Source organism: Ralstonia condita (genome assembly GCF_958405655.1).
Classification (GTDB): Bacteria; Pseudomonadota; Gammaproteobacteria; order Burkholderiales; family Burkholderiaceae; genus Ralstonia; species Ralstonia condita.
In genome coordinates, this window is the sequence record NZ_CATYWO010000002.1 from 454,160 (window position 1) to 1,155,213 (window position 701,054).

General features: G+C 65.3%; 610 protein-coding genes, 1 tRNA gene, 5 pseudogenes and 2 riboswitches (1 of these 618 cut by a window edge). Of the genes and pseudogenes, 340 read left to right on the forward strand and 276 right to left on the reverse strand.

Translation table 11 applies throughout. From position 1 onward, the window contains the following. Nucleotides 1-50: the start of a serine hydrolase domain-containing protein gene (locus R2N03_RS08655; protein WP_316657246.1), read on the reverse strand. It extends 1,213 nt beyond the left edge of the window; 50 of the gene's 1,263 nt are visible here — the first part of the coding sequence; it begins with the start codon at nt 48-50; the stop codon falls past the left edge of the window. 338 nt (nt 51-388) lie between these two features. On the opposite strand from R2N03_RS08655, the gene R2N03_RS08660 reads away from it, so the two are divergent. Then, a complete protein-coding gene (locus tag R2N03_RS08660; protein WP_012430780.1) occupies nt 389-1,306 on the forward strand; it encodes a LysR family transcriptional regulator in 918 nt (305 codons plus the stop codon). Nucleotides 1,307-1,539: 233 nt separating this feature from the next. Here R2N03_RS08660 and R2N03_RS08665 read toward each other — a convergent pair whose 3' ends face one another. Beyond that, complete coding sequence (locus tag R2N03_RS08665) at nt 1,540-2,610, reverse strand: NAD(P)H-dependent flavin oxidoreductase (protein ID WP_316657247.1); 1,071 nt, start codon at nt 2,608-2,610, stop codon at nt 1,540-1,542. Between the two features lie 149 nt (nt 2,611-2,759). On the opposite strand from R2N03_RS08665, the gene R2N03_RS08670 reads away from it, so the two are divergent. Together R2N03_RS08670 and R2N03_RS08675 are read left to right on the forward strand one after the other, a co-directional pair. Then, nucleotides 2,760-3,338 (forward strand): CGNR zinc finger domain-containing protein, encoded by a 579-nt coding sequence (locus R2N03_RS08670; RefSeq protein ID WP_316657248.1) that lies wholly within the window; start codon nt 2,760-2,762, stop codon nt 3,336-3,338. A 108-nt stretch (nt 3,339-3,446) separates the two neighbouring features. Next, on the forward strand, nt 3,447-4,211 hold the full coding sequence (locus R2N03_RS08675; RefSeq protein ID WP_316657249.1) for an SDR family NAD(P)-dependent oxidoreductase: 765 nt from the start codon (nt 3,447-3,449) through the stop codon (nt 4,209-4,211). Nucleotides 4,212-4,435: 224 nt separating this feature from the next. Here R2N03_RS08675 and R2N03_RS08680 read toward each other — a convergent pair whose 3' ends face one another. Then, nucleotides 4,436-5,695, reverse strand: coding sequence for an MFS transporter (locus R2N03_RS08680; RefSeq protein ID WP_316657250.1), 1,260 nt, complete (start codon nt 5,693-5,695; stop codon nt 4,436-4,438). Nucleotides 5,696-5,784: 89 nt separating this feature from the next. Here R2N03_RS08680 and R2N03_RS08685 point away from each other — a divergent pair, with 89 nt between their 5' ends. The 3 genes from R2N03_RS08685 to R2N03_RS08695 all read left to right on the forward strand — a co-directional run bounded on the left by R2N03_RS08685 (nt 5,785) and on the right by R2N03_RS08695 (nt 8,380). After that, entirely contained in the window at nt 5,785-6,747 is a 963-nt protein-coding gene (locus R2N03_RS08685; protein WP_316657251.1) for a GlxA family transcriptional regulator, read from the forward strand. 86 nt (nt 6,748-6,833) lie between these two features. After that, entirely contained in the window at nt 6,834-7,499 is a 666-nt protein-coding gene (locus tag R2N03_RS08690) for a glutathione S-transferase (protein ID WP_316657252.1), read from the forward strand. Nucleotides 7,500-7,519: 20 nt separating this feature from the next. Next, a complete protein-coding gene (locus tag R2N03_RS08695; protein WP_316657253.1) occupies nt 7,520-8,380 on the forward strand; it encodes a class I SAM-dependent methyltransferase in 861 nt (286 codons plus the stop codon). A gap of 13 nt (nt 8,381-8,393) precedes the next feature. Here R2N03_RS08695 and R2N03_RS08700 read toward each other — a convergent pair whose 3' ends face one another. From R2N03_RS08700 to R2N03_RS08725, 6 genes are all read right to left on the reverse strand, one after another. Further along, nucleotides 8,394-8,726: a hypothetical protein gene (locus R2N03_RS08700; protein ID WP_012430788.1), complete on the reverse strand. Its 333-nt coding sequence runs from the start codon at nt 8,724-8,726 to the stop codon at nt 8,394-8,396. A 155-nt stretch (nt 8,727-8,881) separates the two neighbouring features. After that, on the reverse strand, nt 8,882-9,271 hold the full coding sequence (locus tag R2N03_RS08705) for a DUF2784 domain-containing protein (RefSeq protein ID WP_012430789.1): 390 nt from the start codon (nt 9,269-9,271) through the stop codon (nt 8,882-8,884). A gap of 89 nt (nt 9,272-9,360) precedes the next feature. Next, nucleotides 9,361-9,726, reverse strand: a complete 366-nt coding sequence (locus tag R2N03_RS08710; RefSeq protein WP_012430790.1) for a response regulator — start codon at nt 9,724-9,726, stop codon at nt 9,361-9,363. 20 nt (nt 9,727-9,746) lie between these two features. After that, nucleotides 9,747-10,280, reverse strand: coding sequence for a hypothetical protein (locus R2N03_RS08715; protein WP_316657254.1), 534 nt, complete (start codon nt 10,278-10,280; stop codon nt 9,747-9,749). Further along, nucleotides 10,277-11,011 carry a methyl-accepting chemotaxis protein gene (locus R2N03_RS08720; RefSeq protein WP_012430792.1) on the reverse strand — a complete coding sequence of 245 codons (735 nt, stop codon included), beginning with the start codon at nt 11,009-11,011 and terminating at the stop codon, nt 10,277-10,279. Before R2N03_RS08720 ends, R2N03_RS08715 begins: the two co-directional genes overlap by 4 nt. Beyond that, the gene (locus tag R2N03_RS08725; RefSeq protein ID WP_316657255.1) at nt 11,011-13,395 is read right to left on the reverse strand and encodes a HAMP domain-containing protein; all 2,385 of its coding nucleotides are present in this window, start codon (nt 13,393-13,395) and stop codon (nt 11,011-11,013) included. Before R2N03_RS08725 ends, R2N03_RS08720 begins: the two co-directional genes overlap by 1 nt. 468 nt (nt 13,396-13,863) lie before the next feature. Here R2N03_RS08725 and R2N03_RS08730 point away from each other — a divergent pair, with 468 nt between their 5' ends. Further along, nucleotides 13,864-14,259 (forward strand): DUF1801 domain-containing protein, encoded by a 396-nt coding sequence (locus tag R2N03_RS08730; RefSeq protein ID WP_012430794.1) that lies wholly within the window; start codon nt 13,864-13,866, stop codon nt 14,257-14,259. An 86-nt stretch (nt 14,260-14,345) separates the two neighbouring features. Beyond that, nucleotides 14,346-14,678 (forward strand): DUF2322 family protein, encoded by a 333-nt coding sequence (locus R2N03_RS08735; RefSeq protein ID WP_012430795.1) that lies wholly within the window; start codon nt 14,346-14,348, stop codon nt 14,676-14,678. 45 nt (nt 14,679-14,723) lie between these two features. Here the strand turns inward: R2N03_RS08735 and R2N03_RS08740 are convergent, their stop codons facing one another. After that, complete coding sequence (locus tag R2N03_RS08740) at nt 14,724-15,272, reverse strand: GNAT family N-acetyltransferase (protein WP_012430796.1); 549 nt, start codon at nt 15,270-15,272, stop codon at nt 14,724-14,726. A 185-nt stretch (nt 15,273-15,457) separates the two neighbouring features. Here R2N03_RS08740 and R2N03_RS08745 point away from each other — a divergent pair, with 185 nt between their 5' ends. Continuing rightward, entirely contained in the window at nt 15,458-20,374 is a 4,917-nt protein-coding gene (locus tag R2N03_RS08745; RefSeq protein ID WP_316657256.1) for an NAD-glutamate dehydrogenase, read from the forward strand. Nucleotides 20,375-20,449: 75 nt separating this feature from the next. On the opposite strand, the gene R2N03_RS08750 is transcribed toward R2N03_RS08745, so the two are convergent. The 9 genes from R2N03_RS08750 to kbl form a co-directional block, all read right to left on the reverse strand. Next, nucleotides 20,450-20,701, reverse strand: coding sequence for a hypothetical protein (locus tag R2N03_RS08750; protein WP_012430798.1), 252 nt, complete (start codon nt 20,699-20,701; stop codon nt 20,450-20,452). Between the two features lie 394 nt (nt 20,702-21,095). Next, on the reverse strand, nt 21,096-22,076 hold the full coding sequence (locus tag R2N03_RS08755) for a PgaD family protein (protein WP_316657257.1): 981 nt from the start codon (nt 22,074-22,076) through the stop codon (nt 21,096-21,098). Further along, on the reverse strand, nt 22,073-23,350 hold the full coding sequence (gene pgaC, locus R2N03_RS08760; RefSeq protein ID WP_316657258.1) for a poly-beta-1,6-N-acetyl-D-glucosamine synthase: 1,278 nt from the start codon (nt 23,348-23,350) through the stop codon (nt 22,073-22,075). The genes R2N03_RS08755 and pgaC overlap by 4 nt, the downstream gene beginning before the upstream one ends. Nucleotide 23,351: 1 nt before the next feature. Next, nucleotides 23,352-25,490, reverse strand: a complete 2,139-nt coding sequence (pgaB, locus tag R2N03_RS08765) for a poly-beta-1,6-N-acetyl-D-glucosamine N-deacetylase PgaB (RefSeq protein ID WP_012430801.1) — start codon at nt 25,488-25,490, stop codon at nt 23,352-23,354. Between the two features lie 50 nt (nt 25,491-25,540). Continuing rightward, a complete protein-coding gene (gene pgaA, locus R2N03_RS08770) occupies nt 25,541-28,000 on the reverse strand; it encodes a poly-beta-1,6 N-acetyl-D-glucosamine export porin PgaA (protein WP_316657259.1) in 2,460 nt (819 codons plus the stop codon). Between the two features lie 75 nt (nt 28,001-28,075). After that, nucleotides 28,076-28,987 (reverse strand): LuxR C-terminal-related transcriptional regulator, encoded by a 912-nt coding sequence (locus R2N03_RS08775; protein WP_316657260.1) that lies wholly within the window; start codon nt 28,985-28,987, stop codon nt 28,076-28,078. 574 nt (nt 28,988-29,561) lie between these two features. Further along, nucleotides 29,562-29,855 carry a hypothetical protein gene (locus tag R2N03_RS08780; RefSeq protein WP_316657261.1) on the reverse strand — a complete coding sequence of 98 codons (294 nt, stop codon included), beginning with the start codon at nt 29,853-29,855 and terminating at the stop codon, nt 29,562-29,564. Between the two features lie 90 nt (nt 29,856-29,945). Then, nucleotides 29,946-30,941: an NAD-dependent epimerase/dehydratase family protein gene (locus R2N03_RS08785; protein WP_316657262.1), complete on the reverse strand. Its 996-nt coding sequence runs from the start codon at nt 30,939-30,941 to the stop codon at nt 29,946-29,948. Further along, nucleotides 30,941-32,170, reverse strand: coding sequence for a glycine C-acetyltransferase (gene kbl / locus R2N03_RS08790; RefSeq protein WP_316657263.1), 1,230 nt, complete (start codon nt 32,168-32,170; stop codon nt 30,941-30,943). The genes R2N03_RS08785 and kbl overlap by 1 nt, the downstream gene beginning before the upstream one ends. Before the next feature lie 87 nt (nt 32,171-32,257). Here kbl and R2N03_RS08795 point away from each other — a divergent pair, with 87 nt between their 5' ends. Then, nucleotides 32,258-32,854, forward strand: a complete 597-nt coding sequence (locus R2N03_RS08795; RefSeq protein WP_316657264.1) for a helix-turn-helix domain-containing protein — start codon at nt 32,258-32,260, stop codon at nt 32,852-32,854. 5 nt (nt 32,855-32,859) lie between these two features. Here the strand turns inward: R2N03_RS08795 and R2N03_RS08800 are convergent, their stop codons facing one another. Beyond that, a complete protein-coding gene (locus tag R2N03_RS08800; protein ID WP_316657265.1) occupies nt 32,860-34,212 on the reverse strand; it encodes an MATE family efflux transporter in 1,353 nt (450 codons plus the stop codon). A gap of 360 nt (nt 34,213-34,572) precedes the next feature. Here R2N03_RS08800 and R2N03_RS08805 point away from each other — a divergent pair, with 360 nt between their 5' ends. After that, a complete protein-coding gene (locus tag R2N03_RS08805) occupies nt 34,573-36,207 on the forward strand; it encodes an APC family permease (protein WP_015855684.1) in 1,635 nt (544 codons plus the stop codon). Nucleotides 36,208-36,470: 263 nt separating this feature from the next. Here R2N03_RS08805 and R2N03_RS08810 read toward each other — a convergent pair whose 3' ends face one another. Continuing rightward, entirely contained in the window at nt 36,471-37,373 is a 903-nt protein-coding gene (locus R2N03_RS08810) for a LysR family transcriptional regulator (RefSeq protein WP_012430810.1), read from the reverse strand. A 102-nt stretch (nt 37,374-37,475) separates the two neighbouring features. Here R2N03_RS08810 and R2N03_RS08815 point away from each other — a divergent pair, with 102 nt between their 5' ends. Continuing rightward, nucleotides 37,476-38,360 (forward strand): aldo/keto reductase family oxidoreductase, encoded by an 885-nt coding sequence (locus tag R2N03_RS08815; RefSeq protein WP_316657266.1) that lies wholly within the window; start codon nt 37,476-37,478, stop codon nt 38,358-38,360. A gap of 75 nt (nt 38,361-38,435) precedes the next feature. Here the strand turns inward: R2N03_RS08815 and R2N03_RS08820 are convergent, their stop codons facing one another. Beyond that, entirely contained in the window at nt 38,436-38,720 is a 285-nt protein-coding gene (locus tag R2N03_RS08820; protein ID WP_316657267.1) for a MerR family transcriptional regulator, read from the reverse strand. A 294-nt stretch (nt 38,721-39,014) separates the two neighbouring features. On the opposite strand from R2N03_RS08820, the gene R2N03_RS08825 reads away from it, so the two are divergent. The 4 genes from R2N03_RS08825 to R2N03_RS08840 all read left to right on the forward strand — a co-directional run bounded on the left by R2N03_RS08825 (nt 39,015) and on the right by R2N03_RS08840 (nt 45,634). Next, nucleotides 39,015-40,799, forward strand: a complete 1,785-nt coding sequence (locus tag R2N03_RS08825) for a phosphodiesterase (RefSeq protein WP_012430813.1) — start codon at nt 39,015-39,017, stop codon at nt 40,797-40,799. A 540-nt stretch (nt 40,800-41,339) separates the two neighbouring features. Continuing rightward, on the forward strand, nt 41,340-42,758 hold the full coding sequence (locus tag R2N03_RS08830) for a discoidin domain-containing protein (RefSeq protein ID WP_316657268.1): 1,419 nt from the start codon (nt 41,340-41,342) through the stop codon (nt 42,756-42,758). A gap of 172 nt (nt 42,759-42,930) precedes the next feature. Beyond that, nucleotides 42,931-44,598 carry an alkaline phosphatase D family protein gene (locus tag R2N03_RS08835; RefSeq protein WP_316657269.1) on the forward strand — a complete coding sequence of 556 codons (1,668 nt, stop codon included), beginning with the start codon at nt 42,931-42,933 and terminating at the stop codon, nt 44,596-44,598. A 22-nt stretch (nt 44,599-44,620) separates the two neighbouring features. Continuing rightward, on the forward strand, nt 44,621-45,634 hold the full coding sequence (locus R2N03_RS08840; RefSeq protein ID WP_316657270.1) for a 2-dehydropantoate 2-reductase: 1,014 nt from the start codon (nt 44,621-44,623) through the stop codon (nt 45,632-45,634). Here the strand turns inward: R2N03_RS08840 and R2N03_RS08845 are convergent. Both R2N03_RS08845 and R2N03_RS08850 read right to left on the reverse strand, forming a co-directional pair. Continuing rightward, nucleotides 45,631-46,323 carry a Crp/Fnr family transcriptional regulator gene (locus R2N03_RS08845; RefSeq protein WP_012430817.1) on the reverse strand — a complete coding sequence of 231 codons (693 nt, stop codon included), beginning with the start codon at nt 46,321-46,323 and terminating at the stop codon, nt 45,631-45,633. The genes R2N03_RS08840 and R2N03_RS08845 overlap by 4 nt on opposite strands. Nucleotides 46,324-46,488: 165 nt before the next feature. Then, nucleotides 46,489-46,839: a hypothetical protein gene (locus tag R2N03_RS08850; RefSeq protein WP_041668689.1), complete on the reverse strand. Its 351-nt coding sequence runs from the start codon at nt 46,837-46,839 to the stop codon at nt 46,489-46,491. Nucleotides 46,840-47,029: 190 nt separating this feature from the next. Here R2N03_RS08850 and R2N03_RS08855 point away from each other — a divergent pair, with 190 nt between their 5' ends. Continuing rightward, nucleotides 47,030-47,629: a chorismate mutase gene (locus R2N03_RS08855; RefSeq protein WP_012430819.1), complete on the forward strand. Its 600-nt coding sequence runs from the start codon at nt 47,030-47,032 to the stop codon at nt 47,627-47,629. 84 nt (nt 47,630-47,713) lie between these two features. Here the strand turns inward: R2N03_RS08855 and R2N03_RS08860 are convergent, their stop codons facing one another. The 3 genes from R2N03_RS08860 to R2N03_RS08870 form a co-directional block, all read right to left on the reverse strand. Then, nucleotides 47,714-49,192 carry a DegQ family serine endoprotease gene (locus R2N03_RS08860; RefSeq protein ID WP_012430820.1) on the reverse strand — a complete coding sequence of 493 codons (1,479 nt, stop codon included), beginning with the start codon at nt 49,190-49,192 and terminating at the stop codon, nt 47,714-47,716. 146 nt (nt 49,193-49,338) lie between these two features. Further along, nucleotides 49,339-50,655, reverse strand: coding sequence for a sensor histidine kinase (locus R2N03_RS08865; protein WP_012430821.1), 1,317 nt, complete (start codon nt 50,653-50,655; stop codon nt 49,339-49,341). A 3-nt stretch (nt 50,656-50,658) separates the two neighbouring features. Further along, nucleotides 50,659-51,393: a response regulator transcription factor gene (locus R2N03_RS08870; RefSeq protein WP_012430822.1), complete on the reverse strand. Its 735-nt coding sequence runs from the start codon at nt 51,391-51,393 to the stop codon at nt 50,659-50,661. A 122-nt stretch (nt 51,394-51,515) separates the two neighbouring features. On the opposite strand from R2N03_RS08870, the gene R2N03_RS08875 reads away from it, so the two are divergent. Further along, a complete protein-coding gene (locus R2N03_RS08875) occupies nt 51,516-52,358 on the forward strand; it encodes a MurR/RpiR family transcriptional regulator (RefSeq protein ID WP_012430823.1) in 843 nt (280 codons plus the stop codon). A gap of 22 nt (nt 52,359-52,380) precedes the next feature. On the opposite strand, the gene R2N03_RS08880 is transcribed toward R2N03_RS08875, so the two are convergent. Genes R2N03_RS08880 through zwf form a run of 3 tightly spaced genes read right to left on the reverse strand, consistent with a single transcriptional unit; the run spans nt 52,381 to nt 55,590 of the window. Then, the gene (locus tag R2N03_RS08880) at nt 52,381-53,436 is read right to left on the reverse strand and encodes a glucokinase (protein ID WP_012430824.1); all 1,056 of its coding nucleotides are present in this window, start codon (nt 53,434-53,436) and stop codon (nt 52,381-52,383) included. Continuing rightward, nucleotides 53,417-54,121, reverse strand: a complete 705-nt coding sequence (gene pgl / locus R2N03_RS08885; RefSeq protein ID WP_316657271.1) for a 6-phosphogluconolactonase — start codon at nt 54,119-54,121, stop codon at nt 53,417-53,419. The genes R2N03_RS08880 and pgl overlap by 20 nt, the downstream gene beginning before the upstream one ends. Continuing rightward, nucleotides 54,121-55,590 carry a glucose-6-phosphate dehydrogenase gene (zwf, locus tag R2N03_RS08890; RefSeq protein WP_012430826.1) on the reverse strand — a complete coding sequence of 490 codons (1,470 nt, stop codon included), beginning with the start codon at nt 55,588-55,590 and terminating at the stop codon, nt 54,121-54,123. The genes pgl and zwf overlap by 1 nt, the downstream gene beginning before the upstream one ends. Nucleotides 55,591-55,897: 307 nt before the next feature. Here zwf and edd point away from each other — a divergent pair, with 307 nt between their 5' ends. Further along, complete coding sequence (edd, locus tag R2N03_RS08895) at nt 55,898-57,736, forward strand: phosphogluconate dehydratase (RefSeq protein WP_316657272.1); 1,839 nt, start codon at nt 55,898-55,900, stop codon at nt 57,734-57,736. A 16-nt stretch (nt 57,737-57,752) separates the two neighbouring features. Here edd and R2N03_RS08900 read toward each other — a convergent pair whose 3' ends face one another. Then, nucleotides 57,753-58,208: a universal stress protein gene (locus tag R2N03_RS08900; protein ID WP_012430828.1), complete on the reverse strand. Its 456-nt coding sequence runs from the start codon at nt 58,206-58,208 to the stop codon at nt 57,753-57,755. Between the two features lie 133 nt (nt 58,209-58,341). Between R2N03_RS08900 and R2N03_RS08905 the strand changes: the two genes are divergently transcribed. The 7 genes from R2N03_RS08905 (at nt 58,342) to R2N03_RS08935 (ending at nt 64,220) form a co-directional block, all read left to right on the forward strand. Further along, nucleotides 58,342-58,809 (forward strand): DUF3293 domain-containing protein, encoded by a 468-nt coding sequence (locus R2N03_RS08905; RefSeq protein ID WP_012430829.1) that lies wholly within the window; start codon nt 58,342-58,344, stop codon nt 58,807-58,809. Nucleotides 58,810-58,908: 99 nt separating this feature from the next. Further along, nucleotides 58,909-59,421 carry a hypothetical protein gene (locus R2N03_RS08910; protein WP_012430830.1) on the forward strand — a complete coding sequence of 171 codons (513 nt, stop codon included), beginning with the start codon at nt 58,909-58,911 and terminating at the stop codon, nt 59,419-59,421. A gap of 228 nt (nt 59,422-59,649) precedes the next feature. After that, nucleotides 59,650-60,798: a c-type cytochrome gene (locus R2N03_RS08915; RefSeq protein WP_012430831.1), complete on the forward strand. Its 1,149-nt coding sequence runs from the start codon at nt 59,650-59,652 to the stop codon at nt 60,796-60,798. A 12-nt stretch (nt 60,799-60,810) separates the two neighbouring features. Next, on the forward strand, nt 60,811-62,571 hold the full coding sequence (gene ctaD / locus R2N03_RS08920) for a cytochrome c oxidase subunit I (protein ID WP_316657273.1): 1,761 nt from the start codon (nt 60,811-60,813) through the stop codon (nt 62,569-62,571). Beyond that, entirely contained in the window at nt 62,568-63,176 is a 609-nt protein-coding gene (locus R2N03_RS08925) for a cytochrome c oxidase subunit 3 (protein ID WP_316657274.1), read from the forward strand. Before ctaD ends, R2N03_RS08925 begins: the two co-directional genes overlap by 4 nt. Beyond that, the gene (locus R2N03_RS08930) at nt 63,173-63,865 is read left to right on the forward strand and encodes a heme-copper oxidase subunit III family protein (RefSeq protein WP_316657275.1); all 693 of its coding nucleotides are present in this window, start codon (nt 63,173-63,175) and stop codon (nt 63,863-63,865) included. The genes R2N03_RS08925 and R2N03_RS08930 overlap by 4 nt, the downstream gene beginning before the upstream one ends. Nucleotides 63,866-63,872: 7 nt before the next feature. Beyond that, entirely contained in the window at nt 63,873-64,220 is a 348-nt protein-coding gene (locus R2N03_RS08935; protein ID WP_012430835.1) for a cytochrome C oxidase subunit IV family protein, read from the forward strand. Nucleotides 64,221-64,241: 21 nt separating this feature from the next. Here the strand turns inward: R2N03_RS08935 and R2N03_RS08940 are convergent, their stop codons facing one another. The 4 genes from R2N03_RS08940 to R2N03_RS08960 form a co-directional block, all read right to left on the reverse strand. Then, entirely contained in the window at nt 64,242-65,477 is a 1,236-nt protein-coding gene (locus tag R2N03_RS08940) for a cystathionine gamma-synthase family protein (RefSeq protein ID WP_316657276.1), read from the reverse strand. Between the two features lie 379 nt (nt 65,478-65,856). Then, a complete protein-coding gene (locus R2N03_RS08950) occupies nt 65,857-67,128 on the reverse strand; it encodes an Nramp family divalent metal transporter (RefSeq protein WP_316657278.1) in 1,272 nt (423 codons plus the stop codon). A gap of 7 nt (nt 67,129-67,135) precedes the next feature. Beyond that, nucleotides 67,136-67,402: a hypothetical protein gene (locus R2N03_RS08955; RefSeq protein WP_316657279.1), complete on the reverse strand. Its 267-nt coding sequence runs from the start codon at nt 67,400-67,402 to the stop codon at nt 67,136-67,138. A gap of 35 nt (nt 67,403-67,437) precedes the next feature. After that, nucleotides 67,438-67,929, reverse strand: coding sequence for a YetF domain-containing protein (locus R2N03_RS08960; protein WP_012430853.1), 492 nt, complete (start codon nt 67,927-67,929; stop codon nt 67,438-67,440). 154 nt (nt 67,930-68,083) lie between these two features. On the opposite strand from R2N03_RS08960, the gene R2N03_RS08965 reads away from it, so the two are divergent. The 4 genes from R2N03_RS08965 to R2N03_RS08980 all read left to right on the forward strand — a co-directional run bounded on the left by R2N03_RS08965 (nt 68,084) and on the right by R2N03_RS08980 (nt 75,229). Further along, complete coding sequence (locus tag R2N03_RS08965; RefSeq protein ID WP_316657280.1) at nt 68,084-68,944, forward strand: SDR family oxidoreductase; 861 nt, start codon at nt 68,084-68,086, stop codon at nt 68,942-68,944. A 321-nt stretch (nt 68,945-69,265) separates the two neighbouring features. Then, nucleotides 69,266-72,472: an efflux RND transporter permease subunit gene (locus R2N03_RS08970; protein ID WP_316657281.1), complete on the forward strand. Its 3,207-nt coding sequence runs from the start codon at nt 69,266-69,268 to the stop codon at nt 72,470-72,472. Continuing rightward, a complete protein-coding gene (locus R2N03_RS08975; RefSeq protein ID WP_316657282.1) occupies nt 72,465-73,778 on the forward strand; it encodes an efflux RND transporter periplasmic adaptor subunit in 1,314 nt (437 codons plus the stop codon). The genes R2N03_RS08970 and R2N03_RS08975 overlap by 8 nt, the downstream gene beginning before the upstream one ends. Next, complete coding sequence (locus tag R2N03_RS08980) at nt 73,775-75,229, forward strand: efflux transporter outer membrane subunit (RefSeq protein WP_316657283.1); 1,455 nt, start codon at nt 73,775-73,777, stop codon at nt 75,227-75,229. Before R2N03_RS08975 ends, R2N03_RS08980 begins: the two co-directional genes overlap by 4 nt. A 3-nt stretch (nt 75,230-75,232) precedes the next feature. Here R2N03_RS08980 and R2N03_RS08985 read toward each other — a convergent pair whose 3' ends face one another. After that, nucleotides 75,233-76,162 carry a hypothetical protein gene (locus tag R2N03_RS08985; RefSeq protein ID WP_316657284.1) on the reverse strand — a complete coding sequence of 310 codons (930 nt, stop codon included), beginning with the start codon at nt 76,160-76,162 and terminating at the stop codon, nt 75,233-75,235. A 451-nt stretch (nt 76,163-76,613) separates the two neighbouring features. On the opposite strand from R2N03_RS08985, the gene R2N03_RS08990 reads away from it, so the two are divergent. Beyond that, nucleotides 76,614-76,970 carry a RidA family protein gene (locus tag R2N03_RS08990; protein ID WP_316657285.1) on the forward strand — a complete coding sequence of 119 codons (357 nt, stop codon included), beginning with the start codon at nt 76,614-76,616 and terminating at the stop codon, nt 76,968-76,970. 13 nt (nt 76,971-76,983) lie between these two features. Beyond that, on the forward strand, nt 76,984-78,234 hold the full coding sequence (locus tag R2N03_RS08995) for an NAD(P)/FAD-dependent oxidoreductase (protein ID WP_316657286.1): 1,251 nt from the start codon (nt 76,984-76,986) through the stop codon (nt 78,232-78,234). 1 nt (nt 78,235) lies between these two features. On the opposite strand, the gene R2N03_RS09000 is transcribed toward R2N03_RS08995, so the two are convergent. The 8 genes from R2N03_RS09000 to R2N03_RS09035 form a co-directional block, all read right to left on the reverse strand. Further along, nucleotides 78,236-79,714, reverse strand: a complete 1,479-nt coding sequence (locus R2N03_RS09000; RefSeq protein WP_012430861.1) for a M81 family metallopeptidase — start codon at nt 79,712-79,714, stop codon at nt 78,236-78,238. Between the two features lie 20 nt (nt 79,715-79,734). Further along, entirely contained in the window at nt 79,735-80,997 is a 1,263-nt protein-coding gene (locus R2N03_RS09005) for a Zn-dependent hydrolase (protein ID WP_012430862.1), read from the reverse strand. Next, the gene (locus R2N03_RS09010; RefSeq protein WP_012430863.1) at nt 80,994-81,707 is read right to left on the reverse strand and encodes an ABC transporter ATP-binding protein; all 714 of its coding nucleotides are present in this window, start codon (nt 81,705-81,707) and stop codon (nt 80,994-80,996) included. Before R2N03_RS09010 ends, R2N03_RS09005 begins: the two co-directional genes overlap by 4 nt. After that, entirely contained in the window at nt 81,704-82,474 is a 771-nt protein-coding gene (locus tag R2N03_RS09015) for an ABC transporter ATP-binding protein (protein WP_316657287.1), read from the reverse strand. The genes R2N03_RS09010 and R2N03_RS09015 overlap by 4 nt, the downstream gene beginning before the upstream one ends. Continuing rightward, nucleotides 82,471-83,439: a branched-chain amino acid ABC transporter permease gene (locus R2N03_RS09020; protein WP_012430865.1), complete on the reverse strand. Its 969-nt coding sequence runs from the start codon at nt 83,437-83,439 to the stop codon at nt 82,471-82,473. The genes R2N03_RS09015 and R2N03_RS09020 overlap by 4 nt, the downstream gene beginning before the upstream one ends. Further along, entirely contained in the window at nt 83,439-84,296 is an 858-nt protein-coding gene (locus R2N03_RS09025; RefSeq protein ID WP_316657288.1) for a branched-chain amino acid ABC transporter permease, read from the reverse strand. Before R2N03_RS09025 ends, R2N03_RS09020 begins: the two co-directional genes overlap by 1 nt. Before the next feature lie 80 nt (nt 84,297-84,376). After that, nucleotides 84,377-85,576, reverse strand: coding sequence for an ABC transporter substrate-binding protein (locus R2N03_RS09030; RefSeq protein WP_316657289.1), 1,200 nt, complete (start codon nt 85,574-85,576; stop codon nt 84,377-84,379). Then, nucleotides 85,573-85,740, reverse strand: a complete 168-nt coding sequence (locus R2N03_RS09035; RefSeq protein ID WP_316657290.1) for a hypothetical protein — start codon at nt 85,738-85,740, stop codon at nt 85,573-85,575. Before R2N03_RS09035 ends, R2N03_RS09030 begins: the two co-directional genes overlap by 4 nt. Before the next feature lie 191 nt (nt 85,741-85,931). On the opposite strand from R2N03_RS09035, the gene R2N03_RS09040 reads away from it, so the two are divergent. Beyond that, nucleotides 85,932-86,771 (forward strand): FadR/GntR family transcriptional regulator, encoded by an 840-nt coding sequence (locus R2N03_RS09040; RefSeq protein WP_316657291.1) that lies wholly within the window; start codon nt 85,932-85,934, stop codon nt 86,769-86,771. A 4-nt stretch (nt 86,772-86,775) separates the two neighbouring features. Here R2N03_RS09040 and cynS read toward each other — a convergent pair whose 3' ends face one another. Then, a complete protein-coding gene (cynS, locus tag R2N03_RS09045; protein WP_316657292.1) occupies nt 86,776-87,219 on the reverse strand; it encodes a cyanase in 444 nt (147 codons plus the stop codon). Nucleotides 87,220-87,519: 300 nt separating this feature from the next. Between cynS and R2N03_RS09050 the strand changes: the two genes are divergently transcribed. From R2N03_RS09050 to R2N03_RS09070, 5 genes are all read left to right on the forward strand, one after another. Further along, on the forward strand, nt 87,520-88,890 hold the full coding sequence (locus tag R2N03_RS09050) for a carbohydrate porin (RefSeq protein ID WP_012430871.1): 1,371 nt from the start codon (nt 87,520-87,522) through the stop codon (nt 88,888-88,890). A 31-nt stretch (nt 88,891-88,921) separates the two neighbouring features. Beyond that, nucleotides 88,922-89,929, forward strand: coding sequence for a D-xylose ABC transporter substrate-binding protein (xylF, locus tag R2N03_RS09055; protein WP_012430872.1), 1,008 nt, complete (start codon nt 88,922-88,924; stop codon nt 89,927-89,929). 30 nt (nt 89,930-89,959) lie between these two features. Then, nucleotides 89,960-91,507: a xylose ABC transporter ATP-binding protein gene (locus tag R2N03_RS09060; RefSeq protein WP_316657293.1), complete on the forward strand. Its 1,548-nt coding sequence runs from the start codon at nt 89,960-89,962 to the stop codon at nt 91,505-91,507. 6 nt (nt 91,508-91,513) lie between these two features. Further along, nucleotides 91,514-92,722: an ABC transporter permease subunit gene (locus R2N03_RS09065; RefSeq protein WP_012430874.1), complete on the forward strand. Its 1,209-nt coding sequence runs from the start codon at nt 91,514-91,516 to the stop codon at nt 92,720-92,722. Nucleotides 92,723-92,857: 135 nt separating this feature from the next. Next, nucleotides 92,858-93,775, forward strand: a complete 918-nt coding sequence (locus tag R2N03_RS09070; protein ID WP_316657294.1) for an NAD-dependent epimerase/dehydratase family protein — start codon at nt 92,858-92,860, stop codon at nt 93,773-93,775. Between the two features lie 57 nt (nt 93,776-93,832). Here R2N03_RS09070 and R2N03_RS09075 read toward each other — a convergent pair whose 3' ends face one another. The 3 genes from R2N03_RS09075 to R2N03_RS09085 form a co-directional block, all read right to left on the reverse strand. After that, nucleotides 93,833-95,050, reverse strand: coding sequence for a hypothetical protein (locus tag R2N03_RS09075; protein WP_012430876.1), 1,218 nt, complete (start codon nt 95,048-95,050; stop codon nt 93,833-93,835). A 456-nt stretch (nt 95,051-95,506) separates the two neighbouring features. Continuing rightward, the gene (locus R2N03_RS09080; protein ID WP_316657295.1) at nt 95,507-96,547 is read right to left on the reverse strand and encodes a LacI family DNA-binding transcriptional regulator; all 1,041 of its coding nucleotides are present in this window, start codon (nt 96,545-96,547) and stop codon (nt 95,507-95,509) included. 102 nt (nt 96,548-96,649) lie between these two features. Then, the gene (locus tag R2N03_RS09085) at nt 96,650-97,543 is read right to left on the reverse strand and encodes a DMT family transporter (RefSeq protein ID WP_012430878.1); all 894 of its coding nucleotides are present in this window, start codon (nt 97,541-97,543) and stop codon (nt 96,650-96,652) included. A 107-nt stretch (nt 97,544-97,650) separates the two neighbouring features. On the opposite strand from R2N03_RS09085, the gene R2N03_RS09090 reads away from it, so the two are divergent. The 6 genes from R2N03_RS09090 to R2N03_RS09115 all read left to right on the forward strand — a co-directional run bounded on the left by R2N03_RS09090 (nt 97,651) and on the right by R2N03_RS09115 (nt 100,922). Beyond that, a complete protein-coding gene (locus R2N03_RS09090; RefSeq protein WP_316657296.1) occupies nt 97,651-98,448 on the forward strand; it encodes an AraC family transcriptional regulator in 798 nt (265 codons plus the stop codon). Nucleotides 98,449-98,790: 342 nt separating this feature from the next. Continuing rightward, entirely contained in the window at nt 98,791-99,285 is a 495-nt protein-coding gene (locus R2N03_RS09095; protein WP_316657297.1) for a hypothetical protein, read from the forward strand. Further along, on the forward strand, nt 99,267-99,770 hold the full coding sequence (locus tag R2N03_RS09100; protein WP_316657298.1) for a hypothetical protein: 504 nt from the start codon (nt 99,267-99,269) through the stop codon (nt 99,768-99,770). The genes R2N03_RS09095 and R2N03_RS09100 overlap by 19 nt, the downstream gene beginning before the upstream one ends. Nucleotides 99,771-99,882: 112 nt before the next feature. After that, on the forward strand, nt 99,883-100,299 hold the full coding sequence (locus R2N03_RS09105; RefSeq protein ID WP_012430882.1) for a MarR family winged helix-turn-helix transcriptional regulator: 417 nt from the start codon (nt 99,883-99,885) through the stop codon (nt 100,297-100,299). A gap of 51 nt (nt 100,300-100,350) precedes the next feature. Then, complete coding sequence (locus tag R2N03_RS09110) at nt 100,351-100,743, forward strand: tautomerase family protein (RefSeq protein ID WP_012430883.1); 393 nt, start codon at nt 100,351-100,353, stop codon at nt 100,741-100,743. A 44-nt stretch (nt 100,744-100,787) separates the two neighbouring features. Further along, nucleotides 100,788-100,922 carry a hypothetical protein gene (locus R2N03_RS09115; protein WP_041668694.1) on the forward strand — a complete coding sequence of 45 codons (135 nt, stop codon included), beginning with the start codon at nt 100,788-100,790 and terminating at the stop codon, nt 100,920-100,922. A gap of 16 nt (nt 100,923-100,938) precedes the next feature. On the opposite strand, the gene R2N03_RS09120 is transcribed toward R2N03_RS09115, so the two are convergent. Further along, entirely contained in the window at nt 100,939-101,958 is a 1,020-nt protein-coding gene (locus R2N03_RS09120) for a GlxA family transcriptional regulator (RefSeq protein ID WP_316657299.1), read from the reverse strand. An 85-nt stretch (nt 101,959-102,043) separates the two neighbouring features. Here R2N03_RS09120 and R2N03_RS09125 point away from each other — a divergent pair, with 85 nt between their 5' ends. The 4 genes from R2N03_RS09125 (at nt 102,044) to R2N03_RS09140 (ending at nt 109,547) form a co-directional block, all read left to right on the forward strand. Next, nucleotides 102,044-103,186 carry an acyl-CoA dehydrogenase family protein gene (locus tag R2N03_RS09125; protein ID WP_012430886.1) on the forward strand — a complete coding sequence of 381 codons (1,143 nt, stop codon included), beginning with the start codon at nt 102,044-102,046 and terminating at the stop codon, nt 103,184-103,186. Between the two features lie 27 nt (nt 103,187-103,213). After that, the gene (locus R2N03_RS09130) at nt 103,214-104,419 is read left to right on the forward strand and encodes an acetyl-CoA C-acetyltransferase (protein WP_316657300.1); all 1,206 of its coding nucleotides are present in this window, start codon (nt 103,214-103,216) and stop codon (nt 104,417-104,419) included. A gap of 13 nt (nt 104,420-104,432) precedes the next feature. Continuing rightward, nucleotides 104,433-106,559 carry a 3-hydroxyacyl-CoA dehydrogenase NAD-binding domain-containing protein gene (locus tag R2N03_RS09135; protein WP_316657301.1) on the forward strand — a complete coding sequence of 709 codons (2,127 nt, stop codon included), beginning with the start codon at nt 104,433-104,435 and terminating at the stop codon, nt 106,557-106,559. A 336-nt stretch (nt 106,560-106,895) separates the two neighbouring features. Continuing rightward, on the forward strand, nt 106,896-109,547 hold the full coding sequence (locus tag R2N03_RS09140) for an EAL domain-containing protein (RefSeq protein WP_041668724.1): 2,652 nt from the start codon (nt 106,896-106,898) through the stop codon (nt 109,545-109,547). Nucleotides 109,548-109,553: 6 nt separating this feature from the next. Here the strand turns inward: R2N03_RS09140 and R2N03_RS09145 are convergent. Continuing rightward, nucleotides 109,554-109,787, reverse strand: a pseudogene (locus R2N03_RS09145) (anti-sigma factor); the annotation flags it as partial. Here R2N03_RS09145 and R2N03_RS09150 point away from each other — a divergent pair. From R2N03_RS09150 to R2N03_RS09190, 9 genes are all read left to right on the forward strand, one after another. Beyond that, entirely contained in the window at nt 109,736-110,095 is a 360-nt protein-coding gene (locus tag R2N03_RS09150) for a cupredoxin domain-containing protein (protein ID WP_316657780.1), read from the forward strand. The pseudogene R2N03_RS09145 and the gene R2N03_RS09150 sit on opposite strands and share 52 nt — an antisense overlap. A gap of 187 nt (nt 110,096-110,282) precedes the next feature. Continuing rightward, entirely contained in the window at nt 110,283-110,759 is a 477-nt protein-coding gene (locus R2N03_RS09155; RefSeq protein ID WP_316657302.1) for a DUF305 domain-containing protein, read from the forward strand. Continuing rightward, nucleotides 110,759-112,234 carry a YncE family protein gene (locus R2N03_RS09160; RefSeq protein WP_012430891.1) on the forward strand — a complete coding sequence of 492 codons (1,476 nt, stop codon included), beginning with the start codon at nt 110,759-110,761 and terminating at the stop codon, nt 112,232-112,234. Before R2N03_RS09155 ends, R2N03_RS09160 begins: the two co-directional genes overlap by 1 nt. A gap of 125 nt (nt 112,235-112,359) precedes the next feature. After that, nucleotides 112,360-112,941, forward strand: a complete 582-nt coding sequence (locus R2N03_RS09165) for a J domain-containing protein (protein ID WP_316657303.1) — start codon at nt 112,360-112,362, stop codon at nt 112,939-112,941. Between the two features lie 171 nt (nt 112,942-113,112). Beyond that, nucleotides 113,113-113,991, forward strand: a complete 879-nt coding sequence (locus R2N03_RS09170; protein ID WP_316657304.1) for a PhzF family phenazine biosynthesis protein — start codon at nt 113,113-113,115, stop codon at nt 113,989-113,991. Nucleotides 113,992-114,782: 791 nt separating this feature from the next. After that, nucleotides 114,783-117,026 (forward strand): type VI secretion system tip protein TssI/VgrG, encoded by a 2,244-nt coding sequence (gene tssI, locus R2N03_RS09175; protein WP_316657305.1) that lies wholly within the window; start codon nt 114,783-114,785, stop codon nt 117,024-117,026. Beyond that, on the forward strand, nt 117,023-118,141 hold the full coding sequence (locus R2N03_RS09180) for a DUF6708 domain-containing protein (RefSeq protein ID WP_316657306.1): 1,119 nt from the start codon (nt 117,023-117,025) through the stop codon (nt 118,139-118,141). Before tssI ends, R2N03_RS09180 begins: the two co-directional genes overlap by 4 nt. A 45-nt stretch (nt 118,142-118,186) precedes the next feature. Then, entirely contained in the window at nt 118,187-119,440 is a 1,254-nt protein-coding gene (locus R2N03_RS09185; RefSeq protein ID WP_316657307.1) for a hypothetical protein, read from the forward strand. 25 nt (nt 119,441-119,465) lie between these two features. Next, the gene (locus R2N03_RS09190) at nt 119,466-119,711 is read left to right on the forward strand and encodes a PAAR domain-containing protein (RefSeq protein WP_232038842.1); all 246 of its coding nucleotides are present in this window, start codon (nt 119,466-119,468) and stop codon (nt 119,709-119,711) included. A 136-nt stretch (nt 119,712-119,847) separates the two neighbouring features. On the opposite strand, the gene R2N03_RS09195 is transcribed toward R2N03_RS09190, so the two are convergent. Beyond that, nucleotides 119,848-120,753 carry a LysR substrate-binding domain-containing protein gene (locus R2N03_RS09195; protein WP_316657308.1) on the reverse strand — a complete coding sequence of 302 codons (906 nt, stop codon included), beginning with the start codon at nt 120,751-120,753 and terminating at the stop codon, nt 119,848-119,850. A 165-nt stretch (nt 120,754-120,918) separates the two neighbouring features. Between R2N03_RS09195 and mdcA the strand changes: the two genes are divergently transcribed. From mdcA to R2N03_RS09240, 9 genes are all read left to right on the forward strand, one after another. Further along, nucleotides 120,919-122,607, forward strand: coding sequence for a malonate decarboxylase subunit alpha (gene mdcA / locus R2N03_RS09200; RefSeq protein ID WP_316657309.1), 1,689 nt, complete (start codon nt 120,919-120,921; stop codon nt 122,605-122,607). After that, entirely contained in the window at nt 122,607-123,536 is a 930-nt protein-coding gene (locus R2N03_RS09205; protein ID WP_316657310.1) for a triphosphoribosyl-dephospho-CoA synthase, read from the forward strand. Before mdcA ends, R2N03_RS09205 begins: the two co-directional genes overlap by 1 nt. Then, nucleotides 123,523-123,828, forward strand: a complete 306-nt coding sequence (locus tag R2N03_RS09210; RefSeq protein ID WP_316657311.1) for a malonate decarboxylase subunit delta — start codon at nt 123,523-123,525, stop codon at nt 123,826-123,828. Before R2N03_RS09205 ends, R2N03_RS09210 begins: the two co-directional genes overlap by 14 nt. A gap of 9 nt (nt 123,829-123,837) precedes the next feature. Next, nucleotides 123,838-124,683 carry a biotin-independent malonate decarboxylase subunit beta gene (locus tag R2N03_RS09215; RefSeq protein WP_316657312.1) on the forward strand — a complete coding sequence of 282 codons (846 nt, stop codon included), beginning with the start codon at nt 123,838-123,840 and terminating at the stop codon, nt 124,681-124,683. After that, entirely contained in the window at nt 124,680-125,510 is an 831-nt protein-coding gene (mdcE, locus tag R2N03_RS09220; protein ID WP_316657313.1) for a biotin-independent malonate decarboxylase subunit gamma, read from the forward strand. The genes R2N03_RS09215 and mdcE overlap by 4 nt, the downstream gene beginning before the upstream one ends. A 367-nt stretch (nt 125,511-125,877) precedes the next feature. Continuing rightward, the gene (madL, locus tag R2N03_RS09225; protein WP_316657314.1) at nt 125,878-126,285 is read left to right on the forward strand and encodes a malonate transporter subunit MadL; all 408 of its coding nucleotides are present in this window, start codon (nt 125,878-125,880) and stop codon (nt 126,283-126,285) included. Between the two features lie 11 nt (nt 126,286-126,296). Continuing rightward, entirely contained in the window at nt 126,297-127,061 is a 765-nt protein-coding gene (madM, locus tag R2N03_RS09230; protein WP_316657315.1) for a malonate transporter subunit MadM, read from the forward strand. Then, nucleotides 127,058-127,693: a malonate decarboxylase holo-ACP synthase gene (locus R2N03_RS09235; protein WP_012430903.1), complete on the forward strand. Its 636-nt coding sequence runs from the start codon at nt 127,058-127,060 to the stop codon at nt 127,691-127,693. The genes madM and R2N03_RS09235 overlap by 4 nt, the downstream gene beginning before the upstream one ends. Then, nucleotides 127,690-128,625: a malonate decarboxylase subunit epsilon gene (locus R2N03_RS09240; RefSeq protein WP_316657316.1), complete on the forward strand. Its 936-nt coding sequence runs from the start codon at nt 127,690-127,692 to the stop codon at nt 128,623-128,625. Before R2N03_RS09235 ends, R2N03_RS09240 begins: the two co-directional genes overlap by 4 nt. 51 nt (nt 128,626-128,676) lie before the next feature. On the opposite strand, the gene R2N03_RS09245 is transcribed toward R2N03_RS09240, so the two are convergent. Next, entirely contained in the window at nt 128,677-130,272 is a 1,596-nt protein-coding gene (locus R2N03_RS09245; RefSeq protein WP_232038832.1) for a peptide chain release factor 3, read from the reverse strand. A gap of 361 nt (nt 130,273-130,633) precedes the next feature. Here R2N03_RS09245 and R2N03_RS09250 point away from each other — a divergent pair, with 361 nt between their 5' ends. Together R2N03_RS09250 and R2N03_RS09255 are read left to right on the forward strand one after the other, a co-directional pair. Continuing rightward, on the forward strand, nt 130,634-130,861 hold the full coding sequence (locus tag R2N03_RS09250) for a hypothetical protein (protein ID WP_041668726.1): 228 nt from the start codon (nt 130,634-130,636) through the stop codon (nt 130,859-130,861). A gap of 122 nt (nt 130,862-130,983) precedes the next feature. Then, nucleotides 130,984-131,286 carry a hypothetical protein gene (locus R2N03_RS09255; RefSeq protein WP_316657317.1) on the forward strand — a complete coding sequence of 101 codons (303 nt, stop codon included), beginning with the start codon at nt 130,984-130,986 and terminating at the stop codon, nt 131,284-131,286. 14 nt (nt 131,287-131,300) lie between these two features. Here the strand turns inward: R2N03_RS09255 and R2N03_RS09260 are convergent, their stop codons facing one another. The 4 genes from R2N03_RS09260 to R2N03_RS09275 all read right to left on the reverse strand — a co-directional run bounded on the left by R2N03_RS09260 (nt 131,301) and on the right by R2N03_RS09275 (nt 134,427). Next, complete coding sequence (locus R2N03_RS09260) at nt 131,301-132,290, reverse strand: YihY/virulence factor BrkB family protein (protein WP_012429926.1); 990 nt, start codon at nt 132,288-132,290, stop codon at nt 131,301-131,303. A gap of 84 nt (nt 132,291-132,374) precedes the next feature. After that, a complete protein-coding gene (locus R2N03_RS09265; RefSeq protein ID WP_012429927.1) occupies nt 132,375-132,680 on the reverse strand; it encodes a hypothetical protein in 306 nt (101 codons plus the stop codon). A 53-nt stretch (nt 132,681-132,733) separates the two neighbouring features. Next, nucleotides 132,734-132,901, reverse strand: a complete 168-nt coding sequence (locus tag R2N03_RS09270) for a DUF1328 domain-containing protein (RefSeq protein WP_012429928.1) — start codon at nt 132,899-132,901, stop codon at nt 132,734-132,736. A gap of 119 nt (nt 132,902-133,020) precedes the next feature. Then, nucleotides 133,021-134,427: a sigma-54-dependent transcriptional regulator gene (locus R2N03_RS09275; protein ID WP_012429929.1), complete on the reverse strand. Its 1,407-nt coding sequence runs from the start codon at nt 134,425-134,427 to the stop codon at nt 133,021-133,023. Between the two features lie 536 nt (nt 134,428-134,963). On the opposite strand from R2N03_RS09275, the gene R2N03_RS09280 reads away from it, so the two are divergent. Further along, the gene (locus R2N03_RS09280) at nt 134,964-136,061 is read left to right on the forward strand and encodes a sigma-54 interaction domain-containing protein (RefSeq protein WP_316657318.1); all 1,098 of its coding nucleotides are present in this window, start codon (nt 134,964-134,966) and stop codon (nt 136,059-136,061) included. A gap of 222 nt (nt 136,062-136,283) precedes the next feature. Here the strand turns inward: R2N03_RS09280 and R2N03_RS09285 are convergent, their stop codons facing one another. After that, a complete protein-coding gene (locus tag R2N03_RS09285) occupies nt 136,284-136,604 on the reverse strand; it encodes a hypothetical protein (protein ID WP_316657319.1) in 321 nt (106 codons plus the stop codon). Nucleotides 136,605-136,916: 312 nt separating this feature from the next. Here R2N03_RS09285 and R2N03_RS09290 point away from each other — a divergent pair, with 312 nt between their 5' ends. Genes R2N03_RS09290 through R2N03_RS09300 form a run of 3 tightly spaced genes read left to right on the forward strand, consistent with a single transcriptional unit; the run spans nt 136,917 to nt 140,458 of the window. Further along, a complete protein-coding gene (locus tag R2N03_RS09290; RefSeq protein WP_316657320.1) occupies nt 136,917-138,419 on the forward strand; it encodes an RNA polymerase factor sigma-54 in 1,503 nt (500 codons plus the stop codon). A gap of 26 nt (nt 138,420-138,445) precedes the next feature. Continuing rightward, nucleotides 138,446-139,645: a glycosyltransferase gene (locus tag R2N03_RS09295; RefSeq protein ID WP_015855693.1), complete on the forward strand. Its 1,200-nt coding sequence runs from the start codon at nt 138,446-138,448 to the stop codon at nt 139,643-139,645. Nucleotides 139,646-139,663: 18 nt separating this feature from the next. Continuing rightward, the gene (locus R2N03_RS09300; RefSeq protein ID WP_316657321.1) at nt 139,664-140,458 is read left to right on the forward strand and encodes a DUF2334 domain-containing protein; all 795 of its coding nucleotides are present in this window, start codon (nt 139,664-139,666) and stop codon (nt 140,456-140,458) included. Between the two features lie 6 nt (nt 140,459-140,464). Here the strand turns inward: R2N03_RS09300 and R2N03_RS09305 are convergent, their stop codons facing one another. From R2N03_RS09305 to R2N03_RS09330, 6 genes are all read right to left on the reverse strand, one after another. Further along, nucleotides 140,465-141,001 (reverse strand): phosphatase PAP2 family protein, encoded by a 537-nt coding sequence (locus R2N03_RS09305; RefSeq protein ID WP_012429935.1) that lies wholly within the window; start codon nt 140,999-141,001, stop codon nt 140,465-140,467. Continuing rightward, nucleotides 140,979-142,151 carry a glycosyltransferase family 4 protein gene (locus R2N03_RS09310; RefSeq protein WP_012429936.1) on the reverse strand — a complete coding sequence of 391 codons (1,173 nt, stop codon included), beginning with the start codon at nt 142,149-142,151 and terminating at the stop codon, nt 140,979-140,981. Before R2N03_RS09310 ends, R2N03_RS09305 begins: the two co-directional genes overlap by 23 nt. An 8-nt stretch (nt 142,152-142,159) precedes the next feature. Then, a complete protein-coding gene (locus R2N03_RS09315) occupies nt 142,160-142,591 on the reverse strand; it encodes a hypothetical protein (RefSeq protein WP_012429937.1) in 432 nt (143 codons plus the stop codon). A 201-nt stretch (nt 142,592-142,792) separates the two neighbouring features. Continuing rightward, nucleotides 142,793-144,070 carry an AI-2E family transporter gene (locus tag R2N03_RS09320; protein WP_316657322.1) on the reverse strand — a complete coding sequence of 426 codons (1,278 nt, stop codon included), beginning with the start codon at nt 144,068-144,070 and terminating at the stop codon, nt 142,793-142,795. Between the two features lie 43 nt (nt 144,071-144,113). Further along, a complete protein-coding gene (locus R2N03_RS09325) occupies nt 144,114-146,498 on the reverse strand; it encodes a hybrid sensor histidine kinase/response regulator (protein WP_012429939.1) in 2,385 nt (794 codons plus the stop codon). Between the two features lie 85 nt (nt 146,499-146,583). Beyond that, on the reverse strand, nt 146,584-147,366 hold the full coding sequence (locus R2N03_RS09330; protein ID WP_012429940.1) for a DUF4397 domain-containing protein: 783 nt from the start codon (nt 147,364-147,366) through the stop codon (nt 146,584-146,586). Between the two features lie 292 nt (nt 147,367-147,658). Here R2N03_RS09330 and R2N03_RS09335 point away from each other — a divergent pair, with 292 nt between their 5' ends. Continuing rightward, nucleotides 147,659-148,942, forward strand: a complete 1,284-nt coding sequence (locus R2N03_RS09335) for a hypothetical protein (protein ID WP_012429941.1) — start codon at nt 147,659-147,661, stop codon at nt 148,940-148,942. Between the two features lie 273 nt (nt 148,943-149,215). On the opposite strand, the gene R2N03_RS09340 is transcribed toward R2N03_RS09335, so the two are convergent. Next, nucleotides 149,216-150,520 (reverse strand): NCS2 family permease, encoded by a 1,305-nt coding sequence (locus R2N03_RS09340; RefSeq protein ID WP_316657323.1) that lies wholly within the window; start codon nt 150,518-150,520, stop codon nt 149,216-149,218. A 1,405-nt stretch (nt 150,521-151,925) separates the two neighbouring features. Between R2N03_RS09340 and R2N03_RS09345 the strand changes: the two genes are divergently transcribed. Next, complete coding sequence (locus R2N03_RS09345; RefSeq protein WP_316657324.1) at nt 151,926-152,999, forward strand: replication protein RepA; 1,074 nt, start codon at nt 151,926-151,928, stop codon at nt 152,997-152,999. Between the two features lie 76 nt (nt 153,000-153,075). Here R2N03_RS09345 and R2N03_RS09350 read toward each other — a convergent pair whose 3' ends face one another. Then, nucleotides 153,076-153,279 (reverse strand): cold-shock protein, encoded by a 204-nt coding sequence (locus R2N03_RS09350; RefSeq protein WP_012429944.1) that lies wholly within the window; start codon nt 153,277-153,279, stop codon nt 153,076-153,078. A gap of 405 nt (nt 153,280-153,684) precedes the next feature. Here R2N03_RS09350 and R2N03_RS09355 point away from each other — a divergent pair, with 405 nt between their 5' ends. From R2N03_RS09355 to R2N03_RS09385, 7 genes are all read left to right on the forward strand, one after another. Beyond that, nucleotides 153,685-154,353 (forward strand): AAA family ATPase, encoded by a 669-nt coding sequence (locus tag R2N03_RS09355; protein ID WP_316657325.1) that lies wholly within the window; start codon nt 153,685-153,687, stop codon nt 154,351-154,353. Continuing rightward, a complete protein-coding gene (locus tag R2N03_RS09360) occupies nt 154,350-155,357 on the forward strand; it encodes a ParB/RepB/Spo0J family partition protein (RefSeq protein ID WP_012429946.1) in 1,008 nt (335 codons plus the stop codon). The genes R2N03_RS09355 and R2N03_RS09360 overlap by 4 nt, the downstream gene beginning before the upstream one ends. Before the next feature lie 298 nt (nt 155,358-155,655). Further along, on the forward strand, nt 155,656-156,492 hold the full coding sequence (locus R2N03_RS09365) for a DNA-binding protein (protein ID WP_316657326.1): 837 nt from the start codon (nt 155,656-155,658) through the stop codon (nt 156,490-156,492). Between the two features lie 250 nt (nt 156,493-156,742). Next, a complete protein-coding gene (galU, locus tag R2N03_RS09370) occupies nt 156,743-157,696 on the forward strand; it encodes a UTP--glucose-1-phosphate uridylyltransferase GalU (protein WP_012429948.1) in 954 nt (317 codons plus the stop codon). Between the two features lie 258 nt (nt 157,697-157,954). After that, nucleotides 157,955-159,301: an MFS transporter gene (locus R2N03_RS09375; RefSeq protein WP_316657327.1), complete on the forward strand. Its 1,347-nt coding sequence runs from the start codon at nt 157,955-157,957 to the stop codon at nt 159,299-159,301. Nucleotides 159,302-159,305: 4 nt separating this feature from the next. After that, nucleotides 159,306-161,213 carry a sensor histidine kinase gene (locus tag R2N03_RS09380; RefSeq protein WP_012429950.1) on the forward strand — a complete coding sequence of 636 codons (1,908 nt, stop codon included), beginning with the start codon at nt 159,306-159,308 and terminating at the stop codon, nt 161,211-161,213. Further along, entirely contained in the window at nt 161,210-162,568 is a 1,359-nt protein-coding gene (locus R2N03_RS09385) for a sigma-54-dependent transcriptional regulator (RefSeq protein ID WP_012429951.1), read from the forward strand. Before R2N03_RS09380 ends, R2N03_RS09385 begins: the two co-directional genes overlap by 4 nt. Here the strand turns inward: R2N03_RS09385 and R2N03_RS09390 are convergent. Further along, entirely contained in the window at nt 162,565-163,365 is an 801-nt protein-coding gene (locus tag R2N03_RS09390; protein WP_316657328.1) for a YhfC family intramembrane metalloprotease, read from the reverse strand. The genes R2N03_RS09385 and R2N03_RS09390 overlap by 4 nt on opposite strands. Before the next feature lie 112 nt (nt 163,366-163,477). Between R2N03_RS09390 and R2N03_RS09395 the strand changes: the two genes are divergently transcribed. The 7 genes from R2N03_RS09395 (at nt 163,478) to R2N03_RS09425 (ending at nt 171,734) form a co-directional block, all read left to right on the forward strand. Next, entirely contained in the window at nt 163,478-163,918 is a 441-nt protein-coding gene (locus R2N03_RS09395; RefSeq protein WP_316657329.1) for a surface-adhesin E family protein, read from the forward strand. Nucleotides 163,919-164,030: 112 nt separating this feature from the next. Further along, nucleotides 164,031-166,712, forward strand: a complete 2,682-nt coding sequence (locus R2N03_RS09400) for a sensor domain-containing diguanylate cyclase (RefSeq protein WP_316657330.1) — start codon at nt 164,031-164,033, stop codon at nt 166,710-166,712. Nucleotides 166,713-167,146: 434 nt separating this feature from the next. Further along, a complete protein-coding gene (locus R2N03_RS09405; RefSeq protein WP_012429955.1) occupies nt 167,147-168,307 on the forward strand; it encodes an ABC transporter substrate-binding protein in 1,161 nt (386 codons plus the stop codon). A gap of 96 nt (nt 168,308-168,403) precedes the next feature. Next, nucleotides 168,404-169,285 carry a branched-chain amino acid ABC transporter permease gene (locus tag R2N03_RS09410; protein WP_316657331.1) on the forward strand — a complete coding sequence of 294 codons (882 nt, stop codon included), beginning with the start codon at nt 168,404-168,406 and terminating at the stop codon, nt 169,283-169,285. Between the two features lie 13 nt (nt 169,286-169,298). Then, a complete protein-coding gene (locus R2N03_RS09415) occupies nt 169,299-170,207 on the forward strand; it encodes a branched-chain amino acid ABC transporter permease (protein ID WP_012429957.1) in 909 nt (302 codons plus the stop codon). Nucleotides 170,208-170,214: 7 nt separating this feature from the next. Further along, entirely contained in the window at nt 170,215-171,012 is a 798-nt protein-coding gene (locus R2N03_RS09420; RefSeq protein WP_012429958.1) for an ABC transporter ATP-binding protein, read from the forward strand. Beyond that, nucleotides 171,009-171,734, forward strand: coding sequence for an ABC transporter ATP-binding protein (locus R2N03_RS09425; RefSeq protein WP_012429959.1), 726 nt, complete (start codon nt 171,009-171,011; stop codon nt 171,732-171,734). The genes R2N03_RS09420 and R2N03_RS09425 overlap by 4 nt, the downstream gene beginning before the upstream one ends. 73 nt (nt 171,735-171,807) lie before the next feature. Here the strand turns inward: R2N03_RS09425 and R2N03_RS09430 are convergent, their stop codons facing one another. Next, entirely contained in the window at nt 171,808-172,680 is an 873-nt protein-coding gene (locus tag R2N03_RS09430; protein ID WP_316657781.1) for a LysR family transcriptional regulator, read from the reverse strand. A 199-nt stretch (nt 172,681-172,879) separates the two neighbouring features. Here R2N03_RS09430 and R2N03_RS09435 point away from each other — a divergent pair, with 199 nt between their 5' ends. From R2N03_RS09435 to R2N03_RS09455, 5 genes are all read left to right on the forward strand, one after another. After that, nucleotides 172,880-173,878 carry a quinone oxidoreductase family protein gene (locus tag R2N03_RS09435; RefSeq protein ID WP_428984376.1) on the forward strand — a complete coding sequence of 333 codons (999 nt, stop codon included), beginning with the start codon at nt 172,880-172,882 and terminating at the stop codon, nt 173,876-173,878. A gap of 95 nt (nt 173,879-173,973) precedes the next feature. Continuing rightward, entirely contained in the window at nt 173,974-174,291 is a 318-nt protein-coding gene (locus R2N03_RS09440; protein ID WP_316657333.1) for a YciI family protein, read from the forward strand. A 52-nt stretch (nt 174,292-174,343) separates the two neighbouring features. Then, nucleotides 174,344-175,738: a ClcB-like voltage-gated chloride channel protein gene (locus tag R2N03_RS09445; protein WP_012429963.1), complete on the forward strand. Its 1,395-nt coding sequence runs from the start codon at nt 174,344-174,346 to the stop codon at nt 175,736-175,738. A gap of 269 nt (nt 175,739-176,007) precedes the next feature. After that, nucleotides 176,008-178,236 (forward strand): TonB-dependent receptor, encoded by a 2,229-nt coding sequence (locus R2N03_RS09450; RefSeq protein WP_316657334.1) that lies wholly within the window; start codon nt 176,008-176,010, stop codon nt 178,234-178,236. Between the two features lie 48 nt (nt 178,237-178,284). Beyond that, nucleotides 178,285-178,971, forward strand: a complete 687-nt coding sequence (locus R2N03_RS09455) for a Fe2+-dependent dioxygenase (protein ID WP_316657335.1) — start codon at nt 178,285-178,287, stop codon at nt 178,969-178,971. A gap of 60 nt (nt 178,972-179,031) precedes the next feature. Here the strand turns inward: R2N03_RS09455 and R2N03_RS09460 are convergent, their stop codons facing one another. The 3 genes from R2N03_RS09460 to R2N03_RS09470 form a co-directional block, all read right to left on the reverse strand. Further along, the gene (locus R2N03_RS09460; protein ID WP_232038798.1) at nt 179,032-179,178 is read right to left on the reverse strand and encodes a hypothetical protein; all 147 of its coding nucleotides are present in this window, start codon (nt 179,176-179,178) and stop codon (nt 179,032-179,034) included. A 124-nt stretch (nt 179,179-179,302) separates the two neighbouring features. Continuing rightward, nucleotides 179,303-181,831 (reverse strand): PEP/pyruvate-binding domain-containing protein, encoded by a 2,529-nt coding sequence (locus R2N03_RS09465; protein ID WP_316657336.1) that lies wholly within the window; start codon nt 181,829-181,831, stop codon nt 179,303-179,305. Beyond that, complete coding sequence (locus tag R2N03_RS09470) at nt 181,831-182,460, reverse strand: TetR/AcrR family transcriptional regulator (RefSeq protein ID WP_316657337.1); 630 nt, start codon at nt 182,458-182,460, stop codon at nt 181,831-181,833. The genes R2N03_RS09465 and R2N03_RS09470 overlap by 1 nt, the downstream gene beginning before the upstream one ends. Before the next feature lie 119 nt (nt 182,461-182,579). Here R2N03_RS09470 and pip point away from each other — a divergent pair, with 119 nt between their 5' ends. The 7 genes from pip (at nt 182,580) to R2N03_RS09505 (ending at nt 192,916) form a co-directional block, all read left to right on the forward strand. Continuing rightward, nucleotides 182,580-183,533 (forward strand): prolyl aminopeptidase, encoded by a 954-nt coding sequence (gene pip / locus R2N03_RS09475; RefSeq protein ID WP_012429969.1) that lies wholly within the window; start codon nt 182,580-182,582, stop codon nt 183,531-183,533. A gap of 54 nt (nt 183,534-183,587) precedes the next feature. Further along, the gene (locus R2N03_RS09480) at nt 183,588-186,014 is read left to right on the forward strand and encodes an ATP-binding protein (RefSeq protein WP_316657338.1); all 2,427 of its coding nucleotides are present in this window, start codon (nt 183,588-183,590) and stop codon (nt 186,012-186,014) included. Between the two features lie 441 nt (nt 186,015-186,455). Continuing rightward, nucleotides 186,456-187,043 carry a fimbrial protein gene (locus R2N03_RS09485; RefSeq protein ID WP_316657339.1) on the forward strand — a complete coding sequence of 196 codons (588 nt, stop codon included), beginning with the start codon at nt 186,456-186,458 and terminating at the stop codon, nt 187,041-187,043. Between the two features lie 84 nt (nt 187,044-187,127). Continuing rightward, entirely contained in the window at nt 187,128-187,871 is a 744-nt protein-coding gene (locus tag R2N03_RS09490) for a fimbrial biogenesis chaperone (RefSeq protein ID WP_012429972.1), read from the forward strand. Between the two features lie 125 nt (nt 187,872-187,996). After that, a complete protein-coding gene (locus tag R2N03_RS09495; RefSeq protein WP_041668698.1) occupies nt 187,997-190,582 on the forward strand; it encodes a fimbria/pilus outer membrane usher protein in 2,586 nt (861 codons plus the stop codon). A 476-nt stretch (nt 190,583-191,058) separates the two neighbouring features. After that, nucleotides 191,059-191,619, forward strand: coding sequence for a type 1 fimbrial protein (locus R2N03_RS09500; RefSeq protein ID WP_316657340.1), 561 nt, complete (start codon nt 191,059-191,061; stop codon nt 191,617-191,619). 526 nt (nt 191,620-192,145) lie between these two features. Then, nucleotides 192,146-192,916: a fimbrial protein gene (locus R2N03_RS09505; protein WP_316657341.1), complete on the forward strand. Its 771-nt coding sequence runs from the start codon at nt 192,146-192,148 to the stop codon at nt 192,914-192,916. A 225-nt stretch (nt 192,917-193,141) separates the two neighbouring features. Here R2N03_RS09505 and R2N03_RS09510 read toward each other — a convergent pair. Beyond that, nucleotides 193,142-193,226, reverse strand: a tRNA-Leu gene (locus R2N03_RS09510). Nucleotides 193,227-193,404: 178 nt separating this feature from the next. Between R2N03_RS09510 and blaOXA the strand changes: the two genes are divergently transcribed. Continuing rightward, on the forward strand, nt 193,405-194,232 hold the full coding sequence (gene blaOXA / locus R2N03_RS09515) for an OXA-22 family class D beta-lactamase (RefSeq protein WP_012429975.1): 828 nt from the start codon (nt 193,405-193,407) through the stop codon (nt 194,230-194,232). A 9-nt stretch (nt 194,233-194,241) separates the two neighbouring features. On the opposite strand, the gene R2N03_RS09520 is transcribed toward blaOXA, so the two are convergent. Continuing rightward, the gene (locus R2N03_RS09520; RefSeq protein ID WP_012429976.1) at nt 194,242-194,967 is read right to left on the reverse strand and encodes an ArsR/SmtB family transcription factor; all 726 of its coding nucleotides are present in this window, start codon (nt 194,965-194,967) and stop codon (nt 194,242-194,244) included. Nucleotides 194,968-195,088: 121 nt separating this feature from the next. On the opposite strand from R2N03_RS09520, the gene R2N03_RS09525 reads away from it, so the two are divergent. The 5 genes from R2N03_RS09525 (at nt 195,089) to R2N03_RS09545 (ending at nt 200,054) form a co-directional block, all read left to right on the forward strand. Then, nucleotides 195,089-196,465: an MFS transporter gene (locus R2N03_RS09525; RefSeq protein WP_428984377.1), complete on the forward strand. Its 1,377-nt coding sequence runs from the start codon at nt 195,089-195,091 to the stop codon at nt 196,463-196,465. An 816-nt stretch (nt 196,466-197,281) separates the two neighbouring features. Then, on the forward strand, nt 197,282-197,461 hold the full coding sequence (locus R2N03_RS09530) for a DUF3311 domain-containing protein (RefSeq protein WP_012429978.1): 180 nt from the start codon (nt 197,282-197,284) through the stop codon (nt 197,459-197,461). Continuing rightward, a complete protein-coding gene (gene mctP / locus R2N03_RS09535; protein WP_012429979.1) occupies nt 197,461-198,969 on the forward strand; it encodes a monocarboxylate uptake permease MctP in 1,509 nt (502 codons plus the stop codon). The genes R2N03_RS09530 and mctP overlap by 1 nt, the downstream gene beginning before the upstream one ends. Before the next feature lie 308 nt (nt 198,970-199,277). Then, nucleotides 199,278-199,652, forward strand: a complete 375-nt coding sequence (locus R2N03_RS09540) for a hypothetical protein (RefSeq protein ID WP_041668700.1) — start codon at nt 199,278-199,280, stop codon at nt 199,650-199,652. A gap of 117 nt (nt 199,653-199,769) precedes the next feature. Continuing rightward, nucleotides 199,770-200,054, forward strand: coding sequence for a hypothetical protein (locus R2N03_RS09545; protein WP_012429981.1), 285 nt, complete (start codon nt 199,770-199,772; stop codon nt 200,052-200,054). A gap of 151 nt (nt 200,055-200,205) precedes the next feature. Here R2N03_RS09545 and R2N03_RS09550 read toward each other — a convergent pair whose 3' ends face one another. The 5 genes from R2N03_RS09550 to R2N03_RS09570 all read right to left on the reverse strand — a co-directional run bounded on the left by R2N03_RS09550 (nt 200,206) and on the right by R2N03_RS09570 (nt 203,155). After that, nucleotides 200,206-200,553 carry a GNAT family N-acetyltransferase gene (locus R2N03_RS09550; protein WP_316657343.1) on the reverse strand — a complete coding sequence of 116 codons (348 nt, stop codon included), beginning with the start codon at nt 200,551-200,553 and terminating at the stop codon, nt 200,206-200,208. 126 nt (nt 200,554-200,679) lie between these two features. Continuing rightward, nucleotides 200,680-201,750, reverse strand: coding sequence for an ACR3 family arsenite efflux transporter (gene arsB / locus R2N03_RS09555; RefSeq protein WP_012429983.1), 1,071 nt, complete (start codon nt 201,748-201,750; stop codon nt 200,680-200,682). A gap of 73 nt (nt 201,751-201,823) precedes the next feature. Next, nucleotides 201,824-202,327 (reverse strand): arsenate reductase ArsC, encoded by a 504-nt coding sequence (locus R2N03_RS09560; RefSeq protein ID WP_012429984.1) that lies wholly within the window; start codon nt 202,325-202,327, stop codon nt 201,824-201,826. A 10-nt stretch (nt 202,328-202,337) separates the two neighbouring features. Further along, the gene (locus tag R2N03_RS09565) at nt 202,338-202,820 is read right to left on the reverse strand and encodes an ArsI/CadI family heavy metal resistance metalloenzyme (protein WP_012429985.1); all 483 of its coding nucleotides are present in this window, start codon (nt 202,818-202,820) and stop codon (nt 202,338-202,340) included. A gap of 11 nt (nt 202,821-202,831) precedes the next feature. Then, entirely contained in the window at nt 202,832-203,155 is a 324-nt protein-coding gene (locus R2N03_RS09570; protein ID WP_015855698.1) for an ArsR/SmtB family transcription factor, read from the reverse strand. A gap of 279 nt (nt 203,156-203,434) precedes the next feature. On the opposite strand from R2N03_RS09570, the gene R2N03_RS09575 reads away from it, so the two are divergent. After that, on the forward strand, nt 203,435-204,355 hold the full coding sequence (locus R2N03_RS09575) for a recombination-associated protein RdgC (RefSeq protein ID WP_012429987.1): 921 nt from the start codon (nt 203,435-203,437) through the stop codon (nt 204,353-204,355). 57 nt (nt 204,356-204,412) lie between these two features. Here the strand turns inward: R2N03_RS09575 and R2N03_RS09580 are convergent, their stop codons facing one another. Further along, nucleotides 204,413-205,090 carry a DUF2076 domain-containing protein gene (locus R2N03_RS09580; protein WP_012429988.1) on the reverse strand — a complete coding sequence of 226 codons (678 nt, stop codon included), beginning with the start codon at nt 205,088-205,090 and terminating at the stop codon, nt 204,413-204,415. A gap of 266 nt (nt 205,091-205,356) precedes the next feature. Between R2N03_RS09580 and R2N03_RS09585 the strand changes: the two genes are divergently transcribed. The 8 genes from R2N03_RS09585 to R2N03_RS09620 are packed head-to-tail and all read left to right on the forward strand — an operon-like array spanning nt 205,357 to nt 213,618. Then, the gene (locus R2N03_RS09585) at nt 205,357-207,720 is read left to right on the forward strand and encodes a bifunctional salicylyl-CoA 5-hydroxylase/oxidoreductase (RefSeq protein WP_316657344.1); all 2,364 of its coding nucleotides are present in this window, start codon (nt 205,357-205,359) and stop codon (nt 207,718-207,720) included. Between the two features lies 1 nt (nt 207,721). Beyond that, a complete protein-coding gene (locus R2N03_RS09590; protein WP_316657345.1) occupies nt 207,722-208,504 on the forward strand; it encodes an SDR family NAD(P)-dependent oxidoreductase in 783 nt (260 codons plus the stop codon). Beyond that, complete coding sequence (locus R2N03_RS09595) at nt 208,501-209,076, forward strand: MarR family winged helix-turn-helix transcriptional regulator (RefSeq protein ID WP_316657346.1); 576 nt, start codon at nt 208,501-208,503, stop codon at nt 209,074-209,076. Before R2N03_RS09590 ends, R2N03_RS09595 begins: the two co-directional genes overlap by 4 nt. Nucleotides 209,077-209,093: 17 nt before the next feature. Next, complete coding sequence (locus R2N03_RS09600; protein WP_012429992.1) at nt 209,094-209,954, forward strand: enoyl-CoA hydratase family protein; 861 nt, start codon at nt 209,094-209,096, stop codon at nt 209,952-209,954. Between the two features lies 1 nt (nt 209,955). Then, a complete protein-coding gene (locus R2N03_RS09605; protein WP_316657347.1) occupies nt 209,956-211,131 on the forward strand; it encodes an acyl-CoA dehydrogenase family protein in 1,176 nt (391 codons plus the stop codon). A gap of 36 nt (nt 211,132-211,167) precedes the next feature. After that, nucleotides 211,168-212,784: an AMP-binding protein gene (locus tag R2N03_RS09610; RefSeq protein ID WP_012429994.1), complete on the forward strand. Its 1,617-nt coding sequence runs from the start codon at nt 211,168-211,170 to the stop codon at nt 212,782-212,784. Beyond that, a complete protein-coding gene (locus R2N03_RS09615) occupies nt 212,781-213,212 on the forward strand; it encodes an acyl-CoA thioesterase (RefSeq protein WP_012429995.1) in 432 nt (143 codons plus the stop codon). Before R2N03_RS09610 ends, R2N03_RS09615 begins: the two co-directional genes overlap by 4 nt. Before the next feature lie 13 nt (nt 213,213-213,225). Then, complete coding sequence (locus tag R2N03_RS09620; RefSeq protein WP_012429996.1) at nt 213,226-213,618, forward strand: RidA family protein; 393 nt, start codon at nt 213,226-213,228, stop codon at nt 213,616-213,618. 310 nt (nt 213,619-213,928) lie between these two features. On the opposite strand, the gene R2N03_RS09625 is transcribed toward R2N03_RS09620, so the two are convergent. Further along, nucleotides 213,929-215,287 carry an AraC family transcriptional regulator ligand-binding domain-containing protein gene (locus tag R2N03_RS09625; protein WP_316657348.1) on the reverse strand — a complete coding sequence of 453 codons (1,359 nt, stop codon included), beginning with the start codon at nt 215,285-215,287 and terminating at the stop codon, nt 213,929-213,931. Between R2N03_RS09625 and R2N03_RS09630 the strand changes: the two genes are divergently transcribed. The 4 genes from R2N03_RS09630 to R2N03_RS09645 all read left to right on the forward strand — a co-directional run bounded on the left by R2N03_RS09630 (nt 215,196) and on the right by R2N03_RS09645 (nt 218,963). After that, the gene (locus tag R2N03_RS09630) at nt 215,196-215,540 is read left to right on the forward strand and encodes a carboxymuconolactone decarboxylase family protein (RefSeq protein ID WP_316657349.1); all 345 of its coding nucleotides are present in this window, start codon (nt 215,196-215,198) and stop codon (nt 215,538-215,540) included. The genes R2N03_RS09625 and R2N03_RS09630 overlap by 92 nt on opposite strands. A gap of 35 nt (nt 215,541-215,575) precedes the next feature. Then, nucleotides 215,576-216,625 (forward strand): beta-keto acid cleavage family enzyme, encoded by a 1,050-nt coding sequence (locus R2N03_RS09635; protein ID WP_012429999.1) that lies wholly within the window; start codon nt 215,576-215,578, stop codon nt 216,623-216,625. A 115-nt stretch (nt 216,626-216,740) separates the two neighbouring features. Next, nucleotides 216,741-217,562: an SDR family NAD(P)-dependent oxidoreductase gene (locus tag R2N03_RS09640; RefSeq protein WP_316657350.1), complete on the forward strand. Its 822-nt coding sequence runs from the start codon at nt 216,741-216,743 to the stop codon at nt 217,560-217,562. A 117-nt stretch (nt 217,563-217,679) separates the two neighbouring features. Continuing rightward, on the forward strand, nt 217,680-218,963 hold the full coding sequence (locus R2N03_RS09645) for an MFS transporter (protein ID WP_316657351.1): 1,284 nt from the start codon (nt 217,680-217,682) through the stop codon (nt 218,961-218,963). Nucleotides 218,964-219,520: 557 nt separating this feature from the next. Here the strand turns inward: R2N03_RS09645 and R2N03_RS09650 are convergent. The 4 genes from R2N03_RS09650 to R2N03_RS09665 all read right to left on the reverse strand — a co-directional run bounded on the left by R2N03_RS09650 (nt 219,521) and on the right by R2N03_RS09665 (nt 223,881). Beyond that, nucleotides 219,521-220,825, reverse strand: coding sequence for an MFS family transporter (locus tag R2N03_RS09650; protein WP_012430002.1), 1,305 nt, complete (start codon nt 220,823-220,825; stop codon nt 219,521-219,523). Nucleotides 220,826-221,008: 183 nt separating this feature from the next. After that, entirely contained in the window at nt 221,009-222,229 is a 1,221-nt protein-coding gene (locus R2N03_RS09655) for an MFS transporter (RefSeq protein ID WP_012430003.1), read from the reverse strand. Nucleotides 222,230-222,328: 99 nt separating this feature from the next. Next, on the reverse strand, nt 222,329-223,165 hold the full coding sequence (locus tag R2N03_RS09660; RefSeq protein ID WP_012430004.1) for a GntR family transcriptional regulator: 837 nt from the start codon (nt 223,163-223,165) through the stop codon (nt 222,329-222,331). A gap of 164 nt (nt 223,166-223,329) precedes the next feature. Further along, nucleotides 223,330-223,881, reverse strand: coding sequence for a winged helix-turn-helix transcriptional regulator (locus R2N03_RS09665; RefSeq protein ID WP_012430005.1), 552 nt, complete (start codon nt 223,879-223,881; stop codon nt 223,330-223,332). A 133-nt stretch (nt 223,882-224,014) separates the two neighbouring features. Here R2N03_RS09665 and R2N03_RS09670 point away from each other — a divergent pair, with 133 nt between their 5' ends. From R2N03_RS09670 to modA, 4 genes are all read left to right on the forward strand, one after another. Continuing rightward, entirely contained in the window at nt 224,015-224,593 is a 579-nt protein-coding gene (locus R2N03_RS09670; RefSeq protein WP_012430006.1) for a GNAT family N-acetyltransferase, read from the forward strand. A gap of 238 nt (nt 224,594-224,831) precedes the next feature. Then, nucleotides 224,832-225,266 carry a VOC family protein gene (locus R2N03_RS09675; protein ID WP_012430007.1) on the forward strand — a complete coding sequence of 145 codons (435 nt, stop codon included), beginning with the start codon at nt 224,832-224,834 and terminating at the stop codon, nt 225,264-225,266. 50 nt (nt 225,267-225,316) lie between these two features. Further along, nucleotides 225,317-226,189: a LysR family transcriptional regulator gene (locus R2N03_RS09680; RefSeq protein ID WP_012430008.1), complete on the forward strand. Its 873-nt coding sequence runs from the start codon at nt 225,317-225,319 to the stop codon at nt 226,187-226,189. A 100-nt stretch (nt 226,190-226,289) separates the two neighbouring features. Then, complete coding sequence (gene modA, locus R2N03_RS09685; RefSeq protein ID WP_316657352.1) at nt 226,290-227,075, forward strand: molybdate ABC transporter substrate-binding protein; 786 nt, start codon at nt 226,290-226,292, stop codon at nt 227,073-227,075. Nucleotides 227,076-227,079: 4 nt separating this feature from the next. Here modA and R2N03_RS09690 read toward each other — a convergent pair whose 3' ends face one another. Beyond that, entirely contained in the window at nt 227,080-228,378 is a 1,299-nt protein-coding gene (locus R2N03_RS09690; protein WP_012430010.1) for an MFS transporter, read from the reverse strand. A gap of 161 nt (nt 228,379-228,539) precedes the next feature. On the opposite strand from R2N03_RS09690, the gene R2N03_RS09695 reads away from it, so the two are divergent. The 5 genes from R2N03_RS09695 to R2N03_RS09715 all read left to right on the forward strand — a co-directional run bounded on the left by R2N03_RS09695 (nt 228,540) and on the right by R2N03_RS09715 (nt 234,974). Next, nucleotides 228,540-229,181, forward strand: coding sequence for a TetR/AcrR family transcriptional regulator (locus R2N03_RS09695; protein ID WP_012430011.1), 642 nt, complete (start codon nt 228,540-228,542; stop codon nt 229,179-229,181). Between the two features lie 131 nt (nt 229,182-229,312). Then, nucleotides 229,313-230,284 carry an AAA family ATPase gene (locus R2N03_RS09700; RefSeq protein ID WP_316657353.1) on the forward strand — a complete coding sequence of 324 codons (972 nt, stop codon included), beginning with the start codon at nt 229,313-229,315 and terminating at the stop codon, nt 230,282-230,284. Between the two features lie 12 nt (nt 230,285-230,296). After that, nucleotides 230,297-231,370, forward strand: a complete 1,074-nt coding sequence (locus tag R2N03_RS09705; RefSeq protein ID WP_316657354.1) for a DUF58 domain-containing protein — start codon at nt 230,297-230,299, stop codon at nt 231,368-231,370. Then, entirely contained in the window at nt 231,367-233,391 is a 2,025-nt protein-coding gene (locus R2N03_RS09710) for a transglutaminase TgpA family protein (RefSeq protein WP_316657355.1), read from the forward strand. Before R2N03_RS09705 ends, R2N03_RS09710 begins: the two co-directional genes overlap by 4 nt. Before the next feature lie 512 nt (nt 233,392-233,903). Continuing rightward, nucleotides 233,904-234,974, forward strand: a complete 1,071-nt coding sequence (locus R2N03_RS09715; protein WP_316657356.1) for a collagen-like triple helix repeat-containing protein — start codon at nt 233,904-233,906, stop codon at nt 234,972-234,974. A gap of 94 nt (nt 234,975-235,068) precedes the next feature. On the opposite strand, the gene prpF is transcribed toward R2N03_RS09715, so the two are convergent. The 4 genes from prpF to prpB form a co-directional block, all read right to left on the reverse strand. Next, the gene (gene prpF / locus R2N03_RS09720) at nt 235,069-236,256 is read right to left on the reverse strand and encodes a 2-methylaconitate cis-trans isomerase PrpF (RefSeq protein ID WP_316657357.1); all 1,188 of its coding nucleotides are present in this window, start codon (nt 236,254-236,256) and stop codon (nt 235,069-235,071) included. Next, entirely contained in the window at nt 236,253-238,850 is a 2,598-nt protein-coding gene (gene acnD / locus R2N03_RS09725) for a Fe/S-dependent 2-methylisocitrate dehydratase AcnD (protein ID WP_316657358.1), read from the reverse strand. Before acnD ends, prpF begins: the two co-directional genes overlap by 4 nt. A gap of 315 nt (nt 238,851-239,165) precedes the next feature. Continuing rightward, nucleotides 239,166-240,335, reverse strand: a complete 1,170-nt coding sequence (prpC, locus tag R2N03_RS09730; RefSeq protein WP_012430018.1) for a bifunctional 2-methylcitrate synthase/citrate synthase — start codon at nt 240,333-240,335, stop codon at nt 239,166-239,168. A gap of 36 nt (nt 240,336-240,371) precedes the next feature. Then, nucleotides 240,372-241,268 carry a methylisocitrate lyase gene (prpB, locus tag R2N03_RS09735; RefSeq protein WP_316657359.1) on the reverse strand — a complete coding sequence of 299 codons (897 nt, stop codon included), beginning with the start codon at nt 241,266-241,268 and terminating at the stop codon, nt 240,372-240,374. Between the two features lie 167 nt (nt 241,269-241,435). Between prpB and prpR the strand changes: the two genes are divergently transcribed. After that, nucleotides 241,436-243,400 (forward strand): propionate catabolism operon regulatory protein PrpR, encoded by a 1,965-nt coding sequence (gene prpR / locus R2N03_RS09740; RefSeq protein WP_316657360.1) that lies wholly within the window; start codon nt 241,436-241,438, stop codon nt 243,398-243,400. 185 nt (nt 243,401-243,585) lie between these two features. On the opposite strand, the gene R2N03_RS09745 is transcribed toward prpR, so the two are convergent. Beyond that, nucleotides 243,586-244,497, reverse strand: a complete 912-nt coding sequence (locus tag R2N03_RS09745) for a DUF2242 domain-containing protein (RefSeq protein WP_316657361.1) — start codon at nt 244,495-244,497, stop codon at nt 243,586-243,588. Between the two features lie 573 nt (nt 244,498-245,070). Here R2N03_RS09745 and R2N03_RS09750 point away from each other — a divergent pair. The 3 genes from R2N03_RS09750 (at nt 245,071) to R2N03_RS09760 (ending at nt 248,807) form a co-directional block, all read left to right on the forward strand. After that, on the forward strand, nt 245,071-246,051 hold the full coding sequence (locus R2N03_RS09750; protein ID WP_316657362.1) for a restriction endonuclease: 981 nt from the start codon (nt 245,071-245,073) through the stop codon (nt 246,049-246,051). A gap of 40 nt (nt 246,052-246,091) precedes the next feature. Continuing rightward, the gene (locus R2N03_RS09755) at nt 246,092-248,146 is read left to right on the forward strand and encodes an AAA family ATPase (RefSeq protein WP_316657363.1); all 2,055 of its coding nucleotides are present in this window, start codon (nt 246,092-246,094) and stop codon (nt 248,144-248,146) included. 379 nt (nt 248,147-248,525) lie between these two features. Next, a complete protein-coding gene (locus R2N03_RS09760; protein WP_316657364.1) occupies nt 248,526-248,807 on the forward strand; it encodes a hypothetical protein in 282 nt (93 codons plus the stop codon). 113 nt (nt 248,808-248,920) lie between these two features. On the opposite strand, the gene R2N03_RS09765 is transcribed toward R2N03_RS09760, so the two are convergent. After that, complete coding sequence (locus R2N03_RS09765; RefSeq protein ID WP_316657365.1) at nt 248,921-249,094, reverse strand: hypothetical protein; 174 nt, start codon at nt 249,092-249,094, stop codon at nt 248,921-248,923. A 128-nt stretch (nt 249,095-249,222) separates the two neighbouring features. Further along, nucleotides 249,223-249,981 (reverse strand): COG4705 family protein, encoded by a 759-nt coding sequence (locus R2N03_RS09770; protein ID WP_316657366.1) that lies wholly within the window; start codon nt 249,979-249,981, stop codon nt 249,223-249,225. Between the two features lie 317 nt (nt 249,982-250,298). Here R2N03_RS09770 and R2N03_RS09775 point away from each other — a divergent pair, with 317 nt between their 5' ends. From R2N03_RS09775 to R2N03_RS09800, 6 genes are all read left to right on the forward strand, one after another. After that, nucleotides 250,299-250,808: a hypothetical protein gene (locus R2N03_RS09775; RefSeq protein ID WP_316657367.1), complete on the forward strand. Its 510-nt coding sequence runs from the start codon at nt 250,299-250,301 to the stop codon at nt 250,806-250,808. Nucleotides 250,809-250,897: 89 nt separating this feature from the next. Further along, nucleotides 250,898-251,413, forward strand: coding sequence for a hypothetical protein (locus R2N03_RS09780; protein WP_316657368.1), 516 nt, complete (start codon nt 250,898-250,900; stop codon nt 251,411-251,413). A gap of 24 nt (nt 251,414-251,437) precedes the next feature. Beyond that, nucleotides 251,438-252,217, forward strand: a complete 780-nt coding sequence (locus tag R2N03_RS09785) for a cell surface protein (RefSeq protein ID WP_316657369.1) — start codon at nt 251,438-251,440, stop codon at nt 252,215-252,217. 67 nt (nt 252,218-252,284) lie between these two features. Beyond that, nucleotides 252,285-252,989: a C39 family peptidase gene (locus R2N03_RS09790; RefSeq protein ID WP_316657370.1), complete on the forward strand. Its 705-nt coding sequence runs from the start codon at nt 252,285-252,287 to the stop codon at nt 252,987-252,989. Beyond that, nucleotides 252,989-253,795 (forward strand): hypothetical protein, encoded by an 807-nt coding sequence (locus tag R2N03_RS09795; protein WP_316657371.1) that lies wholly within the window; start codon nt 252,989-252,991, stop codon nt 253,793-253,795. The genes R2N03_RS09790 and R2N03_RS09795 overlap by 1 nt, the downstream gene beginning before the upstream one ends. 125 nt (nt 253,796-253,920) lie before the next feature. Further along, nucleotides 253,921-255,249, forward strand: a complete 1,329-nt coding sequence (locus R2N03_RS09800) for a transporter (protein WP_316657372.1) — start codon at nt 253,921-253,923, stop codon at nt 255,247-255,249. A gap of 210 nt (nt 255,250-255,459) precedes the next feature. Here the strand turns inward: R2N03_RS09800 and R2N03_RS09805 are convergent, their stop codons facing one another. Then, nucleotides 255,460-256,563, reverse strand: coding sequence for an ABC transporter substrate-binding protein (locus tag R2N03_RS09805; RefSeq protein ID WP_316657373.1), 1,104 nt, complete (start codon nt 256,561-256,563; stop codon nt 255,460-255,462). 397 nt (nt 256,564-256,960) lie between these two features. On the opposite strand from R2N03_RS09805, the gene R2N03_RS09810 reads away from it, so the two are divergent. After that, entirely contained in the window at nt 256,961-257,794 is an 834-nt protein-coding gene (locus R2N03_RS09810; RefSeq protein WP_316657374.1) for an aldo/keto reductase, read from the forward strand. 53 nt (nt 257,795-257,847) lie between these two features. Here R2N03_RS09810 and R2N03_RS09815 read toward each other — a convergent pair whose 3' ends face one another. Continuing rightward, the gene (locus R2N03_RS09815; RefSeq protein ID WP_316657375.1) at nt 257,848-258,315 is read right to left on the reverse strand and encodes a hypothetical protein; all 468 of its coding nucleotides are present in this window, start codon (nt 258,313-258,315) and stop codon (nt 257,848-257,850) included. A 506-nt stretch (nt 258,316-258,821) separates the two neighbouring features. Between R2N03_RS09815 and R2N03_RS09820 the strand changes: the two genes are divergently transcribed. Beyond that, complete coding sequence (locus R2N03_RS09820; RefSeq protein ID WP_316657376.1) at nt 258,822-259,517, forward strand: HD-GYP domain-containing protein; 696 nt, start codon at nt 258,822-258,824, stop codon at nt 259,515-259,517. Here R2N03_RS09820 and R2N03_RS09825 read toward each other — a convergent pair. After that, nucleotides 259,514-259,966: a hypothetical protein gene (locus R2N03_RS09825; RefSeq protein ID WP_316657377.1), complete on the reverse strand. Its 453-nt coding sequence runs from the start codon at nt 259,964-259,966 to the stop codon at nt 259,514-259,516. The genes R2N03_RS09820 and R2N03_RS09825 overlap by 4 nt on opposite strands. 260 nt (nt 259,967-260,226) lie before the next feature. On the opposite strand from R2N03_RS09825, the gene R2N03_RS09830 reads away from it, so the two are divergent. Genes R2N03_RS09830 through R2N03_RS09865 form a run of 8 tightly spaced genes read left to right on the forward strand, consistent with a single transcriptional unit; the run spans nt 260,227 to nt 271,654 of the window. After that, nucleotides 260,227-261,975, forward strand: a complete 1,749-nt coding sequence (locus tag R2N03_RS09830) for a PHA/PHB synthase family protein (RefSeq protein WP_316657378.1) — start codon at nt 260,227-260,229, stop codon at nt 261,973-261,975. Next, on the forward strand, nt 261,976-263,487 hold the full coding sequence (locus R2N03_RS09835) for an efflux transporter outer membrane subunit (RefSeq protein ID WP_316657379.1): 1,512 nt from the start codon (nt 261,976-261,978) through the stop codon (nt 263,485-263,487). Then, complete coding sequence (locus R2N03_RS09840; RefSeq protein ID WP_316657380.1) at nt 263,484-264,557, forward strand: HlyD family secretion protein; 1,074 nt, start codon at nt 263,484-263,486, stop codon at nt 264,555-264,557. Before R2N03_RS09835 ends, R2N03_RS09840 begins: the two co-directional genes overlap by 4 nt. Nucleotides 264,558-264,562: 5 nt before the next feature. After that, complete coding sequence (gene rbbA / locus R2N03_RS09845) at nt 264,563-267,352, forward strand: ribosome-associated ATPase/putative transporter RbbA (RefSeq protein ID WP_316657381.1); 2,790 nt, start codon at nt 264,563-264,565, stop codon at nt 267,350-267,352. 10 nt (nt 267,353-267,362) lie between these two features. Continuing rightward, on the forward strand, nt 267,363-268,502 hold the full coding sequence (locus tag R2N03_RS09850; RefSeq protein WP_316657382.1) for an ABC transporter permease: 1,140 nt from the start codon (nt 267,363-267,365) through the stop codon (nt 268,500-268,502). 9 nt (nt 268,503-268,511) lie between these two features. After that, complete coding sequence (locus tag R2N03_RS09855; RefSeq protein WP_316657383.1) at nt 268,512-269,018, forward strand: hypothetical protein; 507 nt, start codon at nt 268,512-268,514, stop codon at nt 269,016-269,018. A 9-nt stretch (nt 269,019-269,027) separates the two neighbouring features. After that, on the forward strand, nt 269,028-270,473 hold the full coding sequence (locus R2N03_RS09860; protein ID WP_316657384.1) for a bifunctional enoyl-CoA hydratase/phosphate acetyltransferase: 1,446 nt from the start codon (nt 269,028-269,030) through the stop codon (nt 270,471-270,473). After that, complete coding sequence (locus R2N03_RS09865; protein WP_316657385.1) at nt 270,470-271,654, forward strand: acetate/propionate family kinase; 1,185 nt, start codon at nt 270,470-270,472, stop codon at nt 271,652-271,654. Before R2N03_RS09860 ends, R2N03_RS09865 begins: the two co-directional genes overlap by 4 nt. Here the strand turns inward: R2N03_RS09865 and R2N03_RS09870 are convergent. Further along, the gene (locus R2N03_RS09870) at nt 271,651-272,586 is read right to left on the reverse strand and encodes a GlxA family transcriptional regulator (protein WP_316657386.1); all 936 of its coding nucleotides are present in this window, start codon (nt 272,584-272,586) and stop codon (nt 271,651-271,653) included. The genes R2N03_RS09865 and R2N03_RS09870 overlap by 4 nt on opposite strands. 89 nt (nt 272,587-272,675) lie before the next feature. Here R2N03_RS09870 and R2N03_RS09875 point away from each other — a divergent pair, with 89 nt between their 5' ends. From R2N03_RS09875 to R2N03_RS09885, 3 genes are all read left to right on the forward strand, one after another. Next, nucleotides 272,676-273,362 (forward strand): DJ-1/PfpI family protein, encoded by a 687-nt coding sequence (locus tag R2N03_RS09875; RefSeq protein WP_316657387.1) that lies wholly within the window; start codon nt 272,676-272,678, stop codon nt 273,360-273,362. A 68-nt stretch (nt 273,363-273,430) separates the two neighbouring features. Then, nucleotides 273,431-274,216: a 5'-methylthioadenosine/adenosylhomocysteine nucleosidase gene (locus R2N03_RS09880; RefSeq protein WP_316657388.1), complete on the forward strand. Its 786-nt coding sequence runs from the start codon at nt 273,431-273,433 to the stop codon at nt 274,214-274,216. 192 nt (nt 274,217-274,408) lie between these two features. Continuing rightward, on the forward strand, nt 274,409-275,251 hold the full coding sequence (locus R2N03_RS09885) for a c-type cytochrome (RefSeq protein WP_316657389.1): 843 nt from the start codon (nt 274,409-274,411) through the stop codon (nt 275,249-275,251). Between the two features lie 23 nt (nt 275,252-275,274). On the opposite strand, the gene R2N03_RS09890 is transcribed toward R2N03_RS09885, so the two are convergent. Continuing rightward, nucleotides 275,275-275,784, reverse strand: a complete 510-nt coding sequence (locus R2N03_RS09890; RefSeq protein ID WP_316657390.1) for a DUF1697 domain-containing protein — start codon at nt 275,782-275,784, stop codon at nt 275,275-275,277. A gap of 220 nt (nt 275,785-276,004) precedes the next feature. Here R2N03_RS09890 and R2N03_RS09895 point away from each other — a divergent pair, with 220 nt between their 5' ends. Beyond that, nucleotides 276,005-276,439 (forward strand): hypothetical protein, encoded by a 435-nt coding sequence (locus tag R2N03_RS09895; RefSeq protein WP_316657391.1) that lies wholly within the window; start codon nt 276,005-276,007, stop codon nt 276,437-276,439. 204 nt (nt 276,440-276,643) lie between these two features. Continuing rightward, nucleotides 276,644-278,032 (forward strand): FAD-containing oxidoreductase, encoded by a 1,389-nt coding sequence (locus R2N03_RS09900; protein WP_316657392.1) that lies wholly within the window; start codon nt 276,644-276,646, stop codon nt 278,030-278,032. Nucleotides 278,033-278,075: 43 nt separating this feature from the next. Here the strand turns inward: R2N03_RS09900 and R2N03_RS09905 are convergent, their stop codons facing one another. Both R2N03_RS09905 and R2N03_RS09910 read right to left on the reverse strand, forming a co-directional pair. After that, nucleotides 278,076-279,158 carry a calcium:cation antiporter gene (locus R2N03_RS09905; protein WP_316657393.1) on the reverse strand — a complete coding sequence of 361 codons (1,083 nt, stop codon included), beginning with the start codon at nt 279,156-279,158 and terminating at the stop codon, nt 278,076-278,078. A 121-nt stretch (nt 279,159-279,279) separates the two neighbouring features. Next, on the reverse strand, nt 279,280-280,134 hold the full coding sequence (locus tag R2N03_RS09910) for a spherulation-specific family 4 protein (RefSeq protein ID WP_316657394.1): 855 nt from the start codon (nt 280,132-280,134) through the stop codon (nt 279,280-279,282). Nucleotides 280,135-280,197: 63 nt separating this feature from the next. Further along, nucleotides 280,198-280,275: riboswitch (cyclic di-GMP riboswitch) on the reverse strand. 442 nt (nt 280,276-280,717) lie between these two features. Here R2N03_RS09910 and R2N03_RS09915 point away from each other — a divergent pair. Both R2N03_RS09915 and R2N03_RS09920 read left to right on the forward strand, forming a co-directional pair. Then, nucleotides 280,718-281,512 (forward strand): sulfite exporter TauE/SafE family protein, encoded by a 795-nt coding sequence (locus tag R2N03_RS09915; RefSeq protein ID WP_316657395.1) that lies wholly within the window; start codon nt 280,718-280,720, stop codon nt 281,510-281,512. A gap of 36 nt (nt 281,513-281,548) precedes the next feature. Continuing rightward, a complete protein-coding gene (locus R2N03_RS09920; protein ID WP_316657396.1) occupies nt 281,549-281,944 on the forward strand; it encodes a carboxymuconolactone decarboxylase family protein in 396 nt (131 codons plus the stop codon). 423 nt (nt 281,945-282,367) lie between these two features. Here the strand turns inward: R2N03_RS09920 and R2N03_RS09925 are convergent, their stop codons facing one another. Next, a complete protein-coding gene (locus R2N03_RS09925; protein WP_316657397.1) occupies nt 282,368-282,871 on the reverse strand; it encodes an acyl-CoA thioesterase in 504 nt (167 codons plus the stop codon). Nucleotides 282,872-283,021: 150 nt separating this feature from the next. Here R2N03_RS09925 and R2N03_RS09930 point away from each other — a divergent pair, with 150 nt between their 5' ends. The 9 genes from R2N03_RS09930 (at nt 283,022) to R2N03_RS09970 (ending at nt 288,767) form a co-directional block, all read left to right on the forward strand. Then, the gene (locus tag R2N03_RS09930; RefSeq protein WP_316657398.1) at nt 283,022-283,192 is read left to right on the forward strand and encodes a hypothetical protein; all 171 of its coding nucleotides are present in this window, start codon (nt 283,022-283,024) and stop codon (nt 283,190-283,192) included. After that, entirely contained in the window at nt 283,189-283,458 is a 270-nt protein-coding gene (locus R2N03_RS09935; RefSeq protein ID WP_316657399.1) for a hypothetical protein, read from the forward strand. Before R2N03_RS09930 ends, R2N03_RS09935 begins: the two co-directional genes overlap by 4 nt. Before the next feature lie 97 nt (nt 283,459-283,555). Beyond that, nucleotides 283,556-283,900 (forward strand): hypothetical protein, encoded by a 345-nt coding sequence (locus tag R2N03_RS09940; protein WP_316657400.1) that lies wholly within the window; start codon nt 283,556-283,558, stop codon nt 283,898-283,900. A 10-nt stretch (nt 283,901-283,910) separates the two neighbouring features. Then, nucleotides 283,911-285,320 (forward strand): TolC family protein, encoded by a 1,410-nt coding sequence (locus R2N03_RS09945; RefSeq protein WP_316657401.1) that lies wholly within the window; start codon nt 283,911-283,913, stop codon nt 285,318-285,320. A 2-nt stretch (nt 285,321-285,322) separates the two neighbouring features. Then, a complete protein-coding gene (locus R2N03_RS09950) occupies nt 285,323-286,621 on the forward strand; it encodes a multicopper oxidase family protein (RefSeq protein WP_316657402.1) in 1,299 nt (432 codons plus the stop codon). A 31-nt stretch (nt 286,622-286,652) separates the two neighbouring features. After that, a complete protein-coding gene (locus R2N03_RS09955) occupies nt 286,653-287,150 on the forward strand; it encodes a cupredoxin domain-containing protein (protein WP_316657403.1) in 498 nt (165 codons plus the stop codon). Between the two features lie 37 nt (nt 287,151-287,187). Continuing rightward, a complete protein-coding gene (locus tag R2N03_RS09960; protein WP_316657404.1) occupies nt 287,188-287,517 on the forward strand; it encodes a copper-binding protein in 330 nt (109 codons plus the stop codon). 105 nt (nt 287,518-287,622) lie between these two features. Then, entirely contained in the window at nt 287,623-288,426 is an 804-nt protein-coding gene (locus R2N03_RS09965) for a phytanoyl-CoA dioxygenase family protein (RefSeq protein WP_316657405.1), read from the forward strand. A gap of 119 nt (nt 288,427-288,545) precedes the next feature. After that, on the forward strand, nt 288,546-288,767 hold the full coding sequence (locus tag R2N03_RS09970) for a hypothetical protein (RefSeq protein ID WP_316657406.1): 222 nt from the start codon (nt 288,546-288,548) through the stop codon (nt 288,765-288,767). A 145-nt stretch (nt 288,768-288,912) separates the two neighbouring features. Here the strand turns inward: R2N03_RS09970 and R2N03_RS09975 are convergent, their stop codons facing one another. Continuing rightward, a complete protein-coding gene (locus R2N03_RS09975) occupies nt 288,913-290,394 on the reverse strand; it encodes an AMP nucleosidase (RefSeq protein ID WP_316657407.1) in 1,482 nt (493 codons plus the stop codon). A 247-nt stretch (nt 290,395-290,641) separates the two neighbouring features. On the opposite strand from R2N03_RS09975, the gene R2N03_RS09980 reads away from it, so the two are divergent. After that, nucleotides 290,642-292,360, forward strand: coding sequence for a GGDEF domain-containing protein (locus R2N03_RS09980; RefSeq protein ID WP_316657408.1), 1,719 nt, complete (start codon nt 290,642-290,644; stop codon nt 292,358-292,360). A 13-nt stretch (nt 292,361-292,373) separates the two neighbouring features. On the opposite strand, the gene R2N03_RS09985 is transcribed toward R2N03_RS09980, so the two are convergent. The 13 genes from R2N03_RS09985 to glgA form a co-directional block, all read right to left on the reverse strand. After that, a complete protein-coding gene (locus R2N03_RS09985) occupies nt 292,374-293,759 on the reverse strand; it encodes a sensor histidine kinase (RefSeq protein WP_316657409.1) in 1,386 nt (461 codons plus the stop codon). Between the two features lie 177 nt (nt 293,760-293,936). Beyond that, nucleotides 293,937-294,689 carry a class I SAM-dependent methyltransferase gene (locus tag R2N03_RS09990; protein ID WP_316657410.1) on the reverse strand — a complete coding sequence of 251 codons (753 nt, stop codon included), beginning with the start codon at nt 294,687-294,689 and terminating at the stop codon, nt 293,937-293,939. A gap of 123 nt (nt 294,690-294,812) precedes the next feature. Beyond that, nucleotides 294,813-295,721, reverse strand: a complete 909-nt coding sequence (locus R2N03_RS09995) for an amidohydrolase family protein (protein WP_316657411.1) — start codon at nt 295,719-295,721, stop codon at nt 294,813-294,815. 50 nt (nt 295,722-295,771) lie between these two features. Continuing rightward, nucleotides 295,772-297,019, reverse strand: coding sequence for an MFS transporter (locus R2N03_RS10000; protein WP_316657412.1), 1,248 nt, complete (start codon nt 297,017-297,019; stop codon nt 295,772-295,774). A 160-nt stretch (nt 297,020-297,179) separates the two neighbouring features. After that, nucleotides 297,180-299,993, reverse strand: a complete 2,814-nt coding sequence (gene treY, locus R2N03_RS10005; protein ID WP_316657413.1) for a malto-oligosyltrehalose synthase — start codon at nt 299,991-299,993, stop codon at nt 297,180-297,182. Further along, nucleotides 299,990-302,272, reverse strand: coding sequence for a 4-alpha-glucanotransferase (gene malQ, locus R2N03_RS10010; protein ID WP_316657414.1), 2,283 nt, complete (start codon nt 302,270-302,272; stop codon nt 299,990-299,992). Before malQ ends, treY begins: the two co-directional genes overlap by 4 nt. 5 nt (nt 302,273-302,277) lie before the next feature. After that, nucleotides 302,278-304,119 (reverse strand): malto-oligosyltrehalose trehalohydrolase, encoded by a 1,842-nt coding sequence (gene treZ, locus R2N03_RS10015; RefSeq protein ID WP_316657415.1) that lies wholly within the window; start codon nt 304,117-304,119, stop codon nt 302,278-302,280. Beyond that, entirely contained in the window at nt 304,116-306,383 is a 2,268-nt protein-coding gene (gene glgX / locus R2N03_RS10020; protein ID WP_316657416.1) for a glycogen debranching protein GlgX, read from the reverse strand. The genes treZ and glgX overlap by 4 nt, the downstream gene beginning before the upstream one ends. Nucleotides 306,384-306,755: 372 nt before the next feature. Next, nucleotides 306,756-306,908, reverse strand: coding sequence for a hypothetical protein (locus R2N03_RS10025; protein WP_316657417.1), 153 nt, complete (start codon nt 306,906-306,908; stop codon nt 306,756-306,758). Nucleotides 306,909-307,267: 359 nt separating this feature from the next. Continuing rightward, nucleotides 307,268-309,574 (reverse strand): 1,4-alpha-glucan branching protein GlgB, encoded by a 2,307-nt coding sequence (gene glgB, locus R2N03_RS10030; protein WP_316657418.1) that lies wholly within the window; start codon nt 309,572-309,574, stop codon nt 307,268-307,270. Then, nucleotides 309,571-313,056 carry a maltose alpha-D-glucosyltransferase gene (gene treS / locus R2N03_RS10035; RefSeq protein WP_316657419.1) on the reverse strand — a complete coding sequence of 1,162 codons (3,486 nt, stop codon included), beginning with the start codon at nt 313,054-313,056 and terminating at the stop codon, nt 309,571-309,573. Before treS ends, glgB begins: the two co-directional genes overlap by 4 nt. Next, nucleotides 313,053-316,625, reverse strand: a complete 3,573-nt coding sequence (locus tag R2N03_RS10040) for a maltotransferase domain-containing protein (RefSeq protein WP_316657420.1) — start codon at nt 316,623-316,625, stop codon at nt 313,053-313,055. Before R2N03_RS10040 ends, treS begins: the two co-directional genes overlap by 4 nt. A 20-nt stretch (nt 316,626-316,645) precedes the next feature. After that, entirely contained in the window at nt 316,646-318,289 is a 1,644-nt protein-coding gene (gene glgA, locus R2N03_RS10045) for a glycogen synthase GlgA (RefSeq protein ID WP_316657421.1), read from the reverse strand. A 380-nt stretch (nt 318,290-318,669) separates the two neighbouring features. On the opposite strand from glgA, the gene ahpC reads away from it, so the two are divergent. The 4 genes from ahpC (at nt 318,670) to R2N03_RS10065 (ending at nt 322,287) form a co-directional block, all read left to right on the forward strand. Further along, a complete protein-coding gene (ahpC, locus tag R2N03_RS10050; RefSeq protein ID WP_316657422.1) occupies nt 318,670-319,233 on the forward strand; it encodes an alkyl hydroperoxide reductase subunit C in 564 nt (187 codons plus the stop codon). 124 nt (nt 319,234-319,357) lie between these two features. Continuing rightward, nucleotides 319,358-320,932, forward strand: a complete 1,575-nt coding sequence (gene ahpF, locus R2N03_RS10055; protein WP_316657423.1) for an alkyl hydroperoxide reductase subunit F — start codon at nt 319,358-319,360, stop codon at nt 320,930-320,932. Between the two features lie 573 nt (nt 320,933-321,505). Further along, complete coding sequence (gene fur / locus R2N03_RS10060; RefSeq protein WP_316657424.1) at nt 321,506-321,943, forward strand: ferric iron uptake transcriptional regulator; 438 nt, start codon at nt 321,506-321,508, stop codon at nt 321,941-321,943. A gap of 98 nt (nt 321,944-322,041) precedes the next feature. Beyond that, on the forward strand, nt 322,042-322,287 hold the full coding sequence (locus R2N03_RS10065; protein WP_316657425.1) for a hypothetical protein: 246 nt from the start codon (nt 322,042-322,044) through the stop codon (nt 322,285-322,287). 5 nt (nt 322,288-322,292) lie between these two features. Here the strand turns inward: R2N03_RS10065 and R2N03_RS10070 are convergent, their stop codons facing one another. The 5 genes from R2N03_RS10070 to R2N03_RS10090 form a co-directional block, all read right to left on the reverse strand. Beyond that, the gene (locus R2N03_RS10070) at nt 322,293-322,598 is read right to left on the reverse strand and encodes a hypothetical protein (protein WP_316657426.1); all 306 of its coding nucleotides are present in this window, start codon (nt 322,596-322,598) and stop codon (nt 322,293-322,295) included. A gap of 108 nt (nt 322,599-322,706) precedes the next feature. Continuing rightward, entirely contained in the window at nt 322,707-323,027 is a 321-nt protein-coding gene (locus R2N03_RS10075) for a DUF6587 family protein (protein WP_316657427.1), read from the reverse strand. After that, nucleotides 323,024-324,889, reverse strand: coding sequence for a ferrous iron transport protein B (feoB, locus tag R2N03_RS10080; RefSeq protein WP_316657428.1), 1,866 nt, complete (start codon nt 324,887-324,889; stop codon nt 323,024-323,026). Before feoB ends, R2N03_RS10075 begins: the two co-directional genes overlap by 4 nt. A gap of 45 nt (nt 324,890-324,934) precedes the next feature. After that, on the reverse strand, nt 324,935-325,246 hold the full coding sequence (locus R2N03_RS10085) for a FeoA family protein (protein ID WP_316657429.1): 312 nt from the start codon (nt 325,244-325,246) through the stop codon (nt 324,935-324,937). Nucleotides 325,247-325,634: 388 nt separating this feature from the next. Continuing rightward, nucleotides 325,635-328,085 (reverse strand): sensor domain-containing diguanylate cyclase, encoded by a 2,451-nt coding sequence (locus tag R2N03_RS10090; protein WP_316657430.1) that lies wholly within the window; start codon nt 328,083-328,085, stop codon nt 325,635-325,637. A gap of 248 nt (nt 328,086-328,333) precedes the next feature. Here R2N03_RS10090 and R2N03_RS10095 point away from each other — a divergent pair, with 248 nt between their 5' ends. Beyond that, the gene (locus tag R2N03_RS10095; RefSeq protein WP_316657431.1) at nt 328,334-331,873 is read left to right on the forward strand and encodes an EAL domain-containing protein; all 3,540 of its coding nucleotides are present in this window, start codon (nt 328,334-328,336) and stop codon (nt 331,871-331,873) included. A gap of 51 nt (nt 331,874-331,924) precedes the next feature. On the opposite strand, the gene R2N03_RS10100 is transcribed toward R2N03_RS10095, so the two are convergent. Then, nucleotides 331,925-333,514: a methyl-accepting chemotaxis protein gene (locus R2N03_RS10100; RefSeq protein ID WP_316657432.1), complete on the reverse strand. Its 1,590-nt coding sequence runs from the start codon at nt 333,512-333,514 to the stop codon at nt 331,925-331,927. A 201-nt stretch (nt 333,515-333,715) separates the two neighbouring features. On the opposite strand from R2N03_RS10100, the gene R2N03_RS10105 reads away from it, so the two are divergent. After that, nucleotides 333,716-333,970 carry a hypothetical protein gene (locus R2N03_RS10105; protein ID WP_316657433.1) on the forward strand — a complete coding sequence of 85 codons (255 nt, stop codon included), beginning with the start codon at nt 333,716-333,718 and terminating at the stop codon, nt 333,968-333,970. Between the two features lie 16 nt (nt 333,971-333,986). Here R2N03_RS10105 and R2N03_RS10110 read toward each other — a convergent pair whose 3' ends face one another. From R2N03_RS10110 to R2N03_RS10120, 3 genes are all read right to left on the reverse strand, one after another. After that, complete coding sequence (locus R2N03_RS10110; protein ID WP_316657434.1) at nt 333,987-334,808, reverse strand: siderophore-interacting protein; 822 nt, start codon at nt 334,806-334,808, stop codon at nt 333,987-333,989. A gap of 29 nt (nt 334,809-334,837) precedes the next feature. Continuing rightward, a complete protein-coding gene (locus R2N03_RS10115; protein WP_316657435.1) occupies nt 334,838-335,506 on the reverse strand; it encodes a PadR family transcriptional regulator in 669 nt (222 codons plus the stop codon). A 103-nt stretch (nt 335,507-335,609) separates the two neighbouring features. Continuing rightward, complete coding sequence (locus R2N03_RS10120) at nt 335,610-336,128, reverse strand: MarR family winged helix-turn-helix transcriptional regulator (protein WP_316657436.1); 519 nt, start codon at nt 336,126-336,128, stop codon at nt 335,610-335,612. Between the two features lie 77 nt (nt 336,129-336,205). Between R2N03_RS10120 and R2N03_RS10125 the strand changes: the two genes are divergently transcribed. Genes R2N03_RS10125 through R2N03_RS10135 form a run of 3 tightly spaced genes read left to right on the forward strand, consistent with a single transcriptional unit; the run spans nt 336,206 to nt 337,772 of the window. Further along, nucleotides 336,206-336,703 carry a carboxymuconolactone decarboxylase family protein gene (locus R2N03_RS10125; protein WP_232040047.1) on the forward strand — a complete coding sequence of 166 codons (498 nt, stop codon included), beginning with the start codon at nt 336,206-336,208 and terminating at the stop codon, nt 336,701-336,703. Further along, entirely contained in the window at nt 336,700-337,149 is a 450-nt protein-coding gene (locus tag R2N03_RS10130; RefSeq protein WP_316657437.1) for a GNAT family N-acetyltransferase, read from the forward strand. Before R2N03_RS10125 ends, R2N03_RS10130 begins: the two co-directional genes overlap by 4 nt. After that, on the forward strand, nt 337,146-337,772 hold the full coding sequence (locus R2N03_RS10135) for an FMN-dependent NADH-azoreductase (RefSeq protein WP_316657438.1): 627 nt from the start codon (nt 337,146-337,148) through the stop codon (nt 337,770-337,772). Before R2N03_RS10130 ends, R2N03_RS10135 begins: the two co-directional genes overlap by 4 nt. 118 nt (nt 337,773-337,890) lie before the next feature. Here R2N03_RS10135 and R2N03_RS10140 read toward each other — a convergent pair whose 3' ends face one another. Further along, nucleotides 337,891-339,489 (reverse strand): hypothetical protein, encoded by a 1,599-nt coding sequence (locus tag R2N03_RS10140; RefSeq protein ID WP_316657439.1) that lies wholly within the window; start codon nt 339,487-339,489, stop codon nt 337,891-337,893. A gap of 209 nt (nt 339,490-339,698) precedes the next feature. Here R2N03_RS10140 and R2N03_RS10145 point away from each other — a divergent pair. After that, nucleotides 339,699-339,950, forward strand: a pseudogene (locus tag R2N03_RS10145) (penicillin-binding transpeptidase domain-containing protein); the annotation flags it as partial. A 200-nt stretch (nt 339,951-340,150) separates the two neighbouring features. Continuing rightward, entirely contained in the window at nt 340,151-340,561 is a 411-nt protein-coding gene (locus tag R2N03_RS10150) for a hypothetical protein (protein ID WP_316657440.1), read from the forward strand. Between the two features lie 51 nt (nt 340,562-340,612). Here R2N03_RS10150 and R2N03_RS10155 read toward each other — a convergent pair whose 3' ends face one another. After that, nucleotides 340,613-342,226, reverse strand: a complete 1,614-nt coding sequence (locus R2N03_RS10155; protein ID WP_316657441.1) for an OpgD/OpgG family glucan biosynthesis protein — start codon at nt 342,224-342,226, stop codon at nt 340,613-340,615. A gap of 196 nt (nt 342,227-342,422) precedes the next feature. Between R2N03_RS10155 and R2N03_RS10160 the strand changes: the two genes are divergently transcribed. Continuing rightward, nucleotides 342,423-343,580, forward strand: coding sequence for a serine hydrolase domain-containing protein (locus tag R2N03_RS10160; protein WP_316657442.1), 1,158 nt, complete (start codon nt 342,423-342,425; stop codon nt 343,578-343,580). 12 nt (nt 343,581-343,592) lie between these two features. On the opposite strand, the gene R2N03_RS10165 is transcribed toward R2N03_RS10160, so the two are convergent. Together R2N03_RS10165 and R2N03_RS10170 are read right to left on the reverse strand one after the other, a co-directional pair. Continuing rightward, nucleotides 343,593-344,063, reverse strand: a complete 471-nt coding sequence (locus R2N03_RS10165) for a cyanophycin metabolism-associated DUF1854 family protein (RefSeq protein WP_316657443.1) — start codon at nt 344,061-344,063, stop codon at nt 343,593-343,595. Nucleotides 344,064-344,098: 35 nt separating this feature from the next. Beyond that, on the reverse strand, nt 344,099-346,405 hold the full coding sequence (locus R2N03_RS10170) for a cyanophycin metabolism-associated ABC transporter (RefSeq protein ID WP_316657444.1): 2,307 nt from the start codon (nt 346,403-346,405) through the stop codon (nt 344,099-344,101). A 265-nt stretch (nt 346,406-346,670) separates the two neighbouring features. Between R2N03_RS10170 and cphA (R2N03_RS10175) the strand changes: the two genes are divergently transcribed. The 4 genes from cphA (R2N03_RS10175) (at nt 346,671) to R2N03_RS10190 (ending at nt 353,649) form a co-directional block, all read left to right on the forward strand. Then, nucleotides 346,671-349,331, forward strand: a complete 2,661-nt coding sequence (gene cphA, locus R2N03_RS10175) for a cyanophycin synthetase (protein WP_316657445.1) — start codon at nt 346,671-346,673, stop codon at nt 349,329-349,331. 29 nt (nt 349,332-349,360) lie between these two features. Beyond that, nucleotides 349,361-351,928, forward strand: a complete 2,568-nt coding sequence (cphA, locus tag R2N03_RS10180) for a cyanophycin synthetase (protein WP_316657446.1) — start codon at nt 349,361-349,363, stop codon at nt 351,926-351,928. Between the two features lie 597 nt (nt 351,929-352,525). Next, nucleotides 352,526-353,140, forward strand: a complete 615-nt coding sequence (locus R2N03_RS10185) for a flavin reductase family protein (RefSeq protein ID WP_316657447.1) — start codon at nt 352,526-352,528, stop codon at nt 353,138-353,140. Continuing rightward, nucleotides 353,137-353,649: a GNAT family N-acetyltransferase gene (locus R2N03_RS10190; RefSeq protein WP_316657448.1), complete on the forward strand. Its 513-nt coding sequence runs from the start codon at nt 353,137-353,139 to the stop codon at nt 353,647-353,649. Before R2N03_RS10185 ends, R2N03_RS10190 begins: the two co-directional genes overlap by 4 nt. On the opposite strand, the gene R2N03_RS10195 is transcribed toward R2N03_RS10190, so the two are convergent. Then, nucleotides 353,646-354,656, reverse strand: coding sequence for an AraC family transcriptional regulator (locus tag R2N03_RS10195; RefSeq protein WP_316657449.1), 1,011 nt, complete (start codon nt 354,654-354,656; stop codon nt 353,646-353,648). The genes R2N03_RS10190 and R2N03_RS10195 overlap by 4 nt on opposite strands. Nucleotides 354,657-354,827: 171 nt before the next feature. On the opposite strand from R2N03_RS10195, the gene R2N03_RS10200 reads away from it, so the two are divergent. The 6 genes from R2N03_RS10200 to R2N03_RS10225 all read left to right on the forward strand — a co-directional run bounded on the left by R2N03_RS10200 (nt 354,828) and on the right by R2N03_RS10225 (nt 362,195). Beyond that, on the forward strand, nt 354,828-355,961 hold the full coding sequence (locus R2N03_RS10200; RefSeq protein ID WP_316657450.1) for an acyl-CoA dehydrogenase: 1,134 nt from the start codon (nt 354,828-354,830) through the stop codon (nt 355,959-355,961). Between the two features lie 61 nt (nt 355,962-356,022). After that, a complete protein-coding gene (locus R2N03_RS10205; protein WP_316657451.1) occupies nt 356,023-357,717 on the forward strand; it encodes an AMP-binding protein in 1,695 nt (564 codons plus the stop codon). Between the two features lie 66 nt (nt 357,718-357,783). Next, nucleotides 357,784-359,331: a CoA-acylating methylmalonate-semialdehyde dehydrogenase gene (locus R2N03_RS10210; RefSeq protein WP_316657452.1), complete on the forward strand. Its 1,548-nt coding sequence runs from the start codon at nt 357,784-357,786 to the stop codon at nt 359,329-359,331. Between the two features lie 19 nt (nt 359,332-359,350). Continuing rightward, nucleotides 359,351-360,244 (forward strand): 3-hydroxyisobutyrate dehydrogenase, encoded by an 894-nt coding sequence (gene mmsB, locus R2N03_RS10215; protein ID WP_316657453.1) that lies wholly within the window; start codon nt 359,351-359,353, stop codon nt 360,242-360,244. Beyond that, nucleotides 360,244-361,041: an enoyl-CoA hydratase gene (locus R2N03_RS10220; protein WP_316657454.1), complete on the forward strand. Its 798-nt coding sequence runs from the start codon at nt 360,244-360,246 to the stop codon at nt 361,039-361,041. Before mmsB ends, R2N03_RS10220 begins: the two co-directional genes overlap by 1 nt. Continuing rightward, a complete protein-coding gene (locus R2N03_RS10225; protein WP_316657455.1) occupies nt 361,038-362,195 on the forward strand; it encodes an enoyl-CoA hydratase/isomerase family protein in 1,158 nt (385 codons plus the stop codon). Before R2N03_RS10220 ends, R2N03_RS10225 begins: the two co-directional genes overlap by 4 nt. Nucleotides 362,196-362,268: 73 nt before the next feature. Here R2N03_RS10225 and R2N03_RS10230 read toward each other — a convergent pair whose 3' ends face one another. After that, nucleotides 362,269-363,762, reverse strand: coding sequence for an acyl-CoA synthetase (locus tag R2N03_RS10230; protein WP_316657456.1), 1,494 nt, complete (start codon nt 363,760-363,762; stop codon nt 362,269-362,271). A 639-nt stretch (nt 363,763-364,401) separates the two neighbouring features. Between R2N03_RS10230 and R2N03_RS10235 the strand changes: the two genes are divergently transcribed. The 3 genes from R2N03_RS10235 (at nt 364,402) to R2N03_RS10245 (ending at nt 368,007) form a co-directional block, all read left to right on the forward strand. Continuing rightward, entirely contained in the window at nt 364,402-365,763 is a 1,362-nt protein-coding gene (locus R2N03_RS10235; protein ID WP_316657457.1) for a hypothetical protein, read from the forward strand. 38 nt (nt 365,764-365,801) lie between these two features. After that, nucleotides 365,802-366,536 (forward strand): DsbA family protein, encoded by a 735-nt coding sequence (locus R2N03_RS10240; RefSeq protein WP_316657458.1) that lies wholly within the window; start codon nt 365,802-365,804, stop codon nt 366,534-366,536. Nucleotides 366,537-366,608: 72 nt separating this feature from the next. After that, a riboswitch (Fluoride riboswitch) is annotated at nt 366,609-366,674 on the forward strand. Nucleotides 366,675-366,750: 76 nt separating this feature from the next. Continuing rightward, complete coding sequence (locus tag R2N03_RS10245) at nt 366,751-368,007, forward strand: voltage-gated chloride channel family protein (RefSeq protein ID WP_316657459.1); 1,257 nt, start codon at nt 366,751-366,753, stop codon at nt 368,005-368,007. Between the two features lie 196 nt (nt 368,008-368,203). Here the strand turns inward: R2N03_RS10245 and R2N03_RS10250 are convergent, their stop codons facing one another. The 3 genes from R2N03_RS10250 to R2N03_RS10260 form a co-directional block, all read right to left on the reverse strand. Then, nucleotides 368,204-368,692 carry a hypothetical protein gene (locus tag R2N03_RS10250; RefSeq protein ID WP_316657460.1) on the reverse strand — a complete coding sequence of 163 codons (489 nt, stop codon included), beginning with the start codon at nt 368,690-368,692 and terminating at the stop codon, nt 368,204-368,206. A gap of 21 nt (nt 368,693-368,713) precedes the next feature. Next, on the reverse strand, nt 368,714-370,639 hold the full coding sequence (locus R2N03_RS10255; RefSeq protein ID WP_316657461.1) for a S8 family serine peptidase: 1,926 nt from the start codon (nt 370,637-370,639) through the stop codon (nt 368,714-368,716). 291 nt (nt 370,640-370,930) lie between these two features. Beyond that, nucleotides 370,931-371,947 carry a helix-turn-helix domain-containing protein gene (locus tag R2N03_RS10260; RefSeq protein WP_316657462.1) on the reverse strand — a complete coding sequence of 339 codons (1,017 nt, stop codon included), beginning with the start codon at nt 371,945-371,947 and terminating at the stop codon, nt 370,931-370,933. 497 nt (nt 371,948-372,444) lie between these two features. On the opposite strand from R2N03_RS10260, the gene R2N03_RS10265 reads away from it, so the two are divergent. From R2N03_RS10265 to R2N03_RS10275, 3 genes are all read left to right on the forward strand, one after another. Next, nucleotides 372,445-372,633 carry a hypothetical protein gene (locus R2N03_RS10265; protein WP_316657463.1) on the forward strand — a complete coding sequence of 63 codons (189 nt, stop codon included), beginning with the start codon at nt 372,445-372,447 and terminating at the stop codon, nt 372,631-372,633. A 300-nt stretch (nt 372,634-372,933) separates the two neighbouring features. Next, a complete protein-coding gene (mprF, locus tag R2N03_RS10270) occupies nt 372,934-375,564 on the forward strand; it encodes a bifunctional lysylphosphatidylglycerol flippase/synthetase MprF (RefSeq protein WP_316657464.1) in 2,631 nt (876 codons plus the stop codon). After that, the gene (locus tag R2N03_RS10275; protein WP_316657465.1) at nt 375,561-377,336 is read left to right on the forward strand and encodes a virulence factor family protein; all 1,776 of its coding nucleotides are present in this window, start codon (nt 375,561-375,563) and stop codon (nt 377,334-377,336) included. Before mprF ends, R2N03_RS10275 begins: the two co-directional genes overlap by 4 nt. A 27-nt stretch (nt 377,337-377,363) precedes the next feature. Here the strand turns inward: R2N03_RS10275 and R2N03_RS10280 are convergent, their stop codons facing one another. From R2N03_RS10280 to R2N03_RS10290, 3 genes and pseudogenes are all read right to left on the reverse strand, one after another. Further along, complete coding sequence (locus R2N03_RS10280) at nt 377,364-379,079, reverse strand: SulP family inorganic anion transporter (protein WP_316657466.1); 1,716 nt, start codon at nt 379,077-379,079, stop codon at nt 377,364-377,366. 81 nt (nt 379,080-379,160) lie between these two features. After that, on the reverse strand, nt 379,161-379,688 hold the full coding sequence (locus R2N03_RS10285) for a DUF3761 domain-containing protein (RefSeq protein ID WP_316657467.1): 528 nt from the start codon (nt 379,686-379,688) through the stop codon (nt 379,161-379,163). Between the two features lie 210 nt (nt 379,689-379,898). Further along, nucleotides 379,899-380,081: pseudogene (locus R2N03_RS10290) on the reverse strand (LysR family transcriptional regulator); the annotation flags it as partial. A 227-nt stretch (nt 380,082-380,308) separates the two neighbouring features. Between R2N03_RS10290 and R2N03_RS10295 the strand changes: the two are divergent. The 4 genes from R2N03_RS10295 (at nt 380,309) to R2N03_RS10310 (ending at nt 383,430) form a co-directional block, all read left to right on the forward strand. Continuing rightward, nucleotides 380,309-380,950 (forward strand): helix-turn-helix transcriptional regulator, encoded by a 642-nt coding sequence (locus tag R2N03_RS10295; RefSeq protein WP_316657468.1) that lies wholly within the window; start codon nt 380,309-380,311, stop codon nt 380,948-380,950. Continuing rightward, nucleotides 380,947-381,915: a threo-3-hydroxy-L-aspartate ammonia-lyase gene (locus R2N03_RS10300; RefSeq protein WP_316657469.1), complete on the forward strand. Its 969-nt coding sequence runs from the start codon at nt 380,947-380,949 to the stop codon at nt 381,913-381,915. Before R2N03_RS10295 ends, R2N03_RS10300 begins: the two co-directional genes overlap by 4 nt. A 106-nt stretch (nt 381,916-382,021) precedes the next feature. Continuing rightward, nucleotides 382,022-382,411 (forward strand): RidA family protein, encoded by a 390-nt coding sequence (locus R2N03_RS10305; protein WP_316657470.1) that lies wholly within the window; start codon nt 382,022-382,024, stop codon nt 382,409-382,411. Between the two features lie 146 nt (nt 382,412-382,557). After that, nucleotides 382,558-383,430, forward strand: a complete 873-nt coding sequence (locus R2N03_RS10310; protein ID WP_316657471.1) for a flagellar brake domain-containing protein — start codon at nt 382,558-382,560, stop codon at nt 383,428-383,430. A gap of 12 nt (nt 383,431-383,442) precedes the next feature. Here the strand turns inward: R2N03_RS10310 and R2N03_RS10315 are convergent, their stop codons facing one another. Then, nucleotides 383,443-384,333 (reverse strand): LysR family transcriptional regulator, encoded by an 891-nt coding sequence (locus tag R2N03_RS10315; RefSeq protein ID WP_316657472.1) that lies wholly within the window; start codon nt 384,331-384,333, stop codon nt 383,443-383,445. 115 nt (nt 384,334-384,448) lie between these two features. Here R2N03_RS10315 and R2N03_RS10320 point away from each other — a divergent pair, with 115 nt between their 5' ends. Beyond that, the gene (locus R2N03_RS10320) at nt 384,449-384,886 is read left to right on the forward strand and encodes a multidrug/biocide efflux PACE transporter (RefSeq protein ID WP_316657473.1); all 438 of its coding nucleotides are present in this window, start codon (nt 384,449-384,451) and stop codon (nt 384,884-384,886) included. Nucleotides 384,887-384,937: 51 nt separating this feature from the next. Here R2N03_RS10320 and R2N03_RS10325 read toward each other — a convergent pair whose 3' ends face one another. The 7 genes from R2N03_RS10325 to R2N03_RS10355 form a co-directional block, all read right to left on the reverse strand. After that, nucleotides 384,938-385,336 carry a DUF488 domain-containing protein gene (locus tag R2N03_RS10325; RefSeq protein ID WP_316657474.1) on the reverse strand — a complete coding sequence of 133 codons (399 nt, stop codon included), beginning with the start codon at nt 385,334-385,336 and terminating at the stop codon, nt 384,938-384,940. Nucleotides 385,337-385,383: 47 nt separating this feature from the next. Further along, a complete protein-coding gene (locus R2N03_RS10330; RefSeq protein WP_316657475.1) occupies nt 385,384-386,412 on the reverse strand; it encodes an ABC transporter substrate-binding protein in 1,029 nt (342 codons plus the stop codon). 316 nt (nt 386,413-386,728) lie between these two features. Further along, a complete protein-coding gene (locus R2N03_RS10335) occupies nt 386,729-387,625 on the reverse strand; it encodes an ABC transporter permease (protein ID WP_316657476.1) in 897 nt (298 codons plus the stop codon). Further along, a complete protein-coding gene (locus R2N03_RS10340; RefSeq protein ID WP_232039974.1) occupies nt 387,615-388,409 on the reverse strand; it encodes an ABC transporter ATP-binding protein in 795 nt (264 codons plus the stop codon). The genes R2N03_RS10335 and R2N03_RS10340 overlap by 11 nt, the downstream gene beginning before the upstream one ends. A gap of 54 nt (nt 388,410-388,463) precedes the next feature. Further along, nucleotides 388,464-389,186, reverse strand: coding sequence for a GntR family transcriptional regulator (locus tag R2N03_RS10345; protein WP_024978366.1), 723 nt, complete (start codon nt 389,184-389,186; stop codon nt 388,464-388,466). 146 nt (nt 389,187-389,332) lie between these two features. Next, nucleotides 389,333-391,609, reverse strand: a complete 2,277-nt coding sequence (locus R2N03_RS10350) for a nitric-oxide reductase large subunit (protein ID WP_316657477.1) — start codon at nt 391,607-391,609, stop codon at nt 389,333-389,335. A 39-nt stretch (nt 391,610-391,648) separates the two neighbouring features. Continuing rightward, complete coding sequence (locus tag R2N03_RS10355; RefSeq protein ID WP_316657478.1) at nt 391,649-391,936, reverse strand: DUF2249 domain-containing protein; 288 nt, start codon at nt 391,934-391,936, stop codon at nt 391,649-391,651. 233 nt (nt 391,937-392,169) lie between these two features. Between R2N03_RS10355 and nirK the strand changes: the two genes are divergently transcribed. The 3 genes from nirK to R2N03_RS10370 are packed head-to-tail and all read left to right on the forward strand — an operon-like array spanning nt 392,170 to nt 395,057. Further along, on the forward strand, nt 392,170-393,666 hold the full coding sequence (gene nirK / locus R2N03_RS10360; protein ID WP_316657479.1) for a copper-containing nitrite reductase: 1,497 nt from the start codon (nt 392,170-392,172) through the stop codon (nt 393,664-393,666). 18 nt (nt 393,667-393,684) lie between these two features. Then, a complete protein-coding gene (locus R2N03_RS10365) occupies nt 393,685-394,476 on the forward strand; it encodes a formylglycine-generating enzyme family protein (protein ID WP_316657782.1) in 792 nt (263 codons plus the stop codon). Next, the gene (locus R2N03_RS10370) at nt 394,473-395,057 is read left to right on the forward strand and encodes an SCO family protein (RefSeq protein ID WP_316657480.1); all 585 of its coding nucleotides are present in this window, start codon (nt 394,473-394,475) and stop codon (nt 395,055-395,057) included. Before R2N03_RS10365 ends, R2N03_RS10370 begins: the two co-directional genes overlap by 4 nt. Before the next feature lie 17 nt (nt 395,058-395,074). On the opposite strand, the gene R2N03_RS10375 is transcribed toward R2N03_RS10370, so the two are convergent. Both R2N03_RS10375 and R2N03_RS10380 read right to left on the reverse strand, forming a co-directional pair. Beyond that, entirely contained in the window at nt 395,075-395,917 is an 843-nt protein-coding gene (locus tag R2N03_RS10375) for a fumarylacetoacetate hydrolase family protein (protein ID WP_316657481.1), read from the reverse strand. Then, nucleotides 395,914-396,693 carry a GntR family transcriptional regulator gene (locus R2N03_RS10380; protein WP_316657482.1) on the reverse strand — a complete coding sequence of 260 codons (780 nt, stop codon included), beginning with the start codon at nt 396,691-396,693 and terminating at the stop codon, nt 395,914-395,916. The genes R2N03_RS10375 and R2N03_RS10380 overlap by 4 nt, the downstream gene beginning before the upstream one ends. A 218-nt stretch (nt 396,694-396,911) precedes the next feature. On the opposite strand from R2N03_RS10380, the gene R2N03_RS10385 reads away from it, so the two are divergent. From R2N03_RS10385 to R2N03_RS10410, 6 genes are all read left to right on the forward strand, one after another. Then, on the forward strand, nt 396,912-398,219 hold the full coding sequence (locus R2N03_RS10385) for an MFS transporter (protein WP_316657483.1): 1,308 nt from the start codon (nt 396,912-396,914) through the stop codon (nt 398,217-398,219). A 96-nt stretch (nt 398,220-398,315) separates the two neighbouring features. Beyond that, nucleotides 398,316-399,044, forward strand: a complete 729-nt coding sequence (locus R2N03_RS10390; protein WP_316657484.1) for a maleate cis-trans isomerase family protein — start codon at nt 398,316-398,318, stop codon at nt 399,042-399,044. A 19-nt stretch (nt 399,045-399,063) separates the two neighbouring features. Further along, nucleotides 399,064-400,479, forward strand: a complete 1,416-nt coding sequence (gene hydA / locus R2N03_RS10395) for a dihydropyrimidinase (RefSeq protein ID WP_316657485.1) — start codon at nt 399,064-399,066, stop codon at nt 400,477-400,479. Between the two features lie 16 nt (nt 400,480-400,495). Next, a complete protein-coding gene (locus R2N03_RS10400) occupies nt 400,496-401,233 on the forward strand; it encodes an aspartate/glutamate racemase family protein (RefSeq protein ID WP_316657486.1) in 738 nt (245 codons plus the stop codon). Between the two features lie 91 nt (nt 401,234-401,324). Then, nucleotides 401,325-402,209, forward strand: coding sequence for a LysR family transcriptional regulator (locus tag R2N03_RS10405; protein WP_316657487.1), 885 nt, complete (start codon nt 401,325-401,327; stop codon nt 402,207-402,209). Nucleotides 402,210-402,340: 131 nt separating this feature from the next. Further along, nucleotides 402,341-403,279: an AEC family transporter gene (locus tag R2N03_RS10410; RefSeq protein ID WP_316657488.1), complete on the forward strand. Its 939-nt coding sequence runs from the start codon at nt 402,341-402,343 to the stop codon at nt 403,277-403,279. Between the two features lie 212 nt (nt 403,280-403,491). Here R2N03_RS10410 and R2N03_RS10415 read toward each other — a convergent pair whose 3' ends face one another. Genes R2N03_RS10415 through R2N03_RS10430 form a run of 4 tightly spaced genes read right to left on the reverse strand, consistent with a single transcriptional unit; the run spans nt 403,492 to nt 406,305 of the window. Then, nucleotides 403,492-404,196: a Crp/Fnr family transcriptional regulator gene (locus R2N03_RS10415; protein WP_316657489.1), complete on the reverse strand. Its 705-nt coding sequence runs from the start codon at nt 404,194-404,196 to the stop codon at nt 403,492-403,494. Next, nucleotides 404,189-404,824, reverse strand: coding sequence for a 2-hydroxychromene-2-carboxylate isomerase (locus R2N03_RS10420; RefSeq protein ID WP_316657490.1), 636 nt, complete (start codon nt 404,822-404,824; stop codon nt 404,189-404,191). Before R2N03_RS10420 ends, R2N03_RS10415 begins: the two co-directional genes overlap by 8 nt. 9 nt (nt 404,825-404,833) lie before the next feature. Beyond that, nucleotides 404,834-405,508, reverse strand: a complete 675-nt coding sequence (locus R2N03_RS10425; protein ID WP_316657491.1) for a 3-oxoacid CoA-transferase subunit B — start codon at nt 405,506-405,508, stop codon at nt 404,834-404,836. 32 nt (nt 405,509-405,540) lie between these two features. Continuing rightward, entirely contained in the window at nt 405,541-406,305 is a 765-nt protein-coding gene (locus R2N03_RS10430) for a CoA transferase subunit A (protein ID WP_316657492.1), read from the reverse strand. Nucleotides 406,306-406,540: 235 nt separating this feature from the next. Here R2N03_RS10430 and R2N03_RS10435 point away from each other — a divergent pair, with 235 nt between their 5' ends. Further along, a complete protein-coding gene (locus R2N03_RS10435; RefSeq protein ID WP_316657493.1) occupies nt 406,541-407,758 on the forward strand; it encodes a cation:proton antiporter domain-containing protein in 1,218 nt (405 codons plus the stop codon). A 50-nt stretch (nt 407,759-407,808) separates the two neighbouring features. Next, nucleotides 407,809-408,363, forward strand: coding sequence for an NADPH-dependent FMN reductase (locus R2N03_RS10440; protein ID WP_316657494.1), 555 nt, complete (start codon nt 407,809-407,811; stop codon nt 408,361-408,363). A gap of 424 nt (nt 408,364-408,787) precedes the next feature. Here the strand turns inward: R2N03_RS10440 and R2N03_RS10445 are convergent, their stop codons facing one another. Further along, complete coding sequence (locus tag R2N03_RS10445; RefSeq protein ID WP_316657495.1) at nt 408,788-409,459, reverse strand: hypothetical protein; 672 nt, start codon at nt 409,457-409,459, stop codon at nt 408,788-408,790. A 303-nt stretch (nt 409,460-409,762) separates the two neighbouring features. Between R2N03_RS10445 and R2N03_RS10450 the strand changes: the two genes are divergently transcribed. Then, complete coding sequence (locus R2N03_RS10450) at nt 409,763-410,476, forward strand: GNAT family N-acetyltransferase (protein ID WP_316657496.1); 714 nt, start codon at nt 409,763-409,765, stop codon at nt 410,474-410,476. 127 nt (nt 410,477-410,603) lie between these two features. On the opposite strand, the gene R2N03_RS10455 is transcribed toward R2N03_RS10450, so the two are convergent. Then, entirely contained in the window at nt 410,604-412,217 is a 1,614-nt protein-coding gene (locus R2N03_RS10455; RefSeq protein WP_316657497.1) for a COG3904 family protein, read from the reverse strand. Between the two features lie 156 nt (nt 412,218-412,373). Next, a complete protein-coding gene (locus R2N03_RS10460) occupies nt 412,374-412,838 on the reverse strand; it encodes a FlxA-like family protein (protein WP_316657498.1) in 465 nt (154 codons plus the stop codon). Between the two features lie 906 nt (nt 412,839-413,744). On the opposite strand from R2N03_RS10460, the gene flhD reads away from it, so the two are divergent. The 14 genes from flhD (at nt 413,745) to cheZ (ending at nt 428,448) form a co-directional block, all read left to right on the forward strand. Continuing rightward, nucleotides 413,745-414,062 carry a flagellar transcriptional regulator FlhD gene (gene flhD / locus R2N03_RS10465; RefSeq protein ID WP_003263508.1) on the forward strand — a complete coding sequence of 106 codons (318 nt, stop codon included), beginning with the start codon at nt 413,745-413,747 and terminating at the stop codon, nt 414,060-414,062. A 76-nt stretch (nt 414,063-414,138) separates the two neighbouring features. Then, entirely contained in the window at nt 414,139-414,699 is a 561-nt protein-coding gene (flhC, locus tag R2N03_RS10470) for a flagellar transcriptional regulator FlhC (protein WP_316657505.1), read from the forward strand. A 428-nt stretch (nt 414,700-415,127) separates the two neighbouring features. Then, nucleotides 415,128-415,988 carry a flagellar motor stator protein MotA gene (motA, locus tag R2N03_RS10475; protein WP_316657506.1) on the forward strand — a complete coding sequence of 287 codons (861 nt, stop codon included), beginning with the start codon at nt 415,128-415,130 and terminating at the stop codon, nt 415,986-415,988. A gap of 76 nt (nt 415,989-416,064) precedes the next feature. Further along, entirely contained in the window at nt 416,065-417,024 is a 960-nt protein-coding gene (gene motB / locus R2N03_RS10480; protein ID WP_316657508.1) for a flagellar motor protein MotB, read from the forward strand. A 22-nt stretch (nt 417,025-417,046) separates the two neighbouring features. Beyond that, complete coding sequence (locus tag R2N03_RS10485; RefSeq protein ID WP_316657510.1) at nt 417,047-417,460, forward strand: response regulator; 414 nt, start codon at nt 417,047-417,049, stop codon at nt 417,458-417,460. Nucleotides 417,461-417,477: 17 nt separating this feature from the next. Continuing rightward, nucleotides 417,478-419,646, forward strand: coding sequence for a chemotaxis protein CheA (gene cheA / locus R2N03_RS10490; RefSeq protein WP_316657511.1), 2,169 nt, complete (start codon nt 417,478-417,480; stop codon nt 419,644-419,646). Between the two features lie 138 nt (nt 419,647-419,784). Then, nucleotides 419,785-420,276, forward strand: coding sequence for a chemotaxis protein CheW (locus R2N03_RS10495; RefSeq protein WP_316657512.1), 492 nt, complete (start codon nt 419,785-419,787; stop codon nt 420,274-420,276). Between the two features lie 123 nt (nt 420,277-420,399). Then, a complete protein-coding gene (locus R2N03_RS10500) occupies nt 420,400-422,214 on the forward strand; it encodes a methyl-accepting chemotaxis protein (RefSeq protein WP_316657513.1) in 1,815 nt (604 codons plus the stop codon). 226 nt (nt 422,215-422,440) lie between these two features. Continuing rightward, nucleotides 422,441-424,375, forward strand: coding sequence for a methyl-accepting chemotaxis protein (locus R2N03_RS10505; protein ID WP_316657514.1), 1,935 nt, complete (start codon nt 422,441-422,443; stop codon nt 424,373-424,375). Nucleotides 424,376-424,482: 107 nt separating this feature from the next. Beyond that, entirely contained in the window at nt 424,483-425,364 is an 882-nt protein-coding gene (locus tag R2N03_RS10510; RefSeq protein ID WP_316657783.1) for a CheR family methyltransferase, read from the forward strand. After that, entirely contained in the window at nt 425,361-426,062 is a 702-nt protein-coding gene (gene cheD / locus R2N03_RS10515) for a chemoreceptor glutamine deamidase CheD (protein ID WP_316657515.1), read from the forward strand. Before R2N03_RS10510 ends, cheD begins: the two co-directional genes overlap by 4 nt. Before the next feature lie 24 nt (nt 426,063-426,086). After that, on the forward strand, nt 426,087-427,235 hold the full coding sequence (locus R2N03_RS10520) for a protein-glutamate methylesterase/protein-glutamine glutaminase (protein ID WP_316657516.1): 1,149 nt from the start codon (nt 426,087-426,089) through the stop codon (nt 427,233-427,235). A gap of 149 nt (nt 427,236-427,384) precedes the next feature. Further along, nucleotides 427,385-427,789 (forward strand): chemotaxis response regulator CheY, encoded by a 405-nt coding sequence (cheY, locus tag R2N03_RS10525; protein WP_316657517.1) that lies wholly within the window; start codon nt 427,385-427,387, stop codon nt 427,787-427,789. Then, a complete protein-coding gene (gene cheZ / locus R2N03_RS10530; protein ID WP_316657518.1) occupies nt 427,789-428,448 on the forward strand; it encodes a protein phosphatase CheZ in 660 nt (219 codons plus the stop codon). Before cheY ends, cheZ begins: the two co-directional genes overlap by 1 nt. Nucleotides 428,449-428,539: 91 nt before the next feature. Here the strand turns inward: cheZ and yihG are convergent, their stop codons facing one another. Next, on the reverse strand, nt 428,540-429,448 hold the full coding sequence (yihG, locus tag R2N03_RS10535; protein WP_428984393.1) for a 1-acylglycerol-3-phosphate O-acyltransferase, YihG family: 909 nt from the start codon (nt 429,446-429,448) through the stop codon (nt 428,540-428,542). A gap of 37 nt (nt 429,449-429,485) precedes the next feature. Between yihG and R2N03_RS10540 the strand changes: the two genes are divergently transcribed. Next, on the forward strand, nt 429,486-429,713 hold the full coding sequence (locus R2N03_RS10540; protein WP_316657798.1) for a hypothetical protein: 228 nt from the start codon (nt 429,486-429,488) through the stop codon (nt 429,711-429,713). 173 nt (nt 429,714-429,886) lie between these two features. Then, a complete protein-coding gene (locus tag R2N03_RS10545; protein WP_428984394.1) occupies nt 429,887-430,330 on the forward strand; it encodes a c-type cytochrome in 444 nt (147 codons plus the stop codon). 51 nt (nt 430,331-430,381) lie between these two features. Here R2N03_RS10545 and R2N03_RS10550 read toward each other — a convergent pair whose 3' ends face one another. The 9 genes from R2N03_RS10550 to R2N03_RS10590 all read right to left on the reverse strand — a co-directional run bounded on the left by R2N03_RS10550 (nt 430,382) and on the right by R2N03_RS10590 (nt 440,443). After that, complete coding sequence (locus R2N03_RS10550) at nt 430,382-430,732, reverse strand: toxin-antitoxin system TumE family protein (protein WP_316657519.1); 351 nt, start codon at nt 430,730-430,732, stop codon at nt 430,382-430,384. Nucleotides 430,733-430,734: 2 nt separating this feature from the next. Then, entirely contained in the window at nt 430,735-431,004 is a 270-nt protein-coding gene (locus tag R2N03_RS10555; RefSeq protein WP_316657520.1) for a hypothetical protein, read from the reverse strand. 19 nt (nt 431,005-431,023) lie between these two features. Continuing rightward, nucleotides 431,024-431,563, reverse strand: a complete 540-nt coding sequence (locus R2N03_RS10560; RefSeq protein ID WP_316657521.1) for a nitrous oxide reductase accessory protein NosL — start codon at nt 431,561-431,563, stop codon at nt 431,024-431,026. After that, nucleotides 431,560-432,387, reverse strand: coding sequence for an ABC transporter permease (locus R2N03_RS10565; protein ID WP_316657522.1), 828 nt, complete (start codon nt 432,385-432,387; stop codon nt 431,560-431,562). Before R2N03_RS10565 ends, R2N03_RS10560 begins: the two co-directional genes overlap by 4 nt. 8 nt (nt 432,388-432,395) lie before the next feature. Continuing rightward, a complete protein-coding gene (locus R2N03_RS10570) occupies nt 432,396-433,304 on the reverse strand; it encodes an ABC transporter ATP-binding protein (RefSeq protein ID WP_316657523.1) in 909 nt (302 codons plus the stop codon). Continuing rightward, entirely contained in the window at nt 433,297-434,559 is a 1,263-nt protein-coding gene (locus R2N03_RS10575) for a nitrous oxide reductase family maturation protein NosD (protein WP_316657524.1), read from the reverse strand. The genes R2N03_RS10570 and R2N03_RS10575 overlap by 8 nt, the downstream gene beginning before the upstream one ends. Next, nucleotides 434,547-437,165, reverse strand: coding sequence for a 4Fe-4S binding protein (locus R2N03_RS10580; protein WP_428984384.1), 2,619 nt, complete (start codon nt 437,163-437,165; stop codon nt 434,547-434,549). The genes R2N03_RS10575 and R2N03_RS10580 overlap by 13 nt, the downstream gene beginning before the upstream one ends. A gap of 16 nt (nt 437,166-437,181) precedes the next feature. Next, nucleotides 437,182-439,137 (reverse strand): TAT-dependent nitrous-oxide reductase, encoded by a 1,956-nt coding sequence (gene nosZ / locus R2N03_RS10585; protein WP_316657525.1) that lies wholly within the window; start codon nt 439,135-439,137, stop codon nt 437,182-437,184. Nucleotides 439,138-439,357: 220 nt separating this feature from the next. After that, the gene (locus tag R2N03_RS10590; protein WP_316657526.1) at nt 439,358-440,443 is read right to left on the reverse strand and encodes an FAD:protein FMN transferase; all 1,086 of its coding nucleotides are present in this window, start codon (nt 440,441-440,443) and stop codon (nt 439,358-439,360) included. A gap of 98 nt (nt 440,444-440,541) precedes the next feature. On the opposite strand from R2N03_RS10590, the gene R2N03_RS10595 reads away from it, so the two are divergent. From R2N03_RS10595 to R2N03_RS10630, 8 genes are all read left to right on the forward strand, one after another. Continuing rightward, complete coding sequence (locus R2N03_RS10595) at nt 440,542-441,531, forward strand: nitrous oxide reductase accessory protein NosL (RefSeq protein WP_316657527.1); 990 nt, start codon at nt 440,542-440,544, stop codon at nt 441,529-441,531. A 278-nt stretch (nt 441,532-441,809) separates the two neighbouring features. After that, nucleotides 441,810-442,973, forward strand: a complete 1,164-nt coding sequence (gene flhB / locus R2N03_RS10600) for a flagellar biosynthesis protein FlhB (protein WP_316657528.1) — start codon at nt 441,810-441,812, stop codon at nt 442,971-442,973. Between the two features lie 417 nt (nt 442,974-443,390). Further along, nucleotides 443,391-445,481, forward strand: a complete 2,091-nt coding sequence (flhA, locus tag R2N03_RS10605) for a flagellar biosynthesis protein FlhA (RefSeq protein ID WP_316657529.1) — start codon at nt 443,391-443,393, stop codon at nt 445,479-445,481. Then, a complete protein-coding gene (gene flhF, locus R2N03_RS10610) occupies nt 445,478-447,277 on the forward strand; it encodes a flagellar biosynthesis GTPase FlhF (RefSeq protein ID WP_316657530.1) in 1,800 nt (599 codons plus the stop codon). Before flhA ends, flhF begins: the two co-directional genes overlap by 4 nt. A 13-nt stretch (nt 447,278-447,290) precedes the next feature. After that, nucleotides 447,291-448,031 carry a MinD/ParA family ATP-binding protein gene (locus tag R2N03_RS10615; protein WP_316657531.1) on the forward strand — a complete coding sequence of 247 codons (741 nt, stop codon included), beginning with the start codon at nt 447,291-447,293 and terminating at the stop codon, nt 448,029-448,031. 8 nt (nt 448,032-448,039) lie between these two features. Next, nucleotides 448,040-448,801 (forward strand): RNA polymerase sigma factor FliA, encoded by a 762-nt coding sequence (locus tag R2N03_RS10620; protein WP_316657532.1) that lies wholly within the window; start codon nt 448,040-448,042, stop codon nt 448,799-448,801. Nucleotides 448,802-449,224: 423 nt separating this feature from the next. Continuing rightward, nucleotides 449,225-450,640: a nucleobase:cation symporter-2 family protein gene (locus tag R2N03_RS10625; RefSeq protein ID WP_316657533.1), complete on the forward strand. Its 1,416-nt coding sequence runs from the start codon at nt 449,225-449,227 to the stop codon at nt 450,638-450,640. Between the two features lie 176 nt (nt 450,641-450,816). Then, nucleotides 450,817-451,338, forward strand: coding sequence for a hypothetical protein (locus R2N03_RS10630; RefSeq protein WP_316657534.1), 522 nt, complete (start codon nt 450,817-450,819; stop codon nt 451,336-451,338). 41 nt (nt 451,339-451,379) lie between these two features. Here R2N03_RS10630 and R2N03_RS10635 read toward each other — a convergent pair whose 3' ends face one another. Together R2N03_RS10635 and R2N03_RS10640 are read right to left on the reverse strand one after the other, a co-directional pair. After that, nucleotides 451,380-451,538, reverse strand: coding sequence for a hypothetical protein (locus R2N03_RS10635; RefSeq protein ID WP_316657535.1), 159 nt, complete (start codon nt 451,536-451,538; stop codon nt 451,380-451,382). A gap of 472 nt (nt 451,539-452,010) precedes the next feature. Continuing rightward, a complete protein-coding gene (locus R2N03_RS10640) occupies nt 452,011-452,640 on the reverse strand; it encodes a GntR family transcriptional regulator (protein ID WP_316657536.1) in 630 nt (209 codons plus the stop codon). 75 nt (nt 452,641-452,715) lie between these two features. Here R2N03_RS10640 and R2N03_RS10645 point away from each other — a divergent pair, with 75 nt between their 5' ends. Next, nucleotides 452,716-453,186: an OsmC family protein gene (locus R2N03_RS10645; RefSeq protein WP_316657537.1), complete on the forward strand. Its 471-nt coding sequence runs from the start codon at nt 452,716-452,718 to the stop codon at nt 453,184-453,186. Between the two features lie 98 nt (nt 453,187-453,284). Next, entirely contained in the window at nt 453,285-454,079 is a 795-nt protein-coding gene (locus tag R2N03_RS10650) for a methyltransferase domain-containing protein (protein ID WP_316657539.1), read from the forward strand. A gap of 107 nt (nt 454,080-454,186) precedes the next feature. Here the strand turns inward: R2N03_RS10650 and R2N03_RS10655 are convergent, their stop codons facing one another. Continuing rightward, nucleotides 454,187-454,846: a cysteine hydrolase family protein gene (locus R2N03_RS10655; protein WP_316657540.1), complete on the reverse strand. Its 660-nt coding sequence runs from the start codon at nt 454,844-454,846 to the stop codon at nt 454,187-454,189. Nucleotides 454,847-454,981: 135 nt separating this feature from the next. Here R2N03_RS10655 and R2N03_RS10660 point away from each other — a divergent pair, with 135 nt between their 5' ends. Next, the gene (locus R2N03_RS10660) at nt 454,982-455,950 is read left to right on the forward strand and encodes a GlxA family transcriptional regulator (RefSeq protein WP_316657542.1); all 969 of its coding nucleotides are present in this window, start codon (nt 454,982-454,984) and stop codon (nt 455,948-455,950) included. Nucleotides 455,951-455,974: 24 nt separating this feature from the next. Here R2N03_RS10660 and R2N03_RS10665 read toward each other — a convergent pair whose 3' ends face one another. Then, nucleotides 455,975-456,157, reverse strand: a complete 183-nt coding sequence (locus tag R2N03_RS10665; protein WP_316657543.1) for a glycine zipper 2TM domain-containing protein — start codon at nt 456,155-456,157, stop codon at nt 455,975-455,977. Between the two features lie 69 nt (nt 456,158-456,226). Then, on the reverse strand, nt 456,227-456,784 hold the full coding sequence (locus tag R2N03_RS10670; protein WP_316657544.1) for a YggT family protein: 558 nt from the start codon (nt 456,782-456,784) through the stop codon (nt 456,227-456,229). Nucleotides 456,785-457,258: 474 nt separating this feature from the next. Between R2N03_RS10670 and R2N03_RS10675 the strand changes: the two genes are divergently transcribed. Then, nucleotides 457,259-458,071, forward strand: coding sequence for an arylamine N-acetyltransferase family protein (locus tag R2N03_RS10675; protein ID WP_316657545.1), 813 nt, complete (start codon nt 457,259-457,261; stop codon nt 458,069-458,071). A 27-nt stretch (nt 458,072-458,098) separates the two neighbouring features. Here the strand turns inward: R2N03_RS10675 and R2N03_RS10680 are convergent, their stop codons facing one another. After that, nucleotides 458,099-459,115 carry a 1-aminocyclopropane-1-carboxylate deaminase gene (locus R2N03_RS10680; protein ID WP_316657546.1) on the reverse strand — a complete coding sequence of 339 codons (1,017 nt, stop codon included), beginning with the start codon at nt 459,113-459,115 and terminating at the stop codon, nt 458,099-458,101. 139 nt (nt 459,116-459,254) lie between these two features. Between R2N03_RS10680 and R2N03_RS10685 the strand changes: the two genes are divergently transcribed. The 3 genes from R2N03_RS10685 (at nt 459,255) to R2N03_RS10695 (ending at nt 462,116) form a co-directional block, all read left to right on the forward strand. Further along, nucleotides 459,255-459,782, forward strand: coding sequence for an Lrp/AsnC family transcriptional regulator (locus R2N03_RS10685; RefSeq protein WP_316657547.1), 528 nt, complete (start codon nt 459,255-459,257; stop codon nt 459,780-459,782). 193 nt (nt 459,783-459,975) lie between these two features. Next, nucleotides 459,976-461,271 carry an MFS transporter gene (tcuC, locus tag R2N03_RS10690; protein ID WP_316657548.1) on the forward strand — a complete coding sequence of 432 codons (1,296 nt, stop codon included), beginning with the start codon at nt 459,976-459,978 and terminating at the stop codon, nt 461,269-461,271. Between the two features lie 62 nt (nt 461,272-461,333). Further along, on the forward strand, nt 461,334-462,116 hold the full coding sequence (locus R2N03_RS10695; RefSeq protein WP_316657549.1) for a substrate-binding domain-containing protein: 783 nt from the start codon (nt 461,334-461,336) through the stop codon (nt 462,114-462,116). Between the two features lie 36 nt (nt 462,117-462,152). On the opposite strand, the gene R2N03_RS10700 is transcribed toward R2N03_RS10695, so the two are convergent. Beyond that, a complete protein-coding gene (locus tag R2N03_RS10700; RefSeq protein ID WP_316657550.1) occupies nt 462,153-463,070 on the reverse strand; it encodes a LysR family transcriptional regulator in 918 nt (305 codons plus the stop codon). Between the two features lie 203 nt (nt 463,071-463,273). Here R2N03_RS10700 and R2N03_RS10705 point away from each other — a divergent pair, with 203 nt between their 5' ends. After that, the gene (locus R2N03_RS10705; RefSeq protein WP_316657551.1) at nt 463,274-463,600 is read left to right on the forward strand and encodes a cupin domain-containing protein; all 327 of its coding nucleotides are present in this window, start codon (nt 463,274-463,276) and stop codon (nt 463,598-463,600) included. 126 nt (nt 463,601-463,726) lie between these two features. Here the strand turns inward: R2N03_RS10705 and R2N03_RS10710 are convergent, their stop codons facing one another. Continuing rightward, nucleotides 463,727-464,680, reverse strand: a complete 954-nt coding sequence (locus tag R2N03_RS10710; protein ID WP_316657552.1) for a LysR family transcriptional regulator — start codon at nt 464,678-464,680, stop codon at nt 463,727-463,729. A 130-nt stretch (nt 464,681-464,810) separates the two neighbouring features. Between R2N03_RS10710 and R2N03_RS10715 the strand changes: the two genes are divergently transcribed. After that, complete coding sequence (locus R2N03_RS10715) at nt 464,811-465,530, forward strand: SDR family oxidoreductase (RefSeq protein ID WP_316657553.1); 720 nt, start codon at nt 464,811-464,813, stop codon at nt 465,528-465,530. A gap of 161 nt (nt 465,531-465,691) precedes the next feature. Here the strand turns inward: R2N03_RS10715 and R2N03_RS10720 are convergent, their stop codons facing one another. Continuing rightward, nucleotides 465,692-466,606: a LysR family transcriptional regulator gene (locus tag R2N03_RS10720; RefSeq protein ID WP_316657554.1), complete on the reverse strand. Its 915-nt coding sequence runs from the start codon at nt 466,604-466,606 to the stop codon at nt 465,692-465,694. 180 nt (nt 466,607-466,786) lie between these two features. Between R2N03_RS10720 and R2N03_RS10725 the strand changes: the two genes are divergently transcribed. Next, entirely contained in the window at nt 466,787-468,220 is a 1,434-nt protein-coding gene (locus R2N03_RS10725) for a YfcC family protein (protein ID WP_316657555.1), read from the forward strand. Nucleotides 468,221-468,261: 41 nt separating this feature from the next. Then, the gene (locus tag R2N03_RS10730; RefSeq protein ID WP_316657556.1) at nt 468,262-469,452 is read left to right on the forward strand and encodes a M20 aminoacylase family protein; all 1,191 of its coding nucleotides are present in this window, start codon (nt 468,262-468,264) and stop codon (nt 469,450-469,452) included. Between the two features lie 16 nt (nt 469,453-469,468). Here R2N03_RS10730 and R2N03_RS10735 read toward each other — a convergent pair whose 3' ends face one another. Beyond that, nucleotides 469,469-470,263, reverse strand: a complete 795-nt coding sequence (locus R2N03_RS10735) for an enoyl-CoA hydratase (RefSeq protein WP_316657557.1) — start codon at nt 470,261-470,263, stop codon at nt 469,469-469,471. Between the two features lie 383 nt (nt 470,264-470,646). On the opposite strand from R2N03_RS10735, the gene R2N03_RS10740 reads away from it, so the two are divergent. The 3 genes from R2N03_RS10740 (at nt 470,647) to R2N03_RS10750 (ending at nt 473,985) form a co-directional block, all read left to right on the forward strand. Beyond that, nucleotides 470,647-471,747: a branched-chain amino acid aminotransferase gene (locus tag R2N03_RS10740; protein ID WP_316657558.1), complete on the forward strand. Its 1,101-nt coding sequence runs from the start codon at nt 470,647-470,649 to the stop codon at nt 471,745-471,747. A 7-nt stretch (nt 471,748-471,754) separates the two neighbouring features. After that, nucleotides 471,755-472,558: an alpha/beta fold hydrolase gene (locus R2N03_RS10745; RefSeq protein ID WP_316657559.1), complete on the forward strand. Its 804-nt coding sequence runs from the start codon at nt 471,755-471,757 to the stop codon at nt 472,556-472,558. 263 nt (nt 472,559-472,821) lie between these two features. Beyond that, nucleotides 472,822-473,985, forward strand: a complete 1,164-nt coding sequence (locus R2N03_RS10750) for an alkane 1-monooxygenase (RefSeq protein WP_316657560.1) — start codon at nt 472,822-472,824, stop codon at nt 473,983-473,985. 8 nt (nt 473,986-473,993) lie between these two features. On the opposite strand, the gene R2N03_RS10755 is transcribed toward R2N03_RS10750, so the two are convergent. Continuing rightward, nucleotides 473,994-474,257, reverse strand: a complete 264-nt coding sequence (locus R2N03_RS10755; RefSeq protein WP_316657561.1) for a cupin domain-containing protein — start codon at nt 474,255-474,257, stop codon at nt 473,994-473,996. Nucleotides 474,258-474,483: 226 nt separating this feature from the next. Between R2N03_RS10755 and R2N03_RS10760 the strand changes: the two genes are divergently transcribed. The 3 genes from R2N03_RS10760 to R2N03_RS10770 all read left to right on the forward strand — a co-directional run bounded on the left by R2N03_RS10760 (nt 474,484) and on the right by R2N03_RS10770 (nt 476,993). Continuing rightward, nucleotides 474,484-475,371 (forward strand): helix-turn-helix transcriptional regulator, encoded by an 888-nt coding sequence (locus R2N03_RS10760; protein ID WP_428984387.1) that lies wholly within the window; start codon nt 474,484-474,486, stop codon nt 475,369-475,371. A gap of 106 nt (nt 475,372-475,477) precedes the next feature. Next, nucleotides 475,478-476,368 (forward strand): NmrA family NAD(P)-binding protein, encoded by an 891-nt coding sequence (locus R2N03_RS10765; protein ID WP_316657563.1) that lies wholly within the window; start codon nt 475,478-475,480, stop codon nt 476,366-476,368. A gap of 103 nt (nt 476,369-476,471) precedes the next feature. Further along, nucleotides 476,472-476,993, forward strand: coding sequence for a BON domain-containing protein (locus tag R2N03_RS10770; protein WP_316657787.1), 522 nt, complete (start codon nt 476,472-476,474; stop codon nt 476,991-476,993). A gap of 18 nt (nt 476,994-477,011) precedes the next feature. On the opposite strand, the gene R2N03_RS10775 is transcribed toward R2N03_RS10770, so the two are convergent. Together R2N03_RS10775 and R2N03_RS10780 are read right to left on the reverse strand one after the other, a co-directional pair. Beyond that, complete coding sequence (locus R2N03_RS10775; protein WP_316657564.1) at nt 477,012-477,491, reverse strand: YbhB/YbcL family Raf kinase inhibitor-like protein; 480 nt, start codon at nt 477,489-477,491, stop codon at nt 477,012-477,014. Between the two features lie 242 nt (nt 477,492-477,733). After that, nucleotides 477,734-478,096: a DUF1304 domain-containing protein gene (locus tag R2N03_RS10780; RefSeq protein WP_316657788.1), complete on the reverse strand. Its 363-nt coding sequence runs from the start codon at nt 478,094-478,096 to the stop codon at nt 477,734-477,736. Nucleotides 478,097-478,242: 146 nt separating this feature from the next. On the opposite strand from R2N03_RS10780, the gene R2N03_RS10785 reads away from it, so the two are divergent. Then, a complete protein-coding gene (locus tag R2N03_RS10785; RefSeq protein WP_316657565.1) occupies nt 478,243-478,959 on the forward strand; it encodes a dienelactone hydrolase family protein in 717 nt (238 codons plus the stop codon). A gap of 282 nt (nt 478,960-479,241) precedes the next feature. Here R2N03_RS10785 and R2N03_RS10790 read toward each other — a convergent pair whose 3' ends face one another. Next, nucleotides 479,242-480,288 (reverse strand): GGDEF domain-containing protein, encoded by a 1,047-nt coding sequence (locus R2N03_RS10790; protein WP_316657566.1) that lies wholly within the window; start codon nt 480,286-480,288, stop codon nt 479,242-479,244. A gap of 87 nt (nt 480,289-480,375) precedes the next feature. Beyond that, on the reverse strand, nt 480,376-481,761 hold the full coding sequence (gene fumC, locus R2N03_RS10795; RefSeq protein WP_316657567.1) for a class II fumarate hydratase: 1,386 nt from the start codon (nt 481,759-481,761) through the stop codon (nt 480,376-480,378). A 180-nt stretch (nt 481,762-481,941) separates the two neighbouring features. Here fumC and mdtD point away from each other — a divergent pair, with 180 nt between their 5' ends. Beyond that, nucleotides 481,942-483,366 (forward strand): multidrug transporter subunit MdtD, encoded by a 1,425-nt coding sequence (mdtD, locus tag R2N03_RS10800; protein ID WP_316657568.1) that lies wholly within the window; start codon nt 481,942-481,944, stop codon nt 483,364-483,366. A gap of 7 nt (nt 483,367-483,373) precedes the next feature. On the opposite strand, the gene R2N03_RS10805 is transcribed toward mdtD, so the two are convergent. From R2N03_RS10805 to R2N03_RS10825, 5 genes are all read right to left on the reverse strand, one after another. Then, entirely contained in the window at nt 483,374-485,524 is a 2,151-nt protein-coding gene (locus R2N03_RS10805; protein ID WP_316657569.1) for an ATP-dependent helicase, read from the reverse strand. A gap of 79 nt (nt 485,525-485,603) precedes the next feature. Then, nucleotides 485,604-486,029 carry a hypothetical protein gene (locus R2N03_RS10810; RefSeq protein WP_316657570.1) on the reverse strand — a complete coding sequence of 142 codons (426 nt, stop codon included), beginning with the start codon at nt 486,027-486,029 and terminating at the stop codon, nt 485,604-485,606. A 27-nt stretch (nt 486,030-486,056) separates the two neighbouring features. Beyond that, entirely contained in the window at nt 486,057-486,389 is a 333-nt protein-coding gene (locus R2N03_RS10815; RefSeq protein ID WP_316657571.1) for a YnfA family protein, read from the reverse strand. Between the two features lie 19 nt (nt 486,390-486,408). Then, nucleotides 486,409-487,422 carry a TraB/GumN family protein gene (locus tag R2N03_RS10820; protein ID WP_316657572.1) on the reverse strand — a complete coding sequence of 338 codons (1,014 nt, stop codon included), beginning with the start codon at nt 487,420-487,422 and terminating at the stop codon, nt 486,409-486,411. Nucleotides 487,423-487,561: 139 nt separating this feature from the next. Then, entirely contained in the window at nt 487,562-488,743 is a 1,182-nt protein-coding gene (locus tag R2N03_RS10825) for an ATP-binding protein (RefSeq protein ID WP_316657573.1), read from the reverse strand. Nucleotides 488,744-488,914: 171 nt separating this feature from the next. Between R2N03_RS10825 and R2N03_RS10830 the strand changes: the two genes are divergently transcribed. The 4 genes from R2N03_RS10830 to R2N03_RS10845 all read left to right on the forward strand — a co-directional run bounded on the left by R2N03_RS10830 (nt 488,915) and on the right by R2N03_RS10845 (nt 493,487). After that, a complete protein-coding gene (locus R2N03_RS10830) occupies nt 488,915-489,316 on the forward strand; it encodes a DUF2946 domain-containing protein (protein WP_316657574.1) in 402 nt (133 codons plus the stop codon). Between the two features lie 84 nt (nt 489,317-489,400). Continuing rightward, complete coding sequence (locus R2N03_RS10835; protein WP_316657575.1) at nt 489,401-491,731, forward strand: TonB-dependent receptor; 2,331 nt, start codon at nt 489,401-489,403, stop codon at nt 491,729-491,731. Further along, nucleotides 491,731-492,984, forward strand: coding sequence for a sialidase family protein (locus R2N03_RS10840; RefSeq protein WP_316657576.1), 1,254 nt, complete (start codon nt 491,731-491,733; stop codon nt 492,982-492,984). The genes R2N03_RS10835 and R2N03_RS10840 overlap by 1 nt, the downstream gene beginning before the upstream one ends. Next, nucleotides 492,981-493,487: a TlpA family protein disulfide reductase gene (locus R2N03_RS10845; RefSeq protein WP_316657577.1), complete on the forward strand. Its 507-nt coding sequence runs from the start codon at nt 492,981-492,983 to the stop codon at nt 493,485-493,487. Before R2N03_RS10840 ends, R2N03_RS10845 begins: the two co-directional genes overlap by 4 nt. Nucleotides 493,488-493,832: 345 nt before the next feature. Here the strand turns inward: R2N03_RS10845 and R2N03_RS10850 are convergent, their stop codons facing one another. Next, nucleotides 493,833-494,126 carry a hypothetical protein gene (locus tag R2N03_RS10850; protein ID WP_316657578.1) on the reverse strand — a complete coding sequence of 98 codons (294 nt, stop codon included), beginning with the start codon at nt 494,124-494,126 and terminating at the stop codon, nt 493,833-493,835. A 12-nt stretch (nt 494,127-494,138) separates the two neighbouring features. Continuing rightward, complete coding sequence (locus tag R2N03_RS10855) at nt 494,139-494,897, reverse strand: sulfite exporter TauE/SafE family protein (RefSeq protein WP_316657579.1); 759 nt, start codon at nt 494,895-494,897, stop codon at nt 494,139-494,141. A 128-nt stretch (nt 494,898-495,025) separates the two neighbouring features. On the opposite strand from R2N03_RS10855, the gene R2N03_RS10860 reads away from it, so the two are divergent. The 3 genes from R2N03_RS10860 (at nt 495,026) to R2N03_RS10870 (ending at nt 498,383) form a co-directional block, all read left to right on the forward strand. Then, a complete protein-coding gene (locus tag R2N03_RS10860; protein WP_316657789.1) occupies nt 495,026-495,910 on the forward strand; it encodes a LysR family transcriptional regulator in 885 nt (294 codons plus the stop codon). Nucleotides 495,911-496,047: 137 nt separating this feature from the next. Next, nucleotides 496,048-496,557 (forward strand): hypothetical protein, encoded by a 510-nt coding sequence (locus R2N03_RS10865; protein ID WP_316657580.1) that lies wholly within the window; start codon nt 496,048-496,050, stop codon nt 496,555-496,557. A 128-nt stretch (nt 496,558-496,685) separates the two neighbouring features. Next, the gene (locus R2N03_RS10870; protein WP_316657581.1) at nt 496,686-498,383 is read left to right on the forward strand and encodes an AMP-binding protein; all 1,698 of its coding nucleotides are present in this window, start codon (nt 496,686-496,688) and stop codon (nt 498,381-498,383) included. Nucleotides 498,384-498,444: 61 nt separating this feature from the next. Here R2N03_RS10870 and R2N03_RS10875 read toward each other — a convergent pair whose 3' ends face one another. Next, nucleotides 498,445-498,786: a DUF1488 family protein gene (locus R2N03_RS10875; protein ID WP_316657582.1), complete on the reverse strand. Its 342-nt coding sequence runs from the start codon at nt 498,784-498,786 to the stop codon at nt 498,445-498,447. 888 nt (nt 498,787-499,674) lie between these two features. On the opposite strand from R2N03_RS10875, the gene R2N03_RS10880 reads away from it, so the two are divergent. Then, nucleotides 499,675-500,727, forward strand: a complete 1,053-nt coding sequence (locus R2N03_RS10880) for a serine hydrolase family protein (protein ID WP_316657583.1) — start codon at nt 499,675-499,677, stop codon at nt 500,725-500,727. Between the two features lie 45 nt (nt 500,728-500,772). Here the strand turns inward: R2N03_RS10880 and R2N03_RS10885 are convergent, their stop codons facing one another. Continuing rightward, nucleotides 500,773-500,904, reverse strand: coding sequence for a hypothetical protein (locus R2N03_RS10885; RefSeq protein ID WP_316657584.1), 132 nt, complete (start codon nt 500,902-500,904; stop codon nt 500,773-500,775). A 433-nt stretch (nt 500,905-501,337) separates the two neighbouring features. On the opposite strand from R2N03_RS10885, the gene R2N03_RS10890 reads away from it, so the two are divergent. Continuing rightward, entirely contained in the window at nt 501,338-501,484 is a 147-nt protein-coding gene (locus R2N03_RS10890; protein ID WP_316657585.1) for a hypothetical protein, read from the forward strand. 112 nt (nt 501,485-501,596) lie between these two features. On the opposite strand, the gene R2N03_RS10895 is transcribed toward R2N03_RS10890, so the two are convergent. Then, nucleotides 501,597-502,223 (reverse strand): FMN-dependent NADH-azoreductase, encoded by a 627-nt coding sequence (locus R2N03_RS10895; RefSeq protein WP_316657586.1) that lies wholly within the window; start codon nt 502,221-502,223, stop codon nt 501,597-501,599. A 127-nt stretch (nt 502,224-502,350) separates the two neighbouring features. Between R2N03_RS10895 and R2N03_RS10900 the strand changes: the two genes are divergently transcribed. Beyond that, complete coding sequence (locus R2N03_RS10900; protein WP_316657587.1) at nt 502,351-503,298, forward strand: LysR substrate-binding domain-containing protein; 948 nt, start codon at nt 502,351-502,353, stop codon at nt 503,296-503,298. A gap of 89 nt (nt 503,299-503,387) precedes the next feature. Then, nucleotides 503,388-504,959, forward strand: a complete 1,572-nt coding sequence (locus R2N03_RS10905) for an MDR family MFS transporter (protein ID WP_316657588.1) — start codon at nt 503,388-503,390, stop codon at nt 504,957-504,959. Between the two features lies 1 nt (nt 504,960). On the opposite strand, the gene R2N03_RS10910 is transcribed toward R2N03_RS10905, so the two are convergent. After that, nucleotides 504,961-505,857 (reverse strand): oxygenase MpaB family protein, encoded by an 897-nt coding sequence (locus R2N03_RS10910; RefSeq protein ID WP_316657589.1) that lies wholly within the window; start codon nt 505,855-505,857, stop codon nt 504,961-504,963. A gap of 152 nt (nt 505,858-506,009) precedes the next feature. Between R2N03_RS10910 and R2N03_RS10915 the strand changes: the two genes are divergently transcribed. Next, on the forward strand, nt 506,010-506,924 hold the full coding sequence (locus R2N03_RS10915; protein ID WP_428984388.1) for a hypothetical protein: 915 nt from the start codon (nt 506,010-506,012) through the stop codon (nt 506,922-506,924). A 15-nt stretch (nt 506,925-506,939) separates the two neighbouring features. Here the strand turns inward: R2N03_RS10915 and R2N03_RS10920 are convergent, their stop codons facing one another. The 4 genes from R2N03_RS10920 to R2N03_RS10935 all read right to left on the reverse strand — a co-directional run bounded on the left by R2N03_RS10920 (nt 506,940) and on the right by R2N03_RS10935 (nt 510,553). After that, on the reverse strand, nt 506,940-507,371 hold the full coding sequence (locus tag R2N03_RS10920; protein WP_316657590.1) for a PGDYG domain-containing protein: 432 nt from the start codon (nt 507,369-507,371) through the stop codon (nt 506,940-506,942). A 180-nt stretch (nt 507,372-507,551) separates the two neighbouring features. After that, nucleotides 507,552-508,583, reverse strand: a complete 1,032-nt coding sequence (locus tag R2N03_RS10925; RefSeq protein WP_316657591.1) for a cytochrome d ubiquinol oxidase subunit II — start codon at nt 508,581-508,583, stop codon at nt 507,552-507,554. Continuing rightward, a complete protein-coding gene (locus R2N03_RS10930) occupies nt 508,580-509,968 on the reverse strand; it encodes a cytochrome ubiquinol oxidase subunit I (RefSeq protein WP_316657592.1) in 1,389 nt (462 codons plus the stop codon). The genes R2N03_RS10925 and R2N03_RS10930 overlap by 4 nt, the downstream gene beginning before the upstream one ends. 18 nt (nt 509,969-509,986) lie before the next feature. Then, complete coding sequence (locus R2N03_RS10935; protein WP_316657593.1) at nt 509,987-510,553, reverse strand: GbsR/MarR family transcriptional regulator; 567 nt, start codon at nt 510,551-510,553, stop codon at nt 509,987-509,989. 473 nt (nt 510,554-511,026) lie between these two features. On the opposite strand from R2N03_RS10935, the gene R2N03_RS10940 reads away from it, so the two are divergent. From R2N03_RS10940 to R2N03_RS10985, 10 genes are all read left to right on the forward strand, one after another. Beyond that, nucleotides 511,027-512,571: a methyl-accepting chemotaxis protein gene (locus R2N03_RS10940; protein ID WP_316657594.1), complete on the forward strand. Its 1,545-nt coding sequence runs from the start codon at nt 511,027-511,029 to the stop codon at nt 512,569-512,571. 152 nt (nt 512,572-512,723) lie between these two features. After that, nucleotides 512,724-512,978 carry a GlsB/YeaQ/YmgE family stress response membrane protein gene (locus R2N03_RS10945; protein ID WP_316657595.1) on the forward strand — a complete coding sequence of 85 codons (255 nt, stop codon included), beginning with the start codon at nt 512,724-512,726 and terminating at the stop codon, nt 512,976-512,978. A 154-nt stretch (nt 512,979-513,132) separates the two neighbouring features. Further along, complete coding sequence (locus R2N03_RS10950; RefSeq protein ID WP_316657597.1) at nt 513,133-513,420, forward strand: hypothetical protein; 288 nt, start codon at nt 513,133-513,135, stop codon at nt 513,418-513,420. 368 nt (nt 513,421-513,788) lie between these two features. Then, nucleotides 513,789-515,111 carry an MFS transporter gene (locus tag R2N03_RS10955; RefSeq protein ID WP_316657598.1) on the forward strand — a complete coding sequence of 441 codons (1,323 nt, stop codon included), beginning with the start codon at nt 513,789-513,791 and terminating at the stop codon, nt 515,109-515,111. Between the two features lie 14 nt (nt 515,112-515,125). Continuing rightward, a complete protein-coding gene (nirB, locus tag R2N03_RS10960; protein ID WP_316657599.1) occupies nt 515,126-517,681 on the forward strand; it encodes a nitrite reductase large subunit NirB in 2,556 nt (851 codons plus the stop codon). A gap of 26 nt (nt 517,682-517,707) precedes the next feature. Further along, nucleotides 517,708-518,046, forward strand: a complete 339-nt coding sequence (gene nirD, locus R2N03_RS10965) for a nitrite reductase small subunit NirD (RefSeq protein ID WP_316657600.1) — start codon at nt 517,708-517,710, stop codon at nt 518,044-518,046. 86 nt (nt 518,047-518,132) lie between these two features. Then, nucleotides 518,133-519,365, forward strand: a complete 1,233-nt coding sequence (locus R2N03_RS10970; protein WP_316657601.1) for an NAD(P)/FAD-dependent oxidoreductase — start codon at nt 518,133-518,135, stop codon at nt 519,363-519,365. Between the two features lie 293 nt (nt 519,366-519,658). Further along, nucleotides 519,659-522,430: a molybdopterin-dependent oxidoreductase gene (locus R2N03_RS10975; RefSeq protein ID WP_316657602.1), complete on the forward strand. Its 2,772-nt coding sequence runs from the start codon at nt 519,659-519,661 to the stop codon at nt 522,428-522,430. Between the two features lie 107 nt (nt 522,431-522,537). Beyond that, nucleotides 522,538-523,170, forward strand: coding sequence for a DUF2239 family protein (locus R2N03_RS10980; protein ID WP_316657603.1), 633 nt, complete (start codon nt 522,538-522,540; stop codon nt 523,168-523,170). A 23-nt stretch (nt 523,171-523,193) separates the two neighbouring features. After that, entirely contained in the window at nt 523,194-524,561 is a 1,368-nt protein-coding gene (locus tag R2N03_RS10985) for an MATE family efflux transporter (protein ID WP_316657791.1), read from the forward strand. Between the two features lie 91 nt (nt 524,562-524,652). Here R2N03_RS10985 and R2N03_RS10990 read toward each other — a convergent pair whose 3' ends face one another. Beyond that, the gene (locus R2N03_RS10990; protein WP_316657604.1) at nt 524,653-525,906 is read right to left on the reverse strand and encodes an MFS transporter; all 1,254 of its coding nucleotides are present in this window, start codon (nt 525,904-525,906) and stop codon (nt 524,653-524,655) included. 93 nt (nt 525,907-525,999) lie between these two features. Next, nucleotides 526,000-527,433: a cardiolipin synthase gene (gene cls, locus R2N03_RS10995; protein ID WP_316657605.1), complete on the reverse strand. Its 1,434-nt coding sequence runs from the start codon at nt 527,431-527,433 to the stop codon at nt 526,000-526,002. Nucleotides 527,434-527,606: 173 nt separating this feature from the next. On the opposite strand from cls, the gene R2N03_RS11000 reads away from it, so the two are divergent. Beyond that, nucleotides 527,607-529,340 carry a phospholipase D family protein gene (locus tag R2N03_RS11000; RefSeq protein WP_316657606.1) on the forward strand — a complete coding sequence of 578 codons (1,734 nt, stop codon included), beginning with the start codon at nt 527,607-527,609 and terminating at the stop codon, nt 529,338-529,340. A gap of 78 nt (nt 529,341-529,418) precedes the next feature. On the opposite strand, the gene R2N03_RS11005 is transcribed toward R2N03_RS11000, so the two are convergent. Next, nucleotides 529,419-529,559 (reverse strand): entericidin A/B family lipoprotein, encoded by a 141-nt coding sequence (locus tag R2N03_RS11005; RefSeq protein WP_316657607.1) that lies wholly within the window; start codon nt 529,557-529,559, stop codon nt 529,419-529,421. A 287-nt stretch (nt 529,560-529,846) separates the two neighbouring features. Here R2N03_RS11005 and R2N03_RS11010 point away from each other — a divergent pair, with 287 nt between their 5' ends. Then, the gene (locus R2N03_RS11010) at nt 529,847-531,415 is read left to right on the forward strand and encodes a methyl-accepting chemotaxis protein (RefSeq protein ID WP_316657608.1); all 1,569 of its coding nucleotides are present in this window, start codon (nt 529,847-529,849) and stop codon (nt 531,413-531,415) included. A gap of 43 nt (nt 531,416-531,458) precedes the next feature. On the opposite strand, the gene R2N03_RS11015 is transcribed toward R2N03_RS11010, so the two are convergent. Both R2N03_RS11015 and R2N03_RS11020 read right to left on the reverse strand, forming a co-directional pair. Next, the gene (locus tag R2N03_RS11015; protein WP_316657609.1) at nt 531,459-532,877 is read right to left on the reverse strand and encodes an EAL domain-containing protein; all 1,419 of its coding nucleotides are present in this window, start codon (nt 532,875-532,877) and stop codon (nt 531,459-531,461) included. A gap of 233 nt (nt 532,878-533,110) precedes the next feature. Further along, entirely contained in the window at nt 533,111-534,016 is a 906-nt protein-coding gene (locus tag R2N03_RS11020) for a flagellar brake protein (RefSeq protein WP_316657611.1), read from the reverse strand. A 112-nt stretch (nt 534,017-534,128) separates the two neighbouring features. On the opposite strand from R2N03_RS11020, the gene R2N03_RS11025 reads away from it, so the two are divergent. After that, nucleotides 534,129-534,632, forward strand: coding sequence for a GtrA family protein (locus R2N03_RS11025; RefSeq protein WP_316657612.1), 504 nt, complete (start codon nt 534,129-534,131; stop codon nt 534,630-534,632). 8 nt (nt 534,633-534,640) lie between these two features. On the opposite strand, the gene R2N03_RS11030 is transcribed toward R2N03_RS11025, so the two are convergent. Further along, nucleotides 534,641-535,111 carry a hypothetical protein gene (locus R2N03_RS11030; protein WP_316657613.1) on the reverse strand — a complete coding sequence of 157 codons (471 nt, stop codon included), beginning with the start codon at nt 535,109-535,111 and terminating at the stop codon, nt 534,641-534,643. A 638-nt stretch (nt 535,112-535,749) separates the two neighbouring features. On the opposite strand from R2N03_RS11030, the gene R2N03_RS11035 reads away from it, so the two are divergent. Beyond that, complete coding sequence (locus tag R2N03_RS11035) at nt 535,750-537,096, forward strand: diguanylate cyclase domain-containing protein (protein ID WP_316657614.1); 1,347 nt, start codon at nt 535,750-535,752, stop codon at nt 537,094-537,096. A gap of 80 nt (nt 537,097-537,176) precedes the next feature. Here the strand turns inward: R2N03_RS11035 and R2N03_RS11040 are convergent, their stop codons facing one another. The 5 genes from R2N03_RS11040 to R2N03_RS11060 form a co-directional block, all read right to left on the reverse strand. Next, a complete protein-coding gene (locus R2N03_RS11040) occupies nt 537,177-537,740 on the reverse strand; it encodes an acyloxyacyl hydrolase (RefSeq protein WP_316657615.1) in 564 nt (187 codons plus the stop codon). A 306-nt stretch (nt 537,741-538,046) separates the two neighbouring features. Continuing rightward, complete coding sequence (locus R2N03_RS11045) at nt 538,047-539,603, reverse strand: AdeC/AdeK/OprM family multidrug efflux complex outer membrane factor (RefSeq protein WP_316657616.1); 1,557 nt, start codon at nt 539,601-539,603, stop codon at nt 538,047-538,049. Between the two features lies 1 nt (nt 539,604). Then, entirely contained in the window at nt 539,605-542,706 is a 3,102-nt protein-coding gene (locus tag R2N03_RS11050) for a multidrug efflux RND transporter permease subunit (protein ID WP_316657617.1), read from the reverse strand. After that, entirely contained in the window at nt 542,703-545,846 is a 3,144-nt protein-coding gene (locus R2N03_RS11055) for an MdtB/MuxB family multidrug efflux RND transporter permease subunit (RefSeq protein WP_316657618.1), read from the reverse strand. Before R2N03_RS11055 ends, R2N03_RS11050 begins: the two co-directional genes overlap by 4 nt. Nucleotides 545,847-545,903: 57 nt before the next feature. Continuing rightward, nucleotides 545,904-547,274: an MdtA/MuxA family multidrug efflux RND transporter periplasmic adaptor subunit gene (locus tag R2N03_RS11060; RefSeq protein ID WP_316657619.1), complete on the reverse strand. Its 1,371-nt coding sequence runs from the start codon at nt 547,272-547,274 to the stop codon at nt 545,904-545,906. Between the two features lie 253 nt (nt 547,275-547,527). Between R2N03_RS11060 and R2N03_RS11065 the strand changes: the two genes are divergently transcribed. From R2N03_RS11065 to R2N03_RS11075, 3 genes are all read left to right on the forward strand, one after another. Then, nucleotides 547,528-548,268 (forward strand): response regulator, encoded by a 741-nt coding sequence (locus R2N03_RS11065; protein ID WP_316657620.1) that lies wholly within the window; start codon nt 547,528-547,530, stop codon nt 548,266-548,268. Further along, a complete protein-coding gene (locus R2N03_RS11070) occupies nt 548,252-549,538 on the forward strand; it encodes an ATP-binding protein (protein ID WP_316657621.1) in 1,287 nt (428 codons plus the stop codon). Before R2N03_RS11065 ends, R2N03_RS11070 begins: the two co-directional genes overlap by 17 nt. A gap of 90 nt (nt 549,539-549,628) precedes the next feature. Next, nucleotides 549,629-550,042: a putative hemolysin gene (locus tag R2N03_RS11075; RefSeq protein ID WP_316657622.1), complete on the forward strand. Its 414-nt coding sequence runs from the start codon at nt 549,629-549,631 to the stop codon at nt 550,040-550,042. A gap of 70 nt (nt 550,043-550,112) precedes the next feature. Here R2N03_RS11075 and R2N03_RS11080 read toward each other — a convergent pair whose 3' ends face one another. The 6 genes from R2N03_RS11080 to R2N03_RS11105 form a co-directional block, all read right to left on the reverse strand. Continuing rightward, nucleotides 550,113-551,768 carry a glycosyltransferase family 39 protein gene (locus tag R2N03_RS11080; protein WP_316657623.1) on the reverse strand — a complete coding sequence of 552 codons (1,656 nt, stop codon included), beginning with the start codon at nt 551,766-551,768 and terminating at the stop codon, nt 550,113-550,115. A gap of 463 nt (nt 551,769-552,231) precedes the next feature. After that, nucleotides 552,232-552,858 (reverse strand): bifunctional 4-hydroxy-2-oxoglutarate aldolase/2-dehydro-3-deoxy-phosphogluconate aldolase, encoded by a 627-nt coding sequence (locus R2N03_RS11085; RefSeq protein WP_316657624.1) that lies wholly within the window; start codon nt 552,856-552,858, stop codon nt 552,232-552,234. A gap of 37 nt (nt 552,859-552,895) precedes the next feature. Then, nucleotides 552,896-554,248, reverse strand: coding sequence for a GntP family permease (locus R2N03_RS11090; RefSeq protein ID WP_316657625.1), 1,353 nt, complete (start codon nt 554,246-554,248; stop codon nt 552,896-552,898). Nucleotides 554,249-554,330: 82 nt separating this feature from the next. Beyond that, nucleotides 554,331-554,717 carry a RidA family protein gene (locus R2N03_RS11095; RefSeq protein WP_009240594.1) on the reverse strand — a complete coding sequence of 129 codons (387 nt, stop codon included), beginning with the start codon at nt 554,715-554,717 and terminating at the stop codon, nt 554,331-554,333. A 33-nt stretch (nt 554,718-554,750) separates the two neighbouring features. Further along, the gene (locus R2N03_RS11100) at nt 554,751-556,235 is read right to left on the reverse strand and encodes a D-aminoacylase (protein ID WP_316657629.1); all 1,485 of its coding nucleotides are present in this window, start codon (nt 556,233-556,235) and stop codon (nt 554,751-554,753) included. Between the two features lies 1 nt (nt 556,236). Then, nucleotides 556,237-557,106, reverse strand: a complete 870-nt coding sequence (locus R2N03_RS11105; RefSeq protein WP_316657630.1) for a MurR/RpiR family transcriptional regulator — start codon at nt 557,104-557,106, stop codon at nt 556,237-556,239. A 138-nt stretch (nt 557,107-557,244) separates the two neighbouring features. Here R2N03_RS11105 and R2N03_RS11110 point away from each other — a divergent pair, with 138 nt between their 5' ends. Both R2N03_RS11110 and R2N03_RS11115 read left to right on the forward strand, forming a co-directional pair. Next, nucleotides 557,245-558,522 carry an amino acid deaminase gene (locus R2N03_RS11110; protein WP_316657631.1) on the forward strand — a complete coding sequence of 426 codons (1,278 nt, stop codon included), beginning with the start codon at nt 557,245-557,247 and terminating at the stop codon, nt 558,520-558,522. An 11-nt stretch (nt 558,523-558,533) separates the two neighbouring features. Further along, a complete protein-coding gene (locus R2N03_RS11115) occupies nt 558,534-559,454 on the forward strand; it encodes a sugar kinase (protein WP_316657633.1) in 921 nt (306 codons plus the stop codon). Between the two features lie 224 nt (nt 559,455-559,678). Here the strand turns inward: R2N03_RS11115 and R2N03_RS11120 are convergent, their stop codons facing one another. From R2N03_RS11120 to R2N03_RS11155, 8 genes and pseudogenes are all read right to left on the reverse strand, one after another. Beyond that, complete coding sequence (locus R2N03_RS11120) at nt 559,679-559,945, reverse strand: PAAR domain-containing protein (protein WP_316657635.1); 267 nt, start codon at nt 559,943-559,945, stop codon at nt 559,679-559,681. A 397-nt stretch (nt 559,946-560,342) separates the two neighbouring features. Continuing rightward, complete coding sequence (locus R2N03_RS11125) at nt 560,343-561,566, reverse strand: T6SS immunity protein Tli4 family protein (protein ID WP_316657637.1); 1,224 nt, start codon at nt 561,564-561,566, stop codon at nt 560,343-560,345. Between the two features lie 17 nt (nt 561,567-561,583). Next, on the reverse strand, nt 561,584-562,792 hold the full coding sequence (locus tag R2N03_RS11130) for a T6SS immunity protein Tli4 family protein (RefSeq protein WP_316657639.1): 1,209 nt from the start codon (nt 562,790-562,792) through the stop codon (nt 561,584-561,586). Continuing rightward, nucleotides 562,789-564,630, reverse strand: coding sequence for an esterase/lipase family protein (locus R2N03_RS11135; RefSeq protein WP_316657641.1), 1,842 nt, complete (start codon nt 564,628-564,630; stop codon nt 562,789-562,791). The genes R2N03_RS11130 and R2N03_RS11135 overlap by 4 nt, the downstream gene beginning before the upstream one ends. Next, nucleotides 564,620-567,229, reverse strand: a complete 2,610-nt coding sequence (locus tag R2N03_RS11140) for a type VI secretion system Vgr family protein (RefSeq protein WP_316657642.1) — start codon at nt 567,227-567,229, stop codon at nt 564,620-564,622. The genes R2N03_RS11135 and R2N03_RS11140 overlap by 11 nt, the downstream gene beginning before the upstream one ends. A 107-nt stretch (nt 567,230-567,336) precedes the next feature. Further along, a pseudogene (locus R2N03_RS11145) lies at nt 567,337-567,633 on the reverse strand (penicillin acylase family protein); the annotation flags it as partial. Nucleotides 567,634-567,866: 233 nt separating this feature from the next. After that, nucleotides 567,867-569,897: a hybrid sensor histidine kinase/response regulator gene (locus tag R2N03_RS11150; protein ID WP_428984389.1), complete on the reverse strand. Its 2,031-nt coding sequence runs from the start codon at nt 569,895-569,897 to the stop codon at nt 567,867-567,869. A 151-nt stretch (nt 569,898-570,048) separates the two neighbouring features. Then, entirely contained in the window at nt 570,049-571,332 is a 1,284-nt protein-coding gene (locus R2N03_RS11155; RefSeq protein ID WP_316657645.1) for an MFS transporter, read from the reverse strand. A 143-nt stretch (nt 571,333-571,475) separates the two neighbouring features. Between R2N03_RS11155 and R2N03_RS11160 the strand changes: the two genes are divergently transcribed. After that, the gene (locus tag R2N03_RS11160; protein ID WP_316657646.1) at nt 571,476-571,826 is read left to right on the forward strand and encodes a DUF3175 domain-containing protein; all 351 of its coding nucleotides are present in this window, start codon (nt 571,476-571,478) and stop codon (nt 571,824-571,826) included. Between the two features lie 20 nt (nt 571,827-571,846). On the opposite strand, the gene R2N03_RS11165 is transcribed toward R2N03_RS11160, so the two are convergent. Further along, entirely contained in the window at nt 571,847-572,122 is a 276-nt protein-coding gene (locus tag R2N03_RS11165; protein ID WP_316657647.1) for a hypothetical protein, read from the reverse strand. A 316-nt stretch (nt 572,123-572,438) separates the two neighbouring features. On the opposite strand from R2N03_RS11165, the gene R2N03_RS11170 reads away from it, so the two are divergent. Then, on the forward strand, nt 572,439-572,687 hold the full coding sequence (locus R2N03_RS11170; RefSeq protein WP_316657648.1) for a dodecin: 249 nt from the start codon (nt 572,439-572,441) through the stop codon (nt 572,685-572,687). 65 nt (nt 572,688-572,752) lie between these two features. Here R2N03_RS11170 and acpA read toward each other — a convergent pair whose 3' ends face one another. After that, a complete protein-coding gene (gene acpA / locus R2N03_RS11175) occupies nt 572,753-574,903 on the reverse strand; it encodes an acid phosphatase (protein ID WP_316657649.1) in 2,151 nt (716 codons plus the stop codon). 274 nt (nt 574,904-575,177) lie between these two features. Here acpA and R2N03_RS11180 point away from each other — a divergent pair, with 274 nt between their 5' ends. Next, nucleotides 575,178-576,521 (forward strand): cytochrome-c peroxidase, encoded by a 1,344-nt coding sequence (locus R2N03_RS11180; protein WP_316657651.1) that lies wholly within the window; start codon nt 575,178-575,180, stop codon nt 576,519-576,521. A 108-nt stretch (nt 576,522-576,629) separates the two neighbouring features. Then, on the forward strand, nt 576,630-578,210 hold the full coding sequence (locus R2N03_RS11185; protein ID WP_316657652.1) for a TerC family protein: 1,581 nt from the start codon (nt 576,630-576,632) through the stop codon (nt 578,208-578,210). Here the strand turns inward: R2N03_RS11185 and R2N03_RS11190 are convergent. Continuing rightward, nucleotides 578,207-579,124: a DMT family transporter gene (locus tag R2N03_RS11190; protein WP_316657653.1), complete on the reverse strand. Its 918-nt coding sequence runs from the start codon at nt 579,122-579,124 to the stop codon at nt 578,207-578,209. The two genes, R2N03_RS11185 and R2N03_RS11190, sit on opposite strands and share 4 nt — an antisense overlap. Before the next feature lie 82 nt (nt 579,125-579,206). Further along, on the reverse strand, nt 579,207-579,980 hold the full coding sequence (locus R2N03_RS11195) for an AraC family transcriptional regulator (RefSeq protein WP_316657793.1): 774 nt from the start codon (nt 579,978-579,980) through the stop codon (nt 579,207-579,209). A 310-nt stretch (nt 579,981-580,290) separates the two neighbouring features. Here R2N03_RS11195 and R2N03_RS11200 point away from each other — a divergent pair, with 310 nt between their 5' ends. The 3 genes from R2N03_RS11200 (at nt 580,291) to R2N03_RS11210 (ending at nt 583,151) form a co-directional block, all read left to right on the forward strand. Then, complete coding sequence (locus R2N03_RS11200) at nt 580,291-581,820, forward strand: ATP-binding protein (protein ID WP_316657654.1); 1,530 nt, start codon at nt 580,291-580,293, stop codon at nt 581,818-581,820. Beyond that, nucleotides 581,804-582,463 carry a response regulator gene (locus tag R2N03_RS11205; protein ID WP_316657655.1) on the forward strand — a complete coding sequence of 220 codons (660 nt, stop codon included), beginning with the start codon at nt 581,804-581,806 and terminating at the stop codon, nt 582,461-582,463. The genes R2N03_RS11200 and R2N03_RS11205 overlap by 17 nt, the downstream gene beginning before the upstream one ends. Before the next feature lie 142 nt (nt 582,464-582,605). Further along, nucleotides 582,606-583,151 carry a Spy/CpxP family protein refolding chaperone gene (locus R2N03_RS11210; protein WP_316657656.1) on the forward strand — a complete coding sequence of 182 codons (546 nt, stop codon included), beginning with the start codon at nt 582,606-582,608 and terminating at the stop codon, nt 583,149-583,151. Nucleotides 583,152-583,165: 14 nt separating this feature from the next. Here the strand turns inward: R2N03_RS11210 and R2N03_RS11215 are convergent, their stop codons facing one another. From R2N03_RS11215 to R2N03_RS11230, 4 genes are all read right to left on the reverse strand, one after another. Next, a complete protein-coding gene (locus tag R2N03_RS11215; protein WP_316657657.1) occupies nt 583,166-583,606 on the reverse strand; it encodes a universal stress protein in 441 nt (146 codons plus the stop codon). Nucleotides 583,607-583,749: 143 nt separating this feature from the next. Continuing rightward, nucleotides 583,750-584,658, reverse strand: coding sequence for a helix-turn-helix domain-containing protein (locus R2N03_RS11220; RefSeq protein ID WP_316657658.1), 909 nt, complete (start codon nt 584,656-584,658; stop codon nt 583,750-583,752). A 50-nt stretch (nt 584,659-584,708) separates the two neighbouring features. Further along, nucleotides 584,709-585,125 (reverse strand): hypothetical protein, encoded by a 417-nt coding sequence (locus R2N03_RS11225; protein WP_428984390.1) that lies wholly within the window; start codon nt 585,123-585,125, stop codon nt 584,709-584,711. Further along, on the reverse strand, nt 585,122-585,517 hold the full coding sequence (locus tag R2N03_RS11230) for a glycoprotein (protein ID WP_316657661.1): 396 nt from the start codon (nt 585,515-585,517) through the stop codon (nt 585,122-585,124). Before R2N03_RS11230 ends, R2N03_RS11225 begins: the two co-directional genes overlap by 4 nt. A 680-nt stretch (nt 585,518-586,197) precedes the next feature. Between R2N03_RS11230 and R2N03_RS11235 the strand changes: the two genes are divergently transcribed. The 4 genes from R2N03_RS11235 (at nt 586,198) to R2N03_RS11250 (ending at nt 590,948) form a co-directional block, all read left to right on the forward strand. Continuing rightward, nucleotides 586,198-588,948 (forward strand): sensor domain-containing protein, encoded by a 2,751-nt coding sequence (locus R2N03_RS11235; protein ID WP_316657663.1) that lies wholly within the window; start codon nt 586,198-586,200, stop codon nt 588,946-588,948. A gap of 99 nt (nt 588,949-589,047) precedes the next feature. After that, nucleotides 589,048-589,551, forward strand: coding sequence for a DUF6622 family protein (locus tag R2N03_RS11240; protein ID WP_316657664.1), 504 nt, complete (start codon nt 589,048-589,050; stop codon nt 589,549-589,551). 78 nt (nt 589,552-589,629) lie between these two features. Continuing rightward, nucleotides 589,630-590,442: a TOBE domain-containing protein gene (locus tag R2N03_RS11245; RefSeq protein WP_316657665.1), complete on the forward strand. Its 813-nt coding sequence runs from the start codon at nt 589,630-589,632 to the stop codon at nt 590,440-590,442. Nucleotides 590,443-590,447: 5 nt separating this feature from the next. Continuing rightward, nucleotides 590,448-590,948 (forward strand): flavodoxin family protein, encoded by a 501-nt coding sequence (locus tag R2N03_RS11250; RefSeq protein ID WP_316657666.1) that lies wholly within the window; start codon nt 590,448-590,450, stop codon nt 590,946-590,948. On the opposite strand, the gene R2N03_RS11255 is transcribed toward R2N03_RS11250, so the two are convergent. The 7 genes from R2N03_RS11255 to R2N03_RS11285 form a co-directional block, all read right to left on the reverse strand. Continuing rightward, nucleotides 590,945-591,694, reverse strand: a complete 750-nt coding sequence (locus R2N03_RS11255; protein ID WP_316657667.1) for a sulfate/molybdate ABC transporter ATP-binding protein — start codon at nt 591,692-591,694, stop codon at nt 590,945-590,947. The genes R2N03_RS11250 and R2N03_RS11255 overlap by 4 nt on opposite strands. Then, a complete protein-coding gene (gene modB, locus R2N03_RS11260) occupies nt 591,691-592,377 on the reverse strand; it encodes a molybdate ABC transporter permease subunit (protein ID WP_316657668.1) in 687 nt (228 codons plus the stop codon). The genes R2N03_RS11255 and modB overlap by 4 nt, the downstream gene beginning before the upstream one ends. Nucleotides 592,378-592,601: 224 nt before the next feature. Next, nucleotides 592,602-593,528: a glutaminase gene (locus R2N03_RS11265; protein ID WP_316657669.1), complete on the reverse strand. Its 927-nt coding sequence runs from the start codon at nt 593,526-593,528 to the stop codon at nt 592,602-592,604. A 407-nt stretch (nt 593,529-593,935) separates the two neighbouring features. Beyond that, nucleotides 593,936-595,486 (reverse strand): efflux transporter outer membrane subunit, encoded by a 1,551-nt coding sequence (locus R2N03_RS11270; protein ID WP_316657670.1) that lies wholly within the window; start codon nt 595,484-595,486, stop codon nt 593,936-593,938. A 25-nt stretch (nt 595,487-595,511) separates the two neighbouring features. Further along, entirely contained in the window at nt 595,512-598,718 is a 3,207-nt protein-coding gene (locus R2N03_RS11275) for an efflux RND transporter permease subunit (protein WP_316657671.1), read from the reverse strand. 29 nt (nt 598,719-598,747) lie between these two features. Continuing rightward, nucleotides 598,748-600,058, reverse strand: a complete 1,311-nt coding sequence (locus R2N03_RS11280) for an efflux RND transporter periplasmic adaptor subunit (protein WP_316657672.1) — start codon at nt 600,056-600,058, stop codon at nt 598,748-598,750. Between the two features lie 123 nt (nt 600,059-600,181). Next, on the reverse strand, nt 600,182-601,270 hold the full coding sequence (locus R2N03_RS11285) for an alpha/beta hydrolase (RefSeq protein WP_316657673.1): 1,089 nt from the start codon (nt 601,268-601,270) through the stop codon (nt 600,182-600,184). Between the two features lie 310 nt (nt 601,271-601,580). On the opposite strand from R2N03_RS11285, the gene R2N03_RS11290 reads away from it, so the two are divergent. The 3 genes from R2N03_RS11290 (at nt 601,581) to R2N03_RS11300 (ending at nt 603,845) form a co-directional block, all read left to right on the forward strand. Beyond that, entirely contained in the window at nt 601,581-602,525 is a 945-nt protein-coding gene (locus R2N03_RS11290) for a LysR family transcriptional regulator (RefSeq protein WP_316657674.1), read from the forward strand. A 97-nt stretch (nt 602,526-602,622) separates the two neighbouring features. Beyond that, the gene (locus tag R2N03_RS11295) at nt 602,623-602,913 is read left to right on the forward strand and encodes a hypothetical protein (RefSeq protein ID WP_316657675.1); all 291 of its coding nucleotides are present in this window, start codon (nt 602,623-602,625) and stop codon (nt 602,911-602,913) included. Between the two features lie 164 nt (nt 602,914-603,077). After that, the gene (locus tag R2N03_RS11300) at nt 603,078-603,845 is read left to right on the forward strand and encodes a Mut7-C RNAse domain-containing protein (RefSeq protein WP_316657676.1); all 768 of its coding nucleotides are present in this window, start codon (nt 603,078-603,080) and stop codon (nt 603,843-603,845) included. An 8-nt stretch (nt 603,846-603,853) separates the two neighbouring features. On the opposite strand, the gene otsA is transcribed toward R2N03_RS11300, so the two are convergent. The 4 genes from otsA to R2N03_RS11320 form a co-directional block, all read right to left on the reverse strand. Further along, nucleotides 603,854-605,257, reverse strand: a complete 1,404-nt coding sequence (gene otsA / locus R2N03_RS11305) for an alpha,alpha-trehalose-phosphate synthase (UDP-forming) (protein WP_316657677.1) — start codon at nt 605,255-605,257, stop codon at nt 603,854-603,856. Next, on the reverse strand, nt 605,254-606,060 hold the full coding sequence (gene otsB, locus R2N03_RS11310; protein ID WP_316657678.1) for a trehalose-phosphatase: 807 nt from the start codon (nt 606,058-606,060) through the stop codon (nt 605,254-605,256). The genes otsA and otsB overlap by 4 nt, the downstream gene beginning before the upstream one ends. Before the next feature lie 160 nt (nt 606,061-606,220). Continuing rightward, nucleotides 606,221-608,272, reverse strand: a complete 2,052-nt coding sequence (locus tag R2N03_RS11315; protein ID WP_316657679.1) for an oxidoreductase — start codon at nt 608,270-608,272, stop codon at nt 606,221-606,223. A 107-nt stretch (nt 608,273-608,379) separates the two neighbouring features. Beyond that, a complete protein-coding gene (locus tag R2N03_RS11320; RefSeq protein ID WP_316657680.1) occupies nt 608,380-608,562 on the reverse strand; it encodes a hypothetical protein in 183 nt (60 codons plus the stop codon). A gap of 74 nt (nt 608,563-608,636) precedes the next feature. Here R2N03_RS11320 and R2N03_RS11325 point away from each other — a divergent pair, with 74 nt between their 5' ends. From R2N03_RS11325 to R2N03_RS11340, 4 genes are all read left to right on the forward strand, one after another. Next, nucleotides 608,637-609,644, forward strand: coding sequence for a tyrosine-type recombinase/integrase (locus tag R2N03_RS11325; RefSeq protein ID WP_316657681.1), 1,008 nt, complete (start codon nt 608,637-608,639; stop codon nt 609,642-609,644). Between the two features lie 154 nt (nt 609,645-609,798). Next, entirely contained in the window at nt 609,799-610,824 is a 1,026-nt protein-coding gene (gene galE, locus R2N03_RS11330; protein WP_316657682.1) for a UDP-glucose 4-epimerase GalE, read from the forward strand. A 46-nt stretch (nt 610,825-610,870) separates the two neighbouring features. Beyond that, the gene (locus tag R2N03_RS11335) at nt 610,871-612,256 is read left to right on the forward strand and encodes a PAS domain-containing protein (protein WP_316657684.1); all 1,386 of its coding nucleotides are present in this window, start codon (nt 610,871-610,873) and stop codon (nt 612,254-612,256) included. 157 nt (nt 612,257-612,413) lie between these two features. Beyond that, the gene (locus R2N03_RS11340; RefSeq protein ID WP_316657685.1) at nt 612,414-613,955 is read left to right on the forward strand and encodes a methyl-accepting chemotaxis protein; all 1,542 of its coding nucleotides are present in this window, start codon (nt 612,414-612,416) and stop codon (nt 613,953-613,955) included. Between the two features lie 107 nt (nt 613,956-614,062). On the opposite strand, the gene R2N03_RS11345 is transcribed toward R2N03_RS11340, so the two are convergent. The 5 genes from R2N03_RS11345 to R2N03_RS11365 form a co-directional block, all read right to left on the reverse strand. Further along, the gene (locus R2N03_RS11345; RefSeq protein ID WP_316657686.1) at nt 614,063-614,371 is read right to left on the reverse strand and encodes an H-NS histone family protein; all 309 of its coding nucleotides are present in this window, start codon (nt 614,369-614,371) and stop codon (nt 614,063-614,065) included. Between the two features lie 406 nt (nt 614,372-614,777). Beyond that, nucleotides 614,778-616,865: a putative bifunctional diguanylate cyclase/phosphodiesterase gene (locus tag R2N03_RS11350; protein ID WP_316657687.1), complete on the reverse strand. Its 2,088-nt coding sequence runs from the start codon at nt 616,863-616,865 to the stop codon at nt 614,778-614,780. 298 nt (nt 616,866-617,163) lie between these two features. Continuing rightward, complete coding sequence (locus tag R2N03_RS11355; RefSeq protein ID WP_316657689.1) at nt 617,164-618,414, reverse strand: helix-turn-helix transcriptional regulator; 1,251 nt, start codon at nt 618,412-618,414, stop codon at nt 617,164-617,166. A 124-nt stretch (nt 618,415-618,538) separates the two neighbouring features. Beyond that, complete coding sequence (locus R2N03_RS11360; protein ID WP_316657690.1) at nt 618,539-620,212, reverse strand: ShlB/FhaC/HecB family hemolysin secretion/activation protein; 1,674 nt, start codon at nt 620,210-620,212, stop codon at nt 618,539-618,541. 265 nt (nt 620,213-620,477) lie between these two features. Beyond that, nucleotides 620,478-621,869, reverse strand: coding sequence for a collagen-like triple helix repeat-containing protein (locus R2N03_RS11365; protein ID WP_316657691.1), 1,392 nt, complete (start codon nt 621,867-621,869; stop codon nt 620,478-620,480). A gap of 493 nt (nt 621,870-622,362) precedes the next feature. On the opposite strand from R2N03_RS11365, the gene R2N03_RS11370 reads away from it, so the two are divergent. The 18 genes from R2N03_RS11370 (at nt 622,363) to R2N03_RS11455 (ending at nt 641,438) form a co-directional block, all read left to right on the forward strand. Then, nucleotides 622,363-623,505 (forward strand): collagen-like triple helix repeat-containing protein, encoded by a 1,143-nt coding sequence (locus R2N03_RS11370; RefSeq protein WP_316657692.1) that lies wholly within the window; start codon nt 622,363-622,365, stop codon nt 623,503-623,505. A gap of 355 nt (nt 623,506-623,860) precedes the next feature. Further along, nucleotides 623,861-624,031: a Flp family type IVb pilin gene (locus R2N03_RS11375; protein WP_316657693.1), complete on the forward strand. Its 171-nt coding sequence runs from the start codon at nt 623,861-623,863 to the stop codon at nt 624,029-624,031. Nucleotides 624,032-624,098: 67 nt separating this feature from the next. Continuing rightward, nucleotides 624,099-624,266 carry a Flp family type IVb pilin gene (locus R2N03_RS11380; protein ID WP_316657695.1) on the forward strand — a complete coding sequence of 56 codons (168 nt, stop codon included), beginning with the start codon at nt 624,099-624,101 and terminating at the stop codon, nt 624,264-624,266. Between the two features lie 99 nt (nt 624,267-624,365). Further along, nucleotides 624,366-624,806 (forward strand): A24 family peptidase, encoded by a 441-nt coding sequence (locus R2N03_RS11385; RefSeq protein ID WP_428984395.1) that lies wholly within the window; start codon nt 624,366-624,368, stop codon nt 624,804-624,806. Between the two features lie 96 nt (nt 624,807-624,902). Beyond that, nucleotides 624,903-625,397: a TadE/TadG family type IV pilus assembly protein gene (locus R2N03_RS11390; RefSeq protein ID WP_316657697.1), complete on the forward strand. Its 495-nt coding sequence runs from the start codon at nt 624,903-624,905 to the stop codon at nt 625,395-625,397. 50 nt (nt 625,398-625,447) lie between these two features. Continuing rightward, nucleotides 625,448-626,371 carry a Flp pilus assembly protein CpaB gene (gene cpaB / locus R2N03_RS11395; RefSeq protein WP_316657698.1) on the forward strand — a complete coding sequence of 308 codons (924 nt, stop codon included), beginning with the start codon at nt 625,448-625,450 and terminating at the stop codon, nt 626,369-626,371. Further along, complete coding sequence (locus R2N03_RS11400; RefSeq protein WP_316657699.1) at nt 626,364-627,728, forward strand: type II and III secretion system protein family protein; 1,365 nt, start codon at nt 626,364-626,366, stop codon at nt 627,726-627,728. Before cpaB ends, R2N03_RS11400 begins: the two co-directional genes overlap by 8 nt. Nucleotides 627,729-627,737: 9 nt before the next feature. Then, entirely contained in the window at nt 627,738-629,063 is a 1,326-nt protein-coding gene (locus R2N03_RS11405; RefSeq protein ID WP_316657700.1) for a CpaE/TadZ family protein, read from the forward strand. Beyond that, nucleotides 629,060-630,424: a TadA family conjugal transfer-associated ATPase gene (locus R2N03_RS11410; RefSeq protein WP_316657701.1), complete on the forward strand. Its 1,365-nt coding sequence runs from the start codon at nt 629,060-629,062 to the stop codon at nt 630,422-630,424. The genes R2N03_RS11405 and R2N03_RS11410 overlap by 4 nt, the downstream gene beginning before the upstream one ends. After that, nucleotides 630,417-631,343, forward strand: a complete 927-nt coding sequence (locus R2N03_RS11415; RefSeq protein ID WP_316657702.1) for a type II secretion system F family protein — start codon at nt 630,417-630,419, stop codon at nt 631,341-631,343. Before R2N03_RS11410 ends, R2N03_RS11415 begins: the two co-directional genes overlap by 8 nt. Nucleotides 631,344-631,352: 9 nt before the next feature. Then, nucleotides 631,353-632,345 (forward strand): type II secretion system F family protein, encoded by a 993-nt coding sequence (locus R2N03_RS11420; protein ID WP_316657703.1) that lies wholly within the window; start codon nt 631,353-631,355, stop codon nt 632,343-632,345. A 7-nt stretch (nt 632,346-632,352) separates the two neighbouring features. Further along, nucleotides 632,353-633,279: a tetratricopeptide repeat protein gene (locus tag R2N03_RS11425; protein WP_316657794.1), complete on the forward strand. Its 927-nt coding sequence runs from the start codon at nt 632,353-632,355 to the stop codon at nt 633,277-633,279. Further along, nucleotides 633,276-633,608, forward strand: coding sequence for a DUF3613 domain-containing protein (locus tag R2N03_RS11430; RefSeq protein ID WP_316657705.1), 333 nt, complete (start codon nt 633,276-633,278; stop codon nt 633,606-633,608). The genes R2N03_RS11425 and R2N03_RS11430 overlap by 4 nt, the downstream gene beginning before the upstream one ends. Nucleotides 633,609-633,617: 9 nt before the next feature. Then, nucleotides 633,618-635,297 (forward strand): TadG family pilus assembly protein, encoded by a 1,680-nt coding sequence (locus R2N03_RS11435; protein WP_316657706.1) that lies wholly within the window; start codon nt 633,618-633,620, stop codon nt 635,295-635,297. 15 nt (nt 635,298-635,312) lie between these two features. Next, nucleotides 635,313-636,722 carry a sigma-54-dependent transcriptional regulator gene (locus R2N03_RS11440; RefSeq protein WP_316657707.1) on the forward strand — a complete coding sequence of 470 codons (1,410 nt, stop codon included), beginning with the start codon at nt 635,313-635,315 and terminating at the stop codon, nt 636,720-636,722. Nucleotides 636,723-636,830: 108 nt separating this feature from the next. Further along, nucleotides 636,831-637,613: a DUF2968 domain-containing protein gene (locus R2N03_RS11445; RefSeq protein ID WP_316657708.1), complete on the forward strand. Its 783-nt coding sequence runs from the start codon at nt 636,831-636,833 to the stop codon at nt 637,611-637,613. A 150-nt stretch (nt 637,614-637,763) separates the two neighbouring features. Next, nucleotides 637,764-641,003, forward strand: coding sequence for a bifunctional cytochrome P450/NADPH--P450 reductase (locus tag R2N03_RS11450; RefSeq protein WP_316657709.1), 3,240 nt, complete (start codon nt 637,764-637,766; stop codon nt 641,001-641,003). 147 nt (nt 641,004-641,150) lie between these two features. Beyond that, complete coding sequence (locus tag R2N03_RS11455; protein WP_316657710.1) at nt 641,151-641,438, forward strand: hypothetical protein; 288 nt, start codon at nt 641,151-641,153, stop codon at nt 641,436-641,438. 46 nt (nt 641,439-641,484) lie between these two features. On the opposite strand, the gene R2N03_RS11460 is transcribed toward R2N03_RS11455, so the two are convergent. From R2N03_RS11460 to R2N03_RS11470, 3 genes are all read right to left on the reverse strand, one after another. Beyond that, a complete protein-coding gene (locus R2N03_RS11460; RefSeq protein ID WP_316657711.1) occupies nt 641,485-642,639 on the reverse strand; it encodes a Gfo/Idh/MocA family protein in 1,155 nt (384 codons plus the stop codon). Nucleotides 642,640-642,788: 149 nt separating this feature from the next. Further along, the gene (locus R2N03_RS11465) at nt 642,789-643,133 is read right to left on the reverse strand and encodes an antibiotic biosynthesis monooxygenase family protein (protein ID WP_316657712.1); all 345 of its coding nucleotides are present in this window, start codon (nt 643,131-643,133) and stop codon (nt 642,789-642,791) included. 20 nt (nt 643,134-643,153) lie between these two features. Then, complete coding sequence (locus R2N03_RS11470; RefSeq protein WP_316657713.1) at nt 643,154-644,299, reverse strand: cytochrome P450; 1,146 nt, start codon at nt 644,297-644,299, stop codon at nt 643,154-643,156. A gap of 94 nt (nt 644,300-644,393) precedes the next feature. Between R2N03_RS11470 and R2N03_RS11475 the strand changes: the two genes are divergently transcribed. Continuing rightward, nucleotides 644,394-645,110: an ArsR/SmtB family transcription factor gene (locus R2N03_RS11475; protein ID WP_316657714.1), complete on the forward strand. Its 717-nt coding sequence runs from the start codon at nt 644,394-644,396 to the stop codon at nt 645,108-645,110. 26 nt (nt 645,111-645,136) lie between these two features. On the opposite strand, the gene speG is transcribed toward R2N03_RS11475, so the two are convergent. After that, entirely contained in the window at nt 645,137-645,682 is a 546-nt protein-coding gene (gene speG, locus R2N03_RS11480) for a spermidine N1-acetyltransferase (RefSeq protein ID WP_316657715.1), read from the reverse strand. Between the two features lie 50 nt (nt 645,683-645,732). Further along, a complete protein-coding gene (locus tag R2N03_RS11485; RefSeq protein WP_316657716.1) occupies nt 645,733-647,868 on the reverse strand; it encodes a TonB-dependent receptor in 2,136 nt (711 codons plus the stop codon). A gap of 258 nt (nt 647,869-648,126) precedes the next feature. Between R2N03_RS11485 and R2N03_RS11490 the strand changes: the two genes are divergently transcribed. Together R2N03_RS11490 and R2N03_RS11495 are read left to right on the forward strand one after the other, a co-directional pair. Further along, a complete protein-coding gene (locus R2N03_RS11490) occupies nt 648,127-649,227 on the forward strand; it encodes an oxidoreductase (protein ID WP_316657717.1) in 1,101 nt (366 codons plus the stop codon). Beyond that, entirely contained in the window at nt 649,224-651,347 is a 2,124-nt protein-coding gene (locus R2N03_RS11495; RefSeq protein WP_316657718.1) for a cation:proton antiporter, read from the forward strand. The genes R2N03_RS11490 and R2N03_RS11495 overlap by 4 nt, the downstream gene beginning before the upstream one ends. A gap of 9 nt (nt 651,348-651,356) precedes the next feature. On the opposite strand, the gene R2N03_RS11500 is transcribed toward R2N03_RS11495, so the two are convergent. Next, on the reverse strand, nt 651,357-652,619 hold the full coding sequence (locus R2N03_RS11500) for a DUF3734 domain-containing protein (RefSeq protein ID WP_316657719.1): 1,263 nt from the start codon (nt 652,617-652,619) through the stop codon (nt 651,357-651,359). 255 nt (nt 652,620-652,874) lie between these two features. After that, nucleotides 652,875-654,278 carry an aminotransferase-like domain-containing protein gene (locus tag R2N03_RS11505; RefSeq protein ID WP_316657720.1) on the reverse strand — a complete coding sequence of 468 codons (1,404 nt, stop codon included), beginning with the start codon at nt 654,276-654,278 and terminating at the stop codon, nt 652,875-652,877. Between the two features lie 143 nt (nt 654,279-654,421). On the opposite strand from R2N03_RS11505, the gene aptA reads away from it, so the two are divergent. Further along, nucleotides 654,422-655,759, forward strand: a complete 1,338-nt coding sequence (aptA, locus tag R2N03_RS11510; RefSeq protein WP_316657722.1) for an omega-aminotransferase AptA — start codon at nt 654,422-654,424, stop codon at nt 655,757-655,759. Between the two features lies 1 nt (nt 655,760). Continuing rightward, nucleotides 655,761-657,284: a CoA-acylating methylmalonate-semialdehyde dehydrogenase gene (locus R2N03_RS11515; RefSeq protein ID WP_316657723.1), complete on the forward strand. Its 1,524-nt coding sequence runs from the start codon at nt 655,761-655,763 to the stop codon at nt 657,282-657,284. Between the two features lie 75 nt (nt 657,285-657,359). Here R2N03_RS11515 and R2N03_RS11520 read toward each other — a convergent pair whose 3' ends face one another. Both R2N03_RS11520 and R2N03_RS11525 read right to left on the reverse strand, forming a co-directional pair. Next, nucleotides 657,360-657,566, reverse strand: a complete 207-nt coding sequence (locus R2N03_RS11520) for a cold-shock protein (protein ID WP_316657724.1) — start codon at nt 657,564-657,566, stop codon at nt 657,360-657,362. A gap of 205 nt (nt 657,567-657,771) precedes the next feature. Continuing rightward, nucleotides 657,772-657,975: a cold-shock protein gene (locus R2N03_RS11525; RefSeq protein ID WP_316657795.1), complete on the reverse strand. Its 204-nt coding sequence runs from the start codon at nt 657,973-657,975 to the stop codon at nt 657,772-657,774. 351 nt (nt 657,976-658,326) lie between these two features. Here R2N03_RS11525 and R2N03_RS11530 point away from each other — a divergent pair, with 351 nt between their 5' ends. Beyond that, on the forward strand, nt 658,327-660,222 hold the full coding sequence (locus R2N03_RS11530; RefSeq protein WP_316657725.1) for a potassium transporter Kup: 1,896 nt from the start codon (nt 658,327-658,329) through the stop codon (nt 660,220-660,222). Between the two features lie 9 nt (nt 660,223-660,231). Here the strand turns inward: R2N03_RS11530 and fdhD are convergent, their stop codons facing one another. The 16 genes from fdhD to R2N03_RS11610 all read right to left on the reverse strand — a co-directional run bounded on the left by fdhD (nt 660,232) and on the right by R2N03_RS11610 (nt 677,035). After that, nucleotides 660,232-661,047 (reverse strand): formate dehydrogenase accessory sulfurtransferase FdhD, encoded by an 816-nt coding sequence (gene fdhD, locus R2N03_RS11535; protein ID WP_316657726.1) that lies wholly within the window; start codon nt 661,045-661,047, stop codon nt 660,232-660,234. Next, entirely contained in the window at nt 661,044-661,289 is a 246-nt protein-coding gene (locus R2N03_RS11540) for a MarR family transcriptional regulator (RefSeq protein ID WP_316657727.1), read from the reverse strand. The genes fdhD and R2N03_RS11540 overlap by 4 nt, the downstream gene beginning before the upstream one ends. Further along, on the reverse strand, nt 661,289-663,628 hold the full coding sequence (locus R2N03_RS11545) for an FdhF/YdeP family oxidoreductase (RefSeq protein WP_316657728.1): 2,340 nt from the start codon (nt 663,626-663,628) through the stop codon (nt 661,289-661,291). Before R2N03_RS11545 ends, R2N03_RS11540 begins: the two co-directional genes overlap by 1 nt. Before the next feature lie 28 nt (nt 663,629-663,656). After that, the gene (locus R2N03_RS11550; protein ID WP_316657729.1) at nt 663,657-665,312 is read right to left on the reverse strand and encodes an OFA family MFS transporter; all 1,656 of its coding nucleotides are present in this window, start codon (nt 665,310-665,312) and stop codon (nt 663,657-663,659) included. Between the two features lie 240 nt (nt 665,313-665,552). Continuing rightward, nucleotides 665,553-665,966 carry an Hpt domain-containing protein gene (locus tag R2N03_RS11555; RefSeq protein ID WP_316657730.1) on the reverse strand — a complete coding sequence of 138 codons (414 nt, stop codon included), beginning with the start codon at nt 665,964-665,966 and terminating at the stop codon, nt 665,553-665,555. A 155-nt stretch (nt 665,967-666,121) separates the two neighbouring features. Next, nucleotides 666,122-669,217, reverse strand: a complete 3,096-nt coding sequence (locus R2N03_RS11560; protein ID WP_316657731.1) for an efflux RND transporter permease subunit — start codon at nt 669,215-669,217, stop codon at nt 666,122-666,124. Between the two features lie 2 nt (nt 669,218-669,219). After that, complete coding sequence (locus tag R2N03_RS11565; RefSeq protein WP_316657732.1) at nt 669,220-670,365, reverse strand: efflux RND transporter periplasmic adaptor subunit; 1,146 nt, start codon at nt 670,363-670,365, stop codon at nt 669,220-669,222. 4 nt (nt 670,366-670,369) lie between these two features. After that, the gene (locus tag R2N03_RS11570) at nt 670,370-671,623 is read right to left on the reverse strand and encodes a TolC family protein (RefSeq protein WP_316657733.1); all 1,254 of its coding nucleotides are present in this window, start codon (nt 671,621-671,623) and stop codon (nt 670,370-670,372) included. Nucleotides 671,624-671,975: 352 nt separating this feature from the next. Next, nucleotides 671,976-672,272: a BON domain-containing protein gene (locus tag R2N03_RS11575; protein ID WP_428984391.1), complete on the reverse strand. Its 297-nt coding sequence runs from the start codon at nt 672,270-672,272 to the stop codon at nt 671,976-671,978. A gap of 202 nt (nt 672,273-672,474) precedes the next feature. Further along, nucleotides 672,475-672,966, reverse strand: a complete 492-nt coding sequence (locus R2N03_RS11580; RefSeq protein WP_316657735.1) for a DoxX family protein — start codon at nt 672,964-672,966, stop codon at nt 672,475-672,477. Beyond that, the gene (locus tag R2N03_RS11585) at nt 672,963-673,730 is read right to left on the reverse strand and encodes an HvfC/BufC family peptide modification chaperone (protein WP_316657736.1); all 768 of its coding nucleotides are present in this window, start codon (nt 673,728-673,730) and stop codon (nt 672,963-672,965) included. Before R2N03_RS11585 ends, R2N03_RS11580 begins: the two co-directional genes overlap by 4 nt. Beyond that, nucleotides 673,717-674,586 carry an MNIO family bufferin maturase gene (gene bufB, locus R2N03_RS11590; protein WP_316657737.1) on the reverse strand — a complete coding sequence of 290 codons (870 nt, stop codon included), beginning with the start codon at nt 674,584-674,586 and terminating at the stop codon, nt 673,717-673,719. Before bufB ends, R2N03_RS11585 begins: the two co-directional genes overlap by 14 nt. Nucleotides 674,587-674,613: 27 nt before the next feature. Continuing rightward, nucleotides 674,614-674,880, reverse strand: a complete 267-nt coding sequence (locus R2N03_RS11595) for a BufA1 family periplasmic bufferin-type metallophore (protein WP_316657739.1) — start codon at nt 674,878-674,880, stop codon at nt 674,614-674,616. Nucleotides 674,881-675,095: 215 nt separating this feature from the next. Then, on the reverse strand, nt 675,096-675,617 hold the full coding sequence (locus R2N03_RS11600) for a DNA-binding protein (RefSeq protein ID WP_316657740.1): 522 nt from the start codon (nt 675,615-675,617) through the stop codon (nt 675,096-675,098). A 117-nt stretch (nt 675,618-675,734) separates the two neighbouring features. Then, nucleotides 675,735-675,986, reverse strand: coding sequence for an H-NS family nucleoid-associated regulatory protein (locus tag R2N03_RS11605; protein ID WP_316657742.1), 252 nt, complete (start codon nt 675,984-675,986; stop codon nt 675,735-675,737). A 146-nt stretch (nt 675,987-676,132) separates the two neighbouring features. After that, nucleotides 676,133-677,035 carry a DMT family transporter gene (locus tag R2N03_RS11610; protein WP_316657744.1) on the reverse strand — a complete coding sequence of 301 codons (903 nt, stop codon included), beginning with the start codon at nt 677,033-677,035 and terminating at the stop codon, nt 676,133-676,135. Nucleotides 677,036-677,159: 124 nt separating this feature from the next. Between R2N03_RS11610 and R2N03_RS11615 the strand changes: the two genes are divergently transcribed. Together R2N03_RS11615 and ggt are read left to right on the forward strand one after the other, a co-directional pair. Continuing rightward, nucleotides 677,160-677,609 (forward strand): Lrp/AsnC family transcriptional regulator, encoded by a 450-nt coding sequence (locus R2N03_RS11615; protein WP_316657745.1) that lies wholly within the window; start codon nt 677,160-677,162, stop codon nt 677,607-677,609. Between the two features lie 89 nt (nt 677,610-677,698). Next, complete coding sequence (gene ggt / locus R2N03_RS11620) at nt 677,699-679,435, forward strand: gamma-glutamyltransferase (RefSeq protein WP_316657746.1); 1,737 nt, start codon at nt 677,699-677,701, stop codon at nt 679,433-679,435. Between the two features lie 107 nt (nt 679,436-679,542). Here the strand turns inward: ggt and R2N03_RS11625 are convergent, their stop codons facing one another. The 6 genes from R2N03_RS11625 to R2N03_RS11650 form a co-directional block, all read right to left on the reverse strand. Beyond that, a complete protein-coding gene (locus R2N03_RS11625) occupies nt 679,543-680,196 on the reverse strand; it encodes a GntR family transcriptional regulator (RefSeq protein WP_316657748.1) in 654 nt (217 codons plus the stop codon). Between the two features lie 226 nt (nt 680,197-680,422). Further along, nucleotides 680,423-681,631: a porin gene (locus tag R2N03_RS11630; RefSeq protein WP_316657749.1), complete on the reverse strand. Its 1,209-nt coding sequence runs from the start codon at nt 681,629-681,631 to the stop codon at nt 680,423-680,425. Between the two features lie 61 nt (nt 681,632-681,692). Further along, nucleotides 681,693-683,045, reverse strand: a complete 1,353-nt coding sequence (locus tag R2N03_RS11635; protein WP_316657750.1) for a TRAP transporter large permease — start codon at nt 683,043-683,045, stop codon at nt 681,693-681,695. 6 nt (nt 683,046-683,051) lie between these two features. Next, nucleotides 683,052-683,540 (reverse strand): TRAP transporter small permease, encoded by a 489-nt coding sequence (locus tag R2N03_RS11640; protein ID WP_316657752.1) that lies wholly within the window; start codon nt 683,538-683,540, stop codon nt 683,052-683,054. A 127-nt stretch (nt 683,541-683,667) separates the two neighbouring features. Then, nucleotides 683,668-684,660, reverse strand: coding sequence for a TRAP transporter substrate-binding protein (locus tag R2N03_RS11645; RefSeq protein WP_316657753.1), 993 nt, complete (start codon nt 684,658-684,660; stop codon nt 683,668-683,670). Nucleotides 684,661-684,739: 79 nt separating this feature from the next. Continuing rightward, nucleotides 684,740-686,749, reverse strand: coding sequence for a glycoside hydrolase family 28 protein (locus R2N03_RS11650; protein ID WP_316657754.1), 2,010 nt, complete (start codon nt 686,747-686,749; stop codon nt 684,740-684,742). Between the two features lie 330 nt (nt 686,750-687,079). Between R2N03_RS11650 and R2N03_RS11655 the strand changes: the two genes are divergently transcribed. From R2N03_RS11655 to R2N03_RS11685, 7 genes are all read left to right on the forward strand, one after another. Continuing rightward, nucleotides 687,080-688,060, forward strand: coding sequence for a MerR family transcriptional regulator (locus R2N03_RS11655; protein WP_316657796.1), 981 nt, complete (start codon nt 687,080-687,082; stop codon nt 688,058-688,060). 77 nt (nt 688,061-688,137) lie between these two features. Continuing rightward, entirely contained in the window at nt 688,138-688,866 is a 729-nt protein-coding gene (gene folE / locus R2N03_RS11660; RefSeq protein ID WP_316657756.1) for a GTP cyclohydrolase I, read from the forward strand. Nucleotides 688,867-688,894: 28 nt separating this feature from the next. Beyond that, nucleotides 688,895-690,190: an NAD(P)/FAD-dependent oxidoreductase gene (locus R2N03_RS11665; protein WP_316657758.1), complete on the forward strand. Its 1,296-nt coding sequence runs from the start codon at nt 688,895-688,897 to the stop codon at nt 690,188-690,190. Next, nucleotides 690,187-690,954, forward strand: coding sequence for a DUF1365 domain-containing protein (locus R2N03_RS11670; protein WP_316657759.1), 768 nt, complete (start codon nt 690,187-690,189; stop codon nt 690,952-690,954). The genes R2N03_RS11665 and R2N03_RS11670 overlap by 4 nt, the downstream gene beginning before the upstream one ends. Beyond that, nucleotides 690,951-692,150: a class I SAM-dependent methyltransferase gene (locus tag R2N03_RS11675; RefSeq protein ID WP_316657760.1), complete on the forward strand. Its 1,200-nt coding sequence runs from the start codon at nt 690,951-690,953 to the stop codon at nt 692,148-692,150. The genes R2N03_RS11670 and R2N03_RS11675 overlap by 4 nt, the downstream gene beginning before the upstream one ends. A gap of 2 nt (nt 692,151-692,152) precedes the next feature. Next, on the forward strand, nt 692,153-692,929 hold the full coding sequence (locus tag R2N03_RS11680; protein ID WP_316657761.1) for a DUF1295 domain-containing protein: 777 nt from the start codon (nt 692,153-692,155) through the stop codon (nt 692,927-692,929). Nucleotides 692,930-692,953: 24 nt separating this feature from the next. Then, on the forward strand, nt 692,954-694,054 hold the full coding sequence (locus tag R2N03_RS11685) for an SAM-dependent methyltransferase (protein WP_316657762.1): 1,101 nt from the start codon (nt 692,954-692,956) through the stop codon (nt 694,052-694,054). Between the two features lies 1 nt (nt 694,055). On the opposite strand, the gene R2N03_RS11690 is transcribed toward R2N03_RS11685, so the two are convergent. Continuing rightward, the gene (locus tag R2N03_RS11690) at nt 694,056-694,595 is read right to left on the reverse strand and encodes a DUF2878 domain-containing protein (protein WP_316657763.1); all 540 of its coding nucleotides are present in this window, start codon (nt 694,593-694,595) and stop codon (nt 694,056-694,058) included. A 117-nt stretch (nt 694,596-694,712) separates the two neighbouring features. On the opposite strand from R2N03_RS11690, the gene R2N03_RS11695 reads away from it, so the two are divergent. Continuing rightward, nucleotides 694,713-695,213, forward strand: coding sequence for a lipocalin family protein (locus tag R2N03_RS11695; RefSeq protein WP_316657797.1), 501 nt, complete (start codon nt 694,713-694,715; stop codon nt 695,211-695,213). An 11-nt stretch (nt 695,214-695,224) separates the two neighbouring features. Here R2N03_RS11695 and R2N03_RS11700 read toward each other — a convergent pair whose 3' ends face one another. Continuing rightward, nucleotides 695,225-695,761 (reverse strand): chalcone isomerase family protein, encoded by a 537-nt coding sequence (locus R2N03_RS11700; RefSeq protein ID WP_316657764.1) that lies wholly within the window; start codon nt 695,759-695,761, stop codon nt 695,225-695,227. A gap of 399 nt (nt 695,762-696,160) precedes the next feature. Here R2N03_RS11700 and R2N03_RS11705 point away from each other — a divergent pair, with 399 nt between their 5' ends. From R2N03_RS11705 to R2N03_RS11715, 3 genes are all read left to right on the forward strand, one after another. Then, nucleotides 696,161-696,745: a fasciclin domain-containing protein gene (locus R2N03_RS11705; protein WP_232039594.1), complete on the forward strand. Its 585-nt coding sequence runs from the start codon at nt 696,161-696,163 to the stop codon at nt 696,743-696,745. 65 nt (nt 696,746-696,810) lie between these two features. Further along, nucleotides 696,811-697,521, forward strand: coding sequence for a sigma-70 family RNA polymerase sigma factor (locus R2N03_RS11710; RefSeq protein ID WP_428984392.1), 711 nt, complete (start codon nt 696,811-696,813; stop codon nt 697,519-697,521). Continuing rightward, nucleotides 697,518-698,246, forward strand: a complete 729-nt coding sequence (locus tag R2N03_RS11715; RefSeq protein WP_316657766.1) for an anti-sigma factor — start codon at nt 697,518-697,520, stop codon at nt 698,244-698,246. Before R2N03_RS11710 ends, R2N03_RS11715 begins: the two co-directional genes overlap by 4 nt. A 205-nt stretch (nt 698,247-698,451) precedes the next feature. Here the strand turns inward: R2N03_RS11715 and R2N03_RS11720 are convergent, their stop codons facing one another. Next, complete coding sequence (locus R2N03_RS11720) at nt 698,452-699,138, reverse strand: hypothetical protein (protein WP_316657767.1); 687 nt, start codon at nt 699,136-699,138, stop codon at nt 698,452-698,454. Next, entirely contained in the window at nt 699,135-699,707 is a 573-nt protein-coding gene (locus tag R2N03_RS11725) for a globin family protein (RefSeq protein WP_316657768.1), read from the reverse strand. Before R2N03_RS11725 ends, R2N03_RS11720 begins: the two co-directional genes overlap by 4 nt. 339 nt (nt 699,708-700,046) lie before the next feature. On the opposite strand from R2N03_RS11725, the gene R2N03_RS11730 reads away from it, so the two are divergent. Then, nucleotides 700,047-700,907: an alpha/beta hydrolase gene (locus R2N03_RS11730; RefSeq protein WP_428984396.1), complete on the forward strand. Its 861-nt coding sequence runs from the start codon at nt 700,047-700,049 to the stop codon at nt 700,905-700,907. 58 nt (nt 700,908-700,965) lie between these two features. On the opposite strand, the pseudogene sdhB reads toward R2N03_RS11730, so the two are convergent. Beyond that, a pseudogene (sdhB, locus tag R2N03_RS11735) lies at nt 700,966-701,054 on the reverse strand (succinate dehydrogenase iron-sulfur subunit); the annotation flags it as partial.

Below are 701,054 nucleotides of genomic sequence, written 5' to 3' on the forward strand. Positions count from 1 at the left end.
TCGAGCCGATCGCGGGACATGCCCTGCGCCTGCCCACGTTTCATATCCATGCCTTCTCCTTGCTTGCATGCCCACACCGAGGGCGGGGTGTACGACTTCGATCCGGCCCGCGTGCTTCTGCATCGCGCCTGCCGGCCCAGGACAATGTGGATGGGAGGGGCGCTTGGGGCCACACCCGCCCTTGCTCCCTCCTTTTTTACCCGCCGCATGATGGTACTCACAGCGGCAAGGTTGCGCCTGCGGTGCGCGGGCGGCAATCCTGATTTTCCTGTGTTGGCAGGGTGAGGCGGGTGCCCCATCGCATGGGCCCTTTCGAGCCGCACGCGGGGTCCACCGCGATACCGCGCAGCTATGCTTCAATCGCGGATCATCTGCAACCCCATCCGCCATGAAGCGCTTTGACGACCTGTACCTTTTTACGCGCGTGGTAGAGGCCGGCGGCTTTTCCGCTGCCGAGCGCGCCACCGGCATCCCCAAGTCGCGCCTGAGCCGCCGCGTTGCCGAGCTCGAGACGCAACTCGGTACGCGGCTGCTGCACCGCTCGAGCCATCGCGTGTCGGTTACGCCGGTGGGGGAAGCGGTCTATCGGCATGCGCGCGAGATGGCCGATGCCTCCGCTGCCATCGAAGCGCTGGCGGGCGCCGCACGCAGCGAGCCGGCCGGTGTGCTGCGGGTCGGCACATCGCCATTGCTGGCCGAAACGCTGCTCGCCCGCTGGCTGGCCGAGTTTGCCGACTCCCATCCGAAGCTGCGCATCGAGCTGGATCTGTCCAACACCTATGTCGACCTGATCGAGCAGCGCATCGATGTGGCCATCCGCGCGGCAACGGGGCCGCTGCCCTCGCGCGAGGTGGTGGCGCGCCACCTGGCGGTCTCGCCGCGCGTATTGGTGGCAAGCCCCGCCCTGGTCGCACGGGTGGGTGAGCCGGCTACGCCTGCCGACCTGGAAAACACCCCGTGCCTCGGCCAGGGCGCGCTCACGCGTTGCCGCGACTGGGTGCTGCTCGACGCGCGCGGTCACCGCATGGTGTTGCCGATTCGGCCCCGCTTTGCCGCCGACAACCTCCTCGCGCTGCGCGAGGCTGCCATTGCGGGGCTCGGGCTTGCCATCCTGCCGCAACACTGCTGCCACGCGGCGCTTGGCGAGGGCCGCCTGCGCACAGTCCTGCCGGGATGGACGCCCGAGCCGGCCGACCTGCACGCGTTGTATCCATCGCGCACGGGCGTCCCCCCTTCCGTAAAGGCGCTCGTCGCATTCCTGCGCGAGCGCTTCGCGGCTGAAGCCACCATGCGGCCGATCGCCTGAGACGCCTTCTTGTTTCGACGTGCGGCCCCGTAAATCGAGCATGCGCGCACCGCCCTACGTGATGCGTCTCCAGATCAGGCTTTGGGAATAGCTCCCGCGTCACAAGTAACCTGGTAAATATATTTTCCAAGTTACATGATATTTTCATATTGTTCGCATTCCGTTCTGTGATGCAAAACGGAACGGGCACGCCGCCTGGCGTGCCCGCGCGGGAAACGACGCCCCCGGACAACTCAGGTAAGCCGTTCCAGCGCCTGCGTGGCGATGCGCCGCGTGATGGCCTCGGCGGAGTCTTCGGTGGCGAATCGGCCTGCCTGCCCGGACCACAGATTGATGAAATCGCCCGAGCCCGCGGGTTCGGTCTTGGCACGCAAGGGCGCCAGCGCCCCACCCGCGGTAGGGAAAGCCGGCGCAAGCGGGCTCATCGGCCCGATCTCGCGCATCAGCCGGTTCACGATGCCGCGCGCCGGCCGCCCGCTAAAGAGATTGGTGAGGGCTGTATCCGCATCGGTCGCCCGCTTCAGTGCAGCACGGTGAATGGCCGACGTCTTTGCCTCGGGCGACAGCAGGTAAGCCGTGCCGATCTGCGCAGCCGATGCGCCCAGCGCGAACGCGGCCACCACGCCGCGCGCGTCGCCAATACCGCCGGCGGCAATGATCGGCACCTTCACGGCGTCGGCGACCTGCGGCACGAGCGCAAAGGTGCCCACCTGCGATTCGATCGTCTTGGCGAGGAACATGCCGCGGTGCCCGCCGGCTTCGTTGCCCATGGCGATGATGGCGTCCACTCCACGCGCTTCCAGCCAACGGGCTTCCTCCACGGTCGTAGCGGCTGAGAGGATCTTTGCGCCGGTCGCCTTCACCCGCGCCTGCAATTCGGGAGTCGGCAGGCCGAAGTGGAAACTCACGACTTCGGGCTTCAGTTCTTCCACCAGCGCACAGGTGGTCTCGTCGAACGGCGCGCGGTTGGCAGTCGGCGCCTGTGTGGCCGGGTCGATCCCGAACTCGGCGTAATACGGTGCGAGGTGGGCGCGCCATTTGGCCTCGCGCTCTGCATCGGGCTGCGGCGGCGTATGGCAGAAGAAGTTCAGGTTGACGGGGGCGCGCACGGCTGCCCGAAACTGCTCGACCTGCTGGCGAATCTGCTCCGCGTTCAGCATGGCGCACGGCAACGAACCGAGCCCACCGGCCCGCGCCACGGCAATGGCCAGTTCGACACCGGCCGCGCCGGCCATCGGTCCCAGCACGATGGGCACTTCGATGTTGAACAACTTCAGCACGCGGGCATCGGGCCATGCGCTCATGATCGTCTCCAGCAGGGAACCTTGAATGCCACATGGTAATTCGAGGGCCCGTCCGACGGGTTTTCGGCGCGCGTGTCACCACCACCATCTAACTGTTATAACGACCTTGACGGGTTACAGTCGCGTATCCAGATTCTTTGCGACACGCCATGCCCGCCACCGCATCCCGGGAGATTCCCCCGCTGATCGCCGATCATCCGGTGCTCGACATGCTCAACACCGTGGCCAACGCCAATGGCCAGCCGCACGATTGCTGGCAGACCGATGCCGATGTCTCTGACTGGCTGATACGCGCTGGCTGGCTTGCCGAGCCGCTGGCGGGGCGTTATCCACCGGGCGTGCTGCTGGCTGTGGCGCGCCATCTGCGCGAGGTGACCCGCATGCTGGTTGAGGCGCGCAAGGCCGGCCGCGCCGCCAACGCGGACGCGATCAACGTGCTCCTGCGCCAGGCGCCAAGCCATCCGGTGCTGGTGTGGAACGACAAGACGCCACGCGTGGAGCGCCTGCGCCCGGCCGATTCGGTCGAGCAGTGCCTCGCCCCGCTGGCCGAGGCGGCAGCCCACCTGCTGGCCGAGGGGGATTTCGGGCTCGTGCGCATGTGCGAACACCCGGAATGCACGCGGTGGTTCTACGACCGCACGAAGTCGCACAAGCGCCGCTGGTGCAGCATGGCCGTCTGCGGCAATCGACATAAAGTGGCGGAATACCGCAGGCGCCAGCAAGGCTGACAGGTCGTTCCACCACTGGAACGCCGCGTCGCTGCGGCCACCGCTGCGCACGGTCCGCGCGATTCGTAACCTGTTCTCCCGAAACCTTCACTCATTCAGGAGAACACCATGTCGCCAACCCCATCTGCCATCGCACTGCGCCTGTCGGGCCGCACCGCCATCGTCACCGGAGGCTCGCGCGGTATCGGCGCTGCGGTCGCGCGTCGTCTCGCGGCAGATGGCGCACGCGTGGCGGTGGTCTATCGCAGCAAGCAGGAAGAGGCGGACGCGGTGGTCCAGTCCATTCGCGCAACGGGTGCGCACGCCATTGCCGTGCAGGCCGATGTGAGCGACGCCGCGTCGGTCGACGCGATGACGGGCACCGTGCGCGAGGCCTTCGGCGCCATCGACATCCTCGTCAACAACGCCGGCATCCTGGAAAACCAACCGGTGGGCAGCATCGATCTGGCCTCGTTCGACGTGCAGTTCCGGACCAACGCGTTCTCCACCATTCTTGTCACGCAGGCGGTCCTGCCGCACGTGCCGGCGCCCGGCGGGCGCATCGTCAACGTGTCGTCCAGCCTCGTGTATCGGCCGCGTGCCGGGCTGGCGGTCTATGCGGCCAGCAAGGCCGCCGTGGGCGCGCTGACGCATGCCTTTGCCGTGGAACTCGGACCTCGCAACATCACCGTCAACGCCGTGGCACCGGCACTGACGCGCACCGACATGACGGCGCCGATTCCCGATGAAGTGAAGGCCCGCATGCGCGACTCGACGCCGCTCGGCCGCCTCGCGGAGCCCGGGGACATTGCCGGCGCGGTGGCCTTCCTCGCCTCGGACGATGCCCGCTGGATCACCGGCCGCACGCTGATGACCGACGGTGGCTTCATCTGAGCAGTACGACGAGGACGCATGGCGCACCGTCATCACGCAGCCCCCCCTGGAAGGCGGCCAAGCACTTGACGGCCAGGTCTTCGGACCCGCCAGCCGTCTGGGTGGATTTCGTTGCCGGAAGATCGCCATGATGGCCGGCCCGGTCAGGGTCTACAGCGGCCACGCAACGGGCAGCCTGCGCAACAGTGCAGGCAGAAACGAAGGGGGCCGGCGGGACCCCCAGCCTATCGATCGGCGGCAGGCAGCACCCGCCATGCGATCAGGGCGCAGCCCGCCGCCAAGAGCCACACGACCGGCCAGGACGACCATGCCAGCACATGCGGCAAAAACAGCGACGTGAGCCCCAGCGCTGCAAAGGCCCCCGTATTGCCCAGGCCCAGCGCCGTGCCGGCGCGCTGCGCGCCCGCCAGCGTGGCCATCTCGGTGTAGCCGACACCGTGCCACGCCGACACGCAAATGCCGCCCGCCACGATGGCGGCCACCAGCACACCACGCATGACTGCCAGGTCGGCGTGCAGCGTGCCGGTGAGCCATGCCACGCCAGCCAGCACGACGAACAGGGCGGCGCTCAAGCGTGCGCAGGCCAGCAGATAGGCACGTCGGTTGCCGTGGCGATCCGTCCACCGGCCGCTCCACACGCGCATCACCGCCGCACCGCCCTGCACCGCCGCCATGGTCAAGCTCAGGGTGAGCACATCGGCATGTGCGAAGTCGCGCAGGAAGACGGTGGCAAATGCCACCACCGCGCCCTGTGGCACGCACAGCAGCCCGATCGCCAGCGCCATCCGCCAGAGCATCACGTCGCGCAACGGGCCGGGCCCCTCGGAAACCACGCGAGCAACGCCAGCGTCTGCTGCCGGCGCGGCTTCGTGCACCCACAGCCACGTCAGCACTGCTGTGAGCGCGCAGGCGGCTGCGAGCACGCCATACACCGCGGCAAATCCCGCGTGCGCCGCCAGGCTCGGCAGCACGAGCGCGCCAATGCCACCGCCCAGCGGCACGGCGGTCTGGCGGATGCTCATGGCCAGCCCACGCTCGCCTTCGCGAAACCAGCCCATCACGGCGCGGCCACTGGAGCCATTCACGCTGCCGCCCAGCAAGCCGACGCTCAGCATGCCCGCAGCCAGCCACGTCAGCGGCGGCACGTTGCCATGCGCAGGCGCCGCAAAGCCGGCCATCAGCAGCAGCGCCAGCGCCGTCAGGCCGAGGCCCGCCAGGAGCACGGTGCGATCGCCCCAACGGTCGGTCAGCAGGCCCCACGGCAACTCGCTGATGGCAATCCCGAGCCCGAGCAGCCCGAGGGCGATGCCAAGCTCCACATTGCCCAGGTGATAGGCGGAGCGGATGAACACCGCCGTCGTGGGAATACCCGAGAATGCCGCTGAAAAACTGGCGTTGGCCGCAACGCCCACGCCGAGGACCTTCCAACGGTGATGGCGCGAGAACTGCCCAGCGGCCGATGAGGAAAGTACCGCAGTCGTCATGATCGTCCCTCCGGAAATGCGTTTGACAGCGGCAGTCTGGCGGAGCAACATCTGGCGCAAATGACGTTATTCCCTCATTTCAAGACATCATGCGCAGAATCGGCTTTTTGGTGTTTCCGGGTTGCAGCCTGCTGGATTTCACGGGGCCACTGACCGCCTTCGACGTGGCGAACCGGCTGGCCGCCCATCCTGCATATCGCATCGAAGTGTTGTCCGAGGCCGGCGCGCAGGTGCAAAGCGCGCCCGGCCTCGTCATGCAGACACAGGTCCTGGATGACCCCGCCTTCGATACGCTCGTCATCTCCGGTGGCAATGGTCCACGTGACGATGCGTTCTCACCCGGGCTGATTGCCTTTGTGCGGGAAGCCGCGCAGCATTCACGGCGCATGACCAGCGTCTGTTCCGGCGCATTCGCGCTGGCTGCGGCAGGCCTGCTCGACGGCCGCCGCGCCACGACACACTGGCGTATGGCGGCGCAGTTGCAGCGGCGCTATCCGCGCGTCCATGTGCAGGCGGACCGCATCTTCATCCAGGATGGTCCGGTGTGGACGTCCGCCGGCATCTCGTCCGGCATTGACCTCGCGCTGGCGTTGATCGAAGCCGACCTGGGCATCGACGTGTCCCGTGCCGTGGCGCGCGAACTGGTGGTGTATCACCGGCGGCCCGGCGGCCAGTCACAGTTTTCGGCCCTGCTGGAGCTGGATCCGGCGTCCACCCGCATCGCCCGCGCGCTCAGCTATGCACGCGACCACCTGCACGAAGCGCTGGATGTCGATCGCCTGGCCGAAGTCGCACATCTGAGCCGGCGCCAGTTCGATCGCGCCTTCGTGGCCGAGACCGGCCAGACGCCCGCCAAGGCCATCGAGAAGCTCCGCGCAGAAGCCGCTCGCCCCCGCGTCGAGGCGGGCAATGAATCGCTCGAGCACATCGCCCGTGCCGTGGGCTTTGCCGACCCGGAGCGCATGCGGCGGGCGTTCATCCGGGTGTTCGGGCACCCCCCGCAGTCCGTGCGGCGTTCTGGCCGATCGGCGCGGGCGCAGTTGGCGGCGTGAAACTGGCTGGCAGCGCAGACCCCGACCCCAGAACCCAGAACCCGTTAACCTGTCGCACCCGGACAATCACGCCCGTTGCTTCACCCATGTCGATCGACACTGCCCTGCCGTTGCTCTACAGCTATCGCCGATGCCCCTATGCCATGCGTGCCCGCCTGGCGATGCTGCAGGCCCGGCGGCCTTTTCAGACATTCGAAATCGTCATGCGCGACAAACCCGCAGAACTGCTGGCCCTGTCGCCCAAGGGTACGGTGCCGGTCTTGCGCCTGACCGACGGCAGCGTCCTGGAAGAAAGCTGGGACATCTTGCGGTGGGCGCTCGAATCACCCGACGCCGACGGCTGGTGGAGCCGCGCCCAGTCCGAAGACAACCTGCTCTTGCTCAACACGAACGACGGCGCATTCAAACGACACCTGGATCGCTACAAGTATCCGGACCGCTATCCGCACGAAGAGACGACGCGCGAAACGGCACGCGCAAACGCGGTAGCGACATTGCTGACGCCGCTCGAGGCACGATTGCAGCGCCAGCGCTATCTGGGCGGGCGGGCGCCATGCGCCACGGATCTGGCGATCTTCCCGTTCGTGCGCCAGTTTGCGGCGGTCGAGCCTGACTGGTTTCACGATCAGCCGTTGCCGGCGCTGCACGCGTGGCTTGCGCAATGGCTCGGCAGCGATCTCTTCGCGGTGTGCATGACTAAGCGGCCGGTGCAGATCGCTGCGGTGTTTCCTACATTTCAACCCATCCATTGACGGACCCGACGGAGGCAGGCATGAGCGATGCACAGCTGTTGGTACCAGACAGCACGGCAGCACGGGTGGCCTTGTGGCGCGCGCTGCATCTGGAGATCGATGCACCCCCGCACGTGCTGGAAGACCGGATCGGCCTGACACTGCTGGCGCCGGACCCTGGCTGGCAGCAACGCGGCGACATGGACCCGCAGTTCACGCGTCCATTCCGCGCGTCCATCGTGGCGCGCGCACGGTTCATTGAAGACCTGGTGATCGAGCAGGCAGGCCTGGGCCTGCGCCAGTACGTCATCCTCGGCGCGGGGCTCGACAGCTTTGCCCAGCGCCGGCCGGATGTGGCGTCACGCATGACCGTGTTTGAAGTCGACCAGCCGACCCCGCAGGCGTGGAAGCGCCAGCGCCTGACGGCCCTCGGATTTGGCCTGCCCGACTGGCTGCGCTTCGTGCCGGTCGACTTCGAAGCGCGCGAGTCATGGCGGGACGCGCTCGTGGCTGCCGGCTTCGACACCAGCCAGCCGGCCATCGTGGTTTCGACCGGCGTGAGCATGTATCTCACCAAGGAGGCAAATGCTGCCACGCTGCGTCAGGTGGCCGGCCTCGCGCCGGGGTCGATGCTGGCGATGACCTTCCTGCTGCCGCTGGAGATGGCGGCTGCGGAAGTCCGCCCCGGCCTCGAGATGGCGGAGAAAGGCGCACGCGCCAGCGGAACCCCCTTCCTCAGCTTCTTCACGCCACCCGAGATGCTGGCGCTGGCACGTGAGAATGGCTTTGGCGACGCGCGACACATCTCGGCAACGGAGCTGACACAGCGCTATTTTTCTGACCGGGCGGATGGCCTGCGGCCTCCGAGCAATGCCGAAGAACTGCTCGTCGCGACGGTCTGAATCTGATCACGCGTCACCGCTCACGCACCGGCCCGGGCAGCGCCTTCAGACCGATCCACAGCACACCTGTCACCACGTTGATGGGCACGCTCAGCGCGCTCGGCACGTAGAACAGTACCGACAGGCATGGCGTCTTGAGTGCCAGCTCGACAATCCCGCCCAGGACGTAGCAGACCACACCGCACCAGAGCCATCGCCGCATGTAGGCCAGGAGCCAATGTGCGTGTGCCTGGTTGAAGCGCCAGGCAGCAGAACGCTCGAAGAGATTGCCGCGGCTGGCGTCCTTGAAGAGCCATCCGAAAAAGAAATAGCGATAGACCAGCGTACGAAAGGCGAGCTCTTGCATGATGACTCCTTCAGCCGCGCGGGCCGGGGGTCGCATGCATGCCGGTGCACCGCAGCGGTGCGCGCAGTGCCGCAAGCATCACCATGACGCTGCAGGCGCAGCGTGCGAGGCCGGCTCGATGCCATTCAGCGTATCAAGGATTCGCCTAGGCGGAATCAAAAAAGCACGCCCCGCCTGGCGCGTGGCGGAATGCACCGCCAGGTCTGCGCCACGATGAGCAGGAACACCGCGTAGCTGGCGGCAAACACCCAGGGCGGCAGATCGTAGAAGAGCCACACACTGACCCAGCGTTGGACGAAGCCGCTGGAACCCGCCGCGCCCGTGCGCAGCCAGTCCTCCAGCGCCGTGAGCGGGCATGGCACGTTCGCGATGGCCAGCCCGGCGACAACGCTGATCGCCGCCAGATGCAGCAGGCGGAAACCACGGTTGCGCACACAGGCGCACTTGAGCGCGGCGCCTGCCCAGACGAACAACAACCCGCCGACGATGAACGCGACGAGCAGCGCGTGCAGCACGAGCACCGCATCCGCCAATCCGATCGTCATGGCAGGGCCTCCTGCGGATCAATCGGCCGAGTTTGAACCCGAAGCGCGCGAAGCGCCATCACCCGCCCGCTCCGGCATTCACCGCCCGTTCAGCCCGCCAACTTCCTGAACGTCTCGAGCACCGCGTCGCCCTTGAACGGCTTGACGATCCAGCCCTTCACGCCAGCCGCCTTGCCGCGGTCTTTCATGGCCGGGCTGCTTTCGGTGGTGAGCATGATGACGTTCACGGTCTTGTTGCCGAGTTCACCCCGCACCTTCTCGACCATCGTCAACCCGTCCATGTTGGGCATGTTGACGTCGCTGATGACGAGCCTGAGACCCGGATTGGCCTTGATCTTGGCCAGGCCGTCCTTGCCGTCCACGGCGGTATCCACCGCCAGGCCGTTCTTCTTCAGGAAGCCGGCGACCTCGTCGCGCACGGTGCTCGAATCGTCCACCACCAGAATCTTGCTCATGGGTCTTTCCTCTTTCTCATTCAAAACAATTCCAGCTCGCCGCCGGACGCGACTTCATCGCTCACGTTGGCGACAAAGTCCAACCGCGCATGCGCACATACGCACACGGTGGCAGCCACCCGCACCGCGTCATTGATCGTGATCGAATAGGAAGCCACATAACCGGGCTTGAGCGCATCGAGATACGCGAGGCAGCGCGCGCTGACGGCATACGGCGTCGACATGCCAAGATCCGGGAACACCTGGAGCAGCTCCTGATTGACCGCCCCGCAGCAGAGGTTGCCAATTTCCAGCCGCGCTTCCTCAAAGCTCCGGCCCGTGGCCTCGCCGGTGTAATACGCCCGCGTGCTTGCGTCGTCATCGAAGCGCAACACCAGCAGCAGACGAAACGCAACCGACGAGATCGTCAGGATGAGGGCTTCCTCACCGTGGATGGCATCGCCCTGATCGGCCGCGGCAATGTGGAGCGTGTCGTCGGCATGCAGCGCGAGGCGCATGCTTGCAGCCTTGCGGAAAATGCGGTCGAAACTGTCTTGCGCATGACTGCTGATCACGTCGTGCCTGCCTGCTCGTGGAGTTGTGCCTGAAACCGGCTGGCCAGCGCCTCAACGCTTGCCAGCGAGGCTGCGATCATCTTCCCGCCTGCCTGGATGTCCTGAAACGTAGCGGTCGTGGTCAGATCGTTCAGGTGCAGGCTGTTGCGGTAGCTCTTCGACAGATCTTCCGAGCGCGCCGCGAGCGAGCGCACTTCGCTCGCGACCACGGCAAACCCGCGCCCCGCCTGCCCTGCGCGTGCCGCTTCGATCGATGCGTTGAGCGAGACGATCACGACGTGCCGTACGATCGACTGCAACTCCTCGTTCTTCGCATGCATATCGTGGTTCTGCTCCATGAGCGAGATCATCTGCTCATGCCAGCGCTCGAACGTGAGTGCGAGCCCCCGCAGGCGGGCCGCTTCCTCTGCGATCCGGTTGGCGCAAGCCGCCCATTGCGCCTTGGCCGCGCCGGCCGACTGCAGCTCGGTACGCAACTGCTCAATCACTTCCAAATGGTCGGACGTGGCCTCCCGCATCTGCGCGAGCGTGGTCTGCAGTGCCGCCATCGCGCGCGCGTCAGCCTCTGCGCGCGCCGCCTCCCGTGCCACCTCAGCGGTCAACTCCGCCGCACGACGATGAGCGTCCTGCACCGTGCGCGCCATCGTGTTCATGCGGCGCTGCTGCACGCTCCAGGCCAGCACGCCGCAGACCAGGCCCGCCGCGAGCGTGGCCAGAACCGTCGATTCCATCACAGGGCTTCCTCATCCAGATCCATGCTGACCAGCGGCTCGCTGCCGAGGGTCGTTCTCACGCTGTCGACCGCAAACCGTTCCGGCAGGCAGACCACCGTCTGGAACTGGCGGAAAGCGGCGCCCTTCCGGTCATCGGTAAAGCGCAAGGCGATGCGGCCCTGCTCGCGCTTGAGAAACTCGACGACGGCATCCATGCCGACACCGCGCCCGGACACCTCCGTCACCTTGTCTGCGGTCGAGAAACCCGGGCGGAAGATGCACTGTGCGATCTCTTCATCGCCGGGGCGCTCGGCGGCGCCAATCCAGCCACGTTCAACGGCGATGCTACGGATGCGGTCGAGCGCAAGGCCCCGGCCGTCATCGCACAGCGTGATCTGAAGCATGCCCTGATCGACCCCGACTTCCATGTCGATGACCCCGGCTGCAGGCTTGCCATGCGCGATGCGCACATCGGCAGTCTCGATGCCGTGGTCGATGGCATTGCGCAGCAGATGCGTGAAGACGTTCTGCAGCACGTCACGCACTTCCGTGCGGATGCGATAGCCGTTATCGCCGATGCAGAGGGTCACCGGTGCCTTACCCAGCTCCTGCGCCAGCGAGGGCAGCGACTGCAGGACTCCCGAGAGCATGTCTTCCACGCGCTCGCTGCCCAGCAGGCGAAGCCGCTGATAGACGGCATCCCGCATCGAAACGAGTTCATGCACGCTTGCCGGGTTGGCCGATTCCAGCAGGCGCAGGCATTGCTGAATGCGCACCAGCGCGTCGGACGTGGGCTGCTCGGCGGCACCCGCCATTGGCGTGCTCTTGCGGCCCAGCTTGACTTCATTGATGCGCGCGTAACTTTCGATGGCTTCGCGCACGCGGGTGAGTTCCTGCATCAGCCAGTCCTGGTCCCACGTGTGCTCGCTACCGGGCTCGCGCAGGGCGTGGTAGGTCTGCTCCGTCTCGTGCACGACGTTGGTCAGATACTGCAGGTTGTACGTGCGCGCATTGCCCTTGATGGTGTGCATGTTGCGGAACAGCGCAGCGATGGCAGCGTTGTCCGCCTCCGAGTACTGGCGAATGATCCGTTCGTTCTCGTGCACGAACGTGGTGGAGCTGTCGATGAAGTGCTGGAACTTCTCCTGGCTCACCGCAAGGATCTCGCCGATGATCTCAAGGTTGCGGCGCTGTTCGCTGGCTTCAGCCGCCAGCTTGCGCAGTTCGGTGACGTCGCGCACGCACAGCATCAGCCGCAGGATCGTGTCACTCTCGTCAGTGATGGCCGACCACGACAGATCGAGCGTCTTCACCCGGCCATCAGGCATGCGCTTCTCGACTTCACTCACCAGCAGATGCTGATTGAAGGCGAAGTTGATGACGTCCTGCCCCAGGCACGCGTCGACCGCCGCCTCCACCTGTGACAACGCATCGGCACCGAGTGCGGTATCGGCAAACACCAGCTCCATCAGGCCACGCCCGGCGATGTCCTGCGTCTCGAAGATCGATTCGAGGTAAATCGAATACTCCTCGTGCACGCGGCTGCCATCCACCACGGTCAGAATGCCTTGCTGCATGTTCTGCAGCATCGCCTGGATGTCGGCCGTCTTCTGCTTGAGCAGCGCGGAGTTTTCCTGGATCTTCTCGATCATCTGGTTGAATGCCACCACCGAGCGCCCAATCTCATCCATGCGCCCCACCGGCACGCGGCGCGTGAAATCCTGGCTGGTGGCAATTTCGCTCATCTCGGCCTGCATGCGCGTGAGCGGCCGCGTGATCTGGCGGTACAGCAGCATGCCAATGGCCGTGAGCACGACGATGGCCACGCCGCTCACCACGCCGATCGCGGTGGTGGTGGTGGCAAGCTTGCCGTTCAGCGCGGTGATGGCCCCGTCCTTCTCGCGATTTTTCTCGATGCGCAGCGTCTCGACGATCTTTTCGAGCACGTCGCGATAGCTGGCCACATTGGCGAACAGGAACGCCTGGGCGAGTTCGTTCTTGCCCGCCAGCTTCATGTCGGTGGTTTGCTCGATGGCCTCGACATAGCTGTCGACCGACTCCTTCGCTTGTGTGACCAGCCCTTCCTGCGCATGGCCGTTGGCGCCCTTGGCCTGCACGTCCAGCGCCGCGCGCAACGCGGCTTCCTTGGCCTTCAGGTCCTGCTTGGCCTGCGTCACGATGTTGTCATCGGGCGCATAGACCAGAACCATCGTCGCGAGCTGCACGTCCTTGACCAGAGAGACGAGGTCGGCCGATGCCAACGCGCTCGGTACCACCCCCTCGGTCACCTGCCTGACTTCCATGGCGCTGCCCCGCGTCTGGTGTACGGCATAGCCGCCAATGGCGGCCAGCGCCACGAACATCAGCACCACCAGCAACGTAATCCGATGACGAATAGTCATTTGAAAGTCTCTCGATCCAATCACGCTTCCCCTGCAAAAGCGGAGGCGCGCGAATGAAATTGCGTGAATAGCGAAGGCGCAATTATTGGAGCCGAAAGATGACCAATCGATGACTGTCACATCCTGCATCGGGGGGATGCGTTGATTACAAACCCATGCAGCGGGCCGTGGGCCGCACCGGCACACCGGCCCTTGGTCTACCGTGCCATCGTTTTACACCCCACTCACGTGGGGAGCATAAAGAAACTGCTAAAGTTTTCTTCAATTCAGCCGATTGATTATCGAGTCGGATTTTTGTTTTTATTCATATCGCCATGATTCAAGCTGTATTCCGAATACAGCAAAATGGCGTTTCACGCCTTGCATCGGCACTGTGACATGGCGTCTGGGGCAGCCCGATGACGTGATGGCGACCGGCCCGGGTTCCTGCCAGAATCCTCTGCAGAACCCGACCCGGAGGCACAGCCCATGAAGAAGCGCACGCCCGACGATGGTGTACTCGCATCCGAGCGGATCGACGCACGCATCGCAGAACTCGGCGACTGGCGCGGAGCAATGCTTGCCCGCCTGCGCGCCGTGATCAAAGCGGCCGACCCCGAAGTCGTCGAGGAATGGAAGTGGAGCGTGCCCGTCTGGTCGCACGATGGCCTGATCTGCACCGGCGAAGCCTATCAGCGGACAGTCAAGATGACGTTTGCCAAGGGCGCCTCCGTGCCCGACCCCGCAGGGCTGTTCAACGCGAGCCTGGAAGGCAATACCCGTCGCGCCATCGATTTTCGCGAGGGCGACACAGTCAACGAACCAGCACTGACGGCCCTCATACAGGCCGCCGTTGCGGTCAACCAGCAGAAGGCAACGCGCTAGCACTCGCGTCGGGCTGGCCAGTACGGCTAAGATACGGCCCCGCCTGTTCCGGCCCACCCTGACCAACCAACGGAGCCATTGCCGTCATGATTCAGCCCACCCCCGTATTCAAGGACAACCTTGCCCGGTTGCCCGCCATTGACGGTATCGAGCGCATCGACCTGGTCGACAGCCAGGGCGCCGTGGTGGCCGATATCGAGAACAAGCCCGGCAAGCAAGGTTCGCTCGCGGTGTACCACTATCTCCAGCAGGCATTCGGTCAGCTCGATGCCGCGGCCGCCCAGCACGGCCTCGCGGTATTTGCCGAGCATACGGCGGATGCCCGCCATCGCCCGGGCGCGCATCCGAACGTCGACCGGTTGCTTGCCATCGCGGCGGGCGCCGACGCGCTGCGCATCAACGTCATCGCCAAGGGCTGACGCACTGGCCGCGTGACGGCCACGCGGCGTGCGAGCACACCACACTCAGCCGTCCACAGGGTGTTCGGGTGTCGCGAGGTTGAGCTGGTAGAACGCGGCATCCAGCCAGCGCCCGAACTTGAACCCAGCCTCCTTGATCGTCCCAGCGTGCACAAACCCCAGCCGGGTGTGCAACGCGACGCTCCCTGCATTGGCCGCGTCGATGCAGCCGACCAGCACATGGACCTGCGCCGCCTGCGCGCGCCGGATCAACTCTTGCAGCAGACGTTCGCCCAGTCCGCGCCCGCGGCTGCTGTGGTGCACGTACACGCTGTGCTCCACCGTGTACTTGTAGGCCGGGAACGCGCGGAACGTGCCCCAGCTGGCGAAGCCAAGCAGGCGGCCCGAGGCGTCGACTGCGCCGACGACCGGAAACCCGCCCGCGCGCTTGGCGGCAAACCACACCTGCATGGCCTGCGGCGGCCGTGGGACGTAGTCATACAGCGCGGTGGAATTGACGATCGCCTCGTTGAGGATATCCAGGATGGCCGATGCGTGTTCGGCCTCGTTGCAGTCGATCAGGCGGATGTCGTCGTTCGGTCGCGGGGAAGGCATGCGGTGCTCCGATGTGCAGAAGGGTGTGGCAGTCGCTGTCAATTCCAGCATGTTGGAGGCATTTTCCAGAAGACTGGATGCCGCCGTCAACGAGATTCGCCCCGGTGCGGGCGGCCCTCCTCTCCCGATTGCCAGTCATGGGCACGCGGCGTAGCATGAACTGGCCCATTTTCGGGAGGCAAGCCATGTCTGCCCAACAAGAAGACAAGGTCCGTCAGCACATGGCGGATGCGGTGGCCCTCGCACATGAACGTGCACCCGATATCGCTGCGCTGTTCGAGCCTTACCTGCAGCATTACTACGGCCTGGCCGACCCCGAAGACGTCATCTCGCGCAGCGTGGCCGACCTGTACGGTGCGGCGATGGCGCACTGGCAGCTCGGCCAGAAGTTCGTCTCGGGGCAACCGCGCGTGCGCATCTACAACCCGAGCCTGGAACAGCATGGCTGGTACTGCGGCCACACCGTGGTCGAGATCGTCAATGACGACATGCCCTTCCTGTTTGATTCCGTCACCATGGAAATCAACCGGCAGGGCCTGGCGCTGCATTCAGGCTTCCACCCGGTCTACCGCATGCAGCGCGATGCGTCCGGCATGCGCGTGGCAGTGGCGGCAGGCGGCGGCGTGCTGCGCCCGGCCGCCCTCGCCGGCGACATGCCTGATACGCCCGCCGATGCGGACCACGTGAACGGCGGCGCGGCGCGGTTCGAGTCGTACATCCACATCGAGGTCGATCGCTTCTCCGAACCCGCGCGCATGCAGGCGCTGCACGATGGGCTGGTCCGCGTGCTGCGCGACGTGCGCGCGGCGGTGGAAGACTGGAAACCGATGCAGGCCGCCGCACAAGCGGCCATCGATACCCTTGCGGCGCGTGCCGCTCAGGCCTCGACCAGCGAAGTGGAGCGCGCGGAGATTGCCGAAACACAAGCCTTCCTCGCCTGGATGCTGGAGCGGCATTTCACGTTCCTCGGCTATCGCGACTACGCACTCGTGATCCAGAACGACGGCCATTACCTGCGCGGCATGCCAGGCACGGGGCTGGGCGTGCTGCGCGAGACGCTACGCGATCCCGCGACGCCGGACACGACGCGGCTCGCCCCAGGGGCCGCCAGGTTCATCGATGCGCCCGAACCGATCTTCCTGACCAAGGCCAATACACGCGCGACGGTGCACCGTCCAGGCTACCTCGATTACGTCGGCATCAAGCTGTTCGACGCCGAAGGCCGCGTCTGCGGGCAGCGGCGGTTCCTCGGGCTGTACACGTCGAACGTCTACATGGTGCCGGCCGAGGAGATTCCCCTGGTGCGGCGCAAGGTCGCCAGCGTCATCCGCCGTACCGGCTTCCTGCCCAACGGGCACCTGGCCAAGACGCTGGTCACGATCCTGGAACAGTACCCGCGGGACGAACTATTCCAGATCGACAGTGAGGCGCTGTACGACATCGCGCTCGGTATCCTGCGGCTGCAGGAGCGGCAGCGCACGCGGCTGTTCGTGCGCCGCGATCCGTTCGACCGCTTTGTGTCGTGCCTGGTGTTCGTGCCGCGCGAAAAGTTCAACACCGACCTGCGTGTGCGCATCCAGAAACTGCTGCAGGATGCGTATCACGGCACCGCTGTCGAATTCACTCCGCTACTGTCGGAATCGATGCTCGCACGCATCCACATCACCGTGCGTACGCAGCCGGGCAATGTGCCCGACGTGGACGTCGCCGAACTCGAAGACCGCGTCGTGCAAGCGGCGCGGCGCTGGCAGGATGATCTCGCCGATGCGCTGCTCGAACGCGGCGGCGAGGAGCGCCGCAACCGCCTGCTGCGCCGATACACCGACGCCTTTCCGGCAGGCTTCCGCGAGGACTATCCGGCACGCCTGGCGGTGCGCGACATCGAATTGATGGAACCTCTGCTGGCCGACCCCGCCAGCGGCAATCAGCTGGCGATGCAGTTGTATCGCCCGCTCGAAGCGCCGGCCGGCGCAGTGCGCTTCAAGATCTACCGCGCCGGCCAGCCGACCTCGCTGTCGCAAAGCCTGCCGATGCTTGAACACCTGGGCGTGCGCGTCAACGAAGAGCGGCCCTACTGCATCGAACCCGCCGACGCTCCGCCCATCTGGATGCACGATTTCGGCATGGAGACCATGGACGGCAGCGAGGTCGATCTCGACGAAGCCCGTACCCGTTTCGAAGATGCCTTCGCGCGCATCTGGAGCGGCGAACTGGAGAACGACGATCTCAACCGGCTCGTGCTGCTGGCCGGGCTGACGTGGCGCGAAGTGCGCATCCTGCGGGCGTATGCGCGCTACATCCGTCAGATCGGGTCGGCGTTCAGCAACGCCTACATGGAGAGCGCGCTCAACGGCAATCCGTCGATCTCGCGGGCGCTGGTCCACCTGTTCCTGGTGCGCTTCGACCCGGCGCTCGAAGCAGCCGAACGCACGCGCCGCGGCGACACCTTGCGCCGGCAGATCGACGAAGCGCTCGAAGAGGTGCCGAACCTCGATGAAGACCGCATCCTGCGGCAGTTCCTTGGCGTGCTGGAGGCCACGCTGCGGACGAACTACTTCCAGGATACGGCGCCGGACGGGCAGCCCAAGCCGTACCTGTCGTTCAAGTTCGACCCTGCGCGCGTGCCCGGCCTGCCCGAGCCCAAGCCGATGTTCGAGATCTGGGTGTACTCGCCACGCGTGGAGGGCGTGCACCTGCGCGGCGGCAAGGTGGCGCGCGGCGGCTTGCGGTGGTCCGATCGGCGCGAGGATTTCCGCACCGAGGTGCTGGGACTGGTCAAGGCGCAGATGGTCAAGAACACCGTCATCGTGCCGGTCGGCTCCAAGGGCGGCTTCGTCGTCAAGCAACCACCGCCGGCCAGCGATCGTGATGCATACCTGGCCGAAGGCGTTGCGTGCTACCAGACCTTTCTGCGCGGTCTGCTCGACCTGACCGACAACTACGCCGACGGCCGCCTCGTGCCGCCACGCGACGTCGTGCGCTATGACGAAGACGATCCCTACCTGGTGGTGGCCGCAGACAAGGGCACGGCCACCTTCTCCGATTACGCCAACGCCATCTCGGCCGAATATGGCTTCTGGCTGGGCGATGCCTTTGCCTCGGGTGGCTCGGTCGGCTACGACCACAAGAAGATGGCCATCACGGCGCGCGGTGCGTGGGAATCGGTCAAACGGCACTTCAGCGAGCTGGGCGTCGACACGCAAACGCAGGACTTCACGGTCGTCGGCGTGGGCGACATGTCGGGCGACGTATTCGGCAACGGCATGCTGCTCTCACGGCATATCCGGCTGCTGGCGGCGTTCGACCACCGGCACATCTTTCTCGACCCGTCGCCCGATGCGACCGCCAGCTTTGCCGAGCGCGCGCGTCTGTTCAGCCTGCCGCGCTCGAGCTGGGCCGACTACGACCGGGCGCTGATCAGCCCCGGCGGGGGAGTGTTCCCGCGCACGGCCAAGGCGATTGCGCTGTCGCCGCAGGTGCGTGCCATGCTTGACGTGTCCGCCACGGAGATGGCTCCGAACGACCTGCTGCACGCCATCCTGAAGGCGCCAGTGGACCTGCTCTACAACGGCGGCATCGGCACCTACATCAAGGCCAGCACGGAGACGCACGCACAGGTCGGCGACCGCGCCAACGACGGCCTGCGCGTCAACGGCGCGGCGTTGCGCTGCAAGGTCGTGGCCGAAGGCGGCAACCTGGGCTGCACGCAACTCGGCCGCATCGAATACGCACAGCACGGCGGACGCATCAATACGGATGCGATCGACAACTCGGCCGGCGTCGATTGCTCCGACCACGAAGTCAACATCAAGATCCTGCTGGGGCTGGTCGTCGCCGATGGGGAGATGACGCTCAAGCAGCGCAACACGCTGCTCGCCGAGATGACGGACGAGGTGGGCGAACTCGTCCTGCGTGACAACTACTTCCAGACCCAGGCGCTGTCGCTCGCGCGCACACGCACCGCGCTGTGGCTCGACTCCGAAGCACGGCTGATGCGCCATCTGGAACGCAACGGCCGCCTCAACCGGGCGATCGAATTCCTGCCCGCCGACGAAGAGATCGACATCCGACGCGCGGCCGGCGGCGGCCTCACCACACCGGAACGCGCGGTGCTCATGGCCTACAGCAAGATGTGGCTGGTCGATGTCCTGCTTGGCAGCGACCTGCCCGACCAGCCTTTCATCGCCCAAGGGCTACCGTCGTACTTTCCGCAGCCGCTGCATGTGCGATGCCATGCGGCGATTCCTCGGCATCCCCTGCGGCGCGAGATTCTGGCGACCATGCATGCCAATGCACTGGTCAACCGTGCGGGCATCACGTTTGTGCACCGCCTGGCCGAAGAAACCGGCGCGGAGCCGCTGGCGGTCGTATGGGCAAGCCTGGTGGCGCGTGCCGTCTACCGTCTGGACACGCTCTGGCACGAAGTCGACGGACTGGACGCGAAGGTGTCGCATGACACGCAGGCGGCCCTGTTCGCCGCACTTGCACAGTTGCATGAGCGCGCCACGCTCTGGTTCCTGCGGCGACGCCTGTCTGACGTGCCCGCCACGGTTGAGCACTTCCGTGCGGCTGTCGATGCCCTCGGACCGGACGTGGACACGCTGCAGACCGAAGCGTCGATGCAGGCCACCGAGCCGCAGCGGCAGGCGCTCATCGAAGCGGGCGTCCCCGAAGGCCTGGCGCGCATGGCGACCGGCGTGACGGCACGGGTATCGCTGCTCGACATCGCCGAGGTGGCCGCCGCAAGCGCGTGCGATACCAGGCTGGCCGCTCGCGTGTACTTCGTGCTCGATCAACCATTGGGGTACGGCTGGCTGCAGGCCGGCATTCTCGGCCTGCCCGCGCAAACCCATTGGCAGATGCTGGCACGGGCCACCCTGCTGGAAGAACTCGGACAACTGCGCCGCAGACTGACCGGCTCGGTGTTGCGCGACGCTCCTGCCGGCGCCGGTGCCGAGGCCCTCGTGCAGACGTGGCAGACGGCGCGACAGGACGCGCTGGTGCGCTACAACCGCGTGATGGCCGACCAGATGACGGGCGGCCCGGCCGACCTCGCGATGCTGTCCGTGGGGCTCAGGGCGCTGGCTGAAGTGGAGGCTTGATGCGACCGCCGCCCCGGTCAGCAGCAGATTTGCGCACGTGTGGCGCTGGATGCGGGTCCGGTCGGGCAAGGCACGCTAATGCGGCACGGCGGCCACGCGGCGCCCGCTCGCACGGACATGCCCGGAGGCCTTGAGAAAGACGTATCCCTGAAGGGTCACGCGGGCGTAGCACTGGTCCGGGCTGCGCCGCTCCAGCGTGACGAGCTGTCGCTCGATGAGCGCCTCGACATCGGCGCGGTCCAGATCATCGGATTCAGCACCGTCGTTGACGAGAAGCAGGACGGCAAATTCATGGGGACTCAGCACAGTTGGCTCCAGCGTGTTCATTGGTCGGGCGCGGTACGCGCGACGGTGGGCTTGGTTCACTGACACCATGAGCACTGCAAGCGTGAAGAGAGCGAGGGAGAGAGGACGGAACGGCTTGCAGGAAGACCAAGCATAGGCATCCGCGCACCCCCGATCAAGAGCACCATGCGCCGGGTGGCACCGCAGCAAAGCCGCCTCACCCGCCGGCGGCTTCGCAACATACGTTTGCTGTGTAGCGTCGCGCACTGGTTGCAACGATTGCGCGGCGTATCGATGCGTTCCCTTAGTTCCTACGCGTTAGCGCGTTTGCATGCGCAACTGCGTGCAATGTCCGCCGCCGTGTCGCAGCGAAAAAAAAAACGCCCCGGCGAGGCGCACGCCGGGGCGTTGGGCGCGCTGCCCGCGCCTGTTCGACTCAGCTTTCGCTGGCGACAATATTGGCGCGACGTCCAAAGCCGTGCAGCGGATCGATGCGCTCCGCGCGTTCAAGTGCGGCATAGGGATCTTCGAGCTGGGCATGCGCGCCAAAGGCATGCAGGCTGCGGCGGCGCTCCGTTTCGCGGTCTGCGGCGTGCACTGCAGCGCGGCCATGCACCACCGCGCTGACGCCGCCGTAGTAGCGCGCCATGCCGGGCCGGAGTGCATGCGACTGCGTGGCCGGTTGCGGATCCACCCAGTCGTTGCGGCCGAGCCGGCCGCGATAGCCGAAGCGATGGAAGCCCCCGGCCTCGGCGGTGATTGCATCCGAGGCCACGGCAACATCGCCCGGCTGAGACACGGGAGCGGATGCCACGGACAGCGAGGGTTCGGCGCGCCCGGCATGCTCTACGGCGACGACCGCGCTGGCGCCCAGCACCGGTTCATCCGGGTCGTATTCGGGGCTGCGCACGAATGCGGCCGGCGGCGTGGCGGCGCCCGCCGGCGCGGGGCGGCCCGTCCATTCCTGCCAGGAGCGCACATGGGTGATGTCACCATCATCGTCATGGTCGACGACCAGCAGGCGCGTGTTGCGTGGGCGCTGCCAGGCGGGCTGTCGCGGATGCAGTGCGGCGCGCGAAGCTGCCGCAGCCGGCGTCAGCACCGGCGCTTTCACGCGCGCCACCTTGCGGCGGATGGCCCGGTCCAACCGCGACAGGATCATCCACACCATCAGCACCCCGCCCATGCCCGCAATGATGTTGCCGTACAGGCGCAGTTGCTCGAACGGCAAGCCGCTCGGGCCGACGCTGCTGATCGAGTAACCCACGTACAGGCCGAGCAGCCCCCAGATCGAGATGACAAGCACCGGCCGGAAGATGCGGAACCACAGCACGTGGTGCAGCGTCCCGACGATCCCCTTGTCGGAGAAAGACTGCCGGATCGAATTGCGTGAAACGTCAATGACAAGTGCGGTCATGGCGAATTCCCCTGTTGTTGTATGCCCCGGTCAGGGCTGGTCCAGCGGGCACGGGCACGCTGGCGCTGAAAGGCAACGGCCGGAAAGCCGATCACGGTGGTCACGAGGTTCAGGATCCAGAACGCGACCGGGTACCAGACGGTATCGATGAAGTAGCGCAGGATGCCGTCGTCATAGCGGCGGTCGATGAAGCAGCCGATGAGCAGCTGCAGCACGCAGGTGATGAACAGCAGCGTGCCGTGCCAGCGCGGAAAGGCCTCCATGCGCCATTCGGGCGGCATATCGACAAAGAGGCCCAGCACCGACCACGTGATGACGAGCAGCATGTTGTACGCCCACACGACCGACAGCGCGTATTCGAAGAAGATCGGCCACATCATCGACTGCCGAAGGCTCAGCATGGCAGGCGCGTACTTGATGAGCGCCTGGATGCCGCCCTTGGCCCACCGCAGGCGCTGCTTATACAGGCCGCGGAACGTCTCGGGCATCAGGATCCACGACAGCGCGCGCGGCTCGTAGCGGATGGTCCAGCCGCCCACCTGCAGCTTCCAGCTGATGTCGATGTCTTCGGTCAGCATGTCGTTGCTCCAGTAGCCCACCTCTTCGATGGCGCGCTTGCGGAACATCACGACCACGCCCGACACCGTGAGCAGGCGCCCGTAGACCTGCTGGGTGCGCTTGATCAGCCCCACGATCGACGAGAACTCGCCCACCTGCATGCGGCCAAGCAGCGTCGATCGCGTGCGGATGCGCGGGTTACCCGTGACGGCACCTACGGCGGGGTTCTCCATCAGGTGGCGGATCATCCAGGCAATGGCGTCCACATCCAGGATCGAATCGCCGTCGATGCACATCAGGTACTCGGCGTCGGTCACCTGCGCGGCAGTCGTCAGCCCGATCGCCTTGCCCTGGTTGGACGACTGGTGAATCACCACGAGCTGCGGATACTGCGCTGCAAGCTCGTTCAGGCGTTCGCCGGTGCGGTCGGAGCTGCCGTCGTTGACGGCGATGATGTCGTAGTTCGGATACCGCATGCGCGCAAGGTGGCTGATCACCTCGCGCACGTTGGCCTCCTCGTTGTAGCAAGGCACGATGATCGACACCTTCGGGTAGGTCTTCACACCCAGCAGTGCCAGCGGATGCTGGATGCGCCGCGTGCCCCGTTCGAGCAGGAAGTAGTGCAGCAGCCCCCCGAGCATCCAGAAGTAGGACATGAAGAACGGGTAGTAGAAGACGAAGCCGGATATCCAGCGTTTGGCCAGCAGCGGGTCCATGTCAGCCTCCGGCCTGGTGGTTGGAAGACGCTGCCGCTTCGGCCGTGACCGGCGGCTTCTTTTCCGCCGCGGCTGCAGGTGCCTGGGGTTGCGATGTGCCGCTGTTGAGCTTTTCTGCGCTGGGCTGCGCCTTGCGCGTCTCGATGTACGTCTTGAGCGACATCACGTCACGCAGCACTTCGGTGTCAGGCCGGCCGGCGATGAAGTCGTCCGGGTAGTAGCCGTAGTTGAGCGCACCGGCCGAGCGCAGGCGACGCATCTGGTCACGCAGCTCCACGGTCGGGATCGGCTTGTCCTTGTTGCGCCAGTCCACGGCCTGCAGCTCGAAGATGGTCTTCTTCAGCCCGCCCTTGTGCTTGGCCACGGCAGCAGTCAGCTTGGCCATCCACTCCTTCGGATCCTTGGCGTCTTCCATGTACGGCATGGCTTCGAGCGCCACATAGTCGTACGCCTTCAGGAAGTCATCAAAGTTCTGGGCGGTCCAGGCCTCCGCCTTCGGATCGAGCACCGGACTCGCGAAGATGTTGCGCGCGGTCAGCATGTCACGCCCGTTCTGGTAGCCCTGCACCACCGAGATCAGCTCGTGCGAAAACGAGATCAGCGCGGCGGTCTTGCCGCGTGTCCACTTCTGCATCAGCTCGGGCGACTGGCGGATCTTGTTGATATCGCCGGGCAGGCCCATGGCCTCGTAGGCCTTGAGCGCGGCAGGGCTGGCGTCCTCGTAGTCGTCGAGCACGCCGTCGTCGTGGAAGAGAACCCCGTCGATGATGGCGTACTTGGCCAGGTCCTCATAAATGTCGCGGATCATCTTGCGCGCCTCCGGATCGAACGGCGACAGGCGCGGAGGCTTGACCGTGCCCGGCTTCTGCGGCGCGCCCGGCAAGGTCTGCACGAGGTGCGTGGCCGCCGGGTTGTTGGCGGGCAGCTTGAACGACAGCATCGGCAGCCACGCATAGACCTCCACCTTGGCCCGCGTCTTCAGCTGCCACGCAACCCGCGAGAACAGGTCGGCGCGCATCGGCATGTGGCGGTTCGGGAAGTACACGGCGTCCACCGCGCCATCGCCTTTCGGATCGGCAAAGGCCTGCAGGTAGACCACGCGCGGCGCGAGGTCCTTGATGCGGTCGATCAGCTTGCCGAGGTTGGCTTCCTGCTGCTTGGGGTCCGGGTCGTAGATGTAGTCCATGTCGACCTGCACCACGCGCTGGACCGGGTTGATTTCCCCGTGGTGCGTGACGGGCTCGCGCAGCGAGCGCTCCAGATCGCCCGTGTCGGTGTCGTAGCCCATGAGGCTGCGCCGGATGGCCGTGAGCGGCACGTCGGGCGTGTTGGGGCCCGGCTCCAGCGTCAGCATGTACTTGAGGCCCACATTGGCGGCTTCCTGGTCCAGCATCTGGTTGTGCGCGCCGTACGGCCACACGACCGTCTGCACCTTGGCGCCGATATTCTTCTCGATCAGGTCGATGCTGCGCTTCAAGTCGTCATGCACGCGCTTGCGGTATTCGTCGTCGGTTTCGTAGCGACCGAGCTTGGCCAGGTATTCGTGCGTACCGGCGGCCGGCAGCTCATTGCCCTGCGGGTTACCCAGCACGCCGTGGTGCATGTCGTGCGTGTGCGTTGCGAATTCCGCCAGGCCCGAAGCCTGCATCTCGCGGATCTGATTCCAGTTCATGAAGAAATCGCGATCGACGATCTGCTTGGGGGACAGCTTGATCTTTGCCCCCGGGGGCGCATTGGTCCACTCCGTCACCAGCCCGAACACCGCCGGAAAGCGGAATTGCTTGAGCAGCGGGAACACCTTCGTGTAGTGGCTTTCGTAGCCGTCGTCGAACGTCAGCAGGATGGGCCGCTTGGGCAGCGGCTTGCCGCCGTGGCGCGCCGCGTCGATCTGCGCCAGCGTGACCGGGTGGTAGCCATTGGCCTGCAGCCAGCTGAACATGTTGGTCAGCATCTTGGTATCGGCGGCAAACCCGTCGGGCAGCTTCTCGAAGCTGGCGCGCAGGTTGTCTCGGATGTCGTGGAAACACAGCACGCGGAAGGTCTTGCCGTCGTCCGGGTCGGGCTTGGGCAGGAAATCCACCTGGAGGGCGGCGGCCGGGCGCACGGCACCCAGCAGCACCAGCGCCACGGTCAGGGCCATCCAGGCGAGGAATCGTCGCAACGACGGTTGTCGGGAGGGTTGCATGGGCATCACAGCGGAATGTTGAGGTTCAGGTAGAGGAACTTGCGGTTCTCTGGCTGGCCGTCGTAGCGGTGGCGGCCGAAGCCGATGCCGTAAGAGACCTGCGTCTTGCGATTGATCTGCCACACGTGCTCCAGCCGTGCTTCCAACATCGGGCTGGTGCCGAACGATTGCTGGTTGTACATGCCGCCGGTCAGATACACGCGCTGGGTGAACGACTTGTCGGCATAGCGCCATGGCGTCCACGACCAGATGGCGGTGGCCTGCCCGCTGTAGTCGCGCGAGGGGCTGAAGTAGTTCAGGCCCGTCTTGGTGCTGCTGCTGGTATCCGCACCAAGCAGCAGCCCCACCGTGTGGCGCGGCGAGACAAACAGCTGCTGGTAGAAGTTGGCACCCCAGCGCTGGCGCAGGTTGTCGTCGGTATAGCGCGACACGCCGTACGTGAGCGACGCGTAGCGCGTTTCGTCCCACGTGTAGCGCACGTTGCCCGACAGCGTCTTGCCGGTGACGCCCACCTGGTACGCCTTGTAAGGCACCTCGAGATCATCGGTGGTGGCCATGCCCGAGACCTTCCAGTGGTCGCTCGGCATCCAGGCCGCATCGATGGTGCCGCCCGTCTTGCCGGCCGAGCCGACCGACTGGTGCACCTCGCCATTGACTTCAACCCCGGTATCGAACCATTGCACGCCTGCGCCGTTGCGCACGCGGCTCTCCGATGTGCCATCAAATTCCGCGCGGCCCGAGAAATTGTGGAAGAACAGGCGGTAGTGATCTGCAATGGGGCCGCTGTAGGCCTTCGTGTCCACGCCAAACTCGTTGTTGGCGAACACGGAGTTGCCCTTGTCGGCGGTGGACTGGATGACGAGCTGCGGGCTCTGGTAGACATCCAGATCGCGGCGCAGCGCGCGCACCGAGCCGTTTTCCGGAAAGCGCGCGTCCAGCCCGTTCGCGACGTCCTTTGCGGTTTTCAGGTCGTCCACCGCCAGCGATGCGCGGCCGTAGCCGGCCACCACGCTCAGGTCGTCCGGGTGCTCGGCCAGTGCCGTCTTGTACATCTCGCGTGAGCGATAAGGCTCGGCCTGCACCATCGCACCGTCGGCGCGCGCACTCACCAGCGAGGCCGCAAACGGGGCCTCATGCCGCCACTTGTCCATCTCGGCAATGCCCTGGTGCGTACGCCCGGTCAGGACGAGGTACTGCGCCTCCAGCCGCTTGACGCGCGAGTAGTCCGGGTTGGGCGTGCCTGCCTCGGGCGCAAGACGCACGTACTCCGGGTTGTCGGCCTTCATCTTGTCGAGCAGCGCGCGGGCCTCTTCAAAGCGGCCGGTGTCGAGCATCGCGTAGAACAGGGCTTCCTGCACGTCGCCGGTTTCGATCTCTCCGGGGCCGGCGTCCTTCAGGGCCCGTGCGTATGCGGCGGCGGCCTTGTCAGGCGTATCGAGATACGCGTAGGCATCGCCTGCCGCCACGCGGGTGTAGGCAGGTACCTTGCCCGTCTGCGACATGGCCTCGTAGCGCTTGACGGCGTCCTTCATGCGCCCGCGCGAGGCCAGCGCGACGACCTCATCGGCCACGATCGCCTGGCGGAACTCAGCGTTCTCGGGCGTATCCGGCACCTTCTTGAGCAGCGCTTCGATCTCGGCCACGGCCTGGTCGATGATGACAAAGCGCTCCGGCCCGTTGATGACCTTCAGTTGCTGGCGCCCCCAGCGGATGCGCTGCGCGGCGGCGGCATGGTCGATGTGCCACGACTCGCTTTCCTTGAACCAGTCCGGATGCTCGCGCAGATGCTCCTGCGCAAGGGTGGCAGCGCCCTCGCGGGCTTCGCGCATGACTTCGTCGTGGAAGGCTTGGCGATCGGTCGGCATCGGGCCGGCAGGGGCATTCTCCGGCGGATTGCCGGCGGCATGGGTGGAGGCGGCGTTCGCGGCTTCGGGAGACACCGGCAGGGGCTCCAGCGTGCCGGGGCCCTGGGCGCTCGGGCCGGATGGGTTCGGCGCGGGCGACACCACCGGCGCTTGCGCTGCAGCGTCGGGCGATGGCGCTCCAGGGGGCAGAATCACCGTGGGCGACGGCGCAGCCAACGGAGCCGCCGCGCCAGCGGGCATGCTGTCGGATGCGGGGGCGGGGGCGGATACGGATGCGGGGGCATCCGCCGGAGGCACCGGCTGCTGCGCGATCAGCAACGTGCCGGCCGGCGACGCTGGCAGGTCGTCGCCAGCAGCAGTCACGGTCGTCGATGCATGGAGCGTCTGGCCTGCGGATGCAGCGTCGCTCAGTTCCGCCTCGATCAGACGGCGCGTGGCTGCGTTGGATGCGTCATCGCGGGCGGCATGCGCCAGCATGGGTGTGGTGCCGACCACCACCACGGTGGCAGCAGCGATGGCGCAGCGGCGCGGATACCAGGCGCTGGACGCACCGGTGCGCTCCGCCGGCAAGGTCCGGAGAGTGGGCTCGTGGGCTGTCATTGTTATCGTGTCCAGTGAGCGGCGCGTGCATCGCGCACCTGCCGCAGTACATGCAGAGAAGGACCGGGGGCGGCGTCAGCCCAACCGGGCCGTGCCATTGGCCGTGCGCACCGCCACGCGCATGGGCTGCGCGGGCGTCAGCCCGCCAAACGCGCGCGTCATGGCGGCCCAGCGGGATTCCGCGCCATGGTCCAGGGGGGCCGGCCTGGCGTGCGCCATCACGGCATCCAGCGCCGTCGCGCGCGCCTGTGCAGCGTCCTGTTCCGTCGCGACAAACACGGCCGCTTCGTCGGGTGCGGCGGTCGCTGGCGCACTCGTGGCGGCAACACCCTGCAACTCCAGCGGAATGCCCAGACGCATGGCCGCGTAGACGGCTTCACTCTTGTTGCGCACATTCAGGCGGCGATACAGCGTGCAGGCATGTGTCTTGACGGTGGCTTCCGAAATGCCCAGCAGACGCCCGACGCCCTTGACGGAGTGCCCCCGCGAGAGCAACACCAGCACCTCGTACTGGCGCAGCGAAACATTCAGCCGCTGCGCGGCTTCCGCAGCATTGAGCGCGAGCATTGGCGCGGCCGCGTTTGCCGTACGCGGCATCAGCGCGGGATACGACTGGCCGCCGGCCAGCACCAGCCGCAGCGTTGCCAGCAACACCTCGGGGGATTGCGATTTGGCGACGTAGGCGTCCACACCGCACGTCATGGCGACGTGCGCTTCCTCCGCCGAGACGGATGCGGCCAACAGCACCACATGGCGCGCGCGGCTGCTCGCAATGGCGCGGCGCAGGCTGGTGGCGTCAACCGGCACATCGATTTCGTCCAGGCCGACAACGAGCAGATCGGCATGCGCATCCACCGGCTGCAGTTCGCCAGGCTCGCCGGCTGGGAGGCCGGGTGCAATGACCTCCAGGTCAAGGGTCGGGTGCGCGAGCAATTGCGCAAGTCCGGCTCGCAACAACGGGTGATTCTCCAGCAGGACGGCTTTCATGGTTTCCTCGTTTTCTTGTGAAGCGATTCCGGCCATGCGCGCGCACAGTCCACCGCAGCGAACATGCATGCACGCAAATGACCGTCGAGACCCCGGGACCGTCCGAGAAAGCACCCTGCCACCCGCGTAGCGCGCCGGGCGTGGAGGAGCGAAGTGCGAATGCCGTGGAACCGCTCCGGATTCGCTTATGGGAATAACGTTGTTTGCGCGTGGCGGAAATGCGTTGCACGCGCAGACTGACCGCAGGACGTTGAGCAAGCATCGGGCCAGGACCGTGCAATGCAACATCTGCTTACACTTGCAGCACAATTGCACGCGCGCCCGTGGCGGCGCAAAGCCGCTGTGACAAAGCATCCCGGGGCAGCAAGCGCGATTGGTGCAGTGCCGCGTGCGCACCCCGTTTCTGTAACGGACGGTGACGAAGGCACGCGCGTGTGACGGTGGCACGGTCGTGCTACCGGCCGTCGTCTGAACGTTTTTACAACCTGTTTTAAAACTTACCGGGTGAGCACTGCGTGACTGCGGCGCGGGACGCGCCACGCCTCAAGGAGGCCCCGGAGCACGCGGCACGCCCTCAGCGATCGCGACGCATGGCCAGGAGGAAAAGGCTATCGACCGCGCCCACCACGAAGAGCAGGCCGGCCGCCACATGCAACATCCAGGCGCCGTCCGCAAATGGCAGGGGGATCGGGGTGTGCGGGATGGCCGCCACCACGCCGGCAATCACCGTCATGCGTACGACCGGCACCCACGAGGCACGCCGGGCAGGCGGAGGATCGTCGCGATGGCGCGGCGCCGGGTCGGGCGAAGCAGAACGTTCGTCATGCGTCGGGCAAGGCATGCGGCGGGTGGGGAAAGTGGCGGTCATGTTGCATTGTTGGACACAACCGGTCCGACCGAAACCGGAAGCAACCCGGCGCTTACCCCGTATTTCCGGCGAACGCCCGCCTGCCGACGTTCAGCGGGTGGCGCTGGGCGGGCCGGGCGGCGCCAGATGCGCGAGGTTCATGAGCATATCGGCGGTCATCTCGGCGAGGCCATATTGGGGCTGCCAGCCCCAGTCGCGCCGCGCGACGGAATCGTCGATGGAGTTGGGCCAGCTCGCCGCGATCGCCTGCCGGAAGTCAGGCTCGTACGCCACGTCAAACGTCGGCCGGTGCCGGCGGATTTCGTCGGCGAGTTGTGCCGGGGTGAAGCTCACCCCCGCCAGGTTATAGCTGCCCCGCTCGGTGATGCGATCGGCCGGCGCCTCCATCAGTTCGATGGTGGCGCGTACGGCGTCGGGCATGTACATCATCGGCAGCGCCTCGTCGTGTTCCAGAAAACACGTGTAGCGCTCGCTCTTGACCACCGAATGGAAGATGTCGATGGCGTAGTCCGTCGTGCCGCCGCCGGGCGCCGTCTTGTACGAGATCAGCCCCGGATAGCGCAGGCTGCGCACGTCCACGCCGTGATGCTCGAAATACCAGCGGCACCAGCCCTCGCCGGCCAGCTTCGAGATGCCGTAGACGGTCTTGGGCTCCATGATCGTGCTTTGCGGCGTGGCATCGCGCGGCGTGGTCGGCCCGAAGGCGGCAATCGAGCTGGGCCAGAAGATGCGCTCAAGACCATGCTGGCGCGCCGCCTCCAGCACGTTGAGCAAGCCGTTCATGTTGAGCTGCCAGGCCCATGTGGGCGACTGCTCCGCCGCAGCCGACAGCGCCGCCGCCAGGTGATAGATCTGCGTGATGCCGTGACGCTCGATGATCTCGCGCAGTTGCCCCCGGTCGGTCACGTCCAGCGTTTCGTGACGGATCTGCGCGTGGCGGCCACGGGGCACCATGTCGCTGGTCACCACATTGGCGTGGCCATAGCGCTCGGCCAGCGCAACGGCCAGCTCCGTACCGAGTTGCCCGTTGGCGCCGATGATGAGGATGCGGGGCGCCGCGCCGCCCGTGCCTGCTGTGCTGCCCATCAGAGGATCCCCAGTTCCTTGCCGGCGGTCTCGAACGCCTGGAGCGCGGCATCGAGCTGTGCGCGCTCATGCACGGCGCTGATCTGCACGCGAATGCGCGCCTGCCCCTTGGGTACCACCGGATAGAAGAAGCCGATCACGTACACGCCCAACTCGAGCAGGCGTTTTGACAGGGCCTGCGCCTTCGGCGCGTCATACACCATGATCGGCACGATCGGATGCTCGCCCGGCTTGATGTCGAAGCCAAGTTCCACGATCCTGTGACGGAAGTACAGCGCGCTGTCTTCCAGCTTGTCGCGCAGGGCGGTGTCGGCTTCAAGCAGATCCAGCACCTTGATGGTCGCCCCGACAATGCACGGCGCGACGGTGTTGGAGAACAGATACGGACGCGAGCGCTGACGCAGCAGTGCCACCACCTCCCTGCGCGCGCTGGTGAAGCCGCCCGAGGCCCCGCCCAGTCCCTTGCCGAGCGTGCCCGTGATGATGTCGATCTTGCCGAACACACCGCGATGCTCATGCGAGCCGCGCCCGCACTTGCCCAGAAACCCCGTGGCATGGCACTCGTCGATTCCGAGCAGCGCGCCGAATTCGTCGCAGATGGCGCGGATCTCATCGAGCCGTGCGATCGTGCCGTCCATCGAAAACACGCCATCGGTAAAGACAAGCTTGAAGCGCGCCCCGGCGGCATCGGCAGCTACGAGCTGCGCGCGCAGATCTTCCAGATCGTTGTGCTGGTAGCGATAGCGCTGCGCCTTGCACAGCCGGATGCCATCGATGATGGAAGCGTGATTCAGTTCGTCGCTGATCACCGCGTCTTCCGGCCCGAGCAAGGTTTCGAACAGACCGCCGTTGGCGTCGAAGGCCGAGCCGTACAGGATGGTGTCTTCGGTGCCGAGAAACCTGGCCAGCCTGGCTTCCAGCGTCTTGTGCAGATCCTGCGTGCCGCAGATGAAGCGCACCGAGCTGAGCCCGAAGCCGTGCGAATCCAGCGCCGCATGCGCCGCCTTGAGCACCTCCGGGTGTGAAGACAAGCCCAGGTAGTTGTTGGCGCACAGGTTGATGACGTCCTTGCCGTCAGCCGTGTGGATCACACTGCCCTGCGGCGAGGTGATGATGCGCTCGGTCTTGTACAGGCCGGCCTCTTCGATCGCCTCCAGCTCGCGGCGGATGGCCGCATAGAAAGCGTCGGTCGAGGGGTGGGCCGAAGCGGTGGCTGCCGTTGTCCCCATGGTGCTCCTCCTGTAGACTGCGTTGATCGATAAATCGAACGAGTTCGATATATCGAATGATTTGTTCAATTTACAAGATACCTCCCGATGGCACAAGCCCCCGCCACCGATGCGCTCGCCGACGGCCCGCCCGCCGTGGGTGCCAAGCTGCAGGCACTGCGCCAGGCGCGCAAGCTGTCGCTCGATGAACTGTCGCGCCATGCGGGCGTGTCGAAGTCGATGCTTTCGCAGGTCGAGCGCAATCTCGCCAATCCGACCGTCGCCGTGCTATGGCGGCTGGCAACCGCGTTGGGCGTCAGCCTGGCCGACTTCCTGTCGCCCGAGAGCGCGGCGGATGCGGCCCCTGCGGTGACGGTCATCCCCGCTCACTCCATCCCAGTCATCAAAAGCCCGGATGGCAAGTGCGAATTGAAGATTCTTGGCCCCGTGGACCTGGCGGCGCGCTTCGAGTGGTATGAACTGGCGATCCAGCCAGGCGGGATGCTGGCCTCGGAGCCGCATGAACTGGGCGCGAAGGAGCATCTGTCGGTCCTGAACGGCACGGTGACGGTGCAGTCGGGCCCAAGCGAGAAGAAGGTGCGTCACGGCGAGACCGCGCGCTACCCGGTGGATGTGCAGCACGCCATTTCCAACGCCGGCAAGACCGTCGCGACGGCGCTGCTGGTGGTGGAATATGCGCAGTGATTGCCTCAGGCAGCCTGCGGAACCATGCCCCACACCCGCGACAGCAGCCCGCCCAGCATGAGCCCGCGCAGCGCCATGAAGCCCAGCATGGCGACCCACAGCCCGTGGTTGCCGCACAGTGGTTGCAGCCCCAACGACAAGCCCCAGAAGGCGACGGCGGCCAAGGCCATCGTGACCAGCAGTTCACGCGTGCGCGTGGCGCCAATGAACACGCCGTCAAACTGGAAGCCCCACACGGATACGATGGGCAGCAGCGCCGCCCAGACGAGGTACTGGCGCGCCGCCTCGCGCACGGCCGCCTGATCGGTCAGCAAGCCGATGATGCCCGGGCCCGCGACCGCGTAGACCGCGGCAAACACCCCCGCCCCGAGCACCGACCAGAACGTCGAGACACGAATCGCCATGCGCAGGGCGTGGCGGTCCCGCCCGCCAAGCGCGGCGCCGACCAGCGCTTCGGCCGCGTGCGCGAAACCGTCGAGCCCGTAGGCCATGAACGTCAGGAAGTTGAGCAGCAAGGCATTGGCGGCCAGCACCACGTCGCCTTGCCGGGCGCCGGCGTGGGCAAACCAGCCGAAGACGGCCAGCAGGCAGAGCGTGCGCAGGAAGATGTCGATATTCAGGCCCATCAGCCGGCGCCACGCGTCACCTGCAAGCAACGCTGACCAGGTGAGCGTCGGCAGGCCGACGGGCCGTTGCAGCCAGAGCAGCAAGGCACCCAGCGCAAAGCCGGCCACATCGGCCAGTGCCGTGGCCGCGCCAATGCCGCCCACGCCGCGGCCGGCCCCCAGAACGAGGCCCAGCACGGCCACCATGTTGACCGTATTGATGAACACCTGGAGCAGCAGCGCGCGCCGCACCTGCTGGCGCCCCAGCAAGGTGCCCAGCACGACGTAGTTGGCCAGCGCGAACGGCGCCGACCAGATCCGCGCGTGGCAATACACCTCCGCCATGCGCGTGACCGACTCGCTCGCGCCCAGCAGGGAGAGCGTGATACGGATGGCCGGCACCTGCAGCGCCACCAGCGCGGCGCCAATGGCAAACGCGAGCAGCATCGCGCGTACCACGCTCGCCCGCAGCGCACGTGCATCGCCCGCGCCATGCGCCTGCGACACCAGCCCCGTGGTGCCCATGCGCAGGAAGCCGAAGCCCCAGAACACGAAGTTGAAGAACACCCCGCCCAGCGCCACACCGCCGATGAATTGGGGCCCGGGCAAATGTCCCGCCACGGCCGTATCGACGGCGGACAGGATCGGCTGCGTCAGGTTGGCCAGGACGATGGGAAACGCAAGCGTCAGCACGCGCCGGTGCCACCACGCAGGTGACGTCGGTGCAACCGAAGTGACGGAAGAGGACTCCATGCGATAGAAAACTGCGAGGGACGATGAAAAAGGCGGTGCAACCGCGACCGATTTCGCTATCATTGCGCCCCATTGCGAGTTCCGGCATCGGGCGGCAAGTGCGGCACCCCGCACAACGTCGCTGGTGACTATACGCGAATCCCCCCGGAGGACAGGCACCGTGTCCTGACTTTCATCGCGGCCGGACAGGTTCGGCTGATGCTACGCATCAACCGGCACACGCATGTTCTGCGCAGTGACACCCACGACGCAGGACGGTGGGCGATGCCAAAACGGCGTCGCCTCGGTAGAACTAAGCGGACTGGTCAACACACCGCGATGCCCTGTCGAGCCTCCGACTCGCCGGGGTGGAGACTGCTCTTGGAAAAACACGTACAACGCAACCTCGGCGCCTGGCCCCTGATGCTCACCGGCCTGGGCTCCATCATCGGTTCGGGCTGGCTGTTTGGCGCCGGTCATGCCGCACAGGTCGCAGGTCCTGCGGCCATCTTCACCTGGGTCATCGGTGCCATCGTGATCCTGGCCATCGCCCTCACGTATGCCGAACTGGGCGCCATGTTTCCGGAATCGGGCGGCATGGTGCGCTATGCACGCTACTCGCATGGCTCGCTGGTGGGCTTCGTGGCCGCCTGGGCCAACTGGATCGCCATCGTCACCGTCATCCCCATCGAGGCCGAGGCGTCGATCCAGTACATGAGCAGCTGGCCCTGGGCATGGGCACAGGCCCTGTTCCAACACGGCGAACTGACGCCGCTGGGGCTGGTGCTCTCCGCGCTGCTCGTGATCGTGTACTTCCTGCTGAACTACTGGGGCGTGAAGGTGTTTGCCAAGGCCAACAACGCCATCACCATCTTCAAGTTCATCATTCCGGTGGCGACGGCTGTCGCGCTGATGGCCGCGGGCTTCCACCCCGGCAACTTCGGCATGACCGAGGGCGGGCAGCGCTTCGCCCCATACGGCTGGTCGGCGGTGCTGACCGCCATCGCCACCAGCGGCATCGTGTTCGCCTTCAATGGCTTCCAGAGCCCGATCAACCTGGCGGGCGAGGCACGCAACCCCGGGCGTAACGTGCCGATCGCGGTGATCGGCTCGATCCTGCTGGCGGCCGTGATCTACGTCGCCCTGCAGATCGCCTTCCTGGGCGCCGTGCCGCCGGCATCGCTCGTCAACGGCTGGCACGGCATCGATTTCCACTCGCCGTTTGCCCAGCTGGCGATTGCGCTCAACCTGAACTGGCTGGCGATCGTCCTGTACATCGACGCCTTCGTGAGCCCCTCGGGCACCGGCAGCACGTACATGGCCACCACCACGCGCATGATCTACGCGATGGAGCGCAACAACACGCTGCCGGCCATCTTCGGCCGCGTGCACCCGGTGTTTGGCGTGTCGCGTCCGGCCATGTGGTTCAACCTGGGCGTGTCGTTCATCTTCCTGTTCTTCTTCCGCGGCTGGGGTGCGCTGGCTGCCGTCATTTCGGTGGCTACCGTCATTTCGTACCTGACGGGGCCGATCAGCGTGATGTCGCTGCGCCGCACGTCGCCGCAACTGCATCGTCCGCTGCGCCTGGCGGGCCTGTCGCTGGTGGCGCCGTTCGCCTTCGTGTGCGCCTCGCTGATCCTCTACTGGGCGAAGTGGCCGCTGACCGGCGAGATCATCGTGCTGATGCTGGTGGCGCTGCCCGTGTACTTCTACTACCAGGCGAAGGCCGGCTGGCCCGACTTCAAGCGCGAGGTGAAGGGTGCCGGCTGGATGATCGCGTACCTGCCCACCATCGCTGCCCTGTCGTATTGCGGGAGCAAGGAATTCGGCGGCCTCGGGTGGATTCCATACGGCTGGGACATGGGCATCGTCGCGGCCGTCTCGCTGGGCTTCTATCACTGGGGCGTGAACAGCGGCTGGCATACGCGCTACCTGGATGAGGTGGAGCACGTGCATGACGACGTGCAAGTGCGCGACACCCGGCGTGCGCCGCGCGCCGTCCCGCAACGCGCCTGAAACATCGGCACCCTCGCGTGACGACAAACGCCCGACCGGCTTGCCGGCGGGCGTTTTTTCTTGCGGGTCGACGGGCGCACGCGCGCTCGGTCTGCCCGTGATCGCACTCGCCCCCTCAATGTCCGCACCGGAAGCCTGCGTCCGGGGCCAGCGGGACCAGCGCAGCCGCAAGGCCCACCGGACCCCGTGCGCAAGGCGGCCGGGCGACGCGCGCCGCTTCAGAAGAGGGGCGGCCCAAGCCCGAAGGCAAACGAGACGGCGTGCTAGGCGGTACCGACCTTGATGAAATCGATGAACGCCCGGAGCGGGGCCGGTACGAGCCGCCGCCCCGGATAGTAGAGATACGGCCCAGGAAATGGCCGCCACCACGCCTCGAGCACAGGTTCGAGCGCACCGCTCGCCAGATGCGGGCGCAGCCAGTCTTCGTACAGATGCACGACACCGATGCCCGCCACGGCGGCGTCCACGACAAGATCGGTCGCGCCGCCGATGCGGACGAGCAGCGGCCCAGACGGGTCCACATAGACCACTTCGCCGTCGCGCTCGAATTCCCAGGGCGGCATCGCGCCGCTTGCAAAGCGCCCGCGCAGACAGGCGTGGTCGAGCAGGTCCCGCGGATGCGCGGGGCGGCCACGTCGATCGAGATAGCCGGGCGCCGCCGCGGTTGCAAACCGCTGCGTTCGTGGCCCGATCGGGACGGCGATCATGTCCTGTTCGAGCCGCTCGTCATAGCGGATGCCTGCGTCGAAGCCAGCGGCAAGGATGTCGACAAAACTCTCTTCGGCCACGACCTCCAGCTGTATCTCGGGATAAGCGGCGAGAAAGCCCGGAATGATGGCCGGCAGCACGAGCCGCGCGGCACTCATCGGCACATTGAGCTTCAGGGTGCCGGCCGGTCTTTCGCGGAAGCTGTTGACCACATCGAGCGCAGCTTCCACTTCGCCCAGCGCCGGTCGCAGGCGGGTCAGCAGACGCTGCCCCGCTTCGGTGGGTGAAACGCTGCGCGTGGTGCGGTTCAGCAGTCGCACACCGAGTTGCGTCTCCAGCCGCCGCACCGCCTCACTCAGCCCCGATGCGCTCGCGCCCATCAGCCGCGCGCCTTCGCGAAAGCCCTTGGCTTGCGCCACCGCCACGAAGGCATTCAGATCACCCAGATCGACTTTCATTGTTCGATTTTTCGTACAACCCGTGCGGATTATGTCCCCTTATCGCGCACGGCGCTTACGCCTAATCTGCCGTCACCTCGTCTTTGACACAGGAGTGTGACCATGTCCCCCATCGTTCAGTCCGGCACGTTTTCCATCGGCGGCCACCGCGTGCAACGCCTCGGCTATGGCGCCATGCAGCTCGCGGGGCCCGGCGTCTTTGGCCCGCCCAAGGATCGCGACGCGGCACATGCCGTATTGCGTGAAGCCGTTGCCTCGGGCATCAACCATATCGACACGAGCGACTTCTACGGCCCGCACATCACGAATCAATTGATCCGCGAAGCCTTGCATCCCTATCGCGACGATCTGCTCATCGTCACCAAGATTGGCGCCGTGCGCGACGACAACGGCGCCTGGCTGCCGGCATTCTCCACGCAGGCGCTGACCGACGCCGTGCACGACAACCTGCGCAACCTCGGCCTGGATGTCCTGGACGTGGTGAACTTGCGGATCATGTTCGACACGCACGGCCCGGCCGAAGGGTCGATCGAGGCACCGATGACAGCCTTGGCCGAACTGCAGCGGCAGGGGCTCGTGCGACACATCGGGCTGAGCAACGTCACGGCCAACCAGATCGCGGAAGGACGGCGGATCTGCGACATCGTCTGCGTGCAGAACCACTACAACCTTGCCCACAGAAACGACGACGGGCTGATCGACGCATTGGCCCGCGACGGCATTGCGTACGTCCCGTTCTTTCCGCTGGGCGGGTTCAACCCGCTGCAATCGTCCACGCTCAACGCTGTGGCAGCGCGGCTCGGCGCAACACCGATGCAGACCGCACTCGCTTGGCTGCTGCACCGGTCGCCCAACATTCTGGTGATCCCGGGCACCTCGTCGGTTGCCCACCTGCGCGAGAACCTGGGTGCGGCGACCATGACGTTGCCGGGCGATGCGATGCGCGAACTCGACGCAGTCGGGCTTTCCACGGACGAGGCCGCCTGATTTTGTGTGAGCGACTGGCGGGCCCACCGAATCATCATCGAAACCCGATGAAACCCGCCGTCTGCGGCGCCGCCGCTATGCGGCCTTCATCAACCCCTCCATCGCCTCCCGCGCATAGGCAATCAGGTCCGGCCCCATCCACGGGCGGGCCGACCGTTCCGGCTCCCGCTCCTTCGCCAGGCGCATCTTGGCTTGCGTTTGCGGATCGCCACCGGCGGCCGAGCGGAACAGGCTGATCCACTGCCGCGCAAGCCTCTGCATCGCCGGCGCATGCGGTGGCGTGCCCTTGGCCAGATGCTGGCGCACCTCTGCAATCAGGGTCGGCCATGCATTGGCGCGCTTGCCGAAGTTCTCGCGCATGCATTGCAGCGCATGCGCCGACAGATCCTGTCGAGATCGCCCACTTTCAACAGGACCGGCTCCTGTCTTCTGGCTGGGTTGCAGGCTACGACCTCGCACGGTGGGAGGGTCAAGCACGATAGGAATGGATGACGCACCGCGAAGATGCAGACGCGCGCTGCATTCTGACGCACGCCCCTCCGTGGTGGGGAGCGCAGGCCGCCAACCCGCGCCGCGCCGTGCGTCACAAAAAGTTCATTCAACTCTGTGTTCAGCGGTCCGTTTAGCGGAATATCCGAGCTTGCGTCCAACGTCATGACCTCATCGCCGCTTCCCTTGCCGCCGGGTATCGCCCCCGAGATGCTGCGCACGGTGTTCCAGCCGATCTTCCGACTGTCCACCGCCGAAGTCTTCGGCTACGAGGCCCTGCTGCGCGGGCCGGCGGGCTCGACCTTGGAGTCACCCGCCGCGCTGTTCGCGGCAGCCACCGACACGGCAGGGGCGATCGCGCTGGAGACGACCGCAGCGCGGCTGGCGATCGAACGGTTCTCGGCCATGCGGCTGCCGGGCAAGCTGTTCCTCAACTTCAGTGCCTTCGGGGTGCACGAGTTGCTGCAAGACCATGCCCGCCTGCTGCACGCCATCGCCGACCACGACCTGCAGCCCTCGCGCATTGTCATCGAGCTGACCGAACAGACACCCATCGACGACCTCGCGAGCTTTGCCAACGCGCTCTCGGTCGCCCGTGACTTTGGCATGCAATGCGCCCTCGACGATTTCGGCACAGGCAACGCCAACCTGAACCTGCTGATCGAGTTGACGCCCGACTTCGTCAAACTGGACAAGTATTTTCTGCGCGACATAGCGAAGCATCCGGCAAAGCTGGAGATGACCCGCTCGCTGCAACAGACGCTCAAGGGCAGCGCGACGAGCATCATTGCCGAAGGGCTCGAGACCGAGGATGAGCTGGGTGTGGTGCGCGACCTCGGCATCCGCTTCGGGCAGGGTTTCTTCCTGGCAAGGCCACTCGACAAGCCGGCCGAGGATATGTCGAGCCACGCGGCACGCGTGCTGCAGTCATCGCAGATTGCCGTCTTTCCGCAGGCGGTGCGGGTGGGATGGCGCGCCATCACGGCAGGCAAGCTGCTGCGTGTCGCGCCCACCCTGCCCCTGCGCTGCAGCAATGACGACGTGCTCCACCTGTTCAACCGCCACCCCGACCTGCACGCCGTGGCGTTGCTCGACGAAGACGAGCGGCCGCTGGCCCTGATCGCGCGCCGCGCCTTCATCGACCGCTATGCGATGCCCTATCACCGCGAGCTGTACGGAAAGAAGCCGGCGCTGGCGTTTGCCAACCGGCAGCCGGTACTGGTGGAAAAATCCGCTTCGCTCGAAGATATGTCCGCACTGCTGATGAGCGAAGACCAGCGCTACCTGACCGACGGCTTCATCATCACCGAGCACGGCCGGTATCTGGGCCTGGGTACCGGCGAAGAGCTGGTACGCACCGTCACCGAGATCCGCATCGAAGCCGCGCGCTACGCCAACCCGCTCACGTTCCTGCCCGGCAACATTCCGCTGAACCTGCACATTGAGCGCCTGCTGGAGGCACGTACGGCGTTCTACGCCTGTTATGTGGATCTGAATCACTTCAAACCCTTCAACGACCAGTACGGCTACTGGCAGGGCGACGAAATGCTGAAGATGGCCGCCGCCGCGCTGGCTGACGCATGCGAGCCCACACGCGACTTTCTCGGCCACGTCGGCGGCGACGACTTCCTGATCCTGTTCCAGAGCGCCGACTGGCGCACCCGCATCGAACAGGCCATCACAATCTTCAACACGAACGCGCTGGCCATGTACACCCCGGCCGATCGCGCCGCCGGCGGCATCCATGCCGAAGACCGCAAGGGGTTGCCGGCGTTCTTCCGCTTCGTGACGATGGCGGTGGGCGCACTGCATGTCCTTCCGGGGGCCGCGCGCAACAGCGACGACATCGGCACGGCGGCCGCGCTGGCCAAGCGTCGCGCCAAGCAAAGCGACAACGGCTTCCATATCGAAGCACTGCGGCCGACGCTGCCCGTGCCAGCCACGGCCTAGCGCGAGCGGTCGGCTGCCACCACATCCCATGCGGTGCACCTGGCGACGGCGTGTTTTCACCTGCGCTGATCGTCGCGTGCGCAACCCGCATCCTGGCCGCCGAGGGGGGCGCAACGCTCAGCAAAGCGCGCGCCGCGACGGCGCGTCAAATCGACGCGGTAAAAATGACAATTCAGTCGGTTCGCGTGCCGTGTCGGCAACGTTGTGCAGCATCGGCGTGTCAGCTTTACACGCGCATGTGGCGCACGGCGCCCACCATCGGAAATTAGGGCAAGAACGGCTTTCTTATTGGGGTTTCGGACTGTCAGCGAAACCCTTACAGTCTGGTCCGCGACTCGCCCTCTCGATGTAGTCGAGACCCCGACAAGAAGCACGACGGTACGAAGCAACAGGGTCTTTTGCGGCGCGTCTTCATCGCCTCGTCACCCCAAGTTTGTGGCGCTTTTTCAACTCGGGCCCGCCCCGGGATGGCGGAGCTTTGCCTGCAGGCCATGAAGGGACGAAAGCACCACTGACACTTGCTTAGGAAGTACCCGTTTCATGCGCAACCCTCTGCTTTCTCTGGGCATCATCGCCAGCGCGGCGTTTGCCCTTTTCTCGGCCACGGCTCAAGCCAACTGCGTCGTCAATCCCACCACGCAATCGAACAGCACCTTTCCGGCCAGCCTGACCGGCAAGCTCGCGTATCACAGCTACGTGAGTTACGGCGATGGGACCAGCCAGATCTTCATTTACGACTTTGCCGCACGCACGCTCACGCAGGTGTCGAACACCACCTGGGGCATCCAGGACCCGATGAACGCCGTGTTCAGCCCCGACGGCAAGTGGCTCGCGTTCATGGGCATCAAGAACAACGCGTGGAACGTCTTCTTCTGGCAGGTGGGAACGAGCAACCTGCCGATCAACCTGACCAACAGCACCGGCCAGACGCGCAATGAAGACCCGAAGTTCAGCGCCGACGGCAAATCGCTGCTCTTCAAGCAGAACGGCGACGTGATGCAGGCCGCGCTGTCGTACACCAGCTCGGGCCCGGTGTTTACGTCGGTCGTGAACCTGACGCGCACGGCGCCCGGCGTGGAAAACTCGATGCCGTTCGCGACGCCGGATGGCACCGCGGTCTACTACGCAACCGGCACGGGTTCAGGCATGGGCCTGTACAAGCAGACGATCGGCAGCACAACCAACGTCGCGTTCGACGCGCCGGCAGGCCTGGCCACGTACTACCCCATCGTGCGCGCTGACGGCATGGTGTTCTACGCCCGCTGGCTGGATGCCACCAGCCAGGCCGACCAGATCTACACCAAGGTCAACCCGAGCGACGTGCCGAACCAGCTTCCGCTCAACGACTGCAACAGCAACAACTCCGACCCGTCGCCCGTCAACGGCACCAACTACGTGTTCTTCTCGTCGACCACCGCCGGCGGCTACCAGCTCTACCTGGGCGATGCGACCACGGGCCAGCGCTGGAGCCTGTCGCAGTTCGGCGTGAACTCGGACACCACCAAGGCCAAGCTCGGCTCGAACTACTACGCCGGCACCACGGTCGCCGCGCAGGCCGTCACGCTGCTCTCGCAGGGCAAGCCCGCCAGTGCATCGTCCAGCTACAGCCCAAGCCTCGGCCCGGCCTATGCGTTTGACGGCAACACCACCAGCACGCGGTGGGATTCGATCGAGGGCAGCGCCGCCGGTACGCAATGGCTGAAGGTGGACCTCGGCTCGATCCGCACGATCACGGGCGTCGATCTGTACTGGGACGCCGGTGCCAAGGTGTACTCCATCCAGACTTCGAATGACGGCGTGAACTGGACGAGCATCTATTCGACATCCAAGGGAGCGGCATGGGGCCATGTCTCGCTCGCCAACCTGAAGGGCAGCGGCCGCTATGTCCGCATGTACGGCACGCAGCGCGCTACGCAGTGGGGCTACTCGCTGGATGAAATGCAGGTGTGGGGCTACTGAGCGAGCCTCCTGAACAGGCAGACATGACAACGCCCCGGTGGCTTCGGCCAGCGGGGCGTTTGTCATGAAAGCCTGCGGTGAGGACTAACCCTAGATTGTCAAAATCTGAACATTCAACCCGGCAGCCACCTCGGCACGATGGCGCTTCCCGCACCCCGCCAGAGGATGGACGATGCCTTCACGTACCCCACCGCACTGCAACGCCCCGCACGGCATGAGCCGGCGCGACTTCCTGACACTCGGCACGGCCGCCGCCGGCCTCGGCGCGCTGGGCGTGAGCCTGCCCGACAGCGCACAGGCCGGCGCGCATGCGCCCGATGCGAACTGGCACGCTGGCCAGCTTGCACACCTGATTCCCGCTGCCAGCCACGACCGCTTTCTCATCAAGGCGTCGTTCCAGGCATCGCTTGCGCGTGCGCCGTGGCTGATGGTCAACGGCAGGCGCGTCGCCGGCGAGCAGACTGATGCCGCCGGCCGCTTCTGGCGCTTCGACGTACGCGGCCTGCAGCCCGCCACGCAGTACACGCTGCGCATTGTCGATGCGAGCGGCAAGCCGCTGGCCGACGCGTGGCCGCTGCGCACCTTTCCCGCGCCCGATGCCACCCCCGCGCGCCTGCGCATCCTGGCGTACACCTGCGCCGGCGGCTACGACGGCCCGCCGGTGGCCGGCAAGACCGCGTGGCTGGACATGGCCGCGCGCCGCCGCCTGCTCGCGCGCGGCATGTCGTTCGCGCCCGACACCGTCATCGCCAACGGCGACCACATCTACTGGGATCTGCAGACCTCGCAGAACAAGCCGTTTGCCCACCAGGTGCGCGAACTGATGTGGGCGAAGTTTGGCGGCGCGCTCGACATGTCGGTGCCAATGTGGCACCCGAAGAACGAAGCCATCTTCACGCGCGTGTGCGACTACCAGATCAGCGGGCTATACGGCACCACGCTGCGCTCCACGCCCGCGTATTTCCTGACCGACGACCACGACACGTTCGAGAACGACGAGTTTGACGACAAGGTCGCCACCCTCCCGCCGGAGCCTTACGGCCTCGTGGGTGCAGAGTTGACGCAACATCGCTACTACCCCGAATTTCTGCCCGACGCGAACCGCCCCGTGTGGCTGCCCGGCGGTGACAAGGCCGGCATGCCCGCCGACACCAACAGCGCCTTCGGCACGCTGCGGTACGGTGCGCTGCTCGAAGCCGTGCTGTACGACTGCCGGCGCTTTCTCGACAACAAGGGCATTCACGCACGCGTGGTACCGCAGTGGGTGGAAGACTGGCTCGTGGCACGTACGCGCGCCGAAGACACCGCGCACTTCTTCCACGTGCCGTCGCTGCCGTTTGCGTATTCCTCGGGCAAGCTGGGCGACTGGTATCCGGACCTGCTCGACCGGAAGACCGGCCGCCTCGTCGCCAACCAGCCCAAGCCCGGCTGGCAGAGCGGCTGGCATGCACAGCACCAGCGCCTGGTGGCTGCGCTTGCCGAGCAGAAGCAGCGCGCGGCCGTGATCGTGCAGGGCGACTTCCATGCCTCGGCGGCCGGGTCGATGTCGCGCTCGGGCGATCTGGCCTTCGCGCAGCCTGTGCACACGGTCATGACCGGCACGCTCGGCACCGGCGACCTCGCCTTCCCTTCGGCCTTCCGCAGCATCGAAACCACGCCGGCGCTGTCCGTCGCCATGCAGGAGGCGCTGCGCCCGACTGAGAAGAATGGCTTTACCATCATCGACGTGACACCCGAGAAGATGACCTTCTCGCTGTTCATGTGGCGGCCACCCGAGCCGGTGGAAGCCATCGACACACTCCAGCCGGCCCTGGTGTACGAGGTGCCGCGCCTGGCTTGACCGATCCCGATCAAGGAGTTGCATGGCAAAGATCTGCATTGTGGGGGCCGGCTCGATCGGCTGCTATCTCGGCGGCCGTCTGCTGGCGGCGGGCGCCGACGTCACGCTGGTCGGCCGCGCACGCATCGGCAGCGAACTGGGCGCGCACGGCCTGACGCTCACGGACTATCGCGGCGGCCGCTGGCGGGTGCCTGCCTCGGGCATGCCGTATGTGACCGACGCCAGCGCGGCGGCCAGCGCAGAACTCGTTCTCGTGACCGTCAAATCCGCCGCGACGCCGTCCGTTGCAGACGAGCTCAAGCCGCTGTTGCGCCCTGGCACCACCGTGGTCAGTTTCCAGAACGGCCTGGGCAATGCCGACGTGCTGCGGGCCGCGCTGCCGCAACACACCGTGCTGGCCGGCATGGTGCCGTTCAATGTCATGCAGCCAGCACCGGGCGCTTTTCATCAGGGGACGGGCGGTGAACTGGAAGTGGCTGCATCGCATGCGCTGCGGCCATTCGTCGACGACTTCCGGCGTGCGGGATTGCCGCTGATGGAGCGCACCGACATGATGGCGGTGCAATGGGCCAAGCTGCTGCTCAACCTGAACAACGCCGTCAATGCGCTGGCCAACCGCCCGTTGAAAGAACAACTGTCGCAGCGTGCCTATCGCCGCTGCCTGGCGCTGGCGCAAAGCGAGGCGCTGAGGCTGCTCACGCGTGCGGGTATCCGGCCGGCCAGATTGACACCGGTGCCGCCCGCATGGATTCCGCGCCTGCTTGCCACGCCCGATGCGCTCTTTGCGCGGCTGGGCGGAAAGATGCTTGCCATCGATCCGCTGGCGCGTTCGTCCATGTCGGACGATCTGGCGGCGGGGCGTGCCACCGAGGTCGACTGGATCAACGGCGAGGTCGTTCGGCTGGCGGAACGCCTGGGGCAGCAGGCACCGGTGAATGCGCGGCTTTGCGCGCTCGTGCATGCCGCGGAAGCGGCCGTGCCCCGACCGAGCTGGTCGGGCCCCGATCTGCTGGCGGCCTTGCGCTCCGGAGCTTAATCGACGCAGGTGTCGGTGGCGTTGAGCAACGCGGCCATGTCCTCGATTTCGATGTGGCCATAGCGCAGGCGAATGGCCCCCAACCGGACCAGCGCCTGCAGCTCCTTGCTCAGCGTCTGACGGCTGATTCCCAGCATCATGGCCAGCGCGTCCTGCGAGGTGGAGATGGTCGTGCGCCCCTCTGAAGATTGCGATACATCGCCGTGTGCCAGCATGGCAATGCGGCGCGCCACACGCGCGCGCGTCGCATGCAACGCCGCACTCGCGAGGGAGCCATAGGCCAGCCGAAGCCGCGTCGCCACCAGCCGCGCGATCGCGCCGGCAAACGCTGCGTCGCGCATCAACGCTTCAAACTGCTCCACGCTCACGCCGAGCACCTCGGCGTCTTCCAGCGCGATCGCGCAATGGCCGCGCGGTTGCTGATCAAGGGTCGACACGCCGCCAAACCAGTTGCCGGGCTCCACCAGGGCGAGGATGGCCTCGTCGCCTTCGGCATTGAAGATCGACAGCTTGAGCACCCCGCTGGCAACACCAAAGAACGCATGCGAACCGCCGTCCATCGAATCGCCCTGATGGAAGAGAAAAGCGCCTGCCGCGACAGGCACGGGCACGGCGCATTCGAGCAGGGCCTGCGCCGCCTGGAGCGGCAGGCTCTGGAACCACGCGTTGGAAGCAAATGCACTTGTCACGACCCAGCCCTCTCTCAGGCCGCCCCGGTACGGCGGCGGTGTCCGTCAGGTGGAACCAGCGGCGCATCAGCCTGGCCGTCACCGATGCCCGCGGGCAGGCGCGCCCTGACATGGCGCCGGCTGCTTCGACGGATCGACCGTGCCAGCCAACGCGCCCGCGCGCGCTCAGAAAAGCGCCATCTGCCGCATCCCGAACCCGATCGCTTCTTCCACGCGCATGCGGGCGTGCGACAGCGACCCTTCCACACCCGAGAGCGTGCCGGCCAGCCAGCGATAGACGAGCGGTACCTGGCCGCGCGGGCTCAGGTGGATTTCCCCGAGCTTCTTGCCGCGCTTGTCGCGGTAATAGTGGGAGCGGTATCCGCGCTCCCAGTGCGTGATGGGCCCGCGCCATCGGCGCAGGCGGGGAACTTTGGCGGGAGAACCTTCGGCAGGCGTTGCCGACGCCAGATCCTCCCAGCCGAATGCGGGTTTGGCGAACAGCGGCAAACCTTCCAGATCGGGGTCGAAATCCATTGTCGTACGCTCAGCTAGCCGCGCCGCCGCAGGCTTTGCGGACACATATGGCACGTAGCCCGCATGATACCTGGGTTTATGACGAACAGCACGTGCAAACGCAATGGTGGCGGGCACCAGCGCGACGCTGTCGACCGCGAGGACGTTGCGCTTCGGTATCATGGCGGCTCCTCCCAACAGGACACGCAGCATGACGAACCTTCTCAAGCGTCCCGCCGCCCGCAAGGGCGCTGCTCTAGCCTGTGCCTGCTGGCTCGTGGCGGGTTGTGCAACCCAGGCCGGCGCGCAGGAAGGCGCGTTCGCACCGGTGCTGCGCCATCTCGCCGATCGCCTCCTCACCGCAGATCAGGTCGCCCTGAGCAAATGGGACTCCGGCCAGCCGGTCTACGACCCAGCGCGCGAAGCCCAGGTCATTGCGAACGTCTCGGCCATGGCGCCTGCCTACGGCGTGCAGGCAGCGGACGCGGCAGAGGTCTTCACCGACCAGATCGAAGCCAACAAGACAGTGCAATACGCCCTGCTCAACGATTGGCGCAGGGCAGGCAGTGCGCCCACGGCGCCGCGGCAGAGCCTGCCGAACACCATCCGACCGCAACTCGATACGCTGCAGAAAGCCATCCTGCAGGGGCTGCACGAGGCCGGGCCTGCCCGCGCCCGGGCAGACTGCGCGACACAGGTCGCACTCGACGCCGAACGCGTCGCCCGCGAGAAATCGCTCGATACGCTGCATCGCGTCGCCCTGGACCGCGCCACGGCAAGACTGTGCCGGCAGCGTTCGGCACGTTCCTGAAAAAGAAAAGCGGCGCGGCCCCCTTCGGGACGCGCGCCGCAACATGCAGGCACCGAACAAACAACAGAACCCGGTGAGCCGGCGTCAGCCCAGATCCACCGGCACGAAAATCTTCGTATCGTCACGCTGCACCAGCAGGGCGACATGCTTGCCGGCGCGCTCGACCAACGTTCGCAGCTCCTGCACCGACGACACCGGCGTGCCATTGAGCGAGAGGATCACGTCGCCGGGCTGGATACCGACCTTGGCTGACGGACCGCTCGCCTCCATCACCACCAGGCCGCCCGGCAGGCCGCTCTGACGCTTCTCGTCGGGTTGCAGCGGACGCACCGCCAGACCCAGGCGTCCCTGGTTGGGGGCCGCCTTGTCATTGGATGCCACCTTGGCGTCCTTGGCTGCGCCCACAGTCACCGACAGCGTGGTCGGCTTGCCCTGACGCATGATCTGCAGCGGCACCGTCGTACCCGGCTTGATGTCGGCCACCTGTTCCGGCAGATCGCCCGAGCGGTCGATGCGTGCCCCGTTGATCTGGAGGATCACGTCGCCAGGCTGCAGGCCGGCCTTTGCGGCAGGACCATCAGACTCGACAGAGTTGACCAGCGCGCCCTCCGGCTTGGGCAGATTGAAGGAATCCGCCAGGGACTGGTCGACCTCCTGCACGGCGATGCCAAGGCGCCCGCGCGTGACCTTGCCGGTGGCCACGAGCTGCTGTTCGACCTTCATCGCAACGTCGATCGGGATGGCGAACGACAGCCCCTGATAGCCGCCGGTCTGGCTGTAGATCTGGGAGTTGATCCCGATGACCTCGCCGTGCTGATTGAACAGCGGCCCGCCCGAGTTGCCGGGGTTGACGGCCACGTCGGTCTGGATGAACGGCACATAGGTATCGTCGGGCAAGGAGCGCGACTTGGCGCTGACGATGCCCGCCGTCACGGTGTTCTCGAACCCGTAAGGCGACCCGATGGCCACCACCGGCTCACCCACCTTGGTATTGGCCGGGCTGCCGATCTGGACCACCGGGAGGTTCTTGGCCGAGATGCGCAGCACCGCCACGTCGGATTGCTTGTCCACGCCGAGCACCTTGGCCTTGAACTCGCGGCGGTCGGTCAGCTTGACGTTGACCTCCTGCGCGCCGTCCACCACGTGGGCATTGGTCAGGATGAGGCCATCGGACGACACGATGAAGCCCGAGCCCAGCCCGCGAACGATCTGGTCGCCGCGCTGCTGCGGCATCTGCGGCATGAAGTGCTTGAAGAAATCGGCAAACGGGTCATCGGGGCTCATGCCCGGCGGCAGACCTTGCATGCTCGTGCGCTGCGCATGCGCGGTCACGCTGATGTTGACCACGGCCGGGCCGTAGCGCTCGACGATGCCGGAGAAGTCCATCGGCGCAGCCACCGCCACCGCAGGCGTTGCCATTGAGGTTTGCGGCGTGGTGACGGGTGCGATGGGCGCGGCCACCGCCCGGGTAATCACATCCTTCTGCAGATAGGCATAGCCGCCCGCGACGGCGATCACGGCGGCCAAGCCAGCCGCGCTGCGTGCCAGGGTCTGACGCGTCATTGTCGTGTCCTCTCTTGCTGTGCGAGGGCCACGGCTTGCGGGAGTCGCCCGCCGTGCCCATCGGTTGAAGGCATCGTAGGCGGGCAGACTTAAACAAGACTTAAACGACCAGGCGGGGCACAACCGTCACTTGAAACAAAGTGTTTCTACGTCTCGGCCTTGAACGGAAAGCGCAACACCACGCGCAAGCCGCCGCCCTCGCGGGTTTCCAGCGCCAGCGCCGCGTCATGCGCCTGGGCAATTTCCCGGACGATGGCCAGGCCGAGGCCGCTGCCGCCGGTCGGCGCGTGCGTGGGTCGGTAGAAGCGGTCGAGCACGCGTTCGCGCTCTTCTGCGGGAATGCCGGGGCCGTCGTCTTCCACGACGAGCTGCACACCGCCATCGGGCGTGTGGCTGGTCGACACGTCGACGCGCGAGCCGCGGGGGCAGTAGCACAGCGCGTTGTCGACAAGATTGACCAGCAGCACGCGCAACGCATCGGCACTGCCCAGGACGGACGCCGGCTGGGACGCCACATCGATACCCAGATCGATGCCCTTGTGAATGGCCGCCGGGGACAGCTCGGCGACCACATCGGCCGCCACGGCGTCGAGTGCCACCGGCGCGCGCTGCGGGTCGGCGGCGCCGGGCTCCTGCCGCGCCAGGGTCAGCAACTGGCCGACCAGGCGGATCATGCGCTCCACGCCGCGATGCAGGTCGGCATGCGCGGCCCGGCGTTCTTCCTCGCTCTGCGCGCGGTCGGCCACCTGCAGCTGCAGCTTGAGGGCGGCCAGCGGCGTGCGCAGCGCATGCGCGGCATCGGCGACGAACGCACGCTGGTGCGCCAGCGCAGTCCCGAGACGGGCGAGCAGATCGTTCAACGCACTGGTGAGCGGACGGATCTCATCCGGCAGGCCTTGCGTGGGAAGCGGCGACAGCGCCGCCGCATCGCGTGCCTGGACCTGCGTGGCGACCAAGCCCAGCGGCGCCAGCCCACGCCCGACGGCCAGCCACACGATCCACCCCAGCAGCGGCAGCAGGATCAGCAGCGGCGCCACCGTGCGCAGGGCCATGCGCGCCGCCACCTCGTGACGCGCGCTGTAGGGCTGCGCGATCTGCACCACGGCAGGTCCGAAGGCAACGCTGTAGACGCGCCAGGGGCCCTCGGCCGTGCGCACATCGGAGAAACCCAGCTCGGCGCGCTCGGGCAGGTCCGGACGCGCGTGCGAGAGATACAGGCTGCGGCCGGAGTCGTCCCAGATGCGGATCACGACATCGTCGTCGCGCGCAATGGCGGCCAGCGCCGGGGGAGGCGGGTCGATCCACTGGCTGGGCAGGGCGGCGGCCATCTGCTGCATCTGGTAGTCGAACAGCGCGTTGGCCTCCTGTCGGGCCTGCGCGTAGATCAGGCCGGTGGCAATGACGATGCCCGCCAGCAGACCGCCGGCCAGCCACCACAGCAGGGTTTTGCGGATGGATTGCATGACTTATTGGTGGTCCTCGCCGCTGGCAGGTTCCGCAGGCGACGCCGACGTCTCGCGCGGAATCACATAGCCCACGCCACGAATGTTCTGGATGAGGTGGCTGCCGAGCTTCTTGCGCAGCGCGTGGATATAGACCTCCACCGTGTTGCTGCCGACCTCCTCATCCCAACCGTAGAGGTTGTCCTGCAACTGCGCAATCGACCACACCTTGCCCGGACGGGCCAGCAGCGCGTGCAGCACCGCAAACTCGCGCCCCGAGAGCTTGACCGGCACCCCGTCGCGCAAGACTTCGCGCGTGACGGGGTTGAGCACCACATCGCCGTGGCGCAGGAGCGGATCGGCGCGGCCGCCCTGGCGGCGCAGCAGCGCATGCATGCGCGCGGCCAGCTCCTGCAGGTCGAACGGCTTGACGAGATAGTCGTCCGCACCCGCATTGAGGCCTGCCACACGGTCGGCCACGGCATCACGCGCGGTCAGAATGAGGATGGGGATGACGATGCCGCGCTGTCGCAACTCGCGCACGACCTCCAACCCATCGCGCTTGGGCAGGCCCAGGTCGAGCAGCATCAGGTCGAACAGGGTGCCGCCCGCTTCCGCGCCGCCCGCGCCCGGGGCCGTGACGGCGTGCAGCGCCGCCTCGCCGTCGCGCACCCAATCGATGGTGAAGCCGTCGTGGCGCAAACCCTTGCGCACGCTGTCGCCGATCATGTCGTCGTCTTCTACGAGCAGTACGCGCATCACAGAAAAAAAAGAGAGCAGGAGAGGCGCATTGTAGAACTGCAGAGCGCACGTCAGGCGGTTGCGCGAGGGCTCGCTTGCCTTTATCGTGACGCGATCCACCACCCGAGCCCCCCGCGCAGATGAGCGCCCCGCAAGACACCTCCTCGCTGGCCCCGCCCTCCACCGACCTGCGCGAGCGCATCCGTGCGGCACGTCCGTCACTGTCGCCGGCGGAGCGGCAGGTGGCGGACTGGGTATTACGCCAGCCCGGGACGGTGCTCAGCCTGCCGGTGGCCGCCATCGCGCGCGAGGCCGGGGTCAGCCAGCCCACCGTGATCCGTTTCTGCCGTTCGATGGGCTGCCATGGCCTGTCGGATTTCAAGCTGCGGCTCGCGCAAGGCAACGCCGCGCATGACAAACCGCGTGGGGCTGCCGCGCCCAGCAACGTACCGCGCTCGGGCACGCGCGTGCTGCAAGACACCATTGACGCGCTCGCTGCCATGCGCGACCGGTTCGACCCGCTGGCACTGGATGCAGCGGTCGCCCTCGTCGATACCGCGCACCGCATCGACCTGTACGGTTTCGGCAGCTCCGGCGTGGTGGCGCGCGACGCGCAGACGAAGTTCTTCCGCTACGGCATTCCCGCCAATGCGTACAGCGATCCGTATCTCGTCTCGATGTCGTTGAACGTGCTGCAGGCCGGTGACGTGGTGATCGCGATTTCCAAGTCGGGGGCCCTGCCCGAGCTGCAGACGGCCGTGGAGCGCGTGCGCGAACTGGGCGTCCATGTCATCGCAGTCACGGCACCCGGCAGCCCGCTGGCCGCGCTGGCCGACGTGGTGCTGCCGGCCGATGTCGACATCGCCGCAACGGACCGCTCCATGGTGGCGCGGCTGCTGCATCTGGCACTGCTCGACGCGTTGGTGCTGGAAGTGGCGCTGCGCAAAGGCAGCGCACCGCAGCGGGCGGATCTGCCCGAGTAGAACGGCAGGCGCTCAGGGGCGCTCAATGCCCCTGTGCCACCGCGTGGTCCATCGCCGCGCACAGGCCGATCAGCCCCGGGTATGGCGAGTGGATGACATACACCGGCATCGCCGCTACATAGGACGAGAAGCGGCCCTTGTCTTCAAAGCGCCGCCGGAACGGCGAGTTGGCGAACGCCGGGCCAAGCCTTGGGACGATCCCCCCGCCGATGTACACGCCACCGCGCGCACCCAGCGTCACGGCCAGGTTGGCTGCGATGGTGCCGAGAAAAGCGCAGAACGTATCGACGGCGTAGCGGCAGCGCGCATGATCGCCTGCCGCATCTTCCATCTCGCCGAGCGCAATGGCGGTGATGTCGGCGGCGCGCCGTACGGCCGGGCCTTGCTGCCACAAGTCGAAGCACGCACCCAGCGCCTCGTAGATCAATTCCAGCCCCATGCCCGAGATGAGCCGCTCCGCAGAGACGTGGCCAAAGCGCTCGCGCGCAAAGCGCCAGATGGCCACTTCCTCGTCATTCATGGGCGGGAAGGCCACGTGGCCGCCCTCGCCCGCGACGGCGATGTAGCGGCCGTCGGGCGTCGGCAGCAGCGAGGCCACGCCCAGGCCCGTGCCCGCGCCGAGCAGGGCGCGCGGCGCATCGGCAAGGCTGGCGTCGCCACCCACCTGTTCCAGCTCATCGGCCGGCAGGTACGGCAGTGCATGGGCCAGTGCGGCAAAGTCGTTGATCACGACGAAGGTGTCGAAACCCAGCGACTGCCGCATCGCTTCAATCGAGAAGGCCCAGTCGCGGTTGGTCATGCGGATCTGGTCGCCCAGCACCGGATTGGCGATACCGATGGCCGCATGGCGCACGCCGGCCGACGCAATCTCGGGCGGCAGCGACGCCAGATACGCACGCATGGCGGATTCGAGCGATGGATAATCGTCGCCGGCCAGCACACCGATGTGCGCAAGGCGCATCGGCGCCATCTCGAGCGCGAAGCGCACGTTGGTGCCGCCCACGTCGGCCACCAGGCGCGGGTAGGCCGTGACATCTGCGTCAGTGCCCGCGTTCACTTCATGCAGTCCAATAGACATCGAGCGGTACCTCCCGCTGATGGATGACATAACTGACCGGCAGCGCAGGCTGCGTGCCGCCTTGCGTCGCGGTGTCGAACACCGTGCGCTTGACCGGCCCCGAAATCGACAGGAACAACCGCCGCGCAGCGCACAGCGCCGACAGGTTCAGGCTGATGCGCCGGTGCGGCGCCGCTGGCGGGCGCACCGGCAGATAGGCTGGCGCGCGCGCGCGATCCAAGCCGTCGGCCAGCTCGGGCGCGTCCGGAAACAGCGAGGCCGTATGCCCATCGTCGCCCATGCCGAGAACGACCACGTCTGGCTGCTGGAACGGATCGTTGGCCGTGGCCACACAAGCATCCACGTCCACCGATCCTCCATGCACATGCGTTGGCAAGACCAGCGGGAAGAACCGCGCCGCGGCGGCGGCGTCCTTCAGCAGATGCTCGTGCACCAGCCGCGCATTGCTGTCCGCATGCTCGGGCGGCACGGCGCGCTCGTCGACGAGCGTGACCGCGACGTCGGCCCAGCGCAGCGGCTGCACGCGCAGCGCGGCAAACAGCGCAATGGGGGAGCGGCCGCCCGACACGGCCAGGCACGCCCGGCCCTGCTCATTGATCACGTGCGTGAGGGTGCTGGCGATGGCCTCGGCCAGCGCCTTCGCCTGCGCTGCCGGGTCCGCCAGGGCATGCCAGCGCGTCGTCATTACATCTCCTCGTGCCAGGCTGCGCCATCGCGCGAGAGCAAGGCGCTCGACGCGGCAGGGCCCCAGCTACCGGCGGTATAGCCCTTGGGCGGCATACGCGCTTCGTTCCACGCTTCGATGATCGGCTCGACCCAGCGCCAGGCTTCCGCCTGCTCGTCGCGGCGCACGAACAGGCCCAGCTTGCCGTTGACGGCATCCATCAGCAGGCGTTCATAGGCGCCCGCGTGGCGCACGCCGCCGTGGTCGGTGAAATCCAGGTCCAGCGTGGAGGGCTGCAAGCCCAGCGCCGCGCCCGGAGCCTTGGTCAGGAACTGCAGGCGGATACTCTCTTCCGGCTGCAGGCGGATGACGAGCCGGTTCTCTGGAAACTGGATGAGCGGCTTGGGAAACAGCGCATGTGGCACGTCATGAAAGCGCACCACGATTTCCGCCAGCCGCTGCGGCATGCGCTTGCCGGTACGCAGATAGAACGGCACGCCGGCCCAGCGCCAGTTGGCGATCTCGGCCTTGATCGCGACGAAGGTTTCGGTGCGACTGTCGGGCGGAATCCCCTGTTCGTGCAGATAACCCTGCACCGGCTGGCCGGCAATGGCGCCCTCCAGATACTGACCGCGCACGGTCTTCTCGGGCACCTCCTGCAGCGGGATCGGCGCAAGCGCCTTGAGGATCTTCAGCTTCTCGTCGCGGATGGCGTCTTGGGACAGACTCGACGGCGGCTCCATCGCGACGATGCACAGCAGTTGCAGCAGGTGGTTCTGCACCATGTCGCGCAACGCGCCGACGCCGTCGTAAAAGTCCCCGCGCTTTTCCACGCCAAGCTGCTCGGCGATGGTGATCTGCACATCCTTGATCCACTCGCGGCGCCACAGCGGCTCGAACAGCGCATTGCCGAAGCGGATGGCCATCAGGTTCTGGACCGACTCCTTCCCCAGGTAGTGGTCGATGCGGTAGATCTGGTCTTCGGCAAAGAACTCCGCCACGGCGGAGTTGATACGCTCATTCGATGCGAGATCGGTGCCGAGCGGCTTTTCCAGCACCAGGCGCACGTTCGGCGTATTCAGCCCGACGCGCGCAAGCTGCGCGCAGATGTCGACGAAAATGCCCGGCGCCGTTGCCAGATAGCATACGGTCACGGGCGCGCGGTCCTCACCCAGCGCGGCGGCCAGCGCGTCGAACTGCTCGGGTTTGCGGGCATCGACCTGCTGATAGACGACACGGTCGGCAAACGAGGCCCAGGCATCGTCGGACACGGGGGCCCCCGAGTACAGCCGCATGGTCGGCCGCGTCTCGCGTTCGAGCAGGGCCAGGTAGCCCGCTGTTTCCAGCGGTTGCGTGCCGATGGCAAAGATGCGCCCGCGCGGGTGCAGTTCGCCGCCCTGGTGCGCATCGAACAAGGCCGGGATCAGCTTGCGGCGGGCAAGATCGCCCGTACCGCCGAACAACACCATGTCGAATGCGGGCACCGACATCGTCATCTCCTGTGTGTGAGCCATCGATTAGGCTAGCCTAGCTGACTAGCGGGACAACACGCTTTTTAGGCGCATTTTGTAGTATTACTACAAGACAGGCAAGCGGCTCGCACAGCGGTCCAACCGAGTCCTGCGAGGGGCCTTCCAGCGCAGAATTGGCGCCATGTGGCAACTTCTGGCACGCAATTCGCGTGCGCAAGCGTTGGAAAGAAGCGCATACCTCTGGAAAACCCTGCCCCATATTCCGCCAATTTGTAGGAAAATTACAGCATTCCGTCCCACCCCGGACCCCATCAGGAGAACCCGCATGGCCCCGCAACGCCTGCACGACGTCGTGGCCGACGTCACCCAGCGCATCATCGACCGCAGCCGCGGCCCTCGCCAAGCCTATCTGGATGTCACGCGCAAGAACGCCGGCCGCAAGGTCGAGCGCACGCTGCTGTCCTGCACGAACCTCGCCCACGGTTTTGCCGCCATGCCGGGCGAGGCGAAGATCCGCCTGAAGGCGCTGGAGCGGCCGAACATCGGCATCGTGTCGGCATATAACGACATGCTGTCCGCCCACCAGCCGCTGGACGTCTTCCCGGCGTGGATCAAGGAAACCGCCCTGGAAGCCGGCGGCACCGCGCAATTTGCGGGCGGCGTGCCAGCCATGTGCGATGGCGTGACGCAGGGCCAGGACGGCATGGAGCTGTCGCTCTTCTCGCGTGACACGATCGCACTGTCGACCGCCGTGGCGCTGTCGCACCAGATGTTCGATGCGGCGCTGTACCTGGGCGTCTGCGACAAGATCGTGCCGGGCCTGGTGATCGGCGCCCTGTCGTTCGGCCACCTGCCGGCCGTGTTCGTGCCCGCCGGCCCGATGACCACCGGCATCAGCAACGACGAAAAAGCCCGCACGCGCCAGCTCTATGCCGAGGGCAAGCTCTCGCGCGCCGACCTGCTGGAAGCGGAATCCAAGTCGTACCACGGCCCCGGCACCTGCACGTTCTACGGCACAGCCAACTCCAACCAGATGCTGATGGAGATCATGGGCCTGCACCTGCCGGGCACCGCCTTCATCAACCCGAACACGCCGCTGCGTGAAGCGCTCACGCGGGAATCCGCGCGTCAGGCGCTCAGGCTGGTGTACAGCGGCACGCAATACACGCCGATCGCTGACGTGCTGGACGAGCGCGCCTTCGTCAATGGGATCGTCGGCCTGCTCGCCACGGGCGGCTCGACCAACCACACGCTGCACCTCATCGCCATGGCACGCGCCGCGGGCATCCTGCTCACATGGGATGACTTCCATGACCTGTCGGGCGTGATTCCGCTGCTCGCACGCGTGTACCCGAACGGCAAGGCCGATGTGAACGAGTTCCAGGCCGCGGGCGGCCTGTCGATCGTGATTCGCGAGCTGCTCGATGCGGGCCTGCTGCACGAAGACGTCACGACGATCATGGGCAAGGGCCTGCGCCGCCACGCGCAGGAGCCCTTCCTGGACAACGGCAAGGTGGTGTGGCGCGACGGCGCTGCGGCCTCGCTCGACACGAACATCGTGCGCGGCGTGGCCGAACCCTTCTCGCCGGATGGCGGCCTGCGCGTGCTGCACGGCAACCTCGGCCGCTCGGTCATCAAGGTATCGGCCGTCAAGCCGGAGCATCGCTTTGTCGAGGCGCCGGCGCGGGTCTTCCACGCCCAGGACGACCTCATCCACGCCTTCAAGGCGGGCGAGCTGGAACGCGATTTCGTGGCCGTGCTGCCGTATCAGGGCCCGGCCGCCAACGGCATGCCGGAGTTGCACAAGCTGACGCCGACGCTGTCGGTGCTGCAGGAGCGGGGCTTCAAGGTGGCGCTGGTGACGGATGGCCGCATGTCCGGCGCCTCGGGCAAGGTGCCGGCGGCCATTCACATCACGCCGGAAGCGCTCAACGGCGGGCCGCTGGCACGCGTGCGCGATGGCGATATCGTCGTGCTGGATGCCGAGGCGGGCACGCTGTCGGTGCGTGTGCCGGAGGCGGAATGGAACGCCCGGCAGGTCAGCGTGCCGGACCTGGCGCACTACCACGCGGGCGTTGGGCGGGACCTGTTCTCGGGCTTCCGCCGCAATGTGTCCGCGGCGGAAGAAGGCGCCTGCACGTTGTTCGTATCCGCAGGCGCCTGATGCAGCGTCGGCGCGGTCAGTCCTTTGCGGGACCGCGCACCAGCAGCACGGGCATGGTGGCCTGGCGGATGAACTTTTCCGCCACGCTGCCCAGCATGGCGTGCGCCAGGCCGCGACGGCCATGCGTGCCGATCACCACCACGTCTGCCCCCCACTTGGCGGCATCGCGCTGCAGGGCGGCAGCCACGTCTTCACCGATGCCTTCGGTTTCCACCAGGGCGCTTTCCTGCGTGACGCCGTCTTTTTTCAGCGTTTCCTCTGTTTCCGCCAGCAACTGCGTGCCGGCCTGGATGAACGACTTGCGCAGTTCGGTCGGGTCGTAATAGCCCACGTCGAACAGCATGGCTGGGCTGTCGACGATATATACGGCGCGCACCGAGCTCTGGAATGCCTTGGCCAGACGCACGGCTTCAGCCAGGGCCAGCTTGCTGGTTTCGCTGCCGTCCACGGCGACCAGGATCTTCTTGTACATGGTTCAAGCCTCGCAGGGAGTTGGGTTGTTTGCGTGCAGCGGCTGCAGGTTGCCGGCACACACGCTATTCTGTGGCATCCACGGCCCTTTTGCGTTGCGCCAGATCAGATGGCCGTGCCCACGCGCCGCAACAATGCACCGTCATCCGCCCGCGCCCACCGCCGAGTTGATCGCCGCCTACCGTAGCGCACGGTACCGCGTGGAAACGCCGCAGGGCGATGTGCTGCTGCACCTCGATGCCGTCAACCCGTGCGTGGCGGCGCTGCTCGCGCAGGCCGATGCGCGGTGGGCCGTGTTCGTGACGGCGTACCAGCCGTTCTCACGGCCGGTCTCTGCAGAAGAGAACGCCACGCGGCAGGCGGAACTGCTGGCCTGGGCCATCGCGCGAGGCATGCCATGGCTGTACGGCGAGGGCGGCGCGCCTGAAGCCGCCTCTGCCAGCATGGCCGAGGCGTGGGCGCCAGAGCCCAGCGTCCTGCTGTTCACCGATGACCCTGCCACCGCCGACACCCTCATGCTGACCTTCGATCAGAACGCTGTCGTGCTGTGCGACGCGCAGGGTTTTTGCACCTTGCGTTGGCATCCGTATCTGCCAGACTGAATTGGCGGAGAACACTCCACCGCCAGGCGCGCATGCAGCAGAAGTGGCGCACACGGTTCCTGAGTGCCGACGCAGATACATCCGCAGCAGGAGGTTCGTATGGAACTGCATATGCAATCGCACCATTGGGAGCGCCGCATGCCCGACTGGCTGGCAGCCAGCGCGGCCGGCCTCGTGGGTGGCGCCCTGGTGATCGTGCTGGAGTTCTTCTGGTCGACCATGGTGCTCAATGAAAGTCCGTGGCGCCCGACGCACAAGATCGCGGCCATGGTGATGGGTCAAGGCGCGCTGGAGGAGCTGTCGCTGTTCAGCTTCAGCATCGTGGGAACGGCGCTGGTGCTGCACTTCGTCCTGGGCGCCATCATGGGGATGATCCTCGGAGCCATCATCGCTCCGTTCCACTTTGACTCGAGCGTGGGCATGCTCGCCGCCATCGGGCTGGCCTTTGGGATCGTGGCGTACGTATTCAATTTCTACGGCATGACGGCCGTGTTCCCGTGGTTTGCGTCGGAGCGCGGCACCGGGCCGCTGCTGGCAAACCTGCTGTTCGGCGTGACGACGGCCATCGTCTACGGCATGGTCGAGCGGCGCGGCCAGGAAACGATGCACTGACGCGCCGGTCTTTTCCCGCGGCGCCACAAGCGGGTGAGCGCCATCAGGAAACGGCTGCCCCCGGCAATCCGTGCCGGCGGCAGCCGTTTTGTATTGCGGCGCAGCACGCCTTGCGCCGGGGCGCGACGTGGAAAGAGCCCGCCTCGTCCTTACGTGGCCTTGCACGCTCCAAATGCGCGACCTAGCCTAGCTTTAGCGTGTTGAGGGAATCCCTCTGCGGAGGTGCCCATGGCCCTTGCGATTGCGCTCTTGCTGATCGTCGTGCTGGCGGTGGGGTTTCACGTTGCCAGCCCGTGGTGGATCACGCCAATCGCCTCCAACTGGAGTCGCATGGACGACACGCTGGCGATCACCCTCGTCATTACCGGTGTGTTGTTCATCGCCATCAATCTCTTCGTCGTGGCTGCGCTCTGGCGCTACCGCCACCGCGAAGGCCACCGCGCCGCCTACGAACCCCACAACAAGCGCCTGGAATGGTGGCTCGTCGGCATCACCACGGCGGGTGTCGCGGCGTTACTGGCCCCCGGCCTGTTCGTCTATGCCGACTACGTGCGCCCGCCGCCCAATGCGCTGCGGATGGAAGTGCTCGGCCAGCAGTGGCAATGGCGGTTCCGCTTTCCCGGCCCTGGCGGAAAGCTGGGCACGACCGACGTGCGCTACATCACCGACGACAATCCGTTCGGCATGAACCCCGCAGACCCCAACGGGCGCGACAACTACCTCATTGACACGCCCGAACTGCATCTCCCGCTCAACCGCCCGATCCAGGTGCTGGCGCGCTCGCGCGACGTGCTGCACGACTTCTATGTGCCGCCCTTCCGTGCCCGCATGAACATGGTGCCCGGCATGGTCACGACGTTCTGGTTCACACCCACCAAGGCGGGGCGCTATGACATTCTCTGCGCGCAGCTTTGCGGCATCGGTCACTCGAACATGCGCGGCGTGGTGGTGGTGGAGGATGAAGCTGCATTCACCCGTTGGCTGGCGCGGCAAACGACGTTCGAGCAGAGCCTGCAGGCAAAGGTGCAAGCCACGCCGGCTGCGGCAGGCGGCAGCGCGCAGGCGTTGGCGGACCAGGGCAAGGCGCTCGCGCAGGCGAAGGGCTGCGTCGCTTGTCATAGCGTGAACGGCAACCCCGGTGTCGGCCCCACGTGGAAAGACCTGTACGGCTCCACGCAGACCATGGCCGATGGCACAACCGCCGTGGCTGACGAGGCCTATCTGCGCGCCTTCATTCGCGACCCCAAGGCGCGCGTGGTCAAGGGCTTCGCACCGATCATGCCGAACTTCAACCTGAGCGAGCAGGAGTTGTCTGCGCTCATCGCTTACATCAAGGCACAGGGTGGCCCCGCGCCCGCCAGCGCGGCCAAACCGTAGCGAGGAGGCGTCATGCCCTACGCGCACAACGAGCACGACCGTGGCCCACAGCGTTTCTGGACACGCTACGTCTGGAGCCAGGACCACAAGGTCATCGCGGTGCAGTACGCACTCACGGCCATTGCCATCGGGCTGGTCGGGCTTGTGCTTTCGAACCTGATGCGGTTGCAGTTGGGCTTTCCGGGCCGGTTCCCCTTCATCGACGCCAGCCACTACTACCAGTTCGTCACCATGCACGGGATGATCATGGTGATCTACCTGCTCACGGCGCTGTTCCTGGGCGGTTTCGGCAACTACCTGATCCCGCTCATGCTGGGCGCGCGCGACATGGTGTTCCCGTTTCTGAACATGCTCAGTTACTGGGTGTACCTGCTGGCCGTGCTGGTGCTGGTGGCCAGCTTTTTCGTGCCGGGCGGGCCGACCGGCGCCGGTTGGACGCTCTATCCGCCGCAGGCCATCCTGCCGGGCACGCCGGGCACCGAGTGGGGCATCGTGCTGATGCTGGTGTCGCTCGCCATCTTCATCATTGCGGCCACGATGGGCGGGCTCAACTACGTGACGACGACGCTGCAGGCACGCACGCGCGGCATGACGCTGATGCGCATGCCGCTGACGGTGTGGGGCATCTTCGTGGCGACCGTCCTGGCGCTGCTGGCGTTTCCGGCACTCTTCGTGTCCGCCATCATGATGCTGCTCGACAAGACGCTGGGCACGAGCTTCTTCGTGCCGGCGGTGGTGTCGATGGGGCAGCCGTTGAAGCACGCCGGCGGCAGCCCGCTGCTGTTCCAGCACCTGTTCTGGTTCTTCGGCCACCCGGAGGTCTACATCGTCGCCCTGCCGGCCTTCGGCATCGTGTCGGATCTCATCAGCACGCACGCGCGCAAGAACATCTTCGGCTACCGGATGATGGTGTGGGCCATCGTCATCATCGGGGCACTGAGCTTTGTCGTGTGGGCACACCACATGTTCATCGCCGGCATGAACCCCTACTTCGGGTTCTTCTTCGCCACCACCACGCTCATCATTGCCATCCCGACGGCGCTCAAGGTCTATAACTGGGTGCTGACGCTGTGGCGCGGCGACATCCACCTCACCGTGCCGATGCTGTTTGCCATCGCGTTCATCAGCACCTTCCTGATTGGCGGGCTGACGGGGCTGTTCCTCGGCAACGTGAGCGTGGATATTCCGCTGTCCAACACGTACTTCGTGGTCGCGCACTTCCATATGGTGATGGGCGTGTCACCGATCCTGGTGGTGTTTGGCGGCATCTATCACTGGTACCCCAAGGTGACGGGCCGCATGCTCAACGACACGCTGGGCCGTGCGCATTTCTGGATCACCTTCATCGGCACGTACCTGATCTATTTCCCGATGCACTACCTGGGCATTCTCGGCATGCCGCGCCGCTACTACGCTTACGAGGGCTACAGCTTCATCCCCGCGTCTGCGCAGTCATTGAATGCGTTCATCACCGTCGTCGCCTTGGTTGTGGGCGTCGCGCAGTTGCTGTTCCTGTTCAACCTCGCCTGGAGCCTGAAGCGCGGGAAACCGGCGAACGCCAACCCGTGGCACGCCACCACCCTCGAGTGGCAGACGCCGCAAACCCCGCCCGTTCATGGCAACTGGGGGCCGAACCTGCCGCAGGTCTACCGCTGGGCGTATGAATACAGCCCGCCAGACCGGACGGAAGATTTCGTGCCGCAGAACGAGCCGCCGTCCGGCATGCCAGCAACTGAATCCGCCCCCGTCCACGCACGCGAGGTGCGCGCATGACGACCCTGCCCCGCCCGTTCATGGCAGATCTGCCACCTGCCATGCCCAGCGCCGGCCGCATCGGCTTGCGCGTCTTCATGGCCGTGGTGACGGCGTTGTTCTCGCTCTTGATCCTTGCCTACGCGATGCGCATGCGCGAGGCCGACTGGCTGCCCGTTCCTCGGCCAGTGCTGCTTTGGTGGAACACCGGCGTGCTGGCACTGGCCTGCGCGGCAATGGAGATCGCGCGGCGGGCGCGCACCGGCCGCACGCCATGGCTGCTGTCCGGCGGAGGACTTGCCACGTGGTTCGTCATCGGGCAGTGGATGGTGTGGCAGCAGCTCTCCGCCCACGGGCAAGGCGTGGCGGTCAACCCGTCCGATAGCTTCCTGTATGTATTCACCGGCCTGCATGCGGCACACGTGATGGGTGGCATCGTTGTCCTGGCCGCGACGATGGTGCGCCAGCACAGCCACCCGGATCACACCCTGCCTGCCGTCGCGCTGTGCGCGGCCTACTGGCACTTCCTGCTGATCGTATGGCTCGCGCTGCTGGCCGCCATGTGGTGGATCACGCCTGCATTCGTCGCCGCGATCTGCGGGCCGTCTTATGGAGCCACACCATGAGCACGCCCACGCTCCCTACCGGATCAGCCGAGCCGCTCCCCGGCGGCTGGCCCGGCATCGTCACCGACTGGTCAGCCGACGGCGAGGCCTTCAAGGTGCCGTGGGGCAAGGCCATGATGTGGATCTTCCTGCTGTCGGACACCTTCGTCTTCAGCAGCTTCCTGATCGGCTACATGACGGTACGCATGTCGACCACCGTGCCGTGGCCCGACACCGCCGAGGTCTTCGGCATGCGGATCGGCGGCGTTGAGGTGCCGCTCCTGCTGATCGCCATCATGACCTTCGTGCTCATCAGCAGCAGCGGCACCATGGCGATGGCCGTCAACTTCGGCTACCGGCGCAATGCCCGGCGCGCCGCGGCGCTCATGCTCGCGACCGCGCTTCTCGGCGCAACCTTCGTCTCCCTGCAGGCGTTCGAGTGGACCCGGCTGATCGTCAACGAGGGCGTGCGCCCGTGGGGCAACCCGCTGGGCGCCGCACAGTTTGGCGCGTGCTTCTTCATGATCACCGGGTTCCACGGTTTTCACGTGACGTGCGGCGTGATCTATCTGTTGCTGATCGCGCGCAAGATCCTGCAACCGGGCTTTGTTGAACGCGGCAACTTCCAGATTGTGGAGATCGCGGGCCTTTACTGGCACTTCGTCGATCTTGTCTGGGTGTTCATCTTTGCGTTGTTCTACCTGTGGTGAGGCGGCCATGGACCACACCGACCCTTCCTCCAAGCCGGCTGCGCCCGACGCACACGGACAGCAGCACAGCATCAGCGTCTACCTGAAGATCTGGGGCCTGCTGTTCGTGCTCAGCACGCTGTCGTACCTGGTGGATTACTTTCGCGTGGAAGGGCTGACGCGCTGGGTGCTGATCGTCGCGCTGATGATCGCCAAGGCGGGGCTGATCGTCTCGGTGTTCATGCACCTGATGTGGGAGCGGCTGGCGCTGGTGTATGCCATTCTCATGCCGCCCCTGGCACTGCTGGTGCTGATGGTGCTGATGGCCGCGGAAGCGCATCACACGTTTGCAATGCGCACCCTCTTCTTCCACTGACCCCGGCGCCCTGATGAGCGGTCAGGCGACGGGCGTGGCGTCCAGTGCCTGGATGAAGTCGCCCAGCAAGTCGGCTTCATCCTCGATCCCGACCGATACGCGAACCAGCGAATCGGCAATGCCCATGGACGCGCGGCGCTCGGCGCCCATCTCCCAGTAGATGGTCGGCGCAACCGGAATCACCAGCGTGCGGGTGTCGCCCAGGTGCGTGGCGCGCACCGCATAGCGCAGGTGGTTGAGCATGTCGACGTAGTCAGCGCCGTCCACCAGTTCGAAGCTCAGCAGGCCCCCGTAGTGGCGGAACAACTCCGTTGCCCGGGCGTGCTGCGGGTGCTCCGCCAGGCCCGGGTAGTACACACGCGCCACCTTCGGATGGGCCGCGAGCGCACGCGCGAGTGCCAGCGCGTTGCTGCAGGTACGGTCCACGCGCAGGGCCATGGTTTCGGCGCCCACGGCAATGCGGTGGGCGGCATCGGCAATGAGCGTAGCGCCCTGGTCACGCAGCCCCTTCTTGCGGATCTGCTGGATGCCCTGCATTTCCGGCTTGACCTTGCGATACGCCGGGAAGATGTTCGGATACGCAGTCCAGTCGAACAGGCCCGTATCCACCACCGCGCCGCCCAGCGCGTTGCCATGCCCGCCGATGTACTTCGACAGCGAATGCACCATCAGGCTGGCCTGCGCATCGCGCCCGCGGAACAGCCAGGGCGAGGTCATCGTGCTGTCGATCACATAGATCAGGCCGCGTTCCTTGCACAGCGCGCCGATGCCCTTGAGGTCGGCCACCTGCGTGCGCGGGTTGGCAATGGTCTCCACGAAGACCAGGCGCGTGTTGGGCTGAATCGCGTCGGCCACGGCCTGGGTGGACGTGGCGTCCACGAACGTCACGTCCACGCCCAGGTTGCGCAGTGTCTCGAACACGCTGTTGGTGTTGCCGAACAGGAATGCGCTCGACACCACGTGGTCGCCGGCGCGCAGCATGGTCGAGAACACCGCCATGATGGCGGCCATGCCGGTTGCAAAGCAGGCGGTGGCCAGGCCGCCTTCCATCATGGTGATCTTGGCCTCCAGCGCGGCCGTGGTCGGGTTGCCCTGGCGGGCATAGGTATAGCCGGGCTTGCCCTGGAACACCTCGATCAGCTCGCGCGTATCGGCGTAGCCGTAGGTGGTGGACGTGTGCAGCGGCTTGTGGACGGCGTAGTGCTCGACGCCGGCTTCACGGTCGGCGTGCAGGAGGGCGGTGGTCAGTCCAGTCATGGCGGGGCAGCAGGAGAACAGGAGAATGGCGGGAAAGTCTTGCATTATCGCGCGATTCCGGGACCACCTGAGCAGCGGAACCCGTGCAGAGGTGGAACGTGGCTTGCGTCGCACCTCGCGTTGCAAGACAGACCGGACTCACGCTTGGCAACGAGCCATCTCCTGCACCGCGCCAGTTCGGGACGCGCCTTCATGCAAGCCAGCAGACGGGCGGGCTGATCCGCGAGGTGGAGCGCGGCACCACAGGCACGTCGTCCAGACGAATGTCGCCGATGCCGTGAAATACGACAGCTTTCATGATTGACCCCTGGTTGGTGAACAGCACGCCGCACCGGTTGCGCGGTTTCACCCTACACACGCGACCCCGATTCCTGCCGTTTTAAGAGCCACGCGCAGCCAGAACGAAGAACAGCAGGGTGCTCGCGCACATGCTCAGCGTCGCCAGCCACGCCGTGCCATGCAGCAGGCAGGAACTGCGGAACGGCCCCATCACGGACTTGCGGCGCGACATCAACTGCAGCATCACCATGACGGGCGTAGCCGCCACGCCATTGAGCACCGCAGCCCAATACAGCAGCTTGAACGGCTCGATGGGCAGGAACACCATCACCGTGGCCACCGCCATCACTAGCGCCAGGAACAGGTAGAACTTGGGCGCACGGTGCACCTTGGCCTCCAGGCTGCTGTGCCACTGGAAGGCCTCGGCGGCGGCATAGGCGGCGGAGCCCGCCAGCACCGGCACAGCCAGCAGCCCCGTGCCGATCACGCCCAGGGCAAACAATGCCTGCGCAAAGCGGCCGGCCACGGGCTTGAGCGCTTCAGCGGCCTGGACGCAGGTCTCGATTTGCGTCATGCCGTGCGTGTGCAGCGCGTAGGCGGCCGTCAACATGATGCAGAAGGCGATCAGCGCCGACACCACCATCCCGACCGTCGTGTCGATGCGGATGCGTGCGAGCTGGTCCTTTGCCTGCCACGGCGCTTTCTTGAGCGGGGCTTCGTCTTCGGCCCGCCGCGTCTCTTCCACTTCGCCTGCGGCCTGCCACACAAAAAGATAGGGGCTGATGGTGGTGCCGAACACGGCGACGAGCGTCATTGCATAGTCTTTCGACCAATGCAGCCGGGGGACCACGGTGTCGTGCAACGCGTGCGCCCAGTCCACATTCACGACAAACGCCGTGGCCACGTACGCCAGCAGCGACAGCGCAGTCCATTGCAGATAGCGCGCATAGCGGCGGTACGGCATCCAGACTTGCAGCACGAGCGTAAAGACGGCAAACAGGCACGCATACCACGCTGTCGAGCCACCCAGTAGCAGGCGCACGCTGTCGCCCATGGCCGCGATGTCGGCGCCCACATTGATGATGTTGGCAAGCGTCACCAGCGCGACAAACGCATACGCAAGCCACGGCGACTGATGCCGCCGGATGTTTGCGACCACGCCCCGGCCCGACACACGCCCCAAGCGCGCGCTGACGAGCTGGATGGAAATCATCAGGGGCAGCGTCAGCAACAGCGTCCACAGCATGCCGGTACCCATTTGCGCGCCGGCTTGCGCATAGGTGGCGATCCCGCTCGGGTCGTCATCCGCGGCGCCCGTGATAAGGCCGGGCCCCAACCGGCGGTACCACGGGGCGTCGTCTGCGGCGGGCACGTTGCGCTCAGCTGCGGTTATCTGTGGGCGAAGCGCCGGGCGTCTGGTCTCCGGGGTCGTGCAGCTTGTCGCGCGTGATGCCCGGCGGCACCTCGCCCTGGCGCATGCGGCGCAGCGTGTCGTGCGGGCTCTGCGGCTTGGGTGCCGTGCTGCCGGTGCGGCCCACCTCTGCATTGGCCGGCCGGTCGCCCGGCTTGCGGTGCGATTCAGCCTGTTCCCAATCGGCCTTGCGTTGTTCGGCGTCTCGGTTTTCCTTCTGTTGCTTGTCTCGCATGGTTGGCTCCGGTGTGCGGGTGCGGATGTGCAGAATCAACTGCGCTTGCGGATCAGGCTGACCTGTCCGTTGCGCTCGAGGATGGCGGCTTCCACGTCGTCGAGCGTGCGTGCGCCGAGCGTCTGCCGCACGCTTTCTTCAACGTCGCCAATGGTCAGAAGCGCCGCGTCCAACTGATGCTGGTCAAAACGGCCGTGCCGATAGACCTCGCGCTTGCGGCCGGCGATGAGGCGGTCGAGCCTGGGCAAGCGCGCGCAAGCCCAACCCAGCAGCCGATGCACCGCCACCAGCGCCAGCGACGCCGACACCGTGGCCACGAACGGCGATGCCCCGACAATCGCACGGCTGAGCGTGGCGCCCAGCAGCACGGCGACCACGAAATCAAACGGCGCACGCTGCCCGAAGGAGCGGCGTCCGGACAGACGCACCAGCGCCAGCCCGATGGCAAACACCACCACGGCCCGCATGGCCGTCTGCAGCGGGTTGAGATCCTTGCCTTCGCCAAACAGGAACAGCAGCGTGTCCATGGCGCCTCCTCCCGTCGATGTGGGCCGCTGGTGAACGTCCACTTCACCGTTCAGCAAACGGCGTGCCGCGCGGCCTGTGTGGCACGCCTTGCCAGCCGGCCGTGGCATGGCGCGTGCTGCGACGTGGTATCCGTTCCTCCGCAGGAGCCTTCCCATGCCCGACACGCCAGCACAGCAACCGCCCCAACACCAGGACCGCCAGCCCGGCACCCAGGAAGACATGACGCCGCGCCCGCGCGCAGACATGGAGGACTACGTGGGCAGCGGCAAACTCAAGGACAAGGTCGCCATCGTCACCGGCGGCGACAGCGGTATCGGCCGTGCGGTTGCCATCGGCTTCGCCAAGGAAGGCGCCGACGTGCTGATCGCCTACCTGGACGAACACGACGACGCCAACCAGACCTGCCGCCTTGTACGCGCCACCGGCCGCCGCTGCGAAGCCATTGCCGGCGACCTGGGCGACGAAGCGCATGCCCGCGCGGTGGTCACGCAGGCGGTGGCCATGTTCGGCAAGATCGACCTAGTGGTCAGCAATGCCGCAGAACAGCACCCGCAGCAAAGCCTGGCCGACATCGATGCCGACCAGCTGGAGCGCACGTTCCGCACCAACGTTTTCGCGATGTTCCATCTGCTGCGTGCCGCGCTGCCCCATCTGCACGAAGGCGCACGCATCATCACCACCACGTCGGTCACCGCATTTCGCGGCAGCGGCCACCTGGTGGATTACGCAGCCACGAAGGGAGCGATCCTGGCCTTCACGCGTTCGCTCGCCCAGCAACTGGCCGAAAAGAACATCCTGGTGAATGCCGTGGCGCAAGGCCCGATCTGGACGCCGTTGATTCCGTCGACCTTCGATGCCGAGCATGTCGTCCAATTCGGCAGCAAGGAGCCACTGGCCCGGGCTGGCCAGCCGGATGAAGTGGCCCCTTGCTACATCTTTCTCGCGTCTGCCGATGCGAGTTACATGACGGGGCAGACGCTGCATCCGAATGGGGGGGAGATCGTCAATGGGTAAATCACACAGTCGTCCTGCATGACATCAAATTGACCCGCCGCGCGGGCAGGCCCGCCGCCGTATTGGCGCCGTCCTCAGCATTGGGATACCCCCAGGTCTGGAGGGGCATCCATCCGGGTGGTTTCCGCCATGCCGTGCCCGTCACGCCCGATTCACGCGGCCCTTCAGTTGCCAGGGCAACCGCCGTTATGCAATGTAATAAAGACGGATCAAAGGAACATGCTGGCCGGCGGCACCCGGCGATAAAATGGCGGGTCGCCGCCGTTCGAGCGGCCCGTGCCCCAACCAACGCATCGCGCCTCGCGGTTCTGAAACGCCTCCATGTGGATTGTCCAACTCGCGCTGCGAAGGCCGCTGACGTTCATCGTCCTCGCCCTGCTGATCCTGCTGGCGACGCCGTTTACGCTGATGCGTACGCCCACGGACATCTTTCCGGAAATCGACATTCCGGTCGTCAGCATCATCTGGAATTACAACGGCCTGCCCGCCAAGGAGATGGCCGACCGCATCGTGTCTGTCACGGAGCGCAGCCTGACGACCACCGTCAACGACATCGAGCACATCGAGTCGCAATCGTTGAACGGCATCTCGATCGTCAAGGTGTTCTTCCAGCCGACGGCCAATATCCAGACCGCGCTGGCGCAGATCGTTTCGGTGTCGCAGGCCCAGGTGCGGCAGTTGCCACCGGGGACGACGCCGCCGCTGATCATCAAGTATTCGGCGTCGAGCATTCCGATCCTGCAGTTGGGCCTGTCGAGCAACACGCTGTCGGAGCAGGAACTCAATGATGCGGCGCTGAACTTCCTGCGCCCGCGCCTGATCACGGTGCCCGGCATCGCCGTGCCGTTCCCGTATGGCGGCAAGAGCCGGCAGATCACGGTCGATCTCGACACGCAGAAGCTGCTGGCGCAGGGCCTGACCCCCGTCGACATCGTCAACGCGGTGGGCGCACAGAACCTGATCCTGCCGGCCGGTACGCAAAAGATCGACGCTACCGAATACGGCGTCACGCTCAATGGCACGCCGGGCAGCATCGCCGCACTCAACGCCATTCCGGTCAAGACCAGCAACGGCGCCACGCTGTACCTGGGCGACGTGGCCCATGTGCGCGACGGTTTCTCGCCGCAGACCAACGTGGTGCGCCAGGACGGCCAGCGCGGCGTGCTGCTGTCGATCCTGAAGAACGGCGGTGCGTCGACGCTGGATATCGTCAGCAACATCTACAAGCTGCTGCCCACCGCGGCTGCGGCGCTTCCGCAAGACATCAAGATCACGCCGCTGTTCGATCAGTCGCTGTTCGTGAAGGCAGCGATTGAAGGCGTGATTCGCGAGGCGCTGATCGCCGCGTGCCTGACGGCCGCCATGATCCTGCTGTTCCTCGGCAACTGGCGCAGCACGGCCATCATTGCCGTGTCGATTCCGCTGTCGATCCTGTCGTCGATCATCGTGCTGCATCTGCTGGGCGAAACCATCAACCTGATGACGCTCGGCGGCCTGGCGCTCGCGGTGGGGATCCTGGTGGACGATGCCACCGTCACCATCGAGAACATCGAGCGCCATCTGCACGAGGGCAAGGAGCCCATCACCGCCATCCTGGACGGCGCGGCCGAGATTGCCGTGCCGGCCTTCGTGTCGACCCTGTGTATCTGCATCGTGTTCGTGCCGATGTTCTTCCTCACGGGCGTGGCGCGTTACCTGTTCGTGCCGATGGCCGAAGCGGTGATCTTCGCCATGCTGGCGTCGTATGTGCTGTCGCGCACGCTCGTGCCGACGCTGGTGATGATGCTCATGACCGGCCACACGCAAGACGCCACGAAAGCCGACGCAAAACCAGGCACGTTCGGCCGCATCTACCGGGCGTTCAACACGCAGTTCGAGCACATGCGCGGCAACTACGCCGCCGTCCTCGGCGGGTTGCTGGACCGTCGCCGCGTGTTCGCACTGTCGTTCCTGGGCTTCTGCGTGGCGTCGTGTGCGCTGTTCCTGGTGCTCGGCCGCGATTTCTTCCCCGATGTGGATGCGGGCCAGATCCGACTGCATATGCGGGCACCGTCGGGCATGCGCATCGAAGAAACCGCACGCCTGGCCGACGAGGTCGAAACCGCCATCCGCGAAATCATTCCGAAAAAGGAACTGTCGACGATTCTCGACAACCTGGGCGTGCCGAACTCCGGGATCAACCTGTCGTACAGCAACGCCGGCACCATCGGCACGCTCGACGGCGAAATCCTGATCGCGCTACAGGAAGGCGAGCGCAAGCCCAGCGCTCAGTACGTCCGCCGCCTGCGAGAAGAACTGCCCAAGCGCTTCCCGGGCGTGGAGTTCGCCTTCCAGCCTGCGGACATCGTCAGCCAGATCCTGAACTTCGGCCTGCCATCGGCCATCGACGTGCAGTTCTCGGGCGCCGACGTGGCCACCAACAAGCAGCTCGCGGGCATGCTGGCCAACCGCATCAAGCAGATTCCGGGGGCAGTCGATACACACGTGCACCAGCGCTTCGACCAGCCCACGCTGGCCCTGAACATGGACCGCACCCGCATCCAGCAGGTGGGCCTCGAAGGGCGCGACGTGGCGCAGAACCTGCTGGTCTCGCTCAGCTCGAGCTTCCAGACCTCGCCCACGTTCTGGCTCAACCCGATCAACGGCGTGGTGTACCAGGTGGCCGTCACCAGCCCGCAGTACCGCATCGACTCGCTCGACGCACTGCTGCGAACGCCGGTGGCCAGCTCGCGCGGTGGCGCCGCACAGGCAGGCGGCCCGCAACTGCTGGGTAACCTCGTGCAGGTGAGCCCTGCCGTGCAGCCGCAGGTCGTCTCGCATTTCAACATCACCCCCGTGGTGGACGTGTACGCCGCCGTGCAGGGCCGCGACCTGGGCGCCGTCGCCAAGGAAGTGCAGAAGGCCGTCGATGACATCCGCCCCAAGCTGCCGCGCGGCGCGCAGGTCACGGTGCGCGGTCAGGTGAAGACGATGGAATCGTCCTTCATCGGCCTGGGTGTGGGGCTGGTGATGGCGATCGTGCTGGTGTACCTGCTGATCGTCGTGAACTTCCAGTCGTGGATCGACCCGCTCATCATCGTGACCGCCCTGCCGGCCGCGCTGGCGGGCATCGCCTGGATGCTGTTCGTGACGGGGACCACGCTGTCGGTGCCATCGCTCACAGGCGCGATCATGACGATGGGCGTGGCGACGGCCAACTCGATTCTGTTGATCTCGTTTGCGCGTGAGCGATTGGCCGAAGGCATTGCGCCTGTGCAGGCCGCGCTGGAAGCGGGTGCCACCCGCCTGCGCCCGGTGCTGATGACGGCCCTGGCGATGATCATCGGCATGGTGCCCATGGCGTTGGGCCTGGGCGAAGGCGCAGAACAGAACGCGCCGCTGGGGCGCGCGGTGATCGGCGGTCTGCTGTTTGCGACCGTGTCGACCCTCTTCTTTGTTCCGGTGGTGTTTGCCAGCTTACACAACAGATTGCAGCGGCGCGCCGCCCGGCGTAGTCACGATTTGCGGGGAAGCGAAGGACATGTCTGAGCAAACATCCGGTGCCCATTCCGGGGCGCACTCTGGACACTTGGCGGACGGCCCGCCCCACCACGTTGTCACGGTGGACCCGATCGAACAGGTGGACCGCGGCCCTGCCATGCGCCGCGCACGCTGGGTCGTGATGGTCGTGGGGGTGCTCCTTGCGCTGGGCGCTGCGCGCACGCTGGTCGGCCGCTACGACAACGCGCACGCACTGGAGCGCCAGGTGAACGCGCAGACCAGCCGCTACGTCACCACCATCGCCCCCAAACCGGCTCACACCACTCGCGAACTGACGCTGCCCGGCACGCTGCAGGGCTATGTTGAATCGCCCATCTATGCGCGCACCAGCGGTTACGTGCTGCGCTGGTTCAAGGACATCGGCGCCCACGTCGACAAGGGCGAAGTGCTGGCGCTGCTCGACACGCCGGAAGTCGACCAGGAACTAAATCAGGCACAGGCCGCACGCAACCAGGCCGCCGCACGCAAGGCGCTGGCACAGACGTCGCTCACGCGCTGGCAGAACCTGCGCCAGAAAGACGCCGTCTCGCAACAGGAGCTGGACGAGCGCACCAGCGCCGCCAACCAGGCCCAGGCCGACCTGGCCGCTGCGGAAGCCAACGTGCGCCGCCTGCAGGAGCTGCAAGGCTTTCGCCGGGTGGTGGCGCCGTTTGCGGGCGTGGTGACCAAGCGCAATGTCGATGTCGGCGCGTTGGTCAATGCCGGCAATGCGGGCGCCAACCGCGAGCTGTTCACGCTGGCGCAGACCGATCCGCTGCGCATCTACCTGTATGTGCCGCAGGCCTATTCGCAGCAGGTGAAGGTCGGGCAGGATGTGGCCGTGACGCTGGCCGAACTGCCGGGCCAGACCTTCCACGGCACCATCGCGCGGGCCTCCGGCGCCATCGACGCCACCACGCGCACCCTGCAGGTGGAAGTGCAGTTGCCCAACAAGGACGGGCGCCTGCTGCCCGGCGCCTATGTGCAGGTCGCCATCCAGGGCACAGCCGGCGGCGACGCAGCCGGCGCCAGCGCAAAGGCAGATGCACCGGTCGCATTCACGGTGCCGACCAACACGCTGCTCTTCCGCAAGGAAGGCCCGCGCATCGCCGTGGCAGAAAACGGCCACGTCGACCTGCGCCCCGTCACCATCGGACGCGACTACGGCCGCACGGTGGAAGTCATCTCCGGCCTGAAGGCGACGGATGCGCTGATCCTCAACCCGGCCGATTCCATCGAGCAGGGCGAAGCGGTCACCATCGTCACGCCGGCCCCGGCATCGGCGCCAGCGGCCTCCGCGCCACACGCATCATGATCCGCCGACCGCGGCTGCACACCACCGCGCTGGCGGCCTCGTTGATCGTCTCGCTGGCCGGCTGCTCGCTCGCGCCGACCTACGAGCGCCCCGCCATGGACGTGCCGGCGCACTGGCAAACCGAAGCACCGTGGCGTGCCGCGCAACCCGCCGACGCCGCGCCCAAAGGCCCGTGGTGGCAGCGCTTCAACGATCCGCAGCTCGACAAGCTGATCACGCAGGCGCTGGCGCATAACCAATCGCTCAAGGTCGCGCTGTCGAACCTGGAGCAGGCGCAGGCGCAGACGCGCGTGGCGCGTGCCAGCCTGCTGCCGACCATCACGGCCAACAACAACGACTCGCGTACGCGCACGTCGTCGGAACGGCCGCTCTCGTCGTACACCAGTCCGACCATGTCGACCATCCAGAGCGATTTCGTGCTGCGCGCCGACGCGAGTTACGAAGCCGACCTGTTCGGCCGCGTGCGCAACACCGTCGCCAACGCGGCGGCGAGCGAAGAACAGGCCGGCGCCAATTTCGAGAACTTCCGCCTGCTGCTGGCCGCGCAGGTCGCCACCACCTGGTACAACCTGCGCGAGACCGATGCGGAAATCGCCGTGGTGCAGGAAGGGCTGGCGTTGCAGCGCAAGGCGCTGGACTTCGTCACCTCACGGCATCAGGATGGCGTGGCTTCGGGCCTCGACCTCGCGCAGCAACAGGCGCTCGTCGACAGCACCGCCACGCAGGCCGAACTGCTGACCAGGCAACGCGCGCAGTATGAACACGCGCTGGCGACGCTGGTCGGCACACCCGCTCCCGCCTTCCACATCGAGCCGACGCCGCTCAAGGGCACGGCACCGCAGATCCCTGTGGCGCTGCCGTCTGACGTGATCGAACGCCGCCCCGACGTGGCCGCCGCAGAGCGCGGTGCCGCTGCCGCGAACGCACAAGTTGGCGTGGCACGCGCGGCGTTCTTCCCCAGCGTGATGCTCAACGGCGGTGCCGGTTGGGAAAGCCGCGATCTTGCGCTGCTGTTTTCTGCGCCCACGCTGCTGTGGTCGTTCGGCACGCAGATCGCCCAGACGGTGTTCGACGCCGGCCGCACGGGGGCGCGCGTGGACATTGCCAATGCGGCCTATCAGGGTGCGATCGCCAACTACCGTCAGACGGTGCTGGGGGCGCTGCAGGAAGTGGAAGATGGACTGGCCGGCCTGCAATCGCTGGACCGTGCGGCAAACCAGGCGCGCCATGCCGTGGAAAGCGCCCGCAAGGTCTACGACATTGCCAGCGTGCGCTACGAGGGCGGGCTCGCCACCTCGTTGGACGTGATCACCGCGCAGCAATCGCTGCTGAACAACCAGCGCACGGCGGTGCAGATTCTCGGCCAGCAGATGACGACGAGCGTGTTCCTCGTCAAGGCGGTGGGTGGCGACTGGAACCAGGCCGCAGCCGCGCCGACGGCCGCGCGGTAGACGTCAGGCAACGCGGCGCAGAAAACCCGCGCCAACAAAGAGGCCCCCGAGCCAGCTGAGCGTGAGCGCCACGGCAACGAGCAGTTCAAGCAGATCGGTGCCGTTGCCAGGCACGCGCAGCGCCAACGCAATCACCGCGGCCATCAGCACGCCGGCGGCCAGCAGGCTTACCAGCAGCGCGCCCAGCCCGGTCGACAACGTGCGCACGACCGGCGGATGCACATGCGCCGGCGGACACAGTTCTGACATGCGCGCACGCACATAGGCCGCCGTTCGGGTGCCGTCGGTGGCATCGGCGTGATGCCGCATGACGTGCATCCAGGTTTGCGTATCCAGCACGCCGGAAGTCAGCTCCTGCGCTACCCGGCGCAAGGCCGCGCGCTCGCGTGCGTGATCGGTGGCGTCGGTCGGCGTTTCATTCGGGGCGGACTTGTCGAACACCGCGGGCGCGGCAGAGGGGTCGGTGGTACGCACTTCGTGCCGGTAGGTCACGCGCGCGCGGCGCGAATGCCAAACGTATGCTGCCGTGCCGATAAGCAGCAGCGCCTGCGCCGTCAGTATCAGCGTGGTCGGCACCTGCCCCGCCGCGCCGCCGGACGCCAGAGTCGTCCATCCCTCGATCGTGCTGCGCATGGCCAGCGTCGCGAACAGCTGACACAGGCAATAGCCCAACCAGACCAGCGGAAACCAGCGCACGCGCAAGAACGCGAGCGCGATCAGGCCCAGCGGAAAAGCCAGCCAGGCGAGCACGAGCATCGGTTTGACCCGGCCCGCGTCAGCACCGCCCACCATTACCGTCATGGCCATCGCCAGTGTGACCACCAGCGCAGGCAGGGTATTCAGCCACAGCAGCGTAACGAGCCAGCCGCGTACGCCGTAGAGCCGGTGAGCCCGTGCACGCGCCAATGAGATCGCAGTCCAACGTTCTTGCATGAAGCTCCCCGTCCGGGTCCGCCATGCATTGCGCGGGGCGCGGCATGGCTCCTGAATTTTGGCGATTGTGTCATCGGGGCAAAGGGCGTGGCCCCCTCTGGAGTGGGGACTCCAGCACTTTGTCACTCATGTCTCGACGAATCTAATGCTGGCAAGGGGTTGCGAGTCATTAGTTGTTCTTAATTCAGATATTGAAATGATTGACTGTTGTTTCGATGCCGCCAGCCAGCGGTGCAGTTGCTCTTTTCCGCCACGCCGGAATACAACGGACAATCGCTCGACGCGCCCGGCAAGACGAGCCCGGGTGGCGCGCGTTGCCGGGCAGGCCATCCGCGCCTCCCACCACAAAGTCCTGCCTCATGATGAACAGCCCGCGATGCAGGACGCGCGCTACGCAAGTCGCGCGGCAGGGCTACCATCCCTGTTCTTCTCACTTTGCTGGCAATACGACATGACCGACATCCAACGCTTCCACACCAACGCCCGCATGAGTCAGATCGTGATCGCCAACGGCATCGTGCACCTGGCCGGGCAAGTGCCCCAGATCGACTTCAAGTCGGTCACCGAGCAGACCAACAACATCCTCGAGCGCATCGACGCCCTGCTGGCCGAAGCCGGTGTGGACAAGACGCGATTGATTTCCGCCAACATCTGGCTGACCGACGCCAAGCACTTTGCGGAGCTGAACGCCGCGTGGGAAGCCTGGGTGCCGGCCGGCCACGCGCCCACGCGCGCCTGCGTGCAGTCGGGCCTGATGCGCCCGGGCATCGATGTGGAAATCGCCGTCACGGCGCTGGCCAAGGGTTAAGGAGCCGGCCGCCATGCGCTTTGACACCCTTGTGCTGGGCGCCGGCATTGTCGGCGTATCGGTGGCGGTGCATCTGCAAAAACGGGGACGCGCCGTCGCCCTGGTGGACCGCCGTGCGCCGGGCTTTGAGACGTCGTTTGGCAATGCCGGGCTGATCCAGCGCGAGGGTGTGTATCCGTATGCGTTCCCGCGCGACCTGTCGACGTTGTTGCGTTATGCGAGCAACACGTCGGCGGACGTGCACTACCACCCGGGCGATCTGCCCCGGCTGCTGCCGTTTCTGTGGCAATACTGGCGCAACTCGCACCCCGCGCGCCACGCGGCGATTGCGCGTGCGTATGCGCCGCTCATTGCGCACAGCGTGAGCGAGCACCGCGCGCTGGCCGAAGCCGCCGGCGCCACGCGTCTGATCCGCCCAAGCGGCTGGATCAAGGTGTTCCGCAATGCCGCCACGCAGGACAAGGAAACCCGCAACGTCGAGCGTTGGCAGCGCGAATACGGTGTCGCGTTCGAAGTGCTCGACCCGGCGCGCCTGCGCGCGGCGGAGCCTCATCTGGACACATCGCTGCTGGGCGGCCTGCGCTATACGGAAGCGGATTCCGTGAGCGACCCCAACGCGCTGGTCACGGCCTACGCGAAGTACTTCGAGCAACTCGGCGGCCGTTTCTTTGAGGCCGATGCCAACACGCTGACGCCCAACGCGCCGTGGCTGCTGCAAACCAAGGAAGGCGAGCTGCGCGCGGACAATGTCGTCATCGCCATGGGCCCGTGGGCGGACGTCATCACCTCGCGCCTGGGCTACAGCCTGCCGCTGGCCGTCAAGCGCGGATACCACATGCACTACGCGCCCGCGCCAGGTGCGCAGTTGAACCATCCTGTGCTCGATGCGGACGGCGGTTATGTGCTGGCACCGATGGCACGCGGCATCCGCCTGACCACCGGCGCAGAACTCGCGCACCGCGATGCGCCAAAGACGCCCGTGCAGCTCAACGCGGTGGAGCCCGTCGCCCGCAAGCTGTTTCCCCTGGCCGAGCGGGTGGATGCAGAACCGTGGATGGGCGCGCGCCCCTGCACGCCCGACATGTTGCCGATCATCGGGCCGGCGCCGCATCATCCAAGCCTGTGGTTCGCGTTCGGCCATGCACACCACGGCCTGACGTTGGGGCCAATTACCGGGCGCTTGATTGCGGAAATGATGACGGGCGAGACATCCACCGTGGATGTTCGCCCGTTCCGTGCGCAACGCTTCTGGGAAGACCGCTAGCTCAGCCCAGCGCCGCTTCCGCATCCAGCGGAAAGACTGGCCGCCGCACCTTGGCAAATGGAAAGCGCGCGTAGTCCGAGCTGGTGACGCCGCCGCCGTCGCACTCCACCACGGCTTTTGCGATCGGCACGAATACCGGCCGGCAGTACATGCGCGACTTCAGCAGCACGAAGCGCGCGGCACGTGGGTCCACACCGATGTGCGTGAAGATGCCGAGGTCCCAATGCTCCTGCGGCGTCTCGGTGACGACAATCTGCGCCGCGCCGATGTCGAGCAGCGCCGTGCGGCCCATGCGGATACGTTGCCCGGTATAGGTGGGACCCGTGATCGTGTATTCGCCGTCGCTGATGGCGACGACCTTGCCCGTCAGCGCGCGCGGCACCGGGTAGATGCCCAGTTGGGTGAGCGGCACCTTGTCGCCTATGGGCAGCGTGACCGTGGCACCCTCGCCCGCCTCGATCATCGCCGCGACGGCTTCCGGATCGCACACCGGCCCGACGGCGATGCCGCTCAAGCCTTGCTTCAACGCTTCGTGCAGGACGTGCATGTCGTCGCACGTGCCGCCGGACATGCAGTTGTCGCCGTGATCGAGCAGCAGCACGGGGCCGCTGCCCGGCGCGTCCGCCACCCTGGCTGCGCGCGCAATCGATTCGGTCAGCGGTTCGGAGCGGTAGACGAACCCTTCGCGATCAGCCCAGATGGCATCGGCAATGCGTTGCGCCGCAGCGTCGGCAGCGTGCTTGTCGCCGTTGCCGACCACCACGATGGAAAGGCACGGCGCGGCTATGTCCGCCAGCCCGAACCCGGCCAGGATCGACACGGCCAGCATGCCGTCCTGCTCGGCCTGCCTGGCCAGCGCCACGGCACGGTGCATCGCGCCTTCATCGGTGCGGCTGCGCAGCGTGTGCGTGACCAGCGGCAAGCGGCGCCATGCCAGCACAGGGTTCGCACGCCCGGCCAGCTTGTCGAACAGCAGGCGGCCGGCGTGCTCGCCGGTTTCGTACATGTCGACGTGCGGATACGTCTTGAAACTGACGGCGATGTCGGCCAAGTCGATGAACTTCTGCGTGAGGTTGCCGTGCAGGTCCAGCGCGACGGCAATCGGCACATCGGGCACGACCGCGCGCAGGCGTTCGAGCAGGTCACCTTCACCGTCGTCGCTGTTCTCCGCGACCATCGCGCCGTGCAGGTCGAGCAATAGCGCATCGCACCCGGGCGCAACCGCGACAATCGCGTCGCACAACGTGGTGTACGCGTCGGCTGCCACGCGCCCGCTGGGGTTCGCACCGGCAACGACGGGCACGACGATTTCCGCACCGGCCGCCTCGGCCAGATCGATGAACGCACCGGCCGCCGTGCGCGTGCCCTTGGCGGCGCGATAAGCGTCATCGCCGTAATGCGGATGGAACGATGCCAACGGCGTCGGCACCGGCGAGAACGTGTTGGTCTCGTGGTTGAAGCGGGCGATCAGGATACGCATGGGGCGGTCGGGTGGTGGTGTCAAACGCGGCCGGCGGCCTGCAGCATCGCGTGCAGCAGCACGTTGGCCCCGGCTTCCAGATGTTCGGGGCGGGCGTCTTCGATCTCGTTGTGGCTGATGCCGTCCTTGCACGGCACGAAGATCATCGCGGTGGGGGCCACGCGGGCAAGGTAGACCGCGTCGTGGCCTGCGCCGCTGATCACATCCATCTCTGACAAGCCCAGCTTGCGGGCTCCGCTGCGCACTGCGTTCACAAGCGTGGCGTCAAACGGCTGCGGCGGGAAGTAGACGACCTGGCGCAAGGCGATATCGATGCCGCTGCGTGCGCGCAGTTCGGCCACTGCCTCATGCAGTGCCGCGTCCATGTCGAACAACATCGCATCGTCGGCGGCACGAAAATCGATCGTCATCGATACTTGGCCCGGAATCACGTTGCGCGAATCCGGATGCACGCTCAGGCAACCCACCGTGGCGCGCGCATGCGGCGGGCGCTCCAGCGCGATGCGGTTGGCAATGCCGACCAGTTCTGCCGCGGGCAGCAACGCATCGCGGCGCAGCTCCATCGGCGTGGGGCCGGCGTGCGCCTCCATGCCGGTCAAGACCACGTCGTACCAGCGCTGGCCGAGCGCGCCCGTCACCACGCCGATCGTCGTGGCGTGGGCCTCTAGCACCGGCCCTTGCTCGATATGCGCCTCGAAGTAGGCCCCGACGGTTCGGCCGCCCACCGGCTCGCTCCCCGCGTAGCCGATGCTGCGCAGCGCCTCGCCCACGGCCACGCCGTCGCGGTCTTGTGCGGCCAGCACGGCGTCCAGCGCAAACTCGCCGATGAACGCGCCGGAGCCCATCATCACCGGCACGAAGCGCGAACCTTCTTCGTTGGTCCACACGGCCACTTCGATGGGCGCTTCCGTTTCGATGCCCGCGTCGTTGAGCGTGCGCACGACCTCGATGCCGGCAAACACGCCGTAGTTGCCATCGAACTTGCCGCCGGTCGGTTGCGTATCGATGTGGCTGCCCGTCATGACCGGCGGCAGCGCATTGTTGCGCCCGGGGCGGCGTGCGAACAGATTGCCGATGGCATCGACGCGCACGGTGCACCCGGCAGCCTTTGCCTGCGCGACAAAGAAGTCACGCCCCTGGCGGTCGAGATCCGTCAGCGCCAGGCGCCGCACGCCACCCTTGGGCGTGGCGCCGATGCGCGCCTGCTGCATCAGGGTGTCCCACAGGCGCGCGCCGTTGATACGGAGTTGAGTCTCTGTCGTCATCATTTCTCGCGAGTTCATGCAGCCAGGCCGACGCCAAGGTAGCGGTCCTTGATGGCGTCGTCGGCGCGGAAGGCTTCGTTGCTGCCGGTGTAGACCACACGGCCCTGTTCAATGATCACGTGGCGGTCAGCGAGCTGCGTGCAGACCTCGAGGTTCTGTTCCACGAGCAGGATGGATACGCCCGCCTGCTTGATGACCTTCAGCTGCGCGACGATCTCTTCCACGATGACGGGCGCCAGACCTTCGACCGGCTCGTCGAGCATCAGCAGACGCGGATGGTTCATCAGCGCGCGGCCGATGGCCAGCATCTGCTGCTCGCCACCGGATAGGTTGGCGCCGCCGTTGCGCCGCCGCTCATGCAGGCGCGGGAAGATGCGATAGATGTCGGCCAGCTGCCACGGAGAATCCCGCCGCGCGCCGAGCTTGAGGTTCTCTTCCACCGTCAGCAGCTTGAAGATGCCGCGATGCTCGGGCACGAGGCACAAACCCTGCGCGGCAATGCGATGCGCCGGCTGTCCGGCAATGTCCTTGCCCCGAAAGCGCACCTGCCCACGCGGCGTCACCACACCGGCGATCGTCTTGAGCGTGGTCGACTTGCCCGCGCCATTGCGGCCGAGCAGCGTCACGAGTTCACCCTCGCCCACCGATAGCGCCACGCCCTGCAGCACGTGGCTCTTGCCGTAATAGCCATGGAGGTCTGCAACGTCGAGAATCGCCGTCGTCGTCATTTCTTGCCTCCCGTGATCATGTTGCCGAGATACGCGGCGCGCACGCGTGGGTCCGCTCGTACGGCGTCGGGCGTGCCCTCCATGAGCACCTTGCCCTGCTGCATGACGGTGATGGTGTCGGAGATGTCCATCACGATGTCCATGTTGTGTTCGATCAGCACGACGGTGTGGTCCTGCGCCAGGCCGCGAATGAGCGTCTTCATGGCGGGCAGGTCGTCCACGCCCATGCCGGAAGTCGGTTCGTCGAGGAAGATCGCGCGCGGATTGGCGGCCAGCGCCATGCCGACTTCCAGCCGACGCTGCTGACCATGCGAGAGCGCGGCGGCCGGCGTGTCGGCCAGGCGCGGCAATTCAAGGCGATCGAGCACGCGGTCGACCGTATCGCTGCAGGCAAGATCGCCCTGCGGCAGGCGCCAGCCGTGCATGGCACGGCGCGGCGTGGTGCCGAGGGCAGCGAGGCGCAGGTTCTCGCGCACGGACAGGCTCGGGAACAGGCTCGTCACCTGGAACGAACGCGCGATGCCGCGCTGCACGCGCTGGTAGTCAGCTTCACGCGTCACGTCGTGGCCATCGAAGACGATGGTGCCGCTGGTGATCATGCGCGTGCCCGTGAGCATGTGGAACAGCGTGGTCTTGCCCGCGCCGTTGGGGCCGATGACGGAGTGGACCGTGCCGGGCATCACACGCAAATCGACGCCGCCCAGTGCAGTGAACTTGCCGTACTGCTTGACGATGCCGGTGGCTTGGAGGATGGGCGTGGTGGTCATGCGCGCTCCTCCTGCACCGCCGGTGCGTGACGCGGTGCACGCACGCGTTGCCACAGCCTCTGGCCGAGCCCGAACAGCCCGCGCTGCATGAACAGGCTCACCGCAATCAACAGGAAGCCGAGCAGCATCAGCCAGCGCGGCCACAGGCTGGAAAGCCAGTCCGACAGCAGCACATAGAACGCCGCCCCCAGCACCGAGGCAAACACGTTGCCCGTGCCGCCGATGACGGTCATCACCAAGATCATTTCGCTGACGTGGTAGTCGATATTGGCGAGCGGCGCGATGCCCGTGAGCATGGCGTGCAGCGCGCCGGCCAACCCAGTAACGGCACCGGAGATGACAAACGCGAGCAGTTTGAAGGCGCGCACGTTGTAGCCGACGGCGAGCGCACGTTCTTCGTTGTCGCGGATCGCCAGCAGCGTGCGGCCGAATACCGATTCCGTCACGCGCTGCACGAGGAAAAACACGACAAGGAACAGCACCGCGACGAACGCGTAGAACGCCCACGGCGACGCCGCAAACGCCGGGCGCGGAATGTCGAGCAGGCCGTTATCGCCACCCGTGAGCGATGGCGTGGTGTAGGCCAGGAAATAGAACATCTGCGAGAAGGCCAGCGTGAGCATGACGAAGTACGTGCCGCGCTGGCGGATGGCGAACCACCCAACCACCGCCGCCACGATTGCGCCGACAACCACGGCCAGAACAAGCGCCACCGGCATCGGCAGCGCCAGTTGCGTGAGACCGATGCCCACGGCATAGCTGCCGAGCCCGAAGAAGATGCCCTGCCCGAACGACAGCAACCCCGTGTAGCCGAGCAGCAGGTTGCAGGCCATCACGGCCATCGCATAGACGAGCACTTCGGTGGCCAACGTGCCGGACGTCAGCACCAGCGGCAGCAACAGCGTCACGCCCAGCGCCAGCCACCAGAAGCGGTGACGCGACAATCCCTGGAATGCGGCTTGCATCATCCCCTCCCCAGCAGGCCGTGCGGGCGCAGCAGCAGCACGGCCGCCATCGCCACGTAGATCATCAGCCGCGCGCCCTCGGGCCACAGCGTGCTCATCAGGCTCTGCACGATGCCGACCAGCAGGCCGCCGACCAGCGCTCCCGCAAAACTGCCCATGCCGCCCACCACCACCACCACGAAGGCGACGCCGAGTGCCTCCACCCCCATGAAGGGCTCCGCGCCGCGAATGGGCGCAGCCAGCACACCGGCCACCGCCGCCGTGGCCGCACCCAGCGCAAACATCAGGCTGAACAGGCGAAACACGTTGATGCCGAGCAGCGACACCATCTCGGTCGATTCACTGCCCGCGCGCACCGCGCTGCCCAGGCGCGTGCCCTCCAGCAGCCACCACAGCCCGAGCGCCAGCACGGCGGTAAAACCGATCACGAAGAGGCGATATTTCGGATAGACGAAATCGCCCCACATCACCACGCCCTGCAGCGCGTCGGGCGTCGGCACATCCACGCCCAACGGCCCCCACGCGACGATGATGAGTTCCTGCACCACCAGCGCCAGCCCCACGGTGACGACGATGTGGAACTCGTGCGCCTGCGCATACACGTGGCGCAGCAGCACCTTCTCCGTCACCCAGGCAAGCGCGCCGATGACGATGGGCGCGAGCACAAGCGCCAACCAGAAATTCATGCCTAGTTGCAGGGCCTGAAAGCAGAGATACGCACCGAGCGCATAGAACGCGCCGTGGGCGAAATTGACGAAGCGCAACAGCCCGAAGATGATCGACAGCCCCACCGCCAGCAGGAAGTAGAGCATGCCGATCCCCACGCCGTTGACGACCTGGAGCAGGTAGACGTTCATTGCGTTGACCGAAATGGCACTCAGGAAGACAAGCGCCCGCGCTTCAGTGGCCGAAGGCGGGCGAGCGGCAGATCAGCCCCTCAGGCCAGCTTGCATTGCGTCTGTTCGACCGGCAGGAAGGCCTTGCCCACCGACACCACTTCGGCAAAGTCGTCCTTGTCCTTCATGCGGTTCTTGGGCTTGCCCTTGAGCAGGTAGTAGTTCTTGAGCACCTGGTGGTCAGCCGCGCGAATCTCTTCGGGGCCCGTCAGGCCGTCGTACTTCATGCCCTGCAGCGCGGCAATCACGGCCTTCGGGTCGACGCTGCCGGCCTTGATCATCGCGTCGAGCAGGATCTTGGTGCAGGTGTACGAGCCCGCGAGGCTGTAGTTCGGGTTGGACTTGAACGCAGCCTGCGTGCGTTTCACCAGATCGTGGTTGGCGGGCGTATCCACGTCGTGCCAGTACTGCGCGCCAAAGTACACGCCATCGCACAGGTCGGCGCCGAGCGATTCGAACTGCTCCAGGCCAGACGCCCACGCCACCAGGATCGTCGTGTTCTTCTTCATGCCGAAGCTCACCGCCTGGCGCAGCGTGTCGGACGATTGCGAACCGAAGTTCAGGATCAGCAGCACATCGGGCTTGGCGGCCATCGCGTTGGTCAGGTAGCCGCTGAATTCCTTTTCGGAGAGCGCGTGGTAGCTGTTGCCCACATGCTCGATGCCCTTTTCCTTGAAGATGTTCTTGGCCGCCGAGAGCAACCCGTCGCCAAACACGTATTGCGGCGTGATGGTGTACCAGCGCTTGGCCTTGGGCATCGATTCGATCAGCGGGCGCACGGTGCGCTCGATGGCGCCGTACGTGGGCACCGACCAGCGGAAGGTCGCGCGGTTGCAGTCCTTACCGGTAATTTCATCGGCCCCTGCGGTGGTGATGAACACGCCGCCAAACTTCTCCGCTTCCTTGCCCATCGCCAGCGATTCGGACGACAGGATGCCGCCCGCGAAGTAGCGCGCGTTCTTCTGCTGCGCCAGTTCCTGCACCTTGCGCACGGCCGTGGCCGGCTTGCCCTCGGTGTCGAGCACGGTGTACGCCAGCGGCCGGCCGAGCACCTTGCCGTATTGCTCCACGGCGAGCTTCATGCCGAGGTCGGCAAACTTGCCGTTGGCGGCAAACGGACCGGACATCGGCACCGGGCAGCCCAGTTCGATGGCATCGGCCGCCCACGCAAGGCGGGCTTGCAGCACCGACGCGGGCACGGCGGACAGCGCCGCCAGTTTGAGCAAGTCTCGACGATTCAAAGCGCACTCCTTGGGTTCATGTGGATGACAGAACAGCGCTCGGAGCCACCACCGGCGGCAGCTTCCTCCTGGCCTTGACCGGCGAGGTTTTCGCCGACCATCACGTCGAGCAAGAACCAGACCAGTTTCTTATATTTGTTATGATAAATAGGCGAAATCATCATAGAAGCCGCATCGGCGATGCGTCAACGTTCAAGAGGTTGGTGTTTACGCCAACGTGCAGGACAGCGTCCCGCTACGCGACGATGTGTGAAACCGGTGCACGTGCACGATCGAAGAGCATGCATGCACCACGCCGGACAGGCGGGTGGCACAACCCTGAAGTTAGAATGCGCGCAACAAGGAACGGACATCCATGGCCACACTCGGAGCAGGCAAGACGGCGTCGATCGGCATCCGCAAGCAGAAGCGCGCCGACCTCGTTGCCGAAGAACTGAAGCGGCTCATCACGCAGCGCAACCTCAAGCCCGGCGACAAGCTCCCGCAGGAGGTCAAGCTGCAGGAGACCTTCGGCGTGAGCAAGGGCACCATCCGGGAGGCGCTCAAATCACTGGAGGTGCAGGGCCTGGTGAGTGTGAGCACGGGCCCTGCGGGCGGCGGCACCATCGTCGAGGTGCCGCTGGACCGCACGTTCCAGCTCATGCAGAACTACCTGTTTTTCAAAGACATCGGGATTGCAGACGTCTACACCGTGCGCCGGCTGCTTGAGCCAGAGCTGGCCGCCGGGGCGGTGCCGCATCTGACGGACGACGACTTCCGCGCGCTTGAGCACACCATCGACCTGTGCGACCCGGCTTCTGCCAAGGCCGCCGCGCCGCTCGACCAGCGTCAGGAAGACCTCAGCTTTCACGACATCCTGGCCGCAGCCAATCCCAACCCGATGCTGCGGTTCTGCTGCGAGCTGATCAACGAAATGATTCGGCAGCTTGTGGTGTTCGGCAACGAAACGTCACCGAAGGACCACGCCAAGTTCGGCGCGTCCAACGTCAAGTTCCACCGGCAGATTCTGGATGCGGCACGCGCGCGCGACGCCGAGACCGTGCGCGAACTCATGAGCACGCACATGGAAGACTGCACGCACCATGTCACGCGAATGAAGGGCCGGGTGCACGGCCGCCTCGTGCTCGACTCCGAGATGCCGCGCCGCCATCGTCCCGTGCTCGACGAACACGACGACGGCGGCCACGAAGACTGATCGCTCAGTAGGTTTTGTACGGCAGGAACTTGCCGCTCATGACGATGCGCACGCGATCGCCCTTGGGGTCGGGCTCGCGGGTGAGGTCCATGTTGAAGTCGATCGCGCTCATGATGCCGTCGCCAAACTCCTCGTGGATCAGCGCCTTGAACGTTGTGCCGTACACGCTGACGAGTTCGTAGAAGCGGTAGATCAGCGGATCGGTCGGCACCGCCGTCGGCAGTGAGCCCTTGTAGGGCGGCACCTGCAGCAGCGCGATGGCCTCTTGCGGCAACTCCAGCGCCGTGCCAACGGCTTCGGCCTGCGCTCGCGTCAGCGTCATCTGGCCGAGCAATGCAGCGGTGCTCCACTCCTTGCTCTGGCCGATCACTTCGGCCAGTTGCGCCCAGCTCAACTGCTTCCTGATCTTTTGCAGGACGATCAACTCAGTCACTTCTTCGCGTTGCATGACAGCTCCTTTGCGTTGGACGAGAAAACGGCGCGCAACATGAGCAAGGTCGATGCCATGCACGCAATGCCCCATCCCGGGCGGTGCTTGCGCTGGCTGTCACGATTTCTGCATTGCAGCATCCGGCAGATTCGCCCTCCACCACGGTTGAGTGTCTTGACAGACTAGGGCAAACCCCGAGATTGACAGCGCTGTCAATTGTGGCCATTCTTGCGTCCGTCGGCTCGCCACGCTATTCAGAGAAGAACGCCGACACCGCTGTCATGCATGGCAGACGGGTCCAATATCAGGAGACAGTTCATGGAGCTTGAACCCCGCTTCGATACCGTGTCGAAGCCCGCGCGCCAACCGGCCGCACGTCGTCAATCCCGCGGCAAGCGCTTTGGTGCTTCCGCCATCGCTGCGGCAGTGCTCGCCCTTGGTGCGGCCAGTGCACATGCGTATGACGTCACCACCAGCCCGTACCTGCTTGGCGACTGGGGCGGCCTGCGCACCCGACTGGCGGAGCAGGGCGTGACGTTCAACCTCGGCTATGGCAGCGAAGTGGCACACAACTTCAGCGGCGGCACCGAGCACCTCACGCGCTATACCGATCAGTGGGTAATGGGCGCGGCGCTGGACCTGCAGAAGCTCTGGGGCTGGAAGGGTGGCACGTTCCAGGCAACCGTTACCGACCGCAACGGCCGCAACCTCGGCTCCGATGCGAACATCGGCAACAACATGCTGATCCAGGAAGTCTATGGCCGCGGCCAGACGTGGCACCTGACGCAGTTCTGGCTGAACCAGAAGCTGCTCGACGACCGCCTGGAAATCAAGGCCGGCCGCGTGACGGTGGGCGAAGACTTCTTCTCGTTCTCGTGCGACTTCCAGAACCTGACCTTCTGCGGCTCGCAGCCGGGCAACCTGGTGGGCAACTACTGGGTGAACTGGCCGACGAGCCAATGGGGCGCCCGCGCCAAGTTGCACACGTCGGCGGAAACCTACGCGCAGGTCGGCGTGTATCAGGTCAACCCGAACTACGTGGATGACGAGTGGGCCCGCCACAACGGCTGGAAGCTGAACAACCCGGGCGGCACCACCGGCGCGCTGATCCCGCTGGAATTCGGCTGGATGCCCAACATTGAAGGGCGTCCGGGCACGTATCGCGTGGGGGTCTGGTACAACACCTCCAACGGCAAGGACCTGTACGAAGACGTCAACGGCAACCCACGCGGCATCACCGGCCTGGACGCGCGTCAGCACAGCGGCCAGTACGGCGTCTACCTGAACCTGCAGCAGCAGGTCACCGGCACGGCCGGCGGGCGTGGCGCAACGGTGTTCCTGAACTTCTCGCAGGCCGATCGTGACACCGCGCAGACCGATCATCAATTGTCGGTGGGCGTGCAGTACAAGGGACCGTTCGATCGCCTGTCCGACACCATCGGCTTTGCCGTGGGTGCGACGCACAATAACGGCCGCTTTGCCGATTTCGTGCGCCAGACCAACGCCCGAACCGGCGCAAACACCGTGGTGGGTGACGGTTACGAATATGTGAGCGAGCTCTACTACAGCTACTCTCCCGTGCCGTCTGTGTACTTCCGTCCTAATCTGCAGTACATCCTGCATCCGGGTGGCACCACGCAGAACAAGAATGCCTTCGTGATCGGCCTCAAAACGGGCATCACGTTCTAAGAACTCACTTACGCACCACAGGAGACCTCTGATGATTTCCCGCGTACTGAACACCCTGGCCGCCGCGGCGGTCCTGACCTTCGCCGCCACGTCGGCCCATGCCAGCAAGCAGGCACCGGTCATCGGCTTCTCGATCGACGACCTGCGTGTCGAGCGCTGGACGCACGACCGCGATTACTTTGTTGAATCGGCGAAGAAGCTGGGCGCGACCGTCAACGTGCAGTCGGCCAACGCCAACGAAGCCAAGCAGATCGCCCAGATCGAAAACCTGATCGCGCAGAACGTCGACGTGCTCGTGATCGTGCCGTTCAATTCGAAGGTGCTGGGTAACGCCATTGCCAGCGCCAAGAAGAAGGGCATCAAGGTGGTGTCGTACGACCGCCTGATCCTGAACGCCGACATCGACGGTTATGTCTCGTTCGACAACGAGAAGGTCGGTGAAATGCAAGCCCAGGGCGTGGTCAAGCTGGCGCCCAAGGGCAATTATTTCCTGCTGGGTGGCGCGTCGACCGACAACAATGCCCGCATCCTGCGCGACGGCCAGATGAAGGTGCTCAAGCCGCTGGTCGACAAGGGCGACATCAAGATCGTCGGGCAGCAATGGACGCCGGAGTGGGATCCGTCCAAGGCGCAGAGCATTGTTGAAAACGCGCTGACCGCGAACAACAACAACATCCAGGGCATCGTCGCCTCCAACGACGGCACGGCGGGCGGCGCGATCCAGGCGCTTGCGGGCCAGAAGCTGGCGGGCAAGGTGCCGGTCTCGGGTCAGGACGCCGACCTGGCCGGTGTGCGCCGCGTGGCGGAAGGCACGCAGGCCATGACGGTATACAAGCCGATCAAGGTGATCGCCTCGACCGCAGCCGAAATGGCCGTGGATCTGGTCAAGGGCACGCAGCCGAAGTTCAACACCAAGATCAACAATGGCAAGAAGGATGTCGACACCATCCTGCTGACGCCGACGCTGCTGACGAAGGACAACCTGGATACCGTCATCAAGGACGGCTTCTACACGCATCAGCAGATTTTCGGCAAGTAAGGCGGTTCGGTTCAGTCGTAGGAGGCAGCCATGAGCAGTAACGGCACCCTGTTCGAGATGCGCAACATCGTGAAGTCGTTCTCCGGTGTGCGCGCGCTCGACGGCGTCAGCCTGGCAGTCAAGCCAGGCGAATGCGTCGGTCTGTGCGGGGAGAACGGCGCCGGGAAATCGACCCTCATGAAGGTGCTGTCGGGGGTCTATCCCTACGGCACCTTCGAAGGCGACATCCTGTGGGAAGGTGAACCGCTGCGCGCGCACTCGGTGCGCGACAGCGAGCGCGCCGGCATCGTCATCATTCACCAGGAACTGATGCTGGTGCAGCAGCTCTCCGTCACGGAAAACATCTTCCTCGGCAACGAGATCACCAAGCCGGGGGGCCGCATGGACTATGACGCCATGCACGCCAAGGCCGAAGAACTGCTCGCCCGCCTGCGCCTGACCGACGTGAACGTGGCTGCGCCCGTGATGAACTACGGCAGCGGCCACCAGCAGTTGTTCGAGATCGCCAAGGCGCTCGCCAAGAACGCGCGCCTGCTGATCCTCGACGAGCCGACCTCGTCGTTGAGCGCCAAGGAAATCGAGGTGTTGCTGTCCATCATCGAAGACCTCAAGCGCAGCGGCGTGGCCTGCGTCTATATCTCGCACAAGCTCGATGAAGTGAAGCGCGTGTGCGACACGATCACGGTCATCCGCGACGGCAAGCACATCGGCACGCATCCCGCCGCCGACATGACCATCGACAACATCATCACCATGATGGTCGGCCGCGAGATGACATCGCTCTTTCCCAAGGTGGAGCACACCGTGGGCGAAGTCGTGATGGAAGCGCGCAACGTCACCTGCTGGGACGTCACCAACCCCAACCGGAAACGCGCCGACGACGTGAGTTTCGCCGTACGCCGCGGCGAGATTCTCGGCATTGCCGGGCTGGTCGGCGCCGGGCGCACGGAGATGGTGTCCGCGCTGTTCGGCGCGTATCCCGGCCGCTCGACGGCCGAGATCAAGGTCGAAGGCAAGCCCGTCAAGGTGAGCTCCCCCGCGCAAGCGATCGCCAACGGCATCTGCCTGGTGCCCGAAGACCGCAAGCGCCACGGCATCGTGCCGCTGATGGGCGTGGGCGAGAACATCACGCTCGCCACGCTGGCGCAGTACGCGCGCGGCATGCGCGTCGACAAGGGCGCCGAACTCACCACCGTCGACCGCGAGATCAAGCGCCTGCGCATCAAGACCGCCAGCCCGGCGCTGTCGATCGCCAGCCTCTCGGGCGGCAACCAGCAGAAGGCCGTCGTCACGAAGATGGTGCTGGCGATGCCGAAGGTGCTGATCCTCGACGAACCCACGCGTGGCGTGGACGTGGGCTCGAAGTACGACATCTACAAGATGATTGCCGATCTGGCCGCCAGCGGTGTGGCAATCATCATGGTCTCTTCCGAGATGCCGGAAATCCTGGGCATGAGCGATCGTGTCCTGGTCATGGGCGAGGGCCAGTTACGTGGCGACTTCGTCAACCAAGGCCTGACCCAGGAGCGCATCCTGGCTGCAGCAATCAATGCCGATCCGCAGCTCCGCGCTGCCTGAATTGCCATGTCGAATATCCTGCAATCCCAACTCGTCCGCCAGAGCGGCAACAACGGTAGCGGCGGGCCGCGTCTGGACAGCCGCGCCATCCAGCAACTCTTTGTACGCTACAAGGTGCTGGCCCTGCTGATGGCCGTGGCGCTCATCTGGATCTTCTTCTATTTCCAGACCCACGGCACGTTCCTCAAGCCCAACAGCATCTCCAACCTGTTCCTGCAGATGTCGGTGACGGGCATGCTGGCCTGCGGCATGGTGTTCGTCATCATCGCAGGTGAAATCGACCTCTCGGTGGGGTCATTGCTGGGCCTGCTCGGCGGCCTGGTTGCCATCCTCACGGTCAATCTCGGATGGAACACATGGCTGGCGGTCGGCACGGTGCTCGTGGCTGGCGCGGCCATCGGCGTGGTCAACGGCTACATCACGACCAAGCTGCGCGTACCGTCGTTCATCGTGGGCCTGGGCGGCATGCTGGCCTTCCGCGGGCTGCTGCAGTGGAGCACCGACAGCGTGACCATCGCTCCGGTGCCCGACGATCTCGTCAACATCGCCCAGAGCTTCGTCCCCGCGTGGCTGGCGTGGTCGCTGGCCGCGTTCATCGTGGCCATGTCCGTTGTGCTGACCGTAAGCCGCCGTCGCGAACGGGCGCGCCTGCAACTGGCGCTCACGCCAATCTGGGCTGACGGACTCAAGCTGCTTGCGATCGCGGCGGCGTCGTTGGGCTTCGTCGCGGTGCTCAATGACGCCAACGGCGTGCCGCTGCCGGTGCTGATCCTGCTGGTGCTGCTGGCTGTGTTCTCGTACATCGCCACACAGACCGTGTTCGGCCGCCACGTCTACGCAGTGGGCGGCAACATGGAAGCGACGCGCCTCTCGGGCGTGAACGTTGGCCGCGTCAAGCTGCTCGTGTTCGTGTTGATGGGCCTGATGTGCGCATTCGCGGGGATCATCACCACGGCGCGATCTGCGGCAGGTTCGCCTTCGGCCGGCGTGGGCGGCGAGCTTGACGCCATCTCCGCCTGCTTTATCGGCGGCACGTCGATGCGCGGCGGCTCGGGCACCGTGTACGGCGCACTGATCGGTGCGCTTGTGATGGCCAGCCTCGACAACGGCATGCAGCAAATGAACGTCGACGCCTCGTGGCAGATGATCGTCAAGGGCGTGGTGCTCGTGCTGGCGGTCTGGATCGACGTGCTGTCCGGCTCCAATCGCGGCTGACCGCGTCTGCCTCCCCAGGCAAACCGTTCTCGGGGCGCAAGCCTCCCTCCCCTCACAGAAAGCGATACGGCGGCGCGCGCTGCGCCGGCCGCCGGTCGCCCCCTTTTTCCCTCATCCCGAACGGAATCCGACATCGTGGCTGATTACCAAACCCCTGCTCGCGTGCTTGTGACCGGCGTGGCCGGCAACCTGGGCCGCAAGGTCGTCGAGGCGCTGGCCTCGACCTCGTGGTGCGCGTCCATCATTGGCGTGGACTGGGTCCCGCAGAACGTCGCGTTCTCCCCGCAGGCTGAAGCGCGCTTTCAGTGGGTCGTCGCCGACCTCACGCAGGCGAACGGCGCATGGACCGAACTGCTGGACAGCGTGGACGCCGTCATCCACCTCGCCGCGATCCATTCCACGCCGGACGCGACGTGGGAACAGGCGCTGGCCTCGTACGGCATGACGCTCAACGTCTTGGAGGCTGCTGCTACGCGTGGCGTGCGGCGCTTAGTGTTCGCCTCGTCCAACCACGCGATGGGCGCATACAAGGATCAACCGCTGGCAGGCACCATCGGCCCCGGCAAGCTGGTCGCAGAACTGGACCCGGCGCCGGGTACGCGCTGGCACAACGGCATCGAAGAGGTCCACTCGCTCGCCTATGGCACGTCCAAGGCGATGGGGGAACGGCTGTGCCAGGCGGTGGCGCAAGTGTCGAACGGCAGGCTGTCGATCGTCTCGCTGCGCATCGGCTGGGCCTTGCCCGACGAGAATGACCCGAACGACATCAACCACTCGGGTACGGCCGACACACCGGTGCCCGGCGAGCTGCCCGATGAAGCCAGCCACATCGCGCTGCGCTGGTTCCGCAACATGTGGCTGTCGAACGAGGATCTGCGTCGGTTGTTCCTGAGCGCCATCACGGCCGATCCGGCGAGCTGGCCCGCACCCGCCATCGTCGTGAACGGCGTGTCGAACAACACCGGGATGGATTGGGGGCTGGAGACGGGCCGCCGCTTGATTGGGTACGACCCGCAGGATGACTTGTATGCGCTGCTCAAGAGCCGGGGCTAGGACTCCAGGCAGGAAGGCCCGGCCACATCACGCCGGGCTTTTTTACTCGCCGAGAAATCAGGCGGCACGAACCGGCCTGACGTTGTCTTCGGCCCCGAGTTCTTCCTTGAACGTGTTGCCCTTGGTCGAAGCTCGCACGTCGACTACCTTATCGAGCAGCAGTGCCAGCACGCATGCCAGCGAAACGCCGAGGATCAACGACAGCACCGACAAGACCAGCCCGCTCGGTCCAGAACGATACTCGGGCAAGGTCGGACCGGAAACGAACCGAGCTTCCGTGACATGCTTGGTTCGCATCTGCTCGCCGACCAGCATGATCTGGTTGTAAACCTCACGCGTCTGATCGTCCTGCAGGTTCTTACCCTTGAACACGTCCTCGCCGATCTTCGTGAACTCGGTCAGCAACGCGCCCCCCGTCATGACTTGGCGGCTTCGTTGCTCGATCCGCTCGTAGAAGTCATTGCGCAGCGCGTTCTGTGCAGCATCCCGCTCGAGCAGAGTGAGTTGCGATTTCAGGTCCGCGATCTCGGTCTCTGTCCCAACCAGTTGAACAACAGGGGAGAGATAGCGCGACGAATCCTTGTCGTTGCCAGTCGAAAGCAATTGGCGCGCCTCCATCTTGGACGCCTCCGGGTATTTGCCCGCGATGGATCTTGCCGCTTCCAACCTGGCGGCAGCCTGCGTCAACGCCAGCCGCTTCTGGATAATCTGATTATCGATCTGCTGCTTCTTTGCCTTGGTCTCACTCTCCTTGGTGTAAATCGTATCCATGAGATCCTCGCTGAGCATGGTGTCCTTGATGTAATCACCCATCATCTGGACCCGGGCCTGAGCGTCGTCTGCGGACTGACTCTTGAAAGTGATCGAGAACCCCAAGATGCCGACGGATTCCAACACACCTTTAGCATCTGTGATGTATCGCAGGTCATCCTTTGACAGCGGCAGCACAGCTTGCAGGTGTTTCTGTATGAACCGCTCGCTCAGCGCCCCGAGCAAATAGCGGCCATTCGGATCATCAAGCTTCTTATTCTGGTCGAGGTAACGGCGCAACGTCTCGCGATCCCAGAATGCCGCCTTCTGTGCGTTATATTCTGCAAATTTACGCGGCGCGCGCATGAACCCTTCACTGGAGTACTGGCGACCAGCCCAGAAAAATAGCGCAAAACAGGCCACACTGAAAAAAACGGCGAATACAGCGACCTTGCGCCGAAGTTCCCAGCAACGCAGCAATAGTCCCTTCAAATCGAAATCCGACAGGATTTCTTCTTCATGCATTACTGGACTATCGTTCCTCATCACTTCCTTCCGTTCTCAGACATCGTTATGTTTGTTTAAATGCAATGGGAGTCACATGGGGCGCGTTATCCCACTTCCCACCTCGGCGGAGCCACGTCGCAGGCTGCGAATGTCCCTTTCGGGCGTCACATCATCGACAGAAAAAACGGCAATTTCATGGCAGAGCCGCCGACAGGACAGCTGCGGTAGCAGTGGCATAATTTTCTGATATTTCCGCAACACTCCAGAAGCCTGCCTAGCCAACAATAGGCGATTTTGAAGGCCTTTGTGCGAAAGCACAAGAATCAATGCCCATCTGCTATGCGATACGTGCCACGCGATAAGTTGATTGCTATCCATTCGACCCACTACCCCACCGCAGTCGGGTTGACGTTTTCCCCGCTCATTATCGACGGACACCTTTTACGCTGGCGGCGGCCTAACCGCTATCCGTGTTCAACGTGCCGGCGGGCAAGTCGAATCCCGGATCACGAGTTCATATTGCAGATTCTCGTGCACCGAGTGGGGCTTCAGTCCCGGCAGATGCGGACGATGAATCGCCACCAGCTGCTCGACCGCTGCATGCGCCATGGCCTGGATCGGCTGGCGCACCGTGGTCAGCGCAGGCCAGAGCTGGCGCGAAAGTGGTGTGTCGTCGTAGCCGCAGATCGAGAGTTCTTCCGGCACCTTGATGCCACGCGCCTGCGCTACGCGCAGTACGCCAGCGGCCATGTCGTCGTTGCCGGCAAAGATGGCGGTCGGGCGCGGTTCGCGGGAGAGCAATCGTTCGGCGCACGCCACGCCTGACTCGAAGGAGTGCTCGCCCTGCTCCACCAGGTGTTCATCGACGTCGATACCGGCCTGCGCCATGGCATCGCGATAGCCGAACACGCGCTGGTACGCCGCGCCGTGGTCGGGGTCGCAGACCACAAAGCCGATGCGGCGGTGGCCCAGACCGATCAGATGCAACGTCATGTCGCGCGCGGCAGCGCGGTCTTCTGTGTTGACCGACAAGCCCTTGTGCTCCCGATCCGCGGGCGCAAGACGCACGTAGTCGATGCCGGCCTCATCCAACGCGTGAATCAATGACGGCACGTCCGACACAGGCGGCGTAAGGATGATGCCGGCCAAGGCACGCTGGCGCGCGCTCTGGATGATCTGCTCAGCAAGGTGCGGATCGCGGTAATGGCAAGGCGTGAGCAGCAGGCTGTAGTCGAGCGCCTGGCACGCTTCCAGTGCGCCGTGCTGAATATTGACGATGTAGTTGTCAGAGGGGTTGTCGTAGACCAGCGCGATGATGTCGGCGCGCTTGCTCGCCAGGCGGCGGGCGGCGGGGTTGGGCCGGTAGTCGAGCGCCTGCATCGCCTCGACCACCTTGGCGCGCGTCTTTTCGCTGATGTTCGGCTCGTGATTCAACACGCGCGAGACGGTCTTGATGGACACGCCCGCCTGCGCGGCAACATCATCGACGGTTACGGCTGCGGCGCCCCGTTTCATGGTCTGGCGAAGTTGGTTCTGGAACACGGGACGGGCGCATCGCGCGCGCCCGCCGAGCGTTCGATTTTAACGCCAACCACCACGCTGCGCGGCCGAAAAAAACTAACGGGCGCGTAATCCCGAACGGCCGATCGGCACCCGCACGATACCTTGCGCCAGGCTCACGCCAAGCAGCACAAGCCCGCCGCCAACCCAGTGATAGCCATGCACGGTCTCTCCGAGCATGAGCGCTGCCAGGCCTGCAGTGAAGACAGGCATCAGATTCATCAATACCGCCGTGCGCTCGCTGCCGATGCGCTTGAGGCCCTGCATCCACAGGTACGACGCCACGATCGACGAGGCAATGCCCGCAAACACCACCAGACCGACGCCCTTGGCTGGAATGGAAAGACTGTGGGCGGTCAAGGCCAGCGGCACAAGCATGACAACGGCGACCAGCACCTGCACATACAGGTTGAGCCATTGCCCGAACGGCAACGCCCAGCGTCGATACAGGATGTTGTACAGCGCATAGGCCGTCGCGCCGATCAGCACGAGCACGTCGCCATGGTTGACGCCGCCTTCGAAGAGATTGGCCGGGTGTCCGCGCCCGAGCAGATACAGCACGCCGAGCAGCGACACGACCACGCCTGCCACCGCCTGCACCCCGACCGGCTGGCGAAAGACGACCCCATTCAGGATCAGTCCGAGCATCGGGATCAACGCACCGATCACGCCCATGTTGGTGGCGCTGGTGCTGTGCGCTGCGTAATACGCCAGGCATTGGTACAGCACCATGCCCAGCAGCGCCAGCACCCCGAAGCGACGCCACTGCGCCAGCACGGCAAGGCGCTCCCGCCAAAGCGGCCGCGCACAGAACGGCGTGAGCACGATCGCCGCCAACACCCAGCGATACAGCGAAATGGCTGCCGGATCCACCACGCCAGCCGCAGCCTTCGAGACGATGGTGTTGGCGGCCCAGATCACCACCGCCAGCAAGGGATACAGCACAGGCACGCCCGCCTCCTTCAAACGCGACACGCAACGAAAACGTGCAGTGTAGTAATGTCCGGTTCAAAACAGATAACGCAATCCAGACAACCTGACACATCAAAGGCGACAACGTGCACACCGCCTATCGCGAGGCCGATCTGCGCGTGCCCAAGGGCGCACCGTTCTACTTTCGCTACGATCACTTCCAGCCCGAGACCGACATCGAGCCGCACACCCACCCGTGGGGACAGCTCAACCGCATCGCGCTCGGGCTGATGGAGGTGGTGGTCGAGACGCGCCGGCTGACGGCGCCGGCCGAATACCTGATCTGGGTCCCGGCCAACCAGCCGCATTCTGCATCGATCCGGCAGGCGACGGACTTCCTCTCGGTCTATGTCGCGGAGCCGCTTGCGCGCCGGCTGCCGCCAATGGCCTGCCTGATCCAGCAGACACCGCTGGTCCGCGCCCTGTTAGAGGACTTCCAGGCACGCCGCATCAGCGTCATGACCGACGATTGGGATCTGCGCCAGTTCGAGCTGCTGGTCGAGATGCTGGGCCGCGCCGGCCATACCGACAGCTACCTGCCCGACAGCAAGGACCGTCAACTAGAACCCATCCTGCAGGCGATCCGCCTGTTCCCCGCCGACAATACTCCGCTCAAAACCTGGGCGGAGCGCGTCCACAGCACCGAACGCACGCTCGCACGGCGGTTCCAGCACGAGCTTGGCATGAGCTTCGTACAGTGGCGCAATCGCGTTCGCCTGCTGCGCGCACTGGTGTGGCTGAAAGAGGATTGCTCGATCCAGGACATCGCACTGGCACTCGGCTACGGCACGCCATCGGCGTTCATCGCCATGTTCCGCAAGCAGATCGGCTTCTCGCCGCAGCGGTATCGCCGACAGATGTGCGGCGAGGTGGCGCGCGCCTAATGCCCATGGTTCGCGCCGTCGCGCCTGGAAAAGACGCGCACGGAACATCGCTGCGCCCCCACCCTGCACCGAGCCCCGACATCGACCGCGACTGGAGGCGCTGGGAAGCCGAGCCCAGCGAGGTCAACGCCCTGCGTGTCGCGCCGCCGGCCATCACAACTGGCGGCCGGATACAGGCCACGGACTGCCGCTCGGCGCTCCGGCGGCGACCGCGCCGAATGAAAACAATGGTGGGAAACCGGCACCCTGTCTGCATTTGCCGGCCGCGGCATCCCGTAGAATCAGACGCGTTGCAGATTCGGAAGTCCGCCCATGTGCCTACCTCGATTTGCACCTTTGCCGATGCTGGGATGGGTCCTTGTCCTGAGCGTGCCGGTATTCAGCGGCTGTAGTTCGCTGATGTCCGAGGGCACCACGGCGGCGGCGGGTGTCGGCGGTGCGGCGCTGGCCGCCAAGGTGACGGACAACGCAGCCGTTGCCACCGGCATCGGCCTGGGCGTGCAGGCTGGCGCCCGCGCGGCGCTGCAGCGCAGCCAACGCGTCGTCCATACCGAAACACAGGACCAGATCGCCGAGGTGGCCGGTACGTTGCACGACAACGTCGTGGGCACCTGGCAGATCAAGCACGGCATGCCCCTAGAGCCGGATGAACGCGGGCGGGTCGTGGTCACACGCTCGATCAACGGGCCGCTCGTCAACTGCAAGGAGATCCTCTTCACCGTGGACGGCGACGCGGCCCGGGTGGACTTCTTCATCGCCACGATCTGCCATGACGGCACGCGCTGGAAATGGGCGACCGCGGAGCCCGCCACGGCACGATGGGGCTCGCTGCAATGAGCGGCACGTGGCGTCTGCTTGCCTTCTGTGCCAGCCTCTGTGCCGGGTGCTCGTCAGTCGGGCCGCTGACCGGTGCGGCTGCGGGCGTGGCCACCGGCACGGTCACAGCCAACCCGGCCGTCGCCTATGGCGTGGCCGTTTCCGTCAATGCCGCGACCGACGCCTCCATCAAGTACGTGACCCGACAGTGGGCGGCAAGCGAACAGGATGCCCTGGCCACCGCCATAGGCCGGCTCAACGACAGCACGCCATCACTCCGTTGGTCGTTGGAGCGCCTGATGGGCATCACCAAGGCACACGGCACGATAGTGCTGGTGCGTACGTTGACAACACCGCTGGCCACTTGCCGCGAGGCCATTCTCACCGTCCAGGAGACCACCTCCAAGGCCGCTCCCGGCTACACCATCTACGCATGTCTGAACGGCGGCGCCTGGCAATGGGCCAACGCAGAGCCTGCCGTACCCCGCTGGGGCAATCTGCAGTAACGCAGCATCGGGACCTGCAGTCTTTGCTTCGCCTCCCGCCACACCGGCTTGCTCCATCCACGGCAAAAAACAAGTTGCATGTCTAATCATAGTGACCTACCATCACGTCATCATGTTCGACCACTGCCTCTACTTCAACACCACCGCGCTGGCCCGCAAGCTCGACCGGGTCTGGGCCGAGGCCTTCGCGCCTTTCGACCTGACACCTCCGCAAGGCTTCATGCTGAGGGCGATTGTCGAGCGCCCAGGCATGCTGCAGAGCGAATTGTCGGAAGCGATGTCCGTTACACGTCCCACGGCCACGCGCGCGCTCGACGGCCTCGAAGCCAAAGGCTTGATCGAACGCCGCAAGACTGAAGCCGATGGTCGCGAGACCGCCATTTTTCCAACGCCGGCGGCCGAGAAGATCGGCGCCGCGTTGAACCAGGCCAGCGGCGCCGTCACCGCTAGGTTGAAGCGGGTGCTGGGCAGTACCGAGTTCGCCGATACGGTCACAAAAATCCGAGGTGTGCGCTCCACCCTGACATGAGCGTTTTTTTCGTCCATTTAGTTGCATTGCTAACTACAAAAGGAAGCTATCATGCCGATCCTCAACGTCAAAGTCAGTGCCCAGCGTTCTGCGCAGATGACGCAGAAGATTGCCGCTACGCTGCTGGAACTCACGTCCCGCATTCTTGGCAAAGACCCGAAGGTGACGGCCATCGCCATCGACTACGTCGACCCGGCGGACTGGATCGTCGGCGGGCAGACGCTGGCAGCGCAGGGCAAGAACAGCGTCTATTTCGACATCAAGGTGACGGACGAAACCAACACCAAGGCGGAGAAGGCGCAGTACATCGCCGAGGCGTTCGAGGCCTTTGCAGAATTGCTCGGCAACCTGCATGAAGAGAGCTACATCTACGTGCAGGACGTTCGCGCTGCAGCCTATGGCTATGGCGGCAAGACGCAGGAGTACCGCTACCAGCACGCTTGATGTGCAGGCTGCGTCGCCCCGCCCCAAGACAGACAGGTGTGATCATGAACCGCATGAGTGCGTTTTTTGCGGCCAGTTGGCTGGCCGCGGCATTGCTGTACTTCGGCCAACATTCGCTTCCGGTCACGGCGGTGGCAGGCGTCGTCCTGCTAGCGGGCTTCGACCTGTTTCGACCTTGATGCGTCCAGGCGATGTTCAGCGGGTGCGGTGCTGTGCCCGGTAGCGCAGCGGGCTGGCGCCATGGCCCGTGGCAAATGCCCGGCTCAGTGCGCTGACGCTGCCGAAGCCGCACTCGTCGGCAATGTGATCGAGCGGCTGCATGCCGGTGCGCAACAAGAACGCCGCCAGTTCTAGCCGCAAGGCCGCCACATAACGCCTCAGGTTGCTGCCCGTGGCGGCGGCAAAACGGCGCGTGAGCGTCCGCTCGCTCATCGCCGCCCGGACAGCCAGTTCTGCCAACGCGGGCGGCGCGGCCAGCTCCCGTTCCACGATCTCCTGGATAGCCAGTACCGCCGCATCGCCGTGACGCTTGAACTGCGCGGTCCACACGGCCATGTGCTCATACGACGGCAGCGATTGCGTAAGTGCCGTGCGCAGCATCCCGCGCGACGCACCGGCACCGCGACAGTGGTCGATCACGTAGGCGCAGGCGTCCACGGCCGGATTGATGCCGCTGACCGTGATAAGGCGACCATCCACCACCAGGGGTTGGTCAGGCGTGTACTGCACGTCAGGGAAGTGCCGGGCGAACCAGGCGCGCTCGCTGGCGAGGCCCGTTGCGCGGCGACGATCGAGCAACCCCGCTTTAGCAAACAGCGGCGCGGCATTCAGGCCCACCACCAATGCGCCCGCGTCGTAGCGCGCGCGCAGCCACGCGGCCAGGCGCATCTCGTCATCGTCCAGCGCCACCTGCGGCGCAAACTGGGCCGGCACGATCACCACGTCGTAAGCGGTGTTGTCCAACGCCGCCGTGGCAGCGACCGGCCTCTCGCCAAAGCTGGCGACGTCAGCGCCATCGACCGACAGCAGATCGATATCAAACAGCCGGCTCCCCATCACGTCCACGCTGCGCGCGCGCATGGTGCCGGCAATCAGCAGCATTTCCTGCGTGAGAAACACGTAGCCGGCAAACAGGCGCGGCGGCAGCAAGATGGCGATACGGGCGCGGCAGGAAGGATCCGCACGTTTGGAGGCCGCTTTCGACTGGCGCTTCATATCAATAATGTGGCGGTTCAGATCAACCGGAATTGTCGCGGCCTTGCTCAAATACCGCAACCATTCGCTGTCACCCGGAGCCGCCATGATTGCCCGCACCCTGTTCGACGCCGAACACGACACCTTTCGAGAATCCGTCCGCCGCTTTATCGACGCCGAAGTCCTGCCCCACCACGAGCGCTGGGAAGACCAGGGCTACGTCGACCGCGCCATCTGGGAAAAGGCGGCCGCCGCCGGCTACCACTGCGCCAGCATGCCCGAAGCGTATGGCGGCGCAGGTGCCGACATCCGCTACAGCACCGTTCTGATGGAAGAGATCGCGCGGGCAGGCGCAACGGGCCTGGGCTTCGGCCTGCACTCGGAAATCGTCGCGCCGTATCTGCTGCACTACGGCAGCGAGGCGCTGAAACAGTCCTACCTGCCCAAGCTGGCGAGCGCAGAGATGATCGGCGCGATTGCCATGACCGAACCCGGCGCGGGCTCCGACCTGCAAGGCGTGCGCACCACCGCCACGCGCAGCAGCGACGGCAGCCACTACGTGCTCAACGGCTCGAAGATCTTCATCACCAACGGCTGGCACGCGGATGTGGTGATCGTCGTGGCGCGTACCACGCCGGAAGGCGGCGCCAAGGGCACGAGCCTCTTCGTGGTCGACACGAGCATGGAGGGCTTCAGCAAGGGCAAGCGCCTGAAGAAGGTCGGCATGAAAGCGCAGGACACCGCCGAGCTGTTCTTCGACAACGTGCGCGTGCCGGCCGCCAACCTGCTCGGCGAAGAGCATCGCGGCTTTGCCTACCTGATGCAGGAGCTGCCGTGGGAGCGTCTGCAGATCGCCATCGGCGCCATCGCTTCGGCCGAAGGCGCGCTTGAATGGACCCTGCGCTACGTGCGCGAACGCCAGGCCTTCGGCAAATCCATCCTCGATTTCCAGACTGCGCGGCACGCACTGGCGGAACTGAAAACCGAAGTGCAGATCGGCCGCGTGTTTGTCGACCAGTGCATCGCGCTCAAGCTGGCCGGCAAGCTCGATGCCGCCACGGCGTCCATGGCCAAGTACTGGACCACCGACCTGCAATTCAAGGTGATGGACCGCTGCGTGCAGCTGCACGGCGGCTACGGCTACATGTGGGAATACCCCATCGCCCGCGCGTGGGCCGATTCGCGCGTGCAGCAGATCTACGGCGGCACCAACGAGATCATGAAAGAGCTGATCGCCCGCACCCTTTAACGAGCACGACCTTCAGGACGCAACGCTATGGAAGCCTATATCTACGACGCCGTGCGCACCCCGCGCGGCAAGGGCAAGAAGGACGGCAGCCTGCACGGCGTGACGCCGCTGCGCCTGGCCGCAACCGCACTGCGCGCCATCCGCGATCGCAATCAGCTCGACACATCGCTCGTGGACGACGTGGTGCTCGGCTGTGTGGAACCCGTGGGCGAACAAGGCGCGTGCATCGGCCGCGTGGCAGTGCTGTCCGCAGGCTATGCCGAGACGACGGCCGGGGTGCAGATCAACCGCTTCTGCGCCTCGGGCCTCGAGGCCTGCAACATGGCCGCTGCGCAGGTGATGGCCGGGCAAAGCGACTTCGCCATCGGCGGCGGTGTGGAGAGCATGTCGCGCGTGCCGATGGGCGCCAGCGGTGGCGCATGGCCGGTCGACCCGGCCGCCGCCATCCCGCTGTACTTCGTGCCGCAAGGCGTGTCGGCCGACACCATCGCCACCAAGTGGGGCTACAGCCGCCATGACGTCGACGCCTATGCCGCAGAGAGCCACCGCCGCGCCCATGCGGCCAGCACGGCGGGCTGGTTCACGGGTTCCATCGTGCCGGTGCGCGACCAGAACGGCCTGACCATCCTCGACCGCGACGAGATGATCCGCCCGCAGACCACCGTGGACACACTCGCGCAGCTCAAACCCTCGTTTGCGGAATTGGGCGAGCAATACGGCTTTGACGCGGTGATCCGCCAGCGCTATCCGGAACTGGAACGCATCGAACACGTGCACCACGCGGGCAACAGCTCGGGCATCGTCGATGGCGCCGCGGCCGTGCTGATCGGCAGCCGCGAGGCCGGCAAGCGCGCGGGCCTCAAACCGCGTGCGCGCATCCGCAGCTTTGCGAGCATCGGTTCGGAGCCGTCGATCATGTTGACGGGGCCATCGTATGCAGCAGAGAAAGCACTCAAGCGCGCCGGCATGTCGGCATCCGACATCGACCTGTACGAGCTGAACGAAGCCTTCGCCTCGGTCGTGCTGCGTTTCATGGAGGTACTGGCCGTGCCGCATGACCGCATCAACGTCAACGGCGGCGCCATTGCGATGGGCCATCCGCTCGGTGCAACGGGCGCCATGATTCTCGGCACGCTGCTCGACGAGCTGGAACGGCGTGGCGCAAGCACGGGCCTGGCCACGCTGTGCGTCGGTGCCGGCATGGGCACCGCCACCATCATCGAACGCGTTTAAGGAGCGTGCTGACATGATCGACATCACCATCGACACCGACGGCATCGCCACGCTCACGTGGAACCAGCCGGGCCGCGCGCAGAACGTGCTCAACGGCGACACCTGCGCCGCCTTTTTTGCCGCCATCGACCGCGTATGCGCCGATGCCAGCGTCAAGGGCATTCTCGTCACCTCGGCCAAGGCGGATTTCATTGCCGGCGGCGACCTCGAATGGCTGCAGGCCAGCGACGACGCAGCCACGTTGTTTGATCGCACGTGCGAGCTGCACCGCATGCTGCGCAAGCTGGAAACCTGCGGCAAACCCGTGGCCGCCGCGCTGCCGGGCTCCACGCTGGGCGGCGGGTTGGAGATTGCGCTCGCCTGCCACTACCGCGTGGCGGCCGACAACGCCCGCGCGCGCTTTGGCCTGCCGGAAGTCACGCTGGGCCTCTTGCCGGGTGGCGGCGGCACGCAGCGTCTGCCGCGCTTGATTGGTGTGCAGAAGGCGCTGCCGATGCTGCTGGAAGGCAAGCGCATCAAGGCGGCCGACGCGCTCAAGCTCGGCATTGTCGATGCGGTCGTCAATGCGGGCGAGGAAGCCGATGCCGCGCGCACGTGGCTGCTGGGCGACGGCCAGACCCGCGCGCAGCAGCCGTGGGACATCAAGGGCTACAAGGTGCCCGGGGGCGGCATCGCCAGCCCCGCCGTGCAGCAGCTATTCACGGCGGCCAACGCCATGCTGCGGCAGAAGACCTACGGCAACTATCCGGCAGCGGCGAGCATCCTGTCGTGCGTGTACGAAGGGCTCATCACTGATCTCGATACGGGCCTCAAGACCGAGGCGCGCTACTTCGTGCAGGCGGTGCTGTCTCCGGAAGCCCGCGCGATGATCCGTACCCTTTTCTTCAGCCTGAACGCCGCCAACAAGCTGGCCGCGCGCCCGGCCGATGTGCCGGTGCGGCGCTACGCCAAGGTGGGCGTGCTCGGTGCCGGCATGATGGGTGCGGGCATTGCCTATGTCACCGCCAAGGCGGGGGTGCCCGTCGTGCTGCTCGACACCACGCAAGAAGCTGCCGAACGCGGTAAAGACTATTCACGCAAGCTCGTCGAGAAACAGGTACAGCGCGGCCGCCTGCATGCCGAGCAGGCCGAAGCGCTGCTCGCCCGCATCAAACCGACCACCTCATACGCGGACCTCGACGGCGCGGGCCTCATCGTCGAGGCCGTATTCGAGCAGCGCGAGATCAAGGCCGACGTCACGCGCATGGCCGAAGCCGTGATCTCGCCGGACGCCATCTTCGCGTCCAACACCTCCACGCTGCCGATTACCGGGCTGGCGGAGGCGAGCCAGCGGCCGGGCAACTTCATCGGGCTGCATTTCTTCTCGCCGGTCGACAAGATGCCGCTGGTGGAGGTGATCGTCGCCCGGCAGACCACGCGGGCCACGCTGGCGCAGGCGCTCGATTACGTGAAGGCCATCGGCATGACGCCCATCGTCGTCAATGACAGCCGAGGGTTCTATACGAGCCGCGTGTTCTCGACCTACGTGCTCGAAGGCCTGGCGATGCTCGCCGAAGGCGTGGCACCCGCATTGATCGAGAATGCCGGGCTGCAGGCCGGCATGCCGGTCGGGCCGCTCGCGCTGATCGACGAAGTCTCGAGCGAGCTGATCCACAAGGTCAACCAGCAAACCCGCGCCGACCTTGGCGTGGCTTACATCGAGCGACCGGGCGAAGCCGTGGCCGAGCGCATGGTGGCGCTGGGGCGCATCGGCCGCAAGGCAGGCCAGGGCTTCTACGACTACCCCGAAGGCGGCAGGAAGGCGCTCTGGCCGGGCCTGGCCGCCGAGTATCCGCCGGCCGCCACGCAACCTGACGCGCAGACCCTCGTCGACCGGCTGGTCACGGTGCAGGCCGTGGAAACCGCACGCTGTCTCGACGAAGGCGTGGTCACCGACCCGCGCGATGCCGATGTCGGTGCGCTGCTGGGTTGGGGATTCCCGGCTTTCCGCGGCGGCCCGGTCTCGCATATCCAGCGCGTGGGCGTCGACGCGTTTGTCGAGCAGTGCGATCGTCTGGCCGCCGACCATGGCCGCCGCTTTGCGCCGCCCAAGCTGCTGCGGGATATGGCGGAACAGCACGCGGTGTTCTATACGCGGTAGCGTCGGGGTGGCCCGGGGGCATCCCCCGCTTGCGTTCACGGGGGCGAAGCATCTGCCTTCGCCTGCCGTGTCCCCTCCCGACGACCGCCCCTTCTTCCGACATCCCGGTGCGCCATCCTGTCAGGCGCACAGCCTCGTTGCGCCCTGAACACCAAACCCGACCGGTTCTCTGCCCAAAAGCAAACGATCACGCACTTTGAGCCTGCACTCGATATTGGGGCAACATGGAAGCTGCGTCGATCGATATAGTCGGAGTACGCGCACGGGGCGGGCGGGCAGATGCCGCCTGCGCGCCAGACGCCGCCCGGACACGACAACATTGAAATGGGGATGGGGATGGCCTTGGAGCAACCGGATACGTCAGGTCGCACCATACGGCGACGGCTGCGCGCCTGGCTGTCGCCGCTGAACGTTGGTGTCGCGGTATGCCTCGCCGCCATCTGGTGGTTCACGTTCGACCAGCTCGCACAGGCACGGGATCGGCTCATCCACAATGCCGAGATCCGCACCCGACTCGAGGCGCAAGCGTTCGGCCAATATTCGCTTGGCAGCACCCGCCGCCTGTCGGAGTTTCTTCTGGATCTCCGCGCCAGCTGGCTGGCTGGCCGGGATGTGTTCGAGCGGGTCATTCACGAGCGCGAAGAGGCGGTGCGCGACCTGACCTCCCAGGTTGCCGTCATCGACGCGAACGGCCTGTTGCTCTACAGCTCCATCGGACCAGTCAGCCAGCCGGTCGACCTGAGCGAGCGCGAGCACTTTCGCGTGCACAAGGCGTCAGGCGGACGCGACGTGCTGTTCATCAGCGATCCGGTGCAGGGCAAGGTGTCAAAGAAATGGTCGATCCAGTTCACGCGGCCGATCCTGAAAGATGGGCAGTTCGCAGGGGTGATGGTGGTGTCCGTCAGCCCCGAGCAGTTCGCCAGCTTTGCCAACACCCTCACCGTCGGCACGAACGGCGTGGCCAGCATCATCAAGGAATCCGGGCAAGTGATCGCCCGCATGCCCGACCCGACAGCCGGCATCGACAGCCCGCCGCGCAAACGACGCTTCAACGAGCCGGGCGCCCAGGAGTCGGGCAACTATCGCACGGTGTCCGGTACGGATGGCGTCGAGCGCCTGCTGGGCTATCACCACGTGCCCGAGATCGGCTTGTACTTCCTCGTGGGGGAGTCCATCGCATCGATCCTGGCGCCTTATGAGGCGTACCGCCGCACCGCGCTGGCAGGGGCCATCGGCTCGACATTGCTCATGGCACTGCTGTACGCGACGCTGCGCCGGTCCATGTCCCAGCGCAAGCAGCACATTGACGAGATGCGCCTGGCCTCGCTCGTGTACGCGTCCAGCAGCGAAGCGATGATGGTCACGACACTCGACGGTACCGTCATCGACGTCAACCCGGCCTTCACGGTCACAACGGGCTATACAGCGCAGGAGTTCAAAGGCCAACACAGTGATGCCATCCGGTCTGAATGCAATGACAGCGCCGTGGTCGACACCATGCGCACGGCCGTCACGACCAAGGGCACGTGGAGCGGCGAATACCTGATCCGCCGCAAGGACGGCACCGAATTTCCGGCGCTGCTCACCGTCGACACGTTTGCCGGCCACAAGCTGGGCGCGCCCAGCCGTGTTGCGCTCATCCACGACATCACCGAAAAGAAGCGTGCCGAAGAGGTGATCTGGCGGCAGGCCAACTTCGATACGCTGACCGAACTGCCCAACCGGCACATGTTCTATGCGAAGCTGCGCCAGGAGATCCTGCATGCCAGGCAGGCGGCAACCGCCGTGGCGCTGCTGTTCATCGACCTGGACCGGTTCAAGGAAGTCAACGACACGCTCGGCCACGATCAGGGCGATGTGCTGCTCAAGGAGATCGCCCGGCGCATCTCCGCCATCGTGCGCGGCACCGACACCGTCGCGCGCCTGGGCGGTGACGAATTCACCATCATCCTGCCCAACCTGCCAGACGCAGGCGCCGCCGCCCCGATCATCCGCAGCCTGCTCGCGCGCATCGCCACGCCGGTACAGCTTGGCGAAGAAAGCGTCGAGGTGACGGCCAGCATCGGCCTGGCGTTGTATCCGCGCGATGCCGACAATGCGGAATCGCTGCTCGTGCGCGCCGACCAGGCGATGTTTGCCGCCAAGAGCGCGGGGCGCAACCAGTGGTCCGTCTTCACGCCCGCACTACAGCGGGCCGAACAGGAACGCCTGCGCATCACCAGCGACCTGCGCATCGCCATCGAGCAGAAGCAGCTGGCGGTGCATTACCAGCCCATCGTGGATCTGCGCAGCGGTGCGATCAACAAGGCCGAGGCGCTGATTCGCTGGACGCACCCCGTGCGCGGAGAAATCGAACCGGCCGATTTCATTCCGGTGGCCGAGGAAACCGGCCTGATCGTCCAGATCGGCAAATGGGTCTTGAACGAAGCACTGACCGAGGTCACGCGCTGGCACACGGTGCTGGGCAGGCACATGCAGGTTTCAGTGAACAAATCGCCCGTGGAGTTTCGCGCCGCCGGACAACTGGGCGACTCCTGGGCCGATGTGGTGAAGCGCCGGGCGATTCGGCCAGGCAGCCTGGTCATTGAGATCACGGAAGGCGCGCTGATGGAAGGCAGTGCCGAGGTGGTCGATCACCTGACCCGCCTGCGCCAGGCCGGCATCGAGATTGCGCTGGACGATTTCGGCACGGGGTATTCGTCGCTGTCGTACCTCAAGCGCTTCGACATCGACTACATCAAGATCGACCAGTCGTTCGTGCGCAGCCTCGCGCATGACCCGAAGGACATCGCGCTGTGCAGCGCCATCGTGAGCATGGCGCACGCCCTGCGCATCAAGGTCATTGCAGAGGGCATCGAGACCGAGGAGCAGAAGGCGATCCTGGTGGCGGCAGGCTGTGACTACGGGCAGGGGCACCTCTTCTGCCCGCCGGTGCCGCCCGCAGCCTTTGAAGCCTTTGTGGCCAAAAGCCAGCTTGCCGAAACCTGATGCCTGTCAGCCGCCGCGCACGGCCCGCGCAAAGGCCTGCGCCACGTCGGCAGAGGCATCGGTGATGGCCCAGTAGCCCATGCCGGCGGTGCGCCAGACCATGAGCTGGTAGCCGCGCTCGGTGCGCAGTACGGGCTCGGTGTCACCGCCCGCCTCGGGGCGTACGTACAAGTCGATCGGATGTTGCGCTGAGCGGTAGACGAGCACCGCCACCGGGCGCCAGTCGATGTAGTCCAGCCGGCGCAGCACTCGCCTGTGTTGCGCACGGCGAGGGCCCCACGGTCATCCGCGTACACGCGCGCAAGTTCACGTTCACGCCCGACAAGATCACGCTCAAGCGCGGCGTGCCCGTGGTGTTCGAGCTGACCGGGCAGGACATCCTGATGGGCCTTTCGATTCCGGATTTCAACGTGCGCGCCGATGTAGTGCCGGGGCAGACCGTGCGGCTGGCGCTCACGCCGGACAAGACCGGCACGTTTGATTTCCTGTGCGACATCTTCTGCGGCTCGGGCCACGACACGATGAATGGAACGTTGACCGTCACCTGAAGCAAAAGAAGAAAGAGAAAAAGCGAAGTGAAACGCCCCGACCTGTTCGGGGCGTTTTGATTGATGGGATACGGGCATGGCGGATGTGCACAACGGCATACGGTTTATTTGCAATGCGCGGGAATAAACCGTCGGCCTGCTGTGTTTACTCCGCTGATACACCCTAGACCCGCCCCTGGAGGACTCCATGTCATTACGCTCGGTGCCGCTTCCACGCACGTTGCTGCTCGCTGTGCTCGCCCTCATGTCAAGCATCGGAGCACACGCCGCGCTTGCGCAAGAAGCACCTCCACAGGCCAATCGCGAGCAGGCCTTCCTTGCCGAGAACGATGTCGCCATGAGCAAGATGATGGACGGGATGGCCCCCAGGCCCAGCGGCAACATCGACCAGGATTTCGTGGCGATGATGACGCCGCATCACCAGGGCGCCATTGATATGGCCGTGGCCTACCTGCGCTACGGCCAGAACGAACAGCTGCGCCGCATCGCGCAGGAAATTGTCGTCTCGCAACAGCAGGAGATTGCAGCGATGCGCCTGGCGATTGGCCAGCCGCTGCCCCCATCTGCACCGGCACCCACGCAGCTCGGTGCCGCCTCTACCACAACCGCACCCGCGTCCCATGCGGCGCATCACGCCCACACCACCCGCCAACAGGAAGATTGATGAAAAACCGACTGTTTGTTGCCACGACACTTGCCGCAGCGGCGATCACGTGCGCCGCGAGCGCCAGCGCCGGGCAGGCACCCGCATCCCTCGCATCACCGGACATTCCCATCAGCCATCGGGATCGCGTCTATGCGGCTGAGCAATTCTCGAACACGGTGTCCGTCACGGACCCCGCCAGCAACACGCTCCTGGGTGTGATCAAGCTGGGCGATCCTGCACCGGGCAACTTCAGCCCGCTCTACCGCGGACAGGTGCTGGTGCATGGCATGGGATTCTCGCCAGATCACCGGACGTTGGCGGTGGTCTCGATCGGTTCCAACTCGGTCACGTTCATCGACACGCAGACCAACGCGGTCAAACACACGACGTATGTGGGCCGCTCGCCTCACGAGGCGTTTTACACGCCGGATGGCAGCGAGGTCTGGGTGACCGTGCGCGGCGAGAACTACATCGCGGTGCTGGACGCCAGCACCTATGCGGAGAAGACGCGTATCACCGTACCGGCGGGCCCCGGCATGCAGATCTTTTCGCCGGACGGCAAGTACGGCTACGTGTGCTCGTCGTTCAATCCGGAAACGGTGGTGATCTCGACGGCGGATCACAAGATCGTGGGACACATCAAGCAGGAATCGCCGTTCTGTCCCAACATTGCAGCCACGCCGGATGGCAAGCAGGTGTGGCTCACATTGAAGGACATCGGCAAGGTGCAGGTGTTCAGCGCCGAGCCACCGTTCAACCCGATCACCTCGTTCGACACCGGCCCCATCACGAATCACGTCAACTTCGCGCATCACACCAAGGGGACGTTTGCCTATGTGACGATTGGCGGCACGAACCAGGTCAAGGTCTTCCGGACAGACAATTTCGAACAGGTCGCGACGATTCCCGTCGGCAAACTTCCGCACGGTCTATGGCCTTCCGGCGACGGCACACGCATCTACGTCGGCCTGGAGAATGACGACGCGCTGGCTGTCATCGACACATTGACGAACAAGGTCGTGTCTACCGTTCGGATCGGCCAGGCACCGCAGGCGCTGACGTACGTGCCGAACGCTGTGCCCAAGGGCGACGGCACGACGAACCTGCAGCCGCTCGGCATGGCAGGGCAAGTCAGCCATCTTGCGCTCGTGCCGGCAGGCGCAGACAAGGCAGACGCAATGGCCGTACCCACCAGCGTGGCGCTGTTCGATCAAGGTCTCGTTCAGGTACTCCAGGCATCGGTGACCGGGCTGCAGCCGAAGCAGCCCTACGCGCTTGCCTTGTCACAACATGCAGATGGCAGCGGACCGCTTGAGCGCCTGGCGAGCTTCATGTCCAACCCGGCCGGGGGCGCCATCGTCAACTCCATCGGACAGATTCGTCAGGTGGTCACGCCTGCCAACGCCGACGCTGACAACACGCGCCGGTATCTTGTGATTGCACCGGTGGTGTCCGGCAAGCTGGGCAGTGCGGTCCAGGTTCAAGCGCGCTAGGCGATGTGTGCCCCTGCGGCGTGCTTGCCGCGCGGGGCGCACTTCTTGCTGATGCACCGGTGTGCCCAGCTCGGCAACATGCCCATGCTAGGATGACCTTCCCCCCGGCAGCCGCCACACCGCACATGACCACCATCTACGCGACCCTCGGCGTGCAGCCGGACGCGACCCTGGACGAAATCAAGCGTGCTTACCGCCGCGCTGCGATGAAGTGGCACCCCGATCGCAACCCCGGCCGCGAAGCCGAGGCTTATGCGGCGTTCCAGGAGATTCGCGAGGCCTACGCCATCCTCTGCGATGCTGAACAGCGGCGCGTCTATGACGAGGTCTTCGCGCAGGAAATGCAGCGCTGGCAAGCCGAGCAGGAGGCGCAGGAAGCACAGGAGCGAGAAGCGCAACGCGAGCGCGAACGCCTCGCGCAGGCGCATTACGAAAAGATGGTCGCCATCGCAATGCGCTTTGCCGACGACGGCCACAATCGCGACGTGCTGTTCGGCGTGCTGCTTGGCAGGGGCGGCGATGCAGAACTTGCCGCGCGCATTGCCGACAGCGTGTGGGCTTTGCAGGAAGCACGGCGCGACACCGCGGCCACCACAGACACGCCCGCCAGCGAAGCGACGCCCCAACCCGATGAGGTGACTTCGCCCCAGCGGCACGCGAGCGCGTTCGAGTCGTTCTGGCAAGGGTTGTTTGGTCTGCGGCAATAGTTGCAGATGCCAGACGACGCGTAGAGAAAGCAATCGAATGCGCGGCCACCGCTCACTTGCAAATGGTGGCGGCGATCAAGCATGTCGGGCACTCGACGGCCCCGGCCATATCGTTGAGAATCCGGGCGATATTTCGGCTGCTATTGCGTGCCGTTGGCATGTGGAGAATCAATGCGAATCGATGTAGAGATCGTCAGGTCGTTGACTGACGGAGAGAGCGGGGGAAACCCCGCGGGGGTTGTGATTGACGCTGATGCGCTCGACGTTAACCAGAAACGGGAAGTTGCCAGGCAAGTCGGGTTATCAGAAACAGCCTTCGTGTCGAAGTCGGGCATAGCGACGATCAAACTCGAGTTCTTTACGCCAACGCGCCAGATTGCTCACTGCGGACACGCGACGATTGCGACCTTCTCGCTGCTGAGGAAGCTCGGTAGGGTCGCCGATGGAAGTCTGTCAAAAGAGACGATCGATGGCTGCAGGACCGTTCTCGTTGACGGTGACGTTATCTTGATGCAACAGCAGCCTCCCGTGTATCACCCAATCAAGCAGGAATCCGATCTCGCTGCGCGAATTGCAAGATCGATTGGGATGAAGCTGGAGGACATCTATGGCATGGCAGAACCGACCGTGGTCAACACGGGCAACAGCTTTCTTATCGTTGGGTTGCCCGACGAATACTCCGTCGCTGCAATTCGTCCGGATCAGCGGGCGATCGAAGCGATTAGCGAGGAACTCGACCTGATCGGCTATTACCTCTTTTCGACATCAACGCGGACTGCTGATCGTCAAGCAGGAGCGCGCATGTTCGCACCAAGATTCGGGATTCATGAAGAGTCGGCAACCGGCACAGCAGCAGGCCCTTTGGCTTGCTTTCTATACGAGAAAATGGGCGTCAAGCACCGGGTGATGACAATAGAACAAGGACAACTGATGCTGCCGCCATCTCCGAGTGCGATCAAAGTGATTCTCGATATTCAGGAAGGCACGATCGCTGGATTGATGGCCGGAGGGACCGCGACATTGGAGCAGTCTGTGAGGGTAGATGTCTGACTGACGGGGTCGGTGACGGACTGCCCGACATACGCCAATTCTGATTTATAGTTTCGCCCCTGCTCAGACGAAGCAGCCATCGGTACACTCTGCGCCATCGTTTTCCGTGCCATAGAGAAAGCGATCGAGGCTTGGAACCCTCGGACGTAACGGGCAAGCGCCGAGCATAGGTGCTTGTCCTCAACCGCTATGGCTTGGCTTCGTCTCCCTCATTGGGCGAGCCAGGCTTGTACGGCTTCGGCCGTGCCGATCGTTATGTCTCGGTGTTCCAAACCTGCCTGTGCTCGCCCACCCCTCCCCAAGGGTTGGGCGCGGTTCCGTTCATCACATGAAGAGGAATGCCGTGACCCGCTCAATCTCCCACGCCGCCAGCTCACACGCGGTGTTCAACCGCAACGCTGCCGGCAACGCATGCGCAACAAGCGCGGCCCATACGCCGGAACACCTCCAGCAACAACGCTGACTTCATGGGCGACCCAGGCACATGAGGTCTGCTGGCACCGATGTTGCAGCATCGGTGCCGGGGCTTGCCTGGGCTCGCCCACCCTTTGCCCGCTGTGAAGCACGTCACGCATCCACGACTTCGGTCGTAATGCAGACAACGTCGATACTCGCCGCGGATTGAACGTTCGACCGCAAGGAGTCCGTCGACTCGCCATCAACATGTGAATTCTTGTTGGGTTGATAGAAGTCGGAGACCGCGCAAGCTAGCCTTGCCAGTTCTCCCGCGTTGGCTGCCGGTCGGCTCATTGCCAAGCGCGGATTCCATGACTTCTGTTGGAACGCCGCCCATGGGCAACCGTCTTGCTTTGCTGAATACGCGCACAGTGTCCGTCACGGGCCACGGCCTGCCAGAAACTCTGGGCAAACCGGCGCTGGTGTTCTCCAAGCTCTCCGGCACCGAGCGGCTGTGCGAACTGTTCGAGTACGAAGTCGAACTCAAGACCCCCGACGAACGCAACGTCCTCTACGGCCCGGGCGCCAACCTCGACACCAACGCCCTGCGCGGCCAGGAACTCACTGTCACCATCGCGTTGGACGGCACCGACGCCGGCACCCGACAAATCAGCGGGCTCGTCACCGACATCGTCGGTCCCACCCCGGTCCATGGTGGCCGCCAACTCAAATATCGTCTCACGCTGCGCCCCTGGCTTTGGCTTGCCACGCTCAACCGCGACACACGCATCTTTCAGCAGCAGACCGTGGTGGAGATTCTGGATGCGCTGCTGGGTGGCTACATCTTCCCCGTCGAACGGCGGCTCGACATCGCCCGCTACCCCAGGCGCGAGTACCAGGTCCAATACAACGAAAGCGACTTCGAGTTCTTCCAGCGCCTGACGCAGGAATGGGGCATCGCCTGGCACATCGAACATTCGGGCGGCAAACATCGTTTGGTGCTCACCGACGGCAACGGCGCGTTTGGTCCATTCGCCAGCCCCGCCTACCAGACCATCCGCTGGCAGCCGTCTTCCGACCGCATCGACGAAGAACACCTGCACACCTTCGAGCTGCACGACAAAGTCGTCTCGGGCCAATGGGCGGCCACCGACTACGACTTCGTCAAGCCGAGCGCCGACCTCACCGTCCGCGCCGCCGATCCGCTCGATACCGCCCACGCCAATGCCGAAGTGCGCGAATGGCCCGGTGACCACAGCCAGCCTACTACCGGAAACGACCCTTGGAAGGAAGGCGACCAGATCGCCCGCATGCGCATGGAGGCCCTGCGCCAGCACGGCCGCCGAGCCCGGGGTGCCGGCAACGTGCGTGCGATGGTCCCAGGCTGCACCTTCACCCTCGCGCACTTCGTCCAGAGCGACGCCAACCGCGAATACCTCATCCTTGGCGCCCAGCTTCTGATTGAGGACGTAGCGGACGCAACCGACGCAGCCTACGGCGCCATGCTGGCTGTCTTCCGGTCTGGCCTGGATGCCATGGATGGTTTGCTTGATCGTGGTCTCTCACTAACCGCGGCCGTCACCAAGCTCAATCTCGTACCCCGTTTGGCCTGGGTGCTGTCCGACGAAATTATCCCGGCACTCGCCAACAAGCTGGGTTCCAAAACCGCCTCGATGTATATCCATGGCCTGAGCCTGTTTGGCGGTGTGCGCATCGTCAATGCCGACCGAAGCGTGATGCAGCTTCGGGCGTCCACGCTGGACGATCTAAAAGCGCAGAACACCAAACTATATGGGCAGCTAGGCCGATCCCAACGCCGCGAAGAAGCCGTGGCCTTCGCCCGGCAGGCCCAACGCATGGCCCGGAATGCCCGACTGGTGTGGTTTGATCCGAAGGATCTGGCCAAGACAACTGGATTGGGAGCGTTGGAGCTGAGAACTACAGCCGACGTCCCCGGTGTCAAACACGTCAAGGCCGCATTGGGTTCGCCGCACGTCAACATCGGCGCGATCGCCTGCATTCTGCAAGGCGTGGCGGTCTACCACGCCACACAGTCCTTCCGGGCTGCTGGCGAGTTTGATGAAGCGGAGAAAGGCACCAAGCTCATGGGCGGGCTGGTGACGATGGTGGGGACGCTGGCCGAGCAGGCGGGCGTGGCCGTGTCCAAGGCGCCGACGCATCCGCTTGTAGCGCGGACCATGCGGGCGACGCCGCAGGAGGCGTGGGTGACAAAAGGGGAAAAGCTGGCGCTCAAAGGTCGGTGGATTGGCTTCGCGGGGGCGACCGTTGCTGTGGGTTGGGATGGCTACCACTCCGTCGATGAGTATATGAAAGGGAATCGCCTTGTCGCACTTCTGTATGGCGCCTCATCCATTTCCGGCCTCGCAGCGGCAACCATCCCACTTGCAACGGAAAACTTCTTGCCTTTCCTGTTTGGTGCTCCCGTCTGGCCGGCGCTTGTCATTCTGTTGGGCGTGAACGTTGGCCTGGCCATGCTGGATGATCCCGCCACGCTCAAGTGGGTTCAGAAATGCCGCTTTGCCAAGCGACCCGACCCAGACAAGTATCACTCGATGGAGGCCGAGTGGAAGGAGTTTGTGCAGTTGGGAATCCAAGTGAAAGATGAGGGCATGCAATGAAGTTTCCAACCAAGGATGAACGCACTCCGTTCTACTTCCAGAAAAAGGGCAAGCCACTTCGGGAATGGGAGCGAGAACACCGGCTCCACATTGACCAACCAGCGAGCGACGAGATTTGCGAGATTGGAAACGTCTACCGCATCGACTCCACGTGCATGGAGATCACAGACGAATCGCAAACGCGTGTGCAGTTGGCCGGGATGCTGTTCTTGATCTGTGCAGTCGCGGTCGGATTTTCACTTTCCCTCGGGGCGATGTTTGCATCGACACCATTTCATGTCTCAGCCGAAGAGATGAGGGAGAATGGAAACTGGATTGCGACTGTATTTGGAACGATCCTCGGGCTTGCATCTTCTGCATTCTTCGGCCTAATGGGAGGCGAAGCAGCCCGCCGCTACCTGTTCTCCCTAAAGCACCGTCCCATCCGCCTGAACCGCAACGTGCGGCGCATCTACGCCATGCGCACCAAAGACCGCGATGGCCTCTGGGAAGTCCCCTGGAGTAACGACGAGTTCTTCTGCATCGGCAAGCGTAGGGTGGGCGGCCTGTCCACCAGCTATTCCATGTACGACATCCGCCACTACACGCTGGATGCCGATGGCAACGTCGTGCGCGGCTTCGTACTGGGTCGGCTGATGTTCACGCTGGAGCAAGCCCAACAACAATGGGAGTACTACCGTCGCTACATGCAAGACGGCCCCGCCGATTTGCCCGAGCCGCACCGCTTCTGGAACCCCCGCGAATCGTTTTGGGAAGGCTTCAAGATTTGTCGCGAAGACAAGCTCTCCAGCCTGTTCAGTTCGCTCTTCGACTACATCTTCTTCCCGTTCATGCTGCTGGACGCGACGGTACGCTGGCTTGTGCTTGCCACCTGCAGCGACCCGGTGTGGCCCGCGGAGATTGAGGCAACCTGCAAACCCGAACCCAACGACCCGTACGCCCGTCCCTACGCCGACGACTACATCGGTTTCGCGAGCGGACCGGGCGGCAGGCCCTCGCGGGCAGACCTGGAACGCGCGTGGGCACTGGAACCCCAACGCAGGCGAGACGGCGCGCTGACCCGATCCGAGGCAGAAGCCATCCTCAAGCAACAGAGATCCCAGACGGTGGTGTAACGCGATGATCGCGCCAACGCTCGATTCCCCTGTCAAAAATTCAACATGACTCACGAACAAACGATCGCCACCGCTTCCGCAACAACCAGTACGGGCCCGTTGGCCTGGCGAGCAATCGAGATTGAGCAGCACACGGACGAATGGAAGCTCAGAGCGCTGCTGATGGACGGTTTCATCACCGAAGCCGTCCATGATCAAGCGATCCAATTGCTTCAAGACACGGAGGCCGCCAGCACGAAGCGCATTCTCCTTGACGCCCCACTATTTGCAGGCCCTGGTGGTGCCATGCATTGGCTGGTCAAGCATGGTCTCGTGCCTAACGAGATGTTGGATGAGGTTGCATCCAAGGTCTTGAAGACGTCCGAAAGCGACGAAGACCTCGTGGCCGAGACCCGGCTAATTTCCTATTGTGAGCTGGATCCAGACCGTTTTCTGGAAAAAATCCGACCGATTTCGATCCGGATGAATCGGCGTAAAAGGCTGTGGCGCTTTGGCGGGTGGGCGACAGGGCTTGGCGTTGTGGCGGCGGCAGCAGCCTTCTACCTCGCCCCTCCCACCACGCCAGCCTGTAAATCGAAGGGGGCATCCGCATCCTTATTCAATATATCGATGAGTTCGTACTTGTCATCCATCGATGCAATACAGGCAGGACATCCTGATTTGTCTAACATTCGAGAAATCGGATACGAAAGAACTTCACGCTCCCGTGGATGCACGGTTGATCTCAAGATCGGTAACTTGAAGACGACCGTTGGTTTTGTCATTCGCCCAGCAGCCGAGGGGGGGTCTGGTTTTGAGGTCGCCATGGTGCCCGCGGAGTTTGTTCAGACCCAATACGGTGGCGAACGAGATAGCGAATCCCTGGGGGCGCCGATCGGAAACGAGAGGCTTCGCAAGGCATTCATGAACGGCCTGGAAGTGCTGCAAAAGAAAGACGTTTCAGCCTCACCCACAAATAATCGGCAGGACCGGTTCGGCGTCAGCCATTCAAAAACATTGAGCCAGCGCGTGATGTCCGTGAGCCCCACGGCCGATTGCACCGAGAAATCGCCCACCCAACTGTCATGCCCTTTGCGCATCGCATACGAGGATCCGCTACTTGCAAAACTCTCGGAAAATGGCGTGCTTGAAATCGATGAGAAATTTACCTTTGAAAAGAAGGGGCAACTCGGTCGATGGCATGTGTCGGAGCAATTTGAGGCTGAGTTTCTGGCTGCATTGAGCAAGGCATTGGCAGCCGCGCCTAAGAGCCTATTCCCCGAAAGTACCAGCGAAGGAAAAATCAAAGACAGAAACTAAGGACAGCGCAAGCATGGACGGAAGCATGATCACAGTCGGTTGCCGCCACTCCCATGGCGGCCATGTCACAACGGGCTCGCCAGACAGCCAGCTCGATGGCAAACCCATCGCGCGGCGCACAGACTGGGTGGACTGCCCGATTCACGGGCCCAACACGATCATCAAGGTGCGCTGCGATATGGAGGTGGACGGCGAGCCCGTTGCCACGCATGGGGACGAGACCGAGTGTGGCGCGATGCTCATCGGGAACGGCTGCGCCATTGTGGATTGACACCACAGCGCCATAGGTTCGCGCTGCCACCATCCATCGCTCGCTCGTCCCCACCGCTGGTCGGCGCGAAACGCGCGCAGCAGTACCAAGCCAGACCAGTGGGCGACTTCAGCGGCCACACGGTACGCCACATTGATCACCGTGCCCCCAACAACCGACACTCCGCCGACAACGCCAGCAGGTTCGGATCACGCTCCCGATTGCGCTGTATCACCAGCACGATGTGCTGACTGATCGCATAGCGTGCGGCCAGCGGAATCAGCTGCACCTTGGGGCTGAAATCCGCCACGCGACGGGGCAGCAACGCGTAGCCGATGCCGCCGCTCACGAGGTTCATGAGCGAGAAGATGTCGCCCACGCGCAGGGCAATCTGCGGCGCAAAGCCGGCCTTGTCGAAGGCGGCCATGAAGTCGTGGTACGTCGCAAAGTCGTCGCCGAGCGCAACGAACTTCTCGCCGCGTACAGCTTGTAAATCGATCTCCGCTGACGCCGCATACGGCGAGCCGAGCGGCGCGGCAAACAGAATCTCATCGTCGAACATCGGCACGGTCAGCAGGTCTGGATTGCGCAGCGGCTCGCCCAGCGCGATGACGATGGCGTCGAGCTGGCCGTCTTCCAGCTTGGCCAGCAGGCTGCGATTCGAGCCCAGCGTGAGTTCGATGTCGAGTGCGGAGCGGCGCGTCTTGAGCCCCGCAAAGATGCGCGGCAGCGTGCCGACTGTCATCGAATAGAGCCCGCCGATCTTCAGCGTGGTTGACGAGAACCCCGCCGCTTCGCGCGTGCGGCGCACGCCAGCTTCGCACTCGGCCAGGATGCGTTCCACGTGTTCGGCAAACACGTAGGCGGTGGAGAGCGGAATCAGCTTGCGGCCATCGCGCTTGAACAGCGGGCAGCGCAGGCCTTCTTCCAGCGAATGCAGCGCGCGATGCACGCTCACCGTGCTCTGCCCGAGCGCTTCCGACACGCGCGCCATGTTGCCCAGCGTCATGAACGACTGGAACACCTCGAGCTTCTTCAGGGTGATGTCTTCATCGATTGCCATGGCAGGGTCTCCTCCGGGCGCGTTCTGTCGGCGCGCTGCTATCAGAATCGGTCATTGTTTCATTAACTTCAGGTTAATGAAACCACGCCTAGGTTGATTGAAGTGCACCTTTTTACAGCCTACGGTACAGGGCATCAAATCCATCAAGGCTGGAGACGCCATCCAATGCAACCGATGCCCGCCCAATCGGCAAACGGGGCCAACGCACCCATCCCGCCGCAATGGCGCCGCCGACGCGACGAGAAAGAACGCCGCCTGGCCGCAGCCCGCCGCATCGCCAACGGCAAGGTCATCCCCACTGGCGACATCGTCGCCGCGCTCGAAGCGCTGCTCGCCCCGCGCGACCGCGTCGTGCTGGAAGGTAACAACCAGAAGCAGGCGGATTTCCTCTCGCGCTCGCTGGCCAAGGTGAACCCCGAGCGCCTGCACGATCTGCACATGATCATGCCCAGCGTGAGCCGCGCTGAACACCTCGACATTTTCGAAGCCGGCATCGCACACAAGCTCGACTTCTCGTTTGCCGGGCCGCAAAGCCTGCGCATCAGCCAGTTGCTGGCCGACGGGCTGCTGGAAGTCGGCGCCATCCACACCTACATCGAGCTGTATGCACGGCTGGTGGTGGACCTGATTCCCAACGTGTCGCTGGTGGCCGGTTTCAAGGCGGACCGCGACGGCAACATCTACACCGGCCCGAGCACCGAAGACACGCCCGCGCTGGTCGAGCCCACTGCGTTTTCCGACGGCATCGTCATCGTGCAGGTCAACGAGATCGTCGATGACCCGGCCGACCTGCCGCGCGTCGACATTCCCGGCTCGTGGGTCGACTTCATCGTGCAGGCCGACAAGCCGTTCTACATCGAGCCGCTGTTCACGCGCGACCCGCGCCTCATCAAACCCGTGCACGTGCTGATGGCGATGATGGCCATTCGCGGCATCTACCAGCGGCACAACGTGCAGTCGCTCAACCACGGCATCGGCTTCAACACCGCTGCCATCGAGCTGATCCTGCCGACGTACGGCGAGCGCCTGGGCCTCAAGGGCAAGATCTGCCGCAACTGGACGCTGAACCCGCATCCGACGTTGATTCCCGCCATTGAATCCGGCTGGGTGGAAAGCGTGCACTGCTTCGGCACCGAGCTGGGCATGGAGCGCTACGTAGCCGCACGCCCCGATGTGTTCTTCACCGGCCGCGACGGCTCGCTGCGCTCGAACCGCATGCTGTGCCAGCTCGCCGGCCAATATGCGGTGGACCTCTTCATTGGCGCGACGCTGCAGGTGGATGGCGACGGGCATTCGTCCACCGTCACGCGCGGTCGGCTCGCCGGCTTTGGCGGCGCGCCCAACATGGGCCACGACCCGCGCGGCCGCCGTCACGCAACGCCTGCGTGGCTCGACATGACCGAACCGGTGACGATGCTCGAGCGCGGCAAGAAGCTCGTCGTGCAGATGGTCGAAACATTCCAGGAAGGCGGCAAGCCGACCTTCGTCGACACGCTGGATGCAGTGGCCGTCGCCAAGCAAAGCGGCATGCCGCTGGCGCCCATCATGATCTACGGCGACGACGTCACCCACCTGCTGACCGAAGACGGCATCGCCTATCTTTACAAGGCCCGCTCGCTGGAAGAGCGGCGCGCCATGATTGCGGCGGTGGCGGGCGTCACATCCATCGGCCTGCGGCATGACCCCTCCAAGACCGAACAGATGCGTCGCGACGGCCTGATCGCCCTGCCGGAAGACCTTGACGTGCGCCGCAGCGATGCCAGCCGTGAATTGCTCGCCGCCAAGAGCATCGCCGACCTGGTCGAATGGTCGGGCGGCCTGTACGACCCGCCTGCACGCTTCCGGAGCTGGTAATGGAGAAGACATTGCAACGGCCCCTGCCGGCCAGCCCGAGAGCACGTGCGAAGCGATTGGCCGCGCTGGTCGTGTCTGCCCTCATCGACGAGGTGACGCTGTCGCCCAAACCCGGTCTGGTGGATGTGCGTGGCAACGGCGCACATCACGATCTGGACTGGACGCTGATGGTGCATTCCGCCCAGACCCTGCGCCCGGCGTTTGAAGCCATGGCATTGGCTGGCGCGCAGATCGAAACGCACGCTGGCGAACAACTCGCGCTACGCGAGCGCATCGGCCGCCTCGGCCGCGAAGGCGAAGCGGCCATGCTTGATGCCACCGGCGGCATCAACACACACCGTGGTGCCATCTGGGCGCTCGGCCTGCTGGTCACGGCTGCAAGCCAAGCGCCGCATGCATTGAGCGCAGCAGCAGTTGCGGGGCGCGCGGCGCAACTGGCCAACATCCCGGATCGCTTTGCGCCTGTCTCCACTGGCCACAAGGGCGAGCGCGCCTGCAATAACTACGGCGTCGGCGGTGCGAAGGGCCAGGCCTGTGCCGGCTTTCCGCACGTGATCAAGGTCGCCCTGCCGGCGTTGCACCATGCACGCGCTGCAGGCATTCGCGAAGACCATGCGCGCGTGGATGCATTGCTTGCCGTCATGGCTGCGCTGGACGACACCTGCGTGCTCGCACGCGGCGGCGCCAAGGCACTGCACGTCGTGCAAACCGGTGCGGCCACCGTGCGCGCAGAAGGCGGCTTGGCCACAGCGCAAGGCCGTCGCGCTTTCCGCACGCTTGAACAAGACATGCTGGCGCTGCACGTGTCGCCCGGCGGCGCGGCCGACCTGCTGGCTGCCGCACTCTTCCTCGACCGCCTGCCGACAGACGCGCGCGCAGCGTCCGACATCGAATCCGCTCATCAGGAAACCGAACATGGAGCAGCTTGATTTTCAGTTCACCGGCGGCGCACCCGCCGCGCGCCGTGCGTATGCAGGCGTGGTCGGCTCGGGCGACCTTGAAGTGTTGCTGACGCCGGGCAACGCCGGCCAGATCGACGTGGCCATCACCACGTCCGTCAATGGCATGAGCGCGACGTGGCAGGCGCAGCTTGCACGTGTGTTCGGCTCGCACACGTGGCCGGCGGCAAAGATCATCATCAACGACTTCGGCGCGACACCGGCCGTGGTGCGGTTGCGGCTTGAGCAGGCGCTTGAATCGCTTAACACGCTCGGGTCATAAGGAGAAGCCATGTCACGCAACCCGATTGAACGCGACAGCTTTATCGAACGCGACGCGCGCCGACGTGCGATTGCCCTGCTCGACCCCGGCACCTTCCGCGAGCTGCTCGACCCATTCGAGCAATTGACCTCGCCGTGGCTGCCGCGCCAGGGCATCGTCACGCAGGCCGATGATGGCGTGGTGGTGGCCCGCGGGACGCTGGGCGGGCAACCTGCGGTGGTGCTCGCCATTGAAGGCGCCTTCCAGGGCGGCAGCATGGGCGAGGTGTCCGGCGCCAAGATTGCCGGCGCGCTGGAGCTGGCGGCAGAAGACAACCGCAATGGCATTCCCACACGCGCCGTCATCGTCTTCGAAACCGGCGGCGTGCGGCTGCAGGAAGCCAACCTGGGCCTTGCCGCCATTGCTGAAATCCACGCTGGCATCCGTGCGCTGCGCGAATACGGACCGGTGATCGGCATCACCGCGGGCGTGGTCGGCTGCTTTGGCGGCATGAGCATCGCGGCGGGCCTGTGCAGCTACCTGCTGATGACGCGTGAGGCACGCCTCGGCCTGAACGGCCCGCAGGTGATCGAGCAGGAAGCCGGCATTGAAGAATACGACTCGCGCGACCGCCCGTTCATCTGGAGCCTGACCGGCGGAGAGCAGCGCGCCGCCACCGGCCTGGCCGATGTCTGCATCGAAGACGATTCCGTCGCCATCCGCGCACAGGTGATCGAGTGGCTGAGCGCCGGCGCGCCCAAGCACCAGCGCAGCGAGCAGATCGACCACTACCTCGCACAACTTGCCGCCGTCGACACATCACGCCAAGCCACGGCAGAAGATGTGCGCATGCACTACGCAAAGGACGTCGCATGAGCCAGAACGAACTTTCCACGCGCGGCGCAACCTGGATGCGTGCGCTTGCCGACGGCACACCGGTGCCGGGTTACGGCAGCACGCTGCAAGTCGTCGATGCGGCGCTCGCAGGTCAGCCCGCGCGCTACATCGCCGTCGTGCCCGATGCCGAGAACCGCTTTCCTCGCGCACGCAACGGCGAAGTGGGCCTCATCGAAGGCTGGCAGCTCGCGCGTGCCGTGCGCGATGCCATGACTGCCGATGCGGGGCAGGAAAAGAAGCGCGCCATCGTCGCCGTCATCGATGTGGCAAGCCAAGCCTACGGGCGCCGCGAGGAGGCCTACGGCATCCACCTCGCCCTGGCTGCAGCGGCGGATGCCTACGCTGCCGCCCGCCTGGGCGGTCACCCCGTCATCGGCCTCATCGTCGGTCGCGCCATGTCGGGCGCCTTGCTGGCGCACGGCTACCAAGCCAATCGCCTGCTCGCCCTGGACGATGCCGACGTGATGGTGCACGCGATGGGCAAGGCCGCGGCGGCGCGCGTGACGCTGCGCTCGGTCGCCGAGCTGGAACGCCTCGCGCAAGAGATTCCGCCCATGGCATACGACATCGCCAGCTTCGCGTCGCTCGGCTTGCTGTGGAAACTGCTGAAGGTCAAATCCGCCGACGCACCCGACGCCGGAGACGTCGACACCGTGCAGACCGCACTCGCCGCAGCACTGGCCAACATCGCGGCTGATCCATCGCGCGGCTTGGAAAGCCGCCTGGGCGCACCGCTGCGCAGCGCATCGTCAGAAGTCCGCAAACGCCTACGCGAGCAATGGAACACGCAGTCAGAAGGCGCATAACGAACAGGAGACACATCGCGGCGTGAACACATGCGCCCCGACGGTTTGGCCGTACCTGCCCTAGATGGCGCCTTCAATTTTTGTAAGCGGGCGGAAAAAAGGCGGGGAACTGTCTGAGCGCAGCGAGTTTTCCCCGCCTCCGCACGGTTACGAAAATTGAAGGAGTCCTTCGCCATCTCGGGCGCGCCTTTCTTTGCTTACTTTCTTTGGCAAGACAAAGAAAGTAAGTCAGCCCCGGCAGGGGATGAAACAAGGGATGCACCACCAACGCAATCAACGCAGGCAACGCAAAAAACCAGTCCTCACCCCTCGATCACCAAAACACCACAACAGGCGACCCATCGCCGTTCCTTCAGGAGACAAAGACGTGATCATTTACGGTACAACCCTGCTGGCGCTCTGTCATCTCGCCGGCCTCTTCCTGGGCGATCTGCTCGGCCAGGCCATCGGCGTGAAGGCCAATGTCGGCGGCGTGGGCATCGCCATGCTGCTGCTCATCTTCGCGCGGCTCTACCTGCACAGGCACGGGCTCATGCCCGCCGCCACCGAGGCGGGCGTCTCGTTCTGGGGCGCGATGTACATCCCGGTGGTAGTGGCCATGGCGGCCACGCAGAACGTGGTGACGGCACTGCGCGGCGGCCCCGTTGCGTTGCTCGGTGCCATCGGCGCGGTGATCGTGTGCGGTGTGTGCATCTCGGTCATCAACCGCACTGGCAACGCGGAAGACCGGCGCCCCCTGCCCCCGCTGCCTGAAACCGAACAAGCCCGCGCTTAAGGAGTCGCACCATGCTGTCAATGCTAGAGAAAGTTCTGCAGCACAACGGGCTGGTCGCGGCGTTCGCGCTGGTCGGCATCGTCATGGGCCTGTCGATGTGGGTATCCAGGAAGCTGACGTTTGGGCGCGTGCACGGCTCGGCCATCGCCATCATGATCGGGCTGGTGCTCGCCTATTGGGGCGGCATGCAGACCGGTGGCGAACGCGGCCTGGCTGATCTGAAGCTGTTCGGCGGGATCGGCCTGATGGGCGGGGCCATGCTGCGCGATTTCGCCATCGTGGCCACGGCCTTTGAAGTGCAGGTGACTGAGGCACGCAAGGCGGGCATGATCGGCGCCGTCTCGCTGTTGCTCGGCACGGTACTGCCGTTCATCGTCGGCGCGTGTGTTGCCTATGCCTTCGGTTACACCGATCCGGTGAGCGTCACCACCATCGGCGCAGGTGCCGTCACGTACATCGTCGGGCCGGTGACCGGTGCAGCGCTGGGCGCCACCTCCGATGTGATGGCGCTGTCGATTGCCACGGGGCTCGTCAAGGCGATCCTGGTGATGGTCGGCACGCCATTCGCTGCCAAGGCGCTGGGCTTGAACAACCCGCGCGCGGCCATGGTGTTCGGCGGATTGGCGGGTACGGTCAGCGGGGTGTCGGCGGGTCTGGCGGCCACGGATCGGCGCCTGGTGCCTTACGGCTCGCTGGTGGCCACGTTCCATACGGGTATCGGCTGCCTGCTCGGGCCGTCGATCCTGTTCCTGGCCACGCAGGCATTGCTGCGATGACACCCACGCCGCTGCGCGCGCACGATCTGCTGTGGGTGTCGGAGACACCCGTGGCGACGGACGACGCGCCATTGCCGGACTGGGCCATCACGGCGTGCCGGCAAGGCTCGCCAGTCGTTGTGCGCCGGGCCCCGCGCGGCAACGATGGTGCAGTGCCGGTCGGCCTGCGCGGGGGTGCGCGGCATGAACGCTGCGCAGCGACGGTGTCTGCCAGCAGCATCACGCGTGTGGTCTCGCCCGAGGCGCTGGCCGCCACAACGGCCTCCATCGCACCCGACGCGCCGTTTGCGGCACTGCGCACCTTGCGTGCGCTTGCAACAAAATTCGACGCGCTTGGCTGGGCGTGGGGCCCGACCGGCGGTGCGGGCTTCGCGCTCGCCAGTGGCTTGCCGGTGCTGCATGCGGATAGCGATCTCGATCTCGTGCTGCGCATGCCGCATGCACCGTCGGCCGCGCAGCGCAATCAGCTCGTGCACGTGCTGGCCGAAACCGAATGCCGCGTCGACCTGCAGATCGACACCGCGCGCGGTGGATTCGCGTGGCGCGATTGGCTAGCGTCGCCGCATCAAACGTTGCTCAAGACCGATCACGGCCCACACCTCGTTGCAGATCCGTGGAGCGAATGCGCATGAGCGTGCTCTTCATGTTTCCTGGCCAGGGGAGCCAACGCGTGGGCATGCTGCATACGCTGCCTGACGACCCGGCCGTGGCACAAACATTGAGCGAGGCGGGCGACGTGCTGAGCGTCGATCCGCTCACGCTCGACACCGCAGAGGCATTGCGGTCGACCGTGGCCGTGCAGCTCTGCCTGTTGATTGCCGGTGTGGCTGTGGCACGCACGTTGGTTCGGCAGGATGCGGGGCCGGACATGGTGGCGGGCCTGTCGATTGGCGCGTGGCCTGCAGCAGTCATTGCAGGCGTGCTGGAATTCAGCGATGCGCTGTGTCTGGTATGCCTGCGCGGGCAACTCATGGAAGACGCGTACCCCAGCGGCTACGGCATGGCCGTCACGGCCGGACTGACTGAACCCGAGGTTGCCGCCATCGTGGCGCAGGTCAACTCGGCCGCAACGCCAGCCTATGTCGCCAACCTGAATGCGGAACGGCAGATTGTCGTGGCGGGTAGCGATGCGGCGCTCACGCAAGTCATGACGCGCGCGCATGCGGCGGGCGCATCGACGGCAACGCGGCTGTGCATGGCAGTGCCGTCGCACTGCCCGCTGCTTGATGCACAGGCAGCTGAACTGGCGGCAGCCGCTGCAAGAGTCACGCCGCACGCACCGCAACTCACCTATGTGAGCAGCAGTCGTGCACGCGCGCTGTTCCGCGCACATCTCATTGTCGAAGACCTGGCCTGGAACATGGCGCGACCCGTGCTCTGGCACGACACGCTGCGCCACGCGCTGGAGCGCGGCGCACGGATGGCCGTGGAGATTGCGGGCAACGGTGCGCTGATGCGCCTCGCACAGCCCGTCTTTGCAAATGACGCGGTGCTGGATGCGAGCAGTGGGCTCGATGCGGTGCGGGTGCGGATACAACGCCAGCGGCGTTTGGACAGCCGATAGCGGATAAAAGAAACGGAGCTTCGCGCCCCGTTTCCTTTTGCCCCTCGCCGCTTAAACGATTTCCCGCGTTTCCATGAACTGGATGTCCGGGAAGCGCTCCTGCGTCAGCCGCAGGTTCACTTGGCTCGGCGCCAGGTACACGTAGTCGCCCGCACCGTCCAGCGCCACGTTGTGGCCGGCCTTGTCGATCAGCTTGTCGATATCTTCCTGCTTGCCGCGCAGCCAGCGGGCCGTGGAGCACTCATGCGGTTCGAAGATGGCATCGACGCCGTACTCGTGCTCCAGGCGGTGCGCAACCACATCGAACTGCAGGATACCGACGGCGCCCAACACGAGGTCGTTCGAGGCCAGCGGGCGGAACATCTGCGTGGCGCCTTCTTCGGCCAGTTGCTGCAAACCCTTCTGCAACTGTTTGAGGCGCAGCGGGTTGTTCAAGCGCGCGCGACGGAAGAACTCCGGCGCAAACGACGGGATGCCCGTGAACTTGAGCGTCTCGCCTTCCGTGAAGGCGTCGCCCAGCCGGATCGTGCCGTGGTTAGGCACGCCGATGATGTCGCCGGCGAACGCCTCTTCCGTGGTGTTGCGGTCCTGCGCCATGAACGTGATGGCGTTGTTGATGGCGACCGTCTTGCCTGTGGACACCTGCAGCAGCTTCATGCCGCGCTCGAAGCGGCCCGAGCACACACGCACAAAGGCGATGCGGTCACGGTGCTTCGGGTCCATGTTGGCCTGGATCTTGAAGACGAAGCCGGTGAACTTCTCTTCCATCGGCTTGACTTCGCGCGTCTCGGTGGGGCGCGCCAGTGGCTCGGGCGACTGGTCCACCAGCGCATCCAGCAACGACTGCACACCGAAGTTGTTCACCGCCGAGCCGAAGTACACCGGGCACTGCTTGCCGGCCAGGAACGCCTCTTTGTCGAACGTATGCGATGCGCCGCGCACGAGTTCGATGTCGATGCGCAGTTCTTCGGCCTGCGAGCCCAGCACGCGATCCAGCTCCGGGTTGTCCAGGCCTTGAATCAGGCCGGCGGTGGCGCCCTTCTCGCTGTCGGCGTTCGGATCGAACAGCTGCACCGTGTCGTTGACCAGGTGATACACGCCCTTGAACGACTTGCCCATGCCGATCGGCCACGTCATCGGCGCGCACTGGATCTGCAGCACGCTTTCGATTTCATCGAGCAATTCGATGGGCGCGCGGCCTTCGCGGTCGAGCTTGTTGATGAACGTGAGGATGGGCGTGCTGCGCAGGCGGCAGACGTTGAGCAGCTTGATGGTCTGCGCTTCCACACCGTTGACGGAGTCGATCACCATCACGGCGGAGTCGACGGCCGTGAGCGTGCGGTACGTGTCTTCCGAGAAGTCTTCGTGGCCAGGGGTGTCGAGCAGGTTGACGATGTAGTCGCCGCCCTCGTTCCGGTACGGGAACTGCATCACCGACGACGTCACCGAGATACCGCGCTGCTTTTCCATCTCCATCCAGTCGGATGTGGCGTGGCGGTTGGCCTTGCGCGCCCGCACGGCGCCGGCCATCTGGATGGCGCCGCCGAACCACAGCAGTTTCTCGGTCAGCGTGGTTTTACCCGCATCCGGGTGGGCAATGATGGCGAACGTCCGGCGGCGCCGGATCTCCTGCTGCAGCGTACTCACGGGCAAAAACCGAAAGGGAAGGAGTGAAAAATGCGGATGGTTGCGCACGTGGCACGTGCGCTGGCCGGCGGGGTCGTCCCGGCGGCCGATGGACTGCCCGAACGGAGTTGTCAATCCGGGGCAGCCGAGATTGTACGCGATCGGCGCACTCGCTTAGGATCGCCTGCATTGCCGTGCAAGGGCGGGAAACCCCCTAGGAACCGTTCGGCGGGATGGCGAGACCAATCCGTTGTCGGAATGCTCCGACAACCCTTTCGGAGGCGGTGTTATCGAAGTTGTCATGAAGCTCCCGTATTGTGGGGGCCGTCGCGAAAGTTGCTTTGCGATCCGGAAAGACGTGAAGAAGGAAGGAGTCCAAATCGTGCGTAGTCGAACCCCTGTCGATCCCGCCGTGCAACGCATTCTGGAAACCACGCGCAAGGCGTGGCAACTGGATGCCGAAAGCGTGCGTGCGGCGCGTCAACAGCGTGCCGCCAATCGCCGCAAGCGGATCAAGGCCCTGCCGCAGGACAGCCTGCAGGCGCTCGCTGCACTCGCCCTGCAGGCGGAAATCTGGGCGGTGCGCAAGACCGTGGTGACGGTCGGCTAGGTGCCGTTCCGCATCGTGTCGAGGGCCACCTGCGTGGCCCTTTTCTTTTGCGGCAGCGCTCCTGGGGGCATGGTGGTTGCTTGTGACTGGCTGACGCGGAATCTCAATTTCAGGAGGCCCACATGACCGAACCGATCCCGACACCGTCCACGACCGGCAGCCATGGCGCCACCGTCACGGCACTGCACCCGCAGATCGATCACACCGCGCAGCGCGTGAAAGATGCCACGGCGGAAGGCATCGACCGGCTGGCAGGCGTCATCTCCACTGCGCTCACGCAGTTCGACAAGCGCACGGAACAATTGAAGCACCTGCACGCGAACGTCTCCGAGCAGGCCAGCGGCTCAGTACGTCAGCACCCCGTCCTCACCATCGGCCTGGCCTTTGTGGCGGGGATGCTGCTCGAGCAATTGACGCGGGATTGACGAAGCGGGCGCGTTCAGCGCCCTTCGCGCACCCCGGGGCCGGTGCCGCTGCCGCTTGCCAGATTGGCTGCAAGCGCCGGGTTGAGCAGCGCAGCCTGCGCACCCGGCCCCGCGGTCTCGTGCTGGCGGCTGCCGAACTGCAGCGCGTACTGACGGGTGACAAGCGCACCGAAGAAAAAGATCTGCGCCGAGTAGTAGATCCACAACATCAGCGCCACGACCGAGCCCGCGGCACCATACGACGAGGCGACCGCGCTGTTGCCCAGGTACAGCCCGATGAGATGCTTGCCGAGCGTGAAGAGCAGCGCCGTGACTACCGCGCCAAGCGCCACGTCGCGCCAGGCCACGCGCGTTTCGGGCAGCATCTTGAAGATGGTGCCGAAGAGCAGCGATACGACCGCGAAGGAAAATACCGACGAAAACGCTTCCGCGATCGGCGCGAACAGCCCTGCGCTTTCCCATATCGCGCCCCAGAACCGCTCGAGCACGGCAAGCGCCGCGTTGATGATGAGCGACACCAAGAGCAAGAAGGCCAGTACCAGCACCAGGCTGAAAGACAGCAGCCGCGAACGCAGCAGACCCCACAGCCCAGGCTGCTGGCGCGGCGGCACATCCCACAGTTCGTCCAGGCTGTCCTTCAGTTCGGAAAATGCCGTGGTGGCGCCCACGACCAGAAGCGCCAGGGCCATCACCGCGGCAAACAGTCCATGGCCCGACCGCTTGGTCGCGGCCAGGATGGTCTCGACGGCGGCCGCGCCCTGTGCGCCCACCAGGCCCTGGATCTGGCCGAAAATCTCCCCGCGCGCCGCCTGCTCGCCAAAAAACAGGCCGGCGATGGAAATGACGAGCACCAGCACCGGCGCCATGGAAAACAACGTATAGAACGACAGCGCCGCGCCTTTGCTGGCCGCGCGGTGCGCAGACCACTGCTGCGCGGCACCCAGCAGGATCCTGGCAGTGCGCCTGAACACATCGCGATCAAGGAAAGAGCCGGCCAGGCGCATGAGCGATCCTCGAAGAAAGCGGCGCGGGCGGCCCCGTGCCGCTTTCGAGCGTAGTCAGCGAGGCTTGCGTGCGCAAGCCTTCGCTCAATCGTCGCGCCCGCCCAGCAGTCGGCTCAGCAAAAAGCCGGCGCCAAACGCGAGGCCGATCGTGGCGAGCGGGTGTGTACGCATGCACTCGGCCGCATCCGACATGAGCCGCTGCTGCGACGCACGCCACTGCTCGCGCTTGACGGCGGCCTCGTCGAGCGCCGTGGCGGCGGCATCAGCGGTGCGGTCGATGGCCTGGGCAGTCGTCGCCTTGACGCGCTCGGCGGCTTGCGCCACGTCATCGCGGATCAGGTTGCCGTGGCCGTCGGATTTCGGGAACGGGTTGGTCTCAGAGAGTTCCATCGGTCAGCACTCCGGTGGTTGCAATGGATGGAGGTCGGCGAGGGCGAGCGGCGTCATCCTCGCCCCGCCACCAGGCCCCAGATCAGGCTGACGACGAAGAGCACCACAAAGATCATGAACAGGATCTTGGCAATGCTTGCAGCACCGGCGGCAATACCGCCAAATCCGAGCACGGCCGCAATCACGGCAATGATGAAAAAGATGAGGGCGTAGCGCAGCATGGAAACCTCCTGTGCGGTGGGGTGGGCTTGCCGCCGTGGCGGCGGTTACCCCACCGTCAGCAAGCCGCGTACCGCACGCGCAAAGCCCGACGCGTGTCCCGGGAGCATGACGGCGCAGCCTAGGCTTCCGTGATATGCGCGCGGCCCGGGCCGGTGTCATCGCCACCGTCATCGGCGTCGCTGTTGCTGTTGTATTCCTCGAGCCGGTTGTACAGCGTTTTCAGGCTGATGCCGAGCAGCTCCGCCGCGCGCTTCTTGACGCCACCGCACTGCTCGAGGGTGGCCAGGATGATCTTCTTGTCGGCGCTGGCCAGCGACGTGCCCACCGGAATCGTCAGCGTCGAGCCGCCGGAGCCGGTTTGCGTGCTCGACACTTGCAGCGGCACGTTGGCCGTGTCGATCCCGGCGTCGTCCGACAGGATGTAGGCGCGTTGCACGTAGTTACGCAGCTCACGCACATTGCCCGGCCAGTTGTACGCGCGCAGCGTCTCCATGGCCGGCGGCAGGAACGCCTTCTTGGTGTTGCTCTGTGCATTGAGCTGATCCAGGAAATGCTGCGCGAGCAGCTCGACATCCTTGCCGCGTTCGCGCAGTGGGGGCAGTTGCAGCGGGAACACGTTCAAACGGTGGTACAGGTCGGCGCGCAGCTTGCCGTCGGCAACCGCTTCTTCGGGGTCGCGGTTGGTGGCGGCAATCACGCGCACGTCGGAGTCGATCTCGCGGTTGGTACCCACGCGCATGAACACGCCGGTCTCCAGCACGCGCAGCAGCTTGACCTGCAGCTCGATCGGCATCTCGGTGATCTCATCCAGGAACAGCGTGCCCCCGTTGGCGCGCTCGAAGTAGCCCTTGTGCTGGCGATCCGCGCCGGTAAAGCTGCCGCGCTCGTGGCCAAACATCTCCGATTCGATCAGGTTGGGCGAGATGGCGCCGCAGTTGACCGGCAGGAAAGGCTGCTTGCGGCGCAGGCTCAGGTCGTGGATGGTCTGCGCGGCCAGTTCCTTGCCGGTGCCCGATTCGCCAATGAGCAGGACGGTCGCCTCGGTGGGCGCCACGCGGCTGACCTGGTCATACAGGGTCTGCATCACCGTCGAGTTGCCCAGCATCTGGCCGAAGAGGCCCAGGCGGCGCAACTCACCCCGCAGGTTGCCGATCTCGGCCTTGAGATCGCCCGGGCGAGGAATGCGCGCGAGCACCGATTTGAGCCGCTGGAAATTGACCGGCTTGACGAGGTAATCGGCCGCGCCCATGCGCAGCGCCTCGACCGCTGTCTCGACGCTGGCGTGGCCGGTCATGACGATGATCTCCGTGCCGGAGTGGGGCGCGATGTCTTCCATCAGGTCCATGCCGTTGCCATCGGGCAGGATCAGGTCGATCAGCACCGCGTCGGGGCTGTGACGCGACATCTGAATGCGCGCATCGCGCAACGACCCGGCCAGCGCGGTGGTAAAGCCTTCTGCACCGACCAGCTCACCTAGCGCGGCGCGCGCGTTGGCATCATCTTCGACAATCAGGATATGTGGCATCTCGGTTCGGTTGGATGGGCCGGCCACTGCCGGCGGTCAATGCTTGGGGCTGGTGCGTGCACCAGGCGCGCGGCAGGTGCAAAAAGTATTCCAGCGAATACGGCCACGGCAATCACGCGTCCCGGACGGGGTGTGTGACGCGGGCGCTGGTAATTTTTACACCGCGCCGTGCAAGAAAAGGCTCGCATGCGTCACTCGGGTTGAGGAGCCCTTGCGACGGGGTTGCGTTCAGCATAGTTGAGAAGGCCGGCGGTTCGCCACCCATCGGGGCAAATGGAAAGGGAACGTCCCTTCTTGCCGCGAAATCCCCGTCCCACAAGCGTCTTGGGCGCGATTCTTGTCAGCGTTTGGCCGACAGGACGGCCGAAACGTCAGCGCCTGCCCGACATACAACGCGCGGGAACGGCCCCGATAATGACTCAACTTTTGAACACAATGTGACGGGATGACGACGCGCCAAGCAACCAGTAGCCCGTACCGCTGAGCGGATGGGCTCCGCGCAACGACGTCCCGTCGTGACCGACCACGAGGGAGCCATGTCCTTGAGCGAAGCCTTCGCAGACGAGCACGCCACGACGGCCGGGCGACTGCCCTGCCCCCCCAGCCTGACCGATATCGCGGAGTTTGACGACGTCGACCCCGCCGCCGCCCAGGCCATCGCCATTGCGGAGCCCGACTTCGGCCATCTGTACGGCCGCTCGCCCGTCATGCGCGCGCTGTACAACCAGATCGGCAAGGTCTCAGGCACGCTGGCCACCGTGCTGATCATCGGTGAATCGGGCACCGGCAAAGAACTCATCGCGCGTACGGTGCACGACATGAGCCCGCGCGCGGACCAGGCATTCATTGCCGTGAACTGCGGCGCGATCTCGCCCAACCTGATCGAGTCGGAACTCTTCGGCCACGAGAAAGGCAGCTTCACCGGCGCAACCCAGCGGCATACCGGCTATTTCGAGCATGCCTGCGGCGGGACCATCTTCCTGGACGAAATCACCGAAATGCCGGTCGAGATGCAGGTCAAGCTGCTGCGCGTGCTGGAGACCGGCGTGTTCATGCGCGTGGGTGGCACCGAGCCGATCCAGACACGCGCGCGCATCATCGCGGCGACCAACCGTAACCTGATGGAAGCGGTGGCGGACGGCGCCTTTCGCGAAGACCTGATGTACCGCCTGGCCGTCGTGCCCTTGCATGTGCCGCCGCTGCGAGACCGGGGCGACGACATCGAAGAACTTGCCCTGCATTTCCTGGCGCAGTTCAACGCAGCCCACCAGACGGACAAAGTGTTTTCGCGCACAGCACTCACGGTACTGCGCAACCACGGCTGGCCCGGCAACGTTCGGGAACTGCGCAATGCCGTACAACGCGGCTACATCCTTGGCGAAAAGACGGTCGATCTGGACAATCCGATCAGCTCGCCGCGCGGCCCTACCCGACCGACCGTCAAGGAAGGCGTGCTGAACCTGTCGGTCGGCGTCACGCTGGCCGAGGCCCAGCGCGCCATGATCCTGGCCACGCTCGAGCATTTCCACGGCGACAAGCGCCAGGCGGCCAAGACGCTCGGCGTCAGCCTGAAGACGCTGTACAACCGCCTGGATCTCTATCAAGGCGCGGCGGCCGCTGGCATGGCGGCCTGACCGTCCCCGCCTGTCGCACCGTCGGGCGTTCAACGCACGTGGCATCCGCGCGGACGTCCTAGCGCGGATGGGCGTGCGCGCGCTCGCCCGGGTGTTCGTGGCGGCGGCGCTCATGCGGTGGAGGCGCGGGCCGGCGCGGTGCCGGCTCGGTTTCCGCGCGCATGCGCGGGCCCATGCGGCGTGGTTCAGCGGATGACATCGGCATGGCCGTCCCCTCGCCCGTTACTGGTCTTGCCTGGAGGTGGCCGGCTGCGAGTTGCCCGTGGTGGTAGCCGCCTCGTTGCCGCCGGACTGCACGCCCGAGTGCGACATATCGCCGGCACTGTTGGCGCCCCCCTTGGCCTTGGATGTCTTGTGGTGTCGCGATTTCCTGTGCATCGGCTTGCCTGTCGATGCATGTGCCTCGGCAGCGCCCGCCGCCGGCATGGCGCTCTGGCCATCGGCTGCGGGAGCGGGCGGCGTGGTGGACTGCGCCACAGCCACTGTCGTCCCGAAAGTCAGGGCAGCGCTCGCGATGGCGGCGATCAGGGTTCGTGAATGCATCGGCTTCTCCTGGTAGACACGAGTGGCAAAAAGATGAGGCAAGCCCGCGGCTGCCCCGTGAGCCCTGCAGCAACGCATGTTCCCGCTCGCCCCTGTGCAACTGCGATGACCCTGGCACGCCTGACACCTGCATGCCTGTCATGCGCAGGCAACAATGCGCATATAAAAACGACATGACCATGTAGAAACGGCGTGCCAGCCACCCGCAAAGCCTTGCCGTATCTCGCTTTGCTGACATGGCACACGCTTTGCATTGCTCCGTGGAGATGCCGGCGGAACGTCGGCGCCCACTCACTCAAGGAGGCAAGGCGAATGGTCAAGGCCGCTCTGGAAATGCGTGCGAAGCAGCATCTCGCGCTGACGCCGCGGCTGCAGCAGTCCGTCAAGCTGCTGCAGTTATCCGCAACCGAATTTGCGCAGGAAATGCAAGAAGCGCTCGCAAGCAACCCGTTCCTGGAGGAGGTCGAGCAAGAAGCCGGTGCGCAGCCGGATGCGACCCGTGCGAACGACCTGCCCGGCCCGGCAGACCTGGATGGCAGCGGCACCGACCACACGCCGTCCGAAGCATTGCCGCTGGAAACCACCACGAGCGCCATCGAGACCGACCCGGCGCTTGCCACAGCAGATGAGTTTCCTGCCGATTTCGGCACGTACTACAGCCATGGCGGCGCACACCATGGCGACGGCGAAGACAGCGACATTGGCGAATGGGTGCACGCCACGCCAAGCCTGCGCGAACATCTGCACCAGGAGTTGCGCAGCTACCGCCTGTCGCAGCGTGATTGCCTGCTGGGGCAGACGGTGATCGAGGCGCTTGACGACGACGGCTACCTGCGCCAACTGCTCTCCGAACTCATTCCGCTTGCGCCGGTGGAACCTCCGCCAACCGAGAAGGAAATGCAGATCGCCCTGGCGCTCGTGCAGAGCCTCGATCCCCCGGGCGTGGCGGCGCGCGACCTGTCTGAATGCCTGCGTCTGCAGATCGAGGCGCGGCCCGCCGACACCGAGGCCGAGGAGCGCATCCAGGAGGTCGCCCACGACATCGTGCGCAGCCACCTGCCCCGCCTCGCCAAGCGCGAATTCACACAGATGCGCCGCGCGCTCGGCTGCACGGAAGATGAGCTTCGCGATGCCTGCGCGCTCATTCGCATGCTCGACCCACGCCCGGGACTGCGCTTCTCGCAAGCACACGCGGGCTACATCGTGCCCGATGTGATCGTCGCCAAGATCCGGGGCAAGTGGATCGCGGTGACCAACCCGGCGGTAGCGCCCTGCGCGCGCATCAACAAGGTCTATGCCGAACTGTTTGCCCAGACGCGCGGCTACCATCGCACACCGCTGGCGCACCAGCTGCAGGAAGCGCGCTGGCTCATCCGCAACGCGCAGCAGCGCTTCGCCACGATCCAACGCGTGGCGGAGGCGATCGTCGCGCATCAGAAGCATTTCCTGGAGTACGGCGAAGTGGCCATGAAACCGCTGGTGCTGCGCGATGTGGCCGAAGAGCTGGGCTTGCATGAGTCCACCATTTCACGCGCGACCGGCAACAAGTACATGGCCACGCCGCGCGGTATCTTCGAATTCAAGTATTTCTTCTCCCGGCAACTGGCCACCGACACGGGCGGCGCATGCTCGGCTGCCTCGGTGCGGGCGCTGCTCAAGGAGATGATCGAGGCCGAAGACGCCGACGCACCGCTCTCCGACGTGTCGCTGGCCAAGATACTGGCCGAGCAGGGTGTGATCGTCGCGCGCCGCACGGTCGCCAAGTACCGTGGGCTGATGCGCATTGCGCCGGCGGAAATGCGCCGCCAGGTCTGACCCCGCGCATCCCCCGGAGGACCGCCGTGCGCAAGCTGCCGATCGACCACGCTATGAACGACGCTGCCGAGGCGTCGCTCCACCTGGCCGACGTGACGATGTTCTGGGCGGCGGAAAGCGGAGGCGTCAAGCGCTATCTGCGCGCCAAGCACGATTTCCTCCGCTCCACGCACTGGCGGCACACGCTGGTCGTGCCAGGCATCGCGGAGGATGCGACGAACGCCATCGCGGTGGTGCCCGGAGTGCCGCTGCCGCTGTCGCATGGCTATCGTATTCCGCTGCGCGCGGGACCTGCCGAGCGGGCCTTGTGCGCGCTGTCGCCGGATCTCATCGAAGCGGGCGATCCGTATCGGTTGTCGTGGGCCGCGCTGCGCGCGGGCGCTCGCCTTGGGGTACCGGTGGCGGCCTTCTGCCACTCAGACTTGCCGGCCTTCTTCCGTCGATTGGGCGGCGCACCTGCCGAACACTTCGCGGCGGCCTATGCGCGCAGGCTGTATCCGCATTTCGACACCGTCTTCGCGCCGAGCCGCTACGTCGCGCAGAAGGTCGCTGAGCTGGGCGTACAGCAGGTTGAACTGCAACCCTTGGGCGTCGACACGCGCCTGTTTCATCCGGCGCGGCGGTCATTGCGCTGGCGGGCGCAACTCGGCCTGCCCCGCGATGCGCGCGTGCTCCTCTATGTCGGCCGCTATGCCCCGGAAAAGAACCTGCACGTGCTGTGCGACGCGGTCGACAGGCTCGACGACGGGACCCTGCTGGTCACGATCGGTTCCGGCCCGACACCGCCGCGCGGCAGGCACGTGCGCGCGCTGCCCTACGAGGGCGATGCCCAGCAACTGGCGGCGGCCATGGCCAGCGCCGATGCGTTCGTCCATGCAGGCGACCAGGAGACCTTCGGGCTGGTCGCGCTGGAAGCGATGGCCAGCGGCCTACCCGTCGTCGCCTGCGCGGCAGGCGGCCTGGGTGAACTGGTGGATGAGCACGTCGGCTATGCGGTGCCACGCTGCAGCGCCGACGATTTCGCCCAGGCGCTGCACGCCCTGCGGCGGCGCGATCCGGTCGCGCTCGCGCATGCCGCGCGCCGGCACGCCATGCATTATGACTGGCGCGCCGTGTTGCCGCAGTTGCTGCGCCGCTACCTGGCGCTGCTGGGGCGGCAGGCGAGCGCTGCCAGCGACCCACTTCATGTCACGCGCGTGCGCCCACGTACCGCGCGCATCCGATAAGCAGACCGGCAGCCCATCATGTCACGCTACCTCATTCTCGCCATGCACGATGTCACACCGGCCACGTGGCCGGCATGCAAGGTCCTGCTGAACGCGCTGGATGAGGTGTGCCGGGTACCGAAATCCCTGCTGGTCATTCCGAACTTCTATCGTGGCCCGACCGCACGCAACAGCGACCGCTTCTGCCGCTTGATGAGCGAATGCCTGGCAGAAGGCGACGAACTCGTGCTGCACGGCTATGCGCATCTGGACGATCAGCCGCCCGGCGGCATCCTCGATCAACTGATCCGCACCCGGTACACGGCCGGCGAGGGCGAGTTCGCTGCCATACCGCTCGCGGCCGCTCGCCACCGGATCGAGGCCGGAGCCGCCTGGTTTGCCGCTAACGGTTGGCCGCTGCACGGCTTCGTCGCCCCGGCGTGGTTGATGAACGCCGCCACGTGGCAGGCGCTCGACGGATTGCCGCTGCGCTATACGACGACGCTGCGGCGCTTCTTTCTGCTGCACCCGACACGCGCACTCGCTGCACCATGCCTGACCTACAGCGTCCGCACCCCTGCGCGGCGACTGGTTTCGCGCTACTACCTGCAGTGGCTGGCCCGGCAGCATGCGAATCTGCCAGTGCTCCGCCTCGGCCTGCATCCGGCCGATGCCGCCCATCCGGATGTCATCCGCCATTGGCAGGAGCTGCTCGCGTCGAGCCTGGAGACGCGCACGCCCGTCACCAAGAACGGCTTTGCGCAGGTGTTCACGCAGGCGTGGATGAGCGGCCCGGAAACCGCATCCGCCGGCCATCCGCAGACGTCGTACTAGCCCTGCCTAGAACAGCCACACCGATAACCCGCCGATCAGCACGCCGAGCCCCGCGCCGGCGAGCACATCGCTCGGATAATGCAGGCCGAGTATCACGCGCGACAGCGCCACCATGAGGGTGAATGGCGCCAGAGCCAGGGCCATGCGCGGGTAGTACGCCGCCATCACGATGCTGAACGACACGGCATGCAGCGTATGCCCCGACGGAAAGCTGAACTGATCGAGCACGCGCCCGCACAGATGGATCTCTTCACAGGACAGATACGGCCTCGGCCGGCACACGCCGCGCTTGAGCACGATGTAGATGACCAGCGACAGCAGCCCCGTGAGACCCATCTGCTTGGCGCATTCCCAGCCGGTATCGCCACCAACGACGGGCAGGGCAGCCATCAGCGCGTACCACAGCATGCCGTCGCCCAGGCGACTGACGCCACGATAGAAGCGCATGACGGACGGATCGCCGGCGACGTTGTTGAGCGCAACGGCAAGCCGCCGGTCGCGCTCGCGCCAGCGCTTCCAGTCAGGCCAGACGTGGGTCGCCATGGTAGGCCCCCCCGGCAACGGCCGCGTGGTGAACGGCCATGAGCGCCGCTTCAAAGCGCTCGAGCACGCGCGGCCAGTCAAGCGTCTGAGCGGTCTGCCGGGCAGCACCGCCGAGACGACAGCACAGGGCCGCGTCTGCCGCAAGCTCAGTGGCGGCACGCACGAAGGCGCCTGCGTCGCCGACGGGAACGAGCAGGCCGTTCTCGCCGCTGCGCACGTGCATGCCAGCAGCGGCGGTATCGAACGCCACCACGGGCAGGCCGCTGGCCATGGCTTCAACGACCACATTTCCGAAGGTTTCGGTCAGGCTCGGAAAGAGAAACAGATCCGCCGACGCGTAATGCGCGGCCAGTGCCTGTCCTTGCTGCATGCCGGCAAACACCGCTTCAGGGCAGCGCTGCTGCAACACCCGCCGCAGCGGGCCGTCGCCCACCATGACCAGGCGGGCACCGGGCACGTTGTGCCGAATCGCATCGAATGCGTCCAGCGCCACCCCGAGATTCTTCTCCACCGCCAGCCGCCCGACCGTCAGCACGACCGGCGCATCGTCCGCGGCATGCCACTGTGCACGTAGCGCCTCGCTCCGATGGTGCGGCGCGAACTGGCGCGCATCGACACCGCGCGTGCTGATGCTGAGGCGCTCGAAGGCCAACGCACGCAATTGGCGCTGCAACTCACGCGTTGGCACGAACGTGCGGTCGGTGCGATTGTGGAATGCGCGGAGGTAAGCGCGCACCAGCGCCGCCGCACCGTCCCAGGCGTAGTGGCGGCCGTACTCATCGAAGCGCGTGCGGAAGTCCGAGGTCACGGGCACGCCCAGTTGCCGGGCCGCGCGAATCGCCGACCAGCCCAGCGGTCCCTCGGTGGCCACGTGCACCAGGTCCGGCCGATACGCCCGCCATGCGCGCACAAGACCGCGGCGCGCAGGCAGGCCCATGCGCAGCGCCGGATAGCGTGGAATGGGCATCCCCCTGACGCGCAGTGTGCCGCCGGAAAGCGGCGGCTGGCCCGTATCGATGACTCGCTGACGGGGCCGCACCAGCATCACGTCGTGCTCCCGGGCGCGCAGAAACGCCACCGTCCGCGCAGCCGTGAGCGATACGCCGTTGAGTTCGGGAGGCCAGGTCTCGGTCACGTAGGCGATGCGCATGATGGCGTTCAGGGCTTGCGTTCTGCGCGACTGGGGCCGGGCCTGCCGGCCTCGTTGCGCTTGTCGGCCAGGTCGTCCGCACTGCGGTTGGCAACCCGCCGATCGGGATCTTCACGGTTGGCTGCATGGTGTTCGCGCACCACGCGCTCAACCCCGGGAGTGTTGTGCAGATCGGTGTCGAGCTGCCCGCTGTCGATGTCGCGCGCGGCCTGTTCGATATCGGCGCGCGGGCCGGAGCGCTGTGCCTCGAGCCGCTCATCGCGCGCATGCGGCGGGCGGTCTGCCGTTCTGCGCTCCGGTATGTCCTGCTCGGGCTTGCCCAATACGGCGTCAACGCATTCTTCCCGTTCTGCGGCTGGCGGGCGCGGCGGACTGGCGCCTGCGGACGTTGCGTCGCGCTGGTTGGCGCCGCAGACGACAGCATCTCGATGCGGGATCATGACGCCCTCCTGCGGACGAACTGAAGATGTCATGCAAACCGCAACTGACGTGCCAGGCATTCAGGCGCTTGCCGTCCGGCATGGCCGGCCCGCCACGCCTGACGCTCGGGGCACGGCGGCCGACCGTTGCCGATGCAGGGATCGCGCTTGTCGCGTAACGGTTACATCGCCGCTTGTAACGCTTGCTGCCCAACCACCAGCTCAACGCCGCGGCGCGCCTTGCCGGCGCCGTGTCGGCCTGCCGCGCAGACGATCGAGCAGGCGTTGCCATACCCCCGCGGGCGCGTCGGTCGTGCCAAGCAGGACGCCAAGCGGGCGCAGCCGCTCGACGTGATCGCACACCACCTTGATCATTGCCGTGACAGAGGTCCCCAGCAGCAACCCCCACACTCCCCACAGCCAGCCCCACAGCAGCAACCCGATATAGACCACGCACGGGTCCAGCTTGGACGCACGGCTCTGCAGCCAGGTCATGAGCAACGTGCCGACCAGCGTGGCAAACACGAGGGTCGTTCCCGCCACGATCAACGCATCCGCCCAGGTGCCCATCTGCAGATAGGCGCCGATGCCGCTGGCCACCACCATCACGACCGAACCGAGGTACGGCACGAAGTGCAACACGGCCGCCGCCAGGCCCCACACCGTCGCGTCGTCCATACCCAGAAGCGCAAAGGCCACGGCCGTCAGGATCCCCAGCATGATGTTGCTGGCGAAGAGCACCAGCAGCGAGTATTGGATCTGGGTGCCGATCCCGGCCATCATCCGCACCGCCCGCTTCTTCTCGCTCAGGGTGCGACCAACCGCCCGTACCCATTTGCGCTTGAGCGCCTGCCCGGAAGCGAGCAGGAAGTACACGAGGAACGAGACCACCACCAGTTGCCCGGCCAGGGCAAACAGGCTGGCCGATCCTGTCCACACGAACTCGCGCAGGGGCAATACCGGCAGCGTGTCGTGTGGCGCGGGTGGCGCGGCTGCCGCCGGACGCCGTGCAGGCTGCGACGGCGGCTTGGCCGGCACGCCTTCGGTCGCATGCTCGACGGCCGTCGTCACTTGCCGCATCTTGTCCACTGCACCGCTCAGGCGATCACGGACCCGATCGACCGATTCAGCCATGCGCTCTGCCGCCAGCGGAACGCGCTCGGCCACGGCAGACACGCCATCCTGCATGCCGAAGACCACCGCACCGCCTGCGAGCCACAAGCCAAGCACGATGACAGCCGCTGCCACGGGGCGCGGCACATACCAATGCTGCAGGCGTACCACCAGCGGATTCAGCGCAAATGCGAGCACCACACCAAACGTAAGCGGCACCAGGAACACGCGGGCCCACTGCAGGAAGACCAGCGTGCCGCCAATGGCGACCAGCACCATCGCCAGCCGCCACGCCGGCTGCTGGAGGCCGGTCAATAGCGTCGGCTGGGGCGCCGGCCCGGGGCCTGGAGGCGCCTGCGTCGAGTGGGTCGGAAGCGGGTCGGACATGGCAAGGAACGTGGTGCGCCCTGTTCCGCGCGGGCGCGGCATCTCAGGGCGCGGCCAGGTTGCGCAACGTACGCACCAGGTCATAAGGCGACACGGGCTTGACCAGGTGCTCCTGAAAACCGCTCGCCAGCGCACGCGCGCGATCGTCTGGCTGGGCAAAGGCCGTCAGGGCAATGGCTGCGATTGGGGAGGCGCCCGCTGGCACGTGCAGCCGCTCCCAGGTACGGATCTTCTGCAGGATCGCGTAACCGTCTTCATCAGGCAGGGCGATGTCGCACACCACGGCCCGCGGCCGCGCCGGCACACCCCACGTGTCGAGCTGCGTCATGGCTTCCTGGCCCGACCCCACGCTGGCCACGTCGGCACCGACTTGCGCCAGCAGCGTGGCAAGCGCATCGCGCGCGTCTTGCTGATCATCGACGAGCAGCACACGCAAGCCCGCCAGCGACGGAAGCGGGCCGCTGCGCGCAAGGTCCTCGGCGAGCGGCGGTGTCAACTCGGCTCCGGCATGCAGCGGCAGATAAACCGTGAAGACCGCGCCGCTGCGCTCGCCATCGCTATGGGCATGCACGCGTCCGCCATGCAGCTCGGTCAGGCGCTTGACCAGCGCAAGCCCCAGGCCGAGACCGCCGGTGCGGCGGGTGTGCGCACCATCGGCCTGCCGGAATGGATCGAACAGATAGGGCAGGAATGCGGGCCCGATGCCGCGCCCGTTGTCACGCACCACGATCCGGGCGACCTCGCCCACGAGGTCCGCTGACAGCCATACATCACCGCCTTCGTGCGTGAACTTGATGGCGTTGGTCAGCAGGTTCCAGACGATCTGCTCGACGCGATCTGCGTCACCATCGATTTCATGCGCTTCAAGCAGGCTGGCCACATGCAGCGTAATGCCGCGCTCCGCAGCCAGCGCGCGCACACTGTTGAGCGCACGCTCGATCGCGAGGCTCAGAACGAATGGCTCGCGCGTCAGGCGCAACTTGCCGCTCATGACGCGCGTAGCGTCAAGCAGGTCCTCGATCAGCCGTACCTGCTGCTCTACGCCGGTCTTGATGCCGGCCAGCGCGCGTTGCACGAGCGGTGAGCCGTCAGACAACTGGTTCTCCAGCACATAGGTCCAGTTCTGGATCCCGTTGAGCGGTGAGCGCAGTTCGTGCGACACCACTGCGAGAAACTGGTCGCGCGCCAGGGTGGCCGCCTCGGCGTGCGCACGCGCCGTCTGCTCGCGCAGCAACAGCGCATCGCGTTCGCGCTCCGCCTCGGTGCGCTCGGTGACGTCGTACACGATCAGCATCGCAGATTCGATGGTGCCAGTGCGGTCCTCCTCTGGAATCACGCGCACGTTGTAATGTGCGATGCCGGTGCGACGCTCCCCGGCATCCAGGTGCAGCGTGAGCGTCTGCTCGGCGCCCGTGGTGAATGCCAGCCGCGCCGCTGCGTCCAGCGGGCCGGCAACCGTCGCGGGCAAGGGTGATGCCGACAGCGTGCGGCCTGTCATGGCGGCCGGCGTCACACCAAAGGCATGGATCACCGCGCAGTTGACGTAGACGCAATGCAGGTCCCGATCAAGCCGTGCGATCACGTCCGGTGCATTCTCGACAAGCGTGACGAATTCGCGCTGGTGGCGGTAGCGCTCGCGCTCGGCCTCCTTGCGCTCGGTGATGTCCTCCTCCAGACATACGAGGGCCTGCACGCTCCCGTCGGGCCCCTGTTGCGGCGAATAGGCTGCGTGGACGAAGCGCGAGCCAATGTCCTCCGGGTACGGCAGTTCGATTTCGAAATCGACGCGCCGGCCCGCGAAGCCCTCACCCAGATGGGCGAGGATGCGCGCATACGCTGCCTCGCCCATCACCGCCCGCAGATGCGAACCAACCACCGCGTCGGGCAGCATGCCAAAGCGCTGCGCATACGCCCGGTTCGCAAAGCGCACGCGGTGCTCCGGATCGATCTGCACCAGCGGAAACGGCACGCTCTCGGTCAACCACTGCAGTTGGAATTCCGATTCGGTGAGTGCGGTCAGCGTTTGCTGGCGCTGCGTCACGTCTTCGATCACGCCGACGGCGTGGGCGGGCCCGCCGTTGGGCGACGGCATCAGGTAGCCACGCTCGCGCACGCGCTGCTCCCGGTGATCGACGCCGATCCACCGGTACTCGAGCACGAAGTCCTGCCCGCGAGCCAGGCCGTCCCATGCCGCGCGCAGGGCCGCGTGGTCGTCGGGATGCACGTGGGCCAGCCACTGCTCGCGATCGCCACACAAGGACTCAGCCCGTACGCCCCAGGTCTGCGCTGCTGCGCTGACGTGCAAGCGTGTTCCCGTCAACGGATCATCAATCCAGAACACGTCGAGAAGCTTCCCGCCAAAGAAAACGACACGCGCCTGCGGCACGCGGTGTGCCGGTGCCAGCAGGCCGGATACAGATGTGCTCACCGCGACTTTGCTTAGCAGTTTTCATTCCCGGCCCGCGCAAGAAAAAAAAGCGGTGCCTGGGCACCGCGTCGTGCTACGTGAAAGCTTACTGCGCGGGTAATTCGGAAGCCGTTTGCGATGCGCCGTTGGCCTGGGCCACGAGCACGCGGATGGCGTTGGGGGTGACCGTGCCCGCGCCGCCTGCGGGCAGCGTGGTGATCAGCCAGTCCGCATTGTTGGCCAGGCTGAATGGCTGCGAGGCGAAGATGACGCTCTTTGTGCCGGCCGTCGTCACGCGTATCTCGTACGTGCCACCGTCCACATAGATGGAATCCTGTGTGCTGGCAGGCGACGCGCTACCGTATGCGGCGCCGCCCATGGTCGGTGGCACAGCCGAAATATCTGCGTTCGGCGCCGTCACGTAGACATCGACATTGGGGGCGTTGTACGCGGCGTTGAAGGTACGCACACGCGCCTTGTCCGAGAGAATCGATTTGTCATATGGATCATCGATGATCGCCAGGCTGGTGGCCGAGGCCGTGGCGCCTACGATGGCAAGCGCCGTATAGCGATGACCGTTGGCCGGATTGAAATTGGCCGAAGCAAGCGGTGTCGCGCTGCCAGCGTTTGACACTGTGGCGGTCGTCGCAACGGCATCGATACCGAAATAGTTGCTAACGTTCTTGAAGCCGACATTGGCGATCCTGGTGGTGCCGTTGACCCCGAAGTCCACGTTACCAATGAATGGATTGACGTGCATCGTCCGGTACTGCGGTGAGCTGGTACCGATGATCTGGCCAATGTCATCACTGCCGCCGCCACACGCCGCGAGCATACCGAGCGAACCCAACAGCAGCACGGCTGCGATCTTCTTGATCTGCATCTTCATCTTGCACCTCGAGGAAAGCGTCTTGAAGCGGGCCGCATGATCTGCCGGCCCGTGTACGTTGTTGTCGACGCGTGGGAGCAAACGATAGCCGCGCACTTGACGGCACGCCTATCGATCCTGCTCCGAACGTCATGTCGGAGACACTCCGACACGCGTGCGACGCAGACCACCGAGCAGGCCGCGTGCCCGCGCCTGTTGATTCGCTGTGCTGGGACGGCGCATGCGGCTGCGCGTCAATGCGTCTCGCTATACTTGCGCGATCCGTGCTTGTCACCTCGACCGACCTTTCAGCATGTTCGATCCGCGTCCGGCAAACGCCGCGCCCCTCCCTCACCATGCGGCCTCCCAAGCGGATCCGCAGGCGTTTGCACTGGAGCGCGAACGTGTGCAGGCTTGGCTCGATGCGCGCGCTTCAGGCGCCCGTGCGGTTGGCGCGTCGACACTGTCGCAATACCGCGTGGAAGCGGATCGCGTGTGCTGGTATGCGCGCACCGTTGGCAAGCCGATCGCCGCCTGGCAGCGTGAAGACGCGCTCACCTATCTGCGCTTTTTGCAAGATCCGCCGCCGTGGGCAATCAGTGCGCGCGGCATCGATCGCAGCGATGTCAACTGGACGCCGCTGCGAGGCGCGCTTTCCGCGCGCTCCACCCGACAATGCAGCATCATTGCCGCCAACCTCTGCGGATGGCTTCAGCGTGCCGGATATCTGCGCGCGAACCCATTTCTCGACGATGACGCCATCGTCATCACCGTCCCGCCTCCGGAAGCGGGAACGGGAACCGCAACGGAGGCGTCCATTGCCGGCGCGACACCGACGCAGCCACAATCGCGCCTGAGCGCTGCCGACATGGGGCTGATCGTCGATGCGGTGCGGGCGCGCGTGGCTCTGGGCCGCGAAGCGCGGCTGCGGCAGGCACGCGACCACTTCCTGGCAGTCCTGCTCGCGCACGCCAGCCTGCGGGTAGCGGAGCTGGTCGCCGCACGCATGGGCGATGTGGCATTGCACGCGGTACCGCCCGCCGACGCGGCACCCGATGCCTCCCTGCCCGCGTCAGTCTGGCTGCTCCGCGCGGGTAGCGGACGCTCTCAGCGCTGGCTGCCGTGCGACGCGATCATGGGTGCGTTGCGCGAATACCGTACGGCGTTCGGCCTGTCGCCGCTGCCGCTGCCTAACGAAGCCACGCCGTTGCTTCTCTCGGTGCGCAGGCGGTCGCCACGACGCGCAGACGGCAGCATCATCGATTCCCCTTCGCTGCGCCGTGACTTCGGCGAACGCAAAGGCCTCGCTTCACGCTCGCAACTGCTGCTGATCGTCAAAGCCATGCTGAGCGAGGCGGTCGACTACGCACGAGCCATGGGTCAGCCCGATGCCGCAGCACGTCTGGCGCATGCCTCGCTGCGGGGTGTACGCACGGCGCATCTGCGCGAGCGGCTCGCCGCCGGAGAGGCCGCTGCCGACGTTGCCCGTGCACTGGGCCTCGCCGCATTGCCGGCGGTCGCCGTACGCGCACGTGAAGCCGACCTGGCCGCCAGCATCGCCGACGCGGCCCGCAAACTGGCCACGCCCTCGGCCTGACACGCCTCCACACACGACGCAGAAACGGGTACGCAAGCCAGACGGGCCCTTCGGGAGCACACTGCACCAAGCCCCCATGGCACGGGCATCTAGCAGACAGTTGTCGCTAACTTCGTACGCAGAAGTAGGTACGCTCCGAAGTACGGGCGCTGGCAATAGCACGCAGAAACGGGTACGCCCGGGCCCATCGTCGGTCGCAGAAACGGGTACGGCTTGGTAGCTGGCAAAAAAACGCGGACGCAACGGTCCGCGTTTTTCTGCCAGGCAAGGCACTCAGTGTCCGCCCGACAGATAGAAGAATCGGAACAGAAACACGGCCGAGATGATCCACACGATGATCGGCACCTCGCGGGCACGGCCGGTAAATAGCTTGAGGCCCGAGTAGGTGATGAAGCCAAACGCGACACCATTGGCAATCGAATAGGTGAACGGCATCATCAGCGCGGTCAGCACGGCCGGCACGGCTTCGGTGGTGTCCTCCCAGTTCAGGTCCACCAGTTCGCGCAGCATCAGGCAGGACACGTACAGCAGCGCGGGCGCGGTGGCGTACGCCGGTACCACCCCGGCCAGCGGCGAGAAGAACAGGCACAGCAGAAACAGCACCGCAACCGTCAGTGCGGTCAGGCCCGTGCGGCCTCCGGCTTGCACCCCGGACGCGCTTTCGATGTAGGCCGGGGTGGACGACGTGCCCAGCAGCGACCCGGCCATGATGGCCGTGCTGTCCGCCAGCAACGCCTTGTTCAGACGGTCCATCTTGCCCTGCTTGAGCAGACCGGCACGGTTGGCCACGCCCATCAGCGTGCCGGTCGCGTCAAACAGCTCCACCAGGAAGAACACCAGCACCACGTTGAGGATGCCAACCGAGAGCGCGCCCATGATGTCGAGCTGGAGCAGCGTCGGCGTCAGCGACGGCGGCATCGACACCACCCCGTGGAAAGTGTTGCCGGCAAAGAAGAAGCTCGCTGCCGTCACGGCCAGAATGCCGATCAGGATGGCGCCCTTCACGCGCAGATGGTCCAGTGCCACGATCAGGAAGAAGCCGATCACGGCGAGAATGACCGATGGCTGATGCACATCGCCCAGGGAAACCAGCGTCGCCGGATTGCCGACGACCAGGCCGGCACCCCGCAGCGACACGATGCCCAGGAACAGCCCGATTCCCGCCGTGATCGCCACGCGGATCGAATGCGGAATCCCGTTGACGATCATTTCGCGGATGCGGAATACGCTCACCAGCAGGAACAGGCAGCCCGAAATGAACACCGCGCCGAGCGCCGCCTGCCACGTAAAGCCCATGCCTTTGACCACCGCATACGCAAAATAGGCGTTCAGCCCCATGCCGGGCGCCATGGCGATCGGATAGTTGGCGTACATCCCCATGATGATCGTGCCGGTGGCGGCAGCGATGCAGGTGGCCACGAACACGGCGTCGTGGGGCATGCCCGCGTCGGCCAGGATGTTCGGGTTCACGAAGACGATGTACGCCATTGTGAGGAACGTCGTCAGGCCGGCGAGCACCTCGGTGCGCACGTCGGTCTGGTGTTCCTTGAGCTTGAAAAAGCGCGTAAGCCAGGTCATGCCGGTTGTCTCCTCTTGTCGTGAAGCGCCATCGCCGGCTGGCTCGGCATGGCACACGGATGCTCTGCCGCGTGTGCCCCGCGGGACAACATGACGCTTGGCAGGATTCCCGGGCGCAGGGCGTCACGGATTGAAATGCTGTTCATGCGATGGGAGGGATGGAGAGCGCGCAAGCCAAGTGCCAGAGCGCCGCGCGCGGGACGCGCATGATGCCTGAAACGCCAGCCACCTGCACAGGCCGTGGCAGTGCATCGCCGCCCGAACGCCTGCTGGGCTGTCGGCGCAACGCGTACCCGTTTCTGCGAAACGGTTCCGGCAAGCAGGTTGCAGGCGAATTTGCGTACCCATTTCTGCGCGTGATGTCGCAGAAACAGGTACGCATAAGGGCCGCCGCCATCAGGGGCATCAGCTATGGGGGCAATAAGCACGCGTACCCATTTCTGCGTAGCACCCCCGCGCCCGGAAAAGACAAGCGAACCCGTTTCTGCGAGAGGATTGTCGTGAGCAGCGTACCTGTTTCTGCGCAGGCATACGCAGAAACGGGTACGGCTACCGTTGCAGCCCGCGCTGTAAGGCGTTGGCGAATAAGGGTTTTTACCCGCAGAAACAGGTACGGCCCGCACGTCGTTGCCGATCAACAGCTGATCCGCCTCGTCCATTGGTTTCAGCGATGAAAGTTTGAGGCCTAGGCGTTGCCTGTTGAGCTCAACGCGCAAGCGCAGCGTTCCGCATGTCGATGTGGACATCGCAGAAACGGGTACGCCTGTCTGCGCAGGTGCCTAGACAGAGCGTGCGCTCGCTTTCATGGAAAGTCTTTGCCTACGGGTACCGAAATGATGCCGACCCACGGAAGACTCGCAGATTCTGGTACGCCTTCCAGTGGCGTTACAGCCAACGTGGACGCAGAAACGGGTACGCATAAGTCAAAAAGACACCGGTGCAAAGGTCAAGTCCGTCGATGAATCCGCAGAAACGGGTACGATGGGCCCAAGAGCCCACAACGGGTGGCATTTTTCGCCCGTGTTCTGTGGATAACACTGTGGACAACTCAAGGTTGTCCCCGCAGATTCCGGTACGGGGATTGCGCAGAAGCGGGTACGGTTATGCGCAGAAGCGGGTACGCTGTCTCGCAGATTCAGGTTCGCTGCGCCGCAGAATCGAGTACGCTTTTGCCCCCTAAACCCAGCGCCAGCAACGCTTTGCGGGGCGCGTATACGGTTTACCTGTAGTAAACGTAGTAGGTATATATGGCTGGTAGTTAGGAAAGGTCTTCCGTGGACAACCCTACAGGTTGCCCACCGACGCCCTTCCCCCAGCAACGAGTAAAAATCAGAAAACGTACCCGATTCTGCGTGACAAGGAGAAGGCGTTTTAGTACAAAGGCTTTGAACAATTCTTGCCCATCATGGTCACCAAACGCCTGACAGCCAACGGGAAGCCGGAAGACGCCGCACCCGGCCGCATCATCGTCCCTTCGGGAGGACAGGTGATTGCTGCGCCGGAAAAGTTTCAGCGGCTCTTCGATGAAGCCCAGGCCATGGAGCGTGAAGACGCCTGGCAAAGCGGCGAAGTGGGCTTTCTGAGTCGCGCGAGCGTGCAGGTCACGTTGCCCTACCGGGCGCCCAAGGGCTCGCCGCCGGTATGGACCCGGTCGAGCGGCAACATCTCCCTCATGATCCAGCCGGGCTACTTCACGCAGCAGCGCTCGGAACGGGCCAGCAACGGCCGGCAACGGATCGTCTCCGAGACTGTCTCGTTCGGCTATCCCTACGGCTCGTATCCCCGGCTGATGCTGGCGTGGATCGGCAAGGAAATCATGGCCAAGAAGAAGCGAGGCGAATTCCAGGGTACCGTGGAGGACCGGCGCATCTCGCTCGGCAACTCGCTTTCCGAGTTCATGTATAACCTGGGCATCCCGATGGCGACCGGGGGCAAGCGGGGGACCATGACGCTGGTACGCCAGCAGATGATCCGGTTGTTCTCGGCGACGATTGCCATCGTGCAGAACAAGTCCGCCCCCAATCAGAACCAGAATCAGGAGCCGCTATCCATCGACCGGATCGGTTATCTCCTGGCAGATCAGCTCTCGACCTGGTGGGACCCGATGCAACCCGGACAAGGGTCGATGTTCGAGAGTTTCGTGGTGCTGTCGGAGCCGTTCTTCAACGAGCTCGTCAATCGGCCCGTGCCTGTCGACATGCGTGCGCTGAAAGCGCTCAAACAATCCCCGTTCGCGCTGGACGTCTATTCTTGGCTCACCTATCGCTTCTTCACCATCCAGAAGCGTACGGAGATACCGTGGGAGGCGCTGCAAATGCAGTTCGGTACCGAGACGGAGAGCGAGCGCAAATTCCGGGCGCTGTTTCGCAAGGCGTTGAAGGACGTGCTGGTCGTCTATCCGGACGCCAAGGTCGATGCAGATTCGTCCAAAGCCCTGATCCTGCAGCCTTCACGCACCAGCGTGCGAAAGTTGGCTTGACGCAAAAGGATGAGGGCAAAAAGAAAGGGGAGCCGAAGCTCCCCTTTTTCATTTCTGGCGTGTCAGCCTGAAATGCTTATTCCGGCCTGATCCCGGAGGCTTGCAGACCCTTCGGGCCTTGCTTCACCTCGAAGGAGACCTTCTGACCGTCCTTCAGGGTCTTGAAGCCGGAACCCTGAATTTCGGAGAAGTGCGCGAACAGATCTGCGCCGCCGCCGTCCGGAGTGATGAAGCCGAAGCCTTTGGTTTCGTTAAACCATTTGACAGTACCCGTGGCCATGCAAAAATTCCTTAAAAAAAACAAAAAACACGTCGTCCAGCCGATCCGGACATCGCACGAAGAGTCCGGCTCATTCCGAATCTTGCGTAGACAAAGTCTTCAGACGACTGTCTGATCATCATAACCAGTTTGGTCCACAGTGTCGATGGGCGGCATTTTTCCAAAATGTCGCTTTTATGCACCCGCTGGTAAACACCTAGAACGCCTGAAGATGGGCTCGCAATTGTTCGAACTTATGCGCTAAAGGCCGCATTTATATCTCTATTCAGGCGAGTTGAACATGCCATGTGTACGTGTGAAGCTTCCCTGTGATTTGTTTGAATTGATTTATTTTGATCTTGTGTTTTGTTCCACCCTTCCCTAAGATGGGCGGCACTGACTTTCAGCGCTGAAAGTGGAGGACGAGTGAGCGCCAAGATCGTAACGGTATTCAATCAAAAAGGCGGCTGCGGGAAGACCACAGTCAGCATGCACATCGCCGGAACCCTCGGATTGAGGGGCAACAAGACCTTGCTGGTCGATATGGACGAGCAGGGTACAGCGACGCGGTGGGCCGCGCAGGCGCCGGACGAGAAGCCTTTCCCTGCGTCCGTCATTGGCCTGGCCCCGTCGGGCGGAGCGATGCACAGGGAGGTACGGAAGTTCGTGGCCGATTACGACTATATCGTGATCGATTGTCCACCGGCCGTGCATTCCCCTTCCTCATCGAGCGCGCTGCTGATTTCGGATATTGCATTGATTCCGGTGGTGCCCTCGCCTCCCGACTTATGGGCCGCGGTGGCCGCCAAGGCATTGGCGCAGCAGGCCCAAGTCACGAACGAAACACTGAGAATTCGCGTGCTGGCGAATATGGTCCAGCGCCGGGTATCGCTTGCCAAGCAAGCCATCGAAATTCTTGGTGATGATGGCGACATTCCCTTGATGGAATCCATGATCGGTTCGCGGTCGGCCTTTCGGGAATGCCAAGCCATTGGTGCGACGGTACATGGGGTCTCGGGCGCACGGGAAGCCGTCAGTGAGGTCGACATCATGGTCGATGAAGTGTTGCAGTTGTTGCAGGAGGAACGCGTATGAGCGGCAAGCTGAAATCGCTCAAGGCTGGGATGCTGGCCGGGATTGCGGCAGAAAAGACAAAAGCGGCGCCGGTCGATCGCTTTGCGCTCGCAGAGCAAGCCATTGTGTCGCATCCGCGCGGTTTGCTCGGCCAACCTGCCGCCCCGACTTTCAGCGCTGAAAGTGCCGAGTCGGCCAATACATCCGAGCGGCGCGTCATCAAGATTCCGCTGGACCGGCTACACGAAAATCCGCTCAACGCTCGTCGTATCTACGACCCTCAAACCGTTCAGGAGCGGGCTGCCTCCATTGCCACGCATGGCCAGCAGACCCCAGGACTTGCGGCGCCCCATCCAAGCAAGCCAGGTTGGTATGTCCTCATCGACGGTCACTATCGCAAACGTGCCTTGGCGGCTGCCGGCAAAGCGGAGATGGATTGCTTTGTCGAAGAGGGCTTATCTGACATCGATTTCTACCGACTCTCCTTCGTCCTGAATGAGCAGCGCTCGGGGCAGTCGGTGCTGGATAACGCCATCGCGTGGCGGCAGTTGCTAGATGAAGGAAAAGTCAAAAAAGAAGAAGATATTTGTGAGATTACCGGCGTGTCAGCGGGTACCGTCAACAAGACCTTGGCACTGCTGAAGTTGCCGGACTCGGTGCTTGACGTGATGAAGGAGCGTCCGGCTGGTATTGGCATTGCGACTGGCTATGAACTGACGCTGTACTGCAAGAGTGCGGGTGAGGAGCGAACGCGCGAGCTTGTGCATCGCGTGTTGGAAGAAGGCCTGTCAAGCCGTGATGTGGAGCAGATTCGGAAAATCGCCCAAGAAGGACGGACGCGCAAAGTCAAGGAAGTCAGCCGCCAGTACAAGATTCGTAACAGCGAAGGTGATCTACTAGGCACAATCAAGGAGTGGGATTCCGGCCGCGTCATGTTGGACGTGAAGCTGAGTGACCGCGCGGCCCGCGAATCCTTGGTGGAAGCGTTGAAAAGCCGCTTCGGGCTAGACGTGGCCCTCCTATAGTCCGCTGTGCAGAAGCTTCAAACGTAAGCGCCCTCCGGGGCGCTTTTCTTTTTTGGAAAGCAGGGCCAAGGCACGATCAGGTACCTGGGTAGCTCGATTCCGTACCCGTTTCTGCGGACGCAGCCCGGCTTACACGGAGCAGAAGCAGCTGCGAAGCGCTGTCGAAAGCGCAGAACATCCTCCAGTCAGGAGCTGAAACAATATATCGCTCTTATAAAAATAATGACGTGTTATATAATCACTTTGAGGTTGTTAACCCTTGATGTACACTTTAATAACATCATTCTGAGGCATCCGGATGGCTAGGCCGGCTCTCCATTTCTCCAACGAACAGCAGCAGCGGATCCTCGAAGCGATCCGCCGGCTGGACATTGCGTTCCCTCACGACAACGCCGTGTTCCTGGACGAACTGATTGACGCCGTGCACGCTGTGACGCGGCGCATCTATGGCGCCCGGCGTTACTCGCAATGGCTTGCTGAAGCCGGTGTAACGCGGCGGCCTAGCAACATGACGCTGCAGAAGGCAGTGAACCGGGCGCATGGGCGAAGCGGGAGAGGGCTTGGTGAGACGCCGGACACCGTCGAGCCTTGGCCGATCCCTTGGACCGCCGCAGAAACGGGTACGCCAGTGATGTCGAGCGCGCACGCCTCACGTGAAGAGCGCGATCGCGTAGCTTCAAGGGCGATTGGCGCACCCGGTGCGGGAGCAGAGTGGATGGAGGCGCGCATCCGCGCCGAAGTGGCGGAACGCGCGCTGGAACACGAGGCTGCGCGCAACCGACAGCTACAGGCTGCCATGGCTGATCTGGAGCGCCGCCTTGGCGAGGCGCTTGCCACGGCGCCAGCCGTCTCGCCAAAGCTGACCGATTCCACGCTCGAGCGCATTGAACAGACAATCGAAACGGTAGCCCGCCTCGAGGGGGCTGCCAGCGCGCTGGCGGGTACCGAACGATTTTTGCGCCTGCAAAACGATGCGGTCCGGCAGCAGACGCAGAACGAGGCCGAGCAATTGCGCCAGCGCATTCGCACGCTCGAAGCAGAGGTCGCTCAGCTGCGCACGCAACTCGACGCCTACCGACGTATGCCTGAACGCGCCGCGCCGGTGTCACGTGGCTGGGTGAAGCCCGCTTCCTGAAGCCGCGTTAGCGTGCACTCACTGTTCGGCGGACCGGAATCGGCGTGCCAGATCGGACGCAGAATTGGGTACGCTTTTCCAACTTTCGGCGCTGAAAGTTGACGTGGCGGACTTGCAACCGATTGTAGAAAAGGCTCCGCCAACAGGAGTTCTCTTCGTTCAACGGTCGGTATCGGTGTGTCCGTGGGTCAAGAGGCGATTGCAGGCATGGGGCTTGCTCGCGACCCTAGGTCTCATCGATGGAGTCGTCATGAACGAGAAGATCACCAAGGCCGTGTTTCCCGTGGCGGGGCTCGGTACGCGTTTCCTACCCGCCACCAAGGCCAGCCCCAAAGAGATGTTGCCGATCGTCGACAAGCCGCTCATCCAATATGCGGTGGAAGAGGCGGCCGCGGCGGGCATTACGGAGATGATCTTCATCACCGGGCGCGCCAAGCGCGCAATCGAAGACCACTTTGACAAGGCGTACGAACTCGAAACCGAACTGGCGGCCAAGAACAAGCAGGCGTTGCTGGACATGGTGCAGTCAATCAAGCCGGCCGGCGTCGAGTGTTTCTATGTGCGCCAGCCCGAGACGCTGGGGCTTGGCCACGCGGTGTTGTGCGCGCAGAAATTGGTACGCGACGAGCCCTTTGCCGTGATTCTGGCGGACGATCTGCTCGATCACGAGCCCCCCGTCATGCAGCAGATGACCGAGCTGTACGACCACTACCGCTGCTCCATTGTCGGTGTCGAGACGATCGCGCCGGAGGCGACGCGTTCATACGGCGTCGTGGCGGGGCGGGAATGGGATGACCGGCTGGTCAAGCTCGATGGCATCGTGGAGAAGCCGGCGCCAAGCGAGGCGCCGTCCAATCTGGGCGTGGTTGGGCGCTATATCCTGACGCCGCGTATCTTCGATCATCTGCGCAACCTGAGGCCGGGTGCCGGCGGCGAACTGCAATTGACCGATGCGATCCAGAGCCTTCTGGCCGAAGAACAGATCCTGGCGTATCGCTACCGCGGTCAGCGATTCGACTGCGGCAGCAAGTTTGGCTACCTGCAGGCGACGGTCGAGTTTGCGCTTCGCCATCCGGAAGTGCGCGCTGACTTCGAAACGTATCTGAACGAACGCCTTGGTCGGGCGCCCGACCAGGCGACACCCTTGGGCAAGTCGGACCGGCGGTTGCGCGAAGACACCATTGCGCTGAGTGTGGCGGCCTGACCGGCATTGAGGAGGGCTTCCGAGCGGGTGTGCGGGTTTTCGCACCGCCCGCCTGGCGGTTTCCGGGAAACCGCACACTCCGTCGCTGACCCGCCGATTTGCCGTTGACCTCAAAGCCTTGTGCCAGAGCCGTTTGCGGCCCAAGGCGCCGTGTGGGTTCCGCATGGAATGCTTCTTGAGTAATAGCGCCCACCTATAAACCGGTGGACAGGCCGCATGCCGCTGGCACTGCCGCCGCTGACGCTCCAAGGAGACACCATGACACAGCCCCAAGCTGGCACGATGCCGGGCGAATTCTCGCCCGCCCAAGCCCCCGCTAGAGACAAAGACACTCCGCAAGACGTTCGTCGTCGTCTGCGTTCCATCTTCTCGGGCTCGATCGGCAACCTCGTCGAGTGGTACGACTGGTACGTGTATTCGGCGTTTGCGCTGTATTTCGCCAAGTCGTTTTTCCCGAAGGGCGATCAGACCGCGCAGTTGCTCAACACAGCCGCGGTGTTTGCCGTCGGTTTCCTGGCGCGGCCGGTGGGCGGCTGGTTGATGGGCATTTATGCCGATCGCTATGGCCGCAAGCGCGCGCTGTTCTTCTCCGTGGTGCTGATGTGCCTGGGCTCGCTGATCATTGCCCTGACGCCCAGCTATGCGGCCATCGGCGTCGCGGCGCCGGTGCTGCTGGTGCTGGCGCGCCTGCTGCAGGGGTTGTCGGTCGGCGGGGAGTACGGCACATCGGCCACGTACCTCAGCGAGGTCGCCAACAAGGAACATCGCGGCTTCTATTCCAGCTTCCAATACGTCACGCTCATCGCCGGCCAGCTGACGGCGCTGGCGCTGCTGATCGTGCTGCAGCAGTTCGTGCTGTCACCGGCGCAGCTGGACGCATGGGGCTGGCGCATTCCATTCTTCGTTGGTGCACTGTGCGCGCTGGTGGCGATGCGCATGCGTTCGCACATGGAGGAAACGCAGTCATTCACGGCTGCGAAAGAGAATAAGAAACGCGGCACGCTGGCCGAACTCGCCAAGCATCCGCGCGCGGTGGCCATCGTCGTGGGCCTGACGCTGGGCGGGACGGTTGCGTTCTACACGTACTCGATCTACATGCAGAAGTTCCTGGCGAACACGGTGGGCCTGTCGAAGAGCCAGGCAACGCTGGTGTCAGGCGCGACGCTGCTGCTCTTCGCGCTCCTGCAGCCCATCGTGGGCGGGTTGTCCGACCGTATCGGCCGTCGCCCGATCCTGATCGCGTTCGGCGTGCTGGGTACGCTCTTGACGGTGCCTATCATGACCGGCATCAGTCACACGACGAACCCGTGGTCAGCCTTTTTCCTCATCATGGCCGCGCTGGTGATCGTTTCCGGCTACACGTCGATCAACGCGGTGGTGAAGGCCGAACTGTTCCCGGCAGAGGTGCGTGCGCTGGGCGTGGGGCTACCGTATGCGCTCACGGTGTCGATCTTCGGCGGCACGGCGGAGTACATCGCACTGTGGCTCAAGCAGGCGGGCCACGAGTCGCTGTTCTACTGGTATGTGACGGGCACCATCTTCCTGTCGCTGTTGGTCTACGTGTTCATGCGCGATACTCGCGAGCATTCCCGTATCGAACACTGACCTGATGCCTCCATCCGACGGCCATGCCGACCTTCCCCACCCCGCCCGCGGGCGCGGCTGGCGAATGGCCGTCGCGCTGGCGATGGCCGCGTGCTGCGCGGCGGCAGGGTGGGGCGCTTACGCCATCGCCCTGCAGCGCTACGTTGCCGCGCGCGCCGAAGAGGCCGGCCAGCGCACCACCTTCTACGCGCAGAGCCTGCGCAGCACACTGGCGCGCTATGAATCGTTGCCGCGGCTGGCGGCGCTGGAGCACGTGCTGCACGCCGCATTGCAGGCGAACCATCCGCCGGGCGATGCCGTTGCGCGGGGCGCCGCCAATGCCTACCTGAAAGAGGTTCAGGCGGCTACAGACCTGTCGGCCGCCTATCTGCTGGACACGACCGGGCTCACGCTGGCGGCCAGCAACTGGGATCTGCCGTCTTCCTTTGTCGGACAGAACTACGCATTCCGCCCTTACTTTGCCGAGGCCATGCGCGAAGGCCTCGGCCGCTTCTACGGCGTGGGCAACACCACGGGCGAGACGGGCTATTTCCTCGCCGCGCCCGTGCGCGACGGCAGCAGGCCGATCGGCGCGGTGGTGGTAAAGATCAACCTCGACGCGTTCGAGGCCACCCTGTCGCGCAGCGGCGATACGGTCTTGCTGGTGGACCGCTACGGCGTGATCTTCCTGTCCTCGGTGCCCGCGTTGAAGTACCGCACGCTCGGCACCCTGAGCGTCGACCAACGCGCTGCGCTCGATGCGACGCGCCAATATGCACCGCACACGCTTGTGCCGGTGGATCCCCGAGCTGGCAGCGTACCCTTTTCTGCGGACCAGCCACCTCAGGCCGTGCGCGTGGCATTGCCCGGCAAATCGGCGTCGGTGCTGCGTGTGCAATACCGCCCGGTCGGCCTGCTCGGCTGGCAGGTCGCCGTGTTGATCGACCCACGCGACGAGCAGCGCACCGCGCTGGTTGCCGGCGCCAGTGCATCCTTTGCGATGGCCCTCGCCTTCGCCGTGCTCGTTGCGCTGCGCCTGCGGACGCGCCGACGCGAAGAACAACGCCGTGCGCGCGCCGCGCTGCGCGAAGTCCAGCGCGACCTGGAAGCGCGCATCGCACAGCGCACGGCTGAACTGACCTCAGCCAACACAGCGCTCGCGAGCAAGGTGGAGGCACTCGACGCCGCGCAGCGCATCCTGCGGGAAACGCGCGACGCTGCGGTGCAGGCGGGCAAGCTCGCTGTGCTGGGCCAGATGGCCGCCGGCATCACGCACGAACTCAACCAGCCGCTCACGGCGCTCACCACGCTGTCCGACAATGCGAACCAGCTTGCCGAACGCGGCCGTATCGACGAGGTTCGCGGCAACCTCACGCACATCAGCCAGCTCGCCAACCGCATGGGCCGCATCGTCTCGCACATCAAGGCGTTTTCCCGCAAGGGCGATGCCGCGCGCGCAGCGGTGTCGGTGGACGAAGCCATTCGCCAGGCCCTGATGCTGGTGGAGACACGTCGCCGCCAGGTAGGCGTGACGGTGACCGCCCCCTCGGTGCCGGCGGATCTTGCCGTCTGGGCCAATGCCGTCCGGCTGGAACAGGTGCTGGTAAACCTGATTCGCAACGCCATCGATGCCTCGGCCGAAACGCCGCAACCTCGATCCGCCACCGTGCATGTGAGCGTCGAGCCGGTCGAGAAATGGGTACGCATCACCGTGCGCGACTTCGGCCCCGGCATTCCCGCCGATGTGCTGCCGCGCCTGTTCGAACCGTTCTTCACCACCAAGGTCGACGGGCAGGGGCTCGGTCTGGGGCTGGCGATTTCGCTGGCGATCATCGAAGATTTCGGCGGACGGCTCGAAGGCCGCAACGCCGACGATGAGGGGGGCGGCGCCGCCTTCATCATCGAGCTTGAACGTGCTGTGAATCCCGCATGACTGAACACGCCACTCCCGACATGTCTTCCATCGACCACGCCCCTGTCTTCCTGATCGAGGATGATGATGTGGTTCGCTTGGGCTGCGAGCAAGCGCTCGCGCTGGCGGATGTGCCGGTGCAGTCTTTTGCCGATGCAGAAAGCGCGCTGGCCGCCCTGGCGGCGCAGACGCCCGCCGTGGTCGTGACCGACGTGCGGCTGCCGGGCCGCGACGGTCTGGCCGTACTGCGCGAGATGCTGCAGCACGATCGCCAGTTGCCGGTCATCCTCATCACCGGCCATGGCGATGTGACGATGGCCGTGGCCGCCATGCGCGCCGGTGCCTACGATTTCATGGAGAAGCCGTTCCACTCCGAACGCCTGGTCGACGTGGTGCGACGTGCGCTGGAAAAACGCAGGCTCACGGCAGAAAACCTGCGCCTGCGCGAGGCGCTGCAGGGCCGTCAGGCCTATCCGCTGATCGGTCAGAGCGCGGCCATGCAGAACGTGCGGCGGCTGGTTGCCGCGCTCGCCCCAACGGACGCCGACATCCTCGTCACGGGCGAGACCGGCTCGGGCAAGGAAGTGCTCGCGCGTGCCATCCACGAAGGTAGCCGGCGGCGCGGGCCTTTTGTTGCGCTCAACTGTGCGGCACTGCCGGAATCCGTGTTCGAAAGCGAAATGTTCGGACACGAGGCAGGCGCCTTCACCGGTGCCAACCGCCGCCGCATCGGCAAGATGGAATATGCCAATGGCGGCACGCTGTTCCTCGACGAGATCGAATCGATGCCACTCGCCTTGCAGGCGAAACTCCTGCGCGCGTTGCAGGAGCGCAGTATCGAGCGGTTGGGAAGCAACGCCAGCGTGCCGATCGATTGCCGTGTGGTAGCGGCGGCCAAGGTGGACCTGAAGGAGGCGTCTGACCGCGGAGCCTTCCGCGCGGATCTGTACTACCGGCTGAATGTGGTATCGATCGCGCTGCCGCCGCTGCGCCAGCGCGCAGAAGATATCCCTTTGCTGATGGCTTATTTCCTGCAACAGGCGGCGGTTCGTTACGATCGTCCCGTGCCGGACTGGTCGGCGCAGGACATGATGCGCTGGCAGCACCACGATTGGCCCGGCAATGTGCGTGAGCTGAAGAACGTCGCCGAGCGTTTCTGCCTGGGGCTGGACGACGGCCTGATGGCTTCGGAGGCGAGCCAGCATTCATTGGCGGGCCGCATGATGGCAGTCGAACGCGCCACGATTGAAGAGGCGTTGCGTGCCACTGAAGGCAACGTTGCCCGCACCGCCGACCTGCTCGCCGTGCCGCGCAAGACGCTCTATGACAAGCTGAACCGGCACGGCATCGAGCCGGACCGTTTCCGCTCCAGCTAACGCAGCGACGATTCTCCTACCCTGCGCCCACCCTGCGGCGGCCAGCACGTGGCCGCCAGCAGCACGGCGATGACCGCGTAGACCGACTCGGTCACGGCCAGCGGCATCACGTGTACCTGGTAAAGGGCGGCGGGCAGATCGGCCACCGCATGCAGCAGCACCGCCAGGATGACGGGCAACAGCCGCCGCTGGCGTACCGCGTGCCAGACCAGCAGCGTGAGGGTGAACTGGATCAGCATCGCCGCAATGCGCTCGACCACCGCCCCTGCGGCAAGCCACGGCGAGAGCTGCGCGAGCAGCGCGTGGATGGCGCCGCTCATGCTTTGTGCGCCGCTGGCGGCCAGCCGCGCATCCAGTTGGCCCTGGTTGGCGGCGACGCCGAACATCACCATCTGCGCTTGCGATGCGGCACCGACCAGCCACGCTTCCGCGCCGGCATGCCCTAGCGCATAGGCCACCGGCGTGGCTGCATCGCCGGGTGTGCGCGTGAGGTGCCGCAGCCCGAGCCAGCGTCCGCATTCTTCGAACAGCCCCGCCATCAGCGCACCATAGATGATGAAGAGCGCGGGCACGCGCAGCCATTGCGCCGTCACCGGGTTGAGCTGCAGCAGATAAACATGGAGCGTGCGCTCCAGGATCAGCGCAAACAGGACGAACACCCCCGCGCCCACGCCAATGTCACGCCAGGCCAGGTCAAAGCGCCGCCGCAGCCATAACCACGCGCCGATCGGCACACCGGCGATCAGCAAGGCAGCGAGAGCGTGCGCGGCGAGCGCGAGCGGCGGGACGGAGGGCATGGCGGATGACGTAGATCAGACTGCCAGGATGCTACCCGAGTACCGCAGACGCGCATGGTGGGGGCGATTGTTACAATGCGTGTTAGCGGCAGGCGGTGCCGCAACTATTGACATGGCAGGGCAGACGGTCGTGAAACGCATGATGTGGCGGTGGATCTGGGTGTGTGGTTTCAGCATGGGCATCCTGGGTGTGATGGCGTCTGCACACGCCGCGCGCTGGCACGAATACCTCAAGACGACCTCGGTCTCGGCCTCCATCGAGCGGGGCTCGCTGCGTTCGAGCCGCGCGGGCCACAAGACCTTTCTTGCCCGTACGGTACTCAAGCGCGGCGAGCGTCGCGCCCATGGCACCCGCTATCGACCGGGCACGATGATCCTCTCGCGGCAGGAGATCGACTGCCGGCGGCAGCGTATCCGCCTCGTGGACTATGTAGTGCGCGGCCCCGACGGTGCCACGCTCGATACCGATACCGCGGCTGGTGCGCACTGGATGCGCATCCGTCCGGGCACCCTGGCTGCCCGATCGGCCGCCTACGTCTGCGCGCGTCGCTAGGACATGCCATGTGCAGTGCCGGCTCGACAAGGACCCTCCGGCATAGCACTATGAAAACTGCCCCGCTCACTCCTGGCCGGCCACGCGGGTGCCGGCACTGGCCTACCGTTCGATGAAACCCACACTGAAGTCGCAGGCGGCCATCATGGCGACCGTCATCAGCGTGACGCTGGTGAGCCTGTTCGGCTGGTCGCAACGTGAGCCGATCCGCCGCGAGATGATGGCGCAGATCCAGGCGCAGCAGACGGCGCTGGTCAGGGAGTCCGCCGACGATCTCAGGCAGCGGCTGGACATCTACCTGGGCGTGCTCGAACGTACGGCCCGGCAAATGCACACCGTTCGCTTCGACACCCCGGAGCAGGAGGCCACCTTCTTCCGGTCGATCCGGCCTGCGAGCGGCCTGTTCGATGGCGTATTCCTCGCCACCTCGGCGGGCAAGGTGACGGCCACCTCTGCCCACCGTCCGGGAGTCGTGGGCCTCGACATTACGGACCGCGATTACTTCAAGCAGATCATGGTGAGCGGCCAGCCCACCATTTCTGCGCCGTTGCGCAATCGCATCGGTGGTGAACCCATCGTCATCATGGCCGCGCCAGTGCATGACAACGACGGCCGGCTGGTCGGGCTGATCGGCGCCGCGCTCTACCTGCTCAAGCCCAACTTTCTTGGCCTGCTGCGTGACATGCGCATCGGCAAGACCGGCCACGTCTATCTGATTACGCAAGGCCAGCACCCGATCTTCGTTGTCCATCCCGATCCCGACAAGGTGCTCGCACCGCTCGATTCCGATCCTGCAGTCGCTGCCGCGCTCCGCTCGGACCCGTCCGCATCGCCTGAGCGCGGCGGCGACGTCGTCACGATGCAGGACGTGGTCGCAACAGGCTGGACGTTGGGGGCAGTGTTGCCGGGCGCCGAAGCCAATCGGCAGCTCTTTGCCATGCACCAGCGCTTTCGGCTGTCGCTGGTGTTGCTGGCCGTCCTGATCGGCGTTTCGGTGTGGGCGGCGATGCTGTGGCTGCTGCGCCCGCTGGCACGACTGCACGCTGCGATGTCGCAGCTTTCCACCACGGACCTGCGCGATGCGCCACCGCTTGAGCTGCCGGATGCTTCGGCCGAGATCGACGCCGTGTCGACCGCCTTCCGCAAGCTGATGGACGAGGTCGCGCGCCAGCGTGCCGAGCTCGAGGCCGTGAACGACGCCTCCCCGCTGGGCCTGTTCCGGGCAGATGTCGAGGGCCGCATCGTCTACGCGAATGAAGCTTATCGCCGGCTCCTCGGCCTCACGCACGAAGAGGCACTGGCTGAAGTGTGGCTCACGCGTCAGCATCCCAACGACCGCGAAGCCGCCATGACGGGCTGGCACGAAGCGATCCGCCGCGGCACCGTCTACACCGCAGAGCAGCGGGTGCTCGTGCCGGGCGAGGGCGAGCGCCTGATGGTGGTCAACACGGCACCGGTACGTGTGGATGGCGAGGTGATCGGCCACGTCGGCACCATGGAAGACATCACCGTGCGGGCACGCGCCCAGCAGGCTTCGCGCGTGCTCACCAAGATCCTCGACTCCACGACCGATTTTGTCGCGCAGACCGACGTGCACGGCAACGTCACCTACATGAACCCGGCCGGCCGCCGCTTTGTCGGCATCGCACTGGACCAGGACATTCGCGGCATGACGGTCGCGGATTTCTATCCGCCCGCGACGATGGACTGGCTGCGCGAGGTGGCAGTGCCTGCCGCTGTGCGCGACGGCGTGTGGATTGGCGAGACGACCGTGCGGGGGCAGCAGCGCGTGGCGGTGCCCGTCAATCACATGCTCATCGCGCATCGCGACCCCGCGGGGCACATGGAGTACTTCTCGTCGATCATGCGCGACATCACGCAGGACAGGGCGGCTAAGGAGGCACTGCAGCGCAGTCGTGAGACGCTGCAGACAGTGACCGATGCCATGCCCGCCCTGGTCGCCTTCATCGATGTGGACGAGCGCTTCCGTTTCCTGAACGCCGCGTACGAGAAGGCTTACGGCCAGCCCACTGCCGCCATGCTCGGCAAGACGGTCTGCGAGGTGGCGGGTGACGAGAGTTATCGCAGCGTGCGCGATGCCCTGCACCGCGCGCTGGCGGGCGAAACCATCGTCTTCGAACGAGAGCAGCGCAATCGCGAGGCGTACCGCTGCGAAGAAATCAACTATTTGCCGCAGTTCGACGCACACGGCCGTGTTGCCGGTGTGCATTCGGTCACCCTTGATATCACCGAGCGCAAGAAGCAGGAGCTGCGTCTGCGCGCGCTGACCACCACCGACCATCTGACCGGTCTGCTGAATCGCGCAGGCTTTGAAGCGCGCCTGTCGGCCGCGCTGGACCAGGCGCGCGTCAGTGACACGGCCGGGGCGCTGCTCCTCATCGACCTGGACGGTTTCAAGGCCGTCAACGATACGTACGGTCATACGATGGGCGACGCCTTGTTGCGCACGGTCGCGCAGCGGCTGGTGCGCGCGGTGCGCCCCAGCGACGGCGTGGCGCGCTTTGGCGGGGACGAGTTCGCCGTCATCCTTGAGAACCTGTCGCAGCCGGACGACGCAAAAGCCGTCGCTGCCTCGATCCTTGGCGTATGCAACCGGCCCTTCCGTCTGGGTGAACGGGCGGTGCAGGTCGGGGTCAGCATCGGCATTGCCGGTTTCGACGCCCGCACGCTGGCACAGGGCGTTGTCTTCGAGGCAGCCGACGAGGCGTTGTATGAAGCCAAGTCGCGCGGCAAGGGCCTGTTCGTGAGCGCGGACGAACTGCCGACAGGCTGATTCCGCCATGCCGCAAATGACGCAGAATTGGGTACGCTTTGACCGCAAGCCGGTGCCCCGTGCGGCCCATGTTGCGACGCAGTATCGGCCCCCCAGGCGGAGTGGCGGACAATTCCCTATCGCACGGTCGTGCGGTTTCCGGTAAAGTCCCGCGACTGACTGCGCGCGCCGGCCACCCTGGCGCGTGGCACGAGAGCGCTGTACCCATGGCGCCTTCGCTTCACTCTCCGACGCAACTGCCCGCCGCGCATGCCCGATCCGGTACCGCGCAGGCAGCAGGCTCGCTGATGTTTCGCCCGTCCGCGCGGATGGCGCGTGCTTCGGCAGGCGGGCGGCCGGACGCGATGCAGGGCGCATGGGGGAGCGACGGTGTTGGGCCAACGCACTCTTCGGAACGAATCGCAATCGCGACGGATAACAAGGAGCAGGTTCACATGCAAAAGACGATCAAACGGCTGCTGGTGACGGCGGCGGCTGCGGGGGCGGCTATCGCAACGGGCACGACGTTCGCGGCCCAGGACATCAAGATCGGCGTGGCCGAGGCGCTGTCGGGCGGTGCAGCCCAGTACGGCGTGGCCATCCGCAACGGCTTCCAGCTGGCCGCTGATGAGATCAATGCCGCGGGCGGCATCAACGGCAGCAAGATCGCGCTGGTGATCGAAGACGAGCAGGGCAAGAAGGAAGAGGCCATCAACGTTTTCAAGAAGCTGATCTTCCAGGACAAGGTCGCCATGGTGTTCGGCCCCACGCTGTCCAACTCGGCACAGGCAGCGGACCCGATTGCGCAGGGCGCCAAGACGGTCGTGTTCGGCACCTCCAACACCGCTGACGGCGTCACCAGCATCGGCGATTTCGTCTTCCGCAACTCCGTGACCGAAGCCGACGTGCTGCCGGCCACCATCCAGACTGTCGTGAAGAAGGCGGGCGTGAAGAAGGTCGCGGTGCTGTACGGCAACGACGACGTCTTCACCAAGAGCGGCTACGACAACTTCAAGAAGGCGCTCGAAGACCTGAAGATTCCGGTCACGACCACCGAGACCTTCGCCAAGGGCGACGTGGACTTCAAGGCCCAGCTCACCAAGATCAAGGCGACGAATCCGGATGCGATCGTGCTGTCGGCCCTGATTGCGGAGGGTGGCCCGATCATGGTGCAGGCGCGTCAGCTTGGCCTGAACGTGCCCATCATCGGCGGCAATGGCATGAACTCGGTCAAGGTGTTCGACCTGGCCAAGGACAAGTCCGACAACCTGTGGGTGGGCAGCCCGTGGTCGATCGAGAACCACACGGCCGAGAACAGCAAGTTCATCACCGCCTACACCGCCAAGTACAAGGCAGCGCCGGACCAGTTCGCCGCGCAGGCGTATGACGCCATGTACATCGCGAGCAAGGCGCTGAAGACGGTCAAGTTCAGCGGCAAGCTGGAAGCCGACCGCAAGGCGATCCGCGATGCGCTGCCGGGCGTCAAGCACATCGGCGCAACCGGCGCGTTCGCATTCCGCCAGGTGACGGCGCGCGGCAAGCCGGCTGGCTACGACGCTGTGCAGACGCCGATCGTGAGCGTGACCAAGAACGGCAAGTACACGATCGAGAAGTAACTTTCGGTTCTCGTAGAGACCGAACCGCGGGGCGTAGGCAAACCTACGCCCCATCGCATTTTTGCGGCACCAAGTCGCACTTCACTCTCATTCATCATGCTGGAACAGCAACTCGTCAACGCGCTGTCGCTCGGCTGCGTGTATGCGTTGTTCGCCCTGGGGTTCACGCTGGTTTTCGGCATCCTGGGCGTGATCAACCTGTCGCACGGCGCCGTCTTCATGCTCGGCGCCTATGCGGCACTGCAGGTCGTGACGCACTTTGAGCTGCCGCTGTGGGCGGCACTGGCTGTCGGCTTTGTCGTAAGCGGCGTGGCCGGGCTCATCATCGATGTGCTGCTGCTGCGCCCGCTGCGCCGGCGCAACGCGCCGCACCTGATCCCGATGATCGGGACCATCGGTGCGGGCATCGCCATCAATAACGCCATGCAGGGCGTGTTCGGGGCGGAGAACCTGCGCTTCCCGGCGGGGCTTGTGTCGGATGCGTCGCTGGATCTGGGCGGCATCCATCTCATGCCGCTGGAACTGGGCATCATCGTGCTGTCGTTTGCGCTGATGGCCGGGCTGATGCTGCTGCTCAAGCGCACGCAACTGGGCCGCGCGCTGCGCGCGATTGCAGAGTCGCCCAAGGCGGCGGCGCTGCTCGGTATCAATGTCGAAGGGCTGTTTCTGCTGACGTCGTTCGCAGCAGCGGCATTGGGCGGCCTGGCCGGCGTGCTGATCGGCCTGTATTCAAATGCCGTATTCCCGCTGATGGGCCAGCCGATGCTGCACAAGGGCATCGCGGTCATCATCCTGGGCGGCCTGGGCGATATCCGCGGCGCCATGCTGGGCGGGCTGTTCCTCGGGTTTGCCGAGGTGCTGTCGGTGGCCTACATCGGCTCGACGATGCGCGATGCCGTAGCGTTCGGCCTGTTGTTCCTGATCCTGCTGGTGCGGCCGCAAGGGCTGTTCGGCAAGGTGCTGGAACGCAAGGCATAAGGAGACCGACGACATGGAATGGTTCGACAATTTCTGGTCGGTCTACAGCAATCTGGTGCTCACGCTCGGCATCAATGCGCTGCTGGCGCTGTCCATCTACCTGACGCTGTCGTGCGGCTTGCTGGCGATGGCGAATGCGGCCTTCATGGGCATCGGCGCCTACACGGCGGCGCTGCTGACGATGAACGCCGAGATGCCGTTTTCCGTCGCGCTGTTGGGCGGCATGGTGGCGCCGGCCGTGGTGGCCGTGGTCATCGGGCGGCCCACGCTGCGTCTTTCCGGCGTGTATCTGGCCATGGCCACGCTTGGTTTTGGCGAAGTCGTGCGCGTGCTGATCCTGAACACCGAAGACTGGACCGGCGGCGCGCTGGGCCTGAACGGCATTCCGCAGCTGACCGAATGGTGGCATGTGGCGTTGGCCGTGGCGCTGACGATGTTCGTGCTCGCACGCATGCGCCGCTCCAAGGTTGGCCGCGCATTCGAAGCCATCAAGGAAGATGAGACGGCTGCGGGTCTGATGGGTATCAACGTGGCCGGCACGAAGCTGCTGGCGTTCACGCTGGGCGCCGTCATCGCCGGGCTCGCGGGCGCGCTCAACGCGCATCTGACCTTCTTCATCGGCCCGAACGAATTCGGCTTCGACCGCGGCGTGGAAATCCTCACGATGACGATCCTGGGCGGCACGAACGGCCTGACGGGCCCGGTGCTCGGCAGCCTGATCCTGTCGCTGCTGCCCGAGTTGCTGCGTGCGTTCAAGGATTTCCGCCTGGTCGTCAACGGCGTGATCCTGATGGTGATCGTGCTGTTCCTGCCCAAGGGCATCTGGGATCCGGCGCGTTTCGCGCGCTGGTTCGGCATCAAGCGCGGCGGCACCATGCCGGGCACGGGCAACACCCCGGCTGCTTCCAATGAATCGCACTGAGGCCGCCATGCTGAAACTCACCTCCATTTCCAAGCGCTTTGGCGGCCTGTCGGTGCTGCAGGACGTCAACATTGAAGTGCCGCAAGGCACCATCTTCGGCTTGATCGGCCCGAACGGCGCCGGCAAGACGACCGTCTTCAACCTGATCACCGGCCTGCTGGCACCCACGGGCGGCTCGCTGACGTTCAACGGCGAAAATCTTGTCGGCAAGAAGCCGCACCAGATCACGCAGATGGGCATCGCGCGCACGTTCCAGAACATCCGCATCTTCAAGGAGATGACGCTGCTGGAGAACGTCGTGGTGGGCATGCACCGGCATCTGGACTACGGTGCACCGGGCCTGCTGCTGTCGCTGCCAAAGTACCGCGCTGCCGAGCGCCGCGCGCGCGACCGTGCACTGGAGCTGCTCTCGTGGGTCAAGCTCGATCACAAGGCGCACGACATTGCCGACAACCTCTCGTACGGCGACCAGCGCAAGCTCGAGCTCGCGCGGGCGCTGGCCACCGAGCCCAAGCTGCTGTTGCTCGACGAGCCCGTCGCTGGCATGAACACCGGCGAGAAGGTCGACCTGATGGCCGAGATCGAGAACATCAAGGCGCGCGGCTACACGATCTTCATGATCGAGCACGACATGCGCTTTGTGATGGGCCTGTGCGAGCGCATTGCGGTGCTCAACTTCGGCCGCATCATCGCCGAAGGGCCGCCGGAGGCCATTCGCAACAACCCGCAAGTCATCGAAGCCTATCTCGGCCGGGACGACGACGAGGCGGACGGTTCTGCTGCCGCAGAGAAGGAGACGGCATGACCACGCTGCTGGAAGTCAAAGGGCTGCAGGTGTCGTACGGACACATCGCAGCCGTCAAGGGTATCGACTTTGCGCTCAAGGCCGGCGAGATCACCTCGCTGGTGGGCGCGAACGGCGCGGGCAAGTCGACCACGCTGCTGGCGCTCTCGGGGCTGATCCCGAAGTCGCAGGGCGACGTGCGTGGCCAGATCCTGTTCGAGGGGGACGACGTTTCGCAGTGGTCGGCCCACAAGCGTGTGGAGCGCGGCATCGTGCAGGTCGCGGAGGGCCGTGCCACGTTGACCACCATGACGGTGCGCGAAAACCTCGAGCTTGGCGCTTATACGCGCAAGGACCGCAGCCAGATCGCTTCCGACCTGGAGCGTGTCTTCCACCTGTTCCCGCGCCTGAAAGAGCGCATCGATGGCATGGCCGGCAACCTGTCGGGCGGCGAACAGCAGATGCTCGCCATCGGCCGCGCGTTGATGGCCCGCCCCCGTGTGCTGCTGCTTGACGAGCCGTCGATGGGCCTCGCACCGATCATCGTGCAGGAGATTTTCCGCATCCTGCGCACCATCAACGCGGAAGGACTGACGATCTTCCTGGTTGAGCAGAACGTGCGGCAGGCGTTGAAGATCGCCCAGCACGGCTATGTGTTGGAGACCGGTCAGATCGTGCTGGCCGACAGCGGGCGCAACCTGCTGGGCAATCCGCGCGTGCTCGAGGCCTACCTCGGCGGCTGAGCGTGCTGTCAAAAACCGGCGCCCTCTCTGGCGCCGGTTTTTTATCGCCAAGCGTACCTATTTCTGCGTGCGCTCAATGGCCCGCCAATACGTGCCGCTGCGTATCGAACAGTGCGATCAGCGCATCGGCTACCGCCCGAACTCGCGGCGAGCGCCGTACGTCCGGATGAATGGCAAGCCAGATTTCCCGATGTAGCGCAGGGTCATCCACCGGCACGCGCCGCAAAAGCGTACCCGTTTCTGCGGGCGCACCCAGGAGGTGAGGAAGCGCTGCGACACCCACGCCGGCCAGGGCAGCCTGATGCATGGCCGACAGGTCGCTGCAACGCAAGACGACGCGTCGCGCGCCAGCGTAGTCGTCCAGCCAGCGCTGCTGGGGTACGTGGCGAAGGCGCTCGTCGTAGCCGATGAACTGCCATTGCGCTTCGGGCTGCGCCAGTACCTCGGGCGTCGCATATAAGCCATAGCCGAGGCTGCCCAGCGGGCGTGCGGCCAGTGTCGAAGCCGTGGGCCGTGACAGACGGACGGCGAGATCCGCCTCGTGTGCCATCAGGTTGGCATTGCGCTTTTCGCCCAGCAATACGAGGTCGATGCCGGGCCACTGCTTGCGCAGCAACGTCAGGTTCGGTGCGATGACGTGGCTCGCCACCGTTGGCGGCGCTGAAATGCGCACCGTCCCCCGCAGGCTGCCCGCTCCTGCCGCTGCGCGTGCAAAGCTGGCGGCTTCCTGCTCCATGCGTTCAGCCCGTTCGGCCAAGGCGCTGCCCTCGGCTGTCAGGCGCCAGCCGCGTGGCAGACGGTCGAACAGACGCACGCCCAACGACTGTTCCAGCGCGTCGGCACGGCGCGCCACCGTGGTGTGTTCCACCCCAAGCCGCCGCGCAGCGGCCGACAGGCTGCCCTCGCGCGCCAGCACGAGAAAGTAGCGCACGTCATCCCACTGCAAGGAAGACGAGGGGTCGGCCGTCACCGCACGCGCCAACGAACGTTTAGACAAGTCTGAGCTTTTTTGCACAGAAGATGGTCAGGTTTTGCGAATTCCAGGGTGATTCTGAACGGAATACGCTTGTTGCACAACGTGATGCAAGCAGTCATTGGCATCACGAACACCCAAAAGCGTACCTATTTCTGCGAGGACTTTTGCCATGCATGCCAGGTTGATCCAACTCGGTGAACCCGGTCCAGCACTGGGGTTACAGCCAGCGGACCAGATGCTTCCGCCGCCCGGCGCGAATGTGCTGACGGTGCGGCACACCGCCGTGGGCGTGAACTTTGTCGACGTGTATCACCGCACCGGCCTCTATCCCGTGCCGGCATTTCCGGCGGTGCTCGGTGTCGAGGGCGTCGGCGTGGTGGAAGCCGTGGGCACCGACGTACGTGGCTTTGTCGTAGGCCAGCGCGTGGCGTGGGCCGGACTAATGGATGGTGCTCCCGGCGGCTACGCCAGCCATCGCAACATTCCCGCCAACCGCGCAATTGCCTTGCCCGATGCGCTGGACGACGAAACCGTTGCCGCCACGCTGCTGCGTGGCATCACCGCACACATGTTGCTGACGCGCGTTCGGCAGGTTGGCGTGGGTGACACGGTGCTGGTGCACGCAGCAGCAGGAGGCCTGGGCGTGCTCCTCGTGCAATGGGCAAAGCGCCTGGGCGCACGCGTGATCGGCACGGTCGGTAGCGAAGCCAAGGCAGCGACAGCGCTTGGCCACGGAGCAGACCACGTCGTGCTGCACCGCCAGCAGGATGTGCGCGAGGCTGTGCTGCAACTGACGGCAGGTGAGGGCGTCGATTATGTCATCGACGGGGTCGGCGGGCCGATGCTGCAGACGTCCCTTGCTGTGACGCGGCCGTTCGGCATGGTCGCAAGCATCGGTCAGGCTGGCGACGTGAGCAACGTGCAGACGAGCGCCGTCGATCTTGCCGCGCTTGGGCCGTCGCGTTCGATTGCACTGGCACGGCCGGGCGTGTTCCGCTACATGACGGAGCTGTCGCGCTACCGGGTGGGTGCGCAGGCAGCGCTGCAGCGCATGCTGGAGGGCGTGCGTGTGCCGGTGGGCGGCACCTACGCGCTGGCTGACGCGGCCGCCGCGCACGCGGCGCTCGAGGACGGGCGCACGTCGGGCGCGTTGCTGCTGCGTCCTTGAGCGTACCCGTTTCTGCGGCGTGCCAGCCACGCGGCTGGTGCCGAGCGCAACGTGTATTTCACCGCTTTGCCCACAACTCTCAGGGAGGCTGTTCCATGCTGTACTTGATTCTTTTCACCTATCGCGCACCGCTGTCCGAGATGGAGCGTGTGTTGCCCGCGCACCGCGCGCACCTCGACGCGCACTACGCGAGCGGCCATTTCCTGATGTCGGGGCCGTTCTTCCCGCGCGAGGGCGGCGGCATTCTTGCGCGAGCCGGATCACGCGATGAGATCGATGCCATCGTCATGCGCGATCCCTTTGTCCTCGAGAACCTGGTGGAGGTGCGCCTCATCGCCTGGGGCCCGAACAGGCGCAGCGCCGACGTGCCACAGGCGTGGTTGCCCGACGCCACGGTCGCCATGCCGACGTAAAACCTGCGCCGCGTGCCAGCTATCATGACGGTCTGCCGTTCACGGGACCGTCATGACCGATACGCCGCCTCCATCCCCCCCTCCATTGCCACGCCCGGCGTGGTGGCAGCGTGTGGCCGCGCGATTGCCATTCGGGCGCGTGCACCTGGTGTTCGTATTCGCGGGCCTGATCGGCTGCGCGGGGGCGTTCTCGACGATTCTCTTCCGCGAGTGCCTGCGGCAATTGCAGTGGTGGATTTCCGGCACCGACCAGGGCCTGGTGGCTACGGCGCGAGCGCTGCCCTGGTGGGCGCGGCTGCTGGTGCCGACCGTGGGTGGCATCCTCGCAGGGCTGACGCTTCAGTTCGGTCTGAAGTGGATTCCGCGCAAGGGTTCGGAAGACTACATGGAGGCCATTGCCGTGGGCGACGGCGTGCTGAGCGCTCGGCAGAGCCTGGTGCGCAGTGCGTCGTCGCTGTGCTCGGTGGCCAGCGGTGCGTCCATCGGGCGCGAGGGGCCGATGGTGCAGCTTTCGGCGATGTGCGGTTCGCTGTTGGGCCGGGCGTTACGGCGCGTGATGCCGGTTTCGGTCGAGCAGCTGCGGCTGCTGGTCGCGTGTGGGGCGGCAGCGGGTATCACCTCGGCTTACAACGCGCCCATCGCGGGCGCCGTGTTTGTCTGCGAGATCGTTTTCGGTGTCATCACCACGGCAACGCTCGGGCCGCTGCTGGTAGCAGCCGTCACCGCCGATATCGTGCTGCGCCAGTTCTTCGGCTATGGCGCGGTCTACGAGATGCCGCATTTCGATTTCGTCTCTGGCTGGGAAGTGCTGACGTATCTGGGGCTGGGGCTGGCGGCCGGGATGGCTGGCCCCTTGCTGCTGGGCTTGATCGATCGCGCGCGCGATGCGTTCTCCCGGACGAAGCTGCCGCTGACGTTGCGGCTGGCCGTAGGCGGGCTGATTGTCGGCGTGCTGTCGACACGGGTACCAGAGGTCTGGGGCAATGGATACAGCGTGGTCAACGGTTTCCTGCACGAGCCGTGGCTGTGGCAGACAGTGGCGCTCGTGCTGATCTGCAAGGTGGCGGCCACAGCGGCCAGCGCCGGCTCGGGCGCAGTCGGTGGCGTGTTCACGCCCACGCTGTTTTGCGGCGCGGCGCTGGGGCTGCTCTACGGCACCGGCATGCACGCCTTGCTGCCCGGCGCGGCGCCGGTGCCGATCAGTTACGCGGTGGTGGGCATGGGCGCGCTGCTGGCCGCCACCACGCACGCGCCGCTCATGTCGATCCTGATGATTTTCGAGATGACGCTGTCATATCAAGTGGTACTGCCGCTGATGCTCGCCTGCATTACCGGCTACGTCACGGCGCATGCGACAGGCGCACCGTCGGTGTACGCACGTGCACTGGCGCGCAATCGTGACGACGCGCAGCATCTGCCATCGGCTTCGGAAGCTACGCAGAAATAGGTACGTTCGGACGCTTTGCCGCCCGGTCCCAGTTGTACCGCCGCCCTTACTTTGCCCCGCTAAAGTGATTTTCTGATTTCTTTTGCGGGAGCACTCCATCAATTTTTAGGGGATTTAGCAACCACTTGTTGCTATTGAGAATCGTTGTCATTTATATTTGCGTCCGCAAATCGTAGTGCGCGCTCGTGCACGGCGGCACGGGGCGCAGCAGGGCGTTCCGCAGCGGCTGGCATCCCAAAAGAGGCGCGCCGCTGGAGGAACCACGTCACATGAACCGCCGCACGCCCGTCGCCAGCGCACTGCTGGCCCTGTTCGCCACGCCCCCTGTCGCGCTCGCCCAACAAGCACCTTCGAGCCCGATCGCTGCCACCACCACGTTGCCAGAAGCCGTCGTGCGGGCGACTGCCCCGCGCGACGACTACAACGCCGCCAAAAGCTCCATCTCGAAGCTGCCCGAGAACCTGCGCGATGTGCCGCAATCGGTGACGGTCGTGCCCAAGGCGCTGACCGATGCGCAAGGCGGCAGCTCGCTGGCCGATGCGCTACGCAACGTGCCGGGCATCACCATCGGTGCGGCCGAAGGCGGGCAGATCGGCAACAACATCAACCTGAACGGGTTCTCGGCGCGTACCGATATCTACCTTGATGGCTTCCGGGATCGCGGCCAGTACTACCGCGACCTGTTCGCCCTCGATTCGGTGGAAGTGCTGATGGGCCCGTCGTCGATGCTGTTTGGCCGCGGTTCAACGGGCGGCGTCATCAACCAGGTGACGAAGAAGCCGAAGCTGAAGGCGGCCACGGAAATCACCGGTTCGGTCACGACCAACGGCCTCGTGCGCGCCACTGCGGACGTCAACACGCCGACGTCCGATACCTCCGCCTTCCGCATCGCCGCGATGGCGCAGAACGGCAAGACGAGCACGCGCGACGAGATGACCGCGCAGGATTTCGGCATCGCGCCGTCGTGGCGTTTCGGCATCGGCACGCCAACCGAGGTGACGCTGTCCGCGCTGCTGCAGCACAACCGCGACATGCCCGACTACGGCGTGCCGAACCTCAACGGCCACCCGGTCAACGTCAGCCCCAAGACGTATTACGGCTACACCGATGACCGCACTACACAGGACGTGGCGTCGTTCTCGGCCAATATCGATCACAAGTTCTCGCCCAACCTGCGGCTGCGCAATCAGACGCAGTTCAATTACGTACAGACCGATGCGCGCGAGACGGCGCCCAACGCGGTGGGTACGGTCAATTCGTCGGGCGTGTTCACGGCGCTGACCAACAGCAATCTGCCGATCTCGGCGCTGTCGGTGCGTCTGCAAAGCCATGACCGCCGCATCCGTGACTATTCGCTGTTCAACCAGACCGAGCTGACAGCCAAGTTCGATACGGGTTCGGTCAAGCACACGCTGCTGGTCGGCACCGAGTTCGGCCACGACGGTTACGACAACCAAAACTATTACCGCAACGGCTCGTGCAACGGCACGCCGCTGGCGCAGTCGAGCATGACAAGCGGCTTCGTCTCGTGCGAGCCACTGGTCAGCCCGAGCTACACCACGTCGCCGGCCAGCACGCCGTCGAGCCTGGGTAACCTGCAGGGCGGCTCGGCCAACACGGTAGCGGCGTACTTCAACGATTCGATCGAATTCACCAAGCAATGGAAGGCCGTCGCCGGCCTGCGCTATGACCGCTACGTGGCGAGCATTTCGAACTCGCTGAATTCAGCGAACACGCCGGCGTCGGCCAAGATCACCGCGCTGCCGTATGCGCAGCAGAGCGTGAACTTTGTCAGCACGCGCCTGGGCGGCATCTGGCAGCCGACGGACTGGCAGTCGTACTACGTGTCGTACGGCACGTCGTTCAACCCGTCATTGGAACAACTCGTGGGCACCACGGGCCAGCAGGGGTTGGACCCGGAGAAGAACAAGTCGTATGAAGCCGGTGGCAAGTGGGATCTGCTCAACGGCGACCTGTCGGTCAGCTCGGCGCTGTTCCAGATCACCAAGGACAACGCCCGCACACAGATCGACAGCACGACCTACACGTCGGCCGGCAAGATCCGCGTGCGCGGTGCGCGCCTGGGTGCCACGGGCCATGTCACCGACAAGCTGCAGATCTTCGCGGGCTATACGTACCTGGATGCGCAGATCGTCAATGGCATCGCCGCGGGCACGCAGGGCATGACGCCGGCCAACACGCCCAAGCATTCGGCCACAGTATGGACGAGCTACGCCTTTGTGCCGAACTGGGAAGTGGGTGCGGGCGCGTTCTACATGTCCCAGCGGTATGCCAACAACACCAACACCGTGCAGACGGGCGGCTTCGTGCGTTGGGACGCAATGCTGGCCTACCATCAGCCGAAATACGACGTGCGGCTGAACCTGTTCAACGTGTTCAACAAGACGTATTACGATGCGCTGATTCCTTCCGATGGCGGTCGCGCCGTGCCGGGCACCGGCCGTGCGGCGATGCTCTCGGTGGTGTATCGGATGTAATGGCTGGGGGATGGGCCCTCGGCTGCATCCCCGTTTCCTTCCAGCGCCATGCTTGTCTGCATTCCCAACGTCTTCACCGCCGCGCAGGTCGCTGCGCTGCGCGATCTGCTCGATAGCGCGGGCGATGCCTGGGTCGATGGCCGCGTGTCGGCCGGATATTCGGGGGCGCCGGTCAAGGTCAACCAGCAGATTGATGAGGGCGCAGAAGTGGCCCTGCAGTGCCAGCAGCTCATCCTGAGCGTGCTGGAGCGGCACCCGCGCTTCATCAGCGCGGCGTTGCCGAACGTGGTGTACCCGCCGATGTTCAACCGCTACGGCGAGGGCATGACCTTCGGCGCGCATGTCGATGGCAGCGTGCGCATCCATCCGCACAACGGTACAAAGCTGCGCACCGACATCTCGGCCACGCTGTTTCTGTCAGACCCCGCCAGCTACGACGGCGGCGAACTGCAGATTGAAGACACGTACGGCATGCACAGCGTCAAGCTCAATGCCGGCGACTTGGTCATCTACCCGGCAACGAGCCTGCATCAGGTGACGCCCATCACGCGCGGGGTGCGCGTAGCGAGCTTCTTCTGGATCCAGAGCCTGATTCGCGACGACGCGCAGCGCGCCATGCTGTTCGACCTGGACAACGCCATCCAGACGCTCAACCAGACCGACGCGGATGCCACCGCGCGCCGCACGCTCATCGGCGTGTATCACAACCTGATGCGGCAGTGGAGCGAGACCTGATCTGAGCGCCCAGCGTCACACCCGTGGCGGTGCGACGCACTGTGAGCCGTGCGATTCGGCTCAGTGGCCCGAACGGCGATACAGCTCGGCCATCATGCCGCAGCTTTCCACGTGCAGCGCAACGGCGCGGCTGGCTTCACGGCGCACGATTTGCCAGAAACGGGCGAGGCGCGAGGCGGGGGCGGCTTGGAGAGCGACGGTGTTCATGGCGATTCCTTCTGAGGACTGATTTAGGGATAACCCCTATTAGGGAATACCCGAATATTAGTCTGAATATTGCAACGCAGCAAATCGCATTTGCCAGTGTCGCCTCATCACCACATGTGCGTGGCTAGGCCGCTACTCTGCTGATCGTGCCGGCATTGCCGTCCACCCGGATCGTTTCGCCGTCTTTCAACTGTGCCCGGATGCCGGGGACGTTGACCACCGCCGGGATGCCGAACTCGCGCGCAACGATTGCCCCGTGCGACAGGTACCCACCGGTTTCCATGACCAGGGCACCGGCCTTCAGAAACAGCGGCGTCCATGCCGGATCGGTGCTCGGCGCGACGAGGATATCGCCAGCTTGCAGCGCAGTGCCGGCTGCGGCGTGGTCGACAAGACGGGTGCGCCCCTGCGCGGCACCTGCACCAACAGCAGTGCCGGTCCAAACGTCTGCGCCCGTGGCGACGGGTAGAGCAGGGGCGATTGGCGCCTCGTCGTGCTCAGAGACGATGTCTGCTTCCGACTCTGTGGCCCAGCGCGACAGCAACTGCCGGCGGTCGCGTGCGCGCTGTGCGACGAAGCGCGGGGCGAGCGTGCCTTGAGCGGCGCGCAGACATTCGTCCAGCGTCAGGTTGAAGATGTCTTCCGGTTGATCCAGCGCGCCCGCCGGGCACAGTTTTTCTGCCAGCCTCAGCAGGCCGATGCGCAAGGCCTCCAGGTACGCCACCAAAGCGCTGCGTGCCGCCTCCCGCTGATTGCTGTCGCGCACCGCGCCTTTGAGCATGGCCCGCACAACCGGCCGCATCCAGAATGGCACGCGCTGCCACGCGCGGGACGCCGCCACTTGCTGGCGTTGCCGCACGGTCTGCGCATGACTGCCCACGAGCCCGGCGATAAGGTCGAGCAGATAGTCTGGCTGTTCACGCCAGCGGGCGTGGCGGAAGTAGCTTTCTTCGATGGCGCGATGACCGTAGCGCTCCAGAAAGGCCCCAAATTGCTGGCGGAATGGGCTATGCGCCGGAAGCTGCTGTGCCCATAGCGTGCCGGTGCGCGTGTCGGCCCGTAGCCACGCGAGCGCTTCAGTGTCCGCTGCTGCGGTTTGTGCCAGCGCCATCAGGTCATAACTCTGCTGGGCAGTAACACTTGGCTCGGCGCCGGCCATGAGCGCTGCGGTCAGCGCGTGGCCCTCGCCGGGGCACTGCTTGTCAATGAAGTCGACCAGGCCAGAGACCGCGCCGCCCGCCGAACCCTGCAGGAAGAAGAGACTGTCCGCGCGCCGCGCCGTCATGAACCGCGCGTGCAGGCACCCGGCCAGTTCCACGGCGTTGTCGGGCCACTCACCGTCGCGCCATTGCGCGGCCTCCTGGCGGGCGCGGTTCAGATCGCGCTGCGCCTGACGGCGTGCGGAACCGGCGCTCAGCAGATAGCGCGCGAGCCGGGCAGCGCGCGCCGCCCGCTGCGGCCACGTGATACGCGGCACAGAAATCTCCGGCTGGCTTCCGCCCAACATGCGGTTGATGGCCGCCGGAGCAATGCCGAACGCGTCAAACGCTTCCCATTGCATCAGCGAAACGTTGAGATACAGGCGGCCCCGGAAAAGTGCGGTGCGATCCAACCCCGGCATCAGCGGGTACCCCGCTAGTGCATAAGCCAACGTGAGCATGCGGTTGGCAGCGTGGCCGTAGAGCGTCCAATCAATGGGCGACAGCGGAGCGGGAAACACCTCGCGCGTGTTGCCGCGCGTCCAGAACGTCGGCTGGTCTTGCAGCGCGGCGTAGACGTGGCGGCCTCGTGTAGTGATGGGACGTGCCTGCACGATCCAGAAGCGTTGGCCGTCCCAGACCCATTCGATGTCGTATCGAGGTTGCGCGAAGTCGAGCGCGCTTGCCGTGTCGTGGGCCAAGGTGGCGAGGGCGATGAGCTGCGCGTCGTCCAGCACGGCACGGCGGACGTCTTGCGCAGCGGTGTCGCACAACGATGTGCCGCCCTCGGCCAGGGTGCGCGTCATGCGGGTCTTCTGGCCGATCCGGCGTTCGATCACGTGCAGGCTGTCGCTTTCGGCTGAGACTTCGATCCGGAACGTGTCTCCATCGGCCTGTCCGCCCACCAGCGCTTCACCCAGACCCCAGTGCGCGTTGATGACGATGTGGTCGTCGCGGCCGCTCAGCGGGTCGCTTGTAAAGGCGATGCCTGCCGCCACGGTGGGCAGCAGGGGCATGATCACCACGGCCATTTCCCGGTCGGCAGCGTCGATGCCGAAGCGCTCGCGGTATGCCAGGGCGTGGGGCGCGTGCGCCGAATCCCATACCGCCTGCACGGCTTGTGCCAGCGCGTGCGTGCCAATGACGTTCAGGCGGGTCTCGTGAATGCCTGCAAAGGAATGCTGCGAAGCATCCTCCTGTGGGGCGGAAGACCGCACCGCCAGCGGCGTGTCGTGCCAGCCACGGTCGGCAAGCGCCTGTGTGAGTACGTCGAGCACCGCGGGCGGCACGGCATCGCCATACGCACGGCCATGGCTGGCCTGGGCGGCCAGCACGAAGCCTTCGGGCACCGGCACGCCCAGCGTTGCCATGCGGCCCAGTTGCCAGCCCTTGCCGCCCGCAACGGCGGCGCCGTCAGCGGCCGCGTCGGTCCAGTCGAGCACCAGCGTGTGCATTACGCCTCCGTGCGGCCGATGCCGCGCAGGAACAGGTCAATGATCACGGAGAAGCCCTCGTGCAAGTCCGTGTCTGGGCGGGCCAGCCAGCGCATCAGTGCTCCAAGATAGAGATACTCGAAGAGCCCGGCGAGATGCTCGGCGTCGAGCTGTGTGTCGAGTTCACCTGATCGCTGCCCGGCGTCGATCAACATCGCGAAGACCGCTTCCAGTCCGCTGCGCTTGTCGGCGTCGCGGTTGCGTGAGGCCAGGTCGGCGCTGGCGAAGCGATAGCGGAAATACGCGGCCAGGTACGGGCGACGTGCCTGGCACCAGTCGGCGGAGGCGGAAAGCAGCACCGCCATGCGCGATGCGAAATCCGGCTGTGCCTCGATCTGCGCACGCAATTGCATGCCGCCCGCGGCCAGCTCGGCGTGGAACTGGTGCGCCAGCAGCGCTTCCTTGACCGGAAAGTGGTTGTACAACGTGCCCTTTGAAACATCGGCCTGCGCGGCGATCTGCTCCATCGTCACCGCGTCGTAGCCGTGCGCTTCGAACAGGGCGAAGGCCGTGGCCGCGAGGTGATCCAGCGTTTGTGAGCGCTTGCGCTCGCGGCGACCGGTTTCGATGGGCATCGGACTGGAAGGCATGACGGATCCGTTAAGATTTGACGATGTTGAATTTTATACGTCGTTCAAAAATATATGCAAGATCGATGGGCTAGGTAGAATCAGGCCAACCAACCCGCAACGTCTCGACAGGAGCGACCATGTCTGAATTGCGCACGCTGTATCCGCCCATCGAGCCGTACGAAACCGGCATGCTCGACGTTGGCGATGGCCACACGATTTATTACGAGCGCGTCGGCACCCCCGGTGCCAAGCCCGCAGTGTTCCTGCACGGTGGGCCGGGTGGCGGCATCTCGCCCGACCATCGCCGTGTGTTTGACCCCGCGCGCTACGACGTGATGCTGTTCGACCAGCGCGGCTGTGGTCGGTCCACGCCGTACGCGGGGCTCGAAGCCAACACCACGTGGCACCTCGTGGCCGACATCGAACGCCTGCGGGCGATGGTGGGTGCCGAGCGGTGGCTCGTATTCGGCGGTTCATGGGGTTCGACGCTGGCGCTCGCTTACGCACAAAAGTCTCCCGAGCGTGTGAGCGAACTGGTGCTGCGCGGTGTCTACACCGTGACGCAGGCCGAACTGCGGTGGTACTACCAATACGGCGTGTCGGAGATGTTCCCCGAGAAATGGGCACGCTTTCAGGCGCCCATTCCCGAGGCCGAACGTGGCGACATGATCGCAGCCTATCGCAAGGTCCTCACGGGCGAGGACCGCGCCAGGCAGATCGAAGCGGCACGCGCCTGGAGCGTATGGGAGGGCGAGACCATCACCCTGTTGCCCGATCCCGGCAACAGCGCCAAGCACGCCGACGACCATTTCGCCTTGGCCTTTGCGCGGCTGGAGAACCACTACTTCACCCACCAATGCTGGCTGGAAGAAGGCCAACTGCTGCGCGAGGCGCAGCGGCTGGCGGGCATCCCGGGCGTGATCGTGCACGGCCGCTACGACATGCCGTGCCCTGTGCGCTATGCCTATGCGCTGCACCAGGCGTGGCCGGACGCCGACTTTTACCTGATCGAAGGCGCCGGCCATGCGTGGACGGAGCCCGGCATCCTCGATCAGCTTGTTGCCGCAACCGACCGTTTTGCGGACAGGTAGGCGTATGCCGGAATCCGCAGTCGGCCTGGAATCCGTCCTGCCGATGGAGGGTATGTGAAGGGAATCGTTGCGGCATACGCGCTAGTCGCGAGTGTGTTGCTGTGTCTGATGCCGGGGGCCGGCCAGGCGGCGTCCGCCTCGGCATTCACGGCGGAGGAGCGCGCATGGATCGCCGCGCACCCGGTCGTGCGCACCTGCGTCGACGCACACTGGCGCCCGTTCGAATTTGTCGAAGACGGCAAGATCGTCGGTATCGTGCCGTCGTTTCTCGATGCGGTCTCGGACATCAGCGGATTGCAGTTTGAATACGTCGACGGCGCGTGCTGGCACGGATCGGTCGAGGCGCTGAAGTCCGGGAGGATCGACATGTCCCCCGACTGGAGCAGCGATGAGGACATGGCGCGCTATCGCCAAGGCTTCATTGCCAGCACCCCCTACTTTGTCGGCACCATTTCGATCGTCACCGCTGAACGCGAAAACCTGTTCGGCGGTTCTCAGCAATTGGCGGGCAAGCGGGTTGCGATCAAAGGGGGCGGGGGCCTCGAACTTGCCATGCGTCATAACGGCGTGCCGGTGACGTTGTTGACGTTCCAGGATGAATCCGACGCGCTGGAGGCCGTCGCCGCGGGCAAGGCCGACGCTGCCCTCGGCACTGACGCGTCGATCCTTCCGCAGTTGCAGCGGCAGTTCAAGGGCCGGCTTTTTCTCTCGGGAAGCATCTGGGATTCACCCTATGCGCTGACGATGGTGACGCGAAAGGACAACCCCGTGCTGGCGTCGATTCTCGATAAATCGCTGACCGCCATTTCCGCGTCGGACGCCGATGCAATCCGGCACCGCTGGCTGGAAACGACCGACTATGGCGCCCCGTCGCTGGCATCGATCCTGCATTACCGCTGGCGCCAGGTCGTTGCCATGAGTGCCGTGCTGCTGGCCTTCGCAGTGCTGGCCTACGTGCTATGGCGTGCACGCGTTGCCGCGGTGCGCAGCGAGCGGGACAAGGCGATGTTCGTCGCGTTCATCAGCCACGAGATCCGCACGCCCATGCATACGATCCTCTCGTCGCTGGAACTGCTGCAACGTTCGCAGCTGAACGGGCAGCAGGCAAGCCGCGCGGTTGCGGCGATTTCGGCATCCGAAACGCTGCTGGCGCTGCTCGACGATGTCCTTGAGTACTCGCGCCTGGAATCGCGCAGCGTAAAGCTCGCGCCCCAGCCCACGGCGATTGGGCCATGGGCACAGCAGAGCATCGACATGGTGCGCTGGCGCTCGGACGAAAAGAAGCTGGCGCTGTCGCTCGATCTCGCATGCGCGCCCGACCTCTTCATCGACATCGACTCGATGCGCGTGCGGCAGATTGTGCTGAACCTGCTTGTCAATGCGATCAAGTTCACCGCGTCCGGTTCGGTTGTGCTGCGGGTCGATTACCTGCCGGCCAAGCGTCGCGGCGGCGGCACGCTTGTGCTCGAAGTGCGCGATACCGGCATCGGCATTCCTCCGGAACGTCAGCGCAAGGTCTTCGAGCCCTACGAGCGTGTGGAGGGCCTGGGCCACCGCGGCGCAAGCGGCAGCGGGCTGGGTTTGTCCATTTGCCGTGAGCTGGTCAACCTGATGAGAGGCGTGATCACGGTCAGCAGCAACCCCGAGATCGGCACCGTCTTCACCGTCATGCTACCGGTGCGCGAACCGCAAGCCGACGCACGCCCCGAAGGCGTTGCGGCGGCACCGTGGCCGCAGGCACGTGCCCGCGCAACGAAGCAACCGTCGCCGCTGCCCATTGAAGGACCGCTCATCCTCGTGGTCGACGATCACGAAGCGGTGCAACACGCCATCCAGCATCAACTTGACGCACTGGGCTGCCGGACGGCCATCGCCGGCACGGGCGAAGCCGCGCTCGAACAGTTCCGGCCAAGCGCATTTGACATGGTGCTGCTCGACTGCGATCTGCCGGGGATCGACGGATACACGGTTGCGCAGCGCATGCGCGACATGGAGCAGCATCAAGGCCAGCGCGCGCCCATCATCGCCATCTCGGCATCGACGGACGACACGCATCGGGTGCGATGTTTCGACAGTGGCATGGATGGCGTGCTCGCCAAGCCACTGCGCCTCGCCGCCTTGCGCGAGATGATCGATCTCTGGTGCGCCCATGGCAACGCGGTGCCTAGCGCCACCCCGTCCAGTGAAGCGGTGGCCTCTGCAGCGCTGATCGCGATCTACCAGGAGAGCATGACGGCGGATCTCAAGAGCCTCGCGCACGGGGTGATGACGCGGGACATCGCACAGGCGCGCCATGCAGCCCACCGGATTGCCGGCGCCGCTGCCGTGGTCGACCGGCTGCGCACGCGTGACCTGGCTGCCGAACTCGAGCGCCGCCTGTCGGCGCCGTCTGGCGAGGTCACGCCGGATGTCCACGCACTGCTCGCCGAGCTGCAATCCGCGCACGCGGCCGATATGCTCGACCACAGCAGACAGCCCTGAGTCTCCCGCGCCTGAGCCAGGGTTGGCGTGTACCGCGGCCGCCGACCGAAATTCTGCGCTGAGGCTGCCGCGTGGCACTTCTTGTGACCGCACGATGGCGAATTCCATTCAGCGTCCGCGCACGCGGAGAACCGCTGGCCACGACGCCACGCGCACGCTGTTTTTCCTGCTGATCCAGCTTCGGCCTCGTGCCGCTTGCGCGCCACATCTCACATCCCACGTTCTGCATGGCCTTCCGGCCGGCGCTTCTCCGGCGGAAGCAGTCCGGCGCCTCGGCCCTCTGGGGCAATCAGCGTCAGCATTTTTGAGCCATTTTTCAGAGTAGTCCGATATGCCCGCTGAGTGGCGCTTGGAATACTTGCGCCTGCCTCTTTCGATAGGCATTTGTTCTCGACCAAATCCCGCACGCTTGTGCCGTGGATTCAATCTAAGGGTAAGTCAATGAAAGCAAAACTGTTCCTGGCTGGCGTCGCCATGTCTACGCTGTCGGCCGCCGCAATGGCCCAAACGACGCCTACGTCGGTGGATGGCGTCATCAATTTCCAAGGCACGATCCTGAGCGACACCTGCAAGGTCTCCTCGCTGACCGGCGACGCAGGCACGATCAACGTCGACATGGGCACCATTGCTGCCGATGACATCGGTACGCTGACCGCACCGAAGAACCTCGCCAACGGCGCTGGCTCGGCCAACATTGACGTGGTCTGCAAGACCGGCGCCAAGGTCAGCATGAAGTTCGCCGGCAAGACGGCTGAGCTGAGCGCAGACAAGAAGACGCTGCGCGTGAACAACGGCAACACCGCCGCAGGCTTCGCACAAGGCGTGAGCATTGCCGTGTACGAAGGTACGGGCGCTGGCGCTAACGCGTTCGACCTCAGCGCCGGCAACCTGCTGGCACAAACCACGGTGCCGTCGACCGGTGGCGCAGTCAACGTGCGCTTTGCCGCAGCCTATGTGGCCGCAGACCCGACCAAGATCAAGCCGGGTATCGCCAACGCCAGCCTGCCGTTCACGCTCACCTACGAGTAAGCCAGGCGCCAGCCGATTCGGCTGGTTTCAATCGGCAGCGGTACTTCCCCGCTGCCGTCTGTTTCTTCACAGGCTATTCCGGATATGAAAGCAAAACGATGCGCCGCTGGCGCGGCGTTGGCGTGCGCGTTGGCTGCGTCCGCGAGTCACGCCAGCATTTCCCTCAGCACCACCCGGTTGATCTTCGACGGCAAGAACAAGGAAACGTCCGTGGTCGTCAACAACGATGGTGCTGATGCACTGATCCAAGCGTGGCTCGACCCGCTTGACGAAGGCGCCAACAGCCAACTGCCGTTTGCCATTACCCCGCCGCTGGCCAAGGTGGCAGCAAAGCAGCAGCAACTGCTGCGTGTGTTGTACGAAGGCGTAGGCATGCCGACCGACCGCGAGTCGGCCTTCTGGCTGAATGTACAAGAGGTTCCGCAGACCGCCCATAACGACAACGTGTTGCAGCTGGCGGTCCGCCAGCGCATCAAGGTGTTCTATCGACCGGCCGGTCTGAACGCAGACCCACAGAAGGCCCCGGCGAGCCTGCAATGGCAACTGAACCAGGATGGTGGCAAGGCGATGCTGCGTCTGAGCAACCCGAGCCTCTACCACGTGACCGTGGTGGACGCAAAGGTGCACGGCGGCAGCGCAGAAGAGTCAGTCATCGATGCCAAGATGGTCGCGCCAAATTCCACGGTGACGCTGCCCGTGAAGCTGCCGACCAACGCCGCCGCACCCGAGCTGCGCTACGACGTCATCAATGACTACGGTGGCCGACAAAGCTACCGCGTCACCCTGCACGGCAGCCAGCCGAGCACGCCGGTTTCCACCGGCAATTGATCGAGCCGGCCGCGGGCCGGTTCGATTGCACCAGCCCGCCTGGGCTGGCTTAGCCCGCGCCAATCGTAGCGGAGCTTGCCTATGTGACAGCCCCCCGATTCACCAAGCTAGAAGCGAGCATTGCGATGTCTACCTGCCAGACGACCCAAGCGTTCTCCAGAAAGACCAATGGAAAAGCGGTTGCTGCGCGTCCGAGCGCAACGCCGCTGTATCTGGCCGTATGTCTGGCAATGATGAACACCGCGCGCGCTGCCGAGGGGGAGACGCTCGTCGCGCAGGTGGATCCGACGCTGCTTGCGTACAACACGAGTTTCCTGCAAGGTCAAGGGCGTCCGGCTGATCTGAGCGCTGTGCTCAGTTCTGGCAGCAGCGTGCCGCCAGGTACGTATCGGGTCGAGGTGCAGGTCAACGGTAATCTGGTCGGCCGCCGCGACATCGACTTCTATCAGGACAGCGACAAAGCCAAGCTGCGCCCGTGCCTGACGGCCAAGATGCTGCAGGACTTTGGCGTCAGCCTGAGCTCCATTACGCCGCCGCTGGACATCAACAGCCACGCCTGCCTGGATTTGCCGCACGTGCTGGACCAGGCTTCCGCCGATTTCGATGCGGGCCGGCTGCAGCTCAACCTCAGCATTCCGCAGGCGTTCCTGTCCCGTGCTGCGCGCGGGTATGTCGACCCTGCGTTGTGGGACGAGGGTGTCACCGCCGGCTACGTCAACTACCAGTTCAGCGGCAACTACGGCCACAGCGGCACCGGCAACGACAGCAGCAGCTACTTCATCGGCTTGCAGAACGGCGTGAATATTGGTCGTTGGCGGTTGCGAAACGAGTCCACGGTCAGCGGCAGCAACAGCGGCCAGACCCGCTTCAAGAGCAACCGCACGCTCGTGCAGCGCGACGTCGATGCCATCAAGGGCCAGCTGACCCTTGGCGAACAGTATTCCGACGCCACGCTGTTCGACAGCGTGCGCTTTCGCGGTGTGCAAATCGGCTCCGACGACGCGATGCTGCCCGACAGCGAGCGCGGCTACGCTCCAGTCGTGCGTGGCCAGGCGGCCACCAACGCAGTGGTTGAGGTGCGCCAGAGCGGTTATGTGCTCTATCGGGCCAACGTGCCGCCAGGTCCGTTCCAGCTGACTGACATTTTCCCCTCCGGCTCCAACGGCGATCTCGAGATCACCGTGATCGAAGCCGACGGCACCCGGCGCGTCACGCATCAGGCGTTCTCCAGCCTGCCGCTGATGCTGCGCAAGGGCCGCCTGAAGTACAACTTTGCGGCGGGCAAGTACGACGGCGACCAAGGTCCGTCGCCCAATCTGCTCAGCGGCTCGCTCGTCTACGGTCTGACCGACAACAGCACGGTAGCTGGCGGCCTGCAGGTCTCGAAGGATTTCCAGGCGGTGAACGTGGGCGTTGGTACCAACACGCCCATCGGCGCGCTCTCCGTTGACCTGACCCAATCCAGCAGCCGTGTGCGCGGCGAGCGGGATACCGGGCAGAGTGTGCGGATCCTGTACGCCAAGACGTTTACGAGCACCAACACCAACTTCACGCTTGCTGCCTATCGCTATTCGACGTCGGGTTATCGCACCTTCAACGACCACGTCAACGACCTGAGCAACAACGCAGGCAACGCGTGGTTCAACGCCACGGGCTTCCAGGCGGGTCGTAGCCGCTCACGCATTGACCTGACGACCAGCCAGGACCTCGGTGGCATAGAGCGCCAATACGGCAGTGTCTACCTGAACGTCAGCCAGCAGACTTTCTGGAACCAGCCGGGCTCGAGCCGCAGCATCAGTCTCGGCTACGGCAACAACTGGAAGCAGCTGAGTTACAACCTCAGTCTGAGCCAGACGAACGACACGCGCTTCAGCGGGAGCGGCAACAGCACGCAAGTCATGCTGACAATGTCGATTCCGCTTGGCAGCAAGCTGCACTCGCCGCGCGCCTATACCAACATCAGCAATACCAACAACGGCGGCACCACTGTCCAGAGCGGGCTGAGCGGCTTCGTCAACGACAACACGTCGTATGCCATGCAGGCCGGTTACACCGGCAGTGGACGCGGCGCTACCGGCGGGGCAAGCCTCACGCGCGATACCGATATGGGCCAGCTCAACGCCAACGTGAACGTTGCGCGCGACTATCAATCGGCCAGCGTGGGCGCCACGGGCTCGGTGGTAGTCCATCGTGGGGGCGTTAACCTGGGCCGCACCGTCGGCGATACCTTCGCCTTGATGAAGGTGGAAGGAATCAAGGGCGTGGACATGAAGACCGATGCTGGCGTCTCGGTCGGCCGCAACGGCTATGCGGTGATCACCTATGCGCAGCCCTATCGACTGAATGCGCTGAGCCCCGACACCCACAACCTTGGCGCGGACGTAGAACTGGAAGACACCGTCAAGCAGGTGGTGCCGCGCCGCGGCGCAATCGTCCAGGCGACTTTCAAGGGCTACAGCGGACAGCGCGCCCAGTTTGCGTTCCAGCAGCCCGATGGCAAGCCGGTGCCATTCGGCGCCAGCGTGGAAGAAGCGCCAACGGGCAGACACCTCGGCATTACGGATCCGAACGGCAACGCGTTCGTGCTGCTCCGGCAGGAGCAGGGCACCTTGACGGTGAAGTGGAAAGACAACCAGTGTCAGGCGCCGTATGCGTTGGGTCAGGCTGAACCCGGACGGAACTACCGGAAGCAGACGCTGCGCTGTCGTTGAGTGCTGGCAGGCGCAACGTCCTCACCGCTGAGCTCGCTTTCATCCGCCGCTGCCCGGGCTCGACAAGACGCGCAACACCAGAACGCGTTGCGCTTCTTGCCGAATCCGCGCAGCGGCGAAGTACCAGTGTCCCGCGCAATCCACATCTGCACGGCAGGTCCGTCAGTCAATCAGAAGAGGTAGAGCCGGGAAGAGGCATTGATCAAGACAATCGTTCTTTGCGCTACACCTAACCGCGTATCGGGCAGCCTGGGTGTATTGGTAATCGTCTCCTTGACGCTCTGGTCTCTCGCACCAGTCCACGCCGCAAACTGCACCTTTTGTCGAAGGTAATGGCAATAAGACGATGACGTTTATGGTGTCCTCCACCCTACCTTTCCACGTGATGTCGCCGTTGGTTCCGTCATTTGGACACCGGAAGGGCTAGCTCTCCCAGAAGGGCACAGGCGGATGTGTAGCAGCAGCTTTCAAATGGAATGGTCAACGCAACGGGAGTTACGTCCACTGCGGACAGGAACAGCGTTCTTCCTGTAGGGAAGAGCGGTCTGGCTTGGTCTGTCGGGTGTAGCGATATCGCTTATGGCCAGACGATGCTTGCCGGTATCTATTCTTTCGGCACCGCCAAGATCAATCTCAAGATCGTGAAGGTTGGCGCGATCGAGCCGGGCGCAACTGTTCCGCAGAGTATCCTCGGTTATATGATCGCAGCGAATGAAATTGACCACTTTACAATCAAAGCGGGCAACGAAACCTCTGTGACCACGCGCAGCTGTAAGACACCTGATGTGACAGTCAACCTGGGCGACCAGAACGATGTGGGGCCCTTCAAGGGCGTCGGCACGTTGCTGTCTCTGGTCAGTTCTTCGATTGATTTGCAAGCATGTCCCGAAAACATCAACAAGGTGTCGTATCAACTGAATCTCAATACGGGCATTGTCGATGCAGCGGGCTCGATGGCGGCTCAACCGCCAAGGAAGTGGGGCTTGCAGTTGCGCGATAACGTGAGCAGCCCGGTAGCTCTAAAGACGACCCTCTGATTTGCTGAGTACGACAAGCTGGGCGGCAACTTCAACCTTCCACTGAAAGCGGCGTACGACCAGACTGCCGGTCAAATCGTGCCCGGTAGAGCCAATACCTCTGTCACGTTTGTGATGAGCTATGAATAGTCCTGCAGATCTCGTTTCAGGACGAGAGCCCGAAGACTCAGAATCTGCGGATTGATTTGGTATCCTCGTGATGTCAAAGTCTATTTGAAATAGATATTCATATTACTACTTGCTAATATGCGAGCAATATCGTGAGAGTAAATGAACATTGTCTATTAGTTAAATGGAATTGAAGGGGCGGGATATGCGTGTGGCGCGGGTTATTCGACTCTTATTTGTTCGCGCAGTTGTTTGGCTACCAGTGGGATTGGTGATCTGTTTTGCTACGCACGCGCACGCGGTCACGTGCAGCTTTAAACCGGGTAATTCCGGGAAGACGATGCAGTTCACAATACCTTACAGCCTGACAGTCCCGCGGGACGCGCCAGTTGGTACGGTTGTATGGGAGTCGGCACCCATGAATGTGCCGACTGGCCACAGTTGGAAGTGTTCGACAAGCTTCAAGGCCGGCACGATCAATTGGGTGGGGGGTGCCGCTAGCGCAGATCAGAAAACTGATGAACCGATTGGAACGACCGGATTGGCATGGAGTGTCAACATAGCGGATATGACGCAGGCCACAACCACATGGGAGATCGATGGTGCATCAACGACATATTGGTCTGTCACTGGTCCGCTCGTGCTTCGTATCAAGAAGATCGGCCAAGTCGGGGCGGATGCTAGTGTTCCGTGCTGCGTACTTGGCTATCACACCGTAGAGAATCAAATCACTCCACTCACGTACAAAACGAGTAATACATCGACAGTCGCCACGCGCAGCTGCAAGACGCCCAGCGTCACAGTCAAGATGGGCGACCAGAACGAGGTGAGGGGCTTCCAGGGTGTCGGCACATCACTGTCTCCCGTCAGGTTTTCCATTGCCTTGAAAGAATGCCCTGAAGGTCTCAACAAGGTGTCGTACCAACTGAACCCCAACTCGGCCATTGTGGATGCATCGCGTTCGGTTGTCGCGCTCGATGCCGGCTCGACCGCCAAGGGCGTGGGCGTGCAGTTGCTCAACAGCGCGGGCAATCCGGTAGCTTTAAAGACCAAGCTCCAATTTGCGCAATACGACAAGCAGGGCGGTAACTTCAACATTCCGTTGCAGGCGGCTTATTACCAGACTGCCAATCAAATCGTGCCCGGTACAGCCAATACTTCTGTCGCGTTTGTGATGGGCTACAACTAGCGCCGCTGCCATCGGTCAAGACGGCAGCGTTGCGCTGGTGCGCTGGGGAATGTGTAACGGCGTGGGCATCGCAGTTGGACTGTGGTCTGGGTTTTCGCCCGGCTTCCTGCTCTACAGAATGGATGGGGGACGCGTAAAAATCTGATTGTTGCAGGCAACAAAAAACCCGCAAGGCGCAATGCCTCGCGGGTTTTTTTAGTCCACGAACTGTCTCGGACTGTGTTCTGGTGCCCAAGAGAGGACTCGAACCTCCACGGAGTTACCCGCTAGTACCTGAAACTAGTGCGTCTACCAATTCCGCCACCTGGGCTAGGTGAGCGACGCATTTTACCGACCGCCCAAAAATTTGCAAGCCCTTGTTGTTGGATCGGCAATTCACTCCCGCGCCGGAGCGTTACAGCCGTTACGCCCGTGGCCGTCAGCAAAACGGTCACCGCGCTGCTACGCTGCCGCGCAGTTCACCGCAGTCCATTCAACGAGGTTGATCGATGATGAAACTCCGCCACGCCGCCACCGGCGCCCTGCTCGCTGCGCTTGCCACCTTTGCCCACGCCGAGCACCCGATCTGCACGATCGTGGCTGATGCCGCTACGGGCACGGTCGTCCTGCACGAAGGCAAGTGCGATGAGCGGGTGACGCCCGCTTCGACCTTCAAGCTGGCGCTGGCTGTCATGGGGTTTGATCACGGCTTCCTCAAGGACGAGCACACCCCCGTCGAGCACTTCAGGCGCGGTGACCCCGACTGGGGTGGCGAAGCCTGGCACCAGCCCATCGACCCGGCGCTGTGGCTTCAATATTCGGTGGTCTGGTATTCGCAGCGCATTACGCATGCGATGGGCGCGCAGACGTTCCAGGCCTACGTGCGTAAGCTCGGCTACGGCAACATGGACGTGAGCGGCGACCCGGGCAAGCACAACGGCATGGACCGCTCGTGGATCACCTCGTCGCTGAAGATCTCGCCGCAAGAGCAGGTCGACTTCATGCGCAGGATCGTCAACCGGCAGCTGCCGGTGTCCGCGCACACCTACGAGATGGTCGACCGTACCGTGCAGACCTGGCAGGTGCCGGGCGGCTGGGCCGTGCAGGGCAAGACGGGCACCGCCGGCCCGGCGCCAGGCAATACGTCACCTGATGGCACGTGGGACCAGGCGCACGCTTACGGCTGGTTTGTCGGCTGGGCCAAGAAGGGTGATAAGACGTATGTATTCGCCAACCTCATCCAGGACGACAAGGTGGAGCCGACCTCGGGCGGCATCCGCTCGCGCGATGCGCTGCTTGCCCGCCTGCCGGAAGTGCTGGCCTTTGCGGGGCATTGATCGAGGGCGCTATGCATGACGATGTCCGGCGTCGCTGCGCACCGTTGCTTCATCCACGCCCAGGCGCTGATGCAGTTCTTGCCAGCCCTTGGGCGTGACCAGCACCGCGCGTGAGTTGCGTGCCCGCAGCATCCAACCCGCATCGCACAGACGACGCAGGAAATGCACGCCCAACGGCCCCGCCAGGTGGTGCGCGCGCTCGGTCCAGTCCAGGCATTGCCGCGCCAGGCCGCGTCGCGTCGGGCGGATGTCCTGCACATTGAGCCCCACGTCGCCAAACCACGCGATGCCCGCGGGCGTGATCTCGTATTGCTTGTCTGGCATCGGCAGCAGATAGCCGTGTGATTGCAGCGCCTGTGTGACGGCTACGCCTACCTGCCCCGCAAGGTGGTCATAGCAGCAGCGGCAGAAGCCCAGTTCGCGCGCTGTCGGGCTGGGCGTGGTCCGGCGTACCACGGCCGAGGGCGTGATCGCGGCCAGATGTTCCAGCGCTTGCGCCACATGCTCGCCCGCTAACCGGAAGTACTTGTGGCGCCCCTCGGTTTCCACCACCACCAAGCCACCGTCGAGCAACTTGGCCAGGTGCGTGCTGGCCGTCTGCGCGGTGATACCAGCCGCATGGGCAAGCTCGCCCGCAGGCAACGCGTGCCCGTCAAGCAGGGCGGTGAGCATGGCGGCACGCGCGGGGTCGGCAAGCAGGAACGCCGTGCCGGAAAAGCTGTTCGGATGCGACATGTCGGACTCCTTGTCATGTGGCCATTCTAGGGAGCCTCTTGCCGCGATGCTTCGACACGCATCGAAGCGTTGCCCGGGGCGCGGGCACTACGCTGGGGTCATCGCTTTCAGGGCCCCCGATATGGATGCCGTCACGATGCAACCCACGCACGCCGATACCGTACCCCGCAAGTGGCTGGTGCTGTGTGTGCTCTCCATGGCGGTGCTGGTCGCGCAGATCGACACAGCCGTGGTGAACTTGGCCGTACGGCCGATCGGACAGTTCTTCCATGCGGATGTCGGTCCGCTGCAATGGGTGATCGATGCCTACAACCTTGCCTACGCTGCACTGCTGCTCAGCGGCGGCCTGCTGGCCGATCTGTATGGGCGCCGACGCGCGTTCGTGACAGGCGCGGCGGTGTTCTCGGTGGCGTCGGTGCTGTGTGCCCTGGCCGCTTCCATCGGCTGGCTGATCGGTGCGCGCGCCATGGCAGGCGTGGGGGCGTCATTGCTGCTGCCCGCATCGCTGGCGATCTTGCGCGTGGTGTGGCGCGACCCTGCCGAACGCGCGCACGCGCTGGGCGTCTGGGCGGCATGCAACGGCCTGGCCATGGCGATCGGACCAACGGCCGGCGGCTTGTTGGTGACGCACTTCGGTTGGCGCGCCGTGTTCTGGGTGGTTGTGCCCGTGAGCGTGGCCATCATGGTGCTGGCCGTGCGCGTGGTGCCCGAATCGGCAGACGCCGCGCACCGGCGCTTCGATGCCCTGGCACAGGTGCTGGGTGCGATTGCTCTGGGCGGCTTCGCGTTTGCCGCGATCGAGGCCTACCACGCGCCTACCGTGGGAGGTGGTGTGTTCGTACTTGCGCTGGCAGCGTTGGCGTGGTTTGTCCGCGTGGAAGCGCGCCACGGCAGCGCCGCGCTGGTGCCGCTCGATCTGTTTTCCGTGCGCGAGTTTCGCGGCGCCATCACTGCCACGGCCGGGATGACCTTCGGCATGTACGGCGCGCTTTTTCTGCTGCCGCTCATGTGGCAGAGCACGGGGCGCTTTACCGTGGTGGGCGCTGGTATCGCGCTGATGCCGATGGCGCTGGTCTTCATGGCGGTGTCGCCGACTTCCGGCACGGTGGCGCGCCGGGTCGGCACGCGAATGGCCACGGCTGGCGGCGTGGGCATCATTGCGCTGGGGCTGCTGGTGCTGGCCGGATTTGGCGGCGCAGTGTCGATCGTGCCGTTGGCCATCGGGCTCGCCCTGACAGGGCTCGGCATGGGCTTCGCCACCGGCCCGCTGATGGGGGCCGCCGTGGGCGCGGTCGGGCCGGAGCGTTCGGGCACGGCGTCTGCACTCGTGAACGTGGCGCGCATGAGCGGAGCCACGTTGGGCGTCGCCATGCTGGGCGCGGTGTATGCCGCGTGCGGCAGTGGCGCCGCTGGGCTGCGTGTGGCCATGCTGTGCGGGGGCCTCGTCCAACTGGCTTGCGCGGCCGTGGCCTGGCGGCATGGTGAACAACCCGGCTGAACGACCGCATGCTGGTATGGCGGTCGACCCAAAAAAATACCCGGCGAGGGGATGCCGGGCTAAGTGGGATGGAAATCGCTGGATGAGAGAACGATATCGAGCCTTTTCATATTGATTGAAAACAATCTTAAAAGGCGACGCGGTCGCGGGCCATTCTTCTGGATAAACGCACGCTTGAATCGCATCTTTGAATGACGGGTTGTCACCAACCATGGTGCCGTCTGCAGGCGATGGGCGAACGATTTCCGAGTTATGAAAATCGCTGCGAACAATAAAACATGCCGAGGCGAATGATCTCCCTGCGTCCCGCTGCATGATCGTGATCCATGCGATCGGATGCTTAAAAGATGCGAATCTGGATTCGATTCGCCCACGACCGGACGAGGTTTTCATCGCGGCTACGCCGGGAAAATGCCCTTGGTCGTGTCAGGGATGTTTGTTGCGACGCGGCATCCGCCTCGGGCGCCATGCCGGCAGTCCGCTGCGCCCGATGGAACGCGGCCCCAGGCACTCCGTGGCTTCCGCCCGTGCATCCAGAAGCCAATCCGAGCTGCTGGAATTCGTGAAAACCCTAGGAAACCCGCGCCAACCTTAGCGATTGGTTATTTCACGCGAAAAGCCTACGCTTACTACGTAGTACTACGTGTTGTGGCTGCGTACAGGTGCGGATGGTCTTCTGTGGATGGCGCGATCAGAGTGCGCGCACAACGACAAGACGGAGAACCATTTCCAGGAATTTCCGCCTGCCATGCCTTGCGTGGCCCCTCACCGGTTCAAAACAACATCCGAAGTCCCTCGAATATCAGGAGACAACCCATGAAGTTCTTACTCGCACTGCCATTCATCGGCCTGCTGTGGGTGCCGTTCTACAACCAGGAATTGCCGTCGCTATTTGGCTTTCCGTTCTTCTACTGGTACCAGTTCCTGTGGGTGCCGATCACGTCGCTGCTGATCTGGATCGTCTTCAAGAACGGCCAGAGCCAAGGAGAAGAATGATGGACGGACAGATCAACTGGACTGCGCTTGCCGTATTCGTCTTTTTCTTTGCGCTGGTGACGGTGATGGGTTTCATCGCCTCGCGCTGGCAACGTGGGCAATCTGACAAGGGCGCCCACATCGAGGAATGGGGCCTGGGCGGCCGCAACTTCGGTACCTGGATCACGTGGTTCCTGGTGGGCGGCGATTTCTACACCGCCTACACCGTGATCGCCGTGCCGGCACTCGTGTATGCGGTGGGCGCGTATGGCTTCTTTGCGCTGCCGTACACGATCCTGGTGTACCCGATCGTGTTCCTGATCATGCCCAAGCTGTGGAAAGTGGCCCATGCCAAGGGACACGTGACGGCAGCCGATGCGGTGTATGGCCGCTATGGCTCGCGTCCGCTGGAGTTTGCGGTGGCGCTCACGGGTGTGGTGGCGACGATGCCCTACATCGCCCTGCAGCTCATCGGCATGGAAGTCGTGATCAAGGCGCTGGGCCTGACGGGCGAACTGCCGCTGGCGGCAGCCTTCGTGATCCTGGCGCTGTACACGTACTCCGCCGGCTTGCGTGCACCGGCCCTCATCGCCTTCGTCAAGGACATCATGATCTACATCGTGGTGCTGGTGGCGGTGGTGCTGGTACCGGCCAAGCTCGGCGGCTACGGTGCCGTGTTTGCCCACGCGCATGATGCGTTTGCCGTGAAGGGCGGCGCCACGGGCCTGACGCTCAAGCCCGCGCAGTTCCTGCCGTTCGCCACGCTGGCCATCGGCTCCGCACTGGCGGCGTTCATGTATCCGCACACGCTCACCGGCATCTTTGCGGCGCGCAGTGCAGATACGATCCGCAAGAATGCGGTGTTCCTGCCGGCCTACACCGTGCTGCTGGGCCTGATCGCGCTGCTGGGTTTCATGGCCTACGCCGCTGGCGTCAAGGTCACCAACAACAACGACGTGGTACCTGCGCTGTTCAACGCGCTGTTCCCGAGCTGGTTCACGGGCTTCGCGTTCTCGGCCATCGCCATCGGTGCGCTGGTGCCGGCGGCAGTCATGTCGATTGGTGCGGCCAACCTCTTCACGCGTAATTTCTGGAAGCCTTACGTGGCCCCGGACCTGTCGCACGCGGGTGAAGAAAAGGTGGCCAAGGTGATCTCGCTGATCGTCAAGGCGGGCGCGCTGGTGTTCATCCTGTTCCTGCCGACCAAGTTCGCGCTGGATCTGCAGCTGCTCGGTGGCGTGTGGATCGTGCAGACCTTCCCGTCGGTGGTGTTCGGGCTGTTCAAGCTCTCCAACCGCTTCCGCGCGCCGGCGCTGCTGGCAGGCTGGGCGGCCGGCATGATCGGCGGCAGCTGGCTGGCATTCACCGACGGCATCAAGCCCGTGCACACCTTTGTGATTGGCGGCGACAAGTACACCATCTACACGGGTCTGGCCGCACTGGCCTTCAACATTGTCGTGGCGGTGGTGGTGCAGCTGATTTTCGGCAAGCGCGGCGAAGAAGCGCCCGCGCTGCGTCAGGCAGGTTGATTGACGCGTCTTTTAGTCAGGGGAAGGGCCGGTGCCGGAAGGTGCCCGCCCTTTCCCGTTGCACCCCTCGACGAGAACCCCGCAATGCGGGGTTTTTTTTCGCGCCCGCCAGTCGCAAGTGCCGCGTACCGTGCGCGGACGGGAGTAGAGTGAGGCTGCGGCGCCAGAGCGGTGCAGACGCCCGCGACGGTCCGGTGCCCGGTGATTCGCTGGCGCGGCGGCAATCGCGCAACGTGTTTCCAAGGGGCGTGGTCTTTTGGCTTTGAGTTGGATAGGAGCTTGGCGTGCGTGACCTGCCTGGACACAAGATGATCCCGACGCCCGAGAAGACGAGTTTTCTCTGCACGCTTCCGGGGCCGAAGAGAGACATGGCGTACTCCATTACCGTGGGCTTTATCGACCCGACGCATCCGAACTGTGTGCAGTTCACCAGTTTCGTCGGTGAAGGGAGGCGGTCGTTCAGGGTGCTGGCGAGTGAGGAAGACGTACCTTCCGCCGCCCGGTGCAGCATCGAGAGTCTGTGCCGGATGGCCATCGGGCAAGTGATGCGCGACAGCCTTTATGCAATGACTGCCGTGGGCGACCACCGGCTCGACTTGCACGCGCCCCCCTGGGAAGGCGAACTCAAGCCAGCGGGCGCCCGCAGCGCCCCGAGGTCGCCCGGTCAGCGTTCACCCGGTTGAGCGCCTCACGCCGCCGCGTCATGCAAGGTCAATTGCGATTGCCATCTGGCCCCAGATAGTTCGCTGGCGCTGAGGGAAAGAGCGTACAGTGGGGCTCCCCCTCCAACGGAGTTCGCCATGGATGCCTATCCGATTTGCCGCTACAAGGGGTTTGATGTCTATCCCCTCGTCTACCTGTTCGACCCGCCCCGTGAGTGGCACGAGCGGCGTCCGGACCGCTCCTACAATGCCTCCGTGTTGATCTGCCAGGCCGGCGAGCAGCCGAGCCTGGAGCATTCCCGCATCTTCCGCTTGAGCGCGACCCCGTGGGAGAACATCGGTACGGCAAAGCGTGCCGCTGCCAAGATGGCGGAAGACATCATCGATGGATTTGCGCCCGGTCTGTCCATGGCGGTCGTGTAGTTGCGCCAGCACGGCGCGCCTGCAGACGAACAGGCGGGGGGCGCACGGATTCGTCTGCGTCGACCGTGCGGACAATCCCGGAAGCGCGAAGCACCGCCGGTTCAGACGACGCTTTGACGCTCGGACAGCGTTGTTCGACTGTCTGGCGGCGCTACAGAATCTTGCCAAGACACAGCGCCGCGAACTGCGATGATGCCTTCATCGCATCAGGCGCGGCGTCGCGATCGACCACGGCGTAGCCGAGCGTTTCAAAATAGCCGGAAGCCGATGTGGTCAGCAGAAACAGTTGATCGACGCCCATCGCGCGCGCGTCGCTTTCTGCACGCGCAACCAGCATACGATCGAGACCGCGGCGCCGCGCGGTCCGACGAACGGCCAGCGAGCGCAGCAGCGCCGCGCTGCCGAGCTGCTCCAGCGCGACGCAGCCCTGCAATCCCGCGTCATCCGATGCCACGACGACATGCGGAATGCGTTCGGGTCTCACGTCTTCGACGGGCAACCCCGCTTCGACAAGCAGTGCCCGGATGGCGGCAAAGTCTTGCGGGCTTGCGAGGCGGAGAACGAGAGGGCTCATCGTCTGCGTGCGAATGCCATGCGGGTCATTGAAGAGGTCGTCGTGGTCTGATCAAGCGCGTTCGTACCAACCTTTGGATTGGTTGACGATCCGCACGACCAACAGCATGACCGGGACTTCAATCAGCACGCCGACGACCGTCGCGAGTGCCGCCCCAGAATGGAAACCGAAGAGGCTGATCGCGGCAGCGACCGCCAGCTCGAAAAAGTTGGACGCACCAATGAGCGCCGACGGGCACGCGACGCTGTGCTTTTCGCCGACCGCACGATTGAGCCAGTAGGCGAGCGCCGAGTTGAAGAGCACCTGAATCAGGATCGGCACGGCAAGCAAGGCAATGACCAGCGGCTGCTTGAGAATCGCCTCGCCCTGGAACGCGAACAGCAGCACGAGCGTCGCCAGCAGCGCGGTGATGGACCACGGGCCGATCCTTGCCATGACCGCGTCCAATGCAGGCTGTCCTTTGGCCAGCAGGGCCTTACGCAGGGCCTGTGCCAGAAGCACCGGAATCACGATGTAGAGCACCACTGACGTGAGCAGCGTTGCCCATGGCACGGTGATCGCCGACATGCCCAGCAGCAGGCCGACGAGCGGCGCGAACGCGATCACCATGATGCTGTCGTTCAGCGCGACTTGCGACAGCGTGAAGAGCGGGTCCCCACCGGTCAACCGGCTCCAGACGAAGACCATCGCCGTGCACGGCGCGGCAGCGAGCAGGATCAGGCCGGCGATGTAACTGTCGAGCTGCGCGGCGGGCAGCATCGGCGCAAAGAGCTGCTTGATGAACAGCCAGCCGAGAAATGCCATCGAGAACGGTTTGACGAGCCAGTTCACCACGAGCGTGACGCCGATCCCCCTGATGTGCTGACGCACCTCATGCAACGCGCCGAAGTCGACCTTGACGAGCATCGGGATGATCATTACCCAGATCAGCAACCCGACGGGCAGGTTGACCTGCGCATACTCCATGCGGCCGATGCGCTGGAAGACGCCAGGAAACACCTGCCCAAGCGCCATGCCAACGACGATGCACAGCGCGACCCAGACCGTCAGATAACGCTCGAAGAAGTTGATCGCGGGCTTCGCAATGACGTTGTTCGGTGGGGCTACGTTTGAGAGATGCATCGGGCTGCCTGAAGAAGAGAATTCACGCCGAAAGGCGCCGGTAGGCCAGGGTGGTAAGCCGCCGCGCGGCGGATCAGCTTTGCGAGATACGGTCGAGATGCGCCTGCAACGCAGCGTTGTCGAGCGTGTCGAGCGGCAGCATCAGCAGTTGCAGCATGCGGTATCCGATGGCCTGGCGCGTCAACTCGAAAGCCTGCCGTTTGCCCGCGTCACCGCCCTGCGCGTTGGATGGATCGGGGTAGCCCCAATGCACCTTCACGGGGCTGCCGGGCCAGTACGGGCAGGTCTCGGCCGCGGCGCTGTCGCAGACGGTGATGACGATGCGCATCTGCGGCGCGCCGTCGGCGACGAACTCGTCCCAGCTCTTGCTGCGATAGCCCGTGGTGTCGACGCCGGCTTGTTCCAACGCCTCGACGGCGAATGGGTTGATTCGCCCGCTGGGCGCGCTGCCCGCGCTGTAGGCGCGGACATCCTTGCCCAGCGTCCGCGCCCAATGGTTGAGCATGCCTTCGCTCAGTACGCTGCGTGCGGAGTTGTGGGTGCAGAGGATCAGGACGTTAGTGGTGTGGTCGGCCATCTCGGCGCTCCTAGCAGCAGGACGAGCCCGACTTGACCGCGATGCCGACCGGCTTTCCCCCCGGCGCGCGCGGGGCGCAACATGCCGAGGCCTCGGCCGGGGCCGCTTCCTGCGTGCCTTCACTGAATACCGGAATGTTGGCGAGCGAGTGGAAGTGCTCCCAGGCGATGCCCTGCGGGTCGGTGATCCAATGCTTGTCGCTGCGCGCGTAGCAGCAGGTGGTTTCGCCCTCGTCCAGCAGCGCCATGTCGGCGGCCTCGGCACGTGCTTTCAGCTCGGCCAGTTCAGCCGCGTCATCCACCTGAAAGCCCAGATGATCCACGCCAGGCGTGCTGCCCCGTGTGGAGATGGCGAAGTTGATGCGCGGGTCGTCCAGCATCCACTTCGCATAGTCGCTTTCGACACGGGTCGGCTCGGCCGCGAACAGCTTCGAATAGAACGCGATGCTCTTCGACAGGTCATCAACGTGGACATGCACGTGGAATCGTTTCATGGGGTACTCCTTCAGCATTTGCAATCGGTGGTGCTGGGTTCCAGGCAGGCCGCCCCCTGGCAGCAATTGGCCGTCAGGAAGCCCAGCAAGGCCGCCATGTGGTCGTAGGCCGCGCGATAGATCAGGTTGCGGCCATCGCGCTCCTGCGTGACGAGGCGCGCGTTCATCAGTTCCTTGAGGTGGAACGACAACGTGGCGCCCGGCACGTCGAGCTGTTCGGCAAGCGCGCCTGGCGTCATGCCCGTTGGCCCGGCTACCACCAGCATGCGGAAAACCTGCAGGCGGAGGTGATGGGCAAGGGCAGCAAGGGATCGGACGACATCATTTTCTTCCATATTTCCAATATATTCGAAAGATAGACTTTGTGCAAGTCAGCGGCGGGCACGGTGCAGCAGCGCTCGAGTGGTGAGCCGTGGACGCCGATGCTCGAGCAGGGGGCATCGACGGCTTCCGGGAGGCGTTTGAACCTCAGACTGTCGAATGCGAGCAGCCAGGCGCGAAGTGCGGCGCGCCACCCGTGAAATCCGACTGTGCGAGCGTGTGCCCGACGGCAATCGACGGGCATGTGTGGCCGTCATTTAAAATCGCGCACTTTGCCCGGACTCCCTCACTCCATGTGGTTCAAGAATCTTCAGCTTCATCGTCTGCCGGCACCCTGGGCCGTGACGCCCGACCAGATCGAACAATGGCTGGCGCCCCACGCGTTCCGGCCCGGAAACAGCCTCGACATGCAAAGCGCCGGATGGGCATCGCCACGCGATGACGGCGCGCTCGTCTATTCGACCAACCGGCAGATGCTGCTCGTGTTCCGTGCCGAGAAGAAACTGCTCCCGGCGTCGGTCGTCAATCAGGTGACCAGGGCCCGCGCGGTTGAACTCGAAGAGCAGCAAGGCTTCAAGGTCGGGCGCAAACAGATGCGCGAACTGAAGGAGCAGGTGACCGATGAATTGCTCCCCCGTGCGTTCGCCATCCGCCGCGATACCCGTGTGTGGATCGATCCGGTCAACGGCTGGCTCGTCATCGATGCGGCTGCGCAGGGCGTGGCCGACGACGTTCGCAGCCTGCTGGTGAAGTCGATCGACCGGTTGCCGATCACGAGCGTCCAGGTGGCGCGGTCACCGGTTGCCGCGATGACGGACTGGCTGCTCTCCGGTGAGGCGCCGGGCGGATTCACCGTCGACCAGGACGCTGAACTGCGCTCGACCGGCGAAGGCGGCGCCACGGTGCGATACGTCGGCCACGCGCTGGAAGCGGACGACATGCGCCGGCATATCGAGGCCGGCAAGCAGTGCACGCGCCTCGCGATGACATGGGACAACCGGATCTCGTTCCTGCTGACGCCGTCGCTGACGATCAAGCGCGTGACGCCGCTCGACGTCATCAAGGAAGCGGCGGACGCCACCGCGCAGAATGACGACGAACGCTTCGAATCGGACGTCGCCCTGATGACGGGTGAACTCGGGCGGATGTTGACCGATCTGGTCGAGAGCCTGGGCGGCGATCGGCATGAGGCGATGCACCAGGCGGCGGCCTGATGCATCGGTCGTCATCGGCGCGGGCGATGGCCGAGTGACGACGTACGCCTGGATTGCCTAAATCAGCGTCGAATCATCATCTGAATAGTCACTGTCGCTGAAATCCGTATCGAGTAGGCCGTCGTCGCGTGACGACGTGTCGAGGTTGGATGACCGACCGCTGTCGCCCTCGTAGATGTTGTTGATGATGGTTTCCGACGGGCCGCCCAGCATCGGCTGCTGGCCGAAGAAGCCGCCGCCGCTGTTGTGGTGGAACAGGTTTTCGATCCCCTGGAACAGCAACGCGCCGCCGGCCACGCCCGCCGCCGTGGTGGCGATGCTGCCGAGCGTGCTGCCAAGCCCGCCGCTCAGGAAACCGCCGCGCGCAGGCTGGGAGGGCATCGGCTGGGCAGCGGTAGGCATCGATGCTGGAGCTGCTTGCTGCGGCGTATAGCCAGGGGCGGGCGTTGCCCCGTTGGCGTGGCTTCCCCAGTTGCTGGCGGCATCCATGAACGACGTGCTACGCCCGGCCTGTGCCGCCTGAAGCTGGCTCTGCAACGTCGCAATCTGGGCCTGCGCAGAGGCAAGTGCCTGGTCGAGCAGCATGGCGCGCTGTACCAGCAGATACGCTGCGTCGGGTTGGCGCGCCACGGCGTCCAGAATCCGGGCCTCGGCCTGCGGGTCCTTGGTCCCGGCGCGCGCTTGCGTCAATTGGGCCAGGAAGGTTTCCAGGGCTTGCTGTTCTTGCGGGGACATGGCGGTTTTTCCCATCCGGTTGATGTGCGACGTGTGCAGGCTAGGTCGCCAGTCTTAAGCGAACATTAAAGCCGGCCCGGGCTGTGTAACGGCCTGTAACCCGACGGTGCCACTCCCCATCGGCCTGGCCGGGCGGGACGCCAATGCTCCTTTGATGTACGTTTGCCGTCGCCGCTTTGGTGTAAACCCCGGGCCCGCATCCCGCCTAATTACTTTACAACTAAACTATTCATGACTAATGTATCTGCATCGAACGCGGAGCTGTCATGAAGATTGTCTGTATTGGTGGTGGGCCGGCCGGCCTGTACTTTGCCCTGCTGATGAAGCTGCAGGACCCGTCGCACGACATCACCGTGGTGGAGCGCAACCGGCCGTATGACACGTTCGGCTGGGGCGTGGTGTTCTCCGACCAGACGCTGGGCAACCTGCAGCGCGCCGACGCCAAAAGCGCCGCGCAGATCCTCGACGCCTTCAACCACTGGGACGACATTGAGGTGCACATCCGCGGCCAGGTGGTGCGCTCGGGCGGGCACGGCTTCTGCGGCATCGGGCGCAAGCGCCTGCTGAACATCCTGCAGGCGCGCTGTGAGGAAGAGGGCGTCAAGCTCGTCTTTGAAACAGACGTGCAAGATGACACGTCCTACGCCGATGCCGACCTCATCATCGCCAGCGACGGCCTGAACAGCCGCATCCGCACCAAGTACGCCGCAACCTATCAACCCGATATCGACACGCGCCGATGCCGCTTTGTCTGGCTGGGCACGCACAAGCTGTTCGAGGCCTTCACGTTTGCATTTGAAGAGACCGAGCACGGCTGGTTCCAGGCGCATGCATACCGCTTTGACGACGAGACCTCCACCTTCATCGTCGAGACACCCGAAGAGGTATGGCGCGCCGCCGGGCTGGAGACCATGGAGAAGGAAGAGGCCATCGCGTACTGCGAGCGGCTCTTCGCCAAGTACCTCGACGGCAACAAGCTGATCTCCAACGCCACGCATCTGCGGGGCTCGGCGCAGTGGATTCGCTTTCCGCGCGTGGTTTGCCGGCATTGGGTGCATACCAACGCGCACGGCACGCCGGTGGTGCTGATGGGCGACGCCGCGCACACGGCGCATTTCTCGATCGGGTCGGGCACCAAACTGGCGCTGGAAGATTCGATTGAACTTGCGCGCAGCATCGGCCAGCACCCTGGCGATTTGCGTGCCGCGCTTGAGCACTACGAGGCAGTGCGCAGCGTGGAAGTGCTGCGCATCCAGAACGCGGCGCGCAACTCGACCGAGTGGTTTGAAAATGTAGACCGCTACGCCAACCTGCCGACCGAACAATTTGCGTATTCGCTGCTCACGCGCAGCCAGCGCATCAGTCACGAAAACCTGCGTCAGCGCGACAAGCGTTATCTCGAACAGTTTGAAGACTGGATTGCCGAGCAGGCCGGCGCCCCGCGCGGGCCGCAGCACGGCCCCGTGCCGCCGATGTTCACGCCCTTCACGGTGCGTGGCGTCACGCTCAAGAACCGCGTGGTGGTGTCGCCCATGGCGCAGTACTCGTGCGAAGACGGTCAGCCGGCGGATTACCACCTCGTGCACCTGGGCGCGCGCGCCATGGGGGGCGCCGGCCTGGTGATGGCCGAGATGACGTGCGTGTCGCCGGACGCGCGCATCACCCCGGGCTGCCCGGGCTTGTGGAACACCGACCAGCGCGACGGCTGGGCGCGCATCGTGCAGTTTGTGCACGCCAACAGCGATGCGAAGCTCGGAATCCAGCTCGGCCATGCCGGTGCCAAGGGCTCGACGCGCGTGGCGTGGGAGGGCATCGATCTGCCGCTGGAAGGCGGGCAGAACTGGCCGCTGATCTCGGCATCGCCGCAGCAGTACCTGGATGGCGTGAGCCAGTGGTCGCGCGCCATGACGCGCGACGACATGGACCGCGTGCGTGACGACTTTGTTCACGCCGCGCGCCTGGCGGCGGACGCCGGATTCGACTGGCTGGAGCTGCACTGTGCGCATGGCTATTTGCTGTCATCGTTCATCTCGCCGTTGACGAATCAGCGCAATGACGAATATGGCGGCTCGCTGGAAAACCGCTTGCGTTTTCCGCTCGAAGTCTTCCACGCGGTGCGTGAAGTGTGGCCGAGCAACAAGCCCATGTCGGTGCGGATTTCCGCGCACGACTGGGTGGAGGGCGGTATTACGCCCGACGATGCAGTGGAAATTGCGCGCATCTTCAAGGCCGCAGGCGCGGACATGATCGATTGCTCATCGGGCCAGGTCAGCAAGAAGGAGCAGCCAGTGTATGGCCGCATGTTCCAGACGCCGTTTGCCGACCGCGTGCGCAACGAGGCGGGCATCGCCACAATTGCCGTGGGGGCCATCTCCGAGGCGGACCACGTCAACAGCATCATCGCGGCGGGCCGTGCCGACCTGTGCGCCGTGGCGCGCCCGCACCTGGCCAACCCGGCCTGGACGCTGAACGAAGCCGCCCGCATCGGCTACCTCGACATGCCGTGGCCCAAGCAATATCGCGCGGGCAAGCTGCAGCTGGAGCGCAACCTGGAGCGCGAGCGCGCGATGGCCGCGCAGGCGGCGGGGCTGTCTCCGCTGGAGCAGGCCAACCGCATGCAGGGGGTTTGAGATGGCGACACCTGCAATGCTCACCGGGCACCACGCCGTCGTTACGGGCGCAGGGCGCGGGATCGGCGCTGCGATTGCCGCCCAACTGGCGGCGCATGGCGCCACGCTCACACTGACGGGCCGCAACGCCGATGTGCTGCAAGCCACCGCAAGGACGTTGCCAGACAGCGCCCGCGCGCAAGTCGTGACGTGCGATGTGACCGACGAGGCGAGCGTGTCGGCGGCGTTCGAATCTGCACGCGCGGGGCTCGGCCCCATCTCCATCCTTGTCAACAACGCGGGCCAGGCTGAGAGTGCGCCGTTTGCCAAGACCACGCTCGACCAATGGCAGCGTATGTTGGCCGTCAACCTGACGGGCACGTTCCTGTGCACACAGGCGGCGCTGGCCGATGTGCAGGCGTCGGGCCGCGGCCGCATCGTGAACATTGCCAGCACGGCGGGGCAGCGCGGTTATGCGTATGTGTCGGCGTATGTGGCCGCCAAGCATGGCGTCATTGGCCTCACGCGCTCGCTGGCGCTGGAGCTGGCGGCGCGCGGCGTCACCGTCAACGCAGTCTGCCCCGGCTATACGGAAACCGACATCGTGCGCGAGAGCATCGACCGCATCGTCGCCCGCACCGGCCGCAGTGCGGAAGAAGCGCGGGCCGAGCTGGTGAAGGGCAATCCGCAAGGCCGGCTGATCACGCCGTACGAAGTGGCGAACGCCGTGGTGTGGCTGTGCTCCGATGGCGCGTCTTCCATCACCGGGCAATCCATCTCGGTATCCGGCGGGGAGGTGATGTGAGCAAGCCACGCAAAACCGCGCTGGCCACGCGCGCCTCCGGCCACCACGCTGTCGTGCAGGCGTTGGGCGACCAACATATCGGCCTGGAAGCCCGCGCGCATGTGGACGACCACATGGACGTCAAGATCTGGCTGCGCCTGTTGGCCTGCAGCACGCAGATCGAACAGCAGATCCGCCAGCGCCTGCGCACGCGTTTCAACACCACGTTGCCGCGCTTCGACTATCTGGCACAACTCGACAGGCATCCGGACGGCCTGCGCATGAACGTGCTGTCGCGCTACCTGATGGTGACCGGCGGCAACGTCACCGGCCTGACCGACCAGTTGGAGAAGGAAGGGCTTGTCAACCGCGAGGCGGATCCGGATGATCGCCGGTCCTTTCGCGTGCTGCTGACCGACGCCGGCCGCCGCCACTTTGCCGAGATGGCCGCCGAGCACGAACGCTGGCTGATCGAGATGTTCGACGGCCTTGGCATTGCTAACAAAGACGCGCTCTATGCGCAGCTCGGCCACCTGCGCGTTCATCTCGCGCAGCGCGAGCAAGAGCTGGACGCCCGCGAAGATCAACCCTGAACGAATCCGACCCAACCATGACCGACCCGAATCACCATGTGGACCCGGCCCTGCTGGCCGGCAACCGCCGACCGCTGGCGGGCTATCAAGCCAAGCATTTCCTGTGGAGCGTCGAAGGCGGCGTTGCCACCATCACGCTCAACCGGCCCGAGCGCAAGAACCCGCTCACGTTCGATTCGTATGCCGAGCTGCGCGACCTGTTTCATCAGCTCAAGTGGGCGGATGACGTCAAGGCCATCGTGCTGGCCGGTGCGAGCGACAACTTCTGCTCCGGCGGCGACGTGCACGAGATCATCGGCCCGCTCGTGCAACTGAAGGCGCCCGAGCTGCTGATGTTCACGCGCATGACGGGCGAACTGGTGAAGGCGATGCGCGCGTGCCCGCAGCCCATCGTCGCTGCCATTGACGGCGTGTGCGCGGGCGCGGGCGCCATCCTGGCGATGTCTTCCGACCTGCGCCTGGGCACGGCGCGCAGCAAGACGGCGTTCCTCTTCAACCGCGTCGGCCTGGCCGGCTGCGACATGGGCGCCTGCGCGATCCTGCCGCGCATCATCGGTCAGGGCCGCGCGAGCGAACTGCTCTACACGGGGCGTTCGATGAACGGCGAAGAGGGCGAGCGCTGGGGCTTCTTCAACCGCCTGTGCGAACCGGCCCAGGTGCTGAGCCAAGCGCAAGCCCTGGCCGCCGACCTGGCCGCCGGCCCGACCTTCGCCAACGGCATTACCAAGACGATGCTGCACCAGGAATGGACGATGACGATCGAGCAGGCCATCGAGGCCGAGGCGCAGGCACAGGCCATCTGCATGCTGACCGAAGATTTCTCGCGGGCGTATCACGCGTTTGTCGCCAAGCAGAAACCGGTCTTCGAGGGGAACTGAGATGAGCGACAAAGACTATCTGCAATGGCCCTTCTTTGACGACAAGCACCGCCAGCTCGAAGCCGAACTCGACGCCTGGGCCACGAAGCACATCGCGCACGACCACGGCCCGGATGTGGATGCCGAGTGCCGTGCGTTGGTGAAGCTGCTCGGCCAGGGTGGCTGGCTGCGTCATGCGGTGGGCGGCACGGCGCACGGCGGTGCGGGCGAGACCATCGACACGCGCGCCATCTGCCTGATCCGCGAAACGTTGGCGCGCCATTCCGGCCTGGCCGACTTTGCCTTTGCGATGCAGGGGCTGGGGTCGGGCGCCATTTCGTTGCACGGCACGCCCGAGCAGCGCGAGCGCTATCTGACGAAAGTGGCGCGTGGCGAGGCCATCTCTGCATTTGCGCTGTCCGAACCCGATGCTGGCTCCGATGTCGCGGCCATGGCTTGCGCCGCGCGTGAAGACGGCACTGATTACGTGCTCGACGGCGAGAAGACGTGGATTTCCAATGGCGGCATCGCCGACTTCTACGTCGTGTTTGCCCGCACCGGCGAGGCGCCGGGCTCGCGCGGCATCAGCGCGTTCATCGTCGAAGCCGGTACGCCGGGCTTTGAGATTGCGGAGCGTATCGACGTGATTGCACCGCACCCGCTCGCGCGCCTGCGCTTTACCAACTGCCGCATTCCAGCCAGCCAGCGCGTGGGCGCGGCGGGCGAGGGCTTCAAGGTGGCGATGCGCACGCTCGATGTGTTCCGTACCTCGGTGGCCGCAGCCGCGCTGGGCTTTGCACGCCGCGCGCTGGACGAAGCGCTGGCGCGCGCCACCACCCGCAAGATGTTCAGCGGCGTGCTGGCCGATTTCCAACTCACGCAGGCCAAGCTCGCGCAGATGGCCACCGCCATTGACAGCGCCGCGCTGCTGACGTACCGCGCCGCGTGGCAGCGCGACCAGGGCCGCAACGTGACGCGCGAAGCCGCCATGGCCAAGTTGACCGCCACCGAGAACGCGCAGCAGGTGATCGACGCCGCCGTGCAGATGTGGGGTGGCCTGGGCGTGGTGAGCGAGCAGCCTGTCGAGCGCCTGTACCGCGAGATCCGCTCGCTGCGGATCTACGAAGGCGCGACGGAAGTGCAGCAACTCATCATCGCGCGCGAACTGCTGCGTGCGGCGGCGCCCGCCAAGTCCTGAATACGCCACGTCCACGCCAGAGACGGAGAGTCCTCCATGCCCAGCGCCCATATCGACACCTTCGCCCGCGACCGGCTGCCGCCGGCGGAGCTGCAACCGGTGTATCGCTTCGACCTGCCAGCGCTGCAGTTTCCGCCGCAGCTCAACTGCGCCACCGAACTGCTCGACCGCCGTGTTGCCGCGGGCGAGGGCGGCCGCCTTTGCATCCAGGCGACCGGCATCCGCTGGACGTACGCCGACCTGCAGGCGCACGCCAACCGCATCGCCAACGTGCTGGTCAATGAGATGGGCGTCGTGCCGGGCAACCGCGTGCTGCTGCGCTCGCCCAACAGCCCGATGCTCGCCGCCTGCTGGTTTGCCGTGATGAAAGTGGGTGCGATTGCGGTGACCACCATGCCGCTGCTGCGCGCCAAAGAGCTGGGGCAGATTCTGGGCAAGGGCGAGATTGGCTTCGCGCTGTGCGATGCGCGGCTCGTCGACGAGCTACGCGATGCCGTGACGCAAGCGGCCAAGCCCGTGCAACTGCTGTGCTTTCACGATGACACGCCGGAAGGGCTGGAGGCGGCCATGGTGCGCCAGCCGGCCACCTTCACCAACGTCGATACGGCGGCGGACGACACGTGCCTGCTCGCCTTCACGTCGGGCACGACGGGCGTGCCGAAAGCGACGATGCATTTTCATCGCGACATCCTCGCCATTTGCGCGTGCTGGCCGCCGCACGTGCTGCAGCCGCGCGCGGACGACATCTTCATCGGCAGCCCGCCGATGGCGTTCACGTTCGGGCTCGGCGGTCTGCTGCTGTTTCCGATGAGCGTGGGTGCATCGACGGTGCTGCTGGAAAAGGCATCGCCGAACGATCTGGTCGATGGCATCCGCACGTTTGGCGCGACGGTGCTGTTTACGGCGCCCACCACGTACCGCATCATCGCGGCGCGCGGAGACGAGTTGCGTGCCACGCCGCTGCGCCGCTGTGTGTCGGCCGGCGAGGCGCTGCCGGTGGCCACGCGCACGCTGTGGAAGGACGCCACCGGCATCGAGCTGATTGACGGCATTGGCGCGACCGAGATGCTGCATATCTTTATCTCCGCTGCCGACGCCGACGTGCGCCCAGGCGCCACCGGCAAGGCCGTCCCCGGCTATGTCGCACAAGTCGTGGATGATGCAGGCAACCCTGTGCCGCCGGGCACGGTGGGCCGCCTGGCGGTGCAAGGCCCGACCGGCTGCCGCTACCTGGCCGATGACCGCCAGCGCGCCTACGTGCGCAACGGCTGGAACCTCACGGGGGATGCCTATGTGATGGACGAGGAAGGCTACTTCCACTACCACTCGCGCACCGACGACATGATCATCTCGTCCGGCTACAACATTGCCGCGCCCGAGGTGGAAGACGCGCTGATGCAGCATCCGGCCGTGGCCGAGTGTGGCGTGATCGGCGAGCCCGACGAAGAGCGCGGGCAGATCGTCAAGGCCTTCGTTGTATTGCACCCGGGCCACTCGGCGGGGCCGGAGATGGTCAAGACGCTGCAGGACTTCGTGAAGCAGACCGTGGCCCCGTACAAGTATCCGCGCGCCATCGAGTTCCGTACGAGCCTGCCGCGCAGTGAAGTCGGCAAGCTGCTGCGCTACCGCCTGCGCGAACACGACAAATCATGAGTGACTACCACTTCGAGCGTGCCGCCCGCATCCGCTTTGCACACTGCGACCCGGCCGGCATCGTCTACTTTCCGCAGTACCTTGTACTGTTCAATGGCCTGGTCGAAGACTGGTTTACCGACGGCCTGGGCGTTTCGTATGCGCAGATGCTGGGCCCGCGCCGCATCGGCCTGCCCATCGTCAAGCTGCATTGCGAGTTCAGCGCCATCAGCCGCATGGGCGACGACGTGCAGTTCAAGTTGAAGCTGGAGCGGCTGGGCAATGCGTCGCTCACGCTGGCGCTCGATTGCTGGGCGGGCAATGAACAGCGCGTGCAGTCACAGCAGGTGCTGGTGTTTACTGATCTCAATACGCATCGCGCGATCGCGGTGCCGCCCGATGTGCGGCAGGCGATCGAGGCGAGCGTTCAACAGTCGCAATCGAACTAGAAGGATTTGCATCATGGAAGTACTCCTCCCTCCCAACTGGCCGCGTCCGAAGGGCTATGCCAACGGTGTGTCCGCACGCGGGCGCATGGTGTTCGTGGCCGGCATGATCGGCTGGGATGCGCAGGGCGTGTTCCACACGGATGACCTGGCCGGTCAGGTCCGCCAGGCGCTGCAGAACATCGTCGAGGTGCTGGCCGCCGGCGACGCCAAGCCCGAGCACATCGTGCGCATGACGTGGTACGTGACCGACAAGAAGGCCTACGTGGCGGCCTATCCCGAGATCGGCCAGGCGTTCCGCGAACTGATCGGCAGCTTCAGCATTGCGATGACGGCAGTGGAAGTGGCCGCGCTGGTGGAAGACCGCGCAAAGGTGGAAATCGAGGTGACGGCGGTGGTGCCGGACTGAAAAAAACGACGCTTAACGACGCATCAGAAAGTCTGTAGCCAGGGAACACGTTGATGATTTCCTGGGCTGCAGCGCAAGCGGATGCCTTTCGCCGTCAAAAGCACATCAGTGCAGCCTCTGGCTTTCCATGGCGGAGGTTCGCCACACTCGACCGCTGCGCCAGCGCGCAATGATGCGCGCACCAGCGTGCAACCTTCAAACGCAGCTGCGGAGGCGTCAACCTCGAGGCAAGACCGCAGGGCATGGATATTCGCCCCGCCCCGCCCCGCTTCGCCCTCGAGCGGAAAAGGAAGCCCTGACGCCAACGACGTCACGAAAGACGCGATCGCCGCGTCTTTTTCTTCTGATCGCCCGCATGGCTTCGGCTGATCATGCCTTTGTCAAACGCGCTGGCTTTCGACACCTTGAACTGCGTCGGGCTGCATCCGAACGTTCCCCTGAACCACCGTGTGAACGCACTCGGCTCCGAGAAGCCCAAAAAGCCCGAGATCTCGGCGCATTGGCGCTCACCCTGGTCCAGGTAGCGCACGGCAAGCTCGCTGCGCACGGCGTCGAGAATCGATGAAAACGTGGTGCCTTCCTGCGTGAGATGACGATGAATGGTGCGTCGGTTGACACCCAGATGCCGCGCGATATGGTCGACCGTGGCACGGCCGGACGGTAGCAGCATGATCACCATCTGGCGGACCTCGTCCGACATCCGCTTGCCGCCCTCCGGGTCAAGATCATTCAGGTAGCGGCGAACGTAGCGTGCCATGACGGGATCAGCCGAGGGCAGCGGCAGGTCCAGGTCGCTGGCGTTACAGACAATGCCGCTGAACGCATGGCCGAACTCCACGTTTGAGCCAAAGACCCGGGTATGCACGGAGCGGTCTTTCGGCGCGCCATGCGCAAAAAGGACGGTCTTGGGGTGCCAATCATCACCAAGGAAGAAGCGCAGTAGCCGGAACAGCACCCCTACAACCAGCTCGGTCGCCTGCTTGAGCGATCCAACGTCGCTGGCCAGCACCTCGTCACGGATGACCGCAATGCCGTCTTCTTCTTCGACGTGAAGAAAGATCGCCTCGTTGTGCAGATGGCCGTAGCGCGCCATCGCCTGCAATGCCTGGCGCAGCGTCGGCTCGTCATGCACGAGGAGGATCAATGGACCGAGGTTCGACGCGCGCCGTGTCTCCGCCATCCGCAGGCCAAATGTTTCGATGCCGCTGCGCTGGGCAGACAGCTCAAGCAGCCTGCCCACCTTGTCGGCCGGAATCTTGAGGTCGACATCAGACAGGCTGTCCGCCGGAAGCCCCACCTCCGCCAGCATGCGGAACGGGTCCAGCCCGCCCGCGCGGGCGGCTTCGGCGTATCCGGTCAGGCTGGCGCTGCGGACAAGGTAAGGCATCAGGGTCTTCCCAGGGTGTCCCGAGATGTTAACAAAATGTCCCGTAAGGTCAATCGTAAAACGCGGGCGGTACCTAGAATCCAGACATCCCCAATGTGCTGCAGAACCGAGCGTGACAGCTCTGGCAAGGAACTTTGCAATGACGACAAACGCCCCGATTGACCCATCCGCAACCCCGGTCTGCGACAGCATGCGCGCCACCGGCAACTGGAATCCCAACTGGGAGCCCTTTGCAGAACTTGACCCGGCATGGACTGAAAAATTCATGGCCATGGGAGTCATGCCGCATCGCGTGCTTGATCCGAAAACGCTGGAATTCCTTGCCATTGCCGTCGATGCGTCGTGCACGCACATGTACGCGCCCGGCGTGCGTCGCCACATCCGCAAGGCGCTTGAACTGGGTGCCACCAAAGAAGAGATCACGGCGGTGCTGCAGGCCGTGTCGGTGCTCGGCATTCACAGCATGAGCCTGGGCGCGCCCATCCTGCTGGAAGAACTTGCCGCCCGCGAGAACACGACCGCCACCGTGGAATAAGCCTCGGGGCGAACTGATACCGAAAGGAGACACACATGCAATTCTTTGACGATTCGATGCTGCCCGAGAACCAGGAGCCATTGGTGATTCAGGTGGCGCCGTTCGGGCCGCAATTCCTTCCCAGCGACTCCGACGACATCGCCGTCTCGATGGACGCGCAAATCCAGAAAGCGGTGGATTGCTACAACGCCGGCGCGACCGTGCTGCACGTGCACGTGCGCGAGGAAGACGGCAAGGGCAGCAAGCGTCTGTCGAAGTTCAACGAAATGCTGACGCGCCTGCGCGAAGCCGTGCCGAACATGGTGCTGCAGGTGGGGGGCTCGATCTCATTCGCGCCGGAAGACGAGGGCGCTGCGGCCAAATGGCTCAGCGATGACACGCGCCACATGCTGGCCGAGCTGTCGCCGAGGCCCGACCAGGTGACGATTGCCATCAACACCAACCAGATGAATGTGACCGAGCTGCTGACGCACGACGATTGCGCCGGCACCTCGATGGCCGAGCCCGCCTATTTCCAGGCCTACAAGGAGATGTGGATTCCGTCGGGTCCGACCTTTGTCGAGGAGCACCTCAAGCGACTGCAGGCGAGCGGCATCCAGCCGCACTTCATGCTGGCCGATGTAGGGCAGCTCGAGACCGTCGAGCGCCTGATCCGCCGCGGTCACTACACCGGCCCCGTCGTGCTGAACTGGGTCGCCATCGGCGGCGGCGCGGACGGCCCCAACCCGCGCAACATGATGGAGTTCATCAACCGCTGTCCGCAAGGTGCGGTGCTCACGATCGAAAGCCTGATGCGCCACGTGCTGCCGCTCAATACCATGGCCATCGCCATGGGCCTGCATGTACGCGTTGGCATCGAGGACAACCTGTGGGGCAAGAAGGGCGAGCGCATGACGTCGGTGCAGCAGGTCGAACAGATGGTGCGCATCGCACGCGAACTGCATCGCGATGTGGCGAGCGGCACGGACGCCCGCCGCATCTACAAGATCGGCGAGCACTACAACGGCATCGACGAGACGCTTGCGGCCGTGGGTTATGAGCCCAATCGCAAGCCGGGGCAGCGCGGCTTCCAACTGGCCGCCTGAGAGCGCAGCAAGCGGCGGGCGCACCATGGTGGCGCGCCCGCTTTGGTGTGTTGACGCCGGTGGACGTTGCCGCAACGGGATGCCCGCCAGTGACGGTTTGTTCGGGACATGACGCATGAAGCTGGATAAGAAGGTTGCCGTGGTGACAGGGGCGGCTGGCGGTTTTGGAAAAGCCATCGCATTGGCCTACGCCGATGCGGGTGCCAAGCTCGTCGTTTGCGACATCAACACGACTGCGCTGGAAGTGACCCGTGCCGAGATCGAATCCCGCAGCGCCGAATGCCTGGCCTTGCACTGCAATGTGGGCTCGAGCACGGCCGTCGCGAACATGTTTGAACAGATCGACGCGCACTTCGGAACAGTGCACGTCCTCGTCAACAATGCGGCCGTGATTCCATCCCAGCCGGTTGACGAGCAGCGCCGCCTGCAGCATTACGCCTACCTCACAACGCCGCAACCGCGCCACACGCTGGGCTTTACCAGCAGCATGACCGACGATGATTGGCATCGCTTCTGGGATGTGAACGTACATGGCGTTTTCTACTGCACGCGTGAGGCGCTCAAGCGGATGGAGCCGCAGGGCGACGGCAAGGTCATCAATATCGCGTCGATTGCGGGGCTGGCGGCGCTGAGCGCGCACAGCCCGCACTATTCAGCGACCAAGGGCGCCGTCGTGGCGTTCACGCGCTCGGTGGCAGCCGAGGTGGCTGGCGCCAATATCTTCGTCAACGCCATCGCCCCGGGTGGTGTGCATACCGACCATTTCGAAGCCTTTCTTCAGGGTATCGGCGAAGAGAAGCGCAACCAGCTCTTTCAACTCGTCCCGCTGGGCCGACTGGGCACGCCCGAGGAATACGCCTCGCTTGCCGTCTATCTGGCTGCGGACGGGCATTACATCGCGGGTCAGATCATCAGCCCGAATGGCGGGATGTTCTAGCCGGAGCCGGGGGGCGGGTGCAGGCGTGTTCAGAGAGCCAGGTCGGAATCTGGCTGGCATGGCAGCGAAACCCAAGAGCAAGACGCAGCTCAAGCGGCGCAATCTCAGGAGACAAGCATGTTTCAGAAACGCCCCATGATCGCTTTGATTGCATTGCTGGTCATCCATACGCTGGCGCATATCGATCGCAACATGCTGCTGGGTTTTTCGTCGCAGGTGATTGCCGATCTTGGCCTGAGCAATGCGCAATACGGTTTCCTGGTGGGGGCCGTCTGGGTATTGAGCTTTGGGGTGATGGCCGTCTTCCTCGGTACGCTGGCGGATCGCTTCAGCCGCACACGCGTGATTGCGGGTGGGTTGCTGGTCTGGAGCGCTTGCACGGCGGCATCCGGTTTTGCGCAGAACTTCGAGCAAATGGCGGCGGCCCGCTTCCTGGTCTCCAGCGGCGAGGCTGCGCTGGTACCCGCGGCATTGGCGATGCTGGGCGAGTTGTTCCCAGAGAAGCAGCGTGGCACCGCGATCGGGCTGTTCTTCATGGGCATCCCGGCCGGCATCGGTTTCAGCTTCCTGCTGGCGGGCACCTTCGGGGCCACGCATGGTTGGCGCTCCACATTTCAGGTGCTTGGGGTTGTCGGTGTGGTGATCGCTGTATCGCTCGCCTTCATGAAAGAGGCGCCCAAGAGTACCGGCCCGCAACAGCGGGGCGCACCTTTCTTTACGCAAATGCGCGGCGCTTTGAGCGTGCTGGCTGGCAATCCGGCCTTGCTGGCGGTGACGGTCGGTTTTGTTCTGGTGCACATGGTGTTTGCCGGCCTGTCATTTACGCAGTTGTGGCTGGTGCGCGAGCGTGGACTCGACGCCGCCACCATCGCGCGGACCATCGGCGCGCTGCAGCTGATTGTCGGCACCCTGGGGTCGGTCGCGGGCGGCATGGTGGGGGATCGCCTCGCCAGGCGCATGCCTGGCGGACATGTGGGTTTCATGGTGCTGCTGGTCGCCATCTGCGGCCCGTTGATGATCGCTTATCGCTTCGCGCCCCCCGGTTCGGCCCTGTTCTACGTGGGCATGTGCGCTGGCTTCTTCCTGCCGTTGGCACTGTATGGCCCGACCAATACGGTCATCCTGAGCCAGGTGCCGGTGCATATGCGCGCGACCATTTCCGGCTTCAGCATGCTGCTGATCAACGTGTTCGCCATTACGCTTGGCAATCTCGCCGTCGGTCTGCTCAGCGATCGGCTTGCCCGAACGGGAGCCTCGGCGCCGCTGACCTTCGTCCTGTTGGGGACGGACGTGCTGGCAGTCATGTCGGGCATGTGCTTCCTGGTGGCGGCGCGTGTTGGACTTCGCACCAATGCGGCGTTGGGGCCGGCCTGTCCTGTGGCATCCCAGCTCCACGGCTGACGCGGCCTCCCGTGCCATCTGGCCAACAACGCTGACTGCATTCAGCGGCGTGCTTGTCTTGACCTGCGCCACATGCTTGACGCGATCACCTTGTCCTCGAAGGGGCGTGTGCCAGGTACCACCCAAGGTGACCTGGACAGATGAGCACACGCGTCTGCCAAAAACCGGACACGAGGCAAGAGGAGGTCCGCACGAGGCCGCACCGGCTGGCCCAGAACTGCCGCGCGCTGTTGTCTACACACACGTTCCGACCTCCCGGAGTCTGGGACGCTCAACGCGTTATCGCAGGAGGGTCGCACGAGACTGAACGGCCGCAAGCCGTTCTGAATGAACCCCGGCGTGGCCGGGGACGACAACAAAAGAGGAGACCCAACACGATGAAGTCGAAGTACATCGCAGCCGCGTCGCTGGCAATATGCGCACGCACCGCGTTCGCCCAGTCGAACGCCACGCTGTATGGCGGGGTCGGCACAGGACTTTGGTACGACGTGTTTGTCGTCCGCCGGCGCTCCGCTGCAAACGGAGCGCCACGCATCGGCACACGGTACCCGGCCGGGTTACGGCTCGTTGCGCAGATACCCTTCCTTGCTCGGATCCGGCATGAAGTACGTCACCACCAGCGACAACGCGCACAGCGCAGTCACGTACCAGTAGAACGTCGGCTCGGTACCGGCCTTCTTGAACCAGAGCGCCACGTATTCGGCTGAACCGCCGAACACCGCGTTGGCAATCGCATACGACAGGCCGACGCCCATCGCGCGCACTTCCGGCGGGAACATCTCGGCCTTGATCAGGCCGCTGATCGACGTGTAGAAGCTCACGATGGCCAGCGCCACCGTGATCAGGCCGAAGGCCGCATAGGGGCTCGACACCGTGGCCAGCGCATGCATCAGCGGGACTGTGCCGAGCACCGACAACACGCCAAAGAACAGCATCGAGGTGCGCCGGCCAATGCGGTCAGACAGCGCCCCGAACACCGGTTGCAGCACCATGTAAACAAACAGCGCCGCCGTCATCACGTTGGAAGCCACCTTGGTGTTCATGCCCGCCGTGTTGACGAGGTACTTCTGCATGTACGTGGTGAACGTGTAGAAGATCAGCGAGCCGCCGGCGGTAAATCCGATCACACGGAGGAATGCGCCCTTGTGCTGCCAGGCCCCGCGAATCGTGCCGGCGCCCTTGGCGGTGCGCGACGCAACGGTCTGCGTTTCCTGCAGCGACTTGCGCAGGTACAGCGAGACCAGCGCCGTCAGCGCGCCCACTGCAAACGGAATGCGCCAGCCCCAGGCCTTCAGCTCGGCCGTGGTGAGCAACTGCTGCAGGACGACAAGCACGAGCAGCGCGCACAGTTGACCGCCGATCAGCGTCACATACTGGAACGATGCGAAGAAGCCGCGACGGCCCTTGAGCGCGACTTCGCTCATGTAGGTCGCGCTGGTGCCGTACTCGCCGCCCACCGACAGGCCCTGGAACAGGCGTGCGAGCAGGAGGATGAACGGCGCGAGCGCGCCGATCTGCGCATACGTCGGCACCACGGCGATCACGAGCGAGCCACCGCACATCATCAGCACCGAGATCATCATCGCGGCGCGCCGGCCGTGCTTGTCCGCAATGCGGCCAAACAGCCAGCCGCCAATCGGCCGCATGAGGAAGCCCGCTGCGAACACGCCGGCCGTGTTCAGGAGCTGCGTCGTCCTGTCGCCGCTGGGGAAGAAGGCCGGCGCGAAGTACAGCGAGCAGAACGCGTAGACGTAGAAGTCGAACCATTCGACGAGGTTGCCCGACGAGGCGCCGACGATGGCAAAGATGCGGCGGCGCGTGTCGTGCGGGTCGACTGCGTGCGGGGTGGCAGTGGTATCCATGGGAGCGTCTCGGTATGAGTGTTCTTGTGGGGCAGCCTAAGCTGAGGCTCAGGATTGTAACGACATGTATGGCAATGCCGCGCCCCGTAATTGCCCCGATGGGAGGGATGACGCGTTGCTGGGCGCGCGCAGGCGACGCAGAAACGGGTACGGCGGTTGCTTGCGCGGCCGCGCGCGTCACGCTCAGTGTGCGCCCAGCCGCGCGTTGAACAGTGCCCGCAAGCCCAGTGCCACCAGGGACGCCGACGCGCAGAACGTCATCAGGCCCGACCAGCGTCCGGCATTCCACGCCAGGCTTGCACCGTAAGCCCCTACTGACATGCCGATGAACAATGCGGTCATGAACACTGCATTGATGCGGCTGCGCGCTTCGGGGGCCAGCGCGTAGATGATGGTCTGATGCGAAACCAATGCCGCCTGCACGCCCACATCGAACACCAGGGTGCCGATCACGATGGCGATGAGCGACTGCGGGAACATCGCCATCGAGGCAAACGTGACCGCCATCAGCAGCGCGCCGCCGGCAGCGATGCGGCCCGGCGCCACGCGACCCGACAGCCGGCCCGCAATACTCGCGCCAAGCGCCCCTGCGGCGCCGGCCAGCCCCAGCAGGCCGGCTTGCCCCGTCGACAGCCCCAGGGAACGCGTCAGATGCAACGCAACCGTCGACCAGAATCCCGAGAACGCGATACCGATGAACGCCTGTGTCAGCGCCGACGCACGCAGGCGCGGATGCTGCATGAACAGCGTGCCCAGCGAGCGCAGCAACGTGAAGTACGGCTGCCGCGTGGCAGGTGTCACGCCAAAATGGGATGCCCGCACGGCGATAGCCAGCCCGACGATGGCCACTGCCGACACGCCAAACGCCGCCCGCCAGCCGAAGTGGTCTGCCACGATGCCGCTGAACACGCGTGAACTGACGATGCCGATCAAAAGACCGGTCATTACCGTGCCGATGTTGCGATTGCGGTTGTGGTCCGTGCTGATGGCGGCGGCGCTGGGTACGAAGTCCTGCGCGATGGTGGCCGACAGCCCGATCGCAAAGCCCGCGGCCGCCAGCAGCGGCAGGTTGGGTGCCAGGCAGCTGCCGATGAGCGCCAGCGTCAGCAGGACCGCCTTCCACAGGATCACGAGGCGGCGGTCGTAGCGGTCGCCCAACGGCCCGAAGAAGAAGATGCCGCTGGCGTAGCCTGCCGCCGTGAGCGTAGGCAGCACGCCCAACGCATTTGGCGCGATGTTCAGGTCGCGGCTGATCAGACCGAGCAGCGGGTGGTTCAGGTAGATGCACGCCACACTGATACCCGCACCGGCAGTCAGCAGGCGGATGAGCCCTTGCGTGTCACTGTGGGTGGCCGCGGGCGCAGTGGTGGCGGAAGGTGTAGGGGACGCAGGCGAGGCCGACATGGGAACCTCTTTGGAAGATTGTTGCATCGCAACGAAGCGGCGATGCTAACAACTTTCCAGCGGGCTTGCAGACGGCCAATAACCTTGCCGCCCGTGGTGTCAGCTGTGCTCGATGCGGCCCGCCGCGGCGGGCGTTGGCACGTCTTCCACGTCCTCGCTGTGGCCGCCCAGCACATCGTGGCCTGCGTTGTCGATCCACAGGCGGGCACGGTCCTCCCCAACACGCGAGAGCTCCATGCGGTATTCGTAACGGTCAGGCCGGTACAGGCCCTGCAGCAGTTGAACGGGGCGCCCGCTCATCTCACGCACGATCCGTTGCACGGAAAGCAGCGGCGCGCCCACTGCCACATCCAGGTACTGCGCAGTCGCCACATCCGCCAGGCGGGCCGAGACCACTTGCGACGCGCGGTCGATGCGCACGCCCGAGCCCTCGATCAGCCGCAGCAGCGACTGGTTTGCCAGCCGATCGAGCGTGAGCTTGCTGGTGACGTCCAGCGGCAGCCACGTAGTGATGAGCGCCATGGGCGTGTCTTCCAGGTGGCGCACGCGCACGAGCTTCTTGACTGGCGTGCCGGGCGCCACCTCGAGGCATTTGGCCTCGTCGGGCGGCGCCAGCACATCTTCGAACTCGACCACCACGGCGGAGGTGCGCTCGCCCACGTCGATGATGTTCTGCAGCAGCGTCTGGCCAGCGCTACCCTGCGCCGCCGGATCATCGGGCTTGACCACGAAGGTGCCCATGCCCCGATGCCGGCGCACCAGCCCTTCCTTGACGAGGTAATCGAACACGCGCCGCATCGTGACGCGCGACGCACCGAATTGGCGGGCGAGCTCGATCTCGCCCGGCATCGGCCCATCCCCGAACTTGCCTTCGAGAATCTGCTGGCGCAGGACGACGTAAATCTGGTGGTAAAGCGGTACCACGGCATCGGGCATGGCGGTCGTGGGTCCGGGGCGCGGAGCGGCTCGAGGTCGGAAAGGGCGGCCGCCAGAGGGGGCGGCCAGGCGCGGGAGGAACGGATTAATAGGCGGCCGTCAGCAGGCATTCACCCATCTATTCGCGACGATAGGGGGTTTTGGTGAGTGTGTAAAGTTGTGACTTATTCGTCGGCCGCAGACGTGTCTGCGGGGGCGGGTGCCGTGGATGCCGGGTCGTTGCCGTGACCATAACGCGGGTTCGGCTCGCGCATCGAATTCTTGGGCGCGACCGGCTCGCCCAATGCATTGACCAGCGCCACGTGAATCGGCGTGCCGCTCTCGCGATCGCGCAGCAGGATCGGGCCTTCACCGTCGGGCGTGAGATACCGGTCGCCCCACTGCATCAGCGCCACGATGGCGGGCAACAGATCGACGCCCGCGCGCGTCAGCTTGTACGCGTCGCGTACGCGGTCGCCCGGCTCCTGGTAAGGCACGCGGCGCAGGATGCCGTACGTCACCAGCGCCTTGAGCCGCGACGACAGGATCGCCGACGAGCACCCCGTGCGGCGCAGGAACTCATCGAAACGCGTAACGCCCGAAAACGCTTCGCGCAACACCAGCAGCGTCCATTTCTCACCGACGATCGACACCGCGGCCGCGATGGAACAGGGCGGATCCATCGACGGCACCAGGTCGGACGCCGGCGTGGTGGAGAGAGTCTCGGGTGTCTTCATGAAAAAAAGGATAGACCACTAACTTTATTTGCAAAAGCCAGGGTTTCTGCTAAGCTGAGTTCAAATTGAAAAGCCAGGCGGCGATCCCGTTCTGGCGGTCAAGCATCACGATCCATCGCGTGAGGAGATCCCCATGCTGTACACCATCCACCGCTACCCCGCCGAATGGATCGACCGCTGGACCATGCATGACGGCTCCGTCGCCACCGTGCGCCCGATTTTGCCGCAAGACGCGCCGCTGGAGGCCGCGCTGGTAGAGGGATTGTCGTCTGAGTCCCGCTATGCGCGCTTCCTGGTCGGCGGCGGACGGCTCTCCGACGAGATGCTGAGCGCCTACACCCAGATCGATTACGTCAGCCATATGGCGCTCGTGGTCAGCGTCGCCCGGCCAGACGGCACGGGCGAGGACCTGATCGCAGATGGCAGGTTCGTCATCGAAGACGGCGTGGCCGAATTCGCCATGCTGGTGGCCGATGCCTGGCAGGGCAAGGGCGTCGGCCGGCGCCTGTTTGCCACGCTGGTGCGCGCGGCCCGGGTGTCGGGCGCCCGAGAGGTCTTCGGCGAAGTGCTGGCCACGAATCGCCGCATGATCGGACTGGCCCGCGATGCGGGTTTCCGGCTTGCCAATGTGCCTGGCGATGCAACCGTTTGCACCGTGCGGCTACCGCTGGCGCAGGCGGAAGCCGCCGTGACGCCGTTCGTCTTCGTCTGAAGCGTGCCGTTCGTGCGCGCCCGTCCAGGCGGGTGCGCTTACCGTGTGTCTCTTTCGCCGCCGCTGAGCGGCTTCTTTTTTGTGCGCATGCATCGAAATTTGTGTTGCTCAGCGCAAAAAAACATCGCTTTTTCGCCTGGATGGATGCCCTTAGACTCAGCCGCGTGGCCTGGTGCGTGGGTGGCCCCCCCACTTGCGTGCCGGTGCCGCACCCCTTCCACCATTCCGCCTGTGCCCCATGAGCGACGTCACGCCTGTCCTTGCCCCTTTTCACCTCGCGTTCCCGGTGCACGACATTGCCGCAGCACGCGCGTTCTACGGTGGGGTCCTCGGCTGTCCGGAGGGCCGCAGCGCGCCGGACTGGGTCGATTTCAATTTTTACGGCCATCAGATCGTCGCGCATCTGGCACCCGAGGAGGCCGGCCATCGCAAGACCAGCGCCGTCGATGGTGACGCCGTGCCGGTGCGGCATTTCGGCGTCGTACTGTCCATGCCGGAGTGGGATGCCGCCGCCAACAAGCTGCGCGCTGCGGGCGTCGACTTCATCATCGAGCCGCACATCCGCTTCAAGGGCGAGGTGGGCGAGCAGGCCACGATGTTCTTCCTCGATCCGTCGGGCAACGCGCTGGAGATCAAGGCATTCGCCAACATGGCATCGCTGTTCGCCAAGTGACGAGCGCGGGCGCGCGTATGCTCGGGTTTTCGCATTGATGCGCGCGCCCCATGCTCCGAGAACTCAAAACCTTCATTGCGGTTGCGCGGCACGGCACGTTCGCCGGCGCGGGCGAGCGCATCGGCCTCACGCAATCTGCCGTCAGCGCGCAGATTCAGCGCCTGGAAGCATCGCTGGGCTTCCAGTTGTTCGACCGCACCGGCCGCTCGGCCACGCTCAACGCGGCCGGGCGCGATGCACTCGCGCAGGCCGAACAGATCGTCACCCTGTACGACCGCCTGGGCGACCAGGCCAGCGGCAACGAGCAGCGCGGCCTTGTGCGCATCGGCGCGATCGCCTCGGTGCAGGCGTCCTTCCTGATCGATGCATTGGTGCGGTTCCGGCTGGAGTTTCCGCATTGCCGCACGCGCATCGTGCCCGGCGTGTCGCTGGATCTGCTCGGCCTGGTGGATGCAGGTGAGATCGACATGGCCGTGCTGATTCGCCCGCCGTTTGGCGTGCCGGCGGATCTTGAATGGCGCACGCTCGTTGCCGAACCGTTCGTGCTGCTCGTGCCCGACAGCGTGCCGGGTGATGACTGGCGCGTGCTGCTTGGACACCAGCCTTTCATTCGTTACGACCGCCGCTCGTTCGGAGGCCGCCGCGTCGACCAATTCCTGCGCGACCAGCACATCACCACGCATGACGTGATCGAGCTGGACGAGCTGCAAGGCATGACGCAGCTCGTCGCGCGCGGACAGGGCGTGGCGCTTGCACCGCAGACTGCCGCCCAGGGCGCATGGCCGCCCGGCGTGCGGGCCATCGACCTGGGCAACGACACGTTCACCCGCGAGATCGGCCTGATCGAGCGCCCGCGGCATAGCCGCCAGCCCATCGCCGGCCGCCTGGCCGATTGCATCGACGAGGCCGCCCGCGCGCCATGACGCGCATGTGATACCCGGCATGGCGCGGGGTGACGTTGACCAACCGTTATATCGGCTCGTATATTACGCCCCATCTTTCCTTTACGGAGCCGGGTATCTCATGCCGTGTTTCTCGCTGAGGTTCGCGTTTCGGGCGCCGATGCGCGCCGCGGGGTGGGTGGCTGCGCTGTCGCTGGGGCTGGCCGCGCCGGCTCATGCGGCGGAACTTGTGGTGTCAGCCGCCGCGAGCCTGACCAACGCATTCAAGGCAATTGCGCAGCAATACGAAGCGCAGCATCCGGACACCAAGGTCGTGCTGAACTTCGGAGCGTCGGACGTACTGATGCAGCAGATCGCGCGCGGCGCCCCGGCCGATGTGTTTGCCTCCGCCGATCAGCAGGCGATGGACAAGGCCGTGGCCGAGAAGGTGATCAAGCCCGAATCGCGCCACGACTTCGTGGCCAACCAGCTCGTGCTGATCGTGCCCGCCACGGGCACGGTGCCCGTGCATGCGCTGGCTGATCTGACCCGGCCCGAAGTGAAGCGCGTGGCGATCGGCAATCCGGCATCGGTGCCGGTCGGCCGCTATGCCAAACGTGCGCTGGATGCGGCCCAGCTCTGGGAGCCGGTCTCGGCCAAGGCGGTGCTGGCGCAGAACGTGCGCCAGGCGCTGGACTACGTATCGCGCGGCGAGGTCGAAGCCGGCCTGGTGTTCTCCACCGATGCCGCCATCGCTGCCGACAAGGTGAAGGTGGCGAGCGCCGTGCCGCTGAATGTGCCGCTCACCTACCCGATCGCCGTGACGTCGGGCACGAAGCAGCCGCAACAGGCGACCGACTTCGTGGCGTTTGTGATGTCGCCTGCAGGGCAGGCGGTGCTTGCCAAATACGGTTTCCTGAAGCCCTGATCGATCAGGCCGTGGCCGGCTGGCCGGCACGCCCGGCGTCCTGCTTGGGCGTGCGATGAATGCGCAGCACCAGGAAGGCGCCGGCCACGCACAGACCGCCGGAGATCATCGACGACAGCGTGTAGTTGCCCAGCGAGGCGCGCATCATGCCCGCACCCAGCGTCGCGAACGCCGCGCCCAGTTGGTGGCCGGCCACGATCCAGCCGAACACGATGGGCGCGGCGGCCTTGCCGAACACGTCGTTGGTCAGGCGCACGGTGGGCGGCACGGTGGCGATCCAGTCCAGCCCGTAGAAGATGGCAAACACGGGCAGGCCGAAGAATTCGAAGCCGAACGCATACGGCAGGTAGATCAGCGAGAGCCCGCGCAGGCCGTAGTACCAGAACAGCAGCACGCGGCTGTTGTAACGGTCGGACAGCCAGCCCGACAGCGTGGTCCCGACCAGGTCGAAGATCCCCATGGCCGCCAGCAGGCTCGCGCCCTTCACTTCAGAGAACCCGTGGTCCGCGCACATGGCGATGAAGTGCGTGCCGATGTAGCCGTTGGTGCTTGCGCCGCAGATGAAGAAGCTCGCGAACAGCAGCCAGAAGTCGCGCTTGCGCATGGCCTGCACGAGCGTCTGCATGGCCAGCGAGATGGGGTTGGCGCGCGGGCCCTGGCTGGTTTCCGGCGCATCGGCGGGCTCGCCATAGGTGCGCAGGCCCACGCTCCTGGGCGACTCCGGCAGCAGCAGCGCCACGATCGGCAGCAGCAGCGCCAGCGCACCCGCCACGATCAGCACCACCGGGCGCCAGCCGTAGTGCTCCACCACCGCCGCCATCATCGGCAGGAACACGAGCTGGCCCGTAGCCGAGCTGGCGGTGAGAATCCCCATCGCCAGGCCCCGGTGCGACGTGAACCAGCGGTTGACCACCGTCGCGCCCAGGGTGATGGCTGCCACGCCGGTGCCGCCGCCAACCATGACGCCCCACAGCAGCACCATCTGCCACGGCTCGTGCATCATCGCCGAGAGCGCCGTGCCCGACACCAGCACCGCCAGCGCGCCGAGCACGGTGGGGCGGATGCCGAAGTACTGCATCGACGCGGCCGCAAACGGGCCCGTCAGTCCATACAGCGCAATGCCGATCGAGATGGCCAGCGAGATCGTGCTGCGGCTCCAGCCGAACTCGTGCTCCAGCGGCAGCATCATCACGCTGGGCGTGGCGCGGGTGCCGGCCGCACACAGCAGGATCAGGAACACGACGGCCAGGGCGATCCAGCTGTAGTGAAAACGTGGGGCGATGAGGCGGGCAAGTCGCTGCATGGGGTGTCCGTTTCTTGTTGTGGCGGCAATGACTTTTTCGTTACCGACCGGTAACAACGTGGTTGCGATAGTAGGTACCGATCGGTAACATGTCAAGCAGCATCGAATGTCACTGGCGCGGCCGGGGTTTGCCCCGCTGCCGTGCCTGCAGGAGCACCATCATGGCAGCACGCGGCCCACGCACCGTTTCCACCGTTGAACAACCCAAGCCCGGCCCGCGCCGCATCAGCGGTGAAGACGCGCACGCCAGCCTGCTCGAGGCGGCGCGCCAGCTGTTCTACTACGAAGGCGTGCGTGCCGTGGGCGTCGAGGCCGTGGTCGAGAAGGCCGGTGTCAACAAGATGAGCCTGTACCGCCAGTTCAAGTCGAAGGACGACCTCGTGCTCGCGTACCTGGAGCGCAGCGACGAGAGCTTCTGGGGCTACTTTGACAACAGCATGGCCAAACACCCGGATGACGCCCGTGCGCAGCTGCTGCAGTTCTTCATCGATGTCTCGGAAAGGGCGTCGCGCCCGGGTTATCGCGGTTGCCCGTTCGTGAACGTGGCGGCCGAGTTTCCCGATCTGTCGCACGCCGCGCGGCAGTTCGTCCAACGCAACAAGGCGCGGCTGCTGGCGCGGCTGCGCGAGCGTGCCGAAGCCGCCGGCGCCGCCGACCCCGATGCGCTGGCCGACGATCTGGCCTTCCTGATCGAAGGGGCGTACACCGCCAGCCAGACCTTCGGCACCGACGCACCGCGCCTCATCAAGTGCCTGCCGCGCACGGCCCGCGTGCTGCTCGATGCCAACATCCCGGCGCGCTGATTGGCGCAGCGTTTGCTGAAGCGTTGTCGGCGCGTGTTGTAGCGGCGGCACCCCGCCCAAACATGGGCAAGCCGGTTCCACACGATGCCGCTACACTCGCTGGCATTGTTGCTCTGGCCGCACCTCATTCGATGACGCCCAACCAAGTTCCGCTTTCGCCCGTACGCACGGCGCCGGCCGCCGGCATGCAGCCGTCGTCTTTGCCTGCCGCGCTCCTGCAGGCGCAACGCGCGCTCGATCGCATCGTGCTGGGCAAGACGCTGCAGATCCGGCTGGCGCTGGCGTGCCTGCTGTCTCGCGGGCACCTCTTGCTCGAAGACTTGCCGGGGGTGGGCAAGACCACGCTGGCGCACGCACTGGCCCGCACGCTCGGCCTGCAATACCAGCGCGTGCAATTCACCAGCGACCTGCTCCCCGCTGACCTGATCGGCGTGTCGATCTACGTGAAAGAGAAGGGCGCCTTCGAGTTCCATCCGGGCCCGCTGTTCGCGCAAGTGGTGCTGGCCGACGAGATCAACCGCGCCACGCCCAAGGCGCAGAGCGCCCTGCTCGAAGCCATGGCCGAAGGGCAGGTCACGCACGATGGCGCGACGTACCCGCTGCCCGAACCGTTCTTCGTGATCGCGACGCAAAACCCACTCAACCAGATCGGCACGCATCCGCTGCCCGAGTCGCAGCTCGACCGTTTCACGATGCGGCTATCGCTCGGCTACCCCGATCAGCATTCGGAGCGCGCGCTCTATCTGGGTGGCGGCGCGCGGCAGGACATCGAGCCGGTGCTGACCGCCGCACAGGTCGTCGCATTGCAGGCCGGCGCGGATGCCGTGCACGCGGCGCCGGCGCTGGTCGACTACGTGCTGGCACTGGTCAACGCCACGCGCACCGACGCGCAGGTGCAGATGGGCCTGTCGCCGCGTGCGGGGCTCGCGCTGCTGGCCGCCGCACGTGCGTGGGCTCTGATCGACGGCCGCGACGCGGTGTTGCCCGAAGACGTGCAGGCCGTGTTCACGGCCGTGGCCGCGCACCGGCTGCTGCCCACGGGTGGCACGCTTTCGGCGACTGCCCTGGCGCAGCGGCTGCTCGATACCGTGGCCATCCCCTGAGCGGTGGGCGCCATGGCGCGTGTCGCTTCCGTGCTGGCGGTGCCGCTGCGCGCGCTGGGTGCCGGGCTGGCTGCGTTGCCGGGCGTCCGCCTGGCGCGGACGCGCGTGCAGCGCTTTCTGCAGCGGCCGCGCACGCCGCTTGAAGGCCGCATCCGCCTCGACCGCAATCACGTCTACATCCTGCCCACCGGAGCGGGGGCCAGCTTTGCGTTGCTGCTGATCGTGATGCTGCTGACTTCCCTGAACTACAACGTGAGCCTGGGCTTCCTGCTGACGTTCGTGCTGGCAGGCGTGGCAGCCTCCGCCATGTGGCAGACGCATCGCAACCTGGTGGACCTGGAGGTGCGCGGCGCAGTGGGCGAAGCCGTCTTCGCGGGGCACGCACTGAACGTGAGTGTGGCGCTGGCCAACGTCACGCCGTGGGCGCGCGTCGGGGTGGACGTGAGCGCGCGCGAGGCCGCCGCGGTGGAGACGTCGCTCGATGCGCGGGATGCCATCGTTGCGGCGCTGTCATTCGCGGGGCAGCCTCGCGGGTGGTTCCGCCTGCCGCGCCTGACGGTGTCGACGCGCTTTCCGCTCGGACTGTTCCGGGCGTGGAGCTATGCCGATGCCCCGCTCACCCTCCTGGTCTATCCCGCGCCCGAGCCCGCTGCGCCGCCGCTGCCCGCGAGCTTCGTGCCCGACCCGGGCGAAGAGCCCAGCGCGACCACCCCCCGTACCCACGTCGAAGACGCCGTCGATCAGCTTCGCCCCTACCGTCCTGGCGACCCGCTGCGCAGCATCGCGTGGAAGCACAGCGCGCGGCTGGACACCTGGATGAGCCGCACCGGCCAGCAGGTGCACCACGCGCAGTGTGTCCTCGCGTGGGATGCGCTTCCAGCGTCGATGCATGTGGAGCAACGGCTGTCGCGGCTGTGCGCCTGGGTGCTGGCCGCGGAGCAGGGCATGGCCGGCGAAGCACCGGAATACACGCTGAGTCTGCCCGGTATCACGCTCGGTCCGTCGCGCGGCCCGGCGCATCGGGATGCCTGCCTGCGCGCATTGGCGCTGTGGGGCAAGCCGGCCATGCCGGAGGACGCGTCGTGAGCCTTGCGACCGGGACTCCCGTGTTCGGCCCGACGCGCGCGCTCACGCACCGCGAGCACGGCTGGCTGATCGCTCAGCTTGCGATTGTGCTGGCCCCGCTGCTGCGCGCGCTCCCTCTGGTGACATGCGCGGTGTTCGGGGTGCTGCTGCTCCTGCGCACGCTGTTGTGGGTGCGCCGCGCACCGTTGCCGGGTAAATGGGTGCTGGGGCTGACCGGCCTCGCCACGCTGCTCGTCACGCTGGCGCTGGCCCTGCGCACCGGCGGCAATATCGGGCGCGACCTCTCCGTGGCCCTGCTGGGCGCGTTTCTCGTGCTCAAGCTCATGGAATCACACACCGTGCGCAACGGCATTCTCGTGACGCAGTTGTGCTGCTTCCTGCTGCTCTCGCAGGTGCTGTTCGACCAGCCGCCGTGGCTGGCCGCCACCATGCTGGCGACGGCGGCGCTGTTGCTGCGCAACTGGCTGCTGCTGTTGCATCCACAGGCGCGCCTGCGCGTCTCGCCGGTGCGTGTGCTGATCCGCTTGGTCGCGATGGGCCTGCCGTGCGCGGCGGTGCTGTTCCTGCTGTTCCCGCGCCTGGACCACCCGCTCTGGAGCCTGCCGCGATCCGCCGAAACCGGCACCAGCGGTATCTCCGACCGCATGGCACCGGGTTCGATCGGCCAACTGATCCTGTCGGACGAACTCGCCTTCCGTGCCGACTTCAGCGGTACGCCGCCCCCGCTCGACACGCTCTATTGGCGCGGCATGGTGTTGTGGCGTTTTGACGGCCAGGCATGGACTGCCGTCTCGATTCGGCAGCGGCCTGCGCGTGGGGGCGTACCCGATTCTGCGGACAGCGCAGGCGCCGCGCCCGACGCCGTCAACTACAACATCACGCTGGAGGCGACGCACCAGCGCTGGCTGTTCGCACTCGATCGTGGCGTGTCGATCGACGCACGCGACGACATTGGCCGCAGTATCGATACGGAGTTCATCAGCAAGCAGCCGCTCGACCAGCGGATGCGCTACCACGCGCGTTCGCGCCTGCCCGATCGCAATCGCGTGGACGATGCACAGCCGCTCGATCCGTTCACGCAGCAGTTGGCGCTCGCGCTGCCGCCCGGCAACCCGCAGGCACGCGCGCTTGCCGCGCAGTGGGCCGGGTTGCCGCCCGCCGAGCGTGTGTCGGCCGCACTCAGGCTGTTTGGTCGCGCCCCGTTTGCCTACACGCTCCAACCCGAGCCCCTGCAGGGCCAGCAGATCGACGATTTCCTCTTTCGCACACACCGCGGCTTCTGTGAGCACTACGCGGGCAGCTTTGTCTTCCTGATGCGCGCGGCGGGCGTGCCGGCACGCGTGGTGGTGGGCTACCTCGGCGGCGAGGTGAACGCCATGAGCGGCGACATCATCGTGCGTCAGTCCGATGCGCACGCGTGGGCGGAGGTGTGGCTGGCTGGCCGCGGCTGGGTGCGCGTGGACCCGACCGCCGCCGTCGCGCCGCAGCGCGTCGAGCGCGGGCTGGCCGCCGCCGTTCCCGCCAGCGAGTTCCGCTCGCGCCGCGTGGAGGAGCCCACGTGGCTGCGCAGCGTGCGCTGGGGGCTGGACGGCCTCATCAGCGGCTGGAACCGCTGGGTGCTCGGCTACGACCGCACTCGGCAGGCCCAGCTGTTCGCATGGCTCGGCCTGGATGCCGCCGACCCGCGTGCGGTCCTGTGGGGTGTGTCGGCGATCTTTCTGCTGGCCGCATTGCCCCTGTTGTGGCAGCAGCGCAAGCCCAGGCTTGATCCGGTGCAGGCGCAGTGGCAACGTCTGTGCGACCGCCTGGCACGGCACGGATGTGCACGCGGTCCGGCGGAAGGGCCCATCGCCTACGCCGAGCGTGCCGCCGCGCAGTTTCCAGCAGCGGCACCAGCGCTGCGACAGGCCGCCGCCGGCTATGTCGCCCTCCGCTACGGCCGTGACGATGGTGACGCTCGGGCGCGGGCGCAGCGTTTCACCGAGTGGCGCACTGCCCTCGCGCGAGTCCGCCTGCGCTAACGTCGTCACGCTGTCGATCCGCCCAAAGAAGCTGCCCCAGGTGCGGGCAGGTTTGCGGTTGCTCGCGTGTGGTGGCCCCAAGGGGCGGCAAGCGACACCGTTACAGCACGCCACCACGTTGATCCGCTCGCGCCGCCCGCAGCGCGCCTGGCCTGCCTGTCAGTTCGTCTCCCGCCGCCACGAGGCGACGGGCAGCCGGGCGGGGGAATGCGTGCCGATTATGTAACGCAGATAAGGTAATTTAGATGTGGCACTCGAAACATAATCGATTTTTCAGCGTGGATTCGCGAACGTTTGCGGTGTCGTATTGGCTGGGCTGGCGGGATGCGATCGCCCCGCAGTGCCGCCTGTGGCGTGCCACCGCAGCGTTTGACAATGTTTGCAATCAAACAGCAGCCCGCTGAATAGACTGCATTTCAAGCCGATATCAGTGAATGCGTGGGCATCTGAAACGCGACGGGGTTGGCTCAGTCGGCGCATGATTCTGCGCATTTTTGAAACGGGAGGCTGATATGAAGACAAAACATCGTGGTGCACTGCTGTCTGCCACGCTCGCCGGGCTGCTGATTCTGGGCGGTTGCGCCAGTTCCGGCTCCGGCGACATGAGCGGGACGAGCGGCTCGAGCGGCGACGGCAGCTCGGCCAGCAGTGGCGGAGGCTCAGGGTCGACCGGCTCGGGCGGAACGGCCACGACGGCATCCAACACCCCCACCGGCACCGTCGCCTACAAGAGTGGCGGCGTGCTGACGGCCTCCGGCGGTGCGATCAGCAGTCTGGGTTCCACCATTGGCAGCAGCAACGTACCCAGTGCGTCCGCGCTGGGCAGCGTCGTCGGCGGTGTCGGCAGTACGGTTTCCGCGCTCGGCACGGGCGTGCAGTCCGGTCTGGGCAGCATGGGCACGAACCCCAACCCGGTCGGCACCACCGTGTCGAGCACCGGCAATGTCGTGACCGAAGCAGGCAAGACAGTTGAAGCCACCGGCAGCCTGGTGAGCGGCGTGGGGTCGGGTCCGCTGCAGCCGCTGTCGCCGGTGACGACGCCGGTGGGCGGCGGGGTCTCGCAAGTGGGTCAGGCGGTGGCCAACGCGGGCGGCACGCTGGGCACGGCCTTGTCGACGGGGCCGGTGGAACAGGTGACGCAGCAGGTCAGTTCTGCCGTGGTGCCGCTGACGTCGCAAGTGACCACCGCCACGCAGACGCTGGGCAACAGCACCGGTCTGGGTACGCCTGCCAAGAACCTGCTGGAGATGGTAGGTGACGATGTCGCCAACGCGGGGACATCATTGACCGCCACGAACGCACCGGTCGTCTCCGGCCTGGGCGGCGTGGTCACGGCGACGGGCAACACGGTAGGGGCCCTCGGCGGCCTGTTGGCTGGCGGTAGCACCTCGGGCAGTCCGTTGGCTCCGATCACGAATGCGTTGGGCGGGTCGCCAACCGCTGGCGGCACGGCGCCGATTGGCTCGCTGGTCACCAGTGTGGGCACGTCCGTCACGTCCACGGGCGCCGGCACGCCGCTGGCACCTGTGACGGGCACGGTGGGCGGCGCACTGACCACCATCGGCGGAGCCCTGCCGCACTGAGCGCGGCCCTGCAATGCAAATGGGCCAGCAAGGCTTGCCCATCACCAAGCCGTTCATGCGCGAGCTGAACGGCTTGTTTCTTTGTTGCTCCGGCTCAGGCGCCCGGCACGCGCACCCAGCCTTCCATCAACACGCGTGCGCTGCGGCTCATGATGGCCTTGGTGACCGTCCATTCGCCGTCCACCAGCTTGGCCTCCGCGCCCACGCGCAGCGTGCCCGACGGATGCCCGAAGCGCACCGCACCACGTTCTCCGCCGCCGGCCGCCAGGTTGACCAGCGTGCCAGGAATGGCCGCTGCCGTACCAATGGCCACCGCCGCCGTGCCCATCATCGCGTGGTGCAGCTTGCCCATCGACAGCGCGCGCACCAGCAAGTCCACATCGCCCGCGCCGACCTGCTTGCCGCTCGACGCCACGTAGTCCTTCGGCGGTGCGACAAACGCCACCTTCGGCGTGTGCTGCCGCGTGGCGGCTTCGTCGATGCTCTTGATCAGCCCCATGCGCACCGCGCCGTGCGCGCGGATGGTCTCGAACATCGCCAGCGCCTTCGCATCGCCGTTGATGGCGTCCTGCAGCTCGGTGCCGGTGTAGCCGATGGCCTCTGCGTTGATGAAGATCGTCGGGATGCCCGCGTTGATCATCGTCGCCTTGAGCGTGCCCACGCCGGGCACGTCCAGGTCGTCGACGAGGTTGCCGGTGGGGAACATCGCGCCGCCGCCGTCACCGTCTTCCTCGGCTGCGGGGTCGAGGAATTCGAGCTGCACTTCCGCCGCCGGGAAGGTCACGCCGTCCAGCTCAAAGTCGCCCGTTTCCTGCACCGCGCCGTTGGTAATCGGCACATGCGCAATGATGGTCTTGCCGATGTTGGCCTGCCAGATGCGGATGATGGCGGTGCCGTTCTGCGGTACACGGCTCGCATCGACCAGCCCGTTGCTGATGGCGAACGGGCCGACCGCTGCGGAGAGGTTGCCGCAGTTGCCCGACCAGTCCACGAACGGCTTGTCGATGGAGACCTGGCCGAACAGGTAATCCACGTCGTGGTCCGGGCGCGTGCTCTTGCTGAGGATCACCGTCTTGCTGGTGCTCGACGTGGCGCCGCCCATGCCGTCGATCTGCTTGCCGTATGGGTCGGGGCTGCCGATCACGCGCATGAGCAAGGCGTCGCGAGCAGCGCCGGGCTGCTGTGCTGCCGGCGGCAGGTCTTGCAGACGGAAGAACACGCCCTTGCTGGTGCCGCCACGCATGTACGTGGCGGGAATCTTCACTTGCGCGGGGTGGCTCATGCTGCCTCCTTCGAAGACTCAAGGAAGTCCTGCGCAAAGCGCTGCAGCACACCGCCGGCTTCGTAGATCGAGACTTCCTCGTCGCTGTCCAGACGGCACGTGACGGGCACTTCCACGCGTTCGCCGTTCTTGCGGTGGATGACGAGCGTGAGGTCTGCACGCGGCTTGCGTTCGCCGATCACGTCATACGTTTCGGTGCCGTCAATGCCCAGCGTCAGGCGCGTGGTGCCCGGCTTGAACTCCAGCGGCAGCACGCCCATGCCGATCAGGTTCGTGCGGTGGATGCGCTCGAAGCCTTCGGCCACGATGGCTTCCACGCCAGCCAGGCGCACGCCCTTGGCGGCCCAGTCACGCGAGCTGCCCTGGCCGTAGTCGGCACCGGCAATCACGATCAGCGGTTGCTTGCGGTCCATGTAGGTCTCGATGGCTTCCCACATGCGCGTGACCTTGCCTTCGGGCTCGATGCGCGCCAGCGAACCCTTCTTCACCACGCCATCCACCACGGCCATCTCGTTGATGAGCGTCGGGTTGGCGAAGGTCGCGCGTTGCGCGGTCAGGTGATCGCCGCGGTGCGTGGCGTACGAGTTGAAGTCCTCTTCCGGCAGGCCCATCTTGGCGAGGTATTCACCGGCGGCGCTGCTGGCCAGGATGGCGTTGGACGGCGAGAGGTGATCGGTCGTGATGTTGTCGCCCAGCACGGCCAGCGGGCGCAGGCCCTTGAGCGTGCGTTCACCAGCCAGTGCGCCTTCCCAGTACGGCGGGCGGCGGATGTAGGTGCTCTGCGGGCGCCAGTCGTACAGCGGGCTCACGTTGGCAACAGACGCGCTGCGCTGCTCGAACATCGGGATGTACACCTTGCGGAACTGCTCCGGCTTGACGGCCGCACGCACGATGGCGTCGATCTCTTCGTCGGTCGGCCACAGGTCCTTCAGCAGGATCGGCTTGCCGTTGGCATCGGTGCCGAAGCTGTCACGCTCGATGTCGAAACGTACCGTGCCCGCAATCGCATAGGCCACCACCAGCGGCGGGGATGCGAGGAACGCTTGCTTGGCATACGGGTGGATGCGGCCGTCGAAGTTGCGGTTGCCCGACAGCACGGCCGTGGCGTACAGGTCGCGGTCGATGATCTCTTGCTGGATCTTCGGGTCCAGTGCGCCGCTCATGCCGTTGCAGGTGGTGCAGGCAAACGCGACGATGCCGAAGCCGAGCTTTTCGAGTTCGTGCTTGAGGCCGGCTTCTTCCAGATACAGCTCAACGGCCTTGGAGCCCGGCGCCAGCGAGCTTTTCACCCACGGCTTACGCGTCAAGCCCAGGCGATTGGCGTTGCGCGCCAGCAGCGCGGCGGCAATCACGTTGCGCGGGTTGCTGGTGTTCGTGCAGCTCGTGATGGCCGCGATGATGACCGCGCCATCCGGCATCTGGCCCGGCGTTTCTTCCCACTTGCCGGCGATGCCCTTGGCGGCCAGGTCGGTCGTTGCCACACGCGCGTGCGGGTTGGACGGGCCGGCCATGTTGCGCACCACGCTCGACAGATCGAAGCGCAGCACGCGTTCGTATTCGGCGTGCTTGAGCGTGTCGGACCACAGGCCCGCGGTCTTGGCATACGTCTCGACCAGCTTGACCTGCTCGTCGGTGCGGCCGGTCAGGCGCAGGTAGTCGAGCGTGTTGTCGTCAATCGAGAACATCGCCGCGGTGGCGCCGTACTCGGGGGCCATGTTGGAGATGGTGGCGCGGTCGCCCAGCGTCAGCTTGGATGCACCTTCGCCGTAGAACTCAAGATACGCGCCCACCACCTTCTGCTTGCGCAGGAATTCGGTCAGCGCCAGCACGATATCGGTGGCGGTGATGCCGGGTTGGCGCTGGCCGGTCAGCTCTACGCCGACGATGTCCGGCAGGCGCATCCACGAGGCGCGGCCGAGCATCACGTTCTCGGCTTCCAAGCCGCCCACGCCGATGGCGATCACGCCGAGTGCATCCACGTGCGGCGTGTGGCTGTCGGTGCCGACGCAGGTGTCGGGATAAGCCACGCCGTCGTGCGCCTGGACGACGGGCGACATCTTCTCCAGATTGATCTGGTGCATGATGCCGTTGCCCGCCGGGATCACATCGACGTTCTTGAACGCGAGCTTGGTCCAGTCGATGAAGTGGAAGCGGTCTTCGTTGCGGCGGTCCTCAATGGCGCGGTTCTTGGCGAAGGCATCGGGGTCGAAGCCGCCGCACTCCACGGCCAGCGAGTGGTCGACGATCAACTGCACCGGCACCACCGGATTGACCTTGGCGGGGTCGCCGCCCTGGTCGGCAATGGCGTCGCGCAGGCCGGCCAGATCCACCAGCGCGGTCTGGCCCAGGATGTCGTGGCAGACCACGCGCGCCGGAAACCACGGGAAATCCAGATCGCGCTTGCGCTCGATGAGTTGCTTGAGCGAGTCGGTGAGGGTGGCGGGGTCGCAGCGGCGGACCAGGTTTTCGGCCAGCACGCGTGACGTGTAGGGCAGCTTGTCGTAGGCGCCTTGTTTGATGGCTTCTACAGCTTCGCGAGCGTCGAAGTAGTCGAGCTTTGTGCCGGGGAGGGGCTTTCTGTGGGTGGTATTCATGGTGCTTGTGCCTGCCTGGTGTTCGGTCTGCGGTTGATGCTGTTGTGCATCCGCCGGTTTCGTCCCCTGCCGGGGCCGACTCACTTTCTTTGTCTTGCCAAAGAAAGTAAGCAAAGAAAGGCGCGCCCGAGATGGCGACTTCCCCTTGAATTTATGTAACCGGGCGGAGACGGGGAAAACTCGCTTCGCTCAGACAGTTCCCCGTCTTTTTTCCGCCCGCTTACAGAAATTCAAGGCGCCATCCAGGGCAGGAACGTCAACGGCCACACCGTCGGTGGGTTTGCGTTGACGTTCTTTTTTTTGCTTTCCTACTTCTTACGGGCGCTTGCTGATCGGCACGAACTTCAGGTCATCCGGGCCAGTGTAGTTGGCGCTCGGGCGGATGATCTTGTTGTCGATGCGTTGCTCGATGATGTGCGCTGCCCAGCCCGACGTACGCGCGATCACGAACAGCGGGGTGAACATCGCGGTCGGCACGCCCATCATGTGGTACGACACGGCGCTGAACCAGTCCAGGTTGGGGAACATCTTCTTGATGTCCCACATCACGGTTTCCAGGCGCTCGGCAATGTCGAACATCTTGGTGTTGCTGGCTTCCTTCGACAGCTTCTTCGCCACTTCCTTGATGACCTTGTTACGCGGGTCGGACACGGTGTACACCGGGTGGCCGAAGCCGATCACGACTTCCTTGGCTTCGACGCGGCGGCGGATGTCGGCCTCGGCCTCGTCCGGGGTGTCGTAGCGCTTCTGGATTTCGAACGCGACTTCATTGGCGCCGCCGTGCTTCGGACCGCGCAGCGCACCAATCGCACCGGTGATGGCCGAGTAGATGTCCGAGCCCGTGCCGGCAATCACGCGGCCGGTAAATGTCGATGCGTTGAACTCGTGTTCGGCATACAGGTTGAGCGAGACGTGCATGGCATCGACCCACGACTTGGGCGGCTCCACGCCGTGCAGCAGGTGCAGGAAGTGGCCGCCGATGGAGTCGTCGTCCGTTTCGACTTCGATGCGCTTGCCGTTGTGGCTGTAGTGGTACCAGTACAGCAGCATCGAGCCGAGCGATGCCATCAGGCGGTCGGCAATGTCGCGTGCGCCGGGGGTGTTGTGGTCGTCCTTCTCGGGCAGCACGGTGCCGAGCACCGACACGCCGGTGCGCATCACGTCCATCGGGTGGGCAGAGGCCGGCACCCATTCCAGCGCAGCCTTCACATTGGCGGGCAGGCCGCGCAGTGCCTTCAGCTTGGTCTTGTAGGCGGCCAGTTCGGCCTTGTTCGGCAGCTTGCCGTGCACCAGCAGGTGCGCGACTTCTTCAAATTCGCAGGCGGCTGCCAGGTCGAGGATGTCGTAGCCGCGGTAGTGCAGGTCGTTGCCGGTGCGGCCAACGGTACACAGCGCAGTGTTGCCCGCCGTCACGCCCGACAGGGCGACCGACTTCTTCGGCTTGAAGGCGCCGGCGTTCGGGGTGCTGTTGTCTGCTTCGCTCATGAGAGGTCTCCTTGGATTCGTAGCGTGGGGTGGGCGTTATTTCTTGGCGGCAAACAGCGCGTCGAGCTTGTCTTCGTACGCGTGGTAGCCGAGATATTGATACAGATCGGCGCGGGTCTGCATGGTTTCGACAGCCGCCTTTTGCGTGCCGTCACGCATCACCGTCTGATAGAAGTTGAGCGCGGCCGCGTTCATGGCGCGGTAGGCGCCGCAGCAGTACAGGGCGATGTCGACGTTGGCGCTGCGCAGCTCGTCGGTGGTGAACAGCGGCGTGCTGCCAAACTCCGTCAGGTTGGCCAGGATGGGCACCTTCACGGCGGCCTTGAAGCGGCGGTAGTCGTCCAGCGTCTTCATGGCTTCCGGGAAGATCATGTCCGCGCCGGCTTCCACATAGGCCACGGCGCGCTCGATGGCCGCGTCGATGCCTTCGGAGGCGGCCGCATCGGTGCGCGCCATGATGACGAAATCGTCATCGGTGCGGGCATCCACGGCGGCCTTCACGCGGTCGACCATTTCATCGGTCGACACCACTTCCTTGCCCGGGCGATGGCCGCAGCGCTTCTGGCCAACCTGGTCTTCCAGGTGCACCGCCGCCACACCGGCCTTGATGAACGAGCGGATCGTGCGCGCAATGTTGAAGGCGCCGCCCCAGCCGGTGTCGATGTCGACCATCAGCGGAATCTGCACGGCATCCGTAATGCGGCGGGCATCGATCAGCACATCTTCCATCGTGCTGATGCCCAGGTCCGGAATGCCCAGCGAGTTGGCGGCCACGCCGCCGCCCGACAGGTACACGGCCTTGAAGCCGGTCTGCTCGGCCATCTTGGCGGCATAGGCCGTGATGGCGCCCACCACCTGCAGCGGTTGGGATTCGGCCACCGCCTGGCGGAACTTGGCGCCCGCGCTGGCGGGCTGACGTTTGGTTGTGCTCATGGGTGCTCCACAAAGAATGGCTCTATAGAGCAGGAAGCGGGCCACCTGCGGGCCGGCGCCTAACCCGTTGATTTGTATGGACGTGGCTGCGTCGATTGCACGCGGTGCATTTCAAAAATGAAATTTGGATTTCAAAGTGGAAAGGATCGGCGCATAATCGCTGCACCATGACGCCAACCGCCGACCTTGCCCACCTCGTTGACCGCCCCCGCATCTGGGCGTGCGGTATCAGTCGCCTGAGCGACCTCTTCCTCGATATCGCTGCCGAGTACAACGACCGCGCCGAGCTGCGCGTCATCACGCGCGGGTTTGAAGACGTCGTGCGCGAGATCGACGCCGCCGGCACACAGCGGCCCGACGTGGTGGTGGCGGGCGGCTCCAACGGCGCCTATCTCAAGCCCCGGCTGTCGCTGCCGGTGGTCGTCATCAACCCGACCGGGTTTGACGTGATGCACGCGCTGGCCCGCGCGCGGCGCGATGCCCAGTCGGTCGCGCTCGTCACTCACGGTGAGACGCCCGACGAGGTGCGTCGCTTTGTGGCGGCCTACAACATGGATGTGGTGTTCGGGTCTTATGCATCGCGCCAGGACGCGGAGAGCTGCGTGCTCGACCTGCGCGATCGCGGCGTGGGCGCAATCGTCGGCCCCGGCCTGGTGACCGACCTGGCCGCGCGCGCCGGCATGCACGCAGTGTTCCTGTATTCGCGTGATTCCGTGCGTGCCGCGTTCGACACCGCGCTGGAAGTCGTCCAGGCCACCCGTCGCGAGACACTGCGCCGTCAGCGGCTGGACAACCTGCTCCAGCATCTGCGCGACGGCGTGGTCGCGCTCGATGCGCAGGGCCGTGTGGAAGCCATCAACGAGCGGCTTGCCGTGGCGCTGGGCATCGACGCAAAGCAGGCCATCGGCCAGCCGCTGCTCGGCATCGCGCCCAACCTGCTCGGCCTGCTGCCCGATGCCGATGGCGACACGCTGGGCACCGTGCGCGGCGTGAGTTACGTCATCCACCGCGGGCCACTGGCGGGAACCGGCACGGGCGCGGCAGAGGGCACCGTATTCACGTTCCAGGAATCGCGCGCGGTGGAGCGGCTGGACCGCACGCTGCGTTCACGCCAGCGCTCGCAGCAGTTCAGTGCGCGCTACCGGCTGGATGACCTCGTGGGCGCATCACCGCCCATCGAGCGCGTGCGCACACTGGTGCGCCGCTATGCCCGGTCCGACGCCACCGTGCTGGTGCTGGGCGAATCGGGCACCGGCAAGGAAATGGTCGCGCAGAGCATGCACGAGCTGAGCGCACGCCGCGATTTTCCGTTTGTCGCCATCAACTGTGGCGCGTTTCCGGAAGCGCTGCTCGAGAGCGAACTCTTTGGCTACGAAGAAGGCGCCTTCACCGGGGCGCGCAAGGGCGGCAAGGCCGGGCTGATCGAAGCCGCGCACCGCGGCACGCTCTTCCTCGACGAGATTGGCGAGATGCCCCTGCCGCTGCAAAGCCGGCTGCTGCGCGTGCTGCAGGAGCGCGAGGTCGTGCGGCTGGGTTCCACCGAGCCCACACGTGTCGATATCCGCGTGGTGGCCGCCACGCACCGCGCGCTGACCGACGCCGTGGAGGCCGGCGCCTTCCGTGCAGACCTGTATTACCGCCTCAACATCCTCAGCATCGCGCTGCCCGCGCTGCGTGAACGCCCCGACGACGTCATGCCCCTCGCCGCCGAACTGCTCGTGCAGGCCGCCCGCCGCGAACCGCGTCTGCTCCTGCGCATTCCGGATACCGAGGTGGCCGCCCGCGTGCTGGCCGCCGCCGCCGAGCCGCTGCAGCACTACGCGTGGCCCGGCAATGTGCGCGAACTGCAAAGCGTGATCGAGCGCATTGCCGTGGAGCTGGCCGACGCCGACGATGCCGGCGCCAGCGCGCACGCGCTCACGCAAGACACCTTGCGCATCATCGCGCCCGAAGTGTTCGCGCAGCCCGCTCGCGGCAAGCCTGGCGCGTTGACGCTGCGAGAACGCAGCCGTGGGGTGGAGGCAGAAGAAATTCGCGCCGCCCTGGCCGCACACGACGGCGACCGCGACGCCGTGTGCGCCGCACTGGGGATCAGCAAGACGACGCTGTGGCGGCGCTTGCAGGTCGGATAGCTCCCACCCTCCGCAACACGCATCACAGCGCGCCCGGCCAGTGGCGCAGCCAGACCGCTGGCACGCCGCTGTCGGAGGTTGCGCCGGGCGCTACACCCGCTCGGGCGCGTGCACACGCCAGCCGCCCGCAGCGCGCGCAGCCCTCGAACCTGTCCTGTCGAAAAGGCAACCGGCCCGCAGCGGGCTCAGCTCCCCCCGCCAGTCGTCGTGGCCGCGGGCGCCGAGGCTGGCGCTGATGGCTGCGTGACCTGCGGTGCCGATGCAGGCGCGGGCTCCGGCTTGGTCGCGGGCACCGCAGGCATGGCAGCGGGCGCAGATGCCGGTGCAGGGGCCGGTGCCGGTGCCGGTGCAACCGCAGGCGTGGAAGCCGCCGGGGCGGACGCGGCAGGCACGGAAGCCGCAGCCGGAGCCGAAGCCGGCACCACCGGCACAGGCGGCGCCGGCGGAGTCGGCACCACGGGCGTGGTCATCTTCATCGGCTCGCCCTGCGGCGTGGGGGCGGGCTCGGGCAGCGGAGCCACGTGCTCCTTCTCGGCGGCCTTCGCCACCTTGCGGTCGTGGCGCGCCGGGTCGATCTTCAGGAAGTGATCAACCAGGTTGAAATAACGCTCGTAAAACACCCCGGCCGGAATCGTCTCGCTGGCCACCTTCACCATGGAATCGTCGCCCGACCCGATCGGCAGCGACAGCGAGCCCAGCACGCTCAGCCCCACGCTGGCCGACGTGCTCGTCTTCTTGAGCGAGTAGCGGTCTTGCACCGCGTTCACATAGGCCGTGCTCGACGTGCCATCGGCATTGGCATCCGCACACACCACATGGAACGAGATGACCACGTGCGAGTCCGTGCTCGGCTGGAAGTTCTTGCTGCCGTCGATCGTGTCTGCGCGCGGCGAGCTCGACACATAGCCCTGGCTCAGCAGCGCCCGGCGTGCCGCCTCGCACGTGGCATCCGACCGGGCGTGGAACGTGCGCGCGTAGGGGCTGGCCGCCGCATCAAACTGTTCCTGCTGATACAGCGGCGTGGGCGAAGAGCTGCAAGCCGACAAGGCAGCGACGATGGCGCACGAGACGAACGACAGACGAAAGCGGTTGGACATGGTGTGGGCAAAAAGGGCTTGGCCGGGCGATGCGCTGTAAAGAGCCCGGCGATGCCACGGCGTGTGCGGCGCAAGTTTCGTGCGCAGCGCCCGGGTGGCGGCGTGGGCGGGTAGCCGGGCGACATTATAAGTTTGCCGGGTGACGCAAACCGTACGGCGTGGCCACGTCGTGCGCGGCACCCCTCCGGGCTTGGGCCAGCACCCAGCGCGTGAGCACCTGCCCGAGCACGCCGTGCGCGTGGGGGCGGGTCGCACGTCACCGAGACGCCAGCCCGCTTGCGGCAATGCATCAACTGCCCTGCCGTACCTGCCACCACCCTGCCCAATCTCGCCCTTCGGCTCTTCTAAATTTTTAATTCAGATATTCACGATAAACAGAACCCAGCGCTGGCGCCGATTTGCGTCCACGCCAAAATCAAAAGCCCTGTGGAATACCCCACCAACAGGGGCGGGTAAAACGCCAACCCATCGCCTATGCTGTTTCCCGAAAATCGCAGGCGCACGGTATTCGGGCTGATTATCAGAACAAGCGCCTCATCCAACAGAGCAAAAAGCCGTTACCGGGGGCGGTTAATGGGGCGCAGGAGAAAGAAGCAACCATCCACCAGCGATGCGCTCCTGGCGCTGCCGTGGTGGATGCTGGCGATTGGCGCGCTGGGCAGCTACCTCATCCTCCACAACATTCTTCCGGCCGCGCTGGCACGCAACCCGTATCTGGGCGCCGTGGCCATGCTCGTGCAGGGCCTTGCGTGGCTGCCCGCGCTGCTGCTGGGCTTCTTTGCCGTGCTGTCTTACGTGCGCGAGCACAGGCAGCAGGCCGATGCGCGGCCCCGCCCCGTGCGCAGCCAACCGGCCGCGCCCCGCCCGCCTCAGAAGGCAACGCCCCAGCCCGCACCCACCGCACCCACCGCACCCACCGCAGCGCCCAACACCCCGCCCAGCGCCACGCGCGACACCGCCACACCCCCGCAAGCACCCACATCCGCACCCGCCGCGCCCCAAAGCTGGACGCTGGAGGCCATCCAATCCCTTGAGTGGAAGCGCTTCGAGCTGCTGTGCGAGCAGTACTACCGGCACAGCGGCTTTCTCGTCAAAACCGTGCCGCACGGCCCGGACGGCGGCATTGACGCCACGCTCTACAAGGCCGGGCTGGATGCGCCCGTGGCGGTGGTCCAGTGCAAGGCATGGACCAAGCCTGTGAAGGTGGAGCAGGTGCGGGCGCTGGGCGGCTCCATGCTGGCGCACAAGGTCAAGCGGGGCGTGTTCTGGTCTCTGTCCGGCTATGTGGGCATGCCAGTGCAGGCGTTTTCAGAGAGCGCGGGGATTCAGCTACTGGACGGCCCGGCCATTCTTGAGCGCATTCGTGCGCTGGAAGCCGACAAGCAAGCCGCGCTGCTGGCGAAGGTGTTTGAGGGGGATTACCGCACGCCTTCGTGTCCTGCTTGTGGGGTGAAGCTGGTGGCGCGGAAGGGGAAGGGTGGGGCGTTTTGGGGGTGTGTGAATTATCGGACGGGGTGTCGGTATACGTTGCAGATGGGGCTCCACGGCAATTGATGTGCTAGCTTGAAGTAATAATATACGCTGGAATTATTTTATGAAAATTTCATCGATAAAAATATCTAACGTTTTGAGTTTCCCTCATAGTGGAAATATTGAAAGCGCCACTGAAATCAGATTTGATGGGGATACAAACATTATTATAGGGCAAAATGGAGCTGGCAAATCAACGATATTAGAAATAATAAACTTTGTTTTTAAAAGAGCCATTCTTTGTCATTACTCTGTCGATAGGGACGCTTACGGGAGACGGGCTACTATCGCGCAGAGCGATGTTAAGCGAGTAGTTCAAAAACATAATGACCAAGGCTCGCGCGTTGGATTTCGTCTTGAGCCAAACTGGAATACTCCTAATGAAGATCAGCTAATCCGAGTTACTTTGAAGTTAGATTCGATTGATAGGCGGAACATCGAAAGCATCGTAAGCAATTTTGAAAAATATAGAATTATTGCTGAGAGATATAGTTACGATTCTGTTTCGTATCAGCAGTTTGTTTCCTCTATAGAAGAAATTTTCGTTGAAGTGAGGTTTCCAGCGAACACCAACAACTACGTCGTTTCGATTATTCATCACGGAAACGATATCGCGGAGCTATACCTCACAAAATATAATTTACTTCGCGAGTTGGCACTTCTTTATAATGCAGAAGTGGGGAGGGACGAAATTCCACTTTTGTTCGAATCATTTGCCTTAATAGGTGGATACAGAAACTATAACAATTTTGTGAATGCGGTTTCGCTCTCGGGAGCAAGCGTTGAGCATCAAATTCAAGCAGTCCGCGCTACTGAGATTTTAAGAAGCGCAAACGGAATAGAAACAAATGAACCGACAATCTTTTCCCTTGTTCGCTTGCTTGTGGCTGAGAGACATTATGCAAGATTCGGAGACGAGGGACTGGCTCGTGAGGCTGAAGATTATGCGAACAACGTAATATTCTTGCGTAAAATAAACGATAAATTGAAATTAATTGGATTGAGGGTCCAGATAAATCTACTCGAGAAGCGGACTTGGTTGTATTCGTTTTCATTTATTGATCTTAAAAGAAATCAACCGCTTCCTGATATTAATAGCCTCAGTGCAGGTCAAAAAGCAATTGTTCATCTTGTTTTTGAGGCTTATGGGAGAGGGGAGCTTAAGGGTGGTGTGGTAATAATTGATGAGCCAGAAATTCATCTTCACTACCAATTTCAACATGAGTATCTGAGGATAATAGAGGAAATAAATTCAGAGAAGAGCTGTCAGTACATCATAGTCACGCACTCAGAATCTCTAATAAATTCCAACACGATTGGTAAAGTCCGTCGGATCGCCCTAAATTCCGATAGAGAGTCCATTGTGTGTGCTCCGGTCCTTGAGGAAAATCAAAGGGATCTAGTTAAAATACTTGATAACACAAGATCAACATACGCGTTTTTTTCTAAAAAAGTTGTTCTGGTCGAGGGTGATTCCGATAGGTATTTTTTTAGAGCAATATTTAAAGAATTTTATCCTGATTTAACTCAGGAGTTGGCTGTTCTCGATGTTGGCGGAAAGGGTGGGTTTATAAAATGGAAAAGATTCTTTGAGGCATTTGGTTTGGTGGTCTATTGCATTGGTGATTTCGATAATGTTTTGTCAATGAAGTTTGCAGATGGAAATACGATCATTGATAAGGCGGAAAAATTCTTAATCGAGGCTGATCTGAAACAGCATAAACTTAATGATTTGCCTAGCGAGAAGAAGGCGGCATTTGAATCGGCTTTTAATAATCTGGTTGGGGATGAGGGGTGCATATCAAAGCCAAATAGAGAGCTTTGGAAGCCTGTCATAGATATGTTTATAAATTTTGTAAGTGTTCCCAACGCGGAGATTGTTCAGGAAATCAGGAGGAGACACCCCGAGGTTGATGAAGCGATTGCTTCGAAGTATAGAGATGGAATATTCATTCTCAAAAAGGGCGCAATAGAGAATTACGTAGGCGGATCCCATGCTGATATTTCTCACATAGCTAAATTTTGCTCAGAGGAATTAAAAAACTGGCGCAACGAGAGTAATGAATATGTTTCAGAGATTCGCGAAATCATTGGCAAAATTGTGAGCGACGCAGCATAGCCTTTAGTACTTGCTTGGTCGCGATGGTCCCCGTTACACTCCCCCCGCCGCGGCAACAACCGCAGCCGGGACTGCAATCCCGAATTCAACTATTCCCGTGAGTGCCGTTATAGCCCTCGCGTGCCGTCGTTCGTCCTCATGGGCGGGCCCGGCAGGGAGGGCTTCGGCCCTGCCGGTTTTGGAATAGTTGATCGGTATTGCAGACCTTGTCGTGTGCCCGCCCACCCTCACAGGTGGGTGGCTCCTTACTCAAACCAGAGGACAAGACAATGCGTCATCCGACTCAAGTCACACCCACCCCACGCGGGCACTGCCCCGCCATTCCGCCTCCCACCAGCATTAGCCGTCTGATGCCGCGCACGCTGCCAGGAGGTGCCCAATGACGACCCTTCAACAGAGCCGCCAATACATGAAAGGCGCCGTGTTCGGGCGAGACTTTCTGCGCCGCACGCAGGCAGACCTGAAGCTGCACCGCCACTTCGAGCCCAAGACGCTGCGCTGGGAATACCAGATTCACGTGCTGGACAAGTCAGCCGAATTCCAGGCCGGGTTTTTGGATGCGATTGGCGCATACGTGTTGACCACGCTTGAGGGGGTGCTGGTCGAGCCGTATCGGTGGAACATACTTCGCGTGCTGAACACCGAAGGTAACGAAGAATAAGAAGACAGCCGTAAAACGCAGCCCCGATACGGGCGGGGATGCCAAACCGTAAGACCGTTGCACCCAGCGGCAAGATCGCCAGTCTCCCAGCTCGGAATCCCGAGCAAATCGGCTCACACGCCAACCTCCGCGCTCCATCTGCCGCGCAAAAAGCTCCGCACGCCGAGCACAGAACTCCATTCGCCGAGCAAAAAGCTCCACACGTCGAGCACAGAACGCCACTCGCCGAGCAAAAAGCTCCGCACGTCGAGCTCAGAACTCCACTCGCCGAGCAAAAAGCGCCACATACCGAGCTCAGGACTCCGTTTGCCGAGCAAAAAGCTCCGCACACCGAGCACAGAACTCCATTCGCCGAGCTCAGAGCTCCGTGCGCCGAGAAAAAAGCCTCACGTGCCGAGTGCGCCCGCGCGCGCGGTCAATGTGCCACCCGCGCAGCCCGCTGTCTGAACAGCAGAAGGCCGATTCCGATAAAGGCAAGCAGGGCTGCGGACGCCGAGTAGCGGCTCAGGGCGAGCCCGCCTGCGCTGTGTGGCTTGTCCAGAAAGTCGCCCACCACGGCGCCCAGCGGCCGGGTGAGGATGAAGGCTGCCCAGAACAGCAGCGTGCGTGAAATGTGCGTCCAGTAGTAAGCCGCCACGATCAACGCAAGCAGCGCACCAAACACAATGGCCGCACCTGTGTAGCCCAGGCCGGCGCTATCCGCCGTCCAGTCGCCCAGCGCGGTGCCCAGCGTTTGCGAAAACATGATCGTGACCCAGTAGAACGCCTCGGCCTTGGGCGAATGCACGGTCTGGACCGACACAGACCCCAGGGTGCGATACCACGTATACAGCGAGCACAGGAGCAGGCCGAGCAGCAGGGCGGAGCCGCCTGCGTATCCGATGCCGAGCGAGCGGTCGGCAAAGTCGGCCAGCGTGGTGCCAACGGTGGTGGTGGCAATGATGGTCGTCCAGTACAGCAGCGGGTTGAACCGCCCCGCCTTGATTTGTGCGGCAACGGCCACAAGAAAAACGGCAGCAAAGATGCCGGTGCTTACCAGATAGCCGAAGTTCATCGACATCGAGACCGCATCGCCGCCGGTCTCCCCTAGCGTGGTGGCCGCGATTTTGAGTAGCCAGAAGCCCAGTGTGACTTCGGGCACCTTGGCAAGCGCGTGCTTGGCTGACGCCTCCATAAGAGTCCTCCGTGAAATGCGGTGTGACTTGCCCGGGCGCCGCAGGGTTTCGCCTCTTTTTGCGGTTTGGCGGCACCCAGCCCGCTGGCCCGCTGCTACATGGTTGAAACACCTTTTGAATCGGCTTGCGCCCTGTTGGCGCGGGCAATCGGTTGCGCGCTCCCCGATATTCCGTGTCTCGCCTGTTTCAGTCATGACACGAAAACGTGTGCCACGGCTGTCAATCGTGGCTGTCGCCAGGCGGTTCTCCCCTTGAATCAGGGGCTTAGCAAACGTGGCACAGATGTCGCTCTACGCCCCCCGGGGAGGAGCGAGCCATGTCAACCATCGCCTCACAGCGCCGTGCCCGGCGTCTGCTGCTCAATTGCGTGCCTGTGCTGACCGCTGTCGCTTGCGGCATGGCAATGGTGCTGGCCAGCCAGCCTGCGCTGGCAGATGAGGGCGACATCGTCGTGCTGCGCGATGTCACGCCACGCATTGCCTATCGCGGGGTGCCGACGCCGTCGCTGCCCATCCGAACCGCTGTCAGTCCGTTTCCCACCCAATCGTTCAATCAGTCTGTCGGCTCGGTAATGTCCGTGCTCTCCGACGGCGAGCTTGGCACGTCTCACGCATCCGTTGGCGGGGCGTCAATCGGGCTCCGTCAGGCAATTACGCCCCAGATGGCCGGTGCACAGCCTGCGGCAGCAGGCGGCTTTGCGGTGGGGTCCGCCGCCGGCGGGGTCGCAGTGGGCGGGGTCGGCGGGCAGGTGGTGCAGGCAACGGCCGGTATCGCCTCGCAGATCACAGGCGCGCTGGCGCCGCTCTCGCGCGGGGTGCAGCCGTGAAGGGCTCAGCGTGGCGCTGGCTCGTGGCGGCGGCTGGCCTTGGCGTTGCGGGCGCAGCCTGGGCCCAGGGCGCGCCGGTGGCTGCGGTCATGGACGGCGACGCGGCGGCGCATGCCACCGGGCGGGTCGCGGTCAATCAGGCGTCCGGCACGGGCAATGTGCAGGCCAACCTGGCGGCCTTGTCGACAGGCGAGGCGGGCATCGTGTCATCGCAACGTATTGGCCCGGCGCCGTGGGGCCTCTCCGCATCCAGCCGGATGGCGGGTTCGGCTTTCAACGGCGCCGCGGGGTTGGTGTCGATCAATCAGGCGGGCGGCGCGGGCAACGCGCAGAGCAACGTCGCCCTGATCGCACCGACAGCCTCCGTGGTGCAACAGCAATCCCATCACATCGAACCGCTCGCCGACAGCGCCATGTCGGGCGTGGCGGTACAGGTTCGCCGTCAGGACGCCCCGCAGGCGGCAGAGGGCCGGCAAGACGCGTCGATTGCCTCGACTGCGTTGCGCAATACCTCTGGTGTCGTGCAGGTGAACCAGACGGCTGGAACGGGGAATGTCACGTCCAACAGCTTTGTGCTCCGTCCCCCGGCGGGCACTCTTTTTTAACTGGAACAAGGAAGGGAGATCACCATGAAAGCCAAACTGACTGCCATTGCCGTACTCGCTCTGCTTGCCACAGGCGCTGCACAGGCAAGTGGCCGGGACGATGGCCCGGGCGCTTCGGGCGCGACCATCCGCAATGTGACGGAAATCAGCAACGACATCCACGTGCAGGGTTACGGGCTGGCACTCGGCTTCATGCCGTTCAGCGCGGAATCCTCTGCCGTGGTCGATTCCACGCAGACGAGCAACAACAACTCCATGGATCTGCCGAGCGGCACCAACCGCGCATCGGTCAACGGCCAGGCACTGCAGGGTGCGCAGGGCGCCGTGGGCCTGAACGTGACGGCGGGCGCCGGCAATGTGCAATCGAACGACGTTGCGCTGGCCGCGGTGGACGCGGGCAAGGTCTTCGCATCCGCCCAGGTCTTCAACAACCAGGCTGATCCGGGTGAGTCGTTGTCGATTGGTAACGCAGCCAACACGGCCACGTTGGGCGGCAGCGCGCTCAATGGCGCCAAGGGCACGATCGGCGTGAACATCGCTGCCGGTGCGGGCGAGCTGCAAGAGAACGGCATGGCGGCGTCGACCAACAGCTCGGGCAACATCGCCAAGGCCACGGTCTACAACAAGCAGGCGGCCGACAACAACTCGCTGCGCCTGAACGGTTGCGATCCGACCAACGTGGCATCGCTGAGCGGAACGGCGCTGATGAACGCCATGGGCAACATCGGCGTGAACATCGCCGCTGGCGCGGGCAATCTGCAGCATAACGGTCTGGCCATTGCCACGGCCCGGGGCATGAACTGAGCGTAACCAACTGACCTGTCGCCCGGCTGCCTTGCGTGGTCGGGCGTGTGGTCACCGTGGGGGTGACATGCGACGGAACCGGCGATTGCGCGGCGTGTTGATGCTGATCCTGGCCAGCGCGTGCGGCTTGTGCGCGGCCCAGGAGGGCGCGATTGCGTTGCGCGCCGACAGCGAGATGCCGCTCAACAAGCCGGTCAGGAGCATGGCGGAGCTGCGGTATCGCAGCGTAATGCGCCAGCAGCAGGATTTCAGTTGTGGTGCGGCGGCCGTCGGTACGTTGCTGCGCTATGCCTATGGCATGGACATCGACGAGCGCCGGATCATCGCCGAGATGATGAAGGTGAGCGACCCCAAGCAGGTTGCAGAGCAGGGTTTCTCGATGCTCGACATGCGCAACTACGTGCAGACGCTGGGCTTTCGTGGCCGGGGTTACCGCGTTGACATGACGGCGTTGCGCGACCTGGCCATCCCGGTGATCGTCCTGCTGAACCTGAACGGGTATCAACACTTCGTGGTCGTCAAGCGGGCTGCTCACGGGCGGGTGTTCATCGCCGACCCCGCGCTGGGTAACCGCATCATGCAGGAGTGGGAGTTTGCGCCTGCATGGAATGGCCTGGTCTTTGCAATTGTTGGCGATACGTCCGTTCAGGCGGATTCCGGGTTGTTGCAGACCAACGCTCCGACGCTGCGTGCGCGTGAAAGCGCCGCCATTGGCGGTGGCGCCCTGCCGATCCAGATGGAATTCGGGCCTGCGCGGTGGGACTTGTTCTGATGAAAGCCAAAACACTCTCATGGATCGTGCCGCTGGCGTGGGCCGGATGGTGCGCCGGCGCGGGCGCTGCGCCGCTGGCCAGCACACCGGCGGTACCGGATGCGCACGATGGTGCGGTGCTGTTGCACGCTGGCACGGCGGTCGAGCTGGCCGATGACGCTGAACTCGCCCGGCAGCGCGGCAAGTATCTGGGCGCCAGCATCGTGAGCGGTTTCATGATCGAAATGGCGTCGCAGTGGCGTAACGAAGCGGGGCAGGCGTCTGCGCAGGCGCGCATGCTCGCCACGGACCTGCGCAGCAACGCTGCCCACGTGGCCGTCAGCACCCAGGCCTCGGTACACATGGGGCCGGGAGCCCTCGACGGTGCAGCACCGGGCGCCAGCGCGTCTGGCGGCGCCGGCGTGCAGGTCAATGGCGTGGGGCAGGTCACGCAGGTGGCTGGCAGCAACAATCTGGCGGCCAACGCCACATCGATCTCGATGCAGACGCAGCCATTGCCTGCGCTGCCGTCAGGCGGTTCAGCCGCGATGGCAGCGGAGAACGGTTTTGTCGCCCGGGCCCAGGCGGGCACAGGCGGTGTGCAGGTTGCCATCACCAGCCCGATGGGCGTCGCCTCGCAATCGGCGTCACCCAATCTGGCCGGGGCGGCGGGGAGCGTGATGCAGGTGGCCCAACTGGCGGGGAATGCGCAGGTGATTGCCAACCAGTTGTCGATCCAGTTGCAGATGCAAGGCATGTCGCATCAGCAGTTGGCACAAGTGGGCGTGGCGCAGGCGTTGCGGTCGATTGCAGGGTTGCGCCGCTAGCCACGAAAGACCCGTTGAACAGATAGAAGCGCACAAGAGCACATTCACAATCCGGCGCGCAGCCACTGGGCTCGCGTGCCGCTTTAGAGACTGTCGAGTCTCGACCTTGCTTTCCGGGGGGAAACATGGGACATCAACGCACCGCAGTGGCGTGCGCAGTGGCATGTTGGTCACTGCTTCCGGCAACGACATGGGCGCAGGCCCAAACGGGCGACAGCGCGTTCGACGCACGGTTGGCCCGGCTGTCGCGCATCATCGAGCACCAGCAGAAGGTCATCCAGGCGCTTGAAGAGCGCGTGACCGATCTTGAGCTGGTGCGCGTGCGTGGCAGGGGCGTCGGGGGCGTCCGCGCGCAGGCTGCGAGCCAACCGGCGCCGTCAGGTACGGCAAAGGGCTCCGTACAGGCTCCTTCGGCAGCGTTGGTTGCGCAGTCGGGCAACGCACCACCCGCTTCGGAAAGCACGACCGCCGCTCGGCCCGACCCGAACGAGAAGCCGCGCATCCAGAGCAAGGATCTTGTGTTCCAGTCGGAGCACGCGCCGTTGTTCGAGCGGCGTTTCACGCTCGACACCGGCATCAGCTACAGCTACTACGATCGGCGCAATCTGGCGCTCTCGGGCTTCCTGGCGCTGGACGCCATCTTCCTGGGCCAGATCAACCTGGTGCAGACCAAGGCCAACCTGACCACGTTCGACGTCACGGGCCGGTACGGCTTTACCGACCGGCTGAGTGCCGACTTTACGGTGCCGGCGGTGTACCGCTCCAGCACGTTCTTCAGTGGCGGGGCGGGTGGGGCATCCAGTACGGTGAGCGAGGCGGACAAGACGTCCGCGGGCATCGGCGACGTCAGCGCGGGCCTCTACTATCAACTGCTCAAGGAGTCTGCCGACTGGCCCGATATTGTCGGCAGCTTCCGGTTGCGGGCGCCGACCGGACGGTCACCCTTCGGCATCAAGCTGATCCAGGCGGATGCCAACAACAACAACCTCATCATCGATCAGCAACTGCCCACCGGCAATGGTGTGTGGAGCGGCACCCTTGGCCTGTCGTTCCTGAAGACGTACGACCCGGTGGTCTTGTTCGCCAACGCCAGCTACACCTACTACGTGCCGCGGTCGTTTGCCGATCTCTCGTCGACGGAGGGGGTTGTGCAGCCCGGCAAGGTCAAGCTGGGCGACACGATCACGCTGGGCGGCGGCCTGGCGCTGGCGCTCAACGATCGCACTGCGCTCACCATGGCGTACAGCACCGCGTTCTCGGGCAACACGCGCATCACGCCGGATGGCGGCACCGAGCAATCCGTCGTCGGCAGCAAGACCAACGTCGGCACCATGACGTTCGGGATCAGCCACGTGCTCACCAAGAACCTGTCGATCAGCGCGACGCTGGCGATGGGCCTGACGCCCGATGCCCCGAACTATGTCTTCACGCTTCGCTTCCCGTACACGTGGTAGCGGGTCGCGGCACTCGTCATGGCGGGCTGCTCACGCTGGGTGGCTGGAGACTGGCGGCTAGAGGCTGACGGGCAGGGTGGAGTGGACTCCGCACATGCGCCGCGCCGCTTCGCAAGGGGCGACCGGCGCGGCCCGTCATGAAAAAACCCGCCACGGGGGCGGGTCTGTGCGAATCATGGGCGGGGTCGTGGCGAGCGTGTGCCGCGCAACTCAGCCCACCAGGTTGCCATTGGCCCCGATCATCGCCACGTCCACGTAGTTGAGCCCGGCGTGGTTGGTGCGGTCGTAATGCACGCGCACGCCGCCAAAGTCGCGCGTGCCGAAGCCCTCCAGCGCCTGGATGAACGCCTCACGCGTGGGATTGGCGCCGCAGGCGCGCAGGCCCTCGACGATCACCCGGCCGGTGAGGAAGCCTTCGACGGCTTCGTAGGTCTGGTTGGTGCGCACGCCAAACTTGTCGTTGGCCTCCCGAAACGCGCGCACCAGCGGCTGGGTGCGCGCGTTCGGGCCCGGCATGACCTGCGTGACGGCCACGCCGTGGGCCAGTGTGCCGGCCTTCTCGAAAACCGTCTTGGGCGTGGTGACAGACAGCACCCACGGTTGCGGCAGCGGCAGCGGGCTGTACTTGGCCTGAAAGCGCAGCAGCATGTCCGCCACGGACGATGGCGACGTGAAGAGCAGCGTGGTCTGCGGGTTGGCCGAGGCGATCCTGTCGACCACCATGTCGCTGTCGCCGCCGTTGACGTTGTGCGGGATGAGCGCAACGATCTGTGCGCCGAACTTGTTGGCGGCCGCCTTGGCCGCATCGGCATTGCCGGCGCCGAAGGCGTTGTCCTGGTACACCACGGCAATGCGCTTGAGCCCGATGGTGGTGGCGTGCTGGACCATCTTCGTGACTTCGTCGGTATAGCTGGCACGCGTGTGGAAGAGCGGGGCGCTGGCCTTGCGCGCGGCGACGGCGCCCGTCATGGCGCCCACGGCGGGCACGCGGTATTGCTCCAGCAGGGGCAGGGCGGCAACGGTGTTGCCCGTGCCCCCCATGCAGACCAGCCCGAACACGCCTTCCTGGATCAGCGTCCTGACGTTGGCCACCGTCTTCTCTGGCACGTAGTTGTCTTCCAGCCGCTTGACGACCAGCTTGCGGCCCGCCACGCCGCCCTGCGCGTTGACTTGCTCGAAGCAGGCCAGCATGCCGTCGGTGTAGTTCTTGTACAGGCTGCCCCATACGCTGTCGAACCCCACCGTCTGCCCAAAGACGATCCTGTCTGCAAACACGCCGGCGTCTGCCGCGCGCGCCATGGGCGCCAGCATCATGGCGCCACCCAACACAACTGAACTACGAACGAACTGCCTCCTGTCCATGCCTGTCTCCGCCCCTGTTGTTTTATTGGTGGTGTGGCAGGAGTGTCCGAAAGCGGTGCGCGCGGGGGAATGGCGGATAACCCTGATGGGGGGTATGGCATTGCGGGTTTGATCTGCCGTGGCGTCGCACGGGTATGTGCTCGCCGCGTGCCACCCATGCCAGCGTGCAGAAGGCGGGGCACGGCACTGCCACTGCCGCCGGGCAGGCTGCCGATGGCTGCGCGGCAGCGTATTTTCTGAGCGGATGGCCACGCGCTTTTCGGTGCAAGGGTGGTCTTGTAGATTGACACCATGCGCAACGTGCGCGGGTGGCCAGCAGAGCAGCCCGCGGCATCAACGGAGGTCATGCATGAACGATGTCACCCTGCCCGATGGCGAGCGCGTGCCGGCGCTTGGGATGGGTACGTGGAATATGGGCGAGGACCCAGCCGCGCGTGCCGAAGAAATCGCCACGCTGCGTCTGGGCCTCGATCTCGGCCTGCGCCTGATCGACACCGCAGAGATGTACGGCGAGGGCCTGTCGGAATCGCTCATCGGCGAGGCCATCGCAGGGCGGCGCGACGAGGTGTTCCTCGTCAGCAAGGTCTATCCGCACAACGCCAGCCGGCGCGGCGTGGCAGCCGCCTGCGAGCGCAGCCTGCGGCGGCTCGGCACCGACCGCATCGACCTGTACCTGCTGCATTGGCGTGGCAGCATCCCGCTGGAAGAGACCGTGCAAGGCCTGCAAGCCTTGCAACGGGAAGGCAAGATCCGCCACTACGGCGTGAGCAACCTCGACCTGTCTGACATGCGGGCCCTCTGGAGCATCCCGGGCGGCACCCAGGTGGCAACCAATCAGTTGCTCTACAACCTGAGCCGCCGTGGAATCGAGTGGGACTTGCTGCCCTGGTTACGCGAGCGTCATGTGCCGGTGATGGCCTACTCGCCGATCGAGCAGGCGCGGCTGCTGAGGCACCCGGGGCTGGTGCAGTTTGCGCGCGAGGCCGGCATGACGCCTGCACAGGTTGCGCTCGCGTGGCTGCTGGCGCGCGACGGGGTCATCGCGATTCCCAAGACTGGCAATCGTCAGCGGTTGCGCGAGAACGTCGGTGCGCTGGCCCATACGCTGACGCCCGGGCAGCTCGCTGCACTGGACGTTCTCTTTCCGCCGCCCCGGGGGCCGCGCCCGCTGGAAATGCTGTAGACGGCCGAGGGCGCAGGCCGGATGGCCGGCCATGCGTAGCGCAGCGTGCCCGTTCAGCGCGATTTGGCCAGGTAGCGCTCGTGGTCGACATAGCCCATCAGGTAGACACGGGCTTTCTCACGCGTGTCTTTCGTCACGCGGTCCGCCGCGTGGCGCGCACCGGCCTTGCCATGCGAGGACACCATCTCCGCGCTGAGGTAATCGCGAAAGGCATCGTGCATGGTCTGCAATTCACCTGTGCATGCGTCCAGCGCCGCAGCCACGACAGCCTTGGTCTGGCCGTTGCCCGACATGCCGGCGTCGGCTTGGTGCTGCACGCAATCCATGTACTTGGCGCGCAGGGCCAGCCAGCCGCTGTCGGGGCTGGTAGCGCCCGCCGCCTCGGCGGTCGCCTGTTGCTGCGCCGATGCCGACGGCGGTGATGTCGAAGCGCACGCACCCAGCAGGGCGAGGGGCGCCAGCAGGGCGAAGGCGAGGGCGACGGACGTGGCGGGGGGCGGGGAGTAGAGGGCGGCTTTCATGGCTTGGACTGTACTGCAGCATGTCGCCGGATGCCGCTGGCCAAGTCGACCGCGCCTCACACCGTTAACAATTGGATACGACTTTGTGTGGGGCCTGCTCGTGTCGTTGCTGCCTCGTGTTGGCCACGGGAGGGACCGTGCTCGTGGCGCGTCTCAACGCCGTATTGCTGACGGATGTTTTGTGATGCGTGCCGCCCTCATCGTGTAGTGCGCGTCGTGCCGTCGGCATGACGCGGCCAGACAACTTTTTCCGACGGCCGAGGTTTCGTTGATCCAGAACAGCGGACCGCAGCGCAGGCCGGAGAACGCCCCACCGCATCGACAGGCTCGCTGCTAACATCGACACCCGCATCTGGCGAATCGGACGGCGATGGATCAACCCTGGCCAGGCCGGCCGGGTGGCCTCTCCCAATCCATGCCGGGCAATGACGCCACGGTGATACGACACAAGGCGTCGCTTGTGGTACCCATGTCCGGGGCGACAGACAAAGAGCATTGCAGCAAGCATGACAACACACCACCACCCGCACCTGTTGTTGGCCAGCCTTACCCTGGCGGGCGGGTTACGGCATCCGTCTGCGCTCGGGCATCTCATCCGGACCGCCTGCATGAGCGCCCGTCTGGCCGAACGCATGGGCCTGGAGGAGGCCGCGCAGTTTCAGATCTATCTCACAGCCCCCGTGCATGACGTCGGCAAGCTGGGGGTGCCGGATCACGTGCTGCTCAAACCGGGCGCGCTGAGCGAGGACGAGCAGCGGATCATGCAGCGCCATTCGAGCATCGGGGCCGACATGCTCGGCGGCAGTTCCGACGCGTTGCTGCAGTGCGCCGCAGACGTGGCGCGCCACCACCACGAGCACTTCGACGGCACGGGCTACCCCGACGGGCTTGCGGGCAACGGCATTCCGCTTGCGGCGCGCATCGTGGCCGTTGCCGACGCCTTTGACGCGATGACCGAGCCGCGCGTCTACCGCGAGGGCATGACGGAGGACCACGCGCTGGCCGTCCTGGCAGAGCGCAGCGGGACATACTTTGATCCGCAGGCGGTTGAGGCCTTCTTGCGCGACGTGCAGGGCGTGCGGCGCACGCTGGCCATGGCCGGCGACTTGATGGCGAAGCACTCCGATGTGACGGCCGTGCACAAGTTCTATGGTCCGCGGCAGGCGTCGTGGAAGTTCTTCGATCAGGTGCGTGCGAATTAGGTCAAGGGTGGCGGCGGAGCGCCGCGGTAAAGCGCGAAATCGTGCGCCCGGTCCCGCGCGGTGACGCGCACGGGCGTCGCGTCGTCTTCGAAGAAGGGCTCGGGTGCGACGCCGTGCAGGTCGAACCCGGTATCCGCCGGCACGTCGGCCGCCTGCCTGGCAACCTGCTCGCCAAGCCAATCGCTGAGCTGGCGGCAGGCCGCTTCGCGTTTCGGATGATTCCAGCGGCAATAGGTGCGCACGGCGGTGACGGTAACGTGCAGTGTCAGGGTGCAGCGTGTCGGGTTGCCATGCATGCCGGCAGATGACCATTGCGCCAGGACGTTGTATCCGCCGCAAGCGCTTGGCGACGCCTGAACCAGCGCGCACGACGGCAATACCGCACTCACGGCTTCTTCCAGCTCCCATAGCGTGGCGCTGACCACGTCGTCGGGTTGCAATTCCAACATGGTTTCCCCGTTTCCTTCCTTGTTTCAGGCCGCATTGCCAGGCCCTGTCTTATGGTTGCGAGCGTACGCTTGTCGGGTGTGGCCAAGGCTGATGCCGATCAATGTGCGTTGGTGGCTGCGCGAACGTGTCGGAAATATGAAACGCACTAGAGGTAGTGCTCTCCCGCCGACTTGAGATGTATCAACGTGAGCGCATGGCGGGTGGCATCTAATGGACTGCATAGACAGAACCGCAATCGTTTAACGCCGCCCCCATCACCATGCGCACCGCCCCCGTGCCGTTTTCTCCTGCCGCCGAGCAGATCGATCCGCCGTTTCACGCTGCGCTTGCGCGCGCGTCGGGTTCGCTTTCGCTTGTGTCGATGCAATTGGCCCTGATGGACTGGGCGCTTCACCTGGCCGTTTCGCCCGGCAAGCGGCTGGACCTTTTTCGGCTGGCGCTGTCGCAGGCCGAGCAGATCGGCCGCTATGTGCGCGACTGCATGGCTGCCGGCCCACAGCAGGCGTGCCCGTGTGTGCAGCCGCCCGCGCAGGATCGGCGCTTTACCGCAGAGGAGTGGCGCCTGTGGCCATTCAATGTGCTGCACCAGGCCTTCCTCCTGACTGAACAATGGTGGGAGGCTGCCACGCGCGGTGTGTGGGGCGTGGCCAAGCACCACGAGGATGTGGTCGCCTTTGCCGCCCGCCAGTGGCTCGACATGATGTCGCCGGGCAACCAGCTCGCGACCAATCCCGTCGTCCTGCGCCAGACCTTCGAGCAGCGCGGCACCAACCTTGTGCGTGGCGCACTCAATGCCCTGGACGATCTGGAGCGCGCGATGAGCGGGGCGCCGACGGCGGGGACCGAACGCTTCGAGGTCGGCCACAACGTGGCCGTGACACCGGGCAAGGTCGTGCTGCGCAACCGGCTGATCGAGCTGATCCAGTACGCGCCAGCCACACCCAAGGTTCAGGCGGAGCCGATCCTGATCGTGCCGGCGTGGATCATGAAGTACTACATCCTCGATCTGTCTGAGCACAATTCGCTGATCCGCTACCTGGTCGAACAAGGCCACACCGTGTTCTGCATTTCGTGGAAGAACCCCGGCGAGGCCGACCGGGACCTCGACATGGACGACTACCTCAGGCTCGGCGTGTTCGACGCGCTCGATGCCGTCAATGCCATCGTGCCGGGCCGGCGGGTACACGCCACGGGCTATTGCCTGGGCGGTACGCTGCTGGCCATCGCCGCCGCGGCGATGGCGCGCGATGACGACGCGCGGTTGGCATCGATGACGCTCTTTGCCGCGCAGACCGACTTCTGCGAGCCGGGCGAACTCGGCCTGTTCATCGACGAGGCGCAGGTGAGTCTGCTCGAGGCCCAGATGGGGCAGACGGGCTACCTGCGAGCCAGCCAGATGGCCGGCGCCTTTCAGATGCTGCGCTCTTATGACCTGCTGTGGTCACGCATCGTGGGCGAATACCTGATGGGTGACCGCGCCCCGCTGAACGACCTGATGGCGTGGAATGCCGACGCCACGCGCATGCCCGCGCGCATGCATGCCCAGTATTTGCGGCACCTGTTCCTGAACGACGACCTGAGCGAAGGCCGCTACCCGGTCAACAGCAAGCCGGTGCATCTGAACGACATCGACATCCCCATCTTCGTGGTCGGCACGCTGACTGACCACGTCGCGCCCTGGCGCTCGGTCTACAAGCTGCATCACCTGACCGAGGCGGAACTGACGTTCGTCCTCACCAGCGGCGGCCATAACGCCGGCATTGTCAGCCCGCCGGAAAACTCGCATCGGCGTTTCCAGATGCAGACGCGTCACGAAGGCAAGACGTCGATGGGCCAGGATGACTGGCTGGCGTCGGCGCCTGCGCAGGACGGCTCGTGGTGGCCGGCGTGGCACGCATGGCTGGTGGCGCATGCGGCAACGGCCACGCCGGTCAAGCCGCCGCGCATGGGCCTCCCGGGGCAGCCGCCGCTGGGCGACGCGCCGGGTACCTACGTGCTGGAGAAGTAAATGCGTGCGCAGATTTCCCTCGCGGCGCGCGGCTGGAGCGCAGGCACGCGCGTGGCTGCATTGGCCGCCGCGATCGCGTCGCTGTCGGGCTGCATCTCGATGGCGCCCCCCTATGAGACGCCCACCTTGCCGGTCGCCGGTCGCTATGACGCGGATGACGGTCGCGGTGGGCTGCCTGCGGCAGCGACGGGCTGGCAGGCGTACTTTACTGACGCGCGCATGCAGGCATTGATTGCGCAGGCGCTTGAGAACAACCGCGATCTGCGCACGGCTGTCCTGCGCGTGGAAGAGGCGCGCGCGGCGTTCGGCATTCAGCGTGCCGATACGTTTCCGCATCTCGAAGGGCTGGCCGGCATGAGCCGCCTGAGCATCCCCGGCGACATGAGCCTCTTCGGGGCCCCCATGCGTGTGAGCCAGTATCAGGTAGGGGCCGGCGTGTCCAGTTGGGAAATCGACTTCTGGGGCCGGGTGCGCAACCTCAACGAGGCGGCGCTCGAAAACTACGTCGCCTCCGACGCGGCGCGGCGTGCCGTGGCGCTCGGGCTGATCGCGCAGGTGGCCGACAGCTACCTCGTGCTGTGCGAGCTGGACGAGCGCATCGCGCTTGCTCGCGCCACCGTCAACAGCCGCACCGAAACGCTGCGCATCTTTTCGCGCCGCGTGGAGGAGGGCGCCACGTCGGAGCTGAACCGTACGCAAGTCCAGACCCTGCTGACACAGGCGCAGGCGCTGCTCGCGCAGTTACAGCAGGCGCGCGATGCGCAGGCACACGGCCTCGCACTGCTGGTCGGCAAGCCCATCGACCTGCCGCCCGTGACCGAGCCGCTTGACGAACACCGCATGCTGGCTGACCTGCGCGCGGGCCTGCCGTCGGACCTGCTGACGCAGCGCCCGGACATTGTCGCCGCGGAGCACCGGCTGCGTGCGGCGCACGCCAATATCGGCGCGGCGCGCGCGGCGTTCTTTCCGCGTGTGGCGCTCACTGCGGCCTACGGCACGATCAGCCCCGAGCTGGGCAACCTGTTCGCCCCGGGCACCCGCGCATGGATCTTTGCGCCGAGCATCAGCGTGCCGCTGTTCGAGGGCGGCAAGCTGCGCAGCAACCTCGATCTGGCGGAAGCCCGCCGCGACCTGGCCGTCGCCAGCTATGAGAAGACCGTGCAGGCGGCGTTCCGCGACGTGTCCGATGCGCTTTCCGCGCGCAAATGGCTGGCTGAGCAGCTCGACATCGCGCAGGCCGCACTGGCAGCGCAGACCGAACGCGCGCGCCTGTCGCAACTGCGGTTCGATGCCGGATCATCGACGTACCTGGAAGTGCTGGACGCCCAGCGCGATCTGCTGGCTGCGCAACAGCAAGTGGTGCAGGTGCGCCGCGCCCTCCTGTCCAGCCGCGTGGGCCTGTATGCGGCGCTTGGTGGCGGCACGCAGGCTGCCGAGCCCGCCGCATCCGATCCCAACGCCCCCCTGAAACCGACGCCGCCCTCGCGCGCACCTGGCGGAGCCACCCCATGACACTACCCACCCGACAACGATGGATTGCGCTGATCGTGGCCACCCTGGTGGTCGCCGGCGGCGCCCTTGCGTGGAAGTCCTTGCGTCACGACGGACCCGGCAAGGGCTTTGTGAGCGGCAATGGCCGCATCGAGGCCACCGAGATCGACGTGGCAACCAAGCTTCCCGGCCGCGTGCAGGACATTCTCGTGGACGAGGGCGACTTCGTGAAGGCCGGCCAGGCGCTGGCGCACATGCAGGTGCAGACGCTGGAGGCCCAGCGTGACGAGGCGCTTGCGCGGCAGCAGCAGTCCGTGTCTGCGGTAGCGAGCGCGCAGGCGCAGGTGGCGGTGCGCGAGGCGGACGTGCAGGCAGCGCAGGCGCAGATCGCGTTGCGCGAGAGCGATCTCGACGCCGCGCAGCGCCGGCTGGCGCGGTCCGAAAAGCTGTCGCTTGAAGGGGCGTCCTCCTTGCAGGAGCTGGACGACGACCGCGCCCGCGTGCGCAGCGCGAAGGCCGCGCTGGTGGCCGCGCGCGCGCAGGCTGAAGCGGCGCAGGCGGCCGCGTCGGCGGCACGCACGCAGGTGGCCGGTGCCAACGCCACCGTCAAGGCGGCGGATGCCACGGTGCTGCGCATCAAGGCAGACATTGACGACAGCGCGTTGACGGCCCCGCGTGATGCGCGGGTGCAGTACCGTATCGCCCAGCCCGGCGAGGTGCTGGCCGGGGGAGGGCGGTTGCTCAATCTCGTCGATCTGTCCGACGTGTACATGACCTTCTTCGTGCCCGAAACCGACGCGGGCCGGATCGCCATGGGCAGCGAAGTGCGCATCGTGCTCGACGCTGCACCGCAGTTCGTGATCCCGGCCCACGTGTCCTACGTGGCAAGCACCGCGCAGTTCACGCCCAAGACGGTGGAAACGGCCAGCGAGCGGCAGAAGCTGATGTTCCGCGTGAAGGCGCAGATCGATCGTGATCTGCTGCGCAAACACCTGAAGCTGGTCAAGACCGGCCTGCCCGGCATGGCGTGGCTCAAGCTTGACCCGCAGGCCGAGTGGCCGGCGAACCTCGCGATCAAGGTTCCGCAGTGAGCACCGTGGCCGAACCGCCTCGCGTGGACGGCGCCGGACAGGTGCCGCCCCCCGTGGCGCGCCTGGCGGGGGTCAGCCTGCGTTACGGACACGGGCGCGGCAAGACCCTGGCGCTCGACGGCGTTACGCTCGACCTGCCCGCCGGCGGCATGGTGGGGCTGATCGGGCCCGATGGCGTGGGTAAGTCGAGCCTGCTGTCGCTGGTGGCGGGCGCACGCGCCTTGCAGGAAGGCACGGTGCATGTGCTCGGCATCGACATGGCGGACCGCCATGCGCGGGCAAGCGTCGGCCCGCGCATCGCATACATGCCGCAGGGGCTGGGGCGCAACCTGTATCCCACGTTATCGATTGAAGAGAACCTGCAGTTCTTCGGCAGGCTGTTCGGCCACGACGCCGCCGAGCGTCGCCGCCGTATCGATGCCTTGACGGCCAGTACCGGCTTGCGGCCATTCCTGTCGCGGCCGGCGGGCAAGCTCTCGGGCGGCATGAAGCAGAAGCTGTCGCTGTGCTGCGCACTCATCCACGATCCCGACCTGCTCATCCTGGATGAGCCGACCACGGGTGTGGACCCGCTGTCGCGCAGCCAGTTCTGGGATCTGATCGGCCGCATTCGCGCGGCCCGCCCGGGCATGAGCGTGGTGGTGGCGACGGCCTACATGGAAGAGGCCGAGCGCTTCGACTGGCTGGTCGCCATGGACGCCGGGCGCGTGCTGGCCACCGGCACGCCAGCGGACCTGCGCGGCCGCACGGGCGCCGAATCGCTGGAGGCCGCGTTCATTGCGCTGTTGCCGGAGTCCCGTCGCCAGGGGCACCAGGCCGTGGTGGTGCCGCCCCTGGTGGCCGGCGCAGAAGACGACGTGGCAGTGCAGGCGCGTGGCCTGACGATGCGTTTTGGCGATTTCGTGGCGGTCGATCATGTCGACTTCCGCATCCGGCGCGGCGAGATCTTCGGGTTTCTCGGCTCGAACGGCTGTGGCAAGTCGACCACCATGAAGATGCTCACCGGCCTGCTGCCCGCCAGCGACGGGCAGGCGTGGCTGTTTGGGCATCCGGTCGACCCGAAGGACCTCGACACGCGCCGCCGCGTCGGCTACATGTCGCAGTCGTTCTCGTTGTACGGCGAGCTGACTGTGCGCCAGAACCTGGTGCTGCACGCGCGCTTGTTCCAGGTGCCAGCGTCCGAAGTCGAACCTCGTGTGAACGAGATGCTGGCCCGCTTCGGCCTCGAGGAAGCGGCCGAGAGCTTGCCCGAGAGCGTGCCGCTGGGCATGCGCCAGCGCCTGTCGCTGGCCGTGGCGATGGTGCACAAGCCGGAGCTGCTGATCCTGGATGAGCCCACTTCCGGCGTCGACCCGGTTGCGCGCGACATGTTCTGGCGCCTCATGCTCGACCTTGCGCGGCAGGATCGCGTGACGATCTTTATCTCCACGCATTTCATGAACGAGGCCGAGCGTTGCGATCGCATCTCGTTGATGCATGCCGGGCGCGTGCTGGTGAGCGATGCGCCTGCCGCGCTGGTGGCGGCGCGCGGCACCCACACGCTGGAAGAAGCGTTCATTGCCTACCTGCGGGAGGCCTCGGAAGCTGGCAACGCGGCAGAGGCGACCCCGCCGCCGGTTGCGCACGTGGCGTCGACGGATCCGCCTGCCACCCGGGCGACGAGGCGCGGCCGCTTCAGCCTTGCCCGTGCGTTGAGCTATTCGCTGCGCGAAGCGCTGGAGCTGCGCCGCGACCCCGTGCGTGCCACGCTGGCCCTGCTCGGCACGGCCATCCTGATGTTCATCATTGGTTACGGCATCAGCCTGGACGTGGAGAACCTCACCTACGCCGTGCTCGACCGCGACCAGACCACGCTGTCGCGCGATTACACACTCAATCTTGCTGGCTCGCGGTATTTCATCGAGAAGCCGCCGATCAGCGACTACGCTGAACTGGATCGACGCATGCGCAGCGGCGAGCTGTCGCTCGCCATCGAGATCCCGCCTGGCTTTGCACGCGACCTGGAGCGCGGCACACCGGTGCAGATCGGCGCCTGGGTGGACGGCGCCATGCCGACCCGGGCGGAGACGGTGCGCGGCTATGTGCAGGCCATCCACCAGCTCTGGATGGCGGACACGGCAGTGCACCGGCTGGGGCTACGGCCTGGCATGCCCAGCACGATCGAAACGCGCTATCGCTACAACCCCGACGTGAAGAGCCTGCCCGCCATGGTGCCCGCCGTGATCCCGATGCTGCTGATGATGATTCCCGCCATGCTGGCGGCGCTGTCGGTCGTGCGGGAAAAGGAACTGGGCTCCATCATCAACTTCTACGTCACGCCGGTGACGCGCGCGGAGTTTCTGCTGGGCAAGCAGGCGCCGTACATCGTGTTGGCCATGCTCAATTTTCTGGTGCTGGCGCTGCTGGCCGTGACGGTGTTCGGTGTGCCGATCAAGGGCAGCTTTGCGACGCTGGCGCTTGGCGCACTGATCTTCGTCACGTGCTCGACCGGCTTCGGGCTGTTTGCCTCCACCTTCACGCGAAGCCAGATTGCCGCCATGTTCGTCACCATGATCGGCACCATCATCCCGTGCGTGCAGTTTGCGGGGCTGCTGAACCCGGTGTCCTCGCTGGAGGGCGCGGGTGCCCTGATCGGGCGCGTGTATCCGGCCACGCATTTCCTGACCATCAGCCGCGGCGTGTTCAGCAAGGCGCTGGATGTGAGCGCGCTGGGCAGCGCGTTCTGGCCCCTGCTGGCGGCCGTGCCCGTCATCCTGGCCGCGACGCTGCTGATGCTTCGCAAGCAGGACCGATAGGAGCCGCGCCATGGCAAACCGTCCGTCCGCCCGCCTGAGCAATATCTATCGCCTCGGCATCAAGGAGCTGTGGAGCCTGGTGCGCGACCCGATGATGCTGGTGCTCATCGTCTACACCTTTACGCTGTCGATCTACGTGGCCGCCACCGCCATGCCGGCGAGCCTGCACAACGCCTCCATGGCCATCGTGGACGAAGACAGCTCGCCGCTGTCCGCGCGCATCGTCTCGGCCTTTTATCCGCCGCATTTCCGCACGCCGCAGCTGATTCCGCTCACCGAGATGGACCCGGGCATGGACAGCGGACGCTATACCTTTGTGCTCGACATCCCGCCCAATTTTCAGCAAGACGTGCTGGCCGGGCGCGCACCGGCCATCCAACTGAACATCGATGCCACGCGCATGAGCCAGGCGTTCACGGGCAACGGCTATATCCAGCAGATCGTCTCGGGCGAGGTGAGCGAGTTCCTGGAGCGCCATCGCGCGGCGCCCAGTGCGCCGGTTGACCTCGTGCTGCGCACGCGCTTCAACCCCAATCTGGAGCAGACGTGGTTTGGCTCCCTGATGGAGATCATCAACAATGTGACCATGCTGTCGATCATCCTGACGGGTGCCGCGCTCATCCGCGAGCGCGAGCACGGCACCATCGAGCACCTGCTCGTGATGCCCGTCACGCCGTTCGAGATCATGACGGCCAAGGTGTGGTCGATGGGCCTGGTGGTGGTGTTTGCCGCGCTGGTCGCGCTGGTGTGCGTCGTGCAGGGCGCGCTGCGCGTGCCGATCGAGGGGTCGATCCTGCTGTTCATGGGGGTCGCTACGCTGCACCTGTTTGCCACCACCTCGATGGGAATCTTTCTGGCGACGGTGGCGCGCTCCATGCCGCAGTTCGGCATGCTGCTGGTTCTGGTGCTGCTGCCGCTGGAGCTGCTCTCGGGCGGCAGCACCCCGCGCGAGAGCATGCCGGTGCTGGTGCAGGACATCATGCTGGCGGCACCCACCACGCACTTCGTGGCCGCCTCGCAGGCGATTCTTTACCGTGGCGCGGGACTGTCCGTGGTGTGGCCGCAATGTCTGGCCCTCTGCGGGATCGGTGCCGCGCTGTTCGTTGCGTCGTTGACGCGCTTTCGTCAGACCATCAGTCAGATGGCGTAAGGAGCCGATATGGATACCGCTGCCAACCTCCCCCTTGCGCTCTACAAGGCGCAACTTGCACTGGGCATGCAGACGCTGAGCCTGTTCAAGACGGCGCGTCAGCGCTGGTTTGAACTTGGTGCCGACCTGCTTGCCGATGATATTGCCCGCACCGAATCGGCCTTGTCCGACCTCAGGCGCGTTGAGGACTGGCAAGCCCTGGCGGCGTTGCTTCCCAACGCGTTCTGGCAGGCGAGCCAGCGCGGGGTCGACCTGATGCAGGGCGTCGTACAGACTGCGGTCAAGAACCAGACCACCATTGCCACGGACCTCCAGCGTGCCATGCTGGCGTGGCAGCAGGCGTCGGTGCAGGCCCTGAGCGCTGCGGGCAACGCCATGCCGGTCCATACGACGCTGCAGAACATGCTGTCTGCGCTAGGCATGCCCGCCGATGCGTTTGTCAATCCGGTGGCCGTGCCGCCGGCCGCCGTATCCGCGCGAAGCAAGGGCAATGGCCAGCTTCGCAAAGCCTCCTGAGGAACCCGCATGGCATCCGACCACCTGACCGCACCACCGGCGTCGCTCCCGGGCGGCGACTTGAGCGTCGTGCGCAACCGCACCTTCGACGAAATCGCCATTGGCGACAGTGCCGCCATCCAGCGCACGCTCACTGCCGAAGACGTGCAGCTCTTTGCCGTGCTCTCGGGCGACGTCAATCCCCAGCATCTGGATGCGGAGTTTGCCGCGTCCACGCGATACCACGGGGTGATCGTTCACGGCATGCTGGGCGGCGCGTTGATCTCTGCCGTGCTCGGCACACGCCTGCCGGGGCCCGGCACGATCTATCTGGGACAGACCCTGCGGTTCCACGCGCCCGTGCGCATCGGCGATACGTTGACCGTGCGCGTGTCCGTGACCAGCAAGGACGAGGAAAGCAAGCGCCTCAAGCTGACGTGTACCTGCACCAACGACGCCGGTACCGTTGCCATCACGGGCGAGGCCGAGGTTGTTGCCCCCACCGAACGGATCGAGCGCCCGCGCACGACGCTGCCCGATGTGCGGATGGCCATGGGCGGCAGCGGCATTCACCGATTGCTCGATCACGTGCGTCCGCTGGGAGCGATCCGCACGGCGGTCGTCCACCCGTGCGACGCACTGAGCCTGTCTGCCGCGCTGGACGCGCGCGCCGAAGGGCTGATCGTGCCGTGCCTGGTGGCGCCGCTTGCCAAGCTGATGCACGTTGCCGCCGAGGCGGGGCTTGATCTGAGTGGCATTGAAATCGAAGACGTGCCGCACAGCAGCGCGGCCGCCACCCGCGCCGTGGAGCTGGCGACGCAGGGCAAGGTGGAAGCGCTCATGAAGGGCAGCCTGCATACGGACGAACTGATGGCCGCGGTGGTGCGTGCCGAAGCGGGGCTGCGCACCAAGCGCCGCATCAGCCACTGCTTCCTGATTCAGTCGCCCGCGTATCCGCGCCCGTTCATCGTGACGGATGCGGCGATCAACATCGCGCCGACGCTGGACGAAAAGGCCGACATCGTGCGCAACGCCATCGACCTGGCCCATGCGATTGGTGTCGAACGGCCGCACGTGGCGATCCTGGCGGCGGTCGAAACCGTCAACCCGCGCATGCCCGCCACGCTCGATGCGGCGGCACTGTGCAAGATGGCCGACCGTGGCCAGATTGAAGGCGGCGTGCTGGACGGGCCGCTGGCGTTCGACAACGCAGTGTCGGCGGCTGCCGCGCGCATCAAGGGGATCGTCTCGGAGGTGGCGGGGCAGGCGGACGTGCTGGTGGTGCCAGATCTCGAGAGCGGCAACATGCTGGCCAAGCAGCTGGAGTACCTGGGCGGCGCAGCCAGTGCGGGAATCGTGCTGGGCGCGCGCGTGCCCATCGTCCTCACCAGCCGTGCCGATTCGCGCGAATCGCGCATCGCGTCGTGCGCGATTGCCACACTGCTGGCGCACCGTTATCGCATCCTGCCGCCATGAACGATGCCATCGTCGTACTGAACTGCGGCTCGTCCAGCATCAAGTTCGCGCTGTTCGACGGTTCGCAATCGCCGTTGCCGCGCACGCCGCTGTGGGGCGGCAAGGTGGAAGGCATCGGCACCGACCGCGCTGCTTTGACGCTCAGCGGTGCGCCCGCGGAGCCTGTGTCGCTGGATGCCGCGCAGCCGTATCACGCTGCGCTTGTGCACATCCGCCAGCGGGCAGAGCAGGCCCTGGGCGATCGCCGGCTCGCCGCAGTGGCGCATCGGGTCGTTCATGGCGGTGCGAAGTATTTTGCGCCTGTCCGTGTCGATGCCACGGTACTGGCGGATCTGCGCAGCTATATCCCGCTGGCGCCCCTGCACCAGCCGTTTGCACTGGAAGCCATCGAGGCGCTATTGGTTGCGCTGCCCGACGTACCGCAGGTTGCCTGTTTCGATACGGCGTTCCACCACACGCTGCCGCAGGTCGAGAGCCTGCTGGCGCTGCCGTATGCGGCATGGGAGCGCGGGCTGCGGCGCTATGGCTTTCACGGGCTGTCGTATGAATACATGTCGATGGCCCTGCCGGAGCGGCACGGCGATGTCGCACGGGGGCGGACGATCGTCGCGCACCTGGGCAGCGGCGCGAGCCTGTGTGCGATGCACGGGCTGGCGAGCGTGGCCACCACGATGGGATTCTCCGCGCTCGACGGCCTCATGATGGGCACGCGCTGCGGCGCGCTGGACCCCGGCGCCGTGCTGTACATGATGGAGACGGAACACCTGTCTCCGGCCGAGGTCGGGCACGTGCTGTATCACGAGTCGGGCTTGCTGGGGGTGTCCGGGGTGTCATCCGACCCGCGTGACCTGCTGCGGCTCGAGGGGAATGACCCGCGCGCGCGCGCGGCGCTTGCGCTTTACGTGCGCCGAATCGTCCGCGAGATCGGCGCGCTGGTGGCCGTGCTCGGCGGCCTGGACCTGCTCGTCTTCACAGCGGGTATCGGCGAACACAACGCCGCGCTGCGCGAACGTGTCGTCCACGCGTTCGGCTTTCTTGGCGCGCAGCTTGACGACGCAGCCAACGAGGCAAACGCCTTGACCATCTCCACGCCTGCCAGCCGGATCCGCGTGGCGGTGGAACCGACGAACGAGGAGTGGGTGGCCGCGCGCCATGCGGCGCGGTGCCTGGGCAGGCCCTAGCGCGCCCGCAACGACGATGGCGGCACCCCCAGGAGCCGCTGAAAGCTCCGGCGCATGCGCTCGGTATCGCCAAAGCCGCATTCCTGCGCGACGCGCTGCATCGAGGTGGCTCCGCTCTCCAGCGCCGCCCGTGCGGCTTCCACGCGCAGTTTTTCGACGGCCTTGGCGGGGGTGAGTCCGGTTTCAGCCTGAAAGGCGCGCGCGAAATGGCGGGGGCTCATGCAGGCGTGTTCAGCCAGATCGTCGACACGATGGGCGTCGCCGAGGTTGCGGCGGACGTGGTCCAGCAATGGCTTGAAGCGGCCACGGGCAGAGTCCATCTCGTTGAGCGCAGAAAACTGAGACTGCCCGCCGGGCCGCCGGTAATAGACGACAAGCTGCCGCGCCACCGCGCGTGCCACGCGCTCGCCCAGGTCTTCCGCGATCAGGGCGAGCGCCAGGTCGATACCGGCGCTGATGCCGGCACTGGTCCAGAAGCGGCCATCATTCACGTAGATGTGGTCGGCTTCGAGCTGCACCTGTGGGAACTGGCGCGCAAATTGGTCGGTTCGGCACCAATGTGTGGTGGCGCGCCGGCCATCCAGCACCCCTGTTGAGGCCAGCAGCAGGCTGCCCGAGCACACGCTGGCCACGCGGGCACCGCGCGCGGCGCAGCGCTGCACGAAGCGGCGCGTGCGCGGGTCGGCCATGGCGGCATCCACGCCGTCACCGCCGGCCACGAGCAGGGTATCCACCCGGCTGGCCGTCGGCAGTGCCTCCGCCACCCAGCTCGCGCCAGACGAGCTGCGAACCAGGCCAGGGTGCGCGGCCACCGTGCGCACGGCGTAATGCCCGTCCCGGTAGCGGCTTGCCACCTCGAACGCGGCCACGGGCCCAGCGGCGTCGAGCACCTGGAAGTCGGGAAAGATCAGCACGGCAATCCGGTGAGGCATGGCAGAAAACGTGGGTTACATGACATTGCTGCCAACACAATAGAGCGCGATGCTACGCAGCGTCAATTACCCAACAGGAGATGGACATCATGTCGGCTTCCCCATTCGTCGTGGTCTTTGCGCTGTACGACCGTGTCACCCAACTCGATTTCACCGGCCCGGACGAAGTCTTCTGGCGCCTGCCCGGCGCGCAATGCGTGATGGCGTCGGCACGCGGTGGCGCGATCCACGCCGATGGTGGCCTCACCATCGCCAACGTGCAGCGGCTGGCCGACGTCGCACACGCCGATCTCATCTGTGTGCCGGGCGGGTTTGGTGTGATCGAGGCGATGGGCGATGCCGATTTCGTGGGGGAGGTCCGGCGGTTGGCGGCGGGCGCCCGCTACGTGACTTCCGTGTGCACGGGGTCGCTCGTCCTGGGGGCCGCCGGGCTGCTGCAAGGCAAGCGCGCGGCGTGCCATTGGGCCTGGCGCGATCTGCTGCCCGCGTTCGGTGCCACGGTGGACGAGAGTCGCGTGGTGCGGGATGGCAACCTCATCACGGGCGGCGGCGTGACGGCCGGCATCGACATGGCGCTCTCGGTCATGGCCGACATTACCGGCGCGGAGCACGCGCAAGCCGTGCAGCTCGGCATCGAGTACGCGCCCGCGCCCCCGTTTGATTGCGGGCGACCAGAGCGGGCGGCGCCGCACATCCTGCAGGCCGTGACCGAACGGCTGGATCGCTTGCGAGCCGACCGCTACGTCGCGGTACAAGCGGCTGCGCAGCGGATCTGACAGCGGAGCCCGGCGCGGGCAGGATTGCGGCGACAATGGCGGTTTCCTTCGATCGCCCCTGTGCCCGCATGAACCTCCAGCGCTCTCCATCCAACGGTCCGGTCGGCATCGTGGCCGCATTGCGTCAAGAAATCAGTGACCTGCTGCCGTTGCTGTCGAATGCGCGTTGCGTGCACATCGGCAGCCGCGATTTCTGGACGGGCGAGCTGGATGGCCGGCCCGTGGTCGTCGTGCTGTCGCGCGTTGGCAAGGTGGCGGCCGCTTCGACCGCGGTCGCCCTCATCACCCATTTCGGCGTGCGCGCGGCGGTGTTTGCGGGAGTGGCGGGCGGGCTTGCATCCGAGGTGTCGGTAGGGGATGTCGTGGTATCGGCGGAGCTGCTGCAGCACGACGTGGATGCGTCTCCGCTGTTCCCCCGCTGGGAGATTCCCCTCACCGGTGTGGCGCGCTTTCCGGCCGATGCCAGGCTCGCGCAGACGCTGCGCGAGAGCGCCGACGCCGTGCTGGCTGACCCGCACGTGCTGCTGGGGGCTGAAGTCATGGCCGCGTTCGGGATCCGCACGCCGCGCGTGCACAGCGGCCTGATCATCAGCGGCGACCGCTTTGTCTGCACATCGGCCGAGAGCGCAGCGCTGCGGGAGGCGCTACCCGACGCGCTGGCCGTTGAAATGGAAGGCGCGGCCGTCGCCCAGGTCTGTCACGAGTGGGGGGTGCCATTTGCAGCCATCCGTACCATTTCGGACCGGGCCGACGACGCGGCCAGCGTGGACTTCATGCAGTTCATCGCGCAGGTGGATTCGCGTTACAGCGTGGCGATTCTGCGCCAGTGGCTGTCGAGGCCGGATGCACTTTGAACCCGCCCGGCCAGTCAGGGGTGATGCGCTTGCCTGCGCTCGCCCCCGATGCTGCCTTGCCCCGACGGGCGCCGCGCGGTGCCATCGTGAGGCTGCGCATCAAGGCCCCGGCCGGTTAGTCATGACACCCATGCCAGATGGCGTCGCCTTGCATACACTCTCGAGCGGACGGCTTGATTGAACGGAGAACCCATGAAGCACTGGCTCATCACCCTGGCGGGGTGGCTCACTTGCGCGATGCTCGGTGGCACGGCGCACGCGGCGGATGCCACGGCACTGATCATCAATGTTGGCGCGCAGCATCGCACGTGGGCGCGCGATGCGCTGTTGCACGACCCACGGATGGCCGATGTCACCGTCGACGATGAAAACCTGAAGCGTCGCCTGACCTTCAAGGCCATTCCCGTCAGCGAGTTCTTCAAGGGTCAGCCGGCCAGCCCCGATGCCAGCGCCACCACGGCGGCCAGCGACGGCTACGTGTCGCACTTGCCCATGCGCCTGCTGCTGGCCGACCGGGCAGACGGCCCCCGCGCCTGGCTGGCCGTGGAAGATCCGGCTGCCCCCTGGCCCATGCTCAAGGGGCAGGATATCGGCCCGTTCCGGCTGATCTGGACCGCCCCTGCGGACAAGGCGGCCGCCGTGAACGAGAGCCTGTGGACCTACAACATCGTGCGCATCGACGTCGCGGCCTTGCCGGGAGCGCGCTTTGCTGCCATCCGGCCAGCGGCAGGGCTGCCAGCCGATGGCGCCGTCATGCGGGGTTTTGCCGTCTTCCAGCGCGTCTGTTTCTCGTGCCATACGCTCAATCGCGCAGGCGATGCCGCCCTGGGGCCCGATCTGAACGTGCCGTACAGCCCCGTGGAGTACCTGGGCGACGACAAGCTGCGCCACCTCATCCGCAACCCGCAATCGCTGCGGTGGTGGCCCAACGCGCGCATGTCGGCCATCGACGAGAAGACCTTGTCCGACGCGCAGCTCAATGATCTGCTGGCTTACCTCCATCACATGGCGCAGCGCAAGGTCTCCGCGCCTTGATGGGGGCCGGGCGCGGTCCGGCGCTACTCCGCCGCCCACGCGACCAGGGTCGTGATGGTGTTGATGTTGCGTGCGGTTCCGGCCTGTGTGGCGGGAATCTTCAGCTTGGAACGGGCCATGCCATCGCCGTAGTGCACGTAGATTTCGCGCGTGCCGAGTGCGATCGCTTCGGATTGCCGGCCGGTGGCGCTGGCGAGTGCGTCGGCGGGCGGCGGCGTATCAAGGAAGATGGCGACGGTCCGATTGGGCGCCGCCGACTTGAACGGATTGTCCTGCAGCACGGCAGCCAGCTCGTCGCCAGTGCGCACCAGCACACCAACGGGCTTGCCGGCGTACGCCTCCAGGCAGCGCTCCAGCCGGGTCTTGACCGCGGACTCGCTCAGCGGGCTGTGAAACACGACATTGCCGCTCGCAATGTAGGTGCGTACCTTGGTCAAGCCGATGGATTCGCACAGGGCGCGCAGTTCGGCCATGGGCAGCTTCCCGGTGCCGCCAACATTGACGGCGCGCAGGAACGCAACATAGGTTGGCATGAGGGCTCCTGTTAGGGCGGTCTTATCAAACGCTGACTGGGCACCCGCAGGGGTGGTGCAATCAGCATATTGGCAACATTCTGTTACCAGTTTGACGCGGGTGTTTAACCCCATCGGCCGTGAGCCTTGTATTCTGCGGCGCAAATCGGTTCAGCCAGAACCGGCGAGCCAGCGGTGCGTGCCGCCCGCGTGATGTCCAAATGAACGAGGAGAACCTAGCATGTTGAAGAAATTGGCCCCTACCCTGATCCTTGCGGCCCTGGCCGGTTTGACGGCGCTGCCGGCGGCAGCGGATGACTTGTCCAACGCGCTCGGCGGCGCGCTGGGCGGGGCTGGCGGTGCTGCCGTGGGCGGCGCGCTGGGCGGGCAGACCGGCTCCGTCATCGGTGGAGCGATCGGCGGTGGCGCAGGCGGTGCACTGACGGCCAATGGCCGCGAGCGCAAGGGCGCGATCGTCGGCGGTGCATTGGGCGGCGGCGTGGGTGCGGCAGCGGGCAACGCCATGGGCGGCCGCACGGGCGGTATCGTCGGCGCGGGCCTGGGCGGTGGCGCGGGCGCGGCGCTCGGCGGCAACGTGCAGCGTAATTCGTACTCCGACTACGATGGTTACGGCCGGGGCCGTGGCCATCGCGGCAAACACCATCATCATCATTGATGTGATGCCTTCACCGGGTGCTCGCTGCTGAGCACCCGCATGCAACGGCCGTGCCTCGGTGTGGCCGTGTGGCTTTCGACGCTCCTCCTGCCGGGCGAAGGCGCAACGCCTTCCAGAAACTGGTCGCCGTTGACACGCGCGCGACCTACCATGGCCGAGCAGACACGGCGTACGCACACCGCCGCAGCCATCCAGGAGAGCCCCATGACGCAACGCTTCGACGCCATCATCATTGGTACCGGCCAGGCGGGATCGCCGCTCGCGGCGCGGTTGTCCGCTGCGGGCATGAAGGTGGCCATCATCGAGCGCGGCCGCTTTGGCGGCACGTGCGTCAACACCGGGTGCATTCCGACCAAGACACTGGTGGCGAGCGCCTATGCCGCGCGCATGGCCCAGCGGGCGGCGGAGTATGGCGTGGTCATCGACGGGCAAATCTCGGTGGATATGCGGCGCGTGAAGGCGCGCAAGGACGAGGTGTCCGGACGCTCCAGCAGGGGCGTGGAGCAATGGGTGCGCGCCCTGGAGCACGGCACTGTTTTCCAGGGGCACGCGCGCTTCGAGGACGCACATGTCGTGCGCGTTGGCGACGAACGGCTCGAGGCTGGGCGCATCTTCATCAACGTGGGGGGGCGGGCGCTGGTCCCGCCCATGCCGGGTCTCGACCAGGTGCCGTACCTGACCAACGCGACCATGATGGATGTGGATTTCCTGCCCGAACACCTGATCGTGATCGGCGGCAGCTATGTGGGGCTGGAGTTTGGGCAGATGTACCGGCGCTTCGGCTCGCGCGTCACGATTGTCGAAAAAGGTCCACGCCTGATCGGCCGGGAAGACGAAGACGTGTCGCAGGCTGTCCGCGAGATTCTGGAGGCGGAGGGCATCGATGTGCAGCTCAATGCCAACTGCCTGAGCGTCCGGCGCGATGCCGCCGAAGTGATCGTGGGGCTGGACAGCGCTGGCGGCGGGCGCGAGGTATCGGGCTCGCATCTGCTGATGGCCGTGGGGCGCGTGCCCAATACGGACGATCTGGCTCTCGACAAGGCCGGCATCGAAACCGATGCGCGCGGCTACATCCGCGTGGATGAACAATTGCGCACCAACGTGCCCGGCGTCTGGGCCCTTGGCGATTGCAACGGGCGCGGCGCGTTTACCCACACGTCGTACAACGATTACGAGATCGTCGCGGCCAATCTGCTCGACAACGATCCGCGCAAGGTGTCTGACCGCATCCAGGCGTATGCGATGTATATCGATCCGCCCCTCGCGCGCATTGGCATGTCGCTTGCCGAAGCCAAGCAGTCGGGACGCAAGCTGCTGGTGGGGCATCGGCCCATGACGCGCGTCGGCCGCGCGGTGGAGAAGGGCGAGAGCCAGGGTTTCATGCGCGTGGTGGTCGACGCGCAGACGCAGGAGATTCTCGGCGCCGCCATCCTGGGCGTGGGCGGCGATGAGGTGGTGCATTCGCTGCTCGATGTCATGTATGCAAAGGCGCCGTACACCACCATCAGCCGAGCCATGCACATTCATCCGACGGTGTCGGAACTGGTGCCCACGCTGCTGCAGGACATGCAGCCTGTGCCATCGCTCAAATAAAAAAGGCGCCTGTCAGGCGCCCATGACCTACGGCGTTTTCGGGTTACGGCACGATCGACAGGAACAGATACGCCGCAAAGATGGCCAGGTGCACCACGCCTTGCAGGATCGTCGTGCGGCCGTTGCCCAGCGTGAGCGTCGACACAATCAGCGTGAGGACGAGCAGGACGGTCTCCTTGGGCCCGAGCCCGAGTTCGAGCGGCCGGCCGATCCAGATGAACACGGCAGCCACCGTGGGGATCGTCAGTCCGATGCTGGCCAGCGCCGAGCCCAGTGCCAGGTTCAGGCTGGTCTGAATGCGATCGGCATTGGCCGCGCGCAGGGCCGCCAGCCCTTCGGGCAGCAGCACCAGCGCGGCAATGACGATCCCGACCGCCGCTGCCGGCGCCCCCGCGTTCAGAAGCGCCGCCTCCACCGATGGCGACAGGATCTTGGCCAGGCCCACCACCGCCACCAGGCTCACCATGAGCAGCACCATGCTGGTCAGGGCGACGCGCGTCGGCGGCGGCGGGGCGTGCACGTCTTCATTCGGGCTGTCGGCCAGGAAGTAATCACGGTGGCGGATCGTCTGCACAATCACGAAGCAGCCATACAGCAGTAGGGAGGTCACGCCGGCAAAGGCGAGCTGCGACGAGGTGAGAACCGGCCCGGGCGTGGAACTGGTGTAGTTGGGCAGCACCATCGTCAAGGTCACCAGCGCCGCGAGCACGGCCAGCGCGGCGTTGGCACCGGGCGCCTGGAATGCCTGCTCACGGTGGCGCAGGCCGCCCACGAACAGGCACAGGCCCACGATGCCGTTACAGATGATCATGACGGCGGCAAAGACCGTATCGCGCGCCAGTCCCGCCTTCTCGGGGCCGGACGACAGCATGACCGAAACGATCAGCGCGACCTCGATCACGGTGACGGCAATGGCGAGCACGAGTGTGCCGAAGGGCTCGCCGACCTTGTGCGCGACCACTTCGGCATGATGCACGGCAGAAAAGACCGCGCCGGCAAGCGCCAGCGCCATCAGCGCGATCAGCCAGCCGGGAGGTGGCATGAGTGTGCCAGCGACCAGTACAACCCACGCGAGCACGGGGGCGGCAAGGGTCCATTGGGGCAGCTTGTTGGGAGCCAGGGCCACGGGGTTCTCCTTGTTGTTGCTCCAAGACCCGCATGCTGTGGCGGGCGGGGCGGAATGCGAACGTGGTCCCGACTATAAGGCATGCGCCGGGATGCCCGCATCCCGGCCTGGGCACCTCACGTCATTTTGCAACCGACACCGCGGTGACTTCCTGGCTCCAGTAGCTCGGCAGCGCTCCATATGGATTGGGTAGCGTCTTGGAGGTGATATACACGCTGCCAGCGCCAAGGCTTGATGCGTTAGCTACAAACGTCAGCATCTGCGTGGCTGATGCCGCGTAGACGATATGTGCGAAACGGCTGATCGGGTAGTTCGCCTGCCAGGCCAGGGGAGCGTACGTCTTGTAGTGCTTGGCGCTGTCTTCGAACACGACGATCTGGTCGGCCACCGGCAGGCTCGCATAGATCTCCGGCACGTTGGTGCCTGGGTTGCCCGTGACCGTGTACGCGGAAGACAGCCCCTTGATGTAGTTGTAGACCGACTGATAGAACTGGATATGCGCGGTCACGCTGTCCGCGGTCATCTCGTCGATGAAGAATCCGTCCACCTGGTACAGCGCCTGATACGTGTTGATGTCCTGCACCACCGCGGAGAGCGAGCGCTGTGCGTACGACGTCGATACGTAGCCGATCACTTTGCCGCCTGCGGCGTGAACCTGGGCCACGGCTGCCACGTAGTTCGGATCCTGGGTGGTGCCGGGGCCGCTGTTCGGGTTGAGGATGACGGTGGTCGGTACGGTCTGGGCCGTGGTGGCAAGGGTGCTCCACTGCGTCGCGCCACTGCCCGATGGGTAGATGTAGGCTGGCACCAGCAGCCCTTCGGCGTTGGCGTGCGGCGCGCCGGTCAGTGCGCCCGCCACCAGTGCCACGGCCGAGCAGGCGACGCGCACAAACCTGCGCGTTGCGCTGCCTGCCAATGATGCCGCGAGCGTTGCGGCGAATGCGGGCGTGCGCCCCCCCGTGTGCGTTGTTTTCATTGTGTGCCTCCCGAGCACGCTGGAGTTTGCGTGCATCCATTGGCCCGAGGCCATGGCAGGCCTTCGGGTAACTGGCTGACTTCGTCAGAAGTCCCTATAGCTTTGCGTCACCGGATTACCCCGGTTTTGCCTCCGCTCTGGGCTGGAGCCCATTGGACGGAGACTCTACCGGGGCGGTGCCTTCCCGGCAAATACAGCGTGTGCAAACGCACCGAACCAGCTTCGAGCGTTGTCGGAAACCGACGCAGAGGGATGTGCCGCGATATCAGCGCGGGGCCCGCGTCATATCGGCGTCACGATCGCGTTGCGCGGCCATTGATGCGCAGGCGCCGATGGACGCGCTCGTGTCACGGCATCGACATCTCAGACCCGCGCACCAGGCGCCCTGGCAGCATGGCGTCGCAGGTCCGTTGGCGCACCGCCGGTGGTGTGCAAGGCAAGGACAATCGCCCCTGGCAGATCGGGCGTTGCGGCCCACATGGACGAACCGCCCGGCGCTACAATTTGCCGCTTGGCCTTGCGGCGGCGCATCGCGATCAGCGTGGTGCGCCGCCGTGTTCATTCTTCTTCCGCTTTCGCTGGCATGACGTCTCACGTGGTCCTGACAGGCCTGATCAATCTGCTGCTCGGCATGGGCCTGGGCGTGGCCGGCGGGCTGTTGGGTATTGGCGGCGGCCTGATCGCCATCCCGGTCCTCGGCTACCTGTACGGCATGGACCAACACCTGGCCCAGGGAACGGCGCTGGTGATGATCGCGCCGAATGTGCTGGTCGGTTTTCTGCGCTATCACCAGCGCCACCCGGTGCACCTGCGCTCGGTCGCGCTCATCTGTGCGTTCTCGATGATGGCGACCTATGTGGCGGCGCGCTTTGCGGCCGGCCTGGATGCGCACCTTCTACGTACGGCGTTTGCGCTATTCCTGATCGCGCTGGCGGCGTATTTTGTCTTGCAGCTCAAGGATACGGCGGGTGGAGTGCGTAGCGCCGGTTGCGCCGGCCATGGTGCATCACAGGCCATGCCAGCCGCCGCCATGCCGCTGATGGGCATTGCAAGCGGGGTCATGTCAGGCATCTTCACAGTGGGCGGTGGACTGGTGGTTGTGCCGGCGCTGGTGACGGTCTTTGGCATGCCCCAGACGCGTGCACAGGGCATGGCGCTTGCCCTCGTGGTGCCGGGTTCGCTGATCGCGCTGGCAACCTACGCCCACGCGGGGCATGTCGACTGGAGCACGGGTGTGCCGCTGGCCATCGGCGGCATCTTGAGCGTGTCCTGGGGCGTCGCGCTGGCGTACCGGTTTTCGCCCGTGCGCTTGCGGCTCGTATTCTGCGCGGTGCTGCTGGGCACGGCGCTGACCATGTTGCTGGTCAAACCGGGTTGAACGGGGCTTTACAAACACTGCAATCGAGGAGGCATCGTGGCTGAACAAGACAGGCAAGCTGGGCGCGCACGCCGTGCGCAGGTGATGGGCGACGCGTTTGTAGAACGCGCGATGAGCGGGCTGGATGCGTTTTCCGCACCGCTGCAGGACTGGCTCAACGAGCATGCGTGGGGCAGCACGTGGCAGCGCGAGGGCATCGACCTCAAGACGCGCAGCCTCTGCACGTGCGCCATGCTGGCGGCGCTTGGGCGCAGCACCGAGTTGAAGGGTCACGTACGCGGCGCCATCAACAACGGCGCAACCGCGGTCGAGATCCGCGAAGTCTTGCTGCACAGCGCGATCTACGCGGGCGCCCCGGCAGCCATCGAGGCGTTCCGCTCGGCGCGCGAGGTGCTCACCGAACTGGGCGTGACGATCGAGGAAGGGCGCTAGTTCTCCCAAGTGCAACGTAACGTTTCATGGGGCTGCCGTGAATGCCTTCGATGATGAGCTGACGCGCTTCGCCACGTGCGGCGCCGCACCTTTGCCGCAGCCCTCATCGCGGTCGATATGCCGTCACGCTGGCGGCGGACGCCCATCCGACGCATGACAAACCGCAGGCCGGCGGCGAGGCCCTCCGCGAGCATCACAACGCGACGCTGGCCGCGATCTCGAGCTTTGGCGTGCCGATCGTGGCGCAGCCTGTCGACGTGATCCTTTCGGCGGGGTTTGCGCGAGGCTGAGCGCATTTGCGCAAGCGAGCCGGGTTTATCCACAGAAACGGTGGGTAAGCCTGTGGATAACGCGGCCCGACCGTGGCGCCATGCCATTCACCGTTCGCTGCTGACGGCGTAGGCAGGCTGGGGTGCAGGGTGTTCAGTTGATGGCTTCAGACGTGCTGTATGCGGCCTTGATGGCCTTGTGCCGGGCTTCCATTTCCTGCCGCAGCGCGCGGCGCTGCTGGGCGGCTTCGAAGCGTTCCTTTTCTTCCGCGTTAGCGGGCGTGAGCGGCGGCACATCGGCGGGCTTGCCGTCGTCGTCCACGGCCACCATGGTGAAGTAGCAGCTGTTGGTGTGGCGCACGACCTGATTGCGGATGTTTTCCGTGACCACCTTGATACCGATCTCCATCGACGTGCGCCCCGTGTAGTTGACCGAGGCGAGGAACGTCACCAGTTCGCCGACGTGGATCGGCTGGCGGAACACCACCTGGTCGACCGACAGGGTGACGACGTAACGGCCAGCATAGCGGCTCGCACAGGCGTAGGCGACCTGGTCGAGCAGCTTGAGGATGTTGCCGCCGTGCACGTTGCCGGAAAAATTGGCCATGTCGGGCGTCATCAGCACGGTCATGCTGAGCTGGTGGGATTGGGTATTCATGGGGCGTTGATGGGGAAGGTAAAGCTGAACAGAAGGGGTCAGGCGGGCGCGCAGAAATGGGTACGCGGCGGCAGCCATTGTGCCGTGCCCAGCCCATCTTGTGCGGCTTGCAGCGAAAATTGATGGCATCGCGCTACACTAGCGGCCTTCGTGGCGACCTTTCCGGCCGACAGTTTCCCGTTCATGTACCGCTTGCTGACCCGCCTCCTGCTCTGGCTGGTTGTCCTGGCGATCCCGTTGCAAGGGGTTGCCGCGACGGCCATGATGGCCCGCGCCGGCACGGCGGACGAGCCGGCCGCGTTGCCATGGCAATGGCCATGAACGCTGACGAAGCGACGGTTGCCGACGCCTGCCACGATCACGGCGAGGCAATGACCGCCGATGCGAGTTCGAAGGCACCCTCGCCGGCGCACTGCAAGACCTGTCCAATCTGCGCTGCCTGCTCGCTCGGGTCGGCGCTTCCGCTGGCCGCCTCCCTTGGCATGCCGCTGCTCGAGCTGCCGGCCGCCGCGCCGCACGAGCTGTCCGTCTCCTTCCGCAGCTTCGTTCCCGAAGCGTTGCAACGTCCACCTTCGATTCGCGTCTGACGCCACCAGTCCGTCCATAGGGCGGGCTGGCCTTTGGTTTCACGGCACCGTGTCCGGCACAGCGGCCGTGCGTCTATACGTTTGATCGAGGTTTTCCATGTCTTACACACGATGGCTCGCGGCCGCCGCGCTGCTGGCACTGGTGTCGCCATGGGCAGTGGCGCAAGGTGCAGCGTCCGCGCCAGTCGCCCCGCCTGATCCCTTGAATGCCGAAGCATCCGTGCCCGCAGTCTCTGCGCCGCGCACGTTCGATCGCTACCACGCCTATCGCGACGCTGGCCCGGCGCCCTGGCGCGAGACCAACGCTGCTGTCGCACCCAAGCCCCGTAGCAGCGCATCAGGGCAGAGCGACCATGCTGGGCATGCCATGCCGGCGAGCGCGCCCGCCGCGGCTCCAGACATGCCCGCTGGCATGCCGATGCCCGGCATGCACCATCACTGAGGGAGGCGCCATGCTGAACACTTCCATGCGCCGTCTCGCCGTCGGGGCGCTGGCCGCCACGCTGCTGCTTGGCGGGTGCGCCAGCATCACGCAGGACAGCGGCTTCAAGACGGTTGCCGATGTGGCGCGCGACCGGCTTGGCAAGGACGCCACGTGGCAACGCTCGCCCGAGGCACGCGACAGCGCAGCGCAACGCACGCGCGAATTGCTGGCCCAGCCGCTCACGATGGACAGCGCCGTGCAGATCGCACTGCTCAACAACCGGGGCCTGCAGGCTTCGTATGCGGAGCTTGGCCTGTCCGAGGCGGCGCTGGTGCAGGCCAGCCGTCTGCCCAACCCGGGTTTTACCTTCAAGCGCACGCGCAGCGGCGACGACCTGTCGATCGAGCGCACGTTTTCACTGTCGTTTCTCAACCTGCTGACGTTGCCGATGGCCTCGCGCATCGAAAGCCGCTACTTCGAGCAGACGAAGCTGCTGGTCGCCAACCAGATGCTGCAGGTGGCGGCAGACACGCGGCGGGCGTACGTCAATGCCGTGGCGGCAGAGCAATCGGCAGCGTATGCGGCGCAAGTGCAGCAGGCGGCGGAGGCCGGGGCCGAGTATGCGCGGCGTCTGGCGGCTGCCGGCACGTTCAGCAAACTGGACCGCGCCCGCGAACAGGCCTTTTATGCGGAGGCCACCGCCAGTCTGGCGCGCGCGCGCCAGCAGGCGCAGGCCGAGCGCGAGGCGCTGATCCGCATGCTCGGCGTGTGGGGCGCGGATATCGCATTCACGTTGCCCGAGCGCCTGCCGGACCTGCCGAAGGATCGCCCGGAGCTGCAGCAGATCGAAGCCTACGCGCTGCGCAACCGGCTGGACATTCAGGCCGGCAAGCTGCAGGTCGATGGGCTGGCGTCTTCGCTTGGGCTGACACGGGCCACACGCTTCATCAACGTGCTGGACCTGGGCTACGTGCGCAACAGCAAGACCGGCGCGCCCCGCGAAACGGGCTACGAGATCGGCATCGAGATTCCCCTGTTTGACTGGGGCGGCGCGCGCGTGGCGCGTGCGCAAGCGATCTACATGCAAGCTGCCGACCAGTTGGCGGACACGGCCGTGCGCGCGCGCTCCGAAGTACGGGAATCGTATGTGCGCTACCAGACCGCGTATGACCTGACGCGCCATTACCGTGACGAGGTCGTGCCGCTGCGCAAGACCATCTCCGACGAGATGCTGCTGCGCTACAACGGCATGCTCGTCAGCGTGTTCGAACTGCTGACCGATGCGCGTGAACAGGTGAATGCCGTCAACGGCTACATCGATGCGCTGCGCGGCTACTGGCTTGCCCAGACGGACCTGCAGATGGCGCTGGGCGGCAAGCTGCCACCCGCCGAGGCCAATGCGCCCGCATCTGCACCCAACTCTCCACAAGGACACTGAACATGGTATCCCGACGTCAATTCCTCGGGGGCACGGGCGCGGCCATGCTGGGCACGGCGATGGTCTCGCGCGCCGGCGCCGCTGCACTGCCCGAAGCGCCGCTGCAATCGCAGCCCGCTACCCAGCCACCGCTCGCGCCGCCCAATGGCCGCCCCTACAACCCGGTCGTGACCCTGAATGGGTGGACGCTGCCCTGGCGCATGCGGGGCGGCTGGAAGGAGTTTCATCTGGTCGCCGAACCCGTCGAGCGCGAATTCGCACCTGGCATGAAAGGCTACCTGTGGGGCTACAACGGCCAGAGCCCCGGCCCGACGATCGAATGCGTGGAGGGCGATCGCGTGCGCATCTTCGTGACCAACAAGCTGCCGGAGCACACCACGGTGCATTGGCACGGCATGATCCTGCCGGCCGGCATGGATGGCGTCGGCGGCCTCTCGCAACCGCACATTCCGCCAGGCAAGACGTTCGTCTACGAGTTCGAGATGAAGAAGTCCGGGACGTTCATGTACCACCCCCATTCCGATGAGATGGTCCAGATGGCGATGGGGATGATGGGCTCGATCGTCGTGCACCCGAAGGACCCCGCGCAGCATCGTGTCGACCGCGACTTCATCTTTCTGCTCGCCGCCTACGACATCGACCCGGGCTCGTACACGCCGCGCGTGGCGCAGATGACCGAGTTCAACATGTGGACGTGGAACAGCCGCGTCTTCCCGGGCATCGACCCGCTGCCCGTGCGCCTGGGCGATCGCGTGCGCATCCGCATGGGCAACCTCACCATGACCAACCACCCGATGCACGTGCACGGCCATACGTTCGAGGTTGCCGGCACGGATGGCGGCTGGGTACCGCCCGGTGCGCGGTGGCCCGAGGTCACGGTGGATGTGGCGGTCGGGCAGATGCGCGCCATCGAGTTCGTCGCCGACAACCCCGGCGACTGGGCGTTCCACTGCCACAAGTCGCACCACACGATGAACGCCATGGGGCACAACGTTCCCACCATGATCGGTGTGCAGCAGAAAGATCTTGCCAAGAAGATGAACGCGCTGGTGCCCGACTACATGGGCATGGGCCAGGCGGGCATGGCCGACATGGGCGAGATGGAAATGCCGCTGCCCGACAACACGCTCCCGATGATGACCGGGCAGGGCCCGTTCGGCGCCATCGAGATGGGCGGCATGTTCACCGTGATGAAGGTGCGCCGCGACCTGCCGCGCGGCAGCTACGCCGACCCCGGCTGGTACAGGCACCCCAAGGGCACGGTCGCCTATGAATACACCGGCAACGATGCCGACACCTGAACTGACCCCGACTGCAACGATGCGACCCACCATGCAACGCAACCGGATTCACAAGACCCTTTTGGCCACGCTGCTGGCGATGGCCGCCGCCGCCCATGCGTCCGGCAATCCTGCCGGTAGCCATGACCACGCCGATACCGCCATCGGCGCGCCCGGCGACTCGACACATGTCACCCGCGCCGTGCGCGTCGACATGGACGACGCCATGCGCTTCAGCCCCGCGCAGATCCATGTGCAGGACGGCGAGACGATTCGCTTCCGGGTCGTCAACAACGGCCGCCTGCGGCACGAGATGACGCTCGGCACCCCCGCCGATCTGGCCGCCCACGCTGCCCAGATGCGCCAGCACCCCGGAATGGAACATGCCGACGCCAACGCCGTCACCGTCGCCCCCGGCGAGGCCGGTGAGCTCGTCTGGCATTTCACGCAAGCCGGCACGGTGGAATTCGGCTGCCTGCAGCCCGGCCACTTCGAGGCTGGCATGCGCGGCGCGGTACACGTGCTGCCGGCGCCCTCGATCAAGTCCTGACCCCTTCGCTTTCCTCTTTTTGAATAAGGAGCCCAACATGTCCCTCCGCCATGCCCTGATGCTCGCCGTGCTGCTGGCCGGCGCCCCGGTTGCCCATTCCGCCGGAGGCGCGGCCCCCGCACCCACGGCCTCGGCGCCTGCCGCCGCCCCGATATCCGAAGGCGAGATCAAGAAGGTCGACACCGCCGCCGGCAAGCTCACCATCAAGCATGGTCCGCTCGTCAATCTCGACATGGATGCCATGACGATGGTCTTCCGCGTGCAAGACCCGGCCATGCTGTCGAAAGTGCACGTTGGCAGCAAGGTCCGCTTCACAGCGGAACAGATCAACGGCGTGCTGACCGTCACCGTGCTGGAACTGGAGTGAGCGCCGTTTGATCCGGGGCAGGCCTGAGCACGCGCCAGGCCTGCACGCGCCGGGACGGCGCGCTACACTCATCGACTTTCGCCGTCTTCGTACGATCTTCCCGCCATGACCGCGTCTGCCAGCACGCCCATCCCCGCCCCCGCGCTCCCGAAGCCGCTTTCTGCCGACCAACAGGCGTTCTTCCACGAGCACGGCTATGTCGTGCTACGGGGCCTTGCCACGCAGCAGGAGTGCGCGGCGTTGCTCGCAGCCGCGCAGGAGGCGCTGGCGCATGCGGTGCCGCCGGTGGAGCTGGAAACGGACGTCGGATATGCCGGCGCGCCCGCTTCGCGCGAGGCCGAAGGCGGCCACACGGTGCGCCGCCTGCTGGATGCGGACTCGCGAGGCACGCCGTACACCGAATGGGCACGCGATGCGCGTGTCGCCGGTGCCATTGCCCAGCTGATCGGCAGCCCGGTCCACCTCTCGCGCGCGCATCACAACTGCGTGATGACCAAGCATCCTGCATTCGGCACCGCCACGCACTGGCATCGCGACAGCCGCTATTGGTCGTTCGCGCGCAATGCGCTGGTGTCGTCATGGCTGGCACTGGTGGAAGAGACGGTGGACAACGGCTGCCTGTGGGTGATCCCGGGCAGCCACAAGCTCACGCTGCCCGCCGAGCGCTTCGACGAAAAGCTCTTCCTGCGCCAGGACATCGCCGAGAACCGCGAGCTGATCGACACTGCGCGCCCGGTCCCTCTGCTGCCGGGCGATGTGCTGCTCTTCCACTGCGACACCTTCCACGCGGCGCGCGCCAACCAGACGGGTGCCGTCAAGTTCTCGGCGGTATTCACGTATTACGGTCCGGACAATGACCCCTTGCCGAATACCCGTTCTTCGGCGCGGCCCGATCCGCTGGTCGGCTGAGGTGACGTGGGAGAGCCCTAGTGCGTCCGCTGTCACCCGTTTGTAGGTGTGCGGCGGACAGATGGTGTCCTCCGCGTCTGCTAAGGTGAAGGTCCAACGATGACCAGCGGGGCAACACCATGCCGATTCAGGAAGTGACACATGGCGGGCACGTGATCTTCATCGACCCGCTCCAGCGCGCCGACCACCGCTGGACGGCACGCTTTCAGGTCACCCGCGCGGGCCGCATCGTGTGCGACTGGGAGGCGATCGAGATACCCGAGGGCTTTGTCTCCGCCCAACTGGCCCTTAGCGCCAGCGTCTTGCTCGCCGAACATCGACTGTCAGCGTTGCCGCATTAGCGCGGAACACGCACCGCCACGCCCGCCACGTTGCGGGCGTTTCTTCATGCATTTCCGATGGCCCTTTTTTGGGTCTTGCGCTTCACTGGCGGCTTTCCGTCGCTGGTCAGCCGCCGCGCCCGGTGCGCCGTAGCCCCTTCCGTGTTTACCGGAACGCCGGCTCGTCGAAGCTGCGCAGCTTGCGTGAGTGCAGCGTCTCGACACCGTTCTCACGCAGCAGGCGCACGGTTTCCATGCCAATGGCCAAGTGCTGGCTCACGCGCTGGCGATAGAACAGGTTGGCCATGCCGCGCAGCTTCAGCTCGCCATGCAGCGGCTTGTCCGACACGCACAGCAGGGTGCCGTATGGCACACGCAGGCGGAAGCCGTTGGCGGCGATCGTCGCGCTTTCCATGTCGATGGCGATGGCGCGCGACTGGTTGAAGCGCGTGTAGAGCGCCTGGTATTTGAGCTCCCAATTGCGGTCATCGGTGGAGACCACCGTACCGGTGCGCATGCGCGACTTCATGTCGACGCCCGAGAGCCCGGTGATGCGTGCCACCGCCTCCTGCAGCGCCACCTGGATTTCCGCGATGGGCGGCACGGGCACCCACGGCGGCAGGTCCTGGTCGAGCACATGGTCGTCGCGCACGTAGGCGTGGGCGAGCACGTAGTCGCCCAGTTGCTGCGACCGGCGCAGGCCGCCGCAGTGGCCGATCATCATCCAGCAGTGCGGACGCAGCACGGCGAGGTGGTCGGTGATGGTCTTGGCGTTCGATGGGCCCACGCCAATGTTGACCAGCGTCACCCCAAGGCGGTCTTCGCGCACCAGATGGTAGGCGGGCATCTGCGGCAGGCCCTTGATGCGATGCGCGTCGTCGGGCGCCGGTGTGCCCAGTTCGTGCACCGTGTCGCCGGGCTCGATGAAGCGGATGTAGCCCTCGTCGTTGCCTTCTTCCATCAGCTTGCGGCCCAGGGCGGCAAACTCATCGACATAGCGCTGGTAGTTCGTGAACAGCACGAAGCGCTGGAAATGCTTGGGGTGGGTGGCCGTGTAGTGGTAAAGGCGCTGCAGGGCCAGGTCTACACGCTCGGCGGTGAACATCGACAGCGGCTGGGGCTCGTCTCCAACCGGGCGATAGGTGCCGTTGGCGATCGAGTCGTCGATCTGCGCGAGATCGGGCAGCGTGAAGGCGCCGCCCAGGGCACGGGCCTGTTCCGGCGTGATGTCCACGGTGGAGGCTTCCACCACGAACGGCAGCGGAATCGGCCGGTTGCTCACGCCCACCACCACCGGGCTGTTGTGATAGTGCAGCAGGCGTTCGATCTGCCCGCGGTAGTACTCCCGGAACAGATCGGGGCGTGTGAGCGTCGTGCCGTACACGCCCGGATACGCCACTGTGCCCCAGGCCGGGCGCGCATCGCTCACGAGCGTTTTCGGGTCGACGGTGATGCCGAGGTAGGGATAGCAGGCAGGCGCGTCGTCCGCGCAATCTTCGCCGTGTGCGAAGGCTTGGAAGCGCTCGCGGATCGTTTGTGCAGAGCGCTCGTAGATGGCGGTGATACGCTCGACGGCGGTGTCGGCGTCCGTGCAGACCGCCAGGTCGTGCGCGGGGTAGAGATGAGCGGTGGCGCGGGTATCGGTCATGGTTCGATCATACCGACGTTTTGTGAGCGTCAGATAGCCAGCGGGCGAGATGTGAATAAAGCAGCACGCAAACGAATGCATTGGCAGCGCACCCGCAGACGTGCACCATGTCAACCGCTGTAAACCAAGATGGCGCTTCAGTTTTTACAGTTTGTGCCGATAAGGCTTGACAGGCAATCGAGCGCAGCGTAACCGCACTGTCGCAGGCAGTGAGGCTCGAACCTCTGACAACAATGACCGACGGGGAGTGCAACGTGGAGAGACCGGCTGGCAACAGTATCTGCCGGCGTCGCTGTGCGCGTGGGATGTGCCGATCATGCTGATCGCGGCACTGGCGTGCGCTGCGCTCATTTCCATCGCGCTGATCGGCGTGTCATGGGCACGCCGCGACGACCCCGAGGTCGGCGCCTTCATGCTGCTCGCCCTGGGCTCCGCACTCTGGAGCGGCGCGCGGCTCATGGAGGTCGTCACCCTTGACATGCCCGCGCGCGTGGGTTGGGCCAAGGTCGCCTATGTCGGGATCATGATCGTGCCGGCCGCCTGGCTGCGCATGGTGGTGGGGCTGACCCGGCCGGAGTGCAACGCGCTGCCCGTGGTGCGCATGGGATGGGTCGCGGCGCTGCTGGTGGCTGCGGGCTTCCTCGGCCTGGTCGCCACCAACGAACTGCATCACCTGGTCTGGCTGGATGCGCGCTTCATTGTCATCGAGGGCGTGCAGCGCGCGGTGTTCGACCACGGACGCATGTTCTGGGTCGCGACCGCCTACAGTTACCTGCTGCTGGCCATAAGCCTTGTGCTGCTGACCCTGCCACCCAGCGAGGCTGTCACCGCGCTCTACGGTCCGTCGCGCACGCGGGTCCGGCTGGCGCTGGTGGTCGGGCAATTGCTGCCGCTGGTGGCACATCTGGCCTATCTGCAACACTGGACCACCGCGCTGGGCGGTGACCTCACGCCGGCCACATTTGCGATCAGCACCGCGCTGTTGGGCTGGTGTGTCCTGTTGCCGCGACTGCGCGACACAGCCGTCTACGCGCGCGGCAAGATCGTCGAAGCCATGCGGGACGGTTGCATCGTGCTGGCATCCGACGGCCGCGTCGCCAGCATCAATGCCGCCGCGCGTCATCTGTTGCCGGCGGCGCGGCTCTACACACCATTGCCGGCCGAGCTGGAGGTACCGGCCCTCCTGCGCGAGTTCGAGCGCACGCGGGTGCCCAACCGCCACCAGGTCTGGCTGCGCGAGAGCGGACGGACGCTGGAGATGACGCTGGAAGGCCTGACCGATGCGCGCGGCCGCCATGCCGGTGCCTTTCTCCTGCTGCGCGATGTGACCGTCGAGCAGTTGCGGCGCGCGGGCATGGCCAGCGCCCAGAATGCCCTGCGCGGCGAACTGCAACGCACGCAGGCCAAGCTGAGCCTGCTCGAGAACGACGTCAACCGGGACTCGCTCACGCATCTGTTCAACCGCCGCTTCTTCGAGACACAGGCGCCGCGCCTGCTCGACCACGCGCGCCGCGACGGCCGCACCATCACGCTGGCGCTGTTCGACATCGACTGCTTCAAGCAATACAACGACACCTACGGCCATCTGCAGGGCGACGAGTGCCTGCGCACGGTGGCCGAAACGTTGACCGCCGCCTGCCGCCACCCGGATGATTTCATCGCCCGCGTGGGTGGAGAGGAGTTCGCCGCCATGCTGTTCGATCTCGGGCTGGACGATGCGCGCCATGTGATTGCGCGCATGGTCTCCGCGGTGGCGGAGCGGGCGCAGCCGCACGCGGCCTCCACGGTGGCGCCCTACGTGACGCTGTCTGCCGGCGCGGTGACGCTCACCCCCGGCGATGAACGGCTCGATGCCCTGTTCGAGCATGCGGACGTGGCGCTTTACGAAGCCAAGCGCAACGGGCGCAATACGTTCCGCTTCCATCTGGGAGCGCCGGGTTTGCGCACCGTGGGCGGCACAGACTGAGGCCGCTCGCGGCTCAGCCCCCCGGCAGGCGCCGGAACGACAGTGAAAAGCACGTGCCCTTGCCCAGTGTCGACTGGCAATCGATGCGGCCGTTGAGCGACTCCATCACCCGCCGGCAGAACGCCAGTCCCATGCCGTGTCCGCTGCCATGGTGCTTGGTCGAGAAGAACGGATCGAAGACGCGTCCGACGTGCTCCGGTGCAATGCCGCAGCCCGTATCGCGGAATTCGACCACATAGTGCTCGCCACTCCAGGTGGCGCTGATCTCGATGCTGCCGCTGCCGGCGGTGTGGATCGCGTAGAGCGCGTTCTTGATCAGATTGAAGACAACGTACACGAGCAGCGTGTCGGAGCCGAAAAAGCGCCAGGCGGGATCAAACGGTACCAGCGTCAGCCGGGCCCGTTCCCCAACCTGGAACGGGTAGCGATCGATCGCCTCTGCGACACATTCATACAGGCTGTGCGCGGCAAAGTGACGTGTGTCGAAGCGATCGAGCGTGACCGAGGCCAGCGCCATGTCGATGACCGTGTGGGCGGTGGCCGCTTCGGCATCGATGGCGGTCGCGAGTTGCGACATCCGCCTGAGTGAATCCGGTGCCAGCGTGTCAGCACATAGCCCCTTGCTGACCGCCAACTGATAGCCCTTGAACAGGATCGGCCAGGCGCGTGCCATTTCCGTGGCCTGCATGCGGATGGTGACCAGCGGTGCGCGCAGCTCATGCGCGATGCCGGCAGCCACCGCGTACGGGCGCATGAGGTCGAGCCGGACCAGTGCCCACGTGATCAGCAGCGGGCTGCAGGCGATGAACAGCACGCCGGGCGGATACGGCGCCAGGCCGTAGTTCACGGCGTAGTCCGAAGCCGCCAGCGAGTACACCCCCACGCCCAGCATGCACAGGCGCAGTCGTTTGCGTTTTTCGGGCGTGGCGTGCCGCTGGCCGGCGTACAGCAGCCAGAGGCTGCGCAGGATCAGCGCCGTTGTCTGGACGATGTGCACGGCCTCCAGCGGGCCGGCCTTCGGATAGAAACCGAAATCGAACCGCCGGACCCCGGAGATGACCCAGTCGGTGCCGGGCAGCAGCGCCATCAGCACCGCCGCAAGGGCATATGAGGCCAGCAGCCAGCGCCGCTCGCCGGGGCGTTCGGCCATCTCGGCGGAGAAGTGATAGATCGTGGTGGGCAACGGCAGGATGGCCAGCCAGCCCAGCTTGGCCAGCACCTGTGCCGTAGCGGCGTCCGGCGCGCGGAACAGGAACGCCCACAGGCCTTGCCACAGGAAGGTCAGTACCGTGAGCGCGAAGAAGGCCAGGCTGGCGCGGGAGCGGCCACGCGTGCCGAGCACGTAGACGCCATAGAACAGGAACAGCGAGGAAACGAAGGCGGGAAGCAGTGCGTACATGGATCGGGTGCCGGCGCGGAAGTCAGTGCCATCGCAGCGGCGGGCCGCCGGCAGCCCTCAAGCGTAATGGCTTTTGGGTGCCAGCGGAACGGTGCCCGATCTCAGGTTTTGCGTCATGTCCCGGTTCCGTGCCGGATGGGTGGGGCATCTCATCCGAACGTAGGGAAGTCGAACGGATTAGATCGCTTCGATCATCATGGCGTCGATGGCGAACGAATGGTCGGGTGTCACGGCAAAGTACCCGCGTGCTTCCTCCGCGGCGTGATCGAACAGGTGGCGGATCGCATCGGCGCGGACTTGCGGCGTGCGGATCCGCGCGATCCAGCCCTCAAAGGCCATGGGCAGTTTCCACGTGCGCGGCGACGCGGGCTGGAAACCCGCTTCGGCCAGCATGGCCTGCCATTCCGAGAGACGGTAGTTGCGCACGTGCGACGCGTCGCGCAAAACCTCGGCCGCTTGCAGGAACGTGTCGAGCAAGGGCACCTCCGGTGCAAAGACGTCCACGATGACGAGCCTGCCGCCGGGTTTGAGCACGCGGCGCGCTTCGGCCAGACCCTTGCGCGCGTCATACCAGTGATGCACGGAGAACCGCGAGGCAACGATATCGAAGGTCGCATCGTCAAACGGCAGCGCTTCGGCGCGGCCTGCCCGCGTGTGCAGGTCCGTCAGGCCGCGGCGCGAGGCTTCGGCGGCCACGACCGCCAGCATGTCTTCCGAGAGGTCATAGGCGACCACGGTGGCCGCGTGCGGCGCCATGGCAAAGCTCACATGCCCGCCGCCGCAGCCGAGGTCGAGTACCTTGGCATGCGGCACGGACTGCGCCAGCGCGGCCAGCGCGTCGAGATCGGCGCCCTGTGCGTGCACGACGCTGGTCAGGTACGCCTGGGCCACCTGGCCGAATTGCTGGTCGACGAGTCGATGCTGCTGCATGGCTGCTCCTTTGCGCGGGTCTGAACGAGGAGCGGCCAGTGTAGGAGCGCGGCTCCCACGGCGACATTCGTGATTGGCGAAACCGGGTATCGCGTGGGAAGCCCCGAGGAGGCGTGCAGGCCTTCAGACAAAGCGGAACAACTGCGCGGGCGTGTCGACCAGCACCTGTCGGCGCTCTGCGGCGTCGGGCAACAGCACGCCGGCGAACGCCCACATCTTGTCGTAGCTGATCTGCGATTCGAACTGGGTATGCGGCCAGTCGCTGCCCCAGACGAGGCGGTCCAGGCCCAGCGCATCTTTCAAGCGCGGCATGGCGGCCTGGGCGATGGCTTCGCCGCGTCCGTGGCTGCCATTGCGGTAAGCGCCGGAAATCTTGACCCACACGCGGCGTGTGCTGCCGGCGGCGAGCAGCGCGACAAAGCCTGGGTCGTCAACGCCAAGGGTCGGGTCCGGCCGGCCGAAGTGGTCTACCACCACATTGACCTGCGCGTCGAGCAGCGGCTGCATGAGCGCGGGCAGGCGGCGTGCTTCCGCATGCAGCTCGACATGCCAGCCGAGCGCGTGCAGGCGCGCCAGCGCAGCCCGCCACACAGGCGATGTCAACGGCGGGTTGGGCGTGCCGATCAGGTTCAGACGGATGCCGACGATGCCCTCCGTGTGCATCTGCGCGAGCAACGCCTCGGGTGCTGCAGGGTCGATCACGGCCACGCCGCGCAGCCGCTGCGGCGCTTGCTTGAGCGCGGCCAGCAGGTAGCTGTTGTCGACGCCCAGGAAGCTGGGCTGGATCAGCACGCCATGCGATACGCCATGCGCGTCGAGCTGCGCCAGGTAAGCCGGCAGCGTTGCGTCGTAGCTGGGGGCATAGCGGCGCGCGTTGGCCAGCGGCAGGCCACGCTCGAAGACGTGCGCGTGCGTGTCGATGGCCGTGATGCGCGTGGCCGGTTCGCGCGCGCCGTTCGTGGCGCAGCCGGCGAGGGCGGTGGAACCTAGCATGGCAAGCAACCCGGTGTTGAAGGCGCGGCGCGACGGCATGGAGTCTCCTGATGTGGTGTGGTGTGGGTCATGACGGACAAGCGAAGGCATCAGGCGGTCACGGCAGCCAGATCGCGGCCGCGCGTTTCGGGCAGCATCAGCACCGCCACCGCGACGATCGCATAGGCGATGGCCGCGTCGATACCGATGGCCGTGCCGAGCGACATCGACGCGCTCATCTTGCCCACCAGCACCGGGAACGCCGCCGACACGACGCGGCCGAAGTTGTAGCAGAAGCCCACCCCCGTGCCGCGCACACCCTGCGGATACAGCTCGTTGAAGAGCGCGCCCATGCTGGCCGGGATGCCCGCCGCGAAGAAGCCCAGCGGAAAGCCCAGCACGAGCATGGCGGTGTCGGACAGCGGCAGCAGCAGATACACCAGCACCGTCACCACGCAGCAGCACGAGAACAGCAGGATGTTGCCGCGCCGGCCGAGCACGTCCAGCAGCCAGGCGCTCGCCACGCAACCGCACCAGAAAGCGAAGATGATGACCGCCAGATAACCCCCCGTGCCCAGCACCGACAGGTGGCGCTCCGTCTTCAGGAAGGTCGGCAGCCAGGTCATGAGCGCGTAGTAGCCGCCATGCGCACCCACCCCGAGCAGCCCGCCGATCAGCGTCATGCGCAGCACCTGCGGGCGGAAGATGTCGAGCAGCGGAAAGCGCGAGATCGGCATCGCATCGGCGTTCGCGTCGGGCCGGGCGGCCGGCGCGGGTTCCTGCACGCCACGGCGGATGTAGATGATGAGCAGCGCCGGCAGCAACCCGGCGGCAAACATCACGCGCCAGGCGAGTTCCGGCTCGATGAAGGAATAGGTGAGCGCATACAGCAGCACCGCCGCGCCCCAGCCCACGGCCCAGGCGCTCTGCACGGTGCCCATGGCCTTGCCGCGATGGCTGGGCCGGATGCTCTCGGCCATCAGCACGGCGCCGGCCGCCCATTCACCGCCAAAGCCGAAGCCCTGGATGGCCTTGAGTACGAGGAACTGCTCGAAGTTCTGTGCGAACGCCGAAGCGAACGTCGCCACCGAGAACCACAGCACCGTGATCTGCAGTGTGCGCACCCGGCCAAAGCGGTCGGTCAGTGCGCCGGCAATCCAGCCGCCCAGCGCCGAAGCGACCAGCGTCACGCCCGACACCAGCCCGGCCTCTGCCTTGCCGATGTGCCATGCGGCAATGATGGTGGGAATGACGAGGCTGAACATCTGCACGTCCAGCGCATCCAGCGCCCAGCCGCCAAAGCAGGCCCAGAACGTGCGCTTTTCCCGTTGTGAAATCTCTTTGAACCAGCCGAACATGCGGTCTCCTCCGGGTGACGCGGGCGACGCGTCAGTGACGCAGTGCTTTAGTCATCTATATGAATAGAGGAATTTTAGATCGGTCCGGGGTGGCCCGCAGTCGGTGTTAACCCGTGAACCGGAGTGAGGCGAGACCGTGGACCTTGGCGGCAGGTGGCTATCAGGTGTGCAGCAAGGCGACCGGCAGGTGCGCCAACACCTGCCCGAGCGCGAGGCGCGGGCTGTGCAGCGTCTGCCCATCGAACACGCTGTGCAGCGCCGTCTGGCAGAGGGCGGCCGGCAGGCAGACGGTGGTATCCCGCCATGCCCCGGTGGGAAAGGCGGGTGTCGTGGCGTGCCCCAGCAGCGCAGAGACGTGCAGCGGCACGATGACGACCACTGCCCGGTCTTCATGCTCGCGCGCGAATGCCAGCACATGCGCGGCGCCGCTGCCGCTCACCGCGAGCGGCTGGTAACCGCCTGTCTCGAACACGGCTGGCCGCGCAGCACGCAAGGTCAACGCCCGTGCCAGCATGGCCTGCTTGATGCGGCCATCGGCCCAATGCGTCAGCAACGCGGCGAGGCTGTGGCCGGCATGCACGTTCAGCGCATGCAAGGCGCGGTGCCGCGCAGCGTAGTCGACCGGCTGGCGGTTGTCGGGGTCGACCAGGCTGGTGTCCCAGAAGTCGGTGCCCTGGTAGAGGTCGGGCACCCCGGGGGCCGTCACGCGCAGCAGGGCCTGGGTCAGGCCATTGACCGCCGCAGCCGGCGCGATGCCTTGCACGAAGGCCGACAGCGAGGGCAGAAAGGCGGGCGCAGCCTCACCCGTGAGCAGCGTGAAGACGAACTCGCGGCACGCGGCCTCGTAGCCCGCATCGGGCGCAAACCAGTCGGTGCGCAGCTTCGCTTCGCGCTGCGCCTTTTCCTGCCAGCGGGCGACACGTTCTGCCAGCGCACGCACGGCGTCGGTGTTGCGCCAGTCGAGTCCGGCGGGCCAGACGCCCACCAGGGTTTGATACAGCATCCATTGCGTCGCCGGTGAAGGGGCCGGCCCTCCCGGCAGATGGCGCACCCATGCCGCGTGATCGGCGCGCCATTGGTGTGCGGTGGCCAGCCAGTGCGCGGCCTGTTCCGAGAGTACGGCCAGCCGCGCGCGCACGTCTTCCCCGCGCTTGTGATCGTGCGTGGCGGTAGCAAGCAGCGCGTGCGGCCAGGTGCCGGCACGCGCCTGCATGGCCCGGTGAAAGGCAGCCGCGCTCAAGGCGAACTGCCCCGGGTCCGCACCGACCTCGTTGCGCGACAGCAGCCGCCCGTAGCGGTAGCACGCCGTGTCCTCCACCGCCTTGGCCGCGACTGGCGAGGACAACTGCTGGCATCGGCGCAAAGCGTGCTGCCGCAGCTTGTTCTGTCCGGCGGGTTGACCGCCCAGCCATGCATCCAGCCAGCGCAGCACCGGCTGATCCACCCGTCGCAGGCACGTCCTCGCGTGCTCGATCGCGGTCCGCACGATGGCGGTGTCCTGTGCATCCCGGCCATGCGCGTTGGCATAGGTGCGGTACACCGGAAAATGCACCACCACCTCGGTCAAGGCGCGACGGATGCCGTGCCACGTGACGTCGTGCGTTTCGCGCTGCTGCTGGGCCACGGCATGCAGCGCCGTCGTGGCCGCGTCGAGTTCCGCCGCGAAGTGTTCACGCAGAATCTGCCCGCGCGCTGGCAGCGCCGTCGCCCTGAATGCAGCCTCGCAAGCCGGGGCGCCGGTCCATTCCAGCCAGCCTTGCGTCAGTGCGTCTTCGCCCTGCGCGTCATGCAGCAGGGCGCCGACCTCGTTCATGAAGTCGTAGCCGCTCGTGCCGTCGATGTCCCAGTCGGTGCGCATGGCCTCATCGTGAGCGAGGATCTTCTCCACCACGATCCAGGAGCGGCTGCCACGCCGATCCGCCGGGCGCGCGGTGTGCTCGGCCTGTAGCCTGCGGCGCAGCTGGCGGCAATAGGCGGCGGGATCGGCCAGGCCGTCGACGTGGTCGATGCGCACTCCGTCGATCCAGCCCTGTCGATAGAGCCTGAACAGCAGCGCATGCGTGGCTTCGAAGACGTCCGCGCGTTCGATGCGCAGCCCGGCCAGCGAACTGATGTCGAAAAAGCGGCGCCAGTTGACCTCGTCGTTGGCCGTGCGCCAGTGGGCGAGGCGCCAGTGCTGGCGCGTCATCAGGGCATCCAGCTGGTCCGGCTGCGCGTTCAGCGCCTGCAGCACCTGGGCGATGTGCGCGGCGCCCGCGTCGGTGGCCGCAAAGTTGCGTAGCGCATCGCGCGCGGCATCGGCGCATTCACGGCGCGCGTGCACGGAGCGGATCGTGCCCAGTGCGGCAAACAGATCAGCCACCGCCCGCGCGGTTGCGTCTGCGTCGCCGGTGCCCAGCAGCGTTGCGTAATCGCTCAGGGCGACTGGGAAGCGATGGTCGTAGTACGTGATGTCGAGCCGCGCGGCGGCTGGTTCGTATGCCAGCTGCAGGCGCGCACCCGCCAGCGCATCGGCGTAGGGTTCGCCAAGGAACGGCGCAAGCACCCGGTCGCGCAGCGCCGGGTTGGCGGGCTGCCAGTCGATGTCGAAGAAGCCCGCATAGGCGCTGTCGGGCCCGCATTCGAGCACGTCGAGCCACCAGGCGTTGTGCGCGCCGCCCACGCCCATGTGATTGGGCACGATATCGACGATGAGGCCCATGCCCCGTGCATGCAGCGCATCCACGAGCTGCCCGAGAGACGATTCACCGCCCAGTTCGGGGTTCACGCGGGTGGGGTCGACCACGTCATAGCCATGCGTCGAACCGGGCTGCGCCGTGGTGATGGGGGACGTGTACACGTGCGAGATGCCGAGCGTCGCAAAGTCGTCCAGCAGCGCCCTTGCATCGTCGAACGTGAAGCCGCGGTGCAACTGCAGGCGCACGGTGGCGCGCGGCACCGGCCGGGGCAGGAGGGGCATGACAGGCGTGCTCATGGAAGGCTCCCGCGTGCATTTGCCAGGGCTGCCAGGCGGGCCCGGATGGCGGGCGCGTCCAGCAGCGTGTCGAGCGGTGCGGGCAGGCGGCGGCGCCAGTTCGGATGCGTGTCGATCGTGCTGGGCAGGTTGGGCTGTTCTGCCAGGCCCAGCAGGTCTTCGAGCGGGACGAGGGCCAGCGGTGTGGTTGCCGCCCCCGTGAATGCAGTAGCCGCCGTGGCAAAGTCCTGCGCGCTCGCTTGCAGGATGGCGTCGGCCAGCGGGGCGCTGCTGTTGCGCGCGTGCTCCAGTGCGGCCTGCAAAGGCGCCACGCAGAGGCGCGGCACACCGCCCTCGGCCAGCACCTGGCGGTTGTGGTCGGCAAATGCTTCCACCAGCGCGACGCGATCATGCATGCGCTGCACGTGTGCGTCGCGCTCGCTCATGCCGACCGGCAGCAGGCCGAGCTTGCCTTGCCAGCGCAGGTCGTTGCCCACCCACCAGCCAACCAGCGTAGGGGTGTCGTGTGTACTGGTCATCGCCACCGAGGCGGGCGCCCAGGTGTACGGCGCCCGGTACGGCGCGTCGATCTGCGTGTCGTCGCGCTCGAACCAAAGGATGCGCATGCCGAGCAGGCCATCGTCGGCAAGCCGGTCGCGCAGGCCGGCGGGCACCGTGCCCAGGTCTTCCCCGATGACGACGCAGCGATTGCGCCACGATTCCAGTGCCACCAGCCGCAGCAGGTCTTGCAGCGGGTAGCGCAGGTACACGCCATCCAGCGGTCGCGCGCCGTCGGGAATCACCCACAGCCGCATGAGGCCGAGCACGTGGTCGATGCGCACGCCGCCGGGCACCGCCATCACGGCGCGCAGCATGTCGATGAACGCCGCAAAGCCCTGCGTGCGCATGGCTCGGGGGCTGAACGTGGTCAGGCCCCAGCCCTGGCCGTGCGCGTTGAACATGTCGGGCGGCGCACCCACCGTCACGCCGATCAGCAGCGCCTGCTGCTGCGACCACGCGTGGCTGCCCGCGCTGTCGGTGCCGACGGCGAGATCGGCGATCAGACCGATGGCCATGCCGGCGTCCTGCGCCGCCCGCTGGGCCGCTGCCAACTGTCGGGAAGCCGCCCACTGCAGGAAGAGATGGAAGTCCACGTCGTCCGCGTGCTCGCGTGCGAACGCCTGGACGGCGAGGTACGTCGGGTCCTGATACTGCGCCGGCCACTGCTTCCAGTGCGCCGGGCCCAGGTGCGCGTCCAGTGTCTCGAAGTGAGCGTGATCGAGCAGGCTGCGCCCGGCCGCGGCGCAGAACGCAAGGTAGTCCTCAACCAGCGGCCGACCCGCGCCATTGCCCGCCGCCGATTGCAGCATCTGCCGATGCAACGCGCGCAGCACCGTCATGCGCGCCCTGCCACTGGCGGCCCAGTCGATCAGGGGGGCCGCCTCGAGGCGGGCAAAGTCATCGACGAGGCTGGAATCGATCACCACCTGCCGGACGGCGTCGTCGCCAAATAGGGCGGCCGGGTCGATCATCCACGCGTTCAAGAACAAGCGGCTGGACGGCGAGTAGGGCGAGTAGCGGTGGGCATCCGAAGTGAACATCGCATGGACCGGGCTCAGGGCGAGCGCATCGGCGCCGTGTCGCGCCAGGTGGCGGGCGAGCGCGCCGGCCGCGGTGTAATCGCCCAGGCCTGCGCTGACTGCAGCGTGGTCTCCACCGCATCGCAGGCCGTAGAGTTGCGCCGAACTGCCCCAAAGGCGCGCGTTGGCAGGGCGACCCCGCTCGCGCAGTGCGTCGGCCACGCTGTAACACCGCGCGGGGGCGATGGCGAGGTTGCTGTCGATGACGGCATCCGGCCCGGCCTCGATGCGCAGGCGGTGGTACCCCGCCACCTGCACGGGTGCCAGCTGCAGGGTAGCCTGGCGCGCGTCAGCGCTCATGCTGAGCGTGGCGTCGGTGCCGCCTTCGCGTTCGAAGTCGATGCGGTAACGCCGGCCGGCAAGCAAGGCCGCTTGCGGCGCCGTCGTGTGAAGCGCGATGGGCTGCCCCACCACGCCGGTCACCAGCGGCGGGATGGCCGTTGCTTCGGCTTCCGCGCGCAGGCGTCCCTGGCTGTCCGCCACGTCGGCCGAGGTGGCGGCCGGCAGGCCGAGCGAGCCCAGCACGGCGCGCAGGACGTCGTCGGCCACGCGCATGGGACGGCTGGCGGCATCCTCCCAGTCGACGAGGAGGCCGGCCTCGGAAGCCAGCTGCTGCAGTGGCGTGAAGGGTGTGCCGGGTGCGTTGCGGGTGGAGTCCATGATGCTCAGGCGAATGAGGCGGGCATGGGCCTGTGCAGCAGGGCCACGCAGGCGCGACCGGGCAGTCGATGCGCGATGAGTGCCGTCGCCGCGCCCTCACGCGACTCGTGCAGCAGGTCGGCCGGGCTGCCGGCGAGCGCGGTGGGCACGGCGACGGGCTGGGCCCCGACGTTGAGCGCCAGCGTCAGCAGGCTGCCATCGCCCAGGCGCCAGCGGGCTAGCGCGCCGGTGGCGCCAAGCGGCACGGCGTCGAGCGCGCGGGCGCCGGGCAGTCGGGGCATGATCTCGGCGTGGCGCAAGGCCAGCAGCCGGTGCACGCGGCTGAGCCATCCGACGTGTTCGGGGTTGCGTGCGTCGGCCTCGCCCGGGCAAGACGCGAGGTAGGTGCGCTCGTCGTTCGGGTCGGGAATGCGCGCGCGCTGATGCGGGTCGGCAAACGCCGCGAACCTGGCGAACTCCCGCCGGCGTCCCTCACGCACGGCATCGGCGAGTGCGCCGTGATGGCTGGTGAAGTACAGGAACGGGCACGTGCTGCCCCATTCCTCGCCCATGAACAGCATCGGTATCTGAGGGCTCAGTAGCAGGAGCGTCTGCGCAGCGTGCAACGCGTCTGGGTGCACGAGTTGGGTCAGGCGTTCGCCGAAGGCACGGTTGCCGATCTGGTCGTGGTTCTGCAGGAACAGCACGAACGCGGTCGGCGGCAAGTGGGCGCTTGGCTCGCCACGCGGTGCGTTGTTGTGGATGGGCGAAGGCTCGCCCTGGTAGCTGAAGCCTTCCTGCAGCACGCGTGCGAGCCGCTGGGCGGGCGCATCGGCATAGGCGGCGTAGTAGGCCTCGTGCTCGCCGGTCAGCAGCACGTGGAGGGCGTTGTGCCCGTCGTCGTTCCATTGGGCGTCGAAATCGCCGTGGGCGCCCGCGTCGCGCAACAGCGATGCCGCATTGTGTTCGTTCTCGAGCACGAGGTGGACGTGCCGCCCGGGCTCTGCCGCCAGGCGCACGCGCGCGGCCAGTTCACCGAGCCAGTCGCGTTCGGTGATGGCGTGGACGGCGTCGAGCCGCAGGCCATCGAAGCGATATTCCATGAGCCACATCAGCGCGTTCTGGATGAAGAACTCACGCACTTCGGGCACGCGAAAGTCGATGGCCGCGCCCCAGGGTGTATGCACGTCATCCCGAAAGAAGCCCTGTGCGTAGTGATGCAGGGCATTGCCGTCCGGCCCGAAGTGGTTGTAGACCACATCGAGGAACACCATGATGCCGAGACCGTGCGCGGTGTCGATGAGCGCCTTGAGATCGTCGGGCGTGCCATAGCTTGCGTCGGGCGCGAAGGGCAGCACGCCGTCGTAGCCCCAGTTGCGCGCGCCCGGAAACTCGGCCACGGGCATCAGCTCGACAGCGGTGACGCCGAGCCGTGCCAGCTCGTGCAGGCGCGCCCGTACGCCGCGAAACCCACCCAGCGCACCGACGTGCAGCTCGTACAGCACGGTCTCGTGCCAGGGCCGGCCGCGCCAGCCGGCATGCTGCCAGCGGTAGCGTCGCGGGTCGATGACCAGGCTGGGGCCGGCCAGGTCCTGCCACTGTGCGCGCGCGGCGGGGTCGGGCACCGACAGGGTGATCCCCTGCCGGCTGGTGACGCGGTATCGGTAGCTCGTACCCTCCCCGACCGGCGCCACGGCGGCGAACCAGCCGTCCGGCTCCGCAGCCATGCGGAGGGTGTTGCGGTTGTCGGAATCGACCCAGACTTCAGCGGCATCGGGCGCCCACAGGCGGAAGCGGGTGGTGCCATCGGGCAGAACGGTGGCGCCGAACGGCATGTCGTGGACGAAGCGGGCGGCGGGTTCGGTCATAGCGTGGCGTCTCCATTGCCTGCGGCGGGCTCGGCCTGATCCTGCATGGTGGGTTCGACGCGCGCGTCCTGATGGGGATGGTGCTCGGTTTGCGACGCGTCCCCGACGGTCTCGGCGGCAACGTCTGCATCGGGGTGGTCTGCAATCTGCGCGATGCTGGCCAGTTGCGTGGCGAGCATCAGTACCACGCTGCGGCCCGCCACCTTCAGCGTGCCGCCGGCGTGTGGGTGTGCGTCCTGCTCGGGCGCTGCGCTGTCGACGACCAGGAGCCAATCCATGGCAGGTTCGGGCAGCACGAAGGTCAGGTCGGCGGCCGCACCGTTGATCAGCAGCAGTGCCACGTGCGGCCGCGCCTCGCCGTCGATGGTCTCGACGCAGGCGCGGCGCAGCGCGAGCGCGCGGGCCTCGCTGTCGTTCCATGCGTCGGGCGAGAGCACCTGTGCGCGCTCGTCGAACCACGCAATGTCCTGCACCCCGGGCAGGATCTCGACGTTGCCGTGCACGTAGTGCGGACAGCGCAGGGCCGGACTGGCCCTGCGCAGTGCAATCAGTCGTGCCGTATAGCGCGAAAGCGCTTGCCCCGGGCCTTTCTCAAGCAATGCCCAGTCGAGCCAGGACATGGCGTTGTCCTGACAATACGCATTGTTATTGCCATCCTGCGTGCGGCCGAACTCATCCCCCGCCAGCAGCATCGGCGTGCCGTTGGAGAACAACACCGTGGCCAGCAGCGAACGGATCACGCGTTCGCGCACGGCCCGGATGGCGGGATCATCGGTCGGGCCTTCGATCCCCCAGTTGGCGCTGCAGTTGTCGTTGTGGCCATCGCGGTTGTCTTCTCCGTTGGCCTCGTTGTGCTTGTCGGCATAGGTGACGAGGTCGCGCAGCGTGAAGCCGTCGTGCGAGGCCACGTAGTTGACCGATGCCCAAGGCCGGCGATGCCGGCGGTCGAACAGGTCTCCGCTGCCGGTCAGGCGTGCCGCCAGATCGGGGCGCAGACCGGCATCACCGCGCCAGAAGCGGCGCACGCCATCGCGAAACCGATCGTTCCATTCCGCAAAGCCCGGCGGGTGGTTGCCGACCTGGTAGCCGTCGGGGCCCACGTCCCAAGGCTCGGCGATGAGCTTGACCGTGGAGAGCACAGGGTCCTGCCGCACGGCGTCGAAAAAGCCCGAGCCCGGATCGAAGCCGTTGCCCTCGCGCCCGAGCGTGACGCCGAGGTCGAAGCGGAAGCCATCCACATGGAACGCGTTGACCCAGTAGCGCAGTGAATCCATCACCATCTGCAGTACGCGCGGGTGCGACAGGTTGAGCGTGTTGCCGCAGCCCGTATCGTTGATGAAATAGCGCTCCTGCCCGGGCACCAGGCGGTAGTAGCTCGCGTTGTCCAGTCCGCGAAAGGACAGCGTGGGCCCCAGTTCGCTGCCTTCGCAGGTGTGGTTGTAGACGACATCCAGGATGACTTCGATGCCTGCCGCATGCAGCCGCCGGATCGCCACCTTCAACTCATGCAGCGAAGGCGTCGACAGGTAACCCGGTTCCGGCGCAAAGAAGCTGAGCGTGTTGTAGCCCCAGTAGTTGCGCAGCCCGCGCTCCAGCAGGAACTGATCCTGCACGAATGCATGGATCGGCAGCAGTTCGACCGCCGTGACGCCCAGCGTGTGCAGATGGTCGATCAACGCGGCGTCACCCAGCGCGCTGAAGGTGCCGCGCTCGGGCGGTAGCAGGTCGTCGCGCAGCATCGACAGGCCGCGCACGTGGGCTTCGTAGATGACAGTGCGCGACCACGGGATGTTCGGACGCACGTCGTTGCCCCAGTTGAACGATTCGTCGGTGACCACGCCCTTGGGCATGGCAGGCGCGCTGTCGCGGCGATCGAACGAGAGATCCCCCCGATTGGAGTTGAGCCGATACCCGAAGAGCGCATCCGACCAGCGCAGGGCGCCTGCGAGCCGGCGGGCGTATGGATCGAGCAACAGCTTGTGCGGGTTGAAGCGGTGACCATGCTGCGGCTCCCATGGACCGTAGGCGCGATAGCCGTAGACCAGCCCGGCTTCGACGTCGGGCAGGTAGCCGTGCCAGACCTCGTCTGTGCATTCGGGCAGGGCGAAGCGGACCAGCTCCTTGCGGCCGGTTGGGTCGAAGATGCAGAGTTCGATCTTGCTGGCGTTGGCGGAGAAGACAGCGAAGTTGATGCCCAGGCCGTCCCATTGGGCGCCTAGGGGGAAGGGTTTGCCGGGGGCGAGGGTTTTGGGGAAGCGGAGCATTGGTTGAGGCGTTTTGCGTCTTTTTGCCTTGGTGGTTCATCCCTGTTTCGTACCCTGCCGGGCACGACTCACTTTTCTTTGTCTTGCCAAAGAAAAGTAAGCAAAAGAAAGGCGCGCCCGAGATGGCGACCCCCTCCTTGAATTTTCGTAACCGGGCGGAGAACGGGAAAACTCGCTTCGCTCAGACAGTTCCCGTTCTTTTTTCCGCCCGCTTACGAAAATTCAAGGCGCCATCCAGGGCAGGTACGGCCAAACCGGCTGGGCACCGCCCGTGGCGCTGTGTGCTTCCTCCTGCCGAAGCTCAAAGCCCCGGGATTGGGGTTCGGAACGCCAACGTTGGCGTTCTGAACCTCAACGCTGAAGCTCGGAACCTCAACGTTGGCGTTCGAGTACTTCAAAGCCGCCGTTCGGAACCTCAAAGCTGGCGTTCAGAACCTCGATCTCCGGGTTCAGAACCGCAAAGCTGAAGTCCAGAACCTCAAAGTCCGAGTTCAGAACCTCAACGTCGAAGTCCCAGAACTCCAAAGCAAGCGTTCAGAACCGCAAACTCGGGGTTCTGAACCTCGAAGTTGACGCGCGGATCCACAAACCACCGCAAGAGCGTGGCGCGCGAAGCGGTTTGCTCCCACGCCAACGCCAGCGCCACGACGGTGTGGCCGCCCCCTGCCCTAGATGGCGCCTTGAATTTCTGTTGCAGAGAGGAAAAAGCGGGGAGGCTGTTTGAGCGAAGCGAGTGTGCCTCTCCTCCCTCTCTTCGACATAAATTCAAGGAATCCTTCGCCATCTCGGGCGCGCCTTTCTTTGCTTACTTTCTTTGGCAAGACAAAGACAGTGAGTCAGCCCCGGCAAGGGATGAAACCAGGGATGTACCAAAGCAAAAAAACTCAAGCCTTCAAAATCACAACCCCCAACGGCGGCAGCCTCAACACCACCGACTGCCCTTGCCCATGCGCAGCCACATGATCCACATCCACCGCCCCACCGTTCCCGAGATCGCTGCCGCCATACACGGCGGCATCTGTGTTCAGCACTTCGCGCCAGCGCGTGGCCCCATTGGCTGGCGGCACGCCAATGCGATAGCCCTCGCGCGGCACCGGCGTCATGTTTGCGACCACCAGCATCGGGCGTCCCTCGCCATCCAGCCGCAGGAAGGCAAACACGCTGTTTGCCCGGTCGTCGCCGATCACCCAGTTGAAACCCTCGGGTGCACAATCCCGCGCGTGCAGGGACGGCTCGTTGCGGTACAACGCGTTGAGGTCATGCACGAGGCGCTGCACGCCGCGGTGGCGCGGGTCGTCCAGCAGGTGCCATTCGGGTGAGGCATCGTGGTTCCATTCGCCCACCTGGCCAAACTCGCAGCCCATGAACAGCAGCTTCTTGCCCGGGTGCGTCCACATGAAGGCGAGGTAGGCGCGCAGGTTTGCCAGGCGCTGCCATTCGTCGCCGGGCATCTTCCCCAGCAGCGACCCCTTGCCATGCACCACTTCGTCGTGCGAGATCGGCAGGATGAAGTGTTCCGAGAAGGCGTACACCAGGCCGAACGTCATGCCGTCGTGGTGGTGCTGGCGGTATACCGGGTCTCGCTGCATGTAGTGCAGCGTGTCGTGCATCCAGCCCATGTTCCACTTGTAGTCGAAGCCCAGGCCGTTGAACTCGACCGGCGCGGTCACGCCGGGCCATGCGGTCGACTCTTCGGCGATGGTGATGGCGCCGGGGCAGCGTTCATGCACCACGGTGTTCATCTGCTGCAGGAAGGCAACGGCTTCGAGGTTCTCGCGCCCGCCGTAGCGGTTGGGTATCCACTCGCCGGCGCGGCGCGAGTAGTCGCGGTAGAGCATCGACGCGACGGCGTCCACGCGCAGGCCGTCGATGTGAAAGCGCTCGAGCCATTCCAGCGCGCTGGCGATCAGGAAGCCGCGCACTTCGTTGCGACCGAAGTTGTAGATGAGCGTGTTCCAGTCCTGGTGGAAGCCTTCGCGCGGGTCCTCGTGCTCGTAGAGCGCCGTCCCGTCGAAGCGGGTGGGGCCGTGGGCGTCGGTCGGGAAGTGCGCGGGCACCCAGTCGACGATGACGCCGAGGTTGGCCAGGTGGCAGCGGTCGACAAAGCGCGCGAAGGTCTCGGGTGCGCCGAAGCGCGCAGACGGCGCGAACAACCCCAGCGGCTGATAGCCCCAGCTGCCGCCAAACGGGTGCTCTGCCACCGGCAGCAGCTCGATATGCGTGAAGCCCAGCGCGCTGACGTACGGGATCAGCCGGTCGGCCAGTTCATCCCATTGCAGGCTGCGGCCGCCGTCTTCCAGATCGCGCAGCCAGGAGCCGGCATGTACCTCGTAGATGCTGATGGGTGCGTCGGGCTTCTGGCGTTCGGCGCGCGCCTGCATCCATGGCGTGTCGTTCCAGCGCAGCGCAGACGGGTCCGCCACGACCGATGCGGTGGCCGGCGGCGGCTCGGTCTGGCGGGCAACGGGGTCGGCTTTGATGAGCAGATGGCCATCGGCGCCGACCAGCTCGAACTTGTAGCGCGCGCCCGGGCCCACGCCCAGGCCGCTGGGCAGGAACAGTTCCCACACGCCGGCCTGGTGGCGCAGCCGCATGGGATGGCGACGGCCGTCCCACTGGTTGAAGTCGCCGACTACCGATACGCGCTGCGCGTTGGGCGCCCACACGGCAAAGCGCACCCCGGTGATGCCGTCCATGCGCATGGCTTGCGCGCCGAGGCAACCGGCCAGGGCCCAGTGCGTGCCCTCGCTGATGAGGTGCAGATCCATGTCGCCGAGCAGCAAGCCAAAGGCGTACGGGTCTTCGGTTTCCTGCACGGCTTCATGGCTGGTGCCAGCGGGCCAGATGACGCGCAGGCGGTACGCCTGCGGGTGGCCGTACACGTCATCCGCGTCGGCAGGCAGCGGCCCGTGGAAGAGCCCGGTGCGGCCCACGGCCGTGAGCTCGGTGACGATCTCGCCGCGTGCATCGATGGCCTGGACGCGGCGCGCGCCCGGGTAGAACGCCCGCACCGTCCAGCGGGTACCTTCTGCCAGGGCGGCACGATGGGGCCCGAGCACGGAGAACGGATCGCCCAGGCGGCCGTGCGTGAGTGCATCGACCTGTGCCTGCCCGACGCCGGGCGGTAGCGCGGCGGGCGGCTCCGGGGCGGTAGGCGCCGGGCGTGGCGTGGCAAAGTCGAGCGCGGTCACGGTGGGCCTCCGGTTGAGTTTTCCGCGGCGTGTGCGGGCGGTTCTGCGTGCAGCACCCGGCGTGCCACCCGCGCAAGGCCTGCCAGCGGAATCCGCAGCCAGCCGGGCCGGTTGGCGGCTTCGTAGTTCACCTCATACGCGGCTTTCTCCAGCAGGAAGAGATCGAGTAGCGTGAAGTCGATGACGGTCTGGTCGGGCGCGTTCGCCTCCGGCGCGCGGACGGCGGCTGCATAGGCCTCCAGGAAGCGCTCGGTGGACGCCTCACGGAACCGTTCGAGCAGATGGTCGCGGCGTTCCTGTGCGGGGCCGGCCACGTGGTCCGGGCCCTGTCGCATGGCGCCCACCACGTAGTCCAGCGAGCGCAGCAGCCCGGCCACGTCGCGCAGCGGGCTGGACTTGCGGCGGCGCTCTTCCACCGGGCGCGAAGGTTCGCCTTCGAAGTCGATCAGGAAGGCGTCGCCCTGCGCCACCAGCACCTGGCCAAGGTGGAAGTCGCCATGGATGCGCGAAAGCTGCGCACCCAGTCCGTCTTCGGCGTGTTCGCGGGCTGCGAGCAGCAGCGCGTCGCGTTGCGACAGCAGCCATTGCACGTCGGGGTGCGGGTCGTTTTCCTGCTGCCACGCCGCCAGTTGATCAAGCGCGCGCGTGAGCTGGTCGCTCAATCGGTCGCGCCAGTGCGCCACGTCGCTGGCATCGGCGACGCGCGCGCCAAAGTTTGGATCCTCGCTCGGGGCAGCCAGCGCAGCGTGAAGTTCGCCCAGGCGCGTGCCGATCATGCCGATGAAGCCGATATAGCCGGCCAGCGCCTCGTCGGTATCCACACGTGCCTCGGTCACGGCCACCGGCGCTGCTTCGCCATCGCCGGTCGTCACACCCTCCGTCACGACGGCCAGTTCGTCGATCGTGCGGCGCAGGTAGTCCAGCGCCCACGTCCAGGCGTCGCCCTGATTGGGGACGAAGCTCTGCATCACGGCCAGCGTGGAGCGCTCCCCGCCTGCGCTCACGTGCGCGATCTCGCCGATCAGTGCGGCTGTGTTGGCATAGCCCTGGCGCGTCAGGCGGCGCGTCACTTCCACCTCGGGGTGAATGCCCGAGGCAACGCGGCGGATCAGCTTGACGATGACGGCCTCGCCAATCACCAGCGAGCTGTTCGACTGCTCAGCCGCAAGCCAGTGGATGGGCGCGTCCGGCGCAAGCGGCAGCGGGGTGGGGCGCACGCCTGCGGCCTCGGCGGCTTGCGCGGGTTCGGCCAGCCCGGCGATGTTCGGTTCGGGCTCGAAGCACACGGTGCCGTCGTTGGCCTTGAGCGTGACGCCGCGTACGAGGTTGGTGAGCAATGCGCGGGCGAAGGTCTCGGTGGTGAAGGCGTCGGTCAGGTAGCCGACATGGCGGCCGCGCCGCACGCGTGCCAGCGCCAGCTGGATCGGCAGGGCCGGCAGCGTGGCCGATTCCCACGCGATCGACAGGGGCAGCAGGTAGCGCTCGACGCGTTCGCTGCCGTCCGCGTTACCCAGCGTGACGGCAACTTCGTTGAAGAACACTTCGGGGCGTGTCGCCCCGGCCAGCGGGCGGTTGGTGGACGCGGCATCCACCGGCACCGCCGCGCCCCAGACAAACTTCGCGCTGCGCAGCACGCTGTTCTTGGCCGCAAACCAGCGGCGCTTGGGCAGGTAGGTCGGCAGGATTTCGCGCTCGATCAATTGTCGGTGCGCCTCACGCTGCCTGGTGTCGGCCAGCGCGTCGAGCCCCGCGCGCAGCACCAGCGTGGTGAACTCCGGCAACTGCTCGGCGGCTGGCTGCGACCAGCTCGGGCCCGGCTCGTTCTCGCGCAGCTCCAGCCAGTAGAAGGCATAGGGCGGCAGCGTGAGCAGATACGACAACTGACCGATCGGCGGAAACGCCGTCCCGCCAATCAATTCCACCGGCACGCGCTGCGCAAAGGCCGACAGGTCAAGCTCCACGGCCTGTGAGGCGCGCGACAGATTCGCCACGCACAGGATGGGTGCCTCGCCATCCAGCGCACGGATATACGCCAGCACCTTGCGATTGGCCGGGTGCAGGAACTGGATGGCGCCGCGCCCGAACACGCGATGCCGCTTGCGGGTGGCGAGCAACCGGCGCGTCCAGTTCAGCAGCGAATGCGCGTCGCGGCTCTGCGCTTCGACGTTGACGGATTCATAGCCGTACAGCGAGCCCATGATGGCCGGCAGCACGAGCTGCTCGGGGTCGGCGCGCGAGAAGCCGCCATTGCGGTCGGGCGACCACTGCATGGGCGTGCGCACGCCGTCGCGGTCGCCCAGGTGGATGTTGTCACCCATGCCGATTTCGTCGCCGTAGTACATGACGGGCGTGCCTGGCATGGAGAACAGCAGGCTGTTCATCAGCTCGACGCGGCGGCGGTCGCGCTCCAGCAGCGGCGCCAGCCGGCGGCGGATGCCGAGGTTCAGGCGCGCACGGCGGTCGCTGGCGTAGACCTCCCAGAGGTAGTCGCGCTCGGCGTCGGTCACCATTTCGAGCGTGAGCTCGTCGTGGTTGCGCAGGAAGATGGCCCATTGGCATGTGCCGGGCACTTCCGGCGTCTGCCGCATGATGTCGGTGATCGGGAAGCGGTCTTCGCGCGCGATGGCCATGTACATGCGCGGCATCAGCGGAAAGTGGAAGGCCATGTGGCATTCGTTGCCGGCACCGAAGTATTCCTGTGTGTCTTCTGGCCACTGGTTGGCCTCGGCCAGCAGCAGGCGGTTCTTGAACTCCGCGTCCATCGCGGCGCGCAGCTTGCGCAGCACGTCGTGCGTTTCGGGCAGGTTCTCGTTGGAGGTGCCTTCGCGTTCCACGAGGTACGGCACCGCGTCCAGGCGCAGACCGTCCACGCCCAGGTTCAGCCAGAACTTCATGACGCCGATCACCGCCTTGAGCACGCGGGGGTTGTCGAAATTCAGGTCCGGCTGGTGCGAATAGAAGCGATGCCAGTAATAGGCATTGGCCACGGGGTCCCAGGTCCAGTTGGAGGGCTCGGTGTCGATGAAGATGATGCGGGTGCCGGCGTACTTCTTGTCGTGGTCGGACCACACGTAGAAGTCGCGCAGGGCGGAGCCCGGCTTGGCGCGGCGTGCGCGCTGGAACCACGGGTGCTGGTCCGACGTGTGGTTGATGACGAGCTCGGTGATGACGCGCAGCCCGCGCGCATGCGCCTCGGCAATGAAGCGGCGCGCGTCGGCCATGCTGCCGTAGTCCGGGTGCACGCCGCGGTATTCGGCGATGTCGTAACCGTCGTCACGGCGAGGCGATGGGTAAAACGGCAACAGCCAGATCACGTCCACGCCCAGCTCGGCGATGTAGTCGAGCTTGGAGATCAGGCCCGGAAAATCGCCCACGCCGTCATTGTTGGAATCGCAGAACGACTTGACGTGCAACTGGTAGATGACGGCGTCCTTGTACCAGAGCGGGTCGTCCACCAGCAGTGCGGTCGGGTTGCGCGTCATGACGGTTGCTCCTCCGATGGCAGTGCGGGCCGCACGCGCCAGATGGCAAAGGGCTGCTCCGGTTCCAGGCGGATGTGCTGCCGCTTGCCGCGCCATACCGTGCGCTGGGTCGTCACGAGGTTTTCTGCCATCAGCGCGCCATGGTCGGGCAGCCCCCATTGCCACAGCGGCAGTTCGATGTCGCACGCGTGTGCGTGGTGCGGATCGAGATTGATGGCGACGAAGAGCGTGTTATCGCCAAAGCGGTCGGGCGGCAGGGCGTTGGCCCGTTCCGCTGTCGAGGCATCGGGCTGCATGGGCAGCACGGGCGGTGTCGACTTGCTGAAGAACAGGATGTGCTCGCCCGTGGCCGGCTGGAACGTCACGCCCAGGTGCGAGTGCAGCGCCGGGTTGGCGCGGCGGATGCGGTTGAGCAACGCGATCTCGCGCACGATGTTGCCGGGGCGGTTGTGGTCCCACGCGCGCAACTGGTACTTCTCTGAGTCGAGATACTCCTCCTTGCCCGGCAGCGCCTGTCCTTCGCACAGCTCGAAGCCGCTGTAGACGCCCCAGAGCCCCGAAAGCGTGGCCGCCAGCGCCGCGCGGATCAGGAAGCCGGGCCGCCCCGACGTCTGCAGGAACACCGGGTTGATGTCCGGCGTGTTGACGAAGAAATGCGGGCGGAAATATTCGCGCACGGGCGTGCGCGTCAGCTCGGTCAGGTAGTCGATGAATTCCTGCTTGGTGTGCCGCCACGTGAAATACGTATACGACTGCGAGAACCCGATCTTGGCGAGCCGGTACATCACCTTCGGCCGCGTGAACGCCTCCGAGAGGAACACGGCATCCGGATAGCGCGCCCGTACCTCGCCGATCATCCATTCCCAGAACGGCAGGGGCTTGGTGTGCGGGTTGTCGACGCGGAACAATCGCACGCCTTCATCGGCCCAGAACATCACCACGTCGCGCAGCGCGATCCAGAGGGCCGGTTTGGCGTCGTCGGCGTAGAAGTCGACGTTGACGATGTCCTCGTACTTCTTGGGCGGGTTCTCGGCGTACTTGATGCTTCCGTCCGGACGCCAGGCAAACCAGCCTGGGTGCTCGTGCAGCCACGGATGATCCGGCGAACACTGGATGGCGAAATCCAGCGCGAGTTCCAGCCCCTTCTCGCGCGCGGCATCGCGCAGGCGACGGAAATCCTCGAGCGTGCCGAGCTGCGGGTGGATGGCGTCGTGGCCGCCTTCTTCTGCTCCGATGGCGTAGGGGCTGCCCGGGTCGTCGGGCGCGGCGTGCAGGCTGTTGTTACGTCCCTTGCGGTTGGTGTGCCCGATGGGGTGGATGGGCGGGAAATACAGCACGTCGAATCCCATGCCGCGGATGGCCCCCAGGCGGCGGATGACATCATCGAACGTGCCGTGGCGCCGTTCGTCGTCCGATGCGGAGCGGGGAAACAGTTCGTACCAGCTGGCGAATGCCGCGCCCACACGTTCAACCTCGAGCGGGTACGCCACGCTCTCCACGTAGAACGGCCGGTAGTGCGATGCGTGCGCCATCAGTTGCGCGGTGGATGCGTCCAGCAGCAGCTTCAGGCGGTGCGTGGCATCGGCCTCTGCCAGCAGGCGGGCCAGCGTGTGCAACGCGTGTACCGGCGCATCTGCGGGGGCCTGCTCGGCCGCCTGGGCGACCAGCCGCGCGCCTTCTTCCAGTTCCAGCGTCACGTCCAGGCCAGCGGTGTGCTTTTTGTCCAGCTCCGACCGGTACGTGCCGAACGCATCGCGCCACGCGCCGATGGCATAGACGTGCCGCCCCAGGCGTTCAGGCCGGAACGCGCAGCGCCAACGGTCATTGCCCAGCGCCACCATGGGCACGTGCTGCCAGGCGTCTTCATCCTGCGCGCGCCAGAGCAGATGCACCGCGAGCCGGTCATGCCCGTCCATCAGCACGTCGGCTTCGACGACGATATCGTCGCCCACCAGGCGTTTTGCGGCGAACCGGCCATCATCCACGGCGGGCTGCACCTGTTCGATGGCAATGCGCGGCGCGGCGATGGCGGCATCGACGGGCTCCTTTGCCGCCCCGGCCTTCGACCGCGTGCGCCTGGCTGGCTGGCCCGCGGCGCGATGACGCACGGGCGCGTGACGGAACACGCGAAAGACCTGAACGCCCCCCGGCAGCAGATCGATCTCGGTCAGGGGGCGCGCATGCGGCCGCAGTGCCTCGTCGCAGCTGCCCGCCGGTTCGGTCACGAGGTCCAGCGCCACACCGCGGGTAAAGCTGCCCGCCACGCCGGGCAGGAAGTGGTCGGCATGCACCGACACGCCCACGTGGAGATCGGGATTGATGACGACGAGCGTGGCGGCATCACCCGCGCGCAGGTCGGGCCCATCGGCGCGCAGCAGCGCGGTGGCCGGTGCGTCGGGCCCGGTCAGCATGCGGAGTTCGGCATGGGGCGCGAGGGTGCCGGCGTCACGTGCGGCGCGAATGGTGGCATTCACGTCGCGCACCGCATCGCTCAGGTCAAAGGCCGCGTGCGCGTCGATCCATTGCGGGTCGGACGGATCGCCGCGCTCGGCCAGCATCGGCAGCAGCGCCCCGCGTTCAAAGCCCAGCGGCATCAGCCAGCCCGCATCGAGCGAATCGGCCGCGTGGAGGATGCGGCGATAGGCACGCTCGCGGACCACCGCATCACCGAATGCCTGCCCATAGCGCGTGCCGAAGGGCGCTTCCACGGTGGCAATGGGCGGTGCCACGCTGGCGAGCCTTGCGTGTTCCTCCACCATCCAGCCCGCCCGGAAATCCCACCATCGCAGCGACGAAAACGTTGCGTCGAAGCCCGCGCCCGCGAGCGCCTCGATGGCGGCTGCGTCCATGCCCGGTGTCCATGCTAAGAAGCGGGCAGCGGCATCCTTGCGCACGTCAGCGATCAGCGTGCGCCATTGCACGGCGGGCAGGCGCGCCGGCGCCTCGCAGCGGAATCCGCCGATACCGAGCGCCACCCATGCGCGCAGTTGCTGTGCCCACCACGCGAGGACGGCCTCCGCGCGGCGCGGGTCGTCATAACGGAAGGCGGCGACCTCCAGATGCGATGGCGGCAAACGCGGGTCCAGCGGATTGCCGTCTTCGGCGTGGCTGGCGAACCAATCGGGATGATCGGCGCGCAGCGGTGCATCGGTCGCGATGCGGTCGATCACCAGATCGAGCAGCAAGGTCAGCCCGCGCGTCTCGCACGCTCGCGCCAACCCGGCGAGCGCCGGTTCGGCGGCCCCTCCGCCCAGCGCGGCGTGCAAGTGCGCGTGGTCACGCGTGACGAAGACATTGCCGCCTGCGCCCACCGCAAATGGCGGGGCCATCAGTACATGATCAAAACCCAGCGAGGCGATGCGATCGAGCGTGCTGTCCCATCTGTCCAGCCGGCCGATCTGCAGCGGGTGGAGATAGCAGATCGCCGGCGCATAGAGGGGCGTCCCTGGCGGCCGGGCCGGCGGCTTAGTCAGCGTGGCAGCCTGGTTGCCGGAGGGTCGGTCGACCTTGAGGGTCGCCGTTGTCTTGCGAGAGGTGGAAGCCGGTTTGGGTGTCTGGGTCGGAGGCATGCGTGACAGCCGGTCGAACATCAGGCGCGGATCTTCTCGGTGCTGGCGGCGCGTGCCACTGCGTGCGCGCGCACGGCGTCCGGCAGCACGGAGGTGCGGCGGCGCGCGGGCGTGCGTACGGGCGGCTTGTCCGGTTGATGCGCCGGCTGCGGTTCGTGCGCGTCCTGACTCAGATGCGCTGCGGCCAGCGTCAGCGCGGGCATCGGCGTCGCCGCCGGGACCAGCGTCCGATAAAGCGCCACGTACTCGCGCGCCGGCTGCGACCAGCCAAAGTCGGTGGTCATGCCGTTGTATTGCAGGATGCGCCAGGCCTGCGGCTGAGCGAATACGTGCAGCGCGCGCTCCACCGCCGCTGCCATCGCGTCGGGCGAATCCCCGTCGAACAGGAAGCCCGTGGCGCCGCGCCAGGCAGCCTCTGGCGAGCCGCGGTCGGTGATGGTGTCGACCAGTCCGCCCACGCGCGACGCCACCGGCACCGTGCCGTAGCGCATCGCATAGAGCGGTGTCAGGCCGCACGGCTCGAAGCGGCTGCCGTGCAGGAGGATGTCCGCGCCTGCGTGCAGCAGGTGGGCGAGCGGCTCGGTGTAGCCGATCCGGGCTGCCACCTGGCGCGGGTAGCGCGCTGCGAGGTCGGCCATCCCCGCTTCGTAACGGCGCTCGCCGCAGCCGAGCACCGCCACCTGCAGGCGCGGGTTCGATTCCAGCAGTTGCGGCAGGGCCAGCAGTGCGACGTCGGCCATCTTCTGGTGGGTCAGGCGGCTACCCAGGGCCAGCAGCGGAGCCCGCGCATCTTCCGGCAGGCCGAAGCGTTGCTGCAGCGCGCGCTTGGCGACGTGCTTGCCGGTCAGGTCACCGGCAAAGAAGGGCATGGGAAGGAAGGCATCCTTCGATGGATTCCAGACATCGTTGTCGATGCCGTTGAGGATGGCGAACAGGTCCTGCTGGCGTGCGCGCAGCAAGTCTTGCATGCCGCATCCCGCCGTATCGCCGAGGATCTCGCGCGCGTAGGCGTGGCTCACGGTGCTGATGCGATCGGCCCACAGCAGACCCGCCTTCAGGAAGCTGAAGCGGCCCCAGAACTCGGCCGCATGGGCAGCGTCGGCGGGTATGCCGATCTGCGGCGCAACCCCCATCGGGAAGTTGCCCTGGAAGGCCAGGTTGTGCACGGTAAAGACCGTCTTGACCGCCGCGCCGCCTCGCTTGATGAGCATCGGTACGAGACCCGCATGCCAATCATGGGCGTGCACGATGTCGAAGTGCGGGACATCCGGCACGCCGCTCGCCACACGGGCCGCCGCATGGTTGAACGCCGCAAAGCGCAGGGCATTGTCCTCATAGGGCTCGCCGTGATCGTCGAGATACGGATTGCCCGGCCGTGCAAACAGCGCCGGCGCATCGAATACGAGCACGGGGATGCCCTGTGTGCCCATGCGGCCGCTCAGCAGGCGCGCATGGCCGCCCGGCAGGTCGGTCCATTCGCACACCGTGCGCGCGTGCCTGACCTGGGCGATGGCATTGGGATATCCCGGCAACATCACGCTCAGTTGCACGCCGGCCCGCTGCAATGCGCCTGCGCACGCACCGACCATATCTCCAAGTCCGCCGGTCTTGGCCAGCGGCACCGCTTCTGAAGCCACAAAGAGGATGTTCAGCGACAAGGTCATGCTCCCGGGGGAACCGCCCTCGCTGGCCCATGGCCCAACCGCATGAGCAGTGGACGGTGCCTGCGCGTGGCGGAGGTTTGCGATCCTTCGCATCGCGCAAGAGCTATGCCAGTCGGACAGACGCTGACAGGGCAGCAAGCGTAGCCTGCTGCGCCTTGGCTTCAGGCGCCCCGGGGCCGGTGCAAGCAGGTGCGGGGTGTGCAACCTGGGCATGCACTGTGTAATTTCGCCCATCCTGGCCAAGGCGCGCCCGCCTCGTGATGCGCCACGGCCTAATAGAAAAAAACAATCGATAAAATCATATCAATCAACTTGTGCAATTGAATGAACGACGCTACGATTCCTTCCGTTGTCAACCAAGCAACCTACTGAAAACCACTATGTCGCTGATCAATACTCAAGTCCAACCGTTCAAGGCCCAAGCGTTCCATAACGGCAAGTTCATCGAAGTCACGGATGAGTCGCTCAAGGGCAAGTGGTCCGTGCTGATCTTCATGCCGGCCGCGTTCACCTTCAACTGCCCGACCGAAGTCGAAGACGCCGCTGAACACTACGCCGAGTTCCAGAAGGCAGGCGCCGAGGTCTATGTCGTCACGACCGACACGCACTTCTCGCACAAGGTGTGGCACGAAACCTCGCCGGCCGTGGGCAAGGCACAGTTCCCGCTGGTGGGCGATCCGACCCACACGCTGACCAACGCTTTCGGCGTGCACATTCCGGAAGAAGGCCTGGCACTGCGCGGCACGTTCGTGATCGACCCGCAAGGCGTGATCAAGACGATGGAAGTGCACGACAACGCCATCGCCCGCGACGTGAAGGAAACCCTGCGCAAGCTCAAGGCCGCCCAGTTCGTCGCCAACAACCCGGGCAACGTGTGCCCGGCCAAGTGGAACGAAGGCGCCAAGACGATCAAGCCGTCGCTGGACCTGGTCGGCAAGATCTAAGTTGTAAAGGCTGTTGCTGCAGACATGCAGCGCGAAAAACGGCCGGCTCTGCCGGCCGTTTGCTTAAGGGCGCAGGCATGTGCCGCGCCCTGTCACTGAATCAAAACGAATAAAGGAAGTCGTCATGCTGGATGCTGATGTCAAGGCCCAACTGAAGGCCTACCTCGAACGCCTCGTGCAGCCCATTGAGCTGGTCGCCAACGTCGATGACAGCGAGGGCTCCCGCGACATGATGGACTTGCTGCGCGACGTGGCCGAGCAGTCCAGCATGATCGTGCTGACCGAACAACGCGATGCCGCCGAGCGCGCACCGTCGTTCCTGATCCGCCGCACCGGCGCCGATGTGAGCGTGCGTTTTGCCGCCATCCCGACGGGTCACGAGTTCACCTCGCTCGTGCTGGCGCTGCTGCAGGTGGGCGGCTATGCGCCCAAGCTCGAAGCCGACGTCATCGAACAGATTCGCAATATCGAAGGGGATTTCCGCTTCGAGACCTACATGTCGCTCACGTGCCAGAACTGCCCGGACGTGGTCCAGGCGCTGAACGTGATGTCGGTCATCAACCCGCGCATCCAGCACGTCGCCATCGACGGCGCGCTGTATCAGGGCGAAATCGAGGCGCGCCAGATCATGGCCGTGCCGACCGTGTTCCTGAACGGCGAGACGTTCGGCACGGGCCGCATGGGCGTGGAAGAGATCCTCGCCAAGATCGACACCGGCGCTGCCGCGCGTGATGCTGAAAAGCTCGCCGCCAAGGAAGCGTTTGACGTGCTGATCGTGGGTGGTGGCCCGGCCGGCGCGGCGGCTGCCGTGTACGCGGCACGCAAGGGCGTGCGCACCGGCGTGGTGGCCGAGCGTTTTGGCGGGCAGGTGCTCGATACGCTGGGCATCGAGAACTTCATCTCCGTGCAGGAGACCGAAGGGCCGAAGTTTGCCGCCGCGCTGGAGCAGCACGTGCGCCAGTACGACGTCGACATCATGAACACGCAGCGCGCGGTCAAGCTCACGCCGGCAGACAAGCCGGGCGGCTTTGCCGAGGTGACGCTGGCCAACGGCGCGGTGCTCAAGGGCCGCTCGGTCATCCTGTCTACGGGCGCCCGCTGGCGCAACATCAACGTGCCGGGCGAGCAGGAATACAAGAACAAGGGCGTGGCGTACTGCCCGCACTGCGATGGCCCGCTGTTCAAGGGCAAGCGCGTGGCGGTCATCGGCGGCGGCAACTCGGGCGTGGAAGCGGCTATCGACCTGGCGGGCCTGGTGAACCACGTCACGCTGCTGGAATTCGCCAGCGAGCTGAAGGCCGATGCCGTGCTGGTGCGCAAGCTGCAAAGCCTGCCGAACGCGACCATCGTGACCAACGCGCAGACCACCGAGATCACCGGTGACGGCCAGAAGGTCAATGGCCTGCGTTACAAGAGCCGCGTGGATGGCGTCGAGCACACTGTCGCGCTCGAAGGCGTGTTCGTGCAGATCGGTCTGGTGCCCAACACCGAATGGCTGGATGGTACGCTTGAGCGCAACCGCTTTGGCGAGATCGTCGTCGATGCACGCGGCCAGACCAGCGCGGAAGGTGTGTTTGCGGCAGGTGATGCGACCACGACGCCGTTCAAGCAGATCATCATCGCCACGGGTGAGGGTGCCAAGGCCGCGCTGTCGGCGTTCGACCACCTGATCCGCGTACCGCTGGCCGAAGCGGCCTGATGCGGCGACCACGTGGGACCAGGCCGGGCAGCGCGAAAGCGGGCCCGGCTTTTTTGTCGCAGGTTGGCGGCCGATCGCGGTAAGGCATCCCGGCGGGTAGATGCCGTTTGGCTTGCGAGGCGCTGGCGCGCTCCCAACGTCTGCAGCCGGCCGCCTCACCGGGCGCGTCGGTCACGTGCTGAGGATACGGAACAACCTCCCCGCAGCACACGCCACAAAACTCTTGTAATGCGAATCATTCGCGTTTATAGTGACGCCATCGACGTCGTTGCAGTCATGGAGTCTGCCTCCCGGGGTGCAACGCATTGAACCGCCTTTCGTCATGCGCGCCTGCCGGCAGGTCTACGGCGCGCTGGCAATCGATCTTTTGTGGGGACCGCTCTGACACACAGAGCGTTTGGCCGTAGCAAGCCGCCCGACAGTCGGGAAAGCACTCAGACCCCGCTTTCCCGACTGCGACTTTCCCGGGCCGCCAGCCATGCCGTTTTTTTTTCCCTGTCGCGGCGCTGTTTTCGATTGGCTCGACCGCTGCGCACGCCCTATCCACCTCGCATCCGAAACGCACATCAGGCCATGCCAAATTCGACCGACCTGCGACGGGCCGGGCTCAAAGCCACGTCGCCGCGCCTCAAGATTCTGGAAATCCTTGCCGGCGGCACGGAGCACGGTCGCCACCTGAGCGCGGAAGACGTGTATCGCCAATTGCTGGCTGCCGAGTTGGATGTCGGCATTTCAACGGTCTATCGCGTGCTTAACCAACTGGTGGATGCAGGCGTGCTGCTGCAACATACCTTCGAGGCGAGCCACGCCGTCTATGAGATGGACGAGGGCGCGCATCACGACCACCTGATCTGCCTGTCATGCGGCTGCGTGGAGGAATTTCACGACGATGCCATCGAGGCACGGCAGGAGCGCGTGGCAAACGACCGCGGTTTCGTGCTGCGCGATCACGCGCTGGCGCTTTACGGTCTCTGCCCAGGCTGCCAGGAGCCTGCTGGCGCTTCACACTGATGTGACGCGGTAACGCCCTGAAACATCATCGGGGCAATCTTGGCGAAACTCATCGGGTGGCAAGGGTTCCAACACACCGTGTTACCCAGGAGATGCCGATGCGACGCCGTCTGAAATCCGAAGATGAACTCAAGAGCCTGCTAGCCCGCTGCGTCCAGCAACATCCGGAATGTGCACAGTGCGAGTTACGTGCAATGTGCGTTCATCGTCCGGATCACACCGGCTGCAACTGGAGCGCGGAGTTCGACTTCCAGACCGAGGATGAGGAAGTGGCCATTCGCGGCCTCTCCGTCGCCAAGCGTCTGCTGATGCGGGCGCGCACGCAGTACAACGTCGCGCGCTGATCGCGCTAACCCTTCGCCTGCCGGGCGATGCGTTCCAGTAATTCGCGGGCGCTCTCGCTGTGTCCTTGCTGCGCCAGCAGGCGTGCGTTGAGCACCAGGTTTTCGAGCACCAGCTTGGCAATGCTCGCCGTGAGCGAGACGATGACTTCGTCCTGGCTGAAGTGGGCATCTTCCATTTGCGACAGCTGGCGCGACACCAGCTTGCAGACCAGGTCGCGCAGCATCTGCTCGTCGAAGGGCAGGTTGGCGAAATCCACCGGGTCTTCCTTCTCGACTTCCGCAATCAGCTGGACCAGCAGTTCTTCGGTCATGATGCGTCCCCCGTTCAGGTTTGGACCAGTCTACGCTTCACGCCTCAAAAACAAAACGGGCCCGCACAATGCGAGCCCGTTGGCGTGGTGACGCCGCGTCGCGCCTGCTTACTTGCGGCGCATGAAGTGGATCGGCTGCGCAACGTCCGCCGGCGGCGACGAGCTTCCCGAGGCGCAACCGCTGCAGCCGCTGCCGCATGCGCTGCCAGAGAGCGGATCGGAGTGGCATGAAGGCGCCTCGCCCGGCGTCAGCAGCCGCTGGCCGAAGGCTTGTACCCAGTCTGGGCGTGATGGCCGATCGCACCAGCCAGCCACGCGTGCCATCGCCCGTGCGCGCATGGCCGGCGCGTAGCGGCCGGTCATCGACAACGCGCTCAGTGCCACCACCGTGGCGACGACGCCGGTTTCGACAACGTGGTACACGCTCATGTCAGCACCCGTGTGATCTGGTAAGTGGCGAATGCGGCCAGGTAGGCCAGGGCGAAGAGGTAACCGGCGGTGCCGGCCATCACCTTCCAGGAGTTGGTTTCGCGGCGGATCGTGGCCAGCGTCGAGATGCATTGCGGCGCGTAGACGTACCACGCCAGGAAGGCCAACGCGGTTGCCAGCGACCATTGCTGCGCGATGACCGGCGCCAGTTGCGCCGCGGCATCCTCATGCGTGGCAGAGAGCGAGTACACGGTCGCCAGCGCACCCACTGCGACTTCACGCGCGGCCATGCCGGGAATCAGCGCGATGCACATCTGCCAGGTGAACCCGATCGGCGCGAACACGACTTCCAGCGCCCGGCCGATGTGGCCGGCAAGGCTGTAATCGATGGCCGGCATCGTGGCGTTGGCCGGCGGCGCGGGGAAGCTCGACAGGAACCACAGCAACACCATCATCTTGAGGATGACCGTGCCGATACGGCGCAGGAAGATGCGGGCACGCTCGATCAGTCCCACGGCGAGGTTGCGCACGCTCGGCAGGCGGTACGACGGAAGCTCCAGGATGAGCGGGTGTTCATTACGATCCCGCTTGAGATACTTCAGCACGTAGGCCACCACCAGCGCCGACACGATGCCCGCCATGTAGAGCCCGAACAGCACCAGGCCCTGCAGGTTGAAGATGCCGCCCACCTGCCTCACGGGGATGAACGCGCCGATCAGCAGCGCGTACACGGGCAGCCGCGCGGAGCACGTCATCAGCGGCGCGACCAGGATCGTGACGAGCCGGTCGCGCGGGTCCTGGATGGTGCGGGTGGCCATCACGCCGGGAATGGCGCACGCGAAGCTCGAAAGCAGCGGGATGAACGAACGGCCCGACAGCCCCGCACCCGCCATCAGACGGTCGAGCAGGAAGGCCGCACGCGGCAGATAACCGGATTCTTCCAGTGACAGGATGAAGAGGAACAGGATCAGGATCTGCGGCAGGAAGACCAGCACGCTGCCCGTGCCCGCGATGATCCCGTTGACCAGCAGGCTCTTGAGCATGCCGTCGGGCATCACCGCGCTCACCCACACGCCAACGGCCTCGACGCCGCCCTGGATGCCGTCCATCAGGGGCTTTGCCCACGAGAACACCGCCTGGAACATGAAGAACATCAGCACGGCCAGCAGGAGCAGACCCAGCACCGGGTGCAGCACGATGCGGTCGAGCCGGTCGTCCAGTTCGGCCGTGCTGCGCGGCATGGTCACCGCGGCATCGAGCAGGCGCTTGACCTCGACATGCGGATCGGCGTCGGGCGGCAGGCCCACCGGCACCGCCGGCAGTCTGGCGTGATCGATATGTGCGACGAGGTCGGCCGCGCCGTTGCGCCTGATGGCAACGGTCTCGACGACCGGCACGCCGAGGGCCGCTTCCAGCTTGGCGCGATCGATCCGGATACCCCGGCGTTCGGCGGCGTCCACCATGTTGAGCGCCAATACCATCGGCAAGCCCAGGCGCTGCAACTCCAGGACGAAGCGCAGGTGCAGGCGCAGGTTCGTGGCATCGACCACGCAGACCAGCAGGTCGGGTCGCGGCTCGCCACGGAACGTGCCCAGGCAGATATCCCGCGTGATGGCTTCGTCCGGGCTGGTGGCGACCAGGCTGTAGGCACCAGGAAGATCGAGAATCTGTACGTGCCGGCCTGACGGCGCGGTAAAGCGGCCTTCCTTGCGCTCGACGGTCACGCCCGCATAGTTGGCCACCTTCTGCCGGCTGCCCGTCAGGAGGTTGAACAGCGCCGTTTTGCCGCAATTCGGGTTGCCTACCAGGGCAACGCGCAGCGCGGATGGGGTAGCGGAGGAGGAAGAAGCGTGCATCTGCATGAGGCCGGATAAGCGAAGCCGGAAAGCGGCGGCGGTTGGCGCGGGCTACGCCGCCTCGCGCACTTGCGCTGGCGGGGCGGTCTTGCGCGCGATGCCGCCTGGCGTGGCAGCCTGCGTGGCGGCCTCGGTGCGCACACGCACGCGGGCGGCTTCCTGGCGGCGCAGCGCAAAGCGCGTAAAGCCGACCTGCACCACCAGCGGATCGCCGCCAAACGGACCGACGGCCACCACGCGCACCTCTTCCCCCGCCACGAACCCAAGTTCGCGCAGGCGCTGGCTGATGGGGTCGGCGGTCTCGCGGTCTTCAACGTGATCCACCACCGCCGTTGCCCGGCGGGAAAGCTCGGAAAGCCGCATCGTGTGTGATCGTTAACGTGTTACTTGCGGAAAGGATACGCGAGTCGCGTGAATGCGAATCGTTTTCATTGTATCGCAACATGGCGCACTGCAGACTGCGGCAGGGTGTCGCCAGGATGGATATTTTGGAGGAGGGCTGCACTGGGCCTATTGATGCTCGAGGCGCCCCCTGAAACGTTGCGCCGAAGGCACAGAATGGGGCTGGCGCCCGCAAAACCGCTGGCTGCGCAGGGTTTTTGCCAAATTACCTTATCCTGGGTATTGGCGCGAATGACGGTCATTGCCTATGCTTCAACTGCGCTGAACTTCCCCGTTCAAAGCGTATTCTTGAGGCCACCGGGTACCGCTATCCGGTGGCTTTTTTCATGTGCGCTCGTCTGCGCGTCTTTCAATCGGTGGCGATGGCGCCTCGGCCTTCGTTCTTCGCCCGGTAGCAGGCTGCGTCGGCGCGTGCCAGGAATGCGCCGGCGTCCGCATCGTCGGTGCGCAGTTCCACCACCCCTTGTGACAGGGCGATCTCGGCACGGGCGCCAGCAGCCCGAACCGGCTGCCGTGCGAGCGCCGCACGGATCCGGTCTGCGAATGTGACTGCCGCCTGCCGGTCGCAGTGGGGCAGGATCACGGCAAACTCATCTCCGCCGAGCCGGGCGACGTGGTCCTGCGTACGTGTGCTTTGCACGATACGTTCCGCGACGCCGCGCAGTACGTCGTCGCCTGCAGCGTGCCCGTAGCGGTCATTGATGGCCTTGAAGCCATCCAGATCGATCAGGATGAGCGCCATGGGCGCGCGTGCCGCCGGGTTGCCGCTGCGGTGCGCCTCGAATTGCGCGCGCAAAATGGCGTCGAAGCCGCGCCGGTTCAGCAGGCCCGTCAATACATCGTGCGTGGCGTCCCAGGCAATGCGCTGCACGGTCTCGCGCGTGGCCGAGACATCGCGCAGCACCAGCACGCCGCTTCCGGAGGTGCCCGGCAGCGGTCCCCAGGAAAGCTCGACATCGTGGCGTTGGCCATCGAAGCGCTCCAGGCGCAGGCTGCCTGACAGCTTGCCGCCTGCACGAAGCAGTTGCGTCGGGATGACGCGCCTTCCGCTGTCGTGCTCGACGAGATGCAGCAGGCGGTTGATCGATTGACCGACGGCCCGCGCGGGGTGCACGCCGATGAGCGTCTCGATCGCACCGCTGGCATGGGTGACGCTGCCGTCGCCGTCAATCGTAAGCAGTGGCTCCTGGATGGCGTCGAGCACGAGCAAGGCCGAACGGACCTCCTGTTCGAGCGCCTCCTTGACCTGCTGCTCGCGGGTGCTGTCCACCACCGCAACGATCCATCCGGCCAACGGTGCACCCGGTCCGCCGATGGGCCTCGCCGTCAGCAACACCGCCCCGATGCCGGCGCCCTGACCCGTGGTGATGACCATCGGCTGGTCTGCCAGCGCCAGCGGTGTGCGCGGCAGTAGCGACAGCGCAGCAGCGACAGCGCGTGCGACGGGGCAGGCGGGGACGTCGTCCTCGGCTTGCAAGGCGTTGCCGATGGCGTGCGCGCTGATCCCGAGCAATCGTTCGAACCGCACGTTGGCAAATGACACGACCAGCGCGCGATCCAGAAACGCCAGCCCCACCGGCGCCTGTTCCGCCAACCCGCGAAAGAAGGCGACATCCTGCTCGCTGGCCGCCAGCGCCCCTTCCCAATGCTGGGCGAGCAGCCCGATGCGGGCGGCCAGTGCGCCTACTTCGGTGGCCGGGTCAAAGGCGGATGTTGTGGGGTCCGCGAGCTCGGCCAGGCGGGAGAGCGGGCCCGGAGGCTGCGCATCTTGCAGCGGGGGGCGGCCGGAAGCCGGCGCCACCGGGTGGATCGGCATGCCGCCCTCCACCTCGTGACGCAGCCGCTCGAGGGGGCTGACGGCGCGTTCGATCCAGAACCATGCGAGCAGCAGGCATACGGCACCAAACGCGATACCGGCGGCGATGAGCGTATGCGTCGTACGCGCAGCGCCGGCGTAGGCCTCCCGCGCCGGCCACCAGACCCCGATGCTCCAGGGCACGGCATTCAGGCGTCGATATCCCACAAGGACGGCAGGCTGACCGGGCAGGGCGATCTCGCTGCCCGGGTTCCACTGCCTGGCGGCGGCGCGCTTCGGGGCAGGCATGGCCGCCAGGTCGGGTGCGGGTTGCAGCAAGCGCGAGCGGTCCGGCGCGACGATATAGTTGCCCGCCTCCGAAACGATGACGACGCGGCCCGTGCGCCTTAGCCGGATGGCTTCCAGGTCCGTGAACATCGGATTGCGCGACAGCTCGATCGAGCCGATCACCAATCCCGTGAAACGGCCGTCGTCGCCGTGCAGCGGCATGGCGAACGAGGCCACGGGGCGGTTGCCCGCCGGCGCCAGGAACGGCTCGGGCATGACGAGCCGCTGCGTGCTGCGCGCAGCCAGGAAGATCGGATGGTTGGCCATGTTGTCGCCGCGTCGGCCCGGCAATGGCGGCGCGTCGGCCAGGATGGTGCCGTCGGCGCCCACCAGCAGAACGTTGTCGAATGCGCCCCGCAGCTCTGCGTGGGCGTCCAGCCACGCCTGGCCGTCGGCCGGCGTGCGCGGGGCGCTGGCGGGTTCGGCGGAGCTGGAGAGGCGGTCGATGATGTCGGTCAGCCGCGCGTCGATGGGGCGCGCCGCCTGCGACATCACCTCCTCCAGCCGGCTGCCGATTTCCTGCCGCGTATCGTCATAGACGGTGGATACCGCTACGGCGATCAGCCCCGCAAACGGTATCAGCGCGGCCACCACCACGCCCGGCAGCAGACGAAACAGCAGGCGGCGCGGAATGGTGAGCGGGGATGGGGACGACATGGGCCCGGATTGTAGAACCAGTTTGCCGTTCGAGACGCTCTGCATGTCAAGAAAACCGGCTTCATTACAACAGTTGTCCAGCCGCTATCCGCAAGTTGCGTGCGATAGGAATTGCTAGCAAAATGCTTGCGCACTGCGTCAGCCGTTGTCCGGCACGATGCTGCAACTGCATCGTGCGCTTGGGGTGCGGTTCCTTAGCCGCGCATCGTGCAGCCTCTCTCCATACCAAGGCTCTACCGGTCATCCAAGTGCCGAAGCACGCTTTCTTTCCGACTACGCTTCGCGGCCGCTTGCTCGCACTGGCCGCGGTGGCCGCCTTGCCGGCCATTGTCGTGGCGGTGGCTGGCGTGGCGCTCTACCGAGACCGGCTCAATGACCACCTTGCCCAGCGCCTGACCCACGAGACCGAGGCCGCCGCCGCACGCGTCGGCATGGTGTTGTCCAACGCCAACGAACTGCTCTCCGTGCTGGTGGCCGATGACGCCGCCTTGCGCATGGACCCGCAAGAATGCAGCCGCTTCGTCAGCCGCGTCTTCCATAACCAGAACGAACTGGCCAATCTCGGCATCATCGACGCGCGCGGCAAGCTGGTCTGTACGCCGAGCATCGCGAGCCTTGGCGTCGATCTGTCCGACCGCGAGTACGTCAACGACGTGCTGGCAACCGGCCAGCCCGCCCTGTCGACGTTCGTGACGGGGCGGGCTTCCAACCAGGCGGTGATGGTTTCCGCCCGGCCCATGACTGGCAACGACGGGGCCATTCGCGGCGTGGCCTATGCGGCCGTGCGCCAGGCGGCTTTGATCGCTGCGGCCGCCGGCGGCATGCCCGGCGCGCCGGTCTACCTGGTGGATGCCTCCGGCACCGTGCTGTCCATCAATGGCTTGATGCCGGCGGCCCAGGTGCCGGCCATCGTGAAGGGGCCGCTGGTCGCGATGGCCGGCCAGGAGCCGGCCGAACCGGTGCTGGTGGACGACGCCGATGGCGTGCGCCGCGCCTACGCAGCCGTGATCGTGCCGCATGCCGCTGCCGGGCGGCTGCGCGTGGTGCGCGGCGTGGACGCGTCCGACATCATCCGCCAGCAGCGCGACATCACGCTGGCCGGCGGCGGTGCCATCGTCTTGATGATCGTGCTGCTGCTGGCCCTGATCCAGCTGGCGATGCGGCGGCTGGTGCTACCGCGCGTCGATGCGCTGGTCGATGCGGCGCGCCATTACGCTGCGGGCGACTTCTCGGCTCGCGTGGTCGAACAGGGCCCCGCGCGCGATGAGCTTTCGCTGCTCGAAAGAACATTCGACGAGATGCGCACGGCCATCGCGCGCCACGACGCCACGGTGCACCGCCTGACCGAGCGCTTCCAGCGCGTCGCGCGCGCCACCAATGACTGGATCTTCGACTGGGATATCGCCACGGGCGAATCCTGGGCCAACGCCAGCCTGCATCGACTGCTGGGCAGCGACGCACTGCTTGGCCCGGGCGATGGCGACGGCGTGTCGCGCACGCTGACGTTCCATCAATTCGTGCATCCGGAGGACGTTGACGCATTCGGGAAGGAGCTGCGCGCCGTGCTGCATTCGGAGCGCGACAGTTGGCACACGGTCTGCCGCGTGATCGATGCCAGCCGCGCCACGCGCACGGTGGAGATCCGTGCGAGCGTCTATCGCGGCAAGGACGGTCGCGCCATCCGCATGGTCGGTGGGGTGACCGACATTTCGCAGCGCTCGGCCATGGAGCAGGATCTGCGCGCGAGCGAGGCGAACCTGAGCGTGGCCGAGCAGATTGCGCAACTCGGCAGCTGGCGCTGGGATGTCCTGCGTGATTCCGCCACGTGGTCTTCGGGGATGTACGTGCTGACCGGTACGCCGCCCGGCCCGCCGCCCACCTTTGCGCAGCAGGCGCAGTTCTTCACCGCCGAGAGCTACAACCGCCTGCGCGAAGCCGCCAGCCGCGCGGTCACCGAGGGCGAGCCGTATTCGTTGGAGCTCGAGATGATCCGGCGCGACGGCGAGCACCGCTGGGTGCTCTCGCGCGGCAACATCGAGCGCAACGAACGCGACGAGGTGGTTGCCCTGTTCGGCACCATGCAGGACATCACGGAGCGGCGCGAATCCGACGAGCAGCTGCGGCTGCTGCGCCGCGTGGTCGAGTCGGTGCCTTCGGGCATCACCGTGGCCGATGCGCAGCGGCCCGATCTGCCCGTGGTTTACGTCAACCCGGGTTTCGAGCGCATGACGGGCTACCGTGCCGAAGAGGTGCTGGGCCGCAACTGTCGCTTCCTGCATTCTTCGGAACCCGGGCAGCCTGCGCTCAACGAGGTGCGCGCCGCGCTGCGCGAGGAGCGTGAAATCCGGGTGCTGCTGCGCAACTTCCGCAAGGATGGCCACCCGTTCCTGAACAACTTCCTGCTCTCGCCGGTGCGCGACGCCAAAGGGGCCGTCACGCACTATGTCGCCATCCAGGACGATGTGACCGAGCAGGAAATGACGCGCGCCCGCCTGGCGCAGCACGCGACCATCGATGCGCTCACGGGCCTGCCCAACCGCACGCTGCTGTCTGACCGCGTGCAGCAGGCGGTGGAAATGGCGGCACGCCAGCGCAGCCGCTTCCACGTGGTGCTGGTCAACATCGACCGCTTCAAAGTCATCAACGACAGCCTGGGTCACCTGCTGGGCGACGAGGTGTTGCGCCGTGTCGCTGAGCGCCTGCGCGATGAGGCCGACACCGTCGATACCGTGGCGCGCTTTGGCGGCGACGTGTTTGCGCTGGTGATTTCGCATGCGGGTTCGCGCGGCGTCGAATTCGGCTTTGACCTGTTTGCCGATCCGATCCGCGTCGAAGGGCACGAGGTGTTCGTGACGGCCAGCATTGGCGTGGCCGAATACCCGGCGCACGGCGCAGACGCCGATACGCTGATCCGCCATGCCGAGATGGCGATGTATTCCGCCAAGCAGAACGGCCGCAACCGGCTGGAGTTCTTTGCGCCGGAGATGGACATCGGCGTGTCATACCGGCTGAACCTGGAGCATCAGATCCGGGCCGCGCTGGAGCAAGGCCAGTTCCGGCTGCTCTATCAGCCGCAGATCGACACCAGGGACGGCCGCGTCTGCGGGCTCGAAGCGCTCATTCGCTGGATCCACCCGACGCGCGGGCTGCTGCCGCCGGCGGCGTTCATTCCGGTGGCCGAGGAGAGCGGGCTGATCGTCGACATTGGCAACTGGGTGCTGGCGGAAGCGGCGCGGCAGCGCGCCGAATGGCACGCGCGTGGTCTGGCCGACGATCTGACGATCGCCGTGAACGTGTCGCCGCTGCAGTTCAAGCGCGGCACGGTGCTGCCGACGCTGCTCAAGCTGCAGCGCCAGTATGGTCTGGGCTCTGGTTTCCTTGAACTGGAGGTGACCGAGTCGATGCTGATGGAAGGCACCGAGCGCACCATCGAAGACCTCACCGCGATCCGCCAGCTTGGCGTGCGCATCGCCATCGACGATTTCGGCACGGGGTATTCGAGCCTGGCGTATCTGAAGCGCCTGCCGATCGACCTCATCAAGATCGACCGTGCCTTTGTCAAGGACATCGACCGCGATTCCAACGACGCCGCGATCTGCACGACCGTCGTGGCGCTTGCGCACAACCTGGGCGTGACGGTGTGCGCGGAAGGCGTGGAGGACGCGGTCCAGTCGGCTTTCCTGACGTCGCACCGGTGCGACGTGCTGCAGGGCTATCACTTCAGCGAGCCGCTGCCGCCCGATGCGGTGACGGCGCTGCTGGAGCGCGACGCGCGCTTCGTCCTATAGCTGGCGAAAGCGCGCTCGTTCCCGCCGTGGCACGTGCCCCCGAGAGGTGCGCTACGCCCGGAATACCGCGACAGCGTGTTTCAGATCTTCGGATTGGCGCGCCAGCACCGAGGTGGCTGCGGCCGCTTCTTCCACCAGGGTGGCGTTCTGCTGCGTCACCCCATCGAGTTGCGAGACCGAGGCATTGATCTGCGCGATACCGCTGCTCTGTTCGCGCGAACTGGCCGAGATTTCCGACATGAGCTGCGTGACGGTCTGCACGGATTGCACGATCTGCGTCATCGTGGCGCCGGCCTTGTGCACCAGTTCGACCCCGTCGCGCACGGATTGATCGGAAGCGCGGATGATCTCCTTGCTCTGCGCGGCCGCCTGGGCGCTGCGCTGCGCCAGGCTGCGCACCTCGCCCGCCACAACGGCAAAGCCGCGGCCCTCCTCGCCCGCGCGCGCGGCTTCCACCGCGGCATTGAGTGCGAGGATGTTGGTCTGGAAGGCGATGCTCTCGATGGTCGCAATGATCTCCGTCACGCGCTGGCTGTCGGCGCGGATGGCGTCCATGGTGTGGACGACCTGCTGTACCACCTGGCCGCCGTCGGCAGCGATGGTGGAGGCCTGTTCGGCCAGCGCGCTGGCTTCGCGGGCGTGGTCGGCGTTCTGCGCCACCATCGACGTGAGCTCTTCCATGCTCGAAGCGGTTTCCTCCAATGCGGCGGCTTGCTGTTCCGTGCGGGCCGACAGATCGTGGTTGCCCGCCGAGATCTGCAGGGTGCTGTGCGCCACGTTGGACGCGCCGTCCTGAATATCTCGCACGATGGAGGACAGGCTCGCACGCATGGTGCCCATGGCGCGCATCACCTCGCCCACTTCATCGCTGGAGCGCACGGCCACGGTGGTTGTCAGGTCGCCGGCGGCCAGGCGCGTGGCAAGGGTGGCGGCTTCTTCCAGCGGGCCGATCAGGGTACGGGCGAGCAGTACGCCCGAGAGCGTCGCGAGCCCCGCGCAGCCTACGCCAGTGAGCCATAGCCAGTCGCGGCTGAGCACCAGCCATGACGTGCCGTGCAGGTCGGCCGCTTCCAGGGCGATATGCGCCCAGAGTGTGCCGATGAGGATCGCCACGGCAATCAGGCTTTGCAGCCCGATCACCTTGAAGCGCAGGCTGTCGCGCTGGAACAGGTTCAGGCCGCGGCGCCACCCGGTGCGCAGGATGCGGCCCGCGCGCACGGCGTAGGACCGGTCGCCCTCATTGATGGCGGTGTAGGCGCGTTGCGCCCGCGCGATCTGCGCGGGGGTGGCCATGGAGCGCACCGACGTGTAGCCCGCGATGGTGCGGTCCTGGAACACCGGCGTGACGTTGGCAAGCACCCAGTAGAAGCCACCGTCCTTGCGGCGGTTCTTGACCAGCCCGCGCCAGGCCCGTCCTGCCTTCAAGGTGGCCCACAGATCGGCGAAGGCCGCCTCGGGCATGTCAGGGTGGCGCACGAGGTTATGCGGCGAGCCCAGGAGTTCTTCCTGCGAATAGCCGCTGACACGCACGAACGCCGGGTTGGCAAAGACGATACGGCCCTTGGGGTCGGTCCGTGAAATGAGGTAATCCGTCGGGGTGAGGGCGGTTTCGGCTTGGGTGACCGGTAGGTTCTTGCGCATGATGATGCCGCGCTTCTTGGGCGCGGATAAACGAAAGTGGACGGAAATCCTCCCTTTCATCGGCAGGCCGGCGAGGCACTGAAGGCTGCGCCCGTGGTGCGCTTTGATCTGCATCAACCTGCCCGTGCGCCCGCAAATGGGCATGCCCGTTGCTAAATTGACCGCAATGCGTCGCGCAGACGCTGAAGACGGAGGAATGAAGTGCACAAGATCCGTGGGGATGTCGAGATCGTCCCGCATGTGACGCCTGCCGGGGCACGCGGCTGGGAGGCGCGTATCGAGGTGGTGTTTCGCAGCGAGGAGGGCCACTCGCTCGCCGGCTCACGGCCTGTGCGGCCGGGCTGCACGTTTGGCTCACCGCGGGAGGCGATGGATGCCGCGCTCCTGTACGGGCAGCGGCTGGTGCGCGATTGGGTGCGTGGGGCAGCCCCTTCCGACGCGGAGTCTGTCGCTTGAACCGGCGGCGTGCCAGTCAACGCGCCTCGCGGGCCTTGCGCGCCTCGCGCGAGAGGCCGGCTGTCCAGTAGCCCTTGGCATGGATGGCGTCATGCGGCACGGCCCAGGCGCCTTCGAGCAGCGTACGCACCGGCTTGAGCAACGAGGCCTCGCCGGCAAGAAACACCTGTGGCGTGCCGGGCGGCATCTTGTGGGCGCTGAGGGCGCCGACCATCATGGCGCCGGCGTGTGCGGTATCGGCTTCGATCCAGTGGATGGCCTGGCTGCGGGAGCGCAACGAAAAGTCGCCCTCGAGCGGCAGGCGCGCACGGGCATCACCGATCGCAATGTAGGCTTGCACGTTGGCGTGTGCCGGCAGGCTCTCCAGGAGGGAGAAGATGGCGGGCAGTGCCGTTTCATCGCCGATCAGCAGGGTCCACGGTGCAGCGGGGTCCGGCACGAACCCTGGCTTCGGTCCGGCAAACTCGAGCTCGTCGCCGGGCAGCACGCGCTTCAGCCAACGGGCAGCGGGGCCGTGCGCCGCGGCTGGCGTTTCGTCATGCACGACAAAGTCGACTTCCAGCTCGGCCCGCGCGGCGTGATAACGGCGGATCGTGTAAGCCCGGCCAAGCATGCGGCCAGGGTGCGCACCGTCGTGCGGGAACATCAGTTTGATCGCGGCACCGGGCGGCGCCTTTTCGAGGTCGCCAAGATCGGCTGCCGCCACCCCCGTGAAGATCACCCGCCGCATGCGCGGCGACAACGTATGGACGGCGCGCACGCGCACCCGGCGCGTGGCGGGTTTGGCGGGACTCAGCAGCTGCGACATCAGACCTTGTGTGCGGTGGAGGGCGAACATAGTGGGCGGCAGATCAGGGCGGGGGCGGGTCAACGCTCTCCGGTGATTTCCTTCAGGGCACGCAGCAGGATGTCTGCCACGCGTTGCTGTTCTTCGCGCGAGGCGAAGCGTTTTTCCATGAGCGCGAACTTCAGACGCCAGCGCGCGGTGCGCAGCGGGTCATGCCCCGTGTCTGTCCACTCGGCGGCGTTGTCGGTTTCGCGGTCGAAGGCCATGGCCTCGTTCATGCGCTTCACACGCTCGCCCATGGCGCGCAGTTGTGCAAGGATGGCGTCCGCGCTTTGCTGGCGTTCTGCCAGCCAGGCCTCGCCTTCCGGCGTGATGCCGTAGCGCTTCTTGTTGCCTTCGGCGGTAACGGAAGCGAAGCCGTGGTCTTCCAGGTACGACAGCGCCGGATACACCATGCCCGGGCTTGGCGTGTAGAAGCCGAGCGAATGCTCTTCCACTGCCTTGATCAATTCATAGCCGTGGCGGGGCGTGCCCTTGAGCAGCGCCAGCAACACGAGCTGCAAGTCGGCCGAACTGAGCCGGCGGCCGCGCCACGGGTTGCCACCGTCGTCATCGCCTTCACCGTAGCCGCCGGAGCCCCCAAAGCCGCCCATGCCACGCCCGAAGCCGTGTCCGCCATGACCGTGGCGGCCCATCACGAAGTGTTTTGCAATCCACATTTTGTGGTGATGCCCGAACCAACCGCGCATTGTCAGTCTCCTGAAGAACATCATCAGATATATCGTAAGATACATCGGATGATAGTGGCGGCCGTCCAGAAGTCAAGGACAGCGGAGAACAATGACGTGCGAATCAGGGGGCGGGTTTGTCGCTGCCGAGTGTTGCGACGTGTACAAGCCAACGCCGCACGACCTCTTCTTCCTTGGCCGAGAACCCTTCCAGCAAGTCCTGCTCGATGCCGCCGGAGCGTTCTCGGCACGCTGCAAGCAGGGCAGAGCCCTCCGCTGTGACGTCGATGTGCTGGATTCGGCCGTGCACGGCGTGGGGCCGGCGGGTGATGGCGCCGCTGCGCTCCAGGTTGGTGACGATCACGCTCACCGTCTGGGGTGTGAGCATGGTCAACCGGGCGAGGTCGGCATTCGAGATGCCCGGGTAGGCCCGGAGCATCGTGAGCACCAGGAATTGCGGCAGCGTGACACCCACGTCGGCCATGGCCCGTTCCATGCGGAGCCGGTGCGCGGCGCTGGCCTGGCGCAGCAGATAGCCAAGATAGCCTTCTTCGCCGCGCTTGCCCTGTCCGGGCTCGGGGATGGAGGGCGAGTTGCGGGGCGGGTCGGTTTCCTTGCCGGCGGCAGGGGTGCGCTTGCTCATAATGTCAGAGTTCGAATATTATGTTCGAGCACTGATATTACCATTCCTCCAACCCGGGCCTTTAACAGGAGCCAGACATGGAAGATCTCTCCCCTCGCATGGATTACTCGGAATTTGTCGACACCGCCGTCGGCGTGGCCCCGGCGTTGCAGGCGCTTGGCAAGGCAGTCGATGCCTCAGGGCTGGAAAAGCCGCTGACCGAGCTCGTCAAGCTGCGTGCCTCGCAAATCAACGGATGCGCGTTCTGCGTGCAGTTCCACCTGAACCTGGCGCGCAAGCTGCGCGTGGCGCCGGCCAAGCTCGATCTGGTGGCGGTCTGGCGCGACACGCCGGCGGTTTTTACGCCGCGCGAGCGTGCCGCGCTGGCCTGGACGGAAGCGCTGACCACCCTGGCCCGCGCCGCCGACCACGGCGTGGAAGATCACGAATACGACGCCGTGCTTCAGCATTTCTCCAGGACGGAAGTCGCGTTCCTCACGGCCGCCGTCGCCAACATCCAGGCGTGGAACCGTATTGCCGTCGCGATGCGCTTTGCGCCGCAGGTGCCGGCCGCCGTGGCCGCAGAGGAAGCATGACCATGGACACCATCCGCCCCATCGAAGACGAAGCCGCGTTGCGTGCGTGCTTTCCCGTCATGCATCAACTGCGGCCGCATCTTGCCGACGCCGACGAGCTGGCCGCGCGCTGGCGCCGGCAGGTGGAAGACGGCTATCGCCTCATCGCCGTCTGGCGCGATGGCGTGCCGGTTGCGCTGGCGGGATATCGGCAGCAGGAGAACCTCGTCTACGGTCCGTTCATGTATGTCGACGATCTGGTGACCGATGCCAACCTGCGCAGCAGCGGCCTCGGCAACGTGCTGATGGACCACCTCAAGGCCGAAGCCGAGCGCCTGGGCTGTGCACGGCTCGTGCTCGACACGCCGCTGTCCAACGTGCTCGGCCATCGCTTCTACTATCGCAATGGGCTGCTCGCAGGTGCTTTGCGCTTTGGCATGAACATGCAACCCGGAGCTGCACGATGACAACGTTGCTGCACGTGACCGTGAGCCCGCGCGACGATCGCTCGCACAGCCGGCGTGGCGCGCAATTGGTGATTGCACAATTGGCTGAAGCCGTCGGGGGCCTGCGCATCATCGAGCGCGACCTGGCGGCGACACCGCTGCCGCATCCCGATGCCGGCTTTGTCGAGGCCAGCCTCATGCCCGATGCCGACCGCACTGCAGCGCACCGCGCCGCGCTGGCGTTGTCGGAAACATTGATCGGCGAGCTGGAAGCCGCGGATGCCGTGCTGATCTCCACGCCGGTGCACAACTACACGGTGCCTTCGGCGTTGAAGGCGTGGATCGATCTGGTAGTGCGGCCCGAGCGCACGTTCCGCCGCACGCCCACGGGCAAGGTGGGCATGCTGACCGATCGCTCGGTGCTGGTGGTGTCTGCTTCCGGCGGCAACTTCGATGGCGCCCACGCGCAGACCGATTTCCTGATGCCGTATCTGCGGTATGTGTTTGCCACGGTGGGCATCCGTCAGGTCGAAGGCATCCGCTTGCAGAACACCGCGCGCGGCGCCGATTCCGGCATGCGGGCCTTGGAAGGCTTTCGACAGGAGTTGGCTGCGCGGATGTTGCTGATGCCGCTGGTTGCCTGATTGTTGTCGCGCAAGAGAAGAAGCCTGGCTGGCCTGTCGCGTCGGTTCAGCCACGTGACATTGCGTGTGTCAGTGCATCGCAGCTGCGCTTACTTTGTCGATCCGTTTAACGTGCAGCCTAAGGCGCCGCTTCTGCCGTATTCGTCAGCTGCTTCAGCGCCTGGACGAAGTACGCCCGATCGTGCGGCGCCAAGTTCTGCATGGCTTGCGAGAGGCGCTCCATCGTTGTGCGGGCGGTGACGTGATCGCGCTCTGCGTGGGCAAACCATGCCAGCTCCAGTAGCAACCCGCTCACCTGTACGTGGCCGTAGCGATGACGGCCGCTGTCGTGTTCGCGCAGGCGCAGTGCGGCCACGTCGGTCCAGCGCTGCGGCCAGTAGCGCGCGTCAAAGGCTTCGGCAAACGGCCCCGCCTGCGTGCGGAGGTCGGCCAACGTGAGCGCAGCCCGACGTGTGTCGGCGCGTGCAATGCGCATCAGCGCGATGGCGTTCCACGCCGATTGCAGCGGCCCACCGTTGCGCAGCGCTTGCCATTCGCTCATGGCCAGCCAGCGGACGGCATCGACCGTGCCGTCGGCATGCGCTGAGTTGCCAAGCACATCGCGCAGCAGCCAGCACGTCATGCCGAGGTTGGCGGCAACTTGCTGCACCGCGTCGGACGCCTGGCTTTCCAGTGCGGCAGCCAGCGCGGTTTCGAATTGCGCGACGATGCACTGTGCGGCCTGGGCGCGTAGGTCCAATGCAAGGCCATCGGCATCGGCGTAGAGCAGGCGGGCGCGTTCGATGAGGGCGCTGAGGTTGTTCCACTCGAAGCGGATCTGTGGGTGATAGCGCAGCAGGCTGCGGCCGGGCTCGGCATCGGCCAGACGGGCGAGCAGGCCGGCGGCGAGGTCGAGGTCGCGGCGGTCATACGCACACCATGCGGTGACGATGCGCTCCATGGCCGCGAGGTAATCGTTGCCCAGCACGTGGCGCTGCCGGCGGTGCGCGCGCAGTTGCGAGAGCAGGGCGCTGGCGCGTGTGGAGTCGCCCAGGCGGCGCGCGGCCATTGCCTCGCCCAGGGTGACGAGGGCGCGTTGGAAGTCGTTGTCGGCGGCGTCACTGGCGTGGCGCAGCGCAAGCAGGGCGCCGCCCCGCTCGGTGTCGGACGCGCCGGTGCTGGCGCCCAGCGCATGCAGCAGACGGCCTTCGCGCATGGCGTGGCGCGCGGTCAGAAAGGCGTGCCAGAACGCGGGGTTGGGCGTGCCAGGCGCCGGGCCGGACAGCGCGCTGGCATTGGTTTCGGTGGTGTTGTCCGTGCTGCCATCCGGCGCGGCAATCCCGAGGAAGGCACGCACATCGGCATCATCGGCAATGCGCCCTTCAACCACGCAGACCACGCGCTCTGCGTCTTCGGGGGTGAGCCAGAAGGGCCCTTGGCTGCGCTTGTCTGCGTTGAGAAAGCGCGGCTCGCGATCGCGCGCCTCACCCCAGCCGGCCTGCACGCCCCAGTTCTGCCAGTCGCGAAAGGCGCGGCTGATCATCATGCGCTGCGTGCTGGCGTCCGATACGGCGCCGCGCAGGTCGGCCAGGCGCACCAGCGGTTGTTCCGGCGACAGACGGTGCGCGTAGGCAAGCCGCACCAGCAGCCACAGGCTCTGGAACGGCGCACGCCGGCCGTCGACGGTTTGCGGTGTGGTCAGCTCGACATGGAGGGCGGGCAGGGCAGGCAGTGTCATCCAGGCAATCAGGCGAAGCGAAACGTGGCGCCATTGTGCGCCAAGCCCCTTGTTACGGGAGTTACGCGCGTGACGTGCGGCGAGGTGGGTGCGCTGGCGGTGGCACGGCGCGCTCCCTACGATGCGCAGCGCCGGCTCATCCGCGTGTCGAGGGTTGCCGGCAGCCAATCACTCAATTCAAGGAGCTTTCCATGTTCTCTCGCTGGTCGCCGCGCACGTGGGACATGGTCCACCGCATGCTGCGGATCGAACAGCAGGGCGATGACGGGTTGTACGCCAAGACGGGCGTCGCGACCGAATATCAGCCGCAGATCGGCTGGTGGGTGGGCTGGGTGGAGCGCGCGGGGCGTGTGTATGCCTTCGCGCTGAACATCGACATGCCTCGTGAAGGCGATATGGCCAAGCGCATTCTGCTGGGCAAGCAGTTGATGCAGGCGCTGGCGGTCTGGCAGGCGCCATGAGCGGGGCATCTGCACGTTCCACCGTCTGAGCCGCAATCAGGGATGCCCGCAATCCACAATCAGATCGATCTGGAGGACGATGAAAATCGTAAAAAACTATTACGTTCGTCCGTCGAAAGACGGGCAGATGCGACACATCGCCCAAGGGTCGGGCAGCGAGGGTTGTTATGTTCAGGGTCTGCAAGGCAACGGCGGTCGCCATGGCGGCGGCCGTCGGATCGACGGGCGCGCTGGCGGGGGGCAGCCAGGACGGCATGATCTATTTCACCGGCGCCATCGTCGAGGCCGGGTTCCACGTGCGGTCGGCGCAGCAGGCGACCGGGGCGCACGCCGCGATGCAGGCGCGTGCGTCCGCGTCCGGTGACCAGGTCGTGTTGGATTTTCGCTCGACAGCGGTGCGGGTGGTGCCGGTCGATGTGTCGGTTGAGGCGTGCGCGGCGTCATCGCTCAAGCCCCTGCGGGTGGGCGATGCGCGCGACCACGCGGACGTCTTGGTCCAGTACGGAGGTTTCAAGGCCAACTTGCTGATGGCAAACGACGGCACGCTGACCGTGTCGCGCTTGCCGGGGGGTGAGCCAGCGCTGGCTGTGGTGACACTCTCCTACCAGTAATGAAAAAAGGCGGGAATCCCCGCCTTTTTTTGTTGACCGCCGCGATGGCGTTTACGACGCCACCGGCCCCACCGGCGATTGGAACGGGTGGTATTGGTACAGCCACGTCTCCGACAGCGGCTTGCCATCCACGCGCAGGAACAGCCGCATATCCACCGGTTCCTTCCCGTCGACCGTCAGATCGAACTGCGCACGCCAGTGGCCGGGCACGCCGTTCGGCACGGCTTCGGTAAACACATACGAGAACGTGCCGCGCGAGGTGCTCAGCACGGCCTCCGGCTTGGTGCCGAACGGCAGTTTCTCCAGCGGGCCGCCCTTGAACTCAACCATGAACTTGCGCACGCCGCGCGGACGCGGCTGGCCCGGCTGCCCGCCGTTGCCCATGCGTGTGGCCACGCAGCGCGCCAGTTGCGTCGGATACGGCTCATCGGCCAGCCAGTGCAGGCGATAGCGCAGACGGTATTGGCTGCCCGCCCGCGCCGGGGCCTTTGGCACCCACATGGCGACGATGTTGTCGTGGATCTCGTCGTCGGTCGGGATCTCGATGAGCTGCACGGCGCCTTCGCCCCAGCCTTCCAGCGGCTCCACCCACAGGCTCGGGCGGCGCTCGTAGTGCACGCCGTCCTGGTAGTTGTTGAAGTCGCGGTCGCGCTGCAGCAGGCCGAAGCCGCGCGGGTTGTTGTCGCCAAAGGCAGACGCCATCGTGCGCGGCGGATCGTTCAGCGGGCGCCAGATGCGTTCGCCGCTGCCTGTCCACAGGGCCAGGCCATCGGAGTCGTGCACTTCGGGGCGCCAATCGGTGGCCGTGCCCTTGGCGGTTTCCGAGAACCAGTACATCGATGTGGCCGGCGCGATGCCGAAGCGGTCCACGTCCTTGCGCAGGAAGATGGCCGTGTCGATGTCCATCACCACGCCCTTCGTGCGATGCATGACAAAGCGGTACGCACCGGTGATGCTCGGGCCGTCGAGCAGGGTGTAGATCGTCACGGAATCGGCGCGGTTGTCTGCCGGCGTGTCGAACCACACGTGCGTGAAGTTGGGGAATTCTTCGGGCTTGCCGGCCTGCGCCACGTCGAGCGCAATGCCGCGTGCGGACAGCCCGTACTGGTACAGCTCGCCGATGGCGCGGAAGTACGACGCGCCCAGGAAGGCAACCCAGTCGTTCTTTTTCCAGTCGAGTTTTTTCTGATCGCCCAGGCGGCTTTCCTGGAAGCGGAAGCCGGCAAAGCCGCTGCCGCGCGGCAGCTTGCGCGCCGGGCTGTCGGCGGGCATGTCGAAATACGATTCGTCGTAGACGACCTCGCGTGCGGCACCTTTTTCCACCACGTGCATGCGCACCGGCGCGCGGAAGAACGTCCCCAGGTGGAAGAACGTCACCGGAAACTGGCCGGGGCCGTCGGCAAAGAGCGCGTGGGCGGTGTCGAACTTGATCTTGCCGTGCGCCTCGTAATCGATCTTGGACAGGATGTCAGCCGGTGCCGTGGCGGGCGGCGTGTAAGGCTTGCCGGCCATCGAGCGGGCGCGTTCGATCAGCGCATCGAATGAAAACGGCGCGGCATCGCCGAGCTTGACGCGATTGGCGGCCAGCGCTTCGGGCGTGATGCCGAGCGCAGCCAGCGTGGCGGTAACGGATGCGGAGGCAAGAAGGGTTCGACGTGTGACCATAGGTGCCTGTGATGTGACTGATGAATAGGAAGGGTCCGACATGGTAACGCGGGCCCAGGTTCCGACGCGGGCTGAACACTCCCCCGGATGGCCGATCCAGCGCCGTTCGGACGCCCAAATCGACCATTCATCGCAGAGCGTTTGACCTTTCAAGTGCCGGTTACGATACTTGACGACACATCAAACGGGGGCTGGGATGACGCTACGACTGCGCAGCATCGGCATCGCTTTGGCATTGGTTTGCGCGGTAGGCGGCGCCCAGGCGGCACCCTGCGACGCGCCAGCCCAGTTGAACGACGGCTGGCAGACCGAAGCCGACCCCGCCGCAGCCGGCTTCGATGCCCGCCAACTCTGCGCCGTGCTGCGCAGTTTTGCCGGCGCCGATATCAACTTCCACAGCCTGCTCGTGGTGCGCCATGGCCATCTGGTGGCGGAGGTCTATCACGCCGGCAAAGATGAGCGCGTGAAGGATCTGTTCCGCACCGCGCGCACGTTCGACGCCAGCACGCTCCACGACATCCGCTCGATCAGCAAATCGGTGACGAGCCTGCTGTGGGGCATTGCGCAAGGGCAGGGGAAGATGCCGCCGCTCGACACGCCAGTGCTGTCGCTGTTTCCCGGGCTGGCCGATCTGAATCGCGATGGCCGCGAGGCGATTACGCTCTCGCAGATGCTGTCAATGTCCAGCGGCCTTGCCTGGAACGAATGGCGTGCGACGAGCTTCCTGAGCAACGACGAGTTCGGACTGTTCTGGCACACCTCTCAGGCGCATTACGTGCTCGACCGCCCGATGGCGGCGCCGGCTGGCACGCAGTTCAATTACAACGGCGGCAACACGGCGGTACTGGCGCAATTGCAGGCAGAGCGCGTCGGCATGTCGTTGCCGGAGTACGCGCGCACGCAACTGTTCGAACCGCTGGGCATCACCGACTGGGAATGGGTGGACGACTACCGTGGCCGCCCGCTGGCGTTTGCCGGCGTGCGCCTGCGCCCCCGAGACCTGGCGCGCATCGGCCAGCTCGTGCTGCAGCACGGCCAATGGAATGGGCGGCAGATTGTGCCTGCGGAGTGGATTGCCGAATCAACACGCCCCCACATCGACACGGGTATCGCACCGGGTTTGCGCTATGGCTACCAATGGTGGCTGGGAACGATCGAGGTGAACGGCGTCGAGCAGCCGTGGATCGGCGGCATCGGCAATGGTGGCCAGCGCTTGTGGGTCATTCCGGCGCTCGACATGGTGGTGGTTACCACGGCGGGCGATTACAACCAGCGCGCCAGCTGGAAGCAGGCCGAGACGCTTCTGGAGCGCGTGATGACCACGGTGGAGCCTGCGACGCCGGTCGGTCGGTGAGTGCTGTGCGGTTCAGAGGAACCGGTCGAGGATCTTCCGGCTGTGCTTGTCGAGCGCAAGCTGGTCGCGAATCAGGTAATGGATGCCGTGGCTGTCCGAAATGAGGAGCGTGGTGCCGGTCAGCCGGCGGATATCCTCTTCTCCGCGCAGGACGAGGTCGGTCTGGCCGCGGTCGGTTTCTACCGTCCACGTGCTGGGCGTGGCATAAGTCGACACACCGACGATCCTGCGAATCTCGGGCATGAACTCGCGTGTGGCGAGTTCCGCGTCGATCAGCTCGCGCACCGGCGCGGGCAGCGCGTCGGGCTGTGCAATCCAGGCCAGTTCACGACCATCGGTGCTCATCAGGCTCAGCCCCTGGCTGGCCGCGGAAATCGGAAACGCGCGCACGGGAACCACGCCTTCGTGGGCCGTCCCGTCGGCCAGCGTGACGACAAGCTTGCCGAAGCTGTTCCGGCTCAGGGTGAAATCGGGCGTCTGCATTCCAGTCGATCCTGCGGTCTTTCCAAAAAACGTGATCACTGCGCGTAGACCGGCTCGGCGGCGTTTTCGCGTTCACCGTCGCTGGTCACGTCGCTGTCGGCGTCGACATTGCGGGCCTGCGCCTGATACAGCTTGTAATACGCCCCTTCGCGCGCGAGTAGCTCATCGTGGTTGCCCACTTCGACAATCTGGCCGCGATCCATGACGACCAGGCGATCCGCCTTGCGCAGCGTCGACAAACGGTGCGCGATGGCGATGGTCGTGCGGCCCTGCACAAGGTTGTCGAGCGCCTTCTGGATTTCCTTCTCGGTCGTCGTATCCACGGAAGACGTGGCCTCGTCCATGATCAGGATGCGCGGGTTGATGAGCAGCGCGCGCGCAATCGAAATACGCTGGCGTTCGCCGCCCGACAGCGCCTGGCCGCGTTCGCCCACCAGTGAATCGTAGCCGTGCGGCAGGCGCAGGATGAACTCGTGCGCGTGGGCCGCGCGGGCGGCGGCAATGATCTCTTCGCGCGTGGCGTCGGGCTTGCCGTAGGCGATGTTGTCGGCAATCGTGCCGAAGAAGAGGAACGGCTCCTGCAGCACCAGGCCGATGTTGCGGCGGAATTCCGACACGGGCAGCGAGCGGATATCGACGCCATCGACACGGATCGCGCCTTCCGACACATCGTAAAAGCGGCAGATCAGGTTCACGAGCGTGCTCTTGCCCGAGCCGCTGTGGCCCACCAGGCCGATCATCTCGCCCGGCTGGATCGACAGGTTCAGGCCGCGGATCACCGCCCGGTTGCCATAGCGGAACCCGAGGTCGCGCAGCTCGATTGCGCCGTTGACCTTTTCGAGATGCACGGGTCTGGCTGGCTCTGGCACGCTCGACACATGGTCGAGGATATCGAAGATCCGCTTGGCGCCCGCCGCCGCCTTCTGCGTAACGGAAACGATGCGGCTCATCGAATCCAGGCGCGTGTAGAAGCGGCTGATGTAGGTCAGGAACGCGACCAGCACGCCCACCGTAATGGCGTCGTGGCTGACCTGCCAGATCCCGAAGATCCAGACGACGAGGAGTCCGACCTCGGTCAGCATGGTGACGGTCGGCGTGAACAGCGACCAGACGGCATTGACCCGGTCGTTGATGGCCAGGTTGTGCTTGTTGGCTTCGCGAAAACGCGCCACTTCGCGCTTTTCCTGTGCGAAGGCCTTGACCACGCGGATGCCCGGGATCGTGTCGGCCAGCACGTTGGTGATTTCCGACCAGATGCGGTCGATCTTCTCGAAGCCGTGGCGCAGGCGGTCTCGCACCAGGTGGATCATCCACGCGATGAAGGGCAGCGGCATCAGTGTGACGAGTGCCAGCCACGGGTCGATCGACACGAGGATCACCGCCGTCATCGCGATCATCAGCACGTCGGTGGCGAAGTCGAGCAGGTGCAGCGAGAGGAAGACGCTGATCCGGTCGCTTTCGGAGCCGATGCGCGCCATCAGGTCGCCGGTGCGCTTGCCGCCAAAGTATTCGAGCGACAGCTTGAGCAGGTGCTCGTACGTGGTCGTGCGCAGGTCGGCGCTGATGCGCTCGGAGACCCGCGCGAGCAGGTAGGTCCGGGCCCAGCCGAGCGCCCACGCCACCAGCGCGGCGCCAAAGAGGCCGGAGAGGTAGAGCGTGACGAGGCTGTAGTCGATCGGCTTGCCGTTCTGGTACGGGATCAGCACCTTGTCCATCAGCGGCATCGTCAGGTATGGCGGCACCAGGGTGGCGGCCGTGCCCAGCAGCAGAAGGGCGAATCCCGCCAGCAGTTCCCACCGATACGGCCGGGCGAAGCGCCACAGGCGCAGGAGCGCCCACGTGGATGGCGGCTGTTCCAGTTCGCGGCTGCATTGCGGGCAGGCATCCTCGCCCGGCGGGAGCGGCGCCTTGCAGGTCGGGCAGACGTCGATGTCGGCCTGCGTGGCCTGCGCGCCCGTGGTGAGCGCGTCACGGTGGGCGTCGAACAGGTCGGCGACCCGCAGCGCGTCGGCGTTCTGGCCGAGCGTGTAGCGCCAGCTTGCCAGGCGGCGCTGGCCGTCGGACAGCTCCAGCGTGCCGACGCCGGCGTGGTCGATATGCGAGAGTGTCATGCCGGGCGCGATATCCCAGCTTTGCAGACCCGTTTCACCCGGTGCCAGCCCGATCAGCCGGCAATTCGTAACAACCAGCCAGCCTTGGGTAAAATGCAGCCGTGCGTCCAAATCCAGCCGTAGCCCGGCCAGGACGGTTTCCTCTGGAGCGAGGCTCGTGCCGAGCTCGGCACTCCAGGGGTCTCGAGCACGGGCGACGGCAGCGACGGACGATGGGGAGGACTGGGTCATGATTGGCGCAAAGAACTCAAAAAGCGCGTCCCAATGGCCCACAACGGAAAAAGGACGGACATAAATTGGAGCGATGGTGCGGGAGCGCGCGTCTGGCGGCCCGCCATTTTTGCTCGCAAGTATACATAGCGTAGCGAACCCGGCATTTGGTGCGGTGCACAATGCACGTCGCACTCAAGAGGTCAACGCCGAAGCCGTTGTAACGTTATTGAAAGGTAACGCTTCGATTTCTCGGGCACTTCGCCCCCTGCCTCAAGCAAATTTGATGAAAAAGAAGGACATTGAGATTCTCGATGTCATGTCGCTGCGCGGCCCGAATATGTGGACATATCGGCCAGTGCTCGAGGCATGGGTCGACATTGGTGAACTGGAAGATTTTCCTTCCAACACGATTCCGGGGTTCTACGAGCGCCTGTCGACGTGGCTGCCAACGCTGATCGAGCACCGCTGCAGTCCGGGCGTGCGCGGCGGCTTCCTGATGCGCCTGAAGGAAGGCACCTGGCCCGGCCACATCCTGGAGCACGTCACCCTCGAGCTGCAGAATCTGGCCGGCATGCCGGGCGGCTTCGGCAAGGCACGCGAGACGCCCGTGCGCGGCGTCTACAAGGTGATCGTGCGCGCATGGCATGAACAGGTGACCCGCGCAGCACTACTCGCCGCGCGGGATCTTGTCATGGCTGCCATCGAAGACCGCCCGTTCGACGTGGAGGCAGCCGTCGAAAAACTGCGTGATCTGGTGGACGACCATTGCCTTGGGCCGAGCACCGCCTGCATCGTCGATGCGGCGGACGACCGCGATATCCCATCGATCCGCCTGTCGGACGGCAACCTCGTGCAGCTCGGCTACGGCGCGCGGCAGCGCCGCATCTGGACGGCCGAGACCGACCGCACCAGCGCCATCGCGGAATCGATTTCGCGTGACAAGGACCTGACGAAGAGCCTGCTGCAGTCGTGCGGTGTGCCCGTGCCGGAGGGCCGCATGGTCGAGAGCGCGGACGATGCCTGGGAAGCCGCGGAAGATATCGGCGTCCCGGTGGTGGTCAAGCCGTATGACGGCAATCACGGCCGCGGCGTCTTCACCAACCTCATGACGCGCGAGGAAGTGGAGACCGCCTATGCGGTGGCCATTGAAGAAGGCAGCGGCGTGATCGTCGAGCGCTTCGTGTCCGGCAACGAGCATCGCCTGCTGGTCGTAGGCGGCCGCGTGGCGGCGGCGGCGATGGGCGAGACCGCTACGGTGGTCGGTGACGGCCGTTCCACGATCGAGGCGCTGATCGATTCGCAGATCAACTCGGATCCGCGCCGGGGCAGCACCGAGGATCATCCCCTCAATCCGGTACGCCTGGATTCCGCCGCACGCCTGGAACTGAAGCGCCAGGGCTATGCCGACGGCAGCGCCGTGCCGCCTGCGGGCCGCAGCGTGCTGATCCAGCGCAACGGCAACGTGGCCTTTGACGTGACCGACCGCGTGCACCCGAGCGTGGCGGCCCATGCATCGCTGGCAGCGCGCGTGGTGGGGCTGGACATTGCCGGTGTGGACCTGGTGGCCGAGGATATTTCGCGGCCACTGGATGAGCAGCGTGGCGCCATCGTCGAAGTCAATGCCGGGCCCGGGCTGCTGATGCACATCCGGCCGGCCCAGGGTGAACCGCGCCCCGTCGGGCGGGCGATTGTCGATCACCTGTTTCCCGAGAAGGACGGCGTGGCGGACGATGGCCGCATCCCGATCGTCGGCATCACCGGCACCAACGGCAAGACCGTTGTCGCCAAGCTGGTCGCGCAATTGCTGCTGCTCTCCGGCAAGCACACCGGCCTGGGCTGCAGCGATGGGCTGTACCTCGACCGCCGCCAGGTGGAGGCCGGCGACCGTGGAGACCGTGCGGCCTGGGACGCCTGCCATCGCATCCTGATGAACCGCGCCGTGGAAGCGGCCGTGTTCGAAAGCGACAGCGGCATGATCCTGTCGCAAGGGCTGCCCTATGACCGTTGCCAGGTGGGCGTGGTCACCAACTTCGGCGCGCCCGACCATCTCGATGACTTCTACGTCGAGGACGAAGACCGCATGTACAACGTCCTGCGCACGCAGGTGGACGTTGTGTTGAAGACCGGCGTGGCCGTGCTCAACGCCGCCGATGCTCGCCTGGTCGAGATGGCCGAGCTGTGCGATGGCGACGTGATCCTCTTCGCCCTGTCGGCTGACCTGCCGGCCATCGCCGCGCATCGCGCAGCCGGCAAGCGCGCGGTGTTCGTGCGCGACGGCAAGGTGGTGCTTGCCGACGGCCCCGACGAACAGCCACTGGCGGGCGTGGCGGACATTCCGCTCACGTACGCGGGCCGAGTTCCTTTCCAGGTCGAGAACGTTCTTGCCGCCGTGGCCACCGGTTGGGCACTTGGCATCTCCAACGAGTTGATTCGCGCCGGCATCGTCACGTTCGATGCCGGGCAGGTCGACGTGCCCGGCCGCTTCACGCTGTTTCAGCATAACGGCGCCACGATCATCGTGGATGACGCCCACAATGCGCCGGCTCTCGAGGCGCTGGCCGCAGCAATGGACAACTTCCCGGCGCAGCGCCGCAGCCTTGTCTTTGGTGCGGGCCTGAAACGCCGCGACGAAGACCTCGTGGCGCAAGGGGCGATCATCGGCAAGACGTTCGATCGCGTGCTGCTCTGCGAAGACAGCAGCGTCAGACGCGACGATGCCGCCTTCGAGCCGCACGCGCGTGCGCTAGTCAAGACGGGGCTGCAGCAAGGCGGCCGCGTGGCCGAGATCGTCGTGGATGGTGGCAAGCGTCGGGAGGCCGTGGAAGCAGCCCTCTCGCAGCTCACGGCCGGCGATTTGCTGGTGCTGCAATGCGACGAGTGCGCGATCGAAGGTACGGTCGAGCAGGTACATCAGTGGATGGGCCGCGCGGAACACCGGGCCTGACACCCAAAGCACAACGGAAAGCCGACTGTATGGAAGTCTCTCGTATCCGCGCCCTGCGCGGCCCGAATCTCTGGTGTCGTCACACGGCCATCGAAGCCATCGTGGCCTGTTCTGACCAATCGCATCTGCTGGCCGAGCTGCCAGGTTTTGATGATCGCCTGCGCGCGCGCTTTCCGGCCATTGGCCCGCTGCGCTCGGACGATGAAGCCGGCGCGCTGTCGATGGCGCACGCGCTGGAAGCGGCCGCGCTCGGCTTGCAGGCCGCGGCGGGTTGTCCTGTTACGTTCAGCCACACCGAGCCCACGCTCGAACCCGGCACCTATCAGGTCGTCGTCGAATACACCGAAGAAGAAGTCGGGCGGCTGGCGTTCGAGCTTGCCGGGCAACTCTGCCTGGCCGCGCGCGATGATCAGCCGTTCGATCTTGACGATGCCTTGCACCGCTTGCGTGACCTCGACGAAGACGTACGCCTGGGGCCGAGCACCGGCTCGATTGTCTATGCCGCCGTGGCGCGCGGCATTCCGTATCGCCGCCTCACGCAGGGCTCGATGGTGCAGTTCGGCTGGGGCAGCAAGCAGCGCCGCATCCAGGCCGCTGAAACCGACATGACCAGCGCCGTGGCCGAATCCATTGCGCAGGACAAGGAGCTGACCAAGGCGCTGCTGCATGCGGCAGGCGTGCCCGTGCCGATGGGACGATCGGTGAACAGCGCCGAAGAGGCGTGGGAGGCGGCGCAGGAAATCAATGGTCCCGTCGTCGTCAAGCCGCGCGACGGCAACCAGGGCAAGGGCGTGGCCGTGCGCATCCGCACGCGCGAGGAAGTGATGGCCGCGTATGCGGTGGCAGCCGATATCTCGTCGGACGTCATCGTCGAGCGCTACATCCCCGGCCATGACTTCCGCCTGCTCGTGGTGGGCAAGCAGCTCGTGGCTGCTGCGCGCCGCGACCCGCCGCAAGTCATCGGCGACGGCACGCACACCGTGCGCGAGCTGGTCGACGAGGTGAACCGCGACCCGCGCCGCGGCGAGGGTCATGCCACGTCGCTCACGAAAATCCGCTTTGACGACATTGCGCTGGCCACGCTCGCCAAGCAGGGCCTGAGCGCGGACGCCGTGCCGCCCAAGGGCACGCGTGTGGTGTTGCGCAACAACGCGAACCTCTCCACGGGTGGCACCGCCACCGACGTGACCGACGACGTGCACCCCGCCATCGCGGCGCGTGCCGTGGCGGCAGCGCAGATGGTCGGCCTCGACATCTGCGGCGTGGACGCCGTGTGCGAAACGATGCTCAAGCCGTTCGAGGAACAGGCCGGCGGCATCGTGGAAGTCAACGCCGCGCCCGGCCTGCGCATGCACTTGCAGCCGTCGTACGGGAAGGGTCGCGCCGTGGGCGAAGCCATCGTCTCCACGATGTTTGCCGACGGCGATGATGGCCGCATTCCCGTGGTGGCGGTCTCCGGTACCAACGGCAAGACCACGACCGTGCGCCTGATCACGCATCTGCTGGCCTCCAGCGGCCTGCGCATGGGCATGACCGGCACCGATGGCGTGTACATCCAGGGTCAGCGCATCGACACCGGCGATTGCAGCGGCCCGCGCAGTGCGCGTAACGTGCTGCTGCATCCGGACGTCGACGCAGCCGTCTTCGAAACCGCGCGTGGCGGCCTGCTGCGCGAAGGTCTCGCGTTCGATCGCTGCGATGTGGCTGTGGTAACCAACGTGGGCGAAGGCGACCACCTGGGCCTGAACTACATCAGCACGGTGGAAGACCTGGCCGTGCTCAAGAGCGTGATCGTGCAGAACGTGGCGCCGCGTGGCATGGCGGTGCTCAACGCCGCCGACCCGATGGTCGCGCGCATGGCCGACGGCTGCCCCGGATCGGTCACGTTCTTCGCGCACGACGCCAGCCTGCCGATCATGGCGCTGCATCGTGCGCAGGGCAAGCGCGTGGTGTTTGTCGACGGTGCCGAGATTGTGGCCACCGAAGGCGCCAACGAAACGCGCATCGCACTGGCCGACATTCCGCTCACGCGCAACGGCACGATCGGCTTCCAGGTGGAAAACGCGATGTCGTCGATTGCTGCTGCATGGGCGCTTGGCATCGACTGGGCGATCATCCGCCGCGGCCTCGCCACCTTTGTGAACGACGCCGCCACCGCGCCAGGCCGCTTCAACGTATTCGACTACAAGGGCGCCACGCTCATCGCCGACTACGGCCACAATCCCGATGCCATCCAGGCGCTATGCAATGCGGTCGCCACCATGCCGGCCAAGCGCCGCTCGGTGGTGATCAGTGGGGCGGGCGATCGCCGCGACGAGGATATCCGCCGGCAGACGCAGATTCTGGGCGGCGTGTTTGACGATGTGGTCCTGTACGAAGACCAATGCCAGCGCGGGCGCGCCGACGGTGAAGTGCTCGCGCTGTTGCGTGAAGGGCTGCAGGGTGCGTCGCGCACGAGCCGTGTGGATGAAATCCGAGGTGAATTTCTGGCTATCGACACCGCATTGGGGCGGTTGCAGCCGGGGGATCTCTGCCTGATTTTGATTGATCAGGTGGAGGAGGCGTTGGAGCATATTGCTCGACGGGTTGCTGAGTGAAATTGAACCCCAGTGAATTTTCGCTGGGGTTTGTTTTTGTTCTTGTGGTTCATCCCTGTTTCGTACCCTGCCGGGCACGACTCACTTTTTTTGTCTTGCCAAAGAAAAGTAAGCAAAAGAAAGGCGCGCCCGAGATGGCGAAAGACTCCTTGAATTTGCGTAACCGGGCGGAGAACGGGAAAACTCGCTGCGCTCAAACAGTTCCCGTTCTTTTTTCCGCCCGCTTACGAAAATTCAAGGCGCCATCAAGGGCTCAACGTCAAAAGAGAAAGGCCAACCCATCGCGCGGTTGGCCTTTGTCGTGTAGGCCTGCGCTGCGTTGGTTTGGTCTTTGACTTTCCTGCCCTAGATGGCGCCTTGAATTTCTGTTGCAGGGAGGAAAAAGAGGGGGGGCCTGTCTGAGCGTAGCGAGTTTGCCTACCCTCCCTCCCTGCGACATAAATTCAAGGAGTGGGTCGCCATCTCGGGCGCGCATTTCTTTGCTTAGTTTCTTTGGGCAAGACCAAAGAAAGTGAGTCAGCCCCGGCAGGGGATGAAACAAGGGATGCACCAACAACAATAAAACCAACACAAAACCACCCACAACATCGTTGGCCTATGATGACGCCTCCCCTGAGTCCCCTCGCCATCATGCCCAACCCCATCACACTCGCCCCAGTAGAGCTGGCAAAGTCCTACCGCCTCCTGAACCACGGCCCGACCACCTTGGTCACCAGCGCCCACAACGGCGTGCGCAACGTCATGGCAGCCGCCTGGGCGATGCCACTCGACTTTGACCCGCCCAAGGTGCTGGTCGTGGTCGACAGCCGCACGCTCACACGTGAGCTGATCGAAGCCTCGGGCGTGTTCGCGCTCAACATCCCGACGCGCGCCATTGCCGAGACGACGCTCGCGGTGGGCACGCTGTCTGGCCGGGATGGCGACAAGTTCGAGGCGCTCGGCCTGGCCACCATGCCCGCCCGCACGATCGACGTGCCGCTGGTGGCAGGTTGCGCAGGGTGGCTGGAATGCCGAGTCATTCCCGAACCGCACAACGAGAAGCGCTACGACCTCTTCATCGCAGAAGTGACAGCCGCCTGGGCGGACCCTGCGCTGTTCAGCAACGGCCGCTGGCACTTTACCGATGCGGGCAGCAAGACCGTGCATTATCTCGCGGGCGGCGCGTTCTTCGAAACCGGCGATGCATTTTCCGTGGAGGCCAAACAGCCATGAGCGCCGTCGCCATCCGCCCGTTGATCGACGAGGATGCTGCAGCGTTCAAGGCGCTGCGCCTGAAGGCCATTCAAGACGCGCCTACTGCCATCTGGCCGACGCACGATGAAGAGTCGGGGCGCACGCTGGAGGACACCCGCAACCGCATCCGGGCGACCGAGCATCAGATCGTCTTCGGTGCATTTTCCGGGCCGGCGCTGATTGGCATTGCCGGGCTGCGTCGCGAGCCGCTGGCGCAGGTCGCGCACAAGGCCGTGCTGTGGGGCGTGTTTGTTGATCCCGCACACCGGCGAGGCGGTATTGCCGGCCGTCTCCTCAACGCCGCCATTGCGCATGCGCGTGCTGCACAGGTGCTGCAGATTCATCTCTGCGTGAACGCCGAGAACCCGCGTGCGCAAACGCTGTATCGCAACGCGGGTTTCGAGACTTTCGGCATCGAGCGCCGCGCCATGCGTGTCGGTGATCGCTTCTACGAAGAAGAGCACATGGCGCTGTGGCTGGATCATTAGGCTTTCGACCGGTAATCGGTAGGCCGCATGCCCGTCCATTTGCGGAAGGCGCGGTGGAAGGCGCTCGGTTCTGCAAAGCCCACTGCGACGGCTATGTCGGCGATGGTGCGGCGCGTGTCCTGCAACTGGCCGATGGCAATGTCGCGCCGCAGGTCGTCCTTGATGGACTGATATGTGTGGCCTTCGAGCTTCAGGCGCCGCCGCATGGTGGCCTCGGCCACGTTCAGCCTGACCGCCATCGCGTCCGATGCCGGCCAGCCTGCCACCGGCAGATTGCGCAGCGTCTTGCGCACGCGCGCGGCGAAGGAATCCGGGTTGCGGTACTTGACGATGAAGTTGCCCGGCGCGTCGCGCAGGAAGGTCTTGATGGACGCGGCCGTCTGAATGACCGGCAGGTCGAGAAAGTCGGGCGATAGGTCGACGTACGACGCATCGTGCTTGAACGCCATGTCGTCGCAGAACATCAGGCGATATTCCTGCGCATCCTGCGGCGCCGCGCAACGGAAGCGCGCAACAATGAACGGAATGCGCCGCCCCACGAGCCAGCACACCAGCCCGTAGACCATGATGAGCCACGTGGCGTAGGTGAACATGGGCGGCACGCGCGTGCCCTTGCGGTGCACAAAGACGAGACGCACACGCCGATCGTCTTCTTCAACGCGCACGTGCAGATCGTCCAGCACCAGCCGCAGAAAGCCCGTGGCCCGGGCCAGCGCCTGCCGGCCCGTGCGCGCGGTGAGCGCCGCCTGCGTCATCGCCACGAAGCTGCCCCAGCGCATGGGGTGCGCATCCTGCCCGAAAAACTCATCGTCCATGGCCTGCGCAATGCCGGCCCACAGTGCGCCGTACTGTGCGGACGACACGCGGCTGCGCGGCTGCGCCAGCATCTGCGGCGTGATGCCCGCTGCCGCCATGATGGACTGCATGTCCACGCCATGCGCGCGTGCACGCGTGACGGCCTCGTTGACGAGGCTGACCGAGACGGTTCCCTTTTCGTTGTTTTTCATTGGTATGGCAAATCCGCTCACGCAAGTTGATCGTGACGGGCATCGAAGCCGCCCAGCCGCGTGCCTACACTTTTTCCCCATCGAACCCGAGCGCCGCGGGCTGCACAGTGTAAGGCGCCTGCACAGGCAGCGTCACGCGGCACCGGTCAGCCAACAAGCAAGAGCCAAGCGATGGACGACTTCTATACCGAAGAGCAGCGGATGATCCAGGACGCTGCGCGCGATTTTGCCACCGAGCGCCTGGCGCCCAACGCCGCGCAGTGGGACCGTGACGGCGCCCTGCCCGACGAGGTGGTGCGCGAGATGGGCGAGCTGGGCCTGCTGGGCATGATCGTGCCGGCGGAGTGGGGCGGTTCGTACACCGACTACGTGGCCTATGCGCTTGCGCTGGAAGAGGTGGCCGCCGGTTGCGCCGCCAGTGCGACGATGATGAGCGTGCACAACTCGGTCGGCTGCGGCCCGATCCTCAAGTTCGGCACCGAGGCGCAGAAGACGCGTTACCTGCCGGATCTGGCCACCGGTCGCGCGATCGGCGCGTTTTGTTTGACCGAGCCGCACGCTGGCTCCGAGGCCAACAACCTGCGCACGCGTGCGGTGCTCCGCGACGGCAAGTGGGTGCTCAACGGCAACAAGCAGTTCGTCACCAACGGCGCGCGCGCAGACATCGCGATCGTATTTGCCGTGACGGATCCTGAGGCGGGCAAGCGCGGCATCTCCGCCTTCATCGTGCCGACGGACACGCCGGGCTTTCACGTTGGCCGGCCCGAACACAAGCTTGGCATCCGCGCATCGGACACCTGCCCGATCACGCTGGAAGACTGCGCCGTGCCCGAAGAGAACCTGCTGGGCGAGCGTGGCGAGGGCCTGAAGATCGCGCTGTCGAACCTGGAAGGCGGGCGCATCGGCATTGCCGCGCAGGCCGTTGGCATTGCGCGCGCCGCGTTCGATGCGGCACGCAACTACGCGAATGAACGCATCCAGTTCGGCAAGGCGCTGCGCGAGCACCAGACCATCGCCAACATGCTGGCCGACATGGCCACGCGCCTGAATGCGGCGCGCCTGCTCGTCCACCACGCGGCGCGCCTGCGCAGCGCAGACAAACCGTGTCTGTCGGAGGCCTCGCAGGCCAAGCTCTACGCATCGGAACTGGCCGAAGAGATCTGCTCCAACGCCATCCAGATCCACGGCGGCTACGGCTATCTGGCCGACTACGCTGTCGAGCGCCACTACCGCGATGCACGCATCACCCAGATCTATGAAGGCACCAGCGAAGTCCAGCGGATGGTGATCGCGCGGCACGTGTAGCACGCCCCGCGCCCATCGACCGCATACGAAAGAGCGCAAACGCGCCGACCAGGAGACGACGATGAACGAAGCGGTATCTGCAGCACAGGGTTTTGTGGAAGCGCGCGATTTTCTGCTGCGCCATCGCACCGACTACGACCGCGCGTATCGCGAGTTTGCGTGGCCGAAGCTGGACACGTTCAACTGGGCGCTCGATTACTTCGATGTGATGGCGCGCGGCAACGACAACCCGGCGCTGTGGATCGTCGATGACCCGCAAAGCGGCGGGTTGAAGCTCTCGTTTGCGCAGATGTCGGAGCGCTCATCGCGCATGGCGAACTTTCTGCGTGGGCTGGGCATCGTGCGTGGTGACCGCCTGCTGCTGATGCTGCCGAACCGCGTTGAACTGTGGGACGTGATGCTCGCGGCAATGAAGCTGGGCGCGGTGGTGCTGCCGGCCACCACGCAGCTTTCCCCGGATGACGTGCGCGACCGCGTGGAACTCGGGGGCGCGAACTGCGTGGTCGTCGACGCAGCGGAGCTGCACAAGTTCGATAGTGTCGATGCGAGCGTCAAGCGCATCGCCGTGGGCGCGCAGCGCGATGGCTGGATCGACGTGGCAGCAGCCTACGACGCGCCCGCGCAGTTCACGCCTGACGGTCCGACCAAGGCGACCGACCCGCTGCTGCTGTATTTCACCTCGGGCACCACGTCCAAGCCGAAGCTGGTGGAACACACGCACCAGAGCTATCCGGTCGGTCACCTGTCGACCATGTACTGGATCGGGCTGCAACCCGGCGACATCCACTGGAACATCAGCTCACCAGGCTGGGCCAAGCATGCCTGGAGCTGCTTCTTCGCACCCTGGAACGCGCAGGCCTGCGTGTTCGTCTACAACTACGCGCGCTTCGTGCCGAAGGACACGCTGGACGTGCTGGTGCGCTTCAACGTGACCACGCTGTGCGCGCCGCCCACCGTGTGGCGCATGCTGGTGCAGGAGCCGCTGGCCTCCTACGCCGTCAAGCTGCGCGAGATCGTCGGTGCGGGCGAGCCGCTGAACCCCGAGATCATCGAACGCGTGCGCAGCGCCTGGGGCGTGACCATTCGCGACGGCTTCGGCCAGACCGAGACCACCTGCCAGATCGGCAACACGCCCGGACAGCCGGTCGTGCCGGGTTCGGTCGGGCGCCCGTTGCCGGGCTACCGCGTGGAGCTGGTCGACCACGACGACCAGCCCGCCAGCGAAGGCGAAATCGTGCTGCCGCTCTCACACCGCCCGCTTGGCCTGATGCAGGGCTACGCCAACAACGCCAAAGCCACGAGCGAAGCCATGCGCAATGGCTATTACCACACGTCCGACGTGGCGATGCGCCGCGACGACGGGTACTTCGTCTACGTGGGCCGCACCGACGACGTATTCAAATCGTCCGACTATCGCCTGAGCCCGTTCGAGCTGGAAAGCGTGCTGATCGAGCACGAGGCCATTGCCGAGGCGGCTGTGGTGCCAAGTTCCGATCCGCTGCGTTTGTCGGTGCCCAAGGCGTTCGTGACGGTGCGCCAGGGCTACGAAGCCGGCCCCGAACTCGCGCGCGCCGTGTTCCTCTTCTCGCGAGAAAAGCTCGCGCCCTACAAGCGCATTCGCCGCCTCCAGTTCAGCGAGCTGCCCAAGACGATCTCCGGAAAGATCCGCCGCGTTGAACTGCGCCGGCTCGAACTGGAACGCACGCCCCAGCCGGCTCGCCTGCCAGGCGAGTACTGGGAAGAAGACTTCGCCTGACTTGCCCATCCCGCATTGAACCCGTTACCGCCACCGCAACCGACACCGATTCGCCAGGAGACTCCCATGAGCGCCGTTGCTTCCCTCGCTTCCGCCAAGCCTGCTGCACAGCAGGACACCCCGCCCACCGTCAAGCTGCTGATTGGCGGCGAGTTTGTCGAATCGCAGTCGAAGGAATGGCGCGACATCGTCAACCCCGCCACGCAGGAAGTGCTGGCGCGCGTGCCGTTTGCCACGGCCGGCGAAGTGGATGCAGCCATCCGCTCCGCACATGCCGCGTTTGCCACGTGGAAGAACACGCCGGTCGGTGCGCGCATGCGCATCATGCTGAAGTTCCAGGCGCTGATTCGTGAGCACTCGCCGCGCATCGCCCGCACGCTGACGGCCGAGCAGGGCAAGACGCTGCCCGATGCCGAAGGCGACATCTTCCGCGGGCTGGAGGTGGTGGAGCACGCGTGCTCGGTGGGCTCGCTGCAACAAGGCGAGTTCCTGGAGAACGTGGCCGGCGCGGTCGATACGTATACGCTGCGCCAGCCGATTGGCGTGTGCGCGGGCATTACGCCGTTCAACTTCCCGGCCATGATTCCGCTGTGGATGTTCCCGATGGCGATCGTGTGCGGCAACACGTTCGTGCTCAAGCCTTCGGAGCAGGATCCGCTCTCGACCATGCAACTCGTTGAGCTGGCATTGGAAGCCGGTGTGCCGCCGGGTGTGCTGAACGTCGTGCACGGCGGCAAGGACGTGGTGGACGCACTGTGCACGCACGAACATGTGAAGGCGATTTCGTTTGTCGGGTCCACCGCGGTCGGCACGCACGTGTATCGCCTCGGCAGCGAGCACGGCAAGCGCGTGCAATCGATGATGGGCGCGAAGAACCACGCCGTGGTGTTGCCCGATGCGAACCGCGAGCAGGCCATCAACGCGCTGGTGGGCGCGGCCTTTGGCGCGGCGGGGCAACGCTGCATGGCGACCTCCGTCGTCGTGCTGGTGGGCGCGGCGCAGCAGTGGGTGCCGGACCTGATCGCCAAGGCAAAAACGCTCAAGGTGAATGCCGGTGTGGAGCCGGGTACCGACGTCGGCCCAGTTGTCTCGCGTGCCGCCAAGCAACGCATCCTCGGTTTGATCGAATCCGGCGTGCAGCAGGGCGCCACGCTCGCGCTTGACGGCCGCGACGTGCGCGTGGCCGGTTACGAAGACGGCAACTTTATCGGCCCCACGGTCTTTACCGACGTGAAGACCGACATGGACATCTACACCAACGAAATCTTCGGCCCCGTGCTGCTGGTGCTGACTGCACCCACGCTGGACGACGCGATTGCGCTGGTCAGCGCCAACCCGTTCGGCAACGGTGTGGGGCTGTTCACGCAGAGCGGCGCAGCTGCACGCAAGTTCCAGAGCGAGATCGACATCGGTCAGGTGGGCATCAACATTCCCATTCCGGTGCCCGTGCCGTACTTCAGCTTTACCGGCTCGCGTGGGTCCAAGCTGGGCGACCTGGGCCCGTACGGCAAGCAGGTCGTGCAGTTCTATACGCAAACGAAGACGGTCACGGCGCGCTGGTTTGACGATGCGGTCGACGCCGGCGGCGTGAACACCACCATCAGCCTGCGCTGATCGCACCGGGAGCGTTGTCATGAAAATCGCATTCATCGGCCTGGGCAACATGGGCGCCCCCATGGCGCGCAACCTGCTCAAGGCGGGCCACGCACTGAGCGTATTCGACCTGAACGCGCAGGCGGTGGGCGCGCTGGTGGAAGCCGGTGCCGTGGCCGCCGAATCCCCCAAGGACGCTGTGACCGGCGCGGAGACGGTCATCACCATGCTGCCCGCCGCCGCCCACGTGCGCCACGTGCTGACGGCGGAAGATGGCGTGCTGGCGGGCATCGCGAAGGGCGTGCCGATCATTGATTCCAGCACCATCGACCCGGCCAGCGTGAAGGCGTTTGCTGCGCTGGCGGCGGAGCACGGCAACACCTTTGTCGATGCCCCGGTCTCTGGCGGTACGGGCGGCGCAGCGGCCGGCACGTTGACCTTCATGGTGGGCGGCAGCGCGGCGGCGTTCGAACAGGTGCGCCCCGTGCTTTCCGCCATGGGCAAGAACCTCGTGCATTGCGGTGACTCCGGCGCCGGGCAGGGCGCGAAGATCTGCAACAACCTCGTGCTCGGCATCACCATGGCTGGCGTGGCCGAGGCCATGTCATTGGGCGAGGCGCTCGGCATCGACCCGAAGGTGCTCGGCGGCATCATCAACACGTCGACGGGACGCTGCTGGAGTTCCGACACTTACAACCCGTTCCCGGGCGTGATCGAAACCGCGCCATCCTCGCGCGGCTACACCGGCGGCTTCGGCACCGACCTGATGCTCAAGGATCTGGGCCTGGCGGGTGACGCCGCAAAATCCGTCCGCCAACCGGTCTACCTGGGGGCGCTCGCACAGCAGCTCTATCAAACCGTGAGCAGCAAGGGCGATGGCAAGCTGGATTTCTCCGCCGTCATCAAGCTGTATCGGAAAGACGGAGCGGTGTGATGATCGAACTGGAAACGCTGCATGACGGCACCATCGCGGTGCTGACGCTCAAGCGTCCGCCGGCCAACGCATTCACGCCGGAAGGTCTGCTGCAACTGCAAGCCACCGTCGAACGGTTGAACGCCGACGCGCGCGTGCGCGCCATCGTCGTCACCGGCGATGGGCCGAAGTTCTTCAGCGCAGGGGCGGATCTCAATACCTTTGCCGATGGCGACCGCGATGTGGCCCGCGAGGCCGCTGCGCGCTTCGGTGCCGCGTTCGAGGCGCTGCAGAATGCGCGGCCGGTGGTGATCGCGGCCATCAATGGCTTTGCGATGGGCGGCGGCCTGGAGTGCGCGCTCGCATGTGACATCCGCATCGCCGAGGCCCACGCCAAGCTGGCCGTGCCCGAGACGGCCGTCGGCCTGCTCTGCTGCGGTTGCGGCACGCAGACGCTGCCGTGGCTCGTGGGTGAAGGCTGGGCCAAGCGCATGATCCTGACCGGCGAGCGCGTCGATGCGCAGACCGCCCTGCGCATCGGCCTGGTCGAGGAAGTCGTGGAAACCGGTGCCGCACGCGAAGCCGCCATCGCCATGGCGCTGCGTGTGACCACGTTGAGCCCGCAGGCCGTCACCTTCAGCAAGCAGCTCATCCACCAAGCGCGCAATGGCGTGCCGCGCAGCGCAGCGCTGGCCGTGGAGCGCGAGCGCTTCGTCGATCTGTTTGACCATCCGGATCAACGTGAAGGCGTGAACGCCTTTCTGGAGAAGCGCGCGCCGCGCTGGCATGCCGCACACGAATCGGAGACGCTGCAATGAGTGCCGTCCAACGTCAGGCAACGCTGCCCGAGGCAGCCGCTGCCGAACCCGAGGTATTGATGCGCGTGGTGAACCGCGTGGCCATCATCACGTTGAACCGGCCAGCAGCCTTGAATGCGCTGTCGCACGGCATGGTGCGCCAGTTGGCGACGCTGCTAGAGCAATGCCGGCATGAAGACGGCATCGTCGCGCTGGTGCTGCGCGGCGCTGGCCAGAAAGGCTTCTGCGCCGGCGGCGATGTGCGCTCGCTCTATCAGCTTGCGCAACAGGGCCGCATGGATGGCGACGACGGCTGGCTGCAGTTCTTCGTTGACGAATACCGGCTCGACTACGCGCTGCATCAGTTCCCGAAGCCCATCGTTGCGCTGATGGACGGCATCACCATGGGCGGTGGCATGGGCCTGGGGCAAGCCGCACGCCTGCGTGTCGTGACCGAGCGCACCAAGATGGCGATGCCAGAGACGCGCATCGGCTTCCTGCCCGACGTGGGCGCCACGCGCTTCCTGAGCGTGATGTCCCCCGAGCTTGAGCTATATGTCGGGCTGACGGGCGTGACGCTCACGGGCGCCGACGCGCTGCATTGCCACCTGGCCGATGTGTGCGTGCCTGCGGAATGGCTTGCCTCCTTCGAAGAGCGCCTGCAACGCATGCCGCACGACGGCGACCTCATGCAGGCCCTGCGCCGCGTGTTCGAGCCGCCGTGCAACGTCGTGCCGCACGCGCCGCTGGCACAGGCGACGCCGTGGGTGCTGCGCTACTTCGATCGGCGTTCGTCGGTCGATCGCATCGTTGCCACGCTGCGCGAGAGCCTGGAGCGGGAATCCGAGCGTGAATTGCGCCAGTGGCTGCAGGCTACGCTCGACGCATTGACCTCGCATTCGCCGACGATGCTGAACGTCACGCGCGAGGCGCTGTTGCGTGGGCGGCAGCTGTCACTGGCCGAATGCTTCCAGATGGAACTGGGTATCGTGGCGCGTGGCATTCAGGAAGGTGATTTCTGCGAAGGCGTGCGCGCACATCTCGTCGACAAGGATCATCGCCCGGGTTGGGCGCCGGCTACGTTGCCGCAGGTGCGCCCCGAGCGCGTGCAGCATTTTCTGGCGTCGCCCTGGCGGTCGGAGGTACATCCACTGGCAGGACTGGGCGTGCAGTAGACGGAAGGCGGCGCAGGCCCTTCTGTGGCACGGCAGCGCAGGCATGGCTGCCGCACCGCCTCCAGCGGCCATCCTAGACGCGGCGCTGCCGGCTGCCCCACCACGCGTCGCGCAGGCGGCGCTTGGCGATCTTGCCGTTGTCGTCGCGCGGTAGTGCGGCGGTGAATTCGATCTGGCGCGGGATCTTGAATCCGGCAATCTGGTCGCGCAGCCACGCGATCATGGGCTCGGCCTGCAGACCTTCGCGTTCAGTCTGCACAACTGCGATAAGGCGCTCGCCGTATTCGTCGTCCGGTACGCCGAAGACGGCGCAGTCGACCACATCGGGATGGCGCAGCAGCGCGTGCTCGATCTCGGCCGGATAGATGTTGACGCCGCCCGAGATGACCATGTCGGATGCGCGGTCGCAGACGTAGAGATAGCCGTCGGCATCGAGATAGCCCATGTCGCCCAGCGTGACGAGGCCATCGCGCTCGGCCTTGCGGCGCGCCTCGTCGTTGCCGCGGTAGGTGAAGTCAGGGTAGGCGGGCTGGCGGCTGTAGATCAGGCCGATCTCGCCGGTGGCGCACGGCGTGCCGTCTTCGCGCAGGATGCGGACTTGTGCGTCGCACACGGGGCGGCCGGCGCTGCCGGGGCGTGCGGCGGCATCCCCAGGGTCCATGACGGTGATCATGCCGGTTTCGCTGGAGGCGTATGTCTCGTAGATGACAGGGCCGAGCCAGTCGATCATGCGGCGCTTGATCTCAGGCGCGCAGGGCGCACCCGTGGATGCCACGAAGCGCAGTGAAGACAGGTCGTAGCGGCTGCGTTCCTCATCGGTCAGTTTCAGCAGGCGTACGTACATGATCGGCACGAGATAGACCGTGTCGATGCGGTAGCGCTCGATCTGCTCGAGCACGCGCAGCGCATCGAAGCGCGCATGCAGCACGAGCACTTCGGCCATCTGCGCGGCCTGCTGCGCGAACAGGCTGGGGGCGCTGTGATAGAGCGGCGCCGGCAGCAGCGCGCGGCAGCCCGGCACGATGCCGAAGGTGGCGGCCACCACGGCGCGCGCCTTCTGCAGGTGGGCATCGAGCTGGTCGAGCGGCACGGCCTGGCGCACCACGCCCTTGGGCCGGCCCGTGGTGCCCGAGGTGTAGGCCATGTGCCCCCGCGGTGAGACCAGCGGGCCGTCGTACGGCGGCTGCAGTGCCAGCCAGTTGGCGTAGCCATCGGCGCGGTCGGTGCCTTCGGCGTCCACGCGCAGCAGTTGTACGTGGGCTGGCAGCAGCGGCTCGACGGCATCCACGAGGTCACGGTGGCCGATCAGCACCTTGGCGCCGGAATCGCGCATCAGGAATTCCACCTCGCCAGGCGTGAAGTGCCAGTTGATCGGGCAGAAGTGGCACCCCGCGATGCGACAGGCGTGCATCACGTCGATATAGGCGGGCGCATTGCGCAACAGCACGCCGATCACGTCGCCTTCCTGCACGCCCATGCGCCGCAACCCGCCGGCAAGGGCCGCGCCGCGTGCCAGGAGGGTCTCTGCATCGGTCGGGCGATCTTCAAAGATCAGGCTGGCGGTCATGCGTGTCTCCTGCGGCAATGGCGCGATATTTCGACGTGGGTCGATCGGACTGCGGGTGAGTTGACCGAGCATGCCGGAGGAATCCACAGTGAACAATCTGCCCCGGATGGCTCACACTGGTGAATGCCATTGAACAACGCAGAGCCTCAGGGAATCCGCGCGACTCGCCCACCGCCGGAGGGTGCGAGCCCCCTCGAAATACCCCTTGCGGGTGTGGGGTGGGATGTGTAGCCTATGCCACAAAATTACACATGCCTATAAGAAGAAGTCGATTGTAAGCGGGGGAATGCAGACGTTGGCGGGGCGGATGTCGCCGGCCAGACCTGCGAATCCGGCGGTCCAGCGAATGGTCATCATCGGCGCGTGCGTGCCGAGGGTCGGCCAGGCTGACGGGGCGCGGCTTGATGCGTCGTGCCATACCGAGTCAGCGGCAAGCGCTGACGTGCCACATGTTTCGGGATGGTGGTTTCCGGCGGCGCGTCGGCACGGCCTGCCAGGCCTTTTCCAGACCGCACTTCAATGACTTTCTTGTGGTTCATCCCCCGGCAGCGGGCAGCTGCAGGCGGGATGTCGCCTTGCCGCGCGCCGTGCATGTCGTCGCGGGCATCGTTCTGGATGCGGCCACCCGCTGGACTTCAAATGAGCGTATCGAAGATGTTCTCAAGCGGGCTGCTGGCCTGCTGCGTTGTCCTGGGCCTGTCGGCTTGCGGCGGGGGCGACGGAAGCGGCGCCAGTGGTACGGCCTCTGCCGGGTCCACGGGGCCGACAGCGCCTGCGGCGCAGGGCTATGCGATTGGCGGGTCGGTCACGGGCCTGTCCGGCACCGTGGTGCTCCAGAACAACGCCGGCGATGATCTGGCCGTCAGCGCCAACGGCGCGTTCACTTTTGCGACCAGCGTATCCAACGGCGCAGGGTACAACGTCACCGTATCGACGCAGCCTGCCACCCAGACGTGCACCGTAACCAATGGCGCCGGCACCGTTTCGGCAGCGAATGTCGGCAACGTGTCCGTGGTCTGTGCCACGAATGCATTCAAGGTTGGCGGCTCGATTTCCGGATTGAACGGCACCGTCATCTTGCAGAACAACGGCGCGGACAGCCTGAGCCGTTCGTCCAACGGCGCTTTTGTTTTTGCCGCGCCCGTTGCGCAGGGCGGCGGATTTGCCGTCACGGTGCAGACCAATCCGGCTGGGCAGAGCTGCAGCGTCGCCAACGGCTCCGGCACGATGGGCGCAGGCGATATCAGCACGGTTGCGGTCACCTGCACAACCAACGCCTACACCGTGGGCGGCACGCTCTCGGGTTTGAGCGGTGGCACGGTGGTGCTCAAGAACAATGGTGGCGACAGTCTCTCGCGCAGTGTCAACGGCAGCTTCACGTTTCCATCAGCCGTGGCCTATGGCAATCCTTACGTCGTGACTGTCTCGAGCCAGCCGGCCAATCTGAGCTGTCCGGTGGCGAACGCCTCCGGAACCATCAGCGGCAACGTAACGAACGTGTCCGTGTCGTGTTCGTGCGCGTCGGGCTATAGCGCTTGCAGCGGTACGTGCGTCGATACCGCAACGGACTCGAACAACTGCGGCGGATGCGGCGTCGTCTGCCCCGCCAACACCGCCTGCAGTGCGAGCGCTTGCGTGCCCGCGGCGTGTTCGACAAATGCCGACTGTTCGGGCGGAGATGTCTGCCTGGGCGGCACATGCCAGGCGCCCACCTGCACCGATGGCTTGCGCGATGGCCAGGAAACCGACGTGGACTGCGGTGGCGGCACATGTTCCGCATGTGCGGCGGGGCAACACTGTGCTGTGCCGAGCGATTGCACCACGGGCGTCTGCGCGTCTGGCGTCTGCCAGGCGGCGAGCTGTTTTGACGGCGTCAAGAACGGTAGCGAGACCGCCATTGACTGTGGCGGTGGTGCCTGCGGCGCCTGCGCGGCAGGACAGACCTGCCTGGTGTCGACCGACTGTCTATCCGGCGTGTGCACGGCTGGCGTCTGCCACTGACCGGTGAGCCCTTCATTCATCTGAAACCAAGGAAAGTCATGAAGTTCTGGCCAGCCATGTTCGCTTGTATCGGCAGCATGTTCCTCTCGTGTGCCGCCTACGCCGACGCGCCCATGACCCAGCAGCAGGGCGAGGCCATCCTGAACGAGCTGCGCGCGATCCACCAGCTGCTGGCCCGGCAGGCGGCACCCGCAGCGCCGGGCAATGCCGCGCCGGCACGCACGCTGTCTGTCAAGGCGCCAGCGACGCATGTGATGGGCAAGGCGGACGCGCCGGTCACGCTGGTCGCCTTTACCGATTTCCAGTGCCCTTACTGCGCGCGCTTTGAAGCCAGCACGTTTCCCGAGCTCAAGAAGAAGTACATCGATACGGGCAAGATGCGCTATGTCTTGCGAGATGTCCCGCTCGACTTCCATCCCTTGGCGATCAACGCCGCGCAATCGGTGCGCTGCGCGGGCGATCAGAACAAATATTGGGAAATGAAGGACCTGGTGTTCAAGAACCAGGCTCGGATCGATACCGTTGCACTGGCGTCATACGCCCAGGACCTGGGGCTCGATGCCAGCCAGTATCAGCAGTGCATGACGGCCAACAAGTACCTCGCCGATATCAACGCCGATCGCCAGTACGCTCAATCCCTGGGCATTTCCGGCACGCCGTCGTTTGTGATCGGCAGGCAGGTGAACGGCGTGGTGCAGGGTCGCCTGATCGTCGGCGCACAAGGCCTGAGTGTGTTCGAGCATGCCATCGAGGACATGCTCGCCAAGCCCTGAGGTGGCGGTGGGCAGGACGCTGTGGGATGGGGGGTCGGCTTGTGCCGACAGGCCGCTTTCAGGCACAATGCGCCACCTTGTGGAGATGGCATTCCTCCCTGAATCGCCGGCTCGCCGGCTGATGATGCCTACAGGTTCCTGGACAGGGAAGTTGTAGGCACACGTCCATACGACATCCTGTCGTCCAGGTTTGCGTCCTTCGAATCTGGTCATCATGAAGAACACGAATACGCGCCCCGAGGCCCTGCTGATGCTGGGGTACCTGCTGCGCTGGTTACCGCTGGGGTCGCTTGTCGGCGTGCTTGCCGGGGTGGGCTCGGCGGTCCTGCTGCTTGCGCTGGAATGGGCGACTGATACACGTACGGCCCACCCCTGGCTGCTCTGGCTGCTGCCACTTGCCGGTCTTTCTGTGGGGTTGCTGTACCACTACACGGGCCGCGCTGTGGAGGGCGGCAACAACCTCCTCATCGACGAGATCCACGACCCCAAGCGCGTGGTGCCCAAGCGCATGGCGCCGCTGATCCTGCTCGGCACCGTCGTCACGCATCTCTTCGGTGGCTCGGCCGGGCGCGAGGGCACGGCGGTGCAGATGGGCGGCAGCTTTGCGGACTACCTGACCCGGCTGTTCTCGCTCGACGCAAGCGACCGCCGCATCCTGCTGATGTCCGGCATCAGCGCGGGGTTTGCATCGGTGTTCGGCACGCCCCTGGCCGGCGCGGTATTCGGGCTGGAGGTGCTGGCGATCGGGCGCCTGCGCTATGACGCAATCTTCCCGTGCTTCATTGCGGCCATCGTCGGGGATCTTGTGCCGCCATGGCTGGGCGTTCATCACACGCCATATGCGATCCCGTTCGTTCCGCATCTCACGCCTGTTGCGATCGGGGCGGTGGTGCTCGCGGGCATCGTCTTTGGCCTGGTCGGCATGGCGTTTGCCGCATGGACGCACGGGGTCAGCCGCTTGCTGAAGCGCCACATTCCGTTCGGGCCGCTGCGCCCCGTGCTGGGCGGCTGCGTGGTGGCTGGGGCCGCGCTGGCGCTCGGTACCGACCGATACCTTGGGTTGGGGATTCCGGTCATCGTCGACGCGTTCCGCAACCCGCTGCCGGCCTACGACTTTGCCGGCAAGGCGGCCTTCACCATCGTGACGCTGGCCTCGGGATTCAAGGGCGGCGAAGTCACGCCGCTGTTCTACATCGGCGCCACGCTCGGCAATGCACTCGGCTATGTGCTCCCACTGCCGTTTCCCCTCCTGGCGGGGCTGGGGTTTGTCGCCGTGTTCGCGGGCGCGGCCAACACACCGATCGCGTCGACCATCATGGCCATGGAGCTGTTCGGCCCGGAGGTGGGCACGTTCGCGGGGATGGCTTGCGTGGTGAGCTATCTCTTCTCGGGCCATACGGGCATCTACCACGCGCAGCGCATCGGCCATGCAAAGCGCCCGTCCGCGCAATCGGACGTGACGGCGGGGTAGCCGCAATCATGGCTGGCCTGTGGATTGCCGCCGCGTAGGCTCGCTGGCAGTCATGGGGGTGCGCTTGCCTCGATCATGCCGCAGTGTGGATCTGCCACTGGGGCAAGGCGCCGGGCCGGCAGCGCACTCGGTACCCTCTCCATCCAGGCAAGACGCCCCGCGCAAGGCGGGGCGTGCAGCGCTGGGCGGTACGGGATCAGCGTGCCACGGGCTTAGCGTACTGGATCGGCACGTCCACGCGTGCCTGCGGCAGCAGCTTTTTCAGTTGGGTACGTGCGTTGACTGCTTCCTGGAACGTCGCAAAGCGCAGCGTGCTGACCTTCATGTGGCCGTAGTACTCCGCCGATACGGGGGCGGTCGTGAGGCTGCCCACAGCTTGACGCACACTGTCTGCCGACACCTGCGAGACGACGACCTCGTTACGGCTTTCGCCCACCACGCCGCGTTCGTTGGCGACCTGCGTGACGGCAGTCGAGGTGGCGCCGGCGCCTTTGGTCCGCGTGCCGCTGGACAGCACCTTGAACGACTGCGATTCGACCTGCACCACCGGCGCGCTGGCGTACTGCGACAGCTCCTGCTTCGACAGACGCTTACCGATCGCCAGGTCAGCTGCCATGGCCTGACCCGCCACGGCAGCAGAGACGAGCACCACGGCCAGGGTTTTGAATGCTGAGGAAATGAACATGTTGAAGGCTCTCAAAAGGGCTTACTTGGCGGCGATGACGCGGTACTCGACGGCGAGCGGTGCCGCCAGGGTCACGGTACGTGTGCCGCCTTGGGGCAGGTAAGACGAGCAGGCATTGGTCGGTACGCCGCTGACAGCGTAGACCTCCCAGGTGCCCGCAGCGTTCTCTCCGTAGAACGCGTAGCTGCCCAGGCCGTAGCTGCTGACGGCGTTGACGCCATCGTTGTAGTAGCTGTTGTACGGCAAGGACAGCGCCGATACGGTGCCCGACGGCGACTTTACGAAGAAGCCGACGCTGCCGATACACACCGAGCCCGTCAGGCGAAGTTGCAGCGCATCCACCTTGTCAGAACCCGTCACGATGAACTGGCCGAGCTTCTGCACCGACCCGTAGTTCAGTTGATTGACGTTGCCAAAGGCGGCGGCGAAGTCCGGCACGGACAGGGCGGCCGGCTTGTATGCGGTGTAGGCCTTGGCCATCTTGACGGCTGCGGAGGCGTCGGCCAGGCCGAAGCCGTACCACGTGGAGTACGCGTTGCCTGCGCCGTTGGTCTGCCATCCGTAGTCGAGGCGGGCGGTGGTGGCGCCATCGGTGAGCGCCGTGCCGGTGTCGGCGGTGGCAGCGCCCGTGGTCAGGTCGATCCGGGCGTTGCGGCCGTCGCGGCTGCCGTAGTCGGGATCGATCTTGCGGGCGGTGGCGCGCAGGATCTCGCGCACGTCGCGCCAGGTCAGGTTCGGGTTGGCTGCCAGCATCAATGCGACCACGCCCGACAGCGTCGGCGTGGCCGCTGATGTGCCGTTCATGCTGGAGTAGTCGCAGTTGGCGTTGTCCTTGGTGTTGGTGGCCGAGCCGCCCACCGCAAAATCGTTGGGGCCGGTGACGCCATTGCGGCTGTAGCCGCGCGCGCAGCCGGACAGGTCGGTCGAGAAGATCATCGGGCCGGTACCCACTTCACCGTACTTGCCGCCGTCGCCAAATTCGCCGCCCAGGCCGGTGATCCAGTTGACCGCCCCCGCATTCGAGTAGCTTGACTTGATGCCCATGGCATTGGCTGCGCCGACCACGATCACGCCAGGCTCGAGCGTCTCGATGTCGTTGGCCGGATTCTCGCAGGCGATCATGCCATTGCCGGCGCCCACGGTGGGGCAGGTCCGGGGCGGAACTCCCGGGCCGTTGCTGATGGACTCGTACTCGTTGCCCGAGGCCTTGAGCATCACCAGGCCGCGGCCGTTTCGCAGGTTCGGAAACGCTCGCACGGCTGCCTGCGTGGAGGTGGCCGTGTCGTACTCCGTGGGCACCGGCGGGTTGGCGCCATACGATGCATTGATGAGGTAGGCGTTCTTTGACCAGTCCGCTCCGCCGTAGGCGGCGTTGGTGTCGGCATTGGGCGAACCGATGAAGCGGGCGCCGCCCAGCGTCGCGCGGGGTGCGATGCCCATCACGCCCTTGCCGTTTTGTGCGGCAGCAATGATGCCGGCCACGTTGGTGCCATGCGCATCTGCAATGTTGGCGGGGATGTCCGCCGGTGTCGGGTCCGTCGTGCCGTCGTCGAAGTTGTACGTCATCGACCGGTTGACGTTGGCCGCGAGGTCTTCGTTGCGGATGTCGACCCCGTCGTCCAGCACCAGGACGTTCACGCCTTGGCCCTTGATGCCTGCCGAGTGCGCCTCTTCCACGTTGATGTCCGTCGTGCCATTGGCCACCAGGCCGAACGCCGCGAAGAAGCTGCTGGCTTGCTTGAGCGCCCATTGGTAGGCGTACAGCGGTTCGGTGCTGCCGGTCTGGCAGGCGTACTTGGCATCGACGCCGGTTTCCACACAGGTGGATGCCGGCGCGGTGCCGCCATTGCTTGCATTGGAGCTGGGCGAATCGCCGCCCCCGCACGCGGTCAGCGCTGCGGCTGCAAGCAGCGTCAACGCCAGCGTTTTTCCCGTCACGATCTTCACGAGACCCCCGTTTTTTTCATTGTGTGTTGTGCAAAGGACGGTGTGTCCGTCTGCTGTCCGACCCGGCGACGAAGCGATTGCACGAGGTCGTGCACGTCGCGAGCGCATGGGCGCCAGTCAGGTCGGGCCGGATGCTCGCATGCACCTGGCGGGGGATTCAACGAAGAACGCGCTGGTGGCCGCGGATCGGTGCGGCTGTCGCGCGAACCTGTCTGCGCGTCTCAGGCCGAGCGCGTCTGGAGGGTAGGAGGAGGGGGCGCGGGTGTGAGCAGGTGAGCGATGGTTGGGGCGTCAGCGCATCTGCGTCAGCCAGGTCCGCCAGTCCTTGTGCTGGATGAAAGGCAGGGCGGCCGCCCGGCCCTCGAGCGCCAGCATGCGCGTCTCGCGTGGCGACATGCCGCACGCCCGGCGATAGGCGCGCGTGAAGTTCGACGCGTCGGAAAAACCGTACGTCAGTGCAATCTCCGCGACCGAGCGATGAGTTTGCGAGCGGTCGGCCAGGATGGCATGGCATTGCCGCAGGCGCTGTGCGCGAACGTAATTGACGAAGCCTCCCTCCTGCTCGAACAGGCGGTACAGTGTGGCGCGTGAGATGCCAAAGTGCGCGGCCACCCCCTCGGGCGAGAGTTCCAGATCGGCCAGGCTGTGTGCGATATGGCGGCAGATGGCGGCGAACAGGCTCTCACGCACCGCGCGCACATTCGATTCGGTCACCTGCGAATTGATGGCGGCCGCCGCCAATTGCAGCGTGCTCGGGATGACCGCCTGTATCTCGCCATCGGTCAGGTGCCCGGCCGATCGGTACAGCGCGCACAAGTGATCGCGCAGCAGTCCGATCATCGGGCTGTCCCCGCGCAGCACGCGCATGCTGAGTTCGTCCGGCGAGCGCAGCAGCGGCGCCATCAGGCGTCGCGGCACGACCAGGCTCAGGAATTGGCTGTCGGTGGTGCTGGTCGCCAACGGTTGCGCGGCATCCACGATGAACAGGTCGCCTGGGCGCGTGGCAGTGCCGGTGGCGCCGTCGCGCTGTCCGCAGCTGCCCTGCAGGTAGTACTGGAGGATGTAGGCGTCCACACCGTCACGCCCGAGCTTGGAGCGCGAGCGATCGTAGTGCTGTCCCTGCGTGTGGATCATCCCGAGGCCTGTTTCCCCGCACAGATAGGCGTCCACGCTGGCTTCGAAGCCGTGTGCCTCGGGTGCGGCGGCACGAATGTCGAACAGGACGTTGATGGCGTCGCGCCACGCCGCAAACTGCTGCTCGCGCGGCACGGAACGCGTATCGAAATGAGAGTGGGGCGCTTTGCTCACGATGGGTTCCCGAAGACCGACGTCATTGTGCAGAAGCAGCATGGCCCTGCGGCATGCCTCTGAAGTGGGGCGTGCCGCACATGCCTCGCGAAGGTGGCACGCCTGGCACGACGTCTGCCGCGTCAGTGCGCGTTGCCGCTCCGTCATCAAGGACCGCGCAACCAGCGGCAGCCGGCCAAGGCACCAGGGCACCGGTCGCCTGCGCGTCATGCAGGGTGAGACGATGGAAAATCGCCGCACAGGATTGTGCACTGCACTCCACCTGTTCAGGCGATGAAGCCCAGAGTTTTTGTCGGGTTCGCAATCGTTTGCCGTGTTTGCCCGTTGTGCCAAGTTGAATGCCAACCCACGGTCGCCGGCGGCAGGTGCAGACCTTGCTGCGGGAAGGTCTGGGTGGCGCAAGCGTGGTATCCGGTCCCGGGCCGCGGGCGGAACAGGCGCCCGTCACCGATTCCGCCAGCGTTGCCTATGCTGGGTCTGCACTCTCGGAGAACGCCATGCCAGACGATCGCGCGTCGCCCACCCCCATGCCCGCCAACCCGCATCCGCCGGTGCCGGATTCGCACGAAGAATCGCTGCTGGACGAAGGCCTGGAAGAGACCTTCCCGGCCAGCGATCCGGTGTCGGTCGATACCGGCAAGCCCGATGGGGCGCCAAAAGTGCCAGGGAGTGCGCCCAAACCGTAAAATGCGCTGTGCGTGTCAACAAAACGGCTGTTTCAGCCGTATGAGGTGACACCGGAAACAACGCGCGGATCCTGCGTGCGCGACTCGGCGGGAAGCTGGCATGCCGGCCGGAAACGGTGTCGGCGTAGCGGGAAACCACCTGCACCGGCCTGCCTCGGTCCGGCAGGGACGTCGAGGCCGTAAGCGTGATATTGGCTGCGGCGCGGCGCGCTTGTTCGCCCCAGCCCCGCTGTCTCTTTTTTGATCAACCTGGCACGGGTACGCAGCCCACGCCAGCCGGATTCCTTTTGCCTTTGCTCCATGCCTGAAGCCGCGTCCAACGACGCCAGCCCCCATCCGTCCCGACCACCGGACAGCCCATCTGCTGCCGTGTCCCCCGCTCGCCCGCGCGATCCGGGCCTGGGACTGGGCGGCTGGGCCATGATCGGCATCGTGCTCGTGTTGGGTGCGCTGGTGTTCGATAGCCTGTACGCGCTGCTCGATCACGTGCACTACGCCGACATGCTCGCTGCGCTGCAGGCCACGCCGAGCCTGCACGTATGGCTGGCCATCGTGGCCACGGCCCTCAGCTATGCGGCGCTCACCCGCTATGACGCCTCCGGCCTGCGGTATGCCGGAGCTCACATGGCACCTGGGACGGTGGCGACCACGTCGTTCATCGCCTACGCGCTGGGGAATGCCGTTGGGCTGGGTTCGCTGACCGCGAGTGCGGTGCGTACGCGTCTATACGCGGCAGCCGGCGTGGACGCGGCCCGCGTCACCGAGGCGGTCGCCTTCGACGCCGGTGCGCTTGGGGTATCGACCACGGCGTTCGGAGCAGTCGGACTGCTCTGGGGCGCGCCGCACATTGCCGCCATCACGCATTTGCCCGCAGCGCTGCTGGAGGCCGTTGCGCTGCTGGTGCTCGCCGGGGTGTTCGTGCTGTTGGCGTTGTGCATGCGCAGCCGGCACGTGACGCTGTTCGGCAGGTGGGAGATCCGCTTGCCGCCGCCCGGGCTGGCAGCGCGCCAGTTCGCCATCTCGGCGGCAGACCTGAGCGCGGCGGCGGCGGCGCTGTGGTTCCTGATGCCGGCCGGCGCGGTCGACCTGCCGACGTTTGTGGCGTTCTATGCGCTGGCGGTCACGCTGGGGGTGCTGAGCCAGAGCCCGGGTGGGCTCGGTGTGTTCGAGGCCGTCATGCTGCTTGGCTGCAGCGGTCAGTCGCCGCCCGCCGAGGTGCTCGCTGCACTGCTGTATTACCGGGCCATCTACTTTCTGCTGCCGCTCGTGGTGGCCACGGCCATGCTCGGCGTCTTCGAATTGCGCTCGGGCGCGGGCGCACCGTTCGGCCGGGCGGCGGTCAGGCTCTCGCCCGGCCTGCTGGCCGCGCTGACGATGGTGGCGGGCGTGATGCTGCTCGTCTCTGGCGTGACGCCGGCCTCCGACGAAGCCGAAGACCTCCTGCGCATGCATGTGCCACTGTTCGTGGTGGAGGCATCGCACATGATCGGCAGCGTAGCGGGGCTCATCATGCTGTTCGTCGCGCGGGGGCTGCTGCATCGGCTTGATGCCGCCTGGTGGGCGGCGCTTGTGCTGTCCGTGCTGACGGGCGTGCTGGCCTTGCCAAAGGGCATCGCCGTATCCGAGATGGCCGTGCTGGCCACGCTGGCCGCGCTGCTCGTCATTTCCCGGCGGCAGTTTGATCGGCCGTCTTCGCTGTTTTCGCAACGGCTGGAACCGGGCTGGCTGATCGCCATGGTGTGCGTGTTTGCGGCCTGCGTGTGGATTCTCTTTTTCGCCTACCGGGAAGTCGCGTACGCCAACCAGCTCTGGTGGCAGTTCACGTTTGACGGCGACGCGCCGCGCTCCATCCGCGCGCTGATGGCGGTGGCCGTCACGGGCCTCGGGTTCGGGATGTGGCAGCTCTTCCGCAAGGAGCCGGGGGTCACGACATTCCCGAGCGAGCAGGACCTCGACCGCGCCGCCGCGATCATCCGCAAGCAGCCCGCCGCCGACGCCGTGCTCGCGCTGATGGGTGACAAGAGCCTGTTGTTCTCGCCGTCGGGCAACGCCTTCATCATGTATGCCAAGCAGGGGCGTTCGTGGGTGGCGCTGTCCGATCCGGTGGGCGCGCAGCAGGAGTGGCCGGAGCTCATTTGGCGCTTCATCGAAATGGCCGATGCGCACGGCGGCCGCGCCGCGTTCTACAAGACGCGGCCGCAAACGCTGCCGCTGTACCTGGATGCAGGGCTGCGCGCCTACAAGCTGGGCGAAGAGGCCTATGTGTCGCTGCCGGAGTTCAGCCTCAAGGGATCGCGCCGCGCCAACCTGCGCCACGGCGTGACGCGCGGCGAGCGCGAGGGCCTGTCGTTCGAGATCGTGCCGGTGGAAGGTGTGCCCGCCATACTGGAAGCACTGCGTGTCATCTCTGATGAATGGCTGCGCAACCAGCACGCGCGCGAGAAGGGGTTCTCCCTCGGCGCCTTCGACGACCGCTACGTGCGCAGCCAGCCGGTGGCAGTAGTGCGCCGCGAAGGGGCTATCCTCGCGTTTGCCACGCTGATGTGCCCCGACGTGCTGCGCATCGAGGCAAGCGTTGACCTGATGCGCCAGCGCGCCAACGTGCCGCCGGGCACGATGGACTTCCTCTTCGGCAAGCTGATCCTGCATTTCCAGGCGGCGGGGTATCAGCGCTTTGGACTGGGCATGGCGCCCATGTCGGGCATGGTCGAGCATCAGCTTGCGCCACGCTGGCATCGATTCGGACGGATGATGTTCCGCCATGGCGCGCGCTTCTACAATTTCAGAGGGCTGCGCAGTTTCAAGGACAAGTTCGAGCCGGTGTGGGAACCCCGCTACCTGCTCACGCGTGGCGGACTGGCACCGCTATTCACATTGACGGACGTTGCCGCATTGATCGGCGGCGGGTTGAAGGGAGTGATCTCCAAATGAGTTGCCAAGCACCGCGCACGCAAGAGGCGCGGCACAGGGGAGCGCAGCACGGTGGCTGGCGTCTGCACATGGCTGGCGCCGTGCTTCTTGCGGCCGGTTTGACGGCATCCTGGGCCGTGGCGGCTGCCGCGCCCGCGGCGGTCTCGGCGTCCAGGACGCCGCCCGTGCAGGGGCCGGTGCTGGTACCACCCGTCGGCATGACGGGTGCCAGCGGCGTCGTGGCAGTTCCTGCTCAGGGCGATGCGCCGCCGCGTCTGCAGATGAGCGCGGCCGCCGTCACCGCCAACAAGGTCGCCAACGGCGGCGTGCTCTCGCTGCCCGTGGTGGCGCCCGCTACGTCCGCTGCCGCGCCTGGCGCCGTGGAGTTCGTCACGCACGGGCGCTTTCGCGACGTACCGGTCTACAAGCCCAAGGGCGAAATCCGCTCCGTCGTGCTCATGCTCTCGGGTGACCAGGGCTGGACGCCCGCGACATCGCGCATGGCGCAGGCCCTGGCAGAGCAAGGGGCGCTCGTGGCCGGACTGTCGACGCCGGCGCTGTTCTCCAGCCTCGAGGCCGATTTTGGCGACTGCGCCTTTCCCGATGGCGATCTCGAGAACTTCAGCCGTTTCCTGCAGGCCTACGAGAAGGTGCCGGGTTATTACCCACCCATCCTCGTGGGTGACAACGAAGGTGGCGCGCTCGCCTACGCCATGATCGCGCAGGCACGCCCGAACATCTTTGCCGCGGCCATGTCGATGGAGTTCTGCCCCGTGCTGGAGCTGCGCAAGCCGCTGTGCAAGGGTGAGGGCGTGCACTTCAGCCGCCGCCAAAGCGAGAGTCGCACCACCGCCAAGCGCAACAAGCCGCCCGAGAACGCAGGCGTGGTGCTGCTGCCGGCCACGAAGCTTTCGGCGCCCTGGGTGGCCTTGCAATCTGGCGTGCTGACGCCGTTTGCGCGGCGCTCCGGGCCGCTGTGCGAGGCGCGCGCCACGCAAACCTTCATCGACACGATTGCCGGCGCGCAGTCGGTGGCGCTGCCGCATGCTGCGCCCGCCGCCAATACGCCGCCGGTGACCGCAAGCGAACCCTTCGAGGCTGCGTTCGCCAAGCTGGTGGCACAGCGCAAGCCGCTGCCCCCGCCGCCGCCTGCCGCGGTGTCGGACTTGCCGATCATCGAGGTGGCCGCGCAACCGGGCACGTCGTCGGAACTGTTTGCCGTGCTGCTGTCGGGCGACGGCGGCTGGGCAGGGCTGGACAAGGAGGTCGCCGCCGCATTGTCCAAATCGGGTGTGCCGGTGGTCGGCATCGATTCACTGCGCTACTTCTGGACGCCGCGCACGCCGGCCTCCGCGGCAGCCGACGTCGACCGCATCGTGCGTTTCTACGCCACGCGCTGGAAGAAGCAGAAGGTCCTGCTGATCGGCTATTCGCAAGGCGCGGACGTGCTGCCCTTCATCGTCAATCGCCTGCCAGCGGCTTCGCGCGAGCATGTTGCGCTGGCCGTGATGATGGGTCTGGGCAAGCGTGCAGACTTCGAGTTTCACATGACCAACTGGATGTCGAGCAGCACCTCGGGCCTGCTGATCCTGCCCGAGGTACAGAAGCTGCCCGCAGGCCTTGGCATGTGCATCTACGGCAAGGAAGAGACGGACACCAACTGCCCGGGTCTGGACCCGAAGCAGATCCAGCTCGTGAAACTCCCGGGCGGTCATCACTTTGATGGCGACTACGCCAAGCTGGCGCGCATCATTCTGGAAGGAGCGCGCGTGGCGGGCAACGCTTCGCGCTAGGCTGCCGGCGCTGCAGCGGTGGGGCCGTCATGTCTTGGCGGACGCGTTGCTCGCCAGCGATTGCACGCATTCATCCACGCTCAGTTCGTGCAGCATCTCGGGCTGCAGCGTGGCGTCGGTCGCGCGCTGCAGGGCCGTGAGGGCACGCGGCTTGAGTCGCACGAGCATCAATCGCAAGTCGCGTGCCGTGCATTCGGCGGCAAAGATGCGCAGCGCCTCGATTGCCGAGCCGTCCACATCGGGACTCTCTTCCAGGCTCAGCATGATGGTGTGCAGCGGCGGCTCGGCCGGCGTGCGCAGCAGCGCGCGGACCTTGCCCAGCACGCGCTCTGCGTTGGCGAAGAACAAGGGCACCTCCGGCCGCACGATCAGCACGCCCGGCACCGCCTTGGCTTCCGGATGCAAGGACACATCGACAAAATCATGGCTGTCACGCAGCCGGCCCAGTTCGCTCACGTTGGGCTCCGATAGCTTGCGCAGCGTCAGCAGCAGGCTCACGCCGATGGCGGCCAGCAAGCCGTGCAGCACGCCGAGGACAAGCACGGCCAGCAGCGCGGCAATCACGACCATGCGGTCGCGATGCCATGTCCAGTAGGGCTTGAACACACTCGGATGCAGCGAGTGGCTGACAGCAAAGATCACGATGGCGGCGAGCACCGGCTCGGGGATGCGCGCGAGTTGCGGCAGGAACAGCCAGATGATCACAGCGACCACGGCCGCCGCGCAGAGGCCCGCCAGGCGCGACTGCGCGCCGGCCGCTTCGTTGGCAGAGGTGGCCGAGTACCCGGCGCCGACCGGCATGCCATGCAGCAGGCCTGAGAGCAGGTTGGCGCAGCCCAGGGCGACGAGGTCGCGGTTGGCAGAGATGCTGTCGCCGTGCTTGAGCGCAAAGTTGCGGATCGAGCCATAGGATTCCGCATAGAGGATCAGCATCAGCGCAAAGCCCAGTTCCGCGCTTTGCATCCACTGCGTGCGGTTGAGGCTGGGCACGCCAAAGCTGATGTTCTGCAGATCGATGTGGCCGACGATGGCAATGCCATAGGCATGCCAGTCGATCCAGAAGCCCGCCGCGATGGCCAGCACGATGACGAGCAGCGTGGCCGGGATGCGGCCCCATCGGCCAAGTCCGAACAGCGCCGCCAGTGCCGTCGCGCCCAGCGCGGTGCTGTAGTGGTTGGCCCCAGGCACGCTGGTGAGCAGGTCCAGCATCATGCGCGGGGTGTCGCTGTGGCGGACGGTCACATCCAGGATCTTCGGCAACTGCTTGACCGCGATGGTCAATGCCAGGCCGAAGGTGAAGCCGCGCAGCACCGGGCGTGCGATGAAATCCGACATGCCGCCCAGTCGTGCCGCGCCTGCCAGGATGAATAGCGCACCGGTTGCGATGATCAGCGCGGCTGCCAGCGTGAGCGCTGGTGAACCGTTGTTCCCGGGTTCGGAAAGCACCGTCGCGAACAGCACCGCGGCAGATGACGACGTGGCCGAGACGATGGCAAAACGGCTTGTGCCAAGCAGCGCGTACACCACCAGCCCGCAGAGCAGGGCGATCAGCCCCGCCTGCGGCGGCAGGCTGGCGATACCCGCATAGGCGACGGCCTCGGGCAGCAGCAGGCCCGCGATCGAGAGCCCCGCGATGACGTCGCGCAGCACGCGTTGCTGGGTCGGCAGCGGCGGTGTGCCCAATGGCACAAAGCGGTCGGGATGCTGCAGGGCGTTTGCGGGGTGTTCGTAGCGGGGGGGCATGCGGTACGGCGGTGCGGCGGAAAAGGAAGACGCCGCGACCCGGAGTGGGCCGCGGCGTGCATAGCGTGCTTCTGGATGACCTTACTTGGTGCAGGCCTTGCCGCGGCTCGGGCGCATGCCTTGTGCCTTGGCGTCGGCCTCGGTCATGTATTCACCTTGCTTGGTCTTGCCGTAGTAGCGATCGCCTGGGCAGTGATAAACCTTGGTGGTGGCGTTGGCCCAGACCTTGTCAGCGCCGCCGCCTGGGGCCACGCTCGCCGGTGCGGCTGCTGCTGGCTTGGCCGGTGCAGCGGCTGCCGGCTTGGCGGGGGCCGGCGCCGGCATCGGTGCCGCAGTGGTGGCCGGTGCGGGCTTGGCGGACGCGGGTGCTGCGGGTGCAGCCGCGGGCGCGGCCGGTGCGCTGGCGGCGCTGGCCTTCTTGTCGACGCCGCCATGGCCGCGGCAGGCGCCCTTGAGCGTTGCGCCGGTGTAGGGCGTGCCGTCCTTGCAGACCGCATGGACAGCGGCGGGCGCTGCGGCCGGTGCGGTGGCGGGCGCCGTCGTGCCCTGCGCAAACGCCGAGCCCATCACCAGCGCGCCCATCGAAAACATCAACGCAGACAATTTCATGTCGAGACCCTCAACGAGGCACGGAGATACGTGCGTGACCGAATAACGTCAACTGACAGTACGCGTTGACCAGACCAAGGGTTTGTCTGAGGACAAACGCATCAACATTGATCATTTCGCAACAGTTGGCAGGCAGATGTTGCGTCGTTGCAGGCTGCGGTGCCAGCGTCGCTTCAGCATAGGCAAGATCAGGCGGCCCGGCGAGGTTTCGGCGCATGTGTCGATGCCCTGCACAAGGCCCTTGACCAGCTGCGGCTGGCGCAACTGTCCGAGCCACCACCGGAGCGGGCGGCCGTCTCCGTCGGCGCTGCGCCTGCCGACGTAGAGCACATTCGGCTCGCGTGGGTCTGCCGTGCGCTGCTTCATCAGTTCACCGTGTGCAAGCAGCGATGCCGCAGTGGGAGGGAGGGCACACACCTCCGCCACTACGCCAAGGTCGCACTCCCGGTTGGGCATGGCCGGTGGCCATCGGCAACAGCAGCATCGGAGGGTCAGCCGCCCAGGCATTCGCAGGGAAAGGCGCGCGCGCGGTCATCACCGGCCGAAGCCGACGGCCATACGAGCCGATGATGAAGATGCGGCATTGACGAAACGTCAACAATTGACATATCGTCATCATCATGACACTGGCTGAAGAAAACCACCTCCTCCTGCGCGAGGGCCGCAAGATCGTCGAGGCGCTGGGCAAGACACTGGCGCCGCTCGTGGAGGTCGTGCTGCACGACCTGACGGAGCCGGACCATTCCGTCGTGGCCATCGCCAACAACCTGTCCGGCCGTCGGGCTGGCGATGCCGCCACCGAGATGGGCCTGGCGCGCATGGCCGATCCCGACTTCCCGGAAGTCATCGAAAACTATGCCAACCGGTTTCCCGACGGACGACCGGCCAAGAGCACGTCGATCGGGTTGAAGAACAGCCGTGGCGATTACGTGGCGGCCATCTGCCTGAACATGGACGTGTCCATGCTCAGCGCCATGACGGCCAGCCTCACGCAACTGATGCGCATCGATGTGGCGGCGCCCCCCGTGCCGGAATCGCTGGCGCCGCGTCGTGTGGAAGAAGTGCGCGATGCACTCGAACGCTTTGCAGCGGCGCGCAACACCACGCCCATGGCCATGACGCTGGACCAGCGTCGCGAGGCCATGCGCGAGCTGGCCGCCAGCGGCCTGCTCAACCTGCGCCGCGCCTTGACCGAAGTCGCGCAAACACTGGGCGTGGCGCGCTCCACCGTCTACACCTACCTTCCCGAGAATCCTGCATGAGCCTGCCGATCTCCTACGACGACGTCGTTGCCGCCCACGCGCGCCTGCAAGGTGTTGCCCACAAGACGCCCGTCCTGACCTCGGGCATCGCCAATGCGATGTGCGGCGCCCAGTTGTTCTTCAAGGCCGAGTGTTTCCAGCGCATGGGCGCGTTCAAGTTTCGCGGGGCGTACAACGCGCTGTCGCAGTTCACGCCGGCGCAGCGCAAGGCGGGCGTGATCACGTTCTCGTCGGGCAATCACGCACAGGCGATTGCGCTGTCGGCGCGGCTGCTGGGCATGCGCGCCGTCATCGTCATGCCCAAGGATGCGCCTGTCGTCAAAGTCGAAGCGACACGCGGCTATGGCGGCGAGGTGGTGTTCTTCGATCGCTACACCGAAGACCGCGAGGCCATCGGCCGCAAGCTGGCCGAGGAACACGGCTTGACGCTGATCCCGCCGTATGACCATCCGCATGTGATGGCCGGGCAAGGCACGGCAGCCAAGGAACTGATCGAAGAGGCCGGCCCGCTCGACGTGCTGCTGGCTCCGCTGGGCGGCGGCGGGCTGCTTTCCGGCTGCGCCACGGCGGCGCGCGCGCTGAACCCCGCGTGCAGGATCATCGGCGTGGAGCCCGAGGCTGGCAACGACGGCCAGCAGAGCTTTCGCACAGGCAAGATCGTCCATATCGACACGCCGAAGACGCTGGCCGATGGGGCGCAGACGCAGCATCTGGGCGGCTACACGTTTGCGGTGATCCGCGAGCTGGTCGAGGACATCGTCACCGTGAGCGATGCGGAGCTCGTCAGTACCATGCAGTTCTTTGCGTCACGCATGAAGGCCGTGGTCGAACCCACCGGCTGCCTGGCCGCTGCCGCAGCGTTGAATGGCAAGGTCGATGTGCGCGGCAAGCGCGTCGGCGTGATCGTGTCGGGCGGAAACGTGGATCTGCGGCTGTTTTCCAGGCTTGTGCTGGAGGCGGCATGAGCATGGGGCGCGGGCTCGGTGCGGCAGCAACGCATCCCGCCGGGATGGTGTTCGGCCACTGGCATCGCCTTGGACGGATGACGCACCCCGGGACGGCGTCCACCGTATGAATGGCGCCCGCTACCTGAACGCACCCGACTTGCGTCCGCCTGCCGGGCACTATTCGCACGCGGTCTGCGCCAACGGATTCGTGTTTGTAGCAGGGCAGATTCCCGTCACGCCGGCCGGTGAGCGGTTGGTTGCCGCGTCGTTCGAAAGGCAAGTACGGCAGGTGCTGGCCAATCTTGACGCCGTGCTGGCCGCTGCCGCAACCGACCGCTCCCGCCTGGTGCAGGTGCGCGTGTACGTGACCGACATGGAGACGCACTGGCCCGCCTTCGATGCGCTCTATCGTGATTGGATCGGCGACACGCGTCCGGCGCGCGCCGTGGTGCCGGTGCCCGCACTGCATGGCGGGGTGGCCGTGGAAATCGAAGCCGTCGCGCTGGGCGGCTGATGCAATCGCCCGATGTTGATACGTGTCAGAGAAGGGGAAGCGTGGCGGTGTGATGCGTTGTCCGTCCGTTGGCCGTTGTTGCAAAATGCGAGGAACGCCAGCCGAAGCATGCACCCCGGCTTTGAACGACACGATATTGCGCCCACATGAGCCACCCCACGCGGCAACTGACGCAGGACGACGTACCGATTGGCCAACCGCTGCCCTTTGCCCTGGCCGATGGCGCGGGTCGTCTGCTGCTGCCGGCTGGTGCCATCGTGCCCGTTGCCGAAGATGCGCGGCTGCTGTTCCAGCACGGCCCCGTGCTGGCTGCCGACCCATCGGGCGACGCGGTATCCGGCGCCCCGCTCGAAACGGCTGAGGCCAAGCCACGCCTGGGCGCCACCGGCCTGTCCATCGGTACCGTCCTGCAGGTGCAGGAGAAGTCTGCGCCGTCGCGCGCGGCCTTGCCTTGCCGCCTGATCGGTTACATCGAAGGAGAGGCGCTCTTTATCACGCAGCCCGCCGATGCGAAGCGCACGCTGCGCCCGGAAGTGCGCGACGTATTGCTGCTGCGGGGATTCTCAGGGCGAGCGGTGGTCAGCATGCTTTCCAGCGTGGTTGCGATGGGGCAGTTTCCTTCGCCCTATCTGGTGCTGGCCATGCCCACCAAGGTGCACAAGGTGCAACTGCGCAAGGCCAAGCGCGTCCAGGTGCGCATCGGCGCGACGCTGCGTGCCGAAGGGCAGGCAGCCTCGGCCGTGAAACGCGTGGCGGTCATTCGCGACATCTGCCTCAACGGTGCGCTCGTGCAGAGTGCCGATGCGTCGTTCCAGCCTGGTGATCCTCTCTGCCTGGACTTCAGCGCCTATGTGGACGGGCAGCAGGAAGATTTCTCCATCTCGGGGCGGGTTGCCAGCGGGTCGCCGGTGCACGGCGCGTCGGCAGCCGGGTTTGTGTCGTTCGGGGTGGAGTTTTCGCTGTCGAAGGAGCAGACGGCGCGCCTTTCGCACCTGATCATCGAACGGCTGGAAGAGTAGTAGCAGCGACGCTCAATCCTTACCGGCCAGCATCGTTTCCAGAAGCCACGCGCCCGCCTGGCCGAGTGGGCGCTGGCGCGACCACACCACATCCACCGGCAACTGGCGAGGCCAGCCGCGTGCCCGCACCTCATGCAGGCGATCGGCGGCGAAGTGATCGACCAGCCAGCGCGGCAGTTCGGTCCAGCCAAATCCCAGCACCGCCATCTCCAGCAACATCAGGTAGCTCGGCGCAGACCATCGCCGTGGGCTGCGCACCGGCGCGGCGTTGGCGCGCGGGCCTACGGGATCGACGAAGGTGTTCAGCCGCAGCTCGCGCGCCTCGCGCAATACCGCATGCGGAACTTCCTCCGCGCCATATCGGGCGAGCGGGTGCTGCAGCCCGACGAACAGCCCGATCTCTGATTGCTCGGCGATGGCCGCCGCGCCGATGTCGGCGGGATAAACCGTCTGCGCTGCGACCAGGCCGAGCTGGGCACGGCCCAGTTGGATGATGTCGACCACATCTTCGTGCTCGGCGATCAGGCATTCGAGTTCGAGGTCGGGGTAGCGCTGCTCCAGCGTGGCGAGCGTCTGCTCGTAACGGTCGGACTGATATGTGTCCGACACGACGAGCGTCAGGCGCGCTTCCAGGCCGCCGGCCATCTGTGCCGCCAGGCGGTCCATCTGCTCGCTGGCGTCGAGCACGCGACGCGCCTGCGTGAACATGGCCCGGCCGGCTTCGGTTAGCGTCGGCTGGCGCGTGCTGCGGTCGAACAGCGTCAGGCCCAGATCGATTTCAAGATTGGCGATGGCCTCGCTGATCGTCGACTGGCGCTTGCCCAGCTTTCGGGCTGCGGCGGAGAACGAACCGAGCGTGGCGGCTTCGGCAAAGGCGAGCAGGGCTTCGGGTGAGTGGCGCATCGGATGTTCCGGACGAGGGTGCATCGTGCAATATATCGGAAAAACCGATAGTAAAAAACTGGATAAGACGGCTGCTACCGATGAAAATCCTCCCTGTTGATTGGAGGTTATTGCAATGCAAGTTATCTACAAAACGCCAGCCGAGCGCCTTGTCCATGCGCTGACGTTCGAGCTGGTCGCCATGCTCATCTGTGCGCCGCTGTTTAGTTGGCTGATGGAGTTGCCGTTGGCTGAAATGGGCGTCATGACGCTCATGTTTGCCGCGGTGGCGATGGTATGGAACATGGTGTTCAACGCCATGTTCGAGCGCGTGGAGCGTCGCTACAGGCTTTCGCGCACCGTGGCCGTGCGCGTGGTGCATGCCTGTCTGTTCGAGGGCGGTCTGGTCCTGATGCTGGTGCCGCTGGCGGCGTGGTGGCTCGACGTGGGCCTGTGGGAAGCGTTCGTGCTCGACATCGGCATCATGCTGCTGTTCCTGCCGTACACGTTCTTCTTCAACTTTGCGTATGACCACTTGCGCGCACGCTGGACGACGCGCCGCGCGCTGGCCTGACGCCGAGGCGCTGCCTCAACAAGCGCCGGGTGCGGTCGGCTGTCGACGGCTTTACCTGGCGATGTCTGCGCCGCGCTCCGTCAGCAAGTCCCGCAGCACGGAGCGATGGCAGTGCGCCTCGTCCTCGCAATAGCAGCCGATCGCCAGATTGGTCTGATGGGACAGCGCCGCCAGCATGTCGAGCAGGCGCGCGGCGTCGCCGTCGCGCATTTCGGCGCGGAAGTGGCGCACGAAGGTTTGCCAGCCTTTTTCGTCGTGCTTGGATTGCGCGGCCAGCGCTTGCTTGACGAGTTCCGGCGTGGGCGAGAGCAGCGGCATCCACACGTCGTAGAAATCGCGGCTGGCGAATGCTTCCTTGGGCACACCGCGCGGCGGGCGCCGCACGGTGCCGATGCGCAAGCCTTCATCGGGGTAACGCGGCTCGCCGAGCCGGACGATGCGTAGTGCCATGGACTGCCTCCGTGCGGATGCCGCGCGTTGTGATCGGACGTGATGCGTTACGAACCCGGCCGGTTCTGCACCGTCGGGAAAAACACATCCTTCCACGACGCGGGCTTGTTCTTGAGCGTGCCCACGCGCTGCATGAACTCAGCATAGTGCGCGACGCCCACCGGCGTGGTCGTGAAGCGCGAATCTGGATCGTCCAGGATCTTCTTCACGTCTTCCGGTGAACTCTTCACCTTCGATTGCGCAATGTAGATCTGCGCGGCCTTGGTCTTGTCCTTGGCGATGAGGGCGTTGGCTTCATCCAGCGCGGCCACGAAGGCCGCCGACAGCTTCGGGTTGGCCTCGTAGAACTTCTTGCTGGTGTAGGTCATGTCCAGCGTGATGTTGCCGAGCACGTCAACCGTGTTGAACACGCGGTGCAGGCCGGGCGCCGCGGCCTCGGTGTACGAGAACGGCGGCGAGGCCATGTGGCTGTTGATCTGGCTGCCGCCGGCCAGCATGACGGCGGTGGCGTCGGGGTGCGGCAGCGGCACGGTGATCGGGTCAAGCTTGTTGAATTGCTTGTCGCCGAAGGTCTTGGCGGCAGCCATCTGAAGCACCACGGCCGGCAGCGAGGTCTTGATGCCGGGCACGGCAATGCGGTCCTTGTCGGAGAAATCGGCCAGCGCCTTCACGTTCGGGTTGCGCGTCATCAGGTACATCGACGATGAGCTGAGCGACGACAGCCCGCGCACTTCCATCGCGCTGCCGCGGGTCTTGTCCCACAGCGTGAGGAAGCCCGGCACGCCCAGCGAGGCGATGTCCAGCGCGCCCGAGAGCATGGCGTCGTTGATGACGTTGCCGCCATCGAGGATGCGGTAGTTGACCTTGACGTCGCCCAGGCCGGCCGCCTTGGCTTGCTTCTCCAGCAGGTGCTCGCTGGCCATCACCATGATGGGGAGGTAGAGGATGCCGTAGCCGTGGGAGATGCGGACTTCGGTGGCTTCTGCGTGGGCGGTGCTGATGGTGCCGCCCAGGAGCGATGCGGCCAGCGTGGTGGCCATGGTCAGGCGGAGGATGGTGCGGCGGGGTTGGTGCATGTGTTGTCTCCTTGTTGCGCTGTTGGTCTTTATGTTTGTTGGTGGTGTATCCCTTGTTTCACCCCCTGCCGGGGGCGACTCACTTTCTTTGTCTTGCCAAAGAAAGTAAGCAAAGAAAGGCGCGCCCGATGCGGCGGCTTCCCCTTGAATTTCTGTGACCGTGCGGGGAAGGAGGCAAACTCGCTTCGCTCAGACAAGCCTCCTTCCTTTTTCCGCCCGCTCACAAAAATTCAAGGCGCCGCATAGGGCAGGGTACGGCCAAACCGTCGAGGGGCGACTGTGAGCGCCTGGACGGTTTCGGTATTCAAGCGCGCCCTTAGTTCTGCATGCCCCAGCGTTTGACGGTGCGGGCTTCCAGCGTGCGGAATACCAGGTTCTCTACCAGCAGGCCGATGATGATCACCGTCAGCAGACCCGCAAAGACTTCGGGAATCTGCAGTTGGTTCTTGTTCTCGTAGATGTACCAGCCGAGGCCGCCCTGGCCGGAGCTGACGCCAAACACCAGTTCCGATGCGATCAACGTGCGCCATGCGAATGCCCAGCCGATCTTCAGGCCGGTGAGGATGGAGGGGAACGCGGCTGGGATCAGGATCTTGGTCAGGTACCCCATGCCGGATAGCCCGTAGTTGCGGCCCACCATGCGCAGCGTGTTCGATACCGACAGAAAGCCGGCATGCGTGTTGAGCGACACCGCCCACACCACGGAATGCACGATCACGAAGATCAGGCTGCCGTTGCCGAGACCAAACCACACGAGTGCGATCGGCAGCAGCGCAATGGCGGGCAGCGGGTTGAACATGGCGGTGAGCGTTTCCAGGAAGTCCTGCCCGAGCCGGTTGCTGATGCCCAGTACCACCAATGCGCACGACAGGGCCAGGCCAAGCGCGTAGCCCGCCAGCAGCGTTTGCATTGACGTGCCGATGCGAGCGAACAGTGTGCCGCTGGCCAGCCCTGCCCACAGCGCCTGCACGGTGTCGGAGAAGGTCGGCATCAGCAGCGGGTTGTCGAGCCAGCGCGCTCCGCCTTCCCACGCGAGTGCCAGCACGACGAGGATGACGAGCTTGCGCAGCCACGCCTGTTCGTACAAACGCTCGGCAATCGAGAGCGGCTTTTCCACCACGCCGATGCGCTCGAACGCCACGGGTGTGCTGTAGACGGGCGCGCGGTTGCTGATGTCGGTGGTGGCCGGCATGGAAAGGGTTTCAGTCTGCATGGGTTTCCTCCACCGTGCGGGCGAACAGCATGTCGTGGATCTCGGCTTCGAGGGCTTTGAAGCGCTCCGGGTCATCATCGCCGCGCGCAAGGCTCGGCAGCTCGGCGCGGACTTGGCCCGGATGCGGCGAAAGGATCAGGATGCGGCTGCCGCAGCGGATCGCCTCCGGAATCGAGTGCGTGACGAACAGCACGGTGAAGCGCGTTTCATCCCACAGTTGCAGCAGCTCGTCCTGCATCTTGCGGCGCGTGAGCGCATCGAGCGCGGCGAAGGGCTCGTCCATCAGCAGCACGTCGGGCTCCATGGCCATGCCGCGTGCGATGGCCACGCGTTGCTTCATCCCGCCCGACAGCATGTGCGGGTGGTGGTCGGCAAATTTGGTGAGATTGACCTTGTTGATGTAGTGCAGGGCGCGTTCTTCGGCCTCACGCGCGCCCAGCTTGCCCGTGGAGAGCAGCGGGAACAGCACGTTCTCTTTCACGGTCTTCCACGGCAGGAGCTGGTCGAACTCTTGGAACACCATCATGCGATCGGGGCCCGGCTTGGTCACGGGCTGGCCTTTCAGGCGGATCTCGCCTTCGGTGGGCGTGAGGTAGCCGCCGATGGCCTTGAGCAATGTCGATTTACCGCAGCCCGATGGGCCCAACAAGATGTAGCGCTCGCCGGGGTAGACCTGAAAGTCGACGCGGTAGGTGGCGGTCACCAGATGCTGGCGCGTCTTGTACTGCAGCGTGACGCCGCGCACGTCCAGCAGCGGCGGCGCGGTCGATGAGTTGGCCTGCATGATGTTGTCTCCTGTGTGTGTTTTTGTCGGGTTGGGTGGCAGCGTGGGAGGGCGTTACCGGATATCCACGTGGTACCGGAAGTGCGCCGCCGCGCCGCGCGAGCGCCGCCATTCAAGCGGCACCCGGTCGTAGCCGCGCGCAACGCGTTCGATGACCATCACCGGATCGCCGGGCTGGATGCGCAACAGCCGCGCGTACGTTGCGTTGACGGCCTCGGCGGTAAGCGTTTCTTCAGCGCTGGCGATGATCTGGCCGCAGTGGGATTCGTACAGCGGATACAGCAGGTCGCCAAACGCGTCGAGTTCCAGCGTGGCGAGCGGGGCGAAACGGTCGTACGGCAGCCAGATTTCTTCGGCCAGCATGGGCGCGCCATCCAGCAGGCGCAGCCGGGTGAGGCGAATGACCGGTGAGCCCGTTTCGATCTGCAGGCCCGCAGCCGGTGCGGACGGTGCATCCAGCACGTCACGCTTGAGAATGCGGCTCTCAGGAATGCGTCGCTCGCCGCTTTCACTCTGGAAACGGAAGAACCGGAACAAGGAGCTGGCAAAGCTGGCGCGCCGCACAAAGGTGCCGCGGCCTTGAAAGCGTTCGAGCAGGCCTTCGGCCACCAACACGTCGACGGCTTTGCGGACCGTGCCGACGGCCACGTTGTACGTCTTGGCAAGCTCGGCTTCGGTGGGGATGGCGTCGCCCGGGCGCCAGTGCTGTTGGGCGATCTGCGCGGCCAGATCGTCGCGCAATTGCTGATAGCGGGGCAGGCGGAGATCGGCGGGCATGAGGTATCTGAAGTGGTCAACTATTCATCTATATGATTTGTCATTGTAGGGAGCTTGCGAGCGGCTGGCATTACAGGAAAACCCGCAGGGCCCGGTCGAATCGACACGGGCCCTGCGGGTTTTTGAGAGAACTGCTGAGTTAAGAATTAACGCGTGGCGCGAGCCGAAGCCGGCAGCGGCTCAGTCTGTTGTGCCTTCGGACGGCGCAGCAGCCGCAGCGCATACCAGGCCAGCACAAGCGCACCGATGGCGAACACGATGTCACCCGGCACGCGCAGCCAGACCAGCGTTTCCATCACCTTCGAGTGCACCACCTCCGGCGAGCGGGCGTACCACATGCCCTTGGTGACGCTGGCCCAGGCCTGGTAAATGCCGGCCGGCAGCAACGACATGAACACCATCATCGCCAGGCCGATGTTCAGGCTCCAGAACGCGGGCTTGAGCAGGCGGTCGGCATGCAGGCTGCGGGCATACAGGCCGCGCAGGCAGAACAGCATCAGGCCGATACCGAGCATGCCGTACACCCCGAACAGTGCGGCGTGCCCGTGGGCGGCCGTCATGTTCAGGCCCTGCACGTAGTACAGCGAAGCCGGCGGGTTGATGGCGAAGCCCAGCAGGCCAGCGCCCACGGTGTTCCAGAAGCCCACGGCCACGAAGCACAGCACCGGCCACTTGTAGGCGCCAAGCCACGGCGTATCCTTCGTGCGGCGATAGTTCTGCAGCGCTTCCAGCCCGATCAGCGTAAGCGGCACGACTTCCAGCGCCGAGAACACCGCGCCGACCGAGATGATCGACGTCGGCGTGCCCGTGAAGTACAGGTGGTGCAGGGTACCCAGGATGCCGCCGAACAGGAACACGATCGTCTCTGCCACGATGGCGCGGTTGGCGCTGCTGGCACGAATCAGGCCCAGGCGTGTGAAGATCAGCGCGATGACGGCGGTGGCGAACACTTCAAAGAAGCCCTCCACCCACAGGTGGACGAGCCACCAGCGCCAGTATTCGATCATCGAATAGTGCGTGTGTTGGTCCCACACCAGCGACGTCGAATAGAAACCGCCGATGCACGTGGCCGACAGGAACACCATGGCGATCAGCCCGCGCGATTCCGACGGCGTCTTCAGCGCCGGCCACAGGGCGCGGCCGAGCAGCACCACCCAGAACAGCAGGCCGATAAACAGCAGGATTTGCCACACGCGGCCCATGCTGGTGTATTCCAGGCCCTGATTGCCGACCCAGAAGCCGAAGTCCGCGCCGCGATGTTGCAGCGTGCCGAGCCAGCCCGTGGCGATCGAACCCACCACGATGAAGATCAGCGCCCAGAACAGTACATCAACGCCCAGCTTCTGGAGCTTCGGTTCACGCCCCGACAGCAGCGGCGCAATGTACAGGCCCGTGGCCAGCCATGCCGTGGCAATCCACAGCACGCCAAGCTGCGTATGGACCGTGCGGCTGATGACATACGGCAGCACCTGCGCCAGCGGAATCCCGAAGAACGATTCGCCTTCCACCGCATAGTGCGCGGTGATGGCGCCCATGCCGATCTGCACCAGCATCAGGCCGATCACGGCAAAGAAGTACTTGCGCGTGGCCTTCATCGACGGTGTCGCGACCGCATTGAGGAAAGGGTCCGCCGCCAGCGGCTTGGCCTCTTCCTCGTGCTTGCTGCTGCCATGAATCCACAGCATGGCCGCAATGCCGCCCAGCAGCAGGATGATGCTCACCATCGACCACATGGCTGCACCGCCCGTCATGGTGTTGCCCACCAGCGGCTCATGCGGCCAGTTGCTGGTGTACGACAGGTCGGTTTCGCCCGGGCGGTCGGTAGCGGCTGCCCACGACGTCCAGAAGAAGAACGCCGCCAGGGCCTCGCGGTCCTCCTGCTTCGGCAGCACGCCAGTGCCCATCGCATATTGATCGCGCAGCGTGGCGAGCGACGGATCGGTGCCGAACAGGCCTTCGAAGTGCTGCGCAACTTCCTGGATGGCGCGGGCACGATCCGCCGAGACTGTGATGCTGTCGTGCGTCGGGTCATACGTATTGCGGCGCATCTCTTCCTTCACGGCCGCATCGACGGCGGCTTGCTGTGAAGCCGTCAGCGGTGCGGTCGTGCCGAATTGCTGTTGCGTGCGGATCGTCTGCAGAGTGGTTGCCTCGCGGTGCAGCCAATCGGCTGACCAGTCTGGTGCGACATAGCTGCCGTGGCCCCAGACGGTGCCAAGCTGCTGGCCGCCTGCCGCGAGCCAGGCTTGTTGGCCGCGCTGGATCTGTTCACCGGTAAAGAGCACGCCACCGGTGGTGGTGACGACTGCCTGCGGGATCGGCGGCGCGGCCAGATAGATCTGCCGCCCCAGATAGCCGAGTGCCCCGAATGACAGGACGAAGATCAGGCCGAGCCACCGCCACAGCCTACCGTTGGTTTTCATGACAAGGTTCCTCGCAAGAGTGCAATAGGAAGAAAGCGTTCAGGCGCCACCGCAGCTGCCGCAGCACTGGCCGGTACTGGCTGCAGATGCCTTGCGGGTGATGGCCACGCGCCACGTATGGGGGCCGCGTTCCAGGTAATCCCACGCGAACTGCCCCGGGCGGTCGAGCTGGAACTGGGACTGCAGCGGACGCGGATCGTGGTCATTGATCAACTCCAGGCTCTGGCCGATGTCGAGCTCCCCAAACGCGGAGAAGATCAGCGGATGGCGTTCGCGCGGCGCCAGTACGCGCAGGTCGAGTTGAATGGAAGGCGTGGGCTGGGTCATGGGTGCTCCGTTCAGGTGGTGTTCAACATCAAAAGATGCATAAAGAATGCATCTATAGTACTGAGGACGGCAAGCATAGTTATTGATGTATATCAGATGCTTGTTTTAGGGCGGCTCTTGCTGTTGCTTCCGGCCACTGGCCACGGCTGGCGTTTGCGCTGCATCAACACCGCGGTTGTGAGGGGCTTCTAACGTGGAGCAGACGACACCACACCGAACAAACGGGGGAAAAAATGAGCCGTCTCCATACATTCCGCGGTCTGATGCGCGCGGGTCTGATTTCTGCAGTGCTTGGGGCACTGGTGGCGGGGGCTGCCGCCCGTGCAGCCACCCGGCTCCCTGGCGACTTCGGGCCGCCGCGCGGCGAACCGATCCACGCCGTCCTGACGAGCCCGCCCAACGTGCCGCCACCGGTCCATCGCAACTATCCAGCCAAGGTCATCGTGGAGCTGGAGGTGGTCGAGAAGCAGATGCAGATTTCCGAGGGCGTCAACTACACCTTCTGGACGTTCGGCGGCACGGTGCCCGGCAGCTTCATCCGCGTGCGCCAGGGCGATACGGTGGAGTTCCACCTGAAGAACCACCCCGACAGCAAGATGCCGCACAACATCGACCTGCACGGCGTGACCGGGCCCGGCGGCGGCGCGGCATCGAGCTTCACCGCACCGGGGCATGAATCGCAATTCACCTTCAAGGCACTCAACGAGGGCATCTATGTCTACCACTGCGCCACGGCGCCGGTGGGCATGCATATCGCCAACGGCATGTATGGCCTGATCCTGGTCGAGCCGCCTGAAGGCTTGCCCAAGGTCGACCATGAGTATTACGTGATGCAGGGCGACTTCTACACCGCCGGCAAGTACCGCGAGAAGGGCCTGCAGGCGTTCGACATGGAAAAGGCCATCGATGAACGCCCGACCTACGTGCTCTTCAACGGCGCCGAAGGCGCGCTCACCGGCGACAAGGCGATGCACGCCAAGACTGGAGAGACGGTGCGCATCTTCGTCGGCAACGGCGGCCCCAACCTGGTGTCGAGCTTCCACGTGATTGGCGCGATCTTCGATCAGGTGCGCTATGAAGGCGGCAGCAACGTGCAGAAGAATGTGCAGACCACGCTCATTCCTGCCGGCGGCGCAGCCATCGTGAAGTTCACGGCCAAGGTGCCCGGCAGCTATGTGCTGGTCGACCATTCGATCTTCCGGGCCTTCAACAAGGGCGCCATGGCGATCCTGAAGGTCGATGGGCCGGAGAACAAGCTGGTCTACTCGGGCAAGGAGCTGGATTCGGTCTACCTCGGCGATCGTGCAGCGCCGAACATGACGGCGGTCACCAAGGCGACCGAAGCCTCGGTCACCGGCACGCTGACCGTACAGGATCAGGTGCAGGCGGGGCGCGCGCTGTTTGCGGGTACGTGCTCGGTGTGTCACCAAGGTAACGGTGCGGGGCTGCCGGGTGTATTCCCGCCGCTGGCCAAGTCCGATTTCCTGGCAGCCGACCCGAAGCGGGCGATGGGCATCGTGCTGCATGGCCTGAACGGCAAGATCAAGGTGAACGGCCAGGAATACGACTCGGTCATGCCGCCGATGACGCAGCTCAACGACGATGAAATCGCCAACATCCTGACCTACGTGCTCAACAGCTGGGACAACCCGGGTGGCCGTGTGAGCGCCGACGACGTCAAGACGATGCGTGCCCAGCCCGCGCCGGCCAAGGCCGTGGCCGAGCATTGAACCGATAGCGTGATCGCCATGTCCAGCCTCGCCTCGCGTATCGCAGCCATGCTGGTGGCGCTGGCAAGCACCGCCGCCCAGGGGGCCGCCTATGTGCGGTTGCCCGGCGGCGACTTCGACAGCGTGCTGCCGCAGAACGCGCCGAACCTCCCGCAGCGGGTCCGCATTGAGCCGTTCGAGCTGCGCACCTTGCCTGTGACCATTGCCGAGTTCCAGGCTTTTCTGCAGACGCACCCGGCCTGGCAGCGGGACCGGGTACCCGCGGTTTTCGCGGGCCCCGCCTATCTGTCCGACTGGGCTGATGCGCTGCATCCGAACCCGCAGGCATCGCCGCAAGCGCCGGTGACGGGCGTGAGCTGGTTTGCCGCCCGCGCCTATTGCGAGAGCGAAGATGCGCGCTTGCCGACCTGGCTGGAGTGGGAATCCGCCGCGGCCGCCGACGCCACCCGTGCCGACGCCCGCGACGATCCGCAATGGGCGCAACGCATCCTGAACTGGTACGAGCGGCCGGCCGCGAGCGTGCTGCCACCCGTGGGCGGCCCTGCCGATGTGCATGGCGTGCGCGACATGCACGGCCTGATCTGGGAATGGGTCGACGACTTCAACGCGCTCTTCATCGCAGGCGACAGCCGGACACAGGGCGACCCCGACAAGCAGAAATTCTGTGGTGCGGGCGCCATCAGCATCGTGCGGCGCGATAGCTATGCCGTCTTGATGCGCGTGGCGCTGCTGTCCTCGCTCGGCGGCGCAGATTCCACGGGCAGCCTGGGTTTTCGCTGCGCTCGCACCCTCAACGGAGAACATTCATGAAGCTACTCAACCTCATCCGTCATGTGCTGCTGACCACGCTGCTGGCGGCAAGCGCAGCGGGCGCCCAGGCGGCAGGGCCGGCCGCGACCGGCTCGCTGTATCAATCCGACGTGGCCTTGACGGACCAGAACGGCCGGGTCTTTCACCTGGCGGACCTGCGTGGCGAGCCTGTGCTCGTGAGCATGTTCTATTCGTCGTGCCAGATGGTCTGCCCGATGATCTTCGAAACGATCCGGGCCACGCTGGCAAAGGGTGGCAAGCCCGCACACGACGGGATGCGGGTCCTGATGGTGACGATCGACCCGGAGCGTGATTCTGTCGCGGCCCTCAAGCAGACGGCAGCCGCGCATGGAGCGGACGACCGCTGGCAGGTGGCCCGTACGACCGCCAGCGGCACCCGCGAGGTGGCCGCGCTGCTGGGCGTGCAGTATCGAAAGCTGGCGGACGGCGACTTCAACCATTCCAGCACGATCGTGCTGCTCGACGCAGACGGCCGGATCAACGCCCGTACCAACACGCTGGGCGCGGTCGACCCGAAGCTCGTCGAGTCCATGCGCAAGCTGGTCTCGGCCCAGCACTGAGTTGCCGGGCCAGGCGCCTAGGCGTAAGGCACCACCGCCTGGGTCTGCACGCCGAGGCCATCGATGCCCAGACGCATGGTGTCGCCGGCCTTGAGATAACGCGGCGGCTTGAAGCCCATGCCCACACCCGGAGGCGTGCCGGTGCAGATCAGGTCGCCGGGGTGAAGCGTCATGAAGCGGCTCACGTAGCTCACCAGGTGGGCTACGCCAAACACCATGGTGGCTGTGTTGCCCGTCTGCACGCGTTCACCGTTGACGTCGAGCCATAGCCCCAACGTCTGCGGGTCGGGCACTTCATCCCGCGTGACCAGCCACGGGCCGACCGGGCAGAAGGTGTCGCAGCCCTTGCCCTTGTCCCATGTGCCGCCGAGCTCCAGCTGGAACGCGCGCTCGGAGACGTCATTGACCACGCAGTAGCCGGCCACATGCGACAGTGCGTCCTCGCGTGAGACATCGCGCGCTGTCTTGCCGATCACGACGCCGAGTTCGACTTCCCAGTCGGATTTTTCGGAGCCCCGGGGCAGCATCACGTTGTCGTTGGGACCGTTCAGCGCGCTGTTGGCCTTGAGAAAGACGATGGGTTCGGCCGGCGGCGCCATGCCCGCCTCGGCAGCATGGTCTGCATAGTTCAGCCCGATGGCGATGATCTTGCCGATGCCTGTCCACGGTACGCCAAAGCGATCGCCGGGCAGAATCGGGAGGGTCGAACCCTCCACGCGCGCCAGCTGGGCCAGGGCTTCGTCGGAGAGTTGTCCGGGCCCGATTTGGTCCACGATGCCGGACAAGTCGCGCACGCGACCCTGTTCATCGATCAGGCCGGGGCGCTCCGCTCCGGGCGGGCCTACACGTACGAGTTTCATGGATGTCCTTTCGTGTGTTGCTTGATGACCTTGGCGGGGCGGGCGGCTTCAGACAGGCTGCGTGCCACCACGCTCAAGACTTCCTGCGCCGTGTTTTCGGAGTGCTGGCGCAGCACCTGCGCCAAGCGTGGGCGGCCCGGCTCACGCAGCGCTTGCATGATCAATTCGTGTTCTTCGTGGGATTCCTGCCAGCGCAGCGTGTCGGCATTGGCCGCGCCGCGCGCACGGTGCACCTTGCTCATCAGCGTGGCGTAGATGCCGGCCAGCACCGGATTGGCCGCGCCGTCGATGATGAGTTGGTGAATCTCCTGGTTGATGCGGAAGTAGTCCGTGCGGCGACCGGCCGTGTGCGCATCGAGCATGGCCTGGTGTTTGCGCTCCAGGCGCGCCATGGCGACTTCCGAGAGGCGCGATGCGGCCAGCTCGCCGGCCATGGCTTCCAGGCCATGCAGCGTCTCGAAGGTGGCGCGCAGCTCATTAAGATCGAGCGGCGCCACGCGGTAGCCGATGTATTGCCGGTGCAGCACCAGCCCTTCGGCCACCAGCACCTTGAGCGCTTCGCGCAGCGGCGTCTTCGACACATCGAACAGTTCGCAGAAGGCGCGTTCATCGATGCGGGCGCCGGGCGGCAGCTCGCCTTCTTCGATCAGCGTGCGCAGCCGCGAAGCAATTTCGGCCGACATGCCGAGGGTGCGCAGACGGGGGGATTGGAGCAGCGATTGGGTCACAGGCGTCACCAAAGAGGGGGAGATGCACCACAAAAGGCTATCACACACCAATATTGTGCTTATTGAGAATATAAAAATCAATAACTTACAGATGTTGTAATTACAGATTACGTATCCTATACTCCGCCATGTTGCGCAACACACACTAATCAAACCGACTCAGGAAGGTGTTTCGACGAGCGGGCGCTGCGGGCACACTGGCGAAAAGACCTGCCAGCAAGCACGCGTCTCGAAACGGCTTCGGGAGCTACCAGGAGACATGCGTAATGGAAACCGCAAGCCAGGCTCACGCCATGGCGCTAACGGAGACGAAGAGCTCCGTGCGCTGGAAGATTTTCTTGATGATGTTGATGCTGATCTCCATCAACTATGTCGACCGTGCATCGCTGTCGGTCGCCATGCCGCTGATTGCGAAAGAGTTCAACATCGGCCCGGCGGTGCAAGGCCTGCTGCTCAGTTCATTCTTCTGGACGTATGCGTTCATGCAGATCCCGGGCGGCATGCTGGCGGACCGATTTGGTCCGCGCGTCGTGATTGCCGGCGCCACGCTGGGCTGGGGTTTATTCCAGTCGATGGCGGCGGTGTGCACGGGCTGGGTGCCGCTGCTGCTCACTCGCCTGGGTCTGGGCGCGGCCGAAGCGCCCATCTACCCGGCAGGCGGCAAGCTCAACGCCATCTGGATGACGCAGAATGAGCGCGGCCGTGGCGCCACGCTGCTCGACGGCGGCGCACCGCTGGGGGCAGCGCTGGGCGCACTCATCATCGCAGGCCTGATCGCTGAGTTCGATTCGTGGCGTACCTCGTTCGTGGTGGCCGGTGTCGGCACCATGGTGGCGGGCCTGTTCTCGTGGTGGTACATCCGCAACCATCCGCGCGAGCATCCGTCCGTCAACGCATCGGAAGCCGCCTACATCGAGGCTGCGCACGCAGCCGACCAGGCGGCCGAGCCGACGAGCGTGAGCGGCAACGTGTTCGATTTCTTCAAGTACCGTTCGGTATGGGGCATGTTTGCCGGCTGGATGTGCTTCAACGCGTTGTTCTATGGTCTGCTGACCTGGATGCCGACCTATCTGTCGAAGGTGCAGGGCCTCGACATCAAGCAGATGGGCGGCGCGGTGTTCGCCATGTTCTTCTCCGGTTTCGTGGGTGAAATGGTAGGCGGCTGGATCGCCGACAAATGGATGGCGACGGGAGCCCCGCGCGCCAGGGTGCTGCGCACGCTGTTCGGCATTGCCTCGGTGTTCGCCACGGTGGCCATCTATACGGTTGCACGCTTCACGGACCCCGTGACCGTGGTGGTGCTGCTGTCGATCACGCTGTTCTTCCTGCGCTGGTGCGGCCTGTTCTGGTGCATTCCGTCGATCCTCGGCACGCGCAAGCGCGTTGGCTTCCTCGGTGGCGTCATGAACCTGGGCGGCAACGTCGCGGGGATCGGCATGCCGATCATCGTCGGCGTGATCGTCCAGGCGACCGGTTCCTACGACATGGCGCTCACACTGTTTGCGGCTGCGGGTGCGGGGCTCTTCATCTGCTCCACGCTGCTGATCGATTACAGCAAGAAGCTGCCGGTCTGAGCGGACACGCCATTCACGCGATATTCGATACAAAAAGATTGACGCGGCGCCGTGATTCGCGTGCGCCGGGTCACACCAACACCGGAACAGAGTCCCATGACAAAACGTATCCTGCTCGGCATGCTGACGCCCTCATCCAACACGGCGCTGGAACCCATCACCAGCGCCATGGTGAGCGGCCTGCCGAATGTGAGCGCGCATTTCTCACGCTTCACCGTCACCGAGATCTCGCTGCGCGATCAGGCGCTCGGGCAGTTCGACCTCGACAAGATCCTCAACGCTGCCCGGCTGCTTGCCGACGCACGCGTCGACGTAATCGCCTGGAACGGCACGTCCTCCGGCTGGCTGGGTTTCGAGAAGGACGAGGCGCTCTGCCGCCAGATCACCGAAGCGACCGGTATTCCCGCCACCACGTCCGTGCTGGCGCTCAACGAGATCCTCGCCAAGACGGGCGCGCGCGACTTCGGCCTCGTCACGCCATACCTCGACGACGTGCAGCAGCGCATCGTTCAGAACTACGCGCGCCATGGGTACCGCTGCGTGGCCGAGCGTCATCTCGATCTGCATGTCAATCACAGCTTTGCCGACGTGAGCGAGGACACGCTGCGCGCCATGGTGCGCGACGTGGCGCAGCACAAGCCGGCAGCCATCACGACGTTCTGCACCAACCTGCGTGCGGCGCATCTGGTCGAGGCGATGGAAGCGGAGACGGGCATCCCGGTGTACGACACGATCTCGACGGTCGTGTGGAAATCGTTGCGGCTGGCAGGTGTGGACACGCGCGCGTTGCATGGCTGGGGCCGCCTGTTTGCCGACGTGGCCTAACAGAGCAGGAGCACCAGGCATGTCTACCGAATTCGATTTGGTGATCCGCAACGCGGATGTCGTGACCGCTTCGGACCGCTTCTGCTGCGACATCGGGGTGCGCGATGGCCGCATCGCCATGTTGGGGCAGGGCTTGCCGCGCGGGGCGCGCGAAATGGACGCCAGTGGTCTGCTGGCCTTGCCCGGCGGTGTCGACGGTCATTGCCACCTCGACCAGCCCATGCCCGACGGCATGCGCATGGCGGACGACTTCTTCACCGGCACGCGCGCTGCCGTCTGCGGCGGCACGACGACGGTCATTCCATTTGCGGCGCAAGAGAAGGGTGCCTCGCTCAAGGCGGCGGTGGCCGATTACCATCGCCGCGCGGAAGGCCGCGCCGTGGCAGATTACGGCTTCCATCTGATCGTTGCCGATCCGACGCCCGACGTGCTGCAGCGTGAACTGCCGGAGCTCATCCGCCAGGGCTACACATCGTTCAAGGTCTACATGACGTATGACGACCTGAAACTGTCGGATCGCGAAATGCTGGCCGTGCTGGACGTGGCCAAGCAGAACAACGCGCTCGTGATGGTGCACGCGGAAAACGCCGACTGCATCTCGTGGCTGACCGAGAAGCTGGTCGGCGAAGGCCGCATCTCGCCGCGCTTCCACGGCTTTGCGCGGCCCGCGGCCGTGGAACGCGAGGCCACGCACCGCGCCATCACGTTCGCTGAACTTGTCGACGTGCCGATCCTGATTGTGCATGTGTCGGGCAAGGAGGCCATCGAGCAGATCCGCTGGGCGCAGGGGCGCGGGCTGCAGATCCTGGCCGAGACGTGCCCGCAATACCTTTACCTGACCGCCGAAGACATGGGCCTGCAAGGCGACCATGGATATGAAGGCGCCAAGTGCGTCTGCAGCCCGCCGCCGCGTGACCCGGAAAACCAGGCCGCCGTGTGGCGGGCGCTGGCCGGCGGTGTCTTCAGCGTGTTCTCATCCGACCACGCGCCGTTCAACTATGACGACCCGCAAGGCAAGAAGCTTGGCGGGCAGGCGCAGCCGTTCGACCATATTCCGAATGGCGTGCCCGGCATCGAAACGCGCCTGCCGCTGCTGTTTGACGGCATTGCGCGCGGCAGGCTGTCGTTGCACCAGTTTGTCGAGTTGACCTCGTATCGTCCGGCGCGCCTGTATGGCTTGTATCCGCGCAAGGGCACCATCGCCGTGGGCGCCGATGCCGACATCACGCTGTGGGACCCGGAACGCCGCGTGCGTATCACCAACAGCGCACTGCATCACGCCGTCGACTACACGCCGTACGAAGGCATCGAGGTGACGGGCTGGCCGGTGCATTGCTTCTCGCGTGGCGAGATGCTCGTCGAGAACGGCAGGTACCTCGACCCGGCGCCGGGGCGTGGGCAGTTCCTGGCGGCCGGCGCGCCGTCTCTGGTCTGATCTTCAGGGTTTCATCATGCGTATTCTGGTCGTCAATCCCAACATTTCCGAGAGCGTGACGGCGCTGATCCAGGCTGAGGCGCAGCGTTCGGCTTCTGCGGGCACCACGCTCACCATGGCGACGGCGCCGTTTGGCGTGGCCTATATCGAAACGCGTTTCGAGGCGTTGGTGGGTGGCTACGCCACTGCCTGCGTGGTGGCCGAGCACCATGGCCAGTTCGACGGTGTGGTCGTTGCTGCGTTTGGTGACCCGGGCCTGGCCGGGATCAAGGAACTGTGCAGCGTGCCGGTGGTTGGCATGACCGAGGCCGCGCTGGCCAGCGCGTGCCTGCTCGGACAGCGCTTTTCCATCATCGCGATTTCGCACCGCATCGAGGCCTGGTACCGCGAGTGCGTGGTCGCCAATGGGTTGTCGTCAAGGCTGGCAAGCGTGCGTTCGTTGCAGCAGCCCTTGCGGGATATCGGAAGCGTGCAGGAAGACCACGCGGCCCGCCTGGAAGCGCTCAGCCTGCAGGCCGTGCGCGAGGACGGTGCCGACGTCATCATCGTGGCCGGCGCGCCGCTTGCGGGGCTGGCCCGCACGCTCAAGGACCGCATTCCCGTGCCGGTGGTGGACGGCGTGTCCAGCGCCATTCGTCATTGCGAGAGCCTGGTCGCGCTGGCACCGTCGGGCGCAACGGAAGGGAGCTTCGCGCGTCCGCCACGCAAGGACAATCGCGGGCTGCCCGCGGCGTTGGCGGCGCTTCTGGCGTAAGCGCGGCATGCCGGGGCCGCGACAGCGGGCCCGCAGCCGGCGCACGGGAGGCGATGCGCTATCCTCGGCGGATCGCCCTCCGTTACCGATCATGTCGCTCCGCGCACTGAGAACGCTTGTCGCCATCGCCCGCCACCGGACATTCGCTCGTGCCGGCGAAGCCGTCGGGCTCACGCAGTCTGCAGTAAGCCTGCAGGTCAAGGCACTGGAGGCGGCGTTCAACGTGCGTCTGTTCGATCGCTCGCGTCGCGAGCCATCGTTGACCGAGGCGGGCCGCATCGTGCTCGCCCAGGCCGAGCAGATCCTGTCACTGTACGACCGCATTCCGGACGCGTTAAGCGATGAGAAAGCGCTGGTCGGCCGCTTGCGCATCGGCGCCATCCACACCGCGTTGGCCGGCCCGCTGCCCGATGCGCTGCTGGCACTGCGACGCCAGCATCCGGGCCTGCGCGTGCACGTTGCGGCGGGGTTGTCTGCCGAGCTGGCGCAACGGGTGGTCGACGGTGAACTGGATGCCGCCATCACTTCGCATCCGGTACGTCCGCATCCGGCCGATCTGGTCTGGTCGACACTGTATGAAGACCGCTTCTGGTTGCTCGCGCCGCCGCAGTACGCCGGGCACGATGCGCGCACGCTGCTGACCGACCTGCCTTTCATCCGCTTTGACGCCCAGGCGTGGGCCGGCCGCATGATCGCCTCCGAACTTCGGCGGCTTGGCATCCGTGTTCGCGAAGAGATGGTGCTCGACAGCAAGGAAACGATCGTACGCATGGTGGCCAGCGGCCTGGGTGCGGCGGTGGTGGCGCTGTCCGATTCGGTGCTGACGCAGTTGCCACCGATCGTGCGGCTGCCATTCGGTCAACCGCAGATGCGCCGGGCGGTCGTCCTGCTCGAGCACCAGTCCCGCCCTGCGCAACGCTTGACGCAGGCATTGGCCGAAGCCGTGGTGGCGTCTGACATGAGTATTTCTCGTTGATCGGCTGATAAATCAAAATTATTCCTGCTGCCACGGCGTGATAGCTTGGCGGGGTTTCATCCTCGCCCCCGCCTTGCCATGCTGTCGTCCCTGTCTTCCTTGCTTGCATCTGCCCTTGCAGGAGCGCGGCGATGACCGCCGCGATTCTTCTGGCGCTCGCGCCGGTGGCCCTCCTGGTCGCGCTCGGCTACGGGCTGCGGCATACCGGCTTCATTGCCGACGCCTTCTGGCCCCAGGCAGAAAGGCTTTGCTACTACATCCTGCTGCCTGCGCTGTTCATGCACGGCCTGGCCAGCGCCCATCTGCAGGCGCTGCCCGTGCTGCCCCTGGCGGCCACGCTGATTGCCGCAACAGTGGTCGTCGCCGTGGCCCTGATGCTGGCGCGGCGCTGGATACCGATTGACGGTGCGGGTTTCACGTCGGTGTTCCAGGGGGCCGTGCGCTTCAACAACTATGTCGGCGTCTCGCTGGCGGCTGGGATGTTCGGTACCCGGGGCGTTGCGCTGGCCGCCGTGTGCAACGCGGCCATCGTGCCGACCGTCAACCTGCTCTGTGTGCTGGTGTTTGCGCGGCATGGTTCCGTGCGGTTCGGCGGCTGGGCGCTGGTGCGGCAGATCGTGACGAACCCGCTGGTCGTGGCCTGCGCGATCGGCATTGGCATGCAGGCCAGCGGCGTGCAGGTGCCCGCGCTGGTGGAACCCGCCGTGCGCGCGCTGGGCGCAGCGTCGATGCCGTTGGGGCTGCTCTGCGTGGGTGCTGCGCTCAACTTCAGCGGTGTACGCGGATGGGCGCATCCTGTGATGGTCTCATCGGCCGTCAAGTTTCTGGCCATGCCGGTTCTTACGCTTGCCGTGGGTCACGCCCTGGGGTTGACCGACGTTGCGCTGACGGTGGCCTTGCTGTTCCAGGCGCTGCCGACGGCATCGTCGTCCTACATCATGGCCCGCCAGCTCGGCGGTGACGCGCCGCTCATGGCGGGCATCACCGCTGCCCAGACGGTGCTTGCCGCTGCGGCCATGCCGGCGGTGATGACCGTGCTCTCGCTCGTCTACGGTCTGCCTCAGGCGTAACGGTCAGGACGGTGCTTCAGACGCACTTGAGGCAGCGCACGGCCGGCATGTCGTGAACGGCCACGGCGTCGGGTCAAGCGGGCCGCGCAATCCGCCGGATCAGGGGCGCCGTACCACGCGAGGTGGCCGCCTGCCGAGCGCGCGATGCGCCGTTTGCCCATCGCGCAGGACGATTGGCGGCCTGGCGGCCGTGGCGCAACGCTGCCACGACGTCAAGCGCCATAAGCCCGTAGCCGTTCGAGGCTCACCACCGTCACGCCGCCGTATTCGAGCCGCACGACGCCGTCCTTCTCGAGCGCCTTCAACGACTGGTTGGCCACCTGCCGTGTCATGCCGGAGAGCAGGCCGAGTTCTTCCTGCGTGATCTCCAGGTGATCGCCTGCACCGGGGTAGAGCACCGGGTTGAACAGCGAGGCAATGCAGCGTGCCAGCCGGGGCGTGGCGTCGAGCAGGCGGTCGTATTCGAGCAGTGCCATGAAGTGCCCGAGCCGCTCGTTGAGTTGCTTCACCAGGAAGCGGTTAAAGGCGACGCTGTTGTCGACCAGCCACATGAAGGTGGGGCGGTCCATGAAGGCCATGCGGGTATCGCGCAGCGCGACGATGTCGTAGCGGCGCGGCTCGTTCTTGAGCACCGTGCCCTCGCCAAACCAGCCGCCGGCCGGTACCCCGGTGAACGTGACGCTGCGCCCCTCGGGCGATACCGTGCCGATCTTGATGAGGCCAGTGACCACGCCGGTCCAGCTTTCCAGCAGCGTGTTCTTCGGGCAGATGCACGCACCGCGGGCGTAAGCCTTTTCGACGATGCCGGCGCAGGCGCGGTCGGCTTCGTCGGCAGGCAGCTCGATCGACCACGCGGCGATGTGTGCGAGGCGCGCGCGGCTGATGCCGGGGCGCGCGTTCGTGTCCAGTTCAGCCACGCTGGATGCCCACTGGCAGCGTGCTGACGCGCCGGACCTCCGGCGTGGCGAGCCAGTCCGTGTGCAGGCACTGCAGGAACATGCCGGTCGCGTCTTCGCCCCAGAAGAGTTCACCGTGGTGGGCGAGGGTGGGGACGCCGAAGACGCCGAGCGCGAGCGCGGCTTCGGTGTGCTGGCGCAGGGCATCCTTCACGGCCGGATCTTCGACGGCGCTCGCGCCCTCCGGGTACCCCACTGCCGCGCACAGCGCTGCAAAACCCTCGGGCGAGGCAACGTCGTTTCCGTCGCGCCAGATGTGCCGGAACACCGCGCGCACGGCATCGAGCGTCCCGCCCATCGCGATCGTCAGTCGCAGCGCCTTGATCGGATTGAACGGGTGCGCCGGCGGCATGCGGAACGGAATGCCCAACTGCTGCGCCCGGAACAGCGCATGCCGATACGTGAAGACGCGCTTCGGGCTGATTTCCGCCGGGCCGCGCTGCCCCCAATGATTCAGGATCGCGCCGAGCACTACCGGACGCGGATGCACGACCATGTCATGGCCCTGCTGCAGCCGATCGAACTGCTCGAGCTGCAGGTACGCAAACGGCGAGATGACATCGAAGAACCAATCGACGGTGGTGGACATGGAGTCTCCTCAGGCAGCGTGTATCTGCAGCAGCGGCGCCAGGGTGAAGGGCGCTGCGGTCATGGCGCGAATATCGTCGAGTGTCGCATGCGACAGGATTTCGCGCAGTACGAGCCCCCCGTCCGTCACGTCGAACACGGCGTGCTCCGTCACGATGACCTTCACGCAGCCCTGGCCGGTGAGCGGCAGCGTGCAGCGCGGCAGGATCTTCGAGTTGCCATGCTTGTCGGTGTGCGCAAGCGCTGCGATCACCTTGCGCGTGCCGTAGCACAGGTCCATCGCTCCGCCGATGCCGGGCCACCATTTGCCGTCGCGCTGGCAGGCCCAGTTGGCGAGATTGCCGAGCGCATCGACCTGCAGGGCGCCGAGAATGGTCACGTCGATATAGCCATTGCGCATCGCGCCGAGCGACGTGGCGAGGTCCATGAGGGCGGCGCCGGGCATCAGGGTGATGGGCTCGCACCCGGCGTTGGTGAGGTCGCTGTCGATGACATCCAGGCCGGGGCGTCCGCCGAAGCCAAAGGCGCCATTCTCGGTGTGGAAGATGACACCGGCCTCGGCATCCAGGTAGTTGGCCGTGAGCGTCGGAATGCCAAGGCCGAGGTTGACGACTTCTCCGGGGCGCAGCTCCAATGCGCAGCGCGCGGCGATGCGTTGCTTGGGGTGATCGGGCAGGGCTTGCATGGCGGTCTCCTTGATCGCTCGCTGGGGTGCGGTCATGCTTGCGCGGCAGCAGGCAGGCGGCCGAGCTTGGTCCAGTGTTGCCGGTAGAGCGCGTGCTGGTCTTCCAGCGTCAGGCCCTGCACCACGGCGTTGACGAATACGCCCGGGCAGCCGACCCGTTCTGGCGGAATCGCGCCCACTTCCACGATCTCGTTCACTTCAACGATGGTGTAATCGCCCGCCATGGCGATGTCGCGCTGGTTCTGCAGCGCCGTGCCGCGAAACTCGACGTTGCCGAACGTATCGGCGCGCCAGCCCTTGATGATCGAGACGTCTGCACGCAGGGGCGGCTCCACGAAGCACGTCATGCCGTCAACGCTGATCGTCGGCTTTGGCCCGCCGCGCGCCGGGAACATTCCCGGCTGGTCAAGGATGCCCACGCCCACCGGCACGAGGGCGCCGCCCAGTCCCAGCGCACCCGCGCGCACTTTTTCGGCCCAGGTGCCCATGGGGAAGAACTCGGCCACGCGCACCGCGTCGGTCAGATACGCCCGGGTAGATTCGTCCGTGGTGCCGACGTGCGTGCCGATGAACTCGGCGAGCTGGCCAGACGCAAACAACTTCGCCTTGAGAAAGCCGCCGCGCAGTCCCGGCGTGTTGGTGATGAGCGTGAGGCGGTCGGTGCCGCTGGCGAGCAGGGCCTCGATGCAGCAGGCTGGCTCGCCGGCGCCCACGAATTCGCCCAGCATCAGACGGCTGCCGCTGCGGACGTGGGCGACGGCCTCGTCCACGGAAAGGACCTTGTTGGCGTAGCGCATGGTGTCTCCTGTCGTGGCCGGTCGTGCGGACATTCCGGGCCGGCCTGCGGCGCAGTGTAGGAGTGGCGTTTTCGGGGCGATGTCTTCTGCATGACATTTGCTTCGTAAGGTTTGGTCAAGGGCGTCCTATATAGTTGTGAGGCCGTACGAACCATGCTGCATTGCGGTTGTCGCGCCCGGGCCGGACAGGCCCATTCCCCGATCGATCCCACCCGCACCTCGTTTTCAGGACCGCATGCACGTAGACACCCCCCTCATCTCGACCATCATCGGTGGCCTGGTGCTGGCCTTTGTCTTCGGCACCATTGCGCAGCGTTTGCGGCTGCCGCCGCTGGTGGGCTATCTGGTGGCGGGCGTGCTGGCCGGGCCGTTCACCCCCGGCTTCGTGGCCGACCAGAGCCTCGCGCCCCAACTGGCCGAGCTGGGCGTGATCCTGCTGATGTTCGGTGTCGGTCTGCATTTCTCGATGAGGGAACTGCTGGCCGTGAAGGCCATCGCCATTCCGGGCGCCATCGGCCAGATTGCGCTCGCCACGCTCATGGGCATGGGCCTGGCGTGGCTGCTGGGCTGGGATTGGGGCCCCGGGCTGGTGTTCGGGTTGGCACTGTCGGTGGCGAGTACCGTGGTGCTGCTCAAGGCGCTGGAAGATCGCGGCATCGAGCATTCGCACGAAGGCCACATCGCCGTGGGCTGGCTGATCGTCGAAGATCTGGTGATGGTCGTGACGCTGGTGTTATTGCCGGCACTGGCCGGCGCCTTGGGCGGTGCCGGCAGCACGGCCGCCAGCGTATGGGAGATCGCCAGGGTGCTGGCGATCACGCTCTCGAAGGTGGTCGCCTTTGCCGCGCTGATGCTCGTGGTCGGCCGTCGCGTGATTCCGTGGATGCTCGAGCGCATCGTCATGACGGGCAGCCGTGAACTGTTCCGCCTGGGTGTACTGGCCACCGCGTTGGGTGTCGCCTATGGGGCAACGGTCCTGTTCGGTGTGTCGTTCGCGCTGGGTGCGTTCTTTGCGGGCATGGTGCTGGCCGAGTCGGAGTTCAGCCAGCGCGCCGCGGAAGAATCGCTGCCGCTGCGCGATGCGTTTGCGGTGCTGTTCTTCGTGTCGGTGGGCATGCTGTTCGACCCGCGTGTGCTGGTTGAAGACACCTGGGCGGTGCTGGGCACGGTGCTGATCGTGGTCGTGGGCAAATCGCTGGCGGCGTTCGGGGTAATGCGTGCGTTCGGCCACGGCAATCGCACGGCGCTGACGATCTCCGCCAGCCTCGCGCAGATCGGCGAGTTCTCGTTCATCCTGATTGGCCTGGGGATCGGGCTGGAAATCCTGCCGGTGCGCGCACGTGGGCTGCTGCTGGCGGCGGCGATCCTGTCCATCCTGTTAAATCCGCTGATGTTCGGCCTGATCAACCGGATCAAGCGCGAAGTGGCGGCAGAGCCGGCAGCAACGGACTGACGCCCTACGCTTGTTACCCAACCCCGAATCTTTCGTAGCGAGGAGTGTTCATGGGCAATCTGAGTATCGGAGTGATCGTCGGCAGCCTGCGCAAGGCGTCGTTCAACCGCCAGCTCGCGCACGCGCTGGTCGGCTTGTTGCCGTCAGGGGTGGAGGCCAGGTTTATCGAGATCGGCGATCTGCCGCTCTACAACCAGGACCTGGACGGCAACCTGCCCGAGCCCGTGCAGCGTTTCAAGGCCGGAGTGGCTGGCGTGGACGCCGTGCTGTTTGTGACGCCGGAATACAACCGCGGCATGCCGGGCGTGCTGAAAAATGCGATTGACTGGGGTTCGCGACCCTACGGCCAGAGCGTGTGGGGCGGCAAGCCGGCGGGCGTTGCCGGTGCCTCGCCGGGTGCGATCGGCACGGCGTTGTCGCAGGCGCAGTTACGCAATGTGCTCTCGGCCGTAGGCGTGAAGGCTCTGCCCTTGCCGGAGGTGTTCTTCCACTTTGCGGGAGAGCCCTTCGATGCGCAGGGCCAGGTGGTGGACGCGCGCACGCGCCAGTTTCTGCAGGGGTTCGTGGACCGATTCGTTCAGTGGGCTGCAGAGAGCCGCGCGTAGGGCGCGCCTTGCGAATCGATCAACCGGGGGAATTCAGGGCCGGGCGGGAAGGGGGCTTCCCGCTCGGCCGTTTTGCTTCTGGGCCGCGCGTTCAGGCCAGGAATGCGGCGGCGCTGATGAGCCAGCCGGCTGCAACGCAGCTTGCGATCCAGGCAGCCATGACGGCGCCGATATCCAACCATTTCATGATTGTTCTCCTTACAACACTTGCAATGCATGTCCAGGCAATCGATGTCTGAACAACTGTCATGAAGTTTAGGTGTTGCAATGCGGAAGAACAATATGGCGGGAGGTGAACAGACTGTTCCAAAGGTAACAACAAATTTCAGCCCTTGCGTGGCGTGGGCCGCGCTTGGCGCCTGCCACGTGACGGCCTGGGAGTGGCGTTGTTGCGCTGCAACAATAATGCTCTTGCACGACCTGTTCAGCGTGGGCGAAAGGTAGTGGCGACTGCGTCGGCAAATCGCGCCTCGTCGACAAAGTCAGGCTCGCCATGGCCGGCGGTGCCGAAGACGCGCAGGAGATACACCGCGCCATGTCCGAAGAACGCGTACCCGCGCACCGTGGCCGTCCGGTCTTCCCGCGTGCGCCACTCGCCTTCCCAGTAGATCAACGAATGTCCTCCCAGCGATCGCAGTGCCGGCGATTTGCCCCGGACAAGACGGACCGCCCACGCGGGGCAGTCATCATGCACACGCGATTCCATATGGTTGAGCAGGATGGCCAGATCACGATGGCGCAGGGTCTCCAGATACGCCGGCGTGCCGTCGGGAAAACTGGATCTGCGTACTGTCACCAGCCCGAAGGCTTCCGATGGCGCCGCCTGTTGCGCCAAGACCAGGCGGGACGGCCCGAACGGTGAAGCGATGATTGCGGCAACGCCGGGGATGGGCGCGTCGGGGCCCAGACGCAGCGGACCCCAGCCACGCGGCAGCGCGAGTGTCGCGCCGTCGTCGATGCGCAAGGTGACGGGATTGGCCAATCTGGGCGCGGCCGCAATGGGCACGGTCCACGCCAGCACGACGAGCGCGAGCCACAGCGCCGCCCGTGTGGGGCGGACGCGCTGGCGATACGTCCTCGTCTTCAATGGCGCCACGCGTTGGCTCCTGGCAGAGAAAGCAGGGGGAGGCGACCACGGTTGGCGAGCGATTGACTGTATGTGCACATGTCTCCTGCCAGCAAAGCCGGTGCCTACGCTGTCAGCAGGCGCTCCATCCCCCGGTCACAACATATCGACTTGCGCGCGTGCACGCCATCGACGCTTGGTGGGGTATCGAACGGACGAGTCCGGCGCGGCTGGCTCTATCACGCCCCGCCACCGTGGCTCTTTTCACAGGGCCACGTGGTTGGGTAGGGTGACGTTTGGCCGCTGTCCCCATCGACATCCCGACGCACTTGCATGACCTCCACCACGATTAACCCCTGTCAGCAGCCCATCGGCGTGCCGTTGCCCGACTGGAGCGCGCGGCCCGTGCCGCCGCACGCGCCGTTGGCCGGTCGCTATTGCCGGCTGGAACCGCTGGATGCCGCCCGCCATGCCACTGCATTGTTCGAGGCATTCCGCCAGGCGGACGACGGCCGCGACTGGACCTACCTGACGGAAGGACCATTTGCCGATGCAGACGCGCACCGCGCTTATGTCGAACGCATCGCGGCGCGCCGTGATCCTTTGCAGTACGCCGTGATCGACGCACGGACCGATCGCCCGGTCGGGACATTGGCCCTGATGCGCATCACCCCTGAGCATGGGGTGGTCGAAGTGGGGGCCGTGACGTTTTCGCCCCGGTTACAGCGCACACCAGCTTCGACAGAGGCGCAGTTCCTGCTGATGAAGCATGTGTTCGATGACCTCGGCTATCGGCGCTACGAGTGGAAATGCGACAGCCTGAACGCACCGTCACGGCAGGCCGCGCTACGGCTCGGCTTTCAGTTCGAAGGGATCTTCCGGCAGGCGGTGGTCTACAAGGGGCGCAGCCGGGACACCGCATGGTTTTCGATCATCGATGCCGAATGGCCCCGGCTGCGGACGGCGTTCGAGCGGTGGCTGGCGCCGGAGAACTTTGGCGGGCAGGGGCGCCAGCGCATGTCACTGAACGCGCTGCGTCCGTCCTAGTGTTCACGCTCCGGTTCCGCTCACGCCTTCTCGTGGGGCAGCGCGCAAGCGCCGGTTCCCGTTGCTTCGACTTCAGGCCCGTTGAGTGCGCCCGATACGGAAGCGGCACCGGCGATCACGCCGGGGGCTAGGCATCGGGCCCGGACGCATCGGCATACATGCCACGCAGCGCGAGCGCGCGTTCGGCCTCCGGCAAGTCGAGGATGGCGCGCGCGAAGCCAATCAACGCCTGGCAGCGATCAGCCGGCGGGGCTGCCTCACGCAGTTGGGGAAGCGTCAGCACACGTTGCTCGTGCGGTGGCAGGGCGGCCACGGCCAAGTGCAGGGCGGGAAGGGTTTGTGCGCGCGTGATGGCCGGTGCGTGTTCCGGTTCGGCCGCGCGCACCAGATCGGCAAAGAGGCTTTGCTGGCGTGCGATCAGGTCGCGCGGCAGTTGCGCGGCGGCAGCGCCTGCGTCGGCCGTGCCGTCCAGGTACGCAACGCAGGCGGCTGGGCTGAGTCGCTGCAGGGCCTGCGCTTCTTCCAGCGTCAGCTGGGCATTCGCGAACAACAGGGCATCGGGCGCGGTCGGGATCAGCGCGCGATACAGCTTGGTCGACTGCGCGCGCAGCAAGGCCATCACCTGCGCATCCGTGGCGCCGCGCTGGAGGGCTTGCCAGACGGTGTCGAGCAAGTGGCCGAAATGCGCCGGATACTTGCGCTCGAGCGTGGCATAGAGCGTGACGCTGCGCAGTTCGGCTGCCAGTGCCTGACGGCTGCGGAGCAGCGTGGCCATGGTGGCGTATTCACCGCCGGCCGAGGCTCGGGTGATGACGTGGCTGGCCAGCAGCTCCGACGGGTTCGGAAACCACATCTGGTCGAACGGGGTGTTCTGCACGCGGCGCACGAATGCGTCGGGCAGGCCGGTTTCGGCGTACGCACTCCAGAGTTCGTTGCCGGTTGCGCCGGGTGTCTGATCATGTTCGGCGCCCACCGCGCGCGGGCGGTGGAAGCCGATGCGCGCACCCGGGGCGGCGGCACGGTCCTCGCCCGCCAGAAAGGCGATCGTGCAGGCGGACGCGCAGGTGCGTTCGACATACGTGCGCAAGCGGTGGCGGCGGATGACGTCCGCGACCAGCGCACCTTCCCGCAGCCAGCCGCCTTCGGAATTCAGCACCACGGCGGTGGCTTGTGGCGCCTTGCGCAGCGCGGCCTCCAGTGCATCTGCGGCGCCGTCGTTCATGCCGCCCGTAAAGAGAATGGCACGCCCATCGCGTTGCGGCACGACCGCGAACGGCGAGGCAGCCTGCTCGCCCAGTGCCGTGCGCAGATGCGCGCCCAGGCGCGGCAAATCGTTGACCACGCGCGCACTCGTCGCGAGGGCGCCCAGCACGATCATCAGCTTGGCCGCCACCGGCCACACGCTTGACGCGCCGGCCCGCCGGTGGCTGATTTGTTCACGCCCCGCCGAGCGCCACGTGCCGACCACCGCCCAGATCCACAGCGCAACGCCCACCGCATAAATGGCCAGCAATGCGGACGACGCCGCGCGCGCCGGTGCGTTGTGTGCCAAAGCGTGCGTAATGCCAGCGCTGAGCGCGACCACGCCAAATTGCATCAGCGCAGTGTGCAGCCAGTACGAGCGGGCAAGACTGTAGTCGCCTCGCCAGTGGCGGGCAAAGAAGTTGCGGGAAGGGGGGCGCGGCCGACGAGGATCGACAGGTGTGAGCGGAGGCAGAGCGTCGCTGGCGGCGGAGGTCATTCGTGGTCTCGATGCCGAGCAGGGGCACGCGGCGCCGCGATTGTCGCCCTTGGCGTCGCAGGCTCGCCTCCCCCCGTTGGGAGGGGGTGTTGGGCGAGCCGGGCACCCGTCGGCGGAGGTGTCATCGCAGGAGGACGGCCGCCAGGGGGGCGCCTGTCAGGCCCTGACCGAAACGAGCGGCGGTTGCGCCGGTGCAATGGCCTCCGCGCTGGCGGGATGGGCTGCCTGCGCGGCCTGAGGCTGGCGCGCCTGCTGGCGGGCATCGGCGGCTGTGGATGCGCCAGTGATTTTGTCCGTGATACGCGCTTTCGTGGCTGCATCCGCGCTGGCCGTGTTCGGCGCGTTGTGGCGGTTTGCAACTTGGGTTTCGGCCTGCTCCAGGCCTTTCTGGGCCTGCAGCTTCGCGATCTGTGCCTGCACGATCGCGATCTGCTGGCTCAGCAACTGCGCCTGTTCCTTGGTCCGGTCGGGAGGCAGTCCCTGGTTGGGCAGATTCGCCATCGACTTCTGCAGATTCTTGAGCTGGCGCTGCAGACGCTCGATTTCATTGGCCGAACTGCTCCCGCTGCCCGAGGCGCCGGCGGCCGCAGTACTGGAAACGGAAGAGGAAGAGAGTTGCATCGCCATCTCGCTGATCAGTACGCCTGTGATCGGTCGGCGCGCAGAAAACTTTAGGTGCGGACGCGGAAATCTTTCGATTTCGGTGCCGTCGGCCAGCCCATCTGCGAAGGGGAAGGCTCGGTGGGGCGCGCGCGATCGGATGGCCCGGGCGGGCAAACGCTCCGCATTCGTCAGTGGCGAACGGCCGGAGGTGCAGTTGCGTCAACGCTTCTTCCGGTTCATTTGCCGGGCCGAATTTTGTCTCGATAGAGGTGACACGTCCTTTTAATCGTGACGAAAACGTCAGAGGCCTCCTACAAGATCACGGTCAATCTGTAAGAGCACTCCTACAAATCTGGCTGAAAGGATGTCTCGGCTGTCCTACAAGACCTGTAGGACAGGGGTAAGAAGTGTCCTACAAGCGGTTAACCCGGCATCCGATGCTCACAGTCGTAGAAGTGCGACGCGCCAGAAGTCAATTTGTGGCGACTTTAGGCAATTTAATTGCTATTTTTTTGATGAGAGTAGGGTAAATACGTGTCAAACGCCCGCTTTAGCGCATCGTACACCTCGACTGGTGGTGGCGGCAAACGCTTCATTTGCAACGTTTATTAACAGATTTGTACGAAGATAGCCTACAAGAAAACGGATTACCTCACCCCTCTGATGTAGGGGGCGACCCTTCTTTACTTACCCCGACCGGAAACCCACAATGTGTTCAACAGAAAACAACTTCACCATGTCTTTAGCGACGTGAGTAAGAAGGCGGCAGAAAGGCCGGTCACGGCACCGACTGCCAGGAACATCCGATCTGTGGGGATTGGTGAACGCCCGGCGAGGGTAGGCGCAAAGACATAACGCGCCACCGGACAGCACCATGCGTGATCGGATGCAGGTTGTACTTTTACTGCACACGACGGGACATACATGGACACGCAAGACATTGTTTCCGAGATCAGCGAGCTGAATCTCACCTATCTGATGCTTGCCCAGCAGATGCTGGCCAAGGATCGCGATGCCGCTCTGTTTCGCCTCGGCATCTCTGAAGAACTGGCTGACATCCTGCTGACGATGTCGCCCGCGCAGATCGTCAAGCTGGCCAGCACGAACATGCTGCTGTGCCGCTTCCGCTTCGACGATCACGCCATCCTGGGTCTGGTGACCCAGCCGCACCGTGACAAGGGCCTGCAGCAATCGCAAATGTCGATCCTGCTGGCGCGTCAGGCGGTTGAGCAGATCAACTGAGTCTTTTGCGGCGGTTCTTCGCCGGCTCAGTGGTTGCGGAATTGGGATGGGTAGCAAGCGTAGCGGGAGCAGTGCCATGCGTCACACCAGCGTCATGAATGAAGTCGAGCAGATCCACCTTGCAGCGGAATTGATTTCGCTCGGTGCGCGTCTGCAACTGCTGGAACAGGAAACCACGCTCAGCCGTGAGCGTCTGGTCAGGCTGTACAAGGAAATCCGTGGTGAATCTCCGCCCAAGGGCATGCTGCCGTTCTCGGCGGACTGGTTCCTGACGTGGTCGCCCAACATACACTCGTCGATCTTCCTGAACATCTACCGCTTTCTGGGCGAGAACAGCCGCAGCACCGGGGTGCGCCGCCTGATCTCGGCCTACAAGCTTTACCAGGAACACATTCACGTCCACGAACAGGAAGAGGTGCTCTCGATCACCCGCGCGTGGATGATGCTGAAGTTCTTTGAAGGAAAAATGCTGCACACCGTGAAGTGCAAGCGCTGCACGGGCCATTTCGTGGCCCACGCAGACGACCTGCACCAGGATTTTGTGTGCGGCGTGTGCCAGCCGCCGTCACGCGCAGGCAAGAAAAAGCGCGTAGCTGGCCAGGTCGATGCGGTCGCGGACAAGACGATCGACGCCTGAACGGCGTTTGACGGGAACACGGGACGTACGGGAACAACGGGAACCGCCGGTCAGACCGGCATACAACAACACAACCCAGAGCACAGAGCAGGAAAGTCAAGGGCTCAGACAGCATATAAAAGGGGAAGGGGGTAGGCCGGTCGCGGGCAACTGCAGACCGGCATTTTTTTGCCGCCGCGCGTGAGTGAGGGGACGGAAAGCGATTTCCGTCCTTTTTTTTGTGCGTTGTGCCGGCGACGCCCCTCGTGGGCAGGGTGGCGCTCAAGCCGCCCGTTTTGCTGCCGTTCTTGTTGGAGAAGGGCGCGGCGCCCTGGTTTTACCTCGCCGCGCAGCAGTAAAACCCGGCGCTCAAGCCTTCAGTTAACCGGGGGGATGCCGTTATTCCCCCTTGTATTGATCGCAGGATCGCCCATTCAGGAGTTCGCCCCGTGCTAGTCGCCATCGGTTACATCGTGATTCTCGCCTCGGTGTTCGGCGGCTACATGCTGGCCGGGGGGCACCTTGGGCCGCTGTTCCAGCCGACCGAACTGCTGATCATCTTCGGCGCCGGCATCGGCGCCTTTGTCGTCGGCAATGACAAGAAGGCCATCAATGCCACGGTCAAGGCGCTGCCGGGCCTGTTCAAGGGTTCGAAGTACACCAAGTCCCTCTACATGGAAGTGATGGCGCTGCTGTATGTGGTGCTGTCCAAGATCCGCCGCGAAGGGATGATGTCGATCGAAGCCGACATCGAAGCCCCGCACGAAAGCACGCTGTTCGCCAATTACCCCGCCATCCAGGCCGATCACCACGCGCTGGATTTCATCTGCGATTACCTGCGCCTGATGGTCGGCGGCAACCTGAATCCGTTCCAGATCGAAGCGCTGATGGATCAGGAAATCGACACCCACCACCATGAAGCCGAACAACCGGCCCGCATCATCACCAAGGTGGGCGACGCCATGCCGGCCTTCGGCATCGTGGCCGCCGTGATGGGCGTGGTGCACACCATGGGCTCGGTCGGCCTGCCGCCAGCGGAGCTCGGCAAGCTGATCGCGTCCGCGCTGGTTGGTACGTTCCTCGGCATCTTGCTGGCGTACGGCTTCATCGGGCCGCTGGGCTCGCTGCTGGAGCAGCGCGCCGAAGAATCGACCAAGTTGTTCCAGTGCATCAAGGTGACGCTGCTGGCCAGCATGAACGGCTACGCGCCGGCGATTGCCGTGGAGTTCGGCCGCAAGGTGCTGTTCTCGACCGAGCGCCCATCGTTTGCAGAACTGGAAGACCACGTGCGCGGTGCCAAAACGGCCTAGCGCTGAACCTATGAGACAGAGCGCGGCCCATGAGCCGCGCCGCTAACGAAGCAGCACGAACCGACGGGAACGGACCATGAGCAAGTCCAGTACGCCGACCTTCATTGTCATCCGGCGCAACAAGAAGAACGCACACAGCCACCACGGTGGCGCGTGGAAGATCGCCTACGCCGATTTCGTCACCGCCATGATGGCGTTCTTCCTCCTGATGTGGCTGCTGAGCTCGGTGACGAAAGCCGAGCTGTCCTCCGTTGAAACGTATTTCCGCACGCCGCTGAAGGTGGCGCTGTTCGGCGGCGCCGGCTCTGGCGACCAGTCAAGCATCCTGAATGGCAGCCCGGCCATCAAGCAGAACGTGCCCCAGCCGAACCCGAGCCCGAGCCCGACGGTGCAGCGCCAGCGCAATATCCGCGACGATTCCGACGACGCGGCGCTGAACAGGCTCAAGCAGAAGATTGCCGAGATGGTCGAGACCAATCCGGTGATGAGCCAGTTCAAGCACCAGTTGCTGATCGACATGACCACCGAGGGCCTGCGCATCCAGATCGTGGATCAGCAGAACCGCCCGATGTTCGCCAATGCCAGCGCCGAGGTGCAGCCCTACATGCGCACCATCCTGCGCGAACTGGGAGCGGCCCTGAACGACGTGCCCAATCCGATCAGCCTGTCGGGCCACACCGATGCAACGCAGTACGCCACGCAGCATGGCTACAGCAACTGGGAGCTGTCTGCCGATCGCGCCAACGCCTCGCGCCGCGAGCTGGTTGCCGGCGGCATGAAGCCCGAGAAGGTCAGCCGCGTGGTGGGCCTGGAGGCATCGGTGCCGTTGGACAAGACGAATCCGTACAACCCGATCAACCGGCGCATCAGCATTGTCGTGCTCAACGCCCGGGCCGCCGAGGCTGTGCGCTCGGGCGGGGTCGAGCCGGTCGCCGACCTGCGCAACGACGGCAAGGACACGCTGACCGATGCCGCCGCGCGTGCCGGCACGCCGGCAGCAGTGCCGGACGGTGCTGCCGGCCAGGTCAAGCCATAAGAGCCGAGGGGAGAAACAGCCAATGAGCGAGAAACATATCCTGGTGGTGGACGATTCCACTTCGATCCGCCGGATGATCGCCGCATGCCTGCGCGAGTGCGGATTTGCGGTCACGGAAGCGGTGGATGGCTCCGCCGCGCTTGATGCCGTGCGCAACCATATCGGCGACAGCCACCACCTCGTGATCACCGACCAGGTGATGCCTTCGATGGACGGCCTCACGCTCATCCGCGCGCTCCGTTCACTGCCGGCCTATGCCGACACGCCGATCCTGATGCTCACCACCGAGGCCGACGGCACCATCCGCGAACAGGCGCGTGCCGCGGGCGCCACAGGGTTCCTGCCCAAGCCGTTCGATCCGGAGGGCCTGACCGATTCGGTGATGCAGCTGTTCGAATGGCACGCGCAGACCCACGGGTCTGCATCGACGCATTAAACGACAGAGACCACGACATGAATCTCGATCTCAGCCAGTTTTTCGGCGCCTTCTTCGAAGAGGCGGAAGAGCTGCTTGTCGACATGGAGCGGCTGCTGCTCGATCTCGACCTCGCCAACCCGACCTCCGACGAACTGAACGCCATCTTCCGCTGCGCCCACTCCATCAAGGGCGGTGCCGCAACCTTCGGTTTCACGCACATGACCGAGCTCACGCATGTGCTGGAGTCGATTCTGGACCGCGCCCGCACCGGTACCCTGCAGCTGCGCGAGAACATGGTGGATGCCTTCCTGGAAACGAAAGACGTGTTGAAAAGCCAACTTGACGCCTACCGGCAAGAGCACCCAATCGATACGGCCACGCTCGAATACATGGTGGCCAAGCTCAACAGCCTGACCGCCGAGGAAGGCGCACCGGCCGCCGCCGTCGCGCCACAGCCTGCTGCGGCAGCGCCGGCCCTCGCGCCGGCGGCTGTTGCCGAGACCGAGGTGGCTGTCGAGGCCCCCGTAGCCGAGCCGGTCGGCGCAATCGATGGCGGTCTCGATATCAAGCTCATCAATGTGTCGGACGAGGACTGCGAGCTGATCGTGTCCGAGCTCAAGCATCTGGGCACCGTGCTGCGCCACGCGCGCAGCGGCCGCAACAGCGACATCGTGCTGCAGAGCACCTGCACCGCCGACGATATCGTTGCGGTGAGCTGCTTCATCATCGATGCCGACCAGATCGTCATCACGCCGCACGTGGCTGATGCCGCGCCTGCCGCTGCCGTGGCCGAGGCTGCCGTGGCCGCGCCAACGCCGGCTGCCGCGCAAACCGAAGCGCATGCGCCTGCCGCCAACGAAGCTCCGCAGGCACCGGCGGCAGCAGCGGGTGCCACCCCGATGCCTTCGCGCCCCGCTGCCGCGGAAAAGCCGACGGTCGCGGCGGAAACGTCGATTCGCGTGGGCGTGGAGAAGGTCGACCAGCTCATCAACCTGGTCGGCGAACTCGTCATCACGCAGGCCATGCTGGCCCAGACGGCGCAGGCGTTCGATCCGGTCCTCAACGAACGCCTGTTCGCGGGCCTCTCGCAGCTCACGCGCAATGCACGCGACCTGCAGGAAGCCGCCATGTCCATCCGCATGATGCCGATGGACTATGTGTTCAACCGCTTCCCGCGCCTGGTGCGCGACCTGGCGCACAAGCTGGGCAAGCAGGTCGAACTGTCGACGTTCGGCAAATCCACCGAACTGGACAAGGGCCTGATTGAACGGATCATCGACCCGCTCACGCACCTGGTGCGCAACAGCCTGGACCACGGTATCGAGTCACCGGAAGCCCGCGTGGCGGCCGGCAAGGACGCGACCGGCCAGCTGCTGCTCTCCGCTGCCCACCAGGGCGGCAACATCGTGATCGAGGTGAGCGACGACGGCCAGGGCCTGAACCGCGACAAGATCCTCAAGAAGGCGCGCGAGCGCGGCCTGGCGGTGTCGGACAACATGACCGACGACGAGATCAACCAGCTCATCTTCGCGCCGGGTTTTTCCACCGCCGACCAGGTGACGGACGTGTCGGGCCGCGGCGTGGGCATGGACGTGGTCAAGCAGAACATCCAGTCGATGGGCGGCTACGTCGAGATCCAGTCGCAGAAGGGCAAGGGCACGACGATCCGCATCGTGCTGCCGCTCACGCTGGCAATCCTGGACGGCATGTCGGTCAAGACCGGCGAAGAAGTGTTCATCCTCCCGCTGTCGTGCGTGGCCGAATCGCTGCAGCCGCGTCCGGAAGACATCAAGGCCGTGCCGGGCGGTGGTCGCCTGCTCAAGGTGCGCAACGAATACCTGACGCTGGTGCCGATGTACGAACGCTTCCGCATCACGCCGTCGCTGCCCGATCCGTCGGAAGGCATCGTCGTGATCCTGGATTCGGAGGGCAAGAAGATCGCGCTGCAGGTCGACGAGCTGGTCGGTCAGCAACAGGTGGTCGTCAAGAACCTCGAGACCAACTACCGCCGCGTGCCGGGCATCTCCGGCGCGACCATCCTCGGCGATGGCAGCGTGGCCCTGATCGTGGATGTGTCGGCGCTGATGCGCGAGACGCGCGCGGGCCATTCAGAAAACGCGATGCGTGCCGTTAGTGCCGAAAAGCCGGAGGTGGGCGAAGCTCAGGCAGGTCGATTCTCGACCGTGGCGATGGCCGCAGCGTAATCGGCGTCCGCGGCGTAAGCGGTATAGGCGGCATAAGCGGCATAAGCGGCATAAGGGTCGGGGCCCGTCTGGACCGGGCAGCCAGCCAACGGAAAACGAATTCAATTGAATGGCCCCAAGGGGCCGAGGGGAGCCGCAATGGAAGTCAAGGAACATGCGATCGGTGAGGACACCGGCGGAGAGGAGTACCTGGCCTTCACGCTGGGCCGTGAGGAATACGGCATCGATATCCTGAAGGTGCAGGAAATCCGTGGCTACGAGACGGTCACGCGCATCGCCAACGCGCCCGATTTCATCAAGGGGGTGATCAACCTGCGCGGCATCATCGTGCCGATCGTCGACCTGCGCATCAAGTTCCAGCTCGAGCGCGTCGAGTACAACCAGTACACCGTCGTGATCATTCTGAACCTGAAGGATCGCGTGGTCGGCATCGTGGTGGACGGCGTGTCGGATGTGTTGACGCTGCAAAGCCAGCAGATCAAGCCGGCGCCGGAGTTCTCGGGCGCGCTCGACACGGAGTACATCCGTGGCCTGGGCTCGATCGACGAGCGCATGCTGATCCTGGTGGACATCGAGCGCCTGCTGCTGTCTGCAGACATGGCGCTGTGCGACGAGGCCGAGGCGGCCTGACGGCGGCATGAAACGCGGACGCGGCACTTCGCACGTGCCAGCGTCCAATGTGTCCGGGCGGCAGGCGTCCGGGGGCGACAAGACACCGTGTCAACAGGTGCGGCGCCGCAAGGGGAGGAAAGCATGTTCAGCAGAATGACCATCCGGCTCCGGTTGGGGCTGATGATGGCAGGCGTCGGTGTACTCGCCGTCATCGTGGGTGTCACCGGCCTGATCGGTATGCGGCATGCCAATAGCCGGGTGCAGGACACGTATGCCGTGCAGATGGCGGGGACGGTGGCGTTGGCTGAGTCCGATTCCAACCTGTTGAGCTTCCGCATCGTGCTGGACCGTGCGGCGATGGCGCCGAACGCGCCGGGCATGGAAAAAACGGTCGAGCGTGCGCAAATGTTCCTCGATAAGTCCGATGCCGCCTGGAAGCGCTATCGCGCGCTACCCGTCACGGCAGAGGAGCGCAGGATGGCCGATGAGGCCGAGACGCTGCGCAGCGCATTCGTGCGCGATGGCGCCCATGTGCTGATGCAGGCGGTGCAAGCCCATGACGAGGCGCGCATCAACAAGACGGTCATGGACGTCATGCCCGCGCTGTACCGCCCCCTGGGCGACAAGGTGGCGGCGCTCAACCGCCTGCAGTTGGACGTGGCCAGGGGCAGCTACGAAGCCAGCCAGCACGAGCACAACACGCTGACCGCACTCACGACGGGTTTGCTGCTCGCTGGCATCGTGGCGGGTGGGCTGCTGACCTGGGCGCTGCGCCGTTCCATCACGCTGCCGCTGACGCGCGCGATTGAACAGGCAGAGCACATCACGCAAGGCGACCTCACGCACACCATCCGTGTGGAACGGGTGGATGAAACCGGCCGACTGCTGCAGGCCTTGCAGCGCATGCAGGAGAGCCTGCAAAAGATGGTGGGGCAGGTGCGTGCCGGGTCTGACTCGATTGCCGCTGCCACCAAGCAGATTGCGGCCGGCAACGCGGACTTGTCGCAGCGCACGGAAGAACAGGCCTCGTCGCTGGAAGAAACTGCCTCGAGCATGGAAGAGCTCACGAGCATCGTGAAGCAGAACGCGGACAACGCCCGCCAGGCGAGCCAGTTGGCGGGCAATGCGTCGGACATCGCCGTCAAAGGCGGCGAGGTGGTCGGCCGCGTGGTGGAAACCATGGCCGGCATCAACGCCAGCAGCAAGAAGATCGCGGACATCATCGGCGTGATCGAGGGCATTGCGTTCCAGACCAACATCCTGGCGCTGAATGCGGCGGTGGAAGCCGCGCGCGCGGGCGAGCAGGGGCGGGGCTTTGCGGTGGTGGCGGGTGAAGTGCGCAGCCTGGCGCAGCGCAGTGCCACGGCAGCCAAGGAAATCAAGGAACTCATCAGCGATTCAGTCGGCCGCGTTGAGAACGGTTCGACCTTGGTGGCGGAAGCCGGCAGCGTGATCGACGAGGTGGTCGTCGCCGTCAAGCGCGTGACGGACATCATGGGGGAGATCAGCTCGGCGTCCGACGAGCAGAGCGCAGGGATCGAGCAGGTCAACGTGGCCGTCACGAGAATGGACGAGGGCACGCAGCAGAACGCGGCACTCGTCGAGCAGGCCGCTGCCGCCGCCATGTCGCTGCAGGAGCAGACGAACGGGTTGCGTGAGGCGGTAGCGCTGTTCCGTACACAGGACGCTGCGCCTCAGGCGGCAATGCCGGCCCTTCGGGCAGGCACGCCCGAGGCGGTCAGGCCGGTGGTGTCGAAGGCCAGCGCAATCGCCCATCGCGATGCCAGGCCGCGCACCAGAACAGTCACGGCGCAGGCCGCTGCAGCGCCTGCCGCTGCGAAGGCACCGCAACGTGAGCGCCCTGCGGCCGCCCGACCGGCGCCGCCGGTGCGCAACGTGCAACACCCCACGCTCGTGGCCGCAGGCGGCAACGATAGCGATTGGGAAACCTTTTAACCATGTATGCACGAGATCTTCGCTGCTCGCGAAAGCTCTCTCGTGCGTGTTTGTGGTGTGCAGCCTGCCCCTTGGGGCAGGTTTTTTTTTGCCTGGGCAAGTCGTGCAAGCTGATGAAGGGGCGACCCCCCTCCGAAGTGGCATGACCCCACGGCGGTTCTAAAGAGCCGTCCCCAATGGACCGATAGCGGTTACAGGGGCATATAAAAGAGAGAGAGGTAGACAGATGGGTTGGATCAAGCGTTTGCCGGTGTCCACGGTGCTGATGGGTGGATTCCTGGTCGTGGCCGCCATGGGCGCGGCCATCGGCGGGTTGGGCGTGTACACGATCACGCAGCTAACCAAGGCCAGCGAAGAACTGGCACAGAAGCAGATGCGCGCCATCACGCAGATGGGCAGTGCCGCCAACAGCCTGGCGCATGCCAGCCGCGCGCAGACCGCGTTGCTGATTGCCACCACGCTGAACGAGCGCAAGGCGCTCAGCGGGCAGATCAACGACAGCATGCAGCACCTGAAGGACGGCGTGGATAACGTCCGTCCGCTCTTCACGTCCGACGAGGGCAAGAAGATGATCCGCGAGGTGGATGCGATCTACCCGGTCTGGAGCAAGCGCATGACGGATTTCGTCGCGCTGATGGACAAGCAGGGGCTGGACCCGACCCAGTTCGACAGTCGCGTGACGGCGGAAAACGTCGGCTTGCTGGATGACACGGCTGCTTTCGAAAAGACGCTCGACAAGATGGTCAAGCGGGTGGAAGAGGTGTCCTCCGCGTCGACCATCAAGGCCCGCGACGAGGCCCACCGTTCCCGCCTGGTGATGATCGTCATGGCGTTTGCAGGGGCGCTGCTGGGCATCGTGCTGGGCATCGTGATCGCCCGGCGCCTGTCGCGCCAATTGGGCGGCGAGCCGGCTTATGCCGCCGACATCGCCCGCCGCATTGCCGCCGGAGACCTCGCCGTGCACGTGCAGACGCGCCCCGGTGACCGCAGCAGCATGCTGTTTGCCATGGCGCAGATGCAGCAGCATCTGACCGGCACCATCACCAACATCAAGAGCTCGGCAGATTCGATCGCCAGTGCGACCAAGCAGATTGCGGCCGGCAACGCGGACCTGTCGCAGCGCACGGAAGAACAGGCCTCGTCGCTGGAAGAAACTGCCTCGAGCATGGAAGAGCTCACGAGCATCGTGAAGCAGAACGCGGACAACGCCCGCCAGGCGAGCCAGTTGGCGGGCAATGCGTCGGACATCGCCGTCAAAGGCGGCGAGGTGGTCGGCCGCGTGGTGGAAACCATGGCCGGCATCAACGCCAGCAGCAAGAAGATCGCGGACATCATCGGCGTGATCGAGGGCATTGCGTTCCAGACCAACATCCTGGCGCTGAATGCGGCGGTGGAAGCCGCGCGCGCGGGCGAGCAGGGGCGGGGCTTTGCGGTGGTGGCGGGTGAAGTGCGCAGCCTGGCGCAGCGCAGTGCCACGGCAGCCAAGGAGATCAAGGAACTGATCGGCGATTCGGTCGGCCGCGTGCGTAACGGCTCGGCGCTCGTGGCCGAGGCCGGTACCGTGATCGACGAAGTGGTGGTGGCCGTCAAGCGTGTGACCGACATCATGGGCGAGATATCCGCCGCCTCGGACGAGCAAAGTTCGGGTATCGAGCAGGTGAACCAGGCGGTGAACCAGATGGATGAGGTCACGCAGCAGAATGCCGCGCTGGTAGAGGAGGCCGCCGCCGCCGCGCTGTCGCTGGAGGAGCAGGCGCAGCTGCTGCGTGATGCGGTGGCGGCGTTCCGTACCGACGGGCGGGCCGCGCACTCCGAGCGGGCGGCCGTCCAGACGGCTGCGGCGCCGCTTGCCACGCCCGCGCGCAGCGAGGCGCGGCCGGACAGGAAGAACGCGGTGGTGAACGAGGTGGTGCCTTCCGTCGCACGGGCGATTGCCGCGCGCAAATCGCCCCAGGCCGCGCCGGTGACGGGCAGCCTCGCGGGCGCCGACCGCGCAGGCGACCCGGCTGCCGTTGCGGCGGATCAAGGCGAGAAAGCGCATCTTGAGGCACATTCTTCGGTCGCGCACGCGGCGACGGCTGCGGTTTCAGTCGCCGCAGCGGCGCCAGCCCTCAAGCTGGCAGCGGCTTCTGCCGATGATGAGGATTGGAGCACGTTCTGACGCCAGCCTCGCCCGTCACAAATCGGGCGCGGCACGCGGTACGGTGCCCGCCACTGACGGAAAGCGGGCGCCAGACCCGCGACATTTCGGGGTAGTTACCTATGGCTATGGCACAAACCTTGGCGCCAGTCTCGCCGACGCTTGCGTCGCGTGAGTTTTCCTTTACGGCGGAAGATTTCACCCGCATCCGCAACCTGATCTATCGCCGCGTGGGCATTTCGTTGTCCGACCGCAAGAGCGAGATGGTCTACAGCCGCCTGGCGCGCCGCCTGCGCGTGGTCAACCTCGGTTCGTTCCGCGACTATCTTGATGCGCTGGAAAACGGCCATCTGCCCGACGAGTGGGAAGCGTTCACCAATGCGCTCACCACCAACCTGACGGCGTTCTTTCGCGAGCAGCATCACTTTCCGATCCTGGCCGAGCATGCCAAGGCCAAGCGCACGCCGTTTTCGGTGTGGTGCTCGGCATCGTCCACCGGAGAAGAACCGTATTCGATCGCCATCACCCTGGCCGAGACCTTCGGCTCGATGAACCCGGGGCAGGTGAGCGTGGTGGCCTCCGACGTCGATACCAACGCGCTGGCCCGTGCGCGCGCCGGCATCTACCCGATGGAGCGCGTGGCTGCGCTGTCCACCGAGCGCCTGAAGAAGTATTTCCTGCGGGGCACCGGTAAGCATGAGGGGTATGCGAGGGTGCGTCCTGAATTGCAGGCGATGATCGACTTCCGCCAGATCAACCTGCTCGACCGCGATTGGCCGCTGACGCAGAAGTTTGACGTGATCTTCTGCCGCAACGTCATGATCTACTTCGACAAGCCGACGCAGGCCAAGATCCTGGAGCACTTCATCGACGTGATGAAGCCCGACGGACTGCTGTTTGCCGGCCATTCGGAGAGCTTCCTGCAGGTGACCAAGGCGTGGTCATTGCGGGGCAAGACCGTGTATGAAATCGCGCCTGAATTGCGGGCCAGAGTGGCGGGGGCGCGATGATCGAATTCAGCAAGAAGGCCGTGCCGCGCGCCGCCATGGCCGACGCCGTGCGCAACGACAGCGGAATGAGCGCCGGGGCCATGGCCACGCTCGCGCAGTCGGCCGCCAGCACGCACGCCTACTACGACACCACCTTCAGCCGCCGCGCCATGAAGGTGCTCCCGGGCGAGTATTTCGTCACGACCGAAGACCTGATGCTGGTGACGGTGCTGGGCTCCTGCGTCTCGGCCTGCGTGCGCGACAAGACCCTCGGCATTGGCGGCATGAACCATTTCATGCTGCCCTCGCGCAACGAGGGGGAATCGATCCTGTCGCCATCCATGCGCTATGGCACGCACGCCATGGAAGTGCTGCTCAACCAGCTCTACAAGGCCGGCGCCCGACGTGAGCACCTTGAGATCAAGGTGTTTGGCGGCGCCGCCGTGCTGGCCGGCATGAGCACGCTCGACGTGGGCGAGCGCAACGGCAAGTTCGTGCTCGAGTTCCTGCGCAGCGAGGGGTTGCCCGTGGCCGCCAAGGACCTCTTCGACGTGTATCCGCGCAAGGTCTACTTCGTGCCATCCACGGGTCAGATCATGGTGCGCAAGCTGCGCTCGCAAAGCTCCACCGCCGATCTCGACAGCGAAGCGCAGTACGCGAGCAAGCTGTCGAAGTCCATTGCCGCCAAATCGGCCTCGCGCCTGCAATTGTTTACGTAATTCCTGGACTTGCCCCACAACAACATGAACGACAAACGCAAGATTCAGGTGCTGTGCATCGACGATTCCGCACTGATCCGCAGCATCCTGAAGGAAATCATCAACAGCCAGCCCGATATGGAAGTGGTGGGTGTGGCGCCGGACCCGATCATCGCGCGCGACCTCATCAAGCAGACCAACCCGGATGTGCTCACGCTGGACGTCGAAATGCCGAAGATGGATGGCCTCGACTTCCTCGAAAAGCTCATGCGCCTGCGGCCGATGCCAGTGGTGATGATCTCGTCGCTGACCGAGCGCGGCTCCGAGGCCACGCTGCGCGCGCTGGAACTGGGCGCGGTGGATTTCGTCGCCAAGCCCAAGCTGGGCATGCGTGACGGTATGAACGAGTACGCCGACCAGATTGCCGACAAGATCCGCGTGGCCGCCCGCGCAAGGCTGCGCCCGCGCACGGCAGCCCCTGCCGCGCCGGTGGTGGGCCATGCAGCCGCGGCCGTTGGTCCAGCCGTCGGCGCACACGTTCGCGCAGACCACGCGGCGGCGGCGCCGGTGGCGGCTGCCCCGGCGCGTACCCATTTCTCGTCGACGGAAAAGCTCATCATCGTGGGTGCCTCCACCGGCGGCACTGAAGCCATCAAGGAGTTCCTCGTGGAGATGCCGCCCGATTGTCCGGGCATCCTGATCGTGCAGCACATGCCGGCGGGCTTCACCACGTCATTCGCCAAGCGGCTGGATGGCCTGTGCCGCATCCGCGTGAAGGAAGCCGTGCATGGCGAACGCGTCCTGCCCGGTCACGCCTACATTGCCCCTGGCGACATGCACCTGTCGCTCGGCCGCAGCGGCGCCAACTACATCACGGAGCTGGACCAGGGCCCGCCCGTCAATCGCCACCGTCCCGCGGTGGATGTGCTGTTCCGCTCGGCGGCGCGCAACGCCGGGGCCAACGCCCTGGGGGTGATCCTGACTGGCATGGGCAAGGACGGCGCCGCCGGCATGCTGGAAATGCGCAATGCCGGCGCCTACAACGTCGCCCAGGACGAGGCGTCGTGCGTGGTCTACGGCATGCCCAAGGAGGCGGTCGCCCACGGCGGCGTGCACGAAGTTCTGCCGCTGTCGCAGATCGGTCCGCACGTGCTGGCCAGGCTGTCCGCCCATGGTCGTGTGACGCGTGTTTAACGCGTAACGCGCAGGTACGGCGATTGCGGGACGCAGCAGTGGCGCGCCCCGACGCGTGCCGGCGCTCAAGAAATGGCTCCAGGCGCCGATAACACTGCCAAGGTAGTCCCGAAACCCCCCAATTCAGTCAGTTTGCGGAGATTGTGTCCATGGACAAGAGCCAGTTCCGATTCCTCGTCGTCGACGATTTCCCGACGATGCGCCGAATCGTGCGTAACCTGCTCAAGGAACTCGGTTTTTCCAACGTCGACGAGGCCGAAGACGGCGCCGCCGGCCTGGCCAAGGTCAAGGAAGGCCGGTTCGATTTTGTGATTTCGGACTGGAACATGCCCAACATGGATGGCCTGCAGATGCTGCAGAGCATCCGTGCGGATGCCAACCCCGTCATCAGCAAGCTGCCCGTGCTGATGGTGACGGCCGAAGCCAAGAAGGAAAACATCATTGCCGCGGCCCAGGCTGGCGCCAGCGGTTACGTGGTCAAGCCGTTCACTGCGGCCACGCTGGATGAGAAGCTGGGCAAGATTTTCGAGAAGCTCGAAAAAGCGGGGGCGTAATGAGCGAGATGCTTGACGGGGCGCAGGCGCCGGCCGCAGACGGAGTGGATCACGGCGACATGCCGGAAATGCTCCAGCGCATCGGCCACCTCACGCGCATGCTGCGCGAGAGCATGCGGGAGCTGGGCCTGGACAAGGGCGTGGAGAAAGCCGCATCCGCCATTCCCGATGCGCGTGATCGCCTGAACTACATCGCCAACATGACCGAGCAGGCAGCCACCCGCGTGCTCAATGCCATCGACGCAGCGCGCCCTGTGCAGGACGCGCTGGAAACCGACGCCGAGGCGCTGGTCAACCGCTGGCAGTCGTGGATGGACCGCCAACTGGGCGACGACGACATCCGCGAGCTGGTCGGGCAGACCAACGGTTTCCTGCGCAGCGTCCCGCAAAAGACGCGCGACACCAACCAGCAGCTGATGGAAATCCTGATGGCGCAGGACTTTCAGGACCTGACCGGCCAGGTCATCAAGAAGGTGCTGGACGTGGTCCAGCTCATCGAGAGCCAGCTTGTCGGCATCCTGCTCGACAACGCGCCGGAACATCTGCGCACGGAAGCGAACTCCTCGCTGCTCAACGGTCCTCAAATCAATCCGAACCACCCCGACGTGGTGGCCAACCAGGAACAGGTCGACGACCTGCTGGAAAGCCTCGGCTTCTGAGCCTGCATGGCCGGCCCCTCGCGGGATGCGGGGGGCGGCGTCTCTCCGCTTGGCCTTCCACGCGCCCGCGGCTGCAGCGCAGCGATGCCCTTTATTGGTTCGGTAGCGTCGCGCGCGCCAGCATGGCGTCGATCTGCGCGTCCTTCTCCTCCCACAGCTGTGCCAGCCAGCGATGAAATTCGCCGCGGAATGCCGCATCGGCGGCGTAGTCGCCCGCGCACAGCCCCGCCGGAATCGGCAGTTCGCGTACGTGCACCATCGCCCGGCCAGCACGGCCACTGGCAAGCGCCCAGAAGCTGGGCGTGCCGTCCGGGTAGGCAATGCTGACATCCAGCAGCGCCTGGAATTGCTCGCCCATGGCGTTGAGCGCAAGTGCCATGGCGCCTGCCTTGGGCTTGAGCAGATGACGGTACGGCGATGACTGCGCGCGATGCTTTGCGGGGGTGTAACGCGTACCCTCTGCAAAGTTCATGACGCTGGTCGGCACCTTGGCGAACTTCGCGCATGCGCGCCGTGTCGTTTCCCGATCCTGATTGCGCAGCTCGGGATGCCGGCGCAATGCCGTCTTGGAGTGCCGGCGCATGAAGGGGAAGTCCAGCGCCCACCACGCCAGTCCGATCACCGGCACGTAGATCAACTGTTGCTTGAGGAAGAACTTCAACAGCGGGATGCGCCCGTTCAGGGTCCACTGCAACACGAAGATGTCGACCCACGAGCGGTGATTGCAGTTGACGAGGTACCAGCCCGCATAGCGCAGATCATTGACGCCCTCCACGCTCCAGGGCTCGCGTTGCAGCAGGCCGATCCACACGCTGTTGCAACTGATCCAGCTTGTGGCGATGCGATTGAGCAGCGGGTCGATCCGCCGCCGTACCGCGGCTGCGGGCACCAGCAGCTTGAACAAGGCGAGCAGGAACAGCGGCACGCTCCAGAACACGGTGTTGAGTGCCAGCAAGAGCAGGCTGAGCAGCCCCAGGCCGGCATGTAGCGTGCGGGTCAGCGGTGTGTCTGGCGTAGGCGGCGGCGATGAGGGCCGCGTGGGTTCGGATATCGAGGGCACGATGGCGCGTCTGGACCGGGATGGATTGATATTAGGCATGGCCAACAGTGTCGTGCAGAGCTTGTCGCGATACCTTGGCCTGCATCAGAAAACATGTTGCATCGAGGCATCGGCGTTGAACATCTGGCGTGGCTCGATGGCTCGCGACGCTGATGGTCACCGCATGCGCGGCGGCGTGGCAGCGTACGGCGATGACACGGCCTGAGTGGATCTTGCAGGCGATCAGAAAGGTGACAAGAGCCGTGCTATCCGAACGGTATTTCCCTGCCCGCCGTAGGGATGTTGGCACCTTATAACGGCTCACAAAGCCTTGCCCTGATTGGCGTCAAGGCTTGAAGCGGCATTCATTCTTACCATGGTCATGGCCTCTTGGCGCCACTGTTCTCACTCCTTTTGATTCGAGGTATCGACGTGCTCATACGACCTATCACCATTGCTGCCCTTGTGGGGTTCACCTTGCTCACCGCATGCAGCAAAAACGAAGCGGCTTCGGCAGCCTCCACCGCCGCTGCGCCCTCCGCAACTGTGGCTGCAGCGCCCGCACCGGCGCAGGCCGCCGCCGGCGGCGTCGAGAAAGGGGAGAAGGTCTACAAGTCCACCTGTGCGATGTGCCACGGCACCGGTGCCGGCGGTGCGCCGATGTTCAAATCGAAGGACGATTGGGCCCCTCGCATCGCGCAGGGCAAGGACACCCTTTACGATCACGCGCTGCACGGTTTCACGGGCAGCAAGGGCACGATGCCCGCGAAAGGCGGCAATGCATCGCTCAGCGATGAGGACGTGAAGGCGGGGGTCGACTACATGACGTCGAAGGCGACGTAACGACATCGCCCTCGGGTAGGGTTGGCGGCGCTCCGGGTGAGCGCCGTTTGCTTATGCTTGCAACAGCGGGTCGACCAGCACGGCATCGATCACGGCGCGCACGTTGGCCCAGGGTTCCGCGCTCGGGTGGGTCAGGCGATCTTCACGCAGCACGTCCGACGCATCGTGCAGATGGTTCGGGAAGGTGGCGAGGGTGCGATGCAGCGGCGCGGTGTCGATGCGTAATTGCGCATCCCCCCAGCGCCACGCGATTGCGTATTCCGACGCAGCGGGGTAACGCAGTTCGAGCAGAACGCCGTTGTTGAGCGAGACCAGTAAGGCGTCCTGGCACAGCGTCGGGGGTTCCGCCAACACCGCACCGTAGTGCGCCTCCAGTGCCTCTTTGAGTTCGAGGTGCTGCATGATCAGCCTCCCATGCGCGCCAGCAGCGCCTTCAGTTCCGCGGTGACGTCTTGCCTGGCGGTGGCAAGCGCGAGTGAGCCGAGGTAATGCTCATAGGCCGGATGCTCCGGCAAGTCTGCCGCCGCGATACGCGCGAGCAGATCCCCCTCGTCGTTCACCCCATAGGGTTCGAGCAGCTTGCGCCGGCTTTCCCGCAGCTCGTAGGACAAGCGGCTGAGCTGCTCCATCTGAACGGCATCGTCGGGCGGTAGATTGGCAAAGTAATCGATCATTTCGGGTTCTCTGGGGCGGTTACATCTGGTGGTCTTTCAGTACGCCACCGTCGAGCTGTGCCATTTGGGGCGTTATTTCATTGAACTTGTAAACCTTGCCGCCTTGATGTGTAGCGAAGGCGTCCGCATCGGCCTGCGTGGCAAAAGATGCAAACGTGGCGCCCATCGATCCGCGCGCCTTCGATCCCACGACGTAGAACGCTGTGCGGGCATCGATCCAGTGGCCCTGCGGCGTATTCCAGTCTGTCTTGGCCATGTCTTGCACGTACATGGCGCGCATGTGCCGCTGTTGTTCAGGGCGCAGCACGATCGAGAACAGCTCGATGGTGTCGCAGAAGACGTCGGGGGCGCCCTTGTCATACAGAATCTGCGCCTTCGGGCCGGGGAAGTCAGCCACCGTCATGCCGTCGAGGCTGCAGGGCGTATCCCGCGTGAGTTCGATCGGACCGGGCGTAGACGCGGCGCCTTGGCAGCCGGCCAGGACGATTGCGGTGGCGAACAGGGCCGTGCGCGCACGGCGGCGCAGGGCGGATAGAGGAGGTTGCAGTGTGCGTTTCATTTGCGGAATTTCCATGCTGCCACGGCGAGCGGAGCGACGATCCAGGCGGTCATGAGGGAGCCGAGCACGAGCGGGTCTGCCATGCGCTCGGGGAATACGGTCGCCAGACCGTAGAGTGTTCGGACTTCGTCAAAGCTGAAGATGTTGAGGATGCGGAAGATGTCTGCCGGGTTGAGCAGCATCAGGTAGGGCAGGGCGTCCGATCCCAGCTTTCCGCCCGTGGCGATCAGCGCGCCGAGTAGGAGCAGATCGAAGACCAGCACGAAGAAGAACCACAGCGCGATGGCGACACCGCTTGCGCGCGTGCGATCGGCGGCAACGACGGACACCAACAGGGCCAGGCTGAGGAAGGCCATGCCCAGCAGCACTGAACTGAGCATGAAGCCGGCGTAGTGATACATGGCCGCGAGCGGCAGCTTCACGGCCAACAGTATCCCGACCAGCCCAAAGCCGACGATCGTGGAGCACGCCAGCGCGGCCGCTAAGCCGAGGTATTTGCCGAGCAGCAGCTCGACTCGGGTGATCGGCATGGAAAGCAGCAGGTCCAGCGAGCCGCGCTCGCGCTCCCCCACGATCGCATCAAAGCCGAGAATCAACGCAATCAGCGGTACGAGATAGATCACCAGGCTGACCAGGCTGGCGATCGTGACTTCCATGCCGCGCAGCCCGACTTCGCCTTGCTGTGCCGCACCGAAGTAGGCGATCACCAGCGCAAAGGCTGTCAATACGGTGGTCACCGCCAGCACCCACCGGTTGCGGATGCGGTCGTGGAATTCCTTGGCGACGACGATACCGATCTGCCGGGGTTCGAGTGTCAGTTGCATGTCCGGCCTCAAGCAGGTTGGCCGAGGAGCACGTCCTCGAGCGAGGGTTCGCGCAGTTGCAGATCGGCAAGTGTCGCGCCGAGCGTGGATAGCGATTGCAGCAATGGCATCTTCGCCGGCCGCGGGCACAGCACGGTGGCGCGCGATCCATTGATGTGCAGTTCGCATCCTGGCGCGGCCGCCAGCGCGCGTCGCAGGGCGGGCTCGGCATGCTCAGGGCCGCCCGTCAGCCGCAGGTCGAACCACAGCGGCAGGGCCATCGATTCGCGCAATGATTGCACCGTGCCCTGCGCATGCACGCGTCCGTTTTTCATGATCGCCAGGCGGCCCACGCGCTCCTGGATTTCCGACAGGATGTGCGAGGTCAGCACGATGGTCACGCCCTGTGCCTGCAGTTCGCCCAGCGTGCGATAGAAGTCGCGAATCCCCTGCGGGTCCAGGCCGTTTGTGGGCTCGTCGAGAAACAGGAGTGTGGGCTGGCCGAGCAGGGCCTGGGCGAAACCGAGGCGCTGGCGCATGCCCTTGGAATAGCCCCGCACGCGGCGGTCTGCGGCATGGGACAACCCCACGCGTTCCAGCACGCGCGCGCAATCCGTTCGGGGGGCGCGCTTGAGCGCAGCGAAGAATTCCAGCGTTTCCTGACCAGTCAGGTTGTCATAGAACACCACGTTTTCCGGCAGATAGCCAAGGTTGCGCCGCACCGAGCGGAAGGCCCCACTGCTCATGGGCTGGCCTCCAATGCGCACTTCACCCGTGGTGGGCGCCTCCAGGCCGAGGAGCATCTTGAACAGCGTGCTTTTGCCCGCGCCGTTGTGGCCGATCAGGCCGAATAGCTCGCCGGGATGCACCGTCAGGCTCACGTCCGCTACGGCTTCGATCTCACCGTAGCGCTTCACCAGTTGCCGCGCTTCAATCATGCTTGTTCACCCACGCGCGCCAATCATTGCCCCGTGGACGCATGCGGGGGCTGGCGTCGACCACACTGGGTGAGCGCAGCAGCGGGAATTGCTCCGAGATCAGCCTCAACGTCTGTACCGCGGGGCTATTGAGCAGCAGCTTGGCGCTCGGGAAGCGCCACAACAGCCGGTCCATCAGATCGCTTGCGCGATAGGGCACGTCGCCGCGGCCGTCGCCGTTGCGGTCCCATCCGGCATAGTTGCTCCAGTAATTGCCGCTGCGCCCGCCCCAGGGCTCGTCGTGCGTGGCAACGTAGCGCACCTGCTCCTGGTTATCGATGAAATCGTTACCGTCCACCTTGTTGTGAATGGACCCGGCCCAGACGTGCATGCCGACCGTGTTGCCGATGACGAGGTTGTTGCGCAGCACGTTGTATTCGGCGTCGTAGACGAAGAAGCCGCGCAGGTTTCCGGACACCACGTTGTCTTCGATGACCGAATCCTGGATGGTGCGCAGCATGATGCCGTGGTCGGTGTTGCCCCAGGCGCGGTTGCCGCGCACGATCTGGCGGCGCGTCATCATGAGCGCCAGGCCGCCGCGGTTGTGGTAGGACTCGTTGCCCTCCCACAGGTTGTCGTTGGAGTTCATGTAGTGCGTGCCATAGCGCACGTTGTGGATGCGGTTGGCACGAAACAGCGCGTGGTGCGAGACATCGACATAGATGCCGTCACGCGAAAAACTGATCTCGTTGCCGTCGAGCTGCGCCCCCGTCGTGTTGTAGAGCTGGATGCCGTTGCCGCGCTGCGCGGAGGGGTAATCGCGCTTGCCGGTAATCACGTTGCCCACGACGTGCACATCCTTCACGCCCTCGATCCACAGGCCGAACAGGTTGTAGGTGAGCTCGCAGTGTCTGACCGTGGCGCGATCGGCGCCGGGTTGGATGTAGATGCCGGCGTTCTGCGCGCCGAGGTCGTCGCCGCTGTCGCTGACAATCAGGCCATCGATCGTGACGTCCGGCGACACGACGCGGATTACATCGCCGGCAAGGCCGCCGCTGATGGTGGGGCGGTCGATGCCCACCAGGGTCAGCGGTTTATCGATTCGGACCGGGCCTTGATACCGACCGCGCTCGATGATGAGGGTGTCCCCCGCATGCGCGAGCGTGACCGCCTGCGCAATCGAACTGCCGGCACGCACGCGAATCTCTGCACCGCAGGCCGCAGTGCAGACCAGCAGTGCCGAGATCGCGCAGAGGAGCCGGTTCAGTAGAGCCATTTCAGTTGGGGCAGGGATTGCAGCGCCGGCAGCACGCCCACGCCCTTCATGGCAAGGAAGAGGCCTGCGCCAATCAGCAGGTTCTTCATGCCGACATAGGCAGCCATGTCGGCCCAGGAGGCTGTACGCAGCTTGTAACCCCACCAGGCGCCTTCCTTCACATAGGGCTTGCACGCCATGCGCATGACCCATTCGTAGGCGGACCACGCCAACCACCAGCCCAGCACGATGCCGGCGCCAAGCCTGCCGCCCGCACCGAGCAGCCACGCCCAGGTGACCAGCACGGCCAGGCCAATGCCGGCGGCACGGAAGAACAACGGGTGGCTGAGGAATTGCCGGTTCCAGGGGAAGAGGTGGTCGGTCAGCTCGCGACGCAACCGGGCGAGCGTGCCCACCGGAGGCAGCGGCAGCGAAGCGGGCGCCGGTGCAGCGGGTTTGGGCGGCGCGCTTGGCACTGGCTGGATCGGGATGTAGTAGCCGTCGGCACCGATCGGTGTCAGTTTCAAGCCGGCGCTCGTGCGGTGCTTGCGCTCCTTGACCAGCGGAGGGCACGCATGATCGTCGTAATACATGACCATGCAATCCAGGCACAGCAGGCATTCGCGCTGGTCGATCTTGCCGTCGCGTCCGATGGCTTGCGATCCGCAGCCTGCCTCGCAGGCGCGGCAAGGGCCGCATTCCTGCTTGCGTTTCAGACCCCACCACCGGAACGTTGACGGGATGGCGAGCGAGGCGCCCAGCGGGCACAGGTATTTGCAGAATGGCCGCTCGATGAACAGGGCGGCGACAGCCAGCACGCTCCAGAACGTGACGAAGGGCCACGTCCGGTTCCAGACGCCGACCAGGAACGTGGTCTTGAACGGCTCGATCTCCGCCAGCTTCTCGGCGGTGCCCATCGAGTAGAACGACATCCCGAGCAGGCCGGCAAACACGCCGTACTTGATCCACTTGAGCTTGTCGTGCAGCGCCTTGGGCAACTGGAACTGGAAGCGCGCAAGGCCAAGTTTGCCCCCCACCTTGTAAAGGATCTCACTCAGCGAGCCGTAGGGGCACAGCCAACCGCAGAACATGCCGCGGCCCCAGAAGAACACGCTGATGATGATGAACCACCAGAACAGGAAGATGAACGGATCGGACAGGAACAGATCCCACCGCCACTTGAAGAGAATGGCGTGGAACCATGTCAGCACCTGCGTGATGGACGGCTGCGCCATGAGATGGAATCCAGCGAAGCCGATGCTCGTGGTCCACAGCGCGTACTTGGGCCAGGAGACCCAGCGCTTGTCCTTGCGCCTGGAGCGGCGCACCAGCGTGTCGCGCGACGCGTATACCGCGCCCGCGCCAATCAACAGGAGGGCGAACAGGCCAATCTCGACGGCGCGCGCCTTCCAGATCTGCAGCCAGGGCGGAGCGGGGCGGTCGTACTGCGGCCGCCCGCCAACCAGCTCATCCGCCGGGAGCCAGTATTCCTGGTCGAAGCTTGTGAACGTCTTTGCGCCGGTTTCCGCGTCCAACTTGTTGGCCAGGAACACCAGCTTCCACGGATACGCCGACGAAAACCCCGGGCTGCGGATGATGAAGATGCCTGATTCGCGATACTCAGGCGCACCGGTTGCGCGGATGCCGTAGAGGTTCTGGTAATCGAGGTCCCGGAAGGTGAAGGTGTCGGTATCCTGGGCGACCTGGATGCGGTCGAAGATGCCCCCGCGCACGAAGCCGGAGCCTTTGAAACTTTCCGTGCCGTTCGACGCGATGAAGATCGCGTGTTCGCCGGGCTTCAGGCTCGACATGAGCGATGCATAATTCGCGTCGCCCAGGATGCTGCGCCCTACGACAGGCGCACTGATATCACCGAACACCATGTCCACGTAAGGCTGGCCGCTGGCTTGGAGCCCAACGTCTTCAGGGTGCACGGTCAGGCGCTGCACCGCGCCCTGGTCGAGCAGTGCCTTCCAGCTCAGCGGTTGATTTGCCGGCGTGAATTTCGCCTGGGCGCGCCGCTTGGGAGCGATGATGCCGGCCTGTTCGGCCACGGCCTTGCCGCTGCGCAGGATGACCTGATTCTCGGACATCACCGTCACGGTCGCGCCACTGATCGCGTCGAGTTCGACGGCGCCCTCGCTCACGGCGTGGGATTTGCCGATCTCGATGCTCCCCCCAACGAACTTGCCGACGTATTGCGAGGTGAAGTGCGTCAGTTGGGTTTCTGGAATGCCCAGCAGAAGGATCGGCTCGGAATGTCGCAGGACCTTGACGCCCGTGATCACGCCGTGCGCATCCATGCCCATCAGGGTAATGATGGGTTTGCCCGAATAGCCGGGCATGTCCACGATGTCGGTCGACAGGAACGCATAGCCGACCAGCTGGCGCTTGCCCGCAATGTCGCGATAGCCCTCTACGTAAGGAGGGTGCCCCTTGCGCGGAGAGAAGCTGCTGGCGCCAGGCAGCACGTCCGTGCAGGGCACCATTGCGCACAGGTTCGGGTCGGTCGATAAACCGGCGGGCAGCGGCGCCTCATAAGCCATGCCGCTGATGCCCGCCAGCGCGGACGTGTCCATCGCACAAGTGGCGGCAATCACCGCCAATCGTGAGAACAGGTGTTTCATACGTCCGCCTTCTCCCTTACGCCTCTACAAGCATGCGCGAGCGCATTTCCAGGTGCAGCGCGTGACAGAAGTTGGTGCAGTAGCACCAGTAGACCCCGGGCTTGTCGACCTTGAAGGTGACCGACTTGGTTTCCTGCGGGTTCACGATGAAGTTGATGTTGTACTTCGGGATGGCGAAGCCGTGGGTCAAGTCCTCCACCTTGTCGAGGTTGGTGAGGATGATCGTCACCTCATCGCCCTTCTTCACAGTGAACTCGCGCAAGCCAAAGGCAGGTGCCTGCGAGGTCAGGTAGACCGTCACCTGCTTGCCCTTGCGCTCGACGCGGCACTCCTTCGGGTCTTTCACCGCGTGCGGGAACTCATCGATGTTGTAGACCTGACGCGTCTTGATGATGTCGCGGCGGATGACGATCGAGTCGTGCGGCTCGGAATAGACCGCATGGTCTGCCACGAGCTTCATCTTGTCGCCGGAGATGTCGATGAGCTGAGCCGTTTCCGGGTGCAGCGGGCCGACCGGCAGAAAGCGGTCTTTCGAGAACTTGTTGTCCGAGATGAAGAACTTGCCATCCGGTTCCTTGGTTTCGCCCATCGAGGTGAAACCGTGGCCCGGCTGGTAATTGACGTCGATGCGGTCCACCACTGGCACAGCGGTCTTGTCGCCCTTGAACGCCTTGATCGCCGCTTCGAGGTTCCATTTGACGATCTGGCTGTCGAGGAACAGCGTTGTATAGGCGTTGCCGCGGTTGTCAAAGCCGGTGTGCAGCGGGCCGAGGCCGATCTCGGGTTCGGCGACGACGCAGTCGCGCGGCTCCTTGAGCTCGCCGTTGAACCACTTCAACACGAGGTCGTGCTCGATCAGGGTTGCCGTCGGCGACAGCTTGCCGGAACAGGCGTAGTACTTGCCGTCCGGGCTGGCATTCACGCCGTGCGGGTTCTTGGGCACGGGCACATAGCAGGTCAGCGCGGTCTTCGGGTCGGTGTTGGCGGCTTTGGTGCCATCGACAACAGGGACTTTCGAGGTGCCGATGGTGAAGGTCTTGCCGGCTTTGACCGCGGCTTCGATCCGTGCCACGTTGAAGAACACGCACGCGTCGCGCTCGGCGGACATCATCTCTTCGTAATGCACGCCGCCTTCGGTGTTGTACTGGTTGGAAGCAGCGAGCTTGCCGTCATACGACGTGGCCACCAGGTCCATGTTGCCGTCGACCTTGACCTGCCAGCGGGGCTCCATCGTCTCGGCGTCCACGCAGGTGAACAGGCAGAAATACTTCTTCGGGTCGTTCAGGTCGCGGCCGTCATTGGGCTGTGGAATATGGAACTCGTTGCCGCAGAACACGCGGGTGGTGTGGTTGATCTTGTCATCCACCGGGTCCCGCTTGTCCGGGAAGACGCCATGGAAGCCCTGGACGTTCGGCAGTTCGACGATCTTGTCGCATTCCATCGTGTCCATGCGCACCCGGGCGAGCCGGCTGTGGATCTTGTCGTTGACGAAGATGTATTTCCCGTCGTACGTGCCGTCGGTATAGGACGGATGCACGTGATGGGTATCGCCGGTCCAGTACTTGAGCGTGCCGTCCGGGTTGGTGCCCATGATCTTCTTCGATTCGTTGGTGATGCCCCAGCCCACCAGGCAATCGATGTTGAAGACGGGGATGCGCTTGAAGCAGCGCCCCGAAGGCAGACCGTAGATGCGAACCTCACCCGAGTGGCCGCCGCTGGAGAACGCGTAGTACGTGTCCAGCTGGCCGGGCGGCACTTCGTACTTGCTGTAGTCGACGCCGCCGGCTGCGCTCGCTTTGCCATCCGCCGGTGCCGCTGCCGCAGGCGCGTCCTTGTCCGTGCCTTTGTTGCAGGCTGCCAGGCCGGCGGACAGGCCCACGCCGACCAGGCCCGCCGCCGTCCGGTTCAGAAAGCTGCGTCGTGTCGGACTGACAGGAATCGGATTCTCGAAATCATTTTTGGATTGGCTCATCTTTTACGCTCCCTCAGAATTGGAAACCACATTAACAAACCGTCAATTTTTGCTATTGATAGCCATCAAAGGTCATGGAAAACCCATCCATTCGAATTGAATTGCAATGGCTCCTATTCGATTGACCATTGGAAATTTGAATAACCTATTTTTAATGAGGCTATTCGGATATGAATGAATGTGACGATGCCGTTGCGCTTTGTGCGGGTTGCGGAGTGGATCAGGTGGATGTGACAGGGCGACCGCCCAGCGCAGCAAACGCGGTTGTCATCCGGTCTCGATGACGGCCATCCACATCGCGCAGGATGAAATAGGCGGCCAGCCCGAGTTGCTCGGCCGCCTCGAGGCCGCGCTCGGGGCCCAACACAATCAGCGCCGTAGCGTATGCGTCGGCAATCGCACACTGCGATGCGACCACGGTGACGGAAGTCAGGCCATTGGCGATTGGGCGGCCTGTACGTGGATCGATCTCGTGTGAGTAATGTTGCCCATCCTGCTCGAAGCAGATGCGGTAATCACCCGACGTCGCCATGGCCAGATCGCGCAATGGCACGATGAACCGGGCACGGCGCGGTAGCGTCCGCTGAGGCTCTTCAATACCGATTTGCCACGCGCGCCCGTCATGGCGCCGGCCCTTGGCGCGCACCTCTCCACCCACCTCGACCATGTAATCGGAGATGCCAAGCGCGTCGAGCGCGATGGCCGCCTGGTCGACACCAAAACCCTTTGCGATGGCCGATAGATCGGCATAAACGCGAGGGTCGGCTTTCGTGGCGGTACGCGTGCGCGGGTCGATTTCCAGTGCGCCGGTGCCGACTGCGCTCTTGAGCATCGCCAGCTCGTACGGCGTTACCACACGTTGAGCCTTTTCCGGCCCGAAGCCCCACAGGTTGACGAAGCTCCCGGCGGTGACATCGAACGCGCCATCCGTTGCGAGGCTCACTGATCTCGCCATCTGCAATACGCTGATCGTGTCGGCGGACAACGCTAAGGGGCGCCCGCCCGCATACCGGTTCAGTTGCGACAGTTCCGAGTCCGCCCGATACGTTGACATGCGTTGGTCGACTCCCTGTACAGCCGCATCCACGGTAGCGCGCGCCGCATCGAGCAATGCCGTGTCATCAAGCGATGCAAGCGCGAGCCGGACGTGATATGTCGTGCCCATCGTGTCGCCGTCGAAGGCATAGCGATACCGCACGGGCGGTGCGCTCGCGGCCGGACTGGCGGTCCAGCGCAGCGTGTGCGCCAGGCCGGTGGGCCCGATATTCGGCAGGGTTCCACGGAGGGGCGGAGTGCAACGGTTCAAGATTTCACCGCACATATCAGAAGCGGCCGATGGTAGCGCGACGCCTGCAACACAGATTGATGCGTATCAATTGACCGGAGTCCCCGTGGCTGGAATTGATGCAAATCAAGTATTGCGGATGCATTTTTTATCCACAATGCGATGTCAGGTATTTTTTTGGGCGCTTTTTTGCTATGCAGAAACAGGAAATGCAAATACCGGAAAGAAGCGCTGATTTAAAAAATGGCGACAGCAATGCATGCCCTCGATCAATCGGGAAGATGGGCAGCGCCGTTATGCTCGACACCCCGGCCTTGGCTGGCTGTGACTGCCAATGGGTTCGTCCATGCCACGCCACGGTGTCTTCGTTCCGTCTCTGGTCAGTGGGGCAGCCGCAACGGCTGGCTTCCCTTGGAGCTTTCACTGGTGATCCGTCGCTGTCACTTTCCGTCCAGCGCAGTCTTTGCCTGCGGTACCCGCGCCGTTCGATGGAGCGGGCCATGACGACGCGCCGCCCGCTGTTGGCAATGGGCGCAGTGCTTGCAACGCTCTGGTCTCTCTGGTGGTTCGTCGGGCGTACAGCGCTCCATGCCGAGCCGCAGTTACCTGACGAGATCTGCTTTGTCGCGCCGGCCGTGCCTTACGATCCGCGCTCCGGATTGCAGCGGGATGCCCCGCGACCGGTTCCCGCTGGCGCCCGTTGCCCCGTCTGCGGGGTCTTTCCCTCTCGCCATCCCGAGTGGGCTGCGCAACTTATTTTTGCCAACGGCGATGCGTACTTCTTCGATTCACCGCTGAGCCTGTTCATCTACCTGCGCAACCTGCAGCGCTATGCACCAGGGCGTGAGGCCGCGGAGGTTGCGGCCAGCTACGTGCATGCCACGGGCGACGGCGGTTGGGTTCCGGCACAGCAAGCTGTTTACGTGTGGGGATCGACGGTCCCGGGACCCATGCGGCGCGGCAATCTTCCCGCGTTCCGGAATCCGGCGGATGCGCGGCAGTTCATCGCGCGCAATGGCGGCATGGTGATGCGTCCGGCGGATATCACGGCCGAACGGTTGCAGGATCTCGAGCCGCACCGCATGCATCGCGCGGCAGATCGCATCTAAGGGGTCCGGTGTGTCTGTGCAGCCATGGGCCGACCGTCCCGAGCCAAAGGGGGAGGCAGGCGGCGCTGGCACCCCGGGGTCTGAGGCGCTACGGCCGAATGACGGCGAGCTCCAGCAGCGGCCACTGTGCGGGATGGACCCGGGGAGCGTCGCTCAGCCGACACGATTGGTGCCGGCTTTTTGTTGATAAGCGTGCTTTCAAGGCGTCTTCTTTGCGCTTCGATGGGCTGATCGGGTCGGGATAATGCGATCGTCCATGTCCCCCTCGCACATCCGGCATGTCCGAAGAAAGCGATCTCGAAAAAACCGAACCCGCCTCTCCGAGGCGCCTCGAGCAGGCGCGCGAGGAAGGCGATGTTCCCAGATCACGGGAACTGGGTTCGTTCGCCCTGCTGGCCGTCAGCGCCGGCGGGCTGTGGGTGATGGGCGAGTCGATCGTGCGTGCCGCGTCGGCGTTCCTGGCGCGGTGCCTGGAATTCCACCGTTACGACTACACGCGCGCGCAGGACCAGTGGACCTATGTGGCCGCGCAGTTCACGCCTTTGGCCGTGGTGCTGGGCGGGCTGCTGGTGCTGCTGGTGCTGGCCGCGCTGTCGCCGCTGGCGCTCACGCGCGGGGCGATTTCCTTCAAGCCGCTGACGCCCGACATCACGCGCCTGTTCAAGCTGCAGGGCCTCACGCGCATGTTCTCGGTCGAAGGCCTGCTCGAGTTGCCCCGCCTGCTCATCAAGCTGGCGTTGGTGGCGGGGGTCGGCTGGTGGCTGATCCGGCATTACCGGGCGGACTTCATCGAATTGCCGCAGCAGGACCTGCGCACCGCCATGGGCGACACCATGCACGTGGCAGGCGTGGCCTTCCTGTGCATGGCGGCCGTGATGCTGCTGGTGGCTGCCGTCGACGTGCCGTTGGCGCTGTGGCAGTACGCCCGCAAGCACCGCATGACCAAGGAGGAAGTGCGCAAGGAGCATCGCGAATCCGAAGGCGACCCGCACGTCAAGGGCCGTATCCGCGCGATGCAGCGCCAGGTGGCCCAACGCCGCATGATGGCCGACGTGCCCAAGGCGGACGTCATCGTCACCAACCCGACGCACTACGCCGTGGCACTGCGTTATTCCGAGACGGAGGGCGGCGCACCCCGTGTCGTGGCCAAGGGCGCCGACATGGTGGCGGCCAAGATCCGCGAGCTGGGGACCGAGCACAAGATCCCGATTCTGGAAGCGCCGCCGCTGGCCCGTGCGCTGTATCGCCATACCGAGATCGGCCACCAGATTCCGGAAGCGCTTTATGCGGCTGTTGCCGAAGTGCTGGCCTACGTCTACCAGCTGCGCCGCCTGCATCAGGTGGGTGGCCGTGCCCCGGTGCGCCCGACCGACCTGCCGGTGCCGGCCGATATGGACCCAGGGCCACAGCCCGGCCCGGACGACGAGCCCGAAGACGCATAAAGCGTCGCCTGTCGAGCAAAAAGCTCCATGCGCCGAGCTCCGAGCTTGGATCGCCGAGCAAAAAGCTCCATGCGTCGAGCTCTGAGCTCGGCTCGCCGAGCAAAAAGCCTCGCGCGCTGAGCTCCGAGCTCGGATCGCCGAGCACAAAGCTCCAAGCATCGAGTTCAGAGCTCGGGCTGCCGAGCAAAAAGCCTCGTGCTCGACACTTTTAGCTCGGCGAACGGCTGTTTGAGGCTCGCGGATGTCTCGCTTGGCGCGCAGTTTGGGCCAGACGGCGCCAATGGCCGCTTCCGCACCCCCCGGTGGGAGGGTATTTCAAAGAAAAGCCGCCTTTTGAGCGGCTTTCTCGCTTCTTCGATCTGGCAGCTTGCCCGGCAAGATGGCATCCATCGAAAAGCCCCCCGCTGCCCGTCATCCATGAACGCCGCACTGCTCCGAGTTACCGACATCCTGCGCCGGGGCGACTACCGCTCGGCCGCCGGTCCGGTTCTCATCATCCTGATTCTGGCGATGATGGTGCTGCCGCTGCCGCCGTTCATCCTGGATCTGCTGTTCACGTTCAACATCGCGCTGTCGATCATCGTGCTGCTGATCAGCATGCACACGCTCAAGCCGCTGGATTTCTCGTCGTTCCCGAGCATCCTGCTGATCACCACGCTGATGCGGCTGTCGCTGAACGTGGCGTCCACACGCGTGGTGCTGATGGAAGGCCACACCGGCCCCGACGCCGCCGGCAAGGTGATCGAAGCCTTCGGCCACTTCCTGGTGGGTGGCAACTACACCGTTGGCATCGTGCTGTTCGTCATTCTGGTGATCATCAACTTCATGGTGATCAGCAAGGGCGCGGGCCGTATTGCCGAGGTCAGCGCGCGCTTCACCCTGGACGCAATGCCCGGCAAGCAGATGGCCATCGACGCCGACCTGAACGCCGGCCTGATCCGCGAAGACGAAGCCCGCAAGCGCCGTACGGCCATCGCGCAGGAAGCCGAATTCTTCGGTTCCATGGACGGTGCCAGCAAGTTCGTGCGCGGGGATTCGGTGGCGGGTATCGCCATCCTGCTCATCAATATCGTGGGTGGCCTGGCCGTGGGCGTGCTCCAGCACGGCATGGATATCGGCCACGCGGCCACCAACTACACGCTGCTGACCATTGGCGACGGCCTGGTCGCACAGATTCCGGCGCTGGTGATCTCTACCGCGGCGGGCATCATGGTCAGCCGCGTTTCCACCGATAAGGACGTCGGCCAGCAACTGTCGAGCGAGCTGTTTGCCATGCCGCCGGTGCTGATGACCACCGCCGGCGTGCTGGGCGTGCTGGGCATGGTGCCGGGCATGCCGCACATCCCGTTCGTGCTGTTTGGCGGCGGCCTGGGCTACCTGGGCTGGTACCTCAAGAAGAAGCGCGAAGTGCCCGAGGTGGAGCCCGTGCTGCAGGCCATTGCCCCGGTGGATACGCCCGAGGCGAGCTGGGACGACGTGTCGTGGGTCGACGTGCTGGGCCTGGAGATCGGCTACCGCCTGATCCCGCTGGTCGACAAGAGCCAGGACGGCGAGCTGCTGCGCCGCATCAAGGGCATCCGCAAGAAGTTCACGCAGGACATGGGCTTCCTGGCGCCGGTGGTGCACATCCGCGACAACCTGGAGCTGGGTCCGTCGTCGTACCGCATCACGCTCAAGGGCGTGGAGATCGGCCACGGCGAGGTGCAGCAGGGCAAGTTCCTCGCCATCAACCCGGGTGGTCAGGATGGCCGCCTGGGCACCCAATTGCCCGGTACCCCCACCGTGGACCCGACCTTCGGCCTTCCGGCCATGTGGATCAGTGCCGATGTGCGCGACCGCGCCCAGGCCGAGGGCTACACCGTGGTCGATTGCAGCACGGTCATCGCCACGCACGTCAATCAGTTGATTTACACCCATAGCACCGAGCTTCTCGGCCGTTTGGAAGTGCAGCAGTTGCTCGATCATTTGGCCAAGGAAGCACCGAAGCTGGTCGAGGACGTTGTGCCCAAGCTGTTGCCCGTCGCGACCGTGCAGAAAGTGCTGCAGAACCTGCTGGACGAAGGCCTGCACATCCGCGACATCCGCACCATCGTCGAGACGCTGGCGGAACACGGCGGCAGGACGCAAGACCCCGCCGAACTCACCGCCGCCGTGCGGATCGCGCTGGGCCGGGCGATTGCCCAGCAGCTCTTCCCGAACAAGACCGAAATGCAGGTCGTCACGCTCGACCCGAATCTGGAGAACATCTTGGTGCAAAGCGTCGTTGGCTCGAATGCCGGCCCGATCGAACCGCAACTGGCCGATTCGCTCATGCAAGCGGCTGCGGATTCGTCGCGTCAATACGAACAGATGGGTCAGACGGGTGTCCTGCTGGTGCCGCCCGCGCTGCGTCCGATGCTTGCCCGCCTGTTCAAGCGTGCCGCACCGAGCCTGCGCGTGCTGTCGCACGCTGAAATTCCAGATCACCGAACGATTAAGGTTGTCGCCATGCTTGGAGGCCGCGCATGAAAATGCATCGATTCACCGGACTGACGTCGCGCGACGTGCTGCGCAAGGTCCGCGACCAGTTGGGCGATGACGCGCTGATTCTGTCGAACCGCGCCGTGCCGGGTGGTATCGAAGTCATTGCGGCCTCCGATACCCATCTGGATGCGCTCATCGATACGCAGTCGATGGCGCCCAGGACTGCCCAGCGTCGTCCGATGGCGCCTGCGCCTATTCCCGAGCCCGCTCCGGTCGCTGAAGCGGTCGCGCAAGCGCCTGCCGAGGAACCGGCTCAGGCCGAGACGGCCGCGCCGGCTGTGGCCTCGAATGCGCTGGCCCGCCTGCGCAACCGCTTCATCGCGTCGCGTCGCAACACCGTGCAGGAGGACGCGCCCGCCGGCCAGGCCAAGCCCGCGGGCAGCACGCTGCAGACGCGCGTGGATGATGACGTTGCACTCGATACACCGGCGGACGATCCGCTGTTGGCGTCCACCCGCATGCTGGCGGGCCTGTCGCTGGACCGCGCCACCCAGGATGCGGCCGAGACGCTGGCCAGCACGGCGCAGTTCATTGCCCGCCGCACCGTTGTGCAAGAGGAAGAACCTGCCGAGTCGGTCAAGCGCACGGCGGCCCGCCGCGAGCACGATGAGAAGCCGGCCACGCTTCGCAGCCTCGCCGAGCGCGTCGAAGCACAGGCGCGTGCCGCACGCACCGAGTTGCAGGCCGAGGCCCGCAAGCCTGCAGACATCTTCGTCCGCATGGAAGACACGATGGCCAAGCCGGAGATCGTGCGCGATGACATGAGCCTGCAACGCTCGGCCATCCAGGCGGATTTCAAGGCCGAGACCGATGCCATGACCCGCCGCATGGTCGGCGAGATCGAAACGCTCAAGAGCACGCTGAACGACGCCATGTCGAGCCTGGCCTCGCTGGGCGTGAAGCTGGGCGACCCGGTGCGTACGCGCCTGTTCCAGACCATGCTCAACGCAGGGTTCTCGGCGCAGCTCACGCGCTACGTGCTGGAGAACATGCCGCAGCACGACTCGTATGAAGGGGCGCTGGACTTCGTGCAGCGCGCAATCGAAAAGAACCTGGCCGTGGTACCGGACGAAAACAGCCTGCTCGACCAGGGTGGCGTGTTTGCCCTGATGGGCCCGACCGGCGTGGGCAAGACCACCACGACCGCCAAGCTGGCCGCGCGCTTCGTGCTGCGCCATGGCGCATCGCGCGTGGCGCTGCTCTCGACCGACAGCTACCGGATCGGCGGCCATGAGCAACTGCGCATCTACGGCAAGATCCTGGGCGTCTCGGTGCATGCCGTGAAAGACGCGCAAGACCTGAGCCTGGCGCTGAACGACCTGCGCGAGAAGCACGTCGTGCTGATCGACACCATCGGCATGAGCCAGCGCGACCGCGCCGTGTCCGAGCAGATGGCGATGCTGCATGCCGTGGGCCCGTCGATCAAGCGCCTGCTGCTGCTCAACGCTGCCAGCAACGGCAAGACGCTCGATGAAGTGGTGGGTGCCTACCGCGACGCTAACCTGGCCGGCTGCATCCTGACCAAGATCGACGAGGCCGCCTCTGTGGGCCACGCGATGGACGTGATGATCCGCCGCCGCCTGCCGCTGCACTACGTGTCGTACGGTCAGCGTGTGCCGGAAGACATTGCGGTGCCCAACAAGAAGCTGCTCATCCACCGCAGCTTCCGCGCGGGCGCGGAGCAGTCTTCGTTCGCACTGGATTCGGATGAGTCGCTGCTGGTGGCGCAAGGTGCCGCGCGCAGCCGCGAACCCGGCCTCGCGGCTTTCGATTTCGCCTGAAAAGGGGGCGACCATGACGATGCCATTCGTCAAAGACCAGGCCGCCGGGCTGCGCCGCATGCTCGGCCAGGCCACCAGCCGCCGCGTGCTGGTGATTGGCGCGCAGGAGCAGGTCGATGACTTTGTCGACAACCTGCGCATCGCGCTGTCTGCGATGGGCCGCGACGCGGCCGTGGTGAGCGCGCAAGCCACGCTGGCCGTGGCCGGCATGCTGGAGCAGCACGACGACACGGCGGACGTCACCCTGGTGGCCGCGCATTTCGGAACGCGCGCGCTGAGCACCGTGGCCGAAGCCTGCGATGACGTGCTGCTGACCTTCTCCGATAGCCCGGAAGGCATCAAGAGCGCGTACACGCTGCTCAAGAAAACGGCCGTGCTGCAAGGCAGCGCCGGCATCCGCACCGTGGTGTGCGGTGCGCATTCGGTGGATTCCGCCGTACGCGTGTTCAGTAACCTGGCCAACACCGTCGGCCAGTACCTGAACACCCGCATCGATTTTGCCGGCTACCTCCCCGAGGATCGGCACGTTGAACTGGCGCTTTCGCTCGGCAAGGCCGTGGCCAGCGCGTTTCCCGCATCGCCCTCGGCCGTGGCCTTCCGCCAGCTTGCCGAGGAGATGCTGAGCTGGGCCAGCGCCGAGGCCCAGGCCGGCGAGGGCGAGACGCCGTCGCGGGTAGTGGTGTCGGCGCAGACACAGACGACGTCGATACCGACGCCCCGCGCCTCTGCGCGCGCGGCCGAGATGGTTTATTGAGGCGCGGCATGAACGAGGCGCCAAAGGCAGGCATGGATATGTACACCGCAACCGGTCGCAAGACCAAGTCCGACGAGATGGCCACGTACGCACCACTGGTGCGCCGCATCGCCAACCAGATGATGGTGAAGCTGCCGGCCAGCGTCGAGCTGGACGACCTCATCCAGGCCGGCATGATGGGCCTGCTCGATGCGCTGTCACGCTACGAGGAAACGCAGGGCGTGCAGTTCGAGTTTTACGCGGCCCAGCGTATTCGCGGCGCCATCCTGGACGAACTGCGCGGGTCCGACTGGCTGCCGCGCGGTCTGCGCCGCAACGCCCGCACGATCGAGCAGGCGATCCAGAAGCTGCAGCAGCAGAAGGGCCGGGCGCCCACGGAAACGGAAATCGCCGCCGCGCTCGGCATGTCGCTGGCCGAATACCAGAAGCAACTGGTCGACCTGCAAGGCAGCCAGCTGCTGTATTACGAAGATTTCGACCGCGAAGACGCCGACGCCTTCATCGAGAACCGCGCCGCTGAAAACGGCGCCACCCCGCTGGACCAATTGCTCGACCACGACCTGCGCGAATCGGTGGTGGCCGCCATCGAAGGGCTGCCCGAGCGCGAAAAGCTGATGATGAGCCTGTACTACGAGCAGGACCTGAACCTGCGTGAAATCGGCGCCGTGATGGGCGTGTCGGAGTCGCGCGTGTGCCAGATCCACAGCCAGGCCATTGCGCGCATCCGCGCCAGGCTGCGCGACCGCGCGTGGCTGCCGACGCCGACCTGATATCGCCCACCATCCCACTGCCAGTTGCCTAATGCGCGGCCAGCGAGTCACCTCGCGGCCGCGCTTTTTCGTTGGGCGGCGCCGTGGCAAGGCGCGCAGCGGCGGCATCCCGCACCCATGTCTGGCCATGCCGCAACAGGCAGGTGCGAGGCACGCTGCTCGATTCCCGAGGCGTATCGACTTTCACGGGGTGCAGGCGCAGCCGGGCGCCGGACAGGTTGATCAGCGCGCACATGCATTTCGGAACGCAAAATATGTACACAAAAGATGCTGCGAATTGTTGACAGGATGAATGGCCGCCGCCAAGATGCCGGCAAATGCGCGGCATCACGCCGCGCAAATGTCGGCAGACCGAGTACCTTGCCCCGTCTGCCTCAGCACGCTCCCGGCACGTACACGGGGGCGGCCCCTGGAGACAAGACCATGCGCCAATCCCCCGGCCAACCATCGCCTGCTTCGGCGCCCCGCGTCGATCCCGTCAACGAACGTCTGCCGCTGCCCCGTCTGTTTGCGCTGGGGCTGCAGCACCTGCTGGTCATGTATGCCGGCGCAATTGCGGTCCCGCTGATTGTCGGCAATGCGCTGGGCCTGTCCAAGAGCGATCTGTCGTACCTGGTCAATTGCGACCTGTTTGCGGCGGGTATCGGCACGCTCATCCAATCGCTCGGGTTCCTGATCTTCGGGATCCGCCTGCCGGTCATGATGGGCGTGACGTTTGCTGCGGTGGCACCGATGATCGCCATTGGTGTGGAGCCCGGCATGGGGCTGCCCGGCATCTTCGGGGCGTCGATCGTCTCGGGCGTGTTCGGCATCGCCATTGCGCCGCTGATGGGCCGGTTGCTGGGCCTGTTCCCGCGCGTGGTGACGGGCACGGTCATCATGCTGATCGGCTTTTCGCTGCTGAGCGTAGGCATCAACTGGGCCGCGGGCGGCCAGCAGATGATTCCGCAGGTGGTCGACGGCGTGAAGCACATGGTGCCGAACCCGGCGTTCGGCGATCCATTCGGCCTGGCCATCGCAGCGCTCGTGCTGGTGACGATCCTGCTGCTGACGAAGTTCGGTAACGCACTGCTGTGCAATATCGCGGTGCTGCTTGGCATCGTGACGGGCACCCTGGTGGCGGCGGCGTTTGGCAAGGTGTCGCTGGCCGATGCGAGTGCCGCGCCGCTGATGACGCTGGTGACGCCGTTCCACTTCGGCATGCCGAAGTTCGAGTTGTCGGCCATCATCTCGATGTGCATCGTGATCGTGATCACGCTGGTGGAATCAACCGGCATGTTCCTCGCGCTGTCGCACGTGGTGGGCAAGCCCATCTCGCGCAACGAACTCACCAACGGCCTGCGTGCCGACGGTCTGGCGACGGTGGTGGCGGGGGTGTTCAACACGTTTCCGCATACGTCGTTCTCGCAGAACATCGGGCTGGTGTCGATCACGGGCGTGCGTTCGCGCTATGTGGCGGCCGCCGGCGGGTTGCTGCTGATCGTGCTGGGGCTGTTTCCGAAGCTGTCTTACGTGGTGGCTTCCGTGCCGCAATACGTGCTGGGCGGCGCGGGCATCGTGATGTTCGGGATGGTGGCCGCAGCCGGCATCCGCATGCTGGGCATGGTCGACTTCCAGCAGCAGCGCCACAACCTGTTGATCATCGCCGTATCGGTCGGCTTTGGCATGATGCCGACGCTGGCGCCGGCGTTCTTCCACCACTTTCCTGACTGGACGCACCCGATCACCCACAGCGGCATCGTGCTGGGCACGCTGGTGGCCGTGGTGCTCAACGCCTGGTTCAACGGCATTCGCGGCTCGCACGAAGTCATGCACGGCGCGGCCGCCGCGGCGCACTGAGTACCGCATCCCTTGCACACGCAACACCCCGCTTTCAGGCGGGGTGTTTTGCTTTGGCGACACCATGTTCTGCGCAAGCGTTTGCCGCGCCAGCGTGCCGCACGACGCATGCGTTTTCACCGTTCTGCAAATAAAGCGCTCTACGGTGTCCCGATCTTCCGGGGATGGGGTATGCCATGCAGGCACTGGTAGGACGATTTGAAAAAACCGCGGCGGGGCGCAGCGAGATCGCCACGCGCGGCGGCACGTTGTGCCGCTCGAGCCGCGCACTGCTGATCATGGTCGATGGCCAGACAGACGCCCAGGCGCTGGCAGCGCGTGCCGGCCAGCTTGGCCTGGAGGCCGGCGCGGTGATCGCCTTGCTGGAGGCTGGGTTCATCCAGCGAGCCGATGCCGCGCAAAGCGCACCGGTGGCTGGGCCGCCCACGCCCGTCCAGACGGCCATCACGCCGCACCGCAAGCGTTCGGTGGCTGCAGCGCGCATGTATCTGATGGACATCGCCGCGCGCACGTTCAGTTCGGTCGAGCATCCGATCCGCATGCGGCTGGTCGAGGCCACTGACTGCGCTTCTGTGGAATGTGCATTCGAAGCGCTGGTGGCTGCATTGCGCGAGGCGACCTCGGCGTCGATGGTGGAACAGGTCGAGTTATCGTTCCCGGGCTTTTTGCCGGCCGAGGAAAACCGCCTGCTGAGTTGAGCGTGTCCGGCATCGGCAAACCGGCGCGCCACTTATCTGGGTCAGGGCCGGCTGCCGCCACCGCTCTCCGGATACCCACGGCCTCCGCACGGTTCGGCATGCGCCGACGGTGCTGAGAGAATCGCAAAGGTTCCGATGGTGCCGCCAATCACCGTCAACAGGGCAACGGCGAGCAGGAAACTTTTCATCACGCGTTTCATGGCTACCCCCTGGGTGGCAGGCGTTATCGCTTGAAGTGTAGTTCGCGCTAAGACCAGAACAAATGCGAGCGCCCATCAGATGCCGCGATGCATCACTCGAATGCGTGTGAGGATTATCGTGGTCGAGCGGCAACGAACCATCGCTGGTTCGTCGAAGCCATGCTGTGAAAAGGCCTCGCTGGCAGCTCGTGGGGACTTGGCGATCGTGCGAGCACATAAGCGGTTCGACCCACCAGAGGCAGAGTTCTCTTTTCGCCGTGCTCGAATTGCAAGTCGAAGGCGAGGCTGCAGTCCTTACCTGTGCGCGTTTGGCTCATTGCGAAAATGTGAACTAAGCCTAGTCACAGGGTCGGCCAAGAATCGCTGCCGCTGCCTGCAGACGATTGTCAATGAACGTCAAGCAGCTATCCAGGGGGCTTTGCCTTAACGCGCGCCAGTGGCCCTGCTGCTGCGCTTCAACCGAGTTGTTTGCTTAGCCCAGCGACGCTGTCATGCACGCAAGGAGGTGTGTGGCCGCGCCTTCCAGGTGCCCTTGAAGCCTCCGAACGGCCTGCTCTGTTTCGCCTCGAGTTAGATGCTTCACGATAGCGTCATGTTCGCTCAGCCAACGAGGTTTCTTTACCGGCATCGTGGCGTAAGCGCTGATGAACAGGACACACGTCCGACGCAGGGCTTCGATCATGGCAAGCTGGCGCTGCCGTCCTGCGAGTTGATAGATCGTCCGGTGAAACGCCCAGTCGCCATCCGCCCAATCAGGGCCGCCAGCGTCCAGATCGGACTTGAGGCGCACGCGGTCGATCTCTTTAAGGGCGTCCGGCGTCATAGCTGCTGCGGCTCGCTGAAGGCAGTCACACTCCAACAGGATGCGCAGGTCATATATCTCGCGAACTTCGCCAGGAGTCAGGCTAATGGTTTTGGCGCCACGATTGACCTCAATTTCTACCAGCCCCTCACCGGCCAGGATGCGTAATGCATCCCGAATAGGAATTCGGCTGACACCGAATCGCTGGGCAAGCTCGACCTGGGACAGATCAGTCCCGGGGCGCAGAACACCAGTCATTAGCTCGCCTCGCAATTCGCTGGCTATCGTTTCCGGCGTCATTGTCGTGCACCTCGTCATTGCTTTTGCTAAAAAGGTATTGTATACATGTATACAGATATACTTCAAGGACAACAGATGGCCAAAAACCATGATTACACAGCGGAGATTGTCTGGACGGGCGACCGCGGCGAAGGAACAAAGACCTATCGAGGCTATGATCGCACTTGGCGTATTACAACGCCGGGCAAGGTGCCTATTGCATGTTCTAACGACCCGATGCTCGGAGGCGACCCTTCCAAGCCCAATCCGGAAGATCTGCTTCTGGCGAGCCTTTCTGCCTGTCATATGCTCTGGTATTTGCACCTAGCAAGTAACGCAGGGATCGTCGTGAAGCGGTATGAGGACACTCCTCTTGGGGTTGGCGAGACCGGATCGCGCGGCGAGGGACGTTTCATCAGGGCTGCGCTTCGACCCAAGATCGCGGTGGAGCGCGGCGCGGACCTGGCAAAGGCCGATTCGCTGCATCATGAAGTCCATCATTTTTGCTTCATTGCGCGATCTGTCAATTTTCCGATCAGCTACGAGGCAACCTATATCGAAGTCTGATCCACGAACCACGTGCGCGAGGCACGCTGTTCGCTTCGAGAAGAAGAGGGCATTCGCGCTACTCTCGATAGCGCTGCCCGACTGCCTTAACGTCACGAATGAACAAGAACTACCTGTTGGACAACGCGCGGCCGGAAGCGGGGGCCCGCTTCAAGGCTATTTCGACTTTGTTTGATCGCTGGACGTTCGCGCAAATTGAGGCGCTCGGCATAGCACCAGGGTGGCGCTGTTGGGAGGTCGGTGCAGGAGGCGTCAATATTCCTGAATGGCTTGCGGCCCGCGTCGCACCCGCTGGCCGGGTGTTGGCAACGGATATCGATACCGTGTGGGCTTCCACCGCGACTTCGCAAGGGGTGGATGTTCGCCGCCACGATGTCGCTAAAGATCCACCGCTATGGACCGAACTCGATCTCGTGCATGCCCGGCTTGTGCTCGTCCATGTTCCCGAGCGTGAGCGGCGAGCACTTCGTCATATGATCGCTTCCCTCAAGCCCGGCGGCTGGCTTTTGATCGAGGACGCCGATCCAGCGCTGCAATCGTTAGCGTGCCCTGATGCGCATAGCAGCGAATCATTGCTCGCGAACAAGATTCGCGATGGTTTCCGGCGCTTGATGAAGGAACGTGGCGTCGACCTCAGTTATGGCCGCAAGCTTCCCCGATTGTTGCGCGATGCCGGCCTCACCGATGTGGCGGCGGAAGCTTTTTTTCCTGTGACGCACTCCGCAGGGGCAATCCTGGAGCGCGCAACGGTGGAAATGCTCCGCCCCCAGCTTTCTGCCGCATCGCTAGCCACCGAGGAGGAAATTGAACGCCATCTTGCCAATCTGGATGCAGGGGGTGTGGACCTTACAACTGCTCCGTTGATCTCGGCTCGAGGGCGCAAGGCGCACTGAATCTTATACCAAGGAGAAAGCGCCCCGAAGGGCGCTGTCACTGCGGACTTTATCCGGTGAAAAACGTAAAGGGGTACTCCGTCATCGTGCGGCTCGTAATGGCGTGATCACGCTGCTCGCTGCGCAACGTCGTCCTTCAGCAGGCCACGCGCCCGCTGGTTCGACTTGAAGATGTTGTCGCGCACCGGCATCGCACCGGTCTTTACGCTGTGCACCCATTCCTGGGTCGACATCACCGCCGCAAAGCGCGATTGCAGCACCACGCAGAACACCCGGTGGATATCTTCGGCGCTCGCGAAGCCGGCCTGGTTTTGATACGGCACCGTGCCGGATGCATCGTGCAGAAACTCGACCGCCGTGCCATTGTGCAGCGCATGGTTGATCGTGGAGGCATCGCAGTTGTGTGTCATGTAGCCGACCACCGTGAGCGTGTCGATGCCGCGCGCCTGCAGCCATTGCGCCAGGTCGGTCTCGGGGTAGGCGCTCGGCAGTTGCTTGCGCATGTAGTGATCGCGCGGGCGCGACGCCACCACCGGATGCAGCTGCCAGCCATCGGTATCGATGGCGAACAGCGGCGAGGTGGCCGGCGAGGTCTGCTGCACGACGATCACGGGAATGCCCGCGGCGCGCGCCGCATCCATCGCCATGCCGATGTTGGCGACACTCTGCTGCGGGTCCGGATACTCGATCGGCAAGCCGCCGGTGAAATATTCGTTCTGTACGTCGATGACGATCAGGGCGCGCTTGGGGGTGGCATTTGCAGTCATGACAAGGCTCCTTCAGGTGAGTGGGACCGGGCATTTGCTTGAGCCCGTGGACAGCATCTTCGTCGATGGCTATCCTTCCGCATAGTGGCCCGGAAGACATTCAGCGAAAGAATCGGGCCAAACAACGGAGTCGCCATGCCACCCAGGGAAATCGCCGTTCTGGCCTTCAACGACATCAGCCCGTTTCACCTTTCCGTGCCGTGCCTGGTGTTCGAAGACCGCGTCAGGGCGGGGCTGCCGTCCTACAACCTGCGCATCTGCGCCGGCGAGCCCGCCCCGAAGGGCGGTCTGCGCACCACCGCCGGTTTTGCGGTGCAGACCGATCTGACCCTACAGGACGCGGCTCGTGCTGATGTGCTGATCGTGCCCTCGTGGCGCAGCGCGCAGGAGCGCCCGCCAGCGCCGATGGTGGACGCCGTGCGTGCCGCATATGAGCGTGGCGCCACGGTGGTGGGACTGTGCCTGGGCGCGTTCGTGCTGGCAGAGGCGGGCGTGCTGGAGGGCTTTGAGGCGACCACGCACTGGAGCGCGGTCGAGGTGTTCTCGCGCCGCTACCCGCGCGTGAAGCTTGTGCCGGATGTCCTGTATCTGGATGCCGACGACGGCCGGCTGGTGACGTCCGCCGGCACCGCGGCGGGGCTGGACTGCTGTCTCCACCTGGTGCGGCGCTGGCACGGCGCGGAGGTGGCCAACCGCGTCGCGCGGCGGCTGGTGGTGGCCCCGCATCGGCAGGGCGGGCAGGCGCAGTACATCGAGCAGCCGTTGCACGACGCCCCGGGCGGCGACCGCTTATCGGATCTCCTGAACTGGACGGTGGCGAACCTGGGCGAGCCTCACACGCTCGACTCGCTGGCCGAGCGCGCCGCCATGAGCCGCCGCAATTTCACCCGGCGTTTTCGTGAGCTGACCGGCACGACGGTCGGCCATTGGCTGCTTGGGCAACGCCTGGCCTATGCGCAGCGCATGCTGGAAACGACGCGCCAGCCTGTGGAGTCGATCGCGCAGTTGGCGGGCTTCGGCAGTGCGGTGTCGCTGCGGCAGCATTTCAGCCGGGTGTACCACACGTCGCCGAGCGCTTACCGTGCGATGTTTGCGCAGGCCTGACGGCAGAATGCGACGCCCGCGGCATCACTTGCTCAGTTCATGGCCGATGACTGCGCCGGCTGCGGCACCGCCGATGGTGCCGGCCGGACTATGCGTGAGTTCGTGACCTGCCACGCCGCCCGCCACCGCGCCGCCTGCCGTACAGGCCGCGAGCGCCGGGGTCAGCACGGCCATGGCACATACCAGCACTGTTTTCCATCTGTTCATGATGCCCTCCTGAGAAGCTCGCCCGATCCAACGGACGGCACCCTCGGGAGCGCAAGGCACGTGCCGCGCTCACATGAACATCGGGGACATGGACAGATGCGACAGCACGATCACGATGACTTGCGCAACCACCAGCAGGATCAGCGGTGAGAGGTCCAGGCCGCCCAGCGGGGGCACCACGCGACGGATCGGCCGCAGCAGCGGATCGACCAGCGTGTTCAGCACGGCGCCCATGGGCGAATGCGGCGCCACCCATGACAGGATGGCCGACACGATCGTCACCCATACCAGGACGTTGAAGCCCCATTTGAGCACCGTGAACAGCGCGGCCACCAGGCCCATCGGCAGCACAGCCAGCGGGTTGGCCCCCACAGAAGCCACCAGCAGGAGCAGATACACCAGCGCGGTGGCATAGGCCGCGACCAGCGAAGACCAGTCGATGAAACCTGTGGCCGGAATCACCCTGCGCAAGGGGTGTACCAGCCACCCCGTCAACTGAAAGATCCCCTGCGACAGCGGGTTGCGCGGCGATAGCCGCACCGCCTGCGTCCAGGCGCGCAAGAGCAGTGCGGCGCCAAAAAGCGTGAAGATCGTGTCGAGCAGAAAACGCGTGATATCGCCGAACATGCGTCCGGATCTCCTATGGTGGGGTCGGGCAAGCCGCGCGGGGCAGATGGGCCCACGGGGCGCGGTATTGTCGCATGGAGCCCTGAGCCCATCCGGTGCGGCAATGCGGCGTGCGCTGACTATGCAGCCGCGCCCCGCATTGGGCGACCAGAGCGAAGCGCGCTCCGCGGCGTCCGGCGGTTTGTGCGGGCAGGGGCGGGGGCAAGCGCGGTGCGCGGCACGATGCGCCCACCCGGCGCTGCCGATGGGGACCGGTATCGATGCAGCCAGAAAAGACCATCGGCCGGTGGTGCCGGACGATCCCCGGCACGGCGCACCACGCAATGCCGGCCATGCACGCGGAAAACGGGAGGCGGATCAACGGAGTGAGCGGCTGCGGTATTGTCGTCATCTGCCAGGCGAAGGCACACCCTGTGGCAGTGCCTTGGTCGTGGACCCATTCTGCCGCTGCGCCGGGACGCAAGGAGACAGACCGTGACACCTACCATTCATCTGGACGCTTACTTCCACCGCATCCAGTGGGGCGGCGACACCCGCCCGACCTACGAAACGCTCGCGCAACTGGTACGCGCCCACATGCGGCACATCCCGTTCGAGAATCTCGACGTGCTGCTCGGGCGTGGTATCCGGATTGACGTGGAAAGCGTGCAGAACAAGCTTGTGCGTGCACGCCGCGGCGGTTACTGCTTCGAACATGCCACCCTGTTTTCGGCGGTGCTGGAGCAGCTCGGCTTTCAGCCGGTCCGGCACTCGTCACGCGTGACCCTGCTGTCTGACCGCACCGAGGCGCCGCGCACGCACATGTTTCTTACGGTGCCGTTGCCGGAAGGCACGTTCGTCGTCGACCCGGGTTTTGGCGCACTGGCACCGCGCGTGCCCGTGCCGCTTGTCGATGGCATGCAGGCCAGCATCGACGGCGAGGTGCACTGGATGGGGCGTGATGCCAATCGCTGGGTGCTGCGCGCGCAGGTGCGCAGCGACACCCCGGTCGACGCCTGGGTGACCACGCTGGAGCAGGACTACCCGATCGATTTCGAGATGGCGAATCACTACACGTCGACACATCCGGCGTCGCCATTCAGGAACCGCATCCTGATGCGATCCTTGACGGACGAGGGCCGTGTGACGGTCATGAACCGCGACGCGACCATCTGGCGCGGCAACACGCCGCACAGGATCGAGCTGGAGGATCGCCGCGCGCTGCGTGAGCTGCTCGTCGAATACTTTGGCATCGATCTGCCGGAGGTCGAGCACATGCGCGTGCCCGGCATTCCGGAGTGGGCGTGATGATTGTGGGCGGGGTGGCGCGTCCGATCAGCCGTCACGGAACAGGAAGCTGTAACCGTTGAGCGCAGGCACGCCACCCAGGTGTGCATACAGCACGCGCGAGCCCGCCGGAATCTCGCCCCGGCGGATCAGGTCGATCATGCCCTGCATCGATTTGCCCTCGTACACGGGGTCTGTCAGCATGCCCTCGGCACGGGCGCACAGGCGGATGGCGTCGAGCGTCTCCTGCGACGGCACGCCGTATTCCGGATATGCGTAGCGCGTGTCGAGCACGACGTCGGCATCGGTAATGTCGCGGCCCAGGTCCACCTTGTCGGCGGTCTGCCGCGCAATGCGCAGGATCTGCTCGCGCGTCTGTTCCGGCTTGGCCGATGCATCGATGCCGATCACGCGGTCTGCGCGGCCCTCTGCCGCAAAGCCCACGACCATGCCGGCCTGCGTGCTGCCCGTGACGGAACACACGATGATGTAGTCGAAGGTGAAGCCGAGCGCCTTCTCCTGCTCGCGCACTTCCTCCGTAAAACCCACGAAGCCCAGACCGCCCAGCGGGTGGTCCGACGCGCCGGCCGGAATCGCATAAGGCTTGCCGCCCGCGCGGCGCACATCTTCCAGCGCCTGCTCCCAGCTCTGCTTGAACTCGATGCCGAAGCCCGCGTTCACCAGCCGCACGTCGGCGCCCATGATGCGCGAGAGCTGGATGTTGCCCACGCGGTCATACACGCTGTCGAACCAGTTCACCCAGTTCTCCTGCACGGTCACGCAGCGCATGCCGAGATGTGCCGCCACCGCTGCAACCTGCCGCGTGTGGTTCGACTGGATGCCGCCAATGGTGACCAGCGTGTCGCAGCCCTGCGCCAGTGCCTCCGGAATCAGGTATTCCAGCTTGCGCGTCTTATTGCCGCCGAAGGCCAGACCGCTGTTGCAGTCCTCGCGCTTGGCATAGACCTCGACCTTGCCGCCCAACTGGGCGGACAGGCGCGGCAACGCCTGAATGGGCGTCGGCCCGAAGGTCAGCTGATGGCGAGGGAATCGTTGCAGGTTCATGGGCGTCACTCCGGTCAAGTCGATGCGCCCATGCTAGGCAATAACGCACGAAACAGGCTTGTGAAGATGCCCTCCGTAACGCATCATGGAACGCAGAATCGGGTACGGTGGTATTCGAAATTGTGTGAGGCAGCTTTTCATGGCAACAAAATTGCGTGTCAGAAGCCGGTCGACGCCTGCCCCAACCAAGGCGGCCGCGGCCTTGGCGTCCGAGCTCGATCGCACGGACAAGGCGATCCTGCGCGCCCTGCAGAAGGACGCCTCCATCAGCAATGTCGCGCTGGCCAAGCGCGTAAGCCTGAGCCCGGCCGCCTGCCTGCGGCGCGTGGAACGGCTCAAGGCCAGTGGGGTGATCCGGGGCATGGTGGCACTGCTCGATCCGCAGGCGCTGGGGGCGGGCACGGTGGTGCTGATCGGCGTGGTGCTCGATCGCTCCACGCCGGAATCCTTTGCCGCCTTTGAAAAGGCAGCGCAGACCATCTCCGGCTGCATGGAATGCCACCTCGTGACGGGGGAGTTCGATTACTTCCTGCTGATCCGCACGCGCGATTCCGAGAGCTTCACGCGGCTGCACGCGGAGCAGTTACTGTATCTGCCGGGCGTGCGGCAGGTACGGTCGTTCATGGGCCTGAAGGAGGTGGTGAGCCGCACGGAAGTCGTCGTTTGACGCAGCGTGCCGCGCTGCAAGCCATCAACCGCATCCACCCCTGTGAGGTGACGGTCGAATCCGATTGATAACCCACGCACATCAATCGTTCCAAACATTGCACTTCCCGTTTGCCTGTCTCCCGGTGAACAATGCCAGAACGACAAGCGCCGCCCCACGGCGCATTCCTTTTTGGCTTCCAGGAGACACCTCGATGCACCCCCCGTCCAGCCTTTCGACCGGGCATTCCAAGGCCGCTGTGGTCTTTCGCGTGACTGCCGGGAATTTCCTGGAGCAGTTCGACTTCTTCCTCTTCGGCTTCTACGCGACGCAGATCGCTCACGTGTTCTTTCCTGCCGTGAGCGAATTTGCCTCGCTCATGCTGACGTTTGCCGTGTTCGGCGCGGGCTTCCTGATGCGGCCGCTGGGCGCGATCGTACTCGGCGCCTATATCGACGACGTTGGGCGTCGCAAGGGGCTGATCGTCACGCTGTCCATCATGGCGAGTGGGACCGTGCTGATCGCGTTTGTCCCCGGCTACGCCACGATCGGGTTGCTGGCGCCGGCGCTCGTCCTTCTTGGCCGCCTGCTGCAGGGGTTCTCTGCGGGCGCCGAGCTGGGTGGCGTGTCGGTCTATCTGGCCGAAATGGCCACGCCTGGCCGCAAGGGCTTCTTCACCAGCTGGCAGTCCGCCAGCCAGCAAGTGGCCATCGTGGTGGCGGCGGGCCTGGGATTTGCGATCAACCAATGGCTCAGCGCGCCGGCCATCGCCGCGTGGGGATGGCGCGTGCCGTTCTTTATCGGCTGCATGATCGTGCCGTGCATCTTCATGCTGCGCCGCAATCTCGAGGAAACGCAGGAGTTCAAGGCGCGCCGGCATCGTCCGCGCATGAAGGACGTGTTCGCTACGCTGATGCAACACTGGGCCGTCGTCATCGCCGGCATGATGCTGGTGGCCATGACCACCACGAGCTTCTACCTCATCACGGTGTATGCGCCCACGTTCGGCAAGACCGTCCTGCACCTGAGCACGGCCGATAGCCTCCTCGCCACGCTGTGCGTGGGCGTGTCGAACTTCGTGTGGTTGCCCATCGGGGGTGCGCTTTCGGACAAGTTCGGCCGCCGCCCGCTCCTGGTCGGGATGACGCTCCTCACCATCGCGACCGCCTATCCGGCGCTTTCGCTGCTGGCCCACGCGCCGAGCTTCCAGAACATGCTGCTCGTGCTGCTGTGGCTCTCGTTCATGTACGGCATCTATAACGGCGCGATGGTCGTTGCGCTTACCGAAGTGATGCCGGTGCAGGTGCGTGTTGCGGGCTTCTCGCTGGCCTACAGCCTCGCGACGGCGGTGTTCGGCGGCTTTACCCCGGCCATCTCGACCGCGGCGATCCAGATGACTGGTGACAAGGCAGCGCCGGGTTACTGGATGAGCTTCGCCGCCGTGTGCGCTCTCCTCGCAACGTTCGCGCTGTATCGCCGCCGTCCGGTGGCGCTGGCTCCGGCGCATTGATGCAGCGCGCATGCCCCACGCCCGACGCTGACGATACCATCCCACTCTGCAGGCTCCTCATCATGAAGACACGGTTTCTGAAATTCTGCGCCGCTGCGCTCATCGCAACCTCGGCATTGGCAGCCAACGTCCAGGCCGCCGAACTGCACGTCATGAGTTCCGGTGGCTTCACCGCCGCGTACAAGCTGCTCGGCCCGAAGTTCGCATCGCAGACGGGCAACACGCTCGACACGGCGCTCGGCCCCTCGATGGGTAAGTCGCCCGAAGCGATTCCGAACCGTCTCGCGCGCGGGGAACCTGCCGATGCCGTCATCATGGTCGGCTATGCGCTCGACGAACTGATCAAGCATGGCAAGGTCATTCCGGATTCGCGCGTGGAACTGGCCGATTCGCGCATCGGCATGGTCGTGCGCGAAGGCGCGGCGACGCCCGACATCAGCTCGGCCGAGGGCCTCAAGCAGGTGCTGTTGCATGCCAGGTCGATCGCCTACTCGGATAGCGCAAGCGGTGTCTATATCGAGCGCGAGCTGTTCAGGAAGCTCGGCATTGAAGCGCAGGTCAAGCCGAAGGCAAGGATGATCCCGCGGATTCCGGTGGCGTCCGTGGTGGCCAATGGCGACTACGAAATCGGCTTCCAGCAGGTAAGCGAGCTGCTGCCGGTGCGGGGTGCGACCTTTGTCGGGAAGCTTCCCGAGTCGCTGCAGTCGGTCACGCGCTTTGCGGCGGGCATCCCCGTCGGCGCGCAGCATCCGAAGGAAGCGAAGGCGCTGCTCGACTATCTCGCATCCCCGGCGGTACAGGCGGACGTGAAATCGACCGGCCTCGATTCCGCGCCTGCAAACTGAGGCCGGTCGCGCGCGGACGGGGCCGATGCGACGCTGCTATGCAGCGCCTCTCGTTCTGCCGCCTCGCTTCGCCTCAAGGATCATCCGGTGAAACGCCTCTGCCGCCGGTGTCAACGGACGGCCGCGGCGCTTGATGATCCCCACACGTCGTTTCACCACCGGTTCCACCAGCGGCACGCTCGTGAGGATCGCGTGCTCGTGCCCGGGCATGGCCATCGAGGGCACTGCCGCGACGCCCAACCCGGCTTCGACCAATCCGAGCATGGTGGTCACATGCCGCGTCTCGCAGATGCTTGGGGCGCCCGGCGCCACGGCAGACAGCGCCTGATCCAGCAACAGGCGGTTCCCGGACGTCTTGTCGACTGACACGTAGTCGTGTTCATACAGCTCGTTCCACGTCACGCGCTTCTTGCGTGCGAGCGGATGATCGCGCCGGCAGGCGGCAACAAACCGGTCCTGCAACAGCAGCTTGAACTCGATCTCGGGCTCCTGGCTGCCCATGAAGCTCACGCCAAAGTCGGCCTCGCCGCTGATGACCGCCCCGAGCACCTCGTTCGCGCTGGCATCGAGCAGCTTGACGCGAATGCGGGGAAAGCGCTGGTGATAGCCTGCAATGAGGTTCGGCAGGAAGTAGTACGCCACCGAAGGTACACACGCGATGGTCACGTGGCCCAGCCGGCTCGATGACACGTCGCGGATGCCAAGCAGCGCAGCGTCCAGGTCGTCGAGCAATTGTTCAGCGCTGCGCGCAAACACGCGACCGACCGTGGTGAGCGTGACACTGCGCGTGGTGCGCTCGAAGAGGGGGACGCCCAGCGCGCTTTCGAGCTTGTCGATCCGACGGCTCAAGGCCGGCTGCGAAATGCTGATGGCTTCAGCGGCCTTCCGGAAGCTGCCCAGCTCCACTACCGCGCGAAACGCCTGTAAGTCCGTCAAGTCAAAGTTGATCCCCACGGGCCGGCCTCCCCATCCCAAGATGGCGAGCATTTTGCATGATTCTGCGTCGCCCCCTCAATCATGTCACGGCGTGATATACATGATGGAAGCATGGCGCCACGCCCTTCGGAAGGGGGCCCGGCGCGGGCAGCCGACGAAGTTCGAACCCTGCCGGCACACCATCTCATGCCAATCCTTTGACCCGAACAGCGAGAACCGTCATGGCCACACCACGCGCGGCACCTGGGGAACTGATCGACGTGCGGCCGCTTGGGCCGGCTTTGAAGGGCGCCAAGTCCGTCACCCTCATGCGGTCCGATCATCTGGAGGTGATGCGGCTTGTGCTTCCCGCTGGCAAGCACATCCCCGAACATCGTGCTCCCGGTGAGATCACCGTGCAGTGTCTCGAAGGCAGCCTGAAGTTCGGCACCGACGCGGCGGTGCAGACCATGCATGCCGGTGATCTGCTCTTCGCGACGCCTGGGCAACCGCACTGGCTTGAAGCGCTCGAGGATACGTCGGTACTCGTCACGCTCTATCTGCCGTAAGAGGCACCGCCAGACGGCGCGCCGAGCCGCTCGCCGCGTCGCTGGCCGTGACCCGGCGGCCAACCTGTCGCCCCGCTTCCAGGCTTTCGTGGATGAGATCGAGGGGAGGCGGGAGCCGTCTCTGGATCAAGCCAGAGGGGGCTGCTGCGCCTGCGGGGGCGGGTACGCCGCCAGGCATACCGCGAGAACCTCCGCGCGCAGCCAGCGATGGGCGGGATCCTGGTCCAGGCGCGGGTGCCAGATTGCCGAGACGTTGAAACCTGGCGTCGGCACCGGCAACTCAAACCACCCCAGCCCGTTCGCGCCGGCGTGATCCGGCGCAAACCGGTTACCCACGCACGAATGCGGGAGGACGGTGAGCAGGTCGGAGCGACGCGCCACCTGCATCGCACCCGTGTACGACGGCACGATCATCGCTATCTTCCGTTGTGCGCCGTATTGCGCCAACGCGGCATCCACCGGATGCACCCCCTCCTCGAAGCGCGCGGCCAGTACATGACCGCATGCAATCCAGTCCGCCATGCCAACGCGGTTGCCGTTCAGCAGGGGATGATCTGACCGGCACGCTCCCACGTAGCGGTCGCGAAACAGCAGGCGGGTCCGCATCTCGGGGGCAGAAGTCTTGACGGTGCCGATTTCGAGATCGATCGTGCCGTCGCGCAGCGGCTGGGCATCCCAGTCGGGCTTGGGCGTGAAACGGAGTTGCACGGCGGGCGCCGCGTGCTGGATCCGCTTCATCAACGCCGCGCCAAGCAGATCGATGAAACCCTCGCCCGCCCGCACTGTGAAGCTGCGTTCCAGGCTCGAGACCTCGAACCGATGCGGGGCAGGACTCAGCGCAGCCTCGGCCTCGCGGGCCAGGGCAGGGAGGCGCTGGCTCAACTGTTCGGCATAGGGTGTGAGAACCAGCGAGCGGCCGGCCTGCAACAGCAGCCGGTCGCCGGTGGCGGTGCGCAGGCGTGTCAGCGTGCGGCTCATCGCAGAGACGCTGAGATTCAGGCGCTTGGCGGCTCCCGTGACGCTTCGCTCGGTCAGCAAGGCATCCAGGGCGGTGAGCAGGTTCAGATCGACGCGTGGCATGGCTTCAGCATAGCGGAAAGCCGCTTTGGCATGGCGCTGCGTGCAAACGTGGATTGCAGGCGAGGCGTCTGGTGCAAGGCTGGAGTGTCCCCTAACCTGTGCGACATCATCGCTGACGAAGCAGGCCCCCATGCGCCCGGTCTCTCACCCCACCCACGCCCCAAGCATTCTCCTCATTGGCGCCTCGCGCGGTCTGGGGTACGCCATGGCGGCAGCGTTTCTGGACAAAGGATGGAACGTCGTCGGAACCGTGCGGGCCGGCAGCGGCAAGACCCGCCTGCACGCGCTGGCCGATGCCCATCCGAAGCGGGTCGGGATCGAGACGATGGACATCACCCGGCCCGAGCAGATCCGGGCCGTGCGAGACCGCCTGTCAAACCGGAGCTTCGACATTTTGTTCGTCAATGCCGGCACCACAAACCCCGATCCGACGCAGACCATCGGCGAAGTCTCCACCGAGGATTTCGTCAACCTCATGATCACCAATGCGCTCGGCCCGATGCGCGTTGTCGAATGCCTGAGCGATCTCGTTCCACCGACCGGGCTGATTGGCGTCATGTCGTCCGGGCAAGGCAGTGTTGCCGATAACGAGTCGGGCCAGCGGGAGGTCTATCGCGGCAGCAAGGCGGCGCTGAACCAGTTCATGCGCAGCTTTGCCGCGCGGCAGGCGCAAACGCCACGCGCCATGCTGCTGATGGCGCCGGGCTGGGTACGCACCGAGCTGGGCGGCCCCGACGCGCGACTGTCGATCGAAGACAGCGTGCCGGGGGTCGTGGACGTTCTGCTGAACAAGCGGGGGCGTCCCGGTCTCGAGTATCTCGACTACCGTGGCAGGACCGTGCGGTGGTGATGGCCACAGGTGATTGAACGTCTTGTGCGCCCGAGGAGGCCGCCCACCCCGGACTAGCCGTCGCGATCTCCATCGGTGCCTCCTGCCTGGGACGCGTCTGCCCGCACTTCGCGCGCCTTGCCGGGGCAAGCGAGAGTGCGCTGCCGATGCGCAAGCCGCGGCTACACCGTCGACATGCGCCTGACGATTTCTCGCAGGAGGTAATGCGCCGCCGGACCCAGCCGCCGCCCGGTTCGCGTGATCACATAGCGATCGAACGTACGCGCGATGGGATGGTCGATGGGCACGGCCTTGACGTGTCCCGCGACGATCCGTTCCTGAGCGGCGCCGCGCGTCATGAAGGCAACGGCCAGGTTCTGCGCAGCAATGGCCGACGCCGTCCAGAAGCGGTCGCATCGGAATGCCGGTACATACGTCCGGCCGATATCGGCCAGGATCGCGTTGATGTAGCGCTGCACCCCGAACTCCGCAGGCATGAAGACGAGGCGCTCGCCGGCCAGCTCTTCCATCTTGACGGACTTGCGTGACGCCATCGGATGGTCGACCGAGAAGATGGCGCACAAAGGCTCGCTCTGGAACAGGCGCGCGGTCAGCGTCGGATCATTCGTGGCACCGATGGACACGCAGATGTCGACCACATCCTCCCGGATCATCGAGAGCAGTTGGGACAGTGGCCCGGTGCGCAGCTCCACGACTATGTCGGGGTATTTATCCAGGAAGGGCTTGAGCGCAACCGAGACCAGGCCCGTCACCATGCCCTCGCCGACAGCAATCGTCACTTGCCCCCGCTTCAGCCCGCGGTATTCATCAAGCTGCGCGCGGAAGCGGCGGGCATTGCGTTCGCAATCATGAAAGTAATCGACCGCCATCTGGCCGGCTTCGGTCAACTCCATCTTGCGGCCCCGCCGCGTCACCAGCGACAGCCGCAACGCGCGCTCGGCCAGGGCGACCTGCCGGCTGATGGTGGAGACGTTCACATCCAGGCCAAGCGCGGCCTGGCGCATGCCGCCGTACGTGGCGATGGCCACCAGGTACTGCAATGTGCGCTCTGAGAGGCTTTGTCCGAGGGCGTCCAATGACGGCTCCTGTGTTGCATGGAATGCAACATGTTCGCAGGCTGAAGCGCAACTTTCCACGCCTGCTTTCACTGATACTCGCCTCCAACGTCGGTAGAGGGATGCGGGCATTCCCGAGCCGAACAAACCAAGCAAAACACAGAGCGGATCAACGCTCGAACGCATGGACGGAGGCGCACCATGAACAATGCGAGCCAGCCTGTTGAAGGCATGGAGCAGACGCTCCAGGCATCCCACGCGGCCAAGGGCAAAGACCCGATCAACCCCTACGTGCTGCTGTTCGGCATGCTGGTGGTGGCCACCCTCGCGACTTGGCTCGTGCCGGCGGGCGAGTTCTCCCGCACGGTCAGCAATGGCGTCAGCCTGGTTGTGCCCAACAGCCTGAAAGCCGTCCCGCAGCACGGCGTGATGCCCGGTGAGATGTTTGTCGCCCTGGCCAAGGGATTGGTGGATTCTGCGGCGATCATCTTTCTGATTTTGTTTACCGGCGGTGCGCTGGCCGTGCTGGAAGCGACGGGCGCGGTACGCAATGCGCTTGGCATGGTGGCGCGCGGAGACGGCGCACGCGCGCACATCACCGTCATCGTCATTTGCGTGGTCTTCTCGCTGCTGGGCACGCTGGGCGTGGTGACGAATTCGGTGGTGGCGTTCGTCCCGCTCGGGCTGCTGCTCGCGGAGTCGATGGGCCTGTCGAAAGAGATGGGTGCGGGGCTGATCTATCTGGGCACGTATGCGGGTTTCAACACCGGCATCCTGAACCCGGTGACGACCGGCTTGACGCAGCGCCTGGCCGGCCTGCCGATGTTCTCCGGCATGGGGTTCCGGGTGTGCATCTACATTGCGTTCCTGATCGTCACCATTGTGTTTTTCATCATCCGCGTGCGCGCCTATCAATCGCAATCGCGTGGTGCTGCGCAATCCATGGCAGGCGTGCAGCCTTCGCCCATGCAACAAGGCGCACGGTTGGATGTGCGGCAGGGGGTGGTGGTCGGCATCGTGGTCGTCTGCCTGGCGGTCTTTGTCTACGGCTCGTCAACGCTGCACTGGGCGGAGAAGGAGATGGTGGCCATGTTCCTCATCATGGCCATCGCCGCAGGTGCCGTGAGCGGCATCCGGCCCGGCAGGATCGCGGATACGTTCCTGCAGGGCTGCAGCGGCCTCGTCAAGGGGGCGCTGGTGGTGGGGCTGGCACGGGCCATCTCGATCGTGCTGAGCCACGGCAAGATCCTCGACACGATCGTCAACATGCTCGCCGGCTTACTGGCGCCGCTGGATTCCACCCTGGCCGCGATTGCCATGTTCTTGAGCGCCGCGCTGATGCACGTCGGCATCTCGTCCGGCTCGGGCGAATCGGCTGTGCTGATCCCGATCTTCGCGCCGCTGGGCGACACGCTGCACCTGACCCGGCAGGTCACGGTGCAGGCGGTACTGCTCGGCGAGGGCTTCATGAACTGCTTCAACCCCACGTCCGGTGTGTTGATGGCCGTGCTGGCAACGTCGGGCATTCCGTACCTCAAGTGGGTGCGTTTTGTCGCGCCGCTCTTGGCTGCGTGGTTTGTCATCTGCATCGTCGCCATTGCAGCGGGCGTCGCCATGCATCTGGGCCCCTTCTAGTGTGTCCGCCGTTTCCGTTTCCGTTTCCGCTTGACTCGAACATGCTTCTGCCCAACCTCAGTGCCATCGCCGACCTGCAGCCGTTTGCAGAAGACATGCGGCAGCTTCGCTACACGCTGCACTGCTGCCCGGAACTGGCCTTCGAAGAAGTGCGGACCGCCGAGCTTGTGGCGGCCCGGCTGGCGGCGTACGGCTATTCGGTCACGACGGGCATTGCCGGCACGGGCGTGGTCGGCACGCTGCGCCTCGGCACGAGCGATCGTAGCGTCGGCATCCGCGCCGACATGGATGCGCTGCCCATTGAAGAGCGCAACACGTTCGGCCACAAGAGCCGCTATTCGGGCCGCATGCATGCGTGCGGACACGACGGCCATACCGCCATGCTGCTCGGCGCGGCCCGGCACCTGGCGCAACGCCAGCGCTTTGACGGCACCCTGCATCTGATTTTTCAGCCGGCGGAGGAGCGCGGCTTTGACAGCGGCGCCAAGCGCATGGTCGAGCAAGGGTTGTTTGCCCGGTTCCCCTGTGATGCCGTGTTTGCCCTGCACAACCATCCGGGCGCGCCGGCGGGCACGTTCATGTTCCGCAAGGGCAACTTCATGGCGGCGGGCGACCGCGTCCACATCAAGATCGTGGGCAAGGGCGGCCACGCTGCCCGCCCGCATCTGGCCAACGACCCGATCGTCGCGGCCAGCAGCATCGTGATGGGTTTGCAGACCATCGTGTCGCGCAATGTCGACCCCGGCCAATCCGCCGTCGTGACGGTCGGAAAGTTCGCGGGCGGCACCGCACCCAACGTGATCCCGGGCGAGGTTGAGTTGAGCATCAGCGTTCGATCGTTTGATCCGGGTATCCGGCAGATGCTCAAGGAGCGGATCACCCGCCTCGTGCACGCCCAGGCAGAGAGCTTTGGCGCGACGGCTGTCATCGACTACATGGAGGGCTACCCTGTGGTGCGCAACACCGATGCCGAAACCGCGCTTGCGATCGAGGTCGCGAAGGAACTGGTTGGGGAAGACCGGGTGGAAGCGCAGATGGCGCCATTGATGGGCAGCGAAGACTTCGCCTACATGCTGCAGGAGCGCCCCGGCACATTCCTGCGGATCGGCAACGGCCTCACCGACGGGGGCAAGACCTTGCACAGCGCGACGTACGATTTCAACGACGAGAACCTGGTCGTTGGCGCTGCGTTCTGGGCCAGGCTGGTGGAGCGCTACCTGCCGCTCCAGTAAGCACGGGCGCGTCGAATCAGGCCCGCCACCGCGGCGGACGCTTCTCAAGAAACGCGTCGATCCCCTCGCCGGCATCGTCTTCCATCATGTTGCGCGCCATCACGTCGCCAGCGTAGGCATAGGCGTCGCCCAGCGGCATCTGCCGCTGCCGATAGAACATCGCCTTGCCGTAGCGGATGGCCGCGGGGCTCTTTGCCACGATGTCCGCCACCTTGCGCGCCACGGCGTCGTCGAGTGCCGCGTCGGGTACGGCTTCGTTGACGAGGCCCCAGTCCGCCGCCGTTGCCGCGTCGATGAAGCGCCCCGTGACCAGCATGTCGAAAGCCCGCTTGGCCGAAACGTTGCGCGACAACGCCACGGCAGGCGTCGAGCAGAAGAGGCCGACGTTGATGCCCGAGACGGCAAACCGCGCGGTGTGGGACGCGATCGCCAGGTCGCAGCTCCCCACCAACTGGCAGCCAGCCGCCGTGGCGACGCCATGGACCCGCGCGATGACAGGCACCGGCAGTGCCTGGATGGCCTGCATGACCGTGCTGCAGCGGGCAAACAGCGCCTGGTAATACGCGAGTTGCGGCGTGCCGCGCATCTCCCGCAGGTCATGCCCGGCGCAGAACGCCTTGCCGGCCGCGGCCAGGACCACACAGCGTGCGTTGGCGTCGGCGGCAATATCGTCCAACGCGGCCTGCAGCGCGTCCAGCATCGCTTCGGACAGCGCGTTGAATTGCAGCGGGCGGTTCAGCGTAAGGGTGACGACGCCGTCGCGTGTGTCGTACAGCACGAGCGGGTCGGTTGTCGTGGGGTGGCGTTGCATGCGGTCTCCGCGCTGGCGGTGAGATTGGGCCGGAATCGACCCCCGATGGCAAATGTAGCCGAATCCGGCAGTCTGGTTGGACGACGCGCCCGCACCCAGACATCGGCAATGCGGTGTGGGCACGCCCGCTGGGTCTCGCACATCACGCTGTGGCCCGCTTGGCGGCCGGTGACTGGCTCTCCGCCGGCTTCCGATGCCGCCTCATTGGGGCTTGCCGTGCAGCGCGACGCGGCTGGCGCGAAGGTGCCGCGCCAGGGTCGATCCGGGCGCCCAGCGCGCCCAGGGGCCCCTGCGCGGGCGCATGCGTGACCACATTCTCGCGCTGTTGGCGCAAAATATCGGTCTTGGCGTCTTTGGCGCCTCTCGCACACCCTGGAGATGGTATGAACAACGTTGTCGCATCAGCCCTTTCGATCGAAAAGCGCCCGGACCCGGTATCGGCGGAGCAGCGCGCGCGTCTGCTGGAGAACCCCGCTTTCGGCCGCGTCTTTACGGACCACATGGCCACCATCCGCTACACCGAGGGCAAGGGCTGGCACGATGCGAAGATCGGTGCGCACGGCCCGATCCAGTGCGATCCGTCCACACTGGTGCTGCACTACGCGCAGGAGATTTTCGAGGGCATGAAGGCTTACCGGCTGCCTGACGGCGGCGGGGCGCTGTTCCGCCCGCAGGCGAATGCGCGCCGGTTCCAGAATTCCGCCAAGCGCCTGGCGATGCCGTCGCTGCCGGAAGACCTGTTCCTGCAGGCCGTGCGCGAACTGGTCAAGCTGGACCGCGATTGGATTCCGTCTGGCCAGGGCTCGTCGCTGTATCTGCGCCCGTTCATGATCGCCACCGAGGTGGTGCTGGGCGTGAAGCCGTCGGCGGAGTACCTGTTCTGCGTGATTGCCTGCCCGGTGGGCGCGTACTTCAAGGGCGGTGCATCGTCCGGCGTCACGATCTGGGTGTCCGACAACTACACGCGTGCGGCGCCCGGCGGCACGGGCGAGGCCAAGTGCGGCGGCAACTATGCGGCCAGCCTGGTCGCCCAGGCCGAAGCCACGCGCGAGGGCTGCGACCAGGTGGTCTTCCTCGATGCGGTGGAGCGCAAGTGGATTGAAGAGCTCGGCGGCATGAACGTGTTCTTCGTCTTCGATGACGGCTCGCTGCAGACGCCGCCGCTCACGGGCACGATCCTGCCGGGCATCACACGCGATTCGCTCATCACCCTGGCGCGCGATATGGGCATGACCGTGCGCGAAGCACCGTATTCGATCGACCAGTGGCAATCCGATGCCCAAAGCGGTCGCCTGCGCGAGGCCTTTGCCTGTGGCACGGCGGCCGTGGTCACGCCCATCGGCAAGGTGAAGGGCCACAAGCACAACTTCACCATCGGCGATGGCGGGGCGGGCGAGATCACCACCAAGCTGAAGGCCGCCCTGGTCGATCTGCAGAATGGCCGGGCACCGGACCCGCACGGCTGGCTCGATCGCCTGTTCTGAGCCCGGGATGACGGCGTCGCTCTCGCTCGACGCTGCCGAGGTGTGGATCACCACGCCCGGTGGCCGTCTTCATGCCAGGCAGTGGGGAAGTGCCGCCGCCGACGCGGCGCGCGCACCCATCGTGCTGCTGCACGATTCGCTCGGCTGCGTCGCGTTGTGGCGCGAGTTTCCGCTGCGCCTCGCCCAAGCGACGGGGCGCAGGGTCATTGCCTACGACCGGCTCGGGTTTGGCAAGTCTGATCCGTATCCGGGCGCACTTGCGCCTGGCTTCATCCAGCAGGAAGCACACGGCGCGTTTGCCGCGCTTGTCGAGCAGCTTGAGGTGGGGCGCTTCGTTGTCCTCGGCCACAGCGTGGGCGGCGGGATGGCGGTGTCGATTGCCGCCGCGTACCCCGACCGCTGCGTCGGCCTGATCACCGAGTCGGCCCAGGCGTTTGTGGAAGAGCGCACGCGCGCCGGCATTCGTGCGGCGCAGGCGCAGTTCGCGCAGCCCGGTCAGATGGGGCGGTTGGAGAAGTATCACGGCAGCAAGGCGCAGTGGGTGCTCGACGCCTGGGTCAATACATGGCTGTCGGCGGCGTTTGCGCAGTGGTGTCTTGACGATGCGTTGCTCGCGGTGCGCTGCCCCGTGCTGGCGATCCACGGCATGGAAGACGAGTATGGCTCGACCGCGCAACCCGAGCGCATCGTCACGCTGGCCGGTGCGCCCGCGACGCTCAAGCTGGTGCCCCGCTGCGGGCACGTGCCGCACCGCGAACAGCAGGACACCGTGCTGGATGCCGCGGGCATGTTCGTCGCTGCCTTGGGTTAACCCCGACATGCGCGGTGCCACGTCACTTTGCACCGCAACAAAAACGAACGCTCGTTAGTAAATCGGCAGTTTCAAGCGCCCCCGTTTTCCCCGCCCGTGAGCGCCTTGCCACGGGCGTTCCTGTTTGGAAGCGCGCGCCTATTTTCGGGCATTGGACGCGGCGGCTTCCGGGGCTATAAAGCAGGCGTCGGGCACGATCCCGGCGGCGCACGCATGTGCGCATACAAGCCAAGCTACCCGGCGGGGCAAACAGGAGGAAGACAATGGCAACACCCGGTATGGTCGCGTCCGTGGAATGGACTGACGGCAAGCGCTATCTGTGGATGCTCGGCGCGTTGACGATCACGCTGCCCGTCATCGCCGCCGTCTCGGCGCTCGCCACAGGCTGGCACCCGCTGTGGTGGGCGGGGCCCTTCATCGTGTTTACGATCATCCCGCTGCTGGACCTTCTCATTGGTGACGACCCGGACAACCCGCCCGAGGAAATCGTCCCGACGCTGGAAAAACAGCGCTACTACCGTCGCATTGTCTATCTGGCCACCACGGTGCTGTACGTGAGCTTTGCCGTGGCAATGTGGGTGCTTCGGACCTACGAGCTGACCTGGTACGACTACATTGCGTTTGCGTTTTCGGTGGGTGTGGTGACGGGCATTTCGATCAACACCGCGCACGAGCTTGGCCACAAGACGGATGGCTTCGAGCGCTGGCTGGCAAAGATCACCTTGGCGCCCGTGGCTTACGGTCACTTTTTTGTGGAGCACAACCGCGGCCACCACGTGCGCGTGGCGACGCCGGCGGACCCGGCCAGCGCACGCTACGGCGAATCGTTCTGGGAGTTCCTGCCGCGCACTGCGGTGGGGAGCGTGAAGTCGGCATGGGCGCTGGAGAAGCGGCGCCTGGAGCAGCAGGGCCGTTCCGTCTGGTCATGGCGCAACGACGTGCTCAACGCATGGGCGATGACGGTGGTGCTGTGGGGCGTGTGCATTGCCTTTGTCGGCATCAAGGCTGTTCCGTTCCTGCTCATCCAGGCCGTCTACGGCGCCTCGCTGCTGGAGGTGGTGAACTACCTTGAACACTACGGCCTGTGTCGCCAGAAGTTGCCCAGCGGCCGCTACGAGCGTTGCACGCCGCAGCATTCGTGGAACAGCAACCACGTGGTGACGAACCTGTTCCTGTATCAACTGCAGCGTCACGCCGATCACCACGCCAACCCGACGCGTTCGTTCCAGGCGCTGCGGCATTTCGAGAACTCGCCGCAACTGCCCGCCGGCTACGCCGCGATGATCCTCATCGCCTATGTGCCGCCGCTGTGGTTCCGTGTGATGAACCCGCGCGTGGTCGCGCACTACAAGGGCGACATGTCGCTGGCCAACATCAAGCCGTCAATCCGCGACCAGGTGCTGGCCCAGTATCCGGCACGCGCCTGACGCGGTGGCTACCGCCGGGCGACGAGGTATTGCACCCCTTGCGCGCCGTAGCGCTCGGCGTGCGGGGTGTGGGCGTCCAAGCGGAAGACGTCTCCGGGCAGGTAGGTGCGTTCGCCTTCGCCGGTGCGGATGCGGATTTCGCCTGCCAGGATCAGCGCTCTTGCCTCGAACGGGTGCGTGTGTTCGTCCATTTCGCCGGCCTCTCGGATGACGATGTGGAACTCGATAAAGCCTTCGGCTCTCAGGGCGCTGACAAATGCGTCGCGGTGCATGGCGGGTCTCCTGGGTGGCCGCACGAAGGCTCCACCTTGATCGGCGTGCCTCGAAAGAAAAAGACGGCCCGAAGGCCGTCGGTCAAATCGGCTGGGGAGGCCGGGTACCACGCGTGGAAGTATCCGGCTATCGAGCACGGCGATCCAATTGATATTCTGAATGTTGGCGATAGGCGGGCAGCAGTGCGCAGAATGTCGGGGCAATGACCGCGCCAACTGTCCTGCCATGAACACTGCCGTGTCGACATGTCTTCCTGACCCCGCACCCGTCAGCCTGCGATCCAGCGAGGGGCTGGGGTGGCAGGGCTTTGCCGCCACGTTGCTCGACATCCGCCCCGGCACGTACCGGGTGCCGGCGATGGAGCACCACCGGATCAGCGTGCACGTGGGCGCGCCCGTGCGGGCGCATTGCGTGTGCGACGGCCGCCGCGACTCGCGCATTCAGGCGCACGGCGATGCCGATGTGATTCCCGCCGGACTGGCTGGCATGTGGACGGACGAATCCGCCTGCCGGATTCTCAGGATCGCCGTCAGCGACGCATTCGTGCGGAACATCGGCGAGCGCATCAGCAGCGGCGCGCAGATCGCGCCGCGCCTGCACTGGCGCGACCCGCGCGTCCGCCATCTGGCGTTGGCCATCGGCGCGGAGCTGGAAGCGCAGGACACCTCCGACCCGCTGTACGCAGAAAGCCTGTGTACGGCGCTCGTCGTTCGCCTGTTGACCGATGGCCGTGACATTGTCGCCAACCCGCGCGCGCTGGCGCCCCGTGTCGCCGCGCGCGTGATCGATTACATCGAAGCCCATCTCAGCCAGCGCCTTGCACTCGCCGATCTGGCAGCTGTGGCCGGCATGAGCGCGCCGCATTTCAAGGTGCTGTTCCGCGTGACGCTTGGCGTCCCGGTCCATCGATATGTTGTGCAGCGCCGCGTGGAGCGTGCCAGGATGCTGCTGCTCGAAGGCAGGCATAGCGCATCGCAGATCGCGCTGGACGTGGGTTTCGCACAGCAGAGCCACATGACGCAGTGGATGAAACGGCTGCTCGGGGTGACGCCGCGTGAAATCCTGCGTGCCGGCAGGGCTGCCGCCGCGTCGGCAGACACGCCCCGGCTGTAACGCTGCGAGCGCCCACCCTCCGGATCTGCCAGATTCGTCTTTTCCTGCAAGTGCCGGGCGCTGCGGCGCCCTGAGCTCGCGTCTCACATCTGAGAGGAGCGCGAGCATGTACGTCATCTTTGGGGCATCGGGCAAGGTCGGGCGGGCCACCGCCATAGCGTTGCGCAACGCTGGCCGGCCAGTGCGCGCAGTAGTGCGCCAGGCGCGGCGGGGCGAAGGTCTTTCCAGGATCGGCTGCGAGATCGTCTGTGCGGATCTGACCGACCGCGCATCCGTCGCGCGGGCGATCGAGGGCGCCACGGCGGTGCAAGTGCTCTGTCCTGTACCCACGCGGAATGTGGACCCGGCGTCGACCATGGAGCGAATGATCGACGTGGCTGCCGACGCGCTGCGGGCCAACCCGCCGGCCTGTGTATTGGCATTGTCGGACTATGGCGCCGAGCTTGACCAAGGCACGGGCCTGACTGGCCTGTTCCACCTGCTGGAAGCGCGCCTCAAGCTGCTGGCCACCCATCTGACGCTGTTGCGTTCGGCCGAGCACACTGAAAACTGGGCAGCGATGCTGCCCGTCATGCTTGCCTCGGGGCGTTTGCCCAGCCTGCATGACCCGCTGGACCGTCGCTTTGCAACCGTGGCCGCGGCGGATGTCGGCGCGTTGGCCGCTGAGCTGCTGCTCGACGCGCCGCCACGCAAGACGCCCCGCATCGTCAGCATCGAAGGCCCGCGCCGCGTGAGCCTGATCGAGGTTGCACGCGCGTTCAGTGCCGTGGTCGGCCGCGAGATCATCGCCGACGCGGTGCCGCGCAACCTGTGGGCGGCGATGCTGCAGCGCGCCGGCCTGAGCGACAACCACGGGCAGCTCATTACGGCGCTGTATGACGCGCTCAACGCCGGACGGATCGACGTGGAAAAGGGCGTGTCGGAACTGCGCTACGGCAAGACGGAACTGAGCGACGTGTGTGCCGAGATGGTGGCGGCACATGTGAAGTCGAGATAGCCCGGCGCCGTGCACGCCGGCAACTGGCTGGCCTGTCGCTTAGCGCCTATGCTTCGCAGCATCGCCCAAGCCGACGCCCTTCGAGGGCGAGGAGCCGACCGTGATGCTGTCATTGCGCTGCCTTGCCGTGACGCTGTTGCTCGCCGCGTCGCCCGTCCACGCCGAGGACGACCTGCAGAACCGGGGCCATGACCCGTTCTTCCAGATTTCATCGGGCGTACCGAACTGCCCCGAGCCGGCTGGCCCGCGCATCAGCGAGGCCGAGTGGAAGCGCGACTCCCACCACCGCATCGAGCACGGCAACCATTGCTGGCTGGAGGGACGCTGCCGTCTGTCGAATGCCTTCGCTTACGACGACGAGATTGCCGAGACAGCCAGGCGGCGTCTGCAATGGATGTCGATTCACGTGCCGGGCTGGCGCCAGAACACCACGCTGTGGGTGACGGTGTGGCAGCAGTGGATGCTTGTCCAGGGCTGCGTGGCGCCGGGGTATGCATTCGAGCCGTTTATGAACGCGCTGCGCGAAGTGCCGGATGTGGAGCGCTTCATCCCAGAGACCACGGCGCATCCCGAGCGCGGCACGCCATATGCCTTGTTCCGCAAACAGGGCGCCGCCAAGCCTTGATCGCGCCACCGCGGTGCTTCAGGGGTGCTGTTTCTGGTAGGTGCCGATGAGTTCGGCCTCGGCCAGTACATGGCCGCGCATGGCGCGTTCGAGCGCAGCCTTGCCGATTGCGCCGAGCTCCGGCAGTTCCAGGTTGAGGGCGTAAAGCTTGTGGTAGTAGCGATGCCGCCCGATTGGCGGGCAAGGGCCGCCGTATGCGGTGCGTTGCCAATCGTTGGTGCCTGCGCGCGTGCCGGGCGGCAGGCCCTTGCGCGCAGCATCCTCGGCCAATGCCGTTGCGTTGGCCGGAATGTTGTAGAGCACCCAGTGCACCCATGTCGTCTTTGGCGCGGCGGGGTCTGGCGCGTCCGGGTCATCCACAACGAGCGCGAAGCTGCGGGTGCCCGCGGGCACGCCGGTCCAGGCGAGCGGTGGCGAGGTATCCGACCCTTCGCATGTGAAGCGGGAGGGGATTGCGCCGCCGGCAGTGAAGGCCGGGGAGGTCAGGGTCAGCGTCATGGTGATGCTCTCTTGCGCGTCAACGGGGCTGCTGCACAGGGCTGCCAGCAGGACCGTCAAGACGCGGGCGGTGCGGCTTGCATGAGACATCGCGGAAACCTTCGTATTGGTGCGGTCCCGCAGGTGTGCGATGGCTCCTGATGGCCCTTCCTGGCAATCGCACCCTGGACACTCTTCAAGCTAGTGCGCAATCGCGCTTCCGGCAAGCCGCGAGGCAGGCGCTTGCCCCGATCGCGTACGCTTCAGGCAAACCAGCCCAATACCAGCGCGGCCGCTGCCGGCAACGTTTGCACCAACGCGATCCGCTTGTTGACGGTGATCGCCCCCCAGATGCCCGCCACTGCCACGCAGCTCAGCCCGAACAGCGCAAACGAAGCGTTGACCGTCGGGTCGGGCGCCACCAGACCGATGACAAGGGCTGCGACGAGAAAGCCGTTGTAAAGCCCCTGGTTGGATGCCATGGCCGCGGTCTCGGCCGCTTTTTCGGGCGTGATGCGGAATACCTTTGGACCCCGCGATTTCCACAGCGCCATCTCAAGCACCACGATGTAGACATGGATCAGCAGTACCAGCAGATAGGCGATGAGGGCGAGGGTTTTGATCATGATGATGGAGATGGGTGAATGGGCGCCCATGATAGAGCGTGCGACCTGCGTACCCCCGTATGACACGGTGGCGCCGTCTGCAAATTTTTTCGTCTGACGCTATGCTGAGCGCTTTCGCTTGATCCCGCAGATAGAGGAGCCATCGCATGACTGCAACGCAAGGATCCATGATTTCGTTCAAACGCCCGGACGGCCAGGAAGTTCAGGGCTATCTGGCCAAGCCGGCCAAGGCGGATGGTGCCCCGGGCATCGTCGTCATCCAGGAGTGGTGGGGTCTGAATGACCAGATTCGCGGCGTGGCCGACCGCCTGGCGCGCGCGGGCTACGTGGCCCTGGTGCCTGACCTCTACCGCGGCAAGATGACGGTGGAAGAGGAAGAAGCCCACCACCTGATGACCAACCTGAACTTTGGCGACGCAGCCACGCAGGACGTGCGCGGCGCCGTGCAGTACCTCAAGCAGACCTGTGCCCGCGTGGGTGTGACCGGCTACTGCATGGGCGGCGCCCTGACCCTGCTGACCCTGAGCAACGTGCCGGAAGCGGATGCCGGTGTGGTCTGGTACGGTTTTCCCCCGCTGGAATACATCGACGCCTCGAAGATCAAGGTGCCGGTGCAGGGCCACTGGGCCACGCAGGACGGTTTCTTCAAGATTGAAACGGTCGATGCGTTGGAAAAGAAGCTGACTGACGCTGGCGTCGATGTTGACTTCCACCGTTATCTTGCGTACCACGCCTTCGCCAACGAGACGGCGGTGGGTCCGAACCGCATCGCTGCCACGCAGTACGACCCGGTGTGGGCCGAGCATGCGTGGGACCGCGCACTGACGTTCTTCGGCCGCACCTTGTGGCCGCATCAGGGGTAAGCGCGCCGGCCTGGCAGGCATGAAGGCACGGCGCTCCCGACAAGCTGCAATTACATCGGTTGATGGCGTCGCTGCTGCTCCTTGCGCTGCCGCACCAACGGCAGCCGGGTAAGGCGCCTGTCGTTTCGGTATGACCGGACAGCCGCCTTGCGCGGCTTTTTCATGTCCGGACTCGCCTATGCCCTGAGCGCGGCGGGCGGGGGCGGTCGAATGGCAGCAGGGACGCGAGAATCATCCGGTCACGCGCGGGCGAACGCGGCGGCGCGCCGTATGCGGCGTGACCTACACCGGTTGACCGTCGAGCACCACGCGATTGCGTCCGAGCCGCTTGGCCGCCAGCAGTGCGGCATCGGCGCGCAGGATGAGGTCGGTCGGTGTGCATGACCCCGCGCCGGCTTCGCAACTCGCCAGACCGACGCTGATGGTGCTGCGGAGCATCCCCTGCGGCGTCGTGATTCCCAGCCGCTCCACGGCGCTGCGCAACCGCTCGGCGATCGCGGCGCCTTGCTTGGCGGTCGTGTTCGGTAGCACCACCATAAACTCTTCGCCGCCGTAACGGCCGACCGCATCGGCCGGGCGGGAGTGCACCCGCAGCGAGCGCGCAATCTCGATCAGCACCTTGTCGCCGACCGGATGGCCGTAGGTATCGTTGACGCGCTTGAAGTGATCAACATCGACCATGAGCAGTGTCAGCGGCATCTCGTGCAGCATGGCGTGGCCACATTCGCGCGTCAGCAGTTCCATGACGGCGCGCCGGTTCCAGATGTGCAGCATCGGGTCGGTCAGGCTTTCGTGGCGCGTCGCCTGCAGCTCGGTCAGGATCGAGCGCTGTGTCTCGCTCAGTTCGCGCTCGCGAAAGCCCGATTCCACCCAACTGGCCAGATCGTCAAGCAGCTCCTGTTCGCTGGCACCGAAGGCTCGCGGCTTCTGGTCGATGACGCACAGCGTGCCGACCGCGTAGCCCGCGAGGTTCCTGACGGGCCGGCCGGCATAGAAACGGATGTGCGGGGCGCCCGTGACGAGCGGGTTGTCCGCAAAGCGGGGGTCAGCCGCTGCGTCCGGAATGACCAGCATCTGGTCTTCGGCCACGGCGTGCCCGCAGAACGAGACGTCGCGCGGGGTCTCGCGCATGTCCAGGCCGATGCACGATTTGATCCACTGGCGCTGTGCATCGATGAGCGAGACGAGCACGATGGGCGCGTCGAACACGCGCTTGGTGGTGCGGGTGACGCGGTCGAACAGTTCCTCATCCGGCGTGGAGAGCAGCAGCATGTCCTGCAGCGAGGCCAGGCGTTGGGTTTCGTTGGGCGGGATCGGGGCGGGTTTCATGCGCAGGGGGCGCCGACGGGACCGGCGCGCTTGAAACGGGCGATGATGTTGCAAACCATGTGAAGCAAACCGTGGGCCACGCGCGAATCAGCGGCCGACCATGTTCTCGGGTCGCACCCAGGTGTCGAACTGCTCTGCCGTGACATAGCCCAGTGCAAGGGCTGCCTCGCGCAGGCTCGTGCCTTCCTTGTGTGCCTTCTTCGCAATCTGTGCGGACTTGTCGTAGCCAATGTGCGGATTGAGTGCCGTCACGAGCATCAGCGAGCGTTGTACCAGCTCGTCGATGCGGCTCCGGTTGGGCTCGATGCCCACGGCGCAGTGGTCATTGAAGCTGCGCATGCCGTCCGCCAGCAGCCGCACGCTGTGCAGGAAGTTGTAGGCAATCATCGGGCGGAACACGTTCAGCTCGAAGTTGCCCGAGGCGCCGCCGACGTTGACGGCGACGTCGTTGCCGAACACTTGTGCACACAGCATCGTCACGGCTTCGCTTTGCGTGGGGTTGACCTTGCCCGGCATGATGGACGAGCCCGGCTCGTTCTCGGGGATGGAGATTTCGCCCAGGCCGCTGCGCGGCCCGCTTGCGAGCCAGCGGATGTCGTTGGCGATCTTGGTGAGGCTGGCGGCCAGGGTCTTCAGCGCGCCATGCGCGTGCACCAGGCCGTCGGCGGAGGCCATGGTCTCGAACTTGTTCGGCGAGGTCACGAACGGCAGGCCGGTCAATTGCGCCAGTTCGGCCGCCACCTGTTCGGCGTAACCGGGAGGCGCGTTCAGGCCCGTGCCGACTGCCGTGCCACCGAGTGCAAGTTCGCACAGATGCGGCAGCGCGGCGTTCAGGTGCATTTCGTTGTGCTGCAACTGTGCCACGTAGCCGGAAAATTCCTGGCCGAGTGTCAGTGGGGTTGCATCCTGCAGATGCGTGCGCCCGATCTTGATGATGCTGTCGAACCCGGCGGCTTTTCCTGCGAGGGTTTCGCGCAGTGCGCGAAGCGAGGGAATCAGGTGCCGCGTGATGGCCGTCACCGCGGCTACATGCATCGCCGTCGGGAACACATCGTTGGAGGACTGGCTGCGATTCACGTCGTCGTTCGGATGCACGAGGCGGCTCTCGCCGCGCTGCCCGCCGAGCAGTTCGCTGGCGCGGTTGGCAAGCACCTCGTTCATGTTCATGTTGGTCTGCGTGCCCGAGCCCGTTTGCCAGACCACCAGCGGGAATTCGTCGGGGTGCCTGCCGGCGATGACCTCGTCGGCGGCGGCAATGATGGCCTCGGCCTTGTCCTTCGGCAGCAGCCCCAGGCGTGCGTTGACGGCGGCGCTGGCACGCTTGATGCGGGCGAGCGCGTCGATCAGTTCGCGCGGCATGCGGTCGCCCGCAATGTCGAAGTTCTGCAGCGAGCGCTGCGTCTGCGCGCCCCAGAGGCGGTCGGCAGGGACGTCAATGGGGCCAAAGGTGTCGCGTTCGATACGGGAGGTCATGGCAAGGGGGCGGATGCGCGAAGATGACGGGGCCGAACGCCCATCAGTATAGGCGCCGGTCATGCCCTTGTTGCCGGTAGGGCAGATCGGCGCGGGGCGGGCTGGTACATCGTTTGCGGGCCCGCACGCGCCGCGCCACAATGGCGGCTGCTCCCGTCGAATGCAGTCTTGCCCCTCGCCATGTCCTCTTCCATCTCCGTCGACAAATCGCTGCAGCCATTGCTCTGGCTGGTGGCCGTCGGGCTGTTCATGCAGACGCTCGATTCGACCATCGTCAACACGGCGTTGCCGGCCATGGCCCGCAGCCTGTCGGAAAGCCCGCTGAAGATGCAGTCGGTCATCATCGCCTACACGCTCACGACCGCCATGCTGATGCCGGCATCGGGCTGGCTGGCCGATCGCTTCGGCACGCGCCGGATGTTCTTTGCGGCCATCTTCCTGTTCACCCTCGGTTCGCTGCTGTGCGCGGAGTCACGCAGCCTTGACATGCTGATCACTTCGCGTGTGGTGCAGGGCGTGGGCGGCGCGCTGCTGATGCCTGTCGGCCGGCTGACGGTGCTGCGGGTCGTGCCGCGCGAACAGTTCCTGCCCGCCATGAGCTTCGTGACCATCCCGGGGCTGATCGGGCCGCTGATCGGTCCGACGCTGGGAGGGTGGTTGGTGCAGGCCGTGTCCTGGCACTGGATCTTTCTCATCAACCTGCCTGTGGGGCTGATCGGCGCGCTCGTGACGCTCAAGGTGATGCCCGACGTGCGTGCGGAAGACGAAAACCGCTTCGATTGGTCCGGCTACCTGATGCTCGCGTTCGGGATGGCGGCGGTGTCGTTTTCGCTCGACGGGCTCTCCGAACTTGGTTTCCAGCACGCGACGGTGCTGGTGCTGCTGATGTTCGGGTTGGCAGCGCTGACGGCGTATTGGCTGCACGCCGGCCGTGTGACGGGCCCGCTGTTTCCGCGCACGCTGTTTGGCATCCCGAGCTTTTCGATCGGTGTACTGGGCAACCTGTTTGCGCGCATCGGCAGCGGCGGCATGCCGTTCCTGATCCCGCTGCTGCTCCAGGTGAGCCTGGGTTATTCGCCCTTGCAGGCCGGGCTGATGATGGTGCCGGTGGCTGCCGCTGGCATGGCCGCCAAACCGTTGGGCACGTGGGCGATCAAGCGCTATGGCTATCGCCGCATGCTGTTCGTCAACACGTTGATGGTGGGGCTCATGATGGCCAGCTTTGCCGCGATGACGCCAGACCGGCCGTTGTGGCTGCGCATCGTGCAATTGGCCCTGTTTGGCACGTTCAACTCCATGCAGTTCACGGCCATGAACACGCTCACGCTCAAAGACCTGGGCGGGCCGCTGGCCAGCGCCGGCAACAGCATGCTGTCGATGGTGATGATGCTGTCGATGAGCCTGGGCGTGGCCGCCGCCGGCGCGCTGCTCACGGGCTTTACGGATTTCACCGCGGGGCCGGAAGGGCGCGACACGCTGGCGGCATTCCACAAGACCTTCATCTGCGTCGGGGCCATGACGGCTGCCGCCGCATGGATCTTTGCCCAGCTATCGCGCTTCGAGTCGACCGGCGTCATCAAGCGGCCCGAGATAGAGGTGCACTGATCCGCTTCTACTGTTTCCAGAAACCGCGCATTTTTTTCGTCAGGTCGACCTTCGCGGCGGCGCGCGCTTCCGCGGCCGGGTCCGCGCCGGGCTCGGGCGGCGGCCAGGAGCAGGCCTCAAACAGCGGCAGCAGCGCCGGCGGAATGAACCGCGTGCGCGACGCGTAGATGTGCCGGTCGCCACTGGGCGTCTGCTGCGTGACGTAGAAGCGCTGCGGCACGAGGATGTCCAGATGCTCGCGCGCGCGCGTCATGGCCACGTAAAGCAGCCGGCGCTCCTCTTCCAGTTCTTCGTGCGAGCCCGCGCCCAGATCAGCTGGCATGCAGCCATCCACGGCGTTGAGCACATACACGGCTTTCCATTCCTGGCCCTTCGACGAATGAATGGTCGAGAGGATCAGGTAGTCCTCATCGCGGTACGGGGCCCCCGATTCATCGCTGGTGAGTTCTGGCGGATCCAGCGTCATCTCGGTCAGGAAGCGCTCGCGCGTGACGTATGTCGCGGCCATGCGGGCAAGCTGGTCGAGGTCGCCCTGGCGCACGGCCGCATCGTCGTGCAGGCGTTCCATGTGCGGGCTGTACCAGGCCCCCACGGCCTCGAGCTCGCTCGCCCACGCGAGGCTGTCCTTGGGCGTGCGCAGTGTCTGCATCAGCGCCATGAGCATGGCCCAGTCGCCCGCCAGGCGCGTGGGCGGCTCGTAGGCGAGCAGGGCGGCGATGGGGTCGACCGCTTCCGCCATGACGTCAAGCACGCGCGCGGCGGTGGCGGGGCCCGCGCCCGGCAGCAGTTGGATGACGCGAAATCCGGCGATACGATTGCGCGGGTTCTCGGCCCAGCGCAATACCGACAACACATCTTTTACGTGCGACGCTTCCAGGAACTTGAGCCCACCGTACTTCACGAAGGGAATGTTGCGGCGAGTGAGTTCGATCTCCAGCGGCGCGCTGTGGCTGGCCGTGCGAAAGAGCACCGCCTGCGCCTTCAGCGCCATGCCGCCCTCACGCTGATGCAGCACCTGTTCGGCCACGCAGCGCGCCTGCTCGGCTTCATCGCGCACCGAGATCAGGCGCGGCCGATGCGTCGAGGCGCGATCCGTCCAGAGCGTCTTGGCGAAGCGCTCGGTCGCAAACCGCATGACGCCGTTGGACGCATCCAGGATCGGCTGCGTCGAGCGGTAATTGCGCTCCAGCAATACCGTGTGCGCGGGCCGCGCGAAGTGGCGCGGAAAGTCGAGGATGTTGCGCACCGTTGCCGCGCGGAACGCATAGATCGACTGCGCATCGTCGCCGACCACGGTCACACTGCGGCCATCGGGGCGCAGGGCCCGCAGGATGGACGATTGCAGCCGGTTGGTGTCCTGGTATTCGTCGACGAGGATGTGGTCGAAGCGCGCGCCGATCTCCGCCGCGAGTTCGGCGTCCGACACCATCGCATGCCAATACAGCAACAGGTCGTCGTAGTCGAGCACGTGCTGCGCCTGCTTGGCCTCGACATACGCATCGAAGAGCGTGCGCAACTGCGCCTCCCACATCGCACACCACGGGAAATGGTGCTTGAGCACGGCGTTCAGCGGACTTTCTGCGTTCACAGCGCGCGAATAGATCGCCAGGCAGGTCTGCTTGAGCGGAAAGCGGCGTTCCTTGGTCGAGAGGTTCAGCTCGTGCCGCACGACGTTGAGCAGATCGGCGGAGTCGCTGCGGTCGTGGATGGTGAAATCGGGCGCAAGGCCGACGCGCTCGGCGTATTCGCGCAGCAGGCGCGCGCCGATGCCGTGAAAGGTGCCTGCCCACGGCAAGGTGGTCTGGTATGACGTGCCCGCCGCATTGAGGGCGCTGTTGGTGCGTTCGCCGTGCATGGCGCGGGCCAGCAGGTGGCCCGCGCGGTTCGACAGTTCGCTTGCCGCCCGGCGGGAGAACGTCAGCAGCAGGATGCGTTGCGGATCGGCCCCATTGGCCACCAGATGCGCGACGCGCCAACCCAGCGTATGCGTTTTACCCGAGCCGGCCCCGGCCAGGACGAGCAGCGGGCCGGTTTCGGCCGCATCCGGCCCCGAAATGCCGAATTCGACGGCCTGACGCTGCGCGTCGTTCAACTGGGCCAGGTAGCCCGGCGTGACCGGGTCGCGAACGGTGTCAGGAGGGGAGGAAGCGGCGAGCACGGCAGGGCGTCACAAAAAATAACTGTATGAATATACAGCACTGCAAACGCTGCCTGCCGAAATGCAGGAGGGGCTGGGGTCAGATCCCGTCCCGGAGCTTCTTTGCCAGGTCCCGGGGCGGCGTCCGCTGGTTCACGGCGTCGACCAGATCCGCAAGAAACCAAGGCAGAACGAGCTGCGTGCCCGGATCGCTCAGGCCAACCTGCAACCGTGGCTGCGACGCGGGTGCTGCCTGTGCGCTCGGCTGTCCGGGCTGGCTGTGCGCCAGCATGGCCACCAGGTCCTGATGCGAAAAGGTGCTGGAAGACGTCGTCAGGGCAGAGGCGGTCATGGCGGCAGACAGCAGTGCCGATGCGACGACGAGGTGTTTAAGGGTTGTAGCAGCAGGCATGGCAGCCTCCAGGATGAATCGGGTGGGATGAAGGGGCGACCGGACGTCAGGGCAGTGTCCGGCAGCAATGATGCTCCATCGGAGTGCCGCCGTTGCTGCCAGTTCCGTTGCCATCAGCAAAGCCTGGAAAAGTGCAGTCGATCAGCTTGCCTGGGGTTGCAGGGCGATCACAGCCATCCCTGCCAGGGCGATGGCGGCACCGCCGATATCCCAGCGGGTGAGCGCCACGCCGTCGACAACGCGCAGCCACACGAGCGCCACGGCAATGTACACGCCGCCATATGCGGCATACGTGCGGCCAGCGGCAGTCGGATGCAGGGTCAGCAGCCAGGCAAACAATGCCAGCGCCGCCGCCGCCGGCAGCAATAGCCAGACCGGCTTGCCCTGCCGCAACACGAGCCATGGCAGATAGCAGCCGAGAATTTCGGCCACGGCGGTCACGGCAAACAGTAGCGCAACGCGCAGGATGTCCAAAGAGCGTGCCCCCAAGTGTTCAGTGGGAAGCCGGTATGACCGGCGTCACCGTAAACCCGCTCGCCGCCAGTAGCGCTGGAATCCCCTTCGGCCCGATCATGTGCAGCGCGCCTACCGCGCCGAAGACGCGTCGGCCGCTCATGTGCACGCGCGCGATGTTCTCGGCCATCGCCAGGTTGCGATGCGTCACCAGGCGCGTGAACGCACGCTTGTCGGCAGGCGTCTTCAGGCAGTCGCACCACTGTGGGTAGCGTTCGAGCGTATCGAGGTCGCTTTCGGCCCAGGCGTTGGCGAGGGTCAGCGTCTGCGTGCGGGCTTCGCCCGATTCGATGGCGTCGAGCACGGTGTCGAACTGCTGGGCGACTTCGCGCTTCGGCACGATTTCATTAAGCACCCGCATCTGCTGGGCCAGTGTTTCGAGCGGCACGATGGGCAGGTGTCGGCTTCTGGCGTATGTGGTGAGGAACAGGTCGATGCCGAAATCCGGATACAGCCCGTCCGTGCGCACCCCCAGGACTGCCAGCGAGGCCAATTGCATGGTCGGCTGGAACGTGCGGATCTGCGTGAGCGCGGTGTCCGGAAGGCACGCCGCCGCAAGCAGCTTGTTGAAGCGCTCGCCACGCCGTCCAGCCATGAGCCGGCGTTCTTCGCTGGTGTTCTGTGCGGTCAGCGGCTTGCGGTCGGTGTCCTTGTCGAGCAGATCGAGTTCAAGCGCGATTGCATCGACGTGCTGGAGCGCCTCGCGCACGGCAGGGCCAGGCAGCATCCAGTCGGCGCGCGCCACGTGGATCGTGCCGTAGAGCCATGACGTGTGGCCGTCTTTCTCGATGCGCCACAGCAGCCCGCGGTCGGTGGCGCGCCGCGCGGCGGCAGCCCAACCGTCCTTGGGGATGAAACTGGCGGCGGGTGGCGGGCAGCTTGACGCGGCGGATGCCGTTGCAGGCGGCGCCTCCTGCGCGGCGGCGGCGCCCATCCCTGCCAGCAGGCAAAGCGCGGTCGCGAGCGCGCGCCACGTGGTGCGATGACGTGCCATGAGCCGACTCCCCGGCGTTTTGAGTGTGGCGTGCAGTGTAGCGGGTACCTTCGCGTGCCGGCATCTGCGCGCCGTAGCGCGTCGTCGGGCACCAGCCGCCAGGCGCCACAGCGTTGAGGATGGCCGATCGGTCATCCGTCTATTCACCCAGCCGCGGCGGCACGGCATGCGTGCCGCGCGTCTCGCGAAACCACAGTGCCACGCTTTCGTCTTCCAGTGCATAGGCGCCGCGCGACTCCTTCCAGATGAGGTTCTTGTCGCGCAGCGCGTCGAGCGCCGCCTGCACCGTGGCCGTCGAGAATTCGCTGTGGCCCAGGCGCGCGGCATAGGCCTTCATGGATTGTTCAGAGAAAGGCGAATAACCTTGCCCGCGCTCGATGAGCACCGCCAGGACGGCGCGCTGGATTTCCGTCAGCGCGCTGTACTCGCTCTCGATCTCGCCCCAGATGCGGTCGCGGAAGCCCTGTGCGCCGCGCTTGAGCAGCCCGCCCAGGCTGGCGGCCTCGCCCAGCTCCAGCGCGATCTCGCTGACGATGCCCTTGAGCATCTCCGGCCGGTGCCCGACGAGCTGGAAGGCGGCGAACATGTCGTCTTCCTTGAACTGGTTGTCGGGTGCCAGGTGCTGGTTCACCCACGCCGTGTAGGCCGATACATAGGGGCGCCCCAGCAGCGGGAAGTTCGTCACGCGCGAGCCGAAGAACGGCTGTGTGCGGTTGAGCAGCAGGTTGGCCAGCTTGTCGCGGTTCGAGCCGGTGAAGACCAGGAACAGCCGCGGGGCGTCAACGCCCTGGTTCATCTGGTCGCGGGCGGCCTTCAGCGCGAACATGGCGTTGGTCCCAGCCTGGGTGGAGAGCGCGTGCTGCGCTTCGTCGATGATCAGCACGACCGGCCGCTGCACCGCCTTGTAGAGCACATCGAGCGCATCAGCCAGCGTGACACCGTCCGGCAAGCCAATCTTGCCGAGGTTGAACGTAAAGGTGCGCAGAATATCGACCTTCTCCATGCCGGCCTGCCTGGCCAGTTTGGCGATGGGTCCGTCGAACTGCGCCAGCTTCGATCTGATGGCATCGGCAATCAGCAGGCCGGGATCCCGGGCGCGGTCGGCCCACAGGTCGACGTAAATGGCGATCCACTTGCGGCGTTCGACCTCGGGCACCAGGTCTTCGCGCAGGAACGTGCTCTTACCGGTGCGGCGCGGGGCCGCCAGGAACAGGCCGGAGCGGGCATCAGCCAAGCCCTTGCCCTCCAGGCTGTCGCACAGCGTGTTGGCAAGGTCCTGGCGGTGGAAATTGAAGCGGCCGGTATCGGTATCGGAATCCATGAACGCCCCGTTTTAGCCTCGATTATGAGATTCGGTATAAATTATAGTCGAACTCATAATTAACCCTAATGCGGGTCGAAATGCGCGTTCTTTGATCTGCGTGGCAGTCCGTCGCAGGCAACGTGTGGAATCGTGTGCAGCGCTATACTCGCGCAGCTTTTGACTGTCTCCATGTTCTCTCGCCGCTGGCTCTCCCTCGTCTGGCTTGCGATCGTACTCAATGTACTGTCGCCGGTGCTCGCGTCTGCCCGCGCGGCGCAGACGGGCACACTCGCCGTCGATCTTTGCAGCGCCACGGCGCCGCATGGCAGCACGGTGCAGGTTGTGGTCCACCTGCGCGGCGACGGTCCGGCGGATGACCCGGGCGCCCACCATGGCGTGGCGCATTGCCTGTATTGCCCGGGGTTTGCTGGCGGGTTTGCGCTGGCATCGCCGCCGTCGCTGGAGGTTCCTTCCGCGCATTTCGTCTATCGCGTGCGGCAGCCGGCCACGCCGGCGCCCGTGTATGCGCGCAGTGCGCTGCGCGTGGCCGATTCGCGCGCGCCGCCTGCCTCTCCACTGTTGTCGATCTGACGCGCCTGCGGAGGTGGACTCCGCGGCGCCTTCGCGCCCGGCCGTCAATCCGCCCGGCGCCATCGCAACCCGGAGATCTTCCTCATGCTTTCGCCCAAGCGCGCCGTGGCTGCCATGCCCCGGCGCACGCTGGTGTGCCGCGCCGCGCTCGCCGTGTGCGCGGCTGTGCCGCTGTCCGCCTCGCTGCCCGCCGTTGCCGCCGATGACAACGTCCCGGCCGCCGCGCCCGTCACCCAGGAACTCGCGCCCACGGTGGTGCGCGGCGCTGCCAGTCCCGCGCCGTTTGCACGCGACACGCCGGCCGTCGTGCAGAGTGTCACGGCCGATCAACTCGCCGACCGCAACGTCGTCACGACCGAAGACGCGGTCAAGTACCTGCCCAACGTGATGGTGCGCCGCCGCTTCATCGGCGACCGCAATTCCATCTTTGCCGGCCGCGATTTCAACGAGATCCAGAGTGCGCGCGGCCTGCTGTACGCCGACGGCATTCTGCTGTCGAACCTGCTCGGCTCGAGCTATACGTATCCGCCGCGCTGGTCGATGATCGGGCCGGATGACCTGGCACGCGTCGACATTCTGTACGGCCCGTTCTCGGCGCTGCTGCCCGGCAACTCGATGGGCACGACCATCGCGCTGACCCTGCGTCAGCCCGAGATATTCGAGGCCGCCGCGCAGATGCAGGTGATGCGCCAGCATTACGCCGACGCATATGGTTTCTCGCGCAACGTCACCGGCAACCATGAGAGCGCGTCGCTGGGGGACCGCATTGGCAAGCTCTGGTATGCGGTGTCGGTCGACCGGCTGGAGAACGACAGCCAGCCGATGCAGTACGCCACACCCAACTCCAGGTTCACTGCTGGCGGCACGCCGGTGCCCGTGACGGGGGCGGTGCAGGATCTCGGCCCCAATGGCCTGCCCCGAGTGATCCTGGGGCCGCAGATGCTTGAGCGCACGCAGCAATGGCAGGAAACCGTGCGGCTGGGCTACGTCTTCAGCGATCGCCTGGAGGCGTCGCTCATGCTCGGCCACTGGGAAAACCACTTCAACGACCAGGCGTTCAGCTTCCTGCGCGATGCGGCGGGCAATGTCATGACGGGCGGCAACGTGCTGATCAACGGCACGCCCTACACGATCGCGCAGAACGCCTTTGCGCCGCAGAACGGTGATCAGGAAAACTGGCTCTACGGGGTGGGCCTCAAGGGCAAGCTCGGCGGCTGGAAGATCGACACCCGCGCGTCGGTCTACAACGTGACGCGCGACATCCTGCGCGCGTCCAACACGGCGGCCGGCAATGGCCCCGGCACCGTGTTCTACGGCGACGGGACGGGCTGGTCGAACGTCGACGTGAAGGCGGTCTCGCCCATGGTGTCCGGCCACACGTTCACGACGGGCTACCACTACGACCAGTATCACTTGCGCAACCAGACCTTCAACGCCACGAACTGGTCGACCGAGACGCTTTCCACACGCAAATCGAGCTACCAGGGCGATACGCAGACGCAGGCGGTTTTCTTGCAGGACGCCTGGGCGTTCGCGCCGCGCTGGCTCGCCACGCTGGGGCTGCGCTACGAAAGCTGGCGGGCGTACAACGGCCAGCTGGGCAACAGCGCGACCACGCTGGGCTACGCCAGCCGCACCGACGATGCGTTCTCGCCGAAAGCCGCAGTGCAATGGCAGGCCACGCAAGACACGCTGCTGCGCCTGTCGTACGGCCGGGCCGTGCGCTTTCCCACGGTCGCGGAGCTGTTCCAGGGGGCGATCAGCGGCAACACGATCGTCAACAACGACCCGAACCTCAAGCCTGAGCGCGCCAACGATGTCGACTTTACCGTCGAGCAGGCGGTGCCGTACGGCGTGCTGCGCACCAGCGTGTTCCAGAGCGACGTGCGCGACAGCATCTATACGCAGACCAACATCACCGTCACGCCCAACGTGACGAATGTGCAGAACGTCGATCGCGTGCGCACGCGTGGGATCGAGCTTGCGTATTCGGGGCAGAACGTCCTGCAGGATGCCGGCGTGCGCGGTGTGGACGTCGAGGCGAACGTGGCGTTCACGCAATCGAAGACGCTGGCCGATGCCGCCAACCCGACCTATGTCGACAAGACGTGGCCCCGCATGCCGCGCGTGCGCGCCAACCTGTTTGCCAGCTGGCACGCCACGGCCGACTGGACGGTGGGCGCGGGTGTGCGCTACTCAGGCCGGCAATACGGCACCCTCGACAACACCGATGTGCTGCCGAACGTGTATGGCGGCACCAGCAGCTTCGTTACGGTGGATCTGAAGGCGGGCTATCGCATCGACAAGCATGTCACGCTGGCGCTCGGCGTCGACAACCTGACCGACAAGCGGTACTTCGTCTACCACCCGTATCCGTCGCGCACCTTCTATGGACAACTGAAATGGCGTCTGTAATGCATACGATTTCCCGATTTGCGGTAGCTGTGCTGCTCGCCCTGACGGCAACGCTGTGCCTTGCCCACGAGGGGCACAATCATGGGGCCATGGCCGGCAAACCTGCTGCCAAACCGCAACTGGCAACCACGGCAGCGTTCGACAGGGCAGGGCGCCTGTGGGTGACGTGGGCGGAGGGGCAGCACGTGGTGGTGGCGTCGTCCGACGATCTGGGCAAGACGCTGTCCAGCCCGCAGCGCGTGAACCCCCAGCCGGAGCCGATCTATACCGACGGCGAGAACCGGCCGAAGGTCATCGCCAGCCCGGACGGCGCGCTTTACGTGAGTTGGTCGCGCCCGCTCGACGCGCCGTACACGGGCTTCGTGCGCTTCTCGCGTTCGCTCGACGGCGGCAAGACGTGGAGCGCGCCGGTGACGGTGCATCATGACCGGCAGCCGATCACACATCGTTTTGATGCGATTGCCGTCGACGGCGCGGGCCGCCTCTTCGTCGCGTGGATCGACAAGCGCGACCTGCTGCGCGCGCAGGCGGCAAGGCAGCCGTATGACGGCGCGGCGGTGTACTACACCGTATCGACGGATCGTGGCGCCACGTTCGCGCCGGAGCGCAAGGTCGCCGACCAGACCTGCGAGTGCTGCCGGATCGCGCTTGCGCCCGATGCCAACGGGCAGATGCTCGCGCTGTGGCGCAACGTGTTCGCGGGGGAGATCCGCGATCACGCACTGGCGGCTTTGCCGGCCGATAACACGCCGCTCGCCATCACGCGTGCCACGTTCTCGGAATGGCGCGTTGATGCCTGCCCGCATCATGGTCCGGCGCTCGCCGTCACGCCCGATGGCGTTCGGCACCTGGCGTGGTTTTCGGTGCGGCAGGACAAGCCCGGCCTGTTCTACAGCCGGCTCTCGGCCGACGGCAAGCCGATCGGCGACGCATGGGCATTTGCAGGTGCTGTACAGGCGAGCGCGCAGGCTTCGCACCCCGCGCTGCTCGCGGCCGACGGCGCGCTGTGGCTCGTGTGGAAGCAGTTTGCCGACGACCGCATGCAGATCCTGCTGCGCAAGTCCACCGATGGCGGCGCGCACTGGACGACGCCCGCGAGCCTCGCGGCCACCGAGGGCGGCAGCGATCACCCGCAACTGCTGACCCGCGATGGCCGCGTCTATCTGTCGTGGCGCACGCAGATGGAAGGCTATCGGTTGATCGACATCACCGGCGCCGTGCCGGTCAACGCAACGTTGGAGGCCGCGCCATGAAACCCGGTTTTAAGCCGCTGGCGGTTGGGCTCATGCTCGCTGCTGCCATGTTCACTGCGCACGCCGGCGAGGCGCTGCGCTTCCAGCCGCTGCATGCGCGCGACGTGCCCGCGCTTCTGCATGCGCCGCGCCCCCGCCCGCTCGTCGTCGAGATCTGGTCGCTCGACTGCAGCTACTGCCGCGAAAACATCGCGCGCATCGCGCAGTGGCGGCGATCCACCAAGCGGCATGTGGACCTGATGATGGTGGCGATGGATGGCCCCGAGCAAGCCGACATGCTGAACCGCGCGCTCGCGCCGCTAGGCAGAGACGGACAGGTGGATATCACACGCGTGCCGCAGTACGCCAACGCAGAGGCGATGCCCGAGCGCATGCGCGCCGCGCTCGACCCCGGATGGCAGGGCGAGACGCCTCGCACGATCGTCCTGCGCGCAGATGGCACGCGTCACGCGTCGAGCGGTTTGCTCACACCCGAGGCGTTGGACGCTGCGCTCGCGCGATAAGGGTTCGCTCAGCTAACTGCACCCATGCGCGTTGAACGGAATGCAGTCTGTAATCGACGGCGTAGCGCGTGCGCCGGTGCGGGTTTTGGCAGGCTGTTCAGCGAAATGCAAACATGGTGGGGGACAGCACCCCCCATCATTGGGGTATGGCAGGGGAAGCGCCCTTTTTATAATGGTGGCGCTTTGTGAATTCCGGCGCATTGCTCATTCACAAAGCACACCCGACCATCTTTCGTCGTCAAAGGCTGAAGATGTTAAGCCCGCCCGCCCCCCGGCCCGCGGGCTTTTTCTTTGCCCGGCCGTACACCGCGGAAGCGGATGACAGGGTGCCTCTTCTGCGTCCCTTCAGCGCGCTGTCGCGTGCGGTGAAGTGGGGTGGCTGGCAGCACTGTGCTCCACGTCGTCTGACGCAGCACTCAGGCCAACCGCTACCGCGGTCAGCAAGATGGCAAAGCCGCGGGCAACGTAGAAGATCGTCAGCGCACTTGCGCACGCCTGCTGGACCGAAGCAGGTTTAACGCCATGCGAATGCCGTGCCGCGCGCGCTGAATATCGCAGCCGCTGCGCTGGCAGCGCGTCGCGGTGGGAGTGCGGCGTGTGCGTGTGATGCACCGAATAGGCGTAAGGCTTGCGCGACATGACGCCTCTCTCTCAAGCGTGCGACCAGGCGCGCCAGAACAGCAGCGCCGTCATCGAAAAGCCAAAGGTGGAAACGAGCCCCCGGACCACCCGCACCGGCAGCCGTTTGCCCGCGTGCGCGCCCAGATAACCGCCCACTGTCGCGGCCACCAGCATCACCAGCGTCTGCTGCCACCAGACCATCCCGGCCAGGGCGAAGCACAGCACGGCCACGAGGTTGGTCGCACCCACCAGCAGCGTGCGCGAGGCGTTCAGCGCCTTGATGTCCTCATGGCCCAGCAATGCCCAGACAGCCATCATCATGATGCCCACCGCGCCGCCAAAGTAGCCGCCGTAGATGGCGAGGCCGCCCTGCGTGACGAGCAGCGTCTTTCGTCCGATCCGCACGCGGCGGCGGAGCCACGCACCTGCCTGCTTGCCGAATGTAAAGGCCAGCGACCCGATCAGCAGCAGCCACGGCACGATGAAGTCGAACGCTCGCGACGACGTGTTCATCAATAGGAGCGCGCCCAGCAGGCCACCGGCCAGGCTGACCGCGACCATGGCACGCATCGAGACGTGCTCAAACCCACGAAAGTCCGCTCGGTAGGCCCATGCCGAGGTGGCTGCCCCGGGCAGCAGTGCCACGGTACTCGAAGCGTTCGCAAACACGGACGGCACGCCGGCGAACATGAGGGCAGGGAGGGTGACGAACGAGCCGCCGCCCGCCAGCGCATTCATCATGCCGGCGAGCAGGCCCGCGCCAAACAGCAGCGGCGTGGTGGATTCCATTGGGGGCGTTGTTGGAATTGCGTTGGAACGTGCCTCAGTTTCTGGCACTGCCGGCAACGTCACAATGTGCGATACATTGACGGTGCCTCAGGCTGAAGCTGAGGCTGATGCCTTCTTCGAGATCGACCGTGCGTTTTGACCTGACAGATCTGAGACTCTTTCTGCACACCGCCGAGGCTGGCAGCATCACCGCGGGTGCGGAGCGCTCACACCTGACGCTGGCGTCGGCCAGTGCGCGCATCCGCGGCATGGAGGATGCGCTGGGCGTACCGCTGCTCACCCGCAACCGGCGCGGCGTCGAGACCACGGCGGCCGGACGCACGCTCATGCACCACGCGCGCGTCGTGCTGCAGCAGATGGACCGCATGCGGGGCGAACTCGGTGAATATGCGCGGGGCCTCAAGGGCTATGTGCGCTTGCTGTCCAACACCGCGGCCATGACGGAGTTTCTGCCCGAGACGTTGAGCGCGTTCCTCTCCACGCATCCCGAAGTCGATATCGACCTGGAAGAGCTGGTCAGCCACGAGATCGTGGAGGCGATTGCCCAGGGCCGCGCAGACATCGGCATCGTCAACGACGCGGTGGATCTGTCGGGCCTTGAGACATTTCCATTCCGCCACGATCGCCTCGTGCTGGTCACGGCGCGCGATCACCCGCTCGCCGAGCGCCGCGAACTGAGCTTCGTCGAGACGTTGCAGGAGGATTTCGTCGGCCTGACGGGCGACAACGCTTTGCAGGCCTATCTGGCCGGCCATGCCGCACGCGCGGGGTACCGGCTCAAGTACCGGGTGCGGCTGCGCAGCTTCGACGCGGTGTGCCGCATGGTCGAGCGCAACGTCGGTGTCGGCGTGATCCCCGAGCACGCGGCGATCCGGCTGCAGCGCTCGATGGGTATCCGCCGCCTGCGCCTGACCGATGCGTGGGCGACGCGGTTGTTGCGCATCTGCGTGCGCAGCTTTGACGACCTGCCGGTCTTTGCCCGGCAGTTGATCGAGCATTTGCGCGAGGCCTGACACGGGATTGCGTCCATCGTTTGGGGGAAGCGTGCGGTTTGGCCTCGCTCGGACCAGGCCGCGCCGGTACACTGCAAGCAGTTGCGGCGGCGCTCGAACGCGGCGCGGCATCCACCCATCCGCTGATGGAGCGCATCATGGCTTCTGCCGGTGTTCCCCCGATTGGCCTGCTGCACGCCGCGCGTGCACTACGCATCTATCGGCGCCACGAGATCAACGCGCTGGCCTGGATCGCGCTGGGCGTGTGCCTGCGCAGTCCGGCGCCGATGGCGGCGATCAGCGTAGCGTTACTGATCGTTTGCGCGTGGTCCCTCACGCGGCACATCCAATATCTCAAGCCACTGTATGAACTGCCGGTCTTCAGCCGGGCGCTGACGCATTGCGGGATGGCCTTTGCCGCCATCAGCGCGGCGGTGCTGGCGGTAGAACTCGCGACGGGCGCGGGGCGGGGCGCATGGTTTGATGCCGACGGCTGGCTTGCGGCCGCCTGGCCGCAGATCCTGCCGGACGTTTCCGGCATGGTGGAGCTGATGCTGGTCAGCGCCCAATGGGTCGCCGTGTTCGGTGTGGTGGTGGCGGCTGCGGCATGGGCATGGCTCAGTCTGGGCGGCGGCCGGTCGATGCGGCATCCGCCACGCCCGCAATGAGCGCCCGGCCCGGGTGAATCCCGGCTGGTCTGGCGTGGAAAATCCTCCTATAAGTGGCGATGTCGGTTGCAGGTGCGTTTTTGTCGCGCCCGGATGAGGCGCGTGCAGTCAAACCACAGGAGACAGGCATGACATCGCTGGACGCCTTCCTGCGGTGCCGAGACTTTCTGCTCGCGCATCGTGAGGACTACGAAACCGCCGTGCGCGATTTTGCATGGCCCGTGCTGGATCGCTTCAACTGGGCGCTGGACTATTTCGACAGGATGGCGCGCGGCAATGACGCCATTGCGCTCTGGGTGGTCGACGACCAGGGAAACGAGACGCGCCTGTCTTTCGCGCAAATGGCGGAGCGCTCCGCACGCGTGGCCAATCATTTGCGCGCGCTTGGCGTGCAGCGCGGCGACCGCGTCCTGCTCATGCTCGGCAACTTGCCCGCGCTATGGGATGTGATGCTCGCCAGCATCAAGACCGGCGCCGTGATGATTCCCGCCACCACCCTGCTCACCGCCGAAGACCTGCGCGAACGCATTGCCTTGGGCGACGTCCGGCACGTGGTGGTGGGCGCCAGCGATTGCGCCAAGCTCGACGCCGTATCGGGCACGTTTACGCGCATTGCCGTTGGCGCTGAGAAGACTCCGCCCGGCTGGCACCGCCTCGAAGACGCCTACCAGGCATCGTCGGAATTCACGCCCGAGGCGCCGACGCGGGCGAGCGATCCGTTGCTGCTGTATTTCACGTCGGGGACAACGTCGAAACCGAAACTGGTGATGCACACGCACGCCAGCTATCCGGTCGGGCATCTATCGACGCTGTACTGGATCGGCCTGCGCCCCGGCGACGTGCACTGGAACATCAGTTCGCCAGGTTGGGCCAAGCACGCCTGGAGCTGCTTTTTCGCGCCCTGGAATGCCGGTGCAACCGTGTTCATCTACAACTACGCGCGCTTCGAGCCCAAGGCGGCGCTCGATGTGCTGTGCCGCGCCAAGGTGACGACGCTGTGTGCGCCGCCCACCGTCTGGCGCATGCTGATCCAGGAAGACCTCGCCGCCTGGAAACCGGCCCTGCGCGAGCTCGTGGGCGCCGGCGAGCCGCTCAACCCGGAGGTCATCGAGCGCGTGCGTGCGGCATGGGGCATCACCATCCGGGACGGTTACGGTCAGACGGAGACCACCTGCCAGATCGGTAACAGTCCGGGGCAGCCGGTCAAGCCCGGTTCAATGGGGCGGCCACTGCCCGGCTACCGCATCACGCTGCGCGATCCGGATGGCAAGGAGGCCGAAGAGGGCGAGATCTGCATCGAATTGACCTCGCGTCCGACAGGCCTGATGGAAGGCTACGCCGGCAACGTGGAAAAAACGGCCGAAGCCATGCGCGGCGGCGTGTATCACACCTCCGACATTGCGGCGCGCGATGCCAGCGGCTACCTCACCTACGTTGGCCGCGCCGACGACGTGTTCAAGGCATCGGACTATCGCGTGAGTCCGTTCGAACTGGAGAGCGTGCTGATCGAGCATCCGGCCATTGCGGAAGCCGCTGTCGTGCCGAGCCCCGACCCGGTGCGCCTGGCCGTGCCGAAAGCGTTCCTGGTGCTGCGTGCCGGACATGAAGCGGGCCCGGCGCTGGCGGCGGACATCCTGCGGTTCTGTCGGGAACGCCTGGCGTCATACAAGCGGGTGCGGCGCATCGAGTTTGCCGATTTGCCGAAAACCATATCAGGCAAGATCCGGCGCGTGGAATTGCGCATGCGTGAAGCGGCCCGCCCGGAAGCGGGCCGCAATCTGCAGGAATACTGGGAAGAGGATTTTCCGAGTGATTCACCCCGGTGATGCCGGGCGGAACGTGCAGCCCCCCGACTGCACGTTCCGCCGCGCCCTCGCTCGCGCGGCTTCAGCGCGACGAGCGCGGCACCAGGCGCAATTGACGTGCGCGATCCACATCGTAGGCAGGCACGCCGCCATGCGGCAGCGAGGCACGCGAAGCCGCCAGATCGCGGCCGCGTACGATCACTGGCGCCAGCGCGCCGGCACGGATGAGATCCGACGCAGCCTGCTCGATCCAGTCGCGGTAGTTCCGGTAGACGTCTTCTGCGGTGGCTTTCTGATGTGCGCAATCGCACAAGGACAGGGCTTCGGACGTCACGAAACAGCTGACGACCTTGCCGTCGACGATGGCTTGAAAGAACAGGTCGCCTACAGACCTGAACGTCTTGCCGGTGAACGAAATGTTCATGATGCACCCCCCCAATGATCAGGCTCGCCAGATAGCCGGCGGACCCCACATGCCGCTTGCGCGGCGCATATTGATCACGTGCGGGAGCGAGTTTTCCGAATGAAGGGATGACGACGCTCCGGATGCTGAATCCATCCGGATGTAATGGACCCGACGATGCGGGTCGGACAGTCCCTCGGTGCCGCTAAGCGGTCTATCAGTTCGGTGTTTGAATGCGGGTTTGCTCTCGCGCTGCGATCTTCCCCGTACAAATCCTGCTTGATGTTGTTAGTGTCACCACCCTCTTTGCAGAAGGGCACGACCGACCCCAATCGTGACTGAAATCACGAGCAGCCATAGCAACATAACCGGAGCGCGCTTTGCATGAAGGCGTGGCGTTTGAAACAGGCGCCGCCGCGTCGGAATCACCTGCCAATCGCTTGCCTGACGTTCCCAGCCCCATCGGGCCGAGAGTCCCGCGCTTCCCCGTTTGATCGCTTTCATGGCTTGCTCCCGTAAGCCAGACACAACCACGTACTTCTTATTAGTTAATGCTGATTTGCCTTCGTTGCATTCTAGGTCACGCTTCGTACAGCGCTACCCCGCCTTGGCATGATTCTGCTCGTCCATTTGGCTCATAAACGGGAGGTTTAGGACATATAGGGGGTACGGTTATGCTAAGCATTTCCAAAGTGAAATGAGGTAGGGATCCGCTGCGCAAACGCTTCCGTTTTAAATGCGGACCGCATGGGCGTGCCACATCGTCTCGTAATCTGGCGCGACTAAAATCTCGCTCCAATCATCGTGATGCAGGCCGGTGTGTGGCGTCCTTGTCACAACATGTGAAAGACCGCCCGGCTCGGGTAGAGTGCTGGCGGCTGCAGGAGACAGAAAGAGCAGGACATCGATATGACGCAAGCAAGACGCGCCACGGGCATCCAGGCGCCGGCAGGATTGGTATTGCGCGCGGCGGTCACGGTGGCCGCCGCGGGGGCGATCACGATGGCGCAAGCGCAGGAGCCAACCCTTGCGACGCGTCTGGCCGCTGTGGAGTCGACACTGGCCCATGCCGGCAGTTGCCAGCGCCTTGGGGACTACTACTGGGAAATTGGCGATGCCAACGGCGTGCTGATGCACGGACGACAAGGTCAGCGGATCAACGCGAACAAGACCGTGCGACTCGCGTCCGCCTCAAAGTGGGTGTTCGGCACGTACGTCGTGGAGCGCGCGCGCGGCAAGCTGACGCGGGCAGAGATCGATGCGCTGACCATGCGCTCCGGCTACGACGCGCTCAACCCATTTCTGTGCAACCGCAACGACACCGTACAGAGCTGCTTCCACCGCGGGCGCAATGCCACGTTCACGCCCAGCCATGTCGGCCGCTTCAGCTACAACGGTGGCCATGATCAGAAGCTGCTGATGGACTTTGGCCAGGGCGGCGCCGACGCAGCCGCGCTCAGCGAGGATCTGGAGCGCGTGCTCGCCAATGGGCCGGCCCTGCACGGCGCCGACAGGCCCCTCGGCATACGTTATCTCGCGCCCGAGCCGGGCGGCGGGATGATTGCCACCCCCGCGGCGTACGGTCAGTTCCTGCGCAGGCTCATGCGCGGCGAATATCTGCTCGGCAAGATGCTGGGCCAACATGCCGTGTGCACCGAGCCCGGCAGCTGTCCGACTGCCGTCAGCACGCCGGCGTCGCAGCCATGGCATTACGCGCTCAACTACTGGATCGAAGACCAGCCGGGCGGTGATGGCGCCTACAGTTCACCGGGCGCGTTCGGCTTCTATCCGTGGATTGCCGCCGACAAGCGCCACTACGGCATGCTCGTACGCGAAACGCTTGCTCCCCGCGCCTATGTGCGCAGCGCGGCGTGCGGTGCCCTGATCCGCCGCGCCTTTGCCGAGGGCCAGCCGCAATGGTCTCCGGCCGAGGGCGATCCGGCCGCCAACACCGCCAACTGAGCGGCCGATGGAGCCGGCCTGAACGGCAACCCTGTCATGGCGTCATCAATAGCCGCGGTAGTAGGGGCGATAGTGTGGATGGTCGTAGTAGTACCCGCCTGCCGGGACGACCACGCAGGCGCTCAGCGTGGCAGTGGCGGCAGCAGCGAGAACGAGCAGGGCAAGGGTGCGTTTCATGACGAGGCTCCGGTGCGGTTGTTGGACTGCCTCGACTGTACGGAAACGCCTCGCAACCGCGCTTTACCGTTTGTAAGCAAATTTGCGGTGGCCGCATAAGCCATTGCGGTCCGCCCTGCGCTGAGCGCGCTGATGCATGCGCAGGCCGTAATCCGCCGTTACGTTTGCGGAAACATCGTGGAGCGACACCAGGGCTGTCGACGTGGCGCCACAACGTTTCACAAAATTATCAGCGGCGTATTGACAGATCGCAGAGATCAGCGGGAAATAGGGCACATGGCAAACGTTGGGCGCTCAAGTTCGTTGGCTCGGCGTCGATCGCCATTCATATCAAGATGTCAGGGCGCGTTGCGGTCAGCGACGCCCTGCGGGGACAAAGCGATGCGTGCCAACCTTCATGCACGCGTCGGCACCATGTGTCGGGGGGAACATCATGACGACTTTTCTGGACTCCACCATCGGCTGGATTGCGCCGTGCCTGATTGCTACCGCCATTGTCGCGCCCGCGATGTGGCGCAAACTGCGTACACGTCGTGCGCTTGAAGCGATGCACCTGGCGCGCGAATACCGCGAAGAGTGATCCCCTGACCGGCTGATCCACGGTTGACCGGTCTTCCGGTTCTGCACTGAACCACCCGAAACGGGCGCCGCCTTGCCGCGGGCGCCCGTTTTCGTCTTGCGCGAGCCGTTGATCAGGCGGCCACGGCCAGGCTCACCACATCGCGCATCGCTGCGTGTGCGGCCTCCAGGGCTTGCGTGCGTGCCTCCGGACCCATGGCGAGGCGCTCGGCGCGCACGAATTGCACGTCGGTGATCCCGAAGAACCCGAACACCGTCTTGAGGTAAGCCTCCTGGAAGTCCATCGCGGCTGCCGGGCCGGCTGAATACATGCCGCCTCGCGTGGATGCGACGATCACCCTCTTGCCGCCGGCCAGGCCGACGGGGCCGTTTTCGGTGTACTTGAACGTGCGCCCGGCTTGCGCCACCCGGTCGATCCAGGCCTTGAGCTGGCTCGGGACCGAGAAGTTGTACATCGGCGCGCCGACCACGATCACATCGCTGGCCAGCAGTTCGTTGACGAGGGCCTCGGAGCGGGCATGCTCGGCGCGGGTGGCATCGTCGAAATCGCTGTTGCCGGTGGCGCGGAAGCCCGCGGCAATCGCGCCGTCCAGATGCGGGATCGCTTCGACCGACAGATCACGGTGGACCACGGAGGCTTGCGGCTGCTCGCGGCGCAGCTCATCGACGATGGCGGCGGTCAGCAGGCGCGAAGCAGATGCATCGCCCAGGATGCTGGAATCGAGTTGAAGGATTTGCATGATGTCTCTCCAAGAAAAAGGTGGGTTGACGCAAAGATAGTGCGGTGCGGCAAGTTCCAGTAGTGGGCAGAATTGGCATACATCGTTCTATGGATGAGACAATGCGGAAACCCCTGGAGAGCGGCCCGTGGAAGATCTGAACGACCTTGTCCTGTTTGCCAGCGTGGTGACGCATGGCAGCTTTTCCGGTGCCGCACGGGCGCTGGGCATCCCGAAGTCACGGGTCAGCCGTCGCGTGGCGGACCTGGAGCGTCGTCTGGGCGTCAGGCTGCTGCAGCGTTCGACGCGGGCGGTGCATGTGACGGACGTCGGCTCGGCGTTCTACACGCATTGCGAATCGATGACGCAGGCCGCCCGCGCCGCGTTCGAGGTGGCCGAGCATGCGGGTGAAAAGCCCTCCGGCCGTCTGCGCGTGAGTTGCCCGGTGGGTGTGGCGCACGTGTTCGTCGCCCCGGTGCTATCGAGATTCCTCCAGGCGCATCCCGATGTTCGGCTCGAGCTCGACGTGACCAACCGCCGTGTCGACGTGATCGGCGAGGGCTACGACGTGGCGCTGCGTGTGCGCGCGACGCTGGACGATTCCAACCTGGTGGTGCGCAGCTTCGGCGTCAGTGACCAGGTGCTGGTGGCCAGCCCATCGTTTGTGGCCGAGTATGGGCCGTTCGATACACCCGAATCGATGCGCGGCGTGACGGGCGTCGGCGCGGCGGGTGCCGGCGGGGAGCGCGCGCGCTGGCGCGTGACGGCTCCCGAAGGTGGCGTGGTGGAGATCGACTACACCCCCGCGCTCGTCACGGACGATCTCTATCTGATGGGGCAGACGGCCATGGCGGGTGTGGGCGTCGCGCAGTTGCCCTTCAACCTGTGCGCGGAGCCTGTCCGCGATGGCAGGCTGATCGTGCTCCTGCCCAGCTACCGCTTGCCCGTCCACCAGTTTCATGCGGTATTTCCGTCGCGACGGGGGCTCGTACCGGCGGTGCGCGCCTTCATCGAATTCCTGGCTGGCGAACTGCCCGGCATGACAACCCGCGTCAGCCGGTGTTATGAAGACATTGCCCGAAACCCTGATCGTTGACCCTGCAACGATTGACAATCAGCAGTATCATCGACCGCCTCGTTTTTGCCATTCGTGTCGCGCCTGTGAGGGCGCACACGCACCCTTCCATGTCCTCCCGTCCCCGCATTGAGCCGCCCCAGGCAGAGACCCTCACGGCGCCCCTGACCCACCCGCTCGACACGCCGCCGGCGCCCGACATTCCGGTGATGGCGGTGATGGGTGGGCTGATGCTGGCCATCCTGCTGGGCGCCCTGGAGCAGACCATCGTGGTGGTGGCGCTGCCGATCATTGCCGGCGAGTTCAACGGTTTTGCGCTGATGGCCTGGGTGGTGTCGGCGTACCTGGTGGCGTCCACGGTCGTCACGCCCATCTACGGCAAGCTCAGTGACATGTACGGCCGACGCGCCATGCTCACCACGGCCATTACGCTGTTCGTGCTTGCCTCGGTGGCCTGCGCGCTGGCGACCAGCATGCCGATGCTGCTGATTGCGCGCGTGCTGCAGGGGCTGGGCGGCGGCGGGCTCATTTCGGTGGCACAGGCCACGATTGCCGATGTGGTGCCGCTGCGCGAGCGCGGCCGCTACCAAGGCTATGTGAGCGGCATGTGGGCCATGGCCAGCCTGGCTGGCCCCGTCATCGGCGGTTACCTCACGCATTACCTTTCGTGGCGCTGGATTTTCTGGATCAACCTGCCGCTGGGCATCGTCGCCCTGTTTGTGGTGCGCCGCACGCTGCGGCATCTGCCGGTGGCGCACCAGCGCCGCCCGATCGACGTGCCGGGCGTGCTGCTGTTTGCGGTCGGCCTGACCGCGCTGCTGCTGATGATCACGCGCGTCGGGCAAGGTGTGCCCGTCACGCAGGCGGAGAATCTCGCGCTGCTGATCACTGCCCTGGCGGTGCTGGGCGCGTTCGTCTGGCAGGAGAACCGGGCGGCCGAGCCGATCATTCCGCTGTCGATGTTTCGGGTGCGCACGGTCACGATCTGCTGCCTCGCGTTGTTCCTGTGCTTCTTCCAGTTGATCTCCACCTCGGTGCTGATGCCGCTGCGCTTTCAGATGGTGGCCGGAGCCAGCCCGGATGGCGCGGCATTGCGCCTGGTGCCGCTTACGCTGTCGATTCCGTTTGGGGCTTTCTTGGCCGGCAAGTGGATGACGCACAGCGGCCGCTACAAGCCGCTGATGGTGGGCGGTGCATGCGTCGTCCCGTTTGCCATCGTCGCGCTGGGGCTGCTTGACCCGCACAACGTGTGGCCGCTGGCGTTGGCGATGATCGTGCTGGGCCTCTCGATCGGCGTGCAGTTTCCGACCGGGCTGGTGGCCACGCAGAACGCCGTGCCGCCCCACACCGTGGGGCTGGCAACGGCGCTGACCGCGTTCTCCCGCCTGCTGGGCGGCGCGGTGGGCGTTGCGGTGCTGACGTCGGTGTTGATTGCGCTGTTGCGCCAAGCCGCGCCAGCAGCGCAGGTGGCGGCCGGCGGTGATCTGTTGATGGATCTGTTCCATGCCGCGCTCGCCAGCAGCGGCGCTGATGCGCAGGCGCTGCAGCGCGCGGGCGAGAGCGCCTTCCGGCATCTTTTCTTCTTTGCGGCGGCGGTGTCGGTTGTCTCGCCGCTGCTGCTCGTGCGCCTGGAAGAGAAGGCGTTGCGCGGCAAGGTGTCTGTCGCGCAGGCGGTGGACTGAGCTAGCGCGTGGCGGGTGCGAGCGCCCGGCGCCGGGCGCGGCGGGCAATGCTGCCGCCGTACAGTGCCCAGCGTAACGTGGGGGCAGCCGCGCGCATGGCGACCGACGCCAGGGCGGCGCGCAACGGCGGCGGCTCAAGGTCGAGCATCTGCGTGGCCCAAGGCGGCAGCAATTCGATCCCGGCATCAAGAAACACCCGCACGGCGGGTTGGAGTCCCGGGCGGGGTGCCTGCCATCTCATCAAGACTTCCACCACCGTGCGCGTGCGGTCGCTGGCCACCAGTTCAGCGCGCATGGCATTCAGGTAGTCGCGGACGGACGCACGCGACTTCGGTACATCGCGTGCGCCGAGCAGCTCGGCAACCAGCGCGGTCTCCTCGAAATACCGGTCCTGCCTGGCGCCGCTCAGGCCGCCATCGACATAACGCAGATAGCCCGCCAGGAAGCTGGACATCTCGGCCACATGCACCCAGGTGAGCAGGTCCGGGTCGTTGGCGGAATAGGGGCGCCCGTCTGGTGCAATGCCTTGCACGCGGTTGTGGATCAGCTTGACGTGTTCGATCAGCGCCAGCGCGTCGCGCTGGCTGCCATAGGTGGTGCCGGCCACGAACTGCGCGGTGCGGCCCAGGCGCCCCTGGAGGTCCTCGCGGAAGTTGGAGTGGTCCCAGACACCGGCCAGCGCGCGCGGGTGCAAGGCCTGCAGCAGCAGCGCGCTGACGCCGCCAGCCATCATCGCAGGAAAATCGGCGTGCACCTGCCAGCAGACCGCATCGGGTCCAAACAGGCCCGGGTCACCGGGCGGAGAATCGATGTCGAGCGACACGCCGCCAGCGGCACGGGTCAGGCCGCGGACCTGGTTGGCAATGCGTTCGCGCAGCGTTTCAAGCGGGGAAAACATGGTGCCGGGTGGCAAGCGAAGGGGCGTTCATTTTAACGACGCCCTGCATTCCACGCCGGGATGACAGAACGTCGCAGCGCGCGTGCAACGGGTCAGGATCGTTTGTTGCGTTGTCGGCTTCTAGAATGCACAGACCACTCACCGAACCTTCAATGCACATGCACTTTCATCGACATGTTGGCTGGCTGGGCGCGATGGCCCTGGCGCTGGCTGGTTTCGGCTTCAGCCAGGCGGCGCGTGCGCAGAGCGCCCCGTCCTTGCGCGACAAGTATCAGGCCCTGGCCCCGCAACTGGCCGACAACCCGTTTCACCGCCCGCTGGTGCTCGAATCCACCGAAACGTCCAGCATGCTCAAAGGCGATATCTACAGCGTGGTCGACTACCCCTTCGCTACCGTCAGCGGCGCGTTGAACGACCCCGCGCAGGGGCCTGCCAACTGGTGCGACGTGCTGATCCTGCATCTGAACATCAAGTATTGCCACGCGACGGCGGGCGCCCGCGCAGGCATGCTGGACGTCAACCTGGGGCGAAAGGTCGAGCAGTCGCTCTCCAGCAGCTACCGGCTGACGTTCAATTACCGCCCGGTCCTCAGCAACCCGGATTACTTTCGCGTGGAACTGAATGCTGAATCCGGGCCATTCAGTACGCGCGACTACCGCATCGTGTTGGAAGCCACTCCGGCTCCGACCGGCGGCAATCGCACCTTCCTGCACCTGACCTATGCGTACGGTTACGGCACCGCCGGCCAACTGGCGATGCGCACGTACCTGGCGACCATCGGCAGTGACAAGGTCGGCTTTACCAAGACAGCGGATGCGCCGGCTGCGCAGCCCGAGTATGTCGGTGGCGTGCGCGGCCTGCTCGAGCGCAATACGATGCGGTACTACCTCGCCATCGACGCGTATCTGAAGGCGCTCGCCGCGCCGCCCGACAAGCGGCTGCAGCAGCGCCTGATCACGTGGTTCAACGCCACCGAGCAGTATCCGCGCCAGCTGCATGAAGTGGAGCGGCAGGATTACCTGCAAATGAAGCAGCACGAAATCGAGCGCCAGCAGACGGCGCGGTGATGCCGCAACGCGGCGTCAAGCCGGGCGATACACCTTGGCGAACCGCTGCGCCTGCACAACGCCATAGTCGTTGGGCGCGTATTGCAGGAGCCAGTCGCCTGCCTGGCCACGCAGCACGTCACCGGCTTCGGAGCGGGCAATGGCGAACGCGTCGTGCATCTGTACGGCCAGCACCACGCTGGGGCGGTTGCGGTAGGCACCGGGCCGGCCGTGGGGATGCGATGGATCGGCCGGCAGGTACTTGGCATAGAAGCGGTCGCGTGAGACCACCCAGCGGTCGCTGGTCGAGCCGGTGATGAGTGCATCTCCGGGCGCGTAGCGATTCGGGCCTTCCAGGCTCATCAGCTCGCCGGGTTCCGACGCAAAGTCGACGTGGACAGTCTCGTCCTTGACGAAGGGGCGTGCGGCGGGATCCGTGCGAAGGTCGATGTGTTGCAGGGTGGGCATGGAGCGAGGCATGTCGGGCATGGGTGGGCGCGTATCGCGATGGGGGGCGTAAGCGTAGCGCGGAATCCGCCTGACGGGATACAGAGAGGGCGGCGTTGCGCCCTCGATGCCGCGGCAACCATGCGATCGCGCCTCGCCCGCCCGGCCGCCGCGCAGGTGGCTCGGACGTTCCGCCTCGGCTCAGTAGTACCGCAGTTCCGTCGCCTTGCCGTGGAACACCTTGTACGAATAGATGGTGTAGGCCACGATGGTCGGCAGCACGATCGCCACGCCGACCAGCATGAACTCGAGCGATTCCGGTGCGCTTGCGGCTTGCCAGATGTCGAGTCGATCGACCACGAGATACGGGAACAGACTGTAGGCGAGGCCGTTGAAGGCCAGCAGAAAGATGGCGCCAGTACCGACGAACGGCGCCCAGATGAGATGCTCGTCGCCGTTGGCGATCTGCCGTGGCAGCCGGCGCAGTACCCAGTCGATCAGGCCGAACAGCACAATGGTCACGAGGGGCACCGGCGCCAGCAGGATGATGTTCGGCAACGCAAACCATTTGTCGAACACGCGCGTGCTGACCCAGGGCGTGGCCAGCGACACCGCTGCCACGCCCAGCGCGGTGAACCACAGGCTGCCGCGCGCCCACTGCACCGCGCGCAACTGCAGGGCACCCTCGGTCTTCATGATGAGCCACGTGGCGCCCAGCAGCAGATAGCCGGCAATCAGGCCGCCCGCCGTGCAAATGGCGAACACGACATTCGCTGCGTTGTACTGGAAGCCGGTGATGTACAGCCCAAGCATCATGCCCTGCGCAGCGGTGGCGATGACCGAACCCGCGTAGAACGCGCGGTTCCACCACGGCTTGTGGTGCGCGCGCGCCTTGACGCGAAAGTCGAAGGCGACGCCGCGCAGGATCAGCCCGAACAGCATCAGCGCCACGGGCAAATACAACGCGCCCAGGATCTCGCCGTGCGCGGCTGGAAACGCTACGAGCAGCAGGCCGACGCCCAGGACGAGCCACGTCTCGTTGGCATCCCAGAACGGGCCGATCGAGGCGATCATGGTGTCCTTTTCGGCGTCGTCGGCACGGCGCAGCAGGATGCCCACGCCGAGGTCGTAGCCGTCGAGGACCACATAGGCAAGCACGGCAATGCCCATGAGAACCATGAAGACCACCGGCAGCCAGCCGGCGGGTTGGGTCAGGTCGGGGAAGGTGTTCATGCTGGGCTCCGGGCGGTCCGGGCGAAGACCGGGGTGGGGGTTTCGATCACGGGGGTGCCGGTGGCATCGGCGTCGGTTGGATCGAGCGCGCCGCCGGCCTTGCGAGCCAGGTAGAACACGACGCCCACATACGAGGCGATGAGGAAGGCATACAGCGCGAGGTACATCGCAAGCGTGCTGCCGATCATGGCGGCGGGCACGGCGGAGGCGGCCTGCGCGGTCGTAAGCACGCCGTAGACAAGCCACGGCTGGCGGCCGATCTCGGTGACGTACCAGCCGGCGACCACGGCCACCCAGCCGGAGAACGTCATCGCCACCAGCGTGCGCGCCAGCCAGCGCGGCAGCTCGCCGTTGCGGCGCAGGCGCCAGGCGCTCGTCCATGACACGGCGAGCATCAGCAGGCCCATGCCGACCATCAGGCGGAAGGCAAGGAAGATCGGCAGCACGGGGGGATGCCGATCGAATGTGTCGAGCCCGCGTACCTCGCCGTCCAGCGAATGCGTGAGGTACAGCGATGCCAGTTTGGGCACCGCAATTTCGAAGCGGTTGCTCCGCGTGGCCTCGTCGGGGATGCCGAACAGCACGGCAGGCACGCCGCGCTCCGTGTGCCAGATACCTTCCATGGCAGCCAGCTTGGCGGGTTGGTGCTCCAGTGTGTTCAGGCCATGGGCGTCGCCCGCCGCGATCTGCAACGGGATCAACACGGCGGCAAGCGCCACGCCTGTTCTGAGGGTGGCACGCACATCGGGGCCGCGATCATGGCGCAGCCAGCGATAGGCCGACAGGCCCGCGAGCAGGAATGACACCGTCAGCCCCGATGCCAGCAGCATGTGCGTGAAGCGATACGGAAACGACGGGTTGAAGATGATGGCCAGCCAGCTGGCCGGGTGCGCGCGGCCATCGATCATCACGTAGCCGGTCGGGGTCTGCATCCAGGAATTCAGCGCAATGATCCAGAACACCGAGATCGTGGTGCCTAACGCCACGAGAAAGGTGGCGAACGTGTGGACGCGCTGGCTCACCCGGCCCGTACCGAACAGCATGATGCCGAGGAAGCTGGCCTCCAGGAAAAAGGCGGTCAGGACTTCATACGCCAGCAACGGCCCGGCGATGTTGCCCACCGTCTTCATGTAGCCGGGCCAATTGGTGCCGAACTGGAAGCTCATCGTCACGCCGGACACCACGCCCAGTGCAAAGGTGAGGGCAAACACCTTCACCCACAGCCGGTAGGCGGCCATCCAGGCTTCGTCGCCGGTCTTGCGGTAGCGCAGCTTGAAGAACAGCAGCACCCACGCCAGCGCAATGCTGATGGTGGGAAAGAGGATATGGAACGTGATGTTGGCGCCGAACTGCACGCGCGCCAGGACAACAGGATCGAGTGACATGATGCTTCTCGGGGCGAGTTACTTGGTTTTTCCGCCGCCGCCAACGACGACGGCGAGCTTGTTCTTCATTTCCAGCAACTTATGCACCTTGGCGCCCATCTTCATGAGCTGCTGGAGCGCTTCCACGTCCAGTTTCTGCACGTCGTCAAACCAGGTGGTCATGAGTGTGATGAGCTGGTACATCTCCTTCATGCGCGCCTGGGCGTGGCGGTCATCCGGATCGACGGGCGCCTCCAGCATGACGTCACGCAGCAGCGTGAGCGTGGGGTCGATCTCGCGCTTGCGTCGTTCTTCCGCCAGCGTGCGGAAGATGGTCCAGATATCGTCAGGGGCAGAGAAGTACTCGCGCCGGTCGCCCGGCTTGTGGGACAGCTTCACGAGCTTCCACGACTCCAGCTCCTTCAGGCCGATGCTCACGTTCGAGCGGGAAAAGCCGAGTGCTTCGGCAATCTCGTCCGCGTTGATCGGCTCGCGTGCGCAGTACAGCAGCGCGTAGATCTGCCCCACCGTACGGTTGATGCCCCAGCGGCTGCCCATCTCGCCGAAATGCAGAACGAAGCGCTGTTTCAAGGGGGAGAGTTGCATTGTTTTGATCTTTCTCAAGTTTCAAGAATTTCTGAAAGTTTAGTCGCCTGGTCCGGCCGTGCAATGTGACGCGCTGTCGCGGGGATGTGGGGGGGCTGGGCGAGGGAGGCTGATCGATGACGGCACGCGCGGCAGGGTGTCTCACATGTGAATCAATCTAACAAAACATCGATGCACTCAAGTGCCGCCTCCTTAAACACGCCGAGAAATAACGCAAATGAGTGAGTTTTGAACTGGCTTTCAAGATAACCGCTACCGTCGCGGTAAAACGTTAAGCAAAGATCAGGACATGATTCCGCCATTCGCAAGCGGTTTCGGAATATAAAACGACTTCTCGGCCGCAAATGTCTGCTCTGGCAAATGAATGCGGGATGCAAGGTTCAACCTGAGAAATGGCTGGCTACGGGGCTTAATAAATGCGGATTTCTGCCGAAGATTCGTTTGCAAAGCAAATCATCAAAGGAGACCCCCCGATGCGTGTCAATGAACCGGTTACCCAACGTGAATACGAGTTCCCCGACAACGCGACGCTCATGTCGACCACCGACACGCAGAGCTACATCGCCTACGCAAACGCTGCATTTGTCGAGGTGAGCGGTTTTTCCCGCGAGGAGATCGAGGGGCAACCCCACAACATCGTGCGTCACCCCGACATGCCGCCCGAGGCGTTTGCCGACATGTGGGCCACGCTCAAGGCCGGGCAGCCATGGACGGCACTGGTCAAGAACCGCCGCAAGAACGGCGATCATTACTGGGTGCGCGCCAACGCCACGCCCGTCGTGCGCGACGGCAAGCCAAGTGGCTACATGTCGGTGCGCACCAAGCCGACGCGCGAGGAGGTGGCCCAGGCCGAGTCGCTCTACAAGGACTTCCGCACCGGCCACGCGGGCAGCCGCAAGTTCCACAAGGGCCTGATCGTGCGGACGGGGTGGATGGCCTGGCGCTCGTGGCTCCAGGTAATGCCGGTGCGCTGGCGCATCCGGTTGACGTTCGTCGCGCTGTTGCCGGCGCTGCTGGCCGTGGCATGGGCATTTGGTTTGTCGGGTGCGGCGTTGGGCGGCTTCGCCGCGGCGGAGCTTGTCACGCTGGCCCTGGCCTCGTGGTGGCTCAAGGTGCAGATCGCCGCGCCGCTCGAGCGGATGCTGCAGCAGGCCCTGAGCGTGGCCTCCGGAGAAAACCAGAAGGTCGCACTTTCGGATCGCGTGGATGAGATCGGCATGACGCTGCGCACGATCAGCCAGCTTGGGCTGATGTTCCGGTGGCTGATCGACGATGTTGCCGAGCAGGTCGTCAACGTGCAATCCGCCAGCCAGGAGATCGCCCAGGGTAACGGCAACATCAACATGCGCACCGAGCAGGCGGCGGCCAGCCTGGAGGAAACCTCGAGCTCGATGACGCAGATGACCGCCACCGTGGCGAGCAATGCGGAGACGGCCGGGCAGGCCAACACGCTGTCCGGACAGGCCACGCAGGCCGCGCTGAATGGCGGCCGCGCCATGGCCGATGTGGTGGCCACGATGAGCGCCATCTCGCAGAGCGCCAAGCAGATCGCCGACATCATCGGCGTGATCGACAGCATTGCGTTCCAGACCAACATCCTGGCGCTGAACGCCGCGGTGGAAGCCGCGCGCGCGGGCGAGCAGGGCCGGGGCTTTGCCGTGGTGGCCGGCGAGGTCCGCGCCCTCGCGCAGCGCAGCGCCAGCGCCGCCAAGGAGATCAAGGCCCTCATCGGCACCAGTGTCGACAAGGTGGAATCGGGCTCCCGGCTGGTGGACGACGCCGGCAAGACGATGGACGACATCGTCGAGCAGGTGAAGAAGGTCTCGGCCATGATCGCCGACATCAGCCTGGCAACCGCCCAGCAGACCGACGGCATCACGCAGGTCAGTCAGGCCGTCAGTCACCTGGATCAGGTCACGCAGGAGAATGCCACGCTGGTCGGCCAGAGCGCCGCGGCAGCCGAAGGTTTGCGCCTTCAGGCCACGCGGCTGGTTGAGGCCGTGAACGTGTTCCGCTGAGTCGCGCGCCCGCGTACGGGAGGCATGGGGCGGACAACAGGGATGGGCAATTGCAAAAACCGCCCCGCAGGGCACCTGGCGATGATGCGGTCTTCGCCTACCATGCCTATGCAGCAACATTCCTCCCAACGCACATTCTTTGGAGCACGCATATGGCCTCACACGGTTTGATTGCCTGGCTGATCATCGGCGCGATAGCGGGTTGGCTGGCAGGCCTGCTGGTCAAGGGCGGCGGTTTCGGGCTGTTCGCCGATATCGTCGTTGGTATCGTCGGTGCGTTCATCGGCGGCTGGCTGGCCGGGGTGCTGCACATTTCGCCCGGCGGGGGCTGGATGGGGTCGATCATCACGGCGGTGATCGGGGCGGTCATCCTGCTGTTCGTCATCCGGCTGATCAAGCGCGGGTAGCGGCGCCGGCCACGCGCGCGGCTGCGCGTGGCCGAATGTCATCCGGTTGCCGGATTCCACCGTTCACCCCATCAACTAGACTGGTTGGTACGAGGACAGCCAAGCCGCGCCACCAGCGCAGGCGCGGCGGGCATACGTCACAAGCGAGGCCACCATGTCTGATCCATCCGCAGCCCAGGAACTCTACGAAGGGTTCGAGATTCACGTGTCACCCAGCCCGATCCGGGCCGACAGTGGTTGTTACACCTACACGGGCTATGTTTGTCACCCCGGCGCGAATCCCCAACAGCCGGGACGCGCCGTGCCATTCCATGCTGACGGCAACGACAGTTTCGGCAGCCCCGAAGCGGCCGTGGAAGACGCCGTCCATGTGGCGCGCAGCATCATCGACGGCACGCACCCAGATCTGTCGGTGCTGTCCATCGTGACGAACGGCTACTGAACGCCCACCCGCAACTTTCTTGGATCGGCACATCGACGGTGTGCCGATTGCCCGCCCCAGCGGCCGACGTATTTGCTGTGCCGCACCATCCCGAATCCCGCCTGCACCGAAACCGTGCCGCTCCATGCTCGCGCATGAGGCACGTCCAGCGCGCCCACGCGCCACTTGCCACTGCGAACCCCGATAGATCAAGGGCTCACGCGCATGGCACACCTGTTGCATAGCACCATGGCGCGGGTCAACGGCGACTCGCTCTCTTCGTGGTGAAGGCCCTGGTGACCAGGGCGACTTGGACAACGGCGTCCCGGAATCTGGCCAGAGCGGCTGGGTTCTCGGACGCCATTTTTTTTTCAGAAGCGGGATTCGACATGACCGGCAAAGCCACCCGAATCGATCTGTTCAGCCTGCGCACGCCGCAGATGCGCGCCTTTCATCTGACGTGGCTGGCGTTCTTCGTCTGCTTCTACGCGTGGTTTGCCTGCGCACCCCTCATGCCGGTGCTCAAGGGCGAGTTCCACCTCACGCCCGGGCAGATTGCCAACATCAACATCGCCGCCGTGGCGGTGACGATTCTGGTGCGACTGATCGTCGGCCCGCTGTGCGACCGCTTCGGCCCGCGCAAGACCTATACCGGCCTGCTTGCGCTGGGTGCGATCCCGGTGCTGGGCGTGGCGCTCGCGCAGAGCTACGAAGCGTTCCTGTTCTTCCGCCTGGCGATCGGCGCGGTTGGCGCGAGCTTCGTCATCACGCAGTACCACACGTCCGTCATGTTCGCGCCCAACGTGGTGGGCACGGCCAATGCGGCTTCCGCCGGCTGGGGCAATGCTGGCGGAGGCGTGGCGCAAGGCACGATGCCGCTGCTGCTGACGGCCATCGTGATGATGGGTGCCACGCAGAGCCTGGGCTGGCGCGTGGCGATGATCGTGCCGGGCGCGGCCATGCTGATCGTCGCAGCGCTCTACTGGCGTTACACGCAGGACTGCCCCGAAGGCAACTTCAGTGATCTGCGTGCCGCAGGCAAGACGATCGACGGCGGCAAGAAGGGCGGCTGGGGCAGCTTCGCCGCCGCCGCGGGCAACTACCGCGTGTGGCTGCTGTTCATCACCTACGGCGCGTGCTTTGGCGTGGAGATCTTCATCCACAACATCGCCGCCACCTACTACGTCGACCACTTCGGCCTGTCGCTGTCGGCCGCCGGCATGGCGGCGGCGAGCTTCGGCCTGCTGGCGCTGTTTGCCCGGGCACTCGGCGGCATCGTGTCGGACCGCGTGGCCGCCAAGCGTGGCCTGGATGCGCGCACCCAACTGCTGTGCCTGCTGATGGTGGGCGAGGGCCTGGGCCTGTTCGGCTTTGCCCACGCAGGCAGCGTCACGGTGGCCATCCTGGCGATGCTCGGCTTTGGCCTGTTCACCCACATGGCATGCGGCGCGACGTATGCGCTGGTGCCGTTCATTGACCGCCGCGCGCTGGGCGGCGTGGCCGGCATCATCGGCGCGGGCGGCAACGCCGGCGCGGTGGCGGCGGGCTTCCTGCTCAAGGGCATGGCCGATACGCAGGCCACGCTCTCGGTGCTGGGCGCGCTGGTCGGGCTGTCCGCCATCTGTGCGATTGCCGTGCGTTTCTCGCCGGAACACAAGGCGCGCGAACAAGCGCTGTACGACAACACGCTGGCCGCCGCCGGCAACGCCTGAAAGAGAACATCACCATGACCATGAAGATCGTCGTCATTGGCCACGGAATGGTGGGCCACAAGTTTCTGGAAAGCCTGCTGCATGCGCCGGGCCATCACCTTGAGGTGACGGTGCTGTGCGAAGAGCCGCGCCCGGCCTACGACCGCGTGCACCTGTCGGAATTCTTCACGGGCAAGTCGGCGGAAGACCTTTCGCTCGTTGCTCCGGGCTTTTTTGACCGCGATGACGTGGTGCTCAAGCTCAACGCCCGCGCCACGGCCATCGACACTACCGCCAAAACGGTGACGGCCTCGACCGGCGAGGTGCTGCCGTACGACAAGCTCGTCATCGCGTCGGGCTCGTCGCCGTTTGTGCCGCCGGTGCCGGGCAAAGATCGCAAGGACTGTTTCGTCTATCGCACCATCGAAGACCTCGAAGCGATGGCCGAGTGCGGCCAGCGCGCCAAGACCGGCGTCGTCATCGGCGGCGGGCTGCTCGGGCTGGAATGCGCCAAGGCGCTGCGCGACATGAACCTGCAAACGCACGTGGTCGAGTTTGCCGGCCGCCTGATGGCGATGCAGGTGGACGACGGCGGCGGCCGCATGCTGCGCCGGAAGATCGAAGACCTGGGCGTGACCGTCCACACACAGAAGAACACCTCGGAGATCGTCGACGGCGAAACGGCGACACATCGCCTGAACTTTGCCGACGGTACGCACCTGGAAGCCGATATGGTCGTCTTCTCGGCCGGCATCCGTCCGCGCGATGAACTGGCGCGCGCCTGCGGGCTGGAAGTGGGCGAGCGCGGCGGCATCGTGATCGACTCCGAGTGCCGTACCTCCGCGCCCGACGTGTACGCGATTGGCGAATGCGCGCTGTGGGGCGGCAAGGTCTACGGGCTGGTTGCGCCGGGTTATGAGATGGCACGCATCACCGCCAAGCAGATCCTGGCGGCAGACGACGCGGCAGAGTTCAGCGGCGCCGACATGAGCACCAAGCTCAAGCTGATGGGCGTGGACGTGGCCAGCCTGGGCGATGCGCAGGGCGTGACGCCGGGCAGCCGCAGCGTGCAGTTCACCGACGAGCGCAAGCAGATCTACAAGAAGCTGGTGGTGTCGGAAGACGGTAAGTACCTGCTGGGCGGCGTGCTGGTGGGGGATGCGGCCGAATACGGCACGCTGCTGCAGATGATGCTCAACCGCATCGAGCTGCCGGAAGCACCGGAATTCCTGATCCTCCCGCAGGCCGATGGCAATGCGCGCCCGGCACTGGGCGTGGATGCGCTGCCGGATAGCGCGCAGATCTGCTCCTGCAACGACGTATCGAAGGGCGCGCTGTGTCAGGCCGTGTGTGCCGGCGCCACCACCGTGGGCGCGCTCAAGGACGCCACCAAGGCCGGCACCTCGTGCGGCGGCTGCGTGCCGCTCATGACGCAGGTGATGAAGGCCGAGATGAAGAAGCAGGGCCTGGCCGTCAACAACCACATCTGCGAGCACTTTCCGTATTCGCGTCAGGAGCTGTATCACCTGGTGCGCGTGGGCCGCATCGAGTCGTTCGAGGCGCTGCTGGAAGCGCACGGCAGCGGCATGGGCTGCGACATCTGCAAGCCCGCCGTGGCGAGCATCCTCGCTTCGTGCTGGAACGACTTCGTGCTCAAGAAAGAGCACGCCAGCCTGCAGGATTCCAACGACTACTTCCTCGCCAACATCCAGAAGGATGGGACGTACTCCGTGGTGCCGCGCATGCCGGGCGGCGAGGTGACGGCTGACGGCCTGATCGCCGTGGGCCAGGTCGCCAAGAAGTACGGCCTGTACACCAAGATCACGGGCGGCCAGCGTGTCGACCTGTTCGGCGCGCGCGTCGAGCAACTGCCGCTGATCTGGGAAGAGCTGATCGCGGCAGGCTTCGAGTCGGGCCATGCCTATGGCAAATCGCTGCGAACGGTGAAGTCGTGCGTGGGTTCCACCTGGTGCCGCTACGGCGTGGGCGATTCGGTGGGTTTTGCGGTGGCGCTGGAGAACCGCTACAAGGGCCTGCGCTCGCCGCACAAGCTGAAGTTTGGCGTGTCGGGGTGCACGCGTGAATGCGCCGAGGCGCAAGGCAAGGACGTCGGCATCATCGCCACCGAGAAGGGCTGGAACCTGTATGTGTGCGGCAACGGCGGCATGAAGCCCCGCCATGCCGAACTGCTGGCGGCAGACCTCGACCAGGAAACGCTCATCCAGTATGTCGACCGCTTCCTGATGTTCTACGTGCGCACGGCTGATCGCCTGCAACGCACCAGCACATGGCGCGACAACCTCGAAGGCGGTCTCGACTATCTGAAGGATGTGGTGATCAACGACAAGCTGGGCATCGTGACCGAACTCGAAGCCGAGATGCAGCACGTTGTCGACACCTATCAAGACGAGTGGAAGACGGCCGTGACCAACCCCGACGTGCGCAAGCGCTTCCGCCACTTCGTCAACAGCGAGGCGAAGGACGCGAATGTGGTCTTCGTCGAGGAGCGCGGCCAGATCCGCCCGGCGACGGTGGAGGAGCGTGCGAAGACGCGGCCCGTGCGCATTCCTGTTGTTGCTGAAGCCGCTTGAGCCTGATAGAGGAAGAGGAGGACGTCATGCAAACATCCCGTTGGACCCCGGTCTGTGCCCTGGACGACATCGTTCCCAACACCGGCGTTTGCGCGCTGGTGGACGGTGACCAGGTTGCCGTGTTCCGTGTGGGCGGCAACACGCCGCAAAGCGTGTACGCCATCGGCAACTACGACCCGAACTCCGCCGCCGCCGTGCTGTCGCGCGGGCTGGTCGGCAACCTGGGCGAGCGCATCGTCGTCGCGTCGCCGATCTACAAGCAGCACTTCGACCTGACCACGGGCGAGTGCCTCGAAGCGCCGGCCAACTCCGTGCATGCCTACGCGACCAAGGTGGAAGACGGCAAGGTGTGGGTAGCGGCATGAGCTGCAAGCCGTAAGCCGTAAGCCGGGGGCCATGGCCGCCGGCACTGAGTGAATCCAATGACCGACAACCTTCAGGAGAAGGCAGCATGAACGCCAAGACCGTACGCCCCAAGCTGGTCGTCATCGGCAACGGCATGGCCGGCATGCGCACGGTCGAAGAGTTGCTCAAGCTCGCGCCGGACCTGTACGACGTCACCGTGTTTGGCGAAGAACCGCACGGCAACTACAACCGCATCCTGCTCTCGCCGGTGCTGGCGGGAGAGAAGCAGGTTGACGACATCATGCTCAACACGCGCGAGTGGTACGACCAGAATCACATCACGCTGCACGCCGGCGACCCGGTGGTCGCCATCGACCGCCCGCGCCGCACGCTGCGCTCGCGCGACGGCGTGGAGATGCGCTACGACCGCCTGCTGATCGCCACGGGCTCGCGGCCGTTCATCCTGCCGGTGCCGGGGCACCTGCTGCCCGGCGTGATCGCCTTTCGCGACATTCAGGATGTGGAGACGATGCTGGAAGCGGCCCGCAACCACCGTCACGCGGTCGTCATCGGCGGTGGTTTGCTTGGGCTTGAGGCCGCGAACGGCCTGATGCGCCAGGGCATGGAGGTGACCGTGGTGCACCTGCCCGACAGCCTGATGGAGCGCCAGCTCGACAAGCCGGCCGCCAAGCTGCTGCAGAAGGCGCTGGAAGCCAAGGGCCTGCGCTTCCTGCTGGGCGCACACACGGCGGAGCTGCTGGGCACCGACCGCGTGACCGCTGTGCGCTTCAAGGACGGCACCGAGATCCCCGCCGACCTCGTCGTCATGACTGCCGGCGTACGCCCGAACATCGAGCTTGCCAAGGCCGCCGGCCTGCATTGCGAACGCGCCATCATCGTTGACGACACGCTGCAGACCTACGACCCGCGCATCTACGCCGTGGGCGAATGCGTGCAACACCGCAGCGCCACGTTCGGCCTCGTCGCCCCCATCTGGGACCAGGCCCGCGTGTGCGCCGCGCACCTGGCCGGCGCCGGGCACCGCCGCTATGTCCAGCAGGCCACCGCGACCAAGTTGAAGGTCACGGGCGTGGACTTGTATTCCGCGGGCGATTTCATCGGCGGCGATGGCACCGAAGACATCGTGCTGCGCGACCCGCGCCGCGGCGTCTACAAGCGGCTCGTCCTGAAGGAAGACCGCATCGTCGGCGCGGTGCTGTACGGCGATGTGGCCGACGGTCCGTGGTACTTCGACCTGATCCAACGCGAGGTGCCCATCACGTCGATCCGCCAGCGCCTGTTGTTTGGCCGCGCGCTGTGCGAAGCCGAAGCCGCGTAATGAACACCGGCAGGACGCGAAACCGGCAACATCGCTTGCACGCTGTCGGTGTGGCCGTTGAAGTCCTAGATGGCGCCTTGAATTTCTGTTGCAGAGAGGAAAAAGGAAGGGAAACTGTTTGAGCGAAGCGAGTTTTTCCCTTCCCCTCTCTGCAACAGAAATTCAAGGAGGGGGTCGCCATCTCGGGCGCGCCTTTCTTTTGCTTACTTTTCTTTGGCAAGACAAAGAAAAGTGAGTCAGCCCCGGCAGGGGATGAAACCAGGGATGCACCAATCACGCAAAGCAATACAGAGATGACGATGACCACCATCCCCATCCACCCGGTATCCGATACGGTTGCCAAGACAGTGCGCACAACGTGCCCATACTGCGGCGTCGGCTGCGGCGTGCTCGCGACCCCACAGGCGGATGGCAGCATCGGCATTGCCGGGGACCCGGCGCATCCGTCCAACGCCGGGCGCCTGTGCGTGAAAGGCTCGGCCCTGGGCGAGACCGTGAGCCTGGACGGCCGTCTGCTCTTCCCAGCCATGCGCGAGCGTTCGCGCGACGCTGGCGCTCCGCAACTGGCCAAACCTGCGCCATTACAGCGCGTCTCGTGGGACACCGCGCTCGACGCTGTCGCGCAAGGCTTTCGCCGCATCGCCGAAGAGCACGGCCCGGATTCCGTCGCGCTCTACGTCTCCGGCCAGCTGCTGACCGAGGATTACTACGTCGCCAACAAGCTGATGAAGGGCTTCATCGGCACGGCCAACATCGACACGAATTCGCGGCTGTGCATGTCGTCGGCCGTGGCGGGGCATAAGCGCGCATTTGGCGAAGACCTCGTGCCCGTCTGCTATGACGATCTGGAAACGGCCGACCTGATCGTGCTGGTCGGCTCCAACACGGCGTGGTGCCACCCGATCCTGTTCCAGCGCATCGTGCGCGCCAAGGAAGCGCGGCCCGAGATGAAGGTGGTGGTGGTCGACCCGCGCCACACGGCCACGTGCGAACTGGCCGATCTGCATCTGCCCATCAAGCCCGGCACCGATGTATGGCTGTTCAATGGCCTGCTGTCGTTCCTCTCGCGGCGCGGTGTGGTGGACCGTAATTTCGTCACGCAGCATACCAACGGCCCAGACGCCGCACTGGAAGCTGCCGGCACCGAGAGCGAGGACGTTGAAGCCGTCGCCAAGGCCTGCAAGCTCAAGCTCGACGATCTGCTCACCTTCTACAGCTGGTTTGCCGACACCGAGCGCACCATCACCGCGTTTTCGATGGGCGTCAACCAATCGACGGCGGGCACGGACAAGGTCAACAGCATCATCAACTGCCACTTGCTCACGGGGCGCATCGGCCGCGCGGGCATGGGGCCGTTTTCGATTACCGGCCAGCCGAATGCGATGGGCGGACGCGAGGTGGGCGGTCTGGCCAACATGCTGGCCGCGCACATGGAGCTGAACGAGCCGTCGCATCGCGACCTCGTGCAGACGTTCTGGGGCGCACCGCGCATGGCCGACAAGGTGGGCCTCAAGGCGGTCGACCTGTTCAATGCCATTGAAGACGGGCGCGTCAAGGCCGTGTGGATCATGGGCACCAACCCCGTGGTCAGCCTGCCCGATGCGGACCAGGCGCGCCGTGCACTGGCCAAGTGCGAACTCGTCGTCGCTTCCGACATCGTTGAGGCTACCGACACGACCGTGCTGGCCGACATCGTTCTGCCCGCGCTCGGCTGGGGCGAAAAGGATGGCACGGTCACGAACTCCGAGCGCCGCATCTCGCGCCAGCGCGCCTTCCTGGCCGCGCCGGGCGAGGCACGCGCCGACTGGGACATCATTGCCGACGTTGCCCGCCGCATGGGCTACGACGGCTTCGACTTCAAGAGCGCGGGCGATGTGTTTGATGAACACGCTCGACTGTCTGCCTACGCCAACGATGCGAGCGGCACGCGTCGCGCCTTCCACCTCGGCGGCCTGACCGGGCTCGATACCGATGCATACGAAGGAATGTCGCCGGTGCAATGGCCTATCGCAACGTCTGGCAACAGCGAAGCGCGCCTCTTCAGCGATGGCCGTTTCGCCCACGCCGATGGCCGCGCCCGTTTCGTGCCGACGCCCGCCCGTGCGCCCGCGCACGCGGCAGATGGCGAATATCCGCTCATTCTCAACACCGGCCGTGTGCGCGACCAATGGCACACCATGACGCGCACGGGCCGCGCGCCCAAGCTGGCTGACCACGTGCCCGAACCGTTTGTCGATCTGCACCCGCACGATGCGCTGCTGGCCGGCGTGCGTGAAGGCGGCCTGGCGCGCGTGTCGTCACGCTGGGGCAGTGTGGTGGCGCGTGTGCGCATGACGGGCGGCATCGCGCGTGGCAGCGTGTTCGTGCCGATCCACTGGAACGGCCAGTTTGCTTCCGATGCGCGCGTGGGTGCGGTCGTCAATCCGGAGGTCGATCCGGTGTCGGGCGAGCCCGAGTTCAAGCACACACCGGTGATGGTCGAGCCGTTCGATGTGGCATGGCACGGCTTTGTGCTCTCGCGCCGCGCACTCGACACCGACGATGCAACGTGGTGGACGCGCATTCAAGGCAAGCAGTTCGTGCGCTATGAACTGGCCGGCCGCCAGCAGCTTGGCTCCGTGCACGATTGGGCCCGCACGCTGCTGGGCGTAACCGACCCACACGCCGACTGGCTCGAATACGAAGACACCACCGCGCGTGTCTATCGCGCTGTGCACGTGGTGGATGACCGCATCGAAGCCTGCGTGTTTTTGTCACCGCGCCCGGATCTGCCGTCGCGCAACTGGCTCGCGGGCCTGTTCGCGCAAGAGCGCCTGGAGGACCTCGACCGTGCGGGCGTGCTGCTCGGCCAGCCGATCGAAGCGGGCGCGGATGTCGGTCCGACGGTGTGCTCGTGCTTTGGCGTGGGCCGCAATACCATCTGCGACGCCATTCGCACGCAGGGGCTGCAAACCACCGGCGAGATCACGGCCTGCCTGAAGGCGGGCGGCAATTGCGGCTCGTGCGTGCCGGAACTCAAGCGTCTGCTGGCCGAAACCCGCGTGCCGGTGGAAGAGGCCGCATAAGGTCGGTCGGATTGGCATCGCCATGGACAAATAATTTACCCGGGCAATATTGTTTTCTTGATTTAGCCCGGATAAAATAGGCTCCTCTCGTTCGACTGGAGCCTGTCATGCATCCTGCATCGGTTGTCACCTGTACCGCATTTGCCGGCGCGCAGCGTCTTGCCGCCGGCCCGCTGCGCGATGTTGCGCGGGCGGTCAAGGTGCACGTCGACCGCCATGCAGACGCCTCGGTGCTCGTCTTTGACGATGCCACCTGCAACGTGGTCGAACTCGACCTGCGCGGCACGGTCGAGGACGTGCTGGGTCGGCTTCCTGCCGATATCATTCCCGAACCCGCTGAAGCACCCGCAGTGCCGCGCGGCCGCGGCCGCCCGAAGCTGGGCGTGACGGCACGCGAAGTCACCCTGCTGCCGCGCCATTGGGAATGGCTGGCATCGCAACCGGGCGGCGCCTCGGTGACACTGCGCAAGCTCGTGGAAGGTGCGCGCCGCGCCGCCGAAGCCCGTGACCGGCAGCGCACCGCCATCGACGTGGCCTATCGCTTCCTGTCGACCATGGCTGGCAATGCAGCCGGTTATGAAGATGCGTTGCGCGCCCTGTTCGCTTTGGATGCCGAACGCTTCAGCGCCTGCTCCGAGACATGGCCGGCTGACGTGCGCGACCATGCGCGCGGGTTGGCACGGCGCGCTTTCGACGCGGCAGCCGCCTCCATACCAGAAGAAGGACAAGACCCTGCATGAGCGCCAACCCATCTCACACTCCCGTGCCGGCGGTGGCGGCGCGCCCGTTGTGGCGCACGTTCGTCGCCTTTCTCGGACCGCTGATCCTGGCCAACATCCTGCAATCGTTGTCGGGCACGCTCAACAACGTCTACGTTGGGCACATGCTCGGGGTGAAGGCCCTGGGGGCGGTATCGGCGTTCTTTCCGATCCTGTTCTTCTTCATCGCCTTCGTCATCGGACTCGGCTCCGGCGCGGCGGTGCTGATCGGGCAGGCGTGGGGCGCGAAGAAACCCGAAGCGGTCAAGACCGTGGCGGGCACCACGCTGTCGGTCGGCCTCATGGCGGGCTTGGCGGTGGCGCTGCTCGGTGGCCCGTTTGCCCAGGCGCTGCTGCGCTGGCTCGGCACCCCGGCCGACATCCTGCATGACGCCACGGTGTACGCCAGCGTGATGCTGTACGCCATGCCGGGCCTCTTCGTCTTCCTGCTCACCACGGCGATGATGCGCGGCGTGGGTGACACGCGAACGCCATTGCGCACGCTCATGCTGTCCACCGCCATCGGCCTCGTGCTCACGCCGTCGTTCATCCGCGGCTGGTTCGGCCTGCCGCAGTTGGGCGTGGCCAGCGGCGCGGTCGCAACCACGATTGCGTTCCTGATCGCGCTGGCGTGGCTGGCGTTCTTTCTGCGCCGGCGCCATCATCCGCTGGCGCCGGACGCCGTGCTGGCGCGGCATCTTTGGGTGGACTTTGGCGTGCTCCGTACCGTGCTGAAGATCGGCGTGCCGACGGGCATCCAGCTCGTGGTGATCTCAATTGCGGAACTGGCACTGCTGTCGTTTGTGAACGGTTTCGGCTCGGACGCCACTGCTGCGTACGGCGCCGGCACGCAGATCATCAGCTACGTGCAGTTTCCCGCCATGTCGATCGCCATCACCGCTTCGATCCTGGGTGCGCAGGCCATCGGCGCGGGCAATACGGACCGGCTCGATGCCATCACGCGCACCGGCTTGTGGCTGAACGTGGGCATCACCGGGTTGCTGGTGGTGATGGCGCTGCTGTTCTCGCGCGCGGTGATCGGCTGGTTCACCACCAGCACCGAGGTAATGAACCTGGCGCAGAGCCTGCTGCATATCTCGCTCTGGAGCTCGGTCATCTTTGGTATGGCGAGCGTCTTCTCGGGCGTGATGCGCTCCAGCGGCACGGTCTTGGCGCCTACGGCCATTTCCATTTTCGCCATCGCGGCGGTGGAAGTGCCGGTGGCCTGGGTGCTCAGCCGGCACATCGGCACGGATGGCATCTGGGCGGCCTATCCCGCCACCTTCCTGGCGATGTTCGTCATGCAGGGGCTGTATTACGCGTTCGTGTGGCGTCGCCGCGCGCAGCGGTTCGGCATCCGCCGCATGGTGTGACGGATTGGGGTCCACTGTCGGCGGATAGCACTCGGCGCTTGGGCACAACGCTTCGCGTTGGGTAGGAGGTGCAGCGTGCCTCCGCCGCAGCTCAGACCGGCTCGAGCGTTGCAGAAGCCTTGTCCGCGCGCGGTTGATGCAGCAACCGCACCGCGGGCGATTGCACGATCCAGTACAGCTGCAGGGCAAATCCTGCCAGCGCCACCAGCAGGCATGCTCCCACGCCTGCCCGCGCGGCGACCCACGCGGCCAGCGCGGCGCCCACTGGCCGCGCACCGTATGACATCACGTTGACTGCGGACACCCGCGCCAGCAGTGCCGGCGGCGTCACCGTCTGGCGTAGGGTCGTTGTGCTGACCACCCACAGAATCGGCCCGCAACCCAACAGGAAGAAGCCCGCTTGCGCCAGCACGGGCCACGGCCGCCACAGCGTGGCCGCCAGCAGCATGCCGCCCGCCAAGCCGCACACCGGCCCCGTGGCCACCACGTGGCCGAAGCGGCATCGCGCCAGGATGCGCGCCGCCAGCAGGGCGCCGATCACCATGCCGGCCCCATACATCGCCAGGGTCAGGCCGATGGCCTGCGCCGACAGGTGGAGCCGATACGCGGCATATGGAACGAAGATGGCGAACACCATGAAGATGGCCGTGGTGAAGAGAAACTGCGTCGCGAACACCGGCCGCAGCAGGGGGTGTCCGAACACGAAGCGTGCGCCTTCTGCGATATCTCGCAGCGGATGCGCCGCGCGCCCGCATGCCGGCATCGGCGCGGCCACGCCAGCCAGCAGTGCCGCTGCCACTGCCGACAGCGCCGCCGCCAGTAGGAACGCCACCGTAGCGCCCGTCCAGCCGATCAGCGCGCCGCCGATGGCCGGGCCGCAGGCAAAGGCCACCGTGCGGGCGAGCTCGATGCGGCCATTGGCGCGTGCAAGCATATGCGCCGCCACGAGCGATGGCACCAGCGCCGGTGCCGCCACGCTGAAGACCACCGTGCCGCACACGCCCACAAAGCCCAGTGCGCCGAGCGTGACAAGGCTGAGGTGACCGGTCATCAGCAGCGCGGCGACGGCACACAGTGCCGCCGCGCGCACCGCCTCTGCCGCGGCCATCAGCGTGCGTTTGGACCAGCGGTCCGCCAGCATGCCGATCGGGATGGCAAACAGCGCAAACGGCAGCGTGAGCGCCACCTGTAACCAGCTTGCCGTGCTCGCATCGGCATGCAGGGCCAGCACGGCCACCATGGGCATGGCGGCCAATGCGATCTGTTCGGCCGATTGCGCGGCCAGGTTGGATGCGGCCAGCCGGTTGAAACCCGCCGGCAGCGGCCCCGTGAGGGATGCAGACATCGCGCTTCTCCTGAAGACAGTCGGCTTCAGGGTAGGGATGCCAAGGTTGTGATGCGCTCCGCTTCTTGCGGGCAAACTCGATGGCCAGCCCGATTACAGGATCGGTGCGAACAGCTTGGCGACGTGCATGATCACGCGGCGCAGCGGGTGGGCACGTTCGTATTCATCGCGGCCGATGCGCGTGGCCTGCGCAAAGTCGGCCTCGAGCATGTGGGCGACATCGTTGGCGAACCGCGCGTCCGCGGTCATGACCATCAGCTCGAAGTTGAGGCGGAACGAGCGGTTGTCGAGGTTGGCGCTGCCGACAGCGGCGGCATCGTCGTCAATCAGCACAACCTTCTGGTGCAGGAAGCCGGGCAGGTAGCGATAGATCTTCACGCCCGCGCGGATAGCCTGGTAGGCGTAGAGCGTTGATGCCAGGAACACCACGTGATGATCCGGCCGCGACGGCATCAGGATGCGCACGTCCACGCCGCGCAGCACCGCCAGGCGCAGCGCCGCAAATACGGCTTCATCGGGAATGAAGTATGGCGTGGTGATCCACAGCCGCTGGCGTGCGGACTGGATGGCCTCCATGAAGAAGAGCGAACAGGTTTCCTGCTTGTCTGCCGGACCGCTGGCGATCACCTGGCACACCATGTCTTCTTCGGCCCGCAATTCAGGGACGATCAGTTGCGGCACCTCCCGCGCGGCCCAGTACCAGTCTTCGGCAAAGGTGAGCTGCAGGTCCATGACCGCCGCGCCGATGATCTCGATATGCGTGTCGCGCCATGGGGCAAGCGGCGGCTTCTCGCCCAGGTACTCGTTGCCGACGTTATGCCCGCCGACATAGGCGCGCTCGCCATCGACCACGACCAGCTTGCGGTGGTTGCGGAAGTTGAGCTGGAAGCGGTTGACGAAGCCGGCGTGCGTGGAAAACGGCTTGGCCTGCACGCCGCCGTCGATCAGCCGCTGCACGTAGTGCCGCGGCAGGGCATGGCAGCCGATGCTGTCGAACAGGAAGTACACGCGCACGCCGGCGCGGGCCCGTGCGAGCAGCGCTTCGGCCAGGCGCTGGCCAAGCGCGTCGTCGTGCACGATGAAGAACTGAACGATCAGAACGCGCTGCGCCTGCTCGATCGCGGCGAAGATGGCTTCGAACGTCTCTGCGCCGTTGACGAGCAGACGCACGCGATTGCGCGCCAGGCACGGCATGCCCGTGAGCCGAGGCAGGGCCTGCATGCAGGCGTGCTGTGGCACGACCACGCAAGACTCGTGGTCGCGCAGGCGGCGCCAGTCATCGGAGAGCGTGATCTCGCGCAGCCGCGCGTTGTTGAAGCGCCGGGCATCCACATAGCCGGCAAACGTGCTGCGCCCGAAGATCAGGTAGGGAATCAGCGTGAATTCAGGCAGCGTGACCAGCGAGATGGCCCAGGCGATGGCCCCTTGCGACGTGCGCACGGTCAGCACGGCGTGCATGGCGGCCAGCACGCCGACGCAATGCACAAGAAACAGGAAGGCAGCGAATGCGGTGGTATGGGTCAGCATCGAGGGGCAGGGGAGACATGCCACGCGGCATTTTGACATGCCTCGGGTGGCGTCGGACAAACACGGATACGCGCCGTACGGCGGTTGGCGTAGCGTGTCGAGGGGCGGGTACGCCGCATGCTGGTGTGCGGCTGCCCCTGCCCGCCACCGCTCGCTCAACACGACATACGAACATGCAAGGGTGTCTACCCTCCACTCGCGCAGGATTGCGCCTTTGGCTGGCCTGTCTGTGGGCCCTGCTTCTAGGCGCCTGTGCCAGCTTGCCCGATCACGTCGAGCGACCCGTCACAACCGCGTTGGCGGGCGCAGAATCGGCCACCTCGCTGGGGCGTCTCGCGCAGTCGAATGCGCCGTCCGGCGACGTCTCGGGCTTCCGGCTGATCCCGTCGGGGGAGGAAGCCTATGCCACGTTGCTCACGCTGGCGGATCGGGCCGAGCGCACCCTGGATCTGCAGTACTTCATCATCGCCAGCGACAACGCGGTGCGCGAACTGATGCGCCATGTCCTGGCCGCCGCCGAGCGTGGCGTGCGTGTGCGCATGCTGGTTGATGATCTGCACAGTGATGGGCGCGACCTGGCGTTCCTGCGGTTTTCGCGGCACCGGAACATCGACGTGCGGCTGTTCAACCCGTTTCCCGGCGGGCGGATGTCGAACTTCACACGCTTCCTGAGCGGCGCCGCCGAGTTCCGCCGGGTCAATCGGCGGATGCACAACAAGGCCTTCATCGCGGATAACGCGCTGGCCGTTACAGGCGGTCGCAACCTGGGCGCGGAGTACTTCACGCAGAACAAGACCACCAACTTCGTTGACCTGGACGTGCTAGCCGCCGGCCCGGCCGTGCGGCAACTGTCGGCCGCCTTCGATACCTACTGGAACAGCGCATTCGCCTATCCCGTGCAGGCACTGGCGCCCAAGCCGAGCGATGCGCATCCGCCCGTGCAGAAGGACGGCAATTACCCCCCGCCAGTGACCCTGTCCAACCGACCGGTGGTGCCGCTGCGCCACATCGACGTGCCAACGCAGCCGATCGACCTGAGCGCGGGTTCCGGCCCGCAGGAGTCGGCGCGGGACATCACCGACCCCGAGCAGCAGCGCCAGCGCAACCAGACCGACCTGGCAAGCACGACGCCCGTCGACCCGCTGCCCTTGAAGCCGGCTCCGCGTGACTGGTTTCTTGCCGACCAGATCGCGCGCGGTCATCTGAGCCTGGAATGGGCGCCCGCCCAGGTGATCGTCGACCACCCGGCCAAGGTCTCCGGCGACGACGTCGAACCCGGCCGTGAGCACCTTGCCAAGACCTTGATGCATCTCGTGGACCAGGCCCGGAGCGAGGTCATCCTGATCTCGCCGTACTTCGTGCCGGGCAAGCGGGGCGTAGCGGTTGCCAAGGCCCTGCATGACCGCGGCGTACGCTTGCGCGTGCTGACCAACTCGCTGGCGGCCACCGATGCGCCCATCGTGCATGTCGGCTATGCCAAATACCGGGGCGCGCTCATCGACGGCGGTGTTGAACTCTACGAACTGCGCCCCACGCTGGGCGACCGTCCGAAAGTGATCGGCTCCTTCCGTTCGTCGCAGGCCAGCCTGCACGTGAAGTCGGTCATTGTCGATCGCAGCACCCTGTTCGTCGGCTCGATGAACATTGACCCACGATCGATCGCGCTGAACACGGAGACCGGACTGGTCATCCGCAGCCCGGCGCTGTCGCAGGCAGTGGCCCGGCTGTTCGACGATTCCGTCAGTGAAAGCGCCTACCGGGTGACGAAGGCGGATGACGGCTCGTTGCGCTGGACCACGCACGAGAACGGCAAAGCGGTGGTGGTCGACCGCGAACCGGATGTCGGTTTCAGCCGGCGCCTGTGGATCCAGATCCTGGCGCCTTTTACCCCGGAAGAGTTGCTGTAGCGCGCGCCCAAAGAAAAACGCCGCGGCGGGCGGCGTTTTTTTCAGATCCGGCCCGGCAAGGATCCGGCCCGGGTCGGGTTACATCTTCTGCTTGGTGCTGTCGGCGGCATTTTCCAGCTTCTGGCCACCCGTCTGGATGTCCTTGCCCATGCCCGCCATCGTGTTGCAACCCGCCAGAACGGCGCAGCCCAGGGCCAGCAGTGCCATCAGTTTTTTCATCGTGATCCCCTTAAGCAGTGCGGCGTACCGCACGATTTCGCATGTTTGGCCACCAGGCGGTGGCGCAACCCGCATTTTAATGTCACCCCACGCAGGCGGGGTGCGTAGGGCGCATCTTTTTTGCGGTCTTACCTATCACTTGCGGCGTATTCCCGATATTCCGCCCGCCGGTCTCCATTTCCCTGCGCGTTTGCCGTTAGACCTTTCGGGAGTGAACCCGGTGCCGGACGCGCAATGCATTGACGCCAGCAGCAACGCGCGACGGCCCAACCAAGCGGGGAAAACATATGTGGAAGTGGATGGATACGAGCATTCGGACGCGGCTGTCGATCCTGGTCGCGGCGTTCGCCGTGATGATCGGCGTGGTAGGGGGCGCGGGCATCGTCATCGGCCGCGCGACGAACGCCGATTTGCGCGCGGTGTACCTGGAGGACGCGAAAGGGCTGGATCTGCTGGCCAAGGACACCATCAATCTGCTGTGGGCGCGCATTCAATTGACCAATTTCGATTCGGTCTCGTCGCCCGAAGAGCTCAAGAAGCTGCTGTCGGACGCGCACACCATGGTCAAGTCGGCCAACGATGCCTGGGCCGAATTCATGAAGCTGCCGGTGCCTGAGGCCGACCGGGCCCAGTTGCAGGCGGCGGATGCCGCGCGCACGAAATTCGTCAAGACGGCGCTCGAGCCGGCCATCGCCGCGCTCGAGCGCAGCGATCTCACGTCCTACCGCGACCTGAACACCACGCAGGTGCCCCAGCTGTTCGTTGCATATGACACGGCGCTTGCCCCGCTGGTGAAGGCGCGCTTTGCCTATGGCCAGGCTCGCTTTGACCGCTCGCAATCGCGATACACGATGAGCATCTGGGTCTCGGGCGGCTTGTTGGCGGCTGCGCTGGTGCTGTCATTCGTTGCGCGCGGCGTGCTCGGCCGCACGGTGGTGCGTCCGCTGGAGCGCGCCATCCAGGTGTTCGAGCGGATGGCATCGGGTGATCTCGCCACGCGCATGGAAGGTCAGACCGCTGCCGGGCGACGTGATGAAACGGCGCGCCTGATGCACGCCGTGGCATCGATGCAGACCAGCCTGCAACAGATCATCGGCCAGGTGCGCACAGGCTCGGATTCAATTGCCAGTGCGACCAAGCAGATCGCGGCGGGCAATGCCGACCTGTCGCAGCGCACGGAGCAGCAGGCCAGCTCGCTGGAAGAAACCGCGTCGAGCATGGAAGAGCTGACCAGCATCGTGAAGCAGAACGCCGACAACGCCCGTCAGGCCAGCACGCTTGCCGTCAACGCCTCGGACATCGCCGTCAAAGGCGGCGAGGTGGTCGGCCGCGTGGTGGAAACCATGGCCGGCATCAACGAGAGCAGCAAGAAGATCGCCGACATCATCGGCGTGATCGAGGGCATCGCGTTCCAGACCAACATTCTTGCGCTGAATGCGGCGGTGGAAGCCGCGCGCGCGGGCGAGCAGGGGCGGGGCTTTGCGGTGGTGGCGGGTGAAGTGCGCAGCCTGGCGCAGCGCAGTGCCACGGCAGCCAAGGAGATCAAGGAACTGATCGGCGATTCGGTCGGCCGCGTGCGTAACGGCTCGGCGCTCGTGGCCGAGGCCGGTACGGTGATCGACGAAGTGGTGGTGGCCGTCAAGCGCGTGACCGACATCATGGGCGAGATATCCGCCGCCTCGGACGAGCAAAGTTCGGGTATCGAGCAGGTGAACCAGGCGGTGAACCAGATGGATGAGGTCACGCAGCAGAATGCCGCGCTGGTCGAGCAGGCGGCGGCCGCGGCGGAATCGCTGGAGGAACAGGCTGAGGCGTTGCGCAGCGCCGTGGCGGTCTTCCGCGTCGGGCACGCATAAGGCTGGAGCGCCCTTCCCGGCAGGCGGAAGGGCGCTCGTCTTCCTAGGGCAGGAGATCGCGCGCGCGCTCGGCAATCACGTCTTGCGTGTCGTCGATCCAGCGTGCCGGAAACGGCTGCGATAGCAGGTAACCCTGGATGACGTCGCACCGGCAGGCCCGCAAGGCCTGGAGTTGCGCGGCGGTTTCCACGCGCGTGGCGGTCACCGGCACGCCTGCTGCGTGGGCTGCGGCCACCAGGCGTTGCAGTGCGCCCTGGCTGTGCGCATCAGCCACGGCACCGACGACGCCCTGATCGAGCTTGACCTGGTCGGGGCGATAGGTCTTCAGGCAATCGAGGCTGTGCTCGGTCGCGCCGAAGTCTTCCACGGCCACGCGTGCGCCACATGCGTGCAGCGCTTCAATCGCCTCGCGCACGGCGCCATTGGCGCGGGAAAGGGCATGCTCGGATATCTCGAATACCAGCCGTGCCGTCGGTACCGCATGCCGCGCGGCGATATCCCGGACAACGTCGCTCAACCGCGGGTCGAGCAACTGTGCAATCGACAGGTTGACCGCCGCCTGCACACCGGGTTGATGTTGCCGGCCGCTCCGTCCTGCGCGTTCCGATTCTTCTCGCTGCAGGCCCGCCAGCATCTGGGCCGCGTTGTCGAGCACCCAGCGGCCCACCTCGCGGATGTCGCCCGTCTGCTCCAGGATCGGCAGGAAATCGGCAGGTGCGACACCGCCCAGTTCTGGCGAAATCCAGCGCAACAGCAGTTCATAGCCGACGATCCGCCCATCGGCCAGGCTCAGTTGCGGCTGCAGGTTCAGGCTGAACTGGCGGCGCGCCAGCGCGTGCCGCAATTGGGCCGCCAGGCGCGGCCGCTCTGCCACGGCGTCAATCGACTGGACCGTCGATGCAATGTCACCGGTGTGTGCCAGCGCCGGTGCGGGAGCATAGACGGCAGGGCCTGGCTTGCCACCATGCTGAGCGTGGTAGAGCGCACGGTCTGCCTGATCGATCAGCTGGGCGGCATCGGCAGGGGCGCTTTCGAACAGCGTCATGCCGATGCTGCACGAGCAGACCAACTCATAGCCGTGCGCGATGAACGGGCGCGTGAGCGATGCGGAAATGCGTCGGGCCAGGTCGTGTACCGCCTGGGCTGAAGCGAATGCCGACGATGCGATCGCGAAGGTTTCCTGGCCCACGCGACCCACGAAGGGGGCCGTGCCGTCGCTGCCTTGGGCACAGAGCGCTTTGAGCCGCGCCGCGCATTCAACAATGATGGCGCTTGCCGCGAGCGGACCCAGCGTCGTGATTGCCTCGGCAAAATGATCAAAGCTGACCAGCAGCAGCGCGCCGGTGCTGTCCGGTTGCCGGGCGCGAGGCATCGCTGCCAGCAACTGAACGAATCGGTCACGATCCGGCAATCCAGAAATCGGATCCAGACCCGGCGGCGCGATGGACGTGGCGCGACTCATGGATGAAGAGCGTCCTGCTAAATCCTGTGAAACGGAAATGCGTTGGCTTGCGCGGCTCATTAATGGTTTTGATTTGTCACGGCAAAGCTCTTGGCATCATAAGCCGAAACCCCGCTAACCGGGCCGCTTCCCGGCGCGCTGTCGCGGGAATCGTACGGCTCATTTCACCTTTGATGCGGGTTAAATCTGATTAAAGCGACTTGCCTATCCATAGCGTGTAGACACGCTTGCAACTACACCATGCGCTGGCTGCCCCAGAGCAGTTGCTCGTAGATGAAGCACTGCAGGAGCATCTTCTGCGCAGCCACCAGTTCGATGAATTCAACGCCGTACTGATACGTGTTGGGCAGATCGGCGGGCTTCTCGCTGCGGATGAGCGCGGCGGCCACCAGCTCCGAGTGGTAGTCGCGCGTCTTCACCCGAAAGCGCAGGCGCGCTGGCGCACCACTGACTTCGAGCCGATGCGCGGAGCGGAACGATGCGCCGGTCGTGCTGATGTCGGAGATATGGATCATGCGCGGTGGTTCGCCGCTCACCAGCATCTTGCCGATCACGTTGGCGCGCACGCGCAGCGATTTGCGCAACGTGCGGTTCTTGATCCGGCGCGGCGGCGAGAGCACGACGTATTCAAAAGGGATGCGGCAGACGGCCATGACCGTGCACTCGAAGCTGGCGATGCCCTCGCCCGAGAACGCGTGGATTTCCAGCAGCTCGTCCTTGACCGGCATGACCGTACGGCCGCCGTCGCTGGGCATGGTCATGAGCAGATGGCGCTGCGGGCTGTAACCGATGACGCGGGCCGCCCCCTTGCTTTGTCCGGCACCTGCGGTCAGGCGCACTGTCAGCATGCCGCCGGGGCGCAGGCCGAGCAGCTCCATGGCGATGGCGCGCTCGCCTTCCGGGTCCCCGTCCAGATCGGGCAGGAGCGTATTCGGAAACGCCGTGTTGGCAGAGGATGAGGCGGGTGGCGGTGCACCCTCGGCATGGCGGTGTGGCCGGTGCAGGGTGAACAGCAGGTCGATTTCCTCTGGCGAGTGGATGACGTCGCCCTTAGGGACGAGCAACTGCCCGTCGGCGTCGTGCATCGGCCACGGCAGGGGGATCGCAAGCGGAATGTCGAGAGGTTGAAGTTCGAGCATGTCAATGGAGCGCCCACAGCCCCGCGGGGCCACACGTGTTATACGGCAAAATGTTGCAGAACTTTAAGCGGGCACGGGAGTTGCACGTGTTGCAGGCATGAACGAGCACCACATGGATTCACGGACACGCGGGCACAGCGCGGCGCGACCGCCAAGGCAGCGCCTCTGGGCGATGGTGGAGCAGTTCTCACGCTATGTCGTGATCGGCTTCGGGGCGACGCTGGCGCACTATGTCGTGCTGTTCGGGCTGGTACAGGCCGGGGTGTCGCCCTGGCGGGCCTCGGTGGTGGGTAGCGTGATCGGCGCCACGCTCAACTACTTCATCAGCCGGCAGGCGGTGTTCAACAGCACGCGAGGCCACCTTGGCGCGATGGTGCGGTTCGGCCTGGTCGCGTTTCTGGCACTGGGTTGCAACGCGACCATCATGGCCATCGGCCTGGCGCTGGGGCTGTATTACCTGATTGCCCAGATGTTTGCCTCGGCCATCACCGCTGTCTTCAATTTTCTGGTGCACCGGCACTGGACGTTCCGCGATGCGGCGGCGATCGGGGCGCCCACGGAGGCGCTCCCCGCGGTTGCGCCTGCCCGACGGACGTGGGGAAGGCGCGGACGCTAGTGCCAGCGCTAGTGCCGGCCAGCCGCGGTTCGCATGCCTGCTGCGGCTTCCGTCGCAAAGGTCACTTCACCGATGCCGTCTGCGGGTGGGCTGGGGCCGTCGTCGCGCAGGCGTTCGACGACCAGGTGCACGTCGATGATGTCAGCCACGCCAGCCGCTTCGAGTGACACCAATGCCGCAAGCTGTGCAATCGCAAAGGTGTCCGCGAGCAACGGCGTGTCATCGTGCAAGTCGCCTGCAACGCGCATGCGTGATGCACCGCTTGCGGCGCGCGAGGCATGGTGTGCCGACTCTCGGGCACGGTACGCGAAATATGCGTCAGCGAAATGCACGCGGTGTGCATCAAAGACGCGGACGGCCGCAGTCAGCGCGTCATCGATCCACGCCGGATCGATGGGTTCGCTGCCCTCGGGCAGGCCCGCCAGCTTCAGGGCGTACCGGTGTGTCTGTGTACCCGGGGCGACAAAGCTCAATTCCATACAACCTCCTAGCACCGCGCACGCGCGCGCGGCTCGCCGTGTTGACTCGTCCCCCCGGAGCGATCTCCAAGCATAGTAGCGGAGCCTGCCTCGTTTGGCGGCCGTTTCCGTCGTCCGGATGAGCATGTTTTCCGACGCAGGCATCCGCAATGTGGAGCCTGCGGCGCCTGCGGAAAGCAAACGTGTGCGCCCGGGCCCGCCACCCCGCCACCTAACCGAAAGGCTGACTGCTCCACCGTTGGCGGCGGTGTACAGTGAGCGGATGCCCGGCATGGCCGGGCGGCTGCCGCCAAACGGCAGCGACACAACGCTGACGGGAATGACGCGGGGCGCGTTTCCTTCGCGTCGACTTCAAGCACGAGGGGCCAGAACGCATGTCTGGACCGTGTCCCCTCGCAGGAAGGGATTGCCCCGTTAACTTGCGGCTTCTATAGTCCGCCTCGATTCGCACACATGGATTGCGTGCGATCGGTCTGACAGCGCGTCTGCTGAACACGCAGACCATGAGATCGGTTACGGGGACCTACGCCGAGCACCACCGCGCCCGCCCAACGCAAACCCACTGCAATAGCGCTCTGGGGGCTGGCGTCATACATCGATTGCTCCGCTGACTGCCGCATTCGCGAAACTGCATCGCCATGCATGAGGACCACCACTTGTATAAGGCTGCGATCGAACATTCGCCGATAGGGATCGGCTTGTGCGCGCCCGAGGGTCGCTTCCTCGATGTGAACCGTGCCTTGTGCGCGCTCACGGGGCACGAGGCGCAGGCGTTGCGTTCGCGCGAACTCTTCGATCTGTGCCACCCCGATCACATCAAGCGCGCCCGAGAGAACATCGCCTCGCTGGTGGCAGGTCAGCGTGAGACGCTGTCGATGGAAACCCGCTTCGTGCGTCAGGATGGCAGTACCGTATGGGTGCAGGCCGACGTTGCCCTGGCCCACGAAGACAACGGCGATGGCAAGCATCTCGTCGTGCACGTGCAGGACATGACGGCACGCCGTCTCGCACTCGAATCGCTGCGCGCGTCGGAACAGCGGCTGGCGTATGTCCTGGACGGCGCCGGGCTGGGCACGTTCGATTGGTCCACGCGCGTGCGCCATGTCTCGTTCAACCGCCGCACTGCCGACATGCTCGGATACGCGCCCGCGGATCTACCCAACGATCCGGACGGCTGGTTCGCCATGGTGCACCCGCAAGATGCGCCACTCAGTGCGCGCCGTATCTACCGCCACCTGCGCGGTGACGCCGACTGCTTTGAAGTCGAACAGCGCATGCGCGCGGGGCATGGCCAGTGGATCTGGGTAGCCGCGCGCGGGCGCGTGACTGAACGGGATGCTCGCGGCATGGCCACACGCGTGAGTGGCACGCTGCTCGACGTGACCCAACGCCGGGCTGCGCTCGACCAGGCACACCACCTCGCGCTGCATGATCCGCTCACGGATCTTCCGAACGCCAGGCTGCTGCGCGACCGGCTGTTCGTTGCGATCCAGTCTGCACGCCGCGCGCGCGCGCAGGTCGCCGTCGTCTTCATCGACCTCGACCGCTTCAAGCCCGTCAACGACGAATACGGCCACGGTGTGGGCGATCTCGTTCTCAAGGCAACCGCCATGCGCTTGCGCAGCAGCCTGCGTGCATCCGACACGGTTGCCCGGTTGGGCGGCGATGAATTTGTCGCCGTCCTCACACACTGCTCCACGCGCGACGACGTGACACAGACCATCGAGCGCCTGATCGAGCAACTGCAGGCGCCGTTCCGTGTGGAGGGTCATGTGTTGTCGCTGGGCGTGAGTGCAGGTGTGGCGCTGTACCCGTCTGACGGGCGCGACGCGCAAACCCTGATCCGCAACGCCGATGCCGCCATGTATGAGGTCAAGCGGGCCGGCGGTAACGGCTTGGGCTTCCACGCCTCGCTCAACTATGAGCGCCTGATGGGAATGCGTTCGCGCAATCGCGACCGTGATATCGACGCAGACGGCCGCTAGGGCGGCATGCTCTTGCGCTGCGCGAAACGAAACGGCCTGCCGTCATGGCAGGCCGTTGTCTTGTTGAGCGCGGAGCCCGTTCAGAACGTGTAGCGCAAATAGAGCTCGTTCAGGTCGGTGCCCGGGTTCGGGCGCTTGATCGACGCATTCGAGAGATGCTCGAAGCGATAGCCGACCTGGAACTGTTGCTTGCTGCCGAATGCCACGCCCAGGCCGATCATGTCGGAAAACTGGAAGGCGGTGCTGAAGTTGTGTTCATCCGACGTGCGGGTGTGCGAGAGCAGACGCGGGCCGACGCCCAATTCCAGGAACGGCACCCACGAGCTGCCGCGCTTTTCAACGCGGAACAGCGGCGTGATGCCGAATTCCGTCAGGTTCTGGCGGTTGGTTCCGGCGGTCGAGCGCCACTGCGCGAGGGCAAGCTCCCAGTCCAGGTTGACGAACCAGCCTTGCGGGTTGCCCCAGTGGTAACCCGAGTCAAAATCCAGATCGACACCGTACTTCTCGATGCCGTGGCGGTTGTCCTTGCCGTAGATGACCCGCACGGACGGGTCGGCCTGGGCGGGAAGGGCGGCGAAGAGTGTAGCGGCACCCAGGGCGGTGGCCAGCAGCTTGGCGGAACGGGGGAGCGCGGATCGGATCATCAGAGAGAGGCAGAATCGTTTGAGCGGCGCGCGTGATTCACGGCAACAGCATTGGCCAACCACGCGCGCGGCGGACATGGCGGCAGGCAAAGAGACGGTCGCGATAACACCGGGCGACTGGCTTGCAAGACATCCGCAGACGCAAATCACGCGCCCGCCCTTGTCAGTCCAGTCCTGGCGATCGGAGCAGCCCGAAATAAAACCCGTCGATTATAGGGGCAACGCATCCGTAGCGTGCGCCCCTCCGCGCAAGGTGGTATTGCCGGGTGCGAAACACCCGCCGGGCCGCGCTGGCCGATGTGTCGACTACTGTGCGGCGGGAGCGGAGGCCGGCCGTGGGGCCGCCTGGCCAGCGAGCGGGCGCGCCTTCGGGCCGACCGCCGGCACCTCGCCATGCCAGCCGCCCCCCAGCGCCTTGACCAGCAGCACGGCCGCTGAATAGCGCTTGCCCTGCAGCGTGAGCAGCGTGCGTTCAGCGTTGTAGGCGGTAGCCTGCGCGGTGATCACCTCCAGGAAGCTGATCGTGCCTGCGCGATAGCGGTTCAAGTCCAGCTGTGCGGCTTCCTGGGCGGCCTTTACAGCATCGGCCTGTGCATCGAACTCCTGTGCCTGCCAGCGCAGGGCGGCCAGGTTGTCCTCGACGTCCTGGAAGGCGCCGAGCACCGTTTGGCGATAGGTCGCGACGGTGCCGTCGTACACTGCGCCTGCCTTGTCGACGGCCGCCGAGCGTGCGCCCGCGTCGAACAGCGTGGCCGCCAGCGATGGACCGATCGACCACACGCGGCTCGGCAGCGTGGCAAGGCGTGTAAGCGTATTGGCGGAAAGCCCGGCCGATGCACCCAGCGTCAGCGTCGGGAAGTAGGCAGCCTTGGCCACGCCGATCTGCGCGTTGGCCGCCGCCATGCGACGTTCTGCAGCGGCAATGTCGGGGCGGCGCTCCAGCACCGACGAGGGCACTTCGAGCGGAATCTCCGGCAACGCGGGCAACTCATCCACGTTGGAGGCGTTGACCGGCGCGAGCGAGAACTCGGCCGGCGGCTTGCCGATCAGTACCGCGATGGCGTGTTCGAGCTGCGCACGCGTGACCTCGCTGTCGAGTAACAGCGCCTGCGCCTGCTTGAGCTGCGTTTGCGCGGTCAGCACGTCGGAGCGCTGCGCCACGCCCACGGCATACTGGTTCTGCGTGAGCTTCAGGAACCGCTCGTAATCGGCCACGGTGCGCTGCAGGACGGCCTTCTGTGTATCCGTGACACGCAATTGAAAATAGTTCTGCGCAAGCGCCGCCTGTGCTGACAGCAGCGCCGAGGCGAGATCGCCTGCGCTGGCCTGTGCACTGGCCTCATTCGACTCGACCGAGCGGCGGATGCGGCCCCACAGGTCCAGTTCCCAACTGGCGTCGAGCGACAGGCTTTGCGAGTTGAGCAGGCTTGGGGTGCCGGTCGATAGGCTACCGTCCGGATTGACCGCGGTGCGTACCGAGCGGCTGCGCGTGGCCGACGCGCTGGCGCCCAGCGTCGGGTAAAACGCCGCCCGCGCCGATTGCACCAGAGCCTGCGCCTGCCGGTATTGCGCTTCGGCGACCAGGATGTTCTGGTTGGCGGCGGCGACCTGTTCTTCAAGCGCGTCCAGTTGCGGGTCGTTGAAGATCGCCCACCAGGTGCCGCGGGCGATGGCGTCATTGGGCGTGCCGACCTTCCAGTCGCCGGCTTCCTTGTAGTGCTGCGGCACCTCGGCATCCGGGCGTCGGTAGTCGGGGCCGACGGCGCATGCCGTGACGAGCGCGCAGGCGGTAAGCGCCGTCATGCGTACGAACGTGCGCGACAGCAGGCCGGAACGGTTGAGGGCTTGATCGCCTCTTTTCATGTCAGCTTCCTTGCGAATCCAATGCGGGCAACGGTGTGTCCTTGCTGCGCCCCGCGCGGCGCAGGCGCAGCCGGTCGAGCGCCAGGTAGACCACCGGCGTGGTGTAGAGCGTGAGGATCTGGCTGACCAGCAGCCCGCCCACGATGGAAATCCCGAGTGGCGTGCGCAGTTCGGCGCCGTCGCCACGGCCGAGTGCCAGGGGCAATGCGCCCAGCAGCGCCGCCATCGTCGTCATCAGGATCGGCCGGAAGCGCAGCACGCAGGCGTGGAAGATGGCATCTGCCGGACTCATGCCCTGGCTGCGCTCCGCCTCCAGGGCGAAGTCGATCATCATGATGGCGTTCTTCTTGACGATGCCGATCAGCAGGATCACGCCGATCAGCGCAATGATGGAAAAGTCCGTATCGGTGATGATCAGCGCCAGCAGCGCGCCCACCCCGGCCGAGGGCAGCGTGGAAAGAATCGTGATCGGATGCACATAGCTCTCATACAGCACGCCCAGCACGATGTAGATCGTGATGAGGGCAAAGAGGATCAGCATCGGCTGACTCGAGAGCGAGTCCTGGAACGCCTTGGCGGTGCCCTGGAAGCTGCCGTGCACGCTGGTCGGCACGCCGATGCGGTTCATGGCGTCCTGGATGTCCCGCGTGGCACCGGACAGCGACGCCCCGGGCGCCAGGTTGAATGAGATCGTGCTGGCAGCAAACTGGCCCTGGTGGTTGACCGCCAGCGCCGTGTTGGTCGGCTCGTAGTGCGAGAAGGTCGACAGCGGCACCTGCGCACCCGTCGACGTGATGAGGTAGATGTCACGCAGGCCATCCGGGCTCTGCCAGTACTGCGGCGCGGCTTCCATCACCACGCGGTACTGGTTGAGCGGGTTGTAGATTGTGGACACCTGGCGCTGCCCGAAGGCGTTGTTGAGCGCATTGTCGATGTCGCTCGGGTTGATGCCGAGCGACTTGGCCTTGTCCCGGTCGATGACGAGCGAGGTCTGCAGGCCCTTGTCCTGCGTGTCGGTGTTGACGTCCACCAGCGACTTCACCTGCGTCAGTGCCTGCTTGATCTTCGGGTCCCACGTACGCAGTTCGTTCAGGTCGTCCGCCTGCAGCGTGTATTGATACTGCGCATTGCTGGCACGGCCACCGACGCGGATGTCCTGCACCGATTGCAGGAACAGGTTTGCGCCTGGCTCGCGCGCGAGCTTGCCGCGCAGCCGGTTGATCACCTGATCGGCAGACAGCTTCCGTTCGGCCAAGGGCTTGAGCTGAATGAACATGAAGCCGCTGTTGCGCTGGCTGCCCCCCGTGAAGCCCACGACATTCTCCACTGCCGGGTCCTGCTGGATGATGTGGATGAAGTCCGTCACCTTGGTGCGCATGGCCTGGAAGGAGATGGCCTGGTCCGCCTGAATGTTGCCGATCACGCGGCCGGTGTCCTGCTGGGGGAAGAATCCCTTCGGCACGATCACGTAGAGGTAGACGTTCAGGCACACCGTGGCCAGCAGGATCAGCAGTGTGAGCCAGCTGTGCCGCAGCGCCCACGCCAGCGAGTTGCGGTACAGGTCGAGCAGCGCGTTGAAGAAGCCCTCGGTCTTGCGATGGAACCAGCCGTGCTCTTCTTCGGCGGCCGGCTTGAGCAAGCGCGCGCACATCATCGGCGTGGTGGTGAGCGACACGACCAGCGACACCAGGATGGCCACTGACAGCGTCACCGCGAACTCGCGGAACAGGCGCCCGACGATGCCGCCCATGAGCAGCAGCGGGATGAAGACCGCAATGAGCGAGAGACTCATCGACACCACCGTGAAGCCCACCTCGCGCGCGCCCTTGAGTGCCGCCTGCATGGGCCGCATGCCGTTCTCGATATGGCGCGAGACGTTTTCGAGCACCACGATGGCATCGTCGACGACAAAGCCCGTGGCGACGGTCAGCGCCATCAGCGACAGGTTGTCGAGACTGTATCCGCACAGGTACATCACCCCGAACGTGCCGACGAGCGATACCGGGACCGCGACACTGGGGATGAGCGTCGCGCGCACGTTGCGCAGGAACAGGAAGACCACCATGATCACCAGCGCGATCGACAGCACCAGCGTGCGCTCCACGTCCTTGAGCGAGGCGCGGATGGTGGGCGTGCGGTCCATCATCACGTCCAGGTTGATCTGCGCGGGGATGGTGTTGCGCAGGTAGGGCAGCACCGCGTTGATGCGGTCGACCGTGTCGATGATGTTCGCGCCCGGCTGCCTGCTGATGATGAGCAGCACCGAGGGCTTGCCGTTGGCGGAGCCGTAGTTGCGGATGTCCTGTACGCCGTCGGTCACCGCCGCGACATCGGACAACCGCACTGGAGACCCGTTGCGCCACGCGACGATGAGCGATTGGTATTCGACGGCCTTCTTGGCCTGGTCGTTGGCGTAGATCGTCCATACCCGATCGCCGGATTCCAGCATGCCCTTGGGCTTGTTGGCGTTGGTGCTGGCGATGACGGTGCGCACGGTCTCCATCGAGATGCCGTACTTGTTCAGCGCGGTCGGGTTCAGCTCCACGCGCACTGCGGGCAGCGACGCGCCGCCGATGTTGACCTGACCCACGCCGCTGACCTGCGACAGCTTCTGCGCGAGGATGGTTGACGCCGCGTCGTACAGCTCGCCGCGCGACATGGTGTCGGAGGTGAGGCCGAGGATCATGATCGGCGCATCGGCCGGATTGACCTTGCGATACGTCGGGTTGCTCGGCAGGCCCGACGGCAGCAGGCTGCGCGAGGCGTTGATGGCGGCTTGCACGTCGCGCGCCGCACCGTCAATGTCGCGCGACAGATCGAATTGCAGCGTGATGCGCGACGAGCCCAGCGAGCTGGACGACGTCATTTCCGTAATGCCGGCGATGCGGCCAAGCGAGCGCTCCAGCGGCGTCGCCACGGTGGCCGCCATGGTTTCAGGGCTCGCGCCGGGCAGGGAGGCACTGACGGAGATGGTCGGGAAGTCCACCTGCGGCAGCGGCGACACCGGCAGCAGCCGGAAGGCCGCCATGCCGGCCAATGCCACGCCGATGGTCAACAGCGCCGTGGCAACCGGCCGCGCGATGAACGTGGCGGACAGATTCATGGCTGGCCGCCGGGTTGGTTGGCACCGGGCGTGCCGTGGCGGCCGGTGCGACGCTGCGCGCGGCGCGTGCGCCAATCACGCAGGCGATGGCCGATGTTGTCGAACGCGAGGTAGATCACCGGCGTCGTGAACAGGGTCAGCACCTGGCTCACCAGCAGGCCGCCCACCATCGTGATGCCCAGCGGCTGGCGCAATTCCGAGCCCACGCCTGTGCCCAGCATCAGCGGCAGTGCGCCCAGCAGGGCCGCCATCGTGGTCATCAGGATCGGGCGGAAGCGCAGCAGGCACGCCTGATAGATGGCGTCACGCGGTTTCATGCCGTGCTCCCGCTCGGCCTCCAGCGCGAAGTCGATCATCATGATGGCGTTCTTCTTGACGATGCCGATCAACAGGATGATCCCGATGATGGCGATGAGGCCCATGTCCTTACCGGCGATCAGCAGTGACAGGAGCGCGCCCACGCCCGCCGACGGCAGTGTCGACAGGATCGTCACAGGGTGGATGGTGCTTTCGTACAGCACGCCCAACACGATGTACATCGTGATGACGGCCGCCAGGATCAGCCATAGCTGGTTGGACAACGATGCGCGGAACGCCAGCGCCGCGCCCTGGAAGCTGGTCTGCATGCTGGCCGGTAGGCCGATTTCCTGTTCGACGGCGTTGATTGTGTCGACCGCCGCGCCAAGCGACGCCCCTGGCGCCAGGTTGAACGAGATCGTCGCGACGGGGAACTGGCCCTGGTGGTTCACCACCAGCGAGCCGGGCTGCTCGACGAGCGTGGCAAACGCACCCAGCGGCACCTGCTGCCCGCTGCTGGAGGCCACGTGCAGGTCGTAGAGCGATTGCGGACCGCGCTGCATCCTCGGGTCCGTTTCAAGTACCACGCGGTACTGGTTCGACTGCGTGAAGATGGTCGATACCAGGCGCTGGCCATAGGCGCTGTAGAGCGCGCTGTCGACGGCCGCCATCGTGATGCCATAGACGGCCGCCTTGTCGCGGTCGACCTGCACGTACGCACGCAAGCCGTTGTCCTGCAGGTCGCTGGCGACATCGCGCAGCTCATGGGTCTGCTGCAGGCGCTCCACCAGCCGGGGAACCCATTTGGAAAGGTTCTTCGGATCCGGGTCTTCCACCGTGAACTGGTACTGCGTGCGGCTGACGCGGTCTTCGATCGTCAAGTCCTGCACGGGTTGCATGTACAGGGAAATGCCTGCCACCTTGGCCAGTTCAGGCTGCAGCCGCTGAATGATCTCGCTGGCGCTGGCGTCGCGCTCGCCCTTCGGCTTCAGGTTGATCAGCATGCGGCCGCTGTTGAGCGTGGTATTCACGCCGTCCACGCCGATGAACGATGACAGGCTCTCGACCGCCGGGTCCTTGAGCACCACCTCGGCAAGCTTCTGCTGACGCTCGGCCATGGCCGGGAAGGAGATCGATTGCGACGCGTCGGAAATGCCCTGGATCACGCCGGTGTCCTGCACGGGGAAGAAGCCCTTGGGCACCACCACGTAGAGCAGCACCGTCAGCACCAGCGTGCCGATGGCCACCAGCAGTGTGCTCTTCTGTCGATCGAGCACCCACTGCAGCATGCGGCCATAGTGCGCGATGACGCTGTCGAAGAAGGCTCCAGCAGCGTGGTAGAAGCGCGATTGCTCGGCCTCTGGAATGTGCTTGAGCAGGCGTGCGCACATCATCGGTGTGAGCGTGAGCGAGACCACGGCGGAGATCAGGATCGACACCGCCAGCGTGATCGCGAACTCGCGGAAGAGCCGGCCCACCACGTCGCCCATGAACAGCAGCGGAATGAGCACGGCGATCAGCGAGAACGTCAGCGAGATGATGGTGAAGCCGATCTGCTTGGAGCCCTTGAGCGCCGCTTCCATGGGCGGATCGCCGTCTTCAATGTAGCGGGCGATGTTCTCGATCATGACGATGGCGTCGTCCACCACGAAGCCGGTGGCAATGGTCAGCGCCATCAGCGTCAGGTTGTTGATGGAGAACCCCGCCATGTACATCACGCCGAAGGTGCCCACCAGCGACAGCGGCACCGCGACCGCCGGAATCACGGTGGCCGGCACGTTGCGCAGGAACAGGAAGATCACCATCACGACCAGCGCCACGGCCAGCATCAGCTCGAACTGCACATCCGACACGGACGCGCGGATGGTGGTGGTGCGGTCGGTCAGCAACGACACCTCCACGTTGCCGGGCAGGGTGTCTTTCAACTGCGGCAGCAGGGCCTTGGCGCGATTGACCACCTCGATCACGTTGGCGCCAGGCTGGCGTTGCACGTTCAGGATGATGGCGGGCGTGGTGTTGGCCCAGGCGGCCAGCTTGCTGTTCTCGGCGCCGTCGATGATCTGCGCGACGTCCGTCAGGCGGATCGGCGCGCCGTTCTTGTAGGCGACGATCATCCGGCCGTACTCGGCGGCCGAGTGGAGCTGGTCGTTGGCGTCGATGGTCGATGCGCGCATGGGGCCGTCGAAGCTACCCTTGGCGCCATTGACGTTGGCCGTGCCGATGGCAGTGCGAATGTCGTCGATCGACAGCCCGAGCGCCGCCAGCGCCGACGTGTTGGCCTGAATGCGCACGGCCGGCCGCTGCCCACCGCTGATGCTCACCAGGCCGATACCCGGCAACTGCGACAGCTTTTGTGCGATGCGGGTGTCGACCAGGTCTTCGAGTTTTGGCAACGGCATCGTGCTGGAGGTGATCGCCAGCGTCATGATCGGCGCGTCGGCCGGATTGACCTTGCTGTAGATCGGCGGCATCGGCAGGTCGTTCGGCAGCAGGTTGCTGGCCGCATTGATGGCCGCCTGTACTTCCTGCTCGGCAATGTCGAGCGAGAGCGACAGGTCGAACTGCAGCGTGATCACGGAGGCGCCGCCCGAGCTGGCCGACGTCATCTGCTTCAGCCCTGGCATCTGGCCGAACTGCCGTTCCAGTGGGGCCGTGATGGACGACGTCATGACGTCCGGACTTGCGCCCGGGTACAACGTCGTCACCTGAATGGTCGGGTAATCGACCTCGGGCAGCGCGGAGAGCGGCAGCATCCGGTACGCCACCAGGCCAGACAGCAGGATGGCGATCATCAGCAAGGTGGTCGCCACGGGCCGGAGGATGAAGATTCGGGAGGGATTCATGCCAGCTCGGAACAGAAGACTTCGTCGGGCGAGTGCGTGCCGTGCGCCGCTCGGGGCTTACGGTTTGGCGGCCGGGGCGCTCGCGGCGGGCGCCGAGGCGCCATCCTGCCCACGGCGGTGACGGCGCCCCTGCTGTCCGTCTTGGCCTGCCGCAGGGGCACTGGCCGGGGTGGCGCCAGGCTGGATCACCTCGACCGGGGCGCCATCGCGCAGCTTGTCGGCGCCGTCGATGACGACACGCTCACCGGGCTTCAGGCCCTGCGCAACCGATACCCGGTCGCCTTCGGTCACACCCAGCTTGACCACGCGCAGCGTTACCTTGCTGTCTTCACCGACGACATAGACGAAGGTGCCCTGCGTACCCCGCTGGATGGCGGCGCCCGGCACGACAACGACATCGCGTAGCGTGTCCACACGCATCCGAACGTTGACGAACTGGTTCGGGAACAGGGCCGCGTTCCGGTTCGGGAACTGGGCACGCAGCTTGACCGTGCCGGTTGCGCTATCGATGGTGTTGTCCACGGTCATCAGTGTGCCGTGCGCAAGCACCGTGGTCTGGGCGCGGTCCCAGGCTTCCACGGGCAGTTTGTCGCCGGATTGCAGGCGAGGCATGACCTTGGGCAGACTGTCTTCAGGGATGGAGTACAGGACCGTGATGGGATCGATCTGCGTGATGACGACAATCCCGTTGGCATCCGATGCGTGCACGATGTTGCCCGGGTCAACCTGGCGCAAGCCCACGCGGCCCGACACCGGTGCCGTGATGCGCGTGTAGGACAGTTGCACGCGCGCGTTATCGACATTGCCCTGATCCAGCTTGACCGTACCTTCGTACTGCCGCACGAGCGCCGCCTGCGTATCCACCTGTTGCTTGGCGATGGAATCCTGCGACAGCAGTGTCTGGTAACGCTGCAGATCCAGCTTGGCATTCTGCAGCAGCGCCTGGTCGCGCGCCAGCTGGCCTTCGGCCTGCGCGAGTTGCGCCTGATAGGTGCGCGGGTCGATCTCGGCGAGCAGGTCGCCGGCCTTGACGGCCTGGCCTTCCGTAAAGGCCAGTCGCACGAGTTGGCCATCCACCCGCGTTTTGACGGTCACGTTGTTGACGGGCGTCACGTTGCCCAGCGCGGACAGCACCACATTGATGTCGCCCCTGGCGGCAGTGGCCACCATCACCGGCATCGGCTTGCTGGCCATGGCTCCACCCCGTCCGCCCGGCCCGCTTCGCCCGCCGCCCGTGCGATGCATCGCGTGATAGACCGCGTAGCCGATCAGCGCCAGGATGATGATGACGACCCACAGGCCCCAGCGCCCGCGCCTGTCGCCCTCACGTGGAGGCGGCAGCAGCGTCGCGGACACCGCATGTCGCGTTTCGTGCTTGTCGCGTCCGGCGTCGGACTGGCTGGGTGTCTGGTCCTTGGCGTCGGACATGTCGGTATTCCTGTTCTTGGCAATATGGGGTCGAGCGCACATGATAACGGGCACCCGATCCGGTCAGCCCGCAGCTTAAAGGCATCGTCTTTGCGTTGAATGCGCCAAGTCACGGGTTGTGTTACGTCAGATTACAAACCCGTTACGGTGTTACCGCGAGAAACAATATGGCGAATGTGCGTGGGCTTCGTGCGGGCCGTAGTCGCTATCATGAGCGCACCGTCCAGCCTCTTCCAGACACTCCCCCAGACAGATGAGCAGCACCAAGATCCTGGTCGTCGATGACGACGTCGAACTGCGCGACCTGCTGCGCGAATATTTGACCCAACAGGGTTTTGCCGTGTCCGTGCTGCATGATGGTGATGGCCTGGCAGCGCGGCTCGAGCGCGAGCGTCCCGCCCTGGTCGTGCTCGACCTGATGATGCCCAAGGTGGACGGCCTGTCTGCCCTGCGCGACCTGCGCGCCCGCAACGACGACGTACCAGTCATCCTGCTCACCGCCCGCAGTGACGAGATCGACCGCATCATCGGCCTGGAGATCGGCGCGGACGATTACCTCGGCAAGCCGTTTTCCCCGCGCGAACTGCTCGCCCGCATCAATGCGGTGCTGCGTCGTCGGCAAGCGGTGCCGGCTTCCGCCCCCGAAGATCGCGACAGCTTTGCCTTTGGACCGTTCAAGCTCAACTTCCGCATGCGCACGCTGTTTCGCGGTGACCGCGCCCTGGTCATCAGCGATACCGAATTCGCGCTGCTCAAGCTGCTGATCGCGCATGCCATGCAGGTGCTCACACGCGAGCACATCGTCGAGCTGATGTACGGCCCAGGCAGCAGCGTGTCCGACCGCGGCATCGACGTGCAGATCTGGCGCCTGCGCCGCGTCCTTGAGGAAGACGCCCAGCGTCCGCGCTATATCCAGACCGTGCGCGGTCGGGGCTACACCTTCGTGCCCGACGAGCGGGAAGAACAGGGCGAGCGCGATGAAGTTCAAGGCTAGATTCGACACGCTCTTCGGCCGGTTGGCGATACTGATCGTCGTCGTGCTGGTGCTGAGCCACTTCTCCTGGCTTGGCATCCTGCGTGCGGAGCGGCGCGAACGGCAGTTCCAGGCGTCGGTTGACCAGATGGCGTTTCAGCTGCAGGCCTTCCAGGCGGTAGTGGATGGCCGCCTGCGCATGACATTGCCCGACCTCGTGACGGAGACCAATGAAGCGCCAGCCAGCGACGCCCTGTCGGCATCCGACAAATCCGCCGAGCTGGCCCGCCAGCTTGCACGACGGCTGCCTGCCGGGACCGAATTACGGTTGGAGGCCGCCGCTACGCCGCGGGTGTTCGTACGTTTTCCGCAGCGCAGCAAGTGGATCGCCATGCCGCTGGTCTGGGTGCATGCACCTCCAACCATTTCGGCTGTCGTGCCGGGTGTGATGGTGGTGCTGGCGATTGCCATCGCGTTTTCGCTGCTTGCCGCGTGGCAGATCCAGCGTCCCGTGCGTGCGCTGGCCGACGCCGCGGGGGCACTGGCCCGCCGCCGCTATGTGACGCCGCTCAAGGAGCGCGGCCCCTACGAGCTGCGCCAGTTGACCGATCGGTTCAACCACATGGCCGCCGACCTGTCGGCCACCGACGAAGAGCGCAACACCATGCTGGCGGGCATTGCTCATGACCTCAAGACGCCGCTATCGCGCCTGCGTCTGCGCGCCGAGATGCTGGCTGACCAGAAGGCCAGCGCCGGCATCGAGCGCGATGTGGCATCCATGTCGGCCATCGTCGAGCAGTTTCTCGCCTATGCGCAAAGCGGCGATAGCGAAGCGCGGGAGGTATCGGTCGACCGCCATCTGCGCGGCCTCGCACAGCCCTTTGCCGAACATGGCAAGCATGTCGCGCTTGATCTGCATGCGGGAGATCGCTTCCGGCTCAAGCCGACCCATCTGGAGCGCATCGTCGTCAATCTGTTGGACAACGCCTTCGCCTATGGCGCGGCGCCCGTCACTGTCCGAACGACCGCCGATGAGCGCGGTTACACGTTGACGGTGGAGGACCATGGTGCGGGCGTTCCCGAGGCGGATATCGACCGCGTCATGCGGCCCTTTGTCCGGCTGGACCCGGCTCGCGGCGGGAATGCGCACTGCGGGCTTGGGCTCGCGATCGTCGACCGGCTGGTGCGGCATCTGGGTGGCGAGCTGGAGGTCGGGCCTGCGACGCCGGGTGCGTCGTCGCCGGGCTTTCGCGTGACGATGCGGTTTCCGTTGTCGGCTGCGACGGCCTGACACATAGGCTGGTCATTTCGTAAGCTATCCTAGGCGTGGCGCGCACGCTTGTTGCGTGCACTTCACCAGAAACCCCCCGGGAGGAAACGCATGGATCGCGCTGTCTGTCTCGTCAAGGATGCTGGCCAGGGCCGCAGGGCCGCCGCCGTTGCCGCGTGTGTGCTGGCGATGGGCCTGGCGGCTTGCTCGTCGCCGATGCCTCCGTGGCAGCCGCCGCGCACCATCCTGGAACCCGCGCCGCCGCCATCGCCCCCTGCACGTGTGACCACACTGCCGCCCATGCCTGCGTCGCCGCCGACGTACACAGCCCCACCCCCGGACACCGCCGAGCCCCCGCAAGCAACGCCTGGTATGGCGAACCCGGCGTCGACCTACTGCCTGCAGCGCGGTGGCCAACTCGAATTCTCGACTCGCGCAAATGGCGCCAATGTGGGTACCTGTGTGAGCCCTGGCGGGGACGAATGCGAGGAATGGGCATTCCTGCGCGGCAGCTGCACGTGGTGAACGTGCCGGCGCAGACTGGCAAAAGGGCCGCAATGCGCGGCCCTTTCTCGTCGGATCGCGAGGAGCCCGCCTATCGGCGCGCCACCACGACCTTGTCGGCGGATTCGGCCACCAGCCGCATCGGGACCCCGGCTGCCTGCAACTTCTGCCACGTCACGCGTCGCATGAAGGCGTAGGCGGGCGGACCGTCGGTCCAGCGCTTGATCCACTCGTCGGTGGTGGTCACCACTTTTTGCGGCTCGAGCTCGGCGCCCATCTGCAGCTCGTCGAAGCCGGAGACGAGCGTCATCGGACGGCCGAGGTAGTAGATGGCGGTCTGGTCCAGCCACTCGACGGAGTAGAACGGCGTCTCGGGCGAAATCGGGCCGGTGGCGCTCAGTGTTTTTTCGATGACGTCGCGGGCGGAGAGGGCATCGCGGAAGATATCGCTGGCGTTGAGCGTCCTGTCCCAGCAAAGCAGGGCGGAGAGCGCAAGGACAATCACCGCCAGCGTGCGTCGCTGCCAGTACAACGCGATCAGGGCGGCGACCGTGCCGATGGCCAGCATGGCCATGACTTCGCGCAGCATCGGCATGGCTTGTGCCACCTGCGCGGCTGGCATCTTGGCACCGGCCTTGGCGCCGATCAGCGGCACCGCCAGCGATACACCGACAGCGATCGCGAGGTTCACGCCGAGCGCCCAGCCGACAGCGCGCGTCGGCAGCTTCTCGAGCGCCAGCGTCAATATGATCGCCAGGGCCGGAAAGGCCGGCACGATATAGCCCGGCAACTTCGAGTTGGACGCCGAAAAGAACAGGAAGACCATCGCCGTCCATGCAATAGACCAGCGCATCAGATCAAATTGCCGGGTACCGACAAAGAGATCGGCCAAACGGCCGATGCGTCGGCCGATGGCGGCAAACAGCAGCGGCGTCCAGGGCAGCAGCCCGGCTGCCCCCACGGCGATGAAATACCACCATTTGCCGGAGCGATGGTGCTCGTTGGTCAGGAAACGCTCGAAATGCTCGTGGATGAAGAAGAAGTGGAAGAATTCCGGATTGCGCTGCTGCACGAGCACGAACCACGGCACGGTCGTGATCAGGTAGAGCGCCAGGCCGGGCAGCCAGTACATGCGGCGGATGAGTATCCAGTCGCGCGTCATCAGCAGGTACGCCACGCCAATCAGGCCCGGCAGTACCAGCCCGATCAGCCCCTTTGTGAGCGTGGCGCCGGCCAGCGCGAGCCAGACCACCAGCATCCATATCAGCCGCCCGTTGCGCGAGGCATCGGGCCGCTGCGCGAGCGCAAACCCGCACGCACCCACAGTCAGGAAGAAGCCGACGCCCATGTCCAGGGTGATGACCTGTCCGAACAGGACGTATAGCAGCGAGGAGCCGAGGATTGCCGCGCCCGTTGCTGCTGCGCGTCGGCCTCGATAGACGCCCAACGTCCATGCCGTCATGACGATGCCGCCCAGCCCGAACAGGATCGGCCACAGGCGCGCACCCCAGGCACTGACGCCAAAGGCCTCGAACGTCGCGGCTGTCGTCCAGTATTGCAGGGGCGGCTTCTCGAAATACTTCAGATCGTTCAGGCGGGGTGTCACCCAATCGCCCGAGGCCACCATCTCTCGCGGGATTTCCGCGTAGCGCCCCTCATCCGGTCGGTACAGGGTGGAACGCTGGAACAGGTCATCCGTCCATAGCGCGAGAAACACGGCGATGAGCGCCAAGACAATCAACGCCATCCAGGGAGAACGGCGCCGGGAGAAAGCAGTGCGGGATTCCATGCGATGAGGGGCACGGTCGGAAAGGCTAGGATTCTAGTCCATGCCGGATCGGCACATGGAGAGTGTTGGGGTGGAAACCGGCGTGTCTCGGCTCAGCGGCTCAAAATGCGTCCATGCGAGAGCCTGTCGAGCAAGCGCACGGTCGCCCCAACCGTATCTGCGCGCCCCCCATGCCGGATATGCATACCCTATCTGACGCCTCTTCCGTCGCAGCCAGATGAAGATGCCTGGATGCGCGGAGCGGATCGGCGCGCATGCTGGAATGGAGCAGGGCGTGGCACGATGTCATCCGTGTCGCCCACCACTGCCCGCAGCGAGTCACCTCCCTCCGGTGCCGGGAACGCATCACCAGAAGGCGTGACGCGCGCGCAGTCCGCTTTGTCTGACACAAAGCCAGCCGCGCGCGAGGGTCGATGCGGTTCTACCGCTTGAGCGCGGCCGCTTCCTTGGCGAGCGCCGTGATGCCGGCCCAGTCGCCGGCAGCAACCTTGTCCTTGGGCACCATCCAGGAACCGCCCACGCACATCACATTCGGCAGCGCCAGGTAGTCGGGCGCGGTCTTTGCCGTAATCCCTCCCGTCGGGCAGAAGCGCACATCGCCGAACGGGCCATGGATGGACTTGAGCATGGGGATGCCGCCTGCGGCTTCGGCGGGGAAGAACTTCAGCGTGGTCAGGCCACACTCCAGCGCGGTGATCAGCTCCGAAGGCGTGACGATGCCCGGTAACCATTCCAGGCCCGACTCGGCCTGCGCCAGCGCGAGCGCCGTCGTGATGCCGGGTGACACGGCAAACACGGCACCCGCATCGCGTGCCTGCACAAAATGCTCGGGCCGTGTCAGCGTGCCGGCACCAACGATGGCATCGCTGCCCAGGTCCTTGACCACGGCACGGATGGCATCCAGCGCCACCGGCGTGCGCAGAGTGATCTCGAACGTGCGGATACCGCCTTCGTAAAGCGCGCGGCAGACCTTGACGCCTTCATCGACGGATTGGAATTGCAGCACCGGAATGACGGGGCCGGCCTTGACGACGGAATCGATATCCACAACGTTCTCCTAGTTCAACAGCAATACCCAAGGCGGATCAGATGACGGTCGACAGCGCGAGCGTCAGCAGCAGCGCCACGATCGAGATGATGGTTTCCAGCACCGTCCACGTCTTGAAGGTTTCGGGCACGGTCAGGTTGAAGTACTCCTTCACGAGCCAGAAGCCGCCGTCATTCACGTGCGACAGGATCAGCGAACCCGCGCCGGTGGCCAGCACCATCAGTTCCGGCTTGACAGCGGCGCCCGAGGCAGCAGCGATCGGCGCGACGATGCCGCAGGCGGTGGTCATGGCCACCGTTGCGGAACCCGTGGCAATGCGGATCATCACGGCCACCACCCAGCCCAGCAGCAGCGGGGACAGGCTGGCGCTCATCGCGACGTCCACGATGGCCTTTGATACGCCCGAGTCGCGCAGGATCTGGCCAAAGCCGCCGCCCGCGCCCACCACCAGCGTGATCGTGGCAATCGGGGCCAGGCAGTCATTGGTGAACTTGAGGATGGTCTCGCGGTTGAAGCCGCGCGCCTTGCCGAAGGTGTAGAAGCTCACCAGTGCGGCGATCAGCAGGGCCATGACCGAGTTGCCGGCCAGCTTCAGGATGTCGTTGGCCAGCGTCTTGGGCGTGGTGAAGACGTCGGCCCAGCTACCGATGAGCATCAGCACGACGGGCAGCAGGATCGTGAACAGCGTCACACCAAAGCCCGGCAGATCGCGCTTCTGGTCGGCTTCAACAAACTGCTTTTCCAGCGGGTTGTCCGGGTTCGGCTTCACATAGCGCGAGATCAGCATCGCGAACAGCGGACCGGCCAGGATGGCCGTCGGCAGGCCGACGATCAGTGCGTACAGGATGGTCTTGCCGATGTCCGCCTGGTAAGCCGTCACCGCTAGGAGCGCGGCCGGGTGCGGCGGGATCAGGCCGTGCACCACCGACAGGCCAGCCACCATCGGCAGGCCGACCATCAGGATCGGCGTACCCGTGCGCTTGGCCACGTTGAAGGCAATCGGGATCAGCAGCACGAAGCCCACCTCGAAGAACACCGGCAAGCCGATGATGAAGGCCACCACCATCATCGCCCAGTGCGCGTTCTTCTCGCCAAAAGCATTGATGAGCGTCTTGGCGATGCGCTCGGCACCGCCTGACTCCGCCATCATCTTGCCGAGCATGGTTCCCAGGCCGACCACCAGCGCAATGTGGCCGAGCGTGCCGCCCACACCGGTTTCGAACGCCTTGACGATATTGCCCATCGGCATGCCGACCACCACGCCCAGCGCGAGCGAGACGACGATCAGCGTGACGAACGGGTTCAGTTTCTGGACGGCGATCAGATAGATCAGCGCCACCACCGCCAGCGCGGCGGTCAGCAATAGCGAGTTGCCTTGCATCGGGACCATCGGGTTTCCTCCTCGGGAATATTCACGGCGCTTGTTTTGATGGGTGCCCCATCGTGCAGGGCGCCCCTTTCCGGACTACGGATTACGGCTTCTTGTAGGCCACGCAATCGACTTCGACCTTGCAGTCGATGACCATGCTCGACACCACGCACGCCCGCGCGGGCGGGTTGGCGCCGAAGTACTCCTTGAACACCTTGTTGAACGACTGGAAATCACGCGGATCATCCAGCCACACGCCGCAGCGCACGACGTGCTCGGGGCCGTAGCCCGCTTCAGCCAGGATGGCCAGCACGTTCTTGATGGTCTGGTGCGATTGCTCGACGATGCCGTTGCCGACAACCTCGCCGTTCACCATGGGCGTCTGGCCCGAGACAAACAGCCAGCCGTCTGCGCCGGCCGCGCGGGCAAAGGGCAGGTGCTGGCCACCGGTGCCGGTGCCGCCTTCAACGCCAATTCGGGTAATCGTCATCGCTACGTTCCTTCTTTCAAACCAATACGGGGATCAGTGGATTTCAGCGGTGGCCGTTGCCTGTGCGCGCAGGCCGCGCCTGAGAAAGCGCCCAGCGCGTTGCGGCTGGACGGCGCCATCTCGATAAGACAGGTGGCCGTTGACCCAGACCGCTGCAATGCCCGCCGCCGGCTGCTGCGGGTCGGTAAAGGTGGCGACGTCGCGCACCGTTTCCGGGTCGAACAACACGAGGTCGGCCCAATAGCCCTCGCGCACGAGGCCGCGTGCGGTCAGGCCAAAGCGCTCGGCCGATTGGCCTGTCATCTTGCGGATGGCGGCCGAAAGCGAGAGCAGCTTGCGCTCGCGGCTGTAGTAGCCGAGCACGCGCGGGAAGGCGCCCCACAGACGCGGATGTGGCTTCGGATCGTTCGGCAGGCCGTCGGAGCCAATCACCGTGGCGGGGTGCGTGATGATGCGGTCCAGATCCTGCGCCGACATGTTGTGGTACACGGCGCCGGCCGGCTGCAGGCGGCGTGCGGCGCCCATCAGGTCGGTGCCCCACGCGGCGGCAATCTCCTTGAGCGTCTGTCCGGCCATGCCCGGCTCCGGCTCCGACCACGTGATGAAGATGTCGAACTCATCCGTCACCTGCTTCAAGTCCAGCGTGGACGAGCTTGCGGTGTACGGATAGCAGTCGCACCCGACGGGCTGATAGCGCTGCGCCCCTTCGATGGATTCCAGCACCTCGCCCGCGCGTCCCCAGTTGGCCGCGCCCGCGCACTTCAGGTGCGAGATCACGATCGGCACGCGCGCATGTTTGCCGACACGGTACGCCTCGTCCATCGCGTCGAGAATCGCGGCAAATTCGGTACGCAGATGCGTCGTGTAGATCGCGCCGGCTTCGGCCAGCGGCTCCGCCAGGCCCATCACTTCTTCGGTAGTGGAAGCAAAGGCGTTGGCGTAGGCCAGGCCGGTCGACAGGCCCAGTGCGCCGTGATCGAGCGCCTCGCGCAACTGCACGCGCATGCCTTCGACTTCATCGGCGGTGGCGGGGCGGTCGAGGCGGTCCAGGTGATTGTTGCGCAGCGCCGTATGGCCGATCAGCGCGGCCACGTTCACGGCCGGGTGTGCGTGCTCCACGGCTTCCACGTACGACGCAAAGGTCGGGTACGCAAATGCGCTGGCGGGCCCCAGCAGGTTCATCGGGTCGGGCGGTTCACCCTTGAGCGTGGCCGGCGACGCGCTGATGCCACAGTTGCCCACGATGACGGTCGTAATGCCCTGCGACACCTTGCACAGCATGTCGGGCGTGCGGATCACGTTGGTGTCGTCGTGCGTATGCACGTCGATGAAGCCGGGGGCAAGGACGCGGCCCTCGCCGGCGATTTCCGCATCCCCCAGCCAGGCGGTGGAGTCCGATGTGGCGATGGCGGCGATGCGACCGTCGGTGATGGCCACGTCGAACAGCGTGGCCTCGGGTTCGTGGCCGCTGCCGTCCACAATGCGGACCTGGCGGATGACGATGTCGTACTGCTGCATGTCAATCTCCGAGCGGCTGGCGATTGCCGCCGCCGCGATGCGCATCGAGCACGTACTTGATGCGCCGTAAGAGCTCCTTGCTGCGATCGGACTGCTGCAGTGCGACCTCGGTGGCCAGCAGGTCGATCATCATCATCATGGCGTAGCGCGATGACGACGGCTTGAAGATGAAATCGGTCTCCATGGCCTGGATCGGCAGCAAGACGTCGGCCAGCGCCGCCAGCGGCGAGCCGATCGCCGTCACGGCGATGACCTTGGCGCCGTACTCGCGCGCGATGTTCACGCTATCGATCACCTCCGGCACATGGCCGGTCACGGAAAAGACGACCACCACGTCATCGGGGCTGAGCGTGGCCGAGACCATCCGCTGCAGCATCGAATCATGATAGGTGGTGACCGGCCGTCCCAGGCGTGCAAGGCGGTAGCGCATCTCGTCGGCCATGGTGGTGGAGCCGCCGCCCATGCCGAACACGGCGATCATGCGCGCCGCAGCCAGCGCGATTGCCGCATTGCGGAACGCCTCGGGCCGCACCAGCGCGCGGTTGGCCTCCAGCACATTGGTGATGTCGGCCAGGATGCCGTCGGCACTGGAGGGCGGGCGATCGGCGCCGCCATCCAGAAAGCGCTGGCCCACTGCGGCCGCCTGCGCTAGCTTGAGCTTGAGCTCGCGCACGTCGCGGCAGCCCATCGCCTTGGCAAAACGGGTGACGCTGGCTTCGCTCACGCCGGCGCGTTCGGCCAACGTCTGGATGCTGCCTGCCGCAGCTTCGGCAATGTCGCCCAGGACGGTCTGCGCGACCTTCTGCTCGGCAGGACGCAGGTCGGCGGCTCGCTGGGAAATACGGGTGACGATGTCGATCGGTTCGCGCATGACGGGCTCCCGGTATGCATCCGGCGGGCGGCTGACGGAGATGTTTGGTACTTTGTAACAGGCTGGCCGGGAGAATAATTTCGCCGCTATGATTGTGTCAACCCGATATTTACCCCATCAGGGGATGAGTCGATCGCCATGAATGATACAAAGTACCAAGGAGATGCCGCCGCCCTCGTCAACCCCCTCGATAAGGGGCTGGGTGCGCTGGAACATGCGTGTGCGCCGGAGCAGGTGGTAGCCCGGCGATGGAATGTGCTGAACGAAGACCTGAGCCTGCCGGCGGCCGTGCTGTCGCAATCCCGTCTGGAACACAACCTGGCATGGATGCAGGGCTTCGTGAGCGAATATGGCGCGAAGCTCGCGCCGCACGGCAAGACGACGATGGCGCCGCGCCTGTTCCAGCGCCAGCTGGCGGGTGGCGCCTGGGGGATCACCCTGGCAACGGCACACCAGACGCATGTGGCCTATGCCCACGGCGTGCGCCGCGTGCTGATGGCGAATCAGTTGGTCGGCAAGCGCAACATGGCCATCCTGGCCGAACTGCTGGCGGATCCATCGTTCGAGTTCTTCTGTCTGGTGGATGCGCCCGATCAGGTGGATCAGCTTGCCGCCTTTTTCGGCTCGGCAGGTCGGCCGATCCAGGTGCTCATCGAGTTGGGCGTGCAGGGTGGCCGCACAGGTGTGCGCGACGATGCGCAGCTGCAATCGGTGCTCGATGCGCTGGCGCGTGCCAATGGCGCGGTCAGGCTTGCCGGCGTTGAAGTCTATGAAGGCGTGATCAAGGAAGAGGCGGACATCCGCGCGTTCCTGCAGCGTGCCGTGAAGGTCATCGGCGACCTGGCGAAAGCGGGGCGCCTGCAACGCACGCCAGCGGTACTGACCGGCGCGGGCTCGGCCTGGTACGACGTGGTGGCGGAAGAATTTGCGAAGGCCGATATCGGCCAGCCGCTCGATGTCGTGCTGCGTCCCGGCTGCTACCTGACGCACGACGTGGGCATCTACCGCGGCGCGCAGGCGCGCATCGACGCCAACAACCCCATCGCGCACAGGATGCGGTCGAGCCTGCTGCCCGCGCTGCAACTCTGGGCCTACGTGCAATCGGTACCGGAGGCCGAGCGCGCCATCGTGGCACTGGGCAAGCGCGATGCCGCGTTCGACGCCGGCCTGCCGCTGCCGGTGCTGCGCTTCCGCCCAGGCGACAAGACGCCGTCGGCCACGCCCGCACACTGGGAAATCACCGGCATGATGGATCAGCACGCCTACCTGAAGATCGCCCCCGGCGACGACATCAAGGTCGGTGACATGATCGCCTTCGACATCTCGCATCCGTGCCTGACGTTCGACAAATGGCGTCAGATCCCAGTGATCGACGACGCGTACAACGTGGTCGATGTCGTCCAGACGTACTTCTGAACAGACTGAACATGGCAGACATCCTGGCCTATGGCGAAGCGTTGATCGAATTCAACCAGGCTGACCCCGGCAGCACCGCGTGGAACTTCGGTTTTGGCGGGGATACGTCCAACTTCTGCATTGCCGCGGCGCGGCAGGGTGCGCGCACCGGCTACATCAGCGCCGTAGGCGGCGACCGCTTTGGGCAGGCGCTACGCGCGCTGTGGCAGGCAGAAGGCGTGGACCATACCTACGTGCACACCGATGTGCAGGCGTCCACCGGCCTGTACTTCGTCTCGCACGATGCGCGCGGCCACCATTTCGACTATTTGCGTGCAGGGTCTGCGGCCAGCCGCTTCCAGACCACGCAACTCCCGCTGCAGGCCATTGCGGCGGCCAAGGCGTTTCACCTGTCGGGCATCAGCCTGGCGATCAGCGATACCGCGTGCGACGCGGGTCTGGCGGCGATGGCGCATGCGCGGGCGTCGGGCGTGCTGGTATCGTTCGATACCAATCTGCGCTTGCGCCTGTGGCCGCTGGCGCGCGCTCGCGCCGTCATGCGCGAGGCTATGCAAACGTGCGACCTCTGCCTGCCGAGCTGGGATGACGTGACGGTGCTGCTCGATTGCCACGATCGTGACGGCATTGTCGATACGCTGCTCGGCTGGGGCGTGAAGCTGGTGGCGCTCAAGATGGGCGCGGAAGGCTGCTACGTGGCCACGCCCGAGTCGCGCACGCTGGTGCCGCGTCATACCGTCAATGCGATCGATGCCACCGGCGCGGGCGACTGCTTTGGTGGTTCGTTTGTGGCGCGGATTGTTGCCGGGGATTCGCCAGTAGAGGCGGCGCGGTATGCCAATGTGGCCGCGGCGATTTCGACCACGGGGTATAGCGCTGTGGCGCCGATTCCGCGGGCTGAGGCTGTGCGGGCGGCGTTGGGGCTGCCAGCCTGAAGGGCGATTTCCTGAGTCTGTTACCGCAAGCAAAACGCCACCGTACTGCGACGCGGTGGCGTTTTGTTTTCAGGCGAATTGCGTTGTCTCGTCTGGAGGAGTCAGCCACGGTCATCCATTGCGGACAAATTGCAATTGACCTCCGATGTCGCTCTCAGGCGGGCGGCATATCGACGTGCCGCTCGGGGCGCGGACCGTATAACCGCATCGGAGTGGTTTGTGCGCTAGCCACTCACTTGCGTGCGCGGGTCTCCAGCGATCAGCACAGCGCCGCAGGCGGTCTTCATGCCGCGCAGCGCGACCTTCACGCCGTTGACTTCGTAGTTGTCGGCACCCTCGATGATCGGGAACGGACCGCCGCACTTGGGGCACATCACCATGTTGCCCCTACCAGCCATCGGAAGGCCATACAGGTCGGTACCGGGGATGCCGTCCAGCACGACACCGCCGTGGTCGGTGGGATCGCCTACGCGGATGATTTCAGCGCTCACGTATCTTTCAGGATTTTTGTCGTCATTTTCGGATGCAACGCTTTGGTAGTACCTAGTCAACCTAGGTTCTTCCTGTTGCGTCGTTGGATCAACCAACTGAATAAGACCGCTGATCCAGCCGTAGGCAAGAAGAAAAGTCCATACACAAGGGGCCACGCAGAGGAAAGATCCCAAAACCCTCCCGCTGCAGAGTGATGGAGCCAGAACGTAGGGACAGCCGCTCCGCAGTATGGTCCCATGATCGATGCAATGTAGGGGTTGTCAGAGTTGGATACGGTGCGGGCGATAACCCGACCTACCAGTACCAGGATCAGTACCAGAATCGCTAGAAATAGCATGATGTCGATGAGATCCATCTTTCAACTAAGGCAATCAACTGCAATGACGTAATGGGCGCTCACGCGTCGTACTCGCCCATCCATGTCCACACGACAAGCGCTTCGTCTTGCGGCAACCCCAACCCGAAGCGGACCATCGGTTCGCCTCGTTGACGGAAGACACTGCGGCCATTGGCAACCCACGCAGCCTCCGGATGATCCGGAGGCAGCGAGGCCCGCCACAAACCAGTCAGCGGAGTCGGTTCCCCCGAGCGCACTGTCACCGGGGCACCGGTTTGCGTGGGTGGCGCGTTGACGCGAAAGCGCACGCTGTCCAAGAGCCGGTTCCACAAGGCCAGCGCTTCTTCGTCCGTGAGTGAAGAGGATTGACCCAGCGTCCGGTTGGCCTTGACGCCAGTGTTGAGCTGAATGTCGACCGAGGCGGGGTTCAGTGCGCTGCCACTCTTGCCGATGGAGGCCCACAGGAATTCATGGGCGAACACGCCTTTTTCGATACCGTCGCGCCGCAACAGGACTTGCTCGCCTTTCCAGCCATTGACTTCACGCTTGCCCAATTGCAAACGCGTGACCCCAGGGACAGTCGCCTTACCCATCGCGCTGTAATGTCGTTCGATCAGGCCTGGATCGCCACCAGTGCTTGCATCTTTGTTGGACAGAATTGAGAAGCTGACATCGGGGAAGCTCGGGAGGTCGATGCCTACGCCAAAGATTTCCTGGAAGCTGCCAGATGAATCTGCAATGAAGCCGTGGTCGATGCATACACCGGGCGCGGTGGGGATTTCTGTGTTCTTGCGCGCGCGGAGGCCATGCACTAGTCGCCCAAGCTCCTTGCCGCCGGTAAACCACTCATATAGATTGGAGCCGCTTGAGGCGAAGGTCATGTGTGCTTCTAACCCATACTGCCGTGCATACTTGTCTTCGAATGACCGAACTTCAATGCTGTTACTGGATGGTTCTAGCCTGAAGTAGGTAATCTCCGCGGTCTTGCTAGATGCGAGCACCTTGGCACGATAGCTTTCGGCCATTTCTTTTAGGCGGCCCGCTTCGCCAACGTGGACAACAATCTTTGCGGGGAACTCTTGGAATCCCCAGAGTAATTCCGCCTCAGCAGGGACCTCCACCACATTGCGCCCGAAACAGACGTGCTTAGTCTTGGCAAACAGCTTTTGCAAGCGCGGCGACATGACAACGGGTTCCGACATTTTTTTCTCCGCAAAGGCTGTCGATACGTAGCCCGCCAGCAGAAGGCATGTCGACCCGATGGCGAAGACGCGGTAAATCATTGCTCCTCGATGCGGATTCATGCGTCGTATTCACCCATCCACGTCCAGACCACGAGTGCCTCGTCTTGAGGCAACCCTAGCCCGAATCGGACCATCGGTTCGCCTCGTTGACGGAAGATGCGGTTGCCATTGGCAACCCACGCCGCCTTCGGATGGTCTGGGGGTAGCGAGGCCCGCCACAAACCGGTCAGCGGAGTCGGCTCGCCCGAGCGCACCGTCACCGGAGCGCCAGTTTGAGTGGGCGGAGCGTTCACGCGAAAGCGCACGCTGTCCAGGAGCCGGTTCCACAATGCAATGGCCTCATCGTCGCTCAGCGATGCTTGATCGGCGGCGCCAATACGATTCGCTTCCACCTTGGAGTACATCTTCGCGCTAATCTGGGCGGGATGCAGTGTGGAGCGCTCCTTGCTGACGGCCTCCCATTCAAAGTCGTGCGTACCATCTGCACGGCGAACCAGCGATTCCTCCCCCTCCCATACGCCTACCGTACGCTTGCCTTCGCGCAATGTGGTCAGCTTTGGATAGTGGCTTCCCAAGTCCTTCTTTTGCTCGGCGATTGAGGCTAGGAGTCCGTCTCCAGCGCCGGTGGCCTGCTTGTTGGAATCCACCGAGAAGCTGACATCGGGCAAGCTCGGCAGGTGGATACCCGCGCCGAAGATTTCCTGAAACTCGCCCGAGGAATCAGCCACGAAGCCGTGGTCGATGCACACGCCGGGGGCGGTCGGGATTTCCGTGTTGTCGCGCGCGCGAAGTGCGCGAATCAAGGCGGCATTCTTCCGGCCGCCGGACCATTCGTACAGATGCGGGCCGGCCGTGATAAAGGTGTATACCCTCTCGGCCCCGAGTTGCTTGGCAATATCACTTTGGTACCAGCAAATCTGCACACTGCGGTCACCTACCCCCTGTCCGAAGAAAGTGATCTCAGCTGTCTTATCTCTCGCAAGTTGCGCCGATCGAAAGGCTTCCGCCATTGTCCTCAGTTGCTTGGCCGCCCCAACGTGCGTGACGATCTTCCCGGGAAACTCCTGGAAACCCCACAGAAACTCGGCCTCTGTGGGCACCTCGATTACATAACGCCCAAAGCACACCTGCTTGGTCTTGGCAAACAGTTTTTGCAAGCGCGCCGACATGGCGACGGATTCCGACATTGTTTTCTCCGCGAAGGCTGTCGATATGTCGCCCGCCAACAGCAGGCTACCCAGAACGAATGAGAAACGACGTTTCATTTGTCCCACCAGGTGGCAGTGTTGGCGATCTTGATGATCGAATACAGGGCGCTGGCCAGTACGTGGTCATTCTTGTAGCTGTCCTGGTGCTCGTAGCCGGTCTGCCGGAACAACGAGCCACGCACCGCTTCGGCTGAAGCCTTCGCGGGCACCGTTTGGTCGCCGGGGTCTTCGGGTGGTTGCAAGCGCAAGGTCAAGAGCTTGTCGCTCTGGGTACGTACCACGACGCGGCCGACGGCATCCTCGGTTTGCAGTGTCCAGGTGAGCGGATCGCCGTGCGGCGTGAGGTCTTCGGTCTCGGCTTGCCACGTTACAATACCGTAAGCCAACTGGTTGAAGTCCCCGCCATAGCTAGCGTAGGTGATGGGGTGGTACAGATCCTTGATGTTCTTGTGGAATTTCTGCGCCTCACCAATCTTCAACTTGGCGGCAATCTCGGCATTCATCTCGTCGAATAGCTTCTTAGCCGGATTAATCCACTCCGGATTGAATAGTCGCCACCACTGCTTTGGGCTACGCCCATAGATGTCATATACCGGCTCGCCGATGGCCGCAGGCGGCGTTGGCTTGCTGGTGCCAAGCGTCTTGTGCAATTGCATGTCCTGCTGATACATCTTCAACGCATCGTCCGATGTAGCGGGCAACGCCATCGCTGGCCTTGTATTACGATCGCCCGCTGCCTTCAGACGCAGCCAACCGCGCGGGTAGGAGGCATTCGGTAGCAGTTCGAGCGGGCCGGAGGCATTCGCAAAAACTGGAGTGACCTCCTTGCCGGTTCTACCCATCACGTTGCGTGCAATGTTGCCCACCAAGTTATCTTGCTCGTCATTGCCCGCACGCACCCGCTTGTAGGCGGCCGCCGCGCCCAGCGCGGGCTGCACACTGTGGTAAATGCCGAGAATCTTGTCCTTGATGTTGCCGTATTCGGGATGCAGCAATGCCCGCGCTACCAGCCCTCCCATCGAGTGCGTCACAACAATGACCTTCTCGCAATTGCGCCCATTGTCCAAGTACATCCGGATGATGTCGTTGATGCGCTTGGCGACCTTTTGGGCGGAGGTACCATTGCTTTGAAGCCAGTTGTAGCCCACGGCGTAGACGGGGTACCAACAGTTGGCCACACGCTTGATGTCTGCCTCGGTCAGCGCGTCGCCCGCCCCGCCCCAGTAGTCCGGGTTGACGCCAAGCACTTGTAAGTGCCCGCCATGTTTCCAGATGGGAGAAAGTTCTCCCGTCAATGGGACCAACATGCTGTTCAGGCGCTTCTCGAGCAACTTGATCACGTTGCCATAGGAGTCGAACATGACTTCGCTCCAACCGCGCCAACGGGCTTTCTGTGCTGCGGTGGATTCGTGTTTGCCGCGTATGGCTTTCCACTGCTCCGCTGCGGGCAGCAATGGTGCGCTCATCAGCAAGCCAATGTTGGGCAATCCATCCGGCACGTTGGCATGTCGCTTGTCGGAACTGACCGTTTTCTTGCCGGTCATGTCGAACTTGCCGGCGTCCTCGGTGATCTCGTAGCGATCGACCTCGGTTTCATCTGGGTCGAAGTTCCTTTGCCGTTCGTTTGGAGAATCCTTGCGGCGCGCAAGAGTGTTCCCCGTGTCATCGGGTCTCCAGGCGACGTTGTCGTCGCGCTTGAGGTCCGACTGCCGTTGCTTGCTCATGCGCAGGTGGCTGCCCATGACGCCAGGCAAGAAAATCACAGGAATGACCCTGTCAGGATGGCACTGCAAACTGACGCGGCATTTGTCGGTCGAGGGCGTGAGAGCAATGGTGGCTCCGGCATGCCCGCCGATTTCTTCCCCGATGGGCAGGTGGATGCGGTCAGTTTCCATGCAGCAGGTCCAGAATTTGAATTTGGAGGTTTTCCGCACTTTGGCTTCGATGCAGCTTGGTCAAGCCATCGGAGCCGGTCACGCCTTCGATCACGCTGCCGTCGGCATGCGTCATGCGGAATTTGCGGTTGGCAGCCGGGGAGCCATCGGGTAGGTGCAGATAGACCTCCTGGTCGAAATCACTGTGTGGCGGTGAAACAGCGTCAAGGCTCATGCCGTCGGGCCCGGTGACGTTATATGAGCCCGCATGAATTTGCTTCTTCCCGCTCATACCCTCAACGATCTGCTGAGGCGTTAAACGCAGGTAGGTTTGCCCGACCTTGAACAAGATGCCCTCGTCGGCTTCGAGCACGATTTCGCCAAGCGAGCGCAAATGAACCTTGCGTTTGGCCGTGCCCTTTATGTCGCCATCCTGCGCTTCGAGCACGATGTGATCGGTGGCGGCCACGAGCTTGATTCCAAGGCTGTGTGCGAAGAGTGCAATACGCCGTGCAGCGCTGGCAAAGAACCCGCCATTGGTAACGAAGGATGCGTGCTTGCCCGTGGTGAAGGCCAGATGCTCGCCGCTGTGCAACTGCGTGGATTGGGCGGTGGTTGTGGCCAAGCCAGCGGGCGATGCCAGCACGAGGTGCGGAGTACTCAGTTCGCCATGCACCTCGCCTGATCCGCGGATTTCATCGTGCTGCGCCTTGAGAGCTTTGGCTACATCTTGTTGCTCGGCATCCTGTGCGTTGTGATGCTGTGCGACCTGGCCCGTCGTATCGTGGGCATGTTGGGCCTGATGCAGCCGGGCGGTTGCCTCGCCCATGTCCTTGTGGTGCGCTTTGGCATCGGGCCGGGCTTCGGTGCTAATCAGCAAGCCATCGCCACCGCGCACGGCACCGTGCCCGTCGGTGCGCAATTCGAACCCTTCGCCGCGTTTCTCCTGGCGCCCGATGCCGCGCAGGATGCGGGTGATAAAGCCCAGGCTGAGGCTGGAATTCTGGTGATCGCTTTGCAGTTGCGTCTGAATTTGTCCCTGCGTGTCGTCCTGCACGAAGGTGTTCGTGCCACCTCCGTGCAGTTCTTTGCTGACGAAGCCCGACAGTGCGTGATGCCCCGGCATGGGCCACAGGGGCATGTTGTTCCGGTTAGGGACCCGGCCGGTGATGATTGGACAATCGGGATCGCCATTGAGGAAATCGACGATGACTTCCTGGCCGATACGCGGAATATGAATAGCCCCGAAGCGCTCGCCTTGCCATGGAGACGACGCTCGCACCCAGCAGGAACTGTTGGCGTTTCGTTGGCCGATGCGGTCCCAGTGGAATTGCAGGCGGACGCGGCCGTATTCGTCGGTCCAGACCTCCTGGTTTTCGGGGCCGACTACGGTGGCCGTTTGCGGGCCAGTCGTTCTCGGCTTGGGTTGCGTGCGCTCGGGGCGGAAGAGCTCGTTGCTGGGCTGCGCGGTGAAGCTGACTTCGCAGTACCACGGTTGACCACCCCCTGATGCTTCGGGCACGTCCTCAATTCGGAGCTGCGTGCCGAGGATCAGGTACTCTCGATTGGCTTCGTCTTGCAAGAAGTGCGTCAGCCTGAAGGTGCAGCCAGGCACCATGGCGCGGACATTGCCAGCCCCGCTGACTCGCCGGCCGTGCTGACGTAAGGCTTCCATTCGCAGACGGGCGATTTGATTGCCTTCGGCCCATGGGTCGTTGCCGGTGGCGGGCTGGCTGTGGTCACCGGGCCATTCGCGCACTTCGGCTTCCGCGTGGGCGGTGTCGAGCGGATCGGAGGCGCGGACGGTCAGGTCCGCCGTTGGCTTGACGAAGTCGTAGTCGGTGCTGGCCCATTGGCCGGAGACGACGCGGTCGTGCAGCTCAAAGGTGTGCAGGTGTTCTTCGTCGATGCGATCAGAGGACGATTGCCAGCGGATCGTTTGATATGCGGGGCTGGCGAACGGAGCAAATGCGCCATTGCCATCGGTGAGGATCAGACGGTGCTTGCCGCCGCTGTGCTCGATGTGCCAGGAAATGCCCCACTCTTGTGTAAGGCGCTGGAAGAACTCGAAGTCGCTTTCGTTGTATTGAACCTGGTACTCGCGCCTGGGGTAGCGAGCGACATCCAGACGGCGTTCAACGGGGAAGATGTAGTCGGCGAGCAGGGCGTCGAGGATCTCGACAACGGTTTGCTGTTGGAAGATGCGGGTGTCGCGGTTGAGGGTGGCTAACCAGAGCCAGGGACGAATTGTGAGACGGTATTTGATCTGCCGGCCTTGGCCTACAGGAATGGGGCCAACGATGTCGCTGACCAGACCGGTGATCTCTCGCCTGCCGGCGCCGATGCCACCTCCAAGACCAAAGCCGTTGCCATCCAGCGCAATGGTGACAGTGAGTTCCTGTCCGCGTAGTGCGTTGGTGTCGAGATTCGCCCCCGGGCCGTACAGAACGTTGCGATCGTCGGGGGTCTTGAGTTCGATTTCGTACTCGAACAGCTCGCCCAGTTGCTCTGCACCGGAGAGTCTGGAAAACACCAGGGCTGGTTGGCCCATGACCTCCGGCAATCCAGCCCCGGAGACGGTAACGGTTCGGGTGGCAAACGGTAACTCTCGACGGCCCATGGCGGCAACGCTCCAGCTCGGGAAGCTGTTGAGCGTAGCCAGCGAGAGGCCCGTTTGCCTGCGAATTCACAAAAAAATCCAATCTGCCAGGGTGGTGAATCGTCTCCTTACTTCCCAGGCACCAGACGCACGCGCGACTCGGTTGCCGCCTCGACCGCCTTGCGCGAATACAGCAGCGGGAAGTACTCGCCCTTGAGCCACAGCGGTGCCAGGTCGCGGTAGTGCGGGCTGTCAGGGTTGCCGGACTGGCCGGGCAGGTTGACGGCGCGTGAGCTGTCCCAGTTGCCGACGTCCACCACTGTGCGGAACGACGGGCCGTTGGTCTGCAGGAAAGCAGAACAGGAATGAAACGGATTGGCATGGCGATGCGGTCTCCTCTCGGAGCCTGGAATGCCGGCGCAACCCGAGGTGGCAGCGGGCATCAGGCGTTCTCGTGGGTACGACAGATAGCCGCGAGTACGGACGATGGGAAAGGCAAGCTGACCGATCGGTGAAGCTGGATCTTGGGAATTGCCAGGAGAGCGATGCCTACCGATGAGCACATGGGCTCAGTATGCGGGCGCCAGCGCACTCGCGCCAATAACGCTTGTTGAGCCCCCCATTCCACCAAGGTATGACTGCCCGTGCGCGGATAGCGTCAGGCCAGTGTCTCGGGCCCGACCTTCCGCCGTACATTGGCCGCCAGCACGTGCCCCAGTTCGCCAGGGAAGATCGGTTTGGTGATGACGGATTGGTAGCCGGCCTCCTTGGCGGCCTTCAAACGGATCGGGTCCGCGAATGCCGTTACGGCGATGGCAGGTAGCTCAGTCATGCCGCTGGCCCGTACTGCGCGTACGAGCTGCATGCCGTCCATGCCGGGCATGGCCAGGTCGCTGACGAGCGCGTCGAACCGATGATCGACATCCTTCAGTACCTCGAGCGCCGCTGCGCCGCTCGAAACGGTCACCACTTCGGCGCCGTAGCGCTCGAGCATCAACGCAATCACGCCAAGCGACTCGGGGTTGTCATCCACCGCCAGCACGCGGATGCCGTCGAGTGCGGGCATGCCTGTCCCCGCGACGAGCCCTGGAATGTTCCCAGCCCCGTTGTCTGACGGTAATGCATGCAGTGGCAGGGAGACCGCCATGGTCGTGCCCTGATTGACGCCGCTGCTGGCTGCGGTGATACGGCCTCGGTGCAGCTCGACCAGCTGCTTGGCGATGGCCAGGCCCAGCCCCAGCCCGCCGTGACGACGCGTGCTCGACAGGTCGGCCTGCTGGAAGCGGTCGAAGACGTGTGGCAGAAAGGCCGGTTCGATGCCGATGCCCGTATCGCGCACGGTAACCACCACGCCCTCCGGGGCCGCGTGCACCGATAGCCGGATATGCCCGCCATCGGGCGTGAACTTGACGGCATTGGCCAGCAGGTTCCAGAACACCTGTTTCAGACGCCCGGCATCGCCCTGCAGCATGGGCACCGGCAGGTATTCCGTGTCGATGGTGATCTGCTTCATGCGCGCCATCGGCTCGATCGTTTCGCGGGCGCGCTCCAGCACATCGGCCAGATCCACCGGCCCGATCTCCAGGGGAACCTTGCCCGACAGGATGGCGGACATGTCGAGCAGGTCGTCGATCAGGTGAACCTGCGTGCGGGCACTGCGCTCGATGGCTTCGATACCGCGTTTGAACAAGCCTTCTTCGTAGGGGCGCATGTTCAGCAGCTGGGCCCAGCCCAGCACCGCGTTGAGCGGCGTGCGCAACTCGTGGCTCACGGTGGCGAGAAAATCGTCCTTCAGGCGGCTGGCGCGCTCGGCCTCTTCCCGCGCGAGCGATTCGACCTCGAGCAACTGCGCCCGGCGCGCTTCGGCCTGGCGGCGCTCGCTGATGTCGATGGCGGCGTTGGTCAGGCCGATGATCTCGCCTGTGTCGTCGCGCAATGGCATGACCACCACGTCGTACACGACCCGCTGCGTATGCCGCCGGCGGAAAGCGAACTCCACACGCGTGGGCGTTCCGCTGGCGATGACGCGCTGGCCCGCATCGGTCAATTGGGTCGCGGCGCGCCGACCGAATACCTCCCGCACGGTGCGGCCCAGCAGCTCTTCGGGCTGCAGGCCGAACACGGGGTTGTGCACCCACGTGAAATGCATCGTGTTGTCGACGTCATAGAGGGAGATGGGCGACGCCTGCAGCGCGGCCAACAGCCGTTGTTGCGACAGGCGCTGCTGCGTCTCTGCCAGGGCGCGGCGCTCTGCCCCGGCGCGGGCGCGCCGCAACTGCTCGCACAGCCCGCAGATGAGCAAGGCGCCCACGGCAAACACCACCATCTGACCGGGTGTGAGCGGCAGCGTGGCCGGCCACGTCTGCAGTGCTGCCAGGGCAAAGAACAGCGCTGCGTAGCAGGCGATGGCCACCATGCCCGGCCAGAAGCCGCCGTACCACGCGGCAATCGTCACCACCGGAAATGCGAGGTAGAAGGGCAGCCGGATGCCGCCAGCCGATTCCAGCAGCATGCGCGCCACCGTGCCGAGGGCAGCCGCTCCGATCGCCACCAGCCATGCGGACGGACGGATCGCCGGTGCGATTTCCAGCCCGGCGCCGCTGAACGGCCCAGGATCGGAGGCCGGATGGGCCTGGCTGCCACGATGCGCAGCGAGCTTATCCAACAGGCGGGGCGAATGGGGCAGCATGGACTTCACAATCGGGCGCGACAGGGCAGGGCGGCCAAAGGTGACTCAGCATACGAGCTGGCCGACAACGATGCCATCAGGGTTTGGCTGACATGCCTGCAAGACGGCGCCCCATTCTTGCCGGAGCCAGCAGTGACGCTGGTTCCACGGGTTACCCTCCCGAGGTGGGGTGCTCCTGATGGGCGTCGCGCAGGCGATTGCGGTGTGCCAGCTGGGGAAACAGCCGCATCCACATCACGACCACCAGCAGCGTGCCCAGGCCGCCCAGCACAACCGAGGCCACCGGCCCCAGCAGCCCGGCCAGCATGCCCGATTCGAACTCGCCCAACTGGTTGGATGCACCCACGAAAACAGAATTGACCGCGCTGACCCGACCACGCATGGCATCGGGCGTGTCGAGTTGCACCAGCGATGTCCGGATCACGACACTGATCATGTCGGATGCACCGAGCACTACCAGCGCCAGCATCGACAATGGCAGCCAGCGCGAGAGGCCGAACACCAGCGTCGCCAGGCCAAAACCCGCCACCGCTGCGAACATCACCCGGCCCACGTGCCGATCCAGCGGACGATGTGCGAGGAAGAGCGCCATGCCAAGCGCGCCCACGGCCGGCGCGGAACGGAGCAGCCCCAGCCCCCAGGCCCCTGTGCCGAGGATGTCGCGCGCATAGATCGGCAGCAGCGCCGTCGCCCCGCCCAGCAGCACGGCGAACAGGTCGAGCGAGATGGCGCCCAGCACCACCGGCCGCCCCTTGATGAAGGCGATGCCGGCAAACAGCGACTCCAGGCTCACCGGCGTACTGACCGGCGCGGCACGTTCCATGCGCACCAGTGCCAACAGGACATGGGCAAGCAGGAACAGCCCCGCTGCCGTGGCGTACACCACAGGAGCACCGGCCACGTAAAGGAAACCGCCCACCGCCGGCCCGAGGATGATGCCGGTCTGGCCCGCCGAGCTGGACAACGCGACAGCGCGCGGCAGCGCCTGGGGCGGCACCAGCGAGGGCAGCAGCGCTTGCAGCGTCGGCGTTTCGAATGCCCGCATCGCGCCGATCACGACCACGCAGAGGAAGATGGCCTGCACGCCGGCGTGGCCCGTCAGCGCTGTGGCGGACAGCGTCAGCGCCACCAGTGCCTCGATGGACTGGCACGTGCGCACCACGCGGCGCCGGTCGTAGCGATCGGCAATGTGCCCCGAGGCGAGCACCAGCATCACCGACGGCAGAAACTGCACGAGCCCGACCAGCCCGAGCACATAGGCGCTGCGTGTGAGGTCGTAGATCTGCCAGCCGACGGCCACCCCAAACATCTGGTACGCAAAGGTGGTGGACAGCCTCGCGAACCAGAACAGGCGGAAAGCCCCGTAGGAGAACGGCGTGTGCGACGGCGTTTGCGCGGGCGCGTGAGGAGTGGAAAGACCGGCGTCGCCAGACACGTTGAATGCGCGCCGGAAGCCGGCGATCTGCGAGATGGAATTGCGAAATGTCCACTATCGTAACGGAAGCAGGCCGCGCGCACGTGCCCGCCCAGGTATGACGCTTGCGAAACAGCCTGACCATGATTACAGGAGATTTCACCATGACCGCCAGCCGCCCCAAGTCAAAGGCCCGGTCGAACGCGGGCAAGGCCGTACCGCACCGCTGGTCGCACCACGTGATGGAAACGAGCGATGCACTCGATCTTGAGCCTGGCATCTTCCAATCACGCAATCCGGCGCGTATCGCCACGTCGCTCAAGGCCTCCGCCGAACGCAGCAGGCGGCGAAAGGGGACGGCATTTCAGTCGGCCATGTCGATGCTGACGTTCTATATCAACCGGGCCGGGCACAACCTGGGCGCCGGTCGACGGCACATTCTGGAGCGTGCCAAAGACGATCTGCGCGCCCAGTTCGGTCGCCCCGCCCGCCGAACCCGGAAGGCCCGCCATTGAGCGACGGCCGACCGGCGTGCTCACAGGGTCAGCATCACACTGAGCAACTGGCGGGCGACGGCCTTGTAGTCGCCCTGCGGAGAATAGGTCGAAAGCGTCTTGCCCCGATATTTGACCGTCACGATGCCGTTGCGGGCGGAATAGGTCGCCTCGATGCGGCGGTCACCCCGGTCGATATGAAAGGCAATGGTCTGCGCCACCAGCCGGGATGTTTCTGCGGCAGCAGGCAGGACGGAAGCCGGTCGCGCCGGCAGCGGCGAGGACAGGGCGGATGCTGGTGGCTCGGGGTGGCGCATGGCGCTTCCTCTTGGCGAACGGGTTGGCGAGACCAACGCAGGTTCCGTACCAGCCTCGACCGTTGCCCGGCGGCAGCGGGTCCGCCCGAAAAGTGGCACCTTGGCGATGGCACGGGCGCAGGGTCTGACGTCGTGCGTCGTTTCGCTGACAAGGTTTGTCAATTTTGTAAACGCAATTAACCGCCAGGCATCTGGAGCGCCAATCAAAATTGAGCTATCAGGGTCGGGGCGGAAGTGCCATGCTGATATGTGACGCGGCACTCGCAGCTTGCGGGTGCCTCCGCCGACGTTCCCACCATGCCAACAAGGAGGCGATATGGGTTCCCACACCTACAAGATGATCGAGCTGGTCGGCTCGTCACCGGAGTCGAGCGACGCAGCCATCCGCAACGCGATCGCGCGCGCCAGCGACACGCTCAAGTATCTCGACTGGTTCGAAGTCATGGAGACGCGCGGCCATCTGGTCGACGGCAAGATCGCCCATTGGCAGGTGACGCTCAAGGTGGGGATGCGGTTGGAAACGCTGGAGAGCGAAAAGCCCGCCGGGAAGAAGAAGGGAAAATAGCGGCATAAAAAAAGGCGGCCTCGAATTTCTCCGGGCCGCCTTTTCTGTGTGGACTGCGTGATTCGTTACTGCGATTGCGACTGCGAGAAGTCCAGCGCGTTCGTCAGGTCACCCATCGGCTTGTTGCCGTTGGCAATGAGCGCTGCGTCGCGCTGCTTGATGCCGGGCAGCGTCGGCAGGGCGAAGCGGTGCGTGATCAGGCGCAGCACCGAAGCCGTGTCGTACTGGGTGTGGTCAATGAAGCCCTTCTTGGCAAACGGCGAGACAACGATCGCCGGGATACGCGTGCCCGGGCCCCAGCGGTCTGCCTTCGGCACCGTGGCGTGGTCGTAGAAGCCACCGTTTTCGTCATACGTCACGACGATCACCATGTTCTTCCACTGCGGGCTCTTCTGCAGCTGGGCGATCACGTTGGCGATGTGCGCATCGCCGTCGGCCACGTTGGCGTAGCCCGGGTGCTGGTTCAGGTTGCCCTGCGGCTTGTAGAACGTGACCGGGGGCAGCGTGCCGGCGGCGGCATCCTGCAGGAAGGCGGCGTCGTAGTCCTTCAGGTGGGCTGCACGTTCAGCGGCACCGCTGGCGGTAGCCGGATCGAAGCGGCTGAAGTAGTTGAACGGCTGGTGGTGCGGCTGGAACTGGATCGTGCCCGAGTAGATCACGCTGCGCGTGGTGTTCGATGCGTCGGCCAGGGCAGCATTCCAGGCGCCGGCGTACCAGGCCCAGTTCACGCCCTTGGCGGTCAGCAGATCACCGATGTTGGTGCTCGACTGCGTCGGCATGGTCGTCGCCTTGGTCGGGTCGGCGTAGGCCGGATTGCTGCTGGCAACGGCATTGCCCGACGGCTGGTACGGCGGCTGCATCGTGTTGACGGCGTACGCGTTGCCGTTGCTGTCGACCGGCGTCAGGTTGCCGTCCTTCGTGCCGCTGGTGTACGACGTCGGTGCGCCAGCCATGACCGAGCTTGCGCTCGGCACCAGCGTCGGGTTGCCGTTGGCGTCGGTCTTGACCGATGCGATGAGGCCCGCAGCCGGCGAGCTGGCTGCGTTCGGATAGACCGGCGCGCAGGCGCAGATCAGGTACTGGTGGTTCAGGAACGAGCCGCCGAAGGCGCCCATGAAGAAGTTGTCCGCCAGCGTGTATTGCTTGGCGATGTTCCACATGGCCATCTTGCTGCCGTCGTAGTAGCCCATCGTCAGGCCGCCGGCATCGGCATACGCGGCGAACATGTCGTTCTTGCCGCCGTTGATCTGCATCTGGTTCTGATAGAAGCGGTGCCACAGGTCGCGCGTGACCACCGATTGCGGCACGACGATGCCCGTGCCGTTCACGCCGGCCGGATCGTCGATCTGGAACATCTTGTTGGCCCAGCCCGTGGTCTGCGCTTGCGTCACCGTCACGCTCTGGCCGGCGGCGGTCAGACCGCCCCAGGTCGGCGGCAGCGTCGGCAGCACGGAGCCGTCGAAGTCCTTCTGCGCCACGGCAGTGCCCGTGGACGTCGGGTTCACCCCCGGAATGCCGTTGGCCCCCGGGAACAGACCATACAGGTTGTCGAAGCCACGGTTTTCGGCGTAGATCACCACGATGGTCTTGACGTTGTCGGTCAGCGCCATGCGCTTGCTCACGCCGTCGCGGATGCTCTTGCCAATATCACCGCCATCGGCCACGGCGTCGGCGATCTGGTCGATCTCCTCGTCGATCTCGGCTTGCAGCGCGGCCTTGGTGTTGGCGTCGCTTTCCTTGTTGTGGTCTTCGAGCAGCTTGTCGACGGTCACGCCCAGGCGGGTGGCCAGGGCCGTCTTCGCGGCGTTGATGTCGCCGCCATTGGTGTCCATCAGGGCCGCCAGTTCGGTCGAGATGGCGCTGACGACGCCAGCGGCACCTGCCGGCGCGCGGAACACCAGCGGGCGCGTGATCGCGTTGTGGGCGCCCGTGGCCGGGTCGTTGCGGAAGGCGTCCGTGCCGATTTCCACCGTGACGGGACCCGAGCCGGCCAGCGTGTAGGCGCCGTTGGCATCGGTGTACGTGCTGGTTTCATCTGCGTCGCACTTGCCGTTGTTGTTGGCATCGATGCAGACCTTGGCATGTTCGAAATAGCTGCCGGTCACGACGCCCGAGGTGGACGCGGAGGCGCTGCTGTTCGAATCGCTGCCGCCACAGGCGGACATGCTGGCCGCGACCAATGCGGTCAGCGGCAGAAGACGGAACGCTCGGCTCATGATTTCCCTGGATTGTTGTGTGGGGTACGAAAGCGAGCCGGAGTCTGTGCCTCCTGTGTGACAAGCTGATGATGGAAGCGCGTGCGCGGTGCGGGTCTCGGCGAGGCTGGCGGTCATCATCGTCGCGAGGACGAGCGCCGGTCCCCCAAAACGTCTCAAGGCATTGCTCACCATGCGGCCTCTCCGAGGGCTGATATGACGCGCGTCTGACGACATCAAACTGTCATGTGCGCCATGCTACCTTGCAAGGCTCCCATCATCGCGCCGATTGTCGATGTCCCGCCCCCTGTCAGTAGCTGTGCTTCACCTGATTGCCATGTCGACACTCGTGTTGGGCATGGCCGCATGCGGACGCGTGGAGCCCTCGACCGCGCAGGCGGCGACCGCAGTGCATGCCTCCGCGCCGGCGCCCGAGCGGGCGGCAGCCTCGGCACCTGTGGCGCCCGCCTATGAGAAGGCCTTCTACACCATGATGGCGGAGCGCCGCCCCTCGGTGCCTGCCATGGCAGCCCTGGGCAAGGCGCTGTTCTTCGACCCGTCGCTGTCCGCCTCGGGCAAGCAGGCGTGCGCAAGCTGCCATAGCCCCACGCACGCCTATGGCCCGCCGAATGATCTGGCGGTGCAACTCGGCGGCCCGGGGATGAACAAGACCGGCGTGCGCGCTGCGCCGTCACTGCGCTACCTGCAGAAGGTGCCCGCGTTCTCGGAGCACTTCTACGACAGCGACGGCAACGATTCCGAAGATCAGGGACCGACCGGTGGCTACACGTGGGACGGGCGGGTTTCGTCGACGCACGAACAGGCGCGCATTCCGCTGCTGTCTGCGCACGAGATGGCCAATGGCACGCCCGCCAACGTCGTCGCCAGGCTGCGCAACAGCCGCCACGCGCAGACGTTCCGCGAGGTGTTCGGCAAGGACATCCTCGACAATGAAGACATCGCCTTCCGGGCGGCGCTGATGGTGCTCGAAGTCTTTCAGGAGACGCCGTCGGAGTTCTATCCGTACGACAGCAAGTACGACGCCTTCCTGCGCAAGCAGGTCAAGCTGTCGGCACAGGAAATGCGCGGCCTGCGGCTGTTCAACGATCCCGCCAAGGGCAACTGTGCCTCGTGCCACATCAGCGCCATCAAGCAGGACGGCGCGTTCCCGGCCTTCACCGATTTCGGCCACATCGCCGTGGGCGTCCCGCGCAACCGGTCACTGGCCGCCAATGCCGATCCGGCATTCTTCGATCTCGGCCTGTGCGGGCCCGACCGGACCGACTTGAAAGACCACCCTGAATACTGCGGCCGGTTCCGCACGCCGTCCCTGCGCAACGTGGCATTGCGCCAGGCCTTCTTCCACAACGGGGTCATCCACTCCCTGGAAGATGCGGTGCGCTTTTACGCCCAGCGCGATACCCAGCCGCAAAAGTGGTATCCGCGCCGCGCTGATGGCACCGTCGACAAGTTCGACGATCTGCCCGTGCAGTATCGCGCCAACGTCAACATGGAGCGGCCGTTTGGCGGCAAGCCAGGCGGCAAGCCGGCGCTTTCCGACGCCGACGTGCGCGACATCGTCGCCTTCCTCAGGACGCTGACCGACGGCTACCGGCCCCTGCGCGTTGCCCGGCGCTGAGCGCACTGGCCCGTTTGTTGCAATGCTTCACACGGGCCCGCGAGAGGCCGCGCGTGCACTGCGGTTATCATCAGCGGATTGTCTTTCTGCAGTCCCTGACTCCCAACTATGACCTGGCTTGCTGACCCGTCCATCTGGATCGGCCTGTTCACCCTGGTGGTGCTCGAGATCGTTCTCGGCATCGACAACCTCGTCTTCATCGCCATTCTGGTCAACAAGCTGCCACCTGCGTTGCGCGACCGCGCGCGCATGATCGGGCTGGGGCTGGCGCTGGCGATGCGGATGGTGCTGCTCTCGGCCATGTCGTGGCTGATCACGCTCACCAAGCCGCTGCTGACGGTGGGGCCGGTCGAGCTGTCGGGGCGTTCGATCATCCTGCTGCTGGGCGGCTTCTTCCTGCTGTTCAAGGCCACATCGGAACTGCACGAGCGCCTCGACGGCCAGCCGCACGACGACAGCCATGGCAGCGGTCACGGCAAGTTCTGGAACGTGATCGCCCAGGTGGTGATCCTGGACGCGGTGTTCTCGCTCGACTCGGTGATCACCGCCGTGGGCATGGTCAACGATCTGCCGGTGATGATGACCGCGGTGGTCATCGCCATGGGCGCCATGCTGTTTGCGTCGCGCCCGCTGACGGCGTTCGTCAATGCGCACCGCACGGTGGTGGTGCTGTGCCTGAGCTTCCTGCTGATGATCGGCTTCTCGCTCGTGGCCGAGGGTTTTGGCTTCCATATTCCGAAGGGCTATCTGTATGCGGCCATCGGCTTCTCGATCCTGATCGAGTTCTTCAACCAGGTGGCGCAACAGAATGCCGTGCGCTACGAGCGCCGCCGTCCGCTGCGCGAGCGTACCGCCGATGCGGTGCTGAGCCTGTTGGGTGACCAGCGTGGCACGCCGGCCAGTGACGAGTCACAGGAAGCCGCTGCACACGAGCCGGGCCACGCGGCTCCTGAAACGCTGTTCCGACCCGAAGAGCGCAGCATGGTCAGCGGCGTGCTGGATCTGGCCGAGCGTTCTGTGCGCTCGGTCATGACACCCCGCCACGACATTTCATGGGTCGATCTGCTGGCCGATCCGTCCGTCACGCGCAAGTTGCTGCTTGCCGTGCCGCACAACCAGTTTCCGGTCTGCCGTGGTGGCCTGGACGACCTGGTCGGCGTGGCCCGCGCCAAGGATCTGATGGGCGACCTCGACACGCGCGGGGCCATTGACGTGGAGCGCTCCGTCAAGCCGGCGCTCAAGGTCTCCGAGGGCGTCGGTATCCTGCGCCTGATGGACCAGCTCAAGCGTGCGCGTGGGCGCATGCTGGTGGTGACCGATCCGCTGGATGTGATACAGGGCGTGGTCACCCCCATCGATGTCCTCGAAGCCATCGCCGGTGAATTTCCTGACGAGGACGAGCGCCCCGGCGTGGTCGAGGTGAGCGACGGCTGCTGGGAAGTGGCCGGCGAGGCAGACCTGCGCCAGCTCGAGGATGTCCTGCATGTCGATTGGCTGCTCGATGAAGCAGGCGGTGCGACGAGCCTTGGCGGCTATCTGTTCAACCAGTGGGACCGGCTGCCCGAGGTGGGCGACACGCTGGTGCGCCACGACCTGCGCTTCGCCATCCTCGAGGCGGGCAGCCGGCGCATCGTGCGCGTGCGCATCGAGCGCATGGAAGACGTGACGGCGCCCGACGCCGAAGCCTAAGACGCCGACGAGGCTGGCGCGCGGGCCGGCGGTCGTGTGCCTGCCAGCCCCATGCTGAGCACCGCCGCCAGCACGCAGGCAATGCCGCCCGCCTGCCTGAGGTTGATCGACTCGCCAAGCAGCGTGGCCGCAAACACGATGGCAGCCACCGGTGCCAGCGCGGTGAACAGTGATGCTTCGGCGCCGCTCACGCGTGCCGAGCCCGCATACCAGAGGACGAAGCCGCCGACGGTCGGCACGATCGCGTAGTAGAGGACGGCACCCACCGCGTGGGTGAGTTCGGCTGAGGCGTGAAGTTGCCACGGCGCCTCCCACAGTGCGGGCAACACCGCTGCCAGAAGGCCGAAGGCGCTCATCAACGTCGACAGGGCCAGCGGCGGCACCGGCGTGTGCAGCCGCTTGTTGAGCAGGATGAAGAGGCCCTCGCACCCGACCGCGCCAACCACGAGCAGGTTGCCCAGCCATGGCTGAGCGCCATCGCCTCCCGGCTGGAAGGCAATCGCCAGCACCCCAGCGGTGGCCAGCGCAATCGACCCCAGCACGGCGCGTCCAGGCCGCTCGCCCAGCACGACGATGGCGATGAGCGCGGATACCACCGGCAGCGTGCCGATGATCACGCCTGCATCCGCCGCCGAAGTGTGCCGCAGCCCCGAGATCAACAGCGTCGTATAACCCACGCTGCCGGCAGCCGCCTGCAAGAACAACAACCCCCAGCCGCTGCGCGCCAGTAGGGGCCAGCGGGTGCGCGTCGCGCGCATGGCAATGAGGAAGAGCGGAAGCGCCACCGCAAAGCGCAATGCCGTCGCCGTGAAAGGCGGCAGGCCCGCAGCGATGATCTTGCTGGCGGCAACGGTGCTCCCCACCAGAATCATCGCCATCGCAAGGTAAAGGCAGCCTTCGAACCGTCTGGACATATCGGATCCTGCGTCTGTGAAAGCCATGCAGGATGGCCGCATGCAACGGCGGCGTCTTGAACGAAATTGCAGCGGGCGGTGTCTAGCCGATCGTGACCGCGGCGGCCACCATCCCTGGCGATACGCCGTACTTGCGTACGAATTGCCGGGTCATGTGGCTTTGGTCGGCAAAACCACATGCGGCAGCCGCCTCTGCCAGCGGCAGACCCCGGGCGATGAGGCGGCGCGCCAAGGCAAGTCGGCGCTGTAGCTGGTAGGCGTGTGGCGTCAGGCCGGTCGCGCGGGTAAAGCCGCGCAGCACCTGGAAACGACTCAGGCCTGTTTCGCGCGCGAGGTCCAGGAGCGAAACCGTGGCGGCCGGGTCATCGTCGATCCGGGTCCGGGCCAACCGGATGGCGTCAGGGGCCTCGTCGGCGCGGTGGCCAGCCGGATGCAGCGCATCGGCCAGGACCGAGAGCAGCAACTGCTCGCGCAGCAGGGCAGCGTGCGGCGCAGGCGGTGCGGTCATCTGGACGAAGAGCTGGCTCACGCGCCGCGCCAGGCTGGCGTCTTGCGTCACAGGGCGGTCGAATTCGGCGTCGCGGCGACCCGGGTGCATGTCGCACGCCAACTCAGCGACCCTTTCCGGATCGAGGTACAGCATGCGCCATGCGCGGCCCGACTCGCCAAGGGGCGCGCCATCATGCACCTCGCCCGCGTTGACGGTAATGACATCGCCTGCCTGCGCCTCCACCATGCCGCGCCCGCTCAAGGATCTCTGCGCGCCGCGATCGACGATGCCGATGCCGGACTGCTCATGTGTGTGACGCGGGAAGGCGTGGTGGGAATCGGCCGCGACGGCTTCGACGCCGCGCATGGCGCAGGGGTGCATCGAGAACGCTGGGCGGGTCGGCCGATTGGGCAAGGCGGTTCTCCTGGGGCAGGGCGAGCCGGCAGCATAACGCGCTTTGCGGCTGATGCAGGGCCCGTATGAACACGTGCGTTCGCGGTGGGTGACGACGCCCCGACATGCGTTCTTCGCATTTCACTCATTTTCTGGCGGGCCGCGATTGCTATCCTCGAAGCCTCCCGCTCGCGCCCTGCCGCTAAGATGTCGCCAAGCCCAGCGCCCGGCCGCGCGGGGAGCATCCCCGCAGACGCGGGCGACAGGCTGTTTCCATCGATCCATGCGTCCGTCTTTCGGCATCACCTCCAAGCTGTTCATTGCGCTGTTTACGCTGAGCATTGTCGTGGCGCTCGCCATGGGCGCGGCGGTGCGCTGGCGTTTCGACGCCAACTTTCTCGATTACGTGAACGCACGCGAGGCGGAGCGCCTGGCCGCGCTCGCTCCGGGCGTCGAAGCCGCCTATGCCCAGCACGGCAGTTGGGATTTTCTGCGCAACGATCCTGCCGCGTGGTTTCGGCTGCTGCGCCGCGAGGGCGCGCGTGCCCGCGCCAGCGGCATGGGCGCAGACCGCTTCGATCCGCCGCCAGGCCACCGCTTCGAGCCGCGCACGCCGGGCGCGGGCCAAGAGATGCCGCCGCCGGGCCCGCCGCGTGCGGGCAGCCTGGCGCCGCACCCGCCCGGCGAGCCGCCGCCGCATTCGCCGATCTGGCTTCTGGATGCCGCGCGCACGCCGATCATGGGCGACGGGCCGCCCCCGGGGCGACATGCGCAGTGGCGCGCGTTACATCACGACGGCCAGACCGTCGGGTGGCTGGCGATACCTCCGCGCCTGCGCGTGCCGGAAGGTGCCGACCAGGCGTTTCAGGCCCAGCAGTTGCGCGCGACGTGGATCATTGCCGGGCTGTCTGTCCTGCTGGCCGCACTGGTGGCCGTCCTGCTTGCGCGCGGCCTGCTGGCGCCGATGCGCCGGCTGACCGACGCCGCCCGCCGCATGGCCGACGGCGACTATGCCACCCGTGTCGACGTGCAGACGCGCGATGAACTCGGCGGGCTGGCGGCCGACTTCAATCATCTTGCTGCCTCGCTGGAAGCCAATCAGAAGATGCGCCGCCAGCTCACCGCGGATATTTCCCACGAGCTGCGCACGCCGCTGGCCGTTCTGCGCGGCGAACTGGAAGCGCTGGAAGACGGCGTGCGGCCATTGACGGCGACGTCGCTCGCCTCGCTGCAGGCCGAGGTGTCGACGCTCAGCAAGCTCATCGATGACTTGTACGAGCTGTCGCTGGCCGACGTCGGCGCGCTGGCCTTTCACATGGCGCCGCTGGACCTGGCCGATACCGTGTGCGGTGCCGCGCAAGGCTTTACGCCGCGCCTGATGGAAAAGGGCATCGCGTTGCAGCTGGACCTGCCCGGCGCCCCGTCGCGCGCAGCGCTGGTGCGCGGCGACCCGCAGCGCCTGCGTCAGGTCATGCAGAACCTGCTGGAGAACACGCTGCGCTATACCGACACGGGAGGGACGCTGCGCGTGCACCTCCACCAGCGTGGCGCCTGGCAGCAGATTGACGTGCAGGACAGCGCGCCGGGCGTGCCGGAAGCGATGCTGCCGCGCATTTTCGATCGGCTGTTCCGCGTCGATGCGTCGCGCGGCCGTGCGCACGGAGGGGCCGGGCTGGGCCTGAGCCTCTGCCAGACCATCGTCGCCGCGCACGGCGGCACCATCGAAGCCAGGCCCTCGCCGCTGGGCGGACTCTGGATCGCCATCCGCCTGCCTATCCTTGACCCGCTTGCCGACCATGATCCTCATCATTGAAGACGAACCCAAGCTGGCCGCGCTGATGACTGACTACCTGCGCGCCGCCCACTATGAAACCGAATGGCTGGCCGAAGGCACGCACGCCGTCCAGCGCATCCGCGAGGCGACGCCCGAGCTGGTCGTGCTCGACCTGATGCTGCCGGGCAAGGACGGTCTTGAAATCTGCCGCGAAGTGCGGGCCTTCAGCGAGGTGCCCATCGTCATGGTGACCGCGCGTGTGGAAGAGATCGACCGCCTGCTCGGCCTGGAGCTGGGTGCCGACGACTACATCTGCAAGCCGTTCAGCCCGCGTGAACTGGTGGCGCGCATCAAGACCATCCTGCGCCGTGCGCAACGTGGCGGCGGCGCGACGGAAAGTGCGCTGGTGATCGACACCGGGGGCTACTCCGCCACACTGCGCGGCCAGCGTCTGGACCTCACCCCGGTGGAGTTCCGCCTGCTTGCCGCGCTGGCCGCCGCGCCGGGCCGCATCCTCTCGCGCGCCAACCTGCTGGAGCAGATCTACGACGACCATCGCATCGTCACCGACCGCACGGTCGACACGCATGTCAAGAACCTGCGCCGCAAGATGGAGCAGCTCAGCCCAGGCACCGACATGATCCATTCGGTGTACGGCATGGGCTATCGGCTCGACGCCTGACGGCTGTGGCTCCGATGATGCTCCGCCAGGTTGGCGACGTTCAGGAAAACTCCTTCGTTTGCCCACCTTCGGTGCGCGCTTGGTGGCTACAGTGACCCCATGGCCGGGTTGTCCGGCCGACGCTTTTTACAGGAGCCAGATCATGATTGCTGTCACAACTCGCCGCCTGGCCACCATTGGAGCCGGGCTCCTGCTCTCCTGCGCCGCGCTCGCGCAGACAGCGGCCCCGGACGCTGCACCGCTGTCACCCATGCCGCGTGGTCCGGGCATGATGGGGCGCGGTGCGGGGCAGATGGGGCCGATCGGGCCGCACGGAATGGGCCCCCATCACGGAGGCGCGAACTTTCTGCGTGGCCTGAATCTGACCGAAGCGCAGCGCGACAAGATTTTCGCGATTGAATACGCACAGATGCCCGAGGCACGCGAACAGCGCAAGGCCATCGACCACGCCCGCCGCGATCTGCGCGCGATGGTGGTGTCGGGCCAGTATGACGAGGCGCGCGCGCATGCTCTGACAGACGCCCTTGGCCGCGCCGTTGCCCGCGAGGCGCAATTGCGCGCTCAGGCAGGCGCGAAGATCATGCAGGTGCTCACGCCGGAACAGCGCAGGCAGGTGGGCGAGCGCGAAGCCGCGCACGTGGCAGAACTCGACCGCGTAGACGGCGCGCCGGACCTCGTGCCGATGTAAGACTGCTCTCGTCGCTACCGGTAGACCACCACCGGAATGCTTGCGTACGTCAGGACCTTGCGCGTCTCGTTGCCGATCAGCAAGCGGCCCATCAGGCTGCGGTGCCCGTGCGATGCCATGAAGATGACGTCGCACGCGTGCCGCTTGGCCGCATCAAGGATGCCGAGGTAGGGCTCCGGAAACTGCGTCACATCGCTGTCGAACTGGATGCCTTCTTCCTGCGCGCGCTGTGCGATGCGCTCGATGCAATCCTTGGCATGCCCTTGCACCTGTTCCATGTAGTGCGCGTGCGGACACTCCCCCACGCCCCCCGAATAGGCCATGCTGGGAAATTCTTCGATGCAGTTGTAGGCGGTCAGGCGACACCCCGTGGCGCGTGCGAGCTTGAGGGCGCCCTCAATGGACTTGCGGCATTGCTCGGAGCCGTCGGTGGGCAGCAGGATATGGGTGAACATGGCGCTCTCCATGGGGAACCCACCTCCAAGTTACTGCGCAGGACTGCGTGCTTCCATCGTGGAAAACGCTAGGGCCCATGCGGCTTTTCAGCCGAATGCTGACGTACGATCGTTCGTTTTTTCTGACGCGGGCAGCGGGCAGATCAGCTGGCCTGCCAGGCCTGCCGGTAGCGTGACGGCGACGCGCCCAGTTGCATGGCGAAGCGCCGCGCGAAGTGGCTCCCGCTGGCAAAGCCGCAGCGCTCAGCCACCGTTGCCAGTGGCAGCGCGGTCGTGCGAAGGAGGTCTTGCGCGCGTGCGACGCGGCGCTGCATGACCCACTCGTAAGGCGCTACCCCGAACGACGCGCGAAACATGCGCGCGAAATGAAACTCGGACAGGTTCGCTTCTGCTGCCAGCTGCCCCAGGGCGAGCGGCAGATGCAGCTCGGCCTCGATCTGCGCGGCAATGCGTCTGCACACATGCGGTGCGAGCCCGCCTCGTACCGGCAGCGCGCGGGTGCGGCCCTGGGTCTGCACGAGGTATGACAACGTGTCATTGGCCAGCGCGTTGGCGCGCATGCGGTCGTCCAGGTCGGTCCAGTCGAGCTGGGCAATGCGCATACACGCCTGCGCAAGATGGGGATCTTCGATGAATGTGCGGTCGTGCAGGGTGAAGAGGCGCGGCTCGGCGTCCAGCAGGCGCACGGCGTGTCCGGCCAGCGCGTCGGGCGCGAAATACAGGTGCACGAAGCGCATCGGCTGTTCGATCACCCACGCGGATTGGTGCTCCGCCGGCAGCATGCACACGCGGCCGGGCGCGCCGAACAGGTGTGGCAGGTCTTGCCGGTGCGTGGTGTAGCCGCCCTGCAGGTAGACCGACAGCGTGTGGTGCCCCGGCTGGGCGTAGCGTGCCTCGTCGTGCTCGTTGCGCCAGACGGCGGCGGTGACGCCATCGCCCAGGTTGGCAACGCGCTCCAGGCTCGCGCGCGAGCCGCGGGCCAGCGTACCGAAGACGCTGGCGTCTGCGGTGACGCGGGGATCAGGCGATGAAGAATGGGGAGCGGGGCGCACGGGACCATGTTACCAACGATGGCGCCGCGGAGGGTGGCTGCGCAGGACGGCTATCCGGTGCAAAGCTGACGTGCGACCGCGCCTGCCAGGCCCACGCCGTCCACGCGGTGCCAGGCGGCATCGTTGGCCAACTGCTTTTCGGCGACGGTCATGGCACCCAGGTAGAGCTTGGCGCGCGACACCGAAAACTGGTGGCTGCGGCAGTCGACGGTGTAGAGGAAATCGGCCATGTCGCCCCGGAAGGCGCCGAACATGCGCTGCAGGGAACGCATGCCTTCGCGGTTGGAGGCCTCCACGCGAACCCAAGCGCTCACCGGGCCGCTGGGCATGCGCTGGATGCTGCTGGCGTCGAGCGAGGCGATGCTGTCCGGTTGATCGGGCAGTGCGATCCAGCGCTCGGCGCCGGTGGCCGTCGTGGCGAGACAGATGAACAACGCGGCGATCGTCAGGCGGGACATTGCCGTCATCGCGTCTTGCCCGTGCTATTGCCGTTGCCCGGCACGGGAATGGCAATCGAGTCGGAGTGGCTGCAGGCCATCGTCACGCCCGCTTTATCGACGTCGACCAGCACTGCGCCGGGCTTGTCCCGGTTGCTGGGCGTACCGGCCAGGCTGCCCGACAGGCGCTGCATGATGCTTTCGCAGGTGGGGGTCTTCGCTGCCTTGGGCGACGGGGCGACTGCCGGTCCAGCGGGCACTGCGACGGCGCGAGTGCCGGCCGATGTGGTGGGTGGCGTGGCTGCGCGGGCTTGCTGCAGGGCTTCGAGCGCGGCAAGCAGGGCCGCTGCAACGCACCGGCGCGAAGTGCGCCGCAAGACCGGCGCGCACCACAGGCAGGAAAGGAAGGACAGAGACGGCATGACAGTCAATGCATGGGCATTCGGATGCGCCTGAGGATACACGTTGTGCAGGCATGCGCTTCGGCAGTAACGGTACATCGTCCTCGAACTTGACGGAGGAATCTGCCGCATCCAGCACCTCGGGTGATTTTCCCTGCGCATGATTGATTCGTTTGGCCGACATAATCCGCATGCGTGGAACATTCTGGCCAGAACGCCTACCAACCAATATGCCGGGGCGATTTTCAATATTGACGCGATCCTGCAAGACGGGTTGCGCCAGGGCTCGAAGACGCAGGCGGGAACAGCAGAAGAAGGGTCAGTGAAGTGTCATAAAGAGGGTGGGCGGAAAATCAATTGGGATGGAATACCCGGTCTTTTCCGCCCTTTGTTTTTTTGCGCAGGACACTATGATTCAGAACATGGAAGTCGTGCCGAGGCAGTCATGCATCGGGCGCTTCGTGGGTCGGTTCTCCTCTCTGGAACAGATCGACACGGTCCAGAGACTTCGACCCGCGCCTCGTCAACTGAGCGCGGGTTTTTCTTTTTTTCACGGCCGTCATGCACCGACGGCGCAAGCGATACGTCAGCGAGTGGCGTCTAGTGCTCTTCAGTTTTTCGCCAGCGCGCCGTTGTGGAAGGGGTCGAAGCGTGTAGTCTGCGCATTCTGATGCCGTCGCTGACCAAGCAAGCGTACCCCGATGACCCGTTTCCATCCGGACGATGCCGGAGCTTTTTCTGTTGACGCTGCGTTGCCGCTCGAACCCGAGTCACGGCCTGCGGCGTCTCCGGCTATGGCCGTGGCAAAGCCGGCAGGTACGGATTTCAGCGCGCTGGCAAGGCTGTCGTCCGATGCCATATTGCTGACGGTGGAGGGGCGGGTCGTGTGCGCCAACCCGGCGGCGGCACGCTTGATGAATGCCCAAGATCCCGCGCAACTGGTCGGTGCGCAGTTCGCAGGCCTGATCCACCCGGACGACGTCCCGCAGGCCCTGCCGCGCGTGGCGCGGATGGTGAGCGGCGCCCAGCCCGCCGAACCCGTCGAGCATCGCGTGGTGCGGGCTGACTACACGCACGTGCTGGTTGAAACGGTTGCCGCAGCCTGCGAGCATGACGGCCAGCCGGCCGTGATGCTGGTCTTGCACGCAGCCGGCTCCCGGCACGCGCTGGAACGCCACGCCGTGCAGGCGCGCGCGGAGGCGTTGCACGCACGCCGTCTGCTTGCCTCGGAGAACGCCGTGCTTGCGCAACTTGCTTCCAACGCGACGCTCTCGACCGTGCTGCGCCACCTGTGCCTCTACGTCGAGCAGGTCTATCCGAATGCCATGTCGGCAGTGCTGCTGCTGGATGCGGACAGCCAGACGCTGCGCGTCGCCGCAGCGCCGACATTGCCCGCTTCCTATGCCGCCACGCTGGAGGGCACCCCCATCGGCCCGGATGCCGGTGCGTGCGGCTGCGCCGTCTACCTCGGCGACACGGTGGTGATCGACAACATCGCCACCGACCCGCGCTGGCACCACGAGCGCACGGCGGCGCTGGCCGCCGGTTTTGCTGCTGCGTGGGCATTCCCGATCCGCTCGTCGCGCGGTGACAAGCTCGGGGTGCTGGCGCTCTTCTATCGCCAGCCCTGCGTGCCGGGCGAAGAGGAGCAGCATTTCCTGGACGATGTCACCCACCTGGCGGGCGTCGCCATCCAGAAGGACACCATCGAGCGGGGCCTGGCCGAGAGCGAGGAGCGTTATCGACTCGCGATTTCGCACCTGCACGAGGGGGTATTGATCCAGTCTCCGGATGGCGTGGTGCAGGCGGCCAATGCCAGTGCGGAGCGCATCCTGCGCCTGCGTCCGGGCCAGTTGGTCGGACGCAACCGCCTTGATGCCATCCAGCGCGTGGTGGATGAGGACGGCAAGGAAGTGACGTTGAACATGATGCCGTCCGGCGTTGTGTTGCGCACGGGCGAGCCCATCTTCGGCCGCGTCTACGGACTGCTGCTCAAGACCGGCGAACTCGTCTGGATACGACAGAACATCATCCCGATCCGCCGTCACGGCGAGCCGGTGCCGAGCAGCGTCATGCTGTCGTTTGCCGACATCACCGACATCAAGCGCGCCGAGCAGCGCCTGCGCCATCTGGCAGCGCATGATCCGCTGACGGGGCTGACCAACCGCAGCTTCTTCATTGCGCATCTGGACAGCGCGATCGAGCGCGCCCGCGACGAGAGCCGCGAGCTGGCGCTGTTCTTCCTCGATCTGGACCGCTTCAAGAGCGTCAACGACACTGCGGGCCATTCCTGCGGCGATACGCTGCTGCAGAGTGCCGCCGCGCGCCTGACCGACTGCATCGGGCCCGGCGACGTGATTGCGCGCCTGGGCGGCGACGAGTTCGTCATCCTGATCGAGCAGCGCGTCGAGGGCAAGCGCATCGCCCTGCTGGCCGAACATCTGCTGCAGTCCATGCGTGAGCCGTTCGACACGGTCAACGGGCGCTATTACCTGGGGGTATCGGTGGGTGTGGCGCTGTATCCGCACGACGGCATCTCGGGGTCCGACCTGCTGCGTTCGGCCGATGCCGCCATGTACCGTGCCAAGCAGAACGGCCGCAACCGCGCGCAGTTCTACACGGCAGAGCTCAACGCCCGCCTGCAACGCCGCTACCTGCTGGAGAACGCGCTGCGCGACGCACGCGACAACAACGAACTGCAACTCGTCTACCAGCCCAAATACGACCTCGCCAGCCACCGCATCGTCGGCGCCGAGGCGCTGCTGCGCTGGAACAGCGCCAAGCTGGGCGCCATCTCGCCGGTGGAGTTCATCCCGGTGGCGGAAGAGACCGGCCTGATCGTGCCGATCGGCGAATGGGTGCTGCGGCGCGCCTGTGAGCAGGCCGTGGTGTGGTACGAAGCGCTCGGCTATGACTTCCGCATGGCGGTCAATCTGTCTGCGCGCCAGTTCCAGGCTGGCGACGTGGTGCCGATGATCGAGCAGACGCTGGCCGACACCGGCTTGCCGCCGACGGCGCTCGAAGTGGAAATCACGGAAAGCCTGCTGATGGGCGGAGCGGACGAAGTTCGCCCGATGTTCGACGCGCTCACGGCGCAGGGCATCCGCATCTCCATCGATGACTTCGGCACGGGATACTCGTCGCTGTCGTACCTGCAGCGCTTCCCGATCAGCAACGTCAAGATCGATCGCTCGTTCATCACCGGCATCCCGGGCGACCCCGATTCTGTGGCGCTGACCGAGGCCATCGTCGCCATGGCTCGGGCCTTGGGCATGACGGTGACCGCCGAAGGCGTGGAGGACGCCGACCAGGTGGAATTCCTCGCCAAGGCGGGGTGCCAGGAAATCCAGGGCTACTACATCGGCAAGCCGGTCACGGCGGAGGGCTTCGATCGCCTGTTGCGCGCGCACTTGTCGGTCGTGGATGCTGGCGTGCGTGCCGCGCTGGGCTGATCGCGCCGTTCACACCGACGTTTCTGCCATTCGTCGCATTGCGCTCCCGCGTGCGGAGGCCGGCACCTAAGCTGCCGGCATTCCAACCGGGAGATCGCCATGCTCGATTCCTTCGCCTCCATCGTGTCGCATACGCCCGCCTGGGTGTTCGTGGTGTTTGCCGGACTCATTGCGCTCGGCTTGCGACAGACGCGGCCGCGCATCGTGTCACGCCGACGCCTGATCGTGCTGCCGTTGCTGATTGCCGCCTATTCGTTTTACGGCGTCGCCTTGGCGAGCCACGGTAGCGCGCTGGCGCTGGCTGTCTGGCTCGCGGCGGTGTGCGCAGCGTTTCTGCTGACCCGCGTTTCGCCCCCGCGCGGCGCCGAGTCACAGGCGGCTGACACCGTGCGCATTCCCGGTAGCTGGGTTCCGATGGTGGCGATCGTGGGGCTGTTCGGTGCCCGATACGCTTACAACGTCATGCTCGCGATCCATCCGGACATCATGCAGTCGGGCGGCTTCATGGTGCTGTTCAGCGCGCTGTTCGGCTTCCTCGGCGGGTTGCTGATCTCGCGCTCGGTGCTGCTGTCTGTGCGTACGCCGCGCCTGGCGGCGGCTTGAGGCGGTCGCCACGCCGATCCGAACGTTGATTCGGCGTTAACATCCGCATGTTGCAATTTCCCTCTCATTCGAGACGACATGCTGGAACTCGACGGCACCATCTGGCTGCGCGCCGGTGACAATAACTGGGGTGGTCGCGGCCGTATCGCGTTGCTGGCCGCCATTGGGCAGACCGGCTCCATCACCGCAGGGGCCAAGGCGGTTGGTCTTTCGTACAAGGCCGCGTGGGATGCGATCGACACCATGAACAACCTCGCGGGCGAACCGCTCGTCGTGCGCACCGCAGGTGGCAAGGGCGGTGGCGGAAGCGTCCTCACGCCCCGCGCGCAACGGTTGATCGATGGCTTTCGCGTGCTGGAGGCGGAGCACCGTCGCTTTGTCGAGCGCCTGGACGCCGCAGCCGAGGCCGCCAGCGAAGATGCCAACCTGCTGCGTCGCCTGATGTTGCGCACCAGCGCGCGTAACGCGCTGTTCGGCACCGTGGAGGCGGTGGTGTCGGGAGCGGTCAACGACGTGGTGACGCTGCGTCTGCCCGGCGGCCAGGCTGTGGCCGCCACCATCACGCAGGAGAGCACGCACGCGCTGGGATTGACGCCGGGCGTGCAGGCGGTCGCCCTCATCAAGGCGCCGGCCGTGATGCTGCTGCGTGGCGCGGGCGAATGGCGGCTTTCCGCCGAGAACCAGTTGCCCTGTGTGGTGACCGAGATTCGGGAGGGCGCCGTGCAATCCGAGGTGCGCTTGCGCCTGCTGGAAGCCAATGCCTCCTCCGCTGCGGACACCGTGCTGGTGGCGATGCTCTCGCGCTTGGCAGTCGAGACACTGGCGCTCGCCGAGGGTGTGGAAGCCGTGGCCGTATTCGAGGCGTCGAACGTCATCCTGGGCTTGGTGTAGGCCTCATGGCGACGCACAGGACCCTGCTGATCGTCTATCACTCGATGACGGGCGGCACACGCCAGATGGCCGAGGCTGCGCATGCCGGTGCGGCGACGGAAAGCGGCGTCACCGCTCGATTGCTCCACGCAGCGGAAGCCGGCCCGGCCGATGTGCTCGCGGCGCACGGCTATCTGTTCGCTACCCCCGAAAACCTGGCTGCCATCAGCGGACAGCTCAAGGATTTCTTCGACCGCTGTTACTACCCGGCGCTCGATCGCATCAATGGCCGGCCATATGCGAGCCTGGTCTGCGCCGGCAGTGATGGGCAGAATGCCGCGCGGCAGATCGAGCGGATCGCCACGGGGTGGCGGCTCAAGCCGGTGGCCGAGACGATCATCGTCTGCACGCACGCGCAGACACCGGAGGCGATCCTGGCGCCGAAGCAGATCGGCGCCGACGATCTGGAGCGCTGCGAGGCGATGGGCGCGGCCATGGCAGCAGGGCTGGCGCTCGGCGTGTTCTAGGCCTGGCCGGTAGCCACCATCGTCAGGTGGGGGTATGGCGAAACCGGCGCGGCGCCGGGCGTCCGCACGGCGTCGGCGACGACGCGGCCCTCGCGCAGCTCGAAGACGTGGTCGCCAAACATGTCGGCGTCGGCCGGGTCATGCGTGATCATCAGCATGGGCACGTCGAGCCGCACCTGCAGTGCCGACAGCTCGGAACGCATGCGCGTGCGCAGCGCAGGGTCCAGCGCGGCAAACGGCTCGTCGAGCAGCAGCATCGACGGTTCGGCGATCAGCGCGCGGGCTAGCGCCACACGCTGGCGCTGGCCGCCGGAGATCTGCGAGGGATAATTGGCGGCCACGGCGCCGAGCTCGAAGGTATCGATCCACTGCTGCACGCGCGGGTCTTGCGTGCGGCGCGGCGGATTGAGCCATCCGCGCCCGAGCGCGAAGGCAATGTTCTGCGCGACCGTCAGGTGCTGGAACAGGGCGTAATCCTGGAAGAGATAGCCGACCCGGCGTTCCTGGGCACTGAGGTTGATCCCTTCCGCATGATTGAAGAGCGTACGGCCGTTGAGCGCGATCCGGCCCCGGTCGGGTGTCATCAAGCCCGCAATGGCACGCAGCGTGAGGCTCTTGCCGGCCCCGGACGGGCCATACAGCACCACCCGCCGGCTCTCCGAGCGCACGGTAACGTCGAGCGAGAACACGCGCGCCGCGCTGGTCAGCGTCTTCTGTACTACGAGGTCGATCATCGTGGTGCTCATGCCAACTGCTCCTGCAGGCTGGGCGTGCGCTTTTGCAGCATCCGGCCGGCGACCACCAGCACGACGATGCAGGTGAGCGAGGTGATCAGCACCAGCGTGTTGGCCGTGGCGTCGTCGCCGGCTTGTACCGCTTCGTAGATGGCAACGGACAACGTCTGCGTGCGGCCGGGCAGGTTGCCGGCGATCATCAGGGTTGCCCCGAATTCGCCGAGCGCGCGAGCGAACGCCAGCAGCACCCCGGCAGCGATGCCGCGCGCCGCCAGCGGCAGCGTCACGCGAAAGAACACCGCCCCCTCAGGCAACCCGAGCACGCGCGCGGCTTGCTCCAACTGGTGATCCACCCCCTCAAACGCTGCACGCGCCGACTTCATCACGAGCGGAAATGCGACCACCGTGGAGGCAATCACGGCTCCCTGCCACGTAAAGACGAGCTGGATGCCCAGGCTGTCCAGCCATCCCCCAATCGTGCCGCGCCGGCCCAGCAACACCAGCAGGTAATAGCCAAGCACCGTCGGCGGCAGCACGAGCGGCAGCGTGAGTAGCGAGTCGATCACGTCGCGCAGGCCGCTGCGCATGCGGGCCAGTGCGTAGGCCGCAGCCACACCCAGGATGAGGTTGAGGGCGGTTGCCCAACCCGCGACCTTGAGGGAAAGCAGCAGGGGCGTCCAGATGGAATCGGTCATGCGAGTGGGTTGCGAAAGGGCCATCCGCCAGCAGGACAACCCATTGGGCTCCGCTGATTGCGTGGGCGAGCTATGCGCAATATAGGGTTGGTGATAACGGGTGGTCAATCCCGATAGGGTGATTCCCGGCATGTGGCGAGGGGCATGGGGTTACTGCCGTGCGCTTGATCGGCTCTCCGTCGCCGACTTGCGTGCTGAAGGCCCGGCAAGAAGACTTGCCGCCGTCAGAAGATCGATCGGCCGGTCAGTGTCGTCAGCCATTCCAGCGCCTGGAGCCCGGCCAGCGAGTTCCCGCTGACATCCAGCCCCGGAGACCACACGCACACGCCAAATTCGCCCGGCAGCACGGCGACGATGCCGCCGCCCACGCCGCTCTTGGCGGGCAGCCCCACGCGATAGACGAAGTCGCCCGCCGCGTCGTAGGTGCCGCAGGTCAGCATCAGTGCAGACAGGCGCTTGGCAGGGCTGGCACCGACGATGTGCTCACCGCTCCACGGCACAACGCCGCCGTTGGCGAGAAACAGCACGGCGCGCGCGAGGTCGGTGCAGTCCATCTCGATGGCGCACTGGCGGCAGTACGCATCGATGACGGTTTCCACCGGCATGTGCAGGTTGCCGAAGCTCTTCATGAAGTGGGCCATCGCGCGGTTGCGGTCGGCATGGGCCAGTTCGGATTCGGCCACGCGCCGCACGTAGTCGATGCGTGGGTTGTCGACCAGCCGTCGCATGAACTGCACCAGCGCGGTTTCGGCCTGCACGAAGCGGCGGCACAGCACGTCGGTCACGACCAGCGCACCGGCATTGATGAACGGGTTGCGCGGGATGCCGTTCTCGTATTCGAGCTGCACCAGCGAGTTGAAAGCATTGCCGGAGGGTTCGCGGCCGACACGTTGCCAGAGCGTTTCGCCCTCAAGCTGGAAGGCCAGCGTGCAGGCAAACAGTTTGGAGATGCTCTGGATCGAGAACGGCACATCCGCCTTGCCCACCGTGTAGACATCGCCGCGCAGCGTGACGAGGGCCATACCGAAATCCGACGCATTGGCGCCGGCCAGCTCGGGGATGTAATCGGCAACCCGCCCCTGGCCGAGGACCGGCTGGATGTCGCGGTGGATGGTGTCCAGGATCGCTTGGTAGTCCGCTTGGTAGTCCATGGAGGCCAGCAGGAGCAAAACGGTGGGGCGACGGATTCTACACGCGCGGGTTCAGCCCCCGCCTTGGTCATGCCCTTTTCCTGTCGACTGCAATGCGAAACGTTGGTTGGACCGCGGTTCGTCACGCTTTCGCAATCAGCCGCACGAACAACCTTGTGGATGAGCTTGCTTGACGACGTCAGTGGAGACAGCCCAGGCAGACAGCGTGCCGGAACACCCGGCGCTGACGCCGGTACCCGCCCGCACGGGCGCTCGAATCGATTTGATTCCTGTGCTTCCCCCAAAGTGCACAGCAAGCGGCGCTTGCAAGGCGCCGCGTTCTTTTGGCGGTGCCACCCATCAGCCAAAAAAAACGCGGCCGAAGCCGCGCAGATCTCGCTTTCCAGAGAGCGAGAGAGGAGAAATCCTTACTGTTGCGCCACCGTGGCCGGCTTGCCCTGTACCACCGGCGGCAGGTCACCCCAGCCGCCGCCCAATGCCTTGATGAGCCCCACCGTGGAGTTCACGCGGCTGCCGGCCAGTTGCACGCCGATGCGTTCTGCGGACAGCATGTTGCGCTCGGCATCGATCACGTCCAGGTAGTTGACCGAGCCCGCGTTGTAGCGCGTGCGGGACAGCTGCGCGGCGCGCGTGGAGGCGCGCACGGCGTCGTCCTGGGCCTTGGCCTGATCGGCCAGCAGGCGCAGCTCCGAGAGGTTGTCTTCCACCTCGCGGAAGGCGACGAGCACGCTCTCGCGGTAGTTGGCAACGTTCTCTTCATACGCGGCACGCGCCTGCTTCACGCCGGCGCTGCGGGCGCCACCGTCGAAGATGGGCAGCGACAGCGCAGTGCCGACCAGCGGCCCGAGAATCCACGTGCGGCTGCCCCATTTGAGCAGGTCGCCGATGTCGTGCGACTCGTAGCCGAAGCCGCCCGTGAGTTGCAGTTGCGGGAAGAACGCCGCACGCGCCACGCCGATGCGCGCGTTGGCCGCAGCCATCGAGCGCTCGGCGGCGGCCACGTCGGGGCGGCGTTCCAGCAGGGCGGACGGGAGCCCCGCCGGTACGCGCACTTCGGCCGATTGCAACGGGTCTGCGCCCATCGTGAAATCAGCCGGTGCCTTGCCCAGGAGCGTTGCGAGCGCATGTTCCAGCACCGCGCGACGGCGTTGCACGCCGATGCGGTCGGAGCGTGCCGTGGCCAGTTCGGCATCGGCGCGGGCGACGTCCAGTTCGCCAATGTCGCCCGTGTTGAAGCGGCGCTGCACCAGCTTGAGCGCCTCTTCGCGGCCGACCAGCGTGCGGGACAGCAACGCCTCTTCCGCATCCAGCGTGCGCAGGCTGAAGTACGTCTGCGCCACGTCGGCCTGCAATGAGAGGCGGGCCGCGCGGTACAGCGCTTCGACGCGCTCGGCATCGGCACCGGCGGCATCGATGTTGTTGCGCACGCGGCCGAACAGGTCGACCTCATACGCCACCGTGGACTGCGCGCGCCAGTACGTCTGCGGCTGCACGGGCGCGCCGACCGGCAAGCCGGCCGATGCCGCCGAAGCCCGCTGGCGCGTCGGGCCGAAGCCCGCATCCAGTTCCGGGAACAGCGATGCACGGTTGGCCTGCACGAAGGCGCGCGCTTGCGTGACGCGTGCGGCGGCGGCGGCCAGCGTGGGGCTGGCTTCAGCGGCCTGCGCTTCGAGCTTGTCGAGCGTCGGGTCGTTGAAGATCTTCCACCACGCGCCGTCGGCGGGCAGGGCGGGCTCGGCGGTCTTCCACTTGCCTTGCTCGTTTGCGGCCAGCGGTGCATCGGTCGCTTGTGCCGATGGTGCCGCTTCCTTGAAGGCGTTGGGCGTGCCAACGTCCGGCTTCTCATAGGTCGGGGCGAGCGAGCAGGCCGCGAGGAACAGCGCGGCGGCCAGCGCCAGCGGTGTCCAGCGGCCCGACTGCACGGCCGGACCTGTTTGTTGTTGTGTCGACGCGTTCATAGCGATGTCTTGATGAGTGTTGACCTTAGTGCTGGGTCGACGGCACAGGCAGCGCGCCGTCCAGGTCCAGATCACGATCGGGTGCGTCTTCCGAACGCTGGCCACGGCGTGCGGCCAGCGTGCGCAGCAGCACGTAGAACACCGGCGTGAGGAACAGGCCGAACAGCGTCACACCCAGCATCCCCGCGAACACCGCCACGCCCATGGCATGGCGCATTTCCGCGCCGGCGCCGGTCGACACCACCAGGGGCACCACGCCCATGATGAAAGCGATCGACGTCATCAGGATCGGGCGCAGACGCAGGCGGCAGGCCTCGATGGCGGCTTCCACGATGGTGCGTCCTTGCAGCTCAAGCTCCCGCGCAAACTCCACGATCAGGATGGCGTTCTTACACGCCAGCCCCACCAGCACCACCAGACCGATCTGCGTGAAGATGTTGTTGTCTCCATGCGAGACCCATACGCCCAGCATGGCGGCAAACAGGCTCATCGGCACGATCAGGATCACGGCCAGCGGCAGCGTCAGGCTTTCGTACTGCGCAGCCAACACCAGGAACACGAGCAGCACGCAGATCGGGAAGATCCACACGGCCGAGTTGCCGGCCAGGATCTGCTGATACGTCAGATCTGTCCACTCGAAGCGCACGCCCTTGGGCAGCGTTTCATGCGCGATGCGTTCCACGGCCGCCTGTGCCTGGCCCGACGAGAAGCCCGGGGCCGGGCCGCCGTTGATGTCGGCCGCGGTGTAGCCGTTGTAGCGCACCACCATGTCCGGCCCGAAGCCTTGCGAGACCCGCAGCAGCGATGACAGCGGAACCATCTCGCCAGCGGCGTTGCGCGTCTTCAACTGCAGGATGTCTTCTGCATGGGCGCGGAACGGCGCGTCTGCCTGCACCTTGACCTGATACGTGCGGCCGAAGCGGTTGAAGTCGTTCACGTACAGCGAGCCCAGGTATACCTGCATGGTGTCGAACACATCCGTGACCGGCACGCCCAGCTGCTTGGCCTTCACGCGGTCCAGGTCGGCATTCAACTGCGGCACGTTGATCTGGTAGCTCGAGAACGACGGGCCCAGCTCAGGCGTCTTGCGTGCCTTGGCCATGAAGGCCTGCGTGGCGGCAAAGAGTTGCTCGTAGCCGACCGAGCCGCGGTCTTCCAGTTGCAGCTTGAAGCCACCCACCGTGCCGAGGCCCTGCACCGGCGGCGGTGGGAACACGGCAATGAAGGCGTCCTTGATGGCGCCGTATTGCTTGTTCAACTGGCCTGCAATCGCACCGCCCGACAGGTCGGCACTCTTGCGCTGGTCAAACGGCTTGAGCGTGACGAACACGATGCCGGCGCTCGGGCTGTTGGTGAAGCCGTTGATCGACAGGCCCGGGAATGCCACGGCGCTTTCCACGCCGGGGTGCTTGAGGGCGATGTCGGACATGCGGCGGATCACGTCTTCCGTGCGGTCAAGCGAGGCACCGTCCGGCAACTGCGCGAAGCTCACGAGGTACTGCTTGTCCTGCATCGGCACGAAGCCGCCCGGCACCTTGTTGAACAACAGCGCGGTCGCGCCGATCAGCGCCAGGTAGATGCCCAGCATGACGGCCTTGCGACCGATCACGCGCGAGGTGCTGCGGCCGTACGATTCGGATGCGGCACCAAACACGCGGTTGAACGGACGGAAGATCCAGCCCAGGCCCTTGTCCATCGTGCGGGCCAGCCAATCCTTCGGCGCGTCGTGGCTCTTGAGCAGCAGGGCGGCCAGCGCCGGCGACAGCGTGAGCGAGTTGAAGGCCGAGATGACGGTCGAGATGGAGATCGTCAGCGCGAACTGCTTGTAGAACTGACCGGTCAGGCCCGTCATGAAGGCCAGCGGCACGAACACGGCAATCAACGTCAGGGCAATGGCGATGATCGGGCCGCTCACCTCGCGCATGGCCTTGTACGTGGCCTCGCGTGGCGATAACCCTTCGGCGATGTTCCGCTCGACGTTTTCCACCACCACGATGGCATCGTCCACCACGATCCCGATCGCCAGCACCAGCCCGAACAGCGACAGCGCATTGATCGAGAAGCCGAACATCAGCATCAGCCCAAACGTACCGATGATCGACACCGGCACCGCCAGCAGCGGAATGATCGACGCACGCCACGTCTGCAGGAACAGGATCACCACCAGCACCACAAGCGCCACCGCTTCCAGCAGCGTATGCGTGACGGCTTCGATACTGGAGCGGACGAACTGCGTCGGGTCATAGACGATGCGGTAGTCGACGCCTTCGGGAAAGTCTTCCTTCAGCTCGGCCATCGTCTTGCGCACGTCGTCCGAAATCTGCAGCGCGTTGGAACCCGGTGCCTGGAAGATCGGAATCGCCACCGCCTGCTTGTTGTCCAGCAGCGAGCGCAGGCCGTATTCCGATGCAGCCAGCTCGATGCGGGCCACGTCACGCAAGTACGTGACGGCGCCATCGGGCGAACTCTTCAGGATGATGTCGCCGAATTCCTGCTCGGTCTTCAAGCGGCCCTGTGCGTTGACGGACAGTTGCAGGTCCGTGCCCGGCACCGACGGCGAGCCGCCGATCACGCCGGCTGCCACCTGCACGTTCTGGTCGCGGATGGCCTTGACCACTTCGTTGGCCGTCAGGCCGCGTTCGGCGACCTTGTTCGGGTCGAGCCACACGCGCATCGAGTAGTCACCCGAGCCAAACAGCTGCACCTGGCCCACGCCGCTGATCCGTGCAAGGCGGTCCTTGACGTTCAGCACGGCGTAGTTGCGCAGGTACGTCATGTCGTAGCGGTCGTTGGGCGAGAGCAAGTGCACCACCATCGTCAGGTCGGGGCTGCTCTTGACGGTGGTCACGCCCAGGCGTTGCACCACGTCGGGCAGACGCGGCAGCGCCTGCGACACGCGGTTCTGCACGAGCTGCTGTGCCTTGTCCGGGTCGGTGCCCAGCTTGAAGGTGACCGTCGTGGTCAGGTTGCCGTCGCTGTTGGCCTGCGACTGCATGTAGAGCATGTTCTCGACGCCGTTGATCTGTTCTTCGAGCGGCGAGGCGACGGTCTCGGCAATCACCTTCGGGTTGGCGCCCGGGAACTGCGCGCGCACCACCACCGAAGGCGGCACGACCTCGGGGTACTCCGAGATCGGCAATCGCCAGATTGAGATGATCCCGACCAGCAGGATCAGCGTGGATAACACGCCCGCAAAGATCGGGCGGTCCACGAAAAATTTAGAGAAGTTCATGGCTGTGAGCGATGAGGTTCAGTCGCAAATCAAGCGCGGTCGGCCGGCAGGCGTTGCGCGGTAGCGGCGGTCTTGGCGTTGGCGGGCTTGGCCTCGGCCTTGGCAGCAGGCGCAGCGGGTGCGTCGGCTTTGGCTTCGGTCGGTGCTGCGGGCGCTTCGGGTTGTGCACCCGGCAGCACCACGCGCTTGGTGACCAGGCTATCCATGGTGACCGTGTTGGGCGCCACGGCGTCGCCGGGGCGCACGCGCTGGATGCCGTTCACGACGATGCGCTCGCCGGCCTTCAGGCCCGACTTCACAACGCGCAGGCCGTCGATGGAGGCGCCCAGCACCACCGGGCGATAGCTCGTCTTGTTGGCCGCATCCACCACCAGGACGAACTTCTTGTCCTGGTCCGTACCGATGGCCTTGTCGGTGATGAGGATGGCGTCGTGCGGCGCGCCGGTGCTCATGCGCACGCGGGCGTAGAGGCCCGGCGTGAGGCGGCCGTCGGCGTTGTCCAGCGTGGCGCGCACGCGGATGGTGCCCGAGCGCACATCCAGCCGGTTGTCGACGGACTGGATCACGCCTTCGCGCGTGTAGCCGTCTTCATTGGCCAGCCCGATGTAGACCGGCGTCTTCGCGCCCTGCGCCGCCTTGGCGGAGTAGCGCAGGTAGCTTTGTTCATCCGCATCGAACGCCACGTACATCGGCGAGACCGACACCAGCGTCGTCAGCACCGGCGCAGCACCACCGGCGGAGACGACGTTGCCGACAGTGATTTCTGCGCGCGACACGCGGCCCGCGACTGGCGCCACGATGTGCGTGTACTCCAGGTTCAGTTTGGCGGCATCCAGCGCGGCGGCGGCGCCTTGCAGGTTGGCTTGCGCCTCGCGTGCGGCGTTCTCCTTCTCTTCGAACTCGCGGCGCGCGATGGCGTTGTCGGCCACCAGCTTCTGTGCACGGTCCAGCTCCGACGAGGTGTAGGCCACACGGGATTTGGCGGCCGTCAGCGCGGCTTGCGTGCGGGCCACTTCGGCCGCGTAGGGGCGCGGGTCGATGGTGAACAGCGCGTCGCCCTTCTTGACGATGCTGCCGTCCTTGAAGTGGACGGCGGTGATGGTGCCGCTCACCAGGGGGCGGACTTCAACGCGTTGAACGGCCTCGATGCGGCCGGAAAACTCATCCCACTCGGCCACGTTGCGTGCCACGACAGGCGCCACGTCAACGGGGGGGGCGGCGGGCGCGGCCGCCGGCTGCTGCGACGCGCCGGCGCTGGAAACAAGACCGTAGGTGCCCACGGCCGCAGCGCCGAGCACGGCGGCGACCGAAATGGCAATGGTGCGTTTGGACAGGCTCATGATGTCTCTCGATTTCGGTGGGGTAAGCAAAGCGCAATGCTCAAAAAAACGCGGGGGAAAACGTTTGAGCCGCAGCGTAGGAACACGCCTGCGGCCACGCACTCCGTTTCTTGTTATGTCGGTTCAGCCAGGCGTCTCCCCGGTGGGCCGAGGGGGCGTGCCATCGTCGCGGTCGGCGCACGCGCGGCGCTTGCGCGGTGCGGGCTGCCGCGTCATGCCGAGGTGCCAGCGCAGGAAGCACGTGATCTCGTCCCGTGCCACGGCGCTCATGGCGATGGATTCGTGGCAGGCCTCGTTCACGCGCACGACCTGCGTGACGACGCCCGCCTCGATGAGGGCCGCGGCATAGCGCTCCGCTTCGGCGCGCAGCAGGTCTTGCGGCGCCGTGAGCAGCAGTGCGGGCGGCAAGCCCTGCAGGCGGCGCGACTCCACGGGCGCGGCGTACGGGTGCACGCGCTCGGTCGGCCGGGGCAGGTACTGGCGGTAGCACTCTGCGCAGACCTCGGCCGAGTTGTCGGCGTTGGCCAGGCGGTCGGGGCGCACGCGGGCCATGGTCGGGTCGAGCATCGGCGCAATCAGCACCTGCGCGCGCAGGGCGGGACCGCCGCGGTCACGCGCGATCATCGCCAGCGCGGCCGACAGGTTGCCTCCGGCGTCGTGCCCGGCCACCCCAATGCGGCGACGGTCGATGCCCCATGCTGCCGCATGGTCGGCCATGCAGCACAGGGCGGCGTACACGTCCTCCGGCGCGGCGGGAAAGGGCGCGGCGGGCGCCAACGAATAGCCGACCGTCACGACCACCGCTGGCAGTGTGGCGGCAAGGTGGCGCGCCGGTGCATCGGCGTCGTCGATCGACCCGCGCACGAAGCCGCCGCCGTGCAGGTACAGCACCGCGGCATGGCGCAATGGGGCAGTCGCATCGTCCGCGTGCGTTTCCGGGCGGAACACACGCAGGCGAATCCGGCTGGCATAGCCCTGGGTCCAGTAATCGTCGACGTGCACTTGTCGCGTCAGCGCGGTGGTTCCCGCAGTTTCCTGACAGAAAGACGCTTGCTCTGGCAGTTCGGATGGTGCAGTGCGCAAATTGTTATTCACTGCAACATTTATGGCGTCACTGCGGGCTTGCGTTCGCGATGGACGAACAGCGGCGGTCGCCCCATGGCCATTGGCGGAGCGTTCCGAAACAACCAGACGCGGCGGAGAAGAACCCATGATGTCAGGCAGGGCTTATCTTTGCGGATAACCCGAATATCGATGGGCTGAATGATGGTGATTAGACGAACGCAGATAAATGCCTATAATCGGACATCACTATTAGTGACAGCCGAACAATCAAAATCGGCGGTTGTGCTAAAAAGTGTTATCGCTCGAGGGCGATCTTGTTGCGCTGCGAAAACCGTCATCGCTGCCTTCCGATCGCGCCAGCCGGGCGCACCCCTTCAGATTCCACCGCCGTTGCGCATTGCCGTTTGGACTCCGGCAGTGCGCCTCGTCCGTGGCGTCCGACCTTCAGGAGCCGCAGATGGATCGCTTGCAGGCCATGCAGGTTTTCACGCGTGTCGTGGAAGCCAGCAGTTTCACCAAGGCTGCCGACAGCCTTCAGTTACCCCGCGCCACGGTGACGAACCTGGTGCAAAGCCTTGAGGCGCATCTCGGCGTGCGCCTGCTGCACCGGACCACGCGCCGTGTGAACGTCACCGCCGACGGCGCTGCGTATTACGAGCGCTGCGTGCGTCTGCTCGGCGATCTGGAAGAGACGGAGGCCGCGTTCTCGCAAAGCGCATCGGGGGCACGCGGCACCTTGCGCATCGACGTGCCTGCGTCGATTGGCAAACGGTTGCTTGTGCCGCGCATTCGCGATTTTCACGAGGCGTACCCCGATCTTCAGCTGGAGATCGGCATGAGCGATCGCACGGTCGACCTCGTGCAGGAGGGTGTGGATTGCGCCGTGCGCGGCGGCGAGTTGCAGGACTCCAGCCTGGTTGCGCGCCGCATCGGCCAGTTGTCGATGGTCAATTGCGCGTCGCCGGAATACCTTGCGCGCTTCGGCACGCCCAAGACGCTGGAAGACCTGCAGGACCACACGGCGGTGAATTACTTCTCTGCGCGCAACGGCCGCCGCATGGATTGGGATTTCGTGATCGACGGGCAGAAGCAGATCCACAAGGTGCGCAGCATGGTGGCCGTCAACGATGCCGAATCAGCGGTGGCATGCGGCCTGCATGGCCTGGGGCTGCTGCAGACCTCGCGCTTCCTGGTGTACGAGCACCTGCTGTCGGGCGCGCTGGTGGAAGTGCTGCCGGACCACGTGTCCGAGCCGGTGCCTGTGTCGGTGGTCTACCCGCACAACCGTCATCTGTCGCCCAAGGTGCGGGTGTTCGTCGACTGGGTGGCCACGCTGTTCGCCGACCACCCGTGCCTGCAGCTCAAGGAGAACCCACGGCTGCAGATTGTTAGCGCGGCCTGAACAGTTATTTCTGTAAAGCGGCATTTATCAGAGAGAGGCAACGATCTATTCTGCCGTCCAAGCGCGACAACGAGCGCAAACGAACAAGGAATCGATCATGAACACCCGTCTCTCCTCCGTCCTCTCCCGCCGCATGGTTCTGGCCCTGGTGGCCTCGGCAGCGGCATCCGCTGCGCTTCTTTCGCAGCCCGCTGCCGCTTCCGTGCAGCCCAATTTCGATGCCCCGGCTGCCACGCAGGCGGGTCGCTTCGATCCGTACACGCAAGGCGCCGCCGCCAAGTTCGATCCCTACACGCAGGGCACCGACCGCCAGGCAGATACCTATGGCTATCTGTCGTGGAATGGCGATACGCGGTATCCGCAAGCCCGCTCGGCCTCGCGAGCCTAAGCAGCGCCTGATTTTCTCCTCCCTGGTTTGCGGCGTGACGGTTCAGGTCACGCCGTTTTTATGTGGGGTTCAGGTTGGCCATGGCGTGCCGGACTGGCGCGCGCGCCACGCTCTGCTTGCGGGTCCATTCGCGGTGTGGGTCGCCTGGGAGTATCGTTGCAGGCATGCAGACCGTCGTATTCACCTTCGAGACCAGCCTGGTTCCGCTTCTGCCGCCGGCCTTGCGCGGTCGCCCCATTGCACGTGCGTGGGCAGAGGGCGCCACACTCAAGCACGCCATCGAGGCCCTTGGCGTACCCCACACGGAGGTGGGCCAGGTGCTCGTCGACGGCGGCGCCGAGGCGCTGGAAGCCGCGCTCCCGCCGCGTGGCCATGTGGTCGTGTCGGCTGCCGAGCCGGCCTTGCCCGACACCCCGCTGCACTTCCTGTGCGATGCGCATCTGGGTGCCACGGCGCGCCTGCTGCGCATGGCAGGCTTCGATACCACCTACGACAACAACTACGCGGATGCCGCCATCGAGGCCCTGGCCGTCGCAGAGGATTGGATCGTCCTCTCGCGGGATCGCGAGTTGCTCAAGCGCCGCGGTATCCGTCGCGGTGCGTTCGTTCGTGCGCAGGAGCCGCAGGCGCAGATGCGCGAGATCGTGACGCGCTTTCGGCTTGCTGGGGCGGCGCGGCCGTTCTCTCGCTGCCTGGAATGCAATGCACCCCTGCGTGTGCTGACGCGCGAAGAGGCGTCGGCCAGCGTGCCGCCCCGCGTGCGCGAACGCCAGCACCTGTTCAGTACCTGCGATCTTTGCCGGCGCGTCTATTGGCCCGGCTCGCATTGGACGCGCATGAGCGCGATCTTGGCCAACATGCTCGCGCCGGACACCGATGCAGACGCCGGCGTCGCCGCGCGTATCGTGCGCAGTGGCAGCGCGGGCGCTTGAGTGCTGCGCTAGCGCACCGGAGCGTCACGCAGATCGGCGAGAAACCGTTCGCGCCACACGGTGAGGTTCGCCACGCGCAGGCGATCCATCATGTGGGCATAGCGGGCCTTGCGCTCTTCCAGTGGCATCGTCAACGCGCGGTTGAGTGCCTCGGCCATGCCGCGCGTGTCATACGGGTTGACGATGAGCGCGGCGTCCAGTTCGCCCGCTGCCCCAGCAAAGCGCGACAGCACCAGCACGCCCGGATCTTCCGGATCCTGCGCGGCAACGTATTCCTTGGCGACGAGGTTCATGCCATCGCGCAGCGGCGTGACGTAGCCGATCTGCGAACTTCGGAACAGCGCCATCAGCACGCGCCGCTCATATTGCCTGTTGATGTAGCGGATCGGCGTCCAATCCAGTTCAGAGTGCTTGCCGTTGATACGGCCCGATTCCGCCTCCAGTCGCTGGCGGATCTGCTGGTAGGTCTGCACGTCCTGCCGCGAGGTGGGCGCGATCTGGATGAACGTCACATGCCGGCGGTGTTCCGGAAAGTCGTCCAGCAACTGCTCGAACGCGCGGAATCGCTCGGGCAGGCCCTTCGAATAGTCGAGCCGGTCCACGCTCATGATGAGCTTGGGCTGGCCGCCATGCTCGCCGCGCGGTGTGGTGTGGCGGGCGAACGGATTGCGCCGCGCCAGGGAAGACACCGCCTGCTGGGCAATCTCGTCCGGATGCACGCCGATCGGGTAGACCTCCGCGCGCAGCGTATGGCCATAGGCGTGCACGGGGCCATTCTGCTCCTTGTGCTCGATGTAGCCGCGCGCCTCGCGCTCGATGTAGTCGTAGAACGCGACACGATCGGTCTCGGTCTGGAATCCGACCAGGTCGTACGCGCACAGCGCCCGCATCAGGTCTTCGTGCGGCGGGATGGTGGTGAGGATCTCCGGCGACGGAAACGGAATATGCAGGAAGAACCCGATGCGGTTGGTCAGCCCAAGTGCGCGGCACTCGGCGGCAAACGGGATCAGGTGGTAGTCGTGTACCCAGAGGATGTCGTCCGGCCGCACCAGCGCCTTGAGCTGATGCGCGAACTGCGTGTTGACGCGACGATAGCCGTGGTACTCCTGGCGCTGGTAGCGGGAGAGATCGACGCGGTAATGAAAGACTGGCCAGAGTGTGGCATTTGCAAAGCCGCGGTAATAGTGGTCGTAGTCGCGCCGGCTCAGGCCGACCGTGGCGAACGTGATGTTGCCCTTGGTGACGATGTTCGGCTCATTCGACACCGTGGCCGCAGTCTCGCCGCTCCAGCCAAACCAGATGCCGCCGGTCTCGCGCAGCGCGTCGAAGACGCCCACGGCAAGACCGCCCGCCGTGCCCTGGCCTTCGGTGATGGGCGCCACGCGATTGGAGACGACGATGAGCCGGCTCATGCGGCACCCCCATCGCGTTCCGGGGCCGACACCAGCGCGGCCAGCCACGTGCGCAGCGCCGCCGGATCGGCCATGCGCCAGTGCGCCTGGCTCGGGCCCGCCCCCACTTTGATCGACCAGCCACCGAGTGCGTTGACCGCGGCAAAGGCGCTCTCGTCAGTAAGGTCGTCCCCCGCGAAGAGCACGGTGCGGCCCATGAAGGGGGATTCGGTTGCCAGCGTGTGCACCACGTCGCCCTTGCTGGCGCCGCGCGGCTTGAGTTCGACGACCATCTTGCCGGCTTGCAAGCGCACGTGGTCCGCGTAGCGGCGGGCGAGGCGGTCGGCGACGGTGAGTACGGCGTTCTCTGCATCGGGCGCGTGGCGGTAATGCAGTGCGAATGCGATGCCCTTGCTTTCCAGCACCACGCCCGAGAACTGGCCGGACAATTGCGCAAGCGCTGCACGCAACTCGCGCTCCAGGTTGGCGAGCGCATCGGCGCTGGCATCGAGCCGTACGAAGCCGCCGTCTGCATAGCGGCGTTCGGCGCCGTGCACGCCAGCAATCACGAGCCCCGGCAATGAGAGCCGCGACTCAACATCGTGCACCGTGCGCCCGCTGATGATGGCCAGCGCGCCGCCGGTGGTCGCATGCAGCGCGGCCAGCGTTTCGCGCAGCGCCGCTGAGACGTGCACGGCATCGGGCTGCGGCGCGATGTCGACAAGCGTGCCGTCAAAGTCCAGCAAAAAGGCCGTGCGAGCGAGATCGAGCGAGGGGAGGGGCGCCGCGTTGGCGGAGGATTGAGGCGAGACGTTCTTGGACAAACCGGTTCTGAAGCATGTGCGTGATGCGTCTTGTCACGCAAGAACCGGGCCGACCGCGACGAGCCTTGTCATTTCGCCATTCAGCGCCCGGGGCAGCCGTCAGCGCATTGTAAAAAGGTGCGCGTGGTGCAAATCCTTCGCGTCACGCGCGGTGTGCGCGTCACAGCGATGCGGCGAGGCGTGTGCCCTGGTCGATGGCGCGCTTGGCGTCGAGCTCGCGTGCCTCGTCCGCGCCGCCGATGATATGCACCTTGGCGCCGCCGGCCTGCAGCGGTTCGACCAGTTCCCGCAGTGGTACCTGTCCGGCGCACAGCACGATGGAATCGACCGGCAGCCATTCGGCGGCTTCGCGTTTTTCGCCGTAGCTCACGAGCAGGCCCTCGTCGCCGATGCGCTCGTAGTTGACGCCGCCCACCATGCGCACGCCCAGGTTTTTCAGGCTCGTCCGGTGGATCCAGCCGGTGGTCTTGCCCAGGCCGCCGCCGAGTTTGCCGGCGCGCCGCTGCAACAGGATGATCTCGCGCGCAGGTGTTTGCGGTTCCGGCCGGATGCCATCGACACCGCCGCGCACTTCGGTCGGATCACCCACGCCCCATTCGGCGCGCCAGGTTTGCAGATCCAGCGTGGGCGAGTGGCCATCGAGCGCGAGGAATTCCGCCACGTCGAATCCGATGCCGCCTGCGCCGACAATCGCCACGCGCTTGCCCACCGGCTTGCGATGCCGCAGCACATCGATGTACGACAGCACGCTCGGATGGTCCTGCCCCGGGATCTTCGGGTTGCGCGGCGATACCCCCGTCGCGATGATGATTTCGTCGTAGTTGGCTGCCAGCAATTGCTGCGCATCCACGCGCGCACCGAGGCGTGGCGTCACGCCGGTGGCCTCCACCCGGCGCTTGAAGTAGCGCAGCATCTCGTGAAATTCTTCCTTGCCCGGAATTGTCTTGGCCATGTTCAACTGGCCGCCGAGTTCCTGGGCTGCGTCGAAGAGATCGACCGCGTGCCCGCGTTCGGCCAGCGTGATGGCTGCCGACAAGCCCGCAGGCCCTGCGCCCACCACCGCAAACCGCCGCTTGGCGGGCGTCGGTCGAATGACGAGTTCGGTCTCATGGCACGCGCGCGGGTTGACGAGGCAGCTTGCCGTTTTGGCCTTGAAGGCGTGGTCCAGGCACGCCTGGTTGCAGGCGATGCAGGTGTTGATGTCCTGCGCCCGGTTGGCGGCGGCCTTGCGCACGAAATCGGCATCGGCCAGCAGCGGGCGTGCCATCGACACCATGTCGGCGCAGCCATCGGCCAGCACGGTTTCGGCCACCTCCGGCGTGTTGATGCGATTGGACGTCACCAGCGGAATGCCGACTTCGCCTTTCATCTTCTTCGTCACCCATGCAAAGGCCGCGCGCGGCACGCTCGTCGCAATGGTGGGGATGCGTGCCTCGTGCCAGCCGATGCCCGTGTTGATGATGGTGGCGCCCGCGCGCTCCACGGCCTTGGCGAGCTGTACGACTTCTTCCCACGAGCTGCCGTCCGGGATCAGGTCGATCATCGACAGGCGATAGATGATGATGAAATCCTTGCCGACCGCCTCGCGCGTGCGCTGGACGATTTCCACGGGCAGGCGCATGCGGTTGGCATAGCTGCCGCCCCAGTCGTCCGTGCGCTTGTTGGTGTGCGTGACTAGAAACTGGTTGATGAAGTAGCCCTCGGAACCCATGATCTCGACGCCGTCGTAGCCGGCTTCACGGGCCAGTTGCGCGCACCGCAAGAAGGCGCGGATCTGCCGCTCGATGCCGCGCGCGGACAACTCGCGCGGTGTAAACGGGCTGATGGGCGAGCGCAGCGCCGTGGGCGCGACAGCGAACGGGTGGTAGCCATAGCGGCCGGTGTGCAGGATCTGCAGGGCGATCTTGCCGCCTTCCTCGTGCACGGCGTTGGTGACCGTGCGGTGGCGGCGGGCCGCGCCATGTGTGGCCAGGCGCCCGGCAAAGGGCTTGGTCCAGCCCGCAATGTTGGGCGCGAATCCGCCCGTGACCATCAACCCGACATCGCCGCGCGCGCGCTCGGCAAAGTAGGCGGCCAGCCGGTCGAAGTGGTTGCCATCTTCCAGCCCGGTGTGCATCGAACCCATCAGCACGCGGTTCTTGAGCGTGGTGAAGCCAAGGTCGAGGGGTTGAAGCAGGTGGGGGTAGGGCGAGGCGGGCGAGGAGGAGAGCATGTCCGGCGCAGGGGGAGGCGCTGCGATGATGTGGAAACGCGCCGGACGGTAGCACCCAAGCGCCCGTTGGAACAACAGGGCGGGGCTCTAGATGTGTTGGGCTTGCGTCAGGATTTTCCCGACTTTTTCGGGTCGTCTTCGGTTGGCTTGCCGAGCAGCGCTTTCAGCAGTTTGTTCTGGGGAATCGCCTTGCCGGTGCCCTGGCCGGGCTTGCCGGTGCGCTGGCTGTCGCGCTTGAGGTTGTTGGCGATCTTGAGGCCCTTGAGTTTTTCGAGGTCGGTTTTCTTCACGATGGGGTCCAGTGACAGCGTGTTACGCTCGGCAGGATACGCGAAACGCTTGCCCCCGCCTCAGATTTTGCTGCATGTCAGACGCTTACACCCCGCCCGCCACGCCCGTCGCCGACCTGTTCCAGCCCAGTCTCCAGGACTGGGCAGCGCAGCCTGCACAAGCCTTCGAGCACTGGCTGGCTGCGCGTGGCTACCGCGCGTCTTCGGCGACGGTGTACCGCGCGATGTGGCGCAAGTGGCTGCGCTGGACCGAGGCACGCCAGCGCGCGCTGTCCGACTGGAGCGCAGGGGATATCGCCGCCTTTCTCGATGAATCCGGCCTGACCAAGCTGCACCGCTACCGCTACGCGCGCTTGATCGAGCGCGTTTTTCACCAGCTCGAATTGCTGCGTACGGGCACGCACAATCCCGCGAGCGCAGCCGTGCAGCAGAAACTGGCAGAGGGGGAGAACGACCCGACCACGTTCCTTTCGGCCGCCGAGCGGGCGGCCATCGAGGCTTCCCTGGACGTCGGCGCGGGAGCGGCGGAGGCGGCGGTCAATGCCAGTGCGTTCAAGCTGGCGCGAGACCGGGCGCTGGTGGCCGTGTGCCATGGCGCCGGGTTGAAGGTGGCACAGGTGCAATCGCTGTTGCTGCGCCAGGTGCACGATGCGCTCGGCGGCATCACCATCGAGCCGGCGCGCGGGCCCTCTTACCAGGCGCCGCTGCTGGAGGCCGCCCGGCCCGCGCTGGCGGCCTGGCTATCCGTGCGGCGCCATGCCGAGGTGCCGGGCGAGCGCGTCTTCGTCGCCGATGCCAGCGGGCGCGTCATGCATGCCGCCTCGGTGTACCGGCGCGTGGAAGCGTGGCTCGCCGCGCTCCCGGCGTTGATGCACCGCAGCGAACGGCTGTCGCCGCAGACCCTGCGCAACGGCTATGCGGCCGCGCTGTTCGATGCCGGAGCGGCCCCCGCCGAAGTGGGGATCGCGTTGGGCCTGCGCGACCAGACCTCGGCCTGGCGGCTGCGCGCGGCCTATGCCGACTGGCAAGCGGCGGCGCATCCGGATGCCAGCGCGAACACCCGACCGGATACGGCGTCCTAGCGCGGTGTTTTGCGCCGCACGGCCCGCAAATCGGCGGAGGGCTTTGCTATGATCGCGCTGTTTCGTCGCGCGGGTTGCTCCGGCGCGGTGCAACCCGATGCCGCGCTCGAACCGGCACGACACGCCTCTCTTCCTCCTCGATACCTCGCACCCGATGACTGGAACCATTCTGCTGACCGGCGCTACCGGCTACATTGCCTCGCACACCTGGGTTGAACTGCTGGATGCGGGCTATCAGGTGATCGGCCTGGACAATCTCTGCAACAGCAGCTCGACTGTACTGTCCCGCATCGAGCAGATCACCGCCAAGACGCCGAAGTTCGTGCAGGGCGATGTGCGGGACCGCCGCCTGCTCGACGATCTGTTTGCCAGCACGCGTATCTCGGCGGTCATCCACTTTGCGGCGCTCAAGTCGGTGGGGGAGTCCGTGCAGAAGCCGCTGGCCTACTACGACAACAACATGGGCGGACTGGTCACGCTGTGCACGGCCATGGCGAATGCCAACGTCCGCCAGCTCGTCTTCAGTTCGTCGGCCACTGTGTATGGCAATCCGCATACGGTGCCGATCACCGAGTCGTTTCCGCTGTCAGCCACCAACCCATACGGGCAGACCAAGGTGATGGGCGAACAGGTGCTGCGCGATCTGGAGGTGTCCAATGCGGCGTGGCGGATTGCTTACCTGCGTTACTTCAACCCGGTGGGCGCGCATCACAGTGGGCTGATTGGTGAAGATCCGCGCGGCATTCCCAACAACCTGATGCCGTATGTGGCGCAGGTAGCGGTCGGCAAACGCGAGAAGCTCTCGATTTATGGTGGTGACTGGCCCACGCCCGACGGTACCGGCGTGCGCGACTACATCCACGTGGTGGACCTCGCGCGCGGGCACCTGTCGGCGCTCGATGCGCTGCGCCGCGATGACCGCGGCTTCACCGTCAACCTGGGGACCGGACGCGGCTACTCGGTGCTGGAAGTGGTGGCCGCCTACAAGCGCGCCAGCGGCCGCCCGATCCCCTACCAGATCATCGACCGCCGTCCGGGTGACATCGCCGCGTGCTATGCGGATCCGGCGCTGGCGGCAACGCTGCTGGGCTGGCGCGCGCAGTACGGCATCGAGCGCATGTGCGAAGACTCCTGGCGCTGGCAAAGCATGAACCCCGACGGCTTCCAGACGCGCGGCTGATGCGTCTCTCTCTTTCTGATGCCCAACGGGCAGGAGCCGCCCGGCCGTGAATCCGGCGCTTGGCGTTCACCTTACTGAACCGCTCGCACGCGCGTTGCTGCCCTTCATCGTGGCGTGCGGCGCGGGCAGCCTGCTGCTGCGCCTGCTCGATGACCTGCGCAGTGCGGAGACCAGGCGTGCGCGCCTGCCGCTGACGATGACAGCGCTGTTTGCCGCGATTGCGCTGTGGACGTTGCCGCTCTTGCCGCTGCTCCCGCGTTGGTCGCTGCCAGAAGATGCCGCGCCTGCGGCGATGGTGCTGGCTTCGTTCTGTTGGAGCGTGGCGGTGGCCGCGCTATGGTGCGTGCTGGGCGGGCGTCCGGGCACGATGCGAGCGGTGTCACTGGGTGTGCTGCTGAGTATCAGCGGACCGGTGACGGTGCTCCTGCTGGCAGGTGTATCGCGTTTGGGCGCGGTCGCCTGGGGCGACGCCGGATTGCTCGGAATCGTCATGGTGCTGTCTGCGGCCGCCTGTGCCGCAGCGCTGCAGTTTGCGTTCACGGCGCGCTCTGGCGCCTTGGGCGTTGCAGTTCGCCGTCCGGCCGTGAGCCTGCTCGTCAGTGTGCTGTTCGGCATCGGCCTGACGCTCGATGCCGTCTACGCAGCGTCGTTGGGTAATATGGGCCCGGTTTCGGGCAAGGGTGCGCCAGTATGGCTGCAATGGCTCATGGCGCTCGGTGCAGCCGCAACGGTGCTTGCAGGCTACCTGCTCGGCTATCGGGACCGCGCTGCCGGCGATACGGCAACGGCGGTGGCTGCACGCGAGATCCGTCGCCGCAAGGAAACCATGCAAGCGCTCAACGACCTCGAGCAGAGCTACCGTCAGCGCGAGGCAGAACTGGCCGGGCGTCACCAGTTGCTGCTTGACGGCGCGGACGTCGGCTTGTGGGAATTTGATCTTGTGACGCGCGGAGCGCAGTTTTCCACCCGCTTCGCGGCCATGCTCGGCTATTCGCTCAAGGAGATCGGCCCCAGCACCAGTGAATACCTGCGCCTGGTGCATCCCGACGATCTGCCGATGGTGCTCAATCGCATCCAGGCCCATGTGGATGGCAACACGTCGGCCTACGCCGCGCAGTTCCGCATGCGGCACAAGGACGGCGCCTATCGCGAGGTTGTCGCTCACGGTGTGGTGTGGCGCGATGCCAGCGGCCGGGCGGTGCGCATGGCCGGTTCTCATGTCGAGCTGCCCGGCATCAAGGATGTCACGGCAAATACAGCCGTGGCAGAAATGGAGGTTGCCGCTTCGGCATCCGGAGCGCCTGCGCGCCACGGTTTATGGGAATCGTGGTCGCCGCTGGACCACGAGCAGCCTGGTCCGCCCTCCGCCGACGTGCCTGCGCCAGCCTTTGGCGCCACACTGCCCAGCATCGATCCCAACGCCTTGCGTTGAACCTCCCGGCCCCTGCCCACTGCAGCTGATTGCATGTGCGGCTCAAGTTTCTGCCTTGTCAGCCCGATAGCACATATAGAGCGCGTGCAATCGCGCCGGGGAGCGCCGTCTGCATGCCGCAGGCGACACAAGAAAAGAACGCTTGGAGGAAGGGAAGATGAACCGACTCACGCTTCGTCAGAAGCTGTGGCTGCCGCTCGTCCTGAGTTGGCTGTGTCTGCTGGTGATCACATTATGGAGCGCATGGGAGGCTCGCTCGTTGCGCCTGGAAGAACGTGAGCGCGACCTGCAGAACATCAGCGAAGCTGCATTCAGCATCGTCAAGGATTACGGCCAGCTTGCGCAGGATGGCAAGTTGAGCGCCGACGATGCCCAGAGCCAGGCCATTGCGCGCATCAAAACCATGCGCTACGGCAAGGACGGATATTTCAGCATCAGCCACACCAATTCCGTGATGGTGATGCACCCGATCAAGCCCGAACTGGACGGCAAGGATATGTCGGGCTTTATCGATCCCGCAGGCACGCACCTGTTTCAGGAAATCTCCGTGGTGGCGAAGAATGGAAAGGGTTTTGTCGATTATCTGTGGCCCAAGCCCGGCGCCGATACGGCGCAGCCGAAAAAGAGCTACGTGCTGTATTACAAGCCTTGGGACTGGTGTCTGGTCACGGGCACCTACATGGACGACATCAGCGCCGCGTTCCGCGCCTCGCTCGTCAAGGCGCTGGCCCTGCTGCTCGGGGTCGGCCTGCTGATGACGGCGGCAGTCGTGGCCGTGACGCGGAGTTTGCAACGCCAACTGGGCGGCGAGCCTGCTTATGCCGCCGATATCGCTACCCGGATCGCCAGCGGCGATCTGGCCATGCCGGTGCAGACCCGCGCGGGCGATGAAGACAGCATGCTCTACGCCATGGCCCAGATGCAGCGCGAACTGACGGGCACGATCAGCAATATCAAGCACTCGGCAGAATCGATCGCCAGTGCAACCAAGCAGATCGCTGCTGGCAATGCCGACCTTTCCCAGCGCACGGAGCAACAGGCTTCGTCACTGGAAGAAACCGCTTCGAGCATGGAGGAGCTGACCTCGATCGTGAAGCAGAACGCCGACAATGCGCGTCAGGCCAGCACGCTGGCTGTCAACGCTTCCGACATTGCCGTCAAGGGCGGGGAAGTGGTCGGGCGCGTGGTCGAGACCATGTCGGGTATCAATGAAAGCAGCAAGAAGATTGCCGACATCATCGGCGTGATCGAAGGCATTGCCTTCCAGACCAACATCCTGGCCTTGAACGCTGCCGTGGAAGCCGCGCGTGCGGGCGAACAGGGGCGGGGTTTTGCCGTGGTGGCGGGCGAGGTGCGTAGCCTCGCACAACGTTCGGCTGGCGCAGCCAAGGAGATCAAGGAGCTGATTGGCGACTCGGTCGGGCGCGTGCAGAACGGCTCGGCGCTGGTGCAGGAAGCGGGGGCGGTGATCGAGGAAGTCGTGACCGCCGTCAAGCGCGTGACAGACATCATGGGCGAGATCTCCGCGGCCTCGGACGAACAGAGTTCGGGCATCGAGCAAGTCAACCAGGCGGTGAATCAGATGGACGAAGTCACACAGCAAAATGCCGCGCTGGTTGAACAGGCTGCGGCAGCAGCGCTGTCGCTGGAAGAGCAGGCGCAATTGCTGCGTTCCGCTGTGGGGCGGTTCCAGGTATAAATCCCCAGACCCAAAAAAGCACAAGGCCGGCGAATTTGCCGGCCTTGTGCTTTTGTGGTTTCCGGACGCCTCTTTGTGCTGTCTCGGAAGTATGAAGCCCTGCGTGGTCAGGCGATCAGAAAATCCTCAACTTTCCGGCCTGCCGACAGTTCCTTCACCAGCCAGCCCGGACGTTTGCCACGGCCTGTCCAGGTATTGCCATTGTTGTCGCGGTAACGCACGGGCACCTTACGGCCGGCCTTTTTCGAAACCGGGCTGCTCTTGCTGCCAAAACCGAGATCGTCGGCGGTCAGGCCATATTCCACGATCTTCTGCTTGATTTCGGCGATCACGGCTGCCTGTTCATTTGCCCGGAGTTCGTCGGCTTGGCGCTGCAGTTCAGAGATCTTCTGAACAATTTCTTTGTATGTAGGCATTATGGATTCCTCAACGTTGCAATTGAAACATGGGCACGCTCCCCGCAGCCCACGGCATTATAACGACTTTGGCTGAGCGGAAAATATTTCGCGCTGCCTTATGTCGCCAACGTTGATTTCTGCTGGTGCTTGTATCGCGCAAAGCGTTGCGGCGTGCCGGCTTGCGAGAAACGAAGAATCGCAGACAATTGAAACAATCCAAAACCGTGATACCGCATTCCAGCAATGTGATGTCGATGCAGTTGTGATGCAAATCCTGCACAGTTTGCACACACTTTGGCAAATGATGGTTTTATTGCCAAGGCAATTGAACGCTCAGCGATGAAATTTTTTCAGGGAATTCATTTGAAAGGTTCCTGAAAGAAGAGGCGATGCGTCGCAATGACGCATTGGCCATGCGATCGCGTCAGGCGAATTGCACTTCCATCTGTTCCTGAAAATCCCTGGCCGGCATGGGGCGCGCAAGAAGATAGCCCTGTAATTGATCACAGTGCAGATTCACCAGCGCTTGCATTTGCGCCTCGGTTTCCACACCTTCCGCCACGACCGTCATGTCCAGCGAATGCGCCATTGCACAAATGGCGCGAATGATGGCGGCGGCCTCGGGCAGGTTGTCGTCGAGCGCGCTCACGAATGCCCGGTCGATCTTGATTTGCTGGGCTCGGAAGCGCTGCAGGTAGCTGAGGCTGGAATAGCCGGTGCCGAAGTCGTCGATCGAGACTTCAAAACCGAGCGATTGAATCTGGCGGATCGTCGCGATGCTCTGCCCGGCATCACGCATCGCAGCGGTTTCCGTAATCTCGAACATCAGCCGGTGCGCGGCCACCTGATAGCGGTGCAGGATCTGCGCCAGACGCTGTACCAGATCGGGTTGCTGGAACTGCCGTGGCGAGAGATTCACGGCGATGCGCAGCGGGGGCATGCCGACGGCATCCCAGTGCATGATCTGGCGGCAGACCTCTTCCACGACCCAATCGCCCAATTCAATGATGGTGCCGGTGCGCTCGGCCAGCGGGATGAACTCTGCAGGCGACACGGCCCCCAGTTCTGGGTGGTTCCAGCGCAGCAATGCCTCCGCGCCGGTCATTGCCTGCGTGCGGGCGTCGAACTTGGGCTGGTAGTGCACGGACAACTGCCCGTTGAGCGCCGCATGCGACAGCGCGCGCTGGATCTGCAGAACGCGGTGTGCGGTGGTGTTCAGGCGCGGTTCAAAGAAGCGGTAGGCATTGCCGGTGGACTGCTTGCAATCGAACATGGCGGCATCGGCATGTTCAAGCAGCGCATCAGCCGTCACGCCGTTGTGCGGATGGATCACCACGCCAATGCTGGCGGTCGCGCGCACGCGGCGCCCATCCACCTCGACCGATTCGCGCAGGCGGAACAGCAGCTTGTCCCCGATGGTGGCCGCCGCCTCCGGCAGGGAGAGCCCCTCGACCAGGACGCCGAACTCGTCGCCGCCCAGGCGTGCGACGACATCCTCACCGCGCATCGCCTGGCGCAGCCGCTCGGCGATGATCTGCAGGACGCGGTCGCCAGTGTTGCGTCCATGCTGTTCGTTGATCTGCCCGAAGTTGTCCAGATCCAGATAGAAAAGGGCGAAGGGCCGACCGCGCCGCGTCGACGAGAGAATCGCGCTGTCCAGCGCCTGACGCAGTTGCAGGCGGTTGGGCAGGCCGGTGAGCGTGTCGTGATGCTGGGGCTCCGGCGCCTGGTTGGTCACGCGCGCAAGTGACGCGGCAAGGTGCGCCTGGGTCGAGTCGACACGGGCTTCCAGCATGATCAGCGCGGCGTGCAGGCTCAGGGCGACCAGGACGCCACTGGCGCTCAGCATGATGATGGGAACGATGTGTGTCGTGGCTTCCCCCGCGGGCCACGCAGCCATCGACGGCCATGCCGCCAGCGAGAGCATGGCAGAGGTAGCGAGTACGGTGGCCGCGCGCGCGCGCAGCCCGACGGCCGCCCGGCGCAGGGCGGGCGGCGTATCGAATGCCATACTCAGGGCCAGACACGTGCCCGCACCCAGTACAAGCGTGCCGCCACCCCATCCGAGGACGACGCGACGCAGCGTCAGCGCATCTTCCTGGATCCATGGGCGCGCCAGATGGAGCTCCATCGCCAGTAACCCGAGGCCCAGCGCCAGCGTGCCGATGGCAATGCCACGCCGTTGCAACGCCTGCGTGGCGGTGGTGAGCGGCGCATCTGGCAGCAATACGGAGAACGCCGCCACCGATGCCGCCAGCGCAATCAGGAGCGTGGCCAGGATGGGCGCTCCCGCCGACGTGCCCACCTGGCGGTGCAGGCCGATCTGGGCAAGCCAGAGTCCTGACCACAAGCCAAGCCCGAGGATGGTGGCGCAGGCGATGCGCCAGTTGCGGCGTTTCGCGACCGTCGAGCCCCCCGGCAGACGTGTCGCGGCGTCTAATGCGGCAAACGTGGTCAACCCCGTGCTGACCCACGCAAACAGCAGCAGCGCAATATGGATATCGTTATGCATTCGAGCGCATGTGGCGTGGTCCCCCGATCCATGACCAGCGCCTGTCTGTGTTTTGCGGCGAGCATAGCGCAAAAGCCTGCTGTTTCAGGCAGAGAAAAGGCGTGTTTGTTGTGCCCTATTCACAGAATGCGCAGAGACTTGCCATCGGGAATGCGTAAGCACAAGCCAGCGTGACGACGCCCCGCCTGTCCTGATACATCGGCAAGCGTGGTCCAAACATGAATGGGGTATACGCGGATGGCAGGCGCATGTGAATGCGCCCTGGCCGCAGCCTCACGCCGCGCCGCGCCGCGCCGCGTCAGGCGTTCAGGCGGGGACGGCTGCGCGCGACGGGTGTTGCTGCTCCCGCGCGCTCAAGATCCACGCTGGGCAGCAGATGCAGCAAGCGCACGAGTTCGGATTGACGGTGCGTGCCGGTCTTGCGCAGGATGTCGCGAATGTGCACGCGTACCGTGTGCACCGAGAGAAACTCGCGCTCGGCGATTTCCTGCAGCGTTTCGCCGGCCGCCAGGCGCGCAGCGACGATGCATTCCTTGTTGGTCAAGCCGAAGAGCGAGGCGAGCACGCCTGCGTCCATCACCGAGCGGGCTTCGGAGTTGCCCACGAGCACCACAGCCAGTGGTGACGCCCAGGCAGAACGCATGACATCAGAGGGCGTCAGCGGCGTCGCGATGAATGGCACAGGGCGCCCGTCGCGTGCCAGATACATCCATGAGCCAGCCGCGCCCTGCACGCCGAGCGAGCCGGCGGCGGTTTCAATGAGATTGCGCAGCGCTGCGTCGTGCGTGTGCTCCGCGGAGTGGAGCCTGCCGCCATCCAACGACAAACGGTCGTCTTCCGCGGCCATCGTCCGCGCCCACGCATTCGCGTACTTCACCCGCATGGTGCGCTCGATGACCATCACGCCAAAGTCGAGCGTATCGAGCCCGGCCATGCCGAGCGCCGCCAGTTCATTCAGTTCCTGATTGCGCTGCTGCATGCGCGCTGCCCGTTGCAGATGCGGCAGGACGCGCTGCAGGCGTGCTTCGCGCTCGTCGGCGCTCAGCTCCGAGACATCTTCATTCGTGCGCAGGCGCATCGTGACGCGCAGGTCGGGTGTGTCAACCAGGGTCATCGCAGCCGCGGACGTGTCTTCCGGCGCCGGTGCGCTCAGCACGTGCGGATCCTGGCAGAGCGGGTCGCACTCGCCGGGTTGTGGGCACTGCTGACACCAGCCCGACGAGATGCCGTGGCGCGGGGCGTCCGTGTGCTTGTCCCAGACGAAATAGTGTGCGCTCTCGACTCCGGCATAAACCGAAAGCAACGCCAAGGCGATCGGCATTTGCGCAGGTTCGAGTACCGCCTCGTAAATGGTATCGACGAGACGGTGAAACTCTGCGTCATCCGATAGACGTTGCAGCATGATGGCCCCCGATGCGTATTGCGACGACTGAAGGTGCGATCCTTCGCCGTCGATGTGTTGCGGCGTGCTGCCGCCGTCGCTGTCTTGGTGATTGTTGTTTTGCGCGACTTCTCTGGTACTCGGCAACTTTCTGCAAAAGCTTAACATTGCGCATTTGATCCTCCCAAATTCCAGAGGTGCTGTATCCCCCCCATCGGAGGGGGGTGTGAGCGACTTTCAGCGCTGAAAAATAAAAAATTCAAAAAAACCTTAACGTGTTCAGCATGTCGGTCTAGTTGAACTGATACGTATAGGCAGCGTTGAAGCGCAGGCTGCGAGAACTGCTGTTGATCGGCTTGTCACCGACCGGGCGAGCGATGGCCAGATCGAGTGTGTAGTACTTCCGATCGGAAAACCGCACGCCCAGGGCAATCGAGCCAAGTTGGTCGTGTACCAGCGTCCCGGCGTTCGAATACGCCTTGGCGGTGTCGTACAGCACATAAGGCTGGACAGTCTTCAGATACGTCATTGCCGCGGTAAAGGCGCGGTTGATCTCCAGCGAGGCGCCCCAGCCGCGGTCCCCGGCGATTTCGCCGGCCGGATAGGCGAGGCCGAAGAAGCGGCCGCCAAAGCTGATCTGTTCCGACGACGGCAGCACCTCCCCGCTGTATTGCGCCGCGCCAGCCACCACCACGCCGAAGCCGAAGGGCAGGTCATGCGCCTCGCTGGCGGTGATGCGCGTGCGCAGGAAGTTCAGGTCGACATTGTTGTTGGGCGACTTGCCGGCGCCCAGGCTGTTGATGCCCTGATAGAGGCCGACGGAGGCTCTTCGCGTCTCGCCGGGTCTCACCTCCGTGTACAACGCCTCCGCGCCCGCGACGCGCACCCGTGCGTCGAGCTCGGTCTGTGCAATGGCGGTGTTCTGCGGCGAATAGCGTTGCTTATCGTCATTGCCGTAGAAAGTGCCGGTCAGCGTCAGGCTGCGCTCACGCGACAGCAGCACCGGATAGCTCAGCGACAGACCGAGCCTTTGCGTGTCGGTCAGATAGCGCGATTGGTAGCCAAGCTGCTCGAGCGGCAGGTTTTCGGGCATGCCTCGGTAGTGCGACCATGTGAGCTTGGCCAGGAGGCCATCGGTACCGATTGGCTGCGCCCACGCGGCCGAGTAGAACGTTTCTTGGTCGCGCCCGCGCGGCTGCAGCGTGGAAACGGTGATCTGTTCGCCCAGCGGCGTCACGCTATTGAGCGTGCCCGTGATCACGGCGCGCACGCCCGGCGAGCGATATTCGACGCCCGTGCCGACGGTGTAGGGCTTGCGCTTGACGTTGAGCACGAGCTCGCTCGCACCATCGGTGGTCGTGGGCGGCTGCACGGTCGCGGTGATCTGCACGCCGGGTTGCAGCGCCAGTATGCCGGTCACGCGCTCGAAGGTCTCTTTGCGCAGCGGACGCTCGTCCATCATGCGCCGCGAGATTTCGCGCAGGCGGCCTTCCAGGGGCCCCGGCGTACCTTCGACCCGCATCCGCGCAACGTAGCCTTCCACCACGGTGACGCGCACCACGCCGCCCGCAAAGGTCTGGGCCGGCACAAACGCGAACGACAGCGGATAGCCGCGATCGGCATACAGCTTGGTGACATCGTTTGCCGCCTGCAGCAATTGCGCGACGGTAATGTCGTGCCCGGCCATTGGCGCAAAGTGCGCGGCGATCTCCGGAAACGGGAGCGTCTTGACGCCCTCGATCTGGAATTTGGTGGGCGTGAGATGCGTGGCGAGCAGGTTTTCCAACGCAGGGTTCGGCCGCTGGACCTGCACCTGGATCTTTTGCTCGGGCGGACGCGAGCTATCGACCTTGGGTAGCGTGTCGATCGGGTTGCCTTGGGTAGGGCTGCTCTGCGCCCAGCTCAGCGCCGGGTGGGTCAGGGCAACGCCCGTGGCCAGGGCCAACCGCAGGGTGGTGGTCCGCACGCCTGTCTCCTCCGTGGTATTCGTTTGTCTTGAAACGACGCAGCGCATCGCCGCGCACTGCTTCGAACGATAACCGCGAGACATGCTGCTTTACAACAAAACGCATAGAGGCAACGTTCACGCGACGCAACGCCCCATGGTAGATACCGATGGCAGGTCGCCCCATGCGCGTTTGACACGCTGTGATGCCGCCCGATGCCGCCTCCGTGCGCGAGCGTTTAAAACAAACGGCGAACCGGTCTGGTACCGGTTCGCCGTCGGGTGGTCAGTGACCCGTGCCACCCAGTGCGCCACCCACCGTGCCGAGCAGACCGCCCACCAGACCGGTGACCGGGGCCAGCGGCGTGGCAGCGCCGGTCGAAGTGAGGCTCGTGCCGACGGTGCTGACCGCAGTGCCAACCGGCGCGGTGACGCTGCTGATTGCCCCAAGCGGGCTGCCGCCGCCGGTCGCGCCGCCGATGCTGCCCAATGCGCCGGTGAGGGGCGCGAGCGGACTGCCGCTGCCTGCCCCACCCAAGCCGCCGAGCGCACCCGTGACCGCGCCCAGCGGATTGCTGCCCGTCCCGCTGCTCAGGCCACCGAGCACGCCCGTGATGGGGGCCAGCGGACTGCTGCCGCCACCCGCACCGCCGAGGCCGCCAAGCCCACCGGTGATCGGCGCCAACGGGTTGGAGCCGCCCGTGCCGCCCAGCAGGCCCGTGATCGGCGCGAGCGGATTGCTGGGCGAAGACGTCGGCGAATACACCACGCCGCCCAGCGCGCCGACCGTGTTGCCAACCGCGGTTACGACACCGCCGAGGTTGCTGACAACGGGTGCCCGCGTACCGGTGAGCGTGTTACCGCCGTTGGCGACGGCGCCGCCCACGGTACCCAGCAGCGTGTAGACCGGCGAGCCGAGGCCGCTCGTGGCGCCAACGGTCTGCGTGGCATTGGTGACCTGCGACGTGAGCGGAACGATGGCGGTGCTCAACTGCTGTGTCAGTTGCTCCACCGGGCCTGTCGACAGCGCGGTGCCCAGCGTGCCGCCACCATTGGCGACCGCTTGGCCGACCTGCGTCACCGCGCCAGCCAGCGGCGTCGTCAACGGGGACAGCGGCGCCAGCGGGCCCGTGCCCAGGTTGTCGACGAGCGTGCCGGTGCTGGTGACGGTGTTGCCCGCATCCGTCACGACAGTTCCCAGGCTCGACACCGTTGTCCCGACCGGGTTCGGGTTGTTGGGGATGCTGCCCAGGCCGCTCTGCACGCCGGTGCCCAGGGCCGAGACGGTCGTGCCGAGGTTATCCACCACGCCACCGAGCCCACTCTGCACGCCGCTCAGTTGCGACGGCAGCGGCGCGCTCTGAATCGTGGAGCCAACACCGCTGATGGCTGAGCCGGTGGCCGTTACCACGTTTCCGGTGTTGTTCAGAATGGCGCCGGCAGGCGTCAGGGGGGCGGGCGCCGGTGAAGGCGACGGCGATGGCGACGGGGAAGGCGACGGGGAAGGCGACGGCGAGGGGGATGGCGACGGCGCAGTGCCGCCGTTGTTCGTCGAGCCGCCGCTGCCATTCGAGCCGCCCAGCGAGCTGCCCATGTCGCCCGAACCGGAGCTGGCGCAGCCGCCCAGGATCAGGAGGCCGGCCATGGTGGCTGCCAGGCATTTGATGTTCTTGGTCATGATTGTTCTCCCGTTTTAAAAGTCCGCTTTTTCGAAGCTGGAAAATGGTCCCAATGTCCATTTGGGTCGGTGGACTCTGCAAACGGTGTGCCATGACAAAATTATTTATCCATGCGTAATCGTTTATGTTTTTTTGGGATCAATCGCCGTAGGTAAATGAATGAAGCGTCGAAAACCACCCCAATGTGGGGAATATTTACCCCCCAAAAGAGGGGATTGAACGTTTGCCGTGGGGGTTATGTCCACGCGAATATGTTCCGATGTCACGTTACAACGTAACGCCGGGAACAAGGTTTCGGGTCTTGTCTGCCAGGAATCCCGCCTTGGGGTAATACCGGATGTCCTGCCCGCAAAGCCAGTCGCAATGCCGTTTCTTGAATGTCGAGTTGTGACTCTAATGTGATTGGCATGGCTATTGCAGATGTTGCTGCGCAGTCCGCAGTACCGAGCTCAGACACAGGGAACACAACCATTCAAAAGAAGGGGACAGACCATGACTCACATTCGACACGCACTCCGCGCCGCGCCGTTGGCCTGCGCTGTGGCCACACTGTTGCTGGCCGCCTGCTCTTCGGGTGGCTCCGGTTCGGGAAGCTCGCCGACCGCCAGCCCGAGCGATACGACGGGCGTCACGCCGGTCGGCAAGGTTGCCAACGGCACCGGCAACACGGTTGTTGCAACGGGGCAGGCTGTGAGCGGCCTCGGTACGACCCTTCAGAACGCGAATATCCCGGGGCTGTCCGATCAATCCAAGGCCGGTCTGGGCGGTACGGTCGGTAACCTCGGCAAGGCGGTCAGCGACCTCGGCCTGGGCGTGCAAACCGGCGTGGGCAAGATGGGACAGAACCCGAACCCGGTGGGCACCACGGTGGCCAGCACGGGTAATGTCGTGACCGACCTGGGGCAGGCCACCGTGAGCGCAGGTTCGCTCGTGCAGGGCCTTGGACAAGGCTCGGGCGCTCCGCTGGCGCCGGTCACCCAGCCGGTGGGCGGCGGCGTGCAACAACTCGGACAGGCGTTGGTCGGCGGCGGCACGCTGCTGGGCAGCGCGCTGTCGTCAGGCGCGGTTCAGCAGGTCACGCAGCAGCTCAGCTCGGCCATTGTGCCGGTGACCTCGCAAGTGACCAATGCCACGCAGATGGTGGGCGATTCAACCGGGCTGGGCGGCGGGCTCAACACGCTGCTTGGCGCGGTGGGCGGCGGCGTTGCCGGCGCCGGTAACACCATCACCGGGACGGGCGTGCCCGTGGTGTCCAGCCTGGGCCCGGTCGTGACATCGCTCGGGACGACGGTGGCTGCGGTCGGCGGCGTCGGTACGGCGGGCGGTGGCTCGAGCGGCGGCAGCAATCCGCTGAGCGGCCTGCTTGGCGGTGGCCTGGGCGGCGCCGGCGGCGGAAGCAACCCGCTGGCGCCGGTGACCGGCCTGCTCGGCGGCCTGGGCGGGACAACGGGTGGATCCAACCCGCTGGCGCCCGTCACCGGAGCCTTGGGTGGCGCGGCTGGCGGCAGTAATCCGCTCGCTCCCGTGACGGGTCTGCTGAGTGGCGCTACCAGCGCGGCCGGTGGCACCTCGGGAAGCAACCCGCTGGCACCTGTAACGAACTTGCTGGGCGGCGTAGGCGGCCTGGCGCACTGAGCAGTACCTGTCTGTGCTCTTGAAGGTGCGCGGGCGTGTTCCCGTCGCTCGCGCATCCTTTTTTTGCCTGACAGTCATGGGGAGCGTTCGAATCGACCTGGAGTCTGTGGAAAACCCGTTCCTATCATCGGTTTAGTCCGTGTCTAATTAAGGGATTTCCATTATTTCTCAGAGGGTTGGAGAGTTATTAATAGAAATTAATAGAGTAGATACTCTAATTTAACAGAAGTACCTCACTTGAGTTATTTCCGCCTGCATGTCGTGAGCCTATAAAAGCGTTACGGAGTGTTACGTGACATGCGTGACACTTCGGTAACGCAATAAGAAGCGAAGCGGTATCGATGAGGGAGCCGGCATGAGAGCGATCATCACGCGTTTCCTGCGCGAGGATGTGGGTGCCTCTGCAATTGAGTATGGGCTTCTGATCGGTTTGATCGCGGCGGCGCTAGTTGCCGCGACAAGCGATATCGGAGCGAGGCTCGGCAACATCCTTTTGTTTCTTGGCAGCAAATTGACGGCTCCATAGGCGGTTGATCGGACCGTTGGCAATAAAAAACCAATCAACAGGGCGAGTGCGCAGCAGGAGAGAGAACATGAAACACGCCATTCTTCGGTTCATCCGGGACGAACAAGGTGCGACGGCCATCGAGTATGGCCTGCTCGCGGGGCTGATCGCCGCAGCGATCGTGCTTTCCGTGACCAACCTGGGCACGAGTCTGTCGGGTCTCTTCGACATGATCAAAAGCAAGCTCCCTACCTGATCAAGCGACGTCGTGACTCGGCTTGCGGATTTCGCGGGCTGGGCAGCCGTTGCAACCTTCGCGGTTCTTGCCATCTGGTTTGATTTGCGCGCCCGGCGGGTGCCGAACTGGCTCGTCCTTACGGGCCTGTCGCTGGCGATCGCGCTTGCGTGGGCGGGGCCGGTTGAGGCCCTGGCGCCAAGTTGGCGCGACGCATTGCTCGGTGGCGCCATCGGGTTCGCGGTGTATCTGCCGCTATACGCGATGGGGTGGATGGGTGCAGGCGACGTCAAGTTCTTCGGCGTGGCCGGGCTGATCTGCGGCTGGCATGGGTTGCTGCCGGTATGGGTCATCGGGAGCCTGCTGGCCGGGCTGCATGGGCTGCTCATTCTGGTTGCGCGCCGCACGGATGCGACAAGCCCGACGGCGTGGCTGCTCATGCGCATGCGTCCGTCTTTGTTTCAGTGGAATGCGGCGCAGGCAGGGCAGCGCGGTATTCCCTACGCGGCCTACATGGCGGTCGGACTGCTTTGCCTCCCGTGGTTGCTTGAGCTTCACTAGGACAGGTTTGTGCGACGGCGCTGGAGACGCTGTTCGCCCACGCAGACAGGTTGGATCAGAGCCGCACAAGCGGCCGTGTGTTTAGGGGGATCGGCCATGCCGACAGGACAACGGGAACAGGCGCGCATTCTGGCGCGCCGGGGCGGTGAGTGCCGTCCTCAGGATCGGCGCAAACGCTTGGGCGCCGTGTCCATCGAATTTGCGGTCGTGCTGCCGGTCTTGCTGATGCTCATGCTGGGCATCACGTACTACGGCCTGATCTTCGCCATGCAGCAGGCGCTGACGCTGGCCGCCGAAGAAGGCGCCCGCGCAGCCCTGCGGTACCAGCCTTCCAACACGCAGCGCATCGCCGCCGCATACACGGCTGCCAATGCGGCGCTGCCGTCGTTCATCAGTTCGCAGGTCACGACGAACCAGAGCGGGGCGCCCCTGGTGACCTGTCCGACCATCTCCAGCATGGAGTGCCTGAGCGTCGTGCTCACACTGCCGGTCACCACGGGGTCCAGCCCCATGTTGCCTGCCATCCCGTTGCTGCCCGTGCCAGACGCGCTGACCGGTTCCGCCGTGGTGCAGCTCGTGCCCGACACGTAAAGCGTCACAGCCCGCTCCCTTCCATTGATTGCATCGTCAGACCGCCCCCGATGACCAGCAAACATCTCCAGATCTTCGCCGCCGCGCTGCTGCTGCTCGCCGCCATTCTGGGCGCCGTAGCCTGGCGCAGTGCCCACAAACCGCCCGCCCCGGCGACGGTACGCGAGAACGGCAAGACCCTGTATCCCGTGGTCGTGACGACCAAGCCGCTGGAAGCAGGCAAGCCGATCGCCGCAGACGCCCTGGCTGTCGAGATGCTGCCGATCAACCCGGCCGATGCGTTCTCGGACGTGGGCAAGGTGGTCGGCCGCGAACCGATCGTCGCGCTTGGCATGGGCGTCCCGCTCATTGGCTCGCAATTGTCGTCAGGACTGGCGTTGCAGGTCACCCCGGGGCAGCGCGCGGTCGCGATCACCGTGGATGAGGTCATCGGCGTCGGCAACCGCGTGGCACCGGGTGATTACGTCGATGTGTTCTTCATCGTGCGCCGCGACGGGCAGGAAATTGATGGCAGTCAGGCCAGGCTGTTGCTGCCACACCTGCGCGTGCTGGCCTTCGGCACGGTGGCCGTGAACGAAAGCCCGCAGAAGACGCAGGATGGCGGCGCGATGTCGCGCAAGGTCGAGCCGGCCAAGACGGCGGTCCTGTCCGTGCCGGTAGAGGCCGTGAGCCAGTTGGCCATGGCACATCAGTCGGGTCGTCTGCTGCTCGCGCTGCGCAACCCCGCCGATGACGCCGAGCCCACCGTCAAACCGCAGGACGCCGCGTTGCTGGCCGCCGCTGACCGCAACCCGATGGACGTCGCGCAGGCCGGCGTATCCATCACGAGCCTGACCGGCGGGCCCCATCGCGTCCATGCCATGCAGGCGCCGGCGCTGCCGATGGCCCCTGCCGCACGCAGCGGCGCGCGAGGCCATGCCGCAGGCGGGATCGAAATCATCCGCGCAGGAAAACGAGAGGAGCAACATGACTGATGCCGCCGTGGTTCGCGGTTGGATGGGCGCGCTTGCCTTTGGATGCGCGGTGTTGGCATCGACGGCGCTTGCCGAGACGGCACCGTCTGGGCAGACGCTGCATCTGCTGACGGGCAGCCAGCGCGAGATCCGCCTGGGCAAGCCGCTCGAGCGCATTGCCATCGGTAATCCTGACATCGCAGATGCGCTGCTGCTGAAGGGACATGGCGCCGCGAACAGCCTCCTCATCATTGCAAAAAAGCCAGGCTCAGCCAGCGTGATGGTCTGGACACAGGGCGGGACGGCCATCACGTACAACGTGCAGGTCGATGCGTCCGTGCCCCAGCCCGGAGACCCGGTGGTCAGCATGCAGGGCAATACGGCGGTCGTCTCAGGCCAACCCAAGGATGTGTACGCCCTGGCGCGTGCCCGGCGCTTGGCCGCAGCGGCCGGCGGTGCGGAGAAGCCCAAGGACGGCAACGTCATCGATAACACGTCGCTGAACGTGCCCGGCACGGTGCAGGTGGACGTCCGCGTGGTGGAGTTCAGTAAGACGGTGCTGAAGGAGGCCGGCTTTTCGTTCACGCGCACACGTGGCGGCTTCACGTTCGGCAGCTTTGCACCGTCGTCGCTGACCCAGTACAGCGTGACGCCGAACAGCCTGACGACGCAGTCGACGATGCCGGTCAGTTCGGCATTCAACCTGCTGATCTCTTCGTTCAGCAAGGGCATCTTCGCCGATCTGAGCCTGATCGAATCCAACGGCATGGCCCGCGTGCTGGCGGAGCCGAGCCTGGTTGCGCTGTCCGGGCAGAGCGCCAGCTTCCTGGCCGGCGGCGAGATCCCGATTCCCGTTCCTCAGGCGCTGGGCACGACCACCATCGAATACAAGCCGTTCGGCATCGGCCTCACGGTATCGCCCACGATCCTGTCGGAAAACCGTATCGCGCTCAAAGTGGCGCCCGAGGCGAGCGACCTCGATTTCAGCCGCGGCATCACGCTCAATGGCGCGACGGTGCCGGCAATCGTCACGCGGCGCGCAGACACCATGGTCGAACTGGGCGATGGCGAGAGCTTCGTCATTGGCGGGCTGGTGAGCCGCTCCACGCTGTCGAACCTAGACAAGGTGCCGTTCCTCGGCGACGTGCCGATCATCGGGACGTTCTTCAAGCGCGTGAATTACAACCAGGAGGAGCGCGAGCTGGTGATCATCGTGACGCCACACCTGGTCAAGCCGATGGCCCGCAACGCGCCCATCGACAAGATGCTGCCGGGCCAGTCCAACGGACAGGACCGGGACGGCGCAGGCGCGCCGGTGTGGCGGCCGTTTGCGCTGGGCATTGCGGATCCGGCCACCATGCCGGGCTTCTCGCACTAAGGGGCGGGCATGGACTACTTTCTCCTGCACGGCGGCGGACAGGGCGATGCGCAGTCGGCGGCTGCGCACCGCTGGCTCGCTGGAGCGCTCCGGGAACTGGGCGTGCTGGTCGCGCAGACCACCGGGCACGATGCCTTTCTCGAGCAGATCGGCGCGGTGAACCCCGAAGTGGTGTTCGTGCGCTTTGCGTCGTCCCCCGCCCGCATGGATGTGCCGGAACCCGACCAGAAGCTGGGCGAGGGCGCGGATGCCATCGGCGAGGCCACGCAACTGGTTGCCGAGTTGGCGCGGTTGTTTCCGGGCTTGCCATTGGTGGCGGTCGGGTCCGCGTCGGATGGCCGCGCGATGCTGGCTGCCTTGCGCGCCGGGGTGAAGGATTTCGTCGACGTAGAGGGAGCACCCACCGAGGCCGTGCGGGTGGTGCGGCGGTTGCTGGCCGAACGGGCCTCTGCCGAGCCGACGCGCCGCGGCCGCGTGTTGGCCATTCTGGGCGCACGCCCCGGCGTGGGCGCCACTACGCTCGCGACGAACTTGGCGACGCTGGTGCGCCGGACATCCGCCAGCGACGTGATGTTGCTGGACCTCGGACAACCGCTGCGCGACGGCGCGCTCTACCTGAACGTGCCGGCCAATTTCCATTTTGTGGAGGCCGTGCGCAACCTGCGCCGTTTCGACCAGGTGTTTGTGCAGACCGCGCTGTCGCGTCACCCGAACGGCCTGGCGGTGCTGCCACTGCCGATTTCGCTGGCCGAGATGCGCGACATCTCGTTCTCCGAGGCGCTTGGGCTGCTCAACCGCCTGCGTACGTTCTTCGACCTGCAGGTCGTTGACCTGGGCGGCTTCAACAACATCGATTTCATCGCCCAACTGGTCAAGGCCGCAGACGACGTGATGCTGGTGACCGAGCAGAGCGTGGGGGCCATCGTCTCGGCCGCCGAGCTGATGCAGGAACTGAAGAAGCGCGAGATCGACCGCGATCACCTGCACCTGCTCATCTCGAAGTTCGACGCGCGGTTGTCACTGGATGCGGCGCAGATTGCCGAGCGACTGGAGATTCCGTCCGTGCTGACGGTGCCAAACCGTCGCCCGCCGCTGGTGATCTCCTCCAACCAGGGCGCGACGCTCGCCGAAACCAACCCCGCCGACGCGTACGTACGTGCCCTGGCCCAGATCGTTCAGACGCTGGGGTACGCCCAGCAGAGCGAGCGCGTCGCGGGCGTATCGAACTGGATGGCCGAGGCGCGCGCCCGGTTGGGCGGCCGCTTCAAACGCAAGCCGGCCGAGGCGGCCGAGCTGGATATCGGCACGGGCACCACTGAACGGAACGCGACATGACACAACCCATCGAGTTCTCCAATCACGCTGAATCCAGCCACGGCGCGTTTGCCGTTTCGCAGGCGTTTCAGGACATCAAGGAAGCGGCACACGAGCACCTGTTGACCCGTATCGAGGAGCTGGGCGCCGAATTCGGTCGCTGGTCCCGCACGGCCATTCAGCGCTTTGTCGACCTGGAGGTCGAGGGCTTCACGCGCATGCGCCGCATCCCCGTCAACGAGACCGAGGTGCGCCAGATTGCCGAGGCCTTGACCAAGGAGCTGGCCGGGTTCGGGCCGCTCGAAGATCTGCTCGGCGATCCGGCGGTCGAGGACATCCTGGTCAACGGCCACCTGGACGTGTACGTGTCAAGACACGGCGTGCTCGAGCGCATCCCGGTGCGCTTTTCCGATGGCAACCACCTGCTGCGCATCGTGCGCCGTATCCTGGCGCCGATCGGCCGCCGGCTGGATGAATCCAACCCGATGGTCGATGCGCGTCTGCCCGACGGTGGACGTATCAACGTGGTCATCCCACCGCTCGCCCTGGAGGGGCCGGTGGTGTCGATCCGCAAATTCCGCAAGGATCCGCTCAAGCCCGAAGACCTGCTCGGCCTCGGCACGATGAGCGAGGAGATCGGTGACCTGCTGCGCGCTGCCGTGCAGGCGCGCTGCAACATCCTGATCAGTGGCGGCACGAGTTCGGGCAAGACTTCGCTGCTCAACGCGATGGCGTATCACATTCCCGTCACCGAGCGCGTGATCACCATCGAGGACACGGCGGAACTCTCGCTCAATCATCCGCACGTGGTGCGCCTGGAAAGCCGCCCCGGCGGCTTCGAGGGCACGGGGGTGGTGACGATTCGCGATCTGTTGCGTAACAGCCTGCGCATGCGCCCCGACCGCATCATCGTGGGGGAAGTGCGCGGCGGCGAGGTGCTGGAAATGCTGCAGGCCATGAGCACCGGCCACGATGGATCGATGGGCACCATCCACGCCAGCAGCCCGCGCGAATGCCTGTACCGGCTCGAGATGCTGGCCGGCTTTGCCGGCTTCCAGGGCAGCGAGGTCAGCCTGCGCCGGCAGATCACCAACGCCATCGACTTCATCGTGCAGATCGGGCGGCTGTCCAACGGCAAGCGGCGCATTCTCTCGGTCATGGAGATCACCGGGCTGGGCGACAACATCATCTCCACGCAAGAACTGTATCGGTACGAGCCGTACTTCGGTCCCGATGGCGAGGAGATCGATCGCTGGACGGCGCTCGGCCTGCAGCCGCATTCCCCCAAGCTGGCGCGCATGCGCAATGCGGGGCTCGACGGCGGTGGGATGGGAGGCGGCATGGGTGGTGGCTTCGGCGGCGGAGGCCGTTTCCATGTCTAACGAGGCGCTCTGGTTCGGTTGCCTTGCGTTGCTGCTGCTGGGCGGAGGGCTGATGTTGTGGTCCGAGGCCGTGCGCCGCCGCGAACGCGAGGCGTCGCGCGCCTTCGTGCGTGCGCAGACCGAACAGATCAATGCGCGCTACCAGCCCAACGTGGAAGCCGTGCCGGCAGGCGTACCCGACACGCTTCAGCGTGCCTGGATCGACGCGCTGCGTCGCGCCGACATCGAACCGACTCGCCGCTTCTATGCGCTTGTGATCGTCCCGGCCGTGTTGTTCGTACTGGCCGCGTGGGCTGTGTCGGGGATGCTCTCTGCCGCCATGGCACTTGCGATCTACGTGATGATCGCGGCCTTTCTCTTCTGGAACCGCACGCGGCGCATGAACGAGCGCCTGCTGCAGCAACTGCCCGGCTTCCTGGATGGGGTGGTCCGGCTCATGAGCATCGGCAGCGCGGTGCCCGCAGCGTTCCAGGCGGCCAGCGCCAACACCGAGCCGCCGCTGCGCAACTGCCTGACCTCGACCACGCAGATGCAGCGCGCGGGCAAGGATCTCGACGCCGCTGTGCTGGCTGTCGGCCAGCAATACCGCGTCAACGAACTTGTCTTGCTGGCGTCTGTGCTGCGCCTGTCGCTGCGTTATGGCGGACGCGCAGACATTGTGATGGAACGCACCGCGGCGTTCATGCGCGATCGCCAGCAGGCGCAGCGCGAGCTGCTGGCGCTGTCGGCGGAGACGCGCCTGTCTGCGTGGATTCTCGCGCTGCTCCCGATGGTGGTGGGTGGCCTCATCATCATGTTCAACGCGGCGTACGTGTTGTCGATGTGGCGAGACCCGTTCGGCCGGACGCTGATCATGGCCGCCTTCGGGCTCGAAGTGATTGGCGCGCTGGCGTTGGCCAGGCTGGCCAAATCGTTGTAGGAGCGCGGCATGGAAGACGTTCTGTTCACGCTCAGTCTGACGGCTGCCGCTGCCGGCCTGTTGCTCTTTGGCGGGATCGTGCTGCGCGCGGTGCTGATGCGCCAACGCAGCGTGCGCAAGCTCGACACGGCGCTGTCCGACGTGCGCGCCGCCGCAGCAGGGGCAGCGCAGCCTGCGCCAACGGTTCCCGCAGCGCCGTCCGCCAAGCCGCGCCAGCACGGCATGCGCGAGGCACAGCAACTGCAGCAGCAGATCGCCAAGGTCGGCCAGCGCTGGATCGACACGTCGCTCGGGCACCGCCTCGTCACCGAAGAGGACCGCAAGCTGCTTGAGGAGTGCGGCTTTCACGGCGAACACGCACGCACGCTCTTTGGCGGTGTGCGCATGGTCCTGCCGCCCATGTTGGGTCTGGTCGCGTTCCTGCTGGCAGCGAGCTCCGTCAAAGCGCTGCTCTGGGGGTTCATGGGATTCGCACTCGGATACCTCGGGCCCAAGTGGTATCTCGGCCGCCGTTCTCAGGGGCGCCGCCGCCAGGTCGAAGACGAGTTGCCCGTCATGGTGGACATGCTGCGCCTGTTGCAGGGGGTGGGACTGTCGATCGACCAGAGCCTGCAGGTGATCGCCAATGAATTCCACAGCATGTTGCCGGTGCTGGCAGGCGAGTTTGGGCGAGCCAACCAGCAGTTCGCCTCCGGACGCTCCCGCGAGCAGACGCTGCTGCGCATTGCCCGCCTGTTCGACAACGAAGACCTGAAGGGCCTGATCACGCTGCTGACGCAGGTCGACCGCTTCGGCGGTGCGGTGCAGGAGCCCTTGCGGCAGTTCGGCCTGCGCCTGCAGGAGAACCGGCGCGCGCAGATGAAGGAGCGCATCGGCAAGCTGACCGTGAAGATGACCATGGTGATGGTGATCACGCTGCTGCCCGCGCTGCTGATGATCACGGCGGGCCCGGGTTTCATGGGCGTGACGCGCAGCCTGAAACAGATGGCGGGAGGAGGTTGAGGTGACGATGATCCAGAAGGCCCTGCGCACGGGCACCGCCGGCGCGCTGGCGGCACTGACGATGTTGGCTGGCTGCGGTTCGATGGCCAGCTCCAGTTCCAGCGCCGACATGAGCCGGCGGGCCGATGTCGATATCGAGATGGCGCGTCAGCGGCAGAGCGAAGAGAAAGCCGAGATCACCAATCCCGCAACGTACCTGTCGCTGATCCGCAAGATGCAGGAGCAGGGGTTGTATTACGCGTCGCTCGCGCATATCGATGCGTACGAGCAGCGCTATGGGCATGCGCCCGCGGTGCTGCTCATGCGTGCCGATGCGCTGCGCGAGACTGACCAGCTCGCCGCCGCAGAAGCGGGCTACCGCGCCGTGATTGCCGCCACATCGACCATGGGCGCCGGCACGCAGGGCGCTCTGCTGAATGCCGGCGCATGGCGAGGGCTGGGTATCACCGCCGGCCGTCGAGGCAACTTCACCGAGGCCGCACGCTGCCTGCAGGTCGCAGCGCAAGCCAACCCGACCGATGCCAGCACGGTGAGCGACTTCGGCTATGCCCTGATGCGCGCCGGTGAAGTCGAACAGGCGCGCGTGCCGCTGATGCAGGCGCAGCAGATGGCTGAAACCAGCCCGAAGATCGCCGGGAACCTCGTGATCTGGCTGACGGTGAATGACCGGAAGGACGACGCTGCGTCGCTGGCCGCTCATGCGCAACTGACGGCTGCCGCGCGCAAGGCCATCGACGATGACGTGGCACGCGTCAAGAGCGCCTGGCGGGATCGGCGCATCGCGCGCGAGACGGCACCGGTGGCACCGTCGCGAGCCACTGCGGCGTTGCCACCCACCAATGGAGCGGCGGCGGCCACTGAGGGCCGGCCGTCCATCAATCCGCTTGCGCTGCAGCGTGGGCGTCTGCTCGACACCTTGGAGGCAGCGCAATGATTGGTCGGATTCTTCTGGTCGCGGGCGTGGCGGCATCGCTCGTAAGCGGCGTCGCGGGCGCGCAGGGCTTTTCCGGTTCGGGGCCGCAGAGCGCGGAGCCTGCAGCGCCGAAGGTTGGCAGCAACGTCAACGACGCCACACGCGCGTTGCTGAAGGCGCAGCGCGACGGGACCTACGCCGGCGAGTTCGCGCCGCTGCGGGGTGAACAGGCCGCGCTGGCCTATCGGCGTTACCTCGATTCGTTCAGCAGGCCGATGCCCGGGTTGTCGCAAACGCAATCCGGCACGCGGCCTCCGGCATCGAATGTCATGCAGCAGACTGGACGCTGAGTGATCACCATGAATGCCTCCGCCGTTCGTTTTCGTCATGGCACCGCGTTGCGCCGGCGCATGCAGGGCGCCATCAGCGTGATGACGGCCGTCTTTGTGGCGACCATCGGCCTGGCGGTGCTCGTGTCGATCGATATCGGCAACCTCTTCTATTCGCAGCGCGCCCTGCAGCGTGCGGCGGACCTGGCCGCCATGGCTGCGGCACAGCGGCTCGACGTACCCGACGCAGCGTCCCTTGCCGTGCAGCAGAACGGCTTCACGGTGGACGGCGCCAACGTGACGATGGCGATGGTTCCCGGCGTCTGGGATGCCAGCGCAGGAAACGCGCCCACGTATTTCACCGCCCAATCCGCCATTGACGGCAATACCAACGCCGCCCAGGTGACGCTCACCCAGAACGTGCCGTACTTCTTCACCATCGGCACGCGCCGGTTGCAGGCGACAGCCATTGCCAAGAACACGCCGATTGTGTCGTTTTCATTGGGATCGGGCCTCGCTTCCCTCGACGGGGGCCTGCTCAATCAGGTGCTTGGCATGTTGCTGGGAAACGCCAATCCGCTGAGTCTCGACCTGGTCTCTTACCAGGGCCTCGCAAGCACGAATATCCATGTGGCAGACCTGATGGCGGCGCTCGGGGTGGGGACGGTTCAGCAACTGCTGGCCGCGCAGGTATCGCTCAACCAGTTTCTGACCGCCGTCATTTCAGCCGGCGCGCAGAACGGGCTTGCTGGCGTCACGGTCAGTAACGCGCTGGCGCCCAATGCACTGGTGGTCGGGCCGCTCTTGCATGACACCCAAATCAACGTCGGCAACAGTTCAGGCAACCCCGGCGTTCTGCAGTTTCTTGCGATGGTCGGTAACGATCAATCGGCACTGAACGCGGAGCTCAACGTGCTGGACCTGGTGACCACCGCCGCGCAGATCGCGAACAGCAAGAATGCGGTGGCGCTGTCGACGGGGTTGACGATTCCCGGATTGCTCGGGGTGACGCTCAATCTGAAGATCATTCAGCCTCCCGTGCTGGCCATCGGCCCGCCGGGACGGGATGCGTCCGGCAATTGGCGCACGACGGCCTATACGGGACAGGTGCAACTGGGGCTGAACGTCAGCGCCAGCGTGCTGGGTCTGCTGACCCTCAACCTGCCGGTCGGCGTGACGATAGCGGGGGCCAATGCGCATGTGGTCGACGCGAACTGCCCGGTACCCCGTACGAATCTGTCGGCGGACATCTCCGGGGCCATCTCACCGATTTCAGCTTGCATTGCAGCCGGTGCCGATTCCGTTTCGTCGGGACCACTGAACTGCGGCGCAGCGGGACCGGCGGCACTGGTGGGCCTGCTGACCGCGCCCCTGGTGACCATCTACGACAACCCGCCGCCGACTGCGAACGTCCCATTCGGCAGCGATACGCCATACAACGGTGTGCAGGTGGGCGTCGGGCAGACAGTACGGGTGACTGGCACGAGCGGCTTCTTCAGTGCCCTGTTGGCGAACACGACCAACTTGCAGATCAATGTGCTTGGGATCCTCCCCGTCAGCACCGCCGCCATCAGCACGGAGCTGGCGACGATCGGATCCATTCTGGATAGCGTGCTGACACCAGTGCTTGAACTGCTGGGTGTTCAACTGGGTTATGCGGATATCAAGGTGAACTCGGTGAACTGCGACGCAGTTGAACTCGTCTATTGACATGGAAGCGACGACATGAAGACCGATCGCTGGGCGTACGAAGCGCTTGAGATCTTCGTCTGGGAAGGACGTCACGATATTGCCGATCGTGTGACGCGATTCATGGCGCCGTTCGGGGCCGAGGTGATCCGCGCTGGCGGCATCGACTTCCAGCCCGCCGAACCGCGCATGAAGCCGGGTGTTGCCATCATCAGCGCGTCGGTGGTGGAAAGCGGCGGCTTTACCGTGCTCGACTGGCAAGCCGCGCAGGGCATGCCCGTCATCTGGGTGGCGGCTGATAGCCAGCATGACCCGAGCCGTTTTCCACCCGAGTACACGCATGTGCTGGGGCCCGACTTTGGCGCCGCCGAGCTGCGCGCACAGATTGCGAAGGTGTTGCCGTCGATGACCTCGGCGCCCGACGCGGCGCCCGACCAGAGCGCCCTGGTAGCCGCATCGCCGGCCATGCATGCGCTGCTCGAACAGGTCGATACCTTTGCCGACTGCGACAGCAACGTCATGCTCTACGGAGAGACGGGCGCCGGCAAGGAGCGCATCGCGCGGCTGCTGCACGACAAGAACAGCGTCTATGGCAAGGGCCCTTTCGTGGCGGTCAACTGCGGTGCCATTCCCGACGGCCTGTTCGAATCGCAGTTCTTCGGTCACGCCAAGGGCGCCTTTACCGGTGCCATGTATGCGCATCGCGGCTACTTCGAGCAAGCCAACGGCGGCACGCTTTTCCTCGACGAGCTGGGCGACCTGCCGCTCTATCAGCAGGTGAAGCTGCTGCGCGTGCTGGAAGACAGCGAGTGCACGCGGCTCGGATCGACGGTCCCCGTGAAGCTGGATTTCCGTCTCGTGGCCGCCACCAACAAGAACCTGCGCGAGATGGTCGCAACGGGCAAGTTCCGGGCAGACCTGTATTTTCGTCTGGCCGTGATCGAGCTCCGTATTCCGAGCCTGGAACAGCGCGGTGCGGACGACAAGGTGGCGCTGCTGTTGTCGTTCCTGCGGCACCTGCTGGGGGACAAGGCCTACGACAGCATGCCGGCGGTGCCCGATTGGGTGCGCGCGTCGGTGGGGCGCGCCTACTTTGCCGGTAACGTGCGGGAGCTGCGCAACCTGGCCGAGCGTATCGGCATCACCCTGCGCCAGTTTGGCCGATGGGAGGAAGCTCGCATCCTGCCGCTCTTTGCCGGTCTGCAGCGCGATGCCTTCGACCGGGAAGCCGGTCATGGCGGCACTGGCGGCGGATACATCGAGCGCGGCAACGGCGGCAATGGCGGGGACGAAGAGCGCCGCCGGATTCTCGCCGCCCTCGATGCCAACAACTGGCGTCGCCAGGACACTGCCGCCACGCTCGGCATCAGCCGGAAGGTGCTGTGGGAAAAGATGCGCAAGTACCAGATCGCTGATGGCGAAGCCGAGCTGCGCGAGCTGGAGTGACGCCAAACAACACCCTGAGCCCCGAAGGGGGTGCCTCGCATGCCACGCGGACGGCGGATCGCGTATAGTTTTCGGCTGCAACACGCGCGCAGAATCCACAGGGTCGAGATGAGAACTAAAAAACAGTCAGGGAAAGCGCCGCAACAGGCGTTTCAGAGGGGGTTGACCATTGCGGCCGCGGTAGCTGCCATGGCGGGTACGGCGGCCTGCACGTCAGCCGTGGCGCAGAGCCCGGCCGCACCGCCCAGCACGATTACACCGATCGCCGCCACGCCGGTGCCGCCCTTGACGGCCACCGTTGGCCAGGCGGCCGCGCCGGCCGCCAGCGCGCCCGCTGCAGGGGGCAATACCCGCGCCGATCACCCGGTCCCGAACAGCAGTACCGTGCTCGAGCTCCAGCAGCGCATGCAGGCCCACGAGCTGTCGGAGCTTCGTACCACTTACAACGGCGCCTATGGCGCGAGCCTGCTGTTTGCGCAGTCCGACCTGACGTATTACGTGACGCTGTTCCAGCAGAAGGACCTCTGGCGCGTCATCAAGACCGCCAATGAGGCCTCCGCCGAGCGCGCGTACAACGATTTCGTTCGGCAAACGCGCTCGATGGCCGATCTGGAACTGCAGCGCATCCGCCTGGAGGCCCAGAAGGAGCGCGCTGAACGCCAGATTGCCGCGCAGGAAGAGAAGCTCCGGGGCTTGCGAACCGATCTGGAAATCCAGCGCCAGCAGCAGGCCCAGGCGCAGGAACGTCAGAAGGCCGCCCGGACGGAAGCCGATGCGCTCGATGTCGAACGCCGCGCCGCCCGTGCCCGCGTGGAGGAGCTCCAGCGCCAGATCCGCGCGTTGGAGACGCAGGTCAACGCACCGTTCAATCCGCCGCAGCGTCACCGCTGACAGCGCTTTGCAGTGATGCTGTGCATCGGGCGGCCCGCGGGTCGCCCGATTCACTTTTAGGGGCAGCTATTCAAACACGGCGTAGGTGTTTGATCGCCGGCGGAGCGGCGCGTACATTGGCGGATAACCTACTTTCGCAGTCGACCGCGCATGCGTTCTGCCTCAGAGTTACCCGCCAATGCCTCCGCAGCGGCGGCGGTGCCGATCCCCCAGCCCAAGGGCTTGCCGTGGCTGGGCAACCTGCTGCAGCTCCCCAAGGACCGCCTCGCCCAGACGCTGCTGGAGACGAGCCGGCAGTTTCCCGGCGGCATCTATCAGCTCGACTTTGGCGGACGTCGCGTGCCATTCGTCTATTCCGCCGACCTGGTCGCCGAGCTGAGCGACGAGACGCGCTTTCGCAAGCTGATCGGGCCGCCACTGTCGTTTCTGCGGGCGGGAGCGGGCGATGGCCTCTTCACCGCGCACCATGACGAGCCCAACTGGGGCAAGGCGCACCGCATCCTGCTTCCCGCCTTCAGCCAGCGGGCCATGAAAGGCTACTTCGACGTAATGCTTGAAGTGGCCGACGCGCTGGCCGACAAGTGGGCGCGCCAGGGCCCCGATGCCGACATCCCGGTCGCGGACGACATGACGCGGCTCACGCTCGATACCATCTCGCTGGCGGGCTTTGGGTACCGGTTCGATTCGTTCAACACGCCGGAGCTGCATCCCTTTCTGGCGGCGATGGTCGGGGTGCTGTCCGAAGCCATGGGCAAGCTCACGCGCCTGCCGCTCAAAGACCGGTTCATGCGCGAGCACCATCGCCGGTTCGAGCAGGACGTAGCCTCGATGCATGGGCTGGTCGACGAAGTCATCCGCGCGCGCCGTCTGGCGCGGGATGGCGGCAAGGGCGCGAGCGATCTGCTCGGCCTGATGCTCAACGCGCGGGATCCGGTCACGGACCAGCCGCTGGACGACACCAATATCCGCTTTCAGGTCATCACCTTCCTGATTGCCGGTCATGAAACCACCAGTGGGTTGCTGACCTTCGCGCTGTATCTGCTGCTGCGCCATCCGGCTGTGCTGGCGCAGGCGTATGCCGAAGTCGATCGCGTTCTGCCGGGCGACACGGTGCCGCAATATGGGCACCTCGCCCAGCTCGACGTGATCGAGCGCGTGTTGAAGGAGACGCTGCGTCTGTGGCCCACGGCGCCGAGCTTTGGCGTGGCGCCCTACGAAGACACCCGCATCGGCGGACGCTACGCCATCCGAAAGGACCAACGCGTGGTGACGGTATTGATGGCGCTGCACCGTGATCCGGCAGTGTGGGATCGTCCCGAAGTGTTCGATATCGACCGTTTCCTGCCCGAAAACGAAGCCCGCCTGCACCCACACGCCTACAAGCCCTTTGGCAATGGCGAGCGCGCCTGTATTGGCCGCCAGTTCGCACTGACCGAGGCAAAGCTGGCGCTGGCCGTCATCCTGCAGCGTTTTGCCTTGTCTGACCCGCACGACTACGCTTTCCACATCAAGGAGACGCTGACGCTCAAACCGGACGGCTTTCGACTGCGCGCCCGATTGCGACATGCGCGCGAGCGGTTGTCTGTTGCCATGCCAGCATGCGGGGCTGCAGCCACGGATGCCAGCGAGCCCATCGCGCTGGCTGGCGATGGCGAATCGATGCACGTGCTCTACGGTGGCAGTCTGGGCACGTGCCAGGACATCGCCGAGCATATTGCCGCGACCGCATCGCGCGCTGGCTTCGATGCCAAGGTGGCGCCACTGGATACCGTGGCTGACGCGTTGCCGGAGGAGGGCACGCTGATCGTGGTGGCAGCGACTTACAACGGACGCGCGCCGGACAGCGCCCGAACGCTGGAGGCCCGTCTCGATTCGGCACATGCGCTGGTGCGGCAAGCGCCAAGGTTGCGCTATGCGGTGCTCGGCTGCGGCAACTCGCAGTGGCCGGCGTTCCAGGCATTCCCCAAGCGGGTGGAAGCGATGCTGGCTGCGTCCGGCGCGCAGGCCATCGTTGCTCGCGGCGAGGCCGATGGCAACGGTGGTTTCGATGCCGCCGTCGATGCCTGGACGCGGGGCTTATGGAGCGCGCTCGGAACGCGCGAAGCCAGTGCGGATGCGCCTGCTGTCCGTGTCGAATACCTCGCACCCGACACCGTGCGTGCCGCGACCTTGCCGCCTTCCGCGTGTGCGATGACCGTGCTCAGCAACGAAGAGCTTGTCAGCGACCCTGCAGGTCTGTGGGACTTCACCCGTGAGGCACCGCGTGGCCCGACGCGTCACCTCACGGTGCAACTGCCTCCGGGTACGACGTACGCGACGGGCGATCACCTGGCCGTCTATCCGCGCAATGCGGACGACCGTGTCGAGGCGGCAATCGTCCGACTTGGGTTGGAGGGGGAGGCGCTCGTCACGTTGACGGCACAGCATGCGCATGTTCGTCACCTGCCGCTCAATCGTCCCGTGACGGTGCGCCAGCTGTTGCGCGATTTCGTCGAATTGCAGGACACCGCCACGGTGCGCGACGTCGCAGCATTGCACGCCGCCACGCGCTGTCCCTTCACACGTCAGCAACTCGCTGCCTGGCTGGAAGATGAGGAGGCCGCGCAGCGTTTCGAGCGCGACGTTCACGCCGCACACGTCAGCGTACTGGATCTGCTGATCCGCTTTCCCGCAGTTGAATTGACCCTGGAGGGCTTCCTGGCCCGGCTCGGAGCAATGCGGCCGCGCTTCTATTCGATTGCCTCGTCGGCGCAGGTGTCTCCAGGCGTTGCGGCGCTGACTGTCGGGACGGTGTCAGGGCCGGCATGGTCGGGTAACGGAACGTATCGCGGCACGGCGTCGAATTATCTGAGGCAGTTGTCTCCCGGCGCGGAGATCGCTGCCACCGTCCGGACGCCCAATCCGCCATTTGCCCCCGACCACGACGCCAGCAAGCCGATGGTATTGATCGGTGCCGGTACCGGCATTGCGCCGTTCCGCGGGTTTCTGGAAGAGCGTGCCGCGCAGCAGGCTGCCGGCGAGTCTGTCGCCACCTCGCTGCTGTGCTTCGGTTGCCGTCACCCGGATCACGACTTTCTCTACCGCGACACGCTGCGCCGCTGGGAAGATGCCGGCGTGGTGAGGATCTTCCCGGCCTACTCGTGCGTGGATGGCCATCCCCATCGTTTTGTTCAGCACGCCTTGTGGGAGGCGCGTGAAGCGGTCTGGGCAGCATTCGATGCTGGCGCCACGCTATATGTGTGCGGCGACGGACGTGCCATGGCACCTGCCGTGCGCGATACGCTCATCCGCATGCACCAGGCGCGCTACGGCAGTGATCTGACTTGCGCATCGGACTGGCTGACGGCGCAGATGCAGTCCGGCCGTTACCGCCAGGACGTCTTCAACTGAGCTTGCTTCAGCCGCTTCGCCACCAGTCGAGGCGACGGGCGACCGAAGCGCCGCATGATACGATTTGGCCCTGGAGCTTCGCGCTTCTGGCTTGACGACGCACTGTCCGCGGCGTCCGGCGCAGTGGCTCCACGAGGAGAAATGAAGATGCGACGCCGAATCAAAGCGTCCTGGATGGCGATCCTGGTGTTCACCCTGCTGGGTCTTGGGTACTTGTGGATGTACCGCTTCGAGCCGCTACTTTCTGGCGAGGCCGGCAGTGACGTGTTTGTGTGGGACCGTTGGACCCACCGCGTCTGTGCGCTCACCGACAACGGTGAAGCCACCGAATGGCGCTGCGACAACGCCATGGATACCGACGGTTCCAGTCAATCCAATTCCGATGTCTCCACGCGGCTGCGCATGCGCGATGCCGTGCAGCACATCAAGTTGTAATTCCGTGCCCGCCCGCCGTTCGTTGCGGGCGTTTCTGTTTCTGGCCTCATCCCTTGCTGGGTTCTGCCGCGTCCACGAGTTCCGGTGCGGACACGGGCGGCAGCCTGCGCACCTGCGCGGTTTCCATGCGGCCCTGGCGCTGGAATGGCCCCAGGTTTTGCGGTTGACCTGATTCGAGCGCACGCTCGATGGCCGCCAGCACGCGCACATCTGCCAGGCCCTCCTCACCGTTGGGCTCGGGTTCGCGGTTGTGCAGGATGCAATCGGAGAAATACTGCAGCTCGCCGCCAAACTGGTCGGTGGCATCAAAAACCTGTTCGTGGGCCTTGCCGTCCAGCGTCAGGCGATACCGTAACCCGACGCCAAACATGAAACCGGGCGAGACTTCAAGGTCGCCCTTGGTGCCGAGGATGCGGTATTGATCAATATTCGCTCCGCTGTAGCAGACGACGAACTGCGCGATGCGCTGGTCGGCAAAACGTAGGGTCACGCTCACGGTGTCGTCAAAGTTGAACGGCAGATCGGGGTCGCGCACGCCGCACGCAGACACTTCTATGGGCTCCTCGCCAAACAGGTTACGCACGGCGTTGATCGGGTACACGCCCATGTCCGACACGGGGCCTGCCCAATACCCATGGCTTGCGCGGTGGTTCGACGGCGCCACCGATTGACTGAACATGGCCGAGAACGCGCGAATGCGCCCCAGCTTGCCGGCGCGAACCAGTTCGATGGCGGCCAGCGTGGCGGGCTCGAAATGCAACCGGTAAGCGATCATCAGTTTGGCGTTGCCATGGCGGGCGGCTTCGATCATGGCTTCGCAGTCCGCTTCGCTCGTGGCCATCGGCTTCTCGAGCAGCACGTGGATGCCGCGCTGCAGGGCGGGCAGCGCGTACTGCCGGTGCATGTCGTTCGGTAGCGCGAGGTAGATCGCATCAATGTCGCCCGAGGTCAGCAACTGGTCATAGTCGGCATAGCCGTGCACGTGCGTGATGCCATAGCGTTCAGCCAGCGCTGTTGCCTTGGCATCGTCACCCGTCACGAGCGCGGTGACCACCGAGTTGCCGCTCTGCGCGACGCCCGGCAGGAATGCCGCCTGGGAAATCCAGCCGGCCCCCACCACCGCATAGCGCACGGGGTTCCGGCTCGTGCTGGCCAGTGCGGCTCGCGGTTCGCGCGTCGCCTCATGCATTCCGGTAGACATGACAATTCCTTTGCAATCGTTGCGCACATGCACGCCGGTGTGGAGAGGCGGCGCACGGATTCATGCGGGTCCTGCATGACTTAGCAAAGGCGATGCCTGCCGAGTGGAAACCGCCTGAGTTCAGAGCTCGAGGCCCGGTCGGTATGGACTCATGCGTGCTCGGCCCGGCTATCGGCGGGTGCCTCTTCGCGCGTGTTGAGGCCGTAGTCGCGCATCACGTGCGCAATGCGCAGACGGTAGTCTGCAAAGGCATGTTCGCGACCAAAGTGCTGTGCGCGGCGGTGCTGCTCGAGGTTCCGCCATGCCTTGATGGCCTCTTCATCGCGAAAGAACGATAGCGAGAGCATCTTGTCGGGGTCCGTGATGCTCTGGAAGCGCTCGACGGAAATGAAGCCGTCGATCTGCTCGAGCAGCGGCTTCAGCCGGGCGGCGGCGTTCAGGTAGGCGTCGCGTTGGCCGGGGGCGGGTATGACTTCGAAGATGACGGCGATCACGGGCGGCTCCTTGCGTGGCGTCAGGCGTGGAATACGGGCATGCGTGCATTGGGCGACGGGCGGTAGGCCACTTCGCCCAGGTCGACGAGCCACTGGTCGACATTCGGCAGGTTCAGCAGATGCTGCACTGATTCGCGTGCGATGACGGTCGCCAGCACTTCGGCTGGGCACCGGTGCGGGCCGGCGCCGAATGTCCAGAGGCGCGGTTGGGTGCGGTCGATGTCGAAGCGCAGCGGGTCGGCATTCGCTGCTGCGTCGACGTTGGCAGCGGCCAGCAGCACGAGGATCCTGTCGCCCGGACGCAGCGCTTGCCCGGCCAGCTCGGTGTCGCGGGAGACAAATCGCCGGGTGTTCTGTACGGGCGCATCGCGGCGCAAGACTTCTGTCACGAACCGCTCGATCGCCTGCGGGTGCGTGCGCAGGCACGCCACCAGCCCCACATGCCGCGACAGCGCGACGATGCAGTTGCCGAGCAGACCCGCACAGGCATCGTAGGTCTGTGCGAGCAGGGCTGCGAGGTTGCTGACATCGGCATCATCACCGTCGCTGGCGAGGGGTGCGTTCGCGAAGCGGTCTTGCAATCGGGCGACGGCGGCGTCTGCTTCTGCCACCTCCGCGGCGTTGGCCCCGGCGCCGAGCGCGGCCAGATAGGCGGCAATGTCGGTCTGGCAGGCCGCCGCGTCGGCGTCGTCGCCAAGCAGGATGTGCGCGATGGTGGCCAGCGGAATGCGCAAGTGGGCGTCAGCATGCAGAGCGGCGGTGAGGCACGTCGCGTCGCTCCACGCTGCGCTGGCTTGCTGATGCGCGCGCGTGGCCAAAGCGGATACGTCGAGCTGACCGAGCACCTGCATGACAGCGGCCTTGCGGGAATCGTGGTCCGGCCCGTCGATCTGGCGGACGAGGCGCCTGAAGAATGAGCCGGTGGGCGATGCGGCGATGGCCTTGGGTACCGGCTCATCGGCGGGGCGCACCTGGCATGCGGCGTTGCCCAGCACGGCATCGACCGCACTGGCGCTGGCCGCCACCCACCAGCCGAGCGCGTCGTCGAAGAAGCATGGGCGCGTTGCAGCGAGTTGAGCGTAGTAGGGCGCCGGGTCGGCGTGGGTCACGGCTTGCAGCGCGTTCGCGGGAGCGGCGAGCGTGCTGTCCAGGGCTGCGGGCGGCATGGCTTGAGCGGCGGGGCGCGGGAGTAAGATGGCCCCTATTGTCTGGACCGCCCGTTCGCCTGTCACGCGCCAACAGTTTGGCCTGCATCGAATCATGACCGCATCGCCTACCGCCGCACCGGCGGCCACGCAGCCCGATATCGGCCGGCTGGCCGCCACCATCGGAGACCCGACCCGCATCCGCATGCTGCTGCTCTTGATGGAGGGCCGCTCGCTCACCGCCAAGGAGCTTGCCTATGGAGCGGGCGTGGAACCTGCAACCGCCAGCGCCCACCTGCGGCGGCTGGAGGCCGATGCGCTCATCACCTCGCTCGCCAGCGGGCGCTACAAATACTTCGGCCTGCGCTCACCCGCCGTGGCGGAGTTGATTGAATCCCTGCTGGTGGTGGCGCCGGAAAAGCCAGCCGACCCGCGCCGCTCCACCGTGCCGGAGAATCTGCGTGCCGCACGGCTGTGCTACGACCATCTGGCTGGAGCGTTGGGTACGGACGTTTCCGCCCGGCTGCTTGCGCGTGGCTGGATCGTGCCGCAGGGTGATAACCACGCCGAGTACGACGTAACAGCGCCGGGAGCGAGCGCATTCGCGGCCATTGGCATCGACGTGCCGGCCCTGCGCGCGGGACGCCGTCGCCTGGCTTACGGTTGCATGGATTGGAGCGAGCGCCGCCCGCATCTGGCGGGGGCGCTCGGGGCCGCTGTGGCCGAGCGGTGCATCGCGCTGGGCTGGCTCGTGCGCCAGAAGCACTCGCGCGCGCTGGCCATGACGGAGGCGGGACGGCAGGCGCTGTACGCCTGGCTGGCGAGCACCTAGCGAGGCGGGACGGCCGCCTCGCGCCATCACAAGGCGCGGCGGCCTTGGGATGCGACGTAGTCGCGCTGGAATGCGCACATGCGCAGGGCGTTGTGATAGGCGCCATTGCTGAAGAACTCTTCAACCAGTTCGCCCTCGCACTGGAAGCCGCATTTCTCGTAGATGTGGATCGCCTTTTCGTTCTTCACGTCGACCACGAGATACAGCTTGTGCAGGTTCAACACCATGAAGGCGTAGTCGATCGCCAGGCGCGTCGCGGTGGATGCATAGCCTCGGCCCTGCCAGCCGGGCGCGATGATGATCTGGAATTCGCCGCGGCGGTGGATGGTGTTCAGCTCCATCAACTCGACCAGGCCGACGGCCTGTCCTTCCGTGTTTTCGCAGATGAAGCGGCGCTCGCGCTGGTCGTGCACGTGGCGGTCATACAGTTGCGACAGTTCCGTGAATGTTTCGTACGGTTCTTCGAACCAGTAGCGCATGATCTTCGCGTCGTTGTTCAGTTCGTGCACGAAGCGCAGATCATCGCGTTCCAGCGGGCGAAGGGCAAGATTCGGGGCTTTCTCGACGATCATGGTCGTTGTCCTTTTGATGTGCACGAGGCCAATTGCCTGACGCGCGGGTCTTACATCTTGTAGCGTATGCCAAGCAGCGCCATGCGTGGGGCTCCTGGCATGTTGTAGTTTTCAGCCGCACCGTGGGCTGAAACGTAATAAGCCCGGTTGAAGAGGTTCTGCAGATTGAGCGTGACGTCTACGTGCTTGCTGCGATAACCGGCGCCGAGGTCGACGGTCATGTAGCCTGGCAGTGTGGTCAGGTTGTACTGCGAGGCATAGCGGGCGGCCTCTGCGCGCACGCCGCCGGCCACATAGAAACCGTTCGGCAGATCGTGCTTGAGCCACAGGGCGCCACTGTGACGCGGCGTGAGCGAGGGCTGATTGCCGTTGACGGCCACGCCGCCGCTCTTGTCGTAGGGATTCTCGAGGCGGCCATTCAGATAGGCATAGCTGGCCACGAGCGACCACTTCTTACTGATCTCACCCGTGAACGAAAGTTCCAGCCCGCGCGTGCGCTGCGTACCGATGGGGACACCCAGACCCGTGGCCGGGTCGGCGGCCGTGAGGTTTGTCTGCTTCATGTCGAACAGTGCTGCTGTCACGCTTGCACCGGCCGACAGATCGTACTTGGCCCCGATCTCGTAGTTGGTTGTGGACTGCGGAGCGAGCGCGCCGCTGTTGGAGAAGAACGTGAAACTGTCCGCCAGCGGCTGGAACGAGCGACTGTACGAGGCATACAGCGAGAGCGGCTCGATCGGATGGTAGACCACGCCCAGGCGCGGGCTGACCGGCTTGTCGGTGCGCGACAGATCCAGATTCTTGGGCGTGAGGTCGTCGCGGCTCTGCTTGAGGATCTCGTAGCGCAGGCCAGCCAGCACCGTCCATTGCGGCGAGAACTTGACGAGGTCCTGCACGTACGCGGCATAGGTCTCGTTGTGCGAGAGGCCGTAGTTGGTCGGCACGGCATTGGCAGGCACCGTGGGCAGCAGCGGCAGCACCGGATTGAACAGATTGACGTTGAAGCTGCCCGGCGCAGCCGCCACGCGGTCGCTCTTGTCCTGGTAACCCAGCTCGATGCCGTACAGCAGCGTGTGCTGGACGCCCCAGGTTTCCGCCCGCTGCGTCAGCTCGTTCTGCCAGACGGTACCGCGGTCGCTGCGGTTGCGCTGGTTGACGTTGAGCGTGACGGTCGGGATGGGGTCATCGTTGACGCTGCGCACCGTCGTGTAGTTGTTGCGGCCCAGCGAATACTCATAGTTGCGCACCACGCTGTGGAACGCCCACGTGTCACTGAAGCGGTGATCCAGCGTGCCGGTCACGCTCCTGACGGTCGATTCGACATTGCCCGCGCCGGCATTGGCGGAGCCGTAGCGTGTTTCGATCGGCACGTCGACAGGGCGGCCGTGGTACGAAGGAACGCCCTGGTCGGCGATGCGCTTGTCGTGCAGGTAGTCAAACTGCACCGTCAGCTTGGTGTCGGGCGACAGGTTGAACATGAACGACGGCGAGATCGCCTGGCGGCGCAGGAAGTAATCGTTGCGGAAGCCGCCCGAATCTTCCACCGCACCCGAGATGCGTGCGCGGATGGCGTCGTCGTTGATCGAGGTGTTCAGGTCGAACTCGGCGCGCTTCTGGCCCTCGCTGCCGACCAGCACGCCGACTTCGGCCAACGGCGTGGCAAGCGGCGTCTTCGTGACGCGGTTGATGATGCCGCCCGACGAGCCGCGCCCGTACAGCACAGCTGCGGGGCCCTTCAATACCTCGATACGCTCGATGTTCGACAGATCGCGGAAGTACAGCGAATCATCACGCAATCCGTCGACGTACTGGTCGTTGATCGACGAGAAGCCACGGATGGTCACCTGGTCGCGCTGTGCATCGCCCAGCGAGGCCGACACGCCCGGCACGTTGCGCAGCGCATCGTTGATCGACAGCGCCCCCTGGTCCTGGATGATCGCGCGCGGCACGACGTTCACCGATTGGGGAATCTCGCGCAGCGGCACGGGAATCTTCGTGGCCGTGTTGGCGATTGGCGTGTCGTAGCTGGTGGTGTTGCGCGTGCCCTTGACGGTGGCGGTCGGAAGTGTGCCGGCGTCTGCGGCAGCTACGGCGGCGTCTGCGGCAGTTGCCACCTGGGCAAACGGCAGCGTTCCAAGGACAACCAGAGACAGGCGAAGGCCCTCTCGTCGAGATTTCGGCGGCATTGCAGTTCCCGTAAAGTGAAAGGCCCCGATCGGTACGAGGCAGGGCGCGATCCTCATCAAGGTGGTCGCGTCTTCAAAATGTGGAAGCGCAATAGTAATGAGAACAATTCGTATTTACAAGAGGACGCATGCGCGTTTTTGACAATGCGCAACGTGAATCGACCCGCGGTACAGCAACTTTCGTTGCGATAATCCGCAATGACCGGCACCCGATTGCGGACGCCGCGTCTGCCTGGCAGCCTCCCGTTTTCCGTTGATATGTCGCTTTCATCTTCGTCTTCGTCGGCCGTGCGCGTCGCCCTGGTGGGCTATGGATACGCCGGCAAGCTGTTCCATGCCGCCCTCGTGCGCGCAACGCCGGGTCTCCAGTTGCATGTGATCGGCTCCAAGCGGCCGGAGGCCGTTCACGCAGCGCTGCCGGATGTCCAGGTTTGCGCGCCCGAAGCGGCGGTCACGCATGCGGATGTGGACCTCGTTGTCATTGCCGCACCCAACGAGCGTCACGCACCATTGGCCGAAGCCGCGTTACGCGCCGGCAAGCATGTCGTCGTGGATAAGCCCTTTACCGTCACGCTGACCGAGGCACGGCATCTGGCTCGCGTGGCGCGTGAGACGGGGCGCCTGTTGTCCGTCTTCCAGAACCGACGCTGGGACAGCGATTTCCTCGCCGTGCAGACCGTGCTTGCCGGCGGCACCATCGGCGCGGCGATGCACGTGGAGGCGCATTTCGATCGGTACAGGCCCCAGGTGCGGCAGCGCTGGCGCGAGCAGGCGGGGCGGGGCACGGGAATCTGGTTCGATCTGGGGCCGCATCTGGTGGATCAGGCATTGCTGCTGCTCGGTCTGCCAGATTCCGTGACGGCGTCTTTTGCCCGCCAGCGCCCCGGCGCCGAGACGCCGGATTGGGCTCACGTCATCCTGCATGTTGGTGAGCGTCGCGCCATCCTGCATGCCAGCATGTTGGTGGCGGGCGGAGCGCCGCGCTGGGTTGTGCATGGCACGCTCGGCTCGTTCATCAAGCGCAGGCCGGATCCGCAGGAAGCGCAACTGCTGGCCGGCATGGCGCCCGGCGAGACAGGCTGGGGCCAGGATGACGACGCAGGCATCCTGATCGACGGCGCAACATCTGCAACCGTTGACGTGGCGACACCGCCAGGGGACCAGCGCGCCTACTACGCAGCCGTGCGCGATGCCATCCGGGGGCAGCACCCCAACCCTGTGCCGCCGGTGCAGGCGGTCGCGGTGATGGCCGTGCTGGAGGCCGCCGTAGCCGCCGCTGAGACTGGCGCCGTGGCCGTGCCAGACCTGACCGATTCCGAGCGCGCCGATTGGCTCGCCACACGGGAGTCCACGTCGTGAACGGCGTCGTCATCCTGTTGCTCGTGGCCGGCGGCCTGCTTGCCGTCGTGGCGCTCGTGCAGATGCTGGCCTCGCGTTTGACGTTGCCTGAATCGACGCTGCTCGCGCTGGCGGGCATCGGCATCGGCGGCGCGTATGTGGGCCTGCAGAACAGCGCTCCCGCGTTCGCGTCGACGTTCTTCGCGCCGCTCATCGATCCGAGCTGGCCGGCCGAGGCGTATCTCTGGCTGTTTCTGCCACCTTTGCTGTTTCAGGCGGCGCTGTCGGTGGACGTGCGCAGCATGGCGCCGGATGCCGCGCCCATCCTGATGCTGGCGATCGTGGCCGTGGTGGTGGCAACGGGCGTCATCGGCCTGGCAGCCGCAGCGTTCACGCCGTTTGGCGTGGTCACGTGCCTGTTGCTCGGGGCCATGATCGCCACGACCGACCCGTCTGCCGTGATTGCAGTCTTTCGCGATGTCGGTGCGCCCGCACGGCTGATTCGGCTGGTCGAGGGCGAGGCCTTGCTCAATGATGCCGCCGCCATCGCCATCATGGGCGTGCTGCTCGCCATGCTGACCGGGCACGGCGGCGACGCCACCATCGGCGGCGGCCTGCGCGAACTGGCCAAGGCATTCGGCGGCGGCGTGGTCTTTGGGCTCATCGCGGGGCGCATTGCCGCCTATCTGCTGCCGGCGCTGCGCGGCATCGCCCAGGCAGAGGCCGCGTGGACGCTCGCACTGCCGTATCCGCTCTATCTCGTCGCAGAGAACATGCTGCATGTGTCGGGGGTGGTCACGGTGGTCTGTGCCGGGTTGGTGATCGGAGCGCTCGGGCGCACGCGGCTGACCCCGCGCAACTGGTCGCACCTGCAATTGATCTGGGAGCAGATTGCCGCGCTGGCCGGCGCAGTGGTCTTTCTGCTGGCGGCCGTGCGCGTGCCGGAGCTGCTGCATGGCGTGGTCTGGAAAGACGCAGGGTGGTTGGCGGTTGTCGTGGCGGCAGCCCTCGTGGCTCGCCTGGCCGTGCTGTTTGGCCTGCTCCCTGCGTTAGCGTGGTTCAAGCTTTCCGCACCCGTGAGTCATGCATACAAGCTGGCCATCGCCTGGGGCGGGCTGCGTGGGGCCGTGACCCTCGTACTCGCGCTGGGCGTGGCCGAAAAACATGCCGTGCATGCGGCGGATCGCCACTTCGTCTCCATTCTTGCGACCGGCTTTGTGCTGGTGAGCGTGCTCGTCAACGGGGCGACGCTGCGCTGGGTGATGCACCAGCTCGGTCTTGACCAGCTTTCATCGCAGGAACAGGCGCTGCAAGGACAGGCGCTGAACATGTCGACGGAAGAGGTGGAAGCGATCATGCGCCGCATTGGCGGCCACTTCCATTTCACAGCGGGCGCGACCGATCAGGCGGTTGCAACGTATCGGCTGGAAGTGGCGGCCGGTGCGGCCGAGCTGAACCTTGAAGAAGCGCTCTCCGAGCGCGAGCGCCTGACGATCGGGCTGGTCGCGTTGGCCACGCGCGAGCGTGAGCTGATTCCGGAGTACGGCAATGGCCTGATCTCCATCCGCAACCTTGACGCGATGATGCGCAACACCGCAGACATGATCGACGCGGCTCGTACGGAAGGGCGTCTCGGCTACAAGCGCGCGTCACGCCAGATCCTGGCCAAGCATGTCGGCTATCGCGTCGCCTTCTGGCTGCACCGCGTTGCGCATATCGACCGGCCGCTGGCCAACGCGCTGGCTGACCGCTTCGAATTGCTGGTGTGTCGGCAGACCGTTCTGGAGCGGCTGCGCGCATACAACCGGGTGTCGCTGCAGCCGGTGCTGGGCGAGCGCATGGCCGATCTGCTCGACGGCGTCCTCATCGCCCGCATCGAGGCCGCAGAAGGCGGCCTGACCGAACTGCGCGAGAAGTTTGGCGACTACAGCGCCGCGCTGGAAAAGCGCCTGCTCCTGCTGTTTGCGCTGTATATCGGCCAGACCAAGATTGATGCGATGCTGGCGGAAACGGTGATCTCGAAAGAGGTCTACAAGCAGATCAGCGCAGTCATCCGACGCGCCTGGACAGCGGCGCTGCCGCGGCCGCCGCTCGGATTGTCCTCGCAGACGCCGTCTGCGCAGGCCGATGCCGCGCCGTAGCGACGTGCATCAAAGCCGCTTGACCGGCCGCTCGCCGGTCAGATGGCGGTGGATGTCGTGCGTGACGAAGCCCGAGTCGTCCGTCGGCATCGCCAGCCACTCTGGGTGCGCGAGCGATTCGCGGATGTCCGCCAGCCCCGAAGCCCAATGGTCGCGCATGGTCGAGGGCCCGAACTGGATGTCCTTGCCGGGGCCTTCGTGGTCCTTGGCGGCGTAGATGAGGTGGATGACGTTGTAGCGCTTGGTGCAGGCCAGCTCCTGCGCGTGCTGGTACCACGGCGTGCGGCCAAACTCCCCGGGCGGGAGGTGGTCGAGCAATTGGCGGACCAGCCGGCGGGTCGACTGCGCGCGCTCCATCCAATCGGTGATGAGCCGCGTCCGGCTGGAGTACTGGATGTCCTTCTGACGGCTGGCTACGCCGATCATGGTGTCCGGCACCGGGCCCACCGCGCTCCAGAGATCCACCTGAAAGACCAGCGAGTCGCGCCGCGGCGTGCTTTGCAGTACATGCGACAACGGGGTGTTCGAGACCACACCGCCGTCCCAGTAGTAATCACCGTCGATCTGCACGGGAGGGAACCCGGGCGGCAGCGCGCCGGAGGCCATGAAGTGGTCCACCGTGAGCCGGCGCTCGGTGTTGTCGAAGCACTCGAGGTTGCCGGTGCGCAGGTTCACGGCTTCCACACTGACGCGGATGCCGCCGTCATTGATGCGGTCGAAGTCGCACAGGCGTTCCAGGGTGGCTCTGAGCGGCGTGGTGTCGTAGTAGCTGGCGTCGAGCGGATCGACCTCGTTGGCCGGTAGCGGCGCAGGAATGCGCGGCGTGAAAAAGCCGCGTTGGCCTTCGAGGATGGTGTCGGCCGCTTGCATCGCTGTCAGCCACTTCCGCAGATGTGCATTGCCGTCGAACCAGGCGTTTTCCAGGAGGTCCGGCAGCGGCGGTGAGAAGCTCGGTTGCGTGATCGTCTGCCAGAACGCGCGCAGCTTCGCTTGCCGATGCTCGGGGGCGTTGCCGGCAATGATGGCCGTGTTGAGTGCCCCGATGGAGATGCCCGCAATCCAGTTTGGCACGATGCCCGCTTCGTCCAGCCCTTCGAACACGCCTGCCTGGTAGGCCCCCAGCGCGCCACCGCCCTGCAGTACCAGCGCGATGTTCTCGTAGGCTGGCAGCACGATGCGCTGCGCCTGTGTGGACGGCGCATCTGCGGGGCGCGATGATTCAGCAGGATTGGGCCGCATGCTTGCAGCCGCGCGTGGTCTGGGTGCGGACATGTCTCCTCCAGCTTCGTGGTGTTGGCGTATCGCAAGAACCGCCTCGGCTCACCACGAAAGGTTGGTCGGCGAGCGCAGCGCTCGGGAAGGCTGCCATCAAGCGTGCTGTCTCAGCGCCGTCCACGATGTCGCCCAGCACAGGCGTGGCTGGGCTGGCGCGTCATCGACCACCGCGTCCATGCGGAGGAAGAGGGCTCTACAGCACTGCCTGCTTCGACCGTCCCCAGCGCCTGCGGTTCAAGGCGGCTGCCTGGCTCAGGCGTGCGAAAGAAACTCCCACAGTGCGGGCTCGGCGGAATATGCGACGTTGAACCGCAGCCATGGGCTGATCTCATCATGGGGCCGGAAGTACTGACCGGGCGCCAGCCAGATGTTGTGGCGGATGGCCCGATCGGCCAGGGCAGCCGAATCCTCTTGGCCCGGCAGCCGCGCCCAGAGGAAGAGGCCGCGCCCCGGTGTGTCGAACACCTCGGCGCCATGCGCGCGCATGATGGATTCGACGCCCGCATGTGCGTCGGCCAACCGCGCAATCAGCCGCGCTACATGTTCCTCGTACCCTGGCCGCGTGACGAATGCATGGACGATGCGCTCGGTGATTTCCGAGGAGGTGAGTGCCACTGCCATCTTGGTGCGTGCCAGTTCGCGGGCGATGGCAGCGTCGGCCACCACGTAGCCCGCGCGTAACGATGGCGAAATCGTCTTCGAGAATCCGCTGACGTATAACGTGCGCCGCAGGCCGTCGAGTGCGGCCAGCATGGGCGCGGCGGGGTCTGCGAGTTCGCGGTGCAGGTCATCTTCGACGATCCACAGGCCATGCTGTTCGGCCAGTTGCAGCACGCGGTAGGCGTTCTGCGCGGTCATCGAGGAGCCCGTCGGGTTCTGCAGGACGGAGCTGGTGAACAGCGCGCGCGGACGGTCGGCCTCATCCGTGCGCAGAATGGTTTCCAGGGCGGCGGTGTCGAGCCCGTCCGGCGTGCGAGGCACGCCGACCACGCGCAGCCCGGCCAGCTTCAGCACCTGCAGGACGTTGCAGTAGCCGGGATCGTCCACGGCGACCACGTCGCCCGCCTTGAACAGCGTGCGTACGATCAGGTCGAGTGCCTGCGTGGCTCCGCTGGTCAGCAGTACCTGCGAGCGTTCGACCGGCAGCCCGCGCAGCGAGAGTGACTGAGCCACGTATTCGCCCAGCGGCGCATAGCCCCAGGGGTGTCCGTAACCCGCGACGCGCAGCGCGGACACGCGGCTCACAGCACGCATCGCTTCCTGCACGCCGCGCTCGTCCAGCCAATCGTTGGGCAGCCAGCCGCAACCGGGCTTGATGGCGATCGACCGATCGGCAAAGACATCCGAAAGCAGCCACGCGGCGTTCAGCTTCGGCGGCTCCCAGCGCGGGGCTACGGCTGCGGGTTGGGCCGGGGCGCGGGCTGCGACCAGATAGCCCGAGCGGGGCCGCGCCACGATGGCTCCCAACGCTGCCAGTCGGGTATAGGCCTCGGCCACCGTGAAGGTGCTGACGTCGTGTGCCTGGGCAAGCTTGCGCACCGAAGGCAGGCGGGTGCCCGGCAGCAGACGATGGTCGTCCACGGCTGCACGAATGCCTTGGACGATCTGGTCGACCAACGTACGCTGTGGATGATGAGGATCGAGTTGGAGTTGCATGTTGCAATGCGACGTGAAGGCGATGGCGGTACCTATACAGTTTCTGATGGAAACGCCATCTGTGCATGTCCGGGCTTCGTTCGACTCTGTACAGTTTGCTCCAATTGCTGGCATGCCAGCCCGTTTTATTTCCGGAGACGCCGATGAAACCCGCACCGCACCCGCTGGAAACCTCCGATCTGTCCTATTTCTGGATGCCCTTTACGGCCAATCGCCAGTACAAGGCAGCGCCGCGTCTGCTGGTATCGGCCCAGGGCATGTACTACCGCGATGCCGACGGCCGTGAAGTGCTCGACGGCACGGCGGGCCTCTGGTGTGTGAATGCCGGCCACAGCCGCAAGGAGATCGTCGACGCCATCACCACGCAGGCCAGCACGCTCGATTACGCGCCCACCTTCCAGATGGGCCACCCGATGGCGTTTCGTGCTGCCGAGAAAGTGGCCGAAATCATGCCCGAGGGCCTGAACCGCATCTTCTTCGCGAACTCCGGTTCGGAAGCGGTGGATACGGCACTGAAGATTGCACTGGCATACCACCGCGCCCGCGGGGAAGGCCAGCGCACGCGTCTGATCGGACGCGAGCGGGGCTACCACGGCGTGGGGTTCGGCGGTATCTCGGTGGGCGGCATCTCGCCGAACCGCAAGGCGTTTTCGGCGAACCTCATTCCCGGCGTAGACCACCTGCCGCACACCCACGCACCCGAGCACAACGCCTTCTCCAAGGGTCAGCCCGCGTGGGGCGAGCATCTGGCAGATGAGCTGGAACGCATCGTCGCGCTGCATGATGCGTCGACCATTGCCGCCGTCATCGTCGAGCCGCTGGCGGGCTCCACGGGCGTGCTCGTGCCACCCAAGGGTTATCTGCAGCGCCTGCGTGCACTGTGCGACAAATACGGCATCCTGCTGATCTTTGACGAGGTGATCACCGGTTTCGGTCGCCTCGGCGCGGCCACTGCGGCGGAATACTTCGGTGTGACGCCCGATCTGCTGACGATGGCCAAGGGCATCAACAATGCCGCAGTGCCAATGGGCGCCGTGGCTGCGCGACAGTCGGTGCACGACACCATCGTCGAAGCCGGTGCCCCGGGTGCGATCGAGCTGTTCCACGGCTACACGTACTCGGCACACCCGCTGGCAGCGGCGGCCGCGGTGGCGGCGCTCGATCTGTATCGCAGCGAAGGCTTGTTCGAGCGCGCCCGTTCGCTGTCGCCGGTATTCGAGGCAGCAGCCCATGCGGTCAAGGGTGCGCCGCACGTGAAGGACATCCGCAACCTGGGCCTGGTCGCCGGCATCGAGCTGGAGTCGCGCCCGGGGGCGGTGGGGGCGCGCGCCTACGAAGTTTTCCTGAAATGCCTGGAGCGTGGCGTGCTCGTGCGCTACACCGGCGATATTCTGGCGTTCTCGCCGCCTCTCATCATTGAAGAGGCGCAGATCGCCCGCATTTTTGATACCGTCCGAACTGTTCTGCAAGAGGTAGCTTGAGATGAATCGACCGATTGATCCCGCCGTAACCGAGTCCGTGGTCAGCCACTACATTGGTGGCCAGCGCCATGCCGGCAGCGGCACGCGCAGTGCCGATGTCTTCAACCCTGCCACGGGCGCCGTGAGTGCCCAGGTGCTGCTGGGCGGCTCGGCCGAGGTGGAGGCTGCCGTGGCAGCCGCGCGCGCCGTGGCACCTGCCTGGGCAGAAACCTCGCCGCTCAAGCGCTCGCGCATCCTGTTCAAGTTCAAGGAGTTGCTCGACCTGAACCAGGACGCTCTGGCCGCCGCCATCACGCGCGAGCACGGCAAGGTGCTCTCCGATGCCAAGGGTGAAGTTACGCGCGGCATCGAAGTGGTCGAGTTTGCCTGCGGCATTCCGAACCTGCTCAAGACCGAGTTCACCGACAACATCGGCGGTGGCATCGACAACTGGAACCTGCGCCAGCCGCTGGGCGTGGTGGCTGGCATCACGCCGTTCAACTTCCCCTTCATGGTGCCGATGTGGATGGCGCCCGTGGCACTCGCCTGCGGCAACGCCTTCATCCTCAAGCCAAGCGAACGCGACCCGAGCCCCAGCCTGATGATTGCCGATCTGCTCAAGCAGGCCGGCTTGCCCGACGGCGTATTCAATGTCGTGCAGGGCGGCAAGGACGCGGTGGATGCACTCCTGGCCCACCCGGATGTGCAAGCCCTGTCGTTTGTCGGCAGTACGCCGATTGCCGAGTACATCTACACGGAAGGCACGAAGCGCGGCAAGCGCGTGCAGGCCCTGGGCGGCGCGAAGAATCACCTGGTCGTCATGCCCGATGCCGACCTTGACCAGGCGGTCGATGCGCTGATCGGTGCCGGTTACGGCTCGGCTGGCGAGCGCTGCATGGCCATCTCCGTGGCCGTGGCCGTCGGCGACGTGGCCGACAAGCTCGTGCCGCGCCTGGCCGAGCGCGCCAGGGCGCTCAAGATCGGCAACGGCATGGAAGCCGACAGTGAAATGGGCCCGCTCGTCACCGCGGCACACAAGGCCAAGGTGGAAGGCTATATCGCCAAGGGTGTGGAAGAGGGCGCCAAGCTGGTCGTGGATGGTCGCGGCCATTCCGTCGAGGGGCATACGGAAGGCTTCTTCACGGGCGGCACGCTGTTCGACCACGTCAAGCCTGACATGACGATCTACAAGGAAGAGATCTTCGGTCCGGTCCTGTCGGTCGTGCGCGTGCGCGATTTTGCCGAGGCAGTCGAGCTGATCAACGCGCACGAATACGGGAACGGCGTCTCGTGCTTCACCAGCGATGGTGGCGTGGCGCGAGCATTCGCGCGGCAGATCCAGGTGGGCATGGTCGGCATCAACGTGCCGATTCCGGTGCCGATGGCGTGGCACAGCTTTGGCGGTTGGAAGCGGTCCCTGTTTGGCGACCACCACGCCTACGGCGAAGAGGGTGTGCGTTTCTACACGCGTTACAAGAGCGTGATGCAACGCTGGCCGGATTCGATCGGCAAGGGCGCTGAATTCGTCATGCCGACGGCCAAGTAATCGGATGCATCATCCAAGACAAAGGGAGGCAATGCCTCCCTTTGTCGTTGCACACGCGAAGTTCAAAACTGCGCGTCATAGGGGCCTGATATTCACGGCGATCAGCTCGCCGTCCGGCCCGATCTCCACATCAAAGCTGACGCGCTGGCCCTCGTGCAGTGTGAGCGAGCGGGGAAACTGGATTTCCGAATCCCGGATAAAACGCGGGGCAGCATGCATTTCTGCAGCTGCCCCGGCGGGCGGATCATATTGAACGGCTTGATCTTCAATTCGGCTGGCCATGGCATTCTCCCGAGAGGGGTTTCGTCAAACCGGGGCGCCGCTTCCGGCAACCCTTCGACCGCTTGATGGCAAACACGTACTGAACAACCCTTACAACCTGATTCTTACGGGGCTTTCGACCGGCGCGCCTCCTGCCCGGAAGGTTGGCGCGCCGTCCTCCAATCGCTTTGACGATCTTGGCGTAGCCTGTGCCCCGGCCTTCGGATTAAGCCGCCTGGATATTCGAGGCTTGCTTGCCCTTCGGGCCTTGCGTGACTTCAAACGACACCCGTTGACCTTCCTTCAGGGTTTTGAAACCCTGCATAGTGATCGCCGAGAAATGTGCGAACAGGTCCTCGCCGCCATCATCCGGGGTAATGAAACCGAAACCCTTTGCGTCGTTGAACCACTTGACGGTACCAGTAGCCATGATTTTTGATTCGTGAAGTTGAGAAATCGATCGACTGCCGGCCGAGAAACACAGCAGGCAGACCCCGCCAAACCAGCCAAACGATCGTTTGCTGAATATATGCTTGGCGCGTCTCCCCGTCAAAGCTTGTTTTTTTAACATCCAGAGCTAGATCAAGCATAGGCGATGCCAGTAGGCTGATTCAGGGGCGGAGCGTTCTCGCCATCGGTGCAAACCCCCGCGCAAACCTGAGCGTTTTCACCTAAGCTTCAGTGGCGTCTGAGCCACTCCAACGGCCCTCCGGGCTTTGGTTTTGCTTCACATGGCGCACGGATATTGCGTGTGGTCCCGTCGTTTCAGTTGCAGCCAACCATGTCGACAGCCGTAGCCAGCACAATCACAAAAAAACCCGCGTTGATGGCCACCATGGTGGGCGCAATCGGCGTGGTCTTCGGAGATATCGGCACCAGCCCGCTGTACGCACTGAAGGAGTGCTTCAATCCCGAGCACGGGGTGCCGTTCTCCGACCAGACGGTCTTTGGCGTCCTCTCGATGCTGTTCTGGGCGATGACACTGGTCGTGTCGATCAAGTACGTCGTGTTCGTCATGCGCGCCGACAACAATGGCGAAGGCGGCATCCTTGCGCTCACGGCGCTGGCCATGCGTGCCAGCAGCGGAAAAGCCCGCTTCACCCGCACGCTCATGCTGCTTGGCTTGTTAGGCGCCGCCATGTTCTATGGCGATGCGGTCATCACGCCGGCCATCTCGGTGCTTTCCGCCATCGAAGGCATGGAGATCATGGCGCCTGCGTTGCAGTCGTGGGTGCTGCCGCTGGCCCTGACCGTGCTCATCGGTCTGTTCCTGTTGCAGAAGCAGGGCACGCACGTGGTCGGGCGCCTGTTCGGCCCGGTGATGCTGATCTGGTTTGCCCTCCTCGGCCTGCTTGGGTTGGTGTCGCTGGCGAAGGCCCCGCAGGTATTGGTGGCGCTCAACCCGGTCTATGCGCTCGAGTTCGGCTTCCGTCATACCGTGCAGGCGTTCATCGTTTTCGGCTCGGTATTCCTGGCGCTGACGGGTGCCGAGGCACTGTATGCCGACATGGGTCACTTCGGGGCCCGGCCTATCCGTTTCGCGTGGTTCTACATTGCCATGCCGTGCCTGCTGCTGAACTATTTCGGGCAGGGCGCCTTGCTGCTGCGCGAGCCGACCGCCGTGCAGAATCCCTTCTTCCTGCTGATGCCCAACTGGGCCGTCGGGCCCATGGTGGTGCTGGCGACAGCGGCCACCGTGATTGCATCGCAAGCCGTCATCTCGGGTGCATTCTCGATGACGGCCCAGGCCGTGCATCTGGGCTATGCGCCCCGTATGAAGATCCTGTACACCTCCGATGTCGAGATCGGCCAGATCTATGTGCCCGTGGTCAATTACGTGCTGTTGCTGCTCGTGGTGGCGGTGGTCCTGGCGTTCGGCAAATCCGATAATCTGGCCGCGGCCTATGGCATTGCCGTGACAACGACGATGGTGCTGACGACCTGCCTGGTGACCGTGGTGATGCGCAACACGTGGAGGTGGGGCCTGCCGGTGGTGGTAACGCTCGGAGCGGTGTTTCTGGCGGTCGACCTGTCGTTCTTCGCGGCCAATCTGCTCAAGATCGCGGCGGGCGGGTGGTTCCCGTTATTGCTGGGCGGTCTGATCTTTTTCCTGATGGTGACGTGGCACACCGGCACGCAACTGCTGAAGGCGCGTAACGTCGAAGGGGGCATCCCGCTCGAGCCGTTCATGGAAGGACTGCTGCGGCATCCGCCGTACCGCGTGGATGGCACGGCCGTCTATCTCACGCCCAGCATGGACTTCGTGCCGCTGGCGCTGCTGCATAACCTCAAGCACAACCATGTGCTGCACAAGCGCGTGCTGTTCGTCCATTTCCGGACGCTGGCCGTGCCTTATGTCGAGCCGGCCAAGCGGCTGGTCATCAAGACCATCGGCCAGGACATTTACGCAGCCGTGGTCGATTTCGGCTTCAAGGAAACCCCAGCGGTGGATGAGATCGTCAAGAACGTCGGTGAGCGTCTCGGCATTGTCTTTGAAGACATGGAGACGTCGTTCTTCATCACGCGTGCCACGGTGGTTCCGTCACCGCTGCCTGGTATGGCAATGTGGCGCGAGTCACTGTTCGCATGGATGCAGCACAACAGCGCGAAGCCGTCCGACTTCTTTCGTATTCCAGCCAACCGGCTGGTCGAGCTTGGAAGCAAGGTTGAAATCTAGCGCCGGTGCTCAGGCGAAACGGGTCACCGTGTCGCCACGACAGAAGGCCAGCAAGGTGAGGCGCCCCGCTTTGGCGTGGGAAACCGCCAGTGAAGAGGGGGCGGAGATCGTCGCCAGCAGCGGCACACCCACATGCACGCATTTGCGCGCAAGCTCGAAGCTTGCACGGCTGGTCATGACGACCATGCCATCGGCAGGGCGATGGCCGAGGCGCGCCAGGCGACCGATCAGCTTGTCCAGCGCGTTGTGGCGGCCGACGTCTTCCAGCACATGCAGCGGCGCCTGGCCATCTGCCAGGAGCCAGCCGGCAGCGTGCAGACCTCCGGTCAGTGCATTGGCTGGTTGATGCTCGCTCAGCGCCTGCATGGCGTCGAGCACCTGCGCGTCGGTGATGGCGTCGACCCATGCGGGACGCACAAGCGGGATCGGTGCGGCTTCGAACGTCTGCAGGCTTTCAATCCCGCACAAACCGCAGCCGGTGGGGCCGGCCAGCGCGCGGCGGCGCTCCTTCAGGCGCGCGAAGCAGCGCGAGGCAATGTCGGCGTGGATCTCGATACCGTGCGGATGCATCTCCACATCAACGCCTCGCCAATCGGCGCGGCTGTCAATGATGCCCTCGGAGAGCGCAAAGCCCAACGCAAAATCTTCGAGATCAGCCGGCGAGGCCATCATCACCGCGTGCGTGATGCCGTTGAAGACGAGTGCCACGGGTGCCTCGTCGGCAACGGCGGTGGTCGCGTCTTCCTGCGTGCCGGTCCGCGTACGACGCGTGGCGTTCGTGGAAAGGACGGGCAGGCCGGCGGGGTGACGGGTGAGGATGGTCATGCAGCAAGATCAGGAAGGGCGCGGCCGGCGTCGAGCAGCACGATCAGCCAGCGCGCGTCATCCATCGTGACGCGCAGCAGGCCGGCATCAGCCAGCGGATGCAGGGCGCGCAGTACCGTGCTGGCGCGCTCGCCGGCGCGCTTGGTCAGCCACGGCAGGGACACCGGCTTGCCGGGGTCCGTTTCGCGCAGGGCTGCCAATAGCGCCAGTTGCAGCGCTGTCCACGCCGGAGTGGTCGACATCAGGCTTCGGCTGCGGCGGCCGTGGTGGCATCGACGGGGCGTTCGGCCTGGCTCGGGACCAGCATCACCGGAATCGACTTGGACGTCGGCGTGCGGGCCTCGTCGGCCACGGACGACAGCGGCACCAGCGGATTTGTCTCCGGGTAATAGGCTGCAAGGCAGCCACGCGGAATGTCGTATGCCACGAGGCGGAAGCCATCGGCGCGGCGCGTGGTGCCGTCCTCGGACAGCGTCACCATGTCGACCCACTCACCGTCTTTCATGCGGATCGTGTGGAGGTCTTCCTGGTTGATGAAGACCACTCGCCGCTGGCCGAACACGCCCCGGTACCGGTCATCCATGCCGTAGATGGTGGTGTTGTATTGATCGTGCGAGCGCACCGTGGCGAGCGTAAAGACCGTCGCATCGGCATGGCGCTCGCGGGCGCGGTGCACCGGCGTGTCGGTCGGTACGGCGTGCGCGTGGAATTCCGCCTTGCCCGACGGCGTGGCCCAGACACGTTCAGATGCGGTGTTGCGCAGGCGGAAGCCGCCCGGCACGCGAATCTTCTCGTTGAAGCCGGCAAAGTCGTCGAACACGGCTTCGATGCGTTCGCGGATGCGGTCGTAGTCTTCCACCAGCCAGCGCCACGGGATGGTGCTTTCGGGCAGCGTTGCCTCGGCCAGCCGCGCCACGATGGCCGGCTCCGACAGCAGATGCGGCGAGGCCGGCGGATTGATGCCCGCCGACATGTGCACCATGCTCATCGAATCTTCCACGGTCACGCCTTGCGTGCCGCCGGCCTGTTGGTCGACCTCAGTGCGGCCCAGGCACGGCAGGATCAGTGCCGCCTTGCCGTGCACGATGTGGCTGCGGTTGAGCTTGGTCGTCACGTGCACGGTCAGGTCGCACTGGCGCAGGCCAATCCACGTGGCAGCCGTGTCCGGCGTGGCTGCCGCAAAGTTACCGCCCATGGCGAAGAACACGCGTGCGGCGCCTTGCTGCATCGCCTCAATGGCGCCGACGGTGTCGTAGCCATGTTCACGCGGCACTTGAATGCCGAAGACCTGTTCCAGCCGATCCAGGAACGCCGGGGCGGGCTTCTCGTAGATGCCCATCGTGCGATCGCCCTGCACGTTGCTGTGACCGCGCACCGGGCACGCACCGGCACCCGGGCGCCCGATGTTGCCACGCAGGAGCAGCAGGTTGACGATCATCTGGATCGTCGCGACCGAATGCTTGTGTTGCGTGATGCCCATGCCCCAGCAGGCAATGACGTTGCCGGCCTGGATGTAGGTATCGCCGGCCTGGCGGATTTCGTGTTCCGGCAGGCCCGATTCGGCTTCGATGGTGGCCCACGATTCGGCGCGCACGTCGGCGGCAAAGGCGTCGTAGCCGCCGGTGTGCTGGGCGATGAAGGCGTGGTCGATGATGGCGGGCTCGCCGCGGCTGCGTGCCACGTCGTCACGCTCGATCACGTGTTTGATGATGCCCTTGACGGTCGCAAGGTCGCCGCCGATGCGCACCTGGTGGTATTCGGTGCTGATGCGCGTGGAGCCCAGCGTCAGCATCTCGATCTTGCTTTGCGGATCGGCAAAGCGCTCCAGCCCGCGCTCGCGCAGCGGGTTGAACGAGACGATGCGCGCGCCGCGCTTCGATGCCTCGCGCAGCTCACCGAGCATGCGCGGGTGGTTCGTTCCCGGGTTCTGGCCGAAGATAAAGATGGCATCCGCCTGGGTGAAATCGTCGAGCGTGACGGTGCCCTTGCCGACGCCGATGCTGGCCCGCATGCCCGTGCCGGAAGGCTCGTGGCACATATTGGAGCAGTCGGGGAAGTTGTTCGTGCCGTAAGCACGCACGAACAACTGGTAGAGGAAGGCCGCTTCATTGCTGGTGCGGCCTGAGGTGTAGAAGATCGCCTGGTTCGGATCAGGCAGCGCACGCAGGTGCCGTGCGATCAGCGCGAAGGCGGCATCCCATTCGATCGGGACGTACTTGTCGCTGGCCGCGTCGTAGACCATCGGGTGCGTCAGGCGCCCCTGGTCTTCGAGCGCGTAGTCGGACCACTCGGCCAGTTCGCGCACGGTGTGCTGTGCGAAGAACTCTGGCGTGGTGCGGCGAGATGTCGCTTCGGCAGCCACCGCCTTGACGCCGTTTTCGCAGAACTCGAAGGTGGAGGCGTGATCCCGATCGGGCCACGCGCAGCCCGGGCAGTCGAAGCCGTCAGGCTGGTTGGCCGACAGCATCGTCTTGGCCCCTTTGGCCGCGATGCCCTGCGACAGCAGTTGATGCACAACGCTCTTCAGCGCGCCCCAGCCACCGGCCGGGTGACGATAGAACTCGATCTTCTGGTGCTTCATGGGTGGCGGGGCGGCTTTGAATCAGGTGTCAGGAGAACAGAACGGAGGCTTTTTGGAGTGTAATCCAAACGCCCCAGCCAAGTGGCAGGCCGACGGCGGCCCAGGCAAGCACGACGGCCACGGCCGAACCCGGGTGTGCCTTCCATTCCAGCGACGTTTCCGGAGCGACCGCCGCCGGTGTCGGGCTGTTGGCTGCCGCCGCATGACGCTGCTCTTCGAGTTGCGCCTCGGTCATGAAGTGCTTCGGGTCAACCGGGCGTACCAGCAGGTTGCAGATGAAGCCCAGGATCAGAAGGCCGGCCAGGATCATCATCGTGATGTCGTAGACCGCAGCGCGCTCCACGCCGTGGGCGATCTGGTATTCGCGCAGGTAGTTCACCAGCACGGGGCCGAGGATGCCGGCGGTCGACCATGCGGTCAGCAGGCGTCCGTGGATGGCGCCCACCATCTGCGTGCCGAACATGTCGGCCAGGTAGGCCGGCACGGTGGAAAAGCCGCCGCCGTACATCGACAGGATCACGCAGAAGGCCAGCGCGAACAGCGCGATATTGCCGGTGTGCGACGTCCACGGGATCGATGCGTACAGCACGAAGCCGAGCACGAAGAAGACCGCGTAGGTCATCTTGCGGCCCAGGCGGTCCGACAGCGACGCCCAGAAGAAGCGGCCGCCGATGTTGAACAGGCTCAGCAGGCCCGTGAAGCCTGCAGCGATGGCCGCGATCTGGCCCTTTTGCGCGGCGCTGAGTTCCGAAAAGGCGGTCGTCACGCCCAGCAGTTTGCCGCCAAACACTTCCTGCAGCAGCGGCGAAGCCATGCCCAGCACGCCGATGCCGGCCGACACGTTCAGGCACAGCACGGCCCAGATCAACCAGAACTGCGGCGTCTTCAGGGCCTCGTTCACGTGGACATGGCGGTGCGTGACCATCGTGTCCTTAGTCTTGGCGGGCGAGGGCGTCCAGCCTGCCGGCTTCCAGCCCGTGGGCGGTACGCGGTAGCCGAGGGCGCCGGCCATCATGAACACAAAGTAGATGGCCGCCAGCACGATGAACGTCTGGGACACGCCAACCGATTCCGGCGTGGCAAACAGTTTCATCAGACGGTCTGCGAGCGGGGCGCCGATCATCGCACCGCCGCCGAAGCCCATGATGGCCATGCCGGTGGCCATGCCGCGCTTGTCCGGAAACCACTTGATCAGGGTCGATACCGGCGAAATATAGCCCAGCCCGAGGCCGACGCCGCCGATCACGCCCGAGCCGACCCAGAGCAGCCACAACTGGTGCATCTGAATACCGAGCGCCGACAGCAGCAGTCCTCCGCACCAGCAGATCGCCGCCACCACTCCGGCCTTGCGAGGGCCGACACGTTCCAGCCAGCCGCCCCACAACGCGGCTGACGCACCAAGGAATACGAAGAACAGCGTGAACATCCAGCCGAGGCTGGAGACTCGCCAGTCGCACGTGGTGGTGAAGAGTTCCGTCATCAGCGAGACATCGGCGCCGCAGGTCAACGGCTTGGTGATGCCCAGCGCGCGGCCCAGCGGCAGCCAGAAGACGGAAAAGCCATACGCCATGCCGATGCATAGATGGATGGCCAGGGCGGCGGGCGGAACCAGCCACCGGTTGAAGCCAACGGCGGCGATGGTGCGCTCGCGCGAAAAGAATGGATGCAGGACAGCGTCGGACATCGAATCCCCCCGGATAAGTTGAGTGCCCGTGTTGCGAGAAGTGTCAAGGTGTGGCCGCGCCGTTCGTTGCCGGGGCGTGCCTGCCGGCAACAGATGCAGTGCGCCGACGTTGCCCGCAAAGATAGAGGGGGCTCCTGCCCTACATCAATAGTTGTAGAAGGCCGTTGTATTGAGGATCACGCAGCACGCGACCGAATGGTCGGGTTTATGTGTTTGTCAACATAAAGGGGGGTGGCCGGTCTAACCCGCAGCTGGCGCGTCGGACCACGCGCAGCGGCTTGCCTGCACGCGGAAGCTTTCGGCCAGGGAAAGCAGGCGGTCGAGCGCCGCCTGCATGTGTGCCCCGCGCGCGTCGTCCGGACTGACGGTCTGTGCGAGGCGTTCAATGGCGCGCGCGGCATCCCCGATCAGCAGGTGCCCGAGCATGCGGGCGGAGCCGGCGATGCGGTGCGCCGCCTCAATGACCAGCCTGTCGTCCTTGGCGCGGATCGCCTTGTCCAGGCTGACGAGATCCTGCTCCATCGTTTCAAAGAACAGGTTGATGATGAAGCTCCATTGCGCGAGGTCGTCGCTGAACAGTTCGGTCAGCGTTGCGACCACTTGCGGCGGGAGCTGGGCGGCAATATCGGCGAGGGAGCTTGGGTGGGGCTGCATGGCGGCGCGCGTGCAATCGAAAGGGATTTGCACTGTGCACGCCGGGCGCGCAGGCAGCCATGAGATTGGTCCGAATTTGCCGCCCATCCGACGCGGAGGCGGGCGCACCCCACAAGGAGGGCGGCGCCCGGCACTTCCGCGTGTGACGATACCGGTCAGGGCAGCATGGCAGCCGTCGGTGTCACGTCGGGTTCGCGCGGCGGGGTGGCGCGATGTCGGTGCGCCCAGGTGAATACCACGGGCAGCACGAGCAGCGTGAGGATTGTCGTCGTCACCATGCCGCCGACGATCACGAGCGCAAGGGGCCGCTGCGCTTCCGAGCCGATGCTGTGCGACAGCGCCGCCGGCAGCAGGCCGAGGCCTGCCAGCATGGCGGTCATGATCACCGGCCGCAGCCGCAGCGCGGCGCCTTCCACCGTGGCCTCCCGCAAGTTCTCGGACTGCGCCAGGCGGTTGACATACGAGATCAGGATCACCCCGTCCTGGATGGCGATGCCGAACAGCGACAGGAAGCCGATGCCCGCCGAGATCGACAGCGTCTCATGCGCGATATGCAGCGCCAGCAGCCCGCCGATGGCAGCAAAGGGCACATTCAGCACCACCATCAGCGCGTCCTTGAAGTTGCCGAACGTGCTGTACAGCAGCAGGAAGATCACGAGAATCGTCAACGGCACGATCACCATCAGCTTGCCCTGGGCGACCTTCATCTCATTGAACTGGCCGTCCCACTTGACGGTGTAGCCCTCGGGCAGTTGCACGCTGTCGCCCACCACACGCTGCGCTTCGTCCACGGCGCTGCCCAGATCACGGCCGCGCACGCCGAACTTGATGGCGATATAGCGCTTGCCGAGTTCGCGGTAGATGAAGAACGGGCCATCGGTCATTTCCACCTTGGCGATCATCGACAGCGGAATGTGTTGGCCATCGGGCGTATCGATCAGCAGCTCACGGATGGCGTCGTACGACGCACGTGCCTGCTGGTTCAGGCGCACCGCCAGGCCGAACGATTTCTCGCCCTCCAGGATCTGCGTGACCGGCGCGCCGCCAATGGCGTATTGCACGAGGTTCTGCACATCGCTCACGTTGATGTTGAAGCGCGCAGCCGCCTGGCGGTCGATCGAAACGTTCAGCGTCGGCTGGCCCAGTTCGCGGAAGATGCCCACGTCCACCAGCCCCGGCACCTTCTTGAGCTGCGCCTGGATTTCGTTGGCCTTGGCTTCGAGCACGTTGAGGTCGTTGCCGAACAGCTTGACCGAGTTCTCGCCCTTCACGCCCGAGAGCGCTTCATCCACGTTGTCCTGGATGTATTGCGAGAAGTTGTATTCGATACCGGGAATCTTCTCCAGACGCTTGGAAAGCCGCTCGACCAGCTTCGCCTTCGTCATGCCGGCGGGCCATTGGTCGGGCGGCGCGAAGTACAGGCCGTATTCCTGGTTGAACACGCCGGTGGAATCGGTGCCGTCATCGGGGCGGCCGATCTGCACCGAAACCTGGTTGATTTCCGGCTGCTTGACGAAGTACGCGCGCAGGTCGTTGGCCACTGAAGATGAGTAATCGAGGTCGACCGTGTTGGGCAACGTAATGCGCAGCCACAGGTTGTTTTCTTCCAGCGTAGGGAGGAATTCCGTACCGAGGAAGGTGGCGCTATACAGCGTCAGAACGAGCGCTGTGATGGCGGTGGCAAACACCGTCATCGGGCGTGCGATCAGCTTGCGCAGAACCGGCTTGTACCAGCGCAGGATGGCGGTGATGAACGCCGGCGAATGCGGATGCAGCGTCTTGCCGAAGACGAACGACGTGGTGGCCGGCACGAAGGTCAGGCTCAGCACGATGGAGGCCAGCAGCGCAAAGCCCATCGTGAAGGCCATCGGCTTGAAGATGATGCCCTCCACGCCGCCAATGAAGAACAGCGGCGAATACGCCACGATGATGATGCCCGTGGAAAAGATCATCGCGCGCTGCACTTCGCTGGTCGCCTTGACGATGGCGTCGTCCAGCTTCTCGGCGCCTTCTTCCAGATGCCGCATGATGTTTTCCATCACGATCACGGCCGCATCGACGATCACCCCAAAGTCGATCGCCCCAAGCGAGATCAAATTGGCCGGCACATGGAAGTGCTCCATGCTGATGAACGACACGCACAGCGCCAGCGGAATCACCGCCGCGACCACGGCCGCCGCACGGAAATTGCCCAGGAAGACGAACAGTACCGCCAGCACCAGCGAGATGCCCACTACCAGCGTGTGTTCGACCGTGCCCATGGTGATGTCGAGCAGTACCTGGCGGTCGTAGAACGGCTTGATCTGAACGCTCTTGGGCAGGATGCCGTTGTTCAGCTCCGTGACCTTTTCGCGCACCTTGGCCAGCACCTCGCTGGCATTGGCGTCGCGCTTGAGCAGCACGATGCCTTCGACCACGTCGGGCTGGTCGTTGTATTGCACCTGGCCCAGGCGCTGCACGTTGCCGATTTCCACCTCGGCAATGTCGCGCACACGCACCGGCACGCCGTTGTTGGCGGCCACCACCACGTTGCGGATGTCGTCCACCGTCTGCAGCAGGCCCACGCCGCGCACGACGAACTGTTGCTCGCCGTCGCGCAGCAGATTGCCGCCGGTGTTGTTGTTGGCGTTGCCGATGGCCGTGATGAGCTGCGAAAGCGTGATGCCGTACGACTGCAGCTTCGCCGGCGACGGCACGATGTGATACTCCTTCACCTTGCCGCCGAAGGAGCTGACATCGGCCACGCCCTGCACGTGCTTCAGCTCCTTGGTGATGTCGTAGTCCTGGTAGCTCTTGAGCGTGGTGAGGTCGACGCCGTCGCCCACGAGGCGAAAGCGCATGATCTCGCCGGTGGCGTCAGAGTCCGGGCTCAGCGACGGCTGCACACCGGTCGGCAAATTGGCTGCCGCCACGTATTGCGCAAAGTTCTGCCGCGCCTTGAAGCCGTCGGTGCCTTCCTTGAACTTGAGCGTGACCACCGACAGCCCGAACAGCGATACCGAGCGGAACGACTGCACATCCGGCACGCCGGCCAGCGCATTCTCGATCGGGATCGTGATCTGCTGTTCGACTTCGGTCGTGCTACGGCCCGGCCACTGCGTGATGGCCTGCACCGACAGCGGTGCCACGCCCGGATACGCCTGCAGCGGCAGCTCGCGAAACGCCAGCACGCCCGCCACCAGCAGCGCGATCGCCAGAAAGACAATCAGCAGCCGCCGCTTGAGAATGCCCGCGATGGGGTTGAAGCCCATGCCTACGCCCCCGCCTTGACGATCATCTCGTTGAGCAGCGCGGCGCCGCGCACGACTACCTGCGACGAAGCCTCAAGCCCCGCCGTCACAGCAAAGTCACCGTCGGTGCCGGTGTCCTTGCCGTGCACTTCCACGCGCTTGAAGTGCGTGGCATCGCTTTGGACGATCACGAAGTAGCTGCCGTGGTCTTTCACCAGCGCCGACTTTGGCACCACCGTGGCCTGGCCGCTGCCGGTCTGGATGCGCGCCGTGGCGTACATCTCGGGGCGCAGCAGGCCGTCGGTGTTGGGCACGTCGCAGCGCACGGTCAACGTGTGCGTTGCCGGGTCGATGTTCGGGGCGATAAAGCTCACGCGGCCGGTGAACTCGCGGTCCGGATACGCCGAGGTATGCAGCGAGATCGGCTGGCCAATACGCACGCTGGCAATGTCGTTTTCATACACATTGCCCGTGAACCACAGCACACGCGTGTCGACGATGCTCATGAACGAGTCGCCCACGTTCAGGAAGGCGCCCGGGTCCATGTTGCGCTTGACGATCGTGCCCGAGATGGGTGCGCGCAGCGTCAGATGTTCAGCCGGCGTGCCGCGCTTGGCGATCTGCGCGACATCGGCATCGGACATGCCCAGCACGTGCAGGCGGCCGGCGGCGGACTGCACCGTGGCGTCGGCATCGTCCTGCAGATCCTTCATGTTGGAGCCCTTGAGCTGGCGGGCGGTACTCAGCGCCAGCAGGTATTCCTTCTGTGCGGAGATGAAATCCGGTGCGTACAGCTGGGCAATCGGCTGGCCCTCGCGCACCTGCGCACCTTCGAACAGGAGGATCTGGTCCAGCCGGCCAGCCACGCGCGCCGATGCCAGCTTGGTGCGCTCGGCGTTGTAGGCGAGCTTGCCGGGCGTGGACAGCTCCACCGGTACGGAAAGCTGACTGACCTGCGCGACCTTCACCTGCTGCGGGTCGAAGCCGCCGGCGGGAATTTCCACGGAGTCGGGCTTGGCGCGCGCCGTGGCTGCAGGAGCGGATGCGGTGGCAGCAGGTTTCACGGTTTCGGCCGGCACGGCGGCGGGCCACTTGCGTCCGACCACTACACCGACAGCAAGGGCTGCGGCCAAGGCGATGACTGCCACAACGGGAGAAAACGTCTTCATGATGTTATTGAGCTTGAACCGGCGAGCGACCCGTGGCCGCGAGCAGCGCGTGATAGGCCTGCAAGGCCATGGCCTGAGCCTGGGCGACCGACAGTTCGGCGTTCTTGAGCGCGCCCTGGGCAGTGAGCAGGTCGTTGAAATCGGCGTTGTTGCTGGCGTAGTTGGTCATCGTCACGCGATAGGCCGCCAGCGCCTGCGGCAGTTGCCGCTGCTTGTTGAAGTCGAGCTGGGCAAGCGTCTGGCGCAGCGTGTTGTAGGCGGTATCGACGGCCAGCAGCGTCTGCTGGCGCACCGATACATCATTGGCTTCGGTGGCAATCTGGCTTTCCACTGCCTGGTTCACGCCGTATTTTTCCTTGGTGAAGAACCAGAATGGAATGATCACGTCCAGTTCAAGTTGGTAGCTGTTCGGACGCACGCCGTACGGCGGGTTGTCCGTGGAGACGGTGGCGATGACCTGGAAGTCGGGCAGATACGCCTTGCGCGCCAGCGCCACGCTCTTGCGCGCCGCGTCCATCAGCTCGGCCGAGGCCTTGATCGACGGATGCTCGCGCAGCGCCTGGTTTTCCAGTTCCGGCAAGGGCTCTTCCGGCAGGTGCACGGATTCGTCGTCGGCGCGCAGCACGAGCGGAAAGCTCGGGTCCTTGCCGATCAGGGTGTTCAGCGTCTGCAGCGTGCTGTCGTACTGGCGTTGTGCAGAAAAGAGGTCGTTCTGCGCGCTGCTCTGCATCACCTGCGCGTTGAGGAAATCGGCATAGGCTGCCGCATTGTTGGCATACCGCACGCGGGCGACCTGCTTGACCTGTTCCAGGCGCGTGATGGCCAGCTTCTGCACGTCGATCTGCTTTTGCAGGGCGATGGCCTGGTAGTACGTCGTGGAAAGCTGGGCGTAAAGCTGCAGGTACAGCGCGTCATTCTGCGCGTTGAGCGATTCGGCCTGGCGATCGGCAATTTCCGCGGCCAGCGTCTTCTTGCCCGGAAACGGAATCTGCTGCGTGAGGTTGTACTGGCTGCCGCCCGCGCGGTTCACGGCCAGTGGAAAGCCCTTGGGAATGCTGTTCCAGATGTAGCCAACCTGCGGGTTGTTGGGGGCGGCCAGCTGCGGCGGGATCGATTTGGCCGACAGGTAGTTGTGTCGCCCCTGAATCAGCTGAGGGTTGTTGCTCTTGAGCTCTTCCAGGAGTTCAACGAGGTTGAAACCCGGACCCGTCACGCCCGGCTTCGCGGGGGCAACCGGCGGCATGGTCGCGACCGGCATGCTGGCGGCAGCCGGCGCCGGTGGCGTTGCCCAGGCAGCACTGGGCGACAGGCACGCGGCAGCACACAGCACGGCCCACGCCCGTGGATGAAAGGCACACCAATGTTTCACTGCAGCAGACTCCCCTTGAGACGGGAGCGTTTGTACCGGGACGATCTTTCAAGCGCCTTTCACGGGTGAGCAAGCCGTTGGGCGCGCGGCAACTGGCACAACCGCTTCGCGGCGGCATTCTGCGACAGGGATATGACAGGACGAGGAGTCCGCCGGGCGCCGTTGCGCCCGGAGGGGCGCAGGATGAGCGGCTGCACGCTGGCGTCTGGCGTGACGCCGGTGGAGGTGCTGTCGCGGTCGCTTACCGTGCCGCCGGGGCGCTGGCCGGTGCGGGCGGCAACCCTGATGGAATCAGCGGGCCGCCCCCCAGCACCTGCTGGCGCGAGAGGACACGCAACTGGTTGTCGAATTTCGCCGGGTCCACAAAGCGCTTGACGTCTTCACCGGCGCGACGGGCCATTTCCGGGGTATCCACCCAGCCGGTCAGGGAGACTTTGCCGTCAGGCGTCGTATGGATGCGGATCTGGCGCGGGTTGAGCGCCGTGTCCTGATCCAGCGCCGCCTTCACCTGGTAGGACAGCAGCGAGTCATCAGACATGCGGGCGCCGGCACTGTTTGGGCCATCGCCCAGGGCGCAGGCCGTGAGGAGGACTGCCGCGCCGATCACAGCCACAGCTCCGGCCGGCGACACGAAAGACAACGGAGGAAAGCGCATCGATGCACCTGATCAGAGTGGCAACGGACCTCCATGATAAGCCCGCCGCCGGGGCGCACACGCGATGTGCCACGCCGCCCCCCCGTCAGCAGACATGGCTGGGGCTGGGCGCATGGGTGCGCCGACGCTGCCAGAGCGTCTGCACAGCCAGCCAGCCTGGTCCCGCTGACGCCACGATGGTGATCAGCAGGCCCCATACAAAGTGGAACTCGATGGCTGAAGGCGACAGGCTTGCCCAGTACGACAGTGCGGCCACCAGATTGACGAAGAACAATCCGGCCGCCGCCAGCCGGGGCAGGATGCCGATCAGCATCAGCGACGGAAAGACGAGCTCGCCAAACGTCCCCATCGCCGCCGCGAGCATGGGCGGGAGCAATGGCACCTTGTATTCCTCGGCAAAGAGCAGCACGGTGGTGTCCCAGTCGTGCAGCTTTGTCAGGCCGGAGCGGAAGAACACATAAAAGAGATACGCACGCGCCACCAGCAGGAGACCGGCGAACAGGCCGCTCTGGGGGCCGGTGAAACGGTCGATCAGGGTGCGCAAATGCGTCAGGCGGGCGAGGGCGGCGGGTTTCATGGTGTATCTCCTGGGTCGGATGCAGGGTGTGCGGACAACCTGAGCAGCCCTGCGTGGTGGAGGCTGGTCAGGCTGGCGGTGAGATTGAAGTCCGCGCAGCGATCCAGCGTTTGTGTGAGTGCTGCTTCGAGCGATGCGGTGCCTGCGCAGGCCTCCAGAAAGGCGGCCGTGTGCGCGTCCACGTCGAGCACGACGACGCGGTGGTCACGCACGGTGACGATGGCGGCTTCACTGGTGGCAAGGTCGATGTCGGTCAGGGCGATGGAGGCGCTGGGCTGATGCGCGCGCCAGATCGATACAACGGGCCATGCCGAGGCGAGGCACCACGCGCCATCAACAAGACCAGCGCGCAGGGCATGCGTTGGCTGCGCGAGCAGGACGCCTGGCGTCGTGGCATCCGGCAGCGCGGGGTCTGCATCGGGCGCGTAATGTGCCCAGTGCACCCGCCATTCCAGCCGCGCCACATCGGCCAGGTATGGCACGCTGCTCGCCAGCGGTGAATGCGCGATCACATCGGGTACCGCGTCACCGTAGCGATGGAGGTTTGGCGAGGTGGAGCGCTGTACGGCGAGGGTCTCGTGCACGATCGCATCGAAGCACGCTTCGCCAACCAACGCCCGGCACACGGGGTACGCACCGGCCAACGCATTGCGCAGGATGGCCAGGCGCGCGTTGTGATAGACCGCCACGCCACGCGGCGCATCGATCATCGAGGGCGTCGTGAGCGCGCCGATCAGTCCTGCTTGCCAATCACGCAGTTGCATGGCGGGCCTCCGCGAGCGCGGCGTAGCCGTGACGATCGAGGACGCGTTGGGCCCGTTCGACTTCCTCAAGCAGGACGTGCACGGGCGGAAGATCCGCGTCCCATTCGATGAGTGTGGGGCGCGGGCCGTGTGCGGCGATCCACGCGCTGTAAATCGTCCACACGGGCGGATGCACGGGCGCGTTGTGGGTGTCGATCAGCATGCCGTCTTCCTCGCTGAAGCCCGCGAGGTGAATCTCCCCAACCTGGGTGGGGTCCACGTCGGCAAGCACTGATTCGACCGTTACGCCATGGTTGACGCTGTTGACGTACAGGTTGTTGAGGTCGAGCAGGATGCCGCAGCCGGTGCGGCGCGCCAGCGCGGTCAGGAAGGCGCCTTCGGAGAGGGCTTCATCGGCATCGACCAGCGTGCGGCAGTCGATGTAGGCGGCGATGTTCTCGATCAGCAGCGGCCGCTTGAGGATGTCCTGCGCTCGCTGGATGTTGGCGCAGACCACGTCGAACGACTCGCGGGAATAGGGCAGCGGCAACAGATCGTTGACGACCTGCGCCCCGCTGCGGTTGAAGCACAGGTGTTCGGAGATGGCCGCGGGGGCAATCGCGTCGGCCAGCGCGGCGATGGCGCGCACGTGCTCGACATCCAGTCCCTCGGCATTGCCAAGCCCCATTCCCACGCCATGCAGGCTGACGGGCTGGTGTGCCCGGGCAGCCAGCAGCGCGGCGCGGGCCGGGCCGCCATACAGATAGTTCTCGCTGTGCACTTCCACCCACGGGAAGCGCGCCTGCCTGTGCAGCAGGGCGGGAAAGTACGGTGCGCGCAGGCCGGCGCCAGCGCACGCTGGTAGGGTTGTCTGCATGGCGGTGCCCCAGTGTCGAACGCGGCCTTACTTGGCCGGCGCCTGCAATGAGCCGCCCATCTGCATGCACGTGCCGGCCGGCACGAACTTCCACGACGTCGGATCCTTGTCCATCTTCGATTGGCCGGCGCAGGCGTGGGCGCTGCCCGGGCTGGCGCAATCGTTCTGGCCGGCCTTGGCCACGCCAAAGCATTTCTCCTTGCCTGCGGCATCGGCGGCTTGCACCGGCGTGGACAGGGCGCCCAATGCGAGCAGGCTACCCAGGGCGGCGGCGATCATGGCGTGTTGTTTCATTTGTGTTCTCCTTGATTCAGCAGGTGTGGTTGAACGGTCTAGGGCGATGGCCCTGCCGTACGGCTGCGCTGCGGCATCGTGCCAAGCGTGTTCCGTGCAGCTTGGTCGACGCCCATGCACGTTCCTGACACGGGAGAACGAAATTTTTTTCGCCAGGTCATCGCCCAAAGAAAAAGGCGACCCGACGGGCCGCCTTCAGGCGAAACAGGAAAGATTTACCTGGCGTGGTGCGCAGCCCGTGTCCGGGCCGCCTTTTTGGCTGCCGCCGAGCGGCCAGCCGCGCCCTTGGTGGCAGCGCCCTTCTTGGCCGCCGCTGAGCGATCGGCATGCGAGCGCTTGGATGCCGCGCCGCGCGCCTGCTGGGATAGCGATGATTTGGAGGCTGCGGCACGGCCTTCCTGCTTCAAGGTGCGCGTGGTGGTCTTGCTGCGCTTGCTGGAGGATTCCTTGCTAGCGGTGGCGTGGCTGTCTTTCTTGCTGCCGGCCTTCATGTCGCGCTCGGCCTTCTTGCGCGCGGCGGCGGACGCCTTGCCTTCTGCTGGCGGCTTGACGCCGACGCCTGCGCGCCGTGCCTTGGATAGCCCGATGGCGATGGCTTGCCTGGTGCTTTTCGCCCCGTGCTTGCCCTCGCGGATGTGATCCATTTCTTCCTTGACGAAGTTGCCTGCCTGTGTCGAGGCGGCCTTGCCGTGGCGCTGGTCGGCGCGCGCACGTTCTACGGTCTTGCGTTCCGGCATGATGACGTCCTCCGTTGGGTTGGAGCGCCAGCCGGGCGGTGCAATGGATTGAATCGATGCATCAACCGGCGGCGCCTGCACCCTCCACGACGCAACCCGCGTACCTGCACCGCTTGGTCAACCAATGCGGAAATGTTCGATGCTCTGTCCGGCGTTGACGGCACGCTGCAGCCAGTCCGGCATGTTGCCGGTGCCGTCCCAATGCTGTCCGTCTGCGCTCATGTAGACCGGGCCGGCGGGCGGCGGCGGTGCATCGAAGCATCCCTGCGCCTGCAGGTCTTCGATGGACAGTCCGTACGTTTGCATTTGATCCTGGACCCAGGCGATCGCAGCCTCGCGGCCTGGTTGCGGCGGGTGACCTTCCTTCATCTTGTGCGTATGGTTGGGTTTCTGTCCGCCGGCGGGCCAATCGGAGAGAGAGGCAGACGCAGGGCGCGTCTGATGCCAGCGGAAAACGCACAAGAATAACAGCAGTTTGGCTGTGGCTCCCCATTGGGCGCCAGCAGCGCGGTTCGCTACTCGGCCCGCGCCGAGCCCGCCCTTGCGCGCAGCCACCGGGTTGGCGACCAACCGAGGTTCATGCCTGCCGCCGCCAACAGGATGGCGGCGGCCCCCAGAAACTGAGCCGGTTGCAGCCGATGCCCGAACGCAGCAATGTCCACCACGATGGCAACGATCGGGTAGATGAACGACAGCGAACCCGTCAGATGGGTGGGCAGTCTCTGGATGGCGCCATACAGCAGGATATACATCAGGCCAGTGTGTACCACGCCGACCGTGACGAGGATGCCCCACGTCTGCGCATCCCGAGGCGCGTGCGCCAGGTTGGCCAGCGGCGCCAGCATCAGCACGCCCACGCATACCTGGACCAGTGCGATGAGGTGCGGTGGCGTGCCGGCCAGTTTCTTGGTGATGAGGGCCGCGACGGCGTAGGCAAACGCCGCGCCCAGCGCCAGCGCAATTCCCGCCAGGTAGTCCGTGCCCGCGCTCGCGGCCGGCCCGACCTGCACGATCAACAGGACGCCGATGAACGCGACGGCCAGCCACGTCAGCTTGGCGGCGGTCAGCCTTTCCGACAGAAACAGCGCCCCCAGTCCGACCAGCATGAACGGCTGCGTGTTGTAGACCGCCGTCGCAATCGAAATGGATGCCCGCGGATACGCCGCGAACAGCAGCAACCAGTTGATGACGATGGCCACACCGCCAAGCGCGGCAATGCCCGCCCGCCGCCACGTCATGGCACCGCGCAACAGTCCCAGTGCGGCGCACACCACGAGCAGCGTAATGGCGCCGAACAGGCATCGCCAGAAGACCACGTCCATGACTGGCTGGCCCGAGCGAACGACAAACCAGCCGATCGTTCCGGAAATCGTCATGGCAGCGGTCATCTCGACCGTGCCGCGTGTCTTGTTGTCCATGTCAGCCATCCATTGTGTGAATGCAAGAAGGATCGCATTCAGGCGGGCTGTTTTCCATCGGTTTTGTAAGGCAGAATGAGCGATATTACTAACAAAATAAGGCGAAATGCCCGCTGGAGGTGCGATGAGTACGCTAGATGAACTGGATCAGCGCGTGCTTGATGTGCTGCTGACCGATTCCCGCATCTCGCTCAAGCAGTTGGCGGAGCAGGTGGGGCTGTCGTCGCCGAGTGTCTCGGAGCGGCTGCGACGGCTGGAAGCGCGCGGCGTGATCCGCCGGTACACCGTGGACCTGGACCCCGTTGCGCTGGGCTATCCCCTGCAGGCCATCGTGCGGGTGCGGCCCATGCCGGGCAAGCTGCATATCGTGCAGAAGCTGATCGAGGACATCCCGCAGATCAGCGAATGCGACAAGGTCACGGGCGAGGATTGCTTCATTGCGCGGCTGTTCGTGCGCTCGATCGACCAGCTCGATCAGATTCTCGACCGCGTGGCCGATCACGCGGAAACCAACACGGCCATCGTCAAGGCCCAGCCGGTGCGGCGCCGGGCACCGCCGTCAATACGGGGATGAGGCTATAGTGCCCTGGCGCACCGCCTGATATCGTTTGCGCGCCAACAACACGTACGCCGGCACAACTGGCGTACCCAAAAGGAGCTCCCATGCAGAATCCAAGAACAGGCATGCGGTGGATCGCCGCCGCAATCGCGTCCGTGAGCATCGCGACCATCGCCCCCGCTCAGGCCGCCTCGGTGGCGCCTGTCGCGGCGGAGAACGGAATGGTCGTCTCGGCGCAGCACCTGGCCACCATGGTCGGGGTGGACGTGCTCAAGCACGGCGGCAACGCGGTGGATGCCGCCGTGGCCGTCGGCTACGCGCTGGCCGTGGTCTACCCTGCGGCTGGCAACCTCGGCGGCGGTGGTTTCATGACCATCCAGCTGGCCGACGGCCGCAAGACCTTCCTCGACTTCCGTGAAGTCGCACCGAAGGCGGCCACCGCCAACATGTACCTGGACAAGGACGGCAACGTCATCAAGGGCGCTTCGACCAAGGGCCACCTCGCCGTGGGCGTGCCGGGTACCGTATCGGGCATGGAATACGCCCGCCAGAAGTACGGCACCATGCAGCGCGCCGCGCTGATCGCGCCGGCCATTCAGCTGGCCGAGAAGGGGTTCGCGCTGGACCAGGGCGATGTCGACATGCTGCACACCTCGACCAAGGACTTCCAGGAGGACGCAGCGTCCGGCGCGGTGTTCTTGAACAAGGGCCAGCCGTTCCAGGTGGGCGAGAAACTGGTGCAGCATGATCTGGCCAGGACGCTGCGCGAGATCAGCAGCAAGGGTACCGACGGCTTCTACAAGGGCTGGGTCGGGCAGGCCATTGCTGCATCGAGCAAAGCCGGTGGTGGCCTGATCACGCCGGAAGACCTGGTCAGCTACAAGACGCGCGAACTGGCCCCGGTCGAGTGCGATTACCGTGGCTATCACGTGGTGTCTGCGCCGCCCCCGAGCTCTGGCGGCGTGATCATCTGCGAAATGCTGAACATCCTCGAGGGCTATCCGCTCAAGGAACTCGGCTGGCATTCGGCGCAGGCGACGCATTACCAGATCGAGGCCATGCGTCACGCCTACGTGGACCGCAACAGCTACCTGGGCGACCCGGATTTCGTGAAGAACCCGCTGGACCGCCTGCTGAGCAAGGACTACGCCGCCAAGATCCGCGCCGTGATCGACCCGAAGAAGGCCGGTGTGTCGAAGGACATCAAGCCCGGCGTCGAGCCGCATGAGGGAACGAACACGACGCACTACTCGATTGCCGACAAGTACGGCAACGCGGTGTCCGTCACCTACACGCTGAATGACTGGTTTGGCGCGAAGGTCATGGCCGCCAGGACGGGCGTGGTGCTGAACGACGAGATGGACGACTTCACGGCCAAGGTCGGCGTGCCGAACCTCTACGGCCTGGTGCAGGGCGAAGCCAATTCGATCGCCCCGGGCAAGCGTCCGCTGTCGTCGATGAGCCCGACCATCGTCACCAAGGAGGGCAAGCCCGTCATGGTGTTGGGCACGCCGGGCGGCAGCCGCATCATCACGGCCGTCATGCTGACCATGATCAACGCCATCGACTACGGCATGAACGTGCAGGAAGCCGTGGATATGCCGCGCTTTCATCAGCAATGGCTGCCTGACGTGACCAACGTCGAGCCCTACGCCCTGTCGCCGGATACCCGCAAGATCCTGACCGACATGGGTCACAACCTCGGCGCGCCGCAGCCTGCCAACCACCTGGCGGCGATCATCGTCGGCGCACCGTCGCTCGGCGGCAAGCCGGTCGGCAACAACCGCTTCTATGGCGCGAACGATCCGCGTCGCAACACGGGGCTGGCGGCCGGTTTCTGATCGTCCTGAAGGCCCGTCGTGCGAAGAAGCCCGCTCGATAAGCGGGCTTTTTCTTTGCTGCAACGGCCTGCCGAATGCAACGTGATCGCTGCGGCGGCCGGCGGGGGCTAGACCTCGAAGTACTCCGGACGCAGCCGGCGGGTGATTTCCAGCACGGGCAACACGTGGTCGAGGTGATCACGCATGGCCTGCACGGCTTCCTTCGGGTTGCGCGAGGCCAGGGCTTCGATGACGGCGCGGTGCTCGGCGAGCACTTCGGTCATGCGCCCCTCGAGCGGCAGCGTCAGCAGGCGATAGCGGTCGATCTGAGTCTTGACTTCAAGAATGATCTGCCACACGCCGGGATAGCCCGACAGCTCGGCCAGCGTGGCGTGGAAGGCTTCATCCGTGCGGAAAAAACCGCGGCGGTTGCTCTCGCGCACGCACTGGGCCTGCCGTTCGAGTACGACGTTGAGCTTCTTGATGCCTTCGGGCGTGATGCGCTCGGCGGCCTTTTCGATGATGGCGACCTCCAGTGCACCGCGCACGAGCATGGCCTCTTCCAGCGTGCTGAGCGGAATGCGCGAGACGAACGTGCCGACGCGCGGCTGGACGTCGATCAATCCTTCTTCTGCCAGACGTTGCACGGCTTCGTGGACGGGCGTGCGGCTGGTGCCGAATTCGTCGGCAAGATCCTTTTCAACGATGCGCGTGCCAGGCAGCAGTTCCATTTCGACGATGCGCTCGCGCAGGCTGAGGTACACGCGCCGGGAGGCGGTCATCGTGGCCTCGCCCTGGGATGGCGAGGGAAAGGGGCGCGCAGTCATACAGCTCGCAACAAGTTCGGGTGGTAATGGAAGGGATCGCAACGGCGCAGCCTGAGAATGTCGATGCGGTCAGAGACCAGGGCCGGCGCGGGCACCCATGATAGCGGCAAACCCCGCGCAGTTGAATCGAGGCGGGCCCGGGCACCGCTTTCGCGCAGCAGCCGGACCCGGGATGGCTCGATCAGAATCGATGGATCATGCCGACAGCCACGGCCAACTGCGACCCTGTCGCCGACGGTGCGCCGTTCTGGCCATCGCCAATCGATGCCGTGGCGTCGATGATGCTGCCCGTGGGCGACAGCGTCTTGCCGTTGGCATGCTGGTAAGCCTCGAGCACGTACAGACCGGTGCGCTTGGAGAAGCTGTAGTACTGCGACAGCGTGATCTGGTGATAGCTCGCCGCGTCGCTGATGCCGTTTGCCTTGCTGGCCCGCGTGTAGGCGTAGCCGGCGGCCAGGTCCAGCGTCGGCGTGGCCTTGTAGTGCAGGACCGCGCCGCCGGTGTTGAAGATCGCCTGGTTGGCGAACTTGGAGTTCACGCCCGGGATGTACTGGACGTTGGAGTACGACACCGACAGATCCCACCTGGGCGAGAAGGTGTAGGAGCCCAGCACCGCAAAGCGCTGCTGCGCTGCCGCCAATTGATAGCCAGCGTTGATGGCCGATACGGCCGGTTGGCTGCCTGCATTGGACAGGGACGAGTTCGCACCCCAGGCGCCGCCGCCCACCGCTGAATTGTTGACGCGCATGAAGCCGGCACCGATGCCGAACGAACCCGCGGCATAACGCGTGGCCAGGCTCCAGGTCGAGCCATTGCCGAAACTTCCTGGCGTTTCGCCCATGCCGTAGGAGCCGCTGATGGTCACGCCGCCGAGCGTGGGCGAGGTGTAGACGACCGAATTGTTCACGCGATAGTTCGTGTCGAACGAATCGATGTCGCCAGGGTGTGCGCCGTAGAAGCCCGTCAGCCAGTTGATCGGGCTGTAGGGGGCCAGGATCGAGAAGTACGCGGTGTACTGCCGACCGACGGTGAGGGCGCCGTAATCGCGGTTGCTCAGTCCGACGAAGGCTTGGCGGTTGAACATGAGCCCGGATACCGACTGCGCCCCGGTGTCGCCGTTGAAGCCTTGCTCGAGCACGAATTGGGCGCTGTTGCCGCCACCCAGGTCTTCATTGCCCTTGAAGCCGAAGCGGCTGCCCGACCAGATGCCCGAGTTCATCTTCGTGACTGCGTGGCCGTTGGTGGTCGAGCCCACCGACGTCTGGTTGCTTTGGTATCCGATCGACACGTCGATGTTGCCGTACAGCGTGACGCTGCTCTGCGCGTATGCGGATCCGGCCCCCGCGCCCATCAGGGCGAGGCCGGCCGCGATTGCTACCTGCTTCTTCATGACTTCTCCTTTGTGTTGCAGCCGAGGCTGCCTGTTGGTTATTCAGTGAATGGATTGCGGCTCAGTACACCGGATGCCCGCTGATCAGGCTGGGCAGCCAGGTCGAAAAGAAAGGCATGTACGTCACGACGTTGATGGCGCTGAAGATCGCGAGGTAGTAAGGCCAGGCGATCTTGGTGGTCTCGCCGATGGAGACTTCGCCGATGGCGCAGCCGACAAACTGCACCGAGCCGATGGGCGGATGCACGAGGCCCAGCGAGCAGTTGAGCAGCAACATGATCCCGAACTGCACCGGGCCGACGCCGCAATGCATGGCCAGCGGCAGGAACAGCGGCGTGGTGATCAGGATGTGCGCCGCCATGTCGACGAACGTGCCCAGGAACACCTGCAGGATGTTGATGTAGAGCAGCATCAGCCAGGGTGCGGCGCTCGTCTGCGTGAGCATCTGCTCGATCGCGTCGGGGATCTCCAGATACGCCATCTGGAAGCGCAGCATGTTCGACACGGCAATCAGCAGCAGCACCACGCCCGTGGTCTTGGCGGCATGCGCCAGCGCACGCTTGAACTTATGCCAGCTCATCGAGCGATAGACGAGGACCGTGAGACCCAGCGAATACGCCACGGCAATGGCGGCGGCTTCGGTGGCGGTGGCAATGCCCATGGCCACGCACACCAGGATCAGCGCGATCACCATCAAGCCCGGAACCGCACCGACAAAGGCACGCGCGACGGCCAGCCATCCCGGAAACGGCGGCAGCTCGGTCGACCCATCGGCGCGGCGCGGAAAGCCGTAGCGCTTGGCCTGCCAGTAGGCGGCGATCAGCACGAACCCCATCACCCACAGCACCGGCAGCAGCCCGGAGAAGAGCAGGTCGCCAATCGACACGCCGCTGACCTGCTGGCCGTTGAGCGTGCCCACGATGCCCTGCGCCGCAAAGGCGTAGATGATCATATTGGTGGAGGTCGGCATCAGCGCGCCGGCCAGCGAGGCATGCGTGGTCACGTTCACGGCATAGGCCGCGCTGTAACCCTCGCGCTTCATGAGCGGGATCACGACGCCGCCCATGGCGGACGTATCAGCCGTGGGCGAGCCCGACACGCCGCCGAACAGCGTGCAGGCCACCACGTTGGCCATGCCCAGGCCGCCGCGGAAGTGTCCGACCAGCGCCTGCGCGAAACGCAGGATGCGGTCGGCAATGCCGCCGTGCAGCATCAGCTCGCCCGACAGGATGAAGAACGGCACGGCGAGGAACGAGAAGGCGTTCATCCCCGAGATCATCGACTGCATGGCCGTTGCCGCAGGCAGGCCTTCATGCAGGTAGGTCAGCACGCACGACAGGCCGAGCGCGAACGAAACCGGCACACCCAACAGCAGGAACACCAGAAAACTGACAGAAAGAATGGCGAGATCCATGACGACTCAACTTGCTTTTTTCGCGAACAACGCGACCAGGCGCTCAAGGGCGAACAGGACAATGGCGACACTGGCGACGATCGGAATCCAGTACCGCACGGCTTCAGGCAGCCCGAGAATGGGAATGCGGTCGTCGTAGGTGGTCTCCGCCATATCGAAGCAACCGATGAAGATGACCACCGCAAAGGCGATCAGGCACAACTTCTGCAGCACGTGCGCGGCCAGCTTGCCGCGGGGGGGCAGACGCTCAACAAAGGAGTCCAGGCCGATATGGCCTCCCTCGCGCACCTTGAGCGCCGCGCCGAACATGGCAATCGCCACCACCATCAGAAGGGCGATCGGTTCAACGAAATCGGGCGCGTTGTTGAAGACGTAGCGCATGATCACGCCGTAGAAGACCAGCACGGTCAGCGTGGCAAGGCACAGTGCCGCCACAACCGTGAGCAGAAGCGCAAACGCATCGTTGGTGCGCTTGAGTAGAGACATCGATTGCATGCTCAACCTGGAGGGGAACGCGGTATGGGAGGTGGGCAGGCGAGGCCGGTCTGCACCGGCTGCCTGCCCGGCGCACGGCCTGCGGGAAAGGCGCAGGCCGTGTGCTTGAAGGGAAGGAGCCGCTGGCTTACTTGGTGGCCACGATGGCGTTGACGATGTCCTTCATCTGCTGCGTGGTCTCATACTTGGTCCACACCGGCTGCATGGCCTTGACGAAGGCGGCCCGGTCCACTTGTGCCGCTGGCACGATGGTGGCGTTGCCCTTGGTCACCGCCGCGGTGGCCGCCTGTTCGCGCGCGGTCCAGAGCTTGACGTAGTACGGTACGGAATCCGCAGCTGCCTTGCGGATGGCGGCCTGCTCCTGCGGCGTCAGGGTGTCCCAGATCTTCTTGGAGAACACCAGTACTTCCGGCGTCATCGCGTGCTCGGTTTCGGAAAAGATCTGCGCGACCTCAAAGTGCTTGGTCTCTTCATACGAGGGGATGTTGTTTTCCGCCGCGTCGACCAGACCCGTCTTCAGGCCGGTGTAGACCTCGCTGAAGGGCATCGGCGTGGGGGTGCCGCCCATGGCCTTGATCTCGTCGACCATCAGGTCAGACGGTTGCACCCGGATCTTCAGCCCCTTCATGTCGGCGGGTGAGTGGATCGCGCGTTTGGCATAGATCGAACGCGCGCCGCTCTCATAGAACGTCAGCGCGACGAAACCCTTGGCGGCAAACGCGTCGAGAATCTTCTGGCCGACCGGGCCGTACATCACCTTGCGGAAGTGGTCGATGTCGCGGAACAGGAAGGGCAGCGAGGGGATGACCGATTCCGGAACGATCTCGTTGAAGGCCGCGCCATTGGCCCGCACCATGTCGATGGCGCCAATGCGCACCTGATCGATGGTGTCCTTCTCGGAGCCCAATGCGCTGTTGCCGAACACCTTGACGGTGTCCTTGCCGCCGGTTGCCTTGGCGATTTCCTCGCCCATGAACTTGACGGCCATGTTGGTCGGGTAGGTGTCGCCGTGCACATCGGCAACACGGAAGGTGCGCGCTTGCGCTGCGCCGCTTGCGAAGGCGGCCAGCAGTGCGGCGAACAGCAGGGAGGTACGGGCGATTGCGGTAGGGCGTTTCATGATGGATGGGTTGGCAGCAAGGTCGGAATAAAAAGGCGCTGGCCAGCGGAGCCGGCCGAGCGCGAAGGAGGCGGGTTGCTCAGCGGGCGTCAGTGATCGTGGTATTGAAGGTCTGTCCACCGATCACCACGTTCTGCAGCGTGATGTCGTGCACGTTGTAGGCGTAGATCGGCCCCGGCGTAGTGGCGCTTGCCGGGCCTGCCGCCGTGGGCGTGCCGAAGTTGCAGTTCGAGATCGTCACGCCCGTGATGGGCGGAATGGTGGGCACGGGCAGGGGGCCGTTGTAGTCGAACGCCACAGGCCCCTGCGCGACGACCACCTGGAAGCACGAACCCGTCAGGCCGCCGTTGGTGACGTTGCCCGCGGTCACGTTGGAGATGTTCACGTTCTGCACCAGGGCCGGCCGTGTGCGAATGGCATCCGCCGCCGGCTGGTAATCGCAGTCGAACGTGATCAGGCCGCCCTGCGAGGCGGACGGGTTGGCGGCGGTCGCCGTCACGACGCCCAGCGGCACCGTGCTGTTGATCGGGCTGCCTGCCAGCATCTTGCTGCCGTAGCCGGCGCCTGTGAGGTTCACGCCATTGGGCAGGCTGACGTTGGTCACATAGAAGTTCTTGACGAACCCGCCCCGGTTCATGTTCGTCTTGATGCGGATGGCGATGTTGAGGGAGTTCGTTGCCCAGAACTGGTTGAGCATCGCCAGGTTGCGCGCATAGATGTTCTGCACGCCGCCGCCCATCTCGCTGCCCAGCGTGATGCCGCCGTGGCCGCTGTTCATCGTGCAGTTCTGGATGACGTGGTCTTGCGCCGGGCCGTAGCCGGTGTCGAGGTTCTTGCCCGACTTGATGGCGATGCAATCGTCGCCCGTGTTGAACGTGACGTTCTCGCACAGCACGTTGCTGCAGGCGTCGGGGTCGAAGCCATCGTTGTTGGGGCCGATGCTGTCCACCGTCACGCCACGGATGACCACGTTCGTGCAGTGCACCGGATGGTGCTGCCAGAACGGCGTGTTGACGGTGCGGTAGTTCTCCATCAGCACATTGGTGCAGCCGATGAACTCCACCATGCTGGGGCGCAGGTAGTGCCCGAGCCCAAAGATGCGTTTTTCCACCGGCACGCCTGCCTCGGACAGGGCAGGCAGGTAGTTCTGATCCTGCTGCCAGGGCGTCGCCGGGTTGGTCAAGAGCGCATAGAGCGTGCTCGAAATGCCGGGTGCGGCTGTCTGCAGATCGACATTGTTGGGGTTGCTGTAGGCCTGCGAAGGCGTGCTCGAATTGACGCAGCCGTAGGCGCCATTGGAACCCTTGTACGTCCACCAGCACGTGCTGGTATTGCCCGAACCTGCGAACGGCGTCATGGCCTGGCCGTTGAGCACGGAGGTCGGGCCTTCACCCGTCAGGGCAATATTGCTGGCGTTGCGCGCATAGACGGGCGAGCCGAAGTTCAGGCAGTCATCGGCCTGCCAGCGGCTGTAATAGAGCTTGCCGTTGGTACCGCAGTCGATCGGGCCGTCCTTGGCGTAATCGGCCGGGTTGGGGCTGAAGTAGATCGTGCAGTTTGCGCTCAGGTGGAAGTTGACATTGCTCTGCAGAACGATCGGTCCGGCGCAGTACCACGTGCCGGCTGGGACCACCACACGGCCGCCGCCTGCGGCATTGCACGCCGCGATGGCCGCCAGGAAAGCGGGACGCGAATCAAACGCCCCCGGGGCCTGTGTCGCCCCCGCCCCCGAGCTCACGGGTGACTTGGTGGGATCGGTGTAGGGGCTGGTCTGGGCGACCACCGCGCAAGGCTGCGCGCCAAATGCCTCGACCTGGAAATCGACGGCCGGAAAGGCACTCTGCGCCACACCCTGCAGCGACGCGATGATGTTTGTCGCAGCGCCGGTCGGCCCCCAGATCGGGTCGGCCTGCACCGGCGCGGTGGGCGTGGCGGCCGACGACGCAGCGTCGGAACCGCCGCCGCAAGCGCTGACCAAAGCACCGCCGACCACGGCGCCGCCATAACTCAGGAATGCGCGGCGGGAGGGATTGAGCGGGCCGCGGGCACGGTTGGCCGGTCGCCGCGGAATACGGGGGGCTGCTGTCATGGGTCTCCTCATCTCATTGTTGTGGTGTGCCGTTTTCCCGAGCACGAATTGATATATCAGAATCTATTGATTGATATATTAGAGGTCAAGGCAGGGTTTTCCCGATCGTTGTTTCCGGGAATGCGCCGCCAGGGGCGCGAGCGCGCACGCCACAGATGCGGGTCAAGGGGAGGACAACGCCCTATGCGTTGTGTCCGCATCGGTTCGTGATATCGGGAAAAGCAACTCAACCCCGATTCATACGGCCGTTGAGGCTACTTTCCCGCTTCATTTTCATTGACGCTGTCGGTGTTGCAGCGTTTCATGGAGGCACAAAGCCTATGCATGGAGATGCGCGTGCAACACGAAGACAACGCTGCCCCACGGTATCGAAGCGGAACGGCAGCCCGCATGGCCAAGATGCCTGTGTCGACGCTCCGTGTCTGGGAGCAGCGCTATGGCGTGATCTCTCCCACCAAATCGGAGTCGGGCCAGCGCTTGTACTCTGGTGAGGATGTGAAGCGCCTGACGCTGCTGAGGACGCTCGTCAACCAGGGACATGCGATCGGCGCAATCGCACACGCCGACAGCGCTGAACTCGAACGGCTGCTTGAGTCGACGAAGACCGCCGAAGCGCCGGCGCAGCTGCCTGCGCAGTCCGTGATGACGCTGACCATCTGCGGCCCGCTGCTGGCCGAGCGCGTCCGCCGCAGGAAAAGCACACTTGCGGCGCTCGGTATCGATGCCGTCACGGAGTTCGATGCGGTCGAGGATGTCGTCGCGCTGGAGCACCCGCATCGCACCGACGCCCTGATTGTGGACGCCGCGTCCCTGCAGCCGGACACGGCGCAGGCCATCCTGTCGGCAGCGCGCAGTTTCGGCGCGAGCGCCGTGGGCGTGATCTACAGCTTTGGCACAGTGCGCGCGACCGATATGCTGCGCGCCGCCGGCGTGCGCCTGTACCGCGAGCCGAACGCGCACAGCGAGCTCGACCAGGTCCTGGAGGAGCTGTCACAGCTGGTGCGTGTGGATGCGGTCTACGGCAAGTTGCAGCCGTTGCGGCGCAACGCGCGTCGTTTCACAGACCGGCAACTCGAGATTTTTGCCAACGCGTCGCAGACGATTGCCTGCGAATGCCCTCGCCACCTTGTGGACCTGATCCGGCAGCTGGATGCGTTCGAGCGCTTCAGTGATGGCTGTGCGGTGCGGTCCGCTCTCGATGAACAACTTCACCGGCATCTTGGAGACGTTGCCAATCGTGCCCGCCTGATGCTCGAGGACGCCATGGAATACGCCATTCGCGCCGAAACAATGCATCCGCCAGCGGGTTAGCTGCGTATCTACCGGTCAGGAGCCCGCCTGAACCGGCATGGCGGTGAATGCACCGCCGACTTTCGGAGGCAACTTCAATGAAGCTTACTTTGGATCCGCCCGGATTTGCCGGAGCGGTTGGCGGCGTGCCGCTTTCTGTCCGGATTCGCGAGCGGCTGATGAGCGCCGGTCACCGTTTTCATGCCAACGACAACATCGCCGATTACCTGCGCGACGGCGAGCTCGAGCGTCTGCAGGAAGAGGTGGAGGAGCGCATGCAGGCAGTGCTGCGCGCGCTCGTCATCGACGTCGAACAGGATCACAACAGCCGGGAAACCGCCCGCCGCGTGGCGAAGATGTTCGTCAGGGAGGTGTTCGGCGGGCGCTTTGTCAAGGCCCCCGAGGTGACGGCGTTCCCGAATGTCGGCCGGCTCAATGAGTTGATGGTGGTCGGCCCGCTGCGCGTGCGCAGCGCCTGCTCGCACCACCTGTGTCCGGTGATGGGGCGCGCCTGGGTCGGGGTGATGCCCAACCAGGAGTCGCAACTGATCGGCCTGTCGAAATATGCCCGCTTGATCGACTGGGTGATGAGCCGCCCGCAAATCCAGGAAGAGGCGATCAAGCAGATCGCCGACCTGCTGGAGGAGCGGATGGCACCGGACGGCCTGGCTGTCGTGCTGGAGGCAGAGCACTACTGCATGCACTGGCGCGGCACGAAAGACGACGAGTCCCGCATGGTCAGCAGCGCGATGCGCGGCGTGTTCCTGACGGATGCCAATTTGCGTCGGGAATTCCTGGCGCTGCTGCCTGGCCGCAACAACGAATGAGCGTATTCACACCCACAGAGGGCGCAACTTGAACATCCATCACTCTTCTCGGCAGCGCATCGCGGTGGTCGGCTCGGGTATCTCCGGGCTGGCTGCGGCGCATTTTCTTGCGAAGCGCCACGCCGTGACGTTGTTTGAGTCGGCACCTCGACTGGGAGGGCACACGAACACGGTCGACATCGAGGAGGGCGGCCAGGTGTTCGGTGTCGATACCGGCTTTCTCGTCTTCAATACGCGCACCTATCCGAACCTGATCGCCTTGTTCGATGAGTTGGACGTGGTGCATTGCGAGAGCGATATGTCATTCAGCGTGTCGGTCGGCGGCGGAGCGCTGGAGTGGGCCGGTACCAACCTGCGCACGGTCTTTGCACAGCCCGGCAACCTCGTGTCGGCATCGTTTCTTTCGATGCTGGGCGACATCCTGCGCTTCAACCGACGGGCGCACGCCAACCTGGAGACGGCGCGCCGCGAGCGCCACAGTCTTGGCGAGCTGCTGGCTGCGGGCCGCTACGGTGAACCCTTCTGCGCCCACTATCTGCTGCCGATGGCCGCGGCGATCTGGTCCACGCCCAGCCGGGACATTCTCTCGTTCCCTGCGGAGACGTTCCTGCGCTTCTGCCTCAATCACGGCTTGCTGCAGATATTCAACCGGCCGCGGTGGCGCACCGTCAAAGGGGGGGCGCGCAGCTACGTCCGGGCGATCGCCGCCAGTCTGCCGGACATCCGCCTTGCCACGCCGGTGCAAGGCGTCCGCCGGGCTGCCACCCACGTGGATGTGCTGACCCCGTCGGGCAGCGAGCGCTACGACGCCGTCGTGTTCGCCACGCATGCGCCACAGACGCTGCGCATGCTGGACGATGCCTCCGAGGATGAGCGCGCTGTGCTGGGAGCGTTCCGCTACCAGCCGAATACAGCCTTCCTGCACCGCGATACCCGCCTGCTGCCGCGCCGGCGCAGCGTGTGGTCGGCATGGAACTACCTCGACGCTCCGCTGGCCGGCGCAGCGGACAGCGCGCCATGTGTGAGCTATCTGCTGAACCAGCTGCAACCTCTGCCTGTATCGACGCCGGTGGTGGTGACGCTCAACCCGACGATGCTGCCGGCGCCGGAGCTCGAATATCAGCGTTTCGAGTACGAGCACCCGGTGTTCGACCAGCCCGCCATCAACGCGCAGGCGCGCCTGCCCGCGCTGCAAGGGCAGCGCCGCACGTGGTTTGCCGGTGCGTGGACCGGCTACGGCTTTCATGAAGATGGCCTCAAGTCGGCTCTGCGTGTTGCTGGCGATTTCAATTGCGCGCCGACATGGGCCCAGGTGACGCCGTGAACGTCGATGCACAACTCCTCGTCGGCCAGGTCATGCACCGGCGCTTGCGGCCGGTGGTCAACCGCTTCGTCTACCCGGTGTTTGCGATACGCGTGAAGCTGTCAGCGCTGGGGCGGTTGAACGGGACGTGGTTCGGCGTGGACTGCTGGCGGCCGCTGTCGCTGCGCACGCGAGACTACGGCCCGCGCGACGGATCGGATCTGCTTGCCTGGATCGGTCGGACGCTGCATGACGCCGGCGTGAACGCAGACGGCGAGGTGTGGCTCCAGACCTTCCCACGCATTGCAGGCTGGATGTTCAACCCCGTGTCGTTCTGGTATTGCCACGACGCCGCGGGTGCGCTGCGTGCGGTGCTGGCCGAGGTCAACAACACCTTTGGCCAGCATCATCGCTACCTGCTCTGCGCGGCAGACGGCGGGGCCATCGGCCCACACACCGAGCTGACCTGTCGAAAGGTGCTGCATGTTTCGCCCTTTTGCCAGGTGGAAGGCGGCTACCGGTTTCGCTTTGCCAACACCGGGGCCACGGCACTCGTCCGTATCGACTACCACGACCGCGACGGCCTGCTGCTGCAGACCTCCATCGGTGGACGCCTGCAGCCGTTCGATGCCGCCCACCTGCGCCGCGCGCTGCTGCGACAGCCGCTGCTTGCGCTGCAGGTGGTTGGCGGCATCCACTGGCAGGCGTTGCGCCTGTGGATCAAGGGTGTGCCGTTCTTCGGCCGCCGCGCGCACAACCCATCTTCTCTGGAGAATCGTCCATGACCGCCACCCGCCCCCTGGCCGGGATGCCCCCCAGTGTCCCCGCTGCCGGGCGTCTGTTCGTTGCGCTGGCAGAACGTCTGCGCTGCGGATTCCTGCGCCTTGTCACGCCTGATGGAGAAATCCAGATCGGCGACATGACGTCGCCGTTGCGTGCCGATCTGCGCATCTTCGACTGGCGGGCCTGCGCCCGCATCATGCGCAGCGGCGATGTCGGATTTGCCGAGGCCTACCGTGACCGGTGGGTCGATACGAGCAACCTGACCCTGCTGCTGCGCCTGGCCATCGCCAACGCGGCGACGCTGGAACAGGCGATCTTCGGGAATGCGCTGGCGCGCTCGCTTCTTCGTCTGCGGCATCTGCTGCGGCGCAACACGCGCAGGGGCAGCCGGCGGAATATCCATCTGCACTACGACCTCGGCAACGATTTCTACCAGCTGTGGCTGGACGAGGGGATGTCCTACTCCTCCGCGTGGTTCAACGGCAACCTGCAGCAAGGGCTGGTGGATGCGCAAGATGCCAAGTACCGGCGCGTCTGCGACAAGCTGATGCTCGGCCCCGGCATGGAAGTGCTCGAGATTGGCTGCGGCTGGGGCGGCCTGATGGAAATGGCGTGCGCGCGCGGCGCCCAGGTGCACGGCATCACGCTGTCTGAAGAGCAGCGTCGTTACGCGGCCGAACGCCTGGCCAACGAGCCGCGCGCCCGCGTCGAACTGCGCGACTATCGCGACCTCGATGCCGCGTATGACGCCATCGTCTCGATTGAGATGTTCGAGGCGGTCGGCGAGTCTTACTGGTCGACGTACTTCCAGACGCTGGCGCGTTGCCTGCGCCACGGCGGCCGTGCGCTCATCCAGAGCATCACCATCGATGAGGCGCACTTCGAGCGCTACCGCTCCGGCACCGACTTCATCCAGCAGTTCATTTTCCCGGGCGGCATGCTGCCGAGCCGTGAGCGTTTCGCCGCGCTGGCGGAGCAGCATGGCCTGCGCGTGGTCGACCGCCTGGATTTTGCCCGCGATTACGCTGAAACACTGCGCCGTTGGAGCCAGCGCTTTGAAGCGCGGCTCGACGCGGTGCGCGCCCTTGGCTTTGACGAGCCCTTCATCCGGATCTGGCGCCTGTATCTCGCCTATTGCGAAGCGGGCTTCGATGAAGGCCGGATCGGCGTGTCGCAGTTTTTGCTGGAACGGGGGTAGCCATGTCTCCACTCGGTGTCGCCCTGGTCGCGCTGTTGCTGCTGGTTGCGGTGTTCAGCGCCGTATGGGCCTGGCAATTGCCAACGCAGAACGCCGGCATGATCGACCCCGTCTGGGCGTTCTCGCTGGGCGTGGTGGCCTTGCTGTATGCGTGGCTTGGCACAGGTTCGATCCACGCGCGTGTGCTGGTCGGACTCGGCGGCGCGCTGTGGGGCTGGCGCCTGGGCTGGCACCTGTGGCGACGCAATGCCGGCAAGCCGGAAGATGCGCGTTACCGCAAGCTTCGCGAGGAGTGGGGTGCTGCCGCACCGCGCAACATGTTCGGTTTTTTCCAGATGCAGGCCGTGGTGTCGATGCTGCTGTCGGTCGCGTTTGCCGTGCCGAGCTATCGGCCCGATGCGCCCGGGATCGGCTTCGTGGCGGCGGCCGTGGCGCTTTGGTTGATCTCCGTGGTCGGGGAGGCCGTGGCCGACCGGCAACTGCGCACCTTTGTCAGCGACCCGGCCAATCGCGGCAAGACCTGCCGGGCGGGACTGTGGCGTTATTCGCGGCATCCGAACTACTTCTTTGAGTGCGTGCACTGGCTCGCCTATGTGCCGCTGGCGGTGGGCGCGCCCTGGGCGTGGCTCACGCTGCTGCCGCCGCTGCTGATGGCGTGGCTGCTGGTGAAGGTGTCCGGCATTCCCATGCTGGAGGCCCACATGCGCGCCACGCGCGGCGACTATGCCGAATACGCGCGCACCACCAGCGTCCTGATCCCGTGGCCGCCCCGCCGCTGACTTATTCCTCGTGAGGAAATACGAATGACCACCTTGACCACGCCGTCGATCCCGACCCAGGCAGCGCCGCAACCCCGTGACGGATGGGCCATCCAATGCTGCGAGCGCGGCCTGCTGCCGGATGCCATGATCCGGGCCGGCATGCGCATGCTGATGCGCCAGCGCCTGCGCGACGAGGGGCTTGACGATGGTGAGCTGCGTTCCCGGCGTTTCAACGCGTTGCTCGACGAACTCAACGTCAGCCCCATCGCCATCGAGACCGACAAGGCGAATACGCAGCACTACGAGTTGCCGCCTGCCTTTTTCGAGGCCCACCTGGGGCCGCGCCTGAAATATTCGTGCGCACTGTATCCGACGGGCAATGAAACGCTTGCGCAGGCTGAAGAGGCCATGTTTGCCTGCTATGCGGAACGGGCTGGCCTGGTCGATGGCCAGTGCATTCTCGACCTGGGCTGCGGGTGGGGATCGCTGTCGTTGTGGATGGCGGAGCACTATCCCAACGCAAGCATTGTCGCGCTGTCGAATTCGCATGGGCAGCGCAGCTGGATCGAGGCGCGCGCGGCCGAGCGTGGCCTGACCAACCTGACCGTGCACACGGGAAACATCGTCGACTTCGAGTTTGCAGACATGCCACGAGGCGGCCGCTTCGACCGCGTCGTCTCGATCGAGATGTTCGAGCACATGAAGAACTACGGCCTGCTGCTCGCCAAGATTGCGCGCTGGATGCGGCCGGATGCAGCGCTGTTCGTGCACATTTTCGCGCACCGCACGCTGGCGTATCACTTCCAGGTGCAGGACGGCACCGACTGGATGTCGAAGTACTTCTTCACCGGCGGCACCATGCCCTCGGAAAACCTGCTGCTGCATTTTCAGGATGATCTGCAGATTGCGCGGCAATGGTGGGTGAGCGGCACGCATTACGCACGGACGGCGGACCACTGGCTGGCCAATCTCGATGCCGCCCGGAGCCGGCTCATGCCGGTGTTCGAACAGACCTATGGCAAGCGGGACGCGGCGGTATGGTTCCAGCGCTGGCGCATGTTCTATCTGGCCGTGTCGGAGCTATTCGACTATGCCGGCGGCAACGAGTGGGGTGTCGCGCATTACCGGTTCGACAAGCGCTGAGTCAGCGCCGGGACGGCGTGTCAATGCCGTCGCTGCGCTGGGCGAGCCACACCAGGGACGGCATCCACACCGCCCAGCCGGCGGCGATGGCCGCCATCGCAGCCGGCACATTCGGAAAGTGCGCAGCGCCCAGTGCCACGCCGGCGCGGAAGGACAGCGGCCCGGCAATCGCCCCGAGCGCGGCTGCCAGCCAGAGGCGGCCGCGCAGCCAGCGGAAGAGGACATTCAATTGGATCGCGAACAACACCCAGAGCGCGAGCAGCCACGGCGGCACGATGCCTGGCCACAAGTTGCCGTATGGATAGGTGATCAGCCCAGCGCGGACCAGCGTCGTTTCCCACGGTATCGCCGCCAGGACGATCCAGCCTGCCAGCCGCAACTCGCGCATCGGGAGCGGCGCCTGACTCAGGTGGCCGGCCAGCAGCATAGCCACGAAAACCATGCCAATCCAGGGGGCGCCACGGGCAGCGCTCAGTACACAGACAAACCAGCCGATCTGCCCGACGGCCGCGTAGAGGAGGGTGCGATGGGAACGAAGCATAAGGATCACGGGGTGCGTGCAGGGTTACGCTGGATACACGGCATTGCCGTGGCGGCGCTGGTGCTGGGCGTTGCGGCGTGCTCGAGCCAGCCGCCCAACCCCAACCCGCGTGCCGCCGTGCCCTTGCAGACGGTGCAGGTCGATCTGCCGCGCTACATGGGCCGCTGGTATGTCATCGCCAACATTCCGTACTTTGGGGAGCGCGGCAATGTGGGCAGCTACGCCGAGTGGAAGCTGCGCCCCGACGGACGCATCGATGACGGCTACATCTACCGGCCGGGCAGCTTCGACGCGCCCTTCAAGCGCATGCAGTTCCTCGATTCCGTGGTACCGGGCAGTGGTGGAGGGGAGTGGCGCGTGCGGTTGTTCTGGCCCATCTACGTCTCGCAGCTCACGCTGTATGTCGACCCCGAGTATCACGTGACGCTGCTTGGCTATCCCGACAAGAGTCTGGGCTGGGTGTTTTCGCGCGACCCGAACATGAGTGATGCCGACTACAAGGCAGCGCTGGGCCGCTTCGAAGCCATGGGCTACGACATCAGCCGGTTCCGGCGGGTGCCTCAGTTCCCCAGCCAGCTTGGGCAGCCGGGCTTCCAATCGCCGGGAGACGCGGAATAGCGTCTCGCGCATCAACGTGCCTCGCCCAACAGACTGCGGCGCAACGACGGGGCGCGCGTGCCGCGCCCCAGCCAGATGTCGAAGAAGGCATGTGCGAAGGCTGGGTCGTCCACTTCGGTCATCAAATGCCCATTGGTATAGAAGCGCGCGCCGCGGCCAGGCAGATAGACGCCGCACAGCGTGTCGCCGGGCTTGACGTCGGTGAACGCGGGCGTCATCGCCTCTTGCCAGCGCGACAGGGTGGCATCGGACGGCGGAGGCGCCTGCATGCGCCGGATCTCATCAATGGCTGTCTCGATGAGTCGGGTGCCGGTGACGGCGCGGCGGTATGTGACTTCCAGCGCAAAGGGCGCGTCGTAGCCGACAGGGACTTTCGTGCTCCATAACTGCGCGTCGTAGAAGCAGAATCCGAAGATGCACAGCTCGCCCTTGCCCGACAGCTCGGCTGGCGTCAGCGTGTCATGGCAAGCCGCAACGGCATGAACGCTCGCAGCTGCGCCGAGTATGGCGGCCACTGCGCGAAGGGTCTTGAGGCGCTTGGGCAACATAGGGCAATGGGTCGTGCTATGAAGTGGGTTGGGATCAGGCCAGTACAGATACGCAGATGCCGGCGCGAAGGATGCGGGACACGGCGTCTGCCACCGCTGGGCCGTCATGCCCGGTATCCGGCATCATGCGTCCGGGCACACGCGGAGGGCGGCCGCGGACGTCCTCGAATGTGCATGGCGTCAGTGGCGTTGAATCAGATGGGTCGCGTTTGTTCTGCACTGTACTCAGCGCCCATCGTTCGCAGGACATCTGTGGCGATTTTTTCTGACGCAAAGCCGGCTCAACCCGGTGCACACCCGTTGCAGCGTTGTTGCGTGCTCCGACTGTGCATCCGCCAGCGATTTGCCCTCGTATATGGGTTGCTTCCACGTTGCGAAGCGCCACGATTGAGGTCAACAATGAAAAAGTATCAACTGGCTGGGTTGTCTGGTGTTTTGCTTTCCCTCGCAATCATCTCTGGCGGTTATGCCTCCGTAGCGACCGCAGCCATGAGCGGCAGCGAAGCAACCGTCATGGTGGGCGGCGCTCCGATGTATCCGTCCAAGAACATCATCCAGAACGCCGTCAATTCGAAGGACCACACCACGCTCGTCGCCGCTGTGAAGGCGGGCGGCCTGGTCGACACGCTGTCCGGCCCCGGCCCGTTCACCGTGTTCGCACCGACCAACGAAGCCTTCGCTGCGCTTCCGGCCGGTACGGTTGATGGCCTGCTGAAGCCCGAGAGCAAGCCGACGCTGGTCAAGGTGTTGACCTACCACGTGGTGCCCGGCCGGCTCACCGCACAGGACCTCATGAAGGCCGTGTCGGACGGCGGCGGCAAAGCCACCCTCAAGACCGTCGAGGGTGACGCGCTGACCGTCATGCAGAAGGGCGATCACCTGACCGTCACCGACGACAAGGGTGGCGTCGCCACCGTGACGATCGGCAACGTGTATCAGTCCAACGGCGTGATCCACGTCGTGGACAAGGTGCTGATGCCGTAATCAGTCGGGTCCAGCGCGAGGGCGGGCGCCCTCGCGCATGCTCAAACGGTGATCAGAGGACAGGCATGCCATCCAGACTTCGCCACGCCCCGGACGTTCGTTGCGCGAACGATGCCATTGGTATACCTTTGCCGCATCCCGTTGCGGGCAACCGAGGCACGCGAAATCATATGCACGTTGTCGGAGCATCTTTGCTCGAGTCCGAGGACTCAATCTCAGCGCGGCAGGAGGGGGGTCGGGAACGGTTGCTTGAACTGCTCAAGCAGACTGCGGAAGGCAGCCGTAGCGCCTTTGCCGATCTTTACGCCCTCACGTCGCCAAAACTCTATTCGCTCGCGTACGGCATTCTTCGCAGCTCAGGTGAAGCGGAAGATGTGCTCCAGGAAATCTATGTCGCCATTTGGCAACGCGCCGATCAATTCGATCCTGCCCGGGGAACGGCCATGACATGGCTGATTTCGCTCGCGCGGAACAAGTCGATCGATCGCCTGCGTCAGTCGCGCGAGACAACGGGGGATGAAACCGACTGGACGCACATCGTCGACGAGCAAGCAACGCCACAGGAGGCGGCGGACATGAGTCAGGAGCGTCGGCGTCTCAATGGCTGCATTCAGAAGCTTGAAGCGCGGCAGCGGGGTGTCATTGTCGAAGCGTTTTACACGGGCGCGAGCTACGCAGAACTTGCAACGCGCCTGAGTGTGCCGATCGGAACGATGAAGAGCTGGGTGCGGCGCAGCCTGCTGCAGCTCAAGGCATGCATGGAGCATCAGCCATGACGCCCGATCGCGATTTGGAATGCGCCGAGTATGTACTCGGACTCCTCGACAGTCAGGAGCGCCGGGCGCTCGAGCGCGCATTGGACGAAGACGTCGCCCTGAAGCACGCAGTCAGCGCCTGGGAGGCGCGCCTCTCTCCGATGGGTGAGGCCGTGACCAGCATGCAGCCGCCCGCGCGGGTGTGGAAGCGGATTCAGGCCGACCTTGGCCACGTTGAGCGCACGGTTGCCGCGGCGCCTGCGGGTGAGTCGCAGGTGAGGCGGATCTGGAACAGCATTCGATTGTGGCGCGCCGTGGCGCTCGCAACTTCCTTTGCGACGATCGCGGTTGTTGCGGTGAACCTGTCCGTGTTGTCACCTGTCGGAACGCCGACTGGCGCCAAGCCGGCCTATATTGCCGCGGCCATCACCGGCGACAATGGCTTGCCGCGTTGGACGATGACGATCGACACGGCAAGGCGTGAAATCGTCGTGGTGCCGGCTGTTGCGTTGCAGGTCTCCGACAGCGCCTCGACGGAGCTCTGGTTGATTCCCGAGAACAGCAAGCCGATCTCGTTGGGTGTGTTCTCAGCAGATCGGTCCACATCGATTGCGCTGTCGAAGGAAAATGCAGCCAAGCTCAACGTCCGCGCTATGCTGGCCGTTTCGGTCGAGCCGAAGGGCGGTTCTCCAACGGGCCAGCCGACGGGGCCGGTCGTCGGCAAGGGCGCGATGCAAGAGACGTGATAGCGGTTGCCCCACGTAGCGCAAGGGGATGACGGTGGAAAGTCTGGGTAAGTGCGGCGTATAGCATTAAGCCGGCCTCATCCAGACAAGTGTTTCAGTGAAAGCCGGCGAAATCGCCGGCTTTTGCTTATCCAGCGGGCAAAAAAAATACCTTCGACCAAGAGGCCGAAGGTATGACGCAAAGACCGTTCGCTTCCAGCTGCAATCAAATGCGCGACGACATGTACTGCTCTCGCACTGCCAGTCCGGCGTAAGGCAGGTTGCTCGCGGTGACGATCGCCAGGTAGTCCGAGAATCGATACTGCAAACGTGCCGTCTGCAATGGCGATTGGCTCAGTACCTGCGGCGACGCATCGCCCATTGTCGCAGTTGGTGTACCGAGCGCGTCGCGCAACGCGTGCGTCGCGCCGTTCCAGGCAGTGGTTGTGTCATTCGCGTTCATGCCCCGCCGGTAGATGTCGACGCCGACGAGATGGCCGCTCGGACCGAAGCTGAGCCACAACTCGCTGACGGGCGGGCCGGCAAGGCCCAGCTTGCGGGCATCGACGCCACGGCAGCGAAGATAGTTGTAGCCGTGCGTGACAGCGTCACAGGCCACGCCGTTTTCATGTGCCCAGCGAACAGCCTCGGCGGCGGTCGTGCCGTCCAGCACGAACCCGCCCGGGAGCGGGCGGGCCGGCGCCGGCTGGCTGGCGCGCAACTGCGCCAGTCCGCTCGCACGCAGCGCGCTGACTTGCGCTGCCGTGGTGCTGTCGACGGGGCAGGGCACGCCCAGCATGGCAAGCAACGGGCGTGCAGCCTTCAGGTGCATTGCCCCGACGAGGCCGATCGCGACCGTGAGCGCTGCCACGCTGGGCACTGCGTAGCGTTTCAGCGCGCGGCCCGGTTTCATTGGCAGTTCTGGGCGGTGTTGGGGCCCAGGTACTGAGGCATCGACGACACGATGGTGGACTTCAGACCGGTAAGGACAGGCGCCACACGCGTGATGTAGGCATCAGGAACGCCATCGCTCTTCATGACGGCGGCGGCATCGGTGATGAACTGATCGAACACGCAGCCCGGGATGCCGACGTCCGAATGCGCGGCGGCCATGTCGTCACACATCACGGTGGTACCGTCCGCCGCGACTTGCCCCGGATAGCTGAACGGGCCGCCGAACAGCGCCTTGAACTGGAGGTTCAGGCAAGCCTTGAGACGCCCGACCGTGTCGTGTCCGGGCTGGCCGATATTGGCGAAATACGGCGCTTCCTTGGGATCCGCGAGCAGACCGGAGACCGCATCGTCCACGACCTTCGAAATGGCGGCCGGTGCGCTGGCGTCTCCGCCAAGTCCTACCCACATGTCGGCGTTTTGCGGATACTGTGCTGTCGACGCGGTAGATGTTGGTGTGTTGTCGCCGCCGCCGCATGCACTCAGTGTCGCGGCGGTCAACGTCACAACCAATAGCAGTGATCGCTTCATGGGCAAATCTCCTCTGGTCAGGTATGGAAAGCGCACCGCGCGGCGTGCCTTGATCGCTGCGCAGTACTGCCGGTACATACGTCGCGCGCGCGAGATCGGATGCAGGACGGACCAGGAATTCGATCGATTCTCATGGAGGCGATGACACCAACGTGAGCACGATTGCATCCATTCGCGTCGACGGACCGTATCTACGCAGGTCTACCTGCATTCCACGCGTACTTTCATGGTGATCCTGTTCAATTGCCGCCATGCTCCCGCGCCCCAGGCAGCGGCGGGCGCCAGCCTCGATGGAGGCGCGACACGCTGTCACGACGCAGCATGGGAGCGGCCATGTCGATGACCCGCCTCACGCGTCGAGCCTGGCTGGCTGCAGCGCTATCGAGCCTGGCAGGCTGCTCCGCCCTGGACGTTCTGAACGCCGTGTCCAAGTCCGACGCGAGTGTTCCGACGCTCGGCTTGGCGTACGGCGACAACCCGCGACAGAAGCTCGACGTCTACCGGCCTGTCCGACCCATGGCAGGGCCTGCGCGCGCGGTCGTATTCTTTTATGGAGGGTCTTGGCGGGAGGGCGCTCGCACGGACTACGCCTTTGTCGGCGAGGCGCTGGCCGCTACCGGCGCGATTGCGATGGTGGCCGACTACCGGCTGTATCCGGAAGTCAGTTATCCGGGGTTCCTGGAGGACTGTGCTGCAGCCACGGCCTTCGCGCATCGCTGGCTCGCGCAGCAGGGCTTTGCGGACGCACGCCTGTTCGTCGCCGGCCATAGCGCGGGCGCCTACAACGCGGCCATGGTGGCGACCGACTCGCGCTGGCTGGGCGCGCACGGGCTGAGCACCGAGTCCCTTTCGGGTTGGATTGGAATGGCAGGCCCATACAACTTCCTGCCCATTCAAGCGACCGACGTACTGCCTGTGTTCAATCACCCGCATGAGACGCAAGCCAGCCAGCCGGTATTCCATGTGGATCAGCGCTGGCAGCCTCCTGCGCTCCTGCTCACCGGTGAGCGCGATGCATATGTTGACGTGCGGCGCAACACGCTATCGTTGGCCGAGCGGTTGATGCAGTATCGACATCCGGTTGAGCTCAAGGTCTACCCGCGACTCGATCACAAGACGCTGGTGGCGGCGCTCGCCTCGCCGCTGCGGTTTCTTGGGCCGGTGCTATCCGACGTGGCGGATTTCGTCGCCAAGACCTAGTTCCGCGTGCGGGACGCTGCGCCGGCGAACGGTCCAGCGAACGCCGGAACGTTCGCGCTCACACCGCGCGGCGCACCATCAATTCCTTGATCTTGCCGATGGCCTTGGTCGGGTTCAGACCCTTCGGGCACACATCGACGCAGTTCA

Excerpts from the sequence above, each read along its gene's own strand:
- R2N03_RS08660 (WP_012430780.1), top strand. The coding sequence starts at position 389 with ATGAAGCGCTTTGACGACCTGTACCTTTTTACGCGCGTGGTAGAGGCC.
- R2N03_RS08665 (WP_316657247.1), bottom strand. The coding sequence starts at position 2,610 with ATGAGCGCATGGCCCGATGCCCGCGTGCTGAAGTTGTTCAACATCGAA.
- R2N03_RS08670 (WP_316657248.1), top strand. The coding sequence starts at position 2,760 with ATGCCCGCCACCGCATCCCGGGAGATTCCCCCGCTGATCGCCGATCAT.
- R2N03_RS08675 (WP_316657249.1), top strand. The coding sequence starts at position 3,447 with ATGTCGCCAACCCCATCTGCCATCGCACTGCGCCTGTCGGGCCGCACC.
- R2N03_RS08680 (WP_316657250.1), bottom strand. The coding sequence starts at position 5,695 with ATGACGACTGCGGTACTTTCCTCATCGGCCGCTGGGCAGTTCTCGCGC.
- R2N03_RS08685 (WP_316657251.1), top strand. The coding sequence starts at position 5,785 with ATGCGCAGAATCGGCTTTTTGGTGTTTCCGGGTTGCAGCCTGCTGGAT.
- R2N03_RS08690 (WP_316657252.1), top strand. The coding sequence starts at position 6,834 with ATGTCGATCGACACTGCCCTGCCGTTGCTCTACAGCTATCGCCGATGC.
- R2N03_RS08695 (WP_316657253.1), top strand. The coding sequence starts at position 7,520 with ATGAGCGATGCACAGCTGTTGGTACCAGACAGCACGGCAGCACGGGTG.
- R2N03_RS08700 (WP_012430788.1), bottom strand. The coding sequence starts at position 8,726 with ATGCAAGAGCTCGCCTTTCGTACGCTGGTCTATCGCTATTTCTTTTTC.
- R2N03_RS08705 (WP_012430789.1), bottom strand. The coding sequence starts at position 9,271 with ATGACGATCGGATTGGCGGATGCGGTGCTCGTGCTGCACGCGCTGCTC.
- R2N03_RS08710 (WP_012430790.1), bottom strand. The coding sequence starts at position 9,726 with ATGAGCAAGATTCTGGTGGTGGACGATTCGAGCACCGTGCGCGACGAG.
- R2N03_RS08720 (WP_012430792.1), bottom strand. The coding sequence starts at position 11,011 with ATGGAATCGACGGTTCTGGCCACGCTCGCGGCGGGCCTGGTCTGCGGC.
- R2N03_RS08725 (WP_316657255.1), bottom strand. The coding sequence starts at position 13,395 with ATGACTATTCGTCATCGGATTACGTTGCTGGTGGTGCTGATGTTCGTG.
- R2N03_RS08730 (WP_012430794.1), top strand. The coding sequence starts at position 13,864 with ATGAAGAAGCGCACGCCCGACGATGGTGTACTCGCATCCGAGCGGATC.
- R2N03_RS08735 (WP_012430795.1), top strand. The coding sequence starts at position 14,346 with ATGATTCAGCCCACCCCCGTATTCAAGGACAACCTTGCCCGGTTGCCC.
- R2N03_RS08740 (WP_012430796.1), bottom strand. The coding sequence starts at position 15,272 with ATGCCTTCCCCGCGACCGAACGACGACATCCGCCTGATCGACTGCAAC.
- R2N03_RS08745 (WP_316657256.1), top strand. The coding sequence starts at position 15,458 with ATGTCTGCCCAACAAGAAGACAAGGTCCGTCAGCACATGGCGGATGCG.
- R2N03_RS08750 (WP_012430798.1), bottom strand. The coding sequence starts at position 20,701 with ATGAACACGCTGGAGCCAACTGTGCTGAGTCCCCATGAATTTGCCGTC.
- R2N03_RS08755 (WP_316657257.1), bottom strand. The coding sequence starts at position 22,076 with ATGACCGCACTTGTCATTGACGTTTCACGCAATTCGATCCGGCAGTCT.
- pgaC (WP_316657258.1), bottom strand. The coding sequence starts at position 23,350 with ATGGACCCGCTGCTGGCCAAACGCTGGATATCCGGCTTCGTCTTCTAC.
- pgaB (WP_012430801.1), bottom strand. The coding sequence starts at position 25,490 with ATGGCCCTGACCGTGGCGCTGGTGCTGCTGGGTGCCGTGCGCCCGGCC.
- pgaA (WP_316657259.1), bottom strand. The coding sequence starts at position 28,000 with ATGACAGCCCACGAGCCCACTCTCCGGACCTTGCCGGCGGAGCGCACC.
- R2N03_RS08775 (WP_316657260.1), bottom strand. The coding sequence starts at position 28,987 with ATGAAAGCCGTCCTGCTGGAGAATCACCCGTTGTTGCGAGCCGGACTT.
- R2N03_RS08780 (WP_316657261.1), bottom strand. The coding sequence starts at position 29,855 with ATGACCGCCACTTTCCCCACCCGCCGCATGCCTTGCCCGACGCATGAC.
- R2N03_RS08785 (WP_316657262.1), bottom strand. The coding sequence starts at position 30,941 with ATGGGCAGCACAGCAGGCACGGGCGGCGCGGCGCCCCGCATCCTCATC.
- kbl (WP_316657263.1), bottom strand. The coding sequence starts at position 32,170 with ATGGGGACAACGGCAGCCACCGCTTCGGCCCACCCCTCGACCGACGCT.
- R2N03_RS08795 (WP_316657264.1), top strand. The coding sequence starts at position 32,258 with ATGGCACAAGCCCCCGCCACCGATGCGCTCGCCGACGGCCCGCCCGCC.
- R2N03_RS08800 (WP_316657265.1), bottom strand. The coding sequence starts at position 34,212 with ATGGAGTCCTCTTCCGTCACTTCGGTTGCACCGACGTCACCTGCGTGG.
- R2N03_RS08810 (WP_012430810.1), bottom strand. The coding sequence starts at position 37,373 with ATGAAAGTCGATCTGGGTGATCTGAATGCCTTCGTGGCGGTGGCGCAA.
- R2N03_RS08815 (WP_316657266.1), top strand. The coding sequence starts at position 37,476 with ATGTCCCCCATCGTTCAGTCCGGCACGTTTTCCATCGGCGGCCACCGC.
- R2N03_RS08820 (WP_316657267.1), bottom strand. The coding sequence starts at position 38,720 with ATGCGCGAGAACTTCGGCAAGCGCGCCAATGCATGGCCGACCCTGATT.
- R2N03_RS08825 (WP_012430813.1), top strand. The coding sequence starts at position 39,015 with ATGACCTCATCGCCGCTTCCCTTGCCGCCGGGTATCGCCCCCGAGATG.
- R2N03_RS08830 (WP_316657268.1), top strand. The coding sequence starts at position 41,340 with ATGCGCAACCCTCTGCTTTCTCTGGGCATCATCGCCAGCGCGGCGTTT.
- R2N03_RS08835 (WP_316657269.1), top strand. The coding sequence starts at position 42,931 with ATGCCTTCACGTACCCCACCGCACTGCAACGCCCCGCACGGCATGAGC.
- R2N03_RS08840 (WP_316657270.1), top strand. The coding sequence starts at position 44,621 with ATGGCAAAGATCTGCATTGTGGGGGCCGGCTCGATCGGCTGCTATCTC.
- R2N03_RS08850 (WP_041668689.1), bottom strand. The coding sequence starts at position 46,839 with ATGGATTTCGACCCCGATCTGGAAGGTTTGCCGCTGTTCGCCAAACCC.
- R2N03_RS08855 (WP_012430819.1), top strand. The coding sequence starts at position 47,030 with ATGACGAACCTTCTCAAGCGTCCCGCCGCCCGCAAGGGCGCTGCTCTA.
- R2N03_RS08860 (WP_012430820.1), bottom strand. The coding sequence starts at position 49,192 with ATGACGCGTCAGACCCTGGCACGCAGCGCGGCTGGCTTGGCCGCCGTG.
- R2N03_RS08865 (WP_012430821.1), bottom strand. The coding sequence starts at position 50,655 with ATGCAATCCATCCGCAAAACCCTGCTGTGGTGGCTGGCCGGCGGTCTG.
- R2N03_RS08870 (WP_012430822.1), bottom strand. The coding sequence starts at position 51,393 with ATGCGCGTACTGCTCGTAGAAGACGACGACATGATCGGCGACAGCGTG.
- R2N03_RS08875 (WP_012430823.1), top strand. The coding sequence starts at position 51,516 with ATGAGCGCCCCGCAAGACACCTCCTCGCTGGCCCCGCCCTCCACCGAC.
- R2N03_RS08880 (WP_012430824.1), bottom strand. The coding sequence starts at position 53,436 with ATGTCTATTGGACTGCATGAAGTGAACGCGGGCACTGACGCAGATGTC.
- pgl (WP_316657271.1), bottom strand. The coding sequence starts at position 54,121 with ATGACGACGCGCTGGCATGCCCTGGCGGACCCGGCAGCGCAGGCGAAG.
- zwf (WP_012430826.1), bottom strand. The coding sequence starts at position 55,590 with ATGTCGGTGCCCGCATTCGACATGGTGTTGTTCGGCGGTACGGGCGAT.
- edd (WP_316657272.1), top strand. The coding sequence starts at position 55,898 with ATGGCCCCGCAACGCCTGCACGACGTCGTGGCCGACGTCACCCAGCGC.
- R2N03_RS08900 (WP_012430828.1), bottom strand. The coding sequence starts at position 58,208 with ATGTACAAGAAGATCCTGGTCGCCGTGGACGGCAGCGAAACCAGCAAG.
- R2N03_RS08905 (WP_012430829.1), top strand. The coding sequence starts at position 58,342 with ATGCACCGTCATCCGCCCGCGCCCACCGCCGAGTTGATCGCCGCCTAC.
- R2N03_RS08910 (WP_012430830.1), top strand. The coding sequence starts at position 58,909 with ATGGAACTGCATATGCAATCGCACCATTGGGAGCGCCGCATGCCCGAC.
- R2N03_RS08915 (WP_012430831.1), top strand. The coding sequence starts at position 59,650 with ATGGCCCTTGCGATTGCGCTCTTGCTGATCGTCGTGCTGGCGGTGGGG.
- ctaD (WP_316657273.1), top strand. The coding sequence starts at position 60,811 with ATGCCCTACGCGCACAACGAGCACGACCGTGGCCCACAGCGTTTCTGG.
- R2N03_RS08925 (WP_316657274.1), top strand. The coding sequence starts at position 62,568 with ATGACGACCCTGCCCCGCCCGTTCATGGCAGATCTGCCACCTGCCATG.
- R2N03_RS08930 (WP_316657275.1), top strand. The coding sequence starts at position 63,173 with ATGAGCACGCCCACGCTCCCTACCGGATCAGCCGAGCCGCTCCCCGGC.
- R2N03_RS08935 (WP_012430835.1), top strand. The coding sequence starts at position 63,873 with ATGGACCACACCGACCCTTCCTCCAAGCCGGCTGCGCCCGACGCACAC.
- R2N03_RS08940 (WP_316657276.1), bottom strand. The coding sequence starts at position 65,477 with ATGACTGGACTGACCACCGCCCTCCTGCACGCCGACCGTGAAGCCGGC.
- R2N03_RS08955 (WP_316657279.1), bottom strand. The coding sequence starts at position 67,402 with ATGCGAGACAAGCAACAGAAGGAAAACCGAGACGCCGAACAACGCAAG.
- R2N03_RS08960 (WP_012430853.1), bottom strand. The coding sequence starts at position 67,929 with ATGGACACGCTGCTGTTCCTGTTTGGCGAAGGCAAGGATCTCAACCCG.
- R2N03_RS08965 (WP_316657280.1), top strand. The coding sequence starts at position 68,084 with ATGCCCGACACGCCAGCACAGCAACCGCCCCAACACCAGGACCGCCAG.
- R2N03_RS08970 (WP_316657281.1), top strand. The coding sequence starts at position 69,266 with ATGTGGATTGTCCAACTCGCGCTGCGAAGGCCGCTGACGTTCATCGTC.
- R2N03_RS08975 (WP_316657282.1), top strand. The coding sequence starts at position 72,465 with ATGTCTGAGCAAACATCCGGTGCCCATTCCGGGGCGCACTCTGGACAC.
- R2N03_RS08980 (WP_316657283.1), top strand. The coding sequence starts at position 73,775 with ATGATCCGCCGACCGCGGCTGCACACCACCGCGCTGGCGGCCTCGTTG.
- R2N03_RS08985 (WP_316657284.1), bottom strand. The coding sequence starts at position 76,162 with ATGCAAGAACGTTGGACTGCGATCTCATTGGCGCGTGCACGGGCTCAC.
- R2N03_RS08990 (WP_316657285.1), top strand. The coding sequence starts at position 76,614 with ATGACCGACATCCAACGCTTCCACACCAACGCCCGCATGAGTCAGATC.
- R2N03_RS08995 (WP_316657286.1), top strand. The coding sequence starts at position 76,984 with ATGCGCTTTGACACCCTTGTGCTGGGCGCCGGCATTGTCGGCGTATCG.
- R2N03_RS09000 (WP_012430861.1), bottom strand. The coding sequence starts at position 79,714 with ATGCGTATCCTGATCGCCCGCTTCAACCACGAGACCAACACGTTCTCG.
- R2N03_RS09005 (WP_012430862.1), bottom strand. The coding sequence starts at position 80,997 with ATGAACTCGCGAGAAATGATGACGACAGAGACTCAACTCCGTATCAAC.
- R2N03_RS09010 (WP_012430863.1), bottom strand. The coding sequence starts at position 81,707 with ATGACGACGACGGCGATTCTCGACGTTGCAGACCTCCATGGCTATTAC.
- R2N03_RS09015 (WP_316657287.1), bottom strand. The coding sequence starts at position 82,474 with ATGACCACCACGCCCATCCTCCAAGCCACCGGCATCGTCAAGCAGTAC.
- R2N03_RS09020 (WP_012430865.1), bottom strand. The coding sequence starts at position 83,439 with ATGCAAGCCGCATTCCAGGGATTGTCGCGTCACCGCTTCTGGTGGCTG.
- R2N03_RS09025 (WP_316657288.1), bottom strand. The coding sequence starts at position 84,296 with ATGAACGTCTACCTGCTCCAGGTCGTCAACGGCGTGGGGATCGGCATG.
- R2N03_RS09035 (WP_316657290.1), bottom strand. The coding sequence starts at position 85,740 with ATGATGATTTCGCCTATTTATCATAACAAATATAAGAAACTGGTCTGG.
- R2N03_RS09040 (WP_316657291.1), top strand. The coding sequence starts at position 85,932 with ATGGCCACACTCGGAGCAGGCAAGACGGCGTCGATCGGCATCCGCAAG.
- cynS (WP_316657292.1), bottom strand. The coding sequence starts at position 87,219 with ATGCAACGCGAAGAAGTGACTGAGTTGATCGTCCTGCAAAAGATCAGG.
- R2N03_RS09050 (WP_012430871.1), top strand. The coding sequence starts at position 87,520 with ATGGAGCTTGAACCCCGCTTCGATACCGTGTCGAAGCCCGCGCGCCAA.
- xylF (WP_012430872.1), top strand. The coding sequence starts at position 88,922 with ATGATTTCCCGCGTACTGAACACCCTGGCCGCCGCGGCGGTCCTGACC.
- R2N03_RS09060 (WP_316657293.1), top strand. The coding sequence starts at position 89,960 with ATGAGCAGTAACGGCACCCTGTTCGAGATGCGCAACATCGTGAAGTCG.
- R2N03_RS09065 (WP_012430874.1), top strand. The coding sequence starts at position 91,514 with ATGTCGAATATCCTGCAATCCCAACTCGTCCGCCAGAGCGGCAACAAC.
- R2N03_RS09075 (WP_012430876.1), bottom strand. The coding sequence starts at position 95,050 with ATGCATGAAGAAGAAATCCTGTCGGATTTCGATTTGAAGGGACTATTG.
- R2N03_RS09080 (WP_316657295.1), bottom strand. The coding sequence starts at position 96,547 with ATGAAACGGGGCGCCGCAGCCGTAACCGTCGATGATGTTGCCGCGCAG.
- R2N03_RS09095 (WP_316657297.1), top strand. The coding sequence starts at position 98,791 with ATGCTGGGATGGGTCCTTGTCCTGAGCGTGCCGGTATTCAGCGGCTGT.
- R2N03_RS09100 (WP_316657298.1), top strand. The coding sequence starts at position 99,267 with ATGGGGCTCGCTGCAATGAGCGGCACGTGGCGTCTGCTTGCCTTCTGT.
- R2N03_RS09105 (WP_012430882.1), top strand. The coding sequence starts at position 99,883 with ATGTTCGACCACTGCCTCTACTTCAACACCACCGCGCTGGCCCGCAAG.
- R2N03_RS09110 (WP_012430883.1), top strand. The coding sequence starts at position 100,351 with ATGCCGATCCTCAACGTCAAAGTCAGTGCCCAGCGTTCTGCGCAGATG.
- R2N03_RS09115 (WP_041668694.1), top strand. The coding sequence starts at position 100,788 with ATGAACCGCATGAGTGCGTTTTTTGCGGCCAGTTGGCTGGCCGCGGCA.
- R2N03_RS09120 (WP_316657299.1), bottom strand. The coding sequence starts at position 101,958 with ATGAAGCGCCAGTCGAAAGCGGCCTCCAAACGTGCGGATCCTTCCTGC.
- R2N03_RS09125 (WP_012430886.1), top strand. The coding sequence starts at position 102,044 with ATGATTGCCCGCACCCTGTTCGACGCCGAACACGACACCTTTCGAGAA.
- R2N03_RS09130 (WP_316657300.1), top strand. The coding sequence starts at position 103,214 with ATGGAAGCCTATATCTACGACGCCGTGCGCACCCCGCGCGGCAAGGGC.
- R2N03_RS09135 (WP_316657301.1), top strand. The coding sequence starts at position 104,433 with ATGATCGACATCACCATCGACACCGACGGCATCGCCACGCTCACGTGG.
- R2N03_RS09140 (WP_041668724.1), top strand. The coding sequence starts at position 106,896 with ATGGCCTTGGAGCAACCGGATACGTCAGGTCGCACCATACGGCGACGG.
- R2N03_RS09155 (WP_316657302.1), top strand. The coding sequence starts at position 110,283 with ATGTCATTACGCTCGGTGCCGCTTCCACGCACGTTGCTGCTCGCTGTG.
- R2N03_RS09160 (WP_012430891.1), top strand. The coding sequence starts at position 110,759 with ATGAAAAACCGACTGTTTGTTGCCACGACACTTGCCGCAGCGGCGATC.
- R2N03_RS09165 (WP_316657303.1), top strand. The coding sequence starts at position 112,360 with ATGACCACCATCTACGCGACCCTCGGCGTGCAGCCGGACGCGACCCTG.
- R2N03_RS09170 (WP_316657304.1), top strand. The coding sequence starts at position 113,113 with ATGCGAATCGATGTAGAGATCGTCAGGTCGTTGACTGACGGAGAGAGC.
- tssI (WP_316657305.1), top strand. The coding sequence starts at position 114,783 with ATGGGCAACCGTCTTGCTTTGCTGAATACGCGCACAGTGTCCGTCACG.
- R2N03_RS09180 (WP_316657306.1), top strand. The coding sequence starts at position 117,023 with ATGAAGTTTCCAACCAAGGATGAACGCACTCCGTTCTACTTCCAGAAA.
- R2N03_RS09185 (WP_316657307.1), top strand. The coding sequence starts at position 118,187 with ATGACTCACGAACAAACGATCGCCACCGCTTCCGCAACAACCAGTACG.
- R2N03_RS09190 (WP_232038842.1), top strand. The coding sequence starts at position 119,466 with ATGATCACAGTCGGTTGCCGCCACTCCCATGGCGGCCATGTCACAACG.
- R2N03_RS09195 (WP_316657308.1), bottom strand. The coding sequence starts at position 120,753 with ATGGCAATCGATGAAGACATCACCCTGAAGAAGCTCGAGGTGTTCCAG.
- mdcA (WP_316657309.1), top strand. The coding sequence starts at position 120,919 with ATGCAACCGATGCCCGCCCAATCGGCAAACGGGGCCAACGCACCCATC.
- R2N03_RS09205 (WP_316657310.1), top strand. The coding sequence starts at position 122,607 with ATGGAGAAGACATTGCAACGGCCCCTGCCGGCCAGCCCGAGAGCACGT.
- R2N03_RS09210 (WP_316657311.1), top strand. The coding sequence starts at position 123,523 with ATGGAGCAGCTTGATTTTCAGTTCACCGGCGGCGCACCCGCCGCGCGC.
- R2N03_RS09215 (WP_316657312.1), top strand. The coding sequence starts at position 123,838 with ATGTCACGCAACCCGATTGAACGCGACAGCTTTATCGAACGCGACGCG.
- mdcE (WP_316657313.1), top strand. The coding sequence starts at position 124,680 with ATGAGCCAGAACGAACTTTCCACGCGCGGCGCAACCTGGATGCGTGCG.
- madM (WP_316657315.1), top strand. The coding sequence starts at position 126,297 with ATGCTGTCAATGCTAGAGAAAGTTCTGCAGCACAACGGGCTGGTCGCG.
- R2N03_RS09235 (WP_012430903.1), top strand. The coding sequence starts at position 127,058 with ATGACACCCACGCCGCTGCGCGCGCACGATCTGCTGTGGGTGTCGGAG.
- R2N03_RS09240 (WP_316657316.1), top strand. The coding sequence starts at position 127,690 with ATGAGCGTGCTCTTCATGTTTCCTGGCCAGGGGAGCCAACGCGTGGGC.
- R2N03_RS09255 (WP_316657317.1), top strand. The coding sequence starts at position 130,984 with ATGACCGAACCGATCCCGACACCGTCCACGACCGGCAGCCATGGCGCC.
- R2N03_RS09260 (WP_012429926.1), bottom strand. The coding sequence starts at position 132,290 with ATGCGCCTGGCCGGCTCTTTCCTTGATCGCGATGTGTTCAGGCGCACT.
- R2N03_RS09265 (WP_012429927.1), bottom strand. The coding sequence starts at position 132,680 with ATGGAACTCTCTGAGACCAACCCGTTCCCGAAATCCGACGGCCACGGC.
- R2N03_RS09270 (WP_012429928.1), bottom strand. The coding sequence starts at position 132,901 with ATGCTGCGCTACGCCCTCATCTTTTTCATCATTGCCGTGATTGCGGCC.
- R2N03_RS09275 (WP_012429929.1), bottom strand. The coding sequence starts at position 134,427 with ATGCCACATATCCTGATTGTCGAAGATGATGCCAACGCGCGCGCCGCG.
- R2N03_RS09280 (WP_316657318.1), top strand. The coding sequence starts at position 134,964 with ATGTCCTTGAGCGAAGCCTTCGCAGACGAGCACGCCACGACGGCCGGG.
- R2N03_RS09285 (WP_316657319.1), bottom strand. The coding sequence starts at position 136,604 with ATGCATTCACGAACCCTGATCGCCGCCATCGCGAGCGCTGCCCTGACT.
- R2N03_RS09290 (WP_316657320.1), top strand. The coding sequence starts at position 136,917 with ATGGTCAAGGCCGCTCTGGAAATGCGTGCGAAGCAGCATCTCGCGCTG.
- R2N03_RS09300 (WP_316657321.1), top strand. The coding sequence starts at position 139,664 with ATGTCACGCTACCTCATTCTCGCCATGCACGATGTCACACCGGCCACG.
- R2N03_RS09305 (WP_012429935.1), bottom strand. The coding sequence starts at position 141,001 with ATGGCGACCCACGTCTGGCCTGACTGGAAGCGCTGGCGCGAGCGCGAC.
- R2N03_RS09310 (WP_012429936.1), bottom strand. The coding sequence starts at position 142,151 with ATGCGCATCGCCTACGTGACCGAGACCTGGCCTCCCGAACTCAACGGC.
- R2N03_RS09315 (WP_012429937.1), bottom strand. The coding sequence starts at position 142,591 with ATGATCCCGCATCGAGATGCTGTCGTCTGCGGCGCCAACCAGCGCGAC.
- R2N03_RS09320 (WP_316657322.1), bottom strand. The coding sequence starts at position 144,070 with ATGTCCGACCCGCTTCCGACCCACTCGACGCAGGCGCCTCCAGGCCCC.
- R2N03_RS09330 (WP_012429940.1), bottom strand. The coding sequence starts at position 147,366 with ATGAAGATGCAGATCAAGAAGATCGCAGCCGTGCTGCTGTTGGGTTCG.
- R2N03_RS09335 (WP_012429941.1), top strand. The coding sequence starts at position 147,659 with ATGTTCGATCCGCGTCCGGCAAACGCCGCGCCCCTCCCTCACCATGCG.
- R2N03_RS09340 (WP_316657323.1), bottom strand. The coding sequence starts at position 150,520 with ATGACCTGGCTTACGCGCTTTTTCAAGCTCAAGGAACACCAGACCGAC.
- R2N03_RS09345 (WP_316657324.1), top strand. The coding sequence starts at position 151,926 with ATGGTCACCAAACGCCTGACAGCCAACGGGAAGCCGGAAGACGCCGCA.
- R2N03_RS09350 (WP_012429944.1), bottom strand. The coding sequence starts at position 153,279 with ATGGCCACGGGTACTGTCAAATGGTTTAACGAAACCAAAGGCTTCGGC.
- R2N03_RS09360 (WP_012429946.1), top strand. The coding sequence starts at position 154,350 with ATGAGCGGCAAGCTGAAATCGCTCAAGGCTGGGATGCTGGCCGGGATT.
- R2N03_RS09365 (WP_316657326.1), top strand. The coding sequence starts at position 155,656 with ATGGCTAGGCCGGCTCTCCATTTCTCCAACGAACAGCAGCAGCGGATC.
- galU (WP_012429948.1), top strand. The coding sequence starts at position 156,743 with ATGAACGAGAAGATCACCAAGGCCGTGTTTCCCGTGGCGGGGCTCGGT.
- R2N03_RS09375 (WP_316657327.1), top strand. The coding sequence starts at position 157,955 with ATGACACAGCCCCAAGCTGGCACGATGCCGGGCGAATTCTCGCCCGCC.
- R2N03_RS09380 (WP_012429950.1), top strand. The coding sequence starts at position 159,306 with ATGCCTCCATCCGACGGCCATGCCGACCTTCCCCACCCCGCCCGCGGG.
- R2N03_RS09385 (WP_012429951.1), top strand. The coding sequence starts at position 161,210 with ATGACTGAACACGCCACTCCCGACATGTCTTCCATCGACCACGCCCCT.
- R2N03_RS09390 (WP_316657328.1), bottom strand. The coding sequence starts at position 163,365 with ATGCCCTCCGTCCCGCCGCTCGCGCTCGCCGCGCACGCTCTCGCTGCC.
- R2N03_RS09395 (WP_316657329.1), top strand. The coding sequence starts at position 163,478 with ATGGCAGGGCAGACGGTCGTGAAACGCATGATGTGGCGGTGGATCTGG.
- R2N03_RS09400 (WP_316657330.1), top strand. The coding sequence starts at position 164,031 with ATGAAACCCACACTGAAGTCGCAGGCGGCCATCATGGCGACCGTCATC.
- R2N03_RS09405 (WP_012429955.1), top strand. The coding sequence starts at position 167,147 with ATGCAAAAGACGATCAAACGGCTGCTGGTGACGGCGGCGGCTGCGGGG.
- R2N03_RS09410 (WP_316657331.1), top strand. The coding sequence starts at position 168,404 with ATGCTGGAACAGCAACTCGTCAACGCGCTGTCGCTCGGCTGCGTGTAT.
- R2N03_RS09415 (WP_012429957.1), top strand. The coding sequence starts at position 169,299 with ATGGAATGGTTCGACAATTTCTGGTCGGTCTACAGCAATCTGGTGCTC.
- R2N03_RS09420 (WP_012429958.1), top strand. The coding sequence starts at position 170,215 with ATGCTGAAACTCACCTCCATTTCCAAGCGCTTTGGCGGCCTGTCGGTG.
- R2N03_RS09425 (WP_012429959.1), top strand. The coding sequence starts at position 171,009 with ATGACCACGCTGCTGGAAGTCAAAGGGCTGCAGGTGTCGTACGGACAC.
- R2N03_RS09435 (WP_428984376.1), top strand. The coding sequence starts at position 172,880 with ATGCATGCCAGGTTGATCCAACTCGGTGAACCCGGTCCAGCACTGGGG.
- R2N03_RS09440 (WP_316657333.1), top strand. The coding sequence starts at position 173,974 with ATGCTGTACTTGATTCTTTTCACCTATCGCGCACCGCTGTCCGAGATG.
- R2N03_RS09445 (WP_012429963.1), top strand. The coding sequence starts at position 174,344 with ATGACCGATACGCCGCCTCCATCCCCCCCTCCATTGCCACGCCCGGCG.
- R2N03_RS09450 (WP_316657334.1), top strand. The coding sequence starts at position 176,008 with ATGAACCGCCGCACGCCCGTCGCCAGCGCACTGCTGGCCCTGTTCGCC.
- R2N03_RS09455 (WP_316657335.1), top strand. The coding sequence starts at position 178,285 with ATGCTTGTCTGCATTCCCAACGTCTTCACCGCCGCGCAGGTCGCTGCG.
- R2N03_RS09460 (WP_232038798.1), bottom strand. The coding sequence starts at position 179,178 with ATGAACACCGTCGCTCTCCAAGCCGCCCCCGCCTCGCGCCTCGCCCGT.
- R2N03_RS09465 (WP_316657336.1), bottom strand. The coding sequence starts at position 181,831 with ATGCACACGCTGGTGCTCGACTGGACCGACGCGGCCGCTGACGGCGCC.
- R2N03_RS09470 (WP_316657337.1), bottom strand. The coding sequence starts at position 182,460 with ATGCCTTCCAGTCCGATGCCCATCGAAACCGGTCGCCGCGAGCGCAAG.
- pip (WP_012429969.1), top strand. The coding sequence starts at position 182,580 with ATGTCTGAATTGCGCACGCTGTATCCGCCCATCGAGCCGTACGAAACC.
- R2N03_RS09485 (WP_316657339.1), top strand. The coding sequence starts at position 186,456 with ATGAAAGCAAAACTGTTCCTGGCTGGCGTCGCCATGTCTACGCTGTCG.
- R2N03_RS09490 (WP_012429972.1), top strand. The coding sequence starts at position 187,128 with ATGAAAGCAAAACGATGCGCCGCTGGCGCGGCGTTGGCGTGCGCGTTG.
- R2N03_RS09495 (WP_041668698.1), top strand. The coding sequence starts at position 187,997 with ATGTCTACCTGCCAGACGACCCAAGCGTTCTCCAGAAAGACCAATGGA.
- R2N03_RS09500 (WP_316657340.1), top strand. The coding sequence starts at position 191,059 with ATGGTCAACGCAACGGGAGTTACGTCCACTGCGGACAGGAACAGCGTT.
- R2N03_RS09505 (WP_316657341.1), top strand. The coding sequence starts at position 192,146 with ATGAATGTGCCGACTGGCCACAGTTGGAAGTGTTCGACAAGCTTCAAG.
- blaOXA (WP_012429975.1), top strand. The coding sequence starts at position 193,405 with ATGATGAAACTCCGCCACGCCGCCACCGGCGCCCTGCTCGCTGCGCTT.
- R2N03_RS09520 (WP_012429976.1), bottom strand. The coding sequence starts at position 194,967 with ATGTCGCATCCGAACAGCTTTTCCGGCACGGCGTTCCTGCTTGCCGAC.
- R2N03_RS09525 (WP_428984377.1), top strand. The coding sequence starts at position 195,089 with ATGGATGCCGTCACGATGCAACCCACGCACGCCGATACCGTACCCCGC.
- R2N03_RS09530 (WP_012429978.1), top strand. The coding sequence starts at position 197,282 with ATGAAGTTCTTACTCGCACTGCCATTCATCGGCCTGCTGTGGGTGCCG.
- mctP (WP_012429979.1), top strand. The coding sequence starts at position 197,461 with ATGGACGGACAGATCAACTGGACTGCGCTTGCCGTATTCGTCTTTTTC.
- R2N03_RS09540 (WP_041668700.1), top strand. The coding sequence starts at position 199,278 with ATGATCCCGACGCCCGAGAAGACGAGTTTTCTCTGCACGCTTCCGGGG.
- R2N03_RS09545 (WP_012429981.1), top strand. The coding sequence starts at position 199,770 with ATGGATGCCTATCCGATTTGCCGCTACAAGGGGTTTGATGTCTATCCC.
- arsB (WP_012429983.1), bottom strand. The coding sequence starts at position 201,750 with ATGCATCTCTCAAACGTAGCCCCACCGAACAACGTCATTGCGAAGCCC.
- R2N03_RS09560 (WP_012429984.1), bottom strand. The coding sequence starts at position 202,327 with ATGGCCGACCACACCACTAACGTCCTGATCCTCTGCACCCACAACTCC.
- R2N03_RS09565 (WP_012429985.1), bottom strand. The coding sequence starts at position 202,820 with ATGAAACGATTCCACGTGCATGTCCACGTTGATGACCTGTCGAAGAGC.
- R2N03_RS09570 (WP_015855698.1), bottom strand. The coding sequence starts at position 203,155 with ATGGAAGAAAATGATGTCGTCCGATCCCTTGCTGCCCTTGCCCATCAC.
- R2N03_RS09575 (WP_012429987.1), top strand. The coding sequence starts at position 203,435 with ATGTGGTTCAAGAATCTTCAGCTTCATCGTCTGCCGGCACCCTGGGCC.
- R2N03_RS09580 (WP_012429988.1), bottom strand. The coding sequence starts at position 205,090 with ATGTCCCCGCAAGAACAGCAAGCCCTGGAAACCTTCCTGGCCCAATTG.
- R2N03_RS09585 (WP_316657344.1), top strand. The coding sequence starts at position 205,357 with ATGAAGATTGTCTGTATTGGTGGTGGGCCGGCCGGCCTGTACTTTGCC.
- R2N03_RS09590 (WP_316657345.1), top strand. The coding sequence starts at position 207,722 with ATGGCGACACCTGCAATGCTCACCGGGCACCACGCCGTCGTTACGGGC.
- R2N03_RS09600 (WP_012429992.1), top strand. The coding sequence starts at position 209,094 with ATGACCGACCCGAATCACCATGTGGACCCGGCCCTGCTGGCCGGCAAC.
- R2N03_RS09605 (WP_316657347.1), top strand. The coding sequence starts at position 209,956 with ATGAGCGACAAAGACTATCTGCAATGGCCCTTCTTTGACGACAAGCAC.
- R2N03_RS09610 (WP_012429994.1), top strand. The coding sequence starts at position 211,168 with ATGCCCAGCGCCCATATCGACACCTTCGCCCGCGACCGGCTGCCGCCG.
- R2N03_RS09615 (WP_012429995.1), top strand. The coding sequence starts at position 212,781 with ATGAGTGACTACCACTTCGAGCGTGCCGCCCGCATCCGCTTTGCACAC.
- R2N03_RS09620 (WP_012429996.1), top strand. The coding sequence starts at position 213,226 with ATGGAAGTACTCCTCCCTCCCAACTGGCCGCGTCCGAAGGGCTATGCC.
- R2N03_RS09630 (WP_316657349.1), top strand. The coding sequence starts at position 215,196 with ATGCGCGCCACCGGCAACTGGAATCCCAACTGGGAGCCCTTTGCAGAA.
- R2N03_RS09625 (WP_316657348.1), bottom strand. The coding sequence starts at position 215,287 with ATGACTCCCATGGCCATGAATTTTTCAGTCCATGCCGGGTCAAGTTCT.
- R2N03_RS09635 (WP_012429999.1), top strand. The coding sequence starts at position 215,576 with ATGCAATTCTTTGACGATTCGATGCTGCCCGAGAACCAGGAGCCATTG.
- R2N03_RS09640 (WP_316657350.1), top strand. The coding sequence starts at position 216,741 with ATGAAGCTGGATAAGAAGGTTGCCGTGGTGACAGGGGCGGCTGGCGGT.
- R2N03_RS09645 (WP_316657351.1), top strand. The coding sequence starts at position 217,680 with ATGTTTCAGAAACGCCCCATGATCGCTTTGATTGCATTGCTGGTCATC.
- R2N03_RS09650 (WP_012430002.1), bottom strand. The coding sequence starts at position 220,825 with ATGGATACCACTGCCACCCCGCACGCAGTCGACCCGCACGACACGCGC.
- R2N03_RS09655 (WP_012430003.1), bottom strand. The coding sequence starts at position 222,229 with ATGTCGGCCTCGCCTGCGTCCCCTACACCTTCCGCCACCACTGCGCCC.
- R2N03_RS09660 (WP_012430004.1), bottom strand. The coding sequence starts at position 223,165 with ATGCCCGATGCCGTGGTACCGCTTTACCACCAGATTTACGTCGTCCTG.
- R2N03_RS09665 (WP_012430005.1), bottom strand. The coding sequence starts at position 223,881 with ATGAAGACACCCGAGACTCTCTCCACCACGCCGGCGTCCGACCTGGTG.
- R2N03_RS09670 (WP_012430006.1), top strand. The coding sequence starts at position 224,015 with ATGCTGTACACCATCCACCGCTACCCCGCCGAATGGATCGACCGCTGG.
- R2N03_RS09675 (WP_012430007.1), top strand. The coding sequence starts at position 224,832 with ATGAGCGACGTCACGCCTGTCCTTGCCCCTTTTCACCTCGCGTTCCCG.
- R2N03_RS09680 (WP_012430008.1), top strand. The coding sequence starts at position 225,317 with ATGCTCCGAGAACTCAAAACCTTCATTGCGGTTGCGCGGCACGGCACG.
- modA (WP_316657352.1), top strand. The coding sequence starts at position 226,290 with ATGCCGTGTTTCTCGCTGAGGTTCGCGTTTCGGGCGCCGATGCGCGCC.
- R2N03_RS09690 (WP_012430010.1), bottom strand. The coding sequence starts at position 228,378 with ATGCAGCGACTTGCCCGCCTCATCGCCCCACGTTTTCACTACAGCTGG.
- R2N03_RS09695 (WP_012430011.1), top strand. The coding sequence starts at position 228,540 with ATGGCAGCACGCGGCCCACGCACCGTTTCCACCGTTGAACAACCCAAG.
- R2N03_RS09700 (WP_316657353.1), top strand. The coding sequence starts at position 229,313 with ATGACGCCCAACCAAGTTCCGCTTTCGCCCGTACGCACGGCGCCGGCC.
- R2N03_RS09705 (WP_316657354.1), top strand. The coding sequence starts at position 230,297 with ATGGCGCGTGTCGCTTCCGTGCTGGCGGTGCCGCTGCGCGCGCTGGGT.
- R2N03_RS09715 (WP_316657356.1), top strand. The coding sequence starts at position 233,904 with ATGAAGACAAAACATCGTGGTGCACTGCTGTCTGCCACGCTCGCCGGG.
- prpF (WP_316657357.1), bottom strand. The coding sequence starts at position 236,256 with ATGAGCCACCCCGCGCAAGTGAAGATTCCCGCCACGTACATGCGTGGC.
- acnD (WP_316657358.1), bottom strand. The coding sequence starts at position 238,850 with ATGAATACCACCCACAGAAAGCCCCTCCCCGGCACAAAGCTCGACTAC.
- prpC (WP_012430018.1), bottom strand. The coding sequence starts at position 240,335 with ATGAGCGAAGCAGACAACAGCACCCCGAACGCCGGCGCCTTCAAGCCG.
- prpB (WP_316657359.1), bottom strand. The coding sequence starts at position 241,268 with ATGAGCACAACCAAACGTCAGCCCGCCAGCGCGGGCGCCAAGTTCCGC.
- prpR (WP_316657360.1), top strand. The coding sequence starts at position 241,436 with ATGACGCCAACCGCCGACCTTGCCCACCTCGTTGACCGCCCCCGCATC.
- R2N03_RS09745 (WP_316657361.1), bottom strand. The coding sequence starts at position 244,497 with ATGTCCAACCGCTTTCGTCTGTCGTTCGTCTCGTGCGCCATCGTCGCT.
- R2N03_RS09750 (WP_316657362.1), top strand. The coding sequence starts at position 245,071 with ATGGGGCGCAGGAGAAAGAAGCAACCATCCACCAGCGATGCGCTCCTG.
- R2N03_RS09755 (WP_316657363.1), top strand. The coding sequence starts at position 246,092 with ATGAAAATTTCATCGATAAAAATATCTAACGTTTTGAGTTTCCCTCAT.
- R2N03_RS09760 (WP_316657364.1), top strand. The coding sequence starts at position 248,526 with ATGACGACCCTTCAACAGAGCCGCCAATACATGAAAGGCGCCGTGTTC.
- R2N03_RS09765 (WP_316657365.1), bottom strand. The coding sequence starts at position 249,094 with ATGTGGCGCTTTTTGCTCGGCGAGTGGAGTTCTGAGCTCGACGTGCGG.
- R2N03_RS09770 (WP_316657366.1), bottom strand. The coding sequence starts at position 249,981 with ATGGAGGCGTCAGCCAAGCACGCGCTTGCCAAGGTGCCCGAAGTCACA.
- R2N03_RS09775 (WP_316657367.1), top strand. The coding sequence starts at position 250,299 with ATGTCAACCATCGCCTCACAGCGCCGTGCCCGGCGTCTGCTGCTCAAT.
- R2N03_RS09780 (WP_316657368.1), top strand. The coding sequence starts at position 250,898 with ATGGACGGCGACGCGGCGGCGCATGCCACCGGGCGGGTCGCGGTCAAT.
- R2N03_RS09785 (WP_316657369.1), top strand. The coding sequence starts at position 251,438 with ATGAAAGCCAAACTGACTGCCATTGCCGTACTCGCTCTGCTTGCCACA.
- R2N03_RS09790 (WP_316657370.1), top strand. The coding sequence starts at position 252,285 with ATGCGACGGAACCGGCGATTGCGCGGCGTGTTGATGCTGATCCTGGCC.
- R2N03_RS09795 (WP_316657371.1), top strand. The coding sequence starts at position 252,989 with ATGAAAGCCAAAACACTCTCATGGATCGTGCCGCTGGCGTGGGCCGGA.
- R2N03_RS09800 (WP_316657372.1), top strand. The coding sequence starts at position 253,921 with ATGGGACATCAACGCACCGCAGTGGCGTGCGCAGTGGCATGTTGGTCA.
- R2N03_RS09805 (WP_316657373.1), bottom strand. The coding sequence starts at position 256,563 with ATGATGCTGGCGCCCATGGCGCGCGCGGCAGACGCCGGCGTGTTTGCA.
- R2N03_RS09810 (WP_316657374.1), top strand. The coding sequence starts at position 256,961 with ATGAACGATGTCACCCTGCCCGATGGCGAGCGCGTGCCGGCGCTTGGG.
- R2N03_RS09815 (WP_316657375.1), bottom strand. The coding sequence starts at position 258,315 with ATGAAAGCCGCCCTCTACTCCCCGCCCCCCGCCACGTCCGTCGCCCTC.
- R2N03_RS09820 (WP_316657376.1), top strand. The coding sequence starts at position 258,822 with ATGACAACACACCACCACCCGCACCTGTTGTTGGCCAGCCTTACCCTG.
- R2N03_RS09825 (WP_316657377.1), bottom strand. The coding sequence starts at position 259,966 with ATGTTGGAATTGCAACCCGACGACGTGGTCAGCGCCACGCTATGGGAG.
- R2N03_RS09830 (WP_316657378.1), top strand. The coding sequence starts at position 260,227 with ATGCGCACCGCCCCCGTGCCGTTTTCTCCTGCCGCCGAGCAGATCGAT.
- R2N03_RS09835 (WP_316657379.1), top strand. The coding sequence starts at position 261,976 with ATGCGTGCGCAGATTTCCCTCGCGGCGCGCGGCTGGAGCGCAGGCACG.
- R2N03_RS09840 (WP_316657380.1), top strand. The coding sequence starts at position 263,484 with ATGACACTACCCACCCGACAACGATGGATTGCGCTGATCGTGGCCACC.
- R2N03_RS09850 (WP_316657382.1), top strand. The coding sequence starts at position 267,363 with ATGGCAAACCGTCCGTCCGCCCGCCTGAGCAATATCTATCGCCTCGGC.
- R2N03_RS09855 (WP_316657383.1), top strand. The coding sequence starts at position 268,512 with ATGGATACCGCTGCCAACCTCCCCCTTGCGCTCTACAAGGCGCAACTT.
- R2N03_RS09860 (WP_316657384.1), top strand. The coding sequence starts at position 269,028 with ATGGCATCCGACCACCTGACCGCACCACCGGCGTCGCTCCCGGGCGGC.
- R2N03_RS09865 (WP_316657385.1), top strand. The coding sequence starts at position 270,470 with ATGAACGATGCCATCGTCGTACTGAACTGCGGCTCGTCCAGCATCAAG.
- R2N03_RS09870 (WP_316657386.1), bottom strand. The coding sequence starts at position 272,586 with ATGCCTCACCGGATTGCCGTGCTGATCTTTCCCGACTTCCAGGTGCTC.
- R2N03_RS09875 (WP_316657387.1), top strand. The coding sequence starts at position 272,676 with ATGTCGGCTTCCCCATTCGTCGTGGTCTTTGCGCTGTACGACCGTGTC.
- R2N03_RS09880 (WP_316657388.1), top strand. The coding sequence starts at position 273,431 with ATGAACCTCCAGCGCTCTCCATCCAACGGTCCGGTCGGCATCGTGGCC.
- R2N03_RS09885 (WP_316657389.1), top strand. The coding sequence starts at position 274,409 with ATGAAGCACTGGCTCATCACCCTGGCGGGGTGGCTCACTTGCGCGATG.
- R2N03_RS09890 (WP_316657390.1), bottom strand. The coding sequence starts at position 275,784 with ATGCCAACCTATGTTGCGTTCCTGCGCGCCGTCAATGTTGGCGGCACC.
- R2N03_RS09895 (WP_316657391.1), top strand. The coding sequence starts at position 276,005 with ATGTTGAAGAAATTGGCCCCTACCCTGATCCTTGCGGCCCTGGCCGGT.
- R2N03_RS09900 (WP_316657392.1), top strand. The coding sequence starts at position 276,644 with ATGACGCAACGCTTCGACGCCATCATCATTGGTACCGGCCAGGCGGGA.
- R2N03_RS09910 (WP_316657394.1), bottom strand. The coding sequence starts at position 280,134 with ATGAAAACAACGCACACGGGGGGGCGCACGCCCGCATTCGCCGCAACG.
- R2N03_RS09915 (WP_316657395.1), top strand. The coding sequence starts at position 280,718 with ATGACGTCTCACGTGGTCCTGACAGGCCTGATCAATCTGCTGCTCGGC.
- R2N03_RS09925 (WP_316657397.1), bottom strand. The coding sequence starts at position 282,871 with ATGAATACCCAATCCCACCAGCTCAGCATGACCGTGCTGATGACGCCC.
- R2N03_RS09935 (WP_316657399.1), top strand. The coding sequence starts at position 283,189 with ATGAACGCTGACGAAGCGACGGTTGCCGACGCCTGCCACGATCACGGC.
- R2N03_RS09940 (WP_316657400.1), top strand. The coding sequence starts at position 283,556 with ATGTCTTACACACGATGGCTCGCGGCCGCCGCGCTGCTGGCACTGGTG.
- R2N03_RS09945 (WP_316657401.1), top strand. The coding sequence starts at position 283,911 with ATGCTGAACACTTCCATGCGCCGTCTCGCCGTCGGGGCGCTGGCCGCC.
- R2N03_RS09950 (WP_316657402.1), top strand. The coding sequence starts at position 285,323 with ATGGTATCCCGACGTCAATTCCTCGGGGGCACGGGCGCGGCCATGCTG.
- R2N03_RS09955 (WP_316657403.1), top strand. The coding sequence starts at position 286,653 with ATGCAACGCAACCGGATTCACAAGACCCTTTTGGCCACGCTGCTGGCG.
- R2N03_RS09960 (WP_316657404.1), top strand. The coding sequence starts at position 287,188 with ATGTCCCTCCGCCATGCCCTGATGCTCGCCGTGCTGCTGGCCGGCGCC.
- R2N03_RS09965 (WP_316657405.1), top strand. The coding sequence starts at position 287,623 with ATGACCGCGTCTGCCAGCACGCCCATCCCCGCCCCCGCGCTCCCGAAG.
- R2N03_RS09970 (WP_316657406.1), top strand. The coding sequence starts at position 288,546 with ATGCCGATTCAGGAAGTGACACATGGCGGGCACGTGATCTTCATCGAC.
- R2N03_RS09975 (WP_316657407.1), bottom strand. The coding sequence starts at position 290,394 with ATGACCGATACCCGCGCCACCGCTCATCTCTACCCCGCGCACGACCTG.
- R2N03_RS09985 (WP_316657409.1), bottom strand. The coding sequence starts at position 293,759 with ATGTACGCACTGCTTCCCGCCTTCGTTTCCTCGCTGTTCCTGTTCTAT.
- R2N03_RS09990 (WP_316657410.1), bottom strand. The coding sequence starts at position 294,689 with ATGCAGCAGCATCGACTCGTCGACCAGCAATTCGGCCAGGTGGCCCAG.
- R2N03_RS09995 (WP_316657411.1), bottom strand. The coding sequence starts at position 295,721 with ATGCCGTCGCGCCGCGCCTTCAACACCGGGTTGCTTGCCATGCTAGGT.
- R2N03_RS10000 (WP_316657412.1), bottom strand. The coding sequence starts at position 297,019 with ATGTTCGGCTGGTTCAAAGAGATTTCACAACGGGAAAAGCGCACGTTC.
- treY (WP_316657413.1), bottom strand. The coding sequence starts at position 299,993 with ATGAGCACGCCTGTCATGCCCCTCCTGCCCCGGCCGGTGCCGCGCGCC.
- malQ (WP_316657414.1), bottom strand. The coding sequence starts at position 302,272 with ATGGACTCCACCCGCAACGCACCCGGCACACCCTTCACGCCACTGCAG.
- treZ (WP_316657415.1), bottom strand. The coding sequence starts at position 304,119 with ATGACCGAACCCGCCGCCCGCTTCGTCCACGACATGCCGTTCGGCGCC.
- glgX (WP_316657416.1), bottom strand. The coding sequence starts at position 306,383 with ATGCTCCGCTTCCCCAAAACCCTCGCCCCCGGCAAACCCTTCCCCCTA.
- treS (WP_316657419.1), bottom strand. The coding sequence starts at position 313,056 with ATGACGCGCAACCCGACCGCACTGCTGGTGGACGACCCGCTCTGGTAC.
- R2N03_RS10040 (WP_316657420.1), bottom strand. The coding sequence starts at position 316,625 with ATGCCTCCGACCCAGACACCCAAACCGGCTTCCACCTCTCGCAAGACA.
- glgA (WP_316657421.1), bottom strand. The coding sequence starts at position 318,289 with ATGACCTTGTCGCTGAACATCCTCTTTGTGGCTTCAGAAGCGGTGCCG.
- ahpC (WP_316657422.1), top strand. The coding sequence starts at position 318,670 with ATGTCGCTGATCAATACTCAAGTCCAACCGTTCAAGGCCCAAGCGTTC.
- ahpF (WP_316657423.1), top strand. The coding sequence starts at position 319,358 with ATGCTGGATGCTGATGTCAAGGCCCAACTGAAGGCCTACCTCGAACGC.
- fur (WP_316657424.1), top strand. The coding sequence starts at position 321,506 with ATGCCAAATTCGACCGACCTGCGACGGGCCGGGCTCAAAGCCACGTCG.
- R2N03_RS10065 (WP_316657425.1), top strand. The coding sequence starts at position 322,042 with ATGCGACGCCGTCTGAAATCCGAAGATGAACTCAAGAGCCTGCTAGCC.
- R2N03_RS10070 (WP_316657426.1), bottom strand. The coding sequence starts at position 322,598 with ATGACCGAAGAACTGCTGGTCCAGCTGATTGCGGAAGTCGAGAAGGAA.
- R2N03_RS10075 (WP_316657427.1), bottom strand. The coding sequence starts at position 323,027 with ATGAGCGTGTACCACGTTGTCGAAACCGGCGTCGTCGCCACGGTGGTG.
- feoB (WP_316657428.1), bottom strand. The coding sequence starts at position 324,889 with ATGCAGATGCACGCTTCTTCCTCCTCCGCTACCCCATCCGCGCTGCGC.
- R2N03_RS10085 (WP_316657429.1), bottom strand. The coding sequence starts at position 325,246 with ATGCGGCTTTCCGAGCTTTCCCGCCGGGCAACGGCGGTGGTGGATCAC.
- R2N03_RS10090 (WP_316657430.1), bottom strand. The coding sequence starts at position 328,085 with ATGTCGTCCCCATCCCCGCTCACCATTCCGCGCCGCCTGCTGTTTCGT.
- R2N03_RS10100 (WP_316657432.1), bottom strand. The coding sequence starts at position 333,514 with ATGCGCAAGAACCTACCGGTCACCCAAGCCGAAACCGCCCTCACCCCG.
- R2N03_RS10110 (WP_316657434.1), bottom strand. The coding sequence starts at position 334,808 with ATGTTCGCCCTCCACCGCACACAAGGTCTGATGTCGCAGCTGCTGAGT.
- R2N03_RS10115 (WP_316657435.1), bottom strand. The coding sequence starts at position 335,506 with ATGCGCGGTTGGTTCGGGCATCACCACAAAATGTGGATTGCAAAACAC.
- R2N03_RS10120 (WP_316657436.1), bottom strand. The coding sequence starts at position 336,128 with ATGAGCAAGCGCACCCCTGCCGCCGGCAAGGAAACCGACCCGCCCCGC.
- R2N03_RS10125 (WP_232040047.1), top strand. The coding sequence starts at position 336,206 with ATGGAAGATCTCTCCCCTCGCATGGATTACTCGGAATTTGTCGACACC.
- R2N03_RS10130 (WP_316657437.1), top strand. The coding sequence starts at position 336,700 with ATGACCATGGACACCATCCGCCCCATCGAAGACGAAGCCGCGTTGCGT.
- R2N03_RS10135 (WP_316657438.1), top strand. The coding sequence starts at position 337,146 with ATGACAACGTTGCTGCACGTGACCGTGAGCCCGCGCGACGATCGCTCG.
- R2N03_RS10140 (WP_316657439.1), bottom strand. The coding sequence starts at position 339,489 with ATGACACTGCCTGCCCTGCCCGCCCTCCATGTCGAGCTGACCACACCG.
- R2N03_RS10150 (WP_316657440.1), top strand. The coding sequence starts at position 340,151 with ATGGCGGCGGCCGTCGGATCGACGGGCGCGCTGGCGGGGGGCAGCCAG.
- R2N03_RS10155 (WP_316657441.1), bottom strand. The coding sequence starts at position 342,226 with ATGGTCACACGTCGAACCCTTCTTGCCTCCGCATCCGTTACCGCCACG.
- R2N03_RS10160 (WP_316657442.1), top strand. The coding sequence starts at position 342,423 with ATGACGCTACGACTGCGCAGCATCGGCATCGCTTTGGCATTGGTTTGC.
- R2N03_RS10165 (WP_316657443.1), bottom strand. The coding sequence starts at position 344,063 with ATGCAGACGCCCGATTTCACCCTGAGCCGGAACAGCTTCGGCAAGCTT.
- R2N03_RS10170 (WP_316657444.1), bottom strand. The coding sequence starts at position 346,405 with ATGACCCAGTCCTCCCCATCGTCCGTCGCTGCCGTCGCCCGTGCTCGA.
- cphA (WP_316657445.1), top strand. The coding sequence starts at position 346,671 with ATGAAAAAGAAGGACATTGAGATTCTCGATGTCATGTCGCTGCGCGGC.
- cphA (WP_316657446.1), top strand. The coding sequence starts at position 349,361 with ATGGAAGTCTCTCGTATCCGCGCCCTGCGCGGCCCGAATCTCTGGTGT.
- R2N03_RS10185 (WP_316657447.1), top strand. The coding sequence starts at position 352,526 with ATGATGACGCCTCCCCTGAGTCCCCTCGCCATCATGCCCAACCCCATC.
- R2N03_RS10190 (WP_316657448.1), top strand. The coding sequence starts at position 353,137 with ATGAGCGCCGTCGCCATCCGCCCGTTGATCGACGAGGATGCTGCAGCG.
- R2N03_RS10195 (WP_316657449.1), bottom strand. The coding sequence starts at position 354,656 with ATGAAAAACAACGAAAAGGGAACCGTCTCGGTCAGCCTCGTCAACGAG.
- R2N03_RS10200 (WP_316657450.1), top strand. The coding sequence starts at position 354,828 with ATGGACGACTTCTATACCGAAGAGCAGCGGATGATCCAGGACGCTGCG.
- R2N03_RS10205 (WP_316657451.1), top strand. The coding sequence starts at position 356,023 with ATGAACGAAGCGGTATCTGCAGCACAGGGTTTTGTGGAAGCGCGCGAT.
- R2N03_RS10210 (WP_316657452.1), top strand. The coding sequence starts at position 357,784 with ATGAGCGCCGTTGCTTCCCTCGCTTCCGCCAAGCCTGCTGCACAGCAG.
- mmsB (WP_316657453.1), top strand. The coding sequence starts at position 359,351 with ATGAAAATCGCATTCATCGGCCTGGGCAACATGGGCGCCCCCATGGCG.
- R2N03_RS10220 (WP_316657454.1), top strand. The coding sequence starts at position 360,244 with ATGATCGAACTGGAAACGCTGCATGACGGCACCATCGCGGTGCTGACG.
- R2N03_RS10225 (WP_316657455.1), top strand. The coding sequence starts at position 361,038 with ATGAGTGCCGTCCAACGTCAGGCAACGCTGCCCGAGGCAGCCGCTGCC.
- R2N03_RS10230 (WP_316657456.1), bottom strand. The coding sequence starts at position 363,762 with ATGACCGCCAGCCTGATCTTTGAAGATCGCCCGACCGATGCAGAGACC.
- R2N03_RS10235 (WP_316657457.1), top strand. The coding sequence starts at position 364,402 with ATGAGCGTATCGAAGATGTTCTCAAGCGGGCTGCTGGCCTGCTGCGTT.
- R2N03_RS10240 (WP_316657458.1), top strand. The coding sequence starts at position 365,802 with ATGAAGTTCTGGCCAGCCATGTTCGCTTGTATCGGCAGCATGTTCCTC.
- R2N03_RS10245 (WP_316657459.1), top strand. The coding sequence starts at position 366,751 with ATGAAGAACACGAATACGCGCCCCGAGGCCCTGCTGATGCTGGGGTAC.
- R2N03_RS10250 (WP_316657460.1), bottom strand. The coding sequence starts at position 368,692 with ATGTTCATTTCCTCAGCATTCAAAACCCTGGCCGTGGTGCTCGTCTCT.
- R2N03_RS10265 (WP_316657463.1), top strand. The coding sequence starts at position 372,445 with ATGCCAGACGATCGCGCGTCGCCCACCCCCATGCCCGCCAACCCGCAT.
- mprF (WP_316657464.1), top strand. The coding sequence starts at position 372,934 with ATGCCTGAAGCCGCGTCCAACGACGCCAGCCCCCATCCGTCCCGACCA.
- R2N03_RS10275 (WP_316657465.1), top strand. The coding sequence starts at position 375,561 with ATGAGTTGCCAAGCACCGCGCACGCAAGAGGCGCGGCACAGGGGAGCG.
- R2N03_RS10280 (WP_316657466.1), bottom strand. The coding sequence starts at position 379,079 with ATGCCCCCCCGCTACGAACACCCCGCAAACGCCCTGCAGCATCCCGAC.
- R2N03_RS10285 (WP_316657467.1), bottom strand. The coding sequence starts at position 379,688 with ATGAAATTGTCTGCGTTGATGTTTTCGATGGGCGCGCTGGTGATGGGC.
- R2N03_RS10295 (WP_316657468.1), top strand. The coding sequence starts at position 380,309 with ATGACACTGGCTGAAGAAAACCACCTCCTCCTGCGCGAGGGCCGCAAG.
- R2N03_RS10300 (WP_316657469.1), top strand. The coding sequence starts at position 380,947 with ATGAGCCTGCCGATCTCCTACGACGACGTCGTTGCCGCCCACGCGCGC.
- R2N03_RS10305 (WP_316657470.1), top strand. The coding sequence starts at position 382,022 with ATGAATGGCGCCCGCTACCTGAACGCACCCGACTTGCGTCCGCCTGCC.
- R2N03_RS10310 (WP_316657471.1), top strand. The coding sequence starts at position 382,558 with ATGAGCCACCCCACGCGGCAACTGACGCAGGACGACGTACCGATTGGC.
- R2N03_RS10315 (WP_316657472.1), bottom strand. The coding sequence starts at position 384,333 with ATGCGCCACTCACCCGAAGCCCTGCTCGCCTTTGCCGAAGCCGCCACG.
- R2N03_RS10320 (WP_316657473.1), top strand. The coding sequence starts at position 384,449 with ATGCAAGTTATCTACAAAACGCCAGCCGAGCGCCTTGTCCATGCGCTG.
- R2N03_RS10325 (WP_316657474.1), bottom strand. The coding sequence starts at position 385,336 with ATGGCACTACGCATCGTCCGGCTCGGCGAGCCGCGTTACCCCGATGAA.
- R2N03_RS10330 (WP_316657475.1), bottom strand. The coding sequence starts at position 386,412 with ATGCACCAACCCCGCCGCACCATCCTCCGCCTGACCATGGCCACCACG.
- R2N03_RS10335 (WP_316657476.1), bottom strand. The coding sequence starts at position 387,625 with ATGCAGACTGAAACCCTTTCCATGCCGGCCACCACCGACATCAGCAAC.
- R2N03_RS10340 (WP_232039974.1), bottom strand. The coding sequence starts at position 388,409 with ATGCAGGCCAACTCATCGACCGCGCCGCCGCTGCTGGACGTGCGCGGC.
- R2N03_RS10345 (WP_024978366.1), bottom strand. The coding sequence starts at position 389,186 with ATGCCCGCCGATCTCCGCCTGCCCCGCTATCAGCAATTGCGCGACGAT.
- R2N03_RS10350 (WP_316657477.1), bottom strand. The coding sequence starts at position 391,609 with ATGAAAACCAACGGTAGGCTGTGGCGGTGGCTCGGCCTGATCTTCGTC.
- R2N03_RS10355 (WP_316657478.1), bottom strand. The coding sequence starts at position 391,936 with ATGACCCAGCCCACGCCTTCCATTCAACTCGACCTGCGCGTACTGGCG.
- nirK (WP_316657479.1), top strand. The coding sequence starts at position 392,170 with ATGAGCCGTCTCCATACATTCCGCGGTCTGATGCGCGCGGGTCTGATT.
- R2N03_RS10365 (WP_316657782.1), top strand. The coding sequence starts at position 393,685 with ATGTCCAGCCTCGCCTCGCGTATCGCAGCCATGCTGGTGGCGCTGGCA.
- R2N03_RS10370 (WP_316657480.1), top strand. The coding sequence starts at position 394,473 with ATGAAGCTACTCAACCTCATCCGTCATGTGCTGCTGACCACGCTGCTG.
- R2N03_RS10375 (WP_316657481.1), bottom strand. The coding sequence starts at position 395,917 with ATGAAACTCGTACGTGTAGGCCCGCCCGGAGCGGAGCGCCCCGGCCTG.
- R2N03_RS10385 (WP_316657483.1), top strand. The coding sequence starts at position 396,912 with ATGGAAACCGCAAGCCAGGCTCACGCCATGGCGCTAACGGAGACGAAG.
- R2N03_RS10390 (WP_316657484.1), top strand. The coding sequence starts at position 398,316 with ATGACAAAACGTATCCTGCTCGGCATGCTGACGCCCTCATCCAACACG.
- hydA (WP_316657485.1), top strand. The coding sequence starts at position 399,064 with ATGTCTACCGAATTCGATTTGGTGATCCGCAACGCGGATGTCGTGACC.
- R2N03_RS10400 (WP_316657486.1), top strand. The coding sequence starts at position 400,496 with ATGCGTATTCTGGTCGTCAATCCCAACATTTCCGAGAGCGTGACGGCG.
- R2N03_RS10405 (WP_316657487.1), top strand. The coding sequence starts at position 401,325 with ATGTCGCTCCGCGCACTGAGAACGCTTGTCGCCATCGCCCGCCACCGG.
- R2N03_RS10410 (WP_316657488.1), top strand. The coding sequence starts at position 402,341 with ATGACCGCCGCGATTCTTCTGGCGCTCGCGCCGGTGGCCCTCCTGGTC.
- R2N03_RS10420 (WP_316657490.1), bottom strand. The coding sequence starts at position 404,824 with ATGTCCACCACCGTCGATTGGTTCTTCGATGTCATCTCGCCGTTTGCG.
- R2N03_RS10425 (WP_316657491.1), bottom strand. The coding sequence starts at position 405,508 with ATGCAAGCCCTGCCCGATCACCCCAAGCAACGCATCGCCGCGCGCTGC.
- R2N03_RS10430 (WP_316657492.1), bottom strand. The coding sequence starts at position 406,305 with ATGCGCTACGCCAACAAGGTCCTTTCCGTGGACGAGGCCGTCGCCCAC.
- R2N03_RS10435 (WP_316657493.1), top strand. The coding sequence starts at position 406,541 with ATGCACGTAGACACCCCCCTCATCTCGACCATCATCGGTGGCCTGGTG.
- R2N03_RS10440 (WP_316657494.1), top strand. The coding sequence starts at position 407,809 with ATGGGCAATCTGAGTATCGGAGTGATCGTCGGCAGCCTGCGCAAGGCG.
- R2N03_RS10450 (WP_316657496.1), top strand. The coding sequence starts at position 409,763 with ATGACCTCCACCACGATTAACCCCTGTCAGCAGCCCATCGGCGTGCCG.
- R2N03_RS10455 (WP_316657497.1), bottom strand. The coding sequence starts at position 412,217 with ATGACCTCCGCCGCCAGCGACGCTCTGCCTCCGCTCACACCTGTCGAT.
- R2N03_RS10460 (WP_316657498.1), bottom strand. The coding sequence starts at position 412,838 with ATGCAACTCTCTTCCTCTTCCGTTTCCAGTACTGCGGCCGCCGGCGCC.
- flhD (WP_003263508.1), top strand. The coding sequence starts at position 413,745 with ATGGACACGCAAGACATTGTTTCCGAGATCAGCGAGCTGAATCTCACC.
- flhC (WP_316657505.1), top strand. The coding sequence starts at position 414,139 with ATGCGTCACACCAGCGTCATGAATGAAGTCGAGCAGATCCACCTTGCA.
- motB (WP_316657508.1), top strand. The coding sequence starts at position 416,065 with ATGAGCAAGTCCAGTACGCCGACCTTCATTGTCATCCGGCGCAACAAG.
- R2N03_RS10485 (WP_316657510.1), top strand. The coding sequence starts at position 417,047 with ATGAGCGAGAAACATATCCTGGTGGTGGACGATTCCACTTCGATCCGC.
- cheA (WP_316657511.1), top strand. The coding sequence starts at position 417,478 with ATGAATCTCGATCTCAGCCAGTTTTTCGGCGCCTTCTTCGAAGAGGCG.
- R2N03_RS10495 (WP_316657512.1), top strand. The coding sequence starts at position 419,785 with ATGGAAGTCAAGGAACATGCGATCGGTGAGGACACCGGCGGAGAGGAG.
- R2N03_RS10500 (WP_316657513.1), top strand. The coding sequence starts at position 420,400 with ATGTTCAGCAGAATGACCATCCGGCTCCGGTTGGGGCTGATGATGGCA.
- R2N03_RS10505 (WP_316657514.1), top strand. The coding sequence starts at position 422,441 with ATGGGTTGGATCAAGCGTTTGCCGGTGTCCACGGTGCTGATGGGTGGA.
- R2N03_RS10510 (WP_316657783.1), top strand. The coding sequence starts at position 424,483 with ATGGCACAAACCTTGGCGCCAGTCTCGCCGACGCTTGCGTCGCGTGAG.
- cheD (WP_316657515.1), top strand. The coding sequence starts at position 425,361 with ATGATCGAATTCAGCAAGAAGGCCGTGCCGCGCGCCGCCATGGCCGAC.
- R2N03_RS10520 (WP_316657516.1), top strand. The coding sequence starts at position 426,087 with ATGAACGACAAACGCAAGATTCAGGTGCTGTGCATCGACGATTCCGCA.
- cheY (WP_316657517.1), top strand. The coding sequence starts at position 427,385 with ATGGACAAGAGCCAGTTCCGATTCCTCGTCGTCGACGATTTCCCGACG.
- cheZ (WP_316657518.1), top strand. The coding sequence starts at position 427,789 with ATGAGCGAGATGCTTGACGGGGCGCAGGCGCCGGCCGCAGACGGAGTG.
- R2N03_RS10550 (WP_316657519.1), bottom strand. The coding sequence starts at position 430,732 with ATGCAGCACCTCGAACTCAAAGAGGCACTGGAGGCGCACTACGGTGCG.
- R2N03_RS10555 (WP_316657520.1), bottom strand. The coding sequence starts at position 431,004 with ATGATCGATTACTTTGCCAATCTACCGCCCGACGATGCCGTTCAGATG.
- R2N03_RS10560 (WP_316657521.1), bottom strand. The coding sequence starts at position 431,563 with ATGAAACGCACACTGCAACCTCCTCTATCCGCCCTGCGCCGCCGTGCG.
- R2N03_RS10565 (WP_316657522.1), bottom strand. The coding sequence starts at position 432,387 with ATGCAACTGACACTCGAACCCCGGCAGATCGGTATCGTCGTCGCCAAG.
- R2N03_RS10570 (WP_316657523.1), bottom strand. The coding sequence starts at position 433,304 with ATGATTGAAGCGCGGCAACTGGTGAAGCGCTACGGTGAGATCGAAGCC.
- R2N03_RS10575 (WP_316657524.1), bottom strand. The coding sequence starts at position 434,559 with ATGGCTCTACTGAACCGGCTCCTCTGCGCGATCTCGGCACTGCTGGTC.
- R2N03_RS10580 (WP_428984384.1), bottom strand. The coding sequence starts at position 437,165 with ATGAAACACCTGTTCTCACGATTGGCGGTGATTGCCGCCACTTGTGCG.
- nosZ (WP_316657525.1), bottom strand. The coding sequence starts at position 439,137 with ATGAGCCAATCCAAAAATGATTTCGAGAATCCGATTCCTGTCAGTCCG.
- R2N03_RS10595 (WP_316657527.1), top strand. The coding sequence starts at position 440,542 with ATGCAAATCAAGTATTGCGGATGCATTTTTTATCCACAATGCGATGTC.
- flhB (WP_316657528.1), top strand. The coding sequence starts at position 441,810 with ATGTCCGAAGAAAGCGATCTCGAAAAAACCGAACCCGCCTCTCCGAGG.
- flhA (WP_316657529.1), top strand. The coding sequence starts at position 443,391 with ATGAACGCCGCACTGCTCCGAGTTACCGACATCCTGCGCCGGGGCGAC.
- flhF (WP_316657530.1), top strand. The coding sequence starts at position 445,478 with ATGAAAATGCATCGATTCACCGGACTGACGTCGCGCGACGTGCTGCGC.
- R2N03_RS10615 (WP_316657531.1), top strand. The coding sequence starts at position 447,291 with ATGACGATGCCATTCGTCAAAGACCAGGCCGCCGGGCTGCGCCGCATG.
- R2N03_RS10620 (WP_316657532.1), top strand. The coding sequence starts at position 448,040 with ATGAACGAGGCGCCAAAGGCAGGCATGGATATGTACACCGCAACCGGT.
- R2N03_RS10625 (WP_316657533.1), top strand. The coding sequence starts at position 449,225 with ATGCGCCAATCCCCCGGCCAACCATCGCCTGCTTCGGCGCCCCGCGTC.
- R2N03_RS10630 (WP_316657534.1), top strand. The coding sequence starts at position 450,817 with ATGCAGGCACTGGTAGGACGATTTGAAAAAACCGCGGCGGGGCGCAGC.
- R2N03_RS10635 (WP_316657535.1), bottom strand. The coding sequence starts at position 451,538 with ATGAAACGCGTGATGAAAAGTTTCCTGCTCGCCGTTGCCCTGTTGACG.
- R2N03_RS10640 (WP_316657536.1), bottom strand. The coding sequence starts at position 452,640 with ATGACGCCGGAAACGATAGCCAGCGAATTGCGAGGCGAGCTAATGACT.
- R2N03_RS10645 (WP_316657537.1), top strand. The coding sequence starts at position 452,716 with ATGGCCAAAAACCATGATTACACAGCGGAGATTGTCTGGACGGGCGAC.
- R2N03_RS10650 (WP_316657539.1), top strand. The coding sequence starts at position 453,285 with ATGAACAAGAACTACCTGTTGGACAACGCGCGGCCGGAAGCGGGGGCC.
- R2N03_RS10655 (WP_316657540.1), bottom strand. The coding sequence starts at position 454,846 with ATGACTGCAAATGCCACCCCCAAGCGCGCCCTGATCGTCATCGACGTA.
- R2N03_RS10660 (WP_316657542.1), top strand. The coding sequence starts at position 454,982 with ATGCCACCCAGGGAAATCGCCGTTCTGGCCTTCAACGACATCAGCCCG.
- R2N03_RS10665 (WP_316657543.1), bottom strand. The coding sequence starts at position 456,157 with ATGAACAGATGGAAAACAGTGCTGGTATGTGCCATGGCCGTGCTGACC.
- R2N03_RS10670 (WP_316657544.1), bottom strand. The coding sequence starts at position 456,784 with ATGTTCGGCGATATCACGCGTTTTCTGCTCGACACGATCTTCACGCTT.
- R2N03_RS10680 (WP_316657546.1), bottom strand. The coding sequence starts at position 459,115 with ATGAACCTGCAACGATTCCCTCGCCATCAGCTGACCTTCGGGCCGACG.
- R2N03_RS10685 (WP_316657547.1), top strand. The coding sequence starts at position 459,255 with ATGGCAACAAAATTGCGTGTCAGAAGCCGGTCGACGCCTGCCCCAACC.
- tcuC (WP_316657548.1), top strand. The coding sequence starts at position 459,976 with ATGCACCCCCCGTCCAGCCTTTCGACCGGGCATTCCAAGGCCGCTGTG.
- R2N03_RS10695 (WP_316657549.1), top strand. The coding sequence starts at position 461,334 with ATGAAGACACGGTTTCTGAAATTCTGCGCCGCTGCGCTCATCGCAACC.
- R2N03_RS10705 (WP_316657551.1), top strand. The coding sequence starts at position 463,274 with ATGGCCACACCACGCGCGGCACCTGGGGAACTGATCGACGTGCGGCCG.
- R2N03_RS10710 (WP_316657552.1), bottom strand. The coding sequence starts at position 464,680 with ATGCCACGCGTCGATCTGAACCTGCTCACCGCCCTGGATGCCTTGCTG.
- R2N03_RS10715 (WP_316657553.1), top strand. The coding sequence starts at position 464,811 with ATGCGCCCGGTCTCTCACCCCACCCACGCCCCAAGCATTCTCCTCATT.
- R2N03_RS10725 (WP_316657555.1), top strand. The coding sequence starts at position 466,787 with ATGAACAATGCGAGCCAGCCTGTTGAAGGCATGGAGCAGACGCTCCAG.
- R2N03_RS10730 (WP_316657556.1), top strand. The coding sequence starts at position 468,262 with ATGCTTCTGCCCAACCTCAGTGCCATCGCCGACCTGCAGCCGTTTGCA.
- R2N03_RS10735 (WP_316657557.1), bottom strand. The coding sequence starts at position 470,263 with ATGCAACGCCACCCCACGACAACCGACCCGCTCGTGCTGTACGACACA.
- R2N03_RS10740 (WP_316657558.1), top strand. The coding sequence starts at position 470,647 with ATGAACAACGTTGTCGCATCAGCCCTTTCGATCGAAAAGCGCCCGGAC.
- R2N03_RS10745 (WP_316657559.1), top strand. The coding sequence starts at position 471,755 with ATGACGGCGTCGCTCTCGCTCGACGCTGCCGAGGTGTGGATCACCACG.
- R2N03_RS10750 (WP_316657560.1), top strand. The coding sequence starts at position 472,822 with ATGGCAACACCCGGTATGGTCGCGTCCGTGGAATGGACTGACGGCAAG.
- R2N03_RS10755 (WP_316657561.1), bottom strand. The coding sequence starts at position 474,257 with ATGCACCGCGACGCATTTGTCAGCGCCCTGAGAGCCGAAGGCTTTATC.
- R2N03_RS10760 (WP_428984387.1), top strand. The coding sequence starts at position 474,484 with ATGAACACTGCCGTGTCGACATGTCTTCCTGACCCCGCACCCGTCAGC.
- R2N03_RS10765 (WP_316657563.1), top strand. The coding sequence starts at position 475,478 with ATGTACGTCATCTTTGGGGCATCGGGCAAGGTCGGGCGGGCCACCGCC.
- R2N03_RS10770 (WP_316657787.1), top strand. The coding sequence starts at position 476,472 with ATGCTGTCATTGCGCTGCCTTGCCGTGACGCTGTTGCTCGCCGCGTCG.
- R2N03_RS10775 (WP_316657564.1), bottom strand. The coding sequence starts at position 477,491 with ATGACGCTGACCCTGACCTCCCCGGCCTTCACTGCCGGCGGCGCAATC.
- R2N03_RS10780 (WP_316657788.1), bottom strand. The coding sequence starts at position 478,096 with ATGATCAAAACCCTCGCCCTCATCGCCTATCTGCTGGTACTGCTGATC.
- R2N03_RS10785 (WP_316657565.1), top strand. The coding sequence starts at position 478,243 with ATGACTGCAACGCAAGGATCCATGATTTCGTTCAAACGCCCGGACGGC.
- R2N03_RS10790 (WP_316657566.1), bottom strand. The coding sequence starts at position 480,288 with ATGAAACCCGCCCCGATCCCGCCCAACGAAACCCAACGCCTGGCCTCG.
- fumC (WP_316657567.1), bottom strand. The coding sequence starts at position 481,761 with ATGACCTCCCGTATCGAACGCGACACCTTTGGCCCCATTGACGTCCCT.
- mdtD (WP_316657568.1), top strand. The coding sequence starts at position 481,942 with ATGTCCTCTTCCATCTCCGTCGACAAATCGCTGCAGCCATTGCTCTGG.
- R2N03_RS10810 (WP_316657570.1), bottom strand. The coding sequence starts at position 486,029 with ATGGCAACGGAACTGGCAGCAACGGCGGCACTCCGATGGAGCATCATT.
- R2N03_RS10820 (WP_316657572.1), bottom strand. The coding sequence starts at position 487,422 with ATGGCACGTCATCGCACCACGTGGCGCGCGCTCGCGACCGCGCTTTGC.
- R2N03_RS10825 (WP_316657573.1), bottom strand. The coding sequence starts at position 488,743 with ATGGATTCCGATACCGATACCGGCCGCTTCAATTTCCACCGCCAGGAC.
- R2N03_RS10830 (WP_316657574.1), top strand. The coding sequence starts at position 488,915 with ATGTTCTCTCGCCGCTGGCTCTCCCTCGTCTGGCTTGCGATCGTACTC.
- R2N03_RS10835 (WP_316657575.1), top strand. The coding sequence starts at position 489,401 with ATGCTTTCGCCCAAGCGCGCCGTGGCTGCCATGCCCCGGCGCACGCTG.
- R2N03_RS10840 (WP_316657576.1), top strand. The coding sequence starts at position 491,731 with ATGCATACGATTTCCCGATTTGCGGTAGCTGTGCTGCTCGCCCTGACG.
- R2N03_RS10845 (WP_316657577.1), top strand. The coding sequence starts at position 492,981 with ATGAAACCCGGTTTTAAGCCGCTGGCGGTTGGGCTCATGCTCGCTGCT.
- R2N03_RS10850 (WP_316657578.1), bottom strand. The coding sequence starts at position 494,126 with ATGTCGCGCAAGCCTTACGCCTATTCGGTGCATCACACGCACACGCCG.
- R2N03_RS10855 (WP_316657579.1), bottom strand. The coding sequence starts at position 494,897 with ATGGAATCCACCACGCCGCTGCTGTTTGGCGCGGGCCTGCTCGCCGGC.
- R2N03_RS10865 (WP_316657580.1), top strand. The coding sequence starts at position 496,048 with ATGGCTTCTGCCGGTGTTCCCCCGATTGGCCTGCTGCACGCCGCGCGT.
- R2N03_RS10870 (WP_316657581.1), top strand. The coding sequence starts at position 496,686 with ATGACATCGCTGGACGCCTTCCTGCGGTGCCGAGACTTTCTGCTCGCG.
- R2N03_RS10875 (WP_316657582.1), bottom strand. The coding sequence starts at position 498,786 with ATGAACATTTCGTTCACCGGCAAGACGTTCAGGTCTGTAGGCGACCTG.
- R2N03_RS10880 (WP_316657583.1), top strand. The coding sequence starts at position 499,675 with ATGACGCAAGCAAGACGCGCCACGGGCATCCAGGCGCCGGCAGGATTG.
- R2N03_RS10885 (WP_316657584.1), bottom strand. The coding sequence starts at position 500,904 with ATGAAACGCACCCTTGCCCTGCTCGTTCTCGCTGCTGCCGCCACTGCC.
- R2N03_RS10890 (WP_316657585.1), top strand. The coding sequence starts at position 501,338 with ATGACGACTTTTCTGGACTCCACCATCGGCTGGATTGCGCCGTGCCTG.
- R2N03_RS10895 (WP_316657586.1), bottom strand. The coding sequence starts at position 502,223 with ATGCAAATCCTTCAACTCGATTCCAGCATCCTGGGCGATGCATCTGCT.
- R2N03_RS10905 (WP_316657588.1), top strand. The coding sequence starts at position 503,388 with ATGTCCTCCCGTCCCCGCATTGAGCCGCCCCAGGCAGAGACCCTCACG.
- R2N03_RS10910 (WP_316657589.1), bottom strand. The coding sequence starts at position 505,857 with ATGTTTTCCCCGCTTGAAACGCTGCGCGAACGCATTGCCAACCAGGTC.
- R2N03_RS10915 (WP_428984388.1), top strand. The coding sequence starts at position 506,010 with ATGCACATGCACTTTCATCGACATGTTGGCTGGCTGGGCGCGATGGCC.
- R2N03_RS10920 (WP_316657590.1), bottom strand. The coding sequence starts at position 507,371 with ATGCCCACCCTGCAACACATCGACCTTCGCACGGATCCCGCCGCACGC.
- R2N03_RS10925 (WP_316657591.1), bottom strand. The coding sequence starts at position 508,583 with ATGAACACCTTCCCCGACCTGACCCAACCCGCCGGCTGGCTGCCGGTG.
- R2N03_RS10930 (WP_316657592.1), bottom strand. The coding sequence starts at position 509,968 with ATGTCACTCGATCCTGTTGTCCTGGCGCGCGTGCAGTTCGGCGCCAAC.
- R2N03_RS10935 (WP_316657593.1), bottom strand. The coding sequence starts at position 510,553 with ATGCAACTCTCCCCCTTGAAACAGCGCTTCGTTCTGCATTTCGGCGAG.
- R2N03_RS10940 (WP_316657594.1), top strand. The coding sequence starts at position 511,027 with ATGCGTGTCAATGAACCGGTTACCCAACGTGAATACGAGTTCCCCGAC.
- R2N03_RS10945 (WP_316657595.1), top strand. The coding sequence starts at position 512,724 with ATGGCCTCACACGGTTTGATTGCCTGGCTGATCATCGGCGCGATAGCG.
- R2N03_RS10950 (WP_316657597.1), top strand. The coding sequence starts at position 513,133 with ATGTCTGATCCATCCGCAGCCCAGGAACTCTACGAAGGGTTCGAGATT.
- R2N03_RS10955 (WP_316657598.1), top strand. The coding sequence starts at position 513,789 with ATGACCGGCAAAGCCACCCGAATCGATCTGTTCAGCCTGCGCACGCCG.
- nirB (WP_316657599.1), top strand. The coding sequence starts at position 515,126 with ATGACCATGAAGATCGTCGTCATTGGCCACGGAATGGTGGGCCACAAG.
- nirD (WP_316657600.1), top strand. The coding sequence starts at position 517,708 with ATGCAAACATCCCGTTGGACCCCGGTCTGTGCCCTGGACGACATCGTT.
- R2N03_RS10970 (WP_316657601.1), top strand. The coding sequence starts at position 518,133 with ATGAACGCCAAGACCGTACGCCCCAAGCTGGTCGTCATCGGCAACGGC.
- R2N03_RS10975 (WP_316657602.1), top strand. The coding sequence starts at position 519,659 with ATGACGATGACCACCATCCCCATCCACCCGGTATCCGATACGGTTGCC.
- R2N03_RS10980 (WP_316657603.1), top strand. The coding sequence starts at position 522,538 with ATGCATCCTGCATCGGTTGTCACCTGTACCGCATTTGCCGGCGCGCAG.
- R2N03_RS10990 (WP_316657604.1), bottom strand. The coding sequence starts at position 525,906 with ATGTCTGCATCCCTCACGGGGCCGCTGCCGGCGGGTTTCAACCGGCTG.
- cls (WP_316657605.1), bottom strand. The coding sequence starts at position 527,433 with ATGCTGACCCATACCACCGCATTCGCTGCCTTCCTGTTTCTTGTGCAT.
- R2N03_RS11000 (WP_316657606.1), top strand. The coding sequence starts at position 527,607 with ATGCAAGGGTGTCTACCCTCCACTCGCGCAGGATTGCGCCTTTGGCTG.
- R2N03_RS11005 (WP_316657607.1), bottom strand. The coding sequence starts at position 529,559 with ATGAAAAAACTGATGGCACTGCTGGCCCTGGGCTGCGCCGTTCTGGCG.
- R2N03_RS11010 (WP_316657608.1), top strand. The coding sequence starts at position 529,847 with ATGTGGAAGTGGATGGATACGAGCATTCGGACGCGGCTGTCGATCCTG.
- R2N03_RS11015 (WP_316657609.1), bottom strand. The coding sequence starts at position 532,877 with ATGAGTCGCGCCACGTCCATCGCGCCGCCGGGTCTGGATCCGATTTCT.
- R2N03_RS11020 (WP_316657611.1), bottom strand. The coding sequence starts at position 534,016 with ATGCTCGAACTTCAACCTCTCGACATTCCGCTTGCGATCCCCCTGCCG.
- R2N03_RS11025 (WP_316657612.1), top strand. The coding sequence starts at position 534,129 with ATGGATTCACGGACACGCGGGCACAGCGCGGCGCGACCGCCAAGGCAG.
- R2N03_RS11030 (WP_316657613.1), bottom strand. The coding sequence starts at position 535,111 with ATGGAATTGAGCTTTGTCGCCCCGGGTACACAGACACACCGGTACGCC.
- R2N03_RS11035 (WP_316657614.1), top strand. The coding sequence starts at position 535,750 with ATGCATGAGGACCACCACTTGTATAAGGCTGCGATCGAACATTCGCCG.
- R2N03_RS11040 (WP_316657615.1), bottom strand. The coding sequence starts at position 537,740 with ATGATCCGATCCGCGCTCCCCCGTTCCGCCAAGCTGCTGGCCACCGCC.
- R2N03_RS11045 (WP_316657616.1), bottom strand. The coding sequence starts at position 539,603 with ATGAAAAGAGGCGATCAAGCCCTCAACCGTTCCGGCCTGCTGTCGCGC.
- R2N03_RS11050 (WP_316657617.1), bottom strand. The coding sequence starts at position 542,706 with ATGAATCTGTCCGCCACGTTCATCGCGCGGCCGGTTGCCACGGCGCTG.
- R2N03_RS11055 (WP_316657618.1), bottom strand. The coding sequence starts at position 545,846 with ATGAATCCCTCCCGAATCTTCATCCTCCGGCCCGTGGCGACCACCTTG.
- R2N03_RS11060 (WP_316657619.1), bottom strand. The coding sequence starts at position 547,274 with ATGTCCGACGCCAAGGACCAGACACCCAGCCAGTCCGACGCCGGACGC.
- R2N03_RS11065 (WP_316657620.1), top strand. The coding sequence starts at position 547,528 with ATGAGCAGCACCAAGATCCTGGTCGTCGATGACGACGTCGAACTGCGC.
- R2N03_RS11070 (WP_316657621.1), top strand. The coding sequence starts at position 548,252 with ATGAAGTTCAAGGCTAGATTCGACACGCTCTTCGGCCGGTTGGCGATA.
- R2N03_RS11075 (WP_316657622.1), top strand. The coding sequence starts at position 549,629 with ATGGATCGCGCTGTCTGTCTCGTCAAGGATGCTGGCCAGGGCCGCAGG.
- R2N03_RS11080 (WP_316657623.1), bottom strand. The coding sequence starts at position 551,768 with ATGGCGTTGATTGTCTTGGCGCTCATCGCCGTGTTTCTCGCGCTATGG.
- R2N03_RS11090 (WP_316657625.1), bottom strand. The coding sequence starts at position 554,248 with ATGGTCCCGATGCAAGGCAACTCGCTATTGCTGACCGCCGCGCTGGCG.
- R2N03_RS11095 (WP_009240594.1), bottom strand. The coding sequence starts at position 554,717 with ATGACGATTACCCGAATTGGCGTTGAAGGCGGCACCGGCACCGGTGGC.
- R2N03_RS11100 (WP_316657629.1), bottom strand. The coding sequence starts at position 556,235 with ATGCAGCAGTACGACATCGTCATCCGCCAGGTCCGCATTGTGGACGGC.
- R2N03_RS11105 (WP_316657630.1), bottom strand. The coding sequence starts at position 557,106 with ATGCGCGAACCGATCGACATCGTCACCCGTATTTCCCAGCGAGCCGCC.
- R2N03_RS11110 (WP_316657631.1), top strand. The coding sequence starts at position 557,245 with ATGAATGATACAAAGTACCAAGGAGATGCCGCCGCCCTCGTCAACCCC.
- R2N03_RS11115 (WP_316657633.1), top strand. The coding sequence starts at position 558,534 with ATGGCAGACATCCTGGCCTATGGCGAAGCGTTGATCGAATTCAACCAG.
- R2N03_RS11125 (WP_316657637.1), bottom strand. The coding sequence starts at position 561,566 with ATGATTTACCGCGTCTTCGCCATCGGGTCGACATGCCTTCTGCTGGCG.
- R2N03_RS11130 (WP_316657639.1), bottom strand. The coding sequence starts at position 562,792 with ATGAAACGTCGTTTCTCATTCGTTCTGGGTAGCCTGCTGTTGGCGGGC.
- R2N03_RS11135 (WP_316657641.1), bottom strand. The coding sequence starts at position 564,630 with ATGGAAACTGACCGCATCCACCTGCCCATCGGGGAAGAAATCGGCGGG.
- R2N03_RS11140 (WP_316657642.1), bottom strand. The coding sequence starts at position 567,229 with ATGGGCCGTCGAGAGTTACCGTTTGCCACCCGAACCGTTACCGTCTCC.
- R2N03_RS11150 (WP_428984389.1), bottom strand. The coding sequence starts at position 569,897 with ATGCTGCCCCATTCGCCCCGCCTGTTGGATAAGCTCGCTGCGCATCGT.
- R2N03_RS11160 (WP_316657646.1), top strand. The coding sequence starts at position 571,476 with ATGACCGCCAGCCGCCCCAAGTCAAAGGCCCGGTCGAACGCGGGCAAG.
- R2N03_RS11165 (WP_316657647.1), bottom strand. The coding sequence starts at position 572,122 with ATGCGCCACCCCGAGCCACCAGCATCCGCCCTGTCCTCGCCGCTGCCG.
- R2N03_RS11170 (WP_316657648.1), top strand. The coding sequence starts at position 572,439 with ATGGGTTCCCACACCTACAAGATGATCGAGCTGGTCGGCTCGTCACCG.
- acpA (WP_316657649.1), bottom strand. The coding sequence starts at position 574,903 with ATGAGCCGAGCGTTCCGTCTTCTGCCGCTGACCGCATTGGTCGCGGCC.
- R2N03_RS11180 (WP_316657651.1), top strand. The coding sequence starts at position 575,178 with ATGTCCCGCCCCCTGTCAGTAGCTGTGCTTCACCTGATTGCCATGTCG.
- R2N03_RS11185 (WP_316657652.1), top strand. The coding sequence starts at position 576,630 with ATGACCTGGCTTGCTGACCCGTCCATCTGGATCGGCCTGTTCACCCTG.
- R2N03_RS11190 (WP_316657653.1), bottom strand. The coding sequence starts at position 579,124 with ATGTCCAGACGGTTCGAAGGCTGCCTTTACCTTGCGATGGCGATGATT.
- R2N03_RS11195 (WP_316657793.1), bottom strand. The coding sequence starts at position 579,980 with ATGCGCGGCGTCGAAGCCGTCGCGGCCGATTCCCACCACGCCTTCCCG.
- R2N03_RS11200 (WP_316657654.1), top strand. The coding sequence starts at position 580,291 with ATGCGTCCGTCTTTCGGCATCACCTCCAAGCTGTTCATTGCGCTGTTT.
- R2N03_RS11205 (WP_316657655.1), top strand. The coding sequence starts at position 581,804 with ATGATCCTCATCATTGAAGACGAACCCAAGCTGGCCGCGCTGATGACT.
- R2N03_RS11210 (WP_316657656.1), top strand. The coding sequence starts at position 582,606 with ATGATTGCTGTCACAACTCGCCGCCTGGCCACCATTGGAGCCGGGCTC.
- R2N03_RS11215 (WP_316657657.1), bottom strand. The coding sequence starts at position 583,606 with ATGTTCACCCATATCCTGCTGCCCACCGACGGCTCCGAGCAATGCCGC.
- R2N03_RS11225 (WP_428984390.1), bottom strand. The coding sequence starts at position 585,125 with ATGACGGCAATGTCCCGCCTGACGATCGCCGCGTTGTTCATCTGTCTC.
- R2N03_RS11230 (WP_316657661.1), bottom strand. The coding sequence starts at position 585,517 with ATGCCGTCTCTGTCCTTCCTTTCCTGCCTGTGGTGCGCGCCGGTCTTG.
- R2N03_RS11235 (WP_316657663.1), top strand. The coding sequence starts at position 586,198 with ATGACCCGTTTCCATCCGGACGATGCCGGAGCTTTTTCTGTTGACGCT.
- R2N03_RS11240 (WP_316657664.1), top strand. The coding sequence starts at position 589,048 with ATGCTCGATTCCTTCGCCTCCATCGTGTCGCATACGCCCGCCTGGGTG.
- R2N03_RS11245 (WP_316657665.1), top strand. The coding sequence starts at position 589,630 with ATGCTGGAACTCGACGGCACCATCTGGCTGCGCGCCGGTGACAATAAC.
- R2N03_RS11250 (WP_316657666.1), top strand. The coding sequence starts at position 590,448 with ATGGCGACGCACAGGACCCTGCTGATCGTCTATCACTCGATGACGGGC.
- R2N03_RS11255 (WP_316657667.1), bottom strand. The coding sequence starts at position 591,694 with ATGAGCACCACGATGATCGACCTCGTAGTACAGAAGACGCTGACCAGC.
- modB (WP_316657668.1), bottom strand. The coding sequence starts at position 592,377 with ATGACCGATTCCATCTGGACGCCCCTGCTGCTTTCCCTCAAGGTCGCG.
- R2N03_RS11265 (WP_316657669.1), bottom strand. The coding sequence starts at position 593,528 with ATGGACTACCAAGCGGACTACCAAGCGATCCTGGACACCATCCACCGC.
- R2N03_RS11270 (WP_316657670.1), bottom strand. The coding sequence starts at position 595,486 with ATGAACGCGTCGACACAACAACAAACAGGTCCGGCCGTGCAGTCGGGC.
- R2N03_RS11275 (WP_316657671.1), bottom strand. The coding sequence starts at position 598,718 with ATGAACTTCTCTAAATTTTTCGTGGACCGCCCGATCTTTGCGGGCGTG.
- R2N03_RS11280 (WP_316657672.1), bottom strand. The coding sequence starts at position 600,058 with ATGAGCCTGTCCAAACGCACCATTGCCATTTCGGTCGCCGCCGTGCTC.
- R2N03_RS11285 (WP_316657673.1), bottom strand. The coding sequence starts at position 601,270 with ATGGGTTCTTCTCCGCCGCGTCTGGTTGTTTCGGAACGCTCCGCCAAT.
- R2N03_RS11290 (WP_316657674.1), top strand. The coding sequence starts at position 601,581 with ATGGATCGCTTGCAGGCCATGCAGGTTTTCACGCGTGTCGTGGAAGCC.
- R2N03_RS11295 (WP_316657675.1), top strand. The coding sequence starts at position 602,623 with ATGAACACCCGTCTCTCCTCCGTCCTCTCCCGCCGCATGGTTCTGGCC.
- R2N03_RS11300 (WP_316657676.1), top strand. The coding sequence starts at position 603,078 with ATGCAGACCGTCGTATTCACCTTCGAGACCAGCCTGGTTCCGCTTCTG.
- otsA (WP_316657677.1), bottom strand. The coding sequence starts at position 605,257 with ATGAGCCGGCTCATCGTCGTCTCCAATCGCGTGGCGCCCATCACCGAA.
- R2N03_RS11315 (WP_316657679.1), bottom strand. The coding sequence starts at position 608,272 with ATGCTCTCCTCCTCGCCCGCCTCGCCCTACCCCCACCTGCTTCAACCC.
- R2N03_RS11325 (WP_316657681.1), top strand. The coding sequence starts at position 608,637 with ATGTCAGACGCTTACACCCCGCCCGCCACGCCCGTCGCCGACCTGTTC.
- galE (WP_316657682.1), top strand. The coding sequence starts at position 609,799 with ATGACTGGAACCATTCTGCTGACCGGCGCTACCGGCTACATTGCCTCG.
- R2N03_RS11340 (WP_316657685.1), top strand. The coding sequence starts at position 612,414 with ATGAACCGACTCACGCTTCGTCAGAAGCTGTGGCTGCCGCTCGTCCTG.
- R2N03_RS11345 (WP_316657686.1), bottom strand. The coding sequence starts at position 614,371 with ATGCCTACATACAAAGAAATTGTTCAGAAGATCTCTGAACTGCAGCGC.
- R2N03_RS11350 (WP_316657687.1), bottom strand. The coding sequence starts at position 616,865 with ATGCATAACGATATCCATATTGCGCTGCTGCTGTTTGCGTGGGTCAGC.
- R2N03_RS11355 (WP_316657689.1), bottom strand. The coding sequence starts at position 618,414 with ATGTTAAGCTTTTGCAGAAAGTTGCCGAGTACCAGAGAAGTCGCGCAA.
- R2N03_RS11365 (WP_316657691.1), bottom strand. The coding sequence starts at position 621,869 with ATGACCAAGAACATCAAATGCCTGGCAGCCACCATGGCCGGCCTCCTG.
- R2N03_RS11370 (WP_316657692.1), top strand. The coding sequence starts at position 622,363 with ATGACTCACATTCGACACGCACTCCGCGCCGCGCCGTTGGCCTGCGCT.
- R2N03_RS11375 (WP_316657693.1), top strand. The coding sequence starts at position 623,861 with ATGAGAGCGATCATCACGCGTTTCCTGCGCGAGGATGTGGGTGCCTCT.
- R2N03_RS11380 (WP_316657695.1), top strand. The coding sequence starts at position 624,099 with ATGAAACACGCCATTCTTCGGTTCATCCGGGACGAACAAGGTGCGACG.
- R2N03_RS11390 (WP_316657697.1), top strand. The coding sequence starts at position 624,903 with ATGCCGACAGGACAACGGGAACAGGCGCGCATTCTGGCGCGCCGGGGC.
- cpaB (WP_316657698.1), top strand. The coding sequence starts at position 625,448 with ATGACCAGCAAACATCTCCAGATCTTCGCCGCCGCGCTGCTGCTGCTC.
- R2N03_RS11400 (WP_316657699.1), top strand. The coding sequence starts at position 626,364 with ATGACTGATGCCGCCGTGGTTCGCGGTTGGATGGGCGCGCTTGCCTTT.
- R2N03_RS11405 (WP_316657700.1), top strand. The coding sequence starts at position 627,738 with ATGGACTACTTTCTCCTGCACGGCGGCGGACAGGGCGATGCGCAGTCG.
- R2N03_RS11410 (WP_316657701.1), top strand. The coding sequence starts at position 629,060 with ATGACACAACCCATCGAGTTCTCCAATCACGCTGAATCCAGCCACGGC.
- R2N03_RS11415 (WP_316657702.1), top strand. The coding sequence starts at position 630,417 with ATGTCTAACGAGGCGCTCTGGTTCGGTTGCCTTGCGTTGCTGCTGCTG.
- R2N03_RS11420 (WP_316657703.1), top strand. The coding sequence starts at position 631,353 with ATGGAAGACGTTCTGTTCACGCTCAGTCTGACGGCTGCCGCTGCCGGC.
- R2N03_RS11425 (WP_316657794.1), top strand. The coding sequence starts at position 632,353 with ATGATCCAGAAGGCCCTGCGCACGGGCACCGCCGGCGCGCTGGCGGCA.
- R2N03_RS11430 (WP_316657705.1), top strand. The coding sequence starts at position 633,276 with ATGATTGGTCGGATTCTTCTGGTCGCGGGCGTGGCGGCATCGCTCGTA.
- R2N03_RS11435 (WP_316657706.1), top strand. The coding sequence starts at position 633,618 with ATGAATGCCTCCGCCGTTCGTTTTCGTCATGGCACCGCGTTGCGCCGG.
- R2N03_RS11440 (WP_316657707.1), top strand. The coding sequence starts at position 635,313 with ATGAAGACCGATCGCTGGGCGTACGAAGCGCTTGAGATCTTCGTCTGG.
- R2N03_RS11445 (WP_316657708.1), top strand. The coding sequence starts at position 636,831 with ATGAGAACTAAAAAACAGTCAGGGAAAGCGCCGCAACAGGCGTTTCAG.
- R2N03_RS11450 (WP_316657709.1), top strand. The coding sequence starts at position 637,764 with ATGCGTTCTGCCTCAGAGTTACCCGCCAATGCCTCCGCAGCGGCGGCG.
- R2N03_RS11455 (WP_316657710.1), top strand. The coding sequence starts at position 641,151 with ATGCGACGCCGAATCAAAGCGTCCTGGATGGCGATCCTGGTGTTCACC.
- R2N03_RS11460 (WP_316657711.1), bottom strand. The coding sequence starts at position 642,639 with ATGTCTACCGGAATGCATGAGGCGACGCGCGAACCGCGAGCCGCACTG.
- R2N03_RS11470 (WP_316657713.1), bottom strand. The coding sequence starts at position 644,299 with ATGCCGCCCGCAGCCCTGGACAGCACGCTCGCCGCTCCCGCGAACGCG.
- R2N03_RS11475 (WP_316657714.1), top strand. The coding sequence starts at position 644,394 with ATGACCGCATCGCCTACCGCCGCACCGGCGGCCACGCAGCCCGATATC.
- speG (WP_316657715.1), bottom strand. The coding sequence starts at position 645,682 with ATGATCGTCGAGAAAGCCCCGAATCTTGCCCTTCGCCCGCTGGAACGC.
- R2N03_RS11485 (WP_316657716.1), bottom strand. The coding sequence starts at position 647,868 with ATGCCGCCGAAATCTCGACGAGAGGGCCTTCGCCTGTCTCTGGTTGTC.
- R2N03_RS11490 (WP_316657717.1), top strand. The coding sequence starts at position 648,127 with ATGTCGCTTTCATCTTCGTCTTCGTCGGCCGTGCGCGTCGCCCTGGTG.
- R2N03_RS11500 (WP_316657719.1), bottom strand. The coding sequence starts at position 652,619 with ATGTCCGCACCCAGACCACGCGCGGCTGCAAGCATGCGGCCCAATCCT.
- R2N03_RS11505 (WP_316657720.1), bottom strand. The coding sequence starts at position 654,278 with ATGCAACTCCAACTCGATCCTCATCATCCACAGCGTACGTTGGTCGAC.
- aptA (WP_316657722.1), top strand. The coding sequence starts at position 654,422 with ATGAAACCCGCACCGCACCCGCTGGAAACCTCCGATCTGTCCTATTTC.
- R2N03_RS11515 (WP_316657723.1), top strand. The coding sequence starts at position 655,761 with ATGAATCGACCGATTGATCCCGCCGTAACCGAGTCCGTGGTCAGCCAC.
- R2N03_RS11520 (WP_316657724.1), bottom strand. The coding sequence starts at position 657,566 with ATGGCCAGCCGAATTGAAGATCAAGCCGTTCAATATGATCCGCCCGCC.
- R2N03_RS11525 (WP_316657795.1), bottom strand. The coding sequence starts at position 657,975 with ATGGCTACTGGTACCGTCAAGTGGTTCAACGACGCAAAGGGTTTCGGT.
- R2N03_RS11530 (WP_316657725.1), top strand. The coding sequence starts at position 658,327 with ATGTCGACAGCCGTAGCCAGCACAATCACAAAAAAACCCGCGTTGATG.
- fdhD (WP_316657726.1), bottom strand. The coding sequence starts at position 661,047 with ATGACCATCCTCACCCGTCACCCCGCCGGCCTGCCCGTCCTTTCCACG.
- R2N03_RS11540 (WP_316657727.1), bottom strand. The coding sequence starts at position 661,289 with ATGTCGACCACTCCGGCGTGGACAGCGCTGCAACTGGCGCTATTGGCA.
- R2N03_RS11545 (WP_316657728.1), bottom strand. The coding sequence starts at position 663,628 with ATGAAGCACCAGAAGATCGAGTTCTATCGTCACCCGGCCGGTGGCTGG.
- R2N03_RS11550 (WP_316657729.1), bottom strand. The coding sequence starts at position 665,312 with ATGTCCGACGCTGTCCTGCATCCATTCTTTTCGCGCGAGCGCACCATC.
- R2N03_RS11555 (WP_316657730.1), bottom strand. The coding sequence starts at position 665,966 with ATGCAGCCCCACCCAAGCTCCCTCGCCGATATTGCCGCCCAGCTCCCG.
- R2N03_RS11560 (WP_316657731.1), bottom strand. The coding sequence starts at position 669,217 with ATGGGCTTCAACCCCATCGCGGGCATTCTCAAGCGGCGGCTGCTGATT.
- R2N03_RS11565 (WP_316657732.1), bottom strand. The coding sequence starts at position 670,365 with ATGAAGACGTTTTCTCCCGTTGTGGCAGTCATCGCCTTGGCCGCAGCC.
- R2N03_RS11570 (WP_316657733.1), bottom strand. The coding sequence starts at position 671,623 with ATGCCGGTCGCGACCATGCCGCCGGTTGCCCCCGCGAAGCCGGGCGTG.
- R2N03_RS11575 (WP_428984391.1), bottom strand. The coding sequence starts at position 672,272 with ATGTCTGATGACTCGCTGCTGTCCTACCAGGTGAAGGCGGCGCTGGAT.
- R2N03_RS11580 (WP_316657735.1), bottom strand. The coding sequence starts at position 672,966 with ATGAAACCCGCCGCCCTCGCCCGCCTGACGCATTTGCGCACCCTGATC.
- R2N03_RS11585 (WP_316657736.1), bottom strand. The coding sequence starts at position 673,730 with ATGCAACTGCGTGATTGGCAAGCAGGACTGATCGGCGCGCTCACGACG.
- bufB (WP_316657737.1), bottom strand. The coding sequence starts at position 674,586 with ATGCAGACAACCCTACCAGCGTGCGCTGGCGCCGGCCTGCGCGCACCG.
- R2N03_RS11595 (WP_316657739.1), bottom strand. The coding sequence starts at position 674,880 with ATGAAACAACACGCCATGATCGCCGCCGCCCTGGGTAGCCTGCTCGCA.
- R2N03_RS11600 (WP_316657740.1), bottom strand. The coding sequence starts at position 675,617 with ATGCCGGAACGCAAGACCGTAGAACGTGCGCGCGCCGACCAGCGCCAC.
- R2N03_RS11605 (WP_316657742.1), bottom strand. The coding sequence starts at position 675,986 with ATGAAGGAAGGTCACCCGCCGCAACCAGGCCGCGAGGCTGCGATCGCC.
- R2N03_RS11610 (WP_316657744.1), bottom strand. The coding sequence starts at position 677,035 with ATGGACAACAAGACACGCGGCACGGTCGAGATGACCGCTGCCATGACG.
- R2N03_RS11615 (WP_316657745.1), top strand. The coding sequence starts at position 677,160 with ATGAGTACGCTAGATGAACTGGATCAGCGCGTGCTTGATGTGCTGCTG.
- ggt (WP_316657746.1), top strand. The coding sequence starts at position 677,699 with ATGCAGAATCCAAGAACAGGCATGCGGTGGATCGCCGCCGCAATCGCG.
- R2N03_RS11625 (WP_316657748.1), bottom strand. The coding sequence starts at position 680,196 with ATGACCGCCTCCCGGCGCGTGTACCTCAGCCTGCGCGAGCGCATCGTC.
- R2N03_RS11630 (WP_316657749.1), bottom strand. The coding sequence starts at position 681,631 with ATGAAGAAGCAGGTAGCAATCGCGGCCGGCCTCGCCCTGATGGGCGCG.
- R2N03_RS11635 (WP_316657750.1), bottom strand. The coding sequence starts at position 683,045 with ATGGATCTCGCCATTCTTTCTGTCAGTTTTCTGGTGTTCCTGCTGTTG.
- R2N03_RS11640 (WP_316657752.1), bottom strand. The coding sequence starts at position 683,540 with ATGCAATCGATGTCTCTACTCAAGCGCACCAACGATGCGTTTGCGCTT.
- R2N03_RS11645 (WP_316657753.1), bottom strand. The coding sequence starts at position 684,660 with ATGAAACGCCCTACCGCAATCGCCCGTACCTCCCTGCTGTTCGCCGCA.
- R2N03_RS11650 (WP_316657754.1), bottom strand. The coding sequence starts at position 686,749 with ATGACAGCAGCCCCCCGTATTCCGCGGCGACCGGCCAACCGTGCCCGC.
- R2N03_RS11655 (WP_316657796.1), top strand. The coding sequence starts at position 687,080 with ATGCGCGTGCAACACGAAGACAACGCTGCCCCACGGTATCGAAGCGGA.
- folE (WP_316657756.1), top strand. The coding sequence starts at position 688,138 with ATGAAGCTTACTTTGGATCCGCCCGGATTTGCCGGAGCGGTTGGCGGC.
- R2N03_RS11675 (WP_316657760.1), top strand. The coding sequence starts at position 690,951 with ATGACCGCCACCCGCCCCCTGGCCGGGATGCCCCCCAGTGTCCCCGCT.
- R2N03_RS11680 (WP_316657761.1), top strand. The coding sequence starts at position 692,153 with ATGTCTCCACTCGGTGTCGCCCTGGTCGCGCTGTTGCTGCTGGTTGCG.
- R2N03_RS11685 (WP_316657762.1), top strand. The coding sequence starts at position 692,954 with ATGACCACCTTGACCACGCCGTCGATCCCGACCCAGGCAGCGCCGCAA.
- R2N03_RS11690 (WP_316657763.1), bottom strand. The coding sequence starts at position 694,595 with ATGCTTCGTTCCCATCGCACCCTCCTCTACGCGGCCGTCGGGCAGATC.
- R2N03_RS11700 (WP_316657764.1), bottom strand. The coding sequence starts at position 695,761 with ATGTTGCCCAAGCGCCTCAAGACCCTTCGCGCAGTGGCCGCCATACTC.
- R2N03_RS11705 (WP_232039594.1), top strand. The coding sequence starts at position 696,161 with ATGAAAAAGTATCAACTGGCTGGGTTGTCTGGTGTTTTGCTTTCCCTC.
- R2N03_RS11710 (WP_428984392.1), top strand. The coding sequence starts at position 696,811 with ATGCCATCCAGACTTCGCCACGCCCCGGACGTTCGTTGCGCGAACGAT.
- R2N03_RS11715 (WP_316657766.1), top strand. The coding sequence starts at position 697,518 with ATGACGCCCGATCGCGATTTGGAATGCGCCGAGTATGTACTCGGACTC.
- R2N03_RS11720 (WP_316657767.1), bottom strand. The coding sequence starts at position 699,138 with ATGAAACCGGGCCGCGCGCTGAAACGCTACGCAGTGCCCAGCGTGGCA.
- R2N03_RS11725 (WP_316657768.1), bottom strand. The coding sequence starts at position 699,707 with ATGAAGCGATCACTGCTATTGGTTGTGACGTTGACCGCCGCGACACTG.
- R2N03_RS11730 (WP_428984396.1), top strand. The coding sequence starts at position 700,047 with ATGACCCGCCTCACGCGTCGAGCCTGGCTGGCTGCAGCGCTATCGAGC.